Source organism: Myroides phaeus (assembly GCF_009799805.1).
Taxonomy (GTDB): Bacteria; Bacteroidota; Bacteroidia; order Flavobacteriales; family Flavobacteriaceae; genus Flavobacterium; species Flavobacterium phaeum_A.
This window is the reverse complement of the sequence record NZ_CP047050.1, coordinates 719043-1641788: the sequence shown is the minus strand read 5'-3', so window position 1 is coordinate 1641788 and position 922746 is coordinate 719043. Positions and strand designations below refer to the sequence as shown.

Annotated in this window: 755 protein-coding genes, 35 tRNA genes, 15 rRNA genes, 2 pseudogenes and 2 riboswitches (2 of these 809 running past the window's edge); of the genes and pseudogenes, 380 read left to right on the top strand and 427 right to left on the bottom strand. The window is 33.3% G+C overall.

Features of this window, described 5'->3' with window-relative positions:
- The 6 genes from udk to GQS07_RS07305 all read left to right on the top strand — a co-directional run.
- Positions 1-574, top strand: the 3' portion of a protein-coding gene (udk, locus tag GQS07_RS07330; protein ID WP_158210239.1) for a uridine kinase. Its footprint begins 35 nt before the window's first position; only the last 574 of its 609 coding nucleotides appear in the window; its start codon lies off the left edge, out of view; its stop codon occupies positions 572-574.
- Between the two features lie 15 nt (positions 575-589).
- Positions 590-913 (top strand): FtsB family cell division protein, encoded by a 324-nt coding sequence (locus tag GQS07_RS07325; protein ID WP_158210238.1) that lies wholly within the window; start codon positions 590-592, stop codon positions 911-913.
- A gap of 18 nt (positions 914-931) precedes the next feature.
- Complete coding sequence (locus GQS07_RS07320) at positions 932-2302, top strand: methylmalonyl-CoA mutase subunit beta (RefSeq protein ID WP_158210237.1); 1371 nt, start codon at positions 932-934, stop codon at positions 2300-2302.
- A gap of 3 nt (positions 2303-2305) precedes the next feature.
- Positions 2306-4435, top strand: a complete 2130-nt coding sequence (scpA, locus tag GQS07_RS07315; protein WP_158210236.1) for a methylmalonyl-CoA mutase — start codon at positions 2306-2308, stop codon at positions 4433-4435.
- A 489-nt stretch (positions 4436-4924) separates the two neighbouring features.
- A complete protein-coding gene (locus tag GQS07_RS07310; RefSeq protein WP_158210235.1) occupies positions 4925-6172 on the top strand; it encodes a DEAD/DEAH box helicase in 1248 nt (415 codons plus the stop codon).
- Between the two features lie 40 nt (positions 6173-6212).
- Positions 6213-6857 carry a vancomycin high temperature exclusion protein gene (locus GQS07_RS07305; protein ID WP_158210234.1) on the top strand — a complete coding sequence of 215 codons (645 nt, stop codon included), beginning with the start codon at positions 6213-6215 and terminating at the stop codon, positions 6855-6857.
- Positions 6858-6908: 51 nt separating this feature from the next.
- Here the strand turns inward: GQS07_RS07305 and feoB (GQS07_RS07300) are convergent, their stop codons facing one another.
- From feoB (GQS07_RS07300) to recR, 3 genes are all read right to left on the bottom strand, one after another.
- Positions 6909-9086, bottom strand: a complete 2178-nt coding sequence (feoB, locus tag GQS07_RS07300) for a ferrous iron transport protein B (protein ID WP_158210233.1) — start codon at positions 9084-9086, stop codon at positions 6909-6911.
- A gap of 27 nt (positions 9087-9113) precedes the next feature.
- Positions 9114-9344, bottom strand: a complete 231-nt coding sequence (locus tag GQS07_RS07295; RefSeq protein ID WP_090410368.1) for a ferrous iron transport protein A — start codon at positions 9342-9344, stop codon at positions 9114-9116.
- A gap of 594 nt (positions 9345-9938) precedes the next feature.
- Positions 9939-10559, bottom strand: coding sequence for a recombination mediator RecR (gene recR / locus GQS07_RS07290; protein ID WP_158210232.1), 621 nt, complete (start codon positions 10557-10559; stop codon positions 9939-9941).
- Positions 10560-10737: 178 nt separating this feature from the next.
- Between recR and GQS07_RS07285 the strand changes: the two genes are divergently transcribed.
- Positions 10738-12246 carry a sodium:solute symporter gene (locus tag GQS07_RS07285; RefSeq protein ID WP_090410370.1) on the top strand — a complete coding sequence of 503 codons (1509 nt, stop codon included), beginning with the start codon at positions 10738-10740 and terminating at the stop codon, positions 12244-12246.
- Here GQS07_RS07285 and GQS07_RS07280 read toward each other — a convergent pair.
- On the bottom strand, positions 12217-12573 hold the full coding sequence (locus tag GQS07_RS07280; RefSeq protein WP_199269089.1) for a CoA-binding protein: 357 nt from the start codon (positions 12571-12573) through the stop codon (positions 12217-12219). The two genes, GQS07_RS07285 and GQS07_RS07280, sit on opposite strands and share 30 nt — an antisense overlap.
- A gap of 236 nt (positions 12574-12809) precedes the next feature.
- Here GQS07_RS07280 and GQS07_RS07275 point away from each other — a divergent pair, with 236 nt between their 5' ends.
- The 3 genes from GQS07_RS07275 (at position 12810) to GQS07_RS07265 (ending at position 17500) form a co-directional block, all read left to right on the top strand.
- Positions 12810-13496, top strand: coding sequence for an OmpW/AlkL family protein (locus GQS07_RS07275; RefSeq protein ID WP_158210231.1), 687 nt, complete (start codon positions 12810-12812; stop codon positions 13494-13496).
- Positions 13497-13612: 116 nt separating this feature from the next.
- The gene (locus tag GQS07_RS07270; protein WP_158210230.1) at positions 13613-14935 is read left to right on the top strand and encodes an MATE family efflux transporter; all 1323 of its coding nucleotides are present in this window, start codon (positions 13613-13615) and stop codon (positions 14933-14935) included.
- A 516-nt stretch (positions 14936-15451) separates the two neighbouring features.
- Positions 15452-17500 carry a heavy metal translocating P-type ATPase gene (locus tag GQS07_RS07265; RefSeq protein WP_158210229.1) on the top strand — a complete coding sequence of 683 codons (2049 nt, stop codon included), beginning with the start codon at positions 15452-15454 and terminating at the stop codon, positions 17498-17500.
- A 50-nt stretch (positions 17501-17550) separates the two neighbouring features.
- Here the strand turns inward: GQS07_RS07265 and GQS07_RS07260 are convergent, their stop codons facing one another.
- The 11 genes and pseudogenes from GQS07_RS07260 to aspA (GQS07_RS07210) all read right to left on the bottom strand — a co-directional run bounded on the left by GQS07_RS07260 (position 17551) and on the right by aspA (GQS07_RS07210) (position 30418).
- Positions 17551-18153: a hypothetical protein gene (locus GQS07_RS07260; protein WP_158210228.1), complete on the bottom strand. Its 603-nt coding sequence runs from the start codon at positions 18151-18153 to the stop codon at positions 17551-17553.
- Positions 18143-18577, bottom strand: coding sequence for an RNA polymerase sigma factor (locus GQS07_RS07255; RefSeq protein WP_233269245.1), 435 nt, complete (start codon positions 18575-18577; stop codon positions 18143-18145). The genes GQS07_RS07260 and GQS07_RS07255 overlap by 11 nt, the downstream gene beginning before the upstream one ends.
- A 278-nt stretch (positions 18578-18855) precedes the next feature.
- A 5S ribosomal RNA gene (gene rrf, locus GQS07_RS07250) occupies positions 18856-18965 on the bottom strand.
- Between the two features lie 146 nt (positions 18966-19111).
- Positions 19112-22000: ribosomal RNA gene (locus tag GQS07_RS07245) — 23S ribosomal RNA — on the bottom strand.
- A 115-nt stretch (positions 22001-22115) separates the two neighbouring features.
- Positions 22116-22189, bottom strand: a tRNA-Ala gene (locus GQS07_RS07240).
- 89 nt (positions 22190-22278) lie between these two features.
- Positions 22279-22352 (bottom strand) — tRNA-Ile (locus tag GQS07_RS07235).
- Between the two features lie 70 nt (positions 22353-22422).
- Positions 22423-23940, bottom strand: a 16S ribosomal RNA gene (locus GQS07_RS07230).
- Together the 16S, 23S and 5S rRNA genes with 2 tRNA genes alongside form the textbook arrangement of a ribosomal RNA operon.
- 1314 nt (positions 23941-25254) lie before the next feature.
- Positions 25255-26280: pseudogene (locus tag GQS07_RS13845) on the bottom strand (porin).
- 181 nt (positions 26281-26461) lie between these two features.
- Positions 26462-27808: an anaerobic C4-dicarboxylate transporter family protein gene (locus GQS07_RS07220; protein ID WP_158210226.1), complete on the bottom strand. Its 1347-nt coding sequence runs from the start codon at positions 27806-27808 to the stop codon at positions 26462-26464.
- 115 nt (positions 27809-27923) lie between these two features.
- The gene (locus GQS07_RS07215) at positions 27924-28988 is read right to left on the bottom strand and encodes a type II asparaginase (RefSeq protein ID WP_158210225.1); all 1065 of its coding nucleotides are present in this window, start codon (positions 28986-28988) and stop codon (positions 27924-27926) included.
- A gap of 20 nt (positions 28989-29008) precedes the next feature.
- Complete coding sequence (gene aspA / locus GQS07_RS07210; RefSeq protein WP_158210224.1) at positions 29009-30418, bottom strand: aspartate ammonia-lyase; 1410 nt, start codon at positions 30416-30418, stop codon at positions 29009-29011.
- Positions 30419-30929: 511 nt separating this feature from the next.
- Here aspA (GQS07_RS07210) and GQS07_RS07205 point away from each other — a divergent pair.
- Positions 30930-31868, top strand: coding sequence for an MBL fold metallo-hydrolase (locus GQS07_RS07205; protein ID WP_158210223.1), 939 nt, complete (start codon positions 30930-30932; stop codon positions 31866-31868).
- A gap of 42 nt (positions 31869-31910) precedes the next feature.
- Here the strand turns inward: GQS07_RS07205 and brnQ are convergent, their stop codons facing one another.
- Entirely contained in the window at positions 31911-33236 is a 1326-nt protein-coding gene (gene brnQ / locus GQS07_RS07200; protein WP_158210222.1) for a branched-chain amino acid transport system II carrier protein, read from the bottom strand.
- Between the two features lie 588 nt (positions 33237-33824).
- On the opposite strand from brnQ, the gene GQS07_RS07195 reads away from it, so the two are divergent.
- Positions 33825-34715, top strand: a complete 891-nt coding sequence (locus GQS07_RS07195; protein ID WP_158210221.1) for a helix-turn-helix domain-containing protein — start codon at positions 33825-33827, stop codon at positions 34713-34715.
- 90 nt (positions 34716-34805) lie between these two features.
- Here GQS07_RS07195 and GQS07_RS07190 read toward each other — a convergent pair whose 3' ends face one another.
- The 7 genes from GQS07_RS07190 to GQS07_RS07160 form a co-directional block, all read right to left on the bottom strand.
- Positions 34806-35246, bottom strand: a complete 441-nt coding sequence (locus GQS07_RS07190) for an FKBP-type peptidyl-prolyl cis-trans isomerase (RefSeq protein ID WP_158210220.1) — start codon at positions 35244-35246, stop codon at positions 34806-34808.
- A 13-nt stretch (positions 35247-35259) separates the two neighbouring features.
- Positions 35260-37047, bottom strand: a complete 1788-nt coding sequence (locus GQS07_RS07185; protein WP_158210219.1) for a nuclease-related domain-containing DEAD/DEAH box helicase — start codon at positions 37045-37047, stop codon at positions 35260-35262.
- Positions 37048-37364: 317 nt separating this feature from the next.
- Positions 37365-38510, bottom strand: a complete 1146-nt coding sequence (locus GQS07_RS07180; RefSeq protein WP_158210218.1) for a cytochrome-c peroxidase — start codon at positions 38508-38510, stop codon at positions 37365-37367.
- An 18-nt stretch (positions 38511-38528) separates the two neighbouring features.
- On the bottom strand, positions 38529-40064 hold the full coding sequence (locus GQS07_RS07175; RefSeq protein WP_158210217.1) for a DUF6850 family outer membrane beta-barrel protein: 1536 nt from the start codon (positions 40062-40064) through the stop codon (positions 38529-38531).
- A 12-nt stretch (positions 40065-40076) separates the two neighbouring features.
- Positions 40077-41312 (bottom strand): DUF4876 domain-containing protein, encoded by a 1236-nt coding sequence (locus GQS07_RS07170; protein WP_158210216.1) that lies wholly within the window; start codon positions 41310-41312, stop codon positions 40077-40079.
- A 13-nt stretch (positions 41313-41325) separates the two neighbouring features.
- Complete coding sequence (locus GQS07_RS07165) at positions 41326-44103, bottom strand: TonB-dependent receptor plug domain-containing protein (protein WP_158210215.1); 2778 nt, start codon at positions 44101-44103, stop codon at positions 41326-41328.
- Between the two features lie 931 nt (positions 44104-45034).
- Positions 45035-46270, bottom strand: coding sequence for an ABC transporter permease (locus tag GQS07_RS07160; RefSeq protein WP_158211346.1), 1236 nt, complete (start codon positions 46268-46270; stop codon positions 45035-45037).
- Between the two features lie 7 nt (positions 46271-46277).
- Between GQS07_RS07160 and GQS07_RS07155 the strand changes: the two genes are divergently transcribed.
- From GQS07_RS07155 to GQS07_RS07125, 7 genes are all read left to right on the top strand, one after another.
- On the top strand, positions 46278-47501 hold the full coding sequence (locus GQS07_RS07155) for an exo-beta-N-acetylmuramidase NamZ domain-containing protein (RefSeq protein WP_158210214.1): 1224 nt from the start codon (positions 46278-46280) through the stop codon (positions 47499-47501).
- 20 nt (positions 47502-47521) lie between these two features.
- Entirely contained in the window at positions 47522-49069 is a 1548-nt protein-coding gene (locus GQS07_RS07150) for a histidine kinase (RefSeq protein ID WP_233269242.1), read from the top strand.
- A gap of 111 nt (positions 49070-49180) precedes the next feature.
- Positions 49181-51775 (top strand): zinc-dependent metalloprotease, encoded by a 2595-nt coding sequence (locus tag GQS07_RS07145; RefSeq protein WP_158210213.1) that lies wholly within the window; start codon positions 49181-49183, stop codon positions 51773-51775.
- A gap of 32 nt (positions 51776-51807) precedes the next feature.
- Positions 51808-55167, top strand: coding sequence for a SusC/RagA family TonB-linked outer membrane protein (locus GQS07_RS07140; RefSeq protein ID WP_158210212.1), 3360 nt, complete (start codon positions 51808-51810; stop codon positions 55165-55167).
- Positions 55168-55178: 11 nt separating this feature from the next.
- Positions 55179-56507, top strand: coding sequence for a RagB/SusD family nutrient uptake outer membrane protein (locus tag GQS07_RS07135; protein ID WP_158210211.1), 1329 nt, complete (start codon positions 55179-55181; stop codon positions 56505-56507).
- 245 nt (positions 56508-56752) lie between these two features.
- The gene (locus GQS07_RS07130) at positions 56753-57514 is read left to right on the top strand and encodes a LytR/AlgR family response regulator transcription factor (protein ID WP_158210210.1); all 762 of its coding nucleotides are present in this window, start codon (positions 56753-56755) and stop codon (positions 57512-57514) included.
- Between the two features lie 100 nt (positions 57515-57614).
- Positions 57615-57842, top strand: a complete 228-nt coding sequence (locus GQS07_RS07125; protein ID WP_090409024.1) for a hypothetical protein — start codon at positions 57615-57617, stop codon at positions 57840-57842.
- Positions 57843-57845: 3 nt separating this feature from the next.
- Here GQS07_RS07125 and GQS07_RS07120 read toward each other — a convergent pair whose 3' ends face one another.
- Positions 57846-58343, bottom strand: coding sequence for a YkgJ family cysteine cluster protein (locus GQS07_RS07120; protein ID WP_158210209.1), 498 nt, complete (start codon positions 58341-58343; stop codon positions 57846-57848).
- Between the two features lie 62 nt (positions 58344-58405).
- Between GQS07_RS07120 and GQS07_RS07115 the strand changes: the two genes are divergently transcribed.
- Positions 58406-59116, top strand: coding sequence for a class I SAM-dependent methyltransferase (locus GQS07_RS07115; RefSeq protein WP_158210208.1), 711 nt, complete (start codon positions 58406-58408; stop codon positions 59114-59116).
- A gap of 60 nt (positions 59117-59176) precedes the next feature.
- On the opposite strand, the gene GQS07_RS07110 is transcribed toward GQS07_RS07115, so the two are convergent.
- The 9 genes from GQS07_RS07110 to GQS07_RS07070 all read right to left on the bottom strand — a co-directional run bounded on the left by GQS07_RS07110 (position 59177) and on the right by GQS07_RS07070 (position 66401).
- The gene (locus tag GQS07_RS07110; RefSeq protein WP_158210207.1) at positions 59177-59599 is read right to left on the bottom strand and encodes a DUF2059 domain-containing protein; all 423 of its coding nucleotides are present in this window, start codon (positions 59597-59599) and stop codon (positions 59177-59179) included.
- A 35-nt stretch (positions 59600-59634) separates the two neighbouring features.
- Complete coding sequence (locus GQS07_RS07105; RefSeq protein WP_158211344.1) at positions 59635-60270, bottom strand: 7-carboxy-7-deazaguanine synthase QueE; 636 nt, start codon at positions 60268-60270, stop codon at positions 59635-59637.
- Positions 60271-60387: 117 nt separating this feature from the next.
- Positions 60388-62046: a tetratricopeptide repeat protein gene (locus GQS07_RS07100; RefSeq protein ID WP_233269241.1), complete on the bottom strand. Its 1659-nt coding sequence runs from the start codon at positions 62044-62046 to the stop codon at positions 60388-60390.
- Positions 62047-62070: 24 nt separating this feature from the next.
- On the bottom strand, positions 62071-63021 hold the full coding sequence (locus GQS07_RS07095) for a PstS family phosphate ABC transporter substrate-binding protein (RefSeq protein WP_158210206.1): 951 nt from the start codon (positions 63019-63021) through the stop codon (positions 62071-62073).
- 175 nt (positions 63022-63196) lie between these two features.
- A complete protein-coding gene (locus GQS07_RS07090) occupies positions 63197-63412 on the bottom strand; it encodes a hypothetical protein (RefSeq protein ID WP_158210205.1) in 216 nt (71 codons plus the stop codon).
- 1 nt (position 63413) lies between these two features.
- Positions 63414-64268 carry an energy transducer TonB gene (locus tag GQS07_RS07085; RefSeq protein ID WP_158210204.1) on the bottom strand — a complete coding sequence of 285 codons (855 nt, stop codon included), beginning with the start codon at positions 64266-64268 and terminating at the stop codon, positions 63414-63416.
- Between the two features lie 27 nt (positions 64269-64295).
- Positions 64296-64844 carry an ExbD/TolR family protein gene (locus GQS07_RS07080; protein WP_090409001.1) on the bottom strand — a complete coding sequence of 183 codons (549 nt, stop codon included), beginning with the start codon at positions 64842-64844 and terminating at the stop codon, positions 64296-64298.
- A gap of 18 nt (positions 64845-64862) precedes the next feature.
- Entirely contained in the window at positions 64863-65492 is a 630-nt protein-coding gene (locus GQS07_RS07075) for an ExbD/TolR family protein (protein ID WP_090408998.1), read from the bottom strand.
- An 81-nt stretch (positions 65493-65573) separates the two neighbouring features.
- Positions 65574-66401, bottom strand: coding sequence for a MotA/TolQ/ExbB proton channel family protein (locus GQS07_RS07070; RefSeq protein WP_090408996.1), 828 nt, complete (start codon positions 66399-66401; stop codon positions 65574-65576).
- A gap of 339 nt (positions 66402-66740) precedes the next feature.
- Between GQS07_RS07070 and GQS07_RS07065 the strand changes: the two genes are divergently transcribed.
- A complete protein-coding gene (locus GQS07_RS07065; RefSeq protein WP_158210203.1) occupies positions 66741-68279 on the top strand; it encodes a helicase HerA-like domain-containing protein in 1539 nt (512 codons plus the stop codon).
- Positions 68280-68385: 106 nt separating this feature from the next.
- Here GQS07_RS07065 and GQS07_RS07060 read toward each other — a convergent pair whose 3' ends face one another.
- The 8 genes from GQS07_RS07060 to dtd form a co-directional block, all read right to left on the bottom strand.
- Complete coding sequence (locus tag GQS07_RS07060) at positions 68386-69729, bottom strand: FAD-dependent oxidoreductase (protein WP_158210202.1); 1344 nt, start codon at positions 69727-69729, stop codon at positions 68386-68388.
- Between the two features lie 171 nt (positions 69730-69900).
- On the bottom strand, positions 69901-70986 hold the full coding sequence (locus GQS07_RS07055; protein ID WP_158210201.1) for an agmatinase family protein: 1086 nt from the start codon (positions 70984-70986) through the stop codon (positions 69901-69903).
- A gap of 57 nt (positions 70987-71043) precedes the next feature.
- Positions 71044-72327: a kynureninase gene (gene kynU, locus GQS07_RS07050; RefSeq protein ID WP_158210200.1), complete on the bottom strand. Its 1284-nt coding sequence runs from the start codon at positions 72325-72327 to the stop codon at positions 71044-71046.
- Between the two features lie 232 nt (positions 72328-72559).
- Positions 72560-73609, bottom strand: a complete 1050-nt coding sequence (gene queA / locus GQS07_RS07045) for a tRNA preQ1(34) S-adenosylmethionine ribosyltransferase-isomerase QueA (RefSeq protein WP_158210199.1) — start codon at positions 73607-73609, stop codon at positions 72560-72562.
- A 115-nt stretch (positions 73610-73724) separates the two neighbouring features.
- Positions 73725-74954, bottom strand: a complete 1230-nt coding sequence (locus GQS07_RS07040) for a 3-phosphoshikimate 1-carboxyvinyltransferase (RefSeq protein WP_158210198.1) — start codon at positions 74952-74954, stop codon at positions 73725-73727.
- Between the two features lie 9 nt (positions 74955-74963).
- The gene (locus GQS07_RS07035; RefSeq protein WP_090408976.1) at positions 74964-75290 is read right to left on the bottom strand and encodes a nucleotide pyrophosphohydrolase; all 327 of its coding nucleotides are present in this window, start codon (positions 75288-75290) and stop codon (positions 74964-74966) included.
- Positions 75291-75301: 11 nt separating this feature from the next.
- Positions 75302-75499 (bottom strand): hypothetical protein, encoded by a 198-nt coding sequence (locus tag GQS07_RS07030; RefSeq protein ID WP_158210197.1) that lies wholly within the window; start codon positions 75497-75499, stop codon positions 75302-75304.
- On the bottom strand, positions 75499-75951 hold the full coding sequence (gene dtd / locus GQS07_RS07025; RefSeq protein ID WP_158210196.1) for a D-aminoacyl-tRNA deacylase: 453 nt from the start codon (positions 75949-75951) through the stop codon (positions 75499-75501). The genes GQS07_RS07030 and dtd overlap by 1 nt, the downstream gene beginning before the upstream one ends.
- A gap of 370 nt (positions 75952-76321) precedes the next feature.
- Here dtd and GQS07_RS07020 point away from each other — a divergent pair, with 370 nt between their 5' ends.
- Genes GQS07_RS07020 through GQS07_RS07005 form a run of 4 tightly spaced genes read left to right on the top strand, consistent with a single transcriptional unit; the run spans position 76322 to position 84746 of the window.
- Complete coding sequence (locus GQS07_RS07020) at positions 76322-79336, top strand: SusC/RagA family TonB-linked outer membrane protein (protein ID WP_158210195.1); 3015 nt, start codon at positions 76322-76324, stop codon at positions 79334-79336.
- A 2-nt stretch (positions 79337-79338) separates the two neighbouring features.
- The gene (locus GQS07_RS07015; RefSeq protein ID WP_158210194.1) at positions 79339-80715 is read left to right on the top strand and encodes a RagB/SusD family nutrient uptake outer membrane protein; all 1377 of its coding nucleotides are present in this window, start codon (positions 79339-79341) and stop codon (positions 80713-80715) included.
- A 12-nt stretch (positions 80716-80727) separates the two neighbouring features.
- Positions 80728-81936, top strand: a complete 1209-nt coding sequence (locus GQS07_RS07010; protein WP_158210193.1) for a DUF4929 family protein — start codon at positions 80728-80730, stop codon at positions 81934-81936.
- Positions 81936-84746, top strand: a complete 2811-nt coding sequence (locus GQS07_RS07005; protein ID WP_158210192.1) for a M16 family metallopeptidase — start codon at positions 81936-81938, stop codon at positions 84744-84746. The genes GQS07_RS07010 and GQS07_RS07005 overlap by 1 nt, the downstream gene beginning before the upstream one ends.
- Before the next feature lie 51 nt (positions 84747-84797).
- Here GQS07_RS07005 and GQS07_RS07000 read toward each other — a convergent pair whose 3' ends face one another.
- From GQS07_RS07000 to GQS07_RS06990, 3 genes are all read right to left on the bottom strand, one after another.
- Positions 84798-86771: a DUF3857 domain-containing protein gene (locus GQS07_RS07000; protein ID WP_158210191.1), complete on the bottom strand. Its 1974-nt coding sequence runs from the start codon at positions 86769-86771 to the stop codon at positions 84798-84800.
- A gap of 85 nt (positions 86772-86856) precedes the next feature.
- Positions 86857-87822: a ribosome small subunit-dependent GTPase A gene (gene rsgA, locus GQS07_RS06995; RefSeq protein ID WP_158210190.1), complete on the bottom strand. Its 966-nt coding sequence runs from the start codon at positions 87820-87822 to the stop codon at positions 86857-86859.
- 21 nt (positions 87823-87843) lie between these two features.
- Positions 87844-88926, bottom strand: coding sequence for a chorismate mutase (locus GQS07_RS06990; protein WP_090408948.1), 1083 nt, complete (start codon positions 88924-88926; stop codon positions 87844-87846).
- A 179-nt stretch (positions 88927-89105) separates the two neighbouring features.
- Between GQS07_RS06990 and GQS07_RS06985 the strand changes: the two genes are divergently transcribed.
- The 3 genes from GQS07_RS06985 to gldA are packed head-to-tail and all read left to right on the top strand — an operon-like array spanning position 89106 to position 91277.
- Positions 89106-89948: a sulfite exporter TauE/SafE family protein gene (locus GQS07_RS06985; protein WP_158210189.1), complete on the top strand. Its 843-nt coding sequence runs from the start codon at positions 89106-89108 to the stop codon at positions 89946-89948.
- A 4-nt stretch (positions 89949-89952) separates the two neighbouring features.
- Entirely contained in the window at positions 89953-90342 is a 390-nt protein-coding gene (locus GQS07_RS06980; RefSeq protein ID WP_158210188.1) for a DUF1634 domain-containing protein, read from the top strand.
- A 35-nt stretch (positions 90343-90377) separates the two neighbouring features.
- Entirely contained in the window at positions 90378-91277 is a 900-nt protein-coding gene (gldA, locus tag GQS07_RS06975; RefSeq protein ID WP_090408941.1) for a gliding motility-associated ABC transporter ATP-binding subunit GldA, read from the top strand.
- Between the two features lie 64 nt (positions 91278-91341).
- On the opposite strand, the gene GQS07_RS06970 is transcribed toward gldA, so the two are convergent.
- From GQS07_RS06970 to GQS07_RS06935, 8 genes are all read right to left on the bottom strand, one after another.
- On the bottom strand, positions 91342-91965 hold the full coding sequence (locus GQS07_RS06970; RefSeq protein ID WP_158210187.1) for a deoxynucleoside kinase: 624 nt from the start codon (positions 91963-91965) through the stop codon (positions 91342-91344).
- Positions 91965-92765 (bottom strand): hypothetical protein, encoded by an 801-nt coding sequence (locus GQS07_RS06965; RefSeq protein ID WP_158210186.1) that lies wholly within the window; start codon positions 92763-92765, stop codon positions 91965-91967. Before GQS07_RS06965 ends, GQS07_RS06970 begins: the two co-directional genes overlap by 1 nt.
- 22 nt (positions 92766-92787) lie before the next feature.
- Positions 92788-93273, bottom strand: a complete 486-nt coding sequence (locus GQS07_RS06960; protein WP_158210185.1) for a dihydrofolate reductase — start codon at positions 93271-93273, stop codon at positions 92788-92790.
- Between the two features lie 12 nt (positions 93274-93285).
- The gene (locus tag GQS07_RS06955; protein ID WP_158210184.1) at positions 93286-93687 is read right to left on the bottom strand and encodes a 2TM domain-containing protein; all 402 of its coding nucleotides are present in this window, start codon (positions 93685-93687) and stop codon (positions 93286-93288) included.
- Positions 93688-93717: 30 nt separating this feature from the next.
- Positions 93718-94542, bottom strand: a complete 825-nt coding sequence (locus GQS07_RS06950) for a thymidylate synthase (protein ID WP_158210183.1) — start codon at positions 94540-94542, stop codon at positions 93718-93720.
- A gap of 21 nt (positions 94543-94563) precedes the next feature.
- Positions 94564-95199 carry a bifunctional nuclease family protein gene (locus tag GQS07_RS06945; RefSeq protein WP_158210182.1) on the bottom strand — a complete coding sequence of 212 codons (636 nt, stop codon included), beginning with the start codon at positions 95197-95199 and terminating at the stop codon, positions 94564-94566.
- 89 nt (positions 95200-95288) lie between these two features.
- Positions 95289-96257 carry an electron transfer flavoprotein subunit alpha/FixB family protein gene (locus GQS07_RS06940; protein WP_158210181.1) on the bottom strand — a complete coding sequence of 323 codons (969 nt, stop codon included), beginning with the start codon at positions 96255-96257 and terminating at the stop codon, positions 95289-95291.
- A gap of 41 nt (positions 96258-96298) precedes the next feature.
- Entirely contained in the window at positions 96299-97045 is a 747-nt protein-coding gene (locus GQS07_RS06935; RefSeq protein ID WP_090408924.1) for an electron transfer flavoprotein subunit beta/FixA family protein, read from the bottom strand.
- A 449-nt stretch (positions 97046-97494) separates the two neighbouring features.
- On the opposite strand from GQS07_RS06935, the gene GQS07_RS06930 reads away from it, so the two are divergent.
- The 9 genes from GQS07_RS06930 to GQS07_RS06890 all read left to right on the top strand — a co-directional run bounded on the left by GQS07_RS06930 (position 97495) and on the right by GQS07_RS06890 (position 108060).
- Positions 97495-98040: an IS630 transposase-related protein gene (locus GQS07_RS06930; protein ID WP_158209529.1), complete on the top strand. Its 546-nt coding sequence runs from the start codon at positions 97495-97497 to the stop codon at positions 98038-98040.
- Between the two features lie 23 nt (positions 98041-98063).
- The gene (locus tag GQS07_RS06925) at positions 98064-98945 is read left to right on the top strand and encodes an IS3 family transposase (RefSeq protein ID WP_158211316.1); all 882 of its coding nucleotides are present in this window, start codon (positions 98064-98066) and stop codon (positions 98943-98945) included.
- Between the two features lie 577 nt (positions 98946-99522).
- Complete coding sequence (locus GQS07_RS06920; protein ID WP_158210180.1) at positions 99523-100500, top strand: pyruvate dehydrogenase complex E1 component subunit beta; 978 nt, start codon at positions 99523-99525, stop codon at positions 100498-100500.
- Positions 100501-100570: 70 nt separating this feature from the next.
- Entirely contained in the window at positions 100571-103060 is a 2490-nt protein-coding gene (locus tag GQS07_RS06915) for a DUF5686 and carboxypeptidase-like regulatory domain-containing protein (protein ID WP_158210179.1), read from the top strand.
- Positions 103061-103145: 85 nt separating this feature from the next.
- Positions 103146-103673 (top strand): inorganic diphosphatase, encoded by a 528-nt coding sequence (locus GQS07_RS06910; protein ID WP_158210178.1) that lies wholly within the window; start codon positions 103146-103148, stop codon positions 103671-103673.
- Positions 103674-104305: 632 nt separating this feature from the next.
- Entirely contained in the window at positions 104306-105793 is a 1488-nt protein-coding gene (locus GQS07_RS06905; RefSeq protein ID WP_158211342.1) for an alanine/glycine:cation symporter family protein, read from the top strand.
- A gap of 33 nt (positions 105794-105826) precedes the next feature.
- A complete protein-coding gene (locus GQS07_RS06900) occupies positions 105827-106387 on the top strand; it encodes a GNAT family N-acetyltransferase (RefSeq protein ID WP_158210177.1) in 561 nt (186 codons plus the stop codon).
- A gap of 145 nt (positions 106388-106532) precedes the next feature.
- Complete coding sequence (gene ubiE, locus GQS07_RS06895) at positions 106533-107261, top strand: bifunctional demethylmenaquinone methyltransferase/2-methoxy-6-polyprenyl-1,4-benzoquinol methylase UbiE (protein ID WP_158210176.1); 729 nt, start codon at positions 106533-106535, stop codon at positions 107259-107261.
- Position 107262: 1 nt separating this feature from the next.
- The gene (locus GQS07_RS06890) at positions 107263-108060 is read left to right on the top strand and encodes a porin family protein (protein ID WP_158210175.1); all 798 of its coding nucleotides are present in this window, start codon (positions 107263-107265) and stop codon (positions 108058-108060) included.
- On the opposite strand, the gene GQS07_RS06885 is transcribed toward GQS07_RS06890, so the two are convergent.
- Positions 108057-108791 carry a TrmH family RNA methyltransferase gene (locus GQS07_RS06885; protein WP_158210174.1) on the bottom strand — a complete coding sequence of 245 codons (735 nt, stop codon included), beginning with the start codon at positions 108789-108791 and terminating at the stop codon, positions 108057-108059. The two genes, GQS07_RS06890 and GQS07_RS06885, sit on opposite strands and share 4 nt — an antisense overlap.
- Before the next feature lie 78 nt (positions 108792-108869).
- Here GQS07_RS06885 and GQS07_RS06880 point away from each other — a divergent pair, with 78 nt between their 5' ends.
- Genes GQS07_RS06880 through accD form a run of 3 tightly spaced genes read left to right on the top strand, consistent with a single transcriptional unit; the run spans position 108870 to position 113413 of the window.
- Positions 108870-111398 (top strand): BamA/TamA family outer membrane protein, encoded by a 2529-nt coding sequence (locus GQS07_RS06880; RefSeq protein WP_158210173.1) that lies wholly within the window; start codon positions 108870-108872, stop codon positions 111396-111398.
- A gap of 46 nt (positions 111399-111444) precedes the next feature.
- Complete coding sequence (gene fbaA, locus GQS07_RS06875; RefSeq protein ID WP_090408899.1) at positions 111445-112512, top strand: class II fructose-bisphosphate aldolase; 1068 nt, start codon at positions 111445-111447, stop codon at positions 112510-112512.
- 46 nt (positions 112513-112558) lie between these two features.
- Positions 112559-113413, top strand: a complete 855-nt coding sequence (accD, locus tag GQS07_RS06870) for an acetyl-CoA carboxylase, carboxyltransferase subunit beta (RefSeq protein ID WP_158210172.1) — start codon at positions 112559-112561, stop codon at positions 113411-113413.
- A gap of 71 nt (positions 113414-113484) precedes the next feature.
- On the opposite strand, the gene GQS07_RS06865 is transcribed toward accD, so the two are convergent.
- The gene (locus GQS07_RS06865) at positions 113485-114732 is read right to left on the bottom strand and encodes an ABC transporter permease (RefSeq protein WP_158210171.1); all 1248 of its coding nucleotides are present in this window, start codon (positions 114730-114732) and stop codon (positions 113485-113487) included.
- A 199-nt stretch (positions 114733-114931) separates the two neighbouring features.
- Here GQS07_RS06865 and purH point away from each other — a divergent pair, with 199 nt between their 5' ends.
- From purH to GQS07_RS06830, 7 genes are read left to right on the top strand one after another with little or no spacing between them, the layout of a single operon-like run.
- Positions 114932-116458 (top strand): bifunctional phosphoribosylaminoimidazolecarboxamide formyltransferase/IMP cyclohydrolase, encoded by a 1527-nt coding sequence (purH, locus tag GQS07_RS06860; protein WP_158210170.1) that lies wholly within the window; start codon positions 114932-114934, stop codon positions 116456-116458.
- 54 nt (positions 116459-116512) lie between these two features.
- Positions 116513-117541, top strand: coding sequence for a rod shape-determining protein (locus GQS07_RS06855; RefSeq protein ID WP_090408887.1), 1029 nt, complete (start codon positions 116513-116515; stop codon positions 117539-117541).
- Between the two features lie 9 nt (positions 117542-117550).
- A complete protein-coding gene (gene mreC, locus GQS07_RS06850; RefSeq protein ID WP_158210169.1) occupies positions 117551-118381 on the top strand; it encodes a rod shape-determining protein MreC in 831 nt (276 codons plus the stop codon).
- The gene (locus tag GQS07_RS06845; RefSeq protein ID WP_158210168.1) at positions 118374-118898 is read left to right on the top strand and encodes a rod shape-determining protein MreD; all 525 of its coding nucleotides are present in this window, start codon (positions 118374-118376) and stop codon (positions 118896-118898) included. Before mreC ends, GQS07_RS06845 begins: the two co-directional genes overlap by 8 nt.
- Positions 118895-120760: a penicillin-binding protein 2 gene (mrdA, locus tag GQS07_RS06840; RefSeq protein ID WP_158210167.1), complete on the top strand. Its 1866-nt coding sequence runs from the start codon at positions 118895-118897 to the stop codon at positions 120758-120760. Before GQS07_RS06845 ends, mrdA begins: the two co-directional genes overlap by 4 nt.
- Positions 120757-122010 carry a rod shape-determining protein RodA gene (gene rodA / locus GQS07_RS06835; RefSeq protein WP_158210166.1) on the top strand — a complete coding sequence of 418 codons (1254 nt, stop codon included), beginning with the start codon at positions 120757-120759 and terminating at the stop codon, positions 122008-122010. The genes mrdA and rodA overlap by 4 nt, the downstream gene beginning before the upstream one ends.
- Positions 122011-122056: 46 nt before the next feature.
- Positions 122057-122605 (top strand): hypothetical protein, encoded by a 549-nt coding sequence (locus GQS07_RS06830; protein ID WP_233269326.1) that lies wholly within the window; start codon positions 122057-122059, stop codon positions 122603-122605.
- A gap of 361 nt (positions 122606-122966) precedes the next feature.
- Here GQS07_RS06830 and GQS07_RS06825 read toward each other — a convergent pair.
- From GQS07_RS06825 to GQS07_RS06815, 3 genes are all read right to left on the bottom strand, one after another.
- A tRNA-Phe gene (locus GQS07_RS06825) sits at positions 122967-123042 on the bottom strand.
- 26 nt (positions 123043-123068) lie between these two features.
- Positions 123069-123141: transfer RNA gene (locus GQS07_RS06820), tRNA-Phe, on the bottom strand.
- A 33-nt stretch (positions 123142-123174) separates the two neighbouring features.
- Positions 123175-123247: transfer RNA gene (locus tag GQS07_RS06815), tRNA-Phe, on the bottom strand.
- 127 nt (positions 123248-123374) lie between these two features.
- On the opposite strand from GQS07_RS06815, the gene GQS07_RS06810 reads away from it, so the two are divergent.
- The 7 genes from GQS07_RS06810 to GQS07_RS06780 all read left to right on the top strand — a co-directional run bounded on the left by GQS07_RS06810 (position 123375) and on the right by GQS07_RS06780 (position 130731).
- Positions 123375-124124, top strand: a complete 750-nt coding sequence (locus GQS07_RS06810; protein WP_158210165.1) for a type III pantothenate kinase — start codon at positions 123375-123377, stop codon at positions 124122-124124.
- Entirely contained in the window at positions 124102-125361 is a 1260-nt protein-coding gene (locus GQS07_RS06805; protein ID WP_158210164.1) for a hypothetical protein, read from the top strand. Before GQS07_RS06810 ends, GQS07_RS06805 begins: the two co-directional genes overlap by 23 nt.
- Positions 125362-125381: 20 nt before the next feature.
- Complete coding sequence (lptC, locus tag GQS07_RS06800) at positions 125382-125939, top strand: LPS export ABC transporter periplasmic protein LptC (protein ID WP_158210163.1); 558 nt, start codon at positions 125382-125384, stop codon at positions 125937-125939.
- Position 125940: 1 nt separating this feature from the next.
- Positions 125941-126132 carry a hypothetical protein gene (locus GQS07_RS06795; RefSeq protein ID WP_090408851.1) on the top strand — a complete coding sequence of 64 codons (192 nt, stop codon included), beginning with the start codon at positions 125941-125943 and terminating at the stop codon, positions 126130-126132.
- A gap of 235 nt (positions 126133-126367) precedes the next feature.
- Positions 126368-128470 carry a peptidylprolyl isomerase gene (locus tag GQS07_RS06790; protein ID WP_158210162.1) on the top strand — a complete coding sequence of 701 codons (2103 nt, stop codon included), beginning with the start codon at positions 126368-126370 and terminating at the stop codon, positions 128468-128470.
- Positions 128471-128584: 114 nt separating this feature from the next.
- Complete coding sequence (gene fabD / locus GQS07_RS06785) at positions 128585-129457, top strand: ACP S-malonyltransferase (RefSeq protein ID WP_158210161.1); 873 nt, start codon at positions 128585-128587, stop codon at positions 129455-129457.
- A gap of 89 nt (positions 129458-129546) precedes the next feature.
- The gene (locus GQS07_RS06780) at positions 129547-130731 is read left to right on the top strand and encodes a multidrug effflux MFS transporter (protein ID WP_233269325.1); all 1185 of its coding nucleotides are present in this window, start codon (positions 129547-129549) and stop codon (positions 130729-130731) included.
- Between the two features lie 57 nt (positions 130732-130788).
- Here GQS07_RS06780 and GQS07_RS06775 read toward each other — a convergent pair whose 3' ends face one another.
- Positions 130789-131919: a DegT/DnrJ/EryC1/StrS family aminotransferase gene (locus GQS07_RS06775; protein WP_158210159.1), complete on the bottom strand. Its 1131-nt coding sequence runs from the start codon at positions 131917-131919 to the stop codon at positions 130789-130791.
- A 170-nt stretch (positions 131920-132089) separates the two neighbouring features.
- Here GQS07_RS06775 and GQS07_RS06770 point away from each other — a divergent pair, with 170 nt between their 5' ends.
- Positions 132090-133325 carry a 3-deoxy-D-manno-octulosonic acid transferase gene (locus GQS07_RS06770; protein WP_158210158.1) on the top strand — a complete coding sequence of 412 codons (1236 nt, stop codon included), beginning with the start codon at positions 132090-132092 and terminating at the stop codon, positions 133323-133325.
- 84 nt (positions 133326-133409) lie between these two features.
- Here GQS07_RS06770 and GQS07_RS06765 read toward each other — a convergent pair whose 3' ends face one another.
- Positions 133410-134249, bottom strand: a complete 840-nt coding sequence (locus GQS07_RS06765) for an aldo/keto reductase (protein WP_158210157.1) — start codon at positions 134247-134249, stop codon at positions 133410-133412.
- 577 nt (positions 134250-134826) lie between these two features.
- Between GQS07_RS06765 and GQS07_RS06760 the strand changes: the two genes are divergently transcribed.
- Both GQS07_RS06760 and GQS07_RS06755 read left to right on the top strand, forming a co-directional pair.
- Complete coding sequence (locus tag GQS07_RS06760; RefSeq protein WP_158210156.1) at positions 134827-136980, top strand: S46 family peptidase; 2154 nt, start codon at positions 134827-134829, stop codon at positions 136978-136980.
- A 129-nt stretch (positions 136981-137109) separates the two neighbouring features.
- The gene (locus tag GQS07_RS06755; RefSeq protein ID WP_158210155.1) at positions 137110-137337 is read left to right on the top strand and encodes a hypothetical protein; all 228 of its coding nucleotides are present in this window, start codon (positions 137110-137112) and stop codon (positions 137335-137337) included.
- 75 nt (positions 137338-137412) lie between these two features.
- Here the strand turns inward: GQS07_RS06755 and GQS07_RS06750 are convergent, their stop codons facing one another.
- Positions 137413-138924, bottom strand: a complete 1512-nt coding sequence (locus GQS07_RS06750) for a GH3 auxin-responsive promoter family protein (protein WP_158210154.1) — start codon at positions 138922-138924, stop codon at positions 137413-137415.
- A 109-nt stretch (positions 138925-139033) separates the two neighbouring features.
- Between GQS07_RS06750 and GQS07_RS06745 the strand changes: the two genes are divergently transcribed.
- Positions 139034-139831, top strand: a complete 798-nt coding sequence (locus tag GQS07_RS06745; protein ID WP_158210153.1) for a DUF2797 domain-containing protein — start codon at positions 139034-139036, stop codon at positions 139829-139831.
- Positions 139832-139899: 68 nt separating this feature from the next.
- On the opposite strand, the gene GQS07_RS06740 is transcribed toward GQS07_RS06745, so the two are convergent.
- Both GQS07_RS06740 and sppA read right to left on the bottom strand, forming a co-directional pair.
- On the bottom strand, positions 139900-142557 hold the full coding sequence (locus GQS07_RS06740) for an AsmA-like C-terminal region-containing protein (RefSeq protein ID WP_158210152.1): 2658 nt from the start codon (positions 142555-142557) through the stop codon (positions 139900-139902).
- Between the two features lie 90 nt (positions 142558-142647).
- On the bottom strand, positions 142648-144414 hold the full coding sequence (gene sppA, locus GQS07_RS06735) for a signal peptide peptidase SppA (RefSeq protein ID WP_158210151.1): 1767 nt from the start codon (positions 144412-144414) through the stop codon (positions 142648-142650).
- Positions 144415-144539: 125 nt separating this feature from the next.
- On the opposite strand from sppA, the gene folK reads away from it, so the two are divergent.
- The gene (gene folK, locus GQS07_RS06730) at positions 144540-145679 is read left to right on the top strand and encodes a 2-amino-4-hydroxy-6-hydroxymethyldihydropteridine diphosphokinase (protein WP_158210150.1); all 1140 of its coding nucleotides are present in this window, start codon (positions 144540-144542) and stop codon (positions 145677-145679) included.
- Here folK and GQS07_RS06725 read toward each other — a convergent pair.
- A complete protein-coding gene (locus GQS07_RS06725) occupies positions 145676-146206 on the bottom strand; it encodes an RNA methyltransferase (protein ID WP_158210149.1) in 531 nt (176 codons plus the stop codon). The two genes, folK and GQS07_RS06725, sit on opposite strands and share 4 nt — an antisense overlap.
- A gap of 594 nt (positions 146207-146800) precedes the next feature.
- Here GQS07_RS06725 and GQS07_RS06720 point away from each other — a divergent pair.
- The 10 genes from GQS07_RS06720 (at position 146801) to GQS07_RS06675 (ending at position 154865) form a co-directional block, all read left to right on the top strand.
- Positions 146801-147316, top strand: a complete 516-nt coding sequence (locus GQS07_RS06720; protein WP_158210148.1) for an FUSC family protein — start codon at positions 146801-146803, stop codon at positions 147314-147316.
- A 72-nt stretch (positions 147317-147388) separates the two neighbouring features.
- Positions 147389-149989 carry a DNA mismatch repair protein MutS gene (mutS, locus tag GQS07_RS06715; protein ID WP_158210147.1) on the top strand — a complete coding sequence of 867 codons (2601 nt, stop codon included), beginning with the start codon at positions 147389-147391 and terminating at the stop codon, positions 149987-149989.
- 514 nt (positions 149990-150503) lie between these two features.
- Positions 150504-150576, top strand: a tRNA-Gly gene (locus GQS07_RS06710).
- Between the two features lie 10 nt (positions 150577-150586).
- A tRNA-Leu gene (locus tag GQS07_RS06705) sits at positions 150587-150672 on the top strand.
- Positions 150673-150783: 111 nt separating this feature from the next.
- The gene (locus GQS07_RS06700) at positions 150784-151143 is read left to right on the top strand and encodes a hypothetical protein (RefSeq protein ID WP_158210146.1); all 360 of its coding nucleotides are present in this window, start codon (positions 150784-150786) and stop codon (positions 151141-151143) included.
- Between the two features lie 140 nt (positions 151144-151283).
- Positions 151284-151369 (top strand) — tRNA-Leu (locus tag GQS07_RS06695).
- Positions 151370-151833: 464 nt separating this feature from the next.
- Positions 151834-151919 (top strand) — tRNA-Leu (locus GQS07_RS06690).
- A gap of 105 nt (positions 151920-152024) precedes the next feature.
- Positions 152025-153764: a tetratricopeptide repeat-containing sensor histidine kinase gene (locus GQS07_RS06685; protein ID WP_158210145.1), complete on the top strand. Its 1740-nt coding sequence runs from the start codon at positions 152025-152027 to the stop codon at positions 153762-153764.
- Positions 153757-154428, top strand: a complete 672-nt coding sequence (locus GQS07_RS06680; RefSeq protein ID WP_158210144.1) for a response regulator — start codon at positions 153757-153759, stop codon at positions 154426-154428. Before GQS07_RS06685 ends, GQS07_RS06680 begins: the two co-directional genes overlap by 8 nt.
- Before the next feature lie 98 nt (positions 154429-154526).
- Positions 154527-154865, top strand: coding sequence for a hypothetical protein (locus GQS07_RS06675; protein WP_158210143.1), 339 nt, complete (start codon positions 154527-154529; stop codon positions 154863-154865).
- Positions 154866-154901: 36 nt separating this feature from the next.
- Here GQS07_RS06675 and clpX read toward each other — a convergent pair whose 3' ends face one another.
- The 8 genes from clpX to GQS07_RS06635 all read right to left on the bottom strand — a co-directional run bounded on the left by clpX (position 154902) and on the right by GQS07_RS06635 (position 163800).
- Positions 154902-156143 (bottom strand): ATP-dependent Clp protease ATP-binding subunit ClpX, encoded by a 1242-nt coding sequence (gene clpX, locus GQS07_RS06670; RefSeq protein WP_090405408.1) that lies wholly within the window; start codon positions 156141-156143, stop codon positions 154902-154904.
- A 6-nt stretch (positions 156144-156149) separates the two neighbouring features.
- Entirely contained in the window at positions 156150-156809 is a 660-nt protein-coding gene (gene clpP, locus GQS07_RS06665) for an ATP-dependent Clp endopeptidase proteolytic subunit ClpP (protein WP_090405413.1), read from the bottom strand.
- A gap of 96 nt (positions 156810-156905) precedes the next feature.
- Positions 156906-158231 (bottom strand): trigger factor, encoded by a 1326-nt coding sequence (gene tig, locus GQS07_RS06660; RefSeq protein WP_158210142.1) that lies wholly within the window; start codon positions 158229-158231, stop codon positions 156906-156908.
- A gap of 96 nt (positions 158232-158327) precedes the next feature.
- Positions 158328-158684: a phage holin family protein gene (locus tag GQS07_RS06655; RefSeq protein WP_090405901.1), complete on the bottom strand. Its 357-nt coding sequence runs from the start codon at positions 158682-158684 to the stop codon at positions 158328-158330.
- Positions 158685-158711: 27 nt separating this feature from the next.
- Positions 158712-160316, bottom strand: coding sequence for a hypothetical protein (locus tag GQS07_RS06650; RefSeq protein ID WP_158210141.1), 1605 nt, complete (start codon positions 160314-160316; stop codon positions 158712-158714).
- A gap of 18 nt (positions 160317-160334) precedes the next feature.
- Positions 160335-161585, bottom strand: a complete 1251-nt coding sequence (locus GQS07_RS06645; RefSeq protein ID WP_158210140.1) for an OmpP1/FadL family transporter — start codon at positions 161583-161585, stop codon at positions 160335-160337.
- 725 nt (positions 161586-162310) lie between these two features.
- A complete protein-coding gene (locus tag GQS07_RS06640) occupies positions 162311-163087 on the bottom strand; it encodes an alpha/beta fold hydrolase (RefSeq protein ID WP_158210139.1) in 777 nt (258 codons plus the stop codon).
- Positions 163087-163800 (bottom strand): pyridoxine 5'-phosphate synthase, encoded by a 714-nt coding sequence (locus GQS07_RS06635; protein WP_158210138.1) that lies wholly within the window; start codon positions 163798-163800, stop codon positions 163087-163089. The genes GQS07_RS06640 and GQS07_RS06635 overlap by 1 nt, the downstream gene beginning before the upstream one ends.
- Positions 163801-163893: 93 nt before the next feature.
- Here GQS07_RS06635 and GQS07_RS06630 point away from each other — a divergent pair, with 93 nt between their 5' ends.
- From GQS07_RS06630 to murI, 8 genes are all read left to right on the top strand, one after another.
- Positions 163894-164562 carry a CBS domain-containing protein gene (locus tag GQS07_RS06630; protein ID WP_158210137.1) on the top strand — a complete coding sequence of 223 codons (669 nt, stop codon included), beginning with the start codon at positions 163894-163896 and terminating at the stop codon, positions 164560-164562.
- A gap of 1 nt (position 164563) precedes the next feature.
- A complete protein-coding gene (locus GQS07_RS06625) occupies positions 164564-165451 on the top strand; it encodes an NAD kinase (protein ID WP_158210136.1) in 888 nt (295 codons plus the stop codon).
- A gap of 96 nt (positions 165452-165547) precedes the next feature.
- Positions 165548-166336, top strand: a complete 789-nt coding sequence (locus tag GQS07_RS06620; RefSeq protein ID WP_233269323.1) for a DUF6089 family protein — start codon at positions 165548-165550, stop codon at positions 166334-166336.
- Complete coding sequence (locus GQS07_RS06615) at positions 166337-167077, top strand: isoprenyl transferase (RefSeq protein ID WP_158210135.1); 741 nt, start codon at positions 166337-166339, stop codon at positions 167075-167077. It abuts the gene before it with no gap.
- Positions 167078-167088: 11 nt separating this feature from the next.
- Positions 167089-169755 carry an outer membrane protein assembly factor gene (locus GQS07_RS06610; protein WP_158210134.1) on the top strand — a complete coding sequence of 889 codons (2667 nt, stop codon included), beginning with the start codon at positions 167089-167091 and terminating at the stop codon, positions 169753-169755.
- A gap of 28 nt (positions 169756-169783) precedes the next feature.
- Positions 169784-171043, top strand: a complete 1260-nt coding sequence (locus GQS07_RS06605; RefSeq protein ID WP_158210133.1) for an OmpH family outer membrane protein — start codon at positions 169784-169786, stop codon at positions 171041-171043.
- A gap of 35 nt (positions 171044-171078) precedes the next feature.
- Entirely contained in the window at positions 171079-171594 is a 516-nt protein-coding gene (locus GQS07_RS06600; protein ID WP_158210132.1) for an OmpH family outer membrane protein, read from the top strand.
- Between the two features lie 66 nt (positions 171595-171660).
- Positions 171661-172440, top strand: coding sequence for a glutamate racemase (gene murI / locus GQS07_RS06595; RefSeq protein ID WP_158210131.1), 780 nt, complete (start codon positions 171661-171663; stop codon positions 172438-172440).
- Between the two features lie 138 nt (positions 172441-172578).
- Here murI and GQS07_RS06590 read toward each other — a convergent pair whose 3' ends face one another.
- From GQS07_RS06590 to GQS07_RS06580, 3 genes are read right to left on the bottom strand one after another with little or no spacing between them, the layout of a single operon-like run.
- Positions 172579-173091 carry a gamma carbonic anhydrase family protein gene (locus GQS07_RS06590; protein ID WP_090405455.1) on the bottom strand — a complete coding sequence of 171 codons (513 nt, stop codon included), beginning with the start codon at positions 173089-173091 and terminating at the stop codon, positions 172579-172581.
- A gap of 46 nt (positions 173092-173137) precedes the next feature.
- A complete protein-coding gene (locus tag GQS07_RS06585; protein ID WP_158210130.1) occupies positions 173138-174148 on the bottom strand; it encodes a type IX secretion system membrane protein PorP/SprF in 1011 nt (336 codons plus the stop codon).
- Positions 174149-174155: 7 nt separating this feature from the next.
- Positions 174156-176846, bottom strand: coding sequence for a T9SS type B sorting domain-containing protein (locus GQS07_RS06580; protein ID WP_158210129.1), 2691 nt, complete (start codon positions 176844-176846; stop codon positions 174156-174158).
- A 113-nt stretch (positions 176847-176959) separates the two neighbouring features.
- Here GQS07_RS06580 and GQS07_RS06575 point away from each other — a divergent pair, with 113 nt between their 5' ends.
- Positions 176960-177859 (top strand): NifU family protein, encoded by a 900-nt coding sequence (locus tag GQS07_RS06575; RefSeq protein WP_158210128.1) that lies wholly within the window; start codon positions 176960-176962, stop codon positions 177857-177859.
- A gap of 273 nt (positions 177860-178132) precedes the next feature.
- Here GQS07_RS06575 and GQS07_RS06570 read toward each other — a convergent pair whose 3' ends face one another.
- Positions 178133-180412 carry an inorganic phosphate transporter gene (locus GQS07_RS06570; protein WP_158210127.1) on the bottom strand — a complete coding sequence of 760 codons (2280 nt, stop codon included), beginning with the start codon at positions 180410-180412 and terminating at the stop codon, positions 178133-178135.
- Positions 180413-180561: 149 nt separating this feature from the next.
- Between GQS07_RS06570 and GQS07_RS06565 the strand changes: the two genes are divergently transcribed.
- Together GQS07_RS06565 and GQS07_RS06560 are read left to right on the top strand one after the other, a co-directional pair.
- Positions 180562-182562, top strand: a complete 2001-nt coding sequence (locus GQS07_RS06565; protein ID WP_158210126.1) for a thioredoxin domain-containing protein — start codon at positions 180562-180564, stop codon at positions 182560-182562.
- 3 nt (positions 182563-182565) lie between these two features.
- Complete coding sequence (locus GQS07_RS06560; protein ID WP_158210125.1) at positions 182566-183333, top strand: mechanosensitive ion channel family protein; 768 nt, start codon at positions 182566-182568, stop codon at positions 183331-183333.
- A 388-nt stretch (positions 183334-183721) separates the two neighbouring features.
- On the opposite strand, the gene tsaB is transcribed toward GQS07_RS06560, so the two are convergent.
- The 27 genes from tsaB to GQS07_RS06425 all read right to left on the bottom strand — a co-directional run bounded on the left by tsaB (position 183722) and on the right by GQS07_RS06425 (position 217696).
- The gene (tsaB, locus tag GQS07_RS06555) at positions 183722-184396 is read right to left on the bottom strand and encodes a tRNA (adenosine(37)-N6)-threonylcarbamoyltransferase complex dimerization subunit type 1 TsaB (protein WP_158210124.1); all 675 of its coding nucleotides are present in this window, start codon (positions 184394-184396) and stop codon (positions 183722-183724) included.
- Complete coding sequence (locus GQS07_RS06550; RefSeq protein WP_090405904.1) at positions 184393-185646, bottom strand: efflux RND transporter periplasmic adaptor subunit; 1254 nt, start codon at positions 185644-185646, stop codon at positions 184393-184395. The genes tsaB and GQS07_RS06550 overlap by 4 nt, the downstream gene beginning before the upstream one ends.
- A 4-nt stretch (positions 185647-185650) precedes the next feature.
- The gene (locus tag GQS07_RS06545) at positions 185651-187087 is read right to left on the bottom strand and encodes a TolC family protein (RefSeq protein ID WP_158210123.1); all 1437 of its coding nucleotides are present in this window, start codon (positions 187085-187087) and stop codon (positions 185651-185653) included.
- A gap of 95 nt (positions 187088-187182) precedes the next feature.
- Positions 187183-187410, bottom strand: a complete 228-nt coding sequence (locus GQS07_RS06540) for a hypothetical protein (protein ID WP_158210122.1) — start codon at positions 187408-187410, stop codon at positions 187183-187185.
- Between the two features lie 18 nt (positions 187411-187428).
- A complete protein-coding gene (locus GQS07_RS06535) occupies positions 187429-187974 on the bottom strand; it encodes a DUF420 domain-containing protein (protein WP_158210121.1) in 546 nt (181 codons plus the stop codon).
- A 1-nt stretch (position 187975) separates the two neighbouring features.
- Positions 187976-188599, bottom strand: a complete 624-nt coding sequence (locus GQS07_RS06530) for an SCO family protein (RefSeq protein ID WP_158210120.1) — start codon at positions 188597-188599, stop codon at positions 187976-187978.
- Between the two features lies 1 nt (position 188600).
- Complete coding sequence (locus tag GQS07_RS06525; RefSeq protein WP_233269322.1) at positions 188601-189257, bottom strand: hypothetical protein; 657 nt, start codon at positions 189255-189257, stop codon at positions 188601-188603.
- Positions 189258-189334: 77 nt separating this feature from the next.
- A complete protein-coding gene (locus GQS07_RS06520; RefSeq protein WP_158210119.1) occupies positions 189335-189691 on the bottom strand; it encodes a cytochrome C oxidase subunit IV family protein in 357 nt (118 codons plus the stop codon).
- A gap of 18 nt (positions 189692-189709) precedes the next feature.
- Entirely contained in the window at positions 189710-190690 is a 981-nt protein-coding gene (locus GQS07_RS06515) for a cytochrome c oxidase subunit 3 (RefSeq protein ID WP_158210118.1), read from the bottom strand.
- Positions 190691-190734: 44 nt separating this feature from the next.
- The gene (locus tag GQS07_RS06510; protein WP_090405496.1) at positions 190735-191316 is read right to left on the bottom strand and encodes a heme-copper oxidase subunit III; all 582 of its coding nucleotides are present in this window, start codon (positions 191314-191316) and stop codon (positions 190735-190737) included.
- An 8-nt stretch (positions 191317-191324) separates the two neighbouring features.
- A complete protein-coding gene (gene cyoE, locus GQS07_RS06505; RefSeq protein WP_158210117.1) occupies positions 191325-192239 on the bottom strand; it encodes a heme o synthase in 915 nt (304 codons plus the stop codon).
- A gap of 92 nt (positions 192240-192331) precedes the next feature.
- Entirely contained in the window at positions 192332-193078 is a 747-nt protein-coding gene (gene deoC / locus GQS07_RS06500) for a deoxyribose-phosphate aldolase (protein ID WP_158210116.1), read from the bottom strand.
- 53 nt (positions 193079-193131) lie between these two features.
- Positions 193132-193413 (bottom strand): VanZ family protein, encoded by a 282-nt coding sequence (locus GQS07_RS06495; protein WP_233269321.1) that lies wholly within the window; start codon positions 193411-193413, stop codon positions 193132-193134.
- Between the two features lie 88 nt (positions 193414-193501).
- A complete protein-coding gene (gene gcvH / locus GQS07_RS06490) occupies positions 193502-193882 on the bottom strand; it encodes a glycine cleavage system protein GcvH (protein WP_158210114.1) in 381 nt (126 codons plus the stop codon).
- A 57-nt stretch (positions 193883-193939) separates the two neighbouring features.
- The gene (gene sprA, locus GQS07_RS06485) at positions 193940-201361 is read right to left on the bottom strand and encodes a cell surface protein SprA (protein WP_410505313.1); all 7422 of its coding nucleotides are present in this window, start codon (positions 201359-201361) and stop codon (positions 193940-193942) included.
- 3 nt (positions 201362-201364) lie between these two features.
- Complete coding sequence (gene ruvA / locus GQS07_RS06480) at positions 201365-201946, bottom strand: Holliday junction branch migration protein RuvA (RefSeq protein ID WP_158210113.1); 582 nt, start codon at positions 201944-201946, stop codon at positions 201365-201367.
- Positions 201947-202037: 91 nt separating this feature from the next.
- Positions 202038-204317, bottom strand: a complete 2280-nt coding sequence (locus GQS07_RS06475; RefSeq protein ID WP_158210112.1) for an NADP-dependent malic enzyme — start codon at positions 204315-204317, stop codon at positions 202038-202040.
- Positions 204318-204380: 63 nt separating this feature from the next.
- Positions 204381-205307, bottom strand: a complete 927-nt coding sequence (gene queG / locus GQS07_RS06470; protein WP_158210111.1) for a tRNA epoxyqueuosine(34) reductase QueG — start codon at positions 205305-205307, stop codon at positions 204381-204383.
- 9 nt (positions 205308-205316) lie between these two features.
- Positions 205317-206345, bottom strand: coding sequence for a Holliday junction branch migration DNA helicase RuvB (gene ruvB, locus GQS07_RS06465; RefSeq protein ID WP_158210110.1), 1029 nt, complete (start codon positions 206343-206345; stop codon positions 205317-205319).
- Positions 206346-206439: 94 nt separating this feature from the next.
- The gene (locus GQS07_RS06460; RefSeq protein WP_158210109.1) at positions 206440-208239 is read right to left on the bottom strand and encodes a cbb3-type cytochrome c oxidase subunit I; all 1800 of its coding nucleotides are present in this window, start codon (positions 208237-208239) and stop codon (positions 206440-206442) included.
- A gap of 27 nt (positions 208240-208266) precedes the next feature.
- The gene (locus GQS07_RS06455) at positions 208267-209430 is read right to left on the bottom strand and encodes a cytochrome c oxidase subunit II (RefSeq protein WP_158210108.1); all 1164 of its coding nucleotides are present in this window, start codon (positions 209428-209430) and stop codon (positions 208267-208269) included.
- A gap of 17 nt (positions 209431-209447) precedes the next feature.
- A complete protein-coding gene (locus tag GQS07_RS06450; protein ID WP_158210107.1) occupies positions 209448-210761 on the bottom strand; it encodes a quinol:cytochrome C oxidoreductase in 1314 nt (437 codons plus the stop codon).
- A 31-nt stretch (positions 210762-210792) separates the two neighbouring features.
- Positions 210793-211341, bottom strand: coding sequence for a c-type cytochrome (locus tag GQS07_RS06445; RefSeq protein WP_158210106.1), 549 nt, complete (start codon positions 211339-211341; stop codon positions 210793-210795).
- A 7-nt stretch (positions 211342-211348) separates the two neighbouring features.
- Positions 211349-211870, bottom strand: coding sequence for a DUF3341 domain-containing protein (locus tag GQS07_RS06440; RefSeq protein WP_090405540.1), 522 nt, complete (start codon positions 211868-211870; stop codon positions 211349-211351).
- Between the two features lie 5 nt (positions 211871-211875).
- On the bottom strand, positions 211876-213285 hold the full coding sequence (gene nrfD / locus GQS07_RS06435) for an NrfD/PsrC family molybdoenzyme membrane anchor subunit (RefSeq protein WP_090405542.1): 1410 nt from the start codon (positions 213283-213285) through the stop codon (positions 211876-211878).
- Positions 213286-213324: 39 nt separating this feature from the next.
- Positions 213325-216375, bottom strand: coding sequence for a TAT-variant-translocated molybdopterin oxidoreductase (locus GQS07_RS06430; RefSeq protein WP_158210105.1), 3051 nt, complete (start codon positions 216373-216375; stop codon positions 213325-213327).
- Positions 216376-216412: 37 nt separating this feature from the next.
- Positions 216413-217696 (bottom strand): cytochrome c3 family protein, encoded by a 1284-nt coding sequence (locus GQS07_RS06425; RefSeq protein ID WP_090405546.1) that lies wholly within the window; start codon positions 217694-217696, stop codon positions 216413-216415.
- A gap of 217 nt (positions 217697-217913) precedes the next feature.
- On the opposite strand from GQS07_RS06425, the gene GQS07_RS06420 reads away from it, so the two are divergent.
- The 3 genes from GQS07_RS06420 (at position 217914) to GQS07_RS06410 (ending at position 219874) form a co-directional block, all read left to right on the top strand.
- Complete coding sequence (locus tag GQS07_RS06420) at positions 217914-218294, top strand: SPOR domain-containing protein (RefSeq protein WP_158210104.1); 381 nt, start codon at positions 217914-217916, stop codon at positions 218292-218294.
- A gap of 129 nt (positions 218295-218423) precedes the next feature.
- The gene (locus GQS07_RS06415; RefSeq protein WP_158209197.1) at positions 218424-218969 is read left to right on the top strand and encodes a hypothetical protein; all 546 of its coding nucleotides are present in this window, start codon (positions 218424-218426) and stop codon (positions 218967-218969) included.
- A gap of 23 nt (positions 218970-218992) precedes the next feature.
- Positions 218993-219874 carry an IS3 family transposase gene (locus GQS07_RS06410; protein ID WP_158211316.1) on the top strand — a complete coding sequence of 294 codons (882 nt, stop codon included), beginning with the start codon at positions 218993-218995 and terminating at the stop codon, positions 219872-219874.
- Between the two features lie 352 nt (positions 219875-220226).
- Here the strand turns inward: GQS07_RS06410 and leuS are convergent, their stop codons facing one another.
- The gene (gene leuS, locus GQS07_RS06405; RefSeq protein WP_158210103.1) at positions 220227-223040 is read right to left on the bottom strand and encodes a leucine--tRNA ligase; all 2814 of its coding nucleotides are present in this window, start codon (positions 223038-223040) and stop codon (positions 220227-220229) included.
- A gap of 174 nt (positions 223041-223214) precedes the next feature.
- Here leuS and GQS07_RS06400 point away from each other — a divergent pair, with 174 nt between their 5' ends.
- Genes GQS07_RS06400 through truB form a run of 4 tightly spaced genes read left to right on the top strand, consistent with a single transcriptional unit; the run spans position 223215 to position 225879 of the window.
- The gene (locus GQS07_RS06400) at positions 223215-224096 is read left to right on the top strand and encodes a cell division protein FtsX (RefSeq protein WP_158210102.1); all 882 of its coding nucleotides are present in this window, start codon (positions 223215-223217) and stop codon (positions 224094-224096) included.
- Positions 224097-224098: 2 nt separating this feature from the next.
- Positions 224099-224335, top strand: coding sequence for a DUF3098 domain-containing protein (locus GQS07_RS06395; protein ID WP_158210101.1), 237 nt, complete (start codon positions 224099-224101; stop codon positions 224333-224335).
- A 15-nt stretch (positions 224336-224350) separates the two neighbouring features.
- Positions 224351-225160 (top strand): undecaprenyl-diphosphate phosphatase, encoded by an 810-nt coding sequence (locus tag GQS07_RS06390; protein ID WP_158210100.1) that lies wholly within the window; start codon positions 224351-224353, stop codon positions 225158-225160.
- A complete protein-coding gene (truB, locus tag GQS07_RS06385) occupies positions 225160-225879 on the top strand; it encodes a tRNA pseudouridine(55) synthase TruB (RefSeq protein ID WP_158210099.1) in 720 nt (239 codons plus the stop codon). The genes GQS07_RS06390 and truB overlap by 1 nt, the downstream gene beginning before the upstream one ends.
- Positions 225880-225929: 50 nt before the next feature.
- Here truB and GQS07_RS06380 read toward each other — a convergent pair whose 3' ends face one another.
- Positions 225930-226301 (bottom strand): hypothetical protein, encoded by a 372-nt coding sequence (locus GQS07_RS06380; RefSeq protein WP_158210098.1) that lies wholly within the window; start codon positions 226299-226301, stop codon positions 225930-225932.
- A gap of 176 nt (positions 226302-226477) precedes the next feature.
- Here GQS07_RS06380 and GQS07_RS06375 point away from each other — a divergent pair, with 176 nt between their 5' ends.
- Positions 226478-227101: a YiiX/YebB-like N1pC/P60 family cysteine hydrolase gene (locus GQS07_RS06375; protein ID WP_158210097.1), complete on the top strand. Its 624-nt coding sequence runs from the start codon at positions 226478-226480 to the stop codon at positions 227099-227101.
- A gap of 15 nt (positions 227102-227116) precedes the next feature.
- Here GQS07_RS06375 and GQS07_RS06370 read toward each other — a convergent pair whose 3' ends face one another.
- The gene (locus GQS07_RS06370; protein ID WP_158210096.1) at positions 227117-227719 is read right to left on the bottom strand and encodes a thioredoxin family protein; all 603 of its coding nucleotides are present in this window, start codon (positions 227717-227719) and stop codon (positions 227117-227119) included.
- A gap of 66 nt (positions 227720-227785) precedes the next feature.
- Here GQS07_RS06370 and GQS07_RS06365 point away from each other — a divergent pair, with 66 nt between their 5' ends.
- The 6 genes from GQS07_RS06365 (at position 227786) to rpoN (ending at position 234502) form a co-directional block, all read left to right on the top strand.
- Positions 227786-228580 carry a patatin-like phospholipase family protein gene (locus GQS07_RS06365; RefSeq protein ID WP_158210095.1) on the top strand — a complete coding sequence of 265 codons (795 nt, stop codon included), beginning with the start codon at positions 227786-227788 and terminating at the stop codon, positions 228578-228580.
- Positions 228581-228627: 47 nt separating this feature from the next.
- The gene (gene pyrH, locus GQS07_RS06360) at positions 228628-229347 is read left to right on the top strand and encodes a UMP kinase (RefSeq protein WP_090405574.1); all 720 of its coding nucleotides are present in this window, start codon (positions 228628-228630) and stop codon (positions 229345-229347) included.
- Between the two features lie 9 nt (positions 229348-229356).
- A complete protein-coding gene (frr, locus tag GQS07_RS06355; RefSeq protein WP_158210094.1) occupies positions 229357-229920 on the top strand; it encodes a ribosome recycling factor in 564 nt (187 codons plus the stop codon).
- A 183-nt stretch (positions 229921-230103) separates the two neighbouring features.
- The gene (locus GQS07_RS06350) at positions 230104-231192 is read left to right on the top strand and encodes a Glu/Leu/Phe/Val dehydrogenase dimerization domain-containing protein (protein WP_158210093.1); all 1089 of its coding nucleotides are present in this window, start codon (positions 230104-230106) and stop codon (positions 231190-231192) included.
- 313 nt (positions 231193-231505) lie between these two features.
- Positions 231506-232939 carry an asparagine--tRNA ligase gene (gene asnS, locus GQS07_RS06345; RefSeq protein ID WP_158210092.1) on the top strand — a complete coding sequence of 478 codons (1434 nt, stop codon included), beginning with the start codon at positions 231506-231508 and terminating at the stop codon, positions 232937-232939.
- A 108-nt stretch (positions 232940-233047) separates the two neighbouring features.
- Positions 233048-234502 (top strand): RNA polymerase factor sigma-54, encoded by a 1455-nt coding sequence (rpoN, locus tag GQS07_RS06340; RefSeq protein WP_158210091.1) that lies wholly within the window; start codon positions 233048-233050, stop codon positions 234500-234502.
- 619 nt (positions 234503-235121) lie between these two features.
- Here rpoN and GQS07_RS06335 read toward each other — a convergent pair.
- Genes GQS07_RS06335 through GQS07_RS06325 form a run of 3 tightly spaced genes read right to left on the bottom strand, consistent with a single transcriptional unit; the run spans position 235122 to position 238808 of the window.
- Positions 235122-235817: a porin family protein gene (locus GQS07_RS06335; protein WP_158210090.1), complete on the bottom strand. Its 696-nt coding sequence runs from the start codon at positions 235815-235817 to the stop codon at positions 235122-235124.
- A gap of 15 nt (positions 235818-235832) precedes the next feature.
- The gene (locus tag GQS07_RS06330; RefSeq protein ID WP_233269319.1) at positions 235833-237038 is read right to left on the bottom strand and encodes a DUF3078 domain-containing protein; all 1206 of its coding nucleotides are present in this window, start codon (positions 237036-237038) and stop codon (positions 235833-235835) included.
- Between the two features lie 3 nt (positions 237039-237041).
- Positions 237042-238808, bottom strand: coding sequence for a 1-deoxy-D-xylulose-5-phosphate synthase (locus tag GQS07_RS06325; protein WP_158210089.1), 1767 nt, complete (start codon positions 238806-238808; stop codon positions 237042-237044).
- Between the two features lie 72 nt (positions 238809-238880).
- Here GQS07_RS06325 and GQS07_RS06320 point away from each other — a divergent pair, with 72 nt between their 5' ends.
- From GQS07_RS06320 to pbpC, 3 genes are read left to right on the top strand one after another with little or no spacing between them, the layout of a single operon-like run.
- Positions 238881-239321 carry a nucleoside deaminase gene (locus tag GQS07_RS06320; RefSeq protein WP_158210088.1) on the top strand — a complete coding sequence of 147 codons (441 nt, stop codon included), beginning with the start codon at positions 238881-238883 and terminating at the stop codon, positions 239319-239321.
- A gap of 11 nt (positions 239322-239332) precedes the next feature.
- A complete protein-coding gene (locus tag GQS07_RS06315) occupies positions 239333-244852 on the top strand; it encodes an alpha-2-macroglobulin family protein (RefSeq protein ID WP_158210087.1) in 5520 nt (1839 codons plus the stop codon).
- 55 nt (positions 244853-244907) lie between these two features.
- Complete coding sequence (gene pbpC / locus GQS07_RS06310) at positions 244908-247286, top strand: penicillin-binding protein 1C (RefSeq protein WP_158210086.1); 2379 nt, start codon at positions 244908-244910, stop codon at positions 247284-247286.
- Between the two features lie 37 nt (positions 247287-247323).
- Here pbpC and GQS07_RS06305 read toward each other — a convergent pair whose 3' ends face one another.
- Both GQS07_RS06305 and GQS07_RS06300 read right to left on the bottom strand, forming a co-directional pair.
- Positions 247324-248880 carry a ribonuclease E/G gene (locus tag GQS07_RS06305; protein ID WP_158210085.1) on the bottom strand — a complete coding sequence of 519 codons (1557 nt, stop codon included), beginning with the start codon at positions 248878-248880 and terminating at the stop codon, positions 247324-247326.
- 292 nt (positions 248881-249172) lie between these two features.
- Complete coding sequence (locus tag GQS07_RS06300) at positions 249173-249469, bottom strand: HU family DNA-binding protein (protein WP_038986039.1); 297 nt, start codon at positions 249467-249469, stop codon at positions 249173-249175.
- Positions 249470-249607: 138 nt separating this feature from the next.
- Between GQS07_RS06300 and mutY the strand changes: the two genes are divergently transcribed.
- The 3 genes from mutY to gldD are packed head-to-tail and all read left to right on the top strand — an operon-like array spanning position 249608 to position 251714.
- The gene (mutY, locus tag GQS07_RS06295) at positions 249608-250660 is read left to right on the top strand and encodes an A/G-specific adenine glycosylase (RefSeq protein WP_158210084.1); all 1053 of its coding nucleotides are present in this window, start codon (positions 249608-249610) and stop codon (positions 250658-250660) included.
- Between the two features lies 1 nt (position 250661).
- A complete protein-coding gene (locus tag GQS07_RS06290) occupies positions 250662-251105 on the top strand; it encodes a single-stranded DNA-binding protein (RefSeq protein ID WP_158210083.1) in 444 nt (147 codons plus the stop codon).
- 33 nt (positions 251106-251138) lie between these two features.
- Positions 251139-251714: a gliding motility lipoprotein GldD gene (gldD, locus tag GQS07_RS06285; RefSeq protein ID WP_158210082.1), complete on the top strand. Its 576-nt coding sequence runs from the start codon at positions 251139-251141 to the stop codon at positions 251712-251714.
- A gap of 379 nt (positions 251715-252093) precedes the next feature.
- On the opposite strand, the gene GQS07_RS06280 is transcribed toward gldD, so the two are convergent.
- The 3 genes from GQS07_RS06280 to GQS07_RS06270 all read right to left on the bottom strand — a co-directional run bounded on the left by GQS07_RS06280 (position 252094) and on the right by GQS07_RS06270 (position 255966).
- Positions 252094-252477 (bottom strand): heavy-metal-associated domain-containing protein, encoded by a 384-nt coding sequence (locus tag GQS07_RS06280; protein ID WP_158210081.1) that lies wholly within the window; start codon positions 252475-252477, stop codon positions 252094-252096.
- Between the two features lie 99 nt (positions 252478-252576).
- The gene (locus GQS07_RS06275) at positions 252577-254628 is read right to left on the bottom strand and encodes a M16 family metallopeptidase (protein WP_158210080.1); all 2052 of its coding nucleotides are present in this window, start codon (positions 254626-254628) and stop codon (positions 252577-252579) included.
- Positions 254629-254646: 18 nt separating this feature from the next.
- Positions 254647-255966, bottom strand: a complete 1320-nt coding sequence (locus GQS07_RS06270) for a M16 family metallopeptidase (RefSeq protein WP_158210079.1) — start codon at positions 255964-255966, stop codon at positions 254647-254649.
- 364 nt (positions 255967-256330) lie between these two features.
- Here GQS07_RS06270 and rplU point away from each other — a divergent pair.
- The 3 genes and pseudogenes from rplU to GQS07_RS06255 all read left to right on the top strand — a co-directional run.
- Positions 256331-256687: pseudogene (rplU, locus tag GQS07_RS06265) on the top strand (50S ribosomal protein L21); the annotation flags it as partial.
- Positions 256688-256714: 27 nt separating this feature from the next.
- Positions 256715-256975, top strand: coding sequence for a 50S ribosomal protein L27 (rpmA, locus tag GQS07_RS06260; RefSeq protein ID WP_090405633.1), 261 nt, complete (start codon positions 256715-256717; stop codon positions 256973-256975).
- A gap of 833 nt (positions 256976-257808) precedes the next feature.
- Positions 257809-259131, top strand: a complete 1323-nt coding sequence (locus GQS07_RS06255; protein ID WP_158210078.1) for a hypothetical protein — start codon at positions 257809-257811, stop codon at positions 259129-259131.
- Between the two features lie 68 nt (positions 259132-259199).
- Here the strand turns inward: GQS07_RS06255 and dgt are convergent, their stop codons facing one another.
- The 7 genes from dgt to GQS07_RS06220 all read right to left on the bottom strand — a co-directional run bounded on the left by dgt (position 259200) and on the right by GQS07_RS06220 (position 270453).
- Positions 259200-260549 carry a dGTP triphosphohydrolase gene (dgt, locus tag GQS07_RS06250; protein ID WP_158210077.1) on the bottom strand — a complete coding sequence of 450 codons (1350 nt, stop codon included), beginning with the start codon at positions 260547-260549 and terminating at the stop codon, positions 259200-259202.
- Between the two features lie 17 nt (positions 260550-260566).
- Positions 260567-261271, bottom strand: a complete 705-nt coding sequence (locus GQS07_RS06245) for an AAA family ATPase (protein WP_158210076.1) — start codon at positions 261269-261271, stop codon at positions 260567-260569.
- A 171-nt stretch (positions 261272-261442) separates the two neighbouring features.
- A complete protein-coding gene (locus GQS07_RS06240; RefSeq protein ID WP_158210075.1) occupies positions 261443-262528 on the bottom strand; it encodes a hypothetical protein in 1086 nt (361 codons plus the stop codon).
- A gap of 121 nt (positions 262529-262649) precedes the next feature.
- Entirely contained in the window at positions 262650-265043 is a 2394-nt protein-coding gene (locus tag GQS07_RS06235; protein ID WP_158210074.1) for a ribonucleoside-diphosphate reductase subunit alpha, read from the bottom strand.
- Positions 265044-265070: 27 nt separating this feature from the next.
- Positions 265071-266048, bottom strand: a complete 978-nt coding sequence (locus GQS07_RS06230; protein ID WP_090405650.1) for a ribonucleotide-diphosphate reductase subunit beta — start codon at positions 266046-266048, stop codon at positions 265071-265073.
- A gap of 362 nt (positions 266049-266410) precedes the next feature.
- Complete coding sequence (gene odhB / locus GQS07_RS06225; RefSeq protein WP_158210073.1) at positions 266411-267631, bottom strand: 2-oxoglutarate dehydrogenase complex dihydrolipoyllysine-residue succinyltransferase; 1221 nt, start codon at positions 267629-267631, stop codon at positions 266411-266413.
- Positions 267632-267678: 47 nt separating this feature from the next.
- On the bottom strand, positions 267679-270453 hold the full coding sequence (locus GQS07_RS06220) for a 2-oxoglutarate dehydrogenase E1 component (protein WP_158210072.1): 2775 nt from the start codon (positions 270451-270453) through the stop codon (positions 267679-267681).
- Between the two features lie 115 nt (positions 270454-270568).
- Here GQS07_RS06220 and GQS07_RS06215 point away from each other — a divergent pair, with 115 nt between their 5' ends.
- The gene (locus GQS07_RS06215) at positions 270569-271144 is read left to right on the top strand and encodes a hypothetical protein (protein WP_158210071.1); all 576 of its coding nucleotides are present in this window, start codon (positions 270569-270571) and stop codon (positions 271142-271144) included.
- On the opposite strand, the gene GQS07_RS06210 is transcribed toward GQS07_RS06215, so the two are convergent.
- Entirely contained in the window at positions 271128-271472 is a 345-nt protein-coding gene (locus GQS07_RS06210) for a hypothetical protein (RefSeq protein ID WP_158210070.1), read from the bottom strand. The genes GQS07_RS06215 and GQS07_RS06210 overlap by 17 nt on opposite strands.
- Positions 271473-271482: 10 nt before the next feature.
- Positions 271483-272457 carry a polyprenyl synthetase family protein gene (locus GQS07_RS06205; protein ID WP_158210069.1) on the bottom strand — a complete coding sequence of 325 codons (975 nt, stop codon included), beginning with the start codon at positions 272455-272457 and terminating at the stop codon, positions 271483-271485.
- Positions 272458-272631: 174 nt separating this feature from the next.
- Between GQS07_RS06205 and GQS07_RS06200 the strand changes: the two genes are divergently transcribed.
- The 6 genes from GQS07_RS06200 (at position 272632) to GQS07_RS06175 (ending at position 281155) form a co-directional block, all read left to right on the top strand.
- A complete protein-coding gene (locus GQS07_RS06200) occupies positions 272632-273243 on the top strand; it encodes a TetR/AcrR family transcriptional regulator (RefSeq protein WP_158210068.1) in 612 nt (203 codons plus the stop codon).
- A complete protein-coding gene (locus GQS07_RS06195; protein WP_158210067.1) occupies positions 273236-274558 on the top strand; it encodes a TolC family protein in 1323 nt (440 codons plus the stop codon). Before GQS07_RS06200 ends, GQS07_RS06195 begins: the two co-directional genes overlap by 8 nt.
- Positions 274559-274569: 11 nt before the next feature.
- Entirely contained in the window at positions 274570-275631 is a 1062-nt protein-coding gene (locus tag GQS07_RS06190) for an efflux RND transporter periplasmic adaptor subunit (protein WP_158210066.1), read from the top strand.
- 20 nt (positions 275632-275651) lie between these two features.
- Positions 275652-278837, top strand: a complete 3186-nt coding sequence (locus GQS07_RS06185; protein WP_158210065.1) for an efflux RND transporter permease subunit — start codon at positions 275652-275654, stop codon at positions 278835-278837.
- 256 nt (positions 278838-279093) lie between these two features.
- Positions 279094-279990 carry a helix-turn-helix domain-containing protein gene (locus tag GQS07_RS06180; RefSeq protein WP_158210064.1) on the top strand — a complete coding sequence of 299 codons (897 nt, stop codon included), beginning with the start codon at positions 279094-279096 and terminating at the stop codon, positions 279988-279990.
- A gap of 163 nt (positions 279991-280153) precedes the next feature.
- A complete protein-coding gene (locus GQS07_RS06175) occupies positions 280154-281155 on the top strand; it encodes a beta-ketoacyl-ACP synthase III (RefSeq protein WP_158210063.1) in 1002 nt (333 codons plus the stop codon).
- Between the two features lie 670 nt (positions 281156-281825).
- On the opposite strand, the gene GQS07_RS06170 is transcribed toward GQS07_RS06175, so the two are convergent.
- Complete coding sequence (locus tag GQS07_RS06170) at positions 281826-282110, bottom strand: helix-turn-helix domain-containing protein (protein ID WP_158210062.1); 285 nt, start codon at positions 282108-282110, stop codon at positions 281826-281828.
- A 405-nt stretch (positions 282111-282515) separates the two neighbouring features.
- Between GQS07_RS06170 and GQS07_RS06165 the strand changes: the two genes are divergently transcribed.
- Both GQS07_RS06165 and GQS07_RS06160 read left to right on the top strand, forming a co-directional pair.
- Positions 282516-284897, top strand: coding sequence for a TonB-dependent receptor domain-containing protein (locus tag GQS07_RS06165; protein ID WP_158210061.1), 2382 nt, complete (start codon positions 282516-282518; stop codon positions 284895-284897).
- A gap of 14 nt (positions 284898-284911) precedes the next feature.
- The gene (locus GQS07_RS06160; RefSeq protein ID WP_158210060.1) at positions 284912-287284 is read left to right on the top strand and encodes a TonB-dependent receptor; all 2373 of its coding nucleotides are present in this window, start codon (positions 284912-284914) and stop codon (positions 287282-287284) included.
- Between the two features lie 146 nt (positions 287285-287430).
- On the opposite strand, the gene GQS07_RS06155 is transcribed toward GQS07_RS06160, so the two are convergent.
- Both GQS07_RS06155 and GQS07_RS06150 read right to left on the bottom strand, forming a co-directional pair.
- Positions 287431-290184, bottom strand: coding sequence for a DEAD/DEAH box helicase family protein (locus GQS07_RS06155; protein WP_158210059.1), 2754 nt, complete (start codon positions 290182-290184; stop codon positions 287431-287433).
- 302 nt (positions 290185-290486) lie between these two features.
- Entirely contained in the window at positions 290487-291485 is a 999-nt protein-coding gene (locus tag GQS07_RS06150) for a 2-hydroxyacid dehydrogenase (RefSeq protein ID WP_158210058.1), read from the bottom strand.
- A gap of 381 nt (positions 291486-291866) precedes the next feature.
- Here GQS07_RS06150 and GQS07_RS06145 point away from each other — a divergent pair, with 381 nt between their 5' ends.
- Positions 291867-293399 carry a hypothetical protein gene (locus tag GQS07_RS06145; RefSeq protein WP_158210057.1) on the top strand — a complete coding sequence of 511 codons (1533 nt, stop codon included), beginning with the start codon at positions 291867-291869 and terminating at the stop codon, positions 293397-293399.
- A 60-nt stretch (positions 293400-293459) separates the two neighbouring features.
- On the opposite strand, the gene GQS07_RS06140 is transcribed toward GQS07_RS06145, so the two are convergent.
- The 7 genes from GQS07_RS06140 to rbfA form a co-directional block, all read right to left on the bottom strand.
- The gene (locus GQS07_RS06140) at positions 293460-294539 is read right to left on the bottom strand and encodes a hypothetical protein (protein WP_158210056.1); all 1080 of its coding nucleotides are present in this window, start codon (positions 294537-294539) and stop codon (positions 293460-293462) included.
- A gap of 109 nt (positions 294540-294648) precedes the next feature.
- A complete protein-coding gene (locus tag GQS07_RS06135) occupies positions 294649-295710 on the bottom strand; it encodes a hypothetical protein (protein WP_158210055.1) in 1062 nt (353 codons plus the stop codon).
- Positions 295711-295714: 4 nt separating this feature from the next.
- The gene (locus tag GQS07_RS06130; protein ID WP_158210054.1) at positions 295715-296791 is read right to left on the bottom strand and encodes a hypothetical protein; all 1077 of its coding nucleotides are present in this window, start codon (positions 296789-296791) and stop codon (positions 295715-295717) included.
- The gene (locus tag GQS07_RS06125; RefSeq protein ID WP_158210053.1) at positions 296791-298569 is read right to left on the bottom strand and encodes an HSP90 family protein; all 1779 of its coding nucleotides are present in this window, start codon (positions 298567-298569) and stop codon (positions 296791-296793) included. The genes GQS07_RS06130 and GQS07_RS06125 overlap by 1 nt, the downstream gene beginning before the upstream one ends.
- A complete protein-coding gene (locus tag GQS07_RS06120; protein ID WP_158210052.1) occupies positions 298569-301091 on the bottom strand; it encodes a tetratricopeptide repeat protein in 2523 nt (840 codons plus the stop codon). Before GQS07_RS06120 ends, GQS07_RS06125 begins: the two co-directional genes overlap by 1 nt.
- 240 nt (positions 301092-301331) lie before the next feature.
- Entirely contained in the window at positions 301332-302543 is a 1212-nt protein-coding gene (locus tag GQS07_RS06115) for an ABC transporter permease (RefSeq protein WP_158210051.1), read from the bottom strand.
- A gap of 1 nt (position 302544) precedes the next feature.
- Positions 302545-302937 carry a 30S ribosome-binding factor RbfA gene (rbfA, locus tag GQS07_RS06110; RefSeq protein ID WP_158210050.1) on the bottom strand — a complete coding sequence of 131 codons (393 nt, stop codon included), beginning with the start codon at positions 302935-302937 and terminating at the stop codon, positions 302545-302547.
- Between the two features lie 68 nt (positions 302938-303005).
- Between rbfA and mce the strand changes: the two genes are divergently transcribed.
- The 11 genes from mce to GQS07_RS06055 all read left to right on the top strand — a co-directional run bounded on the left by mce (position 303006) and on the right by GQS07_RS06055 (position 310224).
- The gene (mce, locus tag GQS07_RS06105) at positions 303006-303407 is read left to right on the top strand and encodes a methylmalonyl-CoA epimerase (protein WP_158210049.1); all 402 of its coding nucleotides are present in this window, start codon (positions 303006-303008) and stop codon (positions 303405-303407) included.
- Positions 303408-303477: 70 nt separating this feature from the next.
- Positions 303478-303554, top strand: a tRNA-Ile gene (locus GQS07_RS06100).
- A 23-nt stretch (positions 303555-303577) separates the two neighbouring features.
- Positions 303578-303651: transfer RNA gene (locus GQS07_RS06095), tRNA-Ile, on the top strand.
- Positions 303652-303915: 264 nt separating this feature from the next.
- Entirely contained in the window at positions 303916-304737 is an 822-nt protein-coding gene (locus tag GQS07_RS06090) for a hypothetical protein (RefSeq protein ID WP_158210048.1), read from the top strand.
- Positions 304738-304828: 91 nt separating this feature from the next.
- Positions 304829-305116 carry a helix-turn-helix transcriptional regulator gene (locus GQS07_RS06085; protein ID WP_016650142.1) on the top strand — a complete coding sequence of 96 codons (288 nt, stop codon included), beginning with the start codon at positions 304829-304831 and terminating at the stop codon, positions 305114-305116.
- 99 nt (positions 305117-305215) lie between these two features.
- The gene (locus GQS07_RS06080; RefSeq protein WP_158210047.1) at positions 305216-306457 is read left to right on the top strand and encodes a primase-helicase family protein; all 1242 of its coding nucleotides are present in this window, start codon (positions 305216-305218) and stop codon (positions 306455-306457) included.
- A gap of 192 nt (positions 306458-306649) precedes the next feature.
- Positions 306650-307558, top strand: a complete 909-nt coding sequence (locus tag GQS07_RS06075) for a toprim domain-containing protein (RefSeq protein WP_059050600.1) — start codon at positions 306650-306652, stop codon at positions 307556-307558.
- A 98-nt stretch (positions 307559-307656) separates the two neighbouring features.
- The gene (locus GQS07_RS06070; RefSeq protein WP_158210046.1) at positions 307657-307956 is read left to right on the top strand and encodes a plasmid mobilization protein; all 300 of its coding nucleotides are present in this window, start codon (positions 307657-307659) and stop codon (positions 307954-307956) included.
- A 1-nt stretch (position 307957) separates the two neighbouring features.
- Positions 307958-308872, top strand: coding sequence for a relaxase/mobilization nuclease domain-containing protein (locus GQS07_RS06065; protein WP_158210045.1), 915 nt, complete (start codon positions 307958-307960; stop codon positions 308870-308872).
- Between the two features lie 2 nt (positions 308873-308874).
- On the top strand, positions 308875-309405 hold the full coding sequence (locus GQS07_RS06060; RefSeq protein ID WP_158210044.1) for a hypothetical protein: 531 nt from the start codon (positions 308875-308877) through the stop codon (positions 309403-309405).
- 21 nt (positions 309406-309426) lie between these two features.
- Positions 309427-310224, top strand: a complete 798-nt coding sequence (locus GQS07_RS06055) for a hypothetical protein (RefSeq protein WP_158210043.1) — start codon at positions 309427-309429, stop codon at positions 310222-310224.
- 74 nt (positions 310225-310298) lie between these two features.
- Here the strand turns inward: GQS07_RS06055 and GQS07_RS06050 are convergent, their stop codons facing one another.
- Positions 310299-310709 carry a helix-turn-helix domain-containing protein gene (locus tag GQS07_RS06050; protein WP_158210042.1) on the bottom strand — a complete coding sequence of 137 codons (411 nt, stop codon included), beginning with the start codon at positions 310707-310709 and terminating at the stop codon, positions 310299-310301.
- Between the two features lie 231 nt (positions 310710-310940).
- On the opposite strand from GQS07_RS06050, the gene GQS07_RS06045 reads away from it, so the two are divergent.
- Entirely contained in the window at positions 310941-311342 is a 402-nt protein-coding gene (locus GQS07_RS06045; RefSeq protein WP_016650134.1) for a helix-turn-helix domain-containing protein, read from the top strand.
- A 285-nt stretch (positions 311343-311627) separates the two neighbouring features.
- Entirely contained in the window at positions 311628-312098 is a 471-nt protein-coding gene (locus GQS07_RS06040) for a RadC family protein (protein WP_016650133.1), read from the top strand.
- A 398-nt stretch (positions 312099-312496) separates the two neighbouring features.
- Here the strand turns inward: GQS07_RS06040 and GQS07_RS06035 are convergent, their stop codons facing one another.
- Positions 312497-313579 (bottom strand): hypothetical protein, encoded by a 1083-nt coding sequence (locus tag GQS07_RS06035; RefSeq protein WP_158210041.1) that lies wholly within the window; start codon positions 313577-313579, stop codon positions 312497-312499.
- A 289-nt stretch (positions 313580-313868) separates the two neighbouring features.
- Here GQS07_RS06035 and GQS07_RS06030 point away from each other — a divergent pair, with 289 nt between their 5' ends.
- On the top strand, positions 313869-317606 hold the full coding sequence (locus tag GQS07_RS06030) for an Eco57I restriction-modification methylase domain-containing protein (protein WP_158210040.1): 3738 nt from the start codon (positions 313869-313871) through the stop codon (positions 317604-317606).
- On the opposite strand, the gene GQS07_RS06025 is transcribed toward GQS07_RS06030, so the two are convergent.
- Positions 317590-318501 carry a TaqI-like C-terminal specificity domain-containing protein gene (locus GQS07_RS06025; protein WP_158210039.1) on the bottom strand — a complete coding sequence of 304 codons (912 nt, stop codon included), beginning with the start codon at positions 318499-318501 and terminating at the stop codon, positions 317590-317592. The two genes, GQS07_RS06030 and GQS07_RS06025, sit on opposite strands and share 17 nt — an antisense overlap.
- An 82-nt stretch (positions 318502-318583) precedes the next feature.
- On the opposite strand from GQS07_RS06025, the gene GQS07_RS06020 reads away from it, so the two are divergent.
- Positions 318584-319189, top strand: coding sequence for a master DNA invertase Mpi family serine-type recombinase (locus tag GQS07_RS06020; protein WP_016650130.1), 606 nt, complete (start codon positions 318584-318586; stop codon positions 319187-319189).
- A gap of 472 nt (positions 319190-319661) precedes the next feature.
- On the opposite strand, the gene GQS07_RS06015 is transcribed toward GQS07_RS06020, so the two are convergent.
- The 3 genes from GQS07_RS06015 to GQS07_RS06005 form a co-directional block, all read right to left on the bottom strand.
- Positions 319662-319742 (bottom strand) — tRNA-Ile (locus GQS07_RS06015).
- A gap of 252 nt (positions 319743-319994) precedes the next feature.
- The gene (locus tag GQS07_RS06010; protein ID WP_158210038.1) at positions 319995-321221 is read right to left on the bottom strand and encodes a site-specific integrase; all 1227 of its coding nucleotides are present in this window, start codon (positions 321219-321221) and stop codon (positions 319995-319997) included.
- Positions 321222-321488: 267 nt separating this feature from the next.
- Positions 321489-322421, bottom strand: coding sequence for an NAD-dependent epimerase/dehydratase family protein (locus tag GQS07_RS06005; protein WP_158210037.1), 933 nt, complete (start codon positions 322419-322421; stop codon positions 321489-321491).
- A 1087-nt stretch (positions 322422-323508) separates the two neighbouring features.
- Between GQS07_RS06005 and GQS07_RS06000 the strand changes: the two genes are divergently transcribed.
- The 3 genes from GQS07_RS06000 to GQS07_RS05990 all read left to right on the top strand — a co-directional run bounded on the left by GQS07_RS06000 (position 323509) and on the right by GQS07_RS05990 (position 324856).
- The gene (locus tag GQS07_RS06000) at positions 323509-324237 is read left to right on the top strand and encodes a hypothetical protein (protein ID WP_158210036.1); all 729 of its coding nucleotides are present in this window, start codon (positions 323509-323511) and stop codon (positions 324235-324237) included.
- Between the two features lie 132 nt (positions 324238-324369).
- On the top strand, positions 324370-324738 hold the full coding sequence (locus GQS07_RS05995) for a DUF983 domain-containing protein (protein WP_158210035.1): 369 nt from the start codon (positions 324370-324372) through the stop codon (positions 324736-324738).
- A 47-nt stretch (positions 324739-324785) separates the two neighbouring features.
- Positions 324786-324856, top strand: a tRNA-Trp gene (locus GQS07_RS05990).
- A gap of 42 nt (positions 324857-324898) precedes the next feature.
- Here the strand turns inward: GQS07_RS05990 and GQS07_RS05985 are convergent.
- The gene (locus tag GQS07_RS05985) at positions 324899-325774 is read right to left on the bottom strand and encodes an AraC family transcriptional regulator (RefSeq protein ID WP_158210034.1); all 876 of its coding nucleotides are present in this window, start codon (positions 325772-325774) and stop codon (positions 324899-324901) included.
- 183 nt (positions 325775-325957) lie between these two features.
- On the opposite strand from GQS07_RS05985, the gene GQS07_RS05980 reads away from it, so the two are divergent.
- The 7 genes from GQS07_RS05980 (at position 325958) to GQS07_RS05950 (ending at position 332231) form a co-directional block, all read left to right on the top strand.
- A complete protein-coding gene (locus tag GQS07_RS05980; protein ID WP_158210033.1) occupies positions 325958-326245 on the top strand; it encodes a hypothetical protein in 288 nt (95 codons plus the stop codon).
- Between the two features lie 6 nt (positions 326246-326251).
- Positions 326252-326629 (top strand): hypothetical protein, encoded by a 378-nt coding sequence (locus tag GQS07_RS05975; RefSeq protein WP_090405754.1) that lies wholly within the window; start codon positions 326252-326254, stop codon positions 326627-326629.
- An 8-nt stretch (positions 326630-326637) separates the two neighbouring features.
- Positions 326638-327780, top strand: a complete 1143-nt coding sequence (locus GQS07_RS05970; protein WP_158210032.1) for a glutathionylspermidine synthase family protein — start codon at positions 326638-326640, stop codon at positions 327778-327780.
- Positions 327781-327825: 45 nt separating this feature from the next.
- On the top strand, positions 327826-328398 hold the full coding sequence (locus GQS07_RS05965) for a pentapeptide repeat-containing protein (RefSeq protein WP_090405760.1): 573 nt from the start codon (positions 327826-327828) through the stop codon (positions 328396-328398).
- Positions 328399-328463: 65 nt separating this feature from the next.
- Complete coding sequence (locus GQS07_RS05960) at positions 328464-330743, top strand: hypothetical protein (RefSeq protein ID WP_158210031.1); 2280 nt, start codon at positions 328464-328466, stop codon at positions 330741-330743.
- A gap of 24 nt (positions 330744-330767) precedes the next feature.
- Complete coding sequence (locus GQS07_RS05955; RefSeq protein ID WP_158210030.1) at positions 330768-331517, top strand: SDR family NAD(P)-dependent oxidoreductase; 750 nt, start codon at positions 330768-330770, stop codon at positions 331515-331517.
- Between the two features lie 63 nt (positions 331518-331580).
- Positions 331581-332231 carry a WG repeat-containing protein gene (locus GQS07_RS05950; RefSeq protein WP_158210029.1) on the top strand — a complete coding sequence of 217 codons (651 nt, stop codon included), beginning with the start codon at positions 331581-331583 and terminating at the stop codon, positions 332229-332231.
- 202 nt (positions 332232-332433) lie between these two features.
- Here the strand turns inward: GQS07_RS05950 and GQS07_RS05945 are convergent, their stop codons facing one another.
- Positions 332434-334314 (bottom strand): TonB-dependent receptor plug domain-containing protein, encoded by a 1881-nt coding sequence (locus GQS07_RS05945; RefSeq protein ID WP_158210028.1) that lies wholly within the window; start codon positions 334312-334314, stop codon positions 332434-332436.
- 217 nt (positions 334315-334531) lie between these two features.
- On the opposite strand from GQS07_RS05945, the gene GQS07_RS05940 reads away from it, so the two are divergent.
- Positions 334532-336082: a murein L,D-transpeptidase gene (locus GQS07_RS05940; RefSeq protein ID WP_233269318.1), complete on the top strand. Its 1551-nt coding sequence runs from the start codon at positions 334532-334534 to the stop codon at positions 336080-336082.
- A 101-nt stretch (positions 336083-336183) separates the two neighbouring features.
- Here GQS07_RS05940 and GQS07_RS05935 read toward each other — a convergent pair whose 3' ends face one another.
- Positions 336184-336918, bottom strand: coding sequence for a murein L,D-transpeptidase catalytic domain family protein (locus GQS07_RS05935; protein WP_158210027.1), 735 nt, complete (start codon positions 336916-336918; stop codon positions 336184-336186).
- Positions 336919-337109: 191 nt separating this feature from the next.
- Between GQS07_RS05935 and gpmI the strand changes: the two genes are divergently transcribed.
- The gene (gpmI, locus tag GQS07_RS05930; RefSeq protein ID WP_158210026.1) at positions 337110-338627 is read left to right on the top strand and encodes a 2,3-bisphosphoglycerate-independent phosphoglycerate mutase; all 1518 of its coding nucleotides are present in this window, start codon (positions 337110-337112) and stop codon (positions 338625-338627) included.
- Positions 338628-338687: 60 nt separating this feature from the next.
- Here gpmI and GQS07_RS05925 read toward each other — a convergent pair whose 3' ends face one another.
- Positions 338688-339959 (bottom strand): acetyl-CoA hydrolase/transferase family protein, encoded by a 1272-nt coding sequence (locus GQS07_RS05925; protein WP_158210025.1) that lies wholly within the window; start codon positions 339957-339959, stop codon positions 338688-338690.
- Between the two features lie 160 nt (positions 339960-340119).
- Here GQS07_RS05925 and map point away from each other — a divergent pair, with 160 nt between their 5' ends.
- From map to GQS07_RS05885, 8 genes are all read left to right on the top strand, one after another.
- Positions 340120-340938 (top strand): type I methionyl aminopeptidase, encoded by an 819-nt coding sequence (map, locus tag GQS07_RS05920; protein ID WP_090405782.1) that lies wholly within the window; start codon positions 340120-340122, stop codon positions 340936-340938.
- A 14-nt stretch (positions 340939-340952) separates the two neighbouring features.
- The gene (locus GQS07_RS05915; RefSeq protein WP_158210024.1) at positions 340953-341717 is read left to right on the top strand and encodes a class I SAM-dependent methyltransferase; all 765 of its coding nucleotides are present in this window, start codon (positions 340953-340955) and stop codon (positions 341715-341717) included.
- Positions 341718-342248: 531 nt separating this feature from the next.
- Positions 342249-342908 carry a hexitol phosphatase HxpB gene (hxpB, locus tag GQS07_RS05910; RefSeq protein ID WP_158210023.1) on the top strand — a complete coding sequence of 220 codons (660 nt, stop codon included), beginning with the start codon at positions 342249-342251 and terminating at the stop codon, positions 342906-342908.
- Positions 342909-342938: 30 nt separating this feature from the next.
- Complete coding sequence (locus GQS07_RS05905) at positions 342939-344189, top strand: DUF5103 domain-containing protein (protein ID WP_158210022.1); 1251 nt, start codon at positions 342939-342941, stop codon at positions 344187-344189.
- A gap of 27 nt (positions 344190-344216) precedes the next feature.
- On the top strand, positions 344217-344603 hold the full coding sequence (apaG, locus tag GQS07_RS05900; RefSeq protein ID WP_199269110.1) for a Co2+/Mg2+ efflux protein ApaG: 387 nt from the start codon (positions 344217-344219) through the stop codon (positions 344601-344603).
- 104 nt (positions 344604-344707) lie between these two features.
- Positions 344708-346333, top strand: a complete 1626-nt coding sequence (pruA, locus tag GQS07_RS05895; RefSeq protein WP_158210021.1) for an L-glutamate gamma-semialdehyde dehydrogenase — start codon at positions 344708-344710, stop codon at positions 346331-346333.
- A 241-nt stretch (positions 346334-346574) separates the two neighbouring features.
- Positions 346575-348161 carry a BCCT family transporter gene (locus GQS07_RS05890; RefSeq protein WP_158210020.1) on the top strand — a complete coding sequence of 529 codons (1587 nt, stop codon included), beginning with the start codon at positions 346575-346577 and terminating at the stop codon, positions 348159-348161.
- A 6-nt stretch (positions 348162-348167) separates the two neighbouring features.
- Positions 348168-349040 carry a universal stress protein gene (locus GQS07_RS05885; RefSeq protein ID WP_158210019.1) on the top strand — a complete coding sequence of 291 codons (873 nt, stop codon included), beginning with the start codon at positions 348168-348170 and terminating at the stop codon, positions 349038-349040.
- Between the two features lie 84 nt (positions 349041-349124).
- On the opposite strand, the gene tyrS is transcribed toward GQS07_RS05885, so the two are convergent.
- Positions 349125-350417, bottom strand: a complete 1293-nt coding sequence (gene tyrS, locus GQS07_RS05880; protein ID WP_158210018.1) for a tyrosine--tRNA ligase — start codon at positions 350415-350417, stop codon at positions 349125-349127.
- 184 nt (positions 350418-350601) lie between these two features.
- Here tyrS and GQS07_RS05875 point away from each other — a divergent pair, with 184 nt between their 5' ends.
- Positions 350602-351624 (top strand): NAD-dependent epimerase/dehydratase family protein, encoded by a 1023-nt coding sequence (locus GQS07_RS05875; protein WP_158210017.1) that lies wholly within the window; start codon positions 350602-350604, stop codon positions 351622-351624.
- Here GQS07_RS05875 and GQS07_RS05870 read toward each other — a convergent pair.
- From GQS07_RS05870 to GQS07_RS05860, 3 genes are read right to left on the bottom strand one after another with little or no spacing between them, the layout of a single operon-like run.
- A complete protein-coding gene (locus GQS07_RS05870) occupies positions 351554-352051 on the bottom strand; it encodes a DUF4296 domain-containing protein (RefSeq protein ID WP_158210016.1) in 498 nt (165 codons plus the stop codon). The genes GQS07_RS05875 and GQS07_RS05870 overlap by 71 nt on opposite strands.
- A gap of 10 nt (positions 352052-352061) precedes the next feature.
- A complete protein-coding gene (locus tag GQS07_RS05865) occupies positions 352062-353399 on the bottom strand; it encodes a dihydroorotase (RefSeq protein ID WP_158210015.1) in 1338 nt (445 codons plus the stop codon).
- Positions 353399-354121, bottom strand: a complete 723-nt coding sequence (locus GQS07_RS05860) for a polyprenol monophosphomannose synthase (RefSeq protein ID WP_158210014.1) — start codon at positions 354119-354121, stop codon at positions 353399-353401. Before GQS07_RS05860 ends, GQS07_RS05865 begins: the two co-directional genes overlap by 1 nt.
- 104 nt (positions 354122-354225) lie before the next feature.
- Between GQS07_RS05860 and GQS07_RS05855 the strand changes: the two genes are divergently transcribed.
- Positions 354226-354900, top strand: a complete 675-nt coding sequence (locus GQS07_RS05855) for a DUF4271 domain-containing protein (protein WP_158210013.1) — start codon at positions 354226-354228, stop codon at positions 354898-354900.
- A gap of 12 nt (positions 354901-354912) precedes the next feature.
- On the top strand, positions 354913-355656 hold the full coding sequence (locus GQS07_RS05850; protein ID WP_158210012.1) for a uroporphyrinogen-III synthase: 744 nt from the start codon (positions 354913-354915) through the stop codon (positions 355654-355656).
- Positions 355657-355763: 107 nt separating this feature from the next.
- Here the strand turns inward: GQS07_RS05850 and pckA are convergent, their stop codons facing one another.
- The gene (gene pckA / locus GQS07_RS05845) at positions 355764-357377 is read right to left on the bottom strand and encodes a phosphoenolpyruvate carboxykinase (ATP) (protein ID WP_199269109.1); all 1614 of its coding nucleotides are present in this window, start codon (positions 357375-357377) and stop codon (positions 355764-355766) included.
- A 74-nt stretch (positions 357378-357451) separates the two neighbouring features.
- Entirely contained in the window at positions 357452-357847 is a 396-nt protein-coding gene (locus GQS07_RS05840; protein ID WP_158211335.1) for a DUF423 domain-containing protein, read from the bottom strand.
- Between the two features lie 119 nt (positions 357848-357966).
- Between GQS07_RS05840 and GQS07_RS05835 the strand changes: the two genes are divergently transcribed.
- Both GQS07_RS05835 and GQS07_RS05830 read left to right on the top strand, forming a co-directional pair.
- Positions 357967-359319 carry a saccharopine dehydrogenase family protein gene (locus GQS07_RS05835; protein WP_158210010.1) on the top strand — a complete coding sequence of 451 codons (1353 nt, stop codon included), beginning with the start codon at positions 357967-357969 and terminating at the stop codon, positions 359317-359319.
- 49 nt (positions 359320-359368) lie between these two features.
- Complete coding sequence (locus tag GQS07_RS05830) at positions 359369-360016, top strand: hypothetical protein (RefSeq protein WP_158210009.1); 648 nt, start codon at positions 359369-359371, stop codon at positions 360014-360016.
- Between the two features lie 4 nt (positions 360017-360020).
- Here the strand turns inward: GQS07_RS05830 and GQS07_RS05825 are convergent, their stop codons facing one another.
- The 4 genes from GQS07_RS05825 to GQS07_RS05810 form a co-directional block, all read right to left on the bottom strand.
- A complete protein-coding gene (locus tag GQS07_RS05825; protein ID WP_158210008.1) occupies positions 360021-361706 on the bottom strand; it encodes an ABC transporter ATP-binding protein in 1686 nt (561 codons plus the stop codon).
- Between the two features lie 124 nt (positions 361707-361830).
- The gene (locus GQS07_RS05820) at positions 361831-362280 is read right to left on the bottom strand and encodes an OsmC family protein (RefSeq protein WP_158210007.1); all 450 of its coding nucleotides are present in this window, start codon (positions 362278-362280) and stop codon (positions 361831-361833) included.
- Between the two features lie 462 nt (positions 362281-362742).
- Positions 362743-363456: a 3'-5' exonuclease gene (locus GQS07_RS05815; protein ID WP_158210006.1), complete on the bottom strand. Its 714-nt coding sequence runs from the start codon at positions 363454-363456 to the stop codon at positions 362743-362745.
- Positions 363457-363460: 4 nt separating this feature from the next.
- Positions 363461-364621, bottom strand: a complete 1161-nt coding sequence (locus GQS07_RS05810; RefSeq protein WP_158210005.1) for a serine hydrolase domain-containing protein — start codon at positions 364619-364621, stop codon at positions 363461-363463.
- Positions 364622-364753: 132 nt separating this feature from the next.
- Here GQS07_RS05810 and GQS07_RS05805 point away from each other — a divergent pair, with 132 nt between their 5' ends.
- Entirely contained in the window at positions 364754-365395 is a 642-nt protein-coding gene (locus GQS07_RS05805) for an O-methyltransferase (RefSeq protein ID WP_158210004.1), read from the top strand.
- A gap of 45 nt (positions 365396-365440) precedes the next feature.
- Here GQS07_RS05805 and GQS07_RS05800 read toward each other — a convergent pair whose 3' ends face one another.
- The 3 genes from GQS07_RS05800 to GQS07_RS05790 all read right to left on the bottom strand — a co-directional run bounded on the left by GQS07_RS05800 (position 365441) and on the right by GQS07_RS05790 (position 367158).
- Positions 365441-366010 carry a phosphatase PAP2 family protein gene (locus GQS07_RS05800; protein WP_090405852.1) on the bottom strand — a complete coding sequence of 190 codons (570 nt, stop codon included), beginning with the start codon at positions 366008-366010 and terminating at the stop codon, positions 365441-365443.
- Positions 366010-366309: a twin-arginine translocase TatA/TatE family subunit gene (locus tag GQS07_RS05795; protein ID WP_158210003.1), complete on the bottom strand. Its 300-nt coding sequence runs from the start codon at positions 366307-366309 to the stop codon at positions 366010-366012. The genes GQS07_RS05800 and GQS07_RS05795 overlap by 1 nt, the downstream gene beginning before the upstream one ends.
- An 87-nt stretch (positions 366310-366396) precedes the next feature.
- Positions 366397-367158, bottom strand: a complete 762-nt coding sequence (locus GQS07_RS05790) for a hypothetical protein (RefSeq protein WP_233269317.1) — start codon at positions 367156-367158, stop codon at positions 366397-366399.
- Between the two features lie 247 nt (positions 367159-367405).
- On the opposite strand from GQS07_RS05790, the gene pepE reads away from it, so the two are divergent.
- Positions 367406-368113 carry a dipeptidase PepE gene (pepE, locus tag GQS07_RS05785; RefSeq protein ID WP_158210002.1) on the top strand — a complete coding sequence of 236 codons (708 nt, stop codon included), beginning with the start codon at positions 367406-367408 and terminating at the stop codon, positions 368111-368113.
- An 83-nt stretch (positions 368114-368196) separates the two neighbouring features.
- Here the strand turns inward: pepE and GQS07_RS05780 are convergent.
- The 7 genes from GQS07_RS05780 to GQS07_RS05750 form a co-directional block, all read right to left on the bottom strand.
- A tRNA-Gly gene (locus GQS07_RS05780) sits at positions 368197-368269 on the bottom strand.
- Between the two features lie 34 nt (positions 368270-368303).
- A tRNA-Gly gene (locus GQS07_RS05775) sits at positions 368304-368379 on the bottom strand.
- A 33-nt stretch (positions 368380-368412) separates the two neighbouring features.
- Positions 368413-368488: transfer RNA gene (locus tag GQS07_RS05770), tRNA-Gly, on the bottom strand.
- A gap of 34 nt (positions 368489-368522) precedes the next feature.
- Positions 368523-368598: transfer RNA gene (locus GQS07_RS05765), tRNA-Gly, on the bottom strand.
- Positions 368599-368631: 33 nt separating this feature from the next.
- Positions 368632-368707: transfer RNA gene (locus GQS07_RS05760), tRNA-Gly, on the bottom strand.
- Between the two features lie 34 nt (positions 368708-368741).
- Positions 368742-368817: transfer RNA gene (locus GQS07_RS05755), tRNA-Gly, on the bottom strand.
- Positions 368818-368851: 34 nt separating this feature from the next.
- Positions 368852-368927, bottom strand: a tRNA-Gly gene (locus tag GQS07_RS05750).
- Positions 368928-369684: 757 nt separating this feature from the next.
- Between GQS07_RS05750 and GQS07_RS05745 the strand changes: the two genes are divergently transcribed.
- The 5 genes from GQS07_RS05745 to GQS07_RS05725 all read left to right on the top strand — a co-directional run bounded on the left by GQS07_RS05745 (position 369685) and on the right by GQS07_RS05725 (position 376573).
- Positions 369685-370158 (top strand): GbsR/MarR family transcriptional regulator, encoded by a 474-nt coding sequence (locus GQS07_RS05745; protein ID WP_158210001.1) that lies wholly within the window; start codon positions 369685-369687, stop codon positions 370156-370158.
- An 8-nt stretch (positions 370159-370166) separates the two neighbouring features.
- Complete coding sequence (locus GQS07_RS05740) at positions 370167-371321, top strand: efflux RND transporter periplasmic adaptor subunit (RefSeq protein ID WP_158210000.1); 1155 nt, start codon at positions 370167-370169, stop codon at positions 371319-371321.
- 3 nt (positions 371322-371324) lie between these two features.
- Positions 371325-374465, top strand: coding sequence for an efflux RND transporter permease subunit (locus tag GQS07_RS05735; RefSeq protein ID WP_158209999.1), 3141 nt, complete (start codon positions 371325-371327; stop codon positions 374463-374465).
- Between the two features lies 1 nt (position 374466).
- The gene (locus tag GQS07_RS05730) at positions 374467-375876 is read left to right on the top strand and encodes an efflux transporter outer membrane subunit (RefSeq protein ID WP_158209998.1); all 1410 of its coding nucleotides are present in this window, start codon (positions 374467-374469) and stop codon (positions 375874-375876) included.
- Positions 375877-375949: 73 nt separating this feature from the next.
- Positions 375950-376573 (top strand): polysaccharide deacetylase family protein, encoded by a 624-nt coding sequence (locus GQS07_RS05725; RefSeq protein WP_158209997.1) that lies wholly within the window; start codon positions 375950-375952, stop codon positions 376571-376573.
- Here the strand turns inward: GQS07_RS05725 and GQS07_RS05720 are convergent.
- Together GQS07_RS05720 and GQS07_RS05715 are read right to left on the bottom strand one after the other, a co-directional pair.
- On the bottom strand, positions 376568-376861 hold the full coding sequence (locus GQS07_RS05720; protein WP_090405873.1) for a thioredoxin family protein: 294 nt from the start codon (positions 376859-376861) through the stop codon (positions 376568-376570). The two genes, GQS07_RS05725 and GQS07_RS05720, sit on opposite strands and share 6 nt — an antisense overlap.
- Before the next feature lie 68 nt (positions 376862-376929).
- Positions 376930-378165, bottom strand: a complete 1236-nt coding sequence (locus tag GQS07_RS05715) for a metallophosphoesterase (RefSeq protein ID WP_233269316.1) — start codon at positions 378163-378165, stop codon at positions 376930-376932.
- Between the two features lie 180 nt (positions 378166-378345).
- Between GQS07_RS05715 and polA the strand changes: the two genes are divergently transcribed.
- The 3 genes from polA to GQS07_RS05700 all read left to right on the top strand — a co-directional run bounded on the left by polA (position 378346) and on the right by GQS07_RS05700 (position 384351).
- Positions 378346-381165, top strand: coding sequence for a DNA polymerase I (gene polA, locus GQS07_RS05710; protein ID WP_158209996.1), 2820 nt, complete (start codon positions 378346-378348; stop codon positions 381163-381165).
- A 108-nt stretch (positions 381166-381273) separates the two neighbouring features.
- A complete protein-coding gene (locus GQS07_RS05705; RefSeq protein WP_158209995.1) occupies positions 381274-383511 on the top strand; it encodes a TonB-dependent receptor in 2238 nt (745 codons plus the stop codon).
- A gap of 276 nt (positions 383512-383787) precedes the next feature.
- On the top strand, positions 383788-384351 hold the full coding sequence (locus tag GQS07_RS05700; RefSeq protein WP_158209994.1) for a 1-acyl-sn-glycerol-3-phosphate acyltransferase: 564 nt from the start codon (positions 383788-383790) through the stop codon (positions 384349-384351).
- A 97-nt stretch (positions 384352-384448) separates the two neighbouring features.
- Here GQS07_RS05700 and GQS07_RS05695 read toward each other — a convergent pair whose 3' ends face one another.
- Positions 384449-384922 (bottom strand): immunoglobulin-like domain-containing protein, encoded by a 474-nt coding sequence (locus tag GQS07_RS05695; protein ID WP_158209993.1) that lies wholly within the window; start codon positions 384920-384922, stop codon positions 384449-384451.
- A gap of 413 nt (positions 384923-385335) precedes the next feature.
- On the opposite strand from GQS07_RS05695, the gene rplM reads away from it, so the two are divergent.
- The 13 genes from rplM to GQS07_RS05630 all read left to right on the top strand — a co-directional run bounded on the left by rplM (position 385336) and on the right by GQS07_RS05630 (position 396348).
- Positions 385336-385791 carry a 50S ribosomal protein L13 gene (gene rplM, locus GQS07_RS05690; RefSeq protein WP_158209992.1) on the top strand — a complete coding sequence of 152 codons (456 nt, stop codon included), beginning with the start codon at positions 385336-385338 and terminating at the stop codon, positions 385789-385791.
- A complete protein-coding gene (rpsI, locus tag GQS07_RS05685; protein ID WP_158209991.1) occupies positions 385791-386177 on the top strand; it encodes a 30S ribosomal protein S9 in 387 nt (128 codons plus the stop codon). Before rplM ends, rpsI begins: the two co-directional genes overlap by 1 nt.
- Positions 386178-386318: 141 nt before the next feature.
- Positions 386319-387059, top strand: coding sequence for a 30S ribosomal protein S2 (rpsB, locus tag GQS07_RS05680; protein ID WP_090405891.1), 741 nt, complete (start codon positions 386319-386321; stop codon positions 387057-387059).
- A gap of 103 nt (positions 387060-387162) precedes the next feature.
- Positions 387163-388128, top strand: a complete 966-nt coding sequence (gene tsf, locus GQS07_RS05675) for a translation elongation factor Ts (RefSeq protein WP_158209990.1) — start codon at positions 387163-387165, stop codon at positions 388126-388128.
- Positions 388129-388217: 89 nt separating this feature from the next.
- Positions 388218-389384 carry a dicarboxylate/amino acid:cation symporter gene (locus tag GQS07_RS05670; protein WP_158209989.1) on the top strand — a complete coding sequence of 389 codons (1167 nt, stop codon included), beginning with the start codon at positions 388218-388220 and terminating at the stop codon, positions 389382-389384.
- A gap of 167 nt (positions 389385-389551) precedes the next feature.
- Positions 389552-389651: riboswitch (TPP riboswitch) on the top strand.
- A gap of 65 nt (positions 389652-389716) precedes the next feature.
- Entirely contained in the window at positions 389717-389923 is a 207-nt protein-coding gene (gene thiS / locus GQS07_RS05665; protein WP_158209988.1) for a sulfur carrier protein ThiS, read from the top strand.
- 37 nt (positions 389924-389960) lie between these two features.
- Positions 389961-391778 (top strand): phosphomethylpyrimidine synthase ThiC, encoded by a 1818-nt coding sequence (gene thiC / locus GQS07_RS05660; protein WP_158209987.1) that lies wholly within the window; start codon positions 389961-389963, stop codon positions 391776-391778.
- A 2-nt stretch (positions 391779-391780) separates the two neighbouring features.
- Entirely contained in the window at positions 391781-392407 is a 627-nt protein-coding gene (locus GQS07_RS05655) for a thiamine phosphate synthase (RefSeq protein WP_158209986.1), read from the top strand.
- The gene (locus GQS07_RS05650) at positions 392380-393135 is read left to right on the top strand and encodes a hydroxymethylpyrimidine/phosphomethylpyrimidine kinase (protein WP_158209985.1); all 756 of its coding nucleotides are present in this window, start codon (positions 392380-392382) and stop codon (positions 393133-393135) included. The genes GQS07_RS05655 and GQS07_RS05650 overlap by 28 nt, the downstream gene beginning before the upstream one ends.
- A complete protein-coding gene (thiE, locus tag GQS07_RS05645; RefSeq protein WP_158209984.1) occupies positions 393125-393745 on the top strand; it encodes a thiamine phosphate synthase in 621 nt (206 codons plus the stop codon). Before GQS07_RS05650 ends, thiE begins: the two co-directional genes overlap by 11 nt.
- On the top strand, positions 393742-394512 hold the full coding sequence (locus GQS07_RS05640; RefSeq protein ID WP_158209983.1) for a thiazole synthase: 771 nt from the start codon (positions 393742-393744) through the stop codon (positions 394510-394512). The genes thiE and GQS07_RS05640 overlap by 4 nt, the downstream gene beginning before the upstream one ends.
- A 2-nt stretch (positions 394513-394514) precedes the next feature.
- Entirely contained in the window at positions 394515-395627 is a 1113-nt protein-coding gene (gene thiH, locus GQS07_RS05635) for a 2-iminoacetate synthase ThiH (RefSeq protein ID WP_158209982.1), read from the top strand.
- A gap of 10 nt (positions 395628-395637) precedes the next feature.
- Entirely contained in the window at positions 395638-396348 is a 711-nt protein-coding gene (locus GQS07_RS05630; protein ID WP_158209981.1) for a HesA/MoeB/ThiF family protein, read from the top strand.
- Here GQS07_RS05630 and aat read toward each other — a convergent pair whose 3' ends face one another.
- From aat to GQS07_RS05615, 3 genes are all read right to left on the bottom strand, one after another.
- Positions 396349-396993, bottom strand: coding sequence for a leucyl/phenylalanyl-tRNA--protein transferase (aat, locus tag GQS07_RS05625; RefSeq protein WP_158209980.1), 645 nt, complete (start codon positions 396991-396993; stop codon positions 396349-396351).
- A gap of 61 nt (positions 396994-397054) precedes the next feature.
- Positions 397055-397651, bottom strand: a complete 597-nt coding sequence (locus tag GQS07_RS05620; protein ID WP_158209979.1) for a DUF3127 domain-containing protein — start codon at positions 397649-397651, stop codon at positions 397055-397057.
- 33 nt (positions 397652-397684) lie between these two features.
- Complete coding sequence (locus tag GQS07_RS05615) at positions 397685-398557, bottom strand: flavin reductase family protein (RefSeq protein WP_158209978.1); 873 nt, start codon at positions 398555-398557, stop codon at positions 397685-397687.
- A 137-nt stretch (positions 398558-398694) separates the two neighbouring features.
- Here GQS07_RS05615 and GQS07_RS05610 point away from each other — a divergent pair, with 137 nt between their 5' ends.
- The gene (locus GQS07_RS05610; protein WP_158209977.1) at positions 398695-399834 is read left to right on the top strand and encodes a sensor histidine kinase; all 1140 of its coding nucleotides are present in this window, start codon (positions 398695-398697) and stop codon (positions 399832-399834) included.
- A gap of 46 nt (positions 399835-399880) precedes the next feature.
- Here GQS07_RS05610 and GQS07_RS05605 read toward each other — a convergent pair whose 3' ends face one another.
- Together GQS07_RS05605 and greA are read right to left on the bottom strand one after the other, a co-directional pair.
- A complete protein-coding gene (locus GQS07_RS05605; RefSeq protein WP_158209976.1) occupies positions 399881-400270 on the bottom strand; it encodes an HIT family protein in 390 nt (129 codons plus the stop codon).
- An 18-nt stretch (positions 400271-400288) separates the two neighbouring features.
- Complete coding sequence (greA, locus tag GQS07_RS05600; RefSeq protein WP_158209975.1) at positions 400289-400765, bottom strand: transcription elongation factor GreA; 477 nt, start codon at positions 400763-400765, stop codon at positions 400289-400291.
- Positions 400766-400919: 154 nt separating this feature from the next.
- Between greA and GQS07_RS05595 the strand changes: the two genes are divergently transcribed.
- Positions 400920-401372, top strand: a complete 453-nt coding sequence (locus GQS07_RS05595) for a Rieske (2Fe-2S) protein (protein WP_158209974.1) — start codon at positions 400920-400922, stop codon at positions 401370-401372.
- Between the two features lie 462 nt (positions 401373-401834).
- On the opposite strand, the gene GQS07_RS05590 is transcribed toward GQS07_RS05595, so the two are convergent.
- From GQS07_RS05590 to GQS07_RS05535, 12 genes are all read right to left on the bottom strand, one after another.
- Complete coding sequence (locus tag GQS07_RS05590; RefSeq protein WP_158209973.1) at positions 401835-404015, bottom strand: TonB-dependent receptor; 2181 nt, start codon at positions 404013-404015, stop codon at positions 401835-401837.
- 78 nt (positions 404016-404093) lie between these two features.
- Positions 404094-404182, bottom strand: a riboswitch (TPP riboswitch).
- 71 nt (positions 404183-404253) lie between these two features.
- Positions 404254-404655: an alternative ribosome rescue aminoacyl-tRNA hydrolase ArfB gene (arfB, locus tag GQS07_RS05585; RefSeq protein ID WP_158209972.1), complete on the bottom strand. Its 402-nt coding sequence runs from the start codon at positions 404653-404655 to the stop codon at positions 404254-404256.
- Positions 404648-405265 carry a nicotinamide riboside transporter PnuC gene (gene pnuC / locus GQS07_RS05580; RefSeq protein ID WP_158209971.1) on the bottom strand — a complete coding sequence of 206 codons (618 nt, stop codon included), beginning with the start codon at positions 405263-405265 and terminating at the stop codon, positions 404648-404650. Before pnuC ends, arfB begins: the two co-directional genes overlap by 8 nt.
- A gap of 72 nt (positions 405266-405337) precedes the next feature.
- A complete protein-coding gene (locus tag GQS07_RS05575; protein ID WP_158209970.1) occupies positions 405338-406045 on the bottom strand; it encodes a Bax inhibitor-1 family protein in 708 nt (235 codons plus the stop codon).
- Between the two features lie 60 nt (positions 406046-406105).
- Positions 406106-406717 carry a 4'-phosphopantetheinyl transferase family protein gene (locus GQS07_RS05570; RefSeq protein WP_158209969.1) on the bottom strand — a complete coding sequence of 204 codons (612 nt, stop codon included), beginning with the start codon at positions 406715-406717 and terminating at the stop codon, positions 406106-406108.
- 81 nt (positions 406718-406798) lie between these two features.
- A complete protein-coding gene (locus GQS07_RS05565; protein ID WP_158209968.1) occupies positions 406799-407635 on the bottom strand; it encodes a DUF4302 domain-containing protein in 837 nt (278 codons plus the stop codon).
- Positions 407636-407644: 9 nt separating this feature from the next.
- Positions 407645-408502 (bottom strand): substrate import-associated zinc metallohydrolase lipoprotein, encoded by an 858-nt coding sequence (locus GQS07_RS05560; RefSeq protein WP_158209967.1) that lies wholly within the window; start codon positions 408500-408502, stop codon positions 407645-407647.
- A gap of 7 nt (positions 408503-408509) precedes the next feature.
- A complete protein-coding gene (locus GQS07_RS05555; RefSeq protein ID WP_158209966.1) occupies positions 408510-410027 on the bottom strand; it encodes a RagB/SusD family nutrient uptake outer membrane protein in 1518 nt (505 codons plus the stop codon).
- 10 nt (positions 410028-410037) lie between these two features.
- Positions 410038-413394 carry a SusC/RagA family TonB-linked outer membrane protein gene (locus GQS07_RS05550; protein ID WP_158209965.1) on the bottom strand — a complete coding sequence of 1119 codons (3357 nt, stop codon included), beginning with the start codon at positions 413392-413394 and terminating at the stop codon, positions 410038-410040.
- Between the two features lie 264 nt (positions 413395-413658).
- Positions 413659-414123 (bottom strand): large conductance mechanosensitive channel protein MscL, encoded by a 465-nt coding sequence (mscL, locus tag GQS07_RS05545; protein ID WP_158209964.1) that lies wholly within the window; start codon positions 414121-414123, stop codon positions 413659-413661.
- 50 nt (positions 414124-414173) lie between these two features.
- Positions 414174-416615, bottom strand: a complete 2442-nt coding sequence (locus tag GQS07_RS05540) for a bifunctional UDP-N-acetylmuramoyl-tripeptide:D-alanyl-D-alanine ligase/alanine racemase (protein WP_158209963.1) — start codon at positions 416613-416615, stop codon at positions 414174-414176.
- Positions 416616-416700: 85 nt separating this feature from the next.
- Complete coding sequence (locus GQS07_RS05535; RefSeq protein ID WP_158209962.1) at positions 416701-417060, bottom strand: DsrE family protein; 360 nt, start codon at positions 417058-417060, stop codon at positions 416701-416703.
- Between the two features lie 177 nt (positions 417061-417237).
- On the opposite strand from GQS07_RS05535, the gene GQS07_RS05530 reads away from it, so the two are divergent.
- The 6 genes from GQS07_RS05530 (at position 417238) to trxA (ending at position 421809) form a co-directional block, all read left to right on the top strand.
- Positions 417238-417798, top strand: coding sequence for a YeeE/YedE family protein (locus GQS07_RS05530; RefSeq protein WP_158209961.1), 561 nt, complete (start codon positions 417238-417240; stop codon positions 417796-417798).
- 12 nt (positions 417799-417810) lie between these two features.
- Entirely contained in the window at positions 417811-418224 is a 414-nt protein-coding gene (locus GQS07_RS05525; RefSeq protein WP_158209960.1) for a DUF6691 family protein, read from the top strand.
- A gap of 320 nt (positions 418225-418544) precedes the next feature.
- The gene (locus GQS07_RS05520) at positions 418545-419180 is read left to right on the top strand and encodes a Crp/Fnr family transcriptional regulator (RefSeq protein WP_158209959.1); all 636 of its coding nucleotides are present in this window, start codon (positions 418545-418547) and stop codon (positions 419178-419180) included.
- A gap of 6 nt (positions 419181-419186) precedes the next feature.
- Positions 419187-419978: a sulfite exporter TauE/SafE family protein gene (locus GQS07_RS05515; protein WP_158209958.1), complete on the top strand. Its 792-nt coding sequence runs from the start codon at positions 419187-419189 to the stop codon at positions 419976-419978.
- Between the two features lie 78 nt (positions 419979-420056).
- Entirely contained in the window at positions 420057-421484 is a 1428-nt protein-coding gene (locus GQS07_RS05510) for an MBL fold metallo-hydrolase (RefSeq protein ID WP_158209957.1), read from the top strand.
- A 7-nt stretch (positions 421485-421491) separates the two neighbouring features.
- Complete coding sequence (trxA, locus tag GQS07_RS05505) at positions 421492-421809, top strand: thioredoxin (RefSeq protein WP_090409899.1); 318 nt, start codon at positions 421492-421494, stop codon at positions 421807-421809.
- 32 nt (positions 421810-421841) lie between these two features.
- Here the strand turns inward: trxA and GQS07_RS05500 are convergent, their stop codons facing one another.
- Together GQS07_RS05500 and lepA are read right to left on the bottom strand one after the other, a co-directional pair.
- On the bottom strand, positions 421842-422669 hold the full coding sequence (locus tag GQS07_RS05500) for a hypothetical protein (RefSeq protein WP_158209956.1): 828 nt from the start codon (positions 422667-422669) through the stop codon (positions 421842-421844).
- A gap of 87 nt (positions 422670-422756) precedes the next feature.
- Positions 422757-424553, bottom strand: coding sequence for a translation elongation factor 4 (gene lepA, locus GQS07_RS05495; RefSeq protein WP_158209955.1), 1797 nt, complete (start codon positions 424551-424553; stop codon positions 422757-422759).
- A 301-nt stretch (positions 424554-424854) separates the two neighbouring features.
- Between lepA and GQS07_RS05490 the strand changes: the two genes are divergently transcribed.
- Positions 424855-425736, top strand: coding sequence for an SdiA-regulated domain-containing protein (locus GQS07_RS05490; RefSeq protein WP_158209954.1), 882 nt, complete (start codon positions 424855-424857; stop codon positions 425734-425736).
- Here the strand turns inward: GQS07_RS05490 and GQS07_RS05485 are convergent.
- The gene (locus GQS07_RS05485; protein ID WP_158209953.1) at positions 425719-429447 is read right to left on the bottom strand and encodes a metallophosphoesterase; all 3729 of its coding nucleotides are present in this window, start codon (positions 429445-429447) and stop codon (positions 425719-425721) included. The two genes, GQS07_RS05490 and GQS07_RS05485, sit on opposite strands and share 18 nt — an antisense overlap.
- A gap of 27 nt (positions 429448-429474) precedes the next feature.
- On the opposite strand from GQS07_RS05485, the gene GQS07_RS05480 reads away from it, so the two are divergent.
- Positions 429475-430632 carry a Pycsar system effector family protein gene (locus GQS07_RS05480; protein WP_158209952.1) on the top strand — a complete coding sequence of 386 codons (1158 nt, stop codon included), beginning with the start codon at positions 429475-429477 and terminating at the stop codon, positions 430630-430632.
- Here GQS07_RS05480 and GQS07_RS05475 read toward each other — a convergent pair.
- Positions 430613-432979, bottom strand: a complete 2367-nt coding sequence (locus tag GQS07_RS05475; protein ID WP_158209951.1) for a hypothetical protein — start codon at positions 432977-432979, stop codon at positions 430613-430615. The two genes, GQS07_RS05480 and GQS07_RS05475, sit on opposite strands and share 20 nt — an antisense overlap.
- 154 nt (positions 432980-433133) lie before the next feature.
- On the opposite strand from GQS07_RS05475, the gene dusB reads away from it, so the two are divergent.
- On the top strand, positions 433134-434126 hold the full coding sequence (gene dusB / locus GQS07_RS05470) for a tRNA dihydrouridine synthase DusB (protein WP_158209950.1): 993 nt from the start codon (positions 433134-433136) through the stop codon (positions 434124-434126).
- A gap of 49 nt (positions 434127-434175) precedes the next feature.
- Here dusB and GQS07_RS05465 read toward each other — a convergent pair whose 3' ends face one another.
- From GQS07_RS05465 to GQS07_RS05445, 5 genes are all read right to left on the bottom strand, one after another.
- Positions 434176-434760 carry a DJ-1/PfpI family protein gene (locus GQS07_RS05465; protein ID WP_158209949.1) on the bottom strand — a complete coding sequence of 195 codons (585 nt, stop codon included), beginning with the start codon at positions 434758-434760 and terminating at the stop codon, positions 434176-434178.
- A 211-nt stretch (positions 434761-434971) separates the two neighbouring features.
- On the bottom strand, positions 434972-435799 hold the full coding sequence (locus GQS07_RS05460) for a mechanosensitive ion channel family protein (protein WP_158209948.1): 828 nt from the start codon (positions 435797-435799) through the stop codon (positions 434972-434974).
- A 16-nt stretch (positions 435800-435815) separates the two neighbouring features.
- On the bottom strand, positions 435816-437015 hold the full coding sequence (locus GQS07_RS05455; RefSeq protein ID WP_158209947.1) for an aminopeptidase C: 1200 nt from the start codon (positions 437013-437015) through the stop codon (positions 435816-435818).
- Positions 437016-437424: 409 nt separating this feature from the next.
- Entirely contained in the window at positions 437425-438267 is an 843-nt protein-coding gene (locus GQS07_RS05450) for a hypothetical protein (RefSeq protein ID WP_158209946.1), read from the bottom strand.
- Between the two features lie 161 nt (positions 438268-438428).
- Positions 438429-440330 carry a S9 family peptidase gene (locus tag GQS07_RS05445; protein WP_158209945.1) on the bottom strand — a complete coding sequence of 634 codons (1902 nt, stop codon included), beginning with the start codon at positions 440328-440330 and terminating at the stop codon, positions 438429-438431.
- Between the two features lie 295 nt (positions 440331-440625).
- Here GQS07_RS05445 and GQS07_RS05440 point away from each other — a divergent pair, with 295 nt between their 5' ends.
- Positions 440626-441879, top strand: a complete 1254-nt coding sequence (locus tag GQS07_RS05440; RefSeq protein WP_158209944.1) for a dicarboxylate/amino acid:cation symporter — start codon at positions 440626-440628, stop codon at positions 441877-441879.
- A gap of 8 nt (positions 441880-441887) precedes the next feature.
- Positions 441888-442592 (top strand): DedA family protein, encoded by a 705-nt coding sequence (locus tag GQS07_RS05435; RefSeq protein WP_158209943.1) that lies wholly within the window; start codon positions 441888-441890, stop codon positions 442590-442592.
- Between the two features lie 151 nt (positions 442593-442743).
- On the opposite strand, the gene GQS07_RS05430 is transcribed toward GQS07_RS05435, so the two are convergent.
- The 13 genes from GQS07_RS05430 to GQS07_RS05370 all read right to left on the bottom strand — a co-directional run bounded on the left by GQS07_RS05430 (position 442744) and on the right by GQS07_RS05370 (position 460324).
- The gene (locus tag GQS07_RS05430; protein ID WP_090409516.1) at positions 442744-443082 is read right to left on the bottom strand and encodes a 2Fe-2S iron-sulfur cluster-binding protein; all 339 of its coding nucleotides are present in this window, start codon (positions 443080-443082) and stop codon (positions 442744-442746) included.
- A gap of 1 nt (position 443083) precedes the next feature.
- On the bottom strand, positions 443084-444139 hold the full coding sequence (locus GQS07_RS05425) for an NAD(P)/FAD-dependent oxidoreductase (protein WP_158209942.1): 1056 nt from the start codon (positions 444137-444139) through the stop codon (positions 443084-443086).
- 118 nt (positions 444140-444257) lie between these two features.
- Entirely contained in the window at positions 444258-444497 is a 240-nt protein-coding gene (locus GQS07_RS05420; protein ID WP_090409512.1) for a NifU family protein, read from the bottom strand.
- Positions 444498-444517: 20 nt separating this feature from the next.
- Positions 444518-445648, bottom strand: coding sequence for an Mrp/NBP35 family ATP-binding protein (locus tag GQS07_RS05415; RefSeq protein WP_158209941.1), 1131 nt, complete (start codon positions 445646-445648; stop codon positions 444518-444520).
- 117 nt (positions 445649-445765) lie between these two features.
- A complete protein-coding gene (locus GQS07_RS05410) occupies positions 445766-447061 on the bottom strand; it encodes a TolC family protein (RefSeq protein ID WP_158209940.1) in 1296 nt (431 codons plus the stop codon).
- The gene (locus tag GQS07_RS05405; RefSeq protein WP_233269315.1) at positions 447054-449441 is read right to left on the bottom strand and encodes an ABC transporter permease; all 2388 of its coding nucleotides are present in this window, start codon (positions 449439-449441) and stop codon (positions 447054-447056) included. Before GQS07_RS05405 ends, GQS07_RS05410 begins: the two co-directional genes overlap by 8 nt.
- A gap of 73 nt (positions 449442-449514) precedes the next feature.
- Positions 449515-450348, bottom strand: a complete 834-nt coding sequence (locus GQS07_RS05400) for a GIN domain-containing protein (RefSeq protein WP_158209938.1) — start codon at positions 450346-450348, stop codon at positions 449515-449517.
- Positions 450349-450377: 29 nt separating this feature from the next.
- Positions 450378-452783 carry an ABC transporter permease gene (locus GQS07_RS05395; protein ID WP_158209937.1) on the bottom strand — a complete coding sequence of 802 codons (2406 nt, stop codon included), beginning with the start codon at positions 452781-452783 and terminating at the stop codon, positions 450378-450380.
- 1 nt (position 452784) lies between these two features.
- Positions 452785-455223 (bottom strand): ABC transporter permease, encoded by a 2439-nt coding sequence (locus tag GQS07_RS05390; RefSeq protein ID WP_233269314.1) that lies wholly within the window; start codon positions 455221-455223, stop codon positions 452785-452787.
- A complete protein-coding gene (locus tag GQS07_RS05385; RefSeq protein WP_158209936.1) occupies positions 455216-457594 on the bottom strand; it encodes an ABC transporter permease in 2379 nt (792 codons plus the stop codon). The genes GQS07_RS05390 and GQS07_RS05385 overlap by 8 nt, the downstream gene beginning before the upstream one ends.
- A gap of 6 nt (positions 457595-457600) precedes the next feature.
- Positions 457601-458362, bottom strand: coding sequence for a GIN domain-containing protein (locus tag GQS07_RS05380; RefSeq protein WP_158209935.1), 762 nt, complete (start codon positions 458360-458362; stop codon positions 457601-457603).
- Positions 458363-458375: 13 nt separating this feature from the next.
- Entirely contained in the window at positions 458376-459059 is a 684-nt protein-coding gene (locus tag GQS07_RS05375) for an ABC transporter ATP-binding protein (RefSeq protein WP_199269114.1), read from the bottom strand.
- A 23-nt stretch (positions 459060-459082) separates the two neighbouring features.
- Positions 459083-460324: an efflux RND transporter periplasmic adaptor subunit gene (locus GQS07_RS05370; protein ID WP_158209933.1), complete on the bottom strand. Its 1242-nt coding sequence runs from the start codon at positions 460322-460324 to the stop codon at positions 459083-459085.
- 154 nt (positions 460325-460478) lie between these two features.
- Between GQS07_RS05370 and GQS07_RS05365 the strand changes: the two genes are divergently transcribed.
- Together GQS07_RS05365 and GQS07_RS05360 are read left to right on the top strand one after the other, a co-directional pair.
- The gene (locus GQS07_RS05365; RefSeq protein WP_158209932.1) at positions 460479-461825 is read left to right on the top strand and encodes a sigma-54-dependent transcriptional regulator; all 1347 of its coding nucleotides are present in this window, start codon (positions 460479-460481) and stop codon (positions 461823-461825) included.
- 14 nt (positions 461826-461839) lie between these two features.
- Positions 461840-463165, top strand: a complete 1326-nt coding sequence (locus tag GQS07_RS05360) for a sensor histidine kinase (protein WP_158209931.1) — start codon at positions 461840-461842, stop codon at positions 463163-463165.
- An 807-nt stretch (positions 463166-463972) separates the two neighbouring features.
- On the opposite strand, the gene GQS07_RS05355 is transcribed toward GQS07_RS05360, so the two are convergent.
- The 5 genes from GQS07_RS05355 to GQS07_RS05335 all read right to left on the bottom strand — a co-directional run bounded on the left by GQS07_RS05355 (position 463973) and on the right by GQS07_RS05335 (position 467462).
- Positions 463973-464305, bottom strand: a complete 333-nt coding sequence (locus GQS07_RS05355; protein ID WP_158209930.1) for an MGMT family protein — start codon at positions 464303-464305, stop codon at positions 463973-463975.
- On the bottom strand, positions 464305-464931 hold the full coding sequence (locus tag GQS07_RS05350; protein WP_158209929.1) for an amino acid permease: 627 nt from the start codon (positions 464929-464931) through the stop codon (positions 464305-464307). The genes GQS07_RS05355 and GQS07_RS05350 overlap by 1 nt, the downstream gene beginning before the upstream one ends.
- 1 nt (position 464932) lies before the next feature.
- Entirely contained in the window at positions 464933-465604 is a 672-nt protein-coding gene (trmB, locus tag GQS07_RS05345; protein ID WP_158209928.1) for a tRNA (guanosine(46)-N7)-methyltransferase TrmB, read from the bottom strand.
- A gap of 100 nt (positions 465605-465704) precedes the next feature.
- Positions 465705-466766 carry a sensor histidine kinase gene (locus tag GQS07_RS05340; RefSeq protein ID WP_158209927.1) on the bottom strand — a complete coding sequence of 354 codons (1062 nt, stop codon included), beginning with the start codon at positions 466764-466766 and terminating at the stop codon, positions 465705-465707.
- 3 nt (positions 466767-466769) lie between these two features.
- Positions 466770-467462, bottom strand: coding sequence for a response regulator transcription factor (locus GQS07_RS05335; RefSeq protein WP_158209926.1), 693 nt, complete (start codon positions 467460-467462; stop codon positions 466770-466772).
- 182 nt (positions 467463-467644) lie between these two features.
- Between GQS07_RS05335 and GQS07_RS05330 the strand changes: the two genes are divergently transcribed.
- The 4 genes from GQS07_RS05330 (at position 467645) to GQS07_RS05315 (ending at position 473479) form a co-directional block, all read left to right on the top strand.
- Positions 467645-470392 carry a TonB-dependent receptor gene (locus tag GQS07_RS05330; protein WP_158209925.1) on the top strand — a complete coding sequence of 916 codons (2748 nt, stop codon included), beginning with the start codon at positions 467645-467647 and terminating at the stop codon, positions 470390-470392.
- A gap of 380 nt (positions 470393-470772) precedes the next feature.
- Positions 470773-471936 (top strand): hypothetical protein, encoded by a 1164-nt coding sequence (locus tag GQS07_RS05325; RefSeq protein ID WP_158209924.1) that lies wholly within the window; start codon positions 470773-470775, stop codon positions 471934-471936.
- A gap of 116 nt (positions 471937-472052) precedes the next feature.
- Positions 472053-472403 (top strand): T9SS type A sorting domain-containing protein, encoded by a 351-nt coding sequence (locus GQS07_RS05320; RefSeq protein ID WP_233269313.1) that lies wholly within the window; start codon positions 472053-472055, stop codon positions 472401-472403.
- Positions 472404-472498: 95 nt separating this feature from the next.
- Positions 472499-473479 carry an acyl transferase gene (locus tag GQS07_RS05315; RefSeq protein WP_158209923.1) on the top strand — a complete coding sequence of 327 codons (981 nt, stop codon included), beginning with the start codon at positions 472499-472501 and terminating at the stop codon, positions 473477-473479.
- Between the two features lie 40 nt (positions 473480-473519).
- Here GQS07_RS05315 and gldC read toward each other — a convergent pair whose 3' ends face one another.
- Positions 473520-473858: a gliding motility protein GldC gene (gene gldC / locus GQS07_RS05310; protein ID WP_090409473.1), complete on the bottom strand. Its 339-nt coding sequence runs from the start codon at positions 473856-473858 to the stop codon at positions 473520-473522.
- On the bottom strand, positions 473858-474844 hold the full coding sequence (gldB, locus tag GQS07_RS05305) for a gliding motility lipoprotein GldB (RefSeq protein ID WP_158209922.1): 987 nt from the start codon (positions 474842-474844) through the stop codon (positions 473858-473860). The genes gldC and gldB overlap by 1 nt, the downstream gene beginning before the upstream one ends.
- Before the next feature lie 70 nt (positions 474845-474914).
- On the opposite strand from gldB, the gene nadE reads away from it, so the two are divergent.
- Together nadE and GQS07_RS05295 are read left to right on the top strand one after the other, a co-directional pair.
- On the top strand, positions 474915-475718 hold the full coding sequence (gene nadE, locus GQS07_RS05300) for an NAD(+) synthase (RefSeq protein ID WP_158209921.1): 804 nt from the start codon (positions 474915-474917) through the stop codon (positions 475716-475718).
- Positions 475719-475784: 66 nt separating this feature from the next.
- Positions 475785-476246: a hypothetical protein gene (locus tag GQS07_RS05295; RefSeq protein WP_158209920.1), complete on the top strand. Its 462-nt coding sequence runs from the start codon at positions 475785-475787 to the stop codon at positions 476244-476246.
- Positions 476247-476287: 41 nt separating this feature from the next.
- Here GQS07_RS05295 and dnaG read toward each other — a convergent pair whose 3' ends face one another.
- The 12 genes from dnaG to hemA all read right to left on the bottom strand — a co-directional run bounded on the left by dnaG (position 476288) and on the right by hemA (position 490502).
- Positions 476288-478270, bottom strand: coding sequence for a DNA primase (dnaG, locus tag GQS07_RS05290; protein ID WP_158209919.1), 1983 nt, complete (start codon positions 478268-478270; stop codon positions 476288-476290).
- 101 nt (positions 478271-478371) lie between these two features.
- On the bottom strand, positions 478372-479352 hold the full coding sequence (locus tag GQS07_RS05285) for a polyprenyl synthetase family protein (RefSeq protein ID WP_158209918.1): 981 nt from the start codon (positions 479350-479352) through the stop codon (positions 478372-478374).
- Positions 479353-479513: 161 nt separating this feature from the next.
- Positions 479514-480554, bottom strand: a complete 1041-nt coding sequence (rlmN, locus tag GQS07_RS05280) for a 23S rRNA (adenine(2503)-C(2))-methyltransferase RlmN (protein ID WP_158209917.1) — start codon at positions 480552-480554, stop codon at positions 479514-479516.
- A 486-nt stretch (positions 480555-481040) separates the two neighbouring features.
- Positions 481041-482642: a fumarate hydratase gene (locus GQS07_RS05275; protein ID WP_158209916.1), complete on the bottom strand. Its 1602-nt coding sequence runs from the start codon at positions 482640-482642 to the stop codon at positions 481041-481043.
- Between the two features lie 462 nt (positions 482643-483104).
- Positions 483105-483515 carry a c-type cytochrome gene (locus tag GQS07_RS05270; protein WP_158209915.1) on the bottom strand — a complete coding sequence of 137 codons (411 nt, stop codon included), beginning with the start codon at positions 483513-483515 and terminating at the stop codon, positions 483105-483107.
- Between the two features lie 474 nt (positions 483516-483989).
- Entirely contained in the window at positions 483990-484982 is a 993-nt protein-coding gene (gene hemB, locus GQS07_RS05265) for a porphobilinogen synthase (RefSeq protein ID WP_090409455.1), read from the bottom strand.
- A 126-nt stretch (positions 484983-485108) separates the two neighbouring features.
- A complete protein-coding gene (hemF, locus tag GQS07_RS05260; RefSeq protein WP_158209914.1) occupies positions 485109-486014 on the bottom strand; it encodes an oxygen-dependent coproporphyrinogen oxidase in 906 nt (301 codons plus the stop codon).
- Between the two features lie 147 nt (positions 486015-486161).
- Positions 486162-486521, bottom strand: coding sequence for a hypothetical protein (locus tag GQS07_RS05255; RefSeq protein ID WP_158209913.1), 360 nt, complete (start codon positions 486519-486521; stop codon positions 486162-486164).
- Between the two features lie 66 nt (positions 486522-486587).
- Positions 486588-487616, bottom strand: coding sequence for a uroporphyrinogen decarboxylase (gene hemE, locus GQS07_RS05250; protein WP_158209912.1), 1029 nt, complete (start codon positions 487614-487616; stop codon positions 486588-486590).
- A gap of 37 nt (positions 487617-487653) precedes the next feature.
- Positions 487654-488319, bottom strand: a complete 666-nt coding sequence (locus tag GQS07_RS05245; protein ID WP_158209911.1) for a uroporphyrinogen-III synthase — start codon at positions 488317-488319, stop codon at positions 487654-487656.
- 1 nt (position 488320) lies between these two features.
- The gene (gene hemC / locus GQS07_RS05240; protein WP_158209910.1) at positions 488321-489250 is read right to left on the bottom strand and encodes a hydroxymethylbilane synthase; all 930 of its coding nucleotides are present in this window, start codon (positions 489248-489250) and stop codon (positions 488321-488323) included.
- Positions 489243-490502, bottom strand: a complete 1260-nt coding sequence (gene hemA / locus GQS07_RS05235; protein ID WP_158209909.1) for a glutamyl-tRNA reductase — start codon at positions 490500-490502, stop codon at positions 489243-489245. Before hemA ends, hemC begins: the two co-directional genes overlap by 8 nt.
- A 231-nt stretch (positions 490503-490733) precedes the next feature.
- Here hemA and GQS07_RS05230 point away from each other — a divergent pair, with 231 nt between their 5' ends.
- Genes GQS07_RS05230 through GQS07_RS05210 form a run of 5 tightly spaced genes read left to right on the top strand, consistent with a single transcriptional unit; the run spans position 490734 to position 495440 of the window.
- Positions 490734-491606 carry a helix-turn-helix transcriptional regulator gene (locus GQS07_RS05230; RefSeq protein WP_158209908.1) on the top strand — a complete coding sequence of 291 codons (873 nt, stop codon included), beginning with the start codon at positions 490734-490736 and terminating at the stop codon, positions 491604-491606.
- A gap of 3 nt (positions 491607-491609) precedes the next feature.
- Positions 491610-492626, top strand: a complete 1017-nt coding sequence (hemH, locus tag GQS07_RS05225) for a ferrochelatase (RefSeq protein WP_158209907.1) — start codon at positions 491610-491612, stop codon at positions 492624-492626.
- A 2-nt stretch (positions 492627-492628) separates the two neighbouring features.
- Positions 492629-493171 carry a CopD family protein gene (locus GQS07_RS05220; RefSeq protein WP_158209906.1) on the top strand — a complete coding sequence of 181 codons (543 nt, stop codon included), beginning with the start codon at positions 492629-492631 and terminating at the stop codon, positions 493169-493171.
- Positions 493171-494643, top strand: coding sequence for a sensor histidine kinase (locus GQS07_RS05215; RefSeq protein ID WP_158209905.1), 1473 nt, complete (start codon positions 493171-493173; stop codon positions 494641-494643). Before GQS07_RS05220 ends, GQS07_RS05215 begins: the two co-directional genes overlap by 1 nt.
- 11 nt (positions 494644-494654) lie before the next feature.
- On the top strand, positions 494655-495440 hold the full coding sequence (locus GQS07_RS05210; protein ID WP_158209904.1) for an enoyl-CoA hydratase/isomerase family protein: 786 nt from the start codon (positions 494655-494657) through the stop codon (positions 495438-495440).
- Between the two features lie 105 nt (positions 495441-495545).
- Here the strand turns inward: GQS07_RS05210 and GQS07_RS05205 are convergent.
- Both GQS07_RS05205 and GQS07_RS05200 read right to left on the bottom strand, forming a co-directional pair.
- Positions 495546-495616: transfer RNA gene (locus GQS07_RS05205), tRNA-Gln, on the bottom strand.
- A 209-nt stretch (positions 495617-495825) separates the two neighbouring features.
- Positions 495826-495896: transfer RNA gene (locus tag GQS07_RS05200), tRNA-Gln, on the bottom strand.
- 179 nt (positions 495897-496075) lie between these two features.
- On the opposite strand from GQS07_RS05200, the gene GQS07_RS05195 reads away from it, so the two are divergent.
- The 12 genes from GQS07_RS05195 (at position 496076) to GQS07_RS05140 (ending at position 512782) form a co-directional block, all read left to right on the top strand.
- Positions 496076-499276, top strand: coding sequence for a DUF2723 domain-containing protein (locus GQS07_RS05195; RefSeq protein WP_158209903.1), 3201 nt, complete (start codon positions 496076-496078; stop codon positions 499274-499276).
- 73 nt (positions 499277-499349) lie between these two features.
- Positions 499350-500405 (top strand): thiamine-phosphate kinase, encoded by a 1056-nt coding sequence (gene thiL / locus GQS07_RS05190; RefSeq protein WP_158209902.1) that lies wholly within the window; start codon positions 499350-499352, stop codon positions 500403-500405.
- Positions 500406-500646: 241 nt separating this feature from the next.
- Entirely contained in the window at positions 500647-501132 is a 486-nt protein-coding gene (locus tag GQS07_RS05185) for an acetyl-CoA carboxylase biotin carboxyl carrier protein subunit (RefSeq protein ID WP_158209901.1), read from the top strand.
- A gap of 2 nt (positions 501133-501134) precedes the next feature.
- A complete protein-coding gene (gene accC, locus GQS07_RS05180; protein ID WP_158209900.1) occupies positions 501135-502574 on the top strand; it encodes an acetyl-CoA carboxylase biotin carboxylase subunit in 1440 nt (479 codons plus the stop codon).
- Between the two features lie 5 nt (positions 502575-502579).
- The gene (locus GQS07_RS05175; protein WP_158209899.1) at positions 502580-504121 is read left to right on the top strand and encodes an acyl-CoA carboxylase subunit beta; all 1542 of its coding nucleotides are present in this window, start codon (positions 502580-502582) and stop codon (positions 504119-504121) included.
- Positions 504122-504434: 313 nt separating this feature from the next.
- Positions 504435-504725, top strand: a complete 291-nt coding sequence (locus GQS07_RS05170) for a hypothetical protein (protein WP_158209898.1) — start codon at positions 504435-504437, stop codon at positions 504723-504725.
- Between the two features lie 117 nt (positions 504726-504842).
- Complete coding sequence (locus GQS07_RS05165) at positions 504843-505535, top strand: DUF2625 family protein (protein ID WP_158209897.1); 693 nt, start codon at positions 504843-504845, stop codon at positions 505533-505535.
- Positions 505535-506038: an SMI1/KNR4 family protein gene (locus GQS07_RS05160; RefSeq protein WP_158209896.1), complete on the top strand. Its 504-nt coding sequence runs from the start codon at positions 505535-505537 to the stop codon at positions 506036-506038. Before GQS07_RS05165 ends, GQS07_RS05160 begins: the two co-directional genes overlap by 1 nt.
- A gap of 94 nt (positions 506039-506132) precedes the next feature.
- On the top strand, positions 506133-506612 hold the full coding sequence (locus tag GQS07_RS05155; protein ID WP_158209895.1) for a hypothetical protein: 480 nt from the start codon (positions 506133-506135) through the stop codon (positions 506610-506612).
- A 172-nt stretch (positions 506613-506784) separates the two neighbouring features.
- A complete protein-coding gene (locus GQS07_RS05150; RefSeq protein WP_233269312.1) occupies positions 506785-507165 on the top strand; it encodes a hypothetical protein in 381 nt (126 codons plus the stop codon).
- Positions 507166-507267: 102 nt separating this feature from the next.
- On the top strand, positions 507268-511614 hold the full coding sequence (locus tag GQS07_RS05145) for a CusA/CzcA family heavy metal efflux RND transporter (RefSeq protein ID WP_158209894.1): 4347 nt from the start codon (positions 507268-507270) through the stop codon (positions 511612-511614).
- Between the two features lie 4 nt (positions 511615-511618).
- Positions 511619-512782, top strand: coding sequence for an efflux RND transporter periplasmic adaptor subunit (locus GQS07_RS05140; protein ID WP_158209893.1), 1164 nt, complete (start codon positions 511619-511621; stop codon positions 512780-512782).
- 420 nt (positions 512783-513202) lie between these two features.
- Here the strand turns inward: GQS07_RS05140 and GQS07_RS05135 are convergent, their stop codons facing one another.
- Positions 513203-513601 carry a hypothetical protein gene (locus GQS07_RS05135; protein WP_158209892.1) on the bottom strand — a complete coding sequence of 133 codons (399 nt, stop codon included), beginning with the start codon at positions 513599-513601 and terminating at the stop codon, positions 513203-513205.
- A gap of 268 nt (positions 513602-513869) precedes the next feature.
- Here GQS07_RS05135 and GQS07_RS05130 point away from each other — a divergent pair, with 268 nt between their 5' ends.
- The 4 genes from GQS07_RS05130 to GQS07_RS05115 all read left to right on the top strand — a co-directional run bounded on the left by GQS07_RS05130 (position 513870) and on the right by GQS07_RS05115 (position 518173).
- Complete coding sequence (locus GQS07_RS05130) at positions 513870-515036, top strand: pyridoxal phosphate-dependent aminotransferase (protein WP_158209891.1); 1167 nt, start codon at positions 513870-513872, stop codon at positions 515034-515036.
- A 32-nt stretch (positions 515037-515068) separates the two neighbouring features.
- On the top strand, positions 515069-515806 hold the full coding sequence (bla, locus tag GQS07_RS05125) for a BlaB/IND/MUS family subclass B1 metallo-beta-lactamase (protein ID WP_158209890.1): 738 nt from the start codon (positions 515069-515071) through the stop codon (positions 515804-515806).
- A gap of 98 nt (positions 515807-515904) precedes the next feature.
- A complete protein-coding gene (locus GQS07_RS05120; protein WP_090410166.1) occupies positions 515905-517449 on the top strand; it encodes a glycine--tRNA ligase in 1545 nt (514 codons plus the stop codon).
- Positions 517450-517597: 148 nt separating this feature from the next.
- The gene (locus tag GQS07_RS05115) at positions 517598-518173 is read left to right on the top strand and encodes a YceI family protein (RefSeq protein WP_158209889.1); all 576 of its coding nucleotides are present in this window, start codon (positions 517598-517600) and stop codon (positions 518171-518173) included.
- A 56-nt stretch (positions 518174-518229) separates the two neighbouring features.
- Here GQS07_RS05115 and GQS07_RS05110 read toward each other — a convergent pair whose 3' ends face one another.
- The 4 genes from GQS07_RS05110 to GQS07_RS05095 all read right to left on the bottom strand — a co-directional run bounded on the left by GQS07_RS05110 (position 518230) and on the right by GQS07_RS05095 (position 521053).
- Complete coding sequence (locus tag GQS07_RS05110) at positions 518230-518859, bottom strand: NAD(P)H-binding protein (protein WP_158209888.1); 630 nt, start codon at positions 518857-518859, stop codon at positions 518230-518232.
- Between the two features lie 133 nt (positions 518860-518992).
- Positions 518993-520393: an aspartate ammonia-lyase gene (gene aspA / locus GQS07_RS05105; protein ID WP_158209887.1), complete on the bottom strand. Its 1401-nt coding sequence runs from the start codon at positions 520391-520393 to the stop codon at positions 518993-518995.
- A gap of 70 nt (positions 520394-520463) precedes the next feature.
- A complete protein-coding gene (locus GQS07_RS05100; RefSeq protein WP_158209886.1) occupies positions 520464-520850 on the bottom strand; it encodes a YchJ family protein in 387 nt (128 codons plus the stop codon).
- On the bottom strand, positions 520850-521053 hold the full coding sequence (locus tag GQS07_RS05095) for a hypothetical protein (protein WP_158209885.1): 204 nt from the start codon (positions 521051-521053) through the stop codon (positions 520850-520852). Before GQS07_RS05095 ends, GQS07_RS05100 begins: the two co-directional genes overlap by 1 nt.
- A 218-nt stretch (positions 521054-521271) precedes the next feature.
- On the opposite strand from GQS07_RS05095, the gene GQS07_RS05090 reads away from it, so the two are divergent.
- Positions 521272-521838 carry a ComF family protein gene (locus GQS07_RS05090; RefSeq protein WP_233269311.1) on the top strand — a complete coding sequence of 189 codons (567 nt, stop codon included), beginning with the start codon at positions 521272-521274 and terminating at the stop codon, positions 521836-521838.
- Between the two features lie 67 nt (positions 521839-521905).
- On the top strand, positions 521906-523510 hold the full coding sequence (locus GQS07_RS05085) for an Ig-like domain-containing protein (protein WP_158209884.1): 1605 nt from the start codon (positions 521906-521908) through the stop codon (positions 523508-523510).
- A gap of 83 nt (positions 523511-523593) precedes the next feature.
- On the opposite strand, the gene GQS07_RS05080 is transcribed toward GQS07_RS05085, so the two are convergent.
- From GQS07_RS05080 to GQS07_RS05060, 5 genes are all read right to left on the bottom strand, one after another.
- Positions 523594-524364, bottom strand: coding sequence for a nitrilase family protein (locus GQS07_RS05080; RefSeq protein WP_158209883.1), 771 nt, complete (start codon positions 524362-524364; stop codon positions 523594-523596).
- A 186-nt stretch (positions 524365-524550) separates the two neighbouring features.
- Positions 524551-525294: a succinate dehydrogenase/fumarate reductase iron-sulfur subunit gene (locus GQS07_RS05075; RefSeq protein ID WP_158209882.1), complete on the bottom strand. Its 744-nt coding sequence runs from the start codon at positions 525292-525294 to the stop codon at positions 524551-524553.
- Between the two features lie 51 nt (positions 525295-525345).
- Positions 525346-527346, bottom strand: a complete 2001-nt coding sequence (locus GQS07_RS05070) for a fumarate reductase/succinate dehydrogenase flavoprotein subunit (RefSeq protein WP_158209881.1) — start codon at positions 527344-527346, stop codon at positions 525346-525348.
- Between the two features lie 17 nt (positions 527347-527363).
- Complete coding sequence (locus GQS07_RS05065) at positions 527364-528188, bottom strand: succinate dehydrogenase cytochrome b subunit (RefSeq protein ID WP_158209880.1); 825 nt, start codon at positions 528186-528188, stop codon at positions 527364-527366.
- Positions 528189-528370: 182 nt separating this feature from the next.
- Entirely contained in the window at positions 528371-529219 is an 849-nt protein-coding gene (locus GQS07_RS05060) for a ChaN family lipoprotein (protein ID WP_158209879.1), read from the bottom strand.
- 154 nt (positions 529220-529373) lie between these two features.
- On the opposite strand from GQS07_RS05060, the gene GQS07_RS05055 reads away from it, so the two are divergent.
- Positions 529374-530156, top strand: coding sequence for an alpha/beta fold hydrolase (locus tag GQS07_RS05055; RefSeq protein WP_158209878.1), 783 nt, complete (start codon positions 529374-529376; stop codon positions 530154-530156).
- A 31-nt stretch (positions 530157-530187) separates the two neighbouring features.
- Here the strand turns inward: GQS07_RS05055 and GQS07_RS05050 are convergent, their stop codons facing one another.
- From GQS07_RS05050 to GQS07_RS05035, 4 genes are all read right to left on the bottom strand, one after another.
- Positions 530188-532950 (bottom strand): PD-(D/E)XK nuclease family protein, encoded by a 2763-nt coding sequence (locus GQS07_RS05050; RefSeq protein ID WP_158209877.1) that lies wholly within the window; start codon positions 532948-532950, stop codon positions 530188-530190.
- A 73-nt stretch (positions 532951-533023) separates the two neighbouring features.
- On the bottom strand, positions 533024-534415 hold the full coding sequence (locus tag GQS07_RS05045) for an OmpA family protein (RefSeq protein ID WP_158209876.1): 1392 nt from the start codon (positions 534413-534415) through the stop codon (positions 533024-533026).
- Between the two features lie 108 nt (positions 534416-534523).
- On the bottom strand, positions 534524-535720 hold the full coding sequence (gene kbl / locus GQS07_RS05040) for a glycine C-acetyltransferase (protein ID WP_158209875.1): 1197 nt from the start codon (positions 535718-535720) through the stop codon (positions 534524-534526).
- A 36-nt stretch (positions 535721-535756) separates the two neighbouring features.
- Complete coding sequence (locus GQS07_RS05035) at positions 535757-538909, bottom strand: UvrD-helicase domain-containing protein (RefSeq protein ID WP_158209874.1); 3153 nt, start codon at positions 538907-538909, stop codon at positions 535757-535759.
- 110 nt (positions 538910-539019) lie between these two features.
- On the opposite strand from GQS07_RS05035, the gene GQS07_RS05030 reads away from it, so the two are divergent.
- Complete coding sequence (locus GQS07_RS05030) at positions 539020-539625, top strand: superoxide dismutase (protein ID WP_158209873.1); 606 nt, start codon at positions 539020-539022, stop codon at positions 539623-539625.
- Positions 539626-539750: 125 nt separating this feature from the next.
- On the opposite strand, the gene pyk is transcribed toward GQS07_RS05030, so the two are convergent.
- The 5 genes from pyk to GQS07_RS05005 form a co-directional block, all read right to left on the bottom strand.
- Entirely contained in the window at positions 539751-541181 is a 1431-nt protein-coding gene (pyk, locus tag GQS07_RS05025; protein WP_158209872.1) for a pyruvate kinase, read from the bottom strand.
- 4 nt (positions 541182-541185) lie between these two features.
- Positions 541186-541677 carry an IPExxxVDY family protein gene (locus GQS07_RS05020; RefSeq protein WP_158209871.1) on the bottom strand — a complete coding sequence of 164 codons (492 nt, stop codon included), beginning with the start codon at positions 541675-541677 and terminating at the stop codon, positions 541186-541188.
- A gap of 100 nt (positions 541678-541777) precedes the next feature.
- On the bottom strand, positions 541778-542524 hold the full coding sequence (rnc, locus tag GQS07_RS05015) for a ribonuclease III (protein ID WP_158211329.1): 747 nt from the start codon (positions 542522-542524) through the stop codon (positions 541778-541780).
- A 15-nt stretch (positions 542525-542539) separates the two neighbouring features.
- Positions 542540-543793 carry a beta-ketoacyl-ACP synthase II gene (fabF, locus tag GQS07_RS05010; RefSeq protein ID WP_158209870.1) on the bottom strand — a complete coding sequence of 418 codons (1254 nt, stop codon included), beginning with the start codon at positions 543791-543793 and terminating at the stop codon, positions 542540-542542.
- 195 nt (positions 543794-543988) lie between these two features.
- A complete protein-coding gene (locus GQS07_RS05005) occupies positions 543989-544225 on the bottom strand; it encodes an acyl carrier protein (protein WP_002988156.1) in 237 nt (78 codons plus the stop codon).
- A 197-nt stretch (positions 544226-544422) separates the two neighbouring features.
- Here GQS07_RS05005 and GQS07_RS05000 point away from each other — a divergent pair, with 197 nt between their 5' ends.
- The 4 genes from GQS07_RS05000 (at position 544423) to GQS07_RS04985 (ending at position 548996) form a co-directional block, all read left to right on the top strand.
- Complete coding sequence (locus GQS07_RS05000) at positions 544423-544998, top strand: phosphoribosylglycinamide formyltransferase (RefSeq protein ID WP_158209869.1); 576 nt, start codon at positions 544423-544425, stop codon at positions 544996-544998.
- Positions 544991-545461 carry a ribonuclease HI gene (gene rnhA, locus GQS07_RS04995; RefSeq protein ID WP_090409923.1) on the top strand — a complete coding sequence of 157 codons (471 nt, stop codon included), beginning with the start codon at positions 544991-544993 and terminating at the stop codon, positions 545459-545461. The genes GQS07_RS05000 and rnhA overlap by 8 nt, the downstream gene beginning before the upstream one ends.
- Before the next feature lie 636 nt (positions 545462-546097).
- Positions 546098-547027: a PfkB family carbohydrate kinase gene (locus GQS07_RS04990; RefSeq protein ID WP_158209868.1), complete on the top strand. Its 930-nt coding sequence runs from the start codon at positions 546098-546100 to the stop codon at positions 547025-547027.
- A 70-nt stretch (positions 547028-547097) separates the two neighbouring features.
- Positions 547098-548996, top strand: a complete 1899-nt coding sequence (locus tag GQS07_RS04985) for an amidophosphoribosyltransferase (RefSeq protein ID WP_158209867.1) — start codon at positions 547098-547100, stop codon at positions 548994-548996.
- 73 nt (positions 548997-549069) lie between these two features.
- Here the strand turns inward: GQS07_RS04985 and GQS07_RS04980 are convergent, their stop codons facing one another.
- From GQS07_RS04980 to dinB, 10 genes are all read right to left on the bottom strand, one after another.
- The gene (locus GQS07_RS04980) at positions 549070-550470 is read right to left on the bottom strand and encodes a DASS family sodium-coupled anion symporter (RefSeq protein ID WP_158209866.1); all 1401 of its coding nucleotides are present in this window, start codon (positions 550468-550470) and stop codon (positions 549070-549072) included.
- Positions 550471-550732: 262 nt separating this feature from the next.
- Complete coding sequence (locus GQS07_RS04975) at positions 550733-551383, bottom strand: HD domain-containing protein (RefSeq protein WP_158209865.1); 651 nt, start codon at positions 551381-551383, stop codon at positions 550733-550735.
- Positions 551384-551407: 24 nt separating this feature from the next.
- On the bottom strand, positions 551408-552406 hold the full coding sequence (locus GQS07_RS04970) for an acyl-ACP desaturase (protein WP_158209864.1): 999 nt from the start codon (positions 552404-552406) through the stop codon (positions 551408-551410).
- Positions 552407-552483: 77 nt separating this feature from the next.
- Positions 552484-553215: a lysophospholipid acyltransferase family protein gene (locus GQS07_RS04965; protein WP_158209863.1), complete on the bottom strand. Its 732-nt coding sequence runs from the start codon at positions 553213-553215 to the stop codon at positions 552484-552486.
- A gap of 64 nt (positions 553216-553279) precedes the next feature.
- Positions 553280-553690, bottom strand: coding sequence for a BrxA/BrxB family bacilliredoxin (locus tag GQS07_RS04960; RefSeq protein WP_158209862.1), 411 nt, complete (start codon positions 553688-553690; stop codon positions 553280-553282).
- A gap of 79 nt (positions 553691-553769) precedes the next feature.
- A complete protein-coding gene (locus tag GQS07_RS04955; RefSeq protein WP_199269108.1) occupies positions 553770-554921 on the bottom strand; it encodes a PepSY-associated TM helix domain-containing protein in 1152 nt (383 codons plus the stop codon).
- Between the two features lie 93 nt (positions 554922-555014).
- Positions 555015-557447: a TonB-dependent receptor gene (locus GQS07_RS04950; protein WP_158209861.1), complete on the bottom strand. Its 2433-nt coding sequence runs from the start codon at positions 557445-557447 to the stop codon at positions 555015-555017.
- Between the two features lie 859 nt (positions 557448-558306).
- Positions 558307-558666, bottom strand: a complete 360-nt coding sequence (locus tag GQS07_RS04945) for a YraN family protein (RefSeq protein WP_158209860.1) — start codon at positions 558664-558666, stop codon at positions 558307-558309.
- Position 558667: 1 nt separating this feature from the next.
- Positions 558668-559564, bottom strand: a complete 897-nt coding sequence (locus GQS07_RS04940) for an LD-carboxypeptidase (RefSeq protein WP_158209859.1) — start codon at positions 559562-559564, stop codon at positions 558668-558670.
- A gap of 22 nt (positions 559565-559586) precedes the next feature.
- A complete protein-coding gene (gene dinB, locus GQS07_RS04935; protein WP_158209858.1) occupies positions 559587-560657 on the bottom strand; it encodes a DNA polymerase IV in 1071 nt (356 codons plus the stop codon).
- Positions 560658-560901: 244 nt separating this feature from the next.
- Between dinB and GQS07_RS04930 the strand changes: the two genes are divergently transcribed.
- A complete protein-coding gene (locus tag GQS07_RS04930; RefSeq protein WP_158209857.1) occupies positions 560902-562764 on the top strand; it encodes a monovalent cation:proton antiporter-2 (CPA2) family protein in 1863 nt (620 codons plus the stop codon).
- 113 nt (positions 562765-562877) lie between these two features.
- Here the strand turns inward: GQS07_RS04930 and GQS07_RS04925 are convergent, their stop codons facing one another.
- The gene (locus tag GQS07_RS04925) at positions 562878-564965 is read right to left on the bottom strand and encodes a site-specific recombinase (RefSeq protein WP_158211327.1); all 2088 of its coding nucleotides are present in this window, start codon (positions 564963-564965) and stop codon (positions 562878-562880) included.
- Between the two features lie 98 nt (positions 564966-565063).
- On the opposite strand from GQS07_RS04925, the gene GQS07_RS04920 reads away from it, so the two are divergent.
- Positions 565064-565534: a CYTH domain-containing protein gene (locus tag GQS07_RS04920; protein WP_158209856.1), complete on the top strand. Its 471-nt coding sequence runs from the start codon at positions 565064-565066 to the stop codon at positions 565532-565534.
- On the opposite strand, the gene GQS07_RS04915 is transcribed toward GQS07_RS04920, so the two are convergent.
- The 3 genes from GQS07_RS04915 to GQS07_RS04905 form a co-directional block, all read right to left on the bottom strand.
- Positions 565535-565936 (bottom strand): septal ring lytic transglycosylase RlpA family protein, encoded by a 402-nt coding sequence (locus GQS07_RS04915; protein WP_158209855.1) that lies wholly within the window; start codon positions 565934-565936, stop codon positions 565535-565537. It lies immediately after the preceding gene.
- The gene (locus tag GQS07_RS04910; RefSeq protein WP_158209854.1) at positions 565929-566411 is read right to left on the bottom strand and encodes a septal ring lytic transglycosylase RlpA family protein; all 483 of its coding nucleotides are present in this window, start codon (positions 566409-566411) and stop codon (positions 565929-565931) included. The genes GQS07_RS04915 and GQS07_RS04910 overlap by 8 nt, the downstream gene beginning before the upstream one ends.
- A 100-nt stretch (positions 566412-566511) precedes the next feature.
- Positions 566512-566955, bottom strand: coding sequence for a hypothetical protein (locus tag GQS07_RS04905; RefSeq protein ID WP_158209853.1), 444 nt, complete (start codon positions 566953-566955; stop codon positions 566512-566514).
- A gap of 196 nt (positions 566956-567151) precedes the next feature.
- Between GQS07_RS04905 and GQS07_RS04900 the strand changes: the two genes are divergently transcribed.
- Positions 567152-567421, top strand: coding sequence for a hypothetical protein (locus GQS07_RS04900; protein ID WP_158209852.1), 270 nt, complete (start codon positions 567152-567154; stop codon positions 567419-567421).
- A gap of 1 nt (position 567422) precedes the next feature.
- The gene (locus GQS07_RS04895) at positions 567423-568022 is read left to right on the top strand and encodes an ABC transporter ATP-binding protein (protein ID WP_158209851.1); all 600 of its coding nucleotides are present in this window, start codon (positions 567423-567425) and stop codon (positions 568020-568022) included.
- A gap of 605 nt (positions 568023-568627) precedes the next feature.
- Here the strand turns inward: GQS07_RS04895 and GQS07_RS04890 are convergent.
- From GQS07_RS04890 to GQS07_RS04875, 4 genes are all read right to left on the bottom strand, one after another.
- A complete protein-coding gene (locus GQS07_RS04890) occupies positions 568628-570457 on the bottom strand; it encodes a M56 family metallopeptidase (RefSeq protein ID WP_158209850.1) in 1830 nt (609 codons plus the stop codon).
- Between the two features lie 27 nt (positions 570458-570484).
- Positions 570485-570847 (bottom strand): BlaI/MecI/CopY family transcriptional regulator, encoded by a 363-nt coding sequence (locus tag GQS07_RS04885; protein ID WP_158209849.1) that lies wholly within the window; start codon positions 570845-570847, stop codon positions 570485-570487.
- A 138-nt stretch (positions 570848-570985) separates the two neighbouring features.
- Positions 570986-571438, bottom strand: a complete 453-nt coding sequence (locus GQS07_RS04880; RefSeq protein WP_158209848.1) for a thioredoxin family protein — start codon at positions 571436-571438, stop codon at positions 570986-570988.
- A gap of 36 nt (positions 571439-571474) precedes the next feature.
- The gene (locus tag GQS07_RS04875) at positions 571475-573727 is read right to left on the bottom strand and encodes a TonB-dependent receptor (protein WP_158209847.1); all 2253 of its coding nucleotides are present in this window, start codon (positions 573725-573727) and stop codon (positions 571475-571477) included.
- Positions 573728-573830: 103 nt separating this feature from the next.
- Here GQS07_RS04875 and GQS07_RS04870 point away from each other — a divergent pair, with 103 nt between their 5' ends.
- From GQS07_RS04870 to aspS, 4 genes are all read left to right on the top strand, one after another.
- The gene (locus GQS07_RS04870; protein WP_158209846.1) at positions 573831-574487 is read left to right on the top strand and encodes a metal-dependent transcriptional regulator; all 657 of its coding nucleotides are present in this window, start codon (positions 573831-573833) and stop codon (positions 574485-574487) included.
- A 252-nt stretch (positions 574488-574739) separates the two neighbouring features.
- Positions 574740-575804 carry an NADH:flavin oxidoreductase/NADH oxidase gene (locus GQS07_RS04865; RefSeq protein ID WP_158209845.1) on the top strand — a complete coding sequence of 355 codons (1065 nt, stop codon included), beginning with the start codon at positions 574740-574742 and terminating at the stop codon, positions 575802-575804.
- A gap of 36 nt (positions 575805-575840) precedes the next feature.
- On the top strand, positions 575841-576992 hold the full coding sequence (locus GQS07_RS04860) for an MFS transporter (RefSeq protein ID WP_158209844.1): 1152 nt from the start codon (positions 575841-575843) through the stop codon (positions 576990-576992).
- Positions 576993-577077: 85 nt separating this feature from the next.
- A complete protein-coding gene (gene aspS / locus GQS07_RS04855) occupies positions 577078-578829 on the top strand; it encodes an aspartate--tRNA ligase (RefSeq protein ID WP_090409980.1) in 1752 nt (583 codons plus the stop codon).
- A gap of 47 nt (positions 578830-578876) precedes the next feature.
- Here aspS and pth read toward each other — a convergent pair whose 3' ends face one another.
- The 3 genes from pth to GQS07_RS04840 all read right to left on the bottom strand — a co-directional run bounded on the left by pth (position 578877) and on the right by GQS07_RS04840 (position 581140).
- Positions 578877-579443, bottom strand: a complete 567-nt coding sequence (gene pth, locus GQS07_RS04850; RefSeq protein WP_158209843.1) for an aminoacyl-tRNA hydrolase — start codon at positions 579441-579443, stop codon at positions 578877-578879.
- A 118-nt stretch (positions 579444-579561) separates the two neighbouring features.
- Positions 579562-580170 carry a 50S ribosomal protein L25/general stress protein Ctc gene (locus GQS07_RS04845; protein ID WP_158209842.1) on the bottom strand — a complete coding sequence of 203 codons (609 nt, stop codon included), beginning with the start codon at positions 580168-580170 and terminating at the stop codon, positions 579562-579564.
- 28 nt (positions 580171-580198) lie between these two features.
- Positions 580199-581140 carry a ribose-phosphate pyrophosphokinase gene (locus tag GQS07_RS04840; RefSeq protein WP_158209841.1) on the bottom strand — a complete coding sequence of 314 codons (942 nt, stop codon included), beginning with the start codon at positions 581138-581140 and terminating at the stop codon, positions 580199-580201.
- Between the two features lie 160 nt (positions 581141-581300).
- Between GQS07_RS04840 and GQS07_RS04835 the strand changes: the two genes are divergently transcribed.
- Together GQS07_RS04835 and GQS07_RS04830 are read left to right on the top strand one after the other, a co-directional pair.
- Positions 581301-581380, top strand: a tRNA-Leu gene (locus GQS07_RS04835).
- A gap of 128 nt (positions 581381-581508) precedes the next feature.
- Positions 581509-581994, top strand: coding sequence for a regulatory protein RecX (locus GQS07_RS04830; RefSeq protein ID WP_158209840.1), 486 nt, complete (start codon positions 581509-581511; stop codon positions 581992-581994).
- Positions 581995-583091: 1097 nt separating this feature from the next.
- Here GQS07_RS04830 and rrf (GQS07_RS04825) read toward each other — a convergent pair.
- The 22 genes from rrf (GQS07_RS04825) to rseP form a co-directional block, all read right to left on the bottom strand.
- Positions 583092-583201 (bottom strand): 5S ribosomal RNA (rrf, locus tag GQS07_RS04825).
- Positions 583202-583344: 143 nt separating this feature from the next.
- Positions 583345-586233, bottom strand: a 23S ribosomal RNA gene (locus GQS07_RS04820).
- A 115-nt stretch (positions 586234-586348) separates the two neighbouring features.
- Positions 586349-586422, bottom strand: a tRNA-Ala gene (locus GQS07_RS04815).
- Positions 586423-586510: 88 nt separating this feature from the next.
- Positions 586511-586584, bottom strand: a tRNA-Ile gene (locus tag GQS07_RS04810).
- Positions 586585-586654: 70 nt separating this feature from the next.
- Positions 586655-588172 (bottom strand): 16S ribosomal RNA (locus GQS07_RS04805).
- A gap of 260 nt (positions 588173-588432) precedes the next feature.
- Positions 588433-588542, bottom strand: a 5S ribosomal RNA gene (rrf, locus tag GQS07_RS04800).
- Between the two features lie 143 nt (positions 588543-588685).
- Positions 588686-591574: ribosomal RNA gene (locus GQS07_RS04795) — 23S ribosomal RNA — on the bottom strand.
- A 115-nt stretch (positions 591575-591689) separates the two neighbouring features.
- Positions 591690-591763: transfer RNA gene (locus GQS07_RS04790), tRNA-Ala, on the bottom strand.
- An 88-nt stretch (positions 591764-591851) separates the two neighbouring features.
- Positions 591852-591925, bottom strand: a tRNA-Ile gene (locus GQS07_RS04785).
- A gap of 70 nt (positions 591926-591995) precedes the next feature.
- Positions 591996-593513 (bottom strand): 16S ribosomal RNA (locus GQS07_RS04780).
- Between the two features lie 260 nt (positions 593514-593773).
- A 5S ribosomal RNA gene (rrf, locus tag GQS07_RS04775) occupies positions 593774-593883 on the bottom strand.
- Between the two features lie 143 nt (positions 593884-594026).
- A 23S ribosomal RNA gene (locus GQS07_RS04770) occupies positions 594027-596915 on the bottom strand.
- A 115-nt stretch (positions 596916-597030) separates the two neighbouring features.
- A tRNA-Ala gene (locus tag GQS07_RS04765) sits at positions 597031-597104 on the bottom strand.
- An 88-nt stretch (positions 597105-597192) separates the two neighbouring features.
- Positions 597193-597266, bottom strand: a tRNA-Ile gene (locus GQS07_RS04760).
- 70 nt (positions 597267-597336) lie between these two features.
- Positions 597337-598854 (bottom strand): 16S ribosomal RNA (locus tag GQS07_RS04755).
- Between the two features lie 260 nt (positions 598855-599114).
- A 5S ribosomal RNA gene (gene rrf, locus GQS07_RS04750) occupies positions 599115-599224 on the bottom strand.
- Between the two features lie 143 nt (positions 599225-599367).
- A 23S ribosomal RNA gene (locus GQS07_RS04745) occupies positions 599368-602256 on the bottom strand.
- A gap of 115 nt (positions 602257-602371) precedes the next feature.
- A tRNA-Ala gene (locus GQS07_RS04740) sits at positions 602372-602445 on the bottom strand.
- Between the two features lie 88 nt (positions 602446-602533).
- Positions 602534-602607: transfer RNA gene (locus GQS07_RS04735), tRNA-Ile, on the bottom strand.
- Positions 602608-602677: 70 nt separating this feature from the next.
- A 16S ribosomal RNA gene (locus tag GQS07_RS04730) occupies positions 602678-604195 on the bottom strand.
- Between the two features lie 1329 nt (positions 604196-605524).
- Positions 605525-605598, bottom strand: a tRNA-Asn gene (locus GQS07_RS04725).
- 86 nt (positions 605599-605684) lie between these two features.
- Positions 605685-607031 (bottom strand): RIP metalloprotease RseP, encoded by a 1347-nt coding sequence (gene rseP / locus GQS07_RS04720; protein WP_158209839.1) that lies wholly within the window; start codon positions 607029-607031, stop codon positions 605685-605687.
- A gap of 269 nt (positions 607032-607300) precedes the next feature.
- Between rseP and serS the strand changes: the two genes are divergently transcribed.
- The 5 genes from serS (at position 607301) to GQS07_RS04695 (ending at position 612103) form a co-directional block, all read left to right on the top strand.
- Positions 607301-608572 carry a serine--tRNA ligase gene (serS, locus tag GQS07_RS04715; RefSeq protein ID WP_158209838.1) on the top strand — a complete coding sequence of 424 codons (1272 nt, stop codon included), beginning with the start codon at positions 607301-607303 and terminating at the stop codon, positions 608570-608572.
- Positions 608573-608678: 106 nt separating this feature from the next.
- Entirely contained in the window at positions 608679-608990 is a 312-nt protein-coding gene (locus GQS07_RS04710) for a DUF4286 family protein (protein WP_158209837.1), read from the top strand.
- Positions 608991-609000: 10 nt separating this feature from the next.
- Positions 609001-609780 (top strand): 16S rRNA (adenine(1518)-N(6)/adenine(1519)-N(6))-dimethyltransferase RsmA, encoded by a 780-nt coding sequence (rsmA, locus tag GQS07_RS04705; RefSeq protein WP_158209836.1) that lies wholly within the window; start codon positions 609001-609003, stop codon positions 609778-609780.
- Positions 609770-611122, top strand: coding sequence for a magnesium transporter (gene mgtE / locus GQS07_RS04700; RefSeq protein ID WP_158209835.1), 1353 nt, complete (start codon positions 609770-609772; stop codon positions 611120-611122). Before rsmA ends, mgtE (GQS07_RS04700) begins: the two co-directional genes overlap by 11 nt.
- Before the next feature lie 33 nt (positions 611123-611155).
- Positions 611156-612103, top strand: a complete 948-nt coding sequence (locus GQS07_RS04695) for a 2-hydroxyacid dehydrogenase (protein WP_158209834.1) — start codon at positions 611156-611158, stop codon at positions 612101-612103.
- 119 nt (positions 612104-612222) lie between these two features.
- Here GQS07_RS04695 and GQS07_RS04690 read toward each other — a convergent pair whose 3' ends face one another.
- Positions 612223-614049, bottom strand: a complete 1827-nt coding sequence (locus tag GQS07_RS04690) for a GNAT family N-acyltransferase (RefSeq protein ID WP_158209833.1) — start codon at positions 614047-614049, stop codon at positions 612223-612225.
- 190 nt (positions 614050-614239) lie between these two features.
- Here GQS07_RS04690 and GQS07_RS04685 point away from each other — a divergent pair, with 190 nt between their 5' ends.
- The 3 genes from GQS07_RS04685 (at position 614240) to GQS07_RS04675 (ending at position 617447) form a co-directional block, all read left to right on the top strand.
- Positions 614240-615004, top strand: coding sequence for an exodeoxyribonuclease III (locus GQS07_RS04685; protein ID WP_158209832.1), 765 nt, complete (start codon positions 614240-614242; stop codon positions 615002-615004).
- Between the two features lie 25 nt (positions 615005-615029).
- On the top strand, positions 615030-615935 hold the full coding sequence (locus GQS07_RS04680) for a flagellar motor protein MotB (protein WP_158209831.1): 906 nt from the start codon (positions 615030-615032) through the stop codon (positions 615933-615935).
- Between the two features lie 180 nt (positions 615936-616115).
- Positions 616116-617447: a mechanosensitive ion channel family protein gene (locus tag GQS07_RS04675; RefSeq protein ID WP_158209830.1), complete on the top strand. Its 1332-nt coding sequence runs from the start codon at positions 616116-616118 to the stop codon at positions 617445-617447.
- Between the two features lie 40 nt (positions 617448-617487).
- On the opposite strand, the gene xseB is transcribed toward GQS07_RS04675, so the two are convergent.
- Positions 617488-617682, bottom strand: coding sequence for an exodeoxyribonuclease VII small subunit (gene xseB, locus GQS07_RS04670; protein WP_090404810.1), 195 nt, complete (start codon positions 617680-617682; stop codon positions 617488-617490).
- Positions 617649-619130 carry an exodeoxyribonuclease VII large subunit gene (gene xseA, locus GQS07_RS04665; RefSeq protein WP_158209829.1) on the bottom strand — a complete coding sequence of 494 codons (1482 nt, stop codon included), beginning with the start codon at positions 619128-619130 and terminating at the stop codon, positions 617649-617651. Before xseA ends, xseB begins: the two co-directional genes overlap by 34 nt.
- 359 nt (positions 619131-619489) lie before the next feature.
- Here xseA and dut point away from each other — a divergent pair, with 359 nt between their 5' ends.
- The 6 genes from dut (at position 619490) to GQS07_RS04635 (ending at position 625292) form a co-directional block, all read left to right on the top strand.
- Positions 619490-619927 carry a dUTP diphosphatase gene (gene dut / locus GQS07_RS04660; RefSeq protein ID WP_158209828.1) on the top strand — a complete coding sequence of 146 codons (438 nt, stop codon included), beginning with the start codon at positions 619490-619492 and terminating at the stop codon, positions 619925-619927.
- 27 nt (positions 619928-619954) lie between these two features.
- Positions 619955-620965: a sugar phosphate nucleotidyltransferase gene (locus GQS07_RS04655; RefSeq protein WP_158209827.1), complete on the top strand. Its 1011-nt coding sequence runs from the start codon at positions 619955-619957 to the stop codon at positions 620963-620965.
- An 87-nt stretch (positions 620966-621052) separates the two neighbouring features.
- Positions 621053-621832, top strand: coding sequence for a DUF4292 domain-containing protein (locus GQS07_RS04650; RefSeq protein ID WP_158209826.1), 780 nt, complete (start codon positions 621053-621055; stop codon positions 621830-621832).
- A 29-nt stretch (positions 621833-621861) separates the two neighbouring features.
- Positions 621862-623118 (top strand): murein hydrolase activator EnvC family protein, encoded by a 1257-nt coding sequence (locus GQS07_RS04645; protein ID WP_158209825.1) that lies wholly within the window; start codon positions 621862-621864, stop codon positions 623116-623118.
- Positions 623119-623125: 7 nt separating this feature from the next.
- Positions 623126-623659, top strand: a complete 534-nt coding sequence (locus tag GQS07_RS04640; RefSeq protein ID WP_158209824.1) for a 3-hydroxyanthranilate 3,4-dioxygenase — start codon at positions 623126-623128, stop codon at positions 623657-623659.
- 85 nt (positions 623660-623744) lie between these two features.
- Positions 623745-625292, top strand: a complete 1548-nt coding sequence (locus tag GQS07_RS04635; RefSeq protein ID WP_158209823.1) for an aldehyde dehydrogenase family protein — start codon at positions 623745-623747, stop codon at positions 625290-625292.
- A gap of 69 nt (positions 625293-625361) precedes the next feature.
- On the opposite strand, the gene GQS07_RS04630 is transcribed toward GQS07_RS04635, so the two are convergent.
- The 3 genes from GQS07_RS04630 to GQS07_RS04620 are packed head-to-tail and all read right to left on the bottom strand — an operon-like array spanning position 625362 to position 627839.
- Entirely contained in the window at positions 625362-625919 is a 558-nt protein-coding gene (locus GQS07_RS04630; RefSeq protein ID WP_158209822.1) for a DUF3575 domain-containing protein, read from the bottom strand.
- 38 nt (positions 625920-625957) lie between these two features.
- Entirely contained in the window at positions 625958-626698 is a 741-nt protein-coding gene (locus GQS07_RS04625) for a metallophosphoesterase family protein (RefSeq protein ID WP_158211326.1), read from the bottom strand.
- Entirely contained in the window at positions 626691-627839 is a 1149-nt protein-coding gene (locus GQS07_RS04620; RefSeq protein ID WP_158209821.1) for a DUF5929 domain-containing protein, read from the bottom strand. Before GQS07_RS04620 ends, GQS07_RS04625 begins: the two co-directional genes overlap by 8 nt.
- 174 nt (positions 627840-628013) lie before the next feature.
- Here GQS07_RS04620 and GQS07_RS04615 point away from each other — a divergent pair, with 174 nt between their 5' ends.
- From GQS07_RS04615 to GQS07_RS04580, 8 genes are all read left to right on the top strand, one after another.
- Entirely contained in the window at positions 628014-629018 is a 1005-nt protein-coding gene (locus tag GQS07_RS04615; RefSeq protein ID WP_158209820.1) for an AAA family ATPase, read from the top strand.
- Positions 629019-629104: 86 nt separating this feature from the next.
- Positions 629105-629968: a DUF58 domain-containing protein gene (locus tag GQS07_RS04610; RefSeq protein WP_158209819.1), complete on the top strand. Its 864-nt coding sequence runs from the start codon at positions 629105-629107 to the stop codon at positions 629966-629968.
- 10 nt (positions 629969-629978) lie between these two features.
- On the top strand, positions 629979-631601 hold the full coding sequence (locus tag GQS07_RS04605; RefSeq protein ID WP_158209818.1) for a hypothetical protein: 1623 nt from the start codon (positions 629979-629981) through the stop codon (positions 631599-631601).
- The gene (locus tag GQS07_RS04600; RefSeq protein WP_158209817.1) at positions 631601-632605 is read left to right on the top strand and encodes a vWA domain-containing protein; all 1005 of its coding nucleotides are present in this window, start codon (positions 631601-631603) and stop codon (positions 632603-632605) included. Before GQS07_RS04605 ends, GQS07_RS04600 begins: the two co-directional genes overlap by 1 nt.
- 6 nt (positions 632606-632611) lie before the next feature.
- The gene (locus GQS07_RS04595; RefSeq protein WP_158209816.1) at positions 632612-633640 is read left to right on the top strand and encodes a VWA domain-containing protein; all 1029 of its coding nucleotides are present in this window, start codon (positions 632612-632614) and stop codon (positions 633638-633640) included.
- 24 nt (positions 633641-633664) lie between these two features.
- Positions 633665-634570 carry a tetratricopeptide repeat protein gene (locus GQS07_RS04590; RefSeq protein WP_158209815.1) on the top strand — a complete coding sequence of 302 codons (906 nt, stop codon included), beginning with the start codon at positions 633665-633667 and terminating at the stop codon, positions 634568-634570.
- A gap of 6 nt (positions 634571-634576) precedes the next feature.
- On the top strand, positions 634577-636337 hold the full coding sequence (locus GQS07_RS04585) for a BatD family protein (protein WP_158209814.1): 1761 nt from the start codon (positions 634577-634579) through the stop codon (positions 636335-636337).
- A gap of 6 nt (positions 636338-636343) precedes the next feature.
- On the top strand, positions 636344-637102 hold the full coding sequence (locus GQS07_RS04580) for a tetratricopeptide repeat protein (RefSeq protein ID WP_158209813.1): 759 nt from the start codon (positions 636344-636346) through the stop codon (positions 637100-637102).
- Here GQS07_RS04580 and GQS07_RS04575 read toward each other — a convergent pair.
- Positions 637099-637641 carry a CvpA family protein gene (locus GQS07_RS04575; RefSeq protein WP_158209812.1) on the bottom strand — a complete coding sequence of 181 codons (543 nt, stop codon included), beginning with the start codon at positions 637639-637641 and terminating at the stop codon, positions 637099-637101. The genes GQS07_RS04580 and GQS07_RS04575 overlap by 4 nt on opposite strands.
- Positions 637642-637832: 191 nt before the next feature.
- On the opposite strand from GQS07_RS04575, the gene GQS07_RS04570 reads away from it, so the two are divergent.
- From GQS07_RS04570 to GQS07_RS04555, 4 genes are all read left to right on the top strand, one after another.
- Complete coding sequence (locus GQS07_RS04570; RefSeq protein ID WP_158209811.1) at positions 637833-638189, top strand: hypothetical protein; 357 nt, start codon at positions 637833-637835, stop codon at positions 638187-638189.
- An 86-nt stretch (positions 638190-638275) separates the two neighbouring features.
- On the top strand, positions 638276-639292 hold the full coding sequence (gene pheS, locus GQS07_RS04565; protein ID WP_090404750.1) for a phenylalanine--tRNA ligase subunit alpha: 1017 nt from the start codon (positions 638276-638278) through the stop codon (positions 639290-639292).
- Positions 639293-639528: 236 nt separating this feature from the next.
- Entirely contained in the window at positions 639529-640089 is a 561-nt protein-coding gene (locus tag GQS07_RS04560; RefSeq protein ID WP_158209810.1) for a DUF3365 domain-containing protein, read from the top strand.
- A 165-nt stretch (positions 640090-640254) separates the two neighbouring features.
- Positions 640255-641307 (top strand): ferredoxin--NADP reductase, encoded by a 1053-nt coding sequence (locus GQS07_RS04555; protein ID WP_158209809.1) that lies wholly within the window; start codon positions 640255-640257, stop codon positions 641305-641307.
- A 184-nt stretch (positions 641308-641491) separates the two neighbouring features.
- Here GQS07_RS04555 and argH read toward each other — a convergent pair whose 3' ends face one another.
- The 11 genes from argH to GQS07_RS04500 form a co-directional block, all read right to left on the bottom strand.
- Positions 641492-642823, bottom strand: a complete 1332-nt coding sequence (argH, locus tag GQS07_RS04550) for an argininosuccinate lyase (RefSeq protein ID WP_158209808.1) — start codon at positions 642821-642823, stop codon at positions 641492-641494.
- Position 642824: 1 nt separating this feature from the next.
- Positions 642825-643886, bottom strand: a complete 1062-nt coding sequence (locus tag GQS07_RS04545; protein WP_158209807.1) for a M20 family metallo-hydrolase — start codon at positions 643884-643886, stop codon at positions 642825-642827.
- A 37-nt stretch (positions 643887-643923) separates the two neighbouring features.
- Positions 643924-644703, bottom strand: a complete 780-nt coding sequence (gene argB, locus GQS07_RS04540) for an acetylglutamate kinase (RefSeq protein ID WP_158209806.1) — start codon at positions 644701-644703, stop codon at positions 643924-643926.
- Positions 644704-644706: 3 nt separating this feature from the next.
- Positions 644707-645705, bottom strand: coding sequence for an acetylornithine carbamoyltransferase (locus GQS07_RS04535; RefSeq protein WP_158209805.1), 999 nt, complete (start codon positions 645703-645705; stop codon positions 644707-644709).
- 13 nt (positions 645706-645718) lie between these two features.
- On the bottom strand, positions 645719-646858 hold the full coding sequence (locus GQS07_RS04530) for an aspartate aminotransferase family protein (RefSeq protein ID WP_158209804.1): 1140 nt from the start codon (positions 646856-646858) through the stop codon (positions 645719-645721).
- Positions 646859-646870: 12 nt separating this feature from the next.
- Positions 646871-647842, bottom strand: coding sequence for an N-acetyl-gamma-glutamyl-phosphate reductase (gene argC, locus GQS07_RS04525; RefSeq protein ID WP_158209803.1), 972 nt, complete (start codon positions 647840-647842; stop codon positions 646871-646873).
- Position 647843: 1 nt separating this feature from the next.
- Positions 647844-649043 (bottom strand): argininosuccinate synthase, encoded by a 1200-nt coding sequence (gene argG / locus GQS07_RS04520; RefSeq protein WP_158209802.1) that lies wholly within the window; start codon positions 649041-649043, stop codon positions 647844-647846.
- Between the two features lie 18 nt (positions 649044-649061).
- Entirely contained in the window at positions 649062-649742 is a 681-nt protein-coding gene (locus GQS07_RS04515) for a GNAT family N-acetyltransferase (protein ID WP_158209801.1), read from the bottom strand.
- Positions 649743-650154: 412 nt separating this feature from the next.
- Complete coding sequence (locus GQS07_RS04510; protein ID WP_158209800.1) at positions 650155-650667, bottom strand: adenine phosphoribosyltransferase; 513 nt, start codon at positions 650665-650667, stop codon at positions 650155-650157.
- Between the two features lie 28 nt (positions 650668-650695).
- Entirely contained in the window at positions 650696-651742 is a 1047-nt protein-coding gene (locus tag GQS07_RS04505; RefSeq protein WP_158209799.1) for a glycosyltransferase family 9 protein, read from the bottom strand.
- Positions 651743-651817: 75 nt separating this feature from the next.
- Complete coding sequence (locus tag GQS07_RS04500; RefSeq protein WP_090404712.1) at positions 651818-652423, bottom strand: DUF4254 domain-containing protein; 606 nt, start codon at positions 652421-652423, stop codon at positions 651818-651820.
- A 59-nt stretch (positions 652424-652482) separates the two neighbouring features.
- On the opposite strand from GQS07_RS04500, the gene upp reads away from it, so the two are divergent.
- Complete coding sequence (gene upp, locus GQS07_RS04495; protein WP_090404709.1) at positions 652483-653136, top strand: uracil phosphoribosyltransferase; 654 nt, start codon at positions 652483-652485, stop codon at positions 653134-653136.
- Here upp and GQS07_RS04490 read toward each other — a convergent pair.
- A complete protein-coding gene (locus GQS07_RS04490; RefSeq protein ID WP_158209798.1) occupies positions 653131-654069 on the bottom strand; it encodes a DUF6427 family protein in 939 nt (312 codons plus the stop codon). The two genes, upp and GQS07_RS04490, sit on opposite strands and share 6 nt — an antisense overlap.
- A 110-nt stretch (positions 654070-654179) precedes the next feature.
- Here GQS07_RS04490 and GQS07_RS04485 point away from each other — a divergent pair, with 110 nt between their 5' ends.
- Positions 654180-654410 carry a DUF6341 family protein gene (locus tag GQS07_RS04485; RefSeq protein ID WP_158209797.1) on the top strand — a complete coding sequence of 77 codons (231 nt, stop codon included), beginning with the start codon at positions 654180-654182 and terminating at the stop codon, positions 654408-654410.
- Between the two features lie 7 nt (positions 654411-654417).
- On the opposite strand, the gene purD is transcribed toward GQS07_RS04485, so the two are convergent.
- From purD to GQS07_RS04410, 15 genes are all read right to left on the bottom strand, one after another.
- Positions 654418-655689, bottom strand: coding sequence for a phosphoribosylamine--glycine ligase (gene purD / locus GQS07_RS04480; protein WP_158209796.1), 1272 nt, complete (start codon positions 655687-655689; stop codon positions 654418-654420).
- 107 nt (positions 655690-655796) lie between these two features.
- Complete coding sequence (locus tag GQS07_RS04475) at positions 655797-657152, bottom strand: exopolysaccharide biosynthesis polyprenyl glycosylphosphotransferase (RefSeq protein ID WP_158209795.1); 1356 nt, start codon at positions 657150-657152, stop codon at positions 655797-655799.
- Positions 657152-658135 carry a UDP-glucuronic acid decarboxylase family protein gene (locus tag GQS07_RS04470; RefSeq protein WP_158209794.1) on the bottom strand — a complete coding sequence of 328 codons (984 nt, stop codon included), beginning with the start codon at positions 658133-658135 and terminating at the stop codon, positions 657152-657154. Before GQS07_RS04470 ends, GQS07_RS04475 begins: the two co-directional genes overlap by 1 nt.
- Positions 658135-658875 carry a WecB/TagA/CpsF family glycosyltransferase gene (locus GQS07_RS04465; RefSeq protein ID WP_158209793.1) on the bottom strand — a complete coding sequence of 247 codons (741 nt, stop codon included), beginning with the start codon at positions 658873-658875 and terminating at the stop codon, positions 658135-658137. Before GQS07_RS04465 ends, GQS07_RS04470 begins: the two co-directional genes overlap by 1 nt.
- A gap of 17 nt (positions 658876-658892) precedes the next feature.
- Positions 658893-660170, bottom strand: coding sequence for an O-antigen ligase family protein (locus GQS07_RS04460; protein ID WP_158209792.1), 1278 nt, complete (start codon positions 660168-660170; stop codon positions 658893-658895).
- Positions 660167-661393, bottom strand: coding sequence for an O-antigen ligase family protein (locus tag GQS07_RS04455; RefSeq protein WP_158209791.1), 1227 nt, complete (start codon positions 661391-661393; stop codon positions 660167-660169). Before GQS07_RS04455 ends, GQS07_RS04460 begins: the two co-directional genes overlap by 4 nt.
- The gene (locus GQS07_RS04450) at positions 661383-662519 is read right to left on the bottom strand and encodes a glycosyltransferase family 4 protein (protein WP_158209790.1); all 1137 of its coding nucleotides are present in this window, start codon (positions 662517-662519) and stop codon (positions 661383-661385) included. Before GQS07_RS04450 ends, GQS07_RS04455 begins: the two co-directional genes overlap by 11 nt.
- A 133-nt stretch (positions 662520-662652) precedes the next feature.
- Positions 662653-663609, bottom strand: coding sequence for a glycosyltransferase family 2 protein (locus GQS07_RS04445; RefSeq protein WP_158209789.1), 957 nt, complete (start codon positions 663607-663609; stop codon positions 662653-662655).
- Entirely contained in the window at positions 663606-664877 is a 1272-nt protein-coding gene (locus GQS07_RS04440; protein WP_233269310.1) for an oligosaccharide flippase family protein, read from the bottom strand. The genes GQS07_RS04445 and GQS07_RS04440 overlap by 4 nt, the downstream gene beginning before the upstream one ends.
- 8 nt (positions 664878-664885) lie before the next feature.
- Positions 664886-665653: a dTDP-4-dehydrorhamnose reductase gene (gene rfbD, locus GQS07_RS04435; RefSeq protein ID WP_158209787.1), complete on the bottom strand. Its 768-nt coding sequence runs from the start codon at positions 665651-665653 to the stop codon at positions 664886-664888.
- The gene (gene rfbC / locus GQS07_RS04430) at positions 665641-666198 is read right to left on the bottom strand and encodes a dTDP-4-dehydrorhamnose 3,5-epimerase (RefSeq protein WP_158209786.1); all 558 of its coding nucleotides are present in this window, start codon (positions 666196-666198) and stop codon (positions 665641-665643) included. The genes rfbD and rfbC overlap by 13 nt, the downstream gene beginning before the upstream one ends.
- A 15-nt stretch (positions 666199-666213) precedes the next feature.
- A complete protein-coding gene (locus GQS07_RS04425) occupies positions 666214-667188 on the bottom strand; it encodes a hypothetical protein (protein ID WP_158209785.1) in 975 nt (324 codons plus the stop codon).
- Positions 667189-667196: 8 nt separating this feature from the next.
- The gene (locus GQS07_RS04420) at positions 667197-668873 is read right to left on the bottom strand and encodes a DUF6909 family protein (RefSeq protein ID WP_158209784.1); all 1677 of its coding nucleotides are present in this window, start codon (positions 668871-668873) and stop codon (positions 667197-667199) included.
- A 35-nt stretch (positions 668874-668908) separates the two neighbouring features.
- Positions 668909-670396 carry a GH3 auxin-responsive promoter family protein gene (locus tag GQS07_RS04415; RefSeq protein ID WP_158209783.1) on the bottom strand — a complete coding sequence of 496 codons (1488 nt, stop codon included), beginning with the start codon at positions 670394-670396 and terminating at the stop codon, positions 668909-668911.
- Positions 670397-670402: 6 nt separating this feature from the next.
- Entirely contained in the window at positions 670403-671284 is an 882-nt protein-coding gene (locus tag GQS07_RS04410; RefSeq protein WP_158209782.1) for a murein hydrolase activator EnvC family protein, read from the bottom strand.
- A gap of 191 nt (positions 671285-671475) precedes the next feature.
- Here GQS07_RS04410 and GQS07_RS04405 point away from each other — a divergent pair, with 191 nt between their 5' ends.
- On the top strand, positions 671476-671691 hold the full coding sequence (locus GQS07_RS04405) for a twin-arginine translocase TatA/TatE family subunit (protein WP_090404658.1): 216 nt from the start codon (positions 671476-671478) through the stop codon (positions 671689-671691).
- Between the two features lie 260 nt (positions 671692-671951).
- Here the strand turns inward: GQS07_RS04405 and GQS07_RS04400 are convergent, their stop codons facing one another.
- Positions 671952-674078 carry a Tex family protein gene (locus GQS07_RS04400; RefSeq protein ID WP_158209781.1) on the bottom strand — a complete coding sequence of 709 codons (2127 nt, stop codon included), beginning with the start codon at positions 674076-674078 and terminating at the stop codon, positions 671952-671954.
- Between the two features lie 56 nt (positions 674079-674134).
- On the opposite strand from GQS07_RS04400, the gene GQS07_RS04395 reads away from it, so the two are divergent.
- Positions 674135-674398 carry a DUF1294 domain-containing protein gene (locus tag GQS07_RS04395; RefSeq protein WP_090404652.1) on the top strand — a complete coding sequence of 88 codons (264 nt, stop codon included), beginning with the start codon at positions 674135-674137 and terminating at the stop codon, positions 674396-674398.
- Positions 674399-674655: 257 nt separating this feature from the next.
- On the opposite strand, the gene rpiB is transcribed toward GQS07_RS04395, so the two are convergent.
- Together rpiB and GQS07_RS04385 are read right to left on the bottom strand one after the other, a co-directional pair.
- Positions 674656-675087: a ribose 5-phosphate isomerase B gene (gene rpiB, locus GQS07_RS04390; protein WP_158209780.1), complete on the bottom strand. Its 432-nt coding sequence runs from the start codon at positions 675085-675087 to the stop codon at positions 674656-674658.
- Between the two features lie 48 nt (positions 675088-675135).
- Positions 675136-676749: an AMP-binding protein gene (locus GQS07_RS04385; protein ID WP_158209779.1), complete on the bottom strand. Its 1614-nt coding sequence runs from the start codon at positions 676747-676749 to the stop codon at positions 675136-675138.
- Between the two features lie 314 nt (positions 676750-677063).
- On the opposite strand from GQS07_RS04385, the gene rnr reads away from it, so the two are divergent.
- From rnr to GQS07_RS04370, 3 genes are all read left to right on the top strand, one after another.
- Positions 677064-679241 (top strand): ribonuclease R, encoded by a 2178-nt coding sequence (gene rnr, locus GQS07_RS04380; protein WP_158209778.1) that lies wholly within the window; start codon positions 677064-677066, stop codon positions 679239-679241.
- Positions 679242-679243: 2 nt separating this feature from the next.
- A complete protein-coding gene (locus GQS07_RS04375; protein ID WP_158209777.1) occupies positions 679244-679918 on the top strand; it encodes a head GIN domain-containing protein in 675 nt (224 codons plus the stop codon).
- A gap of 85 nt (positions 679919-680003) precedes the next feature.
- A complete protein-coding gene (locus GQS07_RS04370) occupies positions 680004-680687 on the top strand; it encodes a LysE family translocator (protein WP_158209776.1) in 684 nt (227 codons plus the stop codon).
- A gap of 104 nt (positions 680688-680791) precedes the next feature.
- Here the strand turns inward: GQS07_RS04370 and GQS07_RS04365 are convergent.
- Together GQS07_RS04365 and folB are read right to left on the bottom strand one after the other, a co-directional pair.
- A tRNA-Cys gene (locus tag GQS07_RS04365) sits at positions 680792-680862 on the bottom strand.
- Positions 680863-680949: 87 nt separating this feature from the next.
- The gene (folB, locus tag GQS07_RS04360) at positions 680950-681306 is read right to left on the bottom strand and encodes a dihydroneopterin aldolase (RefSeq protein ID WP_090404638.1); all 357 of its coding nucleotides are present in this window, start codon (positions 681304-681306) and stop codon (positions 680950-680952) included.
- A 128-nt stretch (positions 681307-681434) separates the two neighbouring features.
- On the opposite strand from folB, the gene GQS07_RS04355 reads away from it, so the two are divergent.
- The 4 genes from GQS07_RS04355 to GQS07_RS04340 all read left to right on the top strand — a co-directional run bounded on the left by GQS07_RS04355 (position 681435) and on the right by GQS07_RS04340 (position 684190).
- On the top strand, positions 681435-683117 hold the full coding sequence (locus tag GQS07_RS04355) for a glutamine--tRNA ligase/YqeY domain fusion protein (protein ID WP_158209775.1): 1683 nt from the start codon (positions 681435-681437) through the stop codon (positions 683115-683117).
- A gap of 108 nt (positions 683118-683225) precedes the next feature.
- Positions 683226-683567 carry a YtxH domain-containing protein gene (locus GQS07_RS04350; protein ID WP_158209774.1) on the top strand — a complete coding sequence of 114 codons (342 nt, stop codon included), beginning with the start codon at positions 683226-683228 and terminating at the stop codon, positions 683565-683567.
- Between the two features lie 15 nt (positions 683568-683582).
- Positions 683583-683933: a phage holin family protein gene (locus GQS07_RS04345; protein WP_090404629.1), complete on the top strand. Its 351-nt coding sequence runs from the start codon at positions 683583-683585 to the stop codon at positions 683931-683933.
- Between the two features lie 11 nt (positions 683934-683944).
- Complete coding sequence (locus GQS07_RS04340) at positions 683945-684190, top strand: DUF6327 family protein (RefSeq protein WP_158209773.1); 246 nt, start codon at positions 683945-683947, stop codon at positions 684188-684190.
- 58 nt (positions 684191-684248) lie between these two features.
- Here GQS07_RS04340 and GQS07_RS04335 read toward each other — a convergent pair whose 3' ends face one another.
- The 3 genes from GQS07_RS04335 to gltX form a co-directional block, all read right to left on the bottom strand.
- The gene (locus GQS07_RS04335; protein ID WP_158209772.1) at positions 684249-685229 is read right to left on the bottom strand and encodes an SPFH domain-containing protein; all 981 of its coding nucleotides are present in this window, start codon (positions 685227-685229) and stop codon (positions 684249-684251) included.
- Between the two features lie 74 nt (positions 685230-685303).
- Positions 685304-685819, bottom strand: a complete 516-nt coding sequence (locus tag GQS07_RS04330; RefSeq protein ID WP_158209771.1) for a hypothetical protein — start codon at positions 685817-685819, stop codon at positions 685304-685306.
- Between the two features lie 133 nt (positions 685820-685952).
- The gene (gene gltX / locus GQS07_RS04325; protein WP_158209770.1) at positions 685953-687467 is read right to left on the bottom strand and encodes a glutamate--tRNA ligase; all 1515 of its coding nucleotides are present in this window, start codon (positions 687465-687467) and stop codon (positions 685953-685955) included.
- Between the two features lie 2587 nt (positions 687468-690054).
- Here gltX and ybeY point away from each other — a divergent pair.
- The 5 genes from ybeY to GQS07_RS04300 all read left to right on the top strand — a co-directional run bounded on the left by ybeY (position 690055) and on the right by GQS07_RS04300 (position 696919).
- Positions 690055-690474 (top strand): rRNA maturation RNase YbeY, encoded by a 420-nt coding sequence (gene ybeY / locus GQS07_RS04320; RefSeq protein ID WP_158209769.1) that lies wholly within the window; start codon positions 690055-690057, stop codon positions 690472-690474.
- A gap of 37 nt (positions 690475-690511) precedes the next feature.
- A complete protein-coding gene (gene mnmG, locus GQS07_RS04315; protein ID WP_199269107.1) occupies positions 690512-692389 on the top strand; it encodes a tRNA uridine-5-carboxymethylaminomethyl(34) synthesis enzyme MnmG in 1878 nt (625 codons plus the stop codon).
- Between the two features lie 444 nt (positions 692390-692833).
- Entirely contained in the window at positions 692834-693685 is an 852-nt protein-coding gene (locus GQS07_RS04310) for a class I SAM-dependent methyltransferase (RefSeq protein WP_158209768.1), read from the top strand.
- A gap of 251 nt (positions 693686-693936) precedes the next feature.
- Positions 693937-694533, top strand: coding sequence for an OmpH family outer membrane protein (locus tag GQS07_RS04305; RefSeq protein WP_158209767.1), 597 nt, complete (start codon positions 693937-693939; stop codon positions 694531-694533).
- Between the two features lie 94 nt (positions 694534-694627).
- The gene (locus GQS07_RS04300) at positions 694628-696919 is read left to right on the top strand and encodes a helix-turn-helix domain-containing protein (RefSeq protein WP_158209766.1); all 2292 of its coding nucleotides are present in this window, start codon (positions 694628-694630) and stop codon (positions 696917-696919) included.
- Between the two features lie 73 nt (positions 696920-696992).
- Here the strand turns inward: GQS07_RS04300 and GQS07_RS04295 are convergent, their stop codons facing one another.
- The gene (locus tag GQS07_RS04295; protein ID WP_158209765.1) at positions 696993-698141 is read right to left on the bottom strand and encodes an ATP-binding protein; all 1149 of its coding nucleotides are present in this window, start codon (positions 698139-698141) and stop codon (positions 696993-696995) included.
- A 340-nt stretch (positions 698142-698481) separates the two neighbouring features.
- On the opposite strand from GQS07_RS04295, the gene GQS07_RS04290 reads away from it, so the two are divergent.
- The 3 genes from GQS07_RS04290 to GQS07_RS04280 are packed head-to-tail and all read left to right on the top strand — an operon-like array spanning position 698482 to position 702244.
- Positions 698482-699672 (top strand): phosphoglycerate kinase, encoded by a 1191-nt coding sequence (locus tag GQS07_RS04290; protein ID WP_158209764.1) that lies wholly within the window; start codon positions 698482-698484, stop codon positions 699670-699672.
- A gap of 50 nt (positions 699673-699722) precedes the next feature.
- Positions 699723-701225, top strand: a complete 1503-nt coding sequence (locus GQS07_RS04285; RefSeq protein WP_158209763.1) for a lytic transglycosylase domain-containing protein — start codon at positions 699723-699725, stop codon at positions 701223-701225.
- 26 nt (positions 701226-701251) lie between these two features.
- Complete coding sequence (locus GQS07_RS04280) at positions 701252-702244, top strand: DUF4837 family protein (protein WP_233269308.1); 993 nt, start codon at positions 701252-701254, stop codon at positions 702242-702244.
- A gap of 197 nt (positions 702245-702441) precedes the next feature.
- On the opposite strand, the gene GQS07_RS04275 is transcribed toward GQS07_RS04280, so the two are convergent.
- The 5 genes from GQS07_RS04275 to GQS07_RS04255 all read right to left on the bottom strand — a co-directional run bounded on the left by GQS07_RS04275 (position 702442) and on the right by GQS07_RS04255 (position 708575).
- A complete protein-coding gene (locus GQS07_RS04275) occupies positions 702442-703425 on the bottom strand; it encodes a tyrosine-protein phosphatase (protein ID WP_158209762.1) in 984 nt (327 codons plus the stop codon).
- A 137-nt stretch (positions 703426-703562) separates the two neighbouring features.
- On the bottom strand, positions 703563-703979 hold the full coding sequence (gene rnpA / locus GQS07_RS04270) for a ribonuclease P protein component (protein WP_158209761.1): 417 nt from the start codon (positions 703977-703979) through the stop codon (positions 703563-703565).
- Between the two features lie 75 nt (positions 703980-704054).
- A complete protein-coding gene (locus GQS07_RS04265; RefSeq protein ID WP_158209760.1) occupies positions 704055-705950 on the bottom strand; it encodes a M1 family metallopeptidase in 1896 nt (631 codons plus the stop codon).
- Between the two features lie 72 nt (positions 705951-706022).
- Positions 706023-707636, bottom strand: coding sequence for a S8 family peptidase (locus GQS07_RS04260; protein ID WP_158209759.1), 1614 nt, complete (start codon positions 707634-707636; stop codon positions 706023-706025).
- 78 nt (positions 707637-707714) lie between these two features.
- Positions 707715-708575: an MBL fold metallo-hydrolase gene (locus GQS07_RS04255; protein ID WP_158209758.1), complete on the bottom strand. Its 861-nt coding sequence runs from the start codon at positions 708573-708575 to the stop codon at positions 707715-707717.
- 716 nt (positions 708576-709291) lie between these two features.
- Between GQS07_RS04255 and GQS07_RS04250 the strand changes: the two genes are divergently transcribed.
- The 4 genes from GQS07_RS04250 to sufD all read left to right on the top strand — a co-directional run bounded on the left by GQS07_RS04250 (position 709292) and on the right by sufD (position 713359).
- Positions 709292-709621: a HesB/IscA family protein gene (locus tag GQS07_RS04250; protein WP_090404579.1), complete on the top strand. Its 330-nt coding sequence runs from the start codon at positions 709292-709294 to the stop codon at positions 709619-709621.
- Positions 709622-709725: 104 nt separating this feature from the next.
- Complete coding sequence (gene sufB / locus GQS07_RS04245) at positions 709726-711174, top strand: Fe-S cluster assembly protein SufB (protein WP_090404574.1); 1449 nt, start codon at positions 709726-709728, stop codon at positions 711172-711174.
- Between the two features lie 61 nt (positions 711175-711235).
- Positions 711236-711988 carry a Fe-S cluster assembly ATPase SufC gene (gene sufC, locus GQS07_RS04240; RefSeq protein ID WP_090404571.1) on the top strand — a complete coding sequence of 251 codons (753 nt, stop codon included), beginning with the start codon at positions 711236-711238 and terminating at the stop codon, positions 711986-711988.
- Positions 711989-712042: 54 nt separating this feature from the next.
- Positions 712043-713359 carry a Fe-S cluster assembly protein SufD gene (gene sufD / locus GQS07_RS04235; protein ID WP_158209757.1) on the top strand — a complete coding sequence of 439 codons (1317 nt, stop codon included), beginning with the start codon at positions 712043-712045 and terminating at the stop codon, positions 713357-713359.
- A 491-nt stretch (positions 713360-713850) separates the two neighbouring features.
- On the opposite strand, the gene GQS07_RS04230 is transcribed toward sufD, so the two are convergent.
- The 6 genes from GQS07_RS04230 to GQS07_RS04205 form a co-directional block, all read right to left on the bottom strand.
- On the bottom strand, positions 713851-715545 hold the full coding sequence (locus tag GQS07_RS04230) for a ribonucleoside-diphosphate reductase subunit alpha (RefSeq protein ID WP_158209756.1): 1695 nt from the start codon (positions 715543-715545) through the stop codon (positions 713851-713853).
- A gap of 50 nt (positions 715546-715595) precedes the next feature.
- Positions 715596-716573: a ribonucleotide-diphosphate reductase subunit beta gene (locus tag GQS07_RS04225; RefSeq protein ID WP_158209755.1), complete on the bottom strand. Its 978-nt coding sequence runs from the start codon at positions 716571-716573 to the stop codon at positions 715596-715598.
- Between the two features lie 425 nt (positions 716574-716998).
- Positions 716999-718039, bottom strand: a complete 1041-nt coding sequence (locus tag GQS07_RS04220; protein WP_158209754.1) for a hemin-degrading factor — start codon at positions 718037-718039, stop codon at positions 716999-717001.
- Positions 718040-718051: 12 nt separating this feature from the next.
- Positions 718052-718828, bottom strand: a complete 777-nt coding sequence (locus GQS07_RS04215; protein WP_158209753.1) for a heme ABC transporter ATP-binding protein — start codon at positions 718826-718828, stop codon at positions 718052-718054.
- A 2-nt stretch (positions 718829-718830) separates the two neighbouring features.
- The gene (locus GQS07_RS04210; RefSeq protein ID WP_158209752.1) at positions 718831-719862 is read right to left on the bottom strand and encodes a FecCD family ABC transporter permease; all 1032 of its coding nucleotides are present in this window, start codon (positions 719860-719862) and stop codon (positions 718831-718833) included.
- A 4-nt stretch (positions 719863-719866) separates the two neighbouring features.
- Positions 719867-720721 (bottom strand): hemin ABC transporter substrate-binding protein, encoded by an 855-nt coding sequence (locus tag GQS07_RS04205; RefSeq protein WP_158209751.1) that lies wholly within the window; start codon positions 720719-720721, stop codon positions 719867-719869.
- Positions 720722-720910: 189 nt separating this feature from the next.
- Here GQS07_RS04205 and GQS07_RS04200 point away from each other — a divergent pair, with 189 nt between their 5' ends.
- The 5 genes from GQS07_RS04200 to GQS07_RS04180 are packed head-to-tail and all read left to right on the top strand — an operon-like array spanning position 720911 to position 724331.
- Positions 720911-722125 carry an aminotransferase class V-fold PLP-dependent enzyme gene (locus GQS07_RS04200; protein WP_158209750.1) on the top strand — a complete coding sequence of 405 codons (1215 nt, stop codon included), beginning with the start codon at positions 720911-720913 and terminating at the stop codon, positions 722123-722125.
- Between the two features lie 27 nt (positions 722126-722152).
- Positions 722153-722572 (top strand): SufE family protein, encoded by a 420-nt coding sequence (locus GQS07_RS04195; protein WP_158209749.1) that lies wholly within the window; start codon positions 722153-722155, stop codon positions 722570-722572.
- Positions 722573-722590: 18 nt separating this feature from the next.
- A complete protein-coding gene (locus tag GQS07_RS04190; protein ID WP_158209748.1) occupies positions 722591-722911 on the top strand; it encodes an iron-sulfur cluster assembly protein in 321 nt (106 codons plus the stop codon).
- Positions 722912-722913: 2 nt separating this feature from the next.
- Positions 722914-723432 (top strand): DUF2480 family protein, encoded by a 519-nt coding sequence (locus GQS07_RS04185; RefSeq protein ID WP_158209747.1) that lies wholly within the window; start codon positions 722914-722916, stop codon positions 723430-723432.
- Between the two features lie 53 nt (positions 723433-723485).
- Positions 723486-724331 (top strand): DUF3078 domain-containing protein, encoded by an 846-nt coding sequence (locus GQS07_RS04180; RefSeq protein ID WP_158209746.1) that lies wholly within the window; start codon positions 723486-723488, stop codon positions 724329-724331.
- Positions 724332-724391: 60 nt separating this feature from the next.
- On the opposite strand, the gene asnA is transcribed toward GQS07_RS04180, so the two are convergent.
- Positions 724392-725396: an aspartate--ammonia ligase gene (asnA, locus tag GQS07_RS04175; protein WP_158209745.1), complete on the bottom strand. Its 1005-nt coding sequence runs from the start codon at positions 725394-725396 to the stop codon at positions 724392-724394.
- Positions 725397-725655: 259 nt separating this feature from the next.
- Positions 725656-726888 (bottom strand): GTPase HflX, encoded by a 1233-nt coding sequence (gene hflX / locus GQS07_RS04170; protein ID WP_158209744.1) that lies wholly within the window; start codon positions 726886-726888, stop codon positions 725656-725658.
- A gap of 237 nt (positions 726889-727125) precedes the next feature.
- Between hflX and GQS07_RS04165 the strand changes: the two genes are divergently transcribed.
- Positions 727126-728712, top strand: a complete 1587-nt coding sequence (locus GQS07_RS04165; RefSeq protein WP_158209743.1) for a hypothetical protein — start codon at positions 727126-727128, stop codon at positions 728710-728712.
- A gap of 70 nt (positions 728713-728782) precedes the next feature.
- Here the strand turns inward: GQS07_RS04165 and GQS07_RS04160 are convergent, their stop codons facing one another.
- From GQS07_RS04160 to GQS07_RS04150, 3 genes are all read right to left on the bottom strand, one after another.
- Positions 728783-729571, bottom strand: coding sequence for a S1/P1 nuclease (locus GQS07_RS04160; protein ID WP_158209742.1), 789 nt, complete (start codon positions 729569-729571; stop codon positions 728783-728785).
- 5 nt (positions 729572-729576) lie between these two features.
- Positions 729577-730089, bottom strand: a complete 513-nt coding sequence (locus tag GQS07_RS04155) for an acyl-CoA thioesterase (RefSeq protein WP_158209741.1) — start codon at positions 730087-730089, stop codon at positions 729577-729579.
- 80 nt (positions 730090-730169) lie between these two features.
- Entirely contained in the window at positions 730170-731108 is a 939-nt protein-coding gene (locus GQS07_RS04150) for an SPOR domain-containing protein (protein WP_158209740.1), read from the bottom strand.
- Between the two features lie 199 nt (positions 731109-731307).
- Here GQS07_RS04150 and dprA point away from each other — a divergent pair, with 199 nt between their 5' ends.
- On the top strand, positions 731308-732420 hold the full coding sequence (gene dprA, locus GQS07_RS04145) for a DNA-processing protein DprA (RefSeq protein WP_158209739.1): 1113 nt from the start codon (positions 731308-731310) through the stop codon (positions 732418-732420).
- Between the two features lie 35 nt (positions 732421-732455).
- Here the strand turns inward: dprA and trpS are convergent, their stop codons facing one another.
- Positions 732456-733436 (bottom strand): tryptophan--tRNA ligase, encoded by a 981-nt coding sequence (trpS, locus tag GQS07_RS04140; protein ID WP_158209738.1) that lies wholly within the window; start codon positions 733434-733436, stop codon positions 732456-732458.
- A gap of 143 nt (positions 733437-733579) precedes the next feature.
- On the opposite strand from trpS, the gene GQS07_RS04135 reads away from it, so the two are divergent.
- Positions 733580-734341, top strand: a complete 762-nt coding sequence (locus tag GQS07_RS04135) for a lysophospholipid acyltransferase family protein (RefSeq protein ID WP_158209737.1) — start codon at positions 733580-733582, stop codon at positions 734339-734341.
- A gap of 60 nt (positions 734342-734401) precedes the next feature.
- Here GQS07_RS04135 and GQS07_RS04130 read toward each other — a convergent pair whose 3' ends face one another.
- Positions 734402-735283 (bottom strand): hypothetical protein, encoded by an 882-nt coding sequence (locus GQS07_RS04130; protein WP_158209736.1) that lies wholly within the window; start codon positions 735281-735283, stop codon positions 734402-734404.
- Positions 735284-735446: 163 nt separating this feature from the next.
- On the bottom strand, positions 735447-736451 hold the full coding sequence (gene recA / locus GQS07_RS04125) for a recombinase RecA (protein WP_158209735.1): 1005 nt from the start codon (positions 736449-736451) through the stop codon (positions 735447-735449).
- Between the two features lie 340 nt (positions 736452-736791).
- Between recA and def the strand changes: the two genes are divergently transcribed.
- From def to GQS07_RS04070, 11 genes are all read left to right on the top strand, one after another.
- Positions 736792-737370: a peptide deformylase gene (def, locus tag GQS07_RS04120; protein WP_158209734.1), complete on the top strand. Its 579-nt coding sequence runs from the start codon at positions 736792-736794 to the stop codon at positions 737368-737370.
- Positions 737371-737823: 453 nt separating this feature from the next.
- Complete coding sequence (locus tag GQS07_RS04115; RefSeq protein WP_158209733.1) at positions 737824-739182, top strand: rhodanese-related sulfurtransferase; 1359 nt, start codon at positions 737824-737826, stop codon at positions 739180-739182.
- 10 nt (positions 739183-739192) lie between these two features.
- A complete protein-coding gene (locus GQS07_RS04110; RefSeq protein WP_158209732.1) occupies positions 739193-740434 on the top strand; it encodes a peptidase U32 family protein in 1242 nt (413 codons plus the stop codon).
- Complete coding sequence (locus GQS07_RS04105; RefSeq protein ID WP_158209731.1) at positions 740434-740664, top strand: ferredoxin; 231 nt, start codon at positions 740434-740436, stop codon at positions 740662-740664. The genes GQS07_RS04110 and GQS07_RS04105 overlap by 1 nt, the downstream gene beginning before the upstream one ends.
- Positions 740665-741018: an arsenate reductase family protein gene (locus GQS07_RS04100; RefSeq protein ID WP_158209730.1), complete on the top strand. Its 354-nt coding sequence runs from the start codon at positions 740665-740667 to the stop codon at positions 741016-741018. It begins immediately after the preceding gene.
- 816 nt (positions 741019-741834) lie between these two features.
- On the top strand, positions 741835-742683 hold the full coding sequence (locus tag GQS07_RS04095) for a YicC/YloC family endoribonuclease (protein WP_158211323.1): 849 nt from the start codon (positions 741835-741837) through the stop codon (positions 742681-742683).
- Between the two features lie 30 nt (positions 742684-742713).
- Positions 742714-743283 (top strand): guanylate kinase, encoded by a 570-nt coding sequence (gene gmk, locus GQS07_RS04090; protein WP_158209729.1) that lies wholly within the window; start codon positions 742714-742716, stop codon positions 743281-743283.
- Between the two features lie 12 nt (positions 743284-743295).
- Positions 743296-743883 (top strand): nicotinate (nicotinamide) nucleotide adenylyltransferase, encoded by a 588-nt coding sequence (nadD, locus tag GQS07_RS04085; protein WP_090404470.1) that lies wholly within the window; start codon positions 743296-743298, stop codon positions 743881-743883.
- Between the two features lie 83 nt (positions 743884-743966).
- A complete protein-coding gene (locus GQS07_RS04080) occupies positions 743967-745127 on the top strand; it encodes an iron-containing alcohol dehydrogenase (RefSeq protein WP_158209728.1) in 1161 nt (386 codons plus the stop codon).
- Positions 745128-745453: 326 nt separating this feature from the next.
- Positions 745454-746449, top strand: coding sequence for an NAD(P)H-dependent glycerol-3-phosphate dehydrogenase (locus tag GQS07_RS04075; RefSeq protein WP_090404464.1), 996 nt, complete (start codon positions 745454-745456; stop codon positions 746447-746449).
- Between the two features lie 199 nt (positions 746450-746648).
- Positions 746649-747632 (top strand): TerC family protein, encoded by a 984-nt coding sequence (locus tag GQS07_RS04070; RefSeq protein ID WP_158209727.1) that lies wholly within the window; start codon positions 746649-746651, stop codon positions 747630-747632.
- 48 nt (positions 747633-747680) lie between these two features.
- Here GQS07_RS04070 and GQS07_RS04065 read toward each other — a convergent pair whose 3' ends face one another.
- The 3 genes from GQS07_RS04065 to GQS07_RS04055 form a co-directional block, all read right to left on the bottom strand.
- Entirely contained in the window at positions 747681-749375 is a 1695-nt protein-coding gene (locus GQS07_RS04065; RefSeq protein WP_158209726.1) for a glycoside hydrolase family 32 protein, read from the bottom strand.
- A 129-nt stretch (positions 749376-749504) separates the two neighbouring features.
- Positions 749505-749927 (bottom strand): c-type cytochrome, encoded by a 423-nt coding sequence (locus GQS07_RS04060; RefSeq protein WP_158209725.1) that lies wholly within the window; start codon positions 749925-749927, stop codon positions 749505-749507.
- A 102-nt stretch (positions 749928-750029) separates the two neighbouring features.
- Positions 750030-750437, bottom strand: coding sequence for a hypothetical protein (locus GQS07_RS04055; RefSeq protein WP_158209724.1), 408 nt, complete (start codon positions 750435-750437; stop codon positions 750030-750032).
- Positions 750438-750671: 234 nt separating this feature from the next.
- On the opposite strand from GQS07_RS04055, the gene GQS07_RS04050 reads away from it, so the two are divergent.
- The 12 genes from GQS07_RS04050 to atpG all read left to right on the top strand — a co-directional run bounded on the left by GQS07_RS04050 (position 750672) and on the right by atpG (position 761977).
- On the top strand, positions 750672-752144 hold the full coding sequence (locus GQS07_RS04050) for a DUF5687 family protein (RefSeq protein ID WP_158209723.1): 1473 nt from the start codon (positions 750672-750674) through the stop codon (positions 752142-752144).
- A 3-nt stretch (positions 752145-752147) separates the two neighbouring features.
- On the top strand, positions 752148-752846 hold the full coding sequence (locus GQS07_RS04045; RefSeq protein ID WP_158209722.1) for an ABC transporter ATP-binding protein: 699 nt from the start codon (positions 752148-752150) through the stop codon (positions 752844-752846).
- A gap of 222 nt (positions 752847-753068) precedes the next feature.
- Positions 753069-755741 (top strand): tetratricopeptide repeat protein, encoded by a 2673-nt coding sequence (locus tag GQS07_RS04040; RefSeq protein ID WP_233269307.1) that lies wholly within the window; start codon positions 753069-753071, stop codon positions 755739-755741.
- A gap of 4 nt (positions 755742-755745) precedes the next feature.
- A complete protein-coding gene (locus GQS07_RS04035) occupies positions 755746-756165 on the top strand; it encodes a polymer-forming cytoskeletal protein (protein WP_158209721.1) in 420 nt (139 codons plus the stop codon).
- On the top strand, positions 756158-756373 hold the full coding sequence (locus GQS07_RS04030) for an AtpZ/AtpI family protein (RefSeq protein WP_158209720.1): 216 nt from the start codon (positions 756158-756160) through the stop codon (positions 756371-756373). The genes GQS07_RS04035 and GQS07_RS04030 overlap by 8 nt, the downstream gene beginning before the upstream one ends.
- On the top strand, positions 756373-756771 hold the full coding sequence (locus GQS07_RS04025; RefSeq protein ID WP_158209719.1) for a hypothetical protein: 399 nt from the start codon (positions 756373-756375) through the stop codon (positions 756769-756771). Before GQS07_RS04030 ends, GQS07_RS04025 begins: the two co-directional genes overlap by 1 nt.
- Positions 756772-756877: 106 nt before the next feature.
- A complete protein-coding gene (gene atpB / locus GQS07_RS04020; RefSeq protein ID WP_158209718.1) occupies positions 756878-758041 on the top strand; it encodes a F0F1 ATP synthase subunit A in 1164 nt (387 codons plus the stop codon).
- 55 nt (positions 758042-758096) lie between these two features.
- Positions 758097-758291, top strand: a complete 195-nt coding sequence (gene atpE / locus GQS07_RS04015; protein ID WP_006257837.1) for an ATP synthase F0 subunit C — start codon at positions 758097-758099, stop codon at positions 758289-758291.
- Positions 758292-758385: 94 nt separating this feature from the next.
- On the top strand, positions 758386-758886 hold the full coding sequence (locus GQS07_RS04010; protein WP_158209717.1) for a F0F1 ATP synthase subunit B: 501 nt from the start codon (positions 758386-758388) through the stop codon (positions 758884-758886).
- Positions 758887-758898: 12 nt separating this feature from the next.
- Entirely contained in the window at positions 758899-759435 is a 537-nt protein-coding gene (atpH, locus tag GQS07_RS04005; RefSeq protein WP_158209716.1) for an ATP synthase F1 subunit delta, read from the top strand.
- A 41-nt stretch (positions 759436-759476) separates the two neighbouring features.
- On the top strand, positions 759477-761051 hold the full coding sequence (gene atpA, locus GQS07_RS04000; RefSeq protein ID WP_158209715.1) for a F0F1 ATP synthase subunit alpha: 1575 nt from the start codon (positions 759477-759479) through the stop codon (positions 761049-761051).
- Between the two features lie 65 nt (positions 761052-761116).
- Entirely contained in the window at positions 761117-761977 is an 861-nt protein-coding gene (atpG, locus tag GQS07_RS03995) for an ATP synthase F1 subunit gamma (protein ID WP_158209714.1), read from the top strand.
- Between the two features lie 104 nt (positions 761978-762081).
- On the opposite strand, the gene GQS07_RS03990 is transcribed toward atpG, so the two are convergent.
- The 4 genes from GQS07_RS03990 to GQS07_RS03975 all read right to left on the bottom strand — a co-directional run bounded on the left by GQS07_RS03990 (position 762082) and on the right by GQS07_RS03975 (position 772360).
- Positions 762082-764190, bottom strand: a complete 2109-nt coding sequence (locus GQS07_RS03990; protein ID WP_158209713.1) for a DUF5689 domain-containing protein — start codon at positions 764188-764190, stop codon at positions 762082-762084.
- 12 nt (positions 764191-764202) lie between these two features.
- Positions 764203-767040 carry a carboxypeptidase-like regulatory domain-containing protein gene (locus tag GQS07_RS03985; protein ID WP_158209712.1) on the bottom strand — a complete coding sequence of 946 codons (2838 nt, stop codon included), beginning with the start codon at positions 767038-767040 and terminating at the stop codon, positions 764203-764205.
- Between the two features lie 379 nt (positions 767041-767419).
- Positions 767420-769513 (bottom strand): DUF5689 domain-containing protein, encoded by a 2094-nt coding sequence (locus GQS07_RS03980; protein WP_158209711.1) that lies wholly within the window; start codon positions 769511-769513, stop codon positions 767420-767422.
- Positions 769514-769525: 12 nt separating this feature from the next.
- Positions 769526-772360, bottom strand: coding sequence for a carboxypeptidase-like regulatory domain-containing protein (locus tag GQS07_RS03975; RefSeq protein ID WP_158209710.1), 2835 nt, complete (start codon positions 772358-772360; stop codon positions 769526-769528).
- A gap of 136 nt (positions 772361-772496) precedes the next feature.
- On the opposite strand from GQS07_RS03975, the gene GQS07_RS03970 reads away from it, so the two are divergent.
- Entirely contained in the window at positions 772497-773561 is a 1065-nt protein-coding gene (locus tag GQS07_RS03970) for an endonuclease/exonuclease/phosphatase family protein (protein ID WP_158209709.1), read from the top strand.
- A 59-nt stretch (positions 773562-773620) separates the two neighbouring features.
- On the opposite strand, the gene GQS07_RS03965 is transcribed toward GQS07_RS03970, so the two are convergent.
- Entirely contained in the window at positions 773621-774379 is a 759-nt protein-coding gene (locus tag GQS07_RS03965) for a 5'-methylthioadenosine/adenosylhomocysteine nucleosidase (RefSeq protein WP_158209708.1), read from the bottom strand.
- Positions 774380-775478: 1099 nt separating this feature from the next.
- Here GQS07_RS03965 and GQS07_RS03960 point away from each other — a divergent pair.
- The 5 genes from GQS07_RS03960 to GQS07_RS03940 all read left to right on the top strand — a co-directional run bounded on the left by GQS07_RS03960 (position 775479) and on the right by GQS07_RS03940 (position 781201).
- Positions 775479-776924, top strand: a complete 1446-nt coding sequence (locus GQS07_RS03960) for a stage 0 sporulation family protein (RefSeq protein ID WP_158209707.1) — start codon at positions 775479-775481, stop codon at positions 776922-776924.
- On the top strand, positions 776911-777408 hold the full coding sequence (locus GQS07_RS03955; protein WP_158209706.1) for a gliding motility lipoprotein GldH: 498 nt from the start codon (positions 776911-776913) through the stop codon (positions 777406-777408). The genes GQS07_RS03960 and GQS07_RS03955 overlap by 14 nt, the downstream gene beginning before the upstream one ends.
- Positions 777409-777432: 24 nt before the next feature.
- Positions 777433-779751, top strand: coding sequence for a penicillin-binding protein 1A (locus GQS07_RS03950; RefSeq protein ID WP_158209705.1), 2319 nt, complete (start codon positions 777433-777435; stop codon positions 779749-779751).
- A gap of 71 nt (positions 779752-779822) precedes the next feature.
- A complete protein-coding gene (locus GQS07_RS03945; RefSeq protein ID WP_090404392.1) occupies positions 779823-780524 on the top strand; it encodes a CoA transferase subunit A in 702 nt (233 codons plus the stop codon).
- Positions 780525-780544: 20 nt separating this feature from the next.
- Positions 780545-781201 carry a CoA transferase subunit B gene (locus tag GQS07_RS03940; RefSeq protein WP_158209704.1) on the top strand — a complete coding sequence of 219 codons (657 nt, stop codon included), beginning with the start codon at positions 780545-780547 and terminating at the stop codon, positions 781199-781201.
- Positions 781202-781262: 61 nt separating this feature from the next.
- Here the strand turns inward: GQS07_RS03940 and GQS07_RS03935 are convergent, their stop codons facing one another.
- Positions 781263-782105 carry a universal stress protein gene (locus GQS07_RS03935; RefSeq protein WP_158209703.1) on the bottom strand — a complete coding sequence of 281 codons (843 nt, stop codon included), beginning with the start codon at positions 782103-782105 and terminating at the stop codon, positions 781263-781265.
- Between the two features lie 111 nt (positions 782106-782216).
- On the bottom strand, positions 782217-783008 hold the full coding sequence (locus GQS07_RS03930; protein ID WP_158209702.1) for an NAD(P)H-binding protein: 792 nt from the start codon (positions 783006-783008) through the stop codon (positions 782217-782219).
- A 97-nt stretch (positions 783009-783105) separates the two neighbouring features.
- On the opposite strand from GQS07_RS03930, the gene GQS07_RS03925 reads away from it, so the two are divergent.
- Positions 783106-784377 (top strand): ectonucleotide pyrophosphatase/phosphodiesterase, encoded by a 1272-nt coding sequence (locus tag GQS07_RS03925; RefSeq protein ID WP_158209701.1) that lies wholly within the window; start codon positions 783106-783108, stop codon positions 784375-784377.
- 61 nt (positions 784378-784438) lie between these two features.
- Here GQS07_RS03925 and GQS07_RS03920 read toward each other — a convergent pair whose 3' ends face one another.
- The 5 genes from GQS07_RS03920 to GQS07_RS03900 form a co-directional block, all read right to left on the bottom strand.
- Positions 784439-785239 (bottom strand): porin family protein, encoded by an 801-nt coding sequence (locus GQS07_RS03920; RefSeq protein WP_158209700.1) that lies wholly within the window; start codon positions 785237-785239, stop codon positions 784439-784441.
- A 25-nt stretch (positions 785240-785264) separates the two neighbouring features.
- Positions 785265-786443 carry a PCMD domain-containing protein gene (locus GQS07_RS03915; protein WP_158209699.1) on the bottom strand — a complete coding sequence of 393 codons (1179 nt, stop codon included), beginning with the start codon at positions 786441-786443 and terminating at the stop codon, positions 785265-785267.
- Positions 786444-786764: 321 nt separating this feature from the next.
- Positions 786765-787559, bottom strand: a complete 795-nt coding sequence (locus tag GQS07_RS03910; RefSeq protein WP_158209698.1) for a porin family protein — start codon at positions 787557-787559, stop codon at positions 786765-786767.
- A 6-nt stretch (positions 787560-787565) separates the two neighbouring features.
- Positions 787566-788657: a PCMD domain-containing protein gene (locus tag GQS07_RS03905; RefSeq protein ID WP_158209697.1), complete on the bottom strand. Its 1092-nt coding sequence runs from the start codon at positions 788655-788657 to the stop codon at positions 787566-787568.
- A 210-nt stretch (positions 788658-788867) separates the two neighbouring features.
- Positions 788868-790394, bottom strand: coding sequence for a bifunctional GNAT family N-acetyltransferase/carbon-nitrogen hydrolase family protein (locus tag GQS07_RS03900; RefSeq protein ID WP_158209696.1), 1527 nt, complete (start codon positions 790392-790394; stop codon positions 788868-788870).
- 158 nt (positions 790395-790552) lie between these two features.
- Between GQS07_RS03900 and GQS07_RS03895 the strand changes: the two genes are divergently transcribed.
- The 9 genes from GQS07_RS03895 (at position 790553) to GQS07_RS03855 (ending at position 801894) form a co-directional block, all read left to right on the top strand.
- Complete coding sequence (locus tag GQS07_RS03895) at positions 790553-790891, top strand: single-stranded DNA-binding protein (RefSeq protein WP_158209695.1); 339 nt, start codon at positions 790553-790555, stop codon at positions 790889-790891.
- 130 nt (positions 790892-791021) lie between these two features.
- Positions 791022-791711, top strand: coding sequence for a response regulator transcription factor (locus GQS07_RS03890; RefSeq protein ID WP_158209694.1), 690 nt, complete (start codon positions 791022-791024; stop codon positions 791709-791711).
- Complete coding sequence (locus GQS07_RS03885) at positions 791701-793059, top strand: sensor histidine kinase (protein ID WP_158209693.1); 1359 nt, start codon at positions 791701-791703, stop codon at positions 793057-793059. The genes GQS07_RS03890 and GQS07_RS03885 overlap by 11 nt, the downstream gene beginning before the upstream one ends.
- 250 nt (positions 793060-793309) lie before the next feature.
- Positions 793310-794005 (top strand): MgtC/SapB family protein, encoded by a 696-nt coding sequence (locus GQS07_RS03880; RefSeq protein ID WP_158209692.1) that lies wholly within the window; start codon positions 793310-793312, stop codon positions 794003-794005.
- A gap of 18 nt (positions 794006-794023) precedes the next feature.
- Complete coding sequence (mgtE, locus tag GQS07_RS03875) at positions 794024-795421, top strand: magnesium transporter (protein WP_158209691.1); 1398 nt, start codon at positions 794024-794026, stop codon at positions 795419-795421.
- 203 nt (positions 795422-795624) lie between these two features.
- Positions 795625-796743 (top strand): efflux RND transporter periplasmic adaptor subunit, encoded by a 1119-nt coding sequence (locus tag GQS07_RS03870; RefSeq protein WP_158209690.1) that lies wholly within the window; start codon positions 795625-795627, stop codon positions 796741-796743.
- A gap of 19 nt (positions 796744-796762) precedes the next feature.
- Complete coding sequence (locus GQS07_RS03865) at positions 796763-799873, top strand: efflux RND transporter permease subunit (RefSeq protein ID WP_158209689.1); 3111 nt, start codon at positions 796763-796765, stop codon at positions 799871-799873.
- A gap of 8 nt (positions 799874-799881) precedes the next feature.
- On the top strand, positions 799882-801177 hold the full coding sequence (locus GQS07_RS03860) for a TolC family protein (RefSeq protein ID WP_158209688.1): 1296 nt from the start codon (positions 799882-799884) through the stop codon (positions 801175-801177).
- 12 nt (positions 801178-801189) lie between these two features.
- Positions 801190-801894, top strand: coding sequence for an outer membrane beta-barrel protein (locus GQS07_RS03855; RefSeq protein ID WP_158209687.1), 705 nt, complete (start codon positions 801190-801192; stop codon positions 801892-801894).
- A gap of 58 nt (positions 801895-801952) precedes the next feature.
- Here the strand turns inward: GQS07_RS03855 and GQS07_RS03850 are convergent, their stop codons facing one another.
- On the bottom strand, positions 801953-802642 hold the full coding sequence (locus GQS07_RS03850; RefSeq protein WP_158209686.1) for an HAD family hydrolase: 690 nt from the start codon (positions 802640-802642) through the stop codon (positions 801953-801955).
- A gap of 291 nt (positions 802643-802933) precedes the next feature.
- Between GQS07_RS03850 and pafA the strand changes: the two genes are divergently transcribed.
- Together pafA and GQS07_RS03840 are read left to right on the top strand one after the other, a co-directional pair.
- Positions 802934-804586, top strand: coding sequence for an alkaline phosphatase PafA (pafA, locus tag GQS07_RS03845; protein ID WP_158209685.1), 1653 nt, complete (start codon positions 802934-802936; stop codon positions 804584-804586).
- A gap of 134 nt (positions 804587-804720) precedes the next feature.
- Positions 804721-807645, top strand: coding sequence for an insulinase family protein (locus GQS07_RS03840; protein WP_158209684.1), 2925 nt, complete (start codon positions 804721-804723; stop codon positions 807643-807645).
- Between the two features lie 479 nt (positions 807646-808124).
- Here GQS07_RS03840 and mfd read toward each other — a convergent pair whose 3' ends face one another.
- Positions 808125-811484 (bottom strand): transcription-repair coupling factor, encoded by a 3360-nt coding sequence (gene mfd / locus GQS07_RS03835; protein WP_158209683.1) that lies wholly within the window; start codon positions 811482-811484, stop codon positions 808125-808127.
- A 12-nt stretch (positions 811485-811496) separates the two neighbouring features.
- Positions 811497-812093: a hypothetical protein gene (locus GQS07_RS03830; protein WP_158209682.1), complete on the bottom strand. Its 597-nt coding sequence runs from the start codon at positions 812091-812093 to the stop codon at positions 811497-811499.
- 163 nt (positions 812094-812256) lie between these two features.
- Between GQS07_RS03830 and GQS07_RS03825 the strand changes: the two genes are divergently transcribed.
- A complete protein-coding gene (locus tag GQS07_RS03825; protein WP_158209681.1) occupies positions 812257-813210 on the top strand; it encodes an L-threonine 3-dehydrogenase in 954 nt (317 codons plus the stop codon).
- Between the two features lie 254 nt (positions 813211-813464).
- Here GQS07_RS03825 and GQS07_RS13675 read toward each other — a convergent pair whose 3' ends face one another.
- A complete protein-coding gene (locus tag GQS07_RS13675) occupies positions 813465-813635 on the bottom strand; it encodes a hypothetical protein (RefSeq protein ID WP_199269106.1) in 171 nt (56 codons plus the stop codon).
- A gap of 125 nt (positions 813636-813760) precedes the next feature.
- Here GQS07_RS13675 and GQS07_RS03820 point away from each other — a divergent pair, with 125 nt between their 5' ends.
- The 3 genes from GQS07_RS03820 to GQS07_RS03810 all read left to right on the top strand — a co-directional run bounded on the left by GQS07_RS03820 (position 813761) and on the right by GQS07_RS03810 (position 815877).
- On the top strand, positions 813761-815047 hold the full coding sequence (locus GQS07_RS03820) for an aldehyde dehydrogenase family protein (RefSeq protein ID WP_158209680.1): 1287 nt from the start codon (positions 813761-813763) through the stop codon (positions 815045-815047).
- Positions 815048-815076: 29 nt separating this feature from the next.
- Positions 815077-815718, top strand: coding sequence for a trimeric intracellular cation channel family protein (locus GQS07_RS03815; RefSeq protein ID WP_158209679.1), 642 nt, complete (start codon positions 815077-815079; stop codon positions 815716-815718).
- 85 nt (positions 815719-815803) lie between these two features.
- A tRNA-Asn gene (locus GQS07_RS03810) sits at positions 815804-815877 on the top strand.
- A 596-nt stretch (positions 815878-816473) separates the two neighbouring features.
- On the opposite strand, the gene radA is transcribed toward GQS07_RS03810, so the two are convergent.
- The 4 genes from radA to panC all read right to left on the bottom strand — a co-directional run bounded on the left by radA (position 816474) and on the right by panC (position 820157).
- Positions 816474-817844 carry a DNA repair protein RadA gene (gene radA, locus GQS07_RS03805; RefSeq protein ID WP_158209678.1) on the bottom strand — a complete coding sequence of 457 codons (1371 nt, stop codon included), beginning with the start codon at positions 817842-817844 and terminating at the stop codon, positions 816474-816476.
- 134 nt (positions 817845-817978) lie between these two features.
- Positions 817979-818941, bottom strand: coding sequence for a YbhN family protein (locus tag GQS07_RS03800; protein WP_158209677.1), 963 nt, complete (start codon positions 818939-818941; stop codon positions 817979-817981).
- A gap of 4 nt (positions 818942-818945) precedes the next feature.
- Positions 818946-819296 carry an aspartate 1-decarboxylase gene (panD, locus tag GQS07_RS03795; RefSeq protein WP_090404303.1) on the bottom strand — a complete coding sequence of 117 codons (351 nt, stop codon included), beginning with the start codon at positions 819294-819296 and terminating at the stop codon, positions 818946-818948.
- 12 nt (positions 819297-819308) lie between these two features.
- Positions 819309-820157, bottom strand: a complete 849-nt coding sequence (panC, locus tag GQS07_RS03790; protein WP_158209676.1) for a pantoate--beta-alanine ligase — start codon at positions 820155-820157, stop codon at positions 819309-819311.
- Between the two features lie 110 nt (positions 820158-820267).
- Here panC and GQS07_RS03785 point away from each other — a divergent pair, with 110 nt between their 5' ends.
- The 5 genes from GQS07_RS03785 to GQS07_RS03765 all read left to right on the top strand — a co-directional run bounded on the left by GQS07_RS03785 (position 820268) and on the right by GQS07_RS03765 (position 826582).
- Positions 820268-821071 (top strand): glycogen/starch synthase, encoded by an 804-nt coding sequence (locus GQS07_RS03785; RefSeq protein ID WP_158209675.1) that lies wholly within the window; start codon positions 820268-820270, stop codon positions 821069-821071.
- A gap of 48 nt (positions 821072-821119) precedes the next feature.
- Positions 821120-822757, top strand: a complete 1638-nt coding sequence (locus GQS07_RS03780) for a DUF4270 domain-containing protein (RefSeq protein WP_158209674.1) — start codon at positions 821120-821122, stop codon at positions 822755-822757.
- A 6-nt stretch (positions 822758-822763) separates the two neighbouring features.
- Entirely contained in the window at positions 822764-824608 is a 1845-nt protein-coding gene (gene glmS, locus GQS07_RS03775; RefSeq protein ID WP_158209673.1) for a glutamine--fructose-6-phosphate transaminase (isomerizing), read from the top strand.
- Positions 824609-824762: 154 nt separating this feature from the next.
- A complete protein-coding gene (atpD, locus tag GQS07_RS03770; RefSeq protein WP_158209672.1) occupies positions 824763-826274 on the top strand; it encodes a F0F1 ATP synthase subunit beta in 1512 nt (503 codons plus the stop codon).
- Positions 826275-826300: 26 nt separating this feature from the next.
- Positions 826301-826582: a F0F1 ATP synthase subunit epsilon gene (locus GQS07_RS03765; protein ID WP_090404279.1), complete on the top strand. Its 282-nt coding sequence runs from the start codon at positions 826301-826303 to the stop codon at positions 826580-826582.
- A gap of 331 nt (positions 826583-826913) precedes the next feature.
- Here GQS07_RS03765 and GQS07_RS03760 read toward each other — a convergent pair.
- The 3 genes from GQS07_RS03760 to GQS07_RS03750 all read right to left on the bottom strand — a co-directional run bounded on the left by GQS07_RS03760 (position 826914) and on the right by GQS07_RS03750 (position 829370).
- Positions 826914-826987 (bottom strand) — tRNA-Asn (locus GQS07_RS03760).
- A gap of 120 nt (positions 826988-827107) precedes the next feature.
- Positions 827108-828565, bottom strand: coding sequence for an oligosaccharide flippase family protein (locus tag GQS07_RS03755; protein WP_158209671.1), 1458 nt, complete (start codon positions 828563-828565; stop codon positions 827108-827110).
- Positions 828566-828608: 43 nt separating this feature from the next.
- Positions 828609-829370, bottom strand: coding sequence for a PdaC/SigV domain-containing protein (locus GQS07_RS03750; protein WP_158209670.1), 762 nt, complete (start codon positions 829368-829370; stop codon positions 828609-828611).
- Between the two features lie 217 nt (positions 829371-829587).
- Here GQS07_RS03750 and recO point away from each other — a divergent pair, with 217 nt between their 5' ends.
- From recO to GQS07_RS03730, 4 genes are all read left to right on the top strand, one after another.
- A complete protein-coding gene (gene recO, locus GQS07_RS03745; RefSeq protein ID WP_158209669.1) occupies positions 829588-830304 on the top strand; it encodes a DNA repair protein RecO in 717 nt (238 codons plus the stop codon).
- Positions 830305-830401: 97 nt separating this feature from the next.
- The gene (gene ileS / locus GQS07_RS03740) at positions 830402-833803 is read left to right on the top strand and encodes an isoleucine--tRNA ligase (RefSeq protein ID WP_158209668.1); all 3402 of its coding nucleotides are present in this window, start codon (positions 830402-830404) and stop codon (positions 833801-833803) included.
- Between the two features lie 8 nt (positions 833804-833811).
- Complete coding sequence (locus tag GQS07_RS03735; RefSeq protein ID WP_090404270.1) at positions 833812-834198, top strand: TraR/DksA family transcriptional regulator; 387 nt, start codon at positions 833812-833814, stop codon at positions 834196-834198.
- 88 nt (positions 834199-834286) lie between these two features.
- Positions 834287-834880: a lipoprotein signal peptidase gene (locus tag GQS07_RS03730; RefSeq protein ID WP_158209667.1), complete on the top strand. Its 594-nt coding sequence runs from the start codon at positions 834287-834289 to the stop codon at positions 834878-834880.
- A gap of 158 nt (positions 834881-835038) precedes the next feature.
- On the opposite strand, the gene GQS07_RS03725 is transcribed toward GQS07_RS03730, so the two are convergent.
- Together GQS07_RS03725 and GQS07_RS03720 are read right to left on the bottom strand one after the other, a co-directional pair.
- The gene (locus GQS07_RS03725; RefSeq protein ID WP_158209666.1) at positions 835039-835602 is read right to left on the bottom strand and encodes a 5-formyltetrahydrofolate cyclo-ligase; all 564 of its coding nucleotides are present in this window, start codon (positions 835600-835602) and stop codon (positions 835039-835041) included.
- Positions 835602-836549 (bottom strand): succinylglutamate desuccinylase/aspartoacylase family protein, encoded by a 948-nt coding sequence (locus tag GQS07_RS03720; RefSeq protein ID WP_158209665.1) that lies wholly within the window; start codon positions 836547-836549, stop codon positions 835602-835604. Before GQS07_RS03720 ends, GQS07_RS03725 begins: the two co-directional genes overlap by 1 nt.
- Positions 836550-836698: 149 nt before the next feature.
- On the opposite strand from GQS07_RS03720, the gene uvrC reads away from it, so the two are divergent.
- From uvrC to GQS07_RS03670, 10 genes are all read left to right on the top strand, one after another.
- Complete coding sequence (uvrC, locus tag GQS07_RS03715; RefSeq protein WP_158209664.1) at positions 836699-838495, top strand: excinuclease ABC subunit UvrC; 1797 nt, start codon at positions 836699-836701, stop codon at positions 838493-838495.
- Positions 838496-838520: 25 nt separating this feature from the next.
- A complete protein-coding gene (locus GQS07_RS03710; protein ID WP_158209663.1) occupies positions 838521-840743 on the top strand; it encodes a patatin-like phospholipase family protein in 2223 nt (740 codons plus the stop codon).
- Between the two features lie 213 nt (positions 840744-840956).
- Positions 840957-842123, top strand: a complete 1167-nt coding sequence (locus tag GQS07_RS03705) for a homogentisate 1,2-dioxygenase (protein ID WP_158209662.1) — start codon at positions 840957-840959, stop codon at positions 842121-842123.
- Between the two features lie 27 nt (positions 842124-842150).
- Positions 842151-843311 carry a 4-hydroxyphenylpyruvate dioxygenase gene (gene hppD / locus GQS07_RS03700; protein ID WP_158209661.1) on the top strand — a complete coding sequence of 387 codons (1161 nt, stop codon included), beginning with the start codon at positions 842151-842153 and terminating at the stop codon, positions 843309-843311.
- 258 nt (positions 843312-843569) lie between these two features.
- Positions 843570-844349, top strand: coding sequence for a DUF3108 domain-containing protein (locus GQS07_RS03695; RefSeq protein WP_158209660.1), 780 nt, complete (start codon positions 843570-843572; stop codon positions 844347-844349).
- The gene (locus GQS07_RS03690; RefSeq protein WP_410505301.1) at positions 844349-845284 is read left to right on the top strand and encodes a tryptophan 2,3-dioxygenase family protein; all 936 of its coding nucleotides are present in this window, start codon (positions 844349-844351) and stop codon (positions 845282-845284) included. The genes GQS07_RS03695 and GQS07_RS03690 overlap by 1 nt, the downstream gene beginning before the upstream one ends.
- Positions 845285-845313: 29 nt before the next feature.
- A complete protein-coding gene (locus GQS07_RS03685; RefSeq protein ID WP_158209659.1) occupies positions 845314-846555 on the top strand; it encodes a M23 family metallopeptidase in 1242 nt (413 codons plus the stop codon).
- Positions 846556-846570: 15 nt separating this feature from the next.
- Entirely contained in the window at positions 846571-848190 is a 1620-nt protein-coding gene (gene pgi, locus GQS07_RS03680; protein WP_158209658.1) for a glucose-6-phosphate isomerase, read from the top strand.
- Between the two features lie 110 nt (positions 848191-848300).
- Entirely contained in the window at positions 848301-851072 is a 2772-nt protein-coding gene (locus GQS07_RS03675; protein WP_158209657.1) for a TonB-dependent receptor, read from the top strand.
- Between the two features lie 110 nt (positions 851073-851182).
- Positions 851183-852136: an aldo/keto reductase gene (locus GQS07_RS03670; protein WP_158209656.1), complete on the top strand. Its 954-nt coding sequence runs from the start codon at positions 851183-851185 to the stop codon at positions 852134-852136.
- Positions 852137-852200: 64 nt separating this feature from the next.
- On the opposite strand, the gene metG is transcribed toward GQS07_RS03670, so the two are convergent.
- The 8 genes from metG to GQS07_RS03630 all read right to left on the bottom strand — a co-directional run bounded on the left by metG (position 852201) and on the right by GQS07_RS03630 (position 859754).
- Positions 852201-854261, bottom strand: coding sequence for a methionine--tRNA ligase (metG, locus tag GQS07_RS03665; RefSeq protein ID WP_158209655.1), 2061 nt, complete (start codon positions 854259-854261; stop codon positions 852201-852203).
- 177 nt (positions 854262-854438) lie between these two features.
- Entirely contained in the window at positions 854439-854684 is a 246-nt protein-coding gene (locus GQS07_RS03660; protein ID WP_158209654.1) for a hypothetical protein, read from the bottom strand.
- 49 nt (positions 854685-854733) lie between these two features.
- Positions 854734-855237, bottom strand: a complete 504-nt coding sequence (locus GQS07_RS03655) for a cytochrome d ubiquinol oxidase subunit II (RefSeq protein WP_199269105.1) — start codon at positions 855235-855237, stop codon at positions 854734-854736.
- 3 nt (positions 855238-855240) lie between these two features.
- Complete coding sequence (locus tag GQS07_RS03650; protein ID WP_158209653.1) at positions 855241-855807, bottom strand: hypothetical protein; 567 nt, start codon at positions 855805-855807, stop codon at positions 855241-855243.
- 136 nt (positions 855808-855943) lie between these two features.
- A complete protein-coding gene (locus tag GQS07_RS03645) occupies positions 855944-857377 on the bottom strand; it encodes a DUF5074 domain-containing protein (RefSeq protein WP_158209652.1) in 1434 nt (477 codons plus the stop codon).
- Positions 857378-857486: 109 nt separating this feature from the next.
- On the bottom strand, positions 857487-858053 hold the full coding sequence (locus GQS07_RS03640; RefSeq protein WP_158209651.1) for a 2'-5' RNA ligase family protein: 567 nt from the start codon (positions 858051-858053) through the stop codon (positions 857487-857489).
- Positions 858054-858298: 245 nt separating this feature from the next.
- On the bottom strand, positions 858299-858517 hold the full coding sequence (locus tag GQS07_RS03635) for a hypothetical protein (RefSeq protein WP_158209650.1): 219 nt from the start codon (positions 858515-858517) through the stop codon (positions 858299-858301).
- Between the two features lie 217 nt (positions 858518-858734).
- Positions 858735-859754 (bottom strand): toxin-antitoxin system YwqK family antitoxin, encoded by a 1020-nt coding sequence (locus GQS07_RS03630; protein WP_158209649.1) that lies wholly within the window; start codon positions 859752-859754, stop codon positions 858735-858737.
- A 283-nt stretch (positions 859755-860037) separates the two neighbouring features.
- On the opposite strand from GQS07_RS03630, the gene GQS07_RS03625 reads away from it, so the two are divergent.
- Entirely contained in the window at positions 860038-860940 is a 903-nt protein-coding gene (locus GQS07_RS03625; protein ID WP_158209648.1) for a DUF3592 domain-containing protein, read from the top strand.
- 32 nt (positions 860941-860972) lie between these two features.
- Here GQS07_RS03625 and GQS07_RS03620 read toward each other — a convergent pair whose 3' ends face one another.
- Together GQS07_RS03620 and GQS07_RS03615 are read right to left on the bottom strand one after the other, a co-directional pair.
- Complete coding sequence (locus tag GQS07_RS03620; RefSeq protein ID WP_090407991.1) at positions 860973-862226, bottom strand: aspartate kinase; 1254 nt, start codon at positions 862224-862226, stop codon at positions 860973-860975.
- Positions 862223-862699 carry a GNAT family N-acetyltransferase gene (locus GQS07_RS03615; protein WP_158209647.1) on the bottom strand — a complete coding sequence of 159 codons (477 nt, stop codon included), beginning with the start codon at positions 862697-862699 and terminating at the stop codon, positions 862223-862225. Before GQS07_RS03615 ends, GQS07_RS03620 begins: the two co-directional genes overlap by 4 nt.
- 96 nt (positions 862700-862795) lie before the next feature.
- On the opposite strand from GQS07_RS03615, the gene fbp reads away from it, so the two are divergent.
- On the top strand, positions 862796-863800 hold the full coding sequence (gene fbp / locus GQS07_RS03610) for a class 1 fructose-bisphosphatase (RefSeq protein ID WP_158209646.1): 1005 nt from the start codon (positions 862796-862798) through the stop codon (positions 863798-863800).
- A 416-nt stretch (positions 863801-864216) separates the two neighbouring features.
- Here fbp and GQS07_RS03605 read toward each other — a convergent pair whose 3' ends face one another.
- The gene (locus GQS07_RS03605) at positions 864217-864648 is read right to left on the bottom strand and encodes a TerB family tellurite resistance protein (RefSeq protein ID WP_158209645.1); all 432 of its coding nucleotides are present in this window, start codon (positions 864646-864648) and stop codon (positions 864217-864219) included.
- A gap of 287 nt (positions 864649-864935) precedes the next feature.
- Here GQS07_RS03605 and GQS07_RS03600 point away from each other — a divergent pair, with 287 nt between their 5' ends.
- On the top strand, positions 864936-865364 hold the full coding sequence (locus tag GQS07_RS03600; RefSeq protein ID WP_158209644.1) for a deoxycytidylate deaminase: 429 nt from the start codon (positions 864936-864938) through the stop codon (positions 865362-865364).
- Positions 865365-865377: 13 nt separating this feature from the next.
- A complete protein-coding gene (locus tag GQS07_RS03595; protein ID WP_158209643.1) occupies positions 865378-866952 on the top strand; it encodes a S41 family peptidase in 1575 nt (524 codons plus the stop codon).
- Between the two features lie 117 nt (positions 866953-867069).
- On the opposite strand, the gene GQS07_RS03590 is transcribed toward GQS07_RS03595, so the two are convergent.
- Positions 867070-869136 carry a M13 family metallopeptidase gene (locus GQS07_RS03590; RefSeq protein ID WP_158209642.1) on the bottom strand — a complete coding sequence of 689 codons (2067 nt, stop codon included), beginning with the start codon at positions 869134-869136 and terminating at the stop codon, positions 867070-867072.
- 161 nt (positions 869137-869297) lie between these two features.
- Between GQS07_RS03590 and GQS07_RS03585 the strand changes: the two genes are divergently transcribed.
- The 4 genes from GQS07_RS03585 to GQS07_RS03570 all read left to right on the top strand — a co-directional run bounded on the left by GQS07_RS03585 (position 869298) and on the right by GQS07_RS03570 (position 872620).
- Positions 869298-870005 carry an SCO family protein gene (locus GQS07_RS03585; RefSeq protein WP_158209641.1) on the top strand — a complete coding sequence of 236 codons (708 nt, stop codon included), beginning with the start codon at positions 869298-869300 and terminating at the stop codon, positions 870003-870005.
- A gap of 118 nt (positions 870006-870123) precedes the next feature.
- On the top strand, positions 870124-870354 hold the full coding sequence (locus GQS07_RS03580) for a ferrous iron transport protein A (RefSeq protein ID WP_090407970.1): 231 nt from the start codon (positions 870124-870126) through the stop codon (positions 870352-870354).
- Between the two features lie 28 nt (positions 870355-870382).
- Positions 870383-872482: a ferrous iron transport protein B gene (gene feoB, locus GQS07_RS03575; RefSeq protein ID WP_158209640.1), complete on the top strand. Its 2100-nt coding sequence runs from the start codon at positions 870383-870385 to the stop codon at positions 872480-872482.
- 6 nt (positions 872483-872488) lie between these two features.
- Positions 872489-872620 carry a FeoB-associated Cys-rich membrane protein gene (locus GQS07_RS03570; RefSeq protein ID WP_090407961.1) on the top strand — a complete coding sequence of 44 codons (132 nt, stop codon included), beginning with the start codon at positions 872489-872491 and terminating at the stop codon, positions 872618-872620.
- Between the two features lie 65 nt (positions 872621-872685).
- On the opposite strand, the gene trpA is transcribed toward GQS07_RS03570, so the two are convergent.
- From trpA to pdxA, 29 genes are all read right to left on the bottom strand, one after another.
- Positions 872686-873459, bottom strand: a complete 774-nt coding sequence (gene trpA, locus GQS07_RS03565; protein ID WP_158209639.1) for a tryptophan synthase subunit alpha — start codon at positions 873457-873459, stop codon at positions 872686-872688.
- On the bottom strand, positions 873449-874639 hold the full coding sequence (trpB, locus tag GQS07_RS03560) for a tryptophan synthase subunit beta (RefSeq protein ID WP_158209638.1): 1191 nt from the start codon (positions 874637-874639) through the stop codon (positions 873449-873451). Before trpB ends, trpA begins: the two co-directional genes overlap by 11 nt.
- Positions 874626-875258, bottom strand: a complete 633-nt coding sequence (locus GQS07_RS03555; protein ID WP_158209637.1) for a phosphoribosylanthranilate isomerase — start codon at positions 875256-875258, stop codon at positions 874626-874628. Before GQS07_RS03555 ends, trpB begins: the two co-directional genes overlap by 14 nt.
- A complete protein-coding gene (trpC, locus tag GQS07_RS03550; protein ID WP_158209636.1) occupies positions 875255-876043 on the bottom strand; it encodes an indole-3-glycerol phosphate synthase TrpC in 789 nt (262 codons plus the stop codon). Before trpC ends, GQS07_RS03555 begins: the two co-directional genes overlap by 4 nt.
- Positions 876040-877029 (bottom strand): anthranilate phosphoribosyltransferase, encoded by a 990-nt coding sequence (trpD, locus tag GQS07_RS03545; RefSeq protein ID WP_158209635.1) that lies wholly within the window; start codon positions 877027-877029, stop codon positions 876040-876042. The genes trpC and trpD overlap by 4 nt, the downstream gene beginning before the upstream one ends.
- Before the next feature lie 3 nt (positions 877030-877032).
- Positions 877033-877596, bottom strand: coding sequence for an anthranilate synthase component II (locus tag GQS07_RS03540; RefSeq protein WP_158209634.1), 564 nt, complete (start codon positions 877594-877596; stop codon positions 877033-877035).
- A 2-nt stretch (positions 877597-877598) separates the two neighbouring features.
- Positions 877599-878984 carry an anthranilate synthase component I family protein gene (locus tag GQS07_RS03535; protein ID WP_158209633.1) on the bottom strand — a complete coding sequence of 462 codons (1386 nt, stop codon included), beginning with the start codon at positions 878982-878984 and terminating at the stop codon, positions 877599-877601.
- A gap of 276 nt (positions 878985-879260) precedes the next feature.
- Entirely contained in the window at positions 879261-880199 is a 939-nt protein-coding gene (locus tag GQS07_RS03530; protein WP_158209632.1) for a carbohydrate kinase family protein, read from the bottom strand.
- Positions 880200-880405: 206 nt separating this feature from the next.
- A complete protein-coding gene (locus tag GQS07_RS03525; RefSeq protein WP_158209631.1) occupies positions 880406-881779 on the bottom strand; it encodes an NADH-quinone oxidoreductase subunit N in 1374 nt (457 codons plus the stop codon).
- 45 nt (positions 881780-881824) lie between these two features.
- Positions 881825-883258, bottom strand: a complete 1434-nt coding sequence (locus GQS07_RS03520; protein ID WP_158209630.1) for a NuoM family protein — start codon at positions 883256-883258, stop codon at positions 881825-881827.
- A gap of 9 nt (positions 883259-883267) precedes the next feature.
- The gene (gene nuoL / locus GQS07_RS03515) at positions 883268-885154 is read right to left on the bottom strand and encodes an NADH-quinone oxidoreductase subunit L (protein WP_090407927.1); all 1887 of its coding nucleotides are present in this window, start codon (positions 885152-885154) and stop codon (positions 883268-883270) included.
- 6 nt (positions 885155-885160) lie between these two features.
- Positions 885161-885481 (bottom strand): NADH-quinone oxidoreductase subunit NuoK, encoded by a 321-nt coding sequence (gene nuoK, locus GQS07_RS03510; protein ID WP_006257701.1) that lies wholly within the window; start codon positions 885479-885481, stop codon positions 885161-885163.
- 2 nt (positions 885482-885483) lie between these two features.
- Entirely contained in the window at positions 885484-885999 is a 516-nt protein-coding gene (locus GQS07_RS03505; protein WP_090407925.1) for an NADH-quinone oxidoreductase subunit J, read from the bottom strand.
- 2 nt (positions 886000-886001) lie between these two features.
- Complete coding sequence (locus GQS07_RS03500; protein ID WP_158209629.1) at positions 886002-886547, bottom strand: NuoI/complex I 23 kDa subunit family protein; 546 nt, start codon at positions 886545-886547, stop codon at positions 886002-886004.
- A gap of 2 nt (positions 886548-886549) precedes the next feature.
- Positions 886550-887584, bottom strand: coding sequence for an NADH-quinone oxidoreductase subunit NuoH (gene nuoH, locus GQS07_RS03495; RefSeq protein ID WP_090407919.1), 1035 nt, complete (start codon positions 887582-887584; stop codon positions 886550-886552).
- Between the two features lie 12 nt (positions 887585-887596).
- On the bottom strand, positions 887597-888622 hold the full coding sequence (locus tag GQS07_RS03490) for a 2Fe-2S iron-sulfur cluster-binding protein (RefSeq protein WP_158209628.1): 1026 nt from the start codon (positions 888620-888622) through the stop codon (positions 887597-887599).
- 41 nt (positions 888623-888663) lie between these two features.
- Positions 888664-890022, bottom strand: coding sequence for an NADH-quinone oxidoreductase subunit NuoF (nuoF, locus tag GQS07_RS03485; RefSeq protein ID WP_158209627.1), 1359 nt, complete (start codon positions 890020-890022; stop codon positions 888664-888666).
- A 4-nt stretch (positions 890023-890026) separates the two neighbouring features.
- Entirely contained in the window at positions 890027-890557 is a 531-nt protein-coding gene (nuoE, locus tag GQS07_RS03480; RefSeq protein ID WP_158209626.1) for a complex I 24 kDa subunit family protein, read from the bottom strand.
- Positions 890558-890561: 4 nt separating this feature from the next.
- Positions 890562-891797 (bottom strand): NADH-quinone oxidoreductase subunit D, encoded by a 1236-nt coding sequence (locus GQS07_RS03475; protein ID WP_158209625.1) that lies wholly within the window; start codon positions 891795-891797, stop codon positions 890562-890564.
- Between the two features lie 23 nt (positions 891798-891820).
- Positions 891821-892342: an NADH-quinone oxidoreductase subunit C gene (locus GQS07_RS03470; RefSeq protein WP_090407904.1), complete on the bottom strand. Its 522-nt coding sequence runs from the start codon at positions 892340-892342 to the stop codon at positions 891821-891823.
- 1 nt (position 892343) lies between these two features.
- Positions 892344-892895, bottom strand: coding sequence for an NADH-quinone oxidoreductase subunit B (locus GQS07_RS03465; RefSeq protein ID WP_158209624.1), 552 nt, complete (start codon positions 892893-892895; stop codon positions 892344-892346).
- Positions 892896-892909: 14 nt separating this feature from the next.
- Complete coding sequence (locus tag GQS07_RS03460; RefSeq protein WP_090407901.1) at positions 892910-893275, bottom strand: NADH-quinone oxidoreductase subunit A; 366 nt, start codon at positions 893273-893275, stop codon at positions 892910-892912.
- 207 nt (positions 893276-893482) lie between these two features.
- On the bottom strand, positions 893483-893683 hold the full coding sequence (locus tag GQS07_RS03455; RefSeq protein WP_090407898.1) for a cold-shock protein: 201 nt from the start codon (positions 893681-893683) through the stop codon (positions 893483-893485).
- 235 nt (positions 893684-893918) lie between these two features.
- A complete protein-coding gene (accC, locus tag GQS07_RS03450) occupies positions 893919-895271 on the bottom strand; it encodes an acetyl-CoA carboxylase biotin carboxylase subunit (RefSeq protein ID WP_158209623.1) in 1353 nt (450 codons plus the stop codon).
- A gap of 74 nt (positions 895272-895345) precedes the next feature.
- Positions 895346-895831 carry an acetyl-CoA carboxylase biotin carboxyl carrier protein gene (accB, locus tag GQS07_RS03445; RefSeq protein ID WP_158209622.1) on the bottom strand — a complete coding sequence of 162 codons (486 nt, stop codon included), beginning with the start codon at positions 895829-895831 and terminating at the stop codon, positions 895346-895348.
- 25 nt (positions 895832-895856) lie between these two features.
- On the bottom strand, positions 895857-896855 hold the full coding sequence (locus GQS07_RS03440) for a beta-ketoacyl-ACP synthase III (protein ID WP_090407889.1): 999 nt from the start codon (positions 896853-896855) through the stop codon (positions 895857-895859).
- Between the two features lie 162 nt (positions 896856-897017).
- A complete protein-coding gene (gene rpmF / locus GQS07_RS03435) occupies positions 897018-897215 on the bottom strand; it encodes a 50S ribosomal protein L32 (protein WP_010251658.1) in 198 nt (65 codons plus the stop codon).
- Positions 897216-897224: 9 nt separating this feature from the next.
- Positions 897225-897845 carry a YceD family protein gene (locus tag GQS07_RS03430; RefSeq protein ID WP_158209621.1) on the bottom strand — a complete coding sequence of 207 codons (621 nt, stop codon included), beginning with the start codon at positions 897843-897845 and terminating at the stop codon, positions 897225-897227.
- 50 nt (positions 897846-897895) lie between these two features.
- Positions 897896-898966, bottom strand: a complete 1071-nt coding sequence (gene pdxA, locus GQS07_RS03425) for a 4-hydroxythreonine-4-phosphate dehydrogenase PdxA (RefSeq protein WP_158209620.1) — start codon at positions 898964-898966, stop codon at positions 897896-897898.
- A gap of 58 nt (positions 898967-899024) precedes the next feature.
- Here pdxA and GQS07_RS03420 point away from each other — a divergent pair, with 58 nt between their 5' ends.
- From GQS07_RS03420 to GQS07_RS03405, 4 genes are read left to right on the top strand one after another with little or no spacing between them, the layout of a single operon-like run.
- Positions 899025-899618 carry a riboflavin synthase gene (locus GQS07_RS03420; protein ID WP_158209619.1) on the top strand — a complete coding sequence of 198 codons (594 nt, stop codon included), beginning with the start codon at positions 899025-899027 and terminating at the stop codon, positions 899616-899618.
- A gap of 58 nt (positions 899619-899676) precedes the next feature.
- Entirely contained in the window at positions 899677-900258 is a 582-nt protein-coding gene (locus GQS07_RS03415; RefSeq protein WP_158209618.1) for an RNA polymerase sigma factor, read from the top strand.
- Positions 900259-900260: 2 nt separating this feature from the next.
- Positions 900261-900488, top strand: coding sequence for a hypothetical protein (locus GQS07_RS03410; RefSeq protein ID WP_158209617.1), 228 nt, complete (start codon positions 900261-900263; stop codon positions 900486-900488).
- Positions 900472-901296: a mechanosensitive ion channel family protein gene (locus GQS07_RS03405; protein ID WP_233269306.1), complete on the top strand. Its 825-nt coding sequence runs from the start codon at positions 900472-900474 to the stop codon at positions 901294-901296. Before GQS07_RS03410 ends, GQS07_RS03405 begins: the two co-directional genes overlap by 17 nt.
- A 495-nt stretch (positions 901297-901791) precedes the next feature.
- Here GQS07_RS03405 and GQS07_RS03400 read toward each other — a convergent pair whose 3' ends face one another.
- Positions 901792-902619 (bottom strand): universal stress protein, encoded by an 828-nt coding sequence (locus tag GQS07_RS03400; RefSeq protein ID WP_158209616.1) that lies wholly within the window; start codon positions 902617-902619, stop codon positions 901792-901794.
- A 169-nt stretch (positions 902620-902788) separates the two neighbouring features.
- On the opposite strand from GQS07_RS03400, the gene rimP reads away from it, so the two are divergent.
- The 4 genes from rimP (at position 902789) to GQS07_RS03380 (ending at position 908299) form a co-directional block, all read left to right on the top strand.
- On the top strand, positions 902789-903256 hold the full coding sequence (gene rimP, locus GQS07_RS03395; RefSeq protein ID WP_158209615.1) for a ribosome assembly cofactor RimP: 468 nt from the start codon (positions 902789-902791) through the stop codon (positions 903254-903256).
- A gap of 15 nt (positions 903257-903271) precedes the next feature.
- A complete protein-coding gene (nusA, locus tag GQS07_RS03390) occupies positions 903272-904510 on the top strand; it encodes a transcription termination factor NusA (RefSeq protein ID WP_090407867.1) in 1239 nt (412 codons plus the stop codon).
- Positions 904511-904556: 46 nt separating this feature from the next.
- Positions 904557-907505, top strand: a complete 2949-nt coding sequence (gene infB, locus GQS07_RS03385) for a translation initiation factor IF-2 (RefSeq protein WP_158209614.1) — start codon at positions 904557-904559, stop codon at positions 907503-907505.
- Between the two features lie 119 nt (positions 907506-907624).
- Positions 907625-908299, top strand: coding sequence for a zinc metallopeptidase (locus GQS07_RS03380; RefSeq protein ID WP_090407861.1), 675 nt, complete (start codon positions 907625-907627; stop codon positions 908297-908299).
- A gap of 49 nt (positions 908300-908348) precedes the next feature.
- Here the strand turns inward: GQS07_RS03380 and GQS07_RS03375 are convergent, their stop codons facing one another.
- A complete protein-coding gene (locus GQS07_RS03375; protein ID WP_158209613.1) occupies positions 908349-909176 on the bottom strand; it encodes an endonuclease/exonuclease/phosphatase family protein in 828 nt (275 codons plus the stop codon).
- Between the two features lie 142 nt (positions 909177-909318).
- Between GQS07_RS03375 and GQS07_RS03370 the strand changes: the two genes are divergently transcribed.
- Together GQS07_RS03370 and GQS07_RS03365 are read left to right on the top strand one after the other, a co-directional pair.
- On the top strand, positions 909319-910272 hold the full coding sequence (locus GQS07_RS03370; protein ID WP_158209612.1) for a bifunctional riboflavin kinase/FAD synthetase: 954 nt from the start codon (positions 909319-909321) through the stop codon (positions 910270-910272).
- The gene (locus GQS07_RS03365) at positions 910244-911566 is read left to right on the top strand and encodes an HTTM domain-containing protein (RefSeq protein WP_158209611.1); all 1323 of its coding nucleotides are present in this window, start codon (positions 910244-910246) and stop codon (positions 911564-911566) included. Before GQS07_RS03370 ends, GQS07_RS03365 begins: the two co-directional genes overlap by 29 nt.
- A 52-nt stretch (positions 911567-911618) precedes the next feature.
- Here GQS07_RS03365 and GQS07_RS03360 read toward each other — a convergent pair whose 3' ends face one another.
- From GQS07_RS03360 to GQS07_RS03330, 7 genes are all read right to left on the bottom strand, one after another.
- Positions 911619-912395 carry a UDP-2,3-diacylglucosamine diphosphatase gene (locus GQS07_RS03360; RefSeq protein WP_158209610.1) on the bottom strand — a complete coding sequence of 259 codons (777 nt, stop codon included), beginning with the start codon at positions 912393-912395 and terminating at the stop codon, positions 911619-911621.
- 3 nt (positions 912396-912398) lie between these two features.
- Positions 912399-912851, bottom strand: coding sequence for a 6-pyruvoyl trahydropterin synthase family protein (locus tag GQS07_RS03355; protein ID WP_090407845.1), 453 nt, complete (start codon positions 912849-912851; stop codon positions 912399-912401).
- A 69-nt stretch (positions 912852-912920) separates the two neighbouring features.
- Positions 912921-913742 carry a hypothetical protein gene (locus GQS07_RS03350; RefSeq protein WP_158209609.1) on the bottom strand — a complete coding sequence of 274 codons (822 nt, stop codon included), beginning with the start codon at positions 913740-913742 and terminating at the stop codon, positions 912921-912923.
- Between the two features lie 93 nt (positions 913743-913835).
- A complete protein-coding gene (locus GQS07_RS03345; RefSeq protein ID WP_158209608.1) occupies positions 913836-914606 on the bottom strand; it encodes an enoyl-CoA hydratase/isomerase family protein in 771 nt (256 codons plus the stop codon).
- Positions 914607-914727: 121 nt separating this feature from the next.
- Positions 914728-915006, bottom strand: a complete 279-nt coding sequence (locus tag GQS07_RS03340; protein ID WP_233269305.1) for a hypothetical protein — start codon at positions 915004-915006, stop codon at positions 914728-914730.
- A 213-nt stretch (positions 915007-915219) separates the two neighbouring features.
- Positions 915220-916461, bottom strand: coding sequence for an MFS transporter (locus GQS07_RS03335; RefSeq protein ID WP_158209606.1), 1242 nt, complete (start codon positions 916459-916461; stop codon positions 915220-915222).
- Between the two features lie 25 nt (positions 916462-916486).
- Complete coding sequence (locus tag GQS07_RS03330; protein ID WP_158209605.1) at positions 916487-917122, bottom strand: thymidine kinase; 636 nt, start codon at positions 917120-917122, stop codon at positions 916487-916489.
- Positions 917123-917224: 102 nt separating this feature from the next.
- On the opposite strand from GQS07_RS03330, the gene GQS07_RS03325 reads away from it, so the two are divergent.
- The 5 genes from GQS07_RS03325 to GQS07_RS03305 all read left to right on the top strand — a co-directional run.
- Positions 917225-918943 (top strand): hypothetical protein, encoded by a 1719-nt coding sequence (locus GQS07_RS03325; RefSeq protein ID WP_158209604.1) that lies wholly within the window; start codon positions 917225-917227, stop codon positions 918941-918943.
- Between the two features lie 2 nt (positions 918944-918945).
- Positions 918946-919620, top strand: a complete 675-nt coding sequence (gene rsmI, locus GQS07_RS03320; RefSeq protein ID WP_158209603.1) for a 16S rRNA (cytidine(1402)-2'-O)-methyltransferase — start codon at positions 918946-918948, stop codon at positions 919618-919620.
- Between the two features lie 99 nt (positions 919621-919719).
- The gene (locus GQS07_RS03315; RefSeq protein ID WP_158209602.1) at positions 919720-920142 is read left to right on the top strand and encodes an OsmC family protein; all 423 of its coding nucleotides are present in this window, start codon (positions 919720-919722) and stop codon (positions 920140-920142) included.
- 3 nt (positions 920143-920145) lie between these two features.
- Positions 920146-921849 (top strand): single-stranded-DNA-specific exonuclease RecJ, encoded by a 1704-nt coding sequence (gene recJ, locus GQS07_RS03310; RefSeq protein ID WP_158209601.1) that lies wholly within the window; start codon positions 920146-920148, stop codon positions 921847-921849.
- Between the two features lie 63 nt (positions 921850-921912).
- Positions 921913-922746 carry the 5' portion of an aspartate-semialdehyde dehydrogenase gene (locus GQS07_RS03305; protein ID WP_158209600.1) on the top strand. It continues 156 nt past the right edge of the window, so 834 of the gene's 990 nt are visible here — the first part of the coding sequence; its start codon is at positions 921913-921915; its stop codon lies off the right edge, out of view.

Here is a 922746-nt window from a genome sequence, read left to right as displayed (position 1 = left end):
TGGTAAAACAACAGTAGTTCACCAAATTATGAATGAATTACCTGAAACTGAAGTAGGCGTTATATCACAAGATTCATACTACAAAGCAACCGACAATCTATCTTTAGAAGAGCGTACTTTAATCAACTTTGATCACCCAAGATCTATTGATTTTGAATTATTAGTAAAGCATTTAAAAGAATTAAAAGAAGGGAATAGTATTAATCAACCTGTTTATTCTTTTGTAAAACACAACCGAACTGACGATTATGTTCTTACTCACCCGAGAAAAGTAATGATTGTAGAAGGGATTTTAATTTTATGTCACCCAGAACTTAGAGATATGTGTGATATTAAAATTTTTGTTCATGCTGACTCTGATGAGCGTTTAATTAGACGTCTTAAAAGAGATATAGCAGACAGAGGACGTGATATGATCGAAGTTTTAAGTCGTTACCAAAACACCTTAAAACCTATGCACGATCAGTTTATTGAGCCTTCAAAGGCCTATGCGGACATCATTATTCCTAATGATACTTATAACACTGTAGCAATCGATATCGTGCGTACAGTTATTAACGAAAAAATCGGTTAATCACCTATTTACGACATGAAAATACTTGATCGCCTGAAAAATATCAACTATTTAAACCTACTAAAAAATCCTTTTTTTTTAGTAGGTCTAATTTTTGTATTTTGGATAACGTTTTTCGACAGCTATTCTTTGCTTGAACACAGGGTTATTAATAAAGAAATTGATAAGCTTGAAGGCAATAGAGAATACTTCGAAAAAGAAATTGAAAAAGACAGGCAATCTATCAAAGGATTAAAGAGTGGAGATGCTACTGAAAAGTATGCGCGTGAAAATTATTATATGAAACGTGCTAATGAAGACATCTATATTGTAGAATTTGATACTATACCTGCTAATTAATCTTGACAACCAACTATTATGACCAACCAATTATTTGAAGAATTTGAAAAAGTTTCTTCTAAAGCTTGGAAAAATCAGATACAATATGATTTAAAAGGCGCTGACTACAATGAAACACTTGTATGGGAGAGTTTAGAAGGGATTAAAGTTAGACCTTTCTATCACAATGATTGTGATCACAAAGCTCTACCAATAAACACAAATGCAAGTGACTTCAAAATTGTTCAGCGAATCTATGTATATGATGTCAATAAATCTATTGACAAAGCTTTAGATACTTTACAAAGAGGTGCTGAAATTATTTATTTTACAATTGACAATCCTACGATTGACAGTAAACTTTTATTGAGTAAATTACCTCAACAGCACACTTATTTTTTTGTATTTAGTTTCTTAAATGCAAAGTACACTACTGAACTTGCTGCTTTTGCACAAGCTAATAAGTTTTCTATAGCTATTTTATTAGATCCAATTCATCAATTAACTTCTGATGGTAACTGGTATGAAAACTTAAATAGTGATTTCAATAACCTTAAGGAATGTTTGTCTAAAGCTCCAAATACGGCTATTGTAATCAACGCTACTACTTATCAAAATGCTGGTGCTAATATGGTACAGCAAATTGCCTATGCTATTGCTCATTTAAACGAATACTTGAATAGAGTTGACCATTTAAACAACACTATTTATATTAAAGTTGCTGTTGGAACTAACTATTTTTTTGAAATAAGTAAGCTTCGTGCAATCAGAATGTTAGCAGAAATGGTAATAAAAGAATACCATACAGGCATTGACATTAAATTAATTGCCGTTCCAACTAAGAGAAACAAAACATTATATGACTATAATGTAAATATGTTGCGTACAACTACGGAATGTATGAGTGCTATTTTAGGTGGGGCTGATATGGTGAGTAACTTGCCTTACGACAATCTATATCACAAAGAAAATGAGTTTGGAGACCGTATAGCACGTAACCAACTATTAATTTTGAAAAAAGAAAGCTACTTTGACGCAGTTGATAATCCTGCTGAAGGGGCTTACTATATAGAAAACATTACCTTACAATTGGCTGAAAAAGCATTAGACATTTTTAAGAAAATTGAGAAGGCAGACGGATTTATCACTTCGTTAATTGAAGGAACTATCCAGAAGAAAATAAATGAAAGCGCCCACAAAGAACAAGATTTGTTCAACAGTGGTAAAGAAGTGCTATTGGGTACCAATAAATATCCAAACCCTCAAGACCAAATGAGTCACGACCTTGAGTTATATCCTTTTGTTAAACAAAACCCTCGTAAAACTTTAATCGTTCCGATTATTGAAAGACGTCTTGCTGAAGCTTATGAGCAAAACAGATTAGAGGAGGAAAAAAAAGTTAAACAATAAGGTATGAAAAGAAAGGATTTACATCATTTAGAGATTGACACTTCTGCTATCAGAAATCAATCAGAAACTTCAGAGTTTACTACTGCTGAAGGTATCGCTATCAACAAAGTATATAGCGAAACTGATTTAGAAAACATTGAACACATCGGATTTGCTGCTGGTTTTGCTCCTAATCTAAGAGGTCCATATTCTACGATGTATGTACGTCGTCCGTGGACAATTAGACAATATGCTGGTTTCTCTACTGCTGAAGAAAGTAATGCTTTCTACAGAAGAAACTTAGCCGCTGGACAAAAAGGACTATCTGTAGCTTTTGACTTGGCAACACACCGCGGATACGACTCGGACCACGAGCGTGTAGTTGGAGATGTTGGTAAAGCCGGAGTTGCAATAGACAGCGTTGAAGATATGAAAGTACTCTTTGACCAAATTCCATTAGGAGAAATGTCTGTTTCTATGACAATGAATGGTGCTGTATTACCAATTATGGCATTCTATATTGTTGCAGCTTTAGAACAAGGCGTTGACCCTAAATTATTATCAGGAACTATCCAAAACGATATTCTAAAAGAGTTTATGGTGCGTAATACTTATATCTACCCACCAACTCCTTCTATGAAGATTATCGCAGATATATTTGAATACACGAGTAAAAATATGCCTAAGTTTAACTCTATTTCTATTTCTGGTTACCATATGCAAGAAGCAGGTGCAACCGCAGATATTGAGTTAGCTTATACGTTAGCAGATGGATTAGAGTACATCCGTACGGGATTGGCAGCAGGAATGAAAATTGACGAATTTGCACCAAGACTTTCATTTTTCTGGGCAATTGGAATGAACCATTTTATGGAGATTGCCAAAATGCGCGCAGGTAGAATGTTATGGGCAAAACTACTTAAACAATTCAACCCTACTTCTGAAAAGTCGTTAGCATTAAGAACACATTGTCAAACATCAGGTTGGAGTTTAACAGAACAAGATCCTTTTAACAACGTAGCAAGAACAGCTATTGAAGCTGCCGCTGCGGCTTTTGGAGGAACGCAATCGTTACACACCAATGCTCTTGATGAGGCTATTGCGCTTCCGACAGACTTCTCAGCAAGAATTGCTCGTAACACACAAATCTTCTTACAAGAGGAAACAAAGTTATGTAAAACGGTTGACCCTTGGGCTGGTAGTTATTATGTAGAGAACTTGACACAAGAAATTGCACAAAAAGCGTGGGCACTTATCGAAGAGGTTGAAGAATTAGGGGGTATGACTAAAGCTATTGAAGCTGGTATTCCTAAACTTCGCATTGAAGAAGCTGCGGCACGTAAACAAGCACGTATTGACAGTGGACAAGATATAATTGTTGGTGTAAACCAATATCGCTTAGAAAAAGAAGACCCATTACATATTTTAGAAGTTGATAACCAAACAGTGCGCAAGCAACAAATTGACCGATTAAATCAAATTAAAGCTACGCGTGATAACCAGAAAGTACAAGAAGCATTAGCTGCACTGACTACTTCTGCAAAAACAGGTGAAGGTAACTTATTAGCATTAGCTATTGAAGCGGCTAAATTAAGAGCTACATTAGGTGAGATTAGTGATGCACTGGAAAGTGTATTTGGTAGATTTAAAGCACAAATTCAATCTGTAAGTGGTGTGTATAGCAAAGAAATAAAAGACGACAAAAGTTTTAAAAGAGCGAAAGAGTTAGCAGATAAATTTGCTGATATCGAAGGTCGTCGCCCTCGTATTATGATTGCGAAAATGGGACAAGATGGTCACGACCGCGGAGCAAAGGTAGTAGCTACTGGTTATGCTGACGTTGGTTTTGACGTAGACATCGGACCATTATTCCAAACTCCAGCTGAAGCTGCAAAGCAAGCTGTTGAGAATGATGTTCACGCTTTAGGAGTTTCTTCTTTAGCAGCTGGACACAAAACATTAGTTCCTCAGGTTATTGAAGAATTAAAAAAATATGGTCGTGATGATATTATGGTGATTGTAGGGGGAGTTATTCCTGCACAAGATTACCAATTCTTATTCGACGCAGGTGCAGTTGCCGTATTTGGTCCTGGTACTAAAATTAGTGAAGCTGCTATTACAATGTTAGAAATTCTCATAGGAGAAGAAGCTTAAGATAAATTTCAAAGACAATCTGACAAGTCTTTATTTCAAAGAATCCTCAACTTTCGTTGAGGATTTTTTTTGTTCATTTTTTCTGTACTCTTCTCAATCATAAAGAAATCTATTTACACAAATACAATCTTCAGTTGAAACAAAGCTCAACTATATTTTCATTGATAAAAGTTCCAAACCTTGAAAAAGCAAGGATTTTCAAAGGTTTGAAGAGCTTAGATACGAATTGAAAGCAAATTTTTCTCTCTTCTCTTTTTCAGTACATTTCCCTTAAGACTTTTAAAGACAACCTATCGTCTTTTAAAAGTATAAAACAACAACTTTAGTGATACTATAAAAAATACAATCATCTATTATAAAACAGATTACACCAATAACAAAAGCCTTTATAATAGGTTGTTTTTAACGACAAATCTGCTCTTAAACTGAATTTTATAAGTTAAACTAACTCCAAATGCAGTACCTTTGTCCAAAATATTATACTTTTTTATGACATTTGAAGACTTACACTTAAATAAAAATATATTACGTGCAATCGAAGAGCTTGGTTACAAAGAACCTACTCCTATTCAGCAAAAAGTTATTCCATTAATCTTAGCAGAGAAAGACCTTATTGGTTGTGCGCAAACAGGTACTGGAAAAACAGCTGCTTTTGCAATGCCGATTATCCATTATTTACACAAAATTGGGAATACCAAAAAAGCAAAGAAAGCGAAAGTATTAATCGTTACTCCAACGCGTGAACTTGCTGTTCAAATTGGTGATAACTTTGAGAAATACGCTAAGTATACTAACGTTACGCATATTACTTTATATGGTGGAATGTCCATCAAACCACAAATAGAACAATTAAATAAAGGAGCTGATGTAATCATTGGTACTCCAGGTCGTTTGTTGGATTTATATAAACAAAAACACTTAGACCTTGACCATTTACACTACTTGGTTTTAGATGAAGCGGACTTAATGTTAGATATGGGATTCATTGATGAAGTGAAAAAACTGATTCAATTAACTCCGTCTAATAGACAAACACTTTTATTCTCAGCTACTATGCCTTTGGCTATTCGCGAATTGGCACACGAGTTTTTACAAAAACCAGAATATGTAGCAGTAGATTCTATTTCTTCAAGTGCTAAAACGGTAAAACAAAAAGTGTACTTTGTTGAAAAAGGAGACAAAAAGAAATTGTTATACCACATTATTAGAAACGAAAAATTATCTGATGTTTTAGTATTTACACGTACTAAAATGGGAGCTGATACTGTAGTAGAAAGTTTGATTAAAAACGGAATAAATGCTGCTGCTTTTCACGGAGACAAATCTCAAACTGCACGTGAAGAAGCTTTAGATAGTTTTAAAAATAAAGAAACTAAAGTATTAATTGCAACAGATATTGCGGCAAGGGGAATTGACATTGATTCGTTACCTGTTGTAATTAACTATGATTTACCTAATATTCCTGAAACATTTGTACACCGAATTGGACGTACAGGTAGAGCTGGAAATGAAGGAGTAGCTATTTCTTTCTGTGACCAAACAGAAAAAAACTACTGGGCTGACATTGTAAAATTCACGCGTTCTCAACCTAAAATTGTTACTGAACATCCTTTCCCGTGGAAAGAAAAGAACAAAAAAGAAGGTGAAGGACAAAAGAAAGATTACAGAAAAAAACCAGGACAAGGTAATTCTCGTAAATCTGAAAACTCTAAAAAGAATAAAAAACGTTGGTATTAAGCTAAGGTTTTTATCTATCTTTCGGATTAAATAATCTGTTATGAAAAAACTATTTTACTTAATACTAATTGCCATTATCAGTGTACTCCTGTTACTCTACTTTGCTAATTACACAGTAAAAGCGACTACAGAAAAGCAGTTGTATGACAAGACAGAGGACATTCCTCACAATAAAGTAGGTCTTGTTTTAGGTACTGCAAAACACTTAGCTAATGGTCAGTTAAACTATTATTTCACTTATCGCATTGAAGCTGCAGCAGCTTTGTATAAAAGTGGTAAGTTAGAATATATAGTTGTTAGTGGAGACAATAGTCGTAAAGATTACAATGAACCAGAGGATATGAAATTAGCGTTGGTAGAAAAAGGGATACCTGAAGAAAAAATCTACTTAGATTATGCTGGTTTCAGAACATTAGACTCTGTTTATCGAATGAAAGAAATATTTGGTCAAGATGAATTTACCATTATTTCTCAACCATTTCACAATGAAAGAGCCGTGTATATTGCAAATCATCTTGATTTAAAAACAATTGGTTTTAACGCCCAAGATGTTACAAGACACTACGGTTTTAAAACATTAATCAGAGAAAAGTTTGCAAGAGTAAAAGTTCTATTGGATAATTTGATAAGCAAGAAACCTAAATATTTAGGTGCCCCTATCAAAATAGGAACACAAGATATATAAACAAAAAAAGTCGAGATAATATCTCGACTTTTTTTGTTTTTAAACTATATATTATACGAATAAATGCCATACTTGTGCTACGACAAAACAAACGATAACTCCTAATATAACTGGCAAAATAGAAGCTACTGTTGTCCACTTAACACTATTTGTTTCCTTGTAAATGGTGTAAATAGTAGTACTACACGGATTGTGTAATAAACTAAACAACATTAAATTTACTCCTGTTAAGGTTGTCCATCCTGCTGCGTGTAAAATTGTAGCGATCTCTCCGTCTGAAACTTCAAACATCACTCCAGCTCCTTCCCCTAAACTTGCATCTCCTAATACCATTGCTGTAAGCATTAATATGGTTGGAATCACAATTTCATTAGCTGGAATTGCTACAACATAAGCCAATAGAATAACTCCATTTAATCCAAGTAAAACACCGATTGGGTCTAATCCTTCAATTACCCATAATGCCATACTCTTGTCGCCAATCATAATATTACAAACTAACCAAATAATTGCTCCCGCTGGTGCTGCAAACACAATAGCTCTCCACAATACAATCATAGTTCTGTCAATCAATGATGTATAAACCGTTTGTAATACGTGAGGAGGTCTATATGGTGGTAATTCTAACGTAAAGAAAGAAGCCTCTCCTTTTAGCATTGTTTTCGATAGAAACCAAGAAACAAAAAAGGTAAATGCAATTCCCAAAACAACAATTCCTACAACTGCTAAAGTCGATATTGTATGCGACATATAAGCAGGTACTAAAGCCCCTATAAATATAGTAGCCATTAAGATTTGCGTTGGCCAACGACCATTACAAAGTGAAAAGTTGTTTGTAATAATCGCTATTAATTTCTCGCGAGGACTATTAATAATTCTTGTTGCTACAACTCCTGCAGCATTACAACCAAACCCCATACTCATAGTCAATGCTTGCTTTCCGTGTGCTCCTGCTCCTTTAAACAACCTGTCTAAATTAAAAGCTACCCTTGGCAAATATCCAAAGTCTTCTAACAACGTAAATAACGGAAAGAAAATAGCCATTGGTGGTAACATTACTGCTATTACCCACGCTGTAGCAAGATACACTCCATCTATTAAAAATCCGCTTAGCCACCAAGGAAAACCTACTGAGGTTGCTCCCTCTTTTAGCAAAGGATATAATTGTTCTAATAGCAAATATGACAATGCTTCAGAAGGATAATTAGACCCAATAATTGTTAGCCATAAAACTCCCCCTAACATTAGTAGCATAATAGGAAAACCAAATCGCTTACTGGTAACCACGTTGTCTATCATTCTGTCAATGCGGAATGCACGTTGATTCTCGTCTGATTTCACTGTGCTTTTCACTGTTTTTGATACTTGTGAAAAAATAGCTCCTGCTACATTATCTGAATAATCCAACCCCAGTGAATCGTGGTATTGATTTGCCTTTTCTAAAATAGGTTGGATTTTTTCAACTGTTATTTTTTGAGACAAGGTTTTGTTTAACAAAGCAGCTTGAATACTATTATCTTGTTGAATCAAACGCATTGCAATCCACGAAGCACTTGGCAACTCAGCATCTAATGCTAATAAATCAGTTGCAACTTCTTGTACTGCTTTACGCGACTCCCCTGAAATTCCCGAAATCGTTTTGTGTTCCGGAACATATTTTCCTGTTGCCACTTGATCAATAGCCAATAGCAACTCAGGAATTCCCTCTTTATTTCTCGCTGATGTTGGAATAACAGGAACACCTAAATCTCTTGATAAACCACGAACGTCAATCTCTACACCGTGACGCGTAGCCTCATCCATAAGGTTTAAACAAACAACTACTTTGTTTGTGATTTCTTGAATTTGAACTACCAAACTTAAATGGCGTTCTAATCTCCCAGCATCAACTACAACAACAGTAACATCAGGCTTACCAAAAAGAATAAAATCCCTTGCTACCTCTTCGTCTTCTGACGTTGACATTAGGGAATACGTTCCTGGTAAGTCAATTAATTTATACTTACTTTCTTTGTATTGAAAACTCCCCTCAGCTCTTGTAACAGTTTTCCCTGGCCAGTTACCAGTGTGCTGTTTCAATCCTGTTAAGGCGTTAAATATTGTACTTTTTCCAGTATTTGGATTTCCCGCAAGCGCAATTGAATAATCAAAATTACCCGATATATCACCGAGTTTCTTTAATTCTGCAGCAGCGTTTAAATCACAAATATCACAGGCTGTTTTCGCCATATCGATCTTCTCCTTACTTAAATTTTGTTATTGAATTGAGATTAATACCATTTTTGCATCCTCTTTACGCAATGAAATAATAGTATTATAAATTGAGTATGCTACTGGATCTTTTAGAGGACTTACATTGTGTACGGCAATTTCTGCACCCGGTACAAATCCTAAGTCAAGAAAACGTTGGTGCACTTCTCTTGCACAACCACGCTCAATACCAACAATCTTAGCTTTTACTCCTTTTTGAAGTTCTGACAAATTCATTCTCATTTCTTTAGATATACAAAATTACATAATTAGGCTTGTCTAACAATAAATTTAGTGTTAAAACTAATCATTATAAATAATGTGATTAAGAGAAAAGGGAAGCTTGAAGAAATACTCTATTTTTTAAAACACAAGTAAAGAAAAAGTCTAAAAGTTAGGGGCACTACACACACACTTCCTTTTCTATAAGAAACAAAATAAACGGAGATTAAAAATCTAATGCAATGGATTGTTCTTGCGATAAAGAACATATCAAAGGGTAGTTTTAAACGCACCATGTTCGAGACATCTACCACTCAAGTCCCACAGAAGTTCGGAAAAAAGCCTTTTTTACCGAAGAAGTCTGGTACTTGTGTGGTGCTTGTGTGAAACAAGTATCAAAGAAGCCTATAATGACAGTACTATTTAACGTACACCTAACTATTACAAAAGCATATGACTGAGCTGATGGTTTACGAATAATATATAATTAAAAAAGTAGTTATTACAAAACTGACTCATTACTTAATCCCTATTTAGCTTTAACAAACAGACATAAAAAAAGCAACTACCCTTGCGAATAGTTGCTTTCATAATATTTTCCACCAGTTACTAAATCGGTTTAAACGCATTTTCAAAAGGAACACGGTGCACTAAACTACGCCCTAATGTTACTTCATCTGCATACTCTAACTCATCTCCAACTGCAATTCCTCTGGCAATTGTAGATGTGATTATGTTGTGGTCTTTTACTTGTTTATAAATATAAAAATTGGTTGTATCCCCTTCCATAGTTGAACTCAAAGCAAAAATAATTTCTTTTACTTCTCCATTTTTCACCTTTTCAACCAAAGAATTAATATTCAACTGGCTTGGCCCTACTCCATCCATAGGCGATATCTTACCTCCTAAAACGTGGTAAATTCCTTTGAACAGTTGGGTGTTTTCCAAAGCCATAACATCGCGTACGTCTTCAACGACACAAATTGTTTGATGATCGCGTACTGGATTTGAACAAATATCACAGATTTCTTCGTCAGAAATATTGTGGCAGCTTTTACAGAAACTGATTTCTTTTCTCATTTTCATCAACGCCTCTGCCATGTGAACTGTTTGCTCTTCTGGTTGCTTTAATAAATGTAACATCAATCGCAAAGCAGTACGCTTACCAATCCCTGGTAATTGTGACATTTCTTCTACTGCTTTTTCTAATAATTTTGAAGGGAATTCCATGGCGCAAATATATAAAATATCAAAGCATAGATGAAATTGCTTTTTCACTGTTCGCTAAAAAATAACAACTTGTTTTTGCGAGTGTTAAAAAGAATAAAACTAACATTCTTTCCGTCTGTTCACTCTTTGTGAAAAAAATAATTACTTTTGGAAACACATTCATTTTCAAAATCAATTTATGTCACCAATTAGCATTATTACCATCATCACGATTTACTTCGGTATATTAATTCTTATTTCACATTTTGTGAGTAAAAAAGATAGTAGTAATGATGCCTTTTTTAGTGCTAATAAAAATGCAAAGTGGTATTTAGTGGCTTTTGGAATGATTGGAACAGCACTTTCTGGTGTTACCTTTATTTCAGTGCCCGGAGAAGTTGGCTCTCCTAATGGAGAACAGTTTAAATACTTTCAATTCGTTTTAGGAAATGCTGTTGGTTTTTTACTAACCGCCTCTATTTTATTACCGCTTTATTACAAGTATAACTTGGTGTCCATTTATACTTACATCGAGAAAAGATTAGGACATTATAGCTATAAAAGTGCTGCATCTATCTTTTTATTAAGTAGAACAATTGGTTCGGCTTTTAGGCTTTACCTTGTGGTTATAGTACTACAGCGTTATGTATTTGATCATTTTGGTATTCCTTTTTTTGCAACCGTATTAATTGCCCTTTTACTTATATATGCCTATACTTACAAAGGAGGACTAAAAACCATTATCATAACAGATACGCTACAAACATTTTTCCTTGTGGCATCGGTTATTTTTACCATTGTTTTCATTTGTCACAGCTTAGATTTAAGTCCTATTGAAGCTTTTGAAACAGTAAAACAAAGTAATTATTCTAAAATATTTTTCTTTGAAGACTTTATATCTAATCGCTTTAATTTCTTTAAACAGTTTATTGGAGGGATTTTTGTAACCTTGGCTATGGTGGGACTTGACCAAGATTTGATGCAGAAAAACTTGAGCTGTAAAAACATTAAAGAAGCTCAGAAAAATATGTATTCGTTCACTGCTATCTTTGTTGTCATTAACTTATTCTTCTTAGGTGTAGGCGCTTTACTATATATCTATGCGAATAAATACGGCATTGATGTTCCTCTTGATAGCGCTTCAGGAAAACCAAGAACAGATTTATTGTTCCCTGAAATAGCATTTAACCACTTATCTATTGTTCCTGCAATAGTATTCTTATTAGGGCTAACAGCAGCTACATTTGCAACAACTGACTCTGCTTTAACAGCATTAACTACGTCGTTTTGTATCGACTTTTTAAATATGGACAAACAAAAAGAGAGTAGCTCAAATGTTTGGAAACGAAAAATAGTTCACTTGAGCTTTTCTTTCTTGATGTTCTTAGTTATTATCTTGTTCAATGCTATTAATGACGCATCTGTAGTTAGTATGATTTTTAGAATTGCTTCATATACGTATGGTCCTCTTTTAGGATTATTCGCTTTTGCCATTATCTTTAAAAACAAACAAGTGAAGGACAAACTGGTTCCAATTATCTGTCTAATTTCTCCATTTGCAACATTATTTATTAGTAATAATGCCAGCGGTTTTTTAGGAGGTTATGTATTTGACAACGAATTGATCTTAGTAAATGCGAGTATTACAGTCATCTTATTATTGTTAATCAGCAAGAAATCAGTATTGGTTAGTACGCAACAAAACTAACGTACAAGCCTCGTCATAATCAATACCATTTTCACGCAATAATTTATATAACACCGGATTTTCTGTTCCGGGGTTAAATATTACCCGTCTTGGTTTTAACAAAATAATATATTCGTAAAACTCTTCTTGTCTCTTAGGATTTAGATATAAGGTAATTGTATCTATATCATCATATGCTATTAACTCCTTTGAAATAGTTACATTTCCAATATTACCTACTCTTAATCCGTGAGCTACAACACTATAACCATACTCTTGTAACATTGAAATTGCTTTAAAAGAGTATCTTTCTGTTTTTAAAGAAGCTCCTAACACTAAAGTTTTCATAATTTATTATTTTTATTACTTTAACAATTTAAACTCAAATACTGTACATTAATTAACAAAAGACACAACACAAACAACATTAAACATACCAAATCAACATTTACAATGAAGTAAATTTTCTTAAAAACAGTAAAATAAGTCATTTAATTGGAATAAATATCCAAATAATGATAAAAGTCATATTGTTGATACAATATTAACACTAATTTTACATCAGAAAATTTAAAAAAACAATTATGAAAAAATTACTACTATCTTTTTTAGGAGCTGCTTTATTAATGGGTGGTTCAACATTTGCACAAGAGAATGTTGCTAAAGAAAAAGAAACATACAAATGGCAAATGCGTTTACGTGGTGTTGGTGTAATTCCTCACAACAGAGCTGACATTGGTGTTATCGGTGGTCAAATTGACGTAAACAATAACTTTATACCTGAATTAGACTTCACTTATTTCTTTACAGAAAATCTTGCTGCTGAATTAATTTTAGGTACTTCAAGACATAATGTTGGAACATTAGGTTCAGATATTTCTGCCATTGGTGGAGAAACTTCTGTAAACCTTGATTTAGGAAGTGTATATTTATTACCTCCGACTTTAATGGTACAATACCACCACAAATTTGGTGAAGTATTCAAACCATATGTTGGAGCTGGTGTTAACTACACAATTTTCTACAACGAAAAATCAGGTGTAGCAAAAGACATTAAATATGATAACAAATTTGGTTGGGGATACCAATTTGGATTTGACATTGATTTAACTGATAAATTCTTTATCAACGTTGACTTCAAAAAATTATTCTTAAAAACAGACGTAACTGTTGACGCTTCTAACTTAAATGGAGGAGATGCATTAGACATACCTGCAAAAGTTAAAATCGATCCAATGTTAATTGGTTTTGGTGTAGGAATGCGTTTTTAATTATTTAATAAGACATTTTTTTTTCAACCACCCCCACAATTCTTGTGTTAGGGTGGTTTTTTATTGCCTAATATTTTTGCGACCTTTGCAATTGTTTTTGAGTACTACAAATTATTATGGCAACTACTATTACGTTTAAGGATATCAACAAATTAGCTATTCCAGCTATCTTTTCAGGAATTTCAGAATCTATAATCTCTTTAACGGATATTGCAATTGTTGGGAATGTAAAAGAAAATAGTGTAGAAGCCTTAGCTGCTGTTGGTCTTGTCGGTTCATTTCTTTCGGCTATTATATGGGTAGTTGCACAAACAAAAACATCTATTTCTGCTACCGTATCACAACACTTAGGTAGCAAAAGATTATTTGCAGTAAAAACACTTGTTCCTCAGGCTATTGTTTTCAACTTTCTATTGAGTGTGTTCTTATTCATCTTTACTACTTTTTTTGTCCACGAGATCTTTGTGGCCTATAATGCAAGTGGTCTTATACTTACCTATGCAAAAGAATACTATTTAATACGAGCTTGGGGCTTTCCTCTTACTTTGATAACCTTTGCTATATTTGGAGTCTTTAGGGGGCTTCAAAACACTGTATGGGCAATGAAGTGTAGTCTGGTAGGAGCTTTTCTAAATGTAGGTCTAAACTACTTATTTGTATTTGGTGTAGATGGATGGATCCCAGCAATGCATATTAAAGGAGCTGCTTATGCCAGTGTTATTGCTCAGACTGTAATGCTAATTATGGCTTTCTACTTCTTCTTTACGAAAACTCCTTTTACGTTAAAAGTTCGAAGAACGATTAACCCTTCTTTAAAGCCATTAATTATAATGAGTTTTAACTTTATAATTCGTACTGCAACTTTAAATGTGGCACTATATTTAGCAAATGCGTACGCTACTGGTTATGGTAAAAGCTTCATTGCTGCTCAAAGTATCTTAATGAATATTTGGCTTTTCTTCTCTTTCTTTATTGATGGTTATGCAAGTGCTGGTAATGCTTTATCAGGTAGATTATTGGGCGAGAAAAACTATAATGCGATGTGGAAAATGAGTAAGGATATCAGCAAATATGCAATTATTATTGCCCTTGCTTTAAATACAATTTGCATCATATTCTACAAACAAATTGGTTTACTCTTCAACCAAGACCCTGAGGTAATAAAAGTATTTTTATCTGTATTCTGGTTAGTACTTATTATGCAACCAATCAATGCTCTTGCTTATATTTATGATGGAATATTTAAAGGGATGGGAGACGCTAAGTTTTTACGTAATAATTTGTTGTTTGCAACTTTTTGTGGTTTTATACCTACCCTTTTGTTGTTTGATTACTTAGGTTTTAAACTATATAGTGTCTGGATTGCCTTTGCTGTTTGGATGTGTTGCCGTAGTTTCCCTTTAATGTATTTGTTCAAAAAGAATTATGTAAATCAATAAATGCTATTATTTCACACACTACCCAACATAACAAGAAGAACGTTTTTAATTACCTTTATAACAACTCATACGGAAACTTCAATGCTTAACGATTATTATGCTATATAGTCTAAGTTCATCAATAGTACAATTAAACATTCTTCAACCCTGTATACAAGCTTTATTCTGGTGATTATTGTATGTCACAAATAATACAACCAAACATCCTTTAAACTAATACATAAGCTTTATTTCATTTATTAATGTATAATCATTTGATTATCATTTTTGGTTGCTACCCAACCTCTCTTGATTTACTACTCCCTTAGCTATTGATGTATTCATTCATATATTGCTTACAATAACTCCACCATCTTTAGACTATTCTTACACCTGTTTATTATCGCTGTTAATCAACTATTAGCCGAAAATTTGATGAATTCTAAGTACTTGCAACAGCATTGCAAACATCTCAACGCATTATTTATATCGAGTATAACTTACTAAATTTGTTATGAATGATAAAATAATGCTATTATGGCACATACACATAAAACCTGCTGTTCTTCTGAAATAAATCAGAATAATAGTTGTACATCAAAATCAAATAATCACCAAGATAATCATTGTCACGACCATAGTGATAAAAATAACTGCGACCAACACAATAGTCAACCACACAAACATAATCATAATCACGATGAAGATCACGACCACAATCATGGAGAAATGACCAATAACTCGGTTTTAATTGTCTCACTTCTACTCTTATTTACTGGATTAATCTTAACTCATATAGTCAAAGCCGAGTGGTTTGTAAACAATACCCTATTACAAATCTTATGGTATGGTACGGCATACTTACCTGTAGGATTCCCTGTTATAAAAGAAGCCGTAGAATTAGGGGGAAAAGGTAATTTCTTTAATGAGTTCTCTTTAATGGCTATTGCAACTATTGGTGCCTTTGCAATTGGAGAATATCCAGAAGGAGTAGCTGTGATGATATTTTATACAATAGGAGAATTATTTCAAGAAAAAGCCGTTAATAAAGCTAAAGGAAACATAAAAGCATTACTTGATATTCGTCCAAAAGAAGCAAATGTCTATAGAAACAATAAGTTTGTTATTGTTAATCCAGAAGAAGTCAAAATAGGTGAAAAAATACAGGTTAAGGTAGGAGAAAAAATTCCTTTAGATGGACAGCTACTTACTAACAAAGGTAGTTTTAATACATCCGCTTTAACTGGAGAAAGTAAGCCGTCTACATTTTCTCAAGGAGATATTGTCTTAACGGGAATGATCAACTTACAGAATGTAATTGAAATACAAACGACAAAATTATACCAAGATAGTTCACTTGCTAAAATACTTGAAATGGTACAAGAGGCGAGTTCGCGTAAAGCTGCAACTGAATTATACATACGTAAATTCGCAAAAATATATACTCCTATAGTATTCTTTTTAGCCGTTGCAGTTACAATATTACCAGCGTTGTTTGTTGAAAATTACGAATTTAAAGATTGGCTATATAGAGCATTGGTCTTTTTAGTGATCTCGTGTCCTTGTGCCCTTGTAATTTCTGTTCCCTTAGGATATTTTGGAGGAATAGGTGCCGCGTCAAAAAACGGTATACTTTTCAAGGGTTCAAATTACCTTGAATTGATGGCTAAACTTGATATTGTTGTAATGGATAAAACAGGTACGCTGACTGAAGGCGTATTCAAAGTACAGAAGGTTGAAACAAGTATAGATAAAAATGACTTTACACAAATAGTATCAGCAATTGAAAAACAGTCTACTCACCCTATAGCTAAAGCCATCAATGAAACTTTTCCTACTAATTTAATTGCACAAAATGTACACGAAATCACAGGAAAAGGATTAAAAGGTGTGGTTAACAACACAACTGTACTCGTTGGAAATACGGCCCTATTGAAACAGTTTGATATCAAATATCCTGATGTAATTGATGATATCGTTGAAAGTATTGTAGTGGTAGCTTTAGAAAATGAATATGTAGGTTATATTACAATAGCTGACCAAATAAAAGTAGATGCTAAATCTGCTATTACACGAATGAAAGATTGTGGTGTTACGCAAACAATAATACTCAGCGGTGATAAAGATAGCATTACTCAAAAAGTTGCTAAAGAACTGGCAATTGACAATGCTTATGGAGGTTTACTACCTGAAGATAAAGTTGCAAAGGTTGAAGAATTAAAACATATACATCCAAATAGTTCAATTGCTTTTGTTGGTGATGGTATTAATGATGCTCCTGTACTTGCTTTAAGTGATGTAGGAATAGCTATGGGTGGTTTAGGTAGTGATGCAGCAATTGAAACAGCTGATGTAGTAATCCAAACAGACCAGCCTTCTAAAATTGCTACAGCAATACAAATAGCCCGTGAAACAAGAAAGATCGTAATACAAAATATAGTTCTTGCGTTGACTGTGAAAATTATAGTTTTAATCCTTGGTGCAGGTGGGATAGCTAATATGTGGGAAGCTGTATTTGCAGATGTAGGTGTAGCTTTACTTGCTATACTAAATGCTGTACGTATTCAAAGAATGACCTTTAAATAAGGTACTAATTAAAATAAATAAGCCAGAACATTTAGTTACTGGCTTTTATTTTATCCTTCCATTTCTTCTTTAAACTCTTTCAAAACATCTTTTAATTGTTTAAGATATTTACCATACAAGCTATATATCCAATACTTACAAAATAATATTACTAAAACACTAAAAATAAATAAAGCTATTAAAAATACTATATTATTAAAGAGCTTCTCTATTCCCTCTAAATCCAAACCAATAAAAAAAGGAATAAATAAAATAATAAAAGGTGCTAAGGAAAAACAAAAATTTTCATATAATTGAACATACATCCTTACATTGAAATACACTTCATACAAACTATCATAGGAATTTAAAACATACGACTCTGATTTTCTATAAAACAGAAACATCTTAAGTAAATAATAAATAGTTACTAAAGAAAATAAAGTAAACATAACATAGTATAAAACTATGTTTTCTCCAATCATAGGATGATAATAAGGTAGAAATCCCAACAGAATCACACATAAAGATTGTAACCAAATATCTCTTATTACATTTCTTCGCATTTTATCTAATGGAAGTGTATTTATATGTCTAACGACAACCTTCTCTGTTATTTCTTCAGAAATCAATTCTTGTTCCTTCCATTTATCTTTTAAATCATCAAAATTCATATCCCTGCTTTTTAATTATTTCTTGTAACTTACTTTTTGCTCTATTTAATTTAACACGCGCATTTCCTTCTGTTATACCTAAATTAAGTCCAATCTCCCTATGTGACATACCTTCTAAATAAAAAAAGACCAATGCCTTATCTAACTTACTCAAACAATGAATTGCTTTATACAAGAAATCTACCTCGGTGTTAATATTATCTTCAGTAAATTCGTCTTTTGCAGTTTCATTACTTGAAAAAGCATCTACAGCTGACATACGCACCCTTTCTTTCTTAAAAAAAGTTATTGCTGTATTGATCGCAACGCGATACATCCAAGTTGAAAACTTAGATTCAGCCTTAAAATTCGCATACGATCTCCACAATTGATAAACAATCTCCTGATACAAATCTTCTTGATCATTTATATTATCCATATACATACGCGAGACTTTAAGCAAAATCCCTTTATGTATATTTATCTTTTGTAAAAATTCAACTTCTATTTCTTTACTCACAATGCAAAAACTATTTATCCAAATCTTTCTAACTACAAAACAATTTTTAAAATCAACTACATATAGTTAGTATCGACATAATCAAAAACGTTACATACTTTTCATTTATTTTTAAAATAAAAAAGGAGCTATCTTGATCAAGATAGCTCCTTCAGTTTAGAGCAAAAAAAATCCCCAACCTCATAGAGATTGGGGATTCAAAAGAAAGGCGGTGTCATACTCTCCCACTGGTTAGCAGTACCATCTGCGCTAGCGGGCTTAACTTCTCTGTTCGAAATGGGAAGAGGTGAGCCCCGCTGCAATAACCACCTTAAATCGGTTGTTACCCTACGGATAACTAATATTTTTATATTAAGTTACTTAACTTTATACTATACAGTACTTTATTGTGAATTGAATCTATTATCCAATTTATTGCTTAGAAAGTTGCCCTCTCCCTGAACTTAATCAGGGAGAGATACACATAAGCTTACGGGTTATTAGTACTACTCGACTTTGACATTACTGTCTTTACATCTATAGCCTATCAACGTGGTCATCTTCCACGACCCTTTAAAGAAATCTCATCTTGTGGTGGGTTTCGCACTTATATGCTTTCAGCGCTTATCCCTTCCCAACGTAGCTACTCTGCGATGCCCCTGGCGAGACAACAGATGCACTAGAGGTTGGTCCAAATCGGTCCTCTCGTACTAGAATCAGATCCACTCAAATTTCTAACGCCCACAGTAGATAGAGACCGAACTGTCTCACGACGTTCTGAACCCAGCTCGCGTGCCACTTTAATGGGCGAACAGCCCAACCCTTGGGACCTTCTCCAGCCCCAGGATGTGACGAGCCGACATCGAGGTGCCAAACCCCCCCGTCGATATGAGCTCTTGGGGGAGATCAGCCTGTTATCCCCGGCGTACCTTTTATCCTTTGAGCGATGGCCCTTCCATGCGGAACCACCGGATCACTATGCTCTACTTTCGTACCTGATCGACTTGTTTGTCTCTCAGTCAAGCTCCCTTATACCATTGCACTCTACGCACGGTTACCAAGCGTGCTGAGGGAACCTTTAGAAGCCTCCGTTACTCTTTTGGAGGCGACCACCCCAGTCAAACTACCCACCAAGCAATGTCCTTCCTTACGGAAGTTAGATCTCAAATAAGCAAAGGGTGGTATTTCAACAATGACTCCACAACGCCTAGCGACGCCACTTCAAAGTCTCCCACCTATCCTACACATCACTTATCCAAGAACAATACTAAGCTATAGTAAAGGTGCACAGGGTCTTTTCGTCCCACTGCGGGTAATCGGCATCTTCACCGATACTACAATTTCACCGAGCTCATGGCTGAGACAGTGTCCAGATCGTTACACCATTCGTGCAGGTCGGAACTTACCCGACAAGGAATTTCGCTACCTTAGGACCGTTATAGTTACGGCCGCCGTTTACTGGGGCTTCAATTCAATGCTTCTCAACAATTACTCACCGATAACATCTCCTCTTAACCTTCCAGCACCGGGCAGGTGTCAGGCCCTATACTTCATCTTACGATTTTGCAGAGCCCTGTGTTTTTGATAAACAGTCGCCTGGACCTTTTCACTGCGGCCAGCTTGCGCTGGCGACCTTTCTCCCGAAGTTACAGGTCTATTTTGCCTAGTTCCTTAGCCATGAATCTCTCGAGCGCCTTAGGATACTCTCCTCGACTACCTGTGTCGGTTTACGGTACGGGTACTTATAACCTAAGTTTAGAAGCTTTTCTTGACAGCCCTTAGGCACACTATCTCTTCGTCCGTAGACTCCGAGTACTATCGCATTTCTCCAAGTCCGACGCATTTTACTATCAGACCTATAGGTACGTGCTTCAACGAACTATTCCGTCAGTTCGCGGTGCTTTCATCACTGTGTCACTCCATCACTGTTATAAGTAGTACGGGAATATTAACCCGTTGGCCATCGACGTCCCCCTTCGGGTGTGCCTTAGGTCCCGACTAACCCTCAGCTGATTAGCATAGCTGAGGAAACCTTAGTCTTACGGCGTGCGGGTTTCTCGCCCGCATTATCGTTACTTATGCCTACATTTTCTTTTCTAAAAGGTCCAGCAATTCTCACAAATCACCTTCAACCCCGTTAGAATGCTCCCCTACCACTCACGCATTAAGCGTAAATCCATAGCTTCGGTAGTATACTTATGCCCGATTATTATCCATGCTCGATCGCTCGACTAGTGAGCTGTTACGCACTCTTTAAATGAATGGCTGCTTCCAAGCCAACATCCTAGCTGTCTGGGCAATCAAACCGCGTTTTTTCAACTTAGCATACATTTGGGGACCTTAGCTGATGGTCTGGGTTCTTTCCCTCTCGGACATGGACCTTAGCACCCATGCCCTCACTGATAATTATCATTACTTAGCATTCGGAGTTTGTCAGGAATTGGTAGGCGGTGAAGCCCCCGCATCCAATCAGTAGCTCTACCTCTAAGTAACTATCGATTATCGCTGCACCTAAATGCATTTCGGGGAGTACGAGCTATTTCCGAGTTTGATTGGCCTTTCACCCCTACCCACAGGTCATCCGAAAACTTTTCAGCGTTAAACGGTTCGGTCCTCCATTTAGTGTTACCTAAACTTCAACCTGCCCATGGGTAGATCACACGGTTTCGCGTCTACCACTACTGACTAAAGCGCCCTATTAAGACTCGCTTTCGCTACGGATCCAGACCTGAAGTCCTTATCCTTGCCAGCAACGGTAACTCGTAGGCTCATTATGCAAAAGGCACGCCGTCACCCAACGAATGGGCTCCGACCGCTTGTAGGCGTATGGTTTCAGGATCTATTTCACTCCGTTATTCACGGTTCTTTTCACCTTTCCCTCACGGTACTGGTTCACTATCGGTCTCTCAGGAGTATTTAGCCTTGGCGGATGGTCCCGCCGGATTCAATCAAGGTTTCACGTGCCCCGACCTACTCAGGATACCACTATTCTTATCTTCTCTTACTTGTACGGGACTATCACCCTCTTTGGTTTACCTTTCCAGGTAATTCTAATTAAATCCGCAAGAAATATCGTGGTCCTACAACCCCAATATTGCCGTAACAACATTGGTTTGGGCTATTCCGCGTTCGCTCGCCACTACTTGCGGAATCACTTTTGTTTTCTTCTCCTCTGCCTACTTAGATGTTTCAGTTCAGCAGGTTCGCCTCCTATTAGGATAATATGTCTTCAACATACTGGGTTGCCCCATTCGGATATCTACGGATCAAGTCGTGTGTGCCGATCCCCGTAGCTTTTCGCAGCTTATCACGTCCTTCTTCGCCTCTGAGAGCCTAGGCATTCCCCATACGCCCTTATTTTGCTTATGTGCTTACAATTCTTTCGAATCGTACTTTCTATAAATTTTATTATTTTTGATTCTTTTCTAACTGTATTAGTTAAGTATCTCAATATGTCAATGATCGTTTTGAACTTGCGTTCTTGTGGAGAATATCGGAGTCGAACCGATGACCTCCTGCGTGCAAGGCAGGCGCTCTAGCCAGCTGAGCTAATCCCCCATAGATATAGATATTTGTGTTATCTGCTTCCATTGGGTTGTGGATAACGCAACCTCTATAATTTCCTTTTTAAACCCTTAATGTATTAGTAGTCCCGGGCAGACTCGAACTGCCGACCCCTACATTATCAGTGTAGTACTCTAACCAGCTGAGCTACGAGACTCTGTATACTTAAGTGTTGTTTTTTGAACTAACAGCGAGAGTAAAGTATTAATTACTAATTTTTTCTCTAGAAAGGAGGTGTTCCAGCCGCACCTTCCGGTACGGCTACCTTGTTACGACTTAGCCCTAGTTACCAGTTTTACCCTAGGCAGCTCCTTGCGGTCACCGACTTCAGGTACCCCCAGCTTCCATGGCTTGACGGGCGGTGTGTACAAGGCCCGGGAACGTATTCACCGGATCATGGCTGATATCCGATTACTAGCGATTCCAGCTTCATGGAGTCGAGTTGCAGACTCCAATCCGAACTGTGATCAGCTTTTGAGATTCGCATCCTGTCGCCAGGTAGCTGCTTTCTGTACTGACCATTGTAGCACGTGTGTAGCCCAGGACGTAAGGGCCGTGATGATTTGACGTCATCCCCACCTTCCTCACGGTTTGCACCGGCAGTCTTGCTAGAGTTCCCGACATTACTCGCTGGTAACTAACAATAGGGGTTGCGCTCGTTATAGGACTTAACCTGACACCTCACGGCACGAGCTGACGACAACCATGCAGCACCTTGTAAATTGTCCGAAGAAAAGTCTGTTTCCAAACCTGTCAATCTACATTTAAGCCCTGGTAAGGTTCCTCGCGTATCATCGAATTAAACCACATGCTCCACCGCTTGTGCGGGCCCCCGTCAATTCCTTTGAGTTTCATTCTTGCGAACGTACTCCCCAGGTGGGATACTTATCACTTTCGCTTAGCCACTCAGTCCGAAAACCGAACAGCTAGTATCCATCGTTTACGGCGTGGACTACCAGGGTATCTAATCCTGTTCGCTCCCCACGCTTTCGTTCATCAGCGTCAATAAGTACGTAGTAACCTGCCTTCGCAATTGGTATTCCATGTAATATCTAAGCATTTCACCGCTACACTACATATTCTAGTTACTTCCATACTATTCAAGTCAAACAGTATCAATGGCCGGGTCTTAGTTAAGCTAAGAAATTTCACCACTGACTTATCCAACCGCCTACGAACCCTTTAAACCCAATAATTCCGGATAACGCTCGGATCCTCCGTATTACCGCGGCTGCTGGCACGGAGTTAGCCGATCCTTATTCTTACAGTACCGTCAAATCACTACACGTAGCGAGGTTTCTTCCTGTACAAAAGCAGTTTACAATCCATAGGACCGTCATCCTGCACGCGGCATGGCTGGTTCAGAGTTGCCTCCATTGACCAATATTCCTCACTGCTGCCTCCCGTAGGAGTCTGGTCCGTGTCTCAGTACCAGTGTGGGGGATCTCCCTCTCAGGACCCCTAATCATCGTTGCCTTGGTATGCCGTTACCACACCAACTAGCTAATGATACGCATGCCCATCTTCTACCGATAAATCTTTATTAATCAAATGATGCCATCCAATTAAACCATGGAGCATTAATCCGAATTTCTTCGGGCTATTCCCCTGTAGAAGGTAGGTTGCATACGCGTTACTCACCCGTGCGCCGGTCTCTATTAAGCAAGCTCAATATACCCCTCGACTTGCATGTGTTAGGCCTGCCGCTAGCGTTCATCCTGAGCCAGGATCAAACTCTTCATCGTATATTTTTAATTTCGTTAATTAGCAAGTTAATTCAAATGTAAACATTTGCCTTACTCTCTTAATTTTTGCTGTCAATCCAATATGTCTATGAACGTGTCTTCTTATTTATAATCTCACTTGTGTTTCAAAGCGAGTGCAAAAGTAAATAACTTTTTTGATTTAGCAAAACTTTTTTGAAATAAATTTCAATTTGTTTTTGTCGCTAAACCACCGTATTTACTGAAGCGGACTGCAAAGATACAACCTTATTTTTTACTTATCCAAATTTAATTTCTTATTTTTTTCAAAGCGAAATAACGTTACTTTTCTATCTTTACTCCTTCACTATTTGTGTATGATCGTCTGCTGTAATGCGGATGCAAAAGTAGCATCTTTTTCGCTATTTCCAAACTTCAAAACACATTTTTTGAAAGGTTTTTTATAACGTGTTGTTATGTTGCTTCTTACCTCTGAAAGTTTTTTTCTTTTTTGTTTTTATTGGTTCAAATAGGTCTGACTTCTTTAGTAAAGTAAACACTCTATATATAGGTATACTATTATATGTGTTCTAATCCTCTCCCTATATATAGTACAAAGTTATCTATATCACTTCTATACGTGTTGTAAAGCGGTTACTTTGACATCATTTGCTATCAAATGACATCATATGCACTATAAACGCTGTCCCACTTTTTTCTATATTTAATATAACATACTGATTTTCACAATCAATACATTATCTTAAATGAAGATTGTTCGGAGATACACCAGAGATAAGTCGGAGACACCTCGCCTAAAGGCCTTTTTCGCGAACCATCTACGGCTTATCTACGAGCTATCTACGACTAAGCACCACGCCAAACTATTATAAAACAGCCTGAAACCCAGTATTTACAAGCTATTCAGAGTGTAAATCTTGTAAAAGAGCTCTCTTATTAGAACTTCGTAAAAACCTTTTTCACTACTAATACTCACCATACTATTAGCTATTTGTACTACTTACCATCACAAACCCAAGCAAGAGGTCCTGTACTAACGCCAAACAAAAAAGCCACTTAACGCAAGTGTTAAGTGGCTTTTTTGTTTTTATATTATATAATATCGCTTATTTCTTAGCTAATTTAAACCTCACCTTCTCCCCTGCAGCATCAATCTTCATTAAATAAATAACTGTTGCCAATTCCTTAATCTATAATTTACACTCAATATATAAGATAAATAAAACAATAAGATTATTTACTATAATTCAAAAAAGAGAAAGTACCAAATACAAAAAACGCTTAGCAAAAGCTAAGCGTTCTTTTAAATATTAAAGAGTGTAAATTTCTTAGTACTTATAAAATTAATAAAGGAGCAATAAATCCAACACTTAGACGTCCTGTATTGTAATTTTCAAGACCTAAATTCTCTTTAGCATAGCTTGAATGATTATAATAACGTCCAACATAAGAAACAAAGAATCTAATATTCATATCTTTAAAAGGAAGATACTGTACAGAAGGAATGAATCCATAACTTGTACGCAATAAATCTGTTCCGCTGTTATCAGCCTTTACATCTTTTCCATAAGCATTACTCGCCATCAAAGTCATTGACAAATTAACCTTTGGCGCAACCAAATACTCCATTCTTAACCAGTTTTCCATATAAGAAACACTTTGAGCTGTAAAATCACTTTGATTTTCTACTAATCCTGTAACAATTCCCTTACGGTCGATTGCTTCATGACTATATTTAAAATCATACATCAAAGTCAAATTATTATTTTGGTATTTATGTCCTAAAGCATAATAATTCATTGCTTTATTCTTTGCTTCTTGAAAATAGCTATAACTATATAGTGTTTCTAACTTACCATCAAAAAAACTACCTCTCCAAGTACCAATATAAGCAAGGTGCATTTTTTATTTTTCAATATGCTCAGGTAACGTTCCTTTATATAAATCTTCAAAATTTTGAGTACGTGAATTTAACACTTGTAAACCAAATCCATGATTCGGAGAAACTTGGTGTGTAATACCAGCACCTGTCAAGAAATTATCAGCATACTCTAAAATGTCATTATACTCCAAGATATCAATTGGATTTAAATCGAACTCAAACCCACCCCAATCTGCACTCATCTTACCAAGATTCAATTGTGTTTTTGGAGATAATTCCACACCAATAAACGCTAAATCAGTACCTCTACTAATATGATCACGAGACCCAACATTAGGATCCTTAGTATATCTATCACGGAATCTAAAATACACTTTATCGTGAATTTTACCTTTTATTTCAAGTCTAACTTGGTTATTATTAAACTCTGAATTTGTATGTGTTCCATCTTGAAAATACGTATCGTACGCAAAACGCATATTCATAATTACATCAACATTATTTAGCAAACTTTGCTTCCCAACTGAAATAATTGGTTTTGAAATAGTATCATTACTCGTTTGCTGATTCTGTGCAAACATTCCCGTTTGCATCAAAATCAAAAGAAAAAATAAAGATTTTTTCATAATTATATTTTTTATTTGGTTATAAAAAGTGTGTTTATAATAAGAAAGCACCTAAGGCAAATCCAGCTGCCACAGCAACTATAATTGCAACTAAGCCAGGCACCATAAAACTGTGGTTAACCACAAACTTTCCGATTTTTGTACTCCCCGTTCTATCAAAATTAATAGCAGCAAGTAAAGTAGGATATCCAGGTAAAACGAAATCAGCATTCACAGCAGGGAAAATAGCAATCAAAGCAGGGTTAGAAACACCTAAAGCCATCCCTAAAGGCATCATTGTTTTTGTAGTAGCAGCTTGACTAAACATTAAAGCACCAAGAACAAAAACAGCGATAGCAAAAGTCCAAGGATAAGTAGTAACAATACTTTCCATATATCCATTTATAGCGATTTTATTATGAGCCATAAAAGTTGCACTCATCCAAACAACTCCAAAAACAGATACAACTGCTGTAGCCATTGATCCGAACAAACTTACCTTAGTCACATCAACAGCACTTGTTTTCGTAATAATCATCATTATTGCAGATGCCGTAAGCGTTATAATACTAATTACAGCTACCATTTGTAATTCACCATTCGCTTTTAAAACCAAGTTAGCAACACCTGGTTCAAACTGTGGTAGTATTTGAGGGAAAGCCCCTGCTACGACAATCAATAATACAGCGATAGCAAAAACAATAACAGAAGACTTAGCTCCTTTTTTCAAAGATTTCTGAGGTCCAACTTCATTTGAATCTAAACTTTTTGCAAACTCAGGATCCTTCATTTTTTCTTGAAAAATAGGATCATCCTCCAGTTCTTTACCTTTTTTCAAGACAGCAAAACATCCAAACAAGATTCCTATTAAACAAGCTGGAATACAAATTTTCATAATATCTATCAATGCTCCAGGATAAGCCAATATACTTGCACCTGCAAAAGCTGCAGTAGCCGCACTCATTGGACTTCCAGTGATAGCTAAATGAGAAGCAATAACAGAGATACTTAAAGGTCTTTCAGGTCTAATTCTTTTTTTTGCTGCTACCTCTGAAATAATAGGCAAAAGCGAATATAAAAGATGGGCAGTACCTGCAAATAAGCAAAAGAAATAAACAGTAAAAGGAGCAATAAAAATAATGTTAGAAGGATTACTACGGATAACTTTTTCTGCCAATCTAACTAAGTAATCTAACCCTCCACAAGCTTGTAGAGTTGCAGCAGTAGAAACAATAGCCATAATAACAAGCATAACATCAATTGGAGGATCTCCGGGTCTCATTCCAAAAACGAAAACAAAGATCATTAATCCGACCATTCCCATCACACCTAATCCAATTCCTTTCATTTGCGACCCTATAAGGATCATTGCAATTAGGATTATAAACTGTAATAATAACATAACTATCCTATTTTAATTAGCACTACTACATTAGGATAGGTATAAAAAAGGAGCGTTTATAAATACTATTAAGTATTCCGCTCCTTTATAACCTATTCTCTTAATGAGTCATATTTTAATATTTAAAAAACATATTTTGGATAGCTTGACGATCTTTTGTTTGAGTCAAAGCTAACATCAATAAAATTCTTGCTTTCTGTGGACTTAAATCATCAGACACAATAAAACCTAACGCTTGATCATCAACCTCATTAAATAAAGTTACACGTCCAGCACCAGCTCTTGCAGCTCTACATACAATAATTCCTTGTTTTGATGCAGCTTCTAAAGCATCTCCTACAGGAGCATTAAAGTTTCCATTCCCCATACCTGCATATACAATACCAGCTACACCATCTTTAGTTGCAGCTTTCACAGCTCTTGGATTAGCATCTGCATATCCATAAACAACTTCAACTTCAGGTAAAGTTTTCAACCCTTTAATATCAAATTTTTGTTCTGGAGATCTTAGTGTTTTATAATAGTAACTAACTTTACCATCATAAATCAAACCGATTGGTCCAAAATTTCTTGACTGAAAAGTAGCCATATTTGTAGTAACTGTTTTCGTCACATCTCTTGCAGCAAATACCGCTTCATTCATTGCAGTAACAACCCCTACACCTTTACTATTTGGCGATGAAGCAACCATTACAGCGTCCAATAAATTTCTATTACCATCTTGGCTCATTGCAGTAGCTGGTCTCATTGCTCCAACTAAAACGACAGGATTATCAGACTTAACAGTTAACTCTAAAAAATAAGCAGTTTCCTCTTGAGTATCAGTTCCATGAGTAATAACTACACCATCAGCTTCATTCTTTTCAAAAATTTCATTAATACGATTACTCAATTTTAACCAAGTTTCGATATTCATATCTTGACTACCTATTTGAGCAATCTGCTCTCCTTTAACTTGAGCGAAGTTTTTCATTTGAGGAACAGCATTCACAAGGTTTTCAACCCCGATTTGTCCTGCTGTATAAGCTGCTTTAGTAGAAGATTCACCTGCACCAGCAATTGTACCACCAGTTGCTAAAATAATTACTCTTGGTTGCGTGTTTTTTTCAACGTTTTTAGACTGTGCTTGAACTTGAAAAGTTAGTAGTATTCCAACTACTAAGGTTAATACTTTTTTCATAATATAATTGTTTTAATAAATTAAGAATTAATTAGTTTCGGATGGATTAAATTTTCAAGAGAATAAATTTCATCCCATTTCTCTTGAGAAATCAATTTACGTTCCAAAACTACAATTTCATGAATGTTTTTTCCTGAAATTAAAGCCTCCCCTGCAACACTTGCAGAAGCTTCATATCCCAAAATCGGATTTAATTGAGTAACAATACCAATACTATTCATTACAAGATTTGCACAATGCTCTTCATTAGCTGTAATTCCAAGTACACACTTATCAACTAAAGTTTCTATTGCATTTTTTAAATAATCTAAAGAAGTAAACATTGCAAAACCAATTACAGGCTCCATTACATTCAACTCTAATTGTCCAGCTTCAGCGGCCATTGTAACCGTTAGGTCTTGTCCGATAACATAAAAGCACGTTTGATTTACGACTTCAGGTATAACAGGATTTACTTTTCCAGGCATAATTGAAGAACCTGGCTGACGAGCAGGAAGGTTAATTTCGTTGAATCCTGTACGTGGACCAGAACTTAACAAACGTAAATCATTACAAATTTTAGAAATTTTCACGGCAGCACGTTTAAGAGTTCCCATAATTTGAACATAAGCACCAGTATCACTTGTTGCTTCTATCAAATCAGGAGATAATGAAAGCTGTAGATTTGTTTCTTTAGCCAGATAATTTACGCACAACTCTGGATATCCTTCAGGAGCATTTACTTTCGTTCCAATAGCAGTTGCGCCCATATTTACTTCTAAAACTAATTTTTGCACCTCTCTTAGTCTGAGTAAATCCTCTCCAATAGTAGTAGCATAAGCAGAAAACTCTTGTCCTAAAGTCATTGGAACAGCATCCTGCAATTGCGTACGTCCCATTTTAAGGACTCTATCAAATTCTTTACCTTTAAGTTGAAATGCACTTTGAAGTTTTTCAAGTGCTATACAGAAATCATCTATTTTAAGATATAAAGCAATACGGAAAGCAGAAGGATAAGCGTCATTAGTAGATTGAGAACAATTTACATGATTATTAGGGTGAACAAAATCATATTGTCCTTTTTCATAGCCCAGATACTCTAAAGCTATATTTGCAATAACCTCGTTAGCATTCATATTTACAGAAGTACCAGCACCACCTTGAATAAAATCACTAACAAATTGATTATCGTATTTACCTGCTATTACTTCATCACAAGCAAAAGAAATTGCCTCACATATCTTATCATTTAATACACCACAATCACGATTAGCTAAAGCAGCTGCCTTTTTAACCCATCCTAAAGCTTTAATAAGTTTAGGCTCATGGTGCAAAGTAATGCCAGTAATATTAAAGTTTTCTACAGCTCGGAAAGTTTGAATACCATAATATAATTCATTAGGAATATTTAACTCTCCTAAGAAATCATGTTCTTTTCTTGTATTTTTCATATATAAAAATTTTAATTCATTACATTTTATTTGTAATCAAAAAACTTTTACTAGCCCCCACTATATATATTTCATACTACATTGTAAAGTTGCAATGAAAATAACATTATAAAACTGATAAATCACCATACTTTATAATAAAAAATATTCATAAATTAATAAGAATCAAACAATTACCAAATTACAATATTTCAACAAAAAACAGACAATACACCTCAAATCAACAACTATTCACCAACTATCACTTACATTGTTCTATTTTTAACGACTTTCTTACAAATCATTATAATACACACCCTCCCTTTAACTCTTATACTTCTATAACATAGCGATATGAAAATCACTAAAAAAAGTTACTATAAATGCTAAAGAAAAAAAAACATTAATGTTTTTAAAATTTATTTGATTTATAATTGGTAACAAACTATACTTAGATTACAAAATAACAAATACACTTACCCAAATTCATTCTATATAAATAAATACAGTAGTTTTGTTGAAAATAATAAAAATGACAAAATCACTTATAGCTTTAATTTTATTAAGTACGACAACATTATTCGCTCAGAAATTAGAAATCATTCCATTAGGAGTATATGGAGGTGGTGATGAAAGCAATCTATCCTCATATTTAATCGGAGTGGAGAATACAAATAGCTACCTGTCGTTAGATGCCGGAACAATACGCAGTGGTATAAACAAAGCAATTGAACATAAAACTTTTAATGTTACCAATGAAACAATTCTTAAAGAATATATCAAAGGATATTTTATTTCACATGGCCATTTAGACCATCTATCAGGACTAATTATAAACTCCCCTGAAGATAGTCACAAACCAATTTATGCATTACCTTTTGTAATTGATATTTTCAAAAATAATTACTTCACAAATGCATCCTGGTCAAACTTTGGGAATGAAGGTGATTCTCCTATAATAGCGCGTTATACTTACAGTAGAGTAAAGCCTATGGTAGCTTTCAATATAAACAATACACCATTAACTGCTGAAGTTTTTGAACTAAGTCATGTTAATCCACAGAAAAGTTCAGCAATATTAATCAGAAATAATGATGAATATATTTTATACTTTGGAGATACTGGAGCAGATAGAGTAGAAAAAACAAATCACTTAAACACTATTTGGGAGTATATAGCGCCCCTTATAATCAACAAAAATCTACAAACTATTATGATAGAAGTATCATTTAGTAATAGCCAACCAGAAGATAAACTTTATGGACATTTAACTCCAAATTTACTTATTGAAGAAATAGGAAATTTATCAAAGTACACGGGTAAGCAAGCTTTAGAAAACTTAAATATAATTGTTACCCATCTTAAGCCAAGTGGCAAGCAAATAGAACAAATAAAACAAGAATTAACAAAAGGTAATATATATAATCTCAACTACATTTTTCCGTCACAAGGAGTTAAAATATCACTATAACAAAAAATCCACTTCAGTTTGAAGTGGATTTTTTGTTATATATTAATCGTTTACTTGTTTGAATAAAAATTTATCAAAGACATAAACAGTAACAAAAGCAATCAGTGAAGGTATTAACCAAGGCACATCATAACTACTCATTGGTAACCATTTTATAAAACTACTTGCCTTTTCAGAGAAATCAACGAAATCATATTTCAATGAAATAAATGAACTAAACTGAATCAATGCAACAATAGCAGTAGTTATTATTGCTCCGACAAAAGGAGCTCTACGTTTTACTCTCTTTCCAAAGGCCACCATATAAATAATCAATGTCAATGTAATAGGATAAATAATTCCTAAAAAAGGAGCTGCATAATCAATAATACTATCTACACCGTTAACTGCTAAAATTGCAGAAGAAACACACGTTATAGTTACTACTAAACGATAACTCAAAAATCCTTTTGTAAGTTGACTAAAGAAAGTTCCTGTTGCACATACTAATGCTATTGCAGTAGTTAAACAAGCTAACGCTATACAAAGAGATAAAGCAAAAGTACCTTGTGTACCTAACACACCATTTGAAATATGTAATAACAATTCAGTTCTCTTCAGATGCTCTCCAATAGGATAACCAGAAGTTGCTCCTAAATAAACTAATCCTCCATAAATAAACAACAAACAGAAAATAGCAACAGACCCAGCCATAAAAGTAACCTTAGTTTTTTCTTCTAATTTTACATAGCCTTTTGATTTTACAGCAGATATAATAATACCAGCATAAATAACAGAAGCTAAAACGTCCATCGTTTGATATCCTTCAGAAAAACCAAGTCTAAAAGCATCATCATTACTTCTTTCTAATAAAGCAGTAGTATCAATAGGCTTTATAATCCCTAATATAACCATTGACACCAAAAGTAATAAAAGCAAAGGCGTTAAATATGAACCAATTATATTAACAACTTTAGACGGAGAAATAGACAAAACTAAAGTTATAGCAAAAAATATAACAGATGATATTATAGGACTAAAATCAGGCCAAATAGCTAAAACGCCAATTTCATACGTAGTAGCAGCCGTACGAGGAATAGCTACCAAAGGTCCAATACTCAAAATAATAGCAGTTGCCAATATCCAACCCAACAAACTGTTTATTCTCTTTCCTAAATCAGTAAACTCATCACCAGAAATCAACACCGCTATTATTCCTAAAAAAGGAGCTAAAATAGCTGTAATTGAAAAACCTGATACTGCAAAATTCCAATCTCCTCCACTTACTAAACCTATAATTGGTGGTAAAATAATATTCCCCGCTCCAAAAAACATTGCGAATAAGGCAAAACCTATTATTAAGGCATCTAGTGCTGATTTTTTTTTCATTGTAATCATATTTGTATTCTATTTATAAGTCGCTAAAAGAGAATAAACAATAGCTTATAAAAGCTACAAACTTTAGGTGTAAATTCTACATTTTTTAAACTAAAAAAATATTTAAGGTGCACAATATATAAAAAATATCCCTAAAAATTGCAATTACCCCAAATCAATACATTCAATTTATTTTACTTTATAACTAAAAAAAAGAAAACTACTTGGCTTTTTACAATTAGCAAGTCTATTATAATGTTATAAATAATTGTTTCTATCTACTTCCATAAAACTATAGTTATCTAACCTAACAAGCCTATCCTCGAATTAATGATAAGAAATTACTTTTCTTATAAAATCTATGTTTATTAATTCAACAGCAAAAAAACATTACAAGTTAAATTGCTTATACTAAATAACACAAAAGCAAATTAACATTATTGTGTTATAAAAGCAAAAAATATAAATAAATAATAATTAAAGTGAATTTTAAAGCAAAAAAGTCAACAAATAACACGAAATACACAACATAATAAGATATAATATTATTTATTTTTACATAATCAAGCAATATTTATTTAACAAATAAAACTTATCGTTATGATGCAAAATAAAAATATAATTCACGCAGATGGAGAAAACCAATTTAATAATTGGCCAATGACAAATAATATTTATGTTATTAAGCATTCTATAGATGAGATGCTGATGTTACCTATTGAAAATAGCAATCTATATGCTATTTCATATGTAAAAGAAGAAGCCAGTTATTATAATGGATACACTACAAAAGAAATAAAAAAGCCCTGTTTATTCTTTTCTATTCCAAGTGCTTCAAAAGAAATAAATTTAAAAATTAAACAACCTGCTGTTATATCAGTCCTATTTGAAAAAAGCCTCTTGGGACTTAATAATCAATTACTATATAAACTTAATAATTCTGTAAAAAGCTTTCCTTTATTATTATTAAATGAAAAACACGAAGAGTTTGTTAGAATAATTGTTGAAAAAATAGAAGAAGAACTTAATAGCTGCTTTCCCTCTAAAAGTGAACAAGTAAGAAGGTTAATTGAATTACTAATTTACAAGAACTATAAAATACAGCCAATTCAAACTTGGGACAAACAAAATGTAGATAAAGGACGTGTTTGTCAAAATTTTTTAGATTTATTAGAAATGCAATTTCCTGTCACTAAGAATGGGAACAAATTAAAGGCAAACAAACCTTCATATTTTGCTGACAAATTAAATGTTCACATAAATTATTTAAATTATACAGTTAATAAATCATTAAACATATCTACATCCCAATGTATTAAAGATCGTATTATCTCAGAATCTAAAAACTTATTACATTATACAGAATGGTCAATAACCGAAATAGCATTTACATTAGGATTTCAAAGTCCAGGTTACTTTTCAGCATCCTTTAAAAAGGAAACAGGACTTACACCTAATCAGTTTAGAAAAATAAACAAAATTGCATCATAAATAATTTCCAAAATCAGAATTGTACTTACTATACAATTCTCCCTAATCTTTAAATAAGAAAGCCACTGATTGATCAGTGGCTTTTAACATTTATTCTTTTACAGTTCTCAGTAATTCAATTTCAAATATCAATGTACTATTCGGACCAATTTCCTTGCTAATATACTCATCCTTATAAGCGTATTCAGCAGGAGTTACCATTTTGAATTTTGTTCCTATTGGCAATTTAGGAACTACGATTTGATAAGCTTTAATCAACTTATTCAACATAAATACTGCAGGTCTGCCTCTTTGAATAGAGCTATCAAAAACATCACCATTTACATTAACCCCTTCATAATGACACTCAAACTTATCTTCCAACTTAATAAATTCACCAGTCCCTAAAGAAAGTACTTGATATGCAATTCCTTCAGGTAATACAATTACATTCTCTAATTTCGAAAACTCTTTTAAAAATTTTTCACCTTCTAAAATATTTCTATTCGCTAACTCTTCTTTTCGCTTTTTTAATAACTCAGCAACTCCCATATATTAAATTCAATTATTTCTTACCTCCCTCTGTCTTTTTCAATTGGTACTTTCCTTCTATTAATTCATGTTCCTGGTATGTATGTAACTGCCAAATACACAAATTCTCAATTGCACGAGTACAGCCAATATACCATTCATACGGTGTTAATTTATTCGGTTTATCTACTATCAAAATAACATTCTTGCGTTCCAATCCTTTAAACTTTACAGCTGTTGTATACTGTAATTTAGTAGGCTTTAATGTTAAGTTAGCAGTAGTCAATTCCTCCATTCCTAATTCAAGAATTAAATCTGCAACGTTATTTCTACGTTGCCAAACTTTACTTTGTACAAGAACAATCACATCTTCAGCTTTCAAAGACGACTTAGGATCATTAATATTTCTAATCAAAACCTCCATTGCCTCTTGTAATTGTTCGCGAGTTTGAAACGAGCGCAAATCTATTTCATCATATTCCTTATGATGCATTACATCATCCCATTCTTCTGGATGCGCTTGAATATGTTCTGCTATTTGACGTATTTGAGTTTTTTGAGCACTACGTCTTACTTTGTGTAATTTAAAATGCGTGAAATACTCCTTCATAAAATAAGCATAATCCGAAACATCACGTCCAAAAAGCGAGAAACTTTGATCCAAATCATACAACAAGATAATATTACCTTGCTTCATACCATTATGATCTCCACACAACTTATGCATCATTAAATGCAAATTCCTATCAAACAGATCTTGAGCCTCATCAATAATCATATAATCATAATTAGGCAATTTATTTTCACTTTGAAGAAAATCAATAGTTTCTTTTATAAAAACCGCAAATTTAGCAGGTTCTAAATAAAACAGCTCACTTTCATTTATTCCAGGTAAATTATCAACTATAAACTGAGTCATCGTAATACAGTCAATATTTACATTTAGCGCTTTAAAACGTTGAGCATTATACCCACACAATAGTGCATTCCAACACAAATAGATTCCTTTACGCCCTACTTGCATTTCAGCATAAGCCATTGCCATCGTTGTTTTTCCAGTACCAGGAGCTCCTTCAATCATCAAACGAGGGTTCTCTGAAAGAGAATATAGTATCTCTAAATTCCTCTCTTTCAACCACTCTAAAGAGTCATAAGTTTGAAACAAGTTTGTATCCTGTACAACAGGGTTAAACGTATTTATAATCGTTGATATTTCTGCTTTAGTAAGCTTTGAAAACCGAATAGGGTGAATACTTTCTAATCTATTCTTTGTATATTCATAGATATGTAAAAAGAATTTCTCAATATTCTTATACCTATCCTTTTTCGTAAAATCACTATAAATTAATTGAGAATCATAAATGGTGTTCTCAATTGCTATTTTTGTAGTAGGAAATGATACTGCTTCACAAAACTGTACATGTTTAAAGTTTGGAAAAACCTTATTCATCAAGGTATACTTATACCCTTTAACTTGTTCAAAAGGATTCTGATTTAACCATTTCTTTCTTCTTCCATCTTTAAAACAGAATCTTCCTTGATCTACAAATATATTTCCACCCTTTACTTCTAAAACTATCACACCAAATTCTGACACAATAATAAAATCAAGCTCAGCATCAGCTTTTGCTCGTTTTACATTACTATTATCGTGAAAAGGTAATTTCATACTGTACCATACATACCAATCATACTTACTTTTGGAAAGGGACTCAACAATATCTCTATATACCAAAAATTCACCAAAAGGTACTTTAACACCATTAATTACCAATTGTTCTAACTCGTCCAACGGATATTCTGGATATATTTTTAAAGGCATAATTTTTTAGTTTTTCAAATCTCACTAATTTACCAAAAGATTTTAGCTCACACAGCCTAAAACCACATAAACTTTTCAGTATTCCATTAATCTCACAATAAATAATCTGAATACTTTCTCAATTCATATAAGCAGTAAAAAAGATACATTTTTTCTACATATACAAGTAATAAAATACAGACCTTGAAATTAGTATTCACTTCATTTCTTAACAAAATTTAAAAAAATCAATTACAAAACTAACTTTTTATAATCCACCTCAACAAAAAAAGACAATACTAAAATATAGTATTGTCTTTTTATTTTCTTTATTTCTTTTACTCTCTTGGAAATACAGGACGTCTCATTTTATACTTACTTCCTGACAAAGACTCAAGAAACGCAACCAATGCTTTAATTTCTTCCTTATTTAATTCTAATGGTTTCATTAATGAATCAGTAACAGGATATAAAGGATCTGCTAATTTTTTTTCTGCTGTCGGATTAATCATTTTCATACCGCTATTGTACATATTTACAATCCCCTCCAAATCATCAAATAATCCATTGTGCATCCAAGGCCTTGTCAATAATAAGTCTCTTAATCCTTGTGTTTTGAATTTACCAACATCATCAAGGTTCTTAGTAATTTCATATCTTCCTAAATCTTGGTATTGACGTTTATAATAAGTCAACCCAATATTATGAAAATCTTCATCTGTAAAATACTTTCCATTATGACAATTCATACATCTGCCCTTTGTTCGAAAAATATGTAAACCATAAACTTCTTGCTCAGTCAATGCATTATACTTTCCTTCAACAAAAGCATCAAATCTACTTGGCTGACTCTTTATAGTACGTTGAAATGAAGCAATTGCACCAACTATTCTCTCATATGTAATTTCACTATCACCAAAAGCCTTTTCGAAATATGTTTTATAGCCTTCAATTTTTTGTAATTTAATAGGTAAATCAACTATATCGATTGCCATCTCATTATGTGCACTTAAAGGTCCTGCTGCCTGTTCCTCTAAAGAAGATGCTCTACCATCCCAAAAAAAAGAAGCTCTCTCTGCGATATTGTACAAAGAAGGTGTATTTCTTGGTCCTTTTAAATGATCGTGTCCTAAAGCTACCATACGTCTATCTGTCCACCCTAATTCAGGATCATGGCAAGTGCTACACGAAATCTGATCAGACTTAGATAACTTTGGATCAAAAAACAATAGTTTACCAAGAACCACCTCAGCTTTATCTTGCACCTCAAAAAATGTAGAATCACGTTTAATACTACTCAACTCCTCCCATTTTACTCCCTCGTCAATAATAGGCTTAGGCCATTCTGCTATTGGTTTTTTATAACTATCTATAATTGCTAAATAAGCAGGATCATCGCTTCCTACTAACTTCTCAACAATAGTATTAAAACCTACCAAACCAAAAGCCAAAACACCAGATAATAAAAAAACTACCTTTCTCATTTTGTATTCTATTTGCTGTTAGAAAGTAACACCAACTGCTACTCCCATATAATTATTTGATTTATTAATGTTATATTTTGTTTGTTCTACTTGTGCTTGTACGTAAAAAGCTGGGACCTTCTCTAACTGTAAATCATAACGAGCTACCAAACCTATTTGTTTATAATTCGCATTCATTACCTCAAAGTTTGAATACAACATTTCTGTTACACCTTTTTGAGAAGGAAAATCCATTAACTTATTCGTACTTTCCTTGACATTTCTAACCTTGACGTACGGTTTTACATTTAAAACACCAGACTTAGATATTTGTCGCATATAATCTATAGTCAATCCAAGATGAATATATGTAAAACGTTGTTTTGCAAAAGTATCTTTTCTGCGTTCACTATTTTGTTCAACTCCAAAAAAAGGAATAGCAACCAAGCGATTTACCTCATCTTTATACTGATAAAATAACTCACTAAAGAAATTGCTCTCAATGTATTTATACAATTCTTTCTCAGCTAATCGCGTTATTATCTTTGCATTCTGTGTGTAGAAATACTCTGTACCAATAGCCTCTTTTAACCAATAGTTCATCTTCATTCCTACCCTATGTTGACCAAAGTCAAAAAACTTTAATCCACTAACTGTATAAGTCGTTGTTTCTAACTTCGCTAAATCATACGCATCAACACCTGAATCACCTTTATTCTTTGTTAGATTAAACTTTCCTATTACCCCTTGTAACACAAAACTCTTATTTTTACTCTTTGCTAAAGTAGCTCCAACATTGTATCCAAATCCCTCAAAAGTAGAAACCAAATCTTTAGCACCACTAAAAAAATAGTTATAACTCCCCAATCCACTCATATGATACACATATGGTTTACTGATTTCGCTTACAAATTTCACACTACTATTTTGTGTGTACTTATTAAAATGTCCAAACACTCCAATTTCATAATCTCGATAAAAGTTGTAATCAATTCCAAGGTCCATTTTAAAAATAGAGGATGTATTCTTTGACCGTGGGTCTACTTGTCTATATCCATTTTTAGCTACATAATTCACTTCCCCTCCAAGCACCCATCTATTCCATTGCTTAGCAAAACCACCGGCAAACTGATAAACTTCCTGTTTCATTGTTCCTCCTACAGAATCAGCTACGATATATGGACCAATTATATCCTTATCTAAACTTTCATTCCAAACCATATTCTGCTGGCGTTGGTTCATATAAGAAGCGCTTCCCCAAACCACTTTATTCCCTTTCAAACGTTGAAATGAATTAGTACTAATCTTAAAACCTTCTAACCCATCACCATCTTGTAACACGTATGCATCCTTCTTATCCTGCTGGTAGTTTACACCTAACTCAGAAAAAGACAAATCACTATACACGGTCATCCTTGCCTTATTAGTAAAAAATGATTCACTAAACACGCGTTCAGCACTGTATTGGTTTTCTATCTTATTATAGAAAGACAATGTATCTTTTGTTTGCGCGTACCCTCCTAAAGAAAACACCCCACAAAGAACACTAACCAATTTTTTATATCTAAATTCCACAACAACCTCTTTTTACTTGTGACTAATTCCATTAAGCAAACTTGCTGGGCTATCTGGCACAAAGTCAACTGTAGAATTATTAGTATCCTTATAAACATTACGCCCTGCAGTATTCTGTCCTAATGACTTTCTTCTTATCGCTTTACCAAAACGCGTATCATCACTTTCAGACGAACCACAATAAGAAAAGCCACTATCTAAAGATGCTCCCATTACCAAACGTTGAAACTTAGGAGCAATACTACTATTTACCCCATCGACAATCCACGCATTCGGAATTTTATAAGTAGACTTTTTCGTTTCCTTACCTGTAGCATTCACATAAGAATAATCATACTTATGATTAGCCAACCAAGACTCCACACTTTCACCTTCAGGTAAACGCGCCAATACATGTCCTTTATACCCTCTGTTATGCATAATAAACATACTATATTTCATATTTGTATAAACTACAATCGCATTAGGCACATTTGGGTTATCTGGCTGGTTAATTGCGGGACTCTCTGTTATAGGAAATTCAAAATCAGCATTAGTCAAATCTGGACCAGGGATGTTTGCTGTTCTGTGATTTTGAGCATTATCAGCAACAACAATAAAATCTCCAGGCTCTACAGGATAATCCTTTCCTTTTCCGGGTAACATTAATACGCCATCAACAGGAAAAGCACTATCAAAAACATTAGGTGTCTCATTATTATCTGTCGTAGTCAAAAACTCTGACTTACAAATTAACAATCCATCCGCATATAACACCTCATCCGTATTATTTACTATCTTAAAATATTGCCCTGAGTTATATGCTTTCCCTTCCAATGTTTTCACACCTGTAAAAAATATTTCTTCAAAAATGAAATCCTTGCTGAACTGTTTAACTCTCAAATCAACCACTAAATTTAGCACTTGTCCTGAAGCATCTAACTTATCATTTACACCACCTACTCTGATTTCCTCTCCATCCTCTAAAAAAGCAGCACCCTCCACTGACATACGGTAAGCTCCAGTAGGTAATGCAATAGAATAAAACGACACACCTACCACTTGTTCTTTTGTCACTAACCCCGTATTAATTTCTGTAAATTCTAAGTCCAGCTCCTTAAACTCCTTTACTCCATTTGCTTTAAAGTTGATAGAAACAATTGTAGATTGATTTATACCAGCAGTAACATCATCATCACTCAAACAAGAAGAAACTGAAATCCCCAAAGTAAAAACAGTTAGCAAAATATATAGTACTCTTAACTTCATCTCTATTGTATTCTTAAATATTAAAATTAATCTCCATTCCAAAATAAGGACCTTCAGTATCCTTTCTGTTTACTTTCACTCCATTTAAAGTATATGATTGGTAATGTGTAAACAGCCTATTAACAAACATTGAGGCTTTCACTGATTTATAAATTCGTTTAGACACCTTAAAATTAGCATTAAACGTAAAAGGCAATCGTGTTTGCATCCCATCAGTAGTAGAAACATTTCTTACTAAATTTTGTAGCATTGGGTCTGTTTTATCCTCTTCTGTAAATGAGTGTACCTCATTGTCAAATCCAAAATACGCATACGGTTCAGCAACGCGATTTAGCATTTGTTCTCTTCTAAACAAATCCCCTTGTAAAGAAGCTGAAATATTCATATCAATACTCGGCACATACGTATCAATAACAAGGTTGTAAACCATAGACGATTTCTTATACCCATTATCATCAGCGTAAATTCCGACATAAGGATAATCCTTTCCGTTCAATGTAATTCCTGGACGATAATAAAAATCAGAACTATTAGAATATATTGTTTTAAACCAAGCTCCATTTAAAGTAAAACGTGTATTAATTCCCTCAATTCTCGGTGAACTATACCCGAATTCAATCCCATCTTTAAACGTATTACTTCCATTTTCACGCATACTATATTGATAATGTAGTAATCTATCTTCGTATAATGTTCCCTCTAAATTAGGACGACCTAAATCATCGTTCCACTGCAATCCAGTCGTCTCATACTTTTTGTATTCAAACCCTCTAAAGTAATTTACATCCCTAAACCCATTATTCATACGCTCGTTGAAATAAGTCACAAACAACTTGTGCTTTTTATAAGATAAATCAAGGCGAATTTCTCTCTTTATATTCTTAGCGGCAACTAACGAATGATTTTCCGTATTCAACTTAAAAGTGTTAAACTGTGCGTAACTATTATTATTTACTTGATCAAAGTAATTCACTTCAAGCATATCAAAATATCTATCATTTGGATAAAGCAACGAAAGCGTAGGCTGTTTATACAACTCACCATATCCTAATGTAACATCTGTTTTCAACACATCTTGTCCTAACCTAACATCCGGAAGTCCCCATTGAAAATTAACACGAGGTTCTGCATATACCCTATCACTTGTACTAAAATCACTTCCAATTCCCAACATCTTAGATAAACGCACACCTGTGTATAGCTGAAAATGGTGATTACCTGTTTCATATTCCATCCTATCCCCAATAAATCCAGCTAATATCTGAGAAGCGGGAATATCTGAGAATGGTCGTGTTCTACTATTTACAAGTCCCTTAGATGGTGGAAGCAAAGGATCGTAAACTTCCCCCTTGCCATTATTCTTAGAATATCTAAAGTCAATCCCCGTTTCAATATTATGAGCAATACCACTTGTATTAACCCCTAACTCTGTTTGTAACTTAACATTAATGTTTACTGGTCGTCCTTCTGTTCTAAAGTCTGACACATAAGACAATGGCAAGTAGTATCCTTGGTTAATCCCAGTTTCACGGCTTGTAGAAATAGCTTTAAAACCAGTTTGTTGTACAAATGTAGTTCCTTTTATGTCCTCTATTCCTTGAGAAAAAGCAGTATTCAAAGTAATCTTTTTAAACACATTCTCTTTATCAAACTCCCATTTAAAGTTATTAGCTATACTTATATTTTGTCTTGTATTTTTATACCTATCCGTACGTGCATAACCACTATCTGGATCAAATTTATCATTATCAATAGTACTATTGTAATCCAAATTAGCATTCCATATTAAATCATATCCATTAACAACAAAAGACTTCTCCGTACGAAAAGAAGTAGAAATACGTTTATAATTTTCCAATGTATTAGTCGGTTCATTCTTTGCATCAAGATAATCCATACTTAGATTTAGCTTCCAACCACTACGTGTGTCTACCCCTTTTCCAACATAATACATCTTACTAAAACCATCTGCTTTAAAACGAGCTTGTAAAGGCGTATAACCAATCTTTCTTTTGATTTGAATTAATCCAGACGTTAAATCACCATAAGCAGCAGTAGGAATACCCCTTGTTATCTCAACACTTTCAATATCGTTTGTTGATAGAGTACGCATATCTACTCCTGTTCCAATTGTATTTCGCTTAGCATCAACCTTACCACTACTCAACATTTGTTCCTGATAAGAAGAAACTTGTAAATCAGCGTTAGAATTAATAGGATTTCCATCTAATATAAACTGTACACCAAGAGAACCAGTGTCATACCCTTGTTTACCAGTTTCGCGGAGTAACACAGGGTTTTTACCCGTCAATACAGGATCTTTTGCTTGTCCACCAGGAAGAAGTTCCATCAAATCTGAAAAACTTGAAGGCTGTAAGTGTTCCATCGCTTGGCGATTTATTACCGAGGTAGAAGTCAATCCCTTCCCCTCTTTTGCAGTAATTACCATCTCCTGTAAAATATTAGATAAAGAAGTTAACTGAATAGTAATGGCCTTCTTTTGCAATAAATTAATTTGTGTTGTAGAACTCTCATATCCAATATGTGTAACCTCTATTCTATAATTGTCCGCAGACAACTTAAAATCTACAATCCCTTTAGTATTTGTAATACCTACCAACTCTTTTGTAGCACTACTCACGAGAATAGTTACATCACTTATCGATTGTTTATATTCATCTTGTATAGAAATAGTTAAGTCTATTCCTTTATCTTGACCAAAAATATGAGAACTACAAAAAAAGGCACAAAGCACTAAAGCTATTGACAATACCTTATGTAAACGTGTCATTAAATATAAATTTGAAACTTCGCGACAAAATTAGACAAGAATTAGAATGTAAACTAATTTATTTAGACTCAGTTCAAATAAATACGACTATAGTAAAATAGAATAATTACAAATAACTATATTATATATAATTCACATAATTGAAATAAAATATACAACAATAGATGAAATTTATTACTAATAACACCTTTCTAAAATATTCCTTATACTAAATAATATACCTAACACGACTAAAAAATTATAGATACAGATGATATTTATACGTTAGATATGATAATATAATGTGAGTATGGCTAAAACTATTAGTCTATCTTAATTCACAATATCGTTAATGTCTTAATTGAAAGCTTTTATGGGGACTACGTACAAACATCCTTTTTTTACAAGAAACAAAATAAACGAAGATTTAAAATGTAATACATTGGATTGTTATTGTGATAAAGAACATATCATAGGGTAGTTTTACACGTACTATGTTCGACACATCTACCACTCAAGTACCACAGAAGTTCGGAAAACAAGCCTTTTTACCGAAGAAGTGTGGTACTTGAGTGGTGCTTGTCCGAAACAAGTATCAAAGAAGCCTGTAATGATACTACTTTAATTCCCCTTTAATTAATTGAGATACTAAGAACAAATTACTGGTCTGGTCATCAACTATGCATAAGGCAACATAATTAGACTGAAGATTAAAAAGGAATATGTACCCTTATATTGAATCCTTCAATGTGAAAGTAAAGCACTTTAAACTAACCTTTTTTTTATTAAACCCTTTTCTTATATCAAACTCACATAAATATAAGTCTCTCTTTCTCATTTATCTTAATATTTGTACTAACAAACACTGATACAGCTTACTTTTTAAGTACTCAAAAAAAAACCGGTTATAAACATAATTTATAACCGGTTGTGAACATATTCTTTTATTTTTCTAATCATATCGTATCGCTTTTACAGGCGATATTTTCGTAATCATATAAGATGGTATCAATAACACCAACATTGCTATAACTATAACTCCAATATTTAACAGTAATACATCTGTAAAGCGAATTAACACAGGAGCCTCTCTAACATAATAAGCTACTGGATCTAATTTGATAATGCCTGTATACTTCTGAATCATTAAGACCCCTAAACCAATAATATTACCATATATAAGTCCTTTCACAATTAAATACACTGCATTGTACAAAAACATTTTACGAATAGACCAATTATTAGCACCTAATGCTTTCAAAATACCAATCATTTGAGTGCGTTCTAATATTAAAACTAATAAGGCAACGATCATATTAATTGATGCGACAGCAACCATAATGATAATAATAACCATAATATTAAAGTCAAACATTTCAATCCATCCGAAAATATTAGAATATTTATTTGTAATCGTTTTGCTGTCTACTGTAGATGGTAACTCTAAATACAACTCACTTCCCTTCTTATCTATTTCATCAAAATTCTTAACTAATACTTCTACACCACCAATCTCATTTTCGTTCCATCTATTTAAACGCTGTACGTGTTTCAAATCTCCAATAACAATATTAGCATCGAATTGTTGTAAACCTGAATTGTAAATACCTACAATATCAAACTGACGAACATTAGGTACTTTATTTCCCCACTCTTTCATAAAGTACGTAGTCATTTTATCACCTACATCTAAATGCAAACGATCTGCCATATATTGAGAAAGCAACACTTCATTACTCATTGTATTACCCATTTCTGGTAAACGACCAGCAACAAGATAGTCTTTTATTTCTCCAAGATTATAAAGAGAGTCTACACCCTTATAGATAATTCCTTCAAAAGCAGTCTCTGTACGAATAATACCAGCCTTTGATGCATATACTTGTACTTGTTCAATCCCATCTACCTTTTTAAAGGCATCAGAATTAACAATATCTCTATCTAAAGGTTTCAAAGTTAAGTCACTTACATTGCTATCATAATTAGTAATAATGATATGACCACTAAAAGCTGAGATTTTATCTCTAATTTTGTACTTCAAACCCAAACCAGTAGCTACGGATATTAGCATCATAATAATCCCTAAAGCAATAGCAGTTATTGCAATTTTTATAATTGGAGCAGAAATACTACTTTTATAATTACTTGACGTAACTAAACGTTTGGTTATAAAATATTCTAATTTCAAAGTAAATATGGTATCAAATTCAACGTTCAAAAATACATTTTTATTCTTAGTATGTCTATTGGTTTCTTGCTTAAATGTAAATTGTCGTGCTACAAATAAAAAGCCTCTTGCAAAAAGCATTGACACTACTTTATTAGTTGGTGCTGAAAACACAGCATTGTATTTTGACAAATTACAAAACAAGAATATAGGAATTCTGACTAATCAAACAGGAGTTATCAGAAGCAATACATCTACTGATAATTATGATACTTCTATTGTTGATTTTCTTTTAGCTAATAATATAGCTGTGAAAAAAATATATGCACCTGAACACGGTTTTAGAGGAAATGCTGATGCAGGTGAATTAATTAAAGATGGTAAAGACATTAAAACAGGGTTACCTATTATATCTTTATACGGAAATAGTAAAAAACCATCTAAAGAACACTTAGCTGGAATTGATATTATGCTTTTTGACTTACAAGATGTAGGTGCACGTTTTTATACCTATATTTCTTCATTACATTACTTGATGGAAGCTTGTGCTGAAAACAACATTCCTCTTATTGTATTAGATCGTCCTAATCCCAATATTGGTATAGTAGACGGCCCCACTTTAGAAATGGAAAATAAGAGTTTCGTTGGTATGCATCCAATTCCTGCTATGCACGGAATGACTATTGGTGAATACGCTCAGATGATTAATGGTGAAAAATGGTTGAATAAAGGTGTACAATGTAACTTAACAATCGTGCCAAATACAAACTACAATCGTAGTATTACTTATTCATTACCTGTACCTCCTTCTCCAAACTTACCTAATCAAAAAGCGATAAACTTATATGCAAGTTTATGTTTCTTTGAAGGAACAAATGTTAGTTCTGGTAGAGGTACAAACTTACAATTTCAAGTATATGGTTCTCCTTTCTTAACTAATATGCCCTACACTTTTACACCAAAACCAAATGCTGGTGCTAAAGCCCCAATGAACAATGGTAAGTTATGTTATGGAGAGAACTTATCTCAAGAAGAAGACGTAACTAAACTCGAAATTAAATGGTTGTTAAAAGCTTATCAGAGTTCTAAAAATAAAACTAATTTTTTCAATAATTTCTTTATTAAATTAGCAGGTACTAAATCATTAAAAGAACAAATTATTGCTGGTAAAACTGAGCAACAAATCAGAAGTACTTGGCAAAATGGTTTGGAAAATTTCAAACAAAAACGTAAACCGTATCTAATTTATTAGTAATAAATCTAAGTCCCCTTTTGAAAACACCTAACAACAGATACATTTCTCGAAAAGCATTTATTGCAATTGGAACAGCTATTTTAGCTATAACAATGATTTCTATTTACTTCTTGAGTTCGTCTATCAATAACAGTAATCAAGAAACCTATAAATATATTACACAAAAGAACTTTTATCAAAAATTAGGTGCTCTTGAAATGGAGTTTCAGAATTTAGATGAACATCTCTTATCCTTAGGTGAAATTACTGAAACAAGCTCTATTCAAGACCTAAAGATGAAATTTGATGTTTTGTCAAAAGTTTATAACAACGGAAATATAATTCGCTTGAATTGGTTTTTGGTTATTAACGAACAAAACCAAGTTATTGATTATTATCTTGGTGCCAATAGACAATTTCACAATGACCACACTTTTGTGAAGACAATCTTAGCTAATCCAACCTCCTCAGTAGTAAACAATTTTGTTGTTAAAGACAACCATTACTATTGGCTGATTTACAATAGTCGCTCTTTAGAAGATGGAAATAAACTAATCTATGGGATTACTTTAGATATGGAAAGTTTTCATAAATATTTGACTACAATAGATGTTTCAACTCCTAATTATGCATATATATTCACCAAAGAAGGATTGTGTATTTATCATCCTGAGATAAGTATAATAGGAAAAAATGTATTTGAGTTATCAAGTCTAAAACCACAAGATACTATTAGCTCCTTTAAAGCAAAAGAACCTCCTGTAGTACTGTCTGAATACTTAAATTTAGAAGTATTTCGCTTTATAAGCCCTTTTAACTCTAAGAACTTCAAAGGGTATATCACAGTTAATTTTCCAAAGTTTAATGTAGACGACAATGTAAAACCTATTCAAAGAAATACTATACTTATCTTTATTACAACTGTTTCTTTAATTGTAGTACTTTTTTATTTTTTTAGCCAAGCTAACAAACGTGCGCACTTAGAGAAAAAAGAATTAGCAATAGAAAACGAAAAAGTAAATAAAGAGAAAGCGTTAATGCAGTTACAACAACTAAAAAATCAAATCAATCCGCATTTCTTGTTTAACTCATTAAACTCACTTTATATGCTCATTGATATTAATCCAGATACTGCACAAAAATTCACATTAAATCTGAGCAAAACATATCGTTACCTAATTACCCCTCCCGAAGATAATATCGTTGATTTGAATGACGAAATAACCTTTATTCAAAAATATATTACACTACAACAGATTAGATTTTCAAAAGAATTACACTTTGAATTAGTTAATAAGAATGGCAATCATACAGATAAAAAAATCCCTTATTTAGCATTGCAAATTACAGTTGAAAATGCACTAAAACACAATATTGCAACAACTGAAAATCCGCTACTAATTCAAGTCATTATTGAACGAGATTATATTATTGTAACTAACAATTACAATCCTAAAAAGTCTCATCAACAAGGAGAGTTATTTGGTTTAAAATACTTACAATCAATTTATAAATATTACAATAAAACTGATTTTATAGCAAGACAAGAAGGAGATACTTTTGTGTGTATCTTACCTTTATTCTAATTTAAAAAACAACCATTCACTCCATTTTTCAATCCATTCACTCTTTAAAATTTTATGCTTAAAATTAAGGTGAGTAGCTTTAGCGTAATTTAACTATAACTTTAAATAGGAATGAATAAAAACGCGGTAAAACTAACTATCAGTGCATTACTACTTTCTTGTGGGCTATCACAGGCAACTTATGCCTTGGCTCCAAAAAAGAAAGCAACACCAAAAGCTGAAAAAGAAGTTACCAAAGAAAAGGATTCAACAGATAGTAAAAAAAACAACTATGCTGATTTACTAAAGAAAGGAACTTATAAGAAGGGAATGTTCAATACAATTCAAGTAAAAACGGATGTGTATTTTGAAATTCCAGATAGCTTATTAAACCGCCAATTCTTAATTGTAAATAAATTATCCCAAGTTCCTTTAGAAGTTAATGATGCAGGAGCAAATAAAGGAATGAATTATGAAAATAAATTAATTACATTCCACAAAGATACATTAGCAAATAAAGTATGGGTTAAGACAGAAACAACACGCGTTACGTCCCCAGAAAAAGACGCTATAACAGAATCAGTTAAAAACAACTTCATTCAATCTGTACTTGAGGTATTTGATATTGAAGCACAAAACCCTGATTCTACTTCAACAGTTATTAAAGTAAATAAAGTATTTGACGGAAGTCAAAAAAGTTTTAATGACGTATTAACTGGATTAGGACTTCCAACATCTATTAAAACAAACTTATCCTTTATAGAAGGTGTAAAAACATTTCCTGAAAACATCGTTGTGAAGTCATTAATGACTACAAGTGTAAATGAAGGAACTGGAGATATGCCCGTTTCATTAGGTGTGACAAGTAATATTGTATTGCTTGCAAAAGAGCCTATGCAACCTCGTATCGCTGATAAAAGAGTTGGTTTTTTTACAGAAAAAAACTGGTTCTTTAGTGATGCTCAACACAAAATGGAGCAACGAGAATTTATTACTAAATGGCGTATGGAGCCAAAAGAAGAGGATATTGAAAAATACCTTCGCGGCGAATTAGTAGAGCCTAAAAAACCAATTGTATACTATATTGACCCAGCTACTCCACCACAATGGAGACAAAAAATTATAGCAGGTGTTCACGATTGGCAAGTAGCTTTTGAAAAAGCTGGTTTTAAAAATGCCATTATTGCAAAAGAACCAACTGAAGACGACTTAGATTTCGATATTGATGACGTTCGTTATTCTGTTATTACGTATGCTGCATCACCGAAAGCAAATGCTATGGGCCCTTCTGTAATGGATCCAAGAAGTGGTGAAATCCTTGAGGCTGATATTATTTGGTGGCACAATGTAATGACATCTGTTCATAGTTGGATGAGAATTCAAACAGGACCTATTGATCCAAAAGCAAGAGCTAACAAATTTACAGATGAACATATGGGTGAAGCTATTCGCTTTGTTTCGTCTCACGAAGTTGGGCATACTTTTGGTTTAAAACACAATATGGGGGCTTCTTTCGCCTTCCCTGTTGATTCATTGCGTTCTAAAGAGTTTACTGATAAAATGGGAGGAACTGCTCCTTCAATTATGGACTATGCACGTTATAACTACGTTGCACAACCACAAGACGGAGTTACTGCAATTACTCCTCAAATCGGGTTATATGACAAATATGCTATAGAATGGGGATATCGTTGGTACCCTGACCAAGAAACAGAGAAAAAAGCACTTCGCAAGATGATCGAGGACCATCAAAATGATCCTATGTACTTCTATGGAGAGCAACAAAGTTTCTTAAACATCGTTGACCCACGTTCTCAATCTGAAGACTTAGGTGATGATGCTATGAAAGCAAGTGAATACGGACTTGAAAACTTAAAAATAGTAGTTAAAAATATTATTCCTTGGACTTACGACGAGGGAGAGGATTATTATGAAGCTGGTAAATTATACATGGGCGCTGTCGGACAGTGGCAAATGTATAACCAACATGTACTTTCAAATATCGGAGGGGTTTATTTAGACCATGCTGTATACGGAAACAACAAAAAAGCATACGCACCTGTACCTTACGATACACAAAAAAGAGCTGTTGAATACTTGGCTAAACACGCATTAGAAATTCCAAATTGGTTATTCTTTAATGATGTTGTTGAAAAAACATATAGTTTAAAAGACTCTCCTGTAGGTCCATTTGAATATTCTCCTTACTCATTAGCAAGAGAATTACAATACACTACTATATACTATACTTTGATGGACGAACGCTTATTACGTCTATTAGAAAATGAAGTATTAGAAGCGGAAATGAAAACTGAAAAGAATTTTACTATTAATGACTTGTTTACAATGCTTAATAATGAGATTTTTGCAAAAACAAATAAAGGTAAAGCCCTTTCAATTTTCGACCGTATGACTCAAAAGAACTATGTTGATGCGTTGATCATTGATGTAAACAAGTTATTTGAGAAAACGAATAAAAAAGGATTAGTTGCTAACACATCTTTACAATTTCCAACATTGTGTAATCACCTTGAAGGAGATAAAGAATTGAGAAACATTAACTACACAGTTATGAAAAGAGTATCTGAAGTTACTTCTTATAAAAAAGCTGAGTTAATCAAAATCAAAAAGCAATTATCTAAAAAGAAGAATACAGGAGATAAAGCTACAAAAGCTCACTACTTTGATATAATCAATCGTATTGACGAGGCTTTAAATCTTCAGTAATACACTAACCCCACAATTTTTTAAAAGGAACTATGAAGAAATTTTTCCTCCTTTTTTCACTACTAACTATTTCTTTTGTCTTTGCACAAGAGAAAAGAGTGATTACAGGTTTTGTTCAAGATAGCGTGGACAAACTTGGGTTACCTGGTGCTTCTGTGATTGTAGAAACACAAACTGTTTCTAATGCAACAGGACACGATGGTATAATTGAAAGTACAAGTATCGGTACTATGACGGACTTTGATGGGAACTTCTCATTTCAAGTACCAACAGATACAAAAGCAATTCGAGTTAGTTTTATTGGTTATGAATCTAAACTAATCAATTTAACATCGAAAGAGCACTATGTTGTAACGTTAGGTGCCGATGACAACATCTTAAACGAGGTTGTTATCACAGGTTACCAAACGATTGAAAAAAGAAAACTTACCTCGTCTGTAGCACAAGTAAGCATGGCTGATATTGAGCAAGCTGGTGTTGCAAGCGTTGATCAAATGTTAGCTGGACAAATTGCAGGGGTTGCTGTAACTCCTCAAACTGGAGCTCCTGGTGGACCTGCTAAAATAAGAATTCGTGGTACTGCATCTCTAAACGGACCTCAAGATCCTTTATGGGTTATTGACGGTATGCCTTTAGAAGGTAACGACTTACCTGATCTAAACGATAAAGGAAGTATTGCTGAATTACAAAACTACTCTATCACAGGTCTAAACCCTGATGATATCTTAGATATCACTATTCTTAAAGATGCTTCTGCAACAGCTATTTATGGTGCAAGAGCTGCTAATGGTGTAATCTTAGTTACCACTAAAAAAGGGAAAAAAGGGTCTATGAAAGTAAACTTTACGGCTAATACTTTCATCAACGAAAGACCTAACTTTAATAAGTTGAATCTAATGAATTCATCTGAAAAAGTAGACTTTGAATTAATGTTAGCTGGTAGAAGTGACATCTATAATACACGTTCTAACCAAGGTGAAGTAATGCGTATTCTAAATGGCACGAACCAATTAGATGCCTACAGAAATGGTGGTTTTGACGCTTTAAGCTATGAAGCACAATCTGCAATTAACAATTTAAAAAACACTGATACTGATTGGGGTAAATTATTATACCGTCCTACTTTTAACCAACAATACGGTTTAAGTATTTCTGGTGGTTCTGATTTATCTGATTACTACTTCTCATTAGGTTATTTTAATGAAGAAGGAACAACTATTGGAACAGGATTTGAACGTTACAACATCACGTTAAAAGACAACTTTCAAGTTAGTGATAAATTAAGAGTTGGTGTAGCATTATTTGGAGCTCAATCTAAAAAGAAAAGCTTTGTTACTGATGCTGATTCAAGTATTAATCCGTCTACTTATTCAAGAAATGCGAATCCTTATTTAGCACCATATAACGAAGATGGTAGCTATATGTATGACAAAGATATATCAGGATATAGTGGAAGATATGTTCCTTTTAACTTTATGGAAGAAAGAAACAATACAAGCTATGAATTAGAAAATAAATCATTAAAAGCTGTATTTGACTTAGAGTACCAAGTGTTAGAAGATTTAAAATTGACTTCTCAATTAGGCTTGCAATTAGAGAATAATGACACTGAAAAGTACTTAGGAAAAGAAACATACTCTACACGAAAATTCCGTGAAGGTACTCGTTACTTCAAAGGAGGAAAACCATATTATTTCTTACCTGAAGGAGGAATTATTGAAAACTTTACTGATAAATACTTCCAATACAACTGGAAAACACAAGCTACTTATAATGCTATCTTTAATGATATGCACGAAATAGATGTAATGGCTGGTATGGAAATTCGTAAAACCGACCGTACGACTATCAAGTCTAAAGGGTTTGGTTATGATTCAAATTCATTAACAACAAAACCTATTGTTTTTCCTGAAGGAAGTACTGACACTACTGATAAACTATACGAAACATATAAAAGAGCAGAAGATGAAAATGCCTATGCTTCATTCTTTGCTACAGCTGCCTATACTTTTAATAGAAAATATACTGTTTTTGGAAGTGTTAGATATGATGGTTCTAACTTATTTGGTGTTGACCCTAAATATAAATATGTACCATTATGGGCTATTTCAGGTTCTTGGAATGTAACGAATGAGAAGTTTATGGAAAATGTTGATTTCATCAGCAATTTGCGTTTACGTGCTTCTTATGGTTTACAAGGAAATATTGATAGAACAACTTCTCCTTTTGTAATTGGAGAATACCAAACATCAACTATATTACCAGGTAATCCAGAAAACACTATTCAAGTAACAAATGCTCCTAACGGAACATTGAGATGGGAGAAAACAACGAATACAAACTACGGATTTGACTTAGGATTATTCAATAACAGAATTTCTTTGGGGTTTGACGCTTATAATAGAAAAAGTACTGACTTAATTGGATTAAGAGCATTACCTCTTGAAACAGGTTTTGAATTTACTAATATGAACTGGGCTCAAATAACAAATAAAGGTTATGAAATTTCTTTGACAACAAGAAATATCTCAAATCCTGGATTTAGTTGGACTACTACATTCAATTTTTCTCACAACAAAAGTAACATTGACAAAATTCAAACATCGGATACACAAAGAACACCTGATCGTGAAGGAAGACCTGTTAATGCAGTATTCGTAATCAAAACTGCTGGTCTTGACGAAAATGGTAATATCTTATTTTGGAAAGATGGGGCAAAAGTTTCGGGTACTGAATTCTTCAAGTTAAAAGATCAAATGCCTGACATCTATCCTGGTTCTGGAGTAATTTCTGAATTAACTGATGAAGAATACAGAAACTTATATTCTTATGCAGGAGATAAAGATCCTAAGTTTACAGGAGGTTTAATCAACACTTTTAAAATTAAAAACTTTGATATTACAGTATCTACTGCATTTAACATCAAGCAAACAGTTTTAAAATCACCTTCGTATAACCCTGGAATGGTTGACCCTGGAAGAAATTATACTACAGATTTATTGAATACTTGGACTCCAGATAATCCAAATGCTACATTACCTGGAATCATTGGAGATGACTATGGAGACCCTTTCAATAACTTAAGTAATGACAATTGGATGATGGCGAAATGGTTTACTGGTGGGGATGCTGGAAACTCATATAGATACTTAGATATTTGGAAAAAAGATATTAGCTATTTGCGTGTTAGTAGTATTCGTTTAGGTTATACATTACCTAAAGATGTTTTAAATAGATTAAGATTAGACAATGTAAGATTTACATTAGAAGGTCGTAACTTATTTGTTATTGGAACTGATTACGATGGTTATTTTGATCCTGAAACGTATGGTAATATCTACGCTCAACCTATTCAAAAATCAATCACGTTAGGACTTAATGTAACTTTCTAACAAAGACTAAAATGAAAAAAATATTAGTATTACTTAGTGGTTTACTCTTAGGAGTAACCACTATAAGTTGTGAAAAATTTCTTGACATTGAACCTCAAGGAAAGATTATCCCTAAAACAGTGGAAGATTTTCGAAAAGTATTAACTTCTGCTTATCAAGGTTATCCTAAACATAAATCTTTAACTAACTTTCGTACAGATGAAATTTTCATAGAAGCAAATGGAGAAAACTTTGGCTTCTTGGGTGTTAAAGATGTTTATACCTTTCAAGATGCTAATCCTGACAAACAAACCTTGGAATTTGGATATGACCAATTTTACAAAACAATCTTCTATGCTAACCAGACGATTAATGAAGGTGTTAATACAATGGAGACTGGGGATGAAAAAGAGCAATTGTTAGGAGAGGCTTATGCTATTAGAGCAATGGCTTATTTTGACTTAACAAACCTGTATGCTAAGCCATATAACCCTGCAACTGCTTCAACTGATTTAGCTATCGTATTGCAAAACAAAATTGATATTGAAAACAGAAAACCAAAGTCAACAATGACTGAAGTTTATGCTCAAGTTCACAGTGATATTGATATGGCTAAAAAGCATTTGAAAGTTACTTTCTATGACGCTGGTAAAAACTACCGTTTTACACAAGCCGCTATTTATGCTTTAGAAGCAAGAGTAAACTTATATCAACAAGAGTATGAGGCTGCACTTGTAAGCATTGATAAAGCGATGACGTATAAAAGTGAATTACAAAACTTAAATACAACTAAAGATATTTCTGTTGCAGATTTTAAATCTGTAGAGTCAATCTTAGCTTTAGAAACTGCTTTACAATCAACTTTACAATCGTTGACTTATGTATCACAAGATCTATTAAATGCATTTGATAAAGAGAACGATTTAAGATTTGCTGTATCTTTTGAAAAATCTGGAGACTTTTATGTTCCTGTAAAAACAGGTAAAGACAACCAAAAGGTGTCTTTCCGTACATCTGATTTATATATGATGAAAGCAGAGGCATTAACTCACTTAAATCGATTAGGAGAAGCTACTGATGCTCTTAAAACAATCATTAACAATAGATATAAACCAGAAGCAGCGAGTAAAGTAATAGCTTCTCTAAATGGTTTAGATCAAAAAGCGATGATGAATGCAATCTTAGATGAAAGCTTTAAAGAATTTGCTTTTGAAGGACGTAGATGGTTTGACCTAAGACGCCTTGATCAAAAAGAAATTAACCATAAATTAGGTACTCACGTATATAAACTAATTGAAAACGACGTAAGATATACATTGCCTTTCCCTAAAAAGGCAAGAGAAAATAATCCAAACTTATAGTTTGAATTCTCTAAGAATACTTTAAACAACAAGGAAAAAAGGAAGCGTTACGCTTCCTTTTTTTTTTGCTTATAACTATCATAATATATCCAATCATTCGTATCATATTTAAACCTATTGTACTCAATGAATGCTCTGAACATCCACCTAATAAACTACATTTAAAACAACTCTACAGTCCTTGTACAGAGATATCTTAATATGTATTCATAAATTTTATACTTTTGTAAAAACAAAAATGACAAATGAAAATTGCCATTGTAGAAGATGAATTCTTAGCATCTACGTATTTAAAAAAACTATTATTAAAACAAGTTGTAATTCCAATTGAAGATATAATAATACTATCTTCAGTAAGGGAGGCAATCCTTTTTTTTACAACTAATACAGTCGATCTAATCTTTATGGATATTCACCTCGGTGATGGCAAAAGTTTAGAGATTTTCGAACAAGTAGAAATTACTACACCAATAATTTTTGTAACTGCATTTGATTCCTATGCCATTCAAGTTTTCAAACAATTTACTATTGACTATATACTTAAACCATTTGAAAAACCGGAACTTGAAAATGCTTTAATTAAGTTCAAAAATATCACACAAAAATTTGAAATTACACAAACATTACACACACTTGTCCAGATAGAAGAACAAACGACTAATGAATATAGAAAAAGATTTTTAGTGAATAATGGACATAAATTAAAATCTATTGAAACTGCTGATATTGCCTATTTCTTTGCTTCGGGCAAGCATTTATTTATTCATACTTTTGACAACAATAGCTACATTTATGACGATACTATTAAAGATATCATCAATAAGTTAGATGACAAGGTATTCTTTAAAATTAATAGAAAATACATTATCAATCGAAAAGCTGTACATCATATCGTAAAACACAATAGTCAAAAGATCGAAGTTATCCTTACTCCTAATCCAGAAGATAATAATACTATTTTGGTCAGTAAAAACTGTATTTCTGAATTAAAAGCTTGGTTAAGCTAATTAAAATAACATATAAACTTTGTTGTAATTTTAAGAAACTCTGCTATAATAATTTATTATATTTGAAGAAATCAAACTGAGAAAAACTAAAAATTACATTATGAACATAAGTGATCGCTTAATCGATTTCGTTGATAGAATACTTGACTTATTTAAAGCAATTAAAGGTTATTTAAACAATGCAGTTGCTTTTTTCGAAAAGTTAAAGAATATGATTTTAGAAGTTGTTGAATATTTCAAAGATAGAATTGAAGATGCTGTAGATAGATTAGAAGATCTAACAGACGAACAAATCCTTTCTTTAGAAGAAGAACACTTCTTTATATAATTTTTACTTTAAAATTATTTTTTTCTTCATCTCCTCTACTACTTCAAATGCAGCTGGACATATAGCTACATTTTTTAATGTTAGATTAGCTATTTGATTAAATTTTTTACGATCTGTGTGTGGGTATTCTCTACATGCTTTAGGACGTACATCATAAATCATACAATAATTCTCAGCATCTAAAAAAGTACAAGGAAGACTTTGTAAAACAAAATCGCGATCCTCATCAATCTGTAGATAGGTATCTATAAATTGTTGGGGTTTCATTTTTAAATGCTTCGCTATTCTTTCTATATCAGCATTGGTAAACAACGGTCCTGTCGTTTTACAACAATTAGCACAACTTAAACAATCTGTACGCTTAAATACACTATCGTGTATTTCTTGCATCTTATAATCTAAATCTTTAGGTGCTTTCTTTTTTAATTTATCGAAATACTTTTTATTTTCATTATGCTTATCTTTGGCAACTTTAGGAAGTTGTTTCAGTATTTTATCCATGGAAATTATTTTACTGCAAAATTACAATAACTCCTTTTTAAATTTAAATGAATTAAGAAATAATGAAAGATCTTTTAGGAAAAGCTATTTTAGATTTTCAAACAAATAACAACCCTCAGTCATTAATTACTGAGACAGACATTTCTGAAGCAGAAGAAATGGATATTCAATACCTTTTTAGATCGTTTAACGAAATGCCTAAATTGGAACAATTAGCTTTAAAAAAATGTAGAGGTAAAATACTTGATGTTGGTTGTGGTGCTGGTGCTCACAGCATATACCTACTTAATAAAGGATTTGATGTGAAAGCAATTGATATTTCTGCAAACTCTATAGAAGCTTGTAAACTAAGAGGTATTGAAAATGCAGAAGTAAAAAACATTTTAGATATCAAAGACGAAAAATTTGATACAATCTTACTATTAATGAATGGTACAGGTATTTTTGGAAGACTAATAAATACTACTAAATATTTAACTCATCTTAAGTCATTACTTAATCCTGGTGGACAAATATTGATTGACAGTTCGGATTTAATATACATGTTTGACGAAGATGAAGACGGTGGTAAATGGATTCCAATGGATAATAAAGATTATTATGGTGAATTAGTTTTTACTGTAGAATACAAAGGAGAAATTGAAGAACCTTTCAATTGGTTATACTTAGATTATAATACACTACAAAATGCAGCTAATGCGAATGGTTTAAACTGCGAATTACTTCAAGAAGGTAATAATTGTGACTATTTAGCTAAACTTAGCCTTACATAGCCTAAAATAGGATTAGATAAATAAAAAAGCGTCTGTATAATTATACAGACGCTTTTTTATTTATTCTCCAACTTTTGAATCATCTCCAAGATATTTCATAAAAATACCTTGTAAACCCATAGCCCATTCAGTTCCTACTTCTTGTCCTTTCTCGAATAAAACTTCATTTTTATCACTTAGTTTTTTTCCAATTGGTGATTCATAAAACTGAATTAACTTCTTAATATCATCATGAGTAAACTCAGTCATATACATATCAGCCATTTTATCTAATAGAAGATTTAAACTTCCCTTCAACTCTTTGTTAAAGTCAGCTCTCTTTTCCTCTGCTACGTCATTAGCTAAGTCTTTGGTTAGTAACTCAAACGTTTTTAACTGTCCGCTTAACTCCATATATTTCTTAGTATCAGCTTTAAATCCTTCTTGTGCAAAAGAGAACTGAGCTACAAATACTAAAACAAATGATAGTAATATTTTTTTCATATTTATTTTTTTATCAATTATAAAATTAAACTTAATTAAGGAATATCCAAATATTTATGTGTTTGCATAGATATTTTCCACTTTGGATTTTTCTTGACGTATTCTACAATTAATGGTGTCATCTCATCTCTCTTACTCCACTCCGTTTGTAACAATAACAAAGCATTATCATTTACTCTTGCAGCTTGTTCTTCTGCAAATATGAAATCATGCTTATTATAAATAACTACTTTCAACTCATGTGCTGCATCATAAACACTTTGTGTAGGCAATTTATTCTTTTTAGGAGACAAACAAATCCAATCAAAATCTCCACTCATTTCATAAGCCCCTGATGTTTCAATATTTGTTTGCATACCCTCTTTCTTCAATTCACTTGTAAGATAATCTAAATTGTACATCAAAGGTTCCCCACCAGTAATAATAACAAGCTTACCTTCGTTTTCAGATGCTTTAGCTACCATATCTTCCACTGTAGTCAATGGATGTAGTTCTGCATCCCAGCTTTCTTTTACATCACACCAGTGACATCCAACATCACATCCACCAAGTCTAATAAAATATGCAGCATGCCCTGAATAGAATCCCTCTCCTTGAATAGTATAAAACTCTTCCATTAATGGTAATTCTTTTCCTTCTTTCAATGCTTTATTGTTTTCCTCTTTCAACATTTTACTTTTCATTAAAGTGCAAAGATAAGCGATAAACAAAACAAATATTAGTTATAATAAAAAAACTCATCTAATTAAAGATGAGTTCTTAATATGTTTTAGTTTTAGTAATTGAGATTACTGTAATGCTTTAATCGTGTTTTTCGCAAATTCATTTGATGGATCAAGAGATAATACTTTATTGAATGTATCTATTGCTTCTTTGTTATCCTCATTATTTGCATAATACGTAGCGATTGATGTATAAGCTTCAATTACTTGATCTTGATAATCTGGGCTATTCAATGCTTGTTTATCCTCTAAAGACTTAATGAATCCTTGGTAAGCTTCAAAAACGCCTTTAGAAGCAGTTTCTGTCTTTAGATAACGATTTGTTCTTGCTTTAAAGAAGTAAGCCTCTGAAATACTTGGATCCAATACAATAGTTTTGGCAAAATACTGATCAGCTTTTAATAAATCTTCTTGTCCTTGCGCTTCATTACTACTACCCAATTGATAATAGCAATAAGCAGTATAGTAGTTGTCATAACTCACATTAGGTTGATCTTTGACTTCAGCTGAAATACTAAGAATATCTATCGCTTGTTTATACATTGACTTTCTATATAAATCAACACCTAAACCATTAAATTCACCTGCAATAGCAGGCTCTACTTTTATAGCTTCTTTTAAATTCTTAACTCCTATTTCGTAATTTTCTTTACTGTCTTTTGATAAAGCAATATGACTTAATCCTAAATACAAATAATCACGACCAATAGCTTTTGAGCTAATACCTAAAAACTTTGTCATTGCATCAATTGCCTCCTGATATTTTCCATTTTGATATGATGCGTAACCTAAATAACGAAGAATACGATTATTTACTCCTTTTACATTTTTAAGATTCTTTGCTAAATCTTCCAAAGCTTTATAATTATCCGTCAACAATAAAAAATCAGCATATTTCATCTGCGCATCAATCGCATTGTCTGAAGCGACAATATACTTTTTGTAATTTTCATTAGCATTAATTATATGAGCTTCCTTATTATCATTGTCTCTCCTCGACAATAGGTAATAATTATCAGCAATTTCTCTAAAGGCTGGAGCATAATTACTATTTACAGCAAGTATCTCTTCACACGCTCTAATAGCCTCTTTATAACCACGCCCACGTTTAGTAATAATTGCCAATTGCAACTTAGCATCAAGTAAACCTTCATCATAAGAAATTGCATTTCTAAAAGAAGAGAAAGCTTCATTAAAGTCTTTCAGCTCCATATATGCTTTTCCCATTACATTATGTGCTTCTGCAATTGTATAATCTTTTTCAATTACAGAACTGGCAATTTTCTGTGCCTCTTTTGGAAGACTATTCATTGAATACAAATAAGCATTTGCTACTAACAACTGCTCGTCATAATCCTTTTTACGTATTTCTGATAAAGCCTTGTTTAAAAATTCTTTTGCTCTGACAGCATCATTCGCCTCTAAAGCCAATTGTCCTAAACCAATATTATTTAAGAAGCCTTTACTTTTAACAGCGATACCTTTTTCAAAAAAGAAGCGTGCAGAATCAGCTTGCTCCTCCTTTAAAAAAACATCTCCCAAATAATAATAATTTTTACCATCATTGGGTTTATCAATAACTAATGAACGTAAGATTGCTTTTGCTTTATCCAATTGCTCATCTTGTATAGCTTTTTTTGCGGTCTCCAAATCTTGTGCAGTCATAGAGCTACTAACTATACCTGCTGCCAATAATGACAAGACCATTTTTTTATTCATAATCATGATATGGTTGTTTTATAGATATTTCTATATTTCTTTACGAACGTTAAGTTCTCTTGGTGGTACTTTAAATGGCACTAAACCCGATTTCAAAACAATACGTTGTCCCTTGTATCCAGCGATATAAGATGCAAAACCTACACCTAATCCCGATTTTCCTTGAATATCAATCACGTAATCTTTTCTAATTAAAGGATAAGTACCTTCTGCAATATTATTTTGAGTTGCTTTATAGTATTTTCCATCTTCATAATTCTTTACAGCTAATACTTTAATTCCTTCTAACAACTTTTCAGTAGATACTGTTGGTTGTACTAACCAATTTAAACCAATAACGCCTATTGCATTTTTATTTTTACTTACATACTCAATTACAGCATCGGTATCTTTCAAATAATAAGCATAATCTTTTGGAAACTCAGTAACACTTGCCGCTTTTCTAAAAGCAGAAGATACACTTGAATTAATATTATCAAATACCAAAATTGTTTTATCCTCTGCATCGACAGATTTACTCTGTAAATTTTTAATAACATTATTGTAATCAATAACACTGTCATTATATGTTTTATTGGTTACAAAAACAATCGCATCAGAAGCAAAATGAGTCATTTTTGGAGTAACGCGACCTTTAAAAAGTTCTAATTCTTTTTCATCTAATTCGCGTGGCAAAACAGCAATTCGAATAGAATCATTAAGTAATAAATTTAAAATCTCCTGTTCAGTGTGTTTAAGTAAATTAATCTTGATTCTATCATACTCATACATAAAAATCTCGTTAACATCATTAACAATAGGGAAGATAGACTCATCAACTAAAATATTCGTCTGTCCTGAAACCGGTGTTTCTTCTAATGTACTAAAATCTATTTCTTCTTTTGTTACATGATCAACCTTTTTTTTACATTGTACAAAAGCTACGCTAACACAAGATAATAATGCAACACTGCATAATAATCTAAAACCTCTTTTTTTCATTAGGTATGAACTTACTATAATTGTTATTCCCTAAAGATAAAAAATTAAAGGAACATCCAATAATAGAAGTTCCTAAATAATCGAATTCTATATATTGAAAAAACACTATAGATATTAAAAGAACTACATAAGAAATAGTATATACAAAAAAAGCTACGTTTTCACGTAGCTTTCTCTATTCTTGTTGCCATAATCGAATAAATCGAAAGACACCATATACGATAAGTAATACCCCAAACCATACACGATTAGTGTATTCTAAGGCTATTGGCATATCCTTCCAAACTAAGAACATTATACCTAATCCTAAATAAATAAGAAAGAAGGCAAGTCCTAAAATGAACAGAAATCGCTGAAGTAGCGATTTCTGTTTAAATTTATTTATCAACATACTATTGTACTTGGATAGTAATTGGTAATGTAAATTGAGAACGAACTGTTCTGTTGTTTTGAATTGCAGGCTTCCATTTAGGCATAGACTTCAAGACTCTCACAGCTTCTTTACCAGCTCCATAACCTGGGTCACGTGCTACTTTGATATCTGTTAAAGATCCGTCTTTCTCCACAATAAACTGAACAATAACTTGGATTCTCTTAACTCCAGAATCAATATCTGGTGTTCTAAATCTACTAATAAACTGTTTATTAAAAGCAGCCATACCTCCTGGGTACTCAGCTCTAACTTGTACAGCTACGAAAACCTCATTTGAGTCTCCATCTCCGTCTCCAGAACCTTTTCCTTTGTCAGCTTCACCAGTTTTTTCACCAGTTTTAATGTCTCCTTTTTCTTTGTCTCCTTTTTGATCTTTTGTACCAGGGTCAGCATCTTTGAAGTCATCTTGTTTAGCGATTTCTTCTTTTACTTCTTCTTTCTTAGCAATCTCAGGTTCAACAAACTTCTTTTGATCATTCACCGACTTAGTTGATTCCGCTGGTGGCGGTGGCGGTGGAGTTTCTTCCACTGGTGGTGGCGGTGGTAACTCTTCAATCGGTGGTGGTAAATTAATATCAACCACTTCGATTACTTGATCAATCACCTTTTTTTCTTTTATACCGAAAGTTCCCTTAGCCATTGCGATAAGCATTGGAGAAGCAATTGCTAAACCAAACATTGCCATACCTGCAAACAAAGCAACTGTAGTAACTTTTGGATTTTCAGATCTTAATTGATAAGCTCCGTAAGATTTGTTACGTCCTTCGAATACAATATCAATCCAATCTTTTTTAAAGATATTTAATTTTGACATAATTTCTTTTTTTCAATAAGACGTTAACTATTTTTCTCCTAAGAACTCTAAATCTTGTGCTGTGATATCAACGATAGCATACGCTTTTGTATTCGTAATTGCCATTTCATCTAATATATCTACAAGATTACGGTAAGTAGAACTCTCACTCGCTCTAATAATAACAATCAGTCCTTTCTCTGGATCTTGAGAATAAGCTAAAGCTTTTTTATTGTGCTCTAAAATAACTTGTCTTATTCCTGCTTGACCATAAGTAGATTCTGTTGGTCCCTCAAGTGGCTCGTGAGGCATCCCCATATACCACTTTAACTTATTATCCGCACCTAACAAGATAGTCATAGTACGATTCTCATCGACTTTAGTCTTACTATCTTCATCTGGCAATTCATCTTTATCCTTGTCAGGCATTGCAAGATTCATAGACTGCGGTTTATTCATTGATGTTGTCAACATAAAGAACGTAATCAATAAGAACGCTAAATCCACCATTGCTGTTAAGTCAACACCTGCATTTTGCTTTTTACTTCTTACCTTTTTGCCTTTACCGTCGCCTCCACCTGTATTTAATTCAGCCATTTACAGTTTTTTTAATGATTAAAAATCTTCATTTCTTAGACCTGTTACCAAATAAAATTTGTTCAAACGTTGTTCTTGCAAAATATCCATAACAGTTTTTACCTTAGGGTAGTGTACTTCAGCATCAGCTTTAATAGCTACTTCAAGTACTTTGTTATTTCTCTCTTTAGCAACAATACGTGCAGTTTGAACCCAATCCTTTAATTGGTTGTTTACTGAATCCGTAGGGATTCCAGGTTGCGATGCACTAATTTTATTTCTAACATCTGGCGGAAGATTCAAGAAACTTTTCAAATCCTTAATTGGAGTTCCAACACCCTCTATGTAAGAAAACGTCTGTTTTTCTTGATCATTAAATTCTATTTCATAACGCTCACCCATTTTCTCAAGGGTAGCTATACGATCTTCTTTACCTAAAACTCCAAAGAAAACCTTTTCTGCTCCATTCTCACCACCTACTGTAATAGTAGCTAAATTTACCTCAGGTAATTTAGTTTGTACTGTAGAATTTGGAGTATCAACAGGTAATGGCTCTGGAAGTTTTGCTGTAGAAGTCAATACGAAGAAAGTTAAAAGTAAGAATGACACGTCACACATCGCGGTCATATCCACTCTCATACTTTTCTTTTTCATTTTACCTTTAGCCATTGATAGTTAATTTTTAAACTGAACCTGTGTTATCTTACTAACACAGGTTATCAGTATTAATATTATATTCTTATTCTCGAATTATTTTACTAAACCTTTGAATCTTCTGTAAGATTGAGTAATAGCAAAACCTGCTTCGTCAATAGAATAAGTTAATCTATCAATTTTAGTTGTAAATGAGTTATACATAACAATAGCTAATGTAGAAGTACCAATACCTGTAGCAGTACATACTAAAGCCTCAGAAATACCTGTTGCTAATGCTGCCGAGTCAGGTGTACCAGAAGTTGCTAAAGCAGAGAACGCTTTAATCATACCTGTTACTGTACCTAATAACCCCACTAAAGTACCAATAGAAACTAATGTTGCTAATACAATCATATTTCTTTCTAACATTGGCATTTCTAATGTTGTAGCTTCTTCGATTTCTTTTTGAATAGCTTCTGTAGCTTCTTCACTTGAGAAACCTTCTTTTTTCATTTCTTCATACTTAACTAAACCAGCTTTAACTACGTTAGCTACTGATCCTTGTTGAGCATCACATGCATCCATTGCTTCGTTGATTTTTCCAGCGTTGATTGTACCTTGGATATCTTCTACGAATTTGCTTACATTTCCTTTTCCTGCAGCTTTAGAGATTACGAAGAATCTTTCAATTGAGAAAACCACTGTCATTGTTAATAAACCAATTAACGCTGCTACAACGATTCCTCCTTTATAAACCATTCCCATGAAGTTACCTGGAAGTGGGTGTCCTTCAGGATCACCATTTTCGAAGTTTGCAGGGTTACCCATTACAAATTTCCAAATAATGTAACCAAAAACCACACAAAATACTACTGCTAGTGATGCAATTACTCTGCTTGCTCCTGAACTAGATCCTTTTTTCTCAACTGTTTCGTTTGTCATCTTTTTAAAAATTTAATTCTTTTTTTTTCAATTATTACTTATTACTTATTTCTCTTTTAATACATATGAGAGTCGCAAATTTATGTTTTTACAGCAAATAAAAAAATTTAAAATGCTTTTTTTAAATTGTTTATTTGACGAATTAACACTAAGGAAATTTAACAGCCATATATAAAAGGAAATGTTAAGTAAAGGTAAAGATAATAAGTCTAATTGAATTAAACCATACTATTTTTTACAGAACCCTCATTTTTAACATTTCAATTTTATACTATTTATAATTTTACTTATCATTATCTTTGCTTTGTAAATGAAAATATTCACATTTAAGTTTAATAAATGAATACAGAAAAATTCACATCGCAGTTTCAAAATGGCTACACTTTTAAAGGTGATTATATCACAATTGGAGGTGCCAAATTAGACGACGCTATTCTTAGTGATCATTTAGTTAAAATTCCTTTAAAAACCATTAATAGACACGGCCTTATCGCTGGAGCAACAGGGACAGGAAAAACTAAATCTATACAGGTTTTATCTGAACAATTATCTTCAAAAGGTATACCAGTTTTAATGATGGATATCAAAGGTGACTTTAGTGGAATTGCTCAACCTGGAGTCGAAAATGAATTTATTAGAAATAGACATCAGCAAATGAATTTACCTTTTAATTCTCAGGGATTCCCTGTTGAATTAATGACTATTTCTGAACAGAACGGTGTGCGATTACGTGCTACAATTACAGAATTTGGCCCTATTTTGTTTAGTAGAATCCTTGATTTGAATGAAACTCAATCTGGAATTGTCTCATTAATTTTCAAATATTGTGATGATAAAAAACTTCCTTTATTAGATATTAAAGACTTTAAAAAGACGCTTCAGTACTTAACTAACGAAGGAAAAAGTGAAATTGAAGCTGATTATGGTAGAATTTCAGCAGCTTCAACAGGTGCAATTATTCGTAAAATCATCGAAATTGAACAACAAGGTGGAGAACTTTTCTTTGGTGAACCGTCATTTGATATTTCAGATTTAATGCGTGTTGATGAAAGAGGTCTTGGTTATATTAATATTTTACGTTTGACAGATATTCAAGATAAACCTAAACTTTTCTCTACATTTATGTTGAATCTACTTGCTCAAGTTTATTCTCAAATGCCTGAACAAGGAGATAGTGGACAGCCTGAATTAGTTATTTTTATTGATGAAGCTCACTTAATATTTAATGAAGCAAGCAAAACTTTACTTAATCAGATTGAAACAATAGTAAAATTAATTCGTTCTAAAGGAATTGGTATATACTTTATCACACAAAATCCAACTGATATTCCAAATGGTGTTTTAGCACAATTAGGTTTAAAAATTCAACATGCTTTAAGAGCTTTTACTGAAAAAGACAGAAAAGCAATTAAAACAGCGTCAGAAAACTTTCCGCAAACTGAATTTTATAAAACCAGTGAGATCATTACTCAATTAGGTACAGGAGAAGCCTTAGTAACTGCTTTAAACGAAAAAGGAATTCCTACTCCACTTACTGTTTGCGCAATGAGAGCACCTATGAGTAGAATGGATATTTTATCTAACGATGAAATTAATTCTATTATTGACAAATCTTCTTTAGCGAAAAAATACAATAATTATTTTGACAGAGAAAGTGCTTACGAAATCTTAACTGCTAAGCTAGAAAGAATGCAGTCAGAAGAAGTAGAGGTTCAAAAGCCAACAAAAACTTCCAAAACTACTACTGCTGCTCCAAAAAGTCAAAACAATGATATTACAAAAAGTGTTTTAAAAGTTGTAACAAGTGCTACTTTTATTCGTGGTGCTTTTGGAATATTAAATAAAATATTTGCTAATAATACAAAAGGTAAAAAATAATAAAAAAAGGCTGTCTATATAGACAGCCTTTTTTTATTTAGTCATTCTAATAAATAGAAAATATTAGCTCTTTTATATTATAAACAAGCTAACATCTACTATTACATTATTCAGATTGAACGATCTCCTTCAACTTTTCCATTATCTCTGGAGAATCCCATTTCTCTTCAATATTATCTTCTCTCATTATTATATCCATCCATAAACCTTGCTGTTTTCCCATTTCTAAAGCTGCAACGTACGTATCAGTACTAAATGTAACTCTATCATATAAAGGCAACCATAAATCCGGGTATTGAGAAGCAAACTTACTCTCTATCTTCTTACGCAATAAAAAAGTATCATCTGCCGTATGTTCACTCATTTCTCTAAAGTTTTGATATGACAACTCGGCAATTGCATCACCATTTGGCTTTCTCATCTCTTGATAACGACTCAAAACCTCATTCCAATTTACCTCATCATACTGATCAAGTATTTCACTTAAAACAAATACGTCTTCTAATCCTGCATTTAATCCTTGTCCATAAAACGGAACTACTGCGTGAGCAGCATCGCCAATTAAGGCTACTTTAGACTTGTGAATCCAAGGAAAACATTTCATTGTTACAAGTGAATTCACAGGATTTCTTAAGTATTGTGTTATATAACCAGGTATTAGTTGGGATACTTCTGGAAAATACTTAGCAAAAAACACCTGAATATCTTCTTCTGTTTTAATGCTCTCAAATGAAACATCTCCTTCAAAAGGCATAAATAATGTACAAGTAAAAGAACCATCTACATTTGCCAATGCTATTAACATAAAGTCCTTTCTTGGCCAAATATGAAAAGAATTAGCTGCTAATTTGTGTTCTCCTACCTCAGTAGCATCAATTACTAACTCTTTATATCCCAAATGTAAATATGATTGTTGATACTCAAACCTACTTTGTTTTTGCATTCTTGCTCTAATGCGTGAATAAGCTCCATCTGCCCCAATTATCAAATTATGTTTGATTGCTTCCCATTGCAATGCTTCTTCTTTGGCTGTAAATAATAGCCCTTTATCTAAATCAACATCCCAAATCGGTGTCTCAAACTTAAAAACTACACCAGCTTCTTCCGCAATCGTAATAAGGTGTTTGTTCAAATCTCCTCTTGATATCGCCCAAATAGCATCTCCTTTAACACTGTAAGGTTGGTGCTTAACCTCTCCTTCTATTGTATGAATTGCTCTTTGATACATCGGTATTCCAATTGCTCTTACTTGATCTGCAATACCTATTTTATCAAGAATACGCCATCCTCTATCTGAAAGAGCTAAATTGATAGATCTTCCTCTAAAGTCCAACGTTCTAATATCACAACTTTTATCATATACAACAACTTGGTAACCTTTCTTCTTTAAAGTTAATGCTAATACAACACCAACTAATCCACTACCTACAACTGCAATATCTTTACTCATCACATTTATACTATTTGAAACTATTACACCAAATAAACTATCGTATTCATAATTTATCTTGACTATAATAACTACTTATAATTCTGTTTGTTTTAGCTCATAAAGCTACAACCACAAATGATAACAAAAAAATAAAGAGCCAAAAAATGGCTCTTTATCTTTATATCAAAATTACTTTTTGAATTCTATTTTTTCTCCTACTGCTAATCCTTGTGATTTAGCATAAGCTCCACACATATGGAATAACAATCTTGCTCCTACGTTTCCATCCCAATCATCTTCTCCTGGTGCAACTTCCACCAAGTCCATACCAATTATCTGCTTATTCGTTTCAGATAATCTTGTGATCATATAAGTAGCTTGTTCAAAAGTTAATCCTCCTGGAACTGGTGTTCCTGTATTTGGACAATACCAAGGTAACAATGCGTCGATATCAAAACTAATAGCTACTTTCGCAGGTAATGAATCTATGATTTGGTCACATTTCGCTTTCCAAGACATTCCTTCAAACTCATCTGTTTTTAAATCCGAATCTGTATGAACTAATACTCTACCGTTTGAAGTATGTACAACCTCAGCTTCTTGCTCACAAAAATCTCTAATTCCTACTTGAACTATTTTTTCAACTTGAGACAGTCCTAAAGTATTGAACATAATTGACGCGTGAGAATAAGTAAATCCTTCATAAGCATCTCTTAAATCCATGTGTGCATCAAAATGTAAAATTCCAAAAGAATCGTGGTATTTTGCTAAAGACTTATAGTATCCTAATGGCGTACTGTGATCCCCTCCTAATAACACAACTTTTTTACCTTTTTCCATCCAATAAGTGATTCTTTCTTCAACCTCTTTATGGAATACCTCACACGCTTCATTAATAGCGTCTAAATCTTTTTGCAATGCTGGATTTTCTGCAACATCTTCACCATTCTCTAATGCCTCAATAATTGGCTGAGCCATTTCTTTATATTTTGCACTATTCTCTGCCCAATGTGCAGGTGCCTCATCTATAAATATCCCTAATTTCCATAACTCAGGATACTGTTGATGATGTAAATCTACTTGAAAAGAAGCTTCTAAAATAGCCTCTGGTCCTTCAGAAGTACCAGCTCCATAACTAACAGTAACCTCCCAAGGTGCAGGAACTACAATAATTTCACTTTCTTCTGCAGTAAAAGGTAATCCATAAATACTTGCATCAGCTAATCCTGGTTGAGAAGGATCAAAATTGTCTATTTTATGCTGTTTTGTTGACATCTGTAAATGTTTATTTTTTTTGCAAATTTAAAATTATAATTCAATCTCAAAACAATACTACACATTAGATTGTTTTAGTCCTTGTTTCAATATTTGTCCAAAGTGATAAATATCTTCATAAGAGGTATAAAAAGGAACTGGTGCTAAGCGAATTACATTCGGTTCACGCCAATCTACTATCACTCCGTTTTCCATTAAATAAGTAAATAACTCACGGCCTTCTCCGTGTAATAAAACTGAAAGCTGACTTGCTCTTTCTTCTGGAACTACTGGTGTGATTACTTCAAAATTACCGCCTACTTCTTTTGCAATATCTTGAATAACAAAATCAAGATAAGCTGTTATTTGATCTCTTTTACCTATTAACGTAGACATCCCAACTTCAGAAAACATTTCTACAGAGGCTAAATAAGGAGCTAAACTTAGAATCGGTGGATTACTAATCTGCCATCCATTTGCACTTTCAATTGGATCATATTTTTTTTCCATCAAAAAGCGACGCTCTTTATTATGTCCCCACCATCCACCTAAGCGAACAAGTGTTTCATCTTGGTGATACTTTTCATGTATAAAACAACCTGAAGCATTTCCTGGTCCTCCATTCATATATTTATAACTACACCAAGCTGCAAAATCTACATTCCACTCGTGTAACTTTAATTCTACATTTCCAGCAGCATGAGCTAAATCCCAACCTACTTTAGCATTGTATTGCTGTGCATAATTGGTAATCGTTTTCATATCTAATACTTGACCAGTGTAATAATTAATTCCACCTATCAGAACAAGAGCCAACTCATCTCCTACCTCATCAATTTTAGCAAGAATATCTTCCGTTCTAAAATTGTGTTCTCCTGCTCTACGTTTTACCTCTACAACAACATCTTTATAGTTTAATCCGTGCCATTGTACTTGTGATTGTATTAAATACTGATCACTCGGAAATGCCTTCTCTTCACAAATAATTTTAAACTTTCCATTAGTAGGTTTATAAAAAGTAGCCATTAACAAGTGTAAATTAACCGTCAATGTATTCATTACAGTAACCTCACTTGCTTTTGCTCCAACAACCTTTGACAAAGGTTCACAGAATCTCTCGTGATAATCCCACCAAGGTTTTTCTGCATAAAAATGTCCCTCTACTGCTAATTCTGCCCAATCAGTCATTACTTCATTTACAAACTTAACTGCTCTTTTGGGCTGAAGCCCTAATGAATTACCTGTAAAGTAGATAACTTGTTTCCCGTTTACTTTTGGAAAATTAAACTCCTGTCTGTATTTAGACAGTACATCTTTACTATCTAAATTCTTTGCATAAGAAAGAGTGTTCTCAAACATCATGAATTATATTGCTTTTGGTTTTAGTAAATGTAACTATTTTAATCCTATCTCAAAGACACCTCATCGAATAAAACCGAATGCTACTTTCTATTAAAATAACTAAATGATTATCTCTAAACAATAACTTATCACAATAGTGTTAACTACTTTATATCCTTGCTTCCTTAACTCAAAACAAAAAAGAGGATATCTAAACAGATATCCTCTTTTATAAATTATTTAAAATCTTCTACTATAAGATTAGCATCGCATCTCCGTAAGAGTAGAATTTGTATTTCTCTTTTACAGCTTCTTTATAAGCTTTCATCATTAAATCATGACCACAGAAAGCTGAAATCATCATCAATAATGTTGACTTAGGCATATGGAAGTTTGTTACCATACAGTCAGCAATACTGAAATCGTAAGGAGGGAAAATAAATTTATTTGTCCATCCAACGAAAGGATTCAAAGTTTGGTTAGAAGATACAGAGCTCTCTAAAGCACGCATACTTGTAGTACCTACAGCACATACTCTGCTTTTTCTTACTTTAGCATCATTAACTATATCACAAGCTTCTTGAGTTACAAACATCTCTTCAGAATCCATTTTATGCTTAGATAAATCTTCAACCTCAACTGGGTTAAATGTACCTAATCCAATGTGTAATGTAACTTCTGCAAATTTAATTCCTTTAATTTCTAAACGTTTTAATAAGTGCTTAGAGAAGTGTAATCCTGCCGTTGGTGCAGCTACAGCTCCTTCTTCTGTTGCATATATTGTTTGGTAACGTTCAGCATCTTCTGGAACTACCTCACGGTTGATATATTTAGGAATTGGAGTTTCTCCAAGTTCTTGAAGTTTTACTCTAAATTCTTCATAAGACCCATCATATAGAAAACGCAATGTTCTTCCTCTTGATGTTGTATTATCAATTACCTCTGCTACAAGAGAATCATCTTCTCCAAAGTATAATTTATTTCCAATACGAATTTTACGAGCTGGATCTACTAAAACATCCCATAAACGCTGTTCTGCATTTAACTCACGTAATAAGAAAACTTCGATTCTTGCTCCAGTTTTTTCTTTATTACCATATAAACGAGCTGGGAATACTTTAGTATTATTTAATACCATTACATCACCTTCATCGAAATAATCGATTAAATCTTTAAATTCTTTATGGTCAATAGTTCCTGCTTTACGATCAATCACCATTAAACGTGATTCATCTCTATTTTCAGCTGGAAACTCTGCCAATAACTCAGTTGGCAAATCAAAATTAAAGTTTGATAACTTCATTGAATACGGTTTAAATTAAAATAACACTAAAGACTATAATAGTCCAAGAATCTGCAAATATACAACCTCACGATAGGGGTTGTCAAGTATTTAACGATATTTTTCTTTTTATAGCTTATATCTCTGCTATATTAAATCCTAATTCAGTCAAGCAATCCCAAAAACTAATAAATGATTTACTAACTACCTCTGCCTCAAGAATTACTATATCAGTCTTTAATGCTAAAGGAGCAAAAGCCATAGCCATCCTATGATCTTGGTAAGTTTCAATTGCAATCCCACTATTAATCACTTGACTTGAATCGATAAATAAACTCTCATCCGTGACAGCAATAACAGCACCAAGTTTTGTTAATTCATTTTGTAAAGCAACTAATCGATCTGTTTCCTTGATTTTTAACGTATGTAGCCCTTTTAACTCACATTCAACTCCCAATCCGAAACACGTAACTGCAATTGTTTGAGCTAAATCTGGTGTTTCTACCAAATCCGCACTAAACTTAGACTCTGCCTCTTCTACCTTTTGTAACGCTATACAATCATCTTCTAAAAAGATAGTTTCAACTCCTAATCTTGCATATAACTTTGCTACATTACTATCGCCTTGTAAACTATTCTCTTTATAACTACTTAATCGCATTGTTGTTCCTATAGGTGATAATGCGATTATGGAATAAAAATAAGAAGCGGAAGACCAATCAGATTCCACAGTAAAACTATTTTTCAATGGTTTTTCTAATTGTTTCACAACAATAGTATTGCCTTCAAAAAGTGTTTCTACCCCTAATTGATTTAATAAAGACAAAGTCATCTCAATGTACGGGCGTGAGGTAATATCTCCTATTAATTCTAATTCAACCCCTTGTTTAAAATGAGTTCCTACTAACAATAATGCAGTTATATACTGACTACTAATATTAGCAGGTAATACAACTCTCCCTCCTTCTGACAAATGTCCTTTTATTTGCAATGGTGGATATCCTTCAATTCCCTTATAACTAATTTCAGCTCCTAACTGACGTAAAGCATCGACCAAAACACCAATAGGTCTTTCTTGCATTCGTTTACTACCAGTCAATACCAAGCTTCTATTTGTACATAAAGAATAATAAGCCGTCAAAAAACGCATTGTTGTTCCTGCGTGATGAATATCAACCACTTCTTCTGTAGTTGACTTCAATGCATTTACCATAGCACAAACATCATCTGAGTCAGATAAGTTTTTAATGTGTAATAACGGAAACAATTGCTGTAAAATAAGTAGGCGATTACTTTCAGATTTACTTCCTGAAATCACCAACGATTTACGATTGTTTATTTGACTATGAGAGAGTATCTTCTTCATATAAACAGTTTATTTCAATTTTTCATTGTTGTGGTGGCGGTCGTGATCGCGCTTTGTTTTCACATCCATCTTTTTATCAAAAGCTTCTTGTAGATTAACTCCTGTCTGATTTGCTAAACAAAGTACAACAAAAACAACATCGGCTAATTCCTCACCTAAATCTTTATTTTTATCACTTTCTTTTTCAGATTGTTCTCCATAACGTCTTGCGATAATACGGGCTACTTCTCCAACTTCTTCTGTTAATTGAGCCATATTAGTCAACTCATTAAAATAACGAACTCCGTGTTCTTTAATCCAATTATCTACTGCTTTTTGTGCGTCTTGTATATTCATCTTTTTAATGCTTAATTCTTTTTAAATATTTTTCCTTTAATCCACTTGTCGTAAATAATCATCAATGCCATAAATACAACATATTTTACCATAAAATTCAAAACACAGGTTTGATTTCCTGCTATGGCACATCCTAACTCATCTGACAAAAACCAAGTTAATCCAATATATATAACCGTAAAAAAACTATATTTTACTAATGTATTCATTACTCTTTATTTTGTGTGTCAATAATTATAGTTACAGGTCCATCATTTAAGAGTTCTACTTTCATATCAGCTCCAAACTTTCCTGTCTGAATAGTCTTTCCAAGTTCTTTTTCTAATTGTGCTATAAATTTCTCATACATCGGCACGGCAAAATCAGGCTTTGCTGCACGTATATAAGAGGGTCTATTCCCTTTTTTTGTAGAAGCGTGTAAAGTAAATTGACTTACCAACAAAATATCTCCTTCGATATCTTTAATAGACTTATTCATCACTCCATTCTCATCATCAAATACACGTAAATTAGTTACTTTTCCTCCTAACCATTCTATATCACTTTGTGTATCTACTTCTTCAATACCAACAAGTATAAGCAATCCTTTTTCAATTTCACCTATAACTTGCCCTTCTACAGTTACAGATGCTCGTGTTACTCTTTGTATTACAGTTCTCACTTGATAATTCTTTTTTAAATCAATATCTACAAACTTAAAACTTTCAATTAGTCTCTCCTCTCTTTCTACTCGTTTTTTTTACTTTATCAAAACCTCAAAAAACAATATAAATCCAAACTAAACACTACTCAACATTCACTTAGTGAGAATATGCTTTTTTACACTAATTCTAATTAAAATATAAACAAAAAAGGAAACAACACAATCATAAACAACTATAAACAAACATATTACACCTCATTTTCCAACAATTAACTTTTATTCAATTATTAGTATTCAATCTAAATAAAGAACTATATGTCTTTGATTAGTTAATAAAATGTTTAATTTTACACATTAATTTAGAATAAGTCTTAATTAAACACTCACTATGAAACCTCTTAAAATCAATTTATTAATCGCTTTCATTTCTTTACTTTCTACTGTCTCTTTTGCTCAAACGCAACAATATGTAGGAAAAGTAATCAATCAACATACGAAAAAACCTGTACAAGGTGCGATTATCACCTTAATAGATACTAAACAAGTTTTTATTACTGAAGATAATGGTACCTTTTCATTTACAGCTCCCAAACAAATAGACATTATCGTCTCTCATTTAGGTTTTGAAGAAATCCGTATGTCTTTAAAAAATACTTCTCAAAATATTTATCTAAACCCAATTATGGAGCAACTCGAAGAATTGCTCATAAAATGCACAAACAATATCAATGATATTGATGTACGAAATCTAACTGGTTCTGTAGTTACACTTGATATGAATAAATTAAGTGAACGCTCTGAAATAGATATGGCAAAACTTTTACAAGGACAAGTACCAGGATTAACTGTTAATTATGGAGGGGAACTTGGAAAGAAACCTGAAATACGAATTAGAGGTAACTCTTCGTTTAATTACAATGGAAGTGCTAATGAACCTCTCTTTGTAATGGATGGAATCATTATTTCTACTGAAACATTCCTTACCTTAAATCCAAATGATTTTACTACGATAAAAGTCCTTAAAGATGCTCCTGCTACTGCTTTATATGGTATAAAAGCAGCTAATGGAGTAATTGAATTAACTTCAAAAAGAGGTTTTGAAGGCAAACCTGTTTTTAGTTTTTCTATGAAACAAGGAATTACTCTTAGAGGTGAACGTCCTGTAGAAATGATGGGAACAAATGAAAAATTAGCATTCGAAGAACGAATGGAAATGCTGGCAACTCCTGGATATCTATTCTCTGAGAAATACATCACTAAAAATTATCAAAATAGCCCTTTATTACAAGCGAAATTAGCGGAGGGAAACAGAGTACTTGATTCTCTTAAACAATATAATACTGATTGGTTTAAAGAACTTATTAAGCCTAATCATTTTCAATCGTACAACTTTAGTGTGAGAGGTGGAACTGAAAAAAACACCTATTTCTATTCTTTGAATTACAGTAAACAAGGTGGTCGTATTCCTGGTAACGATATTAACCACATCACTGCCCGCGCAAACTTAAATTATCTAATATCAGATAACTTCAACCTTGCTATTAATAATAGCTTTGGGGTAGCAACTGCAAATACGGAGAATGGTATGGATAATGATCCATCTTCTCTTGCTTACATTTTAAACCCATATGAAACAAAAGAAAGTAAAACACTATATAGTTTTGACAAAAATCGTTCCTATAAAGACTTAATTAATCAATTCTATCAAAAAAGTACTACTAAGCGCTTTAGTAGTTCTTTGGTTATGCAATGGGATGTTTTACCTGAATTAAATATCTCAGGGGTAATTGGTGCAGATTATAGTTTAGGGGAAGTAAATAAACGCATATATAGTACTGCATACAGCCAACGTGATTATCCTATAAATGCACAAGGTTACTTATCAGAGGAAGATAATAAAAACTTTGATTTTTCTTCAAACATTCGTGCGAGTTACCAAAAGCAGATTGGAGACCACGACTTTTTTATTGGAATCAATTCTGATTATTATATAACAAATATAAAATCACTTTCTGCGTCTGGTTATGGTATTGCTGATGATATAAACAGTATTTCTGGTATCAATAACTCTTTAACGGGAGCCTATGCTCCTAATAATTCTGGGAACAAAATTAAAAATGCCCAATTAGGTTTTGGAGCTGCTTTAGGATATACATTCCAAAACACCTATGATCTATATGTAAGCATTAAAAGAGATGGTTCTTCTCTTTTACCAAGTAACAACAGATGGAACAATGCTTGGTCTACGGGTATCGGATGGTCTCCAAGTGAATATGCTTTTTTTGCTAAACAGAATATTTTAACGGCTTTAAAGTTTAAAGCTTCTTTAGGTTATACAGCAAGTATGGTTGGAATTACTCCTCGTGATATTGCAACGACTTTCAGTAACTCTAACAACTTTTACGGAGAAAGTAGAATCTTACAACTCCTTGCTTTGCCTAATAAGGATTTAAAACCTCAGCAAACCTATTCGACAAATTTTACAATTGATTTTGGTTTCCTAAATAGATTTAACCTTACAACAACTTTGTACAACGAATTAACGAAAGAAGCCATAGTTGCTGTTCCAATTGCAAGTAGCAATGGTTTTAAAACGTTTACAAAAAATATCGGGAAATTAGAAAACAAGGGTATTGAGTTAATGCTTAATGGTGATGTTCTACGCATTGCTGATTTTAAATGGAACTCATCTATTTCTATGTCTTATAATGCTAATAAAGTCAAAAATCTTTATGGTACGGATAAAATTTATTTATCTGACCAATCTGTTATTCCTGAATATGAAGTTGGCAAACCTTTAGGTGTTATTTATGGGTTACAAGATAATGGTGTTTACCCTATTACTGGATTACCTCAATATGTAGATAATGATGGAAAAATAATCAACTATGAAGACAATGTCTCTCCTAATTACTTCAATAATTTAGGATACTCTATTGCTCCTTATAGTGGTTTTTTCAACAACTATTTTAGTTATAAAAATTGGTCTTTAACTGTTAACATTAACTATAGTTCTGGTGGTAAAGCAACTTATAGTAAATCTTATATTAGAGATAATACAAATGCTAATCAGAATGCTATTAAAGGACAATTAGACAATATGTGGTTTGAAATTGGTGACGAAAACAAATTATATCCTGCTAAAAACCTTCCAAGCTCTGTTTATGATTTGTATCAATATCCAACAACAAAAACGGTGTATAAAACTGATTATATAAAATTAAACTTTGTTCAATTAGGTTATAGCATTACACAAAGCTCATTCATTAATCGCTACTTCAAATCTTTACAAGTAAATGTACAAGCTGACAATATTTACACCTATCGCAGACAAAAAGATAAAGGCTCTCTAAATGATGTATTACAACCTATTTTAACTTTTTCTATTAACGCTACATTCTAATTATGAAAAAAATATTTCTATTTATAGCTATAGGCTTTCTAACAGCGTGTAGTTTAGACATAAAATCACAAGATGAAATATCTGGTGATAATATCATTAATACTCCTACAAAAGCAATGGGAGTATTATCTCAAGCTTATAAGAGCCTTCCTGTTTCTTCTGAAAAATTCACTTTACTAACAGAGGATTTACAACCTAACTATCAAGTTGTGTACAAAAAAAACTATCAACTTAGCTATAATTGGGACCAACGTGAACTAACAAAAACAACTGCAACTATTTGGGAAGATTACTATAATGCTTTAATTAACTTAAATGTTATTTTACTTTCTAATGACAATTTGAATAAAGACAATAAGGATTGGCAATATATAAAAGGAAATGCACTCTTATTAAAAGCATATATATACTTTGATTTGTTGCAGCTTTACAGCAATCGTTATAATCCTAATGCTTTAGGTATTATTCCTAAAAACTCCTTAAGTCTGGAAACAAATAAGCGTTTAACCCAAACAGAAACATTAGTTGAAATTAACAACCTATTGGAAGAAGGATTGTCTCTCATAAAAGATTATCCTTATGAGAAAAACTATTTCATAACTAAAAAAGGAGCTCTGCATATACAAGCTCAAGTAGCTCTTTTTATGAGAGACTTTTCAAAGGCAGAAAAATTGGCTAAAGATCTTTTAAATGATAATTTTAAACTGATTAATACTGAAACAACGTATGCTAATCTTTGGAATAATCAGCTGACAAGTATTTCTTCTAATGTTTATTGGATATATGATTTACAAGAAAACCCTAATCACTATTTGTATTATCAACAAAACGCAGGTGATTATTTCTATATCAATGAAGCTCTTTCTTTTGCCGAAAAGGATATAAGACATAATGTTTCTCAATATTTATTTAAGTTTAAAGCTACTGGTACAGATGGAATAGATAGACAGTTGTTAGGAAAATATAAAACTACATCTGAAGACAAAACACAAAAGCCTATTGTTATGTCAAGAAATACAGAGACTTATTTTATTTTAATTGAAAGCTTAATTGAACAAAATAAAAATGCTGAAGCAATAGAACTGCTAAATGATTTCCTTTCAAACTTAAATGTAGACACTCTTACTCCTAATCTTTCGCAAAGTGAATTAAGAGCAATCTTTCGCTTACAAAAACAGAAAGAGTTCATTGGAGAAAAGATGAACTTCTTCGACTTAAAAAGATGGAATATTGACCTTGTCAGATATATACCTGATAGCAATAATAAAGCTGCTACAATTAAATCTACGGACTTCAGGTGGACTTGGCCATTGCCTGCTTCTGAAACGAGACATAATCCAAATGCAACTCAAAATGAAGGATGGACTATTGTTGACTAATATTGAAAAAAAATGAAAAAGACATTACAAAAAAACATATTCGTTTTAACTGCTTTCCTAATTACTATAAGCTCTTTTTTCGCTTGCTCTACTGAAGATAATGCAAATGGTGAATTTTTAGGTGAAAATAAAATAGTACTGATTCCGCAAACGAGCGTATTTCTAAAAGATAATAGTACTGATGAAACAGTAATAGACATTCATCTTGTAAAAGCAGTAAACACGCCTATTAAACTTAAATTTGCTCTACAAGGCAATATAGTAGAGAATACAAAAATTCTTGATATAGAAAACCCAACTATTGAATTTTTGCCTGGGCAAAAAAAAGCAGAACTAAGGATTAAAAGTACGTCGAGAAAAGTAATTACTGAACCAACAAATATTACTTTATCTCTTGTAGAAAACAATAGTACACTGAATCTTGAAAAACACTTACAATTTACATTACAACCTCTTTCTTCTACTGATGAATTAACATCTGACCAAATAGAGTTACTTGAACACTATAAACGCAATGGTTTAGATTTATTTCCTCTTATTGGGGATGTAGAAATGACAGGAACTATCTACTTTCCTGGTGATGGTAATTTAGAAGCTTTATATGACAAGAAAACAATACAGATTAATGGAATAACAACATTTACATTAAGTGAAAAAGCTACTGCAGAAAAACCAGTATTAAAAATGGTATCTAACGCAATGGGATTAGAAAGTTACTTATACAAATTGTTTAGAGATCTTACTATTGACGACCTTGTATTCTGGAATAATCAAAGTCCAGATGCTCCTCCTGCTAATAAAAACATTATGGAACTTATAGGTCTTACGCGAGAATCTAAAGAAACCTTTGAAGTTATGCTGGATGATATTGAAATAGACTTAAATACTAAAGAAGTTTCTTACATAGGGAAAGGCGAGGATTTTTATGGTGAAGAAATTACAATTATCCCTTTAACATACAGGTATAGTGCCTATGAAAGATTACAAAAATTCATTAATGATAAAAATCCTATCGCGATAGAAAGCATTGAAAATGGAGGTAATATTAATCCTGCTGCAATTATAAACAATGCAAATATTGAGGAAGATGACTATGATAATGACACTTGGACAGAAAGTACTGCAACTTTATCAAAGGACAAACTTTCTTTTAAATTTATAATAGGACACTCTGAAGCTGGAGGATACATAAACATAACTATTAACTACAAAATCAAATAATGACTACATACAAAATCTTATTATCTTCTTTATTTTTATCACTTTGTCCATTTATAACTAATGGACAAAGTCTTTATAAAGAATTACCATCGATACAGAATAAAACAATTGATAGCTTAACCAACGGTTTACAATACATTATTCACCAAACCAAACAACCAAATACAGAATACCGCTTGGTATTTAATATAGGTTCTCTTCAAGAAACAGATGACGAAATTGGTTATGCTCATTTCTTAGAACATTTAGTATTTAATGGTTCGGAAGACTTCCCTAATAGACAAGCAGTTGATACCTTACAAGCGCTGGGCTATAGTTTTGGAAGAGATATTAATGCCTATACGACGTATGAACGTACGGTTTATGAATTGTCTCTTTTAGACCCAAAACAATTAGATTTAGCACTTAATATCTTAGCTAACTTCTTAGGAAAATCTTCTTTAACAGATGAAGCTATTTTAAAAGAAAAGAAAATTGTAATCCAAGAAATTAGAGATTATGGCGTTGAATCTACTTTTACAAAAAAGAAATTAGAGGGAACAAAACACGCGCATCGTTTACCTATTGCAACTGAACAAGATATTATAAATATCGATCACCAACGCTTAAAAGAGTTTTACAAAAAATGGTATTCCTCTAATTTAGCTACAATTATAATCACTGGAAATGTTAATGCTGATAATGCAATAAAAGCAATCCAAAAGAATTTCGGACAATTTAATCCTGCTCCAAATGTCAATAGAAAACAGAATATTTTTGCTTTTAATCCAGTATTCAAAGACAAACTTACTACGCAAGAATCTCCAAACTCAAAAGTGAATAAACTTGAAATAATTCGCTTTGTAAAATCTCCTTTATTAGAATCTAAAGAAGACTTTAAGCTTCAACTTATAGAACATTTATATAACTCATTTTTAAAACAAAAACTGAAAGAGGGAAATTCTAAAGCGAATAACCATTCTACTTGGTATTTATCTAATAGAAATGAAAATGCTTTTGAACTACAAGCTACAACTAAAAAAGAACTCCTTTCTGAGGTTCAATTATTAAGTAGCATTATATACTCAATTGAACAAATTGGAATATCTGAAGAAGAATTATATGTTCTAAAAACTTCTTATTTAAATACTTTAAACAAAAGTGAAATCTCTAATCCTTATTATATAGCAAACTCTTATATTGACCAAGTAGCAGCATATAGCCACTTTTTAAATAATAGCGAAGAAGAACTTTTAGCACAAGAAATAATAGCTTCCATTTCAATTGATGATATCAATACGCATCATAAAAACACTTGGGCAAATGGTACTGCCAACTTATATTTATTCGAATTTAATTCTGATTTATTTGAAATCAAGAACGAAAAAGAATTAGAAAAGAGCTGGAAAAACGGAGCAAAACAAGTAACTAAATTCATTAAAAAGCAACCTACAATCAGTGATGATACAAACGAATTATCGCTAAATTGGGATACAATGCCTCCTATTGCTTTTAATTCAAAAGCTCATATCGTCTCTGAAAAAGAGTACAAAAATATTGGGGTTACCGAAATAACACTTCAAAATGGCTTGCGTATTGCTATTAAACCAACAACGAGTGAAGATAATAATTATATATTATCAATCGCTACACGAAAAGGCCTAAATCAGGTAAAACAAGATGAACGCGCTTTGTTTGAAGAAACTCCTTATTTCTTAGATACTGCTTGGATTAATGGCTTATCTAAAGACAACTATAGTGATATTGGAGCGCAAAAAGATGTTTCTACTTTGATAAGTATGATTGATAATGCCAGTATTGCAAATACTTCAAGTAGACAGGCTAATGCAACTGATTTATTTGAATGGAGCTATAGAAAACTGTATGACTATGTAATTCCTCAAGAAGACTTTGATGAATTTATTGCTGAAGAAATAGAGTCTTTAGCTACTACTCCCACTACACCTAATTATCTGAAAAATCCATTTATCGCTATGTCTCATAAAATAGCTGCGTATAAATTTGGAATAAAGGCCATTAAACAACCATTAAAAACAAAAGAAGACATCCAAAGAATCAACATTAAAAATATGTTCACTCTTTTTGACGCAACATTTAGATCGCCTAAGGATATGTCAATCGTTATCAGTGGAAACTTCTCAGTTAGCGATATTAAAGAAAAGGCAACAGCTTATTTTGGTAGTATTCCCTTGCATAAAAGTACACAGCAAAAGAGTAATATTGCTGATCCTCTAAAAGAGAAAGAAGAAATTACAAGGTCTAAAATAATTGCAACAGAAGCTGAAAGACCAGATGTCTCAATCGTTTTCAAAGGTGATATTAATGCTACACTAAAACAGAGCATTATTGCTCAAATGGTTCGTGAACTTTTAAATGATGCATTTTTAAATGTTTCTCGTGAAAAGGAAGGTTTGGTATATTCACCGTATTCAGATATTGACGTTACTCTATATCCTGAAGCTAAAACGTTTACTTCTTTACATTTTTCTGCAGAGGAAAAAGATCTTGCTACCTTAGAGGAATACGCCAAACAAGCGGTTAAGAAATTACAATCTACTCCGATCAACAACGAGATGTTAGAGCGAATGAAGCGAACAATTCTAAACAACAAAACACTTCACTTAACAAGTAGTAGTACGTACCAATGGGTAGAAAAATTAAGAGAAATATACCTCAACTTTGAAGATTTAAGTGAGTTTGATCAGTATGATACTATATTGCAATCAATCACGACAGAAGACGTCTTAAACACAGCTAAAACAATGTTTAACTTAAATAAATACGGTGTATTCGTTATCGCTCCAAAATAACAACACAAAAAAGCCTCAAGAAGCATAAAACATCTTGAGGCTTTTGTTTTTTTATTTTTTTCGGGCAAATACAACTTGTTGTTGTAATACCTTTCCTACTTTCTGATATAAATCACGTACATATGGATAATCTTTTACCCCTATCACTCCCTTATTCTTTAAAAACAATAAAGTTCCTTCTACTTTATTTGTATCAACAGTAAACTTAACTTGCATTTCTATCCCTGCTTGTTGATTCCTCAACACTACATCTTCGGGTACTTTCTCTACTTCATAGCCTTGTGGAATTGCAATGCTAATCATATAATTTTCCATTGTAGGATATCCAAAATAAATAGGCAACACTCTATTTTCTGCTTCAAAAACTGTTGCGTTAAAATTGTATAATTGAAATGGATTTACAAAAAGCTTATCGTTAAACATTGATACAGCGTTTCTCTTATACAATGAATAATTTACTCTAACATCTTTGGATAAATCTTCCTTAGCATTAAATACTCTAACATTGCTAATTTGTACACCAAATTGTTGTGATTCATACGTCTTACCCAATTGCCATTCGCTACCATTATAACCACTTCTAAAAACAAGTGCATCATAATTAGTGTAGTTTTTAAGTAATTGCCCCTGCATAGAACCATCAATGTTTAATTCAACTTGATATCTATCGGTTATGCCTGAAACAAATTGAGGCATTAAATCAATTGACACAACACTTCCATTGTCTTTAAACAACATTCCTCTACCATTCAAATCTTCTAATGGCAAAATATTAATTCCTGAGTAAGGACTTGTGCCATCCAGTAAATAATAGGCTTCTCCTACTTCAACAGCAGTTATAACGTGATTGTAGTAATTTCTCTGCCAAGTTGTTTTCACGCCATTACTCCTTGTACTTAACAAGACAGGATTAGCCTGCAGACCTATATACCTCAACATACTTGTTAGCATCAAATTTATATCAGCAGAATTTCCAACTCCTTTATTGTATGCTGTTTTTGTACCATTACTCGCGAAAATGCCATAGGTACTATCCCATTTTACTTTTTGTTGCACAAATTTTAAAACCTTCTCTATTTTTTCTTCAGTTGATAAACCTTGATAATCCTCCAGTAAAATATCTCTTTTATAATATTTATCTTGCTTTAATTCACGCGAAAAACCTCGATTATTAGTCAAATCTGTCAAAAATTCTTTCTCGTTCAACAAAACTTTCTGTACAGGTGAAAACGGAAATTGTACTTCTAATAAATCAAAGCGCAAGGAAGCAATATAGTTTATTGGATTATCAATATAGGGCTCGTTAACAAAAGCAGGAACATTAACTACTTCAAATGTCTTTTCAAGTGCATTGACATTAGTTCGTGTTCCTGGTGATACAATTCCTGTCATAGACACTCTCTTTTCAGTTGTTGTCTCTTTCAACTTAACATCACCATTCTGAACAATACTATATTGAAAATACTCAGGTAAAACTACTGTGTATTTTGAGATACGCTTAGGCAAATCACCTTGAATAATCCACTCAGGTAACTCATCAATAAAACTTGTTACTCTACTATATGAATAAGTAACGACATCTCCTTTTTTTGCATTTTTAAATAACACGCCAACTTCTTTCCAATTGCCATAGTCATTCTTTACAACTTCCTCTTTTTCTATTTTTTCCTTAGAAACATCTACCCCTTGCAAAGAAAAAAGTGATGCTTGATGTAAAACTACTTCTTCGCTTAAATAACCTTTAGGAGAATAAGAGACATAGAAAGAAAGCGACTCTCTTGCATCATCTTTATATAATTTGACTTTACGACTAACCTTTTCCGTTACACGAAAACCATAATCTTGAATATAATCCATTGCAACATCAATCTGTTCATTCAAGATTACAGCATCCGCTTCTGGAAAAATAGGATTAGTATTTTCTCTCAACTCCTCTACACTTACTTTCTCAAGAAAACTTTGTGCGTAAGTTGAAGGAATATTCATAAATAAAACAAACGCCAATAAGGGATATAAATATTTCATTCTTTCTTTTATTAATCTCTAAACGATAAAGGTAAAAATTCCAACGTACATAAAGTATGACATTGTACAAATAAAAAAACCAAGACTATTCGTCTTGGTTTCTTCCATCTTTATAAATATCTGTTCGATAATGTTCTTCTTCACCATCTAATATCTGAATATAACTTTTATATCTTGACCAAGCTAAAACATCTTCATCAAGCGCATCTTTCACAGCACAATGTGGCTCTTCTTTATGCAAACAGTTATTAAACTTACATTGGTCTTTCAATGCAAAAAACTCAGGAAAATAGTCTCCTACCTCTTGCGGTTCCATATCAACAATACCAAATCCTCTAATTCCGGGAGTATCTATAATACTTGCGTCAAAAGATAAATCATACATCTCTGCAAAGGTCGTTGTATGTTGTCCTTGTTGATGTTGCTCTGAAATCTGTGCGGTCTTTAAATTCAGTCCTGGCTCAATTGCATTAATCAAAGTTGATTTCCCAACTCCTGAATGTCCAGAAAACATAGAAACCTTTCCTGTCATTCGTTCTTTAATCGCATCAATTCCTTTTCCTGTCAATGCAGACACACGTAAACATTCGTATCCTATTTGCGAATAGATGTATTGCAAATACAATTGTTCATCTAAAGCATCTTCAGAATACGTATCAATTTTATTAAAAACTAATACTGTTTTAATCCCGTAAGCCTCAGCTGTAACTAAAAAACGGTCAATAAAACTTGTTGTTGTTACAGGATTATTAATAGTAACTATTAAAAAAACTGTATCTATATTAGAAGCAATAATATGTACTTGTTTAGACAAGTTTACAGATTTACGAACGATGTAATTCTTTCTTGATTCAATCTTATTAATTACTCCAGTCGTAACATCATTTGTAGTCTCAAGTTCAAACTGAACGTGATCACCAACAGCTATTGGATTGGTACTTTTAATACCTTTTAATCTGAACTTTCCTTTGATACGACAATCATAGAAATGTCCTTCTTCATTTTTTACCGAGTACCAACTTCCTGTTGACTTGTAAACTATACCTTTCATAAATAGTATTGCCCTCTTGTTTTATTCTTTGTTAATAATTTTATCTTGTCTATAAATACTCTCTTGGTGAATTGCTGTATAAATAGCTGTAATAAATTCTTCAGTAAACCCAATGTGCTTACCTTCTTCTTGCATTTTCTCCAAAATTGTAGTCCAACGTCCTTGTTGGAAAACAGCAACGTTCTTCTCTTTTTTCAACGTACCAATTGCATCTGAAATCAACATACGCTTTCTTAAAAGATCTAAAAGTTTACTGTCCATATCGTCAATCTGAATACGATATGCTTGTATTTGTTGTAAAAACTCTTCCGTTTCATCTGTAACATTTCTCACTTTCAAGTTATCTAAGATATCTTGTAATTGATCAGGTGTTACTTGTTGTGGTGCATCACTCCACGCATTATCAGGATCACAATGTGTTTCAATCATTAATCCGTCATAATTCAAATCAAGTGCTTGCTGCGATACTGCAAATATCTTACTTCTATTTCCAGTAATATGTGATGGATCACAGAAAATTGGAATATTAGGCAAATGTAGCTTTAAATCTAATGGTATTTGCCATTCTGGGTTATTGCGATACTTTGTTTTTTCATAAGTACTAAATCCTCTATGAATAACTCCTAATTTAGCAATTCCCGCTTTAGCAAGACGCTCAATTCCCCCCATCCATAAAGATAAGTCTGGATTCACTGGATTTTTTAACAAGACAACTTTATCAGTTCCCTTCAAAACATCTGCAATTTCTTGAATAGCAAACGGATTTACTGCTGTTCGAGCACCAATCCATAAGATATCTACATCGTGTTCTAAACACAACTGCACGTGTTCTGCTGTTGCAACTTCTGTAGCAATCAACATTCCTGTCTCTGCTTTTACTTGTTGCAACCACTTCAATCCAATGGCTCCTACTCCTTCAAATCCTCCTGGACGTGTACGAGGTTTCCAAATCCCAGCGCGAAATACTTTCACTTCTTTCGGTAGTGATTTAGCGATTTTCATAACCTGTTCAGGCGTCTCTGCACTACAAGGTCCTGCAATGATCGCAGGATTTTGTCCTTGAAATAAAGACAACCAATCCTTGTTAATGTTTACTTTTTCCATTGGCACAAATTTAATAGTATTACTTTAATAACGACGTAAAGAATAGGTAAGATTAACACCTATTATTTACAAAAGAGAAATTAAAGATAACATATCTAAATTATAAAATTGCACTTAAAATCGATTTTTATACGATAAATACTTACTTTTAACCACATTACTACAAAAATTATATCGAAATGACATTACTTACGTTCACGCTAATTATGTTTTTAGGAGCATTTGCAGCTGGATTTATTGGTTCTCTTTCTGGTTTAGGAGGAGGAATCATCATAATCCCTTTACTTTCTGTATTTTTAGGAGTAGATATGCACTATGCTATTGGTACTGCTTTAGTAGCTGTTATAGCAACTTCTTCTGGATCGGCTTCAGCTTACGTAAAAGAGGGAATTACAAATATGAGACTCGGAATGTTTTTAGAAATAGCGACAACAGCCGGTGCTGTAATTGGAGCTTTAATTTCTACCAATGCCCCAACATCAGTATTAGCAGTTATATTTGGTGCAACATTAGTGTTCTCTTCTATAAATTCTCTTCGCAAAAAAGAAGACCATTTGGTTACTCCGGAACAATCAAGCACACTTACGCACAAATTAAAATTAACGAGTACATTCCCTACTCCCTCAGGAGAAAAAGTTAAGTATGGGATGACAAACATCATCGGTGGTTTTAGTATGATGGGGGTTGCTGGTATGATGTCTGGTTTATTGGGAATTGGCTCTGGTGCTTTTAAAGTGATTGCAATGGATAGCATTATGAAGGTTCCTTTTAAAGTTTCTACTACAACAAGTAACTTTATGATGGGTGTTACTGCAATTGCCAGTTCAGTGATCTATATTCAAAAAGGATATATTGAACCAAGTATATGTATGCCTGTTATTATTGGGGTACTAATTGGTTCGATGGTTGGCGCTAAAGTGCTGATGAGAGCGAATACTAAAAAACTAAAAGTGTTCTTTGCTTTCCTAATTTTAGTTTTAGCTGCAAATATGATTTATAACGGAGTACTTGGAAATATTTAACCTTATGACTACAAAGAAATTTAACGATACAGATTTACAAGCAATCATTGGAAATGTCTTGCGATATGGCGTATTATTAGCTCTATCAGTTGCTCTAATAGGTGGTATCATCTTATTGTTTACCCAATCGGGAGAAACAGTAAACTTTGCAACATTTACAGAAAAACACGACAATATATACATTGTGTTTAACAATATCATCAGCGGTGTAGCCCAAGGAGATGGTGAAGCAATTATATTTTTAGGAGTATTGTTATTATTCCTTACACCTGCCCTGCGTTTAGTGCTATCACTACTCTCTTTTTTCTTGGAAAAAGATTGGTTATATATTGTTATTACATTGATTGTTATTGGGATAATTGGCCTAAGCGTATCTTTCGGTTTTTCTCATTAAAATAACTACATTTGTTACTCTAATACTTATAAACAATGTCACTACTCGTTAAAAACATCAGTAAAATATACGACGATCAAAAGGCCTTAGACAACATTAGCTTTTCTATTCCAAAAGGACAAATAGTTGGCTTTTTAGGTCCTAATGGAGCTGGTAAATCAACATTGATGAAAATACTTACAACCTACATTCACAGTGATGAAGGAAAAGCTTATGTAAACGAGTTTAACGTTGAAACAGAAAGAAAAAAAGTACAGCAATCAATCGGATATCTACCAGAACATAATCCACTTTATTTAGATATGTATGTTAGAGAATACCTGCAATTTAATGCAGATATATACAAAGTTAACAAACAACGCATAGAAGAAGTGATTGAGCTTACTGGACTTACACCAGAAGCACATAAGAAAATCGAACAGCTTTCTAAGGGATACCGACAAAGAGTAGGTCTTGCAACTGCTCTTCTTCACAATCCTGATGTTCTAATTTTAGACGAACCTACCACTGGATTAGACCCTAACCAATTAGTAGAAATCAGAGAGCTTATTAAAAACATAGGGAAAGATAAAACTGTTTTCCTTTCTACTCACATTATGCAAGAGGTTGAAGCTATTTGTGAACGTGTGATCATTATCAAAAAAGGACAGATAGTAGCTGACCAGATGTTAACGGATATGTTAGAACATCAAAACGAACAAATCATTGCTGTTGAATTTGATTACAAAATTGAAATTCAGTTTATCAATCAAATTCCAAACCTTGTTAAAGCAAATCATATACACGATACACAATGGGAGTTGTTTTTCCCTATCGAAGGAGATTACCGTGGTACTGTTTACGACTTTGCACAAGAAAATGGTTTAAAAACATTATCATTACAAGTAAAAAGTAAGAACCTCGAAAAACTATTTAGAGAAATTACTAATGCATAAAAAAAGAGCTGTCTAAAGACAGCTCTTTTTATTTATCGTCAACTTATTTCTTTACAAAATAATGTTATTGCTTTTTAAATAACCCATTGATTTCTGCATCAATCTTATTGATAACATCTCCTAAGTCTTCTGGATTATCAACGAAGTCTAAATTATCAACATCAATGATTAATAATTTACCTTTATCATACCCTTTAATCCACTCTTCATATCTATCGTTCAAACGATTCAAATACTCAATTGAAATAGAGTTTTCATACTCTCTACCTCTTTTGTGAATTTGTCCCACTAAATTAGGAACTGAGCTTCTTAAATAGATTAATAGATCAGGTGCTCCTACTAACTCTTGCATTAATTCAAACAAAGAAGAATAGTTCTGGAAATCACGGTTAGACATTAACCCCATTGCGTGTAAGTTAGGTGCAAAAATATGGGCATCTTCATAAATAGTACGATCTTGAATAATCGACTTACCACTTTGTCTTATCTGTAAAACTTGGCGAAAACGACTATTTAAAAAGTAAACCTGCAAATTAAAAGACCATCTATCCATCTGATGATAGAAATCATCTAAGTACGGATTGTCAACTACATCTTCATAATGAGGCTCCCAATTATAATGTTTTGCCAATAAATTTGTAAGCGTAGTTTTTCCTGCGCCAATATTTCCTGCAATAGCTATATGCATTACGGTAATTTTATAAGGTAATTATTTATTTTCTGTTCCGCAAAAATACTCAATTTTTGAGTGTTATAAAAGAAGCTTGAAATGCTTTTTTCCGGAACGGCAATCGGATATACTTTATTCTGCACCAAATCAACGTAATATACTTTATTTTGGTAGCTATAAATTAATTTCTGTAAGTCTATAATCTGAATCTGATCATAGTTAGTAGGCAACGCATAATCAAATATTGTTTTTCCTGTCAAGCCTACTGCGTGCACAATATTGTTATTATCTACATAAAAGAAAGCTTGGGGCAACGAATAATAATTCTTTATTCCACCCTCTGGCAACGTAAATACACGGTGTAATTCATACGTTGTACTACTATATAAACTAACACTTCTATTTGCACTATTCACTATCCAATAATTGCGCTTCGTACTATTAGAAAGGTATTCCATTTCCATACTCGGAAACTTTTCCCCAAATTCTACAGTGCCTACTGGAGCTAAGTCTTTATTAAGTATAACAACTGATTTGTCTTCTTTAAAAAATAGAAGTATCTGCAACGGATTACTGAAATCTACTTGCGTTAACGCACCTTTATTTTTATTTGAATAATTTACAGAAGTATATCTTGTAACTTTTTTAAAGACATTTCCTTCTTCTGTTAGATAAGTACTATCATAAATATCTTTCCCAACAAACAATTGCCCTTTTGTCAAGTTCTCACTGTTGAGCAATTTTACTTTAATACTATCTTGTGCTTGTACATTCAAAGAACAAACAAACAAAACAAGAAGAGAAAATATCTTTTTCATAAACGTAATTTTTAACAGTTACTTACTTCTCAAAAGTTTGAAAGGTAAATGAGTATTGATGTTTCTCATCTATACTGTGAAACTCTTCTTTTTTCAACTTCCACTCCCCCAGTGAAAATTCAGGAAAAAAGGCATCTGCATCTAAACTTGTATGAACTCTTGTCAACTCAATTCTATCTGCAAATGGTAGAGCTAATTTATATATTTCACCACCTCCTATTACAAACACCTCAGCTTGTTCTTTTACAATTGCTAAAGCGTCTTCTAAACTCGCTACAACAATACATCCTTCTGATGCTGTATAGTCTGCTTGTCTTGTAATGATAATATGTGTTCTATTGGGCAATGGCTTAGGAAAAGACTCAAACGTTTTTCTCCCCATTATAATAAAATGGTTTGATGTTAAGTTTTTGAAATGCTTAAAATCATCTGGCAAATGCCATAACATTTCATTGTTCTTTCCCAAAGCATTATTTTCTGCTGCTGCAGCTATTAAAATAAGCTTCATTGTATTCTTTTATTAGAAATCAGAATTCGTTTTTGTTACATCAGTATTTTTCTGATCTAAATCTCTTTTTACATCTACTAAAGGAAAATCTTTTTCAACTCTTGCTCTTAGCTCTTTAATTCGCTCTTCCTGTTTCTCGATCAATCGCTTCACTTGTTTATCTTCCCATTTTTTCCCCATAAAACTGTCAACAATCAATACGTTCACAGCGTGTAAAAAAACAAGAATAGACCACGCTCCAATAGCATAAGGCCACCAAACAACTGTATTAGCAGGATCTTGAATAAAAGCGTTAAAGCAAAACATCAAAACACTTCCCAAGAAAAAAACAGCGAAGTGAAAAAACAATAACTTTTTTTGTTTAACTCTTCTACGGGCGTAATCATACGCTTCATAAGGATTCTTATTGTCCATAGCTATATCGTTTATAAAGGTTATTCTGTTTTAAACCGACACCTTACCTTTTATTGCAGGATGAGGGTTGTAATCTTCTAATGTGAAATCTTCGTATGTAAAACTAAAGATATCTTTAACATCTTTATTCAATACCATTTTCGGCAATGCCATTGGCTCTCTTGACAACTGAAGATTGACTTGTTCAATATGATTATTGTAGATATGTACATCTCCAAAAGTATGAACAAAATCTCCCACTTCTAAATCACAAACTTGTGCAACCATCATAGTTAATAAGGCATAAGAAGCAATATTAAAAGGTACTCCTAAAAACACATCAGCACTACGTTGGTACAATTGACAAGAAAGTTTTCCTTCAGCTACATAAAACTGAAAAAACGAGTGACAAGGAGGCAACGCCGCTTTTCCATTTGCTACATTCTCTTCAAAAGAAACAGATGTATCTGGTAAAACACTTGGATTCCAAGCAGAAACCATAATCCTTCTACTATTCGGATTCGTTTTCAACGTGTCAATAACCTCTTTAATTTGGTCTATTCCCTCTCCATTCCAATTTCTCCATTGGTACCCATAAACAGGTCCTAAATCACCATTATCATTTGCCCATTCATCCCAAATACGAACACCATTATCTTTTAAATATTTAATATTAGTATCTCCGTTTAAGAACCATAAAAGTTCATAAATTATAGACTTTAAATGCACTTTTTTAGTTGTTACCAAAGGAAAACCCTCTGCTAAATCAAAACGCATTTGATGACCAAAAATACTTTTAGTCCCTGTTCCTGTCCTATCTCCTTTTTGAACTCCTTTATCTAATACTTCTTGTACTAAATTTAAATATTGTTTCATAGTGTGTTGTATAGTAGTTTATTATTTTCTCTTCGTTAGTTCATCACGCAATTTGGCTGCCTTTTCATAATCTTCGTTAGCAATTGCCTTATTTAATAAGTCATTTATTACCTCAACTGACAACTTAGAAAAGTCATTAGCCTTCGCTTCACTTTCTAAAAACTGTTCTACCTGTGTTGCAATATCATTTAGATCATCACTATCTTCATTATCATCTTCATCCTCTAAAACATCGTCCTGATCTCCATTTAAGATAATACCAGCCTTTTCCATAATATCTTTAAATGTAAAAATTGGTGCAAAGAAACGAATAGCAATAGCAATTGCATCTGACGTTCTTGCGTCAATTATCTCTTCCACTCCTTCTCGCTCACAAATTAAACTTGAATGAAAGATTCCATCTACTAATTTATTAATAATTACCTGTTTAACAACAATACCATACTTATCTGACAATGTTTTAAACAAATCGTGTGTCAAAGGTCTTGGCGGTCTTATATCATCCTCAATTGCGATTGCGATTGATTGTGCTTCAAACGCTCCTATTACAATAGGTAACTTTCTATTTCCGTTTTCTTCATTCAAAATAAGTGCATAAGCACCATTTTGTGTATGACTGTAAGATATTCCACTTACTGTTAATTTTATCAAACTCATAATTTTTACTTAAACAAAAAAGCAACTAAAACAAAGATATAAATTCTTTGCCTTAATTGCTTTTTTTTATCTATTGCATTTAGAAATGCTTATGCGTTTTTCTCTTTGAACTCTTTTAATTTTTCAACTAATTGAGGTACTACTTGGAATGCATCTCCTACAATTCCGTAGTCAGCAACTTTAAAGAAAGGAGCTTCTGCATCTGTATTAATAGCAACTTTCACTTTAGAAGAGTTAACCCCTGCAATATGTTGAATAGCTCCAGAAATACCAACAGCGATATACAAGTTAGAAGAAACAGGTTTTCCTGTTTGTCCAACGTGCTCTTCGTGTGTTCTCCATCCTAAGTCAGAAACTGGTTTTGAACAAGCTAAAGCAGCTCCTAAAACATCAGCAAGATCTTCTAACATTTTCCAGTTTTCTGGTCCTTTTAATCCACGTCCTCCTGATACAACAACATCTGCATCAGCGATAGTAACTTTTCCAGAAACTTTCTCTACGCTTTCAACTTTCAATGAAAAGTCTGCATCATTTAAAGAAGCAGAAAAATCTTCAGCAGCAGCAGCTCCAGAAGCCTCTACTAATCCGAATGAGTTTTTAGCCAATGCAACAACTTTTACATCAGTTGTAAGTTCTGTTTCGTTAAACGCTTTGTTAGAGAAAGAGTTTCTCTTTACTACAAATGGAGAAGTACTAACAGGTAAAGCAACCACGTTAGAAGCATATCCTGCGTCTAAACCTACTGCTACAATCGGAGCAGCATATAAACTATCTGTAGAAGAAGATAATACAACTACTTTTGATCCTTCTTTTTGAGCAGCTTGTTTAATAACATCTGCGTATGCTTTAGCGTTAAAAGTTTTCAATTTGTCATCAGAAACTTTTAATACTTTATCTACACCGTATTTTCCTAATTCGCTAACATCATTAGCATTAACTGTTACAGCTGTTACAGTTGTTCCTAAAGATTCTGCTACTTTTTTCGCATAAGAAGCTAACTCTAATGCTACTTTTTTAAATTTTCCTTCTGCTGATTCAGCATATATTAAAACTGACATAATACTTTCTTTTTTAAAGGTTTACAAATAAATTAATAGAATTAGATAACTTTTGCTTCGTTATGTAATAAGTTAATTAGCTCATCAATGTTGTCTGGAGAAATCATTTTACAAGCTGATTTAGCAGCTGGTTTTTCAAATTTAACCACTTTAGTAGCAACATCAGTAGCTACTGGTTCTAACACTGTTAAAGCTTTAGATCTTGCTGACATAATTCCACGCATATTTGGAATACGTAAATCTTTTTCGTCAACAATTCCTTTTTGTCCACCTACAACTAAAGGTAAATTACCTGAAATTGTTTCTTTACCTCCATCAATTTGACGGATTGCTTTTATAGAAGTACCATCTACTTCAAGTCCTTCACAAGAGTTGATGAAATCAAATCCTAAATAAGCAGCTAACATACCTGGAACCATTCCACCATTATAGTCTAATGATTCTTTCCCTGCTAATACTAAATCATAACCTCCGTTTTTAACTACCTCAGCTAATTGTTTTGCTACAAACATTCCGTCTGTAGGATTAGCATTTACACGGATAGCCTCGTCAGCTCCAATTGCTAATGCTTTTCTCAATGTAGCTTCTGTATCTGCTCCACCTACATTTACTACAGTAACTGTAGCTCCTTGTTTTTCTTTAAACCAAATTGCTCTTGTTAAAGAATACTCGTCATTTGGGTTGATTACAAACTGAACTCCGTTTGTATCAAACTCTGTATCTCCATTAGTGAAGTTGATCTTTGAAGTAGTATCAGGCACGTGGCTGATGCAAACTAATATTTTCATTTTCTATATAGTTTTTGTGTTTTACAATTTTACTTACTGAACGAAAATAAGAATTAATTTCGATATTTTACTATGCACGCATACAATTTTAAACTAAGCTATCAAAAGATTTCTGTTTAAACATTACTTTCTTTAGAGTAATTCTAAAGAATAGGGAAAACTTATCTTATTCACATTATATAAATAGGGCAACTTTCTGCTAATAATGCATAAATAATACGACTGCAATTACTGCTGATGTAACAAACAATACTTCATTTTTTTTATGGAATACTCGATTTGTACACTTATACTTTATAAATAAAAAGAATAGTTACACTGTCCTGAAATAACTGTACAGTACAAAACAGGATTATCAACTATAGCTGTACAGCTATAGTAGGACGAGACAAGGAACAAAACAAATTGACCCGTCCTGAAATAACTGTACAGTTTTAAAACAGTTAAAAATGGAAAATAGTAATCAAACAAGACAAAAAAAGACAGAACGTTATCACTTAAAATTTATTGAAAAAGTAATTCAAGAAATAGAAAATGGCGCTACCCAAAGTTCAGTTACTCTCAAGTATGATTTAAGACAACCAACGGTGAGTCGGTGGATTAAGAAATATGGAAGTATAGAATTTGATCAAACACGCAGGAATAAAATTTATTCAGAAAGCTTAAAACGTCAAGTAGTTCATAGTATTACAGAACACAAAATGACTATAAAAGAAGCTTGTATAACGTATGGAATCGAAAGTAAAAGTACAATAACAAATTGGTTATTAGTTAATTACAACAAAAACAAAGATCTTTGTAAAGAAATTAACATTCCAATTCTTATGGAAGAAAAAACAACCAATTTAGAATCTTTAGAAGTAAAAGCTTTAAAAAAGGCTTTAGCTGAAGCACAATTTAAGATAGTAGCATTAAATACTTTGATTGATGTAGCAGAAAAAAAATTGGATATTGATATTAGAAAAAAGTCTGGTTCCAAGCAGTTGAAGAAGTAAAACTCTTATATCCTACCAAGGGAATAGACAAAATATGTAAACTGTTTGGGAAAACACGAAGTGCTTATTATCAGTCAATTAATAAATATGAGCGGCAATCAATAAAAGATGATATCATCTTACAAGAAGTATTGAAAATCAGAACCAGCCTTCCTAAGGTAGGTACTCGAAAACTTCAGTATATGCTCCAAGAACGCTTAGCTACACATAAGATAAGCATAGGCAGAGATTATTTATTTGATTTATTAGATAGTCAAAAAATGTTGATTAGGCAGCGCAAACGAAAAGCATACACAACAGATTCTAGAGCATGGAGAGGTCAATATTTGGACTTGTATAATGGTGTAAAGGTTATTAGACCAGAGCAATTTTGGGTAAGTGATATTACATATATACGACTAAATAATGCTTGGGGATATCTGAGTTTAATCACAGATGCTTATTCACATAAAATAATGGGATATAGTTTTAATCTAGATTTGACTACAAAAGGGTGTTTGAAAGCCTTAACAATGGCGTTAAAAAATAGAATGTATACAGAAAAACTTATTCATCATTCTGATAGAGGATGCCAATACTGTAGCGCTACTTACACTCAGTTATTAATAGATAACGATATATCAATAAGTACTACACAAAGTGGAGAGCCAAGAGATAACGCAGTAGCAGAGCGAGTAAATGGTATAATTAAAGGAGAGTTTAATCTAAACTACTCAAGTTTAGGGTATCAAAAAACTAAGGAAAAAATAGGTAATAGCATAGAAGCTTATAATCAAATTAGACCTCACGATAGTTGTGATAGATTAACTCCTAATCAAGCGCACCTAAAAACAGGGGTGCTTCCTAAAAGATGGAAGAATTATTACAAGAATAAAACAGAGAAAAAAGAACTTGTACAGCAGTAATAGGATTACTGAAATAACTGTACAGTACAAAACAGGATTATCAACTATAGCTGTACAGCTATAGTAGGACGAGACAAATAGAATGTTAGTTTTAAGATGGGTGTTTGTATAGTGTATGTATAGTGCTTGTATAGTGTATGTATACTTTCTATGTAAAACAATAGAAGCATTACACATATAATGTACATACAATATATATAGACACACAATAAGATTTGACTTGGACTTAGATACCTTTAGATAAAAAATAAAAACAGCTATTCAAAAAAATGATCTTCGTGACAACTTCTCTTCTAAAAAAGTAGTAGTAGAATTTCTAAAACTTATAACTGATATAGGTTTACAAAAAAAGAGAACAAAAAAATAAAAGGAGAAAAGAGCAAAAACTTGCTGATAGAGAAATAATCCTTAAAATATAATAGCAATATATAAGTATTCAATCCCCTATTATTATCAATGCTTATAAAATAACAATACCCTCCGTTAAAAAATGCAAAACATACCATAACATAAGGTAGATAAAGATATTTTTTTATACTTTTGCTTTTGTAAATTAATTACAGAAAATAGTAAAATTATGAAAACGATTCAATTTAGAGAGGCCATATGTGAAGCCATGAGCGAAGAAATGCGTCGCGACGAATCAATATATTTAATAGGTGAAGAAGTAGCAGAATATAATGGTGCTTATAAAGCTTCTAAAGGTATGTTGGACGAATTCGGTCCTAAACGCGTAATTGACGCGCCTATCGCTGAGCTTGGTTTTTCAGGTATTGCAGTAGGATCAGCAATGAACGGTAACCGTCCAATTGTTGAGTTTATGACATTCAACTTCTCTTTAGTAGGAATCGACCAAATTATAAATAATGCTGCTAAATTACGCCAAATGTCTGGTGGACAATTTAATATGCCGATCGTATTCCGTGGTCCTACAGCTTCTGCTGGACAATTAGGAGCGACACACTCTCAAGCTTTTGAAAACTGGTATGCTAACGTACCTGGATTAAAAGTTGTAGTGCCTTCTAACCCTTATGATGCAAAAGGATTATTGAAAGCTGCTATCCGTGATAACGACCCAGTTATCTTTATGGAATCAGAGCAAATGTATGGTGATAAAGGAGAAGTGCCAGAAGGTGAATACTCTATCCCATTAGGAGTTGCTGACATCAAAAGAGAAGGTACTGATGTAACTATCGTTTCTTTCGGTAAAATTATCAAAGAAGCTTACAAAGCTGCTGATGAATTAGCTAAAGAAGGAATCTCTTGTGAAATTATCGACTTACGTACTGTACGTCCTTTAGATAAAGAAGCAATTTTAAACTCTGTTAAGAAAACTAACCGTTTAGTAATCTTAGAAGAGGCTTGGCCATTTGGAAGTATTTCTTCAGAAATCACTTACATTGTACAAGAGCAAGCATTTGATCACTTAGATGCTCCTATCCAAAGAATTACTACTGCTGATACGCCAGCTCCTTATTCTCCTGTTCTTTTAGAAGAATGGTTACCGAATTCGAATGACGTTGTAAAAGCGGTTAAAAAAGTACTTTATAAATAAAAAAATAACGTATATTTGAAAGACTCCATTTTTAATTAAATGGAGTCTTTTTTTATGTCCTTATATTGCTATGAAAAACAAATTTAAGTTCCTACTGTTATTTTTATTTATTTCCATGTTTAGTTGGGCTCAAACCAAAGTAAGTGGTAAAATCATAGATAAAAACAACCAAGAAGTCCCTTTTGCAAGTGTTTATTACAAAAACTCTACTGACGGAGTTATTGCCAATGAATATGGTAAATTCTATTTAGAATCTGCCAAAACTTACGATATCCTTATCGTCTCTTTTGTGGGCTATGAAACAAAAGAAATTCAACTTGCAGGAAAAACAAACCTCGATATGACCATCGTTTTAGAGGAAGATAACCTTCTTTCTGAAGTTACTATTTACGCTGGTAAAACATCGAAAAAAAACAATCCTGCTTTAGATATTCTTCGCAAAATTTGGGAGAGAAAAAGAAAGAATGGTTTGAATATGTTTGCTCATTATGAATATGACAAATATGAAAAAATTGAATTTGACTTAAATACAATTGACAGTGCTTACAGACAAAAAAAGCTGTTTAGAGGAATGGACTTTATCTTTGAACACGTAGATACAAGTAAGATCACTGGAAAAACATACTTACCTATTTTTATCAATGAAAATTTCGGACAGGTTTATGGTGATAACCAAAACAACAAGAAGATTGAAAAAACATTAGGTAATAAAAACTCGGGGTTTGACACAAATCAACATATTATTGAGTTTGTAAAAGACCTATATGCTGATTATAACATCTATAATAACTACATTAAAATTTTTGATAAAGACTTCGTAAGTCCACTTTCAAGAACAGGTATTAACGTATATAACTACGTTTTGGCTGATAGTGCTTTTATCGAAGACAAATGGTGTTACAATATCGTTTATTATCCAAGAAGAAAAGGAGAGCTTACATTTAAAGGTGATTTCTGGGTGAACGATTCTACGTTTGCTATCAAGAAAATTAATATGGACGCCAGTAAAGATGCAAATATTAACTGGGTTAAGGATATCTATATTGAGCAAGAGTTTGATGTGCTAAACGACTCGGTTTTCTTATTGACAAAAGACTACTTTATGTCTGACTTTGCATTGTCTAAAAAAGAAACATCTAAAGGTATTTATGGTAAGAGAACTTCTATTTACAAACACCATAAATTCGACATAGAACATCCTGCAGAATTTTATCAAAAGAATGTGAATGTTTACGACGAGACTGTATACAAACGCTCTGATGATTTTTGGAAAAGTTATCGTTTTGAACCGTTAAGCAAAGACGAATTAGGTATTTATAAAATGTTAGATACACTAAAAACGGTGCCTAAATTCCGTTTCCTATTTGACTTATCATCAACTATTGCGAGTAACTATTACAATATCAATAAATATAATTTTGACTACGGTCCTATTTTCTCAACTTTTGGTTATAACGACATAGAAGGTTTAAGACTTAGAGCTGGAGGTAGAACATACTTTGGTCCAAACGACAAATGGAGATTAGAAGGCTATGGGGCTTATGGGTTTAAAGACAATAAATTTAAATATGGTATTAGCGGAAAAGTATTGTTACACAATGACAGTCGCTTAATTTTATTTGGAGGTAATAGAAGAGATATAGAACAAATTGGGGTGAGCTTAACTGAAACTAATGATGTATTAGGTAGAAGTTTTGCTTCGAGTTCGCTATTTGCAAGTGGAGACAACTCTAAACTTACTGATATTAATCTATCTACTGTTGGTTTAGAAATTGAACCAGTCAAAAACCTTAGATTCATTACTACTTTCAGTTATAGAACGCTAAAACCCGCTTCCGATGCCTTTAATTTGAATTATTATGCAAATAAAGAAACTGGGGAAATTAAGAATGAAACCAAACAATCTGAAGTTGAATTAGCAATTGATTATACGCCTGGCCGTAGAACAATTGGTTATGGAGTTGATAGAAAAGATATAGATAGTAAATATTTAAAATTATACTTGAGATTTAGTCAAGGTTTTAAAGGTGCTTTAGAAAGTGATTTTGAATATCAAAAACTACAGTTCTATGCGCGAAAACCAATTTTATTAGGTGGTTTTGGAACGCTTACAACTACTTTTGAAACAGGTAAAACATTTGGAGATGTTCCTCTTGGTTTACTTAGTGTAATACCGGGTAACCAAGCGTGGTTTAATATTACGAATACATTTGCTAACTTAAACTACTATGAATTTGTAACAGATCAATATGCTTCTCTTCATTTAGAACACAACTTTGGAGGTCGCTTATTTTCAAGAATACCTTGGTTGCGCGACTTTAATTTGAGAGAAATTGTTGGTATTCGTGGAGCTTATGGAAAAGTCTCTCAAGCTAACATAGACTTGAACGCTTCTGATTTAGTGTATAAAGCACCACAAGATATTTACTACGAATACTATGTAGGAGTTGGAAATATCTTTAAGATTTTCAGATTAGACCTAAGCTGGAGAGGTAACTACCTTGATATGCCAGATGCAAGAAGATTTGCAATACGAGGTTCTTTTGGAATTTATTTCTAATTATTTGGGGAAAGCTTGTTATAAACAAGTAATTACAGTATTTTTGCACCCGATTATTTAGAATTAAGATTTAAAATAAATAGATATGAATACATTTGAAACTTTCGACGCTTTTGTTGAAATTCCAGCAGGAAGCAGAAACAAATACGAGTATGATTTTGACTTAAAAAGATTACGTTTTGACCGTCTTTTATATTCAAACATGAGATATCCAGCTGATTACGGATTTATTCCAGAAACTTTAGCTTTAGACGGAGATCCATTAGACGTATTAGTAATGTTTACTGAGCCTTCAGTTCCAGGATTGGTAGTAGAGGTTAAACCTGTAGGTATTTTCTACATGGCTGATGATAAAGGAGATGATGAAAAAATTATCTGTGTTCCAGTATCTGACCCAATTATGAATAAGTTAAACGACATCAACGACGTTAACGAACATTTCAAAAAAGAGGTTGAACACTTTTTCCAAGTTTACAAAGACTTAGAAAACAAAAAAGTTACAACTAATGGTTTTGGAGACAAAGCTGCTGCTATCAAAATGATCCAAGAATGTAAAGAGCGTTTTGATAACATCGAAGATAAAGAAGAAGGATTATTCAGTATCCGTTTCTAATAAACACAAAGGCATCTATTGATTTAGATGCCTTTTTTTTCTTATTAATTACTCTCCTTGTAATATAACTCTCCTAAGAGTACCCTTTCTCAATTAAAAAAAATAGAAACATTTTTAGATGTTTTTGTTGTCTTCCCATATGACATTTGACGTTTTTTGACTTATATACAATTTAAATCAAGTATTTTTTTACTGCTCTTTAGTAAGTATCTACTTTATCTTCTATGATAAATTAGTAATTAATTCAAATAGTTAAACTAGTCTTCTTGTACCAAAAAAGTATTTTACCACAACTATACAAACTCACAAATCACACTTTATTTAGCATTAAACACATTGCGTAAATAGAATAAAAAAGCTTTGGTAGCTATCTCCTAAACACACTGTTATTCAACCACTTCTACTCTTCTCTTTATCATAAATACAATTAGGTGACCATATTTCCTAAAATTCTAATTCATCTATAATTCCATTTTAGACATAAGGCTAAAATTCTTTGTAATAAGTGCAAAACTTCACCAATTAGATTATATTATCCTTATTTATAATCCTTTCAAATCTATAAAAACAAAAAATAAACTTTGTCATTAGTTAAAATATTCTTACTTTTTAACTCACAACAAACAACAACTATGGAACACGCTATTCAAGTCGCCAACGATATTATTTGGTCAGACATCTTTATTGCCCTTTGTCTTTGTGCTGGGCTATTTTTCTCAATACGAACAAAATTTGTACAAGTACGTTTTTTCAGACATATGATAAAACTACTTTTCACTGAAGGATCCTCTGAAAAAGGAATTAGTCCATTTCAAGCTTTTAGTATTGCTATAGCAGGACGAGTTGGAGTAGGTAATATTGTAGGAGTAGCTACTGCTATTGCAGCAGGAGGACCTGGTGCAATTTTTTGGATGTGGATGATTGCTTTCTTAGGAAGTGCATCAGCATTTGTAGAATCGACATTAGCACAGATTTACAAAGTTGAAAAAAACGGCCAATATTGTGGTGGACCAGCCTTTTATATTCAAAGCGGAATGAACAATAAAGCATTTGCCTTACTGTTTTCAATTATTACAATCATAAGCTGTTCTTTATTCTTACCAAGTATTCAAAGTAATAGTATTTCGATAAGTATCAATAGTGCTTTTGGAGTACCACAATGGATAACTGGACTATTTATCTGTTTATTTCTAGGACTAGCTGTATTTGGAGGCGCAAAAAACATTGGACGTATTTCTCAAGTTGTCGTTCCTTTTATGGCAGCAGCTTATATCATAATGGCACTTATAATTATAGCATTAAACTACCAAGAAATACCTTCTGTTTTTGGACTTATATTTAGATCTGCTTTCAATATGGAAGCAGCATTTAGTGGAATATTCGGGGCAGCTATTGCCTGGGGGGTTAAAAGAGGTATCTATTCAAATGAAGCAGGACAAGGAACTGCTCCACACGCTGCTGCTGCTTCAGAGACATCACACCCAGTAAAACAAGGATTAGTTCAAGCATTTTCTGTGTATATAGACACTTTATTTGTTTGTACTGCTACTGCCTTAATGATTCTATTCACAAATCAATACAATGTTGTTGATGGCGTAGGAAATTACATTGTAGAAAACATCCCTGGTATTGAGCCAGGAGCCGCATATACCGTAAAAGCTGTTGCAACACAATTTCCAACTTTCGCAAGTCAATTTATTGCAATTGCCTTAACTTTTTTCGCATTTACAACTACAATGTCATACTTATTTATTGCGGAATCAAACTTTGAATATTTAAGTAAAAAAAGAAATATCATCTTGAGATGGATTATGCGTACTATCATTTTAGTATCCGTATTTTTCGCTTCTATCAATGAACCAAGCACTGCATGGGCAATTGGAGATATAGGTGTAGGCGCAATGGCATGGATTAACATTATTGCAATTCTATTATTATACAAACCTGCAATGATAGCTTTAGATGATTACATCAAACAACGCAAAGCAGGAAAGGATCCTGTTTTTAACCCTGCTAATGTCAATATCAAAAATGTAAGTGAGATTTGGTATAGAGTTGTAAAAGAAAAAGAAAGAGAAGAGAAAGATAAGGATAGACTCGCAAGTGAAAAAACACTTTAGTACCTTTGCATTTCAATTTTAAAGTATAAAAAAATGCAGTTTACTATTAGACCAGCGAAAAAAGAAGATTACGACGTTGTTCCAGAGTTAATGCTACAAGCAATGGAAGATATTGTTTTTAGTTTTATCCAAAAACAAGACGTTGAAGAAGCAATCAACTTCTTGACTATTCTTTTTAGAAAGCCAAACAATCTGTATAGTTATGAAAATACTTTTGTAGCTGTAGATGAAGAAGACAATGTTGTAGGATCTGTAACAGGATACAATGGAGATGACTTTGAAAAACTTAGAGAGCCGGTCTTAGAATTAATGAAAGCACAATATCAAAATGATTTAGTTCCTGAAGCAGAAACGGAAGGAAATGAGTTTTATTTAGATACTGTAGCTGTTTCTCCTATCGTACAAGGAAAAGGTGTAGGAAGTCATTTATTAAATCACGCTGTTACTTTTGCAAAAGAGAAAGGTTTTAAACAAGTAGGTTTAATCGTTGATTTAGAAAATCCAAATGCAATGAAACTTTACACTCGTTTAGGTTTTAAACAAGGAAAAGAACTTGAATTTGTAGGAGGAGATTATTACCATATGTATATCTAAGAAAATATTTTACATATTAAACCTAAGCATTCTGTGCTTAGGTTTTTTTATTTCTATTAAGAAAACAATCTAAGGGGCAATTATACGAGTGATGAAACTTACAATTTGGCTTTAAATAATTATATTTGCTCAAAATTTATTTACAATGTCAAAGAATATTACTCCATACGAAGAATCTGAACTTGGTAAAAAACAGCAAGTAGAACAAATGTTTGATACAATTTCTGGAAATTACGATAATTTAAATCGTATGATTTCATTAGGAACTGATCAAGGATGGAGAAAAAAAGTATTAAAATTGGTTTCTGATACAAATCCAGAATCAATCTTAGATATTGCTACAGGAACAGGTGATTTAGCTATTTTGTTATCAAAATCGAACGCAACTAAAATTACAGGTCTTGACTTATCTGCAGGAATGCTTGAAGTTGGTAAACAAAAAATCAAAGCTTTAAATCTTCAAAATAGAATTGAAATGATTCAAGGTGATTCAGAAAATTTACCTTTTGCAGACAATTCTTTTGACGCTATTACTGTTGGTTTTGGAATTAGAAACTTTGAAGACCTTGAAAAAGGACTTTCTGAAATATTAAGAGTTTTAAAACCAGGTGGTATTTTTGTAATTCTTGAAACATCTGTACCTACTAAATTTCCATTTAGACAAGGATACTTCTTCTATACTCAAAACATTATGCCTTTTATGGGGAAATTGTTTTCTAAAGACCAAAAAGCATATAAGTATTTATCTGATTCTGCTAAAAACTTTCCTTTTGGAGAAGAATTAAACAATATTTTAAGAAAAGTTGGGTTTAAAGATGTAAAGCATCGTCCGCAAACTATGGGTATTGCTACTATTTATTCATCTTCGAAATAATATGAAAAAACTACTTGTCATAATCATTGTCTTACTTACAAGCTCAAATTCGTTTGGGCAGTGGGTCTTTGGAAGAAATCCTATTATCAATAAACCTGACTGGGACAAACAACGTGTTCATTGGGGGTATTACTTAGGGTTTAACTCTTATGACTTTAAGTTTAATTACGACAAGAACTTTTATGACAAGCTTCAAGAATATGAAGAAAAACAAGGTACACCAAGTGATTATACAGAAATTCAAGTTACATCTAACATTGGATTTAATGTAGGATTGGTTGGTAACTTAAGGATTATGGAATATATAGACTTGCGTTTTGAACCAGGTCTATATTATACCAAAAGAGAATTAAGATACCCTTCTGCTATTATCAATGAATATTTTCATTCACAAGGTATTGCAAACCCTTCAACTAATGAATTGAACAATACTTCAGTTAAAAGTGTAAGTTCAACTTATATTCACTTTCCATTACTTTTGAAGTTCTCTTCTAAGCGAATTGGAAATATTAAACCTTATGTACTGGGTGGTGCTTCTTTAGATTTAAACCTAAGTAGCAATCACAAATCTGACTCTGATAACTTTGAAGGTATGTGGAGAATGAAAAACTGGACTGCTAATTATGAATTAGGAGTTGGTATCGATATTTACTTTGAATACTTTAAGTTTTCACCTTCAGTTCGTGGAGTATTTGGAATTGGTGATGAATTAAAAAGAGATAATAAAAACAGCCCTTGGACTGGAGATATTACCTCTATGAAAACAAGAGGATTATTCGTAAACTTTACCTTCCATTAGAAGTTAATTCTACGAAACTCATTTATAACTATAGACGCTGCCATTGCAACATTTAAACTTTCGGTTTGTTGCAAAGATCCAAAGCGAGGAATTGCTATTTTTTGTGTTACTAATGATTCTATTGTTTCAGAAATTCCATTAGCTTCATTTCCCATTACGATTATTCCTTTATTTACAAACTCCTGTTTATAAATACTTTCTCCGTCCATAAACGTTCCGTAAACAGGAACATCCGGCACATCTTTAATCATCTGCTCTAAATCGCCGTAAACTAAATTTACTCTGACCATAGATCCCATTGTTGCTTGTACCACCTTTGGATTATAAACATCAACTGTTTCACTTGTGCAAATAATATGACGAATACCAAACCAATCACATAGGCGAATAATAGTACCTAAGTTACCTGGATCTCGTATATTATCAAGAGCTACTACAATATCATCATAGTTAACTTCCTCTTCTTTAGCACAATGAAATACAGCCAAACAATTAGAGTTAGTCGTTAAAGCAGACATCTTTTTCATATCATCTTTACTCACAAGAGAAACCATTGAAGAAGAAACTTCAAAGTTTAATTCCTCTGTACAATAAATATGCTCAAGAACTAAAGACGATTTTAGCAATTCACCTATCACTTTAACCCCTTCTGCTATAAAAAGTTGGTGTTCTTTTCTATATTTTTTCTGATGTAAACTCTTAATTAATTTGATTTGGTTTTTCGTAACCATAAAAAAATGTATTTTTGACTGATAATTGACATTACTACTTTGAGCAAATATTTCCCAAAAATACTACTAATTCTATTAATGAGCATAAGTTTTTTTTCTTGCTCAATCACGAAGCGCGTTCCTGAGAACCAAGCTTTGTTAATGGATAATATCATTATTGAAAATGGTAAAAAAACGACAAAAGAAGATATAATTAATCAATTGTATCAACACCCGAATAGTTCTTTACCAATGACTAATTTCAGATTGAGATTAGCCTTATATAATCTTGCAAAGCCAAATGCTGACTCATTGTACCATCAATGGCTAAAAGAACATCCAAGGACAAATAAAACATTAGAAGCTATCTTGTCAAAAAAACAAGTGAATAGATTGGGTGAATCATTTGTAATTTCAGGTATTAACAACTTTCTTATTAAAACAGGAGAAGCACCTGTCTTACTTGATTCTTTAAGAACAACTAAATCAATCGCTCGCTTATCAAATTACTACTTTAACAAAGGATACTTTGACCGTACAGTAGTTAATAAGGTTGATAGCGTTGGCGTAAAGAAAGTAAAAAACACATATACTATTAATACTGGACTTCCTTACTATATAGATAGTATTAGTACTGATATTACAACAAAACCTTTAGAGGAAATATACGAAAGATCGAAATCAAAGAGCAAGATAAAAACTAATACAGTTTTCGATGTTCAAAATTTTGAAGATGAACGTAAAAGGATAACTGCTGAATTTAGAGACAATGGTGCTTATCATTTTCAAGAATTAAATATTCGCTATGAAGTAGACACCGTTTTACAGAAAAAAAACAAAGCTAATATTGAAATGATCATTGACCCGAGAACAGTAAAATCGGGAGATACACTTATTCAAGTACCTTTTAATATTTACAAAATAAGTGATGTCAATATTTACACTGACAATAGCTCTAAAAACAAAGAGTATGTATTAGACAGTGTACATTATAACAATTTTAATATTTATAGTTCAACCAAACTACAATACAAACCGAAAGCCTTAACAGACGCTATATTTATCACAAAAGGAAGTACTTTTAGTGACCAAAGACGTATGCTTACTTCCCGTTCGATTAGTAACTTGCGTACATTTAATTATCCTGTAATTGAATACATTGAAGACCAAAGAGATTCTACTGGACAATCATTAATCAGTAACATCTATTTGACTTCAAGAAAAAAAATGACTTTCAACCCTTCGTTAGATATCACACACTCAAATATACAAGACTTTGGTATTGGAGGAAGTGTTGGACTTTTATTTAGAAACGTATTTAGAGGGGCAGAACTTTTAGAGATAAATTTAAAAGGAGCATTAGGTTCATCAAGACAAATGAACAATCCTAATAACGTTTTCTTCAATGTTACAGAATATGGTGGAGACATTAAGTTAACTTTTCCAAGATTATTATTCCCTATCAAAACAGAAAAAGTGATTCCTAAAACAATGTTGCCTACAACTTCTATGAGTTTTGGACATTCACAACAAAGAAATATTGGGCTGGATAAAAACAACTTTAATGGTATTATTAACTATAGCTGGTATCCATCAAGAAAGAACTCTTTTAGCGTTGACTTAGCCAATATACAATATGTTAGAAATACCAATCCGCAAAACTATTTTAGTGTATATAAATCATCCTATAAAAGATTAAATGACATTTCTAAAGAATATGAAAATGTCAATCCAGATTACGTTGACCAAAACGGCAACCTTACAATCTCTGAAGGAGGGGCTAATCACTTCATTAGTGAAGCATTAAGCCCAGACAATCCTCTAAGCATTAATCAACAAGATTATAGAGAAATTAGAAGTATTGAAGAAAGAAGAATTCGTCTATCAGAAAACAACCTTATCATTGCCTCAAACGTTACATTTACTAACACAACACGTACTAATATTGCTGACAACAACTTCTATACACTAAAAGCAAAAGTAGAATCGGCTGGTGGATTAATGGACGTTATTATGAAAAGTGCCAGTTCTAAAGTAGGCCCTACAGGTAAGAAAACAATCTTAGATGTAGAGTTCTCTCAATATGTAAAAACAGAAGTAGACTTCGTTAAATATTGGGATTTAGGACATAAAAAAGTAATAGCAATGCGTTTATTTGGAGGATTAGCCGTTCCGTATGGTAACTCCAATTCGATTCCCTTTACACGTAGTTACTTTTCAGGAGGATCAAATGACAACAGAGGATGGCAATCCTATAGACTTGGTCCAGGGCGAAGTGGCGGAATTAACGATTTCAATGAAGCTAATATGAAACTATTTTTCAGTACAGAATATAGATTCAATGTAGCAGGAAAATGGTATGGTGCACTGTTTGTAGACGCATCGAATGTATGGAACGTTTTTGATGATGTAGAACAAGAAGAATATACATTTAATGGGATATCATCCTTAAAAGATTTTGCAGTAGCATCAGGATTTGGAATTCGCTATGATTTTAGTTTCTTTGTATTCCGATTAGACTTTGGATTTAAAACATACAATCCATCCATAGAATCAGATCGCAAGTGGTTTAAAGAGTTTAGCCTAAAAGAATCGGTTCTAAATGTTGGAATTAATTATCCATTCTAATCAAATAATAATTAGTATTTTTGTAAAATAAAAAAACAACACGACTATGGCACATAATATTAAACCAGGGGTTGCATTTGGAGACCAAGTGCAAGAGATTTTTAAATACGCTAAAGAAAAAGGATTTGCGTTACCAGCGGTAAACGTAACAAGTTCAAGTACTATTAATGGAGTATTAGAAACTGCAGCTAAGTTAAACTCACCTGTAATAATTCAGTTCTCTAATGGAGGTGCTGCATTTATGGCTGGAAAAGGTCTTTCAAATGAAAACCAAAAAGCTGCTATTATTGGAGCTGTTGCTGGAGCTAAACACGTTCATACTTTAGCAGAAGCTTATGGTGTACCTGTAATTTTACATACAGACCATTGTGCTAAAAAATTATTACCTTGGATTGATGGGTTATTAGATGCTGGTGAAGAGTTTATGAAACAATTCGGTAAACCTCTTTTCAGTTCACATATGATTGATTTATCAGAAGAATCAATTGAAGAAAATATTGAAATTTCTAAAAAGTACTTAGCAAGAATGGAAAAACTTGGTATGACATTAGAAATTGAATTAGGAATTACTGGAGGAGAAGAAGATGGAGTTGACAATAGTGATGTTGATACTTCAAGATTATACACTCAACCAGAAGAAGTAGCATATGCATACGAAGAATTATCAAAAGTAAGTCATAGATTTACAATTGCAGCTGCTTTTGGAAACGTTCACGGTGTTTATAAACCAGGAAACGTAAAACTTACTCCTGTAATTTTAAAAAATTCTCAAGAGTATGTTGCTAAAAAATATAATTTAGCGCACAACCCTGTTGATTTTGTTTTCCACGGAGGATCAGGTTCTACATTAGAAGAAATTAGAGAAGCTATTTCTTATGGTGTAATAAAAATGAATATAGACACTGACCTTCAGTTTGCATATACAGAAGGTGTAAGAGACTATATGGTATCAAAAATTGACTATTTAAAAACTCAAATAGGAAACCCAGAAGGAGCAGATGTACCGAATAAAAAGTACTACGATCCTCGTGCTTGGGTAAGACAAGGAGAATTGACTTTTAACGCTCGTTTAGAAGAAGCTTTTAAAGACTTAAACAACGTTAACACCTTATAGTCTGACTCTTTGTTTAAAAACATAGTATAAACAAAACAAACATTTTATGGCTTGGTTTAAAAGAAAAGAAAAAGGAATTCAGACACCAACAGAAAACAAAAAAGATATTCCTAAAGGTTTATGGTATAAATCACCTACTGGAAAAATTATTGATTCTGATGAATTAGCACATAATTTATGGGTAAGTCCAGAGGATGGATATCACGTTCGTATTGGTAGTAAAGAATATTTTGAAATTCTTTTTGACAACAACGACTACAAAGAAATAGCCAAAAGCCTTTCTTCAAAAGATATTTTAAAATTTGAAGATACTAAAAAGTATGTAGATCGTTTAAAAGAAGCAATGGCTAAAACGCAATTGAAAGATGCTGTTAGAGTTGCTGTTGGTAAATCAAAAGGAGAAAAATTAGTAGTTGCTGCTATGGATTTTGCTTTTATTGGAGGTTCTATGGGATCTGTAGTAGGAGAGAAAATTGCACGTGGAATTGACTACTCTTTAAAAAACAACATACCTTTCTTAATGATTTCAAAATCAGGAGGAGCACGTATGATGGAAGCAGGTTTTTCATTAATGCAAATGGCGAAAACTTCTGCAAAATTAGCTCAATTGAGCGATGCTAAAATCCCGTACATTTCATTGTGTACTGACCCTACAACAGGTGGTATTTCTGCATCTTTTGCAATGTTAGGAGATATTAATATCGCTGAACCTGGTGCATTAATTGGATTTGCAGGTCCTCGTATTGTGAAAGATACAACTGGTAAAGATTTACCAGAAGGATTCCAAACATCTGAATTCTTATTAGAACACGGATTCTTGGATTTCATCACTCACAGAAGAGATCTTAAAAAGAATGTAAATCAATATTTAGATTTAATTCTTAACAGAGCAATGAGATAATATACTCGTTATTATAAAAAAGGGCTAATTCCAGATGGAATTAGCCCTTTTTACTTTTTATATATTTTATACTACCCTCCCATTCTAATTGCCTCAACAGGATCTAATTTAGCCGCTGAACGAGCTGGCAATAAACCTGATATTAAACCAATTATTCCAGATAAGAATAATCCAATTACAATATTGTAAAAGCTCAACACAAACTTAAAATCGGAAAAGCTATTGATAAGCAATGCTATTCCCCAAACTAAAAACAAACCTACTACACCACCAATCAAAGCCAATATCACAGCTTCAAAAAGAAACTGAAACATAATAAACCTACTCTTCGCTCCTATTGCTTTTTGAACACCTATTAAGTGTGTCCTTTCATTTACAGAAACAAACATAATATTAGCAATTCCAAAACCACCCACTAATAAAGAGAAGCCACTTATAACCCAACCAACCACATTCATCTTCCCTACAATTTCGTCAATCATATCCAACATCCCCCCAAAGACATTAATAAAGAAGTTATTCTCCTCGCTTACTTTAATACCACGAAACATTCGCAACTTAGAAGCTATTTCCTCTTCAAATTGTTTGATATCACTTCCTTTAAAAGGCTTTAGGACTATAGCAGGAGTACCCTTTATATTTGTATCCCCATAAAGCTGACGTAAGAAATTCACTGGAAAAAACACCGTTTCATCGTGGCTTCCTCCAAGTGCTTTACCTTGTTTGTTTACAACACCTACAACACGAAAATTACGTCCATAAAAACGCACTGACTTACCTATTGGATCATAATTTTTAAACAAAGTATTTGCTATTTCATAACCAAGAACTACAACTGCAGCTCCTTTTGTAGATTCTGCCTCATTAAAAAAACGACCATTACCTATTTTTACATTGTCTAAAAACTCCATTTCAGAGGTGCAAGGCTTCACGTTTACACTTTCAACTACGTTAGCTCCAAATTTAATATTCTCACCACGCGTAAAAACACTATAAGATATAAACTCTACTTCCTTTAAATTTCTCTTTAAATAATCATACTCTTCATAAGTAACCTTGGGAAACCTATCGATCTTCCATTTAGGAACATCCGTTGGTCCAAAAGAATGATTAAAAACGTACATCATACTTCGGTCGAGTCCACTTAATTCAGACTTTATATTTTTATCCATCGAATCTACAGCAGCAAGAACAGCAATGATTGAGAATATACCAACTGTAACCCCTAATAGAGATAATAAAGTCCTTAACTTGTTAGTTATCAAAGCAGCCCAAGCAAAACTAAAACTCCCTAAAATCAATCTTAAATACAACACCATAACTTACTAAAAACATTGTTAATACGTCATATAAATAAGACGACGGTTAGTTCTGTACATCCCAAAAAAACATACATCCTTCTAAATTAAACATTATTGCAAAAAAAGAAAAATAATAGTCAAAAAGTTGCAGATTAAACTTTGATTAATAGACTTACAATGGTTACTTTTGCTTTTTACTAAAACACACACACACAACATGAACACAACTAAAAAAATTCAATCGGCATTGATTTCCGTTTTTGATAAGAACGGTTTAGAACCGATTGTTAAAGAGTTACACAAGCACAATGTAACTATTTACTCAACAGGAGGAACAGAAACTTTTATTAAAGAATTAGGTATTCCTGTAGTTCCAGTAGAAGACGTAACATCTTATCCTTCAATATTAGGAGGAAGAGTAAAAACGTTACACCCAAAAGTATTTGGTGGAATATTAAACAGACAAGATCACGAAGGAGATATCGCTCAAATGAAAGAGTTTGATATTCCACAAATAGATTTAGTGATTGTAGACTTATATCCATTTGAAAAAACTGTGGCTTCTGGAGCTGTAGAAGCAGATATTATAGAAAAAATTGATATTGGTGGTATTTCTTTAATTAGAGCTGCTGCTAAGAATTTTAAAGATACAGTAATTGTTGCCTCTGTAACAGAGTATGATTTGTTTTTACAAATGTTACAAAACAACAATGGAGGAACGAGTCTTGCAGAAAGAAGATTATTAGCAACTAAAGCATTCCACGTTTCTTCTCACTATGACAGTGCTATTTTCAATTATTTTAATGCAGAAGAAACTACATTAAAAATCAGTATTGACAATGGTAACGAATTGAGATATGGAGAAAACCCACATCAAAAAGGACACTTCTTTGGTAATTTCGACGAATTATTTCAAAAATTACACGGAAAAGAATTGTCTTACAACAATTTATTAGACGTTGATGCTGCTGTTAATTTAATGAATGAATTTAAAGGAGGATTACCAACCTTCGCTATTTTAAAACACAATAATGCTTGTGGTGTAGCTCAAAGACCTACAATGAAACAAGCATATCTTGATGCTTTAGCAGGAGATCCAACATCTGCTTTTGGAGGTGTTTTGATTGCTAATGACAAAATAGATGTAGAAACAGCAAAAGAAATCAACAAATTATTCTGTGAAGTAGTAATTGCTCCATCATTTGATGTAGAAGCAATAGAAATTTTACAAGAAAAGAAAAATAGAATTATTTTAGTTTTAAACGACGTAAAACTACCTACAAAACAAGTTCGTACTTGTTTAAACGGTATTTTAGTTCAAGATAAAGATAATGTAACAGACAATAAAGACATCTTGAAAACCGTTACTAAATTATCACCTTCTACTAAAGAAATAGATGATTTACTATTTGCTTCTAAAATTTGTAAGCACACTAAATCAAATACAATTGTTTTAGTAAAAGAAGGTCAATTATGCGCTTCAGGAACAGGACAAACATCACGTGTAGATGCATTGCGCCAAGCTATTGAAAAAGCAAACTCTTTTGATTTTAATTTAAAAGGAGCAGTAATGGCAAGTGATGCCTTTTTCCCATTCCCTGATTGTGTAGAAATTGCGGGAAATGCAGGTATAACAGCTGTAATCCAACCAGGAGGATCTATCAAAGACGACTTAAGTATTAATTATTGTGATGAAAATAATATCGCAATGGTACTTACAGGAATTCGTCATTTTAAACATTAATTTATTACTTTTGTAACGCACAAATTATATTAACTATAAAAGCCTTTTAATTGTATGGGATTTTTTGATTTTATGACTGAGGATATCGCGATCGACTTAGGAACAGCGAATACTCTAATCATACACGATGGAAAAGTGGTTGTAGACAACCCTTCTATTGTAGCCCGAGATAGAACAACGGGAAAAATTATTGCTGTCGGGAAAGAAGCAAGTTTGATGCAGGGGAAGACACATGGTAATATCAAAACAATCCGCCCTTTAAAAGATGGTGTAATTGCTGATTTTGATGCGTCAGAAAAAATGATAAGCCTCTTTATCAAGAGCATCCCTTCATTAAGAAAAAAGATGTTTACGCCTGCATTACGTATGATCGTTTGTATCCCTTCAGGTATAACTGAAGTAGAAATGCGTGCTGTAAAAGAATCTTGTGAACGTGTGAATGGTAAAGAGGTTTACTTAATACACGAACCTATGTCTGCTGCAATAGGTATTGGTGTTGACATTATGCAACCAAAAGGAAACATGATTGTTGATATCGGAGGAGGAACAACAGAAATTGCTGTAATAGCTCTTGGAGGAATTGTTTGTGATAAATCAGTAAAAATTGCTGGTGATGTATTTACAAATGATATCATTTATTATATGCGTACACAACATAACTTATTTGTTGGAGAGAGTACTGCAGAAAAAATAAAAATCCAAATAGGAGCGGCTACAGAAGATTTAGAAACTCCACCTGAAGATATGTTAGTTCAAGGTCGTGACTTACTTACTGGTAAACCAAAACAAGTAACTGTATCATACAGAGAGATTGCTAAAGCCTTAGATAAGTCTATTCAACGTGTTGAAGATGCAGTAATGGAAACATTATCTCAAACTCCGCCTGAATTAGCAGCTGATATCTATAATACAGGTATTTACTTAGCAGGTGGTGGATCAATGTTAAGAGGTTTAGACAAACGTATTTCACAAAAAACAGATCTACCTGTTTACATTGCTGAAGACCCATTAAGAGCAGTAGTAAGAGGAACAGGTTTAGCTATTAAAAATCTTGATAAATACAAAAGTGTATTGATCAAATAAAAATAACTTATGCAGCAAATAATCAATTTCTTTATAAAAAACAGTACTAAGCTACTGTTTTTGCTGCTTTTAGTCATATCATTCGGATTAATAATTCAAACACACTCTTTTCATCAGAGTTCTTTTATTAGTTCAGCGAATGGTGTGACTGGTTATGTCTATGAAAATGTAAATGATTTTAAAGAATATATGCACTTAAAAACAGAGAATGATGCTCTTGTTTTAGAAAATGCACTTTTAAAATCAATTGTATACAATAGTACTTCAGAACAAGATTCTGTTGAAATAAAGAAACTCATGCCTTTAGAAAGGCAAGAGTTTTCTATTATTGTAGCCAAAGTAATCCGCAATACCTTTAATACAAAAGAAAACTACATTACGATTAAAGGTGGTTCTAAGCAAGGTATCGAAAAAAATATGGCCGTTATTAATAGTAATGGAGTTTTAGGTATCATTGAAAGAACTTCAAACAACTATTCAACTGTACAAAGTATCTTAAACGTTAAATCTAAGATTAATGCTAAAATTAAGGGATCTAATCACTTTGGTACTTTAGAATGGGATGGTAAAAACACTGGATATGTGCATTTATCAGATATACCAAGATTAGCAGAGATCTACAAAGGAGATACTATCGTTACTGGTGGTGATTCAACTATTTTCCCTGAGAACATTCCTATTGGTGTAATTGATAAAGCATATACAAATGAAACATCAAACTACTTCACCATTTCAGTTCGCTTATTCAATGATATGACGAACTTAGGATACATCTATGTTATCACTAACAAAGATATAGAAGAAATTAATCAACTTGAAGAGGAGACTACAAATGAATAGTATTGCATTTTCAAATATTGCTCGATTTATAGTGTTGTTAATCGCACAGATTTTAATATTTAATAATATTGATCTGTTTGGTTTTATAAATCCTTTTCCCTATATACTTTTCATAATACTCTACCCTTCTGAAAACTCAAAACCTATATTTTATATAGCAAGTTTTATGTTAGGTTTAGTGGTAGATATGTTTGAAAACTCTGGAGGAATTCACGCAGCTTCAAGCTTAATTCTTGCTTTTTTTAGACCTTCTGTACTAAAATTTTCTTTTGGTATTAGTTATCAATATCACAACTTAAACATTATCAAAAAAGTTACTAAAGACCTTTTTAGTTCTTTAGAAGTAATGGGATATATCGTTATATCTGTAGTTATTCATCATATTGTATTATTTGGATTAGAGTTTTTTAGATTTAACTTCGTTTGGGAAATCTTGTATAGAACATTACTTACAACAATCACTACTCTATTAGCTTGTATTTTAATTCTATTTTTGATTAAACCATCTAAGAAATGAGAAAATTGTTATTGCCAATTATAATTGTAGTTGTTACAGTTGTAATCTTATTAAGGCTGTTTTATTTACAAGTTGTAGATGACACATATATCAAAAAATCAGAAAATAACGCACTTAAAATAGTCTATGAATATCCTGAAAGAGGTTATGTTTTCGATCGTAATGGTAAGTTATTGATTGCAAACCAACCGTCTTATGATATTATGGTTATTCCAAGAGAAGTTAAAGACATTGACACTTTAGCTCTTTGTAACTTATTAGACGTATCTATAGAAACGTTTAATACTAAGCTTGAAAAAGCAAAAAAATATAGTCCACGTTTACCTTCTATTTTCTTACCACAGTTGAATAAAAGGGAGTATGCGGCATTTCAAGAAAAAATCAGAAACTTTAAAGGTTTTTATATCCAGAAACGTAACTTAAGAGATTACCAAGTTTCTTCCGGTGCTAATATTTTCGGATATATCAGACAAGTTAACGAGCAAAACATTAAAGCTAACCCATACTACAAATCAGGAGACTTAATAGGTATTCAAGGTGTTGAACAACAATATGAAGAAACACTTAGAGGTACTAAAGGCGTACGATATATACAACGTGACCGATTTAATAGAGAAATAGGTTCTTTTAAGAATGGTATATACGATACTTTAGCTGTAAAAGGAGAAGATATCACCCTTACCATAGATAGTGAACTACAAGCTTATGGAGAGCTTTTAATGCAAAATAAAAGAGGGGGAATTGTAGCAATTGAACCTAAAACAGGTGAAATATTAGCACTTGTTAATGCTCCAAGTTATGACCCATCTTTACTTGTAGGCCGAGAAAGATCCAAAAATTACACTAAACTATATAATGATTCTTTAGCAAAGCCGTTATATAACCGTGTATTATCAGGAGAATACTCTCCTGGTTCACCATTTAAAATACTTACCGCGTTAATTGGATTGCAAGAAGGTGTAATAACACCTCACACGACCTTTAGTTGTAATAGAGGTTTTTATTATGGAAAAGGAGCTTGGATGGGATGCCACGATTCAGGTAATTGGAATTTAAATACCGCAATAGCAAAGTCTTGTAACACCTATTTTGCAAATGCTTATAAACGAGTTATTGAAAAATATAAATCACCTACAGTAGGAATTAATAAATGGAGTGAGCACTTACATAGCTTTGGTTTAGGTCAATTTTTAGGTTATGACTTACCAGAAGGTAGAAAAGGACATATTCCTGACGCTGATTATTACAACAGATGGTATCCAAATGGTGGGTGGAGAAGTACAACAACAATCTCCAATTCCATCGGACAAGGAGAAGTTATACTAACACCAATGCAACTTGCTAATATGATGGCTGCCGTAGCTAATCACGGTTATTATTATACACCTCATATTATCAAAAACATCGAGCATCACGATATTGACAATAAGTTTACTACTAAACACCAAACATCAATAGATCCACAACATTTCTTACCGATTGTACAAGGAATGAATGATGTGTTTAATTTTGGTACAGGTAGATCTGTATATGTTGACGGTTTAGATATGTGTGGTAAAACAGGTACGGTTGAAAACTTTACCAGAATTAATGGTAAACGCTATCAATTAACAGATCACTCAGTGTTCGTTGCTTTTGCTCCGAAAGAGGATCCTAAAATTGCAATTGCTGTATTCATTGAAAACGGATACTGGGGAAATCGTTGGGCAGCTCCGATAACAAGTTTAATGATTCAAAAATATTTATTAAAAGAAATTGTAAGAAAAGACCTTGAAGATAGAATGTTAAAAGGTAGCTTACAATCAGAATACGATAGAGTTCTTCAATTATATAGAGCAACAGAGAAAGCACATAAAAAATGAAAAATGTAAGTGTTCAAAAAAATATTGACTGGATAACGATACTAATATATGTTTTATTAGTATTTGCTGGTTGGATAAACATTTACTCTGCTTCTTTACCTGCGGAGACAACTTCTATATTTGATCTTAAACAAATATATGGAAGACAATTAATGTTTATAATTATGTGTATTCCTCTTATTATTTTGATTGTCTCAATAGACGCTAAATTTTATGAGAAATATGCGTTAGTATTTTATGTAATAGGACTACTGTCTATACTTGGATTGTTCTTTTTTGGTAAATCTGTAAAAGGACAAACCAACTGGTATCAAATAGGAGGTTTTGGTATACAGCCCTCAGAATTTGTAAAAACTACAACTGCATTACTTTTAGCCAAATACCTCTCAGATAATCAAACTCATTTAGCTACATTTAAAGAGCAAATTGCAGCTTTAGCAATTGTTGGTATACCTACCTTATTTATTTTAAAACACGATACAGGAAGTGCAATGTTATTCGTATCTCTTGTTTTTGTTTTATACAGAGAAGGGTTGCCAAGTTGGTACTTATGGACAGGTTTTATAACTATTATTCTATTCGTTCTTGCCCTTGTAGTTAAGCCTATAATCATTATTACTTTAATCATTATAGCTGTTAGTATTCATTTTTATTTGAATAAAAAAATCACAAGAAACCCCGTTTTTTACATTATTTTAACAGCAATAATGACTACTTTTGTCCTTTCAGTAGATTACGTTTATGACAACGTTCTTGAGTCTCACCAGAAAGACAGAATAAATGTTTTAATTGGAGAAGAAGTAAATTTACAAGCTGAAGGATATAATTTAAACCAATCAAAAATTGCTATTGGTTCAGGAGGTTGGTCAGGTACAGGCTTTTTAGAAGGAACACAAACAAAAGGTGGTTTTGTTCCAGAGCAGCATACTGACTATATCTTTACAACAGTCGGTGAAGAATGGGGATTTACAGGAGCAACAGTCGTGATTATTTTATTTGTAGGATTATTTTTTAGACTAATATATTTAGCAGAAAGACAAAAGAAAACTTTCAACAGAGTCTATGGCTATTGTGTAGTTTGTTTTCTTTTTATACATTTCGCTTTTAATATCACAATGCTAATTGGTTTATTCCCTACAATTGGAGTACCATTACCTTTCTTCTCTTATGGAGGGTCAAGTTTAATGGCGTTCACAGTTCTACTTTTTATCTTTTTAAAATTAGATGCCAATAAAATTAATGAGTGGTAATTAAGACCACAATAAAAAATAACTTAATAAAACTCCGAATAAACAAATGAAAAAGAAGATGCTTTTAGCTGCAATACTTTTCGCAGCTACAACTAGCACAATGGTTGCTCAAGAACTACCTAAGGAGCTTCCAACAACTAACAATGCTATTCAACAATTACAAACAACTGAAGAATTAGAACACGCTAAAAACGCAGTTGCTACAGATTTAAAAATTGAAGAGCTTAAAGTACAAAACGAACTTGACGCTGCTAAAAAATTAAAGCAACAACAAAAAATTGAAGCTCAAAAACAAAAAGCAGAATTAAAAGCTCAAAAACAAAAAGAAAAAGAACAAAAACTGGCTATTAAAAAACAAAATGATATAATTAAAAGCCAAAAGAGATTAGAAAAAACTACTGCTAAGCTTCATAAAGCTCAAGATAAATTTAATACAGAGAACATTAAATTTACTCAAAAGAAAGCATTAGGAAAACTAACTCCAATCAATGAATTAAAAGGGAAAGGAAAACTTTTAAAACTTCAAACAAGAATTACAGAATTAGAATTTGAAGTTAAAAGACAAACTTTACAAGTAAATGCTTTGACTAAATAATACCAAAGGCTACTCATCAAAATGGGTGGCCTTTTTTAATTTCACTCCTCCTCAAATTAATCTACTTGTAATTTACAATAGAACACACTTAACTATATAAATACCATAATAAATAAAAGAAATTAAAGCATATTTACGCCCTTTTCTCCACTACCAACACCCTTATAACCTAAACTTAATTAAAGGCTTTTAAAACTCCATTAAGAAAGAATAGAGATATTGATTGATTTCCATACAGATTTATAGAACATTATACATATACACAACTTATAATTGACCTTGTATTTGGCATCTATTTTTTTGAATTAAATGTAAAAGCAGCAAAACAAAAAAGCCGATACATTACTGTATCGGCTTTTAGTGGTGGTGCCTCCAGGAATCGAACCAGGGACACAAGGATTTTCAGTCCTTTGCTCTACCAACTGAGCTAAGGCACCAGTGAGCTTACCATGTTTTAAATTTGTGGTGCCTCCAGGAATCGAACCAGGGACACAAGGATTTTCAGTCCTTTGCTCTACCAACTGAGCTAAGGCACCAGTTTTAAAACTACTTACTAAAAGCTAAATTAGTGGTGCCTCCAGGAATCGAACCAGGGACACAAGGATTTTCAGTCCTTTGCTCTACCAACTGAGCTAAGGCACCAATTGGCTTTTAGTATTGAACAATGTTGTTCTGTTAAGCGGTTGCAAATATAGAACAGTTTTTCTTTCTTCCAAAACTTTTTTAGAAAAAAATCATTCATTACCTTTGCTAAACTTAAAAAAAACGCATGATTTTAGCCATTGACATAGGCAATACTCGAACGAAAATAGCTAAGTTTGAAAACAATAGGTTTTCTGAGACTCTATTTTTTGACGATGAAAAAAAAGTTGATTTTTTTTTAAAAAAAATTTCAACAGAACACGAAAAACTACAAATCATCCTATCTTCGGTCGGGAAATTAAATGAAGAAACTTTCAATTGGTTAAAACAAAATACCAATCTTATCGTTATATCTCATAAAAGTAGCTTCCCATTTAAAAATTTATACGCCACTCCAAACACATTGGGGATAGACAGAATGGTTCTCGCTGCAGGGGCTGTAATGCAATTTTCTAAACAGAATCGTTTAGTGATAGACGCAGGGACTTGTATTACCTATGATTTTATAAATGATAATGACGAATATTTAGGTGGTGCAATTTCTCCAGGTCTAATGTTGCGATATAAATCGTTAAATGATTACACAGAAAAGCTACCTTTGCTAAAACCTGAAGATATAGATTATTTGATAGGAGATCAAACAACAAATGCTATACACTCAGGTATTATAAATGGTGTTACAACAGAAATAGATGGTGTAATAACTGAATACCAAAAAAAATATCCTCAATTAACGGTTATTTTGACCGGAGGAGACACACTTTTTTTGGCAAAAAGATTAAAAAATGTAATATTTGCTAATTCAAACTTTCTTTTAGAGAGTATGAACTCTTTATATCAATACATAATTGAAAATGATAAAAAAAATCTTCCTTAGCCTAAGCCTTATTTGTGGTTCAATTGCAATGGCCCAACAAGGCAACGCTTCACCTTATTCTTTTTACGGAATAGGTAATGTTAATAACAGTGGTACGAATGAATATAAAGCTATGGGTGGAACAAGTGTTTACGCAGATAGTATTCACATCAACTTAAATAACCCAGCGTCTTTTGGTAAGCTTAAACTTACTACATTCTCACTTGGAGCAACAGCTAAGTTTTATGACTTTGCATCTGATGATTCTAATAATAAAGCAAAAAGACAAACATTAGACTATATCGCCGTAGGTTTCCCTATTGCTAAAAAAGTTGGTGTTGTATTTGGATTAACTCCTTTTTCAAATGTTGGTTATAAAATTAATGGTCAACAAAACAATGAAGAAGGTCAATTAATTAAAAACACTTACGAAGGTAACGGAGGAGTGAATAAAGTATTTTTAGGAGCTGGTTACGAGATTATGCCTAATTTACACGTGGGTGTAGATGTTGGATATCATTTTGGTAACATCACTAATGAAGCATACAAAAACATTGCTAATATAGGCGATGGTTCTCCTTTACAAACCGTATCAAGAGAATTACAGGAATTAGATTACAGAGGAGTGTCTTTTAAAACATCTGCACAATATGCTGGTAAATTTAGACAGTATGATTGGCAAGCAAATGTAACTTATAGTCCACAAACTAAGTGGTCAAATGACAACCTAACTAAGTTACAACTTGTAAGAGTAAACCAAGTAATCGAATCTCAAACTATTATAGACGGTAACAGAAAAATTACTAATCCACAAGCTTTAGATTTAGGACTTGGTTTTGGAAAAGAATTCAAATGGTTTGTAGGAGCACAGTATACATTCACAGAAAACAGAAAATTAGCTGACTCTTGGAATACATCTTCTATCTCTTCATTTGAGAATTCAAATAAATTCTCTGTTGGAGGTTTCTATATCCCTAAATACAATTCTTTTACAAGCTATTTTGATAGAATTGTATACAGAGCTGGTATTAGATATGAAAACACTGGTTTAGTTTTAAATGACAAAGCAATCAATGATATGGCTGTAAATGCAGGTTTTGGTTTTCCTATTGGAAGAAGCTTTACAAACTTAAACATTGGTTTTGAATACGGATCAAGAGGTACAAAAAGTCAAGGTTTAACAAGAGAAAACTACTTTAGTATGTATGTTGGTTTCTCAATGAATGACCTTTGGTTCAAAAGAAGACGTTTTGAATAACATCTATTCATTATCATAAAATGAAATACATAAATAAATCGATAAGCATTCTTTTATTTATCTTATTATCTTTCTCTTTATTCTCTTGTGAGAGTAAGTTTAAAGAAATACAACAAATAAACAAAGTCACCTTCTTTCCAGCTGGTGAAGCAGAAAATATGCGCCTACAATATATCGATTCAGGAAGAGTAAAAGCCATATTACTAAGTCCAACAATGTTAGATTATAGCAATGTTAAATATCCTTTTACCGAATTTCCAAAAGGAATTCATCTTACCTTTTTTGATGCGGATAATAACAAAAATACCGTTGTTGCAGATTATGCTATTAGTTATACAAAAACAGAACTAATAGATTTACAAGGAAATGTTGTTATAACAACACATGATGGTAAAAAACTTGAATCAGACCAATTGTATTTTGACCAAAAGAATGAATGGTTCTTTACAGAAGGAAAGTATAAAGCTTCTACTGATAAAGAAAACTTTACAAGAGGAGTTGGAATTGACTTCGACAGTAAATTAAAAACAGTAAAAGCAACTAATAGTTATGTTGAAAGCATAAACAAACAGAATTAATATGAAAGCATTAAGAATCATACCATTCTTCTACTTAGTTATTGCAGCACTATTCATATATGATGCAATTGACAAAATAAGCAAAGGAGAAAACAACTTCTGGTTAAACTTTATAATAGCTGGAGTGGCAATCTTCATGTTTTTCTTTAGAAGAAAGTTTGCGAAACGAATGGATAATTACAATAATAAGTAACAATATCTCAAAGGTGTAATCATAAATGATTACACCTTTTTTTTATATTTATACCATTACTAAATTATAAGTTATAAGGTCCTATTTAGTCGGAATTAAAAATTATTAGACAATTAATTTAAAAATACAAGAAAAAAGATGTGAATTGTCGTAAAATAATAGCATCACTCCTTTTATTATTAAATAGATAATTGTATTTTCGCTCACTGAAAAAAATTACACATAATAAAAAAGCATGGCAGTTTTATCAAAAATTAGACAAAAATCCGCTCTGTTAATTGCAGTAATAGGTATTGCTTTATTAGCATTCGTTATTGGCGACGTAGTAAGAAGCACGGGAGGTGGACTATCAAGAAATGTTGGTAGTATCAACGGAGAAGAAATCAACACACAAGAATTCTTACACAAAGTAGCTCAAGCTGAGAAAAACGGACAAATGAGTAACACTCAAGCGAGTGTGGCTGTTTGGAACAGTGAAGTAAACAATATTTTACTTACTACTGAGTTCGAGAAATTAGGATTACGCATTGGTAAAGACCAATTGGTAAATGTTGTAAAAAACAACCCAAACTTTGCTAACAATCCTGAATTCCTAAATCAATTAGGACAGTTTGACGTTAACAAATTCAACCAATTTGTTTTAATGATGAAACAAGCTGGACAAGAGCAATGGAATGCGTGGTTAGCTTACGAAAAAGAACTTGAAAAAGTTGGTCTTGAGCAAATGTATTTCTCTTTAATTCAAGGAGGAATCTACACTACTCAAACTGAAGCTAAAGCAAGTTACTTAGCTGATAACAGCAAAGTTTCTTTTGACTATGTTACTGTACCTTACTCTACAGTTAACAACGAAGAAGCTGCTGTTTCTGATGCTGCTATCATTGATTACATGAAAAAACACGAGAACAGATTTAAATCTGAAACAACTCGTGAATTACAATATGCTTTCTTAGCAAGTAAACCTTCTGACTCTGATAAAGATGCAGTTAAGGAAACTATTGAATCTCTATTACAACCAAGAGTTCAATATAATGCTGAAACTAAGAAAAACGATACTATTCCTGGATTCAAAACAATTAAAGATGTTGAGTCTTTCGTAAACACAAACTCAGATATTAAATTTGACAGTTTATATTACGCTAAGAAAGATCTTCCTTTAGAATACCAAGAAGAGTTATTTAACTTACAACCTGGTCAAGTTTTTGGTCCATACGTAATGGGAGACTACTACTGTATATCAAGATTATTAGACAAAAAACCAGGTCAAAGAGTTGACGCTGCTCATATCTTAATCACTTATGCAGGATCTGCAGCTCCTGGTTCTACAAGAACTAAAGAAGAAGCTAAAGCGAAAGCTGAAGAAATCTTGAAAAAAGTTCAAGAAGCTCCTGCTACATTTGCAGCTGTTGCAACTGTTGAAACAGAAGATCCAGGATCTAAAAACAACGGTGGAAAATATGAAGATATTCCAAACGGACAAATGGTAAAACCATTTAACGACTTTATCTTTAACAACCCTGCTGGAAAAATTGGTTTAGTTGAAACTGACTTTGGTTACCACGTAATCCAAGTTATCAATAAAAAAGAAGGTGCTAAATTAGCTACTGTTGCTTTAAAAATTGAAGTATCTGACGCAACTGCTGATGAGTTATTCACTAAAGCTACGACATTAGAACAAGACGCAGCTTCTGCAAGTGACTTTATCGTTGCTGCTAAAGGTTTAGGTTTTGATACTCAAAATGACGTAACTGTTCGTCCTTTCGAAGAGTTCTTACCTGGTGTAGGAAACCAAAGAAGTATTATTGCTTGGGCTTTTAACAAAGACACTAAAGACGGTACTATCAAAAGATTTGACAATGCTGATGGACACATCATCGTTAAGTTAACATCTAAAAACGATACAGGTTTAATGCCAATCGAAGAAGTAAAACCATTCATTGAACCAATCTTAATGAACGAGAAAAAAGCTCAAATCATTAAACAAAAAATGACTGGTAAAACTATTGAAGAAGTGTCTACAAGTTCTAAAGCATCTATCGCTTCTGTATCTGAAGTTAGCTTAAATGCTCCACTTATCACTAATATCGGAAACGAACCATTAGTAGTAGGTACAGCTTTCGCAACTGCAGTTAACCAAAACTCTAACCTAATTGATGGTGTAAAAGGAGTTTATATGGTAAAAACTAAAAACGTTGCTAATGCTCCTGAATTACCAAACTACAACAGCTACAAAGCTAAAGTTGAAAATGGTGTTCGCAACATGGCTCAAATGAGAGTTATGAAAGCATTAAAAGACAATGCCAAAATTAAAGATAACCGTATCGGTGTTATCCAATAAACTATAAAACTTACAAAAGAAGCCATCTGTACTCCAGATGGCTTTTTTTATGTCTGTTCGTTTTACAAATAAAAATACCTTATTTTTGTCTACTCGAAATTTAAAATTATACTTATGAAAGCATATGTTTTTCCAGGTCAAGGAGCTCAATTCACAGGAATGGGTAAAGACTTATATGAAAGTTCTGAACTTGCTAAAGAAATGTTTGAAAAAGCAAACGATATCCTTGGTTTTAGAATCACAGATATTATGTTTGAAGGAACAGCTGAACAATTAAAAGAAACGAAAGTTACTCAACCTGCTGTATTCTTACATTCAGTTGTATTAGCTAAAACATTAGCAGATTTCAAACCAGAAATGGTAGCTGGTCATTCATTAGGAGAATTCTCTGCTTTAGTTGCGAATGGTACATTAGCTTTTGAAGACGCGTTAAAATTAGTTTCTCAAAGAGCTATGGCAATGCAAAAAGCTTGTGAAATCACTCCTTCAACTATGGCTGCTGTATTAGGATTAGAAGATGCTATCGTAGAAAAAGTTTGTTCTGAAGTTGATGGTGTTGTAGTTGCTGCAAATTACAACTGCCCTGGTCAATTAGTTATTTCAGGAGAATTCTCTGCTGTTGAAAAAGCGTGTGAATTACTAAAAGAAGCTGGTGCTAAAAGAGCATTATTACTTCCTGTTGGAGGAGCATTCCACTCTCCAATGATGGAACCTGCAAGAGAAGAATTAGCTGCTGCTATTGAAGCAACTACTTTCCACACTCCTACTTGCCCAGTTTACCAAAACGTTACTGCAAGTGCTGTTAACAATCCAGAAGAAATTAAAAAGAACTTAATCCTTCAATTAACTGCTCCTGTAAGATGGACTCAATCAGTACAACAAATGGTTGCTGATGGTGCTACTTTATTTACAGAAGTTGGACCAGGAAAAGTATTAGTTGGTTTAATTAAAAAAATCAATAAAGAAGCAGAAACTCATTCTGCATAAGTTGTTTTGACAATAACAAGACTATTATAACAATATAAAAATCCTTGGTTGAAACACACCAGGGATTTTTTTTTAACCTCCTTTTAAACGTGCAAAAACTCTCAATTCAAGAATGGATTCTGATATTTACATTAGTTAGTCTAACGGCATTAGGCCCTTTAGCTATTGATATGTATTTACCAGCTTTCCCAAAAATAGCCAAAGACTTAAGTACCGAAATAAACCGTGTACAAATCTCTCTCTCTACTTTCTTGGGTGGATTAGCAATTGGACAATTATTTTGGGGACCTATATCTGATAAATATGGAAGTAAAAAACCAATACTAATTTCCCTATCTATCTTTATCGTGTCTTCTATTGCCTGTATTTATGTACAAGACATCAAGGTTATGTGGGTTTATAGATTCTTACAAGCATTTGGAAGTAGTGGTGGTTTAGTCATTGCAAGGGCTATAGTCAATAAACGCTTCGACAAAGACCAAACCCTTAAGATATTCAGTATCCTTGCGCTAATCGGCGGAATTGCCCCAATTATGGCACCTATCTTAGGTAATGCCATTCTGAAATTCTATGATTGGCAACATGTCTTTACTGCTATGGCGTGTTTTGCAACATTAAGCATATTAATGACTACATTTTTCCTTAGAGAAGATGTAAACACACAAAGTACAACATTAAAACTCAACCTAATCTTAAACAACTATAAACGCTTATTCAAACATAAAATATTTGTTACCTATACTATCATAGGAAGTATTGCTTTTAGTTGTTTAATGCTATACATCTCCAATTCGCCCGTATTAATTATGGAAGTTGGCGGATTATCAAGTACGCAATTCAGCTTAATATTTATGCTAAACTCTTGTGGATTAATGATAGGCTCATTCCTTACGTCATCTGTTCTACGTAAACACTTACAGCCAAGTAATATCATTAAATTAGGAGCAAGTATACAAGCTATATCAGCGGGAATACTCTGGCTAATGATTGAATTAAACCTATCAATCTATTTGCAGTTAATTCCACTATTCTTTTTTGTACTGCCCCTTGGAATGTTATTCCCAACAAGTACAACATTAGCATTAGCGCCATTTAAAGAAGAATCAGGAACAGCCTCTGCCTTATTTGGTGCATCACAATTAGCGTTTACTTTTATAACCTCTTTGCTGCTAAACAGCCTCAACGATGGTTCAATGAATATTGTTGCAATCTCGTTAATGGCTTGTGCTGTCGCATCCTTGATAATTAATCAAACGACATACCCTAAAAAATAAACATAAAAAAAGCAGACTTTATAAGTCTGCTTTTTTTATATCTAAACGGAAATAAAACTATCCTAAGAAAGCTAAAATTTCGTCTGTAATAAACTTGATTTGCTCAGCCTCTAATTCAGAGTGCATTGGAAGAGATAATACTTCTTGTACTAATTGATTAGTTACAGGGAAATCTTCTTCTTTATAACGCGGATCTAAATAAGCTTTTTGTTTGTGCAATGGAATTGGGTAATAGATTGCACAAGGAATATCTTTAGACTGTAAGTGAGCCATTAATCCATTTCTATCAGCATTCACAATACGCAATGTGTATTGGTGGAATACGTGACTATCCTCTTCTCCTTCAATTTTAGGAGTAACGATATTTGGATGATTCGCTAAAGCAGTAGAATATGCTTTTGCAGCAGCACGACGTGCATTGTTATAAGTATCCAAATTAGGTAATTTAGCATTTAAAACAGCAGCTTGAATACTATCTAAACGAGAATTAACTCCAATTACATCGTGGTGGTAACGTTCGTACATACCGTGGTTAACAATTCCTCTAATAACGTGAGCTAATTCGTCATCATTAGTAAAAATAGCACCACCATCTCCATAACAACCTAAGTTTTTAGATGGGAAGAAAGAAGTAGCAGCAACGTGTCCAATTGCACCCGTTTTAGCTTTTTTACCATCAGCGAAAGCATAGTTAGCACCAATACCTTGCGCATTATCTTCGATTACGAACAAATTATGCTCTTTTGCAATCTCCATAATCGCTTCCATATTTGCTGCTTGTCCAAATAAGTGAACAGGTACAATCGCTTTAGTTTTAGGAGTAATTGCTTTTTTAAGTGCGTCAATAGAGATATTAAAAGTCTCTGGACATACATCAACTAAAACAGGAGTTAATTGTAACAAACCAATAACCTCAACAGTTGCAGCAAACGTAAAGTCTGCAGTGATTACCTCATCACCTGGTTTTAAACCAAGTCCCATCATTGCAATTTGTAACGCATCAGTTCCATTAGCACAAGGAATAACGTGTTTTGACCCTGTGTACTCTTCTAAACTTGCTTGAAAAGAATGAACTTGAGGTCCATTAATATAAGCTGAAGATTCTAAAATCTCTTGAATCGATTGATTCACTTGTTCTTTAATCCCTTCATATTGACTTTTCAAGTCAACCATTTGAATTTTTTTCATCCTAATTGTCTTTAGTATCTTAAAGCCATCTTTACTGATAATCAAAAAATTAACTGCAAAAACAACTATATATTTCGATATTCATTATCCTTACAAAAATAATAAATTCTTAACGTCAAAGCTCAATCTTTCTCAAAAGAAACGTAATTTCGCTTTATAAAGATTTTCATATGTTTTTTCTATACAATATACTGACTTACGTTTCAATATTCTTTCTTCAGATTATAGCCCTTTTTAATAAAAAAATCAACTTTTTTGTACAGGGTAGAAAAGAGTCTTTCACAATTTTAGAAGAAAAAATCAAACCCTCTGATAAAGTGTTTTGGGTTCACGTTGCTTCATTAGGAGAGTACGAACAAGGATTACCATTAATGGAACAACTAAAAAGTAAATTTCCAACCCATAAAATAGTACTTACTTTCTTCTCCCCTTCTGGATATGAAGTTAAAAAGAACAATTCAATTGCCGATGCCACATTGTATCTACCAATGGACACATTAACTAATGCGCAGCAATTTTTAAAGCAAGTTCACCCTGAAAAAGCCTTTTTCGTTAAATACGAATATTGGCCAAACTACCTAAACCAACTACGCAAAAAAAATATCCCTACTTATTTAGTATCCGGAATTCTACGTTCAAACCAAGTATTCTTTAAATGGTATGGTGGGTTTTATCGCAAAGCATTGCAAGCTTTCACTTATTTCTTCGTGCAAAACGACATATCAAAACAACTTTTAAACCAACTGAACTTTACACAGGTTGAAGTTGTAGGAGATACCCGTTTTGATCGTGTGTCTCAAATATTAGAAAACAACAATAAACTTGACTTCTTAGATGAGTTTACCAACAACAAACAAACCAAGACTATTGTAATTGGTAGTTCGTGGCCTGAAGACGAAAAATTCATTACTACGTATATCAATAATAACACAGACTCGTCATTGCGTTTTGTCTTTGCTCCTCACAACATTAAAACGGAACAAATAGCTCAATTGCAAAACAGCCTAAAAAAACCAACTATATTACACAGCCAGCACCAAGGTAAAAACCTAAGTGAATACAATGTATATATAATTGACGCTTACAGTTTATTGACAAAAGCTTACAGTTATGCTGATATTGCTTATATCGGAGGAGGGTTTGGAGCAGGAATACACAATATATTAGAAGCAGCTACTTTTGGCGTTCCAGTTGTCATTGGTCCAAAATACAAGAAGTTTCAAGAAGCAAAAGACCTTGTAGCATTAGGAAGTTGCTTAGTAGTAAACAACCAAGAGGAATTAAACGATACTTTTGACAAATTACTGACAGATACTACTACAAAAGAAAAGTTAGGTGCTATCAGTAGCCACTTTATTTTAAAGAATAAAGAAGCCACTAAAAAAATAATGAAGCATATTTCATAAAAAACAAAAAGGTAAATGAACACAATGTTTATTTACCTTTTTTGATATATGAATTAATAATTACTCATTGAAAGTATATGATACTTAAAAGTCAACTTTATCAGGATGTAATCCCGAGCCACCAATATAAGGCAAATTATCTATCGCCGCAATATCTTCTTGACTAATTTCAAAATCATAAATATCAAGATTTGCTTTAATACGCTCAGGTGTTACAGATTTAGGCAATGGCAAATGTCCTTTTTGTACAATCCAACGAATACATAATTGAGGCACTGATACTTTATATTTAGCAGCTAATGCAACTAATACTTCATTGTCTAACACATTTCCACGACCAAGTGGACTCCAAGCTTCAATTAAGATATCGTTTTTTACACAAAAATCAACCACTTCATTTTGTGTCATCCCTGGGTGAAATTCAATTTGGTTTACCATTGGTTTTACTTTTGCTGTTTCTAACAAAGCTGATAAATGCGATACATAGAAATTACTAACTCCAATAGCACGCACTTTTCCGTCTGCATACAACTTTTCTAATGCTCTCCACGTTTCAGCATTTAATTCTTTCCAATTTTCAAATTGGTTTTCACTCGCAGGCCAGTGAATTAAAAACATATCTATATAATCTAAACCTAAGTTTTTTAAAGAAACATCAAAAGCCTCTAATGCTTTTTCAAAACCACGCTCAGAATTCCAAACCTTAGTTGTTACAAAAATCTCTTTACGGTCAACACCTGACGCCTTGATCCCTTTACCAACACTAACCTCATTTTTGTAGAAAAAAGCAGTATCTATATGTCTATACCCCAACTCTAAAGCTGTTTTTACAGAATTTACAGCTTCTTCTCCTTCAGCTGCTTGCCAAGTTCCAAAACCTACTTTTGGAATTAACACGCCATTTCCTAATTTATAAGTATTCATTTTATCTACCTTTTATAAGTTTATACCTCAACAAGTTAAATATTATTATTGGAAATAAATGAATTTTTAAAAAGCTTAACACACCACTATTTATTGCATTAACATATCTATACACCAAATATTGACATCTCTATTTTTACTAATCTTTTAGTAACCAATAAACTCAAGAAGTACGACGCTTTTACTACCATTGAAAACATCTTTTCATTAATTAACGTATGCTATATAATAACAGGAGTTCTATATAAGTTAAATAGTACTGTCATTACACACTTCTTTTATACTTGTTTCAGACAAATACCACACAAGTACCAGACACCTTCGGGAAAAAGGCTTGTTTTCCGAACTTCTGTGGGACTTGAGTGGTAGATGTGTCGAACGTGGTACGTTTAAAACTACATTATAATGTGTTCTTTACTAATTCTTACAACACTATCAACATATCACCGTAAATACACTATACCTCTCTCATCTCCCTTTAAAATCGCCGTTCCACGTACTGATAACAAAACCACTTTACCTTTTAGACTTTAAATTGTATCTTGCCAACCAATTCAATTCTAACTAACACACACATATGAATCGAAAAATTAAAAATCTATTTAAGGCACTTGTTGTTCTGGTAGCACTTCCTATCTACGCGCAACAAGGAGGGATGTGGATTCCTTCATTATTAGAAGGGATGAACGAAACTGAGATGAAAAGCCTTGGTATGCAGATGTCAGTAAAAGACATTTATGATGTGAACAACTCAAGTATGAAAGATGCTGTTCCTCATTTCAATGGTGGATGTTCATCTGAAGTTATTTCTCCACAAGGTTTATTACTTACAAACCACCACTGTGGATATGGTCAAATTCAATCACACTCATCTGTTGAAAACGACTACTTAGCAAATGGATTCTGGGCAAAATCACAAGCGCAAGAATTACCTAACGAAAATTTAGAGGTTACTTTTATCGTACGTATTGAAGACGTAACGAAAGAAGTAATGGCCGGAATCAAAGACAAGGACTCTGAAATCGTAAAAAGAGAAAAAATAAACAAAAATATTAGTGCAACTGTTGCTTCTTTTCCAAAAGAGAAATGGCAAGAAAATAAGATTAAATCTTTCTATGAAGGAAACCAATACATCTTATTTGTTACAGAAACATTTACTGACGTTCGTTTAGTAGGTGCACCACCTTCATCAGTAGGTAAATTCGGATCTGATACTGACAACTGGGTTTGGCCACGTCATACAGGAGACTTTGCTTTATTCCGTATCTATGCAGATAAAGACAACAAGCCTGCTAATTACTCAAAAGACAACGTTCCTTACCGTCCAAAACACTTCTTCCCTATTTCATTAGACGGAATTGAAGAAGGAGATTTTACTATGGTATTTGGTTACCCTGGTAGAACACAAGAGTATTTACCATCATTTGCTGTAGAGCAAATTGTAAACGACTTAAATCCAGTGAGAATTGGAATCCGCGATAAAGCGTTAAAAATTACTGACGAATTTATGCGTGCAGACCAAGGTATCAAAATTCAATATGCTTCTAAATTTGCAAGTACTGCAAACTATTGGAAAAAATGGATTGGAGAAAGCCAAGGGTTGAAAAAAACAAATGCTGTTGCGGCTAAAAAAGCTTTTGAAAAAGACTTTATTGAGAGAGCAAAGAAAAATAAAAACACAAAAGCGTACGCTAATATCTTACCTGAATTCGAAAAGTTATATGCTGCTATTGCACCTTATGCTATCAGTAGAGATTACTTTACAGAAATCGGAATGCGTAATGCTGAATTATTAGCTTCTGCTTGGAGAGTTTATGCTTTAGAAAAAACATTTAACAACGAGCAATCATTTGAATCAAGAAAAGCAAACTTAATCAACGGACAAGAGCGTTTCTACAAAAACTACAGCAAAGTAGTAGATGAGAAAGTATTTGAATCTATTGTTTCATTATATGCTACTGATGCTCCTAAAGCATTTTTACCAAAATCATTAGTAAATGCTGATGTAAAAGCAATTACTAAAGATATCTATAACAATAGTAAATTAACTTCATACGAAGGATTACAAGAGTTATTAAAAGGAGATGCTAAACAAGTACAAGCAAACCTTAACAATGATAAAGGATACGTATTTGCAAAAGGATTAATCGAAAACTACCTAACTAACATATTACCTAAATATGAAGAATTAGATCGTGAGATTGCTGCTTTACAACGTACATATATGAAAGCTCAATTAGAATTATACCCAGATGCAAGAATTTTCCCAGATGCTAACAGTACATTACGTGTTACTTATGGTAAAGTAGACGGATATTTTCCTAAAGATGCTACATACTATGAGCCAGTAACACATTTTGATGGAATTATGGAGAAATATGTACCTGGTGATTATGAATTTGATGTACCATCTAAATTAATCGAATTGTACAATAATAAAGATTACGGAGTATATGCTGACAACGGTAAATTACCAGTAAACTTTATTGCAACAAACCATACAACAGGAGGTAATTCAGGAAGTCCAGCATTAGATGCACATGGTAACTTAATTGGATTAAACTTCGATAGAGTTTGGGAAGGAACAATGAGTGATATTTACTACGATCCTTCAATTTGTCGTAACATTATGGTTGACGCAAGATACATTTTATTCATCGTAGACAAGTTTGCAGATGCAAAACACCTAATTGAAGAAATGAAATTGGTTCACCCTAAGAAAAACAAATAAACAAAGTGTTGATTTTCAATAAATTACTAAGCTAAAAAAATTATATTTTTTTTTTACAAAAAATATAATCGAATCAAAAAAGTTATATATTTGTCTCGAATTAATAATTAACTTTTATAATTTAGTAAAATGAAAAAAATCGCATTAAGCATCGCTTTAGTAGCAATGATGGGAGTATCTTTCGTATCTTGTAAAGAAACTGCAACAGAACCAGCTCAAGAAGAAACTACAGTTGAAACTGTAACTGAAGAAGTAGCTCCAGCTACTGAAGAAGTTGTTACAGAAGAAGTTACTGAAGAGGCTACTACTGAAGCTCCAGCTACAGAAGAAGTAAAAACTGAAGAAGCTGCTAAATAATTAGCAAAACTATTCATAAAATAAGAAAACCTCGCTAAGCGAGGTTTTTTTATTTCTATCAGTTACTAAAAAATGCTACTGCATCTTTAGCAACTCTTCTACTAATTTTCTTTCGTTAGATAGTCTTGGCACTTTGTGCTGTCCTCCTAACTTATCTCCTTTTTTCAACCAATCGTAAAATAAGTTCTTTCTTGCCTTGTTAAATACAAGTGGATTTAAGGTCATATTATTAGCTCTCTTAGCTTCATAATCTGAATTTAATGCTTGTAAATTCTTATCTAAGGCTTGGGCAAACTCTCTTATATCTTTAGGCTCTTTAGTAAACTCAACGATCCATTCGTGAGCTCCTTTTTCCTTTCCTTGCATAAAAACAGGTGCTACCGTATATTCAGCTACCTCAGCATCTAAATCAATACACGTTTTGGCTAATGCTCTATCTGTATTCTCTATCATTAACTCCTCTCCAAATACATTGATAAAGTGCTTCGTACGCCCAGTAATTTTAATACGATAAGGAAGTAAACTTGTAAAGCGAACAGTATCTCCAATTAAGTATCTAATCAATCCAGCATTTGTTGTGATAACAATAGCGTAATTCTTTCCTAATTCAACCTGAGACAAAGGAATAATCTTTTCATTGCTTGTACCAAACGTATCCATTGGTATAAACTCGTAGAAAATTCCGTAATCAAGCATTAACAAAAGTTCATTACAATCGTTCTGATCTTGGATAGCAAAGAATCCTTCAGAGGCATTGTATATTTCGTAATATCTGAAATTGCTATTAGGCAACAACTTTTTATATTGGTCTTTGTAGGGTTCAAAACTTACACCTCCGTGGAAATACACCTCAGCATTAGGCCATAATTCCAGCAAGTCTTCTCTACCTGTTTCTTGAATAACACGGTTAAACAATACTAACATCCAAGAAGGTACTCCTGCAAAACTTGTTACGTTTTCATTTCTCACCTCTTTAATAATAGCATCCATCTTACTTTCCCACTCAGACATCAAAGACGTCTTATTACTTGGCGTGCTACTAAACTCAGCCCAGAAAGGCATATTATCAATTAAAATAGCTGATAAGTCGCCAAAGAAAGTGTTATTATCTTCATATAACTGTTTACTTCCCCCTAAGCGAAGACTCTTTCCTGTAAACAATTGTGAGTTTTCATTATTGTTTAAATATAAGCACAGTAAATCCTTAGCTGCTTTGTAATGACAGTTTTCTAATGCCTCATTAGACACAGGAATAAATTTGCTCTTCGCATTAGTAGTTCCACTTGATTTAGCAAACCATCTTATTTGTTCAGGCCAGAAGATATTACTTTCTCCTTTCCTTGCTCTTTCAATATAGGGCTCAAACTCCTCATACCTAAAAAGGGGTACACGCTCAGCGAACGTCTCATAGTTGTTTATACTTTCATAACCAAACTGCTGTCCTAAAACTGTTTTTTCATTTGTTCTCATCAAGTTTAAAAACAAATCATTTTGAACTTCATTCGGATATTTTCTAAATAAATCTATTTGATGAATTCTCTTTTTTAGAATCCAAGACGCAATAGAATTAATAATTGTAAATGCCATATATTTTCAATTAGTCTAATCTCTAACCTTTTCCGTGCGAAAAGTGTTTATCTGCAGTAGAAAATGTTTTCGTACTTTTACCACCTATCCAAAAATAACAATTTTATTTATGCTATACGAAGGAGTTTTAAACAAAATGCAGACGGAATTTAACAAGCCGATTGAATACTATTTAGTATTTAAAAACAACTTCATTAATATTAATCAAATCCTTAATAGAAATATTAAGATTGACTTTGTTGGTTATGAATGTTTAAACTGTGAACAAGAGAAAAAAATCTTTAGACAAGGATTCTGTTACGATTGCTTTTACAAAAGTGCTTCTGTTGGAGACTGGATTATGCGTCCTGAGCTTAGTCAAGCTCACTTAGGTATTGAAGATCGTGACTTGGAATATGAGATAAAAGTACAATTACAACCTCATATTGTTTACTTAGCAGTAGCAAGTGATGTAAAAGTTGGGGTAACTCGTAAAACACAAGTTCCTACAAGATGGATTGACCAAGGAGCATCTAAGGCAATCGAAATTGTAGAAGTACCCAATAGATACTTAGCAGGAATTACAGAGGTAGCCTTAAAAGATTCGTTTACAGATAAGACAAACTGGCGAAAAATGTTGCAAAACGAAGTGCTGGAGACAAACTTAGAAGAAATCAGAAACAGTTTAAAAGACAAACTTCCTACAGAAGTACAACCTTATTTTGACCAAACTAACGCTTCTATTTTTGATTTAGATTATCCTGTCTTACAATTCCCTACTAAAATTAAAAGTTTAAATTTAGATAAGACGCCTTCTTTTGAAGGAAAACTAAAAGGAGTAAAAGGACAATACTTATTATTTGAAGACGGAACAGTTTTCAACATTAGAACCTATGAAGGTTATGTTGTTAAGATAGACGTTGAATAAAACAACTATATAAAAAAAGCGCCATAAATATTTTATGGCGCTTTTTTTATGCATTACAGTAAAAAGTATTACTCCGTTTTTGCAGGCTCTTCCGTCTTTTTCTTTTTATTGAATAATCCCTTCAAACCTTCTCCAATTTTATTAACTACCTCTTCTGTTTCTTTCTTTTTAGTATCAACAGCAGGAGTTTCTCCCTCTGCAGTAGCTTCACCTTCTTTAGGTTCTTTTTTACCTCCTAAAAGGTCCATAAGAGCTCCTTTTCCTTTATCTACTAATTTGTTCTTTTGTTCCTCTACAATCTGGTTAGTTAGATTAGTAACTACTTCCCCCATATTAGTACCCACTTTAGGGTTTGAGAAGTTTCCTGTTAATCCAACTTTCACAGGAATAGCGTCAAACTTAGCACTATCTTTTGGTCCTAACTTTGTCAAAGTATTAGCAATGTCATTACCCAGCATCTTAGCAGGTACTTTGAAATCTAATGTATAATTCATCGATTGATCAAAACCGTGTTCTCCAGATACCTGAACAGACATATCTTTCAGTTTTAAGTCAAATGGTTTGAACTGAACCTTACCATTGTTAAAAACAATATGCATTTTCTTATTGTTCAAATCAAGTTGTTTTAAATCTACAAAATGAACTGCAGAATCTAATGTCGTCAATAACTTAGAACTTTTTGGATTGACGATAGCTTCTATCAAATCACCTTGTAAATCCCCCGTTAATGAAGTAACGATAGGTGATAAATCTGTAGCAGATAACTTACCATTCATCTTCACTCCTGCATTCATCTTACCTGTTATAATTCCTGCAATAGGAGCTATTTTTTTCAAGAACTCTAAACCTGTAAACGACTGTGTAATATCCAACATCTTTAAGCCTAAGTTCATATCAAACGTAGGAATAGCTTCTTTAGTAGATACGTCTCCTGCAAAGGTAATTGCTCCACCAAAAATATCTGTTGACATATTCTGTAAACGAGCAGTTTCGTCTTTAATCGTCAGTGTTCCCTTTACATTCTTCAATGTTAGGTTATCATAAACTACTGTGTTAGCATTAGCGTTAATTGTACAATCTAAGAAAGACGGAATCTTTAACGGTTCGCTTGAAGTAGTTGCTGTTTTAGTTTCTTTCTTTTCTGTTGACGCAGCTGTGTCTTCTTTCAACAAATCTGCTAAAACAAAATTGTTTGAATTCAAATTGAAGTTTCCTTTCAACGTTTGTTTTTTAAACAAGAAACCATATAAATTATCTAAACGACCATTCGCTGCTAAATCAGTAGTCCCTGTCTTTAAACTCAATTTATTTAACGTAACATTACTCGTATTAAACGTCAATGCAGCCTCTTGAATTTGCAACGGTTTTGCCATTGCTTCTGTTTCGAAGTTAAACCCTGTTAGTGATAAAGTACCAGCATTTCTTATATTTTGATATTGTTCTTTTTCAACAGAGTTCATATCAAAATTAGTAGCAACATTCGCTTTTAATACCCCAGTTAATGGGCTATCTAATTTTACTGGATAAGCTTGAGATACATTAGCCAAGTTAATAACCCCATCTAATTTAGCATCTACAATTGCGTTCTCCGTAAGATTTTTAATATGCGCTTTTGCATTAAAAGCATCCTTGTCAATTCGGAAAGACAATTTATTTATATCAACATAGGTATCTTTAATAATTCCTGTTTCATTCATCACATTAACATCCAGTAAAATGTTTTGAACTGATTTAGGCAAATCAGGGTATTTGAATGATGAATTATTAGAAGACATATGAATCGCTAAGGTTGGAATTGTTTTCTCTGTCAACTTACCCTTCACCTTACCATCTACTTTAAAATCACCTGTTGTACTTACACCTTTTAAATTTCCAGCATAAGCTTCAGGAATTAAACCTAAGAAGTTTTTAAAGTCTGAATCAGGTGTAGCAAATGTTAAGTCATATTCTTGACCTTCTTCTAACATTTGAAGATACCCATCAAATTTAAGAGGCAGTTGGTTAATTAAAGCTTCGTTTTCTTTAAACGTAAACTTCATATTATCCATATCCATACCGATCATCGCTTTCAACGATAAGTTTACATCGTTTAAAAACTTAGTACCATCCATTGTAAAGGCTACTTTCCCTTTCGATTCTGTATCTAAATCAAGTACATTTGCCGTTAAATTCCCTGTTCCTCTGTGGTACAATTCACTTACAGAAAACACCATTTTAGAACCTAAATCTGTATAATGCACGTTTACATTCTCAACTTCATAGTAGTTTAAAGCCAATGAGAACGGAGTACTTTCAGAATCATCACTATCTTCATCCTCCTTTTTAATAGCGATATCATAGTTAGCAATACCTTGTTCGTTTACAATTACGTTTACATCAGCATTAGCAACTTTAATAGATTCAATATTCATTGGTTCATCAGCCCCTTTGAATAGTTCCATTACAGACATATTTAAAACAATATCCTTTGCAAAAACTAACGTATCTCCTGCAAAAGGCTCTTGATTCACAACCACTAAATCTTGAATAGAAACAGTAGCTTTTGGAAAATTACGCAACAGACTAAGATCAACCTTTTCAAAGTTAACCGTTGCATTCAAATTATCGTTGATTGTCTTTTTTACTAAATCCTGAACTTTTCCTTTAAACAAGAAAGGTGCAGAAACCAATAAGATAATCAACACAAGTAGGACACCACCTACCCATTTTAAAACCTTTTTGTTCATATCAATTACTTTTTATACAAAATAACAAAAAAAGAGTCAGCACACATAATTTATGGCTGACTCTCCTATATTATTCAATCTTTTTAGGATTTATTTAATATTTAATTCAAAAGGCATAATTGTTTGAGCTCCTTTTAATGAATTAAAATAATTCAAACGCTCAATCATTTCAAAGTTTTCTTCCCCTATTTTTTCTTTGATTAAATCATCTTGTGTTTTCAAGATTGAAGCCCCTAAATAACTTCTGATTAAATCTTCGAACTTCATTTCATACTCTGGATAGTTTACAATTTTGTAGCTATCAATTTCTACTTTATTAGCTGCAAACTTGATAGCTGCATCTAATCCTCCTAATTCATCTACTAATCCATTTGCCAAAGCATCTTTTCCTGTCCAAACACGTCCTTGCGCTAAAGCATCTACTTGGTCAAAAGTCAATCCTCTTCCTGCTGCTACTCTGTTTACAAATGTTGTATAAATATCTTCAATACTTTCTGTAACTACCATTTTAAACGAATCATCAACATCTCTAAAAGGGCTGTAATTAGCTGAGTTTTTATGTGTTTTCACTTGCTCTGCATTTACACCATATTTAGACGCCAATGTTTTAAAGTTTGGCAACATACCAAAAACTCCAATCGAACCAGTTATTGTACTTGGATCAGCAAAAATTCGATCCGCATTACACGAGATATAATATCCTCCAGAAGCGGCAACATCCCCCATAGAAACAATGACCGGTTTTACTTTCTTAGTTAATTCAATTTCTCTCCAAATTAACTCAGAAGTTAAAGCACTTCCACCAGGACTATTTACACGTAATACAATTGCTTTAATCTTATCGTTCTTACGGGCTTTTTGCAAAGCTCTGTTAATAGATCCTTCACCAATATAGCTAAGGTTCCCTTCACCACTTAAAATCTGTCCTTGTGCATAAATAACAGCAATTTGATCTGAAGCACTTACTGAAGATAATTTATTGATAACATCTTTAGCATACTCTAACACATCAATCTTATTGTAATCTTTCTCTCCTTTTACCCCTACTGCTTTTTTAATAGCAGCGTGATATTCGTCTTCATAAGCAATTTTATCAACCAATCCTGCTTTTAACGCTTTCTCAGGAGTACGTGCCTCTAAGTTTTCAGCAACTTGATTTAATTGTTCAGTAGACAACTTTCTACTCTTAGCAATATCACCAACAATAGTTTCCCAAATAGAGTTTAAAAACACTGTTATTTGCTCTCTATTAGCCTCACTCATTTTATCTTCTAAATAAGGTTCTACTGCACTTTTATATTTACCATGTCTGATAACCTCCATATGAACTCCTGTTTTCTCTTGAAGTCCCTTTAGATATAATATCTCAGTTGAAAGCCCTCTAAAATCGACAGCCCCCACTGGGTTTACATAAACTGTGTCTGCTACAGAATTTAAGTAATATTCCCCTTGTTCATATACATTAGCATAAGCAATAACAAACTTTCCACTTGTTTTAAAATCTGCTAACTTCTCGCGAATCTCTCTTTTTTGTTCAACCCCTAATACAGAAGAATTATTTAAGATAGAAATACCTTTAATTCTATCATCCCCTTTAGCATATTCAATTGCGTTTAAAACATCAGACACTCCATCTTTTCCAGTTTCTTTATGTCCGAAGTCCTTAAAGTTGAATTTACCCGCGTAATCATATTTTACTTTAGAAAGATCTAAGTTGATTACTGTATTATCTTTTACAACAACACTATCAGATTTACCACCAAAAGCAACTCCTAAAAATAAGATTCCAAAAAACAGAATCATCATAAACAAAAATAGCCCGACAATAGTGGCTAAAACATTTCTTAAAAATCTCATATAAAAACAATTTTCTCTATTAGTATCTAAAACTAAAAATAGTTACAGTTTATAACACTAAATTTGCAGTTATTAACTTCTACAAAAGTAGCGTTTATTCAAATTTCTTTTATTTACTTTGCCTTATGTTTACGCAAAATCAAATAGTATTATCCATTGGCACGAATCAAGGAGATAGAATTTCAAATATTGAAAAAGCTATCGAATTGATTCACAAGCACATTGGAACAGTCATTAAAGTTTCTCCAATTTACGAATTTCCTGCATGGGGATTTGAAAGTGATCCATTTTACAATTGTGCGATTTACATACATAGTACCTTAAATGCAGAAACTGTTATCCAAAAAGTATTAGAAACAGAGCAAATACTTGGTAGAATACGTCCACAAAATCAGGAAGGTTATAGCGCAAGAATTATTGATATTGACATTATTTCTTTCAATCAAGAAGTTTATAATACAGAGAAACTAACGGTGCCTCACCCATTGATGCAAGATAGACAATTTGTATTACAACCTGCTGCTGATCTAAATTTAGATTGGGAACACCCTACTTTAAAACTCGGTTTTAAAGCATTACTTGCTAATTGTAAAGACAAAACTTCTGGACAGGTAGTTAAGCGTTTAGCTTCTCCTATTCAAAAATATGGTTTTACAAATGTAAACTTTGTAGCTATTGAGGGTAATATTGGTGCAGGAAAAACTACTTTAACTAACCGTATTTCTACAGACTTTAATGCTAAGCGTATTTTAGAAGGTTTTGCAGACAATCCGTTCTTACCAAAGTTTTATAAGGATGCATCTCGTTATGCATTCCCTTTAGAGATGTCATTCTTAGCAGATCGCTATTCACAATTATCTGATGATTTGTCGCAATTTGATTTGTTTAAAGAGTTTATCATTGCTGATTACTATATATTCAAGTCACTTATTTTTGCTCAAATCACTTTAGAGGAAGACGAGTTTAACTTGTATCAACAAGTATTTGATATTATGTATAAAGACACGCCGAAGCCTGACTTATACGTTTACTTATATCAAAACACAGAAAGATTATTAGAAAACATTCACAAAAGAGGACGTTCATATGAAAGTGAAATACCTGGTACGTACTTAGACAAAGTAAACCAAGGTTATTTTAGTTATATCAAAACCTTGCCAACAGACAAGGTTCTGATTATAGATATATCTGATATGGACTTCGTAGCCAATCAGGAAGATTATATTGCAATCTTAGAAATGATTCAACAAAAGCTTAGAGCTTAACGATTCATTTGTTGAAATAAATCCCAAATTACGACCCCTGCACTCACAGAAATATTAAGTGAGTGTTTGGTTCCTAATTGAGGTATTTCAATTACTCCTTTACTCAAATCAACAACTTCTTGATTTACACCTTTAACTTCATTTCCGAAAACAAGCGCATATTTTTGTCCTATTTCAACTTCGAAGTTATTAAGCATAACACTTTTTTCTACTTGCTCAACAGATTGTACAGAAACTCCCTCTTCATTCAATTGTTTCACTAAAGTAACAACGTCTTTTACATATTCCCATTCTACCGTTTCAGTAGCTCCTAAAGCTGTTTTATGAATCTCTTTGTTTGGAGGTGTTGCAGTAATTCCACACAAGTAAACTTTTTCAATTAAAAAAGCGTCACAAGTTCTAAAAACAGAACCAATATTGTGTAAACTTCTTACATCATCAAGTACTATAATAATTGGCGTTTTTTCAGAAGCTTTAAACTCCTCTACATTTTTTCTATCCAATTCACTATTGGCTAATTTACGCATAATGATAATTTTTATGCAAAAATAAGTATTCTATCAATTAGAATGCTCCTCTTAAGAAAATAGACTAAAAATACCTCAATCACAGAAGTCGCAATAATTGCATTTTAAAACAAAAACATTCACATTTTATCACTTTAAACTTATAAATATTATTAAATAAAGATAATTTTATATTAAAAAATTGATTATATTAGCAATAACACAAACCACCACTAACTATGTTCCGCTTTTATATAAATAGGTTAGCTTTATTAACTATAATAAATAATCTGATTTTTATAGTTTACTTTAAAGAGTTTCTAAATACAACTCCTTATAGTAGCACTTGGGTTATAATGACTGTAGAAATAATTTGGTTATTATCACTAACTTTCTTAATTATATTTCCTATCATCCTTTGTTCTCTATTACAAAATCAAAGGATATTTACACACAAACTACCTTTACTGGCGATTAGTTTATCATTTTTATCTGTACTTTATTTTTCCTTAACAAAAATGTAACAAGACAACCATCATTATCTTAATAAATAACATTTTATTGCTATTTAGATAATTCATTAGTAATTTTGCAGGTTCTAAAATTAATTTATACATGTTTAAAAGCCTGATACAAAAGATTATTACTTCCCCTCTTATTATTTACACTACCCGCTGTTTTATAGGTTTTTACATCGGTTACCTGTTATTTCTAAAAGTTCAAAGCTATGAAGTAATCTGGTTACTGATTTCAATTATGCTTGTTATTTCCCCCGAAGGCAAGCACTCTAAAAAACTTTCTGTTGAGCGATTTAAATCAAACTTAGTTGGATCTGTAGTTGGACTTATTTGCTTAGAAATACATCCTGAGACGAATCTTTATCTTTGTATGTTAGGTGTTTTCCTAACAATTATGACTTGCTACTTGTTTAATATACTTAACATGGCACGTGTTGCATTAGTCGCTTTAATTATTATTCTTGTACAACCGCATACAGGTGATGTAGAAGCAACTCCTCTTCTGAGATGTCTTTCAGTAACAGTTGGCTGCCTTATTGGATTGTCTATTACTGTAGTAACATCTACTATAATAAGAAGTCTAAAAAGACACTATGGAATACCTCTTTCATAGAACTTACGCCTTATACTATTTAGTTCTTATAAATAGTTACTTATATTTGTAAATTGATAAAAACAATGAACTATGGCTGCTAAAGCAAAGGCGACAAAGGAAACTCCTTTAATGAAACAATACAATGATATCAAAGCAAAATACCCAGATGCTTGTCTATTATTTCGTGTTGGAGACTTTTATGAAACATTTGGTGAAGATGCTGTTAGAGCTGCAAATATATTAGGTATAACCCTTACTAAAAGAGGTGCTGGGTCTCCAAGTGAAACAGAATTAGCTGGTTTCCCTCATCATTCTATCAATGTTTATTTACCTAAACTTGTTAAAGCAGGACTAAGAGTTGCTATTTGTGACCAACTTGAAGATCCAAAAACAACCAAAACAATCGTAAAACGAGGGGTGACAGAACTTGTTACACCTGGAGTTGCATTAAATGATGAAGTACTTCATTCTAAATCTAACAACTTCCTTTGTGCTATACATTTTGCTAAAAAGTCAATAGGAATAGCCTTTTTGGATGTTTCTACTGGTGAATTTTTAACCACTGAAGGAGATCAAGATTATATTGACAAGCTTTTACAAAACTTCTCACCAAGTGAAGTTTTAGTACAAAAAAACAGTAAAACTCACTTTATTCAGACTTACGGAAACCAATATAATTTGTTTTTCCTTGACGATTGGGTTTTCAAAAAAGACTTTGCTTTTGAATCTTTAACAACTCATTTTAAAACAAATTCTTTAAAAGGTTTTGGTGTAGAAGACTTAGAAGAAGGAACTATTGCTTGTGGGGCTATTCTTTATTATTTATCTGAAACACAGCATACCAAAATACAACATATCTCTAATATCCAACGTATTGCAGAAGATGCTTATGTATGGATGGATCGTTTTACTATAAGAAACTTAGAATTATACAATAGTTCTAACCCTAATGCTATTACTCTTTTAGATGTTATAGATAAAACATTATCTCCAATGGGAGCTCGTCTATTAAAAAGATGGTTAGCTCTTCCATTAAAAGACGCAAATAAGATTGTAGATAGACACAATGTTGTAGAAAAATTAAAAGAAGATTCTGAGCTTTTATTCTTATTCCAAACACAGATAAAGAAAATATCAGACTTAGAAAGACTAATTTCTAAAATAGCAACTGGAAAAATATCTCCACGTGAACTTATTTATTTAAAAGAATCTCTTGATGCTATTATTCCAATTAAAGAAGGTGCATCAAAAAGCAATAATAATTCGCTAAAAACAATAGGAAACAAATTACATAGTTGTGAACTATTAAGAGAGAAAATTGCAACTACTATTCACGAAAATGCACCTGTAGCAATAGCAAAAGGTAATGCCATAGCTTTTGGTGTAAACGCTGAATTAGATGACTTACGTAAAATCTCTACCTCAGGAAAAGAATTCTTAGAGGCAATGGAGAGACGCGAAAGTGAAAAAACGGGTATTCCTTCTTTAAAAATAGCTTTCAACAATGTTTTTGGTTATTACATTGAAGTTAGAAACACACATAAAGATAAAGTTCCTACTGACTGGATTAGAAAACAAACTTTAGTGAATGCGGAACGCTATATTACTGAAGAATTGAAAGAATACGAAAGTAAGATACTTGGAGCTGAAGAGAAAATCTATAAATTAGAAACAGAACTATACGAACAGTTTACTTCTTGGTGTGCACAATATATCAAACCAGTGCAACTTAATGCTACATTAATTGCGCAGCTTGATTGTTTGGGGTCTTTTGCTCAATTAGCTATAGACAACAATTATGTGCGACCTGAAATAAACGATAGTTTTGAACTTGACATCAAAGAAGGTCGTCATCCTGTAATTGAAAAACAGTTGGCTTATGATACTCCCTTTATTGCTAATGACGTTTATTTAAACAATACAAATCAACAAATTATAATGATTACCGGACCTAATATGTCGGGTAAGTCTGCTATTTTGAGACAAACAGCTTTAATTGTACTATTAGCTCAAATGGGAAGTTTTGTTCCCGCTACTAAGGTCACAATGGGTACGGTTGATAAAATATTTACAAGAGTTGGTGCTTCTGATAATATTTCGATGGGAGAATCAACTTTTATGGTTGAAATGAATGAAACGGCATCTATCTTAAACAACCTAACTAATAGAAGTTTGGTATTGTTAGATGAAATTGGTCGTGGTACAAGTACGTATGACGGAATATCAATTGCTTGGGCCATTGCTGAATATATTCACCAAAACCCTTCTAAAGCAAAAACACTATTCGCTACGCATTACCACGAACTAAATGATATGCAAGAGCATTTTGAAGGAATCAAGAATTACAACGTTTCTGTAAAAGAATTAAAAGACAATGTACTATTCTTAAGAAAACTTGTTCCAGGAGGTAGTGCACACAGTTTTGGTATTCACGTGGCTAAAATGGCAGGTATGCCTACTACGGTACTAAAAAGAGCTGAAAAGATGCTTAAACAGTTGGAGAAAGGACACGTAAAAGAAGATCATAAAGTAAAACCAGTAGTTGACGACATACAATTGAGCTTCTTCAATTTAGATGATCCGTTATTAGAGGAACTAAAACAAGAAATATTAGACATTGACGTCAATTCAATTACGCCTATTGAGGCAATGATGAAAATCAATGAATTGAAAAAAATGCTTAACAAATAAAGTCAATTAGGGTGTCCAACAAGGATACCCTATTTTGTTTTTGTGTATTTTCACTCATTCCCTACCCAAATATTCAAATCTTAGGTCGTTCATCTTCCTTTTTCAGACAATAGCTTTTGTCTTTAAAGTATCTTTAATCTTTTATTGTCTGTATACAGCAACTGATGTACGTGATAAAACGTAGACTTAACTAAAGACTCTTTTATACAACCACGATTAAAGCCATTAAGCGCTACTCTCTTCTACTAAACTTCCTAACTAAAACAAGAACACAACTTCTCTGCAAGAAATAACCTCTATCTTATTTTATTAAGAATCTACTTTATACAGCAATAACCAGTTTACATCAATCATCCTCAAAAAACATTTACTTTTTTTTAAAAAAACCACATTGTAAATCAATCGTTTAAAAAATATCTTTTACTTTTTTTAAAAAAGGATTTGCAGATATTAAAAAACCTACTATATTTGCACTCGCAATACAGAAGTAAAGCGAAGTTCTTAAAAACATAATGCGAAAATAGCTCAGTTGGTAGAGCGCAACCTTGCCAAGGTTGAGGTCGCGGGTTCGAACCCCGTTTTTCGCTCAAATATCACGCTCGGGTGGTGGAAGTGGTAGACACGCTGGACTTAAAATCCAGTGAGCAGTAATGTTCGTGCGGGTTCAAGTCCCGCTCCGAGTACAAAAAGTTCTAAACAATTGTTTAGAACTTTTTTTTTGCACTAAAGCAATATATTTCCCTATTTTTCCCCCTTATTAATTTTTGTTTCAAACCCTTTGTTTTTAATTTGATATGAGCGCGTTTGTTATTAGCCTTAAAGAAAATGGTAAGTTCAAATATACTTTTGAACACAGAAGAGGTAAAACTCTTATGACAAGTATGGAGTATCCAAGTAAGGAAGCTATTCGTAGTACAATTAATTTTTTAAAAAATAATACTGAGTTAATTTCTTTTTTAAAGTTTAGAACTCCAAGTGGTAAATTGTTTTTCAAATTAGCAATTGAAGATAACATCTATGCTACAAGTCGAAAGTTCACAACAGAATTAAGATTTGAAAAAGCAATGGAAGAAATCAATACTAACTTTGATTTAGCAGAAATATTAGATTTCACAATAGATATCTTTGGAGATTTATTTGATAATGATAAATAATCACCCCCTGTAATCAACTTACTTCCAATACTTAAGAAATTTATTCAAAAAAAGTCTCTTTTTTACTTGTTATATAGTATTTATTTACGCTATATTTGCACTCGCAATACAGAAGCAATCAGTATTGTAAACCAAATGAAGCTCGGGTGGTGGAAGTGGTAGACACGCTGGACTTAAAATCCAGTGAGCAGTAATGTTCGTGCGGGTTCAAGTCCCGCTCCGAGTACAAAAAGTTCTAAACAATTGTTTAGAACTTTTTTTTTGGACTTTACTTTCCATCCAACTTTTAAAACAACATTTAATAAGACTGAAATATCGAAAGGGAAAATAACCTCTAAAATCGTATTACTATAAAATCAAGTATCCTCTTTATCAAAAATTTTACAGTAATCGTATACTTATTAAACTAAAAAAACAACTTGAACATTGATATTCATCATATCACTTTTTTACTACTTCCCTACTATTACAATAATATTTGACCTATTATCTAAATTCAAAGAGGCACTATAGATAATTAAAATATAAAAAAACATTTTTTTAAAAACATAAAATACTCAACACCAGACACAAGAACTAAAACTCTATAAAAAATTCAAACTTTATTACATCTACCTATTGTAGAATACATATTTTACACTATATTTGCACTCGCAATACGGAAGTAATTAGTGTTGCAAACCAAATGAAGCTCGGGTGGTGGAAGTGGTAGACACGCTGGACTTAAAATCCAGTGAGCAGTAATGTTCGTGCGGGTTCAAGTCCCGCTCCGAGTACAAAAGTTCTAAACAATTGTTTAGAACTTTTTTTTTGCACTATTATTAAGTTTCTTAGAACCAAGATAAGTTTTACAATTAGTAAAACTAACGTAAATTCGAAAAATGAAAAAGTACCTATCTAATCTTCATTTTATAACATTATTACTGATAAGCATTAGTTTCGTTGTACTCACTTCTTGTACCAAAGAAAACAGCAATCCTCCCCATATTGAAGAAGATATAATTGCCAAAGACTTACAGATTAAAGCAGATTCGTTATACAACCTAAATCAACTAAAAAGCGCTTTTCACAATTACCTTGATTCTAATCTAAGATTCAAAAAACAAAAGGACTCTCCTAACATCACTTACAACAATTTAAAAATAGCCTCAATATACCTAATAATTGGTGATCCTAATAGTGCACAAGAAATTGTAACCAACGAATTAAGATATATTAGTGAAGGTCCTAATACATATCGCTTTTACGTTTATTCAATATTATCTATTTGCTACTCTGATTTAGAAGACTATGAAGCTTCCATCGCTTATAACAACCTCTCTCTTGATTTAGCTTCGTCTGATTACGAAATAAAGATGATTGAAAACAACAATGCACTAAATTACATTAAATTACAGCAATATGAGAAAGCAATTCTTTCTCTACAAGCTATCTTAGATAGTAAAGCTTTTGAAGGTCGTTCTGGAGAAAAAGCACGTGTGTTAAACAATTTAGGAAGAGCGAAGTTCTTATTAAATAACAATGAAGGACTTGATGAACTAAAACAAGCTCTGGAATTAAGACTACCTACAAGTCTTCCAGATGACTTATTTTGGAGTTACGTCAACTTAAGTGAATACTACCAAGCTCACGATAAAACTATAGGTAAACAATATGCTCAAAAAGCATTTGACATTGCACGCGATTTTGAAAACAAAAACCAGAAATTAATCGCTCTTGAGTACCTTATCAAAAACGAAGACTATAATCCAAATAACAAGTACACGAATATTGATTATATAAATCTATCAAAACAAATAACAACTGAAAACCAACAAGCAAAAAATCAATATGCAAAGGTTAGATATGATTTTGACAAGCATTCTCGTGAAAATGCTAAACTAAGATACAACTTACAACAAACTGAAATAACAGTTACAAAGCAATACAATGTCATCCTACTTATCTTCCTTTTCATCATAATTAGCGCTTCTATATTTGGCCTAATTTATAAACAATTAAAAAGAAGACACAAAAAAGAAAAGTTAGAACAGGTATACATCACTGAAACTACAATTGCTAAAAAAGTACACGACGAACTTGCCAATGATGTATTTAACGTACTTACACTTTCTCAAAACTTTAAACTTGATACTGAAAAAACAAAAAATCACTTAATCAACGATCTGGAACTAATCTATAAGAAAGCTCGTAATATCTCCTTACAGCATAGTTCTATTAGTACTGGCACAAAGTTTAAAGAGCATCTAACAAACCTCTTTAATGAATACAATACGGCCGCTTGTAGAATTATAATTACAGGTTTAGATAAGTTTGATTTTGACCAATTAGACAAAACTCAAAAAATAACCTTGTATAGAGTTATTCAAGAACTACTTGTCAATATGAAGAAACACAGCATGGCAACTTTAGTTGTTTTTAAATTTGAAGATCTAAAAAACAAAATAACCCTCTTTTACTCTGACAACGGAATTGGCATCATTCAAAAAGAAATCATTTCTAAAAATGGTTTATCGAATATGGAAAACCGCATCAAAAATATAAACGGAACAATTACATTTGATAATGAGAATAAATTAGGTGTAAAATATTTCATACAATTACCCAAAAGTTATGATTAAAAAAATTCTTGTAGTCGAAGACTACGACAGTATAAATGTTGGAATTGTAACTGCTTTATCAGAACAAACAAATGCAGAAATTTACAGTACTAAATACTGTGATGATGCTTGGTTAAAAATACAGAGTGCGGAACACAACAATTCTCCTTTCGACTTAATCATCTCTGACTTGTCATTCGAACAAGACCACAGAGAAACCAAACTACAAGGAGGAATTGACTTAATTAGACAAGTAAAACAATACTACCCTAAAATAAAAATAATCGTTTATTCAATTGAAAACAGATACATTGAAATAAATGATTTATTAGAGCATTTACAAGTAAATGCTTTTATCAGTAAGGGTAGAAATAGCATCAAAGAATTAGTAGAAGCTATTAATTATATTCAGAATGATGCAGATGCACCTTATTTATCCGCAGAAATACTTGAAGTCAAAAACAACCCTACCTCTCTTATTTTACAAGATGAAGATTTAGCAATTCTAAAATTACTTTCAGAAGGATATTCGCAAAGTGAAATAGGTAATAAACTAAAAGAAGATGAGCTATGCATTTCCAGCACAAGTAGTATAGAGAAACGCATTAGCAAATTAAGAATTTCTTTAAACGCAAAAAATGCAACTCACTTAGTTAGCATTGCAAAAGATATGGGGATTATTTGAAACAAAATGACATAAAATATCAACTAATAAGGTTTTCCGTAAAGGACACTTAATGACAATAATTATCTTTGTAACCGGAAAAGTTACAAGGTTTTAATATGTTAAGAATAATTACCTCTCTAATTGTGGTATTAGGGATTAGTATTAGTTGTGGTAGGCATCATAACGATACAGAATACGAAAAAATAGAAAATCTTGATATATCTGAAGCCGATTTAGACACCTGTTTAGAGACTTATAACGAATACGTAGACAAATACCCTGTTTTATTCCAAAAAGCTCTCTATGGTGATAAAAAAGCCTTAAAAGAATACTCTGATTTAATGCTATCTATTGCTAAAATAGAAAACAAGATTAATGAGTTGTCAAATGCTCACCAATTGCCTAATAAGCAATTCAAAAAATACAAGGAGCTAAAAAGTAAATTAACTCCATAAAAAAAAGCAGAAGATATATCTTCTGCTTTTTTTGTATTAAGATGCAGCCTCAAGGCGTTGCAATAAATTCTTGTTCAAGGCGTGTTCTGTATATTCTTTATCAACATTCAGTTCTTTCACCTCATCTTTACTTGGCAACTCATACATTGCATCCGTTAAGATCGCTTCACAAAGAGATCTCAATCCACGAGCTCCTAATTTATATTCTAAAGCCTTATCTACAATATAATCTAAAGCATCTTCTGTAATAGTAAATTTAATACCATCCATCTCGAATAACTTCTCATACTGTTTAATCAAAGCATTTTTAGGTTCTGTCAAAATTGCTCTAAGCGTTTTACGATCCAATGGATCCATATGAGTTAACACAGGTAAACGTCCAATAATCTCAGGAATTAAACCATAGTCCTTAATATCTTTTGGAATAATGTACTGCATTAAATTAGTACGATCTACTTGATCCACTTCTTTAGCAGAACTATACCCTACGGCTTGGAAATTTAAACGTTTTGAAATAATTCTCTCAATACCGTCAAATGCACCACCAGCCACGAATAAGATATTCTTTGTATTTACCTCAATGAATTTTTGGTCTGGGTGCTTTCTTCCTCCTTTAGGCGGAACATTAACAACACTTCCTTCCAATAATTTCAATAAAGCTTGTTGTACCCCTTCACCAGACACATCACGTGTAATAGAAGGATTGTCGCTTTTACGTGCAATTTTATCAATCTCATCAATAAAAATAATACCACGTTCAGCTTTCTCAACATCGTAATCTGCAGCTTGTAAAAGTTTTGTCAAAATACCTTCAACGTCTTCTCCTACATACCCTGCTTCAGTAAGAACAGTTGCATCAACAATTGCCAATGGTACATTCAACATACGAGCAATAGTTTTTGCCACCAATGTTTTACCTGTACCTGTTTGACCAACCATTAAGATGTTACTTTTCTCAATTTCGATGTCTTGATCTTCGTTATTTAATTCCTGCAATAAACGTTTGTAGTGATTATATACAGCAACAGCCATAACTTTTTTAGTTTGGTCTTGACCAATCACATATTCGTCTAAGAAAGCTCTAATTTCCATAGGCTTTTTCAACAATAGATCACTTGAAATAGCCTCAAGCTCTTTCGCATCATTCTCTTCTAAAATGATATCATAAGCTTGCTCTACACAACGATCACAAATATGAGCATCAATACCAGCAATAAGAATATTCGTTTCTGCTTTTGGACGACCACAAAACGAACATCTCTTTTCATCCTTTGCCATAAATAATTATTCTCTTATTAATACCTCATCAATCATTCCGTACTCTTTAGCTTCTTGTGCTATCATCCAATAGTCACGGTCGCTATCATGGTGTACTTTTTCCATTGATTGACCAGAATGCTTAGAAATAATTTGGTATAATTCGTCTTTCAACTTCATAATCTCTCTTGCTGTAATTTCGATATCTGAAGCTTGACCTTGTGCACCTCCAAGTGGTTGGTGAATCATAACTCTTGAGTGTGGTAATGCAGATCTTTTCCCTTCCGCACCAGCACATAACAATACAGCTCCCATAGAAGCAGCCATACCAGTACAAATAGTAGCTACATCAGGTTTAATAAACTGCATTGTATCATAAATACCTAAACCAGCGTAAACACCTCCTCCAGGAGAGTTTACATAAATACTAATATCTTTTTCGTTATCAACACTTGCTAAGAATAACAACTGTGCTTGAATAATATTAGCAACATAATCATCAATCCCTGTTCCTAAAAAGATAATTCTATCCATCATCAAACGAGAAAAAACATCCATAGAAGCTACGTTCATTTGTCTCTCTTCGATGATATATGGAGTCATACTACTTACAATTTTATCGTAGTACATACTATTTATACCGTGATGCTTAGTAGCATACTTTTGAAACTCTTTACCTATATCCATATGATAATTCAATTTTTTTTGATTTCTAAATATAAAAAAAATAAGCGTCTTTCCTTAACAGAAAGACGCTCAAATATACTTATTTTTTTCCGGATATTATTCTCCGTACATTTCCTTAACGAAATCTTTGTAAGAAACTTCTTTAACCTCAGCTTTAACTTTTTCGTTGAATAAAGCTAACATTTTGTCGTTCATCAATTGCTCAGAAATACGTTTAACCTCTTCTTGGTTAGACATAACTCTTGCAACGATATCTTCAACCATTTTATCATCTGGTTCAGCTTGTCCGAATTGAGCCATTTGATCTTTGATTAACTTAACAGTAAATGCTTTTACTTCATCAAAGTTTAATTGTAACTCATTTTGAGACATTACTTTTCCTTCAACTAATTGGAAACGTAAACCTTGCTCAGACTTAGCGTACTCAGCAGCAGCTTCTTCAGCAGTCATTCTTGTTTCACCTGCAGTTTCTAACCATCTTGTTAAAAATTCAGCTGGTAAATCAAATTTAGTGTTAGCTAACAAAGATTCGAAAACATCGTTTACAAATTTTTGATCAGCTTGACCTGCGAATTGTTTCTCAGCGTCTTCTTTGATTTTTTCTTTTAATTGCTCAACAGATGTTACAACACCTTCTCCGAACAATTTGTCGAATAATTCTTGGTTTAATTCAGCTTTCTCAGTTTCGTTGATTTCTTGAATAGTAAATACTACGTCAATTTCTAAACCGTGAACAGCATCGTGGTCAACACCTAAGTGCTCCATAAGTTTGTGATCATCTTCAAATAATCCTTTAGTACTTACAGTAACTTGCTCACCAACTTTTTTATTTAAAAATTTCTTTTGGTTTGTTTTAGTTCTGAATGCTTCAACAGCAACTTTAGTTTCTTTGTTGATTCCAGCTTCTTCATTAGTGAATGTACCAACTAATTCTGAAGTTTCTTCTACAGCTTCTTTAGAAACTAATTTCCCGTATTGTTTTTGGATAAACTCAACTTGCTCGTCTAACATTGCGTCATCAGCAACAACTTTGAATTTAGTAACGTCTTTTGCACCTTCTAAGTCAACAGTGAACTCAGGAGCCAATCCTAATTCAAAATCAAATTTTAATACATCAGCATCCCAGTCAAAATCTTCATTGTCCACTGGTAATGGATTTCCTAAAATATCTAATTTTTCATCTACAAGATAGTTTCCTAATTTCTCTTGCAAAATTTTGTTTACTTCTTCGAACAATACTGCTTTACCGTATTGTTTAAGAATTAAACTCATTGGTACTGCACCTTTTCTAAATCCTGGAACGCTTGCGTTCTTTTTGTAGTTAGATAAAACATTATCTACATTACCTTGATAATCTTCTTTTGCAAGCTCAATAGTTACGATTGCATTAAGAGCATCTACATTATTTCTTGTAATATTCATTTTTGATGTATTTACATATAAAATTGGGTTGCAAAAATAAATTATTTTTACAACCCAACCAAGTTTTTAAGTAATTGTATTTCAACTATTAATTTTTTATCTTCTTTGCGGCTCACCTTTTTGAAGGAAGCCATTTACTATTGATTGACAGAAAGTCAATACTACACTAAATAAAAGTGCATACCAAAAATTATCAACAGTAAATTCTTTCACAAAATAAGCACTCAATTGAATAATCACCGCATTGATAACTAATAAAAATAATCCCATTGTTATTACTGTTGCTGGCAAAGTTAAGAAAACCAAAACTGGTCTTAAAAACATATTTAACAATCCCATTGCAACGGCTACCCATAGCGCTGTTGTCCAACCTGTAACTGCTACTCCTGGTAATAACCAGCACAAAAACATAACAATAGCAGTCGTAATTAGTAATCTAACAATTAGTCCCATAATATTTTTTTATAAAAATAAGGAAAATTATTTATTTGTAGCAACCAAAGTAGGTCCTGGATATACTGCAGGGTTAACTAATGGAATTGTTGCGTGATAATGTTTGTTAATTACTCTTAAAATTTCAGCCGAAATAAATGCATATCCTCTTGCGTTCAGGTGTACACCATCTAAAGAGAACATTACTGTATTTAAATTCCCCATTCCTTTAAAATAATCAGCTGTATAAATCTGACCATCTTCTACTCGAAGACCAGCTACTGCTTTGTTTAAAACATCATTCATATCTGCTACAGCAAGTCCTTTTGTAGCCGCTACTGCTCTAATGATATTATTAAACTGTACTGTTGCTTCTTTTACTTTCTTCTGTTCCACAGGATTCAATACAAATGCATCACTTAAAGGAAAAGTTACTCCAACTTTAAGCATATCATCCATAACAGGACTTCCTGTTGATTGTGGTAATGAAGCTCCAATTTGAGGTTTACTTGTCAATAATAATAAATCTTTATCTGTAGCGTGTCTTGCCTTTCCAAAAGCTTGTGCCACCAATTTAATTTGTGGATCACTTATTGGAAAAGGAAATTGTCCTGCAGCAACTACAGCTTTAATACCTCCTTCTAATAAAGCAGACATATCTGTCAGTGTTCTATCTTCAACTAACAGTGGATTAGCGTGCTCTTTAGAAAACAATTGCAAACGATCTCCTTGTCCTCCTTTAGCTAATATTTGTTTCAACATACCAACTAACATATTCAATTGGTCTATTTTTTCAACACCTATTAATTCTGGTGTCAATGGGCTATATGGCACAGTCGTAAAAAACGGAATAGCTGTTACATCTGGTATTGTTGCTACAACTCCTTTTGCACCACCTGAAACTAATGTATTTGTAATTGTTTCGTAAACGTTTTTAAACACTCCAGCGTGTGTAATATCATTTGGCCCATATTGAGAAGGATCTAATCCTCCCATTTCATTTTGATCAACTCCTTCTCCTCCTGAAGTTGCATAAGACAATACGTCATTTGCTCCAATCCAGTTTGTAAAGAAAGTAGGTTTTAACGACATAGCATCTCCTAAAACCGTAGCATCATCACTTGTAGCTGTTCTTACGAAATACGGGTTCGCCTTTCCAACTGCTAAACCTGCAATACTACCGTATCCTTTAGCTAATAAATGATATGTTTTAGCTCCAGGAACTCCCGCATTATGGTATGCTTTTTTCTGTTGTGCTGTAGCTTCAATAGTGCTGGTACCCTTAATATTCTCAGGTCCTCCTGTAGACATATTAATCACCATTCTTGTTTTAAAGTTTGGATTCTCAACACCTCCAAATAAAAAACCTCCTACATTATTAACATCATCTGCAAAAGAAGGTTGAGTAAACTCTCCTCCTCCAACTGTTTTAAACTGATTTGCTAAAATATTAGGAAATGAATTCTCTTGTCCTGAACGGAAAACAGTTCCATCCATATATCCAGCTGTCAATGAGTTACCTATTGCAACATAAGAGCTAAAATCTGCATCACCAGCAGAATAAGTCCCACCATCAATTTTATCTTCAAAAGAAGGCTCACAAGAAGCTAATAAAGCCACTGCTGGTAATAATAATAAATATCTTTTTTTCATGTTCGTTCTTCTTTAAAATTAAAAACTATAGCTTAGACCAATACCTCCACTTGTAACAGCACTCTTATATGTTCCTCCAAAAGAAACATTTTGTCCGTCTTCCATATAGTAATCGTATGAACTATTTGTATCACTGAAATGAATATAAGAGAACACTAAATCTACACCAATTCCATTTTTGAATTTATACGTTAGACCACCTGTGTATGCTCTTGAGTCATTACGTGGTGTTTCAGGTGCAAAATACCCTTGTTGAACTGGACTTTGGTCAAAGTACCAACCAGCTCTCAAAGACAATTGTTCGTTTGCAGTATACTGAACACCAAATCTATAAGTATTAGAATCTTTATAATTACGTGCATTCACTGATTTTCCAACAGCAGGATTATCAACAAAATCAATCACTAAAGAGTCGTATAATTTCCAGAAAGTTCTGTTATAGTCAAAAGCAAAAAGCCATTTATTCCATTCATAAGAAGCTCCTACAGTTAACTCAGCAGGTAAAGGCATTTGTGCTTTGATTTTTCCATCTTTAAACAACGACTGTCCAAAAGCAGGAACATCGTGGAAGTTTGCTTTTCCATCATTTGCCTTCATAATAACTTTAGAACGGTAGTTAAGACCAAATCTCAAGTGATCATCAACATTAACCATATATCCTGCAGTCCATCCCCAAGCAGTTACACCTTTTGCCTCAACAGTAACATCCGTTCTGTTTCCTTGCTCATCAGTCATACTACGAGATACGTTTCTATTAAAAGTTACCCCACCATTTACAAAAATAGGTCCCCCTCCAAAACTGAAGTGTTTACTAACTTTTACAGCAATCGTTGGTTGAAAATAAATAGCCTTTAAATCAATATTATTTACCAAGTGAGAACCTTGCCAATCTTGATCCCAATCAACTGCACTTCCATAAGGTGAATACACAGCTAAACCAACAGTTAACCAATCTGTAGCCTTATAAGACCCATACGCATAAAAAGGTGTACCCGTATTTCTTGTCTTATTTTCCCAACCATAAGTTTTGTTTTGAAATTTTGTATCAGCTACTAAAACGCTTGCTCCTGCAGAAAAGTTAAATTTATCTTCCAAATAAACAGATGCCGCGGGGTTAAAAAACATTGTTTCTGCTCCACCTACTACTGCAACCCCGGTATGTCCCATCGCAAGTTGCTTATTGCCTTGCATTGCTACTCTATACCCTCCAGCAAATGCAGAATAAGACACTAAAGTAACAAGAGACAATGATAATAATTTTCTTATCATAATTGACTGTTATTTAAAATTCGTTTATTCCAAATATATATAGTAAATAGAGTTTTACAAATTTTTAAGTCTTATTTTAACAATTAAATTTCCTTCTTTTAATTTTTAATTAGTAAAACCACACAAATACAAAGAATACTAAAATAAGATTAACTAAATTTGAACAAAAAATATATTTTAACCAATAAATAAAATACTCCCCACAGCTACTTTATATTAAAAAATATTCATTTTATATATACTTTCCTCTCTGTTAAAGTTTTACAACCTACAAAAAACACTAAACAACGGGGATTCTACTTAAATAAGTCATTATTCCTCGAATTACACAAAACTGTCAAAAAAGAGCATCTTCGATTATTAAAATTACTTGTTCTATTTTTCTCGATGACAATAAAACACGTTATCTCCCATACTTGTCCCTACCATATTCGAAAGAAGTACCACACATATACCACATTCATTCGGTAAAAAGGTCGATTTTCGAATGAATGTGGTACTTATCTCGAACTTGTCTCGAACAAGGTATAACCAAACCCCTTACAGCCCCCGTATTTACAAGCACTCCAAGAATATCTAAAAAGTATTTGCAATGGTATTTAATAAGGCCTGTAAAAAACACAACCGCCCTATCTACATTTTAAAATAGATACCAATAAAAAAAGGTAAGCAGATTACTCTACTTACCTTTTATATCTCATTTAATAATCTCTAAAAAAGATTACTTATCTCTCTAAAAAATCTTTTACTATTTCGTAAAACATTTGTGGATTTTCTGCGTGTAACCAATGTCCTACATTTGGAATGGTTTGCACTTCAGAATTTGGAAAATGCTTCGAGATCATTTCTTCATCAGACTGTTGAATATAATTAGAATTCCCTCCTCTTATAAACAATGTTGGATTCGAAAAATAAGCATCTTCTTCTAACGCCTCACCTACTACCTCTTCATTAGCTCTAAACGCATCTAAATTAAAACGAAATGCCAATTGCCCTGGTTCTTTCCAATACAAACTCTTTGCTAAAAACAAGCGTGTACCATCTTCTTTAATTTCATTGCGCAATAAATCATCTACATCTCCACGAGATGGCTTCAACGTAAAATCTACCTTACTTAAAGCATCAATAATAATTTGGTGATGTGGAGGATATTGTCTTGGTGCAATATCAGCAACAATCAACTTAGTAATACGATCAGGGTATCTATCCGCTAATTTCATTACTACTTTCCCTCCCATCGAGTGCCCTAAAGCAATTGCATTAGCTAAATTATGATGATCCATATAACGTATTACATCTTCCACCATTAAATCATAAGACCAATCCATTGAATGAAAACTGCGCCCGTGATTTCTCAAGTCTAACAAATGAACTTCATATCCTTGGTCAGCCATTTGTTTTCCAAATGTCTTCCAGTTGTCAGACATTCCAAAATAACCGTGAATTACAAGAAATGGAATCCCACCTTCTCCTTCAATTTTTGAATAAAGAATATCTGCCATTACGATAATTTTCTGATATACATATTTACTACATTCTCAATTCCTAAGTAGATAGACTCTGCAATTAAAGCATGTCCAATAGACACTTCTAAAAGGTTTGGAATATTATTTTTAAAGAAAGCGATATTATCAAGACTCAAATCGTGTCCAGCATTAATACCTAATCCTAACTCAGTTGCTAATTCTGCAGCTTTTACATAAGGTTCGATTGCCTTTTCATTTCCTTTACCATACTGGTAAGCAAACTCCTCTGTGTAAAGCTCAATACGATCTGCACCTACTATTTTAGCACCTTCGATCATATCTAAAACTGGATCTACAAAGATTGATGTACGAATACCTTTTAATCGGCACTCATCAATTACTTCTTTTAAAAATTCTTTATGTTTAATTGTATCCCATCCAGCATTTGAAGTTAATGCATCAACTGCATCAGGAACAAGAGTAACTTGAGTTGGCTTACACTCGTAAACTAACTTCAAGAAATCATCCATTGGATTACCTTCAATATTATATTCCGTATAAACAACGTCCACTAAATCTCTTGCATCTTGGTAACGAATATGTCTCTCATCCGGTCTTGGATGAACAGTCACACCTTGAGCACCAAATTTCTGAACGTCTTTTGCTACTTGTAATAAATTTGGAACGTCTCCTCCTCTTGAATTACGTAGAGTAGCAATTTTGTTGATATTAACAGATAGCTTAGTCATATTTTTAAATTTTAAACACAAAAATACAAACTATAATTAACGTCTATTGTTTTATTTTTGATTATTTTGCACTACTAAATTAGAGAGTGTATTATGTTGGCGTCAGAAAATTTACTTACCACAGATTTACCTATCTGCAAATTGAACACTTTAATCGAGGAAATACTTCCTCAATTAGAAGATTGTTCGTTTTCCCATTTTCCTATTGTTGACCAAAACAACAATTGGCTTGGTAATATTTTATTAGAAGATTTACAGAATGCTTCTCCTGATCAATCTGTAGAAGACATTATGTACGACATAGAAAAATTTTGCTTAGTAAATCACAATGACCTCAACCCTTTTGATTTCTTTGATTTGTTTCATAAAAATGATACAAATGTTATTCCTCTAATTGACGAAAATGGTTTTTTACTTGGCGTTTTTTCAAAGGAAACGCTTTTAAATGAATGGAGTAAAACCTTGTTTTTTGAAGAAAAAGGCACATCTTTTGTTGTAGCAAAACACCTACAACATTATAGCTTTACTGAAATCACTCAAATTGTTGAAAGCAATAATGCTAAGATTTTAGGAATTCTATTACTTGAAGCGAGTAATGATATGTTCCATATTCTAATAAAAACAAATGGCGTTAACACCCAAGTAATATTGGATGATTTACGCCGTTACAACTATGAAATACAGACAAATCTTTTAGATGATTCTCATTATAATGATTTAAAAGAAAGATCTGATTACTTAAATAAATATCTAAACATATAATATGAAGTTTGCGATTTATGGACAGACGTGTAAACCTATTGTACAAAATATTGTACGCAGGTTACTAAACCTATTTCAAAATTATGATAATACTGAAATTATCTTTGAAGAAGGATTTTACCGTCTATTGAAGGAACAAAATATTCTTGACAAAGAATATGAAACGTTTGGAAATTCAAATAACCTAACAAGTGATGTGAATTTTTTTATAGGGATTGGTGGAGATGGAACATTACTGAGAGCAGCTAATTTCATTAAAAACACAAATATTCCTGTTGTGGGAATTAACGCAGGGCGTCTTGGCTTCTTAGCCAATGTACAGCACGATAATTTAGAAGAACAAATTCCTTTGTTGTATAAAAATGAATTTAAAAAGTCTAAACGTTCTCTTTTAAGCTTACAATGTACACCTGAAGAAAACAATAAATTTGATTTACAATTTGCTTTAAACGAAGTTACTGTGTCAAGAAAAAACACAACTTCGATGATTACAGTTGAAACTTATTTAGACGATGAGTTTTTAGCTACTTATTGGGCAGATGGTCTTATAATCTCAACACCTTCTGGTTCTACAGGATATTCACTTAGCTGTGGTGGTCCAATTATAGAACCTGAAACAGGGTGTTTTGTACTTACTCCTTTAGCGCCACATAATCTAAATGTTAGGCCTTTAGTAATTAGAGATAATTTGACAATTAAATTACGCGTGAGTTCAAGGGAAAAACAATTCTTAGTTTCTTTAGACACTACAACAGAAGCAGTAGATAATGATACGGAAATTACAATATCAAAAGCACCGTTTACTATTGACCTTGTAGAATTCCCTAATCAAAGTTTTATTAAAACATTGAGAAACAAACTTCTTTGGGGAGAAGACAAAAGAAATTAATTATAATGCTTCGAACTATACTTTTTATTTAGTTTTAGCGTTTTAAAAATCAGAAAGCACCATATATGTGAATATCCTACGTAAAAAGTTACTCTTTTGAAATACGATATTACTATATTTGCAAATTATTTTAACAGAATGAACAAAATCCTAATATCTCTTTTAGTGTTATTTACGGCTACTATTGCTCAAGCACAAATCCACGAAGTTGGACTTGGAGTTGGTGGCTCTAATTATGTTGGAGATGTTGGGTCAACTAAATACATAGACCCTACAAATGTAGGTTTCAATGCTTTTTATCGTTGGAATAGAAGTCCCCGTCACTCTTACAAAGTAAGCATTTCGCAAAATAAAATATCAGGCAATGATGCCAAATCAGATATGCAAAGCCGAAAAGCAAGAGGATATAGTTTTACAAATACAATTCAACAAGTTGCGGTAGGTGTTGAATTCAATTTCTTTGAATTTGACTTACACGAAGAAAACTTTGGGTTAACTCCTTATTTATATATTGGAGTTGCTGGTATTCGCTATAATGACTTACACTATAGGACTTTTGAACCGATTGAGTCATATGATCCAACAGGAATTGATGATCTTGATAAATTGAATAAAAAATCTACTGATTTGGTTAGAGGTTCTAAAACAAATTCTGTTGCGATTCCTTTTGCTGGGGGTATTAAGCTTAGACTTACTTCACAATTGAATTTAAACGCAGAAGTAGCGGCGAACTATACATTTACAGATAACTTAGATGGTAGTCACCCTAAACAAGAAAATAGAAAATCCTACAGTTTTGGAAAAAATGGAAACGACTGGTTTTTCTACTCGAGCTTAACACTAAGCTACACTTTTGGTAAAAACCCTTGTTATTGTGCAGACTAAATGAATTTGAAAGAACAAATAGACGTAAACAACATCCCCCAACACATTGCTATAATTATGGATGGTAATGGTAGATGGGCTAAGAAAAAAGGATTCCTAAGAACTATAGGCCACGAAAATGGTGTAAAATCAGTACGTACTACAATTAGTGAATGTGCTGCTATGGGGATTAAAAACTTAACACTCTATGCTTTTTCTACTGAAAATTGGAATAGACCAAGATTTGAAGTACAGAAGTTAATGGAAATATTAGTTAAGTCTTTAAAGAAAGAATTACCTACTTTCACCAAGAATAACATCAAATTAAATGCTATCGGTGATCTAACACTTCTTCCTAAAAAAGTTCAAGAAACTTTACAAGAGGTAATCGATAGTACGAAAGACAATACCCATATGACTTTAACCTTAGCATTGAGCTATGGTTCAAGAGCCGAATTAATTAATGCTGTAAAAGAAATTTCTTTTAAAGTTAAAAATAACTTAATTTCGGAAGCTGATATTGACGAATCAGTTATTAATAATCATCTTTACACTAATGACCTACCTGATGTAGATCTATTAGTTAGAACAAGTGGAGAGCAGCGTATTAGCAATTTTTTGCTTTGGCAAATAGCTTATGCTGAACTTTATTTTACTGAAGTTCTTTGGCCAGATTTTACTGAAGAAGAACTTTACAAAGCCATTCTTACCTATCAAAATAGGGAAAGAAGATTTGGAAAAACGAGTGAACAAATTAAATAAAAACGAATCTAATGTTTCAAAAAGGTACATCTCTTTTTGCACTGTTTATCGCAGGTTTAATATATACTAGTGCTCAAGCACAGGATAGTATAAACATCCCTTCTTTTGAAGCTCCTAAGCACTATGTGTTAGGAGATATTGTAGTATCTGGAAAATTTAGCTTAAATCCTCAGACGATAGTTACTTTCACTGGTCTTAACAAAGGGCAGAAAATTGCAGTGCCAGGAGAAGAAATTTCTAATGCTTTAAAAAAGCTATGGAACGTTGGTTCTTTTACTGACATTAATATTTATGAGACATCTGTAAAGAACGATACTATAAACATTGAGTTAACGCTTAATGAATTACCTCGTTTAAACAGTGTTAAAATTAAAGGTTTCAAAAAATCTAAGTCAGAAGCGCTTATTAAAGAAGCTAAATTGACTAAAGGTAAAATTGTAAATGATAACTTCTTATCTACAACAAAATACTTCTTGTTAAACAAGTATAAGAAAGATGGTTTCTACAATACAAAAGTTACTTTAAATACTGTTGCTTCAGATTCTACTAATAGAAAAGTAGACTTATTAGTTGGTATTGATAGAGGTAAAAAAGTACGTATTTCGAAAATTACTTTTGATGGTAACCAACAGTTGACAGATAAGAAACTGAAAAAAGCAATGAAGGAAACAAAAGAACGTAGTCCTTTTAACCCATTGCGTATATTTAAAGCTTCTAAGTTTATCAAAAATAAATATGAAGAAGATTTAACTAAGATTGTTGATAAGTATAAAGAAAGTGGATACCGTGATGCTCGTATCATTGCTGATACGACAGACTATGATCCTAAAACAAATCGCGTAGCTATTAATATCGATGTTACTGAAGGAAATAAATACTACTTCGGTGATATTCGTTTTATTGGTAACACAGTTTACACTAATAGTCAGTTAAGAAATATCTTAGGTATTCAAAAAGGAGAAACGTATAACGGTATTCTTTTAGACAAGCGTATTCAAGACAATACAAGACCTGATGGTTTTGATATTACTAACCAATATCAAAACAATGGTTATCTATTCTCTCGTATTACGCCAGTTGAAGTAAAAACAGCAAACGATACAATTGACTTCGAAATTAGAATTGCTGAAGGACCAATTGCTAAATTTAATAATGTAACTGTATCAGGAAACGAGCATACACACGACCACGTAGTATATAGAGACTTAAGAACCAGACCTGGGGAAACTTGGAATAAGGCATTAGTTATGGAAACAATGCGTAAGCTTGGTTCTTTAAACATCTTTGATCCACAAGCAATTAACCCAGATATCCAAAATGCTGATCCATCTTCAGGTACTGTTGATGTTGAATGGCAAGTAGCTGAAAAAGGTTCAAGTCAAGTTGAGCTTCAAGGTGGTTACGGTGGAGGTGGTTTCATCGGTACGTTAGGTCTTTCGTTTAATAACTTCTCTTTGAGAAATATATTTAACAAAAAATCATACCAACCTTTCCCAATGGGAGACGGACAAACAATGGCTTTACGTTTACAAGGAAGTACGTATTTCCAAACCTATAGTTTAAGTTTCTCTGAGCCTTGGTTTGGTGGACGTAAACCAATCAACTTCTTTGGTACTGTTGCTTATAGTAAACAAAACCTATATGACTATGTAAATAGACGTACAGACAGAAGTAGAGGTTTTAATATTACAACGTTACAGTTTGGTATTGCTAAACAATTAAATGTACCTGATGATTATTTCGTATTATCTCATACATTGAGTTTCCAATATTATGATATGAACAATTACAACACAGGACTATTTACTTTTGGTGATGGTGCTTCTCGTAACTTGTCTTATCAAATTGAGTTAAGAAGAGATAACCGTGGTATGGACCCTATCTTCCCTACTTTTGGATCTTTCTTCAGTATTAGTGGTAAATTCACTGCACCGTATTCTTTATTCAACAATATTGACTACAAAAACTTAGGAAACCAAGAAGAGTACAAAAGACGTGCTTTAGCGAATTCTATTGATCCTGTAACAGGAACAACTATTCCTCAAGGAACGTACTTAAATGAACAAAACAGACCTGTTAACAATTGGGAAGACGCTGCTGCTGATGTAGCTAAAGTTGACCAAAAAAGATTTAACTGGTTAGAATATTATAAATTGAAATTTAAAGGAGACTGGTACACAACAGTTTTTGATAAGTTAGTTCTTAGAACAACTGCTGATTTTGGTTTTATGGGAGCATATAACAATGATCGTGGTGTTGTTCCGTTTGAAAGATTCTATTTAGGTGGAGATGGTATGGCAAACTTCTCTTTGGATGGACGTGAGGTTATCCAATTAAGAGGTTACCAAAACCAAACATTAACTCCATATAATGATAGAGGAGAACAAGTTGGAGGTACTATTTATAACAAATTCTCGTTAGAATTACGTTACCCAATTACATTAAAACCAAGTGCATCAGTATATGTATTGTCATTTGCTGAAGCAGGAAATGCTTATGAATCATTCAAACAATACAGTCCTTTTGAACTTAAAAGATCTGCAGGGTTAGGTGTGAGAGTATTTATGCCTATGTTTGGTTTACTTGGTATTGACTTCGGATATGGATTTGATACAGTTCCTGGAACTACTCAAAAAAGTGGATGGCAAACGCACTTTATCCTTGGTCAATCGTTTTAATGTACTTGTTGCATAAAATTTGATTAAAATGAGAACGCTATTAGCCTTTATTTTTTGTATATTTAATATTACCTTTCTCCTTGCACAAGGAGGAAGTGCTCGTGTGGCTTATATTGATATGGAATATATATTAAGTCAGACACCTGAATATATAGAGGCAACAAGTCAATTAGACGAAAGAGCTGGTACTTGGAAAGCAGATATAGACAAGAAAAAAGCAGAAATTAAAAAGTTAAAAGATAATTTAGCTGCGGAAAGAATTCTACTAACTCGGGAATTAATTGAGGAAAAAGAGGAAGAAATCACCATTTTAGAAGATGAACTTTTTCAATACCAACAAAAAAGATTCGGTACCAGTGGAGATTTAATTACACAGAAAGTTATGCTCGCTAAACCTATTCAAGACCAAGTGTTTTCAGTGGTTGAAGATATAGCTGAGGCAAGAAAATTTGACTACGTTCTTGATAAAAATAGTGAAGCTACAATGGTCTTAGCTACAAAAAGGCACGATATTAGTGACCTTGTTCTAAGAAGAATGGCTACTTCTCGTAGAAAACAGGGTATGAGCAAAAAGCAAGTACAAGCTGTTGAAGAAGAAGAAGAAATTGAAGATGCAATGTCATTAAGACAAAGTCGTCGTGAAGAACAAAAACGTAGAAAAGAAGAAGCTGAACGCATAATGCGCATTGAAGAAAAGAAACGTCAAGAAGAACTTTCTACTAATGCTGCATATCAAAAACAACAAGAAGCTTTACGTTTAAGAGAAGAACAAATTAAAGCTCAGCAAGAAAAACAAGATAGACTTGCCAGAGAAAGACAAGAAAAAATAGACGCTCAGAAACAATTACAGCAAGAGAAAATTAAAGAAGCTGAGCAAAAAAGAGAACAGCAAGAAGAAAATAAACAGCAAGCAATCAAGGATCGTATAAAAGCCATTGAAGAACAAAAAGAAGAGGCAGACAGACGAAAAGCTGAAAGAGAGCGTTTATTAGCTGAAGAAAGAGAACGTAGAAGATTACAAGCTCTTGAACAAGACTCTAAAAAATCAGCAATTGATGTTGAAAAATTAAAAGAAGAGCGTAGATTAGCTCAAGAGAAAAGAGAAGCTGAGCAAAAACGTAAAAAAGAAGAAGCTCTGAAACGCAGACAAGAATTAATTGACGAAAATCAACGCAAACAAGAAGAAAGACGTCAACGAATTCTGAAAGATCAAGAAGAACGTAAAGAACGAATTGAAAAACAAAAAGCGGAAGCTTTAAAACAAGCTGAAGAGGCTAAAAATAAGTAAATAACAAGAAATTTATAAAATCAAAAATCGAGACAATGAGAAAAATGAAATCTTTATTAATCGCAGCTGTTATGTTCTTAGGTGTAAGTTCAACTGCTGTTATGGCTCAAACGAAAGTAGCACACGTTGATGTAAGAGCATTAATGACTGAGTTACCAGCAATGAAAAATGCAGAAGCTGAATTAAAGAAAATTGGTGAGGGATATCAGAAGAATTTTGAAACTATGATGAGCGAATACCAAACTAAAATTCAAAAATACCAAGGAGAAGCTGCTACTGTAGGTGATGCTAAAAATGAAGAAAGAGCTAAAGAAATTGATGAATTACAACAAAGAATTCAACAATTCCAAACTACTGCTCAACAAGACCTTCAAAAGAAAGAGTTAGAATTAACTCAACCTATCTATGAAAAAGCTTTAGCTGCTATTCAAAAAGTTGGTCGTGCAAAAGGATTCCAATATATTATGGATTCTTCAATCGGACAAGGGGTTCTTTTAGCTGATGGTACAGATTTAATCACTGACGTTAAAAAAGAATTAGGAGTAAAATAATTCCTAAAAAAAAGAATAAAATATTTAAACCACTCTTTATCAAGAGTGGTTTTTTTATATTTGTATATGAATAAAAACAATCCTATAGGTTTATTTGACTCCGGCATTGGCGGAACCACTATTTGGCAAGAAGTAAGTCTTTTAATGCCAAATGAAGATACTATCTTTATTGGCGATCAACGTAATGCGCCTTATGGGATAAGACCAAAACAAGAAATCGTAGATCTTTCTTTTAAAAACATCGATTATTTATTATCACTTGATTGTAAAATTATCGTTGTTGCTTGTAATACAGCTACTACTAATGCTGTTAAAGAAATGAGAGAAAAATACCAAGTTCCTATTATTGGAATCGAACCTGCTATCAAGCCAGCTACAATTCTAACAAAGACATCTAAGATTGGTATTTTAGCTACCAAAGGAACCATTACAAGCGACTTTTATAGTGCGAAAGTAAAACAGTACCCTCATATTGAAATAATCGAGCAAATCGGCTATAATTTAGTCAACCTCATCGAGTCAGGAAAAATACATTCTGACGAAATGAAAAAACTATTAGCCTCTTATGTCAACCCAATGGTAGAGAAAGGAATTGACACCCTTGTTTTAGGATGTACACATTACCCCTATTTAAAGCCAATTATAGAAACTATAATACCAGAAGGAATACAAATTATTGACTCAGGTAAAGCTGTTGCTAAACAGACTAAAAAGGTACTAAGTGAGCTTGACTTACTTACTAATCGTACTACAAAAGGAACAAACTACTTTTTTACGAATCACGACTTGAATATCTTAAAAGAGTTTGCTCCATCTGATGGTATTATTGAACACAGAGAGTTTTAGTTTATAAACACCCCATATCCCCAATTAGATATAAAGTTAATTGAATTTTTTAAATAGTTGACTTTGCATATGATCTCAATAAAAAAGGTCAATACTCAATTGAGTATTGACCTTTTTTGTTCTATATAGTTTACTTCTTTATTCCTTGTACCAGCTTGAATACATAACATAATTATTAGCTATGCGTTCTACTTCTCCTCCAAAATCTGAAGCGTTGATATCTTTTACTTTCTTAGCAGGAACTCCTGCATAAATAGCACCTGATTCAACAACTGTGTTTTGTGTTACTACAGCACCCGCAGCAATAATTGTATTGCTATGTACCACACAATTATCCATCACTATTGCTCCCATACCAATTAATACATTGTCGTGAATAACACAGCCGTGTACTAATGCATTATGTCCTATCGAAACATTATTACCGATTATTGTAGGGTGCTTTTCGTATGTACAATGAACCACTGCTCCATCTTGTACATTTACTTTATCTCCTAAAACAATTGAATTTACATCTCCTCTAATGACAGCATTGAACCAAACACTGCAATTCTTGCCAAACTTTACATCTCCAACAATAGTAGCATTCTCTGCTACATAACAATCTTCCGGTATCTGAGGACTTTTACCTCTTACTTCTTTTATAATCATAATATAGTGCAATAAAAAATCCCGATAAATATCGGGATTTTTTTAATTAGTCTTTTACTCCTGGACAATTACATTCTAAACTCGTACGCTTTGGAAATAAATTAAACCCTACTGTAAACTGGTGGAAACCAGAATTACTAAAAGTTACATCTCCTGTTAGCTGTGAATAAGAATAAGAGAACATTACATTCTTATAATTTCCTCCTACTAATGGAGTAATATATTGTAATCTTTCTGTTTTTGTTTTACCATTTTCAATATGATCTGCACCATCAAGACTTGTTCTGTATGATACTCCAGCCCATATTCTACCAAAATCAAACTGTCTATAAACTTTCATATTTATATCCATTGTTTTCTCTTGTGTCTCTTCAGTATATTGGAACATAGCAGATGGTTCATATATCCAACCCGTACCATATTTAGTGTTTCCAAAGCTATACCCTGCTCCTAACAAATACTTACGTAGATTGTTACTTTCTGCATCAGAATACATCTTCTGCGTGCTTGATACTGCATTTTTCACTGTCAACATAGAAAAGAAGTTTCTATAATGATAAGCAGCTCCAAAGTCTACTGAGAAATAAGAGTCCTTAGCTTCTATTCCTCCTCCTATAGTTGGATCAAAACTACCTCCAAACTCAGACTCATCTAAAGTTGTACGAGCAAAACCAGCACTCATACCAAAAGACAATTGATTCAAATCATAACGAGATTCACTAAACGAAATATGGTAAGCATAAGTTGCTTTAAAACCTGTTTGCTTATGATAACCGTTTTTATCGTTAAAGGCAATAATACCAACACCTGAATTATCACTTAAACGACTACTCGCAGCTAAAGTCATCAACTTAGGAGCATCGTCTACATCATTCCATTGTTGTCTCATTGTCATCCTAACTTGAGTACTATTTTTTATACCCGCCATTGCAGGGTGTAAAAGATAATAGTTATCAGCCAAATATTCTGAGTACACAGATAAGCCTTCTTGTGCAAAACCAAATTGCGACAATAACAATGCTACAGCTAAATAACGTTTTCTAAATATCTTCTTCATAACTTAATTATCTTTTTAAAGAGAAGTGTCCTTTGTAACTTACTTTACGTCCATCCAATTCTTTATTGGCTACAAAATCAGTAGTAAACTCTACTGTAAACCAATAGTCTGTTGAAGGTAATTGTTTTCCATTAAATGTACCATCCCATCCTTCTCCTTGTGGACTCATTTGTTTTATCAATTTACCATAACGGTCATAAATGTATATTCTCGCTTCTGGGTGTCCTTGTAATCCAGGAATATTCCAAGTGTCATTATATCCATCTCCATTTGGAGTAAAGAACTTTGGATAACCGAAAACAGAAAACGTAGTAAATGCAGAACATCCTGATGCTATATCACGTACCCAAGCAGTATGCTCTCCAATCGGAACATTGTAAAAATGACTTGACGGTTGGAATGCTCCTGTGTCAATTCTAAACTCGTACCCGCTTGTAGTACCACTTGCTAATCCAATAACAACAGCTGCTTGACCTTGTTCATTAACATCTAAAGAATTGATCATACCTGTAGAGTCTGTATTTTCAACTACAACAGACATAAAGTCTTCTACAGTCCATACATTGTTTACATTACAAGAAACAATCGTTACTCCTTCTGCTGGCTTCTCATTTTCATTTGTTTCATCTTCTTTAGATAGACCAAAAGGTTCTTTTTTAAAGTCTACTAAAGCTCTATATGTACCTGCTTCGGTTACATTATATTCAAAAGGAGCTGTCTCAATAGTTTTAATACTCCTAAACCAATAAGAATTACTTGTAGCATCAAACTCTCTCTTCTGCCAAGTAACTTTAATATCACGATTTAAATGATCTTTATTAGTCACCCCTAAAGTAAGATCAGAAACTTCTCCGTTATCAGAATTCTTACATAATTGTAATCTACTTTCAATTGGGTAATATTCTACTTCTGGACTTGTACCTAATGTTGCATAAAAAGAACTTGCATTATTAGCTCCACAGCTGAAACCGTCTTTCATCACTACCTTAGCCCAAAGTAAATCAGAACTTTTTCCCATCATTATAGGATATTTAGTTACTTTCTCCTCTGGAATACGATTTATATCAGCTAAAGCATCCTCTTCACTTTCATAATAAGCTACGGTTACATTAGCACCTTCTGGATATAATGGTGGTTGTGGTTTTATTATAAAGTTCCCTAAAGAATAGTAGTCGTAAGCTCTAAGATTAACAAAGTAATATTGGCCTTCATTTTCCTTATCACTTTGACAAAATCTGAAATTCTTTTTGTCAAATTTGTAAGTTGAAATGTCGTCATAGCCTAACGAAGCATAAAAGAATGCTGTATTATAATTCCCCGTCTCTAATTCAGTTAATCTTGTCCAAATTTCTCTTGCTTCATTAATATTTACAACTATTTCAGCTCCAATTATTCTATTTTGATTTGCTTCAGCGTCAGCTTTAGTATTAAAATATCCAACTGTATATTTCCCCTTAGGATCAAAACCTACAACTCCTGCTTCTTCATAAGTAACAAATGTTCCCTGAAACTCATCCTGAATCCACTTAGTCATCACTTTATTTTGATTTGTCAACACCAAACTGTATGATTGAAGATTACTATCACAATAAGTTAAATTTTCTAATTCAGGCATTTTTAGTTTATCAGTAACTAATAAACTAATTGTTTTTTTAGTATTAGGACAAGCATTTGGTACTCTAGATAACTTATTCAAAATTCGTGTATAAATATTAGAACCATTCGCCATTTCTATTGGCTCATTTGTAGCAATAGCATTCTGATTTCTATCTGCATCATCTTGATTCTTAAAAAATGAAATTATATAATAATCAACATTTTCATCTTTCGATAGCAATTGTGCTCTTGCCTCATTTAAATTAAATTTACCATATACTTTACCTCCTTCGACTTTAGTTTCCAATGAATGTAAAGAAACTTCGTTAGAATTTAAATTAACTGACTCTGCATATAATGTAAACCTTCTTGTTACAGTTTCTCCTGCCTCTTTCACCTCTACTTCTACTACTTGACCATCCTGAGCTTCATAATCTTTAAACTTATCAATAGTAATTTCTTTACCTCTGTTACCATTAACTACTTCATAAAGTTTAGATTCTTGCCCATAGTAAAAATAATTTGCCATATCTGTCAAACTAAAGGTACCTATACCACTATCATCTGCGCATTTGAACAAATCTGGACGTCCTGTCACTTTATCGTCAAGCTTACAATTCTCCGTTTTAACAATAATTTGAAAACTAATAATTCTGTTTTTTTGTGGATTAACAACAGATTGTACTCTCAACCACTTTGTAATTGGTGAAGTAGCAGGATCAAATCTCTCGATAAAAAGAATCTCAGAAATGGCATTTTTGTTAGCAACTGCATCTTCTTGTGTATTATAAAAATGAAACACATGTCCTTCTGGAACAATTTCATCACCATTCTTATCTTTTGTAGCGCCAGTTACTCTATTTTTAACAGCTTCGCCAAGAAATACTCTAAAATTTCCAGAAGCAATATTAGATGGTAGACACTGCTCTATATTAAATGGTTCACCAACTTTAACCTCAGGTTTTTGTTCATCTTGATCGTTATAAACCTCAGCTAATTCTGTCTTACCCAGATAATCAAAAGGGTTTGTACCTCTTACCACAGCTCCTACTGATAAGAAACTAAAAAGTACAAATAATAAAAGCCACTTTCTTTTGCCCATTTTACCGCTATATTAAATTGTTATTGCTTACTAATGTTAATTAAATGTTTAAAAATCTTATCTTCGTGACACTTAGAATTTTTCTTTGTTAATTTTGAAAAAACAAAAATAATATGTCAAAAATACAAATTCAAGATACGTCAAATCCAGCTATTATAAAATTTGTTTTACCAGATTTTATAACTAAAGGTGATAACTATGAGTTCAAAAACATTGACGAGACTGCAAACTCTCCTCTTGCGAAAGAACTTTTCTACCTTCCTTTTGTTAAAACGGTTTATATCTCAAATAATTTTATCGCCATCGAAAAATTTTCAATTGTTGAATGGGATGAAGTAAAAGAGACCGTTGCTGATCAGATTGAACTTTTCATCGCTAAAGGTAAGAAAATCCTAATAGATTCTAAAAAAGAAATAAAAAAGCAACCAATTACAATTTATGCTGAATCAACACCAAATCCAGCAGTATTAAAATTCGTTGCTAATAAATTATTAACAAAAAAAGGAGTAGAATTCAAAAATATTGATGAAGCAAGTTCATCTGCTCTTGCTAAAGAATTATTCAAACTATCTTTTGTTAAAGAAATCTTTATTGATGAGAACTATGTTTCTATTTCTAAATATGATGCTTACGACTGGAATGAGTTCGTAAACTCTACAAGATCTTTTATCAAAGAATTTTTAGAAAACGGAAACTTAGCAGTTGATGAGTCATTAATTACAGATACAAAAGCAATTGAAGAGCACGAAGAACAACACTTTGATTCTTTAGACGAGAAGTCTCAACGTATCATCAATATCTTAGAAGAGTATGTGAAACCTGCAGTACAAGCTGATGGTGGAAATATTGCTTTTCAAAACTATGACGAAGCTACAAATACAGTTCAAGTAATGTTACAAGGTGCTTGTAGTGGGTGTCCTTCTTCTACTTTCACATTGAAAAATGGAATTGAAAATATGCTTAGACAAATGTTACACGACAACGAAATCATTGTTGAAGCATACAACGGATAATAATCCTAAACTTTTTATATTAAATAGGCTGTCTAAATATAGACAGCCTATTTTTTTTACCTCTTGTAAACTGTAAAATATAGCAACCTTCTAAAAGGCATTCATTCCTACAAATTAAAACTCACGCACTCCTTTTCATTTAAAACAATACACCTCAACTTTAATCCCTGCTTTCAAGAATAGAGAATACACTTACATTAAGTATCAATCTCTTATTGAATAAAAAAAGAGGCTACCGTATCCGATAGCCTCCCTACTTTAACTAAATATAGATTAGTTCATTCTTATGAATGACTTCCTCTTAACATCAATCTCAAAATCTTTAAACAATTCTAATAAACCAATAGTAGATTTAATTAAATCATCTGTTTCAAATAATATTGAGAAATATAATTTACTATTCTTAGGACTCGTCTCCGTAGTTCTAATACGAATAATCTGTTTTTGAATCAATTTATCAACAGCAGATATTAACTCCTCTTTATCTTTCAAGATATCGTCGATTTCACTAAACTTCTCCTCAGAGAATAAAACAACAATCTTGTCAAATAGATCTTGTAACTTTTTATCAATCAGTTTTAAGTCTCTAATCTGATTGAATTTTAATTTCTTATGGTTATTATCAACGTGAGTAAAACTATGTTGTGCAATAAAACTAATTGCTTTAATCATATCTTGAAGATATCCTAAAGTCAACACGTAGAATTTACTTGCTCCAACTGATGTTTCATCTAAGTTCTTAATAAAGAAGTAAACATTACCTCTTAAATCATCTACTTCTTTCTCCAACTTCTTCAATTGCTTCTTGCTCTTCTTAAGTTGGTTAAGATCTTGAAGTGCTACACCATCAACTACTGTTGTATATAACTCATTCGCACGAGTCAATACATTAGCAATTTGTGAAGAACTCTCTGATGCTACTCCTTGAATAGTTACAATATCAACCTTATCAAGTTTAGCTTCTTTTGCCTCTTTCTCTTTTGTCTTCTTAATATGGTTTTTATTACTTCTGTATAATAAAATACCTACTAAGATTAACATACCAACTACAGCATAAACTTCTCCTATTTTCAAAATATAGGCAGCAATAAAAGCAGCTACGAAAGCAACAATAGCAGTTACAAACCATCCACCAATTACATTAAACACACCTGCTACTCGATATACTGCAGAATCTCTATCCCAAGCTCTATCTGCAAATGATGTACCCATTGCAACCATAAATGTTACATAAGTAGTAGATAATGGCAACTTCATAGATGTACCAATTGAAATCAAAATACTCGCAACCATTAAGTTTACAGAAGCACGTACCATATCAAAAGCTGGCTCATCTTTAGATGACGATTTCTTGTCTTTTTTAGGAAGCTCAAAACGACTATCCATTTTCAATTGAAGTGACTTTGGTAAAAAATAGTTAATTCCCATTCCGATTAAAACTGTAGTTCTAACGATGAATTTAGATAAACTATTTGGCGCAAACTTCTCTTCTGTTGATCCTGTATCTTGACGAGCTAAACTCATCTCTGTTTCAATTACATTCTTAGCTTTTTTAGATGTCCACAAGGTATAAACCATGATTAATCCAGCTATTACTAAGAAGTAAAAAGGAGCAACTACATTTTCCTCTGCTAATTTCCCCATCATATAAGTGTCAGCTGACTGACCTGATAAGGCGAAGAATTGGTAAGATTGGAAAGCTGCAATAGGCACCCCGATAAAGTTTACTAAGTCATTTCCTGCAAACGCTAATGCTAAAGCAAAAGTTCCAATTACAATAATAACTCGTAATATATTTACTTTTAAGAAGCTCATTAATGCTTGTGAAAACAATGTCCAGAAAACAAAACTCACTAAAATGATTGTTAACTGATTGTTTGCAATCCACATATTAGTCTCTTTTGTCAAGAAACTTGCTCCTTTTAAACCTTTTATTAAAATAAAGAAAGTAATTGCAGTAATAGCAATCCCTCCGAATAAAGCACCAAAATATTTTAATTTCTTCTCAACTTGAAAAGTAAAAATCAAACGAGAAAAATACTGAACAACTGTACCAATTGAGAACGATAATAATACCGATAATAAAATACCTACTACAATTTCTGTGGCTTTAGCAGTGTTGATATACGCTGGTAATGTTGCCCAACTATCATCATTGGCTACAATTTTCATAATACTTAAACACACTGCAGCTCCTAATAATTCGAAAACAATAGAAACTGTTGTTGAAGTAGGTAAACCTAATGAGTTAAAAACGTCTAACAATAAAACGTCAGTAATCATTACGGCGAGGAAAATAATCATCACATCGTTAAAGGTGAACATACTCGGCACAAAGATACCACTCCGAGCAATTTCCATCATTCCACTTGAAAATAACGCCCCGACTAAAATACCTAACGAGGCCACAATCATAATTGTACGGAAAGTAACAGCTTTTGAACCAATTGCAGAATTTAAAAAGTTTACTGCATCATTACTAACCCCAACAGTTAAATCTATAATTGCTAAAAGCCCTAAAGCAATAAGCATTACTATAAAAATCTGTTCCATTTAAAATTTATTTAATTAAAGTATGAAACAAATTTGACTATAATTATCCACTCCGATGTTAACTTAATGTTACCATTTCTCTTTTTTTTGTTGCTAAATTTACATTCTCAAAAATCGTAACTTTCAATGTTACTTATAAATACAAAAAAATGAACGAACTACATACTGAAAACAGTCCATACCTCTTACAACACGCTAATAACCCAATTTATTGGAAAGCCTGGAATCAAAAAACATTAGAGTCTGCTTTACAACAAGATAAATTGATTGTTGTTAGTATTGGTTATTCTACTTGTCACTGGTGTCACGTTATGGAACACGAAAGTTTTGAAAATGCAGAAGTTGCTACCTTAATGAATGAGCATTATATCTCAATTAAAATAGACAGAGAAGAGCATCCAGATATTGACAACTTTTATATGAAAGCAGTACAACTTATGACTAAACAAGGTGGTTGGCCTCTTAATGTTGTTTGTTTGCCTGATGGTCGTCCTGTTTGGGGAGGAACTTATTTTAAAAAAGAAGCTTGGACAGATTCTTTAGAACAACTAAAAAATCTTTACCGCGATAGAAAAGATACTGTGATTGACTTTGCAGAAAAACTAAGTGAAGGTATTTCTATTTTAAGCTTAGCGCCACAATACAAAGAAGAAAGTAGATTTAATCTGGATATTGTTCTTGACAAATGGAAAAACAGCTTTGATCCTGAATATGGTGGGTATAATAGAGCTCCTAAGTTTATGATGCCCACTAACTTACTTTATCTTCAAAAATTAGGCTTTTTAAAAAGTGATAACGATTTATTAGAACACATAGACCTTACACTAACAAAGATGGCTTATGGTGGCCTTTTCGATACAGTTGAAGGTGGTTTTTCAAGATATTCTGTTGATTTCAAATGGCACGTTCCTCATTTTGAAAAAATGCTATATGATAATGCGCAATTATTAAGTGTTTATGCAGATGCTTACAAGAGAACTTCTAACCCACTATACTCTGAAATAATTGATAAAACAATCAAGTTTATTTTTACAAATTGGGACAATAAGCAAGGTGGTTTTTATTCTGCATTGGATGCTGATAGTTTAAATGCAAACAGCAAACTTGTTGAAGGAGCATTTTACACTTGGACAAAAAAGGAATTACAGGAGTTTTTACAAGATGATTTTGACCTTTTTAGCATCGTCTTTAATATCAATGAATTTGGTTATTGGGAAGAAGGACAATACGTTTTAATTCAAAATAAATCATTAGAAGAAATTGCGCTTTCACAAAATATAGCGTTATCTGACTTGTACTCTAAAAAGTGTGCGTGGGAAGCTCTTCTTTTAGAAAAAAGAAATTTACGCGCAAAACCACGATTAGATGATAAAACAATTACTTCTTGGAACGCTATGTTGATTACTGGATTACTTGATGCATACACTGCAACGCATAATCAAGAGTACCTAAATCGTGCAATCAAATTAGAAGATTTTATTCACTCAAAATTATGGAGTGAAGACGGTGGCCTATTTAGAACTTTCAAAAATGACAAAGCTACAATTGAAGCCTTTTTAGATGATTACGGTTTCTACATTCAAGCTCTAATTAATCTTTTTGAACACACAGCTGAGGAAAAATATATCAAACACGCCAAAAACATAGTAGACTTATCACTTGACAAGTTTTTAGATCACAAAAGCTCGTTCTTTTTGTATAGTGCAAAAACAAATAAAAACATTACTCCTGCAGTAGAAATTGAAGACAATGTAATTCCGTCTTCAAATGCTATTATGGCAATGAATTTATTAAAATTAGGTGTACTATTTGAAAACGCTCATTATACTCAAATTGCAACAGATATGACCAAAGTAGTTTTGTCTCAGATTGACTATCCTTCTGCTTACTCACATTGGTTGTTACTTGATTTATATTTACAACACCCAATTGAATTGTCTTTTGTTGGAGAAAATGCCAAAAAACAAGCCTTAAAAATCAGAGATAAAATGATTTCACGTGCTTTTATATTTTCTTCAACTACGGATTCTACTATTCCTTACTTAGCAAAATACGGAAATAGCGATTCAACTTTACATTATATTTGTATGAACTCTTCTTGTTTAAAGCCAGAAGAAAACGTTACAGCATTAGAAAAGTACACATTATAACTTATGGAAAAATTAGATAATTTACTTACGAGATACATAGAGAACTTTATTGCGTTCATTCCAGAGGTAGTAACCTCTCTAATCATTTTAGGATTAGGAATGTGGGCAATCAAGTTTCTTCAAAAATTAGCGCAAAAGATTTTTGTCAAAAATAAAATAGACCCAACTTTTTCGAGCTTTATTTTGGATGTATTGATTTGGGGATTGCGCATCTTACTTTTTGTTATTATTGCATCAAAACTTGGAATTCAAACAAGCTCTTTTGTTGCTATAATTGGTGCAATGAGTTTAGCTATTGGTCTTTCATTACAAGGATCTCTTAGTAATTTTGCTGGAGGTGTTTTAATCATTTTATTTAAACCTTTTCGCATTGGAGATGTGATTGAAGCACAAGGAGAGACGGGTAAAGTTTTAGCAATTCATATTTTCTCAACACAAATTGTCAATTATCAAAATAACATTATCTACATCCCAAATGGTGTATTATCTAATGGAAAAATAAAAAACATAACTCAAAACAACTTAAGAAGAGCTGAAATTTTTGTACAAACGAATCTTGTTAAGAGTACGAGTGATTTTATAGAACAACTAAAAGCTGAATTAGATAATCACGATATGATTATCTCTCAACCCAAACCACGTATTCTTATCAAAGAACTTTTAGATACTAAGATTACGTACAATGTGCAGGTCTGGGTAGAAAACGACAATTACAATACGGTGTGTTCTTTTGTTTTACTTAAAGCTAAAGAAATCACTGATTCCCTATAATACATACTAACGGCTGTCTTTGTTATGAACGACAGCTGTTCTTTTTCATCTCACCTCTTACAAACAAAAAGTGATTGATTAGATTCTATTAATTACCCTAAAAACAGATTTATTTATAATAATCAACAAGGTTTTAAACATACATTAGTTGGAGATAACTCGGAGATAAGTCGTAGATACCTCACATAGAGGCCTTTTTTGCGAACAATCTCCGATTTATCTGCGACTTATCTACGACTAACCACTGCACAAAGCCTTATAAACACAAGGTTTCAAGAGTTTCAAAATCGAAATATTTTATAAGAATCTACGCACCTCATTTTAGACCAAACAAAAAAGGCTCAAGTATTTAAACTTGAGCCTTTCGTTATAGACCTATTAGGTTATGTTATTTTTTCTTTGTTATTAAAACAAAATCTTTCAAATAAAAAGGTTCAAAATATGCCACATCTACAAAGTCATTAGCTAAAAACTTACTATGAGCCATTGAACACATTTCTTTTGCAGAAGGATAAATATTCTCAGGGTAATAAATAAAGTTATCTCCATTTAAAACTTCTTTACACTTCAATGCACCATCACCAATTAAGTGTAAAGTATTTGTTTGACTATAATCTGCAAACGAATTTTCATCAACAACAACTGCTTCAATCGGAGCAATTTTATTATATGTTGAATCAAATACAGCTGAGAAAACTTCCATTCTCCTTGCATCTAACATCGGAATAATTAATCCCCCTTCAACATTAATCTGACGAGCCAAAACTTCTAATGTATCCAAGGCAATCATTGGAATTGATAAACCATAACAAAGTCCTTTTGCAGAAGATACACCAATACGTAATCCTGTATATGAACCTGGCCCTTGACTTATTGCAATAGCGCTTAAATCTTTTAAACTTTTACCGTTATCTTTTAATACTTCTTCAACAAATACGTGTAGTTTTTCTGCATGAGAAAAATTCTCTTCAGCTATTTCTCTACATTCAATCAATTGACCATCTACAGACAAAGAAACCGAGCAATTCTTAGTTGCTGTTTCGATACTTAAAATCGTTATCATTCTTTTTTACTTTCTACTTTAACTTTATCTCCATTTTGGAGCGTTCTACTAACAGTTGAATAAGGTCCTGTTATAATTTCATCATTCGCACTAACGCCATCTATAATTTGAATGTTAGCATCATCTTGAATACCTGTCTTTACAAACTTAAGTTTTGCTATACCGTTGTCATTAACAAAAACAGCCTCTCGCATCAAGTCTTTAACTAACGCCTTTTTCCCTTCTTCTTTAGACAAAAGAGTATCTGTTGGACTACGCATTACTACTGCACTAATTGGTACAGCAAGAATATCTTTCTTCACATTTGTAATGATATCTACAGCAGCAGTCATTCCTGGTCTAAAAGGCGAATAGTTCTCAATACTATTATCTAACAAATCTTCATACGACTCTCTCAGTATTTTAATCTTTACCTTGAAAGTAGTTACTTGATCTGATGATAAAGTTGCATTTGAAGCAGAATTTGAAATACTTGTTACTACTCCCCTAAACTCCTTTTTTAAATAGGCATCAACATTAATTCGTGTTTCATCTCCAAGCTTTACTTTTACAATATCATTTTCATTGATGTCAACTTCAACTTCCATACTATTCAAATTGGCAACGCGCAATATTTCTGTCCCAGCCATTTGCTGTGTTCCTAAAACACGTTCTCCCAACTCTACATCTATTCGTGAAATTGTACCATAAGCAGGAGAATAAATTGTTGTTCTTAGTAAATTACTTTTAGATTCTGCTAAGGCTGCTTTAGCACTCTCTACATTGTAAAAAGCAGAGTTTTGTGTTGCTTTAGCAACTTCATACGCACGAACTACCTTATCCCACTCTGAGCGAGAAATTACTCCTTTTTCAAATAATCGAGCATTTCTATCATAATTTGACTTCGCTTCTTTCAGTTGGGCTACTGCTTGCTCTAATCCAGCTTTACTTGTAGCCAGCATAGCAACCATACGGTCTACTGCAGAAGTATATAAATCAGGATTAATCTCTACAAGTAAATCACCTCTTTTTACAACTTGACCTTCTTTCACTGGCAAATTTATGATTTCTCCGGATACTTCAGAAGAAATCTTTATCTCTATTTCAGGTTGAATCTTTCCTGTACCTGATACGGTTTCAACGATATTAGATTTTTCAAGTGTTACCACCTCTATCGTAGTTAATTCTTCTTTCTTTCCGAAAACAAAAACAGATAACAGAATAGCTATAATAACTAAAAGTATAAAAACAACAATGTATTTCTTTTTCATAATCTTAATTTTTAAATAATGGTATTCCAAAGTAATACTCTAATATCTTCGTCTTAAAAATATAATCATACTTGGATTTTAATAAATTCGATTGAGCTGTAACTAATAAGTTTTGATTTTGATTGAGTTCAAAAACGTTGATTAATCCCACAGCATATCTCTCTTTTGCATACTCTAAAGATTGTGTTCTTGCTTTTAAACTTACAACACTTGCTTCATAGGTTTTCAATGCACTTTGGGTATCTGTATAAGCCTTAAATAATAATTGCTCTAAATTCAATATCACAACCTCTCTTTCATTCTCAATCTGTTTCAATCTCAACTTGCTCAACTTTACATTATTTCTAACTGAGAACCCTTGAAAAACAGGAACAGCAAGGCTTAGTCCAAAACTTGATGTTTTATTTTTGTCGAACTGACTAAAAAAGGAATCTGGTCCGCCAAACACCCCCATTGTATTTTGTTGTAAAACACGTTGGTTTGTTCCTTCTACATACCCAATTGTACTACTTGTTCCAGTACTTTCTATACCTACCAATCTATCTTGATAATTGATATTTGTTCCCAAATTGTAAAAAGCACTTAATCGAGGTAAATAAGCACCTCTGCTAATTTTTACATTTCGCTCAGCAATATCTACTTCAGCTTCTGCATTCTTTACAATTGTTAAAACCTCAAATGCTCTTGACTTTATTTCTTCAGGTGTATAGATTAACACAGCACTTTCTCCAACTTCATAATCTGAATCAATAACATCGAAAGCTTCGTAATCATTTATTTGTAGTAACTGAGCTAAATTTAACCGAGCCATTACTAATTCGTTCTGAGAAACAATTAATCTTTGTGTAGCTACAGCTACAGTTGCATTAGCCTCTAACAAATCGCCAGCCGGAACTACACCTGCATCTACAAGCTCTTCTGTTCTTTTAGACTGACTTTCATCATACTCAAGTTGTACTTTATTTGTACGAACTAATTCCTTGTTAAAAATAATCTGCAAGTATGAATTAATCACATTCAAAGCGATATCCTCCTTCATTTTTTGAAGTTTATATTGTGAGGCTAAATGTGCTAAACGCGATTTGACTAACAAATTTTGATTCTGAAGTCCATTGTATATATCCACATTGACACCAACTCCGAAACTGCTACTTTGAATTGTTTGACTTTCGATAGAATTTGTAACTTGATTGGGTTGATCAGCTATAGTCCACGAATGATTTCCCGTCATATTGATGCCTGGCAAGAAATTACCAAAAGCGATAGCCTTATTAATTACAGCACTTTCTTCATCAAGTTTAGATTGTTTAATCCTAATATTATTATCTATAGCGTGCTCTATACATTTTTGTAAAGACCAATAATTATCTTGTGCTAAAATATATTGAGGCAATAAATAAATAAAAAAACTAATTGCAATTACTCTATATCGGTTAATCATAAATCTAATTATTTTTCAGAATTGACAAAAAAACAAACATTATGTTACTGTTGTATAAAGTAATAAAAAAAACCGCTATAAGTAGCGGTTTTTTATTACTGTTTTATAACTTTTTTGCTTTTATAGACTTTATAACTGAAAAATAAAGCTAATCCTACCAAAAGATAAGGAAACAACATCAAGTAGACGATTCCATCATTTACTGCTTCAGCCTTTACTCCTCCCTCTTCTGTTTCAAGAGACGCTCTACACATTGCACACTGTGCTTGTATATTTTGTAAAGACAAAAAGCAAATAAAAAGAATCCAACCAATTTTTTTCATTGCTTATCGCTTTAGAAATTAATGTATATAATACGGAGAAATCATTAAATACACAATTACTCCAGTAACTGCAACGTATAACCACATTGGGTATGTAATACGCGCTAATTTTTTATGTCTTTGATATGAACCTGAAATACCTCGTACAAAAGTAAATAGTACAAAAGGAATGATAATAATAGACAGCATTATGTGCGTTATCAAAATAAAGAAATAAACATAACGAATTATCCCTTCTCCTCCATAACTTGTCTCAATTGAAGTCATGTGATAAGCTACATACATTGCTAAGAAAGCTAAAGAACAACCCATACAGATTTTAATCAATAGCTCGTGTAACTTCATATTACCTTTTTTAATAGCACGAACTGCTAATACAAGTAATACAGCTGTTATACCATTAATTGTTGCATAAATTGGAGGTAAAAAGGTTAATGGCTTAACATCGTACCCTAACTTCTGAAGATTTACTCCAAATAATATTGCTACTACTACTGGGATTGCCACAGACAATACCCAAATCCATTTACTAAACTTTTGTTCTACGTTTGTATTATTTTCCATTTTATTCTTCTAACAATAACTTAATATCTTGTTTTAACCATTCTACTCCTTCATCAGTAGTTCCGTCGTAATAAATGATTGGGTTACCGTGTTCATCTATTCTACAACGTATTTGCCCATTTTTATCTACAAGAGCAAATAAACCTGAATGTTCAAATCCTCCTGGAGCATCTGGATTAACTCCTGTGTACAGATTAAACTTTTTAGCTAAATCATAAATATAAGTAGCATCTCCAGTCATCATATGCCAATAAGGATTTTTAACTCCTAATTCATCTGCGTGAACTTTCAAAGCTTCTACTGTATCACGAGTTGGGTCAATAGTAATTGATGCTATACCAAACTTCATATTCCCGTAAAAAGTATCTTGAAGTTTAAGCATGTTCATATTCATAATAGGACAGATAGTAGGACAATTAGCGAAGAAAAACTCAACTAAGTAAACTTTCCCTTCATAACTATCGTTATTAATTGTCTTATTATTTTGATCTACTAATTCAAACTTAGGTGCTGTACCTACAACGTGTAAATCAGATTTTTCAAACTTTTTAATAATTTTAGGCACTGCCCATATACCAAATATCAATACAATAAATGATATCCAGATGTACGACTTATCTTTCATATTATTCACCTTTGTTTATGCGTTTATATTGTTTCAATGCTAATCTGTATTCTGCTAATACTACTTTCACATCATCCATCATATCATTATTTAACTCCGCAGCTGAAATAGTAGAATAACCTTCTTTATATTCGAAATCCCCTAATTTATTAGGTCCTTTTCTACCTCTAAGGTTTTTATCTTTATCTATTATATAAACATTCAAGCTTGCCAAGTCATCATCAAGTTTACCAACTAATCCAAGTGAATTATAAAACTCTTGAATTTCTTCTGGTTTTAAAAACAAATAATTCCAATTTGACATATCTGAAATTGGGCTTAATTCATTAACTACCTTTTCAGCTTCAGCTTCACTTCCTATTGGCAATACCATCACTAATTGAAAGTCTTCAAAGTCTAAATATCTTTTATAAATTTTTTGATTAAGATTAAAGGCGTCTCCTCGATCTCTAAAAAGATGTCCTCCAGGAAAACCAAGTACTGTTATCTTTCCTTCTAATTTTGGTTGCTTATTCAATGAGGTTTTTCCTATTGGCAACTCATTTACACCTTCAGTTATAACGGGAAGACGTACAAACTGATTAACACCTGTTGCAAAAAATAAATAAGCGCAAATAGGCATAATAAATAACAAAACTAAGATAAGGTATTTTTTCATTTTTAAATGCTATTATGTAACTCACAAAAATAAAAAAAGGCGGTCAATAAACCGCCTTTTTCATATATAATATGATATTAAAATATCCACTTGTACTGTGAATTATGGAATACGTCAAAAATATAGTTTCCTTCTGTCAAAACTAAAGTAATTAAGTAAACACATAAGAAAGATAATATCCCCGCTACTGACCATCTAAAAGCCGCTTTTTCTTGCTCTAAGTGCATGAATGCCCACATAATGTAGTAAGCTTTAACAACAGTTAAAATAATGAAGATATAGTTTAATAAACTTAATCCAAAGATATGAACGTGGTGTAATGATTCAGGTTTAAAAATACCTAACACTACTTCTACTAAAGTAATCACAGACATTATTGCGAAAACGATCCAGATTCTCTTTGTATTTGAATGATGTGCTGCTTCTGCTGCCATTTTTTTCGAATTTTAAAGTTAAACCAAATAAAAGAATGTAAATACAAATACCCACACTAAGTCAACAAAGTGCCAGTATAATCCACCTTTTTCAACCATTTCATAGCTACCTCTCTTTTGGTAAGTACCCATTAAAACGTTAAAGAAGATTACCACATTAATTAAAATACCTGTGAAAACGTGGAATCCGTGGAATCCTGTAATAAAGAAGAAGAAATCAGCAAACGTTTTGTGTCCGTACTCATTACGAATTAAACTTGCTCCTTCAACTACTAAAACTGCGTCATTCAAACGAGTAACAGACTCTTCTCTTGTAAGAATCTCTTTGTGTTTTTCATCAGTAGTTTTTTGTGTTCTAATTCTCACATTTGGATTTGCCTCAAATCCTGCTTTAACTTCTTCGATTGAATAAGTTGTTGCTTCTGGACCTTTCACGAACCATGTTGCGTTCGCTCTTGTCAATGTAGCTTCATTTCTGTTTGCATCAACTAATGCAAAGTCAGATAGAGCAATCTGTTTTCCATCTTCTCCTACGAATTGTAAAATAGATCCTCCTCTTGTTTCAACAGCTCCGTAAGAACCATTAATAAAGTTTTTCCATTCCCACGCTTGTGATCCTAAGAATACTAATCCTCCTACAATAGTCAAGAACATGTAAGTAGCCACTTTATTCTTTTTCATTTGATGTCCAGCATCTACGGCTAAAACCATAGTAACTGAAGAGAAAATCAAAATAAAAGTCATCAATGCCACATAATACATCGGTGCATCTACACCATGTAAAAATGGAAAGTGATTAAATACTTCGTCAGCAATAGGCCAAGTATCTTGAAATTTGTAACGAGTAAACCCGTATCCTACCAGGAATCCACAAAATGTTAATGAATCTGATAATATGAAATACCACATCATCATTTTACCATAGCTTACCTTTAGAGGCTCATTTCCTCCGCCCCATGTAGTTTCTTTAGTAGCTGCTGTAGTAACTGTCGCTCCCATAAAAAGTTGTTAGTTATAAAGTTCTCAAATTTAGTTATATTTTTCTATTTATAGAATGTAAAAAATAAAAACAAATAAATCCACAACAAATCTAAGAAATGCCAAAACCATGCACATAACTCAATTCCAATGTTTTGCTGAGAATTATACTTTTGTTTAAAATGATTATAAATTACATACAATAATGCTAATAGTCCACCTGATAGATGGGCTATGTGTACAATTACAATTACGTATAAAAACGAAGTTGTGATCGTACTTTCACTTCCAGTAAAGAAATATCCTGCGGAAATAACTTCACCAAAACCTTTGAACTGCAAAAAAACGAATAACAATCCTAATATCAAAGTAGAAATTAGATAAGTAGTAGTTTTATTTCTATCGTCTCTCTTTATTGCCTTATATCCAAGGTGAAAAGTGATACTACTTAAAAAAATTGCTATTGTACTATATAAAAAGGCTGATGGCAACACAAAATCTGTTAACCAATCTGGACGAGACTTACTAACAACGTACGCACTTGTCAATCCTGCGAATACCATTGCTATACTTCCAATTCCAAAAAGCATCATTACTTTTAATGCTTTCCCCTTCTTTTCATACTGCTCTTGTGCTGTAATATCCATGTTTTTAATTATCTTAAAAATTTATCTAAAACATATATTATTTGAATCAACGAAATATATGTAACACTTACTAACATTAGTGAACGCGCAGCTTTATCTGTACGCTTTTTGTACAATTTTACTCCTGCTGACAACATCCATAAACCTGCAATAAAAACTAATACTGCTGATACTGGAGTAAGGTACAAACGTCCTGTCATACCAAATGCTGGGAAAACAGACGCAATCATTAACCATATTGTATACAAGATAATCTGTACAGATGTCTTTGTGTCTTTTTTTCCTGTTGGCAACATTGAGAAACCTCCTTTTTTATAATCGTCATATAAAAACCATCCGATTGCCCAAAAGTGAGGGAATTGCCAAAAGAATTGAATCATAAACAGTGTTCCTGCTTCTATTCCAAAGTTATTCGTAGCGGCAACCCAACCTAACATAAAAGGTATTGCACCAGGAAAAGCTCCAACAAACACAGAAAGTGGTGTTACAGTCTTTAACGGTGTATAAATACTTGTATATAAAAAGATTGAAATAGCGCCAAACATAGCTGTTTTAGGATTGATTGCATATAGAATACCAATACCTAAAATTGTTAACACTGTAGCTAACACAAATGCTGATGAAGGTTTTACTCGTCCTGAAGCTATCGGACGATTCATTGTACGCTTCATTTTTGCATCAAGTTCCTTCTCAATTATTTGATTGTAAACATTGGAAGCACCAACCATACAATAACCACCTACCGCAAGTGCAATAAGTGTTATAAAATTAATGCTGCTTAAATCAGGAACTGCAATTAGATAACCCGCTATTGTAGAAAAGACAACACTAAAGGCTAACCCCATTTTTGTCATTTCTTTAAATTCCTTCAATAACGAATTAGAAATATTTTTTTCAGAAGATAAATTCAAAGCTGTTTTCATTTACTTTTAATGATTTGCAAATATAATCCAATTTTTAAAACAAATCCTAATAACAAAGAGAACAGCTTTGATTATAATATTTTTTTAAGGTTTTAGTAACTATCTACAGTTCCTGACCCCTCAACAATAGTTTTTGCCGATGATGTACCAAGTCTTTTAACACCTAACTTAATCATTTCAATTGCAGCTTCTCTATCGCGAATTCCTCCAGATGCTTTTACTGGTAGTGGTCCTGCATTTTCAAGCATTAAAACAATCGCTGGAACTGTTGCTCCATTTGGTTTTCCTCCTTCTGTTTTATAAAAACCTGTAGATGATTTTACGAATACTTTGTCATAGTCTTTCTCTGAAAACTTAGACATTACTACATTTTTGATTAATGCTGTTAATTGTACAATCTCTACATCTGTCAAGGCAGCTGTTTCAATAATCCATTTTACTAATTTACCAGCGTTAAGTCCTAATGCAGTACATTCAGCTACTTCATTCTTAACTTTATCAACTTCTCCTTTTTTGAAAGCTGTATAGTCAACTACATAGTCTAATTCATCTACACCGTCTTTCACTGCTTGATTTGCTTCAGCTAATTTAGCTTCAAGTCCACGATTACCTTCTGGAAAATCGATTACAGTACCTATTGCTACTTTTGAATTAGCCTCATCAACCATTTTACGACCTAACTTAACGTGGTCTGGTCTAATCATTGCTAATTTAAATTTCTCATCAATAGCTTCTTGAATCAACTCAGCCACTACTTTACTATTATCTACTTCACTTAAACCAGCTTGTGTCGCAGTTTTTAAATAAGTAGAATCCATAAACTCTCTTAAATCTTGCATAATCTATTTATATTTAAAAAAAAATGACCCCTAATTGGGGTCATTTTGAAATTCTATTTCTTCTTAGTGATAAGAGTTAAACAAAGTAACAACCCAAATAAACTTCCTAAACAATTTGCAAATACATCCCCCCATTCAGCACTCCTTGTTGGAGAAAAGAAATACTGTAATATTTCTACAACTCCCCCTGTCGCACTTGCTATAGTAAAGATATAAATTGTCAACTTAATTTTCGAGTAATTTGGCTTACTTTTCACAATATAATTAAACCATACTATGGAAAATACAAAGTAAAAGGTAAAATGTGCTATTTTATCCTTATTAGGTATTTCCATACTTGGCACTTTGGATACGGTATTACCATCTAACAAACAGCCCATAAATATTAAAACTGTCCAGATAATTCCTACCCAAAAAAATATCTTACGCTCCAATCAATTCTTTATATTGTGCATCAGATAATAATGAGTCTACTTCACTCATATCTGAAATTTTCACCTTAATCATCCATCCTGCTCCGTATGCGTCAGTATTTACTAACTCTGGCTCAGTTTCTAATCCTTCATTGAACTCGATAATCTCTCCTGTCAATGGTAAAAACAAATCTGAAACTGTTTTTACTGCTTCTACAGTTCCGAATACTTCATCTCTGTCTAAAGTTTGGTCTAATGTCTCAACTTCAACATAAACGATGTCTCCTAACTCTTTTTGAGCGAAATCAGTAATTCCGATTGTAGCTACATCTCCTTCGATTGCTACCCACTCGTGATCTTTTGTGTACTTTAAATTAGCTGGTAAATTCATTTTATTTAGTTTTTAGCAAATGTATAATATTATTACATAATTAGGAACCAATCCTCATTAATTTCCGAAATTATATCTCATTGTAAATCCTGCTCTAATATTTGTTATAGGATACATAGTTGAGATTACTGCTTTTGAGAATGAGTGATCGTAGAAAAAGATTGCTGTTAAATTTTTACTCAACATATAATCTGCCGCTACTCTTAATGACCACATATTTTGTCCTCCTCCCATTTGACTATTATTATAGTCTAAATAGCGAACAATTGTTTCTCGCTTAGTCAATGTTAAGTCTGCCTTGATATTAATATCACTCGATATTCTTCCTCCAGCTCCATTATTTGCATACATAGAATTAAATCCTACATCTTTTACACGATAACCTAACCCAAGTACAAAATCATTCCCTCTTGTTTCTGTCAGTAAATTGTTGTCAAAACTTAAAGACAACATACGATCTTTTCTCATTTCTAACAAAACTTTTACGGCTGATTTTGTTTCTAAATCAAAACGAACAAGTGGATTAAACTGCTCATATAACGTTGCACTATTTACTACATTTTTAGATGGATAATTACCATACTGATTTAACGCATTCGGATCTTTGTAATACTCGTGATTGAAGCTATACGATCCTAATGTATAAGAAGCGCGATAACCGTGGTGAACGGAGAAACGTCTAAAATTATCTTTAAACCACTTCATCTTCATAAAACCAGTATATTTAATATTCCAGTTAGGCAAAGGCATATCTCTAAACAAACTTGTTGAAACCTTATCTGCATTCCCTCCTGTATAAGCTGCTAAAAATGCAGGTAAAAGAACTGCTTGACTACCTTTTCCATATCCTATAGGAAAACCATCTTGATCTACTGCTGTTGCATTTGGATCTCTTTCTGCCGCTAATCGATTTGCAACGGTCAATCTATTCTCTAACATACGATCAAATGTAGGTGACTGCATTAAATCACTTTTAGAGAATGATGTTCCCATCATAATTGTTGAAATACTAAAATTTCCATAACTATATGGTGCTTGTCCGTGATAAACTCCATCTTCTACAATAAACTGCTCAGAGTAATTATCAGACTTCATACGCTCTGCAAATAAATCAATTGTTAAATCTGGCAACAAACTTACTGATGCAGTAAGGTTTAATGTTTTATTACTAATTGTAGTATACGGTTGATTCATTTCAGGAAATTCAGTCAAATATCCATTCTTTGCAGCCTCATATCTGATATCTGCCTGACTACCAAAAACATATCCTAAGCTTGGTTTTGACGTTCCAAAGAACCCTACACTTGGCATAAAACCAGGTAACATAGTTCCGCTATTTTCAGAGTAATTTATCTGAATGTTTTTTACAGAAGTAACTATTCCAATTAATGCATCTGTTATTGCTGTTCCTATTCCTGGTTCATCATTTACATTCTTTTTAGTATTATCCTTTGCTTGTACTACTTTTTGTCCTGGAACAATCGCTGCTTTTTTAGCTTTTGAAGGAGTGGCTTTTTTACGTTGACCACTCTTTACTAAACCTAAATAACGATATAATGTTTCCATTCCTAAAGTCGTATTTAACCTTTGTGTTCTTGAGTTTTGAATTGTATTCCCTATACTGTAAAACACATCGCTGTCATCAAGTTGAATATTTGAATAAGCGTCTGAAGCACGTTGCCAATTAAAGTTTCCTGTATATGCATAGTTTGATCTAATAAAAGACAAAAACGGAATCTTATTTAGTGGTAGCTCATAGTTTAATGTAAACTGTTGAGAAAACTGATTAGGTTCTCCAATATTAAAATAATCATCCCAGATTCTATTATCATTGTCAATTTGACCAGTCGTTACATCATAATAATTTCTTACAATATTATTACTACCTCCTATATAAGTTAAACGTAAAGATTTTGTCAAATCAAAATTGAAACCAAAATTATAGTTGAAGAAATAATTACGTCTGTACAATGGATCTAAACCTATCCCTTCTACATCAAGTAATCTAAACTCTTGTCTATTATACTGACGCATTACATTACTTGTAAATGAAATATTACTTGGCATAAAATTGAAATTAAAATCTCTAATTAATTGCCAATAATTACCACTTAAAAAACTTACTTTTTTAAACGGTTCAATACTTTTTGTTTCAAATGAATAAGTATAATCTAACGATGTACGTGCTTGTTGTTCTAACATTGATTCTATCTCAAAATCGTGATGCTTCACTTCATTGTATGAATGAGATAATGTTAGGTTTTCAATATCGTAAATATGTCTCTTTTTCTCTGGATTCTTTTCTTTACTTATACCAATAAAATTAATACTTTTTCTCTTCGTATAATCAATTGCTCTTTTCTCTGCCTCTTCTGCTTCTGCAGACGATTTCGCTCCTGATTTAATATAACTTAATTTCAAATCAGGATTATTAGGATCATATTCAGGGGTAATAAACTCTTCACTGATAGCATAATTAAATGGCAAGTTTACTCCCCACGTTTTAGGTAGCAATTGTCCTAAATTAACATTAGTTACAACGCTATATGACTTTCTATCTTCTCGACTTCTTTGTTGTGGTCCTTGTTCTAATCCTCCAAAACCAATTGTAGATTTCATACCTGTCATCGATACAGTTGCAAAGTCAGCTAAATTAGCATCAATAGTAGCTGTTGCAGCCCACCCTCCTTTGTTATCCATATCGGACATACGCAACTCGTCAAACCAAAACTCTCCTGAAAACTCTTTACCTGTTACAACACCAACTGCGCCATTCATCACATTTCTAACACCAAGCATCATCACTCTAACTTTTCCAAAGTTTGGATTACCTTTAATTCCTAACTTAAGTTTATTAGGTTTGTCTATGACTGATCCGTTTAACTCCGACTCATCTACATAAAAAGTCTTTGACGCGTCATAACCAGGTTTACCTGATTCTGCCATCTTCAACAACTTTAATTTCGCTAATAAGTCGATTTCAACTTCTAATTCATTTTCTTTTGGCCAAATTGCCTCAGGATCTGCCTCTCCACCATTAGTAACTTTTAATGGTATTTCAATCTCATAGAAGTTATCCACCAAATCACTACCAATACGGATGAATGCAGCCATATCATAATCTCCTAATTTAGCTGATTCTTTTAAAGACTCTGCGTGTATGAACATACGCAGTTTTTTATATTGACGCATATCAACATTAAAGTTTTTATATACCCCTCTTGCGTCTCTATGCGTTAAGTTTTCAACTTTTAATAGTAACGATTGTTCATTCTGATTTATTAATGTGTTATTCATATACACCTGCTCTCTGCGAACACCTGGAGGGGACACATAAGGAATAGGTTTTTTATCGTAGTTATCTGTCAAATTAACTGATGCAACATCAATTTTTGTGTTTTTACCCCCGCTTACATTAGTTTCTTCAATTAAACTTCTATCAAACTTTTTCCAATCTGAACGAACTAAGTTTAATGTTCCAAAACGCAATGTTACATCTTTTTCAAAATCAGTTAAATACATACGCATAAAACGTATTGAACGCATATCGCTTATTGCTCCAATTTCTTTTTTATCTTTTGAATCTACTGGTATTTTAAACTGTAGCCATCTTACTTCTGTTTCTTGTCCATCAGGCAAAGGAACAATCGTAGTCCTAACATCTGTAACATACCCTTCTCCTGGTTGTAAGTTTGGTTTTACATCAACAGTATATTCATAATACGCATCAATTGTATTCATCGTATTATCTCCGTCAACATCTTCTGCATCTGGTTGATTATTTCCTCCTCTTCCACCTGAAGATGGGCTATTTCCTTCTAATCCATTATAATCTCTATAACGCTGTAAGATTCCTCCTGAAGCATCTAAATAGTGGATAAAATTATCGGCAGCTGGATCTGCAAAACTTGCAAACTCAGCAAATTTTATCCTCTCTTCTTCATCACTAAGACCATCTAATCCTACATCTTGAAGTTTTCTATTTTCAGCACTTGTATCAAAAGCATAGATTAATGAAGGTGCAGCTGGAACTTTTCCCCAAATAGTTTCTATAGTATGTACTAAGTTAGCTCCTGTATCAGGCAATCCATTTTCATATTGTTTATAACCATCTCTTAAAATATCTTCAGAGATAAATCCTAAGTTTAAACGCAGTTGCCCTGTATTTGTAGTTGCTACAGCTCCAGACCTACCAACATATGGATCCATTACCCAAAACTCAACAAATTCAATATTTGCTTGTTCAAAGTTTGTTGTACTTAAGCCACGCATAACACCACCCCAGTTGTTTTTAGGGGTTGGAGATTTTGCATTTTTCGTATATCCACTATAAAAATTGTAAGGTCCTCTTTCTTCTGGATAATACGTCAAGTCTAAGGTATTAATAACTCTACTTTCTCCGTAGGCAATATCTTTATTTGGAAATAACTCTTCACTATAAATTCTTCTTGTACGAATAGAAGACAAATCATATTCAGTCACACCATCTGGTTTTGAGCCCACAAAAAATACTGGATCAATCATATACCAAGACAGCTTTGAACGTCTGTAACCGTCTTCTAAAGAATAAGCTGTAGGTGCAACCTTATCTGCATTGGTGAAATCTGTAAATCTATGGAAACCAATAGGTGTACTTGATAACTTCCAAGCACTTGGTGCTTTTATATCAATCGTTGACTGTGTAGCTTCAAAATCATCTATGTAAGATGTAGCTTCACCATTCATCTGATCAAGCTTTGAAGTTCCAGGCTGTAAATAAGCAAACTCTCCTCTAAAAGATACGCGTGATTCTACATCTGTATCAATATTCGGCAACTTGTTTACTAACCTTGTTAAAAAGGGCACTTCTGTCGAATATTGTGCATTAAAGCCCCATATAGTATTGTTTACTGCTTCTTCACCATAATTTGACTTATGTGTAAAAGGCCTTTCAGATAAACGTAAAAACGTACCTCCTACAATAAAGTCTTTATTAAATTTATGCTCAACATTTAACCCAAAGAAACGCTTGGTTTGCTGTCCAAACATCGTATTGTTTTCTACAGAAACATCAATAGGCGTATTTGACGCTAATAATCCTTGGTCTAAGATCATAACACGCCCTCTACTGTAATCAACTGTATAATCAACGCCTTCTACAAGTACGCGTCCAGCTGCTTGCACAACTACAGATCCCGGTGCAACATTCATCGCTCCAATTGGGATTCCCTCTCCCATTTGGCTTGAATACTTTCCTTTTAATTGGAATTTATTCTTTTCACTTTGACGTCTTTCCGCATCTGTCTTACTTGTACGGTACATCTCTCTAAAAACATACTTTTTCTGGTTTTTATTGTAAGTCTCAGAATTATCGTAATCAGTATTGGCAACATTATCTTCAAGCTGCTTAAATAAATGCTCTCCAAATGGTTCTACTGTTGTAAATATCAATCGCCCATTAGTTGGGTCAATCGTTATCCCCTCAAATACATTACCACTATACTGATTGTTATTATTCCCATACCCGTTATTGCCATAATTATTATTATTTCCATAGTTGTTGTTATTTCCATAACCTCCATTTCCATAATTACTATTATTGGTACTACCCCCTGGGTTATTTGGATCAAAAACTTCTTGCATTCCTTTATTGGGTACAAAGTCAAAGAAACCATCTCCTCCTGCTTGAGGGTCGTTTGTATTATTTAATTGATCTAAATGAAAAACTTTTAAAAGAGGAGTACGCTCAACTCCTTCTGGTAACGGTTGATCTGTTACTGAAGAAATGTAGTTTAATGGACTCGGGTCTGTATATAAAATATTAAAACGGAACTTATCTTGAGATAAATACATCGCATTTGGAATCTGATAAATATTTTTCATCATCAATTTCCAAACAGGTTGTCCTACTAAAGTCAAATTACTTTTAAGCATTTTTAGAATTAATGCTTGTGATCTTGGAACATCTTCATTTCCAGGAAAATAATTAGGATCTCCTGGCTTTAAATTACCTTCCGTTGCTGTAGTCATTCCTGAGTCTGTACCAAACTCCCCTACTTGATATACTTGATCTCCAATAGAATATTGGTAAGCAACAGCTAATACTTCATCATTAGATAAACGCTGTTGTAAAGAAATATATCCTAATTGGGGATGAAAAGTAAACTCACTTGGATTTAACTTTCTTGCACTCTCTAAGCGTACAAAGTCTTTTCCTTCTTGAACTGAAATAGTAAAGGCAGAACTTCCTGAAGTACTTGTGCGTATAGCTGGTGTTAAATAGTTACTTCCTATTTTACCCGGATCAAACTGGTTATTTGCGTTATTCGGAAAAGCGTTATTTTGTAAATTAACAAAGAACCCATTTTCAGGATTACCTATACCAATAACATCTGTGTCATTTTTCCCAACTTTATTACGCCCCTCCCCTAAATCTTGTAAGGCTACAATATTTCGAGAATTATTATTGTTTTGATTTACACTATTGTAGCGATTGGTAATCCAAACTTCTACACGTGTAATTCTTACCCTACTTCTAACGTAAGGATAATTTTTTAAAGCTTCGTCGTAATTATTTCGGAAGTATTGTGATAAGAAAAAGTGCTTATCCTCATCGTAATCTAATGCGTATAACTCAAAATCTTCTAGCGTTCCTCCTCCTTCTGCACGCATAGAAGTAGTTTCTGATTTTTGTTCTGAGAATACCCCTGTAATTGTTGTTCTACCAAACTGAAGTTGTGTCTTAACACCAAATAAATTTTGCGCACCACGTATCAATGACCCACTAATTGGCATACTAACGTTACCAACTTCTACTGATCTAACAATATCATCTTCATCAGGCTCAAATGCCAACTTCATCATGTTTTGAAAATCAAAAGTAGCCTGTGTATCGTAATTAATATTTACTCCTAAACGAGTACCTACCATTCCTTGTAACCCCATACTAATCCTTTGATCAAAATCAAACGTCATATTCTTGCGGTTACGCGGTGATAGTATTGGATTATCTTGCTTGCTAAAACGAACCCCCATGTCAAATTCTACAGAACCGGAAGGTTTAACATCAATAGTATTTGAACCAAAAATTCCAGCAAACAACTTAGAGTTCACATAATAACGAGGTAACATATCACGTAAAGCTTCATCATCATCGTCAAGACGACCATGCATCGCATTAAAACGCTGCTGAAAATACTTACGCATTTCAGCGCGTAGTATCATCTCTTCAAATTCTTTACGCGTTAATATCAGTGGATAATTCACATTAAACCCATCAAATGTCTTAGTAAAATAATACATGTCCGTATAAGGATCATAGGTATAGCCTTCCTTGATCATCTGAGGATCAGGAATTACAATTTTACCAACATCGTATTTTGTTTGTAGTGAATCTACAACCTCTTCAGGTAATTCTTGTCCATAACTACGCTGCAAACCACATAGTAGTAAGAATACCAAAAACAGGTACGATTTAATATTAGGAATTATCCCCTTCAAGATTTATAAGTTTTTTAAAGCTTGCTTAATGATAGACTCTACTGAAGCATCTGGTGTTTGCTTAATAATTTTATCCACCACTTTTTCTGCCGCCTTACGCATAAAGCCAAGTACTTCTAATGCAGATAACGCTTCATCTTTATTAGTATTGTTAATAACTGGTAAAACTTCATCAATATTATATAATTTTAGAACCTTTTCTTGAAGATCTAAAATTACACGTTGCGCCGTTTTTGCTCCAATTCCTTTTACAGATTGAATTGTCTTAACATCTGCAGATGCAATAGCTTGTAATAATTCCTTTGGGGAAACTGAAGATAGCATATTTCGTGCTGTATTACCTCCAATACCTGAAACAGATATTAAAAGCTTAAATAACTCTCTTTCAATTTTATCACTAAAACCGAAAAGAGTGTGCCCATCTTCTTTAATTTGTAGGTAAGTATATAATTTTAAGTTTTCAGAGGAACCTATTTGAGAAAAAGTATGCAGGGAAATATGGATAAGATATCCAACTCCCCCGCAATCTATCACCACTTCAGTGGGTGTCTTTTCAACTAATCTTCCTTGAATATGTGCAATCATCTCGTCTAAATTTACTTCAAAAATAGCAAATAATTATTAACTATTTAGTAACATTCAGCACGAGTGTTAAACTAATCGTAAAGACAGTTTCTTATTTCTTTTTTCTATTGTCGCGAACTTGTGCATCTACAACTGCTACAGCAGTCATATTCACCATTTCATCAACACTTGCTCCTAATTGGAATACGTGAGCTGCTTTGTCCAATCCTAAAATAATTGGCCCAATTGAAGTTGATTTATTTAGCTCTTTCAACATTTTGTAAGTAATGTTTGCTGAATCTAAATTAGGGAATACAAGAGTATTAACTGTTTTACCAACTAATTTTGAGAATGGAAACTTCGCTTTCAACATTTCTTTGTTCAATGCAAAGTCCATTTGAATCTCTCCATCAACTACCATATCAGGATGCTGTTCGTGTAAGATACGTACTGCTTCTTTCATTTTTGCTGGCGATTCATTTGCAGCTGATCCAAAGTTAGAGTGTGACAACATAGCGATTACAGGTTCCATACCGAACATACGAACTGTTTTCTCAGTCATTACAGCAATTTTTGCTAAATCTTCTGCTGAAGGATCTGGGTTAATAGCTGTATCTGCTAAGAACATCGGTCCTCTTTTAGTCATCATTAAGTTTGTAGTAGCCACTTTAGTAACTCCTGCTGCTTTTGGTATTAACTCTAAAATTGGTTTTACAACAGTAGGGTAATTGCGAGAGAAACCAGTTAATAAAGCGTCTGCTTGTCCTTGGTTAACTAACATTGCTGCAAAATAATTACGCTCTACCATCAATTTAGTAGCATCATACAATGTAATACCTTTGCGCTGTCTTGTTGACCAATATGCTTTAGCAAATGCTTCACGTCTTTCTTTTTGTTCTTCTGATTTTGGATCAATAATTTCTAAATCAGCAGTAAACTCGATGCTTTTCTTTAAATCAAGAATCGTTTCTTTATCCCCTAAAAGAATCGGAATTGCAATCCCTTCTTCGTAAGCAATTTGTGCTGCCTTTAAAACATCTAAATGATCTGCTTCAGCATAAACTACGCGTTTCGGTTCTACTTTTGCACGGTTAATAAGCATTCTTACAAGCTTATTATCGCTACCCATACGAACTTCTAACTCTGTTTTATACTTGTCCCAATCTGTAATAACCGCGTCTGCCACACCTGTTTCAATAGCTGCTTTCGCTACTGCAGGAGGAACTACAGAAATTAAACGTGGATCAAATGGTTTTGGAATAATATACTCTCGACCGAAAGTAAACTTCGTTTCTCCGTATGCTATATTAACTTGTTCTGGAACTGGCTCTTTTGCTAATTTAGCTAATGCTACTACAGCTGCCATTTTCATTTCTTCGTTAATTTTCGTTGCTCTAACATCTAAAGCACCACGGAAAATATATGGGAACCCTAAAACGTTATTAACTTGGTTAGGATAGTCAGATCTACCTGTTGCCATAATAACATCTTTACGTGTCTCCACTGCAAGATTATAATCTATTTCAGGTTTCGGATTAGCCATTGCAAATACAATTGGATTCTCACTCATTCCTAAAAGCATCTCTGGTTTTAAAACATCTGCCGTAGATAATCCGATAAATACATCAGCTCCTTTTAACGCATCTGTTAATGATATATCTCCATCAATTGCAAATTCGCGTTGCAAGTCAGAAATACGGTCATCATTTTTCTTTAAAACACCTTTACTGTTAAACATTTTGATGTTCTCTTGCTTAACACCAAATGCTACATATAACTTAGCACAAGCAATTGCAGCAGATCCTGCACCTGATACAACCATCTTTACTTCCTCAAGCTTCTTACCAGCTAACTCTGCCGCATTAATTAATGCTGCAGCTGAAATAATTGCTGTACCGTGTTGATCATCGTGCATTACAGGAATATTTAATTCCTCTTTTAAGCGTCTTTCAATCTCAAAAGACTCTGGCGCTTTTATATCTTCTAAATTGATTCCTCCAAAAGTAGGAGCAATATTTTTAACTGTCTCTATAAATTTTTCAACATCAGTTGTGTCAACTTCAATATCGAAAACATCTATATCTGCAAAAATTTTAAATAATAAACCTTTACCTTCCATTACTGGTTTTGAAGCCTCAGGTCCGATATCACCAAGTCCTAATACTGCAGTACCATTTGAGATAACTGCTACTAAATTTCCTTTAGCTGTATACTTGTAAACATTGTTTACATCCTTTGCAATTTCTAAACATGGCTCAGCAACTCCTGGTGAATATGCTAATGCTAAATCTCTCTGAGAAGAGTACTTTTTAGTCGGAACTACCTGAATCTTACCTGGTATAGGTTCCGCATGGTACTTTAATGCTTCTTTGCGTAAACTATCTTTGTTCATAAATTTTCATTTAACATGATAAACAAAGGTAGCATTTTTGCCTAATAATCAAAATTAAGTAATTCAGTCGGCTAAAAATTGTATATTTCGCAATAAACCCTCAAATTTAGTCCTCTTTATTGCGGATTTCTTAAAGATTTCATTGAATGTGTCTTTTGTTAATTCTGTCCATTCTCTTTTTTCCAAGCGCATTAACTCATTATTGGGAATAAAACGAGGCTCATTATGAGGCTTTGCAAATCGATTCCAAGGACAAATGTCCTGACAAACATCACAACCGAACATCCAATCATCCAATTTGTTAGCAAATTCTGATGGAATATCATCTCTTAATTCTATGGTTAAATACGAAATACATTTACTACCATTAACGATATATGGACTCTCAATTGCATTGGTTGGACAGGCGTCTATGCATTTGGTACACGTTCCACAATGATCCGTTGTTGGTCCATCGGTTTCTAAATCTAAATCTATGATTAACTCTGCTATAAAAAAGAAAGATCCACTCTTTCGATTAATTAAATTATTGTTTTTTCCTACCCAACCTAAACCACTTTTTGCTGCCCAGGCTTTGTCTAAAACAGGGGCTGAATCAACAAAAACACGCCCATCTACATCACCTATTTCACTTTGGATAAAATAGAGTAACTCCTTTAACTTGTCTTTAATAACATAATGATAGTCCTCACCATAAGCATACTTGGAAATCTTATACGAATCTTCTATCTGTGTTTCTTCTGGATAATAATTTAAAGTAAGTGATACAACACTTTTTGCACCTTCAACAAGTAATCGAGGATCTAACCGCTTGTCGAAATGATTCTCCATATAACTCATTTGACCGTGCATTTGATTATTCAACCAACGTTCTAAACGAGGAGCTTCTACTTCCAAAAAATCAGCTTTGGAAATTCCACAAGACATAAAACCTAAACGGAGAGCTTCAGCTTTAATCATTGCAGCGTGTTTGCTCTTATTTTCAATCATAGTATTTACCTATTCGTCAAAAAGTCCACCCTGACGAGAAACTCGCTTTCGTCCTAAATGCTCATAAGCTTTATCTGTTACCTCTCTACCTCTTGGTGTACGAATAATAAATCCTTCCTGAATCAAATAAGGTTCATATACTTCCTCAATAGTTTCTCCATTTTCTGATACAGCAGTAGCTAACGTTGACAAACCAACCGGTCCTCCTTTAAACTTATCGATAATGGTTAAAAGGATTTTGTTGTCCATCTCATCCAATCCAAATGAATCTACATTTAAAGCATTCAAGGCATATTGCGAGATTGCAACATCAATTGTTCCATTACCTTTTATTTGTGCGAAGTCACGCACACGTCTCAACAAAGCGTTGGCAATACGAGGCGTACCTCTACTTCTACCAGCTATTTCAATTGCTGCTTCTAAATCAATAGGCACACCAAGAATTGAAGCACTTCTTTCTATAATAGTGGCAAGTAATTCTTTGTTGTAGTATTGTAATCTACTTTGAATACCAAAACGAGCACGCATAGGTGCTGTCAGTAACCCTGAACGAGTTGTAGCTCCAACTAATGTAAATGGATTCAAATGAATTTGAACTGACCTTGCATTAGGTCCTGATTCAATCATTATATCAATCTTAAAATCCTCCATTGCAGAATATAAATACTCCTCAACAATTGGACTTAAACGGTGAATCTCATCAATAAACAACACATCTCTCTCTTCAAGATTAGTAAGTAATCCTGCTAAATCACCAGGTTTATCCAATACAGGACCTGATGTAATTTTAATCCCTACATCTAATTCATTCGCTAAAATATTAGCCAATGTAGTTTTTCCTAAACCGGGAGGTCCGTGAAACAAAGTATGATCTAAGGCTTCGCCACGTTGATTAGCTGCCTCAACAAAAATCTTTAAATTTTCCAAAACAGAAGCTTGACCAGCAAAATCATCAAATGATAGTGGTCTTAACTTTTTTTCTATATCATTCTCTTCCGGAGAAAAGTGTTTATTAGTAGGGTTCAAATTCTCATTCATATCGCAAAGATAAATTAAATTATCAATCTCTTAAAAACAAAAAAGGCCATCCGATTAGGATGACCTTTTTTATATATAATAGACAAGCTATTTCTTAGTGATGTAATTGCTCTTCACCTTCTACAAAAGGCATATTTTGAGGAGCAAAGTCTTCAGGTAAACCTGGTTTACTGTAGTCATAAGGCCATCTGTAAACAACTGGTAATTCACCTGGCCAGTTACCATGAATATGTTCTACTGGTGTAGTCCATTCTAAAGAGTTACTTCTCCATGGGTTCTGAGTAGCTTTCTTACCATAGAAAATACTATAGAAGAAGTTCCATAAGAACACTAATTGGAAAGCAGCACCTACTAAAGCGAACACAGTAATTAACACGTTCACATCGTAGAACTCATCAAACAATGGGAAAGCAGTGTTTGAGTAGTAACGACGAGGTAATCCAGCTAATCCGATGAAGTGCATTGGGAAGAAAACTCCGTAAGCACAAACTGCAGTTACCCAGAAGTGGATGTAACCTAAGTTTTTGTTCATCATTCTTCCAAATAATTTAGGGAACCAGTGGTAGATACCAGCAAACATTCCGTAAAGAGCAGAAATACCCATTACTAAGTGGAAGTGAGCAATAACGAAATATGTATCGTGAACGTTGATATCTAATGTTGAATCTCCTAAAATAATCCCTGTTAAACCTCCAGTAATGAAAGTTGAAACGAAACCTATACAGAAAAGCATAGATGGGTTCATTTGGATATTACCACTCCAAATTGTAGTGATATAGTTAAACGCTTTTACAGCTGATGGAATTGCAATTAACAATGTTGTGAAAGTAAACACAGATCCTAAGAATGGATTCATTCCCGATACGAACATGTGGTGACCCCAAACGATTGTTGATAAGAAAGCAATACCTAAAATTGAAGCAATCATCGCACGGTAACCGAAAATTGGTTTACGAGCGTTACATGCAATAACTTCAGAAGTAATACCCATTGCTGGTAAGATTACGATGTAAACCTCAGGGTGACCTAAGAACCAGAATAAGTGCTCATACAATACTGGAGAACCTCCTTGGTAATGTAATACTTCTCCTGCTAAATAAATATCAGATAAGAAGAATGATGTTCCAAAGCTTCTATCGAATAATAATAATAAAGCAGCTGATAATAATACAGGGAAAGAAACGATACCGATGATAGCTGTAGTAAATAAAGCCCAAACTGTCAATGGTAATCTTGTCATAGACATTCCTTTTGTTCTTAAGTTAATTACAGTAGCAACGTAGTTTAAAGATCCCATTAAAGAAGATGCGATAAAGATTGCCATTGAGATTAACCATAAAGTCATCCCCATACCTGATCCAGGAATCGCTTTTGGTAAAGCACTTAATGGAGGATAAACTGTCCATCCAGAAGATGCTGGTCCTCCTTCTACGAATAATGATAAAATCATAATTACTGCAGAAATAAAGAATAACCAGTAAGAAAGCATATTCAAGAATCCTGAAGCCATATCACGTGCTCCAATTTGCAATGGAATAAGTAAGTTCGAGAACGTACCACTTAAACCTGCTGTTAATACGAAGAATACCATAATCGTACCGTGCATTGTTACTAATGCTAAGTACGCGTCATTCTTCATTACTCCATCAGGAGCCATTTTATCACCTAATAACCATTTGAATACTGTAAAAGATTCTTCTGGCCAAGCGATTTGCATTCTAAATAAAAGAGACATCACAATCCCTATGATTCCCATAACAATACCTGTAATAAGGTATTGTTTGGCAATCATTTTATGGTCTAAACTAAATACATATTTAGTAAAGAAGTTTCCTTTATCATGATGATCATGAAGATCGTGATCATTAATAATTTCGTGTCCTTCTGCTGACATAGTTAAATTGATTTTAATACGTGAGTTTTATTTTACTACTTGAGCGATAGCTTCAGAATCAACTTCTACTTCAGCTTCTTCTACTGCTGGTGCAGCTGGAGCTTCTTTAGATTTTTTCTCTTCAGCAACTTGATTTCCTAATGTAGGAAGTTCTTTTAACCAAGATTCAAATTCTTCAGGAGTTTCAACAACTACCTTCATTTGCATGTTATAGTGAGATGCTCCACAAATTTTATTACATAATAATAAGTAATCGAATGAATATGGATCTAAAGCCTCTTCACCTTTAGCAACTAAATCTTGACTTCTATCAGCTCTAATATTGTTAATATTATTTACTTTCTTAACAATCTCCTCACGAGTTCTCATTTCTTCTGTTGTAACAGTTGGAGTAAATGCGAACTGAGTTACCATCCCAGGAACACAGTTCATCTGTGCTCTAAAGTGAGGGAAGTAAGCAGAGTGAAGAACGTCTTGTGAACGGAATTTCAATACAACTTTCTTTCCTAATGGTAAGTGTAATTCTTTTGCCATTTTATCGTCATTAGCATTTGGATCTGACATGTCAACTCCAACTACATTGATTCCTTCGATAAAACGAACGTTTGCTTTTCCTAACGTATTATCTTGTCCTGAGTAACGAACATCCCATCCAAATTGTTTAGCATAAACTTCAACAATTAAAACGTCTTCTTCCTCATCAACAAACATAATGTCATTCCAAGCGAATAATCCATAAAGGATCAAACCTGATAATGTAATAACTGGGATAATAGTCCAGATAGCCTCTAATTTATCATTATCTGAGAAATATTTTGCTTTTCTACCTTTTACTCCACGACCTTGGAATGCAAAGTAGTGTAATAAAAATTGTGTAAAAATCTGAACGATGAAGATTAATCCCATTGAAATCCACATCAAGTTGTCAACTTGTGTACCGTGCTCTGAAGCAGGGTTACTCATCAAAGGAAAGCTACCATACTCTACTAAACAAAAAATAGTAAAAATGTAGATAAATCCTAAGAAAGCGAAAGTTAAATAACCGTTGATGTTATTATCTTTCTCATTTGCGATTTCCGCATTTGTGTCATTAGGACCAGAACCAACTTGAGTTAAATCAAAGATCTTAGTCAATTGCCAAATAGCAATTCCCAATAACACAACTACAGCTAATATTAATAAACTTGTCATTTGTTTATTTTTAGATATTAATAGTGAAAATGTTTACTCTCTTCAATCAAAGGATTGTTCTTAGCTAACAATGGTGCTTTTGTAAGAGCTGTAAATCCAACATAGATAAATAATCCGATGAAGAACATAAATGCAGCAATTTCAGGAACACCGATAAACCAAGATCCTCCTACTGTACCTGGAGAAATCATCATAAAGAAGTCAACATAGTGACCAACGATGATACATGTACCAGCCATAACTACAATCCAAGTTAAACGTTTGAAATCTGTATTGATTAATAATACTAATGGCAACACAAAGTTCAATAACAACATTCCGAAGAATGGTAAGTTATACTCTTGAATTCTGAAGATGAAGTAAGTTACTTCCTCTGGAATATTAGAGTACCATTGCAACATAAATTGAGAGAACCAAAGATAAGTCCAGAAAATACTTAATCCAAACATAAATTTAGCTAAATCGTGAATGTGAGAAGTATTAACAAATTCTAAATATCCTTTGTTTTTTAAGTATAAAGTTACAAATGCGATAGTTGTAATAGCAGTTACAAAGAAACTTGCGAATACATACCATCCAAATAATGTACTATACCAGTGTGTGTCAATTGACATGATCCAATCCCATGATGCCATAGACTCAGTAACGATGAAGAAAGCTAAGAATCCAGCAGATGCTTTGAACATCTTTTTGTGGAATACTAAATCTCCTGTTGCGTCTAAAGCTAAAGATTGTTTACGAGCATAGATTCTGTAAATGTTCCATCCTCCTAAGTAAACAACTGCTCTAATGATAAAGAAAGGAACGTTTAAATATCCTGTTTTACCTTGAATAATTGTATCGTGTGCTACAATGTTAGGATCTGCCCAAATAAACAAATGGTTAAAATTGAATACAGACAATAACAAAATAACGAAGAAGATTATAGAACCAGGTAAAATATAACTTGATAAACCTTCCATTACTCTGAAAAGAACAGGAGACCATCCTGCACTTGCAGCGTAATTAATAGCGTGGAACGCTAAAATACCTACAGACACTAACATAACAAAAATACATGCTACGTACAACGCTGTCCAAGGTTTGTTTTGCATTTGAGTCAAAACGTGCTCTAAATGCTGTTGGTGAGCTTCATGATCTGCATCTGAAACCGAAGAATCGTGTCCAGAAGCGTGACTCGCACCACCATCGTGATGCGCTTGCTCAGTTAAGATCTGCTCTACTTCAGCAGTAGTCTTTGGTGCACTGAAGAAACCATATGCAATCCCTACAAGTCCTAAGACCATAAGAACGATTGCAAAAGTCTTCAAGTTTTTTGAAAATGTGTACATATCTAAACTTTCAAATAAGTTTTACAATTTATTATTCTGATTTCAATTTTAAAACGTAATCTGTAACTAACCAACGCTCGTGTTGATTTAATTGATTAGCATGAGATCCCATTGAATTCAAACCATAAGTAATTACATGGTAAATACCCCCTTCTGTTAGCTCTCTATCTTTATAGTTAGGAACCCCCAAGAATTTCTCTCTTTTTACCAAATTACCTTTTCCATCTCCTTTTGCACCGTGACAAACAGAGCAGTAAATTGTATACAATTCTTTACCTTTCTCTGAGTCTTTCTCCTCAACAGATAATGGTGATTTCAAGTTAGCTTTTGCGCTAGCTAAACCTTCTGGAGTATTTGCATACTCCTCAGGTTGAAATCCACGAGGTACAGATCCTTCTGCAGGAATCTGTCCTTCTTTACCGTTTTTAAATACTGTAGTTGGAACTTCAGAATATGTTTCATATGCAACTGATTCGTACATATTAGGCATAAACTGATAGTTAGGACGCTCTTTATTAAAACAAGAAGTAGTCAAAACTGATACTCCTACTAAAGCTACAATTTTATATATCGTTTTCATTCTACAATTACTTTTCAATTACTTTTACTTCAACTGCTCCAGTTTTTTTGAAGAACTCAATAGCAGACTCTTCGTCGCCATTTAAAGCTACCTCCATTAAAAAGTGATCATCTGTAGTTCTAACATCTGGATTCTCAGCTTTTTTGAAAGGCCATAATTTACTTCTCATGAAGAAAGTAAGAACCATTAAGTGAGCTGCAAATAAAACTGTCATCTCGAACATAATTGGAACGAAAGCTGGCATATTTTGGATGAAGCTAAAACTTGGTTTACCTCCAATATCTTGAGGCCAGTCTACAATCATAATAAAATACATCATGAAAGTACCGAAAGACAAACCTACCAAACCATACAAGAATGCACAAATTGCAAGTCTTGTTGGTTTTAATCCCATAGCCTTATCAAGACCGTGTACTGGGAATGGAGTATATATTTCCTCAATATGATGATGAGCAGATCTAGTTTCTTTTACTGCATCTAACAATACATCATCATCATTGTATAATACGTGAATTACTTTGTTACTCATAATGATTAATGATTTAAAGATTGATGATTCTCTTTAGAGTCTCTTGCTTTCTTGTAATATTCACCAGAAGATTTTAAGATAGTTTTCACCTCTGCCTGTGCAATTACAGGGAAACTTCTTGAATACAATAAGAACAATACAAAGAAGAAACCAATAGTTCCAATATAAATACCAGCATCTACGAAAGTAGGTTGGAACATTGTCCATGAAGATGGTAAGTAATCTCTATGTAATGATGTAACGATAATTACGAAACGCTCAAACCACATACCGATATTTACAATAATCGAGATAATGAATGAGAACATAATGTTCGTTCTAATTTTCTTGAACCACATAACCTGTGGAGAAATTACGTTACAAGTCATCATTAACCAATATGACCACCAGTAAGGTCCTGTAGCACGGTTTAAGAATGCGTATTGTTCATACTCTACTCCTGAATACCAAGCTACCCATAACTCTGTAATATAAGCAACACCTACGATAGATCCTGTAATCATTACAATAATGTTCATCAACTCGATGTGTTGAACTGTAATGTAAGCTTCTAAGTTAGAAACTTTTCTCATGATGATTAACAACGTGTTTACCATTGCGAATCCAGAGAAAATAGCTCCAGCTACGAAGTAAGGAGGTAAGATTGTAGTGTGCCATCCAGGGATAACTGAAGTAGCAAAGTCAAAAGATACAATCGTGTGTACAGAAAGTACCAATGGAGTAGCTAAACCAGCTAATACTAAAGATACCTCTTCGAAACGTTGCCAGTCTTTTGCTCTACCTGACCAACCAAATGATAAAATTGAATATACTCTTTTTGTGAATGGCGTAATTGCTCTATCACGTAACATAGCGAAGTCAGGAAGTAAACCAGTCCACCAGAAAACTAATGATACTGATAAATACGTAGAAATCGCGAAAACGTCCCATAATAATGGTGAGTTAAAGTTTACCCATAATGAACCAAATTGGTTTGGAATAGGTAATACCCAGTAAGCTAACCATGGACGTCCCATGTGAATGATAGGGAATAAACCAGCCTGAACTACAGAGAAAATTGTCATTGCCTCTGCAGAACGGTTAATAGCCATTCTCCATTTTTGTCTGAATAATAATAATACGGCTGAGATAAGTGTACCAGCGTGACCGATACCTACCCACCAAACGAAGTTGGTAATATCCCATGCCCAACCTACAGTTTTATTTAATCCCCAAGTACCAATACCTGTACCAACAGTGTAAGCCATTGAACCTACACCCCATAAAAAAGCTACTAAAGCTATAGAGAACACTGTCCACCATAATTTATTAGCTCTTCCTTCTACAGGTCTAGCCACATCTACAGTTATATCGTGATATGATTTTTCACCAATAACTAAAGGTTTTCTAATGGGTGCTTCGTAATGTGACGACATAATCCTTTATATGTTTCTTTAATTAATAATTCTTTTAACTTAGATATTTCTAACTTTTACATGGTAGAAAACATTTGGTTTAGTACCAATGTGCTCTAACAAGTGGTAAGATCTATCAGACTCAGCTAATTTAGTAATTTCTGATTCTTTATCATTCACGTCTCCAAATACCATAGCTCCGCTTGAACAAGCTGCTGAACATGCAGTTTCAAATTCGTTTGCACGAACTGCTCTACCTTCATTCTTAGCTTTTAATACAGTTGCTTGTGTCATTTGAATACACATTGAACATTTCTCCATTACCCCTCTTGAACGAACTACTACGTCTGGGTTTAAAACCATACGTCCTAAATCGTCATTCATGTGGTAATCAAACTCACTATTTTGAGCGTATAAGAACCAGTTGAAACGTCTTACTTTGTAAGGACAGTTATTAGCACAGTATCTCGTACCAACACAACGGTTATATGCCATATGGTTTTGACCTTGACGACCGTGTGATGTAGCAGCTACTGGACATACAGTCTCACAAGGAGCGTGGTTACAGTGCTGACACATGATTGGTTGGAAAGCTACTTGTGGATTATCAGCTGGGTGCTCCAAGCTTTGGAATGCCTCACGGTATTCTCCAAATCCTTGTGTATTTTCTTTCAACTCAACATCTCCAGCAAATGTATCTTCAGATGAATAGTATCTGTCAATACGCAACCAGTGCATATCTCTACTTCTTCTAACTTCAGATTTACCAACTACAGGTACGTTGTTTTCTGCATGACAAGAAATTACACAAGCACCACAACCAGTACAAGCATTCAAGTCAATCGATAAATTAAAGTGGTGTCCTACTGATCTATCAAATGATTCCCAGATGTCAATGCTTGATGCATTTACTTCTTGGTGGTCATAAGATACTTGAGGAAGGATATTCCACTCTTCTGCATTCTTAGTATTGAAGATCTCTAAAGTTGTATCTTTAACGATATCTCCTCTACTCATTAATGTATTTTGTAACTGAACACAAGCAAACTCGTGATCTCCACTTGCCTTAGCAATTGTTACATTTTGTACATTATTAAAGTTTGCATATAATTGGTATGCATTTACACCAACTTGCATTTCTTCTTTTAATGCTGCTTTTTTACCATAACCAAAAGCTAAACCTACAGTTTTAGGCGCTTGTCCTGGTTGGATTAAAGCAGGAACGTTTTCAAGCTTAACACCGTTAACTTCTAAAGTAACATAGCTACCATTTAAACCTCCGTTTGCAACGTGGTAATTTTTAATACCTAATTCTTCAGCGTCAACTCTTGCAATAGTTACGTAGTTATCCCAAGATACACGTGTAATTGGATCTGGGAACTCTTGTAACCAAGGGTTATTAGCTTGTTGTCCATCTCCCATTCCTGTTTTAGTGTATAACACTAATTCGAAATCTCCAGCTTTCTTAGCTTTAGCTAAATTAGCAGCAGCAGATGAAAACTCGATGTTAGATGAAATTTTACCATTAGTACCAACAACAGCAAAACCATCGTGAACTAATTGGTTCCATGTTTTATCAGAAACTACAGATTTACCAACAGCTTTTACATAATCGTAGTAAGCTTCGTTGTTTCCACTCCACAATAATAAAGCGTCTTGGAATTGTCTTGTTTCAAATAAAGGACGGATTGTAGGTTGCATAACTGAATAATGACCTTTTTTGATCATTACATCTCCCCAAGACTCTAAGTAATGAGGTGCAGCAGCAGCGATAGTAGTTACTAAAGCAGTTTCGTCTTCTTTTAAAGAGAAAGCAACTGAAGTTTTTACTTTACCTAATCCAGCTACGAATGCAGCGCTATCAGCCATTGTGTAAACTGGGTTTACTCCTGACATGATTAATGTGTGAACATTACCAGCATTCATATCTTTAACAAGTTGAGCTACTTTAGCAGCGTTACCTTGTCTAACGTATTTTGTTTGCTCTGGTAAGAAAGCTTCTGATTGTAATTTCTCATTGATTGCGAATACTACTAATTGAGCATCAACATCATCAAGACCAGTTACAACAACTCCTCTTGTACCAGCAGCTTTAAGTTGCTTAGCAGCTTTAGCGATTTCAGCATCATAAGCAGTAGCACTACCTGAAACTGAACCACCAACGATTTCATTGTATAACTTAACTAAAGCAGCTTTTTGCTCAGTTACAGTTAATGGAATTCTAACGTCAGCATTAGCTCCAGCTAAAGACATATTTGCCTCCATTTGGATATGCTTAGACATTTTTCCGTTTTTAGGAATACGATTGTTAGCGTAAGCTGCATCGTAACCTCCACCTTGCCAATCTCCTAAGAAATCTGCACCAACAGAAACAATTACATCAGCATTAGCGAAATCGTAATCAGCTAATCCACGAGTTCCATAAGCTTTTTCATAAGCATCTGCAGCAGCAGAAGATGAAACAGCATCATAAACAACGTGTTTAGCAGTTGGGTTAGCAGCGATAAACTCTGCAATTAATTTATCAGTTGATGGACTTGCCATTGTATTTGTTAACAACACAACGTTTCCTCCACTTGATTTAGCATCTTGTAAACTTGCTTTTACTTTTAAATCAACCTCGTCCCAAGAAGCATTCTTCCCTTCGATTTTTGGTTGCTTCAAACGTAAGCTATCATACATTGATAAAACTGATGCATTTACACGAGCGTTAGCTCCTGAGTATGCATTAGCAAGTTTGTTATTTTCAACTTTAATAGGACGTCCTTCTCTTGTTTTGATCAAAACGTTCACAAAGTCAAATCCGTCTGCTACAGTCGTTGCATAATAATCTGCAACACCAGGAATGATTTCTTCTGGCTGAACTACATACGGAATAGATTTTACAACAGGTCCTTCACAAGCTGCTAATGTTGCTGCAGCCGTAGAGAAACCTACATATTTCAAAAAGTCTCGACGAGTTGTAGATGAAGAAGACAATGTTTCTTTGTCTCCAAGAAATTCGTTAGTAGGAATTTCGTCAACAAATTCATTGTTTCTTAGCGTCTCAACAATAGAACTATTTTCATTCAGCTCCTCAACACTTTTCCAGTATTTTTTGTTTGATGCCATTGTATATATATATTAGCTTCTTATTCTTAAATAATTATTAATAGTGACATTTACCACACTCTAATCCACCCATTTGAGCTACTGTCAATTTCTCAACTCCGTATTTCTCAGATAATTCTTTGTGAATTTTAGCGTAATACTCGTTGTCAGCTAACTTAACGTCAGTTTTTCTGTGACAGTCGATACACCATCCCATTGTTAATGGAGAGTGTTGTCTCATAATTTCCATTTCTTCAACTGGACCGTGACAAGTTTGACATTCTAAACCTGCAACATTCACGTGTTGAGAGTGGTTATAGTATACAAAGTCAGGTAAATTGTGAATTCTAACCCATTTAACTGGTTTTTCTTTTCCAGTGTATTTCTGAGCTGAAGCATCCCAACCTACTGCGTCATACAATTTTTGAATTTCACCTGAGTAAAATTCTGGTGTATACTTACCGTAATCTACACCCTCGTCTCCTGTAAATTCATTGATGTTTTTATGACAGTTCATACAAACATTCAAAGATGGAATTCCTGATGTTTTACTTGATCTCGCTGAAGAGTGACAGTATTTACAATCAATACCATTATCACCAGCGTGAATTTTATGTGAGAAATGGATAGGCTGTACTGGCTCATACCCTTTATCAACACCAATCTGCATCATAAATCCATAAGCGAACCATGAACCTATTAATACAAAAACAATAGTAGAAACAATTACTAAGAATTGATTCTTAACGAATGCTTTACACAATGGAACTGTTTGGCGTACTTCTTCAGTCAATCCATTAGCTTCAACAACCTTGTTTAATACCTTCTTAACGAAGAACAACATTGTTACTAATAGCATCAACACAACAACTAAAGCACCTAAAACAACAACGTTAGAAACATTATCACTGCTTCCTCCTCCTTGTTGTCCTGCAGCAGCACCAGCTACAGCAGCTTTAGGCTCTGCTTTTTGCTCTGACGTATAAGCTAAAATGTCATCAATATCCCCATCAGATAAACCTGGGAAGTCATTCATGACAATCTTATTCCAGTCATTAAAAAGCTTTACAGCCGTTGCATCTCCTGACTTAATAAGAGACGAACTACTTTTAATCCACTTGTGAAGCCATTCAACGTCACCATCGTGACGCTCAACTACTCCTCTAAGAGCTGGACCAGTAGCATTTCCATCTAACTTGTGACAAGCTGCACAGTTAGAATTAAACAATTCCTTACCTTTTGCTGCATCTTGAGCAAACGAAATTGTAGTAAACGATAGCATTAACGCTAAACAAAAGAATAAAATCTTTGAAAACGAATTATGGTTACCCACTTTTTTCATAGTTATAAAATGATTTTCAACTAAACTTGGTCTTATTTAACAGCCAATTAGACCGCTATCTTATACACCTTATTTACAAACTCCGACAAAAATACAATTTATGACTTACTCTTAAAACCTTTACAGGCGTTAATACATAATTTATACACGTTCTAAATAGATAAAAACAAGGGCATTTTCAAGAATATTTGTAATTTTGTCCAAATCACTATTCATTATGAGAATTTTAAGAATATTTATCGCCTTAACTCTTATACTAATTACTAATAACACAATTAGTGCTCAAAGTAAAAACACAGTAATAAATGAGCCTGCGGCTATAAAAGAATTAGTTAACAAGAAAAAACAGGTTAATACTTCTACAATTGTCAATGACAAATACAAAATCCAGATTTTTTACGGAAAAAATTCTGATGCAAATGCTGCCATTTCAAGATTCAAAAGAAGTTTCCCTTCAACTAATGCAACAATAATTTACACTAACCCTTCATACAAAGTTTTAGTCGGAAATTATAAAACAAGATTAGACGCAGAGAGAAACTTGAAAATAATTCAAAAAGAATTTGACAACGCTTTACTTATCTACCCTGGTAAATAAGTAATAACTACATTTTCATAAAAAAGGCGACAAACGTATGTTTGTCGCCTTTTTTATTTTCCATCACTCCCATCTTATTCCCAAATTGACCCGTCCTGAAATAACTGTACAGTTTTAAAACAGTTAAAAATGGAAAATAGTAATCAAACAAGACAAAAAAAGACAGATCGTTATCACTTGAAATTTATTGAAAAAGTAATTCAAGAAATAGAAAATGGAGCTACCCAAAGTTCAGTTACTCTCAAGTATGATTTAAGGCAACCAACGGTGAGTCGTTGGATCAAGAAATATGGAAGTATAGAGTTTCATCAAACACGCAGGAATAAAATTTATTCAGAAAGCTTAAAACGTCAAGTAGTTCATAGTATTACAGAACACAAAATGACTATAAAAGAAGCTTGTATAGCGTATGGAATCGAAAGTAAAAGTACAATAACAAATTGGTTGTTAGTTAATTACAATAAAAACAAAGATCTTTGTAAAGAAATTAACATTCCAATTCTTATGGAAGAAAAAACAACTAATTTAGAATCTTTAGAAGTAAAAGCTTTAAAAAAGGCTTTAGCTGAAGCACAATTTAAGATAGTAGCATTAAATACTTTGATTGATGTAGCAGAAAAAAAATTGGATATTGATATTAGAAAAAAGTCTGGTTCCAAGCAGTTGAAGAAGTAAAACTCTTATATCCTACCAAGGGAATAGACAAAATATGTAAACTGTTTGGGAAAACACGAAGTGCTTATTATCAGTCAATTAATAAATATGAGCGGCAATCAATAAAAGATGATATCATCTTACAAGAAGTATTGAAAATCAGAACCAGCCTTCCTAAGGTAGGTACTCGAAAACTTCAGTATATGCTCCAAGAACGCTTAGCTACACATAAGATAAGCATAGGCAGAGATTATTTATTTGATTTATTAGATAGTCAAAAAATGTTGATTAGGCAGCGCAAACGAAAAGCATACACAACAGATTCTAGAGCATGGAGAGGTCAATATTTGGACTTGTATAATGGTGTAAAGGTTATTAGACCAGAGCAATTTTGGGTAAGTGATATTACATATATACGACTAAATAATGCTTGGGGATATCTGAGTTTAATCACAGATGCTTATTCACATAAAATAATGGGATATAGTTTTAATCTAGATTTGACTACAAAAGGGTGTTTGAAAGCCTTAACAATGGCGTTAAAAAATAGAATGTATACAGAAAAACTTATTCATCATTCTGATAGAGGATGCCAATACTGTAGCGCTACTTACACTCAGTTATTAATAGATAACGATATATCAATAAGTACTACACAAAGTGGAGAGCCAAGAGATAACGCAGTAGCAGAGCGAGTAAATGGTATAATTAAAGGAGAGTTTAATCTAAACTACTCAAGTTTAGGGTATCAAAAAACTAAGGAAAAAATAGGTAATAGCATAGAAGCTTATAATCAAATTAGACCTCACGATAGTTGTGATAGATTAACTCCTAATCAAGCGCACCTAAAAACAGGGGTGCTTCCTAAAAGATGGAAGAATTATTACAAGAATAAAACAGAGAAAAAAGAACTTGTACAGCAGTAATAGGATTACTGAAATAACTGTACAGTACAAAACAGGATTATCAACTATAGCTGTACAGCTATAGTAGGACGAGACAAATCTTAAAATAATTTTTTACATATCATTTAAATAGTATTTGTATAGTGTATGTATACTCTATGTATAGTGCTTGTATACTTTCTATGTAAAAATATACAAGCAGTGTAGAAGCACTACACATAAAATATACAAACACCAAAAATAACATTAACAAAAAATAGTTAATCGATCAAGATAACTCCACCTATACGATCAAAGAGTATAAAATAAAAAGGCAAAAAAAGAGCCCTTGGTGTTTTACCAAGGGCTCTTCTGATATAATAGTTGACTGATACTATCCTACTAAATTGATAATCTTACCAGGAACAATAATAATCTTTTTAGGTTCTCTTCCTCCTAATTGCGCAATAGTTCTTTCGTCTGCTAATACAGCTTCTTGAATTTGCTCTTGTGTTAAGTCTAAAGGCAATTCAATTTTGAAACGCATTTTTCCGTTAAATGAAACTGGATACTCTTTAGAACTCTCAACTAAAAATTCTGGTTTAAATATTGGAAACTCCGCTTCTGAAACAGAAGTTGTATTTCCTAACATTGACCATAACTCTTCTGCAATATGAGGTGCATAAGGAGCTACTAAAACAGCTAATGGCTCAAGAATAGCTTTGTGGTGACATTTTTGTTGAGACAATTCGTTCACACAAATCATAAACTGAGAAACAGATGTATTAAATGAGAAGTTCTCAATATCTTCTGTTACCTTTTTAATTGTTTTGTGTAATGATTTAAGCATATCTGCACTTGGTGCTTCATCTACTACCACTACTCCATTGTCATCTGCATATAATCTCCATAATTTTTTCAAGAATCCTGCAACTCCAGAAATACCAGCAGTATTCCAAGGTTTAGCTTGCTCTAATGGTCCTAAGAACATTTCATACAAACGCAATGTATCTGCTCCATATTCGTTACAAATATCATCTGGATTTACAACATTGTAGTACGACTTAGACATCTTTTCTACCTCATGCCCAACGATATATTTACCGTTTTCATTTAAAATAAACTCAGCATTTGCATAGTCTGGACGCCATTGTTTAAATCCTTCTGTATCTAATTCAGATGAAGAGTTAACTAATCCTACATAAGCGTATAATTGTTGAACTTTCTCATCTTTAATCATATCCTTAGAGATAAAAGTATTTGTTCCATCAATGCGGTAAACAAAAGCAGAAGTACCTAAAATCATCCCTTGGTTAATCATTTTCTTAAATGGTTCTTCAGTTGGTGCAACACCAATATCTTTTAAGAACTTATTCCAGAAACGGCTATACAACAAGTGTCCTGTTGCGTGTTCGCTACCACCAATATATAAGTCAACATTTTGCCAGTATTTCAATGCTTCTGCTGATGCAATATCTTCTGTATTTGAAGGATCCATATAACGCATCCAATACCACGAAGAACCAGCCCAACCTGGCATTGTATTTAATTCTAATGGGAAAATTGTTTTCTCATCAATTAAAGAGTTGTCTACTACTTTATTATTTACAGTATCCCAAGCCCAAACATTTGCATTTCCTAATGGTGGTTGACCATCTTCTGTTGGCAAATACTTTTCAACCTCAGGTAAAACGATTGGCAAATGTTTATTGTCAATCATCTTAGGCAATCCATTTACATAGTAAACAGGGAATGGCTCTCCCCAATAACGTTGACGAGAGAAAACAGCATCGCGTAAACGGTAATTCGTTTTCCCAGCTCCTTTTCCTAATTCTTCTAAAGCAGCAATAGCTTTTGCAGTTGCTTCTTTATACCCTAATCCATTTAAGAAATCAGAGTTTTCAAGTACAAATCCTTCTTTTTCTGCAAATGCTTCTTCAGAAATGTCTTGATTAAATATATTTTTAATTGGAATATTGAAGTGTTTTGCAAAAGCATAATCACGACTATCTCCAGCAGGAACAGCCATAACAGCACCTGTACCATAACCAGCTAATACGTAATCACCAATCCAAATTTCAATTGGTTCTTTTGTAAAAGGATGTTCTGCATACGCCCCTGTAAACACACCAGAAATTGTCTTAACATCAGCCATACGATCGCGCTCACTTCGTTTTGAAGTTGCTTCAACATATGCCTCAACTTGTGCTTTTTGCTCTGCTGTAGTAATTTTCATCACTAAATCGTGCTCTGGCGCTAAAGTCATAAAACTTACACCAAATACAGTGTCAGGACGAGTTGTAAACACCTCTATTGTATCTTCTCCTTCCTTTAAGTTAAAAGTAATTGAAGCTCCAACAGATTTACCAATCCAATTACGTTGACTTTCTTTAATACTCTCAGTCCAATCCAACGTATCTAATCCTTGCAATAAACGTTCAGCATAAGCAGAAATACGCATACTCCACTGCTTCATTTTCTTACGTACTACAGGATGTCCACCACGTTCAGATAAACCGTCTTTTATTTCGTCATTAGCTAAAACAGTACCTAAAGCTGGACACCAGTTTACTTCTGTTTCTGCTAAATATGTTAATCTATATTGTAAAAGCACAGTTTCTTTTTCATCTGCAGAAAATGCGTTCCACTCTTCAGCTGAAAACACAGTAATATTATCTGCACATACTGCCTCTACATTTGCATTACCTTCTTTCTCAAAAATAGCAACCAAAGACGCAATAGCCTCAGCTTTATCCGTAGCTTTATTGTACCAAGAGTTAAACAATTGGATAAAAATCCATTGTGTATGCTTGTAATAATCAGCATTTGATGTACGTACTTCACGACTCCAATCAAAAGAAAAACCAATTTTATCAAGCTGTTCTCTATAACGAGCAATGTTAACTTCTGTTGTCACTGCAGGATGTTGTCCAGTTTGAATAGCATATTGCTCTGCAGGTAAACCAAAACTATCATAACCTTGTGGGTGTAATACATTAAACCCTTTATGACGTTTGTAACGAGCAAAAATATCCGATGCTATATACCCAAGAGGGTGTCCTACGTGTAGTCCTGCTCCAGATGGATAAGGAAACATATCTAACACATAATACTTCGGCTTGTCTGATTCATTTTCAGTTTTGAAAGTTTGATTTTCTCTCCAAATTTTTTGCCACTTAGCTTCAATTTCGTTTGGATTATATTTCATACTATTTAAATATATATTCTATTCAACAATCTCATTTAGTGCTCCGATTATACGAAAAACCACGTCAATTCACGCAAAAATAAACTATATTTATAACAATTAGAAAACTTTAATCGTTATTGTCTTAATAAAAACATTTTTGTTTGCTATTTTTACGCACTTAAATTCTAATCTATGGCTAGTTCGTACGAAAAATACCAAAAACGAAAATTACTTTCGTCTTATTTTTCAGTCATTCTCAGTATTTTCTTGGTTCTCTTTTTGTTAGGGAGCCTAAGTTTATTCGTAATTAACTCTAAAAAAATCTCCGATAATTTTAGAGAAAACATTCCTATGACAATATTTTTTGAGTCAAATACAGCTAAAGCTGACTTAGATAAGTTTGACAACAAACTTTCTACAGTGGAATATGTAAAAGATTACACCTTTGTTTCTAAAGAAGAAGCAGCTATTAGTCACAAAGAAACTCTTGGTGAAGACTTTGTTGAATTCTTAGGATTCAACCCTTTACAAGATTCTTTCGACTTACACCTAAAAGGTGATTACGTTGTAAAAGACAGTATAGAAAACATAATCAAAGAATTACAGACTACTAAATCTGTAAGTGATATTACTTATGACAAACAATTGGTCGATCTTGTAAATGACAATATCAAAAAAATCACTAATTGGGTTTTAATTGCTGCTGGAATATTAACTATTATCTCAATGTTATTAATAAACAGCTCGCTGAGATTATTAATTTTTTCAAGTAGATTTACTATCAAAACTATGCAAATGGTTGGAGCAACAAAACGCTTCATCAGAAGACCTTTTATTTGGCATAGTATGAAACTTGGTTTCATAGGTTCTATATTAGCTATTGGAGCTATTGTAGGACTAACATTTTATGTTGACAATAAATTCCCGGATTTAAATATTAACCCTACTGAAGATTATATTCCTCTTGTAGTTGTAGGACTTGGTATTCTTATTTTAGGTACAATTATCACAAGTATTAGTACATTTTTTGCAACACAAAGATTCTTGAATCTTAAATCAGATGAACTTTATTAATTATGAAAGATCAAAATAATAACATTGCCCTTTTTTCTAAAAAGAACTATACTATGCTAATTATTAGCTTAATAGTAATTGCTTTGAGTTTTGTATTGATGGCAGGTGCAGCAAATGATGACCCTACTCAATTTAATGAAGACATCTACAGCTTTAGACGTATTCACCTTGCTCCAACCGTTTTTTTCATAGGAATTGGACTTGCTGTTTACTCAATTTTCAAAAAAGAAAACAAATAATTATAATAACTTTAAATGGATTTATTACAAGCCATTCTCCTTGCAATTGTAGAGGGGTTAACAGAATACTTACCAGTTTCTTCAACAGCTCATATGATTTTCGTAAGTTCTTATTACGAAATACAAAATGACGATTTCGTTAAACTATTTCAAACAGCTATCCAATTCGGAGCAATTCTTGCCGTAGTCGCATTGTACTGGAAGAAGTTTTTTGATTTCACTAAACTTAATTTCTATGTAAAATTAGTGTGTGCTGTAATTCCTGCACTTGTTTTAGGAAAGCTATTAGATGAAAAAATTGACGCAGTTTTAGGGGAGACTATTTACATTGCATATATGCTAATCTTTGGAGGATTTGTCTTGTTATTTATTGACAAATATTTCAAAAACCCTAAAACAGTTAAAGAAGAGGATATTACTATAAAACAAGCTATTGCGATTGGTTTTTGGCAATGTTTAGCGATGATGCCAGGAACAAGTAGATCGGCTGCTTCTATCATTGGAGGAATGCAACAAGGACTTTCTCGTCAAGTTGCCGCAGAGTTTTCTTTCTTTTTAGCAGTACCAACAATGCTTGCTGTTACAGTTTATTCAATTGCTCTAAAAAAATACGAATCTGGTAAAATCGGATATGAGTTATTATTAGAACATCCAGACAATATGAAATTGTTTTTACTTGGAAATGTAATCGCTTTTGTTGTTTCTATATTTGCTATTAAATTCTTCATTGGAATTATTAAAAAATATGGTTTTAAACCTTGGGGATACTACCGTATTGTAGCAGGAGTTATTTTATTAATCTATTTTGGTTATTTAAAACAATAATGATAAACTATACCGCAGAAGCATTTCAAAACGGACAAATTTTATTGGTAGACAAACCATTAAATTGGTCTTCTTTTCAAGCAGTTAACAAAATAAAATGGTTGCTTAAAAAGAACTATGGATTAAAAAAGATAAAAGTAGGTCACGCTGGTACGTTAGATCCTTTAGCAACAGGCTTATTGATTGTTTGTACAGGAAAAGCTACTAAGCAAATATCTGAATTACAAGGACAGATTAAAGAATATACAGGTACAATTACTCTTGGAGGAACAACACCTTCTTATGACCTTGAAACAGAAATAGACAAACACTATCCAACGGAGCATATTACGCCCGAACTTTTAGAAGAAGCAAGGGTATCTTTTTTAGGTGAAATACAGCAAAGACCTCCTATTTTTTCTGCTTTGAAAAAAGATGGTAAAAGACTTTATGAACACGCAAGAAAAGGGGAAGAAGTAGAGATTCCAACAAGACCAATCACTATTGAAGACTTTGAACTTACTGGTCAAACACTACCTAATATTGATTTTAGAGTAGTTTGTTCTAAAGGAACATATATTCGTTCCCTTGCTTATGATTTTGGTTTAAAACTAAATTCAGGAGCGCACTTAACTGCGTTAAGAAGAACAAAAATTGGAGATTACGACATCGTTAATTCTGTTAGTTTAGAAGAATTTGAAGCTGAAGCTGAAAAGAATTCTATCGAACAAAACCAATAATAAAAAAGGCTATTTCTCAATGAGAAATAGCCTTTTTAGCTTTCCATTACCTACTCTTCTTTACTCATAAATAATAATTGATAAACATTTCCATTATTATCTACTCCTTCAACTCCACCTTCTAAAGAGCGTTTTACATCTATATAAATTTCTTTTTTATTATCGCTACATATTCTACCTGCTCCAACATCTCCTTTTAATGCTATTTTACCTCTATAGGTATTCCCTTCGTTATCTACACCTTCTACCGTATAAATTTTTCTTTCTTTAACTATATCTTTATCAACACCATTAGGTGTCTGCCCTTGTTCCGTCAAAGAAACCTCTCCCTTCTCTGTATCAGAATGTTCTTTACAACTCACTAAAAAAACCATACAGATACACAAAAAACATCTAAATAGCTGAAATACTTTGTTTTCCATATCAAGTTTTTCCTTGTTTTTATTTTATTTGACTAAACTAAGTATAATAAATAGGAAAAAAACAAAATAAAAAGCGAACTCCCATATATTTTGAGTAAACTCTTCATTATTCCATTAGAAATTACTTGACTATAAATACTGTTACCCCTATCTTCGTCAACAACAAAATATTTATTATGAAAAAAATAATAGTATTAATCCTACTAATTTCTAATTGTGTTTGGGCACAGAAAACTACTTTTAAAGAAGGTGATTTTATTTTTCAAAATATAAATTGCGGACCTCTATGTGAAGCCATTAATGAAGTTACTTTTGGTTATAATGACATTAACTTTAATCACATAGGTATGGTTATTAATTACGATAATAAATTACAGGTCATAGAGGCAACTTGGCCTAAAGTAGCCATCACACCTTTGGAAGACTTCTTATCAAAAACACCTAACACAATGTATTTAGGAAGACTATTACCAGAATACACAGACCTTATAACAGAAGCTAAAAATTTTGCAATCAAACAGGTAGGTATTCCTTATGACGTTAATTATTTAATGGATAATGAGAAATATTATTGTTCTGAATTAATCTATGACGCATTTAAATATGCTAATGAAGATAAAGAGTTTTTCAAACTTTATCCGATGACTTATAAATCAAAAACAACAGGAGAGTTTTTCCCAGAATGGTTAAGTTATTTTGAAAAACTTGGACAAGAAGTCCCAGAAAACTTATTAGGCTGTAACCCAGCAGGATTATCTTTATCAAAAAAAATCACTATTGTAGGAGCAATCGTACAATAGTGATTTTTTAAAATATTATTTATCAAGAGACAACATTAATTCAACTACTTCGTTTTGAACCTCTTGTCCTTTGTTCTTTGTGTACCATTTTTGAAGCTCTACAGCCCCTGTTTGATCAAAGCTACCGTGCTCTGCTTTGTAATCAGCAACCAATTTTGTAGCACCTGCTGGACGTGGTCCCCAATCACCTAAAACTTTTAATGTATCAGCTTCAACGATAACTAATTTAGGAATTGATCTTCCTCCATTGGTTAAAAACTGATCCATTAATTCTAAGTTCTGATCTCGGAAAACAATCTTCATTTCTACTTTATCTGTTACTTCCGCCATTTTATTTAACATTGGTACAGACTGAGCAGCATCACCACACCAGCTTTCAGAAATTACAATCCAAATATACTTTTTAGTTAAATTTTTCAGACTCGTTGTCGCTTCCTCTGAAACCTTTAATGTTTTATCTAATCGATGTAACCTTGCCTCATTCAACTCAGCGTAAGCCATATAATCATCTTTTATATTTAACGCAGCCTTATCATTTTGTAATGCATTAGTTACAAACTCACGAAAAGCAGAATAAGTTAAACTATTATCTAACGTTTTTTGTTCGATATGTCCCATTTTATGTAAATTTATTGTTCGTTTCTATCAAAGATACTATTTTAAAACCAAAATACCATTTACACGATGAATACAAAATCTATAGGCTTATCTTTATCAGGAGGAGGATTTAAAGGAATTGCTCATGCAGGGGTATTACAGTATTTAAAAGAAAAAAACATTACACCAACTGCAATCTCTGGAACGAGTGCTGGATCAATTGTAGCAACCCTATACGCCTCTGGTATTAATCCAGAAGAAATATTACATTTATTCAAGTCTGTCAACATTTTTAACTGGCAACATTTTACCTTAAAAAAAGCTGGTATAATGGATGTGAATACTTTTGACAAATACATCAAAAAGGCTTTTGAAGACAAAACATTACAAGATTTAAATATTCCAGTTTATATTAATGCTACCAATATAGCTACTGGGAAAATCCATTTCTTTGAACCCAATACAAGAATTGTAGATGCTGTATTAGCTTCAAGTGCATTTCCTGGAGTATTTTCACCTTACTTAATTGGCGATAATTTATATAGTGATGGCGGTATTTTAAACAACTTTCCAACTAAAGTTTTAAAAGACCAATGTGATTTTGTGATAGGCAGCAACGTATGTCCTATACAAACCGTTCCTCAATCTGACTTAACTACCATCCGTTCAATAACCTTCAGGGCTTACGATTTAATGACAGCAATGAGCAATATTGTACACGGGCGTATTTGTGATGTCTTAATAGAACCCGAAGAGTTAACATTATATTCCACATTTGAAAGAAATAAGAAGAAAATGGATGAGATGTTTGCTATTGGTTATCAAGAAGCTAAAAAATCATTTGAGAAGAATTCAGATATTTTCAAAAAAGCTATTTTATAGAAGTATATAATCTTTATATTTGCAAAACTTTAAAAAATTATCTTTCAATGAAGTACAAAAGAATTCTACTAAAATTAAGTGGAGAAGCATTAATGGGAGATCAACAGTATGGTATTGATCCTAAAAAATTAGCAGAATATGCTGCTGAAGTAAAAAAAGTTCACGATTTAGGTGTTGAAATTGCAATTGTAATTGGTGGAGGGAATATTTTTAGAGGTGTTGCTGGAGCAAATGTCGGAATGGACAGAGTGCAAGGTGATTACATGGGAATGCTTGCTACAATTATCAATGGTATGGCATTACAAGGTGCTTTAGAAGCAGCAGGAATGTTAACAAGACTGCAAACAGCTTTAAAAATTGAAGCAGTAGCAGAACCTTATATCAAAAGAAGAGCAGTTCGTCACTTAGAAAAAGGTAGAATTGTTATTTTTGGAGCTGGAACAGGAAATCCTTATTTTACTACTGATACAGCTGCAGTTTTAAGAGGTGTAGAAATCAATGCCGATGTTATTTTAAAAGGAACACGAGTTGATGGAGTTTATACTGCAGACCCAGAAAAAGATCCTACAGCAATTAAATTTGAAGAAATTACTTTCTCAGATGTATTAACAAAAGGATTAAACGTTATGGATACAACAGCATTTACATTGAGTAGAGAAAATGAACTACCAATTGTTGTATTTGATATGAACAAACAAGATAATTTATTAAAAGTTTGCAAAGGAGATGATTCAGTAGGAACTACTGTATCTGTAAACATTAAGTAATTTTATATTATGACTGAAGAATTAGAACTAATTATTGCGTCTGCAAAAGAGTCAATGGATAATACTGTTGCTCACTTAGAAAAATCTCTTTTAAACATTCGTGCTGGAAAAGCTTCACCACAAATGTTGGGATCTGTTTTTGTTGATTACTATGGATCACAAACTCCTCTTTCTCAAGTAGCAAATGTTAGTACTCCTGATGCCAGAACACTTTCAATTACTCCTTGGGAAAAAAATATGTTACAACCTATTGAAAAAGCAATTATGATTGCTAATTTAGGATTGAACCCAATGAATAATGGTGATAATATTATCATTAACGTTCCTGCATTAACGGAAGAAAGACGTAAAGATTTGGCTAAACAAGCAAAATCTGAATGTGAAGATGCAAAAATCGGTATTAGAAATGCTCGTAAAGACGCTAATAACGACATCAAAAAAGAAGAAAAAAATGGAACTTCTGAAGACATCTGTAAAGGTGCTGAAGAAAGAATTCAAAAATTAACTGATAACTTCGTTAAGAAGATAGAAGATATTCTATCTGCTAAAGAAGTAGAAATCATGACAGTTTAAAAAAAATCCGCAAGTATGCGGATTTTTTTTTATAATATATTCAATATCATCTTATCTGCTTTCTTTAAGCTTTAACATTCCTACAACAAACTTATCACACTCATAATCAATAGTTTTTCATTATCTTTATAATCATACCGTTAAATTAAATACGGTTATTTAGTAACAAAAAAAGCTATAATTATGACGACAAAAATTTACTCCCCTGAAGAACTTCAAAAAATAGCCCCCGTTTTTGGACAACTTTCATTTGACAATCACGAACAAATTGTTTTTTGTCACGACAAAGATTCAGGATTAAAAGCAATTATTGGAATTCACAATACAACCCTTGGACCAGCACTTGGAGGAACCAGAATGTGGAATTATACTTCTGAATGGGAAGCTTTAAATGATGTTTTAAGGCTCTCAAGAGGAATGACTTATAAGTCTGCTATTTCAGGGCTTGATTTAGGTGGAGGAAAAGCTGTTATAATTGGAGATTCTAAAAAAGATAAAAGTCCAGAATTAATTAAAGCATTTGCTAATTATGTAAACTCCTTAGGTGGAAGATACATTACAGCAGAAGATGTAGGTACTACTACAGACGATATGGATTTAATTCACAGTATTACCCCACACGTGACTGGTATTTCACAAAGCCTTGGAGGATCAGGTAACCCTTCTCCTGTGACAGCTTATGGTGTTTTTATGGGATTAAAAGCTGCAGCACAATTTCAATTTGGTACAGATAATTTAAACGGTAAAAAAGTACTTGTTCAAGGTATAGGAAATGTAGGAGAAACTTTAGTAAAACATCTTGTTGAACACGGAGCATTAGTACAAATTACAGATATCAATCAAGAACGCGTAACTCAGATAGCAGAAAAATATAATGTACAACAATTCACTGGTGACGATATCTACAGTGCAGACGTAGACATTTATTCACCTTGTGCACTTGGTGCAACTATCAATGACGATACTATAGAAAAAATAAAAGCCAAAGTAATTGCTGGTGCTGCTAACAATCAATTAGCCGTAGAAGCAATACACGGAAAAAGGTTACAAGAAAGAGGTATTGTTTACGCTCCAGACTTTTTAATTAACGCAGGAGGAATTATAAATGTATTTGGTGAGATAGTTAAATACGATTTAAATGAAGCTCTAAGAAGAACCGAAAACATTTACAATACAACATTAGAAGTATTAAACTATGCAAAACAGCACGGATTAACTTCACAACAAGCAGCTATGAAAAAGGCAGAGGAAAGATTAAACGCAAAAAAATAATAAATCCAAAAAAGGCTAACATCTGAAAAATGTTAGCCTTTTATTTATATCCCTCGACTTACTTTGTTTAAATTTAAGGCCTACCATTTCTATATAAACAAAGGACAATAACAAAGCACTTTTTTAAATAAGTACAATATCTAAGTAACTTTTACTCAATTCTATTTAAATCTTTCGCTATTCCCTCTATTTTGACCCCAATATCGCCTGAATTACAAAATTCACTATTCCATAATAGACAATATTTTACTAAATTTGCAGGTATTTTATAATATCCAAATCAAGACACTGATTACTAAAAATATAAATCACGATGAAACATACGAAAATTATCGATCTTTTAGGTGGTAAAGGTCTTCTACACGAAGTAAAAGCAAAGGGATGGGTAAAAACGTTTAGAAACAGCCAGTTTATAGCGTTAAATGATGGATCCACTATTAACAATATTCAATGTGTTGTTGATTTAGATAAGTTTCCTGCAGAACAATTAAAAAGAATTCACACAGGAGCAGCAATCTCAGTTAGAGGTACACTTGTAGAAAGTAGAGGAGCAGGACAAAACGTAGAAATTCAAGTTGAAAAACTTAAAATCTACGGAGAGGCAAATCCTGAAGAATATCCAATTCAACCTAAAAAACACTCTTTAGAATTTTTACGTGAAAATGCTCACTTAAGAATTAGAACGAATATGTTTGGTGCTATTATGCGTGTACGTAGTACTATTGCATATGCTGTACATAAATACTTCCAAGAGAATGGTTTCTTCTATTTCAATGCACCTATTATCACAGGTTCTGATGCTGAAGGAGCAGGAGAAATGTTTCGCGTAACTTCATTAGATTTAAACAATCTTCCTCGTACAGAACAAGGAGAAGTTGACAGTAAAGAAGATTTCTTTGGAAAAACAACAAACCTAACAGTATCTGGACAATTAGAAGCTGAAACTTATGCAATGGCATTAGGTTCTGTATATACATTTGGACCAACTTTCCGTGCTGAAAATTCAAATACATCAAGACACCTTGCTGAATTTTGGATGATTGAGCCAGAAGTAGCCTTCAATACATTAGATGACAATATGGATCTTGCAGAAGACTTCATTAAAAATGTTATCAAGTACACTTTAGAAAAATGTGAAGACGACTTAAAATTCTTAGAAAAACGCTTATTAGAGGAAGAGAAATCTAAACCACAAGCTGAGCGTAGTGAAATGTCATTAATTGAAAAATTACGTTTTGTAGTTGAAAACAACTTCAAACGCGTTAGCTATACAGAAGCAATTGACATTTTAAGAAACTGTAAGCCGAATAAAAACAAAAAATTCAACTATATCATTAACGAATGGGGAGCTGACTTACAAAGTGAGCACGAACGTTACTTAGTTGAAAAACACTTCAAATGCCCAGTAATCTTATTTGATTATCCAGCAGATATCAAAGCATTCTATATGAGAATGAACGAAGATGGAAAAACTGTTCGTGCAATGGACATTCTTTTCCCTGGAATTGGAGAGATTGTAGGTGGTTCTGAAAGAGAAGAACGTTACGACGTATTAATGGACAAAATTGCCAAAATGGGAATTGATGCAAAAGAATTATGGTGGTACTTAGATACACGTAAATTTGGAACTGCACCTCACAGTGGTTTTGGTCTTGGATTCGAACGTTTAGTGTTATTTATGACAGGAATGACAAACATTAGAGATGTAATTCCTTTCCCAAGAACACCGCAAAACGCTGAGTTCTAATTTATTTAACAACATACAAAAATGTTTACTTTAATCGCATTTTTTTCTTAAATTTGGAAAAGAGGTGTTTAGAGTAAACATTTTTTATTTCTATTAAATTTCTTAAAAATGCTAAAACAAAGTTTACAACTTAAATTATCACAAAAATTATCTCCTCAACAAATTCAGTTGATGAAGTTAATTCAGTTACCTACGTTAGCATTCGAACAAAGACTTAAAGAAGAACTTATAGAAAATCCAGCACTTGAAGTAGGAAAAGAAAATGAATTAGCAGAAGTTGAAGATTATACAGAAGATTTTGAAGATTATGATAGTGAGCGCATTGAGGCCGAAGATATCAATATCGATGAATATTTAAGTAATGATGAAACTCCCGATTATAAACTTCAAGCAAATAACTACAGTAAAGACGATGAAGATTATGAAGCACCAATTATTGCTCACGAAAGTTTTCACCAAGACTTACTAAACCAATTAAACACTTTTATTCTTTCAGATTCAGATAGAGTAATCGCAGAATTCCTTGTAGGGAGTATTGACGATATGGGATATATCCGTCGTGAAACACAAGACATCGTTGATGACTTAGCCTTTACACAAGGTGTTTACACAGACGAAGAAACAGTGGAAAGAATATTACTATTAGTTCAAGAACTTGACCCAGCAGGAGTTGGTGCGCGTGATCTAAAAGAGTGTTTATTACTTCAATTAAAACACAAAACACCTACTGAATCTATCGATTTAGCAAAAGATATTATCGAAAATCAATTTGATGCTTTTACTAAAAAGCATTACGATAAACTATTGCAAAAATACAATGCTACAAAAGAGCAATTAAGAAATGCAATCGATGAAATTGAAAAATTAAATCCTAAGCCAGGAGGAGCGTATATAGGTAATGATCGAGCAGTCGAACATGTAGTGCCAGATTTCACAATTAAAATTAATGAAGGAGAGCTTGAATTACTTTTAAATGGAAGAAATGCACCCGAACTACACGTTTCTAAAGATTACCAAGAAATGTTACAATCGTATAAAGACTCAGCTAAAATTAGCAGTGCTCAAAAAGACGCAGTACAATTCATAAAACAAAAATTAGATGGTGCTAAATGGTTTATTGACGCTATTAAACAACGACAAGAGACTTTAATAGTTACTATGAGTGCCATTCTTGAATACCAAGAAGAATACTTTCTTACAGGAGATGAAACAAAACTAAAACCAATGATTTTAAAAGACATTGCAGATTTAGTTGGTTTAGATATTTCAACTGTTTCACGTGTTGCTAACAGTAAATATGTAGATACACCTTATGGTACAAAACTGATTAAAAACTTCTTTTCAGAAGCTATGATTAATGATCAAGGAGAAGAGGTATCTACTATTGAAATTAAAAAAATACTCCAAAATATCATTAAAGATGAGGATAAAAAGAAACCTTATCCAGATGATAAATTAGCAGAGTTATTAAAAGAGAAAGGATATCCAATTGCAAGAAGAACAGTTGCAAAATATAGAGAACAACTTGACATTCCTGTAGCAAGAATGCGCAAGCGTATTTAATTTTATACTATCGTCAAATGAAAAAATTATTATCTCTTTTTTCATATATATTTCATCCGATATTTGTTCCTTTTTATACGGTACTCTTATACTTTAGTATTACTTACTTCTATTTTTCAAAACTCGAGATTTCAATAATACTTGGACAAGTACTTATTTTAACTTGCTTAATTCCAATTAGCATTTACTTTTTACTAAAATCATTGGGAGTAATCAAATCTTCTGTAATGGTAAGTAAGCCAAGTGAAAGAATAATACCTTATGTTATAAATATTTTTCTACTTATAATCCTAAAGTATTATGTTCTTTACAACAATAGCGCTTATGCGATAAATTTTTATATATGGGGATTAATTTATAGCTATATCGCTTTATTAATTTTTATTTTTTTTAGACTTAAATGCAGTGCCCATATAGCACTTTTAGGAAGTTGTTTACTGTTCTTTATTACACAATTAATTGAACATCAAAACGTAAACTTAATAGGAATTATAGCCTTAATATTTATAATTGGATTTACAGCGACATCACGCTTATACTTTAAAGCACATACGTCGACAGAAATAATATTAGGCTTTTTGATAGGAGTAATTCCACAACTATTTTTCTTTTCACTAACTTACAAAATGTAAAACATCACCCCTACATTAAGTAAACGCAGCTTGTTTTTATCATCCTGGATAACATTGTTTTTATAAACATTATTCAATCCATAATACATATAAAAATTCCACGTATTAAATCCTGCAGACATATACACTCCGTATAGCCACTTATTAATATCCTCATCTCCTCTCATAGTGGTTGAGTATTCTCCTGTAGTAGTTTTACTTCGATCACCAAAAACATAACTTGCTTTAAAACCTAAGTGAACCCTCCAAAACTTATGTGAAAAAGGTGTAGATGTACGCCATCTTAATTCAACAGGAAAATCAACTGCGTGCAATGAAACACTACTCTTTTTATAAGAATCAAGAATTATATGGTCGTGTTCAGTAGTTAAACCAAGGTTTCCTCTTAGATTTAAATAAGAGTACCCTATACCTGGAGCAATTGCCATTGTTCTTTTCTTATTGACAGGGAAATCGCGTAAAAATCCCCCATTCACACCAATTGAAACAGAATTTGGCGAAAAACCAGCAGGTTTATCTTGCAATAATGTATGTGTAATACCAAAGTAAAATTGGTCTTCTCTATATTTTAAATCAGCTTGTTGAATACTATCATTATTATGCTGAGAAATACTTTCCATTTCTTGAGCATTAACCCCTATATTCCCAACAAAGAATAAAACAAAAACGATTAACTTTTTCATTTGATTGCCTAATAATTAAAATGAATATACTAAACCTACTCCAAGAGTCTGTTTAAACTGAACCTTAGGTCCTTCTAATACTTGAACACCATCACGTTCAACTTTATTCTTAACATTATCATCGTAAATCATATAAGCTCCAACATTGGCTCTTACATAATTATTCACTTTCAAATCTAACTTGAACTCCCAACTTACATCAATGTTTCCAAAATGATCAACATAATCACTGTAGAAGGTCAACTTATGTTCAATAAAAATATTTTTAAATATCTCTTTTTTCCACTCATTACTTAAAAGGAAACCAATCTCAGCTTTATACTTTTTTCCCCTTCTTATAATATTTCCTAAATCATCTTTCTCAGCTTTTTCAACACCAAATGCCCCCTGATCTGCTAAACGTTGATCATTCACAAAAGTTGCTTTATACGTAACTGGTGAAATATAAAACTTCATACCTGTTTTTGGAGTCACGTATTCCGCCCCCCAACCAACAAATAAATAAGCTGGAGCAAACCATCTCGATACAGGATCGTCAGTATTTGGATAATTGTATCCGTCTGTAAATTGTGATTTAAAATTCAGTTTAGCCACATAATACCAATCTGAAATTGCTGTGGATTTATAACCAAATGTAGAATTATACTCTAATACGTCATCAGACTTACGAAGTTCACGATCAGATTGCTTATTTACACCATAACGGACATTTAGGACATTATCCCAACTCAAACGTCCTTTTATATATTTACGGCCAAATTCTCCTTTAAAAAGCCCGGCAATTGAGTTCTCCCCTCCAGCACTCCAATTAACAAAAGCTATCTGATTAAAATCAAGTCCTAACTTATTTTTCTTCTCCCAATATCCAACTATTTCATTGTTTATAGGTAAAACATTAAGGTTAATCAAAGGATTAAACGTTGCTTTAATAGGATTAACTTTTGGTTTAGCACGTTCTACAAATATCTCTGGTTTAAAGAAAGGAACATCTCCATAAACATCATTATTTCCATAAGAAATAATATTTTCATTATAATTCTTCGCTGGTAAAAAACCCATCAACGGGTTAAAAGGGTTTTCTTGTAAACTAATCGTATCGCTTTTTATACTTTGTATATCTCGCTTTGCTTCTGTTTCTTGCACAGGTATATTCTGCCCGTAAGAAGATAAAAATCCTCCTAAAAAAACAGCTATAAATAAACACGTATTAAACTTTCCCAAAACCTAATTATTAATAATTTTCACAATACTTTCAACGTCAATTCCACACTCCTGTTGCTGCTGTTGAACAGTTGCTTGTTCCACAAACAAGTCTTTTACCCCCCTAACATCTACTGATACACCAGGATAATTAAAACTAACAAATTGTGCAATACTACTTCCAAATCCACCAATTGTAGTTCCATCTTCAAAAGTGACAATTCTTGAATACTCTTGACATATTTGATGTAACATTTGTTCATTTAATGGCTTTACAAAAAGAAAATGATAATGAGACCATTCATCGCTTTTAGTTTGCTTACAAGCCTCTATAACATTATTTCCAATTGTACCAGTTGTAACAAAAGCAAATTTATTCCCTTTTTGTAACTTTTTGACAAATTGATTCGTAATTTTTTCAAAGGGTAATTGCCACGAATAATTGATAAATCCTTTCCCTCTTGGATAACGAATTGCCCAAGGCGAACTAATTCCCAATTGTGTTGTATATAATAAGTTTCTCAACTCAAGCTCATTTAAAGGAGCTGCTATAACCATATTCGGAATACAATTTAAGTATGCAATATCATATACCCCTTGATGAGTAGCCCCATCCTCTCCTACTAACCCTGCTCTATCTAAGCAAAACACAACAGGTAAATTTTGTAGTGCTACATCGTGAATAACCTGATCATACGCACGTTGTAGAAAAGTTGAATAAATTGTACAATAAGGTATAAGTCCTTGCGTAGCCATACCTGCAGCTAAAGTTACTGCGTGTTGTTCTGCAATTCCAACATCTATTGCTCTTTCAGGTATTTCGTCCATCATATACTTTAATGAACTACCAGTAGGCATTGCAGGAGTAATACCAATTATATTTTTATTCTCTCTTGCTAACTCTAAAAGCGTTAATCCAAAAACATCTTGAAACTTTGAAGGAAACTCATCTTCTATTTTTTTTATCAATTCCCCAGTAACTTTATCAAACTTTCCAGGAGCGTGATATTTTACCTGATCTTCCTCAGCTTGCTTAAGCCCTTTACCTTTCGTTGTTATAACGTGTAAAAACTTAGGTCCCTTTACTTTTTGTAATCGTTTTAACTCTTTTACAAGACGAGGTAAATCGTGTCCATCTATAGGTCCTTTATAATCAAAATTCAAAGATTTAATCATATTATTCTCTCGAGGATTGGTACCAGACTTTACAGAAGTTAAATAATCTTTTAGAGCACCAACACTTGGATCAATTCCGATAGCATTATCATTTAGAATTACAAGCATATTAGCATCAGTAGCCCCTGCGTGATTCAATCCTTCAAAGGCCATACCTGATGCAATTGAAGCATCACCAACTATAGCGATATGTTGTTTTTCACAATCACCTTTTAAGTTAGAAGCTAATGCCATTCCTAAAATTGCTGAAATTGCAGTAGAAGAATGCCCTACGCCAAAGTCGTCGTATTCACTTTCTCCTCTTTTTGGAAAACCACTTATACCGTTTTTTTGTCTATTTGTATGAAAAACGCTTTGCCTTCCTGTAAGAATTTTATGACCATAGGCTTGATGTCCAACATCCCAAACCATAAGATCGTCAGGCGTATTGAACACATAATGCAAGGCAATTGTCAATTCAACAACTCCTAAACTTGCCCCTAAATGTCCTTCTTTTGTAGAAACAATATCAATTATAAAACTTCTAAGTTCAACCGCTAATTGCATAAGCTCATCTATAGATAGCTTTTTCAAATCTTGCGGGTTATTTATTTGCGGTAGTAACTTTTTGATCATTATAAAGATAAATAAAAACAAATTTACGATTTTGTTTCTATTTTTGACTTTCCAATTATGTTAACACACGAAATGAGTACATTTTTTACAGATGAATATTTTATGCGAATAGCTTTAAATGAAGCTAAATTAGCATATGAAAAAGGTGAAATACCTGTAGGAGCAATAGTAGTAGCCAATAATCAAATTATTGCAAAAAGTCATAATCTAACAGAACTACTACATGATGTAACTGCACACGCAGAAATACAAGCAATCTCTTCTGCTGCTAATTATTTAAACGCTAAATATTTGAAAAACTGCACTTTATTCGTTACTTTAGAACCATGTCAGATGTGTGCTGGAGCTCTTTATTGGAGCCAAATAAGCAATATCGTTTGTGGTGCTGAAGACCCTAAAAGAGGGTATCGTGCTATTGGGGGACAAATACACCCTAAAACAAAAATAACATTTGGTGTTCTTGAAGAAGAATGCGCTAACCTTATGAAATCGTTTTTCGAGAGTAAAAGATAAATTATACTAATATGAGAATTAGAAAATTATTATTGGTTTTCTGCTGTATGCTTTTTGTACTACAGTCGTGTAAAAAAGATAAGGGAGAACATTTGAATCTTTCTAATCCAAAACTATTTAGTGAATACATCCTTGGATTTACATCTGGTATTATTTCAACGAAATCACCAATTGACATTAATATTCCAACTAATTGGAAAAATTGGACACCTAATGAAGAGTTAGACAATAGCTTGTTTACAATTACACCAGCTATTAAAGGAAATGTCTATTACCTTGCAAATGATGTAATTCGCTTTCAACCAAGTGAGAGACTTAAACAAGATGAAAAATACCATATCACTTTTCACCTAAATAAAGTTGTTGATACAGAAGATGCTTTAAAAGATTTTACTTTTATGCTTATGACTGTACCTCAAATTTTCTCTACTGAATTAACAGATCTACAATCCATTAATGATGATGAATACACATTGAATGGAACAATTAATTCAAGTGATTTTATCACTACGGAGGATATTAAAAAGGTGATTTCTGCAACTCAAGAAAAACAAAAGTTAGACATTAACTTTACAACTGACGACAAAACAGAAGCTAAAGAATTTCCGTTTACTATCAATAAAATAAAAAGAAACACAGAAGAAAGCACTGTATCTGTTGAGATAAATGGTAAAGCTATTAAAGCAAGTCAAAAAACAACAGAAAATTACACGATTCCACAGAAAGATAGATTCTATTTATTTAAAGCAACTCCTGTTCCAAATGATTCTCAATCATTCTGGCTAAACTTTTCAAACCCTCTTAAAAAGAATCAAGATTTTGAAGGGCTAATTGACTTAGATAACAGTGATGCTAAACTAACTTTTTCTACTGATGGAAATGTTTTAAAAGTTTATAGTGATAAACCTTTTCTTGAAACTGTTAATTTGCGTGTTTTTGCCGGAATTGAAGACAATAAAGGCAATAAGACAGATAGAACAGAGAAGTATGAATTAAAATTTGGGGTACTAAAACCTGATGTACAGTTGCTTAAAAATGGTACTATTTTACCAAGTTCTGAAAACTTAAAAGTGAACTTTCAGGCTACTACTCTAAATGCTGTTGATGTAAAAGTGTACAAAATATATGAAAACAATATTTTACAATTTTTACAAGAAAACAATATTGATGGTAAATACAGCTTATACAAAGTAGCTGATCCTATAGCAAAAACAACCATTAAACTTACTAATGCTGATCCAAAGGCATTGTTGAGATACAATTCTTACGCATTAGATTTATCTACTCTTATCACTCCTGATCCAGGAGCAATATATCGCGTGGAGTTTTCTTTTAAAAAATCATATTCGCTTTACAATTGCCCAGCAAGTGAAACTGTAAACACACAAGATAACGATGAGGAAGAAGATATTTTCACGCAAGATTTAGAAGAAGACGAGGAAGATTATTACTATTACTACTTTCGTTGGGATGAAAAAGATAATCCTTGTTCAGACTCATACTATTACTATCACGAAAAACCTGCTACCAATATTTTAGCAAGTGATCTTGGAGTTATTATCAAAGGAGGAAACAATAATGTTTATACAGCAATTGTTACAAACTTATTAACTACTGATCCTGTAGCTGCAGCAACAGTAGAATTTTATACTTTTAAACAACAATTAATCACTTCTTCTAAAACTGATAACACAGGTATATTAACTGTTAACCTGCAAAATAAAAAACCTGCTTTTGCAATTGTACGAAGTGATAAAAACACAACGTATGTAAAAATTGATGGAGCTAACGCTTTATCTATGAGTAATTACGATGTTGATGGTTCTTCACTTCAAAAAGGTATCAATGGTTACATCTATGGAGAACGTGGAGTTTGGCGTCCTGGAGATAATATTTATCTTGATTTTATTTTAGATGATTTAGCGAACCCTATTCCATCTAACCACCCTATCAAGCTAACTTTTTCAGACCCATTTGGAAAAGTAGTGGACCAAATTGTCTTAAAAAAGAACAAAACAAATCACTATTCATTCCACTTAAAAACAAATGCTGAATCTCCAACAGGTAACTGGCAAGCAGTTATAAATATTGGTGGTGCTAAATTTTACAAACAAGTAAAAATTGAAACTATTAAGCCTAACCGCTTAAAAATTAAAAACAATATTGAAGGCAAAACAATCAAGAACAATAATAACCAAGTTATAGTTGACTATAACGTACAATGGTTACAAGGAAGTATTGCTCGCAATTTAAAAGCTGATGTTGTTTTAAAATTAATTCCACAAACAACTACGTTTAAAGATTATAAAAATTACCGCTTTGACAATAGTTTAAGTTCTTCTGGTTCACAAGAAATTAATGCATTTGCAGGATCTACGAATAATGAAGGTGATTTTGCATTTCCAGTGAACTTAAATAATGTTCCTCAAAATGCAGGAATGCTGAAAGCTATTTTTACAACAAAAGTTTACGAAAATGGAGGAGATATGTCAACAGATGTATCTACTGCTACGATATCACCTTACCATACTTATGTTGGAATAAAAGCTCCTGAGGCTAATAAATATGGTTACTATGAGACAGATAAACCTTTAAACTTTAACCTGATTACAGTTAATGACTCTGGAATACCAACTTCTGGTGAAATTGACGTAACTGTTTATAGACGTAAAGGTTATTGGTGGTGGGGATCAAATAATGAAGGAGCGTCAAGCTATAGTAGTTCAAATTACTATTCTGTGTACAAAGCTACATCAACAGTATCAACCAAAAATAAAGGACAAGCAAATTATTCTATTACAATACCCGAACAAGATTGGGGTACATATGAAATCGTTGCTACTAATAAACATGGTAAGCATATTGCATCTTCAACATTCTATGTAGATTGGCCTTATTGGTCAGCTAAAACAAAGCATTCTCAAGGAAAAGAAGCAATTTCTTTAGCTATTGCAACAGATAAAAAAGATTACAATACAGGAGAAAAAGTAAAAATATCATTCCCTTCAAGTGAAGATGGTAGAGCGCTAATTTCGGTAGAAAATGGTTCAAGTGTATTAGAAACTCATTGGGTAAAAACTCAAAAAGGAGAAACTACTTTTGAGTTAACAACTACTGACGCTATGTCTCCAAATATCTATTTGAATATAACGGCAATTCAACCACACGCATCTACATTAAACAACTCTCCTATTCGTATGTATGGTGTTTCGGCAATTAATGTTTTCAATAAGAAAACAAAATTAGAACCGGAAATAATTATGCCTGACAAATTAAAACCTGAAGAAGAATTTACTTTAAAAGTGAAAGAAAAGAATGGTAAAAATATGTCATATACAATTGCGATTGTAGAAGATGGGCTATTAGATTTAACACGTTTTAAAACACCTACACCTTGGAATACATTCTACAGCAAAGCAGCTTTAGGTGTACGCACTTGGGATGTTTTTGACGATGTAATTGGTGCTTACGGCGGTGCTATAAACCAAGTATTCAGTATTGGTGGAGATGAGGATTTAGGAGCAGGACAAGTTAAAAAAGCGAATCGATTCAAACCTGTGGTTATTCACTTAGGTCCTTTTGAACTTGGAGCAGGAAAAACGGCAAACCACAAAGTTAAACTACCAAAATATATTGGTTCTGTAAGAACGATGGTTGTTGCCTCTGATATAAATAACAAGGCTTACGGAAGTACTGATAAAACAGTTAAGGTAAACAATCCCTTGATGATATTAGGTTCTTTACCTCGAAGAGCTGTTCCTGGAGAAAAAATAACTCTTCCTGTAACTGTATTTGCAATGGAGAACCATGTTAAAAATGTAACTGTAAAAGTAAGAGTAGACGACAAATTTCGCTTAGAAACAAATGCTATTCAAGAGTTATCTTTTAGTGAACCAGATGAAAAAATAGCGTACTTTGACTTAGAAGTCTTACAGAAAACAGGTATTTCTAAAATTGAAATAGAAGCTACTTCTGGAAAAGAAAAAGCTACTTACGTAGTTGAGTTAGATGTAATGAATCCTAACCCAATAACTGTAAACAGTAAATCCGTAATAGTAGAACCAAACTCATCTGCATCGTTAGATTGGGAAAAATTTGGTATTAGTGGTAGTAATAAAGCTACTTTAGAACTTTCTACTTTTCCAGGTATTAACCTTACATCGAGACTTAATTACTTAATTGGTTATCCACATGGTTGTAGTGAGCAAATCGCCTCTGGTGTTTTCCCTCAATTATTCTTGGCAGACTTTGTTAACTTAAGTAAAACGAAAAAAGAAAGTGTACAGCGCAATATTAATGAAGGTTTAAAACAGTTAGCTCAACGTCAATTATCAGATGGTAGTTTCCGCTATTGGAGCAGTGATTCATACTCAGATGATTGGACTACTTCTTATATTCTTCATTTCTTCATTGAAGCGGAGAAAAAAGGATACGCTCTTCCTGTTGGAAGTAAAGCAAGTGCTATCACATATCAACAAAAGGCTACTCGCCAGTGGTCTTTTAATAGTAAAAGTGCTAATGATTTTGCTCAAGCTTATAGACTGTATACACTTGCCTTAGCTGGTAATGCTGATTTAGCTTCTATGAACCGTTTAAGAGAAACAAATGGAATTTCTACAAATGCTAAATTGCGTTTAGCTGCTGCTTATGCTTTAGCTGGACAAAAAGATGCTGCTAATAAGCTTATCGCTAATGCAAAAATCAGCGAGAATGCAAATACGAACTATTATTACTATGGCTCATTTGAAAGAAACCTTGCTATGGCTTTAGAAACTTATGTTTTAACGAAGTCAAATAAAAATACCGCAAATGAATACGCTATTGAATTAGCTAATCGCCTTGGTTCAAATAGTTGGATGAGTACTCAAACAACAGCATTTAGTTTACTTGCTATTTCTGCTTATGTACAAGGAAATAAATCGAAAGAAGGAATTGCAGTAGACTATACATTCAACAATGGTGCTAATAACATAAATACGAAAACAGATTTCTATGAAAAAGAGTTGTCACCTATTAATCAAACAAATGCTATAAATATTAAGAACAACAATAGTTCGACTGTTTATGCACGAGTTGCTTATAGTGGTATTCTTCCTGTCGGAAAAGAAAATGTTGAAGAAAGTAAATTGAGTATTAAGTCATTGTACCAAACGACATCTGGTCAGACAATAAATCCTACTCAACTACAACAAGGTACAGAATTCGTTGCTTATATTACCATAACAAATACAAGTGCAATGAATGTAAACAACGTTGCTTTAACGCAAATTGTTCCTTCGGGTTGGGAAATTGTAAACTTGCGTTATACTGATGCTGGTGGTAACAACAATAGTGTGCAGCATACAGATATTAGAGATGACCGATCACAATTTTACTTTAGTCTACCAAGTAGAAGTTCTAAAACACTGAAAGTGGTTCTTAATGCTTCTTATTTAGGAAACTATTATATGCCTGGTATTTTTGCAGAAGCGATGTATGACAATACTTACAGAAGTAGAACTGCAGGACAATGGATTCAAGTAGTTAAATAACCAAAATAATTATCAAATAAATACAGGGATTAGCTTCCCTGTATTTTTTCTTTATATGAAAATTATACAATATTTTAATTGGAGAAAGTGGAGTCTGAAAAAGAAAATATCAATAGTTTTTCTGTTCATACTTGCGATTATATACTACTTTTCTATTCCTAAAAAACTATTCGACAAACCTTATTCTACTGTTATTGAAAGCAATGATGGGCAACTTTTAGGTGCTCAAATTGCAACTGATGGACAATGGCGTTTCCCAGAAATTGATAGTGTCCCTTATAAGTTCAAACAATGTATAATTAACTTTGAAGATGAATACTATCGTTATCATTGGGGATTAAATCCTGTTTCAATTACAAAAGCACTTATTTCAAATACGAAAGCAAAACAGATTAAACGAGGAGGAAGTACTTTAACCCAACAAACGATTCGCTTAGCGCGTGATGGTAAAAAAAGAAGCTATGGTGAAAAGGTAATTGAAGCCATACAAGCAACGCGCCTTGAATTCAAATTTAGTAAAGACAAAATTCTAAGTCTATACGCATCGCATGCTCCTTTTGGAGGGAATGTAGTAGGCCTTGATGTAGCAGCGTGGAGATATTTCGGGACTACACCAGAACAATTATCGTGGGCAGAAAGTGCCACTTTAGCTGTCCTTCCTAATGCTCCGAGATTAATATATCCTGGAAAAAATCAAGAGATATTACTAAAAAAGAGAAATGCTCTCTTAAAAAAACTATATGATAAGAATATTATTGATGAGAATACTTATCAACTTGCCTTGATAGAACCATTACCTCAAAAACCCCATAAACTACCTCAGTTAGCCCCTCACTTATTGCAATTAGTCGCTAAAAAAAATAAAGAACAACGCATTACTACAACGCTTGACTATAATATTCAATCGCGATTAAACGATATTATTAAAAACTACTATAACAATTATAAGCAATCTGAGATTTACAATATCGCAGCAATTGTTATAGATGTAGAAACAAGAAATATAATTAGTTATGTGGGTAATTCTCCTACAACAATTGACCATCAAAAAGATGTAGATATAATTCAGGCACAAAGAAGTACAGGAAGTATTATAAAACCATTTTTATATGCAGCTATGTTAGATGAAGCAGAAATACTTCCTACAACATTAGTAGCCGATATTCCTGTCGTAATTTCAGGTTACAAGCCTGAAAATTTTAATAACTCATATGAGGGAGCTGTCCCAGCTAATGAAGCTTTATTTAGATCTTTAAACATTCCTTTTGTACTAATGTTACAAAAATATGGCATTTATAGATTTTATAATCAGTTACAAAATTTACAATTTAAAAGTATTAACAAGCATCCTAATCACTATGGACTGTCATTGATTTTAGGTGGAGCAGAAAGCAGTTTATGGGAAATTACACGTGCTTATACAAGTTTAGCTGCAACGCTAAATTATTATAATACTTCTCAAGGAAAATATAGAGTAAATGAAATTCAAAACTTAAATTGGAACAAACAACTAACCAATAGCTTTGGAAAAGATACATCGGAAAAAAACACCTTAGGAGCCGGAGCTATTTACAACACGTTTAAAGCCTTAACTTTAGTAAATCGACCAGAAGGAGATGAAGCGTGGAGACATTACGAATCAGCGGTTAAAATAGCTTGGAAAACAGGTACAAGCTTTGGTGGCCGAGATGCTTGGGCAGTAGGAGTTAATAAAAAATATGTTGTGGGTATTTGGGTTGGAAATGCTACAGGAGAAGGACGCCCATCTATAAGTGGTGTTAGAATGGCGGGCCCTATTCTTTTTGACACTTTCAATCTCTTACCTAAATCCAATTGGTTTACAGCTCCTTTAAACGACTTAGAGGAAGTTGATATCTGTACACTATCAGGCCATTTAGCAGGACCAAATTGTCAGTCTAAAAAGGAATTAATTCCATACAGAGCTAAAAAAACAGCACTATGCCCCTATCATCAATTAATACATTTAGATAATAATAAAACTTTTCAAGTTAACAGTCAATGTGAACCTATAGAAAACATTATCAATACATCTTGGTTTGTATTACCTCCGACAATGGCGCATTTCTACAAGAAATTCCATAGTGAGTATAAAGAGGTTCCTCCGTTTAGAGAAGATTGTTTACAAACAAATGAGCTAAATACGATTGAATATATATATCCAAAACACGGAGATATAATCTACCTTACAAAAGATTTTTATTCTCAATTACAACCATTTATTGCTAAAGCTGCAACGAATAATTCAGAAAAAACTTTGTATTGGTACTTAGACAATCAGTTTTTAGGGCAAACGGATCTATTTCACGAACAATCAATACAAGCAGAACCTGGAGAACACTACATCACTATTGTTGATACAAAAGGCAATAGTAAAACAATACAAATTACTTTAAAGAAGAGTAATAATCAATAAACAAAAAACCCGCAATCTATCGAATGCGGGTTTTTCGTTATTCTGAAAGTTCATTTCCTTTATCATCAAAGAAATGGTATTCTAGGTACGTGTAAGCGTCACGCGGTATTACTTTTACCCACTTCTTAAATTCTAAGAACCATTTAGCTCTTATAGAAGGGAATCCTTTAGTTAAATATGCAGCAACGAATGGATGCGTATTTAGGAATATTTTTTTCGAGTTATCTTTCGAAATAATGCTTTCTAAGTCAGCCTTGATTTTGTCAATTACAAGAATTGGAGCTGCGATTTCCCCGTGTTCATTAGGGTCCTCTTCTCTTGTTTCAATATTAACTTCAGGTCTAACACGTTGTCTAGTAATTTGAATTAATCCAAACTTACTAGGAGGCAAGATTTTGTGTTTTGCTTTGTCATCACTCATTTCCTCTTTTAAGAAATCGTAAAGTGACTTTCTATTCTCTGGATTACCCATATCAATAAAATCCACTACGATAATACCTCCCATATCCCTAAGTCTTAATTGTCTTGCAATTTCTGCAGCGGCAATAAGATTAACTTCAAGGGCAGTATCTTCTTGAGATTGAGCTTTGTTTGAGCGATTTCCACTGTTCACATCAATCACGTGAAGTGCTTCTGTGTGTTCTATGATTAAATAAGCTCCCTTACTCATAGAAACAGTCTTACCAAAAGAAGTTTTTATCTGACGTTCGATATTGTATTTCTCAAAAATCGGAACTTCTAAAGATTGGTAATGTTTAACAATAGAAACTTTTGAAGGAGCTATCTCTTGCAAATAATCCTTCGTATGATAAAACATATCTTCATCATCAGTAATAATACCCGTAAAAGTATCATTAAAAACATCCCTTAATATAGACGAAGCTTTATTAACTTCCCCTAATACTTTAGAAGGATGATGAGCGACAGTTAATTTCTTGCACATATTGTTCCATCGAGTCATCAAGTTTTGTAAATCTTTATCGATATCTTCAACTTTCATACCTTCAGCAACCGTACGTACAATTACCCCGAATCCTTTAGGCTTAATAGACTGTAATAGTTTCTTTAGCCTTTCCTTTTCTTCTTTAGATTCAATTTTTTGAGAAATTGAAATTCTATTTGAAAAAGGAACCAAAACCACATAACGTCCAGCTATTGAAAGCTCAGAGCTAATACGTGGCCCTTTTGTAGAAATAGGTTCTTTTACAATTTGAACCAATAAAGATTGATTAGCACTTAAAACATCAGTAATAACACCATCTTTATCTATTTCTTCTTCAAAAGGAAAATTCTTTAAGGAGTAATCTTTTAATTTACCTCCGCTTACAAGTTTAGTGAACTTTAAAAGAGTTCGAAGATTAGGACCTAAATCGTGATAATGCAAAAAAGCATCCTTTTCAAATCCCACGTGAACAAATGCAGCATTTAATCCTGCAACTGGTTTTCTTATTTTAGCAATAAAAATATCACCTACTTGAAAGCCATCATCTTCACTCTCTTCTCTTTCTCTATGAAGTTCAATTAGTTTTCCATCTTTTAATAAGGCAAAATCTACTGTATCAGAATTCGACCTAATAACTAGCTCTTTATTCAAACTGTACATTTTTATCCATACTCATTCATTACATTCTTATTATTCTATAACAACAAGAAATGAGTTTGTATAGATGGATTAAACATTAATTGTAGGAATTACCTAAATACTCACCTTAAGGCGCGTATATAACAATAACCTTTTCCTAATAAAAGAAAAAAGTAGTTTTAAACTACTTTTTCTTTTTGTGACGGTTAGCTCTCGCTCTTTTTTTACGTTTGTGCGTTGCTACCTTATGTCTTTTTCTTTTTTTACCACTTGGCATAATGTGTGTAATTTAGAGATTAATAAATTATTTTACTTTTACTTCTGTGTTTGACTTAACGCCTTCTACAAACACCTTAGCTGGTTTGAAAGCTGGGATGTTGTGTGCTGGAATTCTAATTGTTGTATTCTTAGAAATGTTTCTTCCTGTTTTTTCAGCTCTTGTTTTAATAATAAAACTACCGAATCCTCTTAAGTAAACATTTTCACCAGCTTCTAACGACACTTTTACTTCATCCATAAAAGATTCTACTGTCGCCTGTACTTCACCCTTTTCAAGCCCTAATTTTTCTGAAATTTTAGCTACAATGTCTGCTTTCGTCATTTTAGATATAAATTATTTTGTTGTTGTCTGATATTTTTAGAGTGTGCAAATATATTAATTTATATCCCAATAATTCAACCTTAATTGATTAAAATTTAAATATATAAAGTTTTAAGTTTGTACCCAATACTTTTAACAATGCTTTTTCATAATAAACTCATTGCTTGGTACTTACAGAACAAACGTTATTTACCATGGCGCGAAACTAAAAATCCATATGCTATTTGGCTGTCAGAAATTATTCTCCAACAAACGCGAGTAGCACAAGGTTTGCCCTATTTTGAGGCTTTTTTAACAACATATCCAACAGTTTTTGACTTAGCTGATGCAAAGGAAGATGATATTATGCGTTTATGGCAAGGCTTAGGCTATTATAGTAGAGCAAGAAACTTACACGCAACCGCTAAAAAAATAGCTTATGAACTAAATGGTGTATTCCCTAATAACTATAAAGACCTACTTACATTAAAAGGTGTTGGAGATTATACAGCTGCTGCCATTGCTTCAATTGCTTTTGACCAAGTTGTACCCGTAGTAGATGGAAACGTTTTTAGAGTGCTTGCAAGAATATATGGTATTACTTCAGATATTTCAGCTTCTCCTACTAAAAAAGAATTTCAAATACTTGCGAGTGAATTAATCTCTCCTAATGAGCCTGCTACATTTAATCAAGCTATAATGGATTTTGGAGCAATTCAATGCACTCCTAAATCTCCTCTTTGCCACAGCTGTCCTTTTACAACTGACTGTGTAGCGTTTCAAACTAATCAGATTGAAAACCTTCCCGTAAAGTTAGGAAAAGTTAAAGTAAAAAAACGTTATTTAGACTTTTTTATATTTTTAGACAACAACAAAAAAACTCTAATTGAACAAAGGACTCAAAAAGATATTTGGCAACAATTATACCAATTTCCAATTGTAGACCGATTTGTTGATAATAAAATAGACGTTCATTCTCAATTACAGGAAATGTATCCTACTATAAAGTATGAAAATGTTACTTTATTAAATACAGAACACATTATTCATATACTATCTCATCAAAAATTACACATTCATTTTTGGCTAATAAATACCTCTAAAAATATAGAGAAAGGAACGCATTGGAAGGACTTAAATAACTTTGGTTTTCCAATTGTTATTCATAACTTTATTAATTCATTAGATTTTAACCACTTAACTAAAAAATAGTATGAACGGCACATTAAATAAAGTAACTCTGATAGGTCATTTAGGCGATAATGTAAAAATGCACTATTTTGAGAATGGAAATTGTATTGGTCGATTTCCAATTGCTACAAATGAAGTTTATTTAAATAAAACAACAAACGAGAAATATACTTCTACGGAATGGCACAACCTTGTAGTGAAAAACAAAGCGGCTGAAATGTGTGAAAAATACTTAAGTAAAGGAGATCGTATTTATGTTGAAGGTCGTATACGCACTCGTCAATGGCAGGCTGAAGACGGAACTCAAAGACAAACAGTAGAAATAATGGTTACTGAGTTTATGTTTTTAGACACTAAAAAAGATAATGACAACAAAAATAAAACTGCTTTTGACACTGAGAAAAAAGCAAATATTGATAACTTTAACATCCCTAAAGAAACAAATAACGACGATTTACCTTTTTAGGTTAGTGCCTTAATTTTTAAAATTTAGAATTTAATGAAGTTATATATTATAGGTAGTTTATTTCTATTGACACTTTTTACATCTTGTAAAGAAGAAACAACTCCTAAACCAAATGCTTTCTTAGCTTTAGAATATCCTACACAAGAGTATTCAACATATGTTAGCAATTCGAATTATCAATTCGATCAAAATAAATGGGCTCGAGTAAAAGAAGGAAAAAAGAATTCTTTAGAAATTCATTACCCTCAAATGAAAGCTACAATCTTTTTAAATTATAAACCTGTTGAAAACAACTTGAACCTATTATTAAAAGATGCTCAAAAATTGACCTATGAACACTTTGTAAAAGCTGATGAGATTGTAGAACAACCTTTCGTAAATCCAAATGCAAAAACTTATGGTATATTTTATGACGTAAAAGGAAATGCTGCTACTAATGTGCAGTTTTATGCAACTGATAGTGTAAAAAACTTTTTAGTAGCTTCACTTTATTTCTACGCAAAACCAAATTATGATTCGATATTGCCTGCTACCGATTATGTTAAAAAAGATATGAGGAGAATTATGGAGTCTTTAGAATGGGTAAACAATACAACTTTATCTAAATAGAATAAATAATTCTTTCCCCAACATAAAAAAGCCCTCTTTCTCAGAGGGCTTTTTTATGTTTTGTCATTGCAATTTGGAATAGATACCCTTAAGAACATCTTTTACATATAGTAAGTAATCTTTCAATTACATTACAATATGCTTTGAAAGGGCTTTTTATAACTTTTACATCAATGTAAATTACTAAACACCCATTTTGTTGTAAAAATTTAATCCCCTCTAAAAACAGCTTATAAACAACTAATAACTTATTGCTCTAATTTACTACGATAGTACAAATAAGATCCTCAACTTAAGCTATAAAAAAAGTAACCAATAAAAAAGTCTTTCCTATGAGATGACTTTTTTATTGGTTACTTAATATATTAAACTCTACTAATTATTTATTCTCTGCAACTTGCATATTCTCTACTTTGTAGATTCCATTAGCAATTTTCTCTACTGTTTTTGTTAATGACTCCGAGTTTTGCTTAGCATCATCAAACTCAACAACAGCCGTTTTAGAATCAAAATCAACTTTTGCTTCTTTTACACCTTCTAAACCTGCTAATTTTCCTTCAATTAATTTAGCACATCCTATTTCGCAGGTCATTCCTTCAATCTGAAATGTAGCATTCTCTACTTTTCCAGCAATTTCTTTAGAATCTGTAGCAGTTGCCGTTTGCTCTACTATTTCTCCTTCTTGTACTTTAGTTTCACTCTTACAACTAACCAATGCAGTTGCTCCAAGAATTGCTACTAAAACTGATTTTGTTACTTTCATTTGAATACTTTTTTAAATTCTACTACTATAAAGGTACAAAAATAAAAAAAAGCAACTGAAATTCAGTTGCTTTTTCATTCTTATGATTTAGATAATCAATTATTTAAAATCCGCGTCTGTTACTCCTTCGTTAATTTTAACTTCAGAAACATTCACTTCTAAATCAAATCCAACATTCATAGTTTGTTTGAATGGAAATTTGATTCCTTTTACTTCTTTGTAATCTCCCATATAAATAGCTTGAGTCATTGTTTGTCCTCCTTGCTCTACAGTTGTAATTGTAGCCACTTTAAGTCCTGAATCTACATCGTAATAATGTACTGATTTACCAACTTTTAATCCTATTGCATCTTTACCGTTAATAGCTTCAACTCCTGTTAAAGTAACAGTAGAATCTTTTTTCCAGTTCAACTCTGCAAAAGGTACCGCTCCTTGTTGTGCTTCAGTTAAGTCTGCTCCCTCTAATGGTATTTTTTGTCCTTGTGCAAGTACAAACCCTTCTTTAGGAGTAACTATCTGTTTTGACATTACATTCCCCATCATCTTCTGTTCTGACATAGCATATCCTTTCTTAACTTTAGATACAATTTCTAATGTCATTCCTTGTACTGAAGCTGAACTTACAGATGCAATACTCTTTACATCTGATAATTTCTTTTCACCTCCAATTGCAGTAATGTATTTATCTAACAAGGTAGCTACTGTAACTCCTGCTGGAATCTCTTTCTTGAAAACAGGTTTTTCAACAGCGTCAGCTTCTTTACTATAGAAATGTACAGGTAATCCTAATTTCTCTAATCCATCAATTACTTCTGCTCCTTTTCCTACAATAATAATACGCATATTATCTTTCAAGAAATATTTTTGAGCTGCCTTTTGAACATCTTGAGCTGTCACTGCATTAATATTTTTAATGTAGTTTTCATAGAAATCTGCTGGCAACTTGTGTAATTCTTTATTTAATGCATAGCGAGCAACCGTAGCTGGTTTCTGAATCTCCATTACGAAGTTACCAACATATTTAGCTTTAGCCATTTTCAACTCTTCGTCTTTAACTAAAGTCGTACGCATCAAGTCAATTTCTTTAATAAATTCAGTTACGGCACTATCTGTAACAACATTACGTACAGACGCACCCGCTCTAAATTTACCTGGATATTTACGAGCTGAACTGATTGACGAATATGCTCCATACGTCCATCCGTGTGCTTCACGTAAGTTTAAAAACAAACGTCCTTCTCCACCACCTCCAAGAATTTGATTTGCTAAAATAGCAGCAAAGAAATCCTTGTCTGTCATTTTTAATTCCACTTCATTTACCAATGCAATCTCTGATTGAACAGCATTTGGCATATCTACGAAGTTAATTTGCGTTTTTGCAACATTTCCTTGCATAGTATATTTCTCGTACTGAGTTTTATTACTTTTCCACCCTTCAAATAATGAACGAACCAATTTCTCAGTTTTCTTATAGTCAATATCTCCAACTACTACCAAGTAAGCATTCTCTGGAGAGAAATACTTTTTATAATAATCTTGAACATCTGCTAAAGTAATATTTTGAATGCTTTGTTCTGTTTCGAACTCACCTGCTGGAGAATTTTTTCCATACAATAAAGCATCTTCTACACGACTTGCGATTGCAGACACACTCTTTTCTCCTGATTTAATCCCTTCAATAGCCTGAGCTTTTACTTTTTCAAATTCCTCTTCTGTCAAAATAGAATTTAAAGCCCCATCAGCTAATAATGAAAGAATTTTTTCATTGTATTTTGACAACCCACTTGCAAAAGCACCATTTGAACTAAATCTAATATTTGCCCCTAAGAAATCAATCTCTTCAGTGAATTGCTCCTTCTTCATCTTCTTAGTTCCATTTCCTAACATTTGAGAAAACACAGATGATACACCTGCTTTATCTCCTTCAAAAGTTAATGGATTATCTATCGTCAACGAATAAGACACTCTCGGTAATTTGCTATTTTGAACAACTAAAACTTTCATTCCATTTTTTAATACAAATGAAGTTGGTTGATTAACGTGAACAATTGGCGCTGGTCCTGGAGCTGGCTGTTTTCTTTCTTGTGCTTGAGCTTGCATAGCAACGAATGCAAAAGCTAAACTCGCTGCATAAATATGTATTTTTTTCATTTTACAGTTTCTATTTAATTAGTTATTAGCTTTTTTCTCTGGAACGTAATCTAAAAGTAATCTTTGATTTTTGTTCAAGTATTTTTTAGCTACTTCACGGATCTCCTCTCTTGTTACACTTCTATAGATATCTATATTAGTATTAATCAAATTCACATCTCCATATAATAAATAGTAAGTTGCCAAATTGTGTGCTAAACCTTCTACATTGTCATTTTGATCAACGTATTGTTTCTCAAAAATGTTTTGTAATTTTTGGAAATCGCGTTCAGAAATCAACTCTGTTTGTAGCTTTTCGATTTCTTCATCCATTTCTTTCACTAAATCAGCTGACGTAAATCCTTGCATTGGAATTCCATAAATAAAATAGATTCCATAATCTTCTTGACTAAAACTAAATGAAGACATTTCTAAAGCCATTTTCTTTTCATCAACTACCTTTTTGTAAAGTCTTGAACTTTTCCCTCCTGATAACACCGCAGAAATCATATCTAAAACTCTTGCTTCACGTGTTTTCATTGATGGAGTTCTATACGCTTCAACAACCATTGGTAACTGAATATTTGGATCTTCAAATTCAGCTCTTATCTCCTTTGTAATTGCATCTTCTTCTACTTTTGTACGAGTCACAGATTCACCTTTAGCAATCGGTCCAAAGTATTGTTTAATCCAATTCTTTGCTTGGTCTTTTTCAAAATCACCTGCAACAACTAAAACCGCATTGTTTGGAATGTAGAACTTTTTATTAAACGCTAAAAACTCCTCTAAAGTTGCAGCATCTAAATGTTCCATTGATCCAATAGGAGCCCAACGGTAAGGGTGTTTATTAAATAAATTCTTTTTTACTTCTGTAAACAATTGTCCGTAAGGTTGGTTATCTACACGTAATCTCTTTTCTTCTTTAACAACTTCATTTTGCGTATCTACACCAATTTGGTTAATTACTGGATGCATTAATCTTTCAGATTCCATCCATAAAGCCAATTCTAAATTGTTTGAAGGAAATACTTCATAATAGTAAGTTCTATCATCTGACGTATTTGCATTATTTTGTCCTCCGTTTGCAGTTACTAATTTAAACCACTCTCCTCGTTCAATATTTTTTGTTCCTTCAAATAATAAATGCTCAAAAAAGTGCGCAAATCCCGTTCTTTCTGGATTCTCGTCTTTTGCACCTACGTGGTACATTACTGAGGTAATAACTACTGGTGCAGACTTATCTTGATGTAAGATAACGTGTAGACCGTTGTCTAAAGTGTACTGATCGAATTCCACTTTTTGAGCTGAAGCCGATATTCCGAAGAATAAAGCACTTAAAATCAACAAAGATTTTTTCATTCTACAAATATTTTGAAATTAGGTTATAACTGTATTAGTGTATCTAATAACAAATATGTTACACTTTTTACAAAATATTTTTCATACTATCTGATGAAAACATAAAAAACTCAATCATCTAAAGTGATTTATAAAAAATCCACATACAACATTGCACAAAAAAACAAATAAAATGTGCTATTTTTAGACCTAATATCTCTACAATCAATAGATATAATTTACAGATGTTTATGCTTTTAACGTTGACTGACTGAAAATCATTCATTTACAAACAAAAAATACTAAAGGTTGTCTTCTACTTTCTTTTGTATATAAAAAAATAAGTTTATATTTGCACCCTTAATTAACATCTTAATTTATTGTTATGTACGCAATCGTAGAGATAGCAGGGCAACAATTCAAAGTTAGCAAAGACCAAAAAGTGTATGTACACCGTCTTGCATCAGAAGAAGGAACTCAAGTTACTTTTGACAAAGTTCTTTTAATTGATGACAACAACAACATCACTTTAGGCGCCCCAGCTATAGAAGGTGCTTCTGTAGAAGCTAAAGTTTTACAACACCTTAAAGGTGATAAAGTAATCGTTTTCAAAAAGAAAAGAAGAAAAGGTTACAAAAAGAAAAACGGTCACAGACAATCTTTAACTCAAATTGTTATTGAAGGAATCAATGCAAGTGGAGCTACAAAGAAAGCAACCAAAAAAGAGGCTGTAGCAGCTGAGTAATTAACATCTAAATTTTAAAACGTCATGGCACATAAAAAAGGTGTAGGTAGTTCTAAGAACGGTAGAGAATCAGAATCGAAACGTTTAGGCGTTAAGATTTACGGTGGTCAAGCAGCTATCGCTGGAAACATCATCGTTAGACAAAGAGGTTCTAAGCACAATCCTGGTGAAAACGTTTACATGGGTAAAGATCATACTTTACATGCAAAAGTTGACGGAGTGGTTAAATTCCAAAAGAAAAGAGACAACAAGTCTTACGTTTCTATTTTACCATTTGAAGCTTAAGAATCATTATTTGTTCTTGTAGAACAAATATTAAACATAAGAGAAGGCGCTTAATTAATTAGGCGCCTTTTTTTGTACACTATAGTATGATGTTAAAAATTATTATTTGAGAAATAGTTGTACAACCAAACTTCTTTATTCTACCCCAAAATCTAAACCAGTAGAAAACAGTTCTACCTACAAAAGTTGGGGATTTACAAAAAAAGATATATCTATCATACTTTCCTTTCCCATCGAATGTTTTTATAATTAAAATTATCAATAATTTTATAAGAACGTTATTTCAAAAGTCTTTAAAACAGAATTAAAGCACTCATATTATAAACTTCTTTGATACTTGTTTCACACAAGTACCACATAAATACCACACACTTTCGGAAAAAAGACTTTTTTTCGAAAGTGTGTGGGACTTGAGTGGGAGATGTGTCGAACAAGGTACCTCTAATACCATACTTGAATATATTCTTTATCACAATAACAATCCAATATATTGCATTTTAAGGCTACGCTTATTTTGTTTCTTATTGAAAAAGGATATTTATACTTACTTTCCAAATTTTGAGCTTAGTCATCAAAAACAGAATTCAACTTCTATTTCTCTCAATAATATTTATAATCATTCTAAAATAAACTCTTTTTGTAATTTATTTTTCTTTATTCAAACTATTTCCCACACTATAATTCTCCTAAAAAACAACATCAACAAAGACATAAACATCTAACAAACAGCTACTTATTTTTATTATTTAGAAATATTACAAATAATTATTGTTTATTGATTATTATTATTTATTTTTGGTCTAAATAATTATAACACAATAACACTATTAAATATGAAATTAACTAAACTATTTTCAGCATTTGCAATTTGTGTCTTTTTACTGACAAGTTGTTCTAATGACGACAGTAATGAACCTATTAGAGTTGATCAAAAAGACCAACAAGAAATAGGAAAAGAACTTCCATTTAAAGGTGAATTCATTTATGCACATTCAGGAATGCCTATCCCTTTTACATTTGAAAAAAATTCTATTACAATGAATATGTCACAAATGGCTGGAAGCGGACAAGATGACGACAAATACAACATACTAACTGTATATAAGAACAAAGAGGGAGTATTAAAAGTTGTAACTAAACACGAAAAAGAGTCTCAATACAAAGCTTTTTTCCTAAGAAATATAAAAGACGAATCATTAGATATAAATATTGATTACACTTTTAAATCCGAAATAGAAGCTATTAAAACAAACTACCCATCAAAAGCTGGAGGAGCTTTAGATCACGCTAATAACCAATTTGGATGGTTATTACTAACTAAAAAAAGCAGTCAATCTACTCCAATTAATTTACCAGTAAATGGTAAGTATGTCTTCACACAAGGACAACATTCTTATTATTACAACTTCACTAATGAAACTGTAAATTTTAATGGAAGCTACGATATGAAAGTTTTAGCTCACAATACATCAACAAATAAAATTTTACTTCAAGGTGTTGATACCGAAAGAAAAGATTTCTTCTACATAATACAATTAAAAAATATCAAGGAAAATAATGTAGATATAGCAAGAGCTACTTTTAATGAAGGAGAAACTAAAAAATTAGCTGAAAAAGAATTTGCTGGAATTGAAGAGTTGAAAAACAACTTTACAACTTACACTAAAGAGGATAAAACAGGTACTGTTGTTAATTTGAAAGGAACTTATGGTTCGGCAATAATTAAAGATAAAGAAACTGGTAAACCACAAGCACAGTATGTATTTAAAGTTGGTGAAGGTACAGAAGCTTTCTTATTCAGAGCCGATATGGGATCTGGCTTCGGGGATTCTGCTTCTTTTACTCTTAAAAAAGTAGCAACTGATGAGAAAAAAGGGCAATTGATTTACGAAATCACTGGTTCAACTGGGTATTATGCAGGAAGAACAGGACAATTTCTAACAATTTACTTTAAAGATATTTCTGCTAATGGAAACAAAGCAACCTTTGCTATTGCAACTAAAAATGGTAAAAACTCTGTGTCATCAAGTCAAGGTGACGTAATTGGTAAAACTATTGAAGAAGCTAAAGCTATCAAGGCTCCAGAAGCTAATTTAGTTTGGGAGAATGATATGATGAAGTATGCCCATTTGTGGATACTAACAACTAAAGAGTAATCTTTTCATAATTTTTAAGCTTTAATAAGAAGGGCACTGCATATTTTAAATTGCAGTGCCCTTATCTATTAATTATGATCTACTCCTTTGATCATATGATATAACTCTAATGCTTTACCGTCTGTTAACATAGAAATAAAATGACAAATACTCATTAAACGAACATATAAACTATCACTTTCTACTATATACTTATCTGGTAACAATGTTAAAATCAATGAATCGTAGTGCGTCTCTTCACCGTAAAAACTATTATTTGTTGCTGTTGTGAAACTATCCAGCAACGTATTAATGACACGATACCCTACAATTTCTTTTTCAATTACCTCTTTACTTTGATAAACCTTATTAATACTAACTGCTAAAATATCTTTCATCTGAGCAATATAGCTACACTTTTCAGTTAATGCATGTGGGAACTCCCCTGCCATAATCTTATCTTCATTTTCTAAGAAAACACGACTTACATCTTGAATAAGACTACCTACTGCTAACGCTCTTAAATAACTAACTCTATCTTCTTTAGAAGTTAATTGCGAATAAGTTTGTGGATTAATGCTATTCTGTACAATCTTGATTAAAAACTCTAAAGCATGTTCTTCCGGAATCCATCCTAAATTAATTCCATCTTCAAAGTCGGTGATAGTATAACAAATATCATCTGCTGCTTCTACTAAGTATGCTAAAGGATGACGAAAGAAAGCAACCTCCGTACGATCTGCTTTCATTAACAATCCTAACTCACTTGCAACATCAATAAAAGCTTCTTTATCTCCTTGAAAGAAACCAAACTTTTTATCAGACACATCACGAGTAGGCTTTTTAGGCAAACTCTCTTTTGGATATTTCATAAATGCACCTAAAGTCGCATAAGAAATACGTAATCCTCCAGAAATACCTGAACGACTTTTCGTAAGAATACTAAAACCATTAGCGTTACCCTCAAAGTCAATCAAATCTTGCCATTCTTTATCTGACAAGTGTTGCTGATACTTTTCTCCTTTACCTTTTTTAAAAAAATCACCAATAGCTCTTTCTCCAGAATGCCCAAAAGGTGGATTACCAATATCGTGTGCTAAAGATGCTGCTGCAACAATAGCCCCAAAATCATTAACTGTATAACCGAATTCTTCCGCCAAATAAGTATATTTATTTAAAATACTTGAACCGACTATTCTACCTAATGAGCGACCTACTACAGATACTTCTAAACTATGCGTTAAGCGTGTGTGTACAAAGTTCGTTTTTGAAAGCGGTATAACTTGTGTCTTATCTTGTAAACTACGAAAAGGAGATGAAAAGATAATTCTATCATAATCGACTTCAAAACCAATTCTTGTCTCACTCTCATCTAATCTATGTCTTACAAAAGTGTCGCCGTGTTTTTTCAACGATAGCAACTTTTCCCATTTCATCATAAGCTGTTTTATTCTTTTTAATTACCTAAAGCGATCTGCTTTGTGATAATGTTATCTTTAACTGTCTTGTGTATGTGATTTTTTGCCTCTGCATACGATATTTCATAAATGCGCTCTAATTGACAATACTCCTCCGGATATTGACTCAGCATTTTGTCGTAATACTTATCTAAAGCTACTTTTGAGGGAGCTTTATACTCCAACTGAATTTCAAAACGTCTTATCAATGCCTCATCAATCATTTGAATTTGATTCGTAGCTGCCATTAAAATAGACTTTTGAGGTAGATTATCTATCAATTGCAAAATTGCATTAACTACACGCTTCATTTCACTATTATCCTTGTTGTCATAATCACGAATCTGCCCTAAAGAATCAAACTCGTCAAAAAAGAGTACAGAACTTTCATATTGAATCTCTTTAAAAAGACTTTCAATATTTTTAGCTGTCTCTCCTAATTTAGAAGAAACAATAGTTGCTAAATTAACGATAATAAGTTTTTTATCTAATGTTTTAGCAATAGCTTTTGCAGTCATGGTTTTCCCACATCCAGTCTTACCATAAAGTAATATTTTATTGCTAACGGGTAAATTATACTTAGTTAGTATTTCCCTATACTTATATTCTTTTAAAAATTGCTCTATTTGCGAAGCCACATTTTCATCGAACATTACGTCATCTAAAGACACTTTGGTTCGATCTATATAATACAAAGAACTCATAAACTTAATAATAAGATTAGAACATTAATGCAAACAAATATACCGCTTAAAATCCGCAGATTATAATTGTAAAAAAGATAATAGAATTAAATATGAACAAATTGTTTATATCTTAAATAGAAAAACTTCTAAATCTTGTATCCCACTAAAAACTTACAAAGTGAAGAGCTACTAAAAGTAATTACTCCTAAGTGTGATTCTATACAAAACCAATTCTCCCTTTTTATCTCTAAAAAAGTTAAAATGATTATTGCGATATTTTCCTTTATTTTCCTCTTTGAGGATTAGTTCAAACATTGGAAACAACTCCTCTCTCCACTCATTTGTAGCATTATAATAAACACCAAAATCTTTAATGTCTATCTGTCCATCATCAACATACCCTCCCCAATTATCAACACTATAACTAAATTTAATACTATCCTTTCCCTCTTGATCTACTAACTTAAAAAGCCTTTTAAACTTCTTTTTATATTTACGCAATAAAACTCCTCCTTTGCCTATTTCATAATCCCCAATACTTCCATTGTTAAGTTCAATATTGACTATTGTATTCTCATTTGTAAAATCAAGCCACTCTTCGCCTTTACTTTTGGGTAAAAAGTCCTCTTCTACGAATCTCTTGAAATAGCTTTCTAAATTTAGAAAATTGTAATACTTCCCATTTACACCTAACAAACTCATATAACGTTCATCTTGCATAGGCTGTTCTGTTATTGATAAACTATACATATCTAAAACAACATTTGGCGCTAACATTTCGTTAATCAAGACTGTGCCATCAGGCTTTATCAACCTCGTCTTGCCTCCTTCAAAAACAATATGTTCATCTCCACCACGCCCTATATTTCTAACTTTTGCATCACTTAATGCATAAAGTACTCCATTGTGAACTCGAGATAGACTGGTATAAATCGGTGAAAGAACTATCTCTCCTTTGTCGTTATACAATCCAACTAAATTCGTTTGCTTATCTCGAAAACGAATATACCCCTCACTTTCAAAATCAGGAGCTCCTACATCATAATAAAAAACTTGTTCTTGATCAATCACTAAGTCACTGCCATCATCTTTTTGAATCAAATAATAAGTAGACATCCCTTCTTCATTATCATCCATAATTGTTCGAATACGATTAGATGAAGCGATACAACTTGATATATCAACTACCTTTCCGGTACTATATATAATCTCTTGCCCAAAAACAGAGAAGCTTCCTAATAGAAACAAATAAACTCCAATGATCTTTTTAAACATACTATTTGCTTTTTAAAACAATAAAAATACACTAAATAAAATATGTTTTAGTGTAACTGTTTTAAACAAAAAAGCCCAAGTGTATATCACTTGGGCTTTGTAAATATTTTAAACGCTGAAATTATGCACCACACATTTCGCAATCATCTTCTTCATTAGATGCCATCTTTGCTCTTTCAACCATAGCTCTATACTCTTCAGCAGAAATTGCAGAAGGTTCTACTACATTAATTGAATTTGCTTTCTTTTCATTATTCAACGTAAACTTAATTGCATCAACAGCAGACTTCGTTCTTAAGTAATACATACCTGTTTTAAGTCCAGACTTCCAAGCATAGAAATGCATAGATGTCAACTTAGCATAGTTTGCTCCTTCCATAAACAAGTTCAACGATTGAGACTGATCAACAAAATAACCACGTTGACGAGACATATCAATAATGTCTTTCATACTTAATTCCCAAACTGTTTTATACAATTCTCGAATATCAGCAGGAATATAATCAATGTGTTGAATTGAACCATTCGCTCTCATAATTTCTTGCTTCAAGTCTTCATTCCACAAACCTAAATCAACTAAATCTCTCAATAAATGTTTGTTTACAACGATAAACTCTCCAGACAATACACGTCTTGTGTAAATATTAGACGTATACGGTTCAAATGCCTCGTTATTTCCAAGTATCTGAGATGTTGACGCTGTTGGCATAGGTGCTAATAACAAAGAGTTTCTAACCCCATTTTTAACAACTTCCTGACGTAAAGCATCCCAATTCCATCTACCACTTAACTCTTCGTCTTTTATACCCCAAAGGTTAAATTGGAATTCTCCTTGTGAAATCGGAGATCCTTCAAATGTAGAATATGGTCCTTCTTCTTTTGCCATCTCCATCGATGCAGTTACTGCCGCGAAGTAAATAGTCTCAAATATCTCTTGATTTAATTGCTTTGCTTTTGGACTTGTAAACGGTAAACGCATTAAAATAAATGCATCTGCCAATCCTTGTACTCCTAAACCAACTGGTCTATGGCGCATATTCGAATTATAAGCCTCTTCTACAGGATAATAATTACGATCAATAACTTTGTTCAAGTTTCGCGTAATCCTCTTTGTAACGTCAAATAAATAAGCGTGGTTAAATTCTCCATTCTCAACAAACATTGGAAGTGAAACTGACGCTAAATTACAAACTGCTACTTCATCAGGAGAAGTGTACTCCATAATTTCTGTACACAAGTTTGACGAACGGATTACACCTAAATTCTTTTGATTTGATTTACTATTCGCTGCATCTTTATAAAGCATATAAGGTGTTCCTGTCTCAATCTGAGCATCTAAAATAGCTTCCCAAAGTTCGCGTGCTTTTATTGTACGACGACCTTTTCCTGCTTGTTCATAAGACAAGTATAATTGTTCAAACTCTTCTCCATAAACATCACAAAGACCTGGACACTCATTAGGACACATTAATGTCCAAGTTCCATCAGTTTCAACACGCTTCATAAACAAATCGTTAATCCACAATGCCAAGAATAAATCACGTGCACGCATTTCTTCTTTACCGTGATTCTTACGCAATTCGATAAAGTCAAATACATCAGCATGCCAAGGCTCAATATAGATAGCAAAACTACCTTTTCTCTTTCCTCCTCCTTGATCTACATAACGCGCTGTATCATTAAATACACGCAACATAGGCACAATACCATTTGATGTACCATTTGTTCCTCTAATATATGAACCTGTTGCTCTAATATTGTGAATTGATAGTCCAATTCCTCCAGCTGATTGTGAAATCTTCGCTGTTTGTTTTAAAGTGTCATAAATCCCCTCAATACTATCATCTTGCATTGTCAATAAGAAACAAGAAGACATCTGAGGTTTAGGCGTACCTGAATTAAATAAAGTTGGTGTAGCGTGTGTAAAATACTTTTTAGACATCAACTCATAAGTTTCAATTACAGAGTCAATATCATCTAAGTGAATACCTACAGCAACACGCATTAACATATGTTGTGGTCTCTCAACAATCTGACCATTCAAACGCAATAAGTAAGAACGCTCTAATGTTTTAAAACCAAAGTAATCATAATTAAAATCGCGTTGATAAATAATCGAAGAATCTAATCTATCTACATTTTCCATAATTACGCGATAAACATCGTCTGCAATCAATGGCGCCTCTTGATTTGTTCTTGGATTAACATAGCGATATAAGTCTTCTACAGTTTCAGAGAAAACCTTTTTTGTGTTTTTATGTAAGTTAGAGACAGCAATTCTCGCAGCTAACAAAGCATAATCCGGGTGAGATACTGTCATAGATGCTGCAGTCTCTGCTGCCAAACTATCCAATTCAGATGTACTAACTCCGTCATATAGCCCTTCAATTACACGCATAGCAACCTTTACTGGGTCAACTAACTCATTTAATTCGTAACATAATATTCTGATTCGATCTGTAATTTTATCAAACATTACAGGCTCTCTTCTACCGTCTCTTTTTACTACAAACATCTCTTTCTTTTAGCTATTTATTATTAATTAAAAATCAGCATCAAAGCTAATTTTATTACCCCCTTCTTCTTTACTGATAACTCCCGCTTTTTGATATTCCGAAACTCGTTTTTCAAAAAAGTTAGTTTTACCTTGTAGAGAAATCATATCCATAAAATCAAAAGGGTTGCTTACATTGTATTCTTTCTCGCATCCTAATTCTACTAATAATCGGTCTGTAACAAACTCTAAGTATTGTGTCATTAGAACAGCATTCATTCCTATTAAACTTACTGGTAACGACTCAGTAATAAACTCGCGCTCAATATCTAAAGCATCTACTAAAATCTCTCTAATACGCGCTTTTGGCACTTTATTAATCAAGTGGTGGTTGTGTAAGTGAACTGCAAAATCACAATGTAATCCCTCATCTCTTGAAATCAACTCATTTGAGAAAGTTAACCCTGGCATTAATCCACGTTTTTTCAACCAGAAAATTGAACAAAAAGATCCTGAAAAGAAAATTCCTTCTACAGCAGCAAAAGCAATCAAACGCTCAGCAAATGAATCTGATTCAATCCATTTCAATGCCCATTCTGCCTTTTTCATAATAGCAGGAAATACTTCAATTGCGCGGAACAATTTATCTTTTTCCTCTTCGTTTTTAACGTAGGTATCGATTAACAAAGAATATGTTTCACTATGGATGTTTTCCATCATAATTTGGAAACCGTAGAAAAACTTTGCTTCTGGATACTGTACTTCATTTACAAAGTTCTCAGCTAAATTCTCATTTACAATACCATCAGATGCAGCAAAAAATGCAAGAATATGTTTAATGAAATAACGTTCATCTTCATTCAATTTGTTGTTCCAATCTGATAAATCTTGATGTAAGTCAATCTCTTCTGCAGTCCAAAAACTTGCTTCCATTTTTTTATACCAGTCCCAAATATCATGGTGTTTAATTGGAAAAATAACAAAACGATTTTTATTCTCTGTTAAAATAGGTTCTTGAATACTCATAGGATTTTCATTATAAAGATTTAGACAATTTTCAACATATGAAATGTTTACTTAACGATGTTAAGTAAACAAAGATTGTCATTTTTTACATGATACGAAATTGAACGCCGTATAACTTATCCACAAAAAACTAAAGTTATTAACAATACCTATAAGTCAAGTAGTTACACAATTCTCTCATTTACAGCAACTTATTTTAATCAAAAAACAACAAACCCAACAAACATCAAGGCTACAAGCTACCCAATCCAACATTGTGTCAATTAATAACAAACACTTATTTTTCACTATAAAACAAAAGAAAAAGGCTAACCTCCATAAGAGATTAGCCTTTTCTATATAGTCCTTAAAACTTAGCTCTACTAAAGTTCTAATGCTTTTTTAGGATTGTTGTCCATTAACAACTCAACCGGATTTTCTAAAGCTTCTTTAATAGCCACTAAGAAACCAACTGACTCACGTCCGTCAATAATTCTGTGGTCATAAGAAAGTGCTAAATACATCATTGGGTGAATTTCAACTTGTCCGTTTACTGCGATAGGGCGCTCAATAATATTGTGCATACCTAAGATAGCAGATTGTGGAGGGTTGATAATTGGAGTAGATAACATAGATCCAAATACACCACCATTAGTAATAGTAAATGTACCTCCAGTCATTTCATCAACTGTAATTTGTCCATCACGTGCTCTGATAGCTAAACGTTTGATTTCAGCTTCAACTCCACGGAAAGATAATAACTCAGCATTTCTAACTACTGGTACCATTAATCCTTTTGGTCCTGATACAGCGATAGAAACATCACAGAAATCGTATTTGATTTGCTCTTGACCATCGATCATAGAGTTTACATCTGGATACATTTCTAATGCACGAGTTACAGCTTTAGTAAAGAAAGACATAAATCCTAAACCAACACCGTGTTTAGATTTGAATACTTCTTTATATTCGCTTCTTAATTTATTTACATTAGTCAAGTTAACTTCATTGAAAGTAGTTAACATAGCTGTTGTGTTTTTAGCCTCAACTAAACGCTCAGCAACTTTACGACGTAACATAGACATTTTTTTACGCTCTTCTCCTCTTGATCCTCCTGTTGGAGTACCCATTGAATGTTTAGCGTTTAAAGCGTCTTCTTTAGTTATTCTTCCATCTTTTCCTGTTCCTGAGACAGTTGCAGGGTTGATGTTTTTCTCATCTAAAATTTTCTTAGCAGCTGGTGAAGCACTTCCTGTTGCATAAGTTGCAGCTGGAGCTTGCACTGGTGCAGCTTTTGGAGCTTCTGCTTTTGGAGCCTCAGCAGCTGGTTTAGCCTCTGTAGAAGCACCTCCTGCAGGTTTAGCAGCACTCATATCAATTAGACATACTACTTGACCAACAGCTACTGCGTCACCTTCTTCAGCTTTCAAAGTGATAATACCACTTTCTTCTGCAGGTAACTCTAAAGTTGCTTTATCTGAATCTACTTCAGCAATCGCTTGGTCTTTTTCAACGTAATCTCCATCTTTAACTAACCAAGTAGCGATTTCAACTTCTGTAATTGATTCACCTGGCGAAGGAACTTTCATTTCTAAGATGCTCATCTGTATATTCTTTTATTAAATATTGTTTTGTAAAAATACTGTTTTTCTTATAAATTCTTATCGAATACTTTAGCTATCGCATAAGCATAACGTTTTTTAGAACGTGTAGAACTTCCAGAAGCTGGAGCACTATATGCTTTTGTACCTGCGTAACGTAAAGGTTTTTCGTGGAAGTTCATTAACATATGTCCATATGCTCCCATATTTTTAGGTTCTTCTTGAGCCCAAACATAATCGTCTGCATTTGAATACTTAGCAATAACTTCTTTCATTTGTTCGATAGGTAATGGGAACAATTGCTCAATACGAACAAATGCAATATCTTTTCTACCTAACTCTTCACGTTTAGCTACTAAGTCGTAATAGAATTTACCACTACAGAATACTAATGATTTCACATCTTTAGCTTCAACTCCGTTATCATCGATAACAAATTGGAATTTACCGTCAGTAAACTCACTGATTGAAGAAACTGCTGATGGATGTCTTAATAAACTCTTAGGAGACATTACAATTAATGGTTTTCTAAATTTAGTAACCATTTGACGTCTCATTAAGTGGAAGAAGTTTGCAGGAGTCGTACAGTTTGCTACAAACATATTGTGCTCAGCACACAATTGTAAATAACGCTCTAAACGTGCTGATGAGTGTTCTGCCCCTTGGTTTTCATACCCGTGAGGTAATAACATCACAATACCGTTTTGACTTGTCCACTTATCTTCTGCAGCAGAAATATATTGGTCCATCATAATTTGTGCACCATTAGAGAAATCTCCAAACTGCGCTTCCCAAATTGTTAATGTATTTGGATTTGTCAATGCATAACCATATTCAAAACCTAAAACAGCGTATTCAGCTAACAATGAGTTAAAAATTCTCATTTGTCCTTTTTGGTTTTTCAATTGGTTTAACAAGATGATTGACTCTTCAGTATCTTCTGTTTTAACTACTGCATGACGGTGAGAGAAAGTACCACGCTCTACGTCTTGTCCAGACATACGAACATCGTATCCTTCAGTCAATAAAGAACCATAAGCTAATAATTCACCCATTGCCCAGTCTAACTTATCTTTTTCGAAGAACATCGCTTGTCTGTCTCCGATTAGACGTTTTACTTTATTAATGAATTTTTTATCTCCTGGTAATTCAGTAATTACATTTGCGATATCCGTTAAAACTTCTTTTGATACTTTCGTATCATAATCAGCTAACATTTCTTGAGTTCCAGCAAGTTCAAATCCTTCCCAGTTCTCTTCCATAAATGTTCTAATTTTAGCGAATTCGTTTTTACGTGAAATCTCTAAATCTTCTTCTAAAGCTCCTTTGTATTGTTGTTCTAAAGAAGCAACGAAGTTATCGTCAACCACTTTATCTTCTAACAATCTTGCATTGTAAATATTACGTGCGTTAGGGTGTTTAGCAATTAATTTATATAAAATTGGCTGAGTGAACTTAGGCTCATCACCTTCGTTGTGTCCATATTTACGGTAACCTACCATATCAATGAATACATCACGACCAAATTCCATACGATAGTCTAAAGCGAATAAGAATGCTCTTACTGCAGCTTCAGTATCATCTGCATTTACGTGAAGTACAGGACATCCTGTTACTTTTGAAATATCAGTAGAGTAAGTAGAAGTACGACCATCTGTATAGTTTGTAGTAAATCCTACTTGGTTATTCAATACAACGTGAATTGTTCCTTCTGTTTTGTATCCTCTTAATTGTGCCATTTGCACAATTTCGTAAACGATACCTTGTCCAGAAATAGCAGCATCTCCGTGTAAAGCAATTGGTAACACTTTTGCTGGATTAGCAGCGAAAACAGTATCTTGTTTTGCTCTTGAAATACCTTCAATAACGGCACCTACAGTCTCTAAGTGAGAAGGGTTAGGTGTTAAGTTTACTTGAATTTCTTTCCCTGTTCTTGTTTTACGAGTTGATGTAAGACCTAAGTGGTATTTAACGTCTCCATCAAATCCTTCCTCAGTATCATAATCTTTTCCGTCAAACTCAGAGAAAATCTCTCTTGCTGGTTTCTTGAAAACATTTGCTAAAACGTTAAGACGTCCTCTGTGCGCCATTCCCACTACGATTTCCTCTACTCCTTTTGTAGCAGCAGAATCCATCAAGAAATCCATCGCTGGTATAGCAGCTTCAAGACCCTCTAATGAGAAACGTTTTTGTCCAACATATTTTGTGTTTAGGAAGTTTTCAAATGATACAGCTTCAATCAACTTGTGAAGTATCTCTTTTTTCTCTTCACTGTTAAATCTCGCTTCTGGTGCTTCGTAGTGATTCTGAATCCAATTTACTGCTTTTTCATCAGTAATGTACTTGTATTCTATCCCTAACGTTGAACAGTAAACTTTTTCTAACTGTGCAAGAATTTGTGATAAAGTTGATGTTGGAAGTTGTATTGTTTTTGCAGCTTCAAAGCTAACATTCATATCAGCTTGAGAAAGACCAAACTTCTCTAAACTCAAATCGGGATGTTCAACTTTTCTATCTCTTACTGGGTTTGTTTTAGTTAACAAGTGCCCGTAAGTTCTATATGCGTCAATCAAGCGTAGTACAGCAAACTCTTTTTGAACTTGCTCTATCTGACCTGAATTATTTACACTAGCATTGCTTGTCGGTGAAGTATATGCTTGTGACAACCGTTCTACAGGCCCATCACTGAATTCATTTGCGAAGTCAAAACCCTGAAAAAATGCTCTCCAACTTGGCTCAACACTATCAGGACTTTCTAAATATTGATCATATAACTCAGCAAAAAATGCAGTGTGCGCCGCATTTAAAAAGGAATATCTATCCATAATTTCGTCTAAAGACCTTTTGTTTAAATATTATACATACAAAAATACAAACTCTTTATGAGAATACTCTAAGTTTTTACTTATTTTTATCTCATAATTAATCCACAAAACAGAAATGAAAATATTTAATGTCAACTCTTTATTGCTTTTTTTATCAATATCGTTTTTTTTAAATACCTCCACTCCTATTCTTGCACAAGAATCCAAAAATAATACCAAAAATCACGATTTTAATAAAAATTGGAAATTTGGTGGTGGTTTAGGTGTAGGGTTTGGAAGCGGTTATACTGATATTATGATTGCTCCAAGTGCTATTTACCAAGTAAATGAGTACTTTAGCGCTGGTGTAGGTCTACAAGGTAGCTACATACAAAGTAAAGATAGAGGGTACTATTATTCTTCTATAAAAGAATATGATTCGTGGTTATATGGGGGAAGTTTAATCGCTTTGTCTAACCCAATACCTCAATTACAACTTTCAGCTGAACTTGAACAGTTAAGAGTTAATAATAATTATACTTATCACGACAAAGAAAAAATGAGTGATAATTTCTGGAATACTGCCCTATTTTTAGGGATAGGTTATAGCAGTGGTCCTGTAACTATAGGTATCCGTTATAATGTCTTATATAAAGAAAAAGATATGGTTTATGGTGGGGCTTATATGCCGTTTGTTAGAATGTATTTCTAATCACAACTTTTTGAAATTCTCGTTTTAACAACAAGAACGTAATGCGTTCAAGATATTCTTCTATATCTTGACTTTTTATAGCTTTGACATCTGCTTCTGATACATCAACTCTATATAATAGGTTTGAAAACTTTGAAACAGATGTCGAAGTTATTACTCTATGTAACTCATTGACTACCTGAGATACTAATTCAGCAGGAGTCTGCGCTGTAAATACAATATCTAAATCAACAGCCATCTGAAAGTCTTTCTGAACTTGTTTTACCAAGTCATCAAAAAAATGTGGCTCATTAATTTGTTGCTCTAAATATTCTACAGCTTGTAACATAGTCTTTTATTTAAACTCTTCTATTCATTAATTCATTACTGAATACTTGTAGTAATTCTTTCTTATCTGCTGGAATATCCATTCCATCTAAAATTGCAAGTGCTTTTTCTGTGTACTCTTTAATCAGCGCTTGCGAATCTGTTGCTGAAGCAGTCTCTACAAATAACTCTTTTACACGTTTAATTTTTGCATTCTCATCTCCTTCTGTTGTTGAAAAGAAGGTAATCAATTCTTCTTTCTGCTCAGTTGTTCCGTTAATTAATGCTTTCAAGTATAAATACGTTTTCTTATTCTCAAGGATGTCTCCTCCTATCATTTTCCCAAACGTTGCTTCATCTCCAAAAGCATCTAAATAATCATCTTGTAATTGAAAAGCAATTCCTAAGTTTAATCCAAAATCATAAATATCATTTGCATTCTGCTCACTTGTCTTGGCCACTATTGCTCCCATTTTTAGAGCAGCTCCAACCAAAACAGCTGTTTTGTATTCAATCATTTTTAAATACTCTGGAATCTGAACATCATTCCTCTTTTCGAAACAAATATCCCACTGTTGTCCTTCACATACTTCAATGGCTGTTTTACTAAACAATTTTGCTAAATCTCTAAATGTCTCTGGCTCATATTGCTCAAAATATTGATATGCTAAAATCAACATTGCATCTCCTGACAGAATAGCCGTATTCACATCCCATTTCTCGTGTACTGTCGCATTCCCTCTTCGCAATGACGCATCATCCATAATATCGTCGTGCATCAATGAAAAATTGTGAAACAATTCGATGGCAGTAGCTGCATGAATCGCTTTATTAGCTTCTATTCCGAAAACTTCAGCGGACATTAATGTTAATACCGGACGGATTTGTTTTCCGCCAAGGGATAAAATATATGAGATAGGATCGTATAAATCCTTAGGGGATCTATCTAACGAAATAGACTCTATAAAAGCAGATATCTGCTCTTTGTATTTAACGATTGATTGCATTTCACTAAAAATTTTGCGTAAAAATACGCGTTTTTTTTAAGTATAACGACTATCCTAACATTAATACTTCTAAACACGGAAACTTTTTAACAAGTTAAAGTTTTCTTAATACCACGGAAACTTTAAAACTTATTTAGTTTCCATAGTATATTTGCCTCCACAAAACAAAAACTTATGGAATCTGAAATTTTATTAAAGGCGACAGAAATGTTTTTAGCTCAAGGGTATAAGACTGTTACAATGGATGATATCGCATCTGAATTGTCTATCTCTAAAAAAACAATCTATCAATATTATAGTTCTAAACCTGAATTGATTGAAAAGAGTTTAGTTTACTTAAATCAAAAATTCATTGAACAATTAGAAATTACTATTGCTAAAAACCACGGAGCAATTGAAGAAATAGTTATGTCTCACGAAGACATCGATAAGATTTTTGCCATTGATGCTTCTGCTTCTTTGTATCAACTAAATAAATACTATCCTAAGGTTTGTGAAAAACAAAAAGCTTTTCACCGCAAAAAGTATTTACACATCATCCAAAGAAACTTAGAGAAAGGAATCAAAGAAGGGGTTTATAGAAACAATATAGACATCGAATATGTATCGAGATTCCACTTGGCTTCGGTTTGTGCTATTGATGATATTGAATACTTCCCAATCGAAGAGTTTGATCAGAAAGAAATACACAGTCAACATTTAGAATACCATATCAGAAGTATCGCTACAGAAAAAGGGGTACAATTATTTGAAAAATTAATTAAAGATAAAAACACGAATGAATAGATACACGCTAACGTCTGTACTATTGCTCTTCAGTTTTTTTGCTATTGCGCAAAATAGAGAGCTTTCACTTAAAGATGCTTTACTACACGCTTTAGAATTTAAAGCTGAAGCTAAAATTGCTGATTTAGATATCAGAAATAGTCAATATCAAATTGAAGAGGTCCGCGCAAATGCTTTGCCTCACTTGAATATTGAAGCTAATGTAGTTAACAACCCTCTTATTCAAAAAATGCCACTGACTTTAGGTGATCAAACTCAAATGATTCCGGTTAACCTAAAGTGGAACTCTCAAGCTACTGCTACGGTTTCACAAGCTTTGTTCAACCAAGCTGTTTTTATGGGCTTGAAGGCAGCAAGAACGGCTAAAGATTTTTATATCATCAACAAAGAGTTGACTGATGAATTAATCATTGAGAAGGTTTCTACTACTTATTACCAAGTTTTCCAAGCGAAAGAAATGTTGTCTACAATTGAAACTACTATCGCAAGTACAACGAAAATAATGAAGATTATTGAGGACTTACATAAAAACGGTTTGGCAACTCAGATTGACTTAGATCGTACTAAAGTGAGTTTAAGCAACCTACAAGCACAAAGACAACAAATCGTTAATGCGGTTGACTTACAACAAAACGCTTTGAAGTTTTTAATTGGAATGGACTTAAATGAGGAAATTACTTTAGCCAACAACTCTTTCAATATTGATGAGTCTGTTGTACTATTAGACAATAAAATAGACAATAGAACAGAAATTCACTTGCTTGAAAAACAAAAGGATTTACTGAATTACAAGAAAAAAGCAAGTCAAGCTGACTACTACCCTTCTCTTGCTGCTTTTGGTACGATGAATTACCAAGGAACAGGAAGTGAGTTTGTTTGGGGTAAGAAACCAAGTGAAGGTGTATTCTGGACTAATAATGCAATGGTAGGATTAAGCTTAAAAGTTCCCGTGTTTAACGGTTTTGAAACAAGGGCTAAAGTAAGACAAGTGAAAATTGAATTGGACAAAATAGACGTGCAATTACAAGATACAAAAAACGCCTTGACATTGGCTTTTAAAAATGCACAGAAATCACTTGAAAACGCTCTGATTTCAATCAACATTCAAAAAGATAATGTCGCATTGGCTAAAAGTATTTTAAGCAATATCCAAAACAATTATAAACACGGATTAGCTACTTTAACTGACTTACTGAATGCTGAAAATGCTTTTACGCAAGCAGAAAACAATTACACTACATCTATACTTGATTATAAATTATCTGAAATACAATTGATAAAAGCACAAGGGGAATTAAAATCTTTACTTGACTAACACCTTATACTATGAAAAAAATAATTACAGCTCTTGTAGTGATTGCACTACTTGGTGGTACTGCCTATATATTGACAAGCAATAAATCTAAAAACGAAGCAGAAACAGCTATTGTAGCAGAAAAAAGTACTATTATTTCTGTTCGTGCGGAACAAGCTAAAATTCAAAACATAAATGCTAATTATAAAGCTAATGGAAACTTTGTGCCTTTTCAAGAGGTAATTATCTCAGCTGAAACTCCTGGACGCGTTATCAAATTATTGGTTGACGAAGGTGCTTCTGTGCGAAAAGGACAAGCTTTAGCCTTGATAAATGTTGACCAAATCAATGTGCAATTACAAAATGCAGAAGCGGCTTATGCTACTGCTAAAGCTGATTTGGCTCGCTTTGAAAGCGCTTTCACTACGGGTGGGGTAACTAAACAGCAATTAGACCAAGTGAAATTATTAGTTAAAAATGCGGAGGCTAATCTTAACTCTGCAAGAATTACAGCTAATGATACACATATCAAGGCTCCTATAGATGGAATCATCAATAAAAAACACGTTGAATTAGGAACTTTCGTTGCTCCTGGTGCTCCTCTTTTTGAATTAGTAAACGTAAATCAATTGAAATTGAGAGTTAATGTAGACGAACAACACGTTGCTAACTTAAAAGAAGGGGATATAATCAAGGTTAAAGCAAGTGTGTTGTCAAATGAAGAGTTTCAAGGTAAAGTTACTTTTATCGCTCCGAAGGCTGATGCTACTTTAAACTTTCCGGTAGACTTACTAATTACAAATAATGCCAATGCTAAATTAAGAGCTGGTATGTATGGTTCTGCTTATTTTGACTCTGAAGAAAACCAAGCTACTCCTATCTTAATGGTTCCAAGAAATGCCTTTGTAGGTAGTGTTAGCTCGAATCTAATTTACACAGTTGCCAATGATAAAGCGATTGCCAAAACGGTTGTTTCAGGTAGAAACTTTGGGGACTTCGTAGAAATTTTAGACGGACTTAAAGAAGGGGATACAGTTATCACTTCAGGACAAATCAACTTAACAGATAACGCATCTGTTACAATCATTAAATAACATCCCTAAAGGATTTACTTATGAAAATAGCTGAAATATCAATAAAACGACCAAGTATTATTATCGTTTTATTTATCGCTTTAATCTTAGGAGGTATTTATAGTTACAAAAACTTGAGCTATGAATTAATCCCAAAATTTGAAGTTAACGTAATTACGGTAGCTACTGTTTATCCAGGGGCTTCGCCTTCTGAAATAGAAAATACTGTAACCAAAAAAATAGAAGATGCGGTAGCTTCTTTAGAAAATGTAAAAAAGGTAGAGGCTATGTCTTTTGAAAGCTTATCTACTGTTATGATTGCATTAACTTCTGAGGCTGATGTGGATTTATCTTTAAATGATGCACAACGTAAAATTAATGCCATCTTAAAAGATTTACCGAAAGACGTTGACCCTCCTTCTCTTCAAAAATACTCGCTAAGTGACTTGCCAATTATGACATTGAGCGTTACGAGTAATTCAAATGAAAAGGAGTTATACGATTTATTAGACAAGAAAATCCAACCTATCTTCTCTCGTGTAAACGGAGTGGCTAAAGTTGAATTAATTGGTGGTGAGGAGAGACAAATCCAAGTATTACTTGATCCAAAGAAAATTGAAGCTTATGGTTTAAACGTACCTGCGGTTCAACAAATGATATTGGCGTCTAACCTTGACTTCCCAACAGGAAACGTAAAATCAAACGACAAACAAACATTAATCCGTTTAGCAGGTAAATACAAGAACGTAGAGGAAATGCGCGAACTTGTTATCGCTTCTAAAGGAGGAATTGACATTCGTCTAAGTGATATTGCTGATGTACAAGATGGTATTAAAGAGATTGAGAAAATCGCGAGATTAAATCAAAAGTCAACTATCTTAATGCAAATCATCAAACAATCAGATGCGAATGCTGTGACAATTAGTGAGCTTGTACACCAAACTATTGCTGAAGTAGAAAATAACAATAGTGATATTGACTTAAAAATACACATTGCTAACGATACGTCTCAATTTACATTGAAGGCAGCAAACTCGGTTATTTTTGACCTTTTCTTAGCGGTTGTGTTAGTGGCCTTTGTAATGCTTTTCTTCTTACATAGTTTCAGAAATGCCTTGATTGTAATGGTAGCAATTCCATTATCATTAATCGCAACATTCCTTGGACTATATTTATTTGGATACTCATTAAACTTATTGAGTTTATTAGCACTTTCGTTAGTAGTTGGTATTCTTGTGGATGATGCCATTGTGGTAATTGAAAATATTCACCGTCACATGGAGATGGGGAAAAACAAAGTACGCGCTTCTTATGACGGTGCAAAAGAAATTGGGTTTACTGTAACCGCAATTACCTTAGTAATTGTTGTTGTATTCTTACCTATCGCAATGTCATCAGGATTGGTTCCAAATATTATTAAACAATTCTGTGTTACCGTAATTATTGCTACAATGCTTTCTTTATTGGTATCATTTACAATTGTTCCGTGGTTATCATCGCGTTATGGAAAAATTGAAGTAATTAAACCAAGTTCTTTCTTTGGTAAAATATTGCACAACTTTGAAAAAGGATTAAGCAGTTTTACACACGCTATTTCTGACTTATTAGTGTGGTCGTTAAACTCTACTCGCAACACAATTATTGTATTGATCGTAGTAGGTATCACATTCTTTGCATCGATTGCTTTAGCGCCAATGGGATATATCGGTTTCGAGTTTTTCCCTAAAACAGATAAAGGAGAGTTCCTTGTTCAATTAGAATTGCCAAAAGATGCATCTGTTGAACAAACAAATAAGGTAACTCAAAAAGTAGAAGAATACCTACAAACAAAACCAGAAATTCAGGATTTAATCACCACAGTTGGACAATCTTCTGAAGGGTATGGAGGAATTCAAGGGACTAAGTATAAATCGGAAATTCAAGTTGTATTAGTTGATAAAAAACAACGTAAAGACAACTCATTCGTTTATGCTGCAAAGTTGAAAAACGAATTAGCACCACTTGTTGTTGATGCCAAAATCAAAACCGTTCCTGTAGGATTAATTGGTGCTGAAGAAGCTCCTCTTTCTCTTACAGTGACAGGATCTTCTTTAGACGATGCTATGGATTTTGCTATTCAAGCTAAAGACATTTTAGAGCAGATTCCAGGTGCAATGGAGGTTAAACTAACTTCTGAAACTGGTAGTCCAGAGATTAATGTACAAGTTGACCGTGATAAAATGGCTGCTTTAGGGTTAGATATGTATACGGTTGGTATGACTATGCAAACGGCATTCAATGGAAATACAGATAGTAAGTTTAGAGCTGGGGAATATGAATATGATATCAACATCCGTTTCCAAGAATATGCCAGAGGAACAATTGACGATGTAAAGGATATTTCGTTTATGAACAACGTAGGACAAAATATCAAATTACAACAATTCGCAACTGTTGCTTATAGCTCAGGACCTTCTGTATTGGAAAGAAGAGATAAAACGCCATCTGTAACAATTAAATCACAAACGATAGGACGAGATCCAGGACAAATCGGAAACGAATGGTTAGCGCAATTTGATCAATTAGAGAAAAAAGCGGGAGTAAACTACCAATGGTCTGGAACAATGGAAGACCAAGAAGAAGGTTTCGGTACATTAGGAGTTGCTTTATTAGCTGCAATTATCTTTGTTTACTTGGTGATGGTAGCTTTATACGACAGTTTCTCAAAACCATTCATCGTAATTTTTGCCGTTCCTCTTTCTTTTATTGGAGCTTTATTAGCCTTGGCAATTGCCAATATATCGCTGAATATCTTTACCATATTAGGTATCATTATGTTGATTGGTTTGGTATGTAAGAATGCGATTTTATTAGTGGATTTTGCCAACCATAGAGTTGAAGCAGGAGACAGCGTACACGATGCATTAATCGCTGCCAACCACGCGCGTTTACGTCCAATCTTAATGACTACAATTGCAATGGTAATCGGAATGGTGCCTATTGCATTAGCAAGTGGTGCTGGTTCTGAAATGAACAACGGATTAGCTGTAGTAATTATTGGAGGACTACTTTCTTCTCTATTCTTAACCTTGGTAATTGTACCAATTATCTATTCTATTTTTGATAAGATTGGAAATCGCTTTGGAAAGAAAGAAAAAGTAAACTTTGGTGAATTAATGACTAAAGATTATACTGTAAATGACAACTTCGTAGATGAGTTTGCAGCGAAAGAAAACACTGCTAAATAAGAGTATTTATATATTTAGATTAAGGGAGCTTTTAAAAAGCTCCCTTTTTTATATGCAAGAGTTCTTTATGCTTATAACATAGTAGCATAAAAAAAACACCAAAATAACATCAGTAAATAATATAAGTAGCCTTACTCAACCTCTATTATTTGCAAGGTTTTAATAGGTTTTTATCCTTTTTTTATTATTTGATATTAGTTAACAATTGCTAACTATTACTTACTTTTAGACTCCCTTAAACAACCAATATATTATTGTGAATTCAGACTTCGTACAGGTTTATTCTTTAGACAATATTACAGACAGATACAAGCATATCTTAACAGATAAACGCCTTGCTATTTTTGAAATTGGACCTAAACACAATCAATATTTTGTTGTAGATAGACCTTACCAATTCAATGTTTTTGGACTTATTTTAGTTACTCGTGGCAAATGTGAGATTACCATTAACTTCGAACCTACTATGGTGAAAAAAGACGATTTACTTGTAGTTCTTTCTAATCAGTTGTTTGAAATAAAAAAATATAGTGAAGACTTTACTGTAAAAACTCTTTTTGTTGATGCTGATATTTTTTTAGAGGCTGGTTTTCACATTAAATCAAATAACCTTATTCAATTTCTATCATCTCAATATCCGAAAATTATTTCTTTGGATAAAACAGTTATTAGCAAAATTAGAAACAACCTAAAGGAGCTGTCTAAACTTTGCTTTAAAAATGAACACACTTTTGGGAAAGACTTAATTCTAAATTACTTTTCTATTCTTATGTACGAGTTAGGGCATTTTTATAATAAAACCATTTTAGTACAAAATCACGGCAAACAACTTCGCAAAGAAGAAACTACAAAAACATTTCTCTATTTAGTGGCTACACACTTTAAAAAAGAACGTAGTGTACAATTTTATGCTGATCAAATGTATATTAGTCGAAAACACTTAACTAAAACAATCGTAGAAGTTTTCAAAAAGACTCCCAAACAAATTATATCAGAGACTATCATTTTGGAAGCTAAAGTTTTATTGAAAAACCCACGTTTATCGATTTCTGATGTGATAAATGAATTAAACTTTCAAGACCTTTCAGTCTTTAGTAAATTCTTTAAAACTCATAATGGTGTTTCACCGACAGAATTCAAAAATAAAAATTAACTTTTCTTTAGTAGCTAATCGTATAATTGCGTCTTTTTTACAACTTAATCCGTTTAATTATCTACTTAAAAAAACTGGAAAAGCAAGAAATTTGGGATGTTTTAAGTCAGTTTATAGTCAAACAGAACTTAACAACTTTATTTGAGATAAAGACGCGTGAAAAATGAAAGAAATTAATAGTACAAAACAACTATTTGCATCCATTACAGCTATCGGAGGATATGTTCCTGAAGAAAAAAGAACTAATGCAGACTTAGCATTAATAACTGATACATCTGATGAATGGATAACTAAAAGAACTGGTATTAAAGAAAGAAGAATTTTAAATTCTGGACTTGCTACTTCTGATATGGCAGTTGCTGCTATCAAAAATTTACTTGAAACTTATCATAAAGACATCAAAGCAGTTGATGCTATTATTGTAGCAACTTCTACTCCTGATATGCCAATGCCTGCTACTGCAAATATTATTTGTGAAAAATTAGGTTTAGACAATGTTTGGGGGTTTGACGTTAATGCCGCTTGTTCTGGTTTTTTATATGCTCTTGATCTTGGTTCTTCTTTAGTTGAAACACGTCGTTACAAAAATGTACTTGTTATTGGTGCTGATAAAATTAGTGCTTACGTTAATATTAAAGACCGCTCTACAAATATATTGTTTGGAGACGGAGCTGGTGTTGTATGGTTAGAGCCTTCTGCAGAAGAAGGAGTCTTAGATGCTGTTATGCACAGTAACGGACAAGGAAGAGAATTCTTAAATATTGAAGGGGGTGGATCTTTATATCCAACTACTGAAAATGAAAATACAGAAGACAAAAAATATATTAAACAAGATGGTAAGGTTGTGTTTAAACACGCTATACAATCTATGAGTGATGCTTGTTTAGATGTACTACAAAAAAATGATTTGACTATTGAGGACGTAAACTGGTTAGTACCTCATCAAGCAAACAAAAGAATCATTGATGCAGTAGGTAAAGAAATTAAAATTCAACCTGAAAAAACATTGGTTAATATTGCAAACTATGGAAATACGATTGCTGCAACTATTCCTTTGTGTATTTGGGAGAATACAAATCAAATAAAGAAAAACGATTTAATCTTACTAACAGCTTTTGGAGCAGGCTTCTCTTGGGGAGCAAGTATCTTAAGATGGTCTATATAAATAAAAAGACTGTCTAAAAGGTTAACGAACAACCTGACTCTTGAATAGTAGCCTACCATTTCTATGAAACGATAAGGATAAAAATAAATCAGGTACAAAAGTTGAGGACTAAGTATAAACATCCCTTTTCTATAAGAAACAAAATAAACGAAGATTTAAAATGTAAAATATTGGATTGTTCTTACTATAAAGAACATATCAAAGTGTAGTTTTAAACGTACCATGTTCGAGACATCTACCACTCAAGTCCCACAGAAGTTCGGAAAAGAGGCTTTTTTCCCGAAGATGTATGGTATTTGTGTGGTACTTGTCTGAAGCAAGTATCAAAGAAGTTTATAACAACAGTACTTTAATAGCGTTTGAAAGACTTTCGAAACAATATATTAATTACTTGAATAAAGAAGTAAGAATGCTACTACTGAATCCTTTAATGCGAAATTAAAGCACTTTAGATTGATATATAGAGGAGATAGAAATAAAGATTTTTTCTTTTGTAGATTAATCATTGTCTTGTTTAATCCACAACTTTCGTTATTGATGTATATAACAAAAAATAGGGTGCCTTAGTAAGGCACCCTATTTTTTGTTATATGCAATACCTATTCCTCTTTCTTTTAAATTTACTTAAAGAAACAATATAAAAATAAGGTATACTATTATCTGTATTGTCTTAAATGAACTTCTCAGGAAAATCAATTCCTCTTTCCATTAAATAAGTTATCAATCCCTTGTGTTTTGCATCAATATCAAAATGACAATCACACGCAATTGGACAAATAGTAGCAGGAGAAATTTCCAATATCTTAGCAATTTCATTCAACACTTCGCTTTTCAGCTTTGTCTTCCCACTCTCAATATCAGAATAAGCTTTTTGAGAAAGTCCTAACTTACTCGCTACAAATTCTTGAGAATATCCCAATAATTTTCTTCTACTTTTAATCTTATCTATTTCCATAAACTTAACATTAGCGCACGTCCTTTCTTAAAATTATATAAGTACAAACGTATTTTAGAAACAAAAATAACAATTATAATTTCATAAAGTAAAATATATCAAAAATATCAGTACTTTTGTGCTAACAAATTTTCATAAACAACAAAGCCGGTCAAGCTCAAAAAGTGATTATCTTTTAGTCAGAAATAATTTAATCATATAGCTTAGCCAAGAAAACTGCTTTCCCCAAGCAGTTTTCTTTTTTTATATACCTTCCTTTTCTGTTCACTTTCGCAAAAAAACTGTCCATATCTGAACACTCTTATTCTCTACACAAAAAACAAACACCTGCAAAACAGTTAGTTGTATTTTATTTTCTCATTGGCATATTTATAGTCTTTTAGATAAGCAGAAAAGATAAATACTATGAAACATTTTATACTAACTGCTTCCCTATTTTTAATTACACTTGCTGCAAATGCTCAAAACAGTATTAAAGGGACTATCGTTAATACAGAAAAAACACCCGTAGATTTTGCTGAAATATATTTATTGGATATGAATGGAAAATTAGTTCAACAGACATTTTCCAATGAAAAAGGGGTATTCAATTTAGATAATGTAGAAAATAACGCTTACTTATTTCAAATACATAGCTTAGGTATTCAATATCTTGAAAAGACAATTGAAGTAACTACTCCGGTAGATTTAGGTGAAATAAAAATTGACACTAATAACAACTTAGACGAAATTGTTGTCAAAACACAAGCGAAACTTTTTGAACGAAAAGTAGATCGAACTGTTTTCAACATTGAAAATTCTGTTCACGCTACTAATAACAATGCAACCGACCTACTTAAACTAACCCCTGGAGTAAAAGTAGATGACCAATCAATTGACTTAATTGGAAAAGGCGCTGTTAGAGTAATGATTGATGATAAAATTGTACATCTCTCAGGAGAACAATTACTAAACTATTTAAAAACAATTCCTTCTGATAATATTAAAAAGATCGAAGTAATTACTGCTCCTCCTGCTAAATATGAAGCAGAGGGACAAAGCGGACTTATCAACATTGTTCTAAAAGAACCTAAACAAGATGCGTGGAGCAACCAAATATCTACAGGTGTTATGGCTTCACAAAAAGCAATATGGAGATTTGGAGATGTATTCAATTATAATAAGAATAAAGTATCTATAAATGCAAGTGTTAATGGAACAACAGGTTATGCTGCAGGAAAAGATAAATCGATTATCGCTTACCCTACCCAAACTTGGTCATCAACTAATGATAGCAATTCAAACAATGGAAGTATTTCTGGTAACTTCTTAATTGATTATAAGGCTTCTGACAAAACGTCTTTTGGCGTACAATACAGAGGTGGTAAAAATACACCAAGTAATGATGATTACACAACTACTATTGTTAATAACCCTGTTGATAACTTAATAAAAACAATCGAAACTGACGGGAAAACAAAAAATATTACTAACAATCACTCTGTTAACGCACATCTTATTCAAAAGCTTGATACACTGGGAACTAAACTAAATTTAGACTTTGATTACTTTACTTTTAACAACGATAAAAGTAGACTTTTCAACACAAATGAACATAGTGTTGATAACGTTGTTAACAAAGCATATATCGCAGAGAGTACAGGAGAACAAAATATAGATAATTACAGTGTTAAAGTTGACGTTGAACAACCTTTTAAAAGTTTTAAACTTTCCTATGGAGCAAAGGCGAGTTTTACAACTACTAAAAACAAAACAAACTTCTTTGATCTAACTTCTGGTAGTCCTGTTCAAGATGATAAACAGAGAGATAATTTTGAATATAAAGAAAACACTCAAGCTGTATATGTTAGTGGAAACAAATCTTTTGGAGAAAAATGGCAAGCGCAAGCTGGTCTAAGATTAGAAAGTACACAAACAGAAGGGTTTTCTAAGATTTACAATACAACAGATAAGAATGATTACACAAAACTATTCCCGAGTTTATATGTTTCTTACGAGATGAATGACGATAATACATTTTCTGTGAATTACAGCCGTCGTATTATGCGTCCAAGCTTTTGGCAGTTAAATCCTTTCCGTTGGTATGTTAACGAATACAGTTTTGTAGAAGGGAATCCTAAAATACAACCTATTTTTTCTAACAGTGTAGAACTTACACATACGTTTAAAGGAAAGTTGATAACTTCTGTGCGTTATGCCAAATCAAAAGACTCTTTTTCTCAATACCCAATTGCAGATCCAGAAACAAACACACAGATGTATTTAAACGATAATATTTTCGATATGTATTCTTTTAACGGATCTATCACTTATGTATTCAATACACTGCCTTGGTTACAATCGCAAAACTCATTCAGTGCATTTCACAATCGAACAAAACTTATCAAAGATTTAGACTTTGAAACGCTAAATGGTTGGGGAACTTATTTCTCTACTAACAACACTATTAATCTAAATACAGAGAAAACATTACAAGCTCAAGTTGACTTTTGGGTACAGCCTAAATTTAATGTTTTGATGTACAAACTTAATACTATGTCGTCTTTAAATCTTGGTTTAAAATACGCTATGTTAAATAAAAAGCTAAATATGTCGTTATATGTAAATGACGTATTGCGAACAAGTGGACAAACTGCTGTAACAGAAACGAATGGGGTGCGACAAACCTATAAAGCAAATGCACTAACTCGCTATGTTAATGTTGGACTTTCTTACTCTTTTGGAAACTCTAAAATTAGAGTAACAGAGCATCAGGGAGGAAATAAAGACGAAATCAACCGAAAATAACCTACTATCTAATTATGAAACATTTTTTGACAACTACTTTTCTATTTTCTTTGTTTTGCACAACTACTTGGGCACAGCATACGATTAAAGGAAAAGTAACTAATGAAAACAACACGCCTATTGACTTTGCTGAAATATTATTAACACAGCCGAAGGACGTATTGATTAAACAAGTATTCTCTGATGAGAATGGAACCTTTACAATAGAAGATATCCCTACAGGTGATTATGATTTTAAAATTGTGTACTTCGGCAAAAACCTCAACAATCAAAAATTATCATTGACAGAGAGTATTGATTTGGGGGTAATTCAAATTAAAGATAATAACCAATTAGACGAAATTGTTTTACAGGCAGAGAAAAAGCTGATCGAACGCAAAGTGGATCGTCTTGTATTCAATACAGCTAATAGTATTTCATCTCAAGGTATGAATGCTATTGAAGCATTGACCAACACCCCACTTGTAAAAGTAGTAGATGATAAAGTGAGTATTGTTGGTAAAAGTGGCGTTACAATTATGGTAGATGATAGACCGCTATACTTATCAGGCGATGCATTAACTAACTATTTAAAAACATTGCGCTCTGATGATATCGAGCGTATTGAAGTGATTACTTCTCCCCCTGCCAGATATGAAGCATCTGGTAATAGCGGAATGATAAACATTGTGTTGAAAAAAAATAAGACAATGGGATTATATGGTACTGCAAGTGGTTCGTATTCCTATAATAACAATCCAAGCTATAATGCAAATGGGAGTGTAAACTTTCAAAATAAAAAGTGGAGTATAATGTTGAAGGCTAATGGTAATGACAGCCACTACCAATCTGAAAACAATTACACCTATACAGAAGCGACAAAAGGGATGGCTTCTAACTCAGATTGGAATTCGAAATACAAATCTGTTGGTGGAAACTTAACTACGAATTACCAAATTACAGACAATGCGTTAGTTGGTGTAACATACGACATCACACGTATGACAAACGACTCTAAGCGTCATAACAAGACTATTTATAGCACATACCCTCAAGCTGTCATTGATTCAACAATAACATCATTGAGCAGTGGTGATTCGAAAAACTATTATCACACACTAAATACCTTCTTTGACCAGAAGTTAGACACCTTAGGTAGTAAGTTGTCTTTAGGAGTAAATTATTTTGCTAATATTCCAGACAACACAAACACAATTGTGGACTATAACGCTATAAGTGCTATTAGTAATCAAATGTATTACACAAATAAACTTGACTATAATGTATGGAGTGCTACTGCTGATTTGTCTTACAAACTAAAATGGGCTGATGTTGAAATAGGTGGTAAATACACAAATTACGACAACAAGGCAACTGTAAATTATTACAATTGGAAGAACGATGACTATGTTTTAGACAACAAAAAGAGCAATCGCTTTAACTATGCAGAAGATAATTATGCTGCTTATTTCAGCTTAAGCAAAAAGTTAAGTGACAAATGGCAAGTAAAAGGAGGTCTGCGCTATGAACAAACAGAAGTAAAAGGTCATTTGTTAGATACAGATGAAAAGTTTACGAAGTCTTATGGTAAATGGTTCCCTACAGCCTATATATCATTTGACCCTAATGACAATCACTCATTTAGTTTTAATTACGCAAAACGTATCAATAGACCGTATTCTAACATTCTAAATCCGTTTAGATATTATGAGAACAAATATTCATACAACAGTGGTAACCCTGAATTAAGTCCTGCTATTACAAACAATTTTGAATTAAACTATGTATTCAATAGCACGCTGTCATTCACGCTAAACTATAGCAAATTGACAGATTCATTTGATCAATTAGCAACATTTGAAAATGGAATAATGGCTTCTACATATTACAATATGCTTAACCAGGAAAGTTATGGTATTGATGCGTCTTATAGTAATAAAATACTGCCTTGGTGGGAAACTAATACAGGTACGAACTATTACTATGCTATTGCGTACTATAGAGCACAGGAAGCATCACAAGTACCTCAGAATGGACCAACTTTTAGCTATTACTCACAAAACACATTTAATGTAAATAACGCTAAAACAATAAAACTATTCTTAAACTGGTATCACCAACTTCCGAATAAAGAAGACAACACAAGATATAATAGTTACAAAACATTATCTACAGGAGCTAAGTTTGCTCTATTAGATAAAAAGCTTAATATAAACGTAACCCTTTCTGATATATTCAACACAGGAAAATCAAGTGGAACAATGTATTATGAAAACAATACACAAACATTTGCTAACAAATGGAATTCAAGAAGACTAAACCTTAGTGCTTCGTATTCTTTTGGAAATAGCAGCAATAAAAAACAAATAAAAGAAGCTCGCTTCGAAGATAAAAACAGAAGTAATTAGTTAGTCTTGATTACAAAAAAACGCCCATTATAGCACTTGCTAAATGGGCGTTTAAATTTATATCTACACTATTACAAGATATTTTTATGTACTTGTATAAGCTAATTATAATCTATTTCTTGATCAACTCGACATACTCAGTTTGCTTATACCCACACATTCTCTTCTCGTATTCCATTATCAGCTAACTGATTTGACAAAGCATCAACTCGACAACTAAGTAATTCGCTTCTACCTTCAGGTGTTCGCGTATAAACAATGCGCGTTGGACCAACGTACTTTGCCCATCTTCCAGCAAAGTAATCTACCATCTTTCTATTCATTCCCAAACATTCTGGCACTGCGTGAAAATCAGAGTAACTATCTGCGTGAGCTAAAAAAGAACGTCTTTCGATTACATAACGTGGATTATCTATTGGAGCTAATATCTCATTTAAACAGCTAACGAATAAATTACCTTCTAACACTGTGGTTCCTTTTACAACACAATAGATACTGCCAAACACATCAATTCTACTGATAATCTCTATTTCTTCTTTAGGTGTTGCAATTAATTCAAACTTACACAATGTCTCTAATAAAGCAGTTGCAATATTGAGTACATCTAAACTAATATCTCTATACTTTCTGGCAATCTTATAATTTCTATAAGCCTTCTTACCAAACTTTAAAAACACTCCCATAAAGAACGTGTTGAATAACCAAAACAAGAAGCCTTCTTTGTTCATATCTCCCCAAATAACCACATTTAACATTAAAAAATAAAACTGGTTAATCAAGAAAGTACCTATTAATACACCTAAAGAGAATAGTGCATTCGCAATTGTTTTATGAGTATAAAAAGCTTTCACACTCTCTAAGGTGCGATTGTCCTGAGAAGGTATAAAAGGCACTTTAATCGTATGTACTAAATCCGTTCCCTTTGCGATTCCCTCATTCCATCGGCTGTATAGTGCCTCCCTATTCTTTGCTTGTTCAAATGTTCTTTTATTCTGTTCCTCTATCTCTTCATACGATTGTAAAGAATAAGGCAATAACAATCGCTGTGTACCATTGCTAATAACAACTTGCTCTTCTTCCTCGTGATTTGATATTCCAACAAAGCCACGAAAACGACGTGACAAGACATTTCTATCATTTCCTCCGTGTTCTACATCCGGATCTAAGCAGACTAAATGCCAAATATTTGCTGTCTTTGTAGGATTATTACGTTCAGTACGAATAGCACGGCCCCTCATTTGATTAGAAGAAACGTATGAGCCTACAACACTGGCAAGGATAAGCGCATTAATTGCAGGAGCATCCCATCCTTCCCCTAAAAGAGCTTTGGTACCTACTAATACTTTTATTTCCCCTTCTTCAAAAAGCCGAGTAATAAGATGAATTACATCATTCTTAAAATGTTCTCTAATACTTATTTCAATATAAGAACTATCATAGGCTACAGGAAGTATGGCGACTTCCTTTATATTTCTCTCTTGCATTAACGTTACAAGTCGCTCCTTCGCTGAAATAGGAATGATCACTAATGATCCTGTTAGTACTCCCAATTTAGTAATATTAGGCGCATTTCTTCTCAAATGTTCAAAAATTGACACAACACCTACTTTACTCAAGGTACTGTCATTTATTTCTTTCTGAACGTGGTACTCCTTGCGTATATAATCCGCTAAGACTACTAAGCGCAATTGATCTTGCAAACATTGGTGCTCAAAATTAACGATGTCTAAAATACTACTCAGCTTATTGACACTCGCATTGAGTAGTGCGTTCTCTTTTTTGCTATTTCCAAAACGTATTTGTCGATGCTCCATCGCTCCATAACGACGAAGTCTATTAATTATCTTCTCAACCCTTTCTTCATATCCTTCAATGTCTTCAAAAAAGATCTTTCCCCTAAAACAATAAAAGTTTAAAGCCTTTTCCATCCATTCATATGTCAGGATAGGAACAGTCGTTTCTTCATCTCCTAAAATCTCTAAATGTACAGATGGCACCGTTCCCCTAAAATCGTTTATTAATACCAAACACGCCATATAGTTCGCAAGGTTCTCATATATCCAATCGAGATACTCCATTGGTTTTTGATAAACAGGTGTTTGTTCTAAATCTACAATTAACTCTTCATTCTGACGTAACTTAGTATAAATCTCGTGAACATTGTTTCGTATTTCAAGTATAGCCTCTCTTTCGTGTAATTCAGGCATACTAAAATAAATATAGTCCTGATGAGGACACAAATCTCCTTGTCCAATTAATTCCGGAACAAAAATCTCTTCATCAATTGGTCCGTTTAATGAGATATAACGATTCCACTCAAACCCAGTAACATCATAAGGAGGCGTTGCCGTAAGTCCAACAACAGTTGGCGATAATTTCTGTTCTAAAAAATCTAAAGACTTCCACCATTCCTTTTTCAAATGATGTGCTTCATCTACAATGATAGTAGAAATACCTGCCTCTTTTAGTAATTGAATAATGGTATCCCCATTCCTATTACCGTAAGAAACGGTTCTTTCTATTTCTTCCTCTTCTAATACCTCTTCCTCCTCTTTTAGGTTGTTGAAAGTAGCGTGAAGTCCTTGATAAGTTGAAACCGTTAAAAACTGTGGATTGTATAAATCACGAGATATCCAATCAGGCACCTCATCAACTTGTAAAAACAACTCACAAAAGCGTTCTACCCATTGATTACGAACAGCCAATGTAGGAGCTAAAATTAAGGTTGGTTTATTTAATCGCAACATTACTTCAAGCCCAAGTACTGTTTTCCCAGAACCAGGAGGAGCGACGATATGAAGTTTATCATCGCTTAAATGTTGGCTTAACTGGTCTAACACCTTTTGTTGATAACTACGCCAAGTATATTTAAAACCAATATGGGAGGGAAACTCTTTCACTGTTATGAATTAAAAGGAAAAGATACAAAAAAATCAAGTATACTAAATTACAAAATGCGAGTTTCACAAATACTTATCTTCACTTTGCCCTTGATTACATTACAAAAGCAACTATAACTTTGTTAAACACACAATGTTTAAGTTCTAATATCAACACAAACATACATATTCAAAAAAACACCAGTTCAACGCAAATAGTGTTAGTAAAAACAAGAAATCTACTATTAGAAAATAGCCATAAAAAAAGCAAGCAGAAACACAAAAGTCTCTGCTTGCCGAATTCAAGAATTACAATAATATTTTTATAGTTCAGCCACTCTACCTTCGATTGCTCCTTTAGTAGATAACTGTTTTAAATTGTCTAATGTAATATAAGATATTTGAGATAATGCCTCATCTGTAAAGAAAGCTTGGTGAGCTGTTACAATTACATTCGGGAATGATGTTAACAACTGCAATCTCTCATCTTCTAAGATAGTTTCAGACAAGTCGCGGAAAAAAACCTTCTCCTCTTGTTCATATACGTCAATAGCTAAAGCACCTATTTTCTTTGCACGCAAAGCTTGGATAGCCGCGTGTGATTCAATAAGTTTTCCTCTACTTGTGTTTATCAAGAACACACCATCTTTCATCTTAGCTATAGTGTTTTCGTTAATCAAATGCATTGTATCAGGAGTCAAAGGACAGTGTAAAGAAATAATATCAGATTTAGCGTAAATCTCGTCTAAGCTAACATATTTGATACCTTCTTTTTTCAATTCTTCATTCTCATAAATATCATAAGCCAACACTTCTGTTCCTAAAGCTTTCATCATTCTACAGAATACAGCTCCAATATTACCTGTACCAACAATACCTACTGTTTTTTTGTAAATATTTGTTCCTAATAGTCCATTCAAAGAATAGTTTTGTTCACGTACACGGTTGTATGCTTTGTGAATTTTTCTATTCAATGTAAACAATAAAGCTAATGTATGCTCAGCTACTGCTTCAGGAGAATATGCAGGTACTCTACAAACTTTGATATTGTGCTTATGTGCCTCTTCAAGGTCAACATTATTAAAACCAGCACAACGCAAAGCAATGTACTTCACATTCTTCTTTGCTAATTTTTTAATAACCTCAGCATCTACTTTATCATTAACGAATACACATACAGTATCCGTACCTTCAGTAATAAGATTTACTGTTTGTTCTTCTAATCCTGTATCAAAATATTCTAACTCAAAACCGAAACTTTTGTTCTCTTTATTGAAGAAAGTAATATCATAAGGCTGCGCTGAAAAGAAAGCAATTTTCATAATTTTATTTTTTCTGTAATAACACAATTAACATACCATAAGGACCTATATCCTTACCAAGAATTAAAGTTACTCATTAAATTTAACAATCCCTCTCTTTCCTGCCAAATAATCTCATTTTGTCTATTTTACAAAAGTTATTTTCTTCTTTTTATAGTAAATTCTCTCTCATTAAAACAAAGAAGTAATTAATTAAAAAAACATTTATCTTCTAATCAATATCCTAAACAAAATGACATTTTATTCTTTTATACTAATTCTTATATAGAAGTCCCTTTGTTTTAATAATATTTTCAGCGTATTACTTATTACTTACAATATTTTTTCATTATTTTGTGTACTTTCTTAGAAACTTATAAAACGGCTTTTTCCAAACACAAAATGATCGCAAAAATTCAACTTAAATTAAATAATGATGTTCTTCTTACAGTTATCAAAATGGTACAACAAACCGATGATTATGCTGTAAAAAATGTAACAGATGCTTTGCTTATAAGCACCAAAGAAGATCTAATTACTAAGTTGGAAGAGAAAGCAAAAAATATTCACAAACAGGTTTCTATTCTTGACCATAACAAAAAACATTCTTTAGTTCTAAAATACCACGAAGCTTATTCTTTGTATAAGTTATTAGATGCTGTTTTTAATAAACAATTATTTAACGACAGCCCGCATATCAAAAGGATAAAAAGACTTATCAATGAGTTGCATAACAAAGTTGATATTTTTGCTAAAGAAGAAGATTTTGCTGTAGTTGATGTTGAGCATAATGATGAGGTTACTACTCCCGCTATTGCTACTAATCTTGTTGAAACTGAACTTTTCGTAAATGAAACTACTGACCAACAAGTTGAAATAACATTAGAGCCAGCTGCTTTTGAATCACTAAACTTTAATGAAGGAGTAACGGATGAAACTCATTTGAATTTATTCACAGAAGCTCCTCAAGAAAATATCTCTCCTATAAACAGCAATAGTCGTTCACAAACAGATGTTGATACAGAAGAAGAGCAAGAAGCTATTATCTGGGAGGAAACACTTGAACTTGATAATTTACCTATTCAAGAAGAGATAGACAAAGATTTGTTTTCTATTGAATTCACAAATGAAAATACAATCCCTAAAATGGATTGGGAAATTATAAAAGCAGAAGATTCTATTCCTTCTGATTGTCCTCCAAGTCCAGCGGCAATAGAGAAACAATCATTAAATGATTCTAAGTTTAGCGAGTTTTTTAATATTGCAAAAAAAGGTATCAATGCAGAGGAAAATGATTTAGCACAAAAAGAGACTAAACCGTCTTTTCAGAATAAAACGACATTGTTCGAAATACCTGCAACAGAACTACCTTTAGTAGACAACAAGCCACAAGAGGATATTACGGCAATAGAGCAACCTTTAGTAATAGAAGACAACTTAGCCATAGAAAGTGAAGCTACCTTGTTCGAAATACCTGCAACAGAACTACCTTTAGTAGACAACAAGCCACAAGAGGATATTACGGCAATAGAGCAACCTTTAGTAATAGAAGACAACTTAGCTATAGAAAATGAAGCTACCTTGTTTGAAATACCTGTAACGGAACTACCTTTAGTGGACGACAAGCCACAAGAGGATATTACGACAATAGAGCAACCTTTAGTAGCAGAAGACAACTTAGCCATAGAAAGTGAAGCTACATTGTTCGAAATACCTGCAACAGAACTACCTTTAGTGGATGACAAGCCACAAGAGGAAATAACTTCAGAAGTAGGAACCCAAAACACTCCTAATACGAAAGATGTTATGCAAATTGAAATCTTTGACGTAGAGACAATTGTTACAGAACCAATTGTAAACAAACCTAAGAAAGAAAGAAAAAAAGAAAAGAAAAACTCTTCTTTTGACCAAGAAGGACAAATAAGTTTATTTTAAATAACAAAGGGCTATTTCAAGTTGAAATAGCCCTTTTATAATATGCATCTTTTCCTATACTTATAGGCGTGGTATAGCAAAAAGTCGATTTGCTTCTTTTGTGAAATTATTATTCCCATTTCTATTATCAAAGCGAGCTACCAAATCAAAAGCACAGTCTTTGAAATAATTACACAGCACTTTCAAATCATACTCTCCACTTTCTTGGTAATAAGGTAACGACACTGGAAAGTTAAACTTCCTGGTTCCTCCCTCTTTTAAAAGACACATAGCGTGTTTGGTAAATATTAATGAATAATGACTATCTGCTCCATTTTCCCAGATACAAAACTTCTCAAAGACATCCCAACACTCTTCTCCTCCAAACTGCCACGATAAGTACATATAGAAAATACGTGATCTAAAATGTGTTATCGGATCATTCTCATCATATACTGACATATTACACTGAGCAAGCTCAAAATATTCACGTGCCTCATTCACATTGCCACGAATAAAATGTTCATAAGCAAATACCATATATGTTTCAAAAGCGGTCTCTATAAACTCAAAGCGATTTGCAAACAGATCTCGTGCTGCTATTTTTGCCTCTTCAAACTTCCCTTGAGCTAAAAGATTATACGTCTTTATAGCGTGTTCAAAAGGAGGATTATCACTTAATTCGTCAACCAACTCCTCCCCCATTAAATTAACTATTTCCATTGCTTTGTCATACTCTCGTAAATGCTGGTACCAAATAGCTAAAATGTGGTAATATCCACGACTGCTATATCCATTTTTCAACAAACGTTTATGAAAATCATCTCCTATCTCCTTTAATTGTTCTTTGGTAATAGCTGTAGACCCCGATGAAATAGCGTACATCCACTTATATTCATATAAAAAGTCTTTCTCTTCAAAATATCCTTCATTGCTATCACTTGTATTTAAAATCCAAGTAAAAGCAGGATAACTTAAAGACGTACGTGGCGTATGGTTCTCTGTATTTATCAACAACAATCTTAAATCAAATCCCCAATCAATATCATTGTGTTTATCCGCAATGGCAATAGCCTCTTTAATTAACACCAATTGATCAGCTATAACCTTTGTTTCATTAATCTTTAAAACTATTTTCTGTATATCCAGTGTATAACTCATATATTTATTCTTATCACTTTTAACCTCTTAATGTCTAAAGTTATTATATTAATCCTATTAAAAAAGGCAAGCAGAAAAAACCACTTGCCTTTGCAATATTGTAAAAACGCTAAGTTAACATTTCGTCAACTTCTGTTTTAAAATTGTCATTACCATTACGCTGATCAAAACGATTAGCATAGTCATAAGCTATATCTTTAAAATAAACATATAGTTCAGATAAATCATATTCACCGCTTTCTTGATAATATGGAAGTAGTGAAGACAACTCCAGTCTTTGTTTACCACCATTTTTCATAAGTGGTGCCATATACTTAGCGAAATTAAAAATATGTAAATCCTCTGCTCCTAATTGCCAATCTGCAATCTTTTCAAAAAATGACCAAGTATCTGGATGATTCTTTTTGTGCATATAAGCAACTAATAGTCCCATTGAATACCCAACAGAACTATCATATTGATCGTGTGCGTGATATTCCTCCATTGCTTTGTCAAAATAGATACTGGCTCTATCATCTCCTGCTTGTTCTAACCAATAAGCAAAACAGCAAAATGTTTGAAAAGGCATTGAATAACACGTCAGTTTTTTATTAATCAAATCTTGAGCTTTGATTAGAGACTCTTCAACAAATCCTTGATACAATAACGTTTCTACCTTTGTATCTAATTCACAAGCCGGACAATTAGTCATATCATCTATGATTTCAGCATCAGCTAAATCAATGTACTCTTGTGCCTTTTTATAATCTCTAAGATGTAATGACAAACCTGTCATAACATTATAATAAGCGCGAAGACTAAAACCATTCTTAACTAAACGGCGTTTCAAATCTTCTCCTATCTCCAAAACCTGCTCCATTGGAATAGCTGAACTGCGGTAAGCAGAACAAAACATCCATTTATATTCCCATAAAAAATCAGCCTCATCAAAGTAGTCGTCATTTTCATCACTTGCGTTTAAAATCCAAGCAAACGCAGGAAAACTCTCCTCACATTTAGAAGTATTGCGCTCTTGTCTAATTAAGTCCAAACGCAAATCAAACCCCCAATCTATATCATTATGTTTATCTGCAATTGCAATTGCCTCCTTTAAAGCCTTTACTCTATCTGAAAAATTCTGCAAATCATCCAGCTTTAATAAAATCTTTTGAATCTCTAAATTATAACTCATCCTTTTATTTTTTTGGTTGGTTTTCTTCTTGTAATTGCTTCAGCTCAGTACAGCAATGATTATTGCCATTTCTTTGATCGAATTTAGTAGAAAATGACTCTGCTATAGAATAGTAATAAGCCGCTAACACTGCTAAATCATAAATTCCTTCTTGTTTATAATAAGGCTGTTTAGGAGATATTTTTAATTCTCTTGTACCACCTTTTACAAATACCGCAGCTATATGTTGACTAAAAGCCATTTGTAAAAAGTCCTCTGCCCCCACTTGCCAATCTACTACTAATTCAAACATACTATAAAGAAGTTCGTCTTCTAACAAGTGTAGTGTGTAAATAAACCTTGTCATACTAAACAACATCGAACTATTTACTCCCTCTACCTTATAAAATGCTTCCTTAGCTTTTTCTAAATAAATAGAAGCACGACTATCTCCTCTTCTTGCCATAAAATAGGTCATTGCACAATAGCTTTCAAAAGGCAATGAAAATGCAGAAAGCTTCTTTAGTTCCATTTGATTGGCTAAATATATAGCCTCTTCAAAGTCTCCTATAATAGATGCCCTTTCTACAGAATAATCATACTCTACCACCTCATCTTCATCATCTTCTTTAGGTTCAAGTTTTGCTAAATCTATATACTCACATCCTTTTGCGACATCTCCTCTATTCTGAGCAAATTCAGCTAAACAAAAGTATAGCCCTCGTTTACTCATTCCGTTTTTCTCTAAACGCCTTTCTAAATCAAGCGCTACAGTTTGGGTGTGTTCTAAAGGAATATCTGTATTACAATTAACTGCTCCAAGCATCCACTCATATAAACCTAAAAACTCAGCATCTGAAAACTCCTCAGGATATTCATCACACACATTTAAGATCCAAGCAAAAGCAGCCGGACTATGAATACACATAGACGTAGCACTTTCTTTTCTTATTAAATAACTGCGTAAATCAACTCCCCAATCCAGATCATTGTGTTTATCCGCAATTTGAATTGCTTGCTGTAACAAAGCAATACAACGATCATAATCGCTGTAATGCTCTTCTATTTCTAAAGCTAACTTTTGTATTTGTAATCGATACATTAAAACTTAGGTAAAAAATTAGACATACCTAAGATCATAAACTGATACAACGCATCATTAAACGTATCCATCTCTTTTTTATTGATTGTATATCCACCCAACATTAATGCTTGAACGTACAAGACATTGATTAATGCTTCAAACAACTCTGGATCGTCAATATGCATAATTTTCGTTACCAAATCACTTTGTTGATTAAAACACAACGTCGGCATTACTTCCTCTTTTTTCTTAAAATGATGTAAAGTCGACGCAAAAGGATTTGACGTTTGAGAAAGACTCTGAATATTCTTAGACGCTATTGCATCCTCATTGGCAATATAGATAGCCGTTGTATCTTTTGGTTCAAAGCGCTTAACTTCAGCTCTACAAAAATGCTTCTTCAAGATTTTATTAGCCTCTAATACAAACTTTTCAATCAACTCTTCAGATTCAACTGCATCTTCAAACTCCTCCAGAATATCATTTGGATTAATTTTCTCTATGCTTAACTCAGGATGACTACGCTTAATTTTTTCAATTAAATCTGTTTCATAACTATAAGCCGCATTAATCACTAATTTCTTTTGAGAACCTGCAATACGTCTTATCTGTCTAAAATCATCTAAAGAAGGTGTAAAGTATATTTTATCTACAGACTCTTTGATATCCCCAAAAGCAAGCATCCCTTGATTGGTTTCAAAAGGTAAATAATCCTCAAATAAGTTCATTATCTCAGAATCAGATGCCGCCAATGCTTTAATAAACATATGGTGAATATTGATAATCTTTTCTAACGTGTCAATGTCCGTTAGAGATAATGACTTCAAATAGTCTTTAAAACAAATACTCAACTCTTTCTTCGTTTCTTGAAGAACCGTATTATTCATTAACGACTCTCTTGACGCTGTTGGTTGTAATGCATTTGCATTAATTACACAACGTACAAAAGAAGTCCACTCTGGCAATAAATTACTTGCTTGATCACACAAATACATTCTTTTCAAGAATATTTTATGCTCTTTTGTAGCGGTTGTATTTACCTTATTAGGAATAATAAAAGCAACTCCTTGTAGTTCTCCTGCATCAGACTGTAATCGGAAAACATCTAAAAACTTTGTTTTAAATACTTCCTTTCCGTAAGCTAAAAGTTCTTCTTTTGTACTTTCTGGATCTAACCAAACAGGATTACCATTTAATATTTGATCTACTTCACCGTTCTCAATTAAATTTACTTCAATTGGTAAAGCACTTCCGTAAAACAATATGTTTTGTTTAACCTCATCTTTTTTAAACAAGGACTTCCAAGCCTTCTTTGCATCCAAGATTACCTTTGTTCCAACCTCTGGAAGTAAGTCAATCATTTCAACATTATAAGTACCATCAGCTCTACCAGTCCAACGAACAGACTCCTCTCTATAAAGAGAACGAGATTCAACAACAATAGCCTCACTCACTACTAAACAAGATAACAGACCAATACCAAACTTTCCTATTAAGTCTTTATCTGCTAATTCACCTCTTTTAGAACTCTGTCCAATCACAGATAAAAATTGGTGAACATCCTCTTGTGTTAGTCCAACACCATTGTCTTGGAATATTAATCGATCACCTTCAAAAGTAACATTAATAGCCCCTTTAAACTGTTCATCTATACCTTTGCGTACAGTAACAGCATCCATTCCATTTTGCAATAATTCCCTGATAAAAACTGTTGGCGAGCTATAAATATGCTCTGACAACAATTCTATCATTCCTTTCATATTTACTTGAAACTGATATTGTTTCTTATCTTCCATTATCTTCTTCTTTTACGAGGTCCTCCTACAATTTTTTGAGCATCTTCATTTCCATTTTCAGCTGCTTGCTGATACCATTGCATTGCTTGCTCATCACTTTGAGGAACACCCTCTCCTTTTAAATAACAATTTGCTAATTCATACTGCGCACTGTCAATACCAGCCTCAGCTGCCTGAATTAAATAACTTACCCCATATTCAGGATCTTTATCTGTTCCTTCTCCTTTGATAAGCATTGTTCCAACATAACTTACTGCATCCATATAGCTATTGTCAGCAACTGTTTTTAAGTAGTAAAATGCCTCTACTAAATCCTTATCTACACCATTACCATAGTAGTAACATAATCCCAATCTAAACATTGCTGCATCATAATGACGCTCAGCCGCTGCTTTATATGCTTGGAAAGCTTTTTTATCATCTTTTTCAACTCCAAAACCAAACTGATAACAAATACCTATTCCCTCTGAAATATAATCTCTCTCCTCAGCCATTTTGTAATATTCAAAAGACTTCTCATATTCTTGATCAGGTCCATAACCATATAAATAATAGTCCCCTAAAGCTAACATTCCTAAAGGCGAACCATTTTCTACAGCTTTTTCAAACCATTTCTTTCCTTCTTCACTATTTCTTTCTTCTAAATAACCATAAGAATAGTAAACACCAACTTTATATTGTGCATAACTAAAACCTGCTTCTGCTCCTTCCAGCATATATTCAAATGCTTTAGCGTAATTTGGTTCACCACCATTTACACCTTCTTCATAGAACAAAGCGATGTCAACATTAGCATCTACAAAACCAAGTTCTAATGCTTTCTCAAATAATTCAAAAGCCATTTCTTCATTTTTATCACCTCCTATTCCATAACGGTAGAAACGTGCTAAATGATAAACTCCCTCTGCAATATCATTATCTGCAGCAATCTGGAAATACTTACGAGCTTCCTCTAAGTTTGGTTCTCCTACAACACCATCTTCACTCATAAACCCTAAACGCAAGGCAGCAAAGAAATACTCATTGTTTAAAGCATCAATATATAAAGCTTGTGCCTCCTCAGCATTAGCATCTAAACCTTCACCTCTCTCCAACATCATAGCCAACTCAACTTTACAGTAGTTAGATCCGTGCTGTTCTATTCCTTGTTGATAATAAGCAATTGCCTTTTCTGTATTAGGTTCTCCTGCATATCCATAACGATTATACCTACCTGCATATTCCAATCCCATTCCATTATTTCTTTCAGCAGACAGTTCAAAATACTCAAGTGCCTTCTCATAGTTTGGTTCATCTTCAAACTCTGTATTTTGATAAGCAATACCTAAGCGGTAAGGCGCATAATCACTTCCTAATTTAGTAGCCTCTTCTAACAAAGCTTTTGCTTCTACTACATTGCTTTCTACCTCTCCTGAATCTAACAAAACAAAAGCCTTTTCAGACATTGCTCTATCAAAGCCGTTCTCAATTGCTCTATCTAAATATCCTATTGCTTTTTCAACATCTTTATATTCCTCATTGTACAGACGAATAGTTGCCAATTCTAACAAAGCTTCATTTGAGTCATAAGCAACTGTTTTCTCTAATAAAGCAATTGCAGTTTTAAAGTCTCTTTCTCCTCCATTTAGAGGATACAAATAGCTATACGCAAGTACAAAACCACTATATACAATTCCGTAATCGAAAGCATAATCAAGTAAATCACGCCCTCTTTCAACAGTATATCCCAAACTTTCAAATCGTCCATTACAGCACATCATTCCTAATAAATAAGCTGAATAAGCACTTTTATTAGCAATTCCTTCCTCTAATACTTCTGCAGCTTTAGCATCTTGCTCTTCTCTTAAATAATAATCAGCTAAAACATACAATCCTTTCTTTTGATTGTGTAATAAGTCTGAATATTTTTCAATAACCTGCCATCCTTCCTCTGGAGAATTACAATTGCGAAACTCAATATTCAATAAAAACAACTCCCCTGCAGCAATCTTTGTCTTTGCTACAATATTCTGTAACAACTGCAACCCTTCATCTTGATTCTTTTCATATCCTAAGTTGCCATAATATTTACTATACCCTACGTGACAAGTACATAGATCATCTCCTAATTCATATCCTTTTTGTAAATATCCCTTTGCAATCTCATCATCTTTATAGCTAAAACGAGCATTTAAAAACAACTCATATTGAAAACCATAAGCTCTTATAAAACCTTGATTTATAAATAAGTTATTTAATTCTCTAACATCTGTAAACCAAGTAGCATAATCCTCTGCATTTAAAGACATACTGCTATGAACACAATTAGAATCTTCGTTCAATTGAATATATAATTCTTCAATTACTTCATTACTTTTTGCTTCTTTAACCGCTAACAGACATATTGCATAAGCTTTATACCATTGATTAGGATCATTATAATCATTTGCTTCTATAAATGATTTTGCTTGTTCTGTTAGTGATACACTATCAGCCGCAAAGTCACTTACGTAGCTTTTATATTCATTAAAAGAATTTCTCATAATTGTCTGTTTTATTGTTTTTTGTAAACTAAATATCATTCTCAATAATCACAAATGTAAGAAAACGACATTCAATAAGAGTCGTCATTACGACTAAGCGCAATTTCTATAATTGTGAATTACTAAAATATTTACAATATTTCAATATGACACTACAAAATCAATAAAAAACAGAAGTAATGAATAAATTACACCGCAAAAAGAATAACAAAGAAAATCTAAACCGATAAAAATTAACGATTATTTGTTTGCTTGTAAATAGTTATGATTCACACGAGACGACGCTATTAGCGATGCTATCAATCCTAAGAAAATAATTGATACAAACACTAAAACTAAGTTCATTAAGTTGAACTCAACAGGATAAGCCATTCCCTCTCTAATTGAGATAAACTGAAAATGCGCTTGAAGTAAAACAAAAACAACTCCTAAAAAAACACCTATTAAACTTCCTAAACCACAAATAATCATTCCCTGAAATAAGAATATTTTTCTTAAATCAGTTAGTGGTGTACCAAGTTCGTTCAAGGTTTTAATATTGGATTGTTTCTCTAAAATAATCATAATCATTGCTCCCACTAAAGTAAAAAGAGCCATTATAACTACTAACACAAAAATAAGATAAACAACAAGGTTCTCTGTATTCAGCATACGATACAAACCATCATTTTGTTGTGCTCTATTCTTGATAATAAAATTTTCCCCCAATACTTCTTTTACCTTACTTATCGCTTTGCTTTCAGAGACATTATCTGCTATAGCAAGTTCAAGATTAGTAATCTCATTGGCAGGAATAAACAATAAGTCTCTCGCAACATCAATGTCAACGAATACATACTTATCATCTAAGTCATCATTTTGTAAAATATAGACACCAGTAGGGTTTAAAGTCTTTTTAATAAACGCATCTTCTGGATTATTAATCACCCCTTTACCTGGTTTCATTGCTAAAGCTTCAAAAGCATTTTCAGTATCAAAAAGCCCCATTGATAGCACAGCACTAATACCGATACCTACAACAGTCTCATCTGAATCTGCCTCAAGCCAATTACCATATTCTACTTTACTCTCGAAATCGCTAACATTTGAATAGTCAGAATCTACGCCTTTTATTGTAGAAACTGTTTGTTTTTCTTTAAAAGAAAATAAAAGGCGATCTTCTACTACTTTAGCAACTCCTTTAAAATAACCTGAATCTTCTAAGTCTAAAATCTGTTTGTCTTCCACTATAAAGCTTTTGCCTTTTTCGCTATACACTTTTAAGTCTGGATCAAGATCATTAACAAACGAAAGACTAAAACTCCTTAACCCACTAAACACAGACAAAACAATAAACATAGCCATAGCACTGACAACAATTCCAATGGAAGCTATTGCAGTAATAACGTTTATCGCTTTGCTCTTGCTTTTACTAAAAGCATATCGTTTAGCTATGTAAAGAGAGAACTTCAAATTACTTTTTCTTTCTTTTTACTAATAAATCACGGTCAGCGATTGGATTTTCTTCACCTTTTAAAGCCTTATCGATTTGGTCAATATACTCTAAACTATCATCGATATAGAAAACTAAATCTGGAACTTTTCTTAATTGGTGTTTTACTCTTTGTGCTAATTCGTGTTTAATTAACGGAGCATTTGATTGAATTGCTTTCAATAATTCAGGACCTTTCTCTGATGGAAAGATGCTTAAGTATACTCTTGAAATTGATAAGTCAGTTGTAATACTAACTTTAGAAACCGAAATTATCAAGTTTGATAATCCGTTCTTACGTACCTCTCCTTGCAAGATATCAACGATATCCTTTTGCAACAAGGTCCCCATCTTCTTTTGTCTATTTGTTTCCATAGTGCAAAAATACAATTTTTTGCATATCAAAGTTTTTTATCTTTGTTTATCAACCCAAAAAAACTGAAATGAAAAAAATTGAACATATTGGTATTGCAGTAAAAGACTTACAAGCTTCTAACGCATTGTTTGAAAAACTATTTGGCGCTCCAGCTTACAAAGAAGAGAGTGTAGAGAGTGAAGGTGTAAAAACTTCTTTTTTTATGAATGGCCCAAACAAGATAGAGTTATTAGAAGCTACAAATCCAGATAGTCCAATTGCTAAATTTCTTGAGAAAAAAGGAGAAGGAATTCATCACATCGCTTTTGATGTTGAAGATATTGAGGCAGAAATGAAAAGACTTTCCGATGAAGGCTTTATCGTTTTAAACGAAAAACCTAAAAAAGGTGCTGATAATAAATTAGTTGCATTCTTACACCCTAAAACCACAAACGGAGTATTGATTGAACTATGTCAAGAAATCAAATAAATGCTAAAAAACTCTTGCATAAACCAATAAAACGGAGTAATATTGCACTCGTCAAATTATGTTTGACACTGGTCCTATAACTCAGCTGGTTAGAGTAGCTGACTCATAATCAGCAAGTCCCTGGTTCGAGCCCAGGTGGGACCACCACGAAATTTTACGCTCATATGAGCGGTCCTATAACTCAGTTGGTTAGAGTAACTGACTCATAATCAGTAAGTCCCTGGTTCGAGCCCAGGTGGGACCACTAAAATTTCAAAGAAGCATCTATTGTAAAATAGGTGCTTTTTTTATGCCCTTTTTTCTCGTTTCACTTCATCAGTACAACATACGTACAACATTTTGTTCTACCCCACAAAGATACTAAAGTTTTCATTTTGTTTCACTTAGCTTCTTTTTTAGTCAAAAATAGCAAAAGTGAGACTTCAAGTGCTATCTCGCCTTTGCCATTGAAACACTTCATTATATTGCATTTAGTTATATTTCAAATCCTAACTAATAACAATGCACTATGAATACCTTAATTGAAACTCCGTTTTTTTTCTTTCATCAGAAGTTAGAGAAGTTTAGCTCAATAACTTTGTCTAAGAAATTCACTTACATAATTGCACCATTACTACCAATATCATCATTGATTGTATCAGTAGCGCTTTTGCCGTATTTCTATAACTTATCAAAGTGGTATATTCTTTTACCTTTGAGTGCATTAATTTACTCAGTACTATTATTAACCGCAGTAATTAATTTCCTCAAAGGACAAAACATTTTCTTAATCAGCAATCTAAACTTAATATACCGACAATCTTTTAAATCATTTCAAAACTCAACAGAGTATCTACTATCACTCCCTGTTGAAAAGATAATTTCAATCGATACAGCTCCTATTGAAAAAGAAAAAAAGTACAATAAGGATAATGTATTTACTTTCAATACTACACATGATACCATCATAAAAGAAACCTTATATCAATTAAAGAAAGAAGTTATTAATGATGATACAACTGTGGAGGATTTTAAAAGAGCAATACTATACTGCATTATTAAACATGTAGGACATATAGAACCCTTTATCAAATTAGAACTTCAATCCCAACATTGTGCAATGTTTTTAGAATCGTTCTTTATTCCTTTTGTACAGCTATTTACTCTACATAAAACCACACTTAAAGAAAGTTGTCGTTACTTTCAATATGCAACAGCAGAAAGTCACTCTGCAATTAACTATGATTCTATAAATAAAAAGGGAAGAAAACTAATAACTAACGCTCATAAAGAAACATATGCTAAGATCTTAGAAAATGTAAAAAGTCAGTTGTCTAAAAAAACATTCTAAACCTTAAATTAAATGTCAGTTCACTGACAAACCACCGTTTCAGATAGCTTCATTCAAATAGTTTAGCGTCATAATTCAAAAAACATTTATTATGACAACGCTAAAAATTATCCAAGAGCTTAACGAGATTAAGCTAATGATTACCAAGGGTAATCAGTTTCAGAAAGAGATCTTTACTATTAAAGATCTAATGGCTTATACTGGTTTTTCAGACAGTACCATTCACAAATTAACTTCTAAGAATTTAATTCCTCATCACAAACCAACCAATGGTACCTTATTCTTTGATCGCCTTGAAATAATTGAATGGATTAAACAGTACAGAGTCTTTACAGACGAAGAAGTTTTATCGCAATTTTCAAAACAGTTAAAAAGATAAAAGCATTGATAGCCCTACTATCAATGCTTAGATAACTATTTCTATAACTCAAAGAAAAGAGTAGTAAATGTAACTACTTCTTTCTGAAAATTGTTTGATATGACTACAACTGCAACAGAATACATTCGAATAGGAACAGATTACTATGCGATAAGAAAGAAGAACGTAAACGGCAAAGAAATCATTGTCGAACGCAAACTATGGAAAAAGTCAGAAATCATCACTGACTTTGGAAAAGACATGATTAAAGAACTACCTAAATTCTTTGGTTATAAATGTGAACCCAGTCACATTAATTATGCTCATTTTATAGGAGATTATTTTAATTCCTACTCCCCTATTCTATATGATATAGACACTACTTCTGTACTTTCTTTAAATTCACTTAGAGAGCAGATACCTATTACCTTTTATTTTTTACAACACATTTTTGGAAATCAATACTTACTTGGTATAGATTACTTTAAAATCTTATTGTTCTATCCTGAGCAAATATTACCAATCATAGTACTTGTATCAAGAAATCGTGAAACAGGGAAAACTACCTTTCTAAACTGGATAAAAGAAATCTTTGATAAAAATGCTGTCTTTATCAAGGCCAATGCATTTACCGAAAAGTTCAATAGTGAAATGGATAGTAAACTTCTCTTGTTAATAGAAGAAGTAAAATCTGACAATAAAGATATCGTTGAAGCGATTAAATACATTTCAACCGCAATGTATCAATCCATTGAATACAAAGGACAAGAGAAGGTTGAACAGAAATCTTTTCTAAAAATAATTATGACCAGTAATCACGAGCATAACTTTCTAAAGATAGATAAAGAAGAAACAAGGTTTTGGGTAATTAAAGTTCCAGTGATAAAAAAAAGAAGTACTGAGTTCTACACTAAGCTTATTAAGGAAGTTCCCATTTTTTTAAACTACCTCTATAGAGTTCCATTCACGACTGAAAAGAAAACACGAATGTGGTTTACTCCTGAATTAATACATACAGAAGCTCTACACAAACTTAAACACGACTTAGACCTTCAGAACAAGAACCAGGTTCTTGACATACTGGATATCATTTTTAATGAATTTGAAATTGATGAACTAGACACTACTCCATCTGATATTAATGCTCTTTTAAACTATTATAACAGAGGGCATAATATTTCAATGCGAGAGATACAGACCATACTTGAAAATATTGCCTTAGTACGATCAGCGAATTCCAATAATTATGAGCGGATCAAAATAGAAGACAATACATTAAAGCGAATTATTCACAAAGGGAAATACTACAGAATTTTAAAAGACACTCTTTTAAATCAGATGACAGATGAGAAATTACTGTAATAGATAGAGTATCATTCATTTAATAATACTTCATAGTATCAAACACTTGTCATCTATAGTTCATCTGCAATCATCTAAAACAGTATTCTTTTTAAGACACAATCAAACTCAGATGCGCAGATGACAACAAAATGATACATAGATATTTTATTAAAAACTAAATATCAACCACTTACACCTAAAAAAACACTTATGACCTATCAAGAAGCAAAAAATATATCTCTTATCTCTATTTTAGATAATATAGGGATAAGACAATCTAAAATAAATAACAAGGAAGCTTGGTACTACTCTCCTTTTAGAACAGAGAACACACCGTCATTCCACGTAAGTGTAACTAAAAATGTTTTCTATGATTTTGGAGATAATACATATAAGGGTAATGTCTTAGACTTTGTAATGTTGTATTACAAGTGCGATGTAAAAGAAGCTCTTAAGATATTAGCAAGCAACTCTTTTTCTTTTCACCAGTTACCTTCTAAGATAGATACTTGTGAAAAAAGAAAAGACTATCAAATTACGGCTATTATACCGCTTAGAAATAAATACCTAATACATTATATCAAACAGCGAGGTCTATGCCTTAAAATAGTTCAGAAATACTGCAAAGAAGTACACTATACTATTGGTGACAAAGCCTATTACGCAATAGGTTTTCAAAATGAACTTGGCGGGGTAGAACTCAGAAACAAGTATATCCAAATATGCTTAGGTTCTAAGTCGCTTTCTTATATAGACAATGGTTCAACTACCGTATTTATATTTGAAGCCTTTATAGATTTCTTATCATTTCTCACTCTTAAACCAAACTTAGAGTACAAGTTTGATTATATCATCTTAAACTCGGTTTCTACTTTGGACAATACACTAATTAAACCTCCAAACAATTATTTGTACAAAACCTTAGATAACAAAGTAATGTTTGAGTCAAAGTACAAGAGTATTATCGCTTGCTTGGATAATGACAAAGCTGGCGATAAAGCAACAGATAAATTACTCACTGCATTTCCATTAACTACAAAAGATGCGAGAGTGAGATATAAACATTACAAAGATCTCAATGATTATTTACTTAGTATTAACCGCGATAAGTTGACGTAAGAATTATCGAGATGTGTCTTTGTCCTTACAAATTGAAAATTTGAATCAGAACAAAGACCACTCGTTTTTCTCCCGAAGGTCGCAAAATTGGTAAGACGATGAAAAGAGAACATAAGATAGAATTTAGGGTTACTCTAACGGAATCTCTGCTTATAAAAAACAAAGCAGATAAAATTGGTTGTAGCGTTTCTGAGTACCTACGTAGTACTGCACTTGGGTACGCACTTAGCTACAAACTAACACAAGATGAAATTGAGGTTTACAAACTCCTAAACAAGTTTGCTGATAACTTCAGAAGAATTGGTAACCTGTTTAAACTTGGTGATACCACAGGTGTAAAAGAAGCTACTATTGAAACCTCAAACTTAATTAGAGATCACCTTCAAAAACTAAAGTAATATGATAGCTAAAGCAAAAACATGTATTGGAGGAACAGCTCTTTTTAATTATGTGATTAATCCAAACAAAGGTTATGAACTTGTTAGAAACAATCTTTCGGGGGAAACTCCGAAAGATATGTTTCTAACTATGCAGATACTACAAAATCAAAACTTACGCTGTAAAAACAATACAATCTCCGTTGTTATCTCACCTACTATTGAAGATAGTAAAAAGATGACAGATCAAGATTTAAACAATCTTGTCCATGATTTTTTAGTTGGTTTAAAGTTAGATCCCAAAAATGCGCAATACATCGCTTTTGTTCATACTGAAAAAGAACACAAGCACATTCACATATTGGCTAACCGCATTGATGAAAACACAAAAGCATTAAAGGATAACTACATCGGATTTCAAGCACAACGCATCGCTCATGAAATAGCTTTAAAGTACGGTTGGATTTCTATACGACAGGAAAATGAAAACAAAAAAGAACAAGTAAAAGCTAATCAGAAGCAAGTAGCCCAAGAGATTAAAAAAGCACATTATCTTGTTTTAAAAGAGCACCCTAAAAATTTACAGCAGTATATCGATATGATGCAAATACATCAAATAGAAGTAAAACCGAGCGTAAACAAACAAGGTAATATTCAAGGGTATCGGTTTATTCACTTACCAACTAATACAAACTTAAAGGCAAGTGAAGTTGACCGTAATCTAAAACTAAATGAACTGTTTGAAAATAACACTCCCAAACGTAGTGATGACTTATTTCACACTGTTCTATTCAAAGACCAAGACAAACAAATTTCATTTGAGAATTGGAATACAAACACAGCAAGTCTGTTTAGTTTTCTAAACTCCTACGGCAATTACTATGAGGACTATGCTCCTGATATCACTAAAAAGAAAAAACGAACGATAAGACGATAATTATGGCAAAGCATCAACCAACACTAACAGAACTCACTGAGTTACTTTTTAAACAAGTAGTTTACTTGCAAGAAACAATGAAGCAGAATATCGCTCAACAAACTGAGCTGGCAGACAAAATAAACAGCATTGAAGTAAAAGTAAACCTGTCGGAACTCCGTAATCTTGAAACTAAAAATAGAGAAGGACTACAAAATGATTTTACTGCATTTCAATCTAAGCTTATACATAGTAAAGAAGAACTTCTAAAAGTCTATAGAGCTATTAGCAACAAGAAAATGTTTTACCTAATTGCACTTAATATTTTTCTCCTCTTCACAAGTGGATTATCAATGTACATTGCCATAGATAAATCAATTGATAGTTCTAAGCATGAGAAACTAATAGATGATAACAAAAAGGCTGATCTTGAATTAAATCATTTGAATCAATTCTTTAAAGAGAACCCTAAGAACTATGAGGCGTATAAGAAGTGGGAAAATAGGTCAAAAAAAAATGTCCTTAATTCTTCTTATCTTAGTAATAAGAATTGATGTTTTTTTTAAAATGAAACTATGCAACACATTAAATTGAAACCTACTCAACTAATAAGTATAGATTATAACATAAGTGACATAACTCAAAACAGTAGTCAAGATTTTTCAGATAGTAAGAAAATCGAAGAGGAATATGTAAAATCAAGTAATCTTTCAGACCAAATAGGAATGGATCTCATGCTATTTACAGAAAATAGTATTGTATTTGGTTTTGATTATTCATATAAATCTGATAAAATATTTATACCTGAAATTAATCCTACTTTAATTTTCTTTTCGAATGCAATAATGTCTGTCAAAAGTGCAAAACAATTTAGAGCCAATTTAATGAAAGATTCGCCAAGTTTAATGAAAAAATCTCAGACTGAGATAAACCCTGAACTTTTCGGACATTACTTTCAGTTAGCGGTAAATTGTATTATAAACTTACAAGCTTCTTTGGAAACTTTTATTAATAGATGTATCCCTGATAATTATATAATTTTATCAAATAATAATAAACCCATAAGAAAACCAAATATTCATGATAAAATTGACTTAGGTATTACTAAAATTAAGGGGCTAGATTTTGAAAAACAATTTCCAGAAGATTATAAGATAGTAAAAGAACTTATTGGTTTGAGAAATCGCATAATTCATCTTAATCCGACAAAAGAAAATACTAATACCAAGTATAAGAACTTTTATAGAGAAATAATTGATTTTGACTTTGACAAAGGCATTTTTTCTATCAGAACGTTCATAAATTTCTATGAACCTAATTTGATAGAAGATTGTTCATGTGGCAATGAATACTACTACAAATTAATTTATTAAACAGCAATTTGAGAAAATACTCTAAGCATCAAGAATAATTAATGAAAGAAAATATTCTTGAAGCTTAGAGTATATTATTTTTTTGATAGCAATTTTTCTAAATATGCTATTTTCTCTTTCTCCGCTTCTAATAGGCGCTCATAAAGCTTTTTATTTTCCTCGTAAGCTTCTAACAATTTATCAAGAGGATTGAATGTTGGATTATAATTTACAGTATTACTATAAAAAGGGCTTTCATGAAAAGTACTATTTATAATATTCAATACTCTCTCATCAGAATAATCCTTTATTACATCTACAGGTACCTCTAATATTTTTGCGATACTTTCTAATTTAGTTTCTTCAACAGACTCACTGTTTTCAATAATAGATACTTGTTGCTGACTAACGCCTAAAAGCTCAGCTAACGTTATTTGCTTCATTCCTTTTATTTCACGGATTCGACTAATATTTTTTCCTATATGTTTACGAGTAACTGTTGTCATGGCTTAACTTATTAGGTTTAACAAATATATGAAAAAGGTCTATTAAAACCTGTAACCTATTTCATTCTAATGATAGCGTAAGATACTAATTTTCAATTGTATTATACAAGTAAAATTAGTTCACTACTGTAGTTTATAATGTCAACTTTGATAATAAAAAGCTACTTTATTACAAACAGTAAATTAGTAATCAGCCTTTTACAAGTATTCATCCAAAATCTTAAATCAATTATGGAACACAAGATACACCAGGGAAGAAACATAAAACGTTTCAGAGAAATGCTAGGAATCAAACAAGAGGTTCTTGCATTTGATTTAGGAGATAATTGGACTCAGAAGAAAATCTCATTGTTGGAAAAAAAAGAGGTGATTGATAATTCACTCCTACAAGAGATTTCTAATAAGCTGGCTGTACCAATTGAAGCCATTAAAAATTTTGATTCAAAACGAGCTCTAAGCATTATCTCAAATACACACATTGATTCTCCAACACAAAAATATCATTATGATACCATTAATCCAGTTACTGCCATAGTACAATTACACAATGAAAAGATTGAATTGTATGAACGAATCCTCAAAGAAAAAGATGAGATGATGAATCGCTTAGAGAAACTGATTCAAAGTAAATAGGTACATATAGAAAAAAGATAGAATTACTGTGGAGGGTATTCTACTTTTTCTTTTCATAGATAGTAGTTTAAAAACATTTAAGGTAATTAGGTCTTAATGAGACTTAGTTTTTTAGGTTTTATTTTTTATTAATAATTGCACAAAGTTAGGCAATGCCTTGCGGTTCGCTAACAAGAAATTCCCCCATAAATGCTTGACTAAAGTCTTCGCTTTATTGCGTTGCTTCTTGCACTCGCTCAGCCATTACCAATTGTGACTCCATAATTAATTTAAAAATTTAATATTATGGAAACTACAGTTTTAAACACAGAATGGCTTATCGCATCAGAAGTAGAATTAATTTACAAATCAAAAGTAAAGGCTTCACAGAGACCACAGATTACATCTTCTTACAGTGCCTATCATATAGCATTAAAGGCTTGGGATATTAATAAGATTGAATTATTAGAACAGTTTAAAGTTCTTATGCTTTCAAACAACAACAAAGTACTTGGAGTATTAGAAGTTTCCTCAGGAGGGATAACAGGTACAATAGTAGATTTAAGAATTATTTTCTCCGCTCTATTAAAAGCGAATACTACAGCATTTTTGATTGTACACAATCATCCATCAGGGAAATTAGCACCAAGTGATGCTGATAGACAAATTACAAGAAAGATTAAAGAAGCAAGTAAAATACTTGATATTAATCTTTTAGATCATTTAATTATAACAGCAGAGGGTTACTACTCTTTTGCAGATGAAGGCATCTTATAAGGCGCCTTTGTTTTTTTAAAGAAGTAAAACTGTAAAGATGCTTTTACAGTTTTACTTCTTTAAAAATTATTTACTTTATATACCAATGTATATCTAAGTTTAAACCAATCATGAAATTAGTTACATTGAGTAAATTACCCAGTTTTATATACTCTTATTTTGCACCTTCGTGTCTAACTAAAAGTATAACTCAATTGATTTTTCTTAGAAACTGAATGTCCCCTTTATCAAATAACTATCAAATAAAAAAAGTCTGATTTTAAGCAGTTTAAATTTTTAAACTATGTTCCTATCAAATAATCATCAAATAAGATTTATACAGAATTTATGAAACATATAGAAAGTAAAATTACAATACAACGTTAGCTTTGTTATTGGTACAATCAAAATGCTGTATTTTATTTTTCAACTATATAATAGCTAATAACAACAGAATCTTCCATTAATTGTGACTCTAATTTTACTTCTTCAAACTTTATTTCTTCAATATATTCTGGTTCAATATTAATTTCAACTATTTCTTTTCGATTAAAGTCCCTTGCTAACAATTCCCACTCAATTACAATACTATCAGATTCTACATCAGGAAGCAATGAAATTTCAAAATATTTATTATCCTTTTGAATCAAAGGTTTATTATCTTTTGGTCTATAAGTTATTGTCTTATTTTCATCATCAACATAATCTGTTAGAGATAATCTTGGAGATAGAAACGAACCTGTATCAAGACTTGAAACACCTCTTATAAATTTTATAATTAACATCCAGTCTTCAATGACTACAGCACCTATATTTTCCATAATTAAATCAAAACTACACCAAGATTTATTTATTTTATTTGAATAAAATAGTGATTCGATTCTGAATTCAGGAATAGACTTTATTAGACTTTTATTAAAAAAGTCATTGCTACTTTCATTGGATAATTTATACTTAATAATAGTCTTTTCAAGAATTGGGTTTAAAGTAAGACTTTCATCAAAATTATTAAAAGAAACTTTGAAATCGAATTTATCTTTTTGATTAATTCCAGTTAAATACCAATTATAAGTATCTTTATTTTCTTCTAATAAATCGACAATATCTTCCCAGCAAAACAATAAAATTTCAAAAGAACCAGCCTCTTGATTTTCTAAATCTTTTATTCTGATAAATTCTTCTATCCTTGCGTCTTTGTTAGTTGTTGAAGCTATTATATAAACTCCAAGATTAGGCTTAAATTTCTTTGCTTTTTCAATTTCAGTGTATATTTCTGTTTCTGTTAATTTCGCTTTCGAATAATCATCCTTCCCTTTTGCTTGAATTCCCCAATACTTTTCTTCACCTTTTGGAATTCCATATACATCTACACCAGCTTGTTCTTGACCTAAACGACCATTTTTTTTAATTTTATTGGGTATAGCCCAAATTTCCCCCCAAAGTTTTTTACAAAGTGATTCAAAATCTTGCCAATTTTCTGGTTTTCCAATTGTTTTTTTCATTTCATATTTATTTTTTTTAAGTAAAACCTCATAGGCTTTTTAAAGAAACTTACATTTTTTTAGCATTAACTCAAGTACCATTCCTCTTTTTCCCAATCTTTCTATTCATTGATCTATTATAATAGCTATATTCCCCATAAATGCATTGTATTCAACGATAAATATAAAGACTTAATAATATCTGACAGATATAAATGACATAATAAATATTACTGTTTTATCATATTTTAACTTATTTGAATTATTTTGTACTTTTAACCATTATTTATAATCTATATCTATTACTAACATGTCTTCAATATCAATTACTAAAGCATTAAATCCCGCATATCGAAAATTTAAACCACTCCGTAATGATATAGACAAGTTTAAATTGGAATTATTAAGTTGTATCGAAGCTATTGAGGTTAGTGATAGTAAAAATGAGAGTGAAGAACATCTTAAAGAACCAATTAAACGATTTTTTCAAAATACTTTTTTTCAAAAAAATCTCATTAATACTAAAGGGCGTATTGATTTAGCTATTTATTTAGATGAAACTGCAAAAAGTGATGTGGGGGTAATTATTGAAGCAAAAAGGCCAAGTAATAAAACAGAGTTTGTCTCTAAGGATAATTTAAACAAAAAAGCACTTCAAGAATTACTTTTATATTATTTAAGAGAACGTATTGATGAAAAGAATAACAATATCAAGCATTTGATTATTACAAATGGATTTGAATGGTTTTTTTTCAAAGGAGAAGATTTTTATAATATATTTTATAAAAACTCTAGTCTAGTTAAAGAATACACCGAGTTTAGAGATGGACTTAAAGATACTTCTAAAAATGAACTTTTTTATGATGAAATAGCCTCAAAGTATATAAAAGAGATTCAAGATATATTACCTTTTGTTCATATAGAGTTTGATAAAATCGAATTAAATAATTTAAGAGAGGCTAAAATTACTCAAATTTATAAGTTGTTTTCAAATGTTCATTTATTAGGGCATAGCTTTGGAAATGATAGTAATAAATTGAATGATTCTTTTTATAAAGAATTACTTCATATTATAGGCTTAGAAGAAGTAAAAGAAAGTTCTAAAAAAATAATTGTTCGTAAGTCAGAACAACAACGTGATTATGCTTCACTTCTAGAGAATACAATTTTCACATTAGAAGATAAAGATTATTTGCATCGTGTTAAAGGCTTTTCTGGTGCGGAAGATAAAGCATTCGCAGTTGGCTTAGAGCTTTGTATAAATTGGATTAATAGAATTTTATTTCTTAAATTACTAGAGTCACAATTAGTTAGCTATAATAATTCTAATGAGTATCGTTTTTTAAATTTTAGTTTTTTAAATGGCTTTGATGCATTAAATGACTTATTTTTTTCTGCATTGGCAAAGCCTCTGACAGAACGGCATCCTAAGTATAAAGAAAAATTTAAAAATATACCTTATCTAAATAGTAGTCTTTTTGAACATAGTGCATTAGAGAAGCAAACCTTTGATATTACTGCTCTTAAAGATGAAGAAATGGAAATTTACTCATCAACAATATTAAAAAATGCTAATGGTAAACGTTTAAAAGGAAAATTAAATACACTTCAGTATATTTTTCTTTTTTTAGAAGCCTACGACTTCTCAGCGGATGCTAATACAGAGTTTGAAAATGAGCAAGAAAATAAAACATTAATTAATGCAGCAGTTTTAGGATTAATTTTTGAAAAAATTAATGGATATAAAGACGGGTCTTTTTACACGCCTGGTTACATCACAATGTTTATGTGTAAGGAGGCGATTAGAAAAGCGGTTGTTGATAAATTTAAAGTAGAGTATAACGATACTATTGAAACTTTTGAAGATGTAAAAGATTATTGCTCACAATATTTCAAGAAAGCAGATTTAATTAAGTTTAATCAAACTATTAATAGTTTAAAAATTTGTGATCCAGCGGTAGGGTCTGGACACTTTCTAGTATCAGCCTTAAATGAGGTGATTTCAATTAAAAGTGAATTAAAAATCTTGTGTAATGAGGAAGGAAATCGAATTCCTTGCGAGATTTCTATTGAAAATGATGAGCTTTATGTTGCATATAATGAAGGAGAGTTATTTGAATATCAGAGAAATGATGTTAACAGTTTAGCTATACAAAAAACACTTTTTCATGAAAAACAAAATGTGATTGAAAATTGTTTATTTGGAGTAGATATCAATCCTAATTCAGTAAATATTTGTCGATTACGTTTGTGGATCGAATTATTAAAAAATGCTTATTACACCTCAGAAGGAGAGTTGCAAACACTTCCTAATATTGATATTAATATTAAGTGTGGAAACTCGTTAGTAAGTCGATTTTCATTGCAAGATGGTTTAAAGTCTGCTTTTAAAAATAAAGAAGTTACTTACACTATAGAAGATTATAAAATAGCTGTAAATGAGTATAAACAAACGAACAGTAAAGCTAAAAAAACAGAAGTTCAAGAGATTATAGATACTATTAAATCAAATTTTAAATCTACATTATCTAATAAAGCAAAAGATGGTATAGATAAAATAACGAGCAAATATGAAACTGAACGTCAACGTTTAATTAATTTAGAATTATTTGGTGAAAAAATTAAAAAAGCGGAAAAAGATAATTTAAAAAAGCTAAAACAGAAAGCAGATAAGGCAATTTCGGAAAAAGAAGAAATTTTAAATAATGTAATTTATCAAGATGCTTTTGAATGGCGCTTTGAATTTCCTGAAGTTTTAGATAATGAAGGTAATTTTATTGGATTTGATGTAATTGTTGGTAATCCTCCATATATTCAACTGCAAAAAATGGGTAAAGCAAGCGATGTCTTGCAACGGTTAAATTACTTAACTTTTGCTCGTACAGGAGATATTTACAGTTTGTTTTATGAATTGGGTAACAACATCTTGAGAAATAATGGAATTTTAATTTTTATTACTTCCAATAAATGGATGCGAGCTGCTTATGGAGAAAGTTTGCGAAAGTATTTTATAGATTTTACAGATCCTTTAATTCTCATTGATTTTGGAGGGATTCAGATATTTGATTCTGCTACGGTTGATACCAATATTTTAATGTTTGCTAAGGATAAAAATAGACAACAGACCAAGGCTTGTATTGTCAAAGAAAAGGTGTTAAATAATTTGAGCATTTATTTTGAACAATTTGCTCACCAAACCGAATTTAAAACAAACGAAAGTTGGGTTGTGCTTTCTCCTATTGAAAAACAAATTAAGGACAAAATAGAAGCTATTGGCACACCTCTTAAAGAATGGGATATAAACATCAATTATGGGATAAAAACAGGCTTTAATGAAGCGTTTATTATCACTGGTGAGAAGAGGAAAGAATTAATTGATGAAGATCCAAAAAGTGCTGAAATTATACGACCTATTTTACGTGGCAGAGACATTAAAAGATATGGTTATGATTTTGCGGATTTATGGTTGATAAACACACATAATGGTATTAAAGAGAATAGCTTAAAACGCGTATTTACAGAAGGTTATTCAGCAATAAAAAAACATTTGGATCAATATTATACACAATTAGAAAAACGATCTGATAAAGGAGATACTCCATATAATTTAAGGAACTGTGCTTATATGGAGGATTTTTCTAGACCAAAAGTAATATATCCTAATATGACAAAATTTTTACCATTTGTTTATGACGACAAAGGTTTTTTGACAAATCAAAAATGTTTTATTATTACAGGTGAAAAAATAGCGTTTTTAACTGCGTTTTTAAACTCTTCATTATTCAAATATTGTTTTAGAGATAATTTCCCTGAACTACAGGGAGGCACAAGGGAATTAAGTAAAGTGTTTTTCGATAAAATAACAGTTTTAAAAGTTACAGACGAAATTAATCAACAATTTGAAAAATTAATTTTAAATATACAATCCTTAAAAACTGACAATAAAAAAACTACAAATATTGAGATTCAAGTTGATAACATTATTTTTGATTTATATGATGTTACAATTGAAGAAAGGACAGAAATAGGTTTTATTGAAATTCAATAAAATCTATTTCTTCTTGATTTAAATTAAAGATATTATATACTTTGTTTTTTATAATTTCCTCCAACTCTTTAAAGTCTTGCTTATTTTTTTTTCTTTCCAAAATATCAGTGATTAAATTGTCAAAAAAACAATATTCTGTATAATCTAATTTTGGTAATGGAAAATTAGAGACATACTGACTCAACATTCTGTATTGTCTTTGTTGTAATTGTAAAGCATAATATTTAACAAGCTGTTTGCCTAATTTTGAATTTAATACACCTAAAATATACTTTAATTCTTTAATATCACCGGTCATGACGTATGCAGTATTTAAAGCAATACTTTTTTCTTCATCATATGAAAAGCAAGGAAATTCATAACCTTCATCTGGATTGTCAGTCATTATTTCAATATATACAATTTTCTGTTTAGAAAAATCCTCCCAATAAGCTATCGTATCTTGAGTTTCAAACCATTGATTATTAGTCTTTTTTCTACTCCCTTTCTCTCCAGTTTGTTTTAATCTATCATACCCAAAACTCATAAGGTGCTCTTTTACAGCAGGATATTGCTCAATGTCTATTTTTAAACTTGGGAAAGTTGTAATTATGTATAAATCAGCAAATTCATAAGAATAACGCTTAATATCACGTCCTCTAAGTAACGGCCGTACAATTTCAGCAGATTTTGGATCAGAAGCTATAAGCTCATCTTTCTTCTTGCCATCAATAATAAACGCTTCATTATATCCTGTAAGTATTCCTCTATAAATATTAATATCCCAATCTTTTAATGGTATTCCAACAGCTTCAATTTTAGCTTTTATACGTTGCTCAATTTCACTTAAAACAATCCAACTACCAGAGGTATTAAAAAATGAAATATTATAATATTGTTCAAAATAAATGCTCATTTTACAGTTATATTAAATGTCTATATTTATTTTAGTCAGTAAGTGTTTATTTTAAACCATTTTTGTATAAAATTTACACAATATGATATACGGATATATTAGAGTAAGTACCGACAAACAAACGGTAGAGAATCAACGATTTGAAATCAACCATTTTTGTGAAAAGCAAAACATTATAGTTAGCCGTTGGATAGAGGAAACTATTTCAGGCTCGAAACAAGTCGATGATCGAAAGTTAGGAAAGCTTCTTAAAAAAATGAAAAAGGATGATATTCTTATTTGTTCAGAACTGTCACGTCTTGGACGTAACCTATTAATGATTATGGGAGTTTTAAACGAGTGCATGAATCGTGATATACAAGTTTGGACAATTAAAGATAATTATCGTTTAGGAAGTGACATTAATTCAAAAGTTTTAGCCTTTGCCTTTGGATTATCTGCTGAGATTGAAAGAAATCTAATCTCACAACGCACAAAAGAAGCTTTAGCACGTAAAAAAGCTGAAGGAGTTATTCTTGGTCGTCCTGTAGGAAGTAAGTCTGCTAAAACGAAATTAACAGGTCAAGAAAAGAAGATTAAAGAACTTCTAGATAAGAATGTTTCTTATAGCGCTATAGGTCGGATTTTAGGAGTTCATAGATTAACTGTTACAAGTTTTGTGAAGAATAATTCGAATTTATTTACATAAAGTAGCTATTTTCACCTGAAAATTAGCCCCCTTAATCTGTCTTTTTTAAAAGACAACTCTTTAATAAATAATACGCTAATGGGTTTTATTATAGCTTAATCTAAACTCAAACCAGATAGAGCTTTATTAGAACAATTGTGAGAAATGTCCACCATATGAATAAAAAAAATATCAACTGAAACCAAAGAAGATCGAGGGCTTTTACTACTTATGCAACAAGCAAACAAAAAACAAAGTAGTGAGTAAAAGATAAATAATGAAATTTTTGAGTGATAATAAAAAATAACTCAACAGTTTTCCTCTTGTATTTTAGAATAATAGATGTAAGGATATTGTATTGAATCGTAAAGTGATTTAGAAAATGTCTATCCTTGGCTCTTTAAAATAGATAGTTACACTACGTTAACTAGCACCTAAATTAGCCCCCGTAGAAACAAAACCCTTTAAACATTAATGTTTAAAGGGTTTTTTGCAGAGATGAAGGGATTCGAACCCTTGAAACCTATTGGTTTTACCGAGTATCAATGGGCTACATTACCACTATCTCAACTCCGAAAAAATAACATTCATATTTTCTCGAAAATAAAAGAAGTATACACCTCAAATACAATAACATTTTAGTTCTAAACCTAAGTTGCAATATCTAATTTTATATATTTTACTGTAAAGCATCTCTCCAATATTAATTTTTCACTAAACAAGAAACATCATAATGTATATAAAATCTATATGTTAATATTTGTAACTTCTATTTTAAACTTATACCAATTATCACTGCTATGTTGCAAAGGAATAACTTTATAAACTAAAACACACTCTCAAACACTTCATCTAACTCATCCTTACTAAAATCTTCCACATAAGCTTCAGTAGTTTTAATAGACTGATGACCGAAGGCTTGTTTAAGCATGTATAGATTTACACCTTTTTTTAGTGATAAAGTCGCAAAAGTATGACGAGCGGTATAGAAGGTTACTTTTGTTTTAATACCGCAATCTTTTGCTATCAATTCTAATTGTTTGTTATAATAATCTCTTACACTACTTTTTCGTGCCCTTAGCTCTTCTTTAGTATATAGGCTTATATCCTTGTCCAGAATCGAAAAAATATAATTTGTATCAAATGGTCTATAGATTCTGAAATAGTTCAGAATAGTGTCCAAATCTTTATTGTCAGGTATCTTTACATTAATAGCTACCCCCGTTTTATTGCGGATATAACTAAAGCGATTAGAGTTTATATCATCCCACTTTAACTCAGCGATGTCTGTAAAATTCATCCCACGACAAAAGAAGCTAAATAAATAAGTATATAACACCTTAGCTCTTTCAAGGTTTTCTGAAAAATCATAATCAAGTAACATCTGTAATTCCTCTTTTGTAAGGGCTTTCTTTATCTTAGTTGATTTCAACTTAGATATCACATAATCTCTAAAAGGATAATTATCCTGAGATGCTATTTTAGATTTAATGGCAGAATTGTAAACAGCACGAATATTACGCATATATAAAGAAATACCACCATTCGTACAACCTCTTGATCTTAAATCTGATTCGAATGCAACCAAGAAAGTATAATCAATTTGTGCAAACTCATATTGAACTACAATAGGTTTAAAGCGCTTTAAAGCACAAATGGTATTGTAATATGAATACGAAGAACTTATTTGACCTGATTCCTTAAACAGATCAATTCTCTTCTGAAAGAAATCTATAAACTTTAACTCTTCAACTTTCTCAGGTCGAAACAAAGAATCAAATATTTCAAGGGTAAAGTTTTTTTCTTGCTCAAGCATTATATCTAATATTTTTGATGCTTCTTGTTTAAGCGTGTTCAATATTCTATTAGATTGTAAAAAGTTTGGAAACTTTGAAGTAAATTCACCTAACTTTTCATTCCATAATTTAGGAGCTACACTATAAGGTGTTTTGTAAAACTTAGACTTTCTATCAATAGTAATTCTAAGATTGATTGGATAGGTACCATCACTTAATTGTGTTTTCTTTAGTACGATTTTTAAACTTGCTTTCATCTTAATTGGTTTTGAGTACAACATACGTACAACAAATAGGCACTTATGGTGCAATTGGATGAAACGAAAATATTTTTAAAAAATCGTATAATACTGTTATTCAACAACTTTGAAACAAAATACAACTATCTGCAAAGCTTCATTATTTTTCTCATAATCAGGTGGTCCCTGGTTCGAGCCCAGGTTAGACCACAAAAGAACCCCTCATTACCTTGGTAGTGAGGGGTTTATTTTTTTTAAGGCATTAAAAACTTTTACTCTAAAACATCACACTCTTTTCTGCTCCTCTTTAATCTTCTCAATTCCTTCTTTATAAGCTGTTATCTTAAAATCAGGAAAGCGTTTTTTAAACTTACTTGAATCAAAAATATTATCCTCTCCATAGCGAGGTAACAATTCTTGTAACTCTTTTACTTTCTCAACAAACAAAGCACCAATAGACAACAACCAATTTGGAATAACACGATAAGTAAACTTCTCACCATATACTTCAGAAACTAATGTAATAAACTGTTTATAAGTAAGGCGATTGTCATCACAAGGTAAATGCCATGTCTGTCCATAAGCATCTGGTGTATTCCCTATCAATGCCATAGCTCTACTTGCATCTGGTGTCCAAATCAATGTTCTCAATACATCATCTCTCAACAAAACTTTTAGTTTTTTACCACCTTTTATAGCGTCAAAAATAAATGTGTTTGTAATACTCTGTGTTTGACCAGGACCATAAAACTCTGGAGCACGACAAATCACTGCATCAATTTCCTTTGCTTTCATTGCTTCTAAAAGCATCTCTACAATTTGCCTTCTTACCTTCCCTTTTCTCCCCACAGGAGCAAAAGCTATTTCTTCAGTAAGAACTTTATCATTTTGAGGATACATATAGGTATTATCAAAAAAGACTAACTTAGTGTTATGCGCTTGACAAGCCGCTATAACATTTTGCATAATTACAGGAAACTGCTCTTCCCACATCTGACTATTCATTGGTAACCCTAAAGTAAAATAAACGATATCACTTCCTTCTACAGCTTTAAAAGCCATTTCTCTATCTAATAAATTCGCAACAAATAACGCATCCGTATCATTTACTTTCTTAGGCTTTCTACTTACCAGCCTTATGTCTGACGTATAATTTAATTTTAAAGCTTTAGCTAATTCTGTACCTATTTGCCCATTTGCTCCTAATATTGTCTGCATAACTTCTCTGTTTTCGTTTCTATATATCCTTTTCAAAATTCAAAAAGTTATAATACAACGAAGTTAAAAAACTATAACAACTTCAATCATAACTCAATCACAAATTTCTTAATCCTAATCCTTGAATTAAAGTTAAATCTAAGTGCCCATTCTCCCAAATCATAGTTCTTATTACTAACATTATAAGTATAAAATCACCAATACAAAAAACACTTTTAATCAAAGATACTCCGACACTCATCTGACTATTGTCCGACTAAATCCTTATAAAGCCAGTATTCTCGGAGCATTGTCGGAGTATTGTCGGAGAAATGCCCTATAAGCCTAACAAATACGTATATTAAGTAATGGGCTACAATATGCTAATTACCACGTAAACAAAAAACAAAACACTAACAACCAATAACTTATAAAATAAAAAACAACATACTAATAACAATAAAAAATCACTCATTTTTATATATTTGGGGAATAAAGTGACAAAAACACAACTCTTTTTACTCCAAAAACATTCTTTTTCTAATAAATAATGAGTAAGAATATTACAATCCACCTATAAGTAATCACCATTAACATAACTATTCATTGATTAACTTTTCAAGAAAAAGTCTATTCTTAAATGAATTTATAGAGACAACAAAAAACACTCAGTAACATTCACTTAACTTTTAAAAACAATCTCAAGACACCACTTCCCTCACCAATGATAGATCATTAATAATCGCAATATTTACCAATACATTTAACTACAGTAATACACAAAAAAACAACTTGTGTTAATAAACACATACATTTACACAGATAAAGACAAAAAGAATAAATCTAAATCAAAAAATTAATAATTTACTTTAATATACTACAACAATGTAGTAAATTGCAATAAACTAAATAAAGTACCGTTATCATTCAACATCTATAATTTGCTTAATAAGAAATTATTTCTTCAAGTCTATATATCTTATAAGAATTGGACTATTGATAACCAATTATATAGGTTTAAAAATATTTAAAATAAAATCATATTTTTTATATTAAATTTGCGAGAGGTTAAAACAAAATTGTTATTTGAATTAATAAAATAAAGAAAATGAAAAAGGTTATATTCTTATTTTTAATATTAACATCACTGAGCTCAGTGTATGGACAACGTAAATCGAAAAAGGTTGAAACCAAACCAAAAATCGAATACTTAGATATCAGAGAAATTCTTGAAAACACTTCTGAATTAGGATTGACATCTAAACAAACTGCAGCTTTTACAATCAAAAATGAATTCATTAAAAGAGATTTACAAAATCTTAATTCAAAAACAGATATTGATCCAGCTGAATTAAAAATGAATCGTCGTGACCTTGTTATTGGATATACTCAGTTCATTGAGCGTACATTAACAGAGGATCAACTTGAGAATTGGACAAAAATCAAAAAAGAAATTGAGGAAGCTAAAGCTGGTGAAACAGATTATAAAACTGAATTAAAAGAGTTAGAAACTGAATACAAAGCTAACGTTAAAGAGATTTATAGAAGATATAGTAAAGACCGTAAGATCTATTACGCTCAAAGAGATATAGCAAGAAAACAACTTGAAGGTAAAAAACTAAAACTTCAAAAGAAATATGAAGTTGCTAATTTAGAAGAAGGAGTAGAAGATGAAAAAGTACTTACTTTAGAAGAAATTTTAAACCTATCTAAAGAATATGATGATTATTATAACGAACCTACTCAAAGAAGTCCTCTTGAATACTTAGAGATAAGAGAAGAGAATTCAAATGGAAATGGGGAAGTACAGTATAACGAAGAAGAAGGAGATTATTAATCTCCTTTTTTTTTGTTCTTTTTTATCTACAAACCTTATCTAACCAAATAATGTCCGAATTATACAAAAATACAAGTGTATTAAACGGATTGAATTCATATTTTTTCACGAAATTTGCACAAAAATTAGATTATGTCTTATATCAGTAGAGTTGTTAGCGGTAAATGTCCAAACTGTGGGAAAGAGAAGATTTTTCACGATAATGGGAATCCTGTTACGTTCAGAATGCCGAAAATGACTAAAGATTGTACTTCTTGTGGATATAATTTTCACAGAGAAACAGGTTTTTATTTCGGTGCGATGTATATGAGTTATGCTCTTACAGTAGCTGAAATGGTAGCAGTAATGGTAGTTCGCTATATTTTAAACGCAGGTTTTGGCCTGAATATCAATTTACTACAAACTTTCATTGCAATTGTCTTCGTAGTCTTTATTTTATGGACGTTCAACTATAGATTATCAAGAATTATGTGGCTGAATATGTTTTATAAAAAAGAGTAGGATTATTAAATAAAAGTTCTTTATATTTGCACCACTGAAAAACACAAACGGGTGTAGTTCAAGGGTAGAATAGCGGTCTCCAAAACCGTTGATGGGGGTTCGAATCCCTCCACCCGTGCAGATCAACAAAAAACTCCTTAAGAAATTAAGGAGTTTTTTTTTATTCATATTTCTTCATAAAATCTTTCGGTGTATAGCCTGTTTTCTTCTTGAATACTTTTGAAAAATAAGAGTAATCTTCATAGCCTAAAATCACTGCTATATCACTAAAACTTTTCCCTGTATATAAAAGCATACGTTTTGCTTCAAGCACTACTCTATCCAATATTATATCTGTTGTCGTTTTATCAACAAGTGTCTTACAAATTCGATTCAAATGTTTTTGTGTCATATTCATCCACTCTCCATATACCGCAGCAGACTTCTCTGTTCTAAAGTTCTTTTCTAATAAGTCTTCAAAATGTTGAAAATGGTTATTGTAATGCATATTTGCAACCACCTTAAATGATTCTCCGTGTAACAACATTCTGTTCGCTTGTACATAAAACAAAGAAGCTAAACTCACCAATACATTATTTTTCTTCCATTTCGCACTTTTAACCTCAGTAACCATCTGCTTCATTAAATAAACAATAGAATCAATCTCCTTTTCTTCTACCATAAAACCATTTGGATAAATTGCAGATTTGAAAACAGGATATTCGCGTACTGTCTCTCTAACAAAAAACAAGTCGAAAAACTCTTGAGTATGAAAAAAGATATAACCATCTATATCAGCTGACAATTCCCAACTATGTGTTTGCCCTGGTGCAAGCATAAAAACAGCTCCTCTTTTTACCTCAAAACTATTAAAGTCTATTTCGTGTGTACCTGAGCCATTGGTAAATATCATACAGGTATAAAAATTATGCTTATGAGGCTTCTCAATATGTGTATGATTCGAGATTAAATGCTTAGGAATTGTATTTGCATAAAAATCAGCTCGAAGTACATTCTTCGTCAAATCCCGCATTTGTAAGATAGTTATTTCATCCATTCTCAAAAATTAAAGGTCAAAAGTAACAAATAAAACAACAATCACTTACTACCTCCTATTCTCCATACGTGAAATACATACAAAATATTCGCAATTATAAAATAAACAGAAAATGGGTAACTACTATTTTACCTCCTTTTCTTAGCAAACTTTATTATCTTTAAGCCTTTAATTGAATTTCTTATGAAATATATATTACCTCTTTTATTCGTTTTTACATTAGTTTCTTGTTCTGAACAAAAACAAAACAACTTAGAGCCTATTGACAAACAATCTGCCAGAGAAGTTACTCTGAAAGCTGTAGTTGCTGGTGATAGTATCTTACATATTACAAGTCAAAAAATATGGGCTAACGGACAATTAGTTGCACAAAAAGTTGATACTGTAAAAACGCCTAAAGAAATCACTGTGTGGGGAGAAAAAACGCCTACTACATTAGTGAAAACACCTATTTATGTAACTGTTGAATAATTGAATATGAGAAGGAAAAGTAGTAAAGCAGTTTCTCTTGTGCTGATTACAGCAACTTTAGCCGCTTGTTCTAAGCCACAAGAAAACCAAGAGCAAAAGCAACGCGTCTATATGCGTGCTGATAGTAGCGCTCCTTATACAGAAGTAACTGACCAATACCAACAACAAAGAAGTGGTGGTATGGGAATGGGTAGTGCTTTTTTATGGTATATGGCTTTCCGCCCTATGATGGGTGGCGGTATGGGCTATACAAGCCAAGGAATTGCTCCTCAATCAAATGTTGGTAATAATACGCACAAAGCAAATGCTTATGCCAAAACTCAATCTGCAAGAGGTGGTTTTGGAAAAACAGCGACTGCTAAAAATAGCAGTGCTTCTTCTTAACGATTGAAATGAAAATAAAATATTTAACTGCCAATGCTAATTGGCAACACCGCTTAGAACAAAACGGCTTTGGTTATCATACGGATGAAGAAAATACACCGTATTGGGTAGAGAATTACTATTATAGTATTAACGAAGCTTTTGCTGATGAAGTATATACTGCAACAGCGGATTTATGGACAATGTGCTTAGAAGCTGTTGACCACGTTATTTCAAACAAATTATACGATCAGTTTCAAATTCCTGTATATATTCATCAATACATAGAAGATTCTTGGGAAAATGACGTTCCGAGTATCTATGGTCGTTTTGACTTTGTCTTTGATGAACAAAAAAAACAATTGAAGGTGTTAGAATTTAATGCTGACACACCTACTTCATTGTATGAAACTGGTGTTGTACAATGGCAATGGATGCAAAACTACTTCAAAGATAGTGTTGACCAATTTAACGCTGTTCACGATAGATTAATTGAGTCGTGGCAAGAAATTAAACCTTATCTAAAAGGAGATACCTTACATTTTAGCTGCGTTAGAGAGTCGCTTGAAGACTTAACTAACTTAGAGTACTTAAGAGACTGTGCTATGCAAGCAGGCATAAATACAAAGCTTATTTACATTGATGATATTGGTTGGAATGGTGATACATTCACTGATTTAGAAGAAGAAGTAATCACAGATATCTTTAAACTTTATCCTTGGGAATGGTTAATCTACGAACCGTTTGCTCTGCATATTCCAAATGATAATGCAAAAGCAAATTGGATTGAACCAGCTTGGAAGATGATTCTTTCTAATAAGGCGATTATGGCTGTGTTGTGGAAATTATATCCTAACCATCCTCTTTTATTGGAAACATACTTTGACGAACCTAAGGGAATGTCTGACTACGTAAAAAAACCTTTACTTTCAAGAGAAGGTGCTAACGTTACAATGTATAAAAACAACCAAATTATCGAGGCTTCTGCTGGTGAATATGGTGAAGAAGGATACATCTGTCAAGAATTAGCGCATCTTCACAAAGAAGAAACAGGGTACTCTATTATTGGTAGCTGGGTAATTGGACAAGAACCTTGTGGTATCACATTTAGAGAAAGTGATAAGCTAATTACAACGGATAAAAGTAGATTTATACCTCATATTATTGAATAAGTCTTGGGTATTATTTATAATTCTCAAACATAAAAACAAACTTAGATGACCCCAGAATTTATATACGACAAGACATACGAAAACACTGTTTTCAACTTTAATGACATTTCTTTTAGAGAATTTGAGAACTGTAAGTTTATCAACTGTGACTTGAGTGCTTGTTCTTTTTTAGCAACCTTGTTTATTGATTGCGACTTTACAGAATGTAATTTTAAAGATGCTGAAGTAAACTATGTAGGTATTAGAAACTGTAATTTCAACAAGTGTAACTTTACAAGAGTAAACTTTGCAATGATAGATCAAACTATTTTTGAGTTTACTTTTACGGATTGTAATCTTGAATTTACACAGTTCTATGGATTAAAACTGAAACGTCAACTGTTTTCAAATTGTAGTTTAGTTAGTGCTGACTTTATGGAGGCTGACTTAACAATGGCTATGTTTGACAATTGTAACTTATATCGCGCTGTATTTACTAAGGCAAACGCAGAAAAAGCAGACTTTTATACAAGTTATAATTATGAAATTGACCCACAATCTACCAAACTTAAAAAAGCTATTTTCTCTGCTCAAGGATTAGCAGGATTACTAACACAACATCAATTAGTTTTAAAATAATTTAAGTTTACTTCATTTTCTTATAACAAAAACGTACCTTTATTACGTTTTAATATAGAAAATATATGAAATTAACTTTCGGTAAAAGAATATTCCTTTACGGAGGAATATTCTTCTTAATTGTTTACTTCTTCGGGCAAACTTTCTTAAACAAATTTGTCAATACGAAATTACCCGAAATTATAGCAGACAAAAACGATACTCCTTATAACTTTTCCTACAAAGACGTAGATTATTCTTTGGCGCTACGCAAGCTTACTGTATCTGGAATTGAGTTAACTCCTAAAGAATCTCTGAAACAAGAAAACAAAACCTATATCTCGGGTACGGTTAAAAAAATCATAGTTCAAGGTGTTGGTTTTAAAGAGTTGTTTAGAAACCATAACCTGATTGCTAATAAAATTAGATTAGTTGAACCTGACTTTACAGTAATGCAGAGTGATAGTGTTTCTCCTCCTGCCAAAAAGTTTGACCTTACCAATAGCATTGATATCAGCAAAATATTTGTTGAGAATGCACACGTAAAAATCAAAGCAATTAAAGACAATCACCTCATCAATGAAGTGTTTAATTTTAATGCTGATATATTAGGGGTGCACTTTGGAATGGAAACTAAAAACAAGCCTATTCCTTTTACATACGAAAAATATACAATGTCTTGTGATTCTGTTTACAATAGATTGAACGATTTACACAGATTAAAAATTGGTAGTATTCAGATAGACCCTGATAAGTTCATCGCAAACAAAATTACTATTCGCCCTATTCGACAACAAATTGACTCGCTTGAAAAAGACAACTTATTATTGCTAAACATTCCTAAACTTGAATTATTAGGAACAGACTGGGGATATAGAGACAACCGTGATTTCTATGTTGAAATAAGTACGATACAAACAGACTCTACTTCGTTTAAAGTTTTACAGAAAAAACAGAAAACGCAAAAAGAGATAAAAAAAACGGCTCAAAAAGTACTCCCTCCTCTTGTTCCGTTTGACTTAAAGATTGGGGATATTAAGATTACTAATTTTCACTTCAACTCTCTTGATGTATGGAATACAAACAGGGCTAATCTGTGGATTCATAATATCGAAAACAAAGTATATGACACACTCCGTATTGATAAAATCAAGTTAGAGAATGCACTTGTTACGCATACACCAAAAGAGAAGTTCAATGCGCCAAAGGCTAAATTAAAACAAATTGACGACCGTATTTTTATCGACTCTCTTGTTCTTAAAAATGCTAATTACGTTTTAAAAGAAGAGAAATACGAGAAAAACACTTTAGAACTTAGCAATATTAATGCTACTATTCAAGACATTAATATCAATGAACAAACAACCTTAGAAAAGGTTCCGTTTACTTATAAAAACACTCTTCTACAGGTAGATAAAATCTATTATAATACACAGAAGTTTTACGACATACACGCTGACAATCTTAACATAACCGACAACAAGTTGGTAATGAAAAACTTTGCAATGAAACCTAAATACTCTCGTAAAAAAACGGTGAGTATGTTCAGATATGCAGATGATATTTTTAATTTATCTGCCAGTGAAATAGCCTTAAACGATTACAAATGGGGATTTGATAAAAATGGAGTATTTGATTTTTACACTAAAAACATCCACATTGAAAGTATTGATGCTAATATTTTTAGAGATAAAGCACCTGAATTTAATATGAGCATTAAACCGATGTTTAGTAAAAAACTAAGGGACCTAAAATTCGGAATGCAAGTAGATCAAGTTACCATTCGCCGTTCTAAATTAGTATATGAGGAAACAGATGAAAAAGCCTTAGCTCCTGGTAAGATTTTATTTACCAATTTTAGTGCTACAATAAACAATGTTTACAGTGGATTCAACAGAACGAAAGTTCCACGTACTACAATTGCTGTAGATGCGCGATTTATGAATGCAGCACCAATACGCGTTGATTGGTCTTTCAATATATTAAATAGACGTGATCAGTTTAATATTCAAGGGGTAATTACTAACTTTCCGGCAACGGCAATGCACCAGTTTTTACAGCCTTACGCCAAAGCTTCTACAGAAGGGACATTGGATATTGTAAAATTCAATTTCAACGGAAACAATACCTCTGCAACAGGAACTTTTGGAATGGAATACAAAGATTTAAAAGTTACCCTTTATCGAAAAGATGGTAAAGCGAAGAGACGTGTTGTTTCAGCTTTGGGTAATCTTTTTATTCGCAACAACACAAAAGGAGATGTGAAAACAGTAAACATTAAAAAAGTAGATCGTATTCAAGAGAAATCTTTTTTCAACTACTTATGGCTTTGTGTAATGCAAGGGTTAAAACAAACAATATTATAAATCAACAAAACATACTATAAACAAATGAAAACAGCCTTAATAACAGGAGCTACATCTGGAATCGGAAAAGCAACTGCTGAAACTTTAGCTCCTAATCACCGCTTAATTTTATGTGGTCGTAGAGCAGACAAACTAAATGAAGTAGCCCAAGAACTTTCTAAAGTAACTGAGGTAACCACACTTACTTTTGATGTTAGCCACAAAGAAGAAACGTTTGCAGCAATTAACTCACTACCGCAACAATGGCAACAAATTGATGTATTAGTAAACAATGCTGGAAATGCACACGGTTTAGCAAGCTTTCAAGAGGCTGCTATTGACGATTTAGAAGCGATGATAGATATCAATGTTAAAGGGGTAATCTACGTTACAAAAGCAGTCTTACCATTGATGATACCAAACCAATCTGGGCATATAGTAAACCTATCTTCTATTGCAGGAAAAGAGACTTACCAAAATGGAATAGTTTACTGTGCTTCAAAAGCCGCAGTCGAAGCTTTATCTAAGGGAATGCGTTTAGATTTATTAACAAGTGGTATCAAAGTAACCAATGTTGCACCAGGAGCAGTTGAAACAGAATTCTCTGTTGTTCGCTTTAAAGGAGACAAAGAAAAAGCAGATCAGGTTTACAAAGGATTCACACCACTTGAAGCACAAGATATAGCTAATGCAATTGCTTATGCTGTAAACCAACCTGAGCACGTGCAAATCGCTGATATGACGGTATTTCCAAAGGCACAAGCTGGTCCTTCTGCCTTCAATAAAAAAGTATAATTTTTTTCTTTTTAGTCTCACTTTAAAGAATACATTTGTGGCACTATTAGCGCACTTTGTCCTATGAAAAAAACAATAGCAATTAGCCTATTTTTGGCACTATATTGCACCAATAGTTGGGCTGTTAAAAAGTCTTCTATTAACTATGAATATCTTGTTGAAAGTACTTTCAAAACAGACACTATCTTTATTGACTTAAAGAATGATCCAGACTTTAAGTTTAAAAAAGGACTGCGTTGGTACCAAGATCCTGAATTGGAATTATTCGGTATCAAAAACGCCCAAGATGAAATCTATATCGAACCGTTATTTTATCAAATCGAATCTTTTATAGATGGTGTTTCTATTGTAACCACAGACGACTTTCAAGGGGCTATAAACGACAAAGGAGAAGTTATTATTCCTTTTTCTTATGAAGAACTACAAACAAGTAGTGAATTTAAAATAGCCTATGTAGACATAGATAAATGGGGATTCTTCAATACGAAAGGCGAAAAAGTAATTAATGCCGAATACGACTTTGTAGGAAGTTTCTCAGACGGATTAGCACTTGCTTCAAAAAACAACCTATTTGGTTATATCAATCACCAAGGAAAAACAGTTATCCCTTTTCAATACGATTATGCAAGTAATTTTGAAGATGGTGAAGCAAGGGTTGAAATAAAGTTCCGCTCTTTTGTTATCAATAAAAAAGGAATAAAAATAGCAGACTAAAATAAATATTGCGCGTCAATACTATTTAACCTACTGCAACAATAAAAACAAAGGTCATAAAAGCTAAAAACTTTTATGACCTTTTTTATTGCCTTCTAAAGCAAACCTCATCTTCCTTCTAAATAGTGTATAACAAAAAAAGCAACCTTACACACTGTAAGATTGCTTTTCATAGCTAACTATAATCAATAATTCCGAAGAACTATAGTCCATTAAATTTAACACCTAACGTAAACCATCTACCAGGCATTGGTACTACCCCTGCCTCGTTATATGTTGTATTGAAGATATTTTGAGCATCTACATAGAAATTAAACTTATCTACAGTATAACTCATTCTAAAATCATTCACCCAATAACTCTTATAACTTAATCGGTCGTTAAAACGATTTACAAACGCTGTACTAAAGTTTTTATACTTATAATTAATTGTCCCAACTACTTGATGTTTTAAAGCCTCTGAAGAATATTTAGAAATCTTATTCTCTGCTCTATTCTCAAGTTTTGGCGATAAATAAGTATAAGCTAAACCAAGATTCCATTGAGATACATCATTTCCAAACGCATATTTGAATGTTGTATTAACTCCTGTTGTTTTATTCTTAGCAGCATTTACAGGTTCAAAAGGTTGTGAAACATCTGAGCGTACCCAATGGATAAACTCATCTATATCGCGGTAAAACACAAATGCTTCAGCAGAGAATCCGTCTTTAATATATTTTGCTCCCCCTTCTACTTGGTAAGCTTTTTCTGGATCTAAATCAGGGTTCCCAACATTTCCAGGTCTTTGATTCAAATATAAATCTGTAAACGATGGTAAACGTTGACTTGTTCCTGCACTAAATACAGCCTTCCAATTAGAATTGAATGCATAACTCATATCAATTCCTGGAAACACTTGCCAACCGTATTGTGTATTATAATTCACATAAGCTCCAAGATTAATATCTAAGCTATTGAAAAACTCACGTTGAAACTCTGCAAAGAATCCATAATTACTCTTGCTGTGATCTCCAATATTAGTAGAATTAATCTCCTCATATCTCATTTCAGCACCTACATTAAACTTTCCAAAGTCAACTTCATACTGTCCTTTTATATCTGCTGTAATAGCGTGTGTGTAGTGTCTACTACGTGCTACATCAAGCTTATGTCTAAAATATTGATAATCGTCAAAGTTATAGCGGTAAGCAACACTTGGCGACAATAAGAACTTATCACTTAAGCGATGTTTAGAACTAAAATTAGCAAATGTTGTACTAACAATCTCTTTTGAGTTTTTATCCCCAGGAGCAGCATAGAAACCATTTGCACCAAATGAACTTCTTGCATATCCCCCTAACACCATAATAGAGTTATTTTCATTTGGAACAATATTCCCTTGATAGAAAACCTTATTATTGTGAAATGCCGTATTATATCTATAACCATTACCCGAATCGTGCGTTCCAAAAAGCATATGGTTGTGTTTTTTCTTAATCACAGTTCCCCCTACTTGCACTCCACGTCCGTTAAACATATCTCCGTGGTCGTCTTCTTTATCCTTCTTAAAACTTGTACCTCCATAAACGTGTGCAAACACACCATCTTTAGAAGGGTTTTTAGTAACGATATTAACTACCCCAGTCAAACTATTTACTCCATATAAACGAGCAGATGGTCCGCGTAGAATCTCTACTCTTTCAATCGCTTCTAAAGGAACTGGAATATTCAACGCATTGTGGCCTGTTTGAGGATCAGTTAACTTCTGTCCGTTTAACAACAATAAGTTTTGTTCAAAACTACCTCCATCAATACTCAAATCTGCTTGTGTTCCAAAAGGACCACGTTGGCGTAAATCCACACCAGCTGCATAACTAAGTAATTCATTCACAGAAGAAACAGGTAATTGTTTTATCTGTTCTTTACTTAGAATAGTGATGTTTCTATTTTTCAACGAACTTGCAAGTTGCAAGCGCTGATTATAAATAACAATCTCTTCAATATTATTAGTAATTTCTTGTTCACTTGTTGTTTTCTCTTGTGCATAAACACCAGAAATAGCAGAAAGCATCAGTGATAAAATAACACTTCTCTTAACCATTTTAATATAATTTTCAGCAAAATTATCTTTATATCACACGACAAAGGTAGTCCGGTTTTAAAATAGAAAGCAGTCCGGATATAATAATCACAAATTAGCTGTTTTTAGCAAAAAAAAATCAAAATATAGCACATCACTGAAAAAACAAGTAAATTTGCCGGATATATCCTTTGCTATGAGAGAAATATTATTAAGTTTTTTAGCAACATTTTTATTAATGTCTTGCAAAAAATTTGATGCGATGGCCACACAAGTGGTGTACAGTGATTCTATACACGCTAACCCACTTGACGATGACACATCCATCAACATTGATTCCCTAAAACTGGCGAATCTTCCTAAAGACCTACAACAATTTTACCACGACAATGAGTATAAAATTGGATGGTCTGAAAAAGAAAACAGAGAGCAATTATTGAAAGCTTTAAACGAATCTTATTTAGATGGTATTAAAGTAAAAACGAAAGAAATCGACAAACTTACTACGCTAAATAATAGCTACGTTGATTTATCTGATAGTTTAAAAATTGAAGCTGACTTTCTTTATTCTAAAGCATATAATAGTGCGATAAACAATTTGTTCAACGGTGTATTAAATCCTCGCAGATTATACAACGATTGGGATATTGACAAAAAAGAAATCAATATTCCCACTACAATGCTGATTGCATTAGAGAACCAAGAAGTTTACACGAGCTTTGACAGCATTAGATCTCCTTCAAGTATGTACAAAAACTTAAGAGGAAAACTTGTTCGTTTTTACGACTTAAAGAAAGACACTATTCAAATTACTGCTACACCTGCTCCAAAAGTAAATGACACAGTAATCGGTTTAAGCAAGTTAAAAAAACACTTAGCTTTTCTTAATTACTATGCAGACAGTTTAGACATCAATGATATCAATACGAAAGAAGTTATTGCTGGTTTAAAAAAGTTTCAAAAGAACAACAAGCTAATTGAAACGGGTACTGTTAACAAGAAAACAATAGATGTTATTGCCAACGAAGAAGAAGTAGTTAAAAAATTATTAGTTACCAACCTTGAACGTTGGAGATGGTTTCCAAGAGATTTAGGAGAAAACTATATTCTGATAAATATAACTGACTTTAGTCTTGTAGCTGTAACACACGGTGACACTATCAAGAAACACAAAGTTATTGTTGGTACAACTGCCAGAAAAACACCTATTCTTTCTTCTGTATTGAAAACAGTGGTACTTAACCCAACGTGGACAGTGCCTCCTACAATTTTAAAGAATGATTTAGTGCCTAAAGCAGTAAGTAACTTAGGTTATTTCAGCAGTAGAAATTTCACTATTTACGACAAAAAAACAGGGAAAGCTGTTGATCCTTCCAATTGGGATTCGTCAAGAGCAAGCTCATACAGATATGTTCAAAAAGGTGGTCCAGGTAATACTTTAGGTAGAGTTAAATTTATGTTTGACAACAACCACGCAGTATATCTTCACGACACACCAAACAAAGCAAACTTTAACAGAGCTTCTCGTAACTTGAGTTCAGGATGTGTACGCGTTCAAGATCCGTTTGATTTAGCTCAGTTTATTTTTGATGTACAAGAAAATGAAATTTCTAAAGATGAAATAACATCTATTCTTGACTCTGAAAAAACGAAAAATATATCTACTAATAAAGCTGGAATTACTATTCACCAATTATATTGGACAATTCAAGTAGATAATCACGGACAAATAAAGAGGTTTAATGACGTTTATGGTTTTGATAATAACTTATACCAAAAACTAAATTAATTACTAATTAACGTCACTCCTTTCAGAAATGACAACAAACAAAGAAGCCCATTGCTCTAAGAGAACAATGGGCTTCTTTGTTGTTTATAAACAAGTATTAACTAAACAAGTTTAGAGCGATTTTTATAATCGTTACTTGGATAATAGATGAATAAACAAGACTTATCTTTGATTAACTCAATCAATTCTTTATTTACCTCTTGTGGTACTGCAGGACAACCGTAGCTACGACCTAAACGCCCTTGTGCATCAATAAGCTTGCGAGAAGCATAATCTGCACCGTGAATAACAATTGCGCGCTTACGTGCATTATCATTGATTCCAGATTCTAAACCATCTAAACGAAGTGAAAAACCATTTCTACCACTATATGTTTCTCCTGTCGTATAAAAACCAAGGCTACTCATATGGGAATTCTCTCTATTTGAAAATGTAGTAGCAAACTCATCACCAGTCTTTTTACCGTGTGCAACATACGATTGTAACACAACTGCATTTTCTTTTAAATCAATAACCCATAAACGAGGAACAGAAGACGAAAGACTAAAGTCTACAATTGTCAACTTCTCATTCTGTATTTTTCCTGATTCTGCTAACTTATAATATCCTTTCAACGCTTTTGTAAAAACGTTTTGAGAAGGAGCATCAAATCCTTTTAAATCTAAGTTTGAAAATAAAGAACTTGCCTTCGTTTCAAAACTCGATTCTTTCGTTTCTTCAATCTTATATGTTAAATTATCACTTTTACTTTTTGCGGCATTCAAAGTACTACTTCCTACAAAATTCCCACATAGCATAATTGCAATCAAACTGCAATAAAACGTCTTATTTTTCATTTAACCTGTTCATTAATAGTATTTCACATTCATTTTTAAGAATTGTAAAAATAGAAAAAATAATTATCTATCCATACATTCTTTTAAACAATTATCGTGCAATTCGTCATTTTTTAAAAGTTAATTTTTAAGATTTCGCAGAAGTATGCGTAAATTTGTCTTACACAACTCAAATATTAAATATTTTTATCATGAATAAAAAAGTTATTTTAATGATTTTGGATGGTTGGGGACAAACACAAGACCCTAAAGTTTCTGCCATCGAACACGCACAGACTCCTTTTATAGACAGCTTATATACACAATATCCTAATACTTATGTTTTAACTGACGGACTCAACGTTGGACTTCCTGCAGGTCAAATGGGTAATTCTGAAGTTGGACATATGAACTTAGGTGCTGGTAGAATTGTTTACCAAGACTTAGTGAAGATTAATATGGCTGTGGAAAGTGGTACTATTGCTAATGAACCTGCTTTAAAAAACGCTTTTGAATACGCGAAACAAAACAACAAGAAAGTTCACTTCTTAGGATTACTTTCTGACGGTGGTGTTCACTCACACGAAAAGCATTTATATGGTTTAGTAGATGCTGCTAACAATGCGGGAGTAAAAGACATTTTTGTACACGCATTTACTGACGGACGTGATGTTGACCCTAAATCTGGTATCAAACACGTGCAACAATTAGAAAACCATTTACAAACTTCTAATGCTAAATTAGCTTCTGTCGTTGGACGTTACTACGCAATGGACAGAGATAAGAGATGGGAACGCGTTGCTAAAGCATACCACTTATTAGTAAACGGAACTGGTGTTCATTCTACGAATGCTGTAAAAAGTTTAGAGGAAAGCTACGCTAATAATATTACGGATGAGTTCATTGAACCAATCATTATGGTAGATGGAAACGATAAACCATTGGCTACAATTCAGGCTGATGATGTGGTTATCTTCTTCAACTTCCGTACAGATAGAGGTCGCGAATTAACTCACGTTCTTTCACAAGAAGACAATGCTGAATACAATATGAAGAAACTACCATTGTACTTTGTTACCTTGACAAATTATGATGATACGTTTAACAATATCCACGTTGTTTACGACAAAGATAATATCACAAATACTTTAGGAGAGGTTCTGGAAAAACACGGTAAAAAACAAATCCGTATTGCAGAAACAGAAAAATACCCACACGTTACTTTCTTCTTCTCAGGAGGCCGTGAAGTACCTTTTGAAGGAGAAACAAGATTACTTTGCCCTTCTCCAAAAGTAGCAACTTATGACCTTAAACCAGAAATGAGTGCTTATGATTTAAAAGACGCTCTTGTTCCTGAATTGAAAAAAGGTGATGTTGATTTTGTGTGTTTAAACTTTGCTAATGGTGATATGGTAGGACATACAGGTGTGATGTCTGCTGCTATCAAAGCGTGTGAGGCTGTAGACGAATGTGTAAAAGAAGTGGTTACAACTGCTTTAGAAAACAATTACACTACTATTATCTTAGCTGACCACGGAAACTGTGAAACAATGATTAACCCTGATGGTACGCCAAACACAGCGCATACTACTAATCCGGTGCCAATCATTATTGTTGATAAAGACATTAAAGAAGTTAATCACGGTGTACTTGGTGACTTAGCGCCAACTATCTTAAAGTTGATGGGAGTACCTCAACCAGAAGAAATGACAAGACATTCATTAGTATAATGAATTACTCATAAACAAAAATAGCCACATTACTGTGGCTATTTTTATTTTATAAACTTTCTATTTGCTCAACGTTCGGTTGTAATACTCACGTACAATTTCTTCTCTAAAATTTGGATGTGCAATATTAGCTAATGCCTCAACACGTTGGTCAATTGACTTCCCTTGTAAATCAGCAACTCCAAATTCAGTTACTATATATTGTGCGTGTGCTCGTGAAGTAACTACTCCTGCTCCTTCTTTTAGGAACGGAACAATTTTATTCGCTCCTTTTTTAGTTGTAGCAGACATCGCAATAATAGCTTTTCCTCCCGGACTCATAGCTGCACCACGCATAAAGTCAACCTGACCTCCTACTCCTGAATACAAACTATGTCCGATTGAATCAGCACAAATTTGTCCTGTTAAGTCAATCTCAACCGCAGAATTAATAGCCACAACATTTGGGTTTTGTCTAATAATAAAAGGGTCGTTCGTATAAGAACACTCCTTCATTATAAAGAAAGGATTGTTATCCATATATTTATAAATACGCTCTGTACCAACAAAGAAAGTAGACACTGCTCTACCTTTATTAGCTACCGTTTGCGTACAGTCTAAAGCACCTGCTTCAATCAAATCAATAACTCCATCTGCAAACATCTCTGTATGTAAACCTAAGTGTTTGTGATTTTTCAATTTCTGTAATACTGCCTCAGGAATATTACCTATCCCCATTTGCAACGTACTACCGTCTTCAATTAACTCAGCAATATACTTTCCAATCTTATCCTCTTCTTCACTAATATTCACAGAATATTCTGTCAATATTGGGGTATTATGTTCTACTAAAACATCAATATTAGAAATGTGAATCGTACTATCACCAAATGTTCTTGGCATAAAACTATTCACTTGAGCAATAACAATTTTCGCATTTTCAATAGCAGCAGGTGTAGCTTCTACTGAGGCCCCAAGCGAACAAAAACCGTGTTCATCTGGTGCTGAAACTTGAATTAAAACAATATCTAATGGTACTAATCCCTTTCTAAATAAACCAGGTAGTTCACTTAAAAAAACAGGAGTATATGTTCCATTTCCTGCTTTAATTGTATGGCGAACATTTCCACCAATAAAAAAAGAATTAACTCTAAAACTATCTTTTAAACTTGGATCAGCATAAGGTGCATTTCCTAAAGTGTGAATATGACAAAACTCTACATTTCGAAGTTCTGACGCTCGTGCTACAATAGCATCGATCAAATGGTTAGGAGTACAAGCTACTGAGTGTACATAAATTCTATCTCCTGATTTGACAAGCTTAGCAGCCTCAAGAGCCGACGAATATTTCATAATAAATTACTGTGTATTAAAAATCAAATTTTTACAATTAAAAACATCTAATAGGCTAAGTTAAAGTATTTCTATTTGATTGTCCAAGAAAAAACAAATTCTATTAATTTTTTTCATTCGTTCCAATAGCGTAATTTTGTACCACTTAAAAATTTAAAGTATGATCATTCCAAAAACTCCAGAAGAAATTGAGTTGATGAGACAAAGTGCCCTTCTTGTTTCCAAAACATTGGGTATGCTTACAACAGAACTAAAGCCAGGAGTAACGACTTTAGAATTAGATAAAAAAGCAGAAGAATATATTAGAGATCACGGTGCTGTACCAGGATTTAAAGGTCTTTACGGATGTCCTTCTTCTATTTTAACAAGTGTAAACGAACAAATCGTTCACGGTTTACCAACAAACAGACCTTTAGAAGATGGTGATATCGTTTCTATTGACTGTGGTACTGTAATGAATGGTTTCTACGGTGACCACGCTTATACTTTTGAAGTAGGTGAAGTTGCTGCTGAGACTAAAAAGTTATTACAAATTACAAAAGAATCGCTATATGTAGGTATTCGTGAATTCCGCATTGGAAATCGCGTAGAAGATGTTGGTAGTGCTATTCAACGTTTTTGTGAAGCTGAAGGATATACTGTTGTTCGCGAATTAGTAGGACACGGTGTTGGACGCAAAATGCACGAAGACCCTGAAATGCCTAACTACGGTAAACCAGGAAGAGGTAAGAAATTTGTAGAAGGAATGGTGGTAGCTATTGAGCCTATGATCAACTTAGGTACAAGAAACATCAAACAATTAAATGATGGATGGACTATCGTTACTCGTGACGGAAAACCATCTGCTCACTTTGAACACGATGTAGCTCTTGTTAATGGTAAACCAGAATTACTTTCTACTTTCAAATACATCTACCAAGCTTTAGGTATCGAAAGTAATGAAGAAGATGAATTTAGAGCTAATCCTTTAGTTTTATAATTCGTTTTTCCTTTATGAAAAAACTTTTCAAAACAATATTGAACACTGTGCCTCGACCGATTTTAATTCGGTTGAGCTACCTTGTTCGCCCTATTATTGCCTTTTCTTTAAAGGGTGATACGTATACGGACCCTATTGACGGAAAGAGTTTTAAAAGTTTTTTACCTTATGGGTACGCTAAACAGCGAAACAATGTTTTATCGCCAAGTACCTTGTCTTTAGAAAGACATCGCCTGCTTTGGCTTTATTTAAAAAATGAAACAGACTTCTTTAGTACCCCTAAAAAAGTACTGCACTTTGCTCCTGAACAAGCTTTCTACAAAAGGTTCAGAAAACAAGCTAATTTAGAATATACTACAACTGATTTAGAATCGCCTTTAGCTGATGTAAAGGCTGATATATGCAACTTGCCTTTTGAAGACAATAGCTTTGATATAATTTTGTGTAATCACGTATTGGAACATATCCCTGACGACACAAAAGCAATGCAAGAGCTATACCGCATTCTAAAACCAGGTGGAATGGGTATTTTCCAAATTCCACAGGATCTAAATCGCCAAGAGACATTCCAAGACGACTCTATCACCGACCCTAAAGAACGTACATTAATCTTTGGACAATATGACCACGTTCGTATTTATGGTAGAGATTACTTTGACAAATTGCGTAAAATCGGATTTAATGTCAAAGAGGTTGATTACACCAAAACACTATCTAAACAAGAAATTGAAAAATATTGTTTAGCAGATGGAGAAATAATTCCCGTTTGCTTTAAATAACCTTTTATTTATAATTGAATAAAGTCTGTTACTAATCAAAATAACAAACATTTTACTTCAGACATCAAAAGACTTATTCAACTGTATTTTGACTTTCTTCTTCAGGTGTAAAACCACAATTTAATACTTATCAATATTCATTTATCAGCCATATTCTTCTAAGGATATAACACTCTTTGTGTTGTTTTATTTTGAGTGTATGTATAGTGTATGTATACTCCTTGTATAGTCAATGTATAAAAACTATGTGAAACTTTACAAGCACTTTACATAGAATACACAATAGATATACAAGCACCTAAGCTATGATTAATTAAAAACAACCTTAATAGTTTATCATCATTCATTTTCACAGGAAATTCTCACAGTATTACTTTTCTTTGGCGGTATACTATAGTGATTGCTAAACGTTAGTCCTTACAATTTCATTCACAACCGCTACTCTACACGATTAACCACACATTCTACTTCGCTATCCACATTGATTTACTTATCTTCGTAAACACTTAAATATTACAATTACACGCATTTATGATTAATACCGTTTTATTCGATATGGATGGAGTCTTAATTGACTCAGAACATTTTTGGCAACAGGCAGAAAAAGAGGTTTTTACTTCGGTTGGAGCTATTTGGGATGACAAAATTGCACTACAAACAACTGGTCAAACAACCAGAGCTGTTACTGAATTGTGGTATAAAATGTTTCCTTGGGAAGGAAAGTCAATCGAAGAAGTTGAACAAGCTGTTATTGATCGCGTTGATGCGTTGATTCGTGAAAAAGGACAAATTAAAGCTGGCGTTCTTGACACATTAAACTATCTGTCAGACAATAACTTTAAAATTGGTTTAGCTACTAACTCACCTGATTCATTAATTCACACAGTATTAGAGAGATTAGAAATTAAAAAATACTTTCAAACTATCGTTTCTGCTCTTCACGTAAAAGAGGGAAAACCAGCACCTGATGTTTACTTAACAGCAGCAAAAAACTTAGGAAGTAATCCGGAAAACTGTTTAGTTATAGAAGATTCGTTTACAGGGGCTACTGCTGGAAAAAGAGCTGGTATGACTGTAGTATCAGTTCCTGACCCTAAAGAATTTAACGATCCGAAATTTGATATTGCTGATATCAAAATCGAAAGCTTGAGCTTGTTTCAAGAAAAAATCGTACCTTTTTTCTCGAATTAACTTTTTTGTAAAAAACGAAACTCGATAGCAATGCAGAAAAACTTTTTCTTTACTTGCTTTGCTATTTTACTTTGTCTAATAGCACAAGCACAGACTCCGCAAAACATAACAGCTGACTATATTAAGTCCGCTGCTTTTATGGCAAATAATAGAGCAGTGAATCCTTTTTTTAGATTAGGAGATTCATTTACTATTGCCTTTGATGATTTATATGGAGATGAAAGTAATTATTACTACAGAGTAAAAGCGTATGATTACGATTGGAAACCGTCTAAACTGAAACAAATTGATTACATAGATGGAATGGACAACCAACGTATTCTGAACTACGAAAATTCATATAATACTTTACAACCCTACACACATTACAGGCTAACCTTACCTAATTCAATGTACAGAATTACTAAGAGTGGTAATTACGTTTTGGAAATTTACAATGCAGACGATGAAGTAGTGATTAGACGAAAATTTGTACTGTATGAGAATGCTGTTTCAGTTCCTATTCAAGTGAAAAGAACGAGAAATTTAGATGTTTACGATACAAAACAAAACTTAGACTTTACGATTCAGTTGGGCGAAGTATTATATAACAATCCTACCAACAATGTGAAAGTAGCTATCTTTCAAAATGGCAGATGGGACTCGTTTTTAAATAATATTAAACCACAATATACAATTGGCACAGATTTAGTATATAAATATGATGAACAAACTCAGTTTTGGGCTGGTAATCAATACTTAAACTTTGACAATAGTGATATAAAGCAGGTGAACAATATGATTGGATCTACCTACGTTAATAATGGTATATATAATACATTTTTATATACTAATGAAAGTAGAGCCACAAAAGGTTATACCTTTTTCCCTGATATAAATGGTAGTTTTTACCCGAGAAATATCAATGGAAAAAATCCGAATAGTGAAGCAGAATATAGTTGGGTTTACTTTTCGTTTAAACCAAATGCAGAGGCTCCAACTGGATTAGATTACTATGTTACGGGTATGTTTAACGACTATGAGCTTACTCAAAACAACAAATTAAAATACAACGAAGAAAAAGATTTGTTCGAACAAGCCATTCTCATTAAACAAGGTTTTACGAATTTTAGTTATACAGCTGTACATAAAAACAGAGTTTCCCCTGAAAATGCTGCAGATGGAAATTATGCACTAACAACCAATAAGTATCAAGTAATTGTATATTACAGAAACAATATAGATTTATACGATAGAGCAATTGGTATTGGTGAAGCAAGCGCAGAAAATATTATTTATTAAAAATAGAAACAACTTAATATACTACCTATGATTTCACAAACCACCAAAGGAATCAAGATTTCTGTCGAAACACAGTATGAAGGCAGCTTTTTTAAGTCAAAAGACACTTGTTATGTTTTCAATTATAAAATTACAATTGAAAACACAACTGATGATACTGTACAAATATTGTCAAGACATTGGGAAATTTATGATTCCCTGAAAAATACAGAAATAATAGAAGGAGAAGGCATCATAGGCGAGACACCTATTATTGCTCCTGGAGAGAAACACACCTATAAAAGTGGTTGCATTTTAAAATCGTCATTAGGCTCAATGCAAGGCCATTACAACGTATTAAATCACACGCACGCACGCCTATTTAAAGTTACTATTCCAAACTTTAAATTATCTGCAGACTTTGTGTTAAACTAAGCAAAACATAGGTTTTTCTGAGGGAGAGGCAAAATTGTTTTAATTTTTTTTAATTATATTTGTAATTATTCAATTCATTAAACTACTTAAATACGAAACATAATATGTCAAACGGATTCTACAAAGTTCCTGCTGCCGTTAATGAGCCAGTTAAGTCTTATGCGCCAGGATCAAAAGAAAGAGAATTAACTTTGAATTCTTTCAAAGAACAATACAACACTCAAGTTGATATTCCATTATACATCGGTGGAGAAGAGGTTAGAACAGGTGATACAAAAGATTTGTTCCCTCCATTCGATCATAAACATAAATTAGGTGTTTACCACCAAGCAGATAAAGCATTAGTAGAGAAAGCTATTTCTACTGCTTTAGAAGCAAAAAAGAAATGGGCTAATATGCCTTGGGAGCACAGAGCTTCTATTTTCTTAAAAGCTGCTGAGTTATTAGCTGGTCCTTACCGTGCTAAAATCAACGCTGCTACAATGATTGCTCAAGCAAAAACATTACACCAAGCAGAAATTGATTCAGCTTGTGAGTTTATTGACTTCTTGAGATTCAACGTACAATTTATGTCTCAAATTTATTCAGAGCAACCTGCTTCAAGCGAAGGTATCTGGAATAGACTTGAGCACAGACCTTTAGAAGGTTTCGTTTACGCAATTACTCCATTTAACTTTACTGCAATTTCTGGTAACCTACCTGCTTCTGCAGCTTTAATGGGTAACGTAGTAGTATGGAAACCATCTGCAACTCAAATTTACTCTGCAAGAGTAATTGTTGAAGTATTCAAATTAGCTGGATTACCTGACGGTGTTATCAACGTTGTTTACGGAAACTCTGCTATGATTACTGATACATTATTAGCAAGCCCTGATTTCGCTGGTATCCACTTTACAGGATCTACTGGTGTTTTCAACAGTATGTGGACTAAAATTGGTCAAAACATCAACAACTACAAAACTTACCCAAGAATTGTAGGTGAAACAGGTGGTAAAGACTTCGTTATTGCTCACCCATCTTCTTGTGCTAAAGAAGTTGCTGTAGCTTTAACAAGAGGTGCTTTCGAATACCAAGGACAAAAATGTTCTGCGGCTTCAAGAGCATATATCCCTGCTTCTATGTGGCCTAAAGTAAAAGAATATATGGGTGCTGACTTAGCAACAATTAAAATGGGAACTCCTGAGGATCCATCTAACTTTGTTTCTTCTGTTATCTCTGAAAGTTCTTTTGACAAATTAGCTAAATACATTGACCAAGCTCAAGCTGATAGCGATGCTGAAGTAGTATTTGGTGGTAAATATGACAAATCTGTAGGTTACTTCATTGAGCCAACTGTAATTGTTACTACTAACCCTCAATACGAAACAATCAAAACTGAATTATTCGGACCTGTATTAACTATCTACGTTTACGAAGATGCTAAATGGGCTGAAACATTAAAATTAGTTGACGAAACATCTGTTTACGCATTAACAGGTGCTATCTTCTCTAAATGTCGTTACGCTGCAATTGAGGCTACTGATGCTTTAGTAAACGCTGCTGGTAACTTCTACATTAATGACAAGCCAACTGGTGCTGTTGTTGGTCAACAACCATTTGGTGGTGCAAGAGCTTCTGGTACTAACGATAAAGCAGGTTCTGTATTGAACTTACTTCGTTGGGTTTCTCCAAGAACAATCAAGGAAACTTTTGTTCCAGCTACTGATTATAAATATCCGTTTTTAGGATAATCTAAAATATTTAAAAACGGTTACTCTCAAAAAGACGTAACCGTTTTTTTATTCAATTCAGTGCTTTTTATTAGGATCGTTTGTAAGTAAAACACTACTTAATATTACCCTAACTTATAAAACGTCTAAGTAAAAAATACACTACTATATTTTGCTTTATCATTTTTTCACATTTGAAATAAATGATCCTTATTACCTTCAAAGTACTGGGTTATAATTATTAATTTAAATAGTATAACTCATGTTAAAAAAATTAATTGACAACAAACAATTAGTTATTAATCCTCCTGTATTCATTACTTCAATTTTGCTTATTATCGCTTTAATTGCAGTATGTGTCTTATTCCCTACAAAAGTAGGTTCTTGGTTTGCAATTGCTCAAAATTCTGTAACCACTAATTTTGGTTGGTTCTTTGTGCTAACTGTAAACGTTATTTTAATCTTTGCTATTTATCTTGCGTTTAGCAAGTTTGGTAAAATACGCTTGGGTGGTGAAGATGCCGAACCCGAGTTTAGCAAAGGATCTTGGTTTGCCATGTTATTTAGTACAGGAATGGGAATCGGTATTATGTTCTTTAGTATCGCAGAGCCTGTTTCTCACTTTGGTACTCCTCCCCGCCCGGTGGACAATGAAATTCAAGCAGCTATACAAGCGATGGAATTTACAAGTTTACACTGGGGACTACACGCTTGGGCCATTTATGCAATGGTAGGTTTAGCCCTTGCCTTTTTTGGTTTCAATAGAAAACTTCCAATGACCTTCCGTTCTCTTTTTTACCCTTTCTGGGGAGAGAAAATTCACGGTTGGTGGGGACACGTTATTGACATCTTATCAACATTAGCCACTGTTTTTGGTCTTTCTACTTCTTTAGGTTTAGGAGTTACCCAAATTACTGCCGGACTTAATTATTTATATGGATGGGAAATCTCTCCATTAATGCAAGCCGGAATTATTCTTGTGGTTATTTCAATTGCAACTGTATCTGTATTCTCAGGTTTAGATAAGGGTGTCAAAATTTTAAGTACCGCTAATATGTATATCGCTTCGGTGTTTATGTTAATGATATTTTTCTTAGGGCCAACCTTATTTATATTAAAAGGTTATGTACAAAATACGGGGTCTTATTTAGCTAACTTTATTGATATTAGTACGTGGAACGAAACGTATTTAGGCAATGGTTGGCAGAATGTATGGACTATATTCTACTGGGCTTGGTGGATCGCATGGTCTCCTTTCGTAGGTAGTTTTATTGCACGTATTTCTAAAGGTAGAACAGTTAAAGAATTTATCTTAGGTGTTTTAATCGTACCTGGACTAATTACTTTACTTTGGATGAATGTTTTCGGTGGTAGTGCGTTGGAAATGATTTTATCAGGTGATTTATCAATGGTAACAGCAGTAAAAGAAGATATTTCAACTGCGTTATTTGTGTTCTTAGAACACTTCCCATTGGCTAAATTCCTATCTATTATAGCAATTATTCTTATTTTCTCTTTCTTTATTACATCATCTGACTCTGGGTCTTTAGTTGTAGATAATATTACCTCTGGTAGTTTTGGAGAATCTCCAGTATGGCAAAGAGTTTTCTGGTCATTTACACAAGGTTTTATCGCAATCGTATTACTTTGGGGAGGAGGACTTGATGCTTTGCAAACAGCTGTTATTATAACAGGTCTGCCTTTTGCCGTAATTCTATTAGTGATGTGCTATAGCTTGCAAAAAGGGTTACAAGAAGAATTAAATAAACAGAATAAGAAACAAAAGTCGAAACAAGAAAAAAGTTACAAAGACATTATTTCTGAATTAATCGACGAACAACAAAAATAAAAAGAGATGACAATTAATAAACCTTTAAATGTAATCGTAGGTATTGACTTGTCTGAAATGGACCATTACCTAATTGAATATACACAGGTGTTAGACCATATTTTAAATATTGACAAAGTAACTTTTCTTCATAATTTAAAACTTGGTGAACTACCGAAAGAACTATTACTTCCTGAACGCATTGAATTGATTCAATCGAAAATAGTACAACGTGTTACCAAACAAATAGAAGAGTCTGGAGCAACGTATGCTTTTGAAGTTTTAGTAAAATTGGAAAGTTACTCTGAAATTGCTTTCATCAATATTTCTAAAAAACAGCAATTTGATATGCTTATCTTAGGAAACAAACAAGAGCTGGAAGGAAATGGAGCCTTAGCTCAGAAGTTAATCCGTATTTTGCCTTCTGCGACCTTATTAGTGCCAGAAACATATCACGTACCTATAACGAATATTATTGACGCAATCGACTTCTCTAAGTACACTACGCCTATTATGACGTGGGCTGATCGATTCAAGAATAATTCAAAAGGACAAAAGATCCAACATTCGGCTATTCATATTTCTAAATTGTATTGGGGATTCTACTCAAGTATGACAAATAAAGAAATTGATAAAATATCGAGAGAGGATATTACTGAGAAGAAACAGAAATGGGATAAAAAATATGCCAATTACTCGGATATTGAAATAGTACCTGCTGAGGATAAGAGTATTTCTACGGCTTTATTGCAATATGCAAGAAGACAAAAGGCTGACTTAATGATTTTAGGAGTTAAGGGGTCTACAGGAATAAAAGAAATCTTTATGGGAAGTGTGGCAAACCACCTTTTCCACAAAGCAACAAGTACTTGTTTACTCTTTGTAAAAGAAGCTAAATAAACTAAAAAAGGGCTGCTCAATGAGCAGCCCTTTTTGTTTAGTAAGACACTTGCCTCACTATAGTATTTGAATCCAAACTATCGCTTATTTTACGTGTAAAATAAAGTAGTTTTTCTTTCCTTTTTGTAATAATACGAATTGATTATTAATCAAGTCATTTGTGTTGATAACGTAATCTTCAGCAATCTTTTCTCTGTTTACAGAAATAGAGTTCGCTTGTAAAGAACGACGTGCTTCACCATTAGAAGGTAAGAAGTTAGATTTTCCAGCTAATGCGTCAACAATTGTTAACCCAGCTTCGATATCAGCTCTCTCAATTTCTGCTTGTGGTACACCATCAAATACTTCTAAGAAAGTTTGAGCATCTAATTGCTTCAAATCATCAGAAGTAGAGTTTCCAAACAAAATATTTGATGCTTTAATAGCATTTTCTAAATTCTCAGCTCCGTGAACCATTGTAGTAACTTCAGCAGCTAAACGTTTTTGTAAAACGCGTAAATGAGGTGCTTCTGTGTGCTCTTTTGTTAAAGCTTCAATCTCTTCACGAGAAATGAATGTAAATATTTTGATGTATTTCTCTGCATCAGTATCAGATACGTTAACCCAGTATTGGTAGAATTTGTAAGGAGAAGTATATTCTGCAGATAACCAAATGTTACCACCTTCTGATTTACCAAACTTAGTACCGTCAGCTTTTGTAATTAATGGACAAGTTAAAGCATACGCTTTCTCTCCAATTGTTCTACGGATTAACTCAGTACCTGTTGTAATGTTCCCCCATTGGTCAGAACCTCCCATTTGAAGCGTAATCTTCTCATTTTGGAACAAGTGTAAAAAGTCATATCCTTGTAATAATTGGTAACAGAACTCTGTAAAAGACATACCATCTTGGAACTCTCCATTAAGACGTTTTTTCACAGAATCTTTTGCCATCATATAGTTAACTGTGATGTGTTTACCGATCGTTCTAATAAACTCTAAGAATGAAAATTCTTTCATCCAGTCGTAGTTGTTTACTAAAACAGCAGCATTGTCAGCACCTGAGTTAAAGTCTAAGAAGCGGCTTAACTGATTCTTAATTGCATTTTGATTATGACGAAGCGTTTCTTCATCTAACAAGTTTCTCTCATTAGACTTTCCAGAAGGGTCACCAACCATACCTGTAGCACCACCTACCAAAGCATAAGGCTTGTGCCCTGCTAATTGAAAGTGCTTCAAAAGCATAACACTCACTAAATGTCCAATATGCAATGAATCCGCTGTTGGGTCAATTCCCACATACGCTACACGCATCTGCTCCATCAAATGTTCTTCAGTGCCTGGCATAACGTCGTGGAGCATTCCTCTCCAAGTCACTTCTTCAATAAAATTTTTCATTTAATTATATTTTTCACAAAGATAGCCCAAAACCCTACAGTATGGAATAAAATTCCTCAAACCTTGCTCTTTTATTCGTTTTTTATTTTTATTCATTAGATATTGATAATACGGGCGTTGATTTTTAAGTTTCTCCTATAATTTTTCATATTGTAAAACATATCACTTATTTTTGTCTAAGGATATGATACTAATAACAGGAGCAACAGGTTTAGTCGGTACGCATTTATTGCTACATCTTCTTCAAACAGAAGGTGCGGTTCGCGCTATTTATAGAAATGAGGATAGTATTAAAAAAACGAAATCTTTTTTCTCTTTAAAAAAGGCAGACCACTTATTTCTAAAAATAGAATGGGTAAAAGCTGATATTACAGATATTCCAGCTTTAGAAGAGGCTTTTCAAAATATTGAGTATGTATATCACTGTGCTGCGCTTGTTTCTTTTGACCCAAGGGATGAAAAAAACCTGCGTAAGACGAATATTGAAGGCACAGCAAACTTAGTAAACCTATCGATTGACTTTAAAATTAAGAAATTCTGCTTTGTTAGTTCTATCGCTGCATTGGGAGAGACCTTAAAAAAAGACAATATCATTACAGAAAAAACAGATTGGAATCCTGAACTTTATCACAGTGACTATGCTATTACAAAGTATGGGGCTGAAATGGAGGTTTGGCGTGGTACACAAGAAGGTTTAAATGTAGTAATCGTTAACCCAGGTATAATCTTTGGTGTTGGCTTTAATAACGAAGGAAGCAACGAATTCTTTCACAAGGTTTCTAAAGATTTCCCTTTTTATACGAAGGGAATGGCTGCTGTAGTTAGTGCAACTGATGTAGTAAAAGCAATGACGTTATTAATGCAATGTGATATTGTAAACGAGCGATTTACATTGGTTTCAGATAATATCAGTTACCAAGATCTTATCAATGATATTGCGGACTTAATGGGAAAGAAAAGACCAACTATTAATGCTACAGCTACACATTGTAATTTAGCTTGGAGATTGGATTACTTTGTTTCTATGGTAACCCGAAAAAAAAGAAGCTTTACACGATCAATCGCGCAAGCTTCTCATTCTAAATATATTTATGATAACTCAAAAGTAATTCAAGCTATTTCATTTCAGTTTGAACCTATTCAAATTTATTTGTCTGAAGTATCTGCATATCACCTTCAGAAATCAAACGATCCTTCTTCTCTTTAAGTTCAGAAGACTTTTTCTCGTTTAATTTTTCTTCTAATTGCTTTCTGATAATGTCATCCTCTTTATCTTTTTCCTCTTCTTCTTTTGCAATTAATGAGTCTGTTTCTACTTTTAAAGCTTCAAGTTTTCTATTAATATTCTCTTGCATATTGTGATAAACACCTTCTTTCAATTCGATGTAATACTTATTGTTTTCAACAAAAGTTAGGCTATCAATATCATATTTTTTCAATATAGAATTCATATTCAATTGAGGCATACTATCTTCTCTTGAATAAGCACTTACACTTTCAATAGAATACAATAAAGACATATCAAATAGAATATCCTCCATTTTCTGTTCTTCAATAAAAGGGGTTGGTTTCTTTGCTTCGTTACTACACGAACCCAAAACTAATGCTGCTAATATTACTAAAAACTTATTCATTTATATCTTTTTATCTAACAAACAATAAACGTTGTCCTTTATGCTCTTCTTTCACTTGTCCGTTTTCGTAAGCTAAAAACCCATTGACAAATGTATGTGTGATTTTAGAACTAAATTGTTCTCCTTCAAATGGAGACCATCCACATTTATATAAAATATTTTCTTTACTTACTTCCCAAGATTGCTCTGTATCAACAATAGCGATATCTGCGTGATAACCTTCTTTAATAAACCCTCTTTTTTCAACTTGGAATAATATAGCAGGATTATGTGCTGTTTTCTCTACAATTGTTTCAATTGACAATCTACCTTGTTTATGAGCTTCAAACAAAGAAACCAAAGCGTGTTGAACTAATGGTCCTCCTGACGGAGCAGAAGTATATGCTTTACTTTTTTCTTCAAGTGTATGAGGAGCGTGGTCAGTAGCAATCACATCAATACGTCCATCATTCAATGCTTTCCATAAACCTTCTTTATCTTGCTCTGTTTTTACAGCAGGGTTCCACTTAATAAAGTTACCTTTTTTATCGTAATCTTTATCTGTAAACCAAAGGTGGTGAACACAAACCTCTGCAGTGATCTTTTTATCTTTTAAAGGAATGTCATTTCTAAACAATTCAGTCTCTTTAGCAGTAGATACGTGAAATACGTGTAACCTTGCTCCAGTTTTCTTAGCCAACTCAATTGCTTTAGAAGACGAAATGTAACAAGCCTCTTCACTTCTAATAATTGGGTGATACTTAACCGGAATATCATCACCATATTGCTCTTTGTATTGTGCTAAATTTCTTTGAATAGTTCCTTCATCTTCCGCGTGAACAGCGATAAGCATTGATGTACTTGAAAAGATTTTCTCTAAAACATCTTGGTTATCAACTAACATATTCCCAGTAGAAGACCCTAAAAACAATTTAATCCCAGCAACATTTCTTGGGTTTGTTTTTAAAACTTCTTCTAAGTTATCATTTGTTCCCCCCATCATAAAAGAGTAGTTAGCAAATGACTTTGTTGATGCTATTTGATATTTATCCTCTAAAATTTCTTGCGTAACAGCATTAGGAACTGTATTTGGTTGTTCAATAAAAGAAGTAATTCCCCCTGCAATAGCAGCACGAGATTCAGACTCGATATCACCTTTATGCGTTAACCCAGGTTCTCTAAAGTGAACTTGGTCATCAATCATACCAGGAATTACATAACTTCCTTTAGCATCAATAACTTGAACATCATTAGATACCTCGATAGAAGAACCAATTTTAGCAATTACCCCATCTTTAATTAAAATATCAGCATTAAAAATCTGACCTTCATTAACAATTTTTCCGTTGGTAATTAAATAGTGTGTCATTATAGTGTGTTTAGTAATTTGCGTAATCGTAGATTAATAACGCCAAAAATAGCTTCCTTTATAATTCCCCCAGACATTTTTGACTCACCTCTTGTACGGTCAGTAAAAATGATTGGTACTTCAGTTATCGGGAAGTTTTTAACGAAAGTTCTATATTTCATTTCAATCTGAAAAGCATATCCTACAAAGCGTATTTGATTAAAATCAAAACTTTCAAGAACTTGACGAGAGAAACAAACAAAACCAGCAGTTGTATCTTTAATATTCATTCCTGTTATCATTCTAACATAAATAGAAGCACCATAAGATAACAATACGCGGTTTAAAGGCCAATTAACCACATTTACTCCCGTAACATAGCGAGAACCAATTGAGAGTCCCTGATTAAGTTTACAAGCCTCTAAAAGCTTTCCTAAATCATTTGGGTTATGAGAAAAGTCTGCATCCATCTCAAAAATATATTGGTATTCTCTATTTAGAGCCCAACGAAATCCGTGTACATAAGCAGTCCCCAACCCATTCTTTCCCTCTCTCTTTTCAAGAAATAGACGGTTCGCGTATTTATTTTGTAGTTTAAGCACAGCGTCAGCCGTACCATCCGGTGAGTTATCATCTACAATCAGAATATGAAATTGCTGAGGCTGAGCCATTACAGCATCAATAATCAACTCAATATTTTCAATTTCATTATACGTAGGTATAATGACTAATCCTGATTCCATTTTATAATTGGTTTGCCACAAAAATAACCTTTTTCTATAAAGTTAGCACTTAAATAAAATACAAAGTGAACTCAATCCATTTTTTTGCTAATTTTGTAGGCATTATGGAGAATATAATTTTATTAGACCGCATAATTCCAAATAAAGATTGGGCTACAGCTTTATTCTTTATAGGGTTTTCTATTATTGCATTTAATAAAACAATCTTCGGTGTACGTTTTGCTGAATTTACAAGACTTGCCGTATCAGATAAATATTTAAAAATATACAAAGACAATACTAACTTACGAAATAGTTTTACACTGTCTTTTTTATTAGTACAACTATTATCTGTAACCTTCTTTATTCAAATAGTATTAAAATCATTTGAAGTAATTCCCTTTTACACATTTACTTCCTTTTTACAAATTCTAAACTTTACTGCAACTTTTATTATAGGAAAATATCTAATTGATAAAATCATTTCTATAACATTTGGCATAGAAGAATTTGCAGATGCATTAAACCTCCAAAAAGCAACTTATAGAAACTATATTGGAATGTTACTCTTGGGAGTTGATGTTTTACTTTTCTATAACAATATTAGCAATAAGATTATTATTGCAACTATTCTTTTTGCATTAATAGCAACAAATACCCTTTTATACATAGTTTTTATAAAAAACAATCAAAAATCAATATTAAATAAGTTGTTCTATTTTATTTTGTATCTTTGCACCCTTGAAATAGCCCCTTATTTTTTATTGTATTTCTGGTTTAAAAATATGGGAGCAATATAAGAAAGTACAATTATGAAAGTGAAAACAATTTTGGTTTCTCAACCAGAGCCTAAAGTAGAAAACTCACCTTACTTTGAATTAGAACAAAAATACAAGGTAAAAATTGACTTTAGACCCTTCATCCACGTGGAAGGTGTTTCAGCCAAAGAGGTAAGACACCAAAAAATTGATCTAGCCAATTTTACCGCGATTATTTTAACAAGTAAAAATTCTGTAGATCACTTCTTTCGGGTTGCTGAAGAAATGCGTTTCAAAATACCTGAAACACTTAAGTATTTTTGTCAATCAGAAGCAGTAGCATATTACTTACAAAAGTATGTTGTTTACCGCAAAAGAAAGATTTATGTAGGTCAAAAAGATTTTACTGAATTAGCACCATTGATCAAAAAGTATAAAGATGAAAAATTCTTATTACCTGCATCTGATCAATTAAACAGTGATGTACCAGCTACATTAAATGAACTAAAAGTAAATTGGACACCAGGAACTTTTTACAGAACAGTAATGAGTGATCTGTCTGATTTAGCTGATGTTAAATACGATGTATTAGCATTCTTTAGTCCAACAGGAATTAAATCTTTATTCAAGAACTTCCCGGACTTTACACAAGATAATACTCGTATTGCTGTATTTGGAACTTCTACTCAGAAAGAAGCTCTTGATAACGACTTAAGAGTTGATATCATGGCTCCTGCACCTGAGACTCCATCTATGACAATGGCTCTTGAAAAGTATATTCAAAAAGTGAATAAATAATTATAAAAAAACCTCTATGGAAATCCATAGAGGTTTTTTTATGATTATAATTAGAGCAAAAAAAAGCTTGCAATGTAATTTGCAAGCTTTTTTTATATTAAAGTATATTATAACTGTGGACCAGCAGCAACTAATGCTTTTCCTTCTGCATTGTTTGAATACAATTCGAAGTTCTTAACAAATAATGCAGCTAAATCTTTAGCTTTTTCTTCCCATTCAGAAGCATCCTCATAAGTATTACGTGGATCTAAAATGTTAGTATCTACTTCTTCTAAAGCTGTTGGAACAGCAAAGTTGTAAATAGGAACAATTGTAGTTTCAGCTTTCTCGATAGAACCATCTAAGATACGATCGATAATTGCTCTTGTATCTTTAATAGAAATACGTTTTCCAGTACCATTCCATCCTGTGTTTACCATATATGCAGTAGCATTGTGCTCCTCCATTTTCTTAACTAATTCTTCACCATATTGCGTTGGGTGTAGAGATAAGAAAGCTTTACCGAAACAAGCAGAGAATGTAGGCTCTGGTTTAGTAACTCCACGCTCAGTACCTGCTAACTTAGCAGTAAATCCTGATAAGAAGTAGTATTTAGTTTGTTCTGGAGTTAACTTAGACACTGGAGGCATTACACCAAAAGCATCAGCAGTTAAAAAGATAACTTTAGTTGCATGTCCTGCTTTAGAAACAGGCTTAACAATGTTATCAATATGATCAATTGGGTAAGATACACGTGTATTTTGTGTAACAGAACCGTCATTAAAGTCAATTTTTCCGTTAGCATCAACAGTAACGTTCTCTAACAAAGCATCACGACGAATAGCACCAAAAATATCTGGTTCATTCTCTTGGCTTAAGTTAATTGTTTTTGCATAACATCCACCTTCGAAGTTGAATACACCTTCATCATCCCATCCGTGCTCATCATCACCGATTAATTCACGTTTTGGGTCAGTAGATAAAGTTGTTTTACCTGTACCAGAAAGACCAAAGAAAACAGCAACATCACCATCTTGTCCTTTATTAGCTGAACAGTGCATAGCAGCCATTCCTTTTAAAGGCAAGTAGTAGTTCATCATTGCGAACATTCCTTTTTTCATCTCTCCACCGTACCAAGTACCACCAATAACTTGTACTTTCTCAGTCAAATTAAATGCAACATAAACTTCAGAGTTTAATCCAAAATCTTTGTACTCTTTGAAAGTAGTTTTTGATCCGTTCATTACTACGAAGTCAGGCTCACCAAAGTTAGCTAACTCTTCTTTCGTTGGACGAATAAACATATTCGTAACGAAATGAGCTTGCCAAGCCACTTCCATAATAAATCTAACTTTTAAACGAGTGTTTTCGTTAGCACCACAAAAAGCATCAACTACATACAATTTCTTTCCAGATAATTGTTTTACAGTGTTAGCTTTTAATGCATCCCATGTTTTGTTGTCAATTGGCTTGTTGTCATTTGGAGACTCAGGAGAATTCCACCAAATTGTGTTTTCTGTTACTGAATCTTTAACAATGTACTTGTCTTTAGGAGAACGTCCTGTAAACTCACCTGTCATTACATTAACAGCACCAAGTTCAGTCACTACACCTTTGTCATACCCTGTAAGATTTGGGTTTGTTTCTTCATTATATAAAACGTCGTAAGAAGGATTATAAATTACTTCTACAACATCTTTAATACCATATTTTTCCAGTGAAATTGATTCAGAATTATCCATTTTCATTATTTATGTTGTGTATTAATTTGTTTGCAAACTTAGAAATAAATTTAAAATATAAATATACAAAAGAATTATTTAATAGCATCTTTCGATTTAAGTACCTGAATACCAATATATATCCAAGCTGCTATAAATAAAACTCCGCCGATAGGTGTTATTGGACCGATTACTCTTAAGTCAATAGAAATCAAGTCTTTAAAGGTAAGTAGATAGATAGAACCTGAGAAAAACAATATCCCCAACAAAACCAAGTACATAGCTGTTTTTTTAGCCTTGTCTGAAATAAAACTACATAGTCCTATAAAAAGTAAGAATATTGCGTGATACATTTGGTAGCGCACACCCACTTCAAAGGTAGCAACCTGCGTTTCTGTAACCACTTTTCGTAATCCATGAGCTCCAAACGCTCCTAAAATGATACCTATAGCTCCTATAAAGGCAGCTATAGCAATAACTTTACGTCCCATCGATTTTTCTTTCAAATATACAACTTATCATACAAACTGTTAAAGTTTTTTTCACTAAAGAATTTTGACAGCTTCAAGAAATCATTATTTTCGTATATTCATAAACTAACCAACATATTATGACTAAAGAAATTCTAATTATTGGAGCTGGTAGATCGAGTTCCTCTTTAATTAAGTATTTACTTGAAAAATCAACAATAGAAAACCTCCACTTAACCATTGGAGACCTATCGTTAGAATTGGCAAAACAAAAAGCTATGGACCACCCTAATGCAACGCCTATTCAATTTGATTTATTCAACGAACAAGAAAGACAAGCTCTTGTTAATAAAGCAGACATTGTCATTTCAATGCTTCCTGCTGCTTTACACATTGAACTTGCAAAAGACTGTATCAAGTTTAAAAAACACATGGTTACTGCTTCGTATATAAGTGAAGCAATGCAAGAATTAGATCAACAAGCAAAAGAAAACAACCTTGTTTTTATGAATGAAGTTGGTCTTGATCCAGGTATTGACCATATGAGTGCTATGAAAATTATCCACGAAATAAAGAATCAAGGAGGTAAAATACTTTCTTTTGAGTCGTTTTGTGGAGGACTTATCGCTCCTGAATCTGACAATAACCTGTGGAATTACAAATTTACATGGAATCCAAGAAATGTTGTCTTAGCCGGACAAGGTGGTGCAGCGAAATTCCTACAAGAAGGACAATACAAATACATCCCTTACAATAAAGTATTCAGAAGAACAGAATTTCTAAACATTGAAGGATACGGCAAATTTGAAGCTTATGCCAATCGAGATTCCTTAAAATACCAACAAGCGTATGGACTTGATGATGCTAAAACAATTTTTAGAGGTACGATTAGAAGAGTTGGCTACTCGCGTGCTTGGAATCTTTTTGTAGAGCTTGGAGTTACTGATGACACATACAAAGTTGATAATTCGGAGAATATGACTTACCGTGAGTTTATCAATCTTTATTTACCATACCACCCAACAGATACAGTTGAAACCAAATTACGCCTTGCTTTAGGTATTGACCAAGATGATATTGTTTGGGAAAAACTCTTAGAACTTGATCTTTTCAACGCTACTAAAAAAATTGGTTTAAAAAATGCTTCACCTGCTCAAATTTTAGAGAAAATCCTAAACGACTCGTGGACTTTAGATGAACAAGATAAAGATATGATTGTTATGTATCATAAAATCGGTTATTTACTTGGTAATGAAAAGAAACAGATTGACTCTACAATGATCTGTATCGGCGATAACCAAGTTTATACTGCAATGGCAAAAACCGTAGGATTACCTGTAGCCATCGCTGCTTTAAAAATTTTAAAAGGAATTATAAATACCCCAGGAGTACAAATGCCAATCAAAGAAGAGGTTTACCTTCCAATCTTAGAAGAGTTACAAGAAAATGGTATTATATTCAACGAATACGAAGTACCTTACGAAGGTTATTAATTGCTCTTTTTCCCCTTTACGCAAGGGGAAAATATCTTAAATATTATATATGAAGTTACTATTTACATTTATTTGTTCCGCTATTATCTCGGTCGTAAGCTTTGGACAAAACATCAATTACGCTTACTTTGAGTTATCACAAGATTCAAAAAACGTTCAAAACATTGTATTAGAAATAGATGATCTTATTTTTAATATCTATCAAAATGGAACAGACTTTACTTTTAATCAAAAGCGTCCTCAGTTTAAAAGAGACGACTATTACGACTACTTTGATCCTGAACTTGACTACATTTCAAGAAACAACTCTGTAGAATATTACACCAATACATTTGATGAATACTTAAAAAACCGCGTCAAAAGAATAAACAATCTAAACATTGCTTACCTTGATCGCTTTAGTATGTACAACAATGGTAAAATAAAAAACATCGGTTCTATTTCTTTTGAATACTACGACCGATTCGATTGGAGTGAATTAGAAGGAAAAATAAAGAAAATAGGACCTTATAAAATAACTTATTACGACCGTTTTGATCGTAAAGAATTAGAAGGAAAGGTAAAATCTATTGGCGATGTAACATTAGAATACTATACTGTATTCGACGGTAACGGAATACCTGGCAAACTTAAAAGAACAAAAGGCAACACGAAAACTATGCACGTAATGCCTGCTCCATCATATATTCCGTATTAATAAACTATTTCGGAATAGCTTGAATTAACTTTTTAGTATAATCTTTTTTAGGGGAACGATACAAGACATCTGCTTCAGCAATTTCTTCTATCTCCCCTTTATTCATTACAAGAATATTGTCCGACATATATTTAACAACAGCTAAATCGTGAGAAATGAATATATATGTAAATCCAAAGTTTTCTTTCAGTTCATTCAACAAATTCAACACTTGTGCTTGAACAGAAATATCCAATGCAGATACAGACTCGTCACAGATGATTAACTTTGGTTGTACGGCAACTGTTCTTGCAATACCGATACGCTGTCTTTGTCCTCCTGAAAATTCGTGAGGATATCTATCATACACACTTTCATCTAACCCTACTCGTTCCAAAATATCAATCACTTTCGCTTTTCTCTCTTTATCAGAAGCGTATAACTTATGAACAACCATTGGCTCTAAAATAGCCTCTCCCACTGTTTTACGGGGATTTAATGAAGAATACGGATCTTGAAAAATAATTTGAATATCTTTTCTAAGTGCACGAAACTCGCTACTACTCAATTTAGCAATATCTTTTCCTTTGTAGAATATTTCTCCTTTTGTAGCTTTATCTAACTGCAAAATCACGTTTCCAAGAGTCGATTTCCCACAGCCACTTTCTCCTACCAAACCAAGCGTTTCTCCTTCATAAATATCAAAATTGATGTCTTTTAAAGCGTGAAAAACTCCTTTCTTAAATAAGCTACCTGCTGTAATGTAATCTTTATAGATATTCCTTACGCGCAACAATGGCTCACCACTGTACAGCTGTTGATGCATTTGCTGTCTTTCTTCATCAGAAATAACATCATTAACAACCTTATTATCTAAAAAATCCTGAATAGTAGGCAACCTCTTTAATCGTTCATCCATAGAAGGACGAGAAGCTACCAACGCCTTAGTATATAATTCTTTTGGTTGATTGAAGACTTCAGAAGACCCTCCTTGTTCAACAATATCCCCTTTATACATCACTAATAAACGATCACTAATTGCAGAAACAAGATTCAAATCGTGAGAAATAAACAAAATACTCATCTGTGTTTCTTGTTGCAATTCCTTCAATAAACTAATAATTTCATTCTGAACAGTAACATCTAACGCAGTAGTTGGCTCATCTGCTATAAGCAAAGAAGGCTTACAAGCAATAGCCATAGCAATCATAACACGTTGCTTTTGACCACCTGATATTTGATGAGGATATTTGTTATAAACTTCTTTAGGATAAGGCAATTTTACTTTTTCAAATAAACTAACCACCTCTTTCTTAAGTTCAGAACCACGTAAATCTGTGTGTTCTACTAAAATTTCAGACACTTGTTCACCACAAGTAATAGAAGGATTTAGAGCACTCATCGGCTCTTGAAATATCATAGCAATTTCCTTTCCTCTTAAAGAGCGAAATTCACTATCCGATAAATGAGTAATATTTTGGTTTTTATAAAAAATATCTCCTTTAGAAATGCGAGAATTTTCTTTTGGTAATAAGCCCATTAAGGCTAATGAAGTAACGGATTTACCAGATCCTGACTCTCCTACTACACCCAATATTTCATTAGGCATTATATCAAAAGTACTACCCTTAATAATGGTATTCCATACTTTTTCCTTTAAGAAATCGATTTGTAAATTACTTACAGATAAAATAGGGGTTACATTGTCCATTATTACTTTTGATAAAACGTGATTAACAAAAATAATATAATAATTGTGATATAGATCTCTATTGATACGAAAGCTTGTAAACAATAAAATCTATACCACAATTTTCATATAGACAACCACCATATTAAGCTACTTTTACTTGATCATATTCTTTAACCAAAGTAACAACTGTTGGTGTTTTTTCTTTAAAATTACTAAATACAGGACACGCCAATTTCACTGCATCCATCCATTCTTTAAGTACTACAATTGAAGCCTCTGTAGTTGGCTTAACCATTACATCAATTCTTTTAAACTGTTGGATATCCTCTTCTGTTAAATCCTTTAGATTCACTTCACCAGAAACTTCAATTTGAATAGATTTCAAATCTAACCCTAAAGTTTTACCGATTAAATTACCAATTGCGTGAATACTTCCCGCTAATTTAGCAAGTAATAATTCACCTGAATTAGCATTTTCATCTCTTACTAATTCTCTACCATCTTTCACTGTAAAAGAAAAATTAGCCGTTTTTACTGCAAATTGTTGTTCTCTTACTGAAAATCCCAAAACTTTTAAAACTTGTTTCCCCATCTCTTTTTTAATTAATTCAATTACTAAATATTATATATAAAAAAAGGTTCTTTTAGCACACATACCAAAAGAACCCTCTATCAATTCATAGCTTTACAGCTTACTTACAAATAAATCAAGATATCACATTTGGCAACACACGCACAGGCGAGGTATGTACAAGACACATCCACTTATACGACGGCATAAACGATAAATAATTAATAATTGATTTCATTTGTAATTCTTATTAGTTCAAAAAAAAAGCCCCTGTTATATACAGAGGCCATCGATTTATATTTTTAAATATTCAAAATATTATAATACAGATAGCCTAAGCTGAAATGGAAGTACCATCAACTTAATCGAAGACCATGAATATGTTTGAATATTTTTCACTTTTATATCTTTATTTGTTTCAAAAATAGTAAAAATATATTTTAGCACCTACTACTGAACTAAAAATTTTAATATTTTTTTAACTTACACAGATAAAATCTCATCTTCAGTCAACAATTCCTCTTGTCTAAACTTAAGCAAAACTTGTGCCACAGCAACGACATCTTTTTCACAATAAATGATAATTCTATCTAAATTTTTCTCTTTATAGTACACTCTTGCGACCTCACTACCATCTATATCGTCTTTTGGAGAAGGAATGCCTAAAATTTTAGTCAAAAGTCGCAAAGATGTATAATTTTTAAAATCTCCTAACTTCCACAATTCCATTGTATCTAAGTGTTGAACCTCCCACGGTTTTTTCCCAAAAACACGCAACTTATTGGGGATTTTAACCCCATTTATCAACATTCGTCTAACTAAAAAAGGAACATCGAATTCCTTGATATTATGGCCACATAACAGCTTTTCTACACCTCCAAAATACCCTTCTAATAAATTCGCGAAATTCACCAGTAATTCCTTTTCTTCACCTGCATAACTTGTTGTTCTAAATTGGCGCTCTCCATTCTTGTAAACAAAGTATCCAACCGAAATACAAATGATCTTTCCGAATTCTGCCCATATACCCGCTTTATCATAAAATTCTTCTGCTGTAAATTCATCCTTGCGTTGATATGCAGTCTTCGCTTCATACAACATTTTCATTTCATCATCTAATTCAGAAAAATCAGCACATTCAGGTACTGTTTCAATATCTAAAAACAAAAGGTTTTCAAGAGATAGTCTATCAATCATACGTTTATTTTTTAGTCTGTTCCATCATATTATATGCTTCATCAATATACAAGTAAAGATCATTGCTATGCGGATCTTCTTCTGTTTGCAAACCTTTAATATGACCAAGGCGAACAATAACAACATTGTCTTTCGGAGAAACAATTACAAATTGTCCTAAATGCCCTCTCATATAAAAGAAATCTTGTCCCCTATGCTTTACCAGCCACCAACCATAACCATACTCTGGTCCATTAGCAAACTGTTGTGTAATTGACTTTGCTACAAAAGTACTATCTAAAATCTGCTCACCATTCCACTTTCCATAATCTTTGTACAATTTTCCAAATCTTGCAAAATCACGCGCATTACTCGTAAAACAACAATACGATTTTTCAACCCCATCTCCTTCGTGATCTATTTGCCACAAGGCAGGCAACTCAGCCCCCATTGGTTTCCAGAAATATTCTGATACATAATCTGACAAGTACCTACCTGTTGCTTTCTCCAAAACCATTGTCAACAATTCCGTATCGCCACTTTTATAAATAAACTCCTGTCCCGGCTTATCCTTTATCTCAATCCCCAACATCACATCTCGCAAGTTTTTATCAAAATAAACTCTTGTCATAACAGAAAACGCACTATAATACGACTCATCCCAATCCATTCCAGAAGACATCGTAGACAAATCTCCTACCGTTAGTTCATCTTTATACTTCCCTTTAATCTCAGGCAAATAATTAACCACAGGTTCATCCAAACTCTTAATCTCTCCTCGTTGCAAAGCCTTTCCTAAAGCGGCAGAAACAACACTTTTAGCCATTGAAAACGAATTCGTATAAGAATCCTTTCCGTAACCATCATAATAACTCTCGTGCCATATACTATCATTTTTAATAATGACATAAGCTATTGTCTCTAACTCTTTGTGTGTTTGCTCCAACTTTTCACTTGGCTTAACCGTATTATATTCTTTAGAAACAGGCCAAGGCTGTCCAACTGCATTCTCTATCTTTCGAGTAGGGAAATATTTATAATCGTCTAAAAAAGCAGTTTTATACCCATTAAAATAGATTGTGCGAACGGCGGTAAATAAATAATCTACTTTAAAAATATAAGCAAGTGCAATAATTGCTATCACTATAACAGCAAACCACTTTAAAAACTTTGCGAAGAACTTCATAATAATCATAATTGGTTGAATTATATAAATTTAGACAAATAAAACTTCCTCAACGATACTATCTGAAAATATTCCCAACATTATCGAAAAGAATTATCTTTGCACTCACGACAATAACATTATCGGATTAATATGCATTTTATATCACCTCAATTAGAAAAATACGCAGCAGATCATACAGAAAACGAACCTGTATCATTAGCTAACTTAGATAAAGAAACACACCGTAAAGTATTACAACCAAGAATGCTTAGCGGACACTTTCAAGGGCGCTTTTTAAGCATTGTTACAAAACTTATCAATCCTAAACACATTTTAGAGATTGGAACTTTTACAGGATATGCAACATTGTGTTTAGCGGAAGGGTTACAAGAAGGAGGTACAATTGATACAATTGACATCAAAGAAGAATTAATCGACTTTCAACGCAAGCATTTTGACGCATCTCCCTATGGAGCTCAAATACATCAACACTTAGGTAGTGCGTTAGACATTATCCCTACCTTAGACAAGAAGTTTGACTTAGTTTTCATTGACGCTGACAAACCTAACTATTCTAACTACTTTCATCTTATTATCGACAAGATGAATAAAGGAGGAGTTATTCTTTCTGACAATGTTTTATGGTCAGGAAAAGTTTTAGAAGAAATTCAGGAAAACGATAAAAGTACAGTTGAAATCGACAAATACAACAAACTTTTAAAAGACGATCCGAGAATCGAAACAATACTATTACCTATCAGAGATGGTTTAACAATCTCAAGAGTAAAATAAACAAAAAGGGCTTGATTTTCATCAAGCCCTTTTTCGTTATATATCTTAAACTAATTTGTCTTTATATTTTACTTCTATCCATTTAAACAACTGATAGAATAATGTTCCGAATACTACACCAGCGCACATACCTACGAAAATATCTCCTGGGAAGTGCATTGACAAATAGATTCTACTAAATGAAAACACTAAAGGGAAGATAAATACTAAAAATGCGTATTTATAATATCTTCTCAAAATTAAAAACAAGAACAACATTGTTGCTGTTGAGTTAGAAGCGTGTCCTGAGAAAAAACTCAACGTTGGACTACACTTAACAATACGCAACATATCTTTAATGTCTTCCGTATTACAAGGTCTTGGTCTTGCAACCGTATACTTAACCAAATTTGTCATTTGATCTGTAAACGCAATCAAACAAGCTAAACAAAGTAAAATAACACCTAACTTTTTAATCGAAACCTTTTTGTAAACCGTATATAAAAGGAGAAGAAAAAAAGGCAACCAGTTAATTTGTTTTGTGATAAACAACCAAAACGGATCATACGTTGGCGATCCTATATTGTTTAGCGCAATCATTAACTCTTTGTCAAATTGTACTAATGTTTCTAACATTAACTTTGTCTTTTAATTGGTCCTGTAATACTCTCTAAGTCCTCTTTTTGCTTTTCAATCTCTTGTTGAATATCTTTCATTGGATTGATATCTACATCAAAAGTTTCTTTTATATCTTTCGTAATACCCGATTGATCAGCTGTTTTATTAATTTCTTGTTTGATGTCGTTAGTAGCGTTTTTCAACTGCGCCATAAACTTACCAAATGTGCGCGCCATCTCAGGCACTTTATCAGAACCAAACAACATTAGTATAATTACTATGATGAAAAATAACTCACCACCACCGATTCCGAACATATCACTCTATTTTACAAGTTTATAAGGCTACAAATCTACAAAGTTTATTAATTTATAGCACAATAATTTAGAAAAGCATTTGTTAAACTATTGAATTAATTTACTCTTTTTATCCTCTTCTAATTTTTCACGTATTAATTCCAAAAACTCTAAAGCTAATTCACCTGTACGTGTTTCCACTGCATTTTTATTTGGAACAGAAGCGTTTAGCACAGATGACATCAATTCATCTGTCGCTACATAGTAAGCAAAACCAACCAAATAGTCTTTCGGAATACTATAATCCTCATTTAATTTCTCTTCAGGAATCATCCTTAAAAATTTCTCTTTACGCATTTCCTGTTTCTCATAAACCAAAGCTTTCTTCAGCATTTTTGTTCTACCAGAAATCCAGTTAACAACAGCATCAATTGGAATTAAACCACTTCCTGATGTTGCAGTGTACAGTCGTCTCTCTGCTGGCGTATATTTCTTTATGCCTTTTGGTACAATGCCAAGTGATTCTGAACTAATCTTTGTAATTACAATCTCATCTAATTCTGTATAAAGTTCATTAGCCTCTAAGGGAAATAAAACAATATCACGTTTTAAATCTACTTCATCTATTGCGTGTCTGTAGCCAATAAAAAAAGCACCAGAAAACATAACTGTATCAGTCTCCCTCACCATCATATTAAAATACCCACCTTTCTCAGTAGTTAACGATTCTCCTGTATTTATATTAGAAACATAAATTCCTTCTAATCTTTTTGAGCGAGAAACAACTTTCCCACTTATCATTTTACGCTCTTGTGCTTCTACGTAAGAAAAGCTAAATACAAATAAAAGCGCTAAAAATATTCTCATCATACATTTATATACTTAAAAGTAAAAATATCCTATTCCCAAAGACTTTGAAACTTTATCAAAGCAAACTTATGTTAAATCTATAACCAACCCCATTATAGACAATTGTATGCCCTGTATTAACAATATCTACATTTTGTTATGTAATAAACTAAAACATAATTATATTGTCTCAACGAATTTTTAAAAGAAGAATTAGAAATCCTTAATTACAATTAAACGAACTATTTTTGTAAAAATTACTATCATTATGAAAAATATTATAATTGCAAGTACTTCTACTGTTTACAATAGTGACTATTTAGCTTACTTATTACCTACATTAGAAGAACACTTCAAGCATACAAATACTATCTTATTTATTCCTTATGCACGTCCAAGTGGCATTTCTCACGACGATTATACAGCAAAAGCAAAAGAAGCTTTTAAAAACATCGGGAAAGACGTTAAAGGAATTCACGAATTTGAAGACCCTATTCAAGCTGTAAAAGAAGCAAAAGGTATTTTTACAGGAGGAGGAAATACATTCTTACTTGTTAAACAATTATATAGAACAGAAACAATTACTGCTATTCAAAATGCGGTAAATAATGGAACACCTTATTTAGGATGTAGTGCTGGTAGTAATATATGCGGACTAACAATGGAAACAACCAATGATATGCCTATTACTTACCCCCCTTCTTTTAAAACATTTGGGTTTGTACCTTTCAATATCAACCCGCATTACTTAGATCCGATTGAAGGTTCTACACATATGGGAGAAACAAGAGAAACGAGAATTAATGAATTTCACACCTTAAACACCCAACCTGTTGTAGGCCTTAGAGAAGGAAGTTGGATTGAAGTAAAAGGAGATTCTTTTGTTTTAAAAGGAACACTTACTGCGCGTATTTTCGAACAAGGAAAAGAAGCCATTGAAATTGCCCCAGAAACAGAATTAAATTACTTAAAATAAAAAAGAGTCCTTGGGTTACTACTCAAGGACTCTTTTTGCATATTATTGTTTACAAAAAAAGCCTAAGAAAACTTAGGCTTTAGAGCGGAAGACGAGGCTCGAACTCGCGACAACCAGCTTGGAAGGCTGGAGCTCTACCAACTGAGCTACTTCCGCAGGTGATGATATTTGAAAACTTTCATCAAGTTTTTGGAGCGGAAGACGAGGCTCGAACTCGCGACAACCAGCTTGGAAGGCTGGAGCTCTACCAACTGAGCTACTTCCGCAGATGATGATATTTGAAAACTTTCATCAAGTTTTGGAGCGGAAGACGAGGCTCGAACTCGCGACAACCAGCTTGGAAGGCTGGAGCTCTACCAACTGAGCTACTTCCGCAGGTGATGATATTTGAAAACTTTCATCAAGTTTTTGGAGCGGAAGACGAGGCTCGAACTCGCGACAACCAGCTTGGAAGGCTGGAGCTCTACCAACTGAGCTACTTCCGCAGATGATGATATTTGAAAACTTTCATCAAGTTTTGGAGCGGAAGACGAGGCTCGAACTCGCGACAACCAGCTTGGAAGGCTGGAGCTCTACCAACTGAGCTACTTCCGCAGATGATGATATTTGAAAACTTTCATCAAGTTTTTGGAGCGGAAGACGAGGCTCGAACTCGCGACAACCAGCTTGGAAGGCTGGAGCTCTACCAACTGAGCTACTTCCGCAGGTGATGATATTTGAAAACTTTCATCAAGTTTTTGGAGCGGAAGACGAGGCTCGAACTCGCGACAACCAGCTTGGAAGGCTGGAGCTCTACCAACTGAGCTACTTCCGCTTTTGTGGATGCAAATATAAGGCTATTTTCAAACTTCTTGCAAGCATTTTTCAATATTTTTTTTCTAATGAATCAGATTTTCATTCCAACAAAGAAACAGACACCTCTTTCTAAGTTTCACTTTATTTACAGAATATTAAGAGCAAATAAAAAAATCAAAAAACAAGTCATTCTTAAAACACTCTTAAAAACCTAATTAACAATATAATAGATAATAAATTAAAAAAAGTATTATTATCTTTGAACTATACATCTTTAACCAGTTAATGCCTTCATAAAAGGCAATTCTTTTTGAAATCGTCCAATATTCTTTTGAAGAAGATTTCAAAAAAAACTCTATCTGTCTTCATTATATTGTAAGACAAGTCTACTTTTAGCAAACCCTTAATTAGATTTTCTTCGGAAAAAGGGCCTTTTTTCCGAACCTCTCTTGAGCGATTCCCGAACAAGTCCCGAACAAATACATATAGAAACCTACTGTCTTTATCGTCCTTTGTTGTTTATACTATTAATAATTACCTCTTCTCTTTTACTCCAAAAACACAAGATACACTTATCTTAAAAATTTAACATTTACTTAAAACTCAAACATATATTAATCAGTCAATTATAGTTACTTTTACAACACAGCTTGCGAAAACACTATAAAAATGGATTAAACTCTATCTTTATATATTTTAATATAACTTTTAGTTTGTTTAGTTCGGTAATTACAAAACTAACACTATATTTGCACCTTAATTATGTAATATATAAGATGCAATACGATCAAAGATTAGTTGATTTATTTCAAGATTACTGTGCCCATTACGAGTTAGTTTACCACTTTTCTCCATTGACAGCACAGATTTACACTTATATTATGTTTAACAATAATAGAGATGGTGTGACTTTTGATGAGTTAGTTGAAAAACTAAACGCAAGTAAAAGTTCTGTTTCTACAAGTTTGAATCTATTGATATCAAACAATCAAATTGAACATTTTAATAAGATTGACGAACGGAAACGTTTTTTTAGGTTAAACCCTAATTATATAACGATAAGACTACAATTAATTAAAGACTTACTGGACAGAGAACAAATTCTAAGTTTGAAAATGAAAAACTACTTAGAAGAAGGAATGATTAATTCTAACAACTGTCAAGGGAAGATGAATTTATACATTGAACACTTAGAAGAAAGTATATCACAACTCACAAAAACAATTGAAAAACTAAAAAGTACAAATTAAGTTATTATATGAAACGTTATTTCTATACTACAGTTCTTGCAACGCTTGCAATAAGCGTTACATCTTGTGGAAAAAAAGATCAGCAAGCTCCTGCACATGGCCCAATGCCATACAAAGTAATTGAAGTACCTACACAGAATGTTATAGGTTACAATACTTTTCCAACAACAATTCAAGGTAAAACGACAAGTAGTGTTAGAGCTAAAATTGCTGGATATATTCAGGAATTATATGTTGACGAAGGTTCTATCGTGAAAAAAGGACAACCTCTTTTCAGACTTGAAACAAATATGCTTAATGAAAGTGCTGATGCTGCTAAAGCTTCTGTCAGAACTGCTGAAGCTCAAGTAAGCGTTGCTCAAGTTAATGTTGATAAATTGACACCTCTTGTGCAAAAGGGAATTATCAGTGCTATTGAATTAAAAACTGCTGAGGCAAACTTAGCAAGTGCTAAAAGTCAATTAGCTGCTGCTAAAGCACAACACCAAAGCATTGTTGCAAATATTGATTACTCTATCATTAAAAGTCCTATTGACGGAATCGTTGGAGCTATCAATTACCGTGTTGGTTCTCTTGTTAGCCCAAGTGATCCAAATCCATTAACTATTGTTTCTGACGATAGCGAAATGTTTGCCTACTTCTCAATGAATGAAAAAGATTATTTCAACTTCTTGGAAAATATTCCTGGAAAATCATTGAAAGAAAAAGTAGCTAATTTACCTGAAGTTAAACTTGTGCTTGCAAACGGACAAACGTATGAAACACCTGGTAAAATTGAAACAATTACAGGGCAAATAAACACTGCTACTGGTACTGTTCAAGTACGTGCTCTTTTCCCAAATAGTGGACATATTTTAAGCAACGGAAACAGCGGTAAATTATTAGTTCCTCAAGAACATAAAGATGTTGTGGTTGTTCCTGAGTCTGCTACATTCGAGCAACAAGGACAAGTATATGTGTTTGCAGTGGTTAACGATACAGCTAAAGCAGCTAAAATCGAAGTTATTGATCGTGTAAACAAACTTGCTGTTGTTAAAGAAGGACTAAAACAAGGAGACAAAATTGTTGGTGCTGGTTTAGGTACATTAAGACCTGGAACTGCTATCACACCACAGCCAGTGAAATTTGAGTCTATTAATGAAAACATTCACACAACGTTTTAAACTATGTTAAAAACTTTTATTGAAAGACCTGTATTATCTACAGTAATTTCTATCTTAATAGTAATCTTAGGGGTGCTGGGACTATCAGCACTTCCTGTGACGCAATATCCTGATATTGCACCACCGACAGTTCAGATTGCTGCAGCTTATCCTGGAGCGAATGCTGAAACGGTGATGCAATCTGTGATTATCCCAATCGAAGAACAAGTGAATGGGGTTGAAAACATGGACTATATTACATCTACTGCAAGTAATGATGGTAGTGCAAGTATTCAAGTTGTATTTAAGCAAGGGGTTGATCCTGATATTGCTGCGGTAAACGTACAAAACCGTGTGGCTCGTGCTACACCGTTATTACCAGCAGAGGTAACTCGTTCTGGGGTAACTACTCAGAAACAGCAAACCAGTGCTTTAATGTTCTTGTCTTTCTATTCTACAAGTCCAAATTACGATGCTATCTACATTCAAAACTACATGAATATTAACGTTATTCCTGAGTTAAAACGTGTTAGTGGTGTTGGAGATGCACAAGCATTTGGATCGAGAAACTACTCGATGCGTATCTGGATTGACCCTGTAAAAATGAAGGCTTATAACTTAGTCCCTTCTGATGTTGTACGTGTATTAAACGAACAAAGTTTGGAGGCTACAGCTGGACAGTTAGGTGAAAATAACGGGGAGGCTTTCCAATATGTTATCAAATATAGTGGTAGATATAAAACACAAGAACAATATGAAAATATTGTTGTTAAGTCATTAAACAACGGACAAATCTTAAGATTAAAAGATGTTGCTAATATTGAATTAGGAGCTCAATCTTATGTAGGTAGTTCTGCTCTTGATGGACATCCTGCTGTTGCTATGGCAATTTACCAAACGCCTGGTTCTAACGCACAGGAAATTATTCAAGACTTACACGTGCAATTAGAGCGATTAGGTAAAAACTTACCTGACGGTTTAGAGTACAAAGTATTGATGGATACAAACGAATTCTTAGATGCATCGATTAGTAAAGTGGTTCACACCTTAATTGAAGCATTTATCTTAGTATTCGTAGTAGTTTACATCTTCTTACAAGATATTAGATCTACGTTAATTCCTCTTATTGCAGTTCCTGTGGCAATTGTAGGTACATTCTTCTTCTTGAATGTATTTGGATTCTCATTGAACTTACTTACGCTTTTCGCACTTGTACTGGCCATTGGTATTGTGGTGGATGATGCCATCGTTGTTGTCGAGGCCGTTCACGCGAAAATGGAAGAAACAGGCCAAGAAGCTTTAGACGCGAGTATCAATACAATGGGTGAGATTTCTGGAGCAATTATCTCGATTACTTTAGTAATGTCGGCGGTATTTATTCCTGTAACATTTATCTCAGGTCCTACAGGAGTATTCTACAAACAATTTGGTATTACCTTAATTGTGGCTATTATTATTTCTGCAGTAAATGCCTTGACATTGAGTCCTGCTTTATGTGCGGTTTTCTTAAAACAACACGGAAGTAAAGAAGGTAAAAAGAGAAACTTTATTCAACGTTTCTTTGATGCTTTCAACGTAGGATTTAACCGTCTAACACAAAAATATGGTAACTCATTCAAGTTCTTATTAAAACATAAATGGGTAACTTTCTTAATCCTTTTTGCTTGTATTGGACTTACATTCTATGCGTCTAAAACAATGCCTTCAGGATTCGTTCCTAATGAGGATAGAGGGTTTATTATGGGGAACATTGAACTACCTGCAGGTGCATCTCAAGACCGTGTAGTAAGTTTACAACAAGAGTTCTCTAAAATCGTTGAAAATATTCCAGGAGTTGATGGGGTAACCGTTGTATCTGGATTCTCTTTCATTAACGGACAAGGTTCTAACTACGGTATGGCGATGATTAAACTATTGCCTTTCGAAAAAAGAACTACACCAGAATTAGCTACTGATGTTGTAATTGGTAAATTATTTGGTATCGCTGCTACGCAGTTCCAAGATGCGAGAATGATTTTCTTCCAACCACCAAGTATCCCTGGTTTTGGTATGTCTTCTGGTTTTGAAATGAAATTATTAGATAAATCTGGAGGTGACTTAACGCACTTTGACGAAAAATCAAAAGAATACTTAGGTGCTTTAATGCAACGTCCTGAGATTTTATATGCACAATCTTCTTTCAATACGAACTATGCACAGTATGAATTAGATCTTAATATTCCAAGAGCAAAAGAATCTGGTGTATTAGTAAATGACATCTTCTCTGCATTACAAGGATATATTGGAGGTATTTATGCGGCTGACTTTACACGTTTTGGTAAACAATACCGTGTAATGGTTCAATCATTACCAGAATATCGTTCAGATGTAAATAGCTTAAGTGATATTTATGTAAGAACAGCAACAGGTGAAATGACTCCGATTACACAGTTCGTTAATTTGAAAAAAGTGTACGGACCACAGTCAATTAACCGTTACAACTTATTTACATCTTCAAACGTAGCTGGTGCTCCAAAACCTGGTTACAGTTCAGGAGATGCTATTAAAGCAATCCAAGAAGTTGCAGAACAAACTTTATCATCAAACTACAGTATTGACTTTACAGGTCTTACTCGTGAAGAGATTAACGCTGGTTCACAAACTATCATTATTTTCTTCTTATGTGTGGTATTCGTTTACTTCTTATTGGCTGCTCAATACGAAAGTTATTTATTGCCTTTTGCTGTAATTTTCTCTTTACCTACAGGTATTATGGGAGCTTTCATTGCTCAGAAATTTGCAGGATTAGAAAACAATATTTACTTCCAAATTGCCCTGGTCATGCTGGTTGGTCTTCTTGCGAAGAACGCCATTCTTATCGTTGAGTTTGCGGTTCAAAGACGTAAACATGGTGAATCAATTGCTGAGTCAGCTATCAACGGTGCGAAAGCGCGTTTAAGACCAATTTTAATGACATCATTTGCCTTCATCTTAGGATTAATGCCATTGGTATTTGCAAAAGGTGTTGGTGATGTAGGAAACAGATCTATTGGTACTGGAGCTGCATTTGGTTTATTAATTGGTACTATCATTGGGGTATTCGTTATTCCTGTTTTATATGCAATATTCCAATATCTTCAAGAGAAAATTAAACCAATCAAATTTGAAGAGATTAAGCAAGGATAATATGAAAAAACAAACATTATATAGAGTATTACCGGTTGCGCTTTTAGCACTTACTATGCAGTCTTGTTTCGTTGCAAAAACGTATGATAGACCTGAAGTAATTGATGAGCAACAATACCGTTCTGATAAAATATCTCAAGACACTCTTTCTATGGCAAATATGTCATGGAAAGAGTTATTCTCTGACCCTATTTTAGTTGATTATATCGAGAAAGGATTAGAGAACAACTTAGATATTAGAATAGCATTACAAAATATTAATGCTGCTCAAGCATATATGCAACAAGGGAAATGGGGATATGCTCCTACATTAAATCTTGGTGCTAACTATACACACTCAAACCAATCTAAAAACTCTATTACAGGGCAAATGATCGGTTATACAAGAGTAAAAAACGACTTGTATGATGTTACAGGTTCATTCTCTTGGGAACTTGATGTATGGGGAAAAATTCGTAGTAATAAAAGAGCTTTTGCTGCTGGGTACTTACAAACTGTATCTGCTCATCAAGCTGTGAAAACTCAGCTTATTTCTACTATTTCAACAACTTATTTCCAATTGTTAGCTTTAGACCAACAAAAGAAAGTAACTGAACAAACTATTATCAATAGAACAAACAGTTTAGAGACTATCGAAGCGTTAAAAGAAGCTGGAAAGGTTAATGAAGTTGCTGTTAAACAAACACAAGCACAGTTATTCAACGCTAAGGCTTTGCTTATAGACCTTGAAACTAATATCAAACTAACAGAGAATGCTTTTAGTATTTTATTAGGTGGAACTCCTGATAAGGTTGAAAGAGGTAGCTTACTTGACCAAAAACTAAACACAGATCTTTCTGTTGGGGTACCAATGCAATTATTAAGCAATAGACCTGATGTAAGAGCTGCTGAATATGGTTTAGTAAATGCTTTTGAATTAACTAATGTAGCTCGTAGTAACTTCTACCCTTCAATCCGTTTAACGGCAAATGGTGGATTACAAAGTGTTGATTTCTCTAAATTGTTTGATACAAACTCATTCTTTGCTAATATCATTGGTGGGCTTACGCAACCATTATTTAATGGTAGACAGATTAGAACGCAACACCAAGTTGCACAAGCAAAACAAGAAACAGCGTATTTAACTTACAGAAAGGCAATATTAAATGCATCTAAAGAAGTTTCTGACGCATTGTATTCTTTTGAAAATTCAACTAACAAGTTGACATTGAAAAAACAAGAGTATGAGGCTTATGAAAAAGCAACTGAATACTCTGAAGAATTGTTAGTGAATGGTATGGCTACTTATCTTGATGTTCTTACAGCAAGAGAAAGTGCACTTGCCGCTCAACTTGCTTACATTAATACAGAATTATCTCAACTTACCTCAATTGTACAATTGTACAGAGCTGTGGGTGGTGGTATAAAATAATTTAATTGTTAATTGTTATTCATTAAAAAAGAGTAGTTATTTGGTTAACTACTCTTTTTTTTATCTTTGAATTATGAATCTATCAAGACATATTTTTCCGTATCTCTTTCCTAAATATACTTGGAAGCGCATCACTGATCAAAAAGTTGTTTACTTAACTTTTGACGATGGCCCTATTCCAGATATTACAGAATGGGTATTACACCTATTGGAAAAATACAATATAAAAGCTACTTTCTTTTGTATTGGAGATAATGTTCGAAAACATCCTGAAGTATTTAAACAAATAGTAGCATATAAACATCGCATAGGAAACCATACATTTAATCATTTGAATGGATGGAAGAATGAAAAAATCACTTATGAAGAAAACATTCTACTTGCACACGAAGAGATGGCTAAACACACTATTTTACCTAAACTATTATTCAGACCTCCTTATGGTAAAATAAAACAAAATCAAGGGAAAGAACTTTTAAAACGAGGGTATGAAATAATTATGTGGTCACATATTTCAAAAGATTACGATAAGAATATCTCCTCTGAAAAATGTTACCAAAACGCTATTTCAGCTATTCAACCTGGTAGTATCATTGTTTTTCACGACAGTATAAAAGCTGAAAAAAACTTAAAATATGCACTACCAAAAACAATAGAATACCTTATCAAGGAAGGTTACTCTTTTGGAATATTATAAAGTCTTAGTAACACTGATTAAAGAATTAACATCCATTACACCGCTTTGGCGCCAAATCATTGTACCTCTTTTATACAACATCATTGTTGGAACTTGTTTAATTCTAAGTGCTTCAACTAATTCATTATTTTTCTCTACATCAATCTTAACAATCTTAAGTTTGTCCCCCATTATTGCAGCTACATCGTGTAGGATTGGATTCATTGTTGTACAGGCTTCATTCCACTTTGCAAAAAAATGAATTAACACCGGTACTTCTGCCGTTACTAAATCTCCAAATTTTGACATATAACTTTAATTTATTTTACTCTAAACTCTTTTTACTCTACAAAAATATTATTTTTTATAGAATTACCTTACTTTTTTCTCTTTAATTCAATCACCGTTATTTCAGGCCAAATACCCGTTCTACCTTGATAGGCGTGATACCCAAAACCACGATTAACATAGATGTATTTCCCTAAGTTTTCATATAGTCCTGCCCACTGTTTATAAACATATTGTATTGGACTCCATTTAATAAAACCAGGGATCTCTATTCCAAACTGACTCCCGTGCGTATGCCCTGCTAATGTCAATTGAAAGTTTTTCTTGTGTCCGCGTATTTGTGCATCCCAATGTGATGGATCGTGACTCATTAAAATTTTAAAATCTTTTGCCTCTACGCCTTCTGACGCTTTGTCTAAATCACCATACTGCATAAACTTCACTCCCCAATCTTCTACTCCAACTAAAGCAATGCGCTGTCCGTCTTTCTCAAACCATACATTTTCATTTCGCAACAACTTAAAGCCTAACGCAGGACTAATATCGCAAATTGCCTTGAAGTTTGCATCACGCTCTTCTTTAGTATCCCAATTTACATAATCTCCATAGTCGTGATTTCCTAAAATTGAATACTTCCCATATTTATATTTTTTTATCTTTTTGAAAACATCAAACCAAGGTACCATCTCATCGGCAATACTATTTACGATATCTCCTGTAAACAATAAAGCATCTGATTCTTGTTGATTAATCAAATCAATAGCATATTCAATTTTTTCTTTGTTGTCAAAACTTCCACAGTGAATATCAGACAAATGTGTAAACTTAAATCCATCAAAAGCCTCTGGTAAATCTTCAAACTCTATAATGTGTTTATACACTTGAAACTTATAACGCCCTATTGTTATTCCGTGCAATACAGATAAAAATGGAATCGCAGCAACACCTAAAGCGATATTTGCTACAAACTTTCTTCTTCCTGGTAAAAAACTTTCTTGCTTGCTTCTCTCTTCTTTAGTCCTTTTGAAAAAAGAAAATATCCCTCTAACGATTCGTGTTAAATCTTCAAAAATTAGTAAAAGTGCAATTAACAATTTAGGTAAATAAACCAATACTACTAAAGCCATAGCAACCATCGACTGATGATTCTTAGCGTGATGACGGTCAAATTGTGATAAACCGTAAGCGATATATGCTATTACCAATACAGAAATAATCACATATAGCCTTTTCATTAACTTGCTTTTTGTTATTTGTCTTACTGCTTGAAACGTATAAAACTCACACAAAACAAGAACTAATCCTAAAATAGGAATTGTCTCCATATCAATAATCTATAAATAACAAATTTACCTTTTTGTTTAAAGTATAAAAAAATCTTTAACAACTTTTAATATTCCTTAGAAATTATAAAAAAAGAAACTCATTGTACGCTCTTTTGTCCTTATACAAAATCACTATCTTTGAAAACATTATAATTTAATTCAATAAAAACCATATTCAAAATGGCTAATAAAAACCGCCTTTTCTTATTAGATGCCTATGCCTTGATCTTTCGTGGCTATTACGCATTTATCAAAAATCCAAGAATCAACTCGAAAGGACTTGATACTTCAGCAATATTAGGTTTCATGAATTCCCTTTTAGATGTTATCAAAAGAGAATCTCCTGACCACTTAGCTGTTGCCTTTGACAATGGAGGAAGTAGAGATCGCGTGGCTTTATTTCCAGAATATAAAGCAAACAGAGATGCAACTCCTGAAGCTATTAAAATAGCTATTCCTTATATCAAGGAAATACTTACGGCTATGCATATTCCAATTGTAGAGGAAAAAGGATATGAAGCAGATGACTTAATTGGAACTCTTTCTAAACAAGCAGAAAAAGAAGGTTACGAAGTTTATATGGTAACCCCTGATAAAGATTACGCACAACTTGTTTCTGAAAATATCTTTATGTACAAACCTGCTCGTATGGGTAATGGTATTGAGATATGGGGTGTAGACAAAGTAAAAGAGAAATTTGAAGTAGAACATCCTTTACAGGTAATTGATTACTTAGGAATGATGGGAGATGCTGTAGATAATATTCCTGGATTACCAGGGGTTGGTGAAAAAACGGCAAAGAAATTTCTTAAAGAATACGGATCAATGGAAAATCTTTTAGCTAATACAAATCAGCTGAAAGGTAAAATGAAAGAAAATATTGAAGCTAATATTGAAAAAGGACTATTGTCTAAAAAATTAGCTACAATTATGCTTGATTGTCCTGTACAATTCAACGCTGATAATTATGTTCTTGAAAAACCAGATATTGAAAAATCTGAAGCTCTATTCAATGAATTAGAGTTTAGAAGAATGAAAGAACAGTTTGACAAAATTTTCAACGATGGTAGAGAGGTTACTCCTACTCCTGTTACTGAAGTAAAAGCAGTTGCTCAACAAGACGAACAATTCTCTTTATTTGGAGTACCAAATGATAGTGATGACACAACTTCAAATAGTTACTTTGCAACACTTGAAACAACGAAACACGTTTATCAAGTTTGTAATAGTCCTATGGCTATTCGCTTGTTAGTTCAAAATTTGATGCAACAAAAAAGTGTTTGTTTTGACACTGAAACAACAGGACTTGATGCTTTAAATGCAGAATTAGTTGGTATTGCTTTTTCTTTTGAAAAGGGAACCGCTTTTTATGTTCCCGTTCCTGAAAACCAAGAAGAGGCCAAAAAACTTGTACAACAATTTAACCCTTTCTTTGAGTCAGAAGATATCGAGAAAGTGGGACAAAATCTAAAATATGACATCAAAGTATTAAAGCAATATGGTATTTCAATAAAAGGACCTTTGTTTGATACAATGATTGCTCATTATTTAATTAACCCTGATATGCGTCACAATATGGATGTTTTGGCAGAAACGTACTTAAAGTACACGCCACAACCAATTGTTGACCTTATTGGTAAAAAGGGTAAAAATCAAAAAACAATGCGCGATATTGACGTTGAACTGGTAAAAGAATATGCTAGTGAAGACGCTGATATTACAATGCAATTAAAGGAGACTTTCCAACCCAAATTAGTTGAAACATTAACTGCCGATTTATTTAAGAATATTGAGGTTCCTTTAGTTAAAGTTTTAGCCGATATGGAAGCGGAAGGAATTCGCTTAGATATTGACTTTTTACAATCTTTATCTGGTACTTTAGATAGTGATATTAAAGAATTAGAACAGCGCATTTATAGTGAGGCTGAAGAAGAGTTCAACTTGGCTTCTCCAAAACAATTAGGAGATATCTTATTTGAGAAATTAAAAATTGGAGGACCAAAACCTAAAAAGACGAAAACAGGTCAGTATGCAACAGGTGAGGAAATCTTAAGCGACCTTGCTCCAAAACACGAAATTGTTCGTGATATTTTAGAGTGGAGACAGCTTATTAAATTGCAGAATACCTATGTAGATGCATTGCCAAAAGTTGTTGACCCAAAAACCAATAGAGTACATACAGAATATATGCAAGCAGTTGCGGCAACAGGTCGTTTAAGTTCAAACAACCCAAACTTGCAAAACATACCTGTGAGAACAGAAAGAGGTAGATTAGTAAGAAAAGCTTTTGTGGCACGTGATGAAAACTATGTGTTACTGGCTGCCGATTATTCTCAGATTGAATTGAGAATTATTGCTGCGTTGAGTCAAGAGCCAAATATGATTGAATCTTTCAAAAAAGGAGAAGATATTCACCGTTCTACTGCTGCTCGTGTATTCAATGTTCCTTTAGAAGAAGTTACTAAAGAACAGAGAAGTCATGCAAAAACAGTAAACTTTGGAATTATCTATGGTGTTTCTGCTTTTGGATTGAGTAATCAAACAAATCTGTCTCGTGCTGAAAGTAAAGAGTTAATCGATACATACTATGCAACTTATCCTAAGTTAAAAGACTATATCGCTTCTCAAATTGACTTTGCACGTGAAAACGGATATGTACAAACAATATTAGGTAGAAGACGTTACTTAAAGGATATCAATTCACACAATGCTGTAGTTAGAGGTGCTGCAGAGCGAAATGCAGTAAATGCACCGATACAAGGTAGTGCTGCTGATATCATCAAAATAGCAATGATTAATATTCACAATCGATTGACAAATGAAAACTGGCAATCTAAAATGCTATTACAAGTACACGATGAACTTGTCTTTGATGTATACAAAGACGAACTTAATAAATTAAAAGAAATGGTAAAATCAGAAATGGAAAAAGCATTCCAATTAGAGGTTCCTTTAGTGGTAGACTTAGGAACTGGACTTAATTGGCTTGAAGCTCATTAATTGATTGCTAAATATTTTTTTTGAAATGCTACTCATAAAAATGAGTAGCATTTTTTATTTAGACTTATTCTTTATTACTTTTGCCATCAGATTCAAAACTAATATGATATGAAGGCTAAAATTACAACCCTTATTTGCCTATTCTCTGCTGCCTTATCAGTAGCACAAGAGTTACCTAAATATAACCAAACAACTCTTGACTCAATTGCTAACTCTTTAGATGACATTGTCATTGTAGCTTCGAGAAAGCCAACTAACATCTCTGAAATCCCCGGTACTGTATGGGTAATTCCCACACAACAAATTCAACAACAATATAAAAATGGTGTTTCTTTAAAAGAAATGCTTGCCATTCTTGTTCCAGGATTAGATATTGGTAGCCAAGGGCGTTCTAATTATGGTCAAAATATGAGAGGTCGTTCAATGCTGGTTATGATTGATGGTGTTTCTCTAAATAGTTTGAGAAATATTAGCCGACAATTAGATGCCATTGACCCTTTTAACATTGCAAAAATTGAAGTATTATCAGGAGCAAGCTCTATTTATGGAGGAAATGCAACGGGTGGTATTGTAAATATCATCACTAAAAAAGCAAACAACTTTGGTTGGGGAGGAGATTCTGAAGTTTCTGCTCGTTCTGGCTTTGCTGGAAGTACAGATCGCGATTTACGAGTAGCTCAATCATTGACTTATAAAAACGATAAATTCTCAACGCGCATTTCTGCTGCCTTTCAAGATAATGGCGCTACTTATGATGCGAATGATGAGCAAATTATGGCGGATATAGCGCAAACAGATTTACAATACAACCGCTCTCTTGATTTAATGGGTACAGCAAGTTATAACTTTAACGACGCTCATAAAATTAGTGCTTTGGTCCAATATTACAACTCAAGCTTTCAAGGAGATAAAAGTGCTTTCTTAGGAGACAATTTAGGTGCCTTTACAAATGCTGATCCAAGTCAGATTAGTATGAGAAAAGGCTTTAGAACTGACCATAAGCCAGGAACAGAGCGCTTTATGACTAACCTTAGTTACAACGGAAATAATATTTTAGGAGGACAGGATTTGTATGTTCAAGTAGCGCATCGCTCTGAAAAACTAACTTTCTACCCTTTTCCTGGTACGGTAAAACTTCCTACTGAAAAACGTACATATATGTCTGCTTCCCAACAAAACACGCACTATACAGGGATTAAAGCAGTTATGACTAAAGACATTAACTTTTTAAAATTCACTTACGGAGTAGATTTAGATTTTGAAAAATTTGAAGGAAATCAAAATGTATTTGACCACGATAAATCACTTCAAAGTGGTGGTCTTGTAAACCAAACTGTTTTTACCATTCCACGTTATCCAACTAACAATTCATTCAGCTTTGCAGCTTATGCACAAGCTGTGTACAACATTACAAACCAATTTCAACTTTCTGGAGGTGTACGTTTTCAAAACACAAATATCAAGATTGATGATATAGTTGGATCTGTTCAAAACACACAAGTTAATATGGGATACGGACAATCTGCTGACATTATCCCAGGTGGAAAAAGTTCGTATAATACAACAGCTACAAATTTTGGATTCTTATATAAACCAACCCAAAATCAACAAGCTTGGGCTACATTCTCACAGGGAGTAAGTCTTGCTGATCCTTCAAAATACTATGGGTATGGAACATATAACTTAAACACAACTACCCAAAATTGGGACTTACAGTCGAGCTTAAATGTAAAAGACCAACCTCTTAATGGTATTAAAACCAACCAATTTGAATTAGGGTACCGATTTAAAACTGATAGTGGATTTAAAGGTCAAATATCTGGTTTTATTAGCCATTCAAACAAAAACTTATCTGTTGATAAAAAGAACTTCCAAGTATTATTATTAGATCAGAAATTGAGAAATATGGGTATTGAAGCAGAAGTTTCTTATACCAAAAATGGTTTCTTAATTGGAGCAAACACATTAATCATTACATCAGAAGTTGAAAAAAATGATGAATGGAATAAACAAGACATCACTACAGCGAGTCCATCTAAAGTAATTGGTTATGCAGGCTATGCTTATAACAATTGGTCTTTTAGAGTACAGTCGACTCAAAATATGAAATTGACTGATGAAGCTAAAAATACCATCAAAGCATACAACACAACAGATTTAATGGTAGAATACAAATTACCTGTTGGTAAGTTAAACTTAGGTGTACAAAATATCCTAAATACGGACTATCAAAGTATTTGGAGCAAAAGAGCACAAACATTTTACTCTGTTTACAACTTACCTGCTTTATTCAATTATAACGGAAGAGGAAGAACTTTTACTCTTACTTACTCGTACTCTTTTTAATAAATCAGTATTATAAAAGTGCTTTACTCAAAAAAACTAAGGTTTCACAAGTTTTATAAACAAAGTAAACACACTACGTATTATGTTTGTAGGCAATATAACCTAAATCATTGACTGCAAATAATATCATAATACATATTGATATAAATTGCTATCAAAAGGATTAATCCTAACTTTTCCCAAAAAAGAAGTCTTTTTACTAAGACTTCTTTTTTTTTATAGATATAATTATCCTCCAAATTCATACATTTACCCTTTAAATAAATACTTTACAGAATGAAAAAACTGCTTGGCAAAATAATGCTTGGTATTACAGGGTGGAAATTACAGATGAATGATGTATCTATTAAAGGTGCTAAAAAGTCTATTCTAATTTGTGTACCTCATACATCAAATTGGGATTTCTACTATAGTTTGGCTTGTTTCTGGATTATTGGAGTACCGTTCAAAATGTTTATAAAAGACTACTATACTAAATCGTGGTTTGGCTTCTTCTTTAAAGCACTTGGTTGTATTGGAGTCGATAGAACAAAAAGACAAAATCTTGTCGAATATGCTGTGACATTAATTAATGAAGCAGATGAAATAGCAATGATAAATACTCCTGAAGGAACAAGAGGTTATTCTGACAGATGGAAACAAGGATTTTATCAAATAGCTAAACAAGCTGATATTCCAATTGCATTATGCTATGCTGATTACAAAAAGAAAGAATGCGGAATTATGAAGCTTGTTAAAGTAGAAGATAAAACTTTTGAACAGGTATTAGATGAAATAGCTCCTTACTACAGCAAAGAAATGGCAAAATACCCGGAAAACTTTAATCCTAAGTTTTACTAAATTATAATCTTCTATAAGTTATTGAAGACTCATATAAAAAATCCCCTTGACTATATTAAAAAGGTCAAGGGGATTTTTATTTTATACATAGAATTAACTATTCAATTGTAAACTCAACTGATTTTTGAAAACTGTGCTCTCCTCCATTTATTGTTTTTGTAAAACGATAAGTTCCTTTTTCGTAAGTAAAAACATCTTTAAATAAAGACATCTCAAAAGTAACCTCTTCATCAATTGGCACAATCTGCAACATCAATGTAAAAGCAGTACCTGTCATATCAAAATCAGTCCACTCCCCATCCTTTAAAACTGCAATTGAATAATCCGTTCCCATATTCAATGTGTAGTCAGAATTATTCTTCATTTTTACTTTCAACATATCTGGTGCTTCAGCATAAACCTCCTTAACAGCTTTAAACGTTACTTTATCTGCCAACTCCTTATTCGTCATCTCATCATTCGATGTTTGGACATTTTCCTCTACTTGATCAACTTTATTCTCTTTCGATTGACAACTTGTAAGTAATACACCGCTTAAAGCTAATGCACTAACCAAAATATACTTCTTCATTCTATAATTAATTACACCACTAAAGTAGATAAAAAGAATAAAATAGGCTACAGATTTATACATCATTTAAACAAAAAGGCTAAAATCTATTTATTGAAATAATACAAAAACAAAGCTCCTTACCATAGTCGTATATACAACAGAACAGCGTAACAATTTTATTCTATTTAGCTACACAGAAGTTGCAGTAAATGAGGTTAAAAACAAATTAGCAATCCCCTAACATTCTAATTTTCAAAACATCAACAAAAAAACATATCTTCGCAATGTGAAAACGATTTTAATTTCTATACAAACATTTGAATACCAATTAATTCAAAAAATACGGCTATGTATTTGTATAGTAAATAAATAATTGTAATTTTGCACTCCCTTAATTGGGAATGGAATGTTTAATTAAATACAAATTTATTGTGGAAAGTTTAAGCTACAAGACAGTATCAGCTAACAAAGCAACTGCTCAAAAAGAGTGGTTAATTGTAGACGCTGAAGGTCAAAATTTGGGACGTCTTGCTTCAAAAGTTGCAGTACTTTTAAGAGGTAAACACAAACCAAGTTATACACCGCACGTAGACTGTGGAGACAACGTAATCGTTATCAATGCAGAGAAAATCAACCTTACAGGTAACAAATTGGATGACAAAACTTACATCCGTCACACTGGTTACCCAGGAGGTCAAAGATCATTAACTGCTAAAGTAATGCAAGAGAAAAACCCTGCATTATTAATTGAGAAAGCAGTAAAAGGAATGTTGCCTAAAAACAAATTAGGAGCACAATTATTCCGTAATTTAAATGTTAATGTAGGTGTAGAGCACAAGCATGAGGCTCAACAACCTAAAGCCGTTAATTTAAACGAAATTAAGTAATGGGAGTTATTCACAAAATCGGTAGAAGAAAAACCGCTGTTGCTCGTGTTTATGTTTCAGAAGGAACAGGAAACATTACAGTAAACAAAAAAGATTTTAAAATTTATTTCCCAACTGGTACATTACAGTACAAAGTTTTACAACCACTTTCATTAACTGAAAATGCTGAGAACTTTGATATTAAAGTAAATGTATACGGTGGAGGAACAACAGGTCAAGCTGAAGCAGTGCGTATGGCTATCGCTAGAGCAATGTGTGAAATTGATGTTGAAAACAGAGCTGTATTGAAACCAGAAGGTTTACTTACACGTGACCCTCGTATGGTTGAGCGTAAGAAATTCGGTCAGAAGAAAGCTCGTAAGAGATTCCAATTCTCTAAACGTTAATATTTATTTATTATTAAAAAATCTAGGTTTTTGTTGCCCCACTTACAATTGCTGTAAGAGGTAGTTTAGCATCTAAATGATTAAGACCGAGAAATCGCTACTTACTCATTGCTAAAGTAACAGAACGTAAACTATTAGAAAATGGCAAACAAAGTAGAAGTTAAAGATTTACTAGAAGCAGGTGTTCATTTCGGACACATGACTAGAAAATGGGATCCAAACATGGCTCCTTATATCTATATGGAGCGTAATGGTATTCACATTATCAATCTATATAAAACTGCAGCTAAAATTGAAGAAGCTAATGAAGCTTTGAAAAAAATCGCTGCATCAGGAAGAAAAGTTCTTTTCGTTGCTACTAAAAAGCAAGCAAAAGACATCGTAGCTGAAAAAGCAGCTGCGGCTAACATGCCTTACATCACTGAAAGATGGCCAGGTGGTATGTTAACAAACTTCGTTACTATTCGTAAAGCTGTTAAAAAAATGGCTTCAATCGATAGAATGAAAAAAGACGGTACATTTATGACTCTTTCTAAAAAAGAGCGTTTACAAGTAGAACGTCTTCGTGCTAAATTAGAGAAGAACTTAGGTTCTATTGCTGACATGACTCGTCTACCAGCAGCTCTATTTGTAGTAGATATTAAAGCTGAACACATTGCGATAAAAGAAGCTCAAAAATTAAACATTCCGATCTTCGCTATGGTAGATACTAACTCTGACCCACGTCAAGTTGATTTCGTTATACCAGCAAACGATGATGCTTCTAAATCAATCGATAAAATTTTATCTTTAGTTACTTCTGCTATTATCGAAGGTAATGCAGAAAGAAAATCTGAAAAAGAAGAAGCTGCTGCTAAAGTAGAAGCTCCTGCTAAAGCATAATTTTTTAACAATATCATAAAGTCGTTATGCTGATAGATGTTTACCTTTGTATTCAACTGTCACTAACGACTTTTTTTAATTATTAACTTTAAATACGACTAAAATGGCGAATATTACTGCTGCAGAAGTAAATAAACTAAGACAACAAACAGGTGCCGGAATGATGGACTGTAAAAAAGCTTTAGTTGAAGCTGAAGGAGATTTCGATAAAGCAATCGAAGTTTTACGTAAAAAAGGACAAAAAGTTGCTGCTAACCGTTCTGACCGTGAGTCAAGCGAAGGTGCTGCTGTAGCTTTAGTTAATGCTGATAAAACTAGAGGTGTTGTTATTACATTAAACTGTGAAACTGACTTCGTAGGTAAAAACGAAGCTTTCCAAACTTTAGCTAAAGAATTAGCTGAAAAAGCTATCAACTTTAATACTAAAGAAGAATTCTTAGCTTCTCCTTACGATGCTTCAATGACTGTTGCTGAAAAATGTATCGAGCAAACTGGAGTTATCGGTGAAAAAATCGAAATCGGTTCTTTCGAAGTATTAGATGGTGCTTTCATCGGTTCTTACGTACACGGAAACAAAATTGCTGCTATCGTTGCTTTATCTGAAGCTGTTGCTAAAGCTGAAGAAATCGGTAAAGATATCTCTATGCAAGTTGCTTCTATGGGAGCTGAAACTTTATCTTACAAAGATTTTGACGCAGAATTCATCGCTAAAGAAACTGAAGCTCGTATTGCTGTTATCGTAAAAGAAAATGAAGAATTAGTACGTTTAGGAAAAACTCTTAAAAATGTACCTCAATATATTTCTTACGCTCAAATTACTCCTGAAGTATTGAAAAAAGCGGAAGAAGATGCTAAAGCTGAATTAAAAGCTGAAGGTAAACCAGAAGCTATTTGGGATAGAATCGTTCCTGGAAAAATTCAACGTTTTATCAGCGATAACACAACTTTAGACCAAGAGAAAGCTTTATTAGACCAAAACTTTATTAAAGATGAGGCTAAAAAAGTAGGAGACTACGTTAACGCTTTCGGTGTTGCAATCACTGGATTCAAAAGAGCATCTTTAGGATAATCTTTTTATTATAATTTAAAAAAGCCTCAGAAATTCTGAGGCTTTTTGTTTTTTTGCGTACATTTACTTCTACGCAATTGATTTAAAATATGAAATTCTTAAAAAAACATCTGCTTTTGCAGATAATCATTGCTATTTTCTTAGGTAGCATATTAGGTAACGTTCTCCCTGAACAAATAGGTAGAATCTTCAGTACGTTTAATAGTATTTTCGGAAGTTTCCTTAGCTTCTCCATTCCTTTAATTATTATTGGTCTTATTGTTCCAGCAATTGGAAACATAGGAAAGAATGCGGGTAAACTACTTCTTATAACAACAGCAATTGCTTATGGATCCACACTTTTTGCAGGATTCATTTCTTATGGGGTAAGTTACTCTATTTTCCCAAGTATCCTTTCTACTGAATCTTTTGAAAACATCAGTGAAAATACAAGAAACTTAGTTCCTTTTTTTGAAATTGGTATGCCTCCTCTATTTGATGTGATGAGTGCTCTTATACTTTCTTTCTTATTAGGAATAACTATATCAAAAAACGATTTCCCGTATTTAGAAGGGGTTTTTAACGAGTTTCAGAAAATAGTAATGTCTTTAATCAACAGAGCTATTATTCCTTTCTTACCGCTCTTTATTTTTGGTATATTCTTAAACATGACTTATAACGGACAAGTCTTTGCTGTTCTTGACACTTTTGTTAAGATCATCGGAGTAATTTTCGTTCTACATATTTTTGTTTTACTATTCCAATATACAATTGCTGGAGTAGTTAGTAAAAAGAATCCGCTTACTTTAATGAGAAATATGTTACCTGCTTACTTTACAGCTTTGGGTACACAGTCTTCTGCTGCGGCGATTCCAATTACTTTAAAACAAACTTTAAAAAATGATGTCAACCCTACTATTGCAGGTTTTACAATTCCTTTATGTGCTACTATTCACCTTGGTGGTAGTACACTTAAAATTGTAGCTTGTGCTATTGCTTTAATGCTCGTACAAGGTGCCACTATTGATCCTCTTCAAATTGTAGGATTTATCTTTATGTTAGGAATAGCAATGGTAGCTGCTCCTGGTGTTCCTGGTGGAGCTATTATGGCTTCTTTAGGAGTGTTACACTCAATCTTAGGATTTGATACTGAACAACAAAGTTTAATGATTGCTCTTTATATTGCGATGGACAGTTTTGGGACTGCTTGTAACGTAATGGGAGATGGTGCAATTGCCGTTATTGTAAACAAAATATCAAATAAATCGGTTGCATAATTAATTTACTAAAACAAATATATCTAAAGGCAAGAAATAATTTCTTGCCTTTTTTTATGCCCTAAAATCAGCACCTAACGACTATTTTATAGCTTATAAACTACCTTTTTTTACTCCTCTACAAAGTATCATTCAATAGGATGCTAATAAAATTTGTTTATATTTGCTAACAACTTTAGGGGTGTCTACATCATTATGTAGGCTGAGACTTCACCCTTTGAACCTGATCTGGTTAATACCAGCGTAGGGAAAAGTAAGATGACTTCATAAATAGGTACGTCCGTATCTTATTGTAGCCATTCCTAAAGTTATATCTCAAAATTAACAATGGAATGGAATTACAAATCAACAATCAAAAAGTACAATTCAACTGTGATAAATTAAGCATCCAGAATATGCTTGATATTCATAAGCCAACGCATCAAAAAGGCATTGCAATTGCTGTTAATCAAACAGTGATTACAAAAGATAATTGGGCTACTTATTATCTAAACCCTTCTGATAATATCTTGATTATTACAGCCACTCAAGGCGGTTGATTCCATTTGAAAAAATAACATAACTAAAACTAAACACATGGAACAACACGAAAAAATCTCACAAACGCCTTTTCCTAATTCTAAAAAGGTATACATCAAAGGAAGCCTATTCCCTATTGAAGTAGCAATGCGTGAAATCACATTAAGTGATACAAAACTGGCAAGTGGTGGAACAGAGAAAAATCCACCTGTAACTGTATATGATACATCAGGACCTTATACTGACCCTAACATCACAATTGATATTAGAAAAGGTATTCCACGAATTAGAGAACAATGGATTCTTGATAGAAATGATGTAACCATTTTAGATAATATCACTTCTGCCTACGGACAAGCGAGATTGCAAGATGAAAAACTTGACCATCTTAGATTTGAATTTAGACACAAGCCAAAAGTGGCTAAGGATAATGCGAATGTAACGCAGTTATACTATGCTAAAAAGGGTATTATTACTCCTGAAATGGAGTATGTAGCTATTCGCGAAAACCAAAAAATTGAGCAATTAAACGAAGCTACAAAGGCAATGAAACACCAACATCCTGGTAATAGTTTCAATGCTAATACTCCTAAAAACTATATTACTCCCGAATTTGTTAGAGACGAAATTGCCGCTGGTCGTGCTATTATTCCTAACAACATTAACCACCCTGAAAGTGAACCAATGATTATTGGTAGAAACTTCTTAGTAAAGATCAACGCAAACATTGGTAATAGTGCTGTTACCTCATCAATTGAGGAGGAAGTAGAAAAAGCAGTGTGGGCTTGTCGATGGGGAGCTGATACGATAATGGACCTTTCGACGGGTAAAAACATACACGAAACAAGAGAGTGGATTATTCGTAATTCTCCTGTGCCTATTGGTACTGTACCTATTTATCAAGCGCTTGAAAAGGTGAAGGGAATTGCAGAAGATCTAACGTGGGAAATATTTAGAGATACGCTTATAGAACAAGCTGAACAAGGGGTTTCATATTTTACTATACACGCTGGTGTACTTCTAAGATATATTCACTTAACTGCAGAACGCGTTACGGGTATCGTATCTCGTGGTGGGTCAATTATGGCTAAGTGGTGCTTATTTCATCACAAAGAAAACTTCTTATACACTCATTTTGAAGATATCTGTGAGATTATGAAGAAATATGACATCGCCTTTTCTCTTGGTGATGGACTACGCCCTGGTTCTATTGCTGATGCAAATGACAAAGCACAGTTTTCTGAATTAGAAACATTAGGCGAGTTAACTAAAGTCGCTTGGAAACACGATGTACAAGTTATGATTGAAGGTCCTGGTCACGTACCAATGCACCTCATCAAAGAAAATATGGAGAAACAACTTCGCGATTGTGGAGAAGCTCCTTTCTACACTTTAGGTCCGTTGACAACAGATATCGCTCCTGGATATGACCACATCACATCTGCTATTGGTGCTGCAATGATTGGATGGTACGGAACGGCAATGCTATGTTATGTAACGCCTAAAGAACACTTAGGCTTACCAAACAAAAAAGACGTAAAAGATGGTGTTATCACTTACAAACTTGCCGCTCACGCTGCTGACTTAGCCAAAGGACATCCAGGTTCGCAATACAGAGACAATGCCTTGAGCAAAGCGCGCTTTGAATTTAGATGGGAAGACCAATTCAACCTTTCACTTGACCCTGATACAGCAAGAGAGTTTCACGATGAAACACTTCCTGCGGATGGTGCTAAAGTAGCTCACTTCTGTTCAATGTGTGGACCTAAATTCTGTTCGATGAAAATATCTCAAGAGATTAGAGATTCGGCAGAACAAGGAATGAAAGAAAAATCTGAAGAGTTTATTGAGGCAGGTAAAGAGATATACCTATAACAATGGTTCTAATTACGATGCCAAATGAGGTAAAACAAGAAGCAACTCTTATCAACAAAATGTTTGATAAGGGTTTGCCCCTTGTCCACGTTAGAAAACCTGATTGTGATATTGAATACCTAAAGCTTTGGCTAAAAAAGATAGATAAACAGCACCATAGAAAGTTAGTTATACACATTTCAAACAAGGTTATTAACAACAATGAATACCTTTTTCAACAGTATTTAGAAGTTATCAACAATTTAGACAGCTATTATACACACTTATCAACAATCAATACAACACTTGTTAACAACTATATCAGTTACTTACCAAAGTTATCAACATCTGTTCATTGTATAAGTGAGTATAATAAGTTATCAACAATCTATCATAGAGCGTTCATAAGTCCAATTTACCCAAGTATATCTAAGCCTGGGTATGTATCATCAATAAATTGGACAGAGGAATTAGCTAAAAAAGACAATGCTCATACAACATTAGTAGCATTAGGAGGTATTAAGCCAACCGATATACCGGCTATTAAACAAATGGGATTTGAAGACTATGCCTTACTTGGCAGTATATGGCTATCTGAAAACCCTTTAAAAACATTTGAATTATGTCAACATTACGACCAATTGTCTTAACTATAGCAGGTCTTGACCCCACGGGAGGCGCAGGAACACTGGCGGACATTAAAACACTTGAAAACCACAGAGTATTGGGATTAGCAGTCATTACGGCAAACACAATACAAACGGAAGAGAATGTATTGACTGTCTCTTGGGAGAAACAAGCGTTTGTCGTACAACAATTATCTGCTTTACTAAATCGCTATAAACCTGATGTGGTTAAAATAGGTATTATTCCAAATTCTAAAGATTTACTTCTTTATATCAACCTCATCAAAGACAAATATCCTACAACAAAAATTGTGTGGGACCCCGTATTTAAAGCTACTGGAGCTTTTGAGTTTACAGATAATATAGAGAAAAAGACATTATTACAGATTTTAAACCAAATAGATATTATCACTCCTAATTACTTAGAGATACACGATTTGGTACAAACAAATGAAGATGCCATAGAAAAAGCACGTGAACTAAGTCAATATTGTACGGTTGTTCTAAAAGGGGGGCATAATGAGAATGCTTTAGGTTTTGATTACCTCATTCACAAACAAAACATACAAACCTTTGCTCCTAAAAAACTATCTGACTACCCTAAACACGGTTCTGGTTGTGTGCTTTCTTCTGCTATCGCTGCCAACTTAGCTTTGGGCGAACCAATAGAATATGCTATGTATAACGCCAAGCGATACATGGAAAAATACTTAGAGTCTAACCATACATTATTAGGATATCATGCTATCTAAAATTCAATATATCAGTCACGGGGATTCCCCACAAGAACAATTGTACCACATTGAAAAAGTACTTGATGCTGGACAAGATTGGATACAATACCGCTTTAAAAATACTTTATCTTCTATTCGATGGAGTACTGCCGAAAAAGTGAAAAAACTTTGTGAAACGTATAAGGCTACACTTATTATCAATGACCACGTAGATTTAGCAAAAGCAATAGATGCGGATGGTGTACACTTAGGATTAACCGACTTGTCTGTTGTTCAAGCAAAACTACTCTTACCGAACAAAATAATTGGAGGAACGGCTAATACGTATGAACATATCTTACAACGTGCGCACGAACAATGTACATACATTGGTCTGGGGCCTTACCGATTTACAACAACCAAAGCCAAACTTAGTCCTGTTCTTGGCTTAGAGGGTTATCAACAATTATTAACACAGATGAGACAGGATAATATCAACATTCCAATTATCGCTATTGGTGGAATTGAAATCAGCGATATTCATTCGATTATCCAATCTGGCGTACACGGTATCGCTTTATCAGGCCTGCTCTACAATGCGCAAGACAAAACAGAAATACTCACACAACTAAATGATATATTAAAATGAAACTACTCCACATAGCAGACAAACAATTTAACTCTCGCTTATTCTTGGGAACAGGTAAGTTTGGTTCTCCCGTACAAATGGAGGCTGCAACACTTGCCTCTGAAACAGAGTTAGTAACTGTTGCTTTAAAAAGAATTGATGCAGAAACAGAAACTGATTTACTCTTAAATCATCTGCAACATCCACACATTAATTTATTGCCCAATACCTCTGGTGCACGGAATGCAAAAGAAGCCATATTTGCGGCACAATTAGCGCGTGAGGCTTTAGAAACAAATTGGCTTAAATTAGAAATACACCCCGACCCTAAATATTTATTACCTGACCCTATTGAAACGCTAAAGGCTACAGAGGAGTTGGCTAAATTAGGCTTCGTTATTCTACCTTATATTCACGCCGACCCTGTTTTATGTAAACGCTTAGAAGATGCGGGTACTGCCGTTGTAATGCCATTAGGAGCACCAATTGGTACTAACAAAGGCTTGCGAACTATCGACTTCTTAGAAATTATTATCGAAAACAGCAATGTCCCTGTTATTGTTGATGCGGGAATAGGCGCTCCTTCTGATGCTGCTAAAGCAATGGAATTAGGAGCTGATGCAGTTCTTGTTAATACAGCCATTGCCGTAGCAGGTAATCCTGCATTAATGGCTACTGCTTTTAAAAATGCTGTTATCTCAGGCAGACAAGCTTTTGAAGCCAAACTGGGAGGTATTCGTTCTCACGCACAAGCATCAAGTCCACTCACCACTTTTTTACAAGAATAACCATGGCTTTCTTAGATACTTTTAACCAATATAACTGGGAAGACGTAAAACAAAGAATATACGCCACTACCGTACATCAAGTTGAACAGAGTTTACAACAACCTAAAAAAACGCTTGAGGATTTTATCAACCTCATCTCTCCTGCTGCTGCTCCTTATCTTGAAACAATGGCACAACTAAGTCATACAGTTACTCAAAAAAGGTTTGGTAAAACCATCTCTCTTTACGCACCGATGTATTTGAGCAATGAGTGTCAAAATATTTGTACTTACTGTGGTTTTAGTCTGGACAATAAAATTAAGAGAAAAACGCTCACTTCTCTGGAGATTAAACAGGAAGTTGATGTTATCAAGAAACAAGGTTATGACCATATTTTATTGGTAACAGGAGAGGCTAACTACACCGTGAATATTAACTATTTCAAACAAGCAGTAGAACAAATCAAAAAAGACTTTACTTCTATCTCTATTGAAGTACAACCTCTTTCTGAAGACGAGTACAGCACCTTAGCTACTTTAGGTGTTTATGCTGTTTTAGTGTATCAAGAAACTTATCACAAAGAAGTCTATAAACAGTATCACCCAAAAGGAAAAAAGTCAAACTTTGAATACCGCCTTGATACACCTGATAGAATTGGAAAAGCGGGCATACACAAAATTGGTTTAGGTGTATTACTGGGACTTGAAGATTGGCGTGTCGATAGTTTTTTCAATGCTTTACACATAAACTACTTGCAAAAAACGTATTGGCAAACCAAGTATTCTGTCTCATTTCCAAGATTACGCCCTGCTGAAGGAATGATTGAACCTAACTTTATAATGGACGACAGAGATTTAGTGCAACTGATATGCGCTTATCGCTTGTGGAATGAAGATTTAGAGATATCTATCTCTACCAGAGAAAATGAGGTATTGAGAAATAACATCATCAAATTGGGAGCTACCTCTATGAGCGCAGGTTCTAAAACTAACCCTGGTGGTTACGCTGTTGACGAAGATTCACTTGAACAATTTGAAATATGTGATAATAGGTCAACTGAGCAAATAATCGAAATGATAAAAGCGCAAGGCTATGACCCTGTTTGGAAAGACTGGCATCATTCGTATCACTCATAAACAATAGAATATGATAGACACAGCTGATTTTTTGAGATATAGCAGACAAATGGCTTTGGATAGTATTGGGGTGGAGGGACAACTACTTATCAAAAATGCAAAAGTATTAGTTATTGGCGCGGGTGGACTTGGTTCTCCTATCCTAACCTATTTAGCTACTTGTGGCGTTGGTAACTTGGCTGTAGTAGATTTTGACGTAATAGAGGAACACAACCTTCACCGTCAAATCTTATTCACGCCCAAAAATATAGGAGTTGCCAAAACAGCAATAGCAAAACAGCAAATTTACAATCTTAACCCAAACATTGTATTTACTGCTTACAACGAAAAACTAACAATAGAAAATATAGAAAAGTTATTCAGTCTATACGACTACATTATTGATGGCTCTGACAACTTTCAAACTCGTTATTTAGTAAACGATTATTGTGTGAAGTTAAATAAAACCCTTATATATGGAACCATTTTAGGTTTTCAAGGTCAATTAGCCGTCTTTAATCACAACAAGAGTAAAAACCTACGAGATTTGTTTCCTGAACCACCTAATGAAAGTGATGTCCCTAATTGTAGCCTAAACGGTGTATTAGGAACTTTTCCTGGAATTATAGGAACAATGATGGCACAAGAAGCCCTAAAAGTAATCATAGGTTTACCGCACTTAAACAATCAATTGCTTATCATAGATACCTTACATTGGGAAGTACAGAAACTCAGTTTCTGATTACTTCCTATGGAGGTATTCCATAAACTCTTCTCTGTGTATCTCACGAGCACCTAAACTGTCTAAATGATCATTATACACTTGACAATCTAACAAAGCGTAATCCTCTTCCGCTAACTTTCTTACCAAATTAATAAACGCAACCTTACTGGCATTCGGCACAAGAGAAAACATACTCTCACCACAAAATATATGTCCTAAATCCATACCGTATAATCCTCCCACCAATTGGTCTTCTTGCCATACCTCAACAGACTTTGCAATCCCCAATTCGTGTAATTTACAATATGACTCTAACATCTCATCCGTAATCCAAGTACCTAATTGTCCTTCGCGTTTTACATTCTGGCAATGCATAATTACTTCTCGAAAACACGTATTATAAGTAACCTTAAAAATATTTCTATTCAAGATATTTCGCATACTCTTAGAGACGCGTAATTCATCTAAAAACAAGACCATTCTATATTCAGGCGACCACCACGTAATCGGTTCTCCATCTTCAAACCAAGGAAAAATACCCGATTTATAAGCTAAAGCAATTCGTTCCACAGACAAATCACCCCCTATAGCAATAATACCAGATTCGTGTGTTTCATCAACAGGAGGAAAAAATAAAGTATTCTCGTCTAAAAGTACAATCATATAGTTATAAATAAAAAAAATCCCTAAGTAAGAGAACTTAGGGATTAAATTATACTATTAATTAAAATGGTAAATCATCGTGTTCCTCTTCATTATAACTTGAAGCTGGAGGGAATTGATTACCAGAATTATTATTTTGAGCAAATTGGTTGTACTGTTGTTGACCACCTTGCTGAAAGTTCTGTTGAGGCATTCCACCACCCTGTTGTTGGTTTTGATTAAAACCACCTTGTTGTTGCGTTTGGTTGAATCCACCTTGTTGGTTTGGTTGAGCAAACTGATTTGTTTGTCCAAACTGAGAACCTTGTTGTTGGTTTTGGTTAAAACCACCTTGTTGTCCTCCGTAAGACTGTTGTTGTTGGAATTGAGGAGCTTCTTGTCCTTGAGCAAAAGGCTCAATTCTCCATCCTTGAATTGTATTGAAGTATCTTGTTTCACCTTGTGGACTTTGCCACTCTCTTCCTCTCAAATTAATAGATACTCTTACTTCTTGTCCTACTTGATATGCATCTAATAAACCTACTCTATCTTGAGTAAACTCAATCATAATATGTTGAGGATATTGTTCACTTGTTGTTACAACAACCTCTCTTTTTCTAAAAGATGAGCTGATATCTTGTGTTTGTCCTATTAATCTGATTCTTCCTGTTACTTCCATGTTAATCTTTTTTACCTCGTTATTTAAATGTAACTATTTAGCTAAAATTGTTTTCCAAGCCAAAGGTACATTATTTTCTTCTAAATATATTTTTGCTTTTTTAAATTTCTCGCTTTGATTTCCCTGCTTTACTAATTCCTGAACTTCACCATTTGAAGCTACAAATTCAGCAACCTCTTCATCTGTAGGTATCTGTTCTATATTACCTAAAATACCTAAATCGTTTCCAGAGAAAACGCCACTTTCTACAACTTCTTTAGGCAAGGCATCTACCCCAACTCCTAAAGTTGTCAATGGTTTTTCAACCTCAAACATTCCTTCATTTGCACGCGTGTACCAATTGCTTCCCATACGCGCAACTAAGTCAATCTTATGTTGGTCAATATTTCCATTTTCATCCAACACCTCTTCACTTATGTGCATTTTTAACACCTCACAAATTACAAGGTTTCCAGCTCCTCCTTCATTTCCTAAAGGAATTATCTCCTGTACTGCACATTCAAATTGAACCGGACTCTCTTTAATTCTAAATGGCTTTACAATCTCAGACGGAATCATTGTTAAGCCTGATTTCACAAACTCATTAACCCCATCTTTATATTCTGTACTCGACAAAGAAGTTTGTTGTACCATTTCATAATTTACAACATTTATAACAACTTGCATCGTTGCCTGTACATTAAACAATGTGTGTTTTAAACTATTATCTCTCACCCTTCTTGAAGCCGAAAAAACTAAAATAGGTGGATTTGCACTAAACAAGTTAAAGAAACTAAATGGCGATAAGTTTGGTCGTCCATCTGCATCTACTGTACTTGCCATAGCAATAGGTCTTGGCCCTACAGCAGTTTGTAAATAGCGCTGTAAGTCAACTGTTGATATGTCTTTTGGTGTAATTGTTTTCATCAATAATTAATATTAAGTGCAAAAAGTAAAGTTACAAAAGCTTTTATGAAGGTAAAAATTTTTATTAGCTACTTAACTAAGTATGCAATTCATTTATTTTATTTACTTTTAAATACTGATTACAAATCAACAAAAAATTGACTAGAAAAAAAGAAATATTTCGCTGGACTGTCATTGCAATGGCATTCGTTACCCTATTGGTTATTTTGTGGAATACCTATTCCTTCTTTCAAACTTACAAAGAAGAAGAACGAATAAAAATGAACATCTGGGCAGAAGCATCTAATACTTTAAATGATGCAACCCAATTTGATACTGACTTATCATTACCCCTATTAATCATTACAGAAAACAGTACAATTCCTATCATACAAACAACAGATAAGGATAGTATTTTATCAATGATCAATATTGATGATAAAATTATCAACAGTTCTGAAAAAACAATACGCTTCCTCAAAAAGCTAAAATCACAAAACCCTCCTATTGAAATTAAAGTAGGGAAAAGCACACAATACCTATACTACGGAAACTCGTCTTTACTTACCAAGTTAAAGTACTATCCTATCTCTTTGGTATTAATCTTTTTGTTTTTCACTATCTTATTATTCAACTTCTATCGAAGCAATAAGATAGCCACACAAAATAGGCTATGGACAGGAATGGCAAAAGAAACAGCCCACCAAATAGGTACGCCTCTTTCGTCATTATTAGGCTGGTTAGAAATTATGAGGTTAGACAATGTAGATCCTCAAATAATTGAAGAAATCGAAAAAGACGTCAAGAAATTAGAAATAATTGCCGACCGTTTTTCTAAGATTGGTTCCAAACCACAATTAACCAACATTGATATTGTAGCAGAAACAGAGAAAATATTTTCTTATTTGCGATTAAGAAACTCTAAACAAATCAACTTTACATTTGAAAGTCCGCAACACGAAATTCTTATCCCTTTAAATAAAGAATTACACAGCTGGACTATAGAAAACTTAATTAAGAATGCGATTGATGCAATGAAAGGAAAAGGAGGCTTAGATGTCTTAATTCAAGAAAATACAAAACAAGTAAACATCTTTATCAGCGACACAGGAGGAGGTATTCCTAAAAAAATGTTCAACAAAATATTTGAACCTGGTTATACCACTAAAAAAAGAGGTTGGGGATTAGGATTATCACTAACGAAGAGAATCGTTGAAGATTTCCAAAATGGAAAAATAAAAGTATTACACTCAGAAATAGGTAAAGGAACTACCTTCTGTATTACTTATAAAAAATAAAAAGGCTGTCCTATGGGGCAGCCTCTCTTCTATCTTTCTATTAGTCCTATAAATGACTATTAATAGTTTTCGCTATACTTTCAAACTCCTCAGGAGCTAATTTTTCTTTTTTCGTAAAGCGCATATCATCCATTTCCTGTAACGGGATTAAATGAACGTGTACGTGAGGTACTTCAAGACCTACAACTGCTACACCTACTCGTTTACAAGGCACTGCTTTTTCTAAGGCAATAGCAACTTTACGAGAGAACTTCATTAATTCGATATAATGATCTTCTTCCATATCAAAAATCTTATTAATTTCTTTCTTAGGGATACACAATGTATGTCCTTTAGCATTAGGATTAATATCTAAAAATGCTAAAAAATTATCATCTTCTGCAACTTTATAAGCAGGTATCTCTCCACTGATGATCTTTGTAAAAATAGAACTCATAATATCTTATTTTTTTAATTAGTCTCTTGAGATTTCTAAAACTTCAAAATTCATAATTCCATTAGGTACTTTAATTTCAGCAACATCCCCAACAGATTTACCTAACAAACCTTTTCCGATAGGTGAAGTTACAGAAATTTTTCCTGCTTTTAAATCAGCTTCACTTTCTGCTACTAACGTGTAAGTTAATTGCATTCCGTTTGTTTGGTTTTTGATCTTAACTTTAGACAATACTAACACTTTAGAGTTGTCTAATTGAGATTCATCTATAAGTCTTGCATTAGATGCTACTTCTTCTAATTTAGCGATTTTAAGTTCTAATAAACCTTGTGCTTCTTTAGCTGCATCATACTCAGCATTCTCCGATAAATCCCCCTTGTCCCTTGCATCAGCAATAGCTTGTGATGCCTTAGGACGCTCAACGCTTTTTAACTGCTCTAACTCGTCTTTTAATTTCTTAAGACCTTCTGCAGTATAATACGAAATCTTACTCATAATTATCTGGTTTATATAAATAGAAAGAATCCCATAAAACGGGATTCTTCCTATAAAATATTTATTATTTTTTTTCGTTTAATCTATATATAAAATCTTGAACTCTATTTGTCAAAGTTAAATAATTAAATTTGTTTTGCAAATACTTTATACTATGAAAAAAGCTTTTCTATTTATTTTCTCTGTCCTAATATTGGTTGCTTGTAGTAAAAGCAATAGCAAATACGCTAACCCATATTTACCAAGTCAACCGGTGAATTTTTCAGTATATCTAAACAATCCTGATGCCTTAGAAGTACTAAACCCAGGAGGTGTTTATATAAATTATAATGAAGGAATTATGGGAGTAGCTATTTTTAATGGTGGTGGGCAGTTTTTCGCCTATGATTTAGCCTGTCCTAATCACGCAATTGAGAGACCGTGTTCTCGATTAATGCGCAAAGACAACAAAGGAGTTTATGTAAATTGTAAATGTATTCATCAACACAATGGACAAGAAGCACAATTTAGCTTGATAACTGGACAATCACTAACCCCTGGCATTAATTATCAGCTTAAACCCTATCCTGTTACTAAAAGGGGAGACTATTTAATTGTAAATTATTAGTATAATGCTTGCTATAACATTGGTAATTCCATAATATTATTTTAATTATTTGAAATCGATATCAGATACTACTCTGTTTAAGTAAAGATAGCCTCCTTGCACCTTTATTTGGGTTTTTAAAACTCTATTTCTATACAAAAAACTCAAGTAACTTCTTACAAAAACATATACTTATACTATGTATTTCAAGTACAATAATCGTTTTATGCGTGTTGCTTGTATTCTTTTTGTATATCATATGTAAAATGCTTGTATATTTTTACATAGAAAGTATACAACGGGTATACATAGAGTATACATACACTATACAAACACACTGTATAAAACCCACAAAAAAAGCCTTTTACTTTCGTAAAAGGCTTTCTGCAACAATGTAGAGCTTACGCTCCTTTTTCGACCCATCACTGCTGTAATCGTAAGTTATTTAATTTACTTTTCAATTTGTTAATCAAAAGATACAAATTAAAATTTAATTGTAAGTCCTGCTAAAATATTAAATTCTGCTTGTGGATAATATCCTGCTCCATCCATCATACTCGTTCCATCATACCCTGTCCAATAATATCCATTAGAAATATACTTCACATTAAAAATATTATTAGCCAATACAGACACTCCTATACTTCTTACCCATCCTTTAATTGGAAACTCATAAGTAGCACTTAAATCATTTACAAAATAAGAATCTAACTTAGAATTCTCTGTTTCAATGTTAGACATAAACTGTTCTCCAACAAACTTAGTCAATAATGAAACACTCATCCCATTTATAGGTAAATAAGTCAATGCGTTTGACGCTACGAAATCAGGAGAAAAAGCAATTGCTGTTGTTCCAAAATTCTTTCTTTCTCCTTCCCAGAAGTACTCGAAATTTTTGTTTTTATTTGAGCTAATTGTTACACTTGGACTCCAATATAACTTATCTAACACTTTTACATTAGCATCAATTTCTATACCTAAACGGTAACTATCTTTAGAGTTTTCTCTAACCGCTGCTCCTACATCGTTCAAATCACCAGTTACAACTAACTGATCTTTGTATTTCATATAGTATGCATTCACGTTAATTGTAGATCCATTTCCATTAAATCTCCACCCTAACTCAAAGTCATCTAAACGTTCTGCTTTAGGCAACACATCCATTTTTCTTTCTTTATAATCCGTACGGTTTGGCTCCCTATTAGCTCTTGCATAAGAAAAATAAACTTGGTTATTCTCATTTGCTTGATACGTTAAACCAGCTTTAGGATTAAAGAAAATAAAGTTTTCATTCAAATCCCCTACCTCAAGGCTCTCTGTTTGATAAGTTACACGTCTATATTGCATATCCCCAAATAAGCTAAACTTATCTGTAAACTGCCAAGTAGCTTTTGTAAAAAAGTTCATATCCGTTTTAACAGCACTATCTCTGTAGTATTCTTGCTTATAACTATGCGCTACAGCTTCTTTAGTCCATAATACTTGACCAAAGTGATCTCCTTCATACTTATTAGCACCTCCACCCATTGAAAGGCTAAAATCATCTGTGTGATAGTTTGTACTAAACACTGCACCATAGAAGTGATTATCTAATCCTTTTCTACGAATAAGATCTGTTCTATTCACTTCTTTACCATCAACTACAATAGGTTTGAAGCCATACTCTTTAAACTTTTGTTTTTTCTTATAGTTTTCATAGTATCCATCCCCTTTTGTATAGTGTAATGACACGTTTGAAGTCCAACTATCAGACCAACGCTCACTCCAATGTAATTGGTAATGATTTTGGATATAGTTATCCGTTTCATTGTTGTAAAATTGTACATTACCTTCATCATCTTTATAATTTCCAGCTGGGTTATAACGACGACCATATTTATCAATATCTGCCTGTTCAACACCATTCCACGCTTGGTAAGTTTTTTGTTTTCCACCGAAAACAATTGCTTTAACCAAAGACGAATTACCTACATAAACTCCTTGTAAATAGTATGATTTCATTTTTGATTCAGCACGATCTATGTATCCATCTGAATGCATATCAGATAAACGACCAGCGATTTCAAATTTGTTATTCATCAACCCTGTGCTGAATTTTACAGTTGATTTTCTGGTGTTATAACTACCAAAAGAGTTTGAAATTTCTCCGTTAGCATCGTGAGAATAGTCATCTGTTTTTAGATTTAAACTCGCTCCAAAAGCCGCAGAACCATTTGTAGATGTTCCTACCCCTCTTTGCAATTGTAAACTTTGAACAGAAGATGTAAAGTCAGGCATATTAACCCAGAAAGAACCTTGAGATTCACCATCATTATACGGTATTCCGTTTAAAGTTACGTTTACCCTTGTAGCATCAGAACCACGAACTCTAAAACTTGAATATCCCACACCATTTCCTGCATCTGTAGTAGTAACAACAGAAGGCATATATCCCATCATAGACGGAATATCTTGTCCTAAGTTACGAGCAGCTAAGTTTTTCTTTGATAAATTGCTATATGCAATAGGTGTTTTGTCGTCAATCTTAACAGCAGATAAAACAATTTCATCCAACGAAGTATGGTGGATCGAATCATTAACTTGTTTTTCTTGGGCTAAAGAAGACATTTGTGCACTAACGCACAAGGTAAGAGCTAATAAAGGATTAGTTAGTTTTTTTTTCATTCGTAAAAAATACTTTCACAAATAAAAGGGGCAATTATTTAATAGATTAATAATTACACTTATTCCATAGCAACCGTTGAACAACGATTACTTTACTCCCTTGGCAGCATTACCCGCCCAGGTTCTATGGGTATGATCTCAGCCGTACGGCACCCCTTTGAGATTTATTTTGCAAAGGTAATAATAAATCTCATATTGTAGTTATAACTGAAATAGATTTAGTTATCTATCCTTTTTACTAAAAATTCGGTCTCTTTCTAAGTGCTTTTTTCAACGACATTTGTTGTTTATTGTCTTTTCTCTTTAAGATAGCACGTCTTGGAACTTTTGTTTCACGTCTCGGTTTCTCAATCTTTAAGCCCAATGCCAAAAGCTGGAAAAAACGTTCTATAACAATCTCTTTATTTTTAATCTGACTACGCGTACTATCGGCATCCATAACCAACAAGCCATCTTTCGATATTCTATTGCTAAAACGTTCTAAAAACAACGTTTTCTCATCTTCTGAAAGACCTTCTGAAGCACTGCAATTCCAAGAAAGCACAACCTTTGAAGACACTTTGTTGACGTGTTGTCCACCAGCACCTCCACTGCGCACTGCTTTAAAATCTAATTCTCTTTCTATTATTTCCTTATTCATTTTCTGCTTTTAAAATTTTATACCACGATATATAAGCCATAATCGCCAATATGGTAAAGATAGCGAATTGCACTGCCAATATTCCTAACCCTCTATAAGCATACAAAGGAATAGATATAATATCAGCAAAAATCCACAAAGTCCAGTTCTCTATTTTCTTTAGTGCCATATAGTACATCCCAGTAAAGAAAACTCCTGATGTAAAAATATCGATATAGTTCTCTGGCATAATCTCATTTCCAGCTACTTTATAAACGCCGAAGATTACGAAAAGAGTAACCACAAAAATGAGAAAACCGTATAACTTTTCTTTGTTATTTGTTCTACTAATTTTAAGCGAATCCTCTCCCCCTTTGCCACGCGACCAATTATACCAACCATAGATACTCATAATTGAATAGTACCCATTGAGTACCATATCTCCTAAATACCCCGCTTTATATAATAAATAAACGGTAATAACTGTTGCTATTAATCCTGTAGGAAAGACAAGTATATTTTCTTTTCCTGCATACCAAACACTAAAAATTCCGAAGAAAAAAACGATAATCTCTAATACGATTTGCAATGTAGTGGCATCTTTATAAGCGCCAAAGAAAAATTCGAACATAAGAAAATGATTTAATAAAAAACCGCGTATCCAAAAGGAACGCGGTTCAAAAGTATAATTTATTAACTACAATTAGTTATTTCTACTCATTAATATTCTTAAGATATACCAGAATAAAAGCATTAAAGAAGCAAATAAAGACAACGCAGCTGGAACATATTGATCAGCAGCATACTCGTTTTTAATTTGCCAAGTTGAATATAAAATAGATCCTGATGCTAAAGCTACCATCGCTAAAGAGAACCATAAACCTAAGTTAAATCCAAATATCATTCCTGCAATCATAGTACCTAATGCAAGGAAGAAACCAATCGTTAAAATAGATCGCAAAAATGAGAAATTAGCATTAGAACCAAACACTACTCCTGTTAATCCACCAAATAACGCTAAAGTTAGAATACCTGCCTGAACGATTAAAGAACCATCATTAGTCATTTGCATTGCAACGTAAAGAATCGGAACAAAAATAAATGCTTCAGCCAATACATAAAGTGCAAAACCAGCATATTGTTTCGGTTTGTTCACTGTTTCATTAGCTAATTTTTGAGCATACCAAGTAACCCCCATAAAAGCTCCTAAAACAATAAGCCAAGAGAATCTACCCATACCCATTAATTGAAACATTCCTTCTACAACAATAGGCGTATTTAATAATACTGTTTCGAAAACGATAAATGCTAAAACACCTATTGCAAGGTTTGCATACGTCTTCTTATAAAACTGTGCTTTTACAGCTTCTGACTCGTGAGCAACTGCCACGTAATTAAAGTTATTTTCCATATCAATCTATATATTTTCACTCCAAAAATACAATTTTAGAGTTATAAACAAACTATTATTCTATTTTTCAAAAGCATAGACTAATAAAAAATCTTCTAAGTCAACACTTTCAAAACTAAATTGTTTATTGAACGCTTTAGCATTCACCTCACAAATACTTTGCCTAACATCGACAGACATATGATCTTTAAAACTTAAACTACGAGAGTCACACATTTTAAACATAGCCTCTTTTGCACACCAAATTGTTGTTAATTCGAGAATATCATTATCGCTTTCCTCAACAGCTGCTAACTCATTTAAACTACAAAACTTAGCTGCAATACGCTTAATCTTTTCTCTTTTCATTTCTATGTCAATACCTACATTTTCATTACTTATAATAATCGTAGCATATTGAAATGAATGCGAAATAGAAATACACTTCTTATCTGTTAGATAAGGTTTGCCATTAGTATCATATAGCAACTCACTATCGCTATATCCAGCAACTTTAAGTAATTGTCTAATGCTTAAAAATCCTTGTTTGTGAACCTCAGATTTCATACTGCTTAAACGAGTACTACTTGCCTCTCGCAAGTTTACTCCAGCAAGTAGTTCTTCAACAGATTCTTCAATCCTCCAAAGATAAACAATAGCATTTCCTGTATCTGTAACCTTTAATAATGGCATTCTTTTGCTTTAATAAATGAGATTCAAAGATACTACAATACAAGACAAAAAAAAGAGCCGCTATCGCGGCTCTTTTAAAATTTATTTGATAATAACTCTGTTAGTACCAACTTGTGCTACATAAGTAGTTCCATCTTTAACAAATTCCGAAACTGAAGTTCCATCTTCGAATTCGATAGCTGGACTAATAACAATTCCATCTTTTCTAAACCCGATTCCAATACCACCAGTACCATTTACAGATTCTGTTTGATCAGCATTTAAAACCCAAGCCCATCTTGTATTTCTGTCAAATTGGAAACTAAATGTAGTTTCTTCACCATTTTCAACTAATACTAAATTTCTCTTTACATTCAATGCATTCTTAGTATCGTAATGGAATTTAATATCTTCCCAATCGCTCTCTTGAGCTCTTTCGAATTTAACATTCACACCACTTCTAACAGTAATGAAATCTAAATCAAGTCCATTTTTAGCATTAAACAAGAACTCAAAGTCTCCTTCAAAACCTTTTCCTTTTTTACCAGGTGCGATTTGATTATTTCCTAACATATGAATATGGTTAGGAGTATTAAACATCAAGCTTACAGTAGTACTCCATCCGATTTTATACTCACTTTCTATAACTTTCAAACCATTATAGCTTTGATAATCAAAATCACTAATCATTTCAACGTTAGTAGCATCTTTAAATTTCATTAAGTGCGTATAACCACCGAATTTTTGATCATTCGTAAAGTAGGTAGCTTTCCATCCGAACTCGCTTGATAAAAGATCGTTTGTTAAATCTTTTTTTCTATTCTCAAAACGTTCAGTTGGATTTTCATCAAACTTACTTTCAAAGTTATCACTACTACAAGAAGCAAACATAGCTATTGCTCCAAAAGCAATAAAAGCTTTTAATATATTTTTTCTCATCTCTAACTTTTATTTTTTGTTAACAGCTTTCTCTGTATTTGCAGTTGTTAAGTTACAAAGCTCATAAAAATCAATTCCGAATGCTTCTTTGTAATATTTAACTACGAAAGCCTCCTTTTGTTGAATCTTAGCTTTTCCTTCTGGATATGGATTATCTTTCACCAATTTGTTATAAGCATTGATATCCTTTAACATCCAAGAAGCTTGTTCTGCAAAATCCTCAGTAGCATTAGAACGAGCGTAAGTAGAAATAAATCCTAACTTAAATGCTTCTGGTAATTTACCATTTTGCCAGTCACCTCTATATGCACCACTAATCTTACCATATTCTCCTTCATCAAAAGGAATAGCTTGGTTTAAAATGTGAACATATTCGTGTTGAATAGTATGAATAAATTCTTCAACTTCTGCTTTATTCTTAGTATCTAAATAATTCATTGAGAATAAAGAAATTCTTACACCTTGCTCAGCTAACCCTAAAGTTACAGTATTAGTTGTGTTAGCATTTACTGACCCAACCATTACCAATTCTCTTGGTGCAGTTTTCTTAACAAACATTTCCCCAGCAATTTCTTTGTAACTATCTAACCAAATAGTCTTAATTACTTCAAGAGCTGGTTGTACTTTATTTACTTCAATCGGAGTTAAAAAACGTGCTTGGTCAACTTTATATGGATCCCATTTATAAAAAACAGCCATATTGTATGGATAAGTGTAGTTATCATCAATCCATGTATCCAACGCATTTTTTTGTTCAGGAGTAGTATCTAATCTTGAATCCCCTAAACTATCTTCTTGAGAACATGCTGTTAAACCGAACATAGCAGTTAAACAACATAAACTTACAAATCTTACAATTTTCTTCATAGTCAAATTAGTTTCTTGGGTTATCTGGTATTCCAGCAGCTGTTACGTGTAGAGGTAAAGGTAATTGACGTCTTGGGTCATCTTTTCCTAATACTAACTTCTCTCCTGAAACAAATTCATGTGTTACAACAATATTGAAACGCTTAACATCGAACCATCTTTGTCCTTCTTGAATAAACTCTCTACGTTTTGCTTCTAAAATAGCATTCATAACAATAGCTTGTTCATTTGTCATTTCAAAGGCAGGTGTTAAATAACCTTCTTCAGCAGGATATAATGCTTTCAATTTAGCAATATCAACTTTCTTATCAGAAGAAGCAACATACCCTTCAGTACGAGCTGCTAAAAAGAAGTTCAATCCGTCAACAGCTTCTTGAACTCTATTAGTCATTACTAAAGCTTCTAATCTATTAAGATAAACCTCATCGTTACTCAATAATACAAAGTTAACGAAAGGTAACCCAGTTCCAGCAGATGGATCATCTAATCTAAAGTACTCTCCTAATTTAGGATAAACCATAGTTTTTTGACCATTGAAAGAACCAGAATCATATAACCACCATTTATTCCAAGGGTTTTTCGAGTTAATTATACCTTGACTTTGAATAGTCGCACCCATAATGATTCCTTCGTCAGCACCTGTTAACCAGAAGCGAGAATATCTATTATAACGGTTATAAGAAGAAACAGCAGTAGTTAACAATAAGTTAGTTCTAACAGATGGTCTACTATACTGTTGGAATTTAGCATTTAAGTTAATTGCATTAAATTCAGCATAATCTCTAATAAAAGCACTTGGATTAGCAGCTAAATATTCTGAATGTTCTAAAACCTTCTCAAAATTCCCCATAGTTAGATAGAAACGAGATGCAAATGCATGTCCTGCTGTTCTATTAAAGTGAAATTTCGGTTGTTTATAATTATCCGTTAATAATGGAAGACCTTCTAATAAATCCTTTTCAATATTTGCATAAACTTCTTGAACAGTACCTCTTGAATACTCTTGAATTAATTTACGCTCTGGTTTATTTACGTATGGAATACCAACATCTGAAGCAGCTGTAGCTGGATTATAAGCTTTAGACCATAATTGAACTAACATATGGTGTGCATAAGCTCTCGCCATTAATGCTTCACCTCTTAATGCGTTTAATTTACCGTCATCATTACCAAGCTTATCAATAGCATCTAACGCCTCGTTTGCAGCAGCAATAGCTTTATAACAACCATCCCAATAAGCAGAAGGTGAATCTTGAGATATTCTCTCTTCTAACTCCCATTTAAATTCTGATAAATGATAGTCAATTGTCATTGTTTCATCTCCACAATCCCAAACGTTATCAGACATTAACTCTGTAAATGAAGGATAACCATACTGAGGATAAGCAGTAACTAAAAGCTCTCCAATTTTTACAGAAGAGTCTAACTGAGTTCTGTTATCTGGAATCTCAGATAAGAAATCACTACATGATGTAAAACTTGCAGCTAATATTAAGCTTGCAATTAATATTTTAACTCTTTTCATAATCTATAATTTAGAATCCTACATTTAAAGTTAAAGTGTATTGCGTAGTTACTGGCATTGCAACACCACCACTTCTAAAGAACTCAGGATCTTGTCCATTTAATTTCTTGTCAGCATAAATCAACCAAGGGTTACTTGCTGTAGCTCTAACTGAGAAATTAGATAATTTCAATTGTTTCTTTAACAAATCAGGGAACTCGTAGCTTAAAGAAACATCTTTTAATCTTACGAAACCACCATCAACAATACGTGCATCAGAATAGTTATACGTATTATAAGCTTTACTAATATTTGAGCTACCGTAGTTAGCAATCTGCCAAGCAGAAGCAATAGTAGGAATATCAGTTATGTGCTCATCACCAGGATTAATCCATCTATTTTGGAAAGATTTAGTGAATACATCTAAGTCTGTATAATTTCCTTTGAAATCTGGGTTTAATCTAATTTTGTTACCACCTGAAGCCACAATGAAAACATTTAATGACCAGTTTTTGTAACTAAAAGTATTTGTAATACCTAAAGATTTGTTAGGCTCAACAGATCCTTCATATTTTAAATATCCTGTGATGTCAGTTCTATCTTGGAAGTTAGCTCCAAACACGTTATTAGTAACACCATCAGCTAAAACGAAAGTAGGAAGACCTTCTCCGTTTAATCCTGTAAATTGGTAAGAATAAATACTGTTTCTTGCTCTTCCAACTACATTACCTCCTGTAGGACCAACTAAATCAATAACTCTCGAAATATTCTGAAGTCTTGTAATTTCTTGATCGTAGTAAGAAGCATTAATAGTAGTAGTCCAGTTAAAATCAGGAGTACTAATATTTCTTGTAGTTAAAGCTACCTCAATACCTTTAGTAGTCATATCTGCATTATTACCTAATTTAGATCTTTGTCCACCAATACCACTTGTTGTTACAACATCAATTAAGTCAAACGCTTTTCTTTGATAAGCATCAACTACTAATTGAACTCTATTATTCCATAAACCTAAGTCAAATCCAACGTTTAATTCGTGTTGTTTTTCCCAAGTTAAATCACCGTTTTGTAAATCTTCGATTTCTAATCCTGGCTCTCTTTCTCCAGTAAATTGTCTATCAGTAATCATACTTTTGTAAATAGCTAAAGAGTTAGTAGCAGGACCTGCAGTAGCAGTTAATCCGTAAGAACCTCTGAAGCTTAAGTTACTGATTGTTTCATTATCCAATAAGAATTTCTCTTGTTTAGCATTCCATTTTCCAGAAACAGTCCAAGTTGGTAACCAACGAGAAGCATTACTATCTCCTTGTCTGTTAGAACCATCATAACGTCCAGTTAAAGACAAGATATATCTGTTATCATAGATATAAGAAGCTTTACCAAAGAAACCTACAGTTCTTTCACGCTCTTCATCAAACTCATAATAAGTTCCACCATCAGAAATAATTTTTTCTAATAGACGAGGGTCAGTATAAGGAACATATCCTTTATTAAATTGTAATCCGAAAGCACTTAAATAGTCATAATTTCTATCTACTGAACGCATTTCAGTACCAACAAATGCTTCTAATTCGTGTTTATCAGCGAAAACATCTTTATAGCTAATACTGTTTCTTACGTTATAAGCTAATAAGTTATTGTTGTGACGGTATCTGATACCACCTTCTGGTAAAACAGGAACTTTAATTCCATCAGGATCGTTTGGATCTTGATATAAGAAAATATTTTGTTTGTTAACGATAGTTGTTTCGTTTGCATTATAAGCACCAACCACGTTAGATCCTTCATAAATATTGTGGTCACGTTTTGACATTGCATAACGTACAGACGCACTACCATTATAAGTTAACTTAGGTAAAATTTTATATTCAGCATCAATTTGAGCTTTAATATCTTTAACGTTCATATCGATTTCGTTATTTTCTAACTCATTCAATACGTTAAAAGGAGCCCAGTTCATACGGTAATACTCGTAGTTACCACTTCCATCATAAGCACGTAAAGTTCTTGATGTATTTAAAGCATAGCTAAATGGGTTGATATCAAAGTCTCTTGAAGTACCACCATTAACTACGTCAGTTTTACTACTGTAACTTCCTGGCGCTTTTTGATCACGGTTAGAGAAGTTAACACCAAATGATAAATTAAATTTATCTGTAACGAAGAAAGTATTTTTTGTATTAATAGTTAATCTACGTACTTGGTCAGCAATAGTCCATCCTGGATCAGTGTAGTATCCAATAGATGTAAAGTATGCATTGTTTTTACCACCTCCAGAGAAGCTTAAAGTATGGTTTTGAGTAATACTTGGTCTAAATAACTCTTTGAACCAGTTTGTATTAGCCATTTCATACGGCTGTAAAAACTTATTTTTATCAGAATTAAAGTTACTTACAACAAATGATCCATCAGGATTAACTTGTCCCATAGAACGAGCTAATAAGTTGTAAACTCCACCATATCTATTTTGAACAACATCAGGATACTCTAACAATCCTTTTCCTGACATCTCTTGTAAAATAGACATATTTTCTTGAGAGTTTAAAATATCATATTGTGCATAACTTGGCACAGTACGAATAGCATTTTCCATAGTATAGTTAATTCTCATTGGAGAATCTTTGATACCAGATTTAGTTGTAATAACAACAACACCATTCATTGCACGAGAACCGTAGATAGAAGTAGCAGAAGCATCTTTTAAGATTTCGATACTAACAACATCATTACTGTTCAATCCTGCAATAGCAGAACTTAATAAAGTTTCAGAGTTTCCAGAAGCTAAGTCTTGGAAAGAAACGTTTACGATATCCTCTTGAACAACACCATCAATAACCCATAATGGTTTAGTGTCTCCAAGAATTGATGATGAACCACGAACAGTGATTTTAGGAGCAGAACCAAAAGTACCAGTAACGTTTTGTACTGAAACCCCTGCAGCTTTACCTTCAATCATTCTACTTACGTCAGCTACACCATCTACTTTCAATTCTTTTTCAGAAATAGTACTTACCGCTCCTGTGAAAGTTCTTTTAGAAAGCTTTTCATAACCTGTAGTAATAACAACTTCATCAATCATTTCTGTAGCCTCAGCTAAAGATACGTTAACAATAGATTGCGCTCCTACCTTTTTTTCAACAGTGTTGAATCCCATGAATTCAAAAACTAATACAGTTTCATTACTCTTAACTTTAATAGAGTAATTACCGTCTAAATCAGTTTGAACTCCTTCTTTTGTGCCTTTAATAAACACAGTCGCACCTGGTAATGACATACCGTCATCTGCAGCTACAACTTTACCTTTAATTTCTTTATTTTGAGCATATACGCTACCACTTATAGTAAGCGTCATAAACATCAAAAAGAAATGAAGTAGAAATTTCCTCATACTTATTAACTATTTATTATTTTATCGTTAACAAATAACTAACAAAAATTCCACAAAGTCAACCTTGATTTAAGTTTTTATAAAATATTATTTAACAAAGATATAACTACTACTTTATTCATCATTTAGGCTTTTTTACAGAAAAAAACGCATTAAAATATATAAAAATAACACAATCAATAATTAGCATAAAAAAAGCCACGTTTGTTTAAACGTGGCTTTAACAACATATATTGTTTTATTTAACCTAATGAAAGTTAACTTTTACTTTTGATTTCTTAACAAATCACGGATCTCAGATAACAACTCCTCTTGTGACGGTCCTTTTGGCTCTTCAACAGCAGGAGCAGCTTCTTCTTCTTTCTTTTTAGTTAATTTCTCTTCTGCTTCTCTTAATTTATTTATCCCTTTAACAAGCATAAATACAACTAAAGCTAATAATAAGAAACTAATCACTTCAGTAATGAAATTACCATAAGCAAAAACTACAGCTCCTTCTACAGCTTTAGCATCTGCCAATGCAGCTCCTTCTGTAACAGTACCTTTTAACACTGTATACATATTTGAAAAATCTGGTGTACCAATTACAGCAGATACAAGCGGCATAATTACATCGTTTACAGCACTGGTAACAATTTTACCAAATGCACCACCGATAATTACCCCAACTGCAAGGTCCATTACATTACCCTTGACAGCGAATTCTTTAAATTCTTTTACAAATCCCATAGTCTTCTTTTTTTTAGTATTGAGTTTAAGTGAGCAAAAATAGTACAAATTTACTCTTCATAAAAAATTCTTTTCACACGTTGTGCTACACTTGTCAATATTTCATACGGAATAGTGTTAATTCTATTCGCAATTAGTGTAACTGGTAAATCTTGTCCGAAAATAATTACCTCATCCTCTTCTACACAATCAATTGCGGTAACATCAACCATTAACATATCCATACATATTGAGCCAGCAATTGGTGCTTGCTGTCCATTAATTAACACATATCCTACTCCATTTCCCCAAGAACGATGTACGCCGTCTGCATACCCAATAGGTACTGTTGCAATCTTCGTTTTTCCAACCGCTCTAAAGCGACGTCCGTACCCAACACTTTCTGCATCTTCAATTTCTTTTATCTGCATAATACGTGTTTTCAATGTGCTTACATTATGTAATTGTTTCATCTCCTCTTCATCATTCCCTACACCATATAAACCAATTCCAACGCGAACCATTTCCATTTGATACGCTGAAAAATTATAAACTCCAGACGTATTCAAAATATGACGTATAGGTTGTATATCAAGACTACTCATTAAGTAATCTGCATTTTTGGTAAACATATTAATCTGATCCAAAGTAAATTCACGATACTCTGGCATATCACTTGACGATAAATGTGAAAAAATCGACTTAACTTCTACAACATTTGTAGTCTTTAGCAATTCTACTAACTCTTGAAGTTCATTGGTTAAAAAACCGTGTCTATGCATTCCAGTGTCTAACTTAATGTGAATTGGATATTGATAACAATTGCGCTCACGAGCTACTTTTAGAAAAGCGTTCAATTCTCTGACAGAATAGACCTCTGGTTCTAAGTCATACGCAATCATAGCAGAAAACGTACTTATCTCAGGATTCATTACAATAATTTTAGTATTAACACCTGCTTTACGCAAATCAATACCCTCATCCGCAAATGCCACTCCTAAATAGTCAACGTTCTCGTGTGCTAATAATTTTGCTATCTCAAAACTACCATTACCATATCCAAACGCCTTAACCATAACCATAATCTTAGTCTTACTTTCTAATTTAGAACGGTAGAAGTTCAAATTATGTCGTATGGCATTTAAGTTCACCTCTAAAACTGTCTCGTGCGTTTTTGTTTCCAAGGCAGTAACTATCTTATCAAAGCGAAATGCTCTTGCTCCCTTGATTAAAATTGTCTCATCTGAAAAATCTTCAACAGACATTTTTTGAAGAAACTCTTCTGTTGTTTTAAATAAGTAAGTATTTGGAATACCATATAAGTACTCTGTTATATGATTCCCAATTCCTATTAAGCGTGTAATATTATTATTAAGGAGTAACGAACGAACTAAATCATACAATTCAGCTTCTTCAAAACCACTTCTAAACACATCTGATAGAATAACAGTTTTAGACTTATTTATCTTGTGTTTCTCTAAAAAGTCAAGGGCAATTACTAACGACTGATAATCGGCATTATAAGCATCATCAATTAAAGTACAATTATTCAATCCGTCTTTTAACTGCAATCGCAATTCAACTGGATATAATAATTCTATGCGATGCTTAATTATTTCAGTCGAATAATTCATTAATAGCATCGTAGTGATACAGGTAAGAATATTGCGAACAGAAGCATTATCTGAAAAAGGTAAATTAACTTCAAAAGCAGATTTAGCATTTGGAGTAACTATTAACGTATCATTCTGCAAAGACGCAAAAACTTGTGCTTCTTTATTGTCAAAACTCCAACAATACAACTTGTCTTTTGGTAAGAAAGAGGTAATGCGAATATCGTCTTCACAAACGATGTTATCAACATTTGTAAACAACTTAATCTTTTCTTGAATTTTTTGTTCTACACTCTCAAACCCTTCGCTGTGTTCTTCAGTAATAGCAGTAAACACACCTATTGTAGGTTTAACTATTGGCTCTAATCGTTCCATCTCACCGATAGTCGAAATACCAACTTCAAATATTCCAAGATTGTGTTTCTCCTCAATTCCAAAAACAGAAAGAGGAACTCCCGTTTGAGAATTATAACTCTTCGGACTCTTTATAACAGAGAACTCTTCATTTAGTAAAAAGTTCAACCATTCTTTCACTACAGTCTTTCCTTTACTTCCTGTTATTCCAATTACAGGTAAATTAAAATGACTGCGATGAAAATTAGCTGCTTTTTGGAAAGCAGCTAATGTATTCTTTACTTTAAAATAAACGACACCAGAAGTTTCATTAGGTAGATTATCTTCTGATACCACAAAATACTTAACTCCTTTTGTGATTAACTCATTTATATATATGTGCCCATTGTGGTTCTTTCCTTGCAAAGCAAAAAATAACGTATGCTCATCATTTAACAAAGACCTACTATCAACAGAGATATTTGTAATTGTCAAATTATCTTGGGCATTCTCTCCCAAAACCTCTGCTCCTAAAAACGTACAAAAAGCATTCGTATCAATATTCATTACTATTTTTTATTTCAAAAAATTCTACTTGCAAAAGTAAAGAGAGTTTCAATTAAACGACTTTTAAAAGGCGTAATATTTACAACTAAAGGTTACACTTAATATAAGCCCATCCTTGTTCTTGCTTTTCAATTATATCAACTAATCCTGATGGTACAAAAGCTACTCCTTCAATAATATCATCTTCCGATATCATTCTTGCATTCATCGTATTTTGACACGCATAGAACTTTATCCCCTTCTGCATAACTATTCTCAATCCTTCTCCAACCATCGTTTTACTTTTTCGCACCATACCAATTCCAGGTCCGTGTACAACAACGTGAATTACTACATCATCTGCCCAGTGATTTTTCACATTTGTGATATACGTAATCAAAGCATTTTGCTCAATTATATTATCTGTGTTTAATTGAAAAACTACTTTGTGATTAGCTTCTTTCATAATCTTCTCTTTTAAATTTATGATTTAATTTTTGGTTTTATAAAGCTATGAAAAACCTCACTAATAGTACCACTTATTGCCAAATATCTTTTTTGCAGTAGTGTATCCTAAGTTACATTCTGTGTCATTTTTAATAGAGACCTTTGTACTATTATTAATTCTTTAAACAATAAGAAAATGAGTTGGATATTTGAGCCTTGGCCGTGGTATCTTGGTGGATTATTTATCGCAATCACCTTAATATTATTATTACTTCTTGGTAAATCTTTTGGTTTTTCATCAAACTTGCGAACTATGTGTTCGATGATGGGAGCTGGTAAATCGTGTGATTTCTTCTGCTTTAATTGGAAAGCACAAACGTGGAACTTACTTTTCTTAGTAGGTACAATTGCAGGAGGTTTTATTGCATATCACTTTTTAAGTGTTGACGCAGCTGCTATTCCTTTAGGAGAAAACACCATTCAAAAATTAAACGAATTAGGAATTGAGAGTGCTGGTAAAGCTTATGTACCAACAGAACTTTACAGCAACGAAACTTTCTCTTCTTTAAAGAATATTGGAATTTTAATCTTAGCTGGTTTCTTTGTAGGTTTTGGTTCTCGTTATGCTGGTGGTTGTACATCAGGACACGCTATTAGTGGATTGAGTAATCTACAATTACCTTCATTAATTGCTGTAATTGGTTTCTTCATTGGAGGTCTTATTATGGTTCATTTATTATTTCCATTCATCTTTTAAATTATATTCGAAATGAAAAAATTAGCTTATTTATTCGTAGGAATGATATTCGGAATTGGAATGTTTAAATCAGGAGCCGCTTCTTGGTTTAGAATTTATGAGATGTTCCAATTTGACAGTTTCCATATGTATGGTATTATGGGAACAGCATTAACTATAGCAGTTATAGCAACACAAATTATCAAAAAGAAAAACATTAAAGACTTCTCTGGTAACCCAATCATATTTACTCCAAAAGATATGAGTATTCCAAGGTACTTATTTGGTGGAATAATCTTTGGATTAGGATGGGCACTTGGAGGAGCTTGTCCAGGACCTATGTTTGCTAACTTTGGTGCAGGATTCTACTCAATTATCTTCGCTATTGTTGGTGCACTTCTTGGTACTTGGGTTTATGGATTAGTGAGAAAATACTTACCTCATTAATCAACAATACTTAGCTTTTGAAATACTGCATACACAAAACATTACATAAATATTCACTTGCAGTAAGTGACAATTTATAGACATATTTCTGGTACTTCCTTCTTGAAAACAAGCATTTCTTTGGTTAAAAGTACCAGAACACTGTCGATATAGTCTAATTACACAACAATATTCTTTAGCTTTTTTTATTCTATTTCATTCATTAATAAAAAATTACAACGACTAATATTTTATATTGTCTCTTTTAAGATTGCAATAAAATTGATAAGTTGCTTTAAATAAAGTAATTTTAAAACCCAAAACCATCTTATTCAATCTTTATGGAACATATTATCAAAACGAAATACCGCTACATCTTTGAAGAAGAATTGTTAGAAGAAATTATCAAAGTTTCAACTATCAAAGATTTTAAAGAAGGTGAAAGACTGATGGAAATTGGAGAGTACATAAAAAAAATACCTCTTCTATTAGCAGGTGCTATCAAGATAATTAGAGAAGATCAAAAAGAGGGAGAGATTGTCTTATACTACATTGAGCAAGGAGACACCTGTGCAATGACATTAACTTGTTGTTTGGGTGAAACGAAAAGTCAAGTGCGTTCTATTGCAGAACGCGATGGTAGTGTTATATTAGTTCCTGTTGGAAAAATGGACGAATGGTTAGTGAAATACAAAAGTTGGAGAAACTTCGTACTTAATAGCTATAACAACAGAATGAATGAATTACTTTCTGCAGTAGATAGTTTAGCGTTTATGAATATGGAAGAACGCTTGTGCAAATTACTTCAAGATAAAGCTAAGGTTTACAATAGTAGATTTATAAACAACACACATCAAGAGTTGGCTGAAGAGCTTAACACATCGAGAGTAGTTATTTCTCGTATCTTAAAAACTCTTGAGAATAAAGGAATTATACAACTCAATCGAAAATATATTGAGTTACTTAAATCTCAGTAAAACACTATGGATTACACATCGTTAATAGGTTATTCTTTAGCCTTACTAATTGGTATTTCATTAGGACTTATAGGAAGTGGAGGATCAATACTTACTGTTCCTATTTTAGTTTATATAATGAAGATAGAACCATTTGTTGCAACTGCTTATTCCCTATTTATTGTAGGTTCAACCTCATTAGTAGGTGGTTTCAAAAACCTAATTGATAAAAAAGTTGACACAAAAGCTGTTGTCTTATTCGGTATTCCTTCTTTAATATCAGTTTATATTACAAGAGCATTTTTACTCCCCTTAGTTCCTGATATTATTTCTATTGGAAGTTTACAATTAGATAAAAACATTGCACTTATGGTGCTGTTTGCAATTGTAATGCTTACATCGGCGATCAAGATGATTCGACCTCGCAAAGATCAAATAATTGAAGAAAGCAATCCTAACTTAGGAGGACTGGTAATACAAGGATTATTAATTGGATTATTAGCCGGTACAGTTGGTGCAGGAGGTGGTTTCCTTATTATTCCAGCTTTGGTATTATTCTCAAACTTACCAATGCGAAAAGCAGTAGGTACATCACTATGTATCGTTGCTATACAATCGCTAATCGGTTTCTTAGGAGATATAGGACACACAACGATGGATTGGGCATTATTACTAACTTTTAGTGCAATTTCAATCATCGGAATATTTATAGGGATATACTTAACTAAATTTGTCCCAGATAACAACTTAAAAAAAGGCTTTGGTTATTTTGTTTTAATTATGGCCATCTATATTTTAATAAAAGAAGTGTTTCTTTAGTTTGTAACTCTTGTTACTGTACAATTCAAAACATCTTCCTAATTTTACTTTATAATAACAACAGAAATACACTACGATATGAAAATAGAACAAATTTATACCGGCTGTCTTGCTCAAGGAGCATACTACATTGAAAGCGAAGGAGAAGTGGCAATTATTGACCCTCTGAGAGAAGTTCAACCTTATTTGGACAAAGCAACAAAAGATAATGCTACGATCAAGTATATTTTTGAAACTCACTTTCACGCTGACTTCGTAAGTGGACACGTTACTTTAGCTGAAAAAACTGGCGCTCCAATCGTTTATGGACCAAATGCTAACCCTTCATTTAAAGCACACATTGCTAAAGATGGAGAAGTTTTTCAACTTGGAAAAGTTACTATTACAACTTTACATACTCCTGGTCATACTATGGAGAGTACAACTTACTTATTAAAAGATGAAAATGGTAAAGACCACGCTATTTTTAGTGGAGATACCCTTTTCTTAGGAGATGTAGGTCGTCCTGATTTAGCACAAAAAGCAGCTAATTTAACACAAGAGCAATTAGCAGCTACTTTATACAATAGCTTACGTACGAAAATTATGCCGTTAGCAGATGACGTAATTGTTTACCCTGCACACGGAGCTGGTTCTGCTTGTGGTAAAAACTTAAGTAAAGAAACTGTAGGTACTCTTGGTGAACAAAAGCAAACAAACTATGCGTTACGTGCGGATATGACAGAAGCTGAATTCGTAAAAGAAGTTACTGATGGTCTTTTACCTCCTCCTGCTTACTTCCCTTTAAATGTGAAGTTGAACAAAGAAGGATACGAGAACGTTGAAACGATTATCACTAATAATAAAAAATTATCACCTAAAGATTTCCAAGCTTTAGCTGATGATTCTGGAGCATTAATTTTAGATGTTAGACCTGGTGCAGAGTTTGCAGCGGGACATATTCCTGGATCTATCTTTATTGGATTAGATGGGCAGTTTGCTCCTTGGGTTGGTGCTTTAATTACAGATATTAAACAACCTATCTTAATCGTTTGTCCAGAAGGAAGAGAAGAAGAGGCTATTATTAGACTTTCTCGTGTTGGTTATGACAATACATTAGGTTACTTAGAAGGTGGTTTTGCAAACTGGAAGAACGAAGGAATGGAATATGACACTGTTCAACAAGTTACTGCTGATGAGTTAGCTAATAAAGTTAAAAATGAAGATATCAACATCTTTGACGTTCGTAAAGTAGGAGAATATAATTCTGCTCATATCGACTATAAGAATGTTAACCACACACCATTAGATTACTTAAACGATCATTTAGCTGAATTCCCAACAGATGAAACTTTCTTTATCCACTGTGCTGGAGGATATAGATCACTTATTGCTTCATCTATCTTGAAAGCAAGAGGATTCCACAATATGATTGATGTAATCGGAGGTTTCGGAGCAATTAAAAATACAGGTATTGCTTTAAAAGAAAGCACTTGTACTGCTACTTGTCCAACAACAGGAAAATAATACAGAAATGAATAAATTTGAAGAACTAATCAATAGTGATCAGTTAGTCTTAGTGGACTTCTTTGCCACTTGGTGTGGTCCTTGTCAGATGCTTGCACCTGTCTTGGAAGAAGTAAAACAAACACTACAAGACAATATTACAATCATTAAGATTGACGTTGATAAAAACCAAGCATTAACAACACAATATAGTACACAGTATCAAATGAGAGGTGTACCTACTTTGATGTTGTTTAGAAAAGGTAAGTTATTATGGCGCCAATCCGGATATATGGATAAACAAACTTTACTTGCTAACATAGAGCAATACAAGAATAATTACTAATGAAAAAGGTCTCAATTGAGACCTTTTTTTATTTAACAACTAAAGTCATATCCTCCACTTCCTGCAAGATATAAATAGTGTTTTGCTTCTTTAGATAAATATACTTGTATTTCTTTTTGTTCATAATCTGCTGATGTATCAAATACAAAATCAAGCTTACCATCTCCATCTAAATCTCCAACAAAAAGCAATTCGACAAAAGTATCACTGAAAATAGGGATATTTAAAACCATCTGTTGTTGTGCCCCATCTACACTGATATACAATTTATAATCCTCAATCTCTCTAAATTCCTTCCCTTTTGGATCTGTATCATCCGTGTACATATAGGTGTTTTTTACTGTACCTTCCGCTTCTAAAGCATATGTATGTCCTTTATACTTGTATTCATATACTTCACCTGGCCATAATGGCTTCTTTTTAATAGGCAAAGAGACAATATCTCCCTTAGTAAGTAACTTATTAGGGGCACAGAAAAAAAGTGGCTCTTCTTCCTCAGGAGAGAATACCCCAATTTGATTTACTTCAGTACATTCATTCAAAATCGGATCTGTCAAATTATAATCCGCTTGTTTCACAATAAAATGTGTTTTATCAACCTTTCTAAACTCCAACCAATTTTCGTTAATCGCAGAGTAAGTATCTGTCGAATCATCATCATAATATGCGGGTAATAAAAGTGTCATTACCTCCTTTACCTCTTTACCATAAGCATCTGTAAATCGGTGAACATCTTTTATTTCTTCTTGTTCAACACTATTTTCTTCTGTAAGTTCTTGTGTACCCTCAGACTCTGTTTCTGCAGTTTCTTTACAGCCGATTAGTATTAGCAACCCCAAGACAATTAATACTTTTTTCATCAGTTAATTTGTATTTAAGTGATTTTTGAGCAAAAAAAAACTATCGTTTTACTGATAGTTTTTTTTCATTATTTATATAACTAATTGTTAGTCATTCAATTTTAATACAGCCATAAAAGCTTCTTGTGGAATCTCAACGTTACCTACTTGACGCATACGTTTCTTACCTGCCTTTTGTTTTTCAAGTAATTTACGTTTACGTGAAATATCCCCTCCATAACATTTAGCTGTTACGTCTTTACGAAGTGCTTTTACTGTTTCACGAGCAATTACTTTCACTCCAATAGCCGCTTGAATAGGAATATCAAACTGTTGACGTGGGATAAGTTCTTTTAACTTCTCACACATCTTCTTACCAATGTAGTACGCATTATCTGCGTGCATTAAAGCAGATAAAGCATCTACTACGTTTGCGTTCAACATAACGTCAACTTTCACTAAGTTAGACGTACGCATTCCAATAGGAGAATAGTCAAATGAAGCATATCCTTTAGAAACTGTTTTTAATCTATCATAGAAGTCAAATACAATCTCTGCTAATGGCATATCAAACGTCAACTCTACACGGTCTTCCGTTAAATAAGTTTGGTTTGTAATAATACCACGTTTGTCAATACACAAACTCATTACTTGACCAACGAAGTCAGCTTTAGTAATAATTGTCGCTTTAATATATGGCTCTTCTACTCTTTCTAATTTAGAAGGTTCTGGTAAATCAGATGGGTTATTTACTACAATTGGTGTATCTGGTTCTTTCTTAGTATAAGCTAAGTAAGAAACGTTAGGTACAGTAGTAATAACAGTCATATTAAACTCACGCTCTAAACGCTCCTGAATAATCTCCATATGTAACATTCCTAAGAATCCACAACGGAAACCAAACCCTAAAGCAGCAGAACTCTCAGCAGCAAATACTAAAGAAGCATCATTCAATTGCAATTTCTCCATTGAGTTACGCAATTCTTCATAGTCCTCTGTATCTACTGGATAAATACCAGCGAATACCATTGGCTTAACGTTCTCAAACCCTTCAATCATATTTTGAGTTGGTTCTTTTGCATCTGTTAACGTATCCCCTACTTTAACTTCCTTAGCTTCCTTAATACCAGAAATTAAGTAACCTACGTCACCTGTTTTAATTTCTTGTTTAGGAACTTGGTTTAATTTAAGTGTACCAATCTCATCTGCAAAATACTCTTTCCCTGTAGCCATAAATTTAATCTTCTGACCTTTCTTAATAGTACCATTAACAACACGGAAGATAACTTCAATACCGCGGAATGGGTTATAAACAGAGTCAAAAACTAATGCTTGTAATGGCTCTTCAGGATTACCTTTTGGAGCAGGAACTCTCTCGATAATTGCCTTTAAAATATCTTCTACTCCTAAACCTGTTTTACCAGATGCAGGAATAATTTCTTCATAATCACATCCTAATAAGTCAACGATATCATCACTCACCTCTTCTGGGTTAGCACTTGGTAAGTCAACTTTATTTAATACAGGAATAATAGTCAAATCATTCTCTAACGCTAAATACAAGTTAGAGATAGTTTGTGCTTGGATACTTTGTGCTGCATCTACAATCAACAAAGCCCCTTCACACGCAGCAATAGACCTAGAAACTTCATAAGAAAAGTCTACGTGCCCTGGAGTATCAATTAAGTTTAAAATATATTTCTCGCCTTCATATTCATACTCCATTTGAATCGCATGAGATTTAATTGTAATCCCTCTTTCGCGTTCCAAATCCATACTATCTAAAAGCTGATTTTGTTGCTCACGTGCAGTTACCGTTTGTGTAGCATCCAATAAACGGTCTGCTAACGTACTCTTTCCGTGGTCAATGTGAGCAATAATACAAAAGTTTCTAATGTTCTTCATCTTCGTTATATCAAAGTTTTAATTAGATTATACGCCCATTAGAAGTATTGAAACAACTTTCAATAATCATATAATCAAGATTCTAAGACTTTTATTATCTTCTGTTTACAACAATATAAGCCTATATTTTGCAAATATACTTTAAAGTTTGAATTTTTAATCATTTTTTTCGTTATACCTAAAGTTATCAACACTTTTCATCCTTTACAGACCAAGTATTTTAACCACTAAGATTAAACTGCCAAATGCCCCGTTTTTATTAACACTTTTACTAACTTTATACTTTCTAAAAATTCGCGCAATGAAAACATTCTTATCCATCGCAACACTATCTTTTTTTACATTGATTAGTTGTGGTCAAAAAAAAGAAATTACAGAAGATTTTATTACACTGCCTAATCATCTACAAGAGGTTTCTGGTTTGCATTACGACGCAACTTCTAAAACATTTTGGACCGTTCAGGACAGTGGAAATAGCAATGAACTTTACCAAATAGATGCAACTGGAAGTATAGTGCATACCGTTAAAGTTAAAAACCAAAAAAATAAAGATTGGGAAGAACTTACAAGTGATTCTGAAGGAAACTTGTATATCGGTGATTTTGGAAATAACAAAAACACGAGAAAAGACCTGAAAATTATTAAAGTAGACAAAAATAACTTAGATAAAGAAGAAGTTGATGCTTCTGCTATTATCTCTTTTGAATATCCTGAGCAAAAACAATTTCCTCCCAAAGACACAGAGTTGATTTATGATGCGGAGGCATTCTTTTTATATAATGACAATTTTTACATCTTTACAAAAAACAGAAGTAAAGGCTTTGACGGTAGATCAAATGTTTATAAAATTCCCAATGTAGCAGGACATCACAAAGCTCAATTGGTACAAACATTCAAAGGGTGTAATGTTTATAAACACTGTGCTATTACAGGGGCTGCTATTAGTCCCGACCAAAAGACTTTTGTTTTATTATCACATTCTAAATTGTGGATTATTGACGGATTCAATCCTAACGCAATCTTAGATGGTAAAATATCTGAACACAAATTAAACCACGTTTCTCAAAAAGAATCTGTTTCTTTCGATGGAAACAATACTGTTTACATTGCTGATGAAGTTAAAAAGCAAACAGGTGGTAAAATCTATAAAGTGGATTTGGGTGCTTTAAAACCCAAACCCTAATCCAAACACAAAGCGACCTCCATCTACACTGTTGAAATAAGAGCAGTGTAGGGTTGCTTGTTCTATGGCATTTATCCAAAAACCTGCTCCATAAGCGTTGTGCCATTTATTTGAACTTTCTAATGGAGTCCATACCCTTCCATAATCAAAACCAGCATAGAAACCATAACTCATTGGTATAAATCCTGCGGTAAACTGACCTGCATTAAAACGAATATCTGTTGTTTGTACAAATGATGTCTTTCCTGTAAATCGCTCTGGTCTAAATCCTCTTAAATTTGCGTTACCACCAACTGTTGCTGCGTGATAAAAATCGTAATTGTCATTAAACCTTGTTTGATAATTGAAATTTGTAGCAAATACAAAACGCTCTCCTCTGTCTATAAAATGAATAAAGTTCATTCGCATATCTAAGTAAGCGAAGTTCTGTTTAGTATCTTCTAAATTCATACGCCATCCCGCTTTCGAATTGAAACCAAATCCAACTGTTGGATTAGCAGGATAGTTATACTGTTCATAATTATACTCCACATTAAACGAACCATATTGTTGAAAATCAAAAACTTTCTGATTGACAACTTCTGGTGAACTCGTAATGAATCGATTAGACTTGTTTTGTACTTTTAATGCGTCGTATCCAAGATTTACTTCAAAAGCGCCTCCTTGTTTTCCCTCATAACGGTATCCAGGAGCTATTGAATAACTTTCAACACGCACACGTTTGTAATCATCTCCTTTTTCTTTGTCAAAATAATATGTTTCGTTTCCAATACCATAGTAGTTTTTGGCAAAATTTGGACTCGTAGCTCTTGCTCCTAAAGTAAACATACAATTATTTGTAGCATTCGGAAAATACCCTTTATATTCAGCTTCTAAGCCTTTCGTGTTAAACGAATAGAAACCTTTTAATTCGTGTTTACTGGTAAATGGGTCTTGTAAAAACTTCATACGAGTTGAACTATACATAAAACCTAACTTAATACCATCTTCAGGATTAAAACCAATATTTGGCAATAACATATTGATGTTTACAGGAACTTTTTCATAGTTGAAATTATTCAAATCATATTTATTCGTACTGTATTTTCGAACAACACCATTCTTTTCAACTATTTCATTTTTCTTATCTGCATAATCATAAACAATTGTTTTACGTGGGTTTTCAATCGCGTATGTATCTTGATTCTTACCTCCTATTAAACGCAATTTTATCTTTGCTTTTCCCTCTCCTCTCACTACATATTCATCTTCATCATTTAAGCCGTAAATCCAAATCTCTTTAGTTTGCTTTGCCGAATATACTTTTTCAAATTCAAGTTCTTTTCCTGATTTCTTATCGCGATATTGTGTCAGTTTTACATCGCCATTTGACAAGCGCTCTATGTCGAAAAAGTCTTTTTTATCCGTACCTGCCACAATAACATACTCTCTCAATTTAGCATAGTACTTTGGCAAATAGGCAACAATATTACTCTTTCTAACCTTCAATATTCTTTTAATTTCGTCTATCTCTTTGTCTTGTACTTCTTTAGGCAATTTAGCAAATACCTCTTCGATGACTTCATCACTTAGTGTTGTCACAATATCTTTTGCCTCTGTAATCCAATCTTCTTCAGAAGTTGATTTTAATAAATACTGATCCAAAGGAAAAGCCGTCTTATTCAACCAACGAGGATTAGCAAAATCTTCTTTATAACTTTGCATATGTCTCAAGGGAGGAAGCTTTTTTATCAATGATAACAAAGCACCATCTATCTTAGCAAAAGCTTGATCTCTATCTCGAGGTACAGGTTTATAAATTACCTTACCTTCTTCTTTAAACTCAGACCATCTCCACTGATCTCCGTGTCTATCCCAGTCGCCAATTAGCATATCAAAAATACGTGCACGCAAAAATGCTTTTTGATCAATAGCATACTTTTCGTCTTTTCTCAAATTAGCAATCACATCTGTCGTGCTAATTATCTTCGTCGCATTTCCAAAACTATCCTCATCTTCAAAACCACTGGTAGGACGTTCTTCAATCATATACAACTCATCTCCGTAGTTTTCATTAAATCTTCCCAATGTTTTTTGTTTCGGAATATAATATAACTCCGGATTTGTATGAAACATACCTATTGCTTCAGAAAGGTCACTAATGATAAACGGAGTATAAGGATGTGATGTCGTATAAAAATCATAAATAAATCTTTCCGCCCAAGTATCTTGAAACGAATTCATCACATATTGATCTTTAAAAACAGCTGTTTGAACAAAACGAGAAACACTCTTACGCACCCCTCTCATTACGTATTCTTTTCCGTCTTTATCAACAACACGAAGCGACATAGATTGGTTACCACCTCCTGAAATAGTTGGCGTCAATCCCCCTTTAATCTTTGTTAGATCCGCTATTTCAACTTCAACAGGTCTGCTGTATATATCTCTATAGTGCTTTCCCCATAAAAAGCGATACCAAGCTGTTTTTTTTGTCCACTCTGCAGGATATACACTTGCTTTAGTTATTCCTTCTTTTACTTCATTATCTCCTTCATAAACATAAGAACTCGGTTCAAATATTTTTTTCTTAGTAACTAACTGAACACCTTTTTCGTCAAAAACATAGAAATTCAACACTACACTGCGATCTTTCAAAACCTCAAGTGTCGTAAATCCAGCTTGTGCGATTGAAATATCATTCGGTAAAATAGCTCTTGAAGGTGTCGTTTCAGCCATACCTCCACTGATAACTTGTTTTACCCCATCTTGTGCTATGTATTGTAAATTTTGTTCATGTGCTGAAGCAATTACAACATTGTCATACATCTGCGCCATTGTTCTAATGCGCTTATTAAACTCATTGTAATTCTTACTCTGTAAATCTTGTGTATTAATGCCAGAAAGTGCTCTTGTATAGTTTATAACCGAACCAATAATTGGCAACGGTACATTGGAATTTAATGGGTAAATATGGTCTTTAAAAGAAAAATGACCACCATAATTTCCATTGCTGTAAACAGGGTGATGCATGGCCAACACCACTATTCTATTCTGATTTTTGTTAATCTCTCCTCTTAGTTCATCAAAAAAATCTTCTCTTGTCTTGATATCACAATCCTCATTAATATTGGGTTGCTTATCCCAATCTTGTAGATACCATTCGCTATCAACTGCAATTAATACAGTTTCATCATTGATTTTTAATCGCTCAAAACCACAAACTTTTCTCGGTAATACCGCTTTCTTATCTTCTAAATTTAATGCCATATAATCTGAAAAACGCTTAACTCCTTCATACCCTCTTGCCCATTCAGCGTTTCCATTTATAAAAACAGTATTCCCTTTAAAATCTTTTGCCAATCCCAATTGAGTGGCCAATGTTTCTTCTACTTTCCCTCTACTTTTCGCACCTTCTTTAGCCATTCCCCTATCGATACTATTACCTAAGAAAACTAACGTTGACTCTTTTTCACCTTTGTCTATAAAAGAAGATAATTTATCAAAGTGTTTTTTTCTCGACTTATTCTTGTCAAATCCCGTATTCCCTAATAAGTAATAAGTATGTGATATTTCCGCTTTAGAAACAGCCTCCTCAGCAGCAATTGTCTCTTTACTTTTCTTTCCATATTGTGTACCATACGTGGCACAAGAATTCAAAACAGCAAATGAAAATAGCGATGCTAAACCTATTTTTAAAGCATTTATAGATATGTGAGGAAATAATTTCATAATTTAGAGGTTATAAAGGTTTTGAATATGACAATTCTACAAAAGGTTGAAGAACATATCTTTCAGATACACAAAGATACACTATCACATCAATATACATACCACAACTTTAACCATACATTACGTGTTGTTAATGGTTTAGAAGAAATTCTAAAAACTGTTGACGTAACAAATAAAGAAGCTAATATTCTTCGTTACGCTGCGTGGTTTCACGATATTGGATATATCAACTCTTGGGAAGAACACGAAGAACGTGGTGCACAAATGGCGCAAACTTTCTTACTTGAAAATGGTGTTGATGTAGATGACGTACATATTGTTATGCAATTAATTAGGGCTACAAAATTGGACTATGTTCCTGAAAATGATCTTGAATGCATTTTAAAAGATGCTGATTTTGCTCACTTTTCAGATGATAATTATGTAGATGTAAGTGACTTGCTAAGAAAAGAAGTTGAACATTTTTGTAATAAAACCTTTACTGATTTAGAATGGTTAGAGCAAAATAGAGATATTATGCTTTATAAACACAGATATTATACTGTGTATGCCCAACAACAATGGCAACCTTATAAACAGAAAAACTTATTGGCTATTCTTGCCAAAATAGAAAAAATAGAAACCAGAAAGGCGCGTAAGAAAAAAGCAGAATCAAGTAGAACTATTGATACTTTGTTCAGAACGACCTTGAGAAATCACACTTCTTTAAGTGCTATAGCAGATAGAAAAGCGAATATATTGCTTTCTGTAAATGCTATTATTATCTCTATTTGTCTTTCTACTTTAATTCCAAAATTAGATAGTCCGAGCAATGCTCACTTGATTTACCCTACTTTTATTTTATTGTTTTTTAGCGTGGCTACGATTATTTTCGCCATACAATCTACAAGACCAAAAGTAACCTCTGGTACCTTTACAAAAGAAGAAGTTGACAACAACGAGGTTAATTTACTTTTCTTTGGTACATTTCACCAAATGCCTTTTGACGAGTATGAAGAGACTTTAATGACTATTTTAAAAAACAATAAGTACCTACACCACGCATTGACAAAAGACTTGTACAATTTAGGTGTAGTACTTGATAAAAAATATAAACTATTGCGCATTACTTATACCATCTTTACAGTTGGAATTATCGCATCTGTTTTAGCTTTTGTATTGGCTTTTAGAGGTATTGGCTTCTAAGGTAATCATGCATTAAATTATTGTAATCTAATTGTTCTATATCAAAGTCTAAATTAACATTTACTCTCAGACCAAGTAGGCCTGAAACACTTTGCATATCTTCAATTTCAAATTGCTCAATTTCGCCAAGCAGCACACCTATTTGTTGCCCATACGTTAGATATTGTCTGTATTCTTCTAAATCTTCTGTAGAGGCAAACGCAATTGTCAACTTTTGTGGTTGAACAATTCGCTCTTCTGTGCCTTTAATACACGCCTTGTCTAAACGCTTTTTAATTACTTCATAACGGGTATTATATGAGCCATCTATATCAAAGCGTTTTTCATCCATTCTAAACTGTATTCCCAAAGATGTATCGTACACAAAAATTAGTACTGTAACATCCATTTTAATCATATCCTGAATATTATTGCGGTAGTGAACACACATCAATTCAGTCATTACTTGCAATTGCCACAAACGCAGGTTTTGTAAGTAAGTAAAATCAAAAGACATCGTCGGACATATAGACTCCCCAATATAAATGTTGTGTTCTATTCCGTCCGTTTTAAATCTTTCGTAATAATGTGGAAATACTTTTTGAACTATTTGTTGACGCTCGTCTAAGATATCTGAAAAACACTTATTCATACGACCTACTTGGTTGTCAAAAACCTTGCGTTGTTCATAATAAATATCAAACTGAACATCTATATGAGACAGGTATTCTTTTAATATTTCTTCATCAAAAAGATGCCCTTCTTTTCTTAAAAATGGGTGTATATCTTCTTTAATATAGTTCTGAATCAACTGTTCTAAACCAGAATAAAAACGAGTTTCTAATTGACGTAAATAAGCATTTAAACGCAAACAGTGTTTCTCAAAAACAAGTGCCCCATTGCGACAAGCACTTTTATCAAACATATTAATTAAATAAGTCAATTGAGATTTCAAATCAGCAACAATTGCTTCATTTCTCAACTTGCTTGATCCTTTAATGTCTATTTCTCCAAACAAAGGAAATACTTTTGGAAATGATATCGGACTAATAATATAATCTTTATCAATAACACTTTCTATATAGTTTCGTTTTGCTTCTTCAATAAACTTCCAATAAACACTTGGGTGAATCGTCGTAAACTCTCGCTGTATAATAGCTTCAACTTGGTTAAGCAAATCTGCTTTTACACGCTCAAAGGTTTCTGAAATAATAGGCATCATTGCTTCTAACTTCTGTGCGTTTACAGTGTGTAAATCGCGAGGTACTTCAGAGACAACCTCCAAGATCCCCTCCAAACCACTTGATATAACCACAGGTCTAAACAAACAGCTCCTAACACCTTGTTTTCTCAGATGCAGACACATTTTCTCTTCCTGCTTATCTAACATCATTTCATCAATATCAGAGATACAGAAATACTTTTTTTCTGAAATAAGCTCCTCATAAGCCTTTTTAGATAAAACAATATCTGTGCTTTCATCATTCAATAAATGACTTTTCAGTCCCATTATATCACGAGTTTCTTTCTGAACCAATGTCTCTAATTCAATCGGTGTATAACCAATTTTTAAATTAGGCACTCTAAAAATAGAACTGAATATTTGTCCTAATGTATCGCCAATAGGTGTTCGCTGTAATTGCGACTTTAAAAAGTTTTCTTTCAACAATGATAAAGCACTTTCAACCGTAACATCTACCAAACTAACAATACCAAAACCACGTATAATCCAACTTTCTTGAGGAAATTTCTCTTTCCACAAGTCTAAGTTGTCAAAATTATCTTGCAACAATTCTATATCCGCCTTTGTCAGCATAATAGCTTTATCAGTTGGAATTATTTCAACAAAATCAGCATTGTATAACACGCGATAGTGATGTATAATTCCTTTTGCATCTGGCAAGTCGATAAACAACGGTCGGGTCAAATCAAAATCAGCGTTGAAATAATGATTCATAATAATACAACAACAAGCAATATAATATTGATGCTGATCAAAATCACGAATTTCTATATCATAACTTATCCCACTCTCGGCAATTATTTTTTTAAAACGATTGGTGTAGTTAAACATCAATTGCTGAAAAGGCATAGAAACTGCTTTTATTTCATTGTCTTTTAAAGCTACTGGAAATAAAATCTCTAACAACTCTTGAATCAAAGCCTCATTATCTTGAAGAACTTCTGTAGCTGTAATGTTTGTACATAAATCAGGAACAACATTTATTCTCTCCAATAAATCTTTTAGATAAGTCTTTTTTATCTCATTCCTGTTCGGATCTACAATAAATTCATTCATCGCTTTTATCAATCGATGAAAAGAAAACTCAATGTTAAAAGGCGTAAATTCAAAAGTTGTTAATCGCATAATTATGGGGTTCTTTAGTGCCTTAAAGATAACAAATAACTACTTGTCGGGCTATAGATTAACTCAGTATAATGTAGAATTGACAAGTTTCTTACTTACAAAAATTTGAAAAACTAAAATTATTGTACTTTTGCATCAAATTTCGAAAACGAATATGATTAAAATTGGCAACATAGAACTTCCTGACCACGCGCTTCTTTTAGCTCCTATGGAAGACGTAAGTGATCCACCATTCCGTCGTTTGTGTAAAAAACACGGAGCAGATCTTATGTACTCAGAATTTATTTCTTCAGAAGGGTTGATTAGAGATGCGATGAAAAGTAAGATGAAGTTAGACATTTTTGATTACGAAAGACCTGTAGGTATTCAAATCTTCGGTGGAGATGAAGAAGCTATGGCAATGTCTGCTCGTATTGTAGAAACAGTTCAACCAGACTTAGTTGACATCAACTTTGGTTGTCCTGTAAAAAAAGTAGTATCTAAAGGTGCTGGTGCTGGTGTTTTAAAAGACATTGATTTGATGGTACGCTTAACAAAAGCAGTTATCAACAGTACAAATTTACCTGTTACGGTTAAAACTCGTTTAGGATGGGATGATGATTCTATCAACATTGACGAAGTAGCTGAAAGATTACAAGACATCGGAGTACAAGCTTTAACTATTCACGCGCGTACTCGTGCACAAATGTATAAAGGGCATTCTGACTGGACACATATTGAACGCATTAAAAATAATCCACGTATTACAATGCCTATTTTTGGTAATGGTGATATTGATAGTCCACAAAAAGCATTAGAGTACAAAGAGAAATTCGGTTTAGATGGTATGATGATTGGTCGTGCAGCTATTGGATATCCTTGGATTTTTGATGAAATCAAACACTATTTTAAAACAGGTGAATTACTTCCTCCTCCAACAATAAAAGATCGTTTAGAGGCTGCTAAAAACCACTTAATATGGTCTATGGAATGGAAAGGTGAGCGTGTTGGTATCGTTGAAATGAGACGTCATTACACTAACTATTTCAAAGGTATTCACGGTTTTAAACCACATCGTTTAAAATTAGTTACAACTGATGATCCTATTGAATTATTAAGTTTATTTGATCGCATTGCGGAAGAATACAAAGATTACGTTATAGAATAAAAAAAGCTCCAATTAAGGAGCTTTTTTCTTCTCTAAAAATATCGCTTTATCAAGCAACTAAATTTCCGTTTTTGAACAACTCAAACCATTGTTCTATATATTGTTTTTCAAATAGCAATTGCAGCATAATTTCTCTTGTAAATTCAACAGCTCCAATTCCGCTTGCTGTAATAATTAAATCATCACTTGCTGCTAAACTGTTTAAATACAACTTATCACCTGTATAAGCTGGCGCTAAAGCTTTCAGATAAGAAACATCATTGCTTGTATGGAAACGATTATCAAGAACACCTTTTTTACCTAAATAAGCAGTTGCCCCACATATTCCTGCAATCATCATACCTTGCGCCAAAGCATAATTAATAACAGCATCTATTCTAATATCTGTAGGTAATTGGGTTTCCCACAACTTACCGCCAGGTAAGATAAACATTGTTGCGTTAGCTAAGTTTATTTCTTCAACAGAAACATCCGGTAAAACTCGCAGTCCTCCACTTGACATTACTGCCCTTCCTTTGTCAGAAACAGTGATGAGTCTATAGTGTGCATTTTTTCGAATTTCAGGCATAATATAAGAAACCTCCCAATCCGAGTAACCATCAAATAAGTAAATGTAGATATTCTTACGTTCCATCTTTTTTTATTTCAAAACTACTATAATTTATAACATACAATAAAAATTCATTGCGAAGAGTTTTAGCAACTTTCTCTATAACACATTTCAACCTACTTATAATCAACCTTAAAACACTCCTTTTCCAATAGCCTTAAATTAGTAACCAAGCCACAGCTTTAAAGGCATAGACAATAAAAAAGCCCTTTCAAAACTGAAAGGGCTCTTCGTATTATTTTGTATTATCTGAGATAATGTGTAAATCTGTTTGTGGAAATGGAATTTCGATATTTGCTTCATCCAACGCAACTTTTACTAATTGTTGAATTTCAAATACTGTATTCCAGTAATCCTCTTTTGCCATCCAAGCACGAACGTTTAAGTTAACTGAACTATCCGCTAATCCATTTACAAAAACAATTGGTTTTGGATCTTTTTGAATAGACTCATGCTTATCTAAAGCAGCTAAAATAACCTCTCTTGCTTCTTTAATATTAGCACTGTAAGAAATACCAACTACAAAGTCATAACGTCTTGCAGTAATCTCACTATAATTTGTAATCACTGAGTTTGCTAATGTACCATTTGGACTAAAAACTTTTAATCCAGCAGCAGTAGTTAACGTAGTATATAATAAATCTATACGCTCTACAGTTCCTTCAGTACTACCCGTGTTTGAAATATAATCACCTACTTTAAACGGCTTAAACATTAAGATTAAAACTCCACCTGCAAAGTTTGATAAACTTCCTTGTAAAGCCAAACCAATCGTTAAACCAGCGGCACCAAATATGGCAGTAAAACTCATCGACTTAAAGCCCATAATACCCGATACCACAACAAATAGAACGATATAAAGCATGAAACGAATCATACTAAGCAAGAACCCTCTTAATGATTTATCAAGGTCTCTCTTCTCAAATCTTCTTCCTATAATACCTACAACACCTTTAATAACATAGATACCTATTATAATTACCAATATACCTACAGCATATCTCGGTAAGGCTAATAATATCTGTTCTAAAAAGTTTTCTAAACTCAATACAATCTTCTCCATAGCAATTTTTTATCTGTTATATTTTTAATTTTTTAGCGATTCCTTTTGGAAGTCCATCTTTGTGAATCATAATATCAGTAGTTTTATACTTAACGTATTCTTTACTCATATACATATATCCTTTGTAGTCATTTGAAATTCCCCAAGAGTTTTTAATAACATAATACTCTCTTCCGTTTTGATCTTTTGCAATTCCTACAATATGCATACCATGATCATCCGTAGTTGTATAATTATCAAAAGCTTCTTGACGCATTTCTGGCGTTACTTTACGTTCTGGTTTTGGTCCGTTAAACATTTCTTGTCTTTCTTCCAAAGTCATATCTTCATATTCCTTCTCAGGTACAAAAGCTACACCATTTTTCCAGCTAAAGTATTTTTCGCTAACATCTCCTGCCCAAGCTACTGTAAAACCATTGTTTACTGCGTGGTCAACAATCTCTGTTAATTCATCCATTTTAACGTTGTATGCTTGATTAAAAGCCCAGTTATCAGGAACTAATAAAACAAACTTATCATATAATGGGTAATTTAAGTCTGAACCAATTTCAACATAATCATCAGCATTTACACCAATAACTTCTTTAGCAAAAGATTGAGGAGTATATTCTTTTCCTTCCCATTTGAATTTTTTAGGAGCTTCTCCTAAATAAGCATCAATTACAGCTGCATAAGCTTTCTCCCAGTTTGGAGTTAACTTTCCGTTTGGATTAGAAACTATAGCTTTTAATACTCCTTCTTGTATTGCAGCCATTTCTCCAAACTTATTTTTATCTGTTCCGTAATTTAATCCTGTGTAAACAGATTGAGGAACAGCTCCGTACATTTTGTACATATTCATTACATCGTGAAATGCTCCACCATCACCTAAAGTAACAGCTCCGTGCATACGCACATACATTTTTCCTTTCTCAACATAAGCATTACGAGCAGAGAAAATTTGTGAAATCTCAACTGGTTTTCTTCCCATTCTCATCATTTCTGATTCGATAAATGAGTTTGCTGAATAACTCCAACAAGTTCCTGATGAACCTTGATTTTTTACTGAAGTTGCTTCAATATCAACTACATCTGTAAATTGATATAATTCCTTACTCTTTTCACTTGCATTTAATCTTAGTGAGTTTACTAAGTTATCTTGTCCAAATGAAGTTACAGAGTAACCAGCTGATAACATAAGCGCTAATGCCCATGCTTTTAATTGATTTTTATACATATTGTTAGGTTGTTAGATTTGTAAAGATAAAAAAAGCTTTAGGTTTATTCCAAATTGTTTCAAACAAACATACATTTTCAACATTAAAAACGGAGTTAAAGTATAAAATAAATTAGTTTTTACACAAAAAAAATGTTTTTACCTCTCTTTACCTTCCCCTTGCTAACATTAAAACCTCAAAAAAAGTGTACAGCTATAGCGAGGCGAGACAGAGTTCTCCAGTAGCACCATAAAAACTATGGAAATCGTATGGAAACACAATAGGATTACCTCGTTTTCATTATAGTACATCTAAAAGTAATCTTAAACAAGTAAACAACAAAAAAGCCTAAGAGACAATCTCTTAGGCTTTAACAAAAGTACAATTAAGTTAAAATAACTTGCCTCTCAAGCTTTTCAACTCCTTATATTATTTTATTTCTTTGAAATAGAATTTTACAGTTCCTTTATCTTTATCTTCTGCTATAACCTCAAAAGACTCTCTTGTTTCCCTATTCCAATCGTTATAAGTATATTTATCAACTGTTTCAAAAATAGCAGTTACAGGATACCCCTCTTTGTCATATTCATATGTAACAGTAGCACTAAATGATTCCTTTTCACCATAAATATGGTTTATTCCAGTAATATTATTCACAGGTAATAACTTATTTGCCTCATTAATTCCACTTAAAGCAGCACCAACTGGAGAACCAAAATCAATCTGTGTTTTCTTAGATAAATCAATTGCCCCTGTCGTATTTAGAGTATGGAACGCAAAAAATGGTTTTGCATCATAAGATATTTTTGTTTGAAATTCTCCTTCAATTTCTTTTTCATCTTCATCAAATGAGTAAAACGTAAGATCAACAGGATTACCTTTGTGAATTTGATTCACTTTTCCATATTTAGCCCCATCAAGCTTTTTTCCTGTGATTTCAGACAAAAAGAAAGTATCCTCAATATTAGAAATACTCTCAATTCCTCCTTTATTATACTTTATCTCACCTACTACCTCATTTCTATCAGTAACAATTTTAACTAACTTTCCATTTTCATACTCATAAGTAATTGCACTATTTGATGTCTCTACTTCTCCATCATGCCAAGTTCTAGTTGAACTAACCTTAATCTTCTCAAGAACTCTAATCACTTTATGAGGTGCTGTAATTCCACCTACTGTAGTTCCATTTTCATTTGAACTATTGTCATCTGAGCTACAACTCACTAATAATCCTCCAATTACTACTAAACTAAATAAAATCTTTTTCATATCTTAAATTTATATTTTTAACAAAATTAGCCAAAACATACCTTAAAAAAATTAACTAAAATACGTTTTACAAAACATTCAATTTCTCTTTCATTAAATTACAGAAACAAAAAAGGCTGTCTATAGAAGACAGCCTTTTTCGTAAATTATACTATGTTATATTACAAAGTTTCTTTTAACCAACGGAAAAATTCACCTTGCCATACTTGTGCATTTTGTGGTTTTACAACCCAGTGATTTTCTTCTGGTAAGTATAAAAACCTACTTTTTATTCCTCTTAATTGTGCAGCTTGGAAAGCTTCTTGACCTTGTCCGATTGGTACGCGGTAATCTTTTCCTCCTTGGATAACTAAGATTGGAGTATTCCATTTATCAACATTGTTGATTGGGTTAAAGTTAGCATATGCATTTTGTGCATCCTTGTTATCTTTCTCCCAGTATGCTCCTCCTGTATCAAAATTAGGGAAGAACACCTCTTCAGTAGTTCCGTACATACTTACTAAGTCAAATACTCCACAGTGAGAAATAAACGATTTAAAACGATTTTCGTGGATTCCTGCTAAGTAGAATACTGAATATCCTCCATAGCTCGCTCCTACTGCTCCTAATCTGTTTTTATCAACATATTTTTCTTGTGCTACATCATCAATAGCTGCTAAGTAATCTTGCATTGGTTTACCTGCCCAATCTTTACTGATTGCTTCATTCCATTCTACTCCGTGTCCTGGCATACCTCTTCTGTTTGGAGCAACGATAATGTATCCTTCTGCCGCCATTAATTGGAAGTTCCAACGGAATGAATAGAATTGTGATAAAGCAGATTGTGGTCCTCCTTGACAGTATAATAAAGTTGGATATTCTTTATTAGGGTCAAAGTTTGGTGGATATACAACCCAAGTTACCATATCTTTTCCGTCAACTGTTTTTACAATTCGCTTCTCACTTTTACTCATTGCAATTTTTGAATAAGCTTCGTCATTTACTTTTGTAATTTGAGTCCACTCATTTTTCTTCATATCGAAAGAGAAAACTTCTGCTGCGTGATTGAAGTCTGTACGCGTTACAATTGCTTTATCACCAATCACGTCAACAATTCCTGTTACGTCAAACATTCCGTCTGTGATTTGGTGAACTACTGGAGCAATACGCTTTCTTCCTGGGAAGTTAACTTCAAATAACTGAATTGTTCCACCTACAGCAGCAGTAAAATAAACTTTGTTACCATCTTTACTCCATTGGTAACCTGCAACTGTACCATCCCAATTAGCAGTAAGGTTTAAATCTCTACCATCGTAACGAACGATTAAATCATTTTTATCAGCCTCAAAACCGTCGCGTTTCATTTGCAACCAAGTTAAGTGCCCTTGTGGAGAGAAAGTAGGATTAGTATCGTATCCTAAATTCGACTCAGTTAAGTTCTTCGTTTTCTTTGTTTCTAAATTGTACTCATACAAATCAGTATTTGTACTTGTAGCGTATTCTGTTCCGAATTTCTTTTTAGAAACGTAAATAATACTCTTTCCATCTGGTGTCCAAGTATAATCCTCATCACCTCCAAATGGCTTTTGTGGAGCATCATACGGTTCATTAACCATAATGTCAATCGCACCTTTTTCATCTCCTACTGAACTGTAAAAAACGTGATTATGTGTTCCATCATTCCAAGTATCCCAATGTCTGTAATCTAAACCATCAAACACATAAGCATCCGATTTTTCCATTGTTGGGTATAAATCTTTTCCAAGAACTTTTCCAACTTTTACTGCTTTGTCAGATAAAATCATTTTTCCATCAGGAGAAATGTTCTTGTCTATTAATAACGATTTAAAATCTGTTACTTCAACAGGATTACCACCTGTTAAAGGTATTTGATAAGTCTTTGAATCAAACTTATCTTCCTCCATATTAGCGTGCCCTACTTTGTAAATAAGGTTTTTACCATCTTTAGTAACACCAATCGGAGTTACTCTCCCCAGCTTCCAAAGCAATTCTTTGGTCATAACTTCCTGAGAAAATGAAGATAAACTTGCTAAGCTCAAGGCAAATAAGAATATTTTTTTCATAATTAGGGTTTTATAAAGTGTGTAAATATAAACTTTCTTTCGATTTGAGCCGAAAGATAAAGAATTCTATCACAACGTCCTTAGAATTCGATAGAAACAAAATTGTTGAAAACTCAAACCTTTTTCACATCGATTTAAATAGTTATAAAAATCGAATAATCACTTATAAAATTCTCATATTAATAAATTCTCCACAAAAAACATAGAAGTGATACAAAAACATTTGTTATTTTTTTCTAAAAGAACTTTTTTTTCTAAAAAAATAACTATTTTCACGCTCAAATCACAACTAAAAATGAAGAACAACAAACTTTTCATTGCAATTATTATCGCTCTTGTTATCGGAGTGATATTCGGAAGTATTATTCACTATACCTTACCTGAATATATCGAAGGTTTTTCCAACAACATTAAATTACTTGGAACAATCTTTATTCGTTTAGTTCAAATGATTATCGCTCCTTTAGTTTTCTGTACGCTTGTAGTCGGAATAGCTAAAATGGGAGATATGAAAATGGTTGGACGAGTTGGTATGAAAGCAATGGGCTGGTTTATTACAGCATCTATGGTTTCTCTGGGTATCGGATTAGTCCTTGTTAATTGGTTTAAACCTGGTGTTGGTGCTAACTTTGATTTAAATAATGTTTCTTCTGCCAATGATTTATTGACTAAAACAGATGCACTTAGTTTACAGTCATTCATTGAGCACTTAATCCCTAAGAGTATTTTCGAAGCTTTTGCGCATAATGAGATTCTTCAAATTGTAGTATTCTCGGTGTTCTTTGGAATTGCCTTATCTACTTTAGGAAAAAAAGCAAAACCAGTTATTAAACTATTTGACAGAATATCTGAAGTAGTTTTAAAAATGGTTACATATATTATGTGGACTGCCCCATTGGGAGTTCTTGGAGCAATTGCGAGTGCAGTATCTCTTTATGGACTAACAATCTTTATCACGTATGCTAAATATTTAGGTGCTTTCGCATTAGGATTAGTGATTCTATGGGCTGTTTTAATTTTGGTAGGGTTCCTTATTATTGGAAAAGACGTTTGGAGATTGTTAAAAGCAATTAAAGAACCTTTACTAATTGCCTTTTCTACAACAAGTAGTGAAGCAGTATTCCCTAAATTAGTTGAACAATTAAAAGCTTACGGTTGTTCTTCTAAAATAGTTTCATTTACCTTACCTTTGGGTTACTCTTTCAATTTAGATGGTAGTATGATGTATCTTACATTTGCCAGTATCTTTATTGCCCAGATTTACGACGTACCTATGACCTTAGGTGATCAAATATTAATGCTTCTTGTTTTAATGGTTACGAGTAAAGGAGTTGCAGGAGTACCTCGAGCTTCTTTAATTGTTATTGTTGCTACTTGCGCAATGTTTAATATTCCACCTGAAGGTATTGCATTTATCTTACCTATTGACCACTTCTGTGATATGGGTAGAAGTATGACAAACGTATTAGGAAATGCTTTATCAACTGCAGCAATTGATAAATTTGAGGAAAAAGAAGAACACACTAATGAAACACTTGATATAGAATAAAAACAATTATGGACGAATTTCAAATTTCTCAGTTAATTAACCCTGAGTTTTATATAAATCTACAAATCGCTGGTCACTCAATCGGAATCTATGTAGTACTATTCATTGTATTCGCTGAAACGGGATTGTTTGCAGGATTCTTTTTACCTGGAGACAGTTTATTATTCCTTTCTGGAATTTATAGCACAGCTTTAATGCAAGAGCTTTTTGCAATTGAAAGTGACTTTGTAAATGTTGCTTTACTTTCTACTTTAGTTGCCTTAGCCGGAATATTAGGTAACACCTTTGGCTATTGGTTTGGTGCAAAAAGTGGTAACTATTTGTATAACGTAAAAGATAACTTTATTTACAAAAAGAAATACTTATACGAATCTAAAGTATTCTTTGAAAGACACGGTGGTAGAGCTATTATCTTTGCTCGTTTCTTACCTGTTGTAAGAACATTTGCTCCGATTATTGCTGGGATCGTAAGAATGGATATCAAACGTTTTATGTTATATAACGTAATCAGTTCTTTCTTATGGGCTACTACATTAATCTTTGCAGGTCACTACTTACAAGTATGGTTAATGGATAGCTACGGTATCAACTTAAAAGATTATATCGAGTACATTGTTTTATTCTTGGTTTTAGTTACTACACTTCCTGTAATCATCAAATTGATGAAAAGCAAAGGTGGTTCTGAAAAGAAAAAAAGCAGTGAAGAAGCTTAAAATAAAATATACATAAAGGGATAACAAATTGTTATCCCTTTTTTTGTACTTCTCAATATCCTCCTTAATTTACCTAAGATTACAATGATCGTTACAAAAAAAGGCTGTACGTAAACGTACAGCCTTTATATTACTATGTATTGTTATATAATTAGCCTTCTGGCGCTAATTCAACTTTTAAACCTTCTAATGAAGGTGTTAAATGCAACTGACAACCTAATCTACTATTGTCTTTTACGTTAAATGCTTCTGATAGCATAGCATCCTCATCTGGATTCATCTCAGGAAGCTCTACTTCATCTGCATTCAAGACGTAACATTGACAAGAAGCACACATCGCCATACCTCCACAAATTCCAATCGTTCCTTCTGGAGCTAACTCATAAGCACGTACTAACTCCATTACGTTCATATTCATGTCTGTAGGAGCATCTACCTCATGGGCAACGCCATCGCGGTCTACAATCGTAATTTTAATATCTTCTGCCATATTAGTCTATTGCTTTTACAACAGCTTTTTCTGCTTCTTTACGTGTTCCATCAAACCCGTTAATTCCAGATACTGTTGTATATTTTAATACAAATTTCTTACCAGGATTCATCATATTATAAACACTTTGACACATTAATGTTGCTTCGTGGAAACCACATAAAATCAACTTTAATTTACCAGGATAAGTGTTTACGTCTCCAATAGCATAAATACCAGGAATGTTAGTTTGATAGTCTAATGCATTATTAACTTTAATAGCATTTTTCTCTATCTCTAATCCCCAATTAGCAATTGGTCCTAACTTAGGTGTTAACCCGAATAAAGGAATAAAGTAATCACAAGCAACTTCTGATTGCTCTCCATCTTTCTCAATCACTACAGCCTCTAATTTCTCGTCATTCCCTTTTAAAGCAACAACCTCTGCAGGCGTAATTAAGTTTATCTTACCTTGATCTTTTAAAACCTGTACTTTTTCAACTGAATCTAAAGCTCCTCTAAATTCATTTCTTCTGTGAACCAAATGAACTTCAGCTGCAATCTCAGCTAAGTAAATACTCCAGTCTAAAGCAGAGTCACCACCACCAGCGATAACAATCTTCTTACCTGCAAACATTTCAGGTTTTTTCACAAAGTATTCAACTCCTTTATCTTCGTAAAAAGCTAAGTTCTCTAATTCTGGTTTTCTTGGTTCAAAAGAACCTAAACCTCCAGCAATAGCAACTGCTTTTCCGTGATGTTTTGTACCTTTATTTGTTGTAACGATAAACGTTCCATCTTCAAGTTTTTCAACTGTTTCTGCAACTTCATTTAATGTAAATCCAGGTTGGAACTGTTTTATTTGTTCCATTAAATTATCGATCAACTCTGCAGCACCAACTGATGGATATCCAGGAATATCAAAAATAGGTTTCTTTGGATACAACTCAGTTAACTGACCTCCTGGCTGAGGAAGCCCATCTATTAGATGACACTTTAATTTTAATAATCCTGCTTCGAATACAGCGAACAGACCTGTAGGGCCCGCTCCAATAATTATTATATCTGTTTCAATCATGATGTAGTTTCTTTTGGGCAAAGTTCCTCTTTGCTATAATTATTAAAAATGATAAAAGTCAACTATCAATGAATAACACCACAAACGGGTTGTTTATTGATAGTTGACTATGTTATTTTTAGCCGACATTAACTACAGATTCGATCTCTGGAGCATACTTTTTAATAGTAGTTTCCACTCCAGCACTTAGCGTCATTTGATTAACACTGCAAGCTGTACAAGCTCCTTCTAAGCGAACCTTTACGTGCTTGTCATCTACAATGTCTAAAAGTGTGATGTCTCCTCCATCTGCTTGTAAAAACGGACGGATTTCATCTAACGCCTTTTCGACATTCTGTTTGATAGTTTGTGATGTCATATTTCTTTATAAATTAATCATTATTTTTTACCTGCTGATGAACAACCAGCCATAGTAGTAATTTTAATAGCTTCTGTTGGTGGTAAAGATTCATTTCTTAACACAACTTGCTCTACTACATTTCTTGTAACGTTATTGAAAACTTCTGAAATGATCGTATCATTTTGTAACGCTGCTGGGCGACCATAGTCTCCTGCTTCACGAATACTTTGTACAATTGGCACTTCTCCTAAGAAAGGTACTTGTAAATCTTCTGCTAAGTTTTTAGCTCCGTTTTCTCCGAAAATGTAATATTTGTTTTCTGGTAATTCTTCAGGTGTAAAATACGCCATATTCTCAACAATTCCCAATACTGGTACGTTGATACTTTCTGACATAAACATAGATACTCCTTTTTTAGCATCTGCCAATGCTACAGCTTGAGGTGTAGAAACTACAACTGCTCCTGTAATTGGTAAAGACTGCATAATTGATAAGTGAATATCTCCTGTTCCTGGAGGTAAGTCAACTAATAAGAAATCTAATTCTCCCCAATCTGCATCAAAAATCATCTGGTTTAATGCTTTTGCTGCCATTGGTCCTCTCCAAATGATCGCTTGATCTCCTTTTGTGAAGAATCCGATTGAAAGAATTTCTACTCCATATGCAGTTACTGGCTTCATCTTAGATTTACCATCTACTTCTACAGAGATTGGTTTAGCATTCTCTACGTCAAACATAATTGGCATAGAAGGACCGTAAATATCAGCATCTAAAATACCAACTTTGAATCCCATATTTGCTAAACTTGCTGCTAAGTTTGCAGTTACAGTAGATTTACCTACTCCTCCTTTTCCTGAAGATACAGCAACGATATTCTTAATACCTGGTATTGCTTTTCCTTTGATTTCAGGTTTCTCTGGAGCTTCTACTTTTATATTGACTTTTACTTTTGCTTTGTCATAAATTTGGTCGTGAATAACTTTCATTACATCCACTTCCGCTCTTTTTTTAATATGTAAAGCTGGTGTAGTTAACACTAAATCAACAACAACTTCGTCTCCAAAAGTTACTACGTTGCTAACAGCTCCACTTTCTACCATATTCTTTCCTTCTCCAGCGATTGAAATAGTTTCCAATGCTTTAAGAATTTCTTTTCTATCTAATTTCATTATATGCGATTAGTTTTCAACAATTTAATATAAATTCTGACTAACGCAAATATAGTGGGAATATTTGAAATTTTAATGTTAATATATTCTAAATACAAATAATGCTATAACTTTTAATTATAGCATATTAGTATTATTTAACTGAAGTCTTTTTACCAATAAAGACCTGTTTATATTATTCTTAATCAAGGCATATTGAGCACTTAACATTTGATTTTTAGCAGCATTGAAAGAAAAAATATCTGCTTTACCATTCTCGTACTTAACTTGCGTTGTAATGAATGACTTCTGTGACAACTCTATTCCCTTAGACAGCTGTTGTGCTATTAAATCTAATTGTTCAATCTCCTGATTTATTTCTTGATTTTGCTTCAATAATCCTGTTTCACTCTCTTTAATTCGCATTTCATTTAATCGCAATTCTTCTTCTTTCTTTTTCACTTTACGAATAATATTCCCTCCTTGAAATATTGGAATGGTTAATTGCAAGCTAATAGAATGACTCTTATTGTCTCCCATTTGCTTTGAAAAAGCGTTAATATCAAGGTCTAAAGCAGTATTGAAAGGACGTGAATAAAAAGATCCAAAAGAATAATTAGCTGATAAATAAGGCAAATTAGATGACCTTAAAAGTTGCTTGTCTTTCTCCAAAATCATCTGATTTAAACGAAACTTCTCAAGCGTAGGATTGAATGTATAGTCTGTAAATAAATCTATTACTTCCTCTTGATAAACCAACGTAATTTGACTTGTTGACAGCGAGTCTACATTCAACAAATGCAATAGCCGCATCTTTTGATTATTCAAATCATTCTCTGTTTGCTGAATATTGATTTTCTCATTGTGAAAAATAAAGTCTATATCATACAAGTCACTCTGTGGCTTTGCACCTGCTTCAACTTCTTTCCTTACACGGTGGAAGTTCTCTTCACTATTGACGTATTGCTGTTGTTGAATCTTTAAAAATTCTTGTGTTCCAATAATCCCAAAAAACAATTGCAACAATTCTGATTGGTATTCATAAAATACTTCTTGTTCGCTCAATTCTGCATAATCAACCAATAACTGCTGTTGCTTATTTTCTACAAAATTTGACCAATTAAACAACTCTAAACTGGTATTTACAGAAGCTTGTGTTGTTGCAATATTTGAACTAACACGCGAGTTTGTACTCATATCTACGGCCGAACCAAAGTTATATCCTTGACTCCCATTTAAATTTACTTTAGGCAAATAATAAGAAGCAACACTTTGCTTTGACTTCTCTGCAACGCTTTTCGTTAAACTGGCAACCATCAGCTTATAGCTATTTTCTTTGCCTTTTTCAACACAATCACGCAAAGTCCATTGTTCTTGAGCATAAGAACTAAACGCAAACATTATGACAAACAATAAACAACTTACTTTATTCATAATTAATATACTTTAAAACATTAATACGCGTTGCTTGCCAAGCTTTCCAAAACACTAATAACATTGAGAAAAGCATCAAGCATACAAAAGCAATAACAAATGGTAATACAGTGATTGAAATGCGATAAACAAAGTCCTCTAACCACAGATTCATTACATAGACTACAGGGTAAATTGATATGATAAAACCAATAAGACAATACACAATAAATCGCACAGATAACTTTAAAATCAGATTAGTGGAATCAGCTCCTAATACCCTGCGAATTGCTATTTCTTTTAACCTGCTTTCAATACTGAAAGACACAATTGCCATCAAGCCAAACAGCGCTATAAATACTGATACCCCCATCAAACACATAAACAACGTACGTTGATATAGTGTTTTTTGGTAACTCTTAGCGAAGTCTTCATTTGCAAATGTATATTGCATAGGATATGTAGAGTCTATCCTTTTACTCCAAAAATCCTCTAATGCCTGTAATGTTTTTTGGGTATCTTTAGCGTCTATTTTTACTGCGATATGATCCGCCAAATAATAAAACCAATCAACTGAATTAGGCATAAAATAGGTTGACGGATTAGTGCTTTTACTAACCCCTTCTATCTTCATATCTTTTACAACACCAATTACCTCAAACTCTTTTCCATTCCACTTTATCTTCTTTCCAAGTATTCCATCTGAAAAATTGAAAGTTGTTTTAAATGTTTCATTAACGAGAACTTTACTAACACTATCTGTTGCAAGGTTACGATCAAAGAAACGCCCTTCTACCAACTCTCCATCAAACACTTTTAAAAAATCATAACCTACAGAAACATTGTTACTTTGAACAGAAGTGTCTCCTATTTTATTTCCAGAAGCACTGCTATACCCTCCACCAATACGCATTGAATGCATCGTCGTTTCTTTTACGCCTGCAATCTTTTTTAAGTCAGATTCTATCTGTTGATAAAGCGTATTTCGCTTGCTAATATCCTTAATTTTAAAATTAATATTAACAACCTGATTGCCATTAAAGCCTAAGTCCTCTTGTAAAATATAATCTACCTGTTTGTGAATAAAAACAGCGGTTGTCAAAAAGAAAAAGGCGATGACAAACTGTAAAATTAAAAACACATTTCGAATGCGAATACCTGCTTTTCCACGCATATAATTCCCCTTCAACACTTTCAACGTATCAAATGAAATCAAGAATAAACTTGGCAATGTACCCGACAATAAAATAACCACTAAAGCAATTCCAACAATTGGCAATGCAAGAGTAGATAGATTAAACACAATGGTTCGATTAACTAACAAATTAAAATACGGTAGTAATACCTCAACAAACACTAAAGCAATCGCCAAAGCTACAGCTACAGTAAGAATTGATTCAAAAATAAACTGTTGAAACAATTGTCCTTTTGTAACGCCTATTGCTTTTCTGATTCCTATTTCTTTGGCGCGTTTAAAACTGTTAACTAAAGCCAAGTTAACTGCGTTTATAATAGATAACACTAACAATAAGACAGCAGAAACCATCATTATATTCAACACCTTTGCCGCAGTTGCTCCTCCTCCCAATCCTCCTGAAAGGGGATTTAAGTGAACTGTATCTAATGGATTAAAATGAAGTACAATGTTATCTTTAAAATTTTTCTTTAACTCTTCTAAAGTAAGCGACTTATTCTTCATATACATTTGAAAAACATCGTCGTAAATCACATCTCTGATACGTTCCTGAACATCTTTAATCTGGATTCCTTCTTTTAACTTCAGCAACAAAGTATAATTGTGATCTCCCCAATTATTTTCTCTATTAAAAGCTATTTGGTCTTCAGTAACAAAAGAGGTTAAGCCTTTAAAAGTAACGGAACTATTTCCAGGAACACGATAAACAAAACGGACAGATAACACCTTTCCATTTTCCAGTACAATCGTCTTCCCAATTGGATTAACCCCTTTGCCAAATAATCGCTCTGCTTCTGTTATGTCAATCGCTAAAGCGTCTTTATAATTCTTTTTATATTCCTCTGCACTTCCATAAATTGCTTCAAACGGAAAAAATTCAAAAAAGTTAGCTTGCTTCTCACTTATTTCGTACAAAAAATCTTTGCGTCCCTCTACCTCAACACTTGAAATATCGTCAAACGTAAAGCTAAAGTTATAAGCTTCTACAATATCTGATAGCTTATCTAAATTGTTTGTAACAGGCGCTGGAAACCAATTTTTAAAATACGACTCTGACGTTCCCTCTACTTCATATACTCTATTTTTATAAGGATTCCACTGGTTATAACTATGCTCGTTATTCCAAAATAACAATACGAGGATAACAGCTGTCATTCCAACCGCCAACCCTAAAATGTTTAATGCAGAAACAATCTTGTTCTTCATTAAATTCTTGATATATAATTTAAACCAATTCGCTATCATAGGAATCCTTACACTTTTATTTTATCTGTATTGATTACTCAACCCTCTTTACTGATCCTGATGAAGAAGTTGAAACATTTACTTTTTGAACATCACCAACGTATTGAACGCGCCCTGATGAACTTGCTCTCCCTACTACCTCATCAGAAACAGTAAAAATCATTGAACCTGATGAACTTGCACGGCCATCTAATGTCTTTGTAGCAAATTCTCTTGCTTTGATATTTCCAGAACTTGATGCTGATGCATTAACCTCATTTGCTTTTCCTGATGCAGTAATTTTACCTGAACTACTCACTCCAAAACTTGCTTTCTTACTTGTTAAACTAACCTCTACTGATGAAGATGAACTGGCAGATAAACTTGCATTACTCATCACCGTAAAGCTTCCTCCTATTTTAGCAGATGAACTTCCTTCTATTGTCAAGTCATCCGCTTTAACTAAGGCTCCTTCATATCTTCCTGAACTTGATGCTGTCACTGAGAAGTGCTTAGCTTTTGCTTCGTTGACCAAATTAAAACGAGCTGAAGATGACACTTGTACTCCTTCTAACTTAGGGTTGTGAATTGTAACAACAACTGACTTCCCATTACTTCCCATATAAACAACCTTATTTCGCTTTCTACTGACCTTTGACTCTATGTAAACCGATAAACGCCCATTTGCATTTACTTCTGTTTTTACACGATCTAATAACTCTTGATCTTCTGCATCAACAACTACTGATTTAGGCTCACCATAGGTAAACTCAACTCTAATTCCCTGTGATGCTTTTACGTTATCAAAATCACTTACCTGGCGCGTTTCTTTTACTTGTGCAAAAACACTGCTTCCTACTAATAAGAAGAACATTACTAATTTTTTCATATCTATTCGTTTTTGGGGGTTTCTATTTATTATTCGTATTTTATATACTTCAAAACATTGACACGTGTAGCACTAAATGCTTTTATCAACACAATGAAAAGCGTCAACAAGGCAATCACTACAAATGTTACTATAAATGGTATAGCAGATATTTCAATTCGAAATGCATAATTACTTAACCACTTATTTAAAAAGTAATAGCTCGGGAAAATTGATACAACAAATCCTATTACTCCCATCACTAAATACTGTTTTGACAATTGGCTCAACAATTCTCTTCTTGATGCTCCTAATACCTTGCGAATTGCCACTTCTTTTAATCTTCCATTGATGTCAAACGAGGCTAAACTATACAATCCAAACAGTGCTATAAAAATGACAACACCGTTTAATATCAAGAAAACATTGCGTTCTTTTAAAGTAGAATTAAAGGTTTTGGCAAATGTCTTATCTACAAATTCATAACTAAACGGTTCATCAGAAATCTCTCTTCTCTCCCATATCTTTTGGACCTCACTCATCGTTTCTTCTATATTGTTCATATCTATTTTTAGAAACATAAAGTTGATAGTATTCCCTACCCAAGGCACAGTATTTAAGTGCATATAAATGGCAGGACTATATTCTCTCTTTAGACTGTGTAGATGGTAATCTTGAACAACACCAACAACTGTAAATTCATAACTATTCCAATCCACCTTTTTACCCACTGGATCTGTCATTCCTAATCTTCTCACAACAGTCTCATTAATCAATATGTTGCTTATTGTATCAGAAGCTAAATCTGCTGAAAGTTGTCTTCCTTCTTTAATTTTGATATTTAGCATATCTAAGAAGTTATAATCCATTCCTCCATTTTCTACTAATGAGGTGGTGTTCCCATATTTAATTGAACTTCCACTTCCTCCTGCATCCCACATCAACGCACTTGTACTAACACCTTCAACACCTTTAACTTTTGACATCTCCTCTTTCAAACTGAAATAAACATCGCGTTTTTTCTCCCACGGAATTTTTCCGAAATAAGGAATCGAAACAACTTGCTCTCCATTAAAGCCCAAGTCCTTTTGCAACATATATGTAATTTGTTGTTGTACAATCCAAGCACCACTAATAAAAAAACAAGCTATACCAAACTGAACAATCAACATCCCTTGTTTTAACCTCACGCCCTTTTTACTTCTTGTTACTTCTCCTTTTAAAACCTCTAATGTTTTAAAATTAGCAAGGAATACAGCTGGCAATGTTCCAACAATTAACACGACTCCAAAAGTTATCAACAACAACCACGGCAAGAAATCTAACAACTTAAACTCCATTCGTGTATTTAGAAACCCTTGTAGTAAAGGCAATACAAACTCTACTATTACCATCCCAATTAGCACAGCCAACAGGGTCGTTAACAACGATTCGAATATTCCTTGTATCCACAAGTTATGCTTGCTGGCTCCTACTGCTTTACGCACGCCCACTTCTTTACCTCTACTAATCGCTTGTGCAGTAACCATATTGATATAGTTAAATACTGACAAGACCAAGATTAAAACTGATAATCCAATCATTGTGTACAACAAACGAACATTTGCCCCTCCTTCTGGTGTACCATTCAAATTGAGTTTCTTTATTAATCGCTGACCACTTAAATCGTGTAAAACATACCCTTTCTCAAAAGGATTTTCTATTAAGTAATCTTCTAAAGTTTTTCCCTCAGCCTTAGCTTGAACAGCATACAGGTTATCGATTAACAAGTCTTCTACCTGACTCTTATTGTTTACATCATTTAACTTTAACCAAATAGTACCATTGTAATTCCCCCAACTATCCTGTTCTTTTACATAGTCATCTTGAGAATTAACAAATATATTCGCTGAAACAGAGCTTCTCTTATCTCCTAAAGTAAATACACCACTCACCACATAATTTTCCTCTTCATAGCGAATTACTTCTCCAATAGGATCTTTGTCTCCAAATAGATATTTGACATATTTATCTCGTATTACAGCTGCTTTCTTTCCTGAAAACGGTTTCTTCTTATCTCCTTTTACAATCTCGAAAGGGAAAAAATCAAAGAAATTAGACTGCACATCTAACAATTGGTTATATGCTTTCTTTTCACCATTTATGATCAATACTCCTTCTTCATAATAGTTGAACATATAGCTATAATCAACGACTTGAGGAGATAGTTCTTTTAGTTTCTCGCCAAAAGGATAAGGCAGCTTCATCCAACTAACATCTTTATCGATTTTTGACTCCACCACAAACACATCATCCTTATTCGGATTCCATTGGTCGTAACTTGATTCCTCTAAATAGTACAAAGACGATAATATCACTGCCGATATACCTATTGCTAAGCCAATCACAGTCAGCAAGAAATACATCTTGTTTCTAACCGTGTGGTACCAATATATTTTCAACCAATTTTTTATCATCTTATTCGTATTTGATGTATTTCAAAACATTTATTCTCGTTGCTGCATAAGCTCTACTCAACACAATGAGTAAGGTCACACACAGAATAACAACAAAACTTATTACAAACACGCCCCATCCTATTTCAATGCGGAACGCGTAATTACTCAACCATTTATTTAAAAAATAATAACTCGGAAAGACTGCAATAGCAAAACCAATCACACAATAAACCACGTATTGCATACTCAAGCGCTTTAATAAGCTACTGGTCTCTGCCCCTAACACTTTGCGAATTGCTACTTCTTTTAGCTTGGTACCAATCGTAAATGAGGATACTGCAAACAATCCAAATAAGGCAATGAACAACACTACATAATTCAATACACTAAATACTTTTCTCTCCAAGAGAACCCTATCGAATGTTTTGGCAAATTGCTTATCTACAAACTCATAAGTAAAAGGCTCTTTCTGTCCTACATTATACTTATTCCAAATCTTTTCAATAGCCTGTAAAGTAGCCGGTATGTTTTCTTGCTTAAGTTTTACAGAAACTATCTGAAACTGTGTTTTAACGCGTTTACTTGTGTTTAAATGCATATACATTCTTGGAGAAACTCCACTCTCTAATCCAGATATATTGAAATCGGTAACAACACCGATAATTTGAAATTTATAACCCTTACCTTCTATAAACTTTCCGATCGGAGAAGGTTCCTTTACTGCTTTTACAAAACTTTCATTCACAACTACATTACTTATACTATCCGAAGCAAATTCTTTAGCAATATTTCTCCCTTCTTTCATTTTAATTTCATACAAATCAAAATACTCATAGTCCATCGCGATCTGGGCTGTCAAAACATTTTCTTCTTTGTAAGGATAATAAGTGAAAGTCCCCGAACCTCCTTTGTCACCAAAATGAGTAGTGCCTATCGCTACACCCTCTATACCAGATTCTTGAAGCAACTCTTCTTTGAAGTTAAAATACTTATGTAAACGTTCTTCCCCATTATCCCAACGATCTTTATCCATAAAGGAAATCCCTATAACCTGATCTCCTTTAAACCCTAAATCTTTATTCAACATAAAGTTAACTTGCTGATTTACTAAAAGAGAACCAATGATAAAAAAACAAGCAATAGCAAACTGAATAACTAAAAAAGTATTTTTAACAAAATCCCCTTTTTTACTGCGGTGAAAGCTTCCTTTTAGAACAGACAGCGTTTCATAGTTTGCTAAATATAATGCTGGAAAACCTCCTACAAGAAAAACTGTAAAGATTAGAACGCTGATTAATATGGGTAGAAAATCTTCAATTGAAAACACTATATTCGATTGTACAAAGGCGTTAATAAAAGGTATTATCAACTCTACAAAAACAATGCTTATTAACAAGGCTATCACTACTGTTATCAATGCTTCAAACAATCCTTGCAACACAATATCCTTTTTATTTGCCCCAATTGCTTTTCGTATTCCAATTTCTTTTCCCCTACCTAATATTTGAGATAAAGTCAAATTGATATAATTGAACACAGACAACACCAAAATCAAAATAGATAAACCACTCATTATTTTAAGCATCTGTATGTTTGCATTTCGTTCAGGAAAATGATATTCATTTCCACTAAGTCTCAGTCCATTTAGCACATACAGTTCAGGCTCTGTATAAAAATGATTGCGTTGTTCTTTTATTAAGGCTTCTACACTAATACCTTTCGAAAGAGCCATCGGCTTGTAATAATTCTCTAAAAAAGCATGATTGATTACATCTGTTACTTTTCCCGAATCTTTCGTTTTAACCAACAAAGCAAAATTAGAAGTGTACCAATTATCATTGGTCAAAATATCTTCCATTAGATCTATTAAAACTATATTTGGACTAACAGACCCCCTGTCTTTTCCTACTGAATAAACCCCAGAAACAATATAATACTTGTCTTTTATTACAATTTCTTTCCCTATAGAATTAATTCCCTTTCCAAATAATTGTTCTGAAACACCTTGTTCTATCGCTATATCATTGGGATTTTTAAAAACTGTTGAAGGGCTACCATAAACAAATTCAAAAGGAAAAAAAGAAAAGAAATTATCTTGTGTTAAAAACACCTTTTCAATAGTTACTCCTTTTCCATTATACTCAACTAATTCACTCGTATAACCTGAATTATAGTACATATAATCCTCAACTACAGAAGAACTCTCTTTTATCGTTCTTCCTAATGGCATTGGCTGACTTGAATAAGTAATTGTCTCGCCTTTATTCATCAAAACATAAATCTCATCCTTATTCGGATTCCATTGGTCGTAGCTTGACTCTTCCAAATAATACAAAGACGATAATATCACTGCCGATATACCGATTGCCAAACCAATCACAGTCAGCAAGAAATACATCTTGTTCTTAACTGTATGATACCAATATATTTTCAACCAATTTTTTATCATCTTATTCATATTTGATGTATTTCAAAACATTTATTCTCGTTGCTCTCAAAACTTTTGTTGTCAATATCAAGAGTATCAACCCTAACAAAAGAAAGAAGGCATATATAAAAGGTGATAGTTCTATTTCTTGTCGATAACTAAACCTCATTAGCCATTTATTCATCAACCAATAGGTTGGATAAACTACTATGGCATATCCAACAATTACCATTATCACATAAGGCAATAACAACTGCCTTAGCATCTGCCCTGTATCAGCACCTAAGACCTTGCGTATAACTATTTCCTTTAATCTGCGCTCAACCACGAATGATATCACAGCGTATAACCCAAATAAAGAAATTAGCACTACGGCAACAATCCACAACACAAACATATCGCGTTGTGATAGCACTTTTTGATACGTCTGAGCAAATTGCTCCTTCACCAAAATAGGCTCAAATGGATATTCATAATCTACATTAACCAACCAAAATGCCTGTATGCGTTCCAGCGTCTCTTCTTTTATTCCTTCGTCAATACGAATAGAAATAGACTCTATACTGTATGGCAAAAAGTCAATGTCTTTCCAATTGAACAAAACCATCGGTTTAATCACTTCATCAAACCCATCTCTGTAAAAATTGTTGATAACCCCTTTAACGATATAGGTATTCCCATCAAAAGAAATTATCTCTCCAGCTACTTCATCTGCTCTCTTTCCTACTTTATCAACAAATTGTTGATTAACAACTACTGTTGACAAACTATCTACTGCAATATTAGCTTGAGCAATGTGCTCAAAACCGAGCATCTGTATATAAGTATCATCTACTCCCTCCATCACAAAATCAGTAATCTTATTCAATCCTAAATAAGCTGTATAATTGTGATTAACTGCTTTTGCACGATATGAAATAGTTGATAAAGAAACATCTTGTACTCCCTTTATCCCTTGTAAAGCCTCCACCAACTTCTCATTTCGGTAAAACTTACGTCTGATTTGTTGGGTGTATAACTTCACTTGGTAAACATTATCTCCTTCAAAACCTAAAGGTTGTTTTTGCATAAAACCTACCTGATTGTTAATTATCCAACCAACAATTAAAAAGAAAAAAGCAATAACAACTTGAACAGTTACAATTGTACCTCGCCAACCAGCTCCTTTATATCCCTTTACAAAAGGGGCATTAGTTAAGTTTCTAAGTGCAATATAATTCGCGTATAAAGCAGGAAGAACTCCTCCAAAACAAATAACCGCTAACAACAATAGCACAAGAACACCTATTAGTTTTCCTATTTCAAATTGAAGTTCACTATGTAAAAAGTTGTTGTAAACAGGCAAACTCAACTCCACAAATACAAGTGCTAAACACAAAGCGATTACAGCATTTAAAACCGTTTCGAAAATTATCTGTCCTACTATCTGTCTTTTTGAAGCTCCTATAATTCTTCTAATTTTAAACTCCTTAACCCTTCTCAAAACATTGGCTTGATTAAGGCTGATATAGTTTAAAATAGCTAAGAAAAATATCAATAGAGAACTTCCAAAAATCAACTTTACAGTTTCTATTTTTGAACGACCTTCTAACAACGCTGTTTGCTTAGAATCAAAGCGACCTTCCTTTAACGACGACAACTTAACTGCTATTTTATCTCCCGCATCGTTGTCGTATTTGTTTTGTTTTCTCTTTTCGTGATATTCTGTACTAACCTTTTTACTGATATTTTCCAGTGGCTGCTCTTTCGAAATTCTAACCACTAATCCAGACGTATTCTCTTGCCATAGACTTGGCGAATCAGCAGTATTCCACTCAATATTAGCAATTACAACATCTGGCATTATCGTTGCTTTTTGGTTCAAGCGATATACTCCATTAACCACATATTTTTGATGTGCTAATGAAAGTGTATCTCCTATTGGATTTACTTCTCCAAAAAAGCGCTTTGCCGTTTGCTCAGAAATCGCTACAGATAACTCTTTATTAAAAACTCTTTCTGGTTGACCATAGATAAAATCAAAATTATAAAAGTCGAAAAAAGTCTTCTGTGTATTTAGAATCTTATTGACAATCCCTTGTTCTTGGCGACTTTCTCCATAAAAATCAATGTACTCTAATGCAAAATAACAGTAGCTTTCTACTTCTCCTGCTTGCATTAAAGATGGACCTACACCTGCGGGAATCAAGACAGAGTTTCCTTGTTCCCCCATTTCAATATTAACTTCATATAATTGGTCTATATCTGTTATCCATCTGTTGTAGCTGTACTCCTCTTTCAAGTGTACAACTGCCATTAAAACGGAAGCCATACCAATAGCTAACCCAAGAATATTCCACAGAAAGAACATCTTAGACTTACCGATATAATTCAGATATATTTTAAACCAATTTGTTAACATCGTAGTTTACTTTGCTTTAACAGACCCCATCGAATCTGTATATTTTTTAAGTGTTTTAGGCGTGTTGTAGTAAATCACACTCCCCATAGAATCTGCATAGGCATTTAGGCTTTCCGTAGGATATACTTCTGCTTTCCCCATCGAATCTGCCTCTACTTTTACATCTTTAGCAACCAAGCCTTTCCCATTGAAATACGCAGCACTGTCAATATTCACTGTTAATGTTTCTACATCTCCCGTTACTACAGCCTTACCTGCACTATCCAAATTTGCTTTAATAGTTTTCGCTACAATATCTCCTTCGTATTTACTGGCTGAGTCAATATTTAAAGAAACTGTATTCGCTTGAAAAGAACCTGTCAGATACCCATTTGAATCCAAATTAATATTGACATTTTCTCCGGTTGCTCTTCCTGATAAAATTACTTTTGAAACTGTACTTACGTTATAGCTAACAATTCCTTTTTGAGCAATGGAAACTTTAATACTACCAATACTGCCCTTAAAGTTTCTCTTTCTATTACCGCTTGATAAATCAACGTAAATTTTCTTTCCTACCTGTCTAACACTAATTGCATCAGCCCCCTCTTGTTTGGTTGTAACGATGTCAACTGTTTTAGAATCCTTCGTAGGGTCCACAGTTACTTCAATAGGCATCGAAGTGTATAAATGAGTTGCCCCACCTGTGATTGTTATTGTTTGCTTTCCTTGTGCACTCATTAACCAAGTACACAACATCAGCAATAAAGTCAATATAAAACGTATCATACTCTTACTTTTTTTAGTCCGCAAAGACATCTACAATTTTGGTATTTACCTTTTCTGAAAGAATCATTCCGTCTTTCATCAAAATAGTACGCTCTGAATAAGAAGCATCGTGATTAGAGTGGGTTACCATTATAATAGTTGCCCCTTGTTGATGTAAATCTGTCAACAACTCCATTACCTCACTACCATTTTTACTGTCTAAGTTACCCGTAGGCTCATCCGCCAAAATAATCTTAGGGTTATTAATCAATGCACGACCTACTGCCACACGTTGTTGTTGTCCCCCTGATAATTGTTGTGGATAATGTTTTAAACGGTGAACGATATTCAAGCGTTCTGCTATTTCCATTACGCGTTTTTTGCGTTCTCCACTTGGCACTTTATTATAAATCAACGGCAATTCAATGTTGTCATAAACAGATAACTCGTCTATTAAATTGAAGTTTTGAAATATAAATCCAATGTTCTCTTTTCTAATCTTTGCACGTTGACTTTCTGTCAACCCCACCATCTCTTTGTCTAACAGCAAATAGCTTCCTGATGACGCATCATCTAATAACCCGATGATATTTAACAATGTTGATTTCCCACATCCTGAAGGTCCCATTACTGAGATAAACTCTCCTTCTCTCACTTCTAAGGATACTTTGTTTAATGCTGTTGTCTCCACTTCCTCTGTTTGGAAAACACGAGACATCTCTTTAATTGATATTACCATAACTAATCCTCTATATTTAAATGTTCAACTCTCAAATAATCTTTATAACTCGATACAATCACTTGCTCTCCAACTTCTAATCCAGATATCACTTCATAATATGCTGGATTTTCTCTTCCTATTTCTATATTTCGCCTTTGGGCTTTGTTATTTTTAACCACATATACCCATTCGCCTTTTGTATCTTGATAAAAGTTTCCTTTGGCTAATAATACTCTCTTTTCTTTTCCTGACAAGAATAATTTAACCCCGAAACTTGTTCCTTCTTGTAATTTTAATTCACCTTCAGTCAAAAATTTCAACTGTACTTCAAAGCGACCACTTTTTACTTCTGGCAATATCTTCGTTACTTCTACAGCTGTAATTTGTCCTTTTAAATCTACCTGTCCTTTTTGTCCAACAACTACCTTGTCTAAATAAAACTCATCAACTTGTGCGACCAACTTATACCCCTCCATTACATCTATCTTTCCAATACTTTCACCTGCTTGGTAGGTTTTCCCTAACACTGCTTCAAAAGAGGATAATCTTCCAGAAATAGGGGCTTTCAATAAAAAGTTGCCTTTGTTTTCTTTCAACTTCTCTAAGCTTTTTGCTAAGACAATCAGCGATTGATCCATTTGTTGTAACTGTACTTGATTACTTTGCTTTTCTTTAGCGATACTCTCTTCCATCAATGCTTTTCGCTTTTTTTGATAAGACAATGTCTCTTTTGTTTTATCCCAATCACTCTGAGAAAGTACCTCTTGGTCATATAGCTTTTTGTTTAACTGATATTGCAATTCGGCATTTTTATAGTCGTATTCGATGCTAATTAAATCTTTTGTTAAATTTAGTTCTTGACTTCGAATATTCATCTTATTCACGTTCAAATTATTCATTTGTTCAATTAGCGATGCTTCTTGAGACATAAAACTGAACTCCGCAGTTGGATTATATATGCGTACCAAAGGTTCTCCTTTTTCAACCATACTTCCATTTTCTACAAAACGCTCTTGAATAGATCCTCCCTCAACGATATTCACTAACAAAGAATGTAGTGGTTCTACTTGTGCCTGAAATGAAATATACTCCTCAAAAAAGTCTTCTGTAACTTCTCTAATTCTTATCTCTTTTTTAGGTACATTTAAGACTACCGTCTGAAAAAACGTAAAGTAAGTAGCTAACAATAAAAGTATTATTCCTACTATAGTAACTAATACTTTAAGTTTTTTTCTATTTTTACGAGGAAGGGCTCTGTCCATACTAACGCTATTTTTCTTTTACAATGAGAAAAATGTGCCAGTAGACTATAAAATAGCACACCCTTAAATATCAACACCTTACAAAAAAAGACAAATTTACAGTGTCCGATAACGAACACTATTTTGTTCGCTTTTGAAACAGCAATAAATTACTATGAGAAAGATTATAGCCAACATATTAGTATTAGACGACAATTCGGAGATTTTAATCGCGGCTAAAATGTTATTAAAACGTCATTTTGAAACAGTAAACACGAATACAAACCCTAAAAAAATAATAGAATATTTAGGAGAAAACAGTGTTGATGTGGTTATTTTGGATATGAATTATCGCGTTGGTTTTGAAGACGGAAAAGAAGGTATTTTCTGGTTTAAAGAAATTAAACGTCTATCGCCTAATACACAGATCATCTTAATGACATCTTATGGAAATATTGAAACAGCTGTTGAAGGAATTAAATTAGGAGCTACGGATTATATTCTAAAACCTTGGAACAATGATGCGTTGATTGAAACTGTAAAAGGAGCAGTCAAACAAGCCCGTAAAAAAGGGAACTTACCTATTGTTTCTTCTGAACAAGATAAGGTATTTATTGGTGAAGCGCCAAGTATTCAAAAGGTATATACAATGGCAAATCGCGTTGCTAAAACGGATGTTAATGCGCTTATTTTAGGAGAAAATGGTACGGGTAAATACGTATTAGCAAAGTACATTCACGACAACTCCCTAAGAAAAGACCAACCATTTATACACGTTGATTTAGGCTCATTGAATGAAAACTTGTTCGAAAGTGAATTATTCGGGTATGCCAAAGGGGCTTTTACAGATGCTAAACAAGATACAGAAGGCCGTTTTGAAGCAGCAAATGGCGGTACTGTTTTCTTAGATGAAATTGGAAATGTGCCTTTACACTTACAAGCAAAACTACTTCAGGTAATTCAGTCAAAAAGTGTTATTCGATTAGGTGAATCAAAAGTTCGCCCTGTAGATATTCGAATTATTACAGCTACAAATGCTGCAATAGAACAAGAAGTAAACAACAAACTATTTAGAGAAGATTTATATTATCGAATTAATACAGTAACCCTACAGCTTCCTCCTTTGAGAGAACGAAAAGAAGATATTAGTCCACTTTTATCTTTCTTTATCAATGAATACGCCTCTAAATACGAGAGAAGTGTTCCTGTGGTAAGTCAACAAACAATTTCTTCTTTAGAAGCTTATGATTGGAAGGGAAATATTCGTGAAATGCAAAATCGCGTTGAACGTGCTTTGATATTAACAGATGAAGCTGAATTAAAGTTAGCAGACTTTGGCATTTCATCAACGATGATAAATGATAGTCCTGTTGAAGAAAATACGCTACAAGATATGGAGCGAGTTTCCATCTTAAAAGCCTTAGAAAAACACGAAGGCAATATTAGTCAAACGGCAGAAGAGTTAGGTTTATCACGAGCTGCTCTTTATAGAAGACTTGAGAAATACAACATTAAAAACTAAATAGAATACGCAATATGTCTTTTCACACTAAAGCATTTATACGCATCGTTTTAATACTTCTTTTAGGAGTATTAGCTATGAATTTATATTCACAGGGATTGTACTATTCTTTGCTATTAGTAGTATTGCTAATTGCTATTCTTTTTGTGGAATTATACTTTTTTCAAAAGAAGTATTACAACACCATTGACCGCATATTATTAGCGATGATTTATGATGACTTCTCTTTGAAATCAAATAAACCACAAGCGAATGAGACAATGAACAATTTGCAGTTGCTCTATCAGAAATTACAAAATAAACAACAAGAGAATGAGGTTAGAGAATTGGTGTACCTCAACATTCTAAACAATATAGAAACGGGAATTGTTATCCTTGAAAGAAAAGAAGACAAATGGGAAGTATTTTTGATCAACGATTACTTCTCTCATTTATTTGATATTCCAAAGGTAAAATCGTGGACTAACTTAGACCGTTTATTACCAGCATTGACAAGTCATTTACAACACTTAGGCTTTAAGGAGTCGAAAGAACCTATTGATATTAAAATTGAAAATGACGAAAAACAAACCTTCATTTTACAAACCTCAACGACGGTTAGCCAAAATCAAGAATACTTCATTGTTCTATTAGATTCTATTCAAAAGGTATTGGACAAAAAAGAAAGAGATACGTGGGAAAATCTAATGAAGATTATTTCTCACGAGATTATGAATTCCCTTACACCAATTCACTCTTTAGCTCATAATACGCAAGAAATTTTAAACGAAGAAACTCCGCTGACAGATGACGATATTGACGACTTAAAGGTGAGTATAAACACTATTGTTAATAGAACAGATCACTTGCAACAGTTTATCAATAACTACCGCAAGTTGACAATGATGCCAAGTCCTAAAAAACAATTAGTGGCTGTGTCTGATGTATTGAAAAACAGTATGGAAACATTGTCTCCTTTGTTTAAAAACAAACAAATTACCTTAGCGTATAACTTTGAAAGCAACCCGACACTTGAATGGGATGTTCATCAAATGGAACAAGTAATCATAAACTTATTAACCAACGCAATGTTTGCTGTTAATAAACAAGAAAATAAGTTAATACAACTCAACCTTTTTGAAAAGAACAATCGCTTGTGGATTGAGGTTATTGACAATGGCCCTGGTATAGAAGAGGCTATTAAGGACAAGATTTTTATTCCTTTCTACACTACCCGTGAAGAAGGAGCTGGAATTGGTCTGCCGTTATCTAAAAATATCGTAGAAATGCACAATGGTTATCTTTCTTATAGTCGCAAGGAAGAAACGACTGTATTCGCATTAAATTTCCCTCTTACCTAAAAATGATTACTCTCTAAATAGTAGACATCATTTATCTCACTTAACGTTTAGCACTTGGCAATGCTATAAGAGTATTCGTAGGCTATTTAACTACTGCATTGTTATGTCCTACTCTTTGTTTACTTGTTGTAAATTCCTTTAAATTCCCTAAACTACAATACTTTGCCTGAGAATATATTTGCCTTTAAAGAAAATTTCTTTTTGATGTGCTACACCACCAATTACATCTTATAAAGAAAGAAGCTGAATATTATTTAAACGGAGACAAATTACCTATACAGACTAAGTAAAAAGACTCTTTTAAAATACAATGACAAAGCTCTATTTTTAGGCTCCTCTGAGGCTTGTCTGACAATCCTCCGACAGTTGTCCGACTAAAATGATGCTCAGGCCAGTAAACTCGGACAATTGTCAGACAATTTTGCGTGTATATCAGACAATAACTAATCTAAAAATTGGACTAAATTATACTATAAATCCTACTGCTAACAAGAGAATGCAATCCTAATAGCATTTACAAACTCTTTGATAGCAAGAGATACAAGAGATTTATCTTTTTTACACAGCCTTTTTTGGGCAAGAAAAAAGATTTATAATTAACTACAAAAAAAAGGGTTGAAATAGGTTAATTTGAAGAAAAAACAACTTTTGAATAGTGTTTTTATAGAAAAAAGCTTTACAAAAGAGTCATTAAATAACTTTTTAGCTCAAAAAAATGGTGCTTTGTACAATGGTACTTTTTACTTCTTCTCCTTGTTTTTCAAAAAAGAAACTAACTGATATAATAAATAAAGCCCAGAATAATTACTATTCTATACATACAGGAGGTATCCACAATAGTTCTTGGAAGTTTTGAACTTTATTGTCTTTAATAACAACCCCTTCACTCTCTAAAAGCTGTTGCATAAGGTTAGTTCCATCAAAATGATGCTTACCACTTAGTAGTCCAACGCGGTTTACAACGCGATGTGCGGGCACTGTGTCGTCAAAATGAGAAGCATTCATCGCATAACCAACCATTCGGGCTGACTTTGCAGCACCTATCGCCTTTGCAATAGCGCCATACGTTGTAACCCTTCCTTCAGGTATTTGCCTTACAACGGCATAAACTCGCTCAAAGAAATTGTCTTTCTCTGCCATTACGAAAACAGCTTGTAAATGGTAATTAAACTGATTACTCCTGTGATTGAACCAATCACATAATTGATATTTTTGAGGATAAAAGCGTCTTCACGTGAAGGCTTTTTAAAGAAAGAAACGTAGATATAAAACATTAACCCAGAACCCAAAACAACTCCTAATGAAAAGAAAATCGTATAAATCATCTCAAAAATAGGATAGTTGTAACTGGCCAAAGTAACACTTAAAAATACGTAATAAGGTATTGGGAATACATTAATAGCAGCTAATAAACCTCCGTATAGAAAAGGCGATTTAAGCTTAGAAGGACTTTGTTTTTTCTTCTTCTCTTTTTTCTTAGCAAAGAATAAAAAGTAAATAGTTAACAACCCAAAAATAACAAGCCCTATTTCGTGTAATGCTTCTGTTATAGCAGGACTCGAGTCAATTAACTTTGCAAAAAAGATGGCAATATACGTTTGAATAAATATAACAGCCAAAGCACCACAAACGTATAAGAACGCTTGTTTACCTCCGTCTTCCTTTGCTATTTTTACGGCAGTCATATTAAGCAACCCGGGAAGGGAAACTCCCAGAGTTGCTGCAAAAAATCCTAATAATAGTAATGTAAATATCTCAAATACCATTCTACTTAATTCTGAATTGAATGTAAGTAATCGCTTTGTTTTGTTCTAAATACTGAGATTCGTAGAACGTTTGAATTTCTGTTACTACAGCTGGAGCACCTTCATTTTTGTAAACATGGTGATTAGCATAAATTACTTCATGTCCTTCTCCGTGTAATAAACCTAAAGTATAACCGTGCATAAACTCACTGTCAGTTTTTAAATTCATTATACCATCTTCTTTCAAGATTCCTTTATAACGTTGTAAAAACTCACTATTTGTCAAACGGTGTTTTGTACGTTTGTACTTGATTTGAGGGTCTGGGAAAGTAATCCATATCTCACTAACTTCTCCTTGTGCAAATGCGTATTCAATCAATTCAATTTGAGTACGTAAAAAAGCTACATTATTCATTCCAGAATCAACAGCAGTTTTTGCACCTCGCCAAAAACGAGCTCCTTTGATGTCTATTCCAATAAAGTTCTTTTCAGGAAAACGCTTTGCTAACTCAACAGTGTACTCTCCTTTTCCACATCCTAACTCAAGGATAATTGGATTGTCGTTTTTAAATACTTCTTTACCCCAGTTACCTTTCTGTGGTAAATTTTCAAGCATTTCTTCTCTTGTAGGTTGAAACACGTTGTCAAAAGTTTCGTTCTCTCTGAATCGCTTTAATTTATTTTTACTTCCCACGTTTTATTCAATTAAAAATTTGCGCAAAATTAAGTAATTATACCGAAAGTAAAATTTTTTATTTTTTTCTTTAACGCTATCTGTCAATAAGATACAGATTTTATTTTTCAAGCTTACTCGTTAAAGCCTTTTCTAAGGTAAATGAAAATTCAGATCCATAGCCATAACTACTCTCTACATAGATGTGTTCATCGTGAGCTTCAACAATATGTTTTACAATAGAGAGTCCTAATCCTGAGCCTCCTACTGTTCGTGACCCACTTTTATCAATGCGATAAAAACGTTCAAATAAACGAGAGATATTCTCTTTTTTAATCCCTGTTCCGTTATCGGTAACTCTCACGATTAATTTATTCTTCACAAGGTCTTCTATACTTACTTCAGTAGTTCCCTTTTCTTTACCGTATTTAATAGAGTTGTCAATTAAGTTCGTTACAACTTGACCTATGCGCTCTTTATCTCCTACTACATAAATAGGCTTGTCATAGTTCATATCAAAAATCAAAGAAATATTGCGTTTTTTAGCCTTATACTCTAAAAAGTCAAACGCATGTTGAATAGTCTCAACAATATCAAATGTAGTTTGGTTTAAATGAAGTCGACCTGTTTCTAATTTAGTAATCATATCCAAGTCTTGTACAATATAGATTAATCGCTCTACACTGAGACTTGTACGTTCTAAATAGTTATCGCGCACTTCTAAGTCATCAACAGCACCATCAATTAGTGTGTCTAAATAGCTTTGGATTGTAAAAAGGGGAGTTTTTAATTCGTGTGAAATATTACCTAAGAATTCACGTCTGTACTCTTCGCGAACTTCTAAGGATTCAACTTCTATTTTCTTGTTTAAAGCAAACTTTTCAATCTCTTCTGTAAGTGTTTTAATATCCGTCGTTACAGATCTCGATCTTAATTCACTATGCTCTAAAAGTGAAACATTGTCATAAATTTTTTTAATCCTACGGTAAATAAAATACTCCACTCTATATTGTAGAATAAAAAAGGATATAGTATAAAGAAAGGCACAATACAATAAAAGGTACCACACAGAAATCTCTAAAAAGAAAAAAGTAAATGGAAATAATACAATAAAGCTAATCAAAGTAATCACAGATGATGACTTTATTGCAAACTTATAAGAGTTCTTAAACTTAACAGCCATTGGTTAATCCTCCATTTCAAATTTATAGCCAACTCCTTTGATAGTCTTAATAATATTTTCGCCAAGCTTACTGCGAAGTTTTTTTACGTGAACGTCAATTGTACGATCGTTTACTACAACATCAACTCCCCATATAAGATCAAGGATTTCATATCTATCAAATACTTTTCCTGGATTAGAACTCAATAGCGATAACAATTCAAACTCCTTTTTAGGGAGTCTTATCTCTTCGTCTTTCAAGAAAACCTTATACATCACTCTATTAATAACTAAGTCTCCAAAAGAAACAGAATCACCATTATTTTCTTCATCAGTTACAAAACGCCTAAGTAATCCCTTTACTTTACCTATTAAAACTTTTGGTCGTATAGGCTTAGTTATATAATCATCTGCTCCAGCATCATATCCTGCAACTTGAGAATAATCTTCTCCTCTTGCTGATAAAAATGCAATTACCGTATTAGAAAGTCCTTTCATCTTTCTTAACCCTTCACACGTTTCTATACCATCCATTTCAGGCATCATAACGTCAAGCAATATTAAATGTGGCTTTACTTTTCTTGCTATTTCTAATGCTTCCGCACCACTATTAGCAACTAAAATCTTATAACCTTCTTTTTTTAGATTGTAATTAATAACGTCTATTATATCCAGGTCATCATCTACCAACAAAATTTTAATCTTCGAGTTTTTCATGATTTCAACAATGTTTTACCTTCCAAATATAGAATATTAAATAGAAGTAAACACTTACTTTACAATTAATTAATATGTTAACAATTAATTAATATTAGATTATAAAATCATAATATTAGATTAATGCTATTCCACAAAAAACAAAGGTTATTTGTCTTCATAAACACAACTTTTAAATTTTTATGAAAAACTACTTATCAATTATTTTTTTATTGGCAACTGCAATCGCCTTTGGCCAAAAAGCAGAAATCAAAGGAAAAATAACAGACAACACAACCAAAGAACCTTTACCGTATGCTACTGTTAGTATTAAAAATACATCAATTGGAGTAAATACAGATCTTGACGGAAACTACCAAATAGCTTTAGATCCTGGTACACACATAATTATTTTTGAATATATCGGATACCTTCAGCAAGAACAAAAAATTACAGTTACTGCAAAAGAAAAAAAAGCTCTTAATGTAGCTTTACAAGATGAACACGTAGAATTAGAAGGGGTAGTTGTTACTGCTACTCGCTCTAAAGCAAGAGAGTCTGCTTTATTAATTGAGCAACAACGCTCTGCTGAAATCAAACAGCATATCGGTTCTCAAGAACTTTCTCGTAAAGGGGTTAGTGATGTTGCGACTGCTGTGACAAAAACAACAGGGGTTTCTAAACAAGAAGGCTCTGGAACTATCTTCGTAAGAGGATTAGGTGACCGTTACAATAGTACTTCTTTCAATGGGCTACCTCTTTCTTCAAATGATCCGGAAAAGAAAAATATCAGCTTAAACATCTTTAATACAGATATTGTTGAATATTTATCTATCGACAAAACGTATAGTACTCGTAATTATGGAGATTTTGCAGGGGGTAATATTGATATTATTTCTAAAAAACACAGTGGAGAAGGTTATGTACAATTGGGAGTTAGTTCAAACCTTAACTCAAATGCTTTTGAACAAAATAGCTTTAGAACAACAGGTAATAGAAACTATATTGGTTTTTCTAAAAAAGACATTCCTACTAATCCTTTAGCTGCTTATACTTTTACAAATACTACGCAGACTAATGAGAGAACTCCATATGGATTAGGTCTTAGCTTAGATGGTGGTAAATCATTTTACTTTGGAGCTGAATCGTCTTTAAATTTATTTGCTACAGTTTCTTTTAGCAATAATTTCAAACACAAAAAGGGTATTTCTCGCACAGCACAAGCGCAAAACGACTTTACTAAGAACTTAGAGATGGAGTCTTTTGAATACAATACAAATACTACTGCAATGTTTAATGCTGATTACAACATCAATGCTAAAAACAGTATTAAATACAACGTATTATTCATCAACGATTCTCAAGAAAAAAATGATGAGTACCGCGGATTCATCAGAGATATCACACTTGACAATACTGACCATACTTTCTTAAATAGACAGAACTATAAACAAGATATGTTGTTTGTTAATCAGTTATTAGGTACTCACAACTTAACAGAACAATTTGACTTAAACTGGGGAGTTGCATATAACCGTGTTTCAGCACAAACTCCAGACAGACAACAGTACACAATCAACAAACTAAAAGATAGCGATGCTTATAAGTTTTCAATAAACTCTAGATCGGATAACAACCGTTACTTTGAAGACCTTACTGAAAATGAAATAGCAGCGAACTTGGCTGTAGATTATAAATTCGGTAAAAACGAAGAGAATTTATACAATGGTAAACTTACTGTTGGATATAATATGAGAAGCAAAGAGCGCAAATTTGAAGCAACTCAATTCGTATTCCAAATCAACAATGAATACAATAATAATATTAATCCGTATGCTTTAGATCAGTTCTTCAATCAAACTAACTTTGAAAACGGATACTTCAAAACTTATACTTTTAGAGGTGGTGTAAATACGCATGATGCATTGAAACCACAGACTTATAATGGTGATTTACTTATCAATGCTGGTTTTGCAAATGTGGAATATAAATTATCAGACAAACTTTCAGGTATTGTAGGATTGCGTTTTGAAAAGATATCTCAGAATGTTGATTGGCAAACGCAATTGGATGTAATAAAAACAGAGAATAAGTTTTCTAAGAATGCGTTCTTACCAAGTTTGTCTTTGCGATATGCAGTTAATGATAAAAACAATTTAAGATTTGCTTTTTCTAAAACATATACCCTGCCTCAATTCAAAGAAAGAGCGCGTTTTATTTATGAAGATGTAACAGAAATTAAAGTGGGTAACCCTGACTTATACGCTTCTGACGACTATAACTTTGACTTAAAATGGGAATTTTTCCCTACTAATGATGAAGTGTTCTCTGTAACTGGTTTTGGTAAATACATCGAAAATCCAATAAATGAGATTGTTTCTTCTTCGTCTTCAAATGATATCACGTATGCTAACACAGGTGATTATGGTTATGCAGCTGGAGTGGAAATTGAGGTTCGAAAAAACTTAATCAGCTTTGACGATGTGAATACAAATAAAATTACTGGTGGTGTGAATGCTTCAATAATGAAAACATACCAAAAGTTAGATAATGAAAAGGTAAATCGTGAAAACAAATATCTGAGTACTTCTTTTACACACAAAGATGCAAGTTTTACAGGAGCATCAGACTTCTTATTAAATGCTGACCTTTCGTATATCAAAGAATGGGGTGACCAAAGTTTGACTACTACCATTTCTTATGCACACTTCTCTGATAAATTATATTCTTTAGGTACTGAACAAGGAGGAAACTTAGTTGACAAATCGTTTGGAATGTTAGACTTCGCTTTTAAAATGAACTTCTCTAAAAATTTTGGAATGAGTTTTACAGCTAAAAACTTATTAGATCCAAAAATTGAAAGAAAACAAGAGAATCTAACACAAGACATATTAGTACAATCGTATAAAGTAGGTTCTAATTTCAGTTTAGGCTTTAATTATACATTTTAACGTTGTGTTTAAATAAGTAACTTTTCGAGGGAACTTATGCCGGTTGAATTTAAATTCAACCGGTTTTTTTTTGACCATAACCAATACCATTCTTAGAATTAAATATTTTAAAAAACTGCCTTTAATCTTATACACTTACAAATAACTTTTTAACAGCAGAGGTATATCAATAAAATAGAAGTAAAATAACCTTTCAAAGTCACTTGTGTAATATTCTCCTTGAAAAACAAGTAATTATCTAAATGTATCTCTCACTTTATATTAACACAAAAGACACATAACCCATTCATAATTAATATTTTCATCACACTTCATTAACACAGTGGTAATATTACAACTGCATCTTTGTTATAGAAAAAAAACTATAACACTTTTAAATTATGAAAAAGCTACTTAGACTTGGATTAACACTATCATTAGCAACAGTATTATTTGCAAGCTGTTCATCAGACGACAATTCAAACAACACAGGTAAACCTGGAGATGGAGGAACAATTACTCCACCAACAACAGAAAACACAATTGGAGGGGAACTTAAAAAAGGAGAACACTTAAAACTTGAGAAAAACAAAACATACAACTTAAAAAGTAAACTTGTCGTTGGAGATGGTGCTAAGTTAACTATTCCTGAAGGTGTTGTAATTATCGGAACAGGAGGAACAAGCGCATATATCGCTGTTGCACAAGGAGGACAAATCTTTGTTGAAGGAAATAAAAACAATCCAGTTGTTATGACTGCTGCTGAAAAAGAAAGAGGTAGCTGGGGAGGTTTAGTATTATGTGGTAAAGCACCTATTAATAAAGGAACATCTGCTACTGCTGAAGTATCAGACTTAACGTACGGTGGAGATGTTGCAAACGACAACTCAGGTTCAATCAAGTACTTAAGAATTGAATATGCTGGAGCAAACTACAACAGTGAAAAAGAATTTAATGGTCTTTCAATGTTTGGTGTTGGTAGCGGTACTACTATACAATATGTACAAGCACACGAAGGTTCAGATGATGGTTTTGAGTGGTTTGGTGGAACTGTAAGTGCGCAATATTTAGTATCTACAAACAACGATGACGACCAATTCGATTGGACTGAAGGATGGAATGGCCAAGAAAACAAATTCTGGTATTCTAAACAATCAGGAACTGCAGACAGAGGATTTGAAGCAGACAATAATAGCAACAACAGAAGTGCAAATCCTTATTCTAATCCAAAAATTGACGGAGTTACTTTAATCTCTGCTAAAAAAGGAGAAGGTACTGCCTTAAAATTACGTGAAGGGACTAAAGGTCAAATCTCAAATATAGTATTAAGCGGATGGAAAGTAGGTATCGATGTTGAACACGATGAAACACTTGACAACGTATCTAAAGGTTCTTTATTTGTTAAAAATGTACAGTTAATTGATGTAACAACTAAAGTTTCTGGTAAAGACACAAAAGGAAATGCTTCTGATGCAACTAAAGTACTAAGTGAAGCAAATAACAGCGGTGCTGGTAATGGTGCTGGTGTTCCAGAATGGACAAAAGGATGGACAGTGGGACTATAATATATCACTTTTCAAAATAAAAAATGTTAAAAAAAAGCGTATGCCCTAAAAAGCATACGCTTTTTAATTTTTTATTAGAATTATTATTACTACTTTTATACCATAATTTCTCTTAGATGGCAAATAAATACTTTTACACTATCGTATTGTTCATTACAATGTTAGGCGCAAGCTCAGCATTCGCGCAAAGTGGATTGCGTTACAATGAACCAAGATTTTCGAACCAGAATATCGAAGGGCTGTCTATATCCCCTAATCCTGCTGCTGCCAGCGGAAAGTTGTATATAGAATCGACGAAAAACGACCCGAAAGAGGTTGAGCTTTATAATGTAGTGGGTAAAAAAGTATTTGCAATGACGATGAATACAAAAGAACTTAGTTTGCCTTACAGCGTTAATGCGGGAATTTATATTATAAAGATTAGAGAAAATAATGCTACTTCTACAAGAAAGATTGTTATCAAGTAAGCATTTCTAAAATATTAGATTTAACTGAAAAAGAGCATCGCATAAAAGTGATGCTCTTTTTTTATTTGTACTTTTGCCTTAAAATATTTTTTACCGTGTTTAAACCAGAAGAAATCATACAAATTCAAACTAAGAAAGAGTTTCATAAAATAGCTATGAAAGTCTTTCGCTTTCAGTATGAAAATAACCCTGTATACCAACAATTCTGTAACTTATTAGAAAGAACTCCTGCTAATGTAAAAACATTAGTTGACGTGCCTTTTTTACCTATTCAATTCTTTAAATCAAAAGAAGTATTAAGCTCTACAGATCCTATTAAAACTACTTTTACCAGTAGTGGTACAACAGGAATGGTAACAAGTAAACATCACGTAACTGATCTTTCTTTCTACGAGGAGAGCTTTAGAGCTGCTTTCTCGCACTTTTACGGAAATATTGAAGACTATGTAGTCTTAGCTCTTTTGCCTTCTTATTTAGAGCGCGAAGGGTCTTCTCTTATTTATATGGCTGAAGACTTCATCAATTCTTCTGCTCATCCTGAAAGTGGTTTCTATCTTCACAATTACGAAGAATTATCTTCTAAATTAATTGACTTAGACCAACAAGGAAAAAACATTCTTCTTATTGGAGTTACTTATGCTCTTCTTGATTTAATCGAACTGAATAAGTTTGACCTGAAAAACACCATTATTATGGAAACAGGAGGAATGAAAGGTCGTAGAAAAGAAATGATACGAGAGGAATTACATAAAATATTATGTGATGGTTTTGGTGTAAATAAAATACACTCAGAGTATGGAATGACAGAATTACTGTCTCAAGGATATTCTTTTGGAGATGGTATTTTTGAATGCCCGCCGTGGATGGATATACTTACTCGTGATCCAGAAGATGCTTTAACTTATGTAGAAGAAGGAAAAACTGGAGGAGTGAATGTAATTGATTTAGCAAACATAAACTCGTGTTCATTTATCGCAACACAAGATTTAGGAAAGAAATATTCAGATGGATCTTTCGAAATACTGGGAAGATTTGACAATTCTGACATACGAGGTTGTAACCTTATGGTAGTATAAAAAAAAGGAGCTTTTAAAGCTCCTTTTTTTATACCTTATTTTATTTTTCTAATAAGTCCATTTTCTCTGCGAAATAATCACAAAAGTCTTTCATTGTAGCAGACATCTTTTCGTCTTCTGTTGCTCTTTCAAAAGTATCTGCCATAGCTACTAATGTTTGGTGAAAGAATTTCTTCATTTCATCAACAGGCATATCTTTTGTCCATAAATCAATACGCAAAGTTTCTTTTACTTTGTGATCCCATATAGATAACAACATCGCTTTTGAAGCAGCATTTTCAACACCACCGTCTTTTGCTGTCCATGATATATTTTCTGGAACGCGATTTTCATCTAACTCTACTCTAATTTTTATATCAGAAACGTGATTTTTACTCATTACTTTCTCGGTTTGTATTTTGATTGTTCGAAAATTTCTTTTCCTTGTGTATTAAAAAGTTGTTGCAAAGTTACATTATTATTTTTCATATACGAACGTACAATTTGCCAACCTAACCAAGCTCCTACTTTTCCTGGACTATCTGCATCTATGTCTAAATAGAATTTAGAAAAAGGAGCAGGCTCTATAAAACGGGTACTTAACTTTGAATCTGTTTCAAACAACAATTGATTCTCCACAAAATAACGCCACATATACTCTTCATTTACCCCACACCAAGCTAATTGTTCTTTGGTATATCCAATTAAATTTTCTTTATCAACTCCTGGCAACAATAGCTCTTTTGCATATAACATCTTCCCTTGTTGAACCATATTTGCCACAAATGTTCTATCGGTATTTGGTCGCATCTTTTGCATCACAAAACTCTCTGCTAAATCTGGTAATATCTGACTTTTGTCAAACGTTCCTCTTAAATACTCAGGGAAGTTCATATAAAATCGGTGGTCATTACCTAAGTAAGTATCCAAGGCAATCAAAGCTAAACTATCAGCATATATTGCTTTCACAGAAACATCAACTTCTGAAATTGCTGTTATTACTTTCTTCTTAGTCCCCTCTTCTGGAAAATAATATTTTATATGCTTAAAGAACGATTCTAAGTCCTTTGGCAAAGCACCCAAATCTTTATATTGTTTCTCTACTTCTTCATTTAACTCTTGAAAAATTGTATCACTCTTTTTCTCAATCCAAAACTCATCTGTAAGTTGAGCAGGAAACATATAAGGAAACTTTTGTTTTACTGCAGGTAACTCTTCTGCTTTACTTGCATAAAATATTTCATCAAAACGCTCTACTTGCATTTCAACGGGAATAGCTCCTATTTCTTTTTCGAGCTGACTTTCTTTATTGCCACATCCAACATAAAAAAGGCTACTCGCAAGCAAAACTACAAGGGATAAATTACTAAATTTGAAAAAAGTCATCTTGTTATATTTTTATACCAAATACAAATATACTAAGATAGTACACAACCTATCACAAATATTCTAAGACATGATTAATAAAAACTTCAATACACCAGCAGTTACACAACATATTGTTACTTGGTTAAAACAATACGCTGAGAATGCAAAAGTACAAGGTTATGTAATTGGGATCTCAGGAGGTATTGACTCTGCTGTTACCTCAACCTTATGTGCTATGACAGGATTACCTCTTCTTTGTGTAGAGATGCCTATTCATCAAGACCCTACGCAGGTTAGTAGAGCAAAAGAGCACATCGCTTTTTTACAACAAAACTTTTCTAATGTACAAGCTACAGTAGCTGATTTAACTTCATCATTCGAAACATTTAAAAATGCTGTGCCTTCTTCTGATAACGAAGCTCTTTTAAATCTTACCCTTGCTAATACAAGAGCGAGATTGAGAATGACTACGCTTTACTACTATGCTGGATTACACAGAAGCTTAGTTGCAGGAACAGGAAATAAAGTAGAAGACTTTGGCGTTGGTTTCTTTACAAAATATGGTGATGGTGGTGTAGATGTTAGTCCAATTGCCGACTTAATGAAATCTGAAGTTAGAGCTATTGGTGAATTCTTAAAAGTTCCGAGTAGCATTATAATCGCTAAACCAACAGATGGTTTATTTGGTGATGAACGTTCTGATGAGGATCAATTAGGTGCTAATTATGACGAATTAGAAGTAGCAATGCTTGCTTATGAAAGAGGTGCAAAAGCAGAGGACTTTACAGGTAGAGAAAAAGAAGTTTTCGAAATATACAGCCGATTAAACCGAATCAATCAACACAAAATACAGCCTATTCCAGTTTGTGTAATACCGCAAGAATTAAAATAGCAATCGCTATTCTATACTTTTTGTCAGTTATTGGCTAAAATATTACATTTGACAAAAAATAAGGAAATGAAAAAAATTATTTTATTATTTATAGCAATCTTGTCTTTCTCTGCTTGTTCTACAACAGATGATTATGGATGCTATGAAGGATATGTCAATACTTATGATCTTAGGCCTTCTGCTAATATTGATCCAAGAGGTTTAATCGTTCGCGGACTTAAAGGAAATGAATACACGGTTATTAGATCTCAAAGAGAATTTAGAGATAGAGTTAGAGATGCGCGTTATTTTGAAAATCAAATAGACTTTTCTCGCTATGATTTAATCATAGGACAGGTTTATATTAAAAACAGAAATGTAAAGATTGAAACCATCCTAACGCAATTTTGCAATTATTCTAATCAAGTTTTATTAGAAGTCAAACTTTACAATAACCGTCAAAGATATGAGGACTTTATAACGTACAATGCTATTGTACCAAAGTTAAGAACAGATGATGTAGTCGTTGATACAATCATATACGAATAAATACAAGAAAGCCACTTTAGAGTCTAAAGTGGCTTTCTTGTTTAATTATCTATTGTTTTAAAACGAGACGTTACTTGTCCTAATCGCTTTGAAAACATATTTATCAGACTTGTATAATCCATAATGATTGACAATAGTTCCAACGAACGCTTCTCTTCTGCATCTTTCAATTTCGCTTTATACTTATCTATCATTGTATTTACTAAATACATTCGAAGTGTCAATATTGTTTCAGTAACGTACTGAGAAATACCTTGTGATTTTTGTTTCACAATAATATTCTGTGACTCCCATTTGTGCAATGAATTCTTTTCATCTTCCATAATGATACTGGTCACTTCATTTGAAAACTGCGGATCTAACCTTTTTAAATAGTTTTCTAAACTCCACTCATTATGGTTGTAATAATCCATAATATCACTGTAAATAGCTTTAAATAACGGATTAGCCAACTGCACCTCATCTTCTTGTAAACTCAAGAAAATGCGTTCATACACCTTTTGCTCTACTTTATTTTCTACTTCAATTACTTCGTTATCTTCATTTGCATCCAGAAGTAACTCTATAAATACTTCACGTTCATTACCGTATAAAAGCAATATCTCTATTATCTTTCGCTCTAAATTATATTGAGGATCTATCTGTTCTTTATCTTGTGGAGATGAATGAACTACTTCAAGTTTTTTCTTCTCTTCAATGAACTTTTTATTAGCATCTGCTAATTCTTTTCGCCCGATTTGTGCTAAAGAATTAAACAATACTTCCTCCGAAATATCCATTATACGCGCACATTCTTGCACGTAAATTTCTTTCTGAATTTGGTCTGGTATCTTAGAAATACTCACAACCATATCCCTAATTAGGTCAGCTTTTTTGATAGGATCATTCTTTGCTTCATCCATCAACAAACTTGCTTTGAAACGGATAAAGTCTTTCGCATTTCCTTCAAAATACGTCTCTAACTGCTCTTGTGTATGTTTTCTTGCAAAACTATCTGGGTCTTCTCCTTCTGGCAATGAACAAACACGAACGTTCATTCCTGCTTCTAAAATCAGATCTACTCCTCTTAACGAAGCACGTACTCCTGCAGCATCACCATCAAACAACATCGTAATGTTTTTTGTCAAACGGCTTACTAAGCGAATCTGATCAGGTGTTAAGGCAGTACCCGAAGACGCAACCACGTTTTTAATCCCTGCTTGATGCATCTGGATAACGTCTGTATACCCCTCAACTAAGTAGCAATTATCTTTCTTTGCTATTTCTTGTTTTGCGTGGTAAATACCATACAACACTTTACTTTTGTGGTAAATATCACTCTCAGGAGAGTTCAGATATTTAGCAGCCTTTTTATCATTAGTCAAAATACGTCCACCGAATCCTAAAACACGACCAGACATACTTTGAATAGGAAACATCACACGTCCTTTAAAGCGGTCAAACTTCTTATCTTCCTTAACAATCGTTAACCCTGTCTTTTCAAGGTACTCCAATGAATATCCTTTTTGTATCGCATCATCAGTAAACGCAGTCCACTTATCAGGAGAATACCCTAACCCAAAGTCTTTAATAGTCTCTGGTGTAAACCCACGCTCCTTAAAATAAGACATCCCAATTGCTTTTCCTTCTTCCGTCTCATACATTGTATCGTGAAAGTATTTTTTGGCATACTCAGACACCACAAACATACTTTCCTTTTCATTCATATGCTCCTTCTCCTCATCTGTCTGTTGCGTTTCTTCAATCTCGATACCGTATTTTTTGGCTAAGTAGCGAATCGCTTCAGGATAAGAGAAATGTTCGTGTTCCATTAAGAAACTAATCACATTCCCTCCTTTTCCAGAACTAAAGTCTTTCCATATCTGCTTAACTGGAGATACCATAAACGACGGAGTCTTCTCGTTTACAAAAGGGCTCAGACCTTTGAAATTACTACCCGATTTTTTCAGGTTTACGTAATCTCCGATCACCTCTTCTACACGAGCTGCGTCAAAAACGGCATCAATAGTACTTTTAGAAATCATTTCACTTTAATTTTGAATAGACAAAGATAAATATAAAAAAAGAAGTTGCTTAAACTAAAATCGTTTAAGCAACTTCTGTGTATATATAGCAAAGTAGATTACTACTTTTTTCTTTCAATAACGTAATTAACCATAGTGGTTAACGCTTCTTTATAAGGAGAATCAGGAAAATCATTTAAAATAGCTAATGCCTCAAGTTGGTATTCAACCATCTTTTTGGTAGCATACTCCATTCCTCCCTTTTCTTTTACATAAGCAATCACTTCCTTCACGCGACGCTTATCCTCATTATAGTTCTTCACAGAATTAATTAACCATTTTCGGTCTTTCGGCTCAGAAACATTTAATGCATAAATCAACGGAAGAGTCATCTTTTGCTCCTTAATATCAATTCCCGTTGGCTTACCAATCGGCCCATCAGAATAATCAAACAAGTCGTCTTTAATCTGAAACGCCATACCTATCAACTCACCAAACTTACGCATACGCTCTATAAGTTCAGCATTCTCTGGTTGAACAGCTGCCGCACCAAGAGAACAACACGCAGCAATTAATGTAGCTGTCTTTTGACGAATAATCTCGTAATAAACATCTTCAGTAATATCAAGTCGTCTTGCCTTTTCAATTTGTAATAACTCCCCTTCGCTCATTTCACGTACAGCCACAGAAATAATGCGTAATAAGTCAAAGTCACCATTGTCTATTGACAACAATAATCCTTTTGACAAAAGGTAATCACCTACTAAAACGGCAATTTTGTTTTTCCATAAAGCACTTAGAGAGAAGAACCCTCTTCGCTTATTACTATCATCCACAACGTCGTCGTGTACAAGAGTAGCCGTATGGATAAGTTCGATAACAGAAGCCCCGCGATAAGCGCGTTCGTTAACTTGTCCTTCTCCTGTCATTTTAGCCACTAAGAAAACAAACATTGGACGCATTTGTTTCCCCTTTCTATTTACAATGTAGTAAGTAATTCTATTCAGCAAGGCTACTTTTGTAGCCATTGAATTGCGGAACTTCTTTTCAAAGAGGTCCATCTCCTGCTGTATGGGCTGTTTTATTTGCTGTACTATATTCATTGTAACCAAAAATACGACTTTTTTATATCTATAGCTCCTTTCCTGTTAATAGATTTCACAATCACAAACAGCTAAAAAACAAGCATTTCTAACAAATCTTAAAATCGATTGAAAAAAAACGTCATTAAACCAATAATCTATATTACTTCTGTCAAAAGTAATTACGATTTATTTGCTAATTGACCACAAGCAGCATCGATATCTTTCCCTCTACTTCTTCTTACCACTACAGTAATATCATTTGCCTCTAAAGCTTTGATATAATTCAACGTTGCCTGTTCATCTGCTTGTTGAAACTCCCCATCATCAATTGGATTATACTCAATCAAGTTTACTTTACAAGGAACGTATTTACAGAATTTAACTAAGGCATCAATAGACTTTTTATCATCGTTAATTCCCTTCCAAATCACATATTCAAAAGTAACTCTACTCTTAGTCTTAGAATACCAATATTGCAATGAATCACGCAAATCAGTTAAAGGAAAACTTTTTGAGAAAGGCATAATACGGTTACGAATCTCCTCAATAGCTGAGTGCAAAGACACCGCAAGTTTAAACTTAACGCCATCATCTGCTAATTTCGTAATCATCTTTGGAATACCAGAAGTAGACACAGTAATACGCTTAGGCGACATACCTAATCCCTCTTCAGAAGTAATCTTATCAATTGCTTTTTGTACATTATTGTAGTTCATCAATGGCTCACCCATTCCCATAAATACAATATTTGACAATGGAATATTGCGATGTTCACGACTCTGACGGTCAATCGTCAATACTTGGTCATAAATCTCATCTGGATTCAAGTTACGCATACGTTTTAAACGCGCAGTAGCACAAAATTCACAATCCAAACTACATCCTACTTGAGACGAAACACAAGCAGTAGTTCTTGTAGCAGTTGGAATTAAAACAGATTCAACGACAAGGCCATCGTGAAGTTTCACAGCATTTTTAATAGTTCCATCTGAACTACATTGCATATTATCCACCTTTACGTGGTTAATCACAAAATTATCCATCAACATTTCACGTGTAGTCTTAGATAAGTTACTCATATCTTCAAAAGTATGAGCTCCTTTACTCCACAACCACTCGTAAACTTGGTTCCCTCTAAATGCCTTATCACCTTGAGCAACAAAAAAGTCTCTCAATTCTTCTTTCGATAAGCTTCTAATATCTTTTTTATCCGTTTGCATGCTGCAAAGTTAATTTATTTTCTTCTAATTTGGATTCCAAAATATAAATGAAAGTATCTTCCCAAATCGATTCATTTATACACCCTTACAAAAAAGGCACAATTAGCAATACACTTAAACAAAAAAAGCAGGTATTACTACCTGCTCTTTTAAATCTCAAATATAAATCAAAACTATGTAAACTTATTTTCTTGTAAACACATACAGAAAGTATGCCCTGTATTTTACGTATATCTTCATCCCTATTCCCACTACCCTTATTCACTTCTTTAGGACATATTAAAATTACGAAATAATAAAAAAACAGCATTGATATTTGCTAATATTAACACCCGTTTTATAATAATATTATTATTTAAGAATCAAGTATTTACTTCATAAATAAACAGCTATTACATTTAGAATATGACCTACTAAAATTGTTCCATAAAAAAAGAGCTAACCATAATAGTTAGCTCTTTTGCTTATTGAATCGTTAGTTTATTCTTATAAGTTTTGGAAGAAGTCATTTCCTTTGTCATCAGTGATGATGAACGCAGGGAAATCTTTCACTTTAATCTTACGTACAGCTTCCATTCCTAATTCTGGGAAGTCAACCACCTCAACGCTTAAGATATTCTCTTTTGCAAGGATAGCAGCTGGTCCACCAACAGAACCTAAATAGAAACCACCGTGTTTTTTACAAGCATCAGTAACAGCTTGAGAACGGTTACCTTTAGCAAGCATAATCATACTACCACCTACAGCTTGGAAAGCATCAACGTATGGGTCCATACGTCCTGCAGTTGTCGGTCCAAAACTTCCTGAAGGCATTCCTTCTGGAGTTTTTGCAGGTCCAGCATAATACACTGGGTGATTTTTAAAGTACTCAGGCATTTCTTGCCCATTGTCTAACATTTCTTGGATTTTTGCGTGAGCGATGTCGCGTGCTACAATCACAGTTCCATTTAACATTACACGAGTTTTAATTGGATGTTTTGTCAATTCAGCCAATTGTTCTTTCATTGGTTTATCAAGGTCAATTACTACCGGCTCTTCTAAATGAGGAGCTGTCGCAGGTAATAATCTTGCTGGGTTAGTTTCTAATTGCTCAACGAATAATCCTTCAGCAGTAATTTTCGCTTTGATATTTCTATCAGCAGAACAAGAAACACCTAATCCAACAGGACAAGAAGCAGCGTGACGAGGTAAACGGATTACACGTACATCGTGAGTAAAATATTTACCACCAAACTGTGCTCCAATATGAGACTCTTGACAGATAAGTTGTAGTTTTTTCTCCCACTCTAAATCACGGAAAGCTTGACCTCCCATATTACCAGAAGTAGGTAGATTGTCATAGTACCCTGCAGATGCTTTTTTCACAGCAGCTAAGTTAGCCTCAGCTGACGTACCACCAATCACTAAAGCTAAGTGATAAGGAGGACAAGCAGCAGTACCTAAGTCCATAATTTTCTCTTTGATAAACTCAGTTAAGTTTTTATCATTTAATAAAGACTTAGTTTTTTGGTACAAGAACGTTTTGTTAGCAGAACCTCCACCTTTTGCTAAGAATAAGAATTCATACTTATTCCCTTGTGTCGCATAAATATCAATTTGTGCAGGTAAATTTGAACCAGAGTTTTTCTCTTCAAACATACTAATCGGAACAATTTGAGAATATCTCAAGTTTTTCTTTTGGTAAGTTTCAAAGATACCTCTCGATAAACTCTCGGCATCATTAGAACCTGTATATACATTTTCACCTTTTTTAGCTACTACAATTGCAGTACCTGTATCTTGACAAGAAGGCAATTGTCCGTCAATAGCAACAGCTGCATTTTGTAATAAGTTATAAGCCACAAAACGATCGTTATCTGTCGCTTCCGGATCATCTAAAATAGCTCTTAACTTTTCAAGGTGAGCTGTTCTCAACATAAAAGAAACGTCAGTCATTGCCGTTTCTGCTAATAATTCAATCCCCTTAGGATCAACTACTAAAATTTCACGATCTCCTAATTTCTCTACTTTTACATACTCAGAAGATATCTTTTTGTACTGTGTATCATCCTTTAGGATTGGATACGGTTCTTGATATATGAAGTCCATTGAATTGTTAGTTTAATTTAACTTAGTAAAGTTACTAAATATACCCCTCAAACATTCTTAGAATAAGTCTAAATAACCAGCATTTACAAGGGTTTAACAACATTTTGAATTCATCTAAATAATTCATTTGCGAATGGAGTAAAAAGGTTATTACAACTTTTAAAGCGAACCTCAACACTCTATACATCAAATCCATTATCTTTCTAATTTTAATAGAGTAAAACGCTATATTTCACACAATTAATTAAATTCTTCTATTCACATTTCTTCTATAAAAACTTATTCATTAAGAAAAAAGCACTTTACTAATTAGCGAGCAACCAACTATCAATTTACTCATTATCAAACTTAAAGGCTATTTACTTTAAAAGAAGATCAATAGCTCTCAAAAATCACAAAAAAATCCTGAAGCATTACACCTCAGGATTTCTAACTATAAATGAGAACGTTTTTAAAGTTCAACTAAATACTTTTCATATAAGCAACTAATGATTCCAACTCTACATCAGTCATCTTTTTAGTAATTGCAAAATTTGCCTGCATTACAGCAAATTGAGAAGGTTCTACTATTGCTTCCTCATTACCTTTCAAAAATGAAACAAGGTCTGCATTATGCTTTTCATATACCTCAACAATTTCTTTGATACTTGGTCCAATCACTTTTTTATCTGCCATATGACAAGAAAAACAAGTTCCCTTTCCTTCAAATAACTTTTTACCCAAAGCTATTTTCTCTGTTTCAGACATCTCTGTCGCTCCACCTCTTTCTGATTCATAAACAGGTTCTGGTGCTTTCTTTTCTTCTTTATTACCACAAGCAAGCATACTCATAGCGGCAAAAACCACTAAAGCAGATTTTAAAAATGTTGTCATATACTTTGTTTATTTGTTGTTCTTACAAAACTACAAAATCAGTACCAAAATATAGATTTGAAAAACATTCTATTTATTTAGATAAAATGACGTAATAAACGCCTCGTCTCTACTCCCTAAAATAAACAAATCGTGCTTAAAATAATACAGAATTAGACACGTTTTAAAATGCTTCCTTGTATAGTGTATGTATACTGTATGTATAGTCAATGTATACTTCTTATGTAAAAGCATACATCCAATCTACATAAGGTATAGAAAAAATATACAAGCAGACAGCATAACACTCAGATAATTTTATTTTAAGACTATATATTCATCCAAAATCGCCTTTAAAAATGCTGGTTTTAGCAAAAAATAAAAATGTTTATTCTCATATACATTCCTATTCAGCACCTCCCTACTACAGAAAAAAAAGCCCAATAAAAAAGGGTGCCCCAGTAGGACACCCTTCTCATTATAACAATTGAAAAATTATTTATTCAATAAAATTGCCGCTTCTTTAGCAAAGTATGTTGAGATAATACTTGCCCCAGCACGTTTAATACAAGTCAATTGCTCCATCATAATTTGATCGTGGTCTAACCATCCTCTTTCTGATGCTGCTTTCACCATTGCATACTCACCAGAAACTTGGTAAACTGAAATTGGCACATTCACTGCATTTTTAACCTCACGTACGATGTCTAAATAAGCCATCCCTGGCTTTACCATTAAAATATCAGCTCCTTCTTCCACGTCATACAACGCTTCTTTTACTGCCTCTATTCTATTTGCATAGTCCATTTGATACGTTTTCTTATCTTTTGGAATCTCCATATTATCAACAGGTGCACTATCCAAAGCATCGCGGAAAGGTCCGTAAAAAGCAGACGCATATTTTGCAGAATAGCTCATAATTCCCACGTTTGTAAATCCGCTTTGATCTAACGCTTGTCTCATACGTAAAATACGACCATCCATCATATCACTTGGTGCTACGAAATCTGCTCCTGCTTCAGCGTGAGAAACACTCATTTTCATCAATGCGTCAACTGTTGGGTCATTGACTACTACTCCGTTTTCAATAATACCATCGTGCCCATAAATTGAATATGGATCTAATGCCACGTCAGGCATAACAATCATCTCAGGACAAGCGTCTTTAATTGCTTTAATAGCCGTTTGCATTAATCCGTTTGGATTCCACGCTTCTGTTCCTGCATTGTCTTTTAAATGCTCACTTACTTTTACGTAAATGTTTACAGCGCGAATACCTAATGCATAAAGTTCTTTTACCTCTTTAACCGTTAAGTCAACAGAGCGTCTGAACATTCCTGGCATTGACGGAATAGCTTCTTGTACATTTGTTCCTTCTGCGATAAACATTGGAAACATAAAATCTTGTGGAGTCACAATAGTTTCTCTTACTAAACTACGAATAGACTCATTTGTTCTTAATCTTCTACCTCTTTGTAATGGAAACATAATCTTTATATTTTGATTAATGTCGATAGTTTACAGTTAACGGTTGACTGTTTACAGTGTTGAAACCGCAAACCACTAACTGGAAACTACGATGTGTTTTTAATATTGTTTATAGTTAACAGTAAACTAAATTGCCCACTCTCTTGGATTACCAAGTATCTCTAATAGTCGTGCCTCCTCGCTTCCTTCTTCAGGGTGGTGATCATACACCCACTGCACGTGTGGAGGTAAACTCATTAAAATAGACTCTATACGTCCGTTCGTTTTCAGTCCAAATAAAGTTCCTTTGTCGTGTACTAAATTAAACTCAACATAACGACCTCTTCTAATTTCCTGCCAATTTCTTTGTTCATCAGTATAAGGCAAGTCTTTGCGTTTTTCAACAATAGGCACATAAGCCTCTAAGAAGCTATTTCCTACCTCCGTTACAAAATCGTACCATTGTTGTGAAGTCATTTCCGTTGTTTCTTCTAAACGGTCAAAAAACAATCCCCCAACACCTCTTGCTTCATTGCGGTGTGCATTCCAAAAGTACTCATCACATTGCTTTTTATACTGAGGATAAAACGCTTCATTGTGTTTATCACAAGCCGTTTTACACACAGAATGAAAGTGAGTCGCATCCTCATCAAATAAGTAATAAGGCGTAAGGTCTTGTCCTCCTCCAAACCAAGAACGAACTACATTTCCTTGTTTATCATACATTTCAAAATAACGCCAATTTGCGTGAACAGTTGGCACCATTGGACTTGTAGGGTGAATAACTAAACTCAATCCACAAGCGAAGAAATCAACATCTCCTACATTAAAATACTTTTGCATTGAAACAGGTAAAACGCCGTGAACAGCAGAAATGTTTACTCCCCCTTTTTCAAATACATTCCCATTTTCAATGACACGTGTTCTTCCACCTCCCCCTTCAGGGCGAGTCCACAAGTCTTCTTGAAACTTAGCTTTTCCATCAACATCCTCTAACCCTTTTGTAATTTGGTCTTGTAGTTGTTGTATATACTGATAAAATTTTTCTTTCATACTACCTATTCTTTCCGAAGGCTTTTTACTACAAAAAAGAACTTATTAACACTACTGTTTATAAGTTTACCCTCGCTGTTTTTTGTTAGCTATTAAAGTTATATCACAACAGATATAGTACGCAATAGCCATAACAATCACCTTGTTTTATAATTGGCTAATCTTACTCATTATATCAAATGAAAACATTTTGCTTTCATCCTGGATATATTGATAGACTGCCTTTGCTTTTGGCTTTAAAGCAACCTCTTTTTTAGCCCATTGAACTAAAATATCTGCAAATTGCTCCATTTTATCCCAAGCAAAATTAAGTCGATGTAAATGTTGTGCTAATTCCTTATCTGCCATTGTCAACATATGTTCATAACTCAACCCTACTTTCTTCAACTCCTCATCTAAGTCTTCCATAACCTTTTTGTCCTCTGGTACAAAACCAATAGACGACAATTTCATAACGATAGACTCAATGCGTCTATCCTCTTCACTTTTTATTCCTTTATTTAGCATAAACGATATGGTATAAAAAGACAGAAAAGTTTACAATTAACTCGTAAACCTTTCTGTTTATATTTATTATTTCTGTTCGTATTCTTTCACAGCTTCGATAAAAGCTTTTGCGTGGTCAACAGGGATATGAGGTAAGATACCGTGTCCTAAATTCACGATATATTTATCTTTTCCGAATGCGTCAATCATTTCGTGTACCATCTTTTTGATAGTAGGAATTGGCGACATTAAACGGCTTGGGTCAAAGTTTCCTTGTAAAGTAATATCTCCACCTGTAAATAAACGAGCATTTTGTGGGCTACAAGTCCAATCAACTCCTAATGCAGATGCTTTAGATTTTGCCATTTCAGGAAGCGCGAACCAACATCCTTTACCAAAAACGATAACAGGAGTAATCTCTGATAACGCCTCTACAATTTGATTAATATATCTCCAAGAAAATTCTTGATAGTCAACCGGAGACAACATTCCTCCCCAAGAGTCAAAAATCTGAACAGCGTTAACCCCTGCTTTTACTTTTTCTTTTAAGTATAAAATTGTAGTATCTGTAATTTTTTGTAACAATGTATGTGCTGCAACAGGATCAGAAAAACAGAATCCTTTTGCTAAATCAAAGCTCTTAGAACCTTTTCCTTCTACTGCATAACAAAAGATAGTCCAAGGAGAACCAGCGAATCCAATCAATGGCACTTCATCATTCAACATTTCCTTCGTTACTTTAATAGCATCCATTACATATCCTAATGTCTCTTCAATATTAGGAACAATCACTTGCGCAACATCTTTTGCAGAACGAATAGGGTTAGGTACCCACGGTCCAACACCTGGTTTCATTTCTACATCAATATTCATCGCCTGTGGTACTACTAAAATATCTGAGAATAAAATTGCAGCATCTGGTTTTACAATACGAATTGGTTGTACTGTAATTTCAGCCGCGATCTCAGGCATTCTACAACGTGTAAAAAAATCATATTTATCTCGTAAGGCACGAAACTCTGGTAAATATCTACCTGCTTGGCGCATCATCCACACAGGTGGTCTTTCTACTGTTTCTCCTTTTAAGGCTCTTAAGAATAAATCATTTTTAATCATTTCCTATAGATTTTAATACGTCAATTTTTAGCTGACTTTATTGATAATATTTGACACAAGCTTGTAATGTTGCTTCAACTGTTGGTTGTTCTGCCAATACAATATTTTGTGTTACTTCTTTTAATGCTTCTGCTGTTGTATCTCCAATACAAAAACACACCTCATCGGTAATTGTATTCAACTGAAGATAACTCTGAATTGCCGATGGGCTGTAAAAACACAGTCCATCAACCTTGTCAGATATTTTATGGGGACTCAATACTGTTTCATAAACTTTAAACTCGTTAAAGTGAATATTATTCGCTCGAAATGCATCTGGTAAAACATCTCGGCGCATACTCCCACTAAAAAAAGTGATTGTATCGTGTTTAAAGTCCTTTATCAAAATAGGATCTAAATCTTTTGCATAATGTGCCCAAGCTTTTACTTCCCATCCATTTTGTTCTAATAATTCTTTGGTCTTAATCCCTACACATAGTGTCGGTTTTGATTGCAACACTGCCAACTCATCAATTTGTAAAACACTGCGCACAGCATTTTGACTTGTAAACAACAAATATTCATTCACCTTTGTTAAGTCAAAAGGAATCGCCTCTGTTGTTATAAAGTCGGCTTGCAAAAGTGTACAAGTAGCGTTATTCCACCCTTGTAAATCTTTTGCTTTTACTTTACGTGTAGATAAAATTGTAGGAATTACAGACATATTATTTTTTTAATTGCTCGCGCAACTTCTCCATTAACACACTTCCTCCGTTTTCAAGAATTTCTTTAGCCGCAAAAAAACCAAGCTTTTTCCATTCTTCAATTGGAACAACTTTATTAACTTCAAACTTTTCTTTTCCATCTAAAGAGAATAACACCCCTTTAAAATTGATTGTATCATCGTGGTCATTATAAGTAGCTAATGCACCAATTGGAGCCGTACATCCACCTTCTAACGTACGTAAAAACTGACGTTCGATATGCGTAGCCATTTCCGTTTCATAGTTGTTCAACATAGAAACAGCTTCCATAGCAAAACTATCGTCACTGTTTACAACAACAACCATAGCACCTTGTGCTGGAGCTGGAATCATCCAATCTAAGTTGATATAATTTTTAGGCTTCTTTTTAATACGATCTAACCCCGCTGAAGCGAAGATTGCACCATTCCAATCGTTGTCTTCTAATTTTTGCATACGCGTATTTACATTCCCACGTAAATCAACTATTGTATGTTTAGGAAAACGGTTAAGCCATTGTGCTTTTCTTCTCAAACTACCTGTTGCAACAACAGCTTCTTTGTCTGGATTAAGAAAATCAACATCACCTTTATGTAATAAGATATCAACAGAGTTAGCACGCTTTAAAACAGCCCCTTGCACAATACCTTCAGGTAACATAGTAGGCACATCTTTCATTGAATGCACTGCAATATCGACTTCTTTCTTAATCATGGCTACATCAAGGGTTTTTGTAAAAATACCCGTAATACCCATTTCATATAAGGGTTTATCTAACACTAAATCACCTGTAGATTTAACAGGTACTAATTGAGTTTGATAACCTAACTTCTTAAGTTCACTTTCAACTTTATTTGCTTGCCATAAAGCCAGTTCACTATCACGTGTACCGATTTTGATAACTCTATTCATTATGATTGGATTCTAATTGGAAAACTTTTTCTATCCACTCTATACTTTGGTCAACCACTGTTTCTTCGTGGCGAAGGTGGTTAGCAAAGTGAGTAGTAATTTTTTGAATAATACGCATACTGATAATCTCAGCTTGCTCACTGTCGAAATTATCAATTTTCTTCTTTTGATAATCTAATTCACCATCTTTTATTTCCTCTAATTTAGATTTTAAAGCGTGAATCGTAGGAGCGAATTTGCGCATTTTAGTCCAAGCGATAAACTCCTTCATTATTTCTTCAATAATTTCTTCTGCTTGGGGAATAAATTCTTTTCTTCTCTCGATTGTTTTATCTGTCATTTGAGACAAATAATCAAGGTGTATTAGCTCTACATTATCCAGTGTTCTCACATCCTCAGAAACATTCATCGGAATAGATAAATCTAAAATAACAAGAGGTTTATTTAAGCTTAATAACGCTTTATCAACAGTTGGCTTCTGTGCTCCTGTAGCTACAATCAACACATCTGCTTTGCGAATTTCAGATTGTAAATCAGCATAATCTTTAACGATTAAGTTAAACTTACCTGCAACCTCTAAAGCTCTTTCTTTTGTACGATTAATTAAAGTAATATGATCGTTCTTCGTGTGTTTTACAAGATTCTCACACGTATTGCGCCCTATTTTACCCGTTCCAAACAACAAGATATTCTTGTTAGATATGTTTTCAACGTGGTCCATTATATATTGTACAGAAGCAAAAGATACAGAAGTAGCACCAGAGCTCAACTCTGTTTCATTCTTAATGCGTTTACTTGCTTGAATTACAGCGTTAACTAAACGTTCGAAGTAGTTTGTAGTTAACCCTTTTTCTTTCGATAAATAGAAGGCATTTTTAATTTGACTGATAATCTCAAAGTCACCTAAAATCTGACTATCTAACCCTGTACCTACTCTGAACAAATGTTCAATAGCCTCACGTGTTTTATACACATAAGCAACATTGCGGAAGTCATCCACAGTACCATTACTATTATCACAAAGTAATTTAATCAGTTCAAAAGGGTGTTGTGCAAAGCCAAATATCTCAGTTCTATTACAGGTAGAAATCACAATTAAACTTCCGATTCCTTCATTCTTGGCTTGATTCAATAGATTATCTTTGGCTTCATCACTTAGACTAAACTTCCCACGCATTTCGGCGTCTGCTTTCTTATAACTTAAACCAACTGCATAAAAAGTAGCGGATTTAGCCGTATCTATTTTGTCCATACTATATCGTTATTTCAAAAAAGTAAACAAATTTAGGATTAATGAATCGACAAAAGTAACGCTGGAGGGACTATTTATATCGCTAAGAGAAATATCAAAAAAAAAGAATCATATTCCGTTATAATACAGTACATTTGCAGGCATAGCAAGGGCTTTAATAAAGCTTAATTAGAGTCTTTCTAAATAAAAAGTATAACAATAAGTTTTTTCTATTAACCATAAAATATCGCTATGAGTCCAACTGAAGAAATTATTATAGACGAACATTTTTCAATACTGCGTTTTGAAAACACAACCCAACAATCTATTCGCTTTGAAAGAGAAATGGGCACAGATGTTATTCAATTCTACTTTGGTTTAAAGGGAAATGGGAAGTTTATATTTAACCAAGGAGCTTATGCACTGGCTCTTAATGAAGAGAAATCCCTTATTCTTTATAACCCACAAAAGAAATTACCGGTTCATCTTGAAATAGCACCAAACACTTGGATTATTAGTGTATTGATCTCTATTAAAAAATTCCACTCTCTTTTCTCAACAGAAGCAGAGTTTATTGGTTTTTTGACTCCGGAGAATCAAGACAAGAAGTATTATGGCGAAGAAGACATCACCCCTTCAATGGCGATCGTTTTGAACCAATTGTTCAACTTCTATATGAATCCTTCAATCAAAAAACTTTATTACACAGGAAAGATATACGAGTTATTAAGCTTGCTTTTTAACCAAAACGAAGACCAAAACTTAGATAATTGTCCTTTCTTATCTGACGAAGATGACGTTGTAAAAATCAAAAAAGCGAAGGATATTATAATAAGTAAAATGGCAGAACCACCAACATTGCAAGAATTAGCGGATATGGTGGGAATTAATATTAAGAAATTAAAATTAGGCTTTAAACAAATTTACGGAGACTCAGTATTTAGTTTCTTATTTGATTATAAGATGGAATACGCCAGAAAATTATTAGACAACGGTTCTTATAATGTAAATGAAGTAGGGTTGAAAATTGGCTACAGCTCAGCAAGCCATTTTATCGCTGCTTTTAAAAAGAAATTTGGTACTACTCCAAAAAAATACTTAATGTCTCTAAACTCAAACAATTAAACAATGCAAGGTATATTATTAGTAAACTTAGGGTCGCCAAAAACACCCACTGCAAAAGATGTTAAACCATATTTAGGAGAATTCTTAATGGATGAAAGGGTAATTGATATGCCTTACATCTTAAGAGCTCTATTAGTTAAAGGTATTATTTTAAACACAAGACCTAAAAAGTCGGCAGAAGCTTACAAGAAAATATGGTGGCCAGAAGGCTCTCCTTTAATTGTGATTTCACAACGTCAACACAAAAAAGTGCAACAAAAGGTTGATATTCCAGTTGAATTAGCTATGCGTTATGGCGAACCATCAATCAAAACTGGATTAGCAGCTTTACACGCTCAAGGTGTTGATGATGTATTAATGATTCCATTGTATCCACAATTTGCAATGGCTACTACGGAAACAATTGATGTATTAGCAGAAGAAGTTAGACAAAAACACTTCCCTGCAATGAAAGTAACAAGCTTCCCGGCTTTTTACAACAAAAAAGAATATGTAGATGCATTAGCACATTCTATTCAATCACATTTAGAAGGATATGACTATGATCATATTGTTTTTTCATACCACGGAGTACCAGAAAGACACATTAGAAAATCAGATGTTACGAAAGGACATTGTAAAATAGATGGTTCTTGTTGTGTTACAGCATCAAAAGCGCACGACTTTTGCTATAGACATCAATGTTTAGAAACAACACGCCAAGTAGTTGAAAAATTAAACATTCCGGCAGACAAATACACAAACTCATTTCAGTCTCGTTTAGGAGCAGACAAATGGTTACAACCACCTACAGATGCAACTGTAAATGGATTAGCAGAAAAGGGGATTAAGAAATTAGCTGTTGTAACACCAGCCTTTGTAGCAGACTGTTTAGAGACTTTGGAAGAGATCGGAATAGAAGCACACGAAGAATTTATCAAACACGGAGGAGAAGAATTTAGAACAATTCCTTGTTTAAATGAAGACGAGATGTGGATAGACGCATTAGTTACTTGGATTAAAGAATGGCAAAATAAATAATCATGTTATACTTTTACCTCAAAGCCCTACACATCATTTTCATTGTATGTTGGTTTGCAGGACTATTTTATATCGTACGCTTATTTGTTTATTATGCTGAAACAGCAGATAAAACAGAAATAGAGCAAAAGATTCTTAGAGATCAGTACACCATAATGACCAATAGGCTTTGGAACATTATTACGTGGCCTGCTGCGGTGTTAGCTACTGCTTTTGGAGTTGGAATGTTTATTTACAGTCCTGCTTTATTACAAATGCCGTGGATGCACATCAAATTATTTTTTGTTGTTTTATTAATTGCTTACCATTTGCAATGTCACAAATATGTGCAACAAATAAATAAGCGAACATTGACAAAAACGTCTTCTTATTTTAGATTGTGGAATGAAGGAGCGACACTTATTTTATTTTCTGTTGTATTTTTAGTAATTTTAAAAAGTACTTTTAATTGGATCTTTGGCGTGGTAGGATTAGTTGGCCTTTCTGTTTTATTAATGATAGGCATTAAATTTTACAAACGCGTGAGAGAACGCAACAATAGATAATGAAAGATGAATTTATATTGAAGAATTTCTCGTTGAGAAACAGAATATTCTTTTCATTAATTTTCCTGAGTATAATATCTTCTGTATTGATTTCAGCAGTATCTGTTTATCAATTCAGAGAAGAAGCGCGTACCTATCACCAGTATCGATTAGAAAGAAAGGAAAGCTCAGTTAATGAAAATATAAATTACATCCTCACCACAACTACATATCCTCTAAACACAGAGAATATTCCTCTTATCTTTAGAGATAAGATTCACGAATTAGCGGCAATTCACAATACAGAAATTAATATACACGACTTAACAGGTAACCTCTTGATCTCATCAAGAGGTACTTTTTCTGTCGACAGTATTCCTAAAAACATATCCCCTTTAATCTTAAAGACTATACAGTCGGCACCAAACAAGCGATTTGTTGATATTCAAACAATTGACAACAACAGAATTCGCATTGCCTATAGTTTTCTAAAAGACCTAAAATTTAAGCCTTTGGGAATTATCAAAATTCCTTATGAAGAGAAGACAGAATTTTATGAAAATGAGATTAAAAACTTTATGATAAAGTTCGGACAAGTGTATATAATTATGCTAATTATGTCCATTGCTATATCTTACTTCCTATCCAACTATATTACACAAAGTTTAAAGAACATTAGTATAAAGATAACAAGTACTAAACTTGGGCAGAAAAATGAGAAGATTGAAATGTCTTCAACCAGTAAAGAGATTTCAACCCTTATACAAGCCTATAATGATATGGTTGAAAAACTTGATGAGTCGTATCTCAAACTTGCTCAAAACGAACGAGAGCAAGCTTGGAGGGAAATGGCAAAGCAAGTTGCTCACGAGATTAAAAACCCATTAACACCAATGAGGTTAACGGTACAGAGTTTTGAAAGACGATTCAATCCAGAAGATCCTAATGTAAAAGAAAAACTAAACGACTTCTGTCAAGTTTTAATTCAGCAAATAGACACAATGACCTCTGTGGCTACAGCATTCTCAAGTTTTGCTTCTATGCCAGCACAACAAAATGAAACGATCGATGTTGTAAAAGCAGTGCAACTTTCATTAGATATCTTTAATGAAAACTTCATACATTTTGAAAGCACTGATAAAGAGATCATTTCCAAAATAGACAGAACACAACTAATCAGAATTATTACTAACTTAGTCAAAAATGCAATACAAGCTATCCCTGATGACAACGAAAAACCTCAGGTAAATGTTAGTATTTCAAGAACAAGTGAAAATGTTATCATTCAAGTTTCAGATAATGGAACCGGAATAACAATTGAAGATAAAACTAAAATATTTGAACCTAAGTTTACTACAAAATCAAGTGGTATGGGACTTGGATTGGGTATTATTAAAAATATTATCACCAATTACAACGGTACCATTACATTTGAAAGTGAACTAAATGTAGGAACTACATTCATTGTAACATTACCAATAACTAAAACTTAAAAACATATATTATGGATTTTGAAAATATTCTAATCGAGAAAGAAGGTAATTTAGCCATAGTGACGATTAATCGTCCAACTAAACTAAATGCACTAAACAAGCCTACTATTGAAGAATTACACCAAGCTTTAAAACAAATTGAAAAAGATAAAGACACAAGAGTTATCATCTTGACTGGAAGTGGAGAAAAAGCCTTTGTAGCAGGAGCAGATATCAAGGAATTTTCAAACTTTGGACAAAGTGCAGGTTCTCAATTAGCATCTAAAGGACAAGAGCTTTTATTTGATTATATTCAAAATTTAGGTAAACCTGTAATTTCTGCCATTAATGGCTTTGCATTAGGAGGAGGATTAGAATTAGCAATGGCTTCTCATTTTAGAGTTGCTTCAAAAAATGCTAAGATGGGATTACCAGAAGTAACATTAGGTCTTATTCCTGGTTATGGAGGAACACAACGTTTACCACAATTAGTAGGAAAAGGACGTGCAATGGAAATGATTATGACTGCACAAATGATTGATGCAAAAACAGCGTTAAATTACGGCTTAGTTAACCACGTTGTAGAACAAGACGAACTTTTAGACTTCACAAAGAAGATAGCATCTAAAATAGCTTTAAATTCAGCCACTGCAATTGCCAAAGCAATCAAATCAATCAATGCAAACTTCAAAGAGAATGTAAATGGTTACCACGAGGAAATCAAAAACTTTGGAGAATGTTTCGAAACAGAAGATTTTAAAGAAGGAACAACGGCTTTCTTAGAAAAAAGAAAAGCAAACTTCACAGGACATAATTAATTACAAAAGAGGTCAGATATATATCTGACCTCTTTTGTTTATTCACTACTCCTTATATGACCTTGAGCAATAAAAAAAGCCTCTTGATTTCTCAAGAGGCTTTCGTTGGCCTACTAGGACTCGAACCTAGAACGACTGAACCAAAATCAGCTGTGTTACCATTACACCATAGGCCAGTACCAATCATTTCAAAAGCGTTATTACTTCTTCAATGCGAGGGCAAAATTAGCACATTTTTCTATTCTTGCAAATATTATTTAAACTTTTTGTTGTTATTTTCCCCAGTAAAACCGTAACCCATTCATTCTCAATAATACGATAAGAAAACTTTAACAAATAATTTTTAGACATAAAAAAAGCCTCCTGATTTCTCAAGAGGCTTTCGTTGGCCTACTAGGACTCGAACCTAGAACGACTGAACCAAAATCAGCTGTGTTACCATTACACCATAGGCCAGTACCAATCATTTCAAAAGCGTTATTACTTCTTCAATGCGGATGCAAAAGTAGCACAATTTTTATATTCTCCAAACTTTTCAATTAAAAAAAATTAATTTTTTCTTATTCCTTTAAGCAACTCAAAAAAAATCTTTTCTTTGTAAGTACAAACTATAAATATATCAAGTAATTACAAATATGCTGACATTCAATTACAAGAAGTGGAATATTATAGGCGGTTGGCTATGCTTTTTAATAGCATTAATCACCTACACTTTGACAGTAGAACCTACTGTGAGCTTCTGGGATCCAGGAGAATATATAGCAACTTCTGCCAAGCTACAGGTAGGTCACCCTCCTGGAGCACCTTTCTACCAAATGTTAGGAGCGTTCTTTTCAATGTTCGCAACTTCTCCTGACAAAGTTGCCTTAATGGTAAATATGGTAGCTGTACTCTCAAGTGCATTTACAATTCTTTTTATGTATTGGTCAATTTCCAATATTCTAAAAAAAATAGTTTCTTCTCAGGCTGAGTGGACAAATATGAATGCAATTGTAGTATTAGGAAGTGCTGCTATTGGTTCGTTAGCATTTACTTTTAGTGATAGTTTCTGGTTTAGTGCTGTAGAAGCTGAAGTGTACGCTTCTGCTATGTTCTTAATATCACTTCTACTCTATCTGGGATTAAGATGGTATGACGACTTAGATCAACCGAAAGGAAATAGATGGTTACTACTAATTTCGTTAGTAATTGGATGTTCGTTTGGTGTGCACTTAATGGCATTGCTAACAGTACCTTCAATTGCTTTACTTTACTTCTTTAAGAAGTATCAAAAAATTACAATTAAGAACTTTATCATAGGAAACATTGCGGCTGTTGGAGTTTTATTCTTCTTATTTGCCTTCTTATTTCCTAAGCTTTTAGCTTTCTTTGGAAAGACAGAAATCTTTATGGTGAACAGTATTGGTCTGCCATTTAACAGTGGAACAATCTTCGCTTTCCTTGCTATTGTTGCTTTCTTCGTGATTGGTTTAAAATACACAGAGAAGAAAAACAAAGTAACAGCTAACACAATAATCCTTTCTTTATTGTTTATCTGTATTGGACTTACAAGTTGGATTATGTTACCTATTCGTGCGAATGCAAATGTTGTAATCAACGAGAATACACCTTCTGATGCTGCCGAATTATTAGCTTATTACCAACGTGAACAATACGGAGATGAAAGTATATTTTACGACTCATATTTCACTAAAAAATATGTTGGCTTAGACAAAAACAACCCTTGGAAAGACGATAAACCTAACTACGAACGTGATTACAAAACAGGTAAGTACGTTGTAGTAAACGAATGGAAAAACGCTGGACAAAACTTCGACGAAACACACAAAGGATTTTTCCCAAGAATGTGGAGTACAGATAGAAGTCACCGTATCAATTATATGCGTTATTCAAAACCATTGAATTTCTATCCAAGCCCTAAATATGATGATCCTCAATTAAACGCACTTGTTAAAGGTGTAAAAGAAGGATTAGCTACAGGTGAAATTGGTATTGAAGGATTAGACCAATTCTTAGACCAATACGGACAATATTTAGAGATTGAAGTACCTTCATTCTCAGACAATATGGTGTATATGGTTGACTACCAATTTGGTTATATGTTCTGGAGATATCTAATGTGGAACTTTGTAGGTCGCCAAGATGACATTCAAGGTCAAGGTGATTTACAACACGGAAACTGGTTAAGTGGTATTACATTTTTAGATGAAATACGCTTAGGTTCTCAAAGTAATCTACCAACAGATGTATTAGAAAACAAAGGAAGAAACACTTATTTCTTCTTGCCTTTCATCTTAGGATTAATAGGATTTATCTACAACTTTAGAAAAGACCCTAAAATGTTTTGGGTACTTTTAGTGTTGTTTTTATTCACAAGTATCGCCTTAAAAATGTTCTTAAATGAGAGACCATTTGAACCTCGTGAACGTGATTATGCTGTAGTTCCTGCATTCTATGTATTTGCAATTTGGTTAGGTTTTGGAGTATTTGCTATCTATGATGGACTTAAAAAATACGTTAGTCCAAAAATAGCAGGACCAGCAATTTTAGCGGCATCTTTATTAGCAGCACCTGTTTTAATGGCACAGCAAAACTGGGATGACCACGACCGTTCTGACCGTTATACTGCATTAGCTAATGCAAGAGCATACTTAGACTCGTGTGATCCGAATGCTATTTTATTTACTATTGGAGATAACGATACGTTCCCTCTTTGGTATTTACAAGATGTAGAAGGATACCGTACAGACGTGCGTGTGGTATGTACAAGTTTATTACCGTTAGACTGGTATATTGACCAAATGAAAGCAAAAGCATACGAATCAGAGCCATTGCCTATTTCATTTACACACGATCAATATGTTGGTAACAAGCGTGAAGCTATATTAATCAACCAAACAATAGATCAAAGAGTTGATGTAAAATCATTCTTAAACTTTATTCGCTCAGACGACAAAAGAACTAAGATGACTACAGAAGCTGGTACAACGTTATACATAGCACCTACAAACAAAATATCTATTCCTGTTGACAGTGCGAGTATTGCTAAAAACAATATTGTTTCACCTCATTTAAGAGACTCTATCTTACCACAATTAGATATTGATATCACAGACCAAGCGATTTATAAACACCGCTTAATTATGTTAGATATTGTAGCTAATAACAACTGGGAAAGACCTATTTACTTCTCTGGTGGTAGCTGGAATGATGATGACTTTATTTGGATGAAAGATTACTTACAGCTAAACGGATTAGTTTACAAATTAGTTCCTATCAAAACAGCAGCAGAAAGTAATCACCCATTAGACAGAGGTTCTATCGATGCAGATAGAATGTATAATACAGTAAAAACTTGGTATTGGGGTAATATGGGTAGCGACAAAATCTACCACGACCCACAAACAAGACGTAATGCTGTAAGCTACAGAATTAACCTTGCTCGATTAATGGAGAAATTAATTGAAGAGAATAAAAACGATAAAGCAAAAGAAATCATTGATATAGCAATGACTAATATGCCTATCAAATACTACGGATTGTATGAATTAGTTCATCCATTTGTAGAAGGATATTACAACGTTGGTGAAAAAGAAAAAGCTCGCCAACTTACTAATGAATTAGTTCAAAAAAGTAAAGAATCTTTAGATTACTACAAAACGTTGAAATTAGAAGACATCGAATACTATGGTAATGAAGTTGTAACAGACATTGAAGTTTGGCGTCAATTACTTCAAATAGTTGAAGAGTACGATTCAAGTAATTATGCTACTTTAAAAGAAGAGTTTAATACTTACAATAGTAATTTCAAAAGGTTTAGAAGACCTAACTTATAATAGAAAAAGGCGATAGAAAAAAATCTATCGCCTTTTCTTTTTACCTTTGCCATTCAAAACAAGAAGAAATACAATGATCGAAAATAAAAACCAGTCTAAAACAGATTTAGGAAACTTAGGAGAGTTTGGCTTAATCGAGCAATTAACTCAAAACTTTACAATCGAGCAACCTACTACTAATAAAGGAATTGGAGATGACGGAGCAGTACTTGACTTTGCAGGTGACAAAGTTGTTGTTTCTACCGATTTATTAGTCGAAGGTGTACATTTCGACCTTTCTTATTCTCCTTTAAAACACTTAGGATACAAAGCAGTAGTTGTCAATATTTCTGACATCTGTGCTATGAACGCAATTCCTACACAAATTACAGTGTCTATTGCAGTATCTAATCGCTTCCCTTTAGAAGCATTAGAAGAGCTTTATGAAGGAATCAATTTAGCTTGTAAATACTACAAAGTTGACTTAATAGGTGGAGACACTACCTCATCACAAAAAGGACTAATCATCAGCGTTACTGCGATTGGTAAAGCAAAAGAAGATGAACTAATCTATAGAGATGGAGCTCAAGACAACGATTTACTTGTTGTAACAGGAGATATTGGAGCAGCATATATGGGGCTACAAGTACTTGAAAGAGAAAAACAAGTATTCTTAGTAAACCCTAACAGTCAACCTGACTTAGCTATTTATGACTATATCATTGAAAGACAACTAAAACCTGAAGCACGTACAGATATCAAACAATTATTAGCTGATTTAGGAGTTAAACCAACTTCTATGATTGATGTTTCTGATGGGTTGTCTTCTGAAGTAATGCATTTGTGTAAACAATCAAATGTAGGTTGTAATATTTATGAAGATAAGTTACCTCTTGACCCACAGTTTATCAATACGTGTGAAGAGTTTAATATTGATGCAACAACGATGGCAATCAACGGAGGTGAAGATTATGAACTATTATTCACTATGAAAATGGAAGACTACGACAAGATTAAAGGAAATCCAAATCTAACAGTAGTAGGACATATGACAGAAGAAAAAGAAGGTGTTCATCTAATCACAAGAGCTAATACTAAAATTCCATTAAAAGCTCAAGGATGGAATGCTTTAAAGAACGAAGAAGAATAAAACATAATTATTTCTAATAAAATAGAACGAAAAGCCCTTTCAAAATTGAAAGGGCTTTTTTTGTACCATACAGTTATATTTCTTCCCTATCCCTTACCTACACTACACAGACAACAAATAAAAAAACTGACAATTATATGCAATTCACATTAAAACGAGGAAAAAAATAAATTACCAATAATTAAAGTTGCTCATCTATAACATTTAATTATATTTACAAATACCAAAAACTATTTATAAAATGAACAAAACGTATCAACTTAAAGTTAATGATGATACTGTTTTTGAGAGTAACAATTTATTACAGGACGACATTAATGCTGCTAAAGTCGGAGCCGCTGCATACCATGTACTCAAGAATAACAGATCATACGAGGTGGAAATTGCGTCTTCACAATTCAACCAAAAACATTATGACGTAGTCGTAAACGGCAACTCTTATACCGTAAACATTCAAACCGAACTTGATAAACTAATCAAGGACTTAGGTTTTTCATTAAACACTGCAAAACAAGTCAATTCAATTAAAGCACCTATGCCAGGTCTAATTTTAGAAATAAACGTAGAAGTTGGTCAAGAAGTAGCTGAAAATGACAACTTGTTAATTTTAGAGGCCATGAAAATGGAAAACAACCTAACCTCTCCAAGAAGTGGAAAAATCAAAGCTATCAACGTAACCAAAGGAGATACTGTTGATAAAGGATTAGTTCTAATTGAATTCGAATAAAAATGAAAAAGATACTTGTAGCCAACCGTGGCGAAATTGCTGTTCGTATCATGGAAACAGCTCAAAAAATGGGAATAAAAACTGTAGCTGTTTATTCAACTGCAGACCGTATGGCTCCTCACGTAAAAATGGCTGATGAAGCTGTTTGCATCGGAGAGGCTCCATCAAATCAATCTTACCTATTAGGCGACAAAATTATTGAAGTTGCCAAATCATTAAATGTTGACGGAATACATCCAGGTTATGGCTTTTTAAGTGAAAATGTCACTTTTGCATTAGCTTGTGAAAAAAATGGAATAACATTCATTGGCCCTAACTCTCACGCTATTGAGATTATGGGTAGTAAACTTGCTGCCAAAGAAACAGTAAAGGCTTACAACATTCCAATGGTACCAGGTTTAGATGAAGCCATTACAGATATTGAAAAAGCAAAAGCTATATCAAAAGAAATTGGCTTCCCAATCCTTATCAAAGCCTCAGCAGGTGGTGGTGGAAAAGGAATGCGTGTAGTAGAAAAAGAAGAAGATTTCGAAGCACAAATGCACCGCGCTATATCAGAAGCAACAAATGCTTTTGGAGATGGTTCGGTTTTTATCGAGAAATATATTGGTTCGCCAAGACACATAGAAATACAAATATTAGCAGATAAACACGGTAATATCGTGCATCTGTTTGAAAGAGAATGTAGTATACAACGTCGTCACCAAAAAGTAGTAGAAGAAGCTCCTTCAGCTGTTTTAACACCAGAAATACGTAAACAAATGGGAGAAGCAGCAGTAAAAGTTGCTGCATCTTGTGATTATGTAGGGGCAGGTACGGTTGAGTTTTTATTAGATGAAAACAAAAACTTCTACTTCCTTGAAATGAACACACGTTTACAAGTTGAGCACCCAGTAACAGAATTAATTACAGGACTTGACTTAGTTGAAATGCAAATAAACATTGCCAGAGGAGAAAAACTACCTTTTACTCAAGACGATTTAAAAATACAAGGACACGCTGTAGAATTGAGAATCTATGCCGAAGATCCACTAAATGACTTCTTGCCAAGTGTTGGTAATTTAGAAGTGTATAAACTTCCTAAAGGACCTGGTATTAGAGTAGATAATGGTATAGAAGAAGGAATGGATGTTCCTATTTATTACGATCCAATGTTAGCCAAGCTAATCACATTTGGAAAGACAAGAGAAGAAACTATTGAAACAATGCTGACAGCTATCCACGATTACAAAGTAAAGGGAATTGAAACAACATTGCCCTTTGGAAAGTTTGTTATGGAGCACGATGCCTTTCGCGATGGACACTTCGATACCAACTTCGTTAAGAAATATTACAACGGAGAATTGATTAAAGAAGAGTACAAAGACGAAGCTCAAGTAGCTGCTTACATTGCATTAAAACAATATTTAGAAGACCAAAAATCACTTCGATTACCAAACTAATGACTATGAATCCGAAAATAAATACACTTCAAGATCTTCAGGCTCAAGCTAAACTTGGTGGAGGGCAAAGAAGAATAGATACACAACACAGCAAAGGAAAACTAACAGCAAGAGAAAGAGTTGAATACTTACTTGACGAGGGTTCTTTTGAAGAAATAGGAATGCTTGTAACCCACCGTACAACTGACTTTGGAATGGACAAAGAAGTTTATCACGGAGATGGTGTAATTACAGGTTATGGAACAATAAATGGGCGTTTAGTTTACTTATTCGCACAAGACTTTACTGTATTTGGAGGAGCTTTATCTGAGACACACGCAGAGAAAATTTGCAAAGTAATGGATATGGCTGTTAAAATGGGAGCACCAATGATCGGACTAAACGACTCTGGAGGAGCGCGTATCCAAGAAGGAGTACGTTCATTAGGAGGATATGCCGATATCTTTTTCCGCAATGTACAAGCATCAGGTGTGATTCCACAAATCTCAGCAATTATGGGACCTTGTGCAGGAGGAGCAGTTTATTCACCAGCAATGACTGACTTTACAATGATGGTTGAAGGTTCAAGTTATATGTTTGTAACAGGACCAAGCGTTGTAAAAACAGTAACAAATGAAGAAGTAACATCAGAAGAACTTGGAGGAGCAAGTACGCATTCTACGAAATCAGGGGTTGCTCATACTACCTCAGCAAATGATGTTGCTTGTTTAGAAGACTTAAAAAAATTACTATCATATATTCCTCAAAACAATACAGAGAAAGCATATGATATTCCATACACATTAGGAGAAGAGTACAGACCGGGATTAGACACTATTATTCCTGAAAGCTCTAACAAGCCTTATGATATGAAAGAAGTTATTCACAATATTATTGATGAAGACTCTTTCTATGAAATACACAAAGATTACGCAGAAAACATCGTTGTTGGATTTGCTCGTTTAGGCGGAAAAAGCGTGGGTATCGTTGCAAACAACCCTATGTTTTTAGCAGGATGTTTAGATGTAAATAGCTCAATCAAAGCAGCAAGATTTACACGTTTTTGTGACGCATTCAACATTCCATTATTAGTTTTAGTTGACGTACCTGGTTTCTTACCTGGAACAGACCAAGAGTGGAATGGAATTATTGTTCACGGAGCAAAACTACTTTATGCTTTAAGCGAAGCTACAGTGCCAAAAGTAACTGTAATTACACGTAAAGCCTATGGAGGTGCTTATGATGTGATGAACTCTAAACACATTGGTGCAGATTTAAACTTTGCGTGGCCTAATGCTGAGATTGCAGTAATGGGAGCAAAAGGAGCGAGTGAGATTATCTTCAAAAAAGAGATTTCTGAAGCAGAAAACCCTGCAGCTAAATTAGCAGAAAAAGAAGCAGAATACGCTGAGAAATTTGCAACGCCATACAGAGCTGCTCAACGCGGATTTATCGATGAAGTTATCTTGCCAAATGAAACAAGAAGAAAACTATTGAAAGGTTTTGCAATGCTTGAAAACAAGGAAGTAGACTTGCCTAAACGCAAACACGGAAATATTCCGCTGTAGCTAACTTCTACATTGCTGTTACTTTTATTTACTATTAAGCAACAACAATCAATAATTGATATATCTAAAAGATCAAATTATAAAAACAACGTCACTTTAATAGTGACGTTTGTTTTTTAAGACAAAACATAAAGTATCTCTTATTAAACAAACAAAATAACACGTAATAATTTATTTAGTTCTTAAAAAACAGTTATATAAACAAATTTAAAACTGTTAAAATTTTGAATTTAGAATATAATGGCATAGTTTTGTATATGTAAAACTGACTTAAAGCTATTTCTTTAACAGTTACAACTAAAAAAACCAAAAGATGAACACTATAAATCAAGAAGCAAATAAAAGTCCACTATTGAGTATAGGCGCATTAGTATTTTCAATTATCACATTAGGGCTATTCTTTTTTCCATCAATGAGTTATTTCAAAGTTCTATTGCCAATAGCCTTCTTAATAAGTCTTACATTAGGTATTGCTGCACTGCAATTATCTTCAAAGAAGATTGCTATTGCAAGTATTTTTGTTCTTTTAGTATTAGTTGCATTTTCAGTAAAATCAATTTTATATGTCTATATGCCTATTCCAGAAGCAATTGCAGACTTATAATCACAATACAATCAACCAATCTATGATGTAAACTACAAATCAATTGATAAGTAGTTTACATTTTTTTTATCCCTTCCCTTTCAAAATTAACTATCTTTAGTTCTTAAAATTGTTTCTATGCGCACACTACAAGAACTAATTGATACAAAAGACTCTGCTTGGCCAATGATTGAAGAATGGATAGCAGAGAGCCCAAAACAGGTTACTACACTTTCTAAAAACACCCAAGAAATTGCTGACAACGCCTTAATAGCGTTACAGGTTACTACCAAATCAACATTAGGTGCCCTTATCTATGAATCAGGAGGTCTTCTTATTGATAATGGATGGATCAAAGTACTTGGTGGCGGACATAATGACCAAATGTTAGACATACTAAGGTGGAATCAAGGCAAAACAATTATGGACAACAACACCAACAAAGGTTTCATAATCGTAGCATTTGATGTTTTAGGAGGGTATTTCTGTATCAATAGTGGTGCTTTAGGCAAGGACATCGGCAAGATATACTATTTTGCTCCTGACACATTAGATTATGAAGCCCTTGAAATCGGATACTCTCAACTATTAAACTTCTTCTTAACAGGGAGAACAGAACAGTTTTACCAAGACTTTAGATGGACAAACTGGCAAGAAGAAATAGCGTCATTACAATACAATCAAGTAATTAACTTTGTTCCTCCACTTTGGACTAAAGAAGGAAAAGACATTGAACAATCAGCAAAAAAAGCTGTTGATGTAACTGAACAATTCCTGCTGCAATCAGAATTTAGAGAGGGTTTAAATGATATTGAAAACAAATATATCTAATGAACAAGTTTAGCCATTATACTATAATTCCAAATATTAATACCAACTCCACAAGTTTAGTTTTGCCTTCTGCAGAAGATATCAACAATTGTGAACAACTATTGAACTTTCATTTTGAAGAAGATTACAAAACATATATTCTTCAATACGGAGAAGGTTTATTAGGAGGAACATACATTCGCATCTATCCCCCTACTCGTATCTCACAAGAGCAAAGTCAATGGTTAGAACGAGTAACACAATACTATTTTTGGGAAATAGGTAAAGAGGTATTGACTAAAGAACAAGTCTTACAAGCCATTTGTATAGGAGATACTTTTGACGGAGATGAAATTATCTTTTACAACCATCAGTACTTTGTTTTGCCAAGAAATGAAGAAAATATCTATGCCTTAGGACATAATCTAAATGACGCTATTGAATGGTTGTGCAACTCAGGAATCTTAACAGAAGCTTTTACTGAACGAGAATTCGAACCTTTTAATGAAGTATTACATCCATAAAACAAAAGCGAGTGATTTACTGTGCACATTACTTCTTTATTAGACATTTTCTTCGTAACTTAATAAGACTGTACAAACCTTAATCATTCAGAATATGCAAGACAAACTTTTAAAATTAGAAAAGTACTTTGAAACAGAAAGCTATGACGATTTTTACGCAATAGGAAAAGACCTTGTATTCTGGGTAGATTGGAGAGAGTATGATGATGCAATAGTTGATTTTATTGAAGATTGCCTCCAAACAGAGAGCTTAGCAGCCAAAATAGAAGACCGACCAAATGAAGAACTTGAGTTGTTTGTATCATACCAAGGAAAAACACACCAACGTATTATTGTTGATTTAGACGATACGATCATTTGGTTAAATGAATTGTTGCAACCAGCCTTTGAAATACGCTTTTGTAAAATATCAAAAGGGTCAGATACCTTAGCTTTTGTTCCCTTAACACAAGAACAATGGCAAGCGTTAGAAAATAGATATGGCAACGAATTAATCACAAAGCATTTTGAAGTAATCAACAAGATGTCAAAGTTTTTTAATAAAAAGCACAAGAGAACATCTTTAAACTTTTAATCCACCGTTAAATACGGGTGATATTAAAAACCTATTTTATAATTATTAGAATTTTATTAGAAGTAAATAGTATGCTTACTTTGAATAAATACAAATTACTATCTTGCGCCCTCAATTAACAAAGAATATTTAACTTTGTAAGTATCAATTACTAATCAATAATTCCAATAAAGTGAGAAGAAGAATTGCCATATTATTTATGCTATTATTCTTAGTTTCAACAACTGAGTTCGGTCAGCTGTTGAAATTCCCTATTTTAGTGGAACACTTTGTTGAGCATAAAACAAATAATCCTGATTTAAGTATTTGGGGATTCTTACAAATACACTATAGCGAAAGCCATAAAGAAATTGGCGATCCAGTAGATGAGAAGCTACCTTTTGTTTCTCACGCACATATTATTTCTTTTGTAGGAATTGTAACCCCTACACCTCTTATTAAAATCAATCGTATTAAATTTAATACAAACCACAATAAAGTACACGCTTTCGATGAAGATGCAATCGAAAGTAGCTACCTATCTTCTATTTGGCAACCGCCTAAATACTGTTAATACATATCGAATTTTCAAAAGAATATTCTTTCGTAGTATAATTGCTATGAAACAATTTACTATGAATGTTATTCATTATTAATGTATTAACAGACAATAATCATGTTAAATAAAATTATTGAGTTTTCTGTAAAGAATAAACTCATCATCTCGCTATTTGTATTTGCGTTAATCGGGATTGGATTGTATCAAGTAACTAAATTACCTATTGATGCTGTACCAGATATTACTGACAACCAAGTACAAGTAATCACTGTTGCCCCATCTTATGGAGCTACGGACATAGAAAGACTTGTGACCTTTCCAATTGAACAAGCAAACAGCAATATTGCAGGAATGCAAAGTATCCGAAGCTTCTCTCGCTTTGGACTATCATTAGTAACCATCGTTTTTGATGAAGATGTTGACATCTATTGGGCACGTCAACAAGTTGGAGAACGCCTTCAACAAGTTCAAAGTGAAATTCCACAAGGAATCGGACAACCAGAATTAGGTCCTATCTCAACAGGATTAGGAGAAATTTACCAATACGTTGTACGCCCTGAAAAAGGATACGAAGATAAATTTGACCTTACGGAATTGCGTACGATTCAAGATTGGGTTGTACGTCGTCAATTACTTACTGTAAAAGGAGTAGCTGAAGTAAGTAGCTTTGGTGGTAAACTAAAGCAATACGAAATTGCTGTAAATCCGAATAAATTAGATGCTTACGGCATTACAATAAACGATGTATTTCAAGCCTTAGAAAGCAATAATGAAAACACTGGAGGTGCTTATATTGAAAAAGGTCCTACAGTATTATATATCCGTTCTGAAGGATTAGTTGGCAATATTGAGGACATTGAAAACATTGCTATTACTTCAAAACAAACAGAACTTCCTTTGTTAATAAGAGACGTTGCTAAAGTAAAAATTGGTAGTGCAACACGCTATGGAGCGATGACTTTTGACGATCAAGGAGAAGTATCTGGTGCTGTAGTAATGATGCTGAAAGGAGCAAATAGTAATGAAGTAATTCAAGATGTAAAAGCAAAAGTTGCTGAAATCCAGAAAACACTTCCTGAAGGTGTTGTTATTGAAGCCTTTTTGGACCGTACCAAAATGGTTAATAACGCAATTGGTACAGTACAGCGAAACCTTACAGAAGGAGCATTAATCGTAGTATTAGTATTAGTCTTGTTTTTAGGAAACTTCAGAGCAGGACTTTTAGTAGCTTCTGTAATTCCTTTAGCAATGTTATTTGCTATCTGTATGATGAACCTCTTTGGGGTAAGTGGAAACTTGATGAGTTTAGGGGCATTAGACTTCGGGCTGATCATTGACGGTGCAGTAATTATTGTAGAAGCCGTCATGCACCAATTCTCCCACAACGCCAAGTTCAAGAAGATGGTCAATCTGAAACAAGAAGAAATGAACAAAACCGTTGTACAATCTGCTTCAAAAATGATGAACAGTGCTGTATTTGGTCAGATCATTATCTTAATTGTATATATTCCAATCTTAACATTACAAGGAATTGAAGGTAAAATGTTTAAACCAATGGCGCAAACTGTTGCCTTTGCCCTATTAGGAGCATTCCTTTTATCCTTAACCTATATACCAATGATGAGCTCATTAATTATGAGCCGTAAAATATCACATAAACCAAATATATCAGAACGCGTTCTAAATAAATTAGAAGGCTTTTACGAGCGTATGTTGGTAAAAGTAATGGAGATTCCGAAATTAATCTACAGCGTAGTAGGTGTATTATTTGTGATTGCAATCTACATCCTATCAACATTAGGAGGTGAGTTTATTCCTTCCTTAGAAGAAGGAGACTTTGCTGTAGATACCAAGGTATTAAACGGTAGTAACCTAACCACAACAATTGAAAGTACACAAAAAGCTGTTCACATTCTTAAAACAAGATTCCCTGAAGTAGAAAAAGTTGTTACTAAAATTGGTAGTGCCGAGATTCCAACCGACCCTATGCCAATGGATGCCAGCGATATGATGGTCATCTTAAAAGATAAAAGCGAATGGACCTCAGCGGAATCATTCCCTGAGTTAGCTGAGAAAATGACTCACGCATTAGAAGAAATACCTGGAATTACTGTTGGTTTTCAATATCCAGTACAAATGCGTTTTAACGAGTTAATGACAGGAGCCAGACAAGACGTAGTGGTAAAAGTATTTGGTGAAAACTTAGATACTTTAGCTTATACTGCTAATAAAATTGCCGGACTTATCAATACCGTGCCTGGAGCAACCAATTTATATGTTGAACCAATTACGGGAATGCCACAATTACTAATTGATTACAACCGACAAGCAATTGCCCGTTATAGACTTTCAATTGCTGAAATCAACAGAATTGTAAACGCTTCTTTAGCCGGACAAAGCACTGGAATGGTCTATGAAGGAGAACAACGTTTTGATATGGTAGTTCGTATGGATGAGAAAAACAGAAAAGACGTAAGTGATATTCAAAACTTACTAATACCTACTCCATCCGGCAACCAAGTTCCTTTAAACCAATTGGCAACAGTTGAAATCAAAGAGGGACCTAACCAAATCCAACGTGAAAACGCACAACGTAGAATCTTTGTAGGGTTTAACGTAAAAGGGCGTGACGTACAAAGTATTGTAGAAGAGTTACAAGAAAAAGTAGAAGCACAAATTACGCTACCTGTCGGATATCAAATTACGTATGGTGGACAATTTGAAAACCTAAACGAAGCAAAAGCTCGTTTGGCAATTGCGGTACCGTTAGCATTGGTATTAATCTTCGTTTTATTATTCTTTGCTTTTAAAGATATACGCGAATGTTTAATGATTTTCACTGCTATTCCACTATCAATTATTGGAGGAGTATTCTTATTAGCCTTAAGAGGAATGCCGTTTAGTATTAGTGCGGGAGTCGGATTTATTGCCCTGTTTGGGGTAGCCGTACTTAATGGTATTGTGCTTATTGCCGAATTTAATAGATTACAAAAATCAGGAATTAAAAATATAGTATTTATCGTGATAAGAGGAGCAAAAACAAGGTTGCGCCCAGTATTAATGACTGCTTGTGTAGCGTCTTTTGGGTTCTTGCCAATGGCATTGAGTAATGGGGCAGGTGCTGAAGTTCAAAGACCATTAGCAACTGTTGTAATTGGGGGGTTAATGTTAGCAACTTTCCTAACTTTATTCGTATTGCCATTGTTGTACATCACATTTGAACAACGCTTAAAGTTTGACTTCTTTAAAAAGAAGAAAACAGTTGCAGCTATATTACTTGTAGGTCTTGGGTTTACAGCTAATGCACAAACACCAGTGACACTAAACACGGCGTTAGAAACAGCTTTAGAAAACAATACTGTGATTCGCGCTGAAAAATTGAGAACGGAATATGCTAAAGCCTTTATCAAAACAGGGGCTGATTTGCCACAAACTACATTTACCGGTGAATTTGGACAAATTAATGGACCATACACAGACAACAAGTTTGGAGTAGTTCAAGAATTTGCGTTCCCAACTGTTTATAGTAAACAAAAGAATGTGTTTAGAGCAGAATATCAACAAAGTGTTTATAACCTTGATTTAAAAAGTTATGAACTAAAACGAGCAGTAACACAAAGCTTCTACGATTATAGCTATTGGGTAGAAAAAGAGAAATTACTACAACGAGCAGATAGTATGTACACTAACTTCTACAACAAAGCTTTGCTTAGATTACAAAAAGGAGAAAGTAATATCTTAGAAAAAACAACAGCTCAAAACCAGCAAATTAGTATTCAAGCGCAATTAGCTGAAGTTCAAAAAGCAATAAGCTTAACACAACTTCAATTAAAATACTTATTGAATACAACAGAAAATATTGTTCCTCAATTAGAGGATAACAAAGCTATTTTAACGGCGCTTGAAGCAGATTTACAAAACAATCCTGTTCTTCAAATGATTGAACAACAAAAGGTCATAGCACACGAGCAAACAAAATTGGAGAAATCTAAACAACTGCCTAATTTACAAGTTGGATACAACAACAGTACGTTTATGGGAGTTGCTTCTAATGATGTTTACTATGACAGAAGTGAGCGCTTTAGTTCTTTCCACGTTGGTGTTAGTTTACCCTTGTTTACAACAGGTCAACGCGCCAGAGTTAAGGCTTCTAAAAAGGCAGAAGATTTAGCTGATGCCGAATTAGAAATGACTAAAAACAGTATGGAAAACCGTTATCAACAATTGTTGACAAACCATCAGAACAATCTTGCTATTCTTGGTAATTATGAGAATAACACCCTGAAAAATACCTCAACAATTATTGAAACAGCGCAACTGCAATTTATCAATGGAGAGATAAACTATTTAGAGTATGTGATATTGACAAATCAAGCACTTGATTTTATCAATAACTATTTAGATACGCTAAAAATGTATAATGATAACATCATTCAAATCAATTATCTAACCTCAAATAACTAATACTATGTCATTCAACTATATAAATATCAAATACGCTACTGTTATCCTTGCTATTTCAGGAGCTTTATTATTCACACAGTGTAAACAAAAAGAAGACGCAAGCGAAGAAACAACAGAACAAACAGAGGACACTGATACTGTACAATTAACGGATGCGCAATTAAAACACGTTACTATTGAGACAACTCAACTTTCTGAACGTCAGATTGCAAAAACACTGAAGTTAAATGGTAAAATAGATGTTCCACCTCAAAACTTAATTTCTGTTACTAACCCATTAGGGGGATACTTGAAACAAACTAAGTTGTTACCTGGTATGCAAGTCAAAAAAGGAGAGTTAATTGCGGTAATGGAAGACCCACAATACATCCAAATTCAACAGAACTATCTAATTGCAAAAGACAAATACGAGTTTGCAAGATTAGACTATAATCGCCAAAAAGACCTAAATGCAAGTCAAGCCAGCAGTGATAAAGTGATGCAACAAGCACAAGCTGAAATGAATAGTCAACGTATCACAATGAATGCTCTTGGTCAGCAGTTGAGTCTAATCAACATTAATCCTAAGACATTAACACACGATAACATCAGTAAGTCAGTGCCACTATATAGTCCAATTACAGGGTTTGTAAGTAATACCTATGTAAACGTTGGTAAATATGTTACACCTTCAGACGTAATGTTTGAGTTAATCGATCCAAGTGATATCCACTTAAATCTAAAAGTGTATGAAAAAGACTTAGATAAATTAGAAGTTGGACAACGCGTTGTTAGTTATACAAACAACAATCCAGAGAAAAAATACGAAGGAGAAATTGTCTTAATCAGTATGGATATCAATATGGAGGGGGTTTCAGAAGTACATTGTCACTTTGAACAATTTGAGCAAAAATTACTTCCTGGAATGTATATGAATGCAGATATAGACACACATTCTATGCTATCTAAAGCACTACCAGAAGAGAGTGTAGTTTACTTTGAAGGAAGATATTTTGTATTCAATGAAATTGGTAAACAAACTTATCAATTACTTCCTGTTAAAGTTGGAGAAAAGGAAAATGGATTTATCCAAATTGAGAATGCAGAAGAATTAGAAGGTAAAAAAATAGTTTCAAAAGGCGCTTATACCTTGTTGATGAAACTTAAAAATACAGAAGAGGAAGAATAATACTTTTTTCTCACTTACAAACAGAGGGATATCATAGTGATATCCCTCTGTTTGTTTATATAAACTATCGTAAACACTCCTCCTTCAAATTATAAAAGGTAATTCTTTGAGTTGCTAAAAAACACTAAAACCTGTAGATAAGCAAATGTTTTAATCCTATATACACCAAGGCTTACAGGAGTTTTAAACGGCTCTCCTTCGAGACATGTTCTAAACAAGTACCACATTTGTTCGGAAAACAGGCCATTTCCCGAACAAATGTGGTAGATGTGTGGGGTATGTGTCGAACATAGTACCTACAAAACTGAGTTAAAACACTATCCAAGCCACAATCAAACAAAATAAAAAAGTGCTAATCAATCTATTTGTTAGCACTTGCTTATAGTCCTCTTTGAAAACTACATTATAATTTCCTCTTCTCTACTCTTTGATTCTACACTTTATAGTCTTGCTACAATCCCCACCTTCAACCTTCACGTCAAACTCAATAGGTACACCTGTTTTATTAGGAAAAGCCTTTATCAACAATCTTCTATCCCCCGTTTTCATAACTTGATAATCCTTGGTACTATACTCCGAAACGGATTCGCTAAGTACTATTCCTGAACCATCATTAAGAGGATTATCTTTATAAAGAAGAAAAGGTTGTGGCGTTACATCAATATAAACCTCTCCTCCATAATTTTCAAAACTTACCTCACTCTGACTTACCTTCGTTGGGTTATAACAATCTTTCCTCCAAAAGTCAATTTCCTCACAAGAGGTAGTCACTCCAAAGAAAATGAATACAACAATATAAATTATGCTTCTTTTTTTCATATAACGTAATTACTATTCAAAAATAATTTATTTAACTCACACTATATCAATTTGTTTTAAATAAAATTCAACTATTATACTTTTAAAAACAACTATTTTACAAAAACACTTTTCATCCCTTTTATAGAAAAAAATTATATTTTTTTTAAGATTACATCATTTTTAATCAATATTATTCTATTTTTATACTTCACTCAAGGATTACTTTCCATTTTTAGCAATTGCCTAAAAAACAATAAAGTAAAAAAACCAATAAAACATAATTACGATGAACAGAAGAGACATACTAAAGTTGTCGGGGACATTATTTGCAGGAGCAATCTTCACAAGAGGGTTAGCTGCAACACAAACATTAGAATCAATTGCTGAATTAGGCTTACCAACAACTGTTGATAAAACACCATTGTATCTACATTACAATGAGAATAGCTTAGGCCTTTCTAAAAAAGCACAACAAGCAATTATAGATATTATCCCTTCTGCTAATCGATATCCGGATGCTTATATTGAAGAGCTACAACAAACCATTGCAGACTCTTACCAGATGAAAACTTCTCAAGTAACACTTGGTGTAGGTTCTTCTGATGTAATTCGTGCTATTATCAACAAATTAGGTATTCAAGCATTACAAAAAGGGCAAAAGATTCAATTTATCACGCCAAACCCTACTTTCTTTTTAGCAGCAGACCACGCTGAGGGTATTGGAATACCAGTAGTAATGGTTCCTTTGAATGAAAAGTATGAAATGGATCTTGACAAAATGAAACAGGCTGCAGATAACTTTGATGGACTATCTATCTGTTATTTATGTAACCCTAACAACCCAACAGGAACATTAACTTCAAGTGCATCAATTGAAAAATGGGTAAAAACAGCTAATGCAGATAAAACCTTCTTTATGGTTGATGAAGCGTATGCAGAATACATCACTGACCCTTCATTTGTAAGTGGAACTCAATTTGTACAAGAAGGAATGGATAACGTAATCGTATTACGTACATTCTCTAAGATATTTGCAATGGCTGGAATGCGTGTTGGTTATGGTTTAGCAACAGAAAAACTGACTCAAGAATTAGTGACTTTTATGTCTATTTTAAACATAAATATTACAGCAGCTGTAGCTGGTATTGCCTCTTTAAAAGATAAGCAGTTCTTAGCTGATAGTATTGCAATGAATTCAAACTCATTAGCTATTACCACTTCTACCTTAGACGCTTTAGGTTTAGAATATTTACCAAGCCAAGGAAACTTTGTATTTCACAAAATAACTGGTGATCCTCAAAAATATATGGAACGTATGGAAGAAGCAGGTATATTAGTAGGTCGCCCATTCCCTCCTTTGACACAATGGAGTCGTGTTTCACTTGGAACACCAGAAGAAATGACAAGATTTACAGCAACTTTAAAAGACTTCAGAAAAAAAGGATGGGTGTAAACCTATCCTTCCCTTACATAACAAACTAATTAATGCTTAGAAAATCATTTATCTTAATTGCTACTGTATTCAGTAGCTTTTTTGCTTATAGTCAATCTCAAGACTTAAAAATAAACAGACTAAACGAACAGATGTATGTGTACACTACTTTCCAAGAAATTAATGGTACCTTGTACGCTGCAAATGGAATGTATGTCTTAACTGACGAAGGTGTTATTTTAATTGATACGCCTTGGGATAAAACGCAGTTTACTCCCCTTGTAGAATATGTCAAAGAAAATCACAACAAGGAAATCAATACAGTAATCGTAACGCATTTTCACGAAGATAGAGCTGGTGGTTTAGCATACTTTGAAGCATTAGGAGCAAAAACGTATGCTTATGAACTAACAAATGAAATCTTACAAAGTAAAAACGAACCTATAGCACAGGAAACTTTTGGCAATGAAAAAGATTTCAACATAGCAGGAGAAGAATTTTCTGTTCACTTTTTAGGTGAAGGACACACCAAAGACAATGTCGTTATTTGGTTTCCCAACGAATCTGTTTTATACGGAGGGTGCCTTGTAAAAAGTGCAGAAGCAACAGACCTTGGTTTTATTGGAGATGCAAATACACAAGAATGGCCAGCAACAATTGCAAAAGTGAAAAATAAATTTCCTTTTCCTGACACGATAATTCCGGGACACGACGATTGGAATATGTGGGGACACATTGAAAATACTGAACGCATTTTAAGAGCTTATAACAAGCCAAAAAAGAACAAATAATAACTTTAATGACAAAAGATTAATAAACTTTAGAAGTTTCATTGTAAAATGGCCTTTTTGAGGTTTCTTATCTTAAAGTCTTTTATTACTTTTGCATTATGGCAAAACAAGATGATATTTTTAAGAACGTTATTTCGCACGCTAAAGAGTATGGTTATATCTTTCCATCAAGCGAAATATACGATGGTTTAAGCGCAGTATATGACTACGCTCAAAACGGTGTGGAGTTAAAAAGAAACATTCGCGAGTACTGGTGGAAATCAATGGTACAAATGCACGAAAATATTGTAGGAATAGATGCCTCAATCTTTATGCATCCAACCACTTGGAAAGCCTCTGGTCACGTTGACGCGTTTAACGACCCATTAATTGACAACAAAGACAGTAAAAAAAGATACAGAGCAGACGTCTTAATTGAAGACTACTGTGAAAAACTATATCAAAAAGCTCAGAAAGAAATCGAAAAAGCTAAAAAACGCTTTGGAGAATCTTTTGACGAAGAACAATTTGTAGCAACTAACCCAAGAGTTGTAGAATACTTAGCTAAGAAAAAAGAAATCTTAGAACGTATGGCTCGTGGATTAGACTCAGGAGATTTAGCTGACGTAAAAGCATTAATTGAAGAGTTAGAAATTGCTGACCCAGAAACTGGTTCTAAAAACTGGACTGAGGTACGTCAATTCAACTTGATGTTTGGTACTAAGCTTGGTGCTTCTGCTGACTCTGCTATGGATTTATATTTACGTCCTGAAACAGCTCAAGGTATTTTCGTAAACTTCTTAAACGTTCAAAAAACAGGACGTATGAAGATTCCTTTTGGTATTGCTCAAACAGGAAAAGCATTCCGTAACGAAATCGTTGCAAGACAATTCATCTTCCGTATGCGTGAATTTGAACAAATGGAAATGCAATTCTTCGTGAAACCTGGAGAAGAAATGAAATACTATGAGTACTGGAAAGCTACTCGTCACAAATGGCACTTATCTTTAGGTATGGGAGCTGAAAACTACCGTTTCCACGACCACGAGAAATTAGCTCACTATGCTAATGCTGCTACTGATATCGAGTTTAACTTCCCATTCGGATTTAAAGAATTAGAAGGTATTCACTCTCGTACTGACTTTGACTTGAAAGCACATGAGAAATTCTCAGGTAAAAAACTTCAATTCTTTGACAACGAAACAAACACTTCTTATGTTCCTTACGTAGTAGAAACATCTGTAGGTCTTGACCGTATGTTCTTATCTATTTTCTCTAAATCTCTTCAAGAAGAAACTTTAGAAGATGGAAGTACAAGAACAGTATTGAAATTACCTGCTGTATTAGCTCCTACAAAAGCTACTATCTTACCATTGGTTAAAAAAGATGGTTTACCAGAAATCGCTAAAGAAATCATTGAAGATTTGAAATGGGATTTCAATGTAGCTTATGATGAAAAAGATGCTGTTGGACGTCGTTACCGTCGTGCTGATGCATTAGGTACTCCATTCTGTATTACAGTGGATCACCAAACATTAGAAGATAAAACAGTTACTATTCGCCACAGAGATACGATGAAACAAGACCGTGTAGCAATTGCCGATCTTAAAAACATCATCAACGAAGAGGTGTCTATCAAAAACTGGTTAAAAAAAATGATGTAATCAATATTTATTGATGTATTTATAGAAAAAGCTGTTCAAGTTAATTGAGCAGCTTTTTTTTGTTTATATACGTTCTTAATGTAGGTTAAGTGATTGTACCTATATCTGATAGTACATTTGTAATCAGATAACAAACAAAATATATATCATGAAAAAAATAGCTTTATTATTTGTAGCCACTTTATTTTCTGTAGCTACTTTCGCACAAACAAAATGGAATGTTGATAATATGCACTCTTTTGTTAACTTCTCAGTAAAACACTTAGGAATCTCTTTTGTAGATGGTCGTTTTGACAAATATGAAGGTACTTTCGTTGGTACTCCAGAAGATTTAACGAAAGGAGTATTCAACTTTACAGTAGATATGAACAGTGTAAACACGTCTGTGGAAATGCGTGACAATCACTTAAAAACAAATGATTTCTTCAATGCAGAGAAATTCCCTACGATGACTTTTGAAAGTAAATCAATCAAAAAAACTGGAAAAGATAAATACAAATTAGAAGGTAACTTAACTATTCGTAACATAACTAAACCAGTAACATTCGATTTGACTTACGGAGGGTTATTACAAGATGATGGACAAGGAAACCAAAAGTTAGGGTTCCAAGCTACTACTTCTGTAAATCGCTTTGACTTTGACGTTGCTTACGATCCATCAGGACAAGCGATTGCAAAAGATGTAAAAATCGCTGTAAACTTAGAATTTACTAAAGCAAAATAATCCTTCACACCTTATATTTAGTTTCTTTAAAAGGCTTACTGTTTCAGTAGGCCTTTTTAGATATCAGTATTTTCAATTACAGAAACGCGATAAGTAAGTTGTTTACTCTCTTTTCGCATACATTTAGCAACATCAAATACAGAAACCGGTCTAAAGCTTTTATAAAGTCCCAAACGATTTAAAAAACGTATTAGCTTTATACTAAACTTCTCTCCTTTACGAGTAGAATTCGGTCGTAACAATGTACTCGGACGCACAATAATTGTATTTTCAAAGTGTAGAGAAAGAATCGCGTGTTCTATCATTCCTTTTAACTTTAAATAAAAGATTTTACTTCTTTCAGAAGCCCCTTTAGAAGAAAGGACAACGAATGAACGAATACCTTGCGCTCTGCAATACTGCGCGAATTGAATCACGTAATCGTATTCAATATGCCACTGTTTCTCTCTACTTCCAGCATCTTTTAAGGTTGTTCCTAAACAACTAAAAGCAACATCTCCTTCAATAAGGTGTTTCCACTGCTCTATCTTCTCAAAATCAACAACGTGACAAATTAATTTAGGATGTTGTATATCCCAATCATTTCTAACAAAAATCTCTACAAAACTATAGTCGTCATCAGCTAAAAGCTGTCTAACTAACACTTTACCTGTTGCCCCAGTGGCTCCAATTACAACTGCTTTCATAATTCTTGATTTTCTATACTTACTACAAGAAACTTACCATTTTTATTTAGACAATATATTTTAAAAAAGTTACATATCATATTAAATAAAAAAGCCCCCAAAAAGGAGGCTTAAATATAGTAATACTTTATGTTTATTTTTTATGTGGAGCTAACATATGCTTAGGATCCAAAATTTCATCTAAGCGTTCTTTACTCAATAAATCGTGTTCTAAAATCAATTCATAAACTCCTCTTCCTGTTTCCAAAGCTTCTTTGGCAATTTTTGTACTTGCTTTATAACCAATATAAGGGTTTAATGCTGTAACAATACCAATACTTCCTAATACAAGATCTTTGTTGTGTTCTACGTTAGCTTTGATACCTACTACACATTTCTCAACTAATGTTTCCATTGCGTTTTCTAACCACATCATTGACTCCATCACGGTATGAGCTAATACAGGCTCCATTACATTTAATTGTAACTGTGCTGCTTCAGATGCCATTGTGATTGTCATATCATTACCAATTACTTTAAAACAAACCTGGTTTACAACTTCTGGAATAACCGGATTTACTTTACCTGGCATAATAGACGAACCTGGTTGCATTGGAGGTAACTGTATTTCGTTTAATCCAGTACGTGGTCCTGAAGATAATAAACGTAAATCGTTACATATTTTAGAAAGCTTAATAGCTACTTTTTTCAACACACCTGAATATGCTACAAAACCACTTGTATCAGAAGTTGCCTCTACTAAATTCTCAGCAGATGTAACAGGCTGTTTCATTAAAAGTCCTAAATTCTTAGCACATAGGTCTGCATACCCTGGTACTGCATTTAATCCTGTACCAATAGCTGTAGCTCCCATATTAATCTCTAAAAACGATTGGCTTGCTTGATTCAATGCAGCAACCTCTTTTTTAAGAGTATAAGCAAACCCTCCAAACTCTTGTCCTAATGTCATAGGAACAGCATCTTGAAGTTGAGTTCTTCCCATTTTAATAATGTTTTCAAACTCTTTTGCTTTCGCTTCGAAACCTTGTACTAATTTTTCTAAGCGTTCAACTACTTTTTTATTCATTTCAAATACCGCTACCTTTAAAGAAGTAGGATAAGCGTCATTTGTAGATTGTGATAAATTCACGTGATCGTTAGGTGAACAATTTTGATAATCTCCTTTTTGGAAACCTAACAACTCTAAAGCACGGTTTGCAATTACTTCATTGGCATTCATATTTACCGAAGTACCTGCTCCCCCTTGAATCATATCAACAGGAAACTCTTGGTGTAGTTTACCATCCAGAATCTCTTGACACGCATCTGCTATTACTTTATATATCTTCTCATCAAGTACATCTAATTCGAAGTTTGTTTTTGCTGCTGCCCATTTAACGATAGCTAATCCCTTTACAAACTCAGGATAGTCTGATAACTTACTGGTAGAAATCTTAAAATTATTAATCGCACGTTGTGTTTGTACACCGTAATATGCTTCTAAAGGCACTTGTAATTCTCCTAATAAATCGCTTTCAATTCTGGTAGATTTCATATGCTATAATTTTATATTTTCACTAAGTTACAAAGTAATTTTCATTAAATGTTTCTTTATTTTAGTGGTTTTACTCCTCAAAAGTACCTGATACATAGTACCATTTCTCTCCAAGTTTCTCAAAAAGAGAATTTTCATAATGAATTTGTCTTATTTCACCACTATCTTTAAAGTAAGCTTTAAAAACCACTCGATTTACCTCACTTAATATAATTTCTAATTTTTCCCACGTATTCTCCTTTGACCACTGTAGAATTGCTTTTCTACTGTGAAAATGCCTTGTTTTCGGGTGAGTGGTATCAATAATATATCTTGCATTTGCAACAACATAAGCCGAATAACGTGAACGCATTAATTTTTCAGCTGAATCAGGTATTACTTTATTGTTTAAAAATGGCTCACAGCATAACTCAAAAGTAAGACCACTACCACAATAGCATTTTTCTACTTGTTCCATTAAGCAATTTTCCCTTTTAATTCATTTACAATTTTCTCTAACTTACCCCATTGTACTAAATCTTCATCTGTAGCTGCAAAGTCTAACCCTTCGTTTATCATTTCTAATACAGACTCTGCTAACTCTTTAGCTTCTTCTTTTTTATTTTGAGCAATCAATACCATCAATTGCATAACTTCTTTCTTTACTGCTTCTAAATTCATATCTAATATTTCATTATCCAACAAAGATATTTGATATTGAGTATTATAACAGCTGATTTTTTTCTAATTTTATTAAGCATTACATTTTCAACTCGTTAACTATGCTAAATAATCTCGTAAACCTTCTATTTCCCAAGTGTTGTTTAGCTTGTAAACAGCACTTGCTCAAAAATGAAGAAGTAATTTGTTTTTCCTGCCGAGATAATTTGCCTTTCACAATGGAACATACAAGCGATGAAAACACAACGATGATGAAGTTTTACGGAAGAGTACCCCTCGAATTTGGATCGTGTATGCTTTATTATTCAAAAGGAGGTATTGTTCAGAGATTATTACACAATTTAAAATATAACAATCACTCTGAAATAAGTGATTTCTTAGGAAAACTCTATTGTTATCAACTAACTAACTTGTCTATGTTGTCTACTATAACAGAAATAATCCCTGTTCCTTTACACAAAAAGAAGCTAAAAAAAAGAGGTTATAATCAAGTTACGGGTTTTGCAGAAGCTTTATCTAAACATTTTGATATACCAATAAACGATAAACTGTTAATCAAACAGATTAAAACCACTTCACAAACTAAAAAAAACAGATTTCAACGACTTAAAAATAATACAGAAGAATTTGCTCTGGACATTAAGCAGCAAAACTTTGAAACCAATCACTTCTTGTTAATTGACGACATCTTAACAACAGGAGGTACATTAGAAGCTTGTAGTAAAATTTTACTAAAAATACCCAATTCAAAGATTACTATTCTCTGTTTAGCATCAACCATTTAAAAGTTTTAATATCTGTTATTTTCTAACTAAAAAATATAGTTGTTAATTTGTCCTTTAAATTATAACTATGTCTAAGTTTCGCATATACTTCTTATGTTGTTTTACTATTATTTGTGCAGTTACATTGTCTAACTGTGCGAAAAGAGGGTTTATTTCTGGAGGTGATAAAGACACTATTCCACCTGTAATGGTTGGTAGTACCCCTAAAAACTTTTCAACAAACTTTAATAAGAATGAGATCAAAATTGATTTTGATGAATTTGTAAAGATTAAAAATGCAAATCAAAACGTAATTATCTCTCCTCCATTGGAAAAGATGCCTGATATCCAGCCAATGGGTCTTGCAAAAAAAACCGTTACTATTAAATTTACAGATACATTAGCTCCTAATACAACTTATAGTTTCAACTTTGGAGATGCTATCATAGACAATAATGAGGGGAACGTTTTAAAACAATTTAAATACGTTTTTTCTACAGGAGATTATATCGATTCTTTAAAAGTATCTGGTACTATTAAATCTGCTAACAAATTTAAAGCTGATAACTTCGTTAATGTGATGCTTTATGATGCAAAGTCGTTTAAAGATTCTACCATTTACACACAAAAACCATTGTATGTAACGAATACTTTAGATAGTTTAACTACGTTTACTATTGAAAATATTAAGGAAGGAACTTACTATTTAATTGCTTTAAAGGATAAAAACAACGACTATAAGTTTGACCCAAAACAAGATAAAATTGCTTTTATTAAAGACTCTATTCAAATTCCAACTGACAAGGAGTTTGAATTAACTCTTTTTAAATCAGATGAGAAATTTGAAGCATCAAGACCTTCACAAATTTCTGAAAACAAATGGTACTTACCCTATATTGGTAACCCAGATAATGTATCAATTGAAGTTAAAAAAGGAGAGAAAGTTATTCCAAACGCATATTCTTATTTAAAAGAAAAAGATAGTTTACAAGTTTGGTTCCCTAAAATTGAAGCTGACTCACTTTTAATTACAGCAAAAAAAGACGACTATACAAAGACTTTTACTGTGAAACCAAGAGTAAAAATGAAAGAAGTAGATTCTCTTAAAGTTTCAGGTAAATCAGGTACGTTAGATTTTATTTCTGACTTTACAATTGAGACAACTACTCCTATAAAAGATATCAACTCTGCATTAATCTCTATTTTTAATAAAGATACAGTAGCAGTTCCTTTTTCATTAGAACAATTACCCCTTGAGCAAAAACTTTCTTTGAAATTCGATAGAGAAGAAAACAACGCCTACACTGTAAATCTAATGCCAGGTGCATTAACAGATTTCTTTGGTACTAAAAACGATACGCTTAATTTTAATGTAAAAACATTGGCAATGACTGATTATGGGAATTTAGCCTTAACATTTACTGGAGTAAAACGCTTTCCTATTATTGTAGAGTTACTTGATGAAAGAGAAAAAGTAATTGCAAGTCAATACAGTGAAGATAAGAATACATTTGAATTTACAGCATTGCCTCCTCGTCAATACTACATTCGTGTAACTTATGACGACAATAAAAATGGCAAATGGGATTCCGGTTATTTCTGGGATCGTAAAGAACCTGAAGAAACTGTTTACTTCCCAGAGCAAATAGATGTTCGCGCTAACTGGGATATTAATGAACAAATCGCCTTATAATAAGTCTTTCTAACATAAGATTTATCATCAATAAAAAAGCCTCTTAGTAACTATTTACTAAGAGGCTTTTTAGTATTTTTTTGTTATCTCAACAAGGTAAAATCATCGGCATCTTTTAAAAATCCTAAACGATGACGTAACTTATCTTGTTTTTCTTTATCTAATTCAATGTAAACTACCTGTTCTCCTACTAATGGTTCTACAAGATAATTACCTAAAGTATCTAAAACTTGTGAGTGACCTGAATACACATTGTTATTCTCATCAGAGCCACTTCTATTAACTCCAACTACGTAAGACATATTTTCTATCGCACGCGCTTTAATCAAAGAATCCCACGCGTAGATACGCTGGTCTGGCCAACTTGCAACATAAAGTAACAAATCATATACCTCTCCTACATTTCTACTAAAAGCAGGAAAGCGCAAATCATAACAAACAAGAGGACATATTTTCCACCCTTTATACTCCACAATCAATCTTTCTTGGCCTGCTGTATAAACCTTTTCTTCCCCAGCTAAAGAAAACAAATGGCGCTTATCATAGGTCTTGACTTCCCCTGTAGGAAAGATAAAAAACATACGGTTGTAATACTTCTTGTCTTCCTCAATAACAATACTACCTGTTAAAGCAAAATTACGCGATTTACACAACGATATTAACTCTACAATAAACTTATCTGACATTGCAATAGAAACTCGCTCTGGATGCATTGTAAAGCCTGAGGTGAACATCTCTGGTAATACAACAAGATGTGTACCTTCAGTTATTGCATTTAACTTCTGTATGAATGACTGTTTATTCTCCTCTATATTTTCCCACGCTAATGGCGCTTGTATTAATGCTACTTTCATTGTCATTATCGTTTGATTAATAAATTCAAAAATAAGAAAAGAAAGCTGAAGTAGCTCTTCTTTTCAAAAGCCTATCTGAATAAAAGTTTACAAATATTTTTGTAAAGTTTGATCAATACAGATGACTTATCTCCATAAAAAAAGCCCGTGTAATAAATACACGGGCTTTTCTATAATTGAGTTGAATTACTTCAAACTTGCTTTTAAATACTCTCTGTTCATACGAGCGATATTCTCAAGAGAAATACCTTTTGGACATTCGATTTCACAAGCTCCTGTATTAGTACAGTTACCAAATCCTAAAGCATCCATTTCTTCAACCATGTTCATAACACGGTCAGCTGCTTCAACTTTACCTTGCGGTAATAAAGCGAATTGAGAAACTTTAGCAGAAACGAATAACATCGCTGAAGAGTTTTTACATGTAGCAACACAAGCACCACATCCAATACAAGTAGCAGCGTCAAAAGCACGGTCTGCATCGTGTTTAGGAATAGGAATTGCGTTAGCATCTTGTGTGTTTCCAGATGTATTAACAGAAACGAAACCACCTGCATGTTGAATTTTATCAAAAGCAGTACGGTCTACAACTAAATCCTTGATTACAGGGAAAGCTTTAGCTCTAAAAGGCTCAATGTAGATAGTATCTCCATCTTTAAACTTTCTCATGTGTAACTGACAAGTTGTAATACCTCTATCAGGTCCGTGAGCTTCACCATTAATAAATAATGAACACATACCACAAATACCTTCACGACAGTCGTGGTCAAAAGCTACTGGCTCATCACCTTTCTCGATTAACTCGTTGTTTAAAACATCAAGCATTTCTAAGAAAGACATATCAGGAGAAACGTTGTCGATTTTATAATCAACCATTTTTCCTTGTACTTTAGCGTTGGATTGACGCCATATTTTTAGTGTAAGATTCATTTGTATCGAATTTTTACAATAAGACAAGATTAAAAAATCTTTGTCTCAATATTATTTATAACTACGAGTTACCAATTTAATGTTTTCATAAACCAAGTCTTCTTTGTGAAGCACTGCATCACTTGGGTTCCCTTTGTATTCCCAAGCAGCAACGTATGCGAAGTTTTCGTCATCACGTTTTGCTTCTCCATCAGGAGTTTGGTGCTCTTCACGGAAGTGACCTCCACAAGATTCTTCACGGTGTAAAGCATCTTTCGCAAATAATTCACCTAACTCTAAGAAATCAGCTACTCTTAACGCTTTTTCAAGCTCTTGGTTAAAGCTATCAGCAGTACCAGAAACTTTTACGTCTTTGTAGAAATCTTCTCTTAGCTTAGCAATTTCAGCCATCGCCTCAGTTAATCCTTGAGCATTACGAGCCATACCTACTTTATCCCACATAATTTTACCTAATTTTTTGTGGAAGTAGTCAACTGAATGAGAACCTTTATTTGTTAAAAGGTGATCAATCATACCACGTACGTTTTTCTCAGCTGCCTCGAATTCAGGTAAGTCAGTTGGAATTTCACCAGTACGGATATCGTCTGCTAAGTAGTTACCAATTGTGTAAGGTAAAACGAAATAACCATCAGCTAATCCTTGCATTAAAGCAGAAGCACCTAAACGGTTAGCTCCGTGATCAGAGAAGTTAGCTTCACCTAAAATATAACATCCTTCGATTGTAGACATTAAGTCATAATCTACCCAAAGACCACCCATTGTATAGTGAACTGCAGGATAAATCATCATTGGAGTTGTATATGGATCCTCATCTACGATCTTCTCGTACATTTGGAATAAGTTACCATATTTATTTTCAACAACGTCTTTACCTAATTTGTAAACAAGTTTAGCGTCGTTTTCATCTAAGTGTTTCAATCTTGCTTGCTCTTTTCCGTAACGGTCAATAGCAGAAGCGAAATCTAAATATACAGCTTCACCAGTAGCGTTTACTCCATATCCAGCATCACATCTTTCTTTAGCAGCACGTGAAGCAACGTCACGAGGTACTAAGTTACCAAAAGATGGATATCTTCTTTCTAAGTAGTAATCTCTATCTTCTTCAGCAATTTGAGTTGGCTTTAATTTACCTTCTCTAATAGCTACTGCATCCTCCATTTTCTTAGGAACCCAAATACGTCCGTCATTACGTAATGACTCAGACATCAAAGTTAATTTTGATTGGTGGTCTCCAGTTACAGGGATACAAGTTGGGTGAATTTGTGTAAAACAAGGGTTAGCAAAGTACGCTCCACGTTTATGTGCTTTCCAAGCAGCAGTAACGTTTGAACCCATTGCATTTGTAGATAAGAAGAATACGTTACCATATCCTCCAGTTGCAATTACAACAGCGTGAGCAGAGTGACGCTCAATCTCACCATTAATTAAGTTACGAGCAATAATACCTCTTGCTTTTCCATCTACAAGTACAATGTCTAACATTTCGTGACGGTTGTACATATGGATTTTTCCACGACCGATTTGACGGTTCATTGCAGAATAAGCCCCTAATAATAATTGCTGTCCTGTTTGTCCTTTAGCGTAGAAAGTACGTGATACTTGCACACCACCAAAAGAACGGTTATCTAAAAGACCTCCGTATTCACGAGCAAAAGGTACACCTTGAGCCACACATTGGTCAATAATATTTTCTGAAACTTCAGCTAAACGGTAAACGTTAGCTTCACGTGCACGGTAGTCACCACCTTTTACAGTATCATAGAATAATCTGTAAACAGAGTCACCATCACCTTGGTAGTTTTTAGATGCGTTAATCCCCCCTTGAGCAGCAATAGAGTGTGCACGACGAGGTGAATCTTGGTAACAAAATGCTTTTACATTATAACCTAACTCAGCTAATGTAGCAGCAGCTGATCCTCCAGCTAATCCAGTACCAACAACAATAACATCAATGTTACGTTTGTTTGCAGGGTTAACTAATTTTATATGATTTTTATAATCAGACCATTTTTTATCAAGTGGTCCATTAGGTATCTTAGAATCTAATTTCATAATCAATTTCTTTAGGACTATTTAATAAAGTGAATATATAAAGGAATAATAGCGAATAATGCTGGAACTAAATAGCAGAATAAGTATCCTCCTAATTTAATTAATCCGTTATACTTTGGATTGTTTACCCCTAAAGATTGGAATGCACTTGCAAATCCGTGAGATAAGTGGAATCCAAGAACAATCATTGCAATTACATACAAGATAGTACTGATTAGTCCTGTACTTGGGTCTTTAAAAAACTCAATTGTAATTTTGTGTAAATCTTTGTAACCGTCAGCAACTTTCAAGTCTGTATTCGCTTGGAAAAACTGAGTTCCCTTCACTTCTAACTGTCCCATTTCAACAGCTGTAACAGGAATTGCTTGTTCTTGTACTGTTTTGTAAACAAGTACTGGTTCTTGTCCCTCAATTGTAACTTCTACTGTTTGCAAAGGCATTTCAGAAAAATGCATTTTAGCCCAGAAATTAACCATGTGAGTAACGATGAACACTAACAATAAAGTACCTAAAACTGCCATGTTTCTTGAAGAAAATGAGCTGTTAGCAGCAGCATTGTTTTTAGCATATCCGATTGGACGTGCCTTCTTGTTTTGAATTGTTAAAACGATACCATCAATCGCGTGGAACAAGATTGAAATATACGTAACATAAGATAATACTTTTACTGCTGGATTAGTTGTCATGAATAATGCGTACTCATTGAATTTTGAAGCATCACCAAAAATCAATTGAAGGTTTCCCACCAAGTGACCAACCAAAAACAAGCATAAAAATAACCCTGTAAGAGCCATCCAATACTTCTTCGCTAAGGATGACTTTAAAAGTGCAGATTTTGCCATAATGTAATTTTAATTGTTTTTCTTGAAAAAATCTCTCAAAAATACAGCTTATTAACGTTATGCACAACGAGCAAAGCCCTATTTATACTGAGTTTAAACAGAGAAAAACACAACAAAAATCACGAAACAAATCGCAATAATCATACTATTTAAGACTAAACAATCTTTTTAGTTAAAAAAAACTAAAAAGATTTTAAAATGTTCGCATCAACAACAATAATAAAGTTAGCTAAACCTAAATTATCTGGGGTGAATTGTACCCCATCATCCCCTTCTACCATAGTAATTGTAGCAATTTTGAGAGTAGAATTGTACTTTTTCAAATACCAAACAATTCCTTCAAAGTTATTACTATGATATGAACCGTTAAAATGTAAGAACAATTGTCCTTTTCTCGCATTTTGAATAATAAAATGTGCCATTGTAGCATCTTTTATAGCTTGTGCTTTAGGCATATTCTCATCTGCGTGATCTTCAAACATTGTCATCATCTTTTGATAACCCGGTAGACTATTATCATAAGGAAAAGGCAATGGAGCAATCCATTGTTTTTCTTGCAAACTCAATGTATCTAATGACTCAACACCTTTCTTATACACCATACTTGCAAAGCGTCTCGGCACATTAGTTGCGATAAAACTAAGCTTATTATCTTTAGCATACTCAACTAAAGGTCTGTAATCTGTCTGATAGTTATTCCACAACCTAACACTTTTATTAAATTGCTCTTCATTATCAAAACCTTGCAAATAATTATCTAATCCGATTTGATTATCCGCTTCAAACATTTCTGCTCCCAACACGACACCCTTTATCTTCCCTAATGATTTTGTAGTTTGTAATTGTAACCAATGTCCTATTGAATTATTATGATACTCACCGAATAATACAACATCTTCTTTCGCCAGTTCCTTGATCATTTTATCATAACTAACCTTTTTCCCTTTTTGATTATAAATCTGATATGGCCTTCCTGTTTGTGCAAACCCAAATGAACATACCAACAAAAGAACTACAACTATATTTCTCATCTATTTTATACTTTTTTGATTTGTTACAAATATAACAGCTTTCTTTAATTAAGAATGAATTTAAATAAACTTATATATTACTTGACAGACAACATATTGAATTTTATTTTGATTATATAAGGGAACTCATAAATTTGCAAACAAATATGTTAGAATGGGATTAATCAAGATAAATTACAAAAACATTGACCTTGCGTTTATAGACAAAGGAAAAGGAAGCTCCTTAATATTCTTACATGGTTTTCTTGAAAACGCAACAATGTGGAACTATTACATAGAAAGTCTATCCAAAAAATATCGTGTAATTTCTATTGACTTATTAGGACATGGAAAAACAGACTGTATTGGATATATCCATAGCATGGAAGATATGGCAGATGCTGTTTTTGCAGTTATTTCTCATTTAAACCTAAAAAAAGTCACGCTTATTGGTCATTCTATGGGGGGATATGTAGCTTTAGCTTTTGGAGAGCTTTATCCCGATTTTGTAAAAAAAGTAATATTAGTTGCCTCAACAACAAGAGCAGATCCTTCTGAAAAAAAGAAAAATAGAGATAGAGCCATAGAGATAATAAAGAAAAATAGTGACCTCTTCGTCAAAATGGCTGTTGGAAATCAATTTCAACTCCATATTAGAACATCAAAAGTAACTGAAATTGAACAACATCTAAATAATGCTCTTACAACACCTGTACAAGGCATTGTAGCTGCTTTAGAAGGAATGAAAACGAGAACAGATCGCGAAGTCTTATTACATTTTGCTCCATTTAAAATACAATTTATACTTGGAGACAAAGATCCAGTTATGGTATACGATGACACCATCACTCAAATTGACAACAAAAACGATGATTTAATTACTCTAAATGGTGGACACATGTTACATATTGAAGCTAAAGAAGAATTATTGACCGCATTAAAAACATTTTTAAAATAGGAAAGGAGAGGTGCTGCACACCTCTCCTTTCCTATTTTATTTCTTCTAAGAAACTTTCTTTTGGATTTAAGATTGTCAATATCAAAGTTACTAACTCTTCTTTAAAAAAAGATAACGTCTCACTTGTAATGCTATGATCAATTTCTTTCCCATTACGAACACCAAAGAAAAGAAATCCTTCACGTCTATTCTTAAACGAATAAATTCCAGCTTCAAAAGACTTATTCTCATCTCCTTGGGCATACATTAATGCATAGCATAGAAGCTGAATAATCTTATCGTTTTTTAAATCTAATGTCAAACCTTCCCATGTACTTAACTTAACATTATTTGACTCTACTTTCCCACTTTTATAATCTATAATACGTATTACCCCATTTCTCTCTTCAATTCTATCTACGAAACCAAATAAATTAACTGGATATGGCAAACGACTATCTTCTAATGTCAGCTTTAACTCTGTTTCAAGCTCTAATAACAATACATCATCTCCCTTTTCTAATCTACTAACCTCTTCATTTAAAAAATGATATACATTTCTTTTAGCCACCTCAAAAGCTAAAAGATTCTTTCCCATTTTCTCTTTATCACTATTGTAAACTTCTTCAAATTGGGTTTGAACTTCATTATCTGCCTGTTTTTGTATCTCACGTATAATCGGAATAGTTAATCTTGCACCTACAAAAGGTTTATATAAATTCTCTAAAGCATTGTGAATAATGGTTCCTAAAGTATTCAAAGCAACGCTTTCTTCCACCTCCTCTACCTCACGTATACGTAAAACTCGTTGCATATAAAACTGTATTGGATTACGTAAATAGTTTGACAAAGCTGAAGGAGAAAAACCTTTACCAATTGAAATTTCTTTTAGCTCCTCTTGTAGCTTTGATGATTTAGGAATTTCAATTGCTTCGTATGCTTTATCTGGTAAATCAGCTGAATATGTAACATACTCAACTTTGTGATTATTACATTGCTCAACTTCTAACTGCGTCAAAAATCTACTTTTCTCACCTGCATCCATACCATCAGCTTGAGAATTATAGATTAAATAAACATTTTTAGCACGTAATAACAAATGATAGAAGTGATAACTATAAATAGCATCCTTCTCTTTATAAGTAGGCAATCCTATTTCACGTTTTATATCATATGGTATAAAGGAGTTTTGAGACTTTCCAGCAGGAAACTTACCCTCATTTACAGAAGTAACTATCACTGTATCAAAATCTAAAACTCTACTCTCTAAAACCCCCATTACTTGAAGTCCTTGCAAAGGCTCTCCTTCAAAAGACACCTCTGCCATATCCATAACTTGTTTATATAAAGCGTATAGAGTTTCAAAACTTGTAATAAAACTATACTTTTGACAGTATGAAATAAGTCGATTTAGCATTTGATAAGCCGAATACAAAAAAGTCTTACTTAACCGCTCACTATCAATTTCATCGTTAAGATTATTTTTAATTACAAGAACAATATCTATTAAAGTTTGAAGAATATCCAAAGGAGACTTCTCTTTCCATGATTCAAAAACAAGCTTTCTCAAAGGAGAAGTAGTATCATTAATCCATTCTTCAAATCTATTAAGCGTAAAGAAAGTCATATTCTTATTATTAATTTCCTTGACAATAGATTCACCAGAAATAACAACATTCAATATTGGATTACTTAATACATCTAAAATCTCTTTATAATAAACGACATACTGCTTTCCGGATCTTCTAATGGCAGATAAATGCATCTTGAATATCTTATTTAATAGAATCTGTACAGGATTACTATTTCCACTATACCCCATTGTAATATTCAAACTACTAACTTGATTTGGCAAACTATGCAAAACAGGTAACAATAAGTTCTCCTCTCCTAAAACCACTGCAACTTTCTCTAACTTAGGACTATTATCTAAGATAGATTCTACAATTTGTCCAGCTATTTTAGCTTGACCTACACTTTTAGGTGTTTGAATTACTGTAATATTTTTTTCTTGAGAGAACTCATCTACAATCCATTCAAAAGGATTCCTTTGATAATGAGACCAATTCCTCTTAATTCTACGCAAAAATAACCCTGCATCATGATAGGGATCATTCATAAAATATTGATCAATATCCCAAAAAACCTTCCCTCTCTTTTCAAGTAGAATATACTGAATAATAACTTCTTCCGCAGCATTAAGAGCGTTAAAACCAGCAAAATAATATTGTTTATTATTTGCCTTAATGAACTCTTTATGCTTATTTACAGCTTCTCTATAGATCAATCCTTGATACCCTATATTCTTTTCAATCAATCGAGTATAAAGCTTATCATAATACAAAGGCATTTTATCCCAAAATTCTAAATAACTACTAATCAAGTCAGTCTTTTGCTCAGGATCTAATGACCAATGCTTTATATCTTCAATATTTTTTAAATATGAAAAAACATAATTAGGATCTAATAGATATCTGTCAACTTCATTGAAATCTTGTAATAACATTTTTGCCCAATTTGCAAAATGGTCAAAATCTTGTGCAGCTTCCCCATGGATATCTCTATACACTATATAGAATTCAAACAATAGTTCTATTGAATCAATAGCACGAATACCTGACAAACTTTGTATCAAGTCTTCAATACTAATAATTTCAGGTGCAAAAACACTTGTATTATAATATTTTTTTAAATCTTCTAACAAAAATATTTTAGCCCTTTTATTGGGAAGTACAATGACTAAATCATTCATAGACAAAGGAAAATCTTCCTTTATCTGAGCGCTCAATTTATCTAAAAAAGAAGTTGTATTCATAAAATAAAGATATAAAAAAAACGCTTCGATTAACTCGAAGCGTTTCCTTATAATTATATGACGTTTAAATCAATTATTTTTTTAATTGAATTTCAACACGTCTGTTTAACTCACGTCCTTTAACTGTTTTGTTAGAAGCGATTGGATCAGCAGAACCGTAACCTTTAGAAGTTAAACGGCTTGCGTCGATACCTTTCTCAATTAAATAAACTTTAACTGCGTTAGCTCTATTATCAGATAATGGCACGTTAATTCTGTCAGATCCTGTACTGTCAGTATATCCAGCAATGTGGAATTTAGCAGTTGGGTATTCTTTCATAATTTTAACGATGTTATCTAAAACAGCGTAAGAAGAATTTTGGAAAGTAAATTTACCTGTATTGAATAAGATAGTTTTACCGTAGTCATTAAGTTGTTTTACTGCCTCTTCTTTAATTTCAGGACATCCATTGTTTGAAGCTGGACCAGGAACATCTGGACATTCGTCTAAATGATCTGGCACACCATCACCATCTCTATCTGGCCATGGACAACCTTTATTTTCTTTTGGACCAGGAACTTCTGGACACTCATCTAAATGATCTGGCACACCGTCACCGTCTGTATCAGGACATCCGTTGAACTCAGCTAAACCAGGTACATCTGGACACTCATCTTTATGATCTGGAATACCGTCTCCATCTGTATCAGGACATCCGTTGAATTCTGGTAAACCAGGAACGTCTGGACACTCATCTAAATGATCTGGAATACCGTCACCGTCTGTATCAGGACATCCGTTGAACTCAGCTAAACCAGGTACATCTGGACACTCATCATATTTATCTAAGATACCATCTCCGTCAGAGTCTTTCCCTCCAAATTGGAAACGAATACCAGCAAAGTGTTGCATATGTGAAGCAACATCTACATCTGGAAGTCTTGTATCATCAAATGAATGTTTATAAGTAGATTGTAGAGTTAATGCAATGTTTGGCGTAAACCAGAAGTTTAATCCTAAACCTCCATTCACAGTACCTGCACTTGCATCACCCATAAATGTGTAACCTCCCCCTACTAATAAGAAAGGATCAATTACTTTTGATTTTAAAATTTCTTTAAAGCTGTATTTAACTTCAGCATCAATACCGTAATAAGTTAAATCCCCTGGGTTATATTTTTCATACCCTTCGTTTTCATCTTTGATGAATTTGTCAATTTTGTTAACTGACCCAGCAACTCCAATAGAGAAACCATCTCCTAAGTATCTTCCAACGTTTAAGTAAGATACTGAAGGAAGAATGTTCCAATCACTAGTGTTAAAATAACCACCCATTCTGTGTGAGAAGCCTTTAGCCGCACTTACTTTCGTGTTAACTGCGTTAGCTCCAACAGTCACTGCCCATGGATGATCAGCATCCTGAGCATGGGCTGTAAACCCAGCGCAAAGTACTGCAGCTGCAAATAATTTGTTGAGATGTTTCATAACTTTTTATTTTTTACTTTACCGTAATAATAAGCAAAAATACAATTCTCAAACAATATTTACAAAAAATTTCGTTAAGAATAGCATTTTTTATTTTTATAGGGAATTTTAAGAAATCACTTTTAACTCTTTTCCAACTGTTACAAATGCTTCAATCGCTTTGTCTAAGTGACTTTGCGTATGTGCTGCAGATAGTTGAACACGTATTCTCGCCTTACCTTGTGGTACTACTGGATAGAAGAATCCTGTCACATAAACTCCCTTTTCAAGTAGTTTATTGGCCATATCTTGTGATAATTTTGCATCATAAAGCATTACAGGCACAATTGCAGAGTCTCCATCAATGATATCAAAACCTGCTTCTTTCATTCCTTTTTTGAAATAATTTGTATTCCATTCTAACTTATCGCGTAAAGAAGTATCATTCTTTAATAATTCAAAAACTTTCAACGATGCACCAACAATCATCGGTGCTAATGAATTTGAAAATAAATATGGACGAGAACGTTGTCTTAATAACTCAATAATCTCTTTCTTACCTGTAGTATATCCTCCCATCGCACCTCCAAGAGCTTTTCCGAAAGTACCTGTAATAATATCTACACGTCCCATTACTTTTTTAGCTTCTAAAGTTCCCTTTCCTGTTGCTCCAATAAATCCAGCTGCATGACATTCATCAACCATTACTAAAGCATCATATTTATCTGCTAAATCACAAATCTTATCTAAAGGAGCCACTAATCCATCCATTGAGAAAACACCATCTGTTACAATGATTTTAAATCTATGTCCTGCTTCATTTGCTTTAATTAATTGCTCTTCTAATTCTGCCATATTGTTATTTTCATAACGATAACGAGCAGCTTTACATAAACGAACTCCATCAATAATTGAAGCGTGATTCAAACTATCTGATATAATTGCGTCTTCCGCACTTAATAGTGGTTCGAAAACCCCTCCATTTGCGTCAAATGCAGCAGCATACAAAATTGTATCTTCTGTTTGATAGAAATCTGCAACTGTTTGTTCTAATTGCTTATGTATATCTTGAGTTCCACAAATAAAACGAACAGAAGACATTCCAAAACCATGTGTATCTAATGTGTCTTTTGCTGCTTGAATTACTTCTGGATGAGAAGACAATCCTAAATAGTTATTTGCACAAAAGTTCAAAACCTTATCTCCTGAAGATACTGTTATCTCTGCTCCTTGTGGAGAAGTGATGATTCTTTCTTTTTTAAATAAACCATTCTCTTCAATAGCGGCTAATTCTTTTTGAAGATAACCTTTAATTTCTCCGTACATACTTATATTTTTTAGCGTTTGTTAAATACTCAATAACTACAAATGTATTATTTTTAAATCTTCTCCGGTATATAGTAGTACCTTTTTAACTACATTATACCCCATTTCTTCTAATGACTTGGCATAAGTATTCACTTGTTGTTTATACTTCTCCTCTTCTTTCCCTGTTTTATAGTCTAAGACCATTGCTTCTTTTCCTCGGACAACCACCCTATCTGGAATCGTATTCCTTTTAGATTGTTCAATTATAACTCGCTCATTATAAACAATATTATCTTCTAAAAAGAAATCAGTTAACGCTGGATGAGAAACAATACTTGCTATAATCTTATTAAAATATTCTTTCTGACCCTCTTGAATTAATCCATTTTCTAACCCTTGCTGAACTACTTTATCCACATCTTTATAAGAAGTTACAAAAGACATCAACTTATGAACTAAATTCCCGTATTCAATAGCTTGTAAATTTGTAGAATCCCACATCAAGGCTTCTCGTTGAGCAATCTTAATTGCATCAAAATTCAAGATCTCTTTTACTGGCATTATCAGCTTACTATCTTCTCCCTCTATCTTACCTTGGGGAATTGATAGTCGTTTTGGTTCTCCAAAACTATACTTTAAGTCAACATCATTATATACCCCTTTTGAAAACAAGAAATCGAGAAAGAACTTAGATAAGTTATTTTTAAACTCTCCTTTTGTCGATACATTTTTATAGCTTATAACATACAATTGTTCTTCTGCTCTTGTCAATGCAACATATAACACATTAACATTATCTAAAAGCATCTCTTGTTCTTTTCGTTCATAAAGTTCTTGTGCAAGATGCCCATACTCTACTACTTCTTTTTTTGAATCAACCAGCGCTTTCGGAAAAGCTATATTATCTTCTTGTGAGTCTATATCAATCCAGAGCTTGTCTCTACTTGGTCTTGAATAATCTTCTTCTGCAAAAGGGAATATCACTACAGGAAACTCCAATCCCTTTGACTTGTGAATTGTCATAATCTGTACGGCATTCCTTCCTTCTGGTGTCGGAATACTAAACTTTTGATAATTGGTATTCCAATAGTCTATAAAATCACTTATACCAAACTGACTCTTTAAACTTTTCTCTAATACTAAGTCTAAAAAGTATAATACATATGAATTAGTACTCTTTTCTGGCATAAAAGCATGAACAATGGCTTCTACAGCGTCATACAAAGATTTAGCGCGACATGTATTAAACGAAATTGGTATTAATTGTGAATTCAACCAATCACCAAATTCTTCTTCATCACTAATTACTAATCCTTCTTTAATGAAATCATGCTTCGTTTCACCAAGGTTCTTTTTACTTGCTACATAATAAAGAAGCATCATCTTCGCTTCTAAATCTTTATCATTTTTTAAGTAACGTAAAACATTGATAATTAACCTAACCTCACTGGCGTTATTAATCAACAATGAATCTGAAGACAAAATCTCAACACCATTTTCTGTCAGATAATTTGCCAAAACAACTCCGTGATTTCTCTTTCGAGTTAAAATAACAATATCCTTTAAATCGAACCCTTGCTCTAAAATCTTATGAATAGTATCTAACGTTGCTTTAGCGTATTGTTCGTCTTTTTCAACTGATTCATCTTCTATATTTTTTTCCTTTTCTAAAAACTCAATCGATACATATCCTCCTGACTTACTATTAACCTCTTGATAACTATTATTTTCATATAAATCCTTATAATCTTCGTTTATAAAGTTTCTCGAGATATCTTTAAATAAATCATTATTAAAGTTTATAACTTCAGCATAACTACGGTAATTCTTTCCAAGATTTACAGTCTGCTTATCTGGATTAGAAAAAGGATTTTCATCTTTACTCAATGCTATAAACTGCTCTGCCTTTCCTCCACGCCATCTATAAATTGACTGCTTTGGATCACCTACAATCATCAAGCTACCTTTTGTACCAGTTAAATCTTCGCCTGCCAATGCATTATCAATCAAAGGCACTAAGTTTTGCCATTGCATCTCTGAAGTATCCTGAAACTCATCTATGAAAAAGTGATGATACCTCTCTCCTAATCGTTCATAAATAAAAGGCGCAGGTTGATTCTGTATTTCTTCGTGAATAATTGCATTAAACTGAGTTATTGACAATATATTTTTTTCTTCTTGAATCTTATCCATTTCCAATCCAAGTGTATTCAATAGTGAAAGTGGAGTCAAGTTCTTTAGAAACGCTTGATAAAAAGCTCGTTTAGCATATTTGCTATATACTTCTGCTAAAATTTTTAAAAAATCTCCAACATACGCCTCTATCAGCTCTGTATCTTTAGCTCCTTTCTTAATCTTAACTTCATCAAATTCATGGTATCGCTTAGTTTCACCAACAGTATCTAAAACAACTCTTTCAACGTGCTTAACAAAATATTGTCCTGAGAAAGAAGTCTTATCTATTCCTTTTGCCTCAATCAAATCTAAAATAGACTGTCCAAGCTCTTTTGTTGCTTCTGTAATTCGCTTTATTTCTTTTCTCAAAAAATCTCGAACTTTCACAAAGTCTTCTAATGTTTTTTCCGAAAACAAAGCAATCTCATCTCTGTTATTTTCATTTAATAACAAAGCTCCTACGTCTTTCAACTCCTTACTAATGTCCCAACTTTTATCATTATCAGCCTTATCAATAGAGAAATCTACTAATAAGTCTGTTAGCTCCATATCTATTCCTGCTTTAGATATCACAGCATCTACTGCTTCTTGCAACAACTCATCTGAGTCTAATGACACCTCAAAAGACATTGGCAATTCTAAATCAAATGCAAATGATCTGATAACCTTATGCGTAAACTTATCAATTGTCGAAATATCAAATGAAGCATAATTATGAATAATACTTTTGATAATTCTTCCTGACTTCGCTTTTACAAAATCAGCTTTTAACCCTGTCTCTTCTAAAACTTGATCAAACATTCCAATATATTTCTCTGGAACAATCTCTTGAGAGAAACCATTTAGACAAGAAACAACCCTTGTCTTCATTTCTGCTACCGCTTTATTTGTAAAAGTGATTGCTAAAATCTTCTTATACGCATCATCTTGCCTGTCTAACAACAAGATTTTGAGGTATTCTTTTACTAAAGTATGTGTTTTCCCTGATCCTGCAGAGGCGTTATATATTGAAAATGAGGCTTTATCAGACATTATAAATTCGTTAAGCATTAACTTTTATTAAACATACAACTTTTCGCTATTAAGCATAAAATGTTTAAATTTGAAATAAAAATAATACTAATCTTTAAATAATACGAATTATGGCTTTCGAATTACCAAATCTACCGTATGCGTACGATGCATTAGAACCAAATATTGATGCACGTACTATGGAAATCCACCATACAAAACACCACAATGCTTACACTACTAACTTAAACGCAGCTATCGCTGGAACTGAATTAGAAGGAAAGTCTATTGAGGAAATCCTTAAGAATTTAGATATGACTAAGGCTGCTGTACGTAACAACGGTGGAGGTTTCTATAACCACAACTTATTCTGGACTGTAATGACACCTAATGGTGGTGGAGAACCTACAGGAGAATTAGCTGAAGCAATCAATAAAGACTTTGGTTCTTTTGCTAACTTCAAAGAAGCTTTCTCTAAAGCTGGTGCTTCTCAATTTGGTTCTGGATGGGCTTGGTTATGTGTTAAAGACGGTAAATTAGACGTTTGTGGTACTCCAAACCAAGACAACCCATTAATGCCAGGTGTTGCTTGTGGTGGTACTCCAATTTTAGGAATGGATGTTTGGGAACATGCTTATTACCTAAACTACCAAAACCGCAGACCTGACTACATTACTGCTTTCTTTAATGTAATCAACTGGGCTGAAGTTTCAAGAAGATTTGCTGAAGCTAAATAATCATTTAGCTCTTTAAAATAAAAAACTCCGGAGTTTAAAACTTCGGAGTTTTTTTATACCCTAAAACTAAAAAAGCCCATCTTGTTGATGGGCTTTTATATACTGATTTAAACTTTCGTCTAAACTTATTTTACTTCTGAAATACGCAATGTATTAACCATTCCTTTTTCAATTATCGGCATTGCCGCAAGGTTAATTACCATATCTCCTTTTGTAGCAAATCCTTTTTCTTCAACCATACGGTTAATATCTTCAATTGTCTCATCTGTACTTACAAACTTGTCATAGTAGAAAGCTTGTACTCCCCACAATAAGTTTAATTGCGTAATAATTCTCTTATTTGATGAGAAAACTAAAATATTACTATTTGGTCTCCAAGCAGAAATTTGGAACGCTGTATATCCACTATTTGTCAACGTACAAATTGCTTTTGCCTCAATATCGTTTGCCATTGTAGCAGCGTGATAACAAATATTTTTAGTAATGTATCTGTTTGTTTTAATTGTAGGCGCACTTTGAGGAACGCTAATCATTGGAGAATCCTCAACACTTTGAATAATCTGAGTCATCTTTTCGATTACTTGTACTGGGTAACTTCCTACTGAAGTTTCTCCTGATAACATAACAGCATCAGCTCCATCCATTACAGAGTTAGCAACGTCATTAACCTCTGCTCTTGTTGGTGTCAAACTTGAAATCATTGTTTCCATCATTTGCGTAGCAATAATAACAGGTATTCTTGCATTCTTAGCAACGTGAACAAGCTCTTTCTGAATCAATGGAACCTCTTGTGCAGGAATCTCAACTCCTAAATCTCCACGAGCTACCATTAAACCATCACAATAAGCTACCAATTTCTTGATATTTTTAACTGCTTCTGGTTTTTCAATCTTAGCTATAATTGGAATTTTATGATCTGAATGCTCATTAATTAACGCCTGTAAATCCATTAAATCCTCAGGTGTTCTAACAAAAGATAACGCCATCCAATCTACTTGCATTTTACAAGCGAAAATCGCATCCTTAATATCTTTCTCAGTTAATGCTGGTAATGAAACCTTTGTCATTGGTAGGTTAACTCCTTTTTTAGACTTAAGAGGCCCTCCTTGAATAACTTTAGCTTTTACTTCGTCAACTTGATTAGTTTCAACAACTTCAAAAATCAACTTACCATCATCTAATAGAATTCTCTCACCAGCGTTTACATCTGTTGGGAATTTTTTATAATTCATATAAACGCGATTTGCGTCTCCCTTGAATTCTTCTTTTGTAGAAAATACAATTGTATCACCAGGATTAACAATTACATCCTCTGCCATAACACCTACTCTTAATTTAGGACCTTGTAAGTCTCCTAAAATAGATGTTGTATAGCCAAATTCTGCATTTAGTGAACGGATTATCTCTATTTTCTCTTCTACATCTGTATAATCTGCATGCGAAAAATTGATTCTAAATACGTTTACACCAGCTTTTATCATATCGTGTAGCACTTCTCTCGAGCTTGAAGCTGGTCCTAATGTTGCTACAATTTTTGTCTTCTTTTGAATTACCATATTTTTAAAAAATTAGGTTATTTTTATTTTTTAACGTCTCCTGCTTTATTTCATAAGCAGTAGAAATTATTTTGATTGAATTTAACTTCTCAATGATTGTACCAATATCAAATTGGTAATCTGCTTCTTCTATCTTAATTAGATAATCGACTACTTTTAATTCCGGAACTAAATATCCTTGCTTTGTTATTGGATGATGAACACTTGTAAATAGTGGAGAGTCCACGCCTGATTCTGGGGTTAAAAAGGCTTTATTGGAAACTAACTTCCAATAAACATGATGATCTATATCATCATATTCAAAAAAAGAAAACGTAGCTCGTCCATCTTCTGTATGAATATCTACATCGTTCTTACTTCGTTCTAAAAAAATTTCTAAAACTGAATTTATAAAATATACCACTTTATAATCCTCTTTTCGCGAAGAATGAATAGCGATTAATTTATAATCATCATAATCAATTAAGTCATCTAATCGATATTTTACCATACCCATCTGAGAATTGTGTATTACAAATATACAACTTTTATTTTGTCAGTGCCTAAGATTGACTGACAACATAGATTATCAAATTGTTAAGTTTTTCTTGATAATCCTATTTTTGTATTTGCTCTTGCAATGCAAAATAAGCTCGCTGAGAAGCTTTTTCTTCTGCTTTTTTCTTTGATGTAGCTCTTGCTCGTGCAATTACTTTCTCATCTATATAAAGTTTTACTCCGAAATATTTCACATCTTCGGCAGTATCTTCTTCAAATGTATCGTACTTAAAAGAATGCTTTCTTTTTTGACACCATTCTATCAACAAGCTTTTATAGCTTGTGATTTTTGTTTCTAATTTTTGAATATCAGCAACAGTTGACAACAACTTCTCATGAATAAATTTTTCACATGCCGGATATCCACGATCTAAATATATAGCTCCAATTAACGCTTCTAATAAGTTTCCATGGATATTTTCTCCAAATTGTTGGTTACCCATTTTACTTTCTACATTTGAAATCAGATTTAAATCTTTCCCAATTTGGTTTAAGTTTTCTCTGCTTACAATTTTAGAACGCATTTTTGTTAAGTACCCTTCATCTCCACTCGGTACTTCTAAATATAAATAGGAAGCTATTACAGACCCTAACATCGCATCACCTAAAAACTCTAATCGCTCGTAATTTATAGGATTACCAGCTTCGTCAAGCAAATTCATTGAGCGGTGTGTAAATGCTACTTTGTAATACAACATCTCTGCAGGCTTAATTCCTGTTATCTGATATACATTACGACAAAAATTCCCGTCTTCAACAGTGAAGGAACGGGAATTTCTAAAAATCTTATTTAGTAGCTTTTTCATCATTGAACGATGATTTTACTCTTCTAATTTTTTAACAAGAACACAAGCGTTATGTCCTCCAAATCCAAAAGTATTACTCATACCTACTTTAACATCACGTTTTTGCGCTTTGTTAAAAGTAAAGTTTAACTTAGGATCAATCGCTTCATCATCTGTAAAGTGATTGATTGTTGGTGGAACGATACCATGTTCTATTGAAAGAATAACTGATATAGCCTCAATAACTCCTGCAGCACCTAATAAGTGTCCTGTCATAGATTTTGTTGAGTTAAGGTTCATATCGTATGCGTGATCTCCAAATACTTTTAAAATAGCTTTTGATTCAGCAATATCTCCTAATGGAGTAGAAGTTCCGTGTAAGTTTACAACATCAACATCTTTAGGCTCTAATCCAGCATCTCTTAAACAGTTAAGCATAACATTCGTTGCTCCTAATCCTTCTGGATGTGGCGCTGTTAAATGGTGCGCATCAGCAGACATTCCACCTCCACCTATCTCACAATAGATTTTAGCTCCTCTCGCTTTCGCGTGCTCATATTCTTCTAAGATCATTGCTCCTGCTCCTTCTCCTAAAACGAACCCTTCACGATCTTTGTCCATTGGACGAGATGCCGTTTGTGGATCATCGTTTCTTGTAGATAAAGCATGCATAGCATTAAACCCTCCAATTCCTGCAATAGTAACTGCCGCTTCAGATCCTCCTGTTACCATAATATCTGCCATACCTAAACGAATGTAGTTAAAGGCATCAATTATAGCATTCGTAGATGAAGCACAAGCTGAAACTGTAGTAAAGTTTGGTCCTCTTAATCCGTATTTCATAGAAATATGACCACCTGCAATATCAGCAATCATTTTTGGAATAAAGAATGGATTAAACTTTGGAGTACCATTTCCTGTAACAAAGTTAGTTACTTCGTTTTGGAAAGTATCTAATCCTCCAATTCCTGATCCCCAGATTACTCCAGCTCTATCTAAATCTATAACGTCAAGGTCTAAACTTGAATTTTGTATCGCTTCTGCAGCACTAACCATAGCAAACTGAGCGTAGCGATCCATTTTACGTGCTTCTTTTCTTTCAATATAATCCTCAACGTTGAAGTTTTTAACCTCACACGCAAACTGAGTTTTGAAATTGGTAGCGTCAAAATATGTAATGGGTGCAGCTCCGCTTACTCCATTTATTAGGTTGTTCCAATACTCTTGAATATTATTTCCAATTGGGGTAAGGGCACCTAAACCTGTTACAACAACTCGCTTTAATTTCATAAAATAACTTTTATGGTTTGTACTTTAAAAAAAAATCCCAACTTTCACTTTACAAAAAAGGAAACATTGGGTAGTTTGTTTGATTGTATTCGTTAGATTGTTTCCAATCTGTCCTTTTCTTTTCTATAAAAATTAGTCATTAAAAAAATAATAACACCCACGTGATGTTTTACAACACACGTGGGATATTAGTTATTATTTTTTAGCTTCTTCAATGTAAGAGATAGCTTGACCAACTGTAGCAATGTTTTCTGCTTGATCATCTGGAATTTGAATATCGAATTCTTTTTCGAACTCCATGATAAGCTCAACAGTGTCTAGTGAATCAGCTCCTAAATCATTAGTGAAGCTTGCTTCTGCTACAACCTCGTTCTCGTCAACACCTAATTTGTCAACGATAATCGCTTTTACTCTTGATGCAATGTCTGACATAATCTTTAATTTTAAATTTAATTTCGTAGGCAAAAATAAAAAACTTTATTTTAAAACCTGATTTTCCATGTTAATTGTCGGTGCGAAATTATAAAAATTATTAATACTTATCGCTATTTTTCTATTTATTGTCAGTTATTATTCTTTTTTTTGTACTCAATTCCAGCACTTTATTATTTTTAATAACAACCAACAACATGAAAAAAATAGCACTATTCGCCTCGGGATCAGGCACTAACGTAGAAAACATCATCAATTACTTTGAACAGAATTCTATCGCAAATAAGTACCTTATTTTAGTTAATAACCAAAACGCTAAGGTAATAGAAAAAGCGGAAAAAAGAAATGTTCCCTTTACGATTTTTGACAGAACTATGTTAAATGATGGTACTGTTGCCTCAAAACTAAAAGAATTTCAACCTGACTTAATTGTTTTAGCTGGATTCTTATGGAAATTCCCAGAAGCAATACTTAAAGACTATTATAATAAAGTGATTAACATACACCCTGCTTTATTACCTAAATATGGCGGTAAAGGTATGTATGGCCACTTTGTTCATGAAGCAATTATTGATAATAAAGAAACAGAAACAGGAATTACAATTCATTTTGTAAATGAAAATTATGACGAAGGGGCTATTATTTTTCAAGCCACAACTCCGGTCCTTCCTAATTTCTCACCTGATGATGTTGCTAAAGCAGTTCAAGTGTTAGAACATAAACACTTTCCTATAATTATTGAAAAACTATTGTTTGCTAACTTAGATGAATAATTACCAAGTTATATTATACACTGACGGTTCTTCTCGTGGAAATCCAGGCCCTGGTGGCTATGGGTTAATTCTTGAATGGGCAGGTCGACAAGTGTTCAAAGAATTCTCTGAAGGATTCCGTCTAACAACTAATAACCGAATGGAACTATTAGCTGTTATTGTGGGACTCGAAAAACTAAAAAATCCAGGAACAAGTGTACTTGTTGTCTCAGACTCTAAGTATGTTGTGGATTCAGTATCTAAAGGATGGGTGTTCTCATGGGAGAAAAAAGGGTATAAAGACAAAAAAAATCCTGATCTATGGCAACGTTTTCTTAAAATTTATAGACAACACCGAGTAGACTTTAAATGGGTAAAAGGACATAATAATCACCCAATGAATGAACGATGTGACCAATTAGCTGTACAGGCTTCTCATAAAAAAGATGCTCTCATCGATGAATACTACGAATTAAACGATTAAACTTATATAAAATGGCTATTGAGAACCTCAATAGCCATTTTTATTACTTCCTTATTCAAGTCTATTAAAAAATAAACACTCTCTTTATCAACTTCTATTCCCTAAAATCCGTATAGTAAAACAAGCTAAAAATCTTAGTAGCAAAGGCTTTAAACGTGTATTAGTCGTATTTAAGTCGGAAATAAGTCGTAATTACCTCACCTACAAGCCTTTTTTCCGAACGAATTACGACTTATTTACAACCCAATTACGATTAAATGTCATTCTAAACTCAGGCAATCCTATACTACACCTTCAAAAAACAACTCCTCTAAGGATATTAATTGAAATTATAACCTTACTAATGGTTAGCATCATACATAATAGGAATATCTCCTTTCAAAAGGATTCTAAACTTTAGAATAGCCTATCGATTTGAAGAGACATCCTTTTTTTGAAGAAAACAGATTACATTATTCACAATTGTTGAGAAAGAAAGTTGATTAAATACACAATCTTCAGTAAAAGAACTCAAACTATCTCTTAAAAACAGATATAACCCACTGAAATAAAACACAATAATTAATATTAGGCATTAAATTTTGTACTGAAAAAAGTATTGACATATATTTGCATCTTCATTTCTTAGCAAAAAATATGAACAAATTACTGATAGTGGGGACGGTGGCCTTTGATGAAATTGAGACTCCATTTGGAAAAACAGACAAAGTACTTGGTGGTGCAGCGACATACATCGGATTGTCTGCCTCACACTTTAATGTAAAATCAGCTATAGTTTCTGTAGTTGGAGAAGATTTTCCACAAGAACACTTAGACTTACTTAAAAGTAAAAATATCGAGACTTCTGGTATCGAAGTTGTAAAAGGAGGTAAAACTTTCTTTTGGAGCGGACGCTACCACAACGATCTAAATTCTCGTGATACGTTAGATACTCAACTAAACGTTTTAGCAGACTTCAACCCAGTTGTACCTAATGATTACAAAGATTCTGATGTAGTTATGTTAGGTAATCTTCATCCAAATATTCAAATGAAAGTTTTGGACCAAATGACTAAAAAACCTAAATTAGTTGTTTTAGATACAATGAACTTTTGGATGAACTGCGCTTTAGATGAATTAAAAGAGGTTTTAAAGAGAATTGACGTTATTACAATTAATGACGAGGAGGCTCGACAATTATCTGGAGAATACTCTCTGGTAAAAGCGGCTGAAGTTATTCATGAAATGGGACCTAAGTTTGTCGTTATTAAAAAAGGAGAACACGGAGCTTTATTGTTTGCTAACAAAGATGTATTCTTTGCTCCTGCTTTACCTCTGAAAGAAGTGTTTGACCCGACAGGGGCTGGTGATACTTTCGCAGGTGGATTTACTGGGTATCTTACTCAGAGCAGCAATGTATCCTTCAGGAATATGAAAAACGCTATTATTTACGGTTCTAACCTTGCTTCTTTTTGTGTCGAGAAATTCGGGACACAGAGAATGGAAGACCTAAATGATAAAGAAGTGGTTGAAAGACTACAACAATTTAAAATGTTAACGCAATTCGATATCGAATTAACACAATAGTGTACACTTATAAGCCTCAGTTATGGGGCTTTTTTTATTTATTCAACACCAACACACACACAACTAAAAAATGAGCGACGCTTTAAAACACGAATGTGGTATTGCGGTTTTAAGACTAAAAAAACCGTTATCCTATTACAAAGAAAAGTACGGGAGTACTTTCTATCCTATACAAAAAATGTATTTGTTGATGGAGAAACAACACAATCGAGGGCAAGATGGAGCTGGCCTTGCAAGTATCAAATTAGATATGGAGCCTGGCGAACGTTACATCAGCCGTGTTCGTTCTAACAAAGCACAACCAATACAAGACATCTTCATGCAGGTTAATGGACGCATTAACGAAGAAATGCTTGAACATCCAGAGTACGTAAATAATGTTGACTTACAGAAAAAACACATCCCTTATTTAGGTGAGGTTTTCTTAGGACACGTTCGCTATGGTACTTTCGGAAAAAATAATATTGAAAGTGTTCATCCTTTTTTACGTCAAAACAACTGGATGCACAGAAACTTAATTGTTGCTGGAAACTTCAACTTGACGAATGTTCGCGAACTTTTTCAAGATTTAGTTAGCCTTGGTCAACATCCTAAAGAAATGTCTGACACCATTACTGTAATGGAAAAAATCGGACACTTCTTAGATGATGAAGTAACAGATTTATACTACAAAATTAAAGAGGAAGGCTATTCTAAAAGAGCGGCTTCTCCAAAGATTGGTGAACGTTTAGATGTTGCTCGTATCTTGAGAAGAGCTTCTAAAAACTGGGATGGTGGATTCGCTATGGCGGGAATGATCGGACACGGAGATGCTTTCGTTTTACGTGACCCTGCGGGTATTCGCCCTGCTTTTTATTATGAGAATGATGAAATTGTTGTTGTAACAAGTGAAAGACCTGTTATTCAAACTGCTTTTAATGTTCCTTTTGAAGATATTAAAGAGCTTGATCCTGGTAAAGCAATTATCATCCGTAAAGATGCCTCTGTTCACTTTGAACAAATCTTAGATCCATTACCACTGAAAGCTTGTTCTTTTGAACGTGTTTATTTCTCAAGAGGTAATGATGCTGAGATTTATCAAGAGAGAAAAGACTTGGGTAAACTTATTTTCCCAGAGGTTTTAAAGGCTATTGATAACGATACAGACAACTCTGTTTTTTCATATATTCCTAATACCTCTGAAACTTCTTTCTATGGTATGGTTGAAGGAGCACAAGACTTCTTAAACCAACGAAAAATCGCAGATATCCTTAAGCATAAAGAGGTGTTGTCTGAAGCGAAATTACAAGAAATTTTATCAGTTAAATTAAGAACTGAAAAAATTGCAGTAAAAGATGCTAAGCTTAGAACATTCATTACTGATGACAGCAGTAGAGATGACTTAGTGGCACACGTTTATGATGTAACTTATGGTGTTATTCAACCTACAGATAACTTAGTTATTATTGATGATAGTATCGTACGTGGTACTACTTTAAAGAAAAGTATCATCCGTATGTTAGATCGCCTTAACCCAAAACAAATTGTTGTTGTTTCTGCGGCACCACAAGTTAGATACCCTGACTGCTATGGTATTGACATGGCTAAATTAGAAGGTTTAATCGCTTTTCAAGCTGCTATTGAGCTATTGAAGGAAAGAAATATGTTAAGCCTTGTAGACGATGTTTACACGCGTTCTAAAGCTCAGGAAAACTTTGCTGATAATGATGTGATAAACTACGTTAAAGAAATTTACGCTCCTTTTACTGATACTGAAATATCTGATAAGATTGCAGAAATGGTAAAAGACTCAGAAATTAAATCTGACGTAAAAGTAGTATTCCAAACTATTGATAATTTACACATTGCTTGTCCTAAAAACTTAGGTGATTGGTACTTTACTGGTAACTACCCAACAGTTGGAGGAAATAGAGTTGTAAATAGAGCGTTCATCAACTACTATGAAGGTAGAGATGAAAAACCATATTAGAATACTTTAGTTATTATATATAAAAAAAGACTGCCTGTAGGCAGTCTTTTTTTATATATAATCTTTTCTTTTATTAACTCAACCAGAAATAATAAGCGATTGTAGCGATTAATACTGAACAAATAATATTCAAAATAAAACCTGCTTTCATCATATCTTTCTGCTGGATAAATCCTGTACCAAATACAATAGCATTTGGAGGTGTAGCTACTGGTAGCATAAAAGCACACGATGCTCCTAATCCAATAATCATTGAAAGTCCAAGTGGTGCAATACCTAACTCTTCTGAAATAGAAATAAAAATAGGTACTAATAACGCAGCACTCGCAGTATTTGACGTAAACTCAGTTAAGAAGATAATGAAGAAGGAAACTACTAAACCAATAGTAAAATAGTGACTTCCTTTAATCAATGAAACTAACACGTCAGCCATTACTTTACTTGCTCCTGAGTCTTTCAGAACCATACTTAATGTAAGTCCTCCTCCAAATAATAGTAAAACCCCCCAATCAACATTGTGTTGTAATTCCTTCCATCTTGATACTTGACTCACACAAATTAAAATAAAAGCCATTAAAGAGATGAAAGAGTCAAAGTTTGTAAACTTCCCTTCAAACCCTACAAAACTTGCTACTAATGGATTCAAATCATTACTAAAAATCCAACATAAAGCTGTGAAAACAAATATTCCTAACGTTAACCATCTATCAAAATTCATTGGTATTGTCTCCGTTGAATGGTTAAACCTAAAATTCAACTGTGGTCTAAAAACCAAATAAATTATACCGATAACTATTGGCAATAAGACAACTACCATAGGCAATCCCATCTTCATCCAATCAGCAAACGAAATATTTAATTGTGAAGCTACAATGGCATTTGGTGGACTACCTACCACTGTTCCCATACCACCAACACTCGCACTATAAGCTATACCTAAAAGCACAAATACATAAGTAGAACGATATTGTGTTCTGTCTAACTGACTTAAAACACCTACTACTAATGGTAACATCATTGCAACGGTTGCCGTGTTACTTATCCACATAGACAACACTGCTGTTGCACCAAACAAGTAAAATACTGCATAAGACAATCTCCCTTTTGCTAAATACATAATCTTATTGGCTATTATCGTATCAAGCTTTTGCACGTGAAGTGCTCCTGCTAACACAAAACCTCCTAAGAATAAGAAAATCGTAGGGTCAGCAAAAGATGCTAACGCTGGTTTTGTATCTGTCAATCCTAAAGCTATAGCGAGAACGGGAACGAAAATTGCCGTCGTTGTAACGTGAATAGCTTCAGTTAACCATAGTACCGCTACAAAAACTAAAAGGGCTAATCCCTTGTTAACTTGAGGTTCATATGGCAAATAATTAACTAATAATAGTAAAGTAACGACATTAAAAAATATAATGAGGTAATTACGTATAGACTTGTGAGGTCGTCTTTCTGGTTCGTAATCTAATTTCATAATATAATGTTTTCTAATTTTAACTTATATTAACAAATGTAAATTATTAAAATAATTTACACAACAAAAAGAATAGAAGTAATACGAATAAATTATTTTTTTTATCACTTAATTATATTCCAAATAATTATTACACATCTTTCTTAGATTCTATTACATTAAACTTAAATTACTTAGCTTATTTACAATTACAACCACTTCAATTATATAGCATAAAAAAACCACCCAATAGGGTGGTTTAATTCTTTTATTTAGAAAAAGACTATGCTTCTCCTTCCCATTCAGAATAAAACTGTGCTAAATAAAGTTCCATAAATTTATGTCGCTCTTCTGCCAGTTTCAACCCTGTCTGCGTATTCATTAAATCTTTTAATCGAAGTAATTTTTCGTAAAAGTGATTGATTGTAGTTCCCTTACTATTTTTATACTCCTCTTTTGACATCCCTATCTTAGGTTCAATTGCAGGATCATAAATCAAATTATTTTTATAACCTCCATAGTTAAAAGTTCTTGCAATACCAATTGCTCCAATTGCATCTAAACGATCTGCATCTTGAACAATATCTAACTCTTTAGAACGAAATTTCTGTTCAAAATTACCTCCTTTAAATGAAATATTTTCAATCCCTTTTACAACGTGATCAATTACCTCATCACTAAACGATAGATCACTCAAAAGAGCTCGTGCTTTTGTAGGTCCCACAGTTTCATCTCCACCGTGAAATTTACTATCTGCAATATCGTGCAATAAAGCAATTAACTTTACCACAGTGATATCTACTTCTCCTTCTTGTTTTGCAATAGTCATTGAACTTTTATAAACACGCTCGATATGAAACCAATCGTGTCCACTTTCTGCGTTTTCAAGTTCCTTTTTAACGTATAAAACTATTGCTTCTATTCGTTTATCCATTGTAATAATTTATTTATTGGTTTGCTATTTTATGATAGCTGGACGAACCCATTTAAAGATCTGTTCTTCTTTACCAACAACCATTCTATCAGCTACACGAGACATTCTTGTTGGAAGCTTCATTAAGTAATCTCTCGCCTTTTCTGCCTCATCTGTAAGATTAGTCAGTTCTCCAATTTGCCATCTATCAATTAACTTTTGCATAATATCAATATAATCATGCGCTGTATATACTCCTATTCTTTGTGCTGAATCTGAGAACTTCTCAAATGCATCTCCCATCTTACCTCCTGATTCTCTAATCAAGTTAGCTGGCATCGTAATTTTACGTTTCATCATATCTACAAATGCAAGCATCATTTCACTTGGATCTACTTTAAAGATACGATCTACAAACTCGCTATATGCGTGGTGGTGTCTCATTTCATCTCCAGCAATTAAACGACAAATCTTTGACAATTTGTGATCTCCATATTGCTTCGCTAACTTAGCAACACGGTTATGTGAAATATATGTTGCTAATTCTTGAAAACTTGTAAATACGAAGTTCTTATATGGATCTCTATCTGTTCCTGGATCAAACCCGTCATTAATTAAGTGTTGAGTAGTAATCTCAACTTCTTTCATATTTACTCTTCCTGAAAGATAAAGGTACTTATTTAACAAGTCTCCATGACGATTCTCTTCTCCTGTCCAATGACGAATCCACTTGGCCCATCCATTACCGCCTTCTTCTTCTTTCTGTTTAATACCTTCTACGTCCATTAACCAAGACTCATATGTTGGCAATGCCTCTTCTGTAATTGTATCTCCTACTAATACTACCCAGAAATCGTATGGTAACTCCTTTGCATATTCACGCAGTTCTTTTACATCTTCAATAAAATTCTCTCCTTCTGAATCTGGTAACAAATCAGATGGCTGCCAAATTTTTTCTACTGGTATCAAATAGTTCTCAACAAAACTATCGATATTCTTTTCTAAGAAGTGCATTACTTCTAAGCGAACATTCTTTATTGACATAATACATTTGTTTACGCCTCGCTACTTTGGGTTTGGTTTAGTTTGTTTGAGTAGGTTGGCTGTTATAATTTATTCTTTTATTCTAATTTAGTTTTGATCTTCTCTTCGATTACTTGCATCAAAGTAGGAAAATCATAGTCACCTATATTTAATGGTTTATGCGCGTACAATTTAATACGTGCCCCTAATCCATAAGGAAATTTACCAAAACGAAATAACTTCCAAGAGTTATTTATTGTCAAAGGTACTACTAAAGCATCTGGAGCAAACTTACAAAGCATCTTTACTCCGTTTTCTGAGAAACGTTTTAATTGTCCGTCTCTACTTCTTGTCCCCTCTGGAAAAATCACTGCAGATCGATTATACTTTGTTATATATTGACCTAATGATTTTATAGCTCCTAAGGCTTGTTTGGCATCCTTTCTATCTATTAGAACGGATCCTCCGTGCTTTAAATTATATGAAACACTTGGAAAACCCTTTCCAAGTTCTTTTTTACTAACAAATTTCGGATGATTGTTTCTGAAGAACCAGATCATCATTGGAATATCAAACATACTTTGATGATTCGAAACAAAAATTATCGGTCGATCCGTTGGTAATTTTTCTTCTTGTTCGAACTTATATGTTGTTCCTAAAATCCCCGTACCTGCCATTAGCCACCACACTAACCAATCCACAACTTTCTTGTGTGCTTGGTAGCCAAATAGATTAAACGCCAGCCATTGAAGTCCGTGGAAAAAAATCAATATGATTAATAGGCAAGCCGCAAAAAGGATAGAAATTGGGTACGATATTATTTTTTGCATCGATTTAGTCGTTTAAGGCAAATATACACTTTAAAAAAAAACCACCTTATTGGTGGTCTCTTTTTTAGCAATATTCTTTAAAAGCATCCATTAAGTTCTCTGCGATGATCTCGGCAGGGTGACCTTCAATGTGATGTCTCTCTAACATATGAACTAATTCTCCGTCCTTAAACAAAGCCATTGCTGGTGATGACGGTGGGAATGGGAACATGTGTTGACGTGCTGCATCTACTGCACCTTTATCTACACCTGCAAAAACTGTCACAATTTGACTTGGCTTTTTATCCCCTTTTAAACTCATAATTGCACCTGGACGAGCGTTACGAGCTGCACATCCACATACTGAATTTACAACTACTAAAGTTGTTCCTCCTTTTGCTAAAGTAGCTTCTACTTCTTCTGCTGTATGTAATGATTCAAATCCTGCATCAACTAATTCTTGACGCATTGGTTTTACTATTTCTTCTGGATACATAATATTTAATCTAAATTAGGTTATATAGCAAAGTTACATTTTTTATCAAACATAAAAACACTTGAATTATAAAGAAATGTTATACTTTACTTTTCTTACCTTTTTTCATTTTATTCAACCAAATGAATATCCCTGTTACAGGTAAACTCGTTGCTATTAAACAAACTATAAAATAAATCACTTTAGAAAATGTTCCGTAAATATCTCCAAAGTGTAATGCTCTTATTGATCCTGCAATCTTCTCTCCTATTGTTTTATCAGCAAAAATCTCCTTTTTCAAGATCTCCCCAGAATATTGATCAATAAAAACTCTATCATTTACAGTTTCATTAAATCGAGCTAATTCATTCTTATTTACTTCAAAACTACCTTTTTCTCCTTTAGGAAAACTAATCGATATTGTTCTTGCTTCAAATGGCAACTCTGCATTTCCAATCGCCATTACTTTTGACAAATCAAGTGTCTTTGTATCTTCAAGTAAAACAGATTCTGGCTTTACCTCATCTCTACCTCCAAAAACCTTCGTTCCTAATACACTACTCAATCCATCTCTATACCATTCAAAAGACCAACAAAGTCCTGTTAAAGACATAATCACAACAATAAGTAAGGTATAAAACCCTAACGTATTGTGTAAATCGTGATTAATTCTTTTCCAATTCGCTTTAAACTTAATTTTAAAACCTGGCTTTATGCTTTTCCATCCTCTAATTTTCTTTGGAAACCACAATACTAATCCCGAGATTGATAAAATCAAAAATATTATTGTTGCAATTCCTACAATAGGACGACCAATCTTCATATCTAACAATAACCATCTATGCAGTTTAAAAACTGTCATAAAAAACTCATTCGCAGGACCTTTTCCCTCTCCTACAACTGCAGCAGTATATTGGTTAACATAAATAGTCTCTCCCTTCTTTTCTTTATCAGCAAAGCCTACAGAAAAAATATAAGGCTTGTTCTCTTTATGAGACACAACTACGCGCTGTACATTACCTCCGCTCTTTTGTTCTACGGTAGCTTTCAACTCGTCTATTGGCAATACTTCTTTTTTCACCTCTGTCAATTTGTACATATCTGGCGCTAAAAATGTCTGTATCTCGCTTTTAAAAGTATAAATTGTTCCTGTCAAACAAACAATAAACAACACAAGTGAACTTGCTATTCCTAACCACAAGTGCACATCATTTATAAATGTACGCAACGAATACTTTGGCTTTGTTTTCATAGGCAAAAAAAATTGGGCTTAACCACAAAACACGACCCTATACATAGGATCGTGTTTTATTGAACTAATTAGTATTGTATAAAAAACTATTGATTAAAATCTATAAGATAATTTAGCTGCGAAGTTTCTTGGTGCAATTTCATTGATATAACCACCTCTGTAGTAAGAAGTATATCCACGCTCATTGAACAAGTTATTCATAAACACGCTTAATGTAGCATTTTTGTATTTATATGCTGCTTGTGCATTTACAGTAGTATAAGCTGCCATATCAAATGGTCTTGTATTTACATTTGATCCGTGTGCATCAGATGTTCTTGTGTATTCATTTACAGGTCTCTTTCCAACGTAGTAAACACCCAATCCAAGAGATAAGCCATCTAAAGCTCCGTCTGTAAATTTATAGTTTGCCCATCCATTAGCTGTATGCTCAGGAGCATTCATTGGAGCAGAACCATCTACGTAGTTTGGGCTATCTTGGTATCTTGCATATAAGTTTGCATATCCAAGCATCACTTCTAAATTGTTTGTAATTTTTCCGTTAATCTCTAACTCAAAACCATTACGTTTTAAATCTCCAGCAAAAATACTTTCTGTTGTAGATTGAACATTTGTATTTGGATCAATATACGGTGCTAATAAATTGCTTTGGTTAATGAAGAAGTAAGAAAAGTTAACTCCTAAATGATCATTGTACCAGTTAGATTTAAAACCAAATTCAATCTGATTAGTATCAGATGCTCCAGCATATCCTCCTCCGTGAATTAATTTATTAGATTGTCTTAAACTTGATGTTGTAGTATAAGAAACGAATGTACTAATGTTATCTTGTGGTTTAAAGATTAAACCAAACATTGGATTCCATCTATCAATTGTAGCATTCTCAGTAGTACTTCCGTTTAATCTACTGTAACGAATACCTAACATTGCGCTTAACTTGTCTCCAATTTGAACATAGTCTTGTGCCATAAATCCAATAGTTGGAGTCATTGTACGTGTTGTATTAATATCTCCAAAAACAACATCTCCTGGCAATGTGTTATTAATTGGTCCTGTAACGTCAAAGAAATCTGTATATGGTACAAGTACATCGTTACCATCTTTATCTTTACCCATTACTTGTCCAGAAGTATTTCCTGAAATAACTTTTGTTTGTCTATAGTCAAACCCTACTTGGAATGTGTGTTTTAAAATTCCAGTAAAGATATCCTTACCTACTAAATCAGCTTGGAATACAGAGTTGTAATCTCCTCTTTCACTTTCTGTCACCGTTCTTTTTAAATTTCTAAAATCTGCCCAGTCTTTAATCTTGTCTTTTTTAAGTACTGTCGCAACACTTGAAGTACGACTATCATCATTATAGATAGAAGCTGTATAAGACGTTCTGAAACTTAACTTTTCTGTCAATTGTCTCTCAAAACGAGCTACATAATTTTGAGATCTAATTGAAGTATTATCGTCGTTATATCCTAAGAATTTATTGTGAGGCATTTTATATAATGCATCAACATTATCAGGAGCTAAATTAACTGTTCCTTTGTCTGGAGTATAATCTCCATTTAAGTAATCCATTTCAAAAGACAACTTCGTTTTGTCGTCAATTTTCCAAGCTAAAGATGGGTTAATGTAGAAGTGTTCGTTATTAACGTGTGTTCTCCATCCATCATTTCTCTCATAAGAACCATTAAAACGGAATGATACTCTTTCTTTTTTATCTAATACGCGTTCAAAGTCAACTGTTGGGCGAATGTGTCCGTAACTACCTGTTCTAAAACTTACCTCTCCTCCATTTTTGAAGTTTGGCGTTTTAGTTACTAAGTTAATTACACCTCCTGCAGCTCCTAAACCATTTCCAATACCTTGTAAAATAGCAGCAGAACCTTTTATTACCTCAACACTTTCAACTCCTTGCATATCTGAAATTGCTGAAGCTGTTCTAAAGTCAGAATCCATTCCTACTCCATTTCTCAATACTGGAGTACCACGGAAACCTCTTATAGACATACTCTCCTTTACACCACCATAGCTTGCAAACTGAGTTACCCCTGCTACGTTACGTGCTGCATCTGTAATTGACAAAGCTCCTTGCTCTTTAATTACGTGATCAGATACGATACTAATTGATTGTACTTGGTCTTGTAAACCTAATGGTAGACGAGTTAAGTATTGAAGTTTCTTAACGTTTTTGTTACTTCTACCATAAACAGTAATATTTGCTAATTGACTGTCTGTAACTAAAAGAAAGTTTACTACGTCTTCTTTCTTTGAAATATTCATGTCTCTTACTGAAGCTGCATATCCAACAAAAGTAGCTTTGATTGACTGCTTTCCGTGTTTAACATCTTCTAAGATATATTCTCCGTTATCGTCAGTCTGTGCAGCATAGTTAGAGTTTTCTATATATACTGTTACAAATGACAATGGCTTATTATTTTCATCAACCACACGACCTTTTACTGTCGATGTTTGAGCCATACTTACAACTGCTCCGCAGATAGTAAATAATAGGGTATTGAATAATTTCATTCTATCGTTATGTTATTTAGACTTATTTAAAACTTAAGCAAAAGTAAAATGATTCTAAATAATAACCAAATCTTATTAAGACTTTTTTTAAATAAGAATAACGAACAATAAGTATTCAATAATAAATGGCCTTCAAAAAAGATAAAAAGACAATCCTGAATTGTTAAAAATTACCTTTAAAGTATAATTTATAATAATGATTCTCGTAATAAAGGTCCTTTATTTACAATAAGACAAGACACAAAATTGAAGACTAAACATAAATAACTCTTTTCTATAATAAAGAAAGATTTAAATATAATAGATTGGATTGTTAGTATGATAAAGAACGTGTCAAAGTGTAGTTTTAAACGTACCATGTTCGATACATCTCCCACATTAGTACCACATAAGTTCGAAAAACAAGCCTTTTTCCCGAAGATGTGTGGTACTAATGTGGTACTAATGTGAAACAAATACCAAAGAAGGCTGTAACGACAATGCTATTATGCTTATATCAGATATTAAATAGGCTTTTGAATTACCTAATAGTTTATGTAAGCTACGTAATTTAAAAACACAAAAAGAGTTATCCATTAATAAACTAACTCATTGGTTTAATAATGTTCCTAATACTTCTCTAAAACTTTTGAATAGCGTTTTGAATACATTTGAAGTTATTATTGATTTTAATGATAGAAGTACGAACGCTTCTACTAAATCTTTCCCTGCACAAGTAAAGAACTTTAGATTAATGTATATAAAGGGCAGAGATAAGACTTTTTATTTGCAGGTTAACCAAACTTGTTGCTTAATTTCCAACTTTCGTTGTTAATTATCTTTCTTATATCGAACTCACGTTAATTATATATTGTTACTGCTAAAAAAAGTAAAATGCATCTTCAATATGTTGAATATTATACTTTTCTCCAACCTTGTGAATAGCAATAATATCAAATCTTGCTTCTTCTTCTCGGTCATTTTCTTCTATATAAATATTTGCAGTCCTCACTAACAGACCTATTTTAGTCGCCTTTACAAAATCTTGTGGCAAACCAAACTCTAAAGACGACCTTGTTTTTACCTCAACAAAAACCAAGATATTATCCTTCAATGCTATAATGTCAATTTCACCTTTCTGGGCTACATAATTGACAATTAAAACCTCGTAACCTCTTTCTTTTAAATAGGCTACAGCAGCTTTTTCTCCTCCTTCTCCAATATCTTGACTCTTTGCCATACTAAATGAATTTTAATTCAACTTTTGACTCTTCTACTGATAGCTTTGCTTTTCTTCCCATAAGTAATGCTAAATTCACTTCTCCGTGTCCTGCTGGAAAATTAAAAGCAATCGGATAGTCTTTCTCTTTTAAAATAGATAGTATAATCTGTTTAGCATCATATCCAAACGGAATTGCATTATCGTGCATATCAGTCATTCCTCCTACAATCAGACCCTTTAAATTATCTAATAGTCCGTTGCGTTTTAAATTGTGCATCATTCGATCTACGTGATACAGATATTCATCTAAATCTTCTATAAACAATATCTTTCCCGCCGTATTCATAGACGACTTAGAACCTAATAGGCTATAAAGAATCGAAAGATTTCCTCCTACTACTTCGCCTTCGCCTTCGCCTAATTTATTTTCAACCTCAGGAGCTATTGTATAAATAAGTTCTCTCCCAAATAATGCTTTGTATAATGAATCTCTCGATTCAGGTGTTGATTTTGGAATACTAAAAGCCATCAATCCGTGAATTGTCTCTACTCCTAAGTTATGAATATGACTATGCAAAACTGTAACATCGCTAAATCCAATAATCCACTTTGGATTCTCAATAAATGCCGTAAAATCAATATCATCAATAATCCTAACTGTTCCATATCCTCCTCTTGCACACCAAATCGCTTTTATTGACGTATCGTTTAATTGCTGATTAAAATCTGCTGCTCTCTCTTCATCCGTTCCGCCTAATTGATAGTTGTCTAAATCAATTGTTGACCCTAACACCACTTCTAAACCCCAAGATGTTAATAACTCAATAGCTGACTCTGCTTCTACACGACTAAACTTACGTGCTGTACATACAATAGCAACTTTATCTCCTTTTTTTAAACTCTCTGGCTTTTTCATTATTACAATTTCTTTTCTTTTTTTAAAACTCAAAACTTAACTGCACAGCAATTGGTTTCTTTTTTTCATCTGTATTCAAGTTAGATAATGATACACCGATTAGCCTAACTGAATCTTTTAGCTTCTCTTGATAGAGTAATTGCTTTGCAATATCTAAAATAATATCGGCATCAGACATATAATAAGCAAAAGTCATACTTCTTGTCTGCTGCATAAAATCAGAATATTTTATTTTTAAAGTAACTGTCTTCCCCGCCACATTTTGCTTTTTCAAGCGAATACTCAGCTCCTCTACGATTCTTTCTAACTTGCCTTCTATATAAACTTCCGAACTCAAGTTCTCTTCAAAAGTTCTTTCTGTTCCAACAGACTTTATCGTACGATTAGGGCGCACTGGTGAATTATGAATTCCTCTTACTATATTATAATAGATTCCTCCTGCTTTTCCAAAGTGCTCTACCAAAAGCTCCTCACTCTTACTTTTTAAATCCTTTCCAGTGAAAATTCCCAAGTGATACATTCTATTGGCTGTTTTCTTACCAATACCGAAAAACTTCTTAATCTCTAAGGCTTCTAAAAAGGCTTCCACCTCATCTGGCTCAATTGTTTTTTGCCCGTTAGGCTTATTGTAATCACTTGCTATCTTAGCTAAAAACTTATTGACAGATATTCCCGCAGAGGCAGTTAATCCAAGTCGATCATATATCTTCATCCGTATCTCGTTAGCTATTAACGTAGCACTTGGACAACCAATCTTATTTTCTGTAACATCTAAAAAAGCTTCATCTAAAGCCAATGGTTCAACCAAATCAGTGTACTCATAAAAAATACTGCGAATTACTTTTGATACTTCTTTATAGCGTTCAAACCTTGGTTTCACGAAAATAAGATGCGGACAATTCTTTTTAGCCATAGCGCCACTAATAGCACTTCTCACACCAAACTTTCTTGCTTCATAGCTTGCTGCGGCAACCACTCCTCTCTCTTCACTTCCTCCTACAGCAATTGGTTTTCCTCTTAATTCAGGGAAATCAAGTTGTTCTACAGAAGCGTAAAAAGCATCCATATCGACGTGTATAATCTTACGATTCATTCATTCAGATAATTATAAATCAAAATTAATAGATTTTTTCACCTCTCACTACTTAAAAAAATTCATTTTTTTAAAATTAAACAGCACTTAACCTATACATTTTTATAAATTTGTATTGACTATGATCAAATTTATTGAGACTATTATAGTTTCACTTATTATAAATCAAACTTTTATAATATTCTCACTATTAATCTCCTAAGTTGGCTTAGGATAACAATTAAAAAAAAAGAAGCTATTAACAATGAATGATTTTTTAACACAGGCATTTGTCTTTTTATTTGCCGCGGTTGTATGTGTTCTAATTTCCAAGAAATTAGGAATGGGGTCCGTATTAGGATACTTATTTGCAGGAGTACTTATTGGACCATTTGCTCTTGGTTTTGTAGGACAAGATGGTGCTGATATTATGCACGCAACAGAATTTGGTGTTGTAATGATGCTATTCTTAGTTGGACTTGAATTAGACCCTAAAGAATTCTGGAAAATTAGAAATGAAATAATCGGTTTAGGAACAGCACAAGCTGCAGGAACAACAATTATTGTTGCTGCTATTGCACGTTGGGGACTGGGCTTAAGTATTGGTACTGCTATTACAATGGGTTTTGTAATTACTATGTCATCTACGGCGATTATCTTACAAACTATTTCTGAAAGAGGTTTAAACAAATCAAACGCAGGTAAATCAAGTTTTGCCGTATTACTATTCCAAGATATCATGGTAATTCCTGTAATGGCAATTATCCCATTATTAGCTGTATCTACTAAAGAACCTATTGCAACGGCTGCAGGTGGTAGCTGGCTTGATGGTGCACCTGTTTTTATGAAAACTCTTGCTATCTTAGGTGCAATCTCTACTATTTTCCTTGTCGGAAATTATATTGTCAATCCTTTATTCCGTTCTGTAGGTCGCCTACAAATTCGTGAAATATATACCGCATCTGCTTTATTGCTTGTTATTGGAGTGTCTTTATTAATGCAACAAGTAGGACTAAGCCCGGCATTAGGTGCATTTATCGCTGGTGTTGTATTAGCTAACAACCCTTATAAACACCAGTTAGAAAGTGATATCGAACCATTTAAAGCGCTCTTACTCGGTATCTTCTTTATTGCCGTTGGTTCTACAATTAACTTTGATATTATTGTTAACCAACCCCTAATCATCCTTAGTTTATTAGTTGGCTCAATGGCTATCAAAGCAATTGTCTTATTAGCAATTAGTAAATGGAAAAAATTCCCTAAAGATCAGTCTTTCCTTTTTGCTATTTTACTATCACAAGTTGGTGAATTTGCTTTCGTGATCTTAGCTTTAGGAAAAACAATTAACTTAATTAATCAACAATGGTATGATTACTTATTGGCTACTACAGCCTTGTCAATGGTAGTTACACCAATCTTATTGTTATTAAATGAGAAGTGGATTTCTCCTTATTTAGGATTAACTCCTTCTGCTACTGAACAACAAGAATACGACGACTTATCACATATTAGTGCTGAAAAGAAAATCGTTATTGCTGGTTTTGGAGACTTCGGAAATACTATCGGCCGTTTATTACAAGCAAATGATATTCCTACATTAGTATTAGACAACGACTCGGAACGTGTAAATCACCTTCGAAAATTAGGGTTTAACGTATATTATGGAGATGCAACATCTATCAATATTCTAAAATCAATTGGAGTTGACCAAGCCGATTATGTAATTGCAGCAATGGATCCACCAGAAGTGAATCAACATTTAGTTGCGGTACTGCGTAAAAACTTCCCTAATGTAGAAGTTATTGTTCGTGCTAAAAACCGTAAGAATGCTTATGAATATCTTCAAGACGGTTTAACTGAGGTTTATAGAGAAACTTTCTTTACTGCTGTTTATGTTGGAGCAACTATGTTAGAAAAAGTTGGTCTAAGCCACGAAGAAGCGAGAACGCAAAGCGAATTATTCATTAAGAGTGATAGAGCTTCTCTACGAAAATTAGCGAAGAATATTCACAACTTAGAGGATTATATCAATGTGTCAAGAATGGAATTTGCAGAACAATCAAGTATGCTTAAAGACAGCTTAAAACACAAAAGAAACCCAAGTACAGATGAATTTAGACAAGAGTAAATCTACTTCTCTGTCTCAACACATAACAACTACTTCTCTGAAGTATATACAAAAAAAGGATGCTATATAGCATCCTTTTTTTATTGATATAAGCTCATTAACAGTACAAATTATTAATGATGCCCTTCTTCTTTTTTATCTTTTGAATCGTTCTTCCCATTTAAGTTATTTGGATTCTCAACTACACCACCTGCTGTTGGTAAAAAGAACTCCATTGGAAAGTTTTTAAAGTGTCTCCAAGTAGCTTTTGTAAGCTCTTTTGTTTCTCTAAATGGAATATTACGAGAGCGGAAAGCTAAGAATAATGATAATCCAAAACTTACCATAAAGTTCATAAATCCAATTAACCACATCCCGATAAACGCCATTACTAACATATCTACTGGTGCATCAAATCCAGACCCGTAAAGTCCTAATGCGATATTACCACTGACAAAAGTAATGTGTCGAATATCAATTCCTAATCCAATAAAAGCACCTATTGTACCACACGTACCCATAAATACCCCAAACCAAATATTAGAAACCAAACCTGGCCATTTTGTATCTATCCAATTTGCTAAACTCGTTGTTCTCTTAATACCAAAGTTTCGCTTTAATACAGGGTGCTCTTGAATACGGTACAACACCTTATTGTGCTTATTCTTATTCGATACATTACCTGAGATAATTCCAGATAAGAATAAGAAAATACCTGCAATACCTGCGTGGAATAAAGCTCTTGATTTAATTGGATCTGCATCTACTAACATCTTCTCCCAATCATGAGCAGCTATATTAACATCAAAAACAGTATCTATACTCCAAATCAATAATAAAGCTACTGGGAACGCTAATATCACGTTTCCAATAAAAGCAATAAACTGAGATCTGAACAATCTTGCAAACAACTTAGCAAAGCCAATGTGCTTTTCTACGTTATCAATATGTTGTTTACGACCATCTTCAATTGCCTTAATAATTGTAGCAGCTGTCATCGCTGGTTGCTTCGTTGCTAAAGTAAATCCAAGCAAATAGATTAAACAGAAACCAACCGCATAGTTTAAACTATACAACATAGCCTCTCCAAAAGCACTCACATCAGCGTGGTGTGCAAATACTTTAAAAATACATAAGAAACCAACTACAATACCCGCACCCATTGATCCTTTAAACATATTCCAATACTCCTTACCACTATTAGTAATATAGTGCTCACCAGTCTTGGCAGTATGCTGTGTAATCTCGTAAGATATTAACTGTGTACTTTCTTTTATTAGCCCAGAAACGTTGTACTTATAGCAGTTATATTCGATTAGCTTTAAGGCTAAATTAATCGAGTTCTTTTGTTTTAGTTCAGCCGTATCCTCTTTAATTACCAATAAAGAGATCAATACGTTTACACGTGATAACTGTTGACGTAAACGAAGTAAACTTTGGTTTACCTTGATAGAGATACCATACTTCGAACTATTTTTAAATGCCTGATTAACGAACTCCTGGCATTGCTTCTGTAGGATTACAATTTGCTTATAATTAATATCACTATCATATAAGAATTTCATATCTCCATTCTGAATACTCTGCAGAATAATTGTAAACTCTTGCTCCAAAGCTCTAAAAGGGCTTTCTAAGTGAGAGTATTCTGGAACCATATTAATGATATTACTCTCCATTGCTCTACCACTCATACGTTGAGTAATAATATCAATTGAGCACAATAGCTCGTTTAACACAGAGCCTTCCTTGTTATCATTAAATAAATCAGTAAAATTCAACTCTTGAAACAACTCTAATAACTGTGTTTCCGGAATCATACTCACCCATTCAGCATCTGTATGCTTATAAAACGCTTGGTTTAGCACATACTCATACGTATCCTTCTCTGGTTGATAAGGTAACACCTTAGCCCACAACCTTTTTTTAACCTCTCTAAAAAACTCAGAATCTTGTAAAATCCCCGCATCAGAAACCATACGACTGAAATGGCGATTTGACAATAATTCTTTTAAATATTTAGATAAGGCTATTCTCTCTACCTCGTGCGTTTTTAAATATGCTAATAAAGCATCAATAGAAACACGTTTTACTTTCTTTACATTATTAGGTCTAAAAATATGCACTAAATCAACTATAAAAAGTAAATCATCTGTTGCATATACCTTCCCGTCAATAACATATTTATTAAACAATTCTTCAACCCCTTGAGGAGATTGTAACATATGTCTTAATTTCATTTGTAAAAAATTTCAGCTTTTATAATAGTTAGTGAAATAAATTCGCTTATTTTGGTATAAAAATACATTTTATTCTTATAATCATGGTAGAAATAGAAAGAAAATTTTTAGTAAACTCTCTGAATTTCATCAATGAATCTCATAATTCTAATAAGATAACCCAAGGTTACTTGAATTCTTCTGCTGAACGCACAGTTAGAATTAGGCTAAAAAATAAAGACGCATTTATTACAGTTAAAGGTAAGAGTAATTCCTCTGGTACAACACGTTTTGAATGGGAAAAAAAAATAGACTATAACGAAGCCTCTCAATTGCTTGAGTTATGTGAGGATTTTGTGATTTCTAAAACTCGATACCTTGTCAAAAAAGGGCTGCACGAATTTGAAATCGACGTTTTTCATGGTGAAAATGAAGGGTTAATTATAGCAGAAATAGAGCTTAAAGATGAAAATGAAGCTTTTGCTAAACCCGATTGGTTAGGGGAAGAGGTTACTGGTCAAATTGAGTACTACAACTCTTACATTGCCAAAAACCCTTATAAATTGTGGAAATAATTATTTAACCACTTTAATATCAACTTTTAATAATCCAGCTTTTTTGCTATCTGAGATTTTCATAAAAGCTTTTTTGGATAAATCAATTTCACGCCCTTTGACAAAAGGGCCTCTGTCATTGATTTTAACTTTAACAGATTTATTATTTTTTCTGTTTGTAACTTTGACAACAGTATTAAAAGGTAAAGTCTTATGTGCGGCTGTCATCCTCGAATTGTGGAATTTTTCCCCACTTGCGGTACGCTTTCCATTAAACTTTTTGTGGTAATAACTTGCAACAACATCTGTTTTATATTCCTTTTTCCCCCTATTTGAAGATCCTTTTGTAGTTGAACAACTTGTCCAAAAAGACACAAAAAGCAGTAGGAATAAACAACTTATTACTCTTTTAATCTTACTCATTTTCTGCTACAATCTTTTCAATCTTCACATCAAGTACTCCTCTTGCATGATTATCTGTCAAATCGTGAAAAGCTTTCTTAGAAATATCGATTCCTCTTCCTTTTACAAAAGGTCCTCTATCAGTAATTGTCAAAATAACAAAGCGTTTGTTTTTTAGGTTAGTTACCTTAACCTTAGTACCAAACGGCAGTGTTTTGTGGGCTGCAGTGTATTTGCTATTATCAAATACTTGTCCGCTTGCCGTTTTTCTACCCGTAAATTTATCGTGGTAATATGATGCTTGAGTATCGTCAGAAACCAACTCAACTTCTTCTTCACTATCAACTATAGAATCGTTAATATTAGGTAAACTATCGGCTAACACAACTGGTGTTCCTTCTGCCTTTACAGTTCCCTTAATTACATTAGTTGTTCCTCCAAAACTTGAAAGGAGTACAATTACTAATACTGATAATATATATTGATATGTTTTCATGATATTTCTATTATAGCTGATATTATTTTGCAAGAAGCATACCACAAAAAAAAGGAGTCCATTGTGGACTCCTTTTTTATATCATTTAATTTTATTCGAATTATGCGAAAATACTTGGCAACCAAGCACTCCATGGAATTCTCGATAAGATCAAGATTAATCCTAATGCATAGAAAATAGCAAACTTCTTAAATTTAGCATTGCTATCTGTCGCTTTCTTGTGTTTTGACCATCCGATTGTAATCAAGACAATTGCAATAATGTTAATTAATGGGTGCTCTAAAGCATATAATCTTAACGTTGAATCTTTCATAGCTACACCAAAACCTTGTACCATTGGCGAAACGAAATATAAAATCAACCCTAAAAGTAATTGAATATGTGTGAAGATTAACCCGAATAAACCTAATTTACGGTCTTTCTCTGTAAACTCTTTTTTCCCTGCTAATCCAGCAAAAGCATTGATAACTACGATCAACAAGAAGATTAACGCTAAATATGCTACTCCTGAGTGTGCTTGCTTAATAATTGTACTGAAATCCATATTGATGTTATTAGTTTAAAGGCAAATATACTTAAAACTCTTAAATAGACGCTCCTAAAGAATATTTTTACAACTAATTCAGAGGATGCTTATTTAAACATTTAGCAGTGGAAATAATTTACTATCTTCATAATCTTATATTTCATTACTAAATTGCTTCAGCAATCAAACTTTTTTGTAACTACTTATAATAATAATGAAAAAACTTTACTTACTATTAAGACAATATGCACTTCCTATTATAGCTATAAGTATCATCTTAAGTTTTACAATGGATATTAGTCTAACTGCTTTTGTCCCCTTGATTGCAATAGGTATGTACCTTGTGTATTTCTTTAGTTTTAAAAAAGAAGAGCTCTTCTTTTGGAGAAACAATAAGGTAAACTTCTTCTTTGTAGTTTTTTTGCTTTACGGTTTAGCATTGCTAATTATTGGAATAATTCGTTTTTTAATCAACATACTATAATATGAGCCACCAATTTCAATTGGATAGTTTAATCCATCAAATAGACAATCGCACAATATTGCACGGTGTATGTTTATCGGCAAAAACAACTGATATTATTGGAATTGTTGGAAGCAATGGTACCGGAAAATCTACTTTACTCAATATTTTATTTGGGGCAATTAAAGCAACTCAAATATTTATTCGAGTTGATAATCAAGTTATTTTAAACAGGCATAAACTAAATAAGTATTTTTCTTACAAACCGCAATTTCTCATGTTTCCTCCTAACTTAAAGGTGAAGGACTTATTTACTTTGGAACAACTAACAGATACGCCTTTCTTAAATCACTTAGATTTGAAGATCAAAGAATTATCTACAGGGGAACAACAATTCTTACAGACACTATATGTGCTCAACCTACCACAACCATTTTGTTTGTTAGACGAACCTTTTGCTGCTATTTCGCCCATTATGCAAGAACAACTAATGGCTATCATACAAGATAAATCAAAAGACAAGTGCATTATCTTAGTAGATCATTATCACGATTTATTAACAAAAGTTTGTACAAAACAATTTCAATTAACACAAGGAAGCTTAATTCAAATCACACATTAAGGCCAATAACCTCGTATGGTAAACCCTGCATTTAAATTAAAACATTTAATTCCAATTCGCGTATTTTATACTTTAAGTGAACATCCAATCCCTTTTGATTACTTGTATAAATTATAGCAGACTTACATAAATAAGTCCACCCCCTTATACCTTTATCAGAATAGAATATAATTTAGAATGACCAAATAACGGCTCTAATAAACAAAAAGCACAGACCATTTTACAATAGTTAGATTATTAATAAAGGGGCACAGTGCTAATTAAGTTTAGCTTGTAGCCCAACACATTATCTATTATTTAAAAACTGCTACTTCTTCCAATAATAAAGAGAATTTCAAGGTTTTCTTTATACTTTTTTATGGTTTAATTCTGAGTGCTCCCATAGTGCTTCCATAATGCTCCCATAATGCTCTCGTAATGCTTACATAAGAATTATGTAAAACGCATGGTTGCATTAAGGTATGATTTACATAGCATTATACGAGCATTTACAGCCAACTCTACATGAAAAACAGACAAAAGAAGTAAGACATACCCAAAAATATGGCATAAAAAAAGTGCTTTTGGAAAACCAAAAACACTTGCTAACTAATTTAATCTGATATCTATTTTTTTAAGACAATCTCAATAACTCCTTTTGCGCCCAAGTCACCGTATTTACCAATAGCTTTTTCACCTTTTAACACTGACACAGACTCAATTCTATCACTATTAATTTCATTCATTTCCTCTTTGTTAATTTTCACACCATCAACAAGTATAATTCCATCAAAATCACTTTTTGACTGCTTTGAAGCAACAACAGTAAACTTAGATAGTTCTCCATCTTTTTTCATTTCACTTAAAGATTTAATCGTTGAAACCTCGAGAACTTTCTTATCCGACGGTGTTCCAAACTTAGCAGTTGCATCTTCTTTTTTATAAAAACTAATTGCTTTTATGTCAGTTGGATTAAGATTTAAAGCATAAAACTCTTCTTTTGTATATGTTTTACCTTCGTGAAAAAATATTGTATTATCAAGTTCTTGCTCTTGTAATTTTCTTTTCTTGCCTTTAACGTTCTTTAATCGATCTTCATTTTCAGCTCGCCTTTTTGCACTTTCTTTTTCAAGTCTTTCATTTCGAGCTTTTATTTCAACAGAAACTTCTTTTTTTCTCTGCTCAATTTGAGCTCTTCTCTCCTCTACTAATGCGCTTAATTTTTCGTTTTCTTTTGCTTGCCTTTCATTAATTTCTTCTCTTTTATTCGCAATCTCTCTTTTTCTCTCTTCTATTATTTTTTTATTATCGGCAATTATCCCTTTCTTCATTTCTGCAAGTTCAGCATGACGAACTTCTAAATCACGATGAATTCTTTCTGCCTCATCTTTAATTTGGTCTGCCTTTAACTTTATAGTTTCTACTTCTTCAATAGTACCATTTTTTTCTTCTTGCTTAGACTGTAATTGTCCTTCTGCAATAGTCACTGGTTTAGTCGTATTATATGTATTCTCTTCTACTTCAAAAGGATTTAATAATTCCTCACTTACTGATTCTTCAAAAGAAGCTTTTGCTAATTCTTTTGCTTTTACACTAACTTGGAAAAAGAAAAAGAAACCTGCTATAACAGGTGTAATCATAATAAATTTTAATTTTTTCATAATGGTTGATTTTTGTGTGTTTAGCATTAATACACGTTTCCTTAAATCAGAAGTTGAAAAAGAGTTAACCATTGGTATGTGGTTACTTTTGTCAAGCTCAAACTGAACTAAGGTCATTTGATAGTCATAAATATCAACTCGCTTACTCACTTCTTGATCTACGATGTATTCTAAATTTAGGTTTATAGCTTTTTGTAGTAATATTAAAATTGGATTGAACCAAAAAAATGTTTTAACTAATTCAATTAATAAAATATCTATACTATGCTTTTGCTTCACGTGAATATATTCATGCTCTAACACAACATCCAAGCGATCTATTGTTCCATAATTACTTGGTAATACCACCCATTTCCAGAAAGAATAAGCCTCATTCGTTTTATAATCTACTAAAACATTGTTACCTAAGGAACTACGATTCAACTTCCGAATATGAGAGCACAACCTATAACTTTTAGTTATGAACCAAGATAAAAAAACAGCGGTAATTACAAGATAAACTGTAAACAATTGTTTTTCAACTGCAAATTGACTCCAAAAACTGATTGGCTCTGTAATTATCGCTTCATTTTCTATAAAATCTGTAAGATTAGATAAGTTTACTGTTTGTTGTTCTACATAAACTGTTTTTGTAACAGTTATAAGAGGTAATAAAAAACTGCTAATAATTCCGATCAAAAAATACTGTCTATTACTTTTTACAAAAGTTTCCTTTCTTAAAAAGGCAATGTAAAACAGGTACACAATCGACAAAAGCATATTTACCTTTAATATATATAATAAAGTAGGTGTCATAAGCGATGTTTTTTGGGTTGAGATAAATTATTTTTTGTTTTTTTCGATGATAGTCATAATCTCATCTAATTCTTCTTTACTTAGCTTTTTGTCTTTAACAAAGAAATTGACAAGGTTACTAAATGAATTGTCAAAATACTTCTCCATTGTCTCTTCCATAAACATCTTGCGATAATCTTCCATTTTTACAATTGGATAATATTCATGCGACTTCCCATAAGCCTTAAAGCCAACCACACCTTTATCAACTAATATTCTAATAAATGTTGACATTGTATTATAATGTGGTTTAGGTTCTGGTACATGTTCTAAAATATCATTCACAAATCCTTTTTCAATCTTCCAAAGGATTCTCATTATCTCTTCTTCTTTATTTGTTAGCTTTTCCATACTTGTAATTTTATAATTCAAACATATAACTAATAATTTAGTTTTCAAACTATTTTTTTAGTTATACACCAAAAAAACAAAAAAAAGCCCTGTAAAATTTATGATTACAAGGCTTTTCGGAGTATAGTAACAGAAAAATTAGTTCGCTAAATTCAGAATACTTAACAACTGCTTTGGTTTTAAGTATGAAAAATATTGATATATAATCTCTAAATTTGAATTGAGGATAACCAATCCGGGAAAGCTATTTTGTTTTCCCAAGGCTAAAGCTAGTTCGTGTTCACCCGATTTTAATCCTCTCTTTTTAAACTTAAATAGGTGATCTTTGAACTTTATATCTTCTTTTGTTTCAGCATTAAAAGATATATAATAGAAATCCTTATTTAATTCTTTAACAACTTCACTGTCTTTAAATGTTTTCTTTTCCATTAAAGCACAGTAACTACACCAATCTGTATGTAAAAACACAACAACAGGTTTTGGATTTTCTTCCATCAGTGTTTCTAAATCAGAAAAAGTAATTTCCTTGGGTTGTGCTATACAGACAAACCCAAGAAAAAAACCTAACATAGAAAAAAAGAAATTTCTCATTTTATATTTTATATTGTTAACTGACGTTTCAACTTTTTAAAAAATATTGTAACGTACACCAATAAATCCACGAATACCTTGTAATGGTGTGTAACTATAATCATTTGGTTCAAAAATAACATCTGTGCGACCAGGAGGAGGTGTTACACCATTTCCAGGTTCTCCAAATGGATCCCACCAACGAGCAATAGTATCTTCTTTAGGAAGGGTATTAAATAAGTTTTTCACTCCTCCATAAATCTCAAGTCCATTAGTAAATTTCTTAGTTACTTGTATATTAGCTAACATAGTCCAAGGAGAATATTCTGGTCTATAATCATCTTCTACTCTTGGCAAACGCATCGGACCTTTCCAATCTCCAGTTAAATCTGCACTAAATCCACTTCCAAAATTATAACTTGCAATAATATTTCCTGACCATTTAGGTGCGTGGTAAAGTTGGTTGTGTTCTCCATCTTCTTTTCTAAACACATCCATATAAGTAGCACCCGCCATCAACTTCAATGGAAAGTCAAATGTTACATCAACATTTAACGATACCCCTTGTGATATCGCATGTCCATCTAAGTTTCCATAGATAATTTTAGTTTGATCTGTATCCGTATCTGCATCAATTTTATTTGTAAAATAGGTATAGAAACCATTGATATCAAAATTAAATACCCCAAAATCAGTTGGCAATTTAACTGTATAGTTTAAATTGGCATTGTATGATTTTTCTGGGTCTAACTTTTCTGCAAACACAACTTCTCTTGCCCCTGTTAAGGCTCTATGATCTTCTGTAAACACATTTACAACGCGGAAACCTGTTCCAAAACTTGCACGTAATGTGTGGTTTGAATTTGGTGTAAACTTATATCCAATACGTGGTGAATGAATCCCATAGTGATCTTTGTCATAATCAAAACGATATCCTAATAACAACTTATTTTGTTTATTTAAAGTCCATTCGTCTTGAATAAATACTCCTGGAATTGGTCTGTTATCTGGTTCATTTTTCACTAAACCATTTTCGTCATAAATTCCCGTAGCACGAGTATTGTCATCGTAATAAGTGTATTTAAAAGATGCTCCTAATAACAAACTATGGTTTCCGATATTCTTATCCCAATAAGCTTGCGCAAAAGCTACTTGTTGTTTTGCATCATAAGATTCTGGACCATACATAGAGTTTTGTTGATGATAGATATACGAGAATTGAGTATAAATATTCTCAGTTGTTGGCAATTGATACATTCCGATTGCCTCAAAACGATTAGTGAAAATACTTTCAGCATAAACCTCTTCTCCTCCTCTATGCTTTTTACGTTGCCAATTAGTTTCTCCTCCCCAACGGTCTTCATATACATAACGCAACGCTAAACTTGCAACTTTGTCATCTGGCCTTTTTAAAGAAAACTTATTAAACAACGATACACGATCTTGTAAGGTAACATCCGTAAATCCATCATTATTTTTATCTTTTCGCTCTCCGTATTTGAAATAATTTCCACCAAATAACCCATTTACCTTTTTTCCTACTTTATAACTTGCACCTAAGTCTAAATTGTTTTCTAACCAAGTAGATGTAAATGCATTAACACTTAATTTTGCAGCGTGCTCTGGATCCTTTGTGATAACATTTATAATACCACCCATTGCTTCTGTACCATACAAAGAAGATGCTGGCCCTTTTACCACCTCTACTCTTTCAATTAAATTAGTAGGAATACCAAATAACCCGTAAACTGTTGAAAGGGATGATACAATTGGCATTCCGTCAATTAAAATCATCGTATAGGCTCCTTCCATACCATTAATATGAATATCTCCTGTGTTACAAACATTACAATTTAGTTGTGGTTGAACCCCATTAATCATTTGTACCGCATCAAATAAGCTTGATGTTGGATTCTTTTCAAAAAAAGCTGGTGTATAAATTTCAACTGGAACGACTGCTTCAGATTTTAAAACTGGCTTTAATGTTCCAGAAATCACAATTTCATCTAAGTTTGAATCTTCTTCTAAAGAGAAATTGACAGTGACTACTTCGCCTTCTTTAACAGAAACTTTTTTTGTTGATTTCTTAAATCCAACAAACTCAGCTTTTACTGTGTAAGTACCCTCTTTAAGCTTTTCAAAAATATATTCTCCCTTTTCTCCAGAGTTTTCACCCTTATTTGTTCCTTCTAATACGACGGTAGCAAAAGACAGAGGCCTTCCTCCCGAAGATACTTTCCCTTTTATTGTTTGTGCTTGAGTGGGTAATACACAAACAAGGGCTAACAAAAAACTATTTATTATACGCATAAAAATATATTTATATAAACCTATTATTAAAATTTAGACAAAGCTAAAAATATATTTGTAATTAAAAAAAATGTAACTTTGTATTTATTAAAAAAATAATTCAATGCTTACCTATTCAGAAGAGAACTATCTAAAAACCATATTTCACCTGTCTTTAGGACAGAATCAGGGTATTTCAACGAATGCAATTGCTGCAAGAATTGAGACTAAAGCCTCGTCTGTAACTGATATGATTAAAAAACTTAATGAGAAAAAACTGATTAAGTATCAAAAGTATCAAGGAGTAACGCTTACACCTGAGGGGTTAATGGCTGCAAAAATGATTGTGAGAAAGCATCGTTTATGGGAAGTGTTTTTAGTTGAAAAATTAGCTTTTAGCTGGGATGAAGTACACGATGTAGCTGAAGAGTTAGAACACATCAAGTCAGAAAAGCTAATTAATAAACTGGATGCTTACTTGGGTTATCCAACAGAAGATCCACACGGAGACCCAATTCCGAATGCAAAAGGTGAGATTAAGCAAATTGAAAAACAACTTCTTTCTGACGTTAAACCAAATATCAAAGTCGTTTGTGTTGGCGTAAAAGATTCTTCTTCAGAATTTTTACAATATTTAGATAAACAAAAAATTTCATTGGGAAGTGAAATTGAAATTATAGAGATTGAACCATTTGACCAATCTTATGTGATTAAAATTAATAATCACGATATTACGATTACCAAGAAAATTGCAAGTAATTTATACGTGACATCAAAATAATAAAAGAAGGGCTTATAACATTGTTTAAAGCCCTTCTTCTTTTTTATAATTTTTCTAACTACTGTTGTATAACTCTGAATTGAGGGCTAAAGTTTGTAGTTAAACATTCTCTTTTCTGTGTTCACTCTCAAAAAAGGTATCTAAATCATTAATTATTATCCTGTTAATGATTTTATTTTTCACAAAAAAGACAAAAGACCTTCTATTCCAATTTGCATTTAATAATTTTGCACCTCCAAAAAACATAATAAGATGAAAAAGCTATTTACCCCTTTAATACTGAAAAATCACACTTTAAAAAATAGAGTTGTGGTTTCGCCTATGTGTCAATACTCTGCTGAAAATGGTTATGCTACAGATTGGCATTTGGTACACCTTGGACAATATGCCATCGGACAAGTTGCTGCAATTATTCAAGAGGCAACTGCTGTAGTTCCCGAAGGTAGAATTACCTATGCTGATTTAGGAATTTGGGATGATACACATATTGAAAAGTTGAAACAGATTACCTCTTTTATCAAACAACAAAATTGTGTACCTGGAATTCAGTTAGGGCACGCAGGAAGAAAAGCAAGTTGTGAAAAACCTTGGATTAACAGAAACCAGATTGCTCCTTCTCAAATAAATGGTTGGCAAACGGTATCAAGTAGTGATGTTCCTTTTAATTTAGAAGATGTTCAACCAAAAGCCTTGTCAAAAGAAGAAATTGCAAATACAATCGAAGCTTTTAAACAAGCAACACGCAGAGCAATTGAAGCAGGTTATGAAATCATTGAACTTCATGGAGCACATGGGTACTTAATTCATCAATTCTTCTCTCCGTTAATAAACAAAAGAACGGATGAGTATGGTGGTAGTTTTGAAAATAGAATTCGTTTTGCCACAGAACTTGTTGCTGCAATTAAACCAGAAATAACAACACAATCGTTGTGGATTAGAATATCTGCTACAGATTGGGCTGAAGGAGGATGGAATGTTGAAGAAAGTGTGAAGTTGGCAAAAATTCTAAAAGAAATGGGGGTTGAAGTAATTGATGTTAGTTCAGGTGGAGCTGTACGTCATCAAAACATAACTTCTGGACCAAACTATCAAGTGCCTTTTGCTGAAATAATTAAAAAACAATCAAACCTTATTACAGGAACGGTTGGTTTAATAAAAACAGGAATACAAGCTGAAGATATCCTTCAAGAAGAAAAAGCTGATTTTATTCTATTAGGACGCGAATTTTTAAGAGATCCACACTTTGTAATGAATGCTGCTGTAGAACTAAATGAAGATATTGCTTGGGCTCCTCAATATGAACGTGGAAAAGAATAATTAAAATAACAAATATTTAAAACTCAAATAACAAAAATGAACAAAAGTTTAATTGCCTTAGCAATCGGAGGTCTTGCGATTGGAATGACTGAATTTTCAATGATGGGGCTTCTGTCAAATTTAGCGGATGACTTAGCGATTAGTATTCCTAAAGCGGGGAATTTTATTTCCATATACGCAATTGGTGTTGTCGTTGGTGCTCCTTTATTGGTAATGTCTTCAAATAAATATGCTCCTCATAAAGTGCTTATGGCATTAATGTTAATGTTCTCATTATTCCATACATTGTTTGTCTTATCTCCAGGCTATACAACTTTATTGATTACAAGATTTATGTCTGGACTACCACACGGAGCATTCTTTGGAGTGGGGTCTGTAGTAGCTACACGTCTTGCTAAACCAGGTAAAGAGGCACAAGCTGTAGCCATTATGTTTGCAGGACTAACCACGGCAAATTTAGCCGGAGTACCTATCACAACGTACATTGGACAAGTGTATTCTTGGCGAGTTTCTTATGGTATTATTGCAACATTAGGAATTATATCTACTATAGCTATTTCCTTGTGGGTACCAAAGTTAGAAGCCGATACAACTACCAATACAAAAAAGCAATTAGCTTTCTTTAAAACACCTATTGCCTGGGTTTTAGTAGCCTTAATTTCAATAGGAACAGGTGGTCTTTTTGCATGGATTAGTTATATCAAACCAATGATGATGAATATTCCGATGATACCGGAATCAAATATTCCTTTCATTATGACGCTTGTAGGTCTTGGAATGTTTTTAGGAAACTTTGTTGGTGGAAAAATTGCAGATACTTTTTCTCCTTCAAAAGCAGTCATTTTCTCATTCTTATCAATGGCAATTTGTTTAATAGTAGTATATTATACTGTTCATATCCAATGGATGGCTTATGTGATGTCTTTGGTTACAGGATTAGTAGCATTTACAATTGGTTCTCCTTTACAAATGATGTTAATCAAAAGTGCTAAAGGCTCAGAAATGCTTGCTGCATCAGCAGGTCAAGCATCGTTTAATATCGGAAATGCATTAGGTGCTTCTTTAGGAGGATTGCCAATTAGCTATGGATTAGGATATAATTCTCCAGAATGGGTAGGAGCAGGATTAGCTTGTTGTGGAGCAGTTTTAGCTTACACTTTTGTTCAAATGCAAAAGAAAGTAGCGTAAACAACCACAAATCTTCAATATAATATTGTTGGTTTTCACACTTCATTCGCAATAAGTTTATAAATTTGTAGAAATATTTTTAACAATGTATAGAACGCATAATTGCGGAGCCTTAAGAGCTTCGGATATAAATACAGAAGTTACCTTATCAGGATGGGTAAGCAAGCATCGCGACAAAGGTTTTATGATTTGGGTTGACTTACGTGACCGTTACGGTATCACACAGTTAATTTTTGATGCTGACAGAACTGAAAAAGCAGTTTTTGAAGCAGCTAAAAATCTTGGCCGTGAGTTTGTTGTTCAAGTAACAGGAAAAGTTATTGAACGAGCTTCTAAAAACCCAAATATTCCAACAGGAGATATTGAAATTTTAGTAGAGTCGTTAACAGTACTTAATGAATCAAGTGTTCCTCCTTTCACAATTGAAGATGAAACTGATGGTGGGGAAGATATTCGTATGAAATACCGTTACTTGGATATTCGTAGAAATCCAGTTAAAAACAATTTACTTTTCAGACATAAAGTAGCGCAAGAAGTTAGAAATTATCTTTCAGCTCAAGATTTTTGTGAGGTAGAAACTCCTTACTTAATTAGCTCTACTCCAGAAGGAGCACGTGATTTCGTGGTACCTTCTCGTATGAATCCAGGTGAGTTTTATGCATTACCTCAGTCTCCACAAACTTTCAAACAATTGTTGATGGTAGGTGGTATGGATAGATATTTCCAAATTGTGAAATGTTTCCGTGATGAGGATTTACGTGCTGATAGACAACCTGAGTTTACACAAATTGACTGTGAAATGGCTTTTGTTGAACAAGAAGATGTAATGGATACTTTTGAAGGTTTAACTAAACACTTATTGAAGTCTGTTCACGGTATTGAAGTAGATAAATTCCCTCGTATGACTTTCGAAGAAGCAATGCGTAAGTATGGTAATGATAAACCAGACATTCGTTTTGGAATGGAATTCGGAGAGTTAAACGAAGTGGCACAACATAAAGATTTCGGTGTGTTTAATAGCGCTGAATTAGTAGTTGGTATTGCTGTTCCAGGAGCTGCAACGTATACACGTAAAGAAATTGATGCACTTATCGAATGGGTAAAACGCCCTCAAGTTGGTGCTTCAGGAATGGTTTACTGTAAATGTGAAGCTAATGGTACTTTCAAATCTTCTGTAGATAAATTCTATGACCAAGAAGACTTGAAAAAATGGGCTGAAGCAACAGGAGCTAAAGAAGGTGACTTAATTTTAGTACTTTCTGGACCTGCAAACAAAACAAGAGCACAATTAAGTGCTTTACGTATGGAGTTAGGTAACCGTATGGGATTGAGAAAACCGAATGAGTTTGCTCCATTATGGGTTATTGACTTCCCTCTTTTTGAGTGGGATGAAGAATCTGAACGTTACTTTGCTATGCACCACCCGTTCACTTCTCCTAAAAAAGAAGATTTTGCATTGTTAGATACTGACCCAGGAAAAGTACGTGCAAATGCTTATGATATGGTTCTTAATGGTAACGAAATCGGAGGAGGTTCTATCCGTATTCACGATAAAGCTACTCAAGAAATGATGTTTAAACATTTAGGATTTACTAAAGAAGAAGCTGAGAAACAATTTGGTTTCTTAATGAATGCTTTCCAATACGGAGCACCACCACACGGAGGTCTTGCTTTTGGATTAGACCGTTTAGTTTCTATCTTAGGTGGACAAGAAACAATTCGTGATTTCATCGCATTCCCTAAAAACAATTCAGGACGTGATGTTATGATTGATGCACCAGCAACAATTACACCAGAACAATTAAAAGAACTTCACATTTCTGTGAATCAAGAATAACAAAAAAGGGAGCTTATAGCTCCCTTTTTTATTTCATTTTATATGCTTTACTTACCATTGTAAGTATTCATTGAATTATTTAACCCTGCCAAAGCAAACTCTTGAATTGCTTTTGAGGCAGTTTTTAGCCTTTCTGGGAGCACTTCTTTTTCCTCATCACTCCAAGTACCTAAAACGTAATCTACTTGCTGTCCTTTCTTAAATTCGTCACTAATACCGAATCTAAAACGTGGATAGTTACTCGAATTTAAAACACCTTGGATACTTTTTAATCCGTTATGTCCTCCATCTGATCCTTTAGCTTTAATACGGATTGTACCAAAACTAAGATTCAAATCATCTGTTACAACCATAACATTTTCTACAGGTATTTTTTCTTTCTCCATCCAATACTGCAAAGCCTTACCGCTTAAATTCATATAAGTATTTGGCTTTAATAACAATAGTGTTCTTCCTTTTATTTTGACTTCTGCAAGAGAACCAAGCTTTACTGTCTGCCAATCACCACCTAACTCATTAGCAATCTCATCAACAACTTTAAAACCTATATTATGACGCGTATGAATATACTCCACTCCAATATTTCCTAATCCTACAATTAAAAACTTTTTCATTATGCTAATAACAAATTTTATATTCTATTACAAAAGTAAACTAATACCAAACTATGAACAAACAAAAAAGCGCTTGTGAAAATCACAAGCGCTTTTAAAAACATATCTCTTGGAAAAATTATTTTTTCTTTGGAGTAGCTTTTGCTGCTTTCGCTGCTTCTTGAGCTGCTTTCATAGCTGCACGAGAAATTCTTACTTGACAAACAACAGTGTTGTCTGTGTGTAATAATTTGTAGTTATCAACTGCAACATCAGTAACGTATAATTTGTTACCCATGTCTAAGTTAGAGATGTTTACTTCTACGAAATCAGGTAAGTTAGCTGGTAAAGCTTTAACTTTTAATTTACGTAAGTTTAAGTTTAATACACCTCCGGCCATAACACCTTTAGATTTACCAGTAACTTTTACAGGAACTTCTAAAGTAATTTCTTTATCGTCATGTAATTGGTAGAAATCGATGTGCATGATGCTGTCAGAAACTGGGTGAAATTGGATATCTTGTAAGATAGCGTTGAATTTCTTTCCGTTTTCTAACTCAATTACTACAGTGTGTACGTTTGGAGTGTAAACCAAGTTTTTGAATGCTTTTTCCTCTGCAGCAAAGTGTACTGCTGGTTCTGTTCCTCCGTATAACACGCAAGGTACCATTCCAGCATTACGTAAGGCTTTAGTTGATACTTTACCTACGCTTTCTCTTTCTGATCCTTTAATCGTAATTGATTTCATTTAAATATATTTAAAAATTAATAAATTCCTATACTACAAATGTTTTGCTAATAGATTCATTTGAATGAACATTATGCATAACTTCTCCGAATAATGGAGCACAGCTTAATACTTTAATCTTGTCACAAGGTTTTTTCAATGGAATTGAATCTGTAACGATTAACTCTTGAATAGCTGATTCTTCTATTTTCTCATAAGCACTTCCTGAAAGGATAGCATGTGTACAAATAGCACGTACGCTTAATGCTCCTCTTTCCATCATCATATCAGCAGCTTTTGCAAGAGTACCACCAGTATCAATCATATCATCAACTAAGATAACATTTCTACCTGTTACATCTCCAATAAGCTCCATTTTATCAATAATGTTAGCTTGCTTTCTTTGTTTATAACAAATTACTACATCAGAAGATAAAAACTTCGAATAAGCATAAGCTCTTTTAGAACCTCCCATATCAGGTGATGCAATTGTAAGATTATCTAAGTTTAAGCTTTTTACATATGGTAAAAAGATTGTTGATGCATATAAATGATCTACTGGTCTTTCAAAGAAACCTTGAATTTGATCAGCATGTAAATCCATTGTCATAATACGTGTCGCACCAGCTGACTCTAGTAATTTTGCAACTAATTTCGCTCCAATTGGAACACGTGGTTTATCCTTTCTATCTTGTCTAGCCCATCCAAAATAAGGTATTACTGCAGTAATGTGTCTTGCTGAAGCACGTTTGGCTGCATCACACATTAACAATAATTCCATTAAATTATCTGATGAAGGGAATGTAGAACATACTAAGAAAACTCTTCTCCCTCTAATTGACTCTTCAAAAGAAGGTTGAAACTCTCCATCACTATAATGAGATAAAGTTACTTTTCCCAATTCTACTCCGTATGCTTTTGCAATCTTCTCTGCGAGTTCAACACTCTGAGCACATGCAAAAATTTTTGCGTCTGGTTCGAAATATGACATTACTTTTAATTAGTTGTTATGTTGTTAGTTAGAGCTTAACTATGATTATTAAGCGATGCAAATTTATAAAATATATATTGACAAAACGATTTTTTTTCTTTTTTTTCTTTGTAGCTAACTTTTTTTTTCTACATTTGCACTCACAAACAATAAGTCATCAGCCCGGATGGCGGAATTGGTAGACGCGCACGACTCAAACTCGTGTTCTTCGGAGTGTGGGTTCGATTCCCACTCCGGGCACAAGCAAAAACGCAACACCCTTATAAAACAGAGTGTTGCGTTTTTTTATTACCAAATTTGTATAGTTTTTGTATACTTCAGCTAATATAAAGTACCTTTAAATTTCTTTACTTACAAAACCATTTTACATGGATTCATCTAAACCTACATATATTTCTTTCGAAGATGCAAAAAGAAAACTTGAAGCTTTTTGTGCCTACCAAGATCGTTGCCATTTAGAAGTTATTAATAAGCTATACAATCTAAAAGTAAGTTCAAATATACATGATGATATACTGGTACATTTAATAGAAACAAACTTCTTAAACGAAGAGCGCTTTGCGTGTAGTTTTGCACGAGGAAAACACAGAATAAGTAGTTGGGGAAAGTCTAGGATAATTATGGAGCTTAAAATGCGTAAAATAACACCTTTCCTAATAAAAAAAGCTCTTCAAGAAATCCCAGATGATTTATATTTTGAAACTTTAAATAGAATTAGTCATCAAAGATGGAATTCAATCAATGAACCTAATATTTTAAAGAAAAAACAAAAGCTACAAGCTTATCTATATCGCAAAGGGTATGAAATGGAATATATTTATGATTGTATCAAACAACTTGAAAATGATATGTGATTTCTTTTACATGATCCTAATATGATTCCCCTTATTAATTATATCACTTATAAAACAAATACATAAAAAGCTTGTTTCATTTTAAACTTTGCTCAACTCAAAAAGTATACTTTAATACACCGAGAATTTATAATCAAATTTTATCTAATCATTTAAACATTCTCCTATAGCAACAAGTCATCTTAAAATCGTATTACAAATTTTCAGTAATATAACTTATACATTTATAACTGACAAACTACATACAATCGCTATATCTCCTATAAGTCAATAGTAATTTCCCTCCCAAAGTAGCAGGATATCGAAACTTCTTCTATACCCCCAGATACAGGCAAAAATTGACTACATTTCATTCTAATTCACTTTTTGAATGATCATTAATGATATATAAATAGTATCGCAAAGTATTTATAAAAGTAAATTGTGCACTCCAGAATGATAATCATTGACTTCAATATTGTATTAATGATTATAATAATGAGTTATTTACTACATATTAATACAAGAAAGAAGGGATACAAACAAAGTACTTTACATCAAACTCCTTCTAATCATTAATTGTTTTCAATACAGATAAAACTTAAAAATTTCTACTTGATAACATCTTCCCCAATATTTAATACCAGAATATAAATACTTGCTATGAACTTACATTAGCGATCTAGTATACCTATATTCAATTACTCAAACACAAATACTTTCAACTTCTCATTTATATGATCTATTGAATATAAATATCTTTTGAACAACTCTCGCTATTACTTGTACATCTAAATTATTTCACACACCAAGATAAACTTTTCAACTATTGTTATAGCACTATCTATTAAACTTAGTATATCCTCCAATTATATGCATTCTTAAATACTATTGATTACTCTATACTACTTATTCTATTATTCAAAGTATAAGCTAAATTTTTTCTACTATTTATACTAAACTTCATTGTATTAATCCCATTGTAGGATCTATAAATACTTTAGGAAAAAACTACTAAATAATACATCAATAAAAAAGGAGCTATCTTAATCAAGATAGCTCCTTCAATTTAGAGCAAAAAAAAATCCCCAACCTCATAGAGATTGGGGATTTCAAAAGAAAGGCGGTGTCATACTCTCCCACTGGTTAGCAGTACCATCTGCGCTAGCGGGCTTAACTTCTCTGTTCGAAATGGGAAGAGGTGAGCCCCGCTGCAATAACCACCTTAAATCGGTTGTTACCCTACGGATAACTAATATTTTTATATTAAGTTACTTAACTTTATACTATACAGTACTTTTTGATTTGAATCTATTATCCAATTTATTGCTTAGAAAGTTGCCCTCTCCCTGAATTTAATCAGGGAGAGATACACATAAGCTTACGGGTTATTAGTACTACTCGACTTTGACATTACTGTCTTTACATCTATAGCCTATCAACGTGGTCATCTTCCACGACCCTTTAAAGAAATCTCATCTTGTGGTGGGTTTCGCACTTATATGCTTTCAGCGCTTATCCCTTCCCAACGTAGCTACTCTGCGATGCCCCTGGCGAGACAACAGATGCACTAGAGGTTGGTCCAAATCGGTCCTCTCGTACTAGAATCAGATCCACTCAAATTTCTAACGCCCACAGTAGATAGAGACCGAACTGTCTCACGACGTTCTGAACCCAGCTCGCGTGCCACTTTAATGGGCGAACAGCCCAACCCTTGGGACCTTCTCCAGCCCCAGGATGTGACGAGCCGACATCGAGGTGCCAAACCCCCCCGTCGATATGAGCTCTTGGGGGAGATCAGCCTGTTATCCCCGGCGTACCTTTTATCCTTTGAGCGATGGCCCTTCCATGCGGAACCACCGGATCACTATGCTCTACTTTCGTACCTGATCGACTTGTTTGTCTCTCAGTCAAGCTCCCTTATACCATTGCACTCTACGCACGGTTACCAAGCGTGCTGAGGGAACCTTTAGAAGCCTCCGTTACTCTTTTGGAGGCGACCACCCCAGTCAAACTACCCACCAAGCAATGTCCTTCCTTACGGAAGTTAGATCTCAAATAAGCAAAGGGTGGTATTTCAACAATGACTCCACAACGCCTAGCGACGCCACTTCAAAGTCTCCCACCTATCCTACACATCACTTATCCAAGAACAATACTAAGCTATAGTAAAGGTGCACAGGGTCTTTTCGTCCCACTGCGGGTAATCGGCATCTTCACCGATACTACAATTTCACCGAGCTCATGGCTGAGACAGTGTCCAGATCGTTACACCATTCGTGCAGGTCGGAACTTACCCGACAAGGAATTTCGCTACCTTAGGACCGTTATAGTTACGGCCGCCGTTTACTGGGGCTTCAATTCAATGCTTCTCAACAATTACTCACCGATAACATCTCCTCTTAACCTTCCAGCACCGGGCAGGTGTCAGGCCCTATACTTCATCTTACGATTTTGCAGAGCCCTGTGTTTTTGATAAACAGTCGCCTGGACCTTTTCACTGCGGCCAGCTTGCGCTGGCGACCTTTCTCCCGAAGTTACAGGTCTATTTTGCCTAGTTCCTTAGCCATGAATCTCTCGAGCGCCTTAGGATACTCTCCTCGACTACCTGTGTCGGTTTACGGTACGGGTACTTATAACCTAAGTTTAGAAGCTTTTCTTGACAGCCCTTAGGCACACTATCTCTTCGTCCGTAGACTCCGAGTACTATCGCATTTCTCCAAGTCCGACGCATTTTACTATCAGACCTATAGGTACGTGCTTCAACGAACTATTCCGTCAGTTCGCGGTGCTTTCATCACTGTGTCACTCCATCACTGTTATAAGTAGTACGGGAATATTAACCCGTTGGCCATCGACGTCCCCCTTCGGGTGTGCCTTAGGTCCCGACTAACCCTCAGCTGATTAGCATAGCTGAGGAAACCTTAGTCTTACGGCGTGCGGGTTTCTCGCCCGCATTATCGTTACTTATGCCTACATTTTCTTTTCTAAAAGGTCCAGCAATTCTCACAAATCACCTTCAACCCCGTTAGAATGCTCCCCTACCACTCACGCATTAAGCGTAAATCCATAGCTTCGGTAGTATACTTATGCCCGATTATTATCCATGCTCGATCGCTCGACTAGTGAGCTGTTACGCACTCTTTAAATGAATGGCTGCTTCCAAGCCAACATCCTAGCTGTCTGGGCAATCAAACCGCGTTTTTTCAACTTAGCATACATTTGGGGACCTTAGCTGATGGTCTGGGTTCTTTCCCTCTCGGACATGGACCTTAGCACCCATGCCCTCACTGATAATTATCATTACTTAGCATTCGGAGTTTGTCAGGAATTGGTAGGCGGTGAAGCCCCCGCATCCAATCAGTAGCTCTACCTCTAAGTAACTATCGATTATCGCTGCACCTAAATGCATTTCGGGGAGTACGAGCTATTTCCGAGTTTGATTGGCCTTTCACCCCTACCCACAGGTCATCCGAAAACTTTTCAGCGTTAAACGGTTCGGTCCTCCATTTAGTGTTACCTAAACTTCAACCTGCCCATGGGTAGATCACACGGTTTCGCGTCTACCACTACTGACTAAAGCGCCCTATTAAGACTCGCTTTCGCTACGGATCCAGACCTGAAGTCCTTATCCTTGCCAGCAACGGTAACTCGTAGGCTCATTATGCAAAAGGCACGCCGTCACCCAACGAATGGGCTCCGACCGCTTGTAGGCGTATGGTTTCAGGATCTATTTCACTCCGTTATTCACGGTTCTTTTCACCTTTCCCTCACGGTACTGGTTCACTATCGGTCTCTCAGGAGTATTTAGCCTTGGCGGATGGTCCCGCCGGATTCAATCAAGGTTTCACGTGCCCCGACCTACTCAGGATACCACTATTCTTATCTTCTCTTACTTGTACGGGACTATCACCCTCTTTGGTTTACCTTTCCAGGTAATTCTAATTAAATCCGCAAGAAATATCGTGGTCCTACAACCCCAATATTGCCGTAACAACATTGGTTTGGGCTATTCCGCGTTCGCTCGCCACTACTTGCGGAATCACTTTTGTTTTCTTCTCCTCTGCCTACTTAGATGTTTCAGTTCAGCAGGTTCGCCTCCTATTAGGATAATATGTCTTCAACATACTGGGTTGCCCCATTCGGATATCTACGGATCAAGTCGTGTGTGCCGATCCCCGTAGCTTTTCGCAGCTTATCACGTCCTTCTTCGCCTCTGAGAGCCTAGGCATTCCCCATACGCCCTTATTTTGCTTATGTGCTTACAATTCTTTCGAATCGTACTTTCTATAAATTTTATTATTTTTGATTCTTTTCTAACTGTATTAGTTAAGTATCTCAATATGTCAATGATCGTTTTGAACTTGCGTTCTTGTGGAGAATATCGGAGTCGAACCGATGACCTCCTGCGTGCAAGGCAGGCGCTCTAGCCAGCTGAGCTAATCCCCCATAGATATAGATATTTGTGTTATCTGCTTCCATTGGGTTGTGGATAACGCAACCTCTATAATTTCCTTTTAAACCCTTAATGTATTAGTAGTCCCGGGCAGACTCGAACTGCCGACCCCTACATTATCAGTGTAGTACTCTAACCAGCTGAGCTACGAGACTCTGTATACTTAAGTGTTGTATTTTGAACTAACAGCGAGAGTAAAGTATTAATTACTAATTTTTTCTCTAGAAAGGAGGTGTTCCAGCCGCACCTTCCGGTACGGCTACCTTGTTACGACTTAGCCCTAGTTACCAGTTTTACCCTAGGCAGCTCCTTGCGGTCACCGACTTCAGGTACCCCCAGCTTCCATGGCTTGACGGGCGGTGTGTACAAGGCCCGGGAACGTATTCACCGGATCATGGCTGATATCCGATTACTAGCGATTCCAGCTTCATGGAGTCGAGTTGCAGACTCCAATCCGAACTGTGATCAGCTTTTGAGATTCGCATCCTGTCGCCAGGTAGCTGCTTTCTGTACTGACCATTGTAGCACGTGTGTAGCCCAGGACGTAAGGGCCGTGATGATTTGACGTCATCCCCACCTTCCTCACGGTTTGCACCGGCAGTCTTGCTAGAGTTCCCGACATTACTCGCTGGTAACTAACAATAGGGGTTGCGCTCGTTATAGGACTTAACCTGACACCTCACGGCACGAGCTGACGACAACCATGCAGCACCTTGTAAATTGTCCGAAGAAAAGTCTGTTTCCAAACCTGTCAATCTACATTTAAGCCCTGGTAAGGTTCCTCGCGTATCATCGAATTAAACCACATGCTCCACCGCTTGTGCGGGCCCCCGTCAATTCCTTTGAGTTTCATTCTTGCGAACGTACTCCCCAGGTGGGATACTTATCACTTTCGCTTAGCCACTCAGTCCGAAAACCGAACAGCTAGTATCCATCGTTTACGGCGTGGACTACCAGGGTATCTAATCCTGTTCGCTCCCCACGCTTTCGTTCATCAGCGTCAATAAGTACGTAGTAACCTGCCTTCGCAATTGGTATTCCATGTAATATCTAAGCATTTCACCGCTACACTACATATTCTAGTTACTTCCATACTATTCAAGTCAAACAGTATCAATGGCCGGGTCTTAGTTAAGCTAAGAAATTTCACCACTGACTTATCCAACCGCCTACGAACCCTTTAAACCCAATAATTCCGGATAACGCTCGGATCCTCCGTATTACCGCGGCTGCTGGCACGGAGTTAGCCGATCCTTATTCTTACAGTACCGTCAAATCACTACACGTAGCGAGGTTTCTTCCTGTACAAAAGCAGTTTACAATCCATAGGACCGTCATCCTGCACGCGGCATGGCTGGTTCAGAGTTGCCTCCATTGACCAATATTCCTCACTGCTGCCTCCCGTAGGAGTCTGGTCCGTGTCTCAGTACCAGTGTGGGGGATCTCCCTCTCAGGACCCCTAATCATCGTTGCCTTGGTATGCCGTTACCACACCAACTAGCTAATGATACGCATGCCCATCTTCTACCGATAAATCTTTATTAATCAAATGATGCCATCCAATTAAACCATGGAGCATTAATCCGAATTTCTTCGGGCTATTCCCCTGTAGAAGGTAGGTTGCATACGCGTTACTCACCCGTGCGCCGGTCTCTATTAAGCAAGCTCAATATACCCCTCGACTTGCATGTGTTAGGCCTGCCGCTAGCGTTCATCCTGAGCCAGGATCAAACTCTTCATCGTATATTTTTAATTTCGTTAATTAGCAAGTTAATTCAAATGTAAACATTTGCCTTACTCTCTTAATTTTTGCTGTCAATCCAATATGTCTATGAACGTGTCTTCTTATTTATAATCCCACTTGTGTTTCAAAGCGAGTGCAAAAGTATAACCTTTATTTTTATAAAGCAAATTAAATTTACTCTTTTTTTATAAAGTTATAATTTTTACGATATGTAAGTAGATAAAAAAATCCTTGCTGGAAATCAGCAAGGATTTCAAAAGAAAGGCGGTGTCATACTCTCCCACTGGTTAGCAGTACCATCTGCGCTAGCGGGCTTAACTTCTCTGTTCGAAATGGGAAGAGGTGAGCCCCGCTGCAATAACCACCTTAAATCGGTTGTTACCCTACGGATAACTAATATTTTTATATTAAGTTACTTAACTTTATACTATACAGTACTTTTTGATTTGAATCTATTATCCAATTTATTGCTTAGAAAGTTGCCCTCTCCCTGAATTTAATCAGGGAGAGATACACATAAGCTTACGGGTTATTAGTACTACTCGACTTTGACATTACTGTCTTTACATCTATAGCCTATCAACGTGGTCATCTTCCACGACCCTTTAAAGAAATCTCATCTTGTGGTGGGTTTCGCACTTATATGCTTTCAGCGCTTATCCCTTCCCAACGTAGCTACTCTGCGATGCCCCTGGCGAGACAACAGATGCACTAGAGGTTGGTCCAAATCGGTCCTCTCGTACTAGAATCAGATCCACTCAAATTTCTAACGCCCACAGTAGATAGAGACCGAACTGTCTCACGACGTTCTGAACCCAGCTCGCGTGCCACTTTAATGGGCGAACAGCCCAACCCTTGGGACCTTCTCCAGCCCCAGGATGTGACGAGCCGACATCGAGGTGCCAAACCCCCCCGTCGATATGAGCTCTTGGGGGAGATCAGCCTGTTATCCCCGGCGTACCTTTTATCCTTTGAGCGATGGCCCTTCCATGCGGAACCACCGGATCACTATGCTCTACTTTCGTACCTGATCGACTTGTTTGTCTCTCAGTCAAGCTCCCTTATACCATTGCACTCTACGCACGGTTACCAAGCGTGCTGAGGGAACCTTTAGAAGCCTCCGTTACTCTTTTGGAGGCGACCACCCCAGTCAAACTACCCACCAAGCAATGTCCTTCCTTACGGAAGTTAGATCTCAAATAAGCAAAGGGTGGTATTTCAACAATGACTCCACAACGCCTAGCGACGCCACTTCAAAGTCTCCCACCTATCCTACACATCACTTATCCAAGAACAATACTAAGCTATAGTAAAGGTGCACAGGGTCTTTTCGTCCCACTGCGGGTAATCGGCATCTTCACCGATACTACAATTTCACCGAGCTCATGGCTGAGACAGTGTCCAGATCGTTACACCATTCGTGCAGGTCGGAACTTACCCGACAAGGAATTTCGCTACCTTAGGACCGTTATAGTTACGGCCGCCGTTTACTGGGGCTTCAATTCAATGCTTCTCAACAATTACTCACCGATAACATCTCCTCTTAACCTTCCAGCACCGGGCAGGTGTCAGGCCCTATACTTCATCTTACGATTTTGCAGAGCCCTGTGTTTTTGATAAACAGTCGCCTGGACCTTTTCACTGCGGCCAGCTTGCGCTGGCGACCTTTCTCCCGAAGTTACAGGTCTATTTTGCCTAGTTCCTTAGCCATGAATCTCTCGAGCGCCTTAGGATACTCTCCTCGACTACCTGTGTCGGTTTACGGTACGGGTACTTATAACCTAAGTTTAGAAGCTTTTCTTGACAGCCCTTAGGCACACTATCTCTTCGTCCGTAGACTCCGAGTACTATCGCATTTCTCCAAGTCCGACGCATTTTACTATCAGACCTATAGGTACGTGCTTCAACGAACTATTCCGTCAGTTCGCGGTGCTTTCATCACTGTGTCACTCCATCACTGTTATAAGTAGTACGGGAATATTAACCCGTTGGCCATCGACGTCCCCCTTCGGGTGTGCCTTAGGTCCCGACTAACCCTCAGCTGATTAGCATAGCTGAGGAAACCTTAGTCTTACGGCGTGCGGGTTTCTCGCCCGCATTATCGTTACTTATGCCTACATTTTCTTTTCTAAAAGGTCCAGCAATTCTCACAAATCACCTTCAACCCCGTTAGAATGCTCCCCTACCACTCACGCATTAAGCGTAAATCCATAGCTTCGGTAGTATACTTATGCCCGATTATTATCCATGCTCGATCGCTCGACTAGTGAGCTGTTACGCACTCTTTAAATGAATGGCTGCTTCCAAGCCAACATCCTAGCTGTCTGGGCAATCAAACCGCGTTTTTTCAACTTAGCATACATTTGGGGACCTTAGCTGATGGTCTGGGTTCTTTCCCTCTCGGACATGGACCTTAGCACCCATGCCCTCACTGATAATTATCATTACTTAGCATTCGGAGTTTGTCAGGAATTGGTAGGCGGTGAAGCCCCCGCATCCAATCAGTAGCTCTACCTCTAAGTAACTATCGATTATCGCTGCACCTAAATGCATTTCGGGGAGTACGAGCTATTTCCGAGTTTGATTGGCCTTTCACCCCTACCCACAGGTCATCCGAAAACTTTTCAGCGTTAAACGGTTCGGTCCTCCATTTAGTGTTACCTAAACTTCAACCTGCCCATGGGTAGATCACACGGTTTCGCGTCTACCACTACTGACTAAAGCGCCCTATTAAGACTCGCTTTCGCTACGGATCCAGACCTGAAGTCCTTATCCTTGCCAGCAACGGTAACTCGTAGGCTCATTATGCAAAAGGCACGCCGTCACCCAACGAATGGGCTCCGACCGCTTGTAGGCGTATGGTTTCAGGATCTATTTCACTCCGTTATTCACGGTTCTTTTCACCTTTCCCTCACGGTACTGGTTCACTATCGGTCTCTCAGGAGTATTTAGCCTTGGCGGATGGTCCCGCCGGATTCAATCAAGGTTTCACGTGCCCCGACCTACTCAGGATACCACTATTCTTATCTTCTCTTACTTGTACGGGACTATCACCCTCTTTGGTTTACCTTTCCAGGTAATTCTAATTAAATCCGCAAGAAATATCGTGGTCCTACAACCCCAATATTGCCGTAACAACATTGGTTTGGGCTATTCCGCGTTCGCTCGCCACTACTTGCGGAATCACTTTTGTTTTCTTCTCCTCTGCCTACTTAGATGTTTCAGTTCAGCAGGTTCGCCTCCTATTAGGATAATATGTCTTCAACATACTGGGTTGCCCCATTCGGATATCTACGGATCAAGTCGTGTGTGCCGATCCCCGTAGCTTTTCGCAGCTTATCACGTCCTTCTTCGCCTCTGAGAGCCTAGGCATTCCCCATACGCCCTTATTTTGCTTATGTGCTTACAATTCTTTCGAATCGTACTTTCTATAAATTTTATTATTTTTGATTCTTTTCTAACTGTATTAGTTAAGTATCTCAATATGTCAATGATCGTTTTGAACTTGCGTTCTTGTGGAGAATATCGGAGTCGAACCGATGACCTCCTGCGTGCAAGGCAGGCGCTCTAGCCAGCTGAGCTAATCCCCCATAGATATAGATATTTGTGTTATCTGCTTCCATTGGGTTGTGGATAACGCAACCTCTATAATTTCCTTTTAAACCCTTAATGTATTAGTAGTCCCGGGCAGACTCGAACTGCCGACCCCTACATTATCAGTGTAGTACTCTAACCAGCTGAGCTACGAGACTCTGTATACTTAAGTGTTGTATTTTGAACTAACAGCGAGAGTAAAGTATTAATTACTAATTTTTTCTCTAGAAAGGAGGTGTTCCAGCCGCACCTTCCGGTACGGCTACCTTGTTACGACTTAGCCCTAGTTACCAGTTTTACCCTAGGCAGCTCCTTGCGGTCACCGACTTCAGGTACCCCCAGCTTCCATGGCTTGACGGGCGGTGTGTACAAGGCCCGGGAACGTATTCACCGGATCATGGCTGATATCCGATTACTAGCGATTCCAGCTTCATGGAGTCGAGTTGCAGACTCCAATCCGAACTGTGATCAGCTTTTGAGATTCGCATCCTGTCGCCAGGTAGCTGCTTTCTGTACTGACCATTGTAGCACGTGTGTAGCCCAGGACGTAAGGGCCGTGATGATTTGACGTCATCCCCACCTTCCTCACGGTTTGCACCGGCAGTCTTGCTAGAGTTCCCGACATTACTCGCTGGTAACTAACAATAGGGGTTGCGCTCGTTATAGGACTTAACCTGACACCTCACGGCACGAGCTGACGACAACCATGCAGCACCTTGTAAATTGTCCGAAGAAAAGTCTGTTTCCAAACCTGTCAATCTACATTTAAGCCCTGGTAAGGTTCCTCGCGTATCATCGAATTAAACCACATGCTCCACCGCTTGTGCGGGCCCCCGTCAATTCCTTTGAGTTTCATTCTTGCGAACGTACTCCCCAGGTGGGATACTTATCACTTTCGCTTAGCCACTCAGTCCGAAAACCGAACAGCTAGTATCCATCGTTTACGGCGTGGACTACCAGGGTATCTAATCCTGTTCGCTCCCCACGCTTTCGTTCATCAGCGTCAATAAGTACGTAGTAACCTGCCTTCGCAATTGGTATTCCATGTAATATCTAAGCATTTCACCGCTACACTACATATTCTAGTTACTTCCATACTATTCAAGTCAAACAGTATCAATGGCCGGGTCTTAGTTAAGCTAAGAAATTTCACCACTGACTTATCCAACCGCCTACGAACCCTTTAAACCCAATAATTCCGGATAACGCTCGGATCCTCCGTATTACCGCGGCTGCTGGCACGGAGTTAGCCGATCCTTATTCTTACAGTACCGTCAAATCACTACACGTAGCGAGGTTTCTTCCTGTACAAAAGCAGTTTACAATCCATAGGACCGTCATCCTGCACGCGGCATGGCTGGTTCAGAGTTGCCTCCATTGACCAATATTCCTCACTGCTGCCTCCCGTAGGAGTCTGGTCCGTGTCTCAGTACCAGTGTGGGGGATCTCCCTCTCAGGACCCCTAATCATCGTTGCCTTGGTATGCCGTTACCACACCAACTAGCTAATGATACGCATGCCCATCTTCTACCGATAAATCTTTATTAATCAAATGATGCCATCCAATTAAACCATGGAGCATTAATCCGAATTTCTTCGGGCTATTCCCCTGTAGAAGGTAGGTTGCATACGCGTTACTCACCCGTGCGCCGGTCTCTATTAAGCAAGCTCAATATACCCCTCGACTTGCATGTGTTAGGCCTGCCGCTAGCGTTCATCCTGAGCCAGGATCAAACTCTTCATCGTATATTTTTAATTTCGTTAATTAGCAAGTTAATTCAAATGTAAACATTTGCCTTACTCTCTTAATTTTTGCTGTCAATCCAATATGTCTATGAACGTGTCTTCTTATTTATAATCCCACTTGTGTTTCAAAGCGAGTGCAAAAGTATAACCTTTATTTTTATAAAGCAAATTAAATTTACTCTTTTTTTATAAAGTTATAATTTTTACGATATGTAAGTAGATAAAAAAATCCTTGCTGGAAATCAGCAAGGATTTCAAAAGAAAGGCGGTGTCATACTCTCCCACTGGTTAGCAGTACCATCTGCGCTAGCGGGCTTAACTTCTCTGTTCGAAATGGGAAGAGGTGAGCCCCGCTGCAATAACCACCTTAAATCGGTTGTTACCCTACGGATAACTAATATTTTTATATTAAGTTACTTAACTTTATACTATACAGTACTTTTTGATTTGAATCTATTATCCAATTTATTGCTTAGAAAGTTGCCCTCTCCCTGAATTTAATCAGGGAGAGATACACATAAGCTTACGGGTTATTAGTACTACTCGACTTTGACATTACTGTCTTTACATCTATAGCCTATCAACGTGGTCATCTTCCACGACCCTTTAAAGAAATCTCATCTTGTGGTGGGTTTCGCACTTATATGCTTTCAGCGCTTATCCCTTCCCAACGTAGCTACTCTGCGATGCCCCTGGCGAGACAACAGATGCACTAGAGGTTGGTCCAAATCGGTCCTCTCGTACTAGAATCAGATCCACTCAAATTTCTAACGCCCACAGTAGATAGAGACCGAACTGTCTCACGACGTTCTGAACCCAGCTCGCGTGCCACTTTAATGGGCGAACAGCCCAACCCTTGGGACCTTCTCCAGCCCCAGGATGTGACGAGCCGACATCGAGGTGCCAAACCCCCCCGTCGATATGAGCTCTTGGGGGAGATCAGCCTGTTATCCCCGGCGTACCTTTTATCCTTTGAGCGATGGCCCTTCCATGCGGAACCACCGGATCACTATGCTCTACTTTCGTACCTGATCGACTTGTTTGTCTCTCAGTCAAGCTCCCTTATACCATTGCACTCTACGCACGGTTACCAAGCGTGCTGAGGGAACCTTTAGAAGCCTCCGTTACTCTTTTGGAGGCGACCACCCCAGTCAAACTACCCACCAAGCAATGTCCTTCCTTACGGAAGTTAGATCTCAAATAAGCAAAGGGTGGTATTTCAACAATGACTCCACAACGCCTAGCGACGCCACTTCAAAGTCTCCCACCTATCCTACACATCACTTATCCAAGAACAATACTAAGCTATAGTAAAGGTGCACAGGGTCTTTTCGTCCCACTGCGGGTAATCGGCATCTTCACCGATACTACAATTTCACCGAGCTCATGGCTGAGACAGTGTCCAGATCGTTACACCATTCGTGCAGGTCGGAACTTACCCGACAAGGAATTTCGCTACCTTAGGACCGTTATAGTTACGGCCGCCGTTTACTGGGGCTTCAATTCAATGCTTCTCAACAATTACTCACCGATAACATCTCCTCTTAACCTTCCAGCACCGGGCAGGTGTCAGGCCCTATACTTCATCTTACGATTTTGCAGAGCCCTGTGTTTTTGATAAACAGTCGCCTGGACCTTTTCACTGCGGCCAGCTTGCGCTGGCGACCTTTCTCCCGAAGTTACAGGTCTATTTTGCCTAGTTCCTTAGCCATGAATCTCTCGAGCGCCTTAGGATACTCTCCTCGACTACCTGTGTCGGTTTACGGTACGGGTACTTATAACCTAAGTTTAGAAGCTTTTCTTGACAGCCCTTAGGCACACTATCTCTTCGTCCGTAGACTCCGAGTACTATCGCATTTCTCCAAGTCCGACGCATTTTACTATCAGACCTATAGGTACGTGCTTCAACGAACTATTCCGTCAGTTCGCGGTGCTTTCATCACTGTGTCACTCCATCACTGTTATAAGTAGTACGGGAATATTAACCCGTTGGCCATCGACGTCCCCCTTCGGGTGTGCCTTAGGTCCCGACTAACCCTCAGCTGATTAGCATAGCTGAGGAAACCTTAGTCTTACGGCGTGCGGGTTTCTCGCCCGCATTATCGTTACTTATGCCTACATTTTCTTTTCTAAAAGGTCCAGCAATTCTCACAAATCACCTTCAACCCCGTTAGAATGCTCCCCTACCACTCACGCATTAAGCGTAAATCCATAGCTTCGGTAGTATACTTATGCCCGATTATTATCCATGCTCGATCGCTCGACTAGTGAGCTGTTACGCACTCTTTAAATGAATGGCTGCTTCCAAGCCAACATCCTAGCTGTCTGGGCAATCAAACCGCGTTTTTTCAACTTAGCATACATTTGGGGACCTTAGCTGATGGTCTGGGTTCTTTCCCTCTCGGACATGGACCTTAGCACCCATGCCCTCACTGATAATTATCATTACTTAGCATTCGGAGTTTGTCAGGAATTGGTAGGCGGTGAAGCCCCCGCATCCAATCAGTAGCTCTACCTCTAAGTAACTATCGATTATCGCTGCACCTAAATGCATTTCGGGGAGTACGAGCTATTTCCGAGTTTGATTGGCCTTTCACCCCTACCCACAGGTCATCCGAAAACTTTTCAGCGTTAAACGGTTCGGTCCTCCATTTAGTGTTACCTAAACTTCAACCTGCCCATGGGTAGATCACACGGTTTCGCGTCTACCACTACTGACTAAAGCGCCCTATTAAGACTCGCTTTCGCTACGGATCCAGACCTGAAGTCCTTATCCTTGCCAGCAACGGTAACTCGTAGGCTCATTATGCAAAAGGCACGCCGTCACCCAACGAATGGGCTCCGACCGCTTGTAGGCGTATGGTTTCAGGATCTATTTCACTCCGTTATTCACGGTTCTTTTCACCTTTCCCTCACGGTACTGGTTCACTATCGGTCTCTCAGGAGTATTTAGCCTTGGCGGATGGTCCCGCCGGATTCAATCAAGGTTTCACGTGCCCCGACCTACTCAGGATACCACTATTCTTATCTTCTCTTACTTGTACGGGACTATCACCCTCTTTGGTTTACCTTTCCAGGTAATTCTAATTAAATCCGCAAGAAATATCGTGGTCCTACAACCCCAATATTGCCGTAACAACATTGGTTTGGGCTATTCCGCGTTCGCTCGCCACTACTTGCGGAATCACTTTTGTTTTCTTCTCCTCTGCCTACTTAGATGTTTCAGTTCAGCAGGTTCGCCTCCTATTAGGATAATATGTCTTCAACATACTGGGTTGCCCCATTCGGATATCTACGGATCAAGTCGTGTGTGCCGATCCCCGTAGCTTTTCGCAGCTTATCACGTCCTTCTTCGCCTCTGAGAGCCTAGGCATTCCCCATACGCCCTTATTTTGCTTATGTGCTTACAATTCTTTCGAATCGTACTTTCTATAAATTTTATTATTTTTGATTCTTTTCTAACTGTATTAGTTAAGTATCTCAATATGTCAATGATCGTTTTGAACTTGCGTTCTTGTGGAGAATATCGGAGTCGAACCGATGACCTCCTGCGTGCAAGGCAGGCGCTCTAGCCAGCTGAGCTAATCCCCCATAGATATAGATATTTGTGTTATCTGCTTCCATTGGGTTGTGGATAACGCAACCTCTATAATTTCCTTTTAAACCCTTAATGTATTAGTAGTCCCGGGCAGACTCGAACTGCCGACCCCTACATTATCAGTGTAGTACTCTAACCAGCTGAGCTACGAGACTCTGTATACTTAAGTGTTGTATTTTGAACTAACAGCGAGAGTAAAGTATTAATTACTAATTTTTTCTCTAGAAAGGAGGTGTTCCAGCCGCACCTTCCGGTACGGCTACCTTGTTACGACTTAGCCCTAGTTACCAGTTTTACCCTAGGCAGCTCCTTGCGGTCACCGACTTCAGGTACCCCCAGCTTCCATGGCTTGACGGGCGGTGTGTACAAGGCCCGGGAACGTATTCACCGGATCATGGCTGATATCCGATTACTAGCGATTCCAGCTTCATGGAGTCGAGTTGCAGACTCCAATCCGAACTGTGATCAGCTTTTGAGATTCGCATCCTGTCGCCAGGTAGCTGCTTTCTGTACTGACCATTGTAGCACGTGTGTAGCCCAGGACGTAAGGGCCGTGATGATTTGACGTCATCCCCACCTTCCTCACGGTTTGCACCGGCAGTCTTGCTAGAGTTCCCGACATTACTCGCTGGTAACTAACAATAGGGGTTGCGCTCGTTATAGGACTTAACCTGACACCTCACGGCACGAGCTGACGACAACCATGCAGCACCTTGTAAATTGTCCGAAGAAAAGTCTGTTTCCAAACCTGTCAATCTACATTTAAGCCCTGGTAAGGTTCCTCGCGTATCATCGAATTAAACCACATGCTCCACCGCTTGTGCGGGCCCCCGTCAATTCCTTTGAGTTTCATTCTTGCGAACGTACTCCCCAGGTGGGATACTTATCACTTTCGCTTAGCCACTCAGTCCGAAAACCGAACAGCTAGTATCCATCGTTTACGGCGTGGACTACCAGGGTATCTAATCCTGTTCGCTCCCCACGCTTTCGTTCATCAGCGTCAATAAGTACGTAGTAACCTGCCTTCGCAATTGGTATTCCATGTAATATCTAAGCATTTCACCGCTACACTACATATTCTAGTTACTTCCATACTATTCAAGTCAAACAGTATCAATGGCCGGGTCTTAGTTAAGCTAAGAAATTTCACCACTGACTTATCCAACCGCCTACGAACCCTTTAAACCCAATAATTCCGGATAACGCTCGGATCCTCCGTATTACCGCGGCTGCTGGCACGGAGTTAGCCGATCCTTATTCTTACAGTACCGTCAAATCACTACACGTAGCGAGGTTTCTTCCTGTACAAAAGCAGTTTACAATCCATAGGACCGTCATCCTGCACGCGGCATGGCTGGTTCAGAGTTGCCTCCATTGACCAATATTCCTCACTGCTGCCTCCCGTAGGAGTCTGGTCCGTGTCTCAGTACCAGTGTGGGGGATCTCCCTCTCAGGACCCCTAATCATCGTTGCCTTGGTATGCCGTTACCACACCAACTAGCTAATGATACGCATGCCCATCTTCTACCGATAAATCTTTATTAATCAAATGATGCCATCCAATTAAACCATGGAGCATTAATCCGAATTTCTTCGGGCTATTCCCCTGTAGAAGGTAGGTTGCATACGCGTTACTCACCCGTGCGCCGGTCTCTATTAAGCAAGCTCAATATACCCCTCGACTTGCATGTGTTAGGCCTGCCGCTAGCGTTCATCCTGAGCCAGGATCAAACTCTTCATCGTATATTTTTAATTTCGTTAATTAGCAAGTTAATTCAAATGTAAACATTTGCCTTACTCTCTTAATTTTTGCTGTCAATCCAATATGTCTATGAACGTGTCTTCTTATTTATAATCCCACTTGTGTTTCAAAGCGAGTGCAAAAGTATAACCTTTATTTTTATAAAGCAAATTAAATTTACTCTTTTTTTATAAAGTTATAATTTTTACGATATGTAAGTAGATAAAAAAATCCTTGCTGGAAATCAGCAAGGATTTCAAAAGAAAGGCGGTGTCATACTCTCCCACTGGTTAGCAGTACCATCTGCGCTAGCGGGCTTAACTTCTCTGTTCGAAATGGGAAGAGGTGAGCCCCGCTGCAATAACCACCTTAAATCGGTTGTTACCCTACGGATAACTAATATTTTTATATTAAGTTACTTAACTTTATACTATACAGTACTTTTTGATTTGAATCTATTATCCAATTTATTGCTTAGAAAGTTGCCCTCTCCCTGAATTTAATCAGGGAGAGATACACATAAGCTTACGGGTTATTAGTACTACTCGACTTTGACATTACTGTCTTTACATCTATAGCCTATCAACGTGGTCATCTTCCACGACCCTTTAAAGAAATCTCATCTTGTGGTGGGTTTCGCACTTATATGCTTTCAGCGCTTATCCCTTCCCAACGTAGCTACTCTGCGATGCCCCTGGCGAGACAACAGATGCACTAGAGGTTGGTCCAAATCGGTCCTCTCGTACTAGAATCAGATCCACTCAAATTTCTAACGCCCACAGTAGATAGAGACCGAACTGTCTCACGACGTTCTGAACCCAGCTCGCGTGCCACTTTAATGGGCGAACAGCCCAACCCTTGGGACCTTCTCCAGCCCCAGGATGTGACGAGCCGACATCGAGGTGCCAAACCCCCCCGTCGATATGAGCTCTTGGGGGAGATCAGCCTGTTATCCCCGGCGTACCTTTTATCCTTTGAGCGATGGCCCTTCCATGCGGAACCACCGGATCACTATGCTCTACTTTCGTACCTGATCGACTTGTTTGTCTCTCAGTCAAGCTCCCTTATACCATTGCACTCTACGCACGGTTACCAAGCGTGCTGAGGGAACCTTTAGAAGCCTCCGTTACTCTTTTGGAGGCGACCACCCCAGTCAAACTACCCACCAAGCAATGTCCTTCCTTACGGAAGTTAGATCTCAAATAAGCAAAGGGTGGTATTTCAACAATGACTCCACAACGCCTAGCGACGCCACTTCAAAGTCTCCCACCTATCCTACACATCACTTATCCAAGAACAATACTAAGCTATAGTAAAGGTGCACAGGGTCTTTTCGTCCCACTGCGGGTAATCGGCATCTTCACCGATACTACAATTTCACCGAGCTCATGGCTGAGACAGTGTCCAGATCGTTACACCATTCGTGCAGGTCGGAACTTACCCGACAAGGAATTTCGCTACCTTAGGACCGTTATAGTTACGGCCGCCGTTTACTGGGGCTTCAATTCAATGCTTCTCAACAATTACTCACCGATAACATCTCCTCTTAACCTTCCAGCACCGGGCAGGTGTCAGGCCCTATACTTCATCTTACGATTTTGCAGAGCCCTGTGTTTTTGATAAACAGTCGCCTGGACCTTTTCACTGCGGCCAGCTTGCGCTGGCGACCTTTCTCCCGAAGTTACAGGTCTATTTTGCCTAGTTCCTTAGCCATGAATCTCTCGAGCGCCTTAGGATACTCTCCTCGACTACCTGTGTCGGTTTACGGTACGGGTACTTATAACCTAAGTTTAGAAGCTTTTCTTGACAGCCCTTAGGCACACTATCTCTTCGTCCGTAGACTCCGAGTACTATCGCATTTCTCCAAGTCCGACGCATTTTACTATCAGACCTATAGGTACGTGCTTCAACGAACTATTCCGTCAGTTCGCGGTGCTTTCATCACTGTGTCACTCCATCACTGTTATAAGTAGTACGGGAATATTAACCCGTTGGCCATCGACGTCCCCCTTCGGGTGTGCCTTAGGTCCCGACTAACCCTCAGCTGATTAGCATAGCTGAGGAAACCTTAGTCTTACGGCGTGCGGGTTTCTCGCCCGCATTATCGTTACTTATGCCTACATTTTCTTTTCTAAAAGGTCCAGCAATTCTCACAAATCACCTTCAACCCCGTTAGAATGCTCCCCTACCACTCACGCATTAAGCGTAAATCCATAGCTTCGGTAGTATACTTATGCCCGATTATTATCCATGCTCGATCGCTCGACTAGTGAGCTGTTACGCACTCTTTAAATGAATGGCTGCTTCCAAGCCAACATCCTAGCTGTCTGGGCAATCAAACCGCGTTTTTTCAACTTAGCATACATTTGGGGACCTTAGCTGATGGTCTGGGTTCTTTCCCTCTCGGACATGGACCTTAGCACCCATGCCCTCACTGATAATTATCATTACTTAGCATTCGGAGTTTGTCAGGAATTGGTAGGCGGTGAAGCCCCCGCATCCAATCAGTAGCTCTACCTCTAAGTAACTATCGATTATCGCTGCACCTAAATGCATTTCGGGGAGTACGAGCTATTTCCGAGTTTGATTGGCCTTTCACCCCTACCCACAGGTCATCCGAAAACTTTTCAGCGTTAAACGGTTCGGTCCTCCATTTAGTGTTACCTAAACTTCAACCTGCCCATGGGTAGATCACACGGTTTCGCGTCTACCACTACTGACTAAAGCGCCCTATTAAGACTCGCTTTCGCTACGGATCCAGACCTGAAGTCCTTATCCTTGCCAGCAACGGTAACTCGTAGGCTCATTATGCAAAAGGCACGCCGTCACCCAACGAATGGGCTCCGACCGCTTGTAGGCGTATGGTTTCAGGATCTATTTCACTCCGTTATTCACGGTTCTTTTCACCTTTCCCTCACGGTACTGGTTCACTATCGGTCTCTCAGGAGTATTTAGCCTTGGCGGATGGTCCCGCCGGATTCAATCAAGGTTTCACGTGCCCCGACCTACTCAGGATACCACTATTCTTATCTTCTCTTACTTGTACGGGACTATCACCCTCTTTGGTTTACCTTTCCAGGTAATTCTAATTAAATCCGCAAGAAATATCGTGGTCCTACAACCCCAATATTGCCGTAACAACATTGGTTTGGGCTATTCCGCGTTCGCTCGCCACTACTTGCGGAATCACTTTTGTTTTCTTCTCCTCTGCCTACTTAGATGTTTCAGTTCAGCAGGTTCGCCTCCTATTAGGATAATATGTCTTCAACATACTGGGTTGCCCCATTCGGATATCTACGGATCAAGTCGTGTGTGCCGATCCCCGTAGCTTTTCGCAGCTTATCACGTCCTTCTTCGCCTCTGAGAGCCTAGGCATTCCCCATACGCCCTTATTTTGCTTATGTGCTTACAATTCTTTCGAATCGTACTTTCTATAAATTTTATTATTTTTGATTCTTTTCTAACTGTATTAGTTAAGTATCTCAATATGTCAATGATCGTTTTGAACTTGCGTTCTTGTGGAGAATATCGGAGTCGAACCGATGACCTCCTGCGTGCAAGGCAGGCGCTCTAGCCAGCTGAGCTAATCCCCCATAGATATAGATATTTGTGTTATCTGCTTCCATTGGGTTGTGGATAACGCAACCTCTATAATTTCCTTTTAAACCCTTAATGTATTAGTAGTCCCGGGCAGACTCGAACTGCCGACCCCTACATTATCAGTGTAGTACTCTAACCAGCTGAGCTACGAGACTCTGTATACTTAAGTGTTGTTTTTTGAACTAACAGCGAGAGTAAAGTATTAATTACTAATTTTTTCTCTAGAAAGGAGGTGTTCCAGCCGCACCTTCCGGTACGGCTACCTTGTTACGACTTAGCCCTAGTTACCAGTTTTACCCTAGGCAGCTCCTTGCGGTCACCGACTTCAGGTACCCCCAGCTTCCATGGCTTGACGGGCGGTGTGTACAAGGCCCGGGAACGTATTCACCGGATCATGGCTGATATCCGATTACTAGCGATTCCAGCTTCATGGAGTCGAGTTGCAGACTCCAATCCGAACTGTGATCAGCTTTTGAGATTCGCATCCTGTCGCCAGGTAGCTGCTTTCTGTACTGACCATTGTAGCACGTGTGTAGCCCAGGACGTAAGGGCCGTGATGATTTGACGTCATCCCCACCTTCCTCACGGTTTGCACCGGCAGTCTTGCTAGAGTTCCCGACATTACTCGCTGGTAACTAACAATAGGGGTTGCGCTCGTTATAGGACTTAACCTGACACCTCACGGCACGAGCTGACGACAACCATGCAGCACCTTGTAAATTGTCCGAAGAAAAGTCTGTTTCCAAACCTGTCAATCTACATTTAAGCCCTGGTAAGGTTCCTCGCGTATCATCGAATTAAACCACATGCTCCACCGCTTGTGCGGGCCCCCGTCAATTCCTTTGAGTTTCATTCTTGCGAACGTACTCCCCAGGTGGGATACTTATCACTTTCGCTTAGCCACTCAGTCCGAAAACCGAACAGCTAGTATCCATCGTTTACGGCGTGGACTACCAGGGTATCTAATCCTGTTCGCTCCCCACGCTTTCGTTCATCAGCGTCAATAAGTACGTAGTAACCTGCCTTCGCAATTGGTATTCCATGTAATATCTAAGCATTTCACCGCTACACTACATATTCTAGTTACTTCCATACTATTCAAGTCAAACAGTATCAATGGCCGGGTCTTAGTTAAGCTAAGAAATTTCACCACTGACTTATCCAACCGCCTACGAACCCTTTAAACCCAATAATTCCGGATAACGCTCGGATCCTCCGTATTACCGCGGCTGCTGGCACGGAGTTAGCCGATCCTTATTCTTACAGTACCGTCAAATCACTACACGTAGCGAGGTTTCTTCCTGTACAAAAGCAGTTTACAATCCATAGGACCGTCATCCTGCACGCGGCATGGCTGGTTCAGAGTTGCCTCCATTGACCAATATTCCTCACTGCTGCCTCCCGTAGGAGTCTGGTCCGTGTCTCAGTACCAGTGTGGGGGATCTCCCTCTCAGGACCCCTAATCATCGTTGCCTTGGTATGCCGTTACCACACCAACTAGCTAATGATACGCATGCCCATCTTCTACCGATAAATCTTTATTAATCAAATGATGCCATCCAATTAAACCATGGAGCATTAATCCGAATTTCTTCGGGCTATTCCCCTGTAGAAGGTAGGTTGCATACGCGTTACTCACCCGTGCGCCGGTCTCTAAATAGCAAGCCATCTATACCCCTCGACTTGCATGTGTTAGGCCTGCCGCTAGCGTTCATCCTGAGCCAGGATCAAACTCTTCATCGTATATTTTTAATTTCGTTAATTAGCAAGTTAATTCAAATGTAAACATTTGCCTTACTCTCTTATTTTTTGCTGTCAATCCAATATGTCTATGAACGTGTCTTCTTAATTATAACCTCACTTGTGTTTCAAAGCGAGTGCAAAAGTAAATAACTTTTTTGATTTAGCAAAACTTTTTTGAAATAAATTTCAATTTGTTTTTATCGCTAAACCACCGTATTTACTGAAGCGGACTGCAAAGATACAACCTTATTTTTTACTTATCCAAATTTAATTTCTTATTTTTTTCAAAGCGAAATAACGTTACTTTTCTATCTTTACTCCTTCACTATTTGTGTATGATCGTCTGCTGTAATGCGGATGCAAAAGTAGCATCTTTTTCGCTATTTCCAAACTTCAAAACACATTTTTTGAAAGGTTTTTTATAACGTGTTGTTATGTTGCTTCTTACCTCTGAAAGTTTTTTTTACTTTTTGTTTTTATCGGTTCAAATAGGCCTGGACTTCTTTATTAAAGTTATTCCTCATTATATATATGCATTCTTATTACTCTCCTTATATATAGTACAAAATTAGTTATATCACTTCTATACGTGTTGTAAAGCGGTTACTTTGACATCATTTACTATCAAATGACATCATATGCACTATAAACGCTGTCCCACTTTTTTCTATATTTAATATACTGATTTTCACAATCAATACATTATCTTAAATGAAGATTGTTCGGAGATACACCAGAGATAAGTCGTAGATACCTCGCCTAAAGGCCTTTTTCGCGAACCATCTACGGCTTATCTACGAGCTATCTACGACTAAGCACCACGCTAAACTATTATAAAACAGTCTGAAACCCAGTATTTACAAGCTATTCAGAGTGTAAATCTTGTAAAAGAGCTCTTATTAGAACTTCGTAAAAACCTTTTTCATTACTAATAATCACCATACTATTAGCTATTTGTACTACTTACCATCACAAAACCAAGCAGAGGTCCTGTACTAACGCCAAACAAAAAAGCATTAACATTCAAACCAGGCATATATTCTCAAAAAAAGCTCTCTATTTACAAATAGACAGAAACAATTTCACAACCACATTTAACTTCACACCCCGAAAGATTGAAGTTACTCACCACCTATACATAAGTCAAGCATTCCATAATTACTAAAAATAAAAACAGAAACTATTTAAAAAACGAAAAGCGATACCATTGACTGATATCGCTTTTCAAATCCCCTTAAAAAGTAAATTGCTTTACTGTATTCTTGTTTTTAAAATTCTCTAACCTAACAAGGTTATAAGAAAAAAGCCAGTCTTGGACTGGCTTCTCTGCTCCCCCTCTTGGGCTCGAACCAAGGACCCTCTGATTAACAGTCAGATGCTCTAACCAACTGAGCTAAGGAGGAAGGTTATTTTCTACCTTTATTGCGATGCAAAGATATAATGTTTTTCTAATCTTGCAAACACAAACACCTTTTTTTTTATTTTTTTATTACTTCACAAATATTGCCTTATAAATATCATTCCCATTAGCAAACAGAAGTAACCCTATAAGTATAAAGAAACCAACCATTTGCGCATTTTCTAAGAACTTATCACTTGGTTTTCTACCTGAAATCATTTCGTATAATAAAAATATTACGTGTCCACCATCAAGTGCAGGAATAGGTAATAAGTTCATCACTCCAAGCATAATTGACAACATAGCAGTAATGCTCCAGAAAACTTGCCAGCTCCATACTTGAGGGAAAATATCATAAATAGCCATAAAACCACCTAATCCTTTATAAGCACCTGTTTCAGGTTGAACAATTTTTTTCAATTGAGCAAAATAACTAACAACGCGATCCTTTCCATTTTGCAATCCGACAGGAATCGACTCAATCAACGAATACTTCTCTTGACTGATAGTATAAAGTCCTAATTTCTCCAAGTTATCCAAAGGCAATCCTCCAGCAAACATCACATTCAATTTACCCTCAGTATCAATATCTAAGTTAACTGCAACCTCTTTTCCATCTCTTTCAACAACAGCAGGAACAGTTTTTCCTTTATTCTCATCAAGAACCCCCATCACCATATCAACAAAAGGAGTATCAACACCATTAATACTTTTCACGACATCCTTAGCGACTAACACCTTTTCATTAGCAGAATCTTCAGCAAGTCCCGTTACCACAAAAGGAATACGAAGAGCAACAAAGCCCATTCCTTTACTTTGTGTAACCTGACCTAAAAAATCAGTAGGCAATGTAACAGTCTTATTCACACCTTCTCTCTCAATCTCGATAGAATGTCCTAATAAAACAGCCTCTGGTAAATCATTAAACTTAACAATCTCCTTACCATCCACAGCAAGTATTTTATCACCACTTTGTAATCCAGCATCCTTTAAAATAGGAGACTGTATCCATACCCCATTTTTAATATCTTTATTAGAAATAAAAAGTTCTCCATACGTATAAGCCATACCTATATATATAATGAAAGCAAGCACAAAGTTTACAAAAACACCACCTAACATTATTATTAATCTTTGCCAAGCCGGTTTAGATCGAAACTCCCAAGGCTGTGGTTCACTTTTCAGCTGTTCAGTATCCATACTTTCATCCACCATACCAGCAATTTTCACATAACCTCCAAGAGGCAGCCATCCAATACCATAAACTGTATCCCCAATTTTCTTTTTAAACAAGGAGAACTTTACATCGAAAAACAAGTAAAACTTCTCAACACGAGTTTTAAAAAGTTTAGCAGGAATAAAGTGACCTAACTCATGCAAAATAATTAATAGCGACAAGCTCAATAAGAATTGAGATAATTTAATAAGTATATCCATTTCGTTTTATTACAATCTTATAAATAAGGAACAAAAATAACTGATTACTTTCAGTATTTCACTTTTTTTTTAAACAAGGAGTCTATTTCCCCTATTCTTCACATGAAAAAACAAATTTCAATCCATAAAAACAACAACATATAGTCATTAAAAAGTAAATAACAGCTAATATCACATTCAAAAAAGAGAAAAATACAACCAACGAACAGAAAATAAGCTATAATAGAAAACTATTTTCTAACTTTGCTCTATCAATTAATATTTATAATATGTTACAGATAGCTTTTATTAGAGAAAATCAAGAGAAAGTGGTTAAAGGCTTAGCCAAAAGAAATCTTGATGTTGCAGATTTGCTAAACGAAGTGTTGGAATTAGATGAAAAAAGAAGAAGCACACAAGTTGAATTAGACAATGTATTAGCAGAATCTAACAAGCTATCCAAAAGCATCGGTGAGTTGATGAAAAGTGGTGAGAAAGCGAAAGCAGAAATCATTAAAGAGAAAACATCAAACTTACGTGAGCAAAGCAAACAATTAACTGAAGAATTAAACAATATTTCTGCAGACTTAACAGAGAAGTTATACACTTTACCTAACGTACCAGCAGACATTGTTCCTCCAGGAAAAGATGCAGACGATAACTTGAATGTATTCCAAGCAGGAGAAGTACCAACATTACATGAAGGCGCATTACCACACTGGGAATTAGCAAAAAAATACGATATTATCGATTTCGAATTAGGTAATAAAATTACTGGAGCAGGATTCCCTGTATATAAAGGTAAAGGAGCACGTTTACAAAGAGCGTTAATCTCTTACTTTTTAGACAAGAATACAGCAGCAGGATACAAAGAATACCAAGTACCTCATTTAATCAATGAGGCATCAGGATATGGAACAGGGCAATTGCCAGACAAAGAAGGGCAAATGTATCACTCTACAGTAGATGATTTATACTTAATCCCAACTGCAGAAGTTCCTGTAACAAACATCTTCCGTGATGTAATCTTACAAGAAAGCGAATTACCAATTCAATGTACAGCATACACACCATGTTTCCGTAGAGAAGCAGGTTCATATGGAGCACACGTTAGAGGTTTAAACCGTTTACACCAATTTGACAAAGTAGAGATTGTAAGAATTGAACGTCCAGAGAATTCATATATCGCATTAGACGGAATGGTTGAGCACGTTAAAGGAATTTTAGACGAATTAAAATTACCATACAGAATCTTAAGATTATGTGGTGGAGATATGGGATTCACTTCTTCATTAACATATGACTTTGAAGTATTCTCTACAGCACAAGACAGATGGTTAGAGATTAGTTCAGTTTCAAACTTTGAGACATTCCAAGCTAACAGATTAAAATTACGTTTTAAAGACAAAGAAGGTAAAAATCAATTAGCACATACATTAAACGGAAGCTCATTAGCTTTACCACGTGTATTAGCAGGAATACTTGAAAACTATCAAACACCAGAAGGAATTGTAATACCAGAAGCATTACGTCCTTATACAGGATTTGATATTATCGACTAAATAAAACAAATACAATAACTAAAAAAGCACCAAATCCGAAAAAAGACATTTGGTGCTTTTTTTATCTTTGCACAGCAAATCTTTACTTAATTCAAAACGAAGAGCGATGATTATATACAATGTTACGGTTAACATACACGAGAGTGCCCATGATACATGGATGAAATGGATTAACAACACTTATATACCAGGAATACTTGCAACAGGCAAATTTGACAAAGCAAGAATGGTAAAAGTCTTGATTGAAGAAGAAATGGGAGGACAAACATACTCTCTTCAATTTGAAACCCAAAGTAAAGAACTATTAGAACAGTTTTACAAAGAAGACTTTGATCGCTTTGAAAATGAGTCAAGAAAGTTATTTGGTGAGTTAATGCTTACCTTTAAAACAGAATTAGAATTAATCCGTGAATATTAACAACAAGTAGATGGATAAAGTAAGAGCAAAAAAACACTTAGGTCAACATTTTTTAACAGACGAAAGTGTAGCTAAACGCATAGCAGATACGTTAACCTTAGAAGGATATAAGAAAGTATTAGAAATCGGTCCAGGAATGGGAGTATTAACAAAATACATCTTAGACAAGCCTACAGAAACCTTTGTTGTTGAAATTGACACAGAATCAGTAGACTATTTACACCAACATTATCCGAAATTAAGAGACCACATTTTCGCACAAGATTTTTTAAAGTTCGATATAACAACTGCATTCAAACAAGAGCCTTTTGCAGTAATTGGAAACTTCCCTTACAATATATCAACTCAAATTGTATTTAGAGCCTTAGAGTTACGCGATTACGTTCCAGAATTTTCAGGTATGTTCCAAAAAGAAGTAGCTGAAAGAATCTGTGAGAAAAAAGGAAGCAAAGCCTACGGAATTTTATCTGTGTTAACCCAAGCGTTCTATGAAGTAGAGTATTTATTTACTGTTTCAGAACACGTATTCAATCCACCACCAAAAGTTAAGTCAGGTGTGATGCGTATGAGACGTAAAGAGAACTACAGCTTACCATGTAACGAAAAGCTATTTTTCAACGTAGTAAAAACAGCCTTCAATCAAAGAAGAAAAACATTAAGAAACAGTCTAAAGAGTTTCAATTTACCTGAAGAGATCAGAGAACAAGAGATATTCAACCTAAGACCAGAGCAATTAGGTTACGAACAATTTATAGAAATTACACAAAAAATAGAAGCCAATGGAGTTTAAAATCAGTAAAGAATCTATCCAACAATTTGAAGATTTAATTGCTGATAATAATGAAAAGGAGCTTCTTCATATCCTAAAAGATATTCACTATGCAGATATAGCAGAAATAATGAATGAGCTTTCTACTGAGGAAGCCATTTATATTTTTGACATTTTAGACAGTGAAGTAACTGCAGAGATATTATTAGAATTAGATGAAGACGTACGTGAAAAGATATTAAAATCCCTTTCACCAAAAGAAATTGCAGAAGAATTAGACGAATTAGACACAGATGACGCTGCAGATATTATTTCAGAATTATCAGAAGATAGAAAAGAAGAAGTTCTTTCCGAGTTAGAAGATTTAGAACACGCAAAAGACATTGTAGAGTTATTACGCTACGATGAAGATACAGCAGGAGGATTAATGGCCAAAGAGTTTGTATCTGTAAATGAAAACTGGTCAGTTCTAACTTGTGTAAAAGAAATGCGTAAACAAGCAGAACATGTTTCACGCGTACACTCTATTTATGTATTAGATAATGAAGGGCGTTTAAAAGGACGTTTATCATTAAAAGATTTACTTACTACATCAACAACCACACATATTAGTGATGTCTATATTAGAAATGTAGATTCTGTAAAAGTAGACACAAAAGATGTTGAAGTAGCACGTATTATGCAAAAATATGACTTAGAAGCCATACCCGTAGTAGATGAAATGGGTCGTTTAGTAGGTCGTATTACCATAGATGATATTGTTGACGTAATCAAAGAAGAGGCAGATAAAGATTACCAATTAGCTGCAGGTATCTCACAAGACGTAGAAGCAAACGATAGTATTCTAACCCTTACACGAGCACGATTACCTTGGTTAATCTTAGCTATGATCGGAGGATTTGTAGCTGTAAATGTATCCCGAAGCTTTGAAGGAGCGATGGAGAAATTTGGTGTACTATTCTTTTTCACTCCATTAATTGCAGCAATGGCAGGAAACGTAGGAGTTCAATCCTCTGCAATTATAGTACAAGGATTAGCAAATAACAGTATTACAGGTTCAATTTGGAAACGTCTTGGAAAAGAAGTTACTTTAAGTTTACTAAATGGGTTTTTACTTGCTATACTTATGATGATTGGTAGTCACTTCTTATTAGGAGTAGATTATATAATAGGTATTACAGTTTCAATAGCCCTAATTAGTGTTATTATAATCGCAAGTTTAATCGGAACGTTTGTTCCCATTTTCTTAAACAAATACGGTATTGACCCCGCTTTAGCGACAGGTCCATTTATCACAACCAGCAATGATATCTTTGGAATTTTAATTTACTTTTCAATAGCAAAAGCTATATTAGGTTTCTAAAATCTCTAAACAATATCCACAAAATCTAATCAAATGAATACAAGAAAAGTTTTACATATTGACAGTAACCACCCGTTAATGATAGAGCAATTAGCTCAAATGGGATATGAAAATGTAGAAAACTATACTTCTACAAAAGAAGAAATAGAACAAACTATTTCCGAATATGAAGGTGTAATCATTAGAAGTAGGTTTAAAATAGACAAAACCTTTTTAGACTCTGCCACTAATTTAAAATTTATTGGTCGTGTTGGTGCAGGATTAGAAAACATTGAGTGCGACTATGCTACTACAAAAGGAATAGCACTAATTGCTGCTCCGGAAGGAAATAGAACAGCCGTTGGAGAACACGCTTTAGGTATGTTGCTAACCTTAATGAACAAACTAAACTTGGTAGACCAAGAAGTTAGAGAAGGAATTTGGATAAGAGAAGGCAATCGTGGGTATGAAATTGAAGGAAAAACAGTAGGAATTATAGGTTATGGAAATATGGGAAATGCTTTTGCAAAACGCCTACAAGGCTTTGACTGTAAAGTTATTTTCTATGACATCAAAGAAGGCTTAGAAAATCAATTTGCAAAACAAGTAACTTTAGAAGAACTACAAGAACAAGTAGATATTCTAAGTTTACACACCCCACAAACACCAGAGACAATGAATATGATTGATGAACAATTCATCAACCGTTTAAAAAAACCAATCTGGTTTGTCAATACTGCACGAGGTAAGTCTGTAAATACAGCAGCATTAGTCAATGCCCTTAAACAAGGAAAAGTATTAGGAGCCGCATTAGATGTTTTAGAATATGAAAAATCATCTTTCGAAAATATGTTTAGTGACAATACACTTCCTGAACCAATGCAGTACTTAGTACAAGCTAAAAATGTATTACTATCACCTCATATTGCAGGTTGGACTATTGAAAGCAAAGAAAAATTAGCACAAGTAATCATTGACAAAATAAAATTACTAAACAACTAATGTCACCCCTATAAAACAATATCGCTTTACGCACTATAAAATTAGGTAACACATTAAAATACAAAAAGAGGGATTATCAAATTGATAATCCCTCTTTTTGTATTTATAGTTCCGTCAGATTACTCTTCCGTTTTATTATTCTCTTCCTGAATTTTCTTTTCCAATTCAGCAGCAAACTCCTCCATTACAGGTTTAACAGTGCTCTCTGGTAAATCAGCAATTTTAATATACATTAATCCATCAATTGCATTATTAAACAAAGGGTCCACATTAAACGCAACTACCTTAGCATTTTGTTTAATATATTTTTTAATCAAAACAGGTAACCTCAATTTTCCAGGCTCAACATCTTCAATGATTTTATCAAATTTATTCAAATCCGAATCCGTTTCACTAAAGATTAAATCCTTTTCACTATCCTTTAAGTTCACTTTATACTCCATTTTAGGAGTAATATATTGTGCAATATAAGGATCAAAATAATGAGAACGCATAAACTCAATCATCAATGACTTAGAGAAATCAGAAAACTGATTACTAATACTCACCCCACCAATCAAGTACTTATGCTCAGGAAAACGTAAAGTTGTATGTACAATTCCTTTCCACAATAAAAACAGAGGCATTGGCTTTTGCTGATACTCTTTTATAATAAAAGCCCTACCCATTTCAATAGACTGAGAAAGCATTGGATACAACTCAGACTCAAAACGGAATAACTCATTCAAATAAAAACCATTAATACCATGTTTTTTATAAATCTCAGACCCCAATCCCATACGATAAGCTCCACAAATTTCATTTGCATCATTATCCCATAAGAACATATGGTGATAATAGTTATCATATTGATCTAAATCTGATTCATTATTTGTTCCTTCACCAACTTGGCGGAAAGTTATTTCTCTTAATCGACCTATTTCCTGTAGAATACACGGGATTTTCTCAGATTTACACAAGAAAACCTCATAGTTTTTACTTTGGAGAAGACGAGAATCATTTTCTCTCAGTGCCTCAATTTCTTCTAAAATCTTTTCCTTTGGTTGTGGTTCAATAATATCCTTAACCACTTTCGGAAATTTAAAATTAAAAGATGGCACTTTAATTCTCTTTCTACTATCCTCATCCTTATAAGCATTCGATAATAAATACGTTTTAAAACGCAAGAAATTACCATAATCATTTAGATCATAATGCTCATTCTGTTCCTCAACAGAGATAGGACGTCCAATTCTAATCTTAATTACTCTATTCTTCTGAGTCAATAATTCAGAAGGCAACTTTGCAGTACGCAATGTTGGATTAATTTTCGATAAGAAATAGAATAATTTACTATTCGTTGCATGAAAGTAAATAGGCACAACAGGAACATTTGCCTTTTTAATTAATTTAATTGCCCCTTCTTCCCAAGGTTTATCAACAACAAGTCTATCATCTTGGTAAGTAGAAACCTCCCCAGCAGGGAAAATTCCTAAAGGCTTGCCATCACTAAGGTGGCGTAAAGTATCTTTTAACCCTACTACACTTGACTTTATATCCTTATTATTTTCAAAAGGATTGACAGGCATAATATAAGGTTTCAATGGTTCAATTCTATGCAATAAAAAGTTAGCAACAATCTTAAAATTAGGATCGTGCTCTTGCATTAATTTCAACAATAAAATACCATCAATACCACCCAATGGGTGATTTGATATCGTAATATAAGGCCCTTTTTTAGGCAATCTTTTTAGTTCATCTGGATCAATTTCAAATTCGATTTGAAACTCTTCTAAAATAGCATTTAAAAAATCAAGGTTTTCTAAATGCTTATTGCGGTCGTAAATTTTATTTAACGTTGTGATTTTCAGAGCCTTCATCAAAAGCCATCCTGAAAATGTGCCTAAAACACCATATTTATCTACGTTAATTGCCTTTGCTACTTCTTTCGCCGTTACTAACCCCATTAATATTCAAAATTAAGTAATACAAATATACTAAAAACTTCAGCTAATCTGTTTTATTTTAATAAAGACAACTTATAAAAAACAATAATGACTTTATAAAACATTTAAATCTCTGATTAAAACAAAGATAACTTATTAAACAACAAGATATATTTTTTCTATTTTTGACGATTCAAACAATCAATGGAACATGAAGATTATCTCATACAATGTAAATGGAATACGAGCAGCAATAAAAAAAGGATTTATTGACTGGATTCAAGAAGAAAATGCAGATGTAATTTGTTTACAAGAAATCAAAGCTAACGAAAGTCAAATACCAACAGAAGAATTAGCGGCGGCAGGTTACCCATACCAATATTATTTTTCAGCTCAAAAAGCAGGATATAGTGGAGTTGCGGTTTTGTGTAAAGAAAAACCGAACAATGTAGCCTACGGAACAGGTATTGAGTATATGGACTCAGAAGGTCGCAATCTACGCGTAGATTTTGATACCGTATCTGTTATGTCGTTATACTTACCTTCTGCCTCAAATATTGAACGTTTAGACTTTAAATATCAATATATGGATGACTTCTTTACTTATATAAATGAATTAAGAAAAGAACTTCCAAATCTTGTCATTTGTGGTGATTACAATATATGTCACGAAGCAATTGACATTCACGATCCTGTAAGAAATGCAAAAGTATCAGGATTCTTACCTGAAGAAAGAGCTTGGATAGGTAAATTTATAGAAAACGGATTCATTGATAGTTTCCGTATGTTCAACAAAGAACCACACAACTATAGTTGGTGGACATACAGAGCAAACGCAAGAAACAACAATAAAGGTTGGCGTATTGACTATAATATGGTATCTGCCCCCCTTGAAGATCGTATTACAGCTGCTCGCATCTTACCAGATGTAAAACACTCTGACCACTGCCCTATTGTTGTAGAGCTAAAGTCATAAACAACAAATAAAAACAAACTACAATATGATATTACGTAAAATCGCCCTAAGCATATTAGCTGTAACAATGCTTTCATCTTGTGTAACAAGAAGATTATACAACGAACTTGATGCTCAATATCAAGATGCATTAAAAGATAACGAGCGTTTAAGTTCAGACCTTGACTTGTTAAACACGTCAAATACAGACTTAGAACAAATCAAGAAACAATTAGCAGACCAGTTGCGTGAATTGCAACAAGAACGCAATAATCTAAATGCTGAAATTTCTGCAGCACAAAACAAGCTAAAAGATTTAGAAAACTCTTATTCTAATTTAGAAAAACACAGTGCTGAAACATTAAAAGCAGAAGCAGCAAGATTAGCAAGTGCTAAATCAGAATTAGAAGAAAAAGCAAAACGCGTTGCTGAATTAGAAAGTATCTTAGCAAATAATGACAAGCAGATGAGAGCTTTAAAAGATAATTTATCTAAAGCTTTAAATGCCTTTGAAGGACGTGGACTTACAATCGAACAAAAAAATGGTAAAGTTTACGTTTCTATGGAAAACAAGTTATTGTTTAAATCAGGTAGTTGGACAGTAAACAACGAAGGAAACGAAGCAGTAGTAGAATTAGGAAAAGTATTAGCTGACAATCCAGACATTACAGTTTTAATTGAAGGACATACCGATAACGACAAAATCTTAGGTAACTTAGGAGATGGTGTAACAACCAACTGGGATCTATCAACTAAAAGATCATTAGCTATTGTATCAATTCTTGAAAAAACAGCAGGAATAGACAAAAAGAACCTTACTGCAGCAGGAAGAAGCGAATTTGCACCTATTGCAGACAATAAAACAGCTGAAGGAAAAGCGAAAAACAGACGAATTGAAGTTATCTTAACTCCAAACTTAGATAAAATCAATGCAATGCTTAACCAAATATAAGCCTCAGCTATAAAATATCAGTAACAAAAAGGGATTAAGGAAACTTAGTCCCTTTTTTTTGTCTAATCTCAAAACATTTGCATTTTATTAGAAATAAAAACAGATAAAAACCATTAAACTTGCAATAGCGGTTTATAATGCTATATTATAATACCTTAATTACAAAAACTATTAACACGAATGAGTATACTTCACTTAGTACCCCATATAAATAACATTGTAGACCCTTCTGATTTTAATGGTCTATACAATTGGTTTTTTAATCTTTTAGACTTTCTGCAGTTATCTGAGTATGAAACTCACGTTGCTACAGCAGTGTTACTATTAGTAACCTTTACAATATGTATGCTTATTTTAGATTACATACTAAAAAACATATTCATTGTACTCGTAAAAAGTTTCGCTATAAAAAGCAAAACGAACTTTGACGATATATTGGTAGAGAACAAAGTATTTCACAATATCACCCATTTAATTCCGATTGCACTTGCAAAGATTCTATTCCCTATCTTTTTTAAAGGCTTTCCTAATTTAACGGGCTTTACCATCTCTCTAACTAATATATTAGTGGTGGTTGCTATAACATTCTTATTCCGTTCTGTTATACGCAGTATAAGAGATTACTCTAAAACAAAACCTAAATTAGCAGACAAGCCTGTCGATAGTTATTCTCAAGTAGCTACCATTGTAGTATATACCTTTGCATTCATCTTTATATTTTCGACAATAACCGGAGTTAAATTAGGTACTTTCTTTGCCTCATTAGGAGCCGCATCAGCCATTTTAATGTTGATTTTTAAAGATACTATAATGGGGTTTGTTGCCAGCATACAAGTATCTACCAATGATATGGTACGCGTAGGAGATTGGATTGAGATGGCGAAATTTGGAGCAGACGGAACAGTTTTAGAGATAAACTTAAGTACCGTAAAAGTTCAAAATTTTGATAAAACCATTACTACAATTCCAACCTATCTTTTAATCAGTGATTCATTTAAGAATTACCGAGGTATGCAAAACTCAGGAGGAAGAAGAATAAAACGTAGTATTAATATCAAAATGTCTTCAATTCGTTTTTTAGAAAAACACGAGATTGAGAATTTAAAAAAGATACAACTATTAGCACCTTATATTGAAGAACGTCAAAAAGAAATAGACGAATATAATGAGAAAACACAAGCAGACCAGTCGATGCCAGTCAATGGAAGAAAAATGACTAATATTGGACTTTTCAGAGCCTATGTATTGCGTTATGCGCAACAAAACCCAAACATTCACAAAGAGTTTTACTTAATGGTAAGGCATCTACAACCAACAGAACACGGATTACCATTAGAGTTGTATATGTTTACCAATAGTACATTATGGGTATTCTATGAAAATGTAATGGCAGACTTATTTGACCACGTATTAGCATCCGTTGATTACTTCCATTTAGAAATATTTGAACTCCCTTCATCCGATGATGTAAGGCAGTTTATCAGTAATAGTACTACTGAACAACATAAATAAACAAAAAAGAGGACTTTGTATTGTACAAAGTCCTCTTCATTTATAAACCTAATCGTTCTATAATACCTTCCACTTGTTTTTCCGTTGAATTCAATTTTTCTTTACAGAAAACAATTAATTTAGAAGCTCTTTCAACCTTTTGAGCAAGCTCATCAACAGTAACTTCATCATTCTTTAAATCTTCTAAAATCTCTTCAAGCTCTAAAGCTGCGCTTTCATAAGTAAGTTGTTCCATAATACTACCTCTTTAATACTTCCTAAAGTAATTATATATATTTTATTAAAAACCATAACCTCTAACTCATCACCTTCTTTCATTTCAGTATTATAGTTTATTGTTTTTCCGTTCAATCTAACAATCGAAAATCCCTTTTTCAAGATTGTCTCTAAATCATAAAGCTGTGGAATTTCTTCCAACGCATTAATTCTAATTTTTTCACGTCTTAAAAAACCATTCACGTGATAGCCCAATTTTTCTTGTAAAACAGCCAATGTATGCTTTTGAGTATCTAACATTTGTTCACCTAAAAAAGAAATAATCCTCCCCTTCTCTTTCAAAACCTGGTTCTGTTTTGTAAGAATTGTTTTAGGTCGAAACACAATTGCTTGCTTACTTATTTCCAAGAAAGACTCTTCTTTAGCCATTCTCTTTTTTACTTCACTAATCAACCGATTAGAAACCAAGTGAAGTTCTCCCCTTTTCAAACGAGTAATCGCAAGTGATTTAGATTTAATTTCCTTATCTGTCACATCAACAAAATGCCTATTCATAGTAACTTGTTGTCTATACAGCTGCATAATACCATCATAAGTACGAGAAATATTCACATCAAAATGGTATGCTTTTTCAACAATAAACGCAGCCACTGCACTCGGTGTTTTAAAAAACCTATTTGCTACGAAATCTGCCACAGTACTATCTGTTTCATGACCAATTCCCGTTAAAACAGGCATATTCATCTTAGCAATCGTTTCAGCTAAAGCGTAATTATTAAACACATCTAAATCTAAAGCAGCCCCTCCGCCTCTTATAACAACAATTGCATCACAATCTAAATCATTTACTGTTTTCAGTGCTTTAATAATCGATATATAAGCAAACTCCCCTTGTACCTGACAATCTATCGCTGTAACGTTAAAGATATAGCCATACTCATTTTTAGTCAATTGATTCACAAAATCAGCATGTCCTGCTGTTCGTTCAGAGCTAATCAATGCTATTTTCTGAATAACCTTTGGTAAGTGAAATCGTGCATTTAGATCCAACAAACCATTTTCCTTCAGTTTCTTTAAATTCTCCTGCTTAATACGTTCAACCTCTCCTAAAGAAAAAGACAAATCAACATCCAATATATTAATAGAAAGTCCGTAAACCGTACTAAAAACAATCTCACAATAACACAATATTTCAGAGCCATCTTTCAGTATTTCCTTGGCATTTTCGGCTAATCTATTTTTGATATCAATAGCATTCTTTTGCCAAATAGTAGCCCTACATTTAGCCAAAACAACACCATCTTTGTTCTCTACCAAATCTAAATAGATATGTCCTCGTCTATCCTCTTTGATTTGAGATATCTCAACACGAACCCAAAAAGCATTTCCAGCAATAACGTCATCCACAATAGTCTTTACTCTATTTAAGATTGTACTAAGGCTAAAAAACTTTTTTTCTTGATTCATTTGTGCTTTTTCTTATGACTTGAAAACAAAAGTACAATCTTAAATACAATAGCCCTACGATCTATTGTTATAAAAATTAGCAAAATAACAATGATAGCACAGCAACATTTATTCTCCTATTAATCCTAATGCTTCTATATTCATTGTGTATTTTATGTATAGTCAATGTACACTTTTACATAGAAAGTATACATTGACTATACAAGGAGTATACATACACTATACAAACACTCAATTTAAAACCTCTCTAAAATCTGATAACAAAACGACTAAAAAATGTTAATACGTACATCAACAAGCGATAAATTATTTATATACTCATATCTTTTTTATATTTGTTATCTATAAAAAAGACAAGTATGACTACAGTAAAAATCATAAATAAATCTCAACACTCATTGCCAAACTATGAAACTTCACAGTCGGCAGGTATGGATTTAAGAGCAAATTTAACGGAGCCTATTACATTAAATTCTCTTGAAAGAGCAATTGTTCCAACAGGATTATTCATTGAATTACCAGAAGGATATGAAGCTCAAATCAGACCAAGAAGTGGATTAGCAGCTAAAAAAGGTATTACATTATTAAATAGCCCAGGTACGATAGATGCTGATTATAGAGGAGAAATAGGAGTTATTGTAGTAAACCTATCAAAAGAGCCATTTGTAATTGAAAACGGAGAACGTATTGCACAAATGGTTATTTCCAAATTTGAACAAATTCAATGGCAAGCAGCAGAAGTTTTAAATGAAACAGAAAGAGGAGCTGGTGGTTTTGGTAGTACAGGAGTAAAATAAGTGAAGTAAATACAAAGAAATTAGAAAATGAAAATAATCGTGCCAATGGCTGGACGTGGTTCACGCTTACGTCCACACACATTAACGGTTCCTAAACCGTTAATTCCAATCGCAGGAAAACCAATTGTACATAGATTAGTAGAAGACATCGCTAAGGTATTAAATGACCAAATTGATGAAATCGCTTTTATCATCCACGAAAGTTTCGGTAAAAAAGTAGAAGAAGATTTAATTGCTATTGCAGAGAAATTAGGTGCAAAAGGAACAATCTGTTACCAAAACGAAGCTTTAGGAACAGCACACGCTATTCTTTGTGCAAAAGAAAGTATGCAAGGACCAATCGTAGTAGCTTATGCTGATACATTATTCAGAGCAGACTTTAACTTAAACAAAGAAGCAGACAGTGTAATTTGGGTAAAACAAGTAGAAGACCCAAGTGCTTTTGGAGTAGTTCAACTGAACGAAAAAAACGAAATTGTAGACTTCGTTGAAAAACCAAAAGAATTTGTTTCTGATTTAGCAATTATCGGTATTTACTACTTCAAAAGCGGAGAAGTTCTACGTAAAGAATTAGAATACTTAATTGACAACAATATCATCAAAGGTGGAGAATACCAACTAACTGATGCTTTAGAAAATATGAAGCAAAAAGGAATGTTATTCGTTCCTGGTAAAGTTGATGAGTGGATGGACTGTGGAAACAAAGATGTAACTGTAGACACAAATACAAGAATGTTGAATTTCTTAGAAAAAGACAACGAAAACTTTGTAGCAGAAAACATTACAATTGAAAACAGTACAATCATCAGACCTTGTTATATTGGAAATAACGTTGTATTAAAAAATGCAACAGTTGGACCAAACGTTTCTTTAGGAGACAATTCAGTCGTAGAAGATTCAACTATTGAAAATAGTCTTATCCAAACAAACGCAACTATTCGCAATGCGAAATTAGACAATGCTATGATTGGTAACTATGCAAAATATGATGGCAAGCATACCAACATTAGTATAGGAGATTATTCTGTATTAGACTAAAAATATTAAATCCGTTTTAAATTACTTTAAAACGGATTTTTTTTATCTATCTTGCTTGTCTATAAACAGATTATTCCAAGTATAGTTATGAAAAAGATAGTATTCACATTTTTGTGTATTTCCCTACTTATTAGTTGTAAAAAAGGCAATTCTGGCTCTTTATTAGATGAAAAAGATGCAACAAACTCAAAAACTGTATTAACGATACTAAACAACCACAACAAAAATAATAACGACTTTACCACATCAGCAATTCGTTCTTCAGCGTCATTCGAATCTGACAAAGAATCACGCAAATTTGGGATGGATATACTAATCGAAAAAGACAAACAAATACTTATTAATGTGCGCTTTTTAGGTTTTCCTGTAGCAAAAGCACTTGTAACACCAGAACAAGTTCAATATTACGAGAAAATCAATGGCGTTTACTTTGAAGGAGATTTTAGTGTTTTAAGCAAATGGGTTGGTACAGAATTAGACTTCAACCGGTTTCAAAACCTTTTATTAGGTCAAGCTATTGATAGCAAAAGTTTCAATAAAAAACTCAATAGTACAATAGAAGATGGTCTTCACAAGTTAGAAGCAGCCGTAGAAGAAGATATTCAATCTGCTTTTTACTTCGAAGATAAAAGTGGTCTATTGAAAAAAGAAGAGATATCAGAAACAGCAAAAAATCGAAGCGTAACTATAAGTTATCCAAGTTATAAAAAGGTAGATAAGTTTACTACACCAACTGAAATTAATATTCTCGCAAGACAAGAAAAAACCATACATTTGAACATCCGTTATGACAATGTTACTTTTAATGAAGATTTAAACTTCAAATACAAAGTACCATCTGGTTATAAGCGAGTTGGACTAAATTAAAAAGATCAAATCACAGAAGTATTCTACAAATGACAAGAGCATATTACATCCTATTTTTCTTATTTACTGTGTTTGCTTGGGGACAAACAAAAGAGACGCAAGAACAATTAGAACGTAAAAAACAGCAAATTTTAGTTGAGATAAAAGTAGTACAAGACCTACTTCAAAAAGAAAAAACTAAGGAACGTAATATTCTTGCTGAAATAGAAGAGCAAAATAGAAAGATAAACCTGAACAGACAATTGATTCAAAATGTTCAGATGCAAATTGCTACAACTAATACTACAATTAGCAAGACACAGAGAGAAGTAGATGCTCTTCAAGCTGAATTAAAAGCATTGAAAGACGATTATGCTAAGATGGTTTTAAAGTCATATAAAACTAAATCGAGCCAAAGTCGTATTATGTTTATTTTATCATCTGACAACTTTGTACAGGCATATAAACGCGTACAATATATGAAGCAATATGCTGACTATAGAAAAGCACAGGGAGAAGAAGTAAAAGAGAAAGCAGAAGAACTAAAAGAGGCTTTAGTAAAACTTGAAGTTCAAAAAGAAAGACAACGAAAACTTTTGGCTGAACAACAAAAAAATGAAAAGAATTTACAACAAGACCTTTTAGAGCAAAAAGACTTGGTAGCAATTGTTCAAAAAGATCAAAAGAAATACAATCAAGACATTAAAAATAAACAAGAGCAAACAAAAGCAATTGACCGCAAAATTAAGCAATTAATTAAAGAGGCAATTGAAGAAGCTAACCGTATTGCTCGTGAAAAAGCTGCAAAAGCAGGTAAAACAACTACTAAATCTACTACAACAAGTAAATCTGCAACAGCATTTGAACTTACACCAGAAGAGAAAATAGTAGCAGATAACTTTAAATCAAATAAAGGTAAATTACCTTGGCCAGTAAGCAAAGGATATATTTCGTTGCCTTATGGAGACCAACCACACCCAGTACAAACACACCTTACAATTCACAATAGTGGATTAGAGATTACGACAGAGGCTGGTTCAAAAGCAAGAGCTGTATTCCAAGGAGACGTATTACAAGTACAAGTATTACCTGGAGGAAATAAAGCTGTACTTATTCAACACGGGGATTACATTACTGTTTATCAAAACTTAAGTGATGTATCTGTGAAAAAAGGAGATAAAGTAAGCATCAAACAAAACATTGGAACAGTTAACACTAATAGTACTGGAAAAACAGTACTGAAGTTTTTACTTTCACACAATACAGACATCAACAATCCGCAAAGTTGGTTAAGTAGAAGTAATTAATAACGCTATGAGTACAACATCGTCATTTAATATTTTTAAGTGGGTAAAGGAGAATAAATCCTTATTACAACCCCCTGTTGGCAATAAAAATTTATATCCAGAGTCTTCTGACTATATTATTATGGTCGTTGGTGGACCAAATGCACGTAAAGACTTTCATTACAACGAAGCAGAGGAATTCTTCTTTCAATTAGAAGGAACAATCTATATCGATATACAAGAAAATAACGAAAAAAAACGCATTACTTTAAACGAGGGAGATATTTACTTACTCCCTCCTAAAGTACCGCATTCCCCTATCCGAACAGAGAACTCAGTAGGCTTAGTTGTAGAGAAAAAGCGAAAAGCAAAAGGTTCTAAAGATGGGCTGATGTGGTATTGTGAGAACTGTAATCACAAGCTATATGAAGTTTACTTTGAGTTAACCAATATAGAAACTGATTTCTTACCACATTTTAAACACTTCTATTCTTCAGAAGAATTGCGTACTTGTGAATGTTGTCATACCGTTATGCCAACTAACCCTAAGTTTACAAAATAGAACTATTTAGGTGTTTACATTAAATACTGTGTTTTTTTTTTATATTAGCATTATATCAACCATATAAAAACTATAAACTAAAAAAATGAGTACAGTAACTAACCAAATCGACATTTCAGAAGTTCTGAAAATGTTAGGTTTAAAAGAAGTAAACGAAGGGTCTTCTACAGGTTCAACATCCTTTTCAAATGGAAAAGTACTTGAATCTTATTCACCTGTAGACGGCAAACTAATTGGAAAAGTAAAAGCGTCAACAGCAGAGGACTACGAAAAAGTTATGCAAACTGCTCAAGCGGCGTATAAAGATTGGAAACTTGTTCCAGCTCCTAAAAGAGGAGATATTGTACGTCAAATCGGACAAGAACTACGCAATAAAAAAGAATACTTAGGAAAGCTTGTTTCCTATGAAATGGGTAAAAGCTTACAAGAAGGACTTGGAGAAGTTCAAGAAATGATTGACATCTGTGACTTTGCAGTAGGTTTATCACGTCAATTATACGGCTTAACAATGCATTCAGAGCGACCAATGCACAGAATGTATGAGCAGTGGCACCCAATCGGAATCGTTGGAATTATCTCTGCATTCAACTTCCCAGTTGCTGTATGGAGTTGGAACACGATGATTGCTTGGGTTTGTGGAGACGTTTGTATCTGGAAACCGAGTTCAAAAACGCCTCTTTGTGGTGTAGCTTGCCAAAACATTATCTCAGAAGTATTCAAGTTAAACAACATTCCAGAAGGAGTTTCAAACTTAGTTATAGGTAACGAGTGTGGAGACTTAATCAACAATGATCCTCGCATTCCATTAGTATCATTTACAGGTTCTACACGTATCGGAAGACACGTATCAAAAACTGTAGCAGAACGCTTTGGAAATACTATTCTTGAATTAGGAGGAAACAATGCGATTATTGTATCAGAACACGCAGATATAAATATGGTTTTAGTAGGAGCTGTATTTGGAGCTGTAGGAACAGCAGGACAACGTTGTACATCTACAAGACGTTTAATCATACACGAAAGCGTTTACGACAAAACACTTGACGTACTTCAAAAAGCTTATGCTCAATTAAAAATTGGTAATCCATTAGACGCTACTAACCACGTAGGTCCTCTAATTGATAAAGGAGCGGTAAAAGACTACTTGGATGCAATTGAAAAAGCAAAACAAGAAGGAGGTAAAATAATCGTTGAAGGTGGTGTATTAGAAGGTTCAGGATATGAAAGCGGTTGTTATGTAAAACCGTGTATTATTGAAGGAAAAAACAGCTTTGAAATTATACAAGCAGAAACATTTGCTCCTATTCTATATGTTATGAAATATTCAACAATAGAAGAAGCAATTGATATGCAAAACAATGTTCCACAAGGACTATCCTCATCAATCTTCACTACCAATATGAGAGAAATGGAACTATTTTTATCACACGCAGGTTCAGATTGTGGTATTGCCAATGTGAATATTGGAACCTCAGGAGCAGAAATTGGAGGAGCATTTGGAGGAGAAAAAGAAACTGGTGGAGGTCGTGAGTCAGGATCAGATGCTTGGAAAGCATATATGAGAAGACAAACAAATACGATCAACTACGGAACAGACTTACCATTAGCTCAAGGAATTAAATTTGACTTCTAAACAGAAGAAATCATACAAAAAAAGGGATGCTTACATAAGCATCCCTTTTTCTATATATTAAAATTCTAATTAGAATCTATATCCGATATTTACACCAGCATTAACTTCAATTGCACTGAAACGGTCGTTTACTTCACTACTAAAGTTACGAGCGATGTCAACAAATGGGTGAATTGTGAAAGAATCACCTAAAGCCCATTTATAACCAACTCCTACACCAAAGATAAAGCTATTCATATCTACTTTATCTAACTCAACTTGGTTAGAAACATCATTAAATCTATCTTCTTCGAAATTACCAAAACGATATTTCATAAAAGGAGACACAACATATCCACTTCCATTAGCATCAGATTTTCCTCCAAAATAGTAGTTATAGTTTACTAAAATACTGTTTGTCTTAAACTTTTGGTTTCTACTGCTTTTCTCTGCGTGGTAAGAAAAACGGTCATTAATATTGAAGTTAGCTCCAATAGATTGATTGTGATCAATAAAATGTTCGTATCCTAATTCAACAGAAGCCATAACCAACGTGTTTAACACATTCACTTTAACCTCATTAACTGCTTGAGCTTTAACCCCAAGAGTTCCTCCTATTAATAATAGCGCTAAAAATAATTTTCTCATAACTCAATAAATTTTTGGCAAATATAACAAATCAATCATTATTTATGATTCCTACCTTCCTCATTTGGATAAAAATCTGCAACTATATCACTCTGCCAATACTCTTTAGAGTCAATATCCATTACAGTTATCCTCCCCATAAAGGCAGCACCAGTATCAATATTCCAAACATTCATAAAATTTGTAGGCTTTGTAAATCCGAAATTCGTAACAGGAGTATGCCCAATAAATATCTCTTTATATTGTTTAAGTCGTTTAGGATACAAAACACTGTCAGGTTTAATTGAAGAGTCCATTGCCATCACCATCTCCCACAATGTTCTGTCCCAATACAAATACTCTCTAAAGAACTCTGCACCTACACCTCTTGGATTTGTAAAACCCGCGTGAACAAATAAACGATTATGTTCATCTAAATAATAATTTTCTAACCCTTTAAAAAAAGTAATATGTCTTTGAAGCTGTTCCTCCTCCATATTATCACTCGAGTAAGATTTCATTGAAGCAAGGCCTCCGTGATATTCCCACATTGAATTTTCCTCTTTAGTCGTTAGCCAATCTAACAAAAGTGTTTCGTGATTTCCCCTTAAAAAAACACAATTATTGGTATTCTTTAAAGCCAATAAATATTCTACAACTTTCTCTGATTCACTCCACCCATCCACATAATCACCTAAAAAAATCAAAGTATCTTTTGATGAAATGTTAGCCTTATCTAAAACCTGCAGTAATGCTTTATATCCACCGTGAATATCTCCTATAACTAAAACTCTACTCATCTTGATCTGTTTCATATTTAAGTTTTCGTAAGATACGCATAACTTCCTTAAAGGCTATGAACAACTGAGGATCTGATGACTGTTTTAAATAATCTTTAACTTCAATCAACTCATCTTTTGCCCTTGTAAACCCATTAAGATAACAAAGCATCATATTAAAACAAAGCTTACTAAGAATACGCTCTTCTTTTGGTGTCAATTTTAAGTCGTTAGTAATTTTATAAATCACCCTCAAGCTATTACCATAAATATGTCCAAGAATATTTCTGTTATAAGAAGGCGGTTGGAACAACAATCTATTTCCTATTGCGTACGTACCATTTTCTTGAAAAGAAATGGAAACTTCTTCAAAGCGATAATAACTTGTTTTATCATTTAGCCCTAAGTTTAGGTATTCGGTTATGATGAATTCATTATCGTTATAGACAATCGTTACAACATCCAAATCAGAATAAAAAAGTTTTAAATGTTCATTGACAAACTCAATATCTACACGAGAAAAGAAAACTTGGCCTCTAATTACTTTTTTATTTCCAGCCCAACAAATAATAAACTGCTCCTTAAAAACATTATAACGAGGTTTCATATCTCGATGTGTATCCGTCATAAATGTAATAACACTATCCAAAATACTCTTCAGATCATTTTGAGAACTCGCTTCAATACTATTTACAATTTCCCTATTACAACCTTTTGGAATAACAACATCCGGCACAGATGTGCTACCAATACGAACATAATAAGTTTCCGCTTCAATTTCACCAATATTTCTTTTAAAACTTGTAATATCTTCATTAGCCTGAACCGTAACCAAACCAACTACTTTATCCTTTGGCAAATCAGAAAAAGTAACATTATCATATGTAATAATCGGAGGATTATTTAAATACGCATTAATTAAATTTTGAATTTTACTATCATCATAGAAGTCAACACCGACAATTTCATTATCTTCATCCTCGATTCCAACTACTAAATAAGAGTTGTTATCCGGGTTAGAATTAGATAAGGCACAGATATGCTTCAAGAATTTTGCTTTTCCTGATTTAGTATGTAAATTGAGTTGCCTTTTCTTATCGTAAAAGCTATTCTCATCGTAATGAGCAAGTAGATTTTTAATGAGTAAACGCTTATTAATCACGACTTTTGGGTTTTGTTCTTAAAATTATAAAAAGAAACTCATAATTCAAGCCCAATATTCAAATTTGTAATTTAGATTTAACCATACATTAACAACCTGGTTGATAATATTTTTAGAATTTGCAGTTATTATTATAAAAGAGCATTATTTTAGATAAAAAACACAAACATACACATGGACACAACAGGATCAAACTATGATATCCGCGAGTTAAATGAACTTATAGAAAGAGAAAGCGCGTTTATCGATATTCTAACGATGGAGATGAATAAAGTAATTGTGGGACAAAAACACATGATAGATCGTCTTCTAATTGGATTATTAGGACAAGGACACATATTACTTGAGGGAGTACCTGGATTAGCGAAAACTTTAGCCATTAATACATTAGCTAAAGCTGTTCATGGATCGTTTAACCGTATCCAATTTACCCCAGATTTACTACCTGCAGATGTTATTGGTACAATGATCTATAATGTAAAGGAGAATGACTTCTCTATTCGCAAGGGGCCTATTTTTGCTAACTTTATTTTAGCGGATGAGATAAACCGTGCTCCAGCAAAAGTACAATCAGCGCTACTTGAAGCAATGCAAGAAAAGCAAGTAACAATTAGCGATGACACATTCAAATTAGACAAACCATTCTTGGTAATGGCAACACAAAACCCTGTTGAGCAAGAAGGAACATATCCTTTACCAGAAGCTCAAATGGACCGTTTTATGCTTAAAACAGTGATTGACTATCCTAAGATGGAAGACGAACGCCTTGTAATTCGTCAAAACCTTGCAGGAGAAAAACCACAAGTTAACCCTGTCATTACAATTGATCAAATTAAACGAGCTCAAGAAGCAGTTAAAAAAGTATATATGGATGAAAAAATTGAGAAATACATTCTTGATATCATCTTTGCTACTCGTTATCCTGAGCAATATAAATTAGACAAATTAAAACCATTAATTAGCTTTGGAGCATCTCCACGTGGAAGTATCAACTTAGCATTAGCTGCTAAATGTTATGCATTTATCAAGAGAAGAGGATATGTAATTCCAGAAGACGTTAGAGCTGTGGTAATTGATGTACTACGTCACCGTATTGGAGTAACATACGAGGCTGAAGCAGAAAACATTACTTCTGTTGATATTATTAATCAAATTGTTAATGAGATAGAAGTGCCATAATAGCATTCTAAATAACGAAATATTGAAAACCTATTTATAGTCTTATAAATAGGTTTTCCAATTAACTAAATTTGAAAGGTAAAGTCATGGATACCAAAGACATTTTAAAGAAGGTCAAAAAAATAGAAATAAAGACCAAGCGATTAAGCGATCACATATTTTCGGGAGAATACCATACTTCGTTTAAAGGAAGAGGTATGACTTTTTCTGAAGTTCGCCAATATCAATTTGGAGATGATATACGTGCAATTGATTGGAACGTTACAGCACGTTATAATGAACCTTACATAAAAGTTTTTGAAGAAGAAAGAGAACTTACTTTAATGCTAATGGTAGACGTTAGCGGATCTGAAAGTTTTGGTTCTTCCGATCAATTTAAAGAAGATATAATAACTGAAATAGCAGCTACTTTAGCCTTTTCAGCTACACAAAATAACGACAAAATTGGTTTAATCCTCTTTTCTGATCAAATTGAATTATTTGTTCCTCCGAAAAAAGGTAAGACACACGTTTTACGTATCATTAGAGAACTGATCAATTTTAAGCCAAAAAGTCAAAAAACAGACTTAGGGCAAGCTTTAGAATACCTTTCAAAGGTTTTAAAAAAGAAAGCTATAGTATTTGTACTTTCAGACTTTATCACACCAAATTATGAACATACACTTAAAATTTCTGCTAAAAAACACGACATTACGGGAATTAGAGTTTATGACAAAAGAGAAAAAGAACTTCCAAATGTTGGTTTAATTAATGTTTTTGATGCAGAAACACATCAAGAACAAATAATTAATACATCAGATAGTACGTTGAGAAAAGAATACACTACTTACTTTTTAAAACAAGAAGGAATTTTTAATAAAGTCTTCCAAAAATGCGGAGCCGGAACTATCAACATCGAAGTAGGTGATAGTTATGTCAAAAAATTATTAGGGTACTTCAAATCAAGATAACTTAAGAGAAATGAAATCTAATTTTCTATATACAATCGCCTTTTTGCTTTTATCAGCACTAACTTCATTGGCACAAACGCCAATTGAAACTATTGTAGATACAAACAATATCAAGATAGGAGATACTTTTTTGTACACAATAAAAGCACATACAAAACAAGGTGCACATATTACCTTTCCTGAAACAAACGAAATTGGTCGTTTTGATGTTGTAGAAACATTTCCAACAGATACAATCATTGATAACGATACACAAGAACTAATAAAAAAATATCATTTAACTATGTTTGATGAAGGAGCATTTAGTGTTCCTCAGCTACCAATTATCGTAGATGCACAAGTATTTCACACAGATTCAATTCAAATACAAGTACAAGGAGTTGAAGTAGATACTATCAAACAACCCTTATATGATATTAAAAACATTTCAACAGAAGGAGCTTCCTTTTCTACAAACTGGTATTACATTGTTTTCTTACTTGTTTCTATTCTAATAGGTTTTGCAATGTATTTGTACATCAAAAAACGACAAGAAAAAAATCAAACAGAAGACGATAAGTATAAAACACCTTTTGAAAAAGCAGTTAAGAAGTTAAAGAAACTTGAAGAGAAGAAAAACTGGAACCGAGGAGATGCAAAGCCATACTATTCAGATATGACTAACATTGCTCGTGCCTTTATTGAGGACACTTTTGGTATTTCTGCGAAAGAGCTTACAACATTTGAAATTATAACTATTTTAAAGGCTACTTTAAACGAGAAAAAGATCAAGATAAAACCAGAGATAATTAAGGATTTAAAGCGAATTCTTGAAACAGCCGATTTAGTAAAATTTGCTAAGTCTCAACCTGATGAAGGACAAATCACAGCCGATACAAGTAAAATACAACAAGTTGTAGATGATATTAACACGGCTTATCCTATTTCTGCTGCAACTCAAACAGAACGCATCCGTTTGAGAGAAGAACGCAAATTAAAGAAACAACGTTTTCGTATTTGGGCTCCTATTTCGACTTCAATCGTTCTGATGTTACTATGTGGAATAGTATATATTGTAAACACATCATCAGAAGAAGAATATACTTGGTTTACATTTGACAACTCTAAAAAACTATTAGGAAAAGAGTGGATTACAAGTACATACGGAACTGATCCAGGAATAACAGTTAGTACTCCGAAAGTATTAATTAGAAAAAATGAACCTATAATACAAGAAACAAAACCAGAAGGAGTAGAATCTATTCAACAATTCAAATTTGAAACATTAGAGGATCCTTTACACATTGTTTTAAACAATATAGTAACAACTAAAGAATATAAGTACACTGATAAAGAGCTTATAACGTATGCTATTACAGCAATGACTCAAAATAATAAAATTGATGATTTACAATATAAAGAAGAAGGTTTTGAGAATGCTAATGGAGTCATAGGAAATAAAATAATAGGAGATTTTATCTTTGAAAATCCAGATAATAATAAAGAAGAAAAAATAGCATTTGAAGGAGTATTAACACAACACGGTGCCAATAAAGATATACTATGGGTATTCTATTTAGCAGAAGATACTATAGCACCACAAATTGTTAATCGAATCTTTGACTCAATACTTTATAAACAAGAGCAGAAATAATGATGAAGAATATAACATTTGCAAATCCAGAGTTTTTTTGGCTTTTCTTACTGTTGCCAATTGCTTTGTTTGTATGGTATAAAAACAGAAAAAAACAACGTGCAACAATCAAACTAAGTTCTATAGACAGCGTTATTGGTCATAGTTCACTATTAGTTAAATTACTACCAATTTCCATTGTATTAAGAACACTTGCACTATCTGCGATTATTGTAGCCATGGCCAGACCACAAATCGTAAATGTAGATAGTAAAGTACATTCTACTCACGGTATAGACATAGTAATGGCTATGGACGTTTCAGGTAGTATGCTTGCAAAAGACCTAAAACCAAATCGATTAGAAGCACTAAAAACAGTAGCAGCAAACTTTGTTGAACAACGTGTAACAGACCGCATTGGGCTTGTTATTTACGCAGCAGAAGGTTATACCAAAACACCTGTTACCAGTGATAAAATACTTATTCTAAACGATATGAAATCAATTAAGTACAATAATGACTTAAGAGATGGTACTGCGATTGGAGTAGGATTAGCAACAGCTATAAATAGACTGAAAGACAGTCCTGCTAAAAGTAAAATCATCATTTTATTGACAGATGGTGTTAACAATACAGGAACAGTTGATCCAAAAATGGCTGCTGAAATTGCGAAAGAGTATAACATTAAAACTTATACTATTGGTATTGGTACTAATGGTTTAGCAGAATCACCTGTAGGCATAAAACCAAATGGAGAAATAGTTTACGAAAAAGTACCTGTTGAAATCGATGAACAGCTAATGAAAGAGATTGCTAAAATAACAGGAGGAAAATACTTTAGAGCAACAGATACGAAGAAGCTAACAGCTATTTACGAAGAGATTAATCAATTAGAAAAAACGAAAATAGACGAACAAAAGTTTGTTAACTCTGATGATAAGTTCCACTTATTAGCATTATTAGCATTTGTGTTATTAGCGTTAGATTTTATTTTACAAAAAACACTTTTCAGAGGATTTATTTAATAGATTATGTGGGAGTTAGACAATAAAAAATATCTTTTCTTATTAATAGTAGTCGCAATATTAGTCATACTATTTATTGCTGATGTAATATGGAAAAGAAAGAGACAAAGCCTTTTTGCAACAACGAAAGCAATGAGAGTTTTGGCTCCAAATCGTTCAAAGAATAAAACAATTATAAAAGCAAGTATCTACTTAGTAGCATTAGCATCAATTGTATTTGCCTTAGTGAATCCTAAAATCGGAACAAAAGTTGTCACAGTAAAAAGACAGGGGATTGATATTGTCTTTACACTTGACGTATCTAAAAGTATGCTTGCCCAAGATATGGCTCCGGATAGAATGGCCAAAATGAAACAACTTGTTTCACAAATTATCAATAACCTTGGACCAGACAGAATAGGTATTGTTGGTTATGCAGGGAGTGCTTTTCCTATGCTGCCAATTACTACAGACCATTATGTTGCAAAAATGTACTTACAGTCGATGAACACGGATATGGTATCATCACAAGGAACCGCCTTTGAAGATGCTATTTACGTAGCAAGTAACTACTTTGACAATCCGCAAACAAGTAAGGTTATGATCCTTATATCTGATGGAGAAGACCACGGAGAAGAAATGGATGGAGCAATTTCAATTGCAAAGCAAAAAGGTATTAAAGTCATTACAATTGGTGTAGGTACAGAAAATGGAGGTCCAATTCCTATTCGTACAGCCAAAGGAGTTGAATATAAAAGAGATTGGGACAATGAAATTGTAACAACAAAGTTAAACCCTGCAACCCTTAAACACATTGCAGATGCAACTGGAGGAAAGTACTTCTATGGCTCTAACACCCAAGAGATAGTAGATTTAATCAAAAATGAATTAAATAAAATAGAAAAAACAGACTTTGAATCACAACAAATTGCAGAATTTCAAGCGCAATACCAATGGTTTTTAGGTTTAGCTTTTTTACTAATTTTTATTGACCTATTCATCTTAGAGAGAAAGACACTGTGGATGAAGAAGCTAAATCTTTTCAACGAAAAGTAATAGAATACCTTAAGAAATTAGACAATGAAGAATTTACTTTACACCGCTATATTTTGTTTGTTTACTTTATTCTCTTTTGCTCAATCAGCAGGAAGAGCCTTAAATAAAGGAAATGAAGGTTACGAACAAAAACACTACACACAGGCAGAAGCAGCTTATAGAATTGCGAAATCTAAAAACCCAAAATCTACTGCAGATTATAATATGGGTAATACACTATATAAACAAAACTATACGAAAGAAGCAATCACTGCCCTAACAAGAGCAACACAAACAGCAACTACAAAAGCTGAAAAACATAGAGCTTTTCACAACCTTGGTAATGTTTATATGAAAAATAAAAACTACCAAGAAGCAGAAAAAGCTTACAAAAGCGCTTTATTAAACAATCCTAAAGATGACGAAACACGTTACAACTATGCTGTAGCTAAAAAACTAAACGAAGAAAATCCTCAGCAAAACGACGATAATAAAGACGATCAAAATAAGGATAACAAAGACAATAAGAACGACCAGAATAAGGATAACAAAGACAACAAAGACGATCAGAATAAGGATAATAAAGACAACAAAGACGATCAAAATAAGGATAACAAAGACAATAAGGACGACCAAAATAAGGATAACAAAGACAATAAGGACGACCAAAACAAGGATAATAAAGACAATAAGGACGATCAAAATAAGGATAACAAAGACAATAAGGACGACCAAAACAAGGATAACAAAGACAATAAGGACGACCAAAACAAGGATAACAAACCACAAAATAATCCACAAGCTCCAAGTAGAGATCAAATTGATCGTATCTTAGACGCAATGAATCAAAAAGAAAAAGATATTCAACAGCGTTTGATTAACAAAGGTAAAAAAGGTGATAAAGGAGAAGGTCAAGCAGTACCTGCTGGACAAAGAAAAAAAGACTGGTAAATAACAATGAAAACACTGCGTAACTTCATATTAATAATATGCTTTATAAGCACACAAGCTATTTTTGCACAAATTACTTTTGACGCAAAAGTAAGTAGAGAAAGCGTGCCTTTAAACGAAAATGTTCGTGTTGACTTTTCAATGAATAAAGATGGAGACAACTTTACTCCTCCCCGATTTGATGGATTTACAGTAGTTGGAGGTCCGAACCAATCTGTTAGCTACGCTTGGACTAATGGTCAAAAATCATTCAACAAAACATACTCATACTTTCTACAACCAACACGTAAAGGAAAGTTAACAATACAAGGAGCCAGTATTGAGATTGATGGACAAGTTTACAAGACAAAAGCAGTAACTATTACTGTAGGAGATGCTGTTGCAAAGCAAGATCCAAGACAGCAAATTAATCAAGTGCAACAACAGTCGATAGACAATATACATTTGGTAGCGGAAGTAACAAATAGCAAACCGTATATCAACGAACCTATTACAATTACATATAAATTATATTTCAACACTTCTATTGGAGGCTATATGGGAAAACAAATCCCAACCTACGAGAAGTTTTGGGTTCACAATATCAATTTAGATGGCCGTCCTGAAGTAAAACAAGGGAAATTTAAAGGAGAGAACTATCACTATATTGTTTTAAAACAAGACGTGTTAATGGCACAAGAGGAAGGTGCCTTATCTATAGATCCTTTAATTTTAAACATTCAAGCAGAAGTACCTACTGGAAGACGAGATTTCTTTGGTTTTCCAGAATACGGATATATTGAAAAAGAGTTTTCAACAAATAAAGTAACGATCAATGCTAAAGCCTTACCTGAAGCCGGAAAGCCAGAAAACTTCTCAGGAGGTGTTGGAACATTTGACTTTAAAGTTACCCCTACTAAAACAGATTTAAAAGCAGGAGAACAACTGAAACTAACTGTTGAAGTATCTGGAAAAGGGAACTTAAACCTGTTAACTATGCCACAGCCTAAAGCACATTCGGCTTTAGAAATTTACGATCCTGTTTATGCAGAAAAAATAAATTCAGGTATCTATGGTATGCAAGGTAAAAGAAGTAATGAATATATTATCATTCCTCAATATAAGGGAGAGTACAATATTGAACCAATGGAATTCTCTTATTTTGATTTAGACACAAAGAAGTACAAGACAATCAATACAGATAGCCTTGTTATAAATGTATTAGAAGGTCCTACCTTACCAACTAACAAAGACGCTGTCGGTACAGATATTGTGAATACAGATGAATTATTTCAACCTTTTAAAACAAAAGTCAGTTTCGTAGAACCTTATCAAACAAAATATTGGAATACGAACCTATTCTATATACTTACGCTTATTCCGTTCATCGCCATTCCTTTCTTTATTTTTGGAATTAATAGACAAAGAGCAATTAGTGGTGATACAGAAGGACTACGATTGAAAAACAATAATCGTTTAGCAAAGAAATATCTTAGTGAAGCGAAAAAGAATCTTAACAATAAAGAGTTGTTCTACGAAGCATTAGAACGTTGTTTACACAACTTCCTAAAAGCTAAATTGAACATTGAAACAAGTGAAATGAGCAATGAAAATATCGAAGAGATATTAGTAGAAAAACAAATAGATACAGATGCAATCTCAGAGTTTATGAATTTAAAAAATGCTTGTGAGTGGGCACGATACACGCCAACCAACCAAGTAAACATCACAAACGATTATGAGAAAGCAATTCAAGCAATTAGTAAATTAGAAAAACAATTCAAATAGAGAAAAATGAAGCATATTATCACTTTCGTATTATTTGTATTGAGCACCATTTCTTGGGGGCAAACAGCTAATTGGAATGAAAAATTTGACAAAGCAAATGAGCTAATTCTAAAAGAGAAGTTCCAAGATGCGATCACTATCTTCCAAGATTTAGAGAAGCAAAACAATACATCTCCTGAATTACTTTTTAATTTAGGAAATGCTTTTTATCGTACAAACGACAATGTCAACGCTGTTTATTACTATGAAAAGGCGTTGAAACTAACACCAAATGATAAAAGCATTGAAACTAATTTAGGTTATGCACGCAAGAATTTAATAGATGATATTACAATTGTAAAAGAGTATGACAATCAAGATATCTTACATCAAACACTTGGAAAACTAACTCCTGATCAATGGTCAATCTTGGCAACAATCTTAGCTTTTACAATCTTAATTGCTTTTATTGTTTACTACCTCAATGAGAAGAGTTCAATTAAAAGAATAAGTTTTGTTTGGATTGTAGTTGCCTTATTAAGTTTAGGAGCATCAATTTATGCTGCTAAATTTGAAGAAGTCTATAGAGGTAAAGAAGAAACAGGTATAATCTTTTCGCAAGAAACGAACTTAAAAGAAGAAGCCAAAAACACTTCTAAAACCTTAAAAGAACTCCATGCAGGAACAAAGGTTTACATCTTAGAGCACAATGCTCTTTGGATTAAAGTTCGATTAGACAATCAAGAGATAGGGTGGATCGAAAAATCTACTATTAAAAATATTTAAACAGATTCAGAAGGCGTAGTTGTATGTAATACTTCTACGCTTTTTTCAAATAATGTCTTAATCAATTGGAAGAAACTTGGTAAGATAGAATCTGAAACAACTAAATATACTTGATAACTATAAGATGCCTCTAATGTTTCTTTCTCTACTACTTGAAAAATATCATTCATCTGATCAAAAAACGAAAGTAACATACTTCCCACCAATACAACAACTAAAACTTGAAACAAGGCTCCAAAAAAGCGATTAAACATTCCTAAGAATACAGCATCAAAAAACTTAGTTACCATATTAGCTAAGAACTTAGCAATTAAAATTGCAAAGAAAAAAGTTAGTACAAATGCTATTACAGGCAGAAAAGAAGTTTGCCACCCAAAAGACTCAAAAAGGAATTCTTTAACTACGTTTGAAAATTTTAATGCACCAATAGCTCCAATAAATATTGCTAAAAAGGCTACAACAGATACAAAAAAACCATCTTTTATTCCTTTATACAAAGCAAATACAAGTGCAATTAAAGCGATAACATCTAAAAACATAGTTTACTAATTTTTTACAGTGCGAAGATATTACAAATCTGACTAATATGAATAACGATATTTCATCAGTTGCCATTAACAAGTTTAGATCAAGTCTTTTCTTAACCTCATCACTCACTCCATCGCAAAGGATATTAATTTCCACTCTACAATGCGGATAAATACTATCTTTGTGTACTATAGCAAAATATATGGCAAGAGACGAACAATTAAAAACCAGATGGGAAACCTTGGTTACAAAAATATCAGATCGCTTTGGTGATGGAGAAACTCTCGACTTAGAAGCAATTATTTACCTAATTGGCGTACAAGAAAGAGGGAAAATCAAAAAGAAATATAAAAAAGACGACAAAATAAATTTAATGCACATTGCTATTTGTCGTTTATTAGAACCTTATGGTTATTACGAATTTGATCATTTTGACGAAGATGGGTGGCCACACTATACTGTAAAAGAACATTTACCAGCTTTAAAAGCAGGAGAACAAAGCGTTCTAATGAAAGAAGCAATCGTAAATTATTTTTTAGAAAGTGGCTTTATTAGCTAAAACTAACAAGAAATATAAAAATATTAGCAGTATTAAATTTTATGTCTAATTGAAAAGCAGTAAATTTGCACTTTACTTTACTTAAAATGATAGATAAAATAAAAGAGTATATCGGTGAAGCGGAACAGTTTACTACCGATAATAAAGAGACGCTTGAAGCATTTAGAATTAAATTCCTTTCTAAAAAAGGAATCTTAAACGATTTATTTGCTCACTTCAAAACAGTTCCAAATGACCAAAAGAAAGAGTTTGGACAAGCTATCAATGCACTGAAAAACACTATTGAAAATAAAGTAAAATCAATTCAAGAAACTTTAGATTCTAAAGATGTTCAAGGTCTTTATGGAGATTTAACTCGTCCAGGTTACCCATTAGAAATAGGTTCAAGACACCCTATCTCATTGGTAAAAAATCAAATTGTTGATATTTTCAACTCTATTGGTTTCAACATTTCAGAAGGTCCAGAAATTGAAGATGACTGGCATAACTTCGAAGCATTGAATTTCCCTGAGTATCACCCAGCGAGAGATATGCAAGATACTTTCTTCGTGCAAACAAATCCAGAGCACTTATTACGTACACATACGTCATCAGTTCAGGTTCGTTATATGGAGAAAAACACACCTCCTTTGAGAACAATCTCTCCAGGACGTGTATTTAGAAACGAAGCTATCTCTTCACGTTCTCACTGTATCTTCCACCAAGTAGAAGGATTATACATTGATAAAGATGTATCTTTTGCAGATTTAAAACAAACTTTGTTATACTTCACAAAAGAGATGTTTGGTAAATCTAAAATTCGTTTACGTCCATCTTACTTCCCATTTACTGAGCCAAGTGCTGAAGTAGATATCTATTGGGGATTAAAAACAGAAACTGACTACCGTATTACAAAAGGTACAGGATGGTTAGAAATCATGGGATGTGGAATGGTAGATCCTAATGTATTGAAAAACTGTAACATTGATCCAAACGAATACAGCGGTTTCGCTTTTGGTATGGGTATTGAGCGTATTGCAATGTTATTATATCAAATCGGAGATATCCGTATGTTCTATGAAAACGATATCCGTTTCTTAGAGCAATTTAAAACAAGCTTCTAAATAGAAATATTTATATATAAAGCCGACTTCAGAAAATGGAGTCGGCTTTTTTAATTTATACTATACTTATACCTCTCATTACTTTCCTCCCCAAAAAACACTTTATCATAAAGGAAAACTACTATTAAACACTTTTATTTACTATTTACTTTAAATTTTTAAGAAATGTAACCTAAGTTACTTAAAAAGAAATGTCAAGTATTTAATTTTGAGATACTAACTAAAAATTGAAGAAAATGAAAAAGGTTCTTTTGTTGTCTTTCGCAATCATCTCATTGGTTTCTTGTGGCGACAAACAAAAAACATCCGTTGACTTAGAAACATTAAAAGTACAAGGAGACTCTATAACAGTAGTTACTCAAAAAGCTTTAATGTCAAATGTTTCTAATGCAATTAAAAAAGGAGGCACTACTTATGGAGTTGAGTTTTGTAACACAAAAGCATTAGTACTGACTGATTCTCTTTCAAAAAAATACGAAGCAACAATTCAGCGCATAACTGATAAAAACAGAAACGCAGATAATGAGTTAACCTCAGCAAATGACAAAGCTCTTTTTAGTGCATTTAAGGAGAATACTCAACTACAAGATAGTCTTATCGCAGAAAATGGTAAACACATCTATTATAAGCGTATAAACCTTGGAATGGAGACTTGCTTGAAGTGTCATGGAACACCAGACTCAAATATCGACACAGAGACCTATTTGAAGATAAAAGAACATTACCCTCTTGACAAAGCAGTAGGGTATAATCTAAAAGAACTTAGAGGAATGTGGAAAATTACATTTGATAAATAACAAAACCATATTTAATGCTATTTAAAATAATAAACTAATTTTTAGTTATAAGCTTTCTTTTATTCGCTAAACTTCTAAATACTATAAAATTGAGTCAAAGGGTACAATAAAGTTTAATAAAGTCAATCGGTTTTGTATTTTTGTTTGATTCAAACAAAACTAACTATGTCAAAATTCAACCTATTAACTGTAAAAGAAGTTCATAAAGAAACTCCTAATGCAGTTTCAATTGTGTTTGATATTCCTGCTGATTTAAAAGACAACTATGACTACATCGCAGGTCAATACTTAAACATCAAACATAAACACGAAGGAAAAGAGATAAGAAGAGCATATTCTATTTGTTCATCACCTACAAGTAATGAAATTAGAGTTGCTGTTAAGAAAGTAGAACACGGTGTATTCTCTACTTATGCAAATGAAGTTTTAAAAGCAGGAGACCAATTAGAAGTAGAAACACCTGAAGGAAGATTTACTTTTGAACCAACTGCTAACGCTTCTAACAATTATGCTGCATTTGCTGCAGGAAGTGGGATTACTCCAGTAATGGCAATTCTTAAATCAGTTTTGGAGCAAGAAGTAAATAGTAAATTTGTATTAGTTTACGGAAACAAAAATATAGAAGAAACAATCTTCCACAAAGAACTACACTTATTACAAGAACAATACCCAGAGCGTTTATTTGTGCATTTTGTTTACTCAAGAGTGCGTGAAGAGAACTCTATCTTTGGCCGTATTGATAAAGCAGCTATCAACTTTGTAGTAAACAACAAACATAAAGAAAAAGAGTTTGATCGTTTCTTCTTATGTGGACCAGAAGATATGATTAATACAGTTACTACTACTTTAGTAGAACGCGGTATTGATAAAGAGAAAATATCAAACGAAATTTTCACACCAAATACAGATGGTGTTGACCCAATTGAAGCAGAAGGAGGTTCTACAAGAGTAACTGTTCTTGTAGATGATGATGAGACTACATTTGAAATGCCTAAAAGTGAAGTATTGCTAAATGCTATTTTAAAAGAAGGTATTGATGCACCATACTCTTGTCAAGGAGGTATTTGCAGCTCTTGTATGTGTAAGATTGTTAAAGGATCTGCTGTAATGAAAAAGAATAGCATCCTTACAGATGATGAAATTGCAGATGGATATATTTTATCATGTCAAGCACTTGTTACTTCTGATGAGATTTACGTTGACTATGACGATATGTAATAGATATAAAGCCTTTTCTTAATTGAAAGGGCTTTTCTTTTTTATAACACTGTTCTTCTATACTTACCTATTGGCATAAAAAAACTGCACAAGATTAAACTCTTGCACAGCTGCTAAAATAATTATGGAAATATATAAACACGAAGGACTCTTCCACCGCGTGGAAAAGTCCTTCTTTCGTCTATCACAACACTAAACTTACTAGTTTTTCATTTACTTGGTCAAAGCCAAAGCCACTATATACATAGTCAAACTCTGCTTTGATTGCCTCGTTCATCAAGTTACCTATACTTCCTTCATGCGTATGATTCACCTCTTTCGAAGGTTTATACGTTCCTTCCTCAATAGAAAGACCGATTTGTTTATACGCTTCTCTAAATGGCATTCCTTGAAGCACGCTTTCATTCACAACCTCTACACTAAATAAATAGTCATATTTAGGGTCATTTAATATCTCTTTATTGATTTCAATGTTATCTAACATTAAATTCAATATATCTAAACACTCTTTTAAAGACGTAAATGCAGGGAATAAGTTTTCCTTCAATAATTGCAAATCTCTATGGTAACCAGAAGGCAAATTAGTAGTCATTAAGGCTATTTCATTTGGCAAGGCTTGAATCTTATTACAACGAGAACGTATTAGCTCTAATACATCTGGATTCTTCTTATGCGGCATAATACTTGAACCTGTCGTTAAATGATCTGGAAATTTTATAAAACCGAAGTTCTGATTCATATACAAACAACCATCCATTGCAAACTTTGCCAATGTCGCTGCAATTGCACTTAATCCTTGTGCAAGAATACGCTCTGTCTTTCCTCTACCCATTTGAGCATTTACTACATTGTAGTTCATACTACCAAACCCTAATAAGTCCGTTGTCATTTGTCTGTTTAAAGGAAAAGAAGAACCATAACCCGCTGCAGAACCTAATGGGTTTTTATTTGTAACCTTCCAAGCAGCTAACATCAACTCTAAGTCATCTACTAAGCTTTCTGCATACGAACCAAACCACAATCCAAAAGAAGACGGCATTGCTATTTGTAAATGCGTATATCCAGGCATTAATACCTCTTTATGCTGATTGCTTAACTCTTGTAGTTTTTCAAAAACGATTTTTGTCTTTTTAACTACTTCTTCTATTTCATAACGGAAATACAATTTTAAGTCTACTAAAACTTGATCGTTTCTTGAACGACCAGAATGTATCTTTTTACCAGCATCACCAATTCTTCTTGTCAGTAGCAACTCTACTTGAGAGTGAATATCTTCTACGTCATCTTCAATCTGAAAGTCGCCAGCTAATATTTCTTTATAAATCTGTTTTAACTCCTTTTGAATAATAACTAATTCATCAGAAGTCAATAATCCGATACTTTCCAACATTTGTGTATGTGCCAATGAACCTAATACGTCAAAAGCCGCCAAATTCATATCCAATACTCTATCTTGTCCTACTGTAAATGTATCTACCGATTGATTAACAGTAGTATTCTTTTGCCATAATTTCATCTTAATACACAATTTTAGTTAACATATCTATGTACAATTCGATTCCCTCTTTTATCTCTTGTACATACACAAACTCATCTGCTGTATGTGAACGGGCAGAATCTCCAGGTCCGCATTTCAATGAAGGAATACTCAACAAAGCTTGATCACTTGTCGTAGGCGAACCATACGTTTCTCTTCCTAAAGATATACCTGCTTTCACAATCGGATGATCTTTAGCTATTGACGAAGGTTTTAAACGTGTAGAACGTGCCTTTACTTCGCAAGTAACATTTTGTTTTATAATCTCTAATACCTCTTCATTTGTATAAGCATCAGTAACACGGATATCAACTACAAAATCACAAGTAGAAGGAACTACATTGTGTTGTGTACCTGCATTTATCATTGTTACACTCATCTTAATAGGTCCAAACTCTTCCGATACTTTAGGGAATTGAAACGTGTTTAACCATTCAATATCTTTTATTGCTTTAAAAATAGCATTATCCCCCTCGTTACGAGCAGCATGACCAGAGCGTCCATGTGCTATACAATCTAACACCATCAACCCTCTTTCCGCTACTGCTAAGTGCATTTGCGTTGGTTCTCCCACAATAGCAAACTCCAACTCTCCTAACTTAGGAATAACAAACTCCAAACCATTCTGACCAGATATTTCTTCTTCCGCTGTAGCAGCCAAACAGAAGTTATATTTCAGTCCTTCCTTCTCATAGAAGTACAGAAAAGTAGCGATTAGAGAAACTAAACAACCTCCTGCATCATTACTTCCTAATCCAAATAACTTTCCATCGATTATCTCTGCCTTAAAAGGATCTCTTGTATAATCCTTATTCGGCTTTACCGTATCATGGTGAGAGTTTAATAATATCGTTGGTTTACTCGGGTCGTAATACTTGTTGAAAGCCCATACATTAAACAATTCTCTGTGTATTTCAACGCCATTTTTCTCAAGAAACTGAGCAATAAGTTCCGATGTCAAGTGTTCCTCTTTACTAAAAGAAGGAGAAGCAATCATCTGCTCCAATAAATATATAGCTTGTGTTGTTAAGTCGTTTTTCATTTCAATGTAATATCATTTTATTCAAAGCATCGTTCAATTACAGTTGAATTGTAGTTCCTGCTTGTTCGTTTAATAAGTGTTCTGCTTTCTTAATACACACTTTCTTTACATTTTGATCTATAGCAGCTAATGCATTTTCTATTTTAGGCAACATACCATCTGCTATAATTCCGGCATTTTTAAGTTGATTGAAGCTCTCTCTATTTATAGTAGAGATAACTGAGTTTTCATTGTTAATGTCTTGCAATACACCATTGCGCTCAAAGCAATAAACTAAGCTCACTTCATAGTGAGAAGCAAGAGCTACTGCTAAGTTAGATGCAATCGTATCTGCATTTGTATTTAGTAGCTGACCTTCCTTATCAGCCGTAATTGCAGAGAAAACAGGACAAAGTCCAATCTCTATCAATTGTTTGATTCGAGGTGTATTTACATCCTTTGGTGTAAAATCTCCTACAAACCCATAGTCTATTGGTTTGACTGAACGTTTATGACTGGTGATTACCTGTGCATCTGCCCCAGAAAAACCCATTGCATCACATCCTCTATGTTGAAGTTGTGCTACAATCTGTTTATTTATCAATCCTGCGTAAACCATTACAGCTATAGGTAACATCGCATCATCAGTTACACGACGCCCATTGACCATTTGCGTTTCAATACCCAATTGGTTAGCCATACGAGTAGCTAATTTCCCTCCCCCATGTACCAAGACCTTAGGTCCTTGAATCTGAGCATAGGTATCTAAAAAAGCAGTTAATGCCTCTTCGTTATCTACAATATTACCTCCTATTTTTATTACTGTAAGGCTTTGCATAATCTATTGGTTTTTTAGCATTTCTTTTAAAACAGCTTGTGCCGCCCAAACTCTATTCCCTGCTTCTTGTATTACAATTGCGTGGTCACTATCTAATACTTCTGAAGAGATTACTAAATCACGACGAACAGGTAAGCAGTGCATTACTTTCGCGTTATTAGTTGGTTTTAACTTATCCAATGTCAACATCCAAGAAGAATCAGTACAAGTAATCTGCCCATAGTTTTCATAGCTTGACCAGTTTTTTACATACACGAAATCAGCATCTACTAAAGCTTCATCTTGATTTGTCGTTATAGTTGCTCCATTTGTGAATTCCTCATTTAAAGCATAACCTTCTGGATGAGTAACCACAAAATCAACCAATCCTTCTTCCTGTGCTTTGCACATCCACTCAGCAAAAGAATTAGGTACTGCTTGTGGAAGTGCTCTTACGTGAGGAGCCCAAGACAAGACTACTTTAGGTTTCTTTCCTTGTGGAATATACTGTGCTTTTACTTGGTCAAACTGATAGTCGCTATGCTCTATAATTGTAATCAAATCTGTAAAACTCTGTAAGGGATGTCTTGTAGCACTTTCTAAACTCACTACTGGTTTTCCACAATACTTAGAAAATTTGCTAAACAAGTCTTCACTATAATCTTCTACTGCATCTTTTAACCCAGGAAAAGAACGCAACCCAAGAATATCACAATATTCTCCCATTACTGCAGCAGCTTCTTTTATGTGTTCTGCTGTATTTCCATCCATGACAACTCCGTCTTTAGTCTCTAAAGCCCAACCGTCAGATGTCATATTCATCACCATAACATTCATCCCGAGGTTCATTGCTGCCTTTTGAGTACTCATTCTGGTACGCAGACTTGGGTTTAAAAACACCAAACCGATTGTTTTATGTTTCCCCAAAGCTTCATCTGCGAATGGGTTTTGCTTACTTTCTAAAGCACTCTTAGCAGCTAAAGAAAGTGACGGAATATCTTTTACGGAAAAAAACTGTTTCATTGTAATTGTAATTTTAGAATTGTTGTAATCTGTTGTTGAATTTTTCTAAGAATAAATCTGCATCTGCTTTTGTCAGATTTAACGCAGGCAACAACCGAATTACATTAGGACTTGCCGTCCCTGTAAAGATGTGATCTTTAAACAATAGTTCTTTTCTTACATCTTTTAACTCAGGTGCAAGGTCTATACCAATCATAAGTCCTTTACCTCTTACTTCCTGAATTTTATTATTTCCTTTCAATTCACTCATTAAATAGTCTCCTATAATTTTAGCGTTTTGAAGTAAGTTATCTTGTTTAATTACATCAAGAACAGCAATTGCAGCAGCACACGCTAAGTGATTTCCTCCAAAAGTAGTTCCCAACTGTCCGTGCCATGGTTTAAACTGAGAACTAATTGCCAAAGCTCCAATAGGAAAACCATTCCCCATTCCTTTGGCCATCGTATAGATGTCTGCCTCCACTCCACCATCATTCACAGCGTAGAAAGACCCTGTACGACCATATCCACATTGCACTTCATCTGCGATAAATACAGCATTATATTGTGACGTAAGACTTCTGATTTTTGCTAAGAAACTATCCGTTGCTACTTGGATTCCTCCAACCCCTTGAATTCCTTCAATGATTACAGCTGTAACTTCTGATCCATAAGTAGCAAATGCTTGTTCTAAAGCCGACTCATCATTAAAAGGCAAGAAGACAATATTGTCCGTTTCGTTAACAGGGGCAACTATTTTCGGATTATCAGTAGCTGTAACCGCTAATGATGTTCTTCCGTGAAAAGCTTTAGAGAAAGCAATTACTTTCTTTTTACCATTGTAGAAAGAAGCCAATTTTAGTGCATTTTCATTTGCTTCAGCTCCAGAATTACACAAAAACAATTGGTAATCATTTAAACCTGATACTTCACCTAATAATCCAGCTAAGTGCTGTTGTTGTGGTATCTCAATTGAATTGGAATAAAAACCAATATTATCTAATTGGCTTTTGATACTTGCAACATAATGTGGGTTTGTATGTCCAATAGATATTACAGCATGTCCTCCATATAGATCTAAATACTGTTGACCTGTTTTATCGTACACATAACTCCCATTACCTTTGACAATTTCAATAGGATTTAAAGGATATACATCATATAATTTCATCATAATAATCTCTTTTTAGAAAGCCGAAGCTTTTAATTGTAACCCTGTTTTTTCATCCAATCCAAAAAGCAAGTTCATATTCTGAACTGCTTGTCCACTTGCTCCTTTTAACAGGTTGTCAATTGTACTTGTTATCAATACATCATCACCGTGTTTTGTTATTGATATCAAGCATTTATTTGTATTTACTACTTGCTTTAAGTCTATTCCCTTATCACTAATATGAGTAAAAGGATGAGGTTGATAATAGTCTTTATATAGCTGTAATAATTCTTCTATTGTATCTTTAGATTCTAACACTACACTAACAAAAATCCCTCTTGTAAAATCACCACGTTCAGGAATAAACTTAATATTTTGATTAAAGTTTGGTTGTAGTTGTGCTAAACTCTCTCCTATTTCATTCAAATGCTGATGAGTAAAAGCTTTATAGACAGAGATATTATTTGCTCTCCAACTAAAGTGTGTAGATGCTGAAGGTCGTTGTCCTGCACCAGTAGATCCCGTTAATGCATTGATGTAAAGGGCATCTCCTAACTTACCTACCTTAGCTAAAGGTAATAATGCTAACTGAATTGCTGTGGCAAAACAACCAGGGTTTGCTATATAATTAGCTTCCTTAATCTTATCCTTATTTAACTCCGGTAATCCATAGACAAACTCACCTGCTGTTTCATGCAATCTAAAATCTTGGCTTAGGTCAATAATCTTAATGTGTTTGTCAATTAGATTCTCTTGTAAGAAAACTTTTGAATCACCATGTCCTAAACATAAAAATAGTACATCCATCTTCTGATTTAACTCATCTGTAAAAACTAAATCAGTATCACCAAATAAGTCAGCATGAGCTTCATATACAGGCTTATTCGCATTACTTTTACTATGTACAAAGGTTATTTCTACTGCTGGATGAATAAGTAACAAACGCAATAATTCACCTCCCGTATAGCCAGCACCACCTACTATTCCAACTTTTACCTTCTGCATATTACTCTTGGTTTGTGTTATTTACTTTATGCCAAATCATTACTTGGTTACCAAATATCTTAGAGAACCCTTTTACATCTTCTCCAGACCAAGCATTATTCATCTCACCGTAACTACCAAATTTGTTAGACATTAAATCATGTTCAGATTCGATACCTACAACTACGAAACGATATGGATGCAACTCAACGATCACTTTACCACTTACAGTTTGTTGTGTACTGGTCAAGAAAGCCTCCATATCACGCATAATTGGATCGTGAAACTGTCCTTCGTGTAAATAGTTACCATAAAAAGAACCCAACTGTTCTTTCCAACTTAATTGCCATTTAGTCAACGTATGTTTTTCTAAAGTATGGTGAGCTTTTACAAGGATAACAGGTCCTGCTGCTTCAAAACCAACTCTTCCTTTGATTCCGATAATTGTATCACCAACGTGAATATCTCTACCAATACCAAAAGGTTGAGCTAAATCTTGTAATTGTTGAATTACCTCAGTAGGTTTCATTTTTTTACCATTTAATGCTACTGGCTCCCCTTTCTCAAACTCAATCTCCACAGTTTCTGGAGTTGACTTGCTAACAGGTGTTGGCCATGCTTCTTCAGGTAAATATAAATTAGAAGTTAGGGTTTCTTTTCCACCTACTGAAGTCCCCCATAAACCTTTATTAATTGAATATTTTGCTTTTTCAGCGTTTATTTCAACGCCATTTTTTTGTAAGAATGCAATCTCCTCTTCTCTACTTAATTTTAAATCTCTAATCGGAGTAATAATCTGTACATTAGGTACTAAAATATTGAATATCATATCAAAACGCACTTGGTCATTTCCAGCGCCTGTACTACCATGAGCAACTGCTTCTGCACCAATTTTCTTAGCATAGTTAGCAATAGCCGTAGCTTGACAAACACGTTCTGCGCTTACTGACAATGGATATGTTGCATTCTTTAAAACATTTCCAAAGATCAAATACTTAACACTATCGTTATAGTAATCTTCTGTTTCATCTATTGTTGTATGAGATGCTACACCTAATGCATAGGCCTTTTCTTCAATTGCCTTCATTTCTTCTGACGAAAAACCTCCCGTATTTACTACAACAGAGTGTACTTCATATCCCAGTTCTTCTTTCAAATAAATTACGCAAAAGCTTGTATCTAAACCTCCGCTAAATGCTAAAACTACTTTTTTATTATTCATGATTGTGTTGTTTAAAAATTAAAATAGATGTGTTTTTTTGACTGTTTTTTTCAATTGCATTTGCAATCTTTTCAAAAGAGAATATTTCTTCTGCATACGTTTCAAACGTTCCTTAGCTTTTGCTTTCTGGTCAATCTTATTTCGTATCTCTTTTTCCTTAGCTTCAGGACTATAAAGCATTGCAGTACACAAACAGTTGTTTCTTTCCTTACTTTTCAAAATTTGAAAATTGACACAACTTTCACAGCCCTTCCAAAACATTTCATCTTGTGTTAATTCTGAATATGGTACTGGTTCATACCCTAACTCAGAGTTAATTTTCATAACTGCGAAACCAGTTGTTAAACCAAATATTTTTGCTTTAGGATACTTACTTTTAGACAATTCAAAAACTCTTTTTTTGATTGCTTTAGCTAAGCCTTCTTTTCTAAAAATCGGATTAACAATCAAACCTGAATTAGCAACATAATCTCCATGACTCCACGTTTCTATATAACAAAAACCAGCCCACGTTCCATCAACATGAAGTGCTATAACAGCCTTACCTTCAATCATTTTGTTGGCTACATACTCAGGCTTTCTTCTTGCAATACCAGTACCTCTGGCTAATGCAGATTGCGCCATTTCTTCGCAAATTTGTTCAGCATATCCTACGTGAGATTCATTCGCAGGAATAACGAAAAACTGATTTGAATTCATTTCAAAAACAGAGAATTAGTATTCAAAAAGCCTAAAAAAAGAAATAATTCTTGGATACAAGAACTCCTTTAGGGTAGTTGAACAATGTTAAAATTCGATGATATATATACAGATATGATGCCAAAAAAGCATCACATTAAAAAAGACTTGAAAAATTAAGCCCGTGACCGCGAAGACCGCGAAGTAAGAATAGCGAAAACCACAACAATTGCAGGAGCAATGCTGTTCAAAGTGTAAATACTATTTGAATTGGTTTTCATCATTTTATTTTTAGCTATTTAATTAGCTGAAACAAAGGTTTGCAATTATTTTTTAAATATGCAACTATTTTTATAAAAAAATAAATCCTTTCATAAAACCCAATAAAACAAGGCCTTACGAAAGGATTTAAACTATCTAAATTTAGATTATATTAGTAAGTAAGTAAACTTTTTACATCATATTTCGCTAACTTATTGCGACCATGAAGAAAAGAAAGCTCCATTAAAAAATTAACTTGAACAATTTCACCACCTAATTTTTCTACTAATTTACACACAGCTTCAGCTGTTCCTCCAGTAGCTAAAACATCATCGTGAATCAATACTTTTTCACCTGGTTTTATAGCATCTGCATGCATCTCTAAAATATCGGTTCCATATTCCAAACTATATTCTTCAGAAATAGTATCAAAAGGGAGTTTTTTAGGTTTTCGTACAGGAACAAAACCAGCCCCCAATTTCTCAGCTAATAAAGTTGCAAAAAAGAAACCTCTACTCTCCATACCAACAACTCTATCTATTTTTTGATCACCAATAAGTTCTAATAACTGTTTGGTAGTCTCAACCATAGCTGCATGGTCATTTAAAAGAGGAGTAATATCCTTAAATCCAATACCTTCTTTTGGAAAATCTTGAATATCTCTAATATAATCTTCTATTCTCATCTCATTCATTTTGAATTCAAAAATACTTTTAATTATCTGATTTAATTACTTTTATAATCTTCTCACAAACTTTTATAGGATCAATCGTTCTCATCACATCTTCATAACCTTCAACAACTTTATTTCCGTAAACAGACGTAGGTAAAAGAGGATACTTCTCTCTATCGGCTGTTAAACAATAATCTGAAGGTTGATTAAAAGGTGCAAAACCTGCAAAAGGATGTGTAGCTCCCCATAAAGTTATTACTTTTTTACCTAACATAGCTGCAATATGAGCATTTCCTGAGTCCATTGCAAGCATAACATCTAAATGTTGTATTAAGTTCAATTCCACGTCAAACTTTACTTTCCCTGCCATTACAATTACATTGTAATTATCTCTTTTCAATTGATTTAAAAGAGCTATTTCTTCTTCTCCTCCCCCAAATAAAAAGATAATTGACTTTTCTCTTTCTGCTAAAGTATCAACGACTTTCTGCATTAAATCCAATGGATAAACTTTAGAAGGGTATTGTGCAAAAGGAGCAATACCAATCCAATAAGTATCCTTTTCTTTTACATACTGTAATAGATCTGGAGAAAGATCTGAAATAGGAGGAAACTCTGGATTATCTAAATTAACAATAAAACCTAATTGTTTTAAAGTATTTAAATGATTTGAAAACATTGTTGGTACCTGTTTATAAACCTTGTTTTCAGCGCGAACTAATGCCTTTTTAGCTTCTCTCCCTTTGTCGAGTGCTGCAACCTTTGTTCCCTTTAATTTAAACAAATTGCGGACTATTTGAGACCTCAATACATTATGAAAATCTGCAAAGTAATCAACTTCTAATTTCGATAAATCACGATATAACCTAATTAGACCTACAAATCCTTTATGTCTCTTCTTTACATCAATAGGGAAAAAATCAACACGATCAATCCCTTTAAAAAACGGTTTGAAAAACGGTCTTGAAACCACAGTTACACGAATATCTTTATGTTGTGAAATTAAAGCTCTTACAACAGGAACAGTCATTGCAACATCCCCCATTGCAGACAACCTAAAAATTAAAATATGTTTCAAATTTGCCACGTCAATCTTAATTTGTTTATGAACAAGAAAAGCGTGAAAAATTCACGCTTTCAATATTTTATATCAAAGATATGATTATTTCTTATTTTGGTATAATACAGGGTTTAATTCCTCGTCATTATACATTTTCATTTGTTTGTATACTTTCATATACTTATCACCATTAGCGATATCGTTTAATAAATCATCAATAGCAGTAGTTAAATCTTTCTTTTGCTCTAAAAGAACATCCAATTTAACCTGACATTTATCTCTATGATCTTGTGAAGCTTCAACTCTTGTTGCTTCTTCATTCATATGATAAATTTTCAATGCTAAAATTGATAAACGGTCTATAGCCCAAGCAGGACTCTCAGAGTTAATTTTTGCATCTCCTTTAATTGTAACATCTTTATACTTTTGTAAAAAGTAACTATCAATAAACTCTACCATATCAGTACGTTCTTGATTTGAAGCATCAATTCTTCTTTTTAAAGCTAATGCTGCTACTGGATCAATCTTTGGATCACGAATAATATCCTCAAAATGCCATTGAACAGTATCTATCCAGTTTTTTAAGTATAAAAGATGTTTAATATCTTCTTTTGGATAAGGATTGCTAATTGGCTGATCTACATTGTCATATTTATGATAATCGCGTATACTCTCTTCGAATATTGGAAATGCTAACTCTGAAAACATATGAATAATTTTATTTACAAATATAGTTTTTATACTTTTATGGTACTAATTATACCCATATGAAAATTCACTATATTTCAGCAGAGAACAGTATCTTAAATCACTTCTTAGCTCAACTACGCGACGTAAACGTACAAAAAGATAGTATGCGTTTTAGAAAAAACATTGAGCGTATCGGAGAAATCATGGCTTATGAATTGAGTAAAAAGCTTCCTTATAAGGATATTGCTGTTCAAACTCCCTTAGGAATTAAACACACAACTTGTATTGAAGACAATGTCGTTTTATGTTCTATCCTTCGTGCAGGTCTTGCTCTACACACAGGATTTATGAACTTTTTCGATAACGCAGAAAACGGATTTGTATCTGCTTATCGACGTCATGGTAAACATGGAGAGGCAAGTGAAATCTTAGTAGAGTACCAAGCTGCTCCTTCATTCCAAGACAAAATTCTTATTTTAATTGATCCTATGCTTGCTACAGGTCAATCTTTAGTTGCCGTAATCAATAAATTAATGGCAGAAGAAACTCCAAAAGAATTACACATCGCTGTAGTAATTTCTGCTCCTGAAGGGATTCAATTCTTAGAAGAAAACTTACCTGATAATGTTAATTTATGGGTAGCTACTTTAGATGAAAAATTAGATGACCACAATTACATCGTTCCTGGTTTAGGAGATGCAGGAGATTTAGCTTATGGCCATAAGCTATAAGATAATCTGCGTAACATAAAAGAATAATCCGATAAAAAAGACACTATAAACAACTGCTTCTCTTCTCCAGGCTTGTGGCAAATTCTCAATGTAATTTGCTCCAAGTAATGATAGTGGAAAAAAAGTAAATAGCAAGGTCCCGTTATTTTTATCAGCAGAAATCACATAAATTGCAACGCCTATAAGAAAAGATAACAACATTTTCTTATAGGTGCTTTGCATATTATATGGCTTAGAAGAAATACTTGTAGCCTGACTTACAAAGAACAAAAGTGATATTGATACAAAAATTGCTAATGCAATATTTTGATATATATTTTCAAAATACATAAAATCAAAACTTATTTTACACTTCGACCAAAACCAATCAATATAACTAATATCATTTATTAAGAGATAAAGAGATAAAAAGACAGTAACTGTAAAAAAAGCTATTATTGGTATAAACCAATTTCTATAATCTTTTGACCCAAAAAAAGTTATTGCAAAAAACAACAATAGGAAATATAAAACACTCCAAAAGTGAAATAACCCTGCAACAAATATCCACAACGATGCATCAAATACTTTCTCTTTCGATTGCTTTAAAGAATGTAAAGAGAATAATCTTCTAAGAGCAAGCATTATAAAGAAACTTGATACTATTACTCTACTATGTCCTAATACTGTTGGAAATAACATCAAGAATGATACAAATAACAGAGGAACATAAGCATTATCTTTTACCAATCTATTTCTTGTTACAATAAACTGTGATAAATACATCATTAACAACAGCATTCCTATCAAAACACTTCTCTTAACTACTTCAAACCTTGTCCAAATAAGATGTTCTTGATCTATAAATAAGTACAAAACACTAATAATCAAGATTAAAAGAGTAAGTATGATGTAATTAATTGGTTTTGTTTTACTAAAAATACTTGCTAACATTTATATATTTTATATTTTTGTAGATAATAAAGATAAAACTTTTCATTTGAGAGGTTTTTCTTTAAAAACGGATTGATAAAATAATTTTATTTAATTTAAAATAAAGTACGATGACTTCATTTTTTAACGGACTTGGGTTCCTATTTGAAAAAGTTCTTTTTATACCAATGGACTTTTTTGCAAAATTAGAATTAGAAAATTGGTGGGCTGCTAATATCCTTACTTGGGTATTCATTCTTATCACTTGCTATTTCTTTGTGTTTTGGTTAAAACAACTTCAGATTTTCAAATCAACTAATGAAGACGACCAAGATACTACAGCCCACTCATTTTTAAAATAGTAGGTTTTTAAAGATCAAATCCAATATCTTTACGATAATTAATCTTATCAAAATTTAGCTTGTCTATATTTTGGTAAGATTTTTTTAATGCCTCTTCGTAGCTATTTCCATAAGATGTTACAGCTAAAACTCTTCCTCCATTTGTAACTACTTCATTATTTTTCATAGTTGTCCCTGCGTGAAAAACGATAGAACCTTCTACTTTATCAAAACCAGTAATTACTTTTCCTTTCTCATAATCTTCAGGATAACCTCCAGAAACTAACATTACAGTTGTAGCTGTACGATTATCTATTTCTAATTCCACTTGATCAAGTTCTTGATTTGCCAATGAAGCAAATAATTCTACCACATCAGACTTTATCCTTGGCATAACAACTTCTGTTTCGGGATCTCCCATACGTACATTGTACTCAATTACAAAAGGTTCTTCTCCTACTTTTATTAAACCAATAAATACAAATCCTTTAAAATCGAGATCATCTTCTTGCAGTCCCCTAACAGTAGGTATAACAATACGTTGTTCAACCTTTTGCATAAACTCATCTGTTGCAAATGGAACTGGTGAAACAGCTCCCATACCACCTGTATTTAAGCCTGTATCTCCTTCTCCTATTCTTTTATAATCTTTTGCTGTTGGAAGCATTTTATAAGACTTACCATCTGTTAATACAAAACAACTAAGTTCAATACCAGATAAAAACTCTTCGATTACAACCTTAGAGCTTGCATCTCCAAACTTAGCATCAACAAGCATATTCTCTAATTCTAATTTTGCATCGTCTAAATTTTCTAAGATAACAACTCCTTTTCCTGCAGCTAAACCATCTGCTTTTAATACATAAGGTGCTTTTAATGTTTCTAAAAACTTTTTCCCCTCTTCTACAGTATCTTTTGTAAAACTTTGATATGCTGCTGTTGGTATATTGTGTTTGATCAAGAATTCTTTTGCAAAATCTTTACTACCCTCTAATTGCGCTCCCTTTTGTGAAGGTCCAACAACAGGAATATTTTTGATTTCCTGATCATTTTTGAAAAAATCAACAATGCCTTTTACCAAAGGGTCTTCTGGTCCAACAATAACAATATCAATCTGCTTTTCTAAAACTGTCTTTTTAACAGCTTCAAAATCATTTGGATTAACATCAATATTTGTAGCAATATCTCTTGTCCCCGCATTTCCTGGAGCTACAAATAGTGCTTCACATTTTTTGCTCTGTAACATTTTCCACGCTAAAGCATGTTCACGTCCTCCAGAACCAAGTAATAAAATTTTCATTTGTGTGTGTTGTTTGTAATTATGTCTCAAAAATAAATATAAATTAAGGAATAACGAAGAGTATACAATAATAAAAAAGCCACTAACAGACATATTAGTGGCTTTCTTTAATAAGCTTTCTTTTCTCCCTTAAAAACATTATATACAGTTAAGTAGATTATTTTTAAATCTAAAAAAATAGACCAATTTTCTAAATAAAATAAGTCATACTTAAATCTATTTACAATATCTCTATTTGTCTCTATTTCTCCTCTATAACCATGTGTTTGAGCCATTCCTGTAATTCCTGGTTTTACTAAATGTCGAAGCATAAAACGATTGACCCGTTTTGAATACATTTTCGTATGAACAATCATATGAGGCCTTGGACCAACCATTGACATATCTCCTACAAAAACATTTAGAAACTGTGGAAACTCATCTAAACTTGTCTTTCTTAAAAAAGCTCCTATTTTCGTAATACGACAATCTCCTTTTGTTGCTTGTCTTTTATCTGAATCTTCATTTACTTGCATTGATCTAAACTTCAAACAAGCAAATTCTTCATCATTTAAACCTGTTCTCATTTGTTTAAAGAAAACTGGTCCCTTTGATTCACTTTTAATTAAAATTGCTATCAGTGGCACAAGCCACGAAAGAATAAAAACAATTACTAAAGTTGAAAAAACTAAATCAAAAACTCTCTTGAAGAATTTATTATAGGACTTATCAAGTGGTATAATTCTCCTTGGAACGACCGCAACAACATCATAATATTCCAAAGAAAAATTATGGCTTAAAAGTTGTTTTTGAGAAGGTACATATTTAACGGTTATAAAATTATTATCTGCCAATTCTAATAATTCGTGATAATCATCTTTTTGAACAATTGAAAATTGTATATAGATTTCATCAATTTCATTTGATGAAACAAAACTCTTTATCTCCTCTAAATTTTCTTCTTCTACATTATCAAAAACCTTACTAATACGATACCCTAAATCCTCTCTTTTTACTAATACTTTCTTTAAAGAATCTATTTCTTTTCCTCTACCTACCAGTAGAATATTTCTAAAATTACCCCCTAATACCCTTCGTATATACTTTAAAATAAATAAAACTAAAAATTTAAAAGAACTGACAACTACTAATGAAGAAAAACCAAATGCTATTAACTCTTGTGGTTCTGCAAATCGCCCTACAAAGCCATTTAAGGCACTAACTAAGATAAACTGTAGTACAAATTGCTTAAATATTTTTTCTAAAACACGAACTACTCTTGTATGTCTATAGACATCATAAAAACCAGACCCCCAAGATACAGCTATCCAAGAGATAGAAAGTAATATATTATAATACCCTATCCCTTTATTGTCTAAAAATGAAAACCAATAATTAGCTAAAAAATTTATTATTAATAAATCAACTAATATCATAGCTGGACGAATAAGATATGAATAACGTCCTGTTTTTTTATTTTGCATTAATATATAAATTTAGAAAAATCTTTATGTTCTTCTTTTAATAAATCAGAATCAGAAAAATTCTTAAAATAATTATATGTTGCTAACATTCCCTGAGATCTTGAAACTTTTGGTTTCCAATCCAATAAATTTATAGCTTTTTCAATATTAGGACAACGTTGCATTGGATCATTTATTGGCAAATCTTTAAAAATAATTTTCTGTGTACTATTCGTAAGGTGAATTATTTCTTTTGCAAAGTCAAGTATTGATATTTCATCGGGATTTCCAATATTAACTGGTAAGTTATAATCAGAAAAAAGCAATCTATAAATCCCCTCTACTTGATCATCTACATAACAAAAAGACCTGGTTTGTTTACCATCACCGAAAACCGTTAAATCTTCTCCTCTTAACGCTTGTCCTATAAATGCAGGAATTACCCTTCCATCATTTAACCTCATTCGAGGTCCATAAGTATTAAAGATACGAACAATTCTTGTTTCTACCCCATGAAAAGTGTGATACGCCATCGTAATAGACTCTTGGAACCTTTTAGCTTCATCATAAACTCCTCTTGGTCCAATCGTATTAACATTACCATAATATTCTTCTGTTTGGGGATGAACTAAAGGATCCCCATATACCTCAGATGTAGATGCAATCAAAATTCTTGCACCTTTAACTCTTGCTAATCCTAATAAATTATGTGTTCCTAAAGACCCTACCTTTAAAGTTTGAATAGGTATCTTTAAATAATCAATCGGACTTGCCGGTGATGCAAAGTGCAATATATAATCTAACTCTCCAGGAACATGAACAAACTTAGTTACATCATGATTATAGAACTCAAAATGTTCCAATTGAAAAAGATGTTCTATATTTTTTAGATCCCCTGTAATTAGATTATCCATTCCAATTACATGAAAACCTTCTTCGATAAAACGATCACATAAATGTGATCCTAAAAATCCTGCTGCTCCTGTAATAAGTATACGTTTCATTATTTTTTAAACTTTTCTTTAATTACAAGTCCTATAAATTTTCCATTATCTATAAAACTTCTTTTCCACATTCTTCGGGGTTCTTGCAAAAAGCGATAAAACCACTCCATTCCAATTTTTTGCATCCACAAAGGAGCTCTCTTAACTTTACCTGATACAACATCAAAACTTCCCCCAACTCCCATAATAAATCCTAATTCACTCAATTCCTTCTTGTATGTAGAGAGAAAAATTTCTTTAAAAGGAGAGCTTATTGCAACAAACAAATATGTAGCCCCACTATCTCTAATCTGCTCTATAATTTCTTTTTCATTTCCTTTTTTAAAATAACCATTTCTATACCCTCCAATGATATCCTTGCCATATTGCATTTGAAATTTTTCTGCTACTATTTTTACAACTTCTTCTCTTGCTCCTAACAAAAACACTTTCTCTTTTCTTAAATGTGCATTCTCAACTAACTTAACAAATAAATCAATTCCAGAAACCCGTTCTTTCAGTTCTTTTCCAACAAACTTAGCCGCCCATACAACAGCCATTCCATCTGCATTAACAATATCCGCACTTTTTATACTTTCATAAAGAGCAGAGTCTTTTTGCATATTAACAAGTTTTGCCGCATTTACAACAATATGTAATAAAGGTGTTTTATTATCAATTGAATTATTAATTACCTCAAGCGTTTCACTCATTGAAAGATTATCAATTTCTATATTAAATATTTTTTGTTTATTTTTCATCAATTTTTTATATATAATCAAACTTTATACTCTTTTATTTTGAGTTTATTTTCAAAATAAAATAAATTCAAAAAGAGCGCTACAAATATTATATAGGTATTTAAATATAATATTGAATCAAAAATACAAGCAATCAGAACAATACCATTTAGTAAAAAAGATATTGTATTTTTAGCTCTAAAAGAATATTTAAATTGAACAAAAATAAAGTGCAGAAATAATAGTAACCCCAAAATACCATACTCTAAAAAGAATACTAAATATTGATTATGTGACCCATATTTAGACTTAAATGCATAAACTAAATCATTCTCTGCATAAGCTTGTAATACAATAGTATCTTCACTCCCTGAGCCAAACCCTAAAATAGGTCTTTCTAACCCTTTATTAAAAAGAGCTTTCCATCTTGAGATTCGGCTATCATTTGAATAAATTCCATCATATGACGTCCCTTTATTTTCAGTTAATTCCCAAACTAAATGAGAGGAAAATCTTTCATAGATATAAGTCTTTCTAATAGTAAAAAATAAGCCAACACTTAATATCATCAATCCAACAATCGCGAATAAAATACGTAACCTACCTTTTCTATTATTTAAATTATTTTTGATTAATCTACAGAAACAAAATAAAAGATACAAAGCAAAAACCAAAAATGGTGTTCTTGAATTCAAAAACACTAAACAAAGAAATAAAATAAGAAAGAAAATATATTTAAACTTATGTAAAATAAAATCAAGAAACTCATTAATTATAATAATGCTGAATACTAAATATAATCCTAATAGTGTAGGGTGAAATTTTAAAAGGTGAGCAAACTCGTGGTATGTGAAAAAATATCCCAATAAATCTGTTTCTATAACAAACCTTCCTTTGTATAGATAGTATTTTATAAAATTATTTCCCAATAAGATTAAACTACTTACAACACTGCCAAAAACAAAAAAACGAAAAGCTACTTTTTTTATTTTAGTCAATAAATCTATATTGACAAAGCTCAACAATAAAGGAAGTATTAAGTAAGAAGAATAGTTTTCAAAATATTTAATCCCTCTACTAAAATCTATTGTATAAAATAATCCAATAGCTAACAATAATACTATAACTGCTGTTGTATTTAAGAAAAGGCCTCTTATTTTATGTACTGATACTTCTTTATATAATTTTAATTTAATTATATACCATACCATCGAAATAATAAAAAGTATTATTCCTATGTTAGCTAATTTTGTACTAATTGGCATTAAAAAACAAAAAAAAGCCGTTGCGATTAAAACTATTTTCTTCTCTATCATTTTACTTCTACATACATAAGTGAGAAAACAAAACCTATAAAAATTCCTGCAATCCCTGAATTCAATATATGTCCTGATAAACAGGACAAAATTAGCAATAGAAAAATCATAATCATAGATAATTTTGAAAAAGGGTGGCTCACTTCATTTCTAATCTTAGCAAGGTTAACCAACATATAACCAACATATAGACTCAATAAAACTATTCCTGATATCCCATATATAAAAAAAACATCCAGAAAATCTATTTCAACGTATCTTCCTGCTAAAGTTTCATATCTTGAAGCTCCTACTCCAAATAAACAGTCTATTAAATCATAATTTTCATTGTAAATGACTAACATTTCTTTGAAATAAGTATTACGACTTGATAAAATAAATGTGTACACATCTAATTTCTTCCAATAATAAGAATACCGTTCAATTATAGAAGATTTTTGAATGAAATAAATAGCTATTGATACTAATATCGTGAAAATAGATGTAAACAGAAACAAGACTTTCCTCTGTTTTTTTTCTTTAATGGAAAAAAAATCAGAAGTTAAAAAAATCATTAAAAAGACTAATATTACACCTGCGATTCCTGTTTTAGAACTAATCAATAACCCTAAACAAAAACTAACAATCGCATATATTAAAAATCCTCTTAAACTTCTTTTTATAATTAAACTGTAATATCCTAAAAAGCCTGAAAGTACCAAAAGCAAGGCAGATATTTCATTTCCTGCTATAAAATAGCCACGTGATCCTATATTTTCAACCCTATACATTGGATATCCAAATCCTACTAATTTTGAAATAAGATTAAAAGCTAAAATAAAAAAAGATGTTTTTATCCAAAAAACAAAATAAGGTAGAACTTTATTATTAGTGGTTGTAAACACTATTCTGAAATAAAAAAAAGATATAGGAAGAATTAAAAATTTAATAGTTTTAATCATATCATAAACTATCCTATCTATTGAAATAAGTCCTTGGATAATTTTGATAATTGAGGGAACCATTAATACACAAAAAGCCCAAAAGATTACTCTAAAATATTGGGGATACGAAATGATTCTCAAGCTACATAAACAAATTATAATAATTTTATAGAATTGGCCAATAGAGAAAAAAGTAGAAATATTATTTTCAAACATAAATCCATTTAACATATCTGTTAGCAAAATAGGTACTAACAGTATAAAAACCAACTGATCTATATTTTTTACTTTAATTGTCATTCCCTATTCCTCCCACTAATTTTAATAGGTTTAACTCTCTACTTCCAACCTTTTCAACTGCTATAGATTCCATACTAAGACGAGCATTACTAATTATTTCATTAAAATATAACTCATCTTCACAGACTTCACAGATTCTTTTTGCGAGTCTTTCTAAATCATTATCTAATAATCCTGTATGATTATCAGATATAAACTCAGGAATACAAGTCTTATTAGTACTAATAACAAGTAGTTTAGCAGCCAAAGCCTCACACATACTTACCCCCTGCGTATCTAATTTTGATAACGCATTATAAATACCATAATTCCTAAATACACTATTCATTTTTTCACGAGGAATAAATTCATTAATAATTCGAACACGAGAACTTAATCTTAGATCAATAATTAATTTATTTAATTTATCTTTTAGATAACCTTGCCCATAAATGTCTAAAGTAAAAATATCTGGTAAATAAGTCATTAATCTAATGCAATCATCCACAGGATAACTGTCATTTAGGGGCCTAATACACAGTATTTTAAACCTATTCATATAAGCTTCATTTGTATTAAACATACTGGTATCAATGCCATTTGGAACAACTTTAATCCTATCTGCCTTTAGTTTATATATTTTTTCTAATTGCTCTGATAACCAAACTGAAGGAGCCATTACAATATCTCTCTGGCTACTTTGCATACTTTTCAAAAATCTCCATACAAAATATCTCTTCCACGTATTTGTGTATAAATACTTAAAGACTCCTTTAAAAGTAAATTTGAAATCAAAAAAATATTTTGGATAAATAAGCCCATCTGAGCCATGAAAATACAAAGCTGTTGGATATTTTTTCTTCCTTATTTCATTATAAATACTAAACCCTCCTGATTTTGTAGGATATTGATTTAATAAATGTAAATAGAGTACATCAAATTTATCTAAATAAGGAATAATATTTTTTGAAACATCTTCAACAACATTAACTCCTTGATATTCATAATTAAATGTTTTATTTGAAGGAACAAATACAGTTACATTAATTCCTTTAGAAACAAAATACAATGCTCTAACGTGCACAAACATATGATTATAAGGCTGATTTTCTTTGGGATATCTTGAAGTAATAATAGCTAAATTCATTCTAACTCTTAATAATTGAATTATTTTTTTTCATTTCTGATTTTTGTATTTCAGCTATTATTATATAACAACTAAAGAAAAAATATCATTTGTATCTATCGTACATAAAACAAAATGGCAACTAAAATTCCCATTACTTCTTTAAAATTTCCAAGACTCGATTTGCATAAAAAGGAGAAATAAACAAGAAAATTCTTAATATTAAATTTAATGATTTTGAATTAAATATTGAACGTCTATACTCTCTATGTAGCCTTCTAAATTTACATACTTCTTTATTGATATTTTTATTATTTACTCCATATCCTTTTATTATTCTAGCAGCTCCAATAAAACTATAGAAAAAAGTTTTTTCTACTTGAAAGATTCTTTTATTATCTATATAAAAAACTTCCAAATCATTAACAAGTCCTAATACGTCTATTACATTTTGAACCTTAGGAGGAGAGGTCATTGTTGAATTTTCTCGAATTATATAATTATAAAAAAATGATGTATCATTTGCAACTTTTCCAGCTTTTAAATAAGATTCTATTACAAAAGAAACATCCTCATATTTTCTACTTTTAAAAAAAAGTTCGTTTTGAATAAGAAACTCTCTTCTGTATATCTTATTCCAAACAACAACTTCTAAAACATCAACTGAATTTAAATACTCCTTACCGTTTAAATATACATTATTGTCTTGTATTCCCTTTTTTTTCTTATTTTTCTCATGTACATAATATGGACAATTTATAACATCTAAGGTTTCAGAATCCATTCTTTTCACAATTTTAGAAAGCACTTGTACATTTTCATCAGTTAAATAATCATCAACATCAATAAATAATATGTACTTACCACAAGCTACTTTTATTCCATCATTTCGACAGGGCCCTTGTCCTCTATTTTTATCATTTAATAAAAGAGTAACTCTATTTTCTTCATAAGAATTGTTAAGTAACGATACTGTACCATCCGTTGAAAAATCATCAATTATAATAATTTCTATTGAAATATTTTCTTGTAAAAAAATTGACTCAATGCATTTATTTAAATAATTTTCTCCATTAAAAACTGGAATTATTATAGATAAATCAATACTCATACTAAAAGTTTTACGTGTTTTTTATAATTATAATAAGAAACTAAAAATAACCCTACCTCAAGAAATACTCTAAGTAAAATTGTACCATATAATCCGAACTTCGGAACAATAATATAACTACAACCAATTGTTATTAAAGCAAATAAAAAATGAATATATAGAAAAATTTTATCTTTTTTCATATTTAATAATCCTTGATATGAGTATAGATTATTCAAACAAGCAAACAAAGGAAGAATTGCAAAAATCCTAAATGGAGTTACAGCAGATAAATAGTCTTCTCCGAAAAGAATCCTTATTATTAGTTTAGCAAAGATTATTGATATTAAAATAACAATAACATTTAATATCAATATAAACTTACTTGCTTGTTTAATTTTAAGTTTAAAGGCATTAGTGTCTTGATTAATTATTTTTGCCATATACGGAAAAAAAGCTTGACTGAAAGGCACTAATAATAGTGTTTGAATAGTAATTACTAATTTAAATGCTGTTGAATAAATTCCTAAATCTTCATCACTCACATAATCTTTCATTATCATAAAAGAAAATGAAGCAAAAACTGCAACTAATAACGTAGATACAAAAACTGCAAATCCTTCTTTATAGCGAGTAAAAACTTCTTGAAAAGTAACAGTTACAAATTTGATATTATACTTTGTAAATACTAAAGTAAAGGCTAAAAAACTTGCTATTATTTGAGATATAGACTGAAATAAATTATACAACCAATAGTCACTTTTTTCTTTCAAGAAAAGTACTATACTTGCTAATACAATAATTTTTATTATAAAGTTTAAAATTGATATAAATGCTATTTTTTCTATTCCTTGATAAAACCAAATAGGAAAAAAAACAAATCCTAAATTAATCAAATATGTAGAAAACAGAACTCCTTTCATTTGGCTTAAATACGGATCACTAAACACTAAATAATAAAAAATAATCGAAGACATTAATAATAGTAAAACTTTACAAATGATCACTTGACTAAATATTTTATTCAACTCTTTATTATCATTCTTTACTACAGCTATATCTCTCGTTGCTGTGTAATTAAATCCAAAGTCAACCAAAATTGTGAAGTAAAACACAAAAGTTCTTGCATACTCTAACTTACCGTAATTATCAACACCTACAATTCGACTTACATATGGAATTAACAATAATGGAATAGCATAATTTGCTATTTGAATCAATGTTAGCGATGTTAAATTTTTACCTAAATCACTTCCAAATATTTTTTTATATAAATTCAAAAAAATCATCTAATTTTCTATTTCAATACACTATACTTCGGCCTTTTTGCTTTTGAAGCAAATTCATCAGATCCAATAGCCTTCACTTCAACTTTCATTCCTGCCTCTTCAAATATAGAAACAGCAAAATCATACCATGAACACACTTTTTTTCCACTGTAATGATAAACTCCAAACTTCTCTTTATCGTGTATTAAATGCATTAAAAATCGGCTTAATTCAACTGCATCTGTAGGACAACCTACCTGATCGTTTACTACACTTAATTCATTTCTCGTTTCTCCTAAACGCAACATTGTCTTCTTAAAGTTATTTCCAAAATCAGAATAAACCCAAGAAGTACGTACAATATAATATTGTTGCAACATAGCCTTTATGTAGTCTTCTCCTTTCAATTTAGAAGCACCATATACATTTATAGGATTTGGCTTATCTTCTATTGTATAAGGAGATCTTTTATTGCCATCAAACACAAAATCTGTTGAAATTTGAATTAATACAACCTTGTTCTCTTTGCATACTTGAGCTAAACATTTTACTCCTTCTGCATTAACCAAATAAGCTTTTTCTTTTTCTTCTTCTGCCTTATCAACAGCAGTATAGGCTGCTAAATTAATACAATAATCAGGCTTCATTTTACTGAAAACCTCCTGACATTGAGATAAACTTGTGATATCAAGCATAGAAGAGTCATAAAAAAGAAAATCAATCTCAAAATATTCATTTGAAATTGATTTTAAAGCTTGTCCAACTTGACCGTTTGATCCTGTTATTAATACTCGCATATCGGTAGTGACTCTTTTAATGTAGGTAATTCAATGTCTTTTTCAGACAAAATAAGTTGCTCTGATTGTACTTCCCAATCAATAGCTAAATCCGTATCATTATAAATAATTCCTCCTTCAGCTTCTTTCTTATAATAATTATCACATTTATATGTAAAAATGGCTGTCTCACTTAAAACAACAAATCCATGTGCAAAACCACGAGGAACAAACAATTGTTGGTGATTCTCACTTGTCAGTTTTGTTTTAAATGATTGTCTAAATGTTGGCGAATTGGGTCTTAGATCAACAACAACATCCAAAATAGTTCCTTGAATAACGTGAACTAACTTTGCTTGTTGATACTCTCCTCTTTGATAATGTAATCCTCTCAACACATTCTTTGAAGAAAAAGACTGATTATCTTGAACAAACTGAACAGATAAACCAGTTGCTTGATTAAATTTCTCTTGATTAAAAGACTCAAAAAAATAACCACGCTCATCTTTAAAAACTGCTGGTTCAATCAAAAAACAACCTTTTAATTCTGTTTCAACAACTTTCATCTCTATCTATTAAAATCAATTAACTTGTTTACTATAACGGCGATAAAATCCTATAAGTCCGTTTACTATTATAAAAGCAAAAACAAATAAAATACCACTTCTTACAATACTTTTTTTCATAGAAGGTTCCTTCGCTAAAGAATCTTCTAAAGAAATATCTATAGTATTGTTATCTATTGCTTGCTCTGAACTATAAACTTTAAAAAGAGCTTGTTGACCTTCTAAAATACTTAATTCAACTTTACCTAACTCTTTAATCAACTTATCTTTTCCAAGAAGTATTTCAACAACAACGTTATTTTCTTCAATTTTCACTCCTTTTGAAAAAACATTATTGCTTTGTGCTATAGACTTTTCAAGCTCTATTTGTCTTAATTTAAGGTTTTTTAAAGCAAGTTGTTTGCGATTCTTTATAAAATCTATTTCCTCTATCTCTTGTTGTAATTCTTTTAAAAACATTTCAAAATCAAACCCTTCTAACGCAACAACTGTCAACGTATGATAATGAAAATTTTTATCTACCATTTCTTGAGCAAATAGCTCTTCAGTAGTACCATATTTCGAGCTTAAAAGCGACAATAATGATGTATTACCTTTCAAGTCAGAAAGGTTTTCAATACCCTTCAATTGAATATTAATCAATCCTTTCTTAACAAGTAAAGTATCAGCACTATAGTTGCTTAATATTTTTTTAATGTAGTCATAAGAACCATAATTTAAGACAACAACTGTTTCTGACTGTATTAACTTCTCATTCCCATTTAGATTACTTACTAATGCTAAACTTTCTTCATTTTTAGTCTTAGATTTATATAGATATCCAATACCACCACCTACTATAAAAGCAAGGAGTAGAAATAGTATATTCTTCTTTAAGTACTGAACTAAATGATACAATAGTTTACCTATTGAATCCCCTATAGAGTTAAAAAAATTAGACAGATCATTCAAATCAATCTCGTCAAAATTATCGTTCTTATGATTACTCATTTTTAAAATTATGAATTAAAAATCTGTTCTAAAATCTTGATCGTAATTAAATACGTTGGTTTTACACCTGTTGTACCTAATCCTCCTGAAGCTAATGTACTTCCTGTTTCTAATGGATTATCAGAAGCATAATAAGCATAACGAACTTTTACATTTGGATTAATACTTTTTCTAATTTTAGAAGCAGATTGAATCGCTTTTTGGTAGTGTGCTCCTTCCATTTCAAGACCAATTACTCCCCAAGTAGAATCGTGGAAAAACTTCAATAAGTCTTTATTTTGAAGTGAAGTACCTAAAACAGTTACCATTGTACCACCAAATACAGGGATATCGTCGTTTTTAAACATATCTACTGTCAATTCATTATCAAAAGGATAGTTATCTCCAGTTCCTTCATTAATATGAGCAAATGGAATCATAATATCTCCTTTTCCTCCCACTAAAATACCTGCTTTTCCCATAATAGAAACAGACTCTACATTGATCAATGTAGTCTTTTGGTAAGGTTTTAAAAGCTCATCAATTGTTTCGTAAGCTTGTTCTCCAAAAGCATAATCCATTACAATAATTACAGGATATTCTCCTTCAATTTTTGCCGTTGAGAAGTTCGTGTTTTTCAAGTTTATTTTAGCCGTGTCAAAAATCTGAACATCGATATTAGTTCCCGACTCATCTCTTAAGAAAGTCATTCCTTCACGCTCAGCTCTTTCACCTACTAAGTTTCTTAATTCTTTGTTTTCAGGTTTACTCAACTCTTCGTAGATCTCTAATTCAGACCCTACTTCTACTTGTCCTTTCATTACTGAAGGAGCAAAAATTGAGTTCATTACACTGTGCATATTAGCACTAATAATGTGAATTGGTCTTCCTAATAATCCTTTTTTCTCTAAAACATTCTTGATACGATCAGACCACATTTCACCATAAATATGGTGCCCTAATCTTTCTCTCAACAATGGGCTAAAAGTAATTGTACGTTTATCGTTATCAATATCCTCTTCAATAGCTAATTTTCCTAACCAGTAAATAACATCTAAGAATCTATCTGGGTTTTCAGGAATTGCAAATTTTTCATAGATATCAAGTACCTCTGAAAAAGAACGTCCTAAAACATTAGACAAGTGAGACATAATGATCTCTTTCTCTTCTAACTCTAATGTTTCTGTTTTCTTAGCAGCAATTTCAATCTTTTTCCAATCGCGTGTAACTTTTCCTTCTTCACCGATTAAAACGCGGTTTTTAATTTTATGTGACTCAATAAAAATAAAAGTCAAGTGCGTTAAAACATCATAAATATCAGATCTACCTCTTGTGATCTCAATATTCATTTGTTCAGCGTCAATTCTATAACAATTTCTTCTTCTCTTTGGAGGAACCAAAGCAGTGAAGTGAGAGAATGAATATCCCTCATCAGACGTTAAATTAATATATCTACATTCTTCTATTCCAATTGGCAAACGCTCAATAACATATAAAAGTCCATTTAACTCAACTTTTTCCTCTGCAATTGTTCCATAAATCTCAGGGCGTAGCTCTAATAAAGCTTCTCTTAACGTATCTCCCGAAACTCCCATTGGTTTATAAAATCCTCTATTAAACAAGTGACGCATTGTAATATACATACGCTCTACCGCCGCTGACGATACTTGTGCTCTCGTTCTCGAAATATTCTTAATCTCTTTCATAAACTTTCTCCTTTTTACGTCTATTAATTTACTCTCTATTCTAAATCTAATTTATCAGCAATATTTCTATCATTGCTTAATCTTGGCAACTTATTTTGCCCTCCAAGTTTTCCAATACTCTTCATATAATCTTGGAAACCTCCTGTTTTAACAGAGCTTATCACTAATGTTCGAAGTACTTTTCCTACAATCAAATCATCGTAATAAACATTTTGTTTTCTCAATGCTTGGTCAATCTTCAAGGCAAAAGCCTCCATATCTTTTGGTTTATTACCAAATTCAATAAGCCACTCGTGGTAAGGCAAGCCTTCAGATGGTGTTGTTTGAGGTGCAACTGTAAATTCATTTACTTCAACATCTGTTCCTTCCATTGCTTCTTGAATTGCTGTTTCAACTTCCTTGCCAATTACGTGCTCTCCAAAAGCAGAAGTGTAGTGTTTGATTCTACCTGATACAACTATTCTGTAAGGGTTTAAGTTAACAAATCGCACCGTATCACCAATATTATACCCCCATAGACCCGCATTTGTTGAAAGTATTAAAACGTAATTTACGCCTAACTCCACCTCTCCAATTGTGTATCTCTTCGGATTGTCAGTATAAAACTCATCTGCTTTTATAAACTCGTAAAAAATCCCTGCATTTAGTAATAATAACAATCCCTCTTCTTTCTGAGAATCTTGATATGCAAAGAAACCTTCAGAGGCCGGAAATAACTCAATAGAAGGCACCCTTCTACCGATTAACTGTTCAAACTTTGCTCTATAAGGCTCAAAATTTACTCCTCCGTAAATAAACAAATTGAAGTTTTTAAAGATTTCCCCAACTGGTTTATTCTTTTTCTCCTTCAACTTTTCAAAGTACATCTGAACCCAACTTGGAATTCCAGAAATAACAGACATATCTTCATCCATTGTTTCTTTGACAACAGCATCTACCTTAGTTTCCCAATCTTCAATACAGTTTGTTTCCCAACTTGGCAATCTATTTTTCTGTAAATAAGCTGGTACATAGTGAGCTACAATACCAGACAATCTACCTAATTTAATACCGTTTTTCTCGTCTAAAATAGGACTCCCTTGTAAGAAAATCATCTTTCCATCTACAAAATCTGCTTTACCTGTTTCGTGTATATAAGCTAAAATTGCATTTCTTGCCGCTTCAATATGATAAGGCATTGATTCTTTTGTAAGCGGAATATACTTTGCTCCAGAAGTAGTACCTGAAGTTTTAGCAAAGTAAATTGGTAATCCTTGCCAAAGCACATTACTTTCTCCTGCTACAACGCGGTCAATATAATTTCTCAATGCCTCGTAATCGCGAACAGGAACTTGCTTAGCAAAGTCTTTAAAATCTTTAATTTGATTAAAATTATGATCTTTCCCAAAAGCTGTATTTTTAGCTTGAGCGATTAAAGATTCAAACACTTTTTGTTGAGTTTCAATTGGGTTACTCGCCCATTTTTGTGTTTTTTTATGTATGATTGAAGCAAATAACTTTGCTGCAAATGACTTTAATGACATACTCTTTTATTCAAAATCTATAAAAATTGAACTGTCTAAAGGATAAGAATCCTTCCACAATTCAAAGTGAAAATATTTAACCGTTGTATTTTGGCTATTATCATCATAATTACCATCATATAGTCCAAGTACCTCACCAGAACTAACATACTCATATTCTGATTTAGTCAAAGTTGTTAGGTGTTTATACACCGATATCAACCCTTCCTCGTGTAAAACGATAATTGTATAACCATCTTTAATTGTCCAATCTACAAATAGTACAGAACCCTTAGCAATTGCCTTAACTGGTGTATTTTTTGGTGCTCTAAAATCAACTCCAAAATGATAAGCACCAGGATCGTATTTCTTAATTACCTCTCCGTTAATTGGACTAAAAAGTATCTGACTAACTTTGGGTTTAGCTTCAGTAAAAATGTTATACTTATCCTCTAAGCGAACCATTTCTCTTAACTCCAAATCCCTTGCTCCTGGTTCTTTATGCTCAATCTGATTGATAGGTATCTGAGCCATCCTTAGAGAGTCGATACTTTCTCTTGTAATATCTACCTCTCCTAAAAGTGCCTTTTTAATTGCCGCTAAGTATAATTGATTTCGCCTTGATTCATTTTCTAACGAATCAACTTTTAAAGCAAGCTCTACTGCTTGTTGCTTTAATCCAGAAGAAGAATAACCTGGAATATATTCTTTCAATGGTGTTAAAACCAGAAGTAAAACTGTAGAAAGAATAAATAGAAAAACTAATGTTGTACTCGCACCAAAAACGTTCAAAAGATTTAGCTTAAAAGAGCGAACATCTTCAAAAGTCTTGTCATTAACGATAACAATTCGGTATTTACTAAGAAGTCTCTTTTTCCACTTTTTTTGATTTAGCCCCTTTCCTGACATTGGTACACATTTTTCTACACAAATATAATAATTATAAATCTCAGCGTTGCCTCCTTTTACTTAATATACCGAAAATAAGCGATTTTTCGCAAAACTAAAAACGTTAAAAGTTAAATAAAACTTATCTTTAAGAAAGGGATTGTAAATTTCTTATTATATTTGTCGCTATATAATGTTTCAAACAGATTATTATGAACTCATTGCACATATTTTTAGGAGTAGTTGGACCATGGCAGATCGCAATCGTCGTAGCATTAGTCTTATTGTTATTCGGAGGTAAAAAGATCCCTGAATTAATGAGAGGTTTAGGTAGTGGAATTAAAGAATTCAAAGACGCTACTAAAGACGAAAATGCTCAACAAGTTTCTAAAAAAGAAAACACTCAAGAAGAGAAAAAATCAGAATAAGCAAATTCTGAAATCAAAATATTTATATGCGCTAAATAGATATAATCGTCTATTTAGCGCTTTTTTATGCTTAAATATTTCAAAAAAGCACAAAAAAAGTACCTATTCAGACAATAATGAATAGGCACTTCACTTATAAAACATAATAAAAACACTACTTACCTTTATAGCTTTCATTCCAATTTAGCATTAAAATTAAAAGCTTTAGATATTTACTTAAAAACAACTATTGTGCCAAAAGCGTGTTTTTATACTTTTTTTTAATCAAGAATCATTGAAAGTTGAATTCGCTTTTTAGCAATATCAACATCCACTACTTTCACCTGAACATGTTGGTGTAATTTAACTACTTCATTCACATCAGAAACAAATCCTTCTTTCAATTGTGAAATGTGAACTAACCCACTCTCTTTGATACCTACATCTACAAAGCATCCAAAATTGGTAATATTATTGACGATTCCAGGTAAAACCAATCCTATCTTTAAATCAGTAATCTGTTTAATACTCGGGTCAAATTCAAATACTTTAGCTGCTTTTCGAGGGTCTAACCCTGGTTTTTCAAGTTCTTTTAAGATATCTTGAAGAGCAAACTCTCCTACTTCCCCTGTTTTATATTTCTTTACATCTACCTGAGCAATTACTTCTTTATTAGAAATCATATCGTTTACAGATACTTTCAAGTCTTTTGCAATCTTTTCTACAACACTATAAGCTTCAGGATGCACTGCCGAATCATCTAAGGGGTTTGCTGCATTTTTAATTCGTACGAATGCTGCTGCTTGTTGAAATGCTTTTTCGCCAAGTCTTGGTACTTTTTTCAACTCTTTTCTACTTTCAAAAGGACCATTTTCTGTTCTATATTGAATAATATTCTCTGCCATCTTTTCACCAATACCAGAAACATAACTCAACAAAGACTTGCTTGCAGTATTCAAGTTAATTCCAACTGAGTTTACGCATTTCATCACCACATTATCCAATTCTTTTTTCAAAAGCGTCTGATCTACGTCGTGTTGGTACTGTCCAACCCCTATTGACTTAGGGTCGATCTTAACCAATTCAGCCAATGGATCTGATAATCTTCTACCAATAGAAACCGCCCCTCTAACAGTTACGTCATACGAAGGAAATTCTTCTCTGGCTATCTTTGATGCTGAATAGACAGATGCTCCTGCTTCGTTCACTATAAACACTTGTACAGGCTTATCAAAAGCAATCTTCTTGATGAAGAACTCTGTTTCACGAGAAGCCGTTCCATTTCCAATTGCAATAGCCTCTACGCGGTATGAATTAACCATAGAACGAATTTTCTTCATCGCCATTGCACTTTCTTTTTGAGGTGCATGAGGATAAATTGTTTCATTGTAAAGCAAATCTCCTTGTTCGTCTAAACAAACTATTTTACACCCCGATTTATATCCAGGATCTATAGCAAGAATTCTCTTCTCTCCCAATGGCGAACCCAATAATAGCTGTGTTAGATTATCTGCAAAAACATTGATAGAATTAATATCTGCTTTTTCTTTTGCCTCACTTAAAGCTTCATTTGATAAAGCCGGCTCTAACAATCGCTTATAACTATCAGAAATAGCATTTTTAATAATAGACGCACATTCATTATTGCTTTTAATAACTGTATTTTCAATAAATGTTACAGCCTCCTTTTTATCTACAGCAACAGAAAATTTGATATATCCCTCTTTTTCAGCTCTCAAAATAGCCAATAAACGATGGGCTGGAATGCGATACACAGGTTCGTTCCATTCAAAATACTGTTCAAATTTCTGTGCACCCTCCTCTTCTTTTTTAGCCTTTACAACCTTTGTTGTAATAGTTGCTTCTCGTTGAAATTTTCTTCTCAACGCTTTTCTAACAAACATATTCTCATTAATCCATTCTGCAATAATATCAGAAGCACCTTGAATTGCCTGTTCTTCATCTGCAACCTTACCTGTAACATACTTTTGAGCGATAGATTCTACATCAGTAGCATTTTGTGCCATAATAACCTTTGCTAATGGCTCTAATCCGTTCTCTCTTGCTGTATCAGCTTTTGTCTTACGAGATTTTTTGAATGGTAAATATAAATCCTCAATCTCTGTTAAATCAAAACTATTACTAATCTTATTTTTTAACTCCTCTGTTAGTTTACCTTGTTCTTCAATTGCGTTTAAAATAGATTCCTTGCGCTTTACTATACCTTCATAAAGCTCTCTATATTTTGCTATTTTCTCGATAACTACTTCATCTAAGTTACCTGTATTATCTTTTCTATATCGAGCTATAAATGGTATTGTACACGCTTCGTCAAGCAAGGCTAAAGTATTTTCAATACTGCGTACTGAAGCATTTACTGCCTGCTGAATAAACTCAATCAACGTCATAATTAATTATTTTAAGATTAGCTAAAATACTACCTTTGCGACAATAAATAAATCACATGAAGTTTTTATTCCTTTACTTATTCATAATTAACTACATAGCCTTCTCTATGTTTGCTGTAGATAAAGAGCGAGCGATAAAGCACAAAAACCGTATTTCTGAAAAGAATTTGCTTACACTTTGTTTCTTTGGCGGAAGTTTAGGTGGCTGGTTAGCTATGAAAAAGTTGAGACATAAAACTTCAAAAGACTCTTTTAAATTTAAGTTCTACGCAATTTTAATTGTCCAAGTAATTCTTTTATTCGCACTTTTTAAACGATAGTAAAACTGCGCTACTACGTAATTTATATTACACTTAAACCTATTTTAAAGCACACTAATACCACACAACTCCGAGACTTGTTCGGGACTTCTTCGAAAAAAGCCCTATTTTCCGAACTTGTGTCGAACATCTCCCGAACATGTGTGAAATAAAGTACGAGCAAGCTTACACTAATACTTAATAAAAGTAGGTTTAATTCCAAAAAAAAGAGGCATAATCCTAAGACTATACCTCTTGTATTTAAATAATTGCTCTATTTAAGAACAAGCAATTTTGTTTACTCTTGTTAAATGACGTCCACCTTCAAATTTAGTGTCTAAAAAAGCTTCAACCATAGCCACAGCTTGTTCAATTGAAGTGTATCTTGCAGGAATACTAATTACGTTTGCATCATTGTGCAACCTTGCTAATTCAGCAATTTCCTTTGTCCAACACAATGCACATCTCACACCTTGATGTTTGTTTGCAGTCATTGCAATTCCATTTCCACTACCACAGATTACAATTCCAAAATCTGCTTTTCCTTCTTCTACATCTAATGCAACTTTATGTCCAAAATCTGGATAATCTACAGAACCAAAATCATCTGTACCGTAGTTAGTTACATTATATCCTCTTGATTCAAGTAATTTGATAATTGCTTGTTTGTACGCTGGACCTGCGTGGTCATTTCCGATTGAAATATTCATTTTCTGTTGTGTTGTATTATACTTCTACAAAGTTAGTATTTTTATTATTTATAGCCCTAATTCTTCTACAGCTATCTGACGCATTTCTACCTTTCTAACTTTTCCAGAGATTGTCATTGGAAACTCTGTAACAAACTTCCAATATTTTGGAATGCGGTAGTGAGCAATCTTTTGATCACAAAACGCTCGCATTGCCTCTGCCGTTGCAGTTTTACCTGGTTTCATAATAATCCAAGCCATTATTTCTTCTCCATACTTTTCAGAAGGAACGCCGATAACTTGTACATCTGCAATATCTGAATGAGTGTATAAGAAATCTTCAATCCATTTTGGAGAAATATTTTCACCTCCGCGAATAATAAGATCTTTAATACGACCTGTAATAGAAATAAATCCATCCTCATCCATTGTAGCTAAATCGCCCGAATGCATCCATCTATTTTCATCTAATACTTCTGAAGTAAGGGTTCTATTGTTCCAATATTTTAGCATTACTGAATACCCTCTTGTACACAATTCCCCTGCCTCACCACGTGGTAAAATATATCCCGTTTCAGGATCTATAATCTTTATTTCAATGTGATCTTGAACTGTTCCGACTGTTGTTGTTTGCTTTTTGATGTCAATTCCAATATGTGTCTGTGTAGAAACAGGAGATGTCTCTGTCATACCATAACAAATACTGACTTCTTCCATATGCATTTCACTTTTAACGCGTTTCATAACGTACTCAGGACACAATGACCCCGCCATTACCCCTGTTCTAAGTGAAGTTAAATCATAATCTGTAAAGTTTGGCAATTGCAATTCAGCAATAAACATTGTAGGTACTCCATAAAGTGAAGTACACTTTTCATCTTGAACCACTTGTAATGTTTTTGCAGGATCAAAACTATCATTTGGAATAACAATCGTAGCTCCATGAGAAGTACAACAAAGATTTCCGATGACCATTCCAAAACAATGATAAAAAGGAACTGGAATACAAACACGGTCTTTTGTCGTGTACTTTAAACGCACACCAATAAAGTAGCCATTATTTAAAATATTGTGATGGGTTAAGGTTACTCCTTTAGGAAAACCCGTTGTTCCTGATGTATATTGAATATTAACTGCCTCGCCAAATTGTACAGAATCTTCAATAATATCCAATTCTCCATCTGTAATTTGATCAGCTGTAGTTAAAAACTGTTCCCATTCCTCTCCTAAGAAAACAACCTCACGAAGAGAAGGGCAGTCTTCAAAAACCATAGAAATTATTTTTCTATAATCACTGGTTTTAAAACTACTTGCAGAAACAATTAAAGAAATCTCTGATTGATTGATAGCGAATTCTATTTCGTGTGCGCGATAAGCTGGATTTATATTTACTAAAATAACGCCAATCCTCGCAGTAGCATACTGCATTAAAACCCATTCATAGCAGTTAGGAGCCCAAATTCCTACACGATCTCCTTTCTGTACATTATTCGCTAATAATGCTTTAGCAACCTTAGAAGTTAAGTCATAAAACTCTTGATATGTAGCTCTGAAATTCTGATGAACGCTAACTATTGCCTCTTGATTAGGGTACTTATCGGTAATTTTTTTTAAATTCTGTCCAATAGTTTCTCCTAACAACGGCATTTGTGAAGCGCCGTGCACGTAAGAAATTGTATTCATAATAATGTTGGTTTTTTGGTTAACTCTAAAATACAAAATTTTAAACACAAACAACATTTTATGCGATTTTAGAAAAGATATTGTTTTCTTTGCATATAAATACGCAATACTTACTTTATATTATTACATAGAATACAATGTTTACACAGGCAAATAGATCGCGAAAATAGGAGGGAAGTCCTAAAATTAAGCGACTTATAAAATATCCCTTTTCAATATTTCACTTCATTTTATGATAAAAAGAGTATAGTATTTTGTACATTTAAGCAACTATTTACCTCTGGGTAGGTTCATAGAATTAAAACATGAAAAAAATGACAAAAAAAATAAAAAAGAAAAAGAATAAAGAGTTCGACTTCGCTGGTAAAATCTTAAAGTTTTTATCTAAGAATACAACCAAATCGTATAACTATAAACAAATTGCTGGGCAATTAAGCGTTAACGATACACAGGGAAGAAATGAGATTATAAAAGAACTTAAATATTTAGTTTCTAAAGAGAAAATCGAAGAAATAGAAACCGGTAAATACCGCTTTATTCCTAAAGCTAATTACATTGAGGGTTACATTGATATGACAACTCGTAAAACTGCTTACTTGGTATGTGAAGATCTTGAAGAGGATGTATTTATCCCTACAAACAACTTGCGTAAAGCTCTTGATGGAGATTTCGTTAAAGCTTATATCTACAACAAAAGAAACGGAAAAAAACCAGAAGGGGAAGTTGTTGAAATTCTTGAAAGACATAAGACACAATTCGTTGGGGTTATTGAAATTCAAAAGAACTTTGCTTTTGTTTCAACAGCAGATCCAAAAATGTACACAGATATCTTTGTTCCAAAAGAGAAGATTGGAGATGCTTTAGATGGAGAAGTAGTTGTAGTAGAAATTGAAGATTGGCCAGAAAAAGCAGATAGTCCTTTTGGTAGAGTACTAAAAGTATTAGGTAAGCAAGGAGAACACGACACTGAAATTCACGCAATTTTAGCGGAATACGGATTGCCTTCTGACTTCCCTAAAGAAGTAGATGCTTTTGCTAATAAAATTGATACTTCTATCAATGAAGAAGAGATAGCAAGACGTAGAGATATGCGTGAGGTTTTAACCTTTACAATTGACCCTAAAGATGCAAAAGACTTTGATGATGCTTTGTCTTTTGAAAAATTAGAAAATGGAAATTACAGTGTAGGTATTCACATTGCAGACGTTTCTCACTACGTACAAGAAGGAACTATCCTTGATGAAGAAGCATTTAATAGAGGTACTTCTGTTTACTTAGTAGATAGAACAATACCTATGTTACCTGAAGTTTTATCAAACTTTGCTTGTTCATTAAGACCAAATGAAGATAAGTTTACTTTCTCAGCTGTTTTTGAAATTAACGAGAAAGCAGAAGTAGTAGATAAGTGGTTTGGTAGAACGGTAACACATTCTAACCAACGTATGGCTTATGAAGAAGCACAATATATTATTGAAACAAGTGATAGAACTATTCCAGAAGGAATTTCATTAACTGGAGCTGATCAAGAAGTAACAAAAGAAGTTGCAGAGGCTGTTCTTAAATTAAATGACTTAGCTAAAATCATGCGTAAAAAACGTATGGGTGAGGGGGCTATTTCTTTTGATAAAGTAGAAGTAAAATTCAACTTAGATGAAAATGATGTACCGGTAGGTGTGTTCTTTAAAGAAGCAAAAGAAGCAAATCACTTGATTGAAGAATTTATGTTATTGGCTAACAGAAAAGTTTCTGAATTCATTGGTAAACAAAAGAAAACGTTTGTTTATCGTGTTCACGACGAACCAGATCAAGAAAAATTATTTGGTTTACAGTCTGTTATCGCACGATTTGGACATAAGATCAACTTTAATACGAAAGCAAGTATATCTAAGTCATTGAACAAATTATTGAAAGATGTACATGGTAAAAAAGAGCAAAACTTAGTAGATACTTTAACTATTAGATGTATGAGTAAAGCAAGTTACTCTACTAATAATATTGGACACTACGGATTAGCTTTTGACTATTATTCTCACTTTACATCGCCAATTCGTCGTTATCCAGACGTTATGGCTCACCGTTTATTACAACATTATTTAGATAAAGGTGCATCTGTAAGCGTTGATGATTTTGAGAAAAAATGTAATCACTGTTCTTCAAGAGAAAGTCTTGCTGCCAATGCAGAAAGAGATAGTATTAAATACATGCAAGTAAAATATATGGAAGACCAAAAAGGACAGGAGTTCTTGGGAGTTATTTCAGGTGTTACTGAATGGGGTATTTATGTAGAAATCGTTGAAAACAAATGTGAAGGAATGGTTCGTATTCGCGAGATAAAAGATGATTACTACGTATTTGAAGAAAAACAATATGCTTTAATCGGTCAGGCTAACAAAACAATGTTACAGCTTGGAGATGAAGTTATAGTTACTGTTAAAAATGCAGATTTAGTCAAAAAACAACTTGATTTTAACTACATTAGAAAAAATTCTTAATTATGAAAAAGTTAGCATTATTACTTGCTCTTATTGTTTCACCTTTCATTTTTGCTCAAAAGAGCAGTGTTTTAGGTGATTTTAATACAATGGGAGTATTTGATCAGATTCAACTTACTTTGGTTCCTTCAGATACTCAAAAAATTGAAATTGAAGGTACGAATGCAGACAATGTAAATGTTGTAAACAAGAACGGTAATTTAAAAATCAAAATGAACTTTGTAAAGTCTTTACAAGGGGAGGGGATTAAAGTAACTCTTTTCTATAAAAACTTAACAGAGATTTTAGCTGATGAAGGAGCTTCGATTAAAACGACTGCTCCAATTAAAGCTACAAAATTAGATGTAACTGCAAAAAATGGTGCTACAATTGTAGCCGAAATTGACACAGAAAGAGTAGATGTAAAAGCAGGTTCTGGTTCTGTAGTTAAATTATCTGGTAAAGCAGCTGTTCAAGATATTGTTTCAAATTCTGGAGCAGAAATCAAAAACAAAAAGCTTCTAACTAACCAGACAACTGTAACAGTTAATGCAGGAGGACAAGCAGATGTGTATGCTTCTGAATTAGTGGATGCAAAAACCAGAGCAGGAGGGAGCATTACTATTTATGGTAATCCAAAAAACGTAACTGAAAAGAATGTTTTAGGGGGAACTGTTAAAAAAGTAACGAACGAATAATTTAACTTTTAAGTCAAAAAGCCGTATCTTGCAAAAGATATATTCAAATGCCAATTGTATAATTGGCATTTTTTAATTAATGACAATGATAGACGACTTAATTACAGGAATATCGCTTGGTTTTTTCTTGAGCTTTATGATTGGCCCTGTTTTTTTTATTCTTATTGAAACAAGTATAACGAGAGGGTTCAAAGCTGCTATAGCATTTGATACAGGAGTAATCTTAGCAGATGCTCTGTTTTTTGCTGTTGCTTTTTTTAGTAGTTTTCGCTTAATCAACGCAATCAAAGATGATCCTGCTTTATTTATTTTTGGAGGAATTATTATGCTTACTTACGGAATCATTTCCTTTGTAAGGCTTAAAAAAGTGCAAGTAGATACTTTACAAATTGCACCTCCTAATCTTAGAAGAGATTATTTGAATCTTTTTGCAAAAGGATTCTTACTTAACTTTATCAATGTTGGGGTTTTAGGTTTTTGGTTAGCTATTATCATTACATTAGGTCCAAATATGGATATGGATACAGGAAGAATGTTTACTTTCTTTGGTTTTACAATTACTGCTTACTTCATTACCGATTTGTTTAAAATTACGCTGGCTAAGCAATTGAGAAAGAAACTTACTCCAGAAAATATTTTAAAAGTGAAAAAGATTAGTAGTATAATCTTGATTGTTTTCGGTTTAGTAATTATGATTAAAGGTATTTTACCTAAATCTGGAAATAATAGCTTAAACATCCCTATAAAGGCCTTAGAACAGACAGAATAAGTTCAATTCAATATAAACTAAAAACGGCTAAGTAATTTAAAATTACTTAGCCGTTTTTTTATGGGTATAAAAAAAGGATAGCTAAATAGCTATCCTTTTTGTTGAGGCTTCGAGCGGATTCGAACCGCTGTAGACGGTTTTGCAGACCGCTTCCTAGCCACTCGGACACGAAGCCATGTCCTTTATTTGGATTGCAAACTTACTAATTATTTTTAGATTTAAAAATCTATTTAGTGTTTTTTTGCACCTAAAAAAACATTTATTATCTAACTCCCTGCATTTCAACAGTTACGTATTCTACATCTCCACCAATTGGCGGGTTAATTTTAGATACAGAGACCTTAACTTCATTCACCATTCTAATTTCAACAAACACTCTGTCTATTATTCTTTGACAAACCGTTTCTAACAATTTAGCTCTCTTGTCCATTTCTTCTTTCACAATCTTGTTTAAATGAACATAATCAATTGCATATTCTAATTCATCTGTTGCCGCTGCTTTAGTAAAATCACCTTTAGCAACAACATCTATGCGATAGTCAGAACCAATTTTAGCCTCTTCATCCATACATCCGTGAAAAGAAAAAGTTCTAATATTATTTAATTTAATAATTCCCATAATTAATTCTTTCTGTTTTAAGAACGCTAAAAGTACAAATAATTTGACTGTTTTATATTTATAATACGCTAAAAGACTCAAGAATTGACTACTTTTTTGATACCTTTGTAGTTATAATAAATATTTCCATGTCAACAAAAGAGAAATCATTAAACTTTATTGAGCAGATCATTGAAGAAGATCTTAAAAATGGTTTGCCAACAGAAAAACTTCATTTCCGTTTTCCGCCAGAACCTAATGGGTACTTACACATTGGACACGCGAGTTCTATTTGTTTAAACTTTGGATTAGGGTTAAAGTACAATGCGCCAGTAAACTTGCGTTTTGACGATACTAACCCTTCAAAAGAAGAACAGGAATTTGTTGACGCAATCAAACATGACGTAGAATGGCTTGGATTTGAATGGGCAAATGAAGTATATGCATCAGATTATTTCCAACAGTTATATGATTGGACTATACAAATGATTAAGGACGGAAAAGCCTATGTTGATAGCCAAACTTCTGAAGTAATGGCGCAACAAAAAGGTACTCCAACTACAGCAGGTGTAGATAGTCCATATAGAAATCGTTCTGTAGAAGAAAACCTTGATTTATTCGAAAGAATGAAAAATGGTGAATTCGAAGAAGGAGAGCACATTTTAAGAGCTAAAATTGATATGGCTCATAAAAATATGTTGATGCGTGATCCTATTATGTATAGAATCATCAAGAAATCACATCACCGTACTCAAAATGATTGGTGTATTTATCCAATGTATGACTGGGCACACGGAGAGAGTGACTACATTGAAAGTATCTCACATTCTTTCTGTACGTTAGAATTCTTGCCTCATAGAGAGCTTTACGACTGGTTCTTAGATCAAGTAGTAGTTCCTGAGAATATTAGACCTAAACAGAGAGAATTTGCTCGTAGAAACTTATCGCACACGGTAGTTAGTAAACGTAAATTAGCAAGACTTGTAGCAGAAGGACACGTAACAGGATGGGATGATCCACGTATGTCAACAATTTCTGGATTGAGAAGAAGAGGTTATACTCCTATTTCAATTAGAAATTATGCTGATACAATCGGAATTGCTAAGCGTGATAACTTAATCGATGTTTCTTTATTAGAATTCTGTGTTAGAGAAGATTTGAATAAAATTGCACCACGTGTAATGGCTGTTCTTGATCCTGTTAAATTAGTAATTACTAACTATACTGAAGGACAAGAAGAATGGTTAGAAGCTGAAAATAACCCAGAAGAGGAAGTGATGACTTATAGAAAAGTTCCTTTCTCAAGAGAAATTTACATCGAAAGAGAAGATTTCAAAGAAGAAGCAAATAGCAAATTCTTTAGATTAACTCTTGGTAAGGAAGTTCGCTTGAAAAATGCTTATATCATCAAAGGAGAAAGTGTAGTGAAAGACGAAGAAGGAAACATCTTAGAAATTCATGCAACATACGATCCAGAGAGTAGAAGTGGAAGTGGAACAGAAGCAAGTAAAAGAAAAGTAAAAGGAACTATTCACTGGGTATCTGTACCACATGCAATAGAAGCAGAGGTTAGAATCTATGATCGTTTATTTACGGATGAAAATCCTGATGGGAATAAAGATGTAGATTTCTTAGACTTTGTAAATCCAAATTCTTTAGAAATAGTAAAAGGTTATTTAGAGCCAAGCTTAAGCACAGCGAAAGATGGTGATAAATTCCAATTCCAAAGACTTGGTTATTTCTGTGTAGATAAAGAAAGTAAAGAAAATGCCTTAGTTTTCAATAAAACAGTAGGTTTGAGAGATACTTGGAACAAGATAGAACAGAAGTAATTTTTAGTACTTAAAGATAAATAAGCAAGACGCTTTAACTTAATATTAACAGTTAAAGCGTCTTTTTTTTATAAATTTATAGTATTAATCATATAAAAAATAATTGTTATGTCAGATCGTTTAGGTAATACAGTAGTAGCGCTACTTGCAGGTGCAGTAGTAGGAGCAGGTTTAGGAATTTTATTCGCTCCAGCAGAAGGAAAAAAAACACGTAAAAAAATCAAAAAAACATTTGATGATTCTAAAGACGATTTAAATGATAAAATTGATGAATTAAAAAAACAAGTTCGCGATACAGTTTCTAAGAAAAAACATGATCTTGAAGAAGGATTAGAAGGCTTTATGTCGACTACAGGAAAGAAAAGAGACGAAGTTATTTCAACTTTAGAAAAGAAGTTAGCTGAATTGAAAACACAAGCTAATGAAGCTGTAGAAAACGCAAAAAAATAATCTTATTTAATTATAATGGCATTCGAGGAAATAAAAGATAATATAGATGATATAAAAGTTGATTCTGAAGAGTTTTTACGCTCAAGTATGAACTATTATCGCCTATGGGGATTTAAGGTAACTGCAAAAGCAGGGAGCATTTTTATGACCTTACTTTTAGTAGGCCTATTTATAATGATCGCAGTATTATTCTTCTCCTTGTCTGCTGCTTTTGCTATTGGGGAATGCTTAGATAGCAGACCAATTGGTTTTTTAATTGTTGGAGTAGTGTACTTATTAATTACATTGCTTGCCTATTTATTTAGAAAACAATTGGTAGAAAAACCTCTAATTAAAAAATTGTCGGAAATAATATTTAACGATTAAATCATTGTCTAATGAGAAAAGCATATACTTCTTTTGAGGAAATAAATCAAGACTTACGCATTTTGCGTGTCAAGAGAAATTTACATTACCAAAAGGTGTTTCAATCTGTTGACAATATTAAAGATGAATTAACTCCGGATAGATTAGTTAGAAATACTTTTGGTTCTGTAGCAAGCTATATTAAAAGTTCTGGAAATATTCAAGCTTTCCTTATTACTGCAGCATTAAAATTCTTTTTCAACAGAAAGAGAAAATAAAATATAAAACAAAAAAGCTCTCAAATAGTATTTGAGAGCTTTTTTTATTGGTTTTAGATTAGTCTATTTCATCGTAATCCATTTCATTAGACAAATCCTTTGATTCGTAATTTTTATTGCTTAAATCGCTTGTTTTTACGTTTGAGCCTGTCATTTCATTTATTTTACTGCTTGCAGCAAAAGAAGCAACCATAGTATTAAGCATATCTGTTGCAACTGTTGGAGCATTCGGTAGTAAGATTAAATTCGATTTAGAATCTGAACCTACTGATTGTAGAGTATCATAGTGTTGAGTTACTACAATAAGTGCTGAAGCTTCTTGTGAATTGATACCAACTTTGTTTAAAATATCAACACTTTCAACAAGTCCTTGAGCAATCTCTCTTCTTTGATCAGCAATACCTTGACCTTGTAGTCGTTTAGATTCTGCTTCCGCTTTCGCTTTTGCTACAATTCTAATTCTACTCGCTTCTGCTTCATATTCTGCAGCAACTTTTTCTCTATCTGCAGCATTAATACGGTTCATTGCATTTTTAACTTGAATATCTGGATCAATATCAGTTATTAAAGTATTAATAATATCATATCCGTACGTTGTCATAGCTTCATTTAATTCAGCTTTAACTGCGACCGCAATATTGTCTTTTCTTTCAAAAACGTCATCTAAAATTAATTTAGGAACTTCTGCACGAACAACGTCAAAAACATAAGATGTAATTTGATCATGTGGGTATTCAAGCTTATAAAAAGCATCATATACTCGATCAGGAATTACTTTAAATTGTACAGAAACCTTTAATTTGACAAACACGTTATCTTTTGTCTTAGTTTCAATTAATACATCTAACTGTTGTATTCTTAAATTAACAACACCAGAAATTCTATCTACTAAAGGAATTTTTAATTGTAGTCCTGAATGTCTAATGCTATTAAATTTACCAAAACGCTCAATAATCACAGCTGATTGCTGTTTTACGGTAAAGAAACCTAAAAACAAAATAGCAACAGCTACAACAACAATAATTAAAGTTGGAGTCATAAGTATATTTTTAAAATATTTTTGTTAAAATACACTTTTCTAAGAACAGAAAAAAATAATAATCTTGTTATTAATTATTTTTCTAAGCTTATTTTTAAATGTAATAACTTTAATGTAACAGGATCTACATTTACTATCTGAGGATATAGCTTTTCAACTACAGGCATAATCTCAGTTACAGGAATTGCAAAAACAAGATTATTAGCTGATTTTTTTAATAAAACGGCCTTTACTTCTAAACCATTTTCTAAAGTAAAGATTAATTCTCCTAAGCGATGATTCCACTTAAACTTATTTATTTTAAGCTGACAATCTGAACTGTTTTGATTAAAAGTACCTGTAAAGTTCTTTTCAAAACGCAGAATATCCGATTTACAATTTGGTTGATTAGGATAGGGAGTAGAAAAAACAGGTGCACCAACTAAAGGTTTTACCTCAATTGATTTAGGAGTCCAATCTCCAATTAAATGCTTTTGAACAAAAGCAATCCATTCCTTTTCAATTTTTCCTCCTGTGCTATTATCATCATTAGAGCATGAATAAAATAGTGAAAAAACACCTATTAATAGCAGTACACTTAATCGTCTCATTTCTTTATAATTAACTTTTGAATAAAATTACTAATTTATTCCTCAACAATTATAATTCCAAAATGAGATATTCTTTGAAGATTGTATTTTAAAAGTACAAAAAAAGGTCTGAGTAAAACTCAGACCTTATATATTAAGCATTTTTCTGTACTGCTGTTTGAATTCGTTTGATAGTCTCTGCTTTACCAATCATTTCAATAATTTCAAAAAGATCCGGTCCTTTAACAGCCCCTACAAGACTCAATCGCAATGGTTGCATAACTTTCCCCATTCCAATTTCTTGCTTTGTAATCCAATCTTTAACTTCTGTTTCGATTGACTTGGCATCAAAATCATTAATTCCTTCTATTACTTCTGCTACATTCATCATTATTGATGAAGTATCTTCTTTCCAGTTTTTCAATGCTTTAGCATCGTATTCTGTTGGAGCAACGAAGAAGAAATCACTTAACTCATAAAAATCAGTAACAAAAATAGCACGCTCTTTAATCATAGAAACTACTTTAGTTACATATTCTTTCTCAGCCTGAATTCCTTTTTCAGTCAAAATTACTGAATAAGCATCAGCTAAATCAGTATTCTCTTGTAATTTTAAATAGTGTTGGTTAAACCATTTATTCTTTTCAGGATCAAATTTTGCTCCTGCTTTATGAACTCTATTTAAGTCGAATTTCTCAACTAATTCAGCTAAAGAAAAAATCTCTTGGTCAGTTCCATCATTCCATCCTAATAAAGCAAGGAAGTTGATAACCGTTTCTGGATAAAAACCTTTTTCTCTATACCCAGATGATTTTTCTCCTGACACAGGATCAACCCAATCAAGAGGGAATACAGGGAAACCTAATTTATCACCATCACGTTTAGACAATTTACCATTACCAACTGGTTTTAAAATCAATGGTAAGTGCGCAAATTTAGGAGCTTCCCAACCAAACGCTTTGTATAATAACTCGTGAAGTGGAAGAGAAGGTAACCATTCTTCACCGCGAATAACATGAGATGTTTCCATTAAATGATCATCCACAATATTTGCTAAGTGATATGTAGGCATTCCATCGCTTTTATATAAAACTTTGTCATCTAATAAACTCGTTTCAAACTTGATATCCCCACGGATTAAATCGTTTAATTCTAAAGTCTCACCAACAGGAGTTTTAAAACGAATAACAAAAGGTTCTCCATTTGCTATTAAACTATCTACTTCTTCTTTACTTAAGTTTAAAGAAGTTTTTAATTGCTCACGATTACTATGATTATAGATAAAAGTCTTTCCTTCACTTTCTGCTTGTTTACGTAAAGCATCTAAATCTTCTGCTGAATCAAACGCATAGTATGCCCATCCATTAGCAATTAATTGGTTTGCATATTGTTCATATAATTCTTTACGCTCACTTTGTCTATATGGTCCAAATTTTTCATTTTTCCCTATAGTTTCATCTGGAGAAATCCCAAGCCATTCTAATGCTTCAAGGATATATGCTTCAGCTCCTGGAACAAATCTATTTTGATCTGTATCCTCAATTCTGATATAAAAAACTCCATTGTTTTTTTTAGCAAATAAATAATTAAACAATGCTGTTCTTACTCCACCAATATGTAATGGTCCTGTAGGACTTGGTGCAAAACGCACGCGAACTTGATTAGCCATTTTGTAATAAAATTTTTTACAAAGATAATACTAACTATATTTTTCCTTATATGTTTTAGTAATAAAAGTGCCTCCTTCAATTACATACTTACTGACAAACTTACTTTAAGTACTAAATAACACTTAATAATTAGCCTAATAAAACTATTCACGCAATAACAAGCTCACAGAAAAAATACTCTATATATAGGAGTCAAAATAATCGTTAGTTATTTATAAAATACTATATATCAATGGTTATAACTTTTTGTTATGAGTTAATCTATTGTAATTCAATGTAATTAAATTATAAAACCACATTTAAGTCAACAAAATATTTAATAACAAAACATCTACCTTAATAACTGTATTTCAATAAGTTATGACAATCTTTATTTTACATAGATTTTATCGTACGAAACACTACAGGTAAAAAAGTGATTTAATCCTATAGAATCGTATTCAGTATTATTAAGATAACTACTATATATCCTATCTAACTATTGTAAAAATAAAATATGACAACTACAAAGCATCCTTTTAATAAGCACCTAAGAATGCGCTAAACCAAAATTCCTAATGCTAATCACAAAAGAATCAATTTACAGAAACTTGAAAAATAAAAGGCTACTAACTATAAAATCATATTCAATTGATAATCAATATCATAACAACAATAGAGCCCATTGTTAATAAAGAAAGTTAAAATACTGTAATTCAAGTAGATAATAATTCACCGATTCTGTTGATAACTATGGAAAGAATTCAATAACTATTTTTTGCATATTCAAGATAATTTACAATACAATGTTGATAACCACATTTCCAAATTTATTTTCTAAATTCTATTGTTGACATATCAATACTAAAAAATAGGGTTATCAACAGTTTTACACACCCTCACTTATCGAAAAAACACTGTTGATAACGAAAAAAGTGATTGTTGATAACCTATTTAGACTATTTATTTCTAAGTAGTTACAAAATGATAAGATGTTGATAAGTATTAATAATTGAAATTAAAGAATTTATTGAGAAAAGTTATTGTACATATTAACAGACAATATAATAGAGAAAGATTTTTTTTAAATTTTAAATTTTCTTTTATTAATATATAATGATGTTAATAACGTTGATAACTCAAATTTTTTAAATGTTGTTTTTTGATTGAAGGAAGTATTGTTTGTAATGTTCCACGACGAACATTTTCTATTTTAGAAAGAGGAGATATTTTCGATATTTAAGTTTGTTTAATAGATCTGGTCAGATATGAAATTTATATGGAGCTATTTTTTCGTAGTACTTTTTTAGGACTCTCTATATTTTCGATATTTAAGTTTGTTTAATAGATCTGGTCAGATATGAAAATTACATAGAGTATTTTTTTTGAAGCATTATTTTTGCGATGCTCCATAATTTGAATATTTTGTTTTTTCTGATCAGTCGTTCAGATATGAAAATTACATTGAGTATTTTTTTTGAAGCATTATTTTTGCGATGCTCCATAATTTGAATATTTTGTTTTTTTCTGATCAGTCGTTCAGATATGAAAATTACATAGAGTATTTTTTTTGAAGCATTATTTTTGCGATGCTCCATAATTTGAATATTTTGTTTTTTTCTGATCAGTCGTTCAGATATGAAAATTATATAGACTTATTTTTTCGTAGAAATTTTTTAGCGATGCTCCGTAATTTGAATATTTTAATTTTTTCTGATCAGTCGTTTAGATATGAAAATTATACGACGTTATTTTTTTCGTAGCAATTTTTTAGCGATGCTCCGTAATTTGAATATTCTAATTTTTTCTGATCAGATGTTCAGATATGAAAATTATATAGACTTATTTTTTCGTAGAAATTTTTTAAGTGTTCTCCATAATTTGAATATTCTAATTTTTTCTGATCAGATGTTCAGATATGAAAATTATACGAAGTTACTTTTTCGTAGTACTTTTTTAAGTGCTCTGTATATTTTTGATATTTTGTTTTTTTCTGATCAGATGCTCAGATATGAAAATTATACGAAGTTACTTTTTCGTAGTATTTTTTTAAGTGCTCTCCATAATTTGAATATTCTAATTTTTTCTGATCAGATGTTCAGATGTGAAAAATTATACTGTTTACTTTAAACTGTTTTTAAGTGCTTTTTATTTTTTGAATAGAAAGTGTTGAGTAAAACATTGTAAAGTTATTTTGATTGTATAGAAGAGTAGGTGAGTATTATTGTCAATTAATGCTTGAGTGGTAGTAATGGGATAGTTTTTTTTAAATTATAATATCTTAATTTTTAATTGTATTTTTGTGACAGTTGATTTTTAGAAATTTTGAATTTTTTGTTATTCTAAAATTATTTTATTTTTTTAGTAATTATCCAATATTTGAGCTCTTTTCTATTTGTATAGTAGCTTTCAGAATTGAATATTTAAAATATTTTAAAGTTTGATTTTAAATATGAGAAAATCTGGATCATTAATTTTAAAGTGTGAGATTAAGCTTTGAATCTCACTAATTTATATTTTGAAAAATATTATTTTTTGTGAGCAAATTAAGTTTACTTTTTATTTTTCATTGTACCTTTGCTCGTATTATATTTTAGATAGAAAAACATGATTTCATTTAACTACGAGTCTGATTTTCAATTAGATAACGAAAACCTGTATGAAGAATGGATTGAATCCATTATTGCTTCAGAAGGTTTTTATCTGGGAGAGATTAGTTATATTTTCTGTGATGATGAGTATTTACATAATATTAATGTAGAATATTTAGATCATGACACTCTTACTGATATTATTAGTTTTGATTATACTGAGGGTAAAATTATTTCTGGTGATATATTCTTATCTGTGGAAAGGGTGCGAGATAATGCAAAAGATTTTAACGTTGAGTTTAGCACAGAGCTTTTAAGAGTGATGTGTCATGGTATACTGCATTACTGTGGTTATAAGGATAAGACTGATGAGGATTCTAAACTTATGCGTTCAAAAGAAGAAGAAAAAATGGCTATGTTCCACGTGGAACAATAGTATTTATATTTATTAATTTAATGTTTCACGTGGAACAATGAGTATATTTCAAGATACATATGATGTTATAGTTGTAGGAGGAGGGCATGCTGGTTCAGAAGCTGCTGCTGCTGCTGCAAATATGGGATCAAAGACTCTATTGATTACAATGAGTTTACAAAATATTGCACAAATGTCTTGTAATCCTGCTATGGGAGGAATTGCAAAAGGACAGATTGTTCGTGAGATTGATGCTTTGGGTGGTTACTCAGGTATTGTTTCTGACAAGACTGCAATACAATTTAAAATGCTGAATAAATCTAAAGGTCCTGCTATGTGGTCTCCAAGGGTTCAGTCTGATCGTATGAGATTTGCTGAGTTATGGCGATTAATGTTAGAAGGAACACCAAATTTAGATTTTTATCAAGATATGGTTCGTTCATTGATTATAAAGAACGAACGTATTGAAGGAGTAGTTACGAATCTTGGTATTGAGATAAAAGCTAAAACAGTTATTCTAACTAATGGTACTTTCTTAAATGGTTTGATTCACATCGGAGAAAAACAATTTGGTGGTGGTAGAGCAGGAGAGAGTGCTGCATATGGAATTACAGAAGATCTTGTTAAAGCAGGTTTTGTTTCTGGTAGAATGAAGACGGGAACTCCTCCAAGAGTAGATGGTCGTTCTTTAGATTATACTAAAATGGAAGCGCAACCTGGAGATGAGAATCCTGCGAAGTTTTCTTATTTAGATGTTACAAAACCATTAGTTGAACAAAGAGACTGTCATATGACTTATACTTCTCCTTTGGTTCACGAGTTACTAAGAGAAGGGTTTGATCGTTCTCCAATGTTTACAGGTAGAATTAAAAGTATAGGACCACGTTATTGTCCTTCTATTGAAGATAAGATTAATCGTTTTGCTGATAAAGATAGACATCAAATTTTCGTAGAACCAGAAGGATGGAATACATGTGAAATATATGTAAATGGTTTCTCTACTTCTTTACCAGAAGAGGTTCAAATAAAAGCATTACGTTCAGTAGCAGGATTTGAAAACGCTAAGATATTTAGACCTGGGTATGCTATAGAGTATGATTATTTTCCACCTACACAGTTGAAACATACTTTAGAAACTAAGCTTGTAGATGGATTATTTTTCGCTGGACAGATCAATGGTACAACTGGGTATGAAGAGGCAGCTGCGCAAGGCTTAATGGCGGGTATGAATGCACATTTGAAAGTTAATGGTAAGGAACCTTTTATCTTAAGAAGAGATGAAGCTTATATTGGAGTTTTAATTGACGACTTAATTACTAAAGGAACTGAAGAACCATATAGAATGTTTACTTCAAGAGCAGAGTATAGAACTTTACTTCGCCAAGATAATGCTGACTTTAGATTAACACCTAAGAGTTTTGAACTTGGATTAGCTTCAGAACAACGTCTAAGACGAATGGAATTTAAACGTGAAGAATCAGAGAGCTTCGTTCAATTCTTTAAAGAAACGAGTGTAAAAACTGAAGAGGCAAATCCTATTTTAGAGGAGAAAGGTTCTTCTTTAATGAGTCAACCTGATAAAATGTTTAAAGTTTTCTCTCGTCCTCAAATAGAATTAGGCGATATATTGAAGTTTAAAAAAGTAAAAGAATATATTGAAGAGCATGATTTAGATCAAGAGATTTTAGAACAAGCAGAGATTCAAGTTAAATATTCTGGCTATATTGAGAAGGAAAAATCTAATGCAGATAAGTTAACAAGGTTAGAAGATGTTAAGATTCCAAGCAATTTTGATTACGATAAAATAGTATCATTATCCTTTGAATCAAGAGAGAAATTGAAAAAGATTAAACCTATTACAATTTCTCAGGCTTCACGTATCAGTGGTGTAACACCAACCGATGTTTCTATTTTATTAATACATATGGGAAGATAAAATCTTATTATATAGTAAAGGGTGTTCCACGTGGAACACCCTTTTTTTATTTCTATTCGTTTCAAAAGAAAACTATCTTTACTTCGTTTTCTATAAATTGTAATTGTAGTTATCCAATATAAATGCTGTAATTATGGTAGCAATCTTTTATAGAATTAAAGGTAGTTTATGAGACAAGTAATTGTATTATTTAAATCATAAAGTAGGTATAGATTATATCCCTTGTATGTTTAATAGAAAATAGAAAAGATAGTTTTTATATTCTATAGAATATCTTTTTCATACTTCATTTTACCTTTTTATATATCGACTGTCTTTTAATATTTGATTTAAAAACAGAAAGTATGATGAAGTATTATTCTTATCTAAATAGAGAATAATAATATTTAAACTTTAATATGGCATTATCTTGATTATATTTGTTGATGTTTTAAAACTTGAAAAATGCAGATAGAATCCAATATTAAATTTTTAGAAGTAGAAGATTATTCCGTCTCTAATGAAAAATTTGAACTGTATTTAGATCCATCTTATCATCTATTAAAAACAATTCCTCAACCTAAATCTGAAGAGTTAGGAAAATATTATGAGAGTGAAAATTATATTTCACATACAGATAAGAAGACTACCTTTTTTGAAAAAGTATATCAAACTATCAAAAGAAAGGCTATTCAAAATAAATTGAATTTATTAGAATCTATAAAAGAGTCTAAAGGAAACCTTTTAGATATAGGATGTGGAACTGGTGATTTTTTAGCAGCAGCTAAAAATAGAAATTGGAATGTAGTAGGTTATGAACCAAATTTGGGTGCAAGAAAATTAGCCGAAGAGAAGGGAGTATCAATTGTAGAAGATACAAAAAGTATAGAAGAGGGGACATTAGATGTTATTACTTTATGGCATGTTTTAGAACATGTACCCGATTTAGAAAATCAAATAAAAGAACTTTATAGATTATTAAAGCCGAACGGTATTTTAATAATAGCTGTTCCTAATTATAAATCTTACGATGCTCAATATTATGGAAAGCATTGGGCAGCTTATGATGTTCCACGACATCTATGGCATTTTTCTCAACAATCAATTCCTTTATTATTTAATCCTTTCGGATTTATTTTACAGGATACCTATCCAATGCTATTTGATAGTTTTTATGTTTCTCTTTTATCTGAAGAAATTAAACACGGAAAAAAGAATTGGCTAAAAGCTTTTTCAGTTGGATTGAAATCAAATATTGAAGCAAGACGTAATTTAGAATATTCTTCTTTAATTTATTCTTTAAAGAAAACAATTTAGTTTTCGCAAGTCAATTTAGATTAAAAAAGAGTAAATTAGTAATTAGAGTGATTTTAAGGGTAGAATGTGTCTATTTGTATACAATAAGAGTCTACTTTTTTAATACTGTCTTAAATCGCTTTAAAAAAGATTGTTTTAGATATAGAACATTGATTAAAAAACTTATATCTATAGGATTTGTTTATAGTTAAAATAATTACATAATACTTTAAAAGTTTTATTACTTTTACAAGAGGTTTAAAAAATCGAAAATGAAAAAAACAATTTTAATGTTAGGGTTCGCAGGATTATTATTTTCTTGCAACAATAATTCAAATGCTGCTGTTGAATTTAAAACGGCTTATGTAGATTCGTCTAAACTGATGAAAGAATACGAAGAAGTAAAAGACGTAGAATCTAAATATAAAATTCAATCTGAAGAAAAAGGTAAAAGTTTAGAAGCAGATATCGCTAAGTTCCAACAAGAAGTTCAAAGCTTCCAAGCTAATGCTCGTCAAAAAGGTCAGGCGTGGGCAGAACAAAAAGCAGCTGAATTACAAAAGAAAGAACAACAATTACAATATCAACAACAAGCAATGGTTCAATCTCTACAAATGGAGAGTGGACAAGAAATTGATTCTGTTGTAAAGAAAGTAAAAGAATATATTTCTGAATACGCTAAAAAGAACAATTTAGACTATGTATTCAACACAGAAGAGGCTTCTACAGTTATTTATGGAAAAGAGCAGTATGATATTACTGAATCTATCTTAAAAGAGCTTAACGCTAAATATAAAGGTACATCAGCAGCAACTAAGATTGATGAACCAGCAGTTCCAGCTGCAGAGAAAAAAGAAGAAACTAAATAATAGTTTTATATAATTAAAAAATCCTATGCAATTGCATGGGATTTTTTTGTTTTAGAATTATTTATTTGTTGTATTTTGTAAAAAAATATCAGAAATGAATAACTTTTCAGAAGAAGCAAAATTTGTTTTACAGTTCATTAATGAGACAAATAGATCTATTTTCTTAACAGGAAAAGCGGGTACAGGGAAGACTACTTTATTAAAAGAAATCATACAAACCACCCATAAAAACGCTGTTATTGTTGCTCCTACTGGAATTGCAGCATTAAATGCAGGGGGTGTAACGATACATTCCTTTTTTCATTTACCATTCGCAGCTTTTGTTCCAGATACGAAGAATCCACCCATTTTTACAGACAATATAAAGTTTGAAAATAAGCTTTCTCTAAAGCGTCATATGCGTATGAGTAGAGTCCGTAAAGCGTTGTTTTTGAACATGGATTTATTAGTTATTGATGAAGTTAGTATGCTTCGTGCTGATGTTTTAGACGCAATGAATTTTATGCTACAAAGCATAAGAAAGAATCCACAACCTTTTGGTGGTGTACAAGTCCTTTTTATTGGCGATTTACTACAATTACCACCAGTTGTCAAGCAAGCTGAATGGGATGTTTTGCAACGCTATTATGGAGGAGTATTTTTTTTCCATTCAGAAGTTGTGCGACAATTTCCTCCCTTGTACATTGAACTTGATAAAGTCTTTAGACAATCTGATCAAGAGTTTATTCAGATATTAAATAACTTAAGAAATAATCAAGTAACATCTCAAGATGTTCAATTGCTAAACAAGTTTATCAAAACTGATTTTGATATTAAGAATAATCCTGGATATATTACTTTAACTACTCATAATACTAAAGCAGACAAAATTAATAAAGATGCTTTAGATGGTATTGATAAAAAAGAGTTTGTATTTAAGCCAGATGTTGTTGGTGATTTTCCTGAAAAACTATTTCCATTAGAAGCTAATATGAGCTTAAAAGTGGGAGCACAAGTTATATTTATAAAGAATGATATTTCTCCTGAAAAGCGATTTTACAATGGAAAAATGGGGATTGTCAAATCACTATCAAACAATGAGATTTTTGTTCATTTCCCCGAAGAAAACGAAACTATAGAAGTTGAAAAATACGAGTGGGAGAATATAAAATATACTGTAGATCCTAATACAAAAGAAATTGTTGAAGAGGTATTAGGTACGTTTACGCATTATCCATTGAAGTTGGCTTGGGCAATAACAGTACACAAAAGTCAAGGACTTACTTTTGACAAAGCTGTACTTGATGTATCAAGCGTTTTCTTACCTGGACAAGCATACGTTGCTTTATCAAGATTAAGGTCGTTAGAAGGCTTAGTTTTACTCTCTCCTATTCAGATGAATGGTTTAGTAAATGATGAAGAGGTAATGAGCTATGCAAATAATAAAGCCACTGTAGATAGATTAACACAAGAATTGCAGTTAGCAACTAAAGACTTCCTTAGAAACTTTTTAATAGATACCTATTCTTGGTTTAATCTTGGTACGCTTTGGCATGCTCATATACATACTTATGATGCAGAAACAGATCGTAGTAAAAAGAATTCTTTTAAACCATGGGCAATTAAAACTACCAAAAGTTTGAACGATATGCTTATTCATTCAGAGAAGTTTGTTCATCAATTAAGATGTTTATTTAATGAAGAGAATTTTAGGTTTGCCCACGTAAAGGAAAGAGTTAATAAAGCTTATCAGTACTTTTTTCCAATGATGGATCACCTTGTTTTTGAATTACTTTTTAACATTGCTCAAGTTAAGGGAAAACGACAATTAAAAGGTTTTTATGAAGAGTTAGTTGTTTTAGAAGACGCTTTATTGAAGCAAGTCATTCAGATGAAAAAAGCTGAAAAAATGTTACAACTCTTAGAAGAAGGTAAGAAGATTTCTAAAGAAAATTTACGTTCATTAGAAATTAGTGAATACAAAATTAACCACTTAGTTAATATTGCAAATTTACTAAGAGATACTCAATTAGATTTAGATGAAGACGATGATGTAAGTAAATATTCCTCAACAAAAAAAGGGGAGAAGAAGGAAAAGAAAAAATCTACCACTTCAATTACTTTGGAATACTGGAAACAGAAGAAAAGCATAGAAGAGATTGCTGAAATCAGAAAACTGGTTCCTACTACTATCTATTCGCATTTAGGTAAACTGGTAGGAGATGGTTTGATTCAACTTGATGAGATACTTCCTAAAGACAAAATAGATGAATTAGAAGAGTTATTTATCACTTTTAAGGACAAACCTTTATCAGAAATAAAAGCTACAGTAGAAGACTTGTATTCTTGGGAAGAATTAAAGTTATTTCAACGCGCAAAAGATGCTTTGAAAGAAAGTGAAGAGTAATATTACAATTTGATGAACTAATACTATCAAATAAAATAGGCCTTATGTATCAATGCATAAGGCCTATTTTAGTTTATTTACGATGAATTAGTCTTGTCAATTTAATTGATAAATCAGTAAATATCATTTTCGCATTTCCATTTCGTTCAATATGGTAAATTGCATCTGACAATTCTTTATAAATGTCATTAATATTAGCACCATTGACAAAAGGGGCAAACTTTTCAAGTTTAAAATTGTCAACTGTTGTTTTATAATAAACTAAGTTTGGCGTTTGGTAATTGATTAAAAGTGCTTGTCTAAACAGTTCTATACAAAACTCAATAAATTGCTTTTGTTGTTCTCTACCTAAAGCAGCTAATTCTTCACTCCATTCAATCAACTCTTGAATTACAGCAGCATTTCCCTTGGCTCTAAAAGCAGCACGTACCCATTGAACAAACCATTTTTCGTATGGTTGTGTACTATTTTTATTGAGTAATAATTTTAATGCCTTATTATAGCTTCCTTGTGCTTGACCAGCAATTAAAGCTGCTTCTTGTCTATCACATTGTTGTTTTACAATCAAAGCTTCTTCTATCTCACGATTGTTAATAGGAGGAAAGTTAAGAACTTGACATCTTGATAAAATCGTTTGGATAATGTTCTTTACATTCTCTGCTATCAATAAGAATAATGTCTTTGCAGGTGGTTCTTCTAATAGCTTTAATAATTTATTTGACGCCTCTGTATTCATTTTATCTGCCATCCAGATAATCATAATTTTGTACCCACCCTCAAATGACTTTAAAGCAAGTTTTTTAAGAACTTCACTTGCTTCATCTACACCTATTTGTCCTTGTTTATTTTGTATTTCAATATGTGAATACCAATCAAAAAGGTTTCCATAAACATTGTCTTTGATGAAAGAGCGCCATTGTGAAGCAAACAAATCACTTGTAGCATTTCTTTTAACCGCATCTGTTGTTGCTACAGGATATACAAAATGTAAGTCAGGATGTGATAAATTATTGAATTTAATATTACAAGAATCATTTCCTCCAGTATTTTCATTTCCAACATTTTGACAAAGTAAATACTGAGCATACGCTATTGCCATAGGTAATGTACCTGAACCTTCAGGACCTATAAATAACTGTGCATGAGGTATTCTACCTGTAGATGCAGTTTGAATTAAATGATTTTTAAGGTAGGCTTGGCCTATAATATCTGAGAATTGCATAATACAAAGATATATTAAATCCTATGCGATTGAAATAATGTAAAGCATATTATTGTTATAATTGCATTACTAAATATTTGAAAATAATATTTGTTGGTCTAATTTATGTTATGTAGTAATAGAATTAGTGAATATATATTTGTAATAACAGATGAATAATATATTTATTCTAATAATTAAATATAATCTAATAGATATTACATTATTAACTATTTTTTTGATTAGTATATAATCATAATAAGTGTTAAATTTGTTTTTATACCTAACAAATATCAGATATTCTGGTGCAGGAAAAGAATTATATTTGTATATGTTAAATTAGAATATAAAAATATTTGATATGAGTTCTATCGGAAACTTAAATTTTAAAGATAAGAAAGTCTTAATTCGCGTTGACTTTAATGTGCCATTAGATGAAAATTTTAATGTTACAGATACTAATAGAATAGAAGCTGCTAAAGCTACTATTGATAAAGTAGTAAATGATGGTGGAGTTGCTATTTTAATGTCTCACTTAGGAAGACCAAAAGGAGAAGTTAATGAGAAATATTCTTTAAAACATATTGTTGCTAAAACAGCAGAAGTTTTAGGAAGAGAAGTAACATTTGTAAACGACTGTATTGGAGATAACGTAAAAGCTGTAATTGATAACAGTAAATCTGGTGATGTAATATTATTAGAGAATTTACGTTTTTATGCTCAAGAAGAAAAAGGTGAAGAGGAGTTCTCTAAAGCTTTAGCTTCTTTAGCTGATTTCTATATTAACGATGCATTTGGAACAGCACATAGAGCGCACGCTTCAACTACAATTGTAGCTAAATACTTCGGTGAAAATAAGTGTTTTGGTTATTTATTAGCTAAAGAAATAGAGAGTTTAGATAAAGTATTAAATAGTACAGATAAACCTGTTACTGCTGTTTTAGGAGGTTCAAAAGTTTCTTCTAAAATCACTATTATCGAGAATATCTTAGATAAAATTGATCATATGATCATTGGTGGTGGTATGACTTTTACATTCATCAAAGCATTAGGTGGAAAGATTGGAAACTCTATCTGTGAAGATGATAAAATCGAATTAGCTTTAGAAATCTTAGAAAAAGCTAAAGAGAAAAATGTACAAATTCACTTGCCAATTGATATTGTTGCTGCTGACGCTTTCGCAGCTGATGCAAATGTAAAAATTGTTGCTGCTAATGAAATTCCTGACGGATGGCAAGGACTTGACGTAGGACCAAAAACATTAGAGAGCTTAAAACCTGTTGTAGCTGAATCAAAAATTATCTTGTGGAATGGGCCGTTAGGAGTATTCGAGATGGAGAAATTTGCTAATGGTACAATCGAATTAGGAAACTTTATTGCGGAAGCAACTAAGAAAGGAACTTTCTCTTTAGTAGGAGGTGGTGACTCTGTTGCGGCAGTAAAACAGTTTGGTTTAGCTCCAAAAATGAGCTATGTGTCAACTGGAGGTGGTGCAATGTTAGAAATGTTAGAAGGAAAAGCTTTACCGGGTATTAAAGCAATTCAAGAATAAAATAAAAAGTACCCTCTTGAAAAAGAGGGTACTTTTCAAATATAAAACCAATGAACTATAAAGCATTAACTTTTGTTGTATGTAGTTTGTTTTCATATTCTGTATGGGGACAGAGCGAACCTATAAACACGAGTATCGAAATCAAAAAGGAAATTGATCCTGTAGTGTATCTTGACTCTATCAAGAATACATTCGTAAATCATGCTACCGGTGCTTCAATAGAAAAGCGATGGTTAAATGAGCTATTAAATCAAGATCTATTTAATGAAATAGAAAATGAATTAGCTGATGCAAATTTTGACGAGGGAACTATAGTTTTAGATGAGTTACCAACGAAACTTTTAAAAGAACGTTTGCAACGTTTAAATGAGAAAACACCTTTTAAAGTAGAATACAACGAAACTTTAGAACGTGTTATTAAGTCTTTTCTTAAAAATAGAAAACGCTCTTTTGAAAGATTATTAGGTTTGTCTGAATACTACTTTCCAATGTTTGAAGAGCAATTAGCTAAACACGACGTTCCATTAGAAGTGAAGTATCTTGCTATTGTTGAGTCTGCATTGAATCCTGTTGCTCGTTCAAGAGTTGGTGCAACTGGCTTATGGCAGTTTATGTATCCTACTGGTAAACAGTATAATTTAGAAGTAAATTCTTATGTAGATGATCGTATTGATCCGATTAAATCATCTGAGGCTGCTGCTAAATTCTTGTCAGATTTGTACGGAATGTTTGGTGATTGGGACTTGGTATTAGCATCGTATAATGCTGGTCCTGGTAACGTTACTAAGGCAATTCGTCGTTCTAATGGTTATACAAACTATTGGAATATTAGACCAAATCTTCCACGTGAAACACAAAACTATTTACCTGCATTCTATGCTACAATGTATATTTTTGAATATGCAAAAGAACACGGAATTACATCAAATAGCTCACCTTTTAAACTGGTAGAAACAGATACAATCGCTGTTAAGAAGACGATTAGTTTTGATCAGGTAGCTAAATTATTAGATGTTTCTAAAGCTGAAATAGAGTTTTTAAATCCAACGTATAAGTTGCAAGTTGTTCCTTATGTAAGTGGAAAACAAAGTTTCTTAAGATTACCTGTTTCTAAGATTGGTTTAATGGCTTCAAATGAAGATAAAATCTATGATTATATTGCGTTTGAAGAGGAGAGAAGAGAGAAACCATTACCAAGCTTGTTAGAAGTTTCTGTTGCAGAAACAAAGAGTGTAAAGTCGCGTTATCACACTATTAAGAAAGGTGAAAGTATTGGTGTTATTGCTAATAAATATGGTATTAGTGTTGCTCAATTGAAGAAGTTGAACAATATGAAAAGTAACATTATATATCCTGGAAAGAAATTAGTTGTTGGTAAAGCTACTGTGGCTCAATCAAGTGCTAAAAACTCTTTTTACACAGTTAAAAAAGGTGATTCATTATATTCTATAAGTCAAAAATTGCCAGGGGTATCATTAGCTCAATTGAAGAATATGAATAATATGAAAGATAATGATGCTATTCAGCCAGGAATGAAATTACGCATCAATTAAATTAGTTACTTAATTTTTAGATTTTCGTGAGATACCTCTATTTCTTTATCGTTTTATTATGCTTTGCTAATTGTAAAGATGCGCCAACTACAGAATTATCAACTAAATCTGTGGGGGAGTATAACAGTGTATTAGTAGTTGTAAACGATAGATTGTGGTATGGTAATGTAGGAGACAGCATTCGAGAGTATTTAGCAGCTTCTGTAGACGGAATTAGTCCGTCAGAACCTTTGTTTACTATCGAACAAATATCTCCTAATTTGTTCTCATCTAAAACTAAGGATCGACGTAATATTATTGTCTTTTCAGACAATCATAATGATGAGTTTTTCTCTCTTGAGAAGAATAAGTTTGCTTCACCACAAAACTATTTTGTTGTTAATGGTGGTTCAAAATTAGCTGTTGTAAAGGCTTTTAAAAAGAACATTGATTCTATCATCAAAACGATGCATCAATTAGAGGTTTCTACAATTACTGAGACCCTTAATGCAAGTAAATTAATTGATCGAGAAAAGTTTGAAGATAGATTTAAGATTACGATCAATGTTCCTTCTGATTATAAAGAAATTAGTAGTAATGAACATTTTGTTTGGTATAAAAAGGATGTAGCTTCAGGGAATAGTAATATTCTTATTTATGATGTACCATTAAAAAGAATATTAAATGATAAGGATACAGAATTACACAATATTTTAGCTGTAAAAGATTCTGTAAATGGACGTTATATTCATTCGATTGAAGATAATTCGTTTATGAAATTGAACGAAGGATTTATACCATTTAACAAGGAAATCTCTTTTGACAATAGAAAAGCAATTGAGTTAAAAGGAACTTGGGATATGCAAAATAGCTTTATGAGTGGTCCATATCTAAGTTATGTCTTTAGAGATTCTACGGAAAAAAGATATTTGTTTATAGAAGGTCTCGTGTACAATCCATCGATGGGAAAACGAAACGTACTTCTTGAACTTGAAGCAATAATTCAAACAATGCGTTTTAAAATAAAGAAAAGCGAATGATCTAATCATTCGCTTTTTTCGTTTATATGTATATCTATATTGTATTGAGTTAATTTTGGGGTGCTTTTAATGGCTATTTATTAATTAACTTCTCGTAAGTTGTAAAAAAGGAGATGATAGCTTAAATAGTGTTTATTATGCTTATAAAAGACTTCAATATAGATAATACTAAAGTATCTTATTAAGAAATGAGATGTTTAATATAAATACAATTGTTTCATCAAAGGAATATCAACCGCTAACTGATTCGTCAAGTAACTTTCAACGGAACCATAATGTTGTTTGATTGTTTCAAGTGCTTTTAACAAGTATTCTTTTTTCACTGTTTGCAAGGTCATCAATGCTTCCGCTTGCTGATTATTGGCTAATAAGTATTTGTCTTTTACTACATCAATAGACAAGTTTACAAACGTATTTGTCAATAAGTAATCTGCTATAATAGTGTCGTTATCAACTCCTAATGCACTTAAAAGTAAAGCTGTTGCTAAACCAGTTCTATCTTTTCCCGCAGTACAATTATACATAAGTGGAGTAGTATTCTTCTGTAAAATAGCAAAGAAAGCTTTGTATTGTTCCTGATTGATAAGAATTAGTTGCTCATTTATGTCGGTTAAGAATTGGACAGTTTGTTCAACTTCACCTTCATAAATCATATTTTCAACTATTTCCCGACTTAAATTCCCTGGAGATATGGGCAACGAAATGTCATTTATGGTTGACGAAGGTAGTTTGGTAACCTGACTATCTCTTTCTTCATTTGTTCTAAAATCTACAATAGTGCACAATGGAATAGAAGAGAGGTAACGAAGATCTCTCTCCGACAAACTACTTAATTGACCTGATCTAAAAAGGAGTCCCCATTTAACTGTTTTTCCTTCTGTAGTTTTATAACCACCAAGGTCTCTAAAATTATTTTGTCCTTCTAAGGGCAAACATCTAAGCCCTGTGATATCATAATTTCGATTGTTTTCAAAAGCAAATAATTGAAAGGATGCTATCTGTCCTAATGATATAGAGTCATTAGAATCGCCACTTGCTATTTCTTGAGCAGCATTAATTACAAAAGAAGAATTCGCTTTATATAATTTCCAAGGCTGATTTGCCTTGATAATAGCTATCGTTTTGTTGTTCTTTTTATCCGTTTTTAAATCAATAGTTTGATTAGATCCTTTGGTACCCATAAGCATCAAAAGTGAGGCTATAATTTAGTTTAAACAATAATTACCATTCTGTATTTTTCAGTTTCTTTTAAAGAAAGAAAAGAGTAGGTTTAAGTTATTGTTTTTTAAGGATATATACAAATGAAAACGTTTAAATATTATTCTTCCTCAGAATTGGTAACAACGGCTTTTTCTGCTTTGTTTGCTTCGATAAACTTTTCAAAGAGTTTAACCATTTTTTCATTAATCTCTTGGTAAGTCAACCTGTTTTTAGATTGGTAAAACAACATAATAGCATAAGGCTGTTCGATGTTGTCTAACAACATTTGTTTGTTATGTCTATAAGCTTCGCGTAGTAGTCTTTTGAAGTAGTTTCTATCTACCGCTTTTTTGAAGTAACGCTTAGACACAGATACACCTGTTTTTAAAGGTACGTTATCGCTATTTTCACTTGGTACATAAACCATGCGAAGCGGATATTTACTAACAGATTTTCCAGTAGTAAACAGTTCGTCTATTACTATCTTGCTCTTTAGCTTTTCCTTTTTAGGATATTTTAAATTTTGTTGTTCCATAGAGATTGCAAAGGTAGAAAAGCAAACGTAATAATAGGACAAAAAAAAAGCCACATATGTGGCTTTTTTTAATAATTATTTTTTGTAGATACCATTTTCTTGATTCACATCAGCCATAAATTGGCTCGGATCAATTAAAATAGTTTTAATTGTATTCTTTGGTTTGTTGATGACAAACTTGTATTCTGGTTGAGCCCATCCCCATCCTGTCAATACTGTTCTTTCATATTCTAAGTAAGGATTTGGTTTAATCCAATGCATTGAAGTAAAAGGAACGTAGTATGTTTCAATAGTACCATCTTCATATTCTACAAGAATATCTAAAGGCATTCCCATTCTTCCAATTCGTTTTAAAGTAACTAAAGTTTGGTCTTTTTGTACTTCTTCTACAAACTGTACACTATAATCAATCGTGTTATTCGTTTGTGTCCAATCAGTCATATACCAATCTAAATTAGCTCCTGTAACACGCTCTGCCGTACGTTTAAAGTCATTTGGTGTTGGATGCGTAAATTTGTAGTCTTGGTAGTATGTTTGAAGTGTTTTCATCATATTATCCCAACCAATTAAATAAGATAATTGTGTTAAGAAAATAGAACCTCTACTATAAGCTGATATAGAATATGCTCTGTTTGTTAAGTAATGATCTGCGTGAGTACTTAAAGGCTCTTGCATATTTTTAGCTACTAAATTGTAGTAACTTTTGTAAGTAGAACCAAAAGGATTTGCATCTTCTTGTTGGTCTTTTGGCATCACTTTTAACATCGCAAGGTCAGATATAAAAGAAGTAAATCCTTCGTCCATCCATTCGTGCTTTGTTTCATTTGTTGCTAATGCGTGTTGGAACCAGCTGTGTGCTAATTCGTGAGCAGTTACCCCAACCAAACTTGGGAATGATCTTTCTCCTGTGATTAAAGTACACATTGAGTATTCCATTCCTCCGTCTCCACCTTGAATAATTGAATATTGAGGGTAAGGATAAGGACCTACATTTTCATTAAAGAATTTCATTAACTCAGCTGTAACTGGTTGTAGCTTTGTCCAGTTGTCTTTAATAGCAGGATTATCTTTATAAAGGAAATGTAACTTTACACCATTTGGTCCTTCATACGTATCGTGAATGAAGTTAGGATCTGCTCCCCAAGTAAAGTCTAACACATTTTTAGCATTAAAATGCCAAGTTAAATCTTTTCCTTTTTTAGCAGGAACTTCAGCTACATTACTATCTTGATAACCGTATCCAATTTCGTTGTTGTTAACTAAAACACCAGTACCTCCAACAATGTAGTTTTTATCTAACGTAATTTTTACGTCAAAATCTCCCCAAACACTGTGGAATTCTCTTCCTAAATATTGTTCAGCGTGCCAACCTTCAAAGTCGTATTCAGCTATTTTAGGGAACCATTGAGACATTGACAAGGCAACACCTTCTTTAGACTCTCTACCTGCTCTACGAATCATTTTAGGCGCTTGTCCTTCAAAGTTCATTGTGAAAACAGTAGAAGATTTAGGAGCAATTGGAGACTTTAATGTAACCTCTAAAACAGTTCCTACTTCTTTCGTTTCAACAGAAGAACCGTCTTGTTTTAGATTTAATACTTTTAAGTAACCAATCTCATCTTGTGTAAGCTTTGAAATTCTACTCTCTTGTATTTTTCTACCTCTAACTGTTTTAGTATCTACCATTCTTGAGTCTGGATCAGCAATATTTTTTAATAAAGCATCCATATCACTATTAGGTTGAAATGCATTGTAATACAAATGAAAGAAAACCTTTTTTAGTGTATCTGTAGAGTTGTTAGTATAAGTAAGCTTTTGTGTACCGTTGTATTTAAACTTTTTAACGTCCATTTTGACGTCCATCGTATAATCAACGTGTTGTTGCCAATATCCAGGATTTGGATTGTTTTGAGCTTGAACTTCAAAAAGAGATATGGCACAAATTGTAAGAGATAGTAATAGTTTTTTCATATCGTGTTTGAAATTAAAACTCCACAGCTATTCTTGAATAGTGTGGAGTTTTTAAATGTATTTTGTGTATTCTTATTTTTTGTTTGCAGCTAATTTTTCAGCTAATAACAAAGCATTGTATGCATTTACAAATTTTCCTGAAGTAGAAATTGATTGGAAGTTTCTAACTTCTTTTTTCTCTCCAACTACAACATCAAAGTTTACAGCAACACCTGAATCCATAATGATTTTTTTAACTTCACCAGCAGTAAACTGAGGGTAGTAAGCTCTAACTAAAGCAGCTACACCAGCAACGTTTGGAGATGCCATTGATGTTCCTTGTAAGTACTCATACGTATTGTTAGGAACAGTAGCGTAGATTTTTACACCAGGAGCAAATACGTCAACGTCGTAATGTCCGTAGTTAGAAAAACGAGCTACCATATTTTTACCAAACTGAGGGTTAAGAGCTCCAACAACTAAGAAGTTATTTGAAATTTCTGGTCCCATATTCACATTGTCGTTAGGGTAACGTTCTACACCACCTTCAATGTTTAAGTCCATAGCGTCATTTCCAGCAGCTACAACAATTAATACGTCTTTTTCTTCAGCGTATTTAATAGCGTCTCTAACCCATTGGCTATTTTCTTCGTAGTATTTACCAAAACTTCCGTTGATTACTTTAGCTCCGTTGTCAACTGCATAGCGAATACCTAATGCAATATCTTTATCGTACTCATCTCCATCAGGTACTGCTCTAACAGCCATAATTTCTACTGCGTCTGAAGCAACACCGTCTCCACCTAAGTTATTGTGGCGAGATTGTGCAATAATACCAGCAACGTGAGTTCCGTGTTTAGCCTCTTCTCTAACAGGACCTAATACATCGTTATTTCCGTATATTCTGTCATTGATGTCAGCAGGATTATCTCCAACGATTTTACGACCATCGAAATCAACGTTTAAGTGGTAGTTTAATTTGCTGTCTACATAACCTTTAAAGCTATCTAACCAAGATAATTCTCTACCTCCAGCAAGGATTCCGTACATTACATTTTTAGAGTGAATGATCTCTTCTGATGCTGTATCAGGAATAGCCTCTAAATCTTCTTTTGTATAATCTTTTTTATCTAAGAATTTAGCAACTCTTTCGTTAGCACGTAATAACATATCTAAACGTACTTTGCTTTCAAGTGCTTCTTTTCTTTCTTCTTCAAGTTGTTTTACAGCTCTTTTATATTGGTCAGAACCGTCGTCACCTCTTCTTACAACACGAACTAATTCCATATTTTCGTGAACAGACTCTCCTAAAAAGTTCCATCCGTGAATATCATCAACATATCCATTGTTGTCGTCATCAATATTGTTTCCAGCGATTTCTTTAGGATTTGTCCACACGTGTGATTTTAAATCATCGTGGTCAATTTCAATTCCTGAATCTACTACACCTACAATTACTTTTTTAGGAAGTGCTTTTCCTTTTAAGATTTCTTCATAAGCTCTATCAACAGACATTCCAGGTACTGTGTCTCTTAAAATGTCTAAGTGACTCCATCTTTGTAATTGTTCTTCAGATAATTCTGATGTTCTTTTAGGTAAATTGTCAACACCTTGGATTGGTGTGTTAGATACAATTTTTGCACCACCACAACTTGTCAAAGCAAGTGCTAAAGCAGCAGAAAGGTAAATAGGTTTAATTAATCGCATTATATTTATTTTATTGTAAATTTTATTTTCATCGCCTTAAAAGTATCAAATTGTACGCTTTAAAGCACGGTGTTAACACTAAATTAAGATATCGTTGGCTTTATGTATGTCTTTTAAGCGAACTCCCTTCTCAGTATGTTGTAGGGTTATGATTTCATTATGAGCATCATGTTCTAAAAATAAAAGCCAATTTTCGTCAGTTGCCATTTTTAAGAATTTCTCCTTTTCTTGCATCGTTAAGAGTGGCCGAGTATCATATCCCATTACATAAGGAAGAGGAATATGTCCTGCTGTAGGCAGTAAATCTGCTGTATAAGCTATTTTTTGTCCGTTGTAATTAATAATCGGAATCATCTGTTTTTCAGTATGCCCATCTGCAAAGAAAATATCGAATCCCAATTCAGAATTGTGTAGCAAATCTCCTTCAGGGCGTTGGATAAAGTTTAAAGCACCACTTTCTTGAATTGGAAGTATATTTTCAGATAAGAAAGATGCTTTTTCTCTTGGGTTTGGTTTTGTCGCCCAATCCCAATGGCTATCATTAGTCCAATATTTAGCATTTTTAAAAGCATTAACGTATCCTGTTCTATCAGAATTCCAATTTACAGCTCCACCAACGTGGTCAAAATGCAAGTGAGTTAAAAATACATCTGTTATATCATCTCTGTGAAAACCTACTTTTGCCAATGACTTGTCAATTGAGTGTTCTCCCCAAAGATTGTAGTATCCAAAGAATTTTTCAGACTGTTTATTACCCATTCCAGTGTCAATCAGAATAAGTTTATTGCCATCTTCAATAAGAAGAAGTCGCGCACCTAATTCAATCAGGTTGTTGTTATCAGCAGGATTGGTTTTGTTCCAAATGACTTTCGGAACAACGCCAAACATTGCTCCTCCATCTAATTTAAAGTTGCCACTTTCGATAGCATATAATTTCATAATGATTTAGTTTTTTGGTTGTAAGGTGCAAAATACACATTTTTATACGATACACCAACGGTAAAATTAGCTTTTAGTTTAGCTAAGTAATTCATAACTATTTATCTAAGAATCGAGGCCAAATGAGGATTTTGCAATCATAGCAACGTTTTAGATTTATGTTATAAATGGAGTATGTATATTTTTTCTAAAGTGTATGTATTTTGGTTGTACAGTTTAACATAGATTTTATACAAGCACTATACATACAGTATACAAGCATAGATTTTAAAACTACCTTTTGATGATGATATACTAAAGCAAAGAGTTGTTTTTTTTTTTCAGTATTTCATTTGTCTTTAAAGGAATAAAGTCCGAATTTTATAGTTGGATTAGTTGCCTTTAAACGATGTAAAATATTGTTTTATAGTAAGTTGGTTTTAATAGGGGCTTGTTTTCATTAATTTGAATTAATAAGAAATAGCGTTTTTAGTAGTTTTAAGACTAAAAGGGAGTGAAAGTAGCTTTTTATGTCTGTTTTTAGCGTTCCGTTTTTAGTAGTTTTTTTACTAAATGACTTAGGAATAAATAATTAAAACAGGGTTCAAACTATAGTTTTTATTGATATTAGTATTTAAACTTCTAATCGTTATAAATATGTTAGTTACTATTAGAAACCGTTTTTTTATAATACCTTTGCATCTTACATTTAGAACTAATCTATTTTAAAAAAAGGTATGATAAAGGTTTCAGATATAGCGAGTAAACGCGTCGCCCTTCTGATGGAAGATGAAGGGTTTGATTCTACAGTGGATTATGTTCGCGTAGGGGTGACAAGTGGAGGATGTTCCGGACTTTCTTATCAATTAAATTTTGATCGCGAAGTTGGTGAAGATGATAAAGTTTTCGAAGATAATGGTGTGAAAATCGCTGTTGACAAAAAGAGCTTTTTATATCTTGTAGGAACTACTTTAGAATATTCAGGAGGATTGAATGGAAAAGGATTCTATTTCAACAATCCTAACGCAAGTAGAACTTGTGGTTGTGGTGAAAGTTTTTCATTATAAGACTCATGGTAGAAAAGCGGGATTTATTTCGTTTTTCTTCCTTTTTGATAATTAGTTAAAATTAAAGAAGCGTACGACACCGTATTTGCTTTTAAGTAAAATATATGAGTAAGTATACAGAAGAAGATTTAAAGAAAGAATTAGAAACCAAGGAGTATGAGTATGGTTTTTATACTGATATAGAATCAGAGACATTTCCTATTGGTTTAAATGAAGATATTGTTAGAGCTATTTCTGCAAAGAAAGAAGAGCCTGAATGGATGACTGAATGGCGTTTAGAGGCTTTCCGTATTTGGAAGGAAATGGTTGAACCAGAATGGGCGAATGTAAGATATACTAAACCTGATTTTCAGGCTATTTCTTATTATTCTGCACCAAAGAAAAAAGATCAATATAAAAGTTTAGACGAAGTAGACCCTGAGTTATTAGCAACGTTTGCAAAACTTGGTATCTCTTTAGATGAACAAAAAAGATTGTCTGGTGTGGCAATGGATATTGTTATGGACTCTGTTTCTGTAGCAACTACTTTTAAAGAAACTTTGGCTGAGCGTGGTATTATTTTCTGTTCAATTTCTGAAGCGATTAGAAACCACCCTGAGTTAGTTAAAAAATATTTAGGGTCTGTAGTGCCTCAAACAGATAACTTCTATGCAGCATTAAACTCTGCTGTATTCTCAGATGGTTCTTTCTGTTATATTCCTAAGGGTGTTCGTTGTCCGATGGAGTTATCTACGTATTTCCGTATTAACCAAGCAGGTACTGGTCAGTTCGAAAGAACGTTAGTAATTGCTGATGAAGGAAGTTATGTTTCTTATTTAGAGGGATGTACTGCTCCATCTCGTGATGAAAACCAATTACACGCTGCTGTTGTTGAGTTAATCGCAATGGATGATGCTGAAATTAAATATTCTACTGTTCAAAACTGGTTCCCTGGAGACAGTGAAGGTAAAGGTGGGGTATTCAACTTTGTGACGAAAAGAGGTCTTTGTGAGAAGAATGCAAAAATTTCTTGGACTCAGGTTGAAACAGGTTCTGCTGTTACTTGGAAATATCCTTCTTGTGTTTTAAAAGGAGATAATTCTGTTGGTGAGTTCTACTCAATTGCAGTAACGAATAACTTCCAACAAGCGGATACAGGTACTAAAATGATTCACTTAGGTAAGAATACGAAATCAACGATTATTTCTAAAGGTATTTCTGCTGGTAAATCACAAAATAGTTATAGAGGATTGGTTCATATGGGACCAAGAGCTGAGAACGCAAGAAACTTCTCTCAATGTGATTCATTGTTAATGGGTAACGAATGTGGTGCTCATACTTTCCCTTACATTGAAGCTAAGAATACTACTGCTCAAATTGAGCACGAGGCTACAACAAGTAAAATTGGTGAAGATCAAATTTTCTACTGTAACCAACGTGGTATTCCTACAGAGAAGGCTATCGCTTTAATCGTTAATGGTTTCTCTAAAGAAGTTTTAAATAAATTGCCAATGGAGTTTGCTGTGGAAGCACAAAAATTATTGGAGATTTCATTAGAAGGAAGTGTTGGTTAAGATGTTAGATTCTTAGTTCAACTTAGTTTACAAACCCTCAAAATTTTAAAAAGACAATTTTATGTTACAGATAAAAAATTTACACGCAAGTGTTGAAGATAAAGAAATATTAAAAGGAATTAATTTAGAAGTTAAAGCTGGTGAAGTACACGCTATTATGGGACCTAACGGTGCTGGTAAGAGTACTTTATCTTCTGTAATTACTGGTAATGAAGCTTTCGAAGTAACGGAAGGTGAAATTATTTTAGAAGGAGAAGAATTAAACGAATTAGGGCCAGAAGAAAGAGCTCATAAAGGTGTTTTCTTGTCTTTCCAATACCCAGTTGAGATTCCTGGAGTTTCTGTGACAAACTTTATGAAAACGGCTATCAACGAATCAAGAAAGGCTCAAGGTCTTGAAGAGATGCCTGCAAGTGAAATGTTGAAAAAAATCAAAGAAAAAGCTGAGTTATTAGAAATCGACAGAAAATTCTTGTCGCGTTCTCTTAATGAAGGTTTCTCTGGTGGTGAGAAAAAACGTAATGAGATTTTCCAAATGGCTATGTTAGAGCCAAAATTAGCTATCCTTGATGAGACTGACTCAGGATTGGATATTGATGCTTTACGTATCGTTGCTAATGGAGTTAACAAGTTGAAAAGCGAAGACAACGCTGTTGTTTTAATTACGCACTACCAACGTTTATTAGATTATATCGTTCCTGACTATGTACACGTTTTATACGATGGTAAAATTGTGAAAACAGGAGGTAAAGAATTAGCATTGGAATTAGAAGAAAAAGGATACGATTGGATTAAAGAATCTTTAGGGAAATAGTCTCAATAGAATCTTATAAATCAATCATTTTAATCTAATTGCAAAGAAATAATTATGGAGCTTAAAGATAAATTATTATCGTCTTTTGTCGCTTTTGAACAAGGACTTAGTGAACACGAAAGTTTACACAATATCCGTTTAGAAGGTCTTAAGACATTTGAAAATAAAGGTTTCCCTACTAAAAAAGTGGAAGCTTGGAAGTACACATCATTAAATTCTATTTTAAAGAATGATTTTAGTGTTTTTCCTAAAAAAGAAGTAGCGGTTGAATATAAAGACGTTAAGAAGTATTTCTTAAGTGATTCTGATACATACAAATTGGTATTTATCAATGGAATCTTTAGTTCTCATTTATCGTCAACTACTCACGATGGACTTGATGTTTGTTTAATGTCTTCTGCTTTTACTAAGCCGAAGTATAAAATGATTATCGACTCTTTCTACAATACTTGTGCTGATAAAGAGGATAGTTTAACTGCTTTAAACACTGCTTTTGCAAGTGAAGGAGCTTTTATTAATATCCCTAAAAGTACAGTGGTTGCTAAACCGATTGAGATTATTTACTTATCTACAGTGGAAGACCAAGCGCTTTTAGTGCAACCTCGTAACTTAGTTGTTGTAGGTGAAAATGCTCACGTGCAAATTTTAGAAAGACACCAAAGTATCGTTGAATCTAACGTGTTTACTAACTCTGTAACTGAAATTGTAGCGCATAAACGTGCTATTGTTGATTTCTATAAGTTGCAAAATGACTTAGAAACAGGTACGTTAATTGACAATACTTTCGTTAAACAAAAACAAGAAAGTAGAGTTTCTGTTCATACGTTCTCTTTCGGAGGTAAATTGACAAGAAACAACCTTAATTTCTACCAAGATGGTGAGCGTATTGATAGTACGTTAAAAGGAATTACATTGATTGATGGTAAACAACACGTTGACCATTATACATTAGTTTCTCACAATCAACCAAACTGTGAGAGTCACCAAAATTATAAAGGTATTTATGATGGTAACTCTGTAGGGGTGTTTAACGGTAAAATTTACGTTGATAAAATTGCTCAAAAAACAGATGGTTTCCAAAAGAGTAACAACATCTTGTTAAGTGAGAAAGCTAATATTTATGCTAAACCTCAGTTAGAGATTTTTGCTGATGATGTTAAGTGTTCTCACGGATGTACAATCGGACAGTTAAACGAGGATGCAATGTTCTATATGCGTCAACGTGGTATTCCGAAAAAAGAAGCTAAAGCTTTATTGATGTACGCGTTTACAGATGAAGTAATGGAGTCTGTAAAAATTCCAGAATTAAAATCTAAAGTAGCTAAGGTTATCGCTGGTAAGCTTGGTGTTTCTATGGGATTTGATATCTAATAGAACTTTAGAATTATCATATAGTAAAAAGGGATTGCTCTACTGAGTAATCCCTTTTTTTGTGTTAGTTTGGGCTAAGAATGATATATATTTTATTGTATGTCTTTACTAAAAAGTAAAAGCCTAATTATTGGCTCTAATTAGGCTTTTGATGAAAAAGAAATTTTGTTATTTTGTTGTTGCGTTTTCTATTTACAGATATTGTGCCAAAGTTATTTATGAAAAGAAAATAAGTTAGAATAAATTATTTCGCTATTAACAGTAATTGGAGGTGAGTTGGCTTGTAATGTGTTGATATTACTGAATTATAGTGATTTTAAGGCTGTTTTTGTAGTTTAATAAAGTTCACGTGGTATTTTGATAGAAATTGCTTTAGATGGCTTGTATTGGTTTATAGTGGTAAGAGAATAAAATATAAAGCTTTTTGATTTTAGAGCAAAAAAAGAGTGAACTATATAGTTCACTCTTTTTAGTATTTTAAGTTCTTGTGATTACGATTCGCAACTGCTACAAGAAACTAAGTTTGTTACCATTTCTTTAGAAACACTTTGACTACGTTGGTAATACAATGTTTTAACTCCAAGTTTCCAAGCTTCTATCATTAGATTGTTTACATCTTTAATTGGTAAACCAGAAGGGATGTTTAAGTTCAAACTTTGTGATTGATCAACGTATTTCTGTCTGATTGCTGCTTGTTGAATAATCTCAAGCTGGCTGATCTCTTTGAATGTTTTGAATACCGCTTTTTCTTCATCAGTTAAGCCTTCAAGTTGTTGAACACTTCCTCCGCTTAACATAATGTTTCTCCACGTTTCTTCATTGTCCATTCCCTTAGCCTCTAAAAGCATTTTAAGGTATTTGTTTTTACGCATAAAGTTACCTTTAGATAAACCTGCTTTATAGTAATTACTACTAAATGGTTCGATACCAGGAGATGTTTGACCTAAGATAGCAGATGATGAAGTAGTAGGAGCAATGGCCATAGTGGTTGTATTTCTTCTACCGTATCCTTTTAATATTTCAGGTTCACCATAGATACGAGCTAAGTCTTGTGTTGCTTTATCAGCTTTGCTACTAATGTCAGCAAAGATTTGATTAGTAATCATTTTAGCTTGTAATCCTTCAAATGGAATCATATTCTTTTGTAAGTATGAATGCCATCCTAAAACTCCTAAACCTAAAGCTCTATGACGCTTAGCAAAGCGGTTTGCTGAGGCTAAGTAGTAGTTTCCTTCTGTTTTTTCTATGAATTCTTGTAATACAGCATCTAAAAAGAAGATTGCTAATTTAACAGCTTCTGTGTCTTTCCACTCGTCATATAACTCTAAGTTCATAGAAGATAAACAACATATGAATGATTCATCCATAGAAGAAGGTAACATAATCTCAGAACATAAGTTACTTGCATTAATACGCATATTAAGGTCTTTGTACACCTGAGGTTTATGTCCGTTTACATTGTCAGAGAAGAATAAGTAAGGCAATCCTTTTTGTTGACGACTTTCCAATACTTTAGCCCATAGTTGGCGTTTTTCTCTATCCCCGTCAATCATTTCTTGCATCCAGTAATCTGGAATAGAAACACCTGTAAATAGGTTTTGAATAGGGTTACCAATATTTTTAATTTGAATAAATTCTTCACAATCAGGGTGGTCAATATCTAAATAAGCTGCAAAAGCACCTCTTCTAACACCTCCTTGAGAAATAGTGTCCATTGCAGTATCAAATAACTTCATAAAGCTAACAGCTCCACTACTTTTACCATTATCTGTTACAGCACTTCCTCTTTCTCTTAGATTACCAAAATATCCTGATGTTCCACCACCAATCTTTGTCTGCATAATTACCTCACCTAATTTATGAGTAATTCCTTCTATACTATCCGGCACGTGTACGTTAAAACAAGAAATAGGCAATCCTCTTTCTGTTCCCATATTAGCCCAGATAGGAGAGCTTAAACTCATCCATCCTCTTTCAATCATTTCTTGAAATGACTCTTTTAATTCTGGTTTGTATAATCTTTTTGCAGCAGCAGTTGAAATTCTGTCGATTGCTCCTTCTACAGTTTCACCTTTTAATAGGTAACCTCTGTTTAGAATTTGCTCACTTTCTGAGTTCTTCCACCACAGTTTTTCACAAGTGTTTGGATTATCTTCAGAGATTAATGGTAGTGAAAAATTATTCATAGTATCTTTTTTCTTTTTTTTTAGTTTTAATAGGCTTTTGAAATAGCGATTTAGAATAAATCGTCAGCAGTAAAGCTCTTGTCGTGTTTAGTGTATTCTACAGGTCTTTTAGCAAAGAAATCATCTAAGCTATTAGCAAATACTTCTTCTTCGAACCAAGCCATAGGGTTATATTGTTCTGATGAAATATTATACACTTTTTTCAAGCCAATTTTCTCCATACTTTCGTCAACTCTAAACTTCATAAAGTTTAATAGATCGTGCTTATTTACTGTTTCAATATCTCCTGCTTCAAAGATCCAATCCAAGATTTTGCTTTCAATATTAATTGACTTCTCAATTACCTCGTTTACGTGGTTGATAAGTTCTTCGTCAAAGAAATCTGGAAACTCTTTTTTAACGATATTAATAATATAGATTCCTGCGTTAGCGTGTACTTGTTCATCTACAGAAGTCCAAGCGATGATATTACTAACGTTTTTCATATACCCTTTGAATCTTGTAAAAGATAAAATGATTGCAAATTGACTAAATAAAGAAACGTTTTCAATCAATAAAGAGAATAGAATAAGAGATACAATATACTTTTTACGGTCAGTTTGATTACTTGAGTTCTCTAATACAGAAGATAAGTATTCAACACGTTCTTTAATAACAGGAACCGTTAATAAATTTTCAAATTCATCATTGTAACCAAGTACGTCTAATAGTCTTGAATAAGCTTCTGAATGTCTGAATTCGCATTCAGCAAATGTACTTCCTAAACCGTTAAATTCTGGTTTAGGGAAATGTTGATATAAGTTACCCCAAAAGGTTTTAACAGCAACTTCGATTTGTGCAATAGCCAGTAAACTGTTTTTAATAGCAAGTTGCTCTTCTCTTGTTAAGTGAGAGTGAAAATCTTGTGTGTCTGCAGTGAAGTCCACTTCACTATGTACCCAAAAGGATTTGTTAATTGCTTCAGTAAATTGGTAGATTCCTGGGTACTCAAATGGTTTGTAGTTAACTCTTTTATCAAAAATAGACATAGCTTAATTTTTATTGAGGTTAATACTATTAGTGCCTTGTAATTGGCTAAAAACATCAAATACTGTGAAGTAGTAAAGCACTAATATAGTAAATATTGCGATGTTTTAAGCCCTAAAAGCGACTAAGTTAGCTATGCTAATTTAAACTAATAAGACATTGATTTCAAGTATTTTTATTTATTGAAGAAGAATAGTTATCAACAAATGTTTGATAACTAAAGTTATTGTTTTTTTTGTGATTATCAATTTTAAGCTGGCTGTCTTAGTTAGGCTGTTTTTTATTTATTTATTGTACCAATATTTTTTTGGTATTCTTAAATTTTAGGGATTGCTTTTGTGTTTTTTTCATTGTTTGATTTTCCTGTTTTTAGTCGAGTAACTACTCGAAATAAAAAAAGCAGAAGGATAACTTCTGCTTTTTTTAATTATTCTAAAGATGAGATTATTTCTCTCCACTCTTCTAATTCTGGTATTCCTGGCTTTCTTTTTCCAAAGAATTGAACAATGATTTCTCCAATTTCGTTGAAGACTTCAATTGATGTAACAATACCGTCTTCCGTTGGTTTTCTTACTACCCAAACTTGGTTGATTTTGTCCATATCTAAGTGCATATTGAAATCTGGATCTAAAACATTGTACCATTGTTGATGCCACATTGTGCGTTTAACTGGTCCTGTGTGGATTTGGATGTTTCCTCTGTTTCCTACAAACACCATAATTGGCAATTCTTTTTCTGCCGCTGTTTCTAACATTGTAACAATTGCTTCTTTTGAAATTTGCTTAGCATAGTAAGCATCAGGAGCTAAACGCAATGCTTGTGTTCTTGTTACATTGTATTTTCTCAACAACATATAAAAGTCGTGTGTGTCTTTTAAGTCTTTCCAGCCTTGGCGGAATCCTTCTACGTCTATTTCTTCATCTAAACGTTCGTCTAAACTTGGAATATAAGCTTCTGTTGTTTCAACTGTACTTTGGTCGTCTGATTTGTATTTTGAAACTAAAGCGTCAAATGCCTCATCATTACTTTGAGGTACAAGATATATTTTGTGAATTGCTTCTCCATCTTTTCCAAAGAATTGTAAACTCTTTCTTGGTTTATCTCCTGCTTGTTCTACTACAGCAAAAGCCTTTTTCCAATGGCTTAAGAATATTCTTAAATCAATATCAGGGTTTACAAATAATCCAGCGTGTGGTGATGAAAAGTCTGGATTGCTATAAACTCCTTTTCGCTCGTGTACACATTCGTCATTACGCGTTAAAGCCATTACTTTTCCAAGTGTTTCAACTTCTGATAAAATTTCAACAAAAGAAGGTTGTAAACGGGTAACTGTGTCACCCACTTGTGTTGCTAATAATTCCATTTCACTTGCTTTCAATGCTTGAGCAGCATTGCGTATTCTCATAGTTGGATTTTCTGCTTTTAAAGCATCCCAACGTTGTTTTAATGTAAGTGTTTCTGTGTTCATTGTTGTTGTTTTTTAAACGCCAAATATAATTAGCGGGTTATTGTTGACAGGGTTTTGAGTAACGATACAAGGAAAGTTGTAAACTTTTGTGATGATTTCTTGTGTTAAAACATTCTGAGGTGTATCGTATATAACTTTCTTCCCTTTTTCTAAAAGTAATATTTTATCTGCAAATTGAGCAGCTAAATTTAGGTCGTGTATAACAACTATGGCTGTGTTTCCTTTTGCAGTAAAAGACTTGATTAAGTCTAAAATCTTATGCTGGTGGAGAACATCTAAGTTGTTTAAGGGCTCATCTAAAAATAACAGTTTGTTTTCGATGTCATTGGTCAATTGTGATAATACTCTTGCCAAGTGTACACGTTGTTTTTCTCCTCCTGATAAGTGATTGTACTCTCGTTCTTTTAGTGGACAAATATCTATGCATTCCATACTATCTTGAATTGCTTTTTTGTCGTTTTCAGTGGGGATATGGTCAAAGTAAGGATATCTTCCCATCATAACAACATCCTCTACATTTAGTGGGATATCGCCATTGTGATGTTGAGAGAATTTCGCTTTATGCTTTGGAAGTTCTTTTTTACACCATTTGGTATAATCGCAAGACTTCAATAAAATCTTATTGCCCTTCTCGTGTAATTCGTCTGCTAAGACACTTAAAAATGTAGATTTACCAGCTCCATTCGGTCCAAGTATAGCAATAAATTCTCCTGCTTGACAGTCGAAATCTATGTTGTTTATGATATAGTTTTCTTTAGACTTATAGTTGACTTTTTGTGCTTCAATCATAATTATAAAGATTTTTTGAATCGGATTAAAATAGCAATAAATACCGGTGCTCCCATAATAGATGTCAATATTCCGATTGGAACTTCTGACGGAGGAACGATGGTTCTGCTTACTGTATCAGCAACTAATAATAGTATACTACCACAAACAGTAGATAGTGGCAGGATGAAATAGTAGTTCGATTTAAAGATTAATCGCAAGATATAGGGAACAATTAATCCCACAAAACCGATAGTTCCTGTAAATGCAACTGCTGTTCCTACCATTAAAGCAGATAGTAAAACGATGCGCTTCTTGATGGTTTCCACAGGGATTCCTAAATGTGAGGCATCTCTTTCTCCAAGCATCATTGCATTTAAAGCCTTTCCTTTGTTTATTAAGAAAATAAGTGCACCAAGGATGACAATACCAAGGATAGCTACTTTAGTCCACGTTGCACCAGCCAAACTACCAAGTGTCCAAAACGTTAAGTTTCTCAGTTCTTCTTCGTCGGATACATAGGTAAGTAGTCCTGTTGCAGCACCTGTTAATGCTGTAATTGCAACACCTGAGAGCAACAATATACTAACGTTTGTTTTTCCTGCTTGTGTTGACATTTTATATACAAACGTCATTGTAACCATTGCTCCAATAAAGCTCATAATGCTTAATAGAGAGTAGTGAATAACTTCAGGCACAATTGCTTTGACATAACTACCTAAGACAATGGTAACCGCTGCGAATAAGACTGATCCTGCTGTAATACCAATTAAATCAGGTGAAGCCAAAGGGTTTTTAAACATTCCCTGTAAACAGGTTCCCGCAAGGGAAAGACCTGCTCCAGTTAATATAGCCATTAGTACTCGTGGTAATCTCACGTCAAAAAAGACGTAGTAATCACTTGCTTTTACTGCTTCTTGTGTAAATAGAATTTTGTAAATAGTTTGAAAAGCTCCCTCTTCAAATTGGTAAACTCCTATGAAAATAGACGCTATTGCTATGAGTACAAGTATTGTAATTAGGCAAATAACGTAAAATGAGAGTTTTTTCTGCATTTTATTATTCTGATAATAAGTGATTTAATTCTTTTGCTGCTTGACCAACTCTTGGACCAAAACCGGCTAATAATTGACCATCCATTGCGATAACTTTTCTGTTTTTACCTGCATTAGTTTGGTTAATACCATCTATTTTAAGAACTCCGTCAATGCCTCCCATACTTTCTAAACCTGTTGTAAACATTAAGATATAGTCAGGGTTGCTATTCAATAATGACTCTGGTGTAAGAGGTTTGAAATCCTTGAATTCAGTTACAGCATTAATTCCTCCTGCTAATGAAATCACATTGTTTACAGGAGTTTCGTCTCCAGCTACTAATAATGTTGCAGCACCTCTTGCATAAATGAACAAGACTTTTGGTTGTTTTTCAAACTTGTGAAACCCTTCTAAGTCTTTGTCAATGCGAGTAAGTAAGTCGTTATAATCTGTTTTATTTAATGATTCTGCAATCGTTTTAATCATATCTTTTGTACCATCAACAGTAAAAACTTGTTTAATGATTTCTAAGCGGATACCTGATTTTTGCAATTGAGCTTTCATTTCATCTGTCATATCTTTTTCTGTAGCGTATAAAATACTTGGATTTAGCGCCATAATGCTTTCAATTGATATTTTAGATGTATGCCCTAAATCAGTTGCCGTTTGTTTTAGGTCCTCTGGAAAAGTACTTGTAACATCAACTGCTACAATGTTTTGTTTTTCTCCTAAATCTGCAAGTATCTCTGTTATTGCACCATTTAATGATATAATGCGTTCTGTTTTAACTTCAGTAGAATCAGTTGATTCTTGTTTTTTGTTTTGATTGCAACTCAATAGAGAGATTGCTACAAGGAATAAAGCTGTTAGGTTTTTCATTATGGTAGTTATTTGTATTAAATCTAAATTACAGCAAAAATAGAATCTTTTTCAAGCTATACAAAACATATTTAGATTAATTTTAAATTATTATTATAAGCATCAAAGCTTATGAATTATTATCTTTGCTTCTAAAGTTGTTATTGAAGAGAGTCAATATTTTATTGATATAATAAAAAGGGTAATAGCATGTTAGATATAAATAAGATTAGAGAGGATTTTCCAATTCTTAAACAAAAAGTAAATGGAAAGCCTTTAGTGTATTTCGATAATGCAGCAACAGCGCAAAAACCAAAAGTGGTTGAGGATGCTATTGTTGAGTATTATGAAACGATAAATGCAAATATTCACAGAGGAGTACATACGCTTAGTCAATTGGCTACAGATGCGTATGAGGAATCGAGACAAAAAATAAAAGCGCATCTTAATGCGAAAGAGGATAGAGAGATAATCTTTACAGCAGGTACTACATTCGGTATCAACCTTGTTGCTAACGGATTTGGAGCTTTGTTGAAAGAAGGAGATGAGATTATTATCTCTGCTATGGAACACCATTCTAATATTGTGCCTTGGCAGTTTGCTTGTGAACGTTCAGGGGCTACGTTAAAAGTTATTCCAATGAATCAAAACGGAGAGCTTTTAATGGATGAGTATGATAAATTGCTTTCTAAAAACACAAAAGTTGTAGCTGTTAACCATATTTCAAATGCATTAGGAACTATTAATCCAATTGAATACATCATTAAGAAAGCGCACGAAGTTGGAGCTGCTGTTTTAATTGATGGGGCTCAAGCTACTCCACATATTAAACCAGATGTACAAGCATTAGATTGTGATTTTTACGTGTTTTCAGGACATAAAGTTTGTGGACCAACGGGGACAGGAGTTTTGTATGGAAAAGAAGAGTGGTTAAATCAATTGCCTCCTTATCAAGGTGGAGGGGAGATGATTAAGACAGTTACTTTTGAAAAGACTACTTATGCGTGTTTGCCTCATAAATTTGAAGCAGGAACACCAAATATTGCAGGAGGAATTGTTTTAGGATATGCTCTTGATTATATGAATGAGATTGGTTTTGACAATATTGCTGCTTATGAGCACGAACTATTGGTTTACGGAACTGAGAAGTTACTTGAAATCGAGGGGGTTAAGATTATAGGAACAGCAAAAGAAAAAGCATCTGTTATTTCGTTTAATATTGAAGGTATTCACCCGTATGATATTGGTGTTATTGTAGATAAATTAGGTGTTGCTGTACGTACAGGGCATCATTGTACACAACCAATCATGGATTTCTTTGGTATTCCTGGTACAATTAGAGCCTCTTTTAGTTTTTACAATACAAAAGAAGAGATCGATACATTCATTGCTGCAGTGAAAAAGGCAAAAATGATGTTATCATAAATAGAGAAATAAAATAATTACAACAATATGACAATTAAAGAAACTCAAGAGGAAATCATTGATGAGTTTTCAATGTTTGACGATTGGATGGAACGATATGAGTATATCATCGAATTAGGAAAAGGACTTCCGTTGATTGATGCACAGTATCAAGTAGAAGAGAACCTTATTAAAGGATGCCAATCGCAAGTTTGGTTATATGCAGAGGAGTCAAATGGAAATATTGTGTTTACTGCTAATAGTGATGCAATTTTAACGAAGGGAATTATCGCAATTTTAATTCGCGTATTTTCAGGTCACAAAGCTGAAGATATTTTAAATGCAGACCTGTCTTTTATTGATGAGATTGGTTTGAAAGAACATTTGTCGCCAACACGTGCAAATGGATTAGTATCAATGGTTAAACAAATAAGAATGTATGCTTTAGCTTATCAAGCGAAGCACTAAAAATAGAATAGTTAAGGTATGGAAGCAATTGATGTACAACAATTAGGAGAAAATATAGTTCGTGTTTTAAAAACTATTTATGACCCTGAAATTCCAGTAGATATTTACGAGTTAGGTTTAATTTACGATGTTTTTGTAAACGAAACTCACGATGTAAAGATTTTAATGACTTTGACTTCTCCAAACTGTCCAGTAGCTGAAACGTTACCAATGGAAGTAGAAGAGAAAGTAAAATCAATCGACAACGTAAAAGGAGTAGAGGTTGAGTTGACATTTGACCCATCATGGTCTAAAGACTTGATGAGTGAAGAGGCTAAGTTAGAATTGGGAATGCTATAATTATGGAAGGAGAAATTGTAAATAAAGTAGCCAATAGTGCTCTTGTAGTTTTCGATTTAGAGGATATTTATCCAACAAATCCGAGAATGGAGATTGATATTGCGCAATGGCTTTATGAAGGGTTTGTTCTTAGAGAGAAAGACTTTAGAGCGGCTTTGAAAGAAGTTGATTGGTCTATCTATCAAGATGCTTATGTAGGATTACATTGTTCTACAGATGCAATCTTACCAGGTTGGGCATATATGGTTTTAACAAGCCACTTACAACCAATAGCAAAACGCGTTTATTTAGGAGATAAGCATCATTTAGAAAGCTCTATATTCCAAGAATTGTTGTTTGCAATAGACTATACACAGTATGCTGATTTGCCTGTAATTATTAAAGGTTGTTCAAAAAAAGAGATTCCTGAAGAGGCTTATGTTTTAGCAACTCAATTAATGATGAATCATGCACGTTCTGTGATGTTTGGAGAAGCTTGTTCGGCTGTTCCTGTCTTCAAGAGAGCGGTAAAAAGAGGTTGATAGTTTTTCTTTTTAGCATTTTCTTAGTAGTTTTGCGCAAAAAGTATGTAACTATGAAGAAAATCGTTTTAGGATTATTAGCAGTTTTTGCTTCATTCTCTGTTCAAGCTCAAGAAGCTGAAACAGTAGAAAATACAAGCAATTGGACATCAAAAGGAAATTTTAATTTCTTAGTAAATCAATCAAGTTTTTCAAATTGGCAAGCTGGTGGGGATAATAACCTGTCTGGTAACATTAATGTAAATTATGATTTGAACTACAAGAAAGATGATTGGACTTGGGATAACAAAGCTATGGTAAGCTATGGTATTTCTAAGTTAAAAGGAGATAAACAAAAGAAAACAAATGACCGTTTAGAGTTAAACTCTTTATTAGGTAAACAAGCAGCTAAAAACTGGTATTACTCTGCGTTTTTGAATTTCAAAACACAAATGGATGCTGGTATTGACAAAGATGGAATTAGAAATTCTCACTTTATGTCTCCTGCTTATTTACAAATAGGTCCGGGTATGTTATGGAAAAAAGATGATAACTTAAAAGTAAACATCGCTCCAGCAACATCAAGATTTATCTTTGTTCACAATCACTTCACTGAATTTGGTGATGCTTTTGGTGTGAAAGAAGGAAAATCAATGGAATACCAATTAGGTATGTCTGTAAACGCTTACTATAAATTTAATGTTATGGAAAACGTTTCAGTTGAAAACATCTTAAACTTGTATTCTAACTATTTAAAAGACCCTCAGAACGTTGTTCTTGATTATCAGTTAAACGTAGTAATGAAGATTAATAAATATCTTTCTACTAACTTAACATTCCAAACTATCTATGATGACCTTGCATTCCAAGGATTCCAAATTAGAGAAATGGTTGGTTTAGGAGTTAACTATAATTTCTAATCTAATTAGAATTAGCAATAAAATAAAAAAGCTCGGTAGTTTTCTACCGAGCTTTTTTATTTATAATAAACTGATTCCTTGTTTTTCAGCTTCAATTCTTACGTCTTGAGGCCATAAGCTTGCTTGTACTTCTCCAATATGTCTTTTTCTCAATAAGAACATACAGATTCTTGATTGACCTAAACCACCACCAATACACAATGGTAATTTATCTTGTAATAACATACTGTGGTAAAGTAAGTTTTTCTTTTCTAAAGATTGTGTAATCTCTAATTGTTTTAAAAGAACATCTTTGTTTACTCTGATTCCCATAGAAGATAGTTCTAATGATCTGTTTAGAATAGGATCCCAAACTAATAAATCACCGTTTAATCCTTTGTATCCTCCTTCTGTTTCAGTACTCCAATCATCATAATCAGAAGCTCTACTGTCGTGTTGCTCTCCGTTTGATAATTTGTGTCCAATTCCCATAATGAAAACAGCTCCATATTCTTTCGCTATTGCGTGTTCTCTGTCTTTTGGAGATAGAGTAGGGTAACGCTGTAATAATTCTTCAGAATGGATAAAAGAGATTGATTCAGGCAGAATACGTTCTATTTGTAGTTCTTTCCAAACTTGTTCCTCTGTTTCTAACAACACTTGATATAATTTGCGAACGATAGATTTAAGAAAATCAAGACTGCGATCTTTATCTTCAATCTTTAATTCCCAATCCCATTGGTCAACATAAATTGAGTGTATTGGGCTACTATCTTCGTCAGGTCTAAGCGCTCTCATGTCTGTTAGAATACCTTCGTGTACATCAAGGCCTAACTCTTCTAGTCTAATTCTTTTCCATTTGGCTAGTGAATGTACGACAACACCTCGATCATTGTTAAGAAACTTTACAGGAAAAGAGACAGCACGCTCCACACCGTTTAAGTCGTCATTGATTCCTGTTCCTTCATTTACAATCATCGGAGATGAAATAGGATACAAGTTCAATGTATTGCACAAGTCTTTAGAAAAGAAGTCTTTTACTAATGCAATTGATTTTTCGGTCTGTAAAATTTGTTTTTTACTCATGATATTTAGGTTTGAATTTTTTAATAAAAAAAAGGCTCCTCAGAGAGGAGCCTTTAAACGGATAATGAAATAATATATAATTAACTTTAATCATTGCCAATAGCTTCCCTCTTCAAATCGTATACACAATTCAAATTATTATTAGAGAAATTATTGTTCAATGATAAATACATATAATCAGCTTTTTAGCAATAGTGTAAAAATAGAAAAAATATTATTACACTGAGTTACTTTATAAATTTTTTTATGAACAAATATTTTATTCGCTGTCTGGACCTTCTACTAAGTGGTCATAGTCAGGGAATAAAAAGTTGTTATAAGGGAATCTGGTGATATGAATCTCACGTGCAGCTTCATATAATTTCTTTCTAAATTCTTCCATATTTTCCTTGTTTGTTGCAGAAATAAAGATTGCATTATTCTCTCCAACTTTGTTCATCCACGTTTTTTTCCACTCTTCAATCGTGTAGTGGCGTGATGTACGTTCAGTCATTAAATCATCTTCAGCGATAACTTCCGGTTTATAAGCGTCAATTTTATTAAACACCATAATCGTTGGTTTATCATCACTTTTGATGTCCTTTAGAATCGTATTTACAGATTCGATGTGGTCTTCAAAGTCGTGGTGAGAAATATCAACTACGTGTAATAGTAAATCTGCTTCTCTAACCTCGTCTAAGGTACTCTTGAACGATTCTACTAACTGTGTAGGTAGTTTTCTAATAAAACCAACGGTATCAGAAAGCAAGAAAGGCAAGTTGCCTATTACGATTTTACGAACGGTAGTATCAAGGGTAGCAAACAGCTTGTTCTCAACAAATACTTCACTTTTACCGATTGTATTCATCAAAGTAGATTTACCAACGTTTGTGTACCCAACTAAAGCAACACGTACCATCGCACCTCTATTTCCTCTTTGTGAAGCCATCTGTTTATCGATAACTTTCAACTTTTCGCGTAATAGCGTAATACGATCACGAACGATACGTCTATCTGTTTCAATCTCTGTTTCCCCAGGACCACGCATACCAATACCTCCACGCTGTCTCTCTAAGTGAGTCCACATTCCAGAAAGACGGGGTAGTAAATATTGAAATTGTGCTAATTCAACTTGTGTTCTCGCATAAGAAGTTTGTGCTCTTTGTGCGAATATATCTAAGATTAGGTTGGTACGGTCTAACACCTTACAATCTAATATTTTTGAAACGTTTTTTTGTTGAGCTGGTGTAAGCTCATCATCAAATATTACGGTATGAATATCGTTCTCTACTATATAGTGGTGGATTTCTTCCATTTTCCCTGTTCCAACAAAGGTCTTAGGGTTAGGCTTTTCCATTTTCTGTGTAAAGCGCTTATATACTTCTCCTCCAGCCGTATATGTCAAAAACTCTAATTCATCTAAATATTCATTAAGTTTTGACTCATCTTGATCTTTTGTAACGATACCTACGATTACAGAACGTTCAAAATTTATTTCTTCTCTATCAATCATATAAACTATATTATAGTACAAAATTAGTAAAAATGTACTACTTATCGTGTTTTATTTAGTTTACTGTTTCTTAAACCTTTAAAATAACTGAAGTGATTTCGCCATTTTAGCACAATTCCCTCGTATTTAAGGAATTATTAAGCTTTTTACATATTGTTTTTCAGTACCTTGCTTTAAATTGTTACGGTATATTTATTGCAATGCTTTAGGTATATGGTAAAGTGAAAAGAGAAGATTATGAAAACATTACATTATATCGCGCTGTTATTTTTAACACTCAGTTTTTCTGTGTCTTTTGGACAAAGAACTGTGGTAACGGCTAATAACTATGACATTAGCGATAACTTAGACCTTCAAGCAGTGGCTTCTGTTTTTGGAGAATCGTCTGATTTGGCTGACTTTGAGTTTAGGTTAAATGACCCTTATTCTCGTATAAATAACCTTGACCTAAATGGGGATGGTTATGTAGATTATCTACGAGTTGTAGAAGTAGTTGAGGGTAGAACGCACTTAATTGTTATTCAGGCTGTTCTTGGTAAAGATTTATATCAAGACGTTGCAACTATTGAAGTAGAAAAGGATAAACGCAAGAAAGTAGTTTATATGCAAGTAGTAGGGAATTCATATTTATATGGAGCAAACTACATTTACGAGCCTATTTATGTAACTACGCCTCCTATGTTTAGTTTATTCTGGGGTGTTTCTTACAGACCTTACTATTCATCTTGGTATTGGAACTATTATCCAAATTATTACTACGGATATGCTCCATACTCAACCGGGCGCTATGTTTCACACGTACACGTGCATATAAATCAAAACAATAATTATTACTATAGACCGTATAGAAATAGTTATAGAGCAGAGAATATGTATTCTAATGTTAGACAAGATTACTATGAACGTCAAAATCCAAACAACTCGTTTAAAACGAGATATGGAGAGAGTAATTACTATAACCGTGCTGATTTGACAAGCAGCAGAAGTAGTAGAAGTGAATATGCTACAAGTGGCAGTGGATCAAATAGCAGAAGCGATTATTACAGCAGAGGAAATAGCAATTCAAGTAGCGGAAGCTCAGATTACAAACGCGGAAATAGCAGAAGTGAATATGCTACAAGTGGTAGTGGATCAAATAATAGAAGCGATTATTACAGCGGGGGGAATAGCAACTCAAGTAATGGAAGCTCAGATTACAAACGCGGAAATAGCAGAAGTGAATATGCTACAAGTGGTAGTGGATCAAGTAGTCGTAGCGATTATTACAGCGGGGGGAATAGCAACTCAAGTAATGGAAGCTCAGATTACAAACGCGGAAATAGCAGAAGTGAATATGCTACAAGTGGTAGTGGATCAAGTAGTCGTAGCGATTATTACAGTGGCTCAAATAATAGAGAGGTAAACAAAATTGAAGGAAGCTCAAATTCTTCTTCAAGTCGCTCAAGTTATTCTACAAGTTCATCTGCTAATAGATCAAATTACGATAGAGGTACATCTTCTTCAAGTAATAATTCATCAACTAATAGTAGTTCAACACGTAGAGGTAGTTATAGTCAAGGCTCAAATAGCAATTACAGCTCATCTCCGAGTAGTTCGTCAAGCTCTCGCTCAAGTTATAGCAGAAGTAGTAGTTCGCCAAGTAGTAGCTCTAATAGCAGTTATTACTCACGATCAAATACTAACTCAGGAAGTAGCAATTCATCGTCAAGAAGTAATTATAGCGGTAGTTCGTCAGGATCAAGTAGATCTTCTTATTCAGCGCCGTCATCATCATCGTCTTCACGTTCCAGCTCATCCTCATCAAGATCGAGTTATAGTAGATAACAATAAGATAAATCCAAATAAAAAGGGCGAAGTAATTAATTACTTCGCCCTTTTGTATTGTGTCAAATGATTACTTGAAAATTTCGTTTAGAACTTTTGCTAAGCGCAAACCTCCTTTTAATAATTGATTTTCAACATCATCTTTGTGATTAAAATGGTATTTATAGCTTAAAGATTCTTCAGCTTCAACGCTGTCATAAATCTTGTTAGCCATTGTGTATGAATCAAAGATCCAATCTTCAATTCCTCCGTCAGTTAATTTTTGATTGTATGCTTTTCCGTGTACATCTAAAACAGTAGCATACTCAGTATAGCTGTATTTGTCAAAGTCAACTAAAGAAGAATCCCAAATACTGTGTAAGTTAGTCGGTTTTCTAAACCATTCTAATTTTACACGGTTTCCTCCTAAATCGTCTAATCTACCAATGTGTAAAGGTTGATGAGCATCTCCAATAATGTGGATTAAGAAGTATAAATTCTCTTGTTTTTTAGCAAGCGGTAAGTTTTTATCTTTCAACTCTTCAATCAACATTAGCGCTCTTTTGTATAAGTTTTTATCCGTAGAATTCGCTAACTCTTGATCAAAAGCTTGGCGGTCTAAATGACCAGGTAAATTGATATAATGCCAGCTATCAGAGAATTTCCAAGTAGGATCAGACTTTAAAAAGTCAGGCCAGTTTGCCCAGTAAGCAAGTTGTTGGTCTCCAATAATTTGTTTCAATTGTTTTTTAGCTTTCTTCGTAAGATTTCTCTCTGCAAGTTCAGCTACTACTCGGTGACCAGTAGTTCCCCAAGCAAATACATTAGCAGTTTGTAAAGTGAATAACGCTGCTAATAAAAAGTAAAGTATTTTCTTCATATTCTTTATTCGTTAAATAACGCTTTTAATTCAGTTGCTTCAGACGGTTTCATTTTACCTGCAATAACAAGGCTTAATTGTTTACGTCTTAATGCTCCAACATAACGCTCTTTTTCAATGTCTGTTTGTGGAATAATCTCCGGAATAGAAACAGGGTGTCCTGTATCATCAACAGCAACAAAAGTATAGATTGCTTCATTTGCTTTTTTCTTGATACCTGACTCGCGGTCTTCAATCCAAACATCTAAATATACCTCCATAGAAGAGTTAAATGCACGAGATATTTTTGCTTCTACAGTAACAACACTGCCAAGGGGGATAGGTCTATTGAATGCCACGTGATTTACTGATGCAGTAACGCAAACGCGACGAGAGTGGCGTCTTGCAGCAATTCCTGCAGCTCTATCCATACGAGCCAATAACTCACCACCAAACATATTGTTTAAGGGGTTTGTTTCTCCTGGTAGAACAAGGTCAGTCATCAATGTAGCTGATTCTGATACTAATTTTGCTTCCATTATAATTGTTTTCGGCAAATATAGAGACATTAAACAAAAAATCCCGCAACTTTTCAGTTACGGGACTAATGTTTAACTATTTATTGTACTAAAATCCAAGCGTCTTTATTTGTAGAACGGTGGATTTTCTTTAATTCTTTTTGAGCGTCACCTTGTGTTTCAAAACCTCCATAAGAAACAGGATACATACCATATTTCGTACGAGCTAGTGCTGTAGCACCTTCAAAACCTTTGTTTTGCAATTTAACCGCTTCTTCTTCAGAGGCTTGTTTGCTTCTAAAAGCACACGCCACAATGTGATAAGGTTTTACCACTTCTGTAGAAACGATTACTTCTTCTCTAACTGGAATTGAGATTGTTGTAGCACTTGGCTCAATGATAAACGTTGCTTGTTGTATCTTATCTTGAACTTTTGATTGTACGTTTTTCTCAATTGTGTATGATTGATCGTTTAAATAAGCATCATAACCTTTGTCTGCAATAACACTACCAACACCTAAGAAAAGTGTAATAACAGCAGCGTATTTTACAAATGCATATTTGCTTTTCTTTCTTTGTTGAGGAACCGCCACTGTTTCTTGTAAAGGAATTGTAGCAACTCTATCAACAGAAGATGCCATTACAGAAGACAATCCAAAAGAAGTCATTAAGTAATTGCTATTTGAAGTAGGTTCAAAAACCAAGCTTCCTTCGCTATTGCATTGGAAAGCTCCAATAGTAGGTAAAGTTAAACTACCTAAGTTGCTTAATTCTTTATCCCAACCTTTAACAGCTAAAGTGATATACTTAACTGCTTCGTCATAACTGATTTTTTCTTGCATAGCGATATGATTAGCTAATAGCCCATCATTGTGCTTAACATTTGCATTAAAAGACATCATTTTTTGAGGAGGAAAAAACGCTTGTTCCTCTTCATTGTAGTATGATGACTTAGTCTCTGTCAAAAATGCTCCGAACCCCGGTATGATCACACACTGGTATCTGTATAATAAAGCTGATATGTATTTCTCGATCTTCATAAAGACAAAATTACATTAAACAATAGCTGAAACAAAAAAATATTCACAAATATTTACAATTACTTTTAAGTTTTTCAGTATTAGATTCTTACAAAGATATAAAGAAACTAATAGCATCTTACTTTTTGAAGTTTTTGGATAGGTTTTTGTGGATATTTAGTGAAGATACAAAGAGTTCGAATATATATCAAAAGTATTTATGGAAGAAGAAAAATTGTTTTACACTTTAGCTTTGCAAACCGTTGCTGGGATTGGGCCAGTTACTGCAAAGCGACTAATAGATTACTTCGAATCGCCTAAGGCAATTTTTCAAGCAAGTCAAAAAGAAATTATGCAAGTACATCAAGTAGGAACGGTATTGTGGAATAAAATACACGATCCCTTGGTGCTTCAAAGAGCAGAATTAGAATTAAAGGCTATTCAAAATCAAGGATTGTCTATTTGTTATTATAAAGACCCTCATTACCCTAATTTGTTGCGAGAGTGCGATGATTCGCCTATTATGTTATTTCATTCTAATGCTAATTTTGAATTTAATAACAGACGAGTGATTAGCATCATAGGAACGAGAAACCCGAGTAAGAGGGGAGTTGAGTTTTGCGAACAATTGATTAGTGATTTAAAAGATTACAATCCCATCATCATTAGTGGCTTGGCTTATGGCATTGATGTTTGTGCCCATACAGCAGCTTTAGAGGAGGGGTTAGATACTTATGCTGTTTTGGGACATGGGCTGAATCGCATTTACCCTGAAAGACATTATAGCATAGCTAAACAAATAGAAGAGAATGGAGGGAGTTTGATTAGTGAATTTTGGATGAATAGTCGCGTTGAACGTGAGAACTTTATACAGCGCAATCGCATTGTAGCAGGGATGTCTCAAGCCGTAATTGTTATAGAAAGTGCCATTAAAGGAGGCTCAATGAGTACTGTAACTTTTGCCAATGACTATAATCGGGATGTTTTTGCTGTTCCTGGAAGAATTACAGATGTGATGAGTCAAGGGTGTAATCTGGTAATACGCAAAAATAGAGCACAATTGCTTAGTAGTGCGAATGATATAGTAGAAACTTTGAATTGGGACCAGATTACAAAGAAGCCAAAAGTAATACAGCCGATGTTGTTTTTAGACTTGTCAGATGATGAACAAAAGGTTTTTGACTATTTGGTTACTTGTGAAAGGGAGTTGTTAGATATGATAGCTTTAAACTGCGAAATGCCGATTTATAAAGTTAGTACAGCTTTGCTTAATTTAGAGTTGAAGGGGATTGTAAGACCTTTGCCAGGTAAATACTTTGAATTAATACAATAAAAAAAAGAGCTACTGATTTAGTAGCTCTTTACGTTTTATCTTGGTGTGTTATAACCTAATTTTTCGCGTACTTTATTTAAAGTTTTTGTAGCGATTACAGAAGCTTTTTCTGCTCCTTTAAAAAGTAATGCATCAACTTCTTCTAAGTTGTTCATATAATATTCGTACTTCTCACGAACATCTTTAAACTTCTCAACGATTAATTCGTATAACGCTTGTTTTGCGTGTCCGTACCCGTAATTTCCACCTTCATAATTAGCTCTCATTGCTTCAATTTGCTCTGGTGTAGCTAATAGTTTGTAGATAGTAAATACGTTACAAGTATCTGGATTCTTTGGATCTTCAAGTGGAGTACTATCTGTTTCAATACCCATAACTTGTTTTCTCAAAGCTTTATCAGTTTGGAAAAGGTTAATTGTATTGTTTCTTGATTTACTCATTTTTTGACCATCAGTACCCGGAACAATCATAACTGTTTCAGATATTTTAGCCTCTGGTAAAACAAAAGTTTCTCCCATTTGGTTATTAAATCTTGAAGCTACATCTCTTGTAATTTCTAAGTGTTGTAACTGGTCTTTCCCAACAGGTACAAATTCTGCATCATATAATAAGATATCTGCAGCCATTAACATAGGGTAGTAAAATAACCCCGCATTAACATCAGATAAAACAGATGCTTTATCTTTAAACGAATGCGCTAATGTTAATCGTTGGTATGGAAAGAAGCAACTTAAGTACCAAGTAAGCTCAGTCGTTTGCGGTACATCTGACTGGCGGTAAAAAGTTACATGATTAACATCTAAACCACAAGCAAGCCAAGTAGCCGCAACACTATAGGTATTTTCTTGTAATGTTTTTGCATCTTTAATTTGAGTTGCCGAATGTAAATTCGCAATAAAAAGAAAAGAATCATTCTCCTTGTTATTCGCCATTTCTACTGCTGGTAAAATAGCTCCTAAAAGGTTCCCTAAGTGTGGAGTTCCTGTGCTTTGAACTCCTGTAAGAATTTTAGCCATTGCGTGATATTATATTTTGTATAAGTAGCAAAGATAAAGCATTTAAGACTTATATGATTTGTTTTTTAGTGTTTAAGTGTCATTGACATTGATAAATCCTTATTTTTGGGAGGAGTAAGAGATATAGAGTTCTGGAATTAGTTATGAAAGTAATTAAAAGTTTTTTTAGTGTACTATGGCGTTTGTGGTTTTATATCTGGATGACCTTAGTGATTATAATTTTATCGCCATTATTATTGGTAACTATTCATTTTGAGGATAGTTATTCTTCTTTTTATAAGGTTGCTCGCATTTGGGCTAAGCTTACTTTTTATGGTATTGGAATGCGTTATAATGTGGAAGAATATCAACCTTTAGAAAAGGGAAAGAGTTATATGTTTATAGCTAATCATACCTCAATGTTGGATATTATGATGATGTATATCCTGGTTAAGGATAATCCGTTTGTATTTGTAGGAAAGAAAGAATTAGCTAATATTCCCATTTTCGGATACTTCTATCGCAAGACGTGTATTTTAGTTGATAGAGCAGATTCTAAGAGTCGCTTTCAAGTGTTTCAGAGTGCACAAGAGAGATTGAATAAGGGGTTGAGTATTTGTATTTTTCCAGAGGGAGGAGTGACAGATGACCGCTCTATTATTTTAGATCGTTTTAAAGATGGTGCTTTCCGTTTGGCTATTGAACACCAAATACCAATTGCATCATTTGCTTTAGGTAAACTAAGACATTTTTTCCCATTTGTATGGGGGATAGGATATCCAGGGAAAGTTCCAGTAAAAATGTTGGAAGTTATCAATACGACTGGATTAACATTAGAAAGTCGCAATGAAGTTAAGGAACACGCTTTTCAAATGATATTAGAACCGGTTGAAAACTGGGAAAGAGAAGTAAAAGCAACACGATAAAAAAAGAAGCGGCTATGTGTAAACTACACATAGCCGCTTCTTTTTATTCTTCTTAGTAGCTTATAACTCGATTATTCCTGCTCCGTAGATATTACCACTTTGCGTTGTGAATTCGTTCATACGTTCATTTTGTTCCACTCCTAAAGAACTATAGTTGATATTCATTTTAGCTTTAGACATTGACAAGTCAAACAATTCTTTTTGAATCTCTTTTTGACGTTTAGGATCTTCACTTTTTCTATATTCAAGCACTAAATCATACTGTTTTTGAAATAAATCTTGCAGGTTTTTATCTGTGAAGTTGGGAATATTCAATGTTCTTTCACTTACTTCTGTTATGGTGTTTTCTCCATTTACTTGTTTATTCTTTTCATGGAAGTCTTTGTGTTCTTCAGAAGCCTCTTCACTAAGGAAGCTAATAAACTCACCTTTTGTAAAGAATTTGTTAAAAAAGTTACCCTCATTATTTTTGTTGTTAGTTACCATTTCTTTAGGATAAGCTTCACCTAACATATATTTACATCTGTATAAATTATTGTCGATAAACAGTGCGTTTGTCGATTTGATATTGTCCTCATATAAGATACCATCAATGACTACTTTACGCTCAGTACTTTTAAAACGGTCAAAGCTACCTTCTTTGGCATAGATCATTGAGAATATATAATGTGGAGCAAGAGTAGGATTTATTATACCACCTGTATTATCTGTAAATACGTTGAACTCTGATGTCTTTCCTTCATAATTCAGTGTATGAATACCCGGCTTTACTTTCACGACTTCAAAAGAGTTTGCTGCTAAAGCATAAGTTTGCTCATCTATAGTAACAGTTATTTCCTTTTCTGTAGGATTAGAAAGGTAGAAATCTTGATTTTTAAGTATGTTACTACAGCTTGTCAAAGAGACAATAGTTAATAGCAATGCGAATAGTTTTAGTTTCATTTAGTTTGTTTTGTTATTTGAAGAATACAAACTTACTACAATTGTTTTTTTATTCTTTAACAAGGAGAGTAAAAGCAATTTATTATGCTTGTATTTTTTAGAAAAAGAGCATAAAAAAAGGCCGACTCTCAAAAGAATCGGCCTTGTAATTATATCAAGTCAATTAAGCTTCTCTACTCTTAATTTCTTCTTTGATTTTTATTTCAAGTTCTTCCATTAATTCAGGATTATCCTTGATTAATGATTTTACAGCATCACGACCTTGACCTAATTTAGTATCTCCGTAGCTAAACCAAGAACCGCTTTTCTTCACGATTTCATAATCAACCGCTAAGTCTAAGATTTCACCTACTTTAGAAACCCCTTCACCATACATAATATCAAATTCTGCAGTACGGAAAGGTGGAGCAACTTTGTTCTTAACGATTTTCACTTTTGTTCTGTTACCAATAACATTTTCACCGTCTTTAATCTGAGTAGATCTACGGATATCTAAACGTACAGAAGCGTAGAATTTAAGTGCGTTACCTCCAGTTGTAGTTTCAGGGTTACCAAACATAACACCGATTTTTTCACGCAACTGGTTAATGAAAAATACAGTACAGTTTGTTTTGCTGATAGAAGAAGTTAATTTTCTTAAAGCTTGAGACATTAAACGAGCATGTAATCCCATTTTAGAATCTCCCATTTCACCTTCAATTTCACTTTTCGGTGTTAATGCAGCAACAGAGTCAATTACAACTAAGTCAATAGCACCAGAACGGATTAAGTTTTCAGCAATTTCCAAAGCTTGTTCCCCGTTATCTGGTTGAGATATGATTAAGTTATCAATATCAACTCCTAATTTTTGAGCATAAAAACGGTCAAATGCGTGCTCAGCATCGATAAATGCAGCAATTCCACCAGCTTTTTGAGCTTCTGCAATTGCGTGTAAAGTCAACGTTGTTTTACCTGAAGATTCAGGTCCATAAATTTCGATAATTCGTCCTTTAGGATATCCATTAACACCCAATGCAAGGTCAATCCCCAGTGAACCAGAAGAGATTACCTCTACTTCTTCAACTGCAGTATCTCCCAATTTCATTACTGTTCCTTTTCCGTAAGTCTTGTCTAACTTATCAAGCGTTAATTGCAACGCTTTTAATTTGGCTTCTTTATCTGCGCTCATTTTTTAAAAAAATACGTTCTTACTGATGTAAAAGTAATATAATTTATTAACTCACCAAGAGCTTTATATTATTATGCTATAAATTATAGCAACAACTGTCTTGCTATTTGCTATCGCAATTTCTTATTTTGTTTGATTTTAAACATTTTATCTTATTGAATAGATTTTATTGTTTGATTATTAAATGTATAGGATGCTTTTAGTTCTGAGAAATCTTTAAAAATAAATTCTGTTTTTGGATACTTAACTGTCTTTAACTGTATAAAATATAAAAAAATGTAGGTGGAATATTCTTGTTTGAATTAGAATTTGTAAGACCTTTGCATTAAAATAAGTAACAATGAAATTATCTATAGTAGCATACGGTAACAAAGCACTGAAAGAAGATTGTACTGAAGTAACAGCAGATTATCCGGAATTGAATCAATTGGTTGATAATATGTGGGAGACAATGCAGAATGCTGATGGTTGTGGTTTAGCAGCTCCTCAAATTGACAAGACTATTCAGTTATTTGTTGTGGATAGTGTGGTAATGTTTGAAAATGCTGATGAGCAAGAACGCAAAATAAACTTTGTAAATGGAGATACTGGGATAAAGGAGACATTTATCAACGCGCGTATTATTGGTAAATCTGACGAAACATGGGATGATATTGAAGGCTGTCTAAGTATTCCAGATGTCTTTAAACGAGTTAATCGCCCTTGGTCTATTACGATTGAATACTTTGACCGTGAGTTTAAACCACAGACTAAAACGTTTTATGGAACTACTGCTCGTATCATTCAACACGAGTATGATCATACAAGAGGAGTCCTTTTTGTTGATCGATTGAGTTCGTTAACAAAGAAATTGATTAGTAAGAAATTAGATAAGATTGTAAAAGGTAAAGTATTTACGGATTACAAGATGAAATTATAGTGTTCAAAGCCGAGTTTTACTCGGCTTTTTTGTTGCTCATATTCAGGATGTTCCCATAGTGCTCCCATAGTGGTACCATAATGCTCCCATAAGAATTATGGAAAGAGTATGTGTACATATTGGGTTCATTATGATTACAGTATGGAAGCATATCGTTTATGATAGTATTGAAACCTGTATAATTTTACTATGGTTGTACAAGTAAGATTGGTAATCCTATTATTGCTGTACAATGGCTGATATAGGTCGAATCATTTTAGAAGTAGGAGGTATAATAGGCAGAAAGTATTATTTATGTTCTTGATATGTAATAACTTGAATAAATAAGCCTTACTACATACTAAGACGAAAAATAGGTTAATACTTTTAAATCAAAGTATTATCTTTGCACGGAAATTCTTCCATTTAGGATTTCAAAAACATAGTAATAATTCTACACTTAAATTATATAGCATGCAACTGTATAACACATTAAGCGCAGAAGAAAGAGCTGAACTTATTGAGCAAGCGGGAGAAAACCGTTTGACTTTATCTTTCTATGCGTACGCAAAAATACAAGACCCACAACAATTTAGAGACGATTTATTCCTTGCTTGGGATGCCCTTGATGCTTTAGGACGTACTTACGTTGCGCACGAAGGAATCAACGCTCAAATGTCTGTTCCTGCTTCAAAATTTGACGCTTTTAGAGATACATTAGAACAATACGATTTTATGAAAGGAATCCGTTTGAATGTTGCTGTTGAGCAAGATGATTTGTCTTTCTTAAAGTTAACTGTAAAGGTTAGAAATAAGATTGTTGCAGACGGATTAAATGATGACACATTTGACGTTACTAATAAAGGAATTCACTTAAAAGCACAAGAGTTTAATGAAATGCTTGCTGACCCAAATACGGTTGTAGTAGATTTCAGAAATCACTATGAGAGTGAAGTTGGTCACTTTGTGGGTGCAATAACTCCGGATGTTGATACTTTCCGTGAGTCATTACCAAAAATTAAAGACGAATTAAACGACATCAAAGAAGAGAAAAACTTATTGATGTATTGTACAGGTGGTATTCGTTGTGAGAAAGCATCTGCTTATTTTAAACACCACGGTTTTAAAAATGTTTACCAATTAGAAGGTGGTATTATTGAATATACACGCCAGGTAAAAGCAGAAGGTTTAGATAGTAAATTCATCGGAAAAAACTTTGTATTCGATCACCGTTTAGGAGAGCGTATTACAGATGATGTAATTGCTAACTGTCACCAATGTGGAAAACCATGTGATACACACGTGAACTGTGCAAATGAGGCATGTCATTTATTGTTTATTCAATGTGATGAGTGTGCTGAAAAAATGCATGGTTGTTGTTCTGACGAATGTTTAGATATTATTCAATTACCAGAAGACGAACAAAAACGTTTACGTCAAGGAGTTCAGAAAGGTAACTTGATTTTCAAAAAGGGACGTTCAGAATCATTAAAGTTCCAAAAGGAACGCAATGTGTTTGATGAGATAAAAGCTGTTAAAGTAAGTACTGTTACTCAGATTCGCAAGAAGCAAGTAGAACGCAAAGTTTTAGTTGGAGTAGTTCAACATTACTTTACTAAAGCAGGAGTAGGTCAATTTGAAATGAGTAAAGAAATTCAAGTTGGCGATAAGATTGCTATCGTTGGACCTACTACAGGAGATGAGCGTTTAACTGTTGCTAAGATGATGGTTAATGGACAAGAAGCTACTGTAGCAAAAGAGGGCGATAGAATGACAATGGAGCTTAGCTTCAGAGTTCGTAAAAATGATCAATTATTTAAAATAATAGACTAATAAAATAGATATGACAGTTTCAGGAAGAATTGAGTTAATGGCTCCAGCTGGAAACTTCGAATCATTGCAAGCAGCAATTGATAACGGAGCAGATTCAGTATACTTTGGGGTTGACCAATTGAATATGCGTGCACGTTCAACAGTTAATTTCTCGATTGACGACTTGGAAGAAATTGCAAGACGTTGTAACGAGAAAAACATTCGTACTTATTTGACTTTAAATACCATTATTTACGATCACGATTTGTCGGTTGTAAAAACGTTGTTGAACAGAGCAAAAGAAGCAGGATTAACTGCGGTAATTGCTTCTGATCAAGCGGTAATTGCTTCTGCAAGAGCAATTGGTTTAGAAGTTCATATTTCTACGCAATTAAACGTTACGAATATTGAAACTGTTAAGTTTTATAGTTTATTTGCTGATACTGTAGTTCTTTCTCGTGAGTTGAGTTTACGTCAAGTAAAAATGATTACAGAAGGAATTGAGCGCGAACAAATAAAAGGTCCGTCAGGAAACTTGGTTGAGATTGAGATTTTTGGTCACGGTGCTTTGTGTATGGCTGTTTCAGGAAAGTGTTATTTGAGTTTACATTCACATAACTCATCTGCAAATAGAGGTGCATGTAAGCAAAATTGCCGTAAGAAATATACTGTAATTGATCAAGAAACTGGCTTTGAAATAGAGATTGATAATGAGTATATGATGTCTCCAAAAGACTTGTGTACATTAGATTTCTTAGATCAAGTGATTGATGCAGGAACGAAAGTGTTGAAGATAGAAGGTAGAGGTAGGGCTCCTGAGTACGTTGCAACAGTTGTTCGTACGTATAGAGAGGCTATTGATGCAGTTGCTGAAGGGACATACTCACAAGAGAAAGTTGCTGAGTGGATGAAAGCTTTAGAAACGGTTTATAACCGCGGATTCTGGAGTGGATATTACTTAGGACAAAAGTTAGGAGAGTGGAGTGATAATCCAGGAAGTAACGCTACTCAAAAGAAAGTGTATGTAGGTAAGGCAATGCACTACTTCCAGAAAGCGTCTATTGGAGAGTTTAAGATTGAAGCGTATGATATTAAAGTAGGTGATAGAATCTTGATTACAGGACCAAGTACGGGAGCGCAGGAGTTAGTTATTGACGAGATGTATGTGAATGAGCAACCAACAGAAAAAGCGACAAAAGGAGACGATTGTACGTTTAAATTGCCGTTCCGTATTCGCTTGTCAGATAAGTTATACAAAATAGTAGAGGCATAATGATTGTTGTTACTTTACAAAGAGATAAATGTATCGGATGTAATTATTGTGTTGAGGTAGCACCAAAGCAGTTTCAGATGTCTAAAAAAGACGGAAAAACAGTTTTGTTGAAGTCTGTAAACAATAAGGGGTTTCATACCTTAAAATCGCCTGATTACACTATCTTAGATGGCTGTGAACAGGCAGAGAAAGTATGCCCTGTACACATAATTAAAGTTAAAGATATTTAGATGAAAAAAATATATTATTTGAGTACATGTAGTACTTGTAAACGCATTTTGAGCGAAATGCCAGCGGTTGATACTTTTGAATTACAAGAGATTAAAAAGGATCCAATTACTGCTGAGCAGTTAGAAGAAATGTATGCAAAAGTTGGAAGTTATGAATTGCTTTTTAATAAGCGTTCACAATTGTACAAGAATAGAGAGTTGAAAAGTAAGAATCTACAAGAGGAAGACTATAAAGACTTATTATTAGAACACTATACTTTTTTAAGCAGACCTGTTATTTTCATTGGAGATGAGATCTTTGTTGGAAACAGTGCTAAAGTAATTGAGAAAGCAAAGAAGAAAGCTGCGCTTTAAACAGCCTTGTAAGTATATAATATTGAAGTCGACAATGCATTATTTGTATTGTCGACTTTTTTTATAGGAATAAAAAGAGGTTTAGCTATCTAATCTTTTATGATAATACTTGTTTTAAAGTGATAAAACATAAGAATGTGAGGAATAAAAGTATGTTTTTTAGGAAGGTAACCGATTTAAGTGAAATATTTTTTACTTTTTTTACAGGTGTAATATATTGAATGTTAGTTATTTGTAAAATAAATTAAAAAAATGTTTAAATAAGGTGTGACTTTTTACGTTACTATGTGTCTTAAGTATACGAAAAGGGAAGAATTGCTATGAATCCTTTTTAAAAAGAAAAGAAAATACAAGTGTTTTTTGAGTGTATTGTGAATTAAATTTAATGAAGAGGAAATAAAGTGGTTTGTTTTTTGTTTTTTAAGGTTTGAAAAATTTAATTCTGTAGGTTTCATTACAACATTGAATACAATACTGACTTTGTAGATTGTGGTGGTCTAATAAGGACAAAGGAGGTTATATTCTCAGTTATGGTTGTTTTGGTTAGTTCCTATGAACGTAATGAAACCGAAAATAGAGTAGGAATGACATAAAAAAGGAGAGCCTAAGCTCTCCTTTTTTTGTTTGCATATTTTTAGTTTGAGGAGCATAGTATTCAGATTGGTCCTTATTAAAAAAGGATGAGTATTTTATGATAATTACTTTAAGTTGGGCTTAATTTGGTTTAAAACAGTAGTATTTTGTCCTATTTATAAGTTAGTTAGTGTTGTTTTTCTTACCTTTGCACCTATTATTTTTTAGAATATGATACATTCGATGACAGGGTTTGGTAAAGCAAGTTTGCAGTTACCAACAAAAAAAATCACAGTTGAAGTAAAATCTCTTAACAGTAAAAGTTTAGACTTAAATGTACGTTTACCTCAAACTTATAGAGAGAAAGAACTTCCTCTACGCAACATAATTGCACAAGAGTTAGAAAGAGGAAAAGTTGACTTTTCATTGTTTTGCGAGATTACAGCAGAAGAAACTTCGAACAAGATTAATGGTCCGATTGTACTTTCATATATCAATCAAATGAAAGAAATCATTCCTAATGGAGATGCAACAGAATTGATGAAAATGGCTGTTCGTATGCCAGATGCATTGAAAGTAGAACGTGTGGAATTAGATGAGAATGAGTGGACAGAGATTGAAAAAGTAATAAAAGAAGCCATCAGTAATATGAAAGAATTTCGTGTTAGTGAAGGAGGGTCATTAGAAGCTGACTTTAGAAAAAGAGTTGCCAATATTCGTGAGTACATGAACGAAGTTGCAATTCTTGATAGTGAGCGTATCTTAACTGTAAAAGAGCGTTTACGTTCTAACTTAGCTGAATTGCAATTGACAATTGACGAGAACCGTTTTGAGCAAGAGGTAATTTACTATCTTGAGAAAATGGACATTACAGAAGAGAAGGTGCGTTTGTCTAAACATTTAGATTACTTTATTGAAACATTAGAAGGAGCTGAAGCGAATGGTCGTAAATTAGGATTCATTGCTCAGGAAATGGGACGTGAGATTAATACGATGGGTTCAAAATCAAATCATGCTGAAATGCAGAAGTTTGTAGTAAGAATGAAAGACGAGTTAGAAAAAATTAAAGAACAAGTATTAAACGTTCTTTAATAGAATATAAAACAAGACGACGCAATATTTATGAAAAAAGGTAAGCTTATAGTATTTTCAGCTCCATCAGGGTCTGGAAAGACTACCATAGTTAGACATTTATTAGAACAACAAGATTTGAATTTAGCATTCTCTATTTCTTGTACATCTCGTGCGCCGAGAGGTGAAGAAGTACACGGAGAGGACTATTACTTTTTATCTTTAGATGATTTTAAAACGCATATTAAAGGAGAAGATTTCTTAGAATGGGAAGAGGTTTATAGAGATAATTTCTATGGAACTTTAAAATCAGAAGTAGAGAGAATTTGGGCCTTAGGGAAGAATGTTATTTTTGATATTGATGTAGCAGGAGGATTGCGTATTAAACGTAAGTTTCCAGACGAAACTTTAGCAGTTTTTGTTAAGCCACCAAGTATTGATGAGCTTAAAATTCGCTTAAAGAAACGTTCTACTGAAAGTGAAGATAAAATCAATATGCGTATTGCAAAAGCATCTGTAGAGTTAGCAACAGCACCGCAATTTGATATGATTATCAAAAACTATGATTTAGATACAGCTAAAGAAGAGGCTTATCAATTAGTGAAAGAATTTATTAAATAAGGATTTTAGTTTATGAAGGTTGGATTGTATTTTGGAACTTTTAACCCTATTCACATTGGACATTTAGTTATTGCCAATCACTTAGTTCAGTTTACTGATCTTGATGAGGTTTGGATGGTAGTAACACCACATAGTCCGTTGAAAAAGAAGAAGGGATTGTTAGAAGATTTTCATCGTATGCACATGGTTAATTTAGCAACAGCTGATTATGACCACATCAGACCTTCGGATATAGAATTTAATTTGCCACAACCAAATTATACGGTAAATACAATGGCATATTTGCACGAACGTTTTCCAAAGTATGAGTTTGCTTTAATTATGGGGCAAGATAATTTGGATTCTTTACCGAAGTGGAAAAATTATGAAGTATTGTTAGATCGTTATTCTCTTTACGTGTATCCGCGCGTATTTAGTGATAAACAAGAAGACAATCCACTTTTGAGTCATCCAAGTGTACACTTAATTGAAAATGCTCCTATTATGGAGATTTCAGCTACATTTATCAGAGATTCAATTAAAGAAGGTAAAAACGTGCAACCTCTGTTAGATAAAGAGGTGTGGAAATACATTGATCATAATCTATTTTATAAAAAATAAATTATAATAATTATAACGAAGAAAAGGGAATGCTTATGCATTCCTTTTTTTATTTTTATAGTAAATAAAAAAGGAAAGAAGATATGTTGAATTTTGAGTTATATAACCCAACCAGATTGTTATATGGTGAGGGACAAATAGGAGAAATTAAAAATTATATTCCTGCTAATGCTAAGGTATTAATAGCTTATGGAGGAGGAAGTATTTTTAAGAATGGAGTTTACGATCAAGTAAAAGAAGCTTTACAAGGTTTTGATGTTGTGGAATTTGGAGGTATAGAACCTAATCCACGTTTTGAAACAGTTGTAAAAGCTGTAGATATCATCAAAGCAGAAGGAGTTGATTTCATTCTTGGAGTAGGTGGAGGAAGTGTAATTGATGGTGTTAAGTTTATTTCAGCTGCTGTATATTTTGAAGGAGATCCTATTGCAATAGTTCAAAAGAAAATGAGAGTAGATTGGAAAGCGATGCCTTATGGGGCTATTTTGACTTTACCAGCTACAGGAAGTGAGATGAATTGTGGTGCAGTAGTTACAATTGAAAAGACAAAAGAGAAGTTGTCATTTGAAGGAGAGTCATTATATCCTGTGTTTTCAGTATGTGATCCCAAAGTAATAGCATCTTTACCAGAAAGACAGATAGCAAATGGGTTAGCAGATTCATTTGTACACGTTTTAGAGCAGTACTTGACTTTTCCTCAGAATGCGCCATTACAAGATCGCTTTGCTGAAGGTATTTTAAGTACAGTGATCGAAGTATCAAAACCAATCTTAGAGGACCCAACAAACTATGAGGCAGCTAACAATTATATGTGGTGCTGTACTATGGCTTTAAATGGGTTAATTAGCAAGGGGGTTAAAGTGGATTGGGTAACTCATGCTATTGGACACGAATTAACTGCTTTATATGGTATTGATCACGGGCGTACACTTGCGATTATAGGGCCAAACTTATACCGTGTAATGTTTGAAACGAAAAAAGAGAAATTAGCTCAATTAGGTCGACGTGTATTTAATATACAAGGAGATAATGATGATGTAGTGGCTAAAGAAGCAATTGAAGCGATGGTTGAATTCTTCCATTCTTTAGGTATTCAAACTAAAATTTCAGATTATACAGAAGATTTTGAAAAAGCGAGTGCTTTTATCGCTGATAGATTTGCTGAAAGAGGTTGGGAAGCGATGGGAGAAAAGCACAATATTACTGTAGATAAAGTAAAAGAAATAGTAGAATTAAGTTTCTAAAGATATTTTTAGCCTTTCTAAAATAGTTACTCGATTTGTTGATTATCTATTATAGAAAGGCTTTTTCTATTGTTGCAACTTGCTTTTAGCTGTTAATATCTTCTAAAAGTACCATTTCAAGGGAATAAATGCTGTTGTTTTAAATTTATGGATTAGATGTATACGAGCATTAAAATTATGATTTAGGTAGTTTTTGTTAATTTTGTTTCAGTATAATCGGGTTTTAGGTTGAATAAAATTAGATTTATTAGCTTAAAAGGGATTTTGTTTTCAATTGTTTGCAATTTCTTTTTTACTTACTTTTGACAAAGAAATAATCTTAGAATATGAGTGATTATCCGAAATTTGCGGTTATAGGAGGTGGAAGCTGGGCTACTGCTATTGTAAAAATGCTGAGTGAGAATCTAAATGAAATTGCTTGGTACATGCGTAATGAAACTGCTATTGAAGAAATAAAAGTAAATTATCATAATCCTAATTATTTAAGTTCAGTAGAATTTGACGTTGATCAATTGTTGTTGACTAACGATATCAATAAAGCTGTTTCTTATGCGGACTACGTTATTTTTGCCATTCCATCTGCGTTTTTGACACCAGAAATGGAAAGCTTATACGTTAGTTTAGAGGGGAAAGTTATCATATCTGCGATAAAAGGTATTATACCTGAAACGAGTATGATAGTTGGTGAGCATTTTAATAAAACATATGATATTCCTTATGATAATATTGCTGTAATTACAGGGCCTTGTCACGCTGAGGAAGTTGCTTTAGAACGTTTATCTTATTTGACTATTGCTTGTAGAAATGAAGTACACGCAAAAGTGATTGAAGATTGTTTAAGTAGCCACTACATCAAAGTTAAAGTAACAGATGATATTGTAGGAACGGAATATGCAGCAGTGTTGAAAAATATTTATGCTATTGCTTGTGGTATGGCACACGGTTTAGGGTATGGAGATAACTTCCAAGCTCTATTAATGAGTAATGCTATCCGTGAGATGAAGAAGTTCATTAAGAAAGTACACCGCATGAAGCGAAATATAAATAACTCTGCTTATTTAGGCGATTTACTGGTTACTGGTTACTCTCTGTTCTCTAGAAACAGAATGTTTGGTAACATGATTGGTAAAGGATATACTGTAAAGTCAGCACAAATGGAGATGAATATGATTGCTGAAGGATATTATGCAACGAAAAGTGCTTATGAGTTAAATAAGAATTTTGGTGCTAAAACACCTATTATCAATGCAGTGTATGATATTTTATACAATGGAAAAGATCCTAAAAAGACATTTAGAAAGTTAACAGAGAAGTTAGATTAAAAATTTTTATTTTTTGTCGTCTTTTTATGATTAACAAAATAGATATACTCAACCTCTTGAATTTCAAGAGGTTGTTTTTTTATAAGGTAGTTTTTACTATCTTGTTGTTTTGTTTTAACTAATTGGTAATTAGTCTATTAAGTGCAATTCTCTTGGGGAAAAATATATGTTTTAGTTTTGCCCACATAAACGTAAAAAAATGGATCATTTAATTAATCACCCTGGGCTTTTAGCTGTTTTCGGTGTTGTAGTTTTTGTAATGTTATTATTAGACTTAGGTGTATTTAACCGCCATAGTCATACTGTTTCAACTAAAGAAGCATTGATATGGACTGTTGTATGGGTAAGTTTAGCAATGTGTTTTAGTGGTGTTATCTACTATTATATGGATTTTGAAAACTTTGCACGTTTTCAATCTGCTTATTGGATTGAAAAGGCATTGTCCGTAGATAATCTATTTGTATTCATACTTGTTTTTACCTTTTTTAAAGTTCCAAAGGAATTACATCATCGCGTTCTTTTCTGGGGAATTATAGGAGCTTTAGTTTTTAGAGCTATATTTATTTTCGCAGGAGTAGAAATAATTAATCATACTTACTTACCAGCAATTGAAATTTTTGGTAAGAGTGTAGAAATAAATGTTGTATTAACCATTTTTGGGGTGTTTTTACTTGTTTCAGGTATTAAATCATGGTTTGCTAAAGAAGATCATCACGAAGATGAAGACTTGTCTAAAAACTTTGCTGTACGTATGGTACACAAGTTTTTTAAAGTAAGTAAGGATTATGATGGAGAGAAGTTCTTTACTGTTCAAAATGGCGTAAAAATGGTAACCCCATTGTTTGTAGCATTAATGGTTATTGAGTTCACAGATTTAATATTTGCTGTAGATAGTATTCCTGCTATTTTTGCTATTGCACCAGACGATCCATTTATCTTATATACATCTAATATATTTGCTATTTTAGGTTTAAGATCACTTTATTTCCTATTGGCAAACTTTATGGATAAGTTCTCTAAATTGAAATATGGATTAGCAATTATATTATCATTTATTGGGGTGAAGATGATTATCTCTCCTTTCATTCATATCGATTCATTAGTATCGTTATCAGTAATTGCAGGAGTATTGATTTTATCAGTAGTAGCTTCGTTTTTATTCCCTCCAAAGAAAGTAGCGTAAGTTAGAATTATATAAAGAAAAAGGTTACCTCATTGAGGTAACCTTTTTTTATTGGAGTTTATAAATAGTGAATTTTGTTATATCAATTGATCCATTTTCTACTTCAAGATTGATGGAAGAATATGGTTCAGTAGGGAATATTAAGTTTGTAACAGCTATTTTACCCTTATTGATAAATAATTCTGAAGAAGCTTTATCAATAAATAGTTTTAGCTGATGCTTTATTTGTGAAGGGAAAGGAGCTACGATTTTATCTTTTGCGAAATTTTCTGAAAAATTTACTTGACCACTTTTACTACGGTCTATAGTTAGTTTTTCATTTTTAATATCAAAGGAGAACAATAGGTTTTCATCCACAGAGTTGCTTAAAGTTAAGTTTACATTTGATGTAGATTGATCAATAATTACAAAGTCTAATAGTATTTCATAAGCTCCTAAGTTATCATCAAAGAAGTAAGGAACGAGTATACTTTTTTGTAGTAATTTACTTTCAATAAGATACTTTTCTGCTCGTAGATTTTTTAACTCTTTAATAGGTTGAGTTCTTAAGCAGTAAGAATTACCATTTTTTGCTAATTCAATTGTTCTTGGTAAAGTCATTGCATTTGTAAAGTTCTTAGTGGGAATTTCATTAGCATAATCCCAATTACTCATCCAACCGATGTATCTTGGCTTTTTATTTGGATTGTTGTGCCAAGTTACTCCAGCATAATTATCACGACCATAATCCAACCATAAAGGATATTCTGTATCATCAGGAGTAAATGTAGTGCCATCAAATTCCCCAATAAAGTATTGTGTTGCATTGCCACCATTTGGACCTCCTGGATTTATGCTAACAAAAAGCACCCATTTCGTTATTGTTCCATTTGATATTTCAAAAAGATCAGGACATTCCCAAACTCCTTTGTGACAGCCAATTCCATTTCCAAATATACTTAGTTTACTCCATGCTTTAAGATTTGTAGAACTATAGAAAGTAATAGTTTGTCCTGTAGCTAAAGCCATTATCCATTTATTTGTTTGCTTATGCCAAAAAAGTTTAGGATCTCTAAAGTCTTTGTTTTCTTCATCCGTTAGAATTGGGTTATTCATATAATTTTTAAAAGTTTTACCGTCGTCAGTACTATAAGCAAGACTCTGAACTTGTTTATCACTTGAAGAGGTATAGAACGCACAAATTGTTTTTTTACCAAAACCAGCATCATTGTTATTATCAATGATTATACTGCCAGAAAATACATCACCTAAATGATTTTGAAGTATAGCAGGAGGGTGATTGATCCAATGGATTAAATCTTGAGAAGTTGCATGTCCCCAACTTATATTACCCCATTTAATACCATAAGGGTTGTATTGGTAATACAAATGATAGAAACCATTTTTATAGTATAGACCATTTGGGTCGTTAATCCAGCCAAATGGGGAAGAAAAGTGATAAAGGGGGCGATGTTTTTCGCAGTAATTGTAAATATTAAATGGCTTTAGGATAAGGCATTCACTAATACTTTGATCAAGTGTTGTATTATAAATTTTAAGAATAAGCTCTCTTCCTAAGTGATTGCTTACGTCCAAAGGAGTGTAATATTGCGCCTTTTCTATTGAGAGTTTTGCTTTAAATGAATAGAGGGTGTTGTTATAGGGGTCTATAATTTCGATTCGATTTTCTGTTTTAGTTTCATCAATAGGAATAAAGAGGAAGTTGTTTGTAATTAGGACTGGGATTTTGATAGTCTTTTTCATAGTTTATTTCATTTAAAATCGAAATTAGTATTATAAAAATAGTGAAATAAATATGTTTTATGCGTTTTTATGTATAAAAAATGCGTTATAGTTGATTATAACGCATTGTGCTTTTTAACAAAGAAAAATTTAATTAATTATTTTTGTTGCTTTGGTATTGCCTCTATGACACATTGTACAATTGACAACATTTATTAATTCTGGATTAGGATGGTTTTCCCAATTGAAGTTATCAGCATTAATTTTACGAGTCATCAATATCATTTTTCTCGCAATTTCTTTTTCTTTCTTACTATCATCAGCAAAGTCTAACTTATCAGTGCCTTCGATTGCTGTATGGCAGTGACTACATTTTACTCCCAAGGCATCATTGTATCCGCGCATTAAGCTTTTTAAACTGTCGTTAGAAATATCTTGTGGTAATACCTTTAGATTTTTCCATTCTGATTTAGTTACATTGCTTTCTTTTATTTCTGTATCATTTGTAAAGGCTAAAAGAGCTACCGACAGAATTAGAAAAAAAGAAAGTGTAAATAGATTTCTTGTTTTCATAATTGAATTATTTTGGATGTTATACTAAATGTCCAAAATACTCAAAGTAAGCTTTGGATTGAATTTAAATAAGCGTTTTAAGCTGTAAATTAACAGTTTATCTTATTTAGCAGAAATTCCTTTTTTAGAAGTAAAAGGTAATTCTGTCAATTTCTCTTCTGAAATACTATTTGCTGGGAAAAGGTAATTCTTGTCATATAACTTACCTTCTTGAAAAAATGTAAGCATAAATGTATTATCTAATTGAAAGATAGCTTCATCAAGTAATTCAACTTTTTGAGATTCGTTTGGCGCTAAGCTTTTGAATGCATGTCTAAATAAACTTGAATTTCTTTTTTCACCGTCAATTGTTCCTTCTGCTCTTGAAACAACCATAATGGCTTCTATAGGTAAAGCAGAGTTGTTAAATAAATAAGCATACCAAGAGTCTTGTAAATAATCTTCATTAAATTCTTTAACTACTGCTATTTCAATGTCTTTAACGACTGGAATTTCTATGTCTTTTTTCATTATTCTGATTTTGATGCAAAGATAAAATTATTTGTGATTTTTAAATAAAGAATGAAAATTATGCTGTTGGCATTATTTTTGGTTAGTATTATAATATATCATTATGTAGTTTTAGGTTTTTAGATTTTATTTAAAGTCATCTTTATCAACGAGATGACTTTATTTTTTTGGTTTTTTTTATTTTTTCTGTAACATTTTTAACAAGTTGTGTACTTATGTAAGAAATGACTAAGTATGACAAAGATGTTTATTGCTTTAGAGAAGAAGAGAAAGAAGAGAGGAAGTACAAGTTCCGTTGATACTGTTACCACAATTTTAAAGTGGTTAGGAATAGTGTATTTTGGTTTTGTTTTCTTGACTTTAGGAATCGCTTTAGTAAAGTTCGTAGAGAAAGAGTTACCTGGTCAAAATCCAATTGAGGTAGCAAGTCAGTTTATGATTTACTATTGTATGACAGAGTTTACTATGCGATTTTTTCTTCAAAAATTGCCTGTTGCAAATCTAAAACCATTGCTTATTGTTTCTATCGCAAGAGACAAAATCATTAAATTTTTCTTAGGTAGAAGTTTTTTAAGTGCATTTAATTTAATGCAACTATTCTTCTTACTTCCTTTTATCATCATTTGCTGTATTAGAGGTTATGGAGTATTGCCTTCTTTAGGGTGGGGAATAGCAATGTATTGTTTAATCGGAACGATGCATTTTCTTATCATTTTAATGGAGTTATACAAGAAGGTGTTTTATAGTGTTTTGGCGATTGTTATTTCATTAGGTTTAGCGCAATATTATTCTTTGTTTGATATAACTGTTTTTACTCAACCTATATTTTATAGTGCCTACAAATATCCATTAACAGTAGTAGTTTATATCCTATTATTAGTAGGTACTGTTTATGCTGCCTATATGTATTATCGTAAAAATATGTATTTAGATAGTTTAATTAGGGAGAAAGTAGTAGAAGGAGAAACACAGGAATTAAATTGGCTGAATCGCTTTGGACAACAAGCAATATTCTTAAAGAATGATATTAAGCTGATATTAAGAAATAAGCGTGCTAAGACAACTGTTTTGATGAGTGTATTGTTCTTGTTCTATGGTTTTATTTTCTTAATGTCAGGCCAAGAAGGGAAAGAATCCTTAACAATGTATGTTTTCATAGCTTATTTTGTCACTGGAGGTTTTTTAATGATGTATGGTCAGTATGTACCAAGTTGGGATTCGGCATATTATCCATTACTGATGACACAAAATGTAAAGTATATAGACTATATAAAATCAAAATGGTTAATGATTGTGTTAGGTACTGCAATTTCTACTCTATGTGGTTCGATATATATCATCAAGAGTATGAATTTGTTTTATATGATTTTAGCTGTAGGCGTTTTTAATATAGGTATTTCAAGTTTCATTGTTTTGATTGGAGGAGCTTTTATGAAATCACCAATAGATTTAACTGCAAATAAGAATGTTTTTGGAGATAAGAATGCCTTTAATCTTCGCGTTATAGCAGTTTCAATACCACAATTAGTATTGCCAATAGTTTTATTCTGGATCGGTAATATGAGTTTTGGTTTTAATGGAGGAATTGGAATTTTGGTATTGTTTGGTGTTTTAGGGATCATTTTTAGAAAGCATCTTTTTAAGCAAATTATCAAGTTATATAAAAAGGAAAAGTATAGTGCTATTCAAGCATATAAAAAAAGTTAGGTTATGATTACAGTAAATAATATAAGTAAAAGCTACAACGGAAAAGAGGTTTTAAACATAGACCATTTAGAAATTCCAGAAGGACAAAGTATCGGGTTAGTTGGAAATAATGGTGCAGGAAAGACAACTCTGTTTAGTTTGTTGTTAGATTTAATTCAGCCGTCAACAGGGAATATCTTGTCAAAGGGTGTGAATGTTAGTGATTCCGAAACTTGGAAATCTTATACTTCAGCTTTTTTAGATGAATCATTTTTAATTGGCTACTTAACAGCGGAAGAGTATTTCTCTTTTGTTGGAGAATTAAAAGGATTGACAAAGGAACAGATTATAGACCAAGTAGGTCAGTACGCATATTTCTTTAACGAAGAAGTATTGAATCAGCGCAAGTATATTCGTGATTTTTCAAAAGGAAATCAAAAGAAAATAGGAATTGTAGCAGCTTTTTTAGGAAGTCCAGAATTGGTAATTCTTGATGAACCTTTTGCAAATTTAGATCCTACTACACAAATTAGATTAAAAGAATTAGTAAAAGTAAAAATACAAGAGGGGAATGTTACGATAATCATTTCAAGCCATGATTTACAACATACGTTTGAAGTATCTGATCGTATCATCGCTTTAGAAAAAGGTCATATTAAAAAAGATGTATTGACTTCTGAATTGTCTTTACAAGAATTGGAAGCCTTTTTCCACAATAGTTAGATTGAATTTTGAATTAGTTAGTTAAAAAGCTTCTGCAAACATTGTTTTGTTAGGAGCTTTTTTTATGTCTTTAAGTAATTGAACTTAGATTTTAGTGATAATAGAAGATTTGAACTCGTTTCTTTTAAAAAGAATTAATTTAATTGTGAAAAGTAATGTATTTTTACATTTCGTTGAATACTAAAACGAAGGGAAGCAAGTTTTAAAGTAAAAGCTAAAATTTTGAAAGTCAATTTTATTAAATATTTATCAGTAGTTGTATTACTCTTAGTTGGCATGGCTTGTTCTGTGAAAAAGGACAAATTAATCAATAGAGGGTACCACGCAATGACTACACGTTATAATATTCTATATAATGGAGAGTTGGCCTACGAAGATGCTCTAATCAGTTTAAAAGAAGGGTATTTTGACGATTTTTGGGACATATTACCTATAGAGAGGATTGATATTAAGGTTGATCCTGAAAAAGAGTTTAAAACAGGCCGATCACTTGATTCTAAGCAAGGCTCTCTTTTAGAAAACTTACAAATTGACGGTAAAAGTGCAGGAGAAGGAGAAGAAGATAGTGGAACTGGATTTGAAAGAGCAGAAGATAAGGCTGCCAAAGCTATTCAAAAGCACTCTATGTATATCAAGGGTAGAGAACGCAATAGTCAAATGGATGAGGCTTATCTTTTATTGGGAAAAGCAAGGTATTATGATGGCAGGTTTATCCCTGCTTTAGAGGCATTTAATTATATTTTGTACAAGTATCCAGATAGCGATAAAATCGATCAAGCGACTGTATGGAGAGAGAAGACTAATGTGCGTCTTACTTATGATGACATTGCGATTAAAAATTTAAAAGAGTTATTGCGCAGCAAAAAAGATAAACTTAAAAAGCAAGTAGAAGCAGATGCTAATGCTACTTTAGCACAAGCGTATATCAATATTGAAGATTATGCAAGTGCGATTTCTCCCTTAATTAATGCAATTGATTTAACGAAAGATAAAGAGGAGTATTCACGATACAAGTTTATTCTTGGACAGCTATATGGCAAATTAGGGCGAAAAGCTGAAGCAGGTAAAATGTTTCAAGAAGTAATTGACTTAAATCGCAAAAGTCCTCGTTCTTATATTATTCATTCTCACGCACAACAATTTGAAATAGGCTCAGTTAATATTACCGATTCAGTAAGTTTTTTAAAGCAATATAAGAGATTGCTTAATGATCGTGAAAACAGACCTTTTTTAGATGTTTTAAATAGGCAAGTTGGTTTGTTTTATGACCAAGGAGATAATAGTTCAAAAGCATTAGAATATTTAAAAGAAGCTGTAAAAAGAAGCAAAGGTGATGAGCAATTAAAAGCTAAAAACTTTGTAAGTATTGCTGAGATTTACTTTAACAATGCTGGTTATGCCTTATCAGGACAATATTATGATAGTGCTTTATCAATTTTACCTGAAAAAGCAAAAGAACGTTTTAGAATAAGTAAGCGAAGAGATGCTTTAAGGGATGTTGTTGCTTATGAAAAGGTTGCAAATACTAATGATAGTATTTTGAGGTTAGTAGCAATGAGTGAAGACCAACGTGTTACCTATTTCCAGAATTATATAGACGAGCTGAGAAAGAGCGATTTTAGAAAACTACAAGCAAATTTGAAGGGAAAGAAAAATCAGGATTACTTCAATATGGCAAATTTTGGAGAGGCTGTAAGTGAAGCATATGATTTAAAGAATACTGGTTTTGGAGCAGGAAAGTCGTCCTTTTACTTTTATTCCACCCAAGCAACTTCGTATGGGAAAATAGAGTTCAAAAAGAAATGGGGTAATAGGCCTTTGAGAGACAATTGGAGATGGAGTAGTGCTGACTTTAGTGAAGATTTAGCTTCAAGTCAAGAAGAAGTTATTGAGGATAAGAATAAAAATATTGATATTCAAACCGATTTTGTTGATACGCGTTATGATGTAAACTCATACGTAGAGAAAATACCTACCGAGGAAAAAGAAATCGCACTATTGAAAAAAGATCGTGATTTTGCTTATTTTCAATTAGGATCAATGTATTACGATCGTTTTAAGAAACATCAATTAGCAAGTGATAAGTTAGAGTCTTTATTGACTTTTGATCCAGCAGAAAGGCTTGTTTTACCAAGCTTATATAAGTTGTTTAAAATTTATAGTGAAGTAGATATTTATAAAGCAGCTATGGTCAAAGACCGTATTATTGCAGGTTATCCAAATTCAAGATATGCTAAGTTACTACAGAATATGTCGAGTGATAAAATAGACGATTTATCACCAGAGCAAGTATATGCTACAGTTTATAAGTTGTATAATGAAGGGGATTATAAAGGTACTTATCGTGCGGTAGAAGATGCATTAGAAAGATATGATGATGAAGGTTATGTAAGTAAGCTGGAGTTGCTAAAGGCTCACGTTATTGGAAATATTAATGGATTGGAAGCTTATAAAGAAGCATTGAATTTTGTAGCATTGACCTATAGTTCGTCTCCAGAAGGTAGAGAGGCGAATAAACTATTAGAAACTACAATTCCTTTATTAGAAGGTAAAAGATTCTCTGAAAAGCCAACGAAAAGTTGGAAAGTTGTGTTTTTAGCAGATGATAAAAATAGCTCAAGTAATCAAGTAATGAGTCGTAAGTTTCTTCAATATGCCAATCAAAATAGCAGTAGAGGTATAAAGTATTCAGAAGATTTATATAATAGCAGAGATGAGTTTTTTGTATTGCATGGCTTTAAAACAAAGGAAGAGGCAAGGAGTATCGCATCTTTACTTGATTCCGCAAGTAAACCGATTAGTTCAGAAAACTACGGAGTAGTTCAAATTAAAAAGAATTGGCAGGAATATTTGATTTTTGAAAAAATAGACCAGCAAGAATCTAAAAAAGAGTAATATTATGTTTCAAAAAACAAAAAGTGGTCCTATTGATCAATTAGGTAGAACAAATAGAATTATCGAAGAAACTATTATTAGGGGAGATATTGAATCAGTAACGGATCTTCGTTTAGATGGAGTTTTGTATGGTAATTTAAAGGTAAAAGGAAGGGTTGTTGTTGGACCTAAAGCTCAGGTTTATGGTAATGTTGAGTGTGAGAATGCTGATATTGAGGGGATAGTTGAAGGAAAGATGCTTGTGAGTGATTTGCTTCATATTACAGATACTGCTACTGTGAAAGGAGATCTATTTGTAGGCCGATTATCTGTTGCATCTGGAGCTGTTGTAGAAGCAAAATGCGATATGAGTAATACGGTAAACACTTTGGATAAAAAGGAAGAAAAAGGAGAATCAAAAAAGAAAGTAAACAAAGGTGAATAAGAATTCAGGGCCAAATAAATGGTTAAGTTTGATTACAATGCCATTTCAAATGGGAATTACTATTTATTTGTTTCATATATTTGGCACCTGGTTAGATGAAAAATATTCTTTCCCTGACGGGTTGGCAAATAAAATTTGTACTTTATTAGGAGTAGGAGTAGCTTTGTACCAAGTAATAAAACAAGTAAATCAAATAAATAAAAATTAATGGACAAAGGAATACTAAGTACTGGTGTTAAGCTAAGTATTGTGCTTTTAATCTGTTTTGGATTGCACTTTGCGATTTTCTCTTTTACAAATTTTGGAGAATCATTTCAAAGTTTAGGATACTCATTAGCGAGTTTTTATGGCTTCGAATATATTTTCTCAATAGCGAGTTTATTTGCCTTAGCAGGAATCAAAAATAGTATGCCAAATAATTTAGGATACGTATTCCTTGGCTTGATTACACTACGATTATTCGCAAGTTATCTGTTTGCAAGAACTGGATTAGATAGTGAACAAGTTGATGAGAATTTTAAGTATAATTTTCTCTTAATAGTGTTGATTTACTTAGCCGGAGACGCATTCGTAGGGTATAGTATTTTAAACAAGAAGGTTAGCTAACCAAAAAGTTAATAAAAAAAAGTTTCGCAAGAAGGTATGATTATCTAAGATTTATTGTACTTTTGCACAAAATTTTAAGAACCACAAATATTCAAGAAGTTAAGGTATGGTGACTCTGAAGACATCACTGAATTTATTAGCAGCTGTTATTTTTACAGCAACGTCGGTATTTTCACACGCACAAACGACTACTCAAGAACTTGGAGAATCTATCCAGGAAACTGAGCAATCTGTTGAAGAAACTTTAAGCAGCGTAGAGCATGCTGTTGAAAAAACTCAACAAGAGAAAGTGAATGATCATATTCAACATCACTTAGCAGATGATTATTCGTTTATTTTCTTCTCAAATGAAGAAACAGGAAAAAATTACGGTTTTTCTTTACCAGTAATTTTATTTGATAATGGACTTAAGATCTTTATGTCTTCTGAATTTGACTATGGAAACAAAGTAGTTGAGAAAGACGGAGAGTTCTATAAGCTTTATCACGGAAAAATCTACAAAACTGATGCTGAAGGGACAATTACTTACGATGAGGCACATCATCCTGTAAATGAGAAACCTTGGGATTTTTCTATTACTAAAAACGTAGCATCATTATTTTTTACTACAATATTAATTTTTGTATTGTTCTTAGGATTAGCTAAAACATACAAAAATGGTCCAAATAACTTACCTAAAGGATTTTCAAGAGTACTTGAGCCATTAGTAATTTATGTTCGTGACGAAATGGCTATGCCTAATATTGGAAAGGCTAAATACAAAAAGTTCATGCCGTTCTTATTAACAGTATTCTTTTTGATTTTTATCTTGAACTTATTAGGGTTAACTCCACTTGGGTTTAACGTTACAGGTAGTATTTCAGTTACAGCATGTTTAGCAATCGTAACATTTATTATTACACAGTTTTCAGCAAACAAAGATTATTGGAAACATATGTTCTGGATGCCAGGTGTACCAGTTCCAATGAAAATTATGTTAGCACCAATCGAATTATTAGGAGCGTTGATTAAACCTTTCTCATTAATGGTTCGTTTATTTGCAAACATTACAGCTGGTCACTCAGTAGTATTTGGATTGATCGCTATTATTTTCGTAATGAAAGAAGCTTTAGGAACAGTAGGGGCAACTTCAATCGGATTCTTCTTATCAACTTTCTTAGTTGTATTAGAGATCTTAGTAGCTTTCTTACAAGCTTTCATCTTTACAATGTTATCATCTTTATTCATTGGAATGGCAGTGCAAGAGCACGAGCATGATGAAGCACACTAATCAATAGAAAAAGTAGAATAAAAATAAATTTGTTTAATTATATAAATCAATCACTATGACATTACCAAACATTATTGGTGCAGGTTTAATCGTAATCGGAGCTGGTTACGGATTAGGAAAAATCGGTTCTTCTGCAATGGACGCTATCGCTCGTCAACCAGAAGCTGCTGGAAAAATCCAAACTGCAATGATCATTATTGGAGCTTTATTAGAAGGTTTAGCATTCGGTGCTTTAATCTTAGGTAAATAGTCCAAGACAATTAAAAGAGTTTATCTGCGACGGTTGGTTGCAGATAAACTTCTTAATTAAACAAAATAGGTATTAAAAAGTATAATTTTAGATAATGGATAAGTTAATTAACGATTTCAGTTTTGGATTATTTTTCTGGCAATTAATCATCTTAGTTGTGTTAATTGTAGTCTTAGGAAAATTCGCGTGGAAACCAATTGTAAATGCTTTAGAGGCTCGTGAAGAGGGTATCGCTGATGCATTAGCAGCTGCAGAAAACGCTAAAAGAGAAATGGCTAATTTAAAAGTAGATAACGAAAAGTTATTAGCTGAAGCACGTGTAGAACGTGATTCTTTAATTAAAGAAGCTCGCGAGATAAAAGAAAAGATGCTTGCTGATGCTAAAGCTGAAGGTGAAGCACAAGGAGAAAAAATGATTTCTCAAGCTAAAGCTGTAATTGCAAGCGAAAAAGCTGCAGCAGTAGTAGATTTGAAAAACCAATTTGCTTCAATTTCAATTGAAATCGCTGAAAAATTATTGAAAGAACAATTAGCTAACAAGGAAGCTCAAACTGCATTGGTTGAGAAAATGTTAGACGATGTTAAATTAAACTAATAAAAGATCATTATGGTAGGCACTAGAGCAGCTGCAAGATATGCAAAAGCAATGCTGGAGATTTCTTGTGAAAAAGGAAATTCAGAAGCTATTAATAGTGATATGATCTTAATCTCTAATTCTATATCTCAAAGTGAGGAATTGAAAACTTTTCTTAACAATCCAATTGTTAATGATGAGATTAAATTCAGCGCTTTAAATGAAGTATTTGCTTCAGTTTCAGAAGGGACTAAAGAATTGTTTAAGTTACTTAAAACTAATAGTAGATTCGAAATTTTGGAAGCTATTACTGTTGAGTTTCAAAAACAATACGATGTTTTGAAGGGTATAGTAAAAGTTGTTGTTACAACTGCCGTTCCAATGGACGAAGTATTAGAGAAAAAAGTTTTATCTAAAGTTCAAAGCTTAACTCCAGCAAAAGAAATTATTATTACTAATGATATTGATTCATCTATTTTAGGTGGATTCATTCTTAGAATCGGAGATAAGCAATATAATGCTTCAATTGCGAATCAATTACAAGTTTTAAAAAGAGAATTAATTAATTAAAAAATCACCGCACGAATGTTCGTGTATAAACATAGATAAAAATGGCGGAAATTAAACCAGCTGAAATATCAGCGATTTTAAAGAAACAGTTATCTGGATTTAGCTCTGCAGCTTCTTTAGAGGAAGTTGGAACTGTATTAGAAGTAGGAGATGGTGTTGCTCGTGTTTACGGGTTAACAAATGCAGAATACGGAGAGCTTGTTGTATTTGACAATGGATTAGAAGCAATGGTACAAAACCTTGAGCAAGACAATGTTGGTATTGTATTATTAGGTGGTGCTGTTGGTATTAAAGAAGGTTCTATTGTAAAAAGAACAGGACGTATCGCTTCATTGAAAGTTGGAGAGAAAATGGTAGGTCGTGTTGTTAATACTTTAGGATTACCAATTGATGGTAAAGGTGCTATCGAAGGTGATTTATATGAAATGCCACTTGAGAGAAAAGCTCCTGGGGTTATTTATCGTCAACCAGTTACTGAGCCGTTACAAACAGGTATTAAATCTGTAGATGCCATGATTCCAATTGGACGTGGACAACGTGAGTTAGTTATTGGTGACCGTCAAACTGGTAAAACTACAGTATGTATTGATACCATTTTGAATCAAAAAGAATTTTATGATGCTGGGCAACCAGTATACTGTATTTATGTAGCTATCGGACAAAAAGCTTCTACTGTGGCAGGAATTGCGAAAACTTTAGAAGATAAAGGTGCAATGGATTATTCAATTATCGTTGCTGCAAATGCTTCTGATCCTGCTCCAATGCAAGTTTACGCTGCAATGGCTGGTGCTGCGATTGGTGAGTATTTCCGTGACACAGGACGTCCTGCATTAATCATTTATGATGATTTATCTAAGCAAGCTGTTGCTTACCGTGAGATGTCATTAATTTTACGTCGTCCACCAGGACGTGAGGCGTACCCTGGAGACGTTTTCTACTTACACTCAAGATTATTAGAACGTGCTGCTCGTGTTATTGGTGATGATGAAATCGCTAAAAATATGAACGATTTACCTGAGTCTATTAGACCTTTCGTTAAAGGTGGTGGTTCTTTAACTGCTTTACCAATTATCGAAACTCAAGCTGGTGACGTTTCTGCATATATTCCAACTAACGTAATTTCTATTACTGATGGACAGATTTTCTTAGAGTCTGATTTATTCAACTCAGGGGTTCGTCCTGCAATTAACGTAGGTATTTCTGTATCTCGTGTTGGAGGTTCTGCTCAAATTAAATCAATGAAAAAAGTAGCTGGTACTTTAAAACTTGACCAAGCTCAATACCGTGAGTTAGAAGCTTTCGCTAAGTTTGGTTCTGATTTAGATGCTGCTACAATGAACGTTATCTCTAAAGGACAACGTAACGTTGAAATCTTGAAACAAGCTGTAAATGATCCATATACTGTTGAAGATCAAGTTGCAATTATTTACGCAGGTTCTAAAAACCTTTTAAGAAACGTTCCTGTTTCTAAAGTTAAAGAATTCGAAAGAGAGTACTTAGAGGCTTTAAACTCTCGTCATAGAGATGTTTTAAATCAATTAAAAGCTGGTAAGTTTAATGATGAACTTACAGGAGTACTTGAAAAAGTAGCTAAAGAAGTTTCTGCAAAATATTAAAAAATTATATCTATCAACAAGTAGAAGATGATTTTACTTGTTGATAGTTTTATATACAATTTACAATGGCAAACCTTAAGGAAATACGTAATAGGATTTCATCAATCGGATCAACTATGCAGATTACTTCTGCAATGAAAATGGTATCTGCTGCTAAATTAAAAAAGGCAACTGATACTATTATGGCAATGCGCCCATATTCAGAGAAGTTGACTGAATTGATTCAAAATGTTAGTGCAACTTTGGAGGGTGATAATTCAGGAGTATATTCTCAAGAAAGAGATATTAAAAATGTACTTATCGTAGTTATCACATCAAATAGAGGTCTTTGTGGTGGATTTAATGCTTATGTTATTAAGCAGATTAATGCACTTAAAAATACTATCTATAAAGATGCTAATGTTGATATTCTGACAATTGGTAAAAAGGGTCATGATGTATTGCGTAAAACGTTCAACGTTATTGATAATAGAAGTGATTTATATGATCAATTAGATTTCGAGAACAGTTCTGTTATTGCTGAAGGAATGATGGATGCTTTTGTTCAAGAAAAATATGATTCTATTCAAATCGTATATAATCAATTTAAAAACGCGGCTACGCAAATCGTTGTTACTGAGCAGTTCTTGCCATTATTGCCAATTGAAACAAATGAGAATGTAACGTCTGATTATATTTATGAGCCTTCTAAAGAAGAGATTTTAAGTACTTTAATTCCTTTATCTTTAAAGACTCAATTATTTAAAGCTGTTGCTGATTCTGTAGCTTCTGAACATGGAGCTCGTATGACTGCAATGCATAAAGCAACTGATAATGCTCAAGAATTAAGAGATGCTCTTAAGCTTTCTTACAACAAAGCTCGTCAGGCTGCTATTACAAATGAAATTTTAGAAATTGTTGGTGGTGCTGAAGCATTAAACAACTAATCTAACTTTATACTTATCAAAAAGGCTTCAATTTCTATTGAAGCCTTTTTTTATGCAATGTATTGTAATACCAACAAGGATTAGCGAGTTGGGATGTATTATAGCTATTCGAGAAAGAAACTGCTAATTTCAAGATCCCATTTATTGATAGGAACTGATTTGCTTGTTCCTCCTAATCTTAGTGTTATGACATCTTTATTTATGGTTGTTTCAATTTCAGAAATGTCTATCGAAACTTTAAGCCATTTTCCTTGTGTGTCAATGTTAAAGTGATTGTAGTTATTTGTACCTTTTAATTGCTCAATTATAATAATATTTTCTCCATCTTCTGGTGAGTATAGTTTATATAATCTTTTATCACCGTCTGTTGTTATTAGCTCTATATTCATTGCCCTTGTAGTTGATTTACCTCTAATAAAAAACGAAAGGTGTTGTTTATACTTCAACTTTTGTGAACCTGTAGTAGTGAATAAAATAGTATTACTTTTTTCATAATCTACTTTGATGGTATGTATTGCATCTGTAGAAGTAGTTAGTTGGGCTATTGACTTGCTTAACCATTTAGAATTAATTGTCTTTTTGGCCTCTTTTTCATTTATTAAATTCAAGTAGACTTGTTCTTCTGTTACTTGGTAGTTGTTAGGTAAAGTTGGTAAGTGATTGTCATTATGTATTGGATCTTGTGGTTGATCGATTATTTCTTCTTCCAACTCTTCATCGTCAAATACTATTTCATTTATTAAAAGATCATACGCTGCTTTAGAGCCAACTTTTAAAGCGAAGATATTACCTTTTCCGCTTTTGTTGTAGTCTACATTAGTTAGATCTAATGTTATTTTAATCCAATCTGGTGCTGCAATCATGGCAGACACATAGTCGTTATAACCATTGCTCTTATTTGCGGCATTAGTTCTTGAAGTAGGTAGTAATTTTAAGTTGTGGTTATAGAAAGGTTTTTCTTTGCTTTTTATAACCTCGTCACTTGCAAGATTGAAAACAGCATAGGTGCCATCTTCTCTATACACATTAAACGACAACGATTTCTCTGTATTGCCTTTTACGTACATAGAAATGTGTTTAGCTTTCGGATTTACTGTTTGATTTTCTACAATAAACACATAATCATTTGCAGTAGGTGTCCCTTTAATATGCAATGCTGTTTTGCCATCTTTACCTTTTCCGGGGGCTTGTGTTGCATAGCGTTGTAATCCGAGTTTATTTGTTGTTTTAATGAAAGACGACCAATTGTTGAAGTTTGCAACGTAGTTAGGTGAGTTCTGGTTGATACCGTCACTGTTTATGCCTTCTTTCCCTCCTGGTGTAGGATTTGTGGTAGGTGGTTGAATTACACTTTCAAAAGGCTCTAATGTTAGATCCATATCGTGGATAGTTCTTGGATAAAATTGTAATACACCTTGAAACTCACTAATTATTCCTGTGATACTACCACTTTCATTTGGTATAATTTCATCTTTTAATCCATTTGTGTATTGCCCTGTTCTAACTTGTAGACTGTTACCTTCAGGATCGTGCATCATACGCAGAGTGTAACCCTGGCGATCATTTGTTGGTGCATCTTCAGCGTAGTAGGGTTCTCCTACGATAGATCGATCAAACTGAATATTATTGATACGAATTAGTTTTCCAATTAGCTTTTTGTCTTCAAGTAGTTGGGGAATAGTTACCTCATTTATAAATGGATTAAAGTCCTTTTTGGATAATGTAGTGCAGGATTTAGAGATAGTCGTCTTTAGTTTACCAGCAGTAATTATATCAGGATATTTATTACCACTTGCCGCGGTGTATATTCCTCCACCAAAAGTCATCATACCGTAATTGTTCTGTACATATAAACCATTCAAATCTATATAAACTTTTGACCCAATTGGGTATAAAGCATATCCTCCTTTAACATCAACTTTGATAGTCAAGGGAGTTTGCGTTTTTTCATCAACTATAATTAACTGTTGATAGAAGTTCCCTCCTTGATCACTGGAGATTACTATTCCAGAAGTAATCTCATCAGCTTTGTAGAATTGTACTTCTTTTCCTTCGCTTATTTTGCTGTAAAGCGCATCAATTGTTTTATTAGCAACGACACTTGGTTCTATACATTCAGTAGTGGGAGTAATAAAGTCGTCATTTTTCGCACACGCTGTTAATATATATGCAAGTACAAACAAGAAAGCAGTAGTCTTTAAGATTGTTGTCATAGTATAGAGAAGTTAAAAATTGTAGTATAGATTGATGAAGTATGTACGACCGTAAGCGTGCCAATATTTGTTAGCAAATGTGTTTTGACCACTTGAAGTGTTTAGAATTTCACGTTCATAATTAGCGTTTCTTGCTTGTTCAAAGCCCCCTGTTTTATATTGGTTATCGAGTATGTTATTAACGCTGGCAAAGAAACCGAGAAACGTTCTGTTTGGCATTCTCCACGACTTTCCTCCAATTAGATTAAAGACTGTGAAAGCGGGTAGTTTCTCCTGCCTTAATCTTTCTCGTACTTGTTCATCAGTTAAATTTTCGAAAGGTTGATTTAACGTAGGATCATTAATGAAGTTATGCGTTCTCCTTAAGGCGGATATATTAGTAAAAGTGTTATTTAGGTAGTTCACATTTGTACTAATCCACCAATAAGTAGGTGACCTATACTCGAAACCGACCGATACAGCTGTTTGTGGGCCATTTGCGAATCTGTAGTTCTTTAGATAGGTTTTGCCATAGTCAAATGTTTTTGACGCGTTATCCGAGCTTAATGTAAGATTTGGCATATTTGTATAAAATGACTGACCAATAGCTAAGGCTGAGTTCATTTTTATAGTTTGTGTCAGTTTATACTCTGCTCCAAACTCGATACCGATATTTCGCTTGTTTATATTGGTTAAGTATTCCGTAACAAAAGCCCCTCCAGTTGATGTTAGATATTCTCCATTTGCATCAGTGATTCCAATCCCATCAGCATAGTAAAAGTTGACTTGAGTACTATTTTTGATTTCGTTCAAATACCCTGTCAAGCGCGCTTTTAATCTTGAGTCTCTTAGAATATAACTCCCATCTACACTAAAAATGTTTTCATTGGTGATATCAGGGATAATCGCGTTGTTTACTCTTGCATTCGCAAATGTGTTTCTTAAAGTGGGAGCTTGGTTGTAAAAAGCAATATTCATATTTACTGCCTGTCTGCCAGAGAAGTGATAAGTAGCACCTCCCTTAAAGCCAAAATTGGTAAACTCAATAAGATTGCTTTTACCAAATGAGTTGCTTGGGTATATACCATTTTTGTATAAACCTTCTCTTTGATAGGCATTGTAGCTTGATTTGTGAGCTATATAGAAGTTGAATTTATCATAATCAAAGAGAAATTGAGTAAAGACATCAATCACATCAGCGTAAATAGTATAGAAATAGCCAAACGTATCATTTGTAGAGATAAAACGGTTAGGATTGTTTAAGTCGCTATCTTGTTTGCCACTTGATTGGTATGAGTCAATATCCTTGAATACTTCACCACCAAGTAGGTCAATAGCCTTTTTAAAGTTTGTTGATTTAAGTCTGCGATAGTTGATGCCCGCATCAAACATTAAGTTATCAGATAGTACTGATTTGACATTAGAATTGAAGGAAATAAGCTTGTCCTCTTGTCGGTCTTCATAAAGTATAATCTTACTAACCCCATTATTTGCTTGATTAATTGTGTACATCCAATTCCAATCCAATTGTCCATTTTTGATGAACTGCTGTTTGACAGATTCAGCTTGGTTAAGTAATGCAATGGTTTCCATTTTAAAGTCATTATCATCAGGAAGATTAGTAAACTCCTCTGGTGACATAGACCAATACTGCGAATCAATTCGATTGAGGTAATAGCTGGGCATATTTTTATAGTTAGTAGGATCAGGGTTCATGTTGTCTATATACCCCAGACGACTATTAGCAATGTGACCAAATTGGTAAGCAACGGTAGAAGTTAGTGTTGTATTTGTAGTGACTTTCCAATAATGGGAGAGGAAGAAGATAGGTTCCTTTAAATCTTTATAGCGAGCATTTCTTTTGTCGTTTCCTTGGTAGCCCCAATAAGGGTTATAGTTAACTCCTTTTAGAGAGATTTGTTCGTCTGTAAGGGGAGCATTTTTTCCTCTTTTATTTTGACCGTAGATTGCAGTGAAATTTAGGCTGTGATTTTCATTTAGCTTTTTTTCGACAGATGAGAATAATGAAAGAGCATCATAATTTGTTCCAGACCAATGGCCTTCTTTTGCGCCACGATAAGAAGCAGAGACTACATAAGCCCAGCCATTTTTGTTTAGGCCAGATGAGTGAATTACAAAGGGTCGCCAATTGTAATTTGTGTTTGCAGCAGAACCACCAACTTTAGTTCCACTTCTGATGTGAGAAGCACGCGTAGTGATGTTTTGAGTACCCAATATTCCACCAAAAGAGAAATCGGAAGGAGTAGAACCAGAAGAGTAGTCTTGGTTACGTGTAGCGTCATTTAAACCACCCCAGTTTCCCCATTGTGGGCGACCATCGTAGATTTTGTTCATAATGATACCATTGATCATCGTTCTTCCTTGTTCATTATCTAATCCGCGAACTCTAAAAAAAGCAGAGCCCCAATTAAAGGCTGCAGCTTGTTGAAACGGATCTTTTGTCGCTTGTAGTAAACCTGCTGTGTTTTCATAGCCATTAAACTCATTTTCTATGTCATTTTCAGAGAGAGATATTAACCCCATTTGCGCAATCAAGTTATAATCTTCTTCGAAGTGAATAACACCTAAATCAATCTCAGTTTCTGTTGGAGCAATTGGATATCTTTTTGTTTGATAACCCGCCGAAGTGATTAAAACAATATGAGTTTTATTAATAGCACCTTCTAAGTTAAAGTATCCATTATCATCAGAGAGCACATAGGAGTTTGAATCGTCAATTCTTACAGTAGCTCCAGTAAAAGGAGTATTAGACTTTGAATCAATGATTCTTCCGGTGATATTTATCCTTTCTTGAGCTAAGCTCGTTGTTGCGAATAAGGCAAAGAGCAAATAACGTATAAGTGTATTCATAAATAAAAAGATGAAAGATTAATCTAATTGTCATAAATAAGCGTATTTACGTTGTACAATTTCTTTCTATTTATTAGTTCTAAGATCTTGTTATATGTTATTATAATGTAGTTTTTTACGGGTTTTAGGAGGGGTTTTATTTTATTATTAAAAATATGAAGATAAAGATGTTTGTTTTTGATTCTTTATCAATGTTGCAAGAGTATTGTTTAGTAGTAGCTTAAGTTTTAAATAGCATTCAATAAGGCTATATCAGATTTTTTAAGCCTACTAAATAGTAGTTAAAGTGTTATTTGCTATGATTGATTAAATGAGAGGTATGTATATAAAAAAAGCCCGGCATATGCCGAGCTTTTTTGTTATATGTTAATCGAAGTGATTATTCGAAAGAAATACTATCAATGATAACGTTGAAAGTTCCATCTTTAGCAAATCTAAATTGTACAAAACCACCTTTTCCTGATTTATTTATAAAATCGTCTTGTAGAGGCAATACTACTTTTACCCAATCTTTAGCATCTATTTTTCCAACATAGTCATTGTTACTTCCAGATTGTCCAGTAACAGTAATAGATCCTTTGGCTCCATTTAAAGCATTTCCAATACTATAGTTTGCTATAATAACATTAGTTTCATCTAATGTATTTACAACAAAAGTACCTCTGTCATTACCTTTTCCTCCTTGAGTACTACTTCCTTTAACGTAAAAAACTATGTTTTTTGCATTGGCAGGAATTGAGACATTAGGAATAGAGAAACCGTCAGCGTTATTTTTAGATAAACCTTCAACGTCAATAGCACTTCCTTTAGATTTTCCATCCACTTGGATTATTTTTAAAGCACCTTTGATTTTGATAAAGTCAGCAAAACTACCTGTTTTTCCAAAAACAGTAATAGGATCTTTTACTTCTCCTGGGTTTTCACCACCTTCTCCTGGGTTTTCACCACCTTCTCCTGGGTTTTCAGGGTCAGTTGGTTTCTCAGGGTCAGTTGGAGTTTCTCCACCTGTAACAGGAGTACCATCTTCAAAACGGATTTCGTCAATTACTATATCATAGTTAGGAGTAATTGTTTTAGTTTTTCCACCATGTTTGAAAGCAATGATGCTTCCTTTTCCTGATGTATTATAGTCAAAACCATCAACATTTAGAACAACTTTAATCCATTCTCCTTTAGTGTCAATGTCTCCATCATATTTATTTATGAATTGTTCTTCTTTATTTGTTTTAGTTCTTTGTATAGTTTTACTTGTAGAAAGACTTTCTAAGTTATATGCAACATAATCACCAGCTGCATTGTATAAGTTGATAGATATAGAACGTTTATCAGCTTTACCTTTCATTAAGAAAGAAATTTTCTTACCATCAGTTGGAATTTTAACGTCGGCAACTGTAAATGTATAAGCAGTTGCGTCAGGTGTTCCTTTTAGTTCTAAAGCTGTACTATTTTTCCATCCTTTTCCTTTAGCTTCTGTTGCGAAGGTTAAGCCATATTGGTTTAATGAGCTTGTAAAAGTTTTCCAGTCTTCAAAATCAGCACCTGGGAAAGCTAAGAACTTACCTGGTTCAACTTTAATGTCTTCTGCTGGTTCTTCTGGAGTTTCAGGATCAGTAGGAGTAGAACCTTCAAAAGGATCTTTTGTTAAGTTGATATCAGCAATCGTTCTTGGGTAGAATTGAATTTTATCTTGGAATACATCAAAGATACCTGTAATGCTACCACTTTCTGAAGTAATAACCCAATCTTTAAAGTCTTCAGAATATTTTCCAGTTCTAATATCAAATGAATTACCTTCACTATCAACTACCTTTCTTAAAGTATATCCTTGTCCATCAACATCCGCTGAGTCATAAAGTTTTTTACCAACTAATGCTCTGTCAAATTGAACATCTGTAAATGTTACTAATTTTCCAGCGTAATCAGTTTTGTTAAGACCTTTTAAAGCTAAAACATTGTTATATGTTGTTTCAAAATCTTTAACTGGTTGACAGTATGTAGAAACATATTTTTTAACTGCAGTTCCAGGAATTGCAGCAGTATATTTGTTTTTACCACTTGAAGAAGTATAGATACCACCTCCAATATTTAAAAGACCAAAGTTATCGTGGATGTATAAACCATCCATTTTTAAGTTGATTTTTGTACCTACTGGGAATTGAGCATTACTTCCGCTAATTCCAATTGAAATAATAGCTGGTAATTGAGTAGATTCATCTACGATATGTAATTTTTGGTGAAAGTTTCCACCTTTATCACTTGATATTACAACACCACTAATGATTAGTCCCTCTTCATTAAGTTGAGCTACATCTTTAGTTGCTTTTGAGTAGATATCAGCAATTGATGCATTAGCAGCAACAACTGGATCAGTACAAGAAATATTTGGTACTGAAAAGTCATCGTTTTTAGCACATCCCGTTAGGATAAGCCCAGCAAACGAAAAATATAATATTGATTTAAATATTGTTTTCATAATGTTTTCTAATTAGAAGTTGTAATACACACTTACAAAGAAGTTACGTCCAAATCCGTAGAAGTATTTATTTCCGAAAGTATTTACTCCACTACTTGTGTTTTTAATTTCTCTCTCGTAGTTAGCGTTTCTTGCTTGTTCGAAACCTCCAGTTTTGTAATGTTTGTTAAATACGTTGTTGATACTTGCATTAAGCCCTATGATATTTCTATTAGGTAATCTCCAAGATTTTCCTCCAGTAATATTAACTAATGTAAAATCATTTAATTTTTCTTGCTTTAAGATAGAGTGTAATTTCTCTTCTGTTAAATCAGCAAAAGGGTGTCCAGGATTAGCAGGATCTTTAACAAAGTTATCAGTTCTTCTTAATGCAGATACGTTAGTAAAGGCATTGTCAAAGTAGTTGATGTTTGCTCCAACCCACCAGAAACTTGGGTCTCTGTATTCTAAACCTAATGATAATGCTGTTTGTGGACCATTACCATATTTTACATTTTTCATATACGATTGACCGTAATCAAAAGTTTGAGCAACGTTATCTGAGTTTAGTTTAATATTTGGATTATTAGTATAGAAAGATTGACCTATAGCAGCAGCAGCAGTAGCTTTTAAAGTTTGAGTCAATTGGTATTCAGCACCAAGCTCTAACCCTAAGTTACGTTTGTTTACACCAGTCAAGATTTCAGAAACGAAAGCACCACCAGTTGAAGAAAGGTAATCTCCATTAGCATCTACGATTCCAACACCGTCAGCATAGTAGAAGTTAATTTGTGTTCCGTTTTTAATTTCAGATAAATAACCAGAAACCTTAGCTTTTAACTTTGGAGTTCTAACGATGTAGCTTGCATCAATACTGAATACATCCTCATTCGTAAGATCCTTAGTCACTAAGTTATTAACTCTAATATTTGAATAAGTATTTCTAATAGTAGGAGCTTGGTTATAATAAGCCACGTTCATATTTAAAGCGTGACGTCCAGTAATGTGGTAAGTAGCACCCCCTTTAAAACCGAAGTTATTAAAGTCGATAGCCCCACTTTTACCATAAGAGTTATTCATATATACAGGGTTTCTGTATAATCCCTCTCTTTCATAACGAGTATATCCAATATTTTGCGCTACATAGAAATCTACTTTATCAAAGTCAAAAGTAAATTGTGTAAATACATTTACTACATCAGCAAATACATTGTAGTTATATCCAAATTTATCTTTATTATGGATTCTTCTATCTTTATTGTTGTAGTCGCTATCTTGGATTTCAATAGGTTGGTAAGTATCAATATCTTCATAGTATGATCCACCTAAAAGGTCAACCATTTTCTTGAAGTTACTTGATTTCAATCTTCTATAATTAATACCAGCATCAAAAGTAGTGTGGTCGTTTAATTGAGATTTGAAATTAGTATTGAAGTGGAAAGTTTTATCCTCTTGTCTATCTTCGTAAAGAACTATTTTACTTCTACCTCCAAAGTTTCCATTTGTTTTATAGATATTTTCCCAATCTATTTGACCATTATTTCTAAAAGCTTCTTCAGCATCGTGAGCTTGGTATAAGAAAGCATTAGTAGTGTTTTGGAATTCACTGTCTTTATTTTCAAAATCTGCGCTACTCATCGACCAATATGACGGATCAATTTGGTTGTAGTAGTAACTTGGCATAAACTTATAGTAAGTAGGGTCTGGGTTTAAGTTATTTTGGTAACCTAAACGACTATTAGCAATATGACCAAATTGGTAAGCAGCAGTAGTTGTTAATGTATTTCTATCGTCAATAGTCCAATAGTGAGTTAACATAAAGATAGGCTCTTCTACGTCTTTATAACGAGAGTTTCTCTTATCTCCATTTTGGTATCCCCAGTAAGAGTTGTATTTGTAGTCTTTTAAAGCAACTTGCTCATCCGTTACAGGAGAGTTTTTACCTCTTTTATTTTTTGCATAAATAGCAGAGAAGTTTAAGCTATGGCTTTCATTGAATTTTTTCTCAACGGCAGCAAATAAAGATAATGCGTCATAGTTAGTACCATCAACAAAACCTTCTTTAGCTCCACGGTAAGTAGCAGAAAGTACATAAGCCCAACCATTTCTATCCATTCCAGAAGAATAAGTAGCGTAAGGTCTCCAGTTATAGTTCGTATTCGAACCAGAGAAACCTGCTTTAGCCCCTTTTCTGATGTGAGAAGCTCTTGTAGTAATTGATTGTGTACCTAAGATACCACCAAATGTGTGATCAGAAGGAGTTGAACCTGCAGAAAACACTTGGTTTCTTGTAGCATCATTCAAGCCACCCCAGTTTCCGAACTGAGGACGTCCGTCATTAATTTTGTTCATTACAACTCCATTAATCAGAGTTCTTCCATATTCATTGTCTAAGCCACGTACTTTAAAGAATGCCCCTCCCCAATTGTAAGCTGCTGCTTGTTGGAATGGATCTTTTGTAGCCTGCAATAAACCAGAAGATGTTTCTGATCCTGAGTTGTCATCACCTAAGTCGTTTTCAGTCAAAGTGATTAACCCCATTTGTGCTGTAGTAGCTAAATCTTCATCAAGGTAGATCGTTCCTAAATCGACATCTTGCGATCCGATTGTAACAGGTAATCTTTTCGTCAAGTAACCTACATACGTCACTACGATTTGGTGATCACCAGTTTTAACATCTTCCAGGACAAAGATTCCTTCATTGTTTGTTAAAGTAGAAATGTTAGTTGCGTCAATTCTTGCTAACACCGCGTTAATTGGTGTGTTAGATTTGGCGTCAACTACTTTCCCTTTAATTTCCTGAACTCCTTGTGCGTAAGTAATAACTACCTGTAACACAAAGAACAAACTAAATAAAAGTTTCTTCATAAATTAAAAATGATTAAAGTGCTATGTTAAAAAAAAGCTAATCGCTTATTTCTTTCACAAAGGTATGTTTTTAAAATAATATTAACTACTTTTGTTTCAAGAAATAAGCAGTACTTTACTTAAACTTAACACGGTCATGAACATCAAACTTCACAACCTATTTTTATTCCTTGTTTTCTTGGGGTTAGCGGCTCAAGCACAGGAAAAAAAATACGAGATTCAAACAATCGCATTCTACAACTGCGAGAACCTATTTGACACTATTAGAGATCCAAAAATCTATGATGAAGAATGGACTCCAACAGGTGATCAAGCTTGGACTTCTAAGAAATACAATCAAAAAATCAGCAACTTAGCGAGAGTTATGTCTCAGATAGGAACTGATGAAAATACTAAAATGCCTGCAATTATCGGTGTTGCCGAAGTTGAAAATAGAGCAGTGTTGGAGGATCTTGTAAGAGATCCACAAATGTTACCAGGTGATTACGGAATTGAGCATTATGATTCTCCAGACAGACGTGGTATTGATGTTGGATTGTTATATTCTAAAAAACACTTTAAACCTACAAGTTCTACAGCACATCCTTTGTATATCTATGATATGAAAAAAATCAATAGAGAAACAGGAGAGTTAGGAGCGAGAATTTATACACGTGATCAATTATTAGTAAGTGGGTTATTAGACGGAGAAGAAGTACACTTCATCGTTAATCACTGGCCTTCAAGAGTTGGTGGTGAAAAAAGAAGTAGCCCTTTACGTGAGGCAGCTGCTGCTTTAAATAAACAGATTATCGATTCTTTATATAAGATTAATCCACAAGCAAAGGTTATTACAATGGGAGATATGAATGATGGACCATATAATAACAGTATGAAAAAGGTACTTAAAACTGAAGCGAATAAGAAAGATGTTAAGAAGGGTGGATTATTTAATCCAATGGAGAAAATGGCAAAAGACGGTTTGGGTACTTTAGCTTATAGAGATGCTTGGGACGTTTTTGATCAAATGATCGTTACAGAACCTTACTTAAATGACAACTACGATTCTTGGAGTTTTTGGAAAGCAAGAATTTATAAAAAACCATTTATGGTTCAGCCTACAGGGCAATACAAAGGTTATCCTTTGAGAAACACTAACGGTGTTCCTGGATTCAGTGACCACTTCCCAGTGTACATTTACTTGATTAGACAGGCTAAGTAATAGCCATTTAAATAAATAAAAAAGGCCATTTCTACTTTTGTAGGAATGGCCTTTTTACTTTATGCAAACATTTTGTTTATGATTTCTCTACCGTAAACAAGTGATATTTTTTCGACAAAAGATTGAAAACTAAAGCTCGCTTCTTGGTTTGCATTGTCAGATATTGTTCTGATTACAATAAAAGGCACTTCAAACTCAAAACAAACTTGTGCTACTGCAGCACCTTCCATTTCAACACACAATACTTGAGGTAATTGTTTTTGTAGATTTTCTTTCTGTTCATTCGTTGAAAAGAATTGGTCTCCACTCGCAATTGTGCCCATATGTACTCTTGGTTGTTCAATACTAAACGGAGCAAGGTCTTCTTTACTAACTACTTTGTGTAAATTGTCTATTGCCAGAATTGACTGCACTTGCATTTCGGTGTTTTTAGACCACTGTTCGTCTGTATCAAAAAACGTTTTACCTAAAAGCGGAATTTCAAACTTAGGGCGCAAAGGAGAAGCATCCATATCATATTGAACTAAATTAGTTGCAATAACAACATCTCCAACCTTCACGTCTGGGTGAATTCCCCCAGCAACACCAATAAAGGCAATTTTAGAAACCTTAAATTCTAACAATAACGTTGCAACTGTTGCCGCCGCCGCTACTTTTCCTATTCTCGAATAAACAACTACTACCTTTTGTTGTCCTAATTTTCCTTCGTAATAAGTACGATTACCAATGGTGTGTACTTTACTGTCTATAAGTTGGTTGATAATACCATTTACTTCCTGAGGTATTGCACCTAATATTCCAATTGTATCCGTTGACATATACTAAATTTAGTTTTCAAATGTACAAAAAACAAAAGCAGTACAGTAAGTTAACAGTTAATATATAAGATGGAATCACAATCTGTCATAGATTAGAAATAGATGTTGGTTTAGTAACGGATTCAATGTAAAAGAGAAATATGAACTTGTTGTCAGAATTTAATAATCAACAACTTTGTATTGACTTGAATAATTGAGGAAATGAAGAATTAGGAAATAGCTGTTTTTAATACCATTTGTAAATTTTTATGTAATCATTACAAGGGTGTTTGTATATTTTATATATAATTTATGTATAGTGCTTGTATGTTTTTACATAGAAAGTATACAAGCACTATACAAAGACTATACATACACTATACAAGCACTATTTATATGATTAAGAAAAAATCACTAAAAGTTGTTGTCTCGTCCTTGTCTCGTCCTACTATAGCTGTACAGTTATAGTTGATAATCCTGTTTTGTACTGTACAGTTATTTCAGTAATCCTATTACTGCTGTACAAGTTCTTTTTTCTCTGTTTTATTCTTGTAATAATTCTTCCATCTTTTAGGAAGCACCCCTGTTTTTAAGTGCGCTTGATTAGGAGTTAATCTATCACAACTATCGTGAGGTCTAATTTGATTATAAGCTTGTCTCGTCCTATTATAGCTGTACAGTTATTTCAGGAAGGGTCAAGTCATTTGTTATTGTGATTTTTATCATTAAGAAGTTTGCTGTCGCGTGAGAATTTAATGTATTAAGGTTGGATTTAACGGCCAATAATTTATAGATTAAATGATTTGAGAAATGTGCTGTTTTATTAAGGGTTGATTTTTTATAAATAGCTGAATAAAACCTTTTAACGCTAAAAAAGTGTGAATTAGGAAAAACTGTCAATTTCGCAATCATTCTTGCATTAGGATATAGAAAAATGGATATTAAAAGGAATAGTAAATATTTGTTTTAATGAAAGTTAAGTAAATAGGAAGTGTAGTAAAAGTGGTTATAAGGTAGTAGAATAAAAAATTCTAAAAGGAACTTGTAAAAATAGTATCTTTACAGCGAGTAAAATTAAAAATAACTCTCTTTATAGAGATCAATATATAAAAAAAAGTAGATGGCTTGTACAAATTGTTCAACAGGAAAAGATAGTAGTGGGACGCCGAGAGGATGTCAAAGTAATGGAACGTGCGGAACAGACAGTTGTAATAAATTAGCAGTTTTTGATTGGTTATCCAATATGGTTTATCCTACTGGAACCGAGATTTATGATATAGTTGAAGTACGTTTTAAAAACGGACGTAAGGATTTTTATCGCTATCCAAAAGAACTTACAGTAAGTATTGGAGATATTGTAGCGACAGAGTCTTCTCCTGGACACGATATTGGTATTGTATCATTAGCGGGAGAACTTGTAAAAGTTCAAATGAAGAAAAAGAAAGCTGATCCCAATGGTGAGATCCTAAAAATATATAGAAAAGCAACACAAAAAGACATTGATATTTGGCAAGAAGCGAGAGCAAGAGAAGAGAAAGTAAAAGTTCGTGCTCGTGAAATGGCAATTGCTCTAAATTTAGAGATGAAAATCTCTGATGTCGAGTTTCAAGGAGATGCTTCAAAGGCAACTTTTTACTACACAGCAAGTGAGCGTGTTGACTTTAGACAGTTGATTAAAGATTTCGCTCGTGAGTTTAGTATTCGTATCGAGATGAAACAAGTTGGATTTAGACAAGAAGCAGCTCGTTTAGGAGGAGTAGGTTCTTGTGGTAGAGAATTGTGTTGTTCAACTTGGTTGACAGACTTTAGAAGTGTTAATACATCTGCTGCTCGCTACCAACAATTATCATTAAATCCTCAAAAGCTTGCTGGGCAATGTGGTAAGTTGAAATGTTGTTTAAACTTTGAATTAGATACGTATTTGGAAGCATTGAAAGATATGCCAGATTCAGATACTAAATTAATGACAGTTAAAGGATTAGCTATTTGTCAGAAAATAGATATTTTTAAAGGGCAGATGTGGTTTGCTTATATCAACAATTCTGCAAATTGGTATGTATTAGATACAAGTCACGTAAAAGAAATTTTAGCTCTAAATAAACGTGATGAAAAAGGTTTAGAGTTAGAAAGTTATATGAGCGAGATTGAGGTTGAAACAACTGATTTTGAAGTTGCAGCAGAACACGATAGTGTAACTCGTTTTGATCAGCCTAAGAGAAAGAAGAAAACAACACGTAATAAAAAAACAAAAGGACAAGAGGAACCAAAAGGTTCTAAAAAGGAGAATGTTGGTGAGCAAAAGGAAAGACCTGTTAGAACTAATGACAAAGAAGGAAAGGGACCTAAACCACAACGTCCTCGCGTAAAGAATAAAACAGAGCGTCCAAATACGAATACAAATAAGGATAAGGTTAAAGAGGGTAATAATCAGCCTGTTGCAAAAGAATCAGCGGATTCAACTAACGCAAATAAGGAAGCGAAAACACCAAGAGTTAATCGTCCTAATAGAAATAAAACACCAAGAAATAACAATTCGTCAAGTAATAATTCAAATGCTGAAAATTAGTAATTATTTATTGATATTGAGTGTTTTATGTCTGACTATGGTGTCTTGTCAACAAAATCCTAATATTGTTTTTGATCAATATCAAGGGACGGAAGGGCGCTGGACAAAAGAAGATGTAAAAGCATTCGTTTATGAAGTAAAAGATACAGTTCAAGATTATGATTTGTATATGAATCTTCGTGCTAATAAGGATTATCCTTTTAGTAATATTTTTGTGATATTAAAAACATATCAACCTAATAATGATATTGTTGTGGATACACTTCAGTTTCAAATGGCTAAGCCTGATGGAACATTATTAGGAACGGGATTTGCAGATGTAAAAGAGAGTAAATTATGGCTGAAAGAAGGGTATAAATTCCCTGAGTCAGGAAACTATAAGTTTACAATAGAGCAAGTTGTAAGGGAACTTGGTCAAATAGAAGGTGTTAATGCCTTAGACGGAATTTCAGAAGTTGGATTCCGAATTGAAAAAAGCGAATAAAAAGGAAGAAGTTAGTCATACTTTATGAGTACAAAACAACAAAACAAAAAAGAAAAAAAGCAAACTACCAGCTATAAAGGGTATTTAAAAGCTTTTTGGTTATTATTTTTAGGTGGTATTGCCGCTGTAGTTTTCTTTTTCTTATGCGCATCTTGGGGGGTTTTTGGCCCGATGCCAACCTTTGATGACTTAGAAAATCCAGCAAGTAATATTGCTACAGAAGTAATTTCTTCTGATGGAAAAACTATAGGTAAGTTCTATTTAGAGAATAGAGTACCAGTTAAATATGAAGATTTACCAGATTATTTAGTTAATGCATTAATTTCAACTGAAGACGAGCGATTTAGAACGCATTCAGGTATTGATGCAAGAGGTACGTTGCGTGCAGTTACTTCTGTAGGAAGTAGTGGAGGAGCAAGTACAATAACACAGCAGTTAGCTAAATTGCTATTTCACGGAGAAGGATCTCGTAGCTTACCTAAGCGTATTATGCAAAAGGGTAAGGAATGGGTTATCGCTATCCAATTAGAAAGACAGTATACGAAAGAGGAGATTCTAACGATGTATTTAAACAAAGCAGATTTTGTTAATAATGCAGTTGGTATTCGTTCGGCAACGCGTGTATATTTAGGAAAAGAACCTAAAGACTTATCAATTGATGAAGCAGCTATGTTTGTAGGGATGTTGCAAAACCCTGCTTATTTCAATCCTGTTCGAAGACCAGAATTAGTACAAAAACGTAGAAATGTTGTACTTCATCAAATGGCCAGAAATGGCTTTATTACACAAGAAGAGAGTGCTACTTTACAAGGGAAACCATTAGCTTTAAATTTCACTCCTGAAAGTCATAAAGCAGGTTTGGCAACATATTTCCGTGAATACCTTCGTGATTATATGCGTCGTTGGGTAAAAGAGAATCCTAAGAAAGACGGAAAAACGTATGATATTTATAGAGATGGTTTAAAGATTTATGTTTCTATTGACTCACGTATGCAAAAGTATGCAGAGCAAGCAGTAGAAGCACATATTTCAAACTTACAAGAAGAGTTTTTTATTGATCAAAAGAACAATAAGATGGCTCCGTTTTATAAGATTAATCAATCAGAGTATGATGGTATTATAAGACGTGCAATGAAGTCTTCAGAAAGATGGAGACAGATGACTGCACAAGGTAAATCTGAAAAAGAGATAGTAAGTTCATTTGAAGTAAAAACAAAAATGCGCATATTCTCTTGGAAAGGTGAAAGAGATACTGTTATGACTCCTCGTGATTCAATTTTATATTACAAGCATTTCTTACAAGCTGGTATGATGGCGATGGAGCCTCAAACAGGACATATCAAAGCTTGGGTTGGAGGGATTAATTATAAGCACTTCCAATATGACCACGTAGGTCAAGGAGCAAGACAAGTAGGTTCTGTGTTTAAACCGTTCGTATATGCTACAGCAATAGAACAATTGCACTATTCACCTTGTGACTCTATTATTGACTCGCCTTTTACGATGCCTAAAGGACGTCATGGAATCAGCAAGGATTGGAGTCCACAAAACTCTAATCGTTCGTATAGAGGTATTATGACGTTGAAACAAGCACTTGCTGGATCTGTAAATACAGTTACAGCTAAGTTGATGGACAAAGTAGGGCCGAAAGCGGTTATTGATATGACACGAGATTTAGGAGTGTCTGCGGATATTCCTCAAAGTCCTGCAATCGCATTAGGAGCTGTAGATATTACAGTAAGTGATATGGTTGCGGCTTATAGTACTTTTGCTAATCAAGGTGTTTATATTAAGCCTACGTTTATTACACGTATTGAAGATAAAAACGGTGTTATTTTGTTTAATGCTATTCCAGAAACAAGAGATGTCTTAAGTAAAGATGTTGCCTATGCAATTATTAAATTACTGGAAGGAGTTACAGAGTCAGGTTCAGGGGTGCGTTTACGTACAACTTGGCAAGGAGCAGGATACAAACGAGTAACAGGTCACCCATATAAGTTTACCAATCCAATTGCTGGTAAAACAGGAACGAGTCAGAACAATAGTGATGGATGGTTTATCGGAATGGTCCCTGATTTAGCTACAGGTATTTGGGTTGGAAACGATGATAGAGCAGCTCATTTTAGAACAATGACTTACGGACAAGGGGCTACATTAGCTTTGCCAATCTGGGGTATATTTATGAATAAATGTTATGCTGATAAAACATTACACGTTTCAAGAGAAGGATTTAAAGTGCCGGAAAACTTATCAATTCGAGTTGATTGTACTAAAGTAGTTCAACCAGAGACTGATGATCAAGTTGAAGGAGGAGAAACATCCACTGATGAATTTGATTTTTAATATAGAAAAACGCCTTTTTTTAAAGGCGTTTTTTTTTGTATTTTAGGTGCCTATTCTAAAACCAAGAAACTATGATTAATAAAAAAGTAGCAAACGTTCAAGAGGCGTTAGCAGATATAAAAGATGATATGACCATTATGCTTGGTGGTTTTGGACTTTGTGGGATACCAGAGAATTCAATTGCTGAATTAGTCAGAAAAAATGTTACTGGATTAACGTGTATTTCTAACAATGCGGGAGTGGATAATTTTGGATTAGGGCTATTGTTGCAAAAACATCAGATTAAGAAGATGATTTCTTCTTATGTGGGAGAAAATGCAGAGTTTGAAAGACAGATGTTATCAGGGGAGTTAGATGTAGAATTAACACCACAAGGAACATTGGCAGAAAAGTGTAGAGCAGCACAAATGGGTATTCCTGCATTTTATACACCAGCAGGGTTTGGAACTGAGGTGGCAGAAGGAAAAGAAGTTCGTGATTTTAATGGAAAACCACATATATTAGAACACGCATTTGAAGCAGATTTTGCAATTGTAAAAGCGTGGAAAGGTGATGAAGCAGGTAACTTAATATTTAAAGGTACAGCAAGAAATTTTAATGCTTGTATGGCAGGTGCAGGAAAGATTACAGTAGCAGAAGTTGAAGAGCTTGTGCCAGCTGGAGAGTTGGATCCTAATGAGATTCACGTTCCTGGAATTTTTGTTAAGCGTATTTTTCAAGGAGAGAAATACGAGAAGAGAATTGAACAACGTACAGTTCGCACAAAAAATTAATTCACCTTTAAATTAGTATTATGTTAGATAAAGTAGGTATCGCAAAGCGTATAGCAAAAGAGTTACAAGATGGTTTTTATGTAAACTTAGGAATTGGTATTCCAACATTAGTAGCTAATTATGTTCCAGAAGGAATGAATGTTGAGTTTCAAAGTGAGAACGGTATCTTAGGAATGGGACCTTTTCCTTTTGAAGGAGAAGAAGATGCAGATTTAATCAATGCCGGAAAACAAACGATTACAAGCTTAGCAGGAGCATCTTTTTTTGATTCGGCTACAAGTTTTGGTATGATTAGAGGAAAGCACGTAGATTTGACTATATTAGGCGCTATGGAGGTTTCTGAGCAAGGAGATATTGCCAATTGGAAGATTCCAGGTAAAATGGTGAAGGGAATGGGAGGAGCAATGGATTTAGTTGCTTCAGCAGAGAATATCATTGTAGCAATGATGCACGTAAACAAGAAAGGGGAGTCAAAGATTCTTAAAGAATGTAGCTTGCCATTGACAGGAGTAAAATGTGTGAAGAAGATTGTAACTGAATTGGCCGTTCTTGAAGTAACATCAGAAGGGATTAAATTATTAGAGCGCGCTCCGGGTGTTACAGTTGAGGACATTATTAAAGCTTCTGAAGTAACTTTAATTATTGAAGGAGATGTGCCAGAGATGGTATTAGATTAATGGATTTGAAATTAGTTTTCAAGAAAGTATAAATATAAAAAGGGAGCATTAGCTCCCTTTTTTATTTCTTTTTCGCTTTATAAGCAAAGAATGGTACCTTTAAATGTTTAGCAAGGTGTTGAGTTATGCTTTTTGAAAGAACTCTCTCTAAAAAGCTTTTATTTTGCTTTACAGTAGCAACTAAGTCAACTTTTTCACTTGTGATAAAGTCAAGTAGCACCTTTTCTATTTTATCTGTATTAAAAAGATGGAATGAAACAGGTTCGTTTTTATACTTTTCTTTCCATTTGTTGTAAACCGCATTGCAATCGGGCTTCTTTTTAGTACTTACATAAACACAACTTAACTTAGCATTAAGTTTATTTGCAGCTTCAATTAAGTCTTCTAATGTTTCTTCTTCCTCTTCTTCTAAGCGAGTTGTAAAAACAATGTTTTCAATATTTTTAAATTCAGCTTCTTTAGGAATACTCAAAACGGGAATATCAACTTTAGAGATTGTATTTACAGTATTTGAACCTAATATTTTTTTGTGAAAACTTGCATTAACTCCATCTGTCCCCATCACAATAAAATCAATATTGTTTTCAAGGATTGCATTTTGAATTTCAGGAATTAATAATCCTTCTTTTACTTTAAAGAATACTTCTACGTGTTCTAAATTAAGCTCTTTTCTTAAAGCGATAAGTGTTGGACTATTGGCGTGAAGTTGTTCAAGCTTTTCAAAGTCATTTTTCTTAATAACATTATCCACAAGATGCGGACTAATACCTCCTGAAATTACTGGAGGGTCATAAACGTGTATTACATATAGTTCAGCATCGCTATAATCCGCTAATTGTAAAGCATACTTAAAAGCGTTATTTGCTGTTTCTGAATAATCAGTTGGGAATAATATCTTCTTCATAATGAATAGCTTTCATACTTCTTACAAGATACTGAAAAATAGGCGTTAAATTAATGTAAAACACATCAAAAGAATCTTTTCTAATTTCAGAATCAAAATAAGAGATGTGATTTAGTATTTATAATCTATGTTGGTAAACTCACTTATTTTTTGGCCAGATATCTTACGGCGAGTATCCCAATTGTTTTCACCTAAAGGAGGCAGCGTTATATTGTGTTTTTTTGCTTCTTTAGAATAGTAGTCTTTTCTGCTTTCATAGTTAGGAGATACAATATTGTAAATACAATTTGAGTTGAACCCCTTTTCTATAATCGCCATTGAAAATGCTAAAATGTCTTCAAGGTGAATCATATTAATTGGTAAATCAGGATTATCTAAGAACTCTTTCTTAGCAATGTAATTTACTGGTTTTCTATCGGCACTAAATAAACCACCTAATCTTAAGATACAAGCATTGATGCTTGGATCACAAAGTAAAACGCTTTCTGCATCTCTAATTTGTTTGGCAGTTGGCTCATTAGAGTAAGAATTGTATAACTCAGTAATAACTTCTGAAGAAGGAGCATATATAGAAACAGAACTCATCATAATGACTTGTTTGATGTTGTGTCTCTTAATATAAGGGGTTATTTTCTTAAAATTATCAGCATAAGAAGGCTGTGTCTCTTCTCTAATAGGAGGAATTGTAATGATTAACAATTCAGAACCTTTAAGAAAGTAGTCTATATATTCTAAGTTATTGTGGTAAATGTCGATATGATATGGTTTAATATTTAAGTCTTCTAACATATTCATTTTAGAAAGACTTGTAGTAGACCCTTTAATCACGTAATCTCTTTTAAGTAATTGCTCGGCTAAAGGTGTTCCTAACCAACCACATCCAAGAATGCTTATTTGTTTCATAATAAAGGCTATTGTTTTAAAATAGTTATAAAAATAAGCAATTACTTTGTATGGATAAATTTATCTATAGATATTTGATTACGAAATACAAAACAACATGAAAAAATTACTTTTATCCTTAGTCTTGTTTTCATTTGTAGGAGAGGTTTTCTCTACAGCAAATGCACAAGAAACAGAAAAACAAATTGTTACAGAGAATCGTGTGAATGATCCAAAACAGTTTGAAAAGCCTTATGTAATCTTAATCTCTATTGATGGATTTAGATATGATTATATTGAAAAGTTTGATAGCAAGTTTTTAAAGAAATTAGGGGAAGAAGGAGTTAGAGCAGAGTCAATGCAACCATCTTATCCATCAGTTACTTTTCCAAATCATTATACAATTGCTACAGGGTTGTATCCAGCACACCATGGTTTAGTAGGGAATAATATCTTTGATCCAAAGATTGAAGAGCGTTATTCACTTAGAAATTATAAAGCAGTTCACAATCCAGCTTGGTACGGAGGTACTCCATTATGGGTTTTAGCAGAACAACAAGGAATGATGAGTGCTTGTTATTATTGGCCAGGGTCAGAGGCTCCAATTAAAGATACATATCCTTCATATTATTACGGTTATTCAGAGAAGTTTGAAATGGATACACGTATTGCAGAAGTAGTAAAATGGTTGAGTTTACCAGAAGAAAAACGTCCACACTTTATTACTTTCTATTTACCAGAGGTAGATCACGCAGGGCATACGTACGGTCCTGATGCAAAAGAAACAGAAGAGGCAGTACAATATGCAGATAGATCAATTGAGAAATTAGTAGCTGAGGTTAGTAAAACAGGTTTACCAGTGAACTTTGTTGTTGTTTCGGATCACGGAATGCTTGCGTTAGATCAAGAAACGCTATTGCAGTTCCCAATGAAAGTAGAAAAAGATGAGCTTACTTTAGTTAGTAATGGTACTTATATGAGTGTTTTTGTAAACAATAAGAAAGACATCAATAAATGGTATAAAAAGATTCAGAAAGCGGCTGATAGTAAATTGATGAAAGTGTTTAAGAAGGCTGATTTACCAAAAGAGTTTAATTTTGGAGGAGACAATGATCGTTTTGGTAGAGTAGGAGATATTGTTATTACAGCAGAACCACCTTATTACTTTACAAATAGAAAGTTAGCTGGAAGTCATGGTTTTGATCCAAATACAGTTAAAGAGATGCATGCTATTTTTATTGCTTCAGGACCTCAAATTAAAAAAGGAGAGAAGATTGCAACATTTGAAAATGTAGATGTATATCCATTAATAGCTAAGATTCTTGGATTAGATATCACAGAAGAGATAGATGGTACTACTAAGGTAGCAGATCAAGTATTAGTCAAATAAGAAAGAGTAAAATAAAAAAAGGCTTGCAATTGCAAGCCTTTTTTATTGGTATATTTTGGTGTTAGAATTTATATCCAAAACCTAAGTTTAAGTAAATGTTGTGCATTGAGAAAGAGATCGCTTCAAAGTCTTTGTCAAGAACACCATTGAAACCATAAGTCATATCAGCAAATAGTTTGAAATGATTATTCATTTTCCATTCACCACCAACTTGTGTTCCCCATTGGAATCTATTTATTTCTTTAGAAAAGTCATAAGGAGCTCTTGCTTCTCCTTCAAAGTTAATTGCTTCACCAATAGGTGTGTCTTTTCTGAATTGTCCATCAGAAACATATCCATCAAAGTTTTTGTCAATTAACCCTGATAAGTATATACCTCCGTAAACGTTCCATTTTTGGTTTATTTTATAAACTGCAGACACAGGGAAAGTAACATAAGTATTTTTAACGTGAGTGTAAACACGTCCATTGTAGTAACCTGTTAATTCGGTATTGTCTTGTTCAATACGAGTTAAGTAATCTTTTACTCTTGCTCTTGTTTTCATTCCTTTACCTTCAAAACGAACTCCAACACGTACACCCCATTTTTGATCTTCTGTAATCCATTTAGTAGCATTAGCTTCTAAACCTAACTGAAGGGTTGGGTTGTAGCTATCAAGTGTTCTAATTTCTCTTGGTAATCCTAAAGGACTTGCTCCTCCAATACTAAACTGAGCACGAACTTGATAGTCCATATTATCTTTGAAGAAGTTGAGAAAAGCATTTGTATTTTCAGTAGTTAATTCAACTGTTTTTTCTTCAGCTGTTTGTGCAAAACCGATTGAAGAAATAAGTGCAAAAATTGCTATATAAATATATTTCATTATAAAAGTTTGTTAGGATTTAGAATTAGTTGTCTTCAAGAATTAATTCTACTTCATCAATATAAAGTGTACTACCAATAGCACCTCTAAAATCACCACCTTGAATACTTGACGTAAATACAATGGCAATCATATATTCTTTCGTTGAATCGAAGGTTTTTCCTTCAAGAAGTTTAAAAGGAGCTTCAAAAGCAGTCCAAGTATCAGTTTCAGAGTATAAGTTTGAATCTACTCTTGCAACCATTACCATTTTATCACTTTTGAAATTATGATCGCCTGCTAAGAAGTTATTTTTTTCTGTTTTTTCAAAAAGAATAGCATAACCATCCCAAGTATCTTTATCTAAGTCTTTTAATGCAAATTCGTTTTTATTACCAAAGAAATCACCTGCTTTGTATTTATAATAACCTTTTAAAGCAGCAGGTTTTTGTTTTGTATTATAAGGAATACCAAATTTTGGTGATTTTGCAGGAGAGAATATTTCTAATTTAAAACTACCAGCAAAGATATTTCCAGCAGCAATACCAGGCATTTTAAAGACCCCAGACATACTATGATCTAAACCAGTTAATATAGTTTGTAATAATACGCCACTTTTTTTGTAACCATCCAAAGTGACAGTTGTAGGGTATCCACTTGGGTTAGTTAGTTTTAAAGTACCTGCAGGCACTATTGAAAAACCAGAGTTACCACTTGACCAAATAGGGTTTTGTTTTCCGTCACTACCAGGTAAATACTCTAAGAATTCTGTATATACACTAGAATCGTATATTCTATTCGGATCATAAGGTAAAGTATCAGGTGCTTTATTTAAACGATAGTTATCCATTGAAAAGTAAGTAGGGAAATCACTTCTAATAAAAGAAACAGTATATGTTTTTTTCCATTGCCCACTTTCAGAAGTTACAGTGTATGTTACGGCTTCTTTAGAAAAATCATGTATAGAACCATTTGCAGGGACGATAGTAGAACCAGGAGTAAGTGTGAACTTAGGAGCAAAAGTCATATTATCATTGTTTTGTTTTAATCTGAATACAACAGATTCGTTTTCAATGATAGGGTCAGTTAGCAAAAATTCTTTTTGATTTTCAAAAGTAGCAGCTAAAATATCAGCTCTTTGATCAGCTGCTTCTTCTTTAATACAAGAAGTTAGCATGATTCCTATTAGAGTTAATAGGGAAAAAATTAAGTAGTTTTTTCTCATGGGTTTTATTATGTTAGTTTTTGTTTTATAAAGATTTATCACTCTTTCTAGAAATAAATAGAGATTGATAAATAAAGCTCGCAAAGTTACGACTTTTAAAATGATGGATAGTTTTCGTAAAAAGATATGTATTATTAATGAATTGATAATTATTAGTAGATAATCAATAATTGAAACCTTATGAGTGTTGGTTTTATTGAGGTTTTATTGTGAAACAAGTTCAGAAACATTATTAAATACTTAAAAAAACAAGAATAAACGAACAAGGGACTAAGCAAAATACTTAATCCCTTGTTGGTATTGTGTTAAATGAATTTTCAGTTAGAATGTATATCCGAAGCCCATATTTAGGTAAATGTTATACATTGAGAATGAGATAGCATCAAAGCTACTTTCAAAAAGAGGATTAAGTCCCCAGTTTAGATCAGCAAATAGTTTAAAATGTTTGTTCATTTTATACTCACCACCCAATTGTGTTCCCCATTGAAACCTATTTAAGTTTTGAGAAAAGTTGTAATGTCCTTTGTCGTCACCTTCAAAAGGAACGACTTCACCTATAGGAGTTCCTTCTCTTAATACACCATCATATACATATCCATTAAAGTCTTTGTCTATTAATCCAGAAAAGTAAAACCCCCCGTAAACATTCCAGTTTTCTGTAGCATTAAATACTACAAGCACAGGGAAAGTAACATAAGAGTTTTTCATATTAGTTTTTACGTTTCCAGTGAAGTAACCTTTTGTTTGTTTACCGTGATCTTCGTCAATTTGCGTGTAATAGTTTTTTACTCTGGCATCAGTTTTCATACCTCTTCCTTCAAAGCGTATCCCAGTACGTATTCCCCATTTTTGTTGGTCTGTAAACCACTTGGTAGCATTCGCTTCTAAACCAATTTGCAATGTAGGGTTATAGCTGTTTATTTCTCTAATTTGTGCTGGCATTCCCATAGGGCTACTTCCTCCAATACTAAATTGAGCACGAACTTGGTATGTTATATTTTTATTGAAGAACTCTTTAAAATTTGAAAGTTGTTGTTCTTCTTGTGCAAAAGCAGGTTGTACCGTTAAAAAGATAGAACTTGCAAGTAGAGCTATATATAGTTTTATGTTTTTCATTGTGTCTTATTTAATGTCATATACAAGTTCAATTTCATTTACAATTAAGGTACTTCCTATTGCGCCAGTAAATTCATCACCTTCAATACTGGATGTCATTACAATAGCGAGAACATAGCTTTTTTCAGGGTCAAAAGTTTTACCTGCTACTAACTCGAAGGGAACATTAAATTCAGTCCATTTATCTGTTTCGATACGCTGTTCTTGAGGTACACGTGCAATGGCAACATTTCTTGGATCTTTAAATTGATGTGAACCATCTAAGTAATTCTCTTTAGAACGACTCTCAAATAAGATAGCATAAATATCAAAGTAATCTTTTTTATTAGGTACAGGTTTAAAATATTTATCTGTAACAACATCACCAGCTTTGTATTTAAAATAACCTCTTAATGATTTTGGCATATTTCCTTCATATGGTAATCCAAATCGTGTTGATTTTAGAGGTTTAGATATTCCTGCAAATTGGAAGCTCCCTATAAAAAGGTTTCCCGCAGCAATTGGGTTTTTAGTAATCTCAGCTAATGGTGAGGTATAAACGGTTTGCATTTTGGCAGCAAGACCGCCATTTCTTCCTGGGGCAATACCTGTAGGGTAACTTTCAGGAGGAAGTTTACCTGCGACTGTTGCATAACCAGCGTTACCGCTATCCCAATCATATATTTTATCACCATTAGAGCCATATTCAAAAAAGCGATAGTATCGATCATTATTTGTTAGTTCGGCATTGTTAAATGTATAGCTTGAACTTAGCTCATCAGTAGTAAAGCTAACAGTATAAAGTTTCTTCCAAGTACGATCTTGTGCAGTAATTGTAACTTTTTGAGCTGTACTAAAATCTCTTGTTGTTCCATTTGGAGGGTCCATAGTAGCATTAGGAGATATAATAAAAAAAGGAGATTGTTTTCCTAAGTCTATATTAGATTTGACTTTAAATTCAATTGTTGTATTCGTAATAATAGGGTCTGTTTTTAAATACTCTGAAGGAATATAAGCTTCAAGAATATCTGCATTTGTGTCTAATTCTTCATCTTTATAACAGCTACTCATTATAACAGCTACTGTAAGTAAAGAGGAGATTATTAGTGTTTTTTTCATAATGTAATATTTTTAGAGAATATTTTGAGTCACAAGTTTCTTGCCAATAACTTAAGTGGTTGTAAATATACAAGTTATGTAATTAATGTTCTCTGTATTTTAGGTGTTTTTTGTTTCGTGTTACTTCAGAGAATAAAAAAGTGTTCGGATAATAAAAAGCCGGATTAAGATAATTCCTAATCCGGCTTAAAACTTTCTTTTGAAAGAGTATTATTTTAATTTATTGATTTGATAAAGATCTAAACGTCTATCTTTTTTAATCTTAACACTTCCGTGTTCGTGTAGTTCTTTAAGTAAGTCAACATCCACATCTACGATTAACGTCATCTCTGTATTAGGAGTTGCTTCTGCTTTTACCCCATTTGTAGGGAAAGCAAAGTCAGAAGGTGTTAATACTGCAGCTTGCGCAAACTGTATATCCATATTGTTTACTTTAGGTAAGTTACCAACACAACCTGCAATTGCAACATAGCACTCGTTTTCAATAGCTCTGGCTGCTGCACAGTTTCTTACTCGTGTATAACCATTCTGTGTATCCGTTAAGAAAGGAACGAAAAGGATGTCCATTCCTTGGTCAGAAAGTAAACGAGAAAGTTCAGGGAATTCAACATCGTAACAAATCATAATACCGATTTTACCACAATCTGTATCGAAAGTTTGAATTTTAGAACCACCTGTCATACCCCAATGGTGTACTTCGTTTGGTGTAATATGTATTTTTGCATACATTTCGTAAGTACCATCTCTTTTACATAAGAAACCAACATTATATAATGTACCATCAATTAAATAAGGCATACTACCTGTAATGATATTGATGTTATAAGAAATAGCAAACTCTTGGAATTTCTTTCTAATGTCATCAGTATATCGAGCTAACTCACGAATAGCATCCGCTTCAGATAAGTGATTGTAGTCTGCCATTAATGGAGCTGTAAAAAGCTCAGGGAACATTGCAAAGTCACTTTCGTAATCAGAAACAGCATTGATAAAGAATTCAGCTTGGTCAAAGAATTCTTGTAAATCATTGAATGGTCTCATTTGCCATTGAATAAGCCCCAGTCTAATAACACTTTTTTTAGCATTAATTAATTGAACATCTTTTTCGTAATAGATGTTATTCCATTCTAATAGAACAGCGTATTCTTTAGAACTGATATCTCCTTCTAAATAATTACGCATTAAACGAACCATATGGAAGTCATTCGCCAATTGGAAAGACATCACAGGATCGTGAATTTCTTTTTTTCTAACCTTGTCAAGGTATTGCTTAGGCGTTAATTCCGCGGCATATTTAGAGTAAGTAGGAATACGTCCTGCGAAAATAATTGATTTTAAATTCAATTGTTCACACATTTCTTTTCTTGCGTCATATAAACGTCTTCCAAGTCTTAAACCTCTGTATTTAGGATGTATGAATACGTCAATTCCATATAAAACACTTCCTTCAGGATTATGAGTATTGAAAGTTGAGAATCCGGTGATCTGATCATAAGTATGAGCAGACATAGCCTGCTTTTCATCAATGATTAGTGATAAAGCTGAGCCAACAACAACACCGTCAACTAATACAACTAATTGTCCTTCAGGAAATACTTTTAATAACTGTTCGATTTCATCTTTATTCCAATAAGAATCTTCAAGTCCTTTATAAGACTCTAACATAGATTTCTTTAATTCAAGATAATCGTCAATTTGTAAAGTTCTTAACTCTACTTTATTGATAGTAGTTTCCATATTTATTTTTGTTTTGTAATGTACAAATTATACAAAAGCAATATAACTAAAGAAAATATATTAACATTCAAATATTTGTTAAAAATGGGTGTTATTTTTGATATAGGTTCTGTTGATTAATAAAATTGATATTTTAAAATTAACAAAAACTAAAAATTATGAGTTCATTAAAAAATCGTGTTCAATTAATAGGGCGAGTTGGACAAACACCTGAAGTTAAAGTTTATGGCGAAAATAGAAAAAGGGCATTTTTCTCTATTGCAATTAATGAGGTTTCGTATAATGAAAAAGGAGATAGAATAGAGACAACCCAATGGCACGATATAGTTGTTTGGGGAAAGCGAGCAGAGATTGTTGAAAAGTTTGTTGATAAAGGGAGAGAGGTTGCTGTTGAAGGTAAGTTAGTTAACCGTAGCTTTGAAGATAAAGATGGTAATAAGCGCTATGTTACCGAAATTGATGTTGCTGAGATTTTATTATTAGGCAGCAGCAAGTAAAGTTTTTATTATTTCTGTTATCGCTCAGGCTACAACATAGCTTGAGCGATTTTTTTATGGTATTAGGTTAATTCTGAGGGGCTTTTTAAAAAAAGAGTTAACTTGTGTCACGAAAAAAAAGTTTCTGGTTTTGAACAAGATATTAGTTATAGAAGATGATTTACGCGTTGCAGAATTGTTGCGTCGAAGTCTTGAAGAGCAAAGTTTTGAAGTAGATTTAGCCTATGATGGCTATATGGGGAAGAAATTAGCCTTGCAAAAGGAGTATAGTCTTATAATTACAGATGTAGTTCTTCCTAAAATTAATGGGATAGATTTGTGTAAGGACATCAAAAAGGAGTTGCCTCAGATTCCAATAATTATGTTAACGGCTTTAGGAACAACTGATGATAAAGTAGAAGGGTTTGATGCTGGAGCAGATGATTATTTAGTAAAACCATTTGAGATAAGAGAGCTATATGTTCGAATAAGAGCATTGTTAAAGCGTTTTGAACATTTGCAAACAGCAGAATCAAATGTGTTAAAGTATGCTGACTTGGAATTAGATCTAAATGAGAAATCTTTTAAACGAGGTGGTGTTGATATACATCTTACCCCTAAAGAGTTTAATTTACTACAATATATGATGGAGAACCCGGAAAGGGTACTGTCAAGAACAGAGATTTCAGAGAAAGTTTGGGATACGCATTTTGATACAGGAACAAACTTTATAGATGTTTATATTAACTATTTACGCAAGAAAATAGAGATAGACCCCAATAATAAAATTATTCATACTAAATCAGGTATGGGCTTTATATTAAAAGGCAATGAAAATTAAAGGTAAACTTACTTTATGGTTCACTTTGTTAGTAGCTACAATACTTTTAGTATTTGTGGTTGTTGTTTATTGGTCTTCTTCCAAAAATAGAGAAGTTGAGTTTTTTGAAGTTTTAGAAAAAGAGGGAATAACTAAAGCAAAGCTTTTTTTTGAAGCAAAAGTTAATCCTTCAACACTACATAAGATTTATCGTTTTAACAGTGAAGTAATCAATGAAGTTGAGGTTGCAATTTATGACTTAGATTTTAAATTGTTATATCACGATGCAGAAGAAATTGATAGGGTTAAGGAAACCAAGTCAATGATTGATAAGATTATATCTCAAAAAAGAGTGCATTATTTTCAAGATGACTGGCAAGTTATTGGAATGGTTTATTCTTATAATGGTAAGGACTATGTATTAACAGCAACGGCTTTAGATGAATATGGGTATGTAAAAATGCACAACTTGTTTTTGACCATTACCTTGTTAACTATTGTGTCGTTAATAGTTATTTATATCTGTGGAGGATTGTTTGCTGATCGTGTATTATTACCGATCAAAGTAATGAATAAAGAGGTAAATAATATAACAGCTACAAATTTAGACCTTCGTATTAGTACAGAAAAGAACAGAGACGAATTAGGAGCTTTAGCTAATAATTTTAATGTAATGTTGGATCGTTTAGAGCAATCTTTTGATGCTCAAAAACAGTTTGTCTCTAATATATCTCACGAGTTGCGTACACCATTAGCTGCAATTATAGCAGAGCTTGAATTAGCATTAGTAAAAGAGCAAGAGGTTGATGCTTATGTAAAGACGATTGAAAATGCATTAGCAGATTCTAAAAAGATTGTTCGATTATCAAATAGCTTACTTGATTTTGCAAAAGCCAGTTATGATCCAACAGAGATTGTTTTTAAATCTGTTAGAATGGATGAGGTTGTTTTAGATGCTTGTCAGAAACTACAAAAAAGTAATCCAACTTATAAGTTCAACTTTGTGATTGATGAAAAGATAGATAGTGAAGAAATGGTTTCTATAAAAGGAAATAGTTATCTGTTAGAAGTTGCGATAATGAATTTGTTAGAAAATGCGTGTAAGTTTTCTAAAGATCAACAATGTAAAATATCAATTTCGAATACAGAAAATAAATTAAGGATAATAGTTGCCGATGAAGGAATAGGTATGAGTAGGGAAGATTTAGATAATCTTTTTACTCCTTTTTATCGAGGAGAAAATGGTAAGCTAATTGATGGCAATGGAATAGGACTTTCGTTGACTCATAAAATTATAAGGTTACATCAAGGAACAATTGATGTACAATCACAAGTAAACAAAGGAACAATATTTACTGTTACAATATAAATGATTTTTTGGTCATATAAAGGCACTCTATTGAAGAGTGCCTTTTTTGTTTTATAGAATCCTAATAGAATTCTAATTTTTTTCTAAAAGCTTTCTAATAGCCATCGGAGGCTTATTCCTCTACTTTTGCCAAGTCAAAAAAAACAGAAGTTATGGAATTAGAGTCCTTTTTTAAGACGAATGATTGTTAAACTTTCTTTCTGATCCTCATTGAGCAATGATTATTAAGAAAGAATAAAAAGTTGTTATTATGTTGATTTCAGTATTTATAGGAAGATTAGCGTTAGCCTTTGTTTTAGGGGCTTTAATTGGCGCAGAAAGACAAGTAAGACAGAAAAGTGCGGGATTAAGAACCAATACATTAGTATGTATAGGAGCAGCCGGATTTGTATTGATGTCTTATCAAATAGGAGGGACTGCAGTAGGTAGAGTAGCATCATATGTTGTGAGTGGAATCGGTTTTTTAGGAGCTGGTGTGATTATGAAAGATGGCTTTAGTATAAGAGGACTCAATACAGCTGCTACAATTTGGTGTTCTGCCTCTGTAGGTTCAATGTGTGGGGTAGGACTGTGGCAAGAGGCTATTGTAATGGCTGTTTTAATTGTAAGTGCCCATTTATTATTACGACCAATAGGAACATTGATGAATAAGATGTCGTTTGAAAGTGATATAGATTCATCAGAGGTTCACTATGAAATAGTAGTAGGGTGTAAAGAAGAAGTTGAAAATCACATTCGAGTGATGGTTTTAGAAAGTTTAAAAAAGCAAAGGGAGTTGCAATTGCGATCTTTAAAAAGTACAGACAATGGTAATCCTGCTTTTTCATATCTCAAATTTGAAATCTATTGTTTAGGTCGAAAAGACGATATTTTAGAAAAAGTGACGAGTAAAGTTTCTTTGGAATATGGAGTTTCTGAAGTGACTTGGGAGTTGACTACTTACTAACCTTTAAAACTGAATGTGATGAGATTATATAAAAATGAAAAAGTAACATTGAGAAAAATGGCTCAAGATTTTCAAGGATTAGATCAAATGATGCTGATGGTGCCAGTATTGAAAAAGATGCCAACAGTAGATGTTAGTGAAGCAATTAGTTTAATGGATAATAAAGACTTGCTGATTTTATTCAATGAGTTTAGTAAAGAAGAGCAAGGAGAAATCTTTGCTGAGTTTCCATTAGTAAAGCAATTATCTTTTTTCCAACAAGTGAGTAAGAAGTTGTTTTCAAAGATTTTTGAAGAAATGCCTTCTGATGCACGCGCTGATTTATTTCAGTTATTGACACAACAAGAGCAAGTTGATTTATTACCTTTTTTAAACAAGAAGATTAGAGAAGATGTACTTGCTTTGAGTTCTTATCCAGCAGATACAGCAGGAGGGATTATGATAACAGATTTTGCGACAGTTTCTAAGAGTATGAGTTGTTTTGAGGCAATTCAGAAAGTAAGGAGAGATGCTCCGTCTAAAAAGACAATCTACTATGTGTATGTAGTTAATGAAGATCAAACTTTAGTTGGGTTTATTACTTTAAAAGATTTGATAATTGCAGAGCCAGATGTATTAGTTGAGGAAGAATTACATAGTGATTTTGTTTTCGGTTTTGTAAGTGAATCAAGTGAGAGTGTAGCAAAGAAAATAGATAAATATGAATTAGTTGCATTACCAATTATAAATGATAAAAAGCAATTAGTTGGTATAGTAACACACGATGAAGCGATAGATGTTATTCAGGCAGAGCATACTGAAGATATGGAGCGCTTTATGGGTATAATGAGTAGTAATGAAGAGGTAGATTATAATGGAACAACAACTTTTGGTCATTTTAAGAAACGAGTTGTGTGGTTAGTAACCTTAGCGATTGTAGGAATTATATCAGGAATTATTATTCATAGTTATGAAGGTGCATTAGCACAGATGATGATACTTGCTTTGTATATGCCAATGGTTGCAGATACAGGAGGAAATGCAGGAAGTCAATCTGCAACAGTTATCATCAGAGCATTGGCGTTAGGACAAGTAACACTAAAGTCTTGGGCAAAGGTTTTGTGGAAAGAAACAAGAATTGCTTTAATGCTTTCAGTTTGTTTAGGATTGTTAGCATTTGCAAAAGTTGTTTTCTTGAGTTGGGAAACAGAAATACCAGTGGCTTATTCTTTAGTGAGCATAGGAGGAGTAATTGCATTAGCTCTTTCACTTCAAGTTATTTCGTCAACAATTATTGGGGCAACATTGCCTTTAATAGTTAGAAAGTTTGGAGGAGACCCTGCAGTTGTTGCGAGTCCGGCAATTACAACGATTGTTGATATTTCAGGTTTGTTAATTTATTTCAGTTTAGCAGCTTATTTCTTCAATTTAAAGTAGCATAATTATTGTAGTTAAGAATAAAAACAAAAACTAATGAAAAAAGCACGATTTAGATGTGATTTGTCTTCAGAAGGCTGATTATTCTTAAAAAGGTAGGAGATATTTAAGGATAACTCCTTGTTTTTGAGTAATTTTAATGTCATTTTAAGAGTGATGTTAAAAAAGAATAAAAAATAAATACAAATAAAAAAACAAACATAATGGCTAAAACATTGAAACTTGCTGGAATTTTAGGAGTAAGTGTGTTACTAAGTTTTTGTTCAGAAAAGAAAGAACAAGCAGGTGATGCAGCCCAATACAGCGTAGAGAATCAGGTTATCTCCTTGACAGAAAATTCAAATTTAAAAAGTAAAATAAAAACTGATATCGTTTCAGAAGAACAATTCACTTTTGATTTGGTTACTGCAGGAATAGTTAAAGCTATTCCAAACCATTATGCTGAGATAGCATCTCCTTTTTCAGGACGAATTGTAAAGTCTTTTATTAAGTTAGGACAGAAGGTAAGTATAAATACACCACTTTTTGAAGTGTCTTCTCCAGATTATTTTGAAGCTCAAAAAGATTATTTTGATTCAAAACAAGAGTTTAAGCAAGCAGCATTGAACTTAAAAAGACAAGAAGACTTGTTAAATAATGGAGTAGGAGTTAGACAAGAGTTTGAAGAGTCTGAAACAGAATATTCAATTGCTAAAGCTGCATTTGACAATGCTAAAGCTGCATTGGCAATTTATAATGTAGATGGAAATTCATTGGTATTAGGACAAGCATTAACTGTTCGTTCTCCAATTAATGGTGAAGTACTTGAAAACAATATTGTATTAGGACAATATATTAACGACGATGCAGACCCAGTTGTAAAAATTGCTTCGTTGAGTAAAATATGGATTGTAGGTAAAATTAAAGAGAAGGATATTCAACACTTAGCAAAATTGAACAAGGTACAAGTTGAATTAGCTGCTTATCCAAATCAACCAATGGAAGGTATTATTTATCACGTGAATGAAATTGTTGATGAAGAAACAAGAAGTATTGACGTGCTAATTGAGGTAGATAATGAAAAGCGTATTCTAAAACCAGGAATGTATGTGAATGTTCGTTTTATCGATCAACCAGAAGAAGTTATTTTAATACCATCAAGAGCTGTGTTACAAGGAGAAGACGATTCTTTCGTTTTTGTGAAAGTAGATACAAACAAATACAAAAAGAAAAAAGTTGTAATTGGTGGAGTATCTGGTGATAAAACAGTGATTTTATCAGGGTTAGGAAAAGGTGATGAAGTTGTGAGCGAAGGAGGAATTTACTTACCTCAATCTTATTAATTTATAAAGGAACGCAGTAATGAAAAAAAATATAATTGACATCGCTATCCATAAGAGATGGCTTGTCGCTGCATTGTTTGTGTTACTTTGTATTTTCGGATATTATTCTTGGAAACAATTGTCTGTAGAGGCATATCCAGATATTGCAGATACAACATCACAAGTAGTAACGCAGGTGCCAGGATTAGCAGCAGAGGAAATAGAATTACAAATTACTATTCCAATTGAACGTGCTTTGAATGGTATGCCAGGTATGCACGTAATGCGTAGTAATAGTACTTTTGGATTATCTATGATTACGATTGTATTTGAAGATGGTATTGAAGACTATTTTGCAAGACAACGTATTCAAGAACGATTAAATGATGTTGAGCTACCGTATGATGCAACACCAGAACTTGATCCGCTAACATCTCCAATTGGAGAGGTATATCGTTATATTATTGAAGGAGAAGGATATAGTTTACGCGAGTTAACAGATATACAGAACTTTATGATTATTCCAAAGTTAAATCAAGTGCCAGGTGTGGCAGAGGTTACTAACTTTGGAGGAGTTACAACTCAGTTCCAAATTGAATTAGATCCGCATAAATTAGAGCAATATGGATTGTCTTTAAGTGATGTAACAGAGACAATTGAGGAGAATAACGTAAATGCAGGAGGTAGTGTATTAACAAGAGGAGATTTAGGTTACGTAGTTCGTGGTATTGGATTAGTAAAAGACCTTGAGGACCTTGGTAAAATTGTTGTTAAGGCAGAGAATGGTATTCCAGTTTTTTTAAATGATTTAGGTCGTTTAAAGTATGGAAATGTTGAAAGAAAAGGTGTTTTAGGATACACTGATAAAGAACGTAATTACTCAGATAGTATTGAGGGAATTGTCCTATTGTTAAAAGGAGAAAATCCTTCTATTGTATTAGAACAAATACACGTTTATGTAGATGAACTAAATAATGGGTTATTACCAGAAGGAGTTAAAATACATACGTTTTTAGATAGAACAGATTTAGTTGATACAACATTACATACGGTTTCTACAACATTGATTGAAGGAATTAGCTTAGTAATTATAGTATTAATTGTTTTCTTAGGTAGTTGGAGAGGAGCATTATTAGTTGCTATTACAATTCCAATTTCATTGTTGTTTGCATTTATAATGATGCATTTCACTAATATTCCAGCTAACTTATTGTCTTTAGGAGCTATTGACTTCGGTATTATTGTAGACGGTGCTATTGTAATGATGGAATCCATACTGAAGAAAAGGGAAGATAATCCAAAGGAAGAATTAAAGGAGAAGTCAATTGGTGAGCGAACAAAAGAAGTTGCTAAGCCTATTTTCTTTGCTACGTTGATTATTATCACAGCATATTTACCATTATTTGCTTTTGAACGTGTAGAAAAGAAATTGTTTACACCAATGGCATTTACAGTTGGTTATGCTTTAGTTGGAGCATTGTTAGTTGCCCTGATCTTAATTCCTGGTTTAGCTTATGCTGTTTATAGAAAGCCAAGAAAAATATATCACAATAAATGGTTAGAGAAACTAACAGCTTTATATCACAATCGAATTATCAAGATTGTAGATAAGCCAAAGCAAGTTTTCGCACCTTTATTAGTTGTCCTTGCTATTACTGTAGGATTAAGTATAAAGGTAGGAAAAGACTTTTTACCACCTTTAGATGAGGGGTCTATATGGTTACAAGTAACATTGCCGCCTGGTATTTCATTAGAAAAATCAAAAGAGCTAAGTGATACGCTAAGAGCAAGAACAATGAAATATGAAGAGGTTACATACGTGATGGTTCAAGCAGGAAGAAATGATGATGGTACGGACCCGTTTACTCCTTCTCACTTCGAGTGTTCTGTAGGTATTAAACCTTATAAAGAATGGCCTCGCGGAAAAACAAAAGATGATTTAATTGAAGAACTTGCTGCAGAATATGAGTCATTACCTGGGTTTACAGTTGGTTTTGCACAACCAATGATTGATGGGGTAATGGATAAAATATCAGGAGCACATAGTGAATTAGTGGTTAAAGTTTATGGAGAAGATTTCCACGAAACAAGACGTATTGCTAATGAAGTGTTAGAAACATTGAAAACAGTAGATGGAGCAGTAGATTTAGCAATTGACCAAGAACCACCATTACCACAATTACAAATTCACGCGAATAGAGATAAAATTGCTCAGTATGGATTAAACGTTTCAGATGTAGCAGAGTTAATTGAGGTGGCTATTGGAGGTAAAGCAATTTCTCAAATCTTTATTGGAAATAAGGTTTATGATATTAGTGCGAGATATACAGAAGAGAGTAGAAATACACCTGAAAAGATTGCTAACTTAATGTTGACATCAAGTACAGGAGCTAAGATTCCACTTTCACAAGTTGCTGATGTTAGAACAAGTACAGGAGAAAGTACAATTACAAGAGAGATGAATAGACGTCACTTAACTGTTAAGTTAAACGTGCGTAATCGTGATTTAGCGTCATTGTTAAAAGAAGCTCATCAAAAGATTGAAGATAACGTAACTTACGATCACGAGAAGTTTCAAGTTGAATGGGGAGGACAGTTTGAAAACCAAAACCGTGCTTATAGTCGTTTAGCTGTAATTATTCCTTTGACTTTGTGTTTGATGTTTGTATTGTTATACGGTGCTTTTGGACAGTTTAGACAAGCAGGATTGTTGATGATTGTTGTACCATTAGCATTATTTGGAGGTATGTTAGCTCTGAATGTTAGAGGAATGTCTTTAAACGTTTCTTCTGCAGTAGGATTTATTGCTCTATTTGGGGTGGCTATTCAAAATGGGGTAATTATGATATCCCACATCAATGACTTACGAAGAAAAGGAACAGCATTGAAAGAAGCAGTTTTACTTGGGGCAGAACAACGTTTTAGACCAGTATTAATGACTGCTACGGTAGCTGTATTAGGATTATTCCCTGCTTCATTAGCAACAGGAATTGGTTCTGATGTTCAACGTCCATTGGCAACAGTAATTGTTTATGGATTGTTGTTTGCAACTATCTTGACACTATTTGTTTTACCTGCTCTTTATTATTTAGTAGAGCGTAAATGGGGAAAAGACAGTGATTTTACAGAAGAGGCAATGGAAGAAAATTAGTATCAGATATGAAAGTTTTTAAAAAATATATACAAGCAAGTTTATTAATGTTTTTCTGTAGTGGAGCGGCTTTTGCACAGCTTCACACAGAAGAGCATACCAATAAAACTGTATTAACTTACCAAGAGTTTTTGAGTAAGATGGCAGCAAATAACTTAAGTTATGCTGCAGAGAAATACAATATTGATATTGCTGAGGCTGAGGTTCAAGCGGCAAAAGTATTTCCAGATCCTGAATTAAGTTTTGGTTGGACTGATAATCAACAAAAACGTATGCAGATGGGGTATGGTTTTGAAGCAGAATTGTCTTGGGATCTTGAATTGGGAGGAAAGAGAAAAGCGAGAAAGAACTTAGCAAAAGACCAAAAGGTATTAGCAGAGTTAGAATTGCAAGAGTTTTTTCAAACACTTCGTGCAGAATCTACAATCGCATTCTTAGAAACATTGCAAAATAAGATGCTTTTCGATATTCAAAAAGACTCTTATGAATCAATGTTACAAGTAGCTAAATCAGATAGTATTCGTTTTTCATTAGGACAAATTAGTAAAGTAGACGCTATTCAAAGTAAATTGGAAGCTAAGTCTATGTGGAACGATTTACAAGATGCAGATGATACTTGGGAGAATAGTCTTGTTGAAATTAGAAATATAATCAGTGCAAATAGAAATGATTCGGTTTATATTCCAAAAGGAGAGTTTAATAAATTTGACCGTTTGTTTGATTTGAATGAATTGATTGTTACTGCACAAAATAATAGAGCTGATTTCTTAGTAGCTCGTCAAAATAAAGTTGTGGCTGGTAGACAAGTTTCTTTAGCAAGGGCAGAACGTGTGATCGACTTAGGGTTAAACGTAGGAGTAGAGAACAACTCATTTGTTAAAAATGCAGTTGCTCCAACACCTGGGAATACTGCTGTTAAAGCAGGAATATCTATTCCACTTAAGTTTTCTAATAGAAAAGACGCTGGTTTAAAAACAGCATTATATGAAGAAAGACAAGCAGACTTAGAATATAACGCTATTGAGTTAGAACTTGAAAAAGAGATAACACAGGCTTATAGAAATTACTTAACGAAACAAAAACAAATTTTCCGATTTGAAAATGGTATGTTAAGCGAGTCTAAGGAAGTTTTTGAAGGTATTAAATATAGCTATCAACGTGGAGCAAGTAGTTTATTGGAAGTGTTAGATGCACAACGTACTTATAACGAAACACAGCAAGCGTACGCAGAAACATTATTTGGTTATGCAGAAGCATTAGTGGAGTTAGAGAAAGCAGTAGGTATTTGGGACATTGATTTTTAAGAAAAGTAAGTTATGAGAAATCTAATATTAAGTTTTTGTGTGTTAGCAGGAATAACAACTGCAAGTGCTCAAAATATAAATGATGAAGTAAAAGGACGTACTACATTTGCTGTAAAGGTAGGGTGGTTACAATCTACTTTAAAAGGCAATGATGTTGACTATTTAGCAGTAGATGGTAAAGTAGATGCTCGTAATAATTTTTTTGCAGGTGTTAGTGTAGATAATAGTATAGGTAAACACTTTGGGTTGAAACACGAGTTATTTTACCAAAATCACGGAGCGGGTTTTAATAGAGAGATTGAAGATGAAGTAATCAGTGCAAAGTTAGAAATGCATAGTTTACGTTTAAACCCAATCAGTGCTGTTTTTAAAGTAGAAGGATTACAAGTATATGTAGGTCCGTATGTAAATATGCTATTAAATTCATCAATAACAGCTATTGATGAGGAAGGAAATTCTTATAAAGATCATTCTATTTTTGGAGGTATTGACGATGATCAAGAAGATAGTAAGTATTTGCAAAAAATGGACTACGGTATTGTTGCTGGTATAGAATATCAATTCAAATTTGGTTTGCTTGTAGGAGCTAACTTCTCAAGAGGTTTTGCAAGTTTGTTTGATAATGCTAATACATTTGGTGTAGAAGAAAACACAGGAATGTATGATAAGAAAATCTACAATCAAAACTTCGGTGTTTTTGTAGGATATAAATTTTAAGTAAGTTGTTAGAATTAAAAAAAAGGCAATCTCAATCAGTTGAGGTTGCCCTTTTCTATTATAAAAGAATATCTTTTACCTCAGATAATTTCTTAATTGTTTTGAAGTTTGGGTGATTTATTTCGTGGTCAATATGTTCGTGTAGCCAAGTTGTGTGAAATGGCACGTGAACTGCGTGTCCACCTAATTCTAATACAGGTAATACATCCGAACGCAGCGAGTTTCCAATCATAATAAACTCTTCAGGTTGAATGTCTAATCTTCCTAATAATTTTTGATAGTCGATTTCTTCTTTATCAGTCATTACTTCAATATGATGAAAATAAGGACCTAATCCAGAATGATGTAGTTTTCTATGTTGGTCTTTCAAATCACCTTTGGTAGCGACAACTAATTTATATTTAGACTTTAATTCCTCTAAAACGTCTTCAACTTCATCAATTAATTCGATAGGCTTAGTTAAAAGCTCTTTTCCAATAATAATTATTCTATCAATGACCTTTTGGTTTACTGTACCTTTAGAAATTTTGTATGCAGACTCTATCATTGAAAGGGTAAAGCCTTTAATTCCATAACCATATAATGGTAGGTTGTCTACTTGTGTTTTAAATAACACCTGAGAGATGCTCTGATGAGTTAGGAAGTCTTCCATTAAGATACAAAACTGTTTCTCCGCTTCGTTAAAATAGGGCTCATTGACCCATAGTGTATCGTCAGCGTCAAAAGCTACTACTTTAATTGATTTCATCTGTTGATTTTTTATGTAAGTTTGATTGCAAAGGTACAGATATTATAGCGTTTACACTTATCTATAATGCTGTAAGTGTTGTGTGATTTATATAAATTGCTGTTATTTTTTAATTGATAACATTAAATTAATGTATCTTATGATGTGAAGAATTACTTTGTTGTTGTTTCAATAAAAAGTTGAGAAAACTAACTTTTTATTGAAATTATGATAGAAACGGACTGGAGTTTGATAGTTTTGTATAATAAGGAAAAGAAACACTTATCACAATAATATAAATTGAGTTTACAGATGAATTTAAAAACAACTTTATTTGCAGCTATTGGTTGCATATTTTCACTTTCTGCAGTAGCAAATGAAACGTTACCAAAGCCCAAATTAGTAGTTGGTGTTGTAGTTGACCAAATGAGATGGGACTACTTATACCGTTATTATGATCGCTATTCTGACAATGGATTTAAGCGTTTGTTGAATGAAGGATTTTCAAGTGAAAATACTTATATAGATTATGTTCCTACTTACACAGCAATCGGACATAGTACAATCTATACAGGAAGTGTGCCTGCTATTCACGGTATCGCTGGTAATGACTTTATTATCCAAGCAACAGGTGAAAGTATGTATTGTACACAAGATGATAATGTACAAGGAGTTGGTGGTGGAGCAGGTAAGATTGGTAAACAATCGCCTAAGAACTTATTAGTTTCTACTGTAACTGACCAATTGAGATTGGCAACTAATTTTAAATCGAAAGTAATTGGTATTGCAATTAAAGACCGTGGTGGTATTCTTCCTGCGGGGCATTTCGCAAATGCTGCTTATTGGTTAGATGGTACAACTGGAGATTGGATTACGAGTACATATTATATGAAAGACTTGCCGAAATGGGTTAATTCTTTCAACAAGCAAAAGTTAGCTGATAAATACTTTAAGAATGGATGGAATACTTTATACCCTATTGATTCTTACGTATTAAGTACAGCTGATGATAATTTATATGAAGAACCTTTCAAAGGAGAAGAGAAACCTGTGTTCCCACGTAATTTAGTGCAATTAAAAAAGGACAATGGTTATGATTTAATCAAAGCGACTCCTTTTGGTAATAGCTTAACTTTAGATTTCGCAAAAGCAGCGATTGAAAGTGAAAAAATGGGTGCTAATGTCGATGGAGCAATTGACTTTTTAGCTGTTAGTTTATCTTCTACAGATTATGTTGGACACCAGTTTGCTATTAATTCTATTGAGGTAGAAGATACTTACTTAAGACTTGATGCTGATATTGCTTCTTTCTTAGCTTATCTTGATGAGAAAGTAGGAAAAGGTAATTATACTTTCTTTTTAACTGCTGATCACGGTGCTGCACACAATCCTAAATATTTTGCAGATCAAAAAGGTAACGCTGGTTATTTTAATACGGTAGAAGCAAAGAAAGTATTAAACGAGAAATTGCAAACTAAATTTAAACACGAAGGAATTATCAAAAGTTTGACAAACTATCAAGTGCACTTAAACAATGCTTTAATTGAAAAAGAAGGTCTTGATGAAGAAGATATAAGAGAATTCATTGTAAGAGAGTTTAAAAAGATTGAGGGTATTGCTTTCGTAACTGATATGGATAAAGCAGCAACAGCGAGTATTCCACAGAAGATAAGAGAACGTATTGTAAATGGTTACAATATCAAGAGAAGTGGTGTAATTCAATATATTTTAGAACCACAATGGTTTAGTGGGAAAAAAGACGGAAAAGGAACTACACACGGTACTTGGGGATCTTATGATGCACATATTCCAGCTGTTTTTATGGGGTGGGGAGTTAAACCCGGTAAAACTTTACGTGAAACACATATGACAGATATTGCGCCTACAATTGCTGAAATATTGAAAATAGAAGTGCCTAATGGAAATATAGGAACTCCAATTCACGAAGCTGTTGAAGTAAAATAAGAATAATTACTATTATAGTTTGAACCCACATATTGATAAAATATGTGGGTTTTTTAATTAAAATGAGTTTAAATTGTCTTAGATACAATTTTATTTTTAGCTTTGGTAATTACTTACAAAAAACACCAAGGTATATGAAAAAAAGGTATTTACTTTTTGGTTTTATATTTTCTATGAGTGCTTCTTTACAAGCTCAATATAAAACTGTTACAAAGAAAGATGCAAACGGATTTACATATGAATACGTTGAAAATGACCCATCAAAGGCAAGAGTTTATACATTAGGTAATGGACTAAAGGTTTATTTAGCTCAAAATCACGACGAACCACGTATTCAAACTTATATACCTGTTAGAACTGGATCTAATAATGACCCTGAAGATAGTACTGGTTTAGCTCACTACTTAGAGCATATGGTATTTAAGGGAACTTCTAAATTAGGAACTGTAAATTGGGAAGTAGAGCAAGAGTTGTTAAAACAAATTTCTGATCTATATGAGCAACACAAAGCAGAAACAGATCCAGAAAAGAAAAAAGAACTTTATAAAAAAATAGATGCTATTTCTAAAACTGCATCTCAATATGCTGTTGCAAATGAGTATGACAAAGCTGTTGCTTCAATTGGAGCATCAGGAACAAATGCTCATACTTGGTTTGATGAAACAGTATATAAAAACGTTATCCCATCTAACGAATTAGAGAAATTCTTAGTTGTTGAGAAAGAGCGTTTTTCTGAATTAGTATTGCGTTTATTCCATACGGAATTAGAAGCAGTATATGAAGAATTCAACAGAGGACAAGATAATGACTATTGGGCTTCACACGAGGCTATGATGGCTTTATTATTCCCAGAATCTCACTACGGTACACAAACTACTATCGGTACTTCTGAGCACTTGAAAAACCCTTCAATGGTTGCAATTCACAATTATTTCAATCAATACTATGTTCCTAATAATATGGCAGTAGTATTAGTTGGTGATTTGGAATTTGAACCTACAATTAAGTTGGTAAATGCGTATTTCGGTTCTATGAAAAAAGCAGTACAACCTACTGAGTATGTAGCACAAGAAAAACCATTAACTAAGATTCAAGTTAAAGATATTTATAGCCCACAAAGTGAGCGTGTTGAAATTGGTTTCCGTTTAGGAGGAGTTAAAACACAAGATGCTGTTTACTTGAATTTAATTGATATGTTGTTAAGCAACGGTCAAGCAGGGTTAATTGACTTAGACATTAACCAAAAACAAAAAGCATTATATGCAGGAAGTTCTCCAATGGTTATGAAGGACTATTCTGTTCACCAATTAACAGGTATGCCAAATGAAGGACAGACTGTAGAAGAGGTGAAAGACTTGTTATTAGGTGAGATTGAGAAATTAAAAAGAGGAGAGTTTGACGAATGGTTGTTAGAAGCTGTAGTTAATGATTTCCGTAAAAACTCAATGCAAGCTTTAGAGAGTAATGATGCAATGGCAACTGAAATGTACCAAGCTTTCATTCATGGAAGAACTTGGGAAGAGGCTGTTTCTGATTTAGAAAGAATGTCTAAAGTAACGAAGCAAGACGTTATTGACTTTGTTAAGAAAAACTACGCAGATAACTATGTTGTTATTTACAAGCGTCAAGGGGAGAACAAAGACTTAGTACGTGTTGAAAATCCTGGTATTACACCAATTGACTTAAACAGAGATAGCGAATCTAAATTCTATTCAGACTTTAAAGCAATCGGAGTTGAAGAAATTAAACCAGTATTTGTAGATTTCGATTCTGCTATTAAAAAGGATAAGATCGGAAAAGTAGGAGGGAAATTATATTTTATTAAGAATACAACAAATGAACTTGCTACAGTAACTTATATTACTCCAATTGGATCAGATAATGACAAAAAATTATCTTTAGCAATTAGCTATTTAGACTATTTGGGAACAAGTAAATACTCTGCTGCAGATATTAAGAAAGAGTTTTACAAATTAGGTGTTGAGTACAGCTTAAATGCAGGTACAGATAAAACATACATTACTTTAAAAGGTCTTAAAGAAAATATCCCAGCTGGTATTAAATTATTAGAGCATTTGGTAACTGACGCTAAAGCTGATGCAGACGCTTATGCTAATATGGTTGACCAAATTTTAAAAGCTCGTTTTGATGCAAAATCAAGCAAGGGAGGAATTCAAAGAGCGTTAAATAGCTATATTGTTTCTAACGGTGAGTTAAGTAGATTTAAAGATATCTTAAGCGAAAAAGAACTTAAGAATATCAAACCAGAAGAATTAGCTTCATTAGTACGCGGATTCTTTGATTATAATCAAGATGTTTTCTACTACGGAAATGATTTGAAAAATACTCAAAAAGCTATTGTAGATAACCATAATTTAGGAAAAGGTAAAAAAGTACCTGCTGCTAAAGTATATGCTGAGCCAGCTACAGACGGAACATTGTATTTTGCTCCTTATGATATGGTACAAGCTGAAATTTCTTATAGAGGTAGAGAGCATAAGTTTGATAAAAACTTATTAGCTACGAGTAATGTATTTAACAACTATTTCGGAGGAGGAATGGCTTCTGTTGTTTTCCAAGAAATTCGTGAGTCTAAATCATTAGCTTATTCTGCATATGCATATTATATGAATGCAGGTAAAGCTGATAAACACAACTACGTAATGGCTTATGTAGGTACACAAGCAAACAAATTGCCTCAAGCTGTTGATGCAATGATGGAGTTGATGAATGATATGCCACAAGCAGAGAATCAATTTGAGAATGCTAAAAACTCTGTGTTGAAAAGTATCGCTACACAACGTTATACAAAAGCTCAAATATTCTACTATTGGTTGTCTTTACAAGAAAAAGGAATTGATTATGATATCAACAAAGATATCTTTGGTCAAGTTGAAAAAATGTCAATGACAGATTTAGTAGATTTCTTTAATAAATACGTAAAAGGTAAATCGTTTAACGTTGGTTTATTAGGTAAGAAAGAAAATCTTGACTGGGAAGCAGTTAAGAAAATGGGTAATGTAAAAGAGTTGAGTTTAGAAGACTTATTCGGTTACTAAGATTCGTTTAAATAAATATAATCCCCTAAGGAGTTATCTTATAAACTCTTTAGGGGATTTTTTGTGTTTATAGGTGAAAGGTCAATTGCTAAATAGGGAGTGTTAGAAAGGCTATAAGTACAATAGACTGAAGATAAGTAGAAAGCGGAAAAGCATTGTTTTTTTGAAGGTTATTGTTGCTTTAAGAGAGCTTTGGATAAGGGTAAACACTCTTATTCAAGACAAGTTTGTGATATGTATAGATGGAGGTGTTTCTATTCCTCAGGTATGTATAGTAGAGAGGAAAAGATAGTTCTGTTTTATTTCAGATGAAATTTTAATAGTGTACAAGGTTGTTTTTCAAAGCGTAAGAACAAGCGGTGTAATTAGGGATGGCAAAGTATAAAAAAATATTGCAACTGATTGTTACCTATTGTATTAATGTTTTTTTCAACATTGAGGTAGCAATCAATTGCAATAAATGAATAGACTATTAACGTCTAATTATCTTTGTCTAATAATTCAGCCATTTCTAAGGCCTGTTTGATAGATTTAATATTCTCAAAAGTTAGTAATAACCTCAAACCTGTTTTGGTTTGTTTTTCTTTCATTTTGCACAAATTAGCGTGTTGCTGTACAAATAATAGGGCTTTTCTAAACTTAGAAGATTGATAGTATTCAGATTGTTGGTCTCCTAAGAAGTAACAAATCATTTTACCTTGTTTTAAGACTACTTTTTCAATCCCCATATTAGAAGCGTGCCATTTTATTCTAAGGCTGTTTAAAAGGGCTATAGCTTGCTTAGGAAGAGGTCCGAATCGGTCAATCAATCGTTGTTCGTATTCTTGAAGAACTTTTTCTGTTGTAATTGTACTTAACTCATTATACAGATTTAGTCGTTCAGTAATATTGTTGATATATTCATCAGGGAACAGAATTTCGAAATCAGTATCAATTTGAGTGTCTTTTACAAACACTTTGTTTTCTTCTGTATTCTCATCAGCGTATAAGTCTTTAAACTCGTTTTGTTTTAATTCCTCAATAGCTTCTTGCATAATCTTTTGATAGGTTTCAAAACCGATTTCATTGATGAAACCACTTTGTTCACCTCCTAAGATATCTCCTGCTCCACGAATTTCTAAATCCTTCATCGCAATGTTTAATCCACTACCAAGTTCACTAAATTGCTCTAAAGCCTGTATTCTCTTACGAGCTTCTTCTGTCATTGCAGAATAAGGAGGGCAGATGAAATAACAGAACGCCTTTTTATTACTACGACCTACACGACCTCTCATCTGGTGTAAGTCAGAAAGTCCAAAGTTATTTGCATTATTGATTAGAATGGTGTTGGCATTCGGTACGTCTAAACCACTTTCAATGATTGTTGTAGCAACTAAAACGTCAAATTCCCCATTCATAAATGAAAGCATTAACTCTTCAAGCTTTTTACCTTCTAATTGTCCGTGACCAATACCAACTTTAGCATCTGGTACAAGGCGTTGAATCATTCCAGCAACTTCGCGGATATTTTCAATTCGGTTGTTGATAAAATAAACTTGTCCCCCTCTTTCAATCTCATAAGCAATAGCATCTCTAATAATCTCTTCATTAAATCCAATTACATTAGATTCAATCGGATATCTATTAGGTGGAGGAGTCGTGATGATAGATAAGTCACGTGCAGCCATTAAAGAGAACTGTAACGTTCTCGGTATCGGTGTAGCTGTAAGAGTTAGTGTATCTACGTTCTCAGATATTGTTTTCAACTTATCTTTCACGGCAACCCCAAACTTTTGTTCTTCATCAATAATTAATAAACCAAGGTCTTTGAATTGTACACCTTTGTTTACTAATTGATGCGTTCCGATTAAGATGTCGATTTGCCCATCAGCTAAGTCTTGTAAAATCTCTGTTTTCTGTTTTGCTGTACGGAATCGATTGATATAAGAAACGCGTACAGGCATATCTTTTAAACGCTCTGTAAAAGTTTTGTAATGTTGGAACGCTAAGATAGTCGTAGGTACTAATACGGCAACTTGTTTACCGTTATCCACCATTTTAAAAGCAGCTCTAATAGCTACTTCTGTTTTTCCGAAACCAACATCTCCACAGACTAATCTGTCCATAGGGCGGTCAAGCTCCATATCAGCCTTTACTTCTTGCGTTGCCTTTTCTTGATCAGGAGTATCTTCATAGATAAAAGAACTCTCTAATTCGTGTTGTAAATAACTATCAGGATGACATTGGAATCCTTTTTGTAAACGACGTTTAGCATATAATTGAATTAAATTAAATGCAATGTGCTTAACGCGTGCTTTTGTTTTGTTTTTAAGGGTTTTCCAAGCACTTGAACCTAATTTATGAATCTTTGGTACAGAGCCGTCTTTTCCGTTGTATTTTGATATTTTGTGAAGTGAATGTATGCTTACGTAAACAATATCGTTATCTGCATATACTAACTTAATAGCTTCTTGCGTTTTCCCTTCAACCTGTATTTTTTGTAAACCTCCGAATTTTCCGATACCGTGGTCTATATGAGTAACATAATCGCCAACAGAAAGAGAATTAAGCTCTTTGATGGTGATTGTTTGCTTCTTAGTATAACCGTTTTTAAGGTTAAACTTGTGGTATCGTTCAAAAATTTGGTGGTCAGTATAGCAAGCAATTTGTTTTTCATCGTCAATAAACCCTTCAAAAAGTGGCATAACCACAGTTTTAAAAGATTTAACTACAGCAGTTTCTTGGTCATTTTTTAAAGACTCAAAGATTTCTCTAAATCGTTTAGCTTGGTTTTCATTTGAACAATACAAGAAATTAGTATAGCCATTGTCAGTATTTTCATTTAGATTCTGAGCTAATAAATCAAATTGTTTGTTGAATGAAGGTTGAGGTTTAGTATGAAACTCAATTACTTTTGTTGGTTTGATGATTTTTGTATCGTCAAGTTCAAGATAAGTAAGAAGCTCTATTTTCTTTACAAAAGTTTGTCCATCCATAAACATATCTTTTGGTTCACGGTGGCTTAAATCTTTGTTTAACTTGTCAAAAACAGTAGTTGCTTTTTCAAACAAACGTTCTAATTGGTCAATAATAAACGCTGTGTTTTGAGCAAATATGACTGTTTTTTCAGGTATGTAGTCTAAGAAACTCTCTCTTGATTCTTGAGAGAACTTGTTTTCTACATTTGGAATAATTGTAATTTTCTTTTGTTTATCTACAGACAATTGTGTTTCCACATCAAAAGTACGAATGCTGTCAATTTCATCCCCAAAGAATTCAATTCGATAAGGATTGTCATTTGAGAACGAGAAAACATCAATAATTCCTCCACGTACTGAGAACTCACCGGGTTCGGCAACGAAGTCAACACGTTTAAAGTTGTATTCAAAAAGTATTTCGTTGACAAAGTCGATAGACATTTTGTCTCCTAAGTTTACTTTTAAGGTATTTTTCTCTAAGACTTTTTTAGTAACTACCTTTTCGAAAATAGCTTCAGCATAAGAAACAATGATAGCAGGTTTCTTACGAGAGCTTATTCTGTTAAGAACTTCAGCTCTAAGCAATACATTGGCATTGTCCGTTTCTTCAATTTGATACGGGCGTCTGTATGAACCAGGGTAGAATAAAACGTCTTGTTTATTGATTAAAGTTTCAAGGTCGTTCAAATAGTAAGCAGCTTCTTCTTTATCGTTAAAAATCAATAAAAAAGGCAATTCTGATTGAGCGAATATACTTTCAATTTGAAAAGAGATTGCAGAACCAACTAATCCTTTAAGTTGTATTTTACTTCCAAGTTTTTGTATTTCTTGGACTACTTGTTTAGTATTTGTTGATTCTTGAAACTTTTGTTTAATATCCATTCTTGTAGTCGATTAATTTGTAGTTGTTGGATTTGCTCTTCGCTCAGTGCTAATAGCCTCTAACATTTCTTCTTCTCCAATTTCTTTAGGAACTCTATTTTTAATAAGGTTTTCCTCCATTTGGTCAAATAATAACTTAATGCTATTATTCACTTGTTTCAGATCTTTGTCTAAGCGATCAATCTCAATCGGTTCTTGAATAATAAAGAGATGTAAGTTATTTAGTGACGTTTGTAAAAGAGTAATTCTTGCCTTAACATCAGGAAGATTTATTTCTTCGGGCATTTTTTGGTAAGATAAAGAAGATAACTTTTGAGTTAATACATCAGCTTTCTTTTGGAATGCTCCAATTGTAGTTACTGGCTTTAAACTAAGTTCTTGTCTAAATTCTTGCCACGCTTTCCAATCATCTAATAAAGGTTTAAGTTCATTAGACGGTTTAGGAAGAGAGAACTTCCAATTATTTTTTAAGAAAGCAAAAACGCTGTCTTTGTGTTGAGATATTTTTATTTCTTGTTCCTTTTCGAACTTTTCTTCGTCTTTACAAGATGTTGTTAGTAAAGAAATAGAGAAAAGTATTAAGAATATTGCAAGAAGCGACTTTTTCATGTTTCACGAGTTTAGATGCCAAATTTACAAAGTTCTATTATAATTGTAGCATAGGGATACTCAGTTTGTTATATAAGTTATAAAGTTGCTTTAAGATTTATCACAATTATTGATTTGTTATTATACTTAGTTTATATTTGTGTACTTTAAAATATGTGAAACAATGGGAACCAAAATTCTTATCATTGGAGCTTGTGGACAGATAGGTTCTGAGCTAACAATCAAACTAAGAGATGTTTATGGAAGTAATAATGTAATTGCTTCTGATATTAGAGAAGGGAATAGTGAACTTATGAACTCCGGCCCTTTCGAAGTATTAAATGCTATGGATTTTGATGCAGTTTCCTCCGTTGTTGAAAAACACAAAATTGACGAAGTTTATTTAATGGCAGCTTTGTTGTCTGCAACAGCTGAAAAGAACCCTGCATTTGCGTGGGAATTAAATATGAATTCGTTATTCCATGTTTTAAATCTTGCAAAAGAAGGAAAGATTAAGAAGATTTTCTGGCCTTCATCTATTGCAGTTTTTGGACCAACAACACCTCGTCATAATACGCCTCAATATACAGTTATGGAGCCAAGTACTGTTTACGGTATTTCAAAACAAACAGGAGAGCGTTGGTGTGAGTACTACTTCAATAAATATGGAGTAGATGTTAGAAGTATTCGTTACCCAGGATTAATTTCTTGGACTACACCTCCAGGGGGTGGTACTACAGACTATGCAGTAGATATTTTCTACAAAGCAATTGAAAACAAGCATTATGACTGTTTCTTATCTGAGCAATCAGCTTTACCAATGATGTATATGGAAGATGCTTTAAATGCTACAGTAGGGATTATGCAAGCACCGAAAGAGAATGTTAAGATTCGTTCTTCATATAACTTAGGTGGTATTTCGTTTACTCCAGAGCAAATTGCAGCTGAGATTACGAAACATATTCCAGACTTTACAATTGAGTATAATCCAGACTTTAGACAAGCAATTGCTGATAGCTGGCCTGCAAGTATTGATGATACTTCAGCACAACAAGATTGGGGTTGGAAACACAAATATGATTTATCTTCTATGACAGAAGTGATGTTAGAAAACTTAGGAAAAGTATTAAAGAAGTAATTTTCTATAAATAATGAAAAGGCCAGTATAAAAATACTGGCCTTTTTTTATTTCTTAAGACTTTTAAAGACTAATTTATACAGTGGTATAATAACTATAATTAATGCGATTATTAGCATTATAGTAGTTACAAGATCATTCACAAGCTGCTGTGATCTTATTAATAAAGCAGTTATAAAAACAAATGCTCCTAATAAGAGGAATTGTAAATTTTTATTCATCATATTCTTATTTGAAAGAACAAAAGTAGTCTATTAGTTTAATTTATTGAATAAATAGATTACAATAGGGCTAATAATCATTACAAATGAGATAGTTATAATGAAATAAGCTGTTTGAGCATTTACGATATCAAACAAGTATAGAGCGAAAGCAAGTATAAACAAGGCAATTCCTCCTAATAAAATGTAAGTGTTTTTTTTCATGGTTGATTTCAAAAAGTGTAGTCTAATTTACGCCAATATTATATTTACCACAAATTTTAGAAAGCATAAGTTCGCATTTTCTAAAACTATTAGTAATTTTATTGGAAATAAAATATTCTATAATTATGAAACAAAATGTTGTATTAGAACAAGCGAATAGTGCTTTTTTATCTTGGAAGAAGTTAAGCATAGATGAAAGAATAGATTATTTAACTAAGGTAAATGAGAAGCTTCTTCAGAACAAAGAAGAATATGGTAAGTGTATGACTTTAGATATGTACAAACCAATAAAGCAATCTGTTGCTGAAGTAGAGAAATGTTCTAAGCTTATTCAATATTATATTGACAATGGGAAAGAGATTTTAAAAGGGCGTACAATAAAAACAGATTGGACAGAGACTTATACAGTAAACGATCCATTAGGTGTGATTTTAGGTGTAATGCCTTGGAACTTTCCTTTTTGGCAAGTGTTTAGATTTGCAATACCAACGTTATTAGCAGGAAATACAGTTGTTGTAAAACACGCAAGTAATGTGCCGTTGTCAGCAAAGGCGTTGGAAGAATGCTTTACAATTGACGGTGTAGATCCTGTTTATTTCAATATTACAATTCCGGGAAGAGAAGTTGAAAAGTTAATTGAGAGTTCTTATGTAAAAGGAGTTTCGTTGACAGGAAGTGAAGCAGCAGGTAGTTCTGTTGGTAAGAAAGCAGGGGAGTTGATTAAGCCTGTGGTATTGGAATTAGGAGGAAGTAATGCATTTATTGTTTGTGAAGACGTTGATGTAGATACTATTATTCCAATTGCGGTAAATGCACGTTTTCAAAATACAGGACAGAGTTGTATTGCAGGAAAACGTATGTTAGTTCACAATAGCATAAGAAAAGAGTTTACAGAAAAATTTGCTGAAGCAGTTAAAAAGTTGTCTTTTGGAGATTTAATGGATTATAATACAGGATTAGGCTATATGGCCCGTCCTGATTTAGCAGACGAATTAGCGGAGATTATGAATAAATCTATAGCGATGGGAGCTACATTAGTTGCAGGTGGTAAAGTAGAAGGGAATAAGTTTGAGCCTACTATCTTAGCAGATGTAACGAAAGATATGCCAGCGTTTAAAGAAGAAACTTTTGGACCATTAGCAGCTATTGTTGGTTTTGATACATTTGAAGAAGCAGTTGAATTAAGTAATGATTCTCGTTTTGGTCTTGGAGTTGCTATGTTTGGCAAAGATATTGAGTTCCTAAAATCGAAAGTAAGCGAGTTTGATGAAGGAGCTGTTTTTATCAATGAAATGGTAATATCAGATCCACGAGTACCTTTTGGAGGAAATAAGTTCTCTGGTATAGGACGAGAAATGGCTGCAGAGGGACTATTGTCATTTGTAAATAAAAAGTCGGTTATTGTAAAATAAAAAATAGATTTCATTAAGATAAGTTATATATGACTACTACGTTTTTGAATTTTTGGTCTTCCATAAGCTTTGTAGATATAATAGAATTTTTGGGTACTTGTGCGTTTGCGATATCTGGAATTCGTATGGCATCAGCTAAAAGTGTCGATTGGTTTGGAGCTTTTGTTGTAGGGTTTGTTACCGCAACAGGAGGAGGAACTTTACGTGATCTTTTATTAGGTGTTACTCCTTTTTGGATGCTATCAAGTGTCTATGCTTGGTGTACAGTTTTGGCTTTAGGAGCAGTTATTTTGTTTAGTAAACAATTAGTACGTCTCAACAATACATTCTTATGGTTTGACAGTATTGGATTAGGTTTGTTTGTAGTAGTAGGAACAGAAAAAACGATTGGTTTAGGTTATCCTTTTTGGGTAGTAGTTATTATGGCAACCATAACAGGTATAGTAGGAGGGATGGTAAGAGATATCTTAATTAATGAGATTCCTGCTATTTTTAGACAAGAATGGTATGCGTTAGCTTGTATTTTTGGGGTTATGATATATTATTTTTTAGCTTTTATAGGGTTAGATGAAGTTTTTGTTCAAGTGAGTACAGCAGTAGCTGTTTTTGTAATTCGCTTGCTTGCAACCCGTTATAAACTGGGGCTTCCGACACTAAAGAATGAAGTGTAAAAAAGTTAGAGGTTTTTGTGATTTTTGTTTGTATAAACTAAAAATCATACTATATTTGCACTGCAATAAAGGTAGAAAATAACCTTCCTCCTTAGCTCAGTTGGTTAGAGCATCTGACTGTTAATCAGAGGGTCCTTGGTTCGAGCCCAAGAGGGGGAGCATTCAAAAAGCCAGTCGTAAGACTGGCTTTTTTTATTTTACACCATTTTGTACTCTTATTTATAAATCTATTTTTTATAATCTTATTCGCAATTTAGGATAAGGTGCTAAATTTAGGGACTTAGTATAAAGATTTCTTTTCTATAAGAAAAAAAGTAAACCAAGATTAAAATATAATGCATTGAATTGTTCTTGCAATATAGAACGTATTAAAGTGTAGTTTTAATTGTACCATGTTCGACACATCTCCCACTCAAGTACCACAGAGGTTCGGAAAACAAGCCTTTTTCCCGAAGGTGTGTGGTAGTTATGTGGTACTTGTCTGAAACAAGTATCAAAGAAGTCCATAATGATAATACAATTTAACTTACATAAAGATATTAAAAAGGTATATGGCTTAAGTTGGTTTATGTAGAGTTAATAATTACTCTAATGATTGAAATACGAACGCTTTTACTAAAACCGTCAATGTAAAAGTAAAGCACTTTAGACCAATTTTTTTATTGATTCGAATTTTGTGTGTGTAAAAAAAGCCTCAACTATGCAGTTGAAGCTTTTATATAATATTTTATGTAAGTGTTATTTGAAAAGATTACTTAACCAAATAAATGTTCAACTACATCTTCTATTTTAGTAACTAAAATAACTTTTATTCCTGAGCCTGTATAGCCTATTTTGTTGTATTTAGAAACTAAAATTTGAGTAAATCCAAGTTTTTCTGCCTCTTGAATACGCTGATCAACACGATTAACAGGTCTGATTTCTCCAGATAAACCAACTTCCCCAGCAAAAGTTACTCCTTTGTCAATAGAAATATCTTGATCGGAAGAAAGGATAGATGCAACTACCCCTAAGTCAATTGCAGGATCATCAACAGTAATTCCTCCAGTTATATTTAAGAAAACGTCTTTTTGTCCTAACCTAAAGCCAGCTCTCTTTTCTAAAACAGCTAAAATCATATTTAAGCGCTTTAGATTGTATCCCGTAGCACTACGTTGAGGTGTTCCGTAAACGGCTGTGCTAACTAATGCTTGTACTTCTACCATTAAAGGGCGCATACCCTCTAATGTTGCGGCAATTGCTGTTCCTGACAATTCTTCGTCTTTGTGAGAGATAAGTATTTCAGAAGGATTTGAAACTTCCCTTAATCCACTGCCTTGCATTTCGTAGATACCTAATTCAGCCGTAGAACCAAAACGGTTTTTATTAGCTCTTAAGATACGATACACGTGATTTCTATCCCCTTCAAATTGTAATACCGTATCAACCATATGCTCAAGCATTTTAGGTCCGGCAATACTTCCATCTTTTGTAATGTGGCCAATAATTAAGACAGGAGTTCCCGTTTCTTTAGCAAACTTTGTCAATTCAGCCGTACATTCTTTAATCTGAGAAACGGTACCTGCAGAAGATTCAATGTAATCTGTGTGCAAAGTTTGAATAGAGTCGATGATCAACACATCAGGTTGAATTTCTTCTATTTGTCTAAAGATATTTTGTGTATTAGTTTCAGTCAGAATATAACAATTGTCATTTACAGGATTAATACGTTCTGCACGCATTTTAATCTGTTTTTGACTTTCCTCTCCAGATACATAAAGTGTTTTAAAAGGTAAGCGAAGAGAAATTTGCAATAAAAGAGTACTCTTACCAATACCAGGTTCACCACCCAATAAAACCATTGATCCAGGAACCAAACCACCTCCAAGAACGCGATTTAACTCATAGTCTAATGTATTCATTCGAATTTCTTCCGTACTATCAATTTCTTTAACACGTAAAGGTTTTGCTACTCTTTTTGTTGTAGAACCAGACGTTGTTGCAGCCTTCCATCCTGTTTTTTCTTCTTTTTGAATAACCTCTTCAACAAGAGTATTCCACTCTCTACACGTAGGACATTGTCCCATCCATTTAGGAGTTTGAGCCCCGCAACTTTGACAGAAAAAAGCTGTTTTTACCTTTGCCATTCTTTTCGATTTTGAACTAAAGTACAAATTTAAGTTTTATATCAACGACCACACTTATGCAATCAAGAATAAAATATAATTAGGTTAGGGGTAATTCAGGTAAGAATAAGTGACGAAAAATAATATTATCTGTATTATTTTTTCTTGTAATAAATAGGGAGTAAAATAAAAGATAGTGCCCCAAAAACAACGACAATAGCTGTTTGTGTTGTCCAAAGTATCCAACCAAACGCAGTACCCGCTACGGCAGATACGCTAAATAAAAGCAATAGTTCAGAGATGACTAACGGAAAAGCTCCAAACCCACCATTTGTAAAAGAAACAGCGAAACTACCAGCGACAAAAGCAGACATCACCATAGGTAAAGATTGTGGTGTAGTTTCTTCTAAAGCGTGCATTCCAAAGTAAAAAGTAGCGATATATCCGCCCCAAATTAAGAAAGTATGGAAAAGGAAACCAGTGCGATGAGGCATCTTAAAAATGCTACTAACCCCCTCGATGAGTCCTTTTAGCTTTTTCTTGATAAATAAGATTACTTTCCATTTAACATATAGAAAAACGTAGATACCAATGGCAAAACAAGCTAAGAAAAGTAAACCAATTATTCCGAGTTTTTCAATTGGGACATAGCGCAATAAGAAATCTTTTAAGACATCATATTGTAAAATAAGCGCTACAAAAACACAAATAAGGAGACAGATTAGATCAATTACTCGTTCAGAGACAATACTTCCAAAACCTTTGTCAAAAGGGACTTTTTCATATTTCTGAAGAACCAGCGCTCTCGATACTTCCCCAGACCTTGGCACAGTTAGATTCATTAAATAGCCAATAGATATGGCCATAAAATTCGTTGTTGTAGAAATAGAGTATCCCATAAAGTTTAGGGCATATTTCCAACGATAAGCACGAGCCCAAAGGCTCAATAAAGAAAAGACTGAAGCGATAATGATATAATTGTAATTAGCACCTTTAAAGTGCATCATCATCTCTTCAATCTGTTCAGATGTAAATTTATTATAAGCGTAATAAACCAAAAAAACTCCCAGCAAAAGTGGGAGTAGAATATTAATTATTTTACTTATTTTTTGTTTCAAACAATTAAGTTAAAGAGTTCGTTTCTTCATTAGGGAAAACAATAGAAGGCTTAAATTTCTTAGCCTCTTCAAAGTCTAAAATACCATAAGAAATAATGATAACGATATCTCCTTTGTGCACTTTACGTGCGGCAGGTCCATTTAAGCAGATTTCTCCACTATTTCTTGGTCCTGGAATTGCGTAAGTTTCAAAACGTTCACCGTTGTTGATATTTACAATTGAAACTTTTTCACCTTCAATCATATTGGCAGCTTCTAAAAGAGCTTCATCAATTGTAATACTTCCAATATAGTGTAAATCTGCTCCTGTTACGGTTACACGGTGAATTTTAGATTTTACTACTTCAACTTGCATTTCGCTTGAGTTTTAGTTAAATGATAAATTGTCGATTAATCGAACACCTTCGATATGAGCAACTAAGAAACCTCTATAATTTTTACCAGCTTCTTTATTCAAAGCTGTTTTTAAAGTGTCTTCTTCTGCAATTGTAAAGTATTCGAGTTCAAAGTTAGAATTATTTTTAAATTCAGTATCAACAAATTGGTTAACTTTTTCTACGCTTTCGGTTTTAAAAAGTTCATTAGCTTGTTTTAAAACTTTGTAAAGGAAAGTAGATTTTTGCAATCCCTCTTGAGAGACTCTTTCGTTGCGAGAACTCATTGCTAATCCGTCAGTTGCTCTAAAGATTGGCACTCCCACGATTTGAACAGGGATGTTGTTTTTTTCAACAAGTTTGCGAATAATCTGTAATTGTTGAAAATCTTTTTCACCAAAATAAGCTTTATTCGGTAGAACTAATTCAAACAATTTCTTTACGATAGTTCCGACACCATCAAAATGTCCAGGTCTTTGTGCCCCTTCCATTTCGTGTTCAAGTCCATCAAAGTCAAATGATTGGGCTACAGTATTTCCACCATACATTTCATCTACTGTCGGTGCAAATATTACAATTTGATTAGAAAGAGACTTCACTTTCTCCACATCTCTTTCTAATGTACGTGGATATTTTTCTAAATCCTCAACATTGTTGAATTGAGTAGGATTCACAAAAATACTAACAACCGTACATTCATTTTCATTTAATGATTGTTCCATTAATGAAAGGTGCCCGTTGTGAATGGCCCCCATTGTTGGTACAAGACCAATTGCTTTATTAGCTTCGCGAAATGTATTTAAATGCGCTTGTAATTCAGCTTTAGTACTAAAAAGAAACATTAGCTTCGAGTTTAAAATAATGGCAAAATTAGTTATTTAGAAAATAACTCGCTAAAATTTCGTAAATTTGCGTTGTTTATTTATTTCAAATACAGAAATTATAATTGAAGATGAAAGAAAAGAGGATATTATATGTATCATCAGAGGTAGTGCCATATTTAGCAGAAAATGAAGTTTCTTCTATGTCATATGATGCACCTAAAATGATAAATGACCAAGGAGGCCAGATAAGAATTTTTATGCCAAGATACGGTAGCATAAATGAAAGAAGACATCAATTGCATGAAGTTATTAGATTATCAGGAATGAATCTTGTGGTTAATGATATGGACATGCCGTTGATTATTAAAGTCGCTTCAATTCCGAAAGAAAGAATTCAGGTTTACTTTATCGATAATGATGAATATTTTAAAAGAAAATCAACTTTCACAGACGAAGATGGAAACTTATTCGTTGATAATGATGAGAGAGCAATTTTCTTTACAAAAGGAGTTATCGAAACAATTAAAAAATTAAATTGGGTCCCTGACGTAATTCACGTTCAAGGATGGATGGCTTCATTATTGCCAACGTATTTAAAACACTATTATAAAGATGAGGCTATCTTTTCTGATACGAAAGTAGTTACTTCTATTTTTAAAGAAGGCTTTAGTGGCGTTTTAAGTGACAATATGAAAGAAAAAGTTGCATTTGATGAACTTCCTGAAGAAATTTTGGAAGATTTCTCAACTCCAACTTATGAGAACATTATGATTAATGCTATCAAAAACTCTGATGGAGTGATAATTGCATCAGAGGAAGTAAGTTCAAATTTAACAAAATTTATCGAGTCTTCTGAAAAACCTTTTTTACCTTTCGTTCCGAAAGATGAATTTGCAAAGGCATACACTGAGTTTTATCAAAAGTTTTTGTAGAAAACATCTTCAGAAGAAAGTAATAACCAAACATACAGGATTGGCTATATGAACCATAAAAAAATCATTAAAGGATTATTCCTTACTTTAGGTATTGTAACATTACAAGCTTGTGAAAGCGATTTTACGGAAGCTGGAAGTAATATTGTCGGCGATGGAAAATTTGATATCGTTTCTTATACTGTAAAAGATATTAAAGCATACAACCAATCATATGGAGCGGCTGATGGATCTCGATTAAACGAAACATCATTTGGATACTTAAAGAATGGTTTGTTTGGGGAGTCAAGTAATAATCTTGTTGTACAGGTACTTGATAATGGAAATACTTTTGCATTTATCAATGACAATCCAATTGTCGATTCTGTTTATGTTTACTTGCCTTATTTTTCTCAATTTGATAAAGTTGAGAATGATGTGAATAAGTATAAACTTAAAAACATCTATGGTGATGGAACTTTTAATTTAGAGGTTTATCAAAATGGATATTATCTAAATAATGAAGACATTATAGCAGGAGGATCATTAAAGTTTTATTCAAACACATTAGGGCTTTTTGAATCTCAAAAAGTGAGCTCTAAACCGTTGAATAATTCTGCTGACGCTACTCAAAATAAACAATTTACATTTAGTAATAGAGATAAAACTATCTATAGAACTGATAGTAAAGGAGAAGTTATTAGAGACGAAGCAAATGGGAAGCCACTTGTGAAAGAGCGTTTAGCCCCTGGTATGTGGTTAGATTTAGATAAAGCTTATTTTCAAGAATTTATAGAAAAGAATAAAACACAATTAGGTAATTCAAGTTCTTTTAATAATTTATTTAGAGGTCTTTTGTTTAAAGCAAACGGAAATGGTTCTAATGGAATGGCAGGACTTGTAGATATTACTAAAGGGAAATTAGTTATTATTCTTCGTGACGATAAAAAAGAAACTACTACGAAAGAAACAACTGAAAAACAGCGTAAAGAAATTACTTTAACATTTGCTCCAAACGGAAATACAAGTACTAAGTTTAATGTAAACTTGTACAATAATTCAAATGACGAGGAGTATAAAGCTAAAGTAGCATCGGCGAATCCAGAAACAGGAGATGAATTCTTGTATCTAAGAGGAGGAGAAGGTAGTGTTGCTATTATAGATTTGTTGCGTAGCAATGATTTTGAAGAGTTGAAGCGTTTGAAAGAAGAGAAAGTACTTATTAATGAGGCTTATTTAACAATATTTGTAGATCGTAATCAAATGAATGGACTTCCAAATCCGGAGCGTTTATTCTTATACGATTATGATAATGCAATACCATTATCTGATTTTACAAGTGATAATATGACTACTGCTCAGAGTATTAAATCTGGGTACAATGGAATATTTGTAAAAGAAGATACAGAAAACAATAAAGAAGGTAATTACTATAAGTTTAAAATTACTGATCACGTAAGAGGAGTAATTAAAAATGAAACTAATGCCAGTCCAAAGTTAGCATTAACTGTTGCAAATAATTTTGCAAATGCTGGATATAGTATGCAATCATTAGAAACACCAATCGACAATACACCTAAAACAACACTTACTATCCCTTCGTTATCATTAAGTTGTCCACTTGGAACAGTGTTACACGGGCCAAAAACAACTGATAGCGATAAAAAAATGAAATTAGAAATTTTTTATACTAAAGTTAAAAAGTAAACAATTATGTGTGGAATTGTTGGATACATAGGACATCGCGACGCATACCCTGTGATAATTAAAGGGTTAACAAGACTTGAGTACAGAGGATATGATTCTGCTGGACTTGCGACATTTGATGGAGAGAAAATAAACCTTTGCAAGACAAAAGGGAAGGTTGCCGACTTAGAGGAAAAGAGTGATGATGCAGTAAAAAAAGGAACTGTTGGTATAGGTCATACAAGATGGGCTACACACGGTGTTCCAAATGATGTGAATTCTCACCCACACTTTTCTAATTCAGGAGAATTAGTTATCATCCACAATGGAATTATTGAGAATTATGATTCTCTAAAACAAGAATTAATTAAAAGAGGATATACTTTTAAATCAGAAACTGATACAGAAGTATTGATTAACTTAATTGAGGACGTTCAAAAAACACAAAAAGTAAAATTAGGAAAAGCTGTTCAGATTGCATTAAACCAAGTAGTAGGTGCATATGCAATTGCAGTAATGGATATTAAGAAACCAAATGAAATTATTGCAGCTCGTTTAGGGAGCCCATTAGCAATTGGAATTGGTGAAAATGAATACTTCATTACTTCTGATGCTTCTCCATTTATAGAGTATACTAATAATGCTATTTATTTAGAAGATGAAGAAATGGCAATTATTAGATTACATAAACCTTTGCGTATTCGTAAAATTAAAGATGATTCATTGGTTACTCATTATGTTCAAGAGTTACAATTAAACTTAGAGCAAATTGAGAAAAATGGCTATGAGCACTTTATGTTGAAAGAAATTTACGAGCAACCAGAAGTAATTAAAGATACTTTTAGAGGTCGTTTATTAGCAGATCAAGGTTTAATTAGAATGGCAGGTATTGAAGACAATATCGATAAGTTCTTAAATGCAAAAAGAATCATTATTGCAGCTTGTGGTACATCGTGGCACGCTGCCTTAGTTGCAGAATATGTAATAGAGGAATTTGCAAGAATACCAGTAGAAGTAGAGTATGCATCTGAGTTTAGATATAGAAACCCAATTATAGATTCATCAGATGTATTAATTGCAATCTCTCAATCAGGAGAAACTGCAGATACGTTAGCAGCTATTAAATTAGCAAAAGAAAAGGGAGCATTCGTATTTGGTGTTTGTAATGTAGTTGGGTCTTCAATTGCAAGAGAGACACACGCCGGAGCATATACACACGCCGGACCAGAAATTGGAGTAGCTTCAACAAAAGCATTTACAACTCAAATTACAGTACTTACTTTGATTGCTCTAAGATTAGCTAAAGCGAAAGGTACGCTTGCGAATTCAGAGTATTTAAAATACTTACACGAGTTATCTATTATTCCAGAAAGAGTAGAAGAGGCGTTAACGCAAAATGACGAGATTTTAAAAATTTCGGAAGTTTATAAAGACGCTACAAACTGTTTATACTTAGGTAGAGGATATAACTACCCAGTTGCTTTGGAAGGAGCTCTAAAACTAAAAGAAATCTCTTACATCCATGCAGAAGGATATCCGGCTGCAGAGATGAAACACGGACCAATTGCCTTAATTGATGAGCATATGCCAGTTATTGTAATTGCTCCAAATCAAAATCACTATGACAAAGTGGTGAGTAATATTCAAGAGATTAAAGCAAGAAATGGAAAAATTATTGCTGTAGTAACAAAAGGAGATAAACAAGTTAGAGAATTAGCTGACCACGTTATTGAGGTTCCAGGTATTTCTGAAGCTTTGACTCCAATTTTAACGACAATTCCATTACAATTACTTTCATATCACATTGCAGTGTTGAGAGAGTGTAATGTCGATCAACCAAGAAACTTAGCTAAGTCAGTAACGGTTGAATAATCACAAAAAGCGGGCTAAAAAACAGTCCGCTTTTATTTTGTATAAAAATAAAATTTCAAACTTTTTAATATTCAGAGAAAAAAACTATCTTTGCACTCTGAAAAAGTAGATTTTTTCATTAAACGTAAATAGCTGTTAAATAAATACATAAGCAATGTCTAAAGTTACAGGAAAAGTTGCGCAAGTTATCGGACCAGTAGTTGACGTGATATTCAACTCTGAAAACGCCGAACTTCCAAGAATTTATGATTCATTAGAAATCACAAAACCAGATGGTTCTAAATTAGTACTTGAGGTACAATCACACATTGGAGAAGATACAGTAAGAACAATTTCAATGGACTCTACAGACGGTTTAAGTAGAGGTTATGAAGTAGTTTCTACAGGTTCACCAATCCAAGTTCCAATTGGAAAAGATGTATTCGGTAGATTGTTTAATGTAGTAGGAGACGCTATTGATGGTCTTGGAAACCTTCCTAAAGAAGGAAATAGTGGTTTACCTATTCACCGTGCTGCTCCGAAATTTGAAGATTTATCAACTTCAACTGAAGTATTATTCACAGGAATTAAAGTAATCGACTTAATTGAACCTTACTCAAAAGGGGGTAAAATTGGATTATTTGGAGGTGCTGGAGTAGGAAAAACAGTATTGATTCAAGAATTAATTAACAACATCGCAAAAGGACACGGAGGTTTATCTGTATTCGCAGGTGTTGGAGAACGTACACGTGAGGGGAATGACTTATTACGTGAGATGTTAGAGTCTGGTATTATTAAATACGGAGATGATTTCATGCACTCTATGGAAAATGGAGGATGGGATTTATCTAAAGTAGATAGACCAGGAATGAAAGATTCAAAAGCTACGTTCGTATTCGGACAGATGAATGAGCCACCAGGAGCACGTGCACGTGTTGCTTTATCAGGTTTAACTATCGCTGAATTCTTCCGTGATGGAGCTGGAGATGACCAAGGAAAAGACGTACTTTTCTTCGTAGATAACATTTTCCGTTTTACTCAAGCTGGTTCTGAGGTATCTGCATTATTAGGGCGTATGCCTTCTGCAGTAGGTTACCAACCAACTTTAGCAACAGAAATGGGTGCGATGCAAGAGCGTATTACATCAACTAAAAAAGGATCGATTACATCAGTACAAGCGGTATATGTACCTGCGGATGACTTAACTGACCCGGCACCAGCGACAACTTTCGCTCACTTGGATGCTACAACAGTATTGTCACGTAAAATTGCTGAGTTAGGTATTTACCCTGCAGTAGACCCATTAGAGTCTTCTTCTCGTATTTTAACTCCAGAAATTTTAGGAAAAGAGCATTATGCTTGTGCGCAAAGTGTGAAAGAAATCCTTCAAAAATACAAACAATTACAAGATATTATCGCGATCTTAGGTATGGAAGAGTTATCTGAAGAAGATAAATTAGCTGTACATAGAGCTCGTCGTGTTCAACGTTTCTTGTCTCAACCATTCCACGTAGCAGAACAGTTTACTGGTATCCCTGGAGTTTTAGTAGACATTAAAGATACTATCAGAGGATTTAATATGATTATCAATGGTGAATTAGACCGTTTCCCAGAAGCTGCTTTCAACTTAAAAGGTTCAATTGATGAAGCAATTGAGGCTGGAGAGAAAATGCTTGCTGAATTATAGTCTAATCACATTTTAAAAATATCATTATGAAATTAGAAATTGTATCACCTGAGGCAACTTTATTCACTGGAGAAGTTACTTCTGTATCTGTTCCAGGAGCAAAAGGAGAGTTTCAAATGTTAAACAATCACGCTCCTATTGTTTCGATTCTAACAAAAGGAAACGTAAAGTTTACAGGGCAAAACATTTCTATTGCACCAGCTTTTAGCTCGAAATTTCAACAAGTAAGTAAAGATACTTATCATTTACCTATCAACCTTGGAACGTTAGAGTTGAGCGATAATAAGATTATTATCTTAGCAAACTAAAATGTATTGCTAAATTGATTATATAAAAAGCCCCTTACATAAATTATGTAAGGGGCTTTTTGATTTAGCTTCTTATTTGTACTGATTAGGGCTTCTTATAGGCCTTTTGAGAAACTTTTACGACGTAAGTATATGAATCGTTGTTTATTGAGGTTTGTCTTTGAAATACTCAAAATGTAGCAAGTACCTGTTTAGTTTGATGAAGTATAAAATAGGGCAGGTTATCTCAGTTATGATAAATGTTGTTTAAGTGTATTAATAACTGAGTTCTGATTTTGAGAAATAGTATAAAACAAAAAAAGCCAGTCGTAAGACTGGCTTTTTTTAAATGCTCCCCCTCTTGGGCTCGAACCAAGGACCCTCTGATTAACAGTCAGATGCTCTAACCAACTGAGCTAAGGAGGAAGGTTGTTTTACCTTTATTGCGGTGCAAATATAAAATGTTTTTTTATTTCTGCAAAAAAAATATTTAGGTTATTATGGAAAATAATATAGTTTGTTTATAATCAATTAAGAAATAGAGGGTTATCTTTTCAAGATACTTTTGATTATTTTTTGTTCGCTTTTAAAGACTATAAGAGCGTATACTAATATTGCTGTAACTCCCACAAAATAGTTTTCTCTAAAGAAGTAAAAATATCCAAATGATAGAACGACAGCTAAACCTAAATATCCAGAGATAGCCTTTTTATCATAAGGTATAGGGTAATATTTCTGTCCCATTAAGTATGAAATTAGCATCATTGAAGCATAGGCTATTAAAGTTGCAATAGCAGATCCTATATATCCCCAAAAAGGAATAAGGAAATAGTTGAAGACAAGGGTTAGAATAGCTCCAAATATTGAGATATAAGCGCCTACCATTGTCTTGTCTCTTAACTTGTACCATACAGATAGGTTTGTATAAATACCCATACAGAAATTGGCTAATAAAATTAAAGGAACTACAGCCATAGCATCCCAATACGATTCATTTCTTATAAATAATACTTTTAAAATATCAGAAAAGACAACAACTCCTAAGAGAATAGCACTTCCGAAAATAGTAAAGTACTTTGTTATTGTAGCGTATTTAGTTGGGGCATCATCATTTTTAGCATAGTTGAAAAAGAATGGTTCAATTCCAAGTGTATATGCTTGTCTAAAAAGAACCATAAAAAGACCGAGTTTATAACAAGCAGCATATTTTCCAACTTCAGATAATGCAATATCTGCTGGAAGTAATCTTTCCAGAAGAATTTTATCAAAACTTTCATTGATTGCAAAAGCAAGTCCTCCGATCATAATGGGAACTCCATAACGCATCATTTCCTTTCCCAGTACTTTATTAAACTTCAACTTAATTGTCAAATAATCTTTATAGAAAACAATGAATGTAAGTAAGCTTGCTACAAGATTAGCTATAAAAATATAGGATACTTGATAGTTTTTAATATAGATTTTATCAAAAATAGTTTCAGGATAAGCAATGCTTAATTTTGGCAAGAAATATAGGAAAAACACATTTAAGAATGTATAAATACAGACATTCCCAATTCTAATAGCGCTATAAACCATTGGACGTTGATTTGCTCTTAGTTTTGCAAAAGGAATAATAACTAATGCATCAAGTACCAATATCCAAATTACATATTGTAGAATTTCAGATGGGATATTTAAAAAAGTAGCCCAGAAATCTTCTGTTAGTAAAGCAATTCCTAAGAAAAGCAATGTAGTTATTGATAAGAAAAGCAATGCATTATTGAATACTTCCTTTTTGTTTTCTTGTAGATTATAAAACCTAAAGAAAGCAGTCTCCATACCAAAAGCAAGGATAACATTAAAGAACATTAAAATGGCATATACGACATTGTACTGTCCATATGCGTCATTCTGCATTACTTCTGTGTGAAAAGGAACAAGAAAAAATCCTATAACCTTCGGGAACACAGCGGCTAATCCATAGATGGCAGTCTGTTTAAATATTTTTTTATAGATACTCAAAGTCTAAAAGTGCTTTTTATTCGTTTGTAAATTTAGTTTACTATTATTCGTTTGTTGCTATTGGTTCCAATTTTATTTTCAGAAAAGTATCTGCTTGAATTTTTGGGATTTCAATTTTAACAGGTTCATCAGAAAAAGCTGAAATATCGAAACTATTGTAATATGCTATAATTGAGTCTTCATAAAAAAAGATGTCTTCTGGCATTTTAAATTGATCATCATCAAATAGTATACTATCTTGGTCACTTCCAATTTTAGAGCGAAGCTGTGATTTTACAAGTTGTTGAAAACCTTGCCAATCAGAAAAGAGTTCTTCGTTAGTATATATATGGCCATTATTAGGATTGTAATGTATAGCTTTTTCTCCCTTAAATCCGTGTGCACCACCTGAATAGGTGTAGTATTCAATGGCAAAGCTTATTAATTCGTGATTGTAAAAAGTTATATTATTTGATACTGTTGCTTTCCAAGGAAAAGCGTCTGTAGGGAACTTTTGAGCAATTTCTTCATAAGCATAGATGAAAGTATTTGTTATTTCTTCGTATTGATTAACATTAGTTCCATTATCTGTAAAAGGCAGTAGTTCGTTAATTAACGCAATATTGCTTTTGTTAATTAATTGGGAAGCAGAATTGTCAGGGGAAACAATAATAGCAGCATTGATTGTAATTTCTGTGCAGTTTTCAGTAGTGCAGTTTAAAGATGATTTTCTGCTAAACTCTCTTTCTTCAAATGCGAAGTTAGTGTTCTTAGTACAGCTTCCAAAAACGATAGGAATTAGTAAGGTGTAAATTATTTTTTTCATTTTCAATTTTTTCATAGTAATTGCAAAGCTATGAATTTTGATATTGATTAGTCGATAGGAAAGGATAGATTTCGATTAGGTTATGAAAAAAGGCAGAAATCATATTCAATGACTTGATTATTAGAATAAATCATATTTTAAAACTTATATTTGAGGAGTGTGTTTATACTGCTTTTTTTATAAGTAGTTTGAGTATATTGCAATTAAATAAGAAGGAATGCAGGTTAAGACAAAGGCGATTGTATTAAGTGTTTTAAAATATCAAGATAAAAGTTTGATTGTGAAATGCCTAACAGAAGAAGAAGGAGTATTGTCTTTTTTTGTACGCAATGCTTTTTCAAAAGGGAAAAGTGCGCAGAAAATAGCCTATTTTCAGCCTTTAACAATGTTAGAGATTGATTTTACTTTTAAAAACAAAGGAGGATTAGAGTATTTTAAAGAAGTGAAGTTAGGAAATGTGTACCAAACAATTTATTACGATTATGCTAAGAATTGTATTGCGATTTTTGTAGCAGAAGTATTACACAATTTGATAAAAGATCGAGTGAAAGATCTTAGTTTTTACACTTTTTTAGAAACTGCTTTATTATGGTTTGATACCCATGATGAAACATATAACTTTCATTTAATATTGTTATTAGAGATTAGTAAGTTTTATGGTTTTTACCCAGCAATAAAAGACATAGATTGTTTTTATTTTGATCTTGAAGGAGGAGTTTTTACAAATCATTTTACACCTGTTTGTGTAGATGAAGAAGAGACAATACTTTTAAAAAGGTTAGTAAATCTTGGGTTTAATAAAGAACAAAAAGTTTTTACAGGATTAGATAGGAAAAAGCTTCTAAAGCTATTGATAAGTTACTATGAGCAACACGTGAGTGATTTTAGAAAGCCAAAATCTTTAGAGGTTTTACAAGAAGTTTTTTCACTCTAATTGTTTTTTAATGGTTTTTCTGCCAATTAATTAGGATGGAATTGAAGTAATTTGTTTAAATTCGCGCAATTGATAAAAAATATTATAGTTAACAACGATGAGCACTAAATTTACAGAATATAAGGGTCTTGATTTGTCAGGGGTAGCATCAGAGATGCTGGAGTTTTGGAAAGAACAATCAATATTCGAAAAAAGTATTAGTACAAGAGATGATAATAAGCCTTTTGTATTTTTTGAAGGACCACCTTCAGCTAATGGTAAGCCAGGGATTCACCACGTAATGGCTCGTGCAATTAAAGATATTTTTTGTCGATACAAAACTCAAAAAGGATATCAAGTAAAGCGTAAGGCCGGATGGGATACTCACGGATTACCAGTTGAGTTAGGAACAGAGAAAGAGTTAGGAATAACGAAAGAAGATATTGGTACAAAAATCACAGTAGAGGAGTACAATCAAGCATGTAAGCGTACAGTAATGCGCTACACTGACTTGTGGAATGATCTTACTGAGAAAATGGGGTATTGGGTTGATATGAATGATCCATATGTTACATATAAACCGAAATATATGGAAACAGTATGGTGGCTTTTAAAAGAAATCTATAAAAAAGATTTGATTTATAAAGGGTACACTATTCAGCCATATTCACCAAAAGCAGGGACAGGATTGTCTTCTCACGAGATTAATCAACCTGGATGTTATAAAGATATTACAGATACTACGATTGTAGCTCAGTTTAAAGCGATAGATGAAACATTGCCAGAGTTCTTACAAGGATTTGGAACAATTCATTTCTTAGCTTGGACAACTACACCATGGACATTGCCTTCAAATACAGCATTAACAGTAGGTCCGAAAATCGATTATGTGTTGGTAAAATCATTTAATCAATATACAGGGGATGCTATAAATGTTGTTCTTGGGAAACCATTAGTAGGAAAGCAATTTGCTGGGAAGTTTGTTGAAGTTTCAACAGAAGAAGAATTGAATGCGTACAAAGAAGGAGATAAAAAAATACCATTCTTAGTAGTTAAAGATTTTAAAGGAGCTGATTTAGTAGGAACAAAATATGAGCAATTATTACCGTATACTTTGCCGTATCAAACACCAGAGAATGCTTTTAGAGTAATTTCAGGTGATTTTGTTACAACAGAAGACGGTACTGGTATTGTTCATACAGCACCTACATTTGGAGCGGATGATGCTAAAGTAGCAAAAGAAGCTACGCCAGAGGTACCAGCGATGTTAATTTTAGACGCAGATGGTAACGCAGTTCCATTAGTTGACTTACAAGGACGTTTTGTTAAAGAAATGGGAGACCTTGCAGGGAAATATGTAAAAAATGAATACTACGATGAAGGACAAGCTCCAGAGCGTTCTGTAGATGTAGAAATTGCGATTCGTTTAAAAGAAGAAAATAAAGCATTTAAAGTAGAAAAATACGTTCACAGTTACCCACATTGTTGGAGAACTAATAAACCTGTATTATACTATCCTTTAGATTCTTGGTTTATTAAAATTACGGAAGTAAAAGAACGTATGTTTGAATTAAACGAAGAGGTGAATTGGAAACCAAAAGCAACAGGAGAAGGACGTTTTGGAAATTGGTTGAAAAACGCGAATGACTGGAACTTATCGAGATCTCGTTATTGGGGTATTCCATTGCCAATTTGGAGAACAGAGGATAAGACTGAAGAGATGATCATTGGTTCAGTAGAAGAATTGATGACTGAAATTGAAAAGTCACAACAAGCAGGACATCAACAAGGGAACCCATTTGAAGGATTCGTAGTTGGAGATATGACTGAAGAGAATTATGACAAAGTTGATTTGCATAAAAATGTTGTTGATAATATTGTTTTAGTGTCACCTTCAGGTAAACCAATGTATCGTGAAGCAGATCTTATTGATGTATGGTTTGATTCAGGGTCTATGCCTTATGCACAATGGCACTATCCTTTTGAAAATAAAGAGTTGATTGATAATAACTTATCATACCCAGCTGATTTCATTGCAGAAGGAGTAGATCAAACACGTGGATGGTTCTATACTTTACACGCAATTGCTACGCTTGTATTTGATACAAAAGCATATAAGAATGTTGTGTCTAATGGTTTAGTTTTAGATAAGAATGGATTGAAAATGTCTAAGAGTTTAGGTAACACTGTAGATCCATTTGATACCTTAGCTGAACACGGACCAGATGCAACACGTTGGTATATGATATCAAATGCAAATCCATGGGATAATTTGAAGTTTGATTTAGATGGTATTACAGAAGTTAGAAGAAAATTCTTCGGAACACTATATAATACTTATTCATTCTTTGCGTTATATGCTAATATTGATGGGTTTAAGTATGAAGAACAAGATGTTCCATTGAAAGATAGACCAGAGATTGATCGTTGGATTTTATCTGAATTAAACACACTTGTAAAACGTGTAGATGAGTTTTATGCAGAGTATGAGCCAACAAAAGCAGCGAGAGCAATTACTGATTTCGTAACAGAAAACCTAAGTAACTGGTATGTTCGTTTATGTAGAAGAAGATTCTGGAAGGGAGAATATGCACAAGATAAGATTGCTGCATACCAAACATTGTACACATGTTTAATTACTGTTGCAAAATTAGGATCTCCAATTGCTCCATTTTTTATGGATAAACTTTACAGAGACTTAACATTAACGACATCTTCAGAAGGATTTGAATCAGTACATTTGGCAGAGTTTCCAGTTTTTGAAGAAGAAGTTGTAGATAAAGATTTAGAAAGCAGAATGCAAAAAGCACAAGTTATCTCATCTTTAGTATTGTCTCTACGTAAGAAAGAAATGATAAAAGTTCGTCAACCTCTTCAAAGAATTATGATTCCTATTTTGGATCAAAAACAAAGAGGAGAGATTGAATTAATTGCGGATCTTGTTAAAGCAGAGGTGAATGTAAAAGAAATTGAACTTTTAGATGATGCTTCAGGAATCTTAGTTAAGCAGATTAAACCTAATTTCAAAACATTAGGACCACGTTTTGGAAAAGATATGGGATTGATAGCTAAGGAGATACAGAAGTTTACACAAGAAAATATTTCTGAAATTGAAAGAAATGGAGAGATTAATGTTAAATTATTAGAAAAAAGCATTATCTTAACATTGTCAGATGTGGAAATTACATCTCAAGACATTGAAGGATGGTTAGTTGCAAATGATAGTGGATTAACAGTGGCATTAGATATAACAATTAGCCCAGAATTAAGAAGCGAAGGAATTGCAAGAGAATTAGTAAATAGAATTCAGAATATTAGAAAAGACTCTGGATTTGAAGTTACAGATAAAATTAAAGTTGTAATAAAAGAAGAAAAAGAAATAAAAGAGGCTGTTTTAGCGAATGAAGATTACATAAAATCTGAAACGTTGACTCATACATTAGAATTTACTACTGAATTAGTAGAAGGTGTTGATGTAGAGTTCGATGAGCTAAAGACACGAGTGTTAATTTTAAAATAATTAAAATCATGAAAGACATAGGTGAATTAGTACGTTATTCTGATGCGGATTTGGCGGAATTTAAAATGTTGATTACAGCTAAGATTGATAAAGCTCAAGCGGATTTAGAATTGATCAAAAGCGCCTATATGAATGATTTGAATAATGGTACAGATGATACCTCTCCAACATTCAAGGCATTCGAAGAAGGAAGTGAAACAATGTCTAAAGAAGCAAATGCTCAATTGGCAATTCGTCAAGAAAAGTTTATTCGCGACTTAAGAAATGCTTTAGTTCGTATCGAAAACAAAACGTATGGTATCTGTAAAGTTACAGGTAAATTGATTGACAAGGAGAGATTGAAGTTAGTGCCTCATGCTACAATGAGTATTGAAGCAAAAAATATGCAACGTTAATCTTTAATAAAATTAAAAGCGCTCTAAAAGAGCGCTTTTTTTATCTAATAAAATAATATACATTTGTTCCTTGCGTAAATAAGAAAAAATGTCTTTAAAGAGAGCTTACTTGCTTGTTCTACTTGTATTAGTTTTAGATCAGGTATTGAAAATTTATATAAAAACTACTTTTGTATTAAATGATGAATATGTTGTTTTTAACTGGTTTCGTATACATTTCATTGAGAATGATGGGATGGCGTGGGGAGTTGAGTTACCAGGTATATATGGTAAGTTAGCTTTAACAGCTTTTCGAATTGTTGCTGTAGGAGGTATTGCGTGGTGGTTAAGTGATTCTATTAATAAAAAAGCTTCTAATTATCTAATAGTCGCTATTGCTTTAATATTAGCAGGGGCGGTAGGTAATATTTTAGATTCTGTTTTTTATGGAGTAATATTTGATGATAGTACACATCAATTAGCAACTATATTTACAGATAAGCCATATGGGACTTGGTTTCATGGAAAAGTAGTAGATATGTTTTATTTTCCCATTTGGAGAGGTAATTTACCAAGCTGGTTGCCATTTGTAGGAGGTAATGATTTTACTTTTTTTAATGCAATCTTTAATATTGCGGATGTTGCGATTTCAGTTGGAGTAGGTATTCTAATTGTTTTTAATAAGAAAGTGTTTAAGAAATAAACGACATATAAAGTATAAAAAGGGCTTCCGATTTGGAGGCCCTTTTTTGTTGTTATTCTTTTTTTAATTTGATAGCTTGAGTTTGGGACTGCTGAAAGTAAATAATAATAAATTATGTGTACGTGTTTTTCAGAAGTAGAACTTTAGTGTGCAACTTTTTAAAAAGTATATGTTGTATTTGGAGTAATGCAGAAATCTAATGGAACATCATTAGATTGTATGTCATTAATATAATCTTCAGGTTCAAAAAAACTTACTCCTATTTTGAGGATATTAGGATTACATTTTTCTAAAAAACGATCATAGAAACCTTTTCCGTATCCAATTCGATTTCCTTGTTTGTCAAAAGCTAATAGAGGAATAAAAACTACGTCTATTTGCTGCTCTGGTACTTGTATTCCATCAACAGGTTCAGGAATGCCATAAGAGTTTATTTTGATTGTAGTATTATCAGTTAGTAAGAAGTTTGTTAAGGTTCCTTCTTTAAAATTGGATTTCGACAAAATCACATTCTTGTCTTTTCCTGCTAATATTTGTAGAAGGTACTCAGTATTAATTTCTTTTTTATCTGTGATACTCAAAAAAAGATGGTAATTACTTTTGTTCCAAATCGGTAATTGTAGTGCTCGGTTAGCGATATGTAAACTTAAGTCTTCTATTTCATCACTTGATAAGTTATCGCGTAGTGCTTTGTATTTAATTCTTAGTTCTTCTTTATTCATTATTTTATGTTTTTAGAAATGTGAAAAACAGCATCTCCTTGGTAAACAATAGGTGCATCATTAACATTTATTACATATCCTTTATTCGGAGCTTTAATAAGTGTATTTTCGTTTCCATAGGGGTCAGATATTTCTGCTAATACTTGACCTTTTTCTACGAAAGTACCAATTTTTACTTGATCGTGTAAAAGCCCTGATTTTTTAGCACGTACCCAAACAGAATTTGTAATAATAGTCATTTTTTCTGTTGCTTTTTCAATAAGGAAGTTATCTCGAAGCATATCAAAAGCTTTTAAGAATCGTTTTGTTCCTTCTACTCCCATTGTCGAAACATCACTATTTATATCTAATGATTTACCTCCTTCAAATAATAACATTTTGATACCTTTCTTGGCACAAGCATTCCTAAAAGAACCAGATATTTGGTTTGAATACAGTAAAAAAGGAGGATTAAAGATTGTTGCTAAATCTTCTAATTCTTTATTGTCTGGAGTTATACGTAATTGAGGAGCATTAAATCTACTTTGCCCCCCTGCATGGAAATCAATAGCGTAATCAACATAAGGAAGAATATACTGAATTAAGTGATATGCAAATCTACCTGCAAGTGATCCATTTTTACTTCCTGGGAAAACTCTATTCATATCTCTTCCATCAGGAAACTCTCTTGATTTGTTAATGAAACCAAATATGTTGATAACAGGTATACAGATAATAGTTCCTTTTTTAGGAATGTTAATTTTAGAATGAACAATTTGTCTAACGATATCTACGCCATTAATTTCATCTCCGTGAAGGCCTGCTGATAATAAAACTGTTGGTCCGTCTTCTTTGGCCCTTGAAACAATTACTGGTATCTTAAGTTTAGTTGCTGTGTGTAAACGTGCTATTTCTAAATTAAGTGTTTTTGTTTCTCCAGGTAAAATAGTTTCGTCAAGTATAGTCATAGCTTTTTTTTGAAATGTGAAGATAGGAAAAAGTAGTTTTTATTTAAAAAATATTTGAAGCTCTGGATGGTCAAATAGTTGATCTGTATAATAGATGGCATAGCGATAAAATAATGTTATTTTTGTTATCAAATAAAAAGTCATACCCAATGCCAATAAAACCGTCTTTAGCATTACAAATACAAACACTGCCTGATCAACCTGGGGTTTACCAATATTTTGATAAGGAAGATAAGATCTTATATGTAGGAAAGGCTAAAAATTTAAAAAAGAGGGTAAGTTCTTATTTTAATAAAGTTCACGACAATGCAAAGACAAATGTATTAGTTAAGAAAATAGAAACAATAAAACATATTGTTGTTCCTACAGAAACAGATGCATTATTGTTAGAAAACAATTTGATTAAGCGATTACAACCAAGGTATAATGTTCTTTTAAAAGATGATAAATCATATCCTTGGATTTGTATTAAGCGAGAGCCATTTCCTCGTGTTTTTATGACACGTAGAATGATTAAGGATGGTTCAGAGTATTTCGGACCTTATACCAATATAAAGACAGTTCATACGCTTTTAGAATTAATAAAAGAATTGTATCCCTTAAGAACCTGTAACTATGATCTATCAACTACAAATGTTCGATCTGGTAAGTTTAAAGTTTGTTTAGAATATCACATAGGTAATTGTGCGGGTCCTTGTCAAGAGTATGAAAGCGATATGCAATATGATAAGAAGATAAAAGATATTAGGGATATTCTGAAAGGTAATTTCAAAGAAAGTTTGAGAGGGTTTAAGGATTATATGATGGAATTAGCTTCAGATATGAAATATGAAGAGGCCCAAAAAGTAAAAGAGAAAGTAGATTTACTTGAGAATTACCAAGCAAAATCAACGATTATAAATCCGAAGATTAGTAATATAGATGTTTTCTCTATAATTTCTGATGAATCAGCTGCCTATATAAACTTTTTGCAAGTATCGTATGGTTCAATTATTCGTTCACATACTATGGAAGTAAAAAAGAAATTGGACGAAACTGATGTAGAGTTATTAGAATTAGCAATTACAGAATTGAGAGAACGATTTAACTTGACATCAAAGGAGGTTATTGTGCCATTTGATGTTGAAGTGGCGGAGGGTATACATATTACAGTGCCTAAATTAGGTGATAAGAAACGTATATTAGAATTATCAGAGAGAAATGCTAAATTTTACCGTATGGATTTAATGAAGCAGATTAAGATTGTTGATCCAGAGAGACACGTGAATCGTATCATGCAACAAATGAAGAAAGATTTGCGCTTGCATAATGAACCACGTCATATAGAGTGTTTTGATAACTCAAATATACAAGGGACTAATCCGGTTGCTGCTTGTGTTGTTTTTAAAGATGGTAAGCCAAGTAAGAAAGATTATCGCCATTTTAATGTAAAAACAGTTGAAGGTCCTAATGATTATGATTCAATGGAGGAAATCGTTTATCGAAGATATAAGCGAGTTTTAGAAGAGAAACAGCCATTGCCTGATTTGATTGTAATAGATGGGGGAAAAGGACAGTTAGGTGTAGCTTTAAAAAGTTTAGAAAGTTTAGGTTTGCGAGGGAAAGTACCTGTAATAAGTTTAGCCGAACGTTTAGAAGAGATATTTTATCCAGGAGATAGTTTTCCTTTGTATTTGGATAAGCGTTCAGAAACGATGAAGGTTATTATTCATTTAAGAGATGAAGCACATAGATTTGGATTGACATTTCATAGAAATCAACGTAGTAAGAATGCAATTACAAGTGAGTTAGATAACATTAAAGGTGTAGGTGAGAAAACAAAAACAAGTTTATTTAATTATTTCAAATCTGTGAAACGTATTAAAGAAGCAAGCTTAGAAGAATTAGAAAAAGTTATAGGAAAATCAAAAGGCAAGATTGTTTTTGAGTTTTTTAAGTTACATTAGAGGGATATTTAAATAATTGAGAATCATGCGTAAGTTAATACTTTTAATATTAGTTAGTATCGTTGCAAATACAGTGATTTATGGTCAATCTCAAGAAGAGAAAAGGCCAAAAGTTGGTTTGGTGATGAGTGGAGGTGGAGCTAAAGGATTAGCACATATTGGAGTATTAAAAGTTTTAGAAGAACAAGGAGTAAAGGTAGATTATATTGCAGGGACAAGTATGGGAGCTATAGTTGGAGGGTTGTATGCTTCTGGTTATACAGCTTCTGAATTAGACTCTATTTTCAGTAGTATTGATGTTTCTGCATTAATCAGAGATTATATACCTCGTTTATCTAAATCTTTCTATGAGAAAAAAAATGATGAAATTTATGCATTGACATTACCTTTTGATAAATTTAAAATAGGGTTTCCTAAAGCGTTATCAAGAGGGATGTATAATTATAATTTGATGAATCAGTTGTTAGCTCATGTTAGAGATGTCCGCGATTTTAGTAAGTTAAATACACCATTCTTATGTATTGCTACAGATTTAGAAACTGGAGAAGGTATCGTTTTAGATAAAGGATATTTGCCTCAAGCAATTTTAGCAAGTGGAGCTTTTCCTTCGCTATTTGCTCCTGTGTTGATAGATGGGCATAATTTAATAGACGGAGGGGTTGTCAATAATTATCCTTTAGAAGAATTACGTAAGATGGGTGCTGATATTATTATTGGTGTTGATGTTCAAGATGGGTTGAAGAATATGGATGAAATTGAAGGAGCTCCAGATTTATTGTTGCAAATTTCAAATTATTCTACGATTAATCAAATGAAAGGAAAGCAGCCCCATACTGATATTTATATTAAACCAGATATTGTTGGATATACAGTAGTATCTTTTGATGAAGGTCGTGCTATTATTGATAAAGGAGCAGAAGCAGCAAATAAAGTAATTGATGAATTAAAAACAGTAGGAGGAAACCCTAATGTTTTAAAAGAACAATATGTACCAAAGTATACGGATTCTATTCAGGTCTCAGATATTAATATTAATGGTCTTGAGAAATACACAAGACGCTATGTTTATGGTAAATTAGGTTTTAAACCTCATTCTAAAATTAGTTTTGAGCAATTGAGTAAAGGTATTACACAATTAAACGGAACTGAAAACTTTAGTAGTATTTCCTATGTGTTTAATAAGGATGGAGATGAGGATTCGTTAGATATGGAATTAGTAGAAAATCCTGTTCAACGTTATTTAAAATTAGGTATTCACTATGACGCTTTATATAAATCTGCTGCATTAGTAAATGTGACTCAAAAGAATCTTTTTACTAAGAGTGATGTAGCTTCGTTAGATGTTGGGTTAGGTGACAATATGCGATATAATTTTAATTATTTTGTCGATAATGGATTTTATTGGAGTGTAGGGTTTAATTCTAAATTTAATCAATTTAAGAGAGACTTACCTTATAATATGTTGTTAGAAGCAGGAGGTGTTGTTGAAATGGATAATCCTCCTTCAATGTTTGGAATTAATTATGCGGATTTAGAGAATAGATTATATTTTCAAACTTTTTATCAACAAAAATATTTATTGAGTATAGGGGTTGAGCATCATTTTTTTGATATTCGTAGTAAAACTTTAAATACAGCAGATTCTCGATTCGATCGTAGTCATTATTTAGGAGGATTTGCTAATGTTGTTGTTGATACTTATGACAACAAATATTTTCCAAGAAAAGGGTTCTTATTCAAAGGAGAGTATAAAAACTATTTTTATTCAAGTGATTATTTAGGGAATTTTGAAAATTTCTCATCTATTACAGGTCAAATAGGATATGCTGCACGTATTACAAATAAACTTTCAGTTGATTTGAAATCAAAACTTGGTGCTGTTATAGGAACTTTACCAACAATTGGTTTTGGTTATTTCTTAGGAGGGTATGGATTTGCAGAGCGAGATAATATTGTTCCTTTTTATGGTTATGATTTATTAGGTATTGGAGGAGATTCATATATAATGGGGTCTGTTCAGTTTGATTATGAGATATTTAAAAAGCATCATATTAATATTTCAGCAAACTATGCAAATGCAGGAGATGATATATTTAACAGTGGAGATTGGTTTACTAAAACAAGATATACTGGTTATGCAGTAGGATATGGTATGCAAACTATCATTGGTCCAATTGAAGCTAAGTTTACTTACTCACCAGATACAGGAAAAACATATTCGGTATTTTCAGTTGGTTTTTGGTTTTAAGGATATGGTTTTAATAAAAGCTATTTGTTGTGTATATGTGAAATAAATTTAGATTAAAAATTGCATAATTCATTTTAATGTCGATATTTGTGTTATTATGAAAACACAATGGGACGGCTTATTAGCTTTATTAAAGTACCTTATTAAGAGAGATCCAGAATGAGGTAGCATACTTACGATATTTTATTTACCAACCAAAAATATTTAGTAATTATGCCATTATATCATCAGTTAGGAGAGATACCTCCTAAGCGACATACTATTTTTAGAAAACCAAATGGAGAGTTGTATTATGAACAGTTGTTTGGAACTATTGGATTTGATGGAATGTCAACTAATATGTATCACGAACACAGGCCAACTCAGGTTAAAAAGATTTTAGGACAATATAGTGTTGCTCCAAAAATAGCGAAAGCTAATAACATTCAATCTTATAGATTAAAAGGATTTCAGGTAAAACCAGAGGAAGACTTTTTAAAAAGCAGAAAGGCTGTTTTAACCAATAGTGATTGTACTATTGTATTGTCAGCGCCTTTAAAATCTACCGATGATTATTTTTATAAAAACACAGATTCTGATGAGTTGATTTTTATTCATCGTGGTACAGGAACCTTGCGCACGATGCTTGGAAATTTAACTTTCAAATACGGGGACTATCTTTTAATCCCACGTGGTGTTATTTATAAAATTGATTTTGACACTGAAGATAACAGATTGTTTATCGTTGAGTCAAGGCGACCAATTTATACTCCAAAACGTTATAGAAATTGGTTTGGACAACTTTTAGAACATTCTCCATTTTGTGAGCGTGATATAAGAAGACCAAATCATTTAGAAACTCATAATGAAAAAGGAGACTTTTTGATAAAAGTAAGAAAGCAAGACGAAATTTTTGATATGGTTTATGCTACACATCCTTTTGATGTAGTAGGCTATGACGGTTATAATTATCCTTATGCGTTTTCTATTCACGATTTTGAACCTATTACAGGAAGAGTTCACCAACCACCTCCTGTTCATCAAACATTTGAGACAGATGCATTTGTAATTTGTTCATTTGTTCCTCGTTTATATGATTACCATCCAGATGCAATTCCTGCACCGTATAATCACAGTAACATTGATAGTGATGAGGTTTTATATTATGTAGATGGAGATTTTATGAGTAGAAATGATATTGAAGCAGGACATATTTCTTTACATCCAGCCGGTATTCCACATGGTCCTCATCCTGGTGCAGCAGAACGTTCTATAGGTAAAAAGAGCACAGAGGAATTAGCTGTAATGGTAGATACTTTTAAACCATTAATGTTAACAGAAGAGGCAATGGAAATTGCAGATGAGCAATATTACCAATCGTGGTTAGATCCAGAAATTTAGAACACAACAACTATTAAACTATAAATTATGAGCAGAGAAGTTAAATCAGTAGAGTTTGGCTTAGAAAAGATATTTGAAGGAGCACAAGATTTTTTACCTCTTTTAGGGACAGATTATGTAGAGTTTATTGTAGGGAATGCTAAACAAGCTGCGCATTTCTATAAGACAGCTTTTGGATTTCAATCGTTAGCTTATGCTGGCTTAGAAACAGGTGTTAGAGACCGTGCTTCTTATGTTTTAGTGCAAGATAAAATTAGAATTGTATTAACAACTCCTTTGACTGCAGAGTCAGAATTAAATAATCATATTGTTGAACATGGTGATGGAGTTAAAGTTGTAGCATTATGGGTAGAGGACGCTCGTAAAGCATATGAGGAAACGATAAGTAGAGGCGCAAGGTCGTATATGGAACCTATAGTAGAAAAGGATGAATTTGGAGAAGCTGTTCGTGCTGGTATTTATACTTATGGTGAAACAGTTCATATGTTTGTTGAGCGAAAAAACTATAAAGGAATATTCTTACCTGGATTTGTAAAATGGGAAAGTGATTATAATCCAACTGCAGTTGGATTGAAGTATGTTGATCATATGGTAGGGAATGTTGGATGGAATGAAATGAATACGTGGGTTAACTGGTATGAAGATGTAATGGGCTTTGTGAATTTCTTGTCTTTTGATGATAAACAAATTAATACAGAATATTCTGCGTTGATGAGTAAAGTTATGTCTAATGGGAATGGGCGTATTAAGTTCCCAATTAACGAACCTGCAGAAGGAAAGAAAAAATCTCAAGTAGAAGAATATTTAGATTTTTATAATGGACCAGGAGTACAACATATTGCTGTAGCTACTGATGATATTTTAAGTACAGTCGGGTTAATGAAAAGTAGAGGAGTCGAGTTTTTATCAGCACCACCACAAGCTTATTATGATGATATTCCTCGACGTTTAGGATCTCATATGGATATGATGAAAGAAGATATTAAAGAGCTTCAAAAGTTAGGTATTATGATTGATGCTGACGAAGAAGGGTATTTATTACAGATTTTTACTAAGCCAGTAGAGGATAGACCAACTTTGTTTTTTGAAATTATTCAGCGAATGGGAGCTCGTGGATTCGGAGCAGGTAACTTTAAGGCCTTGTTTGAGTCTATTGAACGTGAGCAAGAAAAAAGAGGAACACTTTAGAATTCAGTTAATTAAATATTAAAAAGACCAACAAATAAGCTTGTAAAGTTAATGATTAGTTAAAATGCAATGACAGTAGTTTTAATTAAAAAAAAGCTATACATTTGCACTCGCAAAAATAAGGTCGTCATAAGCTTTATTTGAGTGTAATAAATTTTTCATAATTTATAGTTTTTTGGTTGGTTAATAGCATAAAAACTCAGTCATTTCTTTGGCTGGGTTTTTTTGTTTGCTATTTTTGAATAAAATATGACCAATATGAAAAAACGTCTCTTCTTACTTGTTGCTTTTCTTATAAGTACAAGTTATTTATTTGCACAGACTTTGCCAAAGGCATTTGATACTGGTGAATATTTAAAATTCCGCATTAGTTATGGTATATTTAATGCAGGGATAGCTACTCTGAAATTAACAGACACAGTTTATAATGGAATACCTGTATATCATGCAAAAGGCATTGGATATACAACAGGTGTGCCTAAAGCTTTCTTTAAAGTCTATGACAATTATGAAAGTTATTTTGAAAAGAAAAGTGTTGTTCCTCATCGTTTTATTAGAAAAATTGATGAGGGAGGGTATACTAAAGATCAAGATGGTGTTTTTAATTACAAAACAATGAAGGTCTTAGTTCATGATAAAGAAAAACAGACAAAAAAAGAATATTCTGTTGTTAAAGATGTTCAAGATATTGTTTCTGCTTTCTATTATTTGAGAAAGTATCCAGGTTTGAACACTATGAAACAAGGAGAGTCTGTTGAAATTGATATGTTTTTTGACGGTGAAGTTTTTCGTTTTAAGCTAAAATATCTTGGTGAAGAAATTTTGAAAACTAAGTTTGGGAGAACAAAAACATTGAAATTTAGACCCTACGTTATGGCAGGTAGAGTTTTTAAAGAAAAAGAAAGCTTAACAGTATGGGTAACTGCAGATAATAATAAAGTTCCTATTCGAATAAAAGCAAGTTTAGCTGTTGGATCCTTAAAAGCAGATTTAGAAGAGTATAAAAACTTAGTTAGTAAGCTTGAATTTGAAAAGTAATGGAAGAGAAAACAATTATTGATCTATATACGGACTTAGAAGATAGATTTGATGAGTTAGGATTGAAGACAGAAACTCATATAAAAGGAATGCTCTATGCTAAGCCTTTAACATATTGGGATTATATACAAACAGATGCATTGTTGAATTTGCAAACACAGAGAACAATAATTCCTGATGAAATGGTGTTTATAATGTATCATCAGGTTAATGAATTATTGTTTAAAATGGTACTTTGGGAAATTAACCAAGTTAGTAATTGTGAAGATGATAAGTTGACGATTGAATTATTTAAAGAGAAGATTAATCGTATAAGTAGATATTTTGATATGCTAACATCTTCTTTTTCCATTATGAAAGATGGGATGAGTAAGGATCAATATTTACAATTTCGTAATACACTTGCTCCAGCAAGTGGTTTTCAAAGTAGTCAATATCGTTTAATTGAGTTTGCTTGTACCGATTGGTATAATTTAATAGATAAACGTTTTGTTGATACATTAAAGGAAAATATTTCAGAAAAAGAAGCGTTAGAATATTTATACTGGCAGGCTGCAGGCAAAGATTATCGAACAGGTGAGAAGTCTTATTTATTGAAGGCATTTGAAGATAAATATTGTGAAATTTTTGTTAAAGCCATGAAAGACTATGAAAAAACAAATTTATGGCAGAAATTTGTAATGTTGCCAGAAGCGGCTCGTAGTGATAAAGAATTAATACAAGCGATGAGACATTTAGATAAAACAATAAATGTGACCTGGGTATTGGGGCATTATCATACAGCTGAAAAATATTTAGATGATGATGTGAAAGGAGTTAAAGAGGCAACAGGGGGGAGTGATTGGAAGAAGTATATGTTACCACAATATCAAAAACGTATATTTTTTCCAGAATTATGGTCAAAAGAGGAAATAGACAATTGGGGATTAGTTTAGAAAAGAAGTTGAAGTAAAGAATTTACATTTTGAAGCAATTTATATATAGTATAATGGTCTCGTTGGCACTTTTTTCGTGTAAAAACACAGAAGAGCCGACTATTGAACCACAAGTAGAAGATGAGAACGCAGAAGAGGTAGTTGCCGAGTTATATGGTTTTAATTTGAAAGACTATGTATTAGTTGAAGATACCATTCGAAGCGGTGATAATTTAGGAAAGATTTTTGGTAATAATAATCTAAATGCTACTGAAGTACATGATATTGTTTCGAAGGTAAAAGACACGTTTAATGTTAAAAATATTCGTGTAGGACAGCCGTATGCATTAGTGAAATATAAAAAAGAAAAAGAAAAGCTTGCTGCTTTTGTGTATCATCCAAATATTTCAGGTTATCAAGTTATCGATTTGAGAGATACTATTCACGCATATACAAAAACTTATCCAGTTACCATAAAAAGACGTACCGTTGCTTCTACAATTGATGGTTCTTTATCATTAAGCCTTAGCAAAGAAGGAGTTGACCAATCGTTAGCAACTAAGATGTCACAAATATTTGCTTGGTCAATAGACTTTTTTAAGTTACAGCCAGAAGATAGGTTTGCTGTAACCATTGAAGAGAAGTATATAAATGATACTATTTATGTTGGTATTTCTAAGATTGATGCAGCATATTTTAGATATAGAGGAAAAGATCTGTATTCATTTCCATATAAAAGAAATGGTGCAAAAGGTGTTGATTATTATGATGAAGAGGGAAGACCAATGAAGAGTATGTTTTTAAAAGCTCCTTTAAAATTCTTTAGAATTACATCAAAGTACTCTAAAAATAGATTTCATCCTGTACAGAAAAGATGGAAGTCTCATAATGGAACGGATTACGCTGCTCCAACGGGAACACCAATTATGTCAACAGCATCAGGTGTTGTTGAAAGAGCTGGTTATACCGCAGGAAATGGTAACTTTGTGAAGGTTCGACATAACGGAACATATTCGACTCAGTATTTACATATGTCAAAGATATTAGTTAAGGTTGGGCAGTACGTTGATCAAGGACAGACAATCGGATTAGTCGGAAGTACAGGGTTAGCAACTGGACCGCATGTGTGCTATCGTTTTTGGAAGAATGGGGTTCAAGTTGATCCAATGGGGCAAGCATTACCGAATTCTGAGCCAATGGATAAAAAAAATATTCCTGCGTTTAAAGAGCATATTAATCCTTTGAAAGCGGAATTAGATAAAACGATTAGTGAGAAGTTTAAAGAAGAATAAGAATATAAAAAGCTAATGTTAAAAAGTATAAATCCGTCTGGGACTCAGTCTTGGAAAGAGTTGAGAAATCATTTTGGAGATATGGAGTTTGTTCAAATGCAAAAACTTTTTGAGAAAGATCCTCAAAGAGCTAATAGTTTGAGCGTTAAATGGGAGGAGTTTTTGTTAGATTATTCTAAGAATAAAGTTACAGATGAAACATTGTCGTTATTGTTTGACTTAGCCAAAGAAGTAGGCTTGAAAGACGCGATAAATGCAATGTTTGACGGTTTTAAAATCAATGCAACAGAAGATCGTTCTGTATTGCATACAGCATTACGTGACTTCTCTGATAATAAGAAAATTGAGATTGAAGGAGAAGATATATTATTAGATATAAAGGGAACTCGTAAGAGAATTAAAGATTTTACAGAGAAAGTTTTAAATGGAGAGTACTTATCAGCGACTGGACAGAAGTTTACAGATGTAATTAATATTGGTATTGGAGGATCTGATTTAGGTCCTAAGATGGTTGTAAATGCATTAGTGAATTATAGAAATGATTTAGGAATTCATTATATATCGAATGTAGATGATGATTATTTGCATTCAGTTTTAAAACAATTAAATCCAGCTACAACATTAGTTTTAATTGTTTCTAAAACCTTTACTACTCAAGAAACAATTGAAAATGCTAAACGTATTAAAAGTTGGATTGAGAAGGAACTCGTTGGAAAAGATTTTAACAAACACTTTATAGGTGTATCTGCTTCAGTTGAAGAAGCTGAAGAATTTGGACTATATAAAGAGAATATTTATCCAATGTGGGATTATGTTGGAGGAAGGTTTTCTTTGTGGAGTGCTGTTGGTTTGTCTGTGGCTTTAGCAGTTGGATATGATAATTTTGAAGCTTTATTAAAAGGGGCTTATGAAATGGATAATCATTTCCAAAGCGCGGAATTCGAAAGTAATTTACCTGTAATAATGGCGCTTTTAAGTGTTTGGTACAATAATTTTTATGGATATGAAACAGAAGCTGTTGTTCCGTATAGTCAGGTATTAGAAAAGTTTCCTGCTCATCTTCAACAAATGATAATGGAAAGTAATGGAAAAAATAAAGATAGAAGTGGAATACCTGTTAATTATCAAACAGGAACTTTGATTTGGGGAGAAGTAGGTGTTTCTGCACAGCATGCTTTTTTTCAGCTATTTCATCAAGGAACAAAAGTTATTCCAATTGATTTTATTGGTTTTGTTAATCCTTTTGTTGAAGGAAATTCAAGTCACGATATTTTAATGTCTAATTTTTTTGGACAAAGTGAAGCATTATTAAAAGGTAAATCTGGAGAGGTTTATGAATCAGATAATAGTGAGTTTTTAAGTAATTTTAGAGAGTTCTGTGGTAATAAACCATCAAATACATTGTTGATTAGTAAGTTAACGCCTAAAAACTTAGGGGCATTGATTGCTTTATATGAGCATAAAACCTTTGTACAAGGTGTAATTTGGAATATTTATAGCTTTGACCAGTTTGGTGTAGAGTATGGAAAAGTTTTAGCTAAAAATATTCAAAATGAAATAAAAACCAAAAATATCAGTAAACATGATAGTTCTACAGTGTTTTTATTGGATTATTATCTGAATAATAGAAAGTAGAATAAGTCTAAATTGTAATGCAAGTTAAAATTTAATGATAAGGTAACATTGAATATCGATGTTTTTGTACATTTGTGCCGAAAATTAATTTTATCACTTACACTTACAAAATGAAAAACTTGAAGAACTGGATGCTGATGATGGTAATGATTCTTACCTCAGTATCCGCACTTTCACAAAACAAGATTACTGGTGTTGTAATCGATGGTGAGTTCCAATCGGGATTACCAGGTGCAACAGTAATTGTTAAAGGAACACAAAATGGAACATCTACAGATATGGATGGAAATTTTGAATTAAATGTTTCTTCAGATAAAGGAGAAGTAGTATTCTCTTTTATTGGTTACCAGTCAAAAACTGTTTCTTTTAAAATTGGTGCTGACAAAAAAGCTAATTTAGGAAATATTGTTTTAGCTGCTGATGAGAATATGTTGGATGACATCGTTATTATGGGTGTTGCTGACGTAGCAAAAGATCGTAAAACTCCAGTTGCTGTTTCTACAATTAAAGCAGCTGTTATTCAGGAAAAAATTGGTTCTCAAGAATTTCCTGAACTTTTAAATACTACTCCTTCTGTTTATGCTTCTCAAGCTGGTGGAGGATTTGGAGATTCAAAACTTAATATTCGTGGATTTGATCAAAAGAACATCGCTGTAATGGTTAATGGTATGCCTGTTAACGATATGGAAGGTGGATCTGTATATTGGTCAAACTGGGCTGGAGCTCAAGATATTGCATCTGCTGTTCAAGTTCAAAGAGGATTAGGATCTTCTAAAATTGCTATCTCTTCTGTAGGAGGAACGATGAATATTATTACAAAAACATCAGATATGAAAGAGGGAGGATCTCTTTCTGCAGGTGTTGGTAATAATGATTATTTTAAAGGATCTGCATCTTACAATACAGGTATTTTAGAAAATGGTTTATCCGCTTCTGTTTTAATGTCTTATACTCGCGGTAATGGATATACAGAAGGTACTGATTTTGAAAGTGTAGCATATTTCTTAGGATTAGGTTACCGTTCAAAAGATACTAAGCATAATATTCAATTTACTTTTACCGGTGCTAATCAATGGCACAACCAAAGTAGTACTAACCCTACAATCGCTGATTACTTAGAATATAGTGATAATGGTAAACCTAATAGACGTTACAATGCTGATTATGGTATGTATAATGGAAAAGGATATTCTTGGGCAAGAAACTTCTATAATAAACCTATTGCTTCTGTAAACTGGGATTTTAGAATAAATGAAACATTTACTTTAAATACTGTTGCTTATGGTTCTTGGGGCCGTGGAGGAGGAAATGGTGCTCTTGGAAGTATTAATGGAAAGGGACAAAGAGATAGTTTATTTAAAGATAATAATGGACATATCCGTTTTGATGACATCGCTGCATGGAATTCAGGAAAACATGTAGAAGGTTTTGGTAATGATAAAGTTATGGAAGATGGAGAATATTATTCAACATCAAGAAATGGTCTTGTACGTCGTACAAGTATAAACTCTCATGACTGGTATGGTACTGTAATGAACTTAAATGCTAAAATTAATGAGAATTGGAATTTTGATATTGGAGTTGATGCTCGTACATATGTAGGATACCATTTCCAAGTATTGGATAACCTTTTAGGGGCTCCAGGTTATATTGATATGGCTAATAAGAGTACTGGTAATCGTGTTATTACTGAAACTTATAATAGTAAAGCTCCAGCTAATCCTTGGCTTGATTGGAGTAAGAGAGAAAAAGTTGCTTACGACAATGATGGAAATGTTAAATGGTTAGGTGGTTTTGGACAAGTTGAGTATTCTAAAGACGCATTAACTGTATTCGTACAAGGATCTATCTCTAATCAATGGTTTAGACGTATTGATTATATGGGATATGACCGTAGAACTGAAAAAGGTGCTTCAGAATATAAAACTTCTTGGAAAAGTTTAGCAGGAGGAAGTGTTAAAGGAGGATTGAACTACAATATTGATGAAAATCATAATGTTTTTGTTAACTCTGGATATTTCTCTCGTCAGCCTTTCATGAATAATGGAGTTTATATTAATAATAGTAATACAGAAAACCCTAACTTAAAAAATGAAAAGATTTTTGGTTTAGAATTAGGGTATGGATTACGTTTAGAGAAATTTAGAGGTAATGTTAACTTATATCGTACGTCTTGGAAAGACAGAATTCAAAGAATTTTCGAAAGAGATGTATTTAATGTAGGTAAAAATGGAACTCAAACTCCTGGATATGCTAACTTATATGGTATTGAACAAATACATACAGGATTAGAAGTTGACTTTATTTATAATCCAATTGATCGTTTAGACATTACAGGATCTTTATCTTGGGGTGATTGGAAGTACAAAGGGAACGTAAGTGCTGATTTCTTGAATGAGCAAACAAACGACCCAATCTTAGGAGAAAATGGAAAACCAATGCAAAAAACTCTTTATTTAGATGGTGCTAAAGTGGGAGATGCTCCTCAGTTCATTTTAAATTTAGGTGCTGCATATGAAATTGTAGAAGGGTTAAAAGTTGATGGTAACTTCCGTTACAATGATAAATTCTACGCTGGAATTAACCCAACTGATTTTGGATCTAAAGATTCTAAAGGATCTATTTCATTACCTTCGTTTAATTTATTTGATGCAGGTTTATCATACAAAATGAAAGTTGGTAAAGAGAAACAAAATAGTGTTTCTATGCGCGTGAATGTTAATAACGTTTTTGATACTACTTATATTTCTTATTCAAGAACTAATATTCATAGTGGTGATTCAAAAGCGAATAATGTAAATTGGAAAGGTGTAGATACTGCAAACGAGGTTTATTTCGGAAATGGTAGAACATGGAACGTAACATTACGTTATAACTTCTAATAAGAATTTTATAATATATTTTAAAAGAGCTAATCATATGATTAGCTCTTTTTTTATGCGTTAAGTTTTTTAAAAGTTTTACCTTTAAAAATGAATTGTTAGATAAAAAGATGAATAGATTAAAATTAGGTGAAAGTGACTTAGAAGTACCAGAATTGTGTTTTGGTGGGAATGTATTTGGATGGACAATAAATGAAAAGGAGTCTTTGAGAATGTTAGATGAACTTCAAGAAAAAGGATTGACTTTTATTGATACATCAAATAACTATTCTCATTGGGCACCTGGTAATGTTGGAGGAGAGTCTGAAGCAATAATAGGTAAATGGTTTAAGGAGTCTAAAAAGCGTCACAATATAGTTTTATCAACTAAGGTAGGAGGAAGTATGAAAGATGTTCAACGAGGACTTAGTAGAGATAATATTAGAATGGGAGTAGAATCCTCATTAAGAAGGTTGAACACTGACTATATTGATCTATATTTTGCTCATCATGATGACTTGAATGTTTCTCAAGAGGAAACCATGTCTATTTTTAATGATTTAGTGCGAGAAGGAAAAGTACGTTATTTGGGAGCTTCAAATCTTGAAGTAAATCGCATTAAGGCAGCGAATGAATTGTGTAAAGAGAAAGGATGGACTAAGTATATAGCTATTCAGCCCTTATATAACCTCTATGATAGAGAGAAATATGAAAAAGAGTACTTACCCTTGGTTAAGGAAGAAAGCCTTGCTGTAATGAGCTATTTTGCGTTAGCAAGTGGTTTCTTAACAGGGAAGTATAAAACGCAAGAAGATATAAGTAACAGCCAGCGTAAAGAAATGGTAAAAGGTTATCTAAATGAAAGAGGCCTTCGTATTATAGAATCTTTGTCTGTTGTAGCAAATCGATATCAAGCACAAATAGCAGAGGTTGCAATAGCTTGGCAAATTCACAAACCAGATATTAGTACACCAATTGTGAGTGCTACGAATGCTAAACAATTAGAAAGTATTATTAAAGCAACTTCTTTGAAGTTGTCTATAGAAGATATGTTGTTCTTAGAAAAGGCAAGTGAGTTTGAATAATTCAAAAATGTCTTTCGTAAAGAAAAAAAAGCGGTTATCTACATCAGATAACCGCTTTTATTATTTAGTTTATTGTTGAACCGTTTTTCACAGTATCATTATCAGGATTTACGAAAACTAATTTTCCATCAGGATCTTCAGTCATTAAAATCATACCTTGACTTTCAACTCCTCTTAATTTTCTTGGAGCTAAGTTAGCAAGAACAGTAACTTTTTTTCCAATAACTTCTTCAGGAGAGAAATGTTCAGCAATACCAGAAACAATAGTTCTAACATCTAATCCAGTATCTACTTTTAAAACTAAAAGTTTATTTGCTTTAGGCATTTTTTCTGCTTCAAGAATAGTCCCGACTCTTAAGTCTAATTTTGCGAAGTCTTCAAACGTTGCAGTTTCTTTTTGTTCTTCTACTTTTTTGTTCTCAGCAGCATTAGCTTTTTTAGAAGCTTCTAAGCGGTCTAATTGTTTTTGAATCTCTTCATCTTCAATCTTAGCGAATAACAATTCAGCTTGTCCAATTTGGTGGTCTGCTGCAATCATTACTGTATCTTCAGAAACAGACTTCCAAGAAATAGGAGTACTAATATTTAAGATAGACTTCAATTTGTTAGCAGTAAATGGTAAGAAAGGCTCAGCAAGTGTACTTAATGCAGCAGCAATTTGTAAAGCTACATACATTTGAGTTTTTACTCTTTCTGGATTTTCTTTAATCAATTTCCAAGGTTCTTCATCAGCAAGATATTTATTTCCAAGACGAGCAACATTCATCAATTCAGACAATGCTTCTCTAAAGCGGTATCTTTCAACAGAACTCTCAATAACACTTGGGTACGCTCTTAATTCTTGTAAAGTGGCGATATCAACATCAGAAAACTCATTTGGATGAGGAACAATTCCGTTGTAATATTTATTTGTTAAAACAACAACTCGGTTGATGAAGTTACCAAAAATAGCAACTAACTCATTGTTGTTTCTTGCTTGAAAATCTTTCCAAGTAAAGTCGTTATCTTTTGTTTCAGGAGCATTTGATGTCAATGCATAACGTAAAACATCTTGTTTTCCTGGGAAATCTTCTAAATATTCGTGTAACCAAACAGCCCAATTCTTAGAAGTAGAAAGTTTATTACCTTCTAAGTTTAAGAACTCATTTGCAGGAACGTTGTCAGGAAGAATATAACTACCTTCTGCTTTCAACATGGCAGGGAAAATAACACAATGGAAAACAATATTATCTTTTCCAATGAAGTGCACTAATTTAGTGTCATCAGATTTCCAATATGGTTCCCAATCTTTTCCTTCTCTTTCTGCCCATTCTTTTGTAGAAGATATGTACCCAATCGGAGCATCAAACCATACATAAAGAACTTTTCCGTCAGCACCTTCAACAGGAACAGGAATACCCCAATCTAAGTCACGAGTTACTGCACGTGGTTTTAAACCATCTTCTAACCAAGATTTAACCTGACCATATACATTTGGTTTCCAGTCATTTTTATGACCTTCTAAAATCCATTCACGTAAGAATGCATCATATTGATCAAGTGGTAAAAACCAGTGCTTAGTTGATTTTAAAATAGGTTTAGAACCTGTAATAGTCGATTTAGGGTTAATTAAATCAGTAGCATTTAATGAAGTACCACATTTTTCACATTGGTCTCCGTATGCTTCTTCATTAGCACATTTTGGACAAGTACCTGTTACAAAACGGTCTGCCAAAAATTGTTGTGCTTGTTCATCATATAATTGTTCAGTAACTTCTTCAATAAATTTACCTTCATTATAAAGCTTTTTGAAAAATTCAGAAGCAGTTTGATGATGGATTGAAGAAGAAGTTCTTGAATAATTGTCAAAAGAAATACCAAAATCCGCAAACGATTGTTTGATAATTCCGTTGTATTTATCAATAACTTGTTGTGGAGTAATACCTTCTTTTTTCGCTTTCATAGAAATAGCTACCCCATGTTCATCACTTCCACAAATAAAAGCTACGTCTTTTCCTTGTAAACGTAAAAATCTTGCATAAATATCAGCAGGTACATATACTCCTGCTAAGTGTCCAATGTGAATAGGACCATTAGTATATGGCAACGCCGCTGTAAGCGTGTATCTTTTTGGATTTTGTATCATAAATCAATTATAGTTTTCTAAAAAACAATTCAAATAAGACTGCAAAAATAAGCATTACGAACGGAATACATCTATTTATTTTAAATCATCTTGTTTACAGTGTAGTTAACAAGAACAATTTATCGTCAAAATTATAGTGAATTGTTTTTCTAATATAGAATTCTGTGAAAAGGCAAGTTATTTGCTCTTTTCGTTTTGTATCATTTGTTTCATATCGTCATTCATTTCAAAACGTTGATTTGTTGAAGACGAGCTGTTTTCACCTGTTCCGTGCATCGGAATCTCCACAGTTTTATCAGTTTGTTCAGAAGCACTCTTTGACGATTCAGTAGTAGTACTTGTTGTAGACTCTGATTTCTTATCAGTACACGAAGCTATAAACACAGTTCCGATTGTTAGTAAAGTAAATATTTTTGTTTTCATGTTTATCATTTCTTAATGCACAAAATTACTATTTTCAAAATAGAATAGTTTATGAATCCGTAGAAGTATTACTATCTTTAATAATTTCAATAGAAGCTTTAGGAATAGTAAATTCACTACCTATAGATCCTGTGTCATTAGTTGTTTGTTGTTTTTTAATAAGCATAATAAACACGCAAGAAATAAGCCAATTAGCCCAAAATAAATAACCACCAGCGTGAAAGTATATTTTCATATGCTTATGTGACGTTGTTGTAAAGTCTTGAAATGTATAATACGCACCATATATACCAATACCAATTGCAAGAAGTATAATAGGGATATATATCCATTTAGACGAAAATTTTTTAAAAAGAACCAATATCAAAATCAGCATCAGTTGAATAGCAAAAATTACTAATGCTGTCTTCCAAACGGTTTTGAAAATTGTGTATTCTTTGTAAAACAGGCTAATACTTACTCGCCCTACAAAAGACATTTTAGAAAAGAGCATTGCAGATGCAAAAGACAAAAGCAATTGCGTAAAGATTAGAAACGTAATTTTTTTTGCCATAATCTAATTTGTAACCTTCCAACCATTTTCTTCAGAATACTTAAGTTTAAACTTTTTAGTGATGAACTTCGTATTCGGAGTTTTGTCTTTATATAAAAAAGCAAACGGTGTAAACTCTTTGTTTAGCATAACATTCGCAGTGGCTGTTTTCTTTCCGTTATTTTCAATTTGCACATTGCTATTTTTATCTAAGCGATAGACAACTGTTTTTACTTTCACTCTATCATTTTTTTGACTTAACACAAAAGGGTGAGACTTTTCAGCCATCTTTAAAGTAACATTCCAAATAGAGTCTTTAGACAACCATTTCTTTTTTGCAGTTTCTTCTTCAAATGAGATATAGCCCTCGTTTTCCAATTGTTTATAAAAAGTGATTAACTCTTTATCTTTTGTTGTTTTCAATCGCATTTTACCTATTTGAAAGTTATTGCTCTCATAAATAGGTTTCTCATTCAAATAGCTTTCAATTGTTGAGTACGCTTTTGAAGTATTGATGTTTTTATCATTACAACTCGTCAAAAATAGACCGAGACATAAAAGGATAAAGGCAACGTAGCTTTTCGAATTCATAATGAAAATTTTAATCAAAAATACAAAAAAAGCTTTTAGTTTGATGAAGTTTTTAAATGCTGTTATGGTATTGATATGTAGTAGTTTATGGGTATAAAAAAAGGCTACGTAATCGTAGCCTTTTTGAAAACATGAATTAGTTTCTAACCCAAAGTTCTATTTCTTTTTCAACAACTTTACCGTTTGAATTTGCACGAATAGTTATTGAAGATTTTCCTGTTTTGTCATTCGTATTGAAAATCAATTTATCATTTTCAATAACTGCTGTTCCAAAAGTGGAATCAAATTTAGTAATTGTTTTTTCAATCAATCCTAATGGAGAGTCTTGATCAACAATTATTTCACCAATAGAGACAGAGAATTCTTTATTTGGCTTAAGTACAATTTGATTTGGTAATATTTCAGGAGCATTATTATCTTGGAAGAAAGGCATAGAAGGGAACCAATAATGACCATTCTTATCATTTGCTTCTCCACCTTGCATAAACACTTCTCCTTTTTTAGCACCTGAATTTGATAAAATTCTTGTCCAATTGTATCCTCCGTTAGTAGCCCAACCATCTTTTTTGATTAAAAGGACAATGTCTCCATTAATAGGATCTACACGTAAACCAGCTCCATAGAAAGCAAGTTTATTACCATCAGCATCATTTCCTAATAGGTGAAAATCTGTATTTAATGTTCCGGTTGTAGTGTCAAATTTACCAACTTTGTTACCACCACCCCATGATCCAGCATCTGAAACCCAATATAAGGCATCTTCTTGCATACTTGCCGTAAATGAACCAGCATTCCACGCACCCCAAGTACCTGGTATATTCGATGGAGCAATGTCGTAAGATTTAATATCATTGTAGTCTTTTGGGTTGATGCGGATAAGTTCTTTTTCTTTTCCTGCCCAAATTACACCATGTCTATCAATCGTTAGCTGGGTATAATTACCAGCTAATGTTATTTTAACTTTATCTGTTTTTGTATCAATAATAACAAGACCTTTTCCTTGAACTACTGCATAAACTTTACCATCTGCATATACCATATTTCCAGTCTGACCAGCAACATCTGCTATTGTATCTACCGTTTTTAGGCTTTTAATATCAAAGATAGTTATCCCATTTGTAGTAGAGATGTATCCTTTTGAATCTGAAACACCAACAAAAGCACGTCCATCACCATTGATATCTTCAATTGTTTTTACTTCTTTGAAATTCTTATCAGTTATAACAAAACGGTTTCCTTGCTTAGATACAAAATAATAATAGTCGCCATAAGCTGTTGCATAAGCTAAGGTTATACCAAATTTCTTTCCAGAATTAGCGGCTCTATAAATTCGATATTGTGGTTGTAAATTATAGTCTAATTGGTTCACAGTACCTTCATCGTGTCCAAACCAATCTTCATTAGCAATATAAAAAGCAGTTGGTTTAATTAAAGGAGTAGCTGCCGTTGGTGGAATGATTCTAAAACCTTCATCATCACGAGTTGAGTTATCATCGCTATTACAAGCAAAAGTTAAAGCAAGTAAGCTCAAAGACATTGAGCGGAAAAGCACATTCTTAGTAAATATCATTTTTTGATTTTTGAGTTAATTCTGTTTTTATAAATGGAATTAATTCAAATGTATTACAATAATCTTTGTTCTTAAAACGAGGGTATGTTTTTTTATAAAGTAGTATTTCCTAAAATAACTCCATTTGTATGGGACGGTCATCAGGTTGAGAAAGAAACATAAACGTATCAATTATATCATATTGTCTTCTTTCCAGATTGAATTTTCGAAGAGCAATATGGTTACATAAAAATTCTAAGTGTTGTTTTCCAAATAATTGATATGCTTTTTCTATTTTCTGAGCATCTAATTTACGCGCTATAGATAAGTGAGCATCATAACTTTTAGTTATCACTTTGACTTGTAATATTTCAAGTAGCTGCTTTACATAGTCTTGTAAAATTATCTTTGCGTTTGTATCAACAGTTAAGAAAAAAGCTCCGTTCGGGTAGGTGTCAAAATCGTTTAAAATCACATCAGTGGGAACGAATCTATTACAACATCGTTCAACTTGTTGTTTTACTCTTTTTATTTCAGTTTCTGAAGCGTGAAATTCAACAATAGTCAAGTGTGCCAATGAATTCTTGCTATTATACCAGCCGATTTCTTCAGCGAGCTTTAGCTTCATTAGTTTCACAGTCTCAATGATTTGATCATTAGGCTGAAAGCACAGAGAATATTTGTGAATAGAATGCATACGATTTTATTTATGGATAAAAGTAAAAAAATAAATCGTGTTGAGGAAAAAAGCTTAAAAAATAGTTAATAAAGCTTTTTTTGAGCCAAGCTGATAAGTGTCATATTTTTAGCTAACTGAGTGAGGTATCTTTGTTATAGGTTTTAAAGCTGCTTCATAATCAAATGAAAATAGAGTTAGCGGTTTTTTGGTTAGTTATAAAGGAAAAAAAGGTATCTTGATTCAAGATACCTTTTTTTTGTTTTTTATCGTAAGATAACGCGTCCTTTAAAAGGCACATCGCAATTGATATCAATATTATGAGCCTTTGAAATAAAAACTTTACACGGTTTAATTTGATAAACAAAATTATCTATAATCTCTTCAACTTGAACAATAGGGTGTTCAATTTGATGTTGATTAAAAGTTACATGTAGTACATCGTTGTCAAAATCTAAAGACGAAAATTCTTTTACGTATTTCATAATTGTCGTTGTTTATATGGTTATTAGGTAAGTTACAAAATATAAGTGATATAGCGTTTAAATTAAGAGTTAAACAAGTAGATTGCTTTAATTACGGATTATTAGTTTTAGTTGACTATATGATTGCTATGACTGTAATCAGGTTAGTTAGTAAACTGGCTATTTATGTTTATGTAAGTCTATAATTATGCCTAAGCTTTTCAATTTAGAGGTTAATCTAATATTCCCTTTTAGGAATTATATGATACTCATCTTTTTTATAGTTCTCTTCAAACCTTAATTTTCCATTCTTATAATACTCCTTATAGAGACCATCAAGTTCCCCATTTCTGTAATTTTTATCAAATTGTAATTGTCCGTTATCATAGTATTCTTTAGAACTTCCATGGCGATTTCCATCTTTGTAGTGCTCTTCAGCTTTTAATTGTCCATTGTCATAATACCTCTTAAATATCTCATTTCGTTTTCCGTTTATGTAATTCTCTTCGGATTCTAATTGCCCGTTCTTATAGTACATATTAAAAACTCCATGCAGTTGCCCATCTTTGTAATCCACTTCAGATTTTAATTGTCCATTATCATAATACCACTTACAATTACCAATTTCTTTTCCGTCTATATAATTCTCTTCCGATTCTAATTGGCCATTCGTATAATACTTTTTAGAAACTCCGTGGCGTTCTCCATCTTTGTAATTCTCTTCGGATTCTAATTGTTTATTATCATAATACTCTTTAGAAACCCCGTGGCGCGCGCCATCTTTGTAATTGACTTCAGTTTTTAATTTACCATTTCTATAATACTCTTTAGAAATGCCCTGACGTGCGCCATCTTTATAATTTCTTTCAGCTTTTAATTTTCCATTATCATAATATTCTATAGAGCTTCCCTGAGGTTTCCCTTCTTGGAAATTTATTTTAATCTTTAACTTCCCATTCTCGTGATATTCCTTTCCAATTTTATAAAGTTGTCCTTCTTTGGAGTTGACTTCAGCTTTTAATTGTCCATTCTCGTAATACCATTTCCCAACTCCGTGATGTTTACCCTCCTTGTAGTTTATTTCGTATTTTAATTGCCCATTAGCATAGTACTCTGTCGAAATTCCATTAAATTTCTCATCTGTATTTAGTAGATAAAACACACCATTTCTCTCCTGCAGTTTATCCATCGCAATCTTTTGGGGTTTGCAATCAATAGAAACAAATAATAACAAAATAATAGCGTAAATCTTTTTCATTATTCTATATTTTAAAACTATCAAAATTAGGTAATTACTTAGGATAATCACTTGTTTTACAAACTTTTCAATAGTTGATAAACCAACTTACCTTGTAGTACAGCTAAGAAGTCCTTCAAACAATATTTTAGAATCTCTTTTACTAAATGAAAATAGTTACTTACTCGAATACCTATAATTAATTGATATTTAAGTAGTAGGGAACTAAATAATTTATCTAAACTAAGTACGTATTGGAAACTAAATCATACAAAGTAGAAATGCATTGCTTATATTTAGCAATATGTACATACTTTCTATTTTGTCATTATCAGCATATCAATATGCGGTAATATTGGGTTTTTTATATTGTTTGTGGCTGACTTTCCGAATAGGTAAGCGATTAAAACAAAGTAAGGGGACATCTCTTGGTTGTATTGGTTTTGGTTATGTTTTTTTAGTCGTTGGATGTATTACAACATTTGCTTTAACCGGGTTATTAGTATTGGGAGATACTATTTATGATAAAACAAGAACATTTACAAAAGGAGATAAATACGAAGCTGTTTATTACGATTACACCTCTTATGAAAGTTATGATTCTGAAAGCGGGAGAACATCTACAATGTACACACCAATCATTCGGTTCACAACAGAAGAAGGTCAGTTAATGGAGAAAACTTTAAATTATTCCAGTAGTTCAAGACCTACTATAGGAAGCAAGGTAACAGTGTATTTTGATGCAGCTCGTTCTGATATTGCTATCCTTTCTCTTGGAATAATTGCAATGTCTTTAGGTGTAACCTTATTCCTTTCCATAATCATCTTTATATTCGTTGGAGTAACGATTTATGCCATGGGACATTCTATGAAGCGCTATAAACAAATAGCGTCTTATGTAGGTTTAAATATACTTGTTCCTGTGTTAATGGTGTTATTTGACGGGTTATTGATTTACGTTTTATTTGATGGAGAAGAAAAACCTATATGGGTGAATTTAGTTGTCGGTTTCTTCGTTTTAATGTTGACATTAGGTATTTGGGGTTATATAAAAGGAGTTGTTGGCAAAGAAATAAAATGGGTAAAAACAGGAGCAGGTACTTGGAGTGGAGAAGTGGTTGAAAAGAGTGAAACCAAAACAGATAATGACTTATTACAACGAAAAGAAACTACATATAAACAACGCACATCACGAGAAAAGAAATAAAAAAAGGGATACTATAGTGTATCCCTTTTCAATTATTCTTTCGTTACAATTTGCATTGTTTCTCTATTTACTTGTTTTAATAGCAATGTTTTATCGCCTAATACTTTCTGAGCAGATAAGTCGTCAAAATGTCTAATGGTGTACAAAGAAACATTTTCATTATAGCTCACTTTGAACTTGTCGCTTAATACCAATCTCAAGTCCTCAAAGTGGTTGAATTTATCCTCTACACAAACAGAAAAGCTTATCGCAGAGTTTTGAATTACATTTACTTTGATATTGTACTCACAAAACAATTTGAAGATATCACTAATGTTTTGTTCCATTATAAAAGAGAAATCTTTAGAAGATAATGAAATCAAAAGTTGATTTTTCTTTACAATAAAGCAAGGAACATTAGGAGTTAGTGCCGCACCTTTAGAAACATTAGTTCCTTCTAATAACGGATTAAGGAAAGACTTCACGTAAAGCGGAATCTCTTTTTGTCTAAGAGGTTGCAGTGTTTTTGGATGGATAACGGATGCACCATAAAACGCAAGTTCAATAGCCTCTTGATAAGAGATGTGTTCTAATAAAGTTGTTTCAGTAAAATATCTCGGATCAGCATTTAAAACACCAGGTACATCTTTCCATATCGTAACACTTGTAGCATCTAAAGCATACGCAAATATAGCCGCAGAATAATCTGAGCCTTCACGTCCTAAAGTAGTAGAGAATCCGTTATAATCAGACCCAATAAAACCTTGTGTAATATATAAGTTACTGGTATTAATACTTCTTTTAATATTTTCGATAGTAATATCCCAATGTACATTAGCATCGCGATAAACAGTATCTGTTTTTACTAAGTTTCTGGCATCAATCCAATGGTTTACTATTTGTTCTTCTTGTAAGTAGTAATGAAGGATAGTTGTAGAAATCACTTCCCCAAAGCTTACAATTTGGTCATAAACAAAATTGTAATTTGGCGATTTGTTATTTAGTAAAAAGTAAGTGATATTTTCAAAAAGCTCTTCCAATTTAGTATAAATCACGTGCTCTTTGTTAGGAAATAAATCATTAACAATCGGGTAGTGGTAATTTTTTACGACATCCAGAGATTCAGCTAAATCAAATCTGTTTTGGAAGTAATTATGTACGACAACCTCTAAGGCATTTGTCGTTTTGCCCATAGCAGATGCTACGATAAGGCTATTTTCATAACCAACAGTTCGCAATACTTTGCAAACGTTTCTTACATTTTCTGCGTCTCTAACAGAGGCACCACCAAATTTAAATATTCTCATAATTTAGAACTACTAAATTTTTCTATTCCGTTATAATCCATTTGAACAGTGTACCAATCTTCTAATACAGTTGCCCCTGATTTTTTGTAGAAATTAATAGCAGCCTCATTCCAGTTTAGCACTACCCATTCTACTCTTTTTACACCTTCTCTTTTTGCTATATTCATAATTTCAGCATACAAAGCATATCCTGCTCCTGTACCTCTCATTGTTTCAGTAACAATTAGATCTTCTAAGTGAATTGTTTTCCCTTTCCACGTAGAATAGCGGTTGTAATACAAGGCCATTCCAATTATTTTTTGGTCGTGTTCTGCAACTATTACATTAAAAAGAGGGTTTTGGGAAAACCCATCTCTGATTAAATCCTCAACCGTAATTTCTACAGCTTCGGGCTCCCTTTCAAAAGTCGCTAACTCCTTAATTAATTGAAGCACATCGTACATATCGTCAGTTTTTGCCGGTCTAATATTCATACGCGTTGTTGATTTAATGGTTAATATCATAGATACAATGACAAAATTAACGATATTTGCAGTGTAAAATACACAACTTAAGAATCATTTTTAAAAATGACAACAGAAAGAAACCAGACTTTAGGAGAGTTTATTATTGAAAAACAGGAAGATTTTAAATATTCTTCTGGTGAGTTATCAAGATTAATCAATTCTCTTAGACTTGCTGCTAAAGTCGTAAGTCACCAAGTGAACCAAGCAGGGTTAGTTGATATCGTAGGAGCTTTTGGAAAACAAAATGTTCAAGGCGAGCAACAACAAAAATTAGATGTTTTTGCCAATGAAGTATTTATTCAAACATTAATCAATAGAGAGATTGTTTGTGGTATTGCTTCAGAAGAAGAGGATGATTTTATATCAATCCACGGTAGAAATGGAAGTAATGACAATAAATATGTTGTTCTTATGGATCCTTTAGATGGATCTTCTAATATTGACGTGAATGTATCAGTAGGAACTATTTTCTCTATTTACAGACGTGTTACGCCAATTGGAACACCAGTAACTAAAGAAGACTTCTTACAAAAAGGAGAGAATCAAGTTGCTGCAGGTTATATCGTTTATGGGTCTTCTACAATGTTAGTTTACACTACAGGGAATGGAGTTCACGGATTTACATTAAATCCAGCTATTGGAACTTTCTTCTTATCTCACCCAAATATGAAAATCAATGAAGATGGACATATTTACTCAATCAATGAAGGTAACTACGTACACTTTCCTCAAGGAGTAAAAGATTACTTAAAATACTGTCAAGCTGAAGAACAAGATCGTCCATATACTTCAAGATATATCGGAAGTTTAGTGTCTGATATTCACAGAAATATTTTAAAAGGAGGTATCTATATTTATCCAACAAGTACTAAAGCGCCAAAAGGTAAATTGAGATTGTTGTATGAATGTAATCCTATTGCTTTTATTGTTGAGCAAGCAGGAGGTAGAGCATCAGATGGTTACCAACGTATTATGGAGGTTGAACCAACTGAATTACACCAAAGAGTACCTTTCTTCTGTGGAAGTAAAAATATGGTAGAGAAGGCTGAAGAATTCATGAAGAAATAAGAATTTTTAGTTTATAAATAGAAGGAGCTGTTGTAAAACAGCTCCTTTTTTTATGGATTTTTTTGTGTGTTTCAAAACTTACTTCTGTTTATCCTATCTGATAATTATTAGTATGCTAATTTGTATGCTTGTATATAATTTGTGTAGTTTATGTATATTGAATGTATTCTTTTACATAGAAAGTATACAACGGGTATACATACACTATACATACAGTATACATACACTCATTATAAAAGTGCTAAAAAACATAGTATAGTTTGTTTTGCGATCGAGTAATAAGATTTTTTTGAAGTAATTAAAAAGTTGAAAACTTTAATAATAAAAAAAGAGGAAACCTTTTTTAAGGCTTCCTCTTTCGAGTTTGTTAGTATCACACTAATAGTTTATTTCAACTATCCATTGTAATAAGAATATTATTTCTTTTTTAGATTGTGCATTTCTGTAATAAATGTGTCAATATCTACATTTAAAACTAAGAGAGATAATGCTTTATCTACTAAGAAGTCGATGTTTTGTGTAAAACCAAGAGCAACAGCAAACTTCTTTAATATCTCTTTTTGTTTAGGTCCTAATATGTGGTTTACATAAACCATTCTCGCCAAATCGTATAATCTTTCGATACGATGTGTTTCTAAGTAAGGTGGATTTACAGGATATTTCTCTGGGTCTTCTAATATGTTATTATATTCTTCTACAGATATCTCTAAACGATGTGCAAGCTCGTCTAAAAAGGCTTTTTCTTCCGGACTGAAGTGCCCATTTGCTAATGCAACACGTACAATCGAAGCAAAATGGCCTTTGTTTCTGTCTTTAAATCCACTGTCAAATAAATCTGAGTATGCCATTTTTAAATAATTTAGGGGTTAATAGTTTTTGATTAGTTGTTTTTACAAAGTATTTATTTCGAAGTAAAACTTATATTAAATGTACTAAAATACTTGCTATTATGCTGAAAAACTTTTGATTAAACGATAGTCTTATGATAAATTTAGGAAATGAGAGGGGACGTTGTAAGGAATACAAAGCTTTATATTGACTTTTTTTAAGTTTGACTAAACCCTTGAATAACAAAAGGAATGTTTATTTTTGTTATTTATTGACTATTTAAGTCTTAAAAACTGCACAACTTTCTATGGATACAAATAAAAACACAAAATACGACAAGGCTTATTTGCGTATTGCACGTGAGTGGGGACAACTATCTTACTGTAAAAGAAAGCAAGTAGGAGCAATTATTGTAAAGGACAGAATGATTATTTCTGATGGGTATAACGGTACGCCAACTGGATTTGAAAATTGTTGTGAAGATGACAATGATAATACACATTGGTATGTACTTCACGCAGAAGCAAACGCTATTTTAAAAGTAGCAAGTTCAACACAAAGTTGTCAGGATGCTACGCTTTATATTACGATGTCTCCTTGTAGAGATTGTAGTAAACTTATCCATCAAGCAGGAATTAAGAGAGTTGTTTATATGGAAGGATATAAAGATGTAGAGGGAATTAATTTCTTAGAAAAAGCAGGGGTGGAAGTAGTTCATATCCCCGATTTAGATTAATCAAAATAGAAAAATGAAAAAGTATTACTGGCCACTGATTATTTCAATATCACTTGCTCTGGGGGTTCTCTTAGGAGGGTTTGTTGTTTCTGCCTCTCAAAAGGGTAGAAGTGGTTTTTATACTAATCACAATAAACTGAAATTAAATAGACTTCTTGATTTTATTGAGCAAGAATATGTTGATAATGTCAATACAGACTCTATCGTTGATAAAACAGTATCAACTATATTAGAACAACTTGATCCGCATTCTATCTATATTGCAAAGAACGATATGCAGTCAGTTACAGAGTCAATGAAAGGGAGTTTTGTAGGTATTGGAGTTCAGTATTATTTTTATAAAGACAGTATTGCGGTTATTAAGGAAATTGCAAATGGGCCAGCTATGAAAGCTGGAGTTAAAGCAGGGGATAGAATTCTTAAGGCTGATGATACTACCCTTTTTGGCAAGAATATAAGTACAGATACGATTGCTGCTGTTTTGAGAGGAGCAGAGAATACGGATGTTGTTTTGTCTATTTACAGAAAAACAACCGGAAAGACTTTTGATATTGTTGTGAATAGACAGCCTATTCCGATTAAAAGTGTTGATGTTGCTATAAAATTGGAAGACGGTAAGGGATATATTAAGATTAACCGCTTTGCAAGTACAACTTATAATGAATTTAGGACAGCATTAGAAAAATTAGTTGCTGCAGATATTTCAGGTTTAGTTTTAGACTTGAGAGATAATGGTGGTGGTTATATGGATCAGGCAATCAAAATGCTTGATGATTTATTAGATAAAGGACTTGTCGTTGTAAAGACAATTAATAAAGGAGGACAAGAAACGGTTAATAGAAGTAGAGGTAACGGCATCTTTACGGAGAAACCTTTGTATGTTTTAATAGATGAGAATTCTGCTTCAGCGAGTGAGATTATTGCTGGGGCTATACAAGATAACGATAGAGGGGTGATTGTAGGAAGAAGAAGCTTTGGAAAAGGTCTTGTTCAACGCGAGTTAATGTTGGGAGATGGTTCGGCTATCCGATTAACTACAGCTCGTTATTACACACCTTCTGGGCGCTCTATTCAAAAGTCTTATAGCAATGGAATAAAAAGTTATAACAATGATTTTAAATCCCGTTATGAGCATGGTGAACTTTATGCCGCAGATAGTATAAAAGTAGCGGATAGCTTACAATTTAAAACCCTTAAGGGTAAGATTGTATATGGAGGTGGTGGAATAGTGCCAGATGTATTTGTTCCTATTGCAGAAAAACACGGAGAAGAGAATACAATTATGCTGATGAGGTCTAATATTGTTAATTACTTTGTTTTTGGTGAAATAGATAAAGACAGAAATAAGTTTACCTCTATGAAACAGGCTGAGGTTTTTGCCTATGTTCAGAATAGTGATAAAGTGTATCAGGCCTTTATAAAGCATTTAGAGGCAAGTAATTTATTCTTTAAACTTGATAGTAAAAAAGACTTGATTAAGAGATATTTGGCAGCAGAGTTTATTAATCAATTATACGGACCAAAAGAGTATTATACTTGGTTGATGAAAACTGATCCAATGATCGTAGCAATCGATCGAAAGAAATAAGAAAATACAGTAAAGAATAATAGAAAAGTCACCAAAGTTTGGTGACTTTTTTTACGTATATACATAAAAAAACGGCTTCAAATAGTGAAGCCGTTTTTAATTTATAGATAGGTTAAATTACCAAATTTTAACTCTCTCTTCTGGTTTGATATATAGTTTATCCCCTTCTTTAATTTGGAATGCTTCGTAGAAAGCATCAACATTTTGTAAAGGCACATAAGCTCTGTAATGACCTGGAGCGTGTGGGTCAGTTTTTACTTGGTTCTTAATAGCTTCATCACGAGCCTTAGTTCTCCAAATAGTACCCCAAGAAATAAAGAAACGTTGTTCTGGTGTAAATCCATCGATTAATCCAGGGTTTCCATTTTCTTTTAAATAAAGTTGTAATCCGTCATAAGCAGCATTAACACCACCTAAGTCACCGATGTTTTCACCTAAAGTAAATTTACCATCAACAAATACACCTGGTAGCGGTTCTAAAGCACTGTATTGATCTGCTAAAGCATTACCTAATTTAGTGAAACGCTCTAAATCAGTATCAGTCCACCAGTTGTTTAAGTTACCATCTTTGTCATAACGAGCACCTGAGTCGTCAAAACTATGAGAGATTTCGTGTCCAATTACAGCACCGATACCACCGTAGTTAATTGCCTCATCTGCTTTATAGTCATAGAAAGGAGGTTGTAAGATTGCAGCAGGGAAAACAATTTCGTTATACATTGGGTTGAAATAAGCGTTCACTGTTTGTGGTGCCATTCCCCAACGAGATTTATCAACTGGTTTTCCGAAGTCAGCCATATTTTTAGCAACTTCCCATTTCTCAGCATTTTTCATATTTTCGAAGTAGTTACCTCCGTCAGCTACAGATTTGATTGCCATTTTAGAGTAGTCTTCCCATTTGTCAGGGTAACCAATCTTAACTGTAGTTGTGCTTAATTTTTCTAAAGCTCCTTTTTTAGTTTCTTCAGCCATCCAAGGTAAAGCTTTAATACGATCACCGAATGCTGTTAAAACATTTTTAATCATAGCTTGAGCTTTTGCTTTCGCTTCAGCTGGGAATTTCTTCTCAACATATAATTGTCCTAAAGCTTCACCAACAGTTCTGTTAACAACAGCTAATGCTCTTTCTTCAACTGGTCTTTGCTCTTTAGCACCTTCAAGTGTTTTTGAGTAGAATTCCCAGTTTGCAGTTTCCATATCAGTAGATAATAAACTTGCAGAACTATTAACTAATGTCCATTTTAAGTAAGCTTTTACATCAGCAATATTCTTAGCAGTCAAGATTTCGTTTAATGACTTGATGTATTTAGGTTGAGAAACGATTACTTTATCTACGTTTTTCAATCCACTTGCTGTGATGTATGCGTTCCAATCTACAACAGGAGCTAATTTTTGTAAATCAGCAATTGTCATTGGATTGTAAGTTAAACGACTATCTCTACGCTCAACACGAGTTAAACGAGGCTCAGCCATTTTAGTTTCAATAGCAAGTACTCTTTTAGAATCTGCTGTAGCTTCTTCTTTAGACTCTCCAGCCATTTCTAACATACGAGCAACGTGAGCTGTATATTGCTCGCGTTTTTCTTGCATATCTTTATCTTTTAAGATATAGTAATCACGGTCAGGTAAACCAAGAGAACCTAAGCTTAAATAAACTGCATTTTCGTTAGAGTTTTTAGCATCTGCATAAACGTAGATAGAATATAAACCTAATCCACCTTCGTCAGCTAAATCATTAATTAACTTTGTTACATCAGCAGGTGTAGCAATAGCATTAATTTTATCTAAGTAAGGTTTAAGTGGATCAACTCCTAATTTATTTCTTGTTTCAGCATCCAAGTAAGTTTCAAAAACAGCAACAGCTTTTGCTTGGTCAGATTTAGGATCAAGTTTTTTATTTTGTCCAGCTTCTTTTAAAATAGCTAAAGCATCTTTATCTGTATTCTGTCTTAATTCGTCAAAGCTTCCCCAACGAGTTCTATCAGCTGGAATTTCTGTTTTGTCGAACCAAGTTCCGTTTACATAACGGAAGAAGTCATCACCTGGCTTCACTAAAGTATCCATATACTCTAATGTAATTCCGTGGTTTACTGTGTCTTCTGCGTCAGCTGTTTTCTTAGCGTCTTTACAAGCAACTAAAGAAACAACAGCAAAGGCAGAAGTTAATAATACCTTTTTGTTCATAATATTAAGATTATTTTCGTTTTTAATGATATGCTAACAAAAATAGAAAATATCTTTGGTTAATATAATTTTTAACAAAGCAAAATGAGGATGAAGCATTTATAAAGTCTTTAACCTTTTTTTAGAAGTGAATTTGTAAGTTTGCATAAACTCAAATAATTATGTTACAGTTCTTTAAAAAGTACAGATATTTCTTTTTATTTTTCTTCTTATTGTGTGCAGGAATAATGATTATGTTTTATAATGCATTGAAGTACAGAAAGTCACTACCTGTTTATACTCCTGCAATGGTAAACCCGGAGATGGTAGATAGTTTGATTCAACATCAAGCAAATAAGCAAAAACACCGTATAGCGCCATTTAAGTTTGTAAATCAAAATGGGGATACTATTTCTAATAAAGACTATGAAGGGCATATTTATGTAGCAGATTTCTTTTTTACTACTTGTCCTACTATTTGTCCAATTATGGGAGATAATATGGTGTGGTTACAAGATAAGATTAAAGATTTACCGGGTGTTAAGTTACTTTCTCATACTGTAACTCCAGATATTGATAGTGTTCCAGTGTTGAAAGAATACGCACTTCACAAAGGGGTAGATGATAACATTTGGAATCTGGTAACAGGAGATAAGAGAGATATCTATTATATCGCAAGAAATTCTTACTTAGCAGTGAAGACAGGTTCTCCTGAAGAGATGTACGATATGGTACATACAGAGAACTTTATATTGGTAGATGGAAGTGGGCGTATTAGAGGTTTCTATGATGGAACGAACTTAGATACGAAGGATGAAGAGGCTAAGAATATGCAAGATTTGTGGGAAGATATCCAATGGTTATACAAGCACGAAGAGAGTAAAAAATAACCTTGTTAAGAGATAAAACTAAAGGTAATAGAAGTTTAAATAATAAGAAATCTTGTGTTTATGCTACTATTATCTTTTTTTATACTTAGCTTTGTAATGTGAATTAAATCTAAATAAAGTGAGTACAACTTTAGACTTGTTAAAAAGAAACGAAAGAGGAGTAATTGCAGAGTTTGATATGCATAAGGTTCCTTTGAAATTATTAGAGATGGGATGTTTACCTGGCAATGAAGTAGTGTTGTTAGAAGTAGCCCCATTGGGAGATCCGATTTATTTGTGTATAAATGACACACATTTATCTATTCGTAAAGAATTAGCTCGTGAAATACTTGTAGAAGTAGAGGGTTAATTAGTACAATATATTATTACATTAGTTGATGAAAAAAAATATTAAAGTTGCCCTAATAGGTAATCCTAACGTAGGGAAAACCTCAGTATTTAATGCTTTAACTGGACTTAATCATAAAATAGGGAATTATCCAGGAATTACTGTTGATAAGAAAACAGGTGTGTCAAAACTTGATGAACACACAAATGCTACAATTGTAGATTTACCAGGTACGTATAGTATCAATGCCAGCTCATTAGACGAACGCATCGTTTTAGATTTGTTGTTCGATCCTACTAATGAAGATTATCCAGATGTTGCTGTAGTTGTTGTAGATATCGAGAATTTAAAACGTAATCTACTTTTATTTACGCAAGTGAAAGAGTTAGGTATTCCAACGGTATTGGTTGTGAATATGGCTGACCGAATGGAAGAGAAAGGGATTACTCTTGCTGTAGCTGAGTTAGAAGAAAAGTTGAAAACTAAAATCGTTTTAGCAAGTGCTAAGAAGAAATTAGGTATTCAAGAAATAAAACAAGCTGTTTTAGACTACAAGGAGCTTTCTATTAAGCCTTGTATGAACGCTACAGGTGTAGATCCTGAGTTCTTTGGTCGTTTAGCACTTACGTTCTCTAATTTATCTGTGTATAAATTATGGATGATTTACTCGCAAGAGGTTACAATTGGAGGAATAGGTAAAAATGAAATCGAATCTAAAGGAGTTAAATTATCTGAGGATGAGGTTAAGCGTTTACAACACAAGAAAACAATTAAACGTTATCAATTTATAAATGATGTTTTAAAAGAGACTTATGTAAAGGACTCTTCTAAGGCAACAGATATCAGAAGTAAGGTTGACCGTATTTTAACGCACCGCGTTTGGGGTTATGTAATCTTCTTCGCAATTATGTTATTGGTGTTCCAAGCGATATTTGAGTGGTCAAGTATTCCGATGGATTGGATAGAAGATCAATTTGCGTCTTTGACAACTTGGGTACACGAGGTAATGACACCGGGGAAACTGACAGACTTAATAGCAGATGGTATCGTTCCGGGTATTGGTGGTATTATGCCATTCATTCCTCAAATTGCTATTTTATTTATGTTTATCGCGATTCTTGAAGAAACGGGATATATGAGTAGAGTAGTGTTTTTAATGGACCGTTTAATGCGTCCTTTTGGATTAAGTGGAAAATCAGTTGTTCCATTAATCTCAGGTAATGCTTGTGCGATTCCAGCAATTATGTCTGCTCGTAATATTGAAAATCCAAAAGAGCGTTTGTTGACAATTTTAGTGACTCCGTTTACTACTTGTTCTGCTCGTATTCCAGTTTATATCATCTTGATTTCATTGGTTATTCCTGATACTCGTATTGGTATATTTGGAATGCAGGCGTTAACGTTGACGTTCTTCTATTTAATTGGATTCTTCTCTGCATTGATTGGTGCGTGGGTATTGAAACACTTTATTGACGTAAAACACAAGTCATATTTTGTAATTGAAATGCCAAGCTACCGTGCACCTATATTGAAAAACGTAGTTGCTACAATGTATGAAAAGACTAAAGCTTTCGTTGTTGGAGCAGGTAAGATTATCTTTTTCCTTTCAATTATTATTTGGTTTTTAGGTGCTCACGGACCTGGAAATAATTTTGAAAATGCAGAAGAAATTATTGCTGAAAGATACAAAGGAGAGGTTGTAACAGCTGAAGAAATGGATGATTATGTAGCAGGGTATAGATTAGAAAATTCATACATCGGAATTGTTGGTAAAACAATTGAACCTGTTATTAAACCATTGGGATATGATTGGAAAATTGGTATTGCAGTGATTACATCATTCGTAGCTCGTGAGGTATTTGTGGCAACATTGGCTACTATTTACAATGTGGGTTCAAGTGGTGAAGAAGAAGAAACGATCAAGGCTCGTATGGAGGCTGAGGTTTGGCCAGACACAGGAGAGAAGGTGTTTACTTTAGCAAGTGGACTTTCATTGATGTTCTTTTATGCATTTGCAATGCAATGTGCTTCGACAGTTGCAATTACCAGAAGAGAGACAAAGTCTTGGAAATGGACTATATTCCAAGTAGTGTTTATGACTGTGTTTGCGTATGTTGTTGCATTAGTAGTGTATCAACTTTTAAAATAAACTAATATGGACTACCAAGAAGTAATAGCCTATGCAATTGTTATTATTGCTTTAGGGTATTTTATCAAAAAGAGTTTTTGGAAGAATAAGGGAGGCAAGAATGGATCTTGTGGTAACGGAAGTTGCGGTTGCTCTTAACAGAGATATAGTTTACTATTTATATATAAAAAGCGAAAGCCATCTATTTTAGATGGCTTTCGCTTTTATTGTTTTAGGCTGTTTACAAATTCTTGTATAGAGGGTAGTGATATACCGTTGTGTTCTATATGCTTGACAAAAGCAGAACCAACAATAGCACCCTGACTGTATTTGCAAACGGTTTGAAAGGTTGTAGCATTGTGGATCCCGAAACCAACTAATCGTGGATTGGTTAATTGTAGGTTTTGAACGCGTTGGAAATAGTCTGCTTGTATTTCTAAGTTTTTATTTGCTCCAGTTATGCTGTTTGAAGAGACCATATAGATAAAACCATTTGTTTCTTGGTCAATCATTTTGATTCGTTCTTCTGTTGTTTCATTATTTATCAACATAATGTTTAAGATGCCGTATTGATGGCAGTAAGCTTTGAGATGCTGCTTATAATAATCAAGAGGTAAATCTGGAATAATGAATCCATCAATACCGACTTCAGCACATTTTTTGACAAAGTTTTCTTCGCCGTATTGTAGGATAGGGTTTAGGTACCCCATTAATACAATAGGAATGGTTGTGTTTTTTCTAAGTGTTGTTAGCTGGTCAAACAAAAGAGTTAGGCTCATACCGTTTTTAAGGGCTTTCTCGCTACTTTCTTGTATAACGGGACCATCGGCAAGGGGATCCGAAAAAGGAATGCCTATTTCAATCATATCTACTCCCGCTTTCTCTAAGTTTTCAATAATAGTAAGTGTATCGTTTAGGTTAGGATAACCAGCAGTGAAAAAGATAGAGAGTATATTTTTATTTTTTTGTTGGAAAGTTGTTGTAATTCTATTTTTCATTGGTAAAGTATTTTTGATAGGTTAGCATATCTTTATCTCCTCTTCCAGATAAGTTGACAATGACAATGTCGTTTTCTTTTAAGGTTAGTTTTTCTAAGTAAGCTAAAGCGTGAGCCGATTCTAAAGCAGGTATAATTCCATCCGTTCTGGTTAAATGAAAAGCTGCTTTTACAGCTTCGTCATCAGTGATGCTATCTACAATTATTTTATTAGTATCATTAAGATAAGCGTGAGCAGGACCAATACCAGGATAGTCTAATCCAGCTGATATAGAATAGGGTTCTATAATCTGACCGTCTTCTGTTTGTATAAGGTAGGTTTTACTACCGTGGATAATACCTTTTTTGCCTAATGCAATTGTAGCGGCTGTTTTATCCGTTTGTGTTCCTTTTCCGGCTGCTTCAACAGCAATTAGTTTGGTATGCTTGTTATCGATAAAATGATAGAAAGCTCCCATAGCATTACTACCACCTCCAACGCAAGCAATTACATAATCCGGTTTTGCTGTGTTTTCTTTTTCTAATAGTTGTTCTTGAATCTCTTTGCTAATAATAGATTGAAATTTTGCTACCATATCAGGATAAGGGTGTGGACCAACGACAGAACCAATTACATAATGAGTATCGGTAGGATTGTTTATCCATTCTCTGATAGCCTCGTTTGTAGCATCTTTTAATGTTTTGCTACCACTATTTGCTGGAACTACAGTGGCTCCAAGCATCTTCATTCGTTCAACATTTGGCTTTTGTCTTTCGATGTCTATTGCTCCCATAAATACAGTGCACTCTAAACCTAATAAAGCACAAGTAGTGGCAGTGGCAACACCGTGTTGTCCTGCACCTGTTTCTGCGATAATCCTTTTTTTGTTTAGGCGTTTTGCCAATAATACTTGTCCAATAGTGTTATTGATTTTATGGGCTCCTGTATGGTTTAAATCTTCTCTTTTTAGGTAGATTTTAGCTTTGTATTGTTTTGATAAGTTTTCAGAATAAAACAGAGGGGTTGGCCTTCCGACATAGTCTTTTAGAAGGGACTGCATTTCTTGTTGGAAGCTGCTATCTTGAAGTATATCTAAGTATTTTGCTTGTAGTTCTGCTACATTGGCGTGCAACATTTCAGGAATGAAGGCACCTCCAAATTCTCCGTAGTAGCCATCTGATGTAGGGTTAAATGTGTTCATTTCTAATACTATTTATAAGTTGTTTTGTGTGATTGTAATTTTTTAGTCCTGCTTCATCTTCTAATTGGCTATTGCAATCAAAGCCTATTAAAGCAGGGTGTTTAACTTTTAATGCTTGTGTAATATTAGATAACCCTATTCCTCCGCTGAGGTAGAAAGGTTTATCTAATGTATAGTTTTGCAGAATGTTCCAATTAAACGCTTGTCCACTTCCTCCATACTGTGATGTTTTCGTGTCAAATAAAAAAGCCGAGCAATAGGGGATGTATGTTTCAAGTATTTTTATGTCTATTTTGTCTTGAATGGGGAATGCTTTTATGATATTAAATCCCTTTTCGTGTAGTGCTTGACATTGGGCGATTGACTCCTCTCCGTGTAATTGAATAATATCTAAAGCGTATTGCAGTGCTATAGCTTGTATCACATCATTGCTTTCATTGACAAATACACCTACTTTCTTTATCGGGGCAGGTATCTTTTGAATACTACTTTGCAAAGTAGATTCGTCTATGTATCTGCTTGATTTTTTATAAAAGATGAACCCTATTAAATCAGGGTTTAATGAAACTATTTCTTGGATATTTTCAGGAGTTTTCATTCCGCAAATCTTTATTTTCATAGCAGTTCCGTTTGTAATTGTTTTAATCTTTCTGGCGGATTGTGTTCTTTCATAAAATATTCTCCTATAAGATATCCTGCAAAACCTGCTTGTTGTAACTCCTTTATGGTATTAGCAGAGTATATTCCACTTTCTGCAATTTTTACCGCATTAGTAGGCAAGTATGAAGCTAATAGAATGCTATTTTCAATGTCAACGTCAAAGGTGTTTAGGTTTCTATTGTTTATACCTATTAAGTCAAAGTTTGTATGGCTGTATAAACGAACTTCCTCTGCTGTATGCGTTTCTAATAGTACTTCCAAACCAAGTTTGTGTGCATATTCTGTGAGTTGAACGATTCTGTCCACTGGGTGGAGTTTTGCAATTAGTAAGATGGCATCAGCTCCGATTGCTTTCGCTTCCTCAAGTTGATATTCGTCAACAATAAATTCTTTTTGTAAAAGAGGAAGGTGTGTTGCCTTTCTTGCTTTCTGAAAATCATCTGTTTTAGCACCAAAAAATTGCTGGTCAAAAAGAACAGACAAAGCAGTAGCTCCTTCTTGTGTATAACCTTTGACAATGGCTGTGACATCTGCATTTGGATGTATATTTCCTTTACTTGGCGATTGTCTTTTGAATTCGGCAATAATTCCTTTGCCCTTTGATGCTATTATCGCTTGTTTTAAAGAAGTACACTGTCTGTTGTATAGTTCCTGTGTTCGTAAGGATTCTACAGGTTGGTTTAATTTCTTGTAAGCAACTTCTTGTTCTTTATGTCGTCTTATTTTTTCTAATATCAGTTTCATAAGTTTCGCAGTATTTCAAATTTCTTTTTTGCATTACCTCCTAAAAGGGACTCTTCAGCTTGGTTATATGCCTCTTCAATAGTTAGTGATGGATGATAGGTTTTAATTGCTAAAGCACTATTAGCAAGGACAACGCTATTTTGTGCCTCTGTACCTTTTCCTTTTAGGATTTGCCAAAAGATATAAGCAGATTCTTCTACGGTATTACCACCAATGATATCCGTTTGACTGACTTTAGGTTGATTGAAATATGAAGCGTCTATTATTTGCTCTTTAGTATTTGTTACGATTTTACATTTGTCTGTAAGTGTACATTCATCATATCCATCTAAAGCGTGGATAATGCAATATTGGGTGTCAGATTTTTGAAAGAAATATTGATACATACGCAATAGTTCAAGATTGAATAAACCAACCATTTGCACTTTGGGTTCTGCCGGATTTGTAAGAGGACCAAGCATATTGAAAAAGGTTTTTACACCAAGTGATTTTCTCACAGGAGCAATTCTCTTCATTGCTGGGTGAAACAAGGGAGCGTGAATAAAGCAAATGTTAGCTTCTGCTAATTGGTTTTGCAATTCTGCTTCTGTTTTTCTAAAGTGAATACCTAAGTTTTCAAGAACACTTGAAGAACCAGAAACAGAGGATACGCCATAATTTCCGTGTTTAGCAACAGGAATATTGTTTCCTGCAAGTACAAAAGAAGTTAGGGTAGATATATTGAATGTGTTTTTTCCATCACCTCCCGTACCACAAACATCCATGGGATTGAATTGAGATAAGTTTACCTTAGTTGCTAATTGTAGCATTGCTTCTCTAAACCCCGTAAGTTCTTCTAAAGTAATAGAGCGCATTAAGTAGGTTGTTAGAATAGCAGATAGTTGAGGTTCGCTATATGCTCCTGTTGCCATATCAAGTAATACTTGTTTAGCCTCATCTGTGGTCAGGGTTTTATGTTGTATAAGTTTGTTAAGTAACTCTTTCATAGTTTAATTTTTTATCCAATTAGCTAATAGTTGTAGTCCGTTTTCCGTTAGGATTGACTCAGGGTGAAACTGTACACCTCTTATATCGTAATGCTTATGCTTGATTGCCATAATGTTTCCATTTGTATCATAAGCTATAACATCAAGTTCAGAGTTGTCGTTTTCATCAATAACCCAAGAGTGGTAATGACCTATTTTGGTATGGTTGGGGATATCTTTTAACAAGTAATCTTCCTGTGTAATTTGTAGTTGTCCTTGAATGCCGTGTAAAGGGTTATTTAGTTGTTTTAGATTGTGCTTAAAGAACTCACCGATGGCTTGGTGTCCTAAACAGACTCCAAATATGCTTTTGGAAGTACTGTATTCTTTTAGAATATTCATTACTTGACCAGCATCAATAGGTATTCCCGGACCGGGAGAGATAACTATTTTATCATATTTAGCAAGTTCTTGAAGGTTAACTTTGTCGTTTTTAATAACATCTACTTGTTGTGCACCTAATTCTTTTAGGGCATATACGATGTTATAAACAAAGGAGTCGTAATTGTCAATAACTATTATTTTCATAATTATATGTTTTCTGCTTGTTGGATAGCAGACCTAACTGCTCTAAGTTTATTGTCTATTTCTTGTAGTTCTAAGTTTTCATTCGATTGTATGACTATGCCACAGCCTGCTTGGTAGGTAAGGTGATTATTGTGACTTAATACAGAGCGAATGAAAATAGCTTGGTTTAGCGTTCCATCTAATCCAATAATTCCGACAGCTCCTCCATAGAAACCTCTACTTTCAGGTTCGTATTGATTGATTAGTTGCATTGCCTTGTGTTTAGGTGCTCCTGATAGTGTGCCTGCAGGGAATGTATCTGCAAAGATTTGTATAGGATTAGCATTGTTAGCAAGAGTTCCACTGACTTTTGAGACAAGGTGAATTACGTGAGAGTAATATTCTACTTGTTTGAATTTTTCTACTTGGACAATCTCACTGTTTTTGCTGAGGTCATTTCTCGCAAGGTCTACAAGCATTACGTGTTCTGCAGATTCTTTAGGGTCATTTAATAATTGTTCAGCAATATGTTTATCATCTAAAGGATCGGCACTTCGTTGAAATGTACCTGCAATTGGATGTATGTAAGCTTTGTTTTCTTTGATGACAAGTTGTGCTTCAGGAGAAGAACCAAATATTTTGAAATCACCATAGTCAAAGAAAAATAGGTAAGGAGAGGGGTTGATTGATCGAAGTGTTCTATACACATTGAACTCATCTCCTTGAAATTCTTGGTTAAACTTACGCGATAAGACTAATTGAAATACATCACCATTTTGACAATGTTCTTTTCCTTTTTTGATTGTAGATAGAAACTCATCGTTTGAGAGCATTGTTTTTTCTTCTCCTTTTGTTTGGAAAGGGAAAGAGGAAATAGCGTTGTTGTTTATAAGACTTTTAAGTTGTTCTATGTTGTTTTCTTCCTCTTCAATAGTGTGATCGATGAGGTATAATTCATTTTTGAAGTGATTGAATACAATTAGATTTTTATAGAAAGCATATTGCATTAAAGGCAATTCAAAATCGTTAGAATCAATTGTTATTTCTTGTAATAAAGGAATACTGTTGTATGAAGTATAACCGAATAGACCGTTGTTGATAAAGTTTAGTTCAGTAGGTTTTTTAAGGTTGATAGATTGTGTAAAAGCGTTTAATTCTTGAATCACATCAATTGAATTAGTAGGATATTGTTTACTAACGTCAATTAGGTTAATATGTGTGAATTGCTTTTCTACACAAATAGACGCAATGGGAGTTAAACAGATATAAGAATAGCTGTTTTCTTTACTGTTATAGTCAGAGCTTTCTAATAGAAGGCTATTAGGAAATTTGTCTCTTAATTTTAGATAAAGTTCTACAGGGGTATAGGTATCTCCCAGTAGTTTCTGATAATGAGTTGTGATATTCATACGATAAAAGTTGAGTTATAAAAAAGCAAAAAAAAAGGCCCACTGGGTTAACAGTGAGCCTTTTATATATATAAGAATAATATACTTATTTTAGAGTAGATTACTTAAATACACAGCATAGCCAACTAAACCCTTTGTCGGATTGAGTAAGCCACCACCAATTAGTATTTAAGAATTGTGTATTCATTTTCTTTTGAATGTTGATGCTAAAGTATAAAAAAAAATTAAATAACAAATATTAATATTAATTTTTTTATGACATTAATCGATTAATCTTTAAAGCTTTACTTGTATTATATCTTGATCGTGAAATGTGTTCTCTTCATAGAAAAGGTGAAAATCATCTAATTTATATGGAGGACAAGCCCCTGCGTGAGAGGTTATGTATGCTCCTAAGCAAGATGCTTTTTTAATAACTTCAAGGTCATTACTTTGCTTAATTTTTTCTGCTAAAAAACCTGCTAAGAAAGAATCACCACTACCTACAGTATCTTTGATTACAATTTCAACTGCTGGAAAGCGATAAAAAACATCATTGCTTTGGTAGATGCCTCCTTTACTCCCTTTAGAAACTATAATTTCATTGCATTTAAAGTAATCCTGGATATGTTTAACAGCATCTTCTTCTGTTGTGTATACTTTACCAATGTATTCAAGGATCTCTTTTAATTCAGCCTTATTCATCTTTAACAAGTCGGATTTTTTCATTAGTTCTGTTACAAAATCCAAATCATAATGAGGAGGTCTAAAATTGACATCATAGACTTTGTATTTTGCCGCTTCTAATAATTGATGAAGTGTGTTTCTTGTATGCTCTTTTCTACTTGCTAAAGTTCCAAAAACAAAAGCATCTGATTTTGCTACTAAATCGTAGTCACTTTGTTTGAAGTCTATATAATCCCAAGCACTTTTATCTAAGAACTCGTAAGACGCATCATTGTTGTCGTCAAATGTTGCAAAGACAGTTCCTGTTTGATGATTCGGATCGACTTGTACAGTAGCAGTTGGTATTCCATCAGTTGTAATTCTGTCAAGAATTTTACTTCCTAATTCGTCTTGACCAATCTTTGTAATGATGTGTGAATCAATATTGAATTTATGTAAATGAAAAGCTACATTTAGAGGAGCTCCTCCGATTCTTTTATAGGTAGGGAAGATGTCCCAAAGTACTTCTCCAAAACAAACAACTGAAGGTTTTGCACTGATATCTGTCATAGTCTAATTTTTTAAGGGGAGGAATATTCTCCCCATATAGACTAAGATACAAAAATCTTTACATTTCTTTTGTAAGGCGTAGTAATGTTTAAGGTTTTGTAAACATTAGTTTCTTAATTTGTTTGTAATGTAGAAGAAATAATACTGCATAAAAAAAGCTCTACTTAAAACTAAGTAGAGCTTTTATATAAGATTTGGAGTGCTTCTTAATTAAATAAATTAAGTAATAAAGAAGGACATAATCCAATGATAATATTAATTGCAACAGCTGTTACTCCAATTACTTTGTAAGAAAGAGGAACTTCTAATTCGTCTGTGTTTTCTTCATAGTTAGAGAACATTGCTATAATCACTTTTAAGTAATAATAAATACTGATAAAAGAGTTGATTACCCCGAAGATTACTAATGCAATGTAACCATTAGAAATTGCTTGAGAGAACAAGAAGAATTTACCAAAGAAACCTGCAAAGATTGGAATACCTCCCATTGATAATAAACCAATAGATAATACTACCGCTAAAAGAGGGTTTCTTCTTCCTAATCCATAAAAGTTAGAAATTAACTCGTTGTCTTTATTTTTAGTCACAATGATTAAAACAGAGAACGCTGCGATACCTGCAATAGCATAAGCTGATGCATAGTAGAATAAGTTAGATGTAGCCGATCCAAGAGCCGTTAGAGCCATCATCATAAATCCAGCATGAGATATACCAGAGTATGCTAAAAGACGCTTCATATTGTCTTGTCTGATTGCCATGATATTTCCAACTGTCATAGTTAAGATTGCAATTACTACAATTACTCCAGTAAAGTAATCAGGCATATGACTAAATAATGCTAAGCTTAATTTGTATAAAGTTGCTACAGCAGCTACTTTAACTAAAGTACTCATCATTGCAGTTGTTAAACTTGGTGCTCCTTGATATACGTCTGGTGCCCAGAAGTGGAAAGGAACAGCAGCTACTTTAAACAACATACCAATGATAATCATTATTACTCCTAATGGATACCAAATAGGTAATGCGCTCGTTGATGCTATTTTTGTTATTTGTACAAGGTCAAAAGAACCTGTTGCTCCATAAACTAAAGCGATACCAAATAACACAACACCTGAAGCGAATGAACCTAAAAGGAAGTACTTCATTGCAGCTTCATTACTTTTAATGTTTTTAATCTCTGTTCCACACAAGATGTAAAGAGTGATAGAAAGAATTTCTAATCCTAAGAAAAACATTGCCATATTTCCAAAACTTACCATACAAATGGCTCCCATTAATAAGAAAAGTTTCAGAGATATATAGTCTGCTATTTTTGAATATTGTTTTTTATAAAAGTCTTTACTCATCCCAACTAAAAATACAGTTAGGGCGATAAATAAAGATGAAAATGCGGTAGAGAATTTAGTAGAAACAAACATATTATTATAATATGCTTCAACCACATCTATGTTACATAGTGTGTAAACTAAGATTCCCAATAAACCAACAATCGTCATAGGAATGACAATTTTACGCAAATTGATTATCTCTGCTACAAGTACTAAGACCGCTAATACTCCAATTGCTATTAATGTGTTCATTTGTTATATTTTGGAATTATATACATCAGTTAAACTGACTTCTTATTACTTAATATATGATATTATTTCAACCAAACTTGGTGTGATTAAATCTGATAATGGTTTTGGATAAATACCAAAGAAAATTATCGCTATTACTAAAACACCAAGAACAATAGACTCTTTTGTAGTTACGTCTAAGAATGTTTTAGCATTAGTTTCACCTAACATAGATTTTTGGAACATTCTCAACATGTAAAAAGCTCCTAAAATAATTGTTGTTCCCCCTATAATTGCATACCATAAGTTTACTTGAGATAAACCATAAAGTAAGCTGAATTCTCCAATGAAACTGAATGTACCTGGTAAACCAATTGAAGCAAACATTAAAATCATAAAGAATGAAGCAAATTTAGGTGCTTGTTGACGGATACCACCCATCTCACCAATCATTCTTGTTTCATAACGTTTGTAAATGATATCAGCTACATAGAATAATCCAACGATTACGAAACCGTGAGCAATCATTTGTAGAACAGATCCTCTTAAACCATCAAGTGTTAATGAATAAGAACCTGCTGCAATTAGTCCAACGTGAGCCAATGAAGAGTAAGCAAAGAATCTTTTGATGTTTGATTGTTTCAAAGCTACTATTGATCCATAAACTACTCCGATAAGACATAATACTAAAATTGTAGGCATTAAGTCTTTTGCTGCAGTTGAAGTAATAGGCAATTGCCAACGAATTATTGAGTATAATCCCATTTTAAGCATTATACCAGCAAGTAACATAGTACCAACTGTTGGTGCTTTTTCGTAAGTTGAAGCCTGCCAAGTATGGAAAGGAAAAACAGGAATTTTAATAGCGTAAGCTAAGAAGAAAGCCAAGAATATCCAGTATTGTTCTTTAGCTGTTAAGTTTACATTATACAAGTCTAAAAGCATAAAACTTCCAGCTTTTTGGTATAAGTAAATAAAACCTACAAGCATAAACAATGAACCTGCAAATGTGTAAATAAAGAATTTTAAAATTGCTTTTTTACGAGCTTCAAATGTGTCATTACCCCAAAGTAAAGCAATGAAGTAAATAGGTAATAATGCTAATTCCCAGAAGATATAATATAAGAAACCATCTGATGCTAAGAATGTTCCTGTCATTGCAAATGACATAAACATTACTAATGCATAAAAAGCATTTGATTTTTCAATATGATCACCAAAAGATGTTAAGATGATCAATGGTGTTAGTGCTGTAGTAAGTAATACTAAAGCTAATCCTAATCCATCTGCACGGAATGCTAAATGAATGTTTGGGTTTACCATCCATTGCGTTACAAATCCTGTGTCTGTACCAGAATTATGTAAACAGATTAAGACTAAAGTTTCTACAAAAGCAACAAGTCCAAATAACAAAGCTACTTTAGCAGCGGCCTGTTTTCCTGATAAATAGGTTGCAAAGGCACCAACTAATAACGTTAATAATAATATAGTTACGTTCATCTCTCTAAGTTATCTTGCAATGAATAAATAATATAAAATCAAACAGATTCCGAATACGAAAGCAAATAAGTACAATCCAATGTTACCATTTTGTGCTTTTTTACCTTGTAACGATAAACCATCTGCTATTTTTCCTAATCCAAAAATAGTTCCAGATAAAGCTACTTCTACTACATCTCTAAAGAAAGTAGCAAGTACATAAATAGGCTTTACAAATAGTTTTTGATAGATTTCATCAATGTAATATTTGTTGTAAAGAACTTTGTGGAATCCAACAATCTCTTCGTCTTCTTGAGGAACTTCATTGTTTTTAATGTATTTGCTATATGCAATTCCTAAACCGATTAAGAATCCAATAGTAGCAACAGCCATTAAAATGTATTCAGTTGTTCCTAAAGCATGAGGATGTTTAGTAGCCGTGTTTACAATAACTGGTTTTAAGTATTCGTTTAACCAGCTATTTCCTGGTAAACTAATTACACCACCAATTACAGATAGACCTCCTAAAATCCACAATGGAATAGTCATAGAAGCAGGACTTTCATGTAAGTGATTCTTTTGTTCTTGTGTACCTCTAAAGTTTTTAAAGAAAGTTAAGAACAATAGACGGAACATATAGAAAGCAGTCATAATTGATGCAATCGAACCTATTACATATAAAGTTGGGTTATTGAAGAATGCAGTCATCAAGATTTCGTCTTTTGAGAAGAATCCTGAGAATAATGGGAAACCTGATATAGCAAGTGTTGCTAATAAGAAGGTAACATAAGTCGCTTTCATAAATTTGTTCAAACCACCCATTTTACGCATATCTTGTTCTCCACCCATTGCGTGTATAACAGAACCAGATCCTAAGAATAAACAAGCTTTAAAGAAAGCGTGTGTTATTACGTGGAAAACTGCGATTTCATAAGCTCCAAAACCGATAGCCATAAACATTAATCCTAACTGAGAAACAGTAGAATATGCTAATACTTTTTTGATATCGTTTTGTACTAAACCAATTGTTGCAGCAAAAAGAGCAGTAAAGGCTCCAATAATTGCAATTATATTTTGTACTTGAGGAGCAAGGTCAAAAACAAAGTTTAATCTCGTAATTAAGAAAATACCTGCAGTTACCATTGTTGCTGCGTGTATTAAAGCAGAAACAGGAGTAGGACCAGCCATTGCATCAGGTAACCATGTGTATAATGGTAACTGAGCACTTTTCCCAACTGCTCCAATGAATAAAGCTAAAGCTGCAAAACCAATCCAAGTATTAATTTGGTGATTTGTTCCTGTAGAAAGAGCTTCTTTGATAGTCATATAGTCTAAAGACTGGAATAAAAATGCTAAGATAAATACCCCAACTAAGAAACCTAAGTCTCCAATACGGTTCATGATAAAAGCTTTTTTAGCTGCATCATTATATGATTGGTTTTTGTGCCAGAATCCAATTAGTAAGTAAGAACATAAACCTACACCTTCCCATCCAATGAAAGTAATTAATAGGTTACTACCACCTACTAAAACAATCATAAAGAAGATAAATAAGTTTAGGTATCCAAAGAACTTACCATAGTTCTCGTCACCTTTCATATAGCTTGTTGAATACCAATGTATCAATGTACCAATACCAGTAACGAATAATAACCAAAGTAGAGAAAGTTGATCAAGTAAGAATCCAAAAGATATTTTGAATTTAGCTACTGCGATCCACTCAAATAAATCTACTTGAATAGGTGTTTTCGTACTATTAACTTGTACAAAAGCTATTACTGTAACAATGAATGAAATTAAAACTGCAAAGGTTGCTATAACTCCAGCACTATTACCTAACTTTTTTCCGTAGAAAATATTAATTAAAGACCCTAATAAAGGGACTAATAATAAAAGTAAAATTACGTTTGTGTCCATGCGGAATTACCCTTTTAAGTTTTTTAATTTATCAATATCAATTGATCCAATATTTCTGTAAATCGTTACTAAAATAGCAAGTCCTACTGCAACTTCGGCTGCCGCTACTGCCATAGTAAAGAATACGAATACTTGTCCTTGTGCATCTTGGTGATATGTTGAGAAAGCAACTAATAGCATATTAGCAGAGTTCAACATTATTTCAATACACATAAACATCACAATTGCGTTACGTCTATATAGAATTCCAAATACTCCGATACAAAATAAGATGATCGATAAGTATATGTATCTGTCAATACCGATGATTTCAATTACATTTTCCATAATTAAGCTGCTTTTTCGGTTTTATCCTTTTTAGAAATTAGAACTGCACCAATCATAGCTAATAATAATAGTACTGCAACCATTTCAAAAGGCATTACATATTCGTTTAAAAGAACTTTTCCTAATACTTGAACTGACTGGAAATCTTCTCCATGAGCTGCATATTGCAATTCATAAGTCTGAGCACCTCTCATTGTTATAGAAAGTAATAGAATTCCAATGAAACAGAAAGCTATTGTAGCAATTAATTTTGTTACAAAAGGTTTTGCTACTTCATGGCTAATATTTAAGTTCATTAACATTATAGTAAAAAGCATCAAGATCATGATTGCTCCAGAATAAACCATAATGTGTACCATTCCTAAGAATTGTGAATTCAAAAGGATATAGTGACCTGCTATTGAGAAGAAACTTACTACTAACCATAGTGCACTATGAATAGGGTTTTTGCTCAATAAGGTTAAAGCTGCACTTCCGAGTGTTATAGTCGAAAGAATATAAAATAAAATTTCTACCATAATTAAGCTTGTTTCATGTTTTTAGTGTTCTCTTTAGCTACATCCAAAGGCATAACTAATTTATCTTTTCCAAATATGAAATTTTCTCTATTAATATCTGCTTTTGCAATTTGTTGTGATTTAGTTAAATAGATAGCTTGTTTAGGACAAGCTTCTTCACATAGACCACAGAAAATACAACGCAACATATTGATTTCGTAAATCTCAGCATATTTCTCTTCGCGATATAAATGCGCTTCTTCTGGTTTTCTCTCTGCTGCTTTCATTGAGATAGCTTCAGCTGGACATGATAGAGCACAAAGACCACAAGCTGTACAACGTTCTCTTCCTTCTTCGTCACGCATTAAAGTGTGTCTTCCTCTATATACAGGACTAAAAGGTCTTGTTTGTTCAGGATAAGCAATTGTTACCTTTTTCTTAAACATGTGTTTCAAGGTAACCATCATTCCTTTGAAAATCGCTACAAGATAGATACGCTCTGTCCAAGTCAGTTTCTTATTAGAAACAGTCTTTTTTCTTCCTGATAATGAATAATTGTTTGATGACATGTTTAGTTTTTTATAAGTAGTATAACAATAGCTGTAATAACTAAGTTTAATAGTGCAAGAGGAATCAAAGATTTCCATCCTAAGTTCATTAATTGGTCATAACGGAAACGAGGTAAAGTCCAACGTACCCACATAAAAACAAAAATGAAGAAACACAATTTGATAAATAGCGCTATTATACCTAATGTATTTCCGATATTCACACCCCAATTTTCTACAACCCATGACATTCCTGGGTAGTTATAAGCTCCGAAGTATAGAACAGAAATAATTGTTGCAGATATAAATAAGTTAGCATATTCAGCAAATAAATAGAATCCCATTTTCATTGAAGAGTATTCTGTGTGGAAACCACCAATTAACTCTTGCTCACATTCTGCTAAATCGAAAGGAGCACGGTTTGTTTCTGCAAAAGAACAAATCAAGAAAATCAAGAAACCAACTGGCTGATAGAATACATTCCAATTCATACCAGATTGCTGTAAAGCTATTTCTCTTAAACTTAATGTTTGAGTCATTAAAAGTAGTCCGATTAGAGACAATCCCATTGCAATTTCATACGAAATCATTTGAGATGCAGCACGAATACCACTCATTAATGAATATTTATTATTAGAAGCCCAAGCACCAATCATAATTCCATATACACCTACTGAAAGAACAGCTAAGATGTATAATAAACCAACATTGATATCTGCTGCTTGTAATATAATGTCTCTTCCAAATAAATGGAATTTGTCTCCCCATGGAATAACTGCACTTGTCATAAGTGCTAAAGTCATTGCTAAGAAAGGACCAAATTTGAATAGGAATTTATTAGGTGTATTTGGTTCATATTCTTCTTTAGCAAAAAGTTTTAAACCATCTGCCAAGGGTTGTAATAAACCACCTTTACCCGCACGGTTCGGTCCTAAACGATCTTGTATCCATGCTGCAATCTTACGTTCTGCAAGTGTAGCATACATAGCCATAAGCATTGTAACAGCAAATACTACAACAATGATAACCGCTTTGTCTATAATAATAGTTTTATCCATCCTTATGCCAATTTATTCTTTAGATTCTTTTTCTGTGTAAGGAATAGCCTTCATACTAATCTTTTGGCGGTCTTGATCACGACCTTCTAAGATTTGTTTTTCAGTTTTCATCACAACTTTGTCTAACTTCTGAGTGTAGTTGTTTTGATTAATAACTGAAGATTTTTCGAATTTACGAGGACCTTCAATTACCCAATCCTTAGGATCTTTATGATCAAAACGACATTCATTACAGATAAACTCTTCAACTTCGTGGTATTGGTCCTTACGAGCAGTTACTCTTTGTATTTCATTACCAAACATCCAAAGTGTTGTTTTTCCTGAACAAGTAGGGCAATTTCTATGTGCATTGTATGGTTTGTTAAACCAAACACGTGATTTAAAGCGGAATGTTTTATCTGTTAGTGCTCCAACAGGACAAACGTCAATCATATTTCCAGAGAATTCATTGTCAATTGCTGCTGAAATATAAGTTGATATTTGTGCGTGATCACCACGTCCACATACACCGTGTACACGTTTATCTGTCAATTGTTCTGCTGTTTTTACACAACGATAACATAAGATACAACGATTCATGTGAAGTTGGATGTTATCTCCAATGTTCTCTGGGGCAAAAGTTCTTTTTTCTTCTTTAAACCTTTTTTGCTCTTTACCGTGGTTAAAAGCTAAGTTTTGAAGATCACATTCTCCTGCTTGGTCACAAACTGGACAATCTAAAGGGTGATTTATTAATAAGAACTCAGTAACTGCTTTACGTGCTTCTAAAACGCGAGGTGAAGTAATACTTTTCACTTCCATACCATCCATAACTCCTGTTTTACAAGAAGCCATTAGTTTAGGCATTGGACGTGGGTCAGCTTCACTACCTTTAGAAACTTCAACTAAACACGCACGGCATTTACCACCTGTTCCTTCTAATTTTGAATAATAGCACATTGCAGGAGGTACTGATTCTCCTCCAATCATTCTTGCTGCTTGTAGAATGGATGTTCCTGGTTCTACTTCTATTTCATGTCCGTCTATAGTAACTTTCATAAACTGTGCTTTTTAAGTTGAATATTTTTATTCAACGTATATTATTTATTAATCAAATGTTTTACTGATGAAAAAGGTTCATTCACAAAGTGCTCTCTGTTTTTAACTTTTTCAGGATATAAAACGTGATATTCAAATTCGTCTCTAAAATGTCTAAGAGCAGCAGCAACTGGCCAAGCAGCAGCATCTCCTAATGGACAAATAGTATTTCCTTCAATGTTACTTTGAATACTCCATAGTAAATCAATGTCTTCCATTGTACCTTGACCAGTTTCAATACGGTGAAGTACTTTCTCTAACCATCCCGTTCCTTCACGACAAGGTGAACATTGTCCACAGCTTTCATGTGCATAAAAACGAGCGAAGTTCCACGTATTTCTTACGATACAAGCAGTATCATTATAAACGATGAAACCACCAGAACCTAACATTGAACCAGTTTCAAAACCTCCGTCAGATAAAGATTCGTAAGTCATTAAACGATCTTCTCCATTAGCTGTTTTATAAATTAAATGAGCTGGTAAGATAGGAACTGACGAACCTCCAGGAATTAAAGCCTTAATAGGTCTATCATCCATCATACCACCACAATATTCATCAGAATTTATAAATTCCTCAACTGTGATTCCCATTTCAATTTCATAAACTCCTGGCTTTCTAATATGACCAGAAGCAGAAATTAATTTAGTTCCTGCAGATCTACCTAAACCTATTTTAGAATATGCCTCACCTGAATTGTTTACAATCCAAGGCACATTTGCAATAGACTCTACGTTATTAACTACAGTTGGATTTCCCCAAAGACCACTAACCGCAGGGAATGGTGGTTTGATACGAGGATTTCCTCTTTTTCCTTCTAATGATTCAATTAAAGCAGTCTCCTCTCCACAGATATAAGCACCTGCACCACAGTGTACGTGTAAATCTAAAGAGTAATCAGACCCTAATATGTTTTTACCTAACCATCCAGCAGCATAAGCTTCTTTAATCGCTCTTTCTAATGTTTTGAAAACCCACATATATTCTCCACGAATATAGATATAAGAAAGGTTTGCTCCTAAAGCATAACTTGCTGTAATCATACCCTCAATTAATAAGTGAGGAATATGTTCCATTAAGAATCTATCTTTAAAAGTTCCTGGTTCAGACTCATCAGCATTACAAACTAAGTGTCTTGGTTTGCCTGATTTTTTGTCGATGAAACTCCATTTTAATCCAACAGGGAATCCAGCACCTCCACGACCTCTCAATCCAGAAGCTTTTACTTCTTCTGTTATAGCATCAGGAGTCATTGTTTTAATTGCCTTTTCTACTGAAGCATATCCACCATTTTCACGGTAAACTTCATAAGACTTAATCCCTGGGATATTGATTTTATCTAATAATATTTTTGTTGCCATATTACTATTTGTCGTGAAGAATTACTTTTCCTGCTTTGCAATCTTCGATGATTTGATCTATTTTTTCTTTTGTAAGATGTTCTTTGTAGAAGTCTCCTAATTGCATCATTGGAGCATATCCACAAGCACCTAAACATTGTACTCCAACCACAGAAAACATCCCATCAGCTGTTGTTTCTCCTGGTTTAATGTTTAGCTTTTCACATGCATATTCCATCATGTCATCAGCTCCTCTAATTCCACAGCAAGAAGTTAAACAGAATTCGAACATATATTTTCCAACTGGTTTTTGGTTGTACATAGTATAGAATGTAACTACCTCATATACCTCAATTGGAGTTATATTTAAAATTTCTGCAACTTTATCCATTAGTTCAGCACTTAACCAATTGTCATGAGCATCTTGTACTTCATGTAAAACAGGCAATAGAGCTGATTTCCTTTTATCAGCAGGGTAGTGGCTTAACAATTCGTCAATACGTTGTTGAAGCTCTGCTGTGATATTGATATTTTGTTTATATTTCTTAGTTTCCATGATATTAAGCGTCTAATTCTCCTGCAATAATATTTAAACTTGACAAAGTGATAATCGCATCTGAAAGCATTCCACCTCTCACGATATCATTATATGCTTGATAGATAATGAAACAAGGTCTTCTAAAGTGTAAACGATAAGGTGTTCTACTACCATCAGTTATAAGGTAGAAACCTAATTCTCCATTACCTGCTTCAACAGGGTGATACAATTCTGTAACAGGTACAGGAATCTCTCCCATAATAATTTTGAAGTGATAAATTAGAGCTTCCATATTTGTGTACACGTCTTCTTTAGGAGGAAGGTAGTAATCTGGTACATCTGCGTGGTAAGGTCCTTCTGGCATTTTGTCTAAAGCTTGTTTGATAATTTTTAAACTCTCCCAAACCTCTGCATTTCTAACACAGAATCTATCATAGCAGTCACCGCTTGTTCCTACAGGAATTTCAAAGTCAAAATCTTCATAAGAGCAGTAAGGAGTTGCAATACGAACGTCGTAATCTACACCTGCAGCTCTTAAGTTTGGTCCTGTAAAACCAAAGTTTATAGCCTCTTCAGCAGATATTCCACCTACGCCAATTGTTCTGTCCATGAAAATTCTATTACGAGTTAATAGACCTTCAAATTCACTCCAAATAGCGGGGAATTCAGCTAAGAATTCATCAATAAGTTGATATACTTTTGGACTCCAGTCTCTTTCGAAACCACCAATTCGTCCCATATTAGTAGTTAAACGAGCACCACTAATTTCTTCAAATATTTCGTATATTTTCTCTCTGTATTGGAATACATATAAGAAACCAGTTAAGGCCCCTGTATCTACTCCCATAACAGAACTACATACAATATGGTCAGCAATACGAGCTAACTCCATTACGATTACTCGCATATATTGTACCCTTTTAGGGATATCAATACCTAATGCTTTTTCAACAGTCATCCACCAAGCAGTATTGTTGATAGGAGACGAACAGTAATTTAAACGATCTGTTAGTACGTTAATTTGAAAGAATGGTCTGTTTTCAGCTATTTTTTCAAATGCTCTGTGTATATATCCTACAGTACCTTCACCATCAATCACTTTTTCTCCATCAAGTAAAATGATGTTTTGAAAAATACCGTGAGTAGCAGGGTGAGTAGGACCTAAATTTAATATTTGTAGTTCAGTTCCATCTTCTTGAAACTTCTCTTCAATTAGCTTTGCGTAACGCTCTTCAGGAGGTAATAATAAGTCTGACATAATCTTTTTCCTTTCAGTTTGTATTATGAATTATGAACTGTTCTACCAAAGAATCTATCATCTTTGTCAGTACGTCCTGAATCTTCCATAGGGAACTCTTTTCTCAATGGGAAAGATTCCATTTGGTCCATATTCAAGATTCTTTTTAATTGCGGATGATTTTTGAAAGTAATTCCATAAAAATCATACGTTTCTCTTTCTTGCCAGTTTGCACTTTTAAACAAATCTGTTACAGAATCAACAACAGGATTTTTGATATCTATATACGTTTTAATACGTATTCTTACATTATCTATCCAATTATGCATATGATATACAGTAGCTAATTGTCTGTTATCAGGGTTTTCTGCATAGTGAACTCCACAAACATCAGTTAGGAAATTGAAGTTCATTTCTGAATCTTCTTTTAGAAACTTAATAATGTTATGTAAATCATTAGAAGCAACTTCAAATGCTAACATTCCATGTTGTTCATGAAATTCTGATACTGACATACCGAAGTTGTCAATTAGTTTCTTTTGAATTGTATTATTATCTAATGCCATACTATTTGTTTATGTTGTAAGAATCTAATAAATCATCGTATTCTTTAGTTCCTCGTCTATTAACAGATTCAGATTTTATGATTTCTTGTAGTCTAAGTACCCCATCTAAAATTTGTTCAGGTCTTGGAGGACATCCAGGCACATAAACATCAACAGGGATAACTTTATCAATTCCTTGTAATACAGAGTAAGTATCAAAAATTCCTCCTGAACAAGCACAAGCACCAACTGCGATAACCCATTTTGGTTCCGCCATTTGTTCGTATACTTGACGTAAGATAGGTGCCATTTTTTTAGATATTGTACCCATTACCATTAACATATCAGCTTGTCTTGGAGAGAAACTCATACGTTCAGATCCAAAACGTGCCACGTCATAAGTAGCAGCCATAGTTGCCATAAATTCGATTCCACAACAAGAAGTTGCGAAAGGAAGAGGCCACATTGAGTTTGCTCTTGCTAATCCGACTACAGAACTTAATTTTGTTGCAAAAAATCCTTCTCCTACATATCCTTCAGGAGCTTCTACTGTATTGTATTTTTTATCGCTCATCTCTTTCTGATTTTTTAGTCCCACTCGAGACCTTTTTTCTTAAATTCATATAGTAATCCTACCAGAAGTAGGAATAAAAAGATTCCCATTTTCATTAATCCATCCCATCCCAATTCTTGGAAATTGATAGCCCACGGGTATAAGAAGATTACTTCAACGTCAAATAATACGAATAATATAGCTACCAGGAAATATTTTACGTTGAAAGGGATACGAGCACTACCAAGTGACTCTAATCCACATTCCCAAGTACTATCTTTAATTTTAGAAGATTTTTTTGGTCCTAATTTACCAGATACCCAAATTGTCATTGAAACAAAACCAGCTGCAAGCGCTATTTGCATCAGAATAGGTATAAAATCGAGTTGACTTGACTGCATAAGTTAAAGTATTTATATTAATACAACATACAAATATACTGCCGAAGTATCGTTTTACAAAGTTTTGTAACTCTATGAGTTGTAGCATTTAACTCGATAGTGTCAATATGTATTTAGATTAACTCTAAATAGAAGTTAAAGGCATAAAAAAAGCTATTCTTTCTACAAGAATAGCTTTTTAGTAATTGAAAATTATATGTCGTAAAATTAATTTCCTATCACTTCTACGTCAACAGCAATCAATCCTTTTTTACCTTTTTCTTCGTTGTAAGAAACGTGATCACCTTGGCTAACATTTTTAGTTTTTAATCCTGTGATGTGAACAAAAATGTCTTGTTTTGTAGCTTCGTTAGTAATAAAGCCAAATCCTTTGTCTTCGTTGAAGAACTTAATTACACCTGTATGCATTGTATTGAAATAAATAAATTATGTTCAAATATAGCGTTTGTTTCTAACTAAATTTAATTTTTTTTAATTTTTTTTAAAAAAGTGATTAAATCCATTTTTCTGTTAAAAAAAACGGGATTGTTAGCTCATAGCCTTTAAAGTTAATTTATTGTGATATAATAAAGCTTTTCTATTGCTTCTTTAAATGGTAGAGAAAGAAAAAGCCAGCTATTTAGCTGGCTTTTTAAATTATATTTTATTCTTCTTCCAATGGTTTCATTACAAATGTATCCATGAATGCAGTAGTGTAATTACCTGCTACATAATTAGGATCATCCATAAGTTGTCTATGGAATGGAATAGTTGTTTTAATACCTTCAATTACGAATTCATCTAACGCACGTTTCATTTTGTTGATTGCTTCTTCTCTTGTTTGAGCAGTAGTAATAATCTTAGCGATCATTGAATCGTAGTTTGGTGGAATAGAGTATCCAGAATAAACGTGAGTGTCTAATCTAACTCCGTGTCCTCCAGGAGCATGCATCGTGGTAATTTTACCCGGTGCAGGTCTGAAGTCATTAAACGGATCCTCTGCATTGATACGACATTCAATAGCGTGTAATTTAGGGATATAGTTTTTACCAGAAATAGGGGTACCAGTAGCCACTAAAATTTGCTCTCTAATTAAATCGTAGTCAATTACTTGTTCTGTAATCGTATGTTCTACTTGAATACGAGTGTTCATTTCCATGAAATAGAAGTTTCTATCACGGTCAACTAAGAACTCAATTGTTCCTGCACCTTCGTATTTAATGTATTCTGTTGCTTTTACAGCAGCTTCACCCATTCTTTGACGTAAATCATCTGTCATAAATGGAGAAGGAGTTTCTTCAGTTAATTTTTGGTGTCTTCTTTGGATAGAACAGTCACGTTCAGATAAGTGACAAGCTTTTCCATATTGGTCACCAATAACTTGGATTTCGATGTGACGTGGATCTACAATAAGTTTTTCCATGTACATACCGTCATTTCCAAAAGCAGCAGCTGCTTCTTGTCTTGCACTTTCCCAAGCTTTTTCAACATCCTCTTCTTTCCAAAGCTCTCTCATACCTCTACCACCACCACCGGCAGTAGCTTTCATCATAACAGGGAAACCAATTTCTTTGGCTACTTTTTTAGCGTGTTCTAATGATTCGATAAGTCCGTCTGAACCTGGAACCGTTGGAACACCTGCTTTTTTCATTGTTTCTTTAGCAGTTGCTTTGTCTCCCATTTGTTCAATCATCTCAGGTCCAGCTCCAATGAACTTAACACCGTGTTCTTGACAAATTTTAGAGAATTTAGCGTTCTCAGCTAAGAAACCATAACCTGGATGAATTGCGTCTGCGTTTGTAATCTCAGCAGCTGCAATAATATTTGAAATCTTTAAATAAGATAGGTTACTTGGAGCTGGTCCAATACAAACAGCTTCGTCTGCAAAGCGAACGTGTAAGCTATCTGCATCTGCAGTAGAATAAACTGCTACAGTTTTTATGCCCATTTCTTTACATGTTCTAATAACACGTAGGGCAATTTCACCTCTATTAGCGATTAATATTTTTTTAAACATCTCTTGAAACTTTAATTTGTACTCTTGTTAATTCGTACTATAAAATAGTGCGATAGTTTGTTTTTAAAAATTTCTTAAGATGGATCTACCAAGAATAATGGTTGGTCAAATTCTACTGGTGAAGCGTCGTCAACTAATACTTTAACGATTTTTCCTGAAATTTCAGATTCGATTTCGTTGAATAATTTCATTGCTTCAATTACACAAACTACATCTCCTGTTTTGATTGTTTTTCCAACTTCTGCGAAAGGCTCTTTATCTGGAGCTGGTTTTCTGTAGAAAGTACCGATAATAGGGGATTTAACAGTAATGAATTTTGAGTCATCATCTGCTTTAACTTCAGTAGCAACTGGAGCTGCTACAGGAGCAACACCTTGTTGAGCAACAGGCGCTTGAGCCATAGCTGATGCAACAGGTACTTGTTGAATGTAAGTTGTCTCAGTGTTACCTGCTTCAGTTGTTTTAATGGTGATTTTAAAATCATCCATTTCTAATTTCACTTCTGTAGCACCTGATTTTGCTACAAATTTGATTAAATTTTGAATTTCTTTAATATCCATACCTAATGTATTGGTTAGTTGTTTTTTACTTTTTTGTATATGCCCACTTTAAATAAATAGAACCCCACGTAAATCCTCCTCCAAAAGTAGCGAAAATAATATTATCTCCTTTCTTAAGTAGGTGTTCGTAATCGCAAAGTAATAGTGGTAAAGTGGCAGATGTTGTATTTCCGTATCTTTCGATATTCATTAATACTTTAGAATCATCAAGACCCATTCTATGAGCAGTTGCATCAATGATTCGTTTGTTTGCCTGGTGTGCTGCAAGCCAAGTTACATCATCGTGTGTAAGGTTGTTGCGTTGCATAATTTTTTCACTAACATCGGCCATATTTGAAACAGCATATTTGAATACTGTTTTTCCATCTTGGAATACGTAATGTTGTTTGTTAGCTACTGTTTCGGCATTGGCAGGTAAAATAGAACCACCTGCGTCAATTTTAAGATATTCACGACCGATACCGTCACTGCGTAAGTACTCATCTTGTATTCCTAAACCTTCTGAGTTAGGTTCGAATAATACTGCACCAGCAGCATCTCCAAAAATAATACAAGTTGCACGATCAGTATAGTCGATAATTGATGACATTTTATCAGAACCAATTAACAATACTTTTTTGTATTTACCTGATTCAATATAAGCAGAAGCTACAGACATTCCGTATAGGAAGCTTGAACAAGCTGCTTGTAAGTCAAAAGCAAAAGCATTTACTGCTCCAATTTTTGTTGCTACATATACACCTGTTGAAGCAACTGGCATATCTGGAGTAGCAGTAGATAAAATGATTAAATCGATGTCTTTAGGATCGGTTCCTGATTTTTGTAGTAAATCTTCGGCAGCTTTAATAGCCATAAAAGAAGCTCCAGCACCAGGTGCTTTAAGAATTCTTCTTTCCTTGATTCCTGTTCGACTAGTTATCCATTCGTCGTTAGTGTCAACCATCTTTTCCAGAAGAGCATTTGTAAGCTTATCTTCCGGCAGGTAACATCCAACTGCGGTAATGGCTGCATGTATTTTTGTCATATGGTGTTGCTTTACTTTATAAAAACATTCCAAAAAGAGACGAAAATTACAAAAAAAAAACGAATTTTCGGCCTTTCCGAGCTATAAAGTACTTTTTTTGGCTTTTTATGTCCAAAAAAAAACTCTCACACATTGTGAGAGTTAATCTGTACTTTTCAAAAGTTATGCCTCTACTGCAGCAGTCTTGTCAATTACAACTTGCCCTCTGTAGTAAAGTTTTCCTTCATGCCAGTAAGCTCTGTGGAATAAGTGAGCTTCTCCTGTTACTGGACAAGTAGCGATAGTTGGAGCTACTGCTTTGTAATGAGTTCTTCTCTTATCTCTTCTTGTTTTCGAGGTTTTTCTCTTAGGATGTGCCATTTTACTATATTATTTATCCGTTAATAGTTTCTTTAATTCTGACCAACGAGGGTCAATATTGTCATTATCTTTAATATCTTCTTCTATTTCTTCCTCTTCATCAATATCGTCAAGATCTAAATCATCAAATAAATCATCGTCTTCAAACAAATCATCTATTTCTTGATCATAAGCACCTCGATATCCTAATATATCTAAAGCTTCAGAATCTAATGTTCCGTCTAAAACACCAGGGTGAACCCTTTTTTGTGGAATAGCCAGAGCAATTATTTCATATATGTATTGAGCAACGTTTACTTGATGTTCAGAAAATGGGATGATTAATATCTCATCGTGATCATCGTTGTATTCTTCGCCAAACTTAACAATTATGTCGATATTTCCTTCAATCGGAAGGTCAAAATCTACATTTGTTACATCGCAAGGTACATTTGCAATACCATTTACTGCGATATTTAATTCTAACAAGGTACTTTTTTTGTCAAGAAGTACTGTTATATCAGCATTTATGTTGTTGAAATCGTCGTAATTATAGTTTTCAAAAAAACTATTGTCAACCTTAAATTCAAACGTATGCTTACCGTTTTTCAATCCAGTAAAGTGAATTGAAAAGTTTTTTTCAATATTCATGGAATACATGATTTGAGCGTGCAAAGATAAAAAATAATTACAATTACAAGCTAATTATCAATTTTTTTTGTACTAAAATCTTTTTCTTGAGGCTGTAATGGGTTCTTAGCAGATTCTAAATTTCTGTTTCTATTATTATAGATATCTATAGCTAAGTACACAGCTTCTCTAAAAGAAGTTACGTCTGCTAATCCTTTTCCTGCTATTTCATAAGCTGTTCCGTGATCAGGAGAGGTTCTAATTTTGTCAAGTCCTGCTGTATAATTTACACCTTTTCCAAACGAAATTGCTTTAAAAGGAGCTAATCCTTGGTCGTGGTAACAAGCAATTACTGCATCAAAATGTTTATAGGTTTCAGAGCCAAAGAATCCATCAGCGGCAAAGGGACCAGATACTAAAATTCCTTCTTCGTGTAATTTTTTAACGGTCGGGATAATTGTTTCTATTTCTTCTTTACCGATAACACCTCCGTCGCCAGCGTGAGGGTTCAATCCTAAAACGGCAATTTTTGGAGTAAATACGTTAAAGTCCTTTTTTAAGGTATTATTGATTGTTTTTACCTTTTGTTCTATCAATTCAGGTGTGATTGCTTTTGCTACATCTTGAATAGGTAGGTGATCTGTAAGTAATCCTATTTTTAACTCATCACTAACTAAGAACATTAAGGCATCTCCTTCTAATTGTTCGTTTAAGTAGTCTGTATGCCCAGGGTATTTGAACTCTTCGTCAACACTGTTATATTTATTTATAGGAGCTGTAACTAAAACGTCAATTTCACCATTTTTTAATGCTTCAGTAGCGCTTATGAATGATTTAATTGCATATTTTCCAACTAAAGGATCGTTTTTTCCAAAAGAAATGTTGATGTTTTCTTTCCAAAGATTGTAAACGTTTAATTTATTTGGGATAACTTGTGATAGACTATCTATTCCTTGAATAGCAGTATTATTTCCTATTGTTTTTTTAACGTATGATAGAGGTTTTGAATTTCCAAATATTATAGGAGTGCAAATTTCAAGCATTCTACTGTCCTCGAAACATTTGAGTATAACTTCACTGCCAATTCCATTTAGGTCTCCTATTGAGATCCCTACTTTTATAATTTCTTCTTTCTGGCTCATAGTTTCGTTTAAATTATTGCTACTTTTGAAAGCAAATTTAATAAAAATAAATGGAGTTATGTTTACAGGTATTGTTGAAAACATCGGAAAAATAAAAAGTATTGTAAAAGAACAAGAGAATTTACATATTACTGTACAATGTGGTTTTGCACAAGAACTTAAGGTAGATCAGAGTGTTTTACACAATGGTATTTGTTTAACGGTTGTTGCTGTAGAAGGTGACAGTTACCGTGTAACTGCTATTAAAGAGACAATAGCTGTAACTACTGTTGGTTATTGGCAAGAAGGTCAAGAGTTAAATTTAGAAAGAGCAATGCTTTTTAATGGGCGTTTGGATGGACACATAGTTCAGGGACACGTGGACCATATTGGAGAATGTATTTCTATTGAAGAAGCGGGAGGAAGTACCTATTTTGGTTTTGAATATAAGAATGATTCACAACACGTTACTATAGAGAAGGGGTCAATTACGATTGATGGAACAAGCTTAACAGTTGTTGATTCTGGTGTTAATACATTTAAAGTAGCTATTATTCCGTTTACAATAGAGCATACGATATTTAAGAACTATACGATAGGAACAAAGGTAAATCTTGAGTTCGATGTGGTTGGTAAATATGTTGCTAAGTTGATGAGTGTTGGTAAATTATAGTTTTACATTTTAGCTTTTATCTATAAAAAAGTTTAATTTGTATGCGTAAATAAAAAGTATGAAGTTTAATTCACAGAATAGTAATTTTGCGGCGATGAATGATGAAGAACTGGTTCAGTTTATTGTTCATAGCGGTAATACTAATTTATTTGGAATACTTTACGATAGGTATGCGCAGAAAGTTTTTGGAAAATGTCTGGGTTTTGCAGAGTCAAGAGATGTAGCAGAAGATTTAACACAAGATATCTTTGTTAAATTATATTTGAATTTGAAGAACTTTAGAGGGGATTCAAAGTTTTCTACTTGGATTTACTCATTTGCATATAACCATTGTGTAAATTATTCTAAATCGGTTTTAAAGAAAAAGAGAAAAGAAGAGAATTTGAGCGACGAAAATCAATATGATATTGCAGTTGAAGATGAAATCAGTGATGAAGAAATCTTTGCATTAAGTGTTGGTAAGTTACAAGAGTCTTTAGTAAGGCTTGATTCTGAAGATAAGATTCTATTATTGATGAAATATCAAGATGATAAGCCTATTAAGGAAATATCTGCCTTGTTAGATTTGGGAGAAAGCGCTGTTAGAATGCGTCTTCATAGAGCTAAGAAAAGAATTGTAGAAATTTATAACTCATTGTAATTATGGATAATCCGTTCAAAAAAATACTTCAGGATGAAAAATTACCAGATTACTTAAAGGATAGGGTAATAGATAATCTTAATTTTATTAAGTTGTCATTGGATATGTCAGAGTTATATACCGTTAAAATTCCTCAGACAATCCAAAGCTTAATGGGAGAAAAAGATATAAAAAGAGAAAACGAAATAATCGAGAAAATTAAAAATAGTAAGAATGATGGAACTTTATAGTTTTGAGTATCCAAGCCAAATGATTAGCTCAGTAACAGGGTCTTTGTTAAAGGGATTGATGGGCTTTGTTTTTTTAGTAGGTTATATTTTGCTTTGCTGGTTAGTGGTAAAGTTGCTTTCTTATATTTTAAAGAAAGTTTTTAAAGTAATTAGATTAGATAAAATACAAAAGCTAATAAATGAGAACGAGTTTTTAAGTAAGCTAAACTTTTCAATAAAAGTAGAGAGTATATTGATCTTTTTTGTAAAGATTTTTGTTGTCTTTCTTATGGTTGTTGTAGGAGCTGAGTTATTCGGACTTGATATTGTTTCTCGAGAAGTAGGGAATTTAATGCTTTATGTTCCTAAGGTTTTTGTAGCATTGCTAATCTTTGTAGGAGGGCTATATTTTGCTTCTTGGATCAAGAAAGCCGTTGTAGGAGTTTTGAAAGCTGTCGATTTTAGTGGCGCTCGTATGATTGGGAATATACTTTTTTATTTGATTTTAGTGTTTGTAATTATTACTACATTAAACCAAATGGGTATAAATACTGATATTATTACAAGTAATATTTCTATTATAATAGGAGCTTTGTTGTTAACAGTAGCTCTGTCTTTAGGATTAGGGTCTAAAGATGTTATTACAAGACTACTATATTCATTTTATGCGAGAAAGAACTTAGAACTTGGTCAATTGATTCGAATTGATGGGTTAGAAGGATATGTGATTTCCATAGACAATATCTATTTGTGTTTATTAGTAGAAGGGAAAAAGCATTATTTGCCGATAGCAAAAGTTTCAGAAAGTCATATTGAAATTATTAAATAAGAATTGTGCGTTTGTTGAATAGAAAATAATTGGCAACGTAGCGCAAAAGAATATATATTTTTTAAACTGCATCATATACGAAAGTATAGGTGCGGTTTTTTTTATGCAGTTTTTTGTTGGTGATATTGAAAAGGGAAAGGAGATTCGCTGTTTAATAGAGGACTTATATTTCTTTATAGGATAGGGCGAACAAGAAGAAGTATTCGAAAGTGAAGCGGCTTTTTGTTTATACTTAGTCGACTCTTGTACCACATAGACACCACATAAGTACCACACTTGTTCGGAAATGAGGGGTGTTTTCCGAGTGAATGTGGGCGATGTGTCGAAGATGTGTGGTACGAGTGTTGTACAAGATACGCATAAGCCTTGCGGTCGCTCAGTTTGTGGAGGAGGTAATGTAGTTTTAAATAGTACAAAAAAAAACAGTAGTAAACGGATGTCTACTACTGTTATATATTTAAACTACTTTGTTTGTTTAAAACAAGTCAAGAATAATTAGTCAATTTTGATTGTTAAAACTGATATTTTTGAGTGATTAACTAAATCTTCACTGATACTTCCGTTGAAGAAATGAGATAATCCTGTTCTACCGTGTGTAGCAATAGTAATTAAATCAGCATTAATCTTTTTAGAGAAATTGATAATTCCCTTTTCAACATTTAAATCATTATAGATTGAAAGATCAAAAGAGCTGTCAGTAATATCTTGTAAGAAGTCATTTAAAATTTCTTCTGCTACGTGAGTTGGTTTGAAGCTATTTGGAGTATTAACCATTAGCAAGTGTAAATTTGCATTCAGTAAGTTGTTTAAGCGCAATATTCTTTTGAAAGGTTCTTTCATATTGTCTGAAAAGTCAGAAGCAAAAACAACATCATTGATGTTAAATTCTTCATCGTCTCCTTTAATTACAAGAACAGGAATGTCAGAAGTGCGAACTACTTTTTGGGTATTAGAACCAACGAAGTATTCTTTAGCACCACTTACCCCGTGAGACCCCATTACAATTAGATCTACATCATTTGTTTCGGCTGTTTTGATAACACCAGGAGAAGTTCTTTCAAGAATTAAGCTTGTAGATACGTTTACTCCGTTGAATATTTCAGATAAAGCAAGCTCTTTTAGTTTGTGTTCAGCAGCATTTTTGAAGAACATAACCTCAGGAATCGGAGAACCTTTGCTTATGCTGTCGCTACCTTGTTGTGGTAAATCAAGAACGTGTAATAATAATATTTCAGAGTTCGATTTTTTAGCAAGAACAGCAGCTATTTTTATAGCGTTATAAGCTTGAGAAGAAAAGTCTGTTGGGACAAGTATTTTTTTCATGGTATTATTAGTTGTTTTATCTATTTATTTGTGTGATTTAAAGTTAAGAATATAATTATCAATAGGCAAAAGTTTTATTTGTAATAAAAAAATTAATATCTTTGTGCTGTTATTTATTAAAACAAGTTAAATAATGAGGGGACATAGACGTCCCCTCTTTTTATAGCATATGACATTAAAAGGTAAAGTACAACAATTAATTGATCAGGCATTAGAGCAGTATCCGTCTATATTTATTATAGATTTTACTATATCGTCTGATAATAAAATTACTGTTATTATAGATGGTGATGAAGGCGTAGTATTACAAGATTGTATCAATTTTAGTCGCGCTATTGAGCACAATTTGGATAGAGAAGAAGAAGACTTTTCTCTTGAAGTAGCATCGTCAGGAGCTGCTTCGCCAATAAAATTGTTTCGCCAGTACAACAAGAATATTGGTAGAAAGTTAAAAGTGGTAACACACGAACAAGAAAAGTACGAAGCTACATTAGATAGCATTGTAGACGACAAAATAGTTCTTAAGTGGAAAACAAGAGAGCCAAAACCTGTCGGAAAAGGGAAAGTAACGGTAGAAAAAGAAGCCGTAATTCCTTTTGAGAGTATCAAAGAAGCGAATGTTATAATTTCATTTTAAAAATATAAAGATCACATGGAGAATAGAGATTTAGTAGATTCATTCTCAGAATTTAAAGACGAAAAAGATATCGAGCGTGTAACGCTGATGGCTATTTTAGAAGATGTATTTAGAAATGCGTTGAAAAAAAGATTTGGAGCTGATGATAATTTTGATATTATTGTTAACCCAGATAAAGGTGATTGCCAGATATTTAGAAACCGTACTGTTGTTAATGATGGTGAAGTAGAGGATGATAATTATGAAATATCATTATCACAGGCGCGTAAAATCGAACCAGATTTTGAGGTAGGAGAAGAAGTTTCTGAAGAAGTGAAATTGGAGCAATTAGGAAGACGTGCTATTTTAGCGTTACGTCAGAACTTAAACTCTAAAGTTACTGAACATGATAATACTACTTTGTACAAACAGTTTAAAGACATCGTAGGTGAAGTTTATTCTGCTGAAGTGCATCACATCCGTCCAAAAGTTGTAATTTTGATGGATGAAGAAGGAAATGAAATCGTATTGCCTAAAGAAAAACAGATTGCATCTGATTTCTTTAGAAAAGGTGATACAGTAAGAGGTATTATTGAGTCTGTTGAATTGAAAGGTACAAAACCACAAATCATTATGTCTCGTACTTCTATTAAATTTTTGGAAAAATTGTTTGAACAAGAGATTCCGGAAATTGCAGATGGTCACATCTCTGTAAAAAAAGTAGTGAGAATTCCAGGAGAAAAAGCGAAAGTTGCTGTAGATACATTTGATGATAGAATTGACCCAGTTGGTGCTTGTGTAGGTATGAAGGGGTCTCGTATTCATGGAATTGTTCGTGAGTTAGGAAACGAGAATATTGACGTTATCAACTTTACAAACAATGTAGATTTATTTATTAAACGTGCATTAGCACCAGCTCGCGTTAACAAAGTTGTTATCGATGAGGAAGCTAAAAAAGCAAACGTTTATTTAGATTTAGAAGAGGTATCTCGTGCGATTGGTCGTGGAGGTCAAAACATCAAGTTGGCTGGTATGTTAACTGGATACGATATTGATGTTATGAGAGAACTAAACCCTGAAGATGATGATGTTGAATTGAAAGAATTCAAAGATGAAATCGACGAATGGGTTATTGAAGAATTTGCAAGAATTGGTTTGGATACAGCAAAAAGCGTTTTAAGTCTTAGTGTTGATGAGTTGATGAAACGAACTGATCTTGAGGAGGAAACAATTGAAGATGTGATGAGAATCTTGAAGGAAGAGTTCGAAGATTAACACCAGCTAAACAACACAACACATTTAAATACACTAAAAAGATAATATGTCTGAAGAAAGAGCAATAAGAATAAATAAAGTTTTAAGGGAATTGAATATTTCTCTAGATAGAGCCGTTGACTTTTTAAAAGGTAAAGGGCATGATATCGACGCAACACCTAATGCTAAAATTTCTGAAGTAGAATATAGCGTTTTGTGTAAACAATTTTCTGCTGATAAAGGCAAGAAAGAGGCATCTATTGAGGTGAGTGAAGAGAAAAAGAAAGAGAAAGAGGCTTTTAAATTGGAGCGCGAGAAAGAGCTAGAGGAAAAGAAAAAGCAAGAAGAATTACGTATCAAACGTGAGCAAGAAATCATCAGAGCTAAAGCTGAAGAGATTGCTGCTATTAAAACGGTTGGTAAAATAGATCTTGAGCCTAAAAAAACTAAAGCTCCTTCAGAAGATGTAAATAAAGTGAATAAAACTTTAGAAAAAGATGCTAAAGCTCCTGCTAAAGATAGTAAGGGTAAAGAATCTAATACAGTTGTAGAAAGCAAAAAAGAAACTGCTCCTAAAACTGAAGTTAAGAAAGAGGCATCTAAAGTAACGAACCCAGGTAAACAAGTGGAAGGTAAAAAAGAGGTAGAAAAACCAAAACAAAAGGAATCTACAGGAGGTAAAGATGCTTCATTTAAAAAGGTTGATTCTAAAAAAGTAGAAGAGACTAACAATGCAGATGCAAAAGTTGGAGATGAAGTAATCAAAACAAATTACCAAAAGCTTTCAGGAACTACTTTTACAGGACAAACAATTGACTTGTCTCAATTTAATAAGCCTAAGAAGAAAAAAGAAGATCCTAAAAAAGGAAATGGTAACGCTTCTAATAAAGATAACAAAAAAGAAGGTACTCCGGGTGCTAATAAGAATAAGAGAAAACGTATTGCAAAACCTGGTGAGGGTACAAATACTAATAATACTAATTCTAACAATACTGGAGGGAATAACAACAATAACAGAGGAGGTCACAACAAGAACAATAGTGGTGGTGGAAAATTTGGTAATAAGAATAACCAAAGAAGAAATACTACTCCTATCGTAAAAGCTGAGCCTACTGAAGAAGAAGTTAAAAACCAAATTAAGGAGACACTTGAGCGTCTTCAAGGTAAAGGTAACAAGTCAAAAGCTGCTAAGTATCGTCGTGATAAACGTGATACACACCGTAAGAAAACGGATATGGAGCAGTTAGAAATCGAAGCAGGAAACAGAATCTTGAAAGTAACAGAATTCGTTACTGTAGGTGAAGTTGCTACGATGATGGATGTGCCTATTACTAAGGTGATTGGTAGCTGTATGTCATTAGGAATTATGGTTACAATGAATCAACGTTTAGATGCTGAGACATTAACTATTGTTGCTGATGAATTCGGATATGAAGTAGATTTTACTACTGCTGATATTGATGAAGCTATTGAAGAAACTCCAGATAGAGAAGAAGATTTACAACCAAGAGCTCCTATTGTTACGGTAATGGGACACGTGGATCACGGTAAAACATCTTTATTGGATTACGTTCGTAAAGCTAACGTAATTGCTGGTGAGTCTGGAGGAATTACACAACACATTGGTGCGTATGGTGTAACGTTAGAAGGAGGACAAAAGATTACTTTCTTAGATACTCCTGGTCACGAGGCCTTTACAGCAATGCGTGCTCGTGGTGCTCAAGTTACTGATATTGTTATTATCGTAATTGCAGCGGATGATGACATTATGCCACAAACAAAAGAGGCTATTAGCCACGCTCAAGCGGCTGGTGTGCCAATTATTTTTGCAATTAATAAAGTTGATAAACCAACTGCAAATCCTGATAAGATTAAAGAGCGTTTAGCTTCTATGAACTTATTAGTTGAAGAGTGGGGTGGTACTTATCAATCACAAGATATTTCTGCTAAACAAGGTATTGGTATGACGGAATTACTTGAAAAAGTTCTTCTTGAAGCTGAAATGTTAGAGTTAAAAGCTAACCCTAATAAATTAGCTGTTGGTACTGTTGTTGAAGCATTCTTAGATAAAGGTAGAGGATATGTATCTACTGTATTAGTTCAAGCTGGTACATTAAAAGTAGGTGATTACTTATTAGCTGGTCGTAACCATGGTAAAGTTCGTGCTATGCATGATGAACGTGGTAATTCAGTGAAAGAAGCTGGACCTTCAAGACCAATTTCTGTATTAGGTTTAGATGGAGCACCTACTGCTGGTGATAAATTCAATGTATTTGAAGAGGAAAAAGAAGCAAAACAAATTGCTGCTAAACGTACTCAGTTAGTTCGTGAACAATCTGTACGTGCTCAACGTCATATTACATTGGCAGAGATTGGACGTCGTATTGCTTTAGGAGACTTCAAAGAGTTGAACATTATCTTAAAAGGAGACGTGGATGGTTCTGTTGAGGCATTATCTGATTCATTCTCTAAATTATCTACTGAAGAAATTCAAATCAATATCATTCATAAAGGTGTTGGTGCGATTACAGAATCTGACGTATTGTTAGCTTCTGCTTCTGACGCAATTATTATCGGATTTAACGTTCGTCCTATGGCATCTGCTAAACAATTAGCTGATAAGGAAGAAATTGATATCCGTAATTACTCAATCATCTATGATGCAATTGATGACTTGAAAGATGCAATGGAAGGTATGTTGTCTCCAGAGATGAAAGAAGAAGTTACAGGAAGTGCTGAAATTCGTGAGTTGTTCAAAATTTCTAAAGTTGGAACAATTGCTGGATGTATGGTTACTGATGGTAAGATCTTCCGTTCTTCAAGAATCCGCTTAATCCGTGAAGGTGTAGTTATCTATACTGGTGAGTTACTTGCTTTAAAACGTTTCAAAGACGATGTTAAAGAAGTTGCTAAAGGATATGATTGTGGTATTCAAATTAAAAACTACAATGACATTAAAGAATACGATGTTATTGAAGCATTCCAAGAAGTGGAAGTTAAGAAAAAACTTAAATAATAATATATTATTAGAAAGGGGTTACGCAAGTAACCCCTTTTTTTATGCCATTGTGTCATTTTTAAAGTTTGGCTTGTCATTTGATGTTATATTTGTATATAACTAAAAAAAAACGTGTTATGGGAATTTGGATTTTTATGATACTTATTATGGGAGTAAGTTGGTTCGTTGGTAATCGCTTACAATCTAAATTTGATAAGTACTCTAAGGTGCATTTACAAAATGGAATGAGTGGTGCTGAAATTGCACAGAAGATGTTGTTTGATCATGGAATTAGAGATGTTAAGGTTATATCTACTCCAGGGAGATTGACAGACCACTATAACCCTGCTGACAAAACGGTAAATTTAAGTGAAGCAGTATATAATGAGCGCAATGCAGCAGCAGCAGCTGTAGCAGCACACGAGGTAGGTCACGCTGTGCAACATGCACAAGCTTATCATTGGTTAACTATGCGTTCTAAATTAGTTCCTGCAGTTAGCATTAGTTCACGCGTTATGCCTTTTATTTTATTAGGAGGAGTATTGATGATTAATACATTTCCGCAGTTATTGTTGTTAGGGATTGTTTTATTTGCCCTTACAACGCTGTTTTCTTTTATTACGTTGCCAGTAGAGTACGATGCAAGTAATCGTGCCTTAAAATGGCTTCAAAGTAAGAATATGGTGAATCAACAAGAGTATGCTGGAGCTAAGGATGCTCTGTCTTGGGCTGCTCGTACATACGTTGTTGCTGCAATATCTTCTTTAGGTACTTTGTTGTACTATGTAATGATTTATATGGGCAGAAGATAATAGCCCCTTTTGATAGACAAAAAAAGCCTCAAATGAGGCTTTTTTTTGTTTATAATATATTGACTTCTATCATTATTGGAATGTGGTCTGATACTTTTCTGGCTTCTGTTATGTCTTCAAAGTCTTCAAAGAAATAGATAGGTTTAGCTTTGATTAAATCTACTTTTTTAGGGTGTATTAATATGTTGTCATATTCAGAAGCTAAACAATCTCCATTAATACATTTTTGTCTTAAACTTGTTTTTTGTTTTTCGAAAGAAGAAATATATCCTTGTTTCTTTAATGGATTAAAGACTGAATGACTTTCAGGTAAATTAAAATCTCCTAAGAAAATTAAATTATGATCTGGATATAAGTCTGGTAGAAATTTCAAGTACTTAATTTCAGTTTCAGGTTGATGCTTTTTAGGCAAGGCGTGTAAACTACTTATGGTAAACTCTTTTCCTTGGTATATAAAGGTTGCAAAATAAGGTTCTCTTTCAATGTCATCTTTATAAGTTGGCTCTAAGAAAGGTTTTCCTTTTAGCTTGACCGTTTTTGTTTTCCAAAGATAAGCATAGCGTTCAGATCTGTATGGAGAGCTCTCTGTAGGTTTACTAATAGCATATTCCCATTTTGCTCCTGATTTTCTATTTAACTCATCGTGTAGTTTCGCGATAGCTTGTGCGCCACTTGGATTTGTTACGACTTCTTGAATTGCTATAATATCTGTTTGCTTTATTACTTTAGCAATGTAAGTAATAGTTTCGTCTGATTTACTTTTACCAATATTTTGCAAATTCCAAGTCATCACTTTGACTTGAGAAAACAATTGTGGAGAAAGAAGAGTTGTAAAAATAAAGGCGATTAATAGTTTTAAAAACTTGAATTTAGGCATTTTGAAATTTGTTAAAGGGGGTGTATTTAGGCGTTTTTTATAAAGTTGATTAGTAAAAATGATGTATTTTTACACGAATTATTTTTGGGCTCATTTAATAGGAACGGCAAAAATAGTGATGTAATTGAATAAACTTTACAAAGTGAAAACATTTTCTTCTATTAATAATTTTCAGACAGACAAAAAGGTTGTAGCCACGTTAGGTACTTTTGATGGAGTACATATTGGTCATCAAATGATTATCAAAAAAATAGTTGATTCAGCTAAAGAAAGTGGTGCTGAAAGTTTGGTGTTAACTTTTTTTCCACATCCAAGAATGGTTCTTAAACAAGATCATTCTATTCGATTATTGAATACTTTGGAAGAGAAGAAAGAGCTTTTAGAAGAGTTAGGATTAGATAATCTTGTTGTGCAAAAATTTGATTATGAGTTTTCTCAACTTAGTGCGGAGGAATTTGTAAAACGTGTTTTAGTTGATAAATTCAACATAAGTAAGATCATCATTGGTTATGATCATCGTTTTGGAAAGAATCGTACGGCAGACATTAGTGATTTGAAAATGTATGGTGAGAAATATGGTTTTGAAGTAGAAGAGATTTCAGCTCAAGAGATAGATCACGTTTCTATTAGTTCGACTAAAATTAGACAAGCTCTTTTAGATGGTGATATAGCGTTAGCAAATGAGTTTTTAGGATATGATTTCTATTTTTCAGGAATGGTTGTTCATGGAAAAAAGTTGGGAAGAAAACTTGGTTTTCCTACAGCGAATATTTCAATAGATGAAGATTATAAAATGATTCCTAAGAATGGTGTTTATATTGTTGAATCTACTATTAATGGCGAAAAAGTAAAAGGGATGATGAGTGTTGGTATAAACCCAACTTTTGAAGGGCATCCTTATACTATTGAAGTAAATTATTTAGATTGGACAGGTGATTTATACGACAAAACGTTAAAAGTTCGTATCTTAGACAGGATTAGAGATGAATTAAAATTTAACGGACTTGACGAGTTAGTAGCGTGTTTGCAAAATGACGAACGCATAACTCGTGAGTATTTTGAACAGTATGTGGAAAAAGGCATTTCAACCAATTGATAATTCTCCATTAGTAATTTTTAGGATATTATTCGGTTTTTTATTTGCTTGCGAATCTTTCGGAGCAATAGCTACAGGATGGGTAAAAAGTAATTTAGTAGATGTAAACTTTACTTTCTCTCATATTTATATGGACTTTTTGCAAGTGCTTGTAGGACCACAAATGTATGTGTATTTTGCATTAATGGGCTGTGTATCTGTGGCCGTAATGTTAGGGTATAGATATAGGTTGAGTATGATATTACTTACCATTTTATGGGCGGGTGCCTATTTTATTCAAAAGACTTCTTACAATAACCACTATTATATGTTATTGGTTATTTGTTTCTATATGTGCTTTTTACCAGCAAATAAGTATGCTTCTCTTGATGTAAAACAAGGAAGAGTGAGCCAAGGGCTATTTATGAATCAGTATGTTTCGTGGATATTTATATTTCAAGTTTCAATCTTGTATATTTTTGGAACAGTAGCTAAGTTTTATCCTGATTGGCTTGATGGTACCTTTACTAAATTGATGTATGAAGGAGCTAATATTCCATCTGTTTTCAAAGAGATGTTTACTGCGAAGTGGTTTTATATTTCAATTGCCTATTTAGGTATTTTGTTTGATGGGTTAATTGTTCCTCTATTACTTTTTAAACGAACAAGAACGTGGGCATTAGTAGCTTCTTTGATTTTTCACTTGTTTAATTCTATCACGTTGCATATTGGTATATTCCCTTACTTTGCGTTGAGTTTTGCTGTGTTCTTCTATGAACCAGACCAAATACGTGCATTGTTTTTCAAGAAGAAACCAATTTTAGATATAAACAGTATTAGTTATCAACAAATCAAAAAGGAAGCTCTTTCTAAAACTTCTTTAATAATTGTTAGTGTATTTGCGTTTGTTCAATTGGTTTTACCTTTGCGTATGCATTTCATAGAAGGAGATGTATTGTGGACAGATGAAGCACATCGTTTAAGCTGGCGTATGATGCTACGATCAAGAGCTGGTTATACAAACTATATTGTGGAGAATAAAAAGACGGGAGAACGTCGTTATTACGATATAGAAAATGTTTTGACTACGAAACAAGAAGCAAGATTAACATCCCCAGATATGATATGGCAAATGGCTCAATATATTAAAAAGGAGTATGCTAATAAAGGTGAAGATGTTGCTGTATATGCAGAAAGCTATGTATCTATCAATCGACGTGATTTAAGTAGATTTGTAGATCATAAAGTAGATTTAGGTAATGTTAAGTGGGATTATTTTAAACATTGTGATTGGATATTAGAAAAGCCATTTTAAGAAGAAATGACTATTCATAAAAAAAGCGTACTTAATAGTACGCTTTTTTTATTTATCTTGATTTTAGTTCCTTCTTATAATCAATTAAATGAAAATCAGTATCTAATTTACCATAAGTAAAATAGCCTATCCAGTCTCCTAAATTAATATATTTAGACTTTTCGTTTAAGTTGATAATCATTGGTAAATGTCTATGTCCAAAAACAAAGTAGTCAAAGTGTTGAGTTTCTAATTTGCGTTTTGCATATAAAATTAACCATTCTTTATCTTCCCCTAAAAACTTAATATCCTCATCACCTGATATTAGCTTGTTTTTTACCGAAAGATAAGAGCCTAACTTAACCCCAATATCAGGGTGAAGCCATCTAAATAGCCATTTCGAGAATTTATTAGTGAATACTTTCTTCATTCTTTTATATCCCATATCACCAGGGCCTAATCCGTCTCCATGAGCTATAAAAAGAGACTTTCCATTGATTTCAAAAGTTTGTGATTCGTGAAATACAGGAATACCTAATTCAGTTTGGAAGTAGTCATCCATCCATAAATCGTGATTACCAACGAAGAAAAAGATGGGAATACCTTTGTCTTTTAGTTCAGCTAACTTTCCTAATATTCTTACAAAACCTTTAGGTACAACAGTTTTATATTCAAACCAGAAATCAAATAAATCTCCTAAGATGAATAAAGCTCCCATATCTTCTTCTTTCTCCTTTAACCATTGTAAAAAAAGTTGTTCACGAGGAAAGCTTTTTTCACGTGTAGGAGCTCCGAAGTGTTGATCTGAAGCAAAGTATATACTTTTATTTGTATTGATTGTAAAATTCAATGCTTATAAATTATCAGATTGATGCCATTCAGCATATGATGATTCAGTTTCTTGCAAACGCAAAGAGTATAATTCAATTCCTTCTGGTAATCTACTTTTAATTTTAGCAGCAAAGTCAATTACCATATTTTCACTTGTAGGTTGATAGTCAACTAAAATAACGTGATGACCACGATCTTTAAGTTCTTTAGCAAGTTCTACGTGTGGAGTATTTTTATTAAAAACAGTTGCGTGGTCAAATACATCAACGATATCTTCTTTTACGATTTTCTTTAAATCTCCAAAATCGATAACCATTCCGTATTTCACATTGTTGATGTCATCAATAGGTGTTCCAATAACTGTAACTCCTAATTTATAACTGTGGCCGTGTACGTTTCTACATTTACCATCATAACCATATAATGCATGACCTGTTTCAAATGTAAACTGCTTTGTAATTCTAATCTTAGGCATAACTAAAAATTTTGGCAAAGGTAAGGAAAAATATAGTCCTTCAAATTTTTTGCAGTACGCTTTTGTTTCTTAGAAGATTCTATAGTTTAATTGTAAGTTAACCATAGGCCACCAACTCATCCATTTTGTGTACTTATCCGCATCTTCAATTGAAGCAGAGATATCAGAAGTAGAAGCTACTTTTTTGTTATTTTGCTTTAAAATATATTCTCCTTGATATAATACACCTAATTCGAATTTTACACCAATTCTTCGTTTAGAAACTGCTCGGCCTAATCCAACACCAAAATAAGGTTTAATTGTATTACCTAATGTTAGTTCTGCATTAAGTTCCCCATTTGTAATATCTAATTCTCTTCCGTCAAATTCAAGTGTTGGCCAATCATACCCAGGTTTAATAGTTACAGCTGTTCCATTGCCATCAGTTAAAAAACCATTCGCTTTAATTTTAGTATTACCGATATAAAAACCACCAGTTAAATGAAATATTCCTTTTTTGAATGGGTAATAATCTACTAAAGCGTGTGCGTGAAATGTATTGAACTGAGCTTTCATTTCATAGGTAGGAGCAATGCCAAAAGCTTCATATAATGTGCCATTTTCGTCATCAATATCAATGTCGTATTTACTACTATTGAGGTTGAAGAAGTTTAAACCTCCTCTCAGCTTTAAATTTTGTGTTAATGGTGTTGCTGCTTCAATATTGAATCCTAAAGTAGATATTCCAACAGATACATTTAAATGACTGAAGCTTTTGTTTGTGAAATGAGCAGTGTGCTGCTTTTTTTCGTTTGTAGGAATATCTTTTTCTATCGCTGTGTTTTCAGTATTTGCGAAAGAAGTTTGTGAAAGTAATAAGTACCCACAGATAGTTAGTAATGTTTTTTGCATACTCTTTTAGTAAGTAAAGATAGAGTATATTTAGTAAGTGTGTTAATATTGTGTTGGTAAAAATAAAAAAAGCTGCTTATTAGCAGCTTTTAATTATTTGTTTTTAAATTGATTTAGGGCGTTAATTGTAAATTCAGATAAAACTAATTTACCAGATATTTCTGCTCTTTTATGTAATAGTTCAGTCCAGTTTTCTGTTCCTTCCCAAAATATTTTTTTCATTTCAATTAAAGCATCAGGGTTATATTCACTAACTCTTTTAGAAAAAGCATCAATTTCGATATCCATCATTTCTGTAGTTTCGTATAATTCTGAATATAAACCATGATTATATGCCCAAGTTGCAGTTTTCCATTCGTGTGCAGCAAGTGACATTTGAGTAAAAGCTGTTTTTCCTATTTTACGAGACACAGCTGGTTCAATAACAAATGGACCAATTCCAATGGCAAGTTCAGATAGCTTAATAGAGGCTTTGTCAGTAGCAAAACAATAATCACAAGCAGCAGCTAATCCGACACCACCGCCTACTGTTTTTCCGTGAATCCTACCGATAAATATTTTAGGACTTCTACGCATTGCATCTATTACAGTTGCAAAACCTGAAAAGAATTGTTTTCCTGTAACAGAGTCTTTTATAGAAAGTAATTCATCAAATGAAGCACCGGCGCAAAAAGCTCCATCTCCATCACTTTTTAATATGATTGTGGTGATTTCATTATTCTTGCTTAGTTCTTCGATTGTATTAGTAAGCTTTGTTAAATAAAGACTTGGGAATGAATTGCTGGCTGGTGTATAAAATGTAATTGTAGCAATTTTATTAGTTATAGAAGAATTAATATAAGGTTGTTTTTTATCTGTATTCATAATAAATGGTTTTATTCAAATGTAACAATTAAATCTTTTTATGTGCAATACAAAAGATAAAACGCCAAATCATAGCAGTTAATTTTAAGTTTAGAGCAAAAAAAAATAGCCGATTAGCTATTTAAGTTATAAAGAATAAAGAAGGCTTATAGATTGGAGGAGGATCTATCAGTGTTATATATGGTGTCGAATGGATGACAGGTTTGAAGAAATACTGATTGCTATTGAAGAAACGAGTATCATTAATCTCTTGTTGCGTAACCACTTGGTTTATAAAAAAAGTTTCACAGCTAATATTAACTATTTTACTTGTTCTTTGCTCAGTATGTTGGTCGTTTGTATTTTGATTATCAGCATCTAAAACAGTATAAACATACATATTTGCTGTTGGGCAAAACATTAGTTTTTTGTCACACGTCTCTTCGGTAATGAAATTGAGTTTTTCAATACCGAAAATAGTGAATATAATCACTAAAGCCCAAGCTATGTATTTGTTTTGCTTAAACATAAGTGTTGCAAATATATTTTATTTTAGGATATATGCATCAGTGTACGGGTAATTTGTACAAATGTTTAACAGTAGAAGTAAATGTATTAGCTGAGAAAACGTCTGTTATTCGTCAATCATTTTTTTCACTGAGTAATTTAATCCGAATGCTGCAATAGCAATGATTACAGCAGTTCCAATCCATAAAACATTATATCCGAATGTTGCAGCTACTTTTGTACCAACAACAGGAGAGATTATGAAGCCTACAGCAAATGTTAGACCATTCACTCCCATATAAGCTCCTTTGCTGTTAGCTGCAGCACGCATTGCTGTTACAGTTGACGTATATGGCATTGCTAACATTTCAGAAACACATAGCATTGAAATAGAGAAATAAATCGTATAAATACTGTGGTCAAAGATTAGAATACCAAAAGCTATTGAACTGATGAGAACTCCGTAGAATATTGTTTGTTTAATCGATAAGTATTTGTCTGCAAGGTGTACTAATAACATCTCGGTTAAGAATATTAGTAATCCACTGTAACCTAAAACAAGACCAATTTGTGCTTCGTTAAGACCTCCTACCTTTCTGTAGAAAAGAGGTATTGTACTAAATAATTGTAAAAAGGCAATTGAGTATAACGTACAAAAAACACTAAAAATAAGGAACATCTTATCTTTATAAGGAGATTGATTTGTACCACTTCCTATTTCAATATCTTCATTTGAAGTATTCTTTATTTCATCTTCTGCGTCTTTTTTAAGATCTTTTGTCGTTTTTCTTCCTCTAAAGAAGGCAATAAAAACGATGGCAGCAACAAATGCAGCAGCTGCATTTATTTGAAACAACAATGTATATGAAATTGCAGCTAATAATCCTCCCATCGCAGGGCCAATAGAGAAACCAAGATTAACTGCCATTCTATTTAGTGAAAAAGCACGTGTTATGTTTTCTGGTTTTGCATACATTGTGATTGCAACAGAATTGGCAGGTCTAAAAGATTCACTAACAGTACTCTGAAAAAGAATCATTAGTGCTAAACTCCAAACTGTAGTAAAGTAAGGAAGCATAATAAAGATTGGTATACTACCCAGTAAGCTTAGGTATTGTACTTTGTAGTTTCCGATTTTGTCAGTTACCCAACCACCAAAAGTAGAACCAATAATAGATCCCACACCATAGCAAGCTAATACATATCCAGTCTGTTCGTCTGTAAAGTTTAGCTTTTGTGTCATATAAACTCCTAAGAAAGGAAAAACCATGGAACCAGCTCTATTTATTAACATTACAATTGCTAACATCCATGAGGCAGATGATAAACCTCGGTAAGAATCTAAATAGATTTGGTAGATTTTTTTCATAAGAGTGGTGGTTTTTTAAAAGGTTTTAGTCTTTATTATGATCTGTAGAAGTATTTGTTTGACTTTCTTTTTTTAATTTTTCGGCTTCACGCATAGCATTAAAGTAAGCTGCTCTACTCAAAGGTTCGTACTCTTGAGTTTCTCCAAGCATTACAATATCCTCACTTGCAGCCTTTCTAAAACTATAATTAGCAAGGTTTCCTGTTCTTGTGCAGATAGCATGAACTTTTGTTACATACTCAGCTGTTGCCATAAGTGCTGGCATTGGTCCAAAAGGATTTCCTTTAAAGTCCATATCAAGTCCTGCTACAATAACACGAATACCTGAGTTTGCTAAGTCATTGCAAACACTTACTATTTCGTCGTCAAAAAATTGAGCTTCATCAATTCCAATAACATCGCAACCATCAGCTAATAATCTAATGTTAGCTGCAGCAGGTACTGGAGTAGAACGAATTTCGTTTGAATCGTGAGATACAACGTATTCGTCGTCATAACGGGTGTCAATAGCCGGTTTAAATATTTCGACTTTTTGTTTGGCAAAATTTGCTCTTTTCAGTCTGCGAATCAGTTCTTCAGTCTTACCAGAGAACATTGAACCACAGATTACTTCGATTGAACCAAATTGTTCTTTGTGATTAACGGGATTTTCGAGAAACATTTTGTAAATTTCAAGCTGAAACCAGCAGTTTTTTCTGTTATTTTTGTAATGAGCAAATTTATCAAAAAAAGCTCGTCAATTTACTAATGCAAAATAAAAGTTATGAAGAAAGTCTTGGAGGGAGAGTTATTAAGTCTTGCTCACCGTATTTTACAGATGAAAGAGAAGGATGTAAGCAATCTCTTAATAGAAGCAAAAGAATTATATGAGAAGCTTTTGATAATGAAGTTTTATCAAGATCATTTAGTGGGGGGACAGATTAAAGATGTTACAAATGAGCAACTTGAAGAAGCATTAACTGCTGTTTCTTTAGGAGGACAAGTTGTTGTTGAGAATCTTGATCGTCATCAAATGCCAAATGATTTGGTAGAAGAAGACTATCCGATTGTAATTGATAATGAAGTTGAGCCAACAGTAATGGGGGAGGATAGTTTTATTGCAGATATTGTAAATAAAATTGCACCAGAAATAGAAGAAAAAGAATTTCTTGTTAGTGAAGAAATGAATTATAACAAACCTTTTTTGACTGATGCTGTTCACGAAGATTTTACAAATGAAGAGGAAGATGCTGAGTTGAATCGTTTTTTAGATGAGCATGAAGCAATGTTGAAAGAGACAGAGGAACTTGAAGCAGCGCGATTAGCAGAAGAGGAAGCACGTCGTATTGAGGCAGAGGAACTTGAAGCAGCGCGATTAGCAGAAGAGGAAGCACGTCGTATTGAGGCAGAGGAACTTGAAGCAGCGCGATTAGCAGAAGAGGAAGCACGTCGTATTGAGACAGAGGAACTTGAAGCAGCACGATTAGCAGAAGAGGAGGCACGTCGTATTGAGGCAGAGGAACTTGAAGCAGCACGATTAGCAGAAGAGGAAGCACGTCGTATTGAGGCAGAGGAACTTGAAGCAGCGCGATTAGCAGAAGAGGAAGCACGTCGCATTGAGGCAGAGGAACTTGAAGCAGCGCGATTAGCAGAAGAGGAAGCACGTCGTATTGAGGCTGAATTACAAGCAAAAGAAGACGCTCGACTTGAGGCAATTGAAGCAGAAAGATTAAGATTAGAAGCTGAGGTGGCAGAGCAAGCAGAACAGGCACGTCTAAGTGATGAAAGAGCAAAAGAGTTAAAGCTTCAGCAAGAAGAAGATGATTATTTAGAGTTTCTAATTCAAGAAGAAGAAAGAGAAAAAGAAGAACTTTTACAAAGAGCATTAGAAGTAAAAGAAGAGCAATTAAAACAAGAAGATAAAAATAATTCTAAGGAAGAACAAGTAGATCGTACTACTTCTTTTTTCTTTTCTAAAGAAATTGTAGAGGCACAAAAACAAAAAGAACAGCCTAAAACAGAGTTAGACCCTTTCTTTGGATTTGATTTCGGTGATGTAGAGTTTGTTCGTGTTGAAGATGTTGTTGCTGAAGAAAAAACAACTACAGAGGTTACATCGGATTCCAAAGAAGAAGATGTTGTTGGGAATCAAACTGGTGTAGAACATTCGCATTTAGTAGAGCAAGGAACAGCTAATACATTATTTGATGTAGAACATATGTCTGTAAAGGAACCTAAAATTGTAAAACCAAAATCAATTAATGATATCTACAATACTACAATTACAGTAGGTTTAAATGATAGAATTGCTTTTGAAAAGCATTTATTTGGAAATAGTGCAGAGGATTTTAATAGAGTATTATCTCAATTAAATACAGTGAGTACGTTTGATGAAGCAATGAGTTTGATAGAGCACCTTGTGAAGCCAGAATATAATAATTGGGAAGGTAAAGATGAGTATGAAGAACGTTTTATTGCGTTAGTAGAAAAACGCTTTATTTAATTATGGGGAAATTATATTTAGTACCAACGCCAATTGGAAATTTAGATGATATGACTTTTCGTGCTATTAAAGTGCTTAAAGAAGTAGATTATATATTAGCAGAGGATACACGTAATAGTGGAAAGTTATTAAAGCACTTTGAAATTATGACTCCAATGGCGAGTCATCATATGCATAACGAGCACAAGACTGTTGAAGGGATAGTGAAAAGAATTCAGTCAGGAGAAACCTTTGCATTGATATCTGATGCAGGAACACCTGCTATTTCTGATCCAGGATTTTTATTAACACGAGCTTGTGTTGAAGCAGGAGTGGAGGTTGAATGTTTGCCTGGAGCGACAGCTTTTGTCCCTGCACTTGTTAATAGTGGATTGCCAAATGATAAGTTTGTTTTTGAAGGATTCTTACCAGATAAAAAGGGAAGACAGACAAGATATTTAGTCTTAGCAGAAGAAACCAGAACAATGATTATTTATGTTTCTCCTCATAAGCTTGTTAAAACATTACAAGAGTTTAAAGAATACTTTGGAGAGGAGCGTCAGATTTCTGTTTCAAGAGAATTATCTAAGCTTCACGAAGAAACTGTAAGAGGAACTGTAATAGAAGTGTTAGCTCATTTTGAAGCTAAACCTCCCAAAGGAGAAATAGTTGTGATTGTAGGAGGAAAAGGTAAATAGATTATATCGAATTATAATAAAAAGAATCAATGTTTAATATTTTTACAAATATCGAACATTGATTTTTTTTTGATACATTTGGTAAAAACAGAATAAATTATGTCACATAAAGTAACAACAAGTTGGATTGAAAATATGCAATTTGAATCTACTAACCCAAGTGGAGGAACAATTAGAATAGATGCAGGGCCTGAAAATGGTGGGGATAATATGGGATTGAGACCAAAGGCACTTATGTTATCGGCTTTAGCTGGTTGTTCAGGGTTAGATATTGCTCATTTAATAAAAAAAATGAGATTAGATGTTGAAGCTTTTAGAATGGAAACAGAAGGACTTCTGACAGATTCAGATCCAGCAACTTATCATACTGTAATATTGGAATATCATTTCACTGGAAAGAATTTAGATGAGGCAAAGTTAAAGCGTGCAGTAGATTTATCAATTGAGAAGTATTGTGGGGTAATGGATATGTTTAAAGAATTTGCTGAGGTACAAACAAATATTTTTTATCATAAAGAGTAAACTATGCGCTGGAATTTAAAAGAAGATCCAGACAAAGAAATTGTTACTCATTTACAAAATGTTTTAGGTGTTGATAATGTTATAGCTAAGCTCTTAGCACAGAGGGATATTAAGAATTATGAAGAAGCAAAAAGCTTTTTTAGGCCTTCTTTGAGTGATTTGCATGATCCATATTTAATGAAGGATATGGATAAAGCAGTTATGCGTATTGAAGAGGCATTTAATAAAAAAGAGTCTATTTTAGTTTTTGGAGATTATGATGTCGATGGAACTACTTCCGTTGCTTTGATGTACTCTTATCTTAAAAGTTTTGACATTAATATTGAAACTTATATTCCTGATCGTTACAACGAGGGATACGGAGTGTCATATCAAGGAATTGACTATGCAAAGCAAAAGAATATCACACTTATTATTGCTTTGGATTGTGGAATAAAATCAATTGAACATGTTGCTTATGCAAAAGGTTTAGGAATAGACTTTATTATATGTGATCACCATTTGCCAAGTGACGAAATTCCTAATGCAATAGCAGTTTTAGATCCTAAAAGAGAAGATTGTAATTATCCTTATAAAGAGTTATGTGGTTGTGGAGTTGGTTTTAAATTGATCCAAGCACATTCAATGCATCTAAAGCAACCAATCGAGAGGATTATACCTTATTTAGATTTAGTGGCTACTGCAATTGCAGCTGATGTTGTTCCTATCACAGGAGAGAATCGTATTTTAGCTCATTTTGGTTTAGAAGTTATTAATAATACTCCTCGACCAGGAATCGAAGCATTAATGGATTTATATGATATAAAACCATACACGATGAGTGATATTGTTTTTAAGTTAGCTCCTAAAATCAATGCTGCAGGTAGAATAGAGCACGGTAATTATACAGTTGATCTATTAACTAAGTTTACAATTGAAGAAGCTAAACAAACAGTTAAGAAGATTGTTGAAATAAATGTAGAAAGAAGAACTCTTGACCAAGGTATTACTGAAGAAGCTTTAAAACAAATTATAGATCAAAAGGCAATAAATACTAAAAGTACGATTGTTTATAGTCCATCTTGGCACAAAGGAGTGATTGGAATTGTAGCCTCAAGATTAATAGATACATATTATAGGCCTACGTTAGTTTTTACTGATAGTGGTGAGTATTTAGCAGCGTCGGCGAGGTCAGTTAAGAATTTTGATATTTATCAAGCTTTAGAAGCATGTTCGGAATACTTAATTCAATTTGGAGGGCATATGTATGCTGCCGGATTGACAATGAAAAAAGAAAACTTTGAAGCTTTCAAAAGTAAGTTTGAACAGGTAGTAGAAAGTACAATTCAAGAAACTGATTTAATTCCAGAGATTGAAATTGATTCTATTATTAGATTTTCAAATATAACAGATAAGTTTTTGAGAGTTTTAAAGCAATTTGAACCTTTTGGACCTGGGAATCCAAGTCCTATTTTTATGAGTAAACAAGCTTTTGATACTGGTTATGCAAAAACAGCTGGCGCCAATGGAGAACACTTAAAAATGACTCTAAAGCAGAGGGGAGTATCCAATAAAAAATTTCCAGCAATTGGTTTTAATTTTGGAAGACAGTTTGAAAAGGTAAAAGAAAAACAATTTTTAGATATTGTATATTCTATCGAAGAGAACAAATGGCGAAATAAAGTTAGTATTCAAGTTCAAATAAAAGATATGCAATTATCGTGGTGATAAAAAATATCTTATTTTTATACCATACAATATAAAAAAATAATCAATTATAAATTGTAAAAGATGAGAATAGCAGTAGTAGGGGCTACCGGAATGGTAGGAGAGATTATGCTAAAAGTATTAGCAGAGAGAAATTTTCCAATAACTGAGTTAATACCAGTTGCTTCTGAAAGATCAATTGGGAAGCAGATTGAATTTAATGGTAAAAAATACACCATTACGTCCATGGAAGATGCTGTTAATATGAAACCTGAAATTGCTTTATTTTCTGCAGGAGGGACAGCTTCTTTAGAATGGGCTCCAAAGTTTGCAGAGGTTGGTACAACTGTAATTGATAATTCTTCTGCGTGGAGAATGGATCCAACAAAAAAATTAGTTGTACCTGAAATTAACGCAAATCAATTAACAAAAGAAGATAAGATAATAGCAAACCCTAACTGTTCTACTATTCAGTTGGTGATGACACTTGCTCCTTTGCATAAAAAATATGGTATAAAGCGAGTAATTGTATCGACATACCAATCAATAACAGGTACTGGAGTTAAAGCTGTAAAACAGCTTGAAAATGAATATGCTAATCAGAAGGGAGAAATGGCATATCCTTATCCAATACACAGAAATGCATTGCCACATTGTGATGTTTTTGAAGAGAATGGTTACACAAAAGAGGAAATGAAGCTTGCAAATGAAACAAAGAAAATCTTATGTGATGATTCTGTTTTAGTTGCTGCTACGGCTGTTAGAATCCCTGTTGTAGGAGGACATAGTGAAACAGTAAATATTGAATTTACTAAGGATTATGATATTAATGATATTCGTAAAATATTGCACGATACTCCTGGTATAGTTGTTCAGGATAATACAGATACTAATACTTATCCAATGCCTTTATATGCA

Excerpts from the sequence above, each read along its gene's own strand:
- mce (WP_158210049.1), top strand. The coding sequence starts at position 303,006 with ATGAAAAAAATTGAACATATTGGTATTGCAGTAAAAGACTTACAAGCT.
- GQS07_RS06960 (WP_158210185.1), bottom strand. The coding sequence starts at position 93,273 with ATGAAGCTTATTTTAATAGCTGCAGCAGCAGAAAATAATGCTTTGGGA.
- GQS07_RS05510 (WP_158209957.1), top strand. The coding sequence starts at position 420,057 with ATGAAAATAGAACAAATTTATACCGGCTGTCTTGCTCAAGGAGCATAC.
- bla (WP_158209890.1), top strand. The coding sequence starts at position 515,069 with ATGCTTAGAAAATCATTTATCTTAATTGCTACTGTATTCAGTAGCTTT.
- GQS07_RS05460 (WP_158209948.1), bottom strand. The coding sequence starts at position 435,799 with ATGGAGAAGATTGTATTGAGTTTAGAAAACTTTTTAGAACAGATATTA.
- GQS07_RS05830 (WP_158210009.1), top strand. The coding sequence starts at position 359,369 with ATGAAGTTACTATTTACATTTATTTGTTCCGCTATTATCTCGGTCGTA.
- GQS07_RS05725 (WP_158209997.1), top strand. The coding sequence starts at position 375,950 with ATGAATCTATCAAGACATATTTTTCCGTATCTCTTTCCTAAATATACT.
- rnpA (WP_158209761.1), bottom strand. The coding sequence starts at position 703,979 with ATGGAACAACAAAATTTAAAATATCCTAAAAAGGAAAAGCTAAAGAGC.
- GQS07_RS05870 (WP_158210016.1), bottom strand. The coding sequence starts at position 352,051 with ATGAATAAGTTTTTAGTAATATTAGCAGCATTAGTTTTGGGTTCGTGT.
- GQS07_RS07040 (WP_158210198.1), bottom strand. The coding sequence starts at position 74,954 with ATGAAGAAGATACTCTCTCATAGTCAAATAAACAATCGTAAATCGTTG.
- GQS07_RS05075 (WP_158209882.1), bottom strand. The coding sequence starts at position 525,294 with ATGAATCTTACACTAAAAATATGGCGTCAATCCAACGCTAAAGTACAA.
- GQS07_RS05085 (WP_158209884.1), top strand. The coding sequence starts at position 521,906 with ATGTCTAAGTTTCGCATATACTTCTTATGTTGTTTTACTATTATTTGT.
- GQS07_RS05410 (WP_158209940.1), bottom strand. The coding sequence starts at position 447,061 with ATGAATAAAGTAAGTTGTTTATTGTTTGTCATAATGTTTGCGTTTAGT.
- GQS07_RS06610 (WP_158210134.1), top strand. The coding sequence starts at position 167,089 with ATGTTTCAAAAAGGTACATCTCTTTTTGCACTGTTTATCGCAGGTTTA.
- brnQ (WP_158210222.1), bottom strand. The coding sequence starts at position 33,236 with ATGAAAAAAAAATCAGCACTAGATGCCTTAATAATAGGTTTTGCCTTA.
- tsaB (WP_158210124.1), bottom strand. The coding sequence starts at position 184,396 with ATGATAACGATTTTAAGTATCGAAACAGCAACTAAGAATTGCTCGGTT.
- GQS07_RS04100 (WP_158209730.1), top strand. The coding sequence starts at position 740,665 with ATGAAAAAAATATATTATTTGAGTACATGTAGTACTTGTAAACGCATT.
- GQS07_RS05565 (WP_158209968.1), bottom strand. The coding sequence starts at position 407,635 with ATGAGAAAAAATATATTAAAAGCTTTTATTGCTTTTGGAGCAATAGCT.
- GQS07_RS04980 (WP_158209866.1), bottom strand. The coding sequence starts at position 550,470 with ATGAAATTAGATTACGAACCAGAAAGACGACCTCACAAGTCTATACGT.
- GQS07_RS03660 (WP_158209654.1), bottom strand. The coding sequence starts at position 854,684 with ATGAAAACAAAAATATTTACTTTACTAACAATCGGAACTGTGTTTATA.
- sufC (WP_090404571.1), top strand. The coding sequence starts at position 711,236 with ATGTTACAGATAAAAAATTTACACGCAAGTGTTGAAGATAAAGAAATA.
- GQS07_RS03970 (WP_158209709.1), top strand. The coding sequence starts at position 772,497 with ATGAACATCAAACTTCACAACCTATTTTTATTCCTTGTTTTCTTGGGG.
- GQS07_RS07310 (WP_158210235.1), top strand. The coding sequence starts at position 4,925 with ATGACATTTGAAGACTTACACTTAAATAAAAATATATTACGTGCAATC.
- GQS07_RS03650 (WP_158209653.1), bottom strand. The coding sequence starts at position 855,807 with ATGAATTCGAAAAGCTACGTTGCCTTTATCCTTTTATGTCTCGGTCTA.
- pruA (WP_158210021.1), top strand. The coding sequence starts at position 344,708 with ATGTCAAACGGATTCTACAAAGTTCCTGCTGCCGTTAATGAGCCAGTT.
- hxpB (WP_158210023.1), top strand. The coding sequence starts at position 342,249 with ATGATTAATACCGTTTTATTCGATATGGATGGAGTCTTAATTGACTCA.
- GQS07_RS05805 (WP_158210004.1), top strand. The coding sequence starts at position 364,754 with ATGCATTTTATATCACCTCAATTAGAAAAATACGCAGCAGATCATACA.
- GQS07_RS05905 (WP_158210022.1), top strand. The coding sequence starts at position 342,939 with ATGCAGAAAAACTTTTTCTTTACTTGCTTTGCTATTTTACTTTGTCTA.
- pckA (WP_199269109.1), bottom strand. The coding sequence starts at position 357,377 with ATGGATAATTCTGAATCAATTTCACTGGAAAAATATGGTATTAAAGAT.
- GQS07_RS04470 (WP_158209794.1), bottom strand. The coding sequence starts at position 658,135 with ATGAAACGTATACTTATTACAGGAGCAGCAGGATTTTTAGGATCACAT.
- GQS07_RS06495 (WP_233269321.1), bottom strand. The coding sequence starts at position 193,413 with ATGGAAATACCTAATAAGGATAAAATAGCACATTTTACCTTTTACTTT.
- GQS07_RS04460 (WP_158209792.1), bottom strand. The coding sequence starts at position 660,170 with ATGATAGAGAAGAAAATAGTTTTAATCGCAACGGCTTTTTTTTGTTTT.
- GQS07_RS05350 (WP_158209929.1), bottom strand. The coding sequence starts at position 464,931 with ATGGTATTTGAGATATTTACATTACTATTATTAGGATTTTTTGCAGCA.
- GQS07_RS04890 (WP_158209850.1), bottom strand. The coding sequence starts at position 570,457 with ATGACACCTACTTTATTATATATATTAAAGGTAAATATGCTTTTGTCG.
- infB (WP_158209614.1), top strand. The coding sequence starts at position 904,557 with ATGTCTGAAGAAAGAGCAATAAGAATAAATAAAGTTTTAAGGGAATTG.
- GQS07_RS03990 (WP_158209713.1), bottom strand. The coding sequence starts at position 764,190 with ATGACAACAATCTTAAAGACTACTGCTTTCTTGTTTGTACTTGCATAT.
- nusA (WP_090407867.1), top strand. The coding sequence starts at position 903,272 with ATGGAGAATAGAGATTTAGTAGATTCATTCTCAGAATTTAAAGACGAA.
- GQS07_RS05445 (WP_158209945.1), bottom strand. The coding sequence starts at position 440,330 with ATGAAAAAAATATTCTTATTTGCCTTGAGCTTAGCAAGTTTATCTTCA.
- pdxA (WP_158209620.1), bottom strand. The coding sequence starts at position 898,966 with ATGAGCCAGAAAGAAGAAATTATAAAAGTAGGGATCTCAATAGGAGAC.
- GQS07_RS03850 (WP_158209686.1), bottom strand. The coding sequence starts at position 802,642 with ATGAAATCAATTAAAGTAGTAGCTTTTGACGCTGACGATACACTATGG.
- GQS07_RS04065 (WP_158209726.1), bottom strand. The coding sequence starts at position 749,375 with ATGAAAAAGACTATCAAAATCCCAGTCCTAATTACAAACAACTTCCTC.
- rfbD (WP_158209787.1), bottom strand. The coding sequence starts at position 665,653 with ATGCGAGTATTAATAACAGGATCAAACGGTCAAGTTGGACAAGCTTTA.
- GQS07_RS03910 (WP_158209698.1), bottom strand. The coding sequence starts at position 787,559 with ATGAAAAACATAAAACTATATATAGCTCTACTTGCAAGTTCTATCTTT.
- GQS07_RS03785 (WP_158209675.1), top strand. The coding sequence starts at position 820,268 with ATGAAAGAAAAGAGGATATTATATGTATCATCAGAGGTAGTGCCATAT.
- GQS07_RS05055 (WP_158209878.1), top strand. The coding sequence starts at position 529,374 with ATGGGATTAATCAAGATAAATTACAAAAACATTGACCTTGCGTTTATA.
- GQS07_RS06720 (WP_158210148.1), top strand. The coding sequence starts at position 146,801 with ATGTTTAAAAGCCTGATACAAAAGATTATTACTTCCCCTCTTATTATT.
- GQS07_RS06400 (WP_158210102.1), top strand. The coding sequence starts at position 223,215 with ATGGCTAGTTCGTACGAAAAATACCAAAAACGAAAATTACTTTCGTCT.
- GQS07_RS03925 (WP_158209701.1), top strand. The coding sequence starts at position 783,106 with ATGAAAAAATTACTTTTATCCTTAGTCTTGTTTTCATTTGTAGGAGAG.
- rlmN (WP_158209917.1), bottom strand. The coding sequence starts at position 480,554 with ATGCAAACGGATAAAAAAGATATTAGAAGCTTATCGAAAGAAGAATTG.
- GQS07_RS05045 (WP_158209876.1), bottom strand. The coding sequence starts at position 534,415 with ATGAAACATCTCAACAAATTATTTGCAGCTGCAGTACTTTGCGCTGGG.
- GQS07_RS05985 (WP_158210034.1), bottom strand. The coding sequence starts at position 325,774 with ATGGATGAAATAACTATCTTACAAATGCGGGATTTGACGAAGAATGTA.
- GQS07_RS03420 (WP_158209619.1), top strand. The coding sequence starts at position 899,025 with ATGTTTACAGGTATTGTTGAAAACATCGGAAAAATAAAAAGTATTGTA.
- purH (WP_158210170.1), top strand. The coding sequence starts at position 114,932 with ATGAACACAACTAAAAAAATTCAATCGGCATTGATTTCCGTTTTTGAT.
- GQS07_RS05720 (WP_090405873.1), bottom strand. The coding sequence starts at position 376,861 with ATGTCAAAATTTGGAGATTTAGTAACGGCAGAAGTACCGGTGTTAATT.
- GQS07_RS04695 (WP_158209834.1), top strand. The coding sequence starts at position 611,156 with ATGAATACAAGAAAAGTTTTACATATTGACAGTAACCACCCGTTAATG.
- GQS07_RS05865 (WP_158210015.1), bottom strand. The coding sequence starts at position 353,399 with ATGACACACTATTTAATTACCAACGGAAAAATTGTTAATGAAGGTCAG.
- GQS07_RS05745 (WP_158210001.1), top strand. The coding sequence starts at position 369,685 with ATGCAATACGATCAAAGATTAGTTGATTTATTTCAAGATTACTGTGCC.
- GQS07_RS04230 (WP_158209756.1), bottom strand. The coding sequence starts at position 715,545 with ATGAATAATTTTTCACTACCATTAATCTCTGAAGATAATCCAAACACT.
- GQS07_RS04580 (WP_158209813.1), top strand. The coding sequence starts at position 636,344 with ATGAAGCATATTATCACTTTCGTATTATTTGTATTGAGCACCATTTCT.
- GQS07_RS05465 (WP_158209949.1), bottom strand. The coding sequence starts at position 434,760 with ATGGAACGTAAGAATATCTACATTTACTTATTTGATGGTTACTCGGAT.
- GQS07_RS05340 (WP_158209927.1), bottom strand. The coding sequence starts at position 466,766 with ATGGCTGTTAAGTTTAAGAACTCTTATAAGTTTGCAATAAAGTCATCA.
- GQS07_RS06230 (WP_090405650.1), bottom strand. The coding sequence starts at position 266,048 with ATGAGTATTCAAGAACCTATTTTAACAGAGAATAAAAATCGTTTTGTT.
- GQS07_RS03870 (WP_158209690.1), top strand. The coding sequence starts at position 795,625 with ATGGCTAAAACATTGAAACTTGCTGGAATTTTAGGAGTAAGTGTGTTA.
- ubiE (WP_158210176.1), top strand. The coding sequence starts at position 106,533 with ATGTCAAAGAATATTACTCCATACGAAGAATCTGAACTTGGTAAAAAA.
- mnmG (WP_199269107.1), top strand. The coding sequence starts at position 690,512 with ATGAGTATATTTCAAGATACATATGATGTTATAGTTGTAGGAGGAGGG.
- GQS07_RS05430 (WP_090409516.1), bottom strand. The coding sequence starts at position 443,082 with ATGGCAGAAGATATTAAAATTACGATTGTAGACCGCGATGGCGTTGCC.
- hemE (WP_158209912.1), bottom strand. The coding sequence starts at position 487,616 with ATGATTAAAAATGATTTATTCTTAAGAGCCTTAAAAGGAGAAACAGTA.
- GQS07_RS05615 (WP_158209978.1), bottom strand. The coding sequence starts at position 398,557 with ATGAAAACAATTACACCAAAAGACATATCAACAGTTGACTTACAGCGC.
- GQS07_RS05380 (WP_158209935.1), bottom strand. The coding sequence starts at position 458,362 with ATGATACGTTTTATATTGACTTTATTGCTGATGTTGTGTACTTGGTTA.
- GQS07_RS04860 (WP_158209844.1), top strand. The coding sequence starts at position 575,841 with ATGAACAAAAGTTTAATTGCCTTAGCAATCGGAGGTCTTGCGATTGGA.
- GQS07_RS05970 (WP_158210032.1), top strand. The coding sequence starts at position 326,638 with ATGAAAATAAAATATTTAACTGCCAATGCTAATTGGCAACACCGCTTA.
- rfbC (WP_158209786.1), bottom strand. The coding sequence starts at position 666,198 with ATGAAAGTTGTTGAAACAGAATTAAAAGGTTGTTTTTTGATTGAACCA.
- GQS07_RS07180 (WP_158210218.1), bottom strand. The coding sequence starts at position 38,510 with ATGAGAAAGGTAGTTTTTTTATTATCTGGTGTTTTGGCTTTTGGTTTG.
- GQS07_RS04285 (WP_158209763.1), top strand. The coding sequence starts at position 699,723 with ATGAACTATAAAGCATTAACTTTTGTTGTATGTAGTTTGTTTTCATAT.
- GQS07_RS04985 (WP_158209867.1), top strand. The coding sequence starts at position 547,098 with ATGAGCGACGCTTTAAAACACGAATGTGGTATTGCGGTTTTAAGACTA.
- GQS07_RS05925 (WP_158210025.1), bottom strand. The coding sequence starts at position 339,959 with ATGAAATATTCGTCGGCTCTTGAGGCTGCTAAGCTTGTCAAATCAGGA.
- GQS07_RS07120 (WP_158210209.1), bottom strand. The coding sequence starts at position 58,343 with ATGGATAAAATACTGAAACAACTTCCTAAAGTTGCCAAAGATAAGCAT.
- GQS07_RS05110 (WP_158209888.1), bottom strand. The coding sequence starts at position 518,859 with ATGAAAGCAGTTGTAATTGGAGCCACTGGGGCAACAGGTAAAGTGTTA.
- GQS07_RS05530 (WP_158209961.1), top strand. The coding sequence starts at position 417,238 with ATGAGTTGGATATTTGAGCCTTGGCCGTGGTATCTTGGTGGATTATTT.
- GQS07_RS03630 (WP_158209649.1), bottom strand. The coding sequence starts at position 859,754 with ATGAAAAAGATTTACGCTATTATTTTGTTATTATTTGTTTCTATTGAT.
- GQS07_RS03655 (WP_199269105.1), bottom strand. The coding sequence starts at position 855,237 with ATGGCAAAAAAAATTACGTTTCTAATCTTTACGCAATTGCTTTTGTCT.
- GQS07_RS03340 (WP_233269305.1), bottom strand. The coding sequence starts at position 915,006 with ATGTTTTGCCCAACAGCAAATATGTATGTTTATACTGTTTTAGATGCT.
- GQS07_RS04130 (WP_158209736.1), bottom strand. The coding sequence starts at position 735,283 with ATGAAACTAAAACTATTCGCATTGCTATTAACTATTGTCTCTTTGACA.
- GQS07_RS06880 (WP_158210173.1), top strand. The coding sequence starts at position 108,870 with ATGAGCATAAGTTTTTTTTCTTGCTCAATCACGAAGCGCGTTCCTGAG.
- GQS07_RS07220 (WP_158210226.1), bottom strand. The coding sequence starts at position 27,808 with ATGTTATTATTACAGTTTATAATCCTAATTGCAATGATCCTTATAGGG.
- GQS07_RS05620 (WP_158209979.1), bottom strand. The coding sequence starts at position 397,651 with ATGGAAGTAACAGGAAGAATCAGATTAATAGGACAAACACAAGATATC.
- GQS07_RS06040 (WP_016650133.1), top strand. The coding sequence starts at position 311,628 with ATGGAAACTACAGTTTTAAACACAGAATGGCTTATCGCATCAGAAGTA.
- argB (WP_158209806.1), bottom strand. The coding sequence starts at position 644,703 with ATGCAAAGCCTTACAGTAATAAAAATAGGAGGTAATATTGTAGATAAC.
- GQS07_RS05595 (WP_158209974.1), top strand. The coding sequence starts at position 400,920 with ATGAAAAAAGCTTTTCTATTTATTTTCTCTGTCCTAATATTGGTTGCT.
- GQS07_RS06755 (WP_158210155.1), top strand. The coding sequence starts at position 137,110 with ATGAAAAAAATCGCATTAAGCATCGCTTTAGTAGCAATGATGGGAGTA.
- GQS07_RS07205 (WP_158210223.1), top strand. The coding sequence starts at position 30,930 with ATGACAAAATCACTTATAGCTTTAATTTTATTAAGTACGACAACATTA.
- GQS07_RS06565 (WP_158210126.1), top strand. The coding sequence starts at position 180,562 with ATGAACGAACTACATACTGAAAACAGTCCATACCTCTTACAACACGCT.
- GQS07_RS05890 (WP_158210020.1), top strand. The coding sequence starts at position 346,575 with ATGTTAAAAAAATTAATTGACAACAAACAATTAGTTATTAATCCTCCT.
- GQS07_RS03765 (WP_090404279.1), top strand. The coding sequence starts at position 826,301 with ATGAAATTAGAAATTGTATCACCTGAGGCAACTTTATTCACTGGAGAA.
- gldA (WP_090408941.1), top strand. The coding sequence starts at position 90,378 with ATGTCACTACTCGTTAAAAACATCAGTAAAATATACGACGATCAAAAG.
- gmk (WP_158209729.1), top strand. The coding sequence starts at position 742,714 with ATGAAAAAAGGTAAGCTTATAGTATTTTCAGCTCCATCAGGGTCTGGA.
- GQS07_RS06205 (WP_158210069.1), bottom strand. The coding sequence starts at position 272,457 with ATGCAATCAATCGTTAAATACAAAGAGCAGATATCTGCTTTTATAGAG.
- GQS07_RS04655 (WP_158209827.1), top strand. The coding sequence starts at position 619,955 with ATGAAAATAATCGTGCCAATGGCTGGACGTGGTTCACGCTTACGTCCA.
- GQS07_RS04925 (WP_158211327.1), bottom strand. The coding sequence starts at position 564,965 with ATGTTACAATCTCCTCAAGGGGTTGAAGAATTGTTTAATAAATATGTT.
- GQS07_RS04340 (WP_158209773.1), top strand. The coding sequence starts at position 683,945 with ATGAGAAAAGCATATACTTCTTTTGAGGAAATAAATCAAGACTTACGC.
- trpA (WP_158209639.1), bottom strand. The coding sequence starts at position 873,459 with ATGAAAAATAGAATTACAACAACTTTCCAACAAAAAAATAAAAATATA.
- rnr (WP_158209778.1), top strand. The coding sequence starts at position 677,064 with ATGACAAAAAAAATAAAAAAGAAAAAGAATAAAGAGTTCGACTTCGCT.
- GQS07_RS06920 (WP_158210180.1), top strand. The coding sequence starts at position 99,523 with ATGAAAACGATTCAATTTAGAGAGGCCATATGTGAAGCCATGAGCGAA.
- GQS07_RS05145 (WP_158209894.1), top strand. The coding sequence starts at position 507,268 with ATGTTAAATAAAATTATTGAGTTTTCTGTAAAGAATAAACTCATCATC.
- GQS07_RS05035 (WP_158209874.1), bottom strand. The coding sequence starts at position 538,909 with ATGTCTGATAAAGCCTCATTTTCAATATATAACGCCTCTGCAGGATCA.
- rpoN (WP_158210091.1), top strand. The coding sequence starts at position 233,048 with ATGCTAAAACAAAGTTTACAACTTAAATTATCACAAAAATTATCTCCT.
- panC (WP_158209676.1), bottom strand. The coding sequence starts at position 820,157 with ATGTTTCTTTTTAGTACTAAAGCTGAATTACAAGCGCATTTAAATACA.
- GQS07_RS04220 (WP_158209754.1), bottom strand. The coding sequence starts at position 718,039 with ATGAACACAGAAACACTTACATTAAAACAACGTTGGGATGCTTTAAAA.
- GQS07_RS07265 (WP_158210229.1), top strand. The coding sequence starts at position 15,452 with ATGGCACATACACATAAAACCTGCTGTTCTTCTGAAATAAATCAGAAT.
- GQS07_RS05815 (WP_158210006.1), bottom strand. The coding sequence starts at position 363,456 with ATGATTGATAGACTATCTCTTGAAAACCTTTTGTTTTTAGATATTGAA.
- GQS07_RS06965 (WP_158210186.1), bottom strand. The coding sequence starts at position 92,765 with ATGAAAAAGATATTTTCTCTTCTTGTTTTGTTTGTTTGTTCTTTGAAT.
- GQS07_RS04970 (WP_158209864.1), bottom strand. The coding sequence starts at position 552,406 with ATGTCAATAAAGAATGTTCGCTTAGAAGTAATGCACTTCTTAGAAAAG.
- xseA (WP_158209829.1), bottom strand. The coding sequence starts at position 619,130 with ATGAATCAAGAAAAAAAGTTTTTTAGCCTTAGTACAATCTTAAATAGA.
- GQS07_RS03965 (WP_158209708.1), bottom strand. The coding sequence starts at position 774,379 with ATGTCAACGGATACAATTGGAATATTAGGTGCAATACCTCAGGAAGTA.
- GQS07_RS06625 (WP_158210136.1), top strand. The coding sequence starts at position 164,564 with ATGAAGTTTGCGATTTATGGACAGACGTGTAAACCTATTGTACAAAAT.
- sufD (WP_158209757.1), top strand. The coding sequence starts at position 712,043 with ATGGAGCTTAAAGATAAATTATTATCGTCTTTTGTCGCTTTTGAACAA.
- GQS07_RS03500 (WP_158209629.1), bottom strand. The coding sequence starts at position 886,547 with ATGTCATCAAACAATTATTCATTATCAGGAAGAAAAAAGACTGTTTCT.
- GQS07_RS03920 (WP_158209700.1), bottom strand. The coding sequence starts at position 785,239 with ATGAAATATATTTATATAGCAATTTTTGCACTTATTTCTTCAATCGGT.
- trpB (WP_158209638.1), bottom strand. The coding sequence starts at position 874,639 with ATGAACACATTTAACCCTACATCAGATGGCTACTACGGAGAATTTGGA.
- GQS07_RS04585 (WP_158209814.1), top strand. The coding sequence starts at position 634,577 with ATGAAAACACTGCGTAACTTCATATTAATAATATGCTTTATAAGCACA.
- GQS07_RS07135 (WP_158210211.1), top strand. The coding sequence starts at position 55,179 with ATGAAAAAAATATTAGTATTACTTAGTGGTTTACTCTTAGGAGTAACC.
- GQS07_RS06805 (WP_158210164.1), top strand. The coding sequence starts at position 124,102 with ATGATAAAAAAAATCTTCCTTAGCCTAAGCCTTATTTGTGGTTCAATT.
- GQS07_RS04865 (WP_158209845.1), top strand. The coding sequence starts at position 574,740 with ATGAAAAAGCTATTTACCCCTTTAATACTGAAAAATCACACTTTAAAA.
- GQS07_RS06970 (WP_158210187.1), bottom strand. The coding sequence starts at position 91,965 with ATGCATATAGCTATTGCAGGAAATATTGGCGCAGGAAAAACTACGCTT.
- GQS07_RS04250 (WP_090404579.1), top strand. The coding sequence starts at position 709,292 with ATGATAAAGGTTTCAGATATAGCGAGTAAACGCGTCGCCCTTCTGATG.
- GQS07_RS05560 (WP_158209967.1), bottom strand. The coding sequence starts at position 408,502 with ATGAAGAAAATTGTAAGATTTGTAAGTTTATGTTGTTTAACTGCTATG.
- GQS07_RS04590 (WP_158209815.1), top strand. The coding sequence starts at position 633,665 with ATGAAGAATTTACTTTACACCGCTATATTTTGTTTGTTTACTTTATTC.
- GQS07_RS06270 (WP_158210079.1), bottom strand. The coding sequence starts at position 255,966 with ATGAAAAAATCTTTGTTGATTTTAAGTGCTTTATTCTTCGGAATATCG.
- GQS07_RS04095 (WP_158211323.1), top strand. The coding sequence starts at position 741,835 with ATGACAGGGTTTGGTAAAGCAAGTTTGCAGTTACCAACAAAAAAAATC.
- GQS07_RS04330 (WP_158209771.1), bottom strand. The coding sequence starts at position 685,819 with ATGAGACGATTAAGTGTACTGCTATTAATAGGTGTTTTTTCACTATTT.
- GQS07_RS04050 (WP_158209723.1), top strand. The coding sequence starts at position 750,672 with ATGACAAAGATGTTTATTGCTTTAGAGAAGAAGAGAAAGAAGAGAGGA.
- GQS07_RS13675 (WP_199269106.1), bottom strand. The coding sequence starts at position 813,635 with ATGAAAAAAAACACTTACATTTTATTAGGAGGAATTGCCTTGTTTATA.
- mutY (WP_158210084.1), top strand. The coding sequence starts at position 249,608 with ATGCTTTTTCATAATAAACTCATTGCTTGGTACTTACAGAACAAACGT.
- GQS07_RS04450 (WP_158209790.1), bottom strand. The coding sequence starts at position 662,519 with ATGAATTTAGCTATTATTACTTCAAGATATCCCAAAGAAAATCAGCCT.
- GQS07_RS07075 (WP_090408998.1), bottom strand. The coding sequence starts at position 65,492 with ATGGCTAAAGGTAAAATGAAAAAGAAAAGTATGAGAGTGGATATGACC.
- rsmI (WP_158209603.1), top strand. The coding sequence starts at position 918,946 with ATGGGGAAATTATATTTAGTACCAACGCCAATTGGAAATTTAGATGAT.
- GQS07_RS04560 (WP_158209810.1), top strand. The coding sequence starts at position 639,529 with ATGAAAAAGGTTCTTTTGTTGTCTTTCGCAATCATCTCATTGGTTTCT.
- GQS07_RS05165 (WP_158209897.1), top strand. The coding sequence starts at position 504,843 with ATGCGCACACTACAAGAACTAATTGATACAAAAGACTCTGCTTGGCCA.
- GQS07_RS06145 (WP_158210057.1), top strand. The coding sequence starts at position 291,867 with ATGATCGCAAAAATTCAACTTAAATTAAATAATGATGTTCTTCTTACA.
- nadE (WP_158209921.1), top strand. The coding sequence starts at position 474,915 with ATGATTAATAAAAACTTCAATACACCAGCAGTTACACAACATATTGTT.
- mgtE (WP_158209691.1), top strand. The coding sequence starts at position 794,024 with ATGAGATTATATAAAAATGAAAAAGTAACATTGAGAAAAATGGCTCAA.
- GQS07_RS06650 (WP_158210141.1), bottom strand. The coding sequence starts at position 160,316 with ATGAAAAAAAGATATTTATTATTATTACCAGCAGTGGCTTTATTAGCT.
- gldB (WP_158209922.1), bottom strand. The coding sequence starts at position 474,844 with ATGACTTTTTTCAAATTTAGTAATTTATCCCTTGTAGTTTTGCTTGCG.
- GQS07_RS07270 (WP_158210230.1), top strand. The coding sequence starts at position 13,613 with ATGGCAACTACTATTACGTTTAAGGATATCAACAAATTAGCTATTCCA.
- GQS07_RS03520 (WP_158209630.1), bottom strand. The coding sequence starts at position 883,258 with ATGAACGTAACTATATTATTATTAACGTTATTAGTTGGTGCCTTTGCA.
- GQS07_RS04990 (WP_158209868.1), top strand. The coding sequence starts at position 546,098 with ATGAACAAATTACTGATAGTGGGGACGGTGGCCTTTGATGAAATTGAG.
- GQS07_RS05945 (WP_158210028.1), bottom strand. The coding sequence starts at position 334,314 with ATGGTTAAGAGAAGTGTTATTTTATCACTGATGCTTTCTGCTATTTCT.
- GQS07_RS06255 (WP_158210078.1), top strand. The coding sequence starts at position 257,809 with ATGAAATTAACTAAACTATTTTCAGCATTTGCAATTTGTGTCTTTTTA.
- polA (WP_158209996.1), top strand. The coding sequence starts at position 378,346 with ATGGCTAATAAAAACCGCCTTTTCTTATTAGATGCCTATGCCTTGATC.
- GQS07_RS04680 (WP_158209831.1), top strand. The coding sequence starts at position 615,030 with ATGATATTACGTAAAATCGCCCTAAGCATATTAGCTGTAACAATGCTT.
- apaG (WP_199269110.1), top strand. The coding sequence starts at position 344,217 with ATGATTTCACAAACCACCAAAGGAATCAAGATTTCTGTCGAAACACAG.
- GQS07_RS03625 (WP_158209648.1), top strand. The coding sequence starts at position 860,038 with ATGTACATACTTTCTATTTTGTCATTATCAGCATATCAATATGCGGTA.
- GQS07_RS05420 (WP_090409512.1), bottom strand. The coding sequence starts at position 444,497 with ATGACATCACAAACTATCAAACAGAATGTCGAAAAGGCGTTAGATGAA.
- GQS07_RS06090 (WP_158210048.1), top strand. The coding sequence starts at position 303,916 with ATGAATACCTTAATTGAAACTCCGTTTTTTTTCTTTCATCAGAAGTTA.
- GQS07_RS03885 (WP_158209693.1), top strand. The coding sequence starts at position 791,701 with ATGAAAATTAAAGGTAAACTTACTTTATGGTTCACTTTGTTAGTAGCT.
- GQS07_RS06450 (WP_158210107.1), bottom strand. The coding sequence starts at position 210,761 with ATGTACACATTTTCAAAAAACTTGAAGACTTTTGCAATCGTTCTTATG.
- GQS07_RS04355 (WP_158209775.1), top strand. The coding sequence starts at position 681,435 with ATGTCAACAAAAGAGAAATCATTAAACTTTATTGAGCAGATCATTGAA.
- aspA (WP_158210224.1), bottom strand. The coding sequence starts at position 30,418 with ATGAAAAATACAAGAAAAGAACATGATTTCTTAGGAGAGTTAAATATT.
- tyrS (WP_158210018.1), bottom strand. The coding sequence starts at position 350,417 with ATGAAAAATTTTATTGAAGAAGTGACTTGGAGAGGAATGCTCCACGAC.
- hemC (WP_158209910.1), bottom strand. The coding sequence starts at position 489,250 with ATGAATAGAGTTATCAAAATCGGTACACGTGATAGTGAACTGGCTTTA.
- GQS07_RS05210 (WP_158209904.1), top strand. The coding sequence starts at position 494,655 with ATGGATTTTGAAAATATTCTAATCGAGAAAGAAGGTAATTTAGCCATA.
- GQS07_RS05295 (WP_158209920.1), top strand. The coding sequence starts at position 475,785 with ATGAAAAAAATTATTTTATTATTTATAGCAATCTTGTCTTTCTCTGCT.
- GQS07_RS03405 (WP_233269306.1), top strand. The coding sequence starts at position 900,472 with ATGATGGAACTTTATAGTTTTGAGTATCCAAGCCAAATGATTAGCTCA.
- GQS07_RS05130 (WP_158209891.1), top strand. The coding sequence starts at position 513,870 with ATGAACAGAAGAGACATACTAAAGTTGTCGGGGACATTATTTGCAGGA.
- GQS07_RS06585 (WP_158210130.1), bottom strand. The coding sequence starts at position 174,148 with ATGAAGAAGATATTTAGAAAACGTTATTTAGCTGTAGCATTGTTATTG.
- hemA (WP_158209909.1), bottom strand. The coding sequence starts at position 490,502 with ATGGACAAAATAGATACGGCTAAATCCGCTACTTTTTATGCAGTTGGT.
- pheS (WP_090404750.1), top strand. The coding sequence starts at position 638,276 with ATGATAGATAAAATAAAAGAGTATATCGGTGAAGCGGAACAGTTTACT.
- GQS07_RS05855 (WP_158210013.1), top strand. The coding sequence starts at position 354,226 with ATGGAGAATATAATTTTATTAGACCGCATAATTCCAAATAAAGATTGG.
- serS (WP_158209838.1), top strand. The coding sequence starts at position 607,301 with ATGTTACAGATAGCTTTTATTAGAGAAAATCAAGAGAAAGTGGTTAAA.
- GQS07_RS04840 (WP_158209841.1), bottom strand. The coding sequence starts at position 581,140 with ATGTCATATTTCGAACCAGACGCAAAAATTTTTGCATGTGCTCAGAGT.
- ruvA (WP_158210113.1), bottom strand. The coding sequence starts at position 201,946 with ATGATTGCACATATTCAAGGAAGATTAGTTGAAAAGACACCCACTGAA.
- asnA (WP_158209745.1), bottom strand. The coding sequence starts at position 725,396 with ATGAGTAAAAAACAAATTTTACAGACCGAAAAATCAATTGCATTAGTA.
- GQS07_RS04255 (WP_158209758.1), bottom strand. The coding sequence starts at position 708,575 with ATGAAATTATATGCTATCGAAAGTGGCAACTTTAAATTAGATGGAGGA.
- GQS07_RS03325 (WP_158209604.1), top strand. The coding sequence starts at position 917,225 with ATGAAGAAAGTCTTGGAGGGAGAGTTATTAAGTCTTGCTCACCGTATT.
- gltX (WP_158209770.1), bottom strand. The coding sequence starts at position 687,467 with ATGGCTAATCAAGTTCGCGTGCGTTTTGCACCAAGTCCTACAGGACCA.
- GQS07_RS07080 (WP_090409001.1), bottom strand. The coding sequence starts at position 64,844 with ATGGCTGAATTAAATACAGGTGGAGGCGACGGTAAAGGCAAAAAGGTA.
- GQS07_RS04310 (WP_158209768.1), top strand. The coding sequence starts at position 692,834 with ATGCAGATAGAATCCAATATTAAATTTTTAGAAGTAGAAGATTATTCC.
- GQS07_RS04025 (WP_158209719.1), top strand. The coding sequence starts at position 756,373 with ATGGACAAAGGAATACTAAGTACTGGTGTTAAGCTAAGTATTGTGCTT.
- GQS07_RS04275 (WP_158209762.1), bottom strand. The coding sequence starts at position 703,425 with ATGGGTACCAAAGGATCTAATCAAACTATTGATTTAAAAACGGATAAA.
- GQS07_RS04150 (WP_158209740.1), bottom strand. The coding sequence starts at position 731,108 with ATGAAGATCGAGAAATACATATCAGCTTTATTATACAGATACCAGTGT.
- argH (WP_158209808.1), bottom strand. The coding sequence starts at position 642,823 with ATGAAATTATGGCAAAAGAATACTACTGTTAATCAATCGGTAGATACA.
- GQS07_RS05810 (WP_158210005.1), bottom strand. The coding sequence starts at position 364,621 with ATGAAGTTCTTCGCAAAGTTTTTAAAGTGGTTTGCTGTTATAGTGATA.
- GQS07_RS05030 (WP_158209873.1), top strand. The coding sequence starts at position 539,020 with ATGGCTTTCGAATTACCAAATCTACCGTATGCGTACGATGCATTAGAA.
- GQS07_RS04690 (WP_158209833.1), bottom strand. The coding sequence starts at position 614,049 with ATGGGGTTAGTAACGGCGAAAGAAGTAGCAAAGGCAATTAACGTAGAT.
- GQS07_RS06930 (WP_158209529.1), top strand. The coding sequence starts at position 97,495 with ATGGAAAATAGTAATCAAACAAGACAAAAAAAGACAGAACGTTATCAC.
- accC (WP_158209900.1), top strand. The coding sequence starts at position 501,135 with ATGAAAAAGATACTTGTAGCCAACCGTGGCGAAATTGCTGTTCGTATC.
- atpB (WP_158209718.1), top strand. The coding sequence starts at position 756,878 with ATGGTGACTCTGAAGACATCACTGAATTTATTAGCAGCTGTTATTTTT.
- GQS07_RS05840 (WP_158211335.1), bottom strand. The coding sequence starts at position 357,847 with ATGGGACGTAAAGTTATTGCTATAGCTGCCTTTATAGGAGCTATAGGT.
- GQS07_RS03705 (WP_158209662.1), top strand. The coding sequence starts at position 840,957 with ATGCCATTATATCATCAGTTAGGAGAGATACCTCCTAAGCGACATACT.
- GQS07_RS06380 (WP_158210098.1), bottom strand. The coding sequence starts at position 226,301 with ATGGAAAACAAAGTATTTCAGCTATTTAGATGTTTTTTGTGTATCTGT.
- GQS07_RS07255 (WP_233269245.1), bottom strand. The coding sequence starts at position 18,577 with ATGTATATGGATAATATAAATGATCAAGAAGATTTGTATCAGGAGATT.
- GQS07_RS04165 (WP_158209743.1), top strand. The coding sequence starts at position 727,126 with ATGAAAACATTACATTATATCGCGCTGTTATTTTTAACACTCAGTTTT.
- GQS07_RS05100 (WP_158209886.1), bottom strand. The coding sequence starts at position 520,850 with ATGGAACAAGTAGAAAAATGCTATTGTGGTAGTGGTCTTACTTTTGAG.
- GQS07_RS03315 (WP_158209602.1), top strand. The coding sequence starts at position 919,720 with ATGTCACATAAAGTAACAACAAGTTGGATTGAAAATATGCAATTTGAA.
- GQS07_RS05230 (WP_158209908.1), top strand. The coding sequence starts at position 490,734 with ATGAGTCCAACTGAAGAAATTATTATAGACGAACATTTTTCAATACTG.
- GQS07_RS06630 (WP_158210137.1), top strand. The coding sequence starts at position 163,894 with ATGTTGGCGTCAGAAAATTTACTTACCACAGATTTACCTATCTGCAAA.
- dusB (WP_158209950.1), top strand. The coding sequence starts at position 433,134 with ATGATTAAAATTGGCAACATAGAACTTCCTGACCACGCGCTTCTTTTA.
- GQS07_RS05170 (WP_158209898.1), top strand. The coding sequence starts at position 504,435 with ATGAACACTATAAATCAAGAAGCAAATAAAAGTCCACTATTGAGTATA.
- GQS07_RS06335 (WP_158210090.1), bottom strand. The coding sequence starts at position 235,817 with ATGAAAAAGTTAATCGTTTTTGTTTTATTCTTTGTTGGGAATATAGGG.
- GQS07_RS04200 (WP_158209750.1), top strand. The coding sequence starts at position 720,911 with ATGTTAGATATAAATAAGATTAGAGAGGATTTTCCAATTCTTAAACAA.
- sufB (WP_090404574.1), top strand. The coding sequence starts at position 709,726 with ATGAGTAAGTATACAGAAGAAGATTTAAAGAAAGAATTAGAAACCAAG.
- GQS07_RS06370 (WP_158210096.1), bottom strand. The coding sequence starts at position 227,719 with ATGGGACATATCGAACAAAAAACGTTAGATAATAGTTTAACTTATTCT.
- thiH (WP_158209982.1), top strand. The coding sequence starts at position 394,515 with ATGGCTTTCTTAGATACTTTTAACCAATATAACTGGGAAGACGTAAAA.
- atpA (WP_158209715.1), top strand. The coding sequence starts at position 759,477 with ATGGCGGAAATTAAACCAGCTGAAATATCAGCGATTTTAAAGAAACAG.
- ruvB (WP_158210110.1), bottom strand. The coding sequence starts at position 206,345 with ATGAATGAGAATTTGAACCCTACTAATAAACACTTTTCTCCGGAAGAG.
- GQS07_RS06865 (WP_158210171.1), bottom strand. The coding sequence starts at position 114,732 with ATGGTGTTGTATTTAAGATTGATTTTAGGGAGTTTTAGTTTTGCTTGG.
- GQS07_RS07020 (WP_158210195.1), top strand. The coding sequence starts at position 76,322 with ATGAAACCTCTTAAAATCAATTTATTAATCGCTTTCATTTCTTTACTT.
- GQS07_RS05435 (WP_158209943.1), top strand. The coding sequence starts at position 441,888 with ATGGACGAATTTCAAATTTCTCAGTTAATTAACCCTGAGTTTTATATA.
- GQS07_RS07195 (WP_158210221.1), top strand. The coding sequence starts at position 33,825 with ATGATGCAAAATAAAAATATAATTCACGCAGATGGAGAAAACCAATTT.
- ybeY (WP_158209769.1), top strand. The coding sequence starts at position 690,055 with ATGATTTCATTTAACTACGAGTCTGATTTTCAATTAGATAACGAAAAC.
- GQS07_RS05175 (WP_158209899.1), top strand. The coding sequence starts at position 502,580 with ATGAATCCGAAAATAAATACACTTCAAGATCTTCAGGCTCAAGCTAAA.
- GQS07_RS06540 (WP_158210122.1), bottom strand. The coding sequence starts at position 187,410 with ATGAAAAAAATTGGTTGGATTCTTTTTATTTGCTTTTTGTCTTTACAA.
- GQS07_RS03735 (WP_090404270.1), top strand. The coding sequence starts at position 833,812 with ATGAAAGACATAGGTGAATTAGTACGTTATTCTGATGCGGATTTGGCG.
- GQS07_RS04455 (WP_158209791.1), bottom strand. The coding sequence starts at position 661,393 with ATGACAATTAAAGTAAAAAATATAGATCAGTTGGTTTTTATACTGTTA.
- GQS07_RS03895 (WP_158209695.1), top strand. The coding sequence starts at position 790,553 with ATGAGTTCATTAAAAAATCGTGTTCAATTAATAGGGCGAGTTGGACAA.
- GQS07_RS04075 (WP_090404464.1), top strand. The coding sequence starts at position 745,454 with ATGAGTGATTATCCGAAATTTGCGGTTATAGGAGGTGGAAGCTGGGCT.
- GQS07_RS06055 (WP_158210043.1), top strand. The coding sequence starts at position 309,427 with ATGCAACACATTAAATTGAAACCTACTCAACTAATAAGTATAGATTAT.
- GQS07_RS05155 (WP_158209895.1), top strand. The coding sequence starts at position 506,133 with ATGCAAGACAAACTTTTAAAATTAGAAAAGTACTTTGAAACAGAAAGC.
- GQS07_RS07060 (WP_158210202.1), bottom strand. The coding sequence starts at position 69,729 with ATGAGTAAAGATATTGCAGTTGTAGGTAGTGGATTAGTTGGTGTTGTA.
- GQS07_RS06590 (WP_090405455.1), bottom strand. The coding sequence starts at position 173,091 with ATGATTATAAAAGAAGTAAGAGGTAAAAGTCCTCAGATACCGGAAGAT.
- aat (WP_158209980.1), bottom strand. The coding sequence starts at position 396,993 with ATGATTGTACTTTTAGACGAGAATACTTTATTTTTTCCTCCTGTTGAT.
- GQS07_RS04405 (WP_090404658.1), top strand. The coding sequence starts at position 671,476 with ATGAACTCATTGCACATATTTTTAGGAGTAGTTGGACCATGGCAGATC.
- GQS07_RS06645 (WP_158210140.1), bottom strand. The coding sequence starts at position 161,585 with ATGATAAGAAAATTATTATCATTGTCTCTTGTTACTTTAGTGTCTTAT.
- GQS07_RS06570 (WP_158210127.1), bottom strand. The coding sequence starts at position 180,412 with ATGGAACAGATTTTTATAGTAATGCTTATTGCTTTAGGGCTTTTAGCA.
- GQS07_RS06240 (WP_158210075.1), bottom strand. The coding sequence starts at position 262,528 with ATGTTTAAAAAGATCATTGGAGTTTATTTGTTTCTATTAGGAAGCTTC.
- GQS07_RS04375 (WP_158209777.1), top strand. The coding sequence starts at position 679,244 with ATGAAAAAGTTAGCATTATTACTTGCTCTTATTGTTTCACCTTTCATT.
- GQS07_RS05975 (WP_090405754.1), top strand. The coding sequence starts at position 326,252 with ATGAGAAGGAAAAGTAGTAAAGCAGTTTCTCTTGTGCTGATTACAGCA.
- GQS07_RS04630 (WP_158209822.1), bottom strand. The coding sequence starts at position 625,919 with ATGAGAAAATTATTTTTAGCGCTATTATTAATAGGAGGAACTCTTGGG.
- GQS07_RS04965 (WP_158209863.1), bottom strand. The coding sequence starts at position 553,215 with ATGCAAAAAATAATATCGTACCCAATTTCTATCCTTTTTGCGGCTTGC.
- GQS07_RS03540 (WP_158209634.1), bottom strand. The coding sequence starts at position 877,596 with ATGAAAATAATAGTTATTGACAATTACGACTCCTTTGTTTATAACATC.
- GQS07_RS06075 (WP_059050600.1), top strand. The coding sequence starts at position 306,650 with ATGACCTATCAAGAAGCAAAAAATATATCTCTTATCTCTATTTTAGAT.
- nuoK (WP_006257701.1), bottom strand. The coding sequence starts at position 885,481 with ATGGAAAATGTAATTGAAATCATCGGTATTGACAGATACATATACTTA.
- GQS07_RS07015 (WP_158210194.1), top strand. The coding sequence starts at position 79,339 with ATGAAAAAAATATTTCTATTTATAGCTATAGGCTTTCTAACAGCGTGT.
- GQS07_RS03490 (WP_158209628.1), bottom strand. The coding sequence starts at position 888,622 with ATGAAAGTTACTATAGACGGACATGAAATAGAAGTAGAACCAGGAACA.
- GQS07_RS04305 (WP_158209767.1), top strand. The coding sequence starts at position 693,937 with ATGAAAAAAACAATTTTAATGTTAGGGTTCGCAGGATTATTATTTTCT.
- GQS07_RS05715 (WP_233269316.1), bottom strand. The coding sequence starts at position 378,165 with ATGGAGACAATTCCTATTTTAGGATTAGTTCTTGTTTTGTGTGAGTTT.
- GQS07_RS05415 (WP_158209941.1), bottom strand. The coding sequence starts at position 445,648 with ATGAAATTAGATAGAAAAGAAATTCTTAAAGCATTGGAAACTATTTCA.
- fabD (WP_158210161.1), top strand. The coding sequence starts at position 128,585 with ATGAAAGCATATGTTTTTCCAGGTCAAGGAGCTCAATTCACAGGAATG.
- thiC (WP_158209987.1), top strand. The coding sequence starts at position 389,961 with ATGGAACAACACGAAAAAATCTCACAAACGCCTTTTCCTAATTCTAAA.
- GQS07_RS04225 (WP_158209755.1), bottom strand. The coding sequence starts at position 716,573 with ATGTCTATTTTTGATAAAAGAGTTAACTACAAACCATTTGAGTACCCA.
- GQS07_RS06290 (WP_158210083.1), top strand. The coding sequence starts at position 250,662 with ATGAACGGCACATTAAATAAAGTAACTCTGATAGGTCATTTAGGCGAT.
- GQS07_RS03720 (WP_158209665.1), bottom strand. The coding sequence starts at position 836,549 with ATGACTATACTTGACGAAACTATTTTACCTGGAGAAACAAAAACACTT.
- GQS07_RS05980 (WP_158210033.1), top strand. The coding sequence starts at position 325,958 with ATGAAATATATATTACCTCTTTTATTCGTTTTTACATTAGTTTCTTGT.
- GQS07_RS05365 (WP_158209932.1), top strand. The coding sequence starts at position 460,479 with ATGAGAAAGATTATAGCCAACATATTAGTATTAGACGACAATTCGGAG.
- GQS07_RS06830 (WP_233269326.1), top strand. The coding sequence starts at position 122,057 with ATGAAAAAGAAGATGCTTTTAGCTGCAATACTTTTCGCAGCTACAACT.
- GQS07_RS04930 (WP_158209857.1), top strand. The coding sequence starts at position 560,902 with ATGAATGATTTTTTAACACAGGCATTTGTCTTTTTATTTGCCGCGGTT.
- GQS07_RS03375 (WP_158209613.1), bottom strand. The coding sequence starts at position 909,176 with ATGCCTAAATTCAAGTTTTTAAAACTATTAATCGCCTTTATTTTTACA.
- GQS07_RS07185 (WP_158210219.1), bottom strand. The coding sequence starts at position 37,047 with ATGCCTTTAAAAATATATCCAGAATATCCGTTGGACGAGTTAGAACAA.
- kynU (WP_158210200.1), bottom strand. The coding sequence starts at position 72,327 with ATGATGTTTGAGAACACTCTTTCTTATGCAAAGAATTTAGATAGTAAA.
- pyrH (WP_090405574.1), top strand. The coding sequence starts at position 228,628 with ATGAAGTACAAAAGAATTCTACTAAAATTAAGTGGAGAAGCATTAATG.
- GQS07_RS06430 (WP_158210105.1), bottom strand. The coding sequence starts at position 216,375 with ATGGCATCAAACAAAAAATACTGGAAAAGTGTTGAGGAGCTGAATGAA.
- GQS07_RS05405 (WP_233269315.1), bottom strand. The coding sequence starts at position 449,441 with ATGAAGAACAAGATTGTTTCTGCATTAAACATTTTAGGGTTGGCGGTT.
- fbaA (WP_090408899.1), top strand. The coding sequence starts at position 111,445 with ATGGCACATAATATTAAACCAGGGGTTGCATTTGGAGACCAAGTGCAA.
- def (WP_158209734.1), top strand. The coding sequence starts at position 736,792 with ATGAAATTATCTATAGTAGCATACGGTAACAAAGCACTGAAAGAAGAT.
- aspA (WP_158209887.1), bottom strand. The coding sequence starts at position 520,393 with ATGAAATCTACCAGAATTGAAAGCGATTTATTAGGAGAATTACAAGTG.
- GQS07_RS06460 (WP_158210109.1), bottom strand. The coding sequence starts at position 208,239 with ATGTCAGCAGAAGGACACGAAATTATTAATGATCACGATCTTCATGAT.
- GQS07_RS05090 (WP_233269311.1), top strand. The coding sequence starts at position 521,272 with ATGGAACATACAAGCGATGAAAACACAACGATGATGAAGTTTTACGGA.
- mgtE (WP_158209835.1), top strand. The coding sequence starts at position 609,770 with ATGGAGTTTAAAATCAGTAAAGAATCTATCCAACAATTTGAAGATTTA.
- rodA (WP_158210166.1), top strand. The coding sequence starts at position 120,757 with ATGAAAAATGTAAGTGTTCAAAAAAATATTGACTGGATAACGATACTA.
- GQS07_RS04945 (WP_158209860.1), bottom strand. The coding sequence starts at position 558,666 with ATGGCAAAGAGTCAAGATATTGGAGAAGGAGGAGAAAAAGCTGCTGTA.
- pnuC (WP_158209971.1), bottom strand. The coding sequence starts at position 405,265 with ATGTTCGAATTTTTCTTTGGCGCTTATAAAGATGCCACTACATTGCAA.
- GQS07_RS04190 (WP_158209748.1), top strand. The coding sequence starts at position 722,591 with ATGGAAGCAATTGATGTACAACAATTAGGAGAAAATATAGTTCGTGTT.
- trxA (WP_090409899.1), top strand. The coding sequence starts at position 421,492 with ATGAATAAATTTGAAGAACTAATCAATAGTGATCAGTTAGTCTTAGTG.
- GQS07_RS07125 (WP_090409024.1), top strand. The coding sequence starts at position 57,615 with ATGAACATAAGTGATCGCTTAATCGATTTCGTTGATAGAATACTTGAC.
- atpD (WP_158209672.1), top strand. The coding sequence starts at position 824,763 with ATGTCTAAAGTTACAGGAAAAGTTGCGCAAGTTATCGGACCAGTAGTT.
- GQS07_RS06050 (WP_158210042.1), bottom strand. The coding sequence starts at position 310,709 with ATGACAACAGTTACTCGTAAACATATAGGAAAAAATATTAGTCGAATC.
- GQS07_RS05590 (WP_158209973.1), bottom strand. The coding sequence starts at position 404,015 with ATGAAAAAAAAACTAACTAATCCTTTATTAGCTCTTACCTTGTGCGTT.
- metG (WP_158209655.1), bottom strand. The coding sequence starts at position 854,261 with ATGATACAAAATCCAAAAAGATACACGCTTACAGCGGCGTTGCCATAT.
- GQS07_RS05095 (WP_158209885.1), bottom strand. The coding sequence starts at position 521,053 with ATGAATTTAGAAGCAGTAAAGAAAGAAGTTATGCAATTGATGGTATTG.
- GQS07_RS07130 (WP_158210210.1), top strand. The coding sequence starts at position 56,753 with ATGAAAATTGCCATTGTAGAAGATGAATTCTTAGCATCTACGTATTTA.
- GQS07_RS05825 (WP_158210008.1), bottom strand. The coding sequence starts at position 361,706 with ATGGACAATGTAACCCCTATTTTATCTGTAAGTAATTTACAAATCGAT.
- GQS07_RS03475 (WP_158209625.1), bottom strand. The coding sequence starts at position 891,797 with ATGTCAGACTTATTATTACCTCCTGAAGAGCGTTACGCAAAGCTAATT.
- GQS07_RS05335 (WP_158209926.1), bottom strand. The coding sequence starts at position 467,462 with ATGAAAAACTCGAAGATTAAAATTTTGTTGGTAGATGATGACCTGGAT.
- GQS07_RS04535 (WP_158209805.1), bottom strand. The coding sequence starts at position 645,705 with ATGAAACAGTTTTTTTCCGTAAAAGATATTCCGTCACTTTCTTTAGCT.
- GQS07_RS06200 (WP_158210068.1), top strand. The coding sequence starts at position 272,632 with ATGGAATCTGAAATTTTATTAAAGGCGACAGAAATGTTTTTAGCTCAA.
- GQS07_RS05730 (WP_158209998.1), top strand. The coding sequence starts at position 374,467 with ATGAAAAAACAAACATTATATAGAGTATTACCGGTTGCGCTTTTAGCA.
- GQS07_RS04870 (WP_158209846.1), top strand. The coding sequence starts at position 573,831 with ATGCTTACCTATTCAGAAGAGAACTATCTAAAAACCATATTTCACCTG.
- GQS07_RS06545 (WP_158210123.1), bottom strand. The coding sequence starts at position 187,087 with ATGATTAACCGATATAGAGTAATTGCAATTAGTTTTTTTATTTATTTA.
- GQS07_RS07030 (WP_158210197.1), bottom strand. The coding sequence starts at position 75,499 with ATGAATACATTAGTAAAATATAGTTTTTTTACGGTTATATATATTGGA.
- GQS07_RS05795 (WP_158210003.1), bottom strand. The coding sequence starts at position 366,309 with ATGTTCGGAATCGGTGGTGGTGAGTTATTTTTCATCATAGTAATTATA.
- GQS07_RS04950 (WP_158209861.1), bottom strand. The coding sequence starts at position 557,447 with ATGAAATTATTCAATACCCTATTATTTACTATCTGCGGAGCAGTTGTA.
- GQS07_RS04900 (WP_158209852.1), top strand. The coding sequence starts at position 567,152 with ATGAAAAAACTTTACTTACTATTAAGACAATATGCACTTCCTATTATA.
- GQS07_RS05555 (WP_158209966.1), bottom strand. The coding sequence starts at position 410,027 with ATGAAAAGAGTTAAAATATTAATTGCAAGCTTAATATTAGCTGCAAGT.
- GQS07_RS05790 (WP_233269317.1), bottom strand. The coding sequence starts at position 367,158 with ATGATGAGAATATTTTTAGCGCTTTTATTTGTATTTAGCTTTTCTTAC.
- folK (WP_158210150.1), top strand. The coding sequence starts at position 144,540 with ATGTTTACGCAAAATCAAATAGTATTATCCATTGGCACGAATCAAGGA.
- GQS07_RS03590 (WP_158209642.1), bottom strand. The coding sequence starts at position 869,136 with ATGAACAAAAAGGTATTATTAACTTCTGCCTTTGCTGTTGTTTCTTTA.
- dprA (WP_158209739.1), top strand. The coding sequence starts at position 731,308 with ATGGAAGAAGAAAAATTGTTTTACACTTTAGCTTTGCAAACCGTTGCT.
- GQS07_RS05935 (WP_158210027.1), bottom strand. The coding sequence starts at position 336,918 with ATGAAAAATAAGACGTTTTATTGCAGTTTGATTGCAATTATGCTATGT.
- GQS07_RS05135 (WP_158209892.1), bottom strand. The coding sequence starts at position 513,601 with ATGAAAAAAAGAAGCATAATTTATATTGTTGTATTCATTTTCTTTGGA.
- GQS07_RS05640 (WP_158209983.1), top strand. The coding sequence starts at position 393,742 with ATGAAACTACTCCACATAGCAGACAAACAATTTAACTCTCGCTTATTC.
- GQS07_RS04410 (WP_158209782.1), bottom strand. The coding sequence starts at position 671,284 with ATGTCAGGAAAGGGGCTAAATCAAAAAAAGTGGAAAAAGAGACTTCTT.
- GQS07_RS05450 (WP_158209946.1), bottom strand. The coding sequence starts at position 438,267 with ATGAAAAAGATTTTATTTAGTTTAGTAGTAATTGGAGGATTATTAGTG.
- GQS07_RS05065 (WP_158209880.1), bottom strand. The coding sequence starts at position 528,188 with ATGGCAAAATCTGCACTTTTAAAGTCATCCTTAGCGAAGAAGTATTGG.
- tig (WP_158210142.1), bottom strand. The coding sequence starts at position 158,231 with ATGAATATTACAAGAAATAATGTAGATGCTCTTAATGCAATCGTAACT.
- GQS07_RS04115 (WP_158209733.1), top strand. The coding sequence starts at position 737,824 with ATGCAACTGTATAACACATTAAGCGCAGAAGAAAGAGCTGAACTTATT.
- GQS07_RS04205 (WP_158209751.1), bottom strand. The coding sequence starts at position 720,721 with ATGAAAAACCTAACAGCTTTATTCCTTGTAGCAATCTCTCTATTGAGT.
- GQS07_RS06420 (WP_158210104.1), top strand. The coding sequence starts at position 217,914 with ATGAGAATTTTAAGAATATTTATCGCCTTAACTCTTATACTAATTACT.
- rsgA (WP_158210190.1), bottom strand. The coding sequence starts at position 87,822 with ATGAAAGGTATAGTTTACAAGTCAACAGGAAGTTGGTACTCGGTAAAA.
- GQS07_RS03905 (WP_158209697.1), bottom strand. The coding sequence starts at position 788,657 with ATGAAAAAAACACTAATAATCTCCTCTTTACTTACAGTAGCTGTTATA.
- gldD (WP_158210082.1), top strand. The coding sequence starts at position 251,139 with ATGAAGTTATATATTATAGGTAGTTTATTTCTATTGACACTTTTTACA.
- GQS07_RS04500 (WP_090404712.1), bottom strand. The coding sequence starts at position 652,423 with ATGTTTTCAGAGTTAGCATTTCCAATATTCGAAGAGAGTATACGCGAT.
- GQS07_RS04600 (WP_158209817.1), top strand. The coding sequence starts at position 631,601 with ATGATGAAGAATATAACATTTGCAAATCCAGAGTTTTTTTGGCTTTTC.
- cyoE (WP_158210117.1), bottom strand. The coding sequence starts at position 192,239 with ATGAAAACAGCTTTGAATTTATCTTCTGAAAAAAATATTTCTAATTCG.
- mrdA (WP_158210167.1), top strand. The coding sequence starts at position 118,895 with ATGAGAAAATTGTTATTGCCAATTATAATTGTAGTTGTTACAGTTGTA.
- GQS07_RS07260 (WP_158210228.1), bottom strand. The coding sequence starts at position 18,153 with ATGAATTTTGATGATTTAAAAGATAAATGGAAGGAACAAGAATTGATT.
- GQS07_RS05735 (WP_158209999.1), top strand. The coding sequence starts at position 371,325 with ATGTTAAAAACTTTTATTGAAAGACCTGTATTATCTACAGTAATTTCT.
- GQS07_RS04610 (WP_158209819.1), top strand. The coding sequence starts at position 629,105 with ATGGATACCAAAGACATTTTAAAGAAGGTCAAAAAAATAGAAATAAAG.
- GQS07_RS04845 (WP_158209842.1), bottom strand. The coding sequence starts at position 580,170 with ATGAAATCAATTACGATTAAAGGATCAGAAAGAGAAAGCGTAGGTAAA.
- GQS07_RS03335 (WP_158209606.1), bottom strand. The coding sequence starts at position 916,461 with ATGAAAAAAATCTACCAAATCTATTTAGATTCTTACCGAGGTTTATCA.
- GQS07_RS06150 (WP_158210058.1), bottom strand. The coding sequence starts at position 291,485 with ATGAAAATTGCTTTCTTTTCAGCGCAGCCTTATGATATTACTTTCTTC.
- GQS07_RS06280 (WP_158210081.1), bottom strand. The coding sequence starts at position 252,477 with ATGAAAGTAACAAAATCAGTTTTAGTAGCAATTCTTGGAGCAACTGCA.
- accD (WP_158210172.1), top strand. The coding sequence starts at position 112,559 with ATGGCTTGGTTTAAAAGAAAAGAAAAAGGAATTCAGACACCAACAGAA.
- fbp (WP_158209646.1), top strand. The coding sequence starts at position 862,796 with ATGACAACAGAAAGAAACCAGACTTTAGGAGAGTTTATTATTGAAAAA.
- GQS07_RS07005 (WP_158210192.1), top strand. The coding sequence starts at position 81,936 with ATGACTACATACAAAATCTTATTATCTTCTTTATTTTTATCACTTTGT.
- GQS07_RS04105 (WP_158209731.1), top strand. The coding sequence starts at position 740,434 with ATGATTGTTGTTACTTTACAAAGAGATAAATGTATCGGATGTAATTAT.
- hemF (WP_158209914.1), bottom strand. The coding sequence starts at position 486,014 with ATGAAAGAAAAATTTTATCAGTATATACAACAACTACAAGACCAAATT.
- sppA (WP_158210151.1), bottom strand. The coding sequence starts at position 144,414 with ATGAGATTTTTAAGAAATGTTTTAGCCACTATTGTCGGGCTATTTTTG.
- GQS07_RS06135 (WP_158210055.1), bottom strand. The coding sequence starts at position 295,710 with ATGAGTTATAATTTAGAGATTCAAAAGATTTTATTAAAGCTGGATGAT.
- GQS07_RS07000 (WP_158210191.1), bottom strand. The coding sequence starts at position 86,771 with ATGAAATATTTATATCCCTTATTGGCGTTTGTTTTATTTATGAATATT.
- GQS07_RS05120 (WP_090410166.1), top strand. The coding sequence starts at position 515,905 with ATGGCAAAACAAGATGATATTTTTAAGAACGTTATTTCGCACGCTAAA.
- GQS07_RS04345 (WP_090404629.1), top strand. The coding sequence starts at position 683,583 with ATGGCATTCGAGGAAATAAAAGATAATATAGATGATATAAAAGTTGAT.
- GQS07_RS04905 (WP_158209853.1), bottom strand. The coding sequence starts at position 566,955 with ATGGATTTCAGTACAATTATTAAGCAAGCACACTCAGGAGTAGCATAT.
- GQS07_RS07140 (WP_158210212.1), top strand. The coding sequence starts at position 51,808 with ATGAAGAAATTTTTCCTCCTTTTTTCACTACTAACTATTTCTTTTGTC.
- GQS07_RS06905 (WP_158211342.1), top strand. The coding sequence starts at position 104,306 with ATGGAACACGCTATTCAAGTCGCCAACGATATTATTTGGTCAGACATC.
- GQS07_RS05360 (WP_158209931.1), top strand. The coding sequence starts at position 461,840 with ATGTCTTTTCACACTAAAGCATTTATACGCATCGTTTTAATACTTCTT.
- GQS07_RS05955 (WP_158210030.1), top strand. The coding sequence starts at position 330,768 with ATGAAAACAGCCTTAATAACAGGAGCTACATCTGGAATCGGAAAAGCA.
- GQS07_RS04545 (WP_158209807.1), bottom strand. The coding sequence starts at position 643,886 with ATGAAAAACGACTTAACAACACAAGCTATATATTTATTGGAGCAGATG.
- atpG (WP_158209714.1), top strand. The coding sequence starts at position 761,117 with ATGGCAAACCTTAAGGAAATACGTAATAGGATTTCATCAATCGGATCA.
- ileS (WP_158209668.1), top strand. The coding sequence starts at position 830,402 with ATGAGCACTAAATTTACAGAATATAAGGGTCTTGATTTGTCAGGGGTA.
- feoB (WP_158210233.1), bottom strand. The coding sequence starts at position 9,086 with ATGGCGAAAACAGCCTGTGATATTTGTGATTTAAACGCTGCTGCAGAA.
- GQS07_RS05670 (WP_158209989.1), top strand. The coding sequence starts at position 388,218 with ATGAAATTCTTAAAAAAACATCTGCTTTTGCAGATAATCATTGCTATT.
- GQS07_RS05215 (WP_158209905.1), top strand. The coding sequence starts at position 493,171 with ATGAAAGATGAATTTATATTGAAGAATTTCTCGTTGAGAAACAGAATA.
- GQS07_RS04915 (WP_158209855.1), bottom strand. The coding sequence starts at position 565,936 with ATGAGTAAGATTAAAAGAGTAATAAGTTGTTTATTCCTACTGCTTTTT.
- GQS07_RS06195 (WP_158210067.1), top strand. The coding sequence starts at position 273,236 with ATGAATAGATACACGCTAACGTCTGTACTATTGCTCTTCAGTTTTTTT.
- trpC (WP_158209636.1), bottom strand. The coding sequence starts at position 876,043 with ATGAAACTGATATTAGAAAAAATAAGACGACATAAAGAACAAGAAGTT.
- GQS07_RS06950 (WP_158210183.1), bottom strand. The coding sequence starts at position 94,542 with ATGAAACAATATTTAAATTTAGTACAAGAAGTATTAGATAAAGGAGTT.
- GQS07_RS06350 (WP_158210093.1), top strand. The coding sequence starts at position 230,104 with ATGACGACAAAAATTTACTCCCCTGAAGAACTTCAAAAAATAGCCCCC.
- GQS07_RS06810 (WP_158210165.1), top strand. The coding sequence starts at position 123,375 with ATGATTTTAGCCATTGACATAGGCAATACTCGAACGAAAATAGCTAAG.
- GQS07_RS03985 (WP_158209712.1), bottom strand. The coding sequence starts at position 767,040 with ATGAATACACTTATACGTTATTTGCTCTTTGCCTTATTCGCAACAACG.
- GQS07_RS06935 (WP_090408924.1), bottom strand. The coding sequence starts at position 97,045 with ATGAAAATATTAGTTTGCATCAGCCACGTGCCTGATACTACTTCAAAG.
- GQS07_RS06210 (WP_158210070.1), bottom strand. The coding sequence starts at position 271,472 with ATGTTACAAGCTGTAGAATATTTAGAGCAACAAATTAATGAGCCACAT.
- GQS07_RS07170 (WP_158210216.1), bottom strand. The coding sequence starts at position 41,312 with ATGAAGTTAAGAGTACTATATATTTTGCTAACTGTTTTTACTTTGGGG.
- GQS07_RS05275 (WP_158209916.1), bottom strand. The coding sequence starts at position 482,642 with ATGGACTTCATATATCAAGAACCGTATCCAATCCTAAAGGATGATACA.
- GQS07_RS06395 (WP_158210101.1), top strand. The coding sequence starts at position 224,099 with ATGAAAGATCAAAATAATAACATTGCCCTTTTTTCTAAAAAGAACTAT.
- GQS07_RS03455 (WP_090407898.1), bottom strand. The coding sequence starts at position 893,683 with ATGCATACAGGTGTAATTAAGTTCTTCAACGAAGACAAAGGATTTGGC.
- GQS07_RS07295 (WP_090410368.1), bottom strand. The coding sequence starts at position 9,344 with ATGAATTTGTCAGAACTTCAAAAAGGAGTAAAAGCTAAGATTGTTGGT.
- GQS07_RS06165 (WP_158210061.1), top strand. The coding sequence starts at position 282,516 with ATGAAACATTTTATACTAACTGCTTCCCTATTTTTAATTACACTTGCT.
- GQS07_RS06600 (WP_158210132.1), top strand. The coding sequence starts at position 171,079 with ATGAGAAAAATGAAATCTTTATTAATCGCAGCTGTTATGTTCTTAGGT.
- nuoE (WP_158209626.1), bottom strand. The coding sequence starts at position 890,557 with ATGGAAACTAAGAAATATAAACAAAATATCAATATCACAGCAGAGCTT.
- GQS07_RS05270 (WP_158209915.1), bottom strand. The coding sequence starts at position 483,515 with ATGACAACATTTTTAAAATCTGCTTTAGTGGTTTTTGCCGCTATGAGT.
- GQS07_RS06425 (WP_090405546.1), bottom strand. The coding sequence starts at position 217,696 with ATGAAAAAAGTGGGTAACCATAATTCGTTTTCAAAGATTTTATTCTTT.
- GQS07_RS03365 (WP_158209611.1), top strand. The coding sequence starts at position 910,244 with ATGTGGAAAAAGGCATTTCAACCAATTGATAATTCTCCATTAGTAATT.
- purD (WP_158209796.1), bottom strand. The coding sequence starts at position 655,689 with ATGAAAATTTTATTACTTGGTTCTGGAGGACGTGAACATGCTTTAGCG.
- GQS07_RS06060 (WP_158210044.1), top strand. The coding sequence starts at position 308,875 with ATGGCAAAGCATCAACCAACACTAACAGAACTCACTGAGTTACTTTTT.
- GQS07_RS05695 (WP_158209993.1), bottom strand. The coding sequence starts at position 384,922 with ATGAAGAAGTATATTTTGGTTAGTGCATTAGCTTTAAGCGGTGTATTA.
- clpP (WP_090405413.1), bottom strand. The coding sequence starts at position 156,809 with ATGGATATAGGTAAAGAGTTTCAAAAGTATGCTACTAAGCATCACGGT.
- GQS07_RS05355 (WP_158209930.1), bottom strand. The coding sequence starts at position 464,305 with ATGGCAGAGAAAGACAATTTCTTTGAGCGAGTTTATGCCGTTGTAAGG.
- GQS07_RS06030 (WP_158210040.1), top strand. The coding sequence starts at position 313,869 with ATGTCTTCAATATCAATTACTAAAGCATTAAATCCCGCATATCGAAAA.
- GQS07_RS07285 (WP_090410370.1), top strand. The coding sequence starts at position 10,738 with ATGTCACCAATTAGCATTATTACCATCATCACGATTTACTTCGGTATA.
- GQS07_RS05650 (WP_158209985.1), top strand. The coding sequence starts at position 392,380 with ATGTCAACATTACGACCAATTGTCTTAACTATAGCAGGTCTTGACCCC.
- GQS07_RS03410 (WP_158209617.1), top strand. The coding sequence starts at position 900,261 with ATGGATAATCCGTTCAAAAAAATACTTCAGGATGAAAAATTACCAGAT.
- GQS07_RS04110 (WP_158209732.1), top strand. The coding sequence starts at position 739,193 with ATGACAGTTTCAGGAAGAATTGAGTTAATGGCTCCAGCTGGAAACTTC.
- GQS07_RS03915 (WP_158209699.1), bottom strand. The coding sequence starts at position 786,443 with ATGAGAAAAAACTACTTAATTTTTTCCCTATTAACTCTAATAGGAATC.
- lptC (WP_158210163.1), top strand. The coding sequence starts at position 125,382 with ATGAAATACATAAATAAATCGATAAGCATTCTTTTATTTATCTTATTA.
- GQS07_RS06520 (WP_158210119.1), bottom strand. The coding sequence starts at position 189,691 with ATGGCAGCAGAAGCAGCACATCATTCAAATACAAAGAGAATCTGGATC.
- GQS07_RS06530 (WP_158210120.1), bottom strand. The coding sequence starts at position 188,599 with ATGAAAGATAAGTCGTACATCTGGATATCATTTATTGTATTGATATTT.
- GQS07_RS06775 (WP_158210159.1), bottom strand. The coding sequence starts at position 131,919 with ATGAAAAAAATTCAAATGGTTGACTTGAAAAGTCAATATGAAGGGATT.
- GQS07_RS03930 (WP_158209702.1), bottom strand. The coding sequence starts at position 783,008 with ATGAAACAAATAAGCATTCTTGGATGTGGTTGGTTAGGAACACCTTTA.
- trpD (WP_158209635.1), bottom strand. The coding sequence starts at position 877,029 with ATGAAAGAGTTACTTAACAAACTTATACAACATAAAACCCTGACCACA.
- GQS07_RS03865 (WP_158209689.1), top strand. The coding sequence starts at position 796,763 with ATGAAAAAAAATATAATTGACATCGCTATCCATAAGAGATGGCTTGTC.
- GQS07_RS06890 (WP_158210175.1), top strand. The coding sequence starts at position 107,263 with ATGAAAAAACTACTTGTCATAATCATTGTCTTACTTACAAGCTCAAAT.
- GQS07_RS07055 (WP_158210201.1), bottom strand. The coding sequence starts at position 70,986 with ATGTCAACAAAACAGCATAAAATAGACAATTTTGATCCTTCTCAACCA.
- GQS07_RS03430 (WP_158209621.1), bottom strand. The coding sequence starts at position 897,845 with ATGAATATTGAAAAAAACTTTTCAATTCACTTTACTGGATTGAAAAAC.
- GQS07_RS04645 (WP_158209825.1), top strand. The coding sequence starts at position 621,862 with ATGACAAGAGCATATTACATCCTATTTTTCTTATTTACTGTGTTTGCT.
- thiE (WP_158209984.1), top strand. The coding sequence starts at position 393,125 with ATGCTATCTAAAATTCAATATATCAGTCACGGGGATTCCCCACAAGAA.
- GQS07_RS06795 (WP_090408851.1), top strand. The coding sequence starts at position 125,941 with ATGAAAGCATTAAGAATCATACCATTCTTCTACTTAGTTATTGCAGCA.
- GQS07_RS04080 (WP_158209728.1), top strand. The coding sequence starts at position 743,967 with ATGTTGAATTTTGAGTTATATAACCCAACCAGATTGTTATATGGTGAG.
- GQS07_RS03960 (WP_158209707.1), top strand. The coding sequence starts at position 775,479 with ATGGCTTGTACAAATTGTTCAACAGGAAAAGATAGTAGTGGGACGCCG.
- GQS07_RS04895 (WP_158209851.1), top strand. The coding sequence starts at position 567,423 with ATGAGCCACCAATTTCAATTGGATAGTTTAATCCATCAAATAGACAAT.
- gcvH (WP_158210114.1), bottom strand. The coding sequence starts at position 193,882 with ATGAATTTACCAGCTAATTTAAAGTACACAAAAGATCACGAGTGGGTA.
- nuoF (WP_158209627.1), bottom strand. The coding sequence starts at position 890,022 with ATGGCAACAAAAATATTATTAGATAAAATCAATATCCCAGGGATTAAG.
- rnc (WP_158211329.1), bottom strand. The coding sequence starts at position 542,524 with ATGAAAAAGCTACTAAATAAGATTTTTAGAAATTCCCGTTCCTTCACT.
- GQS07_RS04060 (WP_158209725.1), bottom strand. The coding sequence starts at position 749,927 with ATGAAAACAAGAAATCTATTTACACTTTCTTTTTTTCTAATTCTGTCG.
- aspS (WP_090409980.1), top strand. The coding sequence starts at position 577,078 with ATGTATAGAACGCATAATTGCGGAGCCTTAAGAGCTTCGGATATAAAT.
- GQS07_RS03585 (WP_158209641.1), top strand. The coding sequence starts at position 869,298 with ATGTTACAGTTCTTTAAAAAGTACAGATATTTCTTTTTATTTTTCTTC.
- GQS07_RS06010 (WP_158210038.1), bottom strand. The coding sequence starts at position 321,221 with ATGAAAGCAAGTTTAAAAATCGTACTAAAGAAAACACAATTAAGTGAT.
- GQS07_RS05960 (WP_158210031.1), top strand. The coding sequence starts at position 328,464 with ATGAAATTAACTTTCGGTAAAAGAATATTCCTTTACGGAGGAATATTC.
- GQS07_RS05860 (WP_158210014.1), bottom strand. The coding sequence starts at position 354,121 with ATGGAATCAGGATTAGTCATTATACCTACGTATAATGAAATTGAAAAT.
- GQS07_RS03695 (WP_158209660.1), top strand. The coding sequence starts at position 843,570 with ATGAAAAAACGTCTCTTCTTACTTGTTGCTTTTCTTATAAGTACAAGT.
- GQS07_RS03350 (WP_158209609.1), bottom strand. The coding sequence starts at position 913,742 with ATGCAAAAAACATTACTAACTATCTGTGGGTACTTATTACTTTCACAA.
- odhB (WP_158210073.1), bottom strand. The coding sequence starts at position 267,631 with ATGAGCATCTTAGAAATGAAAGTTCCTTCGCCAGGTGAATCAATTACA.
- GQS07_RS06440 (WP_090405540.1), bottom strand. The coding sequence starts at position 211,870 with ATGAGTAACAAAGTAATTCACGTATTATACAATGATGATGATGTATTG.
- GQS07_RS06940 (WP_158210181.1), bottom strand. The coding sequence starts at position 96,257 with ATGTCAGTTTTAATATATGCTGAATCAGCAGAAGGAAAATTTAAAAAA.
- GQS07_RS03710 (WP_158209663.1), top strand. The coding sequence starts at position 838,521 with ATGCGTAAGTTAATACTTTTAATATTAGTTAGTATCGTTGCAAATACA.
- GQS07_RS04445 (WP_158209789.1), bottom strand. The coding sequence starts at position 663,609 with ATGAGTATTGATTTATCTATAATAATTCCAGTTTTTAATGGAGAAAAT.
- GQS07_RS04215 (WP_158209753.1), bottom strand. The coding sequence starts at position 718,828 with ATGATTGAAGCACAAAAAGTCAACTATAAGTCTAAAGAAAACTATATC.
- GQS07_RS03595 (WP_158209643.1), top strand. The coding sequence starts at position 865,378 with ATGAAAAAGTATTACTGGCCACTGATTATTTCAATATCACTTGCTCTG.
- GQS07_RS06130 (WP_158210054.1), bottom strand. The coding sequence starts at position 296,791 with ATGTATCGATTACAAATACAAAAGTTAGCTTTAGAAATAGAAGAGCAT.
- GQS07_RS06365 (WP_158210095.1), top strand. The coding sequence starts at position 227,786 with ATGAATACAAAATCTATAGGCTTATCTTTATCAGGAGGAGGATTTAAA.
- GQS07_RS06640 (WP_158210139.1), bottom strand. The coding sequence starts at position 163,087 with ATGGCAGATATTCTTTATTCAAAAATTGAAGGAGAAGGTGGGATTCCA.
- GQS07_RS03670 (WP_158209656.1), top strand. The coding sequence starts at position 851,183 with ATGAATAGATTAAAATTAGGTGAAAGTGACTTAGAAGTACCAGAATTG.
- clpX (WP_090405408.1), bottom strand. The coding sequence starts at position 156,143 with ATGGCAAAGGATGAAAAGAGATGTTCGTTTTGTGGTCGTCCAAAAGCA.
- scpA (WP_158210236.1), top strand. The coding sequence starts at position 2,306 with ATGAAAAGAAAGGATTTACATCATTTAGAGATTGACACTTCTGCTATC.
- GQS07_RS05370 (WP_158209933.1), bottom strand. The coding sequence starts at position 460,324 with ATGGACAGAGCCCTTCCTCGTAAAAATAGAAAAAAACTTAAAGTATTA.
- recJ (WP_158209601.1), top strand. The coding sequence starts at position 920,146 with ATGCGCTGGAATTTAAAAGAAGATCCAGACAAAGAAATTGTTACTCAT.
- GQS07_RS07010 (WP_158210193.1), top strand. The coding sequence starts at position 80,728 with ATGAAAAAGACATTACAAAAAAACATATTCGTTTTAACTGCTTTCCTA.
- GQS07_RS04555 (WP_158209809.1), top strand. The coding sequence starts at position 640,255 with ATGTCAAAATTCAACCTATTAACTGTAAAAGAAGTTCATAAAGAAACT.
- GQS07_RS04605 (WP_158209818.1), top strand. The coding sequence starts at position 629,979 with ATGAAATCTAATTTTCTATATACAATCGCCTTTTTGCTTTTATCAGCA.
- GQS07_RS05515 (WP_158209958.1), top strand. The coding sequence starts at position 419,187 with ATGGATTACACATCGTTAATAGGTTATTCTTTAGCCTTACTAATTGGT.
- GQS07_RS05995 (WP_158210035.1), top strand. The coding sequence starts at position 324,370 with ATGTCTTATATCAGTAGAGTTGTTAGCGGTAAATGTCCAAACTGTGGG.
- GQS07_RS07085 (WP_158210204.1), bottom strand. The coding sequence starts at position 64,268 with ATGTCAAAATTAAATATCTTTAAAAAAGATTGGATTGATATTGTATTC.
- asnS (WP_158210092.1), top strand. The coding sequence starts at position 231,506 with ATGAAACATACGAAAATTATCGATCTTTTAGGTGGTAAAGGTCTTCTA.
- hemH (WP_158209907.1), top strand. The coding sequence starts at position 491,610 with ATGCAAGGTATATTATTAGTAAACTTAGGGTCGCCAAAAACACCCACT.
- GQS07_RS06005 (WP_158210037.1), bottom strand. The coding sequence starts at position 322,421 with ATGCAGACAATATTAGGAGCAAATGGGCAAATAGGTACAGAATTAGCT.
- rimP (WP_158209615.1), top strand. The coding sequence starts at position 902,789 with ATGACATTAAAAGGTAAAGTACAACAATTAATTGATCAGGCATTAGAG.
- rpsI (WP_158209991.1), top strand. The coding sequence starts at position 385,791 with ATGGGAGTTATTCACAAAATCGGTAGAAGAAAAACCGCTGTTGCTCGT.
- GQS07_RS07305 (WP_158210234.1), top strand. The coding sequence starts at position 6,213 with ATGAAAAAACTATTTTACTTAATACTAATTGCCATTATCAGTGTACTC.
- GQS07_RS05060 (WP_158209879.1), bottom strand. The coding sequence starts at position 529,219 with ATGAGAAATATAGTTGTAGTTCTTTTGTTGGTATGTTCATTTGGGTTT.
- GQS07_RS06525 (WP_233269322.1), bottom strand. The coding sequence starts at position 189,257 with ATGAAAAAATACCTTATCTTAGTTTTGTTATTTATTATGCCTATTTGC.
- GQS07_RS05875 (WP_158210017.1), top strand. The coding sequence starts at position 350,602 with ATGATACTAATAACAGGAGCAACAGGTTTAGTCGGTACGCATTTATTG.
- GQS07_RS04425 (WP_158209785.1), bottom strand. The coding sequence starts at position 667,188 with ATGAGTAATCATAAGAACGATAATTTTGACGAGATTGATTTGAATGAT.
- hppD (WP_158209661.1), top strand. The coding sequence starts at position 842,151 with ATGAGCAGAGAAGTTAAATCAGTAGAGTTTGGCTTAGAAAAGATATTT.
- GQS07_RS05490 (WP_158209954.1), top strand. The coding sequence starts at position 424,855 with ATGAAAACATTCTTATCCATCGCAACACTATCTTTTTTTACATTGATT.
- GQS07_RS05630 (WP_158209981.1), top strand. The coding sequence starts at position 395,638 with ATGATAGACACAGCTGATTTTTTGAGATATAGCAGACAAATGGCTTTG.
- GQS07_RS06725 (WP_158210149.1), bottom strand. The coding sequence starts at position 146,206 with ATGCGTAAATTAGCCAATAGTGAATTGGATAGAAAAAATGTAGAGGAG.
- GQS07_RS07035 (WP_090408976.1), bottom strand. The coding sequence starts at position 75,290 with ATGAATATACAAGACGCACAAAAAGCAGTAGATAATTGGATTAAAGAA.
- GQS07_RS05185 (WP_158209901.1), top strand. The coding sequence starts at position 500,647 with ATGAACAAAACGTATCAACTTAAAGTTAATGATGATACTGTTTTTGAG.
- folB (WP_090404638.1), bottom strand. The coding sequence starts at position 681,306 with ATGGGAATTATTAAATTAAATAATATTAGAACTTTTTCTTTTCACGGA.
- GQS07_RS03330 (WP_158209605.1), bottom strand. The coding sequence starts at position 917,122 with ATGTTTCTCGAAAATCCCGTTAATCACAAAGAACAATTTGGTTCAATC.
- GQS07_RS03465 (WP_158209624.1), bottom strand. The coding sequence starts at position 892,895 with ATGAGCGATAAAAAATACAATACAGTAGAAGCTCCTGAAGGATATGTA.
- truB (WP_158210099.1), top strand. The coding sequence starts at position 225,160 with ATGATAAACTATACCGCAGAAGCATTTCAAAACGGACAAATTTTATTG.
- GQS07_RS06300 (WP_038986039.1), bottom strand. The coding sequence starts at position 249,469 with ATGACGAAAGCAGACATTGTAGCTAAAATTTCAGAAAAATTAGGGCTT.
- GQS07_RS07065 (WP_158210203.1), top strand. The coding sequence starts at position 66,741 with ATGAATACAGAAAAATTCACATCGCAGTTTCAAAATGGCTACACTTTT.
- GQS07_RS05835 (WP_158210010.1), top strand. The coding sequence starts at position 357,967 with ATGACTAAAGAAATTCTAATTATTGGAGCTGGTAGATCGAGTTCCTCT.
- GQS07_RS06160 (WP_158210060.1), top strand. The coding sequence starts at position 284,912 with ATGAAACATTTTTTGACAACTACTTTTCTATTTTCTTTGTTTTGCACA.
- GQS07_RS05500 (WP_158209956.1), bottom strand. The coding sequence starts at position 422,669 with ATGAAAAAAGTATTAATTGTCTTGGGGTTGCTAATACTAATCGGCTGT.
- GQS07_RS05440 (WP_158209944.1), top strand. The coding sequence starts at position 440,626 with ATGAAGAACAACAAACTTTTCATTGCAATTATTATCGCTCTTGTTATC.
- GQS07_RS05425 (WP_158209942.1), bottom strand. The coding sequence starts at position 444,139 with ATGATTGAAACAGATATAATAATTATTGGAGCGGGCCCTACAGGTCTG.
- GQS07_RS05885 (WP_158210019.1), top strand. The coding sequence starts at position 348,168 with ATGACAATTAATAAACCTTTAAATGTAATCGTAGGTATTGACTTGTCT.
- GQS07_RS04265 (WP_158209760.1), bottom strand. The coding sequence starts at position 705,950 with ATGAAAAAACTATTACTATCTCTTACAATTTGTGCCATATCTCTTTTT.
- GQS07_RS06985 (WP_158210189.1), top strand. The coding sequence starts at position 89,106 with ATGACATTACTTACGTTCACGCTAATTATGTTTTTAGGAGCATTTGCA.
- argG (WP_158209802.1), bottom strand. The coding sequence starts at position 649,043 with ATGAATAATAAAAAAGTAGTTTTAGCATTTAGCGGAGGTTTAGATACA.
- map (WP_090405782.1), top strand. The coding sequence starts at position 340,120 with ATGATCATTCCAAAAACTCCAGAAGAAATTGAGTTGATGAGACAAAGT.
- GQS07_RS03935 (WP_158209703.1), bottom strand. The coding sequence starts at position 782,105 with ATGAAGAAGATATTATTCCCAACTGATTATTCAGAAACAGCAAATAAC.
- GQS07_RS04485 (WP_158209797.1), top strand. The coding sequence starts at position 654,180 with ATGACTTCATTTTTTAACGGACTTGGGTTCCTATTTGAAAAAGTTCTT.
- mscL (WP_158209964.1), bottom strand. The coding sequence starts at position 414,123 with ATGGGATTTGTAAAAGAATTTAAAGAATTCGCTGTCAAGGGTAATGTA.
- GQS07_RS05950 (WP_158210029.1), top strand. The coding sequence starts at position 331,581 with ATGAAAAAAACAATAGCAATTAGCCTATTTTTGGCACTATATTGCACC.
- mutS (WP_158210147.1), top strand. The coding sequence starts at position 147,389 with ATGGCTGCTAAAGCAAAGGCGACAAAGGAAACTCCTTTAATGAAACAA.
- GQS07_RS04830 (WP_158209840.1), top strand. The coding sequence starts at position 581,509 with ATGGATTCATCTAAACCTACATATATTTCTTTCGAAGATGCAAAAAGA.
- GQS07_RS05820 (WP_158210007.1), bottom strand. The coding sequence starts at position 362,280 with ATGGGGAAACAAGTTTTAAAAGTTTTGGGATTTTCAGTAAGAGAACAA.
- GQS07_RS07320 (WP_158210237.1), top strand. The coding sequence starts at position 932 with ATGACCAACCAATTATTTGAAGAATTTGAAAAAGTTTCTTCTAAAGCT.
- GQS07_RS06675 (WP_158210143.1), top strand. The coding sequence starts at position 154,527 with ATGTTAAGAATAATTACCTCTCTAATTGTGGTATTAGGGATTAGTATT.
- GQS07_RS04955 (WP_199269108.1), bottom strand. The coding sequence starts at position 554,921 with ATGAAAACAAAGCCAAAGTATTCGTTGCGTACATTTATAAATGATGTG.
- GQS07_RS06085 (WP_016650142.1), top strand. The coding sequence starts at position 304,829 with ATGACAACGCTAAAAATTATCCAAGAGCTTAACGAGATTAAGCTAATG.
- GQS07_RS06515 (WP_158210118.1), bottom strand. The coding sequence starts at position 190,690 with ATGGGAGCGACAGTTACTACAGCAGCTACTAAAGAAACTACATGGGGC.
- upp (WP_090404709.1), top strand. The coding sequence starts at position 652,483 with ATGAAAATTCACTATATTTCAGCAGAGAACAGTATCTTAAATCACTTC.
- GQS07_RS04385 (WP_158209779.1), bottom strand. The coding sequence starts at position 676,749 with ATGAATACAATTTCTTACGTGCACGGCGCTTCACAAATGCCGTTGTTA.
- GQS07_RS05965 (WP_090405760.1), top strand. The coding sequence starts at position 327,826 with ATGACCCCAGAATTTATATACGACAAGACATACGAAAACACTGTTTTC.
- GQS07_RS04960 (WP_158209862.1), bottom strand. The coding sequence starts at position 553,690 with ATGTATCCAGAAGAAATAGTAAAACCAATGCGTCAAGAATTAGTTGAT.
- GQS07_RS04415 (WP_158209783.1), bottom strand. The coding sequence starts at position 670,396 with ATGTCATTAAAGTCATTTGCAGCAAAGTTATTTGCTTCAATCATACAT.
- atpE (WP_006257837.1), top strand. The coding sequence starts at position 758,097 with ATGACATTACCAAACATTATTGGTGCAGGTTTAATCGTAATCGGAGCT.
- GQS07_RS07115 (WP_158210208.1), top strand. The coding sequence starts at position 58,406 with ATGAAAGATCTTTTAGGAAAAGCTATTTTAGATTTTCAAACAAATAAC.
- GQS07_RS05475 (WP_158209951.1), bottom strand. The coding sequence starts at position 432,979 with ATGCGATTAACAACTTTTGAATTTACGCCTTTTAACATTGAGTTTTCT.
- GQS07_RS06535 (WP_158210121.1), bottom strand. The coding sequence starts at position 187,974 with ATGGAAAATAATACAAACGTAGAACAAAAGTTTAGTAAATGGATTTGG.
- GQS07_RS07325 (WP_158210238.1), top strand. The coding sequence starts at position 590 with ATGAAAATACTTGATCGCCTGAAAAATATCAACTATTTAAACCTACTA.
- GQS07_RS05540 (WP_158209963.1), bottom strand. The coding sequence starts at position 416,615 with ATGAATATTGATACGAATGCTTTTTGTACGTTTTTAGGAGCAGAGGTT.
- recA (WP_158209735.1), bottom strand. The coding sequence starts at position 736,451 with ATGAGCGCAGATAAAGAAGCCAAATTAAAAGCGTTGCAATTAACGCTT.
- GQS07_RS06955 (WP_158210184.1), bottom strand. The coding sequence starts at position 93,687 with ATGGACAATAAGAATCCTTATGAAGCGTATGATTACGCCCGTAGAAGA.
- GQS07_RS06140 (WP_158210056.1), bottom strand. The coding sequence starts at position 294,539 with ATGAGTTATACACTGGATATACAGAAAATAGTTTTAAAGATTAATGAA.
- GQS07_RS04210 (WP_158209752.1), bottom strand. The coding sequence starts at position 719,862 with ATGCAGAAAAAACTCTCATTTTACGTTATTTGCCTAATTACAATACTT.
- GQS07_RS06980 (WP_158210188.1), top strand. The coding sequence starts at position 89,953 with ATGACTACAAAGAAATTTAACGATACAGATTTACAAGCAATCATTGGA.
- GQS07_RS05050 (WP_158209877.1), bottom strand. The coding sequence starts at position 532,950 with ATGAATACAACTTCTTTTTTAGATAAATTGAGCGCTCAGATAAAGGAA.
- GQS07_RS03690 (WP_410505301.1), top strand. The coding sequence starts at position 844,349 with ATGGAAGAGAAAACAATTATTGATCTATATACGGACTTAGAAGATAGA.
- GQS07_RS04155 (WP_158209741.1), bottom strand. The coding sequence starts at position 730,089 with ATGGAAGCAAAATTAGTATCAGAATCAGCTACATTGATGACTGACCTT.
- GQS07_RS06550 (WP_090405904.1), bottom strand. The coding sequence starts at position 185,646 with ATGAAAAAGAAATACATTGTTGTTTTTATACTTTTAGTTATTATAGCT.
- GQS07_RS05115 (WP_158209889.1), top strand. The coding sequence starts at position 517,598 with ATGAAAAAAATAGCTTTATTATTTGTAGCCACTTTATTTTCTGTAGCT.
- GQS07_RS04710 (WP_158209837.1), top strand. The coding sequence starts at position 608,679 with ATGATTATATACAATGTTACGGTTAACATACACGAGAGTGCCCATGAT.
- GQS07_RS04400 (WP_158209781.1), bottom strand. The coding sequence starts at position 674,078 with ATGACGTTGATTGAGTTTATTCAGCAGGCAGTAAATGCTTCAGTACGC.
- GQS07_RS04515 (WP_158209801.1), bottom strand. The coding sequence starts at position 649,742 with ATGAATTCAAATCAGTTTTTCGTTATTCCTGCGAATGAATCTCACGTA.
- GQS07_RS05700 (WP_158209994.1), top strand. The coding sequence starts at position 383,788 with ATGAAAAAACTGCTTGGCAAAATAATGCTTGGTATTACAGGGTGGAAA.
- GQS07_RS03615 (WP_158209647.1), bottom strand. The coding sequence starts at position 862,699 with ATGAATATTAGACCGGCAAAAACTGACGATATGTACGATGTGCTTCAA.
- accC (WP_158209623.1), bottom strand. The coding sequence starts at position 895,271 with ATGTTTAAAAAAATATTAATCGCTAATAGAGGTGAAATTGCCCTACGT.
- GQS07_RS03860 (WP_158209688.1), top strand. The coding sequence starts at position 799,882 with ATGAAAGTTTTTAAAAAATATATACAAGCAAGTTTATTAATGTTTTTC.
- GQS07_RS03900 (WP_158209696.1), bottom strand. The coding sequence starts at position 790,394 with ATGGAAACTACTATCAATAAAGTAGAGTTAAGAACTTTACAAATTGAC.
- GQS07_RS06605 (WP_158210133.1), top strand. The coding sequence starts at position 169,784 with ATGAGAACGCTATTAGCCTTTATTTTTTGTATATTTAATATTACCTTT.
- GQS07_RS05390 (WP_233269314.1), bottom strand. The coding sequence starts at position 455,223 with ATGAATAAGATGATAAAAAATTGGTTGAAAATATATTGGTATCATACA.
- GQS07_RS04335 (WP_158209772.1), bottom strand. The coding sequence starts at position 685,229 with ATGACTCCAACTTTAATTATTGTTGTTGTAGCTGTTGCTATTTTGTTT.
- pth (WP_158209843.1), bottom strand. The coding sequence starts at position 579,443 with ATGAAAAAGTTTTTAATTGTAGGATTAGGAAATATTGGAGTGGAGTAT.
- GQS07_RS05070 (WP_158209881.1), bottom strand. The coding sequence starts at position 527,346 with ATGAAATTAGATTCTAAGATACCTAATGGACCACTTGATAAAAAATGG.
- GQS07_RS04035 (WP_158209721.1), top strand. The coding sequence starts at position 755,746 with ATGTTTCAAAAAACAAAAAGTGGTCCTATTGATCAATTAGGTAGAACA.
- rpmA (WP_090405633.1), top strand. The coding sequence starts at position 256,715 with ATGGCACATAAAAAAGGTGTAGGTAGTTCTAAGAACGGTAGAGAATCA.
- GQS07_RS06885 (WP_158210174.1), bottom strand. The coding sequence starts at position 108,791 with ATGGTTACGAAAAACCAAATCAAATTAATTAAGAGTTTACATCAGAAA.
- GQS07_RS04465 (WP_158209793.1), bottom strand. The coding sequence starts at position 658,875 with ATGAAAAATAAACAAAAAATATTTAATATAGAAATTGATAATCTTTCA.
- GQS07_RS06190 (WP_158210066.1), top strand. The coding sequence starts at position 274,570 with ATGAAAAAAATAATTACAGCTCTTGTAGTGATTGCACTACTTGGTGGT.
- accB (WP_158209622.1), bottom strand. The coding sequence starts at position 895,831 with ATGGATATTAAAGAAATTCAAAATTTAATCAAATTTGTAGCAAAATCA.
- GQS07_RS07215 (WP_158210225.1), bottom strand. The coding sequence starts at position 28,988 with ATGAAAAAAGTATTAACCTTAGTAGTTGGAATACTACTAACTTTTCAA.
- radA (WP_158209678.1), bottom strand. The coding sequence starts at position 817,844 with ATGGCAAAGGTAAAAACAGCTTTTTTCTGTCAAAGTTGCGGGGCTCAA.
- arfB (WP_158209972.1), bottom strand. The coding sequence starts at position 404,655 with ATGAATAAGGAAATAATAGAAAGAGAATTAGATTTTAAAGCAGTGCGC.
- GQS07_RS06020 (WP_016650130.1), top strand. The coding sequence starts at position 318,584 with ATGATATACGGATATATTAGAGTAAGTACCGACAAACAAACGGTAGAG.
- GQS07_RS07190 (WP_158210220.1), bottom strand. The coding sequence starts at position 35,246 with ATGGGAGTTGCTGAGTTATTAAAAAAGCGAAAAGAAGAGTTAGCGAAT.
- GQS07_RS06615 (WP_158210135.1), top strand. The coding sequence starts at position 166,337 with ATGAATTTGAAAGAACAAATAGACGTAAACAACATCCCCCAACACATT.
- GQS07_RS04185 (WP_158209747.1), top strand. The coding sequence starts at position 722,914 with ATGGAAGGAGAAATTGTAAATAAAGTAGCCAATAGTGCTCTTGTAGTT.
- GQS07_RS04395 (WP_090404652.1), top strand. The coding sequence starts at position 674,135 with ATGAAGTTTTTATTCCTTTACTTATTCATAATTAACTACATAGCCTTC.
- GQS07_RS06770 (WP_158210158.1), top strand. The coding sequence starts at position 132,090 with ATGTTTTTTCTATACAATATACTGACTTACGTTTCAATATTCTTTCTT.
- rpsB (WP_090405891.1), top strand. The coding sequence starts at position 386,319 with ATGGCAAACAAAGTAGAAGTTAAAGATTTACTAGAAGCAGGTGTTCAT.
- GQS07_RS04440 (WP_233269310.1), bottom strand. The coding sequence starts at position 664,877 with ATGATTTTTTTGAATTTATATAAAAAAATATTTGGAAGTGATTTAGGT.
- GQS07_RS05535 (WP_158209962.1), bottom strand. The coding sequence starts at position 417,060 with ATGAAAGAAGCTAATCACAAAGTAGTTTTTCAATTAAACACAGATAAT.
- GQS07_RS05485 (WP_158209953.1), bottom strand. The coding sequence starts at position 429,447 with ATGAAATTATTTCCTCACATATCTATAAATGCTTTAAAAATAGGTTTA.
- GQS07_RS05375 (WP_199269114.1), bottom strand. The coding sequence starts at position 459,059 with ATGTCTCGTGTTTTCCAAACAGAGGAAGTGGAGACAACAGCATTAAAC.
- GQS07_RS07105 (WP_158211344.1), bottom strand. The coding sequence starts at position 60,270 with ATGTTGAAAGAGGAAAACAATAAAGCATTGAAAGAAGGAAAAGAATTA.
- GQS07_RS04295 (WP_158209765.1), bottom strand. The coding sequence starts at position 698,141 with ATGCAATTCTCAGATATTATAGGCCAAGCCTACCTTAAAAATCATTTA.
- GQS07_RS07095 (WP_158210206.1), bottom strand. The coding sequence starts at position 63,021 with ATGAAAAAAAGAGGTTTTAGATTATTATGCAGTGTTGCATTATTATCT.
- mreC (WP_158210169.1), top strand. The coding sequence starts at position 117,551 with ATGCAGCAAATAATCAATTTCTTTATAAAAAACAGTACTAAGCTACTG.
- dnaG (WP_158209919.1), bottom strand. The coding sequence starts at position 478,270 with ATGATTTCTAAAAGTACTATTGATGCCGTTTTTGACGCAGCTCGTGTA.
- rnhA (WP_090409923.1), top strand. The coding sequence starts at position 544,991 with ATGAATAATTACCAAGTTATATTATACACTGACGGTTCTTCTCGTGGA.
- rbfA (WP_158210050.1), bottom strand. The coding sequence starts at position 302,937 with ATGGAAACAAATAGACAAAAGAAGATGGGGACCTTGTTGCAAAAGGAT.
- GQS07_RS03675 (WP_158209657.1), top strand. The coding sequence starts at position 848,301 with ATGAAAAACTTGAAGAACTGGATGCTGATGATGGTAATGATTCTTACC.
- GQS07_RS06065 (WP_158210045.1), top strand. The coding sequence starts at position 307,958 with ATGATAGCTAAAGCAAAAACATGTATTGGAGGAACAGCTCTTTTTAAT.
- GQS07_RS03605 (WP_158209645.1), bottom strand. The coding sequence starts at position 864,648 with ATGGCATACTCAGATTTATTTGACAGTGGATTTAAAGACAGAAACAAA.
- GQS07_RS05330 (WP_158209925.1), top strand. The coding sequence starts at position 467,645 with ATGAAAAACTACTTATCAATTATTTTTTTATTGGCAACTGCAATCGCC.
- GQS07_RS03640 (WP_158209651.1), bottom strand. The coding sequence starts at position 858,053 with ATGCATTCTATTCACAAATATTCTCTGTGCTTTCAGCCTAATGATCAA.
- GQS07_RS04570 (WP_158209811.1), top strand. The coding sequence starts at position 637,833 with ATGGCAAGAGACGAACAATTAAAAACCAGATGGGAAACCTTGGTTACA.
- frr (WP_158210094.1), top strand. The coding sequence starts at position 229,357 with ATGACTGAAGAATTAGAACTAATTATTGCGTCTGCAAAAGAGTCAATG.
- GQS07_RS06455 (WP_158210108.1), bottom strand. The coding sequence starts at position 209,430 with ATGACAAGTTTATTAATATTAGCTGTAGTTGTGTTATTGGGAATTGCT.
- GQS07_RS03440 (WP_090407889.1), bottom strand. The coding sequence starts at position 896,855 with ATGACAAAAATACATGCAGCCATTACCGCAGTTGGATGTTACCTGCCG.
- GQS07_RS06120 (WP_158210052.1), bottom strand. The coding sequence starts at position 301,091 with ATGAGAAATTCTTTTAATGAATATAAAAGCTACGTAAGTGACTTTGCG.
- panD (WP_090404303.1), bottom strand. The coding sequence starts at position 819,296 with ATGCAAGTTGAAGTAGTAAAATCTAAAATTCACCGTGTAACCGTAACA.
- GQS07_RS04420 (WP_158209784.1), bottom strand. The coding sequence starts at position 668,873 with ATGAAAGAGATTAAGAATATTTCGAGAACGAGAGCACAAGTATCGTCA.
- GQS07_RS05850 (WP_158210012.1), top strand. The coding sequence starts at position 354,913 with ATGAAAGTGAAAACAATTTTGGTTTCTCAACCAGAGCCTAAAGTAGAA.
- GQS07_RS05940 (WP_233269318.1), top strand. The coding sequence starts at position 334,532 with ATGTCTTGCAAAAAATTTGATGCGATGGCCACACAAGTGGTGTACAGT.
- GQS07_RS04160 (WP_158209742.1), bottom strand. The coding sequence starts at position 729,571 with ATGAAGAAAATACTTTACTTTTTATTAGCAGCGTTATTCACTTTACAA.
- GQS07_RS06235 (WP_158210074.1), bottom strand. The coding sequence starts at position 265,043 with ATGTTTGTAGTAAAAAGAGACGGTAGAAGAGAGCCTGTAATGTTTGAT.
- GQS07_RS05160 (WP_158209896.1), top strand. The coding sequence starts at position 505,535 with ATGAACAAGTTTAGCCATTATACTATAATTCCAAATATTAATACCAAC.
- GQS07_RS06680 (WP_158210144.1), top strand. The coding sequence starts at position 153,757 with ATGATTAAAAAAATTCTTGTAGTCGAAGACTACGACAGTATAAATGTT.
- GQS07_RS05605 (WP_158209976.1), bottom strand. The coding sequence starts at position 400,270 with ATGAGTTCTATTTTTACAAAGATCATCAGTGGAGAGATACCTGCTTAT.
- GQS07_RS04010 (WP_158209717.1), top strand. The coding sequence starts at position 758,386 with ATGGATAAGTTAATTAACGATTTCAGTTTTGGATTATTTTTCTGGCAA.
- GQS07_RS03505 (WP_090407925.1), bottom strand. The coding sequence starts at position 885,999 with ATGGTAGAAATTTTATTTTATATTCTTTCGACTATAACACTCGGAAGT.
- hflX (WP_158209744.1), bottom strand. The coding sequence starts at position 726,888 with ATGATTGATAGAGAAGAAATAAATTTTGAACGTTCTGTAATCGTAGGT.
- GQS07_RS05520 (WP_158209959.1), top strand. The coding sequence starts at position 418,545 with ATGGAACATATTATCAAAACGAAATACCGCTACATCTTTGAAGAAGAA.
- GQS07_RS06245 (WP_158210076.1), bottom strand. The coding sequence starts at position 261,271 with ATGAGTTCTTTGTATTATATAGATCGAACCAAAGTGTCTTTAGATGAC.
- feoB (WP_158209640.1), top strand. The coding sequence starts at position 870,383 with ATGAAAAAAAATATTAAAGTTGCCCTAATAGGTAATCCTAACGTAGGG.
- queG (WP_158210111.1), bottom strand. The coding sequence starts at position 205,307 with ATGATTGAAAATAAGAGCAAACACGCTGCAATGATTAAAGCTGAAGCT.
- GQS07_RS04920 (WP_158209856.1), top strand. The coding sequence starts at position 565,064 with ATGGTAGAAATAGAAAGAAAATTTTTAGTAAACTCTCTGAATTTCATC.
- dinB (WP_158209858.1), bottom strand. The coding sequence starts at position 560,657 with ATGAATCGTAAGATTATACACGTCGATATGGATGCTTTTTACGCTTCT.
- GQS07_RS03460 (WP_090407901.1), bottom strand. The coding sequence starts at position 893,275 with ATGCAGTCAAGTCAACTCGATTTTATACCTATTCTGATGCAAATAGCG.
- pafA (WP_158209685.1), top strand. The coding sequence starts at position 802,934 with ATGAATTTAAAAACAACTTTATTTGCAGCTATTGGTTGCATATTTTCA.
- argC (WP_158209803.1), bottom strand. The coding sequence starts at position 647,842 with ATGCAGAAGGTAAAAGTTGGAATAGTAGGTGGTGCTGGCTATACGGGA.
- GQS07_RS07070 (WP_090408996.1), bottom strand. The coding sequence starts at position 66,401 with ATGACAAACGAAACAGTTGAGAAAAAAGGATCTAGTTCAGGAGCAAGC.
- GQS07_RS04195 (WP_158209749.1), top strand. The coding sequence starts at position 722,153 with ATGACAATTAAAGAAACTCAAGAGGAAATCATTGATGAGTTTTCAATG.
- uvrC (WP_158209664.1), top strand. The coding sequence starts at position 836,699 with ATGCCAATAAAACCGTCTTTAGCATTACAAATACAAACACTGCCTGAT.
- GQS07_RS06445 (WP_158210106.1), bottom strand. The coding sequence starts at position 211,341 with ATGAAAACGATATATAAAATTGTAGCTTTAGTAGGAGTATCAGTTTTG.
- GQS07_RS03355 (WP_090407845.1), bottom strand. The coding sequence starts at position 912,851 with ATGCCTAAGATTAGAATTACAAAGCAGTTTACATTTGAAACAGGTCAT.
- GQS07_RS03815 (WP_158209679.1), top strand. The coding sequence starts at position 815,077 with ATGACTACTACGTTTTTGAATTTTTGGTCTTCCATAAGCTTTGTAGAT.
- lepA (WP_158209955.1), bottom strand. The coding sequence starts at position 424,553 with ATGAAGAACATTAGAAACTTTTGTATTATTGCTCACATTGACCACGGA.
- GQS07_RS06900 (WP_158210177.1), top strand. The coding sequence starts at position 105,827 with ATGCAGTTTACTATTAGACCAGCGAAAAAAGAAGATTACGACGTTGTT.
- gldC (WP_090409473.1), bottom strand. The coding sequence starts at position 473,858 with ATGAGTAAAAATCACGTTTCTGATATAAAAATTAGAGTAGAGTTAGAT.
- GQS07_RS03945 (WP_090404392.1), top strand. The coding sequence starts at position 779,823 with ATGATTAATAAAAAAGTAGCAAACGTTCAAGAGGCGTTAGCAGATATA.
- GQS07_RS06375 (WP_158210097.1), top strand. The coding sequence starts at position 226,478 with ATGAAAAAAATAATAGTATTAATCCTACTAATTTCTAATTGTGTTTGG.
- GQS07_RS03980 (WP_158209711.1), bottom strand. The coding sequence starts at position 769,513 with ATGAAAACAATATTTAAATCAATATTATATTTTTCGTTTGCTGGGCTT.
- GQS07_RS06990 (WP_090408948.1), bottom strand. The coding sequence starts at position 88,926 with ATGGAAAAAGTAAACATTAACAAGGATTGGTTGTCTTTATTTCAAGGA.
- rseP (WP_158209839.1), bottom strand. The coding sequence starts at position 607,031 with ATGGATATACTTATTAAATTATCTCAATTCTTATTGAGCTTGTCGCTA.
- recR (WP_158210232.1), bottom strand. The coding sequence starts at position 10,559 with ATGGAATTCCCTTCAAAATTATTAGAAAAAGCAGTAGAAGAAATGTCA.
- GQS07_RS06080 (WP_158210047.1), top strand. The coding sequence starts at position 305,216 with ATGACTACAACTGCAACAGAATACATTCGAATAGGAACAGATTACTAT.
- GQS07_RS06740 (WP_158210152.1), bottom strand. The coding sequence starts at position 142,557 with ATGAACAAAAAGGTTTTAAAATGGGTAGGTGGTGTCCTACTTGTGTTG.
- pyk (WP_158209872.1), bottom strand. The coding sequence starts at position 541,181 with ATGGTAATTCAAAAGAAGACAAAAATTGTAGCAACATTAGGACCAGCT.
- GQS07_RS03855 (WP_158209687.1), top strand. The coding sequence starts at position 801,190 with ATGAGAAATCTAATATTAAGTTTTTGTGTGTTAGCAGGAATAACAACT.
- GQS07_RS06510 (WP_090405496.1), bottom strand. The coding sequence starts at position 191,316 with ATGGATATTACAGCACAAGAGCAGTATGAAAAGAAGGGGAAAGCATTA.
- GQS07_RS06575 (WP_158210128.1), top strand. The coding sequence starts at position 176,960 with ATGTCAAAAATACAAATTCAAGATACGTCAAATCCAGCTATTATAAAA.
- GQS07_RS06945 (WP_158210182.1), bottom strand. The coding sequence starts at position 95,199 with ATGAGTTTGATAAAATTAACAGTAAGTGGAATATCTTACAGTCATACA.
- GQS07_RS04635 (WP_158209823.1), top strand. The coding sequence starts at position 623,745 with ATGAGTACAGTAACTAACCAAATCGACATTTCAGAAGTTCTGAAAATG.
- GQS07_RS06025 (WP_158210039.1), bottom strand. The coding sequence starts at position 318,501 with ATGAGCATTTATTTTGAACAATATTATAATATTTCATTTTTTAATACC.
- GQS07_RS04045 (WP_158209722.1), top strand. The coding sequence starts at position 752,148 with ATGATTACAGTAAATAATATAAGTAAAAGCTACAACGGAAAAGAGGTT.
- GQS07_RS05285 (WP_158209918.1), bottom strand. The coding sequence starts at position 479,352 with ATGAATATAGTACAGCAAATAAAACAGCCCATACAGCAGGAGATGGAC.
- GQS07_RS05400 (WP_158209938.1), bottom strand. The coding sequence starts at position 450,348 with ATGAAAAAATTAGTAATGTTCTTCTTATTAGTAGGAAGCAGTGTTTTT.
- dut (WP_158209828.1), top strand. The coding sequence starts at position 619,490 with ATGACTACAGTAAAAATCATAAATAAATCTCAACACTCATTGCCAAAC.
- recO (WP_158209669.1), top strand. The coding sequence starts at position 829,588 with ATGCAGGTTAAGACAAAGGCGATTGTATTAAGTGTTTTAAAATATCAA.
- pbpC (WP_158210086.1), top strand. The coding sequence starts at position 244,908 with ATGAAAATTATACAATATTTTAATTGGAGAAAGTGGAGTCTGAAAAAG.
- GQS07_RS03415 (WP_158209618.1), top strand. The coding sequence starts at position 899,677 with ATGAAGTTTAATTCACAGAATAGTAATTTTGCGGCGATGAATGATGAA.
- GQS07_RS03555 (WP_158209637.1), bottom strand. The coding sequence starts at position 875,258 with ATGAAAATAAAGATTTGCGGAATGAAAACTCCTGAAAATATCCAAGAA.
- GQS07_RS07090 (WP_158210205.1), bottom strand. The coding sequence starts at position 63,412 with ATGTTGATAAATAAATTTAAACAGAAATCGCTACTTCAGCGATTTCTG.
- pepE (WP_158210002.1), top strand. The coding sequence starts at position 367,406 with ATGAAAAATATTATAATTGCAAGTACTTCTACTGTTTACAATAGTGAC.
- nrfD (WP_090405542.1), bottom strand. The coding sequence starts at position 213,285 with ATGTCGTCACATTACGAAGCACCCATTAGAAAACCTTTAGTTATTGGT.
- GQS07_RS06475 (WP_158210112.1), bottom strand. The coding sequence starts at position 204,317 with ATGAACAAAGATAGTTTACGCAAAGAAGCATTAAAGTACCATGCGGAA.
- GQS07_RS05245 (WP_158209911.1), bottom strand. The coding sequence starts at position 488,319 with ATGTCTGTAATTCCTACAATTTTATCTACACGTAAAGTAAAAGCAAAA.
- GQS07_RS04885 (WP_158209849.1), bottom strand. The coding sequence starts at position 570,847 with ATGGAAAAGCTAACAAATAAAGAAGAAGAGATAATGAGAATCCTTTGG.
- gpmI (WP_158210026.1), top strand. The coding sequence starts at position 337,110 with ATGAATAAAAAAGTTATTTTAATGATTTTGGATGGTTGGGGACAAACA.
- GQS07_RS04875 (WP_158209847.1), bottom strand. The coding sequence starts at position 573,727 with ATGCGTATAATAAATAGTTTTTTGTTAGCCCTTGTTTGTGTATTACCC.
- GQS07_RS05800 (WP_090405852.1), bottom strand. The coding sequence starts at position 366,010 with ATGTTAGAAACATTAGTACAATTTGACAAAGAGTTAATGATTGCGCTA.
- GQS07_RS06790 (WP_158210162.1), top strand. The coding sequence starts at position 126,368 with ATGGCAGTTTTATCAAAAATTAGACAAAAATCCGCTCTGTTAATTGCA.
- GQS07_RS06745 (WP_158210153.1), top strand. The coding sequence starts at position 139,034 with ATGCTATACGAAGGAGTTTTAAACAAAATGCAGACGGAATTTAACAAG.
- GQS07_RS06175 (WP_158210063.1), top strand. The coding sequence starts at position 280,154 with ATGAAAGAAATTAATAGTACAAAACAACTATTTGCATCCATTACAGCT.
- GQS07_RS05325 (WP_158209924.1), top strand. The coding sequence starts at position 470,773 with ATGAAAAAGCTACTTAGACTTGGATTAACACTATCATTAGCAACAGTA.
- GQS07_RS04135 (WP_158209737.1), top strand. The coding sequence starts at position 733,580 with ATGAAAGTAATTAAAAGTTTTTTTAGTGTACTATGGCGTTTGTGGTTT.
- GQS07_RS06390 (WP_158210100.1), top strand. The coding sequence starts at position 224,351 with ATGGATTTATTACAAGCCATTCTCCTTGCAATTGTAGAGGGGTTAACA.
- GQS07_RS06315 (WP_158210087.1), top strand. The coding sequence starts at position 239,333 with ATGAGAATTAGAAAATTATTATTGGTTTTCTGCTGTATGCTTTTTGTA.
- GQS07_RS05480 (WP_158209952.1), top strand. The coding sequence starts at position 429,475 with ATGACAATTCTACAAAAGGTTGAAGAACATATCTTTCAGATACACAAA.
- GQS07_RS04675 (WP_158209830.1), top strand. The coding sequence starts at position 616,116 with ATGAGTATACTTCACTTAGTACCCCATATAAATAACATTGTAGACCCT.
- GQS07_RS06760 (WP_158210156.1), top strand. The coding sequence starts at position 134,827 with ATGAATCGAAAAATTAAAAATCTATTTAAGGCACTTGTTGTTCTGGTA.
- GQS07_RS07280 (WP_199269089.1), bottom strand. The coding sequence starts at position 12,573 with ATGAAAACTTTAGTGTTAGGAGCTTCTTTAAAAACAGAAAGATACTCT.
- GQS07_RS05320 (WP_233269313.1), top strand. The coding sequence starts at position 472,053 with ATGGCAAATAAATACTTTTACACTATCGTATTGTTCATTACAATGTTA.
- hemB (WP_090409455.1), bottom strand. The coding sequence starts at position 484,982 with ATGTTTCCATTACAAAGAGGTAGAAGATTAAGAACAAATGAGTCTATT.
- GQS07_RS06125 (WP_158210053.1), bottom strand. The coding sequence starts at position 298,569 with ATGGAAGATAAGAAACAATATCAGTTTCAAGTAAATATGAAAGGAATG.
- GQS07_RS03635 (WP_158209650.1), bottom strand. The coding sequence starts at position 858,517 with ATGAAATACGTAAAAGAATTTTCGTCTTTAGATTTTGACAACGATGTA.
- glmS (WP_158209673.1), top strand. The coding sequence starts at position 822,764 with ATGTGTGGAATTGTTGGATACATAGGACATCGCGACGCATACCCTGTG.
- GQS07_RS05740 (WP_158210000.1), top strand. The coding sequence starts at position 370,167 with ATGAAACGTTATTTCTATACTACAGTTCTTGCAACGCTTGCAATAAGC.
- GQS07_RS06000 (WP_158210036.1), top strand. The coding sequence starts at position 323,509 with ATGAAAAAGGTTATATTCTTATTTTTAATATTAACATCACTGAGCTCA.
- GQS07_RS04530 (WP_158209804.1), bottom strand. The coding sequence starts at position 646,858 with ATGATGAAATTATATGATGTATATCCTTTAAATCCTATTGAAATTGTC.
- thiS (WP_158209988.1), top strand. The coding sequence starts at position 389,717 with ATGGAATTACAAATCAACAATCAAAAAGTACAATTCAACTGTGATAAA.
- GQS07_RS06325 (WP_158210089.1), bottom strand. The coding sequence starts at position 238,808 with ATGATCAAAAAGTTACTACCGCAAATAAATAACCCGCAAGATTTGAAA.
- GQS07_RS06855 (WP_090408887.1), top strand. The coding sequence starts at position 116,513 with ATGGGATTTTTTGATTTTATGACTGAGGATATCGCGATCGACTTAGGA.
- GQS07_RS04880 (WP_158209848.1), bottom strand. The coding sequence starts at position 571,438 with ATGAGAAATTTCTTTTTTTCTATGTTAGGTTTTTTTCTTGGGTTTGTC.
- GQS07_RS06845 (WP_158210168.1), top strand. The coding sequence starts at position 118,374 with ATGAATAGTATTGCATTTTCAAATATTGCTCGATTTATAGTGTTGTTA.
- pgi (WP_158209658.1), top strand. The coding sequence starts at position 846,571 with ATGTTAAAAAGTATAAATCCGTCTGGGACTCAGTCTTGGAAAGAGTTG.
- GQS07_RS04595 (WP_158209816.1), top strand. The coding sequence starts at position 632,612 with ATGTGGGAGTTAGACAATAAAAAATATCTTTTCTTATTAATAGTAGTC.
- GQS07_RS03525 (WP_158209631.1), bottom strand. The coding sequence starts at position 881,779 with ATGAACACATTAATAGCAATTGGAGTATTAGCGGTCTTAGTACTTGTA.
- GQS07_RS03975 (WP_158209710.1), bottom strand. The coding sequence starts at position 772,360 with ATGAAGAAACTTTTATTTAGTTTGTTCTTTGTGTTACAGGTAGTTATT.
- GQS07_RS05655 (WP_158209986.1), top strand. The coding sequence starts at position 391,781 with ATGGTTCTAATTACGATGCCAAATGAGGTAAAACAAGAAGCAACTCTT.
- GQS07_RS06215 (WP_158210071.1), top strand. The coding sequence starts at position 270,569 with ATGAAAATATTTAATGTCAACTCTTTATTGCTTTTTTTATCAATATCG.
- GQS07_RS05080 (WP_158209883.1), bottom strand. The coding sequence starts at position 524,364 with ATGAAAGTAGCATTAATACAAGCGCCATTAGCGTGGGAAAATATAGAG.
- atpH (WP_158209716.1), top strand. The coding sequence starts at position 758,899 with ATGGTAGGCACTAGAGCAGCTGCAAGATATGCAAAAGCAATGCTGGAG.
- GQS07_RS03825 (WP_158209681.1), top strand. The coding sequence starts at position 812,257 with ATGGGAACCAAAATTCTTATCATTGGAGCTTGTGGACAGATAGGTTCT.
- GQS07_RS03570 (WP_090407961.1), top strand. The coding sequence starts at position 872,489 with ATGGACTACCAAGAAGTAATAGCCTATGCAATTGTTATTATTGCTTTA.
- GQS07_RS04370 (WP_158209776.1), top strand. The coding sequence starts at position 680,004 with ATGATAGACGACTTAATTACAGGAATATCGCTTGGTTTTTTCTTGAGC.
- GQS07_RS06220 (WP_158210072.1), bottom strand. The coding sequence starts at position 270,453 with ATGGATAGATATTCCTTTTTAAATGCGGCGCACACTGCATTTTTTGCT.
- GQS07_RS05395 (WP_158209937.1), bottom strand. The coding sequence starts at position 452,783 with ATGATAAAAAATTGGTTGAAAATATATTGGTACCACACGGTTAGAAAC.
- GQS07_RS06035 (WP_158210041.1), bottom strand. The coding sequence starts at position 313,579 with ATGAAAAAAACAATTGGAAAACCAGAAAATTGGCAAGATTTTGAATCA.
- GQS07_RS03940 (WP_158209704.1), top strand. The coding sequence starts at position 780,545 with ATGTTAGATAAAGTAGGTATCGCAAAGCGTATAGCAAAAGAGTTACAA.
- dgt (WP_158210077.1), bottom strand. The coding sequence starts at position 260,549 with ATGATGAAATGGGAAAAGTTGCTATCGTTGAAAAAACACGGCGACACT.
- GQS07_RS03780 (WP_158209674.1), top strand. The coding sequence starts at position 821,120 with ATGAACCATAAAAAAATCATTAAAGGATTATTCCTTACTTTAGGTATT.
- GQS07_RS07275 (WP_158210231.1), top strand. The coding sequence starts at position 12,810 with ATGAAAAAATTACTACTATCTTTTTTAGGAGCTGCTTTATTAATGGGT.
- GQS07_RS03470 (WP_090407904.1), bottom strand. The coding sequence starts at position 892,342 with ATGGCATTAGATAATAATACAATTCAAAAGAAACTAATTGACAACTTC.
- nuoH (WP_090407919.1), bottom strand. The coding sequence starts at position 887,584 with ATGGATAAAACTATTATTATAGACAAAGCGGTTATCATTGTTGTAGTA.
- GQS07_RS06275 (WP_158210080.1), bottom strand. The coding sequence starts at position 254,628 with ATGAAAAAAATACATATTTATGCAGCGAGTTTAGCTTTTGCATTCGTT.
- GQS07_RS06700 (WP_158210146.1), top strand. The coding sequence starts at position 150,784 with ATGAGCGCGTTTGTTATTAGCCTTAAAGAAAATGGTAAGTTCAAATAT.
- GQS07_RS06170 (WP_158210062.1), bottom strand. The coding sequence starts at position 282,110 with ATGGAAATAGATAAGATTAAAAGTAGAAGAAAATTATTGGGATATTCT.
- GQS07_RS03840 (WP_158209684.1), top strand. The coding sequence starts at position 804,721 with ATGAAAAAAAGGTATTTACTTTTTGGTTTTATATTTTCTATGAGTGCT.
- rpmF (WP_010251658.1), bottom strand. The coding sequence starts at position 897,215 with ATGGCACATCCTAAGAGAAAAACCTCGAAAACAAGAAGAGATAAGAGA.
- GQS07_RS03400 (WP_158209616.1), bottom strand. The coding sequence starts at position 902,619 with ATGAAAAAAATACTTGTCCCAACAGACTTTTCTTCTCAAGCTTATAAC.
- GQS07_RS03750 (WP_158209670.1), bottom strand. The coding sequence starts at position 829,370 with ATGAAAAAAATAATTTACACCTTACTAATTCCTATCGTTTTTGGAAGC.
- GQS07_RS03820 (WP_158209680.1), top strand. The coding sequence starts at position 813,761 with ATGAAACAAAATGTTGTATTAGAACAAGCGAATAGTGCTTTTTTATCT.
- GQS07_RS05550 (WP_158209965.1), bottom strand. The coding sequence starts at position 413,394 with ATGAGGAAATTTCTACTTCATTTCTTTTTGATGTTTATGACGCTTACT.
- tsf (WP_158209990.1), top strand. The coding sequence starts at position 387,163 with ATGGCGAATATTACTGCTGCAGAAGTAAATAAACTAAGACAACAAACA.
- GQS07_RS05455 (WP_158209947.1), bottom strand. The coding sequence starts at position 437,015 with ATGTATAAAAATCAATTAAAAGCATGGGCATTAGCGCTTATGTTATCA.
- GQS07_RS07145 (WP_158210213.1), top strand. The coding sequence starts at position 49,181 with ATGAATAAAAACGCGGTAAAACTAACTATCAGTGCATTACTACTTTCT.
- GQS07_RS04055 (WP_158209724.1), bottom strand. The coding sequence starts at position 750,437 with ATGAAAAAAGACATAGAAATTCCAGTCGTTAAAGACATTGAAATAGCA.
- GQS07_RS04475 (WP_158209795.1), bottom strand. The coding sequence starts at position 657,152 with ATGCAAAATAAAAAAACAGGACGTTATTCATATCTTATTCGTCCAGCT.
- GQS07_RS06580 (WP_158210129.1), bottom strand. The coding sequence starts at position 176,846 with ATGGGCAAAAGAAAGTGGCTTTTATTATTTGTACTTTTTAGTTTCTTA.
- GQS07_RS05575 (WP_158209970.1), bottom strand. The coding sequence starts at position 406,045 with ATGGAAAATAACTTTAATTACGTGGCAGTTGCTCACGAGTCAGAAGCT.
- GQS07_RS07165 (WP_158210215.1), bottom strand. The coding sequence starts at position 44,103 with ATGACACGTTTACATAAGGTATTGTCAATAGCTTTAGTGCTTTGTGCC.
- GQS07_RS05195 (WP_158209903.1), top strand. The coding sequence starts at position 496,076 with ATGCTGACATTCAATTACAAGAAGTGGAATATTATAGGCGGTTGGCTA.
- GQS07_RS06070 (WP_158210046.1), top strand. The coding sequence starts at position 307,657 with ATGAAAAGAGAACATAAGATAGAATTTAGGGTTACTCTAACGGAATCT.
- GQS07_RS05570 (WP_158209969.1), bottom strand. The coding sequence starts at position 406,717 with ATGCCATTATTAAAGGTTACAGATACAGGAAATGCTATTGTTTATCTT.
- GQS07_RS06320 (WP_158210088.1), top strand. The coding sequence starts at position 238,881 with ATGAGTACATTTTTTACAGATGAATATTTTATGCGAATAGCTTTAAAT.
- GQS07_RS04070 (WP_158209727.1), top strand. The coding sequence starts at position 746,649 with ATGGATCATTTAATTAATCACCCTGGGCTTTTAGCTGTTTTCGGTGTT.
- GQS07_RS04575 (WP_158209812.1), bottom strand. The coding sequence starts at position 637,641 with ATGTTTTTAGATGTTATCGCTTTAATTGCACTTGTATTTGCTTTGTAT.
- GQS07_RS03600 (WP_158209644.1), top strand. The coding sequence starts at position 864,936 with ATGGATACAAATAAAAACACAAAATACGACAAGGCTTATTTGCGTATT.
- GQS07_RS04510 (WP_158209800.1), bottom strand. The coding sequence starts at position 650,667 with ATGAGAATAGAAGATTATATTAGAGATATTCAAGATTTTCCAAAAGAA.
- GQS07_RS04350 (WP_158209774.1), top strand. The coding sequence starts at position 683,226 with ATGTCAGATCGTTTAGGTAATACAGTAGTAGCGCTACTTGCAGGTGCA.
- GQS07_RS05005 (WP_002988156.1), bottom strand. The coding sequence starts at position 544,225 with ATGTCAGACATTGCATCAAGAGTAAAAGCGATTATCGTTGACAAATTA.
- GQS07_RS03730 (WP_158209667.1), top strand. The coding sequence starts at position 834,287 with ATGTCTTTAAAGAGAGCTTACTTGCTTGTTCTACTTGTATTAGTTTTA.
- xseB (WP_090404810.1), bottom strand. The coding sequence starts at position 617,682 with ATGGAACAACTTACTTATGAAAGCGCAGCTTTAGAGCTTGAAGAGATT.
- GQS07_RS03950 (WP_158209705.1), top strand. The coding sequence starts at position 777,433 with ATGAGTACAAAACAACAAAACAAAAAAGAAAAAAAGCAAACTACCAGC.
- mfd (WP_158209683.1), bottom strand. The coding sequence starts at position 811,484 with ATGGATATTAAACAAAAGTTTCAAGAATCAACAAATACTAAACAAGTA.
- GQS07_RS06560 (WP_158210125.1), top strand. The coding sequence starts at position 182,566 with ATGGAAAAATTAGATAATTTACTTACGAGATACATAGAGAACTTTATT.
- GQS07_RS06685 (WP_158210145.1), top strand. The coding sequence starts at position 152,025 with ATGAAAAAGTACCTATCTAATCTTCATTTTATAACATTATTACTGATA.
- GQS07_RS05000 (WP_158209869.1), top strand. The coding sequence starts at position 544,423 with ATGAAAAAAATAGCACTATTCGCCTCGGGATCAGGCACTAACGTAGAA.
- GQS07_RS03880 (WP_158209692.1), top strand. The coding sequence starts at position 793,310 with ATGTTGATTTCAGTATTTATAGGAAGATTAGCGTTAGCCTTTGTTTTA.
- GQS07_RS06765 (WP_158210157.1), bottom strand. The coding sequence starts at position 134,249 with ATGAATACTTATAAATTAGGAAATGGCGTGTTAATTCCAAAAGTAGGT.
- GQS07_RS06915 (WP_158210179.1), top strand. The coding sequence starts at position 100,571 with ATGAAAAACAAATTTAAGTTCCTACTGTTATTTTTATTTATTTCCATG.
- GQS07_RS04975 (WP_158209865.1), bottom strand. The coding sequence starts at position 551,383 with ATGGATAAACGAATAGAAGCAATAGTTTTATACGTTAAAAAGGAACTT.
- GQS07_RS04685 (WP_158209832.1), top strand. The coding sequence starts at position 614,240 with ATGAAGATTATCTCATACAATGTAAATGGAATACGAGCAGCAATAAAA.
- GQS07_RS05525 (WP_158209960.1), top strand. The coding sequence starts at position 417,811 with ATGAAAAAATTAGCTTATTTATTCGTAGGAATGATATTCGGAATTGGA.
- GQS07_RS04910 (WP_158209854.1), bottom strand. The coding sequence starts at position 566,411 with ATGAAAACATATCAATATATATTATCAGTATTAGTAATTGTACTCCTT.
- deoC (WP_158210116.1), bottom strand. The coding sequence starts at position 193,078 with ATGCAAGATTTAAGAGAGTTTATGGATTCTACTTATTTAAAAACTGCG.
- leuS (WP_158210103.1), bottom strand. The coding sequence starts at position 223,040 with ATGAAATATAATCCAAACGAAATTGAAGCTAAGTGGCAAAAAATTTGG.
- GQS07_RS04260 (WP_158209759.1), bottom strand. The coding sequence starts at position 707,636 with ATGCGATTAATTAAACCTATTTACCTTTCTGCTGCTTTAGCACTTGCT.
- GQS07_RS05140 (WP_158209893.1), top strand. The coding sequence starts at position 511,619 with ATGTCATTCAACTATATAAATATCAAATACGCTACTGTTATCCTTGCT.
- GQS07_RS03830 (WP_158209682.1), bottom strand. The coding sequence starts at position 812,093 with ATGAAAAAGTCGCTTCTTGCAATATTCTTAATACTTTTCTCTATTTCT.
- GQS07_RS03380 (WP_090407861.1), top strand. The coding sequence starts at position 907,625 with ATGGGAATTTGGATTTTTATGATACTTATTATGGGAGTAAGTTGGTTC.
- GQS07_RS06415 (WP_158209197.1), top strand. The coding sequence starts at position 218,424 with ATGGAAAATAGTAATCAAACAAGACAAAAAAAGACAGATCGTTATCAC.
- GQS07_RS04940 (WP_158209859.1), bottom strand. The coding sequence starts at position 559,564 with ATGAAAAAGCCAGAGAGTTTAAAAAAAGGAGATAAAGTTGCTATTGTA.
- nuoL (WP_090407927.1), bottom strand. The coding sequence starts at position 885,154 with ATGGACACAAACGTAATTTTACTTTTATTATTAGTCCCTTTATTAGGG.
- GQS07_RS04180 (WP_158209746.1), top strand. The coding sequence starts at position 723,486 with ATGAAGAAAATCGTTTTAGGATTATTAGCAGTTTTTGCTTCATTCTCT.
- GQS07_RS05385 (WP_158209936.1), bottom strand. The coding sequence starts at position 457,594 with ATGTTAACAAATTGGTTTAAAATATATCTGAATTATATCGGTAAGTCT.
- greA (WP_158209975.1), bottom strand. The coding sequence starts at position 400,765 with ATGAGTAAGATTTCGTATTATACTGCAGAAGGTCTTAAGAAATTAAAA.
- GQS07_RS05020 (WP_158209871.1), bottom strand. The coding sequence starts at position 541,677 with ATGGGTATGGTAAAATATCGATTAGATGACTTAATTGATTATGATGAT.
- GQS07_RS05915 (WP_158210024.1), top strand. The coding sequence starts at position 340,953 with ATGAAAAAACTTTTCAAAACAATATTGAACACTGTGCCTCGACCGATT.
- GQS07_RS04490 (WP_158209798.1), bottom strand. The coding sequence starts at position 654,069 with ATGTTAGCAAGTATTTTTAGTAAAACAAAACCAATTAATTACATCATA.
- nadD (WP_090404470.1), top strand. The coding sequence starts at position 743,296 with ATGAAGGTTGGATTGTATTTTGGAACTTTTAACCCTATTCACATTGGA.
- GQS07_RS06185 (WP_158210065.1), top strand. The coding sequence starts at position 275,652 with ATGAAAATAGCTGAAATATCAATAAAACGACCAAGTATTATTATCGTT.
- GQS07_RS03955 (WP_158209706.1), top strand. The coding sequence starts at position 776,911 with ATGCTGAAAATTAGTAATTATTTATTGATATTGAGTGTTTTATGTCTG.
- GQS07_RS06910 (WP_158210178.1), top strand. The coding sequence starts at position 103,146 with ATGAATACATTTGAAACTTTCGACGCTTTTGTTGAAATTCCAGCAGGA.
- queA (WP_158210199.1), bottom strand. The coding sequence starts at position 73,609 with ATGAAGTTATCAAACTTTAATTTTGATTTGCCAACTGAGTTATTGGCA.
- GQS07_RS06655 (WP_090405901.1), bottom strand. The coding sequence starts at position 158,684 with ATGGGACTAATTGTTAGATTACTAATTACGACTGCTATTGTTATGTTT.
- GQS07_RS04300 (WP_158209766.1), top strand. The coding sequence starts at position 694,628 with ATGAATAACTTTTCAGAAGAAGCAAAATTTGTTTTACAGTTCATTAAT.
- GQS07_RS03725 (WP_158209666.1), bottom strand. The coding sequence starts at position 835,602 with ATGAATAAAGAAGAACTAAGAATTAAATACAAAGCACTACGCGATAAC.
- GQS07_RS04615 (WP_158209820.1), top strand. The coding sequence starts at position 628,014 with ATGGACACAACAGGATCAAACTATGATATCCGCGAGTTAAATGAACTT.
- GQS07_RS03620 (WP_090407991.1), bottom strand. The coding sequence starts at position 862,226 with ATGAGAATATTTAAATTTGGTGGTGCCTCTGTTAGAGACGCAGAAAAT.
- GQS07_RS03345 (WP_158209608.1), bottom strand. The coding sequence starts at position 914,606 with ATGAATACAGATAAAAAACAACCTTATATTAATTCTTCTATAACTAAT.
- GQS07_RS04640 (WP_158209824.1), top strand. The coding sequence starts at position 623,126 with ATGAGTACAACATCGTCATTTAATATTTTTAAGTGGGTAAAGGAGAAT.
- GQS07_RS05705 (WP_158209995.1), top strand. The coding sequence starts at position 381,274 with ATGAAGGCTAAAATTACAACCCTTATTTGCCTATTCTCTGCTGCCTTA.
- GQS07_RS03530 (WP_158209632.1), bottom strand. The coding sequence starts at position 880,199 with ATGACAGATATCAGTGCAAAACCTTCAGTTGTTTGTTTTGGAGAAGTA.
- kbl (WP_158209875.1), bottom strand. The coding sequence starts at position 535,720 with ATGTACGGAGAAATTAAAGGTTATCTTCAAAAAGAATTAGCCGCTATT.
- GQS07_RS07100 (WP_233269241.1), bottom strand. The coding sequence starts at position 62,046 with ATGATTATGAATAAAAAAATGGTCTTGTCATTATTGGCAGCAGGTATA.
- GQS07_RS03645 (WP_158209652.1), bottom strand. The coding sequence starts at position 857,377 with ATGATATTTACTAAGAATGTGCTTTTCCGCTCAATGTCTTTGAGCTTA.
- GQS07_RS05220 (WP_158209906.1), top strand. The coding sequence starts at position 492,629 with ATGTTATACTTTTACCTCAAAGCCCTACACATCATTTTCATTGTATGT.
- GQS07_RS07155 (WP_158210214.1), top strand. The coding sequence starts at position 46,278 with ATGGTATCAAATTCAACGTTCAAAAATACATTTTTATTCTTAGTATGT.
- GQS07_RS06045 (WP_016650134.1), top strand. The coding sequence starts at position 310,941 with ATGGAACACAAGATACACCAGGGAAGAAACATAAAACGTTTCAGAGAA.
- GQS07_RS03535 (WP_158209633.1), bottom strand. The coding sequence starts at position 878,984 with ATGAATATCACAACTCATTATCAGAAACTACTGGGAGATACCTATACC.
- GQS07_RS06635 (WP_158210138.1), bottom strand. The coding sequence starts at position 163,800 with ATGACTAAGCTATCTGTTAATATCAACAAAATTGCTACTCTACGTAAT.
- murI (WP_158210131.1), top strand. The coding sequence starts at position 171,661 with ATGAATAAAAACAATCCTATAGGTTTATTTGACTCCGGCATTGGCGGA.
- thiL (WP_158209902.1), top strand. The coding sequence starts at position 499,350 with ATGATCGAAAATAAAAACCAGTCTAAAACAGATTTAGGAAACTTAGGA.
- GQS07_RS04625 (WP_158211326.1), bottom strand. The coding sequence starts at position 626,698 with ATGAGTAGAGTTTTAGTTATAGGAGATATTCACGGTGGATATAAAGCA.
- GQS07_RS07110 (WP_158210207.1), bottom strand. The coding sequence starts at position 59,599 with ATGAAAAAAATATTACTATCATTTGTTTTAGTATTTGTAGCTCAGTTC.
- fabF (WP_158209870.1), bottom strand. The coding sequence starts at position 543,793 with ATGAAATTAAAGCGAGTTGTTGTAACAGGTTTAGGTGCCCTTACCCCA.
- GQS07_RS05255 (WP_158209913.1), bottom strand. The coding sequence starts at position 486,521 with ATGCTAAATAAAGGAATAAAAAGTGAAGAGGATAGACGCATTGAGTCT.
- GQS07_RS04290 (WP_158209764.1), top strand. The coding sequence starts at position 698,482 with ATGAGTTCTATCGGAAACTTAAATTTTAAAGATAAGAAAGTCTTAATT.
- GQS07_RS06750 (WP_158210154.1), bottom strand. The coding sequence starts at position 138,924 with ATGGCATTTACAATTATTAATTCTATTGCGTCTTGGATTCTAAAAAAG.
- rsmA (WP_158209836.1), top strand. The coding sequence starts at position 609,001 with ATGGATAAAGTAAGAGCAAAAAAACACTTAGGTCAACATTTTTTAACA.
- rpiB (WP_158209780.1), bottom strand. The coding sequence starts at position 675,087 with ATGAATATTTCAATCGGAAATGACCACGCAGGTCCAGCGTACAAACAA.
- trpS (WP_158209738.1), bottom strand. The coding sequence starts at position 733,436 with ATGGCTAAAATTCTTACAGGAGTTCAAAGCACAGGAACTCCACACTTA.
- GQS07_RS04650 (WP_158209826.1), top strand. The coding sequence starts at position 621,053 with ATGAAAAAGATAGTATTCACATTTTTGTGTATTTCCCTACTTATTAGT.